894 protein-coding genes, 5 tRNA genes, 2 other RNA genes, 4 pseudogenes, 7 riboswitches and 7 other annotated features (1 of these 919 cut by a window edge) are annotated in these 922,746 nt (G+C 39.4%); of the genes and pseudogenes, 571 read left to right on the plus strand and 334 right to left on the minus strand.

Translation table 11 applies throughout. From position 1 onward, the window contains the following. The first annotated feature begins 116 nt into the window (after nucleotides 1-116). From HB912_RS01155 to HB912_RS01270, 24 genes are all read left to right on the plus strand, one after another. Complete coding sequence (locus HB912_RS01155; protein ID WP_185371848.1) at nucleotides 117-395, plus strand: CopG family transcriptional regulator; 279 nt, start codon at nucleotides 117-119, stop codon at nucleotides 393-395. 4 nt (nucleotides 396-399) lie between these two features. Next, complete coding sequence (locus HB912_RS01160; RefSeq protein WP_036072521.1) at nucleotides 400-744, plus strand: type II toxin-antitoxin system PemK/MazF family toxin; 345 nt, start codon at nucleotides 400-402, stop codon at nucleotides 742-744. 246 nt (nucleotides 745-990) lie between these two features. Beyond that, nucleotides 991-1,833 (plus strand): RsbT co-antagonist protein RsbRA, encoded by an 843-nt coding sequence (locus HB912_RS01165; protein WP_185371849.1) that lies wholly within the window; start codon nucleotides 991-993, stop codon nucleotides 1,831-1,833. A gap of 4 nt (nucleotides 1,834-1,837) precedes the next feature. Then, entirely contained in the window at nucleotides 1,838-2,194 is a 357-nt protein-coding gene (locus tag HB912_RS01170; protein ID WP_036072522.1) for an STAS domain-containing protein, read from the plus strand. Between the two features lie 2 nt (nucleotides 2,195-2,196). Continuing rightward, a complete protein-coding gene (locus tag HB912_RS01175) occupies nucleotides 2,197-2,607 on the plus strand; it encodes an anti-sigma regulatory factor (RefSeq protein WP_036072524.1) in 411 nt (136 codons plus the stop codon). 20 nt (nucleotides 2,608-2,627) lie between these two features. Then, nucleotides 2,628-3,644, plus strand: a complete 1,017-nt coding sequence (locus tag HB912_RS01180; RefSeq protein WP_036072526.1) for a PP2C family protein-serine/threonine phosphatase — start codon at nucleotides 2,628-2,630, stop codon at nucleotides 3,642-3,644. Between the two features lie 58 nt (nucleotides 3,645-3,702). Next, nucleotides 3,703-4,038: an STAS domain-containing protein gene (locus tag HB912_RS01185; RefSeq protein ID WP_185371850.1), complete on the plus strand. Its 336-nt coding sequence runs from the start codon at nucleotides 3,703-3,705 to the stop codon at nucleotides 4,036-4,038. After that, on the plus strand, nucleotides 4,025-4,495 hold the full coding sequence (gene rsbW, locus HB912_RS01190; RefSeq protein WP_185371851.1) for an anti-sigma B factor RsbW: 471 nt from the start codon (nucleotides 4,025-4,027) through the stop codon (nucleotides 4,493-4,495). Before HB912_RS01185 ends, rsbW begins: the two co-directional genes overlap by 14 nt. Continuing rightward, nucleotides 4,473-5,243, plus strand: coding sequence for an RNA polymerase sigma factor SigB (gene sigB, locus HB912_RS01195; RefSeq protein WP_036072530.1), 771 nt, complete (start codon nucleotides 4,473-4,475; stop codon nucleotides 5,241-5,243). The genes rsbW and sigB overlap by 23 nt, the downstream gene beginning before the upstream one ends. Before the next feature lie 2 nt (nucleotides 5,244-5,245). Beyond that, a complete protein-coding gene (locus HB912_RS01200; RefSeq protein ID WP_185371852.1) occupies nucleotides 5,246-5,851 on the plus strand; it encodes a PP2C family serine/threonine-protein phosphatase in 606 nt (201 codons plus the stop codon). A 56-nt stretch (nucleotides 5,852-5,907) separates the two neighbouring features. After that, the gene (locus tag HB912_RS01205) at nucleotides 5,908-8,088 is read left to right on the plus strand and encodes a Tex family protein (protein ID WP_280529504.1); all 2,181 of its coding nucleotides are present in this window, start codon (nucleotides 5,908-5,910) and stop codon (nucleotides 8,086-8,088) included. Nucleotide 8,089: 1 nt separating this feature from the next. Then, nucleotides 8,090-8,566 carry a SprT family protein gene (locus HB912_RS01210; RefSeq protein ID WP_185371854.1) on the plus strand — a complete coding sequence of 159 codons (477 nt, stop codon included), beginning with the start codon at nucleotides 8,090-8,092 and terminating at the stop codon, nucleotides 8,564-8,566. Between the two features lie 104 nt (nucleotides 8,567-8,670). Continuing rightward, a tRNA-Asn gene (locus tag HB912_RS01215) sits at nucleotides 8,671-8,742 on the plus strand. Between the two features lie 13 nt (nucleotides 8,743-8,755). After that, nucleotides 8,756-8,846, plus strand: a tRNA-Ser gene (locus tag HB912_RS01220). A gap of 150 nt (nucleotides 8,847-8,996) precedes the next feature. After that, on the plus strand, nucleotides 8,997-10,307 hold the full coding sequence (der, locus tag HB912_RS01225; protein ID WP_185371855.1) for a ribosome biogenesis GTPase Der: 1,311 nt from the start codon (nucleotides 8,997-8,999) through the stop codon (nucleotides 10,305-10,307). A 21-nt stretch (nucleotides 10,308-10,328) separates the two neighbouring features. Beyond that, nucleotides 10,329-11,345 (plus strand): NAD(P)H-dependent glycerol-3-phosphate dehydrogenase, encoded by a 1,017-nt coding sequence (locus HB912_RS01230; protein WP_342354350.1) that lies wholly within the window; start codon nucleotides 10,329-10,331, stop codon nucleotides 11,343-11,345. A gap of 179 nt (nucleotides 11,346-11,524) precedes the next feature. After that, a complete protein-coding gene (locus HB912_RS01235; protein ID WP_185371857.1) occupies nucleotides 11,525-12,511 on the plus strand; it encodes a tyrosine-protein phosphatase in 987 nt (328 codons plus the stop codon). A 401-nt stretch (nucleotides 12,512-12,912) separates the two neighbouring features. After that, entirely contained in the window at nucleotides 12,913-13,188 is a 276-nt protein-coding gene (locus HB912_RS01240) for an HU family DNA-binding protein (protein ID WP_036072540.1), read from the plus strand. Between the two features lie 210 nt (nucleotides 13,189-13,398). Then, nucleotides 13,399-13,695 (plus strand): NfeD family protein, encoded by a 297-nt coding sequence (locus HB912_RS01245; protein ID WP_036072542.1) that lies wholly within the window; start codon nucleotides 13,399-13,401, stop codon nucleotides 13,693-13,695. Continuing rightward, entirely contained in the window at nucleotides 13,696-14,652 is a 957-nt protein-coding gene (gene floA, locus HB912_RS01250) for a flotillin-like protein FloA (RefSeq protein ID WP_185371858.1), read from the plus strand. A 17-nt stretch (nucleotides 14,653-14,669) separates the two neighbouring features. Next, a complete protein-coding gene (locus HB912_RS01255) occupies nucleotides 14,670-15,119 on the plus strand; it encodes a hypothetical protein (protein WP_185371859.1) in 450 nt (149 codons plus the stop codon). A gap of 200 nt (nucleotides 15,120-15,319) precedes the next feature. Then, entirely contained in the window at nucleotides 15,320-16,117 is a 798-nt protein-coding gene (locus tag HB912_RS13330; RefSeq protein ID WP_185371860.1) for a DUF2653 family protein, read from the plus strand. Nucleotides 16,118-16,143: 26 nt separating this feature from the next. Beyond that, nucleotides 16,144-16,530 (plus strand): OsmC family protein, encoded by a 387-nt coding sequence (locus tag HB912_RS01265; protein ID WP_185371861.1) that lies wholly within the window; start codon nucleotides 16,144-16,146, stop codon nucleotides 16,528-16,530. A 290-nt stretch (nucleotides 16,531-16,820) separates the two neighbouring features. Further along, nucleotides 16,821-17,894: a Glu/Leu/Phe/Val dehydrogenase gene (locus HB912_RS01270; protein WP_185371862.1), complete on the plus strand. Its 1,074-nt coding sequence runs from the start codon at nucleotides 16,821-16,823 to the stop codon at nucleotides 17,892-17,894. A 74-nt stretch (nucleotides 17,895-17,968) separates the two neighbouring features. Here the strand turns inward: HB912_RS01270 and HB912_RS01275 are convergent, their stop codons facing one another. Further along, nucleotides 17,969-18,706, minus strand: a complete 738-nt coding sequence (locus HB912_RS01275) for a LytR/AlgR family response regulator transcription factor (RefSeq protein WP_185371863.1) — start codon at nucleotides 18,704-18,706, stop codon at nucleotides 17,969-17,971. Then, nucleotides 18,707-20,026, minus strand: a complete 1,320-nt coding sequence (locus HB912_RS13335; RefSeq protein ID WP_185371864.1) for a GHKL domain-containing protein — start codon at nucleotides 20,024-20,026, stop codon at nucleotides 18,707-18,709. Between the two features lie 273 nt (nucleotides 20,027-20,299). Between HB912_RS13335 and HB912_RS01285 the strand changes: the two genes are divergently transcribed. The 22 genes from HB912_RS01285 (at nucleotide 20,300) to HB912_RS01390 (ending at nucleotide 46,860) form a co-directional block, all read left to right on the plus strand. Beyond that, entirely contained in the window at nucleotides 20,300-20,917 is a 618-nt protein-coding gene (locus tag HB912_RS01285; protein WP_185371865.1) for a GntR family transcriptional regulator, read from the plus strand. A gap of 94 nt (nucleotides 20,918-21,011) precedes the next feature. Continuing rightward, the gene (locus tag HB912_RS01290; RefSeq protein ID WP_185371866.1) at nucleotides 21,012-25,163 is read left to right on the plus strand and encodes a toxin Cry1Ac domain D-VI-related protein; all 4,152 of its coding nucleotides are present in this window, start codon (nucleotides 21,012-21,014) and stop codon (nucleotides 25,161-25,163) included. 239 nt (nucleotides 25,164-25,402) lie between these two features. Next, nucleotides 25,403-25,864: a hypothetical protein gene (locus tag HB912_RS01295; protein WP_185371867.1), complete on the plus strand. Its 462-nt coding sequence runs from the start codon at nucleotides 25,403-25,405 to the stop codon at nucleotides 25,862-25,864. A gap of 19 nt (nucleotides 25,865-25,883) precedes the next feature. Next, nucleotides 25,884-27,134: a glycosyltransferase family 4 protein gene (locus tag HB912_RS01300; RefSeq protein WP_185371868.1), complete on the plus strand. Its 1,251-nt coding sequence runs from the start codon at nucleotides 25,884-25,886 to the stop codon at nucleotides 27,132-27,134. Next, entirely contained in the window at nucleotides 27,131-28,444 is a 1,314-nt protein-coding gene (locus HB912_RS01305; protein ID WP_185371869.1) for a UDP-glucose dehydrogenase family protein, read from the plus strand. Before HB912_RS01300 ends, HB912_RS01305 begins: the two co-directional genes overlap by 4 nt. A 6-nt stretch (nucleotides 28,445-28,450) precedes the next feature. Continuing rightward, nucleotides 28,451-29,062: a sugar transferase gene (locus HB912_RS01310; protein WP_185371870.1), complete on the plus strand. Its 612-nt coding sequence runs from the start codon at nucleotides 28,451-28,453 to the stop codon at nucleotides 29,060-29,062. Beyond that, a complete protein-coding gene (locus HB912_RS01315; protein ID WP_244964402.1) occupies nucleotides 29,019-29,744 on the plus strand; it encodes an acetyltransferase in 726 nt (241 codons plus the stop codon). Before HB912_RS01310 ends, HB912_RS01315 begins: the two co-directional genes overlap by 44 nt. Beyond that, nucleotides 29,734-31,239 carry a murein biosynthesis integral membrane protein MurJ gene (murJ, locus tag HB912_RS01320; protein ID WP_185371871.1) on the plus strand — a complete coding sequence of 502 codons (1,506 nt, stop codon included), beginning with the start codon at nucleotides 29,734-29,736 and terminating at the stop codon, nucleotides 31,237-31,239. Before HB912_RS01315 ends, murJ begins: the two co-directional genes overlap by 11 nt. Before the next feature lies 1 nt (nucleotide 31,240). After that, nucleotides 31,241-32,491 (plus strand): glycosyltransferase, encoded by a 1,251-nt coding sequence (locus HB912_RS01325; RefSeq protein ID WP_185371872.1) that lies wholly within the window; start codon nucleotides 31,241-31,243, stop codon nucleotides 32,489-32,491. After that, nucleotides 32,478-33,611 carry a glycosyltransferase gene (locus tag HB912_RS01330; protein ID WP_185371873.1) on the plus strand — a complete coding sequence of 378 codons (1,134 nt, stop codon included), beginning with the start codon at nucleotides 32,478-32,480 and terminating at the stop codon, nucleotides 33,609-33,611. Before HB912_RS01325 ends, HB912_RS01330 begins: the two co-directional genes overlap by 14 nt. A 14-nt stretch (nucleotides 33,612-33,625) precedes the next feature. Continuing rightward, the gene (locus tag HB912_RS13150; RefSeq protein WP_244964403.1) at nucleotides 33,626-34,045 is read left to right on the plus strand and encodes a YveK family protein; all 420 of its coding nucleotides are present in this window, start codon (nucleotides 33,626-33,628) and stop codon (nucleotides 34,043-34,045) included. A 268-nt stretch (nucleotides 34,046-34,313) separates the two neighbouring features. Next, complete coding sequence (locus HB912_RS01340) at nucleotides 34,314-34,979, plus strand: polysaccharide biosynthesis tyrosine autokinase (protein WP_185371874.1); 666 nt, start codon at nucleotides 34,314-34,316, stop codon at nucleotides 34,977-34,979. Nucleotides 34,980-35,000: 21 nt separating this feature from the next. After that, a complete protein-coding gene (locus HB912_RS13340; RefSeq protein ID WP_185371875.1) occupies nucleotides 35,001-36,371 on the plus strand; it encodes an O-antigen ligase family protein in 1,371 nt (456 codons plus the stop codon). Beyond that, complete coding sequence (locus HB912_RS01350) at nucleotides 36,364-37,119, plus strand: accessory Sec system protein Asp2 (protein WP_185371876.1); 756 nt, start codon at nucleotides 36,364-36,366, stop codon at nucleotides 37,117-37,119. The genes HB912_RS13340 and HB912_RS01350 overlap by 8 nt, the downstream gene beginning before the upstream one ends. 13 nt (nucleotides 37,120-37,132) lie before the next feature. Then, complete coding sequence (locus HB912_RS13160; protein ID WP_244964404.1) at nucleotides 37,133-37,603, plus strand: DUF6270 domain-containing protein; 471 nt, start codon at nucleotides 37,133-37,135, stop codon at nucleotides 37,601-37,603. Between the two features lie 938 nt (nucleotides 37,604-38,541). Next, nucleotides 38,542-39,441, plus strand: a complete 900-nt coding sequence (locus tag HB912_RS01360) for a hypothetical protein (RefSeq protein WP_185371877.1) — start codon at nucleotides 38,542-38,544, stop codon at nucleotides 39,439-39,441. Nucleotides 39,442-39,724: 283 nt separating this feature from the next. Next, the gene (locus tag HB912_RS01365) at nucleotides 39,725-41,110 is read left to right on the plus strand and encodes a lytic polysaccharide monooxygenase (protein ID WP_185371878.1); all 1,386 of its coding nucleotides are present in this window, start codon (nucleotides 39,725-39,727) and stop codon (nucleotides 41,108-41,110) included. 175 nt (nucleotides 41,111-41,285) lie between these two features. Then, the gene (locus HB912_RS01370) at nucleotides 41,286-42,383 is read left to right on the plus strand and encodes an FtsW/RodA/SpoVE family cell cycle protein (protein WP_185371879.1); all 1,098 of its coding nucleotides are present in this window, start codon (nucleotides 41,286-41,288) and stop codon (nucleotides 42,381-42,383) included. A 59-nt stretch (nucleotides 42,384-42,442) separates the two neighbouring features. Continuing rightward, on the plus strand, nucleotides 42,443-42,949 hold the full coding sequence (locus HB912_RS01375) for a dual specificity protein phosphatase family protein (protein ID WP_185372822.1): 507 nt from the start codon (nucleotides 42,443-42,445) through the stop codon (nucleotides 42,947-42,949). Nucleotides 42,950-43,170: 221 nt separating this feature from the next. Continuing rightward, complete coding sequence (yjeM, locus tag HB912_RS01380) at nucleotides 43,171-44,670, plus strand: glutamate/gamma-aminobutyrate family transporter YjeM (protein WP_185371880.1); 1,500 nt, start codon at nucleotides 43,171-43,173, stop codon at nucleotides 44,668-44,670. Between the two features lie 103 nt (nucleotides 44,671-44,773). Further along, nucleotides 44,774-46,123 (plus strand): glutathione-disulfide reductase, encoded by a 1,350-nt coding sequence (gene gorA, locus HB912_RS01385; protein ID WP_185371881.1) that lies wholly within the window; start codon nucleotides 44,774-44,776, stop codon nucleotides 46,121-46,123. A 62-nt stretch (nucleotides 46,124-46,185) separates the two neighbouring features. Beyond that, nucleotides 46,186-46,860 carry a histidine phosphatase family protein gene (locus HB912_RS01390; protein WP_036072131.1) on the plus strand — a complete coding sequence of 225 codons (675 nt, stop codon included), beginning with the start codon at nucleotides 46,186-46,188 and terminating at the stop codon, nucleotides 46,858-46,860. Nucleotides 46,861-46,886: 26 nt separating this feature from the next. On the opposite strand, the gene HB912_RS01395 is transcribed toward HB912_RS01390, so the two are convergent. After that, complete coding sequence (locus HB912_RS01395) at nucleotides 46,887-48,065, minus strand: AI-2E family transporter (protein ID WP_185371882.1); 1,179 nt, start codon at nucleotides 48,063-48,065, stop codon at nucleotides 46,887-46,889. A gap of 121 nt (nucleotides 48,066-48,186) precedes the next feature. Here HB912_RS01395 and HB912_RS01400 point away from each other — a divergent pair, with 121 nt between their 5' ends. The 6 genes from HB912_RS01400 (at nucleotide 48,187) to HB912_RS01425 (ending at nucleotide 53,397) form a co-directional block, all read left to right on the plus strand. Then, nucleotides 48,187-48,591 (plus strand): GntR family transcriptional regulator, encoded by a 405-nt coding sequence (locus HB912_RS01400; protein ID WP_185371883.1) that lies wholly within the window; start codon nucleotides 48,187-48,189, stop codon nucleotides 48,589-48,591. Continuing rightward, nucleotides 48,588-49,655: a DUF5808 domain-containing protein gene (locus HB912_RS01405; protein WP_185371884.1), complete on the plus strand. Its 1,068-nt coding sequence runs from the start codon at nucleotides 48,588-48,590 to the stop codon at nucleotides 49,653-49,655. The genes HB912_RS01400 and HB912_RS01405 overlap by 4 nt, the downstream gene beginning before the upstream one ends. 71 nt (nucleotides 49,656-49,726) lie before the next feature. After that, nucleotides 49,727-50,485: a flavodoxin family protein gene (locus HB912_RS01410; protein ID WP_185371885.1), complete on the plus strand. Its 759-nt coding sequence runs from the start codon at nucleotides 49,727-49,729 to the stop codon at nucleotides 50,483-50,485. A 92-nt stretch (nucleotides 50,486-50,577) separates the two neighbouring features. Next, a complete protein-coding gene (locus HB912_RS01415) occupies nucleotides 50,578-51,399 on the plus strand; it encodes a formate/nitrite transporter family protein (protein ID WP_185371886.1) in 822 nt (273 codons plus the stop codon). Nucleotides 51,400-51,458: 59 nt separating this feature from the next. Next, complete coding sequence (locus HB912_RS01420) at nucleotides 51,459-51,878, plus strand: GNAT family N-acetyltransferase (protein ID WP_185371887.1); 420 nt, start codon at nucleotides 51,459-51,461, stop codon at nucleotides 51,876-51,878. A gap of 58 nt (nucleotides 51,879-51,936) precedes the next feature. Continuing rightward, complete coding sequence (locus tag HB912_RS01425; protein WP_185371888.1) at nucleotides 51,937-53,397, plus strand: NAD-dependent succinate-semialdehyde dehydrogenase; 1,461 nt, start codon at nucleotides 51,937-51,939, stop codon at nucleotides 53,395-53,397. 148 nt (nucleotides 53,398-53,545) lie between these two features. On the opposite strand, the gene HB912_RS13250 is transcribed toward HB912_RS01425, so the two are convergent. Continuing rightward, nucleotides 53,546-53,659 (minus strand): type I toxin-antitoxin system Fst family toxin, encoded by a 114-nt coding sequence (locus tag HB912_RS13250; RefSeq protein ID WP_342354351.1) that lies wholly within the window; start codon nucleotides 53,657-53,659, stop codon nucleotides 53,546-53,548. 417 nt (nucleotides 53,660-54,076) lie between these two features. Here HB912_RS13250 and abc-f point away from each other — a divergent pair, with 417 nt between their 5' ends. The 7 genes from abc-f to HB912_RS01465 all read left to right on the plus strand — a co-directional run bounded on the left by abc-f (nucleotide 54,077) and on the right by HB912_RS01465 (nucleotide 61,418). After that, entirely contained in the window at nucleotides 54,077-55,672 is a 1,596-nt protein-coding gene (gene abc-f / locus HB912_RS01435) for a ribosomal protection-like ABC-F family protein (RefSeq protein WP_185371890.1), read from the plus strand. Between the two features lie 173 nt (nucleotides 55,673-55,845). Then, nucleotides 55,846-56,922, plus strand: a complete 1,077-nt coding sequence (locus HB912_RS01440) for a permease (protein ID WP_185371891.1) — start codon at nucleotides 55,846-55,848, stop codon at nucleotides 56,920-56,922. Between the two features lie 16 nt (nucleotides 56,923-56,938). Next, on the plus strand, nucleotides 56,939-57,778 hold the full coding sequence (locus HB912_RS01445) for a TIGR03943 family putative permease subunit (RefSeq protein ID WP_185371892.1): 840 nt from the start codon (nucleotides 56,939-56,941) through the stop codon (nucleotides 57,776-57,778). Between the two features lie 91 nt (nucleotides 57,779-57,869). Further along, nucleotides 57,870-58,790 (plus strand): type I pantothenate kinase, encoded by a 921-nt coding sequence (gene coaA, locus HB912_RS01450; RefSeq protein ID WP_185371893.1) that lies wholly within the window; start codon nucleotides 57,870-57,872, stop codon nucleotides 58,788-58,790. A gap of 100 nt (nucleotides 58,791-58,890) precedes the next feature. Next, a complete protein-coding gene (locus HB912_RS01455; protein WP_185371894.1) occupies nucleotides 58,891-59,613 on the plus strand; it encodes an ABC transporter ATP-binding protein in 723 nt (240 codons plus the stop codon). After that, nucleotides 59,610-60,740 (plus strand): ABC transporter permease, encoded by a 1,131-nt coding sequence (locus HB912_RS01460; RefSeq protein WP_185371895.1) that lies wholly within the window; start codon nucleotides 59,610-59,612, stop codon nucleotides 60,738-60,740. The genes HB912_RS01455 and HB912_RS01460 overlap by 4 nt, the downstream gene beginning before the upstream one ends. A gap of 81 nt (nucleotides 60,741-60,821) precedes the next feature. Beyond that, complete coding sequence (locus HB912_RS01465) at nucleotides 60,822-61,418, plus strand: TetR/AcrR family transcriptional regulator (RefSeq protein ID WP_185372824.1); 597 nt, start codon at nucleotides 60,822-60,824, stop codon at nucleotides 61,416-61,418. A 40-nt stretch (nucleotides 61,419-61,458) separates the two neighbouring features. Here HB912_RS01465 and kdpDN read toward each other — a convergent pair whose 3' ends face one another. The 4 genes from kdpDN to ltaS all read right to left on the minus strand — a co-directional run bounded on the left by kdpDN (nucleotide 61,459) and on the right by ltaS (nucleotide 66,978). Beyond that, on the minus strand, nucleotides 61,459-62,607 hold the full coding sequence (gene kdpDN, locus HB912_RS01470; protein WP_185371896.1) for a KdpD-like non-kinase potassium sensor: 1,149 nt from the start codon (nucleotides 62,605-62,607) through the stop codon (nucleotides 61,459-61,461). Between the two features lie 166 nt (nucleotides 62,608-62,773). Further along, nucleotides 62,774-63,523 (minus strand): SDR family NAD(P)-dependent oxidoreductase, encoded by a 750-nt coding sequence (locus HB912_RS01475; protein WP_185371897.1) that lies wholly within the window; start codon nucleotides 63,521-63,523, stop codon nucleotides 62,774-62,776. 99 nt (nucleotides 63,524-63,622) lie between these two features. Continuing rightward, nucleotides 63,623-64,867 carry a dicarboxylate/amino acid:cation symporter gene (locus HB912_RS01480; RefSeq protein ID WP_185371898.1) on the minus strand — a complete coding sequence of 415 codons (1,245 nt, stop codon included), beginning with the start codon at nucleotides 64,865-64,867 and terminating at the stop codon, nucleotides 63,623-63,625. Nucleotides 64,868-64,977: 110 nt separating this feature from the next. Beyond that, complete coding sequence (gene ltaS, locus HB912_RS01485; RefSeq protein ID WP_185371899.1) at nucleotides 64,978-66,978, minus strand: lipoteichoic acid synthase; 2,001 nt, start codon at nucleotides 66,976-66,978, stop codon at nucleotides 64,978-64,980. A 194-nt stretch (nucleotides 66,979-67,172) separates the two neighbouring features. On the opposite strand from ltaS, the gene HB912_RS01490 reads away from it, so the two are divergent. From HB912_RS01490 to lplA, 4 genes are all read left to right on the plus strand, one after another. Beyond that, nucleotides 67,173-67,784, plus strand: a complete 612-nt coding sequence (locus HB912_RS01490) for a DNA-3-methyladenine glycosylase (protein ID WP_185371900.1) — start codon at nucleotides 67,173-67,175, stop codon at nucleotides 67,782-67,784. Between the two features lie 54 nt (nucleotides 67,785-67,838). Further along, nucleotides 67,839-68,510, plus strand: a complete 672-nt coding sequence (locus tag HB912_RS01495; protein WP_185371901.1) for a class A sortase — start codon at nucleotides 67,839-67,841, stop codon at nucleotides 68,508-68,510. Between the two features lie 116 nt (nucleotides 68,511-68,626). Next, nucleotides 68,627-69,358, plus strand: a complete 732-nt coding sequence (locus tag HB912_RS01500) for an MBL fold metallo-hydrolase (RefSeq protein ID WP_185371902.1) — start codon at nucleotides 68,627-68,629, stop codon at nucleotides 69,356-69,358. Between the two features lie 15 nt (nucleotides 69,359-69,373). Next, complete coding sequence (lplA, locus tag HB912_RS01505; protein ID WP_036072105.1) at nucleotides 69,374-70,369, plus strand: lipoate--protein ligase; 996 nt, start codon at nucleotides 69,374-69,376, stop codon at nucleotides 70,367-70,369. 73 nt (nucleotides 70,370-70,442) lie between these two features. On the opposite strand, the gene HB912_RS01510 is transcribed toward lplA, so the two are convergent. Next, nucleotides 70,443-72,353, minus strand: a complete 1,911-nt coding sequence (locus HB912_RS01510; protein ID WP_185371903.1) for a MucBP domain-containing protein — start codon at nucleotides 72,351-72,353, stop codon at nucleotides 70,443-70,445. Nucleotides 72,354-72,427: 74 nt separating this feature from the next. Continuing rightward, nucleotides 72,428-73,318 carry a helix-turn-helix domain-containing protein gene (locus HB912_RS01515; protein WP_185371904.1) on the minus strand — a complete coding sequence of 297 codons (891 nt, stop codon included), beginning with the start codon at nucleotides 73,316-73,318 and terminating at the stop codon, nucleotides 72,428-72,430. 517 nt (nucleotides 73,319-73,835) lie between these two features. Between HB912_RS01515 and putP the strand changes: the two genes are divergently transcribed. Next, on the plus strand, nucleotides 73,836-75,308 hold the full coding sequence (gene putP / locus HB912_RS01520; RefSeq protein WP_185371905.1) for a sodium/proline symporter PutP: 1,473 nt from the start codon (nucleotides 73,836-73,838) through the stop codon (nucleotides 75,306-75,308). 36 nt (nucleotides 75,309-75,344) lie between these two features. Here the strand turns inward: putP and HB912_RS01525 are convergent, their stop codons facing one another. Both HB912_RS01525 and HB912_RS01530 read right to left on the minus strand, forming a co-directional pair. Beyond that, nucleotides 75,345-76,313: a glycosyltransferase family 2 protein gene (locus HB912_RS01525; RefSeq protein WP_185371906.1), complete on the minus strand. Its 969-nt coding sequence runs from the start codon at nucleotides 76,311-76,313 to the stop codon at nucleotides 75,345-75,347. 16 nt (nucleotides 76,314-76,329) lie between these two features. Then, nucleotides 76,330-78,432: a glycosyltransferase family 39 protein gene (locus tag HB912_RS01530; RefSeq protein WP_185371907.1), complete on the minus strand. Its 2,103-nt coding sequence runs from the start codon at nucleotides 78,430-78,432 to the stop codon at nucleotides 76,330-76,332. Nucleotides 78,433-78,646: 214 nt separating this feature from the next. On the opposite strand from HB912_RS01530, the gene HB912_RS01535 reads away from it, so the two are divergent. The 4 genes from HB912_RS01535 (at nucleotide 78,647) to nfsA (ending at nucleotide 81,220) form a co-directional block, all read left to right on the plus strand. Then, nucleotides 78,647-78,717, plus strand: a tRNA-Gly gene (locus HB912_RS01535). 93 nt (nucleotides 78,718-78,810) lie between these two features. Continuing rightward, nucleotides 78,811-79,947 (plus strand): tRNA epoxyqueuosine(34) reductase QueG, encoded by a 1,137-nt coding sequence (gene queG, locus HB912_RS01540; RefSeq protein WP_185371908.1) that lies wholly within the window; start codon nucleotides 78,811-78,813, stop codon nucleotides 79,945-79,947. A 9-nt stretch (nucleotides 79,948-79,956) separates the two neighbouring features. Beyond that, nucleotides 79,957-80,466 (plus strand): tRNA (uridine(34)/cytosine(34)/5-carboxymethylaminomethyluridine(34)-2'-O)-methyltransferase TrmL, encoded by a 510-nt coding sequence (gene trmL / locus HB912_RS01545; protein WP_185371909.1) that lies wholly within the window; start codon nucleotides 79,957-79,959, stop codon nucleotides 80,464-80,466. A 16-nt stretch (nucleotides 80,467-80,482) separates the two neighbouring features. Next, a complete protein-coding gene (gene nfsA, locus HB912_RS01550) occupies nucleotides 80,483-81,220 on the plus strand; it encodes an oxygen-insensitive NADPH nitroreductase (protein ID WP_185371910.1) in 738 nt (245 codons plus the stop codon). A 37-nt stretch (nucleotides 81,221-81,257) separates the two neighbouring features. Here the strand turns inward: nfsA and HB912_RS01555 are convergent, their stop codons facing one another. From HB912_RS01555 to HB912_RS01565, 3 genes are all read right to left on the minus strand, one after another. After that, complete coding sequence (locus HB912_RS01555; protein ID WP_149023317.1) at nucleotides 81,258-81,422, minus strand: lmo0937 family membrane protein; 165 nt, start codon at nucleotides 81,420-81,422, stop codon at nucleotides 81,258-81,260. Between the two features lie 69 nt (nucleotides 81,423-81,491). Further along, complete coding sequence (locus tag HB912_RS01560; RefSeq protein WP_185371911.1) at nucleotides 81,492-81,962, minus strand: low molecular weight protein-tyrosine-phosphatase; 471 nt, start codon at nucleotides 81,960-81,962, stop codon at nucleotides 81,492-81,494. A gap of 15 nt (nucleotides 81,963-81,977) precedes the next feature. Beyond that, on the minus strand, nucleotides 81,978-82,700 hold the full coding sequence (locus tag HB912_RS01565; protein WP_185371912.1) for an SMI1/KNR4 family protein: 723 nt from the start codon (nucleotides 82,698-82,700) through the stop codon (nucleotides 81,978-81,980). Nucleotides 82,701-82,883: 183 nt separating this feature from the next. Between HB912_RS01565 and HB912_RS01570 the strand changes: the two genes are divergently transcribed. The 4 genes from HB912_RS01570 (at nucleotide 82,884) to HB912_RS01585 (ending at nucleotide 85,325) form a co-directional block, all read left to right on the plus strand. Next, nucleotides 82,884-83,357: a Dps family protein gene (locus HB912_RS01570; RefSeq protein ID WP_036072086.1), complete on the plus strand. Its 474-nt coding sequence runs from the start codon at nucleotides 82,884-82,886 to the stop codon at nucleotides 83,355-83,357. Nucleotides 83,358-83,523: 166 nt separating this feature from the next. After that, nucleotides 83,524-83,826: a HesB/YadR/YfhF family protein gene (locus HB912_RS01575; RefSeq protein ID WP_185371913.1), complete on the plus strand. Its 303-nt coding sequence runs from the start codon at nucleotides 83,524-83,526 to the stop codon at nucleotides 83,824-83,826. A 106-nt stretch (nucleotides 83,827-83,932) separates the two neighbouring features. After that, nucleotides 83,933-85,075, plus strand: a complete 1,143-nt coding sequence (locus HB912_RS01580; RefSeq protein ID WP_425324758.1) for an MBL fold metallo-hydrolase — start codon at nucleotides 83,933-83,935, stop codon at nucleotides 85,073-85,075. Nucleotides 85,076-85,088: 13 nt separating this feature from the next. Next, the gene (locus HB912_RS01585) at nucleotides 85,089-85,325 is read left to right on the plus strand and encodes a DUF3006 domain-containing protein (RefSeq protein WP_185371915.1); all 237 of its coding nucleotides are present in this window, start codon (nucleotides 85,089-85,091) and stop codon (nucleotides 85,323-85,325) included. A gap of 91 nt (nucleotides 85,326-85,416) precedes the next feature. Here the strand turns inward: HB912_RS01585 and HB912_RS01590 are convergent, their stop codons facing one another. Together HB912_RS01590 and HB912_RS01595 are read right to left on the minus strand one after the other, a co-directional pair. Then, nucleotides 85,417-86,649: a CynX/NimT family MFS transporter gene (locus tag HB912_RS01590; RefSeq protein ID WP_342354352.1), complete on the minus strand. Its 1,233-nt coding sequence runs from the start codon at nucleotides 86,647-86,649 to the stop codon at nucleotides 85,417-85,419. A 5-nt stretch (nucleotides 86,650-86,654) separates the two neighbouring features. Next, nucleotides 86,655-87,329, minus strand: coding sequence for a FadR/GntR family transcriptional regulator (locus HB912_RS01595; protein WP_185371917.1), 675 nt, complete (start codon nucleotides 87,327-87,329; stop codon nucleotides 86,655-86,657). 146 nt (nucleotides 87,330-87,475) lie between these two features. Between HB912_RS01595 and HB912_RS01600 the strand changes: the two genes are divergently transcribed. Continuing rightward, nucleotides 87,476-88,534, plus strand: coding sequence for an AI-2E family transporter (locus HB912_RS01600; RefSeq protein WP_185371918.1), 1,059 nt, complete (start codon nucleotides 87,476-87,478; stop codon nucleotides 88,532-88,534). Then, nucleotides 88,521-88,976: a GNAT family N-acetyltransferase gene (locus HB912_RS01605; protein ID WP_185371919.1), complete on the plus strand. Its 456-nt coding sequence runs from the start codon at nucleotides 88,521-88,523 to the stop codon at nucleotides 88,974-88,976. Before HB912_RS01600 ends, HB912_RS01605 begins: the two co-directional genes overlap by 14 nt. Nucleotides 88,977-89,037: 61 nt before the next feature. On the opposite strand, the gene HB912_RS01610 is transcribed toward HB912_RS01605, so the two are convergent. Beyond that, complete coding sequence (locus HB912_RS01610) at nucleotides 89,038-89,913, minus strand: alpha/beta hydrolase (RefSeq protein WP_185371920.1); 876 nt, start codon at nucleotides 89,911-89,913, stop codon at nucleotides 89,038-89,040. Nucleotides 89,914-89,926: 13 nt separating this feature from the next. After that, a complete protein-coding gene (locus HB912_RS01615) occupies nucleotides 89,927-90,751 on the minus strand; it encodes an alpha/beta hydrolase (RefSeq protein WP_185371921.1) in 825 nt (274 codons plus the stop codon). A 139-nt stretch (nucleotides 90,752-90,890) separates the two neighbouring features. Between HB912_RS01615 and HB912_RS01620 the strand changes: the two genes are divergently transcribed. The 8 genes from HB912_RS01620 to HB912_RS01655 all read left to right on the plus strand — a co-directional run bounded on the left by HB912_RS01620 (nucleotide 90,891) and on the right by HB912_RS01655 (nucleotide 97,525). After that, nucleotides 90,891-91,352 carry a DUF4064 domain-containing protein gene (locus tag HB912_RS01620; protein ID WP_185371922.1) on the plus strand — a complete coding sequence of 154 codons (462 nt, stop codon included), beginning with the start codon at nucleotides 90,891-90,893 and terminating at the stop codon, nucleotides 91,350-91,352. 308 nt (nucleotides 91,353-91,660) lie between these two features. Continuing rightward, entirely contained in the window at nucleotides 91,661-92,605 is a 945-nt protein-coding gene (locus tag HB912_RS01625; RefSeq protein ID WP_185372827.1) for an alpha/beta hydrolase, read from the plus strand. A gap of 110 nt (nucleotides 92,606-92,715) precedes the next feature. Next, nucleotides 92,716-93,504: a glucose-1-dehydrogenase gene (locus tag HB912_RS01630; protein ID WP_185371923.1), complete on the plus strand. Its 789-nt coding sequence runs from the start codon at nucleotides 92,716-92,718 to the stop codon at nucleotides 93,502-93,504. Between the two features lie 15 nt (nucleotides 93,505-93,519). Then, a complete protein-coding gene (locus tag HB912_RS01635) occupies nucleotides 93,520-94,371 on the plus strand; it encodes a GRP family sugar transporter (protein WP_036072067.1) in 852 nt (283 codons plus the stop codon). Between the two features lie 25 nt (nucleotides 94,372-94,396). Further along, entirely contained in the window at nucleotides 94,397-95,839 is a 1,443-nt protein-coding gene (locus HB912_RS01640) for a catalase (RefSeq protein ID WP_185371924.1), read from the plus strand. Nucleotides 95,840-95,944: 105 nt separating this feature from the next. After that, on the plus strand, nucleotides 95,945-96,190 hold the full coding sequence (locus tag HB912_RS01645; RefSeq protein ID WP_185371925.1) for a hypothetical protein: 246 nt from the start codon (nucleotides 95,945-95,947) through the stop codon (nucleotides 96,188-96,190). Between the two features lie 132 nt (nucleotides 96,191-96,322). Continuing rightward, complete coding sequence (locus HB912_RS01650) at nucleotides 96,323-96,640, plus strand: lmo0954 family membrane protein (RefSeq protein ID WP_185371926.1); 318 nt, start codon at nucleotides 96,323-96,325, stop codon at nucleotides 96,638-96,640. An 18-nt stretch (nucleotides 96,641-96,658) separates the two neighbouring features. Beyond that, on the plus strand, nucleotides 96,659-97,525 hold the full coding sequence (locus HB912_RS01655; RefSeq protein ID WP_185371927.1) for a coiled-coil domain-containing protein: 867 nt from the start codon (nucleotides 96,659-96,661) through the stop codon (nucleotides 97,523-97,525). A 45-nt stretch (nucleotides 97,526-97,570) separates the two neighbouring features. Here HB912_RS01655 and HB912_RS01660 read toward each other — a convergent pair whose 3' ends face one another. Then, entirely contained in the window at nucleotides 97,571-99,040 is a 1,470-nt protein-coding gene (locus HB912_RS01660) for a helix-turn-helix domain-containing protein (RefSeq protein ID WP_185371928.1), read from the minus strand. A 363-nt stretch (nucleotides 99,041-99,403) separates the two neighbouring features. On the opposite strand from HB912_RS01660, the gene HB912_RS01665 reads away from it, so the two are divergent. From HB912_RS01665 to HB912_RS01730, 15 genes are all read left to right on the plus strand, one after another. Next, on the plus strand, nucleotides 99,404-100,087 hold the full coding sequence (locus tag HB912_RS01665; protein ID WP_185371929.1) for a Crp/Fnr family transcriptional regulator: 684 nt from the start codon (nucleotides 99,404-99,406) through the stop codon (nucleotides 100,085-100,087). Nucleotides 100,088-100,179: 92 nt separating this feature from the next. Further along, nucleotides 100,180-104,271 (plus strand): immunoglobulin-like domain-containing protein, encoded by a 4,092-nt coding sequence (locus HB912_RS01670; protein WP_185371930.1) that lies wholly within the window; start codon nucleotides 100,180-100,182, stop codon nucleotides 104,269-104,271. Between the two features lie 78 nt (nucleotides 104,272-104,349). After that, nucleotides 104,350-104,811 (plus strand): putative periplasmic lipoprotein, encoded by a 462-nt coding sequence (locus HB912_RS01675; protein ID WP_185371931.1) that lies wholly within the window; start codon nucleotides 104,350-104,352, stop codon nucleotides 104,809-104,811. After that, nucleotides 104,808-106,094, plus strand: a complete 1,287-nt coding sequence (locus tag HB912_RS01680) for a nucleotide sugar dehydrogenase (RefSeq protein WP_185371932.1) — start codon at nucleotides 104,808-104,810, stop codon at nucleotides 106,092-106,094. The genes HB912_RS01675 and HB912_RS01680 overlap by 4 nt, the downstream gene beginning before the upstream one ends. Before the next feature lie 13 nt (nucleotides 106,095-106,107). Beyond that, a complete protein-coding gene (locus HB912_RS13165) occupies nucleotides 106,108-106,566 on the plus strand; it encodes a YveK family protein (protein ID WP_244964405.1) in 459 nt (152 codons plus the stop codon). Continuing rightward, on the plus strand, nucleotides 106,556-106,831 hold the full coding sequence (locus tag HB912_RS13170) for a YveK family protein (protein ID WP_244964406.1): 276 nt from the start codon (nucleotides 106,556-106,558) through the stop codon (nucleotides 106,829-106,831). The genes HB912_RS13165 and HB912_RS13170 overlap by 11 nt, the downstream gene beginning before the upstream one ends. 11 nt (nucleotides 106,832-106,842) lie before the next feature. Beyond that, entirely contained in the window at nucleotides 106,843-107,505 is a 663-nt protein-coding gene (locus HB912_RS01690; RefSeq protein WP_185371933.1) for a CpsD/CapB family tyrosine-protein kinase, read from the plus strand. 12 nt (nucleotides 107,506-107,517) lie between these two features. Continuing rightward, on the plus strand, nucleotides 107,518-108,165 hold the full coding sequence (locus tag HB912_RS01695; RefSeq protein ID WP_185371934.1) for a sugar transferase: 648 nt from the start codon (nucleotides 107,518-107,520) through the stop codon (nucleotides 108,163-108,165). Further along, nucleotides 108,165-108,923 carry a WecB/TagA/CpsF family glycosyltransferase gene (locus HB912_RS01700; RefSeq protein WP_185371935.1) on the plus strand — a complete coding sequence of 253 codons (759 nt, stop codon included), beginning with the start codon at nucleotides 108,165-108,167 and terminating at the stop codon, nucleotides 108,921-108,923. Before HB912_RS01695 ends, HB912_RS01700 begins: the two co-directional genes overlap by 1 nt. Then, nucleotides 108,920-110,173, plus strand: a complete 1,254-nt coding sequence (locus tag HB912_RS01705) for an O-antigen ligase family protein (protein ID WP_185371936.1) — start codon at nucleotides 108,920-108,922, stop codon at nucleotides 110,171-110,173. Before HB912_RS01700 ends, HB912_RS01705 begins: the two co-directional genes overlap by 4 nt. Nucleotides 110,174-110,180: 7 nt before the next feature. Beyond that, nucleotides 110,181-111,590: a lipopolysaccharide biosynthesis protein gene (locus HB912_RS01710; RefSeq protein ID WP_185371937.1), complete on the plus strand. Its 1,410-nt coding sequence runs from the start codon at nucleotides 110,181-110,183 to the stop codon at nucleotides 111,588-111,590. After that, entirely contained in the window at nucleotides 111,587-112,615 is a 1,029-nt protein-coding gene (locus HB912_RS01715; protein ID WP_185371938.1) for a glycosyltransferase family 4 protein, read from the plus strand. The genes HB912_RS01710 and HB912_RS01715 overlap by 4 nt, the downstream gene beginning before the upstream one ends. 117 nt (nucleotides 112,616-112,732) lie before the next feature. Further along, a complete protein-coding gene (gene nagA / locus HB912_RS01720; protein WP_185371939.1) occupies nucleotides 112,733-113,866 on the plus strand; it encodes an N-acetylglucosamine-6-phosphate deacetylase in 1,134 nt (377 codons plus the stop codon). An 18-nt stretch (nucleotides 113,867-113,884) separates the two neighbouring features. Further along, a complete protein-coding gene (locus HB912_RS01725; RefSeq protein WP_036072062.1) occupies nucleotides 113,885-114,589 on the plus strand; it encodes a glucosamine-6-phosphate deaminase in 705 nt (234 codons plus the stop codon). 17 nt (nucleotides 114,590-114,606) lie between these two features. Beyond that, the gene (locus HB912_RS01730) at nucleotides 114,607-115,329 is read left to right on the plus strand and encodes a GntR family transcriptional regulator (protein ID WP_185371940.1); all 723 of its coding nucleotides are present in this window, start codon (nucleotides 114,607-114,609) and stop codon (nucleotides 115,327-115,329) included. Between the two features lie 47 nt (nucleotides 115,330-115,376). Here the strand turns inward: HB912_RS01730 and HB912_RS01735 are convergent, their stop codons facing one another. Further along, entirely contained in the window at nucleotides 115,377-116,315 is a 939-nt protein-coding gene (locus tag HB912_RS01735) for an LCP family glycopolymer transferase (protein ID WP_185371941.1), read from the minus strand. A gap of 222 nt (nucleotides 116,316-116,537) precedes the next feature. Between HB912_RS01735 and HB912_RS01740 the strand changes: the two genes are divergently transcribed. The 3 genes from HB912_RS01740 (at nucleotide 116,538) to HB912_RS01750 (ending at nucleotide 119,870) form a co-directional block, all read left to right on the plus strand. Beyond that, nucleotides 116,538-117,605, plus strand: a complete 1,068-nt coding sequence (locus tag HB912_RS01740) for an MraY family glycosyltransferase (RefSeq protein WP_185371942.1) — start codon at nucleotides 116,538-116,540, stop codon at nucleotides 117,603-117,605. A 114-nt stretch (nucleotides 117,606-117,719) separates the two neighbouring features. Beyond that, the gene (locus tag HB912_RS01745; protein ID WP_185371943.1) at nucleotides 117,720-118,628 is read left to right on the plus strand and encodes a peptidase U32 family protein; all 909 of its coding nucleotides are present in this window, start codon (nucleotides 117,720-117,722) and stop codon (nucleotides 118,626-118,628) included. A gap of 15 nt (nucleotides 118,629-118,643) precedes the next feature. After that, the gene (locus HB912_RS01750; protein ID WP_185371944.1) at nucleotides 118,644-119,870 is read left to right on the plus strand and encodes a U32 family peptidase C-terminal domain-containing protein; all 1,227 of its coding nucleotides are present in this window, start codon (nucleotides 118,644-118,646) and stop codon (nucleotides 119,868-119,870) included. A 72-nt stretch (nucleotides 119,871-119,942) separates the two neighbouring features. Here HB912_RS01750 and yjbH read toward each other — a convergent pair whose 3' ends face one another. Together yjbH and HB912_RS01760 are read right to left on the minus strand one after the other, a co-directional pair. Next, nucleotides 119,943-120,752, minus strand: coding sequence for a protease adaptor protein YjbH (gene yjbH / locus HB912_RS01755; protein WP_185371945.1), 810 nt, complete (start codon nucleotides 120,750-120,752; stop codon nucleotides 119,943-119,945). 205 nt (nucleotides 120,753-120,957) lie between these two features. Continuing rightward, nucleotides 120,958-121,563 (minus strand): CYTH domain-containing protein, encoded by a 606-nt coding sequence (locus tag HB912_RS01760; RefSeq protein ID WP_185371946.1) that lies wholly within the window; start codon nucleotides 121,561-121,563, stop codon nucleotides 120,958-120,960. 130 nt (nucleotides 121,564-121,693) lie between these two features. Here HB912_RS01760 and yjbM point away from each other — a divergent pair, with 130 nt between their 5' ends. The 4 genes from yjbM to fabI all read left to right on the plus strand — a co-directional run bounded on the left by yjbM (nucleotide 121,694) and on the right by fabI (nucleotide 124,943). Further along, nucleotides 121,694-122,356, plus strand: a complete 663-nt coding sequence (yjbM, locus tag HB912_RS01765; RefSeq protein ID WP_185371947.1) for a GTP diphosphokinase — start codon at nucleotides 121,694-121,696, stop codon at nucleotides 122,354-122,356. A gap of 24 nt (nucleotides 122,357-122,380) precedes the next feature. After that, nucleotides 122,381-123,178 carry an NAD kinase gene (locus HB912_RS01770; protein ID WP_036072050.1) on the plus strand — a complete coding sequence of 266 codons (798 nt, stop codon included), beginning with the start codon at nucleotides 122,381-122,383 and terminating at the stop codon, nucleotides 123,176-123,178. 9 nt (nucleotides 123,179-123,187) lie between these two features. Continuing rightward, nucleotides 123,188-124,093 (plus strand): RluA family pseudouridine synthase, encoded by a 906-nt coding sequence (locus HB912_RS01775; protein ID WP_185371948.1) that lies wholly within the window; start codon nucleotides 123,188-123,190, stop codon nucleotides 124,091-124,093. A gap of 61 nt (nucleotides 124,094-124,154) precedes the next feature. Next, on the plus strand, nucleotides 124,155-124,943 hold the full coding sequence (gene fabI, locus HB912_RS01780; protein ID WP_185371949.1) for an enoyl-ACP reductase FabI: 789 nt from the start codon (nucleotides 124,155-124,157) through the stop codon (nucleotides 124,941-124,943). A gap of 72 nt (nucleotides 124,944-125,015) precedes the next feature. Here fabI and HB912_RS01785 read toward each other — a convergent pair whose 3' ends face one another. Next, nucleotides 125,016-126,488 (minus strand): LM6179_1298 family efflux MFS transporter, encoded by a 1,473-nt coding sequence (locus tag HB912_RS01785; RefSeq protein WP_185371950.1) that lies wholly within the window; start codon nucleotides 126,486-126,488, stop codon nucleotides 125,016-125,018. A 135-nt stretch (nucleotides 126,489-126,623) separates the two neighbouring features. Between HB912_RS01785 and HB912_RS01790 the strand changes: the two genes are divergently transcribed. From HB912_RS01790 to HB912_RS01820, 7 genes are all read left to right on the plus strand, one after another. After that, nucleotides 126,624-127,679 (plus strand): M20/M25/M40 family metallo-hydrolase, encoded by a 1,056-nt coding sequence (locus HB912_RS01790; protein ID WP_185371951.1) that lies wholly within the window; start codon nucleotides 126,624-126,626, stop codon nucleotides 127,677-127,679. A gap of 18 nt (nucleotides 127,680-127,697) precedes the next feature. Then, nucleotides 127,698-128,168, plus strand: a complete 471-nt coding sequence (locus tag HB912_RS01795) for a glutathione peroxidase (RefSeq protein WP_185371952.1) — start codon at nucleotides 127,698-127,700, stop codon at nucleotides 128,166-128,168. A gap of 106 nt (nucleotides 128,169-128,274) precedes the next feature. Next, complete coding sequence (locus tag HB912_RS01800; RefSeq protein WP_185371953.1) at nucleotides 128,275-129,843, plus strand: peptide chain release factor 3; 1,569 nt, start codon at nucleotides 128,275-128,277, stop codon at nucleotides 129,841-129,843. 91 nt (nucleotides 129,844-129,934) lie between these two features. Further along, on the plus strand, nucleotides 129,935-131,386 hold the full coding sequence (locus tag HB912_RS01805) for an amidase (RefSeq protein WP_185371954.1): 1,452 nt from the start codon (nucleotides 129,935-129,937) through the stop codon (nucleotides 131,384-131,386). 70 nt (nucleotides 131,387-131,456) lie between these two features. Further along, nucleotides 131,457-131,620, plus strand: a riboswitch (yybP-ykoY riboswitch). A 27-nt stretch (nucleotides 131,621-131,647) separates the two neighbouring features. Further along, nucleotides 131,648-132,412 (plus strand): TerC family protein, encoded by a 765-nt coding sequence (locus tag HB912_RS01810; protein WP_185371955.1) that lies wholly within the window; start codon nucleotides 131,648-131,650, stop codon nucleotides 132,410-132,412. A 100-nt stretch (nucleotides 132,413-132,512) separates the two neighbouring features. Next, nucleotides 132,513-133,298: a TerC family protein gene (locus HB912_RS01815; RefSeq protein WP_185371956.1), complete on the plus strand. Its 786-nt coding sequence runs from the start codon at nucleotides 132,513-132,515 to the stop codon at nucleotides 133,296-133,298. A gap of 28 nt (nucleotides 133,299-133,326) precedes the next feature. Then, nucleotides 133,327-134,661 (plus strand): TrkH family potassium uptake protein, encoded by a 1,335-nt coding sequence (locus HB912_RS01820; RefSeq protein ID WP_185372829.1) that lies wholly within the window; start codon nucleotides 133,327-133,329, stop codon nucleotides 134,659-134,661. Between the two features lie 138 nt (nucleotides 134,662-134,799). On the opposite strand, the gene HB912_RS01825 is transcribed toward HB912_RS01820, so the two are convergent. The 3 genes from HB912_RS01825 to HB912_RS01835 form a co-directional block, all read right to left on the minus strand. After that, nucleotides 134,800-135,960: a VanZ family protein gene (locus HB912_RS01825; protein ID WP_185371957.1), complete on the minus strand. Its 1,161-nt coding sequence runs from the start codon at nucleotides 135,958-135,960 to the stop codon at nucleotides 134,800-134,802. Nucleotides 135,961-136,056: 96 nt separating this feature from the next. After that, nucleotides 136,057-137,100: an acyltransferase family protein gene (locus HB912_RS01830; protein ID WP_185371958.1), complete on the minus strand. Its 1,044-nt coding sequence runs from the start codon at nucleotides 137,098-137,100 to the stop codon at nucleotides 136,057-136,059. Nucleotides 137,101-137,264: 164 nt separating this feature from the next. Beyond that, entirely contained in the window at nucleotides 137,265-139,451 is a 2,187-nt protein-coding gene (locus tag HB912_RS01835) for an ATP-dependent Clp protease ATP-binding subunit (RefSeq protein ID WP_185371959.1), read from the minus strand. A gap of 232 nt (nucleotides 139,452-139,683) precedes the next feature. Between HB912_RS01835 and HB912_RS01840 the strand changes: the two genes are divergently transcribed. Then, nucleotides 139,684-140,352, plus strand: coding sequence for an O-methyltransferase (locus tag HB912_RS01840; RefSeq protein WP_185371960.1), 669 nt, complete (start codon nucleotides 139,684-139,686; stop codon nucleotides 140,350-140,352). A gap of 30 nt (nucleotides 140,353-140,382) precedes the next feature. Here HB912_RS01840 and HB912_RS01845 read toward each other — a convergent pair whose 3' ends face one another. After that, entirely contained in the window at nucleotides 140,383-140,994 is a 612-nt protein-coding gene (locus HB912_RS01845) for a CPBP family glutamic-type intramembrane protease (protein ID WP_185372831.1), read from the minus strand. A 150-nt stretch (nucleotides 140,995-141,144) separates the two neighbouring features. Between HB912_RS01845 and HB912_RS01850 the strand changes: the two genes are divergently transcribed. Further along, nucleotides 141,145-141,948, plus strand: coding sequence for a DUF422 domain-containing protein (locus HB912_RS01850; RefSeq protein ID WP_185371961.1), 804 nt, complete (start codon nucleotides 141,145-141,147; stop codon nucleotides 141,946-141,948). Between the two features lie 71 nt (nucleotides 141,949-142,019). Here the strand turns inward: HB912_RS01850 and HB912_RS01855 are convergent, their stop codons facing one another. Beyond that, entirely contained in the window at nucleotides 142,020-143,522 is a 1,503-nt protein-coding gene (locus HB912_RS01855; RefSeq protein ID WP_185371962.1) for a phytoene desaturase family protein, read from the minus strand. Nucleotides 143,523-143,600: 78 nt separating this feature from the next. Continuing rightward, nucleotides 143,601-143,792 carry a YkvS family protein gene (locus tag HB912_RS01860; protein ID WP_185371963.1) on the minus strand — a complete coding sequence of 64 codons (192 nt, stop codon included), beginning with the start codon at nucleotides 143,790-143,792 and terminating at the stop codon, nucleotides 143,601-143,603. A gap of 362 nt (nucleotides 143,793-144,154) precedes the next feature. Here HB912_RS01860 and HB912_RS01865 point away from each other — a divergent pair, with 362 nt between their 5' ends. From HB912_RS01865 to HB912_RS01890, 6 genes are all read left to right on the plus strand, one after another. Continuing rightward, nucleotides 144,155-144,421: a phosphocarrier protein HPr gene (locus HB912_RS01865; RefSeq protein ID WP_036072022.1), complete on the plus strand. Its 267-nt coding sequence runs from the start codon at nucleotides 144,155-144,157 to the stop codon at nucleotides 144,419-144,421. Next, nucleotides 144,421-146,139 (plus strand): phosphoenolpyruvate--protein phosphotransferase, encoded by a 1,719-nt coding sequence (gene ptsP / locus HB912_RS01870; protein ID WP_036072019.1) that lies wholly within the window; start codon nucleotides 144,421-144,423, stop codon nucleotides 146,137-146,139. Before HB912_RS01865 ends, ptsP begins: the two co-directional genes overlap by 1 nt. Before the next feature lie 154 nt (nucleotides 146,140-146,293). Further along, on the plus strand, nucleotides 146,294-147,199 hold the full coding sequence (locus HB912_RS01875; RefSeq protein ID WP_185371964.1) for a hypothetical protein: 906 nt from the start codon (nucleotides 146,294-146,296) through the stop codon (nucleotides 147,197-147,199). 108 nt (nucleotides 147,200-147,307) lie between these two features. Then, entirely contained in the window at nucleotides 147,308-148,342 is a 1,035-nt protein-coding gene (locus tag HB912_RS01880) for a YdcF family protein (RefSeq protein WP_185371965.1), read from the plus strand. Nucleotides 148,343-148,356: 14 nt separating this feature from the next. Further along, complete coding sequence (locus tag HB912_RS01885) at nucleotides 148,357-149,217, plus strand: NAD(P)-dependent oxidoreductase (protein WP_185371966.1); 861 nt, start codon at nucleotides 148,357-148,359, stop codon at nucleotides 149,215-149,217. A 117-nt stretch (nucleotides 149,218-149,334) separates the two neighbouring features. After that, nucleotides 149,335-150,483, plus strand: coding sequence for an ArgE/DapE family deacylase (locus HB912_RS01890; RefSeq protein WP_185371967.1), 1,149 nt, complete (start codon nucleotides 149,335-149,337; stop codon nucleotides 150,481-150,483). Between the two features lie 42 nt (nucleotides 150,484-150,525). Here HB912_RS01890 and HB912_RS01895 read toward each other — a convergent pair whose 3' ends face one another. After that, nucleotides 150,526-151,677: an aminotransferase class I/II-fold pyridoxal phosphate-dependent enzyme gene (locus HB912_RS01895; protein ID WP_185371968.1), complete on the minus strand. Its 1,152-nt coding sequence runs from the start codon at nucleotides 151,675-151,677 to the stop codon at nucleotides 150,526-150,528. Between the two features lie 283 nt (nucleotides 151,678-151,960). On the opposite strand from HB912_RS01895, the gene pta reads away from it, so the two are divergent. Both pta and HB912_RS01905 read left to right on the plus strand, forming a co-directional pair. Next, nucleotides 151,961-152,938 carry a phosphate acetyltransferase gene (gene pta / locus HB912_RS01900; RefSeq protein WP_036072201.1) on the plus strand — a complete coding sequence of 326 codons (978 nt, stop codon included), beginning with the start codon at nucleotides 151,961-151,963 and terminating at the stop codon, nucleotides 152,936-152,938. 80 nt (nucleotides 152,939-153,018) lie between these two features. Beyond that, complete coding sequence (locus HB912_RS01905; protein ID WP_185371969.1) at nucleotides 153,019-153,387, plus strand: hypothetical protein; 369 nt, start codon at nucleotides 153,019-153,021, stop codon at nucleotides 153,385-153,387. Between the two features lie 18 nt (nucleotides 153,388-153,405). Here HB912_RS01905 and HB912_RS01910 read toward each other — a convergent pair whose 3' ends face one another. Beyond that, complete coding sequence (locus tag HB912_RS01910; protein WP_185371970.1) at nucleotides 153,406-153,750, minus strand: YxeA family protein; 345 nt, start codon at nucleotides 153,748-153,750, stop codon at nucleotides 153,406-153,408. 193 nt (nucleotides 153,751-153,943) lie between these two features. On the opposite strand from HB912_RS01910, the gene HB912_RS01915 reads away from it, so the two are divergent. From HB912_RS01915 to HB912_RS01960, 9 genes are all read left to right on the plus strand, one after another. After that, complete coding sequence (locus HB912_RS01915; RefSeq protein ID WP_185371971.1) at nucleotides 153,944-155,284, plus strand: MATE family efflux transporter; 1,341 nt, start codon at nucleotides 153,944-153,946, stop codon at nucleotides 155,282-155,284. 452 nt (nucleotides 155,285-155,736) lie between these two features. Then, nucleotides 155,737-158,049 carry a ribonucleoside-diphosphate reductase subunit alpha gene (locus HB912_RS01920; RefSeq protein WP_185372833.1) on the plus strand — a complete coding sequence of 771 codons (2,313 nt, stop codon included), beginning with the start codon at nucleotides 155,737-155,739 and terminating at the stop codon, nucleotides 158,047-158,049. An 86-nt stretch (nucleotides 158,050-158,135) separates the two neighbouring features. Beyond that, complete coding sequence (locus HB912_RS01925) at nucleotides 158,136-159,185, plus strand: ribonucleotide-diphosphate reductase subunit beta (protein WP_185371972.1); 1,050 nt, start codon at nucleotides 158,136-158,138, stop codon at nucleotides 159,183-159,185. Next, on the plus strand, nucleotides 159,182-159,619 hold the full coding sequence (locus HB912_RS01930) for a flavodoxin (protein WP_185371973.1): 438 nt from the start codon (nucleotides 159,182-159,184) through the stop codon (nucleotides 159,617-159,619). The genes HB912_RS01925 and HB912_RS01930 overlap by 4 nt, the downstream gene beginning before the upstream one ends. After that, on the plus strand, nucleotides 159,616-159,942 hold the full coding sequence (locus HB912_RS01935; RefSeq protein WP_185371974.1) for a thioredoxin family protein: 327 nt from the start codon (nucleotides 159,616-159,618) through the stop codon (nucleotides 159,940-159,942). Before HB912_RS01930 ends, HB912_RS01935 begins: the two co-directional genes overlap by 4 nt. 58 nt (nucleotides 159,943-160,000) lie before the next feature. After that, nucleotides 160,001-160,291 carry a nucleotide pyrophosphohydrolase gene (locus HB912_RS01940; protein ID WP_185371975.1) on the plus strand — a complete coding sequence of 97 codons (291 nt, stop codon included), beginning with the start codon at nucleotides 160,001-160,003 and terminating at the stop codon, nucleotides 160,289-160,291. A 216-nt stretch (nucleotides 160,292-160,507) separates the two neighbouring features. Next, nucleotides 160,508-160,680, plus strand: a riboswitch (M-box (ykoK) riboswitch). 200 nt (nucleotides 160,681-160,880) lie between these two features. Further along, on the plus strand, nucleotides 160,881-163,454 hold the full coding sequence (mgtA, locus tag HB912_RS01950; protein WP_185371976.1) for a magnesium-translocating P-type ATPase: 2,574 nt from the start codon (nucleotides 160,881-160,883) through the stop codon (nucleotides 163,452-163,454). 15 nt (nucleotides 163,455-163,469) lie between these two features. After that, nucleotides 163,470-164,633 (plus strand): FtsW/RodA/SpoVE family cell cycle protein, encoded by a 1,164-nt coding sequence (locus HB912_RS01955; protein WP_185371977.1) that lies wholly within the window; start codon nucleotides 163,470-163,472, stop codon nucleotides 164,631-164,633. Further along, complete coding sequence (locus tag HB912_RS01960) at nucleotides 164,611-165,711, plus strand: FtsW/RodA/SpoVE family cell cycle protein (protein ID WP_185371978.1); 1,101 nt, start codon at nucleotides 164,611-164,613, stop codon at nucleotides 165,709-165,711. Before HB912_RS01955 ends, HB912_RS01960 begins: the two co-directional genes overlap by 23 nt. A 60-nt stretch (nucleotides 165,712-165,771) precedes the next feature. Here the strand turns inward: HB912_RS01960 and HB912_RS01965 are convergent, their stop codons facing one another. Then, nucleotides 165,772-165,951, minus strand: coding sequence for a hypothetical protein (locus tag HB912_RS01965; protein ID WP_036072006.1), 180 nt, complete (start codon nucleotides 165,949-165,951; stop codon nucleotides 165,772-165,774). Nucleotides 165,952-166,145: 194 nt separating this feature from the next. Between HB912_RS01965 and HB912_RS01970 the strand changes: the two genes are divergently transcribed. The 4 genes from HB912_RS01970 (at nucleotide 166,146) to HB912_RS01985 (ending at nucleotide 170,799) form a co-directional block, all read left to right on the plus strand. Beyond that, entirely contained in the window at nucleotides 166,146-167,159 is a 1,014-nt protein-coding gene (locus HB912_RS01970) for a PTS sugar transporter subunit IIC (RefSeq protein ID WP_185371979.1), read from the plus strand. A 770-nt stretch (nucleotides 167,160-167,929) separates the two neighbouring features. Continuing rightward, entirely contained in the window at nucleotides 167,930-168,838 is a 909-nt protein-coding gene (locus HB912_RS01975) for an iron-hydroxamate ABC transporter substrate-binding protein (protein ID WP_185371980.1), read from the plus strand. A 15-nt stretch (nucleotides 168,839-168,853) separates the two neighbouring features. Continuing rightward, a complete protein-coding gene (locus HB912_RS01980) occupies nucleotides 168,854-169,834 on the plus strand; it encodes a FecCD family ABC transporter permease (RefSeq protein ID WP_185371981.1) in 981 nt (326 codons plus the stop codon). Continuing rightward, the gene (locus HB912_RS01985; RefSeq protein WP_185371982.1) at nucleotides 169,831-170,799 is read left to right on the plus strand and encodes a FecCD family ABC transporter permease; all 969 of its coding nucleotides are present in this window, start codon (nucleotides 169,831-169,833) and stop codon (nucleotides 170,797-170,799) included. Before HB912_RS01980 ends, HB912_RS01985 begins: the two co-directional genes overlap by 4 nt. A gap of 35 nt (nucleotides 170,800-170,834) precedes the next feature. On the opposite strand, the gene HB912_RS01990 is transcribed toward HB912_RS01985, so the two are convergent. The 3 genes from HB912_RS01990 to HB912_RS02000 are packed head-to-tail and all read right to left on the minus strand — an operon-like array spanning nucleotide 170,835 to nucleotide 173,450. After that, nucleotides 170,835-171,308: a GNAT family N-acetyltransferase gene (locus tag HB912_RS01990; RefSeq protein ID WP_244964407.1), complete on the minus strand. Its 474-nt coding sequence runs from the start codon at nucleotides 171,306-171,308 to the stop codon at nucleotides 170,835-170,837. A 17-nt stretch (nucleotides 171,309-171,325) separates the two neighbouring features. Beyond that, entirely contained in the window at nucleotides 171,326-172,555 is a 1,230-nt protein-coding gene (locus HB912_RS01995; RefSeq protein WP_185371984.1) for an ABC transporter permease, read from the minus strand. Beyond that, nucleotides 172,548-173,450 carry an ABC transporter ATP-binding protein gene (locus HB912_RS02000; protein ID WP_185371985.1) on the minus strand — a complete coding sequence of 301 codons (903 nt, stop codon included), beginning with the start codon at nucleotides 173,448-173,450 and terminating at the stop codon, nucleotides 172,548-172,550. Before HB912_RS02000 ends, HB912_RS01995 begins: the two co-directional genes overlap by 8 nt. A 97-nt stretch (nucleotides 173,451-173,547) precedes the next feature. On the opposite strand from HB912_RS02000, the gene HB912_RS13255 reads away from it, so the two are divergent. Further along, complete coding sequence (locus tag HB912_RS13255; protein ID WP_280529505.1) at nucleotides 173,548-173,676, plus strand: hypothetical protein; 129 nt, start codon at nucleotides 173,548-173,550, stop codon at nucleotides 173,674-173,676. 20 nt (nucleotides 173,677-173,696) lie between these two features. On the opposite strand, the gene HB912_RS02005 is transcribed toward HB912_RS13255, so the two are convergent. Continuing rightward, a tRNA-Leu gene (locus HB912_RS02005) sits at nucleotides 173,697-173,780 on the minus strand. Between the two features lie 110 nt (nucleotides 173,781-173,890). Beyond that, a riboswitch (Fluoride riboswitch) is annotated at nucleotides 173,891-173,951 on the plus strand. A gap of 63 nt (nucleotides 173,952-174,014) precedes the next feature. Here HB912_RS02005 and crcB (HB912_RS02010) point away from each other — a divergent pair. From crcB (HB912_RS02010) to tsaD, 7 genes are all read left to right on the plus strand, one after another. Beyond that, nucleotides 174,015-174,392 (plus strand): fluoride efflux transporter CrcB, encoded by a 378-nt coding sequence (gene crcB, locus HB912_RS02010; protein WP_185371986.1) that lies wholly within the window; start codon nucleotides 174,015-174,017, stop codon nucleotides 174,390-174,392. Then, the gene (crcB, locus tag HB912_RS02015) at nucleotides 174,385-174,744 is read left to right on the plus strand and encodes a fluoride efflux transporter CrcB (RefSeq protein WP_185371987.1); all 360 of its coding nucleotides are present in this window, start codon (nucleotides 174,385-174,387) and stop codon (nucleotides 174,742-174,744) included. Before crcB (HB912_RS02010) ends, crcB (HB912_RS02015) begins: the two co-directional genes overlap by 8 nt. A 167-nt stretch (nucleotides 174,745-174,911) precedes the next feature. Next, complete coding sequence (locus tag HB912_RS02020) at nucleotides 174,912-176,045, plus strand: Lmo2079 family surface lipoprotein (RefSeq protein WP_185371988.1); 1,134 nt, start codon at nucleotides 174,912-174,914, stop codon at nucleotides 176,043-176,045. Nucleotides 176,046-176,159: 114 nt separating this feature from the next. Beyond that, nucleotides 176,160-176,633, plus strand: a complete 474-nt coding sequence (tsaE, locus tag HB912_RS02025; protein ID WP_185372835.1) for a tRNA (adenosine(37)-N6)-threonylcarbamoyltransferase complex ATPase subunit type 1 TsaE — start codon at nucleotides 176,160-176,162, stop codon at nucleotides 176,631-176,633. Continuing rightward, nucleotides 176,617-177,309: a tRNA (adenosine(37)-N6)-threonylcarbamoyltransferase complex dimerization subunit type 1 TsaB gene (tsaB, locus tag HB912_RS02030; protein ID WP_185371989.1), complete on the plus strand. Its 693-nt coding sequence runs from the start codon at nucleotides 176,617-176,619 to the stop codon at nucleotides 177,307-177,309. Before tsaE ends, tsaB begins: the two co-directional genes overlap by 17 nt. Further along, a complete protein-coding gene (gene rimI, locus HB912_RS02035; RefSeq protein ID WP_342354353.1) occupies nucleotides 177,306-177,752 on the plus strand; it encodes a ribosomal protein S18-alanine N-acetyltransferase in 447 nt (148 codons plus the stop codon). The genes tsaB and rimI overlap by 4 nt, the downstream gene beginning before the upstream one ends. Continuing rightward, nucleotides 177,749-178,774: a tRNA (adenosine(37)-N6)-threonylcarbamoyltransferase complex transferase subunit TsaD gene (gene tsaD / locus HB912_RS02040; protein ID WP_036071980.1), complete on the plus strand. Its 1,026-nt coding sequence runs from the start codon at nucleotides 177,749-177,751 to the stop codon at nucleotides 178,772-178,774. Before rimI ends, tsaD begins: the two co-directional genes overlap by 4 nt. A 58-nt stretch (nucleotides 178,775-178,832) precedes the next feature. Here tsaD and HB912_RS02045 read toward each other — a convergent pair whose 3' ends face one another. Further along, nucleotides 178,833-179,036: a YdiK family protein gene (locus tag HB912_RS02045; protein WP_052008474.1), complete on the minus strand. Its 204-nt coding sequence runs from the start codon at nucleotides 179,034-179,036 to the stop codon at nucleotides 178,833-178,835. A 4-nt stretch (nucleotides 179,037-179,040) separates the two neighbouring features. Then, entirely contained in the window at nucleotides 179,041-179,724 is a 684-nt protein-coding gene (locus HB912_RS02050; RefSeq protein ID WP_185371991.1) for a CPBP family intramembrane glutamic endopeptidase, read from the minus strand. 220 nt (nucleotides 179,725-179,944) lie between these two features. Here HB912_RS02050 and groES point away from each other — a divergent pair, with 220 nt between their 5' ends. From groES to HB912_RS02065, 3 genes are all read left to right on the plus strand, one after another. Then, nucleotides 179,945-180,229 (plus strand): co-chaperone GroES, encoded by a 285-nt coding sequence (gene groES / locus HB912_RS02055; RefSeq protein WP_185371992.1) that lies wholly within the window; start codon nucleotides 179,945-179,947, stop codon nucleotides 180,227-180,229. Nucleotides 180,230-180,271: 42 nt separating this feature from the next. Continuing rightward, nucleotides 180,272-181,903, plus strand: coding sequence for a chaperonin GroEL (gene groL, locus HB912_RS02060; protein WP_185371993.1), 1,632 nt, complete (start codon nucleotides 180,272-180,274; stop codon nucleotides 181,901-181,903). Between the two features lie 721 nt (nucleotides 181,904-182,624). After that, nucleotides 182,625-182,930, plus strand: a complete 306-nt coding sequence (locus HB912_RS02065) for a hypothetical protein (protein WP_185371994.1) — start codon at nucleotides 182,625-182,627, stop codon at nucleotides 182,928-182,930. 89 nt (nucleotides 182,931-183,019) lie between these two features. Here the strand turns inward: HB912_RS02065 and HB912_RS02070 are convergent, their stop codons facing one another. Further along, on the minus strand, nucleotides 183,020-183,178 hold the full coding sequence (locus HB912_RS02070) for a hypothetical protein (RefSeq protein ID WP_185371995.1): 159 nt from the start codon (nucleotides 183,176-183,178) through the stop codon (nucleotides 183,020-183,022). Between the two features lie 155 nt (nucleotides 183,179-183,333). On the opposite strand from HB912_RS02070, the gene HB912_RS02075 reads away from it, so the two are divergent. From HB912_RS02075 to HB912_RS02085, 3 genes are read left to right on the plus strand one after another with little or no spacing between them, the layout of a single operon-like run. Further along, the gene (locus HB912_RS02075) at nucleotides 183,334-183,900 is read left to right on the plus strand and encodes a LemA family protein (RefSeq protein ID WP_185371996.1); all 567 of its coding nucleotides are present in this window, start codon (nucleotides 183,334-183,336) and stop codon (nucleotides 183,898-183,900) included. 11 nt (nucleotides 183,901-183,911) lie between these two features. Then, nucleotides 183,912-184,742, plus strand: coding sequence for a TPM domain-containing protein (locus HB912_RS02080; protein ID WP_185371997.1), 831 nt, complete (start codon nucleotides 183,912-183,914; stop codon nucleotides 184,740-184,742). Continuing rightward, a complete protein-coding gene (locus HB912_RS02085; RefSeq protein WP_342354354.1) occupies nucleotides 184,732-185,436 on the plus strand; it encodes an MOSC domain-containing protein in 705 nt (234 codons plus the stop codon). The genes HB912_RS02080 and HB912_RS02085 overlap by 11 nt, the downstream gene beginning before the upstream one ends. An 84-nt stretch (nucleotides 185,437-185,520) precedes the next feature. Here HB912_RS02085 and HB912_RS02090 read toward each other — a convergent pair whose 3' ends face one another. Next, nucleotides 185,521-186,438, minus strand: a complete 918-nt coding sequence (locus HB912_RS02090; protein ID WP_185371998.1) for a COX15/CtaA family protein — start codon at nucleotides 186,436-186,438, stop codon at nucleotides 185,521-185,523. 292 nt (nucleotides 186,439-186,730) lie between these two features. Here HB912_RS02090 and cyoE point away from each other — a divergent pair, with 292 nt between their 5' ends. From cyoE to HB912_RS02135, 9 genes are all read left to right on the plus strand, one after another. After that, nucleotides 186,731-187,648 (plus strand): heme o synthase, encoded by a 918-nt coding sequence (gene cyoE / locus HB912_RS02095; protein ID WP_036071959.1) that lies wholly within the window; start codon nucleotides 186,731-186,733, stop codon nucleotides 187,646-187,648. Nucleotides 187,649-187,767: 119 nt separating this feature from the next. Then, complete coding sequence (locus HB912_RS02100; RefSeq protein ID WP_185371999.1) at nucleotides 187,768-188,844, plus strand: tetratricopeptide repeat protein; 1,077 nt, start codon at nucleotides 187,768-187,770, stop codon at nucleotides 188,842-188,844. A gap of 153 nt (nucleotides 188,845-188,997) precedes the next feature. Then, nucleotides 188,998-190,056, plus strand: coding sequence for a CAP domain-containing protein (locus HB912_RS02105; protein WP_185372000.1), 1,059 nt, complete (start codon nucleotides 188,998-189,000; stop codon nucleotides 190,054-190,056). A gap of 63 nt (nucleotides 190,057-190,119) precedes the next feature. Beyond that, on the plus strand, nucleotides 190,120-190,566 hold the full coding sequence (locus tag HB912_RS02110; protein ID WP_036071956.1) for a YlbF/YmcA family competence regulator: 447 nt from the start codon (nucleotides 190,120-190,122) through the stop codon (nucleotides 190,564-190,566). 45 nt (nucleotides 190,567-190,611) lie between these two features. After that, on the plus strand, nucleotides 190,612-190,893 hold the full coding sequence (locus HB912_RS02115; protein ID WP_036071953.1) for a YlbG family protein: 282 nt from the start codon (nucleotides 190,612-190,614) through the stop codon (nucleotides 190,891-190,893). 59 nt (nucleotides 190,894-190,952) lie between these two features. Continuing rightward, nucleotides 190,953-191,507: a 16S rRNA (guanine(966)-N(2))-methyltransferase RsmD gene (gene rsmD, locus HB912_RS02120; protein ID WP_185372001.1), complete on the plus strand. Its 555-nt coding sequence runs from the start codon at nucleotides 190,953-190,955 to the stop codon at nucleotides 191,505-191,507. A gap of 4 nt (nucleotides 191,508-191,511) precedes the next feature. Continuing rightward, nucleotides 191,512-191,991 (plus strand): pantetheine-phosphate adenylyltransferase, encoded by a 480-nt coding sequence (gene coaD, locus HB912_RS02125; RefSeq protein ID WP_185372002.1) that lies wholly within the window; start codon nucleotides 191,512-191,514, stop codon nucleotides 191,989-191,991. Nucleotides 191,992-192,023: 32 nt separating this feature from the next. Then, the gene (locus HB912_RS02130) at nucleotides 192,024-193,067 is read left to right on the plus strand and encodes a SepM family pheromone-processing serine protease (RefSeq protein ID WP_185372003.1); all 1,044 of its coding nucleotides are present in this window, start codon (nucleotides 192,024-192,026) and stop codon (nucleotides 193,065-193,067) included. Nucleotides 193,068-193,234: 167 nt separating this feature from the next. Next, entirely contained in the window at nucleotides 193,235-194,668 is a 1,434-nt protein-coding gene (locus HB912_RS02135) for a glycosyl hydrolase family 28-related protein (protein WP_185372004.1), read from the plus strand. Here the strand turns inward: HB912_RS02135 and HB912_RS02140 are convergent. Continuing rightward, nucleotides 194,627-195,784: a nucleotidyltransferase gene (locus tag HB912_RS02140; protein WP_185372005.1), complete on the minus strand. Its 1,158-nt coding sequence runs from the start codon at nucleotides 195,782-195,784 to the stop codon at nucleotides 194,627-194,629. The genes HB912_RS02135 and HB912_RS02140 overlap by 42 nt on opposite strands. 137 nt (nucleotides 195,785-195,921) lie before the next feature. Between HB912_RS02140 and HB912_RS02145 the strand changes: the two genes are divergently transcribed. The 29 genes from HB912_RS02145 (at nucleotide 195,922) to HB912_RS02285 (ending at nucleotide 225,511) form a co-directional block, all read left to right on the plus strand. After that, on the plus strand, nucleotides 195,922-196,458 hold the full coding sequence (locus HB912_RS02145; protein ID WP_185372006.1) for a YceD family protein: 537 nt from the start codon (nucleotides 195,922-195,924) through the stop codon (nucleotides 196,456-196,458). Nucleotides 196,459-196,527: 69 nt separating this feature from the next. Then, the gene (gene rpmF / locus HB912_RS02150; protein ID WP_036071936.1) at nucleotides 196,528-196,701 is read left to right on the plus strand and encodes a 50S ribosomal protein L32; all 174 of its coding nucleotides are present in this window, start codon (nucleotides 196,528-196,530) and stop codon (nucleotides 196,699-196,701) included. Between the two features lie 148 nt (nucleotides 196,702-196,849). Continuing rightward, nucleotides 196,850-197,740: a 2-dehydropantoate 2-reductase gene (locus HB912_RS02155; RefSeq protein WP_185372007.1), complete on the plus strand. Its 891-nt coding sequence runs from the start codon at nucleotides 196,850-196,852 to the stop codon at nucleotides 197,738-197,740. After that, nucleotides 197,721-198,104, plus strand: a complete 384-nt coding sequence (locus tag HB912_RS02160) for a DUF3397 family protein (RefSeq protein ID WP_185372008.1) — start codon at nucleotides 197,721-197,723, stop codon at nucleotides 198,102-198,104. Before HB912_RS02155 ends, HB912_RS02160 begins: the two co-directional genes overlap by 20 nt. Before the next feature lie 215 nt (nucleotides 198,105-198,319). Further along, on the plus strand, nucleotides 198,320-198,751 hold the full coding sequence (mraZ, locus tag HB912_RS02165) for a division/cell wall cluster transcriptional repressor MraZ (protein WP_185372009.1): 432 nt from the start codon (nucleotides 198,320-198,322) through the stop codon (nucleotides 198,749-198,751). An 11-nt stretch (nucleotides 198,752-198,762) separates the two neighbouring features. Next, nucleotides 198,763-199,692 carry a 16S rRNA (cytosine(1402)-N(4))-methyltransferase RsmH gene (gene rsmH, locus HB912_RS02170; RefSeq protein WP_185372010.1) on the plus strand — a complete coding sequence of 310 codons (930 nt, stop codon included), beginning with the start codon at nucleotides 198,763-198,765 and terminating at the stop codon, nucleotides 199,690-199,692. A 17-nt stretch (nucleotides 199,693-199,709) separates the two neighbouring features. Beyond that, nucleotides 199,710-200,075 (plus strand): cell division protein FtsL, encoded by a 366-nt coding sequence (gene ftsL / locus HB912_RS02175; protein ID WP_036071926.1) that lies wholly within the window; start codon nucleotides 199,710-199,712, stop codon nucleotides 200,073-200,075. Continuing rightward, a complete protein-coding gene (locus HB912_RS02180; RefSeq protein WP_185372011.1) occupies nucleotides 200,072-202,336 on the plus strand; it encodes a penicillin-binding protein in 2,265 nt (754 codons plus the stop codon). Before ftsL ends, HB912_RS02180 begins: the two co-directional genes overlap by 4 nt. Nucleotides 202,337-202,509: 173 nt before the next feature. After that, on the plus strand, nucleotides 202,510-203,982 hold the full coding sequence (locus HB912_RS02185; protein ID WP_342354355.1) for a UDP-N-acetylmuramoyl-L-alanyl-D-glutamate--2,6-diaminopimelate ligase: 1,473 nt from the start codon (nucleotides 202,510-202,512) through the stop codon (nucleotides 203,980-203,982). A 46-nt stretch (nucleotides 203,983-204,028) separates the two neighbouring features. After that, entirely contained in the window at nucleotides 204,029-205,003 is a 975-nt protein-coding gene (mraY, locus tag HB912_RS02190) for a phospho-N-acetylmuramoyl-pentapeptide-transferase (protein WP_185372013.1), read from the plus strand. Nucleotides 205,004-205,097: 94 nt separating this feature from the next. Next, the gene (gene murD, locus HB912_RS02195) at nucleotides 205,098-206,465 is read left to right on the plus strand and encodes a UDP-N-acetylmuramoyl-L-alanine--D-glutamate ligase (protein ID WP_185372014.1); all 1,368 of its coding nucleotides are present in this window, start codon (nucleotides 205,098-205,100) and stop codon (nucleotides 206,463-206,465) included. Next, nucleotides 206,462-207,556, plus strand: a complete 1,095-nt coding sequence (gene murG, locus HB912_RS02200; protein WP_185372015.1) for an undecaprenyldiphospho-muramoylpentapeptide beta-N-acetylglucosaminyltransferase — start codon at nucleotides 206,462-206,464, stop codon at nucleotides 207,554-207,556. Before murD ends, murG begins: the two co-directional genes overlap by 4 nt. Before the next feature lie 30 nt (nucleotides 207,557-207,586). Continuing rightward, nucleotides 207,587-208,372, plus strand: a complete 786-nt coding sequence (locus tag HB912_RS02205) for a cell division protein FtsQ/DivIB (protein WP_185372016.1) — start codon at nucleotides 207,587-207,589, stop codon at nucleotides 208,370-208,372. A 235-nt stretch (nucleotides 208,373-208,607) separates the two neighbouring features. Beyond that, nucleotides 208,608-209,891 carry a cell division protein FtsA gene (gene ftsA / locus HB912_RS02210; protein WP_185372017.1) on the plus strand — a complete coding sequence of 428 codons (1,284 nt, stop codon included), beginning with the start codon at nucleotides 208,608-208,610 and terminating at the stop codon, nucleotides 209,889-209,891. A gap of 44 nt (nucleotides 209,892-209,935) precedes the next feature. After that, nucleotides 209,936-211,105 (plus strand): cell division protein FtsZ, encoded by a 1,170-nt coding sequence (gene ftsZ, locus HB912_RS02215; RefSeq protein WP_185372018.1) that lies wholly within the window; start codon nucleotides 209,936-209,938, stop codon nucleotides 211,103-211,105. Nucleotides 211,106-211,157: 52 nt separating this feature from the next. Then, on the plus strand, nucleotides 211,158-211,832 hold the full coding sequence (locus tag HB912_RS02220; protein WP_036071918.1) for a YggS family pyridoxal phosphate-dependent enzyme: 675 nt from the start codon (nucleotides 211,158-211,160) through the stop codon (nucleotides 211,830-211,832). Nucleotides 211,833-211,853: 21 nt separating this feature from the next. Continuing rightward, nucleotides 211,854-212,315, plus strand: coding sequence for a cell division protein SepF (locus tag HB912_RS02225; RefSeq protein WP_185372019.1), 462 nt, complete (start codon nucleotides 211,854-211,856; stop codon nucleotides 212,313-212,315). A gap of 23 nt (nucleotides 212,316-212,338) precedes the next feature. Beyond that, entirely contained in the window at nucleotides 212,339-212,635 is a 297-nt protein-coding gene (locus HB912_RS02230) for a YggT family protein (protein WP_036071913.1), read from the plus strand. A 111-nt stretch (nucleotides 212,636-212,746) separates the two neighbouring features. Then, nucleotides 212,747-213,523 (plus strand): YlmH family RNA-binding protein, encoded by a 777-nt coding sequence (locus tag HB912_RS02235; protein WP_185372020.1) that lies wholly within the window; start codon nucleotides 212,747-212,749, stop codon nucleotides 213,521-213,523. A gap of 149 nt (nucleotides 213,524-213,672) precedes the next feature. After that, nucleotides 213,673-214,191 carry a transcription repressor NadR gene (locus tag HB912_RS02240; protein WP_185372021.1) on the plus strand — a complete coding sequence of 173 codons (519 nt, stop codon included), beginning with the start codon at nucleotides 213,673-213,675 and terminating at the stop codon, nucleotides 214,189-214,191. A gap of 145 nt (nucleotides 214,192-214,336) precedes the next feature. After that, entirely contained in the window at nucleotides 214,337-214,867 is a 531-nt protein-coding gene (locus tag HB912_RS02245; RefSeq protein WP_115752027.1) for a DivIVA domain-containing protein, read from the plus strand. Continuing rightward, nucleotides 214,866-215,083 (plus strand) — a binding site (T-box leader). (Overlaps the previous gene by 2 nt.) A 56-nt stretch (nucleotides 215,084-215,139) precedes the next feature. Then, a complete protein-coding gene (gene ileS / locus HB912_RS02250; protein ID WP_185372022.1) occupies nucleotides 215,140-217,902 on the plus strand; it encodes an isoleucine--tRNA ligase in 2,763 nt (920 codons plus the stop codon). 109 nt (nucleotides 217,903-218,011) lie between these two features. Continuing rightward, nucleotides 218,012-218,998, plus strand: coding sequence for a diaminopimelate epimerase (gene dapF / locus HB912_RS02255; RefSeq protein WP_185372839.1), 987 nt, complete (start codon nucleotides 218,012-218,014; stop codon nucleotides 218,996-218,998). 10 nt (nucleotides 218,999-219,008) lie between these two features. Beyond that, nucleotides 219,009-219,707 (plus strand): phosphatase PAP2 family protein, encoded by a 699-nt coding sequence (locus HB912_RS02260; RefSeq protein WP_185372023.1) that lies wholly within the window; start codon nucleotides 219,009-219,011, stop codon nucleotides 219,705-219,707. A 370-nt stretch (nucleotides 219,708-220,077) separates the two neighbouring features. Continuing rightward, a complete protein-coding gene (cspD, locus tag HB912_RS02265; RefSeq protein WP_036071898.1) occupies nucleotides 220,078-220,275 on the plus strand; it encodes a cold-shock protein CspD in 198 nt (65 codons plus the stop codon). A 236-nt stretch (nucleotides 220,276-220,511) separates the two neighbouring features. Further along, the gene (gene alsS, locus HB912_RS02270; protein WP_185372024.1) at nucleotides 220,512-222,194 is read left to right on the plus strand and encodes an acetolactate synthase AlsS; all 1,683 of its coding nucleotides are present in this window, start codon (nucleotides 220,512-220,514) and stop codon (nucleotides 222,192-222,194) included. 151 nt (nucleotides 222,195-222,345) lie between these two features. Next, on the plus strand, nucleotides 222,346-223,008 hold the full coding sequence (gene deoC, locus HB912_RS02275) for a deoxyribose-phosphate aldolase (RefSeq protein ID WP_185372025.1): 663 nt from the start codon (nucleotides 222,346-222,348) through the stop codon (nucleotides 223,006-223,008). 100 nt (nucleotides 223,009-223,108) lie between these two features. Then, nucleotides 223,109-224,140: a LacI family DNA-binding transcriptional regulator gene (locus HB912_RS02280; RefSeq protein ID WP_185372026.1), complete on the plus strand. Its 1,032-nt coding sequence runs from the start codon at nucleotides 223,109-223,111 to the stop codon at nucleotides 224,138-224,140. Between the two features lie 69 nt (nucleotides 224,141-224,209). Continuing rightward, nucleotides 224,210-225,511 carry a pyrimidine-nucleoside phosphorylase gene (locus HB912_RS02285; protein ID WP_185372027.1) on the plus strand — a complete coding sequence of 434 codons (1,302 nt, stop codon included), beginning with the start codon at nucleotides 224,210-224,212 and terminating at the stop codon, nucleotides 225,509-225,511. A gap of 33 nt (nucleotides 225,512-225,544) precedes the next feature. Here HB912_RS02285 and budA read toward each other — a convergent pair whose 3' ends face one another. Beyond that, nucleotides 225,545-226,264: an acetolactate decarboxylase gene (gene budA / locus HB912_RS02290; RefSeq protein ID WP_185372841.1), complete on the minus strand. Its 720-nt coding sequence runs from the start codon at nucleotides 226,262-226,264 to the stop codon at nucleotides 225,545-225,547. 212 nt (nucleotides 226,265-226,476) lie between these two features. Here budA and HB912_RS02295 point away from each other — a divergent pair, with 212 nt between their 5' ends. Both HB912_RS02295 and HB912_RS02300 read left to right on the plus strand, forming a co-directional pair. After that, nucleotides 226,477-226,998 carry a GNAT family N-acetyltransferase gene (locus HB912_RS02295; protein WP_185372028.1) on the plus strand — a complete coding sequence of 174 codons (522 nt, stop codon included), beginning with the start codon at nucleotides 226,477-226,479 and terminating at the stop codon, nucleotides 226,996-226,998. Next, entirely contained in the window at nucleotides 226,995-227,459 is a 465-nt protein-coding gene (locus HB912_RS02300) for a DUF6884 domain-containing protein (protein ID WP_185372029.1), read from the plus strand. Before HB912_RS02295 ends, HB912_RS02300 begins: the two co-directional genes overlap by 4 nt. Here the strand turns inward: HB912_RS02300 and HB912_RS02305 are convergent. Both HB912_RS02305 and HB912_RS02310 read right to left on the minus strand, forming a co-directional pair. Next, on the minus strand, nucleotides 227,439-227,579 hold the full coding sequence (locus tag HB912_RS02305; protein ID WP_185372030.1) for a hypothetical protein: 141 nt from the start codon (nucleotides 227,577-227,579) through the stop codon (nucleotides 227,439-227,441). The two genes, HB912_RS02300 and HB912_RS02305, sit on opposite strands and share 21 nt — an antisense overlap. A gap of 45 nt (nucleotides 227,580-227,624) precedes the next feature. Next, a complete protein-coding gene (locus HB912_RS02310; protein WP_185372031.1) occupies nucleotides 227,625-228,068 on the minus strand; it encodes a YueI family protein in 444 nt (147 codons plus the stop codon). 168 nt (nucleotides 228,069-228,236) lie between these two features. Between HB912_RS02310 and HB912_RS02315 the strand changes: the two genes are divergently transcribed. Continuing rightward, on the plus strand, nucleotides 228,237-228,743 hold the full coding sequence (locus HB912_RS02315; protein ID WP_185372032.1) for a GNAT family N-acetyltransferase: 507 nt from the start codon (nucleotides 228,237-228,239) through the stop codon (nucleotides 228,741-228,743). A gap of 56 nt (nucleotides 228,744-228,799) precedes the next feature. On the opposite strand, the gene zwf is transcribed toward HB912_RS02315, so the two are convergent. Next, nucleotides 228,800-230,281 (minus strand): glucose-6-phosphate dehydrogenase, encoded by a 1,482-nt coding sequence (zwf, locus tag HB912_RS02320; RefSeq protein WP_185372033.1) that lies wholly within the window; start codon nucleotides 230,279-230,281, stop codon nucleotides 228,800-228,802. A 247-nt stretch (nucleotides 230,282-230,528) separates the two neighbouring features. Between zwf and rnz the strand changes: the two genes are divergently transcribed. The 3 genes from rnz (at nucleotide 230,529) to dinB (ending at nucleotide 233,409) form a co-directional block, all read left to right on the plus strand. Continuing rightward, nucleotides 230,529-231,446: a ribonuclease Z gene (rnz, locus tag HB912_RS02325; RefSeq protein ID WP_185372034.1), complete on the plus strand. Its 918-nt coding sequence runs from the start codon at nucleotides 230,529-230,531 to the stop codon at nucleotides 231,444-231,446. Nucleotides 231,447-231,457: 11 nt separating this feature from the next. Beyond that, complete coding sequence (locus HB912_RS02330) at nucleotides 231,458-232,249, plus strand: SDR family NAD(P)-dependent oxidoreductase (protein ID WP_185372035.1); 792 nt, start codon at nucleotides 231,458-231,460, stop codon at nucleotides 232,247-232,249. Nucleotides 232,250-232,338: 89 nt separating this feature from the next. Beyond that, nucleotides 232,339-233,409 (plus strand): DNA polymerase IV, encoded by a 1,071-nt coding sequence (gene dinB, locus HB912_RS02335; protein WP_185372036.1) that lies wholly within the window; start codon nucleotides 232,339-232,341, stop codon nucleotides 233,407-233,409. A gap of 58 nt (nucleotides 233,410-233,467) precedes the next feature. Here dinB and HB912_RS02340 read toward each other — a convergent pair whose 3' ends face one another. Together HB912_RS02340 and HB912_RS02345 are read right to left on the minus strand one after the other, a co-directional pair. Beyond that, complete coding sequence (locus HB912_RS02340) at nucleotides 233,468-234,667, minus strand: toxic anion resistance protein (RefSeq protein ID WP_036071879.1); 1,200 nt, start codon at nucleotides 234,665-234,667, stop codon at nucleotides 233,468-233,470. After that, entirely contained in the window at nucleotides 234,660-235,307 is a 648-nt protein-coding gene (locus tag HB912_RS02345) for a 5-bromo-4-chloroindolyl phosphate hydrolysis family protein (protein WP_185372037.1), read from the minus strand. The genes HB912_RS02340 and HB912_RS02345 overlap by 8 nt, the downstream gene beginning before the upstream one ends. 207 nt (nucleotides 235,308-235,514) lie before the next feature. Between HB912_RS02345 and HB912_RS02350 the strand changes: the two genes are divergently transcribed. Both HB912_RS02350 and HB912_RS02355 read left to right on the plus strand, forming a co-directional pair. After that, complete coding sequence (locus HB912_RS02350; protein ID WP_185372038.1) at nucleotides 235,515-236,078, plus strand: NUDIX domain-containing protein; 564 nt, start codon at nucleotides 235,515-235,517, stop codon at nucleotides 236,076-236,078. Between the two features lie 45 nt (nucleotides 236,079-236,123). Continuing rightward, complete coding sequence (locus HB912_RS02355) at nucleotides 236,124-236,822, plus strand: potassium channel family protein (protein WP_185372039.1); 699 nt, start codon at nucleotides 236,124-236,126, stop codon at nucleotides 236,820-236,822. A 43-nt stretch (nucleotides 236,823-236,865) separates the two neighbouring features. On the opposite strand, the gene HB912_RS02360 is transcribed toward HB912_RS02355, so the two are convergent. After that, nucleotides 236,866-237,858 (minus strand): NAD(P)/FAD-dependent oxidoreductase, encoded by a 993-nt coding sequence (locus tag HB912_RS02360; RefSeq protein ID WP_185372040.1) that lies wholly within the window; start codon nucleotides 237,856-237,858, stop codon nucleotides 236,866-236,868. After that, the gene (locus HB912_RS02365; protein WP_185372041.1) at nucleotides 237,842-238,681 is read right to left on the minus strand and encodes an ATP-binding cassette domain-containing protein; all 840 of its coding nucleotides are present in this window, start codon (nucleotides 238,679-238,681) and stop codon (nucleotides 237,842-237,844) included. The genes HB912_RS02360 and HB912_RS02365 overlap by 17 nt, the downstream gene beginning before the upstream one ends. A 317-nt stretch (nucleotides 238,682-238,998) precedes the next feature. Between HB912_RS02365 and fur the strand changes: the two genes are divergently transcribed. The 11 genes from fur (at nucleotide 238,999) to HB912_RS02420 (ending at nucleotide 249,363) form a co-directional block, all read left to right on the plus strand. Beyond that, nucleotides 238,999-239,454, plus strand: a complete 456-nt coding sequence (fur, locus tag HB912_RS02370; protein WP_036071873.1) for a ferric iron uptake transcriptional regulator — start codon at nucleotides 238,999-239,001, stop codon at nucleotides 239,452-239,454. A gap of 162 nt (nucleotides 239,455-239,616) precedes the next feature. After that, complete coding sequence (gene xerD, locus HB912_RS02375) at nucleotides 239,617-240,510, plus strand: site-specific tyrosine recombinase XerD (protein WP_036071872.1); 894 nt, start codon at nucleotides 239,617-239,619, stop codon at nucleotides 240,508-240,510. A gap of 44 nt (nucleotides 240,511-240,554) precedes the next feature. Next, complete coding sequence (locus HB912_RS02380; protein ID WP_185372042.1) at nucleotides 240,555-241,370, plus strand: purine-nucleoside phosphorylase; 816 nt, start codon at nucleotides 240,555-240,557, stop codon at nucleotides 241,368-241,370. Between the two features lie 239 nt (nucleotides 241,371-241,609). Next, nucleotides 241,610-242,923 (plus strand): diaminopimelate decarboxylase, encoded by a 1,314-nt coding sequence (lysA, locus tag HB912_RS02385; RefSeq protein ID WP_185372043.1) that lies wholly within the window; start codon nucleotides 241,610-241,612, stop codon nucleotides 242,921-242,923. Nucleotides 242,924-242,938: 15 nt separating this feature from the next. Further along, nucleotides 242,939-243,682 (plus strand): segregation/condensation protein A, encoded by a 744-nt coding sequence (locus HB912_RS02390; RefSeq protein WP_185372044.1) that lies wholly within the window; start codon nucleotides 242,939-242,941, stop codon nucleotides 243,680-243,682. Beyond that, nucleotides 243,675-244,262: an SMC-Scp complex subunit ScpB gene (gene scpB / locus HB912_RS02395; protein ID WP_185372045.1), complete on the plus strand. Its 588-nt coding sequence runs from the start codon at nucleotides 243,675-243,677 to the stop codon at nucleotides 244,260-244,262. The genes HB912_RS02390 and scpB overlap by 8 nt, the downstream gene beginning before the upstream one ends. Further along, a complete protein-coding gene (locus tag HB912_RS02400; RefSeq protein WP_185372046.1) occupies nucleotides 244,262-245,005 on the plus strand; it encodes a pseudouridine synthase in 744 nt (247 codons plus the stop codon). Before scpB ends, HB912_RS02400 begins: the two co-directional genes overlap by 1 nt. Nucleotides 245,006-245,222: 217 nt before the next feature. Next, nucleotides 245,223-245,939, plus strand: a complete 717-nt coding sequence (locus tag HB912_RS02405; protein WP_036071860.1) for a response regulator transcription factor — start codon at nucleotides 245,223-245,225, stop codon at nucleotides 245,937-245,939. 98 nt (nucleotides 245,940-246,037) lie between these two features. After that, complete coding sequence (locus tag HB912_RS02410; protein ID WP_185372047.1) at nucleotides 246,038-247,825, plus strand: ATP-binding protein; 1,788 nt, start codon at nucleotides 246,038-246,040, stop codon at nucleotides 247,823-247,825. Beyond that, on the plus strand, nucleotides 247,818-248,357 hold the full coding sequence (locus HB912_RS02415) for an acyl-CoA thioesterase (protein ID WP_420911927.1): 540 nt from the start codon (nucleotides 247,818-247,820) through the stop codon (nucleotides 248,355-248,357). Before HB912_RS02410 ends, HB912_RS02415 begins: the two co-directional genes overlap by 8 nt. An 87-nt stretch (nucleotides 248,358-248,444) precedes the next feature. Next, nucleotides 248,445-248,567: riboswitch (FMN riboswitch) on the plus strand. A 178-nt stretch (nucleotides 248,568-248,745) separates the two neighbouring features. Then, nucleotides 248,746-249,363 (plus strand): ECF transporter S component, encoded by a 618-nt coding sequence (locus HB912_RS02420; RefSeq protein WP_185372048.1) that lies wholly within the window; start codon nucleotides 248,746-248,748, stop codon nucleotides 249,361-249,363. Between the two features lie 3 nt (nucleotides 249,364-249,366). Here the strand turns inward: HB912_RS02420 and HB912_RS02425 are convergent, their stop codons facing one another. Then, complete coding sequence (locus HB912_RS02425) at nucleotides 249,367-249,609, minus strand: ferredoxin (protein WP_036071849.1); 243 nt, start codon at nucleotides 249,607-249,609, stop codon at nucleotides 249,367-249,369. Nucleotides 249,610-249,698: 89 nt separating this feature from the next. Between HB912_RS02425 and HB912_RS13345 the strand changes: the two genes are divergently transcribed. From HB912_RS13345 to HB912_RS02595, 34 genes are all read left to right on the plus strand, one after another. Continuing rightward, the gene (locus HB912_RS13345; protein WP_185372049.1) at nucleotides 249,699-250,739 is read left to right on the plus strand and encodes a helix-turn-helix domain-containing protein; all 1,041 of its coding nucleotides are present in this window, start codon (nucleotides 249,699-249,701) and stop codon (nucleotides 250,737-250,739) included. Beyond that, nucleotides 250,736-252,148, plus strand: coding sequence for a RecQ family ATP-dependent DNA helicase (locus HB912_RS02435; RefSeq protein ID WP_185372050.1), 1,413 nt, complete (start codon nucleotides 250,736-250,738; stop codon nucleotides 252,146-252,148). Before HB912_RS13345 ends, HB912_RS02435 begins: the two co-directional genes overlap by 4 nt. Before the next feature lie 132 nt (nucleotides 252,149-252,280). Continuing rightward, a complete protein-coding gene (locus HB912_RS02440) occupies nucleotides 252,281-253,066 on the plus strand; it encodes a LysM peptidoglycan-binding domain-containing protein (RefSeq protein ID WP_185372051.1) in 786 nt (261 codons plus the stop codon). A gap of 76 nt (nucleotides 253,067-253,142) precedes the next feature. After that, complete coding sequence (locus HB912_RS02445) at nucleotides 253,143-254,105, plus strand: asparaginase (protein ID WP_185372052.1); 963 nt, start codon at nucleotides 253,143-253,145, stop codon at nucleotides 254,103-254,105. A 22-nt stretch (nucleotides 254,106-254,127) separates the two neighbouring features. Further along, complete coding sequence (gene cmk / locus HB912_RS02450) at nucleotides 254,128-254,817, plus strand: (d)CMP kinase (protein ID WP_185372053.1); 690 nt, start codon at nucleotides 254,128-254,130, stop codon at nucleotides 254,815-254,817. A 271-nt stretch (nucleotides 254,818-255,088) separates the two neighbouring features. Then, nucleotides 255,089-256,240 (plus strand): 30S ribosomal protein S1, encoded by a 1,152-nt coding sequence (gene rpsA / locus HB912_RS02455; RefSeq protein WP_185372054.1) that lies wholly within the window; start codon nucleotides 255,089-255,091, stop codon nucleotides 256,238-256,240. Between the two features lie 459 nt (nucleotides 256,241-256,699). Further along, nucleotides 256,700-257,374, plus strand: a complete 675-nt coding sequence (locus HB912_RS02460) for a Crp/Fnr family transcriptional regulator (protein WP_185372055.1) — start codon at nucleotides 256,700-256,702, stop codon at nucleotides 257,372-257,374. 132 nt (nucleotides 257,375-257,506) lie between these two features. Next, on the plus strand, nucleotides 257,507-259,996 hold the full coding sequence (locus HB912_RS02465; protein ID WP_185372056.1) for a DUF5011 domain-containing protein: 2,490 nt from the start codon (nucleotides 257,507-257,509) through the stop codon (nucleotides 259,994-259,996). A gap of 66 nt (nucleotides 259,997-260,062) precedes the next feature. Then, entirely contained in the window at nucleotides 260,063-260,533 is a 471-nt protein-coding gene (locus HB912_RS02470; protein WP_185372057.1) for a DUF4354 family protein, read from the plus strand. After that, complete coding sequence (locus HB912_RS02475; RefSeq protein ID WP_185372058.1) at nucleotides 260,526-261,803, plus strand: nucleotide sugar dehydrogenase; 1,278 nt, start codon at nucleotides 260,526-260,528, stop codon at nucleotides 261,801-261,803. Before HB912_RS02470 ends, HB912_RS02475 begins: the two co-directional genes overlap by 8 nt. A 22-nt stretch (nucleotides 261,804-261,825) precedes the next feature. Further along, nucleotides 261,826-262,584: a YveK family protein gene (locus HB912_RS02480; RefSeq protein ID WP_185372059.1), complete on the plus strand. Its 759-nt coding sequence runs from the start codon at nucleotides 261,826-261,828 to the stop codon at nucleotides 262,582-262,584. After that, complete coding sequence (locus HB912_RS02485) at nucleotides 262,553-263,209, plus strand: CpsD/CapB family tyrosine-protein kinase (protein ID WP_185372060.1); 657 nt, start codon at nucleotides 262,553-262,555, stop codon at nucleotides 263,207-263,209. Before HB912_RS02480 ends, HB912_RS02485 begins: the two co-directional genes overlap by 32 nt. 14 nt (nucleotides 263,210-263,223) lie before the next feature. Then, nucleotides 263,224-263,871 carry a sugar transferase gene (locus HB912_RS02490; RefSeq protein ID WP_036071835.1) on the plus strand — a complete coding sequence of 216 codons (648 nt, stop codon included), beginning with the start codon at nucleotides 263,224-263,226 and terminating at the stop codon, nucleotides 263,869-263,871. 63 nt (nucleotides 263,872-263,934) lie between these two features. Beyond that, nucleotides 263,935-264,627 carry a WecB/TagA/CpsF family glycosyltransferase gene (locus HB912_RS02495; RefSeq protein WP_185372843.1) on the plus strand — a complete coding sequence of 231 codons (693 nt, stop codon included), beginning with the start codon at nucleotides 263,935-263,937 and terminating at the stop codon, nucleotides 264,625-264,627. Continuing rightward, the gene (locus tag HB912_RS02500) at nucleotides 264,617-265,882 is read left to right on the plus strand and encodes an O-antigen ligase family protein (RefSeq protein ID WP_342354356.1); all 1,266 of its coding nucleotides are present in this window, start codon (nucleotides 264,617-264,619) and stop codon (nucleotides 265,880-265,882) included. The genes HB912_RS02495 and HB912_RS02500 overlap by 11 nt, the downstream gene beginning before the upstream one ends. A gap of 36 nt (nucleotides 265,883-265,918) precedes the next feature. After that, on the plus strand, nucleotides 265,919-267,706 hold the full coding sequence (locus HB912_RS02505; RefSeq protein WP_185372061.1) for an asparagine synthetase B family protein: 1,788 nt from the start codon (nucleotides 265,919-265,921) through the stop codon (nucleotides 267,704-267,706). A gap of 29 nt (nucleotides 267,707-267,735) precedes the next feature. Next, nucleotides 267,736-269,193, plus strand: coding sequence for an oligosaccharide flippase family protein (locus tag HB912_RS13350; protein ID WP_185372062.1), 1,458 nt, complete (start codon nucleotides 267,736-267,738; stop codon nucleotides 269,191-269,193). Continuing rightward, a complete protein-coding gene (locus tag HB912_RS02515; RefSeq protein ID WP_185372063.1) occupies nucleotides 269,190-270,218 on the plus strand; it encodes a glycosyltransferase family 4 protein in 1,029 nt (342 codons plus the stop codon). The genes HB912_RS13350 and HB912_RS02515 overlap by 4 nt, the downstream gene beginning before the upstream one ends. 141 nt (nucleotides 270,219-270,359) lie before the next feature. Further along, complete coding sequence (gene folE / locus HB912_RS02520; protein ID WP_185372064.1) at nucleotides 270,360-270,929, plus strand: GTP cyclohydrolase I FolE; 570 nt, start codon at nucleotides 270,360-270,362, stop codon at nucleotides 270,927-270,929. 81 nt (nucleotides 270,930-271,010) lie between these two features. Next, nucleotides 271,011-271,778, plus strand: a complete 768-nt coding sequence (locus tag HB912_RS02525) for a heptaprenyl diphosphate synthase component 1 (protein WP_185372065.1) — start codon at nucleotides 271,011-271,013, stop codon at nucleotides 271,776-271,778. Between the two features lie 22 nt (nucleotides 271,779-271,800). Beyond that, nucleotides 271,801-272,523 (plus strand): demethylmenaquinone methyltransferase, encoded by a 723-nt coding sequence (locus tag HB912_RS02530; RefSeq protein ID WP_185372066.1) that lies wholly within the window; start codon nucleotides 271,801-271,803, stop codon nucleotides 272,521-272,523. After that, on the plus strand, nucleotides 272,513-273,481 hold the full coding sequence (hepT, locus tag HB912_RS02535) for a heptaprenyl diphosphate synthase component II (RefSeq protein ID WP_185372067.1): 969 nt from the start codon (nucleotides 272,513-272,515) through the stop codon (nucleotides 273,479-273,481). Before HB912_RS02530 ends, hepT begins: the two co-directional genes overlap by 11 nt. A 12-nt stretch (nucleotides 273,482-273,493) precedes the next feature. Beyond that, nucleotides 273,494-273,937 (plus strand): nucleoside-diphosphate kinase, encoded by a 444-nt coding sequence (ndk, locus tag HB912_RS02540; protein WP_185372068.1) that lies wholly within the window; start codon nucleotides 273,494-273,496, stop codon nucleotides 273,935-273,937. Between the two features lie 122 nt (nucleotides 273,938-274,059). Beyond that, nucleotides 274,060-275,226, plus strand: coding sequence for a chorismate synthase (gene aroC / locus HB912_RS02545; protein WP_185372069.1), 1,167 nt, complete (start codon nucleotides 274,060-274,062; stop codon nucleotides 275,224-275,226). A gap of 2 nt (nucleotides 275,227-275,228) precedes the next feature. Beyond that, nucleotides 275,229-276,320: a 3-dehydroquinate synthase gene (gene aroB / locus HB912_RS02550; RefSeq protein WP_185372070.1), complete on the plus strand. Its 1,092-nt coding sequence runs from the start codon at nucleotides 275,229-275,231 to the stop codon at nucleotides 276,318-276,320. Beyond that, nucleotides 276,320-276,697, plus strand: a complete 378-nt coding sequence (gene aroH / locus HB912_RS02555) for a chorismate mutase (protein WP_185372071.1) — start codon at nucleotides 276,320-276,322, stop codon at nucleotides 276,695-276,697. The genes aroB and aroH overlap by 1 nt, the downstream gene beginning before the upstream one ends. Next, nucleotides 276,697-277,788 (plus strand): histidinol-phosphate transaminase, encoded by a 1,092-nt coding sequence (gene hisC, locus HB912_RS02560; protein WP_185372072.1) that lies wholly within the window; start codon nucleotides 276,697-276,699, stop codon nucleotides 277,786-277,788. The genes aroH and hisC overlap by 1 nt, the downstream gene beginning before the upstream one ends. Before the next feature lie 12 nt (nucleotides 277,789-277,800). Further along, nucleotides 277,801-278,904, plus strand: coding sequence for a prephenate dehydrogenase (locus HB912_RS02565; protein WP_185372073.1), 1,104 nt, complete (start codon nucleotides 277,801-277,803; stop codon nucleotides 278,902-278,904). 12 nt (nucleotides 278,905-278,916) lie between these two features. Then, nucleotides 278,917-280,191 (plus strand): 3-phosphoshikimate 1-carboxyvinyltransferase, encoded by a 1,275-nt coding sequence (gene aroA, locus HB912_RS02570; RefSeq protein WP_185372074.1) that lies wholly within the window; start codon nucleotides 278,917-278,919, stop codon nucleotides 280,189-280,191. An 81-nt stretch (nucleotides 280,192-280,272) separates the two neighbouring features. Then, complete coding sequence (locus HB912_RS02575) at nucleotides 280,273-281,526, plus strand: tetratricopeptide repeat protein (protein WP_185372075.1); 1,254 nt, start codon at nucleotides 280,273-280,275, stop codon at nucleotides 281,524-281,526. Between the two features lie 26 nt (nucleotides 281,527-281,552). After that, a complete protein-coding gene (locus HB912_RS02580; RefSeq protein WP_185372076.1) occupies nucleotides 281,553-282,089 on the plus strand; it encodes a ReoY family proteolytic degradation factor in 537 nt (178 codons plus the stop codon). A gap of 67 nt (nucleotides 282,090-282,156) precedes the next feature. Then, a complete protein-coding gene (lhaT, locus tag HB912_RS02585) occupies nucleotides 282,157-282,741 on the plus strand; it encodes a lipoprotein heptaprenylglyceryl N-acetyltransferase LhaT (RefSeq protein ID WP_185372077.1) in 585 nt (194 codons plus the stop codon). 131 nt (nucleotides 282,742-282,872) lie between these two features. Continuing rightward, nucleotides 282,873-283,556, plus strand: a complete 684-nt coding sequence (locus HB912_RS02590) for a zinc metallopeptidase (protein ID WP_036071809.1) — start codon at nucleotides 282,873-282,875, stop codon at nucleotides 283,554-283,556. 61 nt (nucleotides 283,557-283,617) lie between these two features. Next, on the plus strand, nucleotides 283,618-284,883 hold the full coding sequence (locus tag HB912_RS02595; RefSeq protein ID WP_185372078.1) for a BaiN/RdsA family NAD(P)/FAD-dependent oxidoreductase: 1,266 nt from the start codon (nucleotides 283,618-283,620) through the stop codon (nucleotides 284,881-284,883). An 80-nt stretch (nucleotides 284,884-284,963) separates the two neighbouring features. Here the strand turns inward: HB912_RS02595 and HB912_RS02600 are convergent, their stop codons facing one another. Both HB912_RS02600 and HB912_RS02605 read right to left on the minus strand, forming a co-directional pair. Beyond that, complete coding sequence (locus tag HB912_RS02600; protein ID WP_277619942.1) at nucleotides 284,964-285,650, minus strand: MIP family channel protein; 687 nt, start codon at nucleotides 285,648-285,650, stop codon at nucleotides 284,964-284,966. Nucleotides 285,651-285,766: 116 nt separating this feature from the next. Beyond that, the gene (locus HB912_RS02605) at nucleotides 285,767-287,197 is read right to left on the minus strand and encodes an AcpB/EbpR/MafR family transcriptional regulator (RefSeq protein ID WP_185372079.1); all 1,431 of its coding nucleotides are present in this window, start codon (nucleotides 287,195-287,197) and stop codon (nucleotides 285,767-285,769) included. 196 nt (nucleotides 287,198-287,393) lie between these two features. On the opposite strand from HB912_RS02605, the gene HB912_RS02610 reads away from it, so the two are divergent. After that, a complete protein-coding gene (locus HB912_RS02610) occupies nucleotides 287,394-287,960 on the plus strand; it encodes a DapH/DapD/GlmU-related protein (protein WP_185372080.1) in 567 nt (188 codons plus the stop codon). 138 nt (nucleotides 287,961-288,098) lie between these two features. On the opposite strand, the gene HB912_RS02615 is transcribed toward HB912_RS02610, so the two are convergent. Beyond that, nucleotides 288,099-289,103 (minus strand): serine hydrolase domain-containing protein, encoded by a 1,005-nt coding sequence (locus HB912_RS02615; protein WP_185372081.1) that lies wholly within the window; start codon nucleotides 289,101-289,103, stop codon nucleotides 288,099-288,101. A 550-nt stretch (nucleotides 289,104-289,653) separates the two neighbouring features. On the opposite strand from HB912_RS02615, the gene HB912_RS02620 reads away from it, so the two are divergent. Together HB912_RS02620 and HB912_RS02625 are read left to right on the plus strand one after the other, a co-directional pair. Then, the gene (locus tag HB912_RS02620; protein WP_185372082.1) at nucleotides 289,654-290,328 is read left to right on the plus strand and encodes a uracil-DNA glycosylase family protein; all 675 of its coding nucleotides are present in this window, start codon (nucleotides 289,654-289,656) and stop codon (nucleotides 290,326-290,328) included. Next, a complete protein-coding gene (locus HB912_RS02625) occupies nucleotides 290,325-291,425 on the plus strand; it encodes an NAD(P)/FAD-dependent oxidoreductase (protein ID WP_185372083.1) in 1,101 nt (366 codons plus the stop codon). The genes HB912_RS02620 and HB912_RS02625 overlap by 4 nt, the downstream gene beginning before the upstream one ends. Here HB912_RS02625 and HB912_RS02630 read toward each other — a convergent pair. Then, nucleotides 291,422-292,288 (minus strand): YitT family protein, encoded by an 867-nt coding sequence (locus HB912_RS02630; protein ID WP_185372084.1) that lies wholly within the window; start codon nucleotides 292,286-292,288, stop codon nucleotides 291,422-291,424. The two genes, HB912_RS02625 and HB912_RS02630, sit on opposite strands and share 4 nt — an antisense overlap. Nucleotides 292,289-292,407: 119 nt before the next feature. On the opposite strand from HB912_RS02630, the gene HB912_RS02635 reads away from it, so the two are divergent. From HB912_RS02635 to HB912_RS02710, 16 genes are all read left to right on the plus strand, one after another. Beyond that, nucleotides 292,408-292,746 (plus strand): nucleotide pyrophosphohydrolase, encoded by a 339-nt coding sequence (locus tag HB912_RS02635; RefSeq protein ID WP_185372085.1) that lies wholly within the window; start codon nucleotides 292,408-292,410, stop codon nucleotides 292,744-292,746. After that, the gene (gene dapB / locus HB912_RS02640) at nucleotides 292,742-293,530 is read left to right on the plus strand and encodes a 4-hydroxy-tetrahydrodipicolinate reductase (protein ID WP_342354358.1); all 789 of its coding nucleotides are present in this window, start codon (nucleotides 292,742-292,744) and stop codon (nucleotides 293,528-293,530) included. The genes HB912_RS02635 and dapB overlap by 5 nt, the downstream gene beginning before the upstream one ends. A gap of 27 nt (nucleotides 293,531-293,557) precedes the next feature. After that, on the plus strand, nucleotides 293,558-294,730 hold the full coding sequence (locus tag HB912_RS02645) for a CCA tRNA nucleotidyltransferase (RefSeq protein ID WP_185372086.1): 1,173 nt from the start codon (nucleotides 293,558-293,560) through the stop codon (nucleotides 294,728-294,730). Further along, nucleotides 294,723-295,700 carry a biotin--[acetyl-CoA-carboxylase] ligase gene (locus HB912_RS02650; protein ID WP_185372087.1) on the plus strand — a complete coding sequence of 326 codons (978 nt, stop codon included), beginning with the start codon at nucleotides 294,723-294,725 and terminating at the stop codon, nucleotides 295,698-295,700. Before HB912_RS02645 ends, HB912_RS02650 begins: the two co-directional genes overlap by 8 nt. 135 nt (nucleotides 295,701-295,835) lie before the next feature. Further along, on the plus strand, nucleotides 295,836-296,306 hold the full coding sequence (locus HB912_RS02655) for a thioredoxin family protein (RefSeq protein ID WP_185372088.1): 471 nt from the start codon (nucleotides 295,836-295,838) through the stop codon (nucleotides 296,304-296,306). Nucleotides 296,307-296,431: 125 nt separating this feature from the next. Then, the gene (locus tag HB912_RS02660; protein ID WP_185372089.1) at nucleotides 296,432-296,680 is read left to right on the plus strand and encodes a hypothetical protein; all 249 of its coding nucleotides are present in this window, start codon (nucleotides 296,432-296,434) and stop codon (nucleotides 296,678-296,680) included. Between the two features lie 185 nt (nucleotides 296,681-296,865). Further along, nucleotides 296,866-297,705, plus strand: a complete 840-nt coding sequence (gene panB / locus HB912_RS02665; RefSeq protein ID WP_185372090.1) for a 3-methyl-2-oxobutanoate hydroxymethyltransferase — start codon at nucleotides 296,866-296,868, stop codon at nucleotides 297,703-297,705. Continuing rightward, nucleotides 297,705-298,571 (plus strand): pantoate--beta-alanine ligase, encoded by an 867-nt coding sequence (gene panC, locus HB912_RS02670; RefSeq protein WP_185372849.1) that lies wholly within the window; start codon nucleotides 297,705-297,707, stop codon nucleotides 298,569-298,571. Before panB ends, panC begins: the two co-directional genes overlap by 1 nt. Next, nucleotides 298,556-298,942 (plus strand): aspartate 1-decarboxylase, encoded by a 387-nt coding sequence (panD, locus tag HB912_RS02675; RefSeq protein WP_185372091.1) that lies wholly within the window; start codon nucleotides 298,556-298,558, stop codon nucleotides 298,940-298,942. The genes panC and panD overlap by 16 nt, the downstream gene beginning before the upstream one ends. Before the next feature lie 37 nt (nucleotides 298,943-298,979). After that, nucleotides 298,980-301,778: an ATP-dependent DNA helicase DinG gene (dinG, locus tag HB912_RS02680; RefSeq protein WP_185372092.1), complete on the plus strand. Its 2,799-nt coding sequence runs from the start codon at nucleotides 298,980-298,982 to the stop codon at nucleotides 301,776-301,778. Between the two features lie 38 nt (nucleotides 301,779-301,816). After that, on the plus strand, nucleotides 301,817-302,380 hold the full coding sequence (locus HB912_RS02685) for a cell wall elongation regulator TseB-like domain-containing protein (protein WP_425324764.1): 564 nt from the start codon (nucleotides 301,817-301,819) through the stop codon (nucleotides 302,378-302,380). A gap of 33 nt (nucleotides 302,381-302,413) precedes the next feature. After that, on the plus strand, nucleotides 302,414-303,598 hold the full coding sequence (locus HB912_RS02690) for a pyridoxal phosphate-dependent aminotransferase (protein ID WP_185372094.1): 1,185 nt from the start codon (nucleotides 302,414-302,416) through the stop codon (nucleotides 303,596-303,598). Nucleotides 303,599-303,610: 12 nt separating this feature from the next. Continuing rightward, complete coding sequence (gene asnS / locus HB912_RS02695) at nucleotides 303,611-304,903, plus strand: asparagine--tRNA ligase (RefSeq protein ID WP_185372095.1); 1,293 nt, start codon at nucleotides 303,611-303,613, stop codon at nucleotides 304,901-304,903. A gap of 134 nt (nucleotides 304,904-305,037) precedes the next feature. Then, entirely contained in the window at nucleotides 305,038-305,754 is a 717-nt protein-coding gene (locus HB912_RS02700) for a DnaD domain-containing protein (protein ID WP_185372096.1), read from the plus strand. Nucleotides 305,755-305,763: 9 nt separating this feature from the next. Further along, on the plus strand, nucleotides 305,764-306,423 hold the full coding sequence (nth, locus tag HB912_RS02705; protein WP_185372097.1) for an endonuclease III: 660 nt from the start codon (nucleotides 305,764-305,766) through the stop codon (nucleotides 306,421-306,423). Further along, complete coding sequence (locus HB912_RS02710; RefSeq protein WP_185372098.1) at nucleotides 306,416-306,907, plus strand: YpoC family protein; 492 nt, start codon at nucleotides 306,416-306,418, stop codon at nucleotides 306,905-306,907. Before nth ends, HB912_RS02710 begins: the two co-directional genes overlap by 8 nt. A 43-nt stretch (nucleotides 306,908-306,950) precedes the next feature. Here the strand turns inward: HB912_RS02710 and HB912_RS02715 are convergent, their stop codons facing one another. Further along, nucleotides 306,951-309,533 (minus strand): transglycosylase domain-containing protein, encoded by a 2,583-nt coding sequence (locus tag HB912_RS02715; RefSeq protein WP_185372099.1) that lies wholly within the window; start codon nucleotides 309,531-309,533, stop codon nucleotides 306,951-306,953. A gap of 27 nt (nucleotides 309,534-309,560) precedes the next feature. Then, nucleotides 309,561-310,160, minus strand: a complete 600-nt coding sequence (gene recU, locus HB912_RS02720; RefSeq protein WP_185372100.1) for a Holliday junction resolvase RecU — start codon at nucleotides 310,158-310,160, stop codon at nucleotides 309,561-309,563. 405 nt (nucleotides 310,161-310,565) lie between these two features. Here recU and HB912_RS02725 point away from each other — a divergent pair, with 405 nt between their 5' ends. The 13 genes and pseudogenes from HB912_RS02725 (at nucleotide 310,566) to HB912_RS02780 (ending at nucleotide 320,132) form a co-directional block, all read left to right on the plus strand. Continuing rightward, the gene (locus tag HB912_RS02725; protein ID WP_185372101.1) at nucleotides 310,566-310,925 is read left to right on the plus strand and encodes a YppE family protein; all 360 of its coding nucleotides are present in this window, start codon (nucleotides 310,566-310,568) and stop codon (nucleotides 310,923-310,925) included. Beyond that, entirely contained in the window at nucleotides 310,922-311,470 is a 549-nt protein-coding gene (locus HB912_RS02730) for an SLOG family protein (RefSeq protein WP_185372102.1), read from the plus strand. The genes HB912_RS02725 and HB912_RS02730 overlap by 4 nt, the downstream gene beginning before the upstream one ends. Nucleotides 311,471-311,577: 107 nt before the next feature. Next, entirely contained in the window at nucleotides 311,578-311,928 is a 351-nt protein-coding gene (gene gpsB, locus HB912_RS02735; protein ID WP_185372103.1) for a cell division regulator GpsB, read from the plus strand. A gap of 56 nt (nucleotides 311,929-311,984) precedes the next feature. Next, nucleotides 311,985-312,359, plus strand: an RNA gene (gene rnpB / locus HB912_RS02740) — RNase P RNA component class B. A gap of 131 nt (nucleotides 312,360-312,490) precedes the next feature. After that, nucleotides 312,491-313,633, plus strand: coding sequence for a THUMP domain-containing protein (locus tag HB912_RS02745; RefSeq protein ID WP_185372104.1), 1,143 nt, complete (start codon nucleotides 312,491-312,493; stop codon nucleotides 313,631-313,633). A 5-nt stretch (nucleotides 313,634-313,638) separates the two neighbouring features. Continuing rightward, a complete protein-coding gene (locus tag HB912_RS02750) occupies nucleotides 313,639-315,150 on the plus strand; it encodes a carboxypeptidase M32 (RefSeq protein ID WP_185372105.1) in 1,512 nt (503 codons plus the stop codon). A 49-nt stretch (nucleotides 315,151-315,199) separates the two neighbouring features. Further along, a riboswitch (purine riboswitch) is annotated at nucleotides 315,200-315,301 on the plus strand. Nucleotides 315,302-315,377: 76 nt separating this feature from the next. Further along, entirely contained in the window at nucleotides 315,378-315,956 is a 579-nt protein-coding gene (locus HB912_RS02755) for a xanthine phosphoribosyltransferase (RefSeq protein WP_185372106.1), read from the plus strand. A gap of 2 nt (nucleotides 315,957-315,958) precedes the next feature. After that, nucleotides 315,959-317,269, plus strand: a complete 1,311-nt coding sequence (locus HB912_RS02760) for a nucleobase:cation symporter-2 family protein (protein WP_185372107.1) — start codon at nucleotides 315,959-315,961, stop codon at nucleotides 317,267-317,269. Nucleotides 317,270-317,646: 377 nt separating this feature from the next. Further along, nucleotides 317,647-317,793 (plus strand): annotated as a pseudogene (locus HB912_RS13180) (response regulator); the annotation flags it as partial. Beyond that, nucleotides 317,788-317,892, plus strand: a pseudogene (locus HB912_RS13125) (M15 family metallopeptidase); the annotation flags it as partial. The pseudogenes HB912_RS13180 and HB912_RS13125, both read left to right, overlap by 6 nt. 309 nt (nucleotides 317,893-318,201) lie before the next feature. Beyond that, complete coding sequence (locus tag HB912_RS02770; RefSeq protein WP_185372108.1) at nucleotides 318,202-318,630, plus strand: lipocalin-like domain-containing protein; 429 nt, start codon at nucleotides 318,202-318,204, stop codon at nucleotides 318,628-318,630. A 198-nt stretch (nucleotides 318,631-318,828) separates the two neighbouring features. Continuing rightward, a complete protein-coding gene (gene rpsN / locus HB912_RS02775; protein ID WP_036071754.1) occupies nucleotides 318,829-319,098 on the plus strand; it encodes a 30S ribosomal protein S14 in 270 nt (89 codons plus the stop codon). Nucleotides 319,099-319,259: 161 nt separating this feature from the next. Further along, nucleotides 319,260-320,132, plus strand: a complete 873-nt coding sequence (locus HB912_RS02780) for a 5'-3' exonuclease (protein ID WP_185372109.1) — start codon at nucleotides 319,260-319,262, stop codon at nucleotides 320,130-320,132. Between the two features lie 23 nt (nucleotides 320,133-320,155). On the opposite strand, the gene HB912_RS02785 is transcribed toward HB912_RS02780, so the two are convergent. Both HB912_RS02785 and cspD (HB912_RS02790) read right to left on the minus strand, forming a co-directional pair. Then, complete coding sequence (locus tag HB912_RS02785) at nucleotides 320,156-320,560, minus strand: ribonuclease HI family protein (protein WP_185372110.1); 405 nt, start codon at nucleotides 320,558-320,560, stop codon at nucleotides 320,156-320,158. Nucleotides 320,561-320,646: 86 nt separating this feature from the next. Continuing rightward, nucleotides 320,647-320,847: a cold-shock protein CspD gene (gene cspD, locus HB912_RS02790; RefSeq protein ID WP_036071751.1), complete on the minus strand. Its 201-nt coding sequence runs from the start codon at nucleotides 320,845-320,847 to the stop codon at nucleotides 320,647-320,649. Between the two features lie 350 nt (nucleotides 320,848-321,197). Between cspD (HB912_RS02790) and mntR the strand changes: the two genes are divergently transcribed. From mntR to HB912_RS02835, 9 genes are all read left to right on the plus strand, one after another. Beyond that, entirely contained in the window at nucleotides 321,198-321,629 is a 432-nt protein-coding gene (gene mntR, locus HB912_RS02795; RefSeq protein ID WP_036071749.1) for a transcriptional regulator MntR, read from the plus strand. 162 nt (nucleotides 321,630-321,791) lie between these two features. After that, complete coding sequence (locus tag HB912_RS02800; RefSeq protein ID WP_185372111.1) at nucleotides 321,792-323,474, plus strand: formate--tetrahydrofolate ligase; 1,683 nt, start codon at nucleotides 321,792-321,794, stop codon at nucleotides 323,472-323,474. A gap of 196 nt (nucleotides 323,475-323,670) precedes the next feature. After that, complete coding sequence (locus HB912_RS02805; RefSeq protein WP_483403574.1) at nucleotides 323,671-325,500, plus strand: ABC-F family ATP-binding cassette domain-containing protein; 1,830 nt, start codon at nucleotides 323,671-323,673, stop codon at nucleotides 325,498-325,500. 13 nt (nucleotides 325,501-325,513) lie between these two features. Then, nucleotides 325,514-326,458 carry a thymidylate synthase gene (locus HB912_RS02810; RefSeq protein ID WP_185372113.1) on the plus strand — a complete coding sequence of 315 codons (945 nt, stop codon included), beginning with the start codon at nucleotides 325,514-325,516 and terminating at the stop codon, nucleotides 326,456-326,458. A gap of 14 nt (nucleotides 326,459-326,472) precedes the next feature. Next, complete coding sequence (locus HB912_RS02815; RefSeq protein WP_036071745.1) at nucleotides 326,473-326,958, plus strand: dihydrofolate reductase; 486 nt, start codon at nucleotides 326,473-326,475, stop codon at nucleotides 326,956-326,958. Nucleotides 326,959-326,972: 14 nt separating this feature from the next. Continuing rightward, nucleotides 326,973-327,845: a putative RNA methyltransferase gene (locus tag HB912_RS02820; RefSeq protein WP_185372114.1), complete on the plus strand. Its 873-nt coding sequence runs from the start codon at nucleotides 326,973-326,975 to the stop codon at nucleotides 327,843-327,845. A 24-nt stretch (nucleotides 327,846-327,869) separates the two neighbouring features. Then, nucleotides 327,870-329,360, plus strand: coding sequence for a phosphohexomutase domain-containing protein (locus HB912_RS02825; protein WP_185372115.1), 1,491 nt, complete (start codon nucleotides 327,870-327,872; stop codon nucleotides 329,358-329,360). A 127-nt stretch (nucleotides 329,361-329,487) separates the two neighbouring features. Then, nucleotides 329,488-330,108, plus strand: coding sequence for a DedA family protein (locus HB912_RS02830; RefSeq protein WP_185372116.1), 621 nt, complete (start codon nucleotides 329,488-329,490; stop codon nucleotides 330,106-330,108). Between the two features lie 64 nt (nucleotides 330,109-330,172). Continuing rightward, nucleotides 330,173-331,153, plus strand: a complete 981-nt coding sequence (locus HB912_RS02835) for an aromatic acid exporter family protein (RefSeq protein WP_185372117.1) — start codon at nucleotides 330,173-330,175, stop codon at nucleotides 331,151-331,153. 16 nt (nucleotides 331,154-331,169) lie between these two features. Here HB912_RS02835 and HB912_RS02840 read toward each other — a convergent pair whose 3' ends face one another. After that, nucleotides 331,170-332,543, minus strand: coding sequence for an L-cystine transporter (locus HB912_RS02840; RefSeq protein WP_185372118.1), 1,374 nt, complete (start codon nucleotides 332,541-332,543; stop codon nucleotides 331,170-331,172). A gap of 276 nt (nucleotides 332,544-332,819) precedes the next feature. Here HB912_RS02840 and HB912_RS02845 point away from each other — a divergent pair, with 276 nt between their 5' ends. Next, the gene (locus HB912_RS02845) at nucleotides 332,820-333,896 is read left to right on the plus strand and encodes a hypothetical protein (RefSeq protein ID WP_185372119.1); all 1,077 of its coding nucleotides are present in this window, start codon (nucleotides 332,820-332,822) and stop codon (nucleotides 333,894-333,896) included. A gap of 27 nt (nucleotides 333,897-333,923) precedes the next feature. Further along, on the plus strand, nucleotides 333,924-335,243 hold the full coding sequence (locus HB912_RS02850; protein ID WP_185372120.1) for a hypothetical protein: 1,320 nt from the start codon (nucleotides 333,924-333,926) through the stop codon (nucleotides 335,241-335,243). A 28-nt stretch (nucleotides 335,244-335,271) separates the two neighbouring features. On the opposite strand, the gene ppdK is transcribed toward HB912_RS02850, so the two are convergent. From ppdK to trhA, 4 genes are all read right to left on the minus strand, one after another. Next, on the minus strand, nucleotides 335,272-337,911 hold the full coding sequence (gene ppdK, locus HB912_RS02855; RefSeq protein ID WP_185372121.1) for a pyruvate, phosphate dikinase: 2,640 nt from the start codon (nucleotides 337,909-337,911) through the stop codon (nucleotides 335,272-335,274). Nucleotides 337,912-337,937: 26 nt separating this feature from the next. Continuing rightward, nucleotides 337,938-338,747 (minus strand): pyruvate, water dikinase regulatory protein, encoded by an 810-nt coding sequence (locus HB912_RS02860; RefSeq protein WP_185372122.1) that lies wholly within the window; start codon nucleotides 338,745-338,747, stop codon nucleotides 337,938-337,940. Nucleotides 338,748-338,760: 13 nt separating this feature from the next. Further along, nucleotides 338,761-339,384, minus strand: a complete 624-nt coding sequence (gene ccpN / locus HB912_RS13355; RefSeq protein WP_185372123.1) for a transcriptional regulator CcpN — start codon at nucleotides 339,382-339,384, stop codon at nucleotides 338,761-338,763. A gap of 169 nt (nucleotides 339,385-339,553) precedes the next feature. Next, on the minus strand, nucleotides 339,554-340,186 hold the full coding sequence (gene trhA / locus HB912_RS02870; RefSeq protein ID WP_036071730.1) for a PAQR family membrane homeostasis protein TrhA: 633 nt from the start codon (nucleotides 340,184-340,186) through the stop codon (nucleotides 339,554-339,556). Nucleotides 340,187-340,314: 128 nt separating this feature from the next. Here trhA and HB912_RS02875 point away from each other — a divergent pair, with 128 nt between their 5' ends. The 17 genes from HB912_RS02875 to HB912_RS02955 all read left to right on the plus strand — a co-directional run bounded on the left by HB912_RS02875 (nucleotide 340,315) and on the right by HB912_RS02955 (nucleotide 356,171). Further along, a complete protein-coding gene (locus tag HB912_RS02875) occupies nucleotides 340,315-341,157 on the plus strand; it encodes a DegV family protein (protein WP_185372124.1) in 843 nt (280 codons plus the stop codon). Nucleotides 341,158-341,174: 17 nt separating this feature from the next. After that, nucleotides 341,175-341,981, plus strand: coding sequence for an SGNH/GDSL hydrolase family protein (locus tag HB912_RS02880; RefSeq protein WP_185372125.1), 807 nt, complete (start codon nucleotides 341,175-341,177; stop codon nucleotides 341,979-341,981). An 11-nt stretch (nucleotides 341,982-341,992) separates the two neighbouring features. After that, complete coding sequence (locus tag HB912_RS02885) at nucleotides 341,993-342,619, plus strand: YpmS family protein (protein ID WP_036071725.1); 627 nt, start codon at nucleotides 341,993-341,995, stop codon at nucleotides 342,617-342,619. Between the two features lie 21 nt (nucleotides 342,620-342,640). Further along, a complete protein-coding gene (gene msrA / locus HB912_RS02890) occupies nucleotides 342,641-343,174 on the plus strand; it encodes a peptide-methionine (S)-S-oxide reductase MsrA (RefSeq protein ID WP_185372126.1) in 534 nt (177 codons plus the stop codon). A gap of 5 nt (nucleotides 343,175-343,179) precedes the next feature. Next, complete coding sequence (msrB, locus tag HB912_RS02895) at nucleotides 343,180-343,617, plus strand: peptide-methionine (R)-S-oxide reductase MsrB (RefSeq protein WP_036071723.1); 438 nt, start codon at nucleotides 343,180-343,182, stop codon at nucleotides 343,615-343,617. Between the two features lie 59 nt (nucleotides 343,618-343,676). Next, complete coding sequence (locus HB912_RS02900; protein ID WP_185372127.1) at nucleotides 343,677-344,573, plus strand: Gfo/Idh/MocA family protein; 897 nt, start codon at nucleotides 343,677-343,679, stop codon at nucleotides 344,571-344,573. A 68-nt stretch (nucleotides 344,574-344,641) separates the two neighbouring features. Next, nucleotides 344,642-344,872, plus strand: a complete 231-nt coding sequence (locus HB912_RS02905; RefSeq protein WP_185372128.1) for a YozE family protein — start codon at nucleotides 344,642-344,644, stop codon at nucleotides 344,870-344,872. Nucleotides 344,873-344,894: 22 nt separating this feature from the next. Next, entirely contained in the window at nucleotides 344,895-345,593 is a 699-nt protein-coding gene (gene deoD, locus HB912_RS02910; protein WP_185372129.1) for a purine-nucleoside phosphorylase, read from the plus strand. Nucleotides 345,594-345,624: 31 nt separating this feature from the next. After that, the gene (locus tag HB912_RS02915; protein ID WP_185372130.1) at nucleotides 345,625-346,452 is read left to right on the plus strand and encodes a M15 family metallopeptidase; all 828 of its coding nucleotides are present in this window, start codon (nucleotides 345,625-345,627) and stop codon (nucleotides 346,450-346,452) included. A gap of 71 nt (nucleotides 346,453-346,523) precedes the next feature. Next, nucleotides 346,524-346,787: a metal-sensitive transcriptional regulator gene (locus tag HB912_RS02920; RefSeq protein ID WP_185372131.1), complete on the plus strand. Its 264-nt coding sequence runs from the start codon at nucleotides 346,524-346,526 to the stop codon at nucleotides 346,785-346,787. A 134-nt stretch (nucleotides 346,788-346,921) separates the two neighbouring features. Beyond that, on the plus strand, nucleotides 346,922-348,418 hold the full coding sequence (locus tag HB912_RS02925) for a lmo1851 family serine protease (protein ID WP_185372132.1): 1,497 nt from the start codon (nucleotides 346,922-346,924) through the stop codon (nucleotides 348,416-348,418). Between the two features lie 587 nt (nucleotides 348,419-349,005). Beyond that, entirely contained in the window at nucleotides 349,006-349,824 is an 819-nt protein-coding gene (locus tag HB912_RS02930; RefSeq protein ID WP_185372133.1) for a PRD domain-containing protein, read from the plus strand. A gap of 104 nt (nucleotides 349,825-349,928) precedes the next feature. Next, entirely contained in the window at nucleotides 349,929-351,866 is a 1,938-nt protein-coding gene (locus tag HB912_RS02935) for a beta-glucoside-specific PTS transporter subunit IIABC (protein WP_185372851.1), read from the plus strand. 21 nt (nucleotides 351,867-351,887) lie between these two features. Then, the gene (locus tag HB912_RS02940; RefSeq protein WP_185372134.1) at nucleotides 351,888-353,369 is read left to right on the plus strand and encodes a sulfatase family protein; all 1,482 of its coding nucleotides are present in this window, start codon (nucleotides 351,888-351,890) and stop codon (nucleotides 353,367-353,369) included. Nucleotides 353,370-353,406: 37 nt separating this feature from the next. Continuing rightward, nucleotides 353,407-354,522: a radical SAM/SPASM domain-containing protein gene (locus tag HB912_RS02945; RefSeq protein WP_185372135.1), complete on the plus strand. Its 1,116-nt coding sequence runs from the start codon at nucleotides 353,407-353,409 to the stop codon at nucleotides 354,520-354,522. Next, on the plus strand, nucleotides 354,519-355,301 hold the full coding sequence (locus tag HB912_RS02950; RefSeq protein WP_185372136.1) for a sulfite exporter TauE/SafE family protein: 783 nt from the start codon (nucleotides 354,519-354,521) through the stop codon (nucleotides 355,299-355,301). The genes HB912_RS02945 and HB912_RS02950 overlap by 4 nt, the downstream gene beginning before the upstream one ends. Nucleotides 355,302-355,313: 12 nt before the next feature. Further along, nucleotides 355,314-356,171, plus strand: a complete 858-nt coding sequence (locus tag HB912_RS02955; RefSeq protein WP_185372137.1) for a formylglycine-generating enzyme family protein — start codon at nucleotides 355,314-355,316, stop codon at nucleotides 356,169-356,171. A gap of 105 nt (nucleotides 356,172-356,276) precedes the next feature. Here the strand turns inward: HB912_RS02955 and HB912_RS02960 are convergent, their stop codons facing one another. Next, a complete protein-coding gene (locus HB912_RS02960) occupies nucleotides 356,277-357,620 on the minus strand; it encodes an MATE family efflux transporter (protein WP_185372138.1) in 1,344 nt (447 codons plus the stop codon). A gap of 148 nt (nucleotides 357,621-357,768) precedes the next feature. Between HB912_RS02960 and HB912_RS02965 the strand changes: the two genes are divergently transcribed. From HB912_RS02965 to HB912_RS02975, 3 genes are all read left to right on the plus strand, one after another. Continuing rightward, nucleotides 357,769-359,061 carry an NCS2 family permease gene (locus HB912_RS02965; protein ID WP_185372139.1) on the plus strand — a complete coding sequence of 431 codons (1,293 nt, stop codon included), beginning with the start codon at nucleotides 357,769-357,771 and terminating at the stop codon, nucleotides 359,059-359,061. Nucleotides 359,062-359,125: 64 nt separating this feature from the next. Next, nucleotides 359,126-359,584, plus strand: coding sequence for a signal peptidase II (gene lspA / locus HB912_RS02970; protein WP_185372140.1), 459 nt, complete (start codon nucleotides 359,126-359,128; stop codon nucleotides 359,582-359,584). Between the two features lie 4 nt (nucleotides 359,585-359,588). After that, on the plus strand, nucleotides 359,589-360,494 hold the full coding sequence (locus HB912_RS02975) for an RluA family pseudouridine synthase (RefSeq protein WP_036071703.1): 906 nt from the start codon (nucleotides 359,589-359,591) through the stop codon (nucleotides 360,492-360,494). Here the strand turns inward: HB912_RS02975 and HB912_RS02980 are convergent. After that, the gene (locus HB912_RS02980) at nucleotides 360,480-360,695 is read right to left on the minus strand and encodes a hypothetical protein (RefSeq protein ID WP_185372141.1); all 216 of its coding nucleotides are present in this window, start codon (nucleotides 360,693-360,695) and stop codon (nucleotides 360,480-360,482) included. The two genes, HB912_RS02975 and HB912_RS02980, sit on opposite strands and share 15 nt — an antisense overlap. 83 nt (nucleotides 360,696-360,778) lie before the next feature. Between HB912_RS02980 and HB912_RS02985 the strand changes: the two genes are divergently transcribed. The 13 genes from HB912_RS02985 (at nucleotide 360,779) to HB912_RS03045 (ending at nucleotide 374,673) form a co-directional block, all read left to right on the plus strand. Further along, on the plus strand, nucleotides 360,779-361,015 hold the full coding sequence (locus HB912_RS02985) for a nucleoside/nucleotide kinase family protein (RefSeq protein ID WP_185372142.1): 237 nt from the start codon (nucleotides 360,779-360,781) through the stop codon (nucleotides 361,013-361,015). Then, the gene (locus HB912_RS02990) at nucleotides 360,952-361,296 is read left to right on the plus strand and encodes a P-loop NTPase family protein (protein WP_185372143.1); all 345 of its coding nucleotides are present in this window, start codon (nucleotides 360,952-360,954) and stop codon (nucleotides 361,294-361,296) included. Before HB912_RS02985 ends, HB912_RS02990 begins: the two co-directional genes overlap by 64 nt. Before the next feature lie 189 nt (nucleotides 361,297-361,485). Further along, nucleotides 361,486-362,034 carry a bifunctional pyr operon transcriptional regulator/uracil phosphoribosyltransferase PyrR gene (gene pyrR, locus HB912_RS02995; RefSeq protein WP_036071700.1) on the plus strand — a complete coding sequence of 183 codons (549 nt, stop codon included), beginning with the start codon at nucleotides 361,486-361,488 and terminating at the stop codon, nucleotides 362,032-362,034. Nucleotides 362,035-362,187: 153 nt separating this feature from the next. Continuing rightward, on the plus strand, nucleotides 362,188-363,474 hold the full coding sequence (locus HB912_RS03000) for a solute carrier family 23 protein (RefSeq protein ID WP_036071697.1): 1,287 nt from the start codon (nucleotides 362,188-362,190) through the stop codon (nucleotides 363,472-363,474). 79 nt (nucleotides 363,475-363,553) lie between these two features. Beyond that, nucleotides 363,554-364,471 carry an aspartate carbamoyltransferase catalytic subunit gene (locus tag HB912_RS03005; protein WP_185372144.1) on the plus strand — a complete coding sequence of 306 codons (918 nt, stop codon included), beginning with the start codon at nucleotides 363,554-363,556 and terminating at the stop codon, nucleotides 364,469-364,471. Continuing rightward, the gene (locus tag HB912_RS03010) at nucleotides 364,458-365,735 is read left to right on the plus strand and encodes a dihydroorotase (RefSeq protein WP_185372145.1); all 1,278 of its coding nucleotides are present in this window, start codon (nucleotides 364,458-364,460) and stop codon (nucleotides 365,733-365,735) included. Before HB912_RS03005 ends, HB912_RS03010 begins: the two co-directional genes overlap by 14 nt. After that, on the plus strand, nucleotides 365,732-366,832 hold the full coding sequence (locus tag HB912_RS03015; protein WP_185372146.1) for a carbamoyl phosphate synthase small subunit: 1,101 nt from the start codon (nucleotides 365,732-365,734) through the stop codon (nucleotides 366,830-366,832). Before HB912_RS03010 ends, HB912_RS03015 begins: the two co-directional genes overlap by 4 nt. After that, entirely contained in the window at nucleotides 366,825-370,010 is a 3,186-nt protein-coding gene (carB, locus tag HB912_RS03020) for a carbamoyl-phosphate synthase large subunit (RefSeq protein WP_185372147.1), read from the plus strand. Before HB912_RS03015 ends, carB begins: the two co-directional genes overlap by 8 nt. A 26-nt stretch (nucleotides 370,011-370,036) precedes the next feature. Further along, nucleotides 370,037-370,798, plus strand: a complete 762-nt coding sequence (locus HB912_RS03025) for a dihydroorotate dehydrogenase electron transfer subunit (RefSeq protein WP_185372148.1) — start codon at nucleotides 370,037-370,039, stop codon at nucleotides 370,796-370,798. Next, nucleotides 370,795-371,709, plus strand: coding sequence for a dihydroorotate dehydrogenase (locus HB912_RS03030; protein WP_185372149.1), 915 nt, complete (start codon nucleotides 370,795-370,797; stop codon nucleotides 371,707-371,709). Before HB912_RS03025 ends, HB912_RS03030 begins: the two co-directional genes overlap by 4 nt. After that, nucleotides 371,706-372,413: an orotidine-5'-phosphate decarboxylase gene (gene pyrF, locus HB912_RS03035; protein WP_185372150.1), complete on the plus strand. Its 708-nt coding sequence runs from the start codon at nucleotides 371,706-371,708 to the stop codon at nucleotides 372,411-372,413. Before HB912_RS03030 ends, pyrF begins: the two co-directional genes overlap by 4 nt. After that, complete coding sequence (gene pyrE, locus HB912_RS03040) at nucleotides 372,410-373,036, plus strand: orotate phosphoribosyltransferase (RefSeq protein WP_036071677.1); 627 nt, start codon at nucleotides 372,410-372,412, stop codon at nucleotides 373,034-373,036. Before pyrF ends, pyrE begins: the two co-directional genes overlap by 4 nt. Nucleotides 373,037-373,146: 110 nt before the next feature. Further along, on the plus strand, nucleotides 373,147-374,673 hold the full coding sequence (locus HB912_RS03045; protein ID WP_185372151.1) for a polysaccharide pyruvyl transferase family protein: 1,527 nt from the start codon (nucleotides 373,147-373,149) through the stop codon (nucleotides 374,671-374,673). A gap of 42 nt (nucleotides 374,674-374,715) precedes the next feature. Here the strand turns inward: HB912_RS03045 and HB912_RS03050 are convergent, their stop codons facing one another. Continuing rightward, a complete protein-coding gene (locus tag HB912_RS03050) occupies nucleotides 374,716-375,594 on the minus strand; it encodes a mechanosensitive ion channel family protein (protein WP_185372152.1) in 879 nt (292 codons plus the stop codon). Between the two features lie 305 nt (nucleotides 375,595-375,899). Here HB912_RS03050 and HB912_RS03055 point away from each other — a divergent pair, with 305 nt between their 5' ends. The 10 genes from HB912_RS03055 (at nucleotide 375,900) to HB912_RS03100 (ending at nucleotide 384,185) form a co-directional block, all read left to right on the plus strand. Continuing rightward, nucleotides 375,900-376,391 (plus strand): PTS sugar transporter subunit IIA, encoded by a 492-nt coding sequence (locus HB912_RS03055; RefSeq protein ID WP_185372153.1) that lies wholly within the window; start codon nucleotides 375,900-375,902, stop codon nucleotides 376,389-376,391. Nucleotides 376,392-376,438: 47 nt separating this feature from the next. Further along, nucleotides 376,439-377,269: a PRD domain-containing protein gene (locus tag HB912_RS03060; protein ID WP_185372154.1), complete on the plus strand. Its 831-nt coding sequence runs from the start codon at nucleotides 376,439-376,441 to the stop codon at nucleotides 377,267-377,269. Between the two features lie 24 nt (nucleotides 377,270-377,293). Further along, nucleotides 377,294-377,770: a PTS transporter subunit EIIC gene (locus HB912_RS03065; protein WP_185372155.1), complete on the plus strand. Its 477-nt coding sequence runs from the start codon at nucleotides 377,294-377,296 to the stop codon at nucleotides 377,768-377,770. 30 nt (nucleotides 377,771-377,800) lie between these two features. Next, entirely contained in the window at nucleotides 377,801-379,249 is a 1,449-nt protein-coding gene (locus HB912_RS03070) for a PTS transporter subunit EIIC (RefSeq protein WP_185372156.1), read from the plus strand. 127 nt (nucleotides 379,250-379,376) lie between these two features. Beyond that, nucleotides 379,377-380,069 (plus strand): copper homeostasis protein CutC, encoded by a 693-nt coding sequence (locus HB912_RS03075; RefSeq protein ID WP_185372157.1) that lies wholly within the window; start codon nucleotides 379,377-379,379, stop codon nucleotides 380,067-380,069. Between the two features lie 72 nt (nucleotides 380,070-380,141). After that, nucleotides 380,142-381,014, plus strand: a complete 873-nt coding sequence (locus HB912_RS03080; RefSeq protein WP_185372158.1) for a S1-like domain-containing RNA-binding protein — start codon at nucleotides 380,142-380,144, stop codon at nucleotides 381,012-381,014. Nucleotides 381,015-381,110: 96 nt separating this feature from the next. Continuing rightward, nucleotides 381,111-381,821 (plus strand): cell wall-active antibiotics response protein LiaF, encoded by a 711-nt coding sequence (liaF, locus tag HB912_RS03085; protein WP_185372159.1) that lies wholly within the window; start codon nucleotides 381,111-381,113, stop codon nucleotides 381,819-381,821. Beyond that, nucleotides 381,818-382,870 carry a sensor histidine kinase gene (locus HB912_RS03090; RefSeq protein ID WP_036071663.1) on the plus strand — a complete coding sequence of 351 codons (1,053 nt, stop codon included), beginning with the start codon at nucleotides 381,818-381,820 and terminating at the stop codon, nucleotides 382,868-382,870. The genes liaF and HB912_RS03090 overlap by 4 nt, the downstream gene beginning before the upstream one ends. Beyond that, nucleotides 382,867-383,508 (plus strand): response regulator, encoded by a 642-nt coding sequence (locus HB912_RS03095; protein ID WP_185372160.1) that lies wholly within the window; start codon nucleotides 382,867-382,869, stop codon nucleotides 383,506-383,508. Before HB912_RS03090 ends, HB912_RS03095 begins: the two co-directional genes overlap by 4 nt. Nucleotides 383,509-383,525: 17 nt before the next feature. Next, nucleotides 383,526-384,185, plus strand: coding sequence for a potassium channel family protein (locus HB912_RS03100; protein WP_036071659.1), 660 nt, complete (start codon nucleotides 383,526-383,528; stop codon nucleotides 384,183-384,185). Between the two features lie 341 nt (nucleotides 384,186-384,526). Here HB912_RS03100 and rnjA read toward each other — a convergent pair whose 3' ends face one another. Together rnjA and HB912_RS03110 are read right to left on the minus strand one after the other, a co-directional pair. Further along, entirely contained in the window at nucleotides 384,527-386,194 is a 1,668-nt protein-coding gene (rnjA, locus tag HB912_RS03105; RefSeq protein WP_036071657.1) for a ribonuclease J1, read from the minus strand. Nucleotides 386,195-386,199: 5 nt separating this feature from the next. Beyond that, complete coding sequence (locus tag HB912_RS03110) at nucleotides 386,200-386,409, minus strand: DNA-dependent RNA polymerase subunit epsilon (protein WP_115752172.1); 210 nt, start codon at nucleotides 386,407-386,409, stop codon at nucleotides 386,200-386,202. A gap of 450 nt (nucleotides 386,410-386,859) precedes the next feature. Here HB912_RS03110 and HB912_RS03115 point away from each other — a divergent pair, with 450 nt between their 5' ends. The 3 genes from HB912_RS03115 to HB912_RS03125 all read left to right on the plus strand — a co-directional run bounded on the left by HB912_RS03115 (nucleotide 386,860) and on the right by HB912_RS03125 (nucleotide 390,117). Beyond that, entirely contained in the window at nucleotides 386,860-387,630 is a 771-nt protein-coding gene (locus tag HB912_RS03115; RefSeq protein ID WP_185372161.1) for a Cof-type HAD-IIB family hydrolase, read from the plus strand. 224 nt (nucleotides 387,631-387,854) lie between these two features. Beyond that, a complete protein-coding gene (locus tag HB912_RS03120; protein ID WP_185372162.1) occupies nucleotides 387,855-389,753 on the plus strand; it encodes an OPT family oligopeptide transporter in 1,899 nt (632 codons plus the stop codon). Between the two features lie 13 nt (nucleotides 389,754-389,766). Continuing rightward, nucleotides 389,767-390,117 (plus strand): hypothetical protein, encoded by a 351-nt coding sequence (locus HB912_RS03125; protein WP_185372163.1) that lies wholly within the window; start codon nucleotides 389,767-389,769, stop codon nucleotides 390,115-390,117. A 32-nt stretch (nucleotides 390,118-390,149) separates the two neighbouring features. Here the strand turns inward: HB912_RS03125 and HB912_RS03130 are convergent, their stop codons facing one another. Genes HB912_RS03130 through HB912_RS03140 form a run of 3 tightly spaced genes read right to left on the minus strand, consistent with a single transcriptional unit; the run spans nucleotide 390,150 to nucleotide 392,044 of the window. Further along, on the minus strand, nucleotides 390,150-390,734 hold the full coding sequence (locus tag HB912_RS03130) for a molybdenum cofactor guanylyltransferase (RefSeq protein WP_342354357.1): 585 nt from the start codon (nucleotides 390,732-390,734) through the stop codon (nucleotides 390,150-390,152). Continuing rightward, nucleotides 390,712-391,371 carry an ATP-binding cassette domain-containing protein gene (locus HB912_RS03135; RefSeq protein WP_185372165.1) on the minus strand — a complete coding sequence of 220 codons (660 nt, stop codon included), beginning with the start codon at nucleotides 391,369-391,371 and terminating at the stop codon, nucleotides 390,712-390,714. Before HB912_RS03135 ends, HB912_RS03130 begins: the two co-directional genes overlap by 23 nt. Before the next feature lies 1 nt (nucleotide 391,372). Beyond that, the gene (locus HB912_RS03140; protein WP_036071642.1) at nucleotides 391,373-392,044 is read right to left on the minus strand and encodes a molybdate ABC transporter permease subunit; all 672 of its coding nucleotides are present in this window, start codon (nucleotides 392,042-392,044) and stop codon (nucleotides 391,373-391,375) included. 172 nt (nucleotides 392,045-392,216) lie between these two features. On the opposite strand from HB912_RS03140, the gene HB912_RS03145 reads away from it, so the two are divergent. From HB912_RS03145 to HB912_RS03175, 7 genes are all read left to right on the plus strand, one after another. Next, entirely contained in the window at nucleotides 392,217-393,437 is a 1,221-nt protein-coding gene (locus HB912_RS03145) for a molybdopterin molybdotransferase MoeA (protein WP_185372166.1), read from the plus strand. Then, nucleotides 393,413-393,901, plus strand: coding sequence for a molybdopterin-guanine dinucleotide biosynthesis protein B (mobB, locus tag HB912_RS03150; protein ID WP_185372167.1), 489 nt, complete (start codon nucleotides 393,413-393,415; stop codon nucleotides 393,899-393,901). The genes HB912_RS03145 and mobB overlap by 25 nt, the downstream gene beginning before the upstream one ends. Continuing rightward, the gene (locus HB912_RS03155; RefSeq protein WP_185372168.1) at nucleotides 393,898-394,320 is read left to right on the plus strand and encodes a molybdenum cofactor biosynthesis protein MoaE; all 423 of its coding nucleotides are present in this window, start codon (nucleotides 393,898-393,900) and stop codon (nucleotides 394,318-394,320) included. Before mobB ends, HB912_RS03155 begins: the two co-directional genes overlap by 4 nt. Further along, a complete protein-coding gene (locus HB912_RS03160) occupies nucleotides 394,310-394,549 on the plus strand; it encodes a MoaD/ThiS family protein (RefSeq protein WP_185372169.1) in 240 nt (79 codons plus the stop codon). Before HB912_RS03155 ends, HB912_RS03160 begins: the two co-directional genes overlap by 11 nt. Nucleotides 394,550-394,559: 10 nt before the next feature. After that, nucleotides 394,560-395,039, plus strand: coding sequence for a cyclic pyranopterin monophosphate synthase MoaC (gene moaC, locus HB912_RS03165; RefSeq protein WP_241463079.1), 480 nt, complete (start codon nucleotides 394,560-394,562; stop codon nucleotides 395,037-395,039). Nucleotides 395,040-395,053: 14 nt separating this feature from the next. Then, nucleotides 395,054-396,058, plus strand: a complete 1,005-nt coding sequence (gene moaA / locus HB912_RS03170; protein WP_185372170.1) for a GTP 3',8-cyclase MoaA — start codon at nucleotides 395,054-395,056, stop codon at nucleotides 396,056-396,058. Nucleotides 396,059-396,212: 154 nt separating this feature from the next. Further along, nucleotides 396,213-396,968 (plus strand): SDR family NAD(P)-dependent oxidoreductase, encoded by a 756-nt coding sequence (locus tag HB912_RS03175; RefSeq protein WP_185372171.1) that lies wholly within the window; start codon nucleotides 396,213-396,215, stop codon nucleotides 396,966-396,968. Between the two features lie 38 nt (nucleotides 396,969-397,006). Here HB912_RS03175 and HB912_RS03180 read toward each other — a convergent pair whose 3' ends face one another. From HB912_RS03180 to def, 3 genes are all read right to left on the minus strand, one after another. Continuing rightward, entirely contained in the window at nucleotides 397,007-397,501 is a 495-nt protein-coding gene (locus HB912_RS03180) for a MogA/MoaB family molybdenum cofactor biosynthesis protein (protein WP_185372172.1), read from the minus strand. A gap of 14 nt (nucleotides 397,502-397,515) precedes the next feature. Then, nucleotides 397,516-398,517, minus strand: a complete 1,002-nt coding sequence (locus tag HB912_RS03185; RefSeq protein ID WP_185372173.1) for a ThiF family adenylyltransferase — start codon at nucleotides 398,515-398,517, stop codon at nucleotides 397,516-397,518. A 65-nt stretch (nucleotides 398,518-398,582) separates the two neighbouring features. Continuing rightward, nucleotides 398,583-399,134, minus strand: coding sequence for a peptide deformylase (gene def / locus HB912_RS03190; protein ID WP_185372174.1), 552 nt, complete (start codon nucleotides 399,132-399,134; stop codon nucleotides 398,583-398,585). 735 nt (nucleotides 399,135-399,869) lie between these two features. On the opposite strand from def, the gene pdhA reads away from it, so the two are divergent. The 7 genes from pdhA to HB912_RS03225 all read left to right on the plus strand — a co-directional run bounded on the left by pdhA (nucleotide 399,870) and on the right by HB912_RS03225 (nucleotide 406,522). Next, nucleotides 399,870-400,985: a pyruvate dehydrogenase (acetyl-transferring) E1 component subunit alpha gene (gene pdhA, locus HB912_RS03195; protein WP_036072150.1), complete on the plus strand. Its 1,116-nt coding sequence runs from the start codon at nucleotides 399,870-399,872 to the stop codon at nucleotides 400,983-400,985. Between the two features lie 2 nt (nucleotides 400,986-400,987). Then, nucleotides 400,988-401,965, plus strand: a complete 978-nt coding sequence (locus tag HB912_RS03200) for an alpha-ketoacid dehydrogenase subunit beta (protein WP_185372175.1) — start codon at nucleotides 400,988-400,990, stop codon at nucleotides 401,963-401,965. A 77-nt stretch (nucleotides 401,966-402,042) separates the two neighbouring features. After that, nucleotides 402,043-403,647 (plus strand): dihydrolipoyllysine-residue acetyltransferase, encoded by a 1,605-nt coding sequence (locus HB912_RS03205; protein ID WP_185372176.1) that lies wholly within the window; start codon nucleotides 402,043-402,045, stop codon nucleotides 403,645-403,647. A 4-nt stretch (nucleotides 403,648-403,651) separates the two neighbouring features. After that, a complete protein-coding gene (lpdA, locus tag HB912_RS03210; protein WP_185372177.1) occupies nucleotides 403,652-405,055 on the plus strand; it encodes a dihydrolipoyl dehydrogenase in 1,404 nt (467 codons plus the stop codon). 112 nt (nucleotides 405,056-405,167) lie between these two features. Beyond that, nucleotides 405,168-405,488 carry a hypothetical protein gene (locus tag HB912_RS03215; RefSeq protein WP_185372178.1) on the plus strand — a complete coding sequence of 107 codons (321 nt, stop codon included), beginning with the start codon at nucleotides 405,168-405,170 and terminating at the stop codon, nucleotides 405,486-405,488. 206 nt (nucleotides 405,489-405,694) lie between these two features. Continuing rightward, complete coding sequence (locus tag HB912_RS03220; RefSeq protein ID WP_185372179.1) at nucleotides 405,695-405,967, plus strand: UPF0223 family protein; 273 nt, start codon at nucleotides 405,695-405,697, stop codon at nucleotides 405,965-405,967. A 21-nt stretch (nucleotides 405,968-405,988) separates the two neighbouring features. After that, a complete protein-coding gene (locus tag HB912_RS03225; protein WP_185372180.1) occupies nucleotides 405,989-406,522 on the plus strand; it encodes a DsbA family protein in 534 nt (177 codons plus the stop codon). A 52-nt stretch (nucleotides 406,523-406,574) separates the two neighbouring features. On the opposite strand, the gene HB912_RS03230 is transcribed toward HB912_RS03225, so the two are convergent. Further along, on the minus strand, nucleotides 406,575-407,519 hold the full coding sequence (locus HB912_RS03230; protein WP_185372181.1) for a magnesium transporter CorA family protein: 945 nt from the start codon (nucleotides 407,517-407,519) through the stop codon (nucleotides 406,575-406,577). Nucleotides 407,520-407,719: 200 nt separating this feature from the next. After that, a complete protein-coding gene (locus HB912_RS03235) occupies nucleotides 407,720-408,334 on the minus strand; it encodes a YktB family protein (protein WP_185372182.1) in 615 nt (204 codons plus the stop codon). A 177-nt stretch (nucleotides 408,335-408,511) separates the two neighbouring features. Between HB912_RS03235 and HB912_RS03240 the strand changes: the two genes are divergently transcribed. The 3 genes from HB912_RS03240 (at nucleotide 408,512) to HB912_RS03250 (ending at nucleotide 412,407) form a co-directional block, all read left to right on the plus strand. Continuing rightward, nucleotides 408,512-409,264 (plus strand): inositol monophosphatase family protein, encoded by a 753-nt coding sequence (locus HB912_RS03240; protein ID WP_185372853.1) that lies wholly within the window; start codon nucleotides 408,512-408,514, stop codon nucleotides 409,262-409,264. Nucleotides 409,265-409,485: 221 nt separating this feature from the next. After that, nucleotides 409,486-411,324: a translational GTPase TypA gene (gene typA / locus HB912_RS03245; protein WP_185372183.1), complete on the plus strand. Its 1,839-nt coding sequence runs from the start codon at nucleotides 409,486-409,488 to the stop codon at nucleotides 411,322-411,324. A gap of 213 nt (nucleotides 411,325-411,537) precedes the next feature. Next, a complete protein-coding gene (locus HB912_RS03250; RefSeq protein WP_185372184.1) occupies nucleotides 411,538-412,407 on the plus strand; it encodes a DUF5068 domain-containing protein in 870 nt (289 codons plus the stop codon). Between the two features lie 74 nt (nucleotides 412,408-412,481). Here HB912_RS03250 and HB912_RS03255 read toward each other — a convergent pair whose 3' ends face one another. Then, on the minus strand, nucleotides 412,482-412,724 hold the full coding sequence (locus HB912_RS03255) for a YlaI family protein (protein ID WP_036071609.1): 243 nt from the start codon (nucleotides 412,722-412,724) through the stop codon (nucleotides 412,482-412,484). A 162-nt stretch (nucleotides 412,725-412,886) separates the two neighbouring features. Here HB912_RS03255 and HB912_RS03260 point away from each other — a divergent pair, with 162 nt between their 5' ends. The 5 genes from HB912_RS03260 to HB912_RS03280 all read left to right on the plus strand — a co-directional run bounded on the left by HB912_RS03260 (nucleotide 412,887) and on the right by HB912_RS03280 (nucleotide 420,269). Continuing rightward, the gene (locus tag HB912_RS03260) at nucleotides 412,887-413,162 is read left to right on the plus strand and encodes an Fpa/YlaN family protein (RefSeq protein WP_036072738.1); all 276 of its coding nucleotides are present in this window, start codon (nucleotides 412,887-412,889) and stop codon (nucleotides 413,160-413,162) included. Between the two features lie 146 nt (nucleotides 413,163-413,308). Further along, on the plus strand, nucleotides 413,309-414,475 hold the full coding sequence (locus HB912_RS03265; RefSeq protein ID WP_185372185.1) for an FtsW/RodA/SpoVE family cell cycle protein: 1,167 nt from the start codon (nucleotides 413,309-413,311) through the stop codon (nucleotides 414,473-414,475). A gap of 302 nt (nucleotides 414,476-414,777) precedes the next feature. Further along, nucleotides 414,778-418,218, plus strand: coding sequence for a pyruvate carboxylase (gene pyc, locus HB912_RS03270; protein ID WP_185372186.1), 3,441 nt, complete (start codon nucleotides 414,778-414,780; stop codon nucleotides 418,216-418,218). Nucleotides 418,219-418,505: 287 nt separating this feature from the next. Further along, nucleotides 418,506-419,315, plus strand: a complete 810-nt coding sequence (locus HB912_RS03275; RefSeq protein WP_185372187.1) for an ABC transporter permease — start codon at nucleotides 418,506-418,508, stop codon at nucleotides 419,313-419,315. A 15-nt stretch (nucleotides 419,316-419,330) separates the two neighbouring features. Then, nucleotides 419,331-420,269 carry an ABC transporter ATP-binding protein gene (locus tag HB912_RS03280; RefSeq protein ID WP_185372188.1) on the plus strand — a complete coding sequence of 313 codons (939 nt, stop codon included), beginning with the start codon at nucleotides 419,331-419,333 and terminating at the stop codon, nucleotides 420,267-420,269. A gap of 33 nt (nucleotides 420,270-420,302) precedes the next feature. Here the strand turns inward: HB912_RS03280 and HB912_RS03285 are convergent, their stop codons facing one another. Continuing rightward, nucleotides 420,303-422,336: a DUF6270 domain-containing protein gene (locus HB912_RS03285; RefSeq protein ID WP_185372189.1), complete on the minus strand. Its 2,034-nt coding sequence runs from the start codon at nucleotides 422,334-422,336 to the stop codon at nucleotides 420,303-420,305. A 268-nt stretch (nucleotides 422,337-422,604) separates the two neighbouring features. Here HB912_RS03285 and HB912_RS03290 point away from each other — a divergent pair, with 268 nt between their 5' ends. Together HB912_RS03290 and HB912_RS03295 are read left to right on the plus strand one after the other, a co-directional pair. Next, complete coding sequence (locus tag HB912_RS03290) at nucleotides 422,605-424,659, plus strand: GW domain-containing glycosaminoglycan-binding protein (RefSeq protein WP_185372190.1); 2,055 nt, start codon at nucleotides 422,605-422,607, stop codon at nucleotides 424,657-424,659. Nucleotides 424,660-424,920: 261 nt separating this feature from the next. After that, nucleotides 424,921-425,886 carry a glycosyltransferase family 2 protein gene (locus tag HB912_RS03295; protein ID WP_036072720.1) on the plus strand — a complete coding sequence of 322 codons (966 nt, stop codon included), beginning with the start codon at nucleotides 424,921-424,923 and terminating at the stop codon, nucleotides 425,884-425,886. Between the two features lie 61 nt (nucleotides 425,887-425,947). Here the strand turns inward: HB912_RS03295 and galU are convergent, their stop codons facing one another. Continuing rightward, nucleotides 425,948-426,841, minus strand: a complete 894-nt coding sequence (galU, locus tag HB912_RS03300; protein ID WP_036072717.1) for a UTP--glucose-1-phosphate uridylyltransferase GalU — start codon at nucleotides 426,839-426,841, stop codon at nucleotides 425,948-425,950. 205 nt (nucleotides 426,842-427,046) lie between these two features. On the opposite strand from galU, the gene HB912_RS03305 reads away from it, so the two are divergent. The 12 genes from HB912_RS03305 (at nucleotide 427,047) to HB912_RS03360 (ending at nucleotide 441,387) form a co-directional block, all read left to right on the plus strand. After that, nucleotides 427,047-429,344, plus strand: coding sequence for a bifunctional glycosyltransferase/CDP-glycerol:glycerophosphate glycerophosphotransferase (locus HB912_RS03305; RefSeq protein WP_185372191.1), 2,298 nt, complete (start codon nucleotides 427,047-427,049; stop codon nucleotides 429,342-429,344). Further along, nucleotides 429,341-430,336 (plus strand): hypothetical protein, encoded by a 996-nt coding sequence (locus HB912_RS03310; protein ID WP_185372192.1) that lies wholly within the window; start codon nucleotides 429,341-429,343, stop codon nucleotides 430,334-430,336. Before HB912_RS03305 ends, HB912_RS03310 begins: the two co-directional genes overlap by 4 nt. Before the next feature lie 116 nt (nucleotides 430,337-430,452). Next, nucleotides 430,453-431,166 carry an IspD/TarI family cytidylyltransferase gene (locus HB912_RS03315; RefSeq protein ID WP_036072709.1) on the plus strand — a complete coding sequence of 238 codons (714 nt, stop codon included), beginning with the start codon at nucleotides 430,453-430,455 and terminating at the stop codon, nucleotides 431,164-431,166. Beyond that, nucleotides 431,159-432,184: a ribitol-5-phosphate dehydrogenase gene (locus HB912_RS03320; protein WP_185372193.1), complete on the plus strand. Its 1,026-nt coding sequence runs from the start codon at nucleotides 431,159-431,161 to the stop codon at nucleotides 432,182-432,184. The genes HB912_RS03315 and HB912_RS03320 overlap by 8 nt, the downstream gene beginning before the upstream one ends. Before the next feature lie 75 nt (nucleotides 432,185-432,259). Then, a complete protein-coding gene (locus HB912_RS03325) occupies nucleotides 432,260-433,402 on the plus strand; it encodes a CDP-glycerol glycerophosphotransferase family protein (RefSeq protein WP_185372194.1) in 1,143 nt (380 codons plus the stop codon). Nucleotides 433,403-433,416: 14 nt separating this feature from the next. Further along, the gene (gene tagD, locus HB912_RS03330) at nucleotides 433,417-433,800 is read left to right on the plus strand and encodes a glycerol-3-phosphate cytidylyltransferase (protein WP_036072707.1); all 384 of its coding nucleotides are present in this window, start codon (nucleotides 433,417-433,419) and stop codon (nucleotides 433,798-433,800) included. 111 nt (nucleotides 433,801-433,911) lie between these two features. Further along, on the plus strand, nucleotides 433,912-435,402 hold the full coding sequence (locus tag HB912_RS03335; protein WP_185372195.1) for a nicotinate phosphoribosyltransferase: 1,491 nt from the start codon (nucleotides 433,912-433,914) through the stop codon (nucleotides 435,400-435,402). A gap of 41 nt (nucleotides 435,403-435,443) precedes the next feature. Next, nucleotides 435,444-436,265 (plus strand): ammonia-dependent NAD(+) synthetase, encoded by an 822-nt coding sequence (gene nadE, locus HB912_RS03340; protein WP_185372196.1) that lies wholly within the window; start codon nucleotides 435,444-435,446, stop codon nucleotides 436,263-436,265. A 12-nt stretch (nucleotides 436,266-436,277) separates the two neighbouring features. Then, nucleotides 436,278-436,586 carry a putative quinol monooxygenase gene (locus HB912_RS03345; RefSeq protein ID WP_185372197.1) on the plus strand — a complete coding sequence of 103 codons (309 nt, stop codon included), beginning with the start codon at nucleotides 436,278-436,280 and terminating at the stop codon, nucleotides 436,584-436,586. A 145-nt stretch (nucleotides 436,587-436,731) separates the two neighbouring features. Next, entirely contained in the window at nucleotides 436,732-438,288 is a 1,557-nt protein-coding gene (gene guaA / locus HB912_RS03350; protein WP_185372198.1) for a glutamine-hydrolyzing GMP synthase, read from the plus strand. A gap of 594 nt (nucleotides 438,289-438,882) precedes the next feature. Further along, the gene (locus HB912_RS03355) at nucleotides 438,883-440,745 is read left to right on the plus strand and encodes a GTP-binding protein (RefSeq protein WP_185372199.1); all 1,863 of its coding nucleotides are present in this window, start codon (nucleotides 438,883-438,885) and stop codon (nucleotides 440,743-440,745) included. 123 nt (nucleotides 440,746-440,868) lie between these two features. Further along, nucleotides 440,869-441,387 (plus strand): GrpB family protein, encoded by a 519-nt coding sequence (locus HB912_RS03360; protein ID WP_185372200.1) that lies wholly within the window; start codon nucleotides 440,869-440,871, stop codon nucleotides 441,385-441,387. Nucleotides 441,388-441,875: 488 nt separating this feature from the next. On the opposite strand, the gene HB912_RS03365 is transcribed toward HB912_RS03360, so the two are convergent. Continuing rightward, nucleotides 441,876-442,016: a hypothetical protein gene (locus tag HB912_RS03365; protein WP_185372201.1), complete on the minus strand. Its 141-nt coding sequence runs from the start codon at nucleotides 442,014-442,016 to the stop codon at nucleotides 441,876-441,878. Between the two features lie 204 nt (nucleotides 442,017-442,220). On the opposite strand from HB912_RS03365, the gene HB912_RS03370 reads away from it, so the two are divergent. The 3 genes from HB912_RS03370 (at nucleotide 442,221) to HB912_RS03380 (ending at nucleotide 445,589) form a co-directional block, all read left to right on the plus strand. Beyond that, complete coding sequence (locus tag HB912_RS03370; RefSeq protein WP_185372202.1) at nucleotides 442,221-443,414, plus strand: phosphoenolpyruvate hydrolase family protein; 1,194 nt, start codon at nucleotides 442,221-442,223, stop codon at nucleotides 443,412-443,414. Nucleotides 443,415-443,534: 120 nt separating this feature from the next. Next, complete coding sequence (locus tag HB912_RS03375; RefSeq protein WP_185372203.1) at nucleotides 443,535-444,722, plus strand: Tm-1-like ATP-binding domain-containing protein; 1,188 nt, start codon at nucleotides 443,535-443,537, stop codon at nucleotides 444,720-444,722. Between the two features lie 33 nt (nucleotides 444,723-444,755). Beyond that, nucleotides 444,756-445,589, plus strand: a complete 834-nt coding sequence (locus HB912_RS03380; RefSeq protein WP_185372204.1) for a phosphoenolpyruvate hydrolase family protein — start codon at nucleotides 444,756-444,758, stop codon at nucleotides 445,587-445,589. 303 nt (nucleotides 445,590-445,892) lie between these two features. On the opposite strand, the gene HB912_RS03385 is transcribed toward HB912_RS03380, so the two are convergent. Continuing rightward, nucleotides 445,893-447,086, minus strand: coding sequence for an MFS transporter (locus tag HB912_RS03385; protein WP_185372205.1), 1,194 nt, complete (start codon nucleotides 447,084-447,086; stop codon nucleotides 445,893-445,895). A 401-nt stretch (nucleotides 447,087-447,487) separates the two neighbouring features. Here HB912_RS03385 and HB912_RS03390 point away from each other — a divergent pair, with 401 nt between their 5' ends. The 5 genes from HB912_RS03390 to HB912_RS03410 all read left to right on the plus strand — a co-directional run bounded on the left by HB912_RS03390 (nucleotide 447,488) and on the right by HB912_RS03410 (nucleotide 453,753). Beyond that, nucleotides 447,488-447,904, plus strand: a complete 417-nt coding sequence (locus HB912_RS03390; RefSeq protein WP_185372206.1) for a DUF6157 family protein — start codon at nucleotides 447,488-447,490, stop codon at nucleotides 447,902-447,904. Nucleotides 447,905-448,098: 194 nt separating this feature from the next. Next, entirely contained in the window at nucleotides 448,099-449,682 is a 1,584-nt protein-coding gene (locus tag HB912_RS03395; RefSeq protein ID WP_185372207.1) for a PucR family transcriptional regulator, read from the plus strand. Between the two features lie 130 nt (nucleotides 449,683-449,812). Further along, nucleotides 449,813-451,090 carry a cytosine permease gene (locus HB912_RS03400; RefSeq protein ID WP_425324765.1) on the plus strand — a complete coding sequence of 426 codons (1,278 nt, stop codon included), beginning with the start codon at nucleotides 449,813-449,815 and terminating at the stop codon, nucleotides 451,088-451,090. Nucleotides 451,091-451,109: 19 nt separating this feature from the next. Continuing rightward, a complete protein-coding gene (locus HB912_RS03405; RefSeq protein WP_185372209.1) occupies nucleotides 451,110-452,210 on the plus strand; it encodes an S-methyl thiohydantoin desulfurase family protein in 1,101 nt (366 codons plus the stop codon). Beyond that, nucleotides 452,203-453,753: a hydantoinase/oxoprolinase N-terminal domain-containing protein gene (locus HB912_RS03410; protein ID WP_185372210.1), complete on the plus strand. Its 1,551-nt coding sequence runs from the start codon at nucleotides 452,203-452,205 to the stop codon at nucleotides 453,751-453,753. Before HB912_RS03405 ends, HB912_RS03410 begins: the two co-directional genes overlap by 8 nt. A gap of 41 nt (nucleotides 453,754-453,794) precedes the next feature. On the opposite strand, the gene HB912_RS03415 is transcribed toward HB912_RS03410, so the two are convergent. After that, nucleotides 453,795-454,397, minus strand: coding sequence for a YdeI/OmpD-associated family protein (locus HB912_RS03415; protein WP_185372211.1), 603 nt, complete (start codon nucleotides 454,395-454,397; stop codon nucleotides 453,795-453,797). Between the two features lie 157 nt (nucleotides 454,398-454,554). Between HB912_RS03415 and HB912_RS03420 the strand changes: the two genes are divergently transcribed. The 13 genes from HB912_RS03420 (at nucleotide 454,555) to HB912_RS03480 (ending at nucleotide 465,670) form a co-directional block, all read left to right on the plus strand. After that, nucleotides 454,555-455,316 carry a threonine/serine exporter family protein gene (locus HB912_RS03420; protein WP_036072683.1) on the plus strand — a complete coding sequence of 254 codons (762 nt, stop codon included), beginning with the start codon at nucleotides 454,555-454,557 and terminating at the stop codon, nucleotides 455,314-455,316. 17 nt (nucleotides 455,317-455,333) lie between these two features. Beyond that, nucleotides 455,334-455,795, plus strand: a complete 462-nt coding sequence (locus tag HB912_RS03425) for a threonine/serine exporter family protein (RefSeq protein WP_185372212.1) — start codon at nucleotides 455,334-455,336, stop codon at nucleotides 455,793-455,795. A 161-nt stretch (nucleotides 455,796-455,956) separates the two neighbouring features. Beyond that, nucleotides 455,957-456,763 carry a MerR family transcriptional regulator gene (locus HB912_RS03430; protein WP_185372213.1) on the plus strand — a complete coding sequence of 269 codons (807 nt, stop codon included), beginning with the start codon at nucleotides 455,957-455,959 and terminating at the stop codon, nucleotides 456,761-456,763. Nucleotide 456,764: 1 nt separating this feature from the next. Continuing rightward, nucleotides 456,765-457,385, plus strand: coding sequence for a GyrI-like domain-containing protein (locus tag HB912_RS03435; RefSeq protein ID WP_244964409.1), 621 nt, complete (start codon nucleotides 456,765-456,767; stop codon nucleotides 457,383-457,385). Nucleotides 457,386-457,455: 70 nt separating this feature from the next. Further along, nucleotides 457,456-457,866 (plus strand): Hsp20/alpha crystallin family protein, encoded by a 411-nt coding sequence (locus HB912_RS03440; RefSeq protein WP_036072674.1) that lies wholly within the window; start codon nucleotides 457,456-457,458, stop codon nucleotides 457,864-457,866. Between the two features lie 120 nt (nucleotides 457,867-457,986). Beyond that, complete coding sequence (locus tag HB912_RS03445) at nucleotides 457,987-458,973, plus strand: glycosyltransferase family 2 protein (RefSeq protein ID WP_185372215.1); 987 nt, start codon at nucleotides 457,987-457,989, stop codon at nucleotides 458,971-458,973. A gap of 12 nt (nucleotides 458,974-458,985) precedes the next feature. Then, entirely contained in the window at nucleotides 458,986-460,005 is a 1,020-nt protein-coding gene (locus HB912_RS03450) for a glycosyltransferase family 2 protein (RefSeq protein ID WP_185372216.1), read from the plus strand. 50 nt (nucleotides 460,006-460,055) lie between these two features. Beyond that, complete coding sequence (locus tag HB912_RS03455; RefSeq protein WP_185372217.1) at nucleotides 460,056-460,478, plus strand: Rrf2 family transcriptional regulator; 423 nt, start codon at nucleotides 460,056-460,058, stop codon at nucleotides 460,476-460,478. 64 nt (nucleotides 460,479-460,542) lie between these two features. Next, complete coding sequence (locus HB912_RS03460; protein ID WP_185372218.1) at nucleotides 460,543-461,178, plus strand: NAD(P)-dependent oxidoreductase; 636 nt, start codon at nucleotides 460,543-460,545, stop codon at nucleotides 461,176-461,178. 153 nt (nucleotides 461,179-461,331) lie between these two features. Continuing rightward, on the plus strand, nucleotides 461,332-462,186 hold the full coding sequence (locus tag HB912_RS03465) for a glucosaminidase domain-containing protein (protein ID WP_483403573.1): 855 nt from the start codon (nucleotides 461,332-461,334) through the stop codon (nucleotides 462,184-462,186). 272 nt (nucleotides 462,187-462,458) lie between these two features. Beyond that, nucleotides 462,459-463,505 (plus strand): glucosaminidase domain-containing protein, encoded by a 1,047-nt coding sequence (locus HB912_RS03470; RefSeq protein ID WP_185372219.1) that lies wholly within the window; start codon nucleotides 462,459-462,461, stop codon nucleotides 463,503-463,505. A 123-nt stretch (nucleotides 463,506-463,628) separates the two neighbouring features. After that, entirely contained in the window at nucleotides 463,629-464,708 is a 1,080-nt protein-coding gene (locus tag HB912_RS03475; RefSeq protein ID WP_036072668.1) for a M42 family metallopeptidase, read from the plus strand. A 206-nt stretch (nucleotides 464,709-464,914) separates the two neighbouring features. Continuing rightward, nucleotides 464,915-465,670: a TrmH family RNA methyltransferase gene (locus HB912_RS03480; protein WP_185372220.1), complete on the plus strand. Its 756-nt coding sequence runs from the start codon at nucleotides 464,915-464,917 to the stop codon at nucleotides 465,668-465,670. 33 nt (nucleotides 465,671-465,703) lie between these two features. Here HB912_RS03480 and HB912_RS03485 read toward each other — a convergent pair whose 3' ends face one another. Next, nucleotides 465,704-466,063: a DUF6054 family protein gene (locus HB912_RS03485; protein WP_185372221.1), complete on the minus strand. Its 360-nt coding sequence runs from the start codon at nucleotides 466,061-466,063 to the stop codon at nucleotides 465,704-465,706. A gap of 146 nt (nucleotides 466,064-466,209) precedes the next feature. On the opposite strand from HB912_RS03485, the gene HB912_RS03490 reads away from it, so the two are divergent. The 11 genes from HB912_RS03490 (at nucleotide 466,210) to HB912_RS03540 (ending at nucleotide 480,447) form a co-directional block, all read left to right on the plus strand. Continuing rightward, entirely contained in the window at nucleotides 466,210-466,542 is a 333-nt protein-coding gene (locus tag HB912_RS03490) for a winged helix-turn-helix transcriptional regulator (protein ID WP_036072656.1), read from the plus strand. Between the two features lie 71 nt (nucleotides 466,543-466,613). Then, complete coding sequence (locus HB912_RS03495) at nucleotides 466,614-467,003, plus strand: DUF4430 domain-containing protein (RefSeq protein WP_185372222.1); 390 nt, start codon at nucleotides 466,614-466,616, stop codon at nucleotides 467,001-467,003. Continuing rightward, nucleotides 466,990-467,535, plus strand: a complete 546-nt coding sequence (locus HB912_RS03500; protein WP_185372223.1) for an ECF transporter S component — start codon at nucleotides 466,990-466,992, stop codon at nucleotides 467,533-467,535. Before HB912_RS03495 ends, HB912_RS03500 begins: the two co-directional genes overlap by 14 nt. A 40-nt stretch (nucleotides 467,536-467,575) precedes the next feature. Then, nucleotides 467,576-467,807 (plus strand) — a binding site (T-box leader). 45 nt (nucleotides 467,808-467,852) lie between these two features. After that, a complete protein-coding gene (gene pheS / locus HB912_RS03505) occupies nucleotides 467,853-468,905 on the plus strand; it encodes a phenylalanine--tRNA ligase subunit alpha (RefSeq protein WP_185372224.1) in 1,053 nt (350 codons plus the stop codon). Next, the gene (gene pheT, locus HB912_RS03510) at nucleotides 468,906-471,314 is read left to right on the plus strand and encodes a phenylalanine--tRNA ligase subunit beta (RefSeq protein ID WP_185372225.1); all 2,409 of its coding nucleotides are present in this window, start codon (nucleotides 468,906-468,908) and stop codon (nucleotides 471,312-471,314) included. A gap of 141 nt (nucleotides 471,315-471,455) precedes the next feature. Then, a complete protein-coding gene (locus HB912_RS03515) occupies nucleotides 471,456-472,157 on the plus strand; it encodes an ABC transporter ATP-binding protein (protein ID WP_036072746.1) in 702 nt (233 codons plus the stop codon). 18 nt (nucleotides 472,158-472,175) lie between these two features. Continuing rightward, a complete protein-coding gene (locus HB912_RS03520) occupies nucleotides 472,176-474,821 on the plus strand; it encodes an FtsX-like permease family protein (RefSeq protein ID WP_185372226.1) in 2,646 nt (881 codons plus the stop codon). Between the two features lie 110 nt (nucleotides 474,822-474,931). Further along, nucleotides 474,932-475,390, plus strand: coding sequence for a MarR family winged helix-turn-helix transcriptional regulator (locus HB912_RS03525; protein WP_221635640.1), 459 nt, complete (start codon nucleotides 474,932-474,934; stop codon nucleotides 475,388-475,390). Next, nucleotides 475,390-478,596, plus strand: a complete 3,207-nt coding sequence (locus HB912_RS03530; protein WP_185372227.1) for an MMPL family transporter — start codon at nucleotides 475,390-475,392, stop codon at nucleotides 478,594-478,596. The genes HB912_RS03525 and HB912_RS03530 overlap by 1 nt, the downstream gene beginning before the upstream one ends. Before the next feature lie 162 nt (nucleotides 478,597-478,758). Next, nucleotides 478,759-479,433: a uracil-DNA glycosylase gene (locus HB912_RS03535; RefSeq protein WP_185372228.1), complete on the plus strand. Its 675-nt coding sequence runs from the start codon at nucleotides 478,759-478,761 to the stop codon at nucleotides 479,431-479,433. Nucleotides 479,434-479,544: 111 nt separating this feature from the next. Next, entirely contained in the window at nucleotides 479,545-480,447 is a 903-nt protein-coding gene (locus tag HB912_RS03540; RefSeq protein WP_185372229.1) for a phosphotransferase, read from the plus strand. 194 nt (nucleotides 480,448-480,641) lie between these two features. On the opposite strand, the gene rnhC is transcribed toward HB912_RS03540, so the two are convergent. Further along, the gene (rnhC, locus tag HB912_RS03545) at nucleotides 480,642-481,562 is read right to left on the minus strand and encodes a ribonuclease HIII (RefSeq protein WP_185372859.1); all 921 of its coding nucleotides are present in this window, start codon (nucleotides 481,560-481,562) and stop codon (nucleotides 480,642-480,644) included. A gap of 174 nt (nucleotides 481,563-481,736) precedes the next feature. Between rnhC and zapA the strand changes: the two are divergent. The 7 genes and pseudogenes from zapA (at nucleotide 481,737) to HB912_RS03580 (ending at nucleotide 490,273) form a co-directional block, all read left to right on the plus strand. Then, nucleotides 481,737-482,005 (plus strand): annotated as a pseudogene (gene zapA / locus HB912_RS03550) (cell division protein ZapA). A 3-nt stretch (nucleotides 482,006-482,008) separates the two neighbouring features. Next, nucleotides 482,009-482,554, plus strand: coding sequence for a CvpA family protein (locus tag HB912_RS03555; RefSeq protein WP_036072639.1), 546 nt, complete (start codon nucleotides 482,009-482,011; stop codon nucleotides 482,552-482,554). Between the two features lie 53 nt (nucleotides 482,555-482,607). After that, nucleotides 482,608-484,323, plus strand: coding sequence for a DNA polymerase/3'-5' exonuclease PolX (polX, locus tag HB912_RS03560; protein ID WP_185372231.1), 1,716 nt, complete (start codon nucleotides 482,608-482,610; stop codon nucleotides 484,321-484,323). A gap of 11 nt (nucleotides 484,324-484,334) precedes the next feature. Beyond that, on the plus strand, nucleotides 484,335-486,689 hold the full coding sequence (locus tag HB912_RS03565; protein WP_185372232.1) for an endonuclease MutS2: 2,355 nt from the start codon (nucleotides 484,335-484,337) through the stop codon (nucleotides 486,687-486,689). Nucleotides 486,690-486,791: 102 nt separating this feature from the next. After that, nucleotides 486,792-487,109 (plus strand): thioredoxin, encoded by a 318-nt coding sequence (gene trxA / locus HB912_RS03570; RefSeq protein ID WP_036072635.1) that lies wholly within the window; start codon nucleotides 486,792-486,794, stop codon nucleotides 487,107-487,109. A gap of 110 nt (nucleotides 487,110-487,219) precedes the next feature. Then, on the plus strand, nucleotides 487,220-489,031 hold the full coding sequence (uvrC, locus tag HB912_RS03575) for an excinuclease ABC subunit UvrC (protein WP_185372233.1): 1,812 nt from the start codon (nucleotides 487,220-487,222) through the stop codon (nucleotides 489,029-489,031). Nucleotides 489,032-489,055: 24 nt separating this feature from the next. Then, complete coding sequence (locus HB912_RS03580) at nucleotides 489,056-490,273, plus strand: aspartate kinase (RefSeq protein ID WP_185372234.1); 1,218 nt, start codon at nucleotides 489,056-489,058, stop codon at nucleotides 490,271-490,273. A gap of 33 nt (nucleotides 490,274-490,306) precedes the next feature. Here the strand turns inward: HB912_RS03580 and HB912_RS03585 are convergent, their stop codons facing one another. Continuing rightward, on the minus strand, nucleotides 490,307-490,771 hold the full coding sequence (locus HB912_RS03585; protein ID WP_036072628.1) for a YslB family protein: 465 nt from the start codon (nucleotides 490,769-490,771) through the stop codon (nucleotides 490,307-490,309). Between the two features lie 152 nt (nucleotides 490,772-490,923). On the opposite strand from HB912_RS03585, the gene racE reads away from it, so the two are divergent. From racE to HB912_RS03670, 17 genes are all read left to right on the plus strand, one after another. Continuing rightward, nucleotides 490,924-491,745, plus strand: a complete 822-nt coding sequence (gene racE / locus HB912_RS03590; protein ID WP_185372235.1) for a glutamate racemase — start codon at nucleotides 490,924-490,926, stop codon at nucleotides 491,743-491,745. Beyond that, on the plus strand, nucleotides 491,742-492,491 hold the full coding sequence (rph, locus tag HB912_RS03595) for a ribonuclease PH (protein WP_185372236.1): 750 nt from the start codon (nucleotides 491,742-491,744) through the stop codon (nucleotides 492,489-492,491). Before racE ends, rph begins: the two co-directional genes overlap by 4 nt. 2 nt (nucleotides 492,492-492,493) lie before the next feature. Beyond that, nucleotides 492,494-493,099: an XTP/dITP diphosphatase gene (locus HB912_RS03600; protein ID WP_185372237.1), complete on the plus strand. Its 606-nt coding sequence runs from the start codon at nucleotides 492,494-492,496 to the stop codon at nucleotides 493,097-493,099. Nucleotides 493,100-493,140: 41 nt separating this feature from the next. Beyond that, nucleotides 493,141-493,662 (plus strand): metallophosphoesterase, encoded by a 522-nt coding sequence (locus tag HB912_RS03605; RefSeq protein ID WP_036072624.1) that lies wholly within the window; start codon nucleotides 493,141-493,143, stop codon nucleotides 493,660-493,662. A 102-nt stretch (nucleotides 493,663-493,764) separates the two neighbouring features. After that, nucleotides 493,765-493,838, plus strand: a tRNA-Arg gene (locus tag HB912_RS03610). A gap of 681 nt (nucleotides 493,839-494,519) precedes the next feature. Next, nucleotides 494,520-494,813 carry a WXG100 family type VII secretion target gene (locus HB912_RS03615; protein WP_036071587.1) on the plus strand — a complete coding sequence of 98 codons (294 nt, stop codon included), beginning with the start codon at nucleotides 494,520-494,522 and terminating at the stop codon, nucleotides 494,811-494,813. Between the two features lie 76 nt (nucleotides 494,814-494,889). After that, complete coding sequence (locus HB912_RS03620; protein ID WP_185372238.1) at nucleotides 494,890-495,276, plus strand: hypothetical protein; 387 nt, start codon at nucleotides 494,890-494,892, stop codon at nucleotides 495,274-495,276. Then, nucleotides 495,273-496,508 (plus strand): lipase, encoded by a 1,236-nt coding sequence (locus HB912_RS03625; RefSeq protein ID WP_185372239.1) that lies wholly within the window; start codon nucleotides 495,273-495,275, stop codon nucleotides 496,506-496,508. The genes HB912_RS03620 and HB912_RS03625 overlap by 4 nt, the downstream gene beginning before the upstream one ends. Nucleotides 496,509-496,523: 15 nt before the next feature. Beyond that, on the plus strand, nucleotides 496,524-496,841 hold the full coding sequence (locus HB912_RS03630; RefSeq protein ID WP_185372240.1) for a hypothetical protein: 318 nt from the start codon (nucleotides 496,524-496,526) through the stop codon (nucleotides 496,839-496,841). 11 nt (nucleotides 496,842-496,852) lie between these two features. Further along, nucleotides 496,853-497,116, plus strand: coding sequence for a hypothetical protein (locus HB912_RS03635; RefSeq protein ID WP_185372241.1), 264 nt, complete (start codon nucleotides 496,853-496,855; stop codon nucleotides 497,114-497,116). A 492-nt stretch (nucleotides 497,117-497,608) separates the two neighbouring features. Then, complete coding sequence (locus HB912_RS03640) at nucleotides 497,609-498,070, plus strand: hypothetical protein (RefSeq protein WP_185372242.1); 462 nt, start codon at nucleotides 497,609-497,611, stop codon at nucleotides 498,068-498,070. Nucleotides 498,071-498,352: 282 nt separating this feature from the next. Continuing rightward, entirely contained in the window at nucleotides 498,353-498,541 is a 189-nt protein-coding gene (locus HB912_RS03645; RefSeq protein WP_185372243.1) for a hypothetical protein, read from the plus strand. An 823-nt stretch (nucleotides 498,542-499,364) separates the two neighbouring features. Next, complete coding sequence (locus HB912_RS03650; protein WP_244964410.1) at nucleotides 499,365-499,985, plus strand: hypothetical protein; 621 nt, start codon at nucleotides 499,365-499,367, stop codon at nucleotides 499,983-499,985. A gap of 932 nt (nucleotides 499,986-500,917) precedes the next feature. Further along, a complete protein-coding gene (locus tag HB912_RS03655) occupies nucleotides 500,918-501,226 on the plus strand; it encodes a DUF3116 family protein (RefSeq protein WP_185372244.1) in 309 nt (102 codons plus the stop codon). Nucleotides 501,227-501,718: 492 nt separating this feature from the next. Then, the gene (locus HB912_RS03660) at nucleotides 501,719-503,341 is read left to right on the plus strand and encodes a type I restriction-modification system subunit M (protein ID WP_185372245.1); all 1,623 of its coding nucleotides are present in this window, start codon (nucleotides 501,719-501,721) and stop codon (nucleotides 503,339-503,341) included. Then, nucleotides 503,334-504,542 carry a restriction endonuclease subunit S gene (locus HB912_RS03665; RefSeq protein ID WP_185372246.1) on the plus strand — a complete coding sequence of 403 codons (1,209 nt, stop codon included), beginning with the start codon at nucleotides 503,334-503,336 and terminating at the stop codon, nucleotides 504,540-504,542. The genes HB912_RS03660 and HB912_RS03665 overlap by 8 nt, the downstream gene beginning before the upstream one ends. Nucleotides 504,543-504,570: 28 nt before the next feature. Then, nucleotides 504,571-507,627, plus strand: a complete 3,057-nt coding sequence (locus HB912_RS03670; RefSeq protein ID WP_185372247.1) for a type I restriction endonuclease subunit R — start codon at nucleotides 504,571-504,573, stop codon at nucleotides 507,625-507,627. Nucleotides 507,628-507,866: 239 nt separating this feature from the next. Here the strand turns inward: HB912_RS03670 and HB912_RS03675 are convergent, their stop codons facing one another. Then, nucleotides 507,867-509,081, minus strand: a complete 1,215-nt coding sequence (locus HB912_RS03675) for a multidrug effflux MFS transporter (protein WP_185372248.1) — start codon at nucleotides 509,079-509,081, stop codon at nucleotides 507,867-507,869. A gap of 398 nt (nucleotides 509,082-509,479) precedes the next feature. Between HB912_RS03675 and HB912_RS03680 the strand changes: the two genes are divergently transcribed. The 15 genes from HB912_RS03680 to HB912_RS03750 all read left to right on the plus strand — a co-directional run bounded on the left by HB912_RS03680 (nucleotide 509,480) and on the right by HB912_RS03750 (nucleotide 522,990). Continuing rightward, the gene (locus HB912_RS03680; RefSeq protein ID WP_185372249.1) at nucleotides 509,480-511,537 is read left to right on the plus strand and encodes a PTS sugar transporter subunit IIA; all 2,058 of its coding nucleotides are present in this window, start codon (nucleotides 509,480-509,482) and stop codon (nucleotides 511,535-511,537) included. A 144-nt stretch (nucleotides 511,538-511,681) separates the two neighbouring features. After that, the gene (locus HB912_RS03685; RefSeq protein WP_036074118.1) at nucleotides 511,682-512,122 is read left to right on the plus strand and encodes a PTS sugar transporter subunit IIA; all 441 of its coding nucleotides are present in this window, start codon (nucleotides 511,682-511,684) and stop codon (nucleotides 512,120-512,122) included. After that, the gene (locus HB912_RS03690; RefSeq protein ID WP_036074117.1) at nucleotides 512,119-512,382 is read left to right on the plus strand and encodes a PTS sugar transporter subunit IIB; all 264 of its coding nucleotides are present in this window, start codon (nucleotides 512,119-512,121) and stop codon (nucleotides 512,380-512,382) included. Before HB912_RS03685 ends, HB912_RS03690 begins: the two co-directional genes overlap by 4 nt. Before the next feature lie 26 nt (nucleotides 512,383-512,408). Further along, nucleotides 512,409-513,707, plus strand: coding sequence for a PTS ascorbate transporter subunit IIC (locus HB912_RS03695; RefSeq protein WP_036074114.1), 1,299 nt, complete (start codon nucleotides 512,409-512,411; stop codon nucleotides 513,705-513,707). A gap of 58 nt (nucleotides 513,708-513,765) precedes the next feature. Further along, entirely contained in the window at nucleotides 513,766-514,758 is a 993-nt protein-coding gene (locus HB912_RS03700; RefSeq protein WP_185372250.1) for a phosphotriesterase family protein, read from the plus strand. Between the two features lie 12 nt (nucleotides 514,759-514,770). Next, nucleotides 514,771-515,520: a creatininase family protein gene (locus HB912_RS03705; protein WP_185372251.1), complete on the plus strand. Its 750-nt coding sequence runs from the start codon at nucleotides 514,771-514,773 to the stop codon at nucleotides 515,518-515,520. Next, nucleotides 515,480-516,199, plus strand: a complete 720-nt coding sequence (locus HB912_RS03710) for a KDGP aldolase (RefSeq protein WP_185372252.1) — start codon at nucleotides 515,480-515,482, stop codon at nucleotides 516,197-516,199. Before HB912_RS03705 ends, HB912_RS03710 begins: the two co-directional genes overlap by 41 nt. Further along, entirely contained in the window at nucleotides 516,196-516,945 is a 750-nt protein-coding gene (locus HB912_RS03715) for an SIS domain-containing protein (protein ID WP_185372253.1), read from the plus strand. The genes HB912_RS03710 and HB912_RS03715 overlap by 4 nt, the downstream gene beginning before the upstream one ends. Before the next feature lie 203 nt (nucleotides 516,946-517,148). Further along, on the plus strand, nucleotides 517,149-517,877 hold the full coding sequence (locus tag HB912_RS03720; protein WP_185372254.1) for a metal ABC transporter ATP-binding protein: 729 nt from the start codon (nucleotides 517,149-517,151) through the stop codon (nucleotides 517,875-517,877). Beyond that, nucleotides 517,874-518,722, plus strand: a complete 849-nt coding sequence (locus HB912_RS03725) for a metal ABC transporter permease (RefSeq protein ID WP_185372255.1) — start codon at nucleotides 517,874-517,876, stop codon at nucleotides 518,720-518,722. Before HB912_RS03720 ends, HB912_RS03725 begins: the two co-directional genes overlap by 4 nt. 31 nt (nucleotides 518,723-518,753) lie before the next feature. Continuing rightward, the gene (locus HB912_RS03730) at nucleotides 518,754-519,656 is read left to right on the plus strand and encodes a metal ABC transporter substrate-binding lipoprotein (RefSeq protein WP_425324766.1); all 903 of its coding nucleotides are present in this window, start codon (nucleotides 518,754-518,756) and stop codon (nucleotides 519,654-519,656) included. Nucleotides 519,657-520,081: 425 nt separating this feature from the next. Further along, complete coding sequence (apf, locus tag HB912_RS03735) at nucleotides 520,082-520,711, plus strand: aggregation-promoting factor (RefSeq protein ID WP_036074101.1); 630 nt, start codon at nucleotides 520,082-520,084, stop codon at nucleotides 520,709-520,711. A 180-nt stretch (nucleotides 520,712-520,891) separates the two neighbouring features. Continuing rightward, complete coding sequence (locus tag HB912_RS03740) at nucleotides 520,892-522,205, plus strand: Y-family DNA polymerase (protein WP_185372256.1); 1,314 nt, start codon at nucleotides 520,892-520,894, stop codon at nucleotides 522,203-522,205. After that, nucleotides 522,186-522,584: a hypothetical protein gene (locus tag HB912_RS03745; protein WP_185372257.1), complete on the plus strand. Its 399-nt coding sequence runs from the start codon at nucleotides 522,186-522,188 to the stop codon at nucleotides 522,582-522,584. The genes HB912_RS03740 and HB912_RS03745 overlap by 20 nt, the downstream gene beginning before the upstream one ends. Nucleotides 522,585-522,714: 130 nt before the next feature. After that, complete coding sequence (locus tag HB912_RS03750; protein ID WP_185372258.1) at nucleotides 522,715-522,990, plus strand: DUF3116 family protein; 276 nt, start codon at nucleotides 522,715-522,717, stop codon at nucleotides 522,988-522,990. A 46-nt stretch (nucleotides 522,991-523,036) separates the two neighbouring features. On the opposite strand, the gene HB912_RS03755 is transcribed toward HB912_RS03750, so the two are convergent. Then, nucleotides 523,037-523,882 (minus strand): YitT family protein, encoded by an 846-nt coding sequence (locus HB912_RS03755; RefSeq protein ID WP_185372259.1) that lies wholly within the window; start codon nucleotides 523,880-523,882, stop codon nucleotides 523,037-523,039. 417 nt (nucleotides 523,883-524,299) lie between these two features. Here HB912_RS03755 and treR point away from each other — a divergent pair, with 417 nt between their 5' ends. Continuing rightward, a complete protein-coding gene (gene treR / locus HB912_RS03760; RefSeq protein WP_185372260.1) occupies nucleotides 524,300-525,013 on the plus strand; it encodes a trehalose operon repressor in 714 nt (237 codons plus the stop codon). A gap of 35 nt (nucleotides 525,014-525,048) precedes the next feature. Here the strand turns inward: treR and treC are convergent, their stop codons facing one another. The 3 genes from treC to HB912_RS03775 all read right to left on the minus strand — a co-directional run bounded on the left by treC (nucleotide 525,049) and on the right by HB912_RS03775 (nucleotide 528,862). Next, complete coding sequence (gene treC, locus HB912_RS03765; RefSeq protein ID WP_185372261.1) at nucleotides 525,049-526,707, minus strand: alpha,alpha-phosphotrehalase; 1,659 nt, start codon at nucleotides 526,705-526,707, stop codon at nucleotides 525,049-525,051. A 16-nt stretch (nucleotides 526,708-526,723) separates the two neighbouring features. Then, complete coding sequence (treP, locus tag HB912_RS03770; protein ID WP_185372262.1) at nucleotides 526,724-528,214, minus strand: PTS system trehalose-specific EIIBC component; 1,491 nt, start codon at nucleotides 528,212-528,214, stop codon at nucleotides 526,724-526,726. Between the two features lie 183 nt (nucleotides 528,215-528,397). Then, the gene (locus HB912_RS03775; protein ID WP_185372263.1) at nucleotides 528,398-528,862 is read right to left on the minus strand and encodes a hypothetical protein; all 465 of its coding nucleotides are present in this window, start codon (nucleotides 528,860-528,862) and stop codon (nucleotides 528,398-528,400) included. A 192-nt stretch (nucleotides 528,863-529,054) separates the two neighbouring features. Here HB912_RS03775 and HB912_RS03780 point away from each other — a divergent pair, with 192 nt between their 5' ends. Then, nucleotides 529,055-529,975, plus strand: coding sequence for an alpha/beta fold hydrolase (locus tag HB912_RS03780; protein ID WP_185372264.1), 921 nt, complete (start codon nucleotides 529,055-529,057; stop codon nucleotides 529,973-529,975). 14 nt (nucleotides 529,976-529,989) lie between these two features. Here HB912_RS03780 and HB912_RS03785 read toward each other — a convergent pair whose 3' ends face one another. From HB912_RS03785 to HB912_RS03800, 4 genes are all read right to left on the minus strand, one after another. Then, nucleotides 529,990-531,234, minus strand: a complete 1,245-nt coding sequence (locus HB912_RS03785; RefSeq protein ID WP_185372265.1) for a glutamate-5-semialdehyde dehydrogenase — start codon at nucleotides 531,232-531,234, stop codon at nucleotides 529,990-529,992. Further along, nucleotides 531,218-532,051, minus strand: a complete 834-nt coding sequence (proB, locus tag HB912_RS03790) for a glutamate 5-kinase (RefSeq protein ID WP_185372266.1) — start codon at nucleotides 532,049-532,051, stop codon at nucleotides 531,218-531,220. The genes HB912_RS03785 and proB overlap by 17 nt, the downstream gene beginning before the upstream one ends. An 80-nt stretch (nucleotides 532,052-532,131) precedes the next feature. Continuing rightward, nucleotides 532,132-532,548: a helix-turn-helix domain-containing protein gene (locus tag HB912_RS03795; RefSeq protein ID WP_036074088.1), complete on the minus strand. Its 417-nt coding sequence runs from the start codon at nucleotides 532,546-532,548 to the stop codon at nucleotides 532,132-532,134. Nucleotides 532,549-532,618: 70 nt separating this feature from the next. Beyond that, a complete protein-coding gene (locus tag HB912_RS03800; RefSeq protein WP_185372267.1) occupies nucleotides 532,619-533,041 on the minus strand; it encodes a helix-turn-helix domain-containing protein in 423 nt (140 codons plus the stop codon). A gap of 147 nt (nucleotides 533,042-533,188) precedes the next feature. Between HB912_RS03800 and HB912_RS03805 the strand changes: the two genes are divergently transcribed. The 19 genes from HB912_RS03805 to HB912_RS03895 all read left to right on the plus strand — a co-directional run bounded on the left by HB912_RS03805 (nucleotide 533,189) and on the right by HB912_RS03895 (nucleotide 551,406). Continuing rightward, the gene (locus tag HB912_RS03805) at nucleotides 533,189-533,404 is read left to right on the plus strand and encodes a helix-turn-helix domain-containing protein (RefSeq protein ID WP_036074084.1); all 216 of its coding nucleotides are present in this window, start codon (nucleotides 533,189-533,191) and stop codon (nucleotides 533,402-533,404) included. 270 nt (nucleotides 533,405-533,674) lie between these two features. Then, on the plus strand, nucleotides 533,675-534,613 hold the full coding sequence (locus HB912_RS03810; protein ID WP_185372268.1) for a hypothetical protein: 939 nt from the start codon (nucleotides 533,675-533,677) through the stop codon (nucleotides 534,611-534,613). 114 nt (nucleotides 534,614-534,727) lie between these two features. Continuing rightward, nucleotides 534,728-536,011 carry a trigger factor gene (gene tig, locus HB912_RS03815; protein WP_185372269.1) on the plus strand — a complete coding sequence of 428 codons (1,284 nt, stop codon included), beginning with the start codon at nucleotides 534,728-534,730 and terminating at the stop codon, nucleotides 536,009-536,011. 162 nt (nucleotides 536,012-536,173) lie between these two features. Continuing rightward, a complete protein-coding gene (gene clpX / locus HB912_RS03820) occupies nucleotides 536,174-537,433 on the plus strand; it encodes an ATP-dependent protease ATP-binding subunit ClpX (RefSeq protein WP_185372270.1) in 1,260 nt (419 codons plus the stop codon). Nucleotides 537,434-537,549: 116 nt separating this feature from the next. Next, on the plus strand, nucleotides 537,550-538,107 hold the full coding sequence (gene sipX / locus HB912_RS03825) for a type I signal peptidase SipX (protein ID WP_185372271.1): 558 nt from the start codon (nucleotides 537,550-537,552) through the stop codon (nucleotides 538,105-538,107). 108 nt (nucleotides 538,108-538,215) lie between these two features. After that, nucleotides 538,216-538,767 (plus strand): type I signal peptidase SipY, encoded by a 552-nt coding sequence (gene sipY / locus HB912_RS03830; protein WP_185372272.1) that lies wholly within the window; start codon nucleotides 538,216-538,218, stop codon nucleotides 538,765-538,767. Nucleotides 538,768-538,880: 113 nt separating this feature from the next. After that, nucleotides 538,881-539,420 (plus strand): type I signal peptidase SipZ, encoded by a 540-nt coding sequence (sipZ, locus tag HB912_RS03835; RefSeq protein ID WP_185372273.1) that lies wholly within the window; start codon nucleotides 538,881-538,883, stop codon nucleotides 539,418-539,420. An 11-nt stretch (nucleotides 539,421-539,431) separates the two neighbouring features. Beyond that, nucleotides 539,432-540,313, plus strand: a complete 882-nt coding sequence (ylqF, locus tag HB912_RS03840; RefSeq protein WP_185372274.1) for a ribosome biogenesis GTPase YlqF — start codon at nucleotides 539,432-539,434, stop codon at nucleotides 540,311-540,313. Continuing rightward, the gene (locus HB912_RS03845; RefSeq protein ID WP_185372275.1) at nucleotides 540,291-541,055 is read left to right on the plus strand and encodes a ribonuclease HII; all 765 of its coding nucleotides are present in this window, start codon (nucleotides 540,291-540,293) and stop codon (nucleotides 541,053-541,055) included. The genes ylqF and HB912_RS03845 overlap by 23 nt, the downstream gene beginning before the upstream one ends. Nucleotides 541,056-541,198: 143 nt before the next feature. Next, a complete protein-coding gene (locus HB912_RS03850; protein WP_185372276.1) occupies nucleotides 541,199-542,029 on the plus strand; it encodes a DNA-processing protein DprA in 831 nt (276 codons plus the stop codon). Between the two features lie 285 nt (nucleotides 542,030-542,314). Further along, nucleotides 542,315-544,393, plus strand: coding sequence for a type I DNA topoisomerase (topA, locus tag HB912_RS03855; protein ID WP_185372277.1), 2,079 nt, complete (start codon nucleotides 542,315-542,317; stop codon nucleotides 544,391-544,393). A gap of 30 nt (nucleotides 544,394-544,423) precedes the next feature. Next, nucleotides 544,424-545,728: an FADH(2)-oxidizing methylenetetrahydrofolate--tRNA-(uracil(54)-C(5))-methyltransferase TrmFO gene (gene trmFO, locus HB912_RS03860; RefSeq protein ID WP_185372278.1), complete on the plus strand. Its 1,305-nt coding sequence runs from the start codon at nucleotides 544,424-544,426 to the stop codon at nucleotides 545,726-545,728. Nucleotides 545,729-545,959: 231 nt separating this feature from the next. Then, the gene (xerC, locus tag HB912_RS03865) at nucleotides 545,960-546,862 is read left to right on the plus strand and encodes a tyrosine recombinase XerC (protein WP_185372279.1); all 903 of its coding nucleotides are present in this window, start codon (nucleotides 545,960-545,962) and stop codon (nucleotides 546,860-546,862) included. 21 nt (nucleotides 546,863-546,883) lie between these two features. Beyond that, on the plus strand, nucleotides 546,884-547,423 hold the full coding sequence (gene hslV / locus HB912_RS03870) for an ATP-dependent protease subunit HslV (protein ID WP_185372280.1): 540 nt from the start codon (nucleotides 546,884-546,886) through the stop codon (nucleotides 547,421-547,423). A gap of 13 nt (nucleotides 547,424-547,436) precedes the next feature. Beyond that, nucleotides 547,437-548,843, plus strand: coding sequence for an ATP-dependent protease ATPase subunit HslU (hslU, locus tag HB912_RS03875; RefSeq protein ID WP_185372281.1), 1,407 nt, complete (start codon nucleotides 547,437-547,439; stop codon nucleotides 548,841-548,843). Nucleotides 548,844-548,863: 20 nt separating this feature from the next. Further along, nucleotides 548,864-549,643: a GTP-sensing pleiotropic transcriptional regulator CodY gene (gene codY, locus HB912_RS03880; RefSeq protein WP_185372282.1), complete on the plus strand. Its 780-nt coding sequence runs from the start codon at nucleotides 548,864-548,866 to the stop codon at nucleotides 549,641-549,643. 142 nt (nucleotides 549,644-549,785) lie between these two features. After that, nucleotides 549,786-550,214, plus strand: coding sequence for an acyl-CoA thioesterase (locus HB912_RS03885; protein ID WP_036074059.1), 429 nt, complete (start codon nucleotides 549,786-549,788; stop codon nucleotides 550,212-550,214). 5 nt (nucleotides 550,215-550,219) lie between these two features. Next, nucleotides 550,220-550,537: a hypothetical protein gene (locus HB912_RS03890; protein WP_185372283.1), complete on the plus strand. Its 318-nt coding sequence runs from the start codon at nucleotides 550,220-550,222 to the stop codon at nucleotides 550,535-550,537. Continuing rightward, entirely contained in the window at nucleotides 550,534-551,406 is an 873-nt protein-coding gene (locus HB912_RS03895; RefSeq protein ID WP_185372284.1) for an aldose 1-epimerase family protein, read from the plus strand. Before HB912_RS03890 ends, HB912_RS03895 begins: the two co-directional genes overlap by 4 nt. A gap of 49 nt (nucleotides 551,407-551,455) precedes the next feature. On the opposite strand, the gene plsY is transcribed toward HB912_RS03895, so the two are convergent. After that, the gene (plsY, locus tag HB912_RS03900; protein ID WP_185372285.1) at nucleotides 551,456-552,052 is read right to left on the minus strand and encodes a glycerol-3-phosphate 1-O-acyltransferase PlsY; all 597 of its coding nucleotides are present in this window, start codon (nucleotides 552,050-552,052) and stop codon (nucleotides 551,456-551,458) included. A 210-nt stretch (nucleotides 552,053-552,262) separates the two neighbouring features. On the opposite strand from plsY, the gene HB912_RS03905 reads away from it, so the two are divergent. The 4 genes from HB912_RS03905 to HB912_RS03920 all read left to right on the plus strand — a co-directional run bounded on the left by HB912_RS03905 (nucleotide 552,263) and on the right by HB912_RS03920 (nucleotide 557,730). Then, entirely contained in the window at nucleotides 552,263-552,670 is a 408-nt protein-coding gene (locus tag HB912_RS03905) for a CoA-binding protein (RefSeq protein WP_185372286.1), read from the plus strand. Between the two features lie 95 nt (nucleotides 552,671-552,765). Continuing rightward, nucleotides 552,766-554,730 carry a DNA topoisomerase IV subunit B gene (gene parE, locus HB912_RS03910; RefSeq protein ID WP_185372287.1) on the plus strand — a complete coding sequence of 655 codons (1,965 nt, stop codon included), beginning with the start codon at nucleotides 552,766-552,768 and terminating at the stop codon, nucleotides 554,728-554,730. Further along, nucleotides 554,727-557,189, plus strand: coding sequence for a DNA topoisomerase IV subunit A (gene parC / locus HB912_RS03915; RefSeq protein WP_185372288.1), 2,463 nt, complete (start codon nucleotides 554,727-554,729; stop codon nucleotides 557,187-557,189). The genes parE and parC overlap by 4 nt, the downstream gene beginning before the upstream one ends. Before the next feature lie 76 nt (nucleotides 557,190-557,265). Further along, the gene (locus HB912_RS03920) at nucleotides 557,266-557,730 is read left to right on the plus strand and encodes an S-ribosylhomocysteine lyase (RefSeq protein WP_185372289.1); all 465 of its coding nucleotides are present in this window, start codon (nucleotides 557,266-557,268) and stop codon (nucleotides 557,728-557,730) included. A gap of 39 nt (nucleotides 557,731-557,769) precedes the next feature. On the opposite strand, the gene HB912_RS03925 is transcribed toward HB912_RS03920, so the two are convergent. After that, on the minus strand, nucleotides 557,770-559,647 hold the full coding sequence (locus HB912_RS03925; RefSeq protein WP_185372290.1) for an acyltransferase family protein: 1,878 nt from the start codon (nucleotides 559,645-559,647) through the stop codon (nucleotides 557,770-557,772). A gap of 483 nt (nucleotides 559,648-560,130) precedes the next feature. Between HB912_RS03925 and HB912_RS03930 the strand changes: the two genes are divergently transcribed. From HB912_RS03930 to glnA, 6 genes are all read left to right on the plus strand, one after another. After that, entirely contained in the window at nucleotides 560,131-561,816 is a 1,686-nt protein-coding gene (locus tag HB912_RS03930) for a glycerol-3-phosphate dehydrogenase/oxidase (protein ID WP_185372291.1), read from the plus strand. A 150-nt stretch (nucleotides 561,817-561,966) separates the two neighbouring features. Continuing rightward, nucleotides 561,967-562,902, plus strand: a complete 936-nt coding sequence (miaA, locus tag HB912_RS03935) for a tRNA (adenosine(37)-N6)-dimethylallyltransferase MiaA (RefSeq protein ID WP_185372292.1) — start codon at nucleotides 561,967-561,969, stop codon at nucleotides 562,900-562,902. Nucleotides 562,903-562,988: 86 nt separating this feature from the next. After that, nucleotides 562,989-563,219 (plus strand): RNA chaperone Hfq, encoded by a 231-nt coding sequence (gene hfq, locus HB912_RS03940; RefSeq protein ID WP_115752323.1) that lies wholly within the window; start codon nucleotides 562,989-562,991, stop codon nucleotides 563,217-563,219. Nucleotides 563,220-563,292: 73 nt separating this feature from the next. Next, entirely contained in the window at nucleotides 563,293-564,531 is a 1,239-nt protein-coding gene (locus tag HB912_RS03945) for a methionine gamma-lyase family protein (protein ID WP_185372293.1), read from the plus strand. A gap of 139 nt (nucleotides 564,532-564,670) precedes the next feature. Next, the gene (locus HB912_RS03950; RefSeq protein WP_036074145.1) at nucleotides 564,671-565,039 is read left to right on the plus strand and encodes a MerR family transcriptional regulator; all 369 of its coding nucleotides are present in this window, start codon (nucleotides 564,671-564,673) and stop codon (nucleotides 565,037-565,039) included. 66 nt (nucleotides 565,040-565,105) lie between these two features. Further along, nucleotides 565,106-566,440: a type I glutamate--ammonia ligase gene (glnA, locus tag HB912_RS03955; RefSeq protein WP_185372294.1), complete on the plus strand. Its 1,335-nt coding sequence runs from the start codon at nucleotides 565,106-565,108 to the stop codon at nucleotides 566,438-566,440. Nucleotides 566,441-566,511: 71 nt separating this feature from the next. On the opposite strand, the gene lexA is transcribed toward glnA, so the two are convergent. Continuing rightward, a complete protein-coding gene (lexA, locus tag HB912_RS03960) occupies nucleotides 566,512-567,126 on the minus strand; it encodes a transcriptional repressor LexA (protein WP_036074047.1) in 615 nt (204 codons plus the stop codon). Nucleotides 567,127-567,280: 154 nt separating this feature from the next. On the opposite strand from lexA, the gene yneA reads away from it, so the two are divergent. The 26 genes from yneA (at nucleotide 567,281) to era (ending at nucleotide 590,801) form a co-directional block, all read left to right on the plus strand. Continuing rightward, nucleotides 567,281-567,610 (plus strand): cell division suppressor protein YneA, encoded by a 330-nt coding sequence (yneA, locus tag HB912_RS03965; protein ID WP_185372295.1) that lies wholly within the window; start codon nucleotides 567,281-567,283, stop codon nucleotides 567,608-567,610. Between the two features lie 107 nt (nucleotides 567,611-567,717). Beyond that, nucleotides 567,718-567,945 (plus strand): DUF896 domain-containing protein, encoded by a 228-nt coding sequence (locus tag HB912_RS03970; RefSeq protein WP_185372296.1) that lies wholly within the window; start codon nucleotides 567,718-567,720, stop codon nucleotides 567,943-567,945. 132 nt (nucleotides 567,946-568,077) lie between these two features. After that, nucleotides 568,078-570,075 carry a transketolase gene (tkt, locus tag HB912_RS03975; RefSeq protein ID WP_185372297.1) on the plus strand — a complete coding sequence of 666 codons (1,998 nt, stop codon included), beginning with the start codon at nucleotides 568,078-568,080 and terminating at the stop codon, nucleotides 570,073-570,075. Nucleotides 570,076-570,204: 129 nt separating this feature from the next. After that, nucleotides 570,205-570,447, plus strand: coding sequence for a YneF family protein (locus HB912_RS03980; RefSeq protein ID WP_185372298.1), 243 nt, complete (start codon nucleotides 570,205-570,207; stop codon nucleotides 570,445-570,447). Nucleotides 570,448-570,692: 245 nt separating this feature from the next. Next, complete coding sequence (locus tag HB912_RS03985) at nucleotides 570,693-570,893, plus strand: hypothetical protein (protein ID WP_185372299.1); 201 nt, start codon at nucleotides 570,693-570,695, stop codon at nucleotides 570,891-570,893. 79 nt (nucleotides 570,894-570,972) lie between these two features. After that, nucleotides 570,973-571,725: a sirohydrochlorin chelatase gene (locus tag HB912_RS03990; protein ID WP_185372300.1), complete on the plus strand. Its 753-nt coding sequence runs from the start codon at nucleotides 570,973-570,975 to the stop codon at nucleotides 571,723-571,725. Beyond that, nucleotides 571,709-572,152, plus strand: coding sequence for a precorrin-2 dehydrogenase/sirohydrochlorin ferrochelatase family protein (locus HB912_RS03995; RefSeq protein ID WP_185372301.1), 444 nt, complete (start codon nucleotides 571,709-571,711; stop codon nucleotides 572,150-572,152). The genes HB912_RS03990 and HB912_RS03995 overlap by 17 nt, the downstream gene beginning before the upstream one ends. Before the next feature lie 97 nt (nucleotides 572,153-572,249). Beyond that, nucleotides 572,250-574,664 (plus strand): nitrite reductase large subunit NirB, encoded by a 2,415-nt coding sequence (nirB, locus tag HB912_RS04000; protein WP_185372302.1) that lies wholly within the window; start codon nucleotides 572,250-572,252, stop codon nucleotides 574,662-574,664. Next, the gene (nirD, locus tag HB912_RS04005; RefSeq protein ID WP_185372303.1) at nucleotides 574,664-574,972 is read left to right on the plus strand and encodes a nitrite reductase small subunit NirD; all 309 of its coding nucleotides are present in this window, start codon (nucleotides 574,664-574,666) and stop codon (nucleotides 574,970-574,972) included. The genes nirB and nirD overlap by 1 nt, the downstream gene beginning before the upstream one ends. 5 nt (nucleotides 574,973-574,977) lie before the next feature. Continuing rightward, on the plus strand, nucleotides 574,978-575,961 hold the full coding sequence (gene cobA, locus HB912_RS04010) for a uroporphyrinogen-III C-methyltransferase (RefSeq protein ID WP_185372304.1): 984 nt from the start codon (nucleotides 574,978-574,980) through the stop codon (nucleotides 575,959-575,961). An 89-nt stretch (nucleotides 575,962-576,050) separates the two neighbouring features. Then, a complete protein-coding gene (locus tag HB912_RS04015; RefSeq protein ID WP_185372305.1) occupies nucleotides 576,051-576,494 on the plus strand; it encodes a DUF4064 domain-containing protein in 444 nt (147 codons plus the stop codon). Nucleotides 576,495-576,658: 164 nt separating this feature from the next. Continuing rightward, nucleotides 576,659-577,816, plus strand: coding sequence for a radical SAM family heme chaperone HemW (gene hemW / locus HB912_RS04020; protein WP_185372306.1), 1,158 nt, complete (start codon nucleotides 576,659-576,661; stop codon nucleotides 577,814-577,816). A 146-nt stretch (nucleotides 577,817-577,962) separates the two neighbouring features. Beyond that, the gene (gene hrcA, locus HB912_RS04025; protein ID WP_036074037.1) at nucleotides 577,963-579,000 is read left to right on the plus strand and encodes a heat-inducible transcriptional repressor HrcA; all 1,038 of its coding nucleotides are present in this window, start codon (nucleotides 577,963-577,965) and stop codon (nucleotides 578,998-579,000) included. 41 nt (nucleotides 579,001-579,041) lie between these two features. Further along, nucleotides 579,042-579,608 (plus strand): nucleotide exchange factor GrpE, encoded by a 567-nt coding sequence (gene grpE, locus HB912_RS04030; RefSeq protein WP_185372307.1) that lies wholly within the window; start codon nucleotides 579,042-579,044, stop codon nucleotides 579,606-579,608. A 34-nt stretch (nucleotides 579,609-579,642) separates the two neighbouring features. Next, complete coding sequence (dnaK, locus tag HB912_RS04035) at nucleotides 579,643-581,490, plus strand: molecular chaperone DnaK (RefSeq protein ID WP_185372308.1); 1,848 nt, start codon at nucleotides 579,643-579,645, stop codon at nucleotides 581,488-581,490. A gap of 138 nt (nucleotides 581,491-581,628) precedes the next feature. Beyond that, the gene (dnaJ, locus tag HB912_RS04040; RefSeq protein ID WP_185372309.1) at nucleotides 581,629-582,762 is read left to right on the plus strand and encodes a molecular chaperone DnaJ; all 1,134 of its coding nucleotides are present in this window, start codon (nucleotides 581,629-581,631) and stop codon (nucleotides 582,760-582,762) included. Between the two features lie 69 nt (nucleotides 582,763-582,831). Beyond that, nucleotides 582,832-583,773 (plus strand): 50S ribosomal protein L11 methyltransferase, encoded by a 942-nt coding sequence (prmA, locus tag HB912_RS04045; protein ID WP_185372310.1) that lies wholly within the window; start codon nucleotides 582,832-582,834, stop codon nucleotides 583,771-583,773. A 3-nt stretch (nucleotides 583,774-583,776) separates the two neighbouring features. After that, on the plus strand, nucleotides 583,777-584,547 hold the full coding sequence (locus HB912_RS04050; protein WP_185372311.1) for a 16S rRNA (uracil(1498)-N(3))-methyltransferase: 771 nt from the start codon (nucleotides 583,777-583,779) through the stop codon (nucleotides 584,545-584,547). A 189-nt stretch (nucleotides 584,548-584,736) separates the two neighbouring features. Then, on the plus strand, nucleotides 584,737-584,910 hold the full coding sequence (gene rpsU / locus HB912_RS04055) for a 30S ribosomal protein S21 (RefSeq protein WP_036074031.1): 174 nt from the start codon (nucleotides 584,737-584,739) through the stop codon (nucleotides 584,908-584,910). Between the two features lie 21 nt (nucleotides 584,911-584,931). Next, complete coding sequence (locus HB912_RS04060) at nucleotides 584,932-585,375, plus strand: GatB/YqeY domain-containing protein (RefSeq protein ID WP_036074027.1); 444 nt, start codon at nucleotides 584,932-584,934, stop codon at nucleotides 585,373-585,375. Between the two features lie 147 nt (nucleotides 585,376-585,522). Next, nucleotides 585,523-586,479, plus strand: a complete 957-nt coding sequence (locus tag HB912_RS04065; protein ID WP_185372312.1) for a PhoH family protein — start codon at nucleotides 585,523-585,525, stop codon at nucleotides 586,477-586,479. A 15-nt stretch (nucleotides 586,480-586,494) separates the two neighbouring features. After that, the gene (locus HB912_RS04070; protein ID WP_221635598.1) at nucleotides 586,495-588,630 is read left to right on the plus strand and encodes an HD family phosphohydrolase; all 2,136 of its coding nucleotides are present in this window, start codon (nucleotides 586,495-586,497) and stop codon (nucleotides 588,628-588,630) included. Next, nucleotides 588,630-589,109 carry an rRNA maturation RNase YbeY gene (gene ybeY, locus HB912_RS04075; protein ID WP_185372313.1) on the plus strand — a complete coding sequence of 160 codons (480 nt, stop codon included), beginning with the start codon at nucleotides 588,630-588,632 and terminating at the stop codon, nucleotides 589,107-589,109. The genes HB912_RS04070 and ybeY overlap by 1 nt, the downstream gene beginning before the upstream one ends. Next, nucleotides 589,087-589,485, plus strand: coding sequence for a diacylglycerol kinase family protein (locus HB912_RS04080; RefSeq protein ID WP_185372314.1), 399 nt, complete (start codon nucleotides 589,087-589,089; stop codon nucleotides 589,483-589,485). Before ybeY ends, HB912_RS04080 begins: the two co-directional genes overlap by 23 nt. A gap of 16 nt (nucleotides 589,486-589,501) precedes the next feature. Next, nucleotides 589,502-589,912 (plus strand): cytidine deaminase, encoded by a 411-nt coding sequence (locus HB912_RS04085; RefSeq protein WP_185372316.1) that lies wholly within the window; start codon nucleotides 589,502-589,504, stop codon nucleotides 589,910-589,912. After that, a complete protein-coding gene (gene era / locus HB912_RS04090) occupies nucleotides 589,896-590,801 on the plus strand; it encodes a GTPase Era (protein ID WP_185372318.1) in 906 nt (301 codons plus the stop codon). The genes HB912_RS04085 and era overlap by 17 nt, the downstream gene beginning before the upstream one ends. Nucleotides 590,802-590,838: 37 nt before the next feature. On the opposite strand, the gene HB912_RS04095 is transcribed toward era, so the two are convergent. After that, on the minus strand, nucleotides 590,839-591,444 hold the full coding sequence (locus HB912_RS04095; protein WP_185372320.1) for a hypothetical protein: 606 nt from the start codon (nucleotides 591,442-591,444) through the stop codon (nucleotides 590,839-590,841). A gap of 116 nt (nucleotides 591,445-591,560) precedes the next feature. Here HB912_RS04095 and recO point away from each other — a divergent pair, with 116 nt between their 5' ends. The 9 genes from recO (at nucleotide 591,561) to HB912_RS04140 (ending at nucleotide 602,081) form a co-directional block, all read left to right on the plus strand. Further along, complete coding sequence (recO, locus tag HB912_RS04100; protein ID WP_185372322.1) at nucleotides 591,561-592,328, plus strand: DNA repair protein RecO; 768 nt, start codon at nucleotides 591,561-591,563, stop codon at nucleotides 592,326-592,328. A gap of 286 nt (nucleotides 592,329-592,614) precedes the next feature. Further along, nucleotides 592,615-593,499, plus strand: a complete 885-nt coding sequence (gene glyQ, locus HB912_RS04105; RefSeq protein ID WP_185372324.1) for a glycine--tRNA ligase subunit alpha — start codon at nucleotides 592,615-592,617, stop codon at nucleotides 593,497-593,499. Next, nucleotides 593,492-595,558 (plus strand): glycine--tRNA ligase subunit beta, encoded by a 2,067-nt coding sequence (gene glyS / locus HB912_RS04110; protein ID WP_185372326.1) that lies wholly within the window; start codon nucleotides 593,492-593,494, stop codon nucleotides 595,556-595,558. Before glyQ ends, glyS begins: the two co-directional genes overlap by 8 nt. A 69-nt stretch (nucleotides 595,559-595,627) precedes the next feature. Beyond that, on the plus strand, nucleotides 595,628-596,452 hold the full coding sequence (locus HB912_RS04115) for a pyruvate, water dikinase regulatory protein (protein ID WP_036073711.1): 825 nt from the start codon (nucleotides 595,628-595,630) through the stop codon (nucleotides 596,450-596,452). A gap of 184 nt (nucleotides 596,453-596,636) precedes the next feature. After that, a complete protein-coding gene (locus HB912_RS04120; RefSeq protein WP_185372328.1) occupies nucleotides 596,637-597,098 on the plus strand; it encodes a YaiI/YqxD family protein in 462 nt (153 codons plus the stop codon). Continuing rightward, nucleotides 597,095-598,975: a DNA primase gene (gene dnaG, locus HB912_RS04125; RefSeq protein ID WP_185372330.1), complete on the plus strand. Its 1,881-nt coding sequence runs from the start codon at nucleotides 597,095-597,097 to the stop codon at nucleotides 598,973-598,975. Before HB912_RS04120 ends, dnaG begins: the two co-directional genes overlap by 4 nt. Before the next feature lie 92 nt (nucleotides 598,976-599,067). After that, the gene (rpoD, locus tag HB912_RS04130) at nucleotides 599,068-600,189 is read left to right on the plus strand and encodes an RNA polymerase sigma factor RpoD (RefSeq protein ID WP_036073707.1); all 1,122 of its coding nucleotides are present in this window, start codon (nucleotides 599,068-599,070) and stop codon (nucleotides 600,187-600,189) included. A gap of 72 nt (nucleotides 600,190-600,261) precedes the next feature. After that, nucleotides 600,262-600,963, plus strand: a complete 702-nt coding sequence (locus tag HB912_RS04135) for a tRNA (adenine(22)-N(1))-methyltransferase (protein WP_185372333.1) — start codon at nucleotides 600,262-600,264, stop codon at nucleotides 600,961-600,963. Then, a complete protein-coding gene (locus HB912_RS04140; protein ID WP_185372335.1) occupies nucleotides 600,960-602,081 on the plus strand; it encodes a Nif3-like dinuclear metal center hexameric protein in 1,122 nt (373 codons plus the stop codon). The genes HB912_RS04135 and HB912_RS04140 overlap by 4 nt, the downstream gene beginning before the upstream one ends. A 50-nt stretch (nucleotides 602,082-602,131) precedes the next feature. Here HB912_RS04140 and HB912_RS04145 read toward each other — a convergent pair whose 3' ends face one another. Then, nucleotides 602,132-603,130 (minus strand): 4-hydroxy-3-methylbut-2-enyl diphosphate reductase, encoded by a 999-nt coding sequence (locus HB912_RS04145; RefSeq protein ID WP_185372337.1) that lies wholly within the window; start codon nucleotides 603,128-603,130, stop codon nucleotides 602,132-602,134. 149 nt (nucleotides 603,131-603,279) lie between these two features. On the opposite strand from HB912_RS04145, the gene HB912_RS04150 reads away from it, so the two are divergent. Genes HB912_RS04150 through HB912_RS04160 form a run of 3 tightly spaced genes read left to right on the plus strand, consistent with a single transcriptional unit; the run spans nucleotide 603,280 to nucleotide 606,451 of the window. Continuing rightward, nucleotides 603,280-604,596 (plus strand): DEAD/DEAH box helicase, encoded by a 1,317-nt coding sequence (locus HB912_RS04150; RefSeq protein ID WP_185372339.1) that lies wholly within the window; start codon nucleotides 603,280-603,282, stop codon nucleotides 604,594-604,596. A 2-nt stretch (nucleotides 604,597-604,598) separates the two neighbouring features. Further along, nucleotides 604,599-605,492 carry a deoxyribonuclease IV gene (locus HB912_RS04155; RefSeq protein ID WP_185372341.1) on the plus strand — a complete coding sequence of 298 codons (894 nt, stop codon included), beginning with the start codon at nucleotides 604,599-604,601 and terminating at the stop codon, nucleotides 605,490-605,492. A gap of 32 nt (nucleotides 605,493-605,524) precedes the next feature. Beyond that, nucleotides 605,525-606,451: a manganese-dependent inorganic pyrophosphatase gene (locus tag HB912_RS04160; RefSeq protein WP_185372343.1), complete on the plus strand. Its 927-nt coding sequence runs from the start codon at nucleotides 605,525-605,527 to the stop codon at nucleotides 606,449-606,451. A gap of 42 nt (nucleotides 606,452-606,493) precedes the next feature. Here HB912_RS04160 and HB912_RS04165 read toward each other — a convergent pair whose 3' ends face one another. Beyond that, on the minus strand, nucleotides 606,494-607,186 hold the full coding sequence (locus HB912_RS04165) for a hypothetical protein (RefSeq protein ID WP_185372345.1): 693 nt from the start codon (nucleotides 607,184-607,186) through the stop codon (nucleotides 606,494-606,496). A 154-nt stretch (nucleotides 607,187-607,340) separates the two neighbouring features. On the opposite strand from HB912_RS04165, the gene HB912_RS04170 reads away from it, so the two are divergent. The 3 genes from HB912_RS04170 to HB912_RS04180 are packed head-to-tail and all read left to right on the plus strand — an operon-like array spanning nucleotide 607,341 to nucleotide 609,388. Continuing rightward, nucleotides 607,341-608,120 carry a metal ABC transporter ATP-binding protein gene (locus tag HB912_RS04170; RefSeq protein WP_244964411.1) on the plus strand — a complete coding sequence of 260 codons (780 nt, stop codon included), beginning with the start codon at nucleotides 607,341-607,343 and terminating at the stop codon, nucleotides 608,118-608,120. After that, nucleotides 608,095-608,973, plus strand: a complete 879-nt coding sequence (locus HB912_RS04175; RefSeq protein ID WP_185372347.1) for an iron chelate uptake ABC transporter family permease subunit — start codon at nucleotides 608,095-608,097, stop codon at nucleotides 608,971-608,973. The genes HB912_RS04170 and HB912_RS04175 overlap by 26 nt, the downstream gene beginning before the upstream one ends. Next, nucleotides 608,954-609,388, plus strand: coding sequence for a Fur family transcriptional regulator (locus tag HB912_RS04180; protein ID WP_036073694.1), 435 nt, complete (start codon nucleotides 608,954-608,956; stop codon nucleotides 609,386-609,388). The genes HB912_RS04175 and HB912_RS04180 overlap by 20 nt, the downstream gene beginning before the upstream one ends. Before the next feature lie 25 nt (nucleotides 609,389-609,413). Here HB912_RS04180 and HB912_RS04185 read toward each other — a convergent pair whose 3' ends face one another. From HB912_RS04185 to HB912_RS04200, 4 genes are all read right to left on the minus strand, one after another. Further along, a complete protein-coding gene (locus HB912_RS04185; protein ID WP_185372349.1) occupies nucleotides 609,414-609,740 on the minus strand; it encodes an AzlD domain-containing protein in 327 nt (108 codons plus the stop codon). Next, nucleotides 609,737-610,453, minus strand: a complete 717-nt coding sequence (locus HB912_RS04190) for an AzlC family ABC transporter permease (protein ID WP_342354360.1) — start codon at nucleotides 610,451-610,453, stop codon at nucleotides 609,737-609,739. Before HB912_RS04190 ends, HB912_RS04185 begins: the two co-directional genes overlap by 4 nt. Before the next feature lie 78 nt (nucleotides 610,454-610,531). After that, entirely contained in the window at nucleotides 610,532-611,641 is a 1,110-nt protein-coding gene (ispG, locus tag HB912_RS04195; RefSeq protein ID WP_185372350.1) for a flavodoxin-dependent (E)-4-hydroxy-3-methylbut-2-enyl-diphosphate synthase, read from the minus strand. 145 nt (nucleotides 611,642-611,786) lie between these two features. Continuing rightward, nucleotides 611,787-612,575 carry a DUF1189 domain-containing protein gene (locus tag HB912_RS04200; protein ID WP_185372352.1) on the minus strand — a complete coding sequence of 263 codons (789 nt, stop codon included), beginning with the start codon at nucleotides 612,573-612,575 and terminating at the stop codon, nucleotides 611,787-611,789. Between the two features lie 312 nt (nucleotides 612,576-612,887). Between HB912_RS04200 and HB912_RS04205 the strand changes: the two genes are divergently transcribed. The 8 genes from HB912_RS04205 (at nucleotide 612,888) to HB912_RS04240 (ending at nucleotide 622,971) form a co-directional block, all read left to right on the plus strand. Continuing rightward, a complete protein-coding gene (locus tag HB912_RS04205) occupies nucleotides 612,888-613,496 on the plus strand; it encodes a superoxide dismutase (protein WP_036073760.1) in 609 nt (202 codons plus the stop codon). A gap of 160 nt (nucleotides 613,497-613,656) precedes the next feature. Continuing rightward, on the plus strand, nucleotides 613,657-615,822 hold the full coding sequence (locus HB912_RS04210) for a penicillin-binding transpeptidase domain-containing protein (protein ID WP_185372354.1): 2,166 nt from the start codon (nucleotides 613,657-613,659) through the stop codon (nucleotides 615,820-615,822). 143 nt (nucleotides 615,823-615,965) lie between these two features. Continuing rightward, a complete protein-coding gene (locus HB912_RS04215; protein WP_185372356.1) occupies nucleotides 615,966-617,009 on the plus strand; it encodes an aspartate-semialdehyde dehydrogenase in 1,044 nt (347 codons plus the stop codon). 14 nt (nucleotides 617,010-617,023) lie between these two features. Then, nucleotides 617,024-618,235, plus strand: coding sequence for an aspartate kinase (gene dapG, locus HB912_RS04220; RefSeq protein WP_185372358.1), 1,212 nt, complete (start codon nucleotides 617,024-617,026; stop codon nucleotides 618,233-618,235). Nucleotides 618,236-618,260: 25 nt separating this feature from the next. After that, complete coding sequence (gene dapA / locus HB912_RS04225) at nucleotides 618,261-619,145, plus strand: 4-hydroxy-tetrahydrodipicolinate synthase (RefSeq protein ID WP_185372360.1); 885 nt, start codon at nucleotides 618,261-618,263, stop codon at nucleotides 619,143-619,145. A gap of 14 nt (nucleotides 619,146-619,159) precedes the next feature. After that, nucleotides 619,160-620,827, plus strand: a complete 1,668-nt coding sequence (locus HB912_RS04230; RefSeq protein ID WP_185372362.1) for a ribonuclease J — start codon at nucleotides 619,160-619,162, stop codon at nucleotides 620,825-620,827. Nucleotides 620,828-620,923: 96 nt separating this feature from the next. Continuing rightward, a complete protein-coding gene (locus HB912_RS04235) occupies nucleotides 620,924-622,255 on the plus strand; it encodes an FAD-dependent oxidoreductase (protein WP_185372869.1) in 1,332 nt (443 codons plus the stop codon). Nucleotides 622,256-622,311: 56 nt separating this feature from the next. Next, nucleotides 622,312-622,971, plus strand: a complete 660-nt coding sequence (locus tag HB912_RS04240; protein ID WP_185372364.1) for a DUF4352 domain-containing protein — start codon at nucleotides 622,312-622,314, stop codon at nucleotides 622,969-622,971. A gap of 36 nt (nucleotides 622,972-623,007) precedes the next feature. On the opposite strand, the gene HB912_RS04245 is transcribed toward HB912_RS04240, so the two are convergent. Next, nucleotides 623,008-624,609, minus strand: coding sequence for an ABC-F family ATP-binding cassette domain-containing protein (locus HB912_RS04245; protein WP_185372366.1), 1,602 nt, complete (start codon nucleotides 624,607-624,609; stop codon nucleotides 623,008-623,010). A gap of 100 nt (nucleotides 624,610-624,709) precedes the next feature. Here HB912_RS04245 and HB912_RS04250 point away from each other — a divergent pair, with 100 nt between their 5' ends. From HB912_RS04250 to HB912_RS04290, 9 genes are all read left to right on the plus strand, one after another. Next, a complete protein-coding gene (locus HB912_RS04250; protein ID WP_185372369.1) occupies nucleotides 624,710-625,090 on the plus strand; it encodes an MmcQ/YjbR family DNA-binding protein in 381 nt (126 codons plus the stop codon). Nucleotides 625,091-625,151: 61 nt separating this feature from the next. After that, nucleotides 625,152-625,254: riboswitch (TPP riboswitch) on the plus strand. A gap of 72 nt (nucleotides 625,255-625,326) precedes the next feature. Then, entirely contained in the window at nucleotides 625,327-625,887 is a 561-nt protein-coding gene (gene thiT / locus HB912_RS04255; protein WP_185372371.1) for an energy-coupled thiamine transporter ThiT, read from the plus strand. Nucleotides 625,888-626,004: 117 nt separating this feature from the next. Then, nucleotides 626,005-628,266 carry an ATP-binding cassette domain-containing protein gene (locus tag HB912_RS04260; protein WP_185372372.1) on the plus strand — a complete coding sequence of 754 codons (2,262 nt, stop codon included), beginning with the start codon at nucleotides 626,005-626,007 and terminating at the stop codon, nucleotides 628,264-628,266. A 176-nt stretch (nucleotides 628,267-628,442) separates the two neighbouring features. Next, nucleotides 628,443-629,624, plus strand: a complete 1,182-nt coding sequence (locus HB912_RS04265; protein WP_185372374.1) for a betaine/proline/choline family ABC transporter ATP-binding protein — start codon at nucleotides 628,443-628,445, stop codon at nucleotides 629,622-629,624. 3 nt (nucleotides 629,625-629,627) lie between these two features. Then, complete coding sequence (locus HB912_RS04270; RefSeq protein WP_036073664.1) at nucleotides 629,628-630,281, plus strand: ABC transporter permease; 654 nt, start codon at nucleotides 629,628-629,630, stop codon at nucleotides 630,279-630,281. A 13-nt stretch (nucleotides 630,282-630,294) separates the two neighbouring features. Next, a complete protein-coding gene (locus HB912_RS04275) occupies nucleotides 630,295-631,221 on the plus strand; it encodes an osmoprotectant ABC transporter substrate-binding protein (protein WP_185372376.1) in 927 nt (308 codons plus the stop codon). Between the two features lie 15 nt (nucleotides 631,222-631,236). Next, entirely contained in the window at nucleotides 631,237-631,908 is a 672-nt protein-coding gene (locus tag HB912_RS04280) for an ABC transporter permease subunit (protein WP_185372378.1), read from the plus strand. Nucleotides 631,909-631,976: 68 nt separating this feature from the next. Further along, entirely contained in the window at nucleotides 631,977-633,305 is a 1,329-nt protein-coding gene (locus tag HB912_RS04285; RefSeq protein WP_185372380.1) for an Nramp family divalent metal transporter, read from the plus strand. A gap of 118 nt (nucleotides 633,306-633,423) precedes the next feature. Further along, nucleotides 633,424-634,254 (plus strand): hypothetical protein, encoded by an 831-nt coding sequence (locus tag HB912_RS04290; protein ID WP_185372382.1) that lies wholly within the window; start codon nucleotides 633,424-633,426, stop codon nucleotides 634,252-634,254. Between the two features lie 40 nt (nucleotides 634,255-634,294). On the opposite strand, the gene HB912_RS04295 is transcribed toward HB912_RS04290, so the two are convergent. After that, a complete protein-coding gene (locus tag HB912_RS04295; RefSeq protein WP_185372385.1) occupies nucleotides 634,295-635,812 on the minus strand; it encodes an ABC transporter permease/substrate-binding protein in 1,518 nt (505 codons plus the stop codon). Next, complete coding sequence (locus tag HB912_RS04300; RefSeq protein WP_185372387.1) at nucleotides 635,809-636,798, minus strand: ABC transporter ATP-binding protein; 990 nt, start codon at nucleotides 636,796-636,798, stop codon at nucleotides 635,809-635,811. The genes HB912_RS04295 and HB912_RS04300 overlap by 4 nt, the downstream gene beginning before the upstream one ends. A 199-nt stretch (nucleotides 636,799-636,997) precedes the next feature. On the opposite strand from HB912_RS04300, the gene murB reads away from it, so the two are divergent. The 4 genes from murB to HB912_RS04320 all read left to right on the plus strand — a co-directional run bounded on the left by murB (nucleotide 636,998) and on the right by HB912_RS04320 (nucleotide 640,849). After that, nucleotides 636,998-637,894 carry a UDP-N-acetylmuramate dehydrogenase gene (murB, locus tag HB912_RS04305; protein WP_185372389.1) on the plus strand — a complete coding sequence of 299 codons (897 nt, stop codon included), beginning with the start codon at nucleotides 636,998-637,000 and terminating at the stop codon, nucleotides 637,892-637,894. Between the two features lie 93 nt (nucleotides 637,895-637,987). Next, nucleotides 637,988-638,920 carry an NADP-dependent oxidoreductase gene (locus HB912_RS04310; RefSeq protein WP_185372391.1) on the plus strand — a complete coding sequence of 311 codons (933 nt, stop codon included), beginning with the start codon at nucleotides 637,988-637,990 and terminating at the stop codon, nucleotides 638,918-638,920. A 119-nt stretch (nucleotides 638,921-639,039) separates the two neighbouring features. Next, entirely contained in the window at nucleotides 639,040-640,098 is a 1,059-nt protein-coding gene (locus tag HB912_RS04315; RefSeq protein WP_425324759.1) for an AI-2E family transporter, read from the plus strand. A gap of 154 nt (nucleotides 640,099-640,252) precedes the next feature. Then, a complete protein-coding gene (locus HB912_RS04320; protein ID WP_244964412.1) occupies nucleotides 640,253-640,849 on the plus strand; it encodes a VanZ family protein in 597 nt (198 codons plus the stop codon). A gap of 29 nt (nucleotides 640,850-640,878) precedes the next feature. Here the strand turns inward: HB912_RS04320 and HB912_RS04325 are convergent, their stop codons facing one another. The 7 genes from HB912_RS04325 to HB912_RS04355 all read right to left on the minus strand — a co-directional run bounded on the left by HB912_RS04325 (nucleotide 640,879) and on the right by HB912_RS04355 (nucleotide 647,910). Continuing rightward, on the minus strand, nucleotides 640,879-641,544 hold the full coding sequence (locus HB912_RS04325; RefSeq protein ID WP_221635601.1) for a GTP pyrophosphokinase: 666 nt from the start codon (nucleotides 641,542-641,544) through the stop codon (nucleotides 640,879-640,881). Nucleotides 641,545-641,911: 367 nt separating this feature from the next. Further along, nucleotides 641,912-642,157 carry a hypothetical protein gene (locus tag HB912_RS04330; RefSeq protein ID WP_185372393.1) on the minus strand — a complete coding sequence of 82 codons (246 nt, stop codon included), beginning with the start codon at nucleotides 642,155-642,157 and terminating at the stop codon, nucleotides 641,912-641,914. A gap of 283 nt (nucleotides 642,158-642,440) precedes the next feature. Continuing rightward, nucleotides 642,441-643,211, minus strand: a complete 771-nt coding sequence (locus tag HB912_RS04335) for an ABC transporter permease (protein WP_036073641.1) — start codon at nucleotides 643,209-643,211, stop codon at nucleotides 642,441-642,443. Further along, nucleotides 643,204-644,139 (minus strand): ABC transporter ATP-binding protein, encoded by a 936-nt coding sequence (locus HB912_RS04340; protein ID WP_036073638.1) that lies wholly within the window; start codon nucleotides 644,137-644,139, stop codon nucleotides 643,204-643,206. Before HB912_RS04340 ends, HB912_RS04335 begins: the two co-directional genes overlap by 8 nt. Nucleotides 644,140-644,335: 196 nt before the next feature. After that, nucleotides 644,336-645,148, minus strand: a complete 813-nt coding sequence (locus HB912_RS04345) for a hypothetical protein (protein ID WP_185372395.1) — start codon at nucleotides 645,146-645,148, stop codon at nucleotides 644,336-644,338. 13 nt (nucleotides 645,149-645,161) lie between these two features. Continuing rightward, entirely contained in the window at nucleotides 645,162-646,442 is a 1,281-nt protein-coding gene (locus HB912_RS04350) for a helix-turn-helix domain-containing protein (RefSeq protein ID WP_185372397.1), read from the minus strand. A gap of 289 nt (nucleotides 646,443-646,731) precedes the next feature. Next, a complete protein-coding gene (locus tag HB912_RS04355) occupies nucleotides 646,732-647,910 on the minus strand; it encodes an MFS transporter (protein ID WP_185372399.1) in 1,179 nt (392 codons plus the stop codon). 209 nt (nucleotides 647,911-648,119) lie between these two features. Here HB912_RS04355 and HB912_RS04360 point away from each other — a divergent pair, with 209 nt between their 5' ends. Beyond that, nucleotides 648,120-648,611 carry a PadR family transcriptional regulator gene (locus tag HB912_RS04360; protein ID WP_185372876.1) on the plus strand — a complete coding sequence of 164 codons (492 nt, stop codon included), beginning with the start codon at nucleotides 648,120-648,122 and terminating at the stop codon, nucleotides 648,609-648,611. A gap of 43 nt (nucleotides 648,612-648,654) precedes the next feature. Here the strand turns inward: HB912_RS04360 and pflA are convergent, their stop codons facing one another. The 49 genes from pflA to HB912_RS04605 all read right to left on the minus strand — a co-directional run bounded on the left by pflA (nucleotide 648,655) and on the right by HB912_RS04605 (nucleotide 705,183). Beyond that, nucleotides 648,655-649,401: a pyruvate formate-lyase-activating protein gene (pflA, locus tag HB912_RS04365; RefSeq protein ID WP_185372401.1), complete on the minus strand. Its 747-nt coding sequence runs from the start codon at nucleotides 649,399-649,401 to the stop codon at nucleotides 648,655-648,657. A gap of 310 nt (nucleotides 649,402-649,711) precedes the next feature. Continuing rightward, the gene (locus tag HB912_RS04370; RefSeq protein ID WP_149023356.1) at nucleotides 649,712-650,269 is read right to left on the minus strand and encodes a glycerol-3-phosphate responsive antiterminator; all 558 of its coding nucleotides are present in this window, start codon (nucleotides 650,267-650,269) and stop codon (nucleotides 649,712-649,714) included. A gap of 26 nt (nucleotides 650,270-650,295) precedes the next feature. Beyond that, a complete protein-coding gene (gene mutL / locus HB912_RS04375; RefSeq protein ID WP_185372403.1) occupies nucleotides 650,296-652,146 on the minus strand; it encodes a DNA mismatch repair endonuclease MutL in 1,851 nt (616 codons plus the stop codon). A gap of 15 nt (nucleotides 652,147-652,161) precedes the next feature. Then, nucleotides 652,162-654,792, minus strand: coding sequence for a DNA mismatch repair protein MutS (gene mutS / locus HB912_RS04380; RefSeq protein WP_185372405.1), 2,631 nt, complete (start codon nucleotides 654,790-654,792; stop codon nucleotides 652,162-652,164). 88 nt (nucleotides 654,793-654,880) lie between these two features. Continuing rightward, nucleotides 654,881-655,243 carry a YlbF/YmcA family competence regulator gene (locus tag HB912_RS04385; RefSeq protein WP_185372407.1) on the minus strand — a complete coding sequence of 121 codons (363 nt, stop codon included), beginning with the start codon at nucleotides 655,241-655,243 and terminating at the stop codon, nucleotides 654,881-654,883. Between the two features lie 14 nt (nucleotides 655,244-655,257). Further along, the gene (locus HB912_RS04390) at nucleotides 655,258-656,058 is read right to left on the minus strand and encodes a TIGR00282 family metallophosphoesterase (protein WP_185372409.1); all 801 of its coding nucleotides are present in this window, start codon (nucleotides 656,056-656,058) and stop codon (nucleotides 655,258-655,260) included. Nucleotides 656,059-656,099: 41 nt separating this feature from the next. Continuing rightward, nucleotides 656,100-656,573: a GNAT family N-acetyltransferase gene (locus tag HB912_RS04395; protein WP_185372878.1), complete on the minus strand. Its 474-nt coding sequence runs from the start codon at nucleotides 656,571-656,573 to the stop codon at nucleotides 656,100-656,102. Between the two features lie 36 nt (nucleotides 656,574-656,609). Further along, the gene (pheA, locus tag HB912_RS04400; protein WP_185372411.1) at nucleotides 656,610-657,470 is read right to left on the minus strand and encodes a prephenate dehydratase; all 861 of its coding nucleotides are present in this window, start codon (nucleotides 657,468-657,470) and stop codon (nucleotides 656,610-656,612) included. Between the two features lie 83 nt (nucleotides 657,471-657,553). Beyond that, on the minus strand, nucleotides 657,554-658,843 hold the full coding sequence (gene obgE / locus HB912_RS04405) for a GTPase ObgE (protein ID WP_185372413.1): 1,290 nt from the start codon (nucleotides 658,841-658,843) through the stop codon (nucleotides 657,554-657,556). 216 nt (nucleotides 658,844-659,059) lie between these two features. Continuing rightward, nucleotides 659,060-660,553 carry a glycerol kinase GlpK gene (gene glpK / locus HB912_RS04410; protein ID WP_185372415.1) on the minus strand — a complete coding sequence of 498 codons (1,494 nt, stop codon included), beginning with the start codon at nucleotides 660,551-660,553 and terminating at the stop codon, nucleotides 659,060-659,062. A 45-nt stretch (nucleotides 660,554-660,598) separates the two neighbouring features. Then, nucleotides 660,599-661,417: an MIP/aquaporin family protein gene (locus HB912_RS04415; RefSeq protein WP_185372417.1), complete on the minus strand. Its 819-nt coding sequence runs from the start codon at nucleotides 661,415-661,417 to the stop codon at nucleotides 660,599-660,601. Nucleotides 661,418-661,747: 330 nt separating this feature from the next. Beyond that, complete coding sequence (gene rpmA / locus HB912_RS04420) at nucleotides 661,748-662,038, minus strand: 50S ribosomal protein L27 (protein WP_185372419.1); 291 nt, start codon at nucleotides 662,036-662,038, stop codon at nucleotides 661,748-661,750. A 12-nt stretch (nucleotides 662,039-662,050) separates the two neighbouring features. Beyond that, nucleotides 662,051-662,368, minus strand: a complete 318-nt coding sequence (locus HB912_RS04425) for a ribosomal-processing cysteine protease Prp (protein WP_036073599.1) — start codon at nucleotides 662,366-662,368, stop codon at nucleotides 662,051-662,053. Between the two features lie 17 nt (nucleotides 662,369-662,385). Beyond that, nucleotides 662,386-662,694, minus strand: coding sequence for a 50S ribosomal protein L21 (rplU, locus tag HB912_RS04430; RefSeq protein WP_036073597.1), 309 nt, complete (start codon nucleotides 662,692-662,694; stop codon nucleotides 662,386-662,388). Nucleotides 662,695-662,706: 12 nt separating this feature from the next. Then, nucleotides 662,707-662,783: a sequence feature (ribosomal protein L21 leader region), on the minus strand. 70 nt (nucleotides 662,784-662,853) lie between these two features. After that, nucleotides 662,854-664,182, minus strand: coding sequence for a ribonuclease E/G (locus HB912_RS04435; protein WP_185372421.1), 1,329 nt, complete (start codon nucleotides 664,180-664,182; stop codon nucleotides 662,854-662,856). Between the two features lie 53 nt (nucleotides 664,183-664,235). Next, the gene (gene minD / locus HB912_RS04440; RefSeq protein ID WP_185372423.1) at nucleotides 664,236-665,036 is read right to left on the minus strand and encodes a septum site-determining protein MinD; all 801 of its coding nucleotides are present in this window, start codon (nucleotides 665,034-665,036) and stop codon (nucleotides 664,236-664,238) included. Nucleotides 665,037-665,039: 3 nt separating this feature from the next. After that, nucleotides 665,040-665,717 carry a septum site-determining protein MinC gene (gene minC, locus HB912_RS04445; protein ID WP_036073591.1) on the minus strand — a complete coding sequence of 226 codons (678 nt, stop codon included), beginning with the start codon at nucleotides 665,715-665,717 and terminating at the stop codon, nucleotides 665,040-665,042. Nucleotides 665,718-665,884: 167 nt separating this feature from the next. Beyond that, nucleotides 665,885-666,412, minus strand: a complete 528-nt coding sequence (mreD, locus tag HB912_RS04450) for a rod shape-determining protein MreD (protein ID WP_185372425.1) — start codon at nucleotides 666,410-666,412, stop codon at nucleotides 665,885-665,887. Nucleotides 666,413-666,414: 2 nt separating this feature from the next. Beyond that, the gene (gene mreC / locus HB912_RS04455) at nucleotides 666,415-667,311 is read right to left on the minus strand and encodes a rod shape-determining protein MreC (protein ID WP_185372427.1); all 897 of its coding nucleotides are present in this window, start codon (nucleotides 667,309-667,311) and stop codon (nucleotides 666,415-666,417) included. Between the two features lie 82 nt (nucleotides 667,312-667,393). Then, nucleotides 667,394-668,407, minus strand: coding sequence for a rod shape-determining protein (locus HB912_RS04460; protein ID WP_185372429.1), 1,014 nt, complete (start codon nucleotides 668,405-668,407; stop codon nucleotides 667,394-667,396). Between the two features lie 196 nt (nucleotides 668,408-668,603). Beyond that, nucleotides 668,604-669,275 (minus strand): RadC family protein, encoded by a 672-nt coding sequence (gene radC, locus HB912_RS04465; protein ID WP_185372431.1) that lies wholly within the window; start codon nucleotides 669,273-669,275, stop codon nucleotides 668,604-668,606. 13 nt (nucleotides 669,276-669,288) lie between these two features. Further along, a complete protein-coding gene (locus HB912_RS13390) occupies nucleotides 669,289-669,996 on the minus strand; it encodes a prepilin peptidase (RefSeq protein ID WP_185372432.1) in 708 nt (235 codons plus the stop codon). Nucleotides 669,997-670,180: 184 nt separating this feature from the next. Beyond that, entirely contained in the window at nucleotides 670,181-671,482 is a 1,302-nt protein-coding gene (locus HB912_RS04475; protein ID WP_185372434.1) for a bifunctional folylpolyglutamate synthase/dihydrofolate synthase, read from the minus strand. A 72-nt stretch (nucleotides 671,483-671,554) separates the two neighbouring features. Further along, nucleotides 671,555-674,206 (minus strand): valine--tRNA ligase, encoded by a 2,652-nt coding sequence (locus HB912_RS04480; protein ID WP_185372436.1) that lies wholly within the window; start codon nucleotides 674,204-674,206, stop codon nucleotides 671,555-671,557. Nucleotides 674,207-674,264: 58 nt separating this feature from the next. Next, nucleotides 674,265-674,486: a binding site (T-box leader), on the minus strand. Between the two features lie 53 nt (nucleotides 674,487-674,539). After that, a complete protein-coding gene (hemL, locus tag HB912_RS04485; protein ID WP_185372438.1) occupies nucleotides 674,540-675,826 on the minus strand; it encodes a glutamate-1-semialdehyde 2,1-aminomutase in 1,287 nt (428 codons plus the stop codon). Between the two features lie 18 nt (nucleotides 675,827-675,844). Next, nucleotides 675,845-676,819 carry a porphobilinogen synthase gene (hemB, locus tag HB912_RS04490; RefSeq protein ID WP_185372880.1) on the minus strand — a complete coding sequence of 325 codons (975 nt, stop codon included), beginning with the start codon at nucleotides 676,817-676,819 and terminating at the stop codon, nucleotides 675,845-675,847. Further along, on the minus strand, nucleotides 676,803-677,543 hold the full coding sequence (locus HB912_RS04495) for a uroporphyrinogen-III synthase (protein WP_185372440.1): 741 nt from the start codon (nucleotides 677,541-677,543) through the stop codon (nucleotides 676,803-676,805). Before HB912_RS04495 ends, hemB begins: the two co-directional genes overlap by 17 nt. Then, a complete protein-coding gene (hemC, locus tag HB912_RS04500) occupies nucleotides 677,536-678,468 on the minus strand; it encodes a hydroxymethylbilane synthase (protein ID WP_185372441.1) in 933 nt (310 codons plus the stop codon). Before hemC ends, HB912_RS04495 begins: the two co-directional genes overlap by 8 nt. Continuing rightward, nucleotides 678,465-679,778, minus strand: a complete 1,314-nt coding sequence (hemA, locus tag HB912_RS04505) for a glutamyl-tRNA reductase (protein WP_185372443.1) — start codon at nucleotides 679,776-679,778, stop codon at nucleotides 678,465-678,467. The genes hemC and hemA overlap by 4 nt, the downstream gene beginning before the upstream one ends. A 123-nt stretch (nucleotides 679,779-679,901) precedes the next feature. After that, nucleotides 679,902-680,483 (minus strand): ribosome biogenesis GTP-binding protein YihA/YsxC, encoded by a 582-nt coding sequence (yihA, locus tag HB912_RS04510; protein WP_185372445.1) that lies wholly within the window; start codon nucleotides 680,481-680,483, stop codon nucleotides 679,902-679,904. 86 nt (nucleotides 680,484-680,569) lie between these two features. Next, complete coding sequence (gene thrS / locus HB912_RS04515; RefSeq protein WP_185372447.1) at nucleotides 680,570-682,492, minus strand: threonine--tRNA ligase; 1,923 nt, start codon at nucleotides 682,490-682,492, stop codon at nucleotides 680,570-680,572. Between the two features lie 86 nt (nucleotides 682,493-682,578). Further along, nucleotides 682,579-682,807: a binding site (T-box leader), on the minus strand. A 60-nt stretch (nucleotides 682,808-682,867) separates the two neighbouring features. Next, nucleotides 682,868-683,791 carry a primosomal protein DnaI gene (gene dnaI / locus HB912_RS04520; protein ID WP_185372449.1) on the minus strand — a complete coding sequence of 308 codons (924 nt, stop codon included), beginning with the start codon at nucleotides 683,789-683,791 and terminating at the stop codon, nucleotides 682,868-682,870. A 10-nt stretch (nucleotides 683,792-683,801) separates the two neighbouring features. Next, on the minus strand, nucleotides 683,802-685,184 hold the full coding sequence (locus tag HB912_RS04525; protein ID WP_185372451.1) for a replication initiation and membrane attachment family protein: 1,383 nt from the start codon (nucleotides 685,182-685,184) through the stop codon (nucleotides 683,802-683,804). A gap of 7 nt (nucleotides 685,185-685,191) precedes the next feature. Then, nucleotides 685,192-685,656, minus strand: coding sequence for a transcriptional regulator NrdR (gene nrdR, locus HB912_RS04530; protein ID WP_115752432.1), 465 nt, complete (start codon nucleotides 685,654-685,656; stop codon nucleotides 685,192-685,194). 3 nt (nucleotides 685,657-685,659) lie between these two features. After that, the gene (gene coaE, locus HB912_RS04535) at nucleotides 685,660-686,286 is read right to left on the minus strand and encodes a dephospho-CoA kinase (RefSeq protein WP_185372453.1); all 627 of its coding nucleotides are present in this window, start codon (nucleotides 686,284-686,286) and stop codon (nucleotides 685,660-685,662) included. A gap of 10 nt (nucleotides 686,287-686,296) precedes the next feature. Continuing rightward, the gene (mutM, locus tag HB912_RS04540; protein ID WP_185372455.1) at nucleotides 686,297-687,118 is read right to left on the minus strand and encodes a DNA-formamidopyrimidine glycosylase; all 822 of its coding nucleotides are present in this window, start codon (nucleotides 687,116-687,118) and stop codon (nucleotides 686,297-686,299) included. A 16-nt stretch (nucleotides 687,119-687,134) separates the two neighbouring features. Next, complete coding sequence (gene polA, locus HB912_RS04545; protein ID WP_185372458.1) at nucleotides 687,135-689,768, minus strand: DNA polymerase I; 2,634 nt, start codon at nucleotides 689,766-689,768, stop codon at nucleotides 687,135-687,137. Between the two features lie 177 nt (nucleotides 689,769-689,945). After that, nucleotides 689,946-691,208 carry an NADP-dependent isocitrate dehydrogenase gene (gene icd, locus HB912_RS04550; protein WP_185372460.1) on the minus strand — a complete coding sequence of 421 codons (1,263 nt, stop codon included), beginning with the start codon at nucleotides 691,206-691,208 and terminating at the stop codon, nucleotides 689,946-689,948. Nucleotides 691,209-691,225: 17 nt separating this feature from the next. Continuing rightward, on the minus strand, nucleotides 691,226-692,350 hold the full coding sequence (citZ, locus tag HB912_RS04555) for a citrate synthase (RefSeq protein WP_185372462.1): 1,125 nt from the start codon (nucleotides 692,348-692,350) through the stop codon (nucleotides 691,226-691,228). A 33-nt stretch (nucleotides 692,351-692,383) separates the two neighbouring features. Then, nucleotides 692,384-692,851, minus strand: coding sequence for a DUF441 domain-containing protein (locus tag HB912_RS04560; protein WP_185372464.1), 468 nt, complete (start codon nucleotides 692,849-692,851; stop codon nucleotides 692,384-692,386). Nucleotides 692,852-693,012: 161 nt separating this feature from the next. Then, the gene (locus tag HB912_RS04565) at nucleotides 693,013-693,390 is read right to left on the minus strand and encodes an FxsA family protein (protein ID WP_425324760.1); all 378 of its coding nucleotides are present in this window, start codon (nucleotides 693,388-693,390) and stop codon (nucleotides 693,013-693,015) included. A gap of 122 nt (nucleotides 693,391-693,512) precedes the next feature. After that, nucleotides 693,513-695,270 (minus strand): pyruvate kinase, encoded by a 1,758-nt coding sequence (gene pyk, locus HB912_RS04570; protein WP_185372466.1) that lies wholly within the window; start codon nucleotides 695,268-695,270, stop codon nucleotides 693,513-693,515. Between the two features lie 208 nt (nucleotides 695,271-695,478). Next, the gene (gene pfkA / locus HB912_RS04575; RefSeq protein ID WP_036073557.1) at nucleotides 695,479-696,438 is read right to left on the minus strand and encodes a 6-phosphofructokinase; all 960 of its coding nucleotides are present in this window, start codon (nucleotides 696,436-696,438) and stop codon (nucleotides 695,479-695,481) included. Nucleotides 696,439-696,716: 278 nt separating this feature from the next. Beyond that, complete coding sequence (locus tag HB912_RS04580; protein WP_185372468.1) at nucleotides 696,717-697,670, minus strand: acetyl-CoA carboxylase carboxyltransferase subunit alpha; 954 nt, start codon at nucleotides 697,668-697,670, stop codon at nucleotides 696,717-696,719. Beyond that, entirely contained in the window at nucleotides 697,660-698,550 is an 891-nt protein-coding gene (gene accD / locus HB912_RS04585; protein WP_185372470.1) for an acetyl-CoA carboxylase, carboxyltransferase subunit beta, read from the minus strand. Before accD ends, HB912_RS04580 begins: the two co-directional genes overlap by 11 nt. A gap of 209 nt (nucleotides 698,551-698,759) precedes the next feature. Further along, entirely contained in the window at nucleotides 698,760-702,092 is a 3,333-nt protein-coding gene (gene dnaE, locus HB912_RS04590) for a DNA polymerase III subunit alpha (protein WP_185372472.1), read from the minus strand. Nucleotides 702,093-702,190: 98 nt separating this feature from the next. Next, nucleotides 702,191-703,138: a DHH family phosphoesterase gene (locus HB912_RS04595; protein ID WP_185372474.1), complete on the minus strand. Its 948-nt coding sequence runs from the start codon at nucleotides 703,136-703,138 to the stop codon at nucleotides 702,191-702,193. Nucleotides 703,139-703,162: 24 nt separating this feature from the next. After that, nucleotides 703,163-704,476 carry a CBS-HotDog domain-containing transcription factor YtoI gene (ytoI, locus tag HB912_RS04600; protein WP_185372476.1) on the minus strand — a complete coding sequence of 438 codons (1,314 nt, stop codon included), beginning with the start codon at nucleotides 704,474-704,476 and terminating at the stop codon, nucleotides 703,163-703,165. Nucleotides 704,477-704,499: 23 nt separating this feature from the next. After that, nucleotides 704,500-705,183 carry a metal-dependent hydrolase gene (locus HB912_RS04605; protein WP_185372478.1) on the minus strand — a complete coding sequence of 228 codons (684 nt, stop codon included), beginning with the start codon at nucleotides 705,181-705,183 and terminating at the stop codon, nucleotides 704,500-704,502. 203 nt (nucleotides 705,184-705,386) lie between these two features. Between HB912_RS04605 and HB912_RS04610 the strand changes: the two genes are divergently transcribed. After that, a complete protein-coding gene (locus tag HB912_RS04610) occupies nucleotides 705,387-706,481 on the plus strand; it encodes a M24 family metallopeptidase (RefSeq protein WP_185372480.1) in 1,095 nt (364 codons plus the stop codon). A gap of 43 nt (nucleotides 706,482-706,524) precedes the next feature. On the opposite strand, the gene ald is transcribed toward HB912_RS04610, so the two are convergent. Next, nucleotides 706,525-707,652 carry an alanine dehydrogenase gene (ald, locus tag HB912_RS04615; protein ID WP_185372482.1) on the minus strand — a complete coding sequence of 376 codons (1,128 nt, stop codon included), beginning with the start codon at nucleotides 707,650-707,652 and terminating at the stop codon, nucleotides 706,525-706,527. Between the two features lie 247 nt (nucleotides 707,653-707,899). On the opposite strand from ald, the gene HB912_RS04620 reads away from it, so the two are divergent. Next, complete coding sequence (locus tag HB912_RS04620) at nucleotides 707,900-708,355, plus strand: universal stress protein (protein ID WP_036073543.1); 456 nt, start codon at nucleotides 707,900-707,902, stop codon at nucleotides 708,353-708,355. 50 nt (nucleotides 708,356-708,405) lie between these two features. Here the strand turns inward: HB912_RS04620 and HB912_RS04625 are convergent, their stop codons facing one another. The 5 genes from HB912_RS04625 to tpx form a co-directional block, all read right to left on the minus strand. Further along, on the minus strand, nucleotides 708,406-708,771 hold the full coding sequence (locus tag HB912_RS04625) for a GIY-YIG nuclease family protein (protein ID WP_185372484.1): 366 nt from the start codon (nucleotides 708,769-708,771) through the stop codon (nucleotides 708,406-708,408). A gap of 33 nt (nucleotides 708,772-708,804) precedes the next feature. Continuing rightward, nucleotides 708,805-709,545 carry a DUF2087 domain-containing protein gene (locus tag HB912_RS04630; protein ID WP_221635603.1) on the minus strand — a complete coding sequence of 247 codons (741 nt, stop codon included), beginning with the start codon at nucleotides 709,543-709,545 and terminating at the stop codon, nucleotides 708,805-708,807. A gap of 108 nt (nucleotides 709,546-709,653) precedes the next feature. Then, entirely contained in the window at nucleotides 709,654-710,850 is a 1,197-nt protein-coding gene (locus HB912_RS04635) for an acetate kinase (RefSeq protein WP_036073754.1), read from the minus strand. Nucleotides 710,851-710,859: 9 nt separating this feature from the next. After that, on the minus strand, nucleotides 710,860-711,870 hold the full coding sequence (locus HB912_RS04640) for a class I SAM-dependent methyltransferase (RefSeq protein WP_185372486.1): 1,011 nt from the start codon (nucleotides 711,868-711,870) through the stop codon (nucleotides 710,860-710,862). Between the two features lie 167 nt (nucleotides 711,871-712,037). Next, nucleotides 712,038-712,535 (minus strand): thiol peroxidase, encoded by a 498-nt coding sequence (gene tpx, locus HB912_RS04645; protein ID WP_036073752.1) that lies wholly within the window; start codon nucleotides 712,533-712,535, stop codon nucleotides 712,038-712,040. Nucleotides 712,536-712,684: 149 nt separating this feature from the next. Between tpx and HB912_RS04650 the strand changes: the two genes are divergently transcribed. Continuing rightward, nucleotides 712,685-713,485 carry an NAD kinase gene (locus tag HB912_RS04650; protein ID WP_185372488.1) on the plus strand — a complete coding sequence of 267 codons (801 nt, stop codon included), beginning with the start codon at nucleotides 712,685-712,687 and terminating at the stop codon, nucleotides 713,483-713,485. Nucleotides 713,486-713,547: 62 nt separating this feature from the next. On the opposite strand, the gene HB912_RS04655 is transcribed toward HB912_RS04650, so the two are convergent. The 4 genes from HB912_RS04655 to HB912_RS04670 all read right to left on the minus strand — a co-directional run bounded on the left by HB912_RS04655 (nucleotide 713,548) and on the right by HB912_RS04670 (nucleotide 718,165). Beyond that, nucleotides 713,548-713,991: a GtrA family protein gene (locus HB912_RS04655; protein WP_185372490.1), complete on the minus strand. Its 444-nt coding sequence runs from the start codon at nucleotides 713,989-713,991 to the stop codon at nucleotides 713,548-713,550. Nucleotides 713,992-714,010: 19 nt separating this feature from the next. Beyond that, nucleotides 714,011-715,222: a tRNA uracil 4-sulfurtransferase ThiI gene (thiI, locus tag HB912_RS04660; protein ID WP_185372492.1), complete on the minus strand. Its 1,212-nt coding sequence runs from the start codon at nucleotides 715,220-715,222 to the stop codon at nucleotides 714,011-714,013. Then, complete coding sequence (locus tag HB912_RS04665) at nucleotides 715,223-716,356, minus strand: cysteine desulfurase family protein (protein ID WP_185372494.1); 1,134 nt, start codon at nucleotides 716,354-716,356, stop codon at nucleotides 715,223-715,225. Nucleotides 716,357-716,455: 99 nt separating this feature from the next. Beyond that, nucleotides 716,456-718,165, minus strand: coding sequence for a septation ring formation regulator EzrA (locus HB912_RS04670; RefSeq protein ID WP_185372496.1), 1,710 nt, complete (start codon nucleotides 718,163-718,165; stop codon nucleotides 716,456-716,458). Nucleotides 718,166-718,411: 246 nt separating this feature from the next. On the opposite strand from HB912_RS04670, the gene HB912_RS04675 reads away from it, so the two are divergent. The 3 genes from HB912_RS04675 to HB912_RS04685 all read left to right on the plus strand — a co-directional run bounded on the left by HB912_RS04675 (nucleotide 718,412) and on the right by HB912_RS04685 (nucleotide 720,251). Then, on the plus strand, nucleotides 718,412-718,900 hold the full coding sequence (locus HB912_RS04675; RefSeq protein ID WP_185372498.1) for a GAF domain-containing protein: 489 nt from the start codon (nucleotides 718,412-718,414) through the stop codon (nucleotides 718,898-718,900). A gap of 214 nt (nucleotides 718,901-719,114) precedes the next feature. Further along, nucleotides 719,115-719,717 (plus strand): 30S ribosomal protein S4, encoded by a 603-nt coding sequence (rpsD, locus tag HB912_RS04680; protein WP_036073530.1) that lies wholly within the window; start codon nucleotides 719,115-719,117, stop codon nucleotides 719,715-719,717. Between the two features lie 168 nt (nucleotides 719,718-719,885). After that, nucleotides 719,886-720,251 (plus strand): YxeA family protein, encoded by a 366-nt coding sequence (locus HB912_RS04685; RefSeq protein WP_185372500.1) that lies wholly within the window; start codon nucleotides 719,886-719,888, stop codon nucleotides 720,249-720,251. A gap of 49 nt (nucleotides 720,252-720,300) precedes the next feature. On the opposite strand, the gene tyrS is transcribed toward HB912_RS04685, so the two are convergent. The 10 genes from tyrS to HB912_RS04735 form a co-directional block, all read right to left on the minus strand. Beyond that, a complete protein-coding gene (gene tyrS, locus HB912_RS04690) occupies nucleotides 720,301-721,557 on the minus strand; it encodes a tyrosine--tRNA ligase (protein WP_185372502.1) in 1,257 nt (418 codons plus the stop codon). A gap of 63 nt (nucleotides 721,558-721,620) precedes the next feature. Further along, nucleotides 721,621-721,815 (minus strand) — a binding site (T-box leader). Between the two features lie 58 nt (nucleotides 721,816-721,873). Beyond that, nucleotides 721,874-722,872 (minus strand): catabolite control protein A, encoded by a 999-nt coding sequence (gene ccpA, locus HB912_RS04695; RefSeq protein WP_185372504.1) that lies wholly within the window; start codon nucleotides 722,870-722,872, stop codon nucleotides 721,874-721,876. 248 nt (nucleotides 722,873-723,120) lie between these two features. After that, on the minus strand, nucleotides 723,121-724,206 hold the full coding sequence (locus HB912_RS04700; RefSeq protein WP_185372506.1) for a bifunctional 3-deoxy-7-phosphoheptulonate synthase/chorismate mutase: 1,086 nt from the start codon (nucleotides 724,204-724,206) through the stop codon (nucleotides 723,121-723,123). A 203-nt stretch (nucleotides 724,207-724,409) separates the two neighbouring features. Next, complete coding sequence (locus HB912_RS04705) at nucleotides 724,410-724,916, minus strand: YtxH domain-containing protein (RefSeq protein ID WP_185372508.1); 507 nt, start codon at nucleotides 724,914-724,916, stop codon at nucleotides 724,410-724,412. 44 nt (nucleotides 724,917-724,960) lie between these two features. Next, nucleotides 724,961-725,401 carry a DUF948 domain-containing protein gene (locus tag HB912_RS04710; RefSeq protein ID WP_185372510.1) on the minus strand — a complete coding sequence of 147 codons (441 nt, stop codon included), beginning with the start codon at nucleotides 725,399-725,401 and terminating at the stop codon, nucleotides 724,961-724,963. 304 nt (nucleotides 725,402-725,705) lie between these two features. Beyond that, the gene (gene murC / locus HB912_RS04715; protein WP_185372512.1) at nucleotides 725,706-727,052 is read right to left on the minus strand and encodes a UDP-N-acetylmuramate--L-alanine ligase; all 1,347 of its coding nucleotides are present in this window, start codon (nucleotides 727,050-727,052) and stop codon (nucleotides 725,706-725,708) included. A gap of 242 nt (nucleotides 727,053-727,294) precedes the next feature. Continuing rightward, a complete protein-coding gene (locus HB912_RS04720; RefSeq protein ID WP_425324767.1) occupies nucleotides 727,295-729,181 on the minus strand; it encodes a DNA translocase FtsK in 1,887 nt (628 codons plus the stop codon). 777 nt (nucleotides 729,182-729,958) lie between these two features. Continuing rightward, nucleotides 729,959-730,579, minus strand: a complete 621-nt coding sequence (ytpR, locus tag HB912_RS04725) for a YtpR family tRNA-binding protein (protein ID WP_185372514.1) — start codon at nucleotides 730,577-730,579, stop codon at nucleotides 729,959-729,961. Between the two features lie 6 nt (nucleotides 730,580-730,585). Further along, nucleotides 730,586-731,377 carry a DUF1444 domain-containing protein gene (locus HB912_RS04730; RefSeq protein WP_185372888.1) on the minus strand — a complete coding sequence of 264 codons (792 nt, stop codon included), beginning with the start codon at nucleotides 731,375-731,377 and terminating at the stop codon, nucleotides 730,586-730,588. An 18-nt stretch (nucleotides 731,378-731,395) separates the two neighbouring features. After that, entirely contained in the window at nucleotides 731,396-731,731 is a 336-nt protein-coding gene (locus tag HB912_RS04735) for a thioredoxin family protein (RefSeq protein WP_221635604.1), read from the minus strand. A gap of 113 nt (nucleotides 731,732-731,844) precedes the next feature. On the opposite strand from HB912_RS04735, the gene HB912_RS04740 reads away from it, so the two are divergent. Continuing rightward, nucleotides 731,845-732,288, plus strand: a complete 444-nt coding sequence (locus HB912_RS04740; RefSeq protein ID WP_185372516.1) for a YtoQ family protein — start codon at nucleotides 731,845-731,847, stop codon at nucleotides 732,286-732,288. Between the two features lie 198 nt (nucleotides 732,289-732,486). Here the strand turns inward: HB912_RS04740 and HB912_RS04745 are convergent, their stop codons facing one another. Beyond that, a complete protein-coding gene (locus HB912_RS04745; protein WP_185372518.1) occupies nucleotides 732,487-733,560 on the minus strand; it encodes a M42 family metallopeptidase in 1,074 nt (357 codons plus the stop codon). 171 nt (nucleotides 733,561-733,731) lie between these two features. Here HB912_RS04745 and HB912_RS04750 point away from each other — a divergent pair, with 171 nt between their 5' ends. After that, nucleotides 733,732-734,043, plus strand: coding sequence for a PepSY domain-containing protein (locus HB912_RS04750; RefSeq protein ID WP_185372520.1), 312 nt, complete (start codon nucleotides 733,732-733,734; stop codon nucleotides 734,041-734,043). Between the two features lie 95 nt (nucleotides 734,044-734,138). On the opposite strand, the gene HB912_RS04755 is transcribed toward HB912_RS04750, so the two are convergent. From HB912_RS04755 to HB912_RS04795, 9 genes are all read right to left on the minus strand, one after another. Continuing rightward, the gene (locus HB912_RS04755) at nucleotides 734,139-734,381 is read right to left on the minus strand and encodes a metal-sensitive transcriptional regulator (RefSeq protein ID WP_185372521.1); all 243 of its coding nucleotides are present in this window, start codon (nucleotides 734,379-734,381) and stop codon (nucleotides 734,139-734,141) included. Between the two features lie 136 nt (nucleotides 734,382-734,517). After that, nucleotides 734,518-735,333, minus strand: a complete 816-nt coding sequence (locus HB912_RS04760; RefSeq protein WP_244964413.1) for a YtnP family quorum-quenching lactonase — start codon at nucleotides 735,331-735,333, stop codon at nucleotides 734,518-734,520. Between the two features lie 66 nt (nucleotides 735,334-735,399). Beyond that, nucleotides 735,400-736,056, minus strand: a complete 657-nt coding sequence (gene trmB / locus HB912_RS04765; RefSeq protein WP_185372523.1) for a tRNA (guanosine(46)-N7)-methyltransferase TrmB — start codon at nucleotides 736,054-736,056, stop codon at nucleotides 735,400-735,402. Nucleotides 736,057-736,064: 8 nt separating this feature from the next. Beyond that, a complete protein-coding gene (locus HB912_RS04770) occupies nucleotides 736,065-736,841 on the minus strand; it encodes a phosphotransferase (protein WP_185372890.1) in 777 nt (258 codons plus the stop codon). Nucleotides 736,842-737,055: 214 nt separating this feature from the next. After that, on the minus strand, nucleotides 737,056-738,522 hold the full coding sequence (gene mdrM, locus HB912_RS04775; protein WP_185372525.1) for a multidrug efflux MFS transporter MdrM: 1,467 nt from the start codon (nucleotides 738,520-738,522) through the stop codon (nucleotides 737,056-737,058). Beyond that, a complete protein-coding gene (locus HB912_RS04780) occupies nucleotides 738,519-738,956 on the minus strand; it encodes a MarR family winged helix-turn-helix transcriptional regulator (RefSeq protein ID WP_185372527.1) in 438 nt (145 codons plus the stop codon). Before HB912_RS04780 ends, mdrM begins: the two co-directional genes overlap by 4 nt. Nucleotides 738,957-739,130: 174 nt before the next feature. Beyond that, a complete protein-coding gene (gene dat, locus HB912_RS04785; protein ID WP_185372529.1) occupies nucleotides 739,131-740,000 on the minus strand; it encodes a D-amino-acid transaminase in 870 nt (289 codons plus the stop codon). A gap of 85 nt (nucleotides 740,001-740,085) precedes the next feature. Then, nucleotides 740,086-741,498, minus strand: coding sequence for a dipeptidase PepV (pepV, locus tag HB912_RS04790; protein ID WP_185372892.1), 1,413 nt, complete (start codon nucleotides 741,496-741,498; stop codon nucleotides 740,086-740,088). A gap of 185 nt (nucleotides 741,499-741,683) precedes the next feature. Then, a complete protein-coding gene (locus HB912_RS04795) occupies nucleotides 741,684-742,001 on the minus strand; it encodes an NUDIX domain-containing protein (RefSeq protein WP_244964415.1) in 318 nt (105 codons plus the stop codon). Nucleotides 742,002-742,106: 105 nt separating this feature from the next. Between HB912_RS04795 and HB912_RS04800 the strand changes: the two genes are divergently transcribed. Continuing rightward, the gene (locus HB912_RS04800) at nucleotides 742,107-742,943 is read left to right on the plus strand and encodes an NAD(P)H-hydrate dehydratase (RefSeq protein WP_185372531.1); all 837 of its coding nucleotides are present in this window, start codon (nucleotides 742,107-742,109) and stop codon (nucleotides 742,941-742,943) included. A gap of 16 nt (nucleotides 742,944-742,959) precedes the next feature. After that, nucleotides 742,960-743,475: a P-loop NTPase family protein gene (locus HB912_RS04805; protein ID WP_185372533.1), complete on the plus strand. Its 516-nt coding sequence runs from the start codon at nucleotides 742,960-742,962 to the stop codon at nucleotides 743,473-743,475. A 46-nt stretch (nucleotides 743,476-743,521) separates the two neighbouring features. On the opposite strand, the gene HB912_RS04810 is transcribed toward HB912_RS04805, so the two are convergent. Further along, on the minus strand, nucleotides 743,522-745,135 hold the full coding sequence (locus HB912_RS04810; protein ID WP_185372535.1) for a putative polysaccharide biosynthesis protein: 1,614 nt from the start codon (nucleotides 745,133-745,135) through the stop codon (nucleotides 743,522-743,524). Between the two features lie 108 nt (nucleotides 745,136-745,243). After that, nucleotides 745,244-745,642 (minus strand): hypothetical protein, encoded by a 399-nt coding sequence (locus tag HB912_RS04815; RefSeq protein ID WP_244964443.1) that lies wholly within the window; start codon nucleotides 745,640-745,642, stop codon nucleotides 745,244-745,246. 329 nt (nucleotides 745,643-745,971) lie between these two features. On the opposite strand from HB912_RS04815, the gene adhE reads away from it, so the two are divergent. From adhE to HB912_RS04830, 3 genes are all read left to right on the plus strand, one after another. Next, on the plus strand, nucleotides 745,972-748,572 hold the full coding sequence (gene adhE, locus HB912_RS04820; RefSeq protein ID WP_185372539.1) for a bifunctional acetaldehyde-CoA/alcohol dehydrogenase: 2,601 nt from the start codon (nucleotides 745,972-745,974) through the stop codon (nucleotides 748,570-748,572). A gap of 158 nt (nucleotides 748,573-748,730) precedes the next feature. Then, on the plus strand, nucleotides 748,731-749,648 hold the full coding sequence (locus tag HB912_RS04825; protein ID WP_185372541.1) for an ABC transporter ATP-binding protein: 918 nt from the start codon (nucleotides 748,731-748,733) through the stop codon (nucleotides 749,646-749,648). After that, on the plus strand, nucleotides 749,645-750,712 hold the full coding sequence (locus tag HB912_RS04830; RefSeq protein ID WP_185372543.1) for an ABC transporter permease subunit: 1,068 nt from the start codon (nucleotides 749,645-749,647) through the stop codon (nucleotides 750,710-750,712). Before HB912_RS04825 ends, HB912_RS04830 begins: the two co-directional genes overlap by 4 nt. 40 nt (nucleotides 750,713-750,752) lie before the next feature. On the opposite strand, the gene HB912_RS04835 is transcribed toward HB912_RS04830, so the two are convergent. From HB912_RS04835 to HB912_RS04865, 7 genes are all read right to left on the minus strand, one after another. After that, nucleotides 750,753-751,325, minus strand: a complete 573-nt coding sequence (locus HB912_RS04835) for a DNA-3-methyladenine glycosylase I (protein WP_185372545.1) — start codon at nucleotides 751,323-751,325, stop codon at nucleotides 750,753-750,755. An 18-nt stretch (nucleotides 751,326-751,343) separates the two neighbouring features. Beyond that, nucleotides 751,344-751,577: a hypothetical protein gene (locus HB912_RS04840; RefSeq protein ID WP_185372547.1), complete on the minus strand. Its 234-nt coding sequence runs from the start codon at nucleotides 751,575-751,577 to the stop codon at nucleotides 751,344-751,346. Between the two features lie 107 nt (nucleotides 751,578-751,684). Further along, nucleotides 751,685-754,384 carry an aconitate hydratase AcnA gene (gene acnA, locus HB912_RS04845; RefSeq protein WP_185372549.1) on the minus strand — a complete coding sequence of 900 codons (2,700 nt, stop codon included), beginning with the start codon at nucleotides 754,382-754,384 and terminating at the stop codon, nucleotides 751,685-751,687. Between the two features lie 170 nt (nucleotides 754,385-754,554). Further along, nucleotides 754,555-754,971, minus strand: coding sequence for a general stress protein (locus HB912_RS04850; RefSeq protein WP_185372551.1), 417 nt, complete (start codon nucleotides 754,969-754,971; stop codon nucleotides 754,555-754,557). Then, complete coding sequence (locus HB912_RS04855) at nucleotides 754,971-758,171, minus strand: DEAD/DEAH box helicase (protein ID WP_425324761.1); 3,201 nt, start codon at nucleotides 758,169-758,171, stop codon at nucleotides 754,971-754,973. The genes HB912_RS04850 and HB912_RS04855 overlap by 1 nt, the downstream gene beginning before the upstream one ends. An 80-nt stretch (nucleotides 758,172-758,251) precedes the next feature. After that, complete coding sequence (locus tag HB912_RS04860) at nucleotides 758,252-761,317, minus strand: SbcC/MukB-like Walker B domain-containing protein (RefSeq protein WP_185372553.1); 3,066 nt, start codon at nucleotides 761,315-761,317, stop codon at nucleotides 758,252-758,254. Further along, the gene (locus tag HB912_RS04865) at nucleotides 761,317-762,441 is read right to left on the minus strand and encodes an exonuclease SbcCD subunit D (protein WP_185372555.1); all 1,125 of its coding nucleotides are present in this window, start codon (nucleotides 762,439-762,441) and stop codon (nucleotides 761,317-761,319) included. Before HB912_RS04865 ends, HB912_RS04860 begins: the two co-directional genes overlap by 1 nt. A gap of 100 nt (nucleotides 762,442-762,541) precedes the next feature. On the opposite strand from HB912_RS04865, the gene HB912_RS04870 reads away from it, so the two are divergent. After that, complete coding sequence (locus tag HB912_RS04870; RefSeq protein WP_185372557.1) at nucleotides 762,542-763,150, plus strand: lysophospholipid acyltransferase family protein; 609 nt, start codon at nucleotides 762,542-762,544, stop codon at nucleotides 763,148-763,150. Nucleotides 763,151-763,189: 39 nt separating this feature from the next. Here the strand turns inward: HB912_RS04870 and HB912_RS04875 are convergent, their stop codons facing one another. The 5 genes from HB912_RS04875 to lepA all read right to left on the minus strand — a co-directional run bounded on the left by HB912_RS04875 (nucleotide 763,190) and on the right by lepA (nucleotide 770,161). Next, nucleotides 763,190-763,705, minus strand: coding sequence for a hypothetical protein (locus HB912_RS04875; protein ID WP_185372559.1), 516 nt, complete (start codon nucleotides 763,703-763,705; stop codon nucleotides 763,190-763,192). 98 nt (nucleotides 763,706-763,803) lie between these two features. Next, a complete protein-coding gene (locus tag HB912_RS04880) occupies nucleotides 763,804-764,283 on the minus strand; it encodes a CcdC family protein (RefSeq protein WP_185372560.1) in 480 nt (159 codons plus the stop codon). Between the two features lie 67 nt (nucleotides 764,284-764,350). Then, nucleotides 764,351-766,162 (minus strand): ABC transporter ATP-binding protein, encoded by a 1,812-nt coding sequence (locus tag HB912_RS04885; RefSeq protein ID WP_185372562.1) that lies wholly within the window; start codon nucleotides 766,160-766,162, stop codon nucleotides 764,351-764,353. Then, on the minus strand, nucleotides 766,152-767,903 hold the full coding sequence (locus HB912_RS04890; protein ID WP_185372564.1) for an ABC transporter transmembrane domain-containing protein: 1,752 nt from the start codon (nucleotides 767,901-767,903) through the stop codon (nucleotides 766,152-766,154). Before HB912_RS04890 ends, HB912_RS04885 begins: the two co-directional genes overlap by 11 nt. A gap of 422 nt (nucleotides 767,904-768,325) precedes the next feature. Continuing rightward, nucleotides 768,326-770,161, minus strand: coding sequence for a translation elongation factor 4 (gene lepA, locus HB912_RS04895; protein ID WP_185372566.1), 1,836 nt, complete (start codon nucleotides 770,159-770,161; stop codon nucleotides 768,326-768,328). A gap of 244 nt (nucleotides 770,162-770,405) precedes the next feature. On the opposite strand from lepA, the gene rpsT reads away from it, so the two are divergent. Beyond that, nucleotides 770,406-770,657 carry a 30S ribosomal protein S20 gene (gene rpsT / locus HB912_RS04900; protein ID WP_036073473.1) on the plus strand — a complete coding sequence of 84 codons (252 nt, stop codon included), beginning with the start codon at nucleotides 770,406-770,408 and terminating at the stop codon, nucleotides 770,655-770,657. 52 nt (nucleotides 770,658-770,709) lie between these two features. Here the strand turns inward: rpsT and holA are convergent, their stop codons facing one another. The 12 genes from holA to HB912_RS04960 all read right to left on the minus strand — a co-directional run bounded on the left by holA (nucleotide 770,710) and on the right by HB912_RS04960 (nucleotide 780,468). Beyond that, on the minus strand, nucleotides 770,710-771,744 hold the full coding sequence (holA, locus tag HB912_RS04905) for a DNA polymerase III subunit delta (RefSeq protein WP_185372568.1): 1,035 nt from the start codon (nucleotides 771,742-771,744) through the stop codon (nucleotides 770,710-770,712). Between the two features lie 54 nt (nucleotides 771,745-771,798). Continuing rightward, nucleotides 771,799-774,051, minus strand: coding sequence for a DNA internalization-related competence protein ComEC/Rec2 (locus tag HB912_RS04910; protein ID WP_342354361.1), 2,253 nt, complete (start codon nucleotides 774,049-774,051; stop codon nucleotides 771,799-771,801). Nucleotides 774,052-774,074: 23 nt separating this feature from the next. Then, nucleotides 774,075-774,632, minus strand: coding sequence for a ComE operon protein 2 (locus HB912_RS04915; RefSeq protein WP_185372572.1), 558 nt, complete (start codon nucleotides 774,630-774,632; stop codon nucleotides 774,075-774,077). A 63-nt stretch (nucleotides 774,633-774,695) separates the two neighbouring features. Next, nucleotides 774,696-775,328 (minus strand): helix-hairpin-helix domain-containing protein, encoded by a 633-nt coding sequence (locus HB912_RS04920; RefSeq protein WP_185372574.1) that lies wholly within the window; start codon nucleotides 775,326-775,328, stop codon nucleotides 774,696-774,698. Between the two features lie 84 nt (nucleotides 775,329-775,412). After that, the gene (locus HB912_RS04925; protein ID WP_185372576.1) at nucleotides 775,413-776,147 is read right to left on the minus strand and encodes a class I SAM-dependent DNA methyltransferase; all 735 of its coding nucleotides are present in this window, start codon (nucleotides 776,145-776,147) and stop codon (nucleotides 775,413-775,415) included. 60 nt (nucleotides 776,148-776,207) lie between these two features. Beyond that, nucleotides 776,208-776,564, minus strand: coding sequence for a ribosome silencing factor (gene rsfS / locus HB912_RS04930; RefSeq protein ID WP_036073463.1), 357 nt, complete (start codon nucleotides 776,562-776,564; stop codon nucleotides 776,208-776,210). After that, the gene (gene yqeK / locus HB912_RS04935; protein ID WP_185372577.1) at nucleotides 776,557-777,144 is read right to left on the minus strand and encodes a bis(5'-nucleosyl)-tetraphosphatase (symmetrical) YqeK; all 588 of its coding nucleotides are present in this window, start codon (nucleotides 777,142-777,144) and stop codon (nucleotides 776,557-776,559) included. Before yqeK ends, rsfS begins: the two co-directional genes overlap by 8 nt. Next, nucleotides 777,134-777,706, minus strand: coding sequence for a nicotinate-nucleotide adenylyltransferase (locus tag HB912_RS04940; RefSeq protein ID WP_185372579.1), 573 nt, complete (start codon nucleotides 777,704-777,706; stop codon nucleotides 777,134-777,136). Before HB912_RS04940 ends, yqeK begins: the two co-directional genes overlap by 11 nt. A gap of 18 nt (nucleotides 777,707-777,724) precedes the next feature. After that, nucleotides 777,725-778,015 carry a ribosome assembly RNA-binding protein YhbY gene (gene yhbY, locus HB912_RS04945; RefSeq protein WP_185372581.1) on the minus strand — a complete coding sequence of 97 codons (291 nt, stop codon included), beginning with the start codon at nucleotides 778,013-778,015 and terminating at the stop codon, nucleotides 777,725-777,727. Next, nucleotides 778,009-778,839: a shikimate dehydrogenase gene (gene aroE / locus HB912_RS04950; protein WP_185372583.1), complete on the minus strand. Its 831-nt coding sequence runs from the start codon at nucleotides 778,837-778,839 to the stop codon at nucleotides 778,009-778,011. The genes yhbY and aroE overlap by 7 nt, the downstream gene beginning before the upstream one ends. Nucleotides 778,840-778,849: 10 nt before the next feature. After that, nucleotides 778,850-779,950, minus strand: a complete 1,101-nt coding sequence (yqeH, locus tag HB912_RS04955; protein ID WP_185372585.1) for a ribosome biogenesis GTPase YqeH — start codon at nucleotides 779,948-779,950, stop codon at nucleotides 778,850-778,852. Further along, nucleotides 779,947-780,468, minus strand: coding sequence for a YqeG family HAD IIIA-type phosphatase (locus HB912_RS04960; RefSeq protein ID WP_185372587.1), 522 nt, complete (start codon nucleotides 780,466-780,468; stop codon nucleotides 779,947-779,949). Before HB912_RS04960 ends, yqeH begins: the two co-directional genes overlap by 4 nt. A gap of 172 nt (nucleotides 780,469-780,640) precedes the next feature. On the opposite strand from HB912_RS04960, the gene HB912_RS04965 reads away from it, so the two are divergent. Next, the gene (locus HB912_RS04965) at nucleotides 780,641-782,443 is read left to right on the plus strand and encodes a M3 family oligoendopeptidase (RefSeq protein WP_185372589.1); all 1,803 of its coding nucleotides are present in this window, start codon (nucleotides 780,641-780,643) and stop codon (nucleotides 782,441-782,443) included. A gap of 51 nt (nucleotides 782,444-782,494) precedes the next feature. Here HB912_RS04965 and HB912_RS04970 read toward each other — a convergent pair whose 3' ends face one another. The 7 genes from HB912_RS04970 to HB912_RS05000 all read right to left on the minus strand — a co-directional run bounded on the left by HB912_RS04970 (nucleotide 782,495) and on the right by HB912_RS05000 (nucleotide 787,291). Then, complete coding sequence (locus HB912_RS04970; protein WP_342354362.1) at nucleotides 782,495-783,199, minus strand: 5'-methylthioadenosine/adenosylhomocysteine nucleosidase; 705 nt, start codon at nucleotides 783,197-783,199, stop codon at nucleotides 782,495-782,497. 44 nt (nucleotides 783,200-783,243) lie between these two features. Next, a complete protein-coding gene (locus HB912_RS04975) occupies nucleotides 783,244-783,888 on the minus strand; it encodes a YrrS family protein (RefSeq protein WP_036073447.1) in 645 nt (214 codons plus the stop codon). Nucleotides 783,889-783,924: 36 nt separating this feature from the next. Further along, nucleotides 783,925-784,404, minus strand: a complete 480-nt coding sequence (gene greA / locus HB912_RS04980; RefSeq protein WP_036073444.1) for a transcription elongation factor GreA — start codon at nucleotides 784,402-784,404, stop codon at nucleotides 783,925-783,927. A 176-nt stretch (nucleotides 784,405-784,580) separates the two neighbouring features. Then, nucleotides 784,581-785,216, minus strand: coding sequence for a uridine kinase (gene udk / locus HB912_RS04985; protein ID WP_185372896.1), 636 nt, complete (start codon nucleotides 785,214-785,216; stop codon nucleotides 784,581-784,583). Further along, entirely contained in the window at nucleotides 785,216-785,854 is a 639-nt protein-coding gene (locus tag HB912_RS04990; RefSeq protein ID WP_185372898.1) for an O-methyltransferase, read from the minus strand. The genes udk and HB912_RS04990 overlap by 1 nt, the downstream gene beginning before the upstream one ends. Before the next feature lie 33 nt (nucleotides 785,855-785,887). Further along, on the minus strand, nucleotides 785,888-786,955 hold the full coding sequence (gene mltG, locus HB912_RS04995) for an endolytic transglycosylase MltG (protein ID WP_185372593.1): 1,068 nt from the start codon (nucleotides 786,953-786,955) through the stop codon (nucleotides 785,888-785,890). A 135-nt stretch (nucleotides 786,956-787,090) separates the two neighbouring features. Then, nucleotides 787,091-787,291 carry a hypothetical protein gene (locus HB912_RS05000; protein WP_036073442.1) on the minus strand — a complete coding sequence of 67 codons (201 nt, stop codon included), beginning with the start codon at nucleotides 787,289-787,291 and terminating at the stop codon, nucleotides 787,091-787,093. A gap of 145 nt (nucleotides 787,292-787,436) precedes the next feature. Between HB912_RS05000 and HB912_RS05005 the strand changes: the two genes are divergently transcribed. Beyond that, the gene (locus tag HB912_RS05005; protein WP_185372595.1) at nucleotides 787,437-788,075 is read left to right on the plus strand and encodes a DedA family protein; all 639 of its coding nucleotides are present in this window, start codon (nucleotides 787,437-787,439) and stop codon (nucleotides 788,073-788,075) included. Between the two features lie 58 nt (nucleotides 788,076-788,133). On the opposite strand, the gene HB912_RS05010 is transcribed toward HB912_RS05005, so the two are convergent. The 6 genes from HB912_RS05010 to HB912_RS05035 form a co-directional block, all read right to left on the minus strand. Continuing rightward, nucleotides 788,134-788,457 carry a DUF1292 domain-containing protein gene (locus HB912_RS05010; protein WP_036073439.1) on the minus strand — a complete coding sequence of 108 codons (324 nt, stop codon included), beginning with the start codon at nucleotides 788,455-788,457 and terminating at the stop codon, nucleotides 788,134-788,136. 11 nt (nucleotides 788,458-788,468) lie between these two features. Continuing rightward, entirely contained in the window at nucleotides 788,469-788,888 is a 420-nt protein-coding gene (gene ruvX / locus HB912_RS05015) for a Holliday junction resolvase RuvX (RefSeq protein ID WP_185372597.1), read from the minus strand. Beyond that, entirely contained in the window at nucleotides 788,885-789,157 is a 273-nt protein-coding gene (locus HB912_RS05020) for an IreB family regulatory phosphoprotein (protein WP_036073437.1), read from the minus strand. Before HB912_RS05020 ends, ruvX begins: the two co-directional genes overlap by 4 nt. A gap of 141 nt (nucleotides 789,158-789,298) precedes the next feature. Beyond that, nucleotides 789,299-791,935 (minus strand): alanine--tRNA ligase, encoded by a 2,637-nt coding sequence (alaS, locus tag HB912_RS05025; protein WP_185372599.1) that lies wholly within the window; start codon nucleotides 791,933-791,935, stop codon nucleotides 789,299-789,301. A gap of 289 nt (nucleotides 791,936-792,224) precedes the next feature. Beyond that, nucleotides 792,225-792,920, minus strand: coding sequence for an ABC transporter ATP-binding protein (locus tag HB912_RS05030; protein ID WP_185372601.1), 696 nt, complete (start codon nucleotides 792,918-792,920; stop codon nucleotides 792,225-792,227). Nucleotides 792,921-792,928: 8 nt separating this feature from the next. Then, nucleotides 792,929-794,485: an ABC transporter permease gene (locus HB912_RS05035; protein WP_185372603.1), complete on the minus strand. Its 1,557-nt coding sequence runs from the start codon at nucleotides 794,483-794,485 to the stop codon at nucleotides 792,929-792,931. 153 nt (nucleotides 794,486-794,638) lie between these two features. Between HB912_RS05035 and pieR the strand changes: the two genes are divergently transcribed. Further along, entirely contained in the window at nucleotides 794,639-795,337 is a 699-nt protein-coding gene (pieR, locus tag HB912_RS05040; protein ID WP_036073435.1) for a two component system response regulator PieR, read from the plus strand. A gap of 6 nt (nucleotides 795,338-795,343) precedes the next feature. Next, entirely contained in the window at nucleotides 795,344-796,777 is a 1,434-nt protein-coding gene (pieS, locus tag HB912_RS05045) for a two component system sensor histidine kinase PieS (protein WP_185372605.1), read from the plus strand. A gap of 128 nt (nucleotides 796,778-796,905) precedes the next feature. Here the strand turns inward: pieS and recD2 are convergent, their stop codons facing one another. The 7 genes from recD2 to HB912_RS05080 all read right to left on the minus strand — a co-directional run bounded on the left by recD2 (nucleotide 796,906) and on the right by HB912_RS05080 (nucleotide 804,760). Next, nucleotides 796,906-799,296: an SF1B family DNA helicase RecD2 gene (recD2, locus tag HB912_RS05050; protein ID WP_185372607.1), complete on the minus strand. Its 2,391-nt coding sequence runs from the start codon at nucleotides 799,294-799,296 to the stop codon at nucleotides 796,906-796,908. 22 nt (nucleotides 799,297-799,318) lie between these two features. Then, a complete protein-coding gene (locus HB912_RS05055; RefSeq protein WP_185372609.1) occupies nucleotides 799,319-799,987 on the minus strand; it encodes a tetratricopeptide repeat protein in 669 nt (222 codons plus the stop codon). Nucleotides 799,988-799,991: 4 nt separating this feature from the next. Then, complete coding sequence (locus tag HB912_RS05060; RefSeq protein ID WP_185372611.1) at nucleotides 799,992-800,726, minus strand: alpha/beta hydrolase; 735 nt, start codon at nucleotides 800,724-800,726, stop codon at nucleotides 799,992-799,994. A gap of 111 nt (nucleotides 800,727-800,837) precedes the next feature. Beyond that, on the minus strand, nucleotides 800,838-801,953 hold the full coding sequence (mnmA, locus tag HB912_RS05065) for a tRNA 2-thiouridine(34) synthase MnmA (protein WP_185372613.1): 1,116 nt from the start codon (nucleotides 801,951-801,953) through the stop codon (nucleotides 800,838-800,840). Beyond that, nucleotides 801,950-803,113: an aminotransferase class V-fold PLP-dependent enzyme gene (locus HB912_RS05070; protein ID WP_185372615.1), complete on the minus strand. Its 1,164-nt coding sequence runs from the start codon at nucleotides 803,111-803,113 to the stop codon at nucleotides 801,950-801,952. Before HB912_RS05070 ends, mnmA begins: the two co-directional genes overlap by 4 nt. 111 nt (nucleotides 803,114-803,224) lie before the next feature. Next, a non-coding RNA gene (ssrS, locus tag HB912_RS05075) (6S RNA) lies at nucleotides 803,225-803,414 on the minus strand. A gap of 71 nt (nucleotides 803,415-803,485) precedes the next feature. Beyond that, on the minus strand, nucleotides 803,486-804,760 hold the full coding sequence (locus HB912_RS05080; protein ID WP_185372617.1) for a replication-associated recombination protein A: 1,275 nt from the start codon (nucleotides 804,758-804,760) through the stop codon (nucleotides 803,486-803,488). Nucleotides 804,761-804,905: 145 nt separating this feature from the next. On the opposite strand from HB912_RS05080, the gene cymR reads away from it, so the two are divergent. After that, the gene (gene cymR / locus HB912_RS05085; RefSeq protein ID WP_185372619.1) at nucleotides 804,906-805,337 is read left to right on the plus strand and encodes a cysteine metabolism transcriptional regulator CymR; all 432 of its coding nucleotides are present in this window, start codon (nucleotides 804,906-804,908) and stop codon (nucleotides 805,335-805,337) included. A 67-nt stretch (nucleotides 805,338-805,404) separates the two neighbouring features. Here cymR and HB912_RS05090 read toward each other — a convergent pair whose 3' ends face one another. Continuing rightward, nucleotides 805,405-807,531 carry an MMPL family transporter gene (locus HB912_RS05090; RefSeq protein ID WP_185372900.1) on the minus strand — a complete coding sequence of 709 codons (2,127 nt, stop codon included), beginning with the start codon at nucleotides 807,529-807,531 and terminating at the stop codon, nucleotides 805,405-805,407. A gap of 73 nt (nucleotides 807,532-807,604) precedes the next feature. Next, nucleotides 807,605-808,207 carry a TetR/AcrR family transcriptional regulator gene (locus HB912_RS05095; RefSeq protein WP_185372621.1) on the minus strand — a complete coding sequence of 201 codons (603 nt, stop codon included), beginning with the start codon at nucleotides 808,205-808,207 and terminating at the stop codon, nucleotides 807,605-807,607. Nucleotides 808,208-808,407: 200 nt separating this feature from the next. On the opposite strand from HB912_RS05095, the gene HB912_RS05100 reads away from it, so the two are divergent. Together HB912_RS05100 and HB912_RS05105 are read left to right on the plus strand one after the other, a co-directional pair. Next, nucleotides 808,408-809,616, plus strand: a complete 1,209-nt coding sequence (locus HB912_RS05100; protein WP_185372623.1) for an ammonium transporter — start codon at nucleotides 808,408-808,410, stop codon at nucleotides 809,614-809,616. A 165-nt stretch (nucleotides 809,617-809,781) separates the two neighbouring features. After that, nucleotides 809,782-810,162 carry a hypothetical protein gene (locus tag HB912_RS05105; protein WP_185372625.1) on the plus strand — a complete coding sequence of 127 codons (381 nt, stop codon included), beginning with the start codon at nucleotides 809,782-809,784 and terminating at the stop codon, nucleotides 810,160-810,162. A gap of 73 nt (nucleotides 810,163-810,235) precedes the next feature. Here HB912_RS05105 and aspS read toward each other — a convergent pair whose 3' ends face one another. Both aspS and hisS read right to left on the minus strand, forming a co-directional pair. After that, the gene (aspS, locus tag HB912_RS05110; protein ID WP_185372627.1) at nucleotides 810,236-812,005 is read right to left on the minus strand and encodes an aspartate--tRNA ligase; all 1,770 of its coding nucleotides are present in this window, start codon (nucleotides 812,003-812,005) and stop codon (nucleotides 810,236-810,238) included. Further along, nucleotides 812,005-813,285: a histidine--tRNA ligase gene (hisS, locus tag HB912_RS05115; protein ID WP_185372629.1), complete on the minus strand. Its 1,281-nt coding sequence runs from the start codon at nucleotides 813,283-813,285 to the stop codon at nucleotides 812,005-812,007. Before hisS ends, aspS begins: the two co-directional genes overlap by 1 nt. A gap of 72 nt (nucleotides 813,286-813,357) precedes the next feature. Further along, nucleotides 813,358-813,580 (minus strand) — a binding site (T-box leader). 147 nt (nucleotides 813,581-813,727) lie between these two features. Between hisS and HB912_RS05120 the strand changes: the two genes are divergently transcribed. Then, complete coding sequence (locus tag HB912_RS05120) at nucleotides 813,728-815,011, plus strand: N-acetylmuramoyl-L-alanine amidase family protein (RefSeq protein WP_036073412.1); 1,284 nt, start codon at nucleotides 813,728-813,730, stop codon at nucleotides 815,009-815,011. Nucleotides 815,012-815,054: 43 nt separating this feature from the next. Here HB912_RS05120 and dtd read toward each other — a convergent pair whose 3' ends face one another. From dtd to HB912_RS05265, 29 genes and pseudogenes are all read right to left on the minus strand, one after another. Further along, on the minus strand, nucleotides 815,055-815,510 hold the full coding sequence (gene dtd, locus HB912_RS05125; RefSeq protein ID WP_185372631.1) for a D-aminoacyl-tRNA deacylase: 456 nt from the start codon (nucleotides 815,508-815,510) through the stop codon (nucleotides 815,055-815,057). Between the two features lie 13 nt (nucleotides 815,511-815,523). Next, complete coding sequence (locus tag HB912_RS05130) at nucleotides 815,524-817,740, minus strand: RelA/SpoT family protein (RefSeq protein ID WP_185372633.1); 2,217 nt, start codon at nucleotides 817,738-817,740, stop codon at nucleotides 815,524-815,526. Between the two features lie 133 nt (nucleotides 817,741-817,873). Further along, nucleotides 817,874-818,395, minus strand: a complete 522-nt coding sequence (locus HB912_RS05135; RefSeq protein ID WP_036073406.1) for an adenine phosphoribosyltransferase — start codon at nucleotides 818,393-818,395, stop codon at nucleotides 817,874-817,876. Nucleotides 818,396-818,423: 28 nt separating this feature from the next. Next, entirely contained in the window at nucleotides 818,424-820,733 is a 2,310-nt protein-coding gene (gene recJ / locus HB912_RS05140; RefSeq protein ID WP_185372635.1) for a single-stranded-DNA-specific exonuclease RecJ, read from the minus strand. 93 nt (nucleotides 820,734-820,826) lie between these two features. Continuing rightward, nucleotides 820,827-821,174 (minus strand): LapA family protein, encoded by a 348-nt coding sequence (locus tag HB912_RS05145; RefSeq protein ID WP_185372637.1) that lies wholly within the window; start codon nucleotides 821,172-821,174, stop codon nucleotides 820,827-820,829. Nucleotides 821,175-821,252: 78 nt separating this feature from the next. Further along, nucleotides 821,253-823,517, minus strand: coding sequence for a protein translocase subunit SecDF (gene secDF, locus HB912_RS05150; RefSeq protein WP_185372639.1), 2,265 nt, complete (start codon nucleotides 823,515-823,517; stop codon nucleotides 821,253-821,255). 215 nt (nucleotides 823,518-823,732) lie between these two features. Next, nucleotides 823,733-823,981 (minus strand): annotated as a pseudogene (locus HB912_RS05155) (post-transcriptional regulator); the annotation flags it as partial. 145 nt (nucleotides 823,982-824,126) lie between these two features. Then, nucleotides 824,127-824,462 (minus strand): preprotein translocase subunit YajC, encoded by a 336-nt coding sequence (gene yajC, locus HB912_RS05160; RefSeq protein WP_185372642.1) that lies wholly within the window; start codon nucleotides 824,460-824,462, stop codon nucleotides 824,127-824,129. A 38-nt stretch (nucleotides 824,463-824,500) separates the two neighbouring features. After that, on the minus strand, nucleotides 824,501-825,640 hold the full coding sequence (gene tgt, locus HB912_RS05165; protein WP_036073402.1) for a tRNA guanosine(34) transglycosylase Tgt: 1,140 nt from the start codon (nucleotides 825,638-825,640) through the stop codon (nucleotides 824,501-824,503). Between the two features lie 94 nt (nucleotides 825,641-825,734). Continuing rightward, a complete protein-coding gene (gene queA / locus HB912_RS05170; protein ID WP_185372644.1) occupies nucleotides 825,735-826,763 on the minus strand; it encodes a tRNA preQ1(34) S-adenosylmethionine ribosyltransferase-isomerase QueA in 1,029 nt (342 codons plus the stop codon). Beyond that, on the minus strand, nucleotides 826,764-827,771 hold the full coding sequence (gene ruvB / locus HB912_RS05175) for a Holliday junction branch migration DNA helicase RuvB (protein WP_036073398.1): 1,008 nt from the start codon (nucleotides 827,769-827,771) through the stop codon (nucleotides 826,764-826,766). It lies immediately after the preceding gene. A gap of 11 nt (nucleotides 827,772-827,782) precedes the next feature. Beyond that, entirely contained in the window at nucleotides 827,783-828,385 is a 603-nt protein-coding gene (gene ruvA, locus HB912_RS05180; RefSeq protein WP_185372645.1) for a Holliday junction branch migration protein RuvA, read from the minus strand. Between the two features lie 170 nt (nucleotides 828,386-828,555). Further along, complete coding sequence (locus HB912_RS05185; RefSeq protein WP_185372647.1) at nucleotides 828,556-829,902, minus strand: aldehyde dehydrogenase; 1,347 nt, start codon at nucleotides 829,900-829,902, stop codon at nucleotides 828,556-828,558. Between the two features lie 56 nt (nucleotides 829,903-829,958). Continuing rightward, nucleotides 829,959-830,684, minus strand: a complete 726-nt coding sequence (locus HB912_RS05190; protein WP_185372649.1) for a YebC/PmpR family DNA-binding transcriptional regulator — start codon at nucleotides 830,682-830,684, stop codon at nucleotides 829,959-829,961. 115 nt (nucleotides 830,685-830,799) lie between these two features. Next, nucleotides 830,800-832,362, minus strand: a complete 1,563-nt coding sequence (rny, locus tag HB912_RS05195; protein ID WP_036073389.1) for a ribonuclease Y — start codon at nucleotides 832,360-832,362, stop codon at nucleotides 830,800-830,802. A gap of 323 nt (nucleotides 832,363-832,685) precedes the next feature. Continuing rightward, entirely contained in the window at nucleotides 832,686-833,735 is a 1,050-nt protein-coding gene (gene recA / locus HB912_RS05200; RefSeq protein ID WP_036073387.1) for a recombinase RecA, read from the minus strand. 240 nt (nucleotides 833,736-833,975) lie between these two features. Beyond that, nucleotides 833,976-835,235: a competence/damage-inducible protein A gene (locus tag HB912_RS05205; RefSeq protein WP_185372651.1), complete on the minus strand. Its 1,260-nt coding sequence runs from the start codon at nucleotides 835,233-835,235 to the stop codon at nucleotides 833,976-833,978. Between the two features lie 107 nt (nucleotides 835,236-835,342). Then, nucleotides 835,343-835,921, minus strand: coding sequence for a CDP-diacylglycerol--glycerol-3-phosphate 3-phosphatidyltransferase (gene pgsA / locus HB912_RS05210; protein WP_185372653.1), 579 nt, complete (start codon nucleotides 835,919-835,921; stop codon nucleotides 835,343-835,345). 95 nt (nucleotides 835,922-836,016) lie between these two features. Beyond that, nucleotides 836,017-837,015 (minus strand): helix-turn-helix domain-containing protein, encoded by a 999-nt coding sequence (locus HB912_RS05215; protein WP_185372655.1) that lies wholly within the window; start codon nucleotides 837,013-837,015, stop codon nucleotides 836,017-836,019. 41 nt (nucleotides 837,016-837,056) lie between these two features. Continuing rightward, nucleotides 837,057-837,788: an elongation factor P 5-aminopentanone reductase gene (gene ymfI / locus HB912_RS05220; RefSeq protein WP_185372657.1), complete on the minus strand. Its 732-nt coding sequence runs from the start codon at nucleotides 837,786-837,788 to the stop codon at nucleotides 837,057-837,059. Between the two features lie 107 nt (nucleotides 837,789-837,895). Next, on the minus strand, nucleotides 837,896-839,185 hold the full coding sequence (gene yfmH / locus HB912_RS05225) for an EF-P 5-aminopentanol modification-associated protein YfmH (RefSeq protein ID WP_185372659.1): 1,290 nt from the start codon (nucleotides 839,183-839,185) through the stop codon (nucleotides 837,896-837,898). Continuing rightward, on the minus strand, nucleotides 839,178-840,449 hold the full coding sequence (yfmF, locus tag HB912_RS05230) for an EF-P 5-aminopentanol modification-associated protein YfmF (RefSeq protein ID WP_185372660.1): 1,272 nt from the start codon (nucleotides 840,447-840,449) through the stop codon (nucleotides 839,178-839,180). Before yfmF ends, yfmH begins: the two co-directional genes overlap by 8 nt. Before the next feature lie 135 nt (nucleotides 840,450-840,584). Further along, on the minus strand, nucleotides 840,585-841,535 hold the full coding sequence (locus HB912_RS05235; protein WP_185372902.1) for an ABC transporter permease subunit: 951 nt from the start codon (nucleotides 841,533-841,535) through the stop codon (nucleotides 840,585-840,587). A 2-nt stretch (nucleotides 841,536-841,537) separates the two neighbouring features. Continuing rightward, a complete protein-coding gene (locus HB912_RS05240) occupies nucleotides 841,538-842,599 on the minus strand; it encodes an ABC transporter permease (RefSeq protein ID WP_185372662.1) in 1,062 nt (353 codons plus the stop codon). Beyond that, nucleotides 842,592-844,133 (minus strand): ATP-binding cassette domain-containing protein, encoded by a 1,542-nt coding sequence (locus HB912_RS05245; protein WP_185372904.1) that lies wholly within the window; start codon nucleotides 844,131-844,133, stop codon nucleotides 842,592-842,594. The genes HB912_RS05240 and HB912_RS05245 overlap by 8 nt, the downstream gene beginning before the upstream one ends. Before the next feature lie 337 nt (nucleotides 844,134-844,470). Further along, a complete protein-coding gene (locus HB912_RS05250; RefSeq protein WP_185372664.1) occupies nucleotides 844,471-845,532 on the minus strand; it encodes a BMP family ABC transporter substrate-binding protein in 1,062 nt (353 codons plus the stop codon). Between the two features lie 250 nt (nucleotides 845,533-845,782). Continuing rightward, nucleotides 845,783-848,101: an FtsK/SpoIIIE family DNA translocase gene (locus HB912_RS05255; protein WP_185372666.1), complete on the minus strand. Its 2,319-nt coding sequence runs from the start codon at nucleotides 848,099-848,101 to the stop codon at nucleotides 845,783-845,785. A 143-nt stretch (nucleotides 848,102-848,244) separates the two neighbouring features. Beyond that, nucleotides 848,245-848,817, minus strand: a complete 573-nt coding sequence (locus HB912_RS05260) for an ATP-dependent Clp protease proteolytic subunit (RefSeq protein WP_036073376.1) — start codon at nucleotides 848,815-848,817, stop codon at nucleotides 848,245-848,247. Between the two features lie 76 nt (nucleotides 848,818-848,893). Then, nucleotides 848,894-849,811, minus strand: coding sequence for a YitT family protein (locus HB912_RS05265; protein WP_185372667.1), 918 nt, complete (start codon nucleotides 849,809-849,811; stop codon nucleotides 848,894-848,896). A 253-nt stretch (nucleotides 849,812-850,064) separates the two neighbouring features. Between HB912_RS05265 and trhO the strand changes: the two genes are divergently transcribed. Next, the gene (trhO, locus tag HB912_RS05270; RefSeq protein WP_185372669.1) at nucleotides 850,065-851,033 is read left to right on the plus strand and encodes an oxygen-dependent tRNA uridine(34) hydroxylase TrhO; all 969 of its coding nucleotides are present in this window, start codon (nucleotides 850,065-850,067) and stop codon (nucleotides 851,031-851,033) included. Between the two features lie 19 nt (nucleotides 851,034-851,052). Here trhO and fni read toward each other — a convergent pair whose 3' ends face one another. Together fni and HB912_RS05280 are read right to left on the minus strand one after the other, a co-directional pair. Continuing rightward, nucleotides 851,053-852,144, minus strand: a complete 1,092-nt coding sequence (gene fni, locus HB912_RS05275; RefSeq protein ID WP_185372670.1) for a type 2 isopentenyl-diphosphate Delta-isomerase — start codon at nucleotides 852,142-852,144, stop codon at nucleotides 851,053-851,055. 15 nt (nucleotides 852,145-852,159) lie between these two features. After that, nucleotides 852,160-852,522 carry a DUF1033 family protein gene (locus HB912_RS05280; RefSeq protein WP_185372672.1) on the minus strand — a complete coding sequence of 121 codons (363 nt, stop codon included), beginning with the start codon at nucleotides 852,520-852,522 and terminating at the stop codon, nucleotides 852,160-852,162. 127 nt (nucleotides 852,523-852,649) lie between these two features. On the opposite strand from HB912_RS05280, the gene HB912_RS05285 reads away from it, so the two are divergent. From HB912_RS05285 to yidC, 3 genes are all read left to right on the plus strand, one after another. Continuing rightward, nucleotides 852,650-852,931, plus strand: coding sequence for an acylphosphatase (locus tag HB912_RS05285; protein ID WP_036073372.1), 282 nt, complete (start codon nucleotides 852,650-852,652; stop codon nucleotides 852,929-852,931). 86 nt (nucleotides 852,932-853,017) lie between these two features. Then, entirely contained in the window at nucleotides 853,018-853,299 is a 282-nt protein-coding gene (locus tag HB912_RS05290; RefSeq protein ID WP_221635650.1) for a hypothetical protein, read from the plus strand. A 23-nt stretch (nucleotides 853,300-853,322) separates the two neighbouring features. Continuing rightward, on the plus strand, nucleotides 853,323-854,144 hold the full coding sequence (gene yidC / locus HB912_RS05295; protein ID WP_036073369.1) for a membrane protein insertase YidC: 822 nt from the start codon (nucleotides 853,323-853,325) through the stop codon (nucleotides 854,142-854,144). Nucleotides 854,145-854,189: 45 nt separating this feature from the next. On the opposite strand, the gene HB912_RS05300 is transcribed toward yidC, so the two are convergent. The 4 genes from HB912_RS05300 to HB912_RS05315 form a co-directional block, all read right to left on the minus strand. Beyond that, the gene (locus HB912_RS05300) at nucleotides 854,190-855,680 is read right to left on the minus strand and encodes a HAMP domain-containing sensor histidine kinase (RefSeq protein WP_185372675.1); all 1,491 of its coding nucleotides are present in this window, start codon (nucleotides 855,678-855,680) and stop codon (nucleotides 854,190-854,192) included. Next, nucleotides 855,677-856,357, minus strand: a complete 681-nt coding sequence (locus tag HB912_RS05305; RefSeq protein ID WP_185372676.1) for a response regulator transcription factor — start codon at nucleotides 856,355-856,357, stop codon at nucleotides 855,677-855,679. The genes HB912_RS05300 and HB912_RS05305 overlap by 4 nt, the downstream gene beginning before the upstream one ends. A 207-nt stretch (nucleotides 856,358-856,564) precedes the next feature. Beyond that, entirely contained in the window at nucleotides 856,565-857,983 is a 1,419-nt protein-coding gene (gene gndA / locus HB912_RS05310) for an NADP-dependent phosphogluconate dehydrogenase (RefSeq protein ID WP_185372677.1), read from the minus strand. A gap of 113 nt (nucleotides 857,984-858,096) precedes the next feature. Then, nucleotides 858,097-859,200, minus strand: coding sequence for a M20/M25/M40 family metallo-hydrolase (locus HB912_RS05315; RefSeq protein WP_185372678.1), 1,104 nt, complete (start codon nucleotides 859,198-859,200; stop codon nucleotides 858,097-858,099). A gap of 120 nt (nucleotides 859,201-859,320) precedes the next feature. Here HB912_RS05315 and prli42 point away from each other — a divergent pair, with 120 nt between their 5' ends. Continuing rightward, entirely contained in the window at nucleotides 859,321-859,416 is a 96-nt protein-coding gene (gene prli42, locus HB912_RS05320) for a stressosome-associated protein Prli42 (protein ID WP_115752573.1), read from the plus strand. 140 nt (nucleotides 859,417-859,556) lie between these two features. Here the strand turns inward: prli42 and HB912_RS05325 are convergent, their stop codons facing one another. From HB912_RS05325 to HB912_RS05425, 21 genes are all read right to left on the minus strand, one after another. Further along, nucleotides 859,557-860,849, minus strand: a complete 1,293-nt coding sequence (locus HB912_RS05325) for a 2-oxo acid dehydrogenase subunit E2 (protein WP_185372679.1) — start codon at nucleotides 860,847-860,849, stop codon at nucleotides 859,557-859,559. 17 nt (nucleotides 860,850-860,866) lie between these two features. Beyond that, the gene (locus HB912_RS05330) at nucleotides 860,867-861,850 is read right to left on the minus strand and encodes an alpha-ketoacid dehydrogenase subunit beta (protein WP_185372680.1); all 984 of its coding nucleotides are present in this window, start codon (nucleotides 861,848-861,850) and stop codon (nucleotides 860,867-860,869) included. Nucleotides 861,851-861,853: 3 nt separating this feature from the next. Beyond that, nucleotides 861,854-862,852: a thiamine pyrophosphate-dependent dehydrogenase E1 component subunit alpha gene (locus HB912_RS05335; RefSeq protein WP_185372681.1), complete on the minus strand. Its 999-nt coding sequence runs from the start codon at nucleotides 862,850-862,852 to the stop codon at nucleotides 861,854-861,856. 32 nt (nucleotides 862,853-862,884) lie between these two features. Beyond that, nucleotides 862,885-864,312 (minus strand): dihydrolipoyl dehydrogenase, encoded by a 1,428-nt coding sequence (gene lpdA, locus HB912_RS05340; RefSeq protein WP_185372682.1) that lies wholly within the window; start codon nucleotides 864,310-864,312, stop codon nucleotides 862,885-862,887. Nucleotides 864,313-864,326: 14 nt separating this feature from the next. After that, on the minus strand, nucleotides 864,327-865,394 hold the full coding sequence (gene buk / locus HB912_RS05345) for a butyrate kinase (RefSeq protein ID WP_185372683.1): 1,068 nt from the start codon (nucleotides 865,392-865,394) through the stop codon (nucleotides 864,327-864,329). Between the two features lie 168 nt (nucleotides 865,395-865,562). Beyond that, the gene (locus HB912_RS05350) at nucleotides 865,563-866,426 is read right to left on the minus strand and encodes a phosphate acyltransferase (RefSeq protein WP_185372684.1); all 864 of its coding nucleotides are present in this window, start codon (nucleotides 866,424-866,426) and stop codon (nucleotides 865,563-865,565) included. A gap of 126 nt (nucleotides 866,427-866,552) precedes the next feature. Beyond that, a complete protein-coding gene (gene recN, locus HB912_RS05355) occupies nucleotides 866,553-868,244 on the minus strand; it encodes a DNA repair protein RecN (protein ID WP_185372685.1) in 1,692 nt (563 codons plus the stop codon). Nucleotides 868,245-868,261: 17 nt separating this feature from the next. Next, a complete protein-coding gene (ahrC, locus tag HB912_RS05360) occupies nucleotides 868,262-868,711 on the minus strand; it encodes a transcriptional regulator AhrC/ArgR (RefSeq protein ID WP_036073348.1) in 450 nt (149 codons plus the stop codon). Between the two features lie 217 nt (nucleotides 868,712-868,928). Continuing rightward, nucleotides 868,929-869,765: a TlyA family RNA methyltransferase gene (locus tag HB912_RS05365; protein ID WP_185372686.1), complete on the minus strand. Its 837-nt coding sequence runs from the start codon at nucleotides 869,763-869,765 to the stop codon at nucleotides 868,929-868,931. A 4-nt stretch (nucleotides 869,766-869,769) separates the two neighbouring features. Further along, entirely contained in the window at nucleotides 869,770-871,665 is a 1,896-nt protein-coding gene (gene dxs, locus HB912_RS05370) for a 1-deoxy-D-xylulose-5-phosphate synthase (RefSeq protein WP_185372687.1), read from the minus strand. Between the two features lie 203 nt (nucleotides 871,666-871,868). Further along, entirely contained in the window at nucleotides 871,869-872,069 is a 201-nt protein-coding gene (locus HB912_RS05375) for a cold-shock protein (protein WP_036073340.1), read from the minus strand. A gap of 167 nt (nucleotides 872,070-872,236) precedes the next feature. Then, complete coding sequence (locus HB912_RS05380; protein WP_280529507.1) at nucleotides 872,237-873,112, minus strand: polyprenyl synthetase family protein; 876 nt, start codon at nucleotides 873,110-873,112, stop codon at nucleotides 872,237-872,239. 5 nt (nucleotides 873,113-873,117) lie between these two features. Then, nucleotides 873,118-873,348, minus strand: coding sequence for an exodeoxyribonuclease VII small subunit (gene xseB / locus HB912_RS05385; protein ID WP_036073338.1), 231 nt, complete (start codon nucleotides 873,346-873,348; stop codon nucleotides 873,118-873,120). Beyond that, on the minus strand, nucleotides 873,320-874,690 hold the full coding sequence (gene xseA / locus HB912_RS05390) for an exodeoxyribonuclease VII large subunit (protein WP_342354363.1): 1,371 nt from the start codon (nucleotides 874,688-874,690) through the stop codon (nucleotides 873,320-873,322). The genes xseB and xseA overlap by 29 nt, the downstream gene beginning before the upstream one ends. A 12-nt stretch (nucleotides 874,691-874,702) precedes the next feature. Next, nucleotides 874,703-875,560: a bifunctional methylenetetrahydrofolate dehydrogenase/methenyltetrahydrofolate cyclohydrolase FolD gene (gene folD, locus HB912_RS05395; RefSeq protein ID WP_185372689.1), complete on the minus strand. Its 858-nt coding sequence runs from the start codon at nucleotides 875,558-875,560 to the stop codon at nucleotides 874,703-874,705. A gap of 108 nt (nucleotides 875,561-875,668) precedes the next feature. Further along, complete coding sequence (gene nusB, locus HB912_RS05400; RefSeq protein WP_185372690.1) at nucleotides 875,669-876,052, minus strand: transcription antitermination factor NusB; 384 nt, start codon at nucleotides 876,050-876,052, stop codon at nucleotides 875,669-875,671. A 31-nt stretch (nucleotides 876,053-876,083) separates the two neighbouring features. Then, the gene (locus HB912_RS05405; RefSeq protein WP_036073331.1) at nucleotides 876,084-876,491 is read right to left on the minus strand and encodes an Asp23/Gls24 family envelope stress response protein; all 408 of its coding nucleotides are present in this window, start codon (nucleotides 876,489-876,491) and stop codon (nucleotides 876,084-876,086) included. A 2-nt stretch (nucleotides 876,492-876,493) separates the two neighbouring features. Continuing rightward, nucleotides 876,494-877,858, minus strand: a complete 1,365-nt coding sequence (accC, locus tag HB912_RS05410) for an acetyl-CoA carboxylase biotin carboxylase subunit (RefSeq protein WP_185372691.1) — start codon at nucleotides 877,856-877,858, stop codon at nucleotides 876,494-876,496. 13 nt (nucleotides 877,859-877,871) lie between these two features. Then, entirely contained in the window at nucleotides 877,872-878,351 is a 480-nt protein-coding gene (accB, locus tag HB912_RS05415) for an acetyl-CoA carboxylase biotin carboxyl carrier protein (RefSeq protein WP_185372692.1), read from the minus strand. Nucleotides 878,352-878,490: 139 nt separating this feature from the next. Next, nucleotides 878,491-879,048, minus strand: a complete 558-nt coding sequence (gene efp / locus HB912_RS05420; protein WP_185372693.1) for an elongation factor P — start codon at nucleotides 879,046-879,048, stop codon at nucleotides 878,491-878,493. Between the two features lie 102 nt (nucleotides 879,049-879,150). Next, a complete protein-coding gene (locus HB912_RS05425) occupies nucleotides 879,151-880,212 on the minus strand; it encodes a M24 family metallopeptidase (protein ID WP_185372695.1) in 1,062 nt (353 codons plus the stop codon). A gap of 154 nt (nucleotides 880,213-880,366) precedes the next feature. On the opposite strand from HB912_RS05425, the gene HB912_RS05430 reads away from it, so the two are divergent. The 4 genes from HB912_RS05430 to HB912_RS05445 all read left to right on the plus strand — a co-directional run bounded on the left by HB912_RS05430 (nucleotide 880,367) and on the right by HB912_RS05445 (nucleotide 882,726). Continuing rightward, nucleotides 880,367-881,329, plus strand: coding sequence for a DUF1385 domain-containing protein (locus HB912_RS05430; protein ID WP_185372697.1), 963 nt, complete (start codon nucleotides 880,367-880,369; stop codon nucleotides 881,327-881,329). Nucleotide 881,330: 1 nt separating this feature from the next. Beyond that, entirely contained in the window at nucleotides 881,331-881,615 is a 285-nt protein-coding gene (locus HB912_RS05435) for a hypothetical protein (RefSeq protein WP_244964418.1), read from the plus strand. Between the two features lie 44 nt (nucleotides 881,616-881,659). Next, nucleotides 881,660-882,040, plus strand: coding sequence for a rhodanese-like domain-containing protein (locus tag HB912_RS05440; RefSeq protein WP_036073321.1), 381 nt, complete (start codon nucleotides 881,660-881,662; stop codon nucleotides 882,038-882,040). Between the two features lie 62 nt (nucleotides 882,041-882,102). Further along, the gene (locus HB912_RS05445; protein ID WP_185372699.1) at nucleotides 882,103-882,726 is read left to right on the plus strand and encodes a pentapeptide repeat-containing protein; all 624 of its coding nucleotides are present in this window, start codon (nucleotides 882,103-882,105) and stop codon (nucleotides 882,724-882,726) included. 40 nt (nucleotides 882,727-882,766) lie between these two features. Here the strand turns inward: HB912_RS05445 and gcvPB are convergent, their stop codons facing one another. Genes gcvPB through gcvT form a run of 3 tightly spaced genes read right to left on the minus strand, consistent with a single transcriptional unit; the run spans nucleotide 882,767 to nucleotide 886,704 of the window. After that, nucleotides 882,767-884,227 (minus strand): aminomethyl-transferring glycine dehydrogenase subunit GcvPB, encoded by a 1,461-nt coding sequence (gene gcvPB, locus HB912_RS05450; RefSeq protein WP_185372700.1) that lies wholly within the window; start codon nucleotides 884,225-884,227, stop codon nucleotides 882,767-882,769. Next, the gene (gene gcvPA / locus HB912_RS05455; protein WP_185372702.1) at nucleotides 884,224-885,582 is read right to left on the minus strand and encodes an aminomethyl-transferring glycine dehydrogenase subunit GcvPA; all 1,359 of its coding nucleotides are present in this window, start codon (nucleotides 885,580-885,582) and stop codon (nucleotides 884,224-884,226) included. Before gcvPA ends, gcvPB begins: the two co-directional genes overlap by 4 nt. A gap of 33 nt (nucleotides 885,583-885,615) precedes the next feature. Further along, nucleotides 885,616-886,704 (minus strand): glycine cleavage system aminomethyltransferase GcvT, encoded by a 1,089-nt coding sequence (gene gcvT / locus HB912_RS05460; RefSeq protein WP_185372909.1) that lies wholly within the window; start codon nucleotides 886,702-886,704, stop codon nucleotides 885,616-885,618. An 82-nt stretch (nucleotides 886,705-886,786) separates the two neighbouring features. Continuing rightward, a riboswitch (glycine riboswitch) is annotated at nucleotides 886,787-886,877 on the minus strand. 350 nt (nucleotides 886,878-887,227) lie between these two features. Between gcvT and comGA the strand changes: the two genes are divergently transcribed. From comGA to HB912_RS05495, 7 genes are read left to right on the plus strand one after another with little or no spacing between them, the layout of a single operon-like run. Then, complete coding sequence (gene comGA, locus HB912_RS05465; protein ID WP_185372703.1) at nucleotides 887,228-888,238, plus strand: competence type IV pilus ATPase ComGA; 1,011 nt, start codon at nucleotides 887,228-887,230, stop codon at nucleotides 888,236-888,238. After that, complete coding sequence (gene comGB, locus HB912_RS05470) at nucleotides 888,225-889,256, plus strand: competence type IV pilus assembly protein ComGB (RefSeq protein WP_185372705.1); 1,032 nt, start codon at nucleotides 888,225-888,227, stop codon at nucleotides 889,254-889,256. The genes comGA and comGB overlap by 14 nt, the downstream gene beginning before the upstream one ends. Before the next feature lie 17 nt (nucleotides 889,257-889,273). Then, complete coding sequence (comGC, locus tag HB912_RS05475) at nucleotides 889,274-889,585, plus strand: competence type IV pilus major pilin ComGC (protein WP_185372707.1); 312 nt, start codon at nucleotides 889,274-889,276, stop codon at nucleotides 889,583-889,585. Then, the gene (gene comGD, locus HB912_RS05480; protein WP_185372709.1) at nucleotides 889,575-890,009 is read left to right on the plus strand and encodes a competence type IV pilus minor pilin ComGD; all 435 of its coding nucleotides are present in this window, start codon (nucleotides 889,575-889,577) and stop codon (nucleotides 890,007-890,009) included. Before comGC ends, comGD begins: the two co-directional genes overlap by 11 nt. After that, on the plus strand, nucleotides 889,996-890,283 hold the full coding sequence (locus HB912_RS05485; RefSeq protein ID WP_185372712.1) for a hypothetical protein: 288 nt from the start codon (nucleotides 889,996-889,998) through the stop codon (nucleotides 890,281-890,283). Before comGD ends, HB912_RS05485 begins: the two co-directional genes overlap by 14 nt. Beyond that, complete coding sequence (gene comGF, locus HB912_RS05490; protein ID WP_185372714.1) at nucleotides 890,243-890,716, plus strand: competence type IV pilus minor pilin ComGF; 474 nt, start codon at nucleotides 890,243-890,245, stop codon at nucleotides 890,714-890,716. The genes HB912_RS05485 and comGF overlap by 41 nt, the downstream gene beginning before the upstream one ends. Continuing rightward, complete coding sequence (locus HB912_RS05495; RefSeq protein WP_185372716.1) at nucleotides 890,709-890,873, plus strand: hypothetical protein; 165 nt, start codon at nucleotides 890,709-890,711, stop codon at nucleotides 890,871-890,873. The genes comGF and HB912_RS05495 overlap by 8 nt, the downstream gene beginning before the upstream one ends. Nucleotides 890,874-890,907: 34 nt before the next feature. Here HB912_RS05495 and HB912_RS05500 read toward each other — a convergent pair whose 3' ends face one another. From HB912_RS05500 to rpmG, 6 genes are all read right to left on the minus strand, one after another. Further along, nucleotides 890,908-892,020: a YqgU-like beta propeller domain-containing protein gene (locus HB912_RS05500; RefSeq protein WP_185372718.1), complete on the minus strand. Its 1,113-nt coding sequence runs from the start codon at nucleotides 892,018-892,020 to the stop codon at nucleotides 890,908-890,910. A gap of 90 nt (nucleotides 892,021-892,110) precedes the next feature. Continuing rightward, nucleotides 892,111-893,091: an ROK family glucokinase gene (locus HB912_RS05505; RefSeq protein WP_036073303.1), complete on the minus strand. Its 981-nt coding sequence runs from the start codon at nucleotides 893,089-893,091 to the stop codon at nucleotides 892,111-892,113. Nucleotides 893,092-893,115: 24 nt separating this feature from the next. Then, the gene (locus HB912_RS05510) at nucleotides 893,116-893,325 is read right to left on the minus strand and encodes a YqgQ family protein (RefSeq protein ID WP_185372720.1); all 210 of its coding nucleotides are present in this window, start codon (nucleotides 893,323-893,325) and stop codon (nucleotides 893,116-893,118) included. Next, nucleotides 893,322-894,878 (minus strand): rhomboid family intramembrane serine protease, encoded by a 1,557-nt coding sequence (locus HB912_RS05515; protein ID WP_185372722.1) that lies wholly within the window; start codon nucleotides 894,876-894,878, stop codon nucleotides 893,322-893,324. Before HB912_RS05515 ends, HB912_RS05510 begins: the two co-directional genes overlap by 4 nt. Nucleotides 894,879-894,993: 115 nt before the next feature. Then, nucleotides 894,994-895,533, minus strand: coding sequence for a 5-formyltetrahydrofolate cyclo-ligase (locus tag HB912_RS05520; RefSeq protein WP_185372724.1), 540 nt, complete (start codon nucleotides 895,531-895,533; stop codon nucleotides 894,994-894,996). Between the two features lie 48 nt (nucleotides 895,534-895,581). After that, complete coding sequence (rpmG, locus tag HB912_RS05525; RefSeq protein ID WP_003719608.1) at nucleotides 895,582-895,731, minus strand: 50S ribosomal protein L33; 150 nt, start codon at nucleotides 895,729-895,731, stop codon at nucleotides 895,582-895,584. Nucleotides 895,732-895,925: 194 nt separating this feature from the next. Between rpmG and HB912_RS05530 the strand changes: the two genes are divergently transcribed. Together HB912_RS05530 and HB912_RS05535 are read left to right on the plus strand one after the other, a co-directional pair. Further along, a complete protein-coding gene (locus HB912_RS05530; protein ID WP_185372726.1) occupies nucleotides 895,926-896,309 on the plus strand; it encodes a hypothetical protein in 384 nt (127 codons plus the stop codon). 46 nt (nucleotides 896,310-896,355) lie between these two features. Then, nucleotides 896,356-896,838 (plus strand): endolytic transglycosylase MltG, encoded by a 483-nt coding sequence (locus tag HB912_RS05535; RefSeq protein ID WP_185372728.1) that lies wholly within the window; start codon nucleotides 896,356-896,358, stop codon nucleotides 896,836-896,838. Nucleotides 896,839-896,876: 38 nt separating this feature from the next. On the opposite strand, the gene pnp is transcribed toward HB912_RS05535, so the two are convergent. The 25 genes from pnp to HB912_RS05660 form a co-directional block, all read right to left on the minus strand. Further along, nucleotides 896,877-899,081, minus strand: coding sequence for a polyribonucleotide nucleotidyltransferase (gene pnp / locus HB912_RS05540; protein ID WP_185372729.1), 2,205 nt, complete (start codon nucleotides 899,079-899,081; stop codon nucleotides 896,877-896,879). Between the two features lie 213 nt (nucleotides 899,082-899,294). After that, nucleotides 899,295-899,564 (minus strand): 30S ribosomal protein S15, encoded by a 270-nt coding sequence (gene rpsO, locus HB912_RS05545; protein WP_036072602.1) that lies wholly within the window; start codon nucleotides 899,562-899,564, stop codon nucleotides 899,295-899,297. A gap of 163 nt (nucleotides 899,565-899,727) precedes the next feature. Continuing rightward, on the minus strand, nucleotides 899,728-900,660 hold the full coding sequence (locus HB912_RS05550; RefSeq protein WP_185372731.1) for a bifunctional riboflavin kinase/FAD synthetase: 933 nt from the start codon (nucleotides 900,658-900,660) through the stop codon (nucleotides 899,728-899,730). Between the two features lie 43 nt (nucleotides 900,661-900,703). Further along, nucleotides 900,704-901,618 carry a tRNA pseudouridine(55) synthase TruB gene (truB, locus tag HB912_RS05555; protein WP_185372733.1) on the minus strand — a complete coding sequence of 305 codons (915 nt, stop codon included), beginning with the start codon at nucleotides 901,616-901,618 and terminating at the stop codon, nucleotides 900,704-900,706. 78 nt (nucleotides 901,619-901,696) lie between these two features. Then, entirely contained in the window at nucleotides 901,697-902,041 is a 345-nt protein-coding gene (gene rbfA / locus HB912_RS05560) for a 30S ribosome-binding factor RbfA (protein WP_036072608.1), read from the minus strand. 11 nt (nucleotides 902,042-902,052) lie between these two features. After that, nucleotides 902,053-902,334 carry a DUF503 domain-containing protein gene (locus tag HB912_RS05565; RefSeq protein ID WP_036072610.1) on the minus strand — a complete coding sequence of 94 codons (282 nt, stop codon included), beginning with the start codon at nucleotides 902,332-902,334 and terminating at the stop codon, nucleotides 902,053-902,055. Next, nucleotides 902,331-904,694 carry a translation initiation factor IF-2 gene (gene infB / locus HB912_RS05570; RefSeq protein WP_185372734.1) on the minus strand — a complete coding sequence of 788 codons (2,364 nt, stop codon included), beginning with the start codon at nucleotides 904,692-904,694 and terminating at the stop codon, nucleotides 902,331-902,333. Before infB ends, HB912_RS05565 begins: the two co-directional genes overlap by 4 nt. Nucleotides 904,695-904,716: 22 nt before the next feature. Then, nucleotides 904,717-905,016 carry a YlxQ family RNA-binding protein gene (locus HB912_RS05575; protein WP_185372736.1) on the minus strand — a complete coding sequence of 100 codons (300 nt, stop codon included), beginning with the start codon at nucleotides 905,014-905,016 and terminating at the stop codon, nucleotides 904,717-904,719. After that, nucleotides 905,009-905,293, minus strand: coding sequence for an RNase P modulator RnpM (gene rnpM / locus HB912_RS05580; protein WP_185372738.1), 285 nt, complete (start codon nucleotides 905,291-905,293; stop codon nucleotides 905,009-905,011). The genes HB912_RS05575 and rnpM overlap by 8 nt, the downstream gene beginning before the upstream one ends. A 15-nt stretch (nucleotides 905,294-905,308) precedes the next feature. Continuing rightward, nucleotides 905,309-906,433, minus strand: a complete 1,125-nt coding sequence (nusA, locus tag HB912_RS05585; RefSeq protein ID WP_036072612.1) for a transcription termination factor NusA — start codon at nucleotides 906,431-906,433, stop codon at nucleotides 905,309-905,311. Between the two features lie 26 nt (nucleotides 906,434-906,459). Next, nucleotides 906,460-906,927: a ribosome maturation factor RimP gene (rimP, locus tag HB912_RS05590; RefSeq protein WP_036072614.1), complete on the minus strand. Its 468-nt coding sequence runs from the start codon at nucleotides 906,925-906,927 to the stop codon at nucleotides 906,460-906,462. Between the two features lie 176 nt (nucleotides 906,928-907,103). Continuing rightward, on the minus strand, nucleotides 907,104-911,441 hold the full coding sequence (locus HB912_RS05595; protein ID WP_185372740.1) for a PolC-type DNA polymerase III: 4,338 nt from the start codon (nucleotides 911,439-911,441) through the stop codon (nucleotides 907,104-907,106). A 94-nt stretch (nucleotides 911,442-911,535) separates the two neighbouring features. Further along, nucleotides 911,536-913,242 carry a proline--tRNA ligase gene (locus tag HB912_RS05600; RefSeq protein ID WP_185372742.1) on the minus strand — a complete coding sequence of 569 codons (1,707 nt, stop codon included), beginning with the start codon at nucleotides 913,240-913,242 and terminating at the stop codon, nucleotides 911,536-911,538. Between the two features lie 42 nt (nucleotides 913,243-913,284). Continuing rightward, nucleotides 913,285-914,547, minus strand: coding sequence for an RIP metalloprotease RseP (rseP, locus tag HB912_RS05605; RefSeq protein WP_185372744.1), 1,263 nt, complete (start codon nucleotides 914,545-914,547; stop codon nucleotides 913,285-913,287). A gap of 13 nt (nucleotides 914,548-914,560) precedes the next feature. Continuing rightward, nucleotides 914,561-915,709: a 1-deoxy-D-xylulose-5-phosphate reductoisomerase gene (dxr, locus tag HB912_RS05610; protein WP_185372746.1), complete on the minus strand. Its 1,149-nt coding sequence runs from the start codon at nucleotides 915,707-915,709 to the stop codon at nucleotides 914,561-914,563. Nucleotides 915,710-915,722: 13 nt separating this feature from the next. Continuing rightward, nucleotides 915,723-916,511: a phosphatidate cytidylyltransferase gene (locus HB912_RS05615; RefSeq protein WP_185372748.1), complete on the minus strand. Its 789-nt coding sequence runs from the start codon at nucleotides 916,509-916,511 to the stop codon at nucleotides 915,723-915,725. 12 nt (nucleotides 916,512-916,523) lie between these two features. After that, on the minus strand, nucleotides 916,524-917,282 hold the full coding sequence (locus HB912_RS05620; RefSeq protein WP_185372750.1) for an undecaprenyl pyrophosphate synthase: 759 nt from the start codon (nucleotides 917,280-917,282) through the stop codon (nucleotides 916,524-916,526). A gap of 196 nt (nucleotides 917,283-917,478) precedes the next feature. After that, a complete protein-coding gene (gene frr, locus HB912_RS05625; RefSeq protein WP_185372752.1) occupies nucleotides 917,479-918,036 on the minus strand; it encodes a ribosome recycling factor in 558 nt (185 codons plus the stop codon). Nucleotides 918,037-918,040: 4 nt separating this feature from the next. Further along, on the minus strand, nucleotides 918,041-918,766 hold the full coding sequence (gene pyrH, locus HB912_RS05630) for a UMP kinase (protein ID WP_185372754.1): 726 nt from the start codon (nucleotides 918,764-918,766) through the stop codon (nucleotides 918,041-918,043). 118 nt (nucleotides 918,767-918,884) lie between these two features. Then, entirely contained in the window at nucleotides 918,885-919,316 is a 432-nt protein-coding gene (locus HB912_RS05635) for a GNAT family N-acetyltransferase (RefSeq protein WP_185372756.1), read from the minus strand. Nucleotides 919,317-919,472: 156 nt separating this feature from the next. Then, nucleotides 919,473-919,739 carry a hypothetical protein gene (locus tag HB912_RS05640; RefSeq protein ID WP_185372758.1) on the minus strand — a complete coding sequence of 89 codons (267 nt, stop codon included), beginning with the start codon at nucleotides 919,737-919,739 and terminating at the stop codon, nucleotides 919,473-919,475. Next, nucleotides 919,736-920,065: a hypothetical protein gene (locus HB912_RS05645; RefSeq protein ID WP_185372760.1), complete on the minus strand. Its 330-nt coding sequence runs from the start codon at nucleotides 920,063-920,065 to the stop codon at nucleotides 919,736-919,738. The genes HB912_RS05640 and HB912_RS05645 overlap by 4 nt, the downstream gene beginning before the upstream one ends. A 34-nt stretch (nucleotides 920,066-920,099) precedes the next feature. Next, on the minus strand, nucleotides 920,100-921,368 hold the full coding sequence (locus HB912_RS05650; protein ID WP_185372911.1) for a hypothetical protein: 1,269 nt from the start codon (nucleotides 921,366-921,368) through the stop codon (nucleotides 920,100-920,102). Beyond that, the gene (locus tag HB912_RS05655; protein WP_185372762.1) at nucleotides 921,361-921,765 is read right to left on the minus strand and encodes a DUF1310 family protein; all 405 of its coding nucleotides are present in this window, start codon (nucleotides 921,763-921,765) and stop codon (nucleotides 921,361-921,363) included. Before HB912_RS05655 ends, HB912_RS05650 begins: the two co-directional genes overlap by 8 nt. A gap of 78 nt (nucleotides 921,766-921,843) precedes the next feature. Continuing rightward, nucleotides 921,844-922,137, minus strand: a complete 294-nt coding sequence (locus HB912_RS05660; protein ID WP_036071587.1) for a WXG100 family type VII secretion target — start codon at nucleotides 922,135-922,137, stop codon at nucleotides 921,844-921,846. 422 nt (nucleotides 922,138-922,559) lie between these two features. Here HB912_RS05660 and HB912_RS05665 point away from each other — a divergent pair, with 422 nt between their 5' ends. Beyond that, on the plus strand, nucleotides 922,560-922,746 hold the 5' portion of the coding sequence (locus tag HB912_RS05665; RefSeq protein ID WP_185372764.1) for a tyrosine-type recombinase/integrase. 32 nt of this gene lie beyond the right edge of the window; the window shows 187 of its 219 coding nt (coding positions 1-187); the start codon lies at nucleotides 922,560-922,562; its stop codon lies beyond the right edge, outside the window.

Genomic DNA, 922,746 nt, shown 5'->3' on the forward strand with positions numbered 1-922,746 from the left:
AAAAAATTTGATTTTCGGCTGGAAAAAATAAGAAATTGCTTTTCTAATAACTCTTAGAATGGTACGATAGATACATAGAGCAAGATAGTATCAATGCAACTTTGGGGGTGTAAGAGGTGTTAGAAAAAAAACAACAAAAAGAGATTTCTATATCTCTAACACAAGATTTGCTTGAAGAACTTGATTTATTTGTGCAAAAAGAAAAAATGGAGCGGAGTGAAGTGATCATGGAAGCGACGCAAGAGTTTTTGAAGCGCAAAAAAGCGCGTGAAGTTCGTGTAGAGATGGAACGTGGCTACATTGAAATGGCAAAAATCAATTTTGCAATTGCTTGCGAGTGCACCCATGCAGAGTCAGAAGCAGAAAATCGGAATATCGAAATATTAGGAGGTTAGGCCGTTGGTAAAGCGTGGTGATGTCTACTACGCAGATCTTTCCCCCGTGGTCGGAAGCGAGCAAGGGGGAACAAGGCCTGTTCTCATCATTCAAAACGACATTGGAAATCGTTTCAGTCCAACTGTGATTGTCGCAGCGATTACTGCGAAAATTCAAAAAGCGAAATTGCCGACGCATATTGAAGCTACGAAAAAAGACGGCTTTGATCGAAATTCTGTCATTTTGCTTGAGCAAATTCGAACAATCGATAAGCAGCGGTTAACAGATAAGATCACGCATTTGGATGATGAATTAATGGAGAAGGTGGATCATGCTTTAGAAATTAGCCTTGGCATGATTGAATTTTAAAAGCCCCCATTTACTTTTGATGATGAAAAGTGTAAACGAGGATGATGAAGAAGGGCAGAACCTGCGTAAAGAACTCTTGAATGAACAGGTTATATACATAGTTTAGATTTGCTCACATAATAAATGTCTGATTTACCTGGCATAAGAGACAAGAACTTTGGGTTCAGATAGCTTGTTTTCTTTTGTCAGGTTTTTTCAAACAAAAAAACAGTGAAGTGAGAAGAAAGAGAGGCGTAACAGAACAGCATGTACTCAGATTTTGCCGATTTTATTCGCGAAAACCAGGCGGCACTTTTAGAAGCCTGGATTAGAGAAATGAAAGAACAAGAAGATCCTAAAATTGCAAGTGTTGCGACTGATGAGATGTACGAAGAAGTGACACGAGAGTTTATTGATTTGATCGTAAGTAAAATAGATGGGACTGAAAATCAAGCTGAATTTCACGGGAAACTGAAGGACTTCGCTGAAAAAGTTGTGCTGCTTGGTTGGCCCATTCACTTTATTACAACGGGCATTCATAATTTTGCCTTGCTTACGTATAAAGGAATGCGCGGGAAGGAACTTTTCTTTAAGCGTGAAGACAATCCGGAAGATGATGCTTATTATCGCTTTGAAAAGTGGCTTGCTTCGATTTATAACAAAATTGTAACGGCATATGCAGAAACTTGGGAAAAAACGGTATCGCAACAAAGACAAGCCTTGCAAGAATTATCGGCACCACTTTTGCCGATATTTGATAATATCTCGGTCATGCCACTTGTTGGGACAATAGATACTGACCGTGCAAGGCAAATTATGGAAAGTCTGCTCGTTGGTGTTGTTAAGCACCGTTCAGAAGTGGTGCTAATTGATATTACGGGTGTTCCGATTGTGGATACAATGGTTGCCCATCATATCATTCAAGCAGCAGAAGCTGTGCGTTTAGTTGGTTCAAAACCAATGCTTGTCGGGATTAGACCAGAAATCGCTCAAACGATTGTTAATCTTGGTATTAATTTAGAGCAGCTGATTACGACAAATACCCTTCAGAAAGGGATGAAACGGGCACTAGCATTAACAAATAGAGAAATAGCACAAAAAGAGGGGTGAAACCATGGGGATTCCAATTTTAAAATTAGGCGAATGCTTACTTATTTCTATTCAAAGCGAGCTTGATGATCATACCGCAATTGAGTTTCAAGAAGATCTTCTTGCAAAAATTCATGAAACGTCTGCACGTGGCGTTGTGATTGATATCACCTCAATTGATTTTATCGACTCTTTCATTGCGAAGATTTTGGGTGATGTGGTTAGCATGTCGAAACTTATGGGCGCGCGAGTAGTGGTTACAGGGATTCAACCTGCTGTTGCAATCACGCTTGTCGAGCTCGGAATTACTTTTGAAGGAGTTCTTTCGGCTATGGATTTAGAAAGTGGCTTAGAAAAATTAAAACAGGAATTGGGGGAATGAAGATGACATTCCAATCCTGTGTAAAAATAACAGATGAATGGGACATTGTTTCTGCTAGGCAATTAGGGCGGAAAATTTCCAAAGAAATTGGATTTGGTACGGTGGATCAAGCACGGATTACAACAGCAATCAGCGAACTAGCCCGGAATATTTTCTTGTATGCGAAAACGGGAGAAATTTGCATCTTGAAAATTAATGAAGCAGGAAGACAAGGTTTAAAGATAGTAGCTAAAGACCAAGGGCCTGGGATTTTAGATATTCGGAAAGTCATGCAAGATGGTTATACAACATCAGGCGGACTTGGAGCTGGACTTCCAGGTGTGAAGCGTTTAATGGACAGCTTCGATATTGAGTCTAAAACAAATGGAGACGAAAAGGGAACGATTATTACAGCGATGAAATGGATAAGGTGAGAGCAGGGAGGCTTTAAGGGATGAACGAGCAATTTGAGGCGAAATATGACGAAATTTTAATGGATTATTTAGAACATCAAGATGAGGCTATTTTATATGACTGTGAAAAATTAACAAAAGAAGCCATGGACCAAAGTATTCCGCCAGAAGAAATTATCAATATTCATCGTTCTGCCCTTGAAAAATACGATAAAAATATGCCTGACTATGTCAAGAAATCATTTGATGTACTACTTGAAACGATGGTCGGCTACGGTCTTGCTTATTTGGAACATATTAGTCTACGAACGGAACAGCGTGCTTTGAAAAGTGAAATTGAGCAAGCAGAATCCATGCAAAAAACACTCCTTCAAGCTGACTTACCAACTGGAACAGAACTTGATTTTGGTGTCGTAAGTAAAGCTGCGAGACAAATGAGCGGCGATTATTATGCTTTTTTGGATTTGGATGGTAAAAAAGAAAACATTGGGATTTCGCTTGCTGATGTTATTGGTAAAGGGATCCCCGCAGCTTTTAGTATTTCGATGATTAAATATGCTCTTCCTGGAATTGCGGAAGAATACGAAGATCCAAGTCGTGTACTTAGAGCACTGAACAAGGTGGCAGAAGAAAATATTAACGACAATATGTTTATTACGATGTTTTATGGTGTTTACCGAAAAGCACTACACCGATTTGAATATGCTTCTGCAGGACATGAAGTAGGTGTTTTCTATGAAGCAAAGACGAATCAATTCTCTGACCTATATGCTCGCGGCTTGCCACTTGGAATTAATAAAGAAGTGGAGTACCGGAAATTTGAAAGAGCGGTCGCACCAGAAGATGTGATTTTTATTATGTCTGATGGTGTCACAGAAACGCGAACCAAAGAAGGCTTTTTAGAACGGCCGGAGTTGCTCGCTATTTTTGAAAAGTATATGAAGCTAGAAGCACAGGAAATGGCGGATGCGATTTATGAGCATCTCCTTAAATTACAGGACTTTAAGCTTCATGATGATTTTACTTTGATTGTAATTAAACGAGAAAAAGAGGTTTAAGCATTGCCTGGACCGGGTAATGCCACTCGTATACCAATTTTTAATGAGGTGACAAATAATGAATATCAAGATTGAAGATAAGAGTGAAAAGCAAGCCGAAGCTTTTATCTCAGGAGAAATAGATGCCTATACAGCACCAAAACTGAAAGAAGCACTTGACGGTTATCAAAGCAAAGAGAATTTCACACTCAAAGTCGATTTATCTGATGTTGGTTATATGGACAGCACGGGTTTAGGAGTTTTTGTTGGTCTCTTTAAAAACTTGCGAACTAAAAACAGCGAACTTGTTCTTATCGGGCTTTCCGAGCGCTTGTATCGCTTGTTTGAAATTACTGGACTCTCGGAAATCATTGAAATCAAAAATATAGAAGGTGAAACAAATGGCAACCTATGATAAGATCGAGCTAAATGTTCCGGCCAAGCCTGAATTCGTAAGCCTTGGAAGGTTGACTCTCTCTGGAATTGCTAGCCAAGCAGGTTTTTCATATGAAGTGATTGAAGACCTGAAAATTGCAGTTAGCGAAGCCATCACAAATTCCATTCGTCACGGCTTTAAAGAAAAGTCGGATGGAGAAGTGAAAATCGAGTTCCATATCTATTCGGACAAACTGGATGTGATTGTGAGCGATAAAGGAAAAAGCTTCGACCTCGAAACAAAAAGAAAAGAAGGCGGTCCATATGAAGCGGATGAGGATGCTGATTTAATGAGGATTGGTGGACTTGGACTTTTCTTGATTGAAACTTTAATGGATGATGTGAAATTTTATTCGGAAGACGGAGTTTCCGTTTTAATGACTAAATATATTAATGAAAAGCAGGTGGAGGAGAATGCCAAAAGTGTCTCAACCTGATAAGGAAAAAGTTTATGAGTGGATCGAAGCATTTCAGAAGACAGGGGATGAAAATGCCCAATATCAACTTGTCGTTCATTATAAAAATTTAGTCGAATCCATTGCACGAAAATATTCACAAGGAAAATCGTTCCATGAAGATCTCGTTCAAGTAGGAAATATCGGACTTCTTGGCGCGATCCGGAGATATAATCCTGAATTTGGTAAGAGCTTCGAAGCTTTTGCTGTGCCAACTATTGTTGGTGAGATCAAGCGCTTTTTGCGGGATAAAACGTGGAGCGTCCATGTGCCAAGGCGAATTAAAGAACTTGGACCCAAAATCAAAAATGCCGTAGAAGAATTAACTCGAGAGATGCAAGACTCTCCGCAAATTTCTGATATCGCAGCTTATATTGATGCTTCCGAGGAAGAAGTTCTTGAAGCAATGGAAATGGGAAAAAGCTATCAAGCGCTTTCTGTCGATCATTCTATTGAAGCCGATTCTGATGGTAGCACGATCACACTCTTGGATGTTGTTGGAAATGATGATGACGGATTTGAACAAGTTAATCAGCGAATGTTACTTGAAAAGGTATTACCGATACTCGATAGTCGGGAACAAAAAATTCTACAATACACATTTATTGAAAATCGCAGTCAAAAAGAGACAGGTGAACTGCTTGATATTTCGCAAATGCACGTTTCTAGAATTCAACGTCAAGCGATTAAAAAGTTACGCGAAGCCTTGCAAAATGAGGAAGTGGACTGACCATGTCAAGCATTGTAAAGACGAATGTAGAGTTGTTTACGTTCCAGCGGTCGAAGGATTTGCAACAATACTCAGGAGACATGTATTTTTTTACGGAGTTACCTAACAATGAATTTTTATGTGTCTTAGCAGATGGACTCGGAAGTGGCATTGAAGCGCACCGATCAGCAAAAGCTGTAATTGACGCCGTGAAAGAAGACCCAGCAGAAGAGCTTGACTCGTTGATGGACAAATGCAATCAAGCCGTTTCCGGGCTTAGAGGAGCAGCTGTGGCGATGATTCGGGTTAATTTTGTTACACATACACTTACATACACAGGAACCGGGAATATCCGCTTTTATTTCATGGAAGCTTCTGGGAAAATGAGTTTTCCGCTTTCAACAATGGGGTTTTTATCTGGTAGAAAACAGCTTTTTAAACTCAAACAGTTTCAATATAAGCCGGGAAGTAAATTTCTAATTCATTCGGATGGGCTTAAACTTCGGAAAGTGAAATCTTATTTGGATAGCCCGATTAGTGCTGTGCATACAGGACATAGCATTGAACGTCAAATTGCAAGCGTTCCCGAGGATGATGTCAGCTTTGTTGTCGGGAAATTTTTAGATTGAGTCAAAACTGCCATGGATATGTGTGGCAGTTTTTTGCTTGATAAGTCAGTACAAGGATGGAAACGAGGAGAGAAATCAAAATGGAACAAAGCATAATGCCTTTTATTTATAAAAAATTAGACTATAAAAAGACGCAAATTGATGCGGTTATTAAGTTGCTTGAAGATGGGAATACGGTGCCTTTTATTGCACGTTACCGAAAGGAAAATACTGGTAGCTTAGATGAAGTGGCTATTCGCGATATTGAAGAAACGTATGATTACGTTTTAAAGCTTGAAACACGGAAAGAAGAGATCTTGCGTTTAATCGAAGAGCAAGGAAAACTAACGGATGAGTTGCGAGAACAAATTATAAAAGCTGATCAGCAACAAAAGCTTGAAGACTTGTACCGCCCGTATAAGCAAAAGAAACGCACAAAGGCAACGATTGCAAAAGAACACGGCCTTGAACCGCTCGCGAAGTTTCTGTGGACTTTTTCAGATGCTGATGTGGAACAAGAAGCAAAGGGCTATTTGTCAGAAGATGTGGTAGATGAAAAAGCTGCGCTGCTTGGGGCACATGAGATTATTGCAGAAGAAGTTAGTGATCAGCCAGAGTATCGTGAATGGATCCGTAATTTCACGCGGAAATTTGGGATGATTCACACAGAGAAAAAGAAAAATGCTGTGGATGAAAAAGCCGTATACGAAATGTATTATGACTATCAGGAAATGATTCAAAAAACGGCTCCTTACCGTGTACTTGCTTTTAACCGTGGTGAGAAAGAAGAAGTACTCCGAGTTTCTATTGAAATTGATGCCACTAAAATTCATGCTTATTTGGAAGAAAAGAACTTACCCAAGAAGGAAAACGAATCTGTGAGGCTTGTACGAGAAGCTATTTTTGATGCTTATAAGCGTTTTATTGCGAAAGCTGTGGAACGCGAAATTCGTTCAGAATTAACGGAAACGGCAGAAGATCATGCGATTGAAATTTTCTCGCTGAATTTGCGAAAACTGCTACTTCAACCGCCGCTAAAAGGGAAGGTGATTCTTGGCGTCGATCCGGCTTTTCGGACCGGCTGCAAACTTGCGGTTCTTGATCCTACCGGAAAAGTTCTTGAAATTGGTGTGATTTACCCTCATACCGGAAAGGGACGCGTACCCGAGGCAAAAAGCAAAGTGACCGAGCTTTTGAAACGCTACGGGGTTCAAGTTATTGCGATCGGAAATGGAACAGCTTCGCGAGAAACAGAACAATTTATTGCGGACTTACTGCACGAAACAGGAAGTGAGGCGCTATACACTATTGTTAATGAAGCGGGAGCAAGTGTTTATTCAGCGAGTGAAATTGCTCGTGAAGAATTTCCTGACTATCAAGTAGAAGAGCGAAGTGCAGTTTCAATTGGAAGACGTCTCCAAGATCCGCTTGCGGAACTTGTGAAAATCGATCCTAAATCTGTTGGCGTTGGACAGTATCAGCATGATGTTTCTCAGAAAAAGCTAAGTGACGCTTTAACGTTTGTTGTGGAAACAGCTGTTAACCAAGTAGGGGTAAATGTGAACACGGCTTCAGCAGCACTTTTGCAGTACGTGGCTGGCTTAAATAAAACGGTAGCCGGAAATATCCGAAAATATCGGGAAGAAAATGGTCCCTTCACTTCTCGAACAGAACTAAAAAAGGTACCACGACTCGGAGCGAAATCTTACGAGCAAAGTATTGGTTTTATGCGAATTCTCGAAGGGGAAAATCCACTAGACAAAACAGCAATTCACCCGGAAAGCTATAAAGCGGCAGAACAATTAATCAAGAAACTTGGGTTTACGCTTCAAGATATTGGGACCCCCAAGCTAAAAGCTGAATTGCAGCAGGCGAATGTCGGTGAAATGGGGCAAGAACTTGAAATCGGGAAGGAAACGCTTCAGGATATTATTCAAGATTTAATCGCGCCAGGACGGGATTTGCGTGATGAATTGCCGCAACCAATGCTTAAACAAGATGTCATCAAAATGGAAGACTTAAAGCCAGGGATGCAGCTTGAAGGCACGGTTCGAAATGTAGTGGACTTTGGTGCCTTTGTGGATATCGGAGTGAAACAAGATGGACTCGTTCATATTTCAAAACTTAGTCAATCATTTGTGAAGCGACCGATGGATGTTGTTTCTGTTGGTGATATTGTAACGGTTTGGGTGGATGAAGTGGATTTGAAGAAGAATCGAATTGCGCTTTCCATGGTTGCGCCAAAGGATGCGAAATAGCATGGAAAATGCGGAGCTTCAAGCTTTGATGGAAAGCGTATCTGTGGAATATTTTGGCAAGACTTTTTCTCATCAAGCTCGGTTCAATGCGCGACTTCGTACGACGGGAGGGCGCTATTTACTACGTTCGCATGACATTGAAATGAATCCCAAATACCTCTCTACTTTCGGGGAAGCGGAATTCATTCAAATTATGAAGCATGAGCTCTGTCACTACCATCTTCATTTAGAAAACCGAGGGTATAAACATCGCGATGCCGATTTTCGAAATTTACTGCGCGAAGTAGGTGCGCCTCGGTTTTGTAAGCCAATCGAGATGGAAAAGAATTTGCATGAATATGCATGTAAGAAATGTGGAACGAGCTTTGTGCGGCAACGTAAAATGAATGTAAGTCGCTATCGTTGCGGAAGATGTGGTGGGAAACTTGTTTATTCAGGACAGAAAAAGGGGATGCAAGCAAGTTTCAATGAAAAGTGAAATGAGGCAAGAAGAAGGGGTTTTTTACGAGCTCTCTAGCTCGAAGGAACAGAACTTTTTCTTGCTTTTTTAATTATCCATTATTATAATAAAAGTAGATTTATTCCACTGTAGCTCAGTGGTAGAGCAATCGGCTGTTAACCGATCGGTCGTAGGTTCGAGTCCTACCTGTGGAGTTTTTGTTTTTGTGGAGAAATACTCAAGTGGCTGAAGAGGCGCCCCTGCTAAGGGTGTAGGTCGTTTGCGCGGCGCGAGGGTTCAAATCCCTCTTTCTCCGCCATTTATAGTGTGAAATCAAGCTTTGCCTTTCTGCAGGTAAAGCTTTTTAGTTGCGGTGTCAAAAAGTAAGTTTTACGTTGCGGTGCTGCTCATTTACTGATACACTTAAGAAAGTCTGATAAACTAGGAATGAAAAAGAAGGTGAACATAGATGGTTAAACCGGTAGTAGCGATTGTGGGCCGTCCAAATGTCGGCAAATCTACTATTTTTAACCGGATCGTCGGAGAGCGTGTTTCGATCGTTGAAGATGTTCCGGGTGTGACAAGAGACCGAATTTACAATACAGCGGAGTGGCTTGGAAAAGAGTTCAATATTATTGATACGGGAGGGATTGACCTTTCAAATGAACCTTTTTTAGAACAAATCCGTGCACAAGCTGAAATTGCGATCGACGAAGCGGATGTTATCATTTTTATCACAAATGGTCGAGAAGGCGTAACGGATGCTGATGAACAAGTGGCGAAAATTTTATATCGTTCGAAAAAACCTGTCGTTTTAGCGGTTAATAAAGTAGATAATCCTGAAATGCGTGACCAAGTGTATGATTTTTATTCACTCGGTTTTGGTGAGCCTTATCCAATTTCAGGGTCACATGGTCTTGGTCTTGGTGATTTGCTGGATGAAGTTCGAAAGCACTTTCCAAATGAAGAAGAAGACGAATACGATGATGATGTCATCAAATTTTCTTTAATTGGTCGACCAAATGTTGGGAAATCTTCGCTTGTTAATGCTTTTCTTGGAGAGGATCGTGTCATCGTTTCTGATATTGCAGGAACCACGCGGGATGCGATTGATACGAGTTATAGCTTTGACGGACAAGAATATGTGATGATTGATACGGCAGGGATGCGAAAAAAAGGAAAAGTTTATGAAACAACGGAAAAATATAGTGTGCTTCGGGCGATGCGAGCAATTGAACGCTCAGATGTTGTTTTAGTCGTCTTAAATGCTGAAGAGGGTATCCGTGAACAAGATAAACGAATTGCTGGTTATGCGCATGATGCTGGTCGAGCAATTATTATTGTTGTGAACAAATGGGATGCGATTGAAAAAGATGAAAAAACGATGAAGGCCTTTACAGAAGACATTCGCGAGCAGTTTCAATTTCTTGATTATGCACCGATTGTTTTTGTATCCGCGAAAACGAAACAGCGTCTAACGAACATTTTCCCGTTGATTAATCAAGTGAGTGAAAATCACTCCCTTCGTGTGCAATCAAGCATGTTGAATGATGTGATCAGTGATGCCGTTGCTATGAATCCAGCACCGATGGATAAAGGAAAACGACTGAAAATCTTCTACACCACTCAAGTAGCTGTTAAACCGCCTGCTTTTGTTGTGTTTGTGAATGAACCTGAACTTATGCACTTTTCATATGAACGCTTTTTGGAAAATCGAATTCGTGAGGCATTTCCATTTGAAGGAACTCCAATTCGTGTAATACCACGTAAACGTAAGTAAGCTTTTAGGAGGATGATTTTCGTGACAAAACAAAAAGTAGCAGTTTTAGGAGCAGGAAGCTGGGGGACAGCACTTGGAATGGCTTTGAGTGATAATGGGCACGATGTCGTACTTTGGGGAAATCGTGAAGATATTGTGGATGAAATCAATCAAGAACACCACAATTCGCACTATTTGAAAGAAATTCAGTTGCCGAACGGATTAAGAGCAACCCTTTCGCTCACAGAAGCTTTAGCTGATGCGTACTTAGTAGTTTTAGCCGTTCCGACAAGTGCCATGCGTGAAGTGGCACGCCAAGTGGATGCTGATCTTCGTGCACCGCAAATCATTGTCCATGTCAGTAAAGGAATTGAACCTGAAACCAATTTGCGGATGTCAGAAGTCATTGATGAAGAGATTTCTCTAGAAAAGCGCAAAGGGATTGTGGTTCTTTCTGGCCCTAGTCATGCGGAAGAAGTGGCTGAAAGACATCCTACAACACTTTGTGCAAGCTCTGAAAATGATGAGCTTGCGGGCCTTGTTCAAGATGTCTTTATTAATAATAACCTGCGAATTTACACGAATCGAGACGTGATCGGTGCAGAAATTGGCGGAGCTTTGAAAAACATCATCGCACTTGGCGCGGGAATCTCTGATGGCCTTGGATATGGGGATAATGCGAAAGCGGCTCTTATGACGCGTGGAATGGCTGAAATAACACGCCTGGGAGTTGCCGTGGGTGCAGATCCACAAACCTTTTATGGGTTAACGGGTATCGGTGATTTGATTGTTACTTGTACAAGCGTCCATTCCCGCAACTGGAGAGCAGGAAACAAGCTTGGACAAGGCGAGAAGCTTGATAAAGTGCTTTCTGATATGGGAATGGTGGTTGAAGGTGTTCGCACTGCAAAAGCCGTGTTTGGCTGGGCTCAGGAGCTTAAGATTGATATGCCGATTTCAAGGGCGATTTATGAAGTCCTTTTCCTAGATAAAGATCCTGCGGAAGCAGTGGATTCGTTAATGGGACGAAAGAAAAAAGAAGAGAAGGAAACTTTTTAATTGGAAACCTTTTGAAACTCTCTAGTCTTAAAAGGTTTTTTTGTGGCTCAAGCAAGATTTGTCAAAGTTGTGTCAAAAAAGCTTCAAAAAGATATTTTTTAGTTTCTGGATTTTATTCATTTGTGAAAAAGTTTCTGCAATTATGCTAAAATAAAAAAGAACTAAGGAGGCTAGCAAACATGAAAGTAACACGAGATAATAATTATTACGTAATTTCTTGGGAAAACAGTGAAGCACCTGCCGGAACAGTACTTTATGAGAGTTTTCGTCCTGAGAAAGATGAAACAGCAAACAAACTTACAGTCATTCAAAATGGAGAAAACTCATTTCAAGCGGCGATTAAGTCAGAAAAACGGACTTATTTTATGCTTGAAAAACCAAACGGCGAAAGGAAAACAGCTGCTGAACGCATATTAGCGGTTCCAGGAGTGTTCAATTTTCGTGATTTAGGCGGCTATCTGAATCGCTCTCAAAAAACGGTGAAGTGGGGGATGCTGTATCGTTCAGGGAGCCTCGCTAAGCTAACGAAAGCTGGTGAAGAAAAGCTACAAGAACTAGGAATTCACTGGATTTGCGATTTGCGCAGTGAAGCAGAAGTGCAAGCGGCCCCGACGCCTGTTATACCAGGGATTCAAAATAAAATTATTCCTATTGGTGCGGCTAAAAATGAACTGAAAGGGCAACCTAAATTGGAGCTCCCGTCAGATCATACGGTTTACGAGCCATTAATGGGGGATAGTTATAAAGTTTTTATTCATTCAACAAAGGACTACTTTACAATTTTTAATGCGTTATTAAAACCACAAGGAACCCCGTTTTTATTCCACTGTACGGCTGGAAAAGATCGGACGGGGATTCTTGCTGCTCTTTTGCTCCATTTACTAGATGTTCCTGAAGAAACGATCTTTAAGGATTATGAGATTACTAATGAATTTACGGAACAAATTCTAGAAGAAGTTGGAGCGCTTGCAAACTCTTTTTCAGCACAAGAAGAAAAGGTAGCGCTTGAAACTTTTCGGCCCATGGCAGAAGCGCGTCCAAGCTATTTGACGATTGCTTTTGATGAGATGAAGCGGACGTCGGGTTCTGTGGATCTTTTTTTGGAAAAAGAAGTGGGGATCACAAGAGAAATGAAGCAAAAATTGCAGGGACTATTGTTAGAATAAAGTAGGCGCAGAATCCTAGATTTTTCAGGTAATGAGCTCATTTTTGGCGCGTTTTTTATGAAAAAAGAACCATTTTTTTATGAAAAGGTGGTTTTACTTGCTATTCTAAGCCTTCTCGGTTAGTATACTGGGTAACAGGTTGGTACTATCACGTTTATAAGTTTATTTCAAAAGCTAATAATGTGAAGTTTTAGTGTCGATTTGAGGTTAAACCTTGCAGTATCAATGATTATGTGATAATCTTTTATCAGAAATACTGTAAATGCTTGTTTTAAAGCCGTTTCGGTCTTAATTGAACAAAAAATCTCTTACAGATAAAGATAATTTGGGAAAGAAAAACAGCCAAATAATAATTAAGACCTGATTATTTTGGATTATCCTTTGAGGGAGGTGAAATAACAATGGCAAACAAAACTGATTTAGTAAATAGCGTAGCTGAAAAAGCGGAACTTTCTAAGAAAGATGCTGCTAAAGCTGTAGAAGCTGTTTTTGAAACTGTTCAAGAAAAACTTTCTAAAGGTGAAAAAGTTCAACTAATTGGTTTCGGTAACTTCGAAGTTCGTGAACGTGCTGCTCGTAAGGGTCGTAACCCACGTACGAAAGAAGAAATCGATATCCCAGCTAGCAAAGTGCCAGCATTCAAACCTGGTAAAGCGCTTAAAGATGCTGTGAAATAATTACATACAACTTTAAGCCAATAGCTGTCCGCTTGCACATTCGTGCAGGCGGGTTTTTTGTTATGTATTCGATTCTGGATGTGATTTAATTTTTGAAAGAAGAATTTTCAGTTTTTTCACTAAAAATACATAAAAGAATTGTAAAACCTAGCCATTTAAGTTATTGTTAATACAAGGGGATAGGCTCGTTTTTGAAAGTGGGTGGCAAACATGACAGATCAATTTTCTGAAGATGAAATCGTTTATGGGGACTCTTGGGGTCTTGTACACCGCGGTGTTTTAGAAGATCGAGAAATTGAAAGAATGAAAGCGCTACGAGATAAAGTGTTTGGTAAAAGTGGTGTAGCTGTGACAACCATGAAACCTATTGGACGTGTTGAAATAGAGGGGGAAGTCTATGAAGCGCGACTTGAAAACGGATACTTGGATGTGCGCACACCAATAACAGTCATTGGAATTGATTTTGGTTATTTGTTAGTAAAAGAATTAAAGATGGAGGCGAAGTAAATGTTTTCAGGGTCGTTTATTATTATTGCTGTAGTTGTTATAGTCGTACTTATTGTGTTCTTCTCACTTGTCCCAATCGGATTGTGGATTAGTGCCATTTCTGCTCGAGTACCTGTTGGAATTGGGACATTGATTGGAATGCGCTTGCGTCGCGTTGTTCCTTCGCGTGTTGTAAAGCCGCTTATTAAAGCAGTTAAAGCAGGGCTTGAACTTGAAGTCAATCAGCTTGAAAGTCATTATCTAGCTGGTGGGGATGTAGATAATACGGTAGATGCGCTGATTGCTGCACACCGAGCAAATATTGAACTTGATTTTAGTCGTGCTGCTGCGATTGACCTTGCAGGGCGTGATGTTTTGGAAGCTGTTCAAACTTCAGTTACGCCAAAAGTGATTCGGACTCCAGAATTTACTGGGGTTGCACAAAATGGAGTAGAGGTAAAAGTTATTACACAAATTACAGTTCAATCAAATATTGAACGAATCGTTGGTGGTGCTGGAGAAGATACGGTCATTGCTCGGGTTGGGGAAGCAGTTGTTTCGACAGTCGGGGAAACACGTGAGCACACAGACGTTCTTGAAAATCCAAATAGCATTTCGAAAAAAGTTCAGGAACAAGGTCTTGGGGACGGTACGGCTTATACCATTCTTTCTATTGATATTGCAGAAATGCGGATTGGCGATAATATCAAAGCAAAACTCGATATTGAAAAAGCCAATGCAGATATGGAAGTTGCTCAAGCAGCGGCTTCGAAGCGTAAAGCAGAAGCGATTGCGCTCGAACAAGAAAACCGTGCAGCAGTTGTTGCGGCTGAAGCTGAAGTACCACGTGCGATCGCAACCGCTTTTGAAAATGGTACACTAGGCGTAATGGATTATTACAAGATGGAAAATGTGCAATCAGATACACATATGCGTGATTCGATTGCTGGAGACAATAAACCAGAATTTCATGAGTAAGAAAGAAGGTGTCTCACATGCCATTTAATTTAGAAGATTTTTTTGATAATATTTCTGGGTTTATTCCCGTTTTGATTATTATTGGCGGAGCTATACTGTCACTATTCTCTAAACAAGAAAAGAAAAAAACAAGTACAAAAAAACAGACGCCCAAGAAAAATCCGGTGAAGCCTCTTCAAACTCGTGTGGAGAAGGTAAAACAACCAGTTTCATCTGGGACATTTAAAACAGGGCAGTCAAAACCAAAACAAACGGCAATCAAAACTTCAAAAGTTGAAACGCCAAAAGCACGAGAGGTTTATCGTGAAGAGGCAAAGCGGCTCCAGAAAGCGCATCCTGACCCGGTTACTGCAACTAATCCGCAACCTAGAAAACAAGCTGAGAAGACGCTACAGGGTCTTGATTTAAAGCGTGCGATGGTTATGAAGGAAGTTCTTGATAAGCCAGTAGCTTTGCGTAAGAAGTAGTACTTGCATGATAGGCATCATTTATAGTATAGTGAAAGTGTAAAAATCATACAAACTGACCCGCTTAAGGGGAGTAGCAGAAATAGCTGTGTCGTCAATACGAGATTTTTCTCCGGCGCAGTTAGCAATTTGAAAATTGTTTGCAAGACCTTACGTTTCTTTCGTGAGGTCTTTTTGTATCAAGATAAAGGAGGAAAAATGTGAAAAAATTTATTTCAATCTTACTTGCTGCAGGATTAGTATTCAGTCCGGTTGGGGGAACCGTTTCAAACATGGTATTACCGACTAAATATGAACAAGTAAAAGAGGCAGATGCGAGAGGCTACCGTTCACCGGTTCGTTCTTTTAAATCAAATAACAACGGAATCAATCGTTCTAATGTTAACCGTTCACAAATGAATAAGAATATGATGGGAAAAGGGAAAAATAGCTTCTTTAATGGTCGTGGATTACTTGGTGGTTTAATGCTTGGTGGACTTGCTGGTTTGCTTTTTGGAGGCCTTCTGAGCAACATGGGAGTATTTGGTAATATTTTTGGTTTGATTATCAATATTTTGGCGATTTTCCTTGTGATTCGTCTGATCATGTTTTTCTTCCAGCGGAGAAAAAATCACGGAACTGAACCAGCTGCCCAAAGTACGCATCAAGGTGCTTTTAAAAATGAGACGCGACATGAAACTATTCAAGCTGGAACAGAAGCGACTGCGCATGAACAAATCTTAGACGAAGGAAATATTTCCAATGCAGTTATTGCTTTCTTTACGAATGAAAAAGGCATGTCACTAGATGATGTTCAAGTTGCTTTAACTTATGATGATAAGATTGGTTTTGGAGCAGACGTTATAAAAGACGATCAAGTGATTCAATCACTCGATCACTTTTCGCTCATTCAAGCGATCCGTTACTGGGCGGAACACTTTGCGCATATGAACCCTAATATGGGATTAACGCTAGAATACTCAGAACAAGATGGCATTTACGCAGTTGTAACCGAATAACAATTCTTGAAAGGAAGGGCTGATGGATGCATTTAGAGAAGCAAGAAGACACAATCGAGCTTTTTCATGAAGCTGGGAACTGGAAACTAAAAAAAGAAAGTGGCTTTTCACCTATTCAAATGACTGTGGCAGCAGCGGCTGCATGTAGTGGCTATGTTTACGCTAAAATTTTGAAGAAAAAACGCATCCCTTACGAAAACATGGAAATAGAGGTGGATTACACGCAAAATTTAGATGTACCCGTCCACGTGATTCAGTCTATCCATATTCGTTTTCAACTTGCAGTGGCAAAGGAGCATCGTGAACAAGCTGAGAAAGGCTTGAAGCTTGTTAAAAAAGGTTGTCCCGTTGTGCAAAGCCTAAATCCAGAAGTTCAAATCACCGAGCAAGTGAAATTTGTTTCGGGTGAGTAAGAGAAGAAGGTGTACAGATGAATGCTGTGCATCTTCTTTTTTAGATCGTTCCGCCTTCTATTCTAAAATTTTTAAATATTCACTAAAACCATGACCTAACATCTAAATCAAAAGTCCTTTCCAACTTGAAAGCGCATACATAAAAATAGTCTAAAAGTTTTTCGTTTAGCCTAAAAGTATGAAATTCGACTTAAATAATACAAAAACTTTTACAGCGTTTTCAAAATACGTATAATGAAGGTAGATAGTGATGACCATATGTTTTTCAATAATGAAGGGGGTAGTTTTAGATGTTATTTGAGAAAATGGAAAAGTATGATTATGAGCAAGTCGTTTTTTGTCAGGATGAGGCTTCTGGACTAAAAGCCATCATTGCCATTCATGATACAACGCTTGGTCCAGCGCTTGGGGGATGTCGAATGTGGCCATATGCGACAGAAGAAGAGGCTCTTGAAGATGTTTTACGGTTAGCACGCGGCATGACGTACAAAAATTCAGCTGCTGGACTTAATCTAGGGGGAGGAAAAACAGTCATCATTGGAGATCCGAAAAAAGATAAAAGTGAAGCCTTGTTTCGCGCACTCGGAAGATACGTAGAAAGTTTGAATGGTCGTTATATTATTGCTGAAGACGTGGGGACAACTGTTCAAGATATGGACTATATGCACGAAGAAACGAAACACGTAACAGGGGTTTCAGAAAGTTTTGGTTCATCTGGAAACCCAAGTCCGCTAACAGCACGTGGAATCTATGCTTCAATGAAACGGACAGCGAAAGAAGTTTTTGGAAGCGATTCCTTGGCAGGGAAAAAGGTAGCAGTCCAGGGTGTTGGAAACGTGGCATTTGCTCTTTGCGAGATGCTGTTTCAAGAAGGGGCAGAGCTTGTTGTGACGGACATTAACCAAGAAGCGGTGGAACGGGCGGTCGAGAAATTTCAGGCAACAGCAGTCGAGCCTGATGAAATTTATCAAGTAGAGGCTGATATTTTTGCACCGTGTGCACTTGGGGGGATTTTGAATGACGATACAATTCCGCAACTTAAAGTAAAAGCTGTTTGTGGCAGTGCCAATAACCAATTATTAGACATTAAGCGCCACGGGGAAATGCTTCATGAACGTGGAATTTTATATGCGCCTGATTACATTGTGAATGCAGGTGGAGTTATCAATGTGGCGGATGAGCTAAACACTTATAATGCAGAACGCGCCAAACAAAAAATCGATGAAATTTATGAGCAAATCGGTAAAGTCTATGAAATCTCAGCCCGCGAAGGAATTATTCCGGCAGAAGCAGCAGATCACATGGCAGAAGAACGGATTGCAACCATGAAGCAAGTTCATAGCACCTTCTTCGCGCGCTCATAAGGGATAAAGGGAAAAAGAGAGTCCAAATTTGGACTCTCTTTTTTTGCATGAATCATTAAAAACTGTGTTTTTAGCTAAGTTTGAATCAATTGTTTTTTAATGGCTCTTAATGAATGCTTGCCCACAAAAAGACGTTCATGATTTGTAAACTCAACAAAATCTTCTTTAAGATTGAGCTCAAGAATATTTAAGGCATTGATAATAAAGGAATTTAGATGAATAAACTGGTCGCCTGTTAAATCTTTTTTGATTTGTGTTAAGTAATGATTAATAGTAAATACACCATTAGTTGCGTATAGTTTAACCTTTTTGGATCTCGGAATTTTTTCGAAATATAAGATGTCACGGTAAGGAATTTTCTTTTGAACGCTGCCCCTTTGTATGGTGAAAAAGTTTTCTTTTTGATTGCGAAAATCTTCACGGATGGCAATTTGTTTGAAGGCTTTTTTGATAGCTTCATGGGTTAGATTTTGGTCATCAGTTTTTGGGATAAAAGTGATAGGCGCGATATACTCATCGATGATTTCTTTTAACCGGTTATCATGACTTGTCACGTAAATAATATAGCCTTCTGTATCCATTGCTCGGATTTCTCGCCCTAATTCGATTCCATTTAGCCGCTCATGCAAATCAATATCAAGTACATAAATATTTGGACCTTTTCGAAGGTTTTCATCTTTTAACAACTGCTCAGCGGTTAAAATATCTTGTCGAATAGCTAGGGTAATTTGATTAGTTGTCATAAATTGTGTAATGACTTTCCAGACCCGCTCACGTTGGAAAATATTATCTTCAATCACAAATATGTCCATTTAATTCACCTCTATTTCAGGAATTACGATTTCAAAATAAAGAAAATCATCTTGCATATGAATATCAAGGGAAGCGTTCTGCCAACTTCTGACAAGACGGTTTAAGGTATGGAGACCTTTCCCGCGGCCGTCTCCTTTAGTTGAGAAGTGTTTGCGTGTTAAATCAGAAATGCGGATTTTTTTGGCATCCAAAACACGGTTTGCAACAATGATACTCATTTGGTGATCCACTGTTTTAAAGGTCACGCTAATTTGAGCATCAGCTACTTGTTCACTTTCCTCAATCGCATTATCTAATAAAATACTAATACACCGGACGCAATCAATCAAGGGGACACTAAGTCGAATGATAGGCTGAGGAATATCCAGTTCAATGTTCATGCCTTTTTGTTTGGCAATGCCCAATTTATTACCGATTAATCCTTTTAAAGCCAAGATTTGCATGTTCCTTAAATCAAGAAAGTCAACTCGATCTTCTAGTTCTTGATAAGAGGAGATTTTGAGCTCTTCGTTATAATATTTTTTTAGTCCATAAAGGTCATTTCGTTCTAGAAAAATTCCAATCGTCAGTAGAATATTTTTATAATCATGGCGGAAAGACTGAACGAGTGAATTTTCGCTCTCTAATTTAGCGACATAGGAAATTTGTTCTTCTAGGAAAATTTGTTGTAACCTTTGTCTTACGATGAAAACGACAGTTGAGATAGAGAGTAAGATAAGAAGCGAATAGGCAGAAATCGTTAAAATGGATAACCAAGTAAAGAAAGTCTCTTCCCAAAGATAGAAAATAAAATTGATAAAAAGCAAAATGAGTAAAAGCGTAATGCTATATAAAATAAAGCGTATTCCTTGATGAACTTGCAGTAAAATATGGTAAATATCATATTTGCGAATATAGTGGTTAATTGAAAGTAGCACAGCAGAATGTGCAAGAAACATAGTGATAGCCAGTATACAGAAAGCAAGTGGTTTAACGATTAAGAAGGGATAGGGACTTGTGTTTTGTGTAAGGACATGATAACCGTAATAAGTGAAAAACCAGATGATTTGAAAAGCTGCATATATAAAAGCGCTCACTAAAGTTCCAACGACCCAATTTTTACTAAAATAAAACAGGATAATTAAATTCATCAGAACGAGTAAAAAACCTAACAAATTACTGGGGAGAAGATGAAAATAGAATAGTATCGCAAGAGAAATAGATGCGGTTAGATAAGCTGTAATAAGTCGTGGATGAAACAGTTCTTTTTTGCCTAAAACATAGATATAAAGAAGATTAATGAGTAGCATCAGTGCGGCATAAATATAAAGATAAGCCACTATTGTTCCTCCTGTCATATTGAAATTAGTAATCATTATATAGTATTCTCCCGGCTTTTGCTAGATGCTAATCTGGGAAGTCTTTTTTTTTTTTGCTAAATCGAACGAAAAGCCTGCTAAATTAAAGAAATTTATTAAAAAAGAAAATGTATACTAAGAACACACAGCAGAAAGTTGACTTTAGATTCACGAAAAAGGTTGCTGTTATATAAAATTTCTCGCTTTTCATTTTGAAAAGTGAGTTTAAGTCGTTGAAAAATAGGAGGTGAAAAAATGACAGCACTCAATCAATTGGCATACGATAAATTTATTGATGAGATGGGTGCGGGTAAATGGGCGAACCAACAACATGTGACGGAACTCGAACTAGCTAAACGATATGGCATGAGTAGAACCCCCATTCGTTCTGCACTACAACAGCTTGAACATGAAGGGCTTCTAAAGCGTTATGGGCACTCGCTAGTCGTGCACAACTTGAAATTGGATATGTTGCAAGTAAAGCAATTTTTGTTCATTCGTTATCATTATTATTTGATATTTCTAAGGTATTTTGACCATATTCTGTTTGAACAACAACAATTTGAAGTAGATGAATTTTTGGAAGCAGTAGCAGAAAAACGTTCCACATATTTTCCAATCCAGAAATTATTAGAAATTGATGCTTTGTTTTTTAGTATGATGCGATCTCCGATTTCACAAAATGATTTATTAGGGACATTGAAAAAATATCAGTATGCGGAAAAAAATACAGAAACAGTCGCTGTTTTTGATCAGGAACTTGAATCACTGAGGTGCTTAGTTGATTTTTTAAAACAAGGAGATATTGACAGCGCAAATGGATTATTTTCGAAATTGTTAACCGTTCATGAAAATCAGATTGTGGTGAGATAAATAACTATCTAGAATCCAGGCGCAGAAAAGTTGATAGTAAAGAAAAAGCTAAAAATGAGAACAAAAAGTGTTTACAACTATGGGTGAAAGCAACATGAAAATCTGTGAATTTAAAAAATATGAAGGTGAAATGAAAGGCGGAAAAAAAGTGGGAAAACAAGTAAAAAAATGGGGGAAAACAGTACTAGCTGCTTCTGCGGCTGTAGTTGTAGCTGTCTCTCCGTTAACAAGTCCGATTAGCGTGTTTGCGAAAGAGCATGCAGTTAAGTCTAATCAAATGGAAAAAGCAGAAGTGGCCACGGAATCAGAGGATTATAATCGATATCAATTATTGAAAGATAGCCAATTTAAAGGTTTTAATAAAGAAACTTTAAGTTTTGAAAACTGGGAACCATATTATGATGGTAAGAAGGGGACGTTTGAAGATAACGGATCAGCATATCGATTACTCGATGAAAATGGAGTGAGTGTTAACGCGGGAATAGAGCTTACGCGAGAATCGCTTGGTGTTTTCGTGGGAGGTTCTTCAGTAGATTATATAGCATTTAGCCAGTTAATAGATAAACTTATACCTAATCGAACTTATACAGCTTCTGGTCAATTCTACAATATTGAATCTCAGGAAGAAAGTACAGTAGGGATAATGCTTGGAGAAAATTTCGAGAAAAAAGATACAGTCGCTGTACCAGTTGGTCCGTTTGAATCTGTTACAACTACAACGGATTTTGTTGCGCAACGGTCATCAGAGCGAATCAGCTACTTCTTGGAAAAGAAAGAAGGCATTCGGATGACGACGACTTTTCGAAGTACCAATGTTGGGGAGAAATATCGCGAGCAGTGGGAAAAAGTAGACGCTCTATTTACTAATTTAACTCATGAACAATTGGCATCAGATGTAACTAATAATGACATTGTGCAGAGTAAAAGTCAGGCAGAGGCACTTCCAAATGGTGTGATTGATAAACTTGGTATGCTAGAACTAATTTCTAAAGCAGAAGCCCTATTTAAAGAACGTGAAGCAACAAAAGGAGTAGATGCTCTTTTTACAGATGATAGTCACAATAAATTGAAAGACGGAATTAAACAATCAGATATTGATGCAGTAAAAGCTCAGGTAGATGCTTTACCGGGGAGCGAATTAAAAATTGAGCTTACGGAATTGGTAATGAAGGCTCAAAGCTTGTTTGATGGACAAGAAGAAGTGCGACAAGTAGTGGAGGGCTTATTTACGGATAAAAGTTATAAGGTATTAAAAGATGGAGTAGGACAATCAGATATTGATGCAGCGGAAACTCAAGTTGGTACCTTACCAACTGGCCAACTGAAAACAGAACTTACGAATTTAGTGGCAAAAGCGCAGAGCTTATTTGATGAACAAATGGCAGTGCGGCAAGTGGTTGAAGAACTATTTACAGATGAAACTCACAATCAAATAAAAGATAGCATTAATCAATCGGATATTGATGCAGCGAAAATTCGGGTAGATGCTTTAGCAACAAGTGGATTAAAAACTGAACTTACTGAACTCGTAGCAAAGGCAAAAAGTTTGCTTGATAATCGAGAAGTAGCGAAGCAAGCAGTTGAAGAACTGTTCACGGATGATAGTCATGATACTTTAAAAGAGGCAGTTGGGCAATCGGATATTGATGCTGCCAAAAACAAAGTAGACGCTTTACCAGAAAGTGAAGTGAAAGACGAACTTACTGAACTTATAGCTGTGGCTCAAAATTTATTTAACGTACGAGAAGCTGTGAAATTAGTAGAAGGGCTATTTTTAACTAAAGAACACGATGTATTAAGAGATAGTGTCAGACAACACACGATTGATGCAGCAAAAACTCAGGTTGATACTTTGATAGATGATGAGTTGAAAACGGAACTTACTGAACTTGTGGTAAAAGCCCGAGACTTATTCAATGAACGGGAAACAGCCCGTCAGTTGGTTGAAGAATTATTTGTAGACGAAAATCACGATTCCTTGAAAGAGGAAGTTGAACAATCGGATATTAATGCTGCCAAAACTAAGGTAGAGGCCTTACCAGATACTGAAACAAAAATTGTTCTTACACAGCTTCTAGCAAAAGCGCAAAGTTTGTTTGATGAACAAGTTGTGATAAGACAAGTGGATAGCTTATTCACCGATAAAAGTCATAATGCCTTAAAAGAAGAAGTGGAGCAATCAGATATTGATGCAGCAAAAACTAAAGTAGATGCGCTAGTCAATGAGGAACTGAAAGCAGAGCTTACTGAATTGATAGTGAAAGCGCAAAGCTTGTTTGATGAACGAGAAGCAGTGAGGGAAGCAACGGAACAAGTGGATGGCTTGTTTACAGATGAAAATCATGAGGCACTAAAAGCGGAAGTGGAGCAGTCGGATATCGATGAAGCAAAAAACATAGTAGAAGCTTTACCTAATAGTTCAGCGAAAACAGAGTTATTAGAGTTAGTGGCAAAAGCACAAAAGCTATGGAATGAACAGGAAGCAGGAAAAGCTGTCGATGCTCTGTTTACGGATGCTACTCAAACTGCCTTGAAACTGGAGACAACCCAAACACATATCGATGCTGCAAAAGCTAAAGTGGATAACCTAGAAGCTGGTGATGTGAAGACGGAACTTCAAGAAGTGCTGAGTCAAGCTCAAACTCTTTTCGATGCACAAGAAGCAGTGCGTACTGCAGTGGATAGTCTATTCACAGATTCAGACCACGAAGAATTAGGGACTGGGATTACGCAACGCGATATTAATACGGTTCGCACGTCTGTCGAGGCTCTAACAGCTAGTCCAACCAAAGAAGAGTTCCAAGAACTTGTTCAAAAAGCACAGCGTCTTTTTGATGAGCGAGAAGCGACAAAATTTGTCGAAAGTCTCTTCACGAGTTCTAGTCATGAAGAACTCGCGAAAGGTGTCACACAACGAGATATCAATGAAGCAGATCGCCAGGTGAGAGAGCTCACAGAAGGAACAGTCAAGACAGAACTCCAAGCACTTGTTCAAAAAGCGCAACAATTATTGGACGAGCGAGAGGCAATAGAAGCAGCACGAGCTGCGGTACGTGTGCTCTTTACAAGTGACGAACAAACTGAATTAAAACCGGAAGTTACTCAGACGCAAATTACTGAGGCAAGCAGTAAAGTGAATCGTCTTGCAGATAGTGCAGAAAAAACGACTTTACAACAATTGATTGAACGTGCACAAGACCTATTCGATGAGCGTATGTACGGACTTTCTGTACCAGAAGTTTTCAATATCGGAGAAGATGATGAGCTAAGTGGAACACATGGAAAAGGCATTTCTAAAGTCCGTTTATGGGTCAACGATGAAGTGAAAACGCAAGCGACGACGGATGGTAATGGAAATTATACGTTCGTTAATGCCAACCGATTTATTTCGTCTACCGAAGATAAAGTGGAAGTAGTAGGGGTAGATGTCAATTACCAAGAGAAAAATCGTGTACAAGTGAACCTAGAAGGCACATCTAACTATGAGTTAGGGATCCCAGAAAATATTAAGCTCGGTCAAAAAAGCTTTAGTGGAACGCATGGAAAAGGCATTGCCAAAGTCCGCTTGTGGGTCAACGGCGAAGTGAAAACGCAAGCGACAACGGATGGAGCTGGCAACTATACTTTTACAGATGTTGAAAAGTATGTTACTTCAACAGAAGATCAGGTTGAAGTGGTGGGTGTAGATGGTCGTTATCGAGAAGTGAACCGACTAAACCTGCCTGTCGTGGCCGATGCGCTTGTTAAAGTAAATGCCTATGATTTAGGTGAAGAAGAAATTACAGGGACTTACGAGGCACCAGTTACGAAAGTTCGCTTGTGGGTCAATGGGGAAGTGAAGACCCAAGCAGAAACGGATGCAGAAGGAAACTTTACGATTCAAAATGCGGAGCGTTATGTGACAAATCCGAAGGATAAAATTGAAATCGTGGGCGTTAATGCGCAGTATAAAGAAGTGACTCGTCAAGATTTAGTGGTGAATGTGGATCATTTGGTTAACCCAGATGCCTATACCTTTGGGAGCGATGAAGTGACAGGCACTTACAAGGCACCAGTAACGAAAATTCGCTTGTGGGTGAATGGCGAAGTTGCAACTCAGGCAAAAACGGAGACGGAAGGTCAATTTACCATCGAAGAAGCAGCGAGCTATATCACAAGTGAAGACGATCAAGTAGAAATCGTGGGTGTGAATGCTCGTTATAATGAAGTATATAGAAAACCACTGTCTATTGAGACACAAAAATAAGTTTTTTTAACAAATGAAAAAATGAAGCAGAAACCAAGGAGGAAAGGATCTTTTAGTAGATAATCTCCGGGTTTCTGCTTTTCTTTTGGTTAAAATCATTTCATTGAAGTGGTTTTGCGGATTCGAATAAATTTTATGCAGAATCGAAAAAATAAAGATGTATATAGGTTGTATACTTGGTACAGAAAAGAAATTTAAGAGTGAAGACACAAAACGTGTTTAAATTTTAAGGAGGAAAAATGAAAAAGCTTTTTACATTATTAATGAGTATATGTTTAGTTATGAGCGGCTGTGCGATTACGGATCATTCGGGGGCAAAGACCAAAAAATCTATAGAAAACAAACTTGAGACGAAGAAAGAAAAATCCATAGAAATTACACCGATGAAAATGAAAGCACAAACGAGCAAGAAAAAAGGAAAAAAAGAAATTGTTGTGACCTATAAAGTGAAAAACCTTTCTACTGAGAAATTAGGGGTAGTGGCAGATGATTTCTTCTTTTTAAAAGATGAAGAAACACAATTCTTTGCTAAGGGAAGTTTGAAAAATATGAATGAAGTGCTTGAGCCAAACGAAGAAAAACTGGGAAGAGGTTATTATTTAGTGGATGAAAATATACAAAAACTTGATCTCTATTATTTGCCAGTTACCTCTTCAGAAAAGATCGTTTGGAAAAACATTCAACTTCCAAAAATAAAATAAATAGAGAAGGAGATAAAAATTGAATATTTTATACCTTCACCAATATTTTGCTACGCCTGCATCATCTACTTCTATACGCAGTTATGTGTTTGCCAAAAAATTAGTAGACAGCGGGCACAAAGTTACAGTTATCACAACAGATGCATTTTTAGAAAACGAACAGCCCTATCAAATTAGTGGACATGTAAAGCATTATCAATTTGATGGAATTGAAGTAAGAGCAGTTTCCAGTTCCTACAGTAACTATATGAATAAATATCAACGGATTCGAGAATTCGTGAAATTCAGTTATATGGCTCAAAAAATAGGCAAGAAACAAAAAAATGCAGATTTGATTTTTGCAACTTCCACTCCACTTACGATAGGGATCCCTGCTATGCAGTTGAAACGCAAACTGAAAATTCCATACATCTTTGAGGTTCGTGATTTATGGCCTGAAGCGCCTATTCAGCTCGGCTATTTATCATCTAAACCTGCAATAACTTTGGCTAGATGGTTGGAAAAGAAAATTTATCAGCATGCAGAACATATTATTGCTTTGTCTCCAGGAATGGCTAAGGGAGTAATTGCAACTAGTCAAAAAGCGGATAAAGTTTCTGTTATTCCTAATTTAGCCGATTTGAATTTATTCCAAGATGATAATGTGGATGAACATTTACGTCATCGTTTAATTAGGCAACTTGATCTGGAAGGGAAATTTGTCTTAACACATATTGGAGCTATGGGGGAAGCCAATGGTTTAGAACATCTTGTAGAAGCTGCTCTTCATCTAAAAAGAAAAAATATTATGAATGTTAAAATTTTGATAGTTGGCAATGGTAAAACAAAACCTAGATTGAGCGCTTTTTGCGAGCAGCATGCGCTAGAAAATGTTCAGTTCCTAGACACGATAAAAAAGGAAGAAGTACCTACCTATACAAGCTTAGCAAATGTTACGATGACAAGTTTTCTACCTAAGCCCATTCTAGCCACTAATTCACCTAATAAGTTTTTTGATTCACTTGCAGCAGGGAAGCCGATTATCGTAAATTCATCTGGTTGGACAAGAAAAATTGTCGAATCGGAAGGGATTGGTTATTATGCTGACCCTAAAAAGCCAAAAGATCTAGCCAGCTTATTAATGGTTTTAAGTAAACACAAAAATGAACTGGCCCATATGAAACCCAAGATTCGAAGTGTGGCTACGAAAAAATTTTCAGCGGAGAAGTTAGCGAATGATGTGCTAGCGATTGTATCGTCCATTGATAAAGAAAGGAGTATAAAGAAATGAAAATTGCAGTTATTGGCGTTGGATATGTAGGACTTGTAACAGGAGTTGGCCTTGCAACTATTGGTCATCAAGTTACTTGTGTAGACGTAGATGAAAACAAAGTTGCGCAACTTAACGAGGGGATTTCACCTATTTATGAACCTGGAATTGAAAAGTTGATGATTGAAAATATAAATGAGAACAAATTATCTTTTACAACTTCGTATGAAAAGGCTATAGCGGGTGTAGATGTTGTCTATTTAGCAGTAGGAACGCCTGAAGGAGATCAAGGTCAAGCTGAATTAAAATACTTAAAACTTGCTGCAAAACAAGTAGCCGAGTGTGTGACAAACCCGATTACTTTAGTAGTTAAAAGTACAGTGCCTGTAGGAACAAATCGAGAGGTACAAAATGAAATTCAGTCCTTAACCTCACATTCGATTTCTATCGTATCAAATCCGGAATTTTTAAGAGAAGGAACAGCAGTTTATGATATTTTTCACGGCGATCGTATTGTCCTAGGTTCAGAAGACAAAGAAGCCTTGAAAAAATTAACAGAAATTAACGAAGGATTTGGAATTCCTATTTTAATAACAGGACTGGAAAGTGCAGAGATGATTAAATATGCTTCAAATGCCTTTTTAGCAACAAAAATTAGTTTTATTAATGAACTCGCAAATATCTGTGAAGCAACGGGTGGGGATATTCGTGAAGTTAGTCGTGGGATGGGGATGGACCGCCGCATAGGGGCTGCTTTTCTTCAAGCAGGAATTGGTTATGGCGGGTCTTGTTTTCCAAAAGACACAGCTGCTTTATTACAAATTTCTAAAAAAGTAGACATTCCATTTGAGATGTTGCAAGAAGTTATCCATATTAATCAAAGACAACGTGACCGTTTCCTAGACAAATTAAGATCAGAACTAAAGATTTTAACTGGGAAAAAGATAGCAGTTCTTGGGTTAGCATTTAAACCTGATACAGATGATATTCGGGAGGCGCCGGCAATTTATATTATTCAGGAACTCCTTAAAGAAGGAGCGGTCGTAACCGCTTTTGATCCCATTGCAAATAATAATGGTATAAAACAATTCGGACAGATGGTTACATTTACCGATTCGCCTGAGGAGGCGTTTTTAGAAGCCGATGCTGCACTTATTGTGACAGAATGGGATGAAATTGTGCAAACAGCTCCTAACCAGTTTAAAAAGTTAATGAAGCAACCAGTAGTTATAGATGGACGGAATAGTTTTGATGAAAAGGCTATGGAGCGAGCTGGTGTAAATTATATGAATGTAGGTATTGGAGAAATAAAGGAACTTGTACTGGAGTAGATCGAGTTGAAAAAACGAACTAGATTATTAATCAAACATAGTCTTGACCGAATAGTGGCTAGTCTTCTATTATTGCTTTTTTTCGTCCCATTACTTGTTTTAAGTATCATTCTAGCTATCTATTACAAAAGCAATCCTTTTTATTGTGCTGAACGTGCTGGAATCAATGGAAAGCTTTTTAAACAGTATAAATTTAAGTCGATGTATGATGTTGAGGATAATGAAAAAAATGGTGACATTGACCGAGTTTCTCCATTAGGTAGCTTTTTACGGAGCTGGAGTATCGATGAATTACCCCAACTAATTAATATTGTGAAAGGGGATATTAGCTTTATTGGACCAAGACCACTTACACCTGAATATATCCCTTTGTATAGCGATCGCGAAAAAAAACGACTTAATGTAAAACCAGGACTAACCGGACTTGCACAAGTAAAGGGAAGAAATTCATTGAGCTGGAAAGAAAAATTTTTGTTTGATATCCAGTATGTAGAAGAAATGACCTTGTTATTGGATTTGAAGATATGTTTACAAACAGTGAAAATTGTATTAAACAGGGAAGGAGTGCAGCAAGATGAAGCTATTACATCAGAGCGGTTTAATGGACATGACACCTAAAGGGATCGTAATTATTGGTTCTGGTTCACAGGGGAGAATGTTACAAAATTTGTTTAAGCAATATAAACTTGGCTATCAATTTCTTGGCTTTTTAGATGATCAGCACCAAAAGTATGAGCACAATGGTCAATTTTTTGAAGCACCAATTGATTACTATCAGGAACTGTTAGAAGACGATGTTCATTTTTTTCTAGCTATCGGAAACGTTGAGGATCGCATGAAAATAGCTAGTCATCTTAAAATTCCTACTGAAAAATATGCGATAATTGTTCATCCTAAAGCTTATGTAGATCCAACTGTAGAGCTCTCACATGGTGTTTATGTTTCTGCTCATGCTTCTATTATGCATGATGTAACGATTGGTGAACACACATCCATTCAATCTGGTGCTGTCGTTGAATACGAATCTCGGTTGAATTCGTTCGTTAATATTTCACCGCGTGCTACTTTATGTGGGAATGTTCAAATTGCGGACCAAGTCTTTATCGGCGCTGGAGCAACGATTATCCAAGGACTTACTGTTGCAGAAAAAAGCATCGTTGGTGCCGGAGCAGCTGTTATTCGAGACGTGCCAGAAAATCATTTAGCATTAGGAGTTCCAGCTAAAAATAATATGCGGCTTCGCTCGCCGAATTTGTACGTTACCTCTCGAATGGATTTAGGTGCCCAACTTGAAAAATAAACGGAGTCTTCATATATTTTCATCTGTCTTACTATTAACCATGATTATTCAATCTTTATCTGTTTTGCGCACCTCCGCATTAGCTAGAGAATTTGGTGCAGGTTATGAGATGGATGCAATGAATCTTGCCAATATTGTTATGGTGTGTATCGTCAATATTGGGGGGGCAACAATTCCTGTGACCATTATCCCTTACTTGGCAAAGATACGAAAAGGAAGAGAAAAAAATGAAAAAGCCTTAAATACCTTTGTGTTCACGGTTATTTGTATCAGTGGAGGATTTCTAGTTCTCAGCTATACGATGATTGCAATCCTGCTTTACCATTTGCAAGCAGGGACAGAAAATCGTTTTGTCTATCTTACAGCCCTATTAATTTTAATTATGGGGTTCGGGCAATTTGCGAGAATGCTTTCATGGATTCAAACAGCTTATCTCGAAACAGCAGGAAAGTTTATAGTCATTAAATTAGCTGCTCTAACAGCTAGTTTAGTGAGTTATGTATATATTTTAGTTAAACCGCATATATCGATTTACGAAACGGCAGTTGTGATAGGGGGTTCAATTTTCATCGAATTCTTTGTACTGTTTATCGCAAATCGTCGTACTGCACAGTATCGCTTCAAGTTTCAATTTGATTTTAAAGATAAGGAGTACAGGGAGTTATTAAAGCGAGCGATTCCTTGTATGTTTAGCTCCGCCCTCTATCAAGTGACTATTTTAATCCCTAATTTTGCTGCCGGTTTTTTTGGTGAAGGATATATTTCGACGATGACATATGCGAATCAAATTTATAGTATTTTCCAGACACTAATTGTTTTAAATTTATTATCCATGATGTTTCCTATACTGAGTCGTAGTTTTGTAAGTTCATATGAAAAAGGAAGAGAACAATTTTATTTCTTCTCAAGTACAGCAAACATGCTTGTCTATCCGGTAGCGGTTGGTTTAATTATTTTAAGCCCGAATCTTGTGCATCTCTTATTTGAACATGGGGATTTTACGGCAGAATCGGGAAAAAGAGTTGTTCACTTTGTCATTTTCCTAGCAGCTTCACTTCCTTTTATCACCTTAAAAGAACTTATTTTCAAATCTTTTTATAGCATTGGGGACACCTTAACTCCTATGATTAATAGCACAATCACTATGTGTATCCAAATTGTTTTTTTACTTGCCGGAATTTATTGGCTAGGCCTTCAAACTTTAATTATTTCTCCACTTTTTGTTGCGATATTTTCAGTAATTCTAGGCTACATTAAATTAAATCAAAAAATCTATTTACAAACCATTGTAAAAAAAATAGTTAAGACACAACTGCTATCGCTACTGAACGCAAGTATGATGGGTGGAGTTATTTACTTTGTGTTGGAATTGCTAAATATGACGCCATTACTTAGTACAATAATTTGTTTTGTAATAGGAGTGGTTTTCTATGCGTTCTTAGTCATATTGACACAGCGAAAGTTTATCCAAACACTTTTAGTAAAGGAGCACTGATATGAAAGTTTTATTTATTATTTCTACTTTTCCAAAGCTATCAGAAACATTTATTTTAAATCAAATGACAGGGTTAATAGATGCGGGAATTGAAGTAGAAATTCTAGCTTGGAATCAAGTATTCAATGAAAAAGAGCATAAAGAAGTGGAGAGCTATCATTTATTAGAAAAGACAACGTTCATTGATCTTCCTTCAAATAAAGGAGCTCGTTTGCGAAAAGCGATAGTGCTGTTTTTTAAAATGCTTCTTACACATCCCTTTTTACTAAAAGAAACATTAAATGGTAGGAAATATGGGCAAATTGCCTATTCTCTCCGCTTGTTATTTAGCTTACCTTATTTTTTAAATCGAAAATCTAGTGATGCTGTTATCTGTCATTATGGTCCAAATGGAAATATTGCTGCTTTTTATAAAAAAAACCGTTTACTCAAAGAAAGAACGATGGTTTTCTTTCATGGACAAGATGTTACTGCGTTCGTTAAAAAGTGGGGAGAGGAAGTCTATAGGCCATTATTTGCTCAAAAAATTGAATTGCTTCCTGTCAGCCATTTTTTTGCAAAGAAGTTAACAGCACTTGGAGCCAAGCAAGAACAGATTGATGTTCACCGCATGGGGATTCATTTGGGGAAAATCGAATTCGTGCGATCTATTGAGAAAAAACGGCAGCAAATTAAACTTCTTTCGATCGGAAGGCTTACTGAAAAAAAGGGAATGGATACAGTCATAAAGATGATGTCCTGTTTGAAGAAAGCTAGTTGTATATCTGTACAGCTGACAATTATTGGCGGGGGAGGCTTGCAGCAAGAATTAGAAGATTTGAGTAAACAACTAGAGGTTGCTAACGATATAATATTTGCCGGCTATAAGACACAATCAGAAATAGATGCTGCTATTTTTGAGGCAGATTTACTCGTCCAATTAAGTAGAACAGCGGAGAGCGGAGATATGGAAGGAATTCCAATGGTTCTCATGGAAGCTATGGCACGGGGGATACTTGTATTATCAACGAAACATAGTGGGATTCCTGAATTAGTGAAGCATAATGAAACAGGCTTTTTAGTGCCAGAAAATGCACCAAAAGAGGCGGCAGATGAAGTCATAAGAATTTTTAGTGGAGAAGTTGCTAGGGATAAAATTAGTTATCAAGCTAGGCAAGAAATTGAACGGAATTTTAATTTAGAAAAATGGAATGAAAAGCTTGTGAAGCGTATCAAAGTAACAAGGGAGGATAGCGGATTTGAAAAGAACTAAAAATATAGTCTTTATGTGTAGTTCCGTCCATGTATGGACGGACACGCGAATTTATTATAAAGAAGCACAATCACTTGCAGAAAATGGACTTCAAGTTGAGTTTTATGCGTTAGACTATCCAGCTGAAAAAAGAGAAATAAGGAATTTAACTATGCATTATTTGCCTAATCTAAGTCGAAGGTCTCGCATTCAACATCAACGTACATTGTGGAAAGCTTTCCAGAAGAGTAGAGCAGCAAATTTTCATTTTCATGATCCTGAATTACTTTTTCTTGCTAAAAAAATAAAACGGAAGTACGGAGATCAAGTAAAAGTCGTTTATGATATGCACGAACATCTTCCAGCAGCAGTTCGAACTAAGCAGTGGCTTCCAAAGTTTTTGCGCCCCATTCTATCCCAAATAGTAACAAAAGTAGAGCGATATTTGATGAAATCAGTAGATGCTGTCATTTTTGCTGAAAAATCTTATCGGGAAAACTATCCAACGGAATCATTTACTAAAATTGATATTTTAAATTATCCAATAACACCTCCAGTCCATAATGTAAAGAAAAACAAAATATTTACGATGATTTATGTAGGAGGACTTACAGAGCAACGGGGCTTGTTTAACATGTTGAATCTTGCAGCTACATTAAAGGAAAAAGGAGTTAGTGATTTTCAATTAAAATTGATTGGGCCAGTACTTACAGCCGAAACGAAGATCAAAAATTTTGTTCGAAAAAAACACTTGGAAGAGCATGTCGTTCAATTTGACCGACTCCCTTATACAGAAATTTGGCAACATTATCACACATCACATCTTGGTCTTTGTTTATTACACCCAACACCAAATAATTTAAACTCTAGATCGACAAAATTATTTGAATATATGGCTGCTGGATTACCAGTTTTAGCTTCAGATTTTTCAAGCTTTATTGAAATGATGACAACTCATAAAAGTGGCTATACAGCAGATCCCTTTGACTCTAGCCTTTTGGCAGATCTTGTTTGTCAGGTGAAAAATAACCCTGAACTTGCAGAACAACTTGGCAAGAATGGTGAGAAAGCATTTTTTGAAAATTATAGCTGGCATGGCGAAGCTGAAAAACTAATGGCTTTGTATGATGAAAGAAAATGATATAGGTGGAAAATATGAAAATAAAAAATCTAACAATTAAAGATATAGGTACTACAATTAGACAAAATCTGATATGGATCCTTTTATTTATAATGGTGGCACAAGCATGCGTCTATATGTATCAAAATTATTATGTTCCTAAACAGTATAGCGCTGAGACCGAAGTTTTAGTCAATGTAGAATCAGATAAAGAAAATTTACAGCAAGAAGGAATTAGAAATAACATTCAATTAATTAATACTTTTTCTTCTGTACTAAAAAGTGAACGAATCATGGAAGAAGTCGCAGAGGATATTCATACAGAAAAATCCCCATCAGTTTTAAGAAAAAATTTAACGATGAGTTCTGATCAAAATTCACTTGTGTTTAAATTTAACTACCAAAGCACAAATGAAAAAGAAGTAGAGGAAATTAGTCATTCATACATCAAGTAAGTACAAAAAGAATTACCATTGCTTTTTAAGGGAAGCACTATTTCTATTTTAGAGACACCGAAAACAAAAATGATAACAAATGGAGTTACGCCGTATCTAATTGCTCTTCTCGTCAGTCTGGTATTGTCTTTTGTATTTATTTTAATCTTGTGTATGATGGATCGAACGATAAAAGAAAAAGAACAGATTGAGGACTTAGGATTACTAATGCTAGGAGAAATTCCGATTATAAAAAATAGTAGAAACGTATAGAGAGGAGGAATTCAGTGTGAAAACAAGAAGTAGAAGTGAAGAAGAGAAAGTTACAAATTCGTTTGTTCAAGAAAAACTTAGTGAAGTACACACTAATATTCAGTTCATGAAGAAGAAAGAAAATAAAATTCGAACCATGGCGATCACTTCAGCAAATAAAGGTGAAGGAAAAACATTTTTCAGCTCAAATTTTGCGCAGGTTTATTCTGAATTTAAGGAAAAAACATTGCTAGTAGATACGGATTTTTATTCGCCTAAGCTATCTAAACAATACAAAAAAATAAATGAACGTGGATTTTCAGATTTACTTATCGGAGAAATAAATCTGACGGAGGCTGTGCATGAAATAGAGCCCTATCTAGATTTTCTATCCATAGGAACAATCCCGCCTAACCCTGTGGAGTTGTTAAAAACACATGATATTACTGATGTGATCAGGGAAGGTCTTAAACATTATGAAATGATTCTTTTTGATTGTCCGCCTGTGAATTTGTTTACTAATGCTAGGTTAACAGCAGCTGCTTGTGATTTAAGTTTACTAATTGTCAAAAAAGACAGTACCAAAGAAGAGGAACTTCGAGGAGCAAAGACTTTACTAACCAAGGCAAATGTTGATTTAGTAGGCGTTGTTTTAAATCAAGTGAATTATAAAGAAAAAAATTACAATTATTATAAGTACTAATGGAAAGGGAGTAAAAATAGAGTGAGAGCTAGACGTTTCAAAGTAAATAGTAAAATCATTTTTCTATTTACTGTACTTAGTGCCATATGTGCCATTTATCCGTTAGCAGTCATAATGGTTATGATAGGGTGTTTCCTTTATTTCTTGAAAGATATTCCACTAAATCGGTTAAATGAAAAGTTATTTTTTGTTGTTTTGATAAGTGCATTTTTTGGCCCGTACTTGGCACTCCCAGCTTTTCCGTCTTTATTTTTATTTCGTATCGTACTTTGGCTACATTTATTTGTATTCCTTTTTTCCAAAAAAGAACTAGAAAAGCTAAAGCGTATCAAAGTTCCTTTAGTGTGTTTAGGTATATGGCTACTTTATGCTATTTTTTCTCTAGTTTGGACAGAAAATCTATCTCTAAGTCTTCCTGCTCTTTATTTTCAATTTGAAATGCTGTACTTAATATTTATAGTCTCTTATTACATTGATAGCATCGCTAAATTGAAAAAAACATTTAAGTGGTTAGCTATTGCTGTGGGGCTATCAATATTTGTTGGTCTTTGGGAAAGTGTAATGGGGCAGCATCTATTTTATTCTGCAGGGAATTTACTTTCATATCAAGATTTTCGAGCAACTGGTTTTTTAGTAAATACTAATGATTATAGTGTCTATCTGTCATTTTATGCACCTATTCTTTTCTTGCTCTTATTAGAGAAAAAAACATGGTTTTCTTCTTTTATGGCATTAGGGCTTATGGGGATATTATTTTTCATCATTATTCAGACGGAGTCAAGAAGTGGACTTATTTCGTTTGTTTTAATTTTGCTCATTCTTTTGTGGAAACTGATCGGGAATAAATTGTTTTTCATAGTTTGCTCCATTTTGGGAACCCTTGCTATATGCGTCTATTTAGGTACACATACATTATCTTTTGAAAGTTTAGCCTTTTTAAGTGGCAAAACTGATTCGACCAATGAGCGGTTATTAATTTATGAATCAGTTGGTAGATTAGTTTTAGAACACCACTTTTTAGGGGTTGGTCCAGGTGTTACCCCGCTTTATGTCTTTGATGCTTTATATGGGACTGTGAATGTTCCAGTTGATGTGGATGACACGATGAGTGCCCATAATTTTTGGTTATCGAACTTGGCCGATGTAGGATTTATCGGTATTTGTCCATTTTTAATTTTCTTTAGCTGGATGGTTATAAAGGCAATAAAATATGGCGTTAAAAAAGGTCATCTATTAAAAGTCGTTCCGCTATGTATTTTAGTCGCATTTATTGCTTCAACAGTTGCAAGTAGTAGTATTTTTGAGATGCGTGTGGTGTGGATCGGACTAGGGATTGGTATAGCAATTATTCAGTTGCTACAAAAAAAAGAGGAGGAAAATATCTGTGATTAAAAAGCAATTAGTCAAAGTCTATTTTGCATGGAAAGACCGCGTTTGGAAACATCAAAATGGGTTTAAATTAAATTATTTAATGAAAAAATATAAAAAAAGTACTACTTTAGTTGTGTTTTTTAGCGCTTTTCCAAGAACAGGAATGTCCGCAACTTACAATTATGTTCAGACAACAAAGGGATTGTCTACAGATCGATTATTTATACTAGATAATTTTGGTCATGGAAAACGAGGAGCTTACTATTTGATGGAACAAGGTGATAGGAAGCTAGAAGAAGCCGTAAGTGACTTTCTCTTAGAAAAAATGGCGATCAAAACATATGAAAAAATTATTTTTGTTGGGACAAGTAAGGGTGGCTATGCGGCAATGTACTATGGTTTAAAAATGAACGTAGATGAGATAATTGCGGGAGCGCCACAATATTATCTAGGTGATTATTTAACAGATGTACCTGAAAAAAAACCGATTTTTTTAAATATCGTTGGGAATCCTCCTAAGTTTACAAAGAAAGAATTAAATGATTTGTTACCCCAAAAAATTAAAGGAGATACTTCCAGAAAAACAAAATTTCATATTCATTATTCTAGCGAAGAGCATACGTATGAAGATCACATCAAGTATCTGTTGAATGATTTGAAATTGGCTCAATTTGAAGTCTATGAAAATATTGAAAAATATAAGAAGCATCAGGAAGTTGCTTTATATTTTCCGCAATTTTTAATTCAAACATTACAAAAAATAATTTAGAAAGGAAAAGAAGATGGTAAAAAAATTGGGAGTTTTAGGAACCTGCTTCAGTCGGAATTTTTTAAATTCGAGTGATTATTTTAACCCTGACTATAAAAACTATTATTCTGTTGCATTCACACAATTCCATTCTTCATTAATTGCTTTAAATACAAAGAAAAAATGGATTGATATTGATCAATATGAGGACATTCCGAAAGAAAAAAGGAGATTTGTAATAGAAGATTTTCAAAAACAATTATTTGATACTATCAAGGAAAAAAAGGTTGACTACTTAATAATTGATTTGTATTCTGATGCACTAAAAAATATTGGCTTTTTCAATCAAGAGCAAGCTGTAACTATATCACCAATCATTGAACAAAGTAGAATAAAAGAAGATTTGTCATTTGAGTTTGTTTTGGATCATAAGGATGAAACATTATTTTTGAAGACATTTCAAGAGGCAATAAAATCTTTTCATAAAAAATTTCTCCATATATAAATGAAGAACAGATTATCTTAAACCAAGGTGAACTGACAAAGCAATACTTTGATTTAACGGGAGGGAAATGTGATTATCAAAATTTAGAACAGATAGATAGTTATAATAATTTTTGGAGAAAATTAGATTCCTGTTTTCTAAAGGAGTTTTCAGGTGCAAAGACCATTAACATGTTAGATACAGGTTACATCGGGGATGCTACCTATCCATTTGGTCACTCTGTTTCGCATTATCAGTCTGAATATTATAAAAAGATATTTTTGAAGATGATAGAAATTACGGAACAGTAATATCTAATTGATTGATAGACTTTTTTAGTGGACTTCAGCAAAACATACGCATTTGGCTTATATTGTTCTTCAAAGTCTTTCATGCGCTGAAACAAAAGGACTTCATTTGTTGTAATCGTTATTGAAATTTTATTTCTATTTTTATTGGATGAGCAATTTGATTTTTTTGCCCATTCAGTAAAAAAAAGTGCTAATTTAACACCTGCTTTTGTTTTACAAAACTTATACTAAATATACGTGAAAGAGGTTTAAATTTTTTAGGAAGTGGGTGAAGACTCTTTAATCGGAAGTTAAATTAATAAAGTAAATCATTCTTTTACTATATCTAGAACAACAGAAAAATTTTTACAAACAGGAATGCTTTTTGCGAATGAAACGAACTCGAATATATTTTGGTTCGATCTGATGATTCATATATGTACTTGAAAACTCACAAATACAAAGTGCAAATTAGAAACAATCTTTTAAATCTATTTAGATGAATTGGACTTTTGCGTCTGTGGAAAAGAATAAAAAATAACTTTAAATGATAATAGCCAAGTTAGTTTTTTTTATAACAAGTGGCTGTTCTATTTTTAAACTTAAACGCTTTTACAGAGTAACGCGTTAATTTAAAAATAAAAAACATAAGGAAGTAAGGAGTAAAAAATGGTTTTAGGACACGTAAAATGGTTTACAACAGTAGAACCCGTCAGAAATAGTTTGGCGGAAATTTGGAATCCAGCAACAATCTTTTATTTTATTTTATCCATAATCTTTATCTTTTTCTTTTATTTAGCAACTCCCTACCTATCGAAATCTACTTTTTTAAGTGGCTCATCGATTCAGCGAGTGAATCGGGAAACGGTTTTTCGTGTGGGGATAGGACTAGCAATTGCTATTAGCATGCTTACAAAGCATGTACTCGTTCCAGATGTGGGAGGGTCCCTAATCTTATATATTCTAATGGGAATCGCTGCCCTCATGCTCTTCATTCCAACTGAAATAACACAAATTACAGGTCTTTTTTCAATTCTTTTATTATTTATTTGGGATGTTGTTGAATTAGGAATTCATTGTTCCATTGACTATTTGTTTTATATTGGCATCATGATTACATTATTTGCTTTTATTACAGATCGTAATGAACTAAAAGTACGACCACTTGAAATTCTAACAGGTCTTTCTCTTTTATGGGTAGCCGCTGAAAAATTAGTTTATAGCAATATGTCATTAGATATCGTGCATCATTATGGCCTTTATACGTTTGGATTTAGCCAAGAACATTTTGTTGTTTGCGCGGCTTTTGTAGAAATGGTCATCGGTTTTGTTTTAATTACAGGCTATTTTAGAAAAATAATTTCTTTTATCTTAACATTAGTCTTTTTGGCGACAAACTTGATTTTTGGACTAAGTGAAATTCTAGCGCACATGCCACTTCATATTATTTTTATCTATCTTATTTTAAATCAAGAAAAAATTAAAAATAGCCCCCATAACTTGGTGAAAACTTGTTTAATGGTCATTTGCTACACAATCGCGGTCATTGTCGTTGTGTTCCTTTATTAATTTTGCCAAATCAGTTAAAAATTTTGCGCAAACAAAAAAGTCTATTCGCACAAATCGATATACTGATAATAAATAAGGGATTATCAAACAGAATTTAGAGAAAGCTTTACCTCATTTCTACTATCCAATTCTTCACTATAGATTAAGGATAGACTATAAACGTTGCCAAGTGAAAATTTTGTAGCGTTCTAACAAGAAAGGTGGTGAGTAGACAAAAAGCTAGATCAATCCGTTTTACAGCACAAAAGACTGACTTAATTCAAAAAGAGAAGGAGAAAAGAATATGAAAAAACAAAATTTTAAAAAGTTAGCAACACTTTCTGTACTTAGTACTGCTTTTGTTGCAGGAGTTATGATTTTCGGGGGAGACAACGCATCTGCACACGGATATGTGGAAAAGCCAGCAAGTCGTGCATATACAGCAAATCTCTTAAAAGAAGAAATGGGTTGGGATGTAGCCCATGCAAAATTTGGTAATGCCATTGATACACCGAATGGCGTTGAAGGAATCGAAGGCTTCCCATTTGCAGGTCCAGAAGATGGGCATATTGCTTCTGCAAATGGTGTACTTGGAGACTACAAATTAGACCAACAAACACCTGACTTTTGGGTGAAAAATGAAATGACTGGTGGAGAAAATGCTTTCACATGGCATTACACAGCAACTCACCCAACGAGAAAATGGGACTATTTTATTACAAAAAAAGACTGGGATCCTAGTAAACCAATCACGCGTAATGATTTAGAGCTTATTCATACAGAAGAACATGATGGTTCGCTATCAGAAAACAAACCGACTCACTTTGTTGATGTCCCAAATGACCGCGCTGGGTACCATGTTATTTTAGCTGTATGGGAAGTTGCAGATACAGACAAATCTTTCTACCAAGCAATCGACGTTAACCTAACACCAGATGATAATGCAGATGATAAAGAAGCGCCAACAAAAGTTCAAAACTTAAATCAAACATGTGCAACAATTGATTCGATCACATTTTCTTTTGACGCAGCAACGGATAATAAAGGCATTAAAGAATACAAAATTTTCCGTGATGGTGAAGAAGTAGCTACAACAAGTAATACTTCATATACAGATAAAGAACTTCAAAGTGATAGTGCATACAAATATACAGTACAGGCAGTTGATTTTGCAGGAAATAAATCCGAAATGAGCGACAAATTAGTTGCAAACACATTGGAAATGCCAGAAGAGGACACTGAAGCTCCAACAGCACCAGGACATCTGCACTCGATGGAAGTATCTTCAGACAGCGCTAGCCTAATGTGGGGCGCATCATCAGATAACGTTGGCGTAAAAGAATATGCTATCTACCGTGATGGTGAAAAAATTGATACAACAACTGAAACTAGCTATGAAGATACTGGTCTAGATGAAAATACAACGTATAACTATTACGTAGTAGCAATTGATGAAAGTGGCAATGAATCAGAAAAAAGTAATGAACTAGAAGTAACAACAGAAGAAGCAGATGAGCCAATCTCAGGCAGAGAATGGGAACTTGGTTCATTTACAAGTCCAACTTCTTATGAAGCAGGAGAAACCGTTGTGCATAATGGAAAAGAGTACGTTGTGCTTCAAAGCCATTTAAACTACGGAGACATCACTTGGGCACCAGACGCTGCTCCAGCGCTATTCCAACTTAAATAAGTCAAGTTTGAAGAGTTTCTGAAAATTAATTTTCAGAAACTCTTTTTTATGTTTAAGAATAAGTTAAATTTAGTGAAAACCCATTGTGAAGCATTAAACGGCCGTGCTAAAGTAAGAAAGGGATAATTTATACGCTTAACAACACGAAATTGAACCTGAGAGGAAGCGTGAGCCTTTGACAACCAATCAAAAATTATTACTCCAACTTTTATTTTTTCTAAGTGTCACAAGCTGTGTGGCCATTTATTTCGCAGAACAAACCAGTCAATACACCACTAACTTTCTTTTGCAGCAAATTCTGTTTTTTGCCGTATCGAGCCTTGTTTGCTTTTTCTTGTCCAAATGGAAGCTTCCATCCATTCGAAAATGGCTGTGGCTGATTTATCTGCTTTTTATTCTCCTCCTGCTGGGTTTGCCATTTACGACTGAAACGAACGGAGCACGCCGCTGGTACAAATTACTCGGTTTCTCCTTCCAACCAACAGAAATTCTCAAAAGTTTCTTTATTTTGGCGCTTGCCGCCGTAGCCGTACGATACGAGAAAAAACCAGCCAAGCAGATTCTTGCGCTTATGGTGACGGCTGTCCCTATTTTATTCTTCATTTTTCGCGAACCCGATCTAGGAAGTGCGATCGTGTATTTTGTTACTTTCTTCGCCATACTACTCATTGCGAATGCCTCAAGAAAATGGATTTTTGCTTTACTTCTGAGCGCTTTTACAGTTTTTAGTGCGATATTTTATGTTATTTTTAATCATCTTGAATGGCTGCAATTAGTAGGGATTGAACCCTATCAATTTGCAAGAATCCTAAGCTGGATGGATCCATCAAGTGACCCGAGCGCTTCTTATCAAGTAGGGCTTTCCATGACCGCTGTAGGGTCAGGCGGAATAAGTGGCCAGTCGAGCCAAATTTATATCCCGGAAAGTCATACCGATATGATCTTTAGCACCATTGCCAATCAATTTGGATTTATCGGTGTGAGTGTCCTACTCTTCGTATTCTTGCTCCTTATCCAAGTCTTAATCCGGTTAGCACTAGATGCCAAAAATTCATTTTCTGTGTATGCCTATACAGGCTTTGCCGTCTACTTTGCCTTTAACATATTTGAAAATATTGCCATGACCATCGGATTAATGCCACTTACAGGGATTCCACTTCCTTTCATAAGTTACGGGGGCTCTTCTGTGCTTGGAAATTTCATCGCGATCGGCATCCTGCTTGCCATAAGCCAGTATGAAAAGGAATCTGCACAAAGCTTTTCTTCCAATTAGACAATCTAACCGGATGTGTTAAAATGAAGAAGAGAGTTCAAGAAAGGGATTTTGCACGTATGGCGAATTATATTAATAAGGAAAAACGAGCAATTGATTTTGATCCATTTGAACTGCCAATTATTGCTATGCCCGAAGTGATTGCGGTATCTTTTGAGCCGAAAACAGAGCAAGCCTTACTCATTCGAATTGCGGACCGGGGAAAAGACTTTACAAAACTCAAACACCCTGAACTTTATCAAGATATTCTGGAAATTCACTTTAATGATATTAATGAAGCAGATGACTACTGGGGACTCAGTCAGATAGAAAAGGAAGAAATGAAGCTGTTTAATGAAAGACATGCTGAAATCATTTACGATTTTATTGACAAGAATCCAGATCATGGTCAAATTGTAGTTCATTGCAATGCGGGAATCAGTCGGAGTAGTGCCGTTGCGATGGGAATTGCGGAACACTATCATGACAAAGATACCTTGCGGAAGCTAAGAGAAATTAAGCGCTATTTGCCCAATCCGCGGATTCTTGCCATTATGCGTGGGGAAAAATATTTGCCAGAAATTTAATAAAACAACCTCCAAATTTATTTTGGAGGTTTTTCTTTTTTTGTAAAAAAATACTGTTTTTAGATAAATCGCGCATATCTGAGTTTGCGTGCTATTAAGATTGTTCTTTTAAAAAGGATTTTGGATTTTTGGTGGTATAATGACGTGGGGGAAAATCGTCCAAAGTAGTTCACAAGTTAAAATAAGAGAGAACGACTACTCTTGAAATGAGGAATGAGTTTATGACAAATGAAGTTAAAAAAATGGGGTTATTTAGCCTAATCTTAATGATCTTCACTTCCGTATTTGGCTTTGCGAATGGGCCAGTTGGCTTTTATTTGATGGGTTATAGCGCAATTCCATGGTACATTGCAGCCGCTGTGCTGTTCTTTATCCCATTCGCGCTTATGATGGCCGAATATGGTTCCGCTTATCGGAAAGAACAGGGAGGCATCTATTCGTGGATGAATGACAGTGTCGGACCGCGTTATGCGTTTATCGTCACTTTCATGTGGTTCACTTCGTATATTATTTGGATGGTAGGAATTGCTTCCAAGGTGTGGATTCCGTTTTCAACCTTCCTTTTTGGAACGGATAAAACACAGGAATGGACGATCCTGTCGCTTACTCCAACACAAACGATCGGTATTTTAGGTGTCCTTTGGATGGTTGTTGTGACTTTCTTTGCATCAAAAGGTCTTCGACAAATTACGAAAGTTACAACCATCGGTGGCTTTGCCGTTATGGGGCTCAATGTTGTTTTAATTCTTGTTAGTGCAATCATTCTTGTTTTAAATGGTGGAGCGTTCCAACAAAATATAGACGGCGTAAAAGATTTTCTTGTTTCACCGAATCCAAACTACTTGAGTCCAATTTCCATTTTGAGTTTCTGTGTATTTGCGATTTTTGCATATGGGGGAACAGAAGCTGTTGCAGGACTCGTTGACCAAACCAAAAATCCGAAAAAGACTTTTCCAAAAGGAATCATGATCGCGGCTGTCGTTATTTCGGTCGGTTACGCGATCGGAATTCTAATGTGGGGTGTGAGTACAAACTGGATGAAAGTACTTGCTGGTGAAACCACTAACCTTGGAAACATCACCTATGTGTTAATGTATAACCTAGGACTTGAGCTCGGGAATGCCTTTCACGCTTCTACTGAAACCGCACAAACCATTGCCTCTGTTTTTGCGCGAATCACGGGGCTCTCTATGTTCCTTGCTTATACAGGTGCATTTTTCACATTGATCTATTCACCACTTAAATCAATTATTCAAGGAACACCGAAAGAACTTTGGCCAAAACGAATGACTAAGATCAACAAGGCAGGAATGCCAGAGTTTGCAATGTGGATCCAGTGTCTTATCGTTGTTGTCATTATTTTGATTGCTTCTTTTGGCGGAAGCAATGCCTCTGCCTTCTACAATAAACTGACGCTGATGGCGAATGTCTCGATGACGCTTCCTTATTTATTCTTATCGTTCGCTTTCCCATTCTTTAAAAACCGGGAAGGCCTTGAACGACCGTTTGTCGCTTATAAGACGAAGTGGAGTGCCTATCTGATCACAGCTATTATCGCAGTCGTAGTTGGCTTTGCGAACGTATTTACGATTATCCAACCAGTCATTACAAATGGGAATTGGAATGATACCATTTGGATGATCGCAGGACCTGTTGTGTTCTCGATTCTTGCTATTCTAATTTATGAGAATTATGATTTGCGCAAACGCCGCGCGAAATAAAGAAAAAAGCCTCCAAGCTCATGCTTGGAGGCTTTTTCCTTCTCGTTTTTTTGAATTTCTAGTAAACTTAAACTATGAGAGGCTTTGATTGGAGGATTTTACAATGAGTAAGCATTATGATTATATTGCCATTGGTGGCGGAAGCGGGGGAATTGCTTCTTCTAACCGAGCTGGCATGTACGGAAAAAAAGTCGCACTTGTGGAACCAGTTCATCTTGGTGGAACTTGTGTGAATGTAGGCTGTGTACCTAAAAAAGTAATGTGGTACGGGGCAGATATTAAAGAAGGCATAGAAAAACTAGGTCCCGCTTATGGCTTAACAGGGGAAGTCTCGTTTGATTTTGGAACTCTAGTTTCAAATCGTGAAAAATATATTGATCGTTTGCACGGCCTTTACAAACAAGGGCTTGATAGCAATCACGTAGACGTTCTTCGAGGGTATGCTCACTTTGTAGATGCTAAAACGATTGAAGTAAACGGGGAGCGCTATACAGCTGATCACATTTTAATTGCGACTGGTGGAAAACCTGCGATCCCAGATGTCAAAGGTGCTGAATATGGTATCGATTCTAATGGCTTTTTCGCAATGAAAGAATTGCCAAAACGTGTTGCTGTTGTCGGTGCAGGTTACATCGCTGTTGAACTTGCTGGCATTTTAAATGCATTTGGAACGGAAACCCATCTTTTTGTGAGAAAACACGCTCCTCTTCGTTCGTTTGATCCGATGATTTCAGAAACACTTGTGGAACTAATGGAAAAAAATGGTCCTAAACTTCATACGCATGCAGTTCCAAAAGAAATTGTGAAAAATGAAGATGGCAGTTTGACGCTTGAACTAGAAGACGGACGAACACAAACCGTTGATAAAGTTATTTGGGCGATTGGACGGAAACCCGTTACAGACACACTAGCGCTTGAAAACACTGGGGTTAAGCTTACGGAATCTGGATTCATCGAAGTGGATAAATACCAAAACACAAATGTTCCAGGTATATATGCCATTGGCGATGTAACTGGCCATGTGGAATTAACCCCTGTTGCGATTGCAGCTGGAAGAAGACTTTCTGAACGACTCTTTAATGGTAAACTTGATGAGCATCTTGATTATGACTTGATTCCAACGGTTGTATTCAGTCATCCACCCATTGGCACAATTGGTCTTACTGAACCAGAAGCGATTCAGAAATACGGGGAAAAAGATATCAAAGTTTATCAATCTTCTTTTACCTCGATGTATACGGTCATAACAGAACACCGTGAGCCGTCACGAATGAAGCTTATTTGTGAAGGGAAAAATGAACGAATCGTTGGCTTACACGGAATCGGAACAGGGATGGATGAGTTGTTACAAGGTTTTGCAGTTGCCATTAAAATGGGTGCAACAAAAGCGGACTTTGATAACACAGTTGCAATCCATCCAACAAGCGCAGAAGAATTTGTGACGATGCGCTAGCGTTTATTCCTTTATGCAGAGGGAAAAATGAAGAATAGAAAGAAAAATGGAGGAGGGATATTATGCCAGAAAAGTTAGCTCTTTATTTTGTGAGACACGGTCAAACGTATTTAAATAAGAATTTGAGGATGCAAGGCTGGGCAGATACGCCACTAACACCAGAAGGAAGTAACAAGGTTCGAGAAAGTGGACGTGGTCTTTCGGATACGGAATTTGTGGCGGCTTATAGCAGTGATTTACACCGGACGATTGCTACAGCAGAAATTTTACTCCATGAAAACAAACACGGCTTTGGACTTCAACTTGAACCACGCAAAGAATTTCGGGAAACTTTTTTTGGATCATTTGAAGGCGAGAAAAGTGATGTAGCTTGGAATGAAATTGCGCGGGCGAACGGATATGCTTCGCAGGAAGATTTTTTTGCGCATGAAGATGTGAGAGGCATGATGAATGCCACGAAAAAAGCGGATCCAACAGGTGATGCAGAAGATTTTATGACGTTTTGGACGCGTGTTGAGCAAGGTTTTTTACATGTGATCAATCGGCATCGTGATACAGGTGGTAATATTTTGATTGTCGCACACGGGAATACCATTCGAAACATTGTACATGAACTTGAACCATCCATTACGGAAAGTTTCGTTCTCGACAATGCAAGTGTAACCGTTCTTGTTTATGAAAAAGGACTGTTTAAAGTAGAACGGTTAAATGATATTTCACATTTTACGGCAGAATAAAAAAGTAGGGCAGTTGCCCTACTTTTTTATTTGCTTGATTCGGTTTCTGGTTTAGCATCAGCGGGTGGACTTGAACTGGTATTACCATCATCATCGTCATCACCTAGGTGTTTTTTTCCATCACGCCGTAGCTGAATGAGTTTAACAACATTGACAATGATGGTTTTTACGACCGCATAAAGCGGTACGCCGAGCACCATTCCCAGTAAACCCGCTAGATTTCCTGCCACAAGCAAAATCACAATAATTGTTAACGGGTGAATCTTGAGCGAGCGTCCCATAATTAGGGGTTGCATGACGTTTCCATCTAACTGTTGCACGATCACGACTACGATAATCACAAGCAGCGCCTGAAGAGGCGAAGTGAACAGCGCAACTAACACAGCAGGTGCAGCGCCGATAACTGGCCCTAAATAAGGAATAATGTTCGTTGCTCCGGCGATAAAAGCAAACAAAAGTCCATAAGGCTGTCCAATGATTAAATAGCCAATAAATGTTAAAATCCCAACGATTAAACAATCAAGAGCTTGTGAACTGATATAAGTTGAAAGTGTTTTGTTCATTTCTTGAATGATTTTTTTAGCATCTGGACGGATGAATTTCGGGAAAAACTTTTCAACCGAATCCATGAAACGATGTCCATCTTTAAACATATAAAGCAAAATAAATGGAACCGTGACAAGCACCATCACGAAGCTTGTAATAAAGCTTGCTACAGCACCAATTCCCGTTGAAACACCATCTAAGACGATATTCATGATTTTAGGGATGGAAATATTGGCTTTGCTTAGTTCCCCTTGAATGTCCAAATTTTTAAACGGCGACTCTTTGACAAGCGCGTTAAACCATTTTTCAAAGTCTGTCCAGTAACCTGGTAGTGCCTTTGCAAGAGAAGCGATTTGGTCTGCAAGCAGGGGACCCATTTGAATAACTGCAAGTGTGAATAAAACGATAAATACAATAAAAATTAAAATAATGCCAAGCACGCGTGGAACTTTTCGCTTTTCAAGAAATTCGACAAGCGGATTAAACATGTAAAACAAGAACCCAGAAACTAAGATTGGCAAGAATAATGTTGAAATAATCACCCCAATTGGTGAGAATATGTATTTCATTTGTAAGAGTAAAAAGACGATTGCTACGATTGCCAGAATTTCGATTGTCCAAAAGAATAGTTTACTCTCACGAAAACGTGAATTTTTCATTCCATTCTCCCTTCCCATTTTTATTCTAGTTTAGCATGATTTAAGGGGTTTGGCTATTTCAAATTGACTTCTTTTTTGAACTGTTATATGTTTGTTATAACAAGAAAGAAGGTGTTATGCGATGTTACTTCAAATTAACTTAGAGGCAGAAGAACCGATTTATATGCAAATTCGCAACCAGGTTATTGAAGGAATTGCAAAAGGTGAGTTTTCTCCTGGTGAAAAACTTCCATCTGTACGAAGTCTTGCAGCAGACATTGGCATTAATTTCCATACCGTGAATAAAGCTTACCAGTTGCTTGCACGAGAAGGACTTATTGAAATCCATCGCAAGCAAGGCGTATCCATCCCTTTAGAAGGGGTTCAGGTAGCAGATGCTACTTATTTGCATGCATTAAACCAGAAATTGCGTCCGATAGTCGCCGAAGCGATCGCCCGTTCTGTTTCTGAACAGTCGTTTATGCAAGAATGTAAATTACTTTACCACGAGCTCCAAGCAGATAAACAAGGGAAAGAGGCAAGATGAGTTTCTTAACTTTTACTTTTAGCTTAGGTTTACTAGCTGCAATCTTAAGTTCCGTCCCTTTTGTGACAAGAAGTTCAGAAAGTTTTGGGATCAATGTGGGAACAAAATTAAGTGGGGCAAAGCAAATTCTTAAATGGAAAAGACAGTATGCTTTCTTAATGGGGTTGCTAGCTATAGCCCTATTTCTAGTTAGTTTCATTTTTTCATGGTTTTCCAGTTTGCTACTTTTTTATACAGCTTGTAGTTTTGGCATATATTTAGTTTATCATTTCCGAACTAAAATCTTTAAAAAGCAACAAATTGTGGAAGGAAATTTGCAGGAACAAGCTATGGTTATTGTGGAAGCATCTGGGAGTCAGCATAAATGGGTTATCTCAGGATGGTATTATTTGATTCCTTTTTTGTTCTTTTTACTGACGGTTTTTTTGACAATCATATTTTATGAACAAGCGCCTGCAAAGCTTCCTGCCTACTGGAAGTTAAACGGTATTTTTGAAACTGAAAAAGCAAAAACGCCATTTAGTGCCTCAATATGGCTAGGTTCCCAACTTTTGGCGATCCTCACTTTTCTCGGACTCCATGCTACGATTCAAAAAAGTAAACGAATCATTGACCAAGATGATCCCGAGATCTCACTAGAACGTATGAAAAGGTCTAGACGTCTTTATAGCAAGATTATGTTCGGAGCAAGTCTTTTAACCGTTTTGTTTTTCGGATTTTTACAGTGCTCCTTCTTACTAGACTGGAGCTCGTCAGCCGTGCAAGTGGTATCGAGATTGCTATGGCTACTCCTTCCCGCTTGCCTTTTATGGATGACTTTTTTTATTGGTCAAGGTGGGAGCCGACTTAAAGTGATGGGGATCAGGCGCGAGCGGAAAATTGTACAAAAAGATGATCGCTACTGGAAACTAGGGATATTTTATTTCAATCGTTCAGATTCGGCTTTATTTGTCGAAAAAAGGTTTGGAATTGGCTGGACGGTTAATTTAGGACGGCCGATTGTCTGGATTATTTTATTTGTTGTGCTCGCTTTAGCAGGAATCAAGCAATTTTTCTTTTCTTAAGGTTTTTGATTGTGAAAAAGCTTACGAACAAGGTAAAATACAAGTAGAATCGGCAAAAGGAAGGGAATAAAATGAAAATTATTGGAATCCTTGGAACACAGAATCAAAAAGGGCTAACAGCGCAGCTACTTGATGAAGTTTTGCGAGGCGCAGAGCTTGCTGGTGCTGAAACAAGTCTTATCGTGTTGGAAGAGACGTTTGATCCAACGAAGCAAGATGAAGTTCGTCAATTGGGCAAAAAATTAAAACAAGCAGATTGTATGATTTTTGCAACCCCTACTTATTTTGGGAATGTAAGTGGAAGTATGAAGCAATTTTTCGACCATTTACGTGATTACTTTGTGCACCTTACGAGCAAAGGAGAAAATATTCCTCATTTATTTAAAGGGAAAAGTTATGTATCGATTACTTCATGCTATAAAGGCGCTTTTGAAAATACGCTTTCAGGAATTACCGATGCGACATTTAATCAAATTGATACGGTGATGTCACAAGCAGGGATGCACCGAGCAGGTGAAATTGTTTTAACGGGGACTTTTCAAATGGAAGAAGTTCCTGCAAAGAAACGCGAAGAAGCAACAGCCCTAGGGAAAAAACTTGTAGAACGGGTGGAAAGAGGAGGATTTACATTGAAACGCTATTTACAGCTATTTGGTATGCTTGCTGTGTCAACACTGATTGTTATGGGGATTCAAAAGGGACTTCAAGCAGTCCACTTTATTCCAGCCGAAGGATTTTGGATTAATTATTTAGTATTTGTGATCATCTTTTTCTTATTTCTTGCCGGGATGCTACGGCTTGTCACGATTCATAATCATAAGCGGCGCTAAAATGCGATTTTGTATTGTGAACGCGCGCTTGGTGTGCTATAATGAAAGCGCATTTTTGTGATGAAGTTAACAATTAGGAAGAAGGGGAAAGAATGTCTTATTATACGCCTCAAGAAGTCACAGACGTAACGATTGAAAAAGGAATTCAAAAAGCGAATTCAAATGCGCTTGCGCTCACCGTATTAGGTTTTTTGGGCGGTGCATTCATTTCACTAGGCTACTTGCTTTATATTCGCGTGATTGGGACCGCACCACATGAATGGGGAAGTTTTGCAACTTTTATCGGGGCTTCTGTATTTCCAGTTGGACTGATGTGCATTTTACTAGGTGGCGGAGAACTGATTACGGGAAATATGATGGCGGTCTCGCTTGCTTGGTTTGATCGAAAAATAACGTTTATGAAACTACTGCGCAATTTTGCGATTGTTACGGTTATGAATCTAGTAGGTGCCTTATTTGTAGCTTACTTTTTTGGTCATTTTGTCGGATTAACAGAAGGTGACTTTTTGGCAAAAACAGTAGCAACAGCAGGCGCTAAAATTAAAGATCCATTTTGGGTAGCTTTTGTTTCAGGAATTGGCTGTAACTGGTTTGTTGGGATTGCGGTTTGGTTATCTTACGCCGCCAAAGATTTTGCTGGGAAAATTTGGGGCATTTGGTTCCCCGTTATGGCTTTTGTAGCTATTGGATTCCAGCACGTTGTCGCTAACATGTTTATTATTCCAGCTGCCATTTTTGCTGGAAGCTACAGCTGGATGGATTTTTGGATGAATGTACTTCCTGTTTATCTCGGAAACACGGTGGGCGGAGCTATTTTTGTAAGTTTATTTTACTTTTTAGCTTATAAACGAACGACTCCATCAGCTAAAGTCAAGGAGGAGAACGTACAAGAACCGGTAACTTCTGGTGAATAAATGGAAAAGGTGAACGAGACGTGTCTGGTTCACCCTTTTTTATTAAGGGGGAAATGAAGATGGATATTCGCGAAATAGATTTGACGATTAATCAAGAACGGTTAATTGAGATGCTTGATGCCCATATGGCTAGTTTAAAAGAAGCGCTATTTCCCTATCAAAAAGAATACTTTTCCTTTGCTAGTTATGAAGGCGGGGAGTATACGGGTGGAATTACAGGGGAAATTTTATGGAATACAGCGCATATTTCGCTACTTGCGGTGGATCCAGCAAAAAAAGGGAGAGGCATAGGCAAAACCTTATTAAAACAAGCAGAAGACTATGCGAAACAAAATCAGTGTACGCAAATTCATTTGGAAACAATGAGTTATCAGGCGCCTCTTTTTTACGAAAAAAATGGGTTTGAAATCTTTGGCGAGTTGAAAGACTTCATGCAACCGGGGGTGACTCGTTTTTACTTAGTGAAGCGTTTAGGATGATTAAGAAACAGAAATTTGTGGAAAAGAGAAGTGTCAAAACTTTTTAGGAGTGATAACATTGAATACTGAACTACCCAAAGTAAAGACGCAGCTTTTCATTGACGGGAACTGGCAGGACGGTTCGTTGCAGAAAACAAAGGCAGTCGATAATCCTGCAACAGGAGAAATAATTGCACAGGTGGCACAAGCAGAAATGGAAGATACAAAGCGAGCGATTGAAGCGGCACAAAAGGCTTTTCCTAAATGGCGTGAGATGGAATTGCGCGATCGGGTGGAACTTTTGCATCGTGTTGCGTGTTTGTTAGAAGAAAATGCGGATAGGCTGGCTAAAATCATGACAATCGAGCAAGGAAAACCAGTTGCAGAGGCAAAAGCAGAAATTTTGACCGGAGCTGAAAATTTTCGTTTTAATGCGGAAGAAGCAAGGCGAATTTACGGGGAAACGATTCCCGCGCCTAATAAACGTGTTTACATTGTAAAAAAAGAACCTATTGGGGTTGTTGCAGCCATTACGCCGTGGAATTTTCCAATGGGGATGGCGACTCGAAAGCTTGCTCCAGCTCTTGCTGCTGGAAACACAGTGATTTTGAAACCTTCTAGCGAAACGCCACTTTCAGCACTCGCGCTCTTTGAAATTTTCGAAGAAGCTGGTTTTCCTAGAGGCGTCGTGAATTTACTACTTGGAAACTCTTCTGAAATCGGAGAAGCTCTAACAACAAGCGATGCTGTCCGCAAATTGACGTTTACTGGCTCAACAGCAGTTGGACAAAAATTGTATCAAGAATCTGGGGAAACCTTGAAGAAGATTTCGCTTGAGCTAGGCGGGCATGCGCCCTTCATCGTGTTTTCCGATGCTAATCTTGTGAGCGCGGCAGATGGGCTTGTTGCTGCAAAATTCCGGAATAACGGTCAAGTTTGTGTTTCACCAAACCGGATTTTTGTCGCAAAAGAAGTGGAACAAGAATTTATAAAACTTGTGCTTGAGCGTGTACAAAAGTTGAAAGTTGGAAATGGACTACAAGAAGGAGTTAATGCTGGGCCACTAATTCGTGAAGATGCGATTCGAAAAATTGATCGGCAACTAAAAGATGCGGCCGAAAAAGGCGCTGATATTTTGCTTGGTGGAGAAAGGCTTCTTGGTGAAGGTTACGATCAAGGGAATTTCTTTGCTCCGACTGTTTTAACAGGTGTTACAGAACAGATGCGAATCTTTCATGAAGAAACCTTCGGACCAGTTATTCCGATTATTTCCTTTGTTGCTGATGACGAAGTTGTCAAATTGGCTAATGATAGCGAATTTGGACTAGCTTCTTATTTCTATACAGAAAATCTGGAACGAGTAGAGGAAATCAGTAATGCACTTGAATACGGTATGGTTGGGGTAAATGACATGGCAATCTCGCATCCAGAAACACCCTTTGGTGGTGTGAAACATTCAGGATTCGGACGTGAAAATGGTCATTTTGGAATAGAAGAATACCTTAACGTGAAGTTTGTGGCACTGAAATATCGTCAATAAGAGGTAGATAGGGCTCTCGCTTTGCTGTTTACTTTCCCACTCAACTTTGCTATAATAGGTTTAGGAAAAAGGAATCGATTGTAGTATATGAAAAATCCCGAGTCGGGCTAAAGATCTCGGGATTTTTTATATGGCTAGAACTTGTCGTCTACTTCCGTTTGTTATTCCCCCTTGTTTCTAGCCAGTACTTGAAAAGCGATAAGCAAATGCCAACAAGGATTGGGGCAATAACACTGGAAAAAAGAAGAATCAATTGTAGCACCTCCCATCTGCAGAGTTTTGCAATTGGGATAGACGACTTCTTTAGTATAACATGTTTGAAGTCTTGGTGTGCCAACGTTTTTAGGCAGCTTTTGAAGCTTGAAATTCCATTTTTTGACTAGAAATCGTTTCAGCTTGCACCAAAATATTTTTATTAGGCAAGTGATAAAGAAATGATTTGATTATTTGAAACTTGCCAAAAAGAATATCTTTTTGGTATACTATTACTAATAAATGAAAGAGGTGTTTTTTTAGGCCAATGAAATTCTAATCCTGTTTGACAAAGAAAAAATGAATGCAAGTGTGCAAAACCATTTTTTTCGGACAGGATCAGTATGTTTATTTTGCTTATTAACATCTAGCAGAATTAATGTTTTTTTGTGTACTCCTATCCGAAAATGGATAAGGAGGTTTTTTTATGTTTAGTATAGAAATTCATGATTTGACAATGGAAATTGGAGCGAGAAATTTATTTGTGATTCCAGAATTACGGGTTAAACCGAATGCTAAAATTGGAATTATTGGACAAAATGGTACGGGAAAAACGACCTTACTTGAAATCTTAATAGGAAAGCGTGAGGCGACTACTGGAAGTGTGAAGCGGAGCGGAACAGTAGGAATGATCAAACAAATTCCCGCTGAAATTGAGCGATTAAGTGGAGGAGAAAAAACGCGCAAGGAAGTTCAGCGCGTTTTACAAGAGCGACCGGCGATTCTTTTTGCCGATGAGCCAACATCGAATCTAGATGTGGCAAGCACGAAACATGTTATCCGTGATTTTAAACGTTTTTCAGGAACTCTACTCATTATTTCGCATGATCGTGATTTTTTAGATGCAGTTGTTGATGAGATTTGGGAGTTAGATCAGGAAGAGATCACCGTTTATAAAGGAAATTATTCGGACTATGCAGCGAAGAAAAAGAAGCAACGTGAACAAAAGCAGAAAGCGTATGATGAAAATGTTGCCGAAAAGCGAAAACTTCAAGCAGCGATGGCACACCGAAAACAAATTGCTGAGAGTATGGAAACCAGTCAATCTAAGCTTCTTAAAAAAGGGATGAGTAGAAAAGAAATCGCTTATGGCAATATGTATAAAGGCACGCAACAGAAAAGTCAGCACAAAACGATTAAAGCCACGCAAAAACGATTAGAGCGTCTTCCAGATGTTGATAAACCTTTCATCTCTAAATCAGTTAAAATCACGCTCCCTGAGTCTCGCAAATTAAAACCTGAAACGACTCTTGTACAAGTTCAAAAAGGAGAAATCGGCTTTCCTGAAAAGAAATTATTTGAAATCGAACCTTTTTCAATAAAGATCGGAGATAAAATGGCGTTAGTCGGCCAAAATGCTTCGGGGAAAACGACTTTTTTAAAGCGGCTGTTAAACGATGAGGCGCCTATCCGGATTTTGGGAAGCACAAGAATCGCTTATTTCGATCAGGGTTTGCAAGGTCTAGATATGGATAAAACGATGCTTGAAAATATTAATCAGGTGAATGCTCACGACAAGCAAATGGCGATGGATGTACTTGGTAGCTTGCACTTTCAGCAGGCCGATTTAAAGAAAAGCATCTCGGTTTTATCAGGTGGCGAGCGGGTTAAGCTTTATCTGGCGATGATTCTTTTGAGCGATGCGAACTTTTTAGTTCTAGATGAACCAACGAATTACTTGGATATTACGGCTTTAGAGGCGCTTGAAGGATTGATTTCAACTTTTGAAGGTGCTGTACTGTTTGTTTCGCATGACACGGCTTTTGTTCGAAATACGGCACTTGAGGTCCTTCAAATTGAAAAGGGTAAAATGAAGCTAGAGCGAAAATCCATGCAACAAGTTGCAGCGGAAAAGGAGTCTGCAGATCAAGTTGTGGAAGAGGACAGCTTGCTTGTCGAACTTAGACTTTCAGAGATTGCTGCAAAGCTTGGTGACCCTAAGCTTAGCGCAGCGGAGAAGGCTAGTCTCGATCAAGCTTATCTTGAAAATAGTCGCAAACTTCGAGAACTAAAGGGAAATTAATTTGTAGTGATCTAAAATGATTAGGCTGAATCTGGCTTATCTTAGCGAAATTTGGCTTCGTAAAAAAGCGTCAACCCACGGGTTGATGCTTTTTTAGATAGAGGTGAAACTTGATTTCTTGCAGGAAGAGAGATAGAATAAACGAAGATTTGGAAGGAAAGAAGGTTCTTTTTTTGTTCAATCATTTACCAGACTCTTTTTTGCAAATGAACACGATTTTTATTTCTATTTTGATTGAAGCACTGCCGTTTGTGTTAATTGGAGTTTTCATTGCTAGCTTCATTCAAATGTATGTTTCCGAGAAGTTTATTGCACGTGTGATTCCGAAAAATCGATTTTGGGCAGTTGTTGTCGGTTCTTTTATCGGTGTGCTTTTTCCGTCGTGTGAATGCGGTATTGTCCCGATTGTACGTAACTTACTTAAAAAGGGTGTACCGCTTCATGCAGGTATTGCATTTATGTTAACGGCACCTATTATAAATCCAGTTGTTCTTTTCTCGACTTATGTAGCTTTTGGGAGCAATTGGGAAATCCCGATTTTACGGGTAGTTGGAAGTCTTGTTGTGGCTCTTGTCGTCGGTAATTTAATTGCTTTTTTCTATAAAGGAGAAGGCTTAAAGGAAAAGTTGCTTACTTCTACTAATGCTAGTGAGAAAACAGTCAAATCAGGGAGCCTTGCTTTACAGACGGCTGGGGTTGATCTTTCAGTGAAACCGGTGCTACCTGAAAAAATGAATGTGGAAAAAATTGAAGGGGCTGGAAATGGTCTTGGCAGTGCGGAAGTGTTTCCTACTCACGAGCACTCACATCAAGAAGTCTCGCATCAACATGAGCATAGCCACACAGATCTTTCGTTTATGGATAAAATTTGGCATACGGCTAAACATGCCGTGGATGAATTTTTTTCGGTAGGAAAATACTTAGTTTTTGGAGCACTAATTGCTTCTGCTATGCAAACATATATTAAAACTTCTACTTTAATGTCGATTGGTCATGGCCCGGTTTTGTCGATTTTACTTATGATGGTTCTGGCCTTTATTCTTTCTCTTTGTTCAGAAGCAGATGCGTTTATCGGGGCTTCATTCCGGAGCCTATTTTCAACACAATCGATCGTCGCTTTTCTTGTTTTTGGACCAATGCTTGACATTAAAAATCTGATGATGATGCTTGCTTCTTTTAAAGCGAAGTTTGTACTCTTTATCGTTGTGAGTGTAACAGTCGTTGTCTTTCTTTATTCGATTCTTATTTAGACAGGAGGGAAAAAGAATGTTACGTGCCTTTATTTTATTTGGCTTTGGTTTTTATTTAATGTACCTCCACATTTCTGGAGAAATTAGTAAATATATTAATATGAAATATTCCTACTTGTCCTTTTCAGCGATGATAGCCGCTTTTCTTTTAGCTCTTATTCAGTTGATTATCGTTTTTCGTGATGAAGACAAAGTAGAAGAGCATGATCATTTGGGGCACTCACACAGTGGTGAAAATACAATTTGGAAGAAGCTTTTAGTTTATGGCTTGCTCACTTATCCGCTTATTGCGGGATTCATGTTTCCAATTGCGACACTTGATTCGACAATCGTTAGTGCGAAAGGGTTCCATTTTCCTAAAAATAATGCAGCAGGGGATGACCCGTATGCACAAAATCAATTTTTACGTCCCGACACGAGCGGTTATTTTGGGAAATCTGATTATGAAAAAATGATGGAGCGTGAGAAAAAAGAACTGTTGAAGCAAAATCCGATTGTTGTAGACGACAGCAATTACTTAATGACCATGGAAATTTTGTACAACTATCCTGGTGAATTTACAGGACGTGAAATGCGTTTTACGGGATTCGTATACAATGACCCGGTTTTAAAGGATGCTCACTTGTTTTTATTTAGGTTTGGAATTATTCATTGCGTTGCTGATTCTGGTGTGTTTGGGATGCTCGTGAATATGCCGGAGAAAGCTAGTTATAAAAATGATACTTGGCTGTCTGTATCGGGCACAATTACAGAAGAATATTATGCGCCCTTTAAGATGAAAATTCCTTCACTTGAAGTTTCTAATTATCGCCAAATTGATAAACCGAAAGATGTCTATGTTTACCGAAAATACTAGGTTTGCTCTTGCAGATTGAAGCGGCTTAGGGTATGCTTATTCAGTAAATGGTTTCACACGCTACCCAAAAGGAAAAAGGACGGCTTAAGACATGAACGAATACAAGCAGTATTATCACTTTCCGCGTGAAAACTGGCGGGAACTTGAAATTAGCAAAGACCAAATATTGACGCAAGAAGAGCTTGAACAAATTCGCGGGTTAAATGACCATATTTCACTTTCTGATATTGCTGAAATTTATTTGCCACTAGTTAAATTACTTGCGATTCAATATCATGAGGCTATTTTTATTCATGGCGAAAAAATGGAATATCTGAAGAAAAAAGAAGACCGCCCGCCATTTATTATCGCGCTTGCAGGAAGTGTAGCGGTTGGGAAAAGCACTACAGCACGTGTTTTAAAGCTGATGCTTGATCGCTGGTTTTCGAAAACGCGTGAAGTGGAACTGGTCACAACAGATGGCTTTTTATATCCTAATGCTGAGCTTGAAAAGCGTGGCATTATGAATAAGAAAGGCTTCCCGGAAAGCTATGACAAGAAAAAATTTATGGATTTTCTGATTGATTTGAAAAATAATAAAAAAAATATGGAAGTTCCGCTTTATTCGCATCTCACTTATGATGTATTACGAGATACGCGGAAGCTAGCGAACCCAGACATTGTGATAGTGGAAGGCATCAACGTACTACAAGCAGATTCGGATCAAATCTTTTTTCCAAGTGATTTTTTTGACTTCTCGATTTACTTAGACGCTGCAGAAGAAGATATCAAGCGTTGGTACTTAGAACGTTTCTTCATGCTTCGTGAAACTGCCTTTCAAGATGAAAGTTCCTATTTCCACAAATATAGTGACTACAGTGATCAAAAAGCAGATATTTACGCACGTGAAGTATGGGACACGATTAATGGCCCAAATTTAAAAGAAAATATTGAGCACACTAAATATCGAGCTGATTTGCTTCTTTATAAAGGGAGCAACCATTTGATCAGTGATGTTTACTTGCGGCGGTAACCATTTCGATTTCGAAATGGTTTTTGCTTTACAAGAAGCTACTTTTCTTTTAAGATGTAAGTGAGTACTCACTCATTTTATTCTAAAGGAGTGAAAGAAAATGGAAACCGTTATTGAAGCAAACGCATTAAATGTAGGTTTTAAGCATAAGCAAATATTATTTGATTTATCACTATCCGTGAGGCGTGGCGAAATTTATGGTTTGATCGGTCCATCTGGGGCAGGGAAAACAACACTTGTCAAAACGATTATTGGTATGGAAAAAGCACAGAGTGGGAGCATTGAAGTGTTAACACATGCAATGCCAAATCTTGCAGTAATGGAAAACATTGGTTATATGGCACAATCGGATGCTCTTTATACAGATCTCACAGCTAAAGAGAATCTGGACTTTTTCGCTTCACTCTACCGGCTGAAAGGAGAAAATAAGAAAAAGCGGATGGAGTATGCTGCAAATCTGGTTAACCTCACTCCAGATTTAGGGAAAAAAGTGGCAAATTTTTCTGGAGGAATGAAACGAAGGTTATCTCTTGCTATTGCCGTACTACCAGATCCGGAAGTGTTAATTTTAGATGAACCAACTGTTGGGATTGATCCAGAATTGCGCCTTTCAATATGGGAAGAACTTCAAACGCTTAAAAAAAGCGGGAAGGCGATTCTTGTTACGACGCACGTCATGGATGAAGCGGAAAAATGCGATCGCCTCGCTATGATTCGCGGTGGACATGTGATTGCGACGGGAACCCCAGATGAGCTGAAACAAGAGACAGAAAGTCAAAACTTAGAAGCAGTATTTCTTAAATTTGGGAGGGAGACGAAATGAGAGTTTTAGCCATCGTGAAGCGCATTGTGAACCAGTTTAAACGAGATAAACGAACGCTTGCACTAATGATGCTCGCGCCGCTCCTTTTAATCACACTCTTAAACTTTATGTTTAACGGCGAAAGTGTAAACCCTAAAATTGGTGTTAGTGGACTAGACAAAAGTTTGATCACTTCACTTAAAAAGAAAGATCTTGATATAAAAGAATACTCATCAGCGAAAAATCCCACTCAAAAGATCAAAAGTGATGATCTCGATGCATTTTTAGATCTGCAAGGGGAAAAACTCGCGATTACTTATGAAAATAGTGATCCTTCCATTACGACGCAAATCAATGCAAAACTACAAGGGGCTCTTATGGCAGAACAATCCGCTGAAATGAAGCAAGCCGCTCAATTGTTCAAGCAAACGATGAAACAACTTGAAAAAAGCGGGGCAGGAGCGGAAGTATCAAAAGCCGCTAATTTAACTGGCGGCACGCAACATGTGGAAGTAAAAGCGAGCTACGTGATTGGAGATCAAGATACAAGCTACTTTGATACAATCGGCCCGATTTTCATTGGCTTTTTTGTCTTTTTCTTTGTCTTTTTAATTGCCGGGATTTCTTTCTTGCGTGAGCGAACAACAGGTACGCTTGAACGGCTATTAACCACCCCAATTCGACGCTTTGAGATTGAACTTGGCTACATGATTGGCTTTGGCATTTTCGCACTGATTCAGTCTGTTCTTGTGGCTCTATACTCAATTCATGTTCTTGGAATGATGCAAAATGGTTCAATCTGGTACGTGCTTATAATCACGCTTACACTAGCAATGGTTTCTCTTGCACTTGGAATGTTGCTCTCTACGTTTGCTAACAATGAATTTCAAATCATTCAGTTTATCCCAATTGTGATCGTGCCTCAAGTTTTATTTTGTGGTATTTTCCCACTTGAAGGAATGGCTGACTGGTTACAATGGCTTGCCCACATCATGCCGATGTACTACGGGGCAGAAGCGCTCAAAGATATTATGATTCGCGGAGAAGGCTTTACTGGATTTGCCAATAACTTTTACATCTTGCTTGGTTTTGCAGTCCTCTTTTTGATTTTAAATATCTTTGCACTGAAAAAATATCGTAAAATTTGATCAAGGAGCGAAAATAAAGTGGAGAAAAAACAACCTGATTTATTAAAACAAATTCTCGATGTGACAGAAAAGGATCAGCATATGAGTGAGAAGCAAAAAAATATTTTACAAGCCGCAACCGAGCTTTTTGCAGAAAAAGGTTTTTCCGCAACGAGTACAAGTGAAATTGCAAAACGAGCGGGTGTTGCGGAAGGAACGATTTTTCGGCATTATAAAACGAAAAAAGATTTGCTGATGGCGATTACGATGCCAACGCTTGTTGAAGGTGTTATCCCGTTTCTAGCAAAAGAATTTGCAGAAGAGGTTTTCGAGCAGGAATATCCCGATTTTAGGGCTTTTATTGAACAATTAATTCGAAATCGCTTTGAATTTGCTCGCGAGAACGGAAAACTACTTAAAATTTATTTTATGGAACTTATGTATCATAGCGAACTTCGCGCACAGTTTTCCGATATTTTTATGACCCATGTGAAAGATAAATTTGATCATGTAATTGATTATTATAAAGGGAAAGGGGAACTAAAAAATCTACCGAATAGTACGATTATGCGTGCTTTAATTACTAATATCGTTGGCTTTATGATCACTCGGTTTGTAGTTATGCCAGATGCGGAGTGGGAAGATGAACGTGAAATCGAGTTTACGATTGATTATGTTTTAACAGGTATTTTGAAATAAAAAAAGAGGCAAGAAAAACATTCGTTTTTCTTGCCTCTTTTTAACTTTTTCTAGAGTTTGCGACGATATGAATATCAACACCATCAGTTTGACGCATGATGGCATTTACAATGGAACCTTTTGCCAGTTCTTCCACACGTGATTTGACTGATTGGCCTAAGATAATCTGTGTGATGTGTTTCTGGTTGGCCACATCCGTAATAACTTGCGAGATTTTACGTTCTTGAATCGGCTCCACTAAAAAGTGAGCGTGAAATTGTTCGGCCAGTTCTTGCCATTCTTTATATTCTTTTTGGATTTGTTCTGGAAGCTCAGATAAATTTCGATCGATTGCCGTTAAAATAAAAAGTTCACTTCGCAGTCGGTCAGCGATACGAAAGCCGCGACGAATCAACTTTTCAGCATTTGCATCATTTTTAATACAAACGAGAATTTTTTCATTCATCATGGCTGCGCGCAAACGTGCGGCTTTTTTATCGGCTTTATCGTCAACATCATCTGCAACTTCACGGAGTGCAATTTCGCGAAGTGCGGATAGATTTTTGGTTGTAAAGAAATTTTCAAGTGACTGTTCGATCTTTTCTTTTTTATAGATTTTGCCTTCTTTCAGTCGCTTTTGAAGTGTCTCAGCAGTGACATCAATCAAAAGCACTTCATCTGCCGCATCAAGAATACTATCAGGGATTCGTTCACGGACTGAAACACCTGTAAGCTCTCTAACGACACCGCGGAGGCTTTCTAAATGTTGGATATTGACAGCAGTTATTACGTTAATACGATGTTCAAGGATTTTTTGAACATCTTCATACCGCTTTTCATTGAAAGAGCCCGGCATATTTGAATGGGCAAGTTCATCAATGATGACTACTTCTGGATCGCGTTCGATAATTGCGTCTACATCTAAATCATTGTAGACTTTTCCGTTGTAGGTCACTTCACGCAGTGGAAGCTGTTCAAGACCTGGAATAAGCGCCGCTGTTTCTTCGCGGCCATGTGTTTCAACCAGACCAATGACAACATCAATATTTTCCTTTTGCAGTTCATGGGCTTCTGTCAACATTCGGTAAGTTTTGCCTACACCTGGAGCTGAGCCAATGTAAATTTTCAGCTTTCCCCGTTTTAATTTTTCAATTTGTTTCAGCAACTCTTCCGGACTTTTTCTATGAAAGGAAATATTATGGTTGCTCATCTCATACACCCCCAGAAATAATCGGATCGAAGATGTTAAAAACTCGATTGAAGTTCCATCTTTTCACACTTCATTCATTGTAGCACAATCTTAATTTAGAAAGAAGGGGGGAGAACAAAAAAAGAAGAGTAGCAAAAAGCTACTCTCCTTTAGTCATTTTCTAGAATTATTGTGCGTAATATCCCCCATCAACTGGAAGCTCGATTCCTGTTACGAAATTAGCTTCGTCACTTGCAAGGTAAAGCACGCCATAAGCAATATCGATTGATTTGCCAAGTCGTGGAAGCGGAGTTAATGATTGGAACCAGTCGTGTGTTTGCTCATTTTCAAAGAGTTCTTTTGTCATTGGTGTTTCAATATATCCTGGGTGTACGGAGTTACAACGGATATTTTTCTTCGCAAAGTCAACAGCAACAGCTTTCGTTAACAAACGAACACCGCCCTTAGAAGCTGTATAAGCACTTGCACCAGAGCCCCCAGTTAATCCAGCGATGGAAGAGATATTCACGATAGAACCGCCACCATTTTTTTCCATGTGCGGAATAACATGACGCATACCAAGGAAAGTACCCTTTAAGTTGACGTCAATGACCTGATCCCATTTTTCGAGACTAGTTTCTACAATGTTAAGGTCTGTGCTGATTCCGGCGTTATTGACAAGTATATCAACCCTACCAAATTTCTCTATCGCAAGATCTACTACTTTTTTCCAGTCTTCATCTTTGGCAACATTATGCACCATTACTTCTGATTTTGGACTGATTGCTTTAATTTCTTCCCCTGTTTTTTCCATTAGATCTTTTTGCATATCCGTTGCAATAACGATAGCGCCTTCTTTTGCAAATAAAAGGGCTTCTTCTTTTCCTTGACCACCTGCTGCACCAGTAATAATTGCTACTTTGTCTTGTAATCTCATCTTGTTTTTCCTCCTTTTGAAAAACGATATAACGCTTACATTTTTATTATAAACCACAAAAAAGAGCAGTTCCATTAAACTGCTCAAATTTGAGTACCTTTATTCAGTAATGATTTTTTTCTTTAGCCAATTTTTCCCTTCAACGAAACGGGAAACAAGCATAGCACAGACAGTATTTCCAGTTGAATTGAGTAAAGTAGCAGGAACGTCAATAATAGTGCTGATGATCATGATGGTGGCAACAAGCTCAGCTGGGAAACCGAAAACTGCACAAATTAAGAGTTCCCCTGTCATACCACCACTTGGAATAGCGCCCATTACAGCACCGACTAGGAAGGCTACGCCAAGCATAGCTAGAATGCTTCCAAAGCTCGACATATCTTTCCCGAATAAAGTGAACAAAAAGGCGATTTTGAGCATACCACCGATCACTGAACCGTCTTTGTGGGTATTTGCACCAAGTGGAATAACTGTTTCTGCAATATCATCTGGAACACCCATTTTTTTTGTCGCAACGAGATTAACAGGAATACATGCAGCGCTTGAAGAAGTTGCGATAGCTGTAATGGCAGGTGTAAGAACATTTCTCCAAAATGTGCGAATGCCTGCTTTTCCACCTGCAATAAAGGCATAGAGTGTATTTAAACCGAAGAAACAGACAAATGCTAGCGCAAGATAAAGTAAGAAAGCATTTAGATAACCACTGATAATTTGAGGTCCAAGTTTGCCAACCGTAACTGCGAAGTAGCATCCAAGTCCTATTGGAGCCGCGTACATGATGATCTGTACAATTTTTAGAACCACTTCAGTCGCAGAATGAAGAAGGTCAGCTACGGGACGTCCTTTTTCACCAGACATAGTTGTTGCAAGTCCAAATAAAATAGAGAAGATGATAAGTGGCAATAAATTAGACTTCGTAAATAAATCAAGAAAATCAGAAACCGTAAATGTATCAACTAGAACTTGTCCAATTCCTTTACCACTTGTAGCATCGACTTTTGGTAAGTTAGCAAGCAAAGAAGACGTATCTACATTATGTAAAGGATTAAATAATTTAACACCAATCAAGGCAACAATTGCTGCAATAATCGCTGTTGAGAAAAATACAATAAAGATTGTGCCAATAATTTTACCAAGCCGTGCCATTTGTCTCATATTGGCGATAGCCGAAGAAACGCTTAAAAAAACAAGTGGCACAATGACAACGAACATCAAATTCAGAAAAATGTCACCGATCGGTTTTACAATGACGGTGCCTTCGCCGAAAATAACGCCAGCGATCGCTCCAAGAATGATCCCTGATAGCAAACAGATCGTAAAAGCATAATTTCGTAAAATTTTCATATTAACCTTTCCTTTCTCATTAAAAAAACCCCTCTTAAAAATATAGCAAAGTTGAGCAAGAAAGAAAAGAGCAAAAAAGCTTCCTAAACCATAGGTTTAGGAAGCTTTTTTTAGTTACTACTTTCAGCTGTCGACTTATTTGATGTGGATTTACTATCTGATTTGTTCTTTTTCGTTTTTTTATTGTAATTGTAATCATTTGGATTTGTCTTTTTGAACCCTTCAGGTGTATAGAAACGTAAAAGGTCACCTTGTAAAACAGAATCGGAAAGTTGCAGTTCTTTCGATACGGTTTCTTTTGTTTCTTTCATTTCAGGTGTTTCTGTTTCAATCACTTCGCCTGTTTGTTGATTATAATATTTACCACCAATTAAGGAATAGGTTGGGCTAATAAAGTCACCATTCCTAAATGGTACAAGTTGTTTGTGTTCCTTCGAAAGTAAGTCTGATCCCATTTGGAGATAGTTCTTTGTATCAATACCTAGCAAGCTAAGTACAGTTGGTAAAACATCAATTTCACCGCCATACTGTTCTTGGATACCACCTTTAACACCAGGAACGTGAACCATGAATGGAACGCGTTGTGCTTGCGCATTTTCAAATGCATTATAGTCTTTGCCAAGAATCTTCGTCATTGCTGCAGCATGATTATCAGAGATTCCGTAGTGGTCGCCATACATGATAATCACGGAATTGTCATACAAACCCTTTTGCTTCAAGTAGTCAACAAAAGATTTCACAGATTCATCCAAGTAATGTGCGGTTTGGAAATAGGTATCTACGGATGAATCTCCTGTATTTGCAGGTTCAATCGTTGCATCCTCATCGCTAATTGGATAAGGGAAGTGGTTCGTTAACGTAATGAACTTCGCATAAAAAGGTTGTTTTAGTGAGTCAATATAGGGCTCTGATTCTTTAAAGAAAGGTTTATCTTTTAATCCGTAGTTGGAAACATCGTTGTCATTCATGTCATAGTAGCTAGCATCAAAGAAGTTTTTATATCCGAAGTGTTTATAAACTTCGTCACGGTTCCAGAAGCTCTTATAGTTGCCATGGAAGACAGCTGAATCATAACCTTGCTGTCCAAGTATTGCCGGGGCAGATTGGAAAGTATTAGAACCTTTCGTTGTAAATGCTGAACCTTGAGGAAGTCCGTAAAGCGAATTCTCAAGCATCATTTCTGCATCAGCCGTTTTTCCTTGTCCAGTTTGGTGGAAGAAATTCGTAAAGCTCAATGTATTTTTATCTTTGAAGAACGAATTGATAAATGGCGTAACTTCTTGCCCGTTTAACTTATAATTCACTAAAAACTGTTGGAAACTTTCAAGGTGAATGTAAATAACATTTTTCCCTTTAGCTTTTCCAAAGTATTCCATGTTCGGGGCTGCGTATTTCGATTTTGTATAGTTTAAAACTTCGTTTACATCACTGCTATCAGCAAGCGCCCGTTGTGTTTGCGATTCTGTGCTTTTAACAGCATCATAAATTTGGTAGTTGGTCATACCGAGATATTTCACAATATAGTTTCGGTCAAAAGTTCTTGTCAAAAGTTCAGGACGATCAATTTCGGCCATTCCTAAATTGGCAAGGAACATAGCCACACCAAGTGTTAAAACCCCAACCACTTTTCTTGCACGAATTCTTGCCGTGCGATCTGGTTTCGCAAATTTAAAAATAAGCAAACCGATTAAGAATAGGATATCTACAAAGAATAAAATATCTGTCCAGTGCATGAGTGCTAGGACACTACCACCCATATCGCCCATATTTTGCATTTGTTTTGGATTTAAATTTGGAAGTGTGATGAAATCTGAGAAGAATCGATAATAGACCATATTTGCATACAGCACAAAGGTCAGTAAAAAGTCGATGATAATAATCCAAATAAAGGAACGACGTCCTTTTGCGAAAAGAGCAAGACCCATAAAGAATACCGCGGTACTCAAAGGGTTAATAATAAGTAAAAATTGTTGCATTGCATTTTCTATACCGAGTTTAAACTGCGTTTCATAAGCAATTACTGATTTTAGCCAGAATAAAATGACGGCTAGAATAAAAAATCCATAATTCTTGCTGAGGAATGTTTGGATTTTTCCTTTTCCATCCTTCATGTTACACCTCTCCTACATTCTATTTAATAGTTATTGTTTTTCTATACGTCGTAAAAATTCATAAAATGTTAAAACTATACGTCTAACATTTTAACACAATTTTAACATAAGGGAAATGATAACACATGCGTCTCAAGTTGGAAAAAAGAAATCGTTTTTTGTATGATAGGAGAAAAAGATAAAGAGGTAATCGAATGAAACAGTCAGCTGCTTTTTTTGAAAAGAAAAATACGATTGAAGTCGCACGGGATTTGCTTGGCACGATTCTTGTGCATGACACGGGACAACACTGTTATAAAGGCATTATTGTTGAAACAGAAGCTTATTTGGGGGGCTTAGACCAAGCAGCTCATAGCTATACAAATAGGAGAACCAAACGAACAGAGATTATGTTCGGGAAGCCTGGTGGGATTTATATGTACCAAATGCATCAGCAAGTGTTACTTAATTTCATTACGATGGAAGAAGGAATCCCAGAAGCCGTTTTAATTCGCGCAATCGAGCCGCTTACGGAGCTATCGACTATGCAAGAAAATCGCGCTGGAAAAGATGGACTTGAGCTTACAAATGGTCCAGGAAAACTCACGCAAGCTTTTGAATTTAAGATTTCGGACTACGGAAAAACTCTATTTGATAGTAATATCTGGCTAGAAACAGGGAAGCCTCCTAAGCAAATTGATGCGTCTCCAAGAATTGGCGTTCCTCGAAAAGGACTAGCTACTTATTATCCACTACGCTTCACAGTTCACGGGAATCCCTATCTATCTGGAAAAAAGCAATTGATTAGAAGCGATCATAGATTTTAATTTGAAGTTAGAGAATCTCTAAGCTATAATAAAAAGGCATTGAGGAGGAAAAGTATGAGTAGAACAAAGAAAATTATTGCTATTATCATTTTGATCATCGGATTGTTACTTATTTTTTCACCGTTTATCAAAACTGCCATTGTCAAATACATGAGTGGTCGCGGTGACCTTACTAGTTATTCTGCAAAAGATATCGAAAAAAACAATAATAAAAAAGCAACCTTTGATTACGACAGTGTTGAACTTCCGTCTATGTCAAGTGTCATAAAAGGTGCAACAAACTATGACAAAAATGCTGTTGTTGGTTCCATTGCAGTCCCATCGGTTGATATTAACTTGATGATTTTAAAAGGGACAAATACATCAAATTTAGTCGCTGGAGCAACAACCATGCTTCCTGACCAAAAAATGGGCAAAGGAAATTATCCACTTGCAGGGCACCACATGCGTAATCAATCCGTGTTATTTGGCCCACTTATGGATGTGAAAAAAGATGCTAAGATTTATACGACAGACCTGAAAAATGTCTATGAATATAAGGTTTCTGAAACAAAAATAGTAAATGAAACAGAAGTTAGTGTGCTTGAAGATGCAGGAGATAATCGAATCACTTTGATTACTTGTGACAAAGCAACGGAAACGAGTAAACGACTGATTGTTGTCGGTAAGCTTGTCAAAACAGAAAAACTAACAAAAGAATTACAATCCAAATACTTTGCAAAATAAGCGTAAAACCTTTCTGGGGTATCCTAGAAAGGTTTTTTGTTGTGTAAAAACTTGTTGCTTTGGTTTCGAGATAAAATTGTTGTATGATAAGAAGGTGAAGAGAGGGTGAAAATCAAATGAAATTAACAGTTTTTGGACACTGGGGTGGCTATCCGAAAGCAAACGATGGCACTTCTAGTTATTTACTTGAGGAAGACGGTTTTAAACTCTTAGTTGACATTGGTGCAAGTGCAGTTTCGATCATGCAAAATTATTTAGATCCTGATACGATTGATGCAGCGATTATTTCCCATTATCATCCTGACCATGTCGCAGATTTAGGGATTTTGCAGCATGTTCGGTTATTGTCACCTAATCAAGAAAAACCGCCCGTTCTCCCTGTATATGGACATAAGGAAGATGATCGAGGCTTTTCTTATCTTGAAATGGAAGGCGTTACAAAAGCACATGAATATCGTGAAAATGAAGTGCTGACAGTTGGTCCTTTCACCATTTCATTTTTGAAAACGATTCATCCTGTACCTTGCTATGCGATGTGTATCGAAGCGAATGGAAAAGTGCTAGTTTATACAGCAGATAGTGCTTATCAAGAAAGTTTTATTCCGTTTGCAAAAGAAGCTGATTTGCTTATTACAGATACTAATTTCTTTAAAGAGATGGCAGGTAAATCCAAAGTGCATATGGCAAGTGTTGAAGTCGGAAAACTTGCGCAACAAGCGAATGTCAAGTCACTTCTTCTCAGTCACTTACCGCAAGTGGGCGATCTGGAAAAGTTGAAGCGAGAAGCAAGCGAAGTTTATTCTGGACCAGTCGAACTTGCAACAAAAGGTTTCACAAAAAATATATAAAAAGGGGAAAAGCAGATGTATTTTGTCGACAATAACAACGAAAAAGATCCACGAATTAATTTAGCAGTAGAAGAATTTATTTTAACAGAGCTAAATCTTGATGAACCCGTTCTTTTGTTCTACATTAATAAACCTTCGATTATCATTGGACGCAACCAGAATACTATAGAAGAAATTAATACGGATTATGTTGAAAAAAATGATATTATCGTTGTGCGTCGCCTTTCCGGTGGTGGTGCTGTTTATCACGATGAAGGAAACCTTAACTTTAGTTTTATCACAAAAGATGATGGTGATTCCTTCCATAATTTTGCGAAATTCACACAGCCAATTGTGGAAGCCCTTCAAAAATTAGGGGTCAATGCAGAACTAAAAGGGCGGAATGATTTACTTATCGATGGCTACAAAGTTTCAGGAAATGCACAGTTTGCGACAAAAGGGAAAATGTTTTCGCACGGAACCTTAATGTATGACTTAAACTTAGAGCACGTGGCGGCGTCGCTTAAGCCTCGTAAAGATAAGCTTGAGTCTAAAGGAATTAAATCTGTACGTAGCCGAGTAGCAAATATTGCTGACTTTATGGATAAAGAAATGACGACAGAAGAGTTTCGTGATTTATTACTACTTTATATTTTTGATGTGAATGATGTTTCAGATGTGAAAGAATACAAGTTGACAGATGCAGACTGGGAGCGAATTCACGAGATTTCAAAAGCCCGCTATGCAAACTGGGACTGGAATTACGGAAAATCGCCTAAGTTTGATTTGGAACGCACAAAACGCTTCCCAGTTGGTTCCATTGATATTCGATTGAATGTTAATAAAGGGAAGATATCTGCTATTAAAATTTTTGGTGATTTCTTTGGGGTGGCAGATGTAACAGAACTTGAGAAAAAACTTGTAGATGTACCTTATAAAAAAGAAGAACTAGAAGCTGTATTATCAGATATAGATATCCAAAGTTATTTTGGAAATATAACAAAGGAAGATTTTTTAGAGCTACTCTACTAAGGTTAAATGAGTAAGCAAAAACCGACTGATTACTTAATCAGCCGGTTTTTTGGTTTTATTATAAATGGAATGACTAGCCATTCATGCGTTTTCGTTCCAATAAAATCCAACTAGCTAGAATGAAAATGAATCCACTTAGTATATATAAAAGAGCGGAGGACGTATCCCCAGTTTTAGGTAAAAGCTTCTGAGTGTTCTTTTTATTGGTTATAGGTTTTGCAAGAGGTGTTTTCACAACCGTATTTTGAAAACTTGGCAAATCAGAAGAAACGCTTGCAAGCGGTATAATCCTACCCTTTTCTAAGCATGAAATTTCTTTTAAATGCTTTGTAGGTTTTTCGATTGGATCAAGGGGCATGACTTGATTTTGATTGATGATTGGTTTCTCTGGCAGGATACTTGCCTTAGCTTCTTCGTAAACAAAAGTAACGGTTTGATTAACCTCTAAAAATTGACCATCTACATTTTGCGGAATGGATTTTAGATGCCAACCATCTATTTTCTTAGGAATCGCATGAAATGGATCGCCAAGTTTCCCAGTCAAAGAATCAGCAGGAGCTAGTTCGTTTCCACCGGTATCCACATATTTCACGGTAACAGGTTTTCCGTCAACTTTTTCGTAAATATAAGTAACGGTTTGATTAGCTGCTGTATATTTTCCGGATGGATTTCCTTCCACTTTTTTAAGTTGATAGTTGTCAATTTGTTTTTGAACGGTTTGATAGTTATCATCAATGTTCCCACTCAAGACCTCTTGGGAAGCTAGCTCTTTACCCATTTCATCTTGATAAAAAACGTGAACACGACCAGTTTTTGCTGCTGGGCGAACTTGTATCGGCTGTGTGACTTTCAGTGAATAATCCATCGGGACACCACTATTTGAAGTAGTATGGAGTTCCACATTGTAATTTGCTGTTGTTAATCCCTCTGGTAAATTGCTAAAGGAAATCGTTTTATGATCATCTGAAATTTTCCCAGCATCAGAAACGCTTGTAACAGGCATCGGGTTTCCGTTAAAATCTAACGTTGGATTGTTAGAAACAGCCGTCTCTCCTTTTTGTATAGTTACCGGAGGCAAGCTGATCGTTTGATTTTGTAATTGCATCCCTTGATAGTCTCCGATTTTGACCATGCTTTCATAGAAATTTTTCATGGGACTCAAATCTGTGATGTGGTTGCCATCGAAATAAGCCAGTTGTAAATGGCGTAAAGACTTCAGAGCTTCAATGGAAGTTAGATTGTTTTGATTAAGATAGAGAACATTCAAGTTTTTCATTGTTGAAATAGGAGCAATATTTGAAAGATGATTATGATTTAACTGAAGGTTTTGGATATAATCATTACCAGTTAAAGGCGAGAGATCGGATACTTGATTCCAAGACAAGTTGATAAATTTCAAACCTTTTATATTTACAAAATTTTCAAATTGACGATCGTTGATTTGTGGATTCGAAGGATAGAGCCATGCCCCTGAATCATAGGTAAAAGCAGTTAGGTTTTTAATTTTATAAATAGGTGAAAAATCTTCAATTGGATTGTAACTTATATCAACAGATTCTAAAGCAGGAAGTGTTGCGAGTGCAGAGATATCTGTTAATCCATCTTGAACAGCAATAACTTTTTTTAGCAATGGAAAGTTAGCGATGGCATCTAAGTTTTTGGTCTGGTTATAAGAAAAAACAAATTCATTAATGTTTGAGGCATATTGCAAACCAGTAAGATTAGAGACAGGGCCTGGTACAGTTGCATTTGCTCCAGCTAGATTTGTAAGGTCAAGTTTTCCAGTGATTGAAGCAAGATCTCCTTTGGTCAAAGAATCAGCAAAAGGCTTATCTAAACGCTTTTTTAAACCTGCTAGTAAGTTTTTGTCAGGAATAGCAACCGTATCATTTAAAGCTGCTTTCGCTTGATAACTCGGTACTATTAGACCTATTACGATTGCTAAGGCACAGAACAATTTCATTCCTTTTTTTATACAGAACATAAGTATAACTCCTCTCAAGTAGTGTCTTTCCACATTTATAGTATCTCTTTTGCAGAAAATTTGAATAGAAAATTTCAAATATGAATATTTTGTAATTTCATTTCAAGGTCTGGGATGATTTCACAACAAATTTGCGCGATGAGCTGATAAAAATTAGGATTGTCGACTACATCTAGTGCAATAAAACTTTTTAAAAGTTCTGTTTCGTGATAAGCGGGAAGGGAGAGGGCGAAAGCAGAAGCATGAAAGGTGATTTTGCTGACAATTAATTCAAAGGTATTAGCATGTTTTTTTGCGGTTTGAATAGAAGTGGAGGCGAATTTATGACTTTCTTTAAAACGATGAGCTTCTAATAAAAGAAGGGATGCATTATACAAGATAGCATTAGCAATATAGCATTTGTCAGTGATTGCAAATTTTTTCAACTGTACTTCTGTTTTTTGCGCAAAGTAAATCACCTCATCCATTTTAAATGTTCCTAAAGCATTGTTTAGCAAAACAAATTCATAGATGCCCCAACTGTTTACTTTCCTTAAATAACTTTTGATTGTTTCAAGTTTTCCTTGTAAATCAGCTAGGTTAAAGCCGTTATTAAAAAGGGATAGATACACTGTGGCAAGCTCGTTGAGGTGATGAAAGGCAAGTTCATTGTTATTTTCAAGAATCTTGGAGGTTTCTTCAATAATTTTAGAAAGCTTTAAAGTATCACCAGCCGTAAAAGCATTGGCAAAATCATGAGAAAGACCTTTTTTGAGCATAAATATTTCAGATGTGTCCTTTAAAAGAAATTCTTCATAGCTTACATTTAAGCGATGCAAAATCATTAAAAAGTTTTCAATGTTCGTTGTTGTTTCACCTCGCTCAAATTTGCTGTAGTGTGACAAATTCATAATTCCAGACGCAGTATATTTTTGAGTTAGATTTTTATCCAGTCTGATTTGTTTAACCATAAAACCAATATTCATTTATTTTTACCTACCTTTATGTGAAAGTACGATCATGAGAAGCCACAAAACAGGGACACAACTATCACATGGCTATTCTCAGCACGATAAATTTTATCATAGTTCCAAAAATTAGAAAGAGAAAAAAATTACATAAATAAAGTAAATTGAAAGAAAGATTTACAGGATTTCAAGCTGATTAATGATGTAATGGGTGCTTAGCACTCACTAAAACACAGTATAGATTTGTTTGCGATAATTAATATTCAAAGTTTCTGGAATCCCTTTATGCTCCTTTTTTGTAAGGAAAAACGAATTGCAGCTTTATTGTGTTTGAATGTAGGTCTTTTGCCTTATTTTTTGTTCGCGATAATAGTAACTTACAGGCAGTTCTAAGAGGGAGCGAGACAATTCTATAGGACTATTTTCAACTTGCAATCAGTTTTCAGTATTGTTAAGGTAAAAAACATATCACTTAGCAAAATTAGAAATTTGAACATTTTGAATTTTCGCTTATCAAAAAGGAGTGGCTTATTTCATGGAATTTGGAGTATATTTTTCAGTTGGGGTCTATTTGCTATTAATGGTCGCAATTGGAATTTATGCGTATAGGAAAACGAACGATATGTCTGACTATATGCTAGGGGGACGCTCACTAGGACCAGCAGTAACAGCTCTTTCAGCAGGTGCAGCGGATATGAGTGGCTGGATGATTATGGGGCTTCCAGGCGCAATTTATAGCACAGGTCTTGCAACAGCATGGCTCGCACTGGGACTCGTTTTAGGCTGTTATTTAAATTACATCATTGTGGCTCCACGACTGCGTGTTTATACAGAAGTAGCAAAAGATTCTCTTACACTTCCAGACTTCTTCAAAAATCGCTTTCAAGATAAAAGCAACGTACTTCGGGTAACCTCAGGCCTCATTTTAATCATTTTCTCGACATTATATGTAACAAGCGGAATTGTCTCTGGCGGGAAATTATTTGAATCCACGTTTGGAGCACAATACTTAACAGGTGTTTTGATTACGATGGGAATCGTTGTGATCTATACGTTTATTGGTGGCTTTCTTGCCGTCAGTCTAACGGATTTTGTCCAAGGCGCACTACTTTTACTGGCTCTTGTCGTCGTACCGATTGTCACATTCACAAATATTGGGAGAGGAGAAGGAGTCAAAGTTTATCACCAAATAGTTGGAGCTAATCCTGATTTCTTCAATGTTGTCACGGATGTTTCGATTCTCACCATTATCGGCTACTTAGCTTGGGGGCTTGGCTATGCCGGCCAACCACACATTATCGTCCGTTTTATGGCGATCAAAAGTCATAAACAAATGAAGTCCGCAAGAAGATATGGTGTTTCTTGGATGATTGTCAATATGCTAGGCTCAATGGGAGCCGGCCTAACAGGTCTGTTTTATTTTAAACAGCAAGGCCTGACACTCGCTGACCCAGAAACCGTTTTTCTAAAACTAGCAGATGTTTTATTTAATCCATACATAACTGGATTTATCTTAGCAGGGGCACTCGCAGCAATTATGAGTACGATCTCATCACAGATTCTCGTTGCATCAAGTTCACTTGTGAATGATTTATTTCTTCTATTGTTCAAGAAAAAAGCTTCAAGTTCACAAAAAGTGCTTTATAGCCGCTTAGCAGTATTACTTGTTTCGATTGCTGCAACCATTTTGGCCTTTATGCCTAACAAAACGATTTTAGAAATTGTAGGATATGCATGGGCAGGCTTTGGATCGGCATTTGGCCCGATGATTATTTTCAGCTTATACTGGAAACGAATGACCAAGGAAGGCGCCGTTTCGGGCATGCTTACGGGTGGAATCGTCGTTGTAATTTGGATTGTATCAGGATTGTCTAGCTGGTTGTATGAAATGGTGCCAGGATTCTTATTATCTTGCCTTGCCATTATTATTGTCAGCAAACTAACGAAAGCGCCACAAAAAGGGGTATTACGTCAACACCAGGATCAAAATGAAATTCTAGAAAAATGATCACAAAAAGCAATACGAATAAGAAAAAAGAGAAGCTTAGGAAAGCTTCTCTTTTTTTCTTTCACCGAAAGTAAATCCATTTGCCTCATCAATGATATAACGCGGCCGTACTTTGATATCCTCAAATAATCGAGCAAGGTATTCACCGATGATCCCTAATAGAAGAAAACAACTTCCAAAAAGAACAAGCAATAGAATGGCGATACCGTTCATTCCAGATATTTGATGACCAGTAAACGTCCATCTGATCAATAGAATGAAAAAGTAAAGAAACCCAATCCCTAAAGTGAGACTTCCTAAATAATTAGCGAGTTTAAGTGGCAAATAAGAAAACGAGGTGATTCCATCAAGCGATAATTTCACCATTTTTTTGAGTGGATATTTTGTTTCGCCAGATAAGCGCTCATCACGAATATAGGTGATTTCCGTTTGCCTGAACCCAATCCAACTCACCTGCCCTCTAACGAATGGATTTTTTTCACCAAGTAATCGTAACTGCTCGCACACTTTTTTATCCATTAAGCGGAAATCGCCTGTATCTACTGGAATAGGAATTTCTGATATTTTATCTAGAAGCCGGTAGAACAGGCTTGCTGACATTTTTTTAAATGAAGATTCCCCTTTTCGTGCCAAGCGCTTTGCATAGACGACATCATAACCTTCCTGCCATTTTTGAATCATCTCCAGGATTAATTCTGGCGGATCTTGGAGGTCCGCATCAATTACGATGACAGCCTCTCCAGATGCATAATCTACTCCAGCTGTAATTGCCAGTTGATGACCAAAGTTTCTTGAAAAATGGAGCACTTTGACGTTTGTATCCTGTTTTTCTATTTGATCGAGCTGTGCTTTCGTTCCGTCTTTACTCCCGTCATTGACAAAGAGGAGTTCATAATTTGCCTTAAGCTTCTGTAAAACCTCTGTTAATCGTTCGTAGCTACTTTGTAAAACTTCTGCTTCATTATAGACAGGAATAATGACGGAGTAATCAACTTTGGGTAGCATATGAATCATCCTTTCCTTATTTCAGCAGATAAAGCGTGCCATTTCCAGTGCCGTTTTGCGGGCTATTTCCGGTTTGGGTGGCAGAAGAAGTAGCGTCTGTATCAGTTTTGTATTCCGAAGTATCAATTTCTGTGCCGTTTTTCTTGATCCACTTAATAACGGAGGAATCTGCTGCTTTGCTGTTGTTTGGAAGATAAAAATATTTCAGTTCTCCTGATTTAATCATCTGTTTAAGTTTTTTTACAGTGAGTGCTGGGTCTGTACCATTAAAACCGCCGAGCGCCAATACTGCTTTTTTCGTGCTGATGATATAAGGGCCAGCAGTTGTTGAATCCGTAGTTCCAAATAGATAAGTTTCACCGGAATTATTTTTCTTTAAATAATCAATTAGTTCAGTATCAACAGAAGCATCGGCGAAGCCTCCACCACTTGAAGTAGCAAGCTGTGGTCCGGTTTCTGGAAGTGAACTATTGCCTCCATAAATGAGCGGAGTAAGCGACCAGTAGGTAGGTGCAACAAGTAATAAAATCAGTGAAACAGTAGCAAGACCAGTTGTTGATTTTTGTGATTTCATTCGGGAGAGGAAGAGCAATCCAGATCCTATAACTGCTAAGACTCCAAGTGTCATTCCTAAAGTTAAACTGTATTGACCAACATAAAAGGCCTGTAGCACGCCTGTTGCTGTAATGGCTGCTGGTAGAAGAGCTGTTTTCCAATCTTTTTCTCTATGGAATAATTGGAGCAATGCAACAAAGCCAGCGCCTGATAAGGCTGCGATAGCTGGTGCAAGCATGATCAAGTAGTAATGGTGGAAAAATCCTGCGACACTGAAGAAGCCTGCAACTGGAATCAGCCAAGCTGTCCAGAAGACCATTTCTTTTTGAGTTTCCGATAAGTGGAACCATTTTTTCTTTTTATCACGATAATTGAAGAAAATACCTAGTATGCCGAAAAGCGCAAGCGGTAGGAACCAGCTGATTTGATCGCCAAGAGCTGTTTGGAAGAGACGAAGCGGTCCTTTTTCACCCGTTCCAAACATTCCCCCGTTATTTTTCTGCATTTTTGAACCACCGTTTCCACCAGGTGCTCCGCTATTCGCGCTATCTGAAGAATTAGGCCCTCCTCCTGCACGACTTGGAGGTCCGCCTTGCTGCCCTCCAGAAGGTGGTTGTCCGCTTGTTCCTGATTGCCCATTCCCACTAGGAGCACTACTTGGAGGAGTCCCTCCGCTACTATTTCCATTTGATTGCCCACCGGAAGGAGGTGCCTGCATACCTTCACTATTACTGCCTGACGATGAGCCAGGAGCACCGCCAGATCCGCTAGTTCCCATCCCAGTTTCTTGACCTAAGAGACGTTCTACACCGTTATAACCGAAAGCAAGCTCAAGAACAGAATTCGTTTGGCTACTGCCGATATAGGGACGCGAATCAGCATTTGTGCTGTCCACAACAACTGCCCATGATACAGAGACACCTAACATAAGAACAAGAGCAATCCCTAACTGCAGAGCTTTTTTCTTCCAAGAAATTTTTGACGCAATGAGATAAAAAAGAATGAAGGCTGGGAGTACCATATAAGCCTGAAGCATTTTGACATTGAAGCCAATGCCCACCATGACAAAAGCGAGCAACAACCATCCGAATCTTCCTCGGTTCACAGCCTTAAATAAAAAGAAAGTACCAAGAAGGAGAAAGAAGACTAGAATCGCATCCACATTGTTTGTTCGAGTCACTGCAACCGCAATGGGTGTTATAGCAAGAACAAGCGAAGCAATACGCGCCGCCCATTTTCCAAAGCGTGGTTTAATTAATAGATATAGTAAAAAGACGGAACCAATACCTGCAAGGGCTTGTGGTAAAATCACACTCCAGCCATGAAGGCCAAAGATTTTTGCACTGAGAGCTTGGAACCAGAAGGCAACAGGCGGCTTATCCACAGTGATAAAACCCGCTGGATCGAAAGCCGCATAAAAAAAGTTGTGAAAATTTTGTACCATACTGGTTACGGCTGCAGTATAATAAGGATTGACTGTTTCATCATTCCATATCCCATAAAAGTTAAAAAAAGTAGCAATTAAGAGAATGCCAACTAAATAAGGATCTATTTTTTTCTTCATCAAATCACCTCGTTCTGTTAGATTACTTTTAGTGTAAAAGTAAAATGTGAACAGGCTATGACGCTTCTGCGAATAAATTTTAAAAGGAGTAAGAATAGAATTGGATGACCATGAAGAAAAAGGAAGAAAAATTCATAAAAAGTCTTGTCAAAATGGAAATTCGGTGATATGATATAAAAGTTGTTACAAACAACTCTTATAACCTAGTCATGATGCGGGTGTAGTTTAGTGGTAAAACCACAGCCTTCCAAGCTGTTGTCGGGAGTTCGATTCTCCTCACCCGCTCTTATAAAAACTGTTACTAACGCAGTGTTTCGACCTTTCTAAGCGAAGCATTGCGTTTATTTATTTTCTAAGCAAGAAAGGCGGGGACGCGAAGTGAATTTAGAACAATTAAAAGTGGACATACAAGCATATGCTACTGAAATTGGCATCCAAAAAATCGGTTTTACGACGGCAGATCCCTTCTTGTTTTTGAAAGAGCGACTTGAAATTGCGGAAAAAGAAGACGTGCTGACGGGATTTGAACACCCAGTTTTAGAAGAGCGCGTTTATCCGGATCGTATTTTTAACGAACCGAAATCCATTATTGCTATCGCGCTTAGCTATCCGTCCAAATTAAAAGCTAGCCCAGTTAGTCGAAAAGAGTCGCGGCGGGGCGTTTTTGCGCGGGCTTCGTGGGGAATCGATTATCACACCATCTTGCGAGAAAAGCTAGCGTTACTTGAAACATTTATCAAGAAGCGCGTTCCCGAAGCTGTTATGAAATCGATGGTGGATACCGGAGAGCTTTCGGATGTAGCTGTTGCAGAGCGAGCAGGGATCGGGGCACGTGGTAAAAATACATTACTCTTAACGAAAGAATATGGTTCTTGGGTTTACCTTGGTGAAATGATCACGAATCTTGCTTTCCCATCAGATAAACCAATCGGCGACTTGTGTGGCGATTGTAATCAATGCATAAAAGCTTGTCCGACTGGTTCCTTACTTGGTGAAGGAAAAATGAATCCCAAAATCTGTTTAAGCTATTTAACACAAACGAAAGGGTTTCTGGAAGATGAGTATCGTGAAGTTTTACATAATCGACTTTATGGATGTGATACTTGTCAAGTCGTTTGTCCGTATAACCGTGGCAAAGATTTTCATCTGCATGAGGCGATGGAGCCAGATCCAGAACTTGTTCGCCCGGAACTTAAACCCTTACTTAAAATTTCAAATCGGGAGTTTAAAGAGAAATTTGGGAATATGGCTGGGTCGTGGCGCGGCAAAAAGCCTATTCAGCGGAATGCTATCATCGTCTTAGCACGGTACAAGGACAAAACAGCCGTTGAACCGCTGATTGATTGCTTAAAGAATGACCCGCGACCTGTTATTCGCGGTACTTCAGCTTGGGCACTTGCTAAAATCGGCGGGAAGGAAGCGGAGCAAGCAATTTTTGAGGCGCTAACTGTGGAACAAGATCAAGAAGCGCTTTTAGAACTTGAAAAAGCAAAAAAAATCATAGAAACAAGGTGAAGAAAAACTATGCCAAATCATGTTGTACTCTATCAACCAGAAATCCCTGCAAACACAGGGAACATTTCACGGACGTGTGCGGGAACTGATACCCATTTGCATTTAATTCGCCCACTGGGATTTAGCACAGAGGATAAAATGCTTAAACGAGCGGGACTAGACTACTGGGATCATGTTAACTTGACTTATTATGACTCACTGGAGGATTTTTTTGAGAAGAATCCAGATGGGCATTATTATATGATTACAAAATTTGGACGTCATCTTTATAGTGATGTTGATTATAGCGATGCGCGAGAGAATCATTATTTTATTTTTGGAAAGGAAACAACGGGACTTCCAGATGAACTTTTGCGAAAACACGAAGAAACGGCACTTCGAATTCCGATGACAGATAAAATTCGCTCGCTCAATTTGTCGAATACGGCTGCGATTTTAGTTTACGAGGCACTTAGACAGCAAACGTTCCTCGATCTCGACCAGATGCCGCATTATGATCGTAAAATATTTGAGGATTAAAAAGGAGAGAACTTAAATGAACCAAACCACTGAACAACTACTTAGCCATTATTCCGTTCGCGCATTTTTAGATAAGCCGCTTTCAAAAGACCAAATTCGTCTACTTGTCGAAAGTGCCCAAGCTGCGTCCACCTCGAATTTCGTACAAGCCTATTCAATTATTGGCGTAAGCGACCCGAAAATTCGCAAAGAACTTGCAGGAATCGCCGGCGGAATGAGTTATGTGGAAAAAACAGGACAGTTTTTCGTTTTTGTAGCAGACTTAAACAGAAATAAACAAATCGCAGAAAGCAAAAATGAAAATCCTGCTTCACTTGAAACTACTGAAAAAATGCTCGTAGCTATCATTGATGCGGCCCTTGCAGCCCAAAACATGGCTGTTGCTGCAGAATCAATGGGGCTAGGAATCTGCTATATTGGTGGTATTCGAAATGACATTAAACGTGTCTCCGAACTATTAAAAATTCCAGAACATGCGATACCACTTTTTGGCATCACGATTGGGTATCCAGAACAAAATTCAGCACCCAAACCGCGGATGCCTTATCAACTGGTTTATCATGAAAATGAATATCAAACGAAAGAAACAGCTTTGTATGAAGCGTATGACGCGACAATTAGTGATTATTATACGAACCGGACCGGCGGAGCTCGGAACGAAACGTGGACTGAACAAATTGCGCTTGGAATGAAAAAACCCACTCGACTAGATATAAAGGCTTTTATAGAAGCACAAAAATTGGGACTTAAATAAAAAAAGGTTGCCGCATGTGGCAACCTTTTTTTATGTATTAATGATTTCTTTTATTACGGGCAGATTGAATCAAATTCCAGATAATCAAAATTAAGATGACGACTAAAAGGATGTTGATTAAGCCGCCTGCAATGTGGAAGATAATTCCAATCAACCAAAACACAAACAAAATGACAATAATTCCCCAAATAATTCCAAGCATGTGATTTCCTCAATTCTTTTTCTTTTGATTTACTAACTTTCTTTTCCCGAAAGAAAAGTTTTTAAAACATTACAGCTGTTTTTCACTTCGAATGGTTTCAAGTAGACCCTTTACGCCAGCTGTTATTAGGCGCTCGGTTTCCTCAAAGTCCCCTGTATAGTAAGGATCTGGAATATTTGCTTTTTCAGGGTTGGGCACGAAATCCATGAGTTTGCGTATTACAGCGTGTGATGCGGGATCTCGCAAATCTTCAATATCTGAAAGATTATTATCATCCATCCCGATGATGTAATCAGCTGTTAAATAATCCTCTTGATTAATTTTTCGTGCACGCATGCCATCTGTATCTACTTGGTGTTTTTTCAGAACTTGCTTCGTTCCGCGATGAGGTGGATTGCCCAAATTCCAAGATCCAGTTGCTGCTGAATCTACAGTGATCGCATCCGAAATCCCTTCCTCTTGAACTAGTTTTTTAAATAGACCTTCTGCCATTGGTGAGCGGCAAATATTGCCTAAACAAACAAATACTACTTTAATCATGTCTAAACCTCCATTTTAATAATTATCTTGCCATTCCTTTTTTAAGTTTGCAAGTGCCTGCGTTTGATTCTTGAAAAGCGAAAAGAAGGCATTTACGGTTTCTTTTGGAAGCTTTCGCTTGAAATAGAGAATTTGATTTTCAAAAAGTCGGTAAGTGATATCCTCGTTTCCTGCTTCTATTAGTTTTTTTAACTGCCTGAAGTACCATTCTTTATCCGCATCGTCTTCGAGCTCTTCTAAAATCACTGCTTGCTCGTGAGCTGAACGACTAAGAAGCATGAGTTCCAGCTTGTCGTGGCTGTAATTTGTGAGTTGTTCGCCACTAAAAGGAGCGTGATAGAGAGAAGCAAGAAAAGCATCAAAATTTTCTGCTACTGTTAAAACTTGTAGCGTTTCAAAATCAGCGTATATGATTTGGGGAGCTGTAGTGATATAGTCGAAACCGAGAAAACGATTTTCATCTTTTGAAAAATAAATTTTTTTACCTGCAAGTGGATTTTGATCTTGAAAAGGAATCTTTGTAATTAATTCTTCCAGACCTAAGAGGCGATAAACTTCTAAAAAATCTAGACCGTAAGAAGTCGGTTCTTGCGTTTTTAAATGGTTTTTTCGCAGTAAACCGCCATTTTGCATAAAAATTAACTTTTTATAGCTCTCTGGTAAAAGAATTCCTTCTTCTGCTTCAAATTGCCAAATGGAATTTTCTTTTGCCGCAAATTTACTTGCCTCAGGCCACATGCTGTAACACCTCCGATTTCATTATGCCGAAGTTTGTCTAAAGATGCAATGCAAATTGACGTTTGATTTAAGAAAAATGTGGTATAAATGAACTAGTGAGTCATCTTGGCTAGACATCTGTGAAAAAATATACTATAATAATTATTAAATAATAATAATTATAATTTAAAGGAGCTAAAAAACATGAAAACCATTAATTCAGTAGACACGAAAGAATTCTTAAACCATCAAGTAGCTAACCTTAACGTCTTTACAGTGAAGATCCATCAAATCCACTGGTATATGCGTGGTCGTAATTTCTTTACGATGCATGAAAAAATGGACGATTTGTACAGTGAATTCGGGGAACAAATGGATGAAGTGGCGGAACGCTTACTTGCAATTGGTGGAAGTCCATACAGCACACTTAAAGAATTTTTGGAAAACGCAAGTGTAGAAGAAGCACCTTATACAAAACCAAAAACGATGGACGAAATGATGGAAGATTTAGTTGCTACGCTTGAATTGCTTCGTGATGAATATCAACAAGGCATTAAGCTTACTGAAAAAGAAGGCGACGACGTTTCAAACGATATGCTGATTGGATTTAAAACAAGCATTGATAAACATATTTGGATGTTTAAAGCGTTCCTTGGAAAAGCTCCACTTGAAAAATAAAATGACAAGAGAGACTCGGGTGTCAAAAAGGCATCAGGGTCTTTTTTTCTTTTCCCGTGTTTTAAAATTTTTTTTCGTGGTAAAATGAAGAATACTCCATGAAGCAGATAATGTGCTTTTTAGGGAAGAATCTGCTAATCTTACATTAAACTGAAGGAGTGAGGAAATGGAAATTAATGTGACGGAAAAAGCGCGCGACTGGTTTAAGGATGAATTTGATACTTCTGGTGAAAACGGCATTCGTTTGTTCGCAAAATACGGCGGTTCCAATAGTTCCTTGCATCCCGGTTTTTCAATCGGAGTAGCTGCTGAACCACCTGTTGAAGCAGTTGTTACTGTTAACGAAGACGGTCTTCTCTTTTTTATTGAAGATCATGACTTTTGGTATTTCAAAGATCACGACTGGGCAATTGACTATGATCCGAAGACGGAAGAAGTGAAGTTTTCTCATCGTGAAAAAGTAAAATAAATGGGTTGTGGCGGTAGATCTAAAAGATCTACCGCCTTTTTCTTAACGTGCTTTGACTAAGAACGAATGTTCTGGTATAATGAGCAAGTTGAGGAGGATTTACATAGTGAAGAAATGGTTGTTTTGGGGATTAGGATTATTGCTGTTACTTTCTGGCTGCAGCAATTTTTTAGCGTCATCGGAAGAAAGTGAGCCCAAGCTTTCAAGTGATACACTTAAAGGTGCGCAATTTGATTTTTTTGATGTTGGTCAAGGGGATAGTACTTTAATTCGATCAGATGATGGGACAACAATTTTGATCGATACAGGGCGCCAAGATGATGACCGGATCATGACGCTACTTCAAGAAAAAGAAATTAAGAAAATTGATTTGTTACTTCTAACACACCCGCATGCCGATCATATCGGAAATGCGGATAAAATAATTAAAACCTATCAGCCTAAAGAAATTTGGATGGATGGACTTGCTTTTAATAGCTCGACTTATGAAAAGGTAGTGGATGCGGCGCTTGCTTCGGATGCTCATTATAAGGAGCCAAGAACTTTTGATAAGGCAAATTTTGGGCCATTTAGTTTGGAAGTGTTAAGTCCGAGCAAGCTAAGTGGTAATGCCAATGATGATTCAATTGCTGTTCGCTTGACTTATAAGGAGATCTCAGCAATTTTTACAGGAGATGCTGAGAAGGGGCGAGAAAAAGAAATGATCGAAAGTGGCTTGCCACTTCAAGCTGATATCTTAGATTTAGGTCATCACGGTTCGTCTACTTCAAATTCTCCAGCATTTTTGGATAAGGTAAAGCCAGAAGTGGCGATTTATTCTGCCGAAAAAGGGAATAGTTACGGACATCCCCATGTTGAAGTCCTAGAATGGTTAAAAGAGCGAAACATTACGACTTACGGGACAGATGTAAATGGGACGGTAACACTGACAACGGACGGCGAAAAGCTGAATGTTGTAACCGAGAAAGAAGGCAAGATTAAATCAGGAAGTAGTTATTCGATAAGCAAAAAAACGGAAGAGGCGTCAAAAACAGAAGACAGCGGAAATGAAGAGATGCCTGATTCAATTAATTTAAATACAGCTAGCGCGAAGGAATTAGAATTTTTACCTTTGATTGGACCAGAATTAGCACAAAAAATTATTGCGAGTCGTCCATATTCGTCGATTGATGATTTGAAGCGGATTAATGGAATTGGTAAAGGAATCGTTCGACAAATTAAAGAACAAGGTCTTGCGACTACGAAATAGGTAGGTGATGAAAATGGAACGGAGAATAAAAGCGACGCTTGATCGGATAGAAGATGGAATCGCTGTTTTTATTGTGTCGGAAAATGAGACATCGCTCGAATGGCCAGAAAATGAGCTACCGGATGATATTCAGGAAGGGGATACAGTTACAATCTTTATGCGAGTGGAGAAAAATTTGGATGAAACGCGTGAAGGAAAAAAACGTATTGCAGACAAACTAGAACAGTTGCGAAAAAGAAATGGAAAATAGGGATTGAAGTATTTTTCAAAAAGAACAGGAAAGATAGATAACAAAGCTGTTGTCTATCTTTCCTGTTTTTTACTAGAAAAGAACGCTTATTTTAGGAATGGAATAGTTTTTGATTTTTAGCGGCTCCTTGACCGGCAAGAAATAGCCCAATACCGGCAAGAAGTAAGACAAGAAGCGCGACTTCAAAGTTTCCAAGCATATCATGTAAGAATCCAAAAAGAAGAGGACCAAAAGCGGCTAACACATAGCCAACGGATTGTGCCATTCCTGAAGTTTCAGCAGCTTCTTCTGGAGTATTTGTGCGTAAACTAAAAAACATCATTGAAAGGCTAAAGGCCATTCCTCCACCAATACCCAGTAAGACTGAAATTATGGCTAGATAGAGAAGGTTTGCAACTGGTAACATGAGACCAACGATTCCAAGGCAGATGAAAAGACTTGCTAGATTCATAAGCAAGCGCTGATCTTTAGTTTTTCCAGCAATAATCGGAATAATAAAGGTGATCGGAATAATACCAAATTGCATGAATGAAAGCATGAAGCCACCATCGGAAGCAGTAAAACCGCGATCCTGTACAATAACCGGTAGCCAGGCCACATTAATATAGAAAACAGCAGATTGAATCCCCATAACAATGGCGATTTGCCATGCAAGCTTCGATTTCCAAACGCTACGATGAGCGGGAGCGGATCCCTTCAAGTTTGCTGAAGAAAATGGTTTTTGTTTCTTGTTTAATTGAGGTAACCAGATAATAAGCGCAAGTACGGCGAATCCAGCAAAAATGTAAAGTGTACCTCTCCAGCCAAGGCCAATATTACTTGCAAGCGGAAAACTGAGACCAGAAGCGATTGCTGCAAATAAATTCATAGAAATAGAGTAAACTCCCGTTAACAATCCTAGCTTAAAAGGGAATTCTTTTTTGATGATGCTCGGTAAAATTACGTTTCCAATGGCAATGCCAATCCCTATTAGTAAGGTTCCAGCTAGAAGAAAAGCAAGATTATTTCCTAGAGGACGAATAAAACTACCGAAAACAAGGAATAACAAAGTATAAAAAACCAGCTGCTCAACACCTAGTTTGCGGCTGAGTTTTGAGACAAACGGTGAGATTATGGCAAAGGCGATAAGTGGTAATGTCGTTAAAAAGCCCGCAAGCGTATTTGACATGGGTAAGTCAAAGCGAATGAGTTCAAGCAGCGGACTAATAGATGTAATGGGCATTCTTAAATTGATTGCCACAAAAATAATCCCTAAAATGAGGGAAAGTTTTCGAGTTCTTGCTTCTTCAAGTTCTCGCTTCAATAAGTCAGGTTGTTCTTTCACAATCATTACTCCTCTATTTTTAATTTCTGTTTGTAAGCTGTAATATAGACATCTACCTCTTGTTTGGCACGTTCTGCGTCACGTGCTTCGATCGCCTGGAGCAAACTAGTGTGTCCGTATGTGCTGTCCTTTTCGAGAACCGTTGTACTATAAATAGAAACCTCGATTTCCTCAAGCAAACGCCCATATAAATCAACGAGCAAGCTGTTATGGGAAGCTTTTGCGATTGCTTCATGTAAAGCCGTGTCACTTTTAACAAACTTCGCCACATCTTGATTTTGGACAGCCGAGATGCACTGTTTAGACAGAATTAAACAAGTTTTTAAATCCTCATCCGTTCTTCTTTTACAAGCAAGAACCGCGATTTCAGTTTCTAGCGCATGACGAACTTCAAAAATTTCGCCAAGTGAAGACTTAGCAATTCGACGCTGCAAACTGGCGCTCCATTCATCATTCGCGAGCACGATGGTACCGGCGCCTTGACGAACTTCAAGAATGCCTACATGGACAAGTGCACGAATCGCTTCGCGAAGAGTATTTCGACTGATCCCAAATTCTCCCATTAAACTTTTTTCACTGGGAATTTTGCTATGTAGTGGCCAAGCGCCAGAAGTGATTTTTTTGAGCAGTAAATCATAAACTTGTTCCGCAAGTGGTTTGCGATCAAGCTGTGCAGACATAAAAAAACTCCTCTCTAAAGGTAGGATGATAGGTTCAATTTTAACGTAAAGTAGAAAAGAAGTAAATAGGGCTTAGTTAAAAAGTGCGGGCGGGGCTTCTCATATGGTAGAATAAAGAGACACATAGAAAGAGGGTTAGAATATAGATGGAATGGCTGAGCGAGCTCTTGAAAAAGGATACGCTGCGAAGGCTGCTTGTGTTTGTTTTACTCGGGCTGGTTTTATATTTTGTTCGCAGCATGATTGATTTAATTATTTTAACGTTTATCTTTGCATTTCTCGTAACGCGTCTTGAAAACGTCATTTTAAAACGAATTCGAATGCCAAGAAAGCTAATTGTTATTGTGCTTTATGTGGCTGTAGCAGCCTTTTTATATATTGCGATTGTACATTATTTACCCATTTTGATTCATCAAATTTCGCAGCTAGTGACTTTACTTGTAAAAATGTACAACCATCCAGGCGATAATCACATCGTTATTTGGATTGTAGACTGGCTGAAACAATCCAATATTGAAAAATATTTGCAGTCGGGTGTAGAGTTTTTAATTGCCTCACTTTCGGGAATCGGCTCTTTAGGGCTATCCTTTTTCATGGCTTTGATTCTAAGTTTATTTTTCTCGCTAGAAAAAGAACGCGTCACACAGTTTTCTGCACGTTTTCTAACCAGTAAAGTAGGCTTTATTTTTCAAGATGTTGCTTATTTTGGGCGTAAATTTGTTTCTACATTCGGCGTTGTGCTTGAAGCACAACTTTTGATCGCTCTTGTGAATACAATCATTACAACGGCCGTTCTTTACTTAATGCATTTTCCGCAACTCCTGAGCCTGTCCATTATGGTTTTCGTTCTAGGCATGATTCCTGTTGCGGGTGTGATCATTTCATGCGTTCCGCTTTCTATCATTGCCTATTCGGTTGGCGGCTTTACAGATGTTTTCTATATTTTGCTAACCGTTGTTGTCGTTCACGCAATCGAAACGTATATTTTAAATCCAAAATTAATGTCTTCCAAAACGGATCTACCTGTATTTTATACGTTTATCGTTTTGATTTTTTCCGAACAATTTTTCGGTGTGTGGGGACTCATCGTTGGGATTCCGGTCTTCGTCTTCTTACTTGACGTCCTCGATGTGCGCAGTACAAGCGAGATACCACGTAAAAACTTTTTTGGAGGAAGGAAGAAAAAGAAAGATGGAAATTCTTGAGCTAAAAAAAGACTTCCCGCTCGATTTATTACTTGAAGCTGATCCTAACCAAGAATATGTGGAGGATTACCTTGAACGCGGCCAAGTTTTTGCTCTTTTTGGCCGAGATGGGACTGCTGAACTAATCGGCGTTTATGTACTTTTAAAAACGCGTCCTGGAACGATGGAACTTGTGAATTTAGCCATTCGAGAAGAGTTTCGTCGAAAGGGATATGGCAAGCGCTTGATTAAAGATGCACTAAAGCGTTCTAAACAAGCGGGCATTCGGACGCTTGAAGTTGGAACCGCAAATTCATCGCTTGGTCCACTTGAACTCTATCTCAAGTGCGGTTTCCGGATGACCCATCTAGATCTTGATTTCTTTAGAAGGCACTATCCTGAACCTATTTTTGAAAACGGGGTAGAGTGCAGAGACATGGTGCGATTAAAGCAAGATCTATAAAAAAGACTGATCCATTTGTTAGGTTTTAAGAAAATCCTATCAATTAGATCAGTCTTTTTAGTTAATCCCAAAGGAATTCAGAGACGGTTTGATCGATCTCTTCGTTCTCGTGTAAATTACTGTGTGAAGCAGCTTTTCCGCTGAACACTTTTTCGTTATAACTGGCTACATTTTGGAAAATAAATTTAGCAGATAACGCACTTGCAAGTGGAACACTGCCGTCGCTTTCTGTTCCATCGAGCACATCACCAGCGATGGTGTAGACTTGAATGGACTTAGGAATTTTTTCTCGATTTTTATAAAGGTTTGCATAGCGTTCTGTTTCTGTTTTTGGCCCATTTTCAGAAAGCTCGTAGCGACTATCAGAAATGGCAAGGCCGTTTAATGGGGCGCCCATTAAAACTAATTTTTCAGTAATAGGATAAGCATTTTGGGTGCTCGTTTTTTCTAAATAATTGGTGAAACTGACGCCTCCCATAGAATGAGCGACAGCATTAATCTTAGCGATATGGTAGTCGCGTTTTAAAGCGGCACAAACCGTTTTAAGCCATTCAGTTTGATTCACCATGGAGCTTTTATTATCTTCGAACAAAACTTGAATCAGCGGGCGTCTACTGAATTTATCATATTTCCCTTTAATGGAAAGCGTGCCATCTTTTTTTACAGTGATGACGAGCGCTTTATGAGCTCCATCTGCTTCTTCTAGTCGACTCATCATGGAACCAAGTGAATTTTTGGTTCCAGCATAGCCATGTACAAAAAGAGTAGGCGTTCCAATTTCAATATTTTGTTTAGCTTTCTTTTTTTCTTTTGCTTTTACTTGATCCGTTGCTTTCTTTTCTTCAGACACGCGGTGTTCCGTTGTGGCCGTATAGATAAAACTAAAACCGATCAAAAAGACTGCAAAAACCAGTAAAATAACTAGCCATTTTTTCATTTCTCACAATCCTTTACTTCGAATTTGAAAAAAGGAAGCGACCAATATAATCATCAATTTGCGGAAGTTCATGCAAATTGGTGTGTGTGGCTTGTTTTCCTTTTAAAATGTGTACTTCAAGCGGTTGTTCAGTGAAAAGTTGCTTGCCATAAAGAACGCTAGCCAAACTTACGACGCCGTCACTCGCTGTTCCGTCAAGCAAATCACCGCCAATAATCATGATTTGAATATCTTTAGGGAGTATTTTAGCCATTTTTTTGGCAAACTTTGTATGAATCGCAGGAGCGTTTTTTAAATCGACAGTCGTTTCACCATTAATGTATTCTTCTGGATAAAACGGAACGCCCAGAAAAACGATTTTATTTACTTGCGGGTAATTTTCGTTTTTTTCATAAGCCGCAAGGTAAGAAATGAAAGCACCACCGCCCATAGAATGCCCGATCGCATTAAATTTCATAATTCCATGTTTTTGTTTTAAAAATAGCATAACTTTTTTTGTCCAAAGAGCTTGTTGCGTCAAGCTAGCTCGATTATTTTCAAAAACAACATTGATTAAAGGATTTTTTGCCGATTTTTGGTAGTGACCGCTTTCGGATATCTTCCCAGACTTACTGATGTGAATAACAAGTGAATCTGTTCCCCAGTGATATTTTTGATCGAAACGACGAATCATTCCATGAAGTGAACGGTCTGCTCCTTTGTAACCATGTATAAAAACAGAAGGAATCTGTTGGTTTTTCATTTCTTCGTGCGAATCATTTAATTGCGTAAGAGCAAATAGAGCCGTAATTAAGCATAAACAAGGTAAAATCCCCGCAAAGAGTATTCGCTTGAACATTATTATTTTCATTCCTTCCAAGAATCGTACTGCTATAATTATACATGGATTCGGACGGTTCTGCATCTTTTAATAAGATGACTTGGCAGTAGAAAACAATAATAGTATACTAAAAATGATAAGAACGGAGGGATTCTTTTTGATTAAACGAACGGGCGAAGTAGTTTTAAGCGTCATTGGTTTAGTTTTGGCGCTTATATTACAAGGTGCGATGACGATTGTTTCTTTTAATTTTATGACAAAAACAAACACGGAATCGGGCTATCAAGTTTTTGCCGATAACTATGAGCAAGCAATACGTGATGCAGGTGTAAATTTGAATGATGCGCCGGCTGCTAGGTCAATTGTCGATGCATTACATGGGTTTAATACTTTTTTCATCGTGGCACTTATTGTTGTGATTTTGCTTAGCATTTTAGGAATTATTTTTATTGTAGGTAATAAAAAACCAGTGCTTGCCGGATTTTTATTCTTATTTGCGGGAATTGTTGTGATTTTAGCTACTTTTCTTGTCGGATTTGTTCCAGCACTTTTATTCCTTATCGCAGCTATTATGTGTTGGGCCCGTAAACCAAAACGAGATGCTTTTTCAAACTTCTAAGTCGGGATTAGCCTAAAAACAGCTTTTCTTTTTCTCAATCGTAGAAAAAGAAAAGCTGTTTTTTTATTTTCAAAAATAAATTTAGAGTATTAGCATGATGAAGTACTACTAGCCCAACGAAACACCAACTTCACCAATATGAAAACCGTTTTTTTGACTGAGAAAATACGATTAAAAAACAGAAGTGCTGGGTAAATTTTTAGAGTCAGAGGGATTCATGAAACATTCATCAGCGAAGGACAACAAGGATCTCTCTAACAAACAATGAGCTCTTTACGTGAAATTTTATTAGGATTGGATGGATGAAAATGGTAAAACGAATTTCTTTGGAAAAAGAAGCACTTGATTTTTGTATTGCGAATGAAAAACCGCCCTTTTTGTATCAGCTACCTGTTGATGAAGCGAGAAATGTGCTTGAGACGGTTCAAAAACAACCCGTTGAGAAATTACCTGCTGATATAGAAAATCGTGAAATGGATTTAGGTGAGCATGGGAAAATCAACGTACGTATTGTAAAACCCCAAATTAGCACAGAAACTCTTCCCGTCATGCTTTATGTTCACGGAGCTGGTTGGGTACTTGGAAGTGCAGACACACATGACAAGCTTGTAAGAGAACTTGCGGTTCGAACAAATTCTGTTGTCTTTGTTCCTGAATATGATCGTTCCCCAGAAGCTAAGTATCCAGTTGCTATTGAACAATGTTACGCGACACTGCTTAAAATTGCAGAAAACGCCCAAAAAGAAGCTTGGAACACAAATCGCATTGTCATTGCAGGAGATAGCGTAGGCGGAAATATGGCAACGATCTTAACAATGCTTGCGAAAGATCGTAAAGGTCCAAAAATTGATAAGCAATTACTTTATTATCCAGTTACAAATCATGCGTTTGATACAGAATCATACAATCAATTCGAGAAAGATTACTATTTAACAAAAGAAGCCATGAAATGGTTCTGGGGAAAATATCTTCCAGCTGGACAAGATACGAAAATTAAAACCATCTCGCCACTTCATGCAACAAAAGAAGATCTACAAGGTTTACCACCTGCGATGATTTTAAACGGTGAAGCAGATGTTCTTCGAGATGAAGGGGAAGAATACGCTCGTCACTTGCGCGAAGCAGGCGTTCCTGTAACACAAGTTCGATTTCAAGGAATGATTCACGATTTCGTGATGCTAAACACCCTAGATCAAACAAAAGCCACTCGTGCTGCTATGGAACTTTCGACAGCATGGGTAAACAAAAAATAATCTGGCTAGAAACAAAAGAAGAAGTTTTAAGCGTTTTGATGAACCTAATCTAAACGCTTGAAACTTCCTGTTGAGCCAAGAAAAAACGACGAAAAGATTAGGAGATAACAATGGTATTTCAAGAATTAAAAGGTAAAGTAGCCGTTATCACTGGCGGCTCTATGGGAATCGGATCTGCAATCGCGAAGCGTTTTGCAGAAGAGGGTATGAAAATTGTCATCAATTATCATAGCCATCCAGAAGCAGCTAAAGAACTTGTTGAGCTCCTAAAAGAAACTGGCGGAGAAGGTGTCGCTATTCAAGCGGATGTGAGTAGCGAATCTGATATACAAAAGCTAGTTGATACAGCAGTTGAACAATTTGGTGGCATCGATATTTGGGTGAATGATGCTGGAATGGAAAACAAACATAACACCCATGAATTGCCGCTTAAAGATTGGCAACGAGTTATTGATGTCAATCTGACAGGGGTCTTTTTAGGAACCAAAGCCGCGTTAAATTATTTTGTTACGAACAATAAAAAAGGAAACATTATCAACATGTCTTCTGTCCACGAACAAATCCCTTGGCCAACATTCGCTCATTATGCGGCTTCAAAAGGTGGGGTCAAACTCTTCACAGAAACAGTGGCAATGGAATATGCAGCGCGAGATATTCGCATAAATAACATTGGCCCCGGTGCCATTAATACACCTATCAATGCTAAGAAATTTGCTGATCCAAAACAACTCGAAGCGACAACAAGCATGGTACCGATGCAGCGAATTGGAGATCCAAGTGAAGTAGCCGCTGCTGCTGCTTGGCTAGCATCTGATGAGTCAAGTTATGTAACAGGAATTACACTTTTCGTTGACGGTGGGATGACGCTTTATCCAGCATTCCAAGGTGGAAAAGGCTGAGAGAGGGCTAGCTAAATGAATGTATTAATCGCTTTACTTCCTGCCATTGGTTGGGGAATTCAACCACTTATTCTACGGAAAATCGGTGGAAAGCCATCAAATGAAATTTTTGGAACAGGTATTGGTGCTCTTATTGCTGGCATCGTTGCAACAGCTCTTTTTTCGCCTCATTTTGTTGCAGCGAATGTATTTATCCTTAGTTTGTTATCGGGGTTATTTTGGGTAATGGGGCAAACTGGGCAGTATCATGCTTTTGGACTAATTGGTGTATCGAAAACGATGCCAATTTCGACAGGATTTCAACTTGTTGGAACATCACTAATTGGTGTGATTTTGTTTGGGGAATGGCCAGGGAATTTGAATAAAATTATTGGTTTTCTAGCGATTTTGTTACTTATTATTGGTGTATTGCTTACTTCTGTTTCGGACAGTACGCAAAATCGCTCAGAAACAAAGCGAGGTATCTTTGTCCTTGCCGCAACGAGCTTAGGTTATTGGGTCTACAGCGCCCTACCAAAAGCTGTATCAGCCTCTGGGTTGTCCATCTTTTTACCACAAATGTTAGGTGTATTTATTGGTGCAGTGCTTTACGCTTGTATCAATAATAAACGCGTTTTTCAAGAAAAAAAGAGTTGGAAGGCCGTTATCGTCGGACTGATTTTTGGTCTTTCAGCACTTGCTTATATATTTTCAGCACAAAAAAATGGCGTTGCGACAGCCTATATTATTACACAATTAAATGTTGTGATTTCGACAATCGGGGGTATAGTAATTTTGAAGGAATCAAAATCAGGACAAGCGCTTAAAAAAACAATTTTTGGCTTATTGCTAATTGTAATTGGTAGCGTAATTACAGTTCTGATTTAAAAAAATAAGAAATGAGATGATTGAAATGCAAGACAAACTAACAACAAATGCAGGACAGCCATGGGCAGACAACGAACATTCACAAACAGCAGGAAAACGTGGCCCTGTTTTAATTCAGGATTATGCTTTGCTTGAAAAACTGGCACATTTTAACCGTGAACGGATCCCTGAGCGAATTGTACATGCAAAGGGAGCTGGGGCAAAAGGTGTTTTTGAATTAACTCATGATATGAGTGCCTATACAACAGCAGATCTATTTAATGGAGCTGGTAAAAAGACGCCATTAATGGTTCGCTTTTCTCAAGTTGCTGGTGAAGCTGGATATCCAGATACGTACCGGGATGTTCGCGGTTTTGCCGTTAAATTTTACACGCAAGAAGGAAATTATGATATTGTCGGAAATAATACGCCCGTTTTCTTTGTGAATGATCCACTTAAGTTTCCAGATTTCATTCACTCTCAAAAACGTGATCCACGAACTCACAAACGGACACCTGACATGCAGTGGGATTTCTGGTCGCTTTCCCCTGAGTCTGTTCATCAGGTGACTTATCTAATGGGGGATCGTGGGATTCCGGCAAGTTACCGGACAATGCACGGATTCGGTAGCCATACCTTCAAATGGGTAAACAAAGAAGGTGAACAGTTCTGGGTGAAATATCACTTTAGAACGGATCAAGGTGTTAAGAACATGTCAAATGAGCTAGCTGATCAAATGCTGATTAAAGATTTAGATTTCTTGCAGAATGATTTATTTAATGCCATTGAAGATGGAGAATATCCGTCGTGGACACTTTATGCTCAAATTCTTCCTTATGAAGAAGGTTTAAAGTATAAGCACGATATTTTTGATGTTACAAAAGTAGTTTCGCAAAAAGATTATCCATTAATTGAAATTGGGAAAATGACTCTTAATGAAAATCCAACGAATAACTTTGAAGAGATGGAGCAACTAGCTTTTTCACCTGCTAATCTTGTTCCAGGAATTGAAGCTTCACCTGATAAACTTCTTCAAGGTCGGCTATTTGGTTACAAGGATGCACAGCGTTATCGTCTTGGAGCAAACTTTGAGCAGCTTGCTGTGAATCGTCCACTTACTAATGTTAAAAACTACGAGAGAGACGGGTTTATGGTATCGGGACAAGATGGTAGCGTTAATTATGAGCCAAATAGTTTCAACGGTCCTGTAGAAGACCCAGAAGCGAAAATTCACGGCGATGAGCTAGAAGGAAAAGCTGGGAATTATGCTTATGATGATGACTACTATTCCGCAGCAGGTGAGCTATACCGACTTATGTCCAAAGAAGAAAAAGATCGATTGATCGAAACTATCAAGGAAAATCTTGGGCAAGTCTCGAAAAAAGAAATTCAAATTCGCGAAACGCGTCAATTTTATTCAGCTGACCCAGAATATGGCATTCGAGTTGCTGAAGCACTTGAACTCCCTTTGGATCAGATTAAAGGATAAACAAATACAAAAACAGGTACTTAAGGACTCCTTAAGTACCTGTTTTTTGGTTTAGCCTATTTTAAGAAGGGGAAAAACCAAAAGAATGGCAAGGAGGAGATGACATTGCGGCGGAAAACAAAGCAAATGCTATTTTTTTCAGCAATAGTTTTTATAGTTTCTAGTATAGTCGGAGCTAAAAAGTGTAAGTCAAAAGCAGATCCATTTCGTTCAGTAGAAGACATCAAACGTCGATATTTAATGACAGAAATGGATAAAGAAGCAGAACTAGCGGCAGACAACATGTTTTCTGAAGGGGCAATGACTGTTGTCAATTATGAAAATGAAGAGCAGGCGCTAGACGGGAAGTAGGAAGATTGAGCAATAACTGCTCAATCTTTTTTTATAGGCCTCAAGACTTACCTGAACTTCCTTCTATAGTTTGTTACGAAGGTTATGATTTTGCGATATTATAGATATTAGTTAGAGAAGGAGGAAAACAATATGAAAGGTTTCATCATCGCACTACTGGTTATTATTCTTGCTGTGTTACTTTTGACCATGCTTTGGCCAGCGATTATCGCAACAGTCGGTGCAGTACTTGGATTTTATTCCTATAGCAAACTGCGCGAGTCGAATTCAGTTGGAGAAAAAATCCTTTATGGTATTTTGATCGCACTCGGTGCCCTCATGATTTTCTCTAATTTAAAAGGCGCAATTGCAGTGATTGTGGTTGCAGCGATTGTTTATTTCTTATTTAGAAGTAAAAAGTCTAAGCGCTACAAAGAAAATGATACATTTGATTACCCATATAATAAATAATTTTTGGAGGAGACAATTATGGCAAATCTATTTGATAAATTAAAACAATGGAACAAAGATGTGAGCAAGAAATTGGACGAACGAACTGAAAAAAAACGCAATTCCGTTAGTTACTACATGGACAAAACTAAAGCTGAAATGAAAGAAGCAGAACGCATGGTAGAAAAACAACGCGAATTAAAATCACTTTTCTATAAAGAGTATAAAGAAATGGAAATTTACGTTGAAAAACGTCGTCACCAAGTTGAAGTGGCAAATGAAGCGGGTGAAACAAAATTAGCCGATTTTGCTCAAAAAGAAGTCACTCAGTATGAAGAGCAACTTGCTGCAACGAAAGAGCATTACGATCAAGCAACGACTAGACTTGAAGAATTAGAGCTTCAAATGCATGAAATGCGTCTCAAATGGAAAAACTTAAAAACACAACATTTGGCGGAAATGGCAGAGAAGAATGCCGAAGAGACGTCACAAAAAATGGATAAAGTTATTCATGATATGAGCTGGGGAAGTGTGTCTGACTACCATGAGGCACAAAAGCAACGAGACTTGGCAGAGGAAGCGAATAAAAAAGCTGATATGGCAAAAGAGTTATCGCAGTCTTTTGATGACCTGATGGATGAGCTTGAAAAGAAAACTACGAAAAGTAAAGAAGTTATTAAAGAAAAGACACAAGATTTTACTTCAATGGTAGACGATTTGATTGAACGAGAAAAGCAAAATTTCAAGAAAAAAGATCGTGCTTCAATGGATGAAAAATTAGATCAACTGGAAAAAGAAGTCGGGAAGAAAGAGTCAGATCAGATAAAGGATACAGATGAAATCAATCTGGATGACGAGAAAAAGCATGAAGGTGAAGAGCCAGAACAAGAACAAAACAAAAAATAAGAAATGAAAAACAGAGTGGAAAACACTCTGTTTTTTTTGTTAAAATCATTCGAGCGGTTGTTGCGCTAATTTTTCACGTGTGAGTTCTGAAAGCAAACAATCGAGTAACTGATAATCATTGTGGGTGAGATTTCTGTGGAATAAGGTAAAGACTTTACTTGATGATAAATTAGAAGGAACTGAGCTAGAAATTAATAAATCACAGTTTGTTGGTGTATCTAAATAACTAAGAAAAAGACAGTGATAATCAAGCATTTTGATCTGCTTTATTAAGTGATTATGCAGTGGGTTCATATCGAAGTCAATTAGGATTGTAATGACAGGTAAATACTTTGTGAAATCAAGATTGTCAATAAGGATGCGACTTAACTGTCGTCGTAATACCTCTTTAGAGACGACGAGATTTGGATAGGAAGTAACTAATTTATGAATAACTTTTTGCACAATTTGATCAAGAAATAAGTTGTTTTTTTCTTGTTTATCTCGGAAAGGAATAAAATCTTCTTTTAATCCTTTAAAGTAATTCACCATGGAAAAGGTTTGTAAGAATTGCATTTTGATTGTTGTTGTATCGATAGTCCTGTAGTCTTCATTAGTCAGGAACGTTTGCAAACATTCCATCAATGTCAGAAGCATTTGATAGGCATCAGTTGGGTTATTTTGGTAATGAAAAAACAGTTCATGTGTCAAACTATAGTCACGATTCACAATCGAAGGACCTTCAAGAATCGCTAAAGTGAAAGAGTTTTCGAGCTTGACGAATTCTTTAGGGCTACCAAGTTCAACAAGTCTTCCAGAATTATATAGAATTTTATTTATTGGACTAGTGGGACTATGAGTAATTTGCTTTGTTATAAAATTTTTCGTCGTTCTTCTTGATAAAATAACTGCAATATCGTAAAGAATAGTTTCTTGAATCATATTCGTATGATGTGAAGCTAAATAGGGTGCAGTATTTTCGATTTCCTCGATAAGTTCATCTTTAGGAACCAAAATAAATGGCCATTCGTTTCCTTGATAAAGAGCCCAAAAAAAAGCTTTATACATAAATCGGATTTGATGCTCTTCTCCAGCAATACGAATGGGGGAAGCTGAAATTTGAAGGTCATATTGTTCTAAAAAAACATTCAGCTGTTTGATATTTTGATGGATGGTTACCGTGCTACTGAAGCATTTTTCAGCTAGAGCAAACGTGGAGCTTACTTGCTGCGTAAATAGGGATACTAAAATTTGAGCAGGAATGGACTGTCTTGCGGTTTCTTTATATAAATCAAATAAACAAGCGTTTAGATTTCCAATCGAAAATAGAGACTCTTTTTGAACTGAGATAGCTGCTTGATTATATTTTTTTATGCTAAATAAATTAATTTCATTAATAGTAGTTAATAACGTTTTTCTACTCACCGCAATTTTAGCTAATAATTCTTCAAAAGTTTGTGTGCCATAAATGGTCAATTCGTTTAAAATAACCAACATTCGTTGATCTTTTTTACTTAATAGTTCAATAAAATTCATTATGTCCTCCATTAAAGGTTAATCATACATAAACAAAGGATACAACCTCTCACTAAATTTGTCTATTTTGTGAACAAAAAATTTTTTTTGAAGAGTACGAGAAAAAAAATAAATAAATAAAGGATATTTTTAAAATGAGAGCGCTTTTTTAGGGGGAATGACTTAATTCTTTTTTCTAAAAGAAGCAAAAAAATTTATCTTAAACAGATCCAATCCTTGTTATTGTAGTGGCAGAAAGGAATTTCAAAAAAAGAGACATAAAATTGTCACAAAAAAATATAAAGTTGTATAGCTGATTAGTTTTTTTGGCAAACAAGAGCGTCTATAATGACCTATGTTAACAAAGAGAAGGGAAGTGGACTTTTGATTACACCAGTTTCTATAGATAAAATCATTGAAGAACTGGATTCTAATAAGATCTATGAAAAACAAGTGATTAAAGAAAAAATAACAAAGGAAATTACCATTAATTTTGCACGAACTGCTACACCTTATATTGCCTTTTTAACGGAAGGGGTTTGTGTGACATATCTAGATTCTCCCTTTGATCATCAACGCAGGATTTTAGAATTTTTAGTTGATAAAGCAATACTTGGCTTAGAGATGATCACAAAAGAAGAAATGGTATGTCCAAAATTCACACAAATTCAAAAAGGAGCCACTGTTTTTTTTATTGAGCTTGAATATTTACTGAATTATTTGTCAATACGTCCATCTTTTTCGGAATTTTTAATTAAATATATTGTGGAATCAGAAAAAAGGATTTCTAGGCGCCTGTTCACCTTATCTAATTTCAGTAGAAGAAAAAAAGTTTTATCAGCATTTATTGAATTAATTGAAGAAAGTGGTATAGAGCGTGAAGGAGAATGGTTTGTTCTTCCATATGGAATTAAGAGTAAGGATCTTACGAATTTTTGTAATGTTGATAAATCGTTCTTTTATAAAATGATGAAAGAATTTTTTTTGAAAGGCATTCTGCAATATACAGAAGATCGGAGAATGAAACTCAATAAGAAAAAATTACAAGCTGAGATGCTTTCAGATTAATTAGTAACATGTTGATTCCTTGAGAGGAGGTGAACTATGCACGAATAGTGGGAACCATAAAAATTCATTAAGAAAAGGAGCAACTTGAGTTTATGAAGAAAAAAAGTTTGAAAAAAGGAAGCATATTGGTTGTTGTAGCTTCGTTAACTGCTAGCCAGCTTTTACTAACTTCTCCAGCACTAGCAAAGCAACCAAGTAAAAACACAGAAAATGAAACTACAGCTAGTGTGAGAGCCAAGAATTTCAATGAGTTACAAGGAAGCGGTAAAGAGAATGGGCTAAAAGCAGGAAGTTCCAATTTTAAGCGAACACTAGCAGTAAGTCCAAGAGCAACTGAAATTCCAGTCACAGTGGCAACACCGGCGGAATTAGAATCAGCGCTAAGTCTTCAAAGTAATGCTAATGTTATTAAACTTGCAAATGACATTACTTTAATGAAAGATATCAATCTTTCAAAATCAGTAAGAATTGAAGGAAATGGTTATAAGCTTTCTTTTTCAGGGAAAAAAATAGCTGTTTCGGGTTTCACGAGAATTGACTTGTTAAATGTTGCTTTATACAACGGAAGTAATGGATCGAATGTTGCAATGTTTACACAAAACGGTGCAAACTCGAACCCTGCTATAAATGTTCTAGGAGATGTCACTTCTAATGGCTTTTTAATCGATGCGACAAACGGTGGTGCACTGACAATTTCTGGTAAGCATAATACGTTTACTGGGAACCAGTCTTCTATGATCGCCAATGTTAACCAATTTAAGGTAGAAGATAATGCGCAAATTGACCGAATGGAAGCCGTGAAAAATGCAATCCAGGTTTCAACAGCAGGAAACATTTCAATTGGGAAAAATGCCTTGATTAATATTCGTTCAAATACAGGTTATGCATTTTCTGGGGATAGAAGTACTTTGCTTGTTGATGAAGGAGCTAAAGTAGTTTCCAACTCACAATTTGGTGCGTTTTCTGTCGGTTTTTTACAAATTAACAATGGAGCAAGTATAAATATTGCTTCTGGAGTGAATGGCGGAAATGGTACTGGAATTCGCTCCGTTTCAGGAGTGTCAACTGGAGATAATGTAAATCTTGACATTAAGGTTTCTGGAAACGGTATTGAAACAACCGGTGCGAGTTCCAATGTTAAATTAGGTTTAAATAATAAACTTGATATAACAAGTACAAGTTCTTCAGGAATTGTAACAAAAGGTTTTTCTTCAGGCGTAGGATCAGATATAGCAATTAATGCTTTAAGAGATGGAATTACAGCTGATGTTGGCGGGGTCAAAATCGGGGAAATTTCTAATCAACCTGTAGCCGGCGAAAAGAGAACTGTAAAAATTAATTCTGGAAATGCCTCTGGAATTAACTCTCGAGGAGATATTAACTTAGGGGATAACATCAATTTTGACATCCAATCTTATTTTAATTCACTTGGTCTAGGAACAGGACAAACCCCCGCAATGATCAACATTGGTTCTTACAGCCATGTAGAAGCTACATCTGCCAATAACATGGGGATTAGTGCGGCATCAATGAAAATTGGGAATGATACTGATCTCTCTCTTTCATCTTTACAAACAGGAATTAATCTAGGAAATGATGGTAGCGGACTTGCTACAGGAAAAAATGTCAAAATCAAGATTAATGCAGGTGGAGATGGAATTAGTTCAGGTAAAAATCTATCTTTTGATCAAAATAATGAATTAGATATTAAGGCATTATCTGGAAATGGGATGTCAACGATCAATTCAGCAAAAATTGAGCTTGCAGAAAAAAATCTACTAAAAATTCAAGCTCGATTAGGAATTCGCCAAACAGGAAATGCCTCTTTGTTTCACTTAAATCGTCTATCGGCTTTGCGCATTTACAATACAGAGCAACACGGAATTTTTACAGATGGTACAACAATGTTTGACGAAAATACGACTGTTGGAATCAGCACAGCACAGGGCGGGAACTATTCAGCGATAAAGGCAAATAGCAAAATTCAATTTAATGAGGGTTCTAAGCTAAACATTCAAACTTTATCGAATCAATCAACTTCTGTTTTTGACTTAAGTGGTGCCGATAGTTCACGACTTGAAATCATCAAGCCGACGCTAATGGATATTCGTCAAAGTAATCATTTTACTCCAGGACTTGGTCGCTTGATTCAAGGTAGAGGAAATGGGAACGCAGCTTTTCAAACGCATTTCATTATGGATACAGTCGCCAAACTTTATTCATGGAATCGAGGACAAGCATGGAGTACATCACCAACGAACTCTTGGAAAAATGTATCTTCTGATACAATTTTTGTCCCTAACTTAAATAATGTGAATTATAACTATTTTGGGGGTCCAACAGTAGGAGACAATGTTACGGGATTCGATATTTATAGTTATTCTCGTCTTGCAACACGGTCAGATAGTTCCAATTTGTTGCCTACAACAATTGAAAAACTGACGACTACTTCAACAAGCGTGAAAGGAACCGCTGAACCTGGCGCAGATATTGAAATAAAAGTGGCGGATCAAACAATTGGACATGGTACTGTTTCGGCAGATGGTACGTATAATGTTTCAATTCCAGCGCAAAAAGCAGGCGTACAAGTAAGTGCTCAAGCGTTTGTTGGAACAGATAAATCTAATGTAGCATCTACAGCTGTTATTAGCGCAACAGCTGGAACTATCATGCCTGATCCTTATACTGCTGATGAAACTGAACTTACAGGTAACTATACAGGTGACGTTGTAAAGGCGAAACTTTATGTTAATGGTAAATATATTTCAACAGGTGGTTCATTTAAAGCTCCGAAGTTTTCCTATTATGTCAAAAAAGGGACTATTAAAGTAGGGGATAAGGTCGAACTCGAAGTATTAGACAGCACAGATAAAATACTTGATAAAAAGGTTGTACAAGTAAATAAAGTTCAAACCGGATCGGTTTCCCCAAATCCATTTACAGTTAATAGTTCAGCAATTACAGGTAGTTACACAGGTGATGTCGCACAAGGGCAACTATTTGTGAATGGCAAGCACATTTCAACAGGTGGCACATTTACTAGTGGCAAATTTTCTTATTACGTGAAAGCTCACAGTATTAAAGCTACAGATAAAGTCGAACTTGCTGTTTTTGATAAGACGCAAAAAATCCTAGACCGGAAACCTGTACAAGTTATAGGTACTGCCAAAGGCACTCTTACACCTAATCCATTTACTGTTGGTAGTTCGTTAATCACAGGAAGTTATAGCGGTGATATTGTACAGGGGCAATTATTTATAAATGGTAAATATGTTTCAAAAGGTGGCACATTCAGTAAGGGTCAATTCTCTTATTATGTGAAGGTTGGTACCGTGAAAGCTACAGATAAAGTAGAACTTGTTGGACTTGATAAAAATAAAAAAGTTTTAGATCGAAAAAATGTCCAAGTAAATGGCGTTTTAGTTGGAAGCGTGATGCCCAATCATTACGTGCCTGGGACAACATCAATTACTGGTACTTACAGTGGCGATGTGGTTAAAGGCCAACTATATGTGAATGGTAAGTATGTTTCAACAGGTGGTACCTTTAGTAGTGGCAAGTTTTCTTATTATGTGAAAGCTGGAACCATTAGAGAAGGTGACAAGGTTGAACTTGTAGCACTTGATAAAAATAAGAAAGTATTGGATCGTAAACTTGTTCCTACTGCTGTTTTAAAGGGTGAAGTTACACCAAAAGTTTATACGCTTGGGAATTCTACAATTACTGGTACGTATACCGGTTCAGTGGCAAAAATTCAACTGCTTATTGATGGTAAATCTATCTCTTGGGGTGGGAACTTTCTTTCTGATGGAACATTTTCTTATTATGTAAAATCGGGACTTATCAAAGAAAAATCAAAAGTAGAGATTATTGCATATGATGCCGAAGATAAATCCTTAGACCGTAAAGTTGTCCCCGTAAAAAGCAATATAGAAGGCAAATTTATTTCAGCTACTTATAAAATTGGGGACACAATCATTAAAGGAACTTTTGATGGAGATATATCAGTTGCTAAAGTATATATCAATGGTGTCCCAGGTGCTTGGGGTGGAGATTTTAATGTTGGAGCCTTTTCATATTTTGTTGGGAAAAACAAGATAAAAAAAGATGATATCGTTAAACTCGAAGGCTACAGCCAAAATACCAAGTTATTGGATACAGTTACTGTCAAAATTGTAGATTAAAATGTTTTATGTCTGTTGCTTTTAGTGAATGGCTAAAAGCAACAGATCACTTTCATTCATAAGGTGGTTTGAAAAATAATGAAAAAAATATGGATGGGCTTAGGTGTTGCGGTTGTGTTACTTTTATCTGCTTGCGCAGGACAGAGTGAGCAAACAGCTTCAACTAACTCTACAAAAAATATCACAGCAAAAACAAAAGCTGTTATTGTAAATGGCTTGAAAATCAAAGTAGAAAAACAAGAAGTTGATCCCAAAATAGAAGAAAACAAGAAGCAAAGTTTGTATACATTTTCAATCAAAGTGGACAATGTTTCAGCCACTAATAAAGGTATTGGTGCAATTGATTTTGTTCTTAAATTGAAAAGTGGTAAGGAGATAAAAATAGATTCATCTATGTTTGCATTCGGTGATGAGTTGAAAGTCGGGAAATCTATCCAGGGAAAAGCTTTCTTCACGGTTAATTCCAAACAAATACCTTCTAAACTCGTATATCAGCCAGTTAAAAAGGATTTAGCAGAATGGGATGTGAATGCGAAATGAAAATCGTTACTGTTGGCCTCGGTTATATAGGACTTCCTACAGCTTTGATGTTTGCTAAACATGGTGTCAATGTAGTTGGGGTTGATATCTCCAAAAATATAGTTCAACAGTTAAATCAAGGAATAGTTCAAATTGAGGAGCTGGGAGTTCAGGAATTGCTTCAGACAGTACTTGAAAAAAAACTATTTCAAGCAAGTCTTGTACCTGATCATGCGGATGCCTTTATCATAGCTGTCCCAACCCCAAACGCAAGAGATCAATATGGTAGTTGTGATCTTCAGTATGTAAAGAAGGCCCTCGACACGATTCTACCTTTTGTACATTTTGGAAACACCATTGTTGTTGAGTCAACGATTTCACCAAGAACTATGGATGATGTCGTGACCCCGTTTTTTGAAGAGGCAGGTTTTGAGATTGGTTCAAATTTATTTTTGGTGCATTGCCCCGAACGTGTTTTGCCAGGGAATATATTGCACGAATTAGTTTTTAATGATCGGATTATCGGTGGGATAACTCCTGAATGCACGAAAAAAGGAAAAATACTTTATCAAACCTTTGTTCGTGGAGAACTTTTAGAGACAGAAGCAAAAGTGGCTGAACTATCGAAATTAATGGAAAACACATACCGTGATGTGAATATAGCACTTGCCAATGAATTGGTTCAAATAGGAACAAAACTTAAGATTAATGCACTTGATGTGATTCGCCTTGCTAACCGACATCCTCGTGTTAATCTCCATCAACCAGGACCAGGAGTTGGCGGACACTGTCTGGCTGTTGATCCCTACTTTATTGTTGCTGCGGCACCGAAAGAAGCAAAGCTCATTAATCAAGGTAGAGAAATAAATAGTAGCATGCCACAATTTATTTTGAAACAAGTTGTAAAAATAATGGAAATGAATAGTGGGACTAAAATAACCATTTTAGGTCAAGCTTATAAAGGAAATATTGATGATATTCGTGAAAGTCCTGCTATCCATATTGCTGAACAGCTAAGACTTTTAACAGAATATAAAATCGCAATATACGATCCACATGTTCAAGAGGAGAATGATGAGACGCTAAAGCAAGCCTTTGAAGGAAGTGATTTAGTTCTTGTTTTGTGTGATCACGATGAATTTAAGAAAATTGCAGTAGAAAATATTCAACTGATGAAAACTCGTATGGCATTCGATACTAAAAATATAATTTCAAATGGAATGGATTTTGATAATTACTATACATTAGGCAATATTTTTCAATTTGAGTCCACTAAGAAAAAGGAAATTCGCTTCCCGTTTTGATAGGAGAAAAGCAATGCATGAACAAATAGATTTAAAAAAAGTACTAGTAGCAGTTAAGGGGAATTTTGTGTATATTCTTGTGATTATTTTTCTTTTTGTAGGGATGATGTTTGTATATTTAACTTATTTTACAACACCAATTTATCAGAAAAACACTCAAATCCTTGTAAACCAATCTGAGAAAAAAGCCTCTAATGGTCTTGAAGCACAAACGGTTCAAGCTGATTTACAGTTGGTCAACACTTATAGCACGATCATTACCAGTCCTAGAATTTTGGAAAAAGTTGGGAAAAAAATGAACTACAAATATGATGTACAAGAACTTGCAGATATGATTAAAGTTAACAATACAACTAATTCACAACTCATTGATATCAGTGTTGATTACGAGGATCCATTAGTTGCTAGCAAAATAGCTAATTTGACAGCACAAATTTTTACAGAAGATATACAAAAAAATTATGAATATTGATAATGTTACAATTATTTCTCCGTCTTCATATACAGGTGAAGAAACACCGATTAGACCACAAAAAGCTCTAATGCTTTTGCTTTCTTTCTTTTTAGGGCTTGTAGTAGCTTTTTTGTTTATTGTAATTAAAATGTTTTTCGAACGGACATTTACTTCAATAAAGGAGATTGAAGAATTGCTAGGGTTACCAATATTAGGAGAAGTGAGTACATTTCAAAAAGAAGAACTCTATCTAACTGAAAAAGAAGATTTACTAAGGAAGTGAAGCCATTTTTTATGAAAAAGAACGAAGGAAAGTCACTTAAGCAAGAGAAGGAGAAAGCTGCTATAGAAGAGCAGTTTAGATTAATTCGTGCAAGTATTGATTTGACAAATAGTGAGCAAAAAAAACAAGTTATCTTAATTACCTCACCAGAAAGTGGTACAGGGAAATCAACAATTGCATCACACCTTGCAGTTTGTTACGCGAAAAAGGGTGAGCGTACACTTTTAATTGATGCTGATTTACGGAAACCGACGATTCATAAGCATTTTTCGGTTAGTCGCTATATCGGGCTTACAAATATTATCACAGAACAAAGCTCTGTAACGAACTGTCTACAGGAAGTCAACCAAGATGGCTATTCGTTATCTATTCTAACCGGTGGCCCAAGTCCACTTAATCCAAGTGAATTACTCTCTTCTAAAAATATGGAACAGCTAGTGAATCAATTGAGACGGATCTTTGACGTTATAATCTTAGACACGCCTCCAGTAACAATGGTTTCTGATGCACTTGTGTTAACTGATCTATCGGATGGTGTTGTTTTGACCTTTCGCTATCATCAGACAGTGAAAGAAAAGGCACAGGCAGCGGCTGGAAAACTTAAACTCTCGAAAGCTAGACTACTCGGTGTGATATTTAACGGTACTAAAAATGTGAAGCATTATTATTACTAAGGAGAGATAGAGATGAATTTGGTAAAGGCAGATATGAAGCTTTTTCCTAAAGAAACTAGATATATAAGATGGAAAAGACCGATGGGAAGAGGCTTGAGTATTATCGGGTTGTTCATTCTTGCTCCTGTTTTTTGTATTATTGCAATGGCTATTAAAATCTCTGAAAAAGAGGCACCTGTTGTATTTAAGCAAAAGCGTGTTGGTAGAGATGGACAGTTATTTGAAATCTATAAATTCCGAACAATGTGTGTAGATGCAGAACAGCAACTTGACCAGTATTTAGAGCAAAATGAAGCGGGGAGAGCTATGTTTAAGTTGAAAAAAGATCCTCGAATAACAACGATTGGACGTTTTTTACGAAAAATGAGTTTAGATGAATTACCACAATTGTGGAATGTGGCAAAGGGGGAAATGGCACTTATTGGTCCTCGCCCTGCACTACCGCGTGAAGTGGAAACATATACTTCCTATGAAAAAAAGCGGTTGCTTGTAACACCAGGATGTACAGGGCTTTGGCAAGTAAGTGGCCGAAGTGAACTTGGATTTGATGAGATGATTGAACTGGATCTAGCGTATATTCATCATTGTTCATTTAAGTTGGATATGAAAATTATAGCTAAAACATTTTTTGTGATTTTAAAGGCTAAAGGAGCTTACTGATGAAAGAAGGAAGAAGGTTTAATTTTCTAGGAACTTACCTAGATCCACTTAATATGCAAGAAACACTGGCAAGAATTGAACGATTAATTTTGAATCGGAAACCTAGTCAACACGTTGCAATGAATGCCTGGAAAGTTAATCTATTACAAAAAGATATTAAGTTAAGGCGCATTATCAATCATTCCGCATTGATCAGTGCAGATGGTCAAGCTATTGTGTGGGCAGCGAAATTTTTGGGCTATGATATTCCAGAACGAGTTGCTGGGATTGATTTGTTTCAAGAGCTTGTCCGACTTTCTGCTGAAAAAGGCTGGCGTGTTTATTATTTTGGGGGAGAACAGGCAATTGTTCAAAAGGTTATATGTGAGCATCAAAAATTGTATCCAAATCTTCAAATAGCCGGATTTCGAAATGGTTACTTTGAAGAGCGAGATTCTGTAAAAATTGCTTCGGAAATTCATGAAAGCAATGCGGATATCTTATTTGTTGGTTTTTCAAGCCCCAAAAAAGAATTTTGGATCCATACTTATTTTGAAATACTCCAAGTTCCGTTTGTGATGGGGGTCGGGGGAAGTTTTGATGTGGTTGCTGGAAAAACAAAACGTGCACCGCTTGTTATGCAAAAAACTGGACTTGAGTGGCTTTATCGTTTCTTGCAAGAGCCAAAACGGATGGCTAAACGGTATTTAATTGGTAATTTGCATTTCTTTCATTTAGTTGTGAAAGAGAAGTGGCGAATAGAAAGAGAAAAAACATGAAAAAAGAGTGGCCGCTCCATGTTCATATTTTTATTCTTTTCATTTGGGTTTTTCCAGTAGTAGACTTTTTAAATGGAATTTTCCTCACGTCAGGATACAGTATTCCGGTAGGCATATTATATCGATTTTGTTTTTTCTTTTTTTTACTTTATGTAGTTGTTACTGGCCCCTTTGTAAAATCAAAATTCACAATGCTTATTTCTCTTTTCATTTTGGGAAATGCTTCTATTTTTTTAATCCAAGGTATTGTTTTACAAAATGCACTAGTGTGGCTTGTTAAAGATGCTATTGTCTTTGTGAAGTACTTTTTATGGGCATTAATTCCTTACTATTTTTTTCAATATAAAAAAATTTTTAAGGAAGTGAATATTGAGGCACTGTTTTTATGGATTAGTTCTCTTTTTACAATCGAACTTATTATTCCTTATTTTTTAGGGATAGGCTATCAAACATATGGTTATTCGGATGCCGGATATAAGGGCTTTTTTTTTGCAAATAATGATACCTCCCTTGCTTTTATGGTTTCGATTACCTTTACAGCACAGGCGCTGTTATCTAATTTACAGAAAACATGGAATCTCCGTGTACTTTTTCTGACACTTTTGTTATTTGGAAATTTGTTTTCACTGTTGCTCCTTGGAACTAAAACGGGAATTGTTTATGGCGTCTTGGTTTATCTGTTTTTAATGTTTTATTTATTATTTAAAGCTCGATATCCAACGGCGCTTTATAAAATCACAATTTGGCTGATTAGTTTTTTTAGTTGTAGTTGGATCGTATTGTTTGGTTTTCGCTATATTATCGATCTGATACAAGGTACTTATGAACGGATTGTTTATTTTTACTACCTTTACGATGGGAATTTGCTTCTTCTTTTAACCAGTTCTCGAAGTCATTTTTTAGAAAGCGGCTGGCACTTTTTTTTAAGTGATAAACATGCCATATTTACGTTGTTTTTTGGGCAAGGCTTTGAATATAGGCTTGAACATTTTGAGCGTTTAGGACTTATTGAGATGGATTTTTTTGATGCTCTTTTTGGGCTAGGGATTTTTGGAGTTATCCTTTTACTTCTTTTATTGGGCCATTTTATCTTTAAGGCATTTCAATCTAGTAAACGCTCCATTTACAGTGTGGCTATTATTATTATGATTGGTTACAGTTTTTTTGCCGGACACGTGCTATTCTCCGCACTGTCTTCTACCCTTTTAGGTCTTGTTTGTGGAGGAATGATTTTACAAGAGAAGGAATGAACAGATTTTGAAAACTTTATTAATTCGTTTTAGCCAGTTTTCACTTGGGGCCATCGGTTCGGCCTTATTAAATTTAATTTTGCTTCCAGTTACAACTTATTTTTTAACTCCTGCAGAGTATGGGAAAATCAGTATGTTTTTCTTAGCGCAAACATTACTCACTTATATGATCTATTTAGGTTTTGATCAGGCCTTTACAAGAGAATTTCACGAATATCCAGTTAAACAAGTTTTATTAAAGCAGGCGATGCGAATCCCATTAATTGGTTCCATATTATTGATCATTATTGTAGGTTTGTCGGCTCGGCCAATTTCGTTTTTGCTGTTTGCGGATTCTAGCTATACTTTGGCTGTTGAATTATTAGCATTTTCTAGTTTGTTTCTTATCTTCGAACGTTTTATTTTATTATTTTTACGAATGCAAAATCAAGCTGGTCGATTTTCTGTTTATAGTATCGCTACGAAGCTAATGATTCTAATTGGCACTCTTTTGGCACTGTTTATAGGAGAAAAAACCTTTATTACAGTAGTTTATGGAATGCTTTTTGGTCAGATTGCAGGAGATATTCTCCTTATTGTGATGCATATTAAGCTATTTCGGGGAGTGAAGGCAGCATGGAATTTTGTTTTCATTAGGAAACTTGCTAAATTTGGATTTCCCGTTGCAGTTGGCACTTTTTTATATAGCCTACTTATTATTCTTGATAAGGTGTTTTTGAGAATGTTTTCTGGGTTTCATGAACTTGGAATTTATACGGCTGCTTTTAAAGTAGCTAGTGCCCTAATGATTTTACAAGTGAGTTTTGCTAACTTTTGGATACCTACAGCTTATGAATGGTTTCAGGAAAAAAAGCCGATTTCTTATTATGAAAAGGTAAGCCATTTTGTCATGTTAACCATTTCAATTGCCTTTTTGGGTTTGCTTTTTTTCAAAAAATGGTTTATTTGGATTCTTTCACCAGCCTTTTTAGATGCGCAGTATATTTTTCCCCTGCTCACTTTTTATCCACTCATGATGACGGTTAGCGAGACAACAAACCTAGGAATTGCTTTTTCTAAGCGGAGCTGGTTGAACATCTATGTTTCACTCATTGCTGTTTTTGTTACAGTTGCTTGTCACTTTTTGTTAATTCCAACTTACGGAGCACTCGGAGCGGCAATTGCGACTGGAACAGGTTATATTTTTTTCTTCCTAACACGTACCTATTTTTCTATGAGAAATTGGGAAGGGTTTTCTGTGAAACGACATGTTTTTACAACACTCGTATTATATGCATTGGCTCTTAATAGTGCATTTTTTAGGGAGATATGGTTAGAGAAAATTTTTATTCTGATAGTGCTAGTTTGGTTGTTCTTTTTATATAGAAATGAATGGCGAATAATTTTGAAATTGGCGAGGAAAGGTTTGAAAATATGAATATTTTGATGGTAGGACCGGATTCAAATGAAAAGGGGGGCATAGCGACAGTTATTTCTAATTTTAAAAATTATTTTAACGAGCCGGACATCCGGCTTTTCTTTTTAAGTTCTTGGACGAAAAGGAAAAAATGGCGAACAGAATGGTTGGCTTACATTCAAATTCGAAAATTGATTCATGAGAAACAAATTGATTTAGTTCATTTTCATGTAGCACAAAAGGGAAGTTTTTTTCGTAAAGCTTTTCTTGCAAGACTTGTTCCTAAATATTGTCGTGTCATCTTTCATATGCATGCTTCGAAGTTTGACATTTTTTATAAAGAAAGCTCAAGTATCATAAAATGGTGGATTCGACATACTTTTGATCAACTGGATGGAGTGGTTGCGCTAAGTGAAAATTGGGCAGCTTTTTATGGGAATTTGACCCAAACTCCCATCTCAGTGATTCAAAATGCGGTGAAAGTTCCTGAAAAATCGCTTTTTAATCCGGAAGCATCCAATATCATTACGTTAGGTCGTGTTGGAAAGCGAAAAGGGAGCTTCGATTTACTTGAAATTGCGAAGGAGATCCATCCATTTTTCCCAGAAATTCAGTTTATTCTTTATGGGGATGGTGCTACAGAAAAACTTGCAAAAGAAATTCAAGAGAAGAATATAAAAAATGTATCATTAGGTGGGTGGATAACCTTGGAAGAGCAGAGTAGCGTCTTAGAAAATGCCATTCTTCATTTTTTACCTTCCTATTTTGAAGGTCTGCCAATGTCAATTTTAGAAACAATGGGAGCTGGGATTCCAAATCTAACAACTAAAGTAGGAGGGATCCCCGAAGCTATCCAATCAGGGAAAAACGGTTTGTTAGTAGCACCGGGCGATTTAAATGGAATGTTTGAGAAATTATTATTCTTTTTAAGCATACCTACTTTTCAAAAAAATTTGAGTCAAGAAGCTCGTAACACAATTCAGAAGGACTTTTCAATTAAAACCTACCATGAAAAATGGAGATTGCTATACAAAAACTTAAAATGATGAAATTCTTGATTTGTTTTAAAGCATCCGGGTAAATATCAAATGAGAAGTTGCTTTTTTGATGAAAAGAGGTATAATAATTGGTATAGACCGATTAAATTTAGGAGGCTTATAATTATGGCAATAAAAGTAATAACAAATGCAACCATTTATACTGGCAAATTGGTACTCGAAAATGCTTATATTCGCTTTGATAAAGAAATTTTAGAAGTTGGTCAAATGGTGAACTTTAAAGCAGAGAAAAGCGAAGAAGTTATTGATGCCAAGGGTCAAACAATCGTACCTGGTTTTATTGATGTTCACTCGCATGGTGGATATGGACATGACGCAATGGACGCCGATCCAGAAGGTTTGAAAAAACAAGTTCGTGGGATGCTTCGCGAAGGCATTACTACTTATTTCCCGACAACGATGACTCAGTCAAAAGAAAATATCGAAAAAGCCTTACGCGTTATTAATGAAGTAGCAAAAGAAGAGCCTCTTATTGGTGGGATTCACTTGGAAGGACCATTTGTGTCCACTGTCTTCAAAGGTGCCCAACCGGAAGAATACATCATGGCACCAGATTTGGAACTTTTTAAGAAATGGTTTGAAATTTCAGGTGGACTTATTAAACTCGTAACTTATGCGCCAGAACATGAAACTTCACCTGCATTTGAAAATTTATGCTATGAACTTGGTGTTGTACCAAGCATTGGGCACTCAAATGATGTGCGGGAACATTTAAAAACAAGTAAGGCAACCCATGCAACACACCTTTATAATGCTTGTCATAGAATGACACACCGTGAACCTGGAGTTCCTGGACATGTGCTTTTAGAAGATGGTATTGAAGCAGAATTAATTGTCGATGGTATCCATGTAAATCGTGATATGGTCAAATTGGCGTATAAAATGAAAGGTGCACATGGCATCTCACTTATTACAGATTCAATGAGGGCTAAAGGAATGCCTGAAGGAAAATCAGAACTTGGTGGTCAAACTGTGATCGTGAAGGATAAGCAAGCTCGTCTAGAAGATGGAACACTTGCTGGAAGTGTTTTAACTTATGATGATGCTTTCCGTAACATGATTGAATTCACAGGATGTACGCTTGAGGAAGCGGTCTTGATGAGTTCTGTAAACCAAGCAACGGAATTTGGACTTACTTCAAAAGGAAGTCTTGAAGCAGGAAAAGATGCTGACTTCAATATTTTAGATCAAGATTTACAAATTACGGCTACGTATTCATACGGCCAAAAATATGTGTGAAATGAGAGGAAAAACGATATGCAACTTATTAAAGTAGAAGATAAACTAAGCGGTTCAAAAGAGGGACTTAAAATTATTGAATCTGCCATTAAAGCTCAGAAAGTGAGCACACTTGGTCTCGCAACTGGGAGCACACCGGAAACGCTTTATGCAGAATTCATTAAAAGCGATATAGATACAAGCGAAATTACAACTGTTAACTTAGATGAATATGTAGGTCTTGCAGCAGACGACCCAAACAGTTATCATTACTATATGAATGATTTGCTTTTCTCGAAAAAGAAATTTAAGGAAAGCTATTTACCTGATGGCCTTGCAAAAGATGCAGAAGCAGAATGCAATCGCTATGAAGCTATTTTGAACGAACATCCAGTTGATATTCAAATTCTTGGAATCGGAACAAATGGACATATCGGCTTTAATGAACCGGGAACATCATTTGATTCGTTGACGCATAAAGTGCTTCTTACAGAATCAACACGTGAAGCAAATAAAATTTATTTTGAAAAAGAAGAAGATGTGCCGACACATGCCTATTCGATGGGGATTAAATCCATTTTGAATGCTAAAAAAATTATCTTGCTTGCTTTTGGGAAAAGCAAGGCGGAAGCGATTAAAGCGACGGTAAATGGACCGATCACAGAAGATTGTCCTGCTTCTGCACTTCAAAACCACCCAGATGTAACTATTATTGTAGATAATGAGGCGGCTTCACTTCTATAAAAAATGAGGGCTGAAAAATGATCGATAAAAAATCAGGAATTCCAATTTACATGCAAATTCAGGCAGATATTAAGCAAAAAATTGAGGTGGGAACTTGGGAAATTGGTTCGTCTATTCCTGCTGAAAGACAACTCGCTGAAATGTTTCATGTAAGTCGGATGACTGTACGCCAAGCGATTCAAGGCTTAGTAGATGATGGGATTTTGCAACGTCGTATCGGGGCAGGCACTTTCATCGCTGAAAAGAAGTTAACTGAACGACTGGAAGCGGTGACGAGTTTCACTAATTTAATGCTTCAAGAAGGAAAAATCCCTTCAACACGTATTGTATCTTATGGGATCCGTCCAGCAAGTGTCCAAGAGCAGGATGCGTTAAACCTCAGTGGAAATAGTAATGTTATGAAAATTGAGAGGATTCGTTACGGGGATCAAATTCCCATTTTGTATGAAGTAGCAGCCATTCCAGAGCAAATTGCTTCGCTCCTGACAAAAGAGGATATCATGGATTCACTGTATAATGCTATTGAAACGAAACTCGGACGGAAAATCGGCGATGCTGAGCAAGTGATGGAAGCTGCGCTTGTTTCTGAAAAAGTAGCGCCATTTTTAGATGTGAAATTAGGCTCACCGGTTATGAAGCTACGCCAAATCACAGCGCTTGATGATGGTCGACCATTTGAATTTACACGCTCACAATATGTGGGAAGTCGTTTTCAGTTTGTTGCCAAAGTTAAACAATAATTTTTCAATAAAAAACGCCAAAACCATGAAGGTTTTGGCGTTTTTCGTTAATCTAAGTTTTTTTCTAGTTCATCGTGTAGACGAGCACGTTCAGAATCTGAAACATTGAAGTACCAAGGTCCACCAGAATCTCGACCACCTTCTCCTTTAACTTGTAGGTTCTCTACATTTGAGAGGGCACCACGGTAATTTTTAGCAATTCGTGTGATATCAGTCATTGTAAAGTCTGTCTCGATGTTATCACCAATTGCATTTAAAATCCCATCAAATCGCCAAATAATACCGGTGCTAAGTGCTTTTTCAGCAATCGCAGACATCACTTGTTGTTGCCGCTTTTGACGACCAAAGTCACCTTCTGAGTCAGATTTCCGAATTCGAACGTAAGTTAAGGCATCCTCACCGTTTAAGCTGATCTTGCCTTTTTTGAAGGATTTTCCTTTTAAACTCAATCCTTCTTTTTCATTCGTTACTTCAATACCGCCAACCGCATCTACAAGGTCACGAAATCCTTCCATGTTGATCTTAATATAGTAGTTGAATGGAATACCATTTAAAAATTGAGTAGCTGTGGCATCCGCCATTTTTACTCCACCATAGGCATAAGCAGCATTGATCTTATGTGGGTTGGAATCGTATCCAGGGATAAGTGTTTTTGTATCACGCGGGACACTGAGCATTTGGATTTTGTTTGTTTTCCCATTTACAGTAGCTGCAATTAATGTATCAGAACGCCCTTTGTCGCCTTCCCGTTCATCGACCCCGAGAATTAAAACAGAGAACGGTTGTTTCTTATCAAGTGCAACACCCGTATTTTCCTTTCCACTGATAGGTGAATGAATTTTATCAAAGGTTGAAGTCGTTTTCCAGTAAGCAAAGCCCAAATAGCCGACAATCAGCAAAATAATTACAAGTAATACGAGCAGAAAGATTTTAAGGCCTTTTCTTTTCTTTTTACGTTTTCTTTTTTCAGTCCGCAAATTTGTCATCCTTTCCTGCATATTTACATTACCATTTTATACTACTTTGACTCATTCGTCAGCAATTTACAAAAAATCGTTAAAAAATAGACACAAATTTTTCAAGAAGTATTTAATCTTAAAGAATTTTTAAAAGAACAGACAAGAAACAGGATTTTCATTGTTTTTCATTTTGAAAGAAAGTATAATTAACTATTGAATAAAGCTATAGAAAAAAAGGAGGGCCTCCCCTTGATTTTACCCATATTAATTATTTGTCTTCTGGCTTCTTTGATTTTAACACCGTTTATCCGGCAAGCAGCCCTTTATTTTGATGTGACGGATAAACCAGATAAAAGACGGGTAAACGTGAAACCAATACCAAGTCTTGGCGGATTAGCCATTTATATAAGTTTTAGTATAGGTCTTTTTCTACTTCCAATTGATAAAACGATTCTTTGGCCCATTTTTATTTCTGGAACAGTGATGATGTTTACTGGATTTATTGATGACTTATTTGAAATCAAAGCCAGATATAAGCTTTTAGGTCAAGTTTTAGCAGCTTTCATCATTGTTTTCTGGGGCGGTATTACGATCGAATTTATTAATTTACCCTTTGGTGGCGAACTACATTTTGGGATTTTTAGTATTCCGCTTACGATTTTGTGGATTGTTGCCATTTCGAATGCCATAAATTTAATTGATGGACTAGACGGATTGGCTGCGGGCGTCTCTACGATTGCGCTTATTACCATTCTTGGTATGGCTTTTATCATGTCAGACCCAGTTGTGATCATGATTTCTGCACTTTTAATTGCCGCAACACTTGGCTTTCTTCCGTTTAACTTTAATCCAGCTAAAATTTTCATGGGAGATACAGGAGCACTTTTCTTAGGGTTTTTAATTTCCATACTTTCTGTGATGGGCTTTAAGAATGTTACTTTTATTTCACTCATTGTTCCCATTTTAATTCTTGGTGTTCCGATTTCTGATACAATCATTGCAATCATTCGTCGTATAGTTACGAAACAGCCGCTTGCCATGGCAGATAAATCACATATTCACCATCAATTGATGGGATTAGGATTCACCCATCGTCAAACCGTGATTTTAATTTATGCGATTTCCGCACTTTTTTCCCTTTTTTCTTTTCTTTTCACGATGTCGACGGTTTGGGGTTCCGTTTTACTTATGGCTATTTTATTGTTGCTTGTAGAGGTTTTGATTGAATCACTTGGTTTAATCGGACAAAATTATAAACCCATTATGAAACTTTTACGAATTGAATCTGATTCATCAGACAAAGAAAAAAATGAATAACTGAAAGGCCTGGTTAGTTTTAAACCGGGCTTTTTTTCTTGAGAGATATTGATGCAAGGCGTAAGTTGTGATACATTATTTCAGTAAGCCTAAAGGAGAAATGAGGAAAATTAAATGGAAATTATTGCGACAGCAGAATCAGCACTGCAAGCCGAAAATTTGCTTCGCACAGGAATTGATACGCTTTATGTGGGAAACAGTCGTTTTGGACTTCGACTACCTACTTCGTTTAGCCTTGCTGAACTAGAAGAACTAACGAAACTCGCACATGCGTATCAAAAGGAGATTTTAGTTCCTGTTAACGGACTCATGCATAATGAGCATTTCGATGAGCTACCTGAATTTTTAAAGGCGCTTGCGGAAATGAAGGTGGATAAAATTGCTTGCGGAGATCCCGGGGTTATTTTAACACTAGAAGAACTTGAACTTGACTTGCCTTATGTGTATGATGCGCAAACTTTTGTAACAAGTGCTGAACAAATTGATTTTTGGGTGAAACAAGGAGCGATTGGAGCTGTTCTTGCTCGGGAATTAACGAGACCTGAGTTGTTTGAAATCAGTCAAAAGCTTGATTCACCAGTGGAAGTGCTTGTTTACGGACCAACTTGTATTCATCAGTCCAAACGTAAACTTGTGACAAACTATTATCACATTGTGGAGCTGGATGAAGATGCAAGCAAGGAACGTGGTCTTTATCTCCGTGAACCAAACGATTCGGACAGTATGATGCCAATTTATGAAGACGAAAATGGGACGCATATTTTTAGCTCCGAAGACATTTCGATGATGCCGTATTTGCAAGAACTTTTTGATGCGGGATTAACGACTTGGAAATTGGATGGGATTTTATTGCACGGAGCAGATTTTGTTGCAATTGCTAAATTATTTGTAAAGGCAAGGAAAGCGCTTGAAAGTGGGAATTTTGTTGCGGAAACTTTTGTGAATCATTTAGCAGAACTTGTGCCAAGTACACGAAATATGAATGCTGGATTTTATCTTAAAGATCCAGGAGAGGTCAAGTAAGGGGGAGACATAACAGTGAAAACAATCACGAAAAAACCTGAGGTGCTTGCGCCGGCAGGAAATTTAGAGAAATTGAAAATCGCCATTCGCTACGGAGCGGATGCTGTTTATATTGGCGGACAGGCTTTTGGGCTTCGTTCGCGTGCAGGTAATTTTAGCTACGAAGAAATGATTGAAGGTGTTGCATTTGCCCACAAGCATGATGCTAAAGTGTATGTAGCTGCCAACATGGTTGCACATGAAGGGGATACAGAAGGTGCGGGTGAATTCTTTTTAACATTACGTGATATTGGAATTGATGCGGTCATTGTGTCGGATCCTGCTCTTATTCAAATTTGTTTTGATAGCGCGCCAGGACTTCCAGTGCATCTGTCGACACAAGCCTCTGCGACCAACTACAAGACGCTTGAATTTTGGAAAAAACGTGGGCTTGAACGGGTCGTTTTGGCTCGTGAAGTGAGCATGGAAGAAATTCGTGAGATTGGTGAAAAAACGGATATCGAAATGGAAGCTTTCATTCATGGAGCGATGTGTATTTCTTATTCAGGACGTTGTACGCTTTCGAACCACATGGCAAACCGAGATGCCAATAGAGGCGGCTGCGCACAGAGTTGTCGTTGGAAATATGATTTATTTGAAATGGACCGGGGTGTGGCACAGAACTTAGTGGATGAAGATGAAGAACCATTCTCGATGAGTGCAGTTGATTTATCCATGATCCGTTATATTCCCGATATGGTAGACGCGGGTGTTGATAGCTTGAAAATAGAAGGCCGCATGAAATCAATTCACTATGTATCTACAGTTGCTAGTCTTTACCGCAAAGTGGTTGATGCCTATTGCGCGGATCCGGAGAACTTTGAATTTGATCCAGCTTGGGAAGATGAACTTTGGAAAGTCGCACAAAGAGAACTTTCAACTGGTTTCTTTTACCGGGAGCCAACGGAAGATGAGCAGCTTTTTGGGAAAACAAGAAAAATTCCTCAATATGCTTTTGCAGCACAAGTACTAGCTTACGACCCGGACTCGAAAATAGCGACGCTTCAACAACGAAATAATTTCGGTGTGGGAGATGAAATCGAATTTTACGGTCCAAGCGATACTGGATTTAAGCAAGTTGTGCGAGAAATTTGGAACGAAGACGGTGAATCAATTGATCGTGCGAAAAATGCTATGATGACAGTTAAAATGGTTGTCGATGAACCGGTTAAACCGTTTTATTTTATGCGTAAGAAAAAATAAGAAAAAAAGGAATCCCTTTCTTGAGGGATTCCTTTTTTCATAAAGAAACAGCCGAAGCTGAATTCGGCTGTTTTAATGTTTGACGTATTGCCAAAGCACATCACCATTTTTCAAATGAATCGGAGACACTTTTTGCTGCAGACGCCACTTTTTCATTTGTCGTTCAATTTGACAAGTTGGTACATCATAAAACTGTGCCATGGCTTCAACAGAAGTAAGTTTAACTTCCGCTATATAATCTTCCATTTCTGGTTTTTGGGGCTCGGGAAAATGATTTAAGAGTTCAGAAAGAATATGCACATAAACATCATAACGATGGAGCCCGCTGATTTTAAGTCCGGCTTCTTCAATATTTCGGTTAAAGAAGACGATTGTTGGATTTTCAGTAATATCCATTTCTCGTGCCACTTTTTGATCCCCAACATATGCACGTTTTGCAATACTCGAAGAAAAATCCTTTTTGAATTCAGCTAAGTCAAGTCCAACTTCTTCGGCTTTGTCAAAAAGAACGGATTCATTTGAAAGATCTTCACCGTACACAAAATAAGCTTCTTGAATCTTACGTAAAAAAGCAATACCGAGATTTTTCCCTTGCATTTCGGCGGCTTTAACAGCGAGACAAGAAACATAAGATTGATGTGCCTGTTCTTGCTGTTCTTTTAGCGGAATACCATCCGCCGCGCGCTTTTTCCTGCACATAAAAGTTTGTAAGTTATTGTGGAGAATATATCGTAACTTGAAGTAGTTTCCATATTCCATCTCAAGGCGTCTGATGTTTGATTCCAACTCAAAACAATCGTGACAAGCAGGATCGAAAAAGAGATAAATCTCAATCGGTTTACTGTTGGCGACAGATTTATAATAAAGATTTCGATTGATCATTTTAATCACCTGATTTTTTATTTCTAATCTTATTTATCTATATCTAGATCCTAATGAAATTCTATAGAAGTATAGTTGTAAAAGAAGGATACAATATAGTATCTATTTCTATTTTATCAGCGTCAACTCCATTTAACAAATAATTGCAACTTGAGATACCAATTCTTCTAAAAAAGTGCTCAAGAGGAGCACTTTTTTAGAGATGTTACGCATCTTTATTTTGGTAGACGTGTTTGTAAAAACGTTCGATCTTATTCGGCGCTTCTTCTTGGTGGATTTCGTGTTTTTCAAGGAGCTTATAAAAAATTTTTTCGCCTTCTTCATAATCTTTTACTTCATATTCTAAGTCAAAATCCGTTATGCCACCGTATAAATTTTTGTCAAAAACGAGGAGCCCATCTTGATAAGGTTTTTCAGCTCGAATCGTTGTAAGTGCACCAAACATTTCTAGATCGTTGTAATCGATGCCTAGCTTTTCAAGCAAATTTCGAACGGAACCTGTTGGAATGTTGGATCCATTTAAAATTGCTTCAGCTTGGTCACTTCCAAGGATCTGTGTGGTTTCAAGCAAACCTTTTCCCTCTGGCGTTTTTAAGGTGAGTTCATATTGATCAGACCGTTTGCGAATTCTTAAGGCACTCTGCCCGTTCTTGAGCGCAAAAGCTCTTGTATCTAGGTAATAGTTAGTTTGTTCGAAAAAATCTTCTTCTTTTAGGCGGAATAAGTCAATTAAATAATGGTATTCTTGTTCAGTTAGCATATTGCGAAATTCAATTTCGAGTTCTTGCAAACGAAGCGCCTCCTTTTTCATAAAACATTCTTTGTTTCATAGTAGCATGAAAAAATAAAAAATACGAAGAAAGTGATGACTGCCGAACTGGAACGAAATGTGATAAAATAAGTGAGGTAGAAAATGTAAATTTTATTTGAGGTGAGTTTTTGTGAGTCATTGGGAAGATTTCTTAACACCTTATAAGCAAGCGGTTGAAGAGTTGAAAATAAAGCTTAAGGGGATGCGAGGGCAATTTCAACTTGAAAATAATCATTCACCGATTGAATTTGTAACTGGTCGTGTGAAACCAATTGCGAGTATTTTGGATAAAGCCAATCAAAAAAATATTCCGCTTGACCATTTGGCGGAAGAAATGCAAGATATTGCCGGACTTAGAATGATGTGTCAGTTTGTGGATGATATTGAGACGGTAGTTCAGTTGCTACGCCAAAGACGCGACTTTCATATTGTCGAAGAGCGTGACTATATTGCAAACAAAAAACCAAGCGGTTATCGTTCCTATCATGTTGTGATTGAATATCCAGTTGAAACGATTCAAGGCGAACAGAAAATTTTAGTCGAGATTCAAATTCGAACACTAGCCATGAATTTTTGGGCAACAATTGAGCATTCACTCAACTATAAATATCAAGGAGAATTTCCAGAAACGATGAATAAACGTTTGAAACGGGCAGCAGAAGCCGCTTTTCAACTAGATGAAGAAATGAGCCAAATTCGTGAAGAAATTCAAGAAGCGCAAGTTTTCTTTTCTGAAAATAAAATCGCACAAAAAGGAGAATCTTTAAGGAGCTCAGAGGTTCCGAAAAAATAGCTGGCGGATAAAGGAGGAAATACTTTGAAGTATGTCATCACGTCTAAGGGGGATGAAAAGTCCAATTTGCTAAAGCTCTCGATGATCGCGGAGTTTGGAGCCTATGAAGATATGATTTATGATGAAGCGGAGCCTGAGATTGTCATCTCTATTGGTGGAGATGGAACACTTCTTGCTGCATTCCATGAATATCAGGAACGGCTTTCTGAAACAGCCTTTGTGGGGATTCATACGGGGCATCTTGGTTTTTATGCGGACTGGCGCCCGCACGAAGCGGAACAGCTAGTCTCAAAAATTGCTAAGGGGAAATTTGAACGCGTTAGTTATCCTCTTTTAAAAACAACGATTTATTATAATACTGGGAAAAAGAAAGATGAATATTTGGCGCTCAATGAATCAACCATTAAAAGTTCAGGTGGCCCATTTGTTGTCGATGTCGTAATTAACAGTACTCAATTTGAACGATTTCGTGGGGATGGGCTCTGTATGTCAACACCGAGTGGGACAACGGCTTACAATAAATCACTGGGTGGGGCTTTAATTCATCCCTCTGTGAAATCTATGCAACTCACGGAGATGGCTTCGATCAATAACCGAGTGTACCGGACGATTAGTAGCCCACTAATTTTTCCAACACATCACCGCGTGCATTTAAAACCAGTAGATGATCGTGATTTTCAAATTTCGATTGATCATCTTAGCATTTTGCACCGAGATGTCCATGAAATCATTTATGAAATTTCAGACAAAGAGATTCAGTTTGCTCGGTTGCGCTCATTTCCTTTTTGGCACCGAGTGCATGATTCCTTTATTGAAGACTAGGAGGAAGACGTGTTTTTAGAATGGATTGCAGAAGAAAAGGATAGCGATTTACTACTTAGAACTTTTCTTCGTCACAAGCATATTTCAAAGCAGTTACTTGCATCAGTCAAATATAACGAAACAGGAAAAATTGAAGTGAACGGCAAGGAAGAGAACGTTTTATACCGGATAAGGTGTGGAGATAAAGTGCGCGTTACTTTTCCCCCTGAGAAAGAAAACGCCCAATTAATTGCTGAACACGATCAGTTAAATATCCTTTACGAAGATGATTTCATTATCGTTTTAAATAAAAAAGCAGGAATGGCTTCTATCCCTGCACAGTTCCACCCAAGCGGTTCTGTTGCGAATCACCTAAAAGGCTATTATGAAACAAAAGGCATCTCTTCTGCGATTCATATTGTCACGCGACTCGATCGCGATACATCTGGTCTCATGCTTGTCGCTAAAACGCGCTTTGCCCATGCGAGACTTAGTGAAACGCTTCAAAGAGGACTCTTAAAGCGTCGCTACCGGGCGCTTGTATCCGGGAGGCTTCAAGCCAGTCATGGGAGCATCGAAGCGCCAATTGGGCGCAAAAGTGATCTCAGCATCATGGAACGTATCGTGACAGCAGATGGGAAATATGCCAAAACTAATTTTAAACGGCGAGCTCGGTATACGAATTTTGATGATGTTGAAATTGAACTTGAGACGGGGAGGACGCACCAAATTCGTGTCCATTTTTCGCATATTGGACATCCTTTGCTCGGAGATGATATGTATGGTGGAAGCTTAGATTTAATGTCCCGTCAGGCACTGCATTCTTGTCATCTACATTTGGTTCATCCGTTTACAGAAGAGTATCTGGAGTTTAACATTCCACTTCCAGATGATATTTTGTCGGTTATCAAACAAAGTAAGAAAGAAATAGATTGAAAAAAAAGGGCTGTCATGTGAAAATAGAAAGGGCAATCCGAAAATAGGAGGAGAAACAAAAATGAATTTGACATTAGCTGGAAAAACTTATGTTGTAATGGGAGTAGCAAACAAGAGAAGTATTGCTTGGTCCATTGCGAAGTCATTAAATGAAGCGGGAGCAGATTTAGTTTTTACATATGCAGATGATCGCGCGAAAAAAAGCATTGATGAATTAAAAACGTCGCTCAACGAAAATAATCATGAGGCACCTGTTGTTCAGTGTGATGTAAACGATGAAGAAGGCATCAAGAAGGCTTTTGAAACGATTAAATCCGCAAAAGGAAAGATTAGCGGACTTGCACATTGCATCGCGTTTGCGAACAAGGAATACTTGACTGGTGACTATTTAGAAGTGGACCGCGAAAGCTTTTTACAAGCACATGAAGTAAGTTCTTATTCGTTCACTGCTGTTGCTCGGACATTGAAACATTTAGATATGCTAACAGAAGATGCAAGTATACTAACACTTACTTACCTTGGTGGAGAGCGAGTTGTTGAAAACTATAACATTATGGGTGTAGCGAAAGCTTCGCTTGATGCCTCTGTAAAATATTTGGCGATGGATCTTGGAAAAGTAGGGGTTCGCGTCAATGCGATCTCTGCAGGCCCAATTCGGACGCTTTCTGCAAGAGGAGTAAGTAGCTTTACAAAATCACTTTCGATTGTGGAAGAAAAAGCACCTTTACAACGTTCTACAAATCCTGATGAAGTGGGAGACACCGCTTTATTCTTGTTTAGCCCACTTTCACGTGGTATTACAGGCGAAATGATTCACGTGGATAATGGCTACCATATCATTGGCTTCTAAAGTCAAAAAAAGCTCTAAGCATCTGCTTAGAGCTTTTTTTAACATGTGTAAACACGCAAGCTTTTTTGCTTTTTAAGGACGAACTTTGTGCTTGCCCGGTAAAATGAAATGTAAGAAAAAACTGATGATAGCAAGGAGGAGCATGCTCCAAAAAACAAGATGGAGTCCTTGATATAAAATATCACGTAGGGGTGAGATTAACTCTGCCGCCACTTTTCCTGAAGTTTTCGGACTGATAAGTAGATTTAAATTGCTGCGATTCAGTCCGTCAAGACTAGCGGCCCCAAACTGTTTGGCAAGAATGGAATTAAAAATCGTTCCGAGGATTGCAACGCCAATCGTTTGACCAACTGTCCGAAACAAAGTGTTCGATGCTGTTGCAATACCTGTTTGGTGTTTTGGAACAGCATCTTGAACAGTAACAGTGGTAGTTGTGAAAATGACGCCAAATCCAAAGCCCATTAACGCACTGTTTAAATAAAAGTAAAGGTCCCCCGTGTCTTTTGGAAAGAGTGCCAAAATGATGCCGCTTGCGATTGTAAAAAGAATTCCAATACCAACCGTTCGGCGGTTTCCGATTTGAGTGAGCCACTTACCACCAAGAAATGAACCGAAAATCCAAGTGACAGATAGCGGGGCAATCATAAGACCAGCAATCGTTGCTCCGTGGCCAAGCATGCCCTGCGCCCACATTGGAATGTAGACATTAATTCCAATTAGAAAAGCGCTGATGAAAAAACCAATCAAATTGCCTATCAACACTACGGGGTTCTTGAAAAGAACAAAAGGCATAATCGGGTCTTTTGCTCGTTTTTCTACAAAGTAAAAGCTTGCAAATAAAACGATTGCGAGTACAAAGAGAATGAGCACAAGAGGCTCTGTCCACTGCAATGTTTCCCCAGCGCGTTGTAAACCGAATAGTAGCACTAAAAGAGCGATTGTAAAAATAGTGGCCCCAAGGTAATCAATCGGCAAGCGTTGTTTTTCAATGTCTTCTTTTAAGTAAAGCCAAATCAAGGCGATGGTCACGATGCCAACGGGAACGTTGATAAAGAAAATCCAGTGCCAAGAAAGTTGATCCACTAGAAAGCCACCTAAAAGTGGTCCAAAAACCCCGGCGATTCCCCAAGCTGATCCCATGAAACCAAGCACTCGAGCCCGCTTTTCAAATGGATAAACATCGGCAATGATTGTCATAGTAGAAGGCAAAATTCCTCCTGCGCCTATTCCCTGAATCGCTCTAAAAATAATTAATTGTTCCATGTTTTGGGCGAAACCACATAACACAGAGCCAATGATAAAAATAAGTGTTGCAATCACAAAAATAAGCTTCCTGCCGTAAATGTCGGATAGCTTACCGTAAATCGGTACAGTGACGGCGGAAGTAAGCAAATAGACAGAAAATATCCAGTTCATTAGTTCAATGCCATTTAACTGGCTCACAATCGTTGGAATCGCTGTGCTTACGATAGTTCCTTCGATAGCTGCCATAAAAGTAGCGACGAAAACGGCAAGTGTGACAGCTTTCACTTTAGTTTGTTCCAAAACCTTACCTCCCTCTATCTCTATATCTCAAGGCATTATAGCACAAAACAGTCATATTTTGAATCACTCGAAGCACTTTTTTATGCCTTCTATGCGTATTTTCGCTATAATGAGAAGGTGAAGGAGGCGAAGCACGTGACTTATCAACCAAATACAAAAGAAACGATGCAACTGATTCAAATTTTAACTGAAATTCCTAGCCCTACAGGAAATACAACGGTCATTATTCAAAAAATTGCCGAATATTTGGAGCGCTTGAATGTAACGTATACTAAAAACCACAAAGGGGGCTTGATTGCCACTTTGCCGGGAGAAAACAAGGCTAAGCACAGAATGCTTACGGCGCACGTGGATACACTTGGGGCGATGGTAAAAGAAATTAAAGCTGATGGTAGGCTACGGCTTTCACTTATTGGCGGTTTCCGTTTTAATGCGATCGAAGGCGAATATTGCCGAATTGAAACAAGTTCTCGGAAAACTTACTCGGGAACGATTTTAATGCATCAAACGTCGGTTCACGTTTACAAGGATGCAGGAACGGCAGAGCGAAATGAGCGCAACATGGAAGTGCGGATTGATGCACGAGTGTCAAGTGCCGAGGATGTCAAGAAACTAGGGATTGGCGTTGGCGATTTTGTTTCGTTTGATGCGCGTACTGAAATTGTGGAAGACGAATTTATTAAGTCACGCCATTTAGATGATAAGGCAAGTGTTGGCATGCTGCTACGCCTAATTGAGCATATTCAAAAAGAAAAACTCTCCCTTCCTTATACCACACATTTTTTGATTTCGAATAATGAGGAAATTGGTTACGGGGGGAATTCTAATATTCCAGAAGAAACAGTGGAATATTTAGCTGTTGATATGGGCGCACTTGGTGACGGACAATCTTCCGACGAGTACACGGTTTCGATTTGTGCGAAAGACGGATCTGGCCCTTATCATTACGGGTTACGTAAACACCTAGTTGCACTTGCGGAAAAAGAAGAGATAGCTTATAAAGTGGATATTTATCCGTACTATAGTTCAGATGCGAGCGCCGCCATTCATGCTGGGAATGATATTATTCATGGACTTTTAGGTGCTGGGATTGATGCGAGTCATGCTTACGAAAGAACGCATAAAGATTCACTTTACAATACAGAGAAGTTGCTTTATCATTATTTATTCTCAGAAATGGTGGAAGAATAAAGAAGGAGATGGCGAAAAATGAATGTTCATGATTTTAAAGAAACGACCATGGCAGGTGAAGAAATAACGCTTGACACGTTTAAGGGCAAGGTTCTTTTGATTGTCAATACGGCGAGCAAATGTGGTTTAACACCTCAACTTGAAGGACTTGAGAAACTTTATGAGACCTATCAAAAAGAAGGACTCGAAATTCTTGGTTTCCCGTGCAACCAGTTTTTACGGCAAGATCCAGGAACGAATGAAGAGATCTTAGCATTTTGTGAACGAAATTATGGCGTCACGTTTCCGATGTTCCAAAAAATTAAAGTGAACGGGAAAGAAGCGGATCCTCTCTATAAGTATTTGGTGAAGGAAACTGGTGGCAAGAAAATTGAATGGAACTTCGCCAAATTTTTAGTAGACCGGGATGGGAATATTGTTGAACGTTTCTCTTCAAAAACGAAGCCAGAAGCGATTGAAGCAACTATCCAAACGGCGCTAGCAAAGTAATGAAGAAGGATTTTTCTAATGCGACTAATTGATTTTAGTCGTATTTTTTTGGTTTCAGTTATGATATACTAATGAAATGTGAAGAAATCGAGGAGGAATTGGAACGATGAGTCAGGATTTGCAAAAAGAAGTAGCAACACGCAAAACCTTTGCGATCATTTCTCACCCGGATGCCGGAAAAACGACTATCACGGAGCAACTTTTGCTATTTGGTGGCGCCATTCGTCAAGCGGGTACTGTAAAGGGTAAAAAAACAGGAAAGTATGCAACGAGTGACTGGATGGAAATCGAGAAACAGCGTGGGATTTCTGTGACAAGTTCTGTGATGCAATTTGATTATGAAGGTTTTCGGATTAATATTTTAGATACACCGGGACACTCGGATTTTAGTGAGGATACGTACCGGACACTGATGGCTGTTGATGCGGCTGTAATGGTTATTGATTCTGCGAAAGGAATCGAGGCGCAAACAATTAAGCTTTTTAAAGTTTGTCGCATGCGTGGGATTCCAATTTTTACGTTTATGAATAAAATGGACCGGGAAGGAAAAATGCCGCTTGAACTTTTGTCAGAACTAGAAGAAGTGCTTGAGATTGAATCCTACCCGATGAACTGGCCAATTGGGATGGGGAAAGAACTCATGGGCTTGTATGACCGTTATCATGGTGTTGTGGAACGCTACCGCGCTGAGGAAGGCGAAACCTTCCTTCCACTTGGTGAAGATGGCGATTTAAAGGAAGCTCACCCTATTCAAAATTCAAGTTACTACACTCAAGCGCTTGAAGAAATAATGTTACTCGATGAAGCGGGAAATGAATTTAGCCGCGAACGGATTGCCGCTGGAGAATTAACACCTGTCTTTTTTGGAAGTGCGCTTACGAACTTTGGTGTGGAAACGTTCCTTAAAACTTTTGTTGATTTTGCCCCAGCACCGTCTCCGCATGAAACGAGTGAAGGTGAATTACTTCCTGAGAATCCTCATTTCAGTGGATTTGTATTTAAAATTCAAGCTAATATGAATCCTGCTCATAGGGACCGAATTGCTTTTGTACGAATTTGTTCGGGCGAATTTGAACGAGGGATTGCGGTTACGCTAACACGGACTGGAAAGCAAATGAAGCTTGCGAACTCTACGCAATTTATGGCTGATGACCGGGAAAATGTTACACGTGCGGTTGCTGGCGATATTATTGGGCTATATGATACCGGAAACTATCAAATTGGGGATACGATTTCAAGTGGAAGTAAAACGATGGCATTTCCTAAATTACCACAGTTTACACCAGAGCTTTTCATGAAAGTTTCCGCAAAAAATGTCATGAAACAAAAGCACTTTCATAAAGGTGTTGAACAGCTTGTGCAAGAAGGGGCAATTCAGCTTTTTAAAACTTGGCGAATGGAAGATTACATCATTGGTGCTGTGGGTCAACTTCAATTTGAAGTATTTGAACACCGAATGCGCAATGAGTATAATTCAGAGATTATTATGGAGCCTATCGGGAAGAAAATTGCTCGTTGGATTCGTGAGGAAGATGTGGATGAAAAACTTTCTACCGCTCGGAGCATGCTTGTGAAGGACCGGTTCGATCAGCCGTTATTCTTATTTGAAAATGAATTTGCGATCAACTGGTTTAGAGATAAAAATCCAGATATTGAACTAACTGCATTGCTTTAATGAAGATTTAACCACGTCGCTTTTTAGCGGCGTGTTTTTTGCTATGCTATAATGGAAACAGAATAAGACCAAAAAAAGGGGGGCTACGACAGTGAAAGATGCTACATACTGGGTTCAGAAATGGAAAAAGAAAGAGTTGAGTTTACCGGAGTATTACACGGAATTAAATCGACAAGTGACGCAAAAGAATCCAGATTTGAATGCTTTAGTTGAATGGGATTTTGATGCTTTGCTAAAGGCTGCGCAAAACTTTACGATAACAGAAGAAGCACCATTTTCTGGGCTAGCCATTCCGCTTAAAATGCTAGGGCAAGAAAAGGCAGGTTGGAAGTCCACTTTTAGTTCGCGTTTGTTCAAAGAGAATCGTTCAGCGCAAACGTCTAATTTTACAAATAAATTGGAACAAATTGGCTTTATTCCTGCTGGGCAAACGAATGCACCAGAGTTTGGATTTAAGAATATCACAGATCCCGTACTTTATGGTCCAACGAGAAATCCGTGGAATTTAGACCATTCGCCGGGTGGTTCAAGTGGAGGCGCAGCCGCAGCGGTCGCAAGTGGCTTATTTCCTATTGCAGGCGCAAGTGATGGTGGAGGCTCAATTCGGATTCCTGCTTCGTTTAGCGGATTAATTGGGTTAAAGCCAACTCGAGGCGCGATGCCGAATGGCCCGGGCGGCTTTCGTGGCTGGCAAGGTGCATCCATTGATTTCGCCCTAACTGTATCAATGCGAGATACGGAGAAGCTGTTTTATGCGATGCGAGGAAACGATAAAGTGGCGCCGTACCATCCACCAAGAGAAGAGTGGGAAACGCATGCGCTTCCGAAACGCTTGAAAATTGCTTACTCGACCATTTCACCTGTCCATTCCTCTGTTTCAAATGAAGCGAAACAAGCGGTGAAACAGGTATGTGAAGAGCTTCAAGCGATCGGTCATGAACTTACAGAAGTAACGTATCCGGTTGATGGTGAGCAATTAATGGCTAGCTATTATTTGATGAATGGCGCAGAAACTTCCGCCATGTTTGCTGGAATTGAAGCGCAATTGCAGCGAAAGATGAGGCCTAGCGATATGGAACTTATGACGTGGGGAATTTATCAATACGGCGAACAGCTTGCGGCAAAAAACTATGTGTGCGCTCTCAACTTATGGGATCAAGCCGCTTTTGAAATGGAAACATTATACAAGCACTATGATTTGTTTTTAACGCCAACCACTGCTTTTCAAGCGCCGAGAATTGATCAAGAATTGCAAAGTGATGCGATTCGCGCGCAACTGCAGATGGCAGGTCAACTGAATGAAGGGGAACTAGCAGATTTAATTGATGCCATGTTTGAAAAAAGCCTAACCCTTTCGCCTTACACACAACTTGCTAATTTAACAGGACAGCCGGCGATTAGCTTACCTACCCATGTGACAACAGAAGGCCTTCCGCTTGGAGTGCAATTCATGGCTTCGAAAGGAAGAGAAGATTTACTATTTTTAGTTGGGAAAATATTAGAAGAAAGGGAGCAATTCAAGCTTCCACAGGCTTATAAATAAAAAGAAGTAAAGATTGACTTTCACAAATTCACATGCTATGATAACAAAGTAAAATTTGATAAACTTTTTGACAGTTGTCAAAGGGGAGTAGCACTGATTTTTAGGAATCAGGATAAAATCGTCATTACATGGATACGGCGTATTCATCGGTTTTATTAACATGTCACATGTCAGCGAGACCTTTGCCCATAAACCGGGTGAGGTCTCGCTTTTTTTATCCTCACTCGAGCTGTTAAAGTTAAAAATGAAGGGGGATTTCTATTGGATACTGCAATGCTACTTGAATACGGCTGGGTGCTTCTTGTTTTAATTGGACTTGAAGGTATCCTTGCCGCTGATAACGCGGTTGTCATGGCCGTAATGGTCAAACATTTACCGGAAAAACAACAAAAACGAGCTCTTTTTTATGGACTACTCGGAGCTTTCGTATTTCGCTTTACGGCACTCTTTTTGATTTCCTTTTTGGCAAATGTTTGGCAAGTGCAGGCACTTGGTGCGATTTATTTACTTTATATTGCCATTAGCCACATTGTGAAACATGCGAAAGGGAAAGAAAATGCCGATAAAACGAAACAAAAAAGTGGTTCTGGCTTCTGGATGACCGTTTTGAAGGTCGAAGTAGCAGATATCGCTTTTGCGATTGATTCAATGCTTGCCGCTGTTGCCCTAGCGATTACACTCCCAAGAACCGGCTGGGGAGAAATTGGCGGAATTGATACAGGCCAGTTCATTGTGATGTTCCTTGGTGGATTAGTGGGACTTATCATTATTCGTTTTGCGGCAACGCAATTTGTCAAGCTACTCAAAAATTATCCATCACTTGAGACGGCAGCCTTTCTCATTGTTGGCTGGGTAGGCGTGAAGCTTGTTATTTATACATTATCGCATGAAAGTCTTGCGATCATTCCACATGCCTTTCCAGAATCAAAATTATGGAAGTTCATTTTCTGGGGTGTGATGATTCTAATCATTGCATGGGGTTGGCTCATTTCTGTTCGACAAAAGAAAAAACAAAATCAGTCATAAAAAGCTTAACAAGGACAAATAAAAAGTATAAAATGAGAAGGTATGTACGAAAAAAGCGTACAACCTTCTTAAATTTATATAGAAATGTTGGTGGAGTAAATTGGACTTCTCGATTCTAGCAGAATATGCTTGGGTGTTTGTGGTTCTTGTCGTTTTAGAAGGTGTTCTTTCAGCAGACAATGCGGTTGTCATGGCTGTTATCGTAAAGGGATTACCACACGACAAACAACGTAAAGCCTTGTTTTACGGACTACTTGGTGCCTTCGTTTTTCGTTTCATCGCGCTCTTTTTAATTTCCTTTCTTGTTAAGATTTGGGAAATTCAAGCAATTGGTGCACTTTATTTGCTTTACCTTGCGATTAAACATATTGTAGACTTAAAACGAGGGAAAAAAGAGGAAAACGAAGTCGAAGAAACATCTAAAAAACCGGTCTCTTTTTGGGGAACTGTGTTTCGTGTTGAATTAACTGATATTGCTTTTGCCCTTGATTCAATGCTTGCCGCGGCTGCCCTTGCTATGACGCTTCCAGACTTTGGAGATTTCCATATTGGAGGAATGAACGGCGGCCAGTTTATTGTGATGTTCCTTGGGGGGCTCGCTGGCCTTGTTGTGATTCGGTTTGCAGCTACTCAAGTTGTGAAACTACTGGAACGTTATCCAACACTAGAAACAGCAGCTTTTCTAATTGTGGGTTGGGTAGGAATTAAACTCGCGATTTATACCCTTTCGCATCCGTCTGTAGGCATTTTAAATGAACATTTTCCTGAAACAACAGCATGGAAAGCTGTTTTTTGGTCCGTTATGATAATAATTGGGTTAGGTGGTTATATCATTGCCAGAAGAAAAGAAAAAAAACAAAACAAAGAGACTTTATCTCGAAAATAAAAATATCCGCAATAAAGTGCGTATTATTCTGTCGCGCATGACGCCTGTTCAAATTATCATCACGTATTATTTTTTCGCGGTAACAATAGCGACTATTCTTTTAAGTTTGCCGTTTACACAAAAGCCAGGGGCACATGTATCTTTTATTGATACTTTATTTACAGCGGCAAGTTCTGTTAGTGTGACCGGCCTTGCAACAATTGATGTCGGACAAATTTATAGTACAGCAGGCATCTGGGTGTTAATGGGGATTTTTCAGCTCGGCGGACTTGGTGTCATGATGTTGAGCACATTCTTTTACTTAATTTTACGGCGGAAAATCGGCTTAAAGCAACGCCAGTTAATTATGACGGATACGAATCAATATACCATGAGTGGTATGGTGCGAATGTTGCGTGAAATATTGTTTTTGATCATTGGCATCGAACTCGTGGGTGCAGTTGTTTTAGGACTTTATTTTATTCCGTTTTATCCAACTTTTGGAGAAGCGATGTTCCAAGGCTTATATAATTCCGTATCTCTTGTAACAAACGCCGGCGTTGACATTACAGGAAACTCGCTTATGCCTTTTGTAAACGACTATTTTGTCCAATTTATTTCGATTTTGCTCATCATTGCTGGGGGGATTGGTTTTCCAGTATTGCTTGAAACACGCCGTTTCTTGTTTGAAAAGAATTCTCTTTATCCCTTCCGTTTTTCTTTGTTTGTCAAAGTCACAACGGTGACTTACATGGCTTTGCTTGTTGTCGGCGGTTTACTTATTTGGCTGATGGAATACAATCATTTTTTCAAAGGGGGAAGTGTAGCAGAAGGCTTCTTCAACTCGATGTTTCTTTCTGCCACATCGAGAAGTGCTGGCTTGCAAACGATTGATTCAGGTTCGCTCACGATTCCAACGCTAATAGTTGTTTCCATTTTGATGTTTATTGGAGCTTCACCAAGTTCTGTTGGGGGCGGGATTCGGACTACAACCTTTGCCATTGTGATCTTATTTTTAGTATCAGTGATTCGTGGCAGAAACCACATTTACGTCTTTGGTCGCGAGCTTTATCAAGAAGACGTTCGGAAGTCACTTGCTGTCACTTTGTTTGCGGGAATTCTTTGCTTTTCTTCGATTATTTTGCTTGCACAAACGGAACAGGCGACCTTAATTGAAATTATTTTTGAAGTCTTTTCTGCTTTTGGAACTTGTGGATTGTCACTCGGACTCACGCCAAACTTGAGTCTCGCGGGCAAGATTATTATTATCCTACTGATGTTTATTGGGCGCGTTGGGATTATGTATTCTATGCTTAGCTTGCGCAATAAAAATGAACCTAAAAATGCGATTCGCTTGCCGAAAGAAAAAATTATTACCGGATAAAAAATGAGTTTGGGACATAAAACAAAAAAGAACAGAATCATCAAGCATACCATTTTTACAAATGGCCTCATTGAATGATTCTGTTCTTTTATTTTTGGCTAGTTAACCTTATTTTTTCATTTTGTTCAAGCCTCAATTTTAATGGTCAGTTTCTGGAATTTTCGACTTAAATGTACTTACCGAAACTGTATGACTCATTTTTTCATAAAACAACCGGTTGTCTTTTCGGAAGAAATTTATGATCAAGTGCAGTGCAAACAAGAAAAGCGATGAAAATGAAATAAAGAATAAAATTAAACGAATTTGTGGGGTAGCGATTTCTTGAACTTGTTGATTGAGCGGAACTAAAATAAGTCCACCAAGTAAATAATAGAAAAGGGTGTAACGCCCTAATAATTGCCAAAAGCTCACTCGTGTTCCTGCAATGCTTGCAATTCTTATACGTACAATCCATTTTCCTGGTGTAAAGCCATTTGTTATGGTTGGCAGAAAAACAAAGTAAAGAAAAATGATCGCGATATCATAAAGAATATGTTCGTAACTGACCTCTACAGTGTTTGATACTGCTTGTTTGGGGATTAAATGAATCGAAGTTAGCAGAAAACCGATAATTCCAATGAAAAACCAGTCAATTAAATATGCTAGGAATCTACGAATGTAGCTGACGCGCTTGCTTTTTTGACTGCTTAAAGAATCCATAGCTTCCCGTGATGGAAGGAAAAATGTAAACAAAGGAGCCATTAAAAAGCCGATAATCCCACCAAGTGTATTAAGCATTAAGTCATCCACATCAAATAAACGATAAGCATGCGGATAGATCCCGTAAATTCCAGTTAATTGTGTGACTTCAAAGAAAAGCGAGATTAAAAAAGCAATAATAAGCGTTTTTATGAACGAAGTGCGGAAGTAATAACGTAAATAAACTCCGAGCGGAAAAAGTAAAAAAACGTTAAAAAGCGGTTGAATTACAACGTTTTGTGCGAGAGCTGGCAAATAAGTTGCTGGCTTTGAGAACTCTAAAACGGTTTGGCTAAGAAACTCCTGTACGAAAGTAAAGGGAACAAGTTGAGGGACCGGAGCTTTTATTCGAATAACATCTTGGGTTTCTGGCAGAGGAAGCAAAGTTAAGAAAAAGGCAGCCATTAAGTAGAAAATAAAAGTAAAAAGGATAAACACACGCATAAATGTGATACTGCCAAATTTTCGGTACGAATAAATCGCGAAGGGGATTGTAAGCAATAAAGCGAGAAATGGAAATAAAATAAGTGCAACTTCAATTGGAAATAAGTAACTAGACATCGATAGAAATCCCCTTTATAAAAATAAGTTTGCCGCTAGAGAAACAAGCGGCAAACTTATTTTAACGTAAAATATTCATTTTGACTATACTACAACTTAGTAACTTTCATGGGAAAAACTTTTATTTCGCTGCAAAAAGTTTTTAATTTTATTTATTCGCAGTTCTACAACGGGCTGGACAATAGTTGTAACAATATTTGTGGATAACAAAGCCGTTAAACTGAAGGCCAGCACGATTAAAATGAAGAAAGTTTCAAAGTTATAACTGATGTTTGACATCCCAGCTTCACGAAATGATTTAATAAAGAAGCCATGCAACAAGTAAACATAAAGCGTGTTTTTACCCCATTTTGTAAAAAAGAACTGTCTTTTGGGGACAAAGGTAAAGAATGCTGCAATCGCTGCAAAACTAATAGCATAAATCAAAACGCGCATTAATAATCCGAGCACTTTAGCATCAACAAATTCGCCATAAGGTTTAGAGCCTAGGAACCAGTCTTCATCGAGTCCGGGACTTACCAAAACGATTGCAAGGATCGCTATAAAGATAGCCCCACCAATGATTTTAGCTGCATTTTTTTGCAGATACAGGAAATGTTCTTTTTTGAGGAAAAATCCAGCTAGGAAAAATGGGAAGAAAACAAAAGTCCGCGATAAGCTTAAGTACCCATCAATTGAATCTACATAACCTGCCAGAAGTCCAATCAAAGTAGCAATAGAGAGAGCAGTAACGGGCTTTAATTTAGAAAAAACGTAAAGCATTAAATTCCAGAAAAACAAGCTAAGCAAGAACCAAAGAGACCATTCTGGATCAAGAAATGTAAGTGAAAAACGATCTTCACTAAGTAAGAAATAATAAAACACAGAATAAATGGATTGGAAAAGTAAGTAAGGCAAAATGAGCTTTTTCATCGTTTTCATTAAATACCCAGATTTTCTAAAACCTTTGGCAAAGTAGCCAGAAATTAAAATGAAAGCTGGCATATGAAAAGTATAAATCATGCTGTACAAGATGCATACGCTGTCATGCTCGGCGACAAAGGGTTGCAAGAGATGCCCAAACACAACTAGAAAAATAAGAATAAATTTCGCATTATCAAAATAATAGTCGCGTGGTTTAACAAGTTTGTTTTCAGTCATAAAAATTCACCGCACATTCCTTTCTATGTATAGAGTCGGTTACTATATATTTTCTCATATTGAAGTAACAATAAACCGACAATCCAATGACAAAACGATGAATAATTTATTAAATCATAAAAAAACCCCTTAGCAAATTGCTTTTGCTAAGGGGAGTGCGTAACTTATTTTACAACATGTTCAAGTACTGAAACTTGAATATTACCATCTTGATCAAGTGTTGCAGTTAAACTTGAGACATCATCTGAATCGATCATTGCATCCGCAATTTGATCTTCCAAGTGTTCTTGGATGGTTCTTCTTAGCGGACGTGCACCAAATTCAGCGTCATAGCCTAACTCAATCAATTTTTTCTTCACATCTTCAGAAACCTCAATGTGCATACCGTTTTGTTGTAACATTTCGTTCAAATCGGTGATCATCAAGTCTACAATTTGCATCAAGTCTTCTTTTTCAAGACTATTGAATTCAATGACACTATCTAGCCGGTTCAAGAATTCAGGTTTGAAATAGTAGCCAAGTCGATTTAACAAGTCCGAACTTTTTTCGAGTTTTTGAATATCGCTACTTGTATTAAAACCAACAGAAGCTTCATGAGTTCCCGTTCCTGCATTACTTGTCATGATAATAACCGTATCCTTAAAGCTTACGGTCCGACCTTGTGAATCCGTCAAACGACCATCTTCTAAGATTTGTAAGAACATATGTTGAACGTCAGGATGCGCTTTTTCCATTTCATCCAGTAATAAAATGCTGTAAGGATTACGACGAACTTTTTCGGTTAATTGACCAGCTTCATCGTGACCTACGTAACCTGGAGGTGAACCGATGAGTTTAGAAACGCTGTGTTTTTCCATGAACTCAGACATATCAAGACGAATCATCGCATCTTCTGAACCAAATAATTCATTTGCTAACGTTTTGCCAAGTTCTGTTTTACCAACCCCGGTAGGTCCGACGAACAAAAAGGAACCGATTGGGCGGTTTTTCACTTGCAAACCAACCCGACTACGACGGATTGCTTTCGCAACTTTTTGAACGGCTTCTTTTTGCCCGATAACTTTTTCATTTAAATGAGCTTCTAAATCTTTCATTTTCGATTGTTCATCTTGTTCGAGGCGACCAACTGGAATTCCTGTTCTTTCTTCAATCAGAACTTGAATATCCGAAGCTTGAATAACGGGGCGTTCAGAGACACCTGATGCATTTTTGTTTTCCTTCAAGCGAGTCATTTCATCTCGAACCGTTGCAGCTTTTTCATAGTCTTCATTTTTAAGCGCTGTTTCTTTTTCATTTTCCAGACGTTCAAGCCGTTCAGCAACCGCTTTGTCATCCATTTTTTCGATCGTAAGGTTATATTTTGAACCGACTTCATCCATCAAATCAATGGCCTTATCTGGTAAATGACGATCTTGAATATAGCGAGCACTTAAATCAATGGCTGCTTGCAAACTTTCTTCTGAATAAGCGACTTCATGGAAATCTTCATAACGATCTTTTAAGCCTTCCAAGATAGTTAAAGTAGCTTCCTTAGAAGGTTCGTCCACCATGACAGGTTGGAACCGACGTTCAAGGGCAGCATCTTTTTCAATTTTACGGTATTCATTTAAAGTAGTAGCCCCAATCATTTGAAGTTCCCCTCTTGCAAGAGCTGGTTTTAAAATGTTCCCGGCATCCATTGAACCTTCAGCAGAACCTGCACCGACGATGGTATGCACTTCATCAATAAATAGAATCGTGTTTTTACGTTCAGTGAGTTCTTCAATTAATTTTTTCATTCGTTCTTCAAATTGACCACGGATACCAGTTCCTGATACGAGAGACGCGACATCAAGTAAAATCACTTCTTTGTCGAGTAGTTTATTTGGGACTTTGCCTTCAACGATTGCCGAAGCAAGACCTTCTACGACAGCGGTTTTACCAACACCAGGTTCCCCAATTAATACAGGGTTATTTTTATTCCGACGGTTTAAAATTTCAATGGTCCGCTTGATTTCTTCATCACGACCAATAACAGGATCCAGCTTATTATTTTTAGCAAGATCCGTTAAATTGGTACCAAATTCATCAAGTAAACCTCCACCGTTTCCTGCTGCTTGTGTTTGAACTCGACTTTGTCTTTCGCGATTTGCCTCTCTTTCTGCACCGAAGTTTGGATCCATGTTCCCATTTAATTGACGGAAAAAGTCATCAAATGGGGAAGAGCCAAATCCTCCTTGCAGATTAGCTTGATTACGGTTTTTAAGTTCAGCGTAGCAAGACTCGCAAAGCGGCATCTCAACGCGCTGACCATTTATATTCATATATAACTGAATGCGTGCTTCATTCTGTTTACAATTTTGACATAGCATAAATTAAATTCCTCCTTTGGAAGAGTAAATAATGGGTTCAAAGATTAGTTTTGACTTTGACTATCTTTGACCTTATGTTTTTATTATACACTGACCTTTTCTGACTTTCAAGTGTTTTGCTCGAATTTTTTCTTATTAACTAAAAAAAAGTTAGTACCGGATTTCTAGAGAACAACAATGTACGAGTGGAAATGCTATAATTTAGTTGAGTAGAAAGATTGGAGTGAAAAAGTTGGATAAATTTGCGAAAGTAGATGAAAAATTAACGTCACTTTTAGTGAAACAAGATGATTTTCTTGTCAATGCGCTTCGAAATAGTCAAGAGGCGGGACTGCCATCTATTGAAGTTTCACCAGCACAAGGTCAATTTTTATATTTTTTAACAAAATTAAGCGGAGCGAAGCGAGTGCTTGAAATAGGGACGCTTGCTGGTTATAGTACGCTTTTTTTAGCGAAGGGGCTATTAGATGATGATTCTAGTGAAGTTGTGACATTAGAGTATGATCCGCAAATTGCAAAAGTAGCTCACAAAAATTTTGAAGAAAGTCCCTATAGACGAAAAATACGTTTATTAGTTGGTGAAGCTAAGGATAGTCTTGCGAAGCTTGTTCAAGAGAAGGGTGAACCATTTGATATCATCTTCATTGATGCCGACAAAGCGAATAATCCACTTTACCTTGACTACAGTCTTCAACTTGTAAAAACCGGCAGTTTAATCATCGCGGATAATATTATTCGAGAAGGTGAAATTCTAAATGAAAATTCTTCAGATGAACGTGTCATAGGAATTCAGCAATATTTAGAAAAAATAGCTGCAGAGTCTTCGCTTGAATCGGTTGCGATAGCGACTATTGGCATCAAGGGAATTGATGGATTCAGTCTTTCGATTGTTACTAAGTAGAATTAAAAAAGCCTTCCAAAGTGGAAGGCTTTAGTAAATTGGAAGTGCGGCAAGTAAGATGAAGACAAAAAGTAAGTGCGATAGGTACAACATAATAAGGCTTCGTCGCCAAACATAAAGCAAATTCCAGAAAAGAGAAGCAACGAAAATGCCGATAACTAGTGCAGGATTGCCACTGAAACACATGAATAATGTAATCAGTAAAGTAGAAACTAAAATGGCAAACCAAGTTGCGTAAGAATCTAATAAACGTTGTAAAACAAAGCCGCGCCAAAAAATTTCCTCTCCTGGAACAATGGCTATGATCATTAAAATCCAAATGATCCAATTGTCTGTTGAAAATTTATTAAAGGCAGAATGAACGGCGCTATTTAAACCAAATGGCATAAATTTTAAAATAAAGGCACCTATGTAGAATACAATATACAAAATGACTGCTGAAAAAATAGCAGGAATGAGTCCTTTTAAGACAGAAGATTGTTTGCTTAAATTCACATTAAAAATTCCAAAACTAAGTAAAAATAGCATAGCTGCTCCGTACATATACCAAAAACTCTTGGTATAATTGAATGTAACGAAAATTAATCCAGCTGCAAGCACTAATCCAAGGATTAATTTAAAATCTATTCGGTTGCTTCTAATCACGATAACACCTCTTCAAACATTTCTACCCTTTACTTTAATCGAAAAGCTGTCTTTTGGCAACAATTCCAATTGAAAAGAGTTTTTTTTATAAGAATTTGCTATAATGAAAAGGGAAGTTTTGCTTGAATCAAGCAAAGGAGTGTTACCGTGTTAGAGAAAAATTATAAATTTTTGTTATGGCTTTATATTTTATGGTTCCTAGCAAGTGTTCTTTTGATTTCACTAGGTGTTTTGCCGAGCAGTTTAACGAGGATTCATTCCATCTTTTTAATTTTTACCGGGATTTTTGCCACTGTCTTTTTTATCATGCAATATGGTAAAGGTTTAGGGTCAGCCATTACGATTTTAATTTTTGTTGTAACGACAAGCATTGAATGGATGCAACTCGGCTTTGCGGATGAAAATTATGGCGGTAATTATGGCTTTACAATTCAGGGGATTCCAGTGACTTTTGGTTTTATTTGGATTGGGCTAATAGCCGGGACACACGTGATTGCAAGGGAAATCACATTAAAGGTAAAGATCGACTGGTTACGTGGAGGAATGTATTCTGTCATTGCCGCAACAATGGTAATGATTTTTGAAGTATTGATTGAACCTATTTCAGTTCAAACTAAACAACTTCCGTTTCTTGGCAATGGTTTAACGGTTTTACAGTTTTCTGATATTGCGAATTGGTGGCTACTCGGACTAATTTTACATTTAATGATTTATTTTATTTTAAGTTTGACGGATAAATGGGAAAATTTGAAGTATCCGGATCTAAAATCTGAAATTGTCATTGTGTACTGGATTATCTTGGCATTTTTTGTCTTCTTATCCTTTTATGCAGATCTTTGGGCATCCATTAGTGTTGGACTTATTGCCAACATCATTTTTACAATTTGTTATTATTTCAGTTTGGATAATAAAAAGGAAGAGCCTCCTTCAAGAAAAGAAACAGAAATATAAAAAGAACAGAAACAGCAGGGAAACCATTTCGAAAATGGCATCATCCTTGCTTTCTGTTCTTTTTTGATTGGCTAGTCAGGAGTTTGTATGTTTTGTAAATCTTTCTTGATGATTTTATTGACTGCATATTTGGCGCTTTCCATTATATAAGGAAGAGAGGTGCCAGTGTGAGCACTCGTTCCTACGACAAACAAGTTTTTGAATTGTTTATGCAACTTATTCACGGGGTTTCCCATCCCTATTTGTCTAAAGGATTGCATCATTCCAAAAATAGCTCCTAGATGGATGTGGAAGTCTTTTTCCCATTCTTTTGGCGTAATCACTCGCTCTTCAACGATGTGTTCTTCTAAATCCTCCAAATGTAGCTTGGCTTTAACGGTGTCTAAAATTTTATTTCTGAAAGGTTCACGTTCTTGATCCCAGTCAATTTGACTTTCGTTGTTCGGGACAGAAACCATAATTCGAACTGCTGAATGTCCAATTGGAGCCATCGTTGTGTCCGTTACAGAAGGATTTGTGATATGAATCGAAAAGTCATCGGAAAGAACTTTCAAATTAGTAGTCTCATCTGCATGAACTTTGTAATTTTTAGGGAACAAAACAGTTTGATGATCTACCGGAAGTAGTGTATCTAGTCCTAAATAAATAACAAAGGCGCTTGCAGAATATTTTTTTTGAGCCATTTTATTTTTGAATTTCAAGGGTTTCTCTGTTACAAAAAGATTTTTCACAGCATAACTTAAATCCGCATTCATAATGTAGTGATCAGCTTGCACTAAACGACCGTCTCGCAGTTCAATTCCAGTGATTTCATGTTTGGAGGTATTCACTTTTGCAACCGCAGCATTCAGATGAATCTGACCATGGTACTCCTCAATGACGGTTTTCATCGCTTGCAAAATTTGACTTTGTCCGCCAGTTGGATGGAAAGAACCATAATAATATTCGGAAAAAGGGAGAACGCTGTAAATTCCAGGGATTTCCCAAGGCGACATCCCCATATATTTCATTTGAAAAGTGAAGGCAAGCTGTAATTCTTCATCTTCAAAGTACTTCGAGGTCTCATCAATTAAAGTTCGTCCAATCGAAAGGCTAGGGATCGCTCGAAGCATTGTCGGCCTGACAAAGTCTTTTAAACTTCCAAAGCTATAATCGAGCAGTGGAGTTAAATAAAGAATTTTTTTGGCATTCCCGCTCATAAATCGGTAAAAGTTCATTTCGTTACCTGGAAAAACCCGATTTAATTCGTTAAGGGTCGCTTTCTGATCCCCCGAAGGAGCAAAGGTTTTACCAGACGGGAAAAAAAGTCGATACAAAGGATCAATCGGTAGTAGCGTTAAATAGTCATGTAAGTTGCGGTTCGAATTCATGAAAAGCGAGGTAAGTTGATGAGGCATTGTGAGGGAGGAAGGTCCCATATCAAAAAAATAGTTTCCAAGCGAGAGCCTACTTGTTCGTCCGCCAATAACACTATTTTTTTCAAAAATATCTACTTGATAACCATTTGCGAGGAGCCTCATTGCAGTCGCTAAGCCACCTGGACCTGCTCCAATAATTGCTACCTTTTTTGCCATTAACTATTCACCTCACGTTAAAAAAATCCATATAAAAAGCGCAATTTTAACAAGAACCCGTTAATTTTGCGCTTTTAATCAGTCGTTGTTTGCTGAATGAATGATTTTGTAGTTTTTATGATTGACCACTGTTTTTTCTTCTATTCCAAGATCATTAAAATTTTCCATATAGGTTAAATCGACAATAACAGAGTTTTCGTTGATTTTTTCAACAATTCCAGTTAACCCGTCCTTGAATTCAATAATATCTCCGACCTGTGCTTTTGTCATATTTATCACTCCCGCTATAATTGATGTGGAACCGTTTTTATAAAGTACTAATATTTCCAGTTTGCACTAAAATTTTAATAATTGCAACTAATATGGCTGTTTATCAAGTTATTAAAGGAAGAAATAAGTTTTTTACTGGGACGTAAAACAGCCCGAAAATACGTGATTCATTGCCTTTTCAAGCTAATTCGGATAAAATAGAATAGTAACGATTTTTTTGACCAAAAAATACGCGTGAAATAGTTGTAACAAAGGCAAAAAAATGGTAGTCTTGTAAATTGAGAGATAGCCTTTTTTGTTGAAATTCCTTTTTTGGTGAAAAAGGTCACATTAAAATTTCTTTGATAAAGGAGAATGTCAATATGGAACAAGCAAGTTTTGTAGTTATCGATGAAACAGGAATTCACGCCCGTCCGGCGACTTTACTCGTACAGGCGGCAAGTAAATACAGCTCTGATATTAATCTTGAAAACTCTGGTAAATCTGTAAACCTTAAATCCATCATGGGTGTGATGTCACTAGGCGTTGGCAAAGGTGCTGAAATCAAAATCACTGCTGAAGGTAGTGACGAAAAAGAAGCGATTGAAGGTTTAACTGAGGTACTTAAGAAAGAAGGCATGGCTGAATAATGGTAAAAGAGTTGAAAGGGATCGCAGCATCTGACGGGATCGCCATTGCGAAAGCTTATCTGCTCGTTGAACCAGATTTATCTTTTGAAAAATCTGAAGTGGCTGATGCAGAAAGCGAAGTTAAACGTTTTCAAGATGCCGTATCAATTTCACAATCTGAACTTACAAAAATCCGTGAACAAGCTGCTAAAAGTTTGGGAGAGGATAAAGCACAAATTTTTGATGCGCATTTGTTAGTTTTAGGTGACCCTGAAATGATCGGGCCGATCGAAGAAAATATTAAAAATAATAAAGTAAATGCAGAATCTGCCTTACAGGAAACAACAGATATGTTCATTAGCATGTTTGAATCCATGGATAATGAATATATGCGTGAACGTGCTGCGGATATTCGTGATGTACGTAAACGTATTCTTTCTCATCTGCTAGGTGTAACGATTCCAAATCCGGCGCTTATTGATGAAGAAGTCGTTGTTGTTGCAAAGGATTTAACTCCTTCTGATACAGCGCAACTTAATCGTAAGTTCGTAAAAGGATTTGTTACTGATATTGGTGGGCGTACCTCGCACTCCGCTATCATGGCTCGTTCGCTTGAAATCCCAGCGGTTGTTGGAACAAAAGAAGTGACAGCAGATACGAAAAAAGATGAAATGGTTATTATTGATGGGCTTGAAGGAAATGTTATCATCAACCCTTCTGATGACCAAATCGCGCATTATAAAAAAATCCAATCTGACTTTGAACTTCAAAAAGCAGAATGGGAAAAACTTAAAAATGAATCAACTGTTTCAAAAGACGGTGTTCATGTTGAACTTGCGGCAAATATTGGTACACCAAACGATTTAGATGGTGTTATTTCAAATGGTGGGGAAGCGATTGGTCTTTATCGTACAGAGTTCTTGTACATGGGTCGCGACAATTTCCCAACTGAAGAAGAGCAATATGAAGCTTATAAAGCTGTTCTAGAAGGAATGGAAGGGAAATCAGTTGTTGTACGTACGCTTGATATTGGCGGAGACAAAACACTTCCTTATCTAGATCTTCCAGAAGAAATGAACCCATTCTTAGGTTTCCGTGCAATCCGACTTTGCTTTGCAAATGAAGATTTATTCCGCACACAATTACGTGCTCTTCTGCGTGCAAGCGTTCATGGCAAACTTAAAATTATGTTCCCGATGATTGCAACTGTTGCAGAGTTCCGTCAAGCTAAAGCGATTTTACTCGACGAGAAACAAAAGCTAGTTGCTTCTGGAACTGATGTGAATGAAAATATTGAACTTGGAATCATGATTGAAATTCCGGCTGCAGCTGTTCTTGCTGATCAGTTTGCAAAAGAAGTAGATTTCTTCTCCATCGGAACTAATGACCTCATTCAATATACAATGGCAGCAGACCGTATGAACGAACGCGTTTCGTATCTTTACCAACCATACAATCCATCCATTTTGCGTTTAGTGAAAAACGTTATTGATGCTTCTCACAAAGAAGGAAAATGGACAGGAATGTGTGGAGAAATGGCTGGAGATCAAACAGCGATTCCGCTTCTACTTGGAATGGGACTTGATGAATTTTCAATGAGTGCTTCAAGCATTTTGAAATCACGTTCGCTAATCAAGCGATTAGACCAAACCAAGATGGTTGAACTTGCTGATAAAGCTCTTAACCAGGCAACTGCTGAAGAAGTAGTTGCACTTGTTGAGAAATATACTGCTGAGTAACATTATTCCAGACCGAGGATTTATCCTCGGTCTTTTTTTTGTGGAACGAAAGGACTAAACATGATATAGTAAAATTGTGATTTTAGAATTGACTGATAAATAAACATCAGTAACTAAAAGACAATAGCATAAAAGACATAAAGGGGAGAACAAAATGAAAAAATGGATGGTTGTAGTCAGTTTGGTCACAGTTATATTTTCAGGACTTGCTTCTTGTGGAACGAACCCAGAATCGAGTCAGTCTGGGCAACACGAAAAGCAAACAAAGCAAGTTGTTAAACCAGTTCAACTGTCGGTGAAAAGTGATAAAGTGGAGACAGATGATCATGGAAACTTTGTAATTTCTGGAAAAACGGAGCCAAGAGCAACACTTTATATTAATGGAGAAAGAGGAACAACTGCAGATCAAAATGGGAATTTTGAATTTAACAATGAAGTAAAAGCAGATCATGATTACGAAGCAGTAATAACCGCGAAAAAGAAAAAAATGAAGCAAAAAAAAGTGACGGTTTCCATTGTATTAAGTAAAGGCTACCTTGCTTATAAAGCTGAAGAAAAAGCGAGAGAAGAACAAACTCGCATTGAAGAAGAAAATGAAAGAAATGAGGCAAATCGCTTACTTGCAGCTGCTGAAAGTAATTTAAAAAGTTCGGACTTGGATGAAGCGAAAGACTATATCACAAAGAGTAAGTACTTAACTATTTCTGATTATCACTATCGCATTAATGGTATTTGGAATAAAATTTCTGCTAAGCAAGAGGAGCTCGCACGACAAGAAGCTAAGAAAAAAGAAGAAATTTGGAAACAAAATGAAGCGCGAGAACGAGAGAAACAGGCAGCAGCAAATGCAGCTAAAGAACGTCAAAGCTCAACTAGTGGCAACTCTGATTCTGGAAATGCACAAGCATCGGTGGATAAAAACGAACAACAAGTTCTTGTAACAAAAACAGGGTCAAAATATCATAACCGGAAATGTGGGAATGGAACTTACTATCCGGCAACACTCAGTGAAGCGAAAGCACGGGGGTTGACACCTTGTTCAAAATGTTATGGTAGATAAAGAATAAGGGTGCTTTGATCAATTGATCAAAGCTCTTTTTATTTCTTTCTTGAAAATAATAGGGAATACTCTTTATAATAAGAGAGAATAAAAAGGAGGTCGAAATTATTGTTCTTTGCTTATGCAGCCATTTTTTTTCTATTGATTTTTCTTATACTTTACATTTGGGATAGGCGAAGAATTAGTAATGGTATTTTTCTTACGATTGGTCTTTTCCTTGGTCTCTTGTTTATTTTGTACTGGGCTTTTTCAGTAACGAGTAGATCCGAGATTATACAGGTGCTTGTGACGGGGGTATTAATCTTACTTATACTTTTGATTCCATTTTTTTTCTTTGGGATTATTATTGGACTTATCATGAATGGAAGAACAATGATGAGAAAAGAAGGTAGGAAGTTGACGAGCTTACTTCCAATGTTTTTAGGAATTTTGCTATTAGGGTTATTTATTTGGGGAGTAGCACAAGGGCTAGTTATCGGTGGAGGATTCATCTTATGGTTCTTTTATTTCTTTGTTTTGCTTGTGATTAGCTATTTTACTTTTTTCTTTATTACTTTTTTAGTTTCGACTTTTATTTATCAGTATAACTTTCCACGCTATAATCAGGACTTTATCATTGTACTTGGTAGTGGCTTAATAGGTGACAAGGTTCCGCCACTTCTTGCGAGTCGTCTTGATAAAGCGATGGATTTTTATTATAAGCAAGAAAAGAAAACAGGAAAAAAAGCTAGTTTTATTGTTTCTGGGGGTCAAGGGGATGATGAACTTATTTCAGAAGCGAATGCCATGCGCAAGTACTTGATTAACAAAGGGATTCCGGAAACGTATATTTTAATGGAAGATAAGTCTGTAAACACGCTACAGAATATGAAGTTTTCAAAAGCAAAAATGGATGCAATTATGGATTCTTATCACAGCATCTTTGCTACCAATAATTTTCATTTGTTTCGAGCGAGTCTTTTTGCACGTAAAGCGGGTTTGAAGAGTCAGGGAATTGGATCAAAGACTGCTCTTTACTATATGCCGAGTGCATTGATTCGTGAATTTATTGCAATAATCATGATGTATAAATTTGTTCATTTAAGTATTATTGGTTTTTTCTTTTTCATCTTTGCGTTACTCGGGTTTATGCAACTATTATAAAGGAGGAAGTGTTCATGCAAGCGATTGGTTTTATTGGAACAGGTGTAATGGGAAAAAGTATGGTACAAAATTTACTGGATAATGGCTATGTCGTACATATTTATACACGTACAAAAGAAAAGGCAACTTCACTGATTGAAAATGGAGCTATCTGGCATGATAATCCTGCTAAGCTTGCAGGGGTGGTTGATCTATTGATTACGATGGTAGGTTACCCAACAGATGTTGAAGAATTGTACTTGTCAGAAGGTGGCTTTCTTGAAACTATGCGAAAGGAAACGGTTGCAGTCGATATGACAACTTCTTCGCCTGAACTTGCAAAGGAGATTTATAAAGAAGGCAAGGCAGCTGAGATTGGTGTGCTTGATGCTCCTGTTTCTGGTGGAGATGTTGGGGCACAAAACGGAACGCTCTCGATCATGATTGGCGGCGATCCTGAAATGTTTGAGCGTGTGCGCCCTGTATTTGAAGTTCTTGGGGAAAACATTGTTTTTCAAGGGGAGGCAGGTTCTGGACAGCATACGAAAATGGTCAATCAAATTGCGATTGCTTCGAACATGGTGGGGGTGACAGAAGCGATCGTTTACGCGGAAAAAGCTGGGCTTGATCCTGAAAAAGTTTTGGAATCTATTGCCTCAGGAGCTGCAGGTAGTTGGTCATTATCAAATTTAATTCCACGTGTTTTAAAGGATGACTTTTCACCAGGATTTTTTATCAAGCATTTTATCAAAGATATGCGAATAGCGCTTGATGAAGCAAAAAAAATGGAACTCGATCTCCCAGGACTAGAGTTAGCTGAAAAAATGTATCAAACGCTAGCTGATCGAGGTTTAAGTGAAAAGGGGACGCAGGCACTTATCAAATACTATCAGTAAATGAAAAGTTTAGCTTTTTCTAAAAACGAAGTCAAATATTAAATTTGTAAAGTTTGGTTTGAAACGACTTATAGAGGGAATTAATTATATGACTTTAGAGAAGGAAGGGAACCAAACATGGAACAACAAGAAAGATTGCAGGTTTTAAAGGATATTGTAAACATTGACTCAACGAATGGAAATGAAGAAGCGGTTGCAGACTATCTCGCTAAGCTATTAAAAAAACATGGAATTGATTCACAGAAAGTCCAATTTGCGGAAAACCGAGCAAGTTTGGTGAGCGAAATTGGGGAAGAAGGTAAGCGAGTACTTGGTGTTTCTGGCCATATGGATGTCGTAGATGCTGGAGACGTTTCGAAATGGACGTATCCTCCTTTTGAAGCGACTGAAAAAGATGGTAAACTTTATGGACGCGGTGCAACGGATATGAAATCTGGACTTGCAGCGATGGTCATTGCGATGATTGAACTGCAAGATGAGAAGAAAACGTTATCAGGTAAAGTAAAATTACTGGCTACTGTTGGAGAAGAAATTGGCGAGTTAGGAGCTGAACAACTCACTTCGGAGGGTTACGCGGATGACTTAGATGCACTTGTTATTGGAGAACCAAGTGGTCCGCAAATTTGCTACGCGCATAAAGGCTCAATGAATTATACGGTGACTTCTTATGGGAAAAATGCGCACAGTTCAATGCCAGAGTTTGGTGTCAATGCGATTGATAATTTGATGCTCTTTTATAATGAAGTAGAAGATTTTGTGGCTTCTGTTAAGGATACAAATCCGTTACTTGGTAATTTCACACATAATGCAACGGTAGTTTCTGGCGGAAATCAAGTGAATAGTATTCCTGAACTTGCAAAACTACAAGGGAACATTCGAACGATTCCTGAAGTGGATAATGAAAAGATTCAACAAGTATTTGCAGATATTCTTAAAAAACTAAATGCAGAAAAAGATGTGAAATTAGAGCTTGTTTGGGATTACGATAAGCTCCCTGTCTTTAGTGATAAAGACTCTGATATTGCACAAATTGGACAAGCTGCTTATGAAAGACGAACTGGACAAAAAATTCAATTAGTCACAGCTGCAGGGACAACTGATGCGGCTGAGTTTATTAAAGCTAAAAAGGATTTTCCAGTTATCATCTTCGGACCTGGTGTTGGAGAGATGGCGCATCAAGTGGATGAATACGTTTCTACCGAGAATTATAACGATATGATTGAAGTTTATAAGGACATGATGGTAGATTTTTTGAGTGAAAAGTAAGTATAAAAAAAGGATTCAAGGCTTGCCCTTGAATCTCTTTTTTTAATTGGATTGATCCATAAAGTTTTTTATGCGTTCCATGGCTTCTGCAAGCTCATCAAAGGATGCTGCATAAGATAGTCGGAAGTAGCGCTCGCCTTTCTCGGAAAAGGCTTCCCCGGGAACGACCGCAACTTTGGCTTCTTCGGCAAGACGAACGGCCCAGTCGAAGGCATTTTCTTGAACGAAATCTGGCAGCTTGACGAAAAAATAAAAAGCGCCGTCAGGTGGAATAATTTCAAAGCCCATTTTTAGCAAGCGTTGCTCAACAAAGCCGGCACGTGTTTTGTATTCTGTACGCATAGGGAGACAATCTTCTTTTCCGTTTGTAACCGCCTCAAGCGCAGCTTTCTGGCTAATGGAACTTGCACAAGTGACGGTATACTGATGGACTTTAAGCATTTCTTGTAACAAGCTCTTTTCAGCCATTAAAAAGCCGATTCGAAAGCCTATCATGGCATGAGACTTCGACAAACCGTTAATGACGATCGTTTGTTGCGGTAAAAACTTACGAATGGAAACGTGCGCTGATTCATAATGCAATTCGCTATAAATTTCATCAGCCACTACATAAATACCAGTTTCTTCTAAGACGGAGGCAAGTGCGGCTAGTTCTGCTTCCTCGAGTGACACACCAGTTGGGTTAGAAGGATAAGGCAAGATGAGTGCTTTTGTTTTTTCAGAAATGGCGTTCTTGAGTTGTTCTGGTGTTAATTTGAAGCCGCTAGTCGTCGTATCTACTTTAACGGGGATAGCTCCTAAAAGACGAATGATCGGTTCGTATCCAGGATAGATCGGGTCTGGCAAAATCACTTCATCTCCAGCAGAGAGAATAGCTTCAAGTGCGACTGCAATCGCTTCTGTTGCGCCGACTGTCGTAATGATTTCTTCTTCTGAGAAACCCAATTGATATTTTTCGTTAAAATAATCGGAGGCAGCACGAAGAAGTTCAGGCATACCAGCATTATTCGTATAGTTTGTAAAGTTTTCGTGAATCGCCTCAATCGCCGCCTGTTTAATATGTTCAGGTGTATAAAAGTCGGGTTCACCAAGTGTTAATTTAATCATATCGCTAATCCCAGAAACGCGCGTATTAAAACGACGAATGCCACTAATTTGAATTTCTGCTAGCTCGGGCCGAATAGGTTTTAACATATACTTCACCTTTTTCTATTTGTTCTGTTATTTTATCTGTTTCATCATATCACAAAAAAGCGGCAAAAGGCGAACGAGACTCGTAAGAAAAGGAAACAGAAAATTGATACAGGAAAAAAGATTCAGAAGGGGGGCTTCGAGGAATCAGGCTAGCTGTTGTCATTTAGCTGTCATATAGCAGTAAAGACTAGGAAATAAGCTGTTTTTCAGGTTTTTTTATTACACAAGTTATAGTATGATAGGAAGGATAAGGAATACGAAGAAATTGGGAGGAATTGCGAAAATGAGCGATTTATTTACATCCATTAAAAAACAAGTGGCAGGGAAAAATGTTAAAATTGTCCTGCCAGAAGGAAAAGATGAACGGATTGCCGGCGCTGCAGCCAAACTTAAAGAAGAAGGAATTGTTGAACCGATTCTTCTTGGGACAGAGGAAGAAGTAGCAAGCGCGGCTAAAAAAGCAGGGGTTGACCTTGCGGGTGTAGAAATAAGAAACCCACAAGGGGATGCCGATTTTTCTGAACTTGTGACTGCTTTTGTGGAACGTAGAAAAGGAAAAGCAACACAAGAAGATGCTGAAAAACTTCTACTTGATCCAAATTACTTTGGAACAATGCTTGTTTTCACTGGGAAAGCAGATGGCCTAGTTAGTGGAGCGATTCATTCAACTGGAGATACGGTTCGCCCAGCTCTACAAATTATTAAAACAAAACCTGGAATTTCTAAAGTGGCAGGTGCGATGATTATGGTGCGGGAAGCGGAACGCTATTTGTTTAGTGATGTCGCGATTAATATTGCGCCCACTGCTGCTGATTTGGCTGAAAATGCCGTAGTCAGTGCCGAAACGGCTTCGATTTTTGATATTGATCCACGAGTTGCGATGTTAAGCTTCTCGACAAAGGGCTCAGCTAAATCTGATGAAACTGAAAAAGTAGCGGAAGCGACTAAACTAGCCAAAGAAAAAGCACCTGAACTAACACTTGACGGAGAATTCCAGTTTGATGCTGCGTTTGTTCCTAGTGTAGCTAAACAAAAAGCGCCTGATTCAGTATTAAAGGGCGATGCGAATGTATTTATCTTCCCAAGTCTTGAAGCAGGAAACATTGGCTATAAAATTGCGCAGCGTCTAGGAAACTTCGAAGCGGTTGGACCGATCTTGCAAGGTTTAAATGCGCCTGTTAATGACTTATCACGCGGGTGTAATACACAAGATGTTTATAACCTTTCACTGATTACGGCTGCTCAAGCTGTGAGTGAATAAAAAAATCCAAGCTTCGGCTTGGATTTTTTTGCATAATTAGGCATCTAAGCGGGTATGAAAATGAAAAGGAGGATAAATTTATGAAGCGCATCTTATTTCCTATTCTTGCTTGCGTACCGATGCCTTTTCTTTATTTTTATTTTGAATATGCTTTCGCGTTTTCCGCGACTTATCCGTGGTTTCTCATCCCGCTAACGATTTTTTACTTCGTTCTTACGGGTTACGTGAGTAAAAATTATTCGGTGGTGGGCGTGCTTTGCTGGAATCTAGGTAGTTTAGCCTCATCTTTTTTATTTGCTCATTTTTTCCTAGTGAAGGACATGGAATATTATGAGCCGTTTGGTCAACCTTTTATGTTGATTTACACATGGATATTAATGGTTGTGGCGCAGCTTTTCGTACGTCATGTGATCCACTATTATAACGAAAATATTCGCCAAGAAAAATAAGCCAACTTGTAAGTCGGCTTATTTTTCTGCTAAATATTGCACATTTTTAGGTAATGTAGACACTTTTTTATAGTTCGAAACAAAGTGATTGCTGTTTACAATGATTTTAAAGCGTTCATTTTGTGCGAGTTTTTTATCGGAGTAAAAAGAAAGTTTAGAAGATTGGCCTCTAGAATTATAGACCGTTTCCGTATATTTATAACCTTTAAATTGACTTTTTTTAACGGGTTCGCCACTTGATTTCATTTTGACAAAATAAGAGCTAGCGGTTTGATTATCAGGGACTAAATATTCAAATACAAAAAGAGTCGATAAGAGCAGTGTTGCAGCTAGAAGTCCCAGCAAAGTTGTTTTTTTCTTCATAATGACCTCCTTTAGTCTTTTTTCTATACTCTTATTCTACAGAAAAAAAGAGCGGCGTTCCCTCGGATAAACTAACAAAATGAGGAATTACCTTACATTTTTGTCATGTTTGAGAAAAAAGCCTTGCTTTTTTTAGTGAAAATATGGTTAAATAGAAAAGCTAATAAACGTTAGGTAAAACGAGGGATGTAAAATGAAAAATAATGATCAAATTTTAGAAAGTGGCTCTGTTGGGAAGGTTTACGTCAAGTATTTAATTCCTTCACTCGTCGGCATGCTTTTGATGTCGATTAATATTGTCATAGATGGTATTTTTGTTGGTCATCGGCTTGGCGGTGTGGCGCTTGCTGGTATTAATATTGCTGTTCCCGTGTTTTCCATTTTCACAGCGATTTCACTTTGGATTGGAATTGGCGGAGCGACGCAATATTCATTTGCGCTTGGTGAGAAAAAAATTGGACAGGCACAGATTATTTTCACGCGTTCGATTTTAATGGTGCTTTCCATTACCATACTACTTGCGATTCTAGCTTTTATTTTTCGAATACCACTTGCGTATACACTTGGCGCGAATGATGAAACTATTCCTTACGTGATGGATTATATGAACGTCTTATTACTGTTTGGTTTCGTTTTAACGCTTGAAAATATTTTAAGTATTTTTGTTCGTAACGATGGCGACCCAAACCTTGCCATGATTGCACTCATTGTGACAGCCGTAATGAATGTTATTTTGAACTATATCTTTTTGTTCATTTTAGATTTAGGCGTGAAAGGATCGGCACTTGCAACGGTTTCGGCGATTGCGATAGGTGTCATTATTTTAGCGACACACTTTTTCAAGAAAACAAGTCGGTTAAAATTTGTCCACTTTCAATTAACGCTTGATTCTTTGAAACGAACTTTTTCAATTGGTTTACCAAGCTTTTTATCAGAACTTGGCATGTCAGTTTTCACGATGGGGTACAACATTGCGATTGCAGCAGTGGCAGGAACTGCAGGTGTGGCGGCCTTTTCAGTGTTAAATTATTCGCATAGCGTGATTCTAATGATGTTCCTTGGTATGGGTTCTGCAATCCAGCCTCTAATCAGCTATTACCGTGGGGCTAAACTTGTTCGGCGTGAGAAAGAAACCGTGCGATTAGCGGCTATCGTTGCTATTGCAACAGGACTGTTCTTTTTCATCATCGGTTTATTTTTCGCGGATCAAATCGTCCAGCTGTTTGGGGACTTTGAAGCAGATATCCATGATTTGGCTGTACTTGGTGTACGTATCTTTTTCTCTGGTTACTTGTTTATGGGCTTCAATTTTGTCATGATGACCTATTTTCAAACAACGGACCGAATTGGGATGGCAACTTGGGTAACAGTTGCAAGAGAACTCATCTTCATGGTCATCTTCTTGCTGATTTTACCACCGTTTTTTGGAGCAGCAGGCGTTTTCAGCGCCATTCCTATTTCTGAATTTATTGTGGCAGCAAGCATTTTTATTTATGCACGCTCGAAACATTTATTTAAACTTCCCGTTTCGTAAAACGGGAAGTTTTTTCACGAAAAAAATTAAAAAAATATTCCTTTTGGGACTTGAAAAAACCAAGGTTTTATGTATGGACTGCTTTTAGATTGTGAAAATAAAAGGTTGGAAATTGTTTGTTAATTCCAAGGCAAAAAGTGCCCCATTTTCTAAAACCTTGTCACTCCAAGTGTTCAAAACCCTTAACCTCTCAATTTGTTTTTTAAATCACAATCTTTATCTAGATTTAATAAAAGAAGAATTTTTCGCTGTATACGAGTGATGTATGCGTTTTCAAAAAGATGGTCCGAGTACTATATCTTGAATTCACAATCAAAAAGTTATACCATATATAGTGTTAACACCGAATATCGCATCACTTGTTTTTAGCTTTTTTAAAGAGAACTTTTCTTTCTAAAAAAGTTAATTTTTATGATTTGACATAAAAGAGGAGAACGCGATCAATGGCCTTTATGGCTGGAAGAATTTTTAAGAAATGGGGAGTGCAAATGACGACTTATATTGTAAAAGACGGTGGAAATCGGAAATTACCTTTCGATGCTGATCGTTTAAACCGCTATTTGGATAAAATTCATGAAGAATTTCCAAAACTTGACATCAAAGAATACAAAGAAAAGATTTTCCGTTTTATTGAGAAAAAAGAAGATTACTCTGCTGATGAATTAACGGATTATTTAATTCGTGAAGCAGAAGCAAAAACGGATATTCATTTGCCTGAATGGGAACATTTCGCAGCACGTCTGTATTTAAATAAATTATATAAAAAAGCCAGTAAAAATCGTTTTTATAATGATGATGATAAATATGGCTCTTATATTGGATTACAGGAAAGTCTTGGCGAACGCGGGATTTATTCTGGTAGCATTTTAAAAAATTATACGAAAGAAGAATTGATTGAAGCTGGTAAGATGATTGACCCAGACAAAGATAAGTTATTTACATACAACGGCCTTTATCTACTGGCAACTCGTTATCTAGCGACTGATCAAGCACGTAACGTCTATGAACTTCCACAAGAACGCTGGCTCACGATTGCCCTTTATTTGATGCAAGAAGAGCCAAAAGCGAAGCGTATGGAGCTTGTAAGGGAAGCTTACTGGGCGCTTAGCAATTTGTATATGACAGTGGCTACACCAACACTAGCAAATGCTGGGAAAGTAGGAGGACAACTTTCGAGCTGCTTTATTGATACGATTGATGATAGCTTACAAGGCATCTACGATAGCAATACGGATGTCGCTCGTGTTTCGAAACATGGTGGCGGTGTTGGTGCATACATCGGCTACGTTCGTTCCACAGGAGCCCCAATTCGTGGCGTCAAAGGAGCAAGCGGTGGAGTTATTCCTTGGATTAAACAATTAAATAACACAGCTGTCAGTGTGGATCAATTAGGACAACGTAAAGGGGCCATTTCTGTTTATCTAGATGTTTTCCATAAAGATATTGAGATGTTCCTAGATCTTCGTTTAAATAACGGAGACCAACGTTTACGGGCGCATGATATATTTACGGCAGTTTGTATCCCAGACTTGTTCATGGAAGCGGTGGAACGCCGGGGAGACTGGTATCTATTTGACCCACATGAAGTAAAAGCGAAAAAAGGTTGGTATTTACAAGACTTTTATGATGAGAAAAAAGGGGAGGGTTCATTCCGCGAAAAATATGAAGAGTTGGTTGCTGATGAAACGATTAGTAAAAAAATCGTGAAAGCGATCGACATCATGAAGCGTATCATGGTGAGCCAACTTGAAACGGGGAACCCATTCATGTTTTATCGTGATGAAGTAAACCGCAAAAACCCGAATAAACATGAAGGCATGATTTATTCCAGTAACCTTTGCACGGAAATTATGCAAAACATGAGTCCAACGCGGATGATTCAAGAAATAATTTCTGGAGATCAAATTGTTATTACTAAACAAGCAGGCGATTTCGTTGTCTGCAACTTATCTTCAATTAACCTTGGTCGAGCTGTCTTGGCTGAAGATGAAGGAACAATGGAACGCTTGATTGATATTGAAGTGCGCATGCTCGATAACGTTATTGATTTAAATGAACTCCCCGTGCCACAGGCAACAATTACGAACCGGAAATATCGTTCCATCGGACTTGGAACTTTCGGATGGCATCATTTATTAGCTCTTAAAAATATTGCGTGGGATTCAAAAGAAGCGGAAGAATTTGCTGATGAATTGTACGAAAAAATCAACTTCCTAACCATTCAAGCAAGTTCCCGATTAGCAAAAGAAAAAGGAGCTTACAGCGTCTTTAAAGGTAGTGACTGGAATACAGGAGAATACTTCTCAAGCCGTGGCTATACAAGTGAACGCTGGCGTGAGCTTGCAGAAGACGTTGGTCAAAATGGGATTCGCAATGCTTATTTGGTTGCTGTTGCACCGAATATGAGTACCGCACAAATCGCTGGTTCAACGGCTTCGATTGACCCAATTTATAGTGCTTTCTATTATGAAGAAAAGAAAGATTACAGACGTCCTGTTATTGCACCAGATCTAAGTCTTTCCACCTATCCATACTACGAAAAAGGTGCTTATAAATTAGATCAATTTGCAAGTGTTCGTCAAAACGGTCGTCGTCAGCGACACGTTGACCAATCTTTAAGCTTCAACTTTTATGTGCCAAGCGGAATCAAAGCAAGCATGTTGCTTGAACTTCACTTGACAGCATGGCGAGAAAATCTTAAAACGACTTATTATGTTCGTTCGAATGATATTGATATTGAAGAATGTGAATGGTGCTCAAGCTGATAAAGAAAGACGAGGCAGGGAATTTGATTTCGCTGTCTCCTCTTTCTTACATATTAATACAAGAGAAATTAAAGGAGGCCTAGCTGATGGGAGACCAAGGCAAAGCATTGACAAGAATCAAAATTTTAGAACCGATGTATCCAAATCATTCCACTGCGATTATTAATGGGGAAACAAGTGGGATTTTAAATTGGAACGATATTCCCTATCCATCTTTTTACCGGGCTTATAAAGAGCTTTCAACGAATTACTGGATTCCAGATGAAGTGGATATGAAAGGTGATGCGAAGCAGTATCCGCTACTATCAGAGGAAGAACGAGCAGCTTTTGATGCGATTATTGGGCTACTTGCAACTCTAGATTCACCGCAAACTCGTTTTATTTATAATATTGCTGAATATGTAACGGATCCGGCTGTTCATGCCAACGCTGCGATTATTGGACAACAAGAAGTGATCCATAATGAAAGTTATTCTTACGTTTTGGCCTCGATCACAGACCTTAAGAATCAAAATCGAATTTTTGATTTTGCAAGAACACATCCAACGATTATTAAGCGAAATGAACCTATCATGGAAGCTTATAATGACTTTATGGAAAATAAAACAGGTGAAACAATTGTTAAAGCTTTAATTCAATCTTCTATTTTAGAAGGAATCAATTTCTATAGTGGTTTTGCTTATTTCTATAATCTGGTACGACAAAATAAAATGAATGGAACTGGAAAAATCATCAGCTTTATTAATCGTGATGAACTGGCTCATTCGAAATTTATTTCAGAAGTCATTCGCGCTATTCTTGGTGAAAATCCAGAACTTCAAACAGACGAACTCGTTGAATATACAAATAATGCCTTTAAGCATGCAGTGGAACTCGAAACAGAATGGTCGAGTGAAGTGCTTCAAGGAATTGAAGGTATAGATGTAGATGAAATGGTCGACTACGTTAAATATCGTGCGAATAAAATGCTTGGGATGCTTGGAATGGAAGAACTTTATCCTGGATATAGCGATAATACCATGACTTGGATTAAAGCATATGCGGATAATTTCACGGAAACGAAGACAGACTTCTTCGAAATGCGCAATTCAAGCTATAAAAAAACAAACATCGATAACGGATTTGACGATCTATGAGAATCCTCCTTGCCTATGATTCTTTAAGCGGAAACACGAAGATGGTTGCAGACCTGATTCTGGAACGTCTTGAAGCACTTGGGCATGATGTGACCGCTTTTCGGGTCGCACCAGATGCAGATTATCCACTTGATGAATCTTTTGACCTTTACATGTTGGGGGCATGGACGGTTGATTACGGAAGAACACCACCAGATATGAAAGACTTCATTGCGGAATTAGGTGAAAAACCGAAGCACATTGCTTTGTTTGGAACTGGAGAAACGCAGTGGGGAATTGAAAATTTTTGTGGGGCAGTTGACCGGATGGAAAAGTTTTTTGGAACTGATTATCCAACCTTGAAAATTGAACAAATGCCGCACACAAATGCTGATTATGAGGAAATTAATAATTTTGTTCAGCAAGTGCTGAAAAAAAGGAGCGAGTCGTTATGACAAGTATCGAAATTAAATCTTTGGAAGAGTTTCAAAATCACATGGCAAGTGAAGAATTAGTCTATGTAGATTTCTGGAAAGATAATTGCCCTAATTGCAAAATGTTAGATCTTTCTTTTCAAGAATTTAATAACTCCGCACAAGCAGAGAAAGTGAAAGTTTTGAAAGTGAAATTGGAAGAAATGGGTGAAAATTTCTTTTTCGAACAAGATATTCGTCAAACACCAACACTTGTGCTTTATAAAGGCGGGGAAGAATTGACTCGTTTAAATGGATTTATTCCACCCAACAAAATTGAAGAAACTTTAGAACAAAATGCGTAAGTTTATTTAAAGCCCTCGAAAGAGGGTTTTTTTATAACGAGAGGAGATTTTAAAGTTTATGAAAGAACTACAACAGGATATTCGAGCGTTTTTAAAATCACGTGGCTGGGAAGATCAATATGCATTAAAAAAAGATCTAGCCTTATCTATTTCAATTGAATCCGCTGAGTTACTAGAGTGCTTTCAGTGGAAAGAATCTAATGAGGCTGTAAAAGAGAATCAAGAAGCCATTTTAGATGAATTAGCGGATGTTTTGATTTACGCTTTGCAGCTAGCAGATAGTTTTGAATTAGATGTAGAAGAAATTATTCGAAACAAACTAGAGAAAAATAAAAAAAGGGTCTGGTAGTGGGAAATCATTTTGCTCAAACAAGCATTGCGACACGTCGCTATGCTTGTTTGAGTTTTGAAATGCAAATTTATTTTACACGTTCCATCAGGGTTTCAGGTAAACCAAAAAAGTTTCCCTGAGCAAAAAAAGTAAAGAAAGTTTAAAGAACATTCTTTTGTTATTGTTTTTGAGTCCTGAACATGATATTATTTACAAGGAAATACGGAAATGAATATTTTTGCCTGTAAAGTGAGGCTCCTATACAAACATAGGCCACTGCCCAAAAATGTCCAAAGACGCCAATGGGTAGAACAGGGATTGTCGGATTAAGGCTTTCCATAATGTGGCTAAGAAAATGATTTTTCTTTACGTTGTATAGTGCCAAAACTTTTGCGAGGGGAAACGCGCATTAGCTGTTTATTTGCATGTGTATAAATCCTTGCCAAAGTTTTGGCAAGGATTTTTTTATGGCAAATTATAAAAAGGATGTGAGATAAATGCCAAGTTTGTTAGCAGAAAGTGACCCAGATAGTAGTTGTAGCAATAAAAACAGGGGCATTTATCTGCACATAATTGCCGTTAGTGCCTCTTAAAGGAGGACAAAAAGATGAAACAAAATGAAATTGGCTTATTAAAAGAGTCAAAAGAAATTTTAACTGCTATTTTTACACGTTATGAAACCGAAAAAAATGGTTTGAAAGAAGGACAAGTAAGTAAGAAATTAGAATTTTATGGTGAAAATCGGACGAAAAAAAGCAAACCGAAGCCTGTTTACCTGTTACTACTCAAAGCTTTTCACGATCCATTTATTTATATTTTAATGCTACTTGCTGTGATTTCACTTTTAACAGCAGACTTCGAAGCCGCGATTATCATGAGTGTGATGATCGCATTCAGCGTGTGTATTAGTTTTATTCAATCTATTCGAGCTCAAAAAGCAAGTTTTTCTTTACAGTCTTTTATTGAGAATCGTACAACAGTCATTCGTGATGGCGTGAAGTGCGAAATCGAAACTAAGTACCTAGTTCCAGGAGATATTATTTGTTTGTCAACTGGGGTCATGATTCCGGCAGATGTACGGGTTTTCGAAGCTCAAGATCTATTTGTTAACCAGTCTATGTTAACGGGAGAGGCATTACCTGTTGAAAAATACAGTTTTTCAGCCAATGAAAATGGCACGATCCTTGAAAGTCAAAATTTAAGCTTTATGGGGACAGACGTTGTTAGTGGAATAGGGCGAGCAGTTGTACTGCGAACAGGTGATGAGACAATTTTTGGTGAGCTTGCGGAAATGGCGACGGCTACTCGGGATCAAACAAGTTTTGATAAGGGTGTCCGTGCGGTCTCGAAGATGCTTTTTTATTTTATGCTAGTGATGGTTCCTATTGTATTTTCGATGAATGGATTTTTAAAAGGGGACTGGCTACAAGCGTTCATGTTTTCTGTCGCAGTGGCTGTTGGCTTAACGCCTGAAATGCTCCCAATGATAGTTAACACAAATCTTGCTAAAGGCGCTGTTAAAATGGCGAAAGAAAAAGTCATTGTGAAAGAACTAAATGCCATTCAAAATTTAGGAGCTATGGATGTGCTTTGTACGGACAAAACAGGGACGCTAACTTGTGACCAAATTACACTAGTACAACATATTGATGCTTCTGGTAACCCTTCTAATAGTGTATTAGAAGATGCCTTTTTAAATAGCTATTATCAAACAGGCTATAAAAATGTGCTCGATTACGCTGTTATCAAGCACACTGAGCAGACAAGTGATGGCTTACGGAGCCTCAAGCGAATGCAAAAACTTGATGAAATTCCTTTTGATTTTGAAAGGCGCCTGTTAAGTGTTATTATTCGAGAACGTTCAGCAGATCGAATGATTACGAAAGGCGCTGTTAGAGAAGTTTTCCAGATTTGTACACATATAGAAGAAAAGAATGAAATAAAAGAGTTAACAGAAAAAGAGAAAACAAAATTAAGTCGATTTAGTGAAACTTTAAATCAACAAGGGATGCGAGTTATTGGTATTTGCTATAAAGACAAACCCAAGGCATCCAAATTTTCGAGTGATGATGAAGAAAACATGATTTTTAAAGGTTTCATAGGTTTTCTAGACCCAGTAAAGCTTTCGGCTGCAGACGCGGTGAAAAGGCTTAATGATAAAGGCGTACAAGTGAAAGTTTTAACAGGAGATAATGAGATTGTAACGAAGAAAGTTTGCCAAGAGGTCGGGATTTCAAGCGAACGCTTTTTGCTTGGAACAGAAATAGAAAATATGAACGATACTGAATTACATCAAGCGATCCAAGAAGTTTCAATTTTAGCAAAACTTTCTCCGCTTCAAAAAGCCCGTATTGTGACGGTGTTGAAAAAAGAAGGGGGGCATACAGTTGGTTTCATGGGAGACGGTATGAATGATGCCCCTGCGCTTAGAAAAGCAGACGTGGGCATATCTGTTGATACGGCAACAGATATTACAAAAGATGCCAGCTCAGTGATTTTACTAGAAAAAAGTTTAACCGTTTTAGAGCGGGGATTAGTTGAAGGGCGAACGGTGTTTGGCAATATATTGAAGTATGTAAAAATGACAGCAAGTTCGAATTTTGGGAACGTCTTTAGTGTACTGATTGCAAGTGCTTTCCTCCCATTTTTGCCGATGCTCTCACTTCAGCTATTGTTACAAAACTTACTCTATGATTTTTCGCAGCTTACTCTTCCTTGGGATAGAATGGATGATTCGTTCTTGGAAAAACCAAGGAAATGGAATACAAAAAATATGCTTCGTTTCATATTAACAATCGGTCCTGTAAGTTCTATTTTTGATATTTTAACTTTCGTGATTATGTGGAATGTCTTTCAAGCGAATTCTATTTCCGAACAAGCTTTATTCCAAAGTGGTTGGTTTGTTGTCGGGTTATTAACACAAACCCTTGTGGTTCACATGATTCGGACGGAAAAGGTTCCGTTTATTCAATCGACGGCAACAAAGCCTGTACTGATTTCAACACTAATAATAATGGGGCTTGGACTCGTCATTCCCTTTACTGGATTTGGCCATGCAATGGGATTTGTAAATTTACCAGCGATGTATTTTCTATTTTTAGTAGGTATACTTTTGAGCTATATGATTGTCATTCAATTTGTCAAACAAGTCTATATAAAAAAATTCCACGATTGGATTTAAAAGGAGATTTTAGCTGTGTACTTAGTAAAAAATAAAACGATTCTACTCAGTTTTCTTCTTCTTAGCTTATATAGTGTCATTCTTGTTTATAGCGCCAGTTTCCAAACGGCTCTTGTGCGTTATGAAGTTAGTGCCCATTATTTTGCACTAAGGCAATTCTTGTTTTTCATGTTTGGTTTCTTTTTGTTGCTTGTTGTTTCGCATTTGAACGAGCAAATAGTAGTAAACGGAAAAGCGATCAAGTGGATGTATGGAGTTTCCTTTTTTATGCTTTTAGCTGTTCTTTTTTTAGGAGTTACAACAAATTCCGCACAACGCTGGCTGAACATTTTTGGCTTTATGTTTCAACCAACTGAAGTACTTAAATTACTCGTTATTTTATTTACGGCTACTTACTTCACTTATTTTGGTAAGCAAATTGAAAAAAGTGATCGGCCGCTCTTTCTCTATCTTTTTCTATTACTCCTTCTAGTAGGATTGATTATTTTGCAGCCCGATCTTGGAACGGCAGGAATTGTATTTGTAGCAGCACTTAGTCAGCTTATTGTTTCAGGACTTTCGCTTAGGCGGATTTTTAAAGTCATTCTTTTCTTAGTAGGCGTTTCTCTGGTAGCTTTTTTGTTGGTATATCTAGTTCATCCCGACTTCTTTAGTAGTACGAAAATGGCACGCTTTAGCTATTTAGATCCTTTCAATAAGGCGAATTTAAACGCGTCTTACCAACTCCGAAATGGCTACTATGCGATTGGAAGCGGAGGTTTCTGGGGGAGTGGATTTGGCTCTGGTATTCAAAAATTAGGTTACTTACCGGAAGCCCATACTGATTTTATCATGGCAGTTATTTCGGAAGAATTAGGTGCGCTCGGCTTATTTCTCTATCTGAGTCTCATCTTTATTTTGATAAAGCAAGCATTCAGGGTTATATTTTTCAGTTCGTCAACGTTTGATAATCTTGTTGCGGTGGGCGTAGTAAGCTGGATTTCTATTCAAATCTTTTTTAATCTCGGTGGTGTATCGGGGATCATTCCGCTGACAGGTGTTCCACTCCCATTTATGAGTTATGGAGGGAGCTCTATTTTAGCACTTGCATGTGGTCTCGGATTTGTACGTGCTGGAGAGAGACGCATGAAAAAACAAAATGGAGAAGGTGAAAGTTATGCAATACAAAAGAAAAATTAGTGAACAGATTTATGCTCTTGTCATTCTCCTTAGCATCATCAGTTGTGTGGCTATTTATTTCGCTCAACAAACAGGTCAATATGAAAACAATTTTGTTTTACAGCAAATTTTGTTTTTTATTGTGGGATTAGGGATTTGTTTTCTCATTTCTAAAAGTAATATCACTTTTGTCCGAAAACATGTTTTTTGGTTTTATGGTGGAGCCATTATTTTGTTGCTAGGTATTGTTTTAAAAGTTCCCTTCACACAGGAAGTTAACGGAGCGACGAGGTGGTATCGTCTTGCAGGCTTTTCGCTTCAACCTTCTGAACTTGTCAAAGGCATTTTTGTTTTCGTAATGGCCCATTTTGCAGCGAAATATGAAAAAAATTCAGTCAAACAATTTTTTGTTTTAGCTAGTTTAGGATTACCGGTTTTGTTACTTCTCTACAAACAACCCGACCTTGGGACTACGATTGTGTATTTTGTTACGGCATTTACAATATTACTAGTTGCCAACAAATCATGGAAATGGATCGTTGGAATCACAACTACAGCTGTTCTTTCAGTTAGCTTCTTTCTTTTTTTATTGTTAAATCACATGGAATGGCTTGAGATGCTGGGGTTCAAAAAATATCAATTCGCTCGCATTTTTACGTGGCTTGACCCAGCAAGTGATCCAGATGGTGCTTATCAAGTTAATTTGTCACTAAGAGCAATTGGGTCGGGGATGCTTACAGGCCGAAATGGGAATGTTTATATCCCGGAAAGCCATACCGATATGATTATTAGTTCAATTGGGAATCAATTTGGATTCATTGGTGTTAGTTGCTTATTAATCGTTTTTATCCTCTTTATTAAAGTGTTGATTGAGGCAGGGCTGACCATGAAAAAAAGCTTTTCTACGTATCTCTTTGCAGGATTTGCGATGTGTTTTGCTTTTAATATCTTTGAAAACATTGCCATGTCGATTGGACTGATGCCGCTGACAGGGATACCCCTTCCGTTTATAAGTTATGGCGGGTCATCTATTCTTGGGAGTATGATCTGTACCGGGATAATGCTTGCAGTGATCCGTAGTGATTCTGAACTGGAATAACACAACTCAAACGAAAACGCATCCGAGTAGTGGATGCGTTTTCGTTTGAATTTAAGTCATTTATCTGAAGGAATAAGACCGTCTGCGGCGGTTTTTCACTTTGATCAGAAGAACGATACCAAGGACAGTAAGAATAAGAGAAACAAGGAATGTACCAAATCCAACTAGTCCAGAAATACTGAATGAAACAGCAATACCAATAATTCCAACAATTAAGAGGAGAAGTCCAGTTACTTTCATTTGAGAGCTCCTTTCTGTATGGTTAGTTCCATTATACGCAAAATCAGTAGAAAAAGGAGGTCTTTTAATAATTTTTAAGAAAGTTGTAAAAAACAATCAAAGGTTTACATGTGACAAGACAATTAAAGATAGCTTTTTTACACTAGAAGTCGTAAAATAAAAAAGACTAATAAAAGAAAAGAGGGAGGCACTTTATGAAAGAATATTTTGTCGATCGTTCCTATAAAGCATCAATGGGGATTGCAAATGCCGTACTAGTCACACTTGGGATGGGGCTTTTACTGCAAACGATCGGAGATTTAGCAGGACTTGAGTTTCTTACTAAAATTGGAGCAATCGGAAAGAATATGCTTATTCCAGGAATCGGGATAGGGATTGCGATTTGCTTACGAGCAAATACGCTAGTTGTGATTAGCGCTGGGGCTTCTGCCATTATTGGAGGCGGAGGGATTATTACACTCGCAAACGGAAGCTACGCAATTTCAGGCGGCGAGCCAGTCGGTGCGATTCTTGCAGTGATTGTTGCTGTTTGGACAGGAAAACGAGTGAGCGGTACACGATTTGATATGATTCTAATACCAGCTGTTTCGCTTCTTGCGGGCGGACTTTCCGGGTTGCTCTTTTCGAAAATCATGACACCGATTTTAGTGACTGTGAGCGAATTTATTACAACACTTGTCTCCGGGTCTCCGCTTATTTCTTCCATGGTTATTGCCCTTATTTTTGGTTTATTAATTTTAAGTCCAGCTTCATCTGCTGCGCTTGCCATTGCTTTACAGCTAGATCCAACCGCGAGCGCTGCTGCATTAATTGGTTGTACCGTTCAATTTGCCGCGTTCGCTGTTTTGAGTTTTCGGGATAATAACTGGGGAGCTTTTTTCGCGCAACTCATCATCACACCCAAGCTTCAAACCGCCAATATCATCCGCAAGCCTAGCTTAATGGTGATTCCACTTCTGACAACGCTTGTGGCTGGTCCAGTTGGCGTACTCGTTCTTCATCTCGAAGCAACCGCTGAAATTGCTGGAATGGGACTTTGCGCATTTGTTGCACCACTTTATTTAATTGCAAACGCTGGAATCGGGACATTTCTAGCCTTTCTGGCTATTGCTGTTTTGTTTCCTGCCATCGTTGCACTTATTGCAAAACCGATTTTATTGAAACGAGAAAAACTAAAAGCAGGCGATTTGAAAATTGAGCTAGAATAAAAAAGAGAACCCTCGGATGTAACTTTCCCATCCGAGGGTTCCTTTTGATGAGCTGTCAAGCCTGCTCATCTGATGGCCGGTTTGCCTGATGTTTCTGTATAAACATACGCTCTTTGAGATTAACAACGGTTAGGCTTTTCATTCGTTAGTGGAAAAGCAAGTCTAACTAATGAAGAATACACTTTCACTTTCACTAGCAGGAACTTGAAAAGCTTCCTTGACTTTACTGCGAAAGATAAATCGAATCACAGCTTCCTCTAACTCAATATTTGCCTGTACGAGTGGATACTGTTTTCAGAATGCAACCCCAGAAGAGAATGCTTCTGACTTTCAGATAATCCGTTTCTCAAAGGGTGAATTTCGAACTTACACTTTCGACGCGGCTTTTCATCCATCGCCTTCCTCCTGTTTATTCGAAATTCGGATAACCTTTCATCAGACGTTACCGGCATATGACAAAGCTGGAAAACCAGCTTGTACACACACAAGACTTAGAAACTAGAAGCGATATTAAACATTGTGTGCGTAATGAAAATGTCTCTCTTTCATCCGCATCGCCTCTCTTTCCTTTTGTTATAATACAATAGCCGTTTTGAATGTTTTTTAAACGAAATTTATCGAAAATGAGACAAAAGACTAGAAACCGCCAATTATTGTGCTACGATTCGAGTCTTTTGAACCAACTAGATCCTTGAAATCAATTGACAGGGGGAGGTCAAAACAAGTATGATAATTACTGAGAATCGTTATCAATGGAAAGAGGTTGGAAAATGAAAAAAGTTCTTTTTTTGGGAGTATTAAGCATCATTCTTGTTCTGGCAGCCTGTGGAGGAACAAAAACCGATGAGTCAGCTAAGAAAAAATCAGGAACGATTACCTATCAATCTGAAAATGGAAAGATTAAAGTACCTGCGAATCCTAAGCGTGTCGTTGTACTTTCATCATATACAGGAGATGCTCTTAAATTAGGTGTTCCAGTTGTAGGAGCAGATTCTTGGAGCATGAACAATCCGAATTTTGATAAGGGCTTAAAAAATGCCAAAGAAGTATCGGATGAAGATATTGAAAAAATTATCGCGCTTAAGCCAGATCTTATTCTTGGGTTAAGCACAGTGAAAAATCAAGACAAGCTTAAAAAAATTGCGCCACTTGTCACCTTTACATATGGCAAAAATAACTATTTAGATCAGCACATTGAAATTGGAAAAGTGCTAAATAAAGAAAAAGAAGCCCGGGCTTGGGTTTCAGACTTTAAAAAACGCGCTGCGAAAACCGGGAAAGAAATCAAAGCGAAGATTGGCGCAGATACAACTGTTTCAGTAGCGGAAAGTTTTGAAAAGCAAATTTATGTGTTCGGAGACAGCTGGGGACGCGGAACAGAAGTTTTATATCAAGCTATGGGACTTAAAATGCCTGAATCTGTTAAAAAAGCAGCAGCTAAGGCTGGTTATTATGCCGTTTCTACGGAACAACTAGCAGATTACACAGGCGATTACATGGTACTTAGTCGCTACGAAAAAGCAGAAAATGCCTTCATGAAAACTAATGCCTATAAGGAAATCCCTGCTGTGAAAAATGACCATGTGCTTCAAGTGGATGCGAATAAATTTTACTTCAATGATGCCATGACACTTGATTATCAATTAAAAACCTTTCAAAATTATTTTTTAGGAGAGTAAAAGCGGTGTTCAGTCATGACAGTTAAAATCCCAATGACCATTCGGTTCTTAATCCTGTTTGTCGCGCTCTTAGTTGCTTGCTACACAGCGCTTGCTTACGGATCTGTAAATTATTCCTTTTCCTTTTTATGGGACGGCTTTGTGCATGGTGCCCATCTGAAAGAAATGGCATCTTTAAGCGAACTTCGCATACCGCGGATACTTGCTGCCATGCTGATTGGCGCGGCACTTGGCGTATCGGGAACCATCATGCAAGCCATTACTCGAAACCCATTAGCCGATCCCGGACTATTAGGCGTCTCCGCAGGTGCAAAATTAGCACTTACTATCGTGATTGCGTTTTTACCAGGACTTGTATTTCCTCTTAAAATGGGAGTCGCTTTTCTTGGGGCCGCACTTGGAACCCTACTTGTCTTAGCGATCGCGCAAACGGGGAATCTTTTTAAAGTTGTTCTTGCTGGAGCCGCGATTTCAGCCTTTTTGTTAGCCGTTTCAAATGCGATCAGCTTACTTTCAAAAACTTCAAAGGAATTGACGATGTGGACATCAGGAGGGCTAGCTGGTGTAACCGGGCAGGAAGTAAAATTATTAGCTCCTGTTTTACTCCTAGCGATCCTTCTGAGTTTCTTTTTCGAAAGACAAATTGGCATTCTCACCATGAGCGAAGAAGTAGCAGCTGGACTCGGAGTTTCAACAGGTCGCATCCGTTTTTTCTTGTTCACATTAGTCGCTGTTTTGACGGGAGTTTCTGTTGCGGTTATTGGCGAAATTGCGTTTGTCGGGCTTCTCGTACCGCACTTTGCACGCTTTATTTCCGGTACAAGTTATCGTGTGCTTTTACCCATGTCAGCACTTGTCGGCGCTTTTTTTCTAGTTGTATCTGATTTATTTAGTCGCATCATTGCTGCCCCATTTGAAGTCCCTATTATCGCGATTCTTTCGGTAGTTGGACTACCATTCTTCGTCTTTATCGTACGAAAGGGGCTGAAAGCATGACACGAATTTCTTATAAATGGATACTTTCAGGCGGCATTTTCTTGCTTTTAGCTCTCATTCTTGTTAATCTGTCGCTTGGAACAGATGCCCTGTCTTTTTCAAGAGTTTTAGCCGTTTTAACAGGAAACGGGGAGATGCTTGAGAATTTTATTTTGTTCGATCTCCGCATGCCGCGTCTTTTGATCGTCTTGCTCGCTGGAGTTTGCCTCGTCTTATCGGGGAGCTTATTTCAAACTGTGCTAAAAAATGATTTGGCAGACCCAGGGATAATCGGGATCAACTCAGGAGCCGGACTTGGTATCGCGATTTTCTTTCTTTTCGTGCCATTCCAAGTAGAAAACTTTGGAGCTTTTCTTCCGCTAGCAGGCGGCGTCGGAGCATTGCTAACAGCTCTTTTAATCCTTTTGTTTTCACGGAATCAGCCGGGAAGCTTGATCTTGAATGGGATTGGTTTTTCGTTTGCGATGAGTGGCTTGATGGTCCTTTTAATGGCTTCAGCGGACCGGGAAAAAGTGGACTTTCTTTCTAGATGGCTCGCGGGTTCTATCTGGGGGCTTGATTGGATTTTTGTGTTTATTTTAGCCATCACACTTGTTATCCTTGTCCCTTTTATCCTCATAAAAAATCGCACGCTTGATTTACTCACGCTCGATGAAAATACTGCGCTTAATCTAGGCGTAAAAGTGACTTTGTGGCGGACTCTTTTTCTCATTTGTGCTGTCTTATTAGCAGCTGTAGCCGTATCGATTACAGGAAGCATAGCTTTCTTAGGCCTACTTGGACCACATATTGCAAGGGCACTTGTTGGGCCACGCCACCGTTTATTTTTACCGGTCGCAATGCTAGTGGGTGCCTTTCTCTTCTTACTCGCAGATACAATCGCGATGCGACTTAATTTGCCATCGGGCATTCTGCTTTCTTTAATCGGAAGCCCGTATTTCATTTATTTATTGTTCAAAAAATAGGGAAGAGACCCCAAAAAGGTCTCTTCCCTATTTTTTTAAAGAAAGTACGCCATAAAAATGTCATCCACATAAGCCCCGTCAAGCAAAAATTGCTTTTCGAGAACGCCTTCCTTGTGAAAGCCATTTTTTTGATAAAAATGAATGGCTTTTTCATTAGTTGATAGCACCCGTAGTTGCAGTTTTTTCACTCCATTTTTCCGTGCCATTTCTTTTAAAGCATCCATTAATTGTCCAGCAATCCCTTGCTTTTGATAAGCAGGATGAACCGCAATATCGAGTTCAAGCACATGCTGAACAGCCTTTAAAGAATGCGGAGCGTGGTATCCAAGAATACCAACAACTTTTCCATCCAAAACAGCAACCGTTTTTGAGCCAGGTGGGTTTTTTTCGAGAAATTCCGCTTCTGAATCAAACTGAATCTCTGCTGGCGTAGTGCCTTTTGTCCAAACTAAATTTTCAAGTTCCATCATGGAGCTCGCATCCTCTTTATGAGAAAGTCTAATTTCCAAATTTTTCACCTTCATTTTTATTTTTTAGCATAGGCAAATGATTTTCTAAGGGTTTTAAATAAACCTTCATTTGAATAAAGTAACACATTGCTCTTATAGAGTCGGAAGGTGAGTAAGAAGGAAAGTCCGACCGTAATGATCAGAATCCCAAGCGAAATAAAAATGCCAAGATCTGAAGCAGCGAGCATATTCATACGGGCAAGCATCATCATAGGAGAAAAAACAGGGATGTAAGAACCGATGATCACAACGATGTTATCAGGAATGCTTGTTGCGACAATTGAGCCCCAGTATCCAACAATTGAGAAGATCGTAAGTGGATAAATAAACTGAGCGACCGTTTCAACATTCGGAACAAGAGAACCGGCCATCGCGGCAAGAACAATATAAAGCAGTAAGCCAAAGAAAATAAAGAGCAGATTTAAGATCAAGTAAGAAACAGGGAAGTTTGCCAGTTGCTCAACGAAACCTTGGATCATATCTGTTTTTTGTAAACTAAGCATCGCAATAAAACCAACCAAAAGATAACAGCCAATTTGCGTAAGTAGCATAAGGACAATCGCCGTTAACTTAGCTAGGAAATGCGTCGTAGCAGAAACGCTGGATAAAATAACTTCCATAATTCGCGTTCCTTTTTCTGTTGCAATTTCCGCTGCGACAATATTGGCATAACTAATCACAAAAAAGAAAATGATTAACGTCAAAAACAAATTTGCTGCTTGCATAACATCTTTTTGACTCTCAGTTAACTGTTTATCAGACTTCAACTGATTTTTGACAGGAACAAGAGAAGTGATGTCTGTTAATTTTTGTTGATCAAGACCATATTCCGCTGCCTTTAATTGAACTTTAGCCGCAGTGAGACTTTGCGAGAGCTGAGTCATAATTTCATTTCCAGCCGTTTCGCGTGTTGTGTACATTGCCTTAAACTTGCCATTTTTTTCAGAAAGCGTTAAGTAGCCGTCAATTTTTTCAGTATTAAGCGCTTTTTCCGCTGCTTTTTTCGTAGTGATGGAATCATTCACTTTAAAATGTTCTTTATTTTGCTTAATCACTTGAACAAAAGCCGGATTATTTGAAAGAACAGAAATCTTTGCCGAATCATCATTTCCAAAATAATCCATAATTTTAGGAAGAAGAAGTGCAATCCCAGCAACAATCAAAGGAAGAAGAAGAGAAATAATGAAAGATTTCGTTTTCACGTGGCGTTTATAAACCTGTTTTGTAATCACCCAAAATTTATTCATGCTGATCCCCCGCTTTCAATTTAAAGATTTCTTCAAGTGTTGGCGGTTCTAGGCTAAACATCGGGATAAAGCCATCTTTAGTAACAAATTCAAAAACAGCTTCCGCATATTTTTCATCTTCAAGCTCTAGCCGACGAATCCCATCACGAAGCATCTGAATCCGAACAACTCCCGGAAGAGCAAGCAAGTCTTCATCGGAATGAGGCACCTTCAAGCGAATTTGTTTATGGCCAAAACTTTCCTTCACAGAAGTGGTATCCCCCCGCAAAATCGTCTTACCATGGCGTAGCATAATCAGTGAATCGCAGAGTTCCTCGACATTTTCCATCCGGTGACTAGAAAAAATAATCGCTGCTCCGCGTTCCTTCATTTCAAACACAAGTTTCTTCAAAATTTCCGCATTAACAGGGTCTAAACCGCTAAAGGGCTCATCCAAAATCAGCAGTTTAGGATTATGTAAAATCGTACTAATAAGCTGAATCTTCTGCTGATTCCCCTTCGAAAGCGTCTTGACAAGGTCCGTTTTCTTCCCAACAATTTCCGCACGTTCCATCCACATATCAATTTCAGAGATCGCTTTCTTTTTAGGAATTCCTTTTAACTCAGCAAAGAAAGTAAGTTGTTCTTCGATCGTAACATTTGGATAAAGTCCACGTTCTTCGGGCAGGTAGCCAATATCATTAGGATTTATTTGGTTTGCCGAATCATTATTCCAAGAAATTTGTCCGGAAGTCGCTTCGATAAATCCAAGAATCAAACGAAAAGTAGTAGTTTTTCCAGCCCCGTTTTGACCGATTAGTCCTAAAATTTCGCCAGAATTGACACGAAAAGACAGATCATCGACCGCAAGTTTCTCACCAAAGGCTTTTATAACATGCTGTAATTCAAGAGCCATATATCTTCCTCCTCACTAATAGTCTGAGTATCTTTTTCATTTTACCAAACTTTCCCGAAGATGAGTACGATTTTCTTGCAAGAAGGGGAGAAGCTCTTTGGGGATTTTGAAAGTTCATTCTCCAAATGATGCTAAATTATTAAGAATGGCGATAAAAACTAATAAGGCAAGTTTGGGTGTTTTCAAACAACAAAAAAGGGTTTCAGGAAAAATCACTCAATCCTGAAACCCATTCTTATTCTAAGATGCGGCCGAGAGGACTTGAACCTCCACGAGCTAATGCCCACTAGGCCCTCAACCTAGCGCGTCTGCCGATTCCGCCACGACCGCTTTATTACAACAAAAATTATTATAGTATTAAATGGACCGATTTGTCAACGTTTATTCGAACCGTGCATGTATTTTTTCTTGCGCATATGTTAATTTTCACGTATAGTATTTACTGAAAAGGCGATGGAGTTCGCCTAAAATGCGATATTCGCTGATGACTCCTATTTAAATGTACATGGGAAAACGAACCGATGTCTATTTAAATAGGAGTTTTTTTATTGGAGGTTTTGGAAAATGTATCTTTTGTATATTGCTATTTTTAGCGCTTTAGGCGGGATGGCTCGCTACGGAGTCAGCTTAATTCTACCAAGCAACACCTTTCCTCTTGCTACACTTGTAGTGAATCTTTTAGGTTGTTTTTTGCTTGCCCTTATCACCCAGAGTTTTGCGAATCATACCCGGTTTAGCCAAGAAGTGATAACGGCGATGGGGACAGGATTTGTTGGCTCGTTTACAACGTTTTCTAGCTTTAGTGTCGAAAATATTCATTTATTGCAGGCAGGGGCCTATGCAGAAGCTTTTCTTTACATTGGAATAAGTCTCGTCGGGGGCTTAGCTGCAGCTGCACTAGGGTATCTCGTTTCGAAAAGGTGGGATAAACGAAGTGCTTAATATTTTTGTGGTTGGAATTGGTGCTGCTTTTGGTGGGATGACCCGGTATCTCCTTACGCTTTATTTGAAAAAGAAGTGGCAAAGTGATTTCCCTTGGCCAACTTTTTTAATCAATCTTTCTGGTTCTTTTTTATTAGGACTTTTGTTATCAAGTGAACTCGCAAGCTTCCTCGTACTACTTCTTGGAACTGGATTTATGGGCGGTTATACAACGTTTTCAACTTTTAAAGTTGAAAATATTGAACTATATCGACACAGAGAATATGGGAAAATTGCTGGTTATTTGCTCTTCAGTTATGGATTTGGATTACTTACAGCCTATTTAGGGATTTTGCTTGGTAGTGCATTGTAACCTAGATAAAGCCTTATATAAAGAGGCTTTAAGAGACTTTATCTATAAAAATAAAAGAATTTTAAATTGTGTCTAAAATGTGAACAAATGGAAAAAAGGGTTGTAGTTCATCTTTCACATATGATACATTGAGTCTGTACATAATTATTTTTAATGGAGGAAAGTTCATGAAAAAAGGGTTGTTTTTATCGGTATTGCTTGTCTTTATGTTAGCGCTTGCTGGCTGTGGGAAAACGGCACAAGAGAAGTTTGTGGATACGTATAAAAACCAAACAGATCTACCTGAAAAATATACACAATCTGTATCTTTTAAGGTTGATAGTTTTGAGCAAGATGGTTTAGATGCACAAACAGCTGCAATTGTTGAGTTACTGAAGCAAATGCAAGTTACTTTAACTTCATCAGTTGATACAAAAGCAGAAAAAAGTTCAACGGATATCAAGCTTGTTTCCAAGGGAAGCATGAAAATGAATGTTGATTTGACAGTTTTAAGTGACATGAAGTCTGGTGAGTTCTTCATCCCACTTAAAAATATTGTGGGTGTAGATAGTAGCGTAAAAGCACTGATCGACGGGCAAACAAGTGGTGCTTTTACAGAAATCACGAAAAGTCATCCAGAGCTCAAAGATAAATATTTAAGTAGTAAAACGATCGCAGAACTTGCTGGGACAGAAGAACCAGTTAAAACTTCTGGAAAAACAGTTAAAGCCACAAAAGATTTACAAGAAGAAGTTACTAAAATGATGACAGATTACCTAAACGGCTTAGATGAGAAACGTTTCTCAGAAGGTAAAAATGAAACAGTTGAAATAACGCTTGATAAAAAAGATTTTTCGGCCATTTTAAAAAAAGCTCACAAAATGCTTGGAAAAGCTAATGTGAAAAAAGACATTAAAACTATCGCTTCTGAGCAAGGAGCAAGCAAGGATTTTGATGATAACTACGCAGAATTCCGTGATGACCTAGAACGCTCAATTAAAAACTTTGATAAAAACAATACTGTTAAGATTTCAATGCCAATTAGTATGAAAACTGGAAAAGACGATAAACTTGAATCAATGACGATGAAAATCAAAATTGATAATTCAAAAGATCGAACAGATTCCTATAAGATGGCAGCAACATTGAAACTTACAAATAAGGACTTCGTTAAACTACCAGCTTTTCCAAAAAGCTCTGAAGTGTTAAGTGGAAAAGAACTTGAAACGATTATTCAAGAAGCTGTGTTAAAAGTGATGTACGGCGACAAAATTAAGACATCTGATCTAGAAGGTTTAGATACATCTGATGCAGATTTATAAGTAAAACTGGAAGCAGCTATTCGGAAATCACCGAGTAGCTGCTTTTTTGTTGATGTCAAAACGACTGGCTTTGTGGTATGATATGAGAAGAAAATAATGGAACGGGTGAAAAAAATGAAGCAAGTTTTTTATTCAACTAGTCAGGAAGAAACGGTTCATTTTGCGGAAAAAATGGGAAGCTTACTAAAACCGTCTGATGTTATCCTGCTTGAAGGAGACTTGGGGGCTGGCAAAACAACTTTCACAAAGGGACTTGCGAAAGGACTTGGAATTGATAAAGTGATCAAAAGCCCAACTTTTACAATCGTGCGTGAATACAAAAATGGACGGTTGCCGCTTTATCATATGGATGTTTACCGGCTTGAAGAAGCTTCAATTGATGAACTCGGACTATTTGAGTATTTTGATGCTGGCGGCGTGAGTGTCGTTGAATGGGCCCATTTTATTGCAAGTGAGCTCCCAGATACGTATTTAAAACTCACGATAAAACGTGCAGGCGACGAAGAACGGGAGATTATTCTCGAGTCCTACGGCGCTCGTTACGATCAGCTTTTAGCGGAGGTTATAAACGATGATTCTCGGAATTGATACGGCAACGGATACGATGAGTATCGCGCTTTCGAATAGTCAACGAATTGTTGGAGAATTTACGACTAATCTTAAAAAAAATCACAGCATTCGACTTCTTCCGGCGATTCAAGCACTTCTTGAAGAATGCCAAGTAAAACCAAATGAATTAACCAAGATCGCGGTTTCTAGAGGACCGGGTTCTTTTACGGGTCTAAGAATTGGTGTAACGACGGCCAAAACGCTGTCTTATGAGCTTGAAATCCCTCTTGTCGGCATTTCTTCTCTCCAAGTTTTAGCTCAAAATGCGATTTTTTTTGAGGGGCCAATTGTAGCTTTGATGGATGCGCGGCGAAATAATGTTTATGCGGGAATTTACGAGGCACAGCAGGGGGCATTAATGAGTACATTTCCTGATCAACATATTGCTTTATCAGAACTTTTATCGAGGGTTGAATCGATTCAGAAATCAGTGCTTTTTGTTGGTGTGCTTCCAGAAACACTTCAGGAAATTATTACTGAAAAGTTAGGGGAGAAAGCTATATTTGCCCCGTCTTATATGACATATCCGAGAGCGGCATCGCTTGTCGCTTTAGCAGAGAATGAACCGGGCGAAGATTCGATGAATTTTGTGCCAAGCTATTTGAAACTTGCAGAAGCAGAAAGCAAGTGGCTCGAAGCGAGGAAAAAACAGTGAGTGTAACGTTTTCTAAAGCGGAGCTAAACGATATTCCTGAACTTTTAAAAGTAGAGCGAGCTGTTTTTAGTTCACCGTGGACGGCAGAAGCTTTTCTTGGTGAATTTACGGCTAACCAGTACGCTTATTATATACTAGCTAAGCTTAACGACGAAGTGATTGGCTATGCAGGCATTTGGTTAGTACTTGATGAAGGTCATATAACGAATGTGGCTATTCTTCCTGAATATCAAGGGAAAGGATACGGAGAAGCGCTTATGCAAGAATTGATTTTTGTTGCCAAGAAATTTGGAGCCAAGCATTTGACGCTTGAAGTTCGTGAATCTAATCAGCCAGCACAAAGTCTTTATCGAAAATTAAAATTCCAAAATGGCGCACTCCGGAAAAACTATTATCCGGATAATGGGGAAGATGCGCTCGTGATGTGGGTGGATTTAACATGAGTAAAGAAAAAAAATTGATACTTGGAATAGAATCGAGTTGTGATGAAACGGCCGCTGCTGTTGTACGTGGCGGGAATGAAATTCTCTCTAACATAGTGGCGTCACAAATTGAAAGTCACAAACGCTTCGGTGGCGTCGTGCCTGAAATTGCTTCACGTCATCATGTTGAGCAAATTACGATTGTGATCGAAGAAGCACTTGCGCAAGCAGGGGTGAAGATGGCAGAAATTGACGGTATTGCTGTTACGGAAGGGCCAGGACTTGTTGGCGCGCTTCTTATTGGCGTCAGCGCAGCTAAGGCGCTTGCATTTGCAAGTGGCAAACCACTCATCCCAGTTCATCATATTGCAGGCCATATTTATGCTAACCGATTTGAAACAGCCTTTCATTTTCCGCTCTTAGCACTTGTTGTTAGCGGAGGACATACTGAGCTTGTTTATATGAAGGAAGAAAATTCGTTTGAAATTATTGGAGAAACGCGCGATGATGCAGCCGGAGAAGCTTATGATAAAGTAGCCCGGACGCTTGGGCTTCCTTATCCGGGTGGGGTTCAAATCGATAAGCTCGCCGCAGAAGGAGAAGACACGTTCCACTTTCCACGAGCAATGATTGATGATGACAGCTATGACTTTAGTTTTAGTGGCTTGAAATCCGCTTTTATCAACCAGTTGCATAATATGAGACAGAAAAACTTAGAACCGAGTCCAAAAGATATGGCCGCTAGTTTCCAGGCCAGTGTGGTTGATGTTTTAGTGACGAAAACTATTCGAGCAGCGCGTGAATATGGTGTGAAGCAATTGCTTTTAGCAGGTGGCGTCGCAGCGAACCGAGGCTTACGCGAGCAACTAATTGAGGAAGTGAATCTCGAGCTTCCAGATGTAGAGTTGATCATTCCGCCGTTATCACTTTGCGGAGACAATGCGGCGATGATTGCTGCTGCAGGAACCGTGCAGATGGAAATGGGACACTTTGCAGGGCTTGCCATGAACGCCGAGCCAGGCCTTGAATTTGATGAAGTCTGATGGGAAAAACAAAAAAAGAAGCTTTCTTGGCCCCGGGCCAAGAAAGCTTCTTTTTTAGCTATTTATCTTGAGGATTGCCTTTTCCTCGTAGGCCTTGAAAAACAAATCGAATGGCAGTTACAAAATCAACTGCTGCCATGGCCATGATGACATATGCAAAAACGCCCCATCCGCCAGTATTTACTTGCTGAATGGCAAAATAAACGAAGACGATGCCGAGGATAAAATAAAGCAGTCCCTGCATGAGATAACGTCGATTCAATTGATTAACCTCCCATAGTGAGTCCGGCGACAAGGACAAAAGTATTCATTAAAATATGCGCCCCCATCGGAACGATGATCCTTTTTGTTTTTGTATATAGATAGCAAAGTACTAAGCCGATTAGGAAGTAGGCTAGTAAGTAGTTAATATCTCCATGAAGAAGTGCAAATAAAAACGAACTGATAACAGCAGCACCGTGGATATTAATGAGGTTTGTGAGACCACCATAAATCACTTTTCGGAATACGAGTTCTTCAAGAATCGGTCCTGTTACGCTGATGAAAAACAGGAAGATAGGAGCTGTTTTTGCATAGCCAAGCAAACTTTCAGTATTGGCAGAGCCGCTAGGCATGCCAATGAATAATGCGGTAATATAAATGGCAATGTACTGTGAGGCGATTAAAATGATAAAACCAAGCACGATCCAGAGCAAGCTAGCCGCTGAACTTGCTTTTTCCCCAAAAATGATTTTATTGGTTTCGGGTTTTTTCCGGAGCACGAGCCAAACGATTAGCAGCGCGAGCAGATTCGAGAAGATAGTCCAAATCACTACGGATAAGGAGTTTAAAGTTGCATCAGGTTGAGAGCTCGCTGCATGGAGGATCGTTCGTACGATCGGGACGCCGATAACTCCAGAAAAGAGCATGATAAAATAAGTGAATATGATTGTCCAATAACGTTTGGGCAAAAAACCGCATCCTTCCATAAAAAAACTTCGTGTCTTGCTTCTTTACTATTGTACTCGCAAGCAGTCGCTTTTTGCAAATGTAGTGGAAGAATTTTTTTGTTAAAATGAATCCTTTCTGCTTGCAATTTTAACCTTTTTTGACTAATATAAGAATTGTGTTAGCACTCGAGTGATCGGAGTGCTAAAAGTTACGATATTTATTTTAGAGGAGGTTATTATTTTGTTAAAACCATTAGGAGATCGTGTTGTTATTGAAGTAATTGAAGCAGAAGAAAAAACAGCGAGCGGCATCGTTTTGCCAGATTCGGCGAAAGAAAAACCGCAGGAAGGAAAGGTTATTGCGGTAGGTTCTGGTCGTGTACTTGATAGTGGCACTAAAGAACCTCTTGAAGTAAAAGAAGGGGATCAAATTATTTTCTCTAAATATTCTGGAACAGAAGTAACTTATGAAGGAAAAGATCTGTTAATTATTCGCGAAAGTGATATTTTAGCAGTTACGAAGTAAAAATAGAAAACAAAAGCGATATAAATTGGAGGGAATTAAATTATGTCAAAAGATATTAAATTTAGTGAAGACGCTCGTCGCGCGATGCTTCGTGGTGTAGATCAATTAGCTGATACAGTAAAAGTAACGCTTGGACCAAAAGGTCGTAACGTTGTCCTTGAGAAAAAATTTGGTTCGCCACTAATTACAAATGATGGGGTTACCATTGCAAAGGAAATCGAACTTGAAGATGCATTTGAAAACATGGGAGCTAAACTCGTTTCTGAAGTGGCTTCTAAAACAAATGACATTGCAGGTGACGGAACAACGACAGCAACTGTGCTTGCCCAAGCTATGATTCAAGAAGGCTTAAAAAACGTGACAGCGGGCGCTAATCCGGTTGGCGTTCGTCGCGGAATTGAAAAAGCTGTCGCAAAAGCGATTGAAGAACTGCAAAATATCTCGAAACCAATCGAAGGCAAAGAATCGATCGCGCAAGTCGCGGCAATTTCTTCTGGTGATGAAGAAGTTGGAAAACTTATTGCTGAGGCGATGGAACGCGTTGGAAACGACGGAGTTATTACAATCGAAGAATCAAAAGGTTTCTCTACGGAGTTAGACGTTGTAGAAGGAATGCAATTCGATCGCGGCTACACAAGCCCGTACATGGTAACAGATTCCGATAAAATGGAAGCTTCACTTGAAAAGCCATATATTTTGATCACCGATAAAAAAATCTCGAATATCCAAGAAATTCTTCCGCTTCTTGAACAAGTTGTTCAACAAGGTCGTCCGCTTCTTATCATTGCAGAAGACGTTGACGGAGAAGCGCAAGCAACTCTTGTTCTTAACAAACTTCGTGGTACATTTAACGTAGTAGCTGTCAAAGCACCAGGTTTTGGTGACCGCCGTAAAGCAATGCTTGAAGATATCAGCATTCTAACGGGTGCGCAAGTGATTACAGAAGACCTTGGTCTTGATCTTAAATCTGCAACAATGGATCAACTTGGAACAGCACAGAAAGTTGTTGTAACAAAAGATGATACAACAATCGTTGAAGGCGCTGGTGATTCCGACCAAATCGCAGCACGTGTTAACCAAATTCGTGCGCAAATGGAAGAAACTACTTCTGATTTCGATAAAGAAAAATTACAAGAACGTTTGGCAAAACTTGCTGGCGGCGTAGCTGTTATTAAAGTAGGTGCTGCAACTGAAACAGAACTAAAAGAACGTAAACTTCGGATTGAAGATGCGTTAAACTCGACACGTGCAGCTGTTGAAGAAGGTATTGTTTCCGGTGGTGGAACGGCTCTTGTCAATGTTTATAAGAAAGTAGCAGAAATCGAAGCTACTGGAGATGAAGAAACAGGTGTAAATATTGTTCTACGTTCACTTGAAGCGCCAATCCGTCAAATCGCGCACAATGCTGGTCTTGAAGGTTCCGTTATTGTGGAACGCTTGAAAAACGAAAAAATTGGCATTGGTTTCAACGCAGCAAACGGCGAATGGGTGGATATGATTGATGCAGGTATCGTGGATCCAACGAAGGTAACCCGTTCTGCGCTTCAAAATGCTTCATCTGTAGCAGCACTTCTTCTTACAACAGAAGCTGTTGTAGCAGATAAACCAGAAGATAACCCAGCTCCAGCCCCTGATATGGGCGGCGGCATGGGTGGAATGGGCGGCATGATGTAATAGACGCCGTATAAATACCTTTAAAAAGCTGTTTATAGGTATATAGAGGCTAAAAAATAGCTGATTTGCCCCCGCTTTTAAGATTTTTATATATTATATAGAGAGGTTTCTGGAAATGGATAGTATATTTTCAGAGACCTCTCTTTTTAGATTGTAGTTAAAGAAGATATAAGTTTCTTTTGTTGTATTAAGTGAACTGTGTTCAAGCTGCTTAGACTTTAGTATCGCAGTGGTTAACACTGTTAAGGCTGTTAGCCATTTATTATGTCTTCCATTCTTTCATATTTCATCATAGTGCATTGCATCATAAATCAATAGTTTTAATGCGTATTTTTTGCAAAAAAGTACATATAAAGCTAAAATGTTTAATACTTGTTTTAGAACTTGCTTTTTTACGTTTGAAGCTTTATCATAAAGCTATCGAAATTTGGAATATAGAAACAAAAAGAACCATCAAAATGGAAGTTTTGCTAGGAACGAGTACTGCGATTACGAAGCCTTGAGAATTCCTCCGAGGTTTTAGAGGTATGTTATTTTGAATGGTTCCAAAACTCCCTGCAATTGCGTCACTAAATCACCAAGGTTTTAGAGGTATGTTATTCTGACTGGTTCCAAAACGAGCAAAGAAAACTATTTTAACGCTGAAGCTTCTTAAACTTAGTGGAAGAACTTTGATATATTATTTTTAACTGCATACATCACTAGAAAAGGGAGAAACAAGATGAAAAAATGGCTGATTGGTTGTTGCGTGGTTTTGCTAATTGGTGTAGCAGTTTTTTTTGTTTATAAAAACTATGAAAGACATCAAACCCCAACTGCTGTTCATGTGGAAGGTATGGATTATGCGTTGACTGATGAACCTGCTGATTTAGAGAAAATAGGGAAGTCCGCTAGCAAAGTCCAAAAGGTAGTTGATCGCTATGAGCTTCCTAAGCGTAATCTTGAATCTAATTTTTTGAAAAAAGGGACGGAGCTCTATTTTGAAAAGAAACAAAGTGAGCCCCTTACTTCAAATGATCGTTTATGAACGAGATGGCGAGAAATTTGTCGCTAGAGAAATGATTTATACGAATTGAGAGCATTAGAAAAAGCATTTGGCACACGCCAAATGCTTTTTTAGTCTTCATAGATTTCAATTTTGTCACGTAAGGCTTTTTTCGTGAGATTATTTTCTTTCATATAGCGTACAGCTTTTTTTGCACTGAAATGATACTCGAAAACGAGGAAAATGAAGCCGATTATGATTAATGAAGCTAATATTACCGCTTCTTGCATAAAATCATCCTTTCTAAACGATCACTCTTTCTTTTATTATGCTTGAAAGTCTAGCAAGGCGCAACCTTTTTGAGCGAAAAATCCTTCTGCAGATGTAGGAAAAAAGACGTATTTCCTGCTATAATAAAGAAACAAACTGGAAAAGGAGAGCGAATATGAAAAATTCATGGAAGATTATTATTGGAATTGCGGTCGTGTTATTGATTATTGGCATTCCATTTGTTGCAACATATAATTCGTTAAATAAAAAACAAAATGAAGTGGACGCGCAGTGGGCAAATGTCGAAAGTAAGTTGCAACGGCGCTATGACTTGATTCCTAATCTTGTGAATGCTGTAAAAGGCGATATGAAACAGGAAAAAGAAGTGTTTGGAGCGATTGCGGATGCACGTTCTGCTGTTTCAAAGGCAAGTTCGCAAAATGAACAAATTAAAGCTGCTGGGCAAATGGAATCAGCAGTTTCACGTTTAATTGCAACGGTCGAAAATTATCCGGAGCTTAAGTCAAGTGATAATGTCACGCGTTTGATGGATGAACTGGCGGGTACGGAAAACCGGATTTCGGTTGAACGTGATAAATATAATGAAGTGGTTAAGTCTTATAACACGAAAGTCAAAAGTGCACCAACAAGTTTTGTTGCGGGGATGCTAGGGTTTGAAACAAAACCTTACTTCAAAGCAGTGGAAGGTGCCGACAAAGCTCCTGAAGTCAATTTTGATTGAGGCGATTGATAATGAAAAAACTAATCCCGATTGTTAGCGCACTTCTTATACTGCTTTTGACTTTATTAATCGGGCCGGGAACGGCTTTTGCTGCAGATTTACCAAGTCCATCGAAAGAGTTTTATGTTTCGGATGGAGCTCGGGTACTGGATAAGAAAACAAAAGAAATGGTGCTTTCGGTTAATTATGCTTACCAAAAACAAAAAGAAAAACCACAAGTTGTTCTGGCGACGGTGAAAAGTTTTGATGGGCTTTCAAAAGAAGAGTATGCCAATCAGCTTTTTAATAAATGGAAAATTGGATCGGGAAAAGATAATAATGGCGTTTTAATCTTGCTTTCAACGAAGGAACGTGAAATTCGAATTGAAGTCGGATACGGACTTGAAGGTGCGATTACAGATGGAACTTCTGGTGAAATTTTAGACCATAACTTATCGTTATTAAAAGATGATGATTTTAATCAGGGGCTTTCAAATATTTTTTCGGAAGTAGCGATCCAAGTTAATAAGGAATATGATTATCAGGATAAAACGATTTTTAAAAACTACACAAGTGAGCTAGAAAAGGCTCGTGAAAATAGTGAAGACAGCGGAGATGGACTCAGCACGCCTGGTATCATTGCGATCGTGATTGGTGTCATTATTTTTGCAATTGTTTTTGGCGGTGGAAATAATGGTAGACGAGGTGGTCGCGGTGGACGCGGAGGCGGTTCTGGGATGGGACCGTTTATCGGCGGTGGTTTCTTTGGCGGCTCGGGCGGAAGTGGTTCTTCTGGCGGAGGGTTCTCTGGATTTGGTGGTGGAGGTTCCTCTGGCGGAGGCGGCGCTGGACGTGGATTTTAAAGAAAAAGGATCAGCTGTGGCTGATCCTTTTTTGGAAGGAGAATGCTTGATGGGACAGGTGCTAGGGCTTGCAGTTGGGAAGCCGAAAGAAATGGATATCGGACGAAATAAAACGATGATGACAGGAATCGGGAAAGAGCAAGTGGAGGAGGCTATGCTCCGCTTTGCCGGTTTTGATGGGGACGCTTCATTTGATTTGAAACACCACGGCGGGCTAGATCGCTCGGTTTGTATTTTTCCAAAGGAACATTATTCGTATTTTGAAGAGAAATTTAATCGAATCCTTCTTCCTGGCGCGTTTGGCGAGAATTTAACGGTTTCAGGTTTGCTAGAACAAGATGTTGCGATTGGGGATGTTTTTCAGGTAGGGGAAGCGAGGATTCAAGTTTCGGAAGCTCGTAATCCTTGTGCGACAATTGGGAAGTATCATTTCATGCCAGCGCTTTTTAAGGAAGTTCGAAGTACCAGTCGGACGGGTTTTTTATGTCGAACGATTTCGGAAGGGAAGATTCAAAAGGGAGATGAGATCGTTCGTGTGAGACGAGAAGCGGACCCGATTTCAGTAGCCTTTTGTAATGAAAAGGTTTTACACAGGATGGGCAAGCGGGAAGAGTTGGAGCGGATTAGCCAAATTGAGCCGCTTGCTGCACGTTACCGGGATGAGGTACTTGAAAAGCTTAGGAAAATGGGATGAAAAAAGAGCCGTTCGGAAGAACGGCTCTTGGCGTGTTTTGCGTTTAAAATGATTAGGGAGGCTTAGGACAGCAAAAGTTTTGACTTAGCGAATTCGTAGTCGATTTTTCTTGCTTCTTGCCCCAAGCATGCAAAGATAACAAAATAGCGCAAACAAAATGGTAATGATTAAGCTGTGAAACAAGGCCACATAAAGGTTGACGCTCGTATAAACGGAGAGAATACCGGTTACGGCTTGAACGGCAACAAGGATAATCGCAAGCACCATGCCATACGTTAACACGCGATAATGTCTGTAGTCGCGGAAAACGAGCCAAGTCACATATAAAATCCAAATAACAAGGATGCCGGCTGCGATTCGGTGGAAATACTGAACGTAATCTTGTACGTTTTCGGGCCAAATAAAGCTGCCGTTTTCAAATGGCCAAACAGGGACTGCGAGACTCGCTTTTTCGTGTCGTACAAGTGCGCCTGTGTAAACGGCTAGATATGTATAAATGGTCAAGAAATAAAGATTGAGTCGAAGCTTCGTTCCCATCACAAGGTTGCGTGCATCAAATTTACGGTCGACTTCAAAAATAAGTAATGCAAGTAAAACGATGCTTGAATAACAAATAATGGAAATACCGAAATGGAGAGCCATGATATAAGGATTTTGTCCCCAGATAACTGCCGCAGCTCCCATGAATGCTTGGAGAATTAAGAAGACAACGGAAATAATAGCAAGCGGTTTAGTCTCCCTGCGATCTTTGATTTTAATCCATGCACAAATGGCAAGCACGACAACGAAAATGGAGCCAAGTCCTGTTGTCATTCTGTGTGCAACTTCAATCAGTTTTTCAGGTGTAACGTCTGTTAGGTGAACGAGTTGTCCATTACAAAGCGGCCAAGAGTTCCCACAGCCGTCTGCTGATCCGGTTTTTGTAACTAGCGCTCCTCCGAAAACAACGAAGGTCATTGCTAGAATGGTGAGAACGGACCAGACTTTTAAAAATTTATTCATGTTCCCTTATCTCTCCTTTAGATGAATCTCGAAACGATTTTCTTATTTTAGCTACCTCCGTTCATTTTAGCTTGTTTTAATGGATAAGTAAAGGAATCCCTTGTTACTGCAGCTTTCACAAAGTCTTAAGTTTCATCATGTATATGATTTCACAAAGTTTTGAGTGGTGAAAATGTTTTGAGCCAAAGGATTTTATTGCGATGTGTGAAGGCAATTTGGTTGACAAATCGTGTAGTTTTTTCACATAATGGATAGAAGAACTATGCGGCAATTTATTTAAGGGGGAGAAGTTTTGAGCAGAATCGAAAATACTGGCGAATGGCAGAAAAGGGATGCAGTCAGTAAATTTAATGTGCGCGACTTTACGGAACTTGTAAAAGTAGGAATCGTTAATTCAAATACAATTACAGCTTTCACAGGAATGTGGTTAGCTTTTCAATTAAATGGGATTTCATTTATGCAGAATTTGGATGTAATCTTTTTTACGATTGTCGGTTCTGCACTTATTGTAGGAGCATCGGGAGCGTTTAATAACGTGATTGACCGGGATATCGATGGCAAAATGGAACGAACGAAAAATCGTCCTACTATGACAGGGAAAATTTCCGGTACAAAAGCTCTTCTTATAGCGGCCTTGCTTTTACTTATCGGGGCTGGAATGTTGTTTATGACAACTTGGCAAGCAGGTGTGCTTGGACTTTCAGGTGTCTTTCTTTACGTGGTGGTTTATTCCATGTATGCTAAACGGAAACTTGTGAGTAACACCGTGATTGGGAGTTTTTCAGGAGCAGTTCCGCCACTAATTGGTTGGTTTGCTGTTGATCCACATTTTAGTTTAATCCCAGTTATGCTCTTTTTAGTGATGTTTGCATGGCAACCACCACATTTTTATGCGATTGCGATCAGACGAGCTGAGGAATATAGAGCAGCTGGAATTCCTATGCTTCCCGTTGTGAAAGGCTTTAACCGGACGAAGGGAAGTATGCTTTTCTGGGTACTTGTGCTTTCTGTTTTGCCATTTTTCATGACAGAGCTCAGTCTTGTTTATGTAAGTTTAGCAACGATCTTAAACTTAGGTTGGTTGTTGCTTAGTTTATATGGATTCAAAATGAAAGACGACTTAAAATGGGCACAGTGGATGTTCATTTATTCGCTCAATTACATGACGATTTTGTTTGTTTCTATGATTGTTATTTCTATTTTTCTTTAATGCGAGTGGGCCTCAAGTTTGGGCTCACTTTTTTCTTTAAAAAATCTTGAAGTTTTCCTCATCAAATTCTTTTTTTCAACTGGTATAGTGAGAATAGAAAGGATGCCGAGGTGGTACTGATGAAAATCGCAAGTTTTGAAAGAATGAAGCAACTTGTCGAAAATGGTAAATACGTCGATGCAGAATTGGAAAGTCGTAATATGATCACTGAAAACCCATCGCACTTTGCTGGTTATCTTTGTCTCGCCTATCTTAACTTCGCTAGGGAAAATTTTAGTGAAGCGGATCATAACCTTGAACAGGCTCTTTTATACAACCAAAATATTGTGGAATGCTACCAACTAGGTGTGATGATTTATGACAGACTTGGTGAAAAGAAACGCGTTATTGAACTTGCTCGTTTCGGCCTTACGCTCGATCATGAAGAAGCAGATTTTTATGCGGCGCTTGCCAAATACGAAGCGGATAGTATAAAAGACAAAGCCGCACTCTATGAAACGGCACTTGCTTATGCTCCTAAACGTTTAGACATCATGGGAAGCTTAGCTTTTTGTCTATTCCAAATGGATAAAACAAGCAAGCGAGTTCTTGCTTTACAAAATACCGCGCTTACTGCTGATCCATTATTTGAACCGAACTTAATTTATTTTGCAAAAATTAGTTATGCTCGTGGAGATTTCGAGGCAGCACGTGAGTTTACACGAAAATTATGTGTCATTGAACCCAGTAATGGGGAGTATCAAGCACTGTATAATCAAGCTTGGGCAACTAAAAATCCATTTTGGTCTCTTTACGAACGTGTACGCTTGTTTGGAAAACGAATTTCTCTCATGCGACGAATTGTTTTGGTTAGCGTGTACATACTGATTTTTGCTCTTTTGACAAATTGGATTGGCTATTTGGCCGTTTTGATGTGGATTATTCCTCTATTAGTAGTGGTGGTGGCTATTTTGTCACAAACGGAGCGAAAGGAAAAACTAACACGACAAGACCGAAAAAACAGGTATTTGCGCTTGCCGCTAGCTATTATATTGTTAATGCTTCTTGCTTTTCCAGCCGGTGTTCGAACGGTTTCTACACTTGCGGACTGGATGACTCCAAATAGTTTGAAAAATAAGTATCCGATTACGGAGCCTTTTGAAAAACAAATTCATCCGTTTGAACAAAAAGAGTTTCCTTTAAAACTTCAAAAATAAATGGAGGCAGAAATTTTTAGAAAAGTAATAAATTCTAAGCTTCTGCCTTTTTTATATGGAGAAATTAGGGAGAAATGAAGCTAGCTGGGTAGCTTTTCACGAAAAAAAACGCTACAATTAAAAGCAGAAAACAAGCCAAGAGGAGGGCAAAATTTGAAATTTGTACTAAGAGTACTAGTGCTACTCGTTATTTGCCTTTTTATCGGTTACAATACAGATCTATTTTTTGAAAAGACGACAGAGAGAAATGAAGCACAGGATAAAGTAGAACAGAAAAATATGCCGACAGAAGCTAAGAAAGCAAATGAAACGAGTGAGCAGTTACCTGCGACCGATGAAAATATGGGAAGCTTCGTCAACCAAGATTTTTCGAAAGTAAAAGCTAAATTCGGAGACCCTATTCGGGTTGATAAAACCCCGTATGGTTATGACAATTATGTGTACAACCAACCGAATACAAGTTATATGCTTGTTGGTGTGCGAAATCATAAAGTGCAAACTATTTATGCGCTTGGGCAGGATTTAAATTTAAAACCGTACCAAATCGGAATGTCTGTAGAGAAGGTGTTTACAAACGCCAAGCTTCAGTCAGAGATAGCTTTTTATTATGAAAATAATTTTTACCGATTTGAACTCTCGGAAAATGATTTAAACATGCGTCCAGTCGTTAGTCTTGGAAGTGGTGTTTATGCGCAGCTTAATTTCGATAAAATAGATGGCAAGCTGACGAGTGTTCGTTATTTAAATAAACTTTCATTTATCAAAATGCATCCTTATGAACTGAATTATCAAGGGGAAATTTATAAGGAAAATGTTTCGAATGACTTATGGAATCAAGTCGATAAAGCAGCTGATTTAGAGGTTCTTGAAATTACAAATGTGCTTAGAGAGCGTTACAAAGCAGAACCTGTTGCAGATGAACAAGATGTTGCCAAAGTTGCTTACGGGCATAGTGTGGATATGGCAGAAAACAAATATTTTAGCCACGATTCGCCGACTTATGGTTCGCTAGGAGACCGGTTAAAAGAAGGAAATGTCGTATACACAAAAGCAGGCGAGAACATTGCTTACAATTATATTGATGCGGCTGCGGCTGTTGAGGGCTGGTTAAATTCGCCAGGTCACCGGAAAAACTTGCTAGAAAAAACCTATACGTATATGGGCTCTGGTACATTTCGAAAATACTACACGCAAAATTTTGTTACAAAATAAAAGACGCTTTTGTGAGTTCATGCTATAATGATAATGTACAGCGAAAAGTTTGGAGGGATTAGTTTGTTTGCAACGATGGAGAGTTTGGCACTACTTGATTTATCAGATGAATTATCTGCCATGATTCTCAGTTCAGAAGAAGCGAATAACTATCTGAGAAAGAAACAGGCGCTGCAAAATCCAGAAACGCAAGCGAAGGTACAGGCGTTTGCAAAAATCAAAGAGGCTTATGAAGAGGTGGAGCGTTTCGGCAGATATCACCCTGATTATAAAGAAGTAACTCGAAAAACTCGTGCTTTAAAGCGAGAACTCGATATGGATGAAGGAATTGCAGATTTTCGCCGGGCAGAGACCGATTTGCAGAATTTGCTTGATGAAATTAGTCTTTTACTTGCGGGCGCTGTCTCATCGAATATCATGGTGCCAACTGGAAATCCGTTTTTCGAGCAAAAGTCAGCCTGTTCATCAGGCGGTTGCGGAAGTGGTGGAAGTTGCGGCTGCTCTGCGTGATGATAAGAAGCGTAGAGGCTTAGAAGAAGTAAAGGGGATAAAAAAATGGAAAATGATAGACAAGCTGTCGTGGTTTGGTTGAATCATTTGAAACAAGTTAGATCGCTTAAGCGGTTTGGCAATGTTCATTATGTTTCGCGAAAGCTAAAATACGCCGTACTCTATTGTGATATGTGTGATATTGAAGAAGTTTCCGCGAAGTTATCACGCTTTAATTATGTGAAACGTGTTGAACCTTCTTTTAGACCATTTCTGAAAACAGAATATGAGTCGAAAAAAGAAACGATGCATGATCATAGAAGTGAAGATGTTCAAATCACGATTTAAGATGAGGCAGTGCTGTTTTAAACAGCACTGCCTTCCGTTCATCTAGGAGGAGATAAATTTTGAGAGTTATCGCTGGTTCAAGAAAGGGACATCGCTTAAAAGCTGTTCCCGGAGCAAATACGAGACCTACAACTGATAAAATAAAAGAAGCTTTGTTTTCAATGATTGGGCCGTTTTTCGACGGAGAAAAGGCACTTGATTTGTTCGCTGGAAGCGGGGGGCTTGGAATTGAAGCACTAAGCCGTGGCGCTTCAAGCTGTGTTTTTATTGATCAAGCAGGTGCTGCGATTAAGACGATTAAAGAAAATGTACAAGCTTGTCACTTTGAAAAGGAAGCTCAAATTTTTCGAAATGATGCTCGTAAAGCTTTAAAATTACTTCAAAAAAACGAACAGAGCTTTGATCTTGTTTTTCTTGATCCGCCGTATAAAAAGCAACAACTAGAAAAACTACTTTTAGAACTTTGTGAACTTGGATTGCTTCAAAAAGGAGGGCTTATTGTATGTGAGCACGATAAAGAAGCAAAGCTACCAGATGAAATTCCTCAATTTGAAAAGATAAAAACTGCGGAATATGGCATCACTATCTTATCAATTTATCAGTTTGGAGAGTGAGATCATGGAAGAGAGAATAGCTGTTTACCCAGGTACGTTTGATCCGATTACAAATGGTCACTTAAACATCATTGAACGTGCTGCTCGAAATTTTGATGTTCTTTATGTGACGGTGCTTAAAAATTCCAGCAAGAAACCGCTGTTTGACTTGGAAGAACGCATGCGGCTAATTGCCGAATCTACTGTTAGCATCCCTAATGTTCGTGTGGAAAGTTCTGGTGGGCTTCTAGTAGATTATGCGAAAGAAAAATCTGCGCATGTAGTTATCCGAGGCTTGCGTGCAGTTAGTGATTTTGAATATGAACTTCAAATTGCGGCGATGAATAACAAACTCGATCCAGAACTTGAAACCTTTTTCATGATGACGAATCCAAGCTATTCCTTCTTAAGTTCGAGTATTGTTCGCGAAGTGGCTAGTTACGGCCGTAGCGTTGACGATTTAGTTCCAAAACCTGTCAGTCTGGCGCTCAAAGCTAAATTTTAATTGGAATTGCAGATAAGGGGTTGTTTCTAGAAATGCGTAAACAGTGGAAAAAGTTATTAGTTATTGCCATATTGTTAATTGTTATCGTGGGATTTTTTATCCCCGTGCCTTATTATATTACGAAACCAGGTTCTGCGGAGGAACTTGAGCCGCTTGTGCGGGTTTCTGGGCATACAAGTAAGTCGAAAGGGTCGCTAAGTCTTGTGACGATCGCAATGGCAGAAGCTAATATTTATACATATGGGCTAGCCAAGCTGCTTCCTTATCATGAACTTGAAAAAGAAAGTGACGTCCGTCTTGATCATGAAACGAATGAAGAATATAATGTTCGGCAAATGTATATGATGAATGAATCGAAAAATAATGCGATTCAAATCGCTTATAAAGCTGCTGGGCAAGACGTGAAAATCAAATATGATGGCATTTATGTAATGAGCGTACTCGATGATGTTCCAGCAGCTAAATATTTACACGCAGGGGATCTCATCACAAAAATTGATGGTAAAGCATTTAAATCCAGTAATGAATTTATTTCCTATGTAAAAGGCAAGAAGCAAGGGGATAAGGTGAACGTACAATTTGTTCACAACAAAAAGAAACAACAAGCTGATATTGAGCTGACTAAAATCGATAAAAAAGGAACAACTGGGATTGGCATTACCCTTGTAGATGATGAAAAAATTGAAACGTCACCAAAAGTAGAAATTGATTCTGAAAAAATTGGTGGTCCATCTGCCGGTTTAATGTTCAGTTTAGAAATTTATTCTCGCTTCCAAAAAGAGGACTTAACGGATGGTAAGAAAATTGCAGGAACCGGAACCATTAGCCCAGATGGAGAAGTAGGACGAATTGGCGGGATTGATCAAAAAGTGGTAGCTGCTGATAAAGAAGGCGCAACTATCTTTTTTGCCCCCAACGATGAAATTACAAAAGCCATGAAAAAAGACAATCCAGGGATTAAATCGAATTATCAAGAGGCTAAAGAAACAGCGAAAGAAATTGACACCAAGATGAAAATCATTCCTGTAAAAACATTCCAAGATGCTGTTGAGTATTTAGAAAAACTACAGAAGTAAATAAAAATTTGAGAAATCGCAAATGAAATAGCGCCTGAACTTTTCAGAATTTGAATGGTATTTGAATTTTGAAAGATACTTTGGAGCTGTTTCTAGCGGTTTCTTTTCTTAAAAGCGGGAAAGGAAGAGTAAGGGAAGTTTACCTGGAAAGCGAGGGATGAAATAAAATGAATCTTAAAGTTCGAAATCAAGCGAAAATCAGTGCTTTTTTTCCAACATATAGAAGTTCTGAGGGACTTGACAAAGGGATCCGCATGACAGAACACTTATTTGCAAAATGGCAAGAAGCGGATGACAAAAATGAACGAAAGAAAAAACGAAAGTGGTCACTTTCTCTTCTTGTCACTCGAGCACAGACAAACGGATTTAGTCGGCCTGCTGCCATCGAAAAACGCCCGCTTCTTGAAGTTGACTGGCAACCGCTTCTTTTTGCTGAACTTGGAACGCTAAAAGATGAAGCAGAGGAAGTTTCTGTGTTAGATTACGGAGCGGATCCTGAAGGGGAAATTGACTCGACTTTGGCTTTTAAACGGGCAATGCGTCGTGGTGGTCGAATCGTTTATGTTCCAAAAGGGACATTTTTGATTTCAGGATTAAAAGTTCCATCTAATACAGCGATCATCGGAGCAGGGGAAGAGCTAACAACACTTCTATTGATAAAAGAAACCCCAAAAAAGAGGCAAGGAATTCGAAATCGCAATCTCTTTGCTGGGAACAAACGAATTCGTTTAGAAGGCTTTACTTTGAACTGGGATTCCTCCCGTTTTGGGGAAAGCGAAAGAAGTGCCTCAGGAGGCACTTCTTCGAGTGGAATCACGCTTGCACATGTTCAATTTGCCCTTATCAGAAAGGTGAAAGTACTAAATGCTGGACTACATGGTGTTGATGTTACGAGCGCATTTTATAGCTACCAAGGTGACGGAACAACTTCAAGGTTTCGCAGTGCATATGTTTGGATTGACCAAGTTGAAGCAGCCGGATTTGGGGACGATGGCGTCACAACACACCATAGTGATTTTATTTATATTTCACATTGTTTTTTGCATGATCCAAGTGGAAGAGCTCATGAAAAAGGATTCTCCAATTCAAATGGGATTGAGGTGGATGATGGATCGAGACATGTCGTTTTACACAATAACGCCACCGAAAACTGTTTCGGTGGCGTAGAAATCAAGGCGCATGAAACAAGTTCCGCAGCCTATGATACTCAAATTATTGGTCATGTTTCTTCTTCAGATAATCGTTCGTTTAACTTCCGGCACATTGGTCACCACAAAGGAGAAGATGAGGAAAGTCAGACAGCAACTGGAATTCGTGCCACTTTTTTAATTGCGGAGATGCCCGTTCCCACACCGCTTTATATGGATAGTGAACCACGGGCGTTAGTTATTTCTGCCTATAAAAAAGTAAGTATCACTCATTTTCTCGTAGTAGATGAGAAACACACACAAATACTTGCTATTCAGTACCGCGCTAGTCAAGTTACGCTCGACAAAGTATATTACAAAGGAAAGAAACCGGAAGTTCGACTTGGCAAAGAAACACACGATGTGAACATATCAGAAATAAAGCAGTGGTCGGGCACTGAATGGAGCATTTAGCTGCGCTGAATTTCCTTCTAGTAAATGATAGAGTCTTGATGCTTGGATGTCGTATTGAATGAGCTCTTGGCTTGCTTTTGAAGGTGTCGAAACAAGTGGGAGCGACAGTTCTTTTTTGATCGTGGAAAGATATGCTTGCCCTTGTTTCGTCATGCCAAGCAGGCGAAGGTGGTTTTCAGGCTGATCCTTTTTTTGAAACTGTAATAGAATTTGCATAGCAGTCCGGCGAACGCGTGAGGTGCTGTAGCGTTTTGTTGTTGTAGCACGCAAGAATTCTTCTGCTGTTTCTTCAAAAGCAGCGCGTCGCAAGCGGTTTTCGATACCTTCTGTCACACTGTTGATTACTGTAAGAGACTCATTTCGGTCGCTTAAAAGGCGGTAGCGTAAGTACGGATAGGCGCTTGAAAAGGACAAAAGAGGAGTCTGATAGTTTTCTAACGAAGTATAAACAAAACCGGGAACTTTCGTTTTTATAGCAGGAAGGTTATTCTCAAGTAGAAGCTTACGGAGCGCCGTAGCACTGGCAAAATCATTTGAATGGACATCTGTTGCATGATAGTTATTTGTTCGTTTAAGTGAGTAAAGTTTAAGACCAGCTTCTTGCTTTTCATTTGCAAGGGCATAGTGCAAACCTAAAATATTGTTGGGCTTTGTCACATCAAGTTCATTCGTGAAAGAAGTGAGTGTTTCTGTGTAAGCTTCGCCATAACTTAGCTTTTTTTCTGCTAGCATTCGACGTAAAGCTTCTTCGAAGAGCGGACTAGCAGCCAGCTTGGCAATGATGCGGAATTTTGTAGCATCACCATTTTCACTTCCGAAAAAAAGCGCATTCGTTTTTAAATCCTTGAGCAATTCAATTGCTGCTGAAGCAAAGATATCTGCTTGTTGGACAGCAAACCGAACAGGCAACTCAAATACAAGGTCGCAGCCAGCTTCAAGAGCCCATTTTGTACGCAGTTCTTTAGAGACGATCGCCGGTTCCCCGCGCTGGACGAAAGAACCACTCATGATTGCGATGATGATATCCGCTTTTGTTTGTTTTCGCGCTTCTTGCAAATGGTATAAATGCCCATTATGAAGCGGATTATATTCAACAATAATTCCAGTGGCACGCAAATTTTCTCACCTCGTTTACATTTTTGCTTTCTTAAGCATATCATCTTGTTTAACTCCTGCCAAGAAACCGGAAAAAACATTGACAAAAACCTTTGAAAAAGCTATAATAGCTTTTGTTGCGCTTGGAGTGATGAATGATGAAATGGTCATTAAGTCAATTAAAAAAATACCGTAACGAACCTTTTGAAATCAACGAACAAGTTGATCTAACTGAATACTTGAAAGCGAACAATCAAGATGTGCGAGGAGCTTCTCCTGTAACAGTTCAAGGCGGACTAGAAATGCAGGGAAATGATGTGGTCGCAAGCTTAAACATTAGCGGGTCGCTTGTGCTTCCATGTGCAAGAACGCTTGTAGATGTAGTTTGGCCATATGAAATTCATTCGGTAGAAACCTTTGTCACATCGAAAGAAGATCTTCAAGATGAATCTTTCCATTTGATGGAAAAAGATACGGTGGATTTGACCCCCGTTGTTGAAGAACTTTTATTGGTTGAAATTCCTATGCAAGTATTTAGTGATGAAGTAACTGGAAGTGAAGAACTTCCGCAAGGGAAAGACTGGGAGCTAAAAACAGAAGATGATTTTGTTCAAGAAGAAGCTCTTAAGAAGCCAAAGGTGGATCCTCGTCTTGCGGGACTGGCCGATTTTTTTGATGAAAAAAAAGACGATTAGTACCGATCAGGCTGGAATAAATTTTAAGGAAATCCTTAAAACTCAAATTCGCTAAGGAGGTGTATGGAAATGGCAGTACCTGCTAGAAGAACTTCAAAGACTAAAAAACGTAAGCGTCGCACACATTTCAAATTACAGGTTCCAGGCATGAATGAATGCTCGAACTGTGGAGAAATGAAACTTTCTCACCGCGTGTGTCCTGAATGCGGACATTATGATGGTAAAGAAGTAGCGAACGGCTAATTAAACCGTTTATAAGCAAGTGATACGTACACTTGTAAACTTATAAAAGCACGACAAGATACCATGGATCTTGTCGTGCTTTTATTTTTGCTGTTTTTCGCTTAAAATAGTAGAAGATAAGATTTTAAAGCAGACCGGGAGGCAGAATATGAAACCGAAAATAGGGATCATTGGTGGCGGAGCGATTGGGCTGTTTTTTGCCGCGCGTTTGAGTTTATATGCAGATGTCACGGTATTTGTTCGTCGCACGGAGCAACAAGCGCGATTAAATGCAGAAGGAATCAAGCTTGGAACAGATACATATTCGGTAAGAAGTGAAGTGACCGGGGAACAGAGCTTTAGACATCAAGATTTGCTTTTTGTGACGGTTAAAAGTTACCAACTGGCTGGACTCAAGGCGCAATTGGAAACTTTTCCGAAAGAAACGCCGCTTGCTTTTCTGACAAATGGAATCGGACACATTGAATGGCTTAATGAATTGTCTGCTGAAACAATTTTACTTGGAATTACAAGCCACGGAGTGGTACGATGTAGCGATCGAGAAGTTGAATCTAACGGAAGTGGTGCAACTACGCTCGGCATTTGGCGCGGGAGCTTTGATGAAGGATTAAAAGAATACCTAACAACTTTGCCCGATTTTCCGGTTTCTTTCTCGACGAATATTTTTAAAGACATTTACCGAAAATTATTGATTAATACAGCGATCAATCCACTTACGGCACTTTTAAATGTTCCAAATGGTTTGCTGCTTACAAATAAAGAATTTCACGGATTGCTACTTGAAGTGGTTCGAGAAGCTAATCGAGTGTTACAAGTAGAAAATGGTATAGAAGTAGTGGAAGCGATTTGTCGAAATACGGCCTTTAACTGGTCATCAATGGCTGTTGATTTATTACATAAAAGAAAAACAGAAATAGATGCGATCGTGCTTCCAGTTTTGAAGATGCTTGAAGAGAAAGAACTTTCTGCAGAAAGACTCACGATGCTTTATCAACTTATTAAAGGAAAGGAGAACGAAAATGCTAAATTGGACGACTGAGATGTCAGCCTGGTTGATGGTTTGCCCTGTTTTTTTGTTTTTCTTTTTTTACTTGGGGCTAAAGTGGGGACTAAAAAGTCAGCCCCGTGCGTTAAAGTGGAGTGCAGACCTTACCACTTTTTTCTTTATTCTAGCGGATCACTTCTGGATGGTTCAATTATTTGGGCGATCGTTCTTACTCTATATTTTGCTTGTTTTATTTTTAGTTGGCATCGGGATTGTCGTTATTTTTGCGCTTAGAGATGGGGAGCTTCGTCTTGCTCGCGTTTTCCGAACCTACTGGCGAATCTGTTTTTTCATTTTTGCCTTGTTTTATCTCTTCTTTTATCTCACTGGACTTATTCTTGCGATCAGTTATCAATAAATGAAAAAACGTTTTGGGGCAAGGAGTGGGGGTTTTTACTTTTTTGCCCCATTTCCCCCCACCGCATTTCTATTTTTGTTAGATGGCTTTATATCAATGCTTTTAATCTCTTTCTCTCTATGAGAAAGAGATTTTTTTTGGATTTTTTTAGGTTTAGGGTGGAGTAAAGTGGGGAGATGTGGTAAAGTGGTAAATAAGAAAGTGGGGGAAGTCTAATGTTCATGGGCGAATATCAACATAACATTGATATAAAGGGCCGTTTAATCGTGCCAGCGAAATTCCGTGAGCTATTAGGCGAACAATTTGTCATCACTCGCGGACTCGATAAGTGTTTATTTGCTTATCCACATTCGGAGTGGAGCAAGTTGGAAGAAAAACTTCAATCGCTTCCACTGACTAAAAAAGATGCCCGTTCATTCACGCGGTTCTTCTTTTCTGGGGCTTCTGAATGTGAACTTGATAAGCAGGGACGGATTAATATTCCACAAACGCTGTTAAGTTATGCAGACCTTGAAAAGGAATCAGTGATTATCGGAGTTTCCAATCGTGTGGAAATTTGGAGTAAGCCGGAATGGGAGGCTGCTTTTGAAGAAGCCGAAGAATCCTTTGCGGATATTGCTGAAAATATGATTGGATTCGATATTTAAGGAGGGCTAAAATGTTTCAACATGAAACAGTTTTGCTGCATGAAACAGTAGATCAATTAGAGATAAAAAAAGATGGGGTTTATGTAGATGCAACACTTGGTGGTGCAGGGCATACGTCTTATCTGCTCAGTCAGCTTGGCGAAGAAGGACGCGTTTATGCGTTCGATCAAGATGATGTGGCCATTCAAAATGCTAAAGAAAATTTAAGCGATCCTCGTCTTACACTCATTAAAGCGAATTTTCGCGAGCTAAAACTGGAGCTTCTTGCAAAAGAAGTAAAGGAAGTAGACGGTATTTTATATGATCTTGGGGTATCTTCACCGCAACTTGATGAGCGTGAGCGTGGATTTAGTTATCACAACGACGCCGCACTTGACATGCGAATGGATAGAACTCAGGAACTTTCGGCAAAAACAGTTGTGAATGAATGGAGCTATGAACAGCTAGTTCGAATTTTTTTTCGCTACGGTGAAGAAAAGTTTTCGAAACAAGTGGCACGTGAAATCGAGCGACGCCGAGAAAATGCTCCTATTGAAACGACGGGGGAACTTGTGGATATTATTAAGACGGCGATTCCAGCGCCAGCAAGGCGAAAAGGTGGGCATCCAGCAAAACGGATTTTCCAAGCCATTCGAATTGCTGTGAATGATGAATTGTCGGCTGTTGAAGACTCTCTTACTGATGCTCTTACGCTACTTAAAAAAGGCGGAAGGATTAGTGTTATTACTTTTCACTCGCTAGAAGATCGGATTGTGAAACAAATTTTTCAAGAGGCAGCGAAAGGACCAGAAGTACCACGAGGATTACCGGTTTTGCCTGATGAATATCAACCAGATTTCAAACTGGTCGAAAGGAAACCGATTCTGCCGAGTGTCGAAGAGATTGAACATAATAATCGGGCGCGTTCTGCAAAATTGCGCGTCATTGAAAAAATCAAATGATGTAGGAGATGGTTTATGTGAGTAATGTAGCCTACAAATCCAATTTGGAACCAAAGCGTATACATACTGAACACACAGAAGAACAAAAACAAATACTTGTCAAACGTAAGCGTGTGACAACAGGTGAAAAAATAATCGTTGCGATTGCAATCGTAGTAGTGGCTGTCATCGCTTTTCAAATTATTCGAGTACAAGCAAGCATTTATGATGTTAATCAAAGTGTAGAAACGACAGAATCTAAACTTTCTGATCAAGAAAAAAACAATGCAGATTTGAAAGTGCAAGTGAACGATTTGGGTCGCTATGAACGGATTCTTCAAAAAGCAAAAGAAAAAGGCTTGAAACTTGATGGTGATAACGTGAAAGTAGTAGATGGCAAATGAATCGGCGCAGAGGAAATATGAGGAGAGGCGCATTAGCTCTTTTTGTCTTTTTCACTGCGCTTTTCCTCGTTCTTACGGGACGCTTTTTATACATTCAAATTCGTGGTGTGGTGAACGGGGAACCGCTTGCTGCACTTGCTAGTAAGCAACATGCAAAAAGCGAAGTTATTGAAGCAAAACGTGGTTCGATTATTGACCGGAATGGGGAAGTGCTTGCTGAGGATACGGCTACTTATACACTTGCTGCTGTTGTTTCCGATCGGTTATCTAAAACGGATAAAAATCCGATGTATGTGACGAATAAGGAAAAAACGGCTGAAGTGCTTAGCAAATATATCGCGATGTCAAAGGCGGATATTTTGAAGCAATTAAATAAGAAAAAAGTTTACCAAGTCGAATTCGGAAAAGCGGGGAAAAATCTCTCTGTTGAAACGAAAAAGAAAATTGAAAAAGAAGATTTGCCAGGTTTGATTTTCACTCGACAAGCGGAACGATTTTATCCAAATGGAACGTTTGCTACACAATTAATTGGGTTTGCGCAGCAAACAGAGGGCCAAAGTGGAGAAAGTTCACTCGTTGGAAAGATGGGTATTGAAAAAAGTTATAATTCGGCGCTAACTGGAGAAAATGGCAAGTTAAAATATAGCACAGATCGGATGGGTTATATTTTGCCGAATGCAGATAAAAATGTTGAAAAGGCAAAAGATGGTAGCCAAATTGAACTGACGCTAGATAAAAAAATTCAAACCTTTTTAGAGGATACGATGACAACGGTAAATGCCAAATATAAGCCTAAAAATATGATGGCAGTTGTGATGAATCCAAAGACAGGGGAAATTCTAGCAATGAGCCAGCGTCCTTCATTCAACCCGACAACAAAAGCGGGCTTAAATGAACAATCAGCTGGGGTTTGGCAAGATTTACCTGTCGAATATGCCTATGAGCCAGGCTCTGTTATGAAGATTTTTTCACTGGCATCCGCGATTGATACAGGTGTATACAATCCGAATGCGTACTTTAAGTCTGGGATTTACAAGGTTGGAGATATTCCTATTCATGACCATAATGGTGGAGTAGGTTGGGGCACAATTCCTTATCGGGAAGGAGTCGAGCGCTCAAGTAACGTTGCTTTTGCTACTTTGTTAAGCAAGATGGGGACGGATACGTTTGAAAAATATTTGACGAAATTTGGCTTCGGAAAGAAAACAGGGATTCAGCTTCCAAATGAAGCAACTGGAAAAATTCTTTATCACTATCCGGTCGAAAAAGTAACCACGGTTTTTGGTCAAGGGACTACTGTTTCGATGATGCAAATGCTACAAGGTGCTTCGGCTATTGCGAGCGATGGAAAAATGAAATTGCCGTATGTGGTTTCTTCGGTGAAGGATCCAAATACCAATCAAACAACCAAAACGCAAATGAAAGTCACGGGGAACCCGATTAGCGAAGCAACGGCTAAGCAAACTCGAGAAGAGTTAGAACAAGTAGTGAGTGGGGAACACGGCACAGGGAAACTTTATGCCATCCCGGGTTATTCAGTTGCTGGTAAAACAGGGACTTCGCAAATTGCGGATCCAACTTCTGGGAAATATATGACTGGAAAAAACAATTATATATTTTCGTTTATGGGGATGGCTCCAGCAAATGATCCGGAGATCGTGATGTATGTGACCATGCAGCAACCGCAACTTTCTGATACTGAAACGGGTGGAGAAGCTGTTTCTGAGGTCTTTAATCCAGTTATGAAAAATAGTTTGCAGTACTTAAATATTAAACCGGCTGCTGAGAAGAAGCTTTCGAAGATCACCATGAAAGATTACACTGGAAAATCAGTAGCTGAAGCGAAAAAAGCAGTAGAACAAGATCAATTAACACCAATTGTGATCGGAAATGGTAAAAAAATTGTGCAACAGCTTCCTAAAGTGGGAGAGACAATTCTTGAAGGTCAAAAAGTGATTTTGATGACCGATGGAGATATGACCGTTCCAGACATGCAAAACTGGTCGCGTGAAGATGCACTCAAGGTTTCAGAAATCACGGGGATTCCATTTAGCTTTAGTGGAAGTGGATACGTGACAAAACAAAGTGCAGCTGCTGGGACGATTTTAAATAATGACACGGAGCTTAAGCTCGAACTTGCTACTCCTGATTCTATTGAAGCTTTTACGCAGAACAATGATGATTCAGATAAGGAAAAGGTCAAGCAAGACACGAATATTCAAGAAAATCAAGGTGTAGGAGACCTTTTGACGGGTCAATGATTTTTGCCTAGTAGGTATTCTGGCTTCTTTGTCAGAGAAGCCAGAATACCTATTTTACTGGGCTTTAGGTCATATAGAAATGCTTATTACTTTTTGCTAAGATAGAAAAGGAGATTTTTTGTCTTATTTATTTTAGGAAAGAGCGAAAAGCAAGCTTAAAGGAGATGGAAGTTGTGAAGTTAGAGAAGCTATTAAGTGTGCTGCCGCTTTATTATAGCGATGATAAGTTGCCGGAGATAGATATTGAAAAAATAGAACAGGACAGCCGTGAAGTAACACCAGGTACTTTTTTTGTTTGTATTGACGGGGAAGTAATCGATGGTCATGAATTTGCTAAGGCGGCTGAAGAAAAGGGAGCAAGTGTTATTTTGGCGGAACGTGAGGTACCTGTATCGATTCCCGTGATTCGTGTTCAAGACACAAAGCGTGCACTCGCGCTTCTTGCCGATCATTTTTACGGTTCGCCAAGTCAGAAAATGCGCATGATTGGTGTAACGGGAACAAATGGGAAAACGACAGTTACTCATTTAATCGACCAAATTTTGCGGGCACAAGGTGAAAAGACGGGGCTCATCGGTACGATGTATATGCGCATTGCTGAGCGCACGATCGAAACTAAAAACACCACGCCGGGAAGTTTAACGCTTCAACAAGTTTTTTCTGATATGAAAAAGGCTGAGGTAACGAATGTGACGATGGAAGTTTCAAGTCACGCACTCGTTCAAGGCCGTGTTCACGGAACGGACTATGATGTGGCAGTTTTTACGAATCTTTCACAAGATCACTTGGACTACCACAAAACAATGGAAGCTTATGCCCATGCTAAAAGCTTGTTGTTTGCGCAACTTGGCAATAAGTTCCAAAAGGAAGCCCCAAAAATAGCCGTGCTCAATGCGGATGACCCGGCTTCAGAAACGATGCGAGAAGCAACGGCTGTCCCTGTCATTACTTATGGAATTGACCATGATGCTGATTTTAGAGCGAAAAATATTGAAATTACAAGTAAAGGATCGACTTTCGATTTAGTTTCAAAAACAGGTACTCAGAAAGTGCACATTCAAATGATCGGTAAATTTAGTATCTATAATGTCCTTGCGGCGCTTGCGACTTCGTTTGCACTTCAAATTCCTGAAAAAGAAGCTATCCAAACGCTTGGGGAAATAAAAGGCGTTGCAGGACGCTTTGAACTCGTTCATGCGGGACAAGATTTTCCGGTTATTGTCGATTATGCGCATACACCAGATGGTTTGTTGAATGTGCTTGAAACAGTAGACGAATTTGCTGAAAAACGTGTATTTGTCGTTGTAGGTTGTGGCGGCGATCGTGACAAAGGCAAACGACCGAAGATGGCAAAAATCGCAGTTGAGTATGCGACAGATCCTATTTTCACATCAGATAATCCACGGACAGAAGACCCGCGAACAATTATTAGTGATATGGAAAAAGGTGTAGAAGGAAAAGACTATGTTGTACGAGTAAACCGCCGGGAAGCGATTCAGTATGCGATTGAACAAGCTGAAGCTCACGATGTGATTTTAATTGCCGGAAAAGGTCATGAAGATTATCAAATCATCGGAACGGAAAAAATCGATTTTGACGATCGTGTGGAAGCGCGATTAGCTATTGAAAAAAAACTAGAACTTTAATACAATAAATAACAGTTTTAAAGAAAAAGATTGGGGAGAAATCATTGTGTCATTTTATATGTTATTCACCACGCTTGCGATTGCGTTCATTTTAACGGTAGCTTTTGTACCGGTCTTAATTCCATTTTTAGTGAAGCTGAAGTTTGGTCAAAGTATCCGCGAAGAGGGACCGAAGATGCATGCTCAAAAATCTGGAACACCAACGATGGGGGCGGTTGTTTTCTTGACAGCCATCATGTTTAGTTATTTGATTATGAGCTTCATCACTAATTCTTTCAGTTTAACAACCGGGTTGCTGTTTATTGCAATCGCGCTTTATGGTGCACTTGGATTTCTCGATGATTATATTAAAGTAGTTAAGAAACGCAATTTAGGTTTAACGTCCAAACAGAAATTTCTTGGACAAGTAGCGATCGCTGTCCTTTTTTTCCTCGTTTATCATTTTGGAGATTTTTCGGAAACACTACGCATTCCATTTACACAAACAGAAATTGACTTAGGCTGGTTTTTCTTACTATTTGTTTTGTTCTGGCTGGTTGGCTTTTCAAACGCGGTCAATTTAACCGACGGACTAGACGGACTCGTTTCTGGACTTTCGAGCATCGCTTTTGCCGCGTTTGGCGTTATCGCGATTGTGCAAAATCAGTTTGAAGTCGCTTTGTTTTGCTTTGCTGTAGTTGGAGGAATGCTTGGTTTTCTATTATTTAACAAGAACCCTGCGAAAATATTTATGGGCGATACCGGTTCGCTTGCGCTCGGTGGGACACTTGCAGCCGTTTCAATTTTGCTTAAACAAGAGTGGCTTCTGCTTCTCATCGGAATCGTTTTTGTTGTTGAAACGGCATCCGTGATTTTACAAGTTTCTTATTTCAAATTGACACACGGCAAGAGACTATTTCGCATGACACCCATCCACCATCATTTTGAACTTGGTGGTTGGAATGAGTGGCGTGTTGTTCTTACATTTTGGGGAGTAGGTTTACTTGCTGCAGTTGCAGCCATTTTAATGGTACAGTTATAAATGATTTTAGCGTCTCTAAAGGCTCATTTTTAGCCGTTTAGCTGGCGCTTTCAGTCGTTTTTAGCAAAAAAGGGAAATATCGGAGGCTAACAAAATGAAAAATATTGAAATGTATTATCATAAGAAGGTACTGGTTCTAGGGCTTGCCAAAAGTGGTGTGAGCGCTGCAAGCTTGCTCCATAAGTTAGGCGCTTTTGTCACAGTTAATGATCAAAAGCCATTTAGTGAAAATCCAGAAGCGCAAGGATTGCTTGAGCAAGGCATTAAAGTCATTTGTGGAAGCCATCCAACAGAACTTTTGGATGAAGGTTTTGAACTACTTGTGAAAAATCCGGGGATTCCTTATAACAATCCAATGGTTGCAAAAGCTGAACGTCTTGGAATTCCTGTTATTACAGAAGTGGAGCTGGCTTATCAGATCTCTGAGGCGCCGATTATTGGGATTACAGGAACGAATGGTAAAACAACAACGACAACGATTATTGACCGGATGCTAAATGAAATGGTGGCAGGCAAGTCACTTCTTGCTGGAAACATTGGCTTTCCTGCATCAGCTGTTGCGGAAAATGCCACAAGCGATCAGTGGATTACAATGGAACTCTCTTCTTTCCAACTGATGGGCGTTACTACATTTAGGCCTAAAATTTCGGTTATCACAAACATTTACGAAGCGCATCTGGATTACCACAAGACGCGGGAAGAATATGTGGCCGCTAAGTGGAATATTCAAAAGAACCAAACGAAAGAGGACGTCCTTGTAATTAATTGGGACCAAGAAGAGCTTCAAGGGCTCACTCGGAAAACAGCAGCACGTGTCATTCCGTTTTCAACGACACAGCGCCTTTCTGAAGGAGCCTATGTACAAAATGATCAGCTGATGTTCAATGATGAAGTGATCGGTTCTAGGGAAGATATCCTTCTTCCGGGTGAGCATAATCTTGAAAATATCTTGGCTGCAATTGCCACAGTGAAAACGATTGGCGTTTCAAATGATGCCATTATGACCGTTCTTAGAACCTTTAAAGGTGTGCCACACCGTACTCAGTTTGTAACCGAATTTAATGGACGTAAATTTTATAACGATTCAAAAGCAACGAATATTTTAGCGACGCAAAGTGCACTAAAAGGTTTCAAGCAACCGGTAGTCCTTCTTGCTGGTGGACTAGATCGCGGAAATGAATTTGATGAATTAATGCCATTTTTACGAAATGTGAAAGACGTAGTTGTTTTTGGTGAAACAGCGGATAAAATCGCGCGAGTAGCTAAGGAAGCAGGGACGAGCGTTCATTATGTCGCTGATGTTGAAGCGGCTGTTCCAGTTGCTTATAAAGCATCTCAACCAGGAGATGTCATTTTACTTTCACCTGCTTGTGCAAGTTGGGATCAATATCGAACTTTTGAAGTGCGAGGGAATGCTTATATGCGGGCTATTCGCGCACTGACTGATGAGGTGGAAAAATGAAGATTGTACTAACAGGCGGCGGTACGGGAGGCCACATCTTCCCCGCACTTGCCTTCATCCGAGAATGTAAAAAAGAATATCCAGATGCTGAGTTTTTATACATTGGCACCTCAAAAGGTCTTGAAGCGGATCTTGTCCCGCGGGAAGGCATTGCGTTTGAAGCTATTGAGATTACTGGTTTTAAACGTTCGCTGTCACTGGAGAACTTTAAGACAGTTGCCCGATTCTTTAAAGGGACAAAAAAAAGCAAGGAAATTTTGCGTCGATTTAATCCAGACTGTGTGATTGGAACAGGCGGTTACGTTTGCGGGCCAGTCGTTTATGCTGCAAGTAAATTGAAAATCCCAACGATTATTCATGAGCAAAATAGTGTTGCGGGACTTACCAATAAATTTTTAAGTCGTTACGTTGATAAAATCGCCATTTGTTTCGAAGAAGTTAGCGATTCGTTTCCGTCAGAAAAAATTGTGTTTACAGGAAATCCCCGGGCTTCCGAAGTGGTGAATATCGAAGCGACGGATGTGCTTAAATCCTATCAATTAGACAGCGCCAAACCGACCGTTCTTGCTTTCGGGGGGAGTAGAGGTGCGAGACCACTTAATGAAGCAGTCTGGAAAATCTTGCCAGAGTGGAAAGATAAGGACTATCAGCTGCTTTATGTGACCGGAAATGTGCACTATGAAAAAATAAAAGAAGAACTTCAAACCCTTGATTTGGGTGAAAATATCAGTGTGGTTCCTTTCGTCTACAATATGCCAGAAGTTTTAAACGAAGTCGAACTTGTCATTTCGCGAGCAGGTGCGACAACCATTGCGGAATTGACTTCACTTGGTGTGCCGAGTATTTTAATTCCGAGTCCGTATGTAACGGCTAATCATCAAGAAAAAAATGCTCGTTCTCTTGAAAAAAGCGGGGCTAGCGTCGTGATTACAGAATCTGAGCTAGGACAAACGGATTTGATGGCACAAATTGATGCGATTATGTCGGACAAGCCAACACTTGATGAGATGGCTTTTCACGCGCGCGAGCTTGGTGTGCCAGATGCAGCTAAGCGACTAGTAGAACTGGCGACAAGCCTCATGAAAGCATAATGGGACTAGGGCAAAGGAGGCAAGATTTAAATGGCGAAAAATAAAAAAGTGGTTTCCATTGAAAGCCGCATTCCAGAATTGAAGAAGTATCGCAAGAAAAGATTGGTGCGCCATTTAATTCTTCTGATTGGCTTCTTTGTTCTTCTGATTCTTGCAACTTTGTATTTTTTATCTCCGGTTAGTAAAGTGGAAACAATTTATGTGTCGGGAAACCGTGAGCTAACGGAGCAAGATGTGCGGTCAGATAGTGGTGTTCGAAAAGGCGACTATATGATTGCTACAAATAATAAAAACGTAGCGGAACAACTTGAAAAAAATAAAATGATTAAAAAAGCTGTTGTTGAAAAAAGCGGACTACGTGCAATTAAAATCAGAATTACCGAGTATAAAACGATTGGTTACGAGCCAAAAGATGGCTTTTACTACGAGATCTTGGAAAATGGCGAGTTGCTACTGGAACGAGCTAGAAAATTCCCGATTGGAAATCGTGTGCTCTTTTTCAATTTTAAAAATGATGACGTGTTGAAAGATATGGTGAAGGAATGGAAAGAGCTACCGACAAGTGTTCAAAATGCTGTATCGGAGATTCATCTGAAGCCTGTAAAGAGTGACTCTGAGCATATTTTATTGTACATGAATGATGGCAATCAGGTAACAGCAACTATTCACGGGTTTGCGGATAAAATGAGTTATTATCCTTCCATTTCTGCTCAACTGAACAACGGACAAAAAGGTGTTATTGATCTTGAAGTAGGGGCATATTTTGAAAGCTATTATAAAAAGAAACAAGAAAAGGAAAAGGCAGATTCAGAATGATTCTATAGATAATCCATCTAAAAGGGGGTCGTTTGTTCCCTTTTTTTCACTATTTACTTGTAATTCTTAAAAAATGTTCAAAATTTGATCTTTGTACTTTAATTCAAAAGTTTGTTGGTGTAGACTATAGTATAGGTAAATCTAACATAGTCTTGAAAAATGTCAACATGAAAATAAGAAGTTTGTAAATAAAATGAAAATGGTACACGAATGAAAACAAAGGAGGTGCCGATCAGTGGGAGAAAGTGAAATTTATGTGAGCCTTGATATTGGCTCTTCAAAAATTAAAGTAATCATCGCGGAAATTGCAAATGACCGTTTGAATATTATAGGTGTTGGCGACGTGGAATCGGAAGGAATCAAAAAGGGCATTGTCATTGATATTGATAAAGCTGTGGATTCCATCAAAAAAGCGATTCAAAAAGCTGAACGAATGGTTGGCGTAGAAATTTCACAAGTGATTGTTGGGATCGTTTCTAACCAAATTATGCTTGAAGACAGTCGCGGGATTGTTGCGGTTAGTGGTGATAATTCTGAAATTACCGATCATGATGTCTGGAATGTTTTAGATTCTGCACAAGTTGCCCCGCTTAGTCCTGAGCGCGAGGTGATCAGTCTCATTCCACATCAATTTATTGTTGATGGCTTTGATGGAATAACAGATCCGCGTGGCATGAGTGGTGTACGTTTAGAAATGGAAGGCTCCCTTGTAACAGGTTCAAAAACAATTTTACATAACATCCTCCGCTGCGTAGAACGAGCTGGACTGGAAATTACTGAAATCGTGCTACAGCCACTTGCTGAAGCTGCTATTTCGATGACTAATGATGATAAAGAGTTTGGAACCGCACTTGTAAATATTGGAGCGGGAACAACGACTGTGAGTCTGTTTGATCAAGGCAAGCTAATGGCTACAAGCTCCATTCCGGTTGGCGGAGAAAATATTACGAAAGACTTATCACTTGGTTTAAACACTTCAACGGCAAATGCTGAAAAAGTGAAACTGGAACATGGTTACGCTTTTTATGAAGATGCATCACAAGATGAAGTCTTTTCTGTCGATGTTATTGGCTCTGATCAACAGCAACATTTCAATCAACTTGAAATCGCGGATATCATTGAAGCGAGGCTCGAAGAAATTTTTGAACTCGTACAAGAAGAAGTTTACCGTATGGGTGCAAGAAATTTGCAAGGTGGTTATATTTTAACTGGTGGAACGATGGGGATGCCAGGTGCAATTGATCTTGCCGGGAAAACCCTTGGGAATCATGCAAGACTTGCCATGCCAGATTATATTGGGGTAAGAGATCCAGCCTATACAACAGCAGTTGGCTTAATCCAATATGCATACGAATTAGAAGGGCTTGAAGGACGCGACCTTGGAAGCGAGACATCAGCCTATAACGAAGAAGGCGAAGGTCGAGCTGAAAAGAAAGCAAAAGCACCTAAACCTAAAAAGTCAGATGATGAAAAAGTAACAACAAAAATGAAAAATTTCTTTGGCGCTTTTTTTGAATAATAACTACGATTTAAAAAACCAAGAAAGTAGTAGGAGGAAATAGAATGTTAGAGTTTGAAACCAATTCTGAAAGCTTGGCAACAATAAAAGTAATTGGCGTCGGCGGTGGCGGAAATAATGCTGTTAACCGTATGATTGAACACGGTGTTCAAGGCGTTGAATTTATTTCTGTTAATACAGATGCTCAAGCACTTAATTTAGCTAAATCTGAAGTAAAATTGCAGATCGGTTCAAAGCTTACTCGTGGGCTTGGAGCTGGAGCTGTTCCTGAAATCGGGAAAAAAGCAGCCGAAGAAAGTCGTGAAGTCATTGAAGAAGCGCTAAAAGGTGCGGATATGGTATTTGTCACTGCAGGAATGGGTGGCGGAACAGGAACGGGAGCTGCACCAGTTATTGCACAAATCGCAAAGGAAATGGGAGCTCTAACAGTTGGTGTGATTACACGTCCATTTGGCTTTGAAGGACCAAAACGCTCAAAACAAGCTTTTTCTGGAACAGAGGCGATGAAAGAAGCGGTTGATACGTTAATCGTAATTCCAAATGACCGCTTGCTTCAAATTGTCGATAAGAACACTCCAATGCTTGAGGCGTTCCGTGAAGCAGATAATGTTCTTCGCCAAGGGGTGCAAGGGATTTCTGATTTAATTGCGGTTCCTGGACTTATCAATTTGGATTTCGCAGATGTAAAAACGATTATGACAAATCGCGGTTCAGCTCTTATGGGAATTGGAATTGCGACGGGTGAAAATCGTGCGGCAGATGCTGCTAAAAAAGCTATTTCTTCTCCGTTACTTGAAACTTCGATTGATGGTGCAAAAGGTGTGCTAATGAATATTACAGGCGGTTCAAATCTTAGCTTGTATGAAGTTCAAGAAGCTGCAGAAATCGTGTCAAATGCGTCTGATCCAGAAGTGAATATGATTTTTGGTTCTGTCATTAATGATGATTTGAAAGACGAACTTGTTGTGACTGTGATTGCTACAGGATTTGATGAGTCAAAACAACAACCCGTTCAAACAAGACGAGCAACAGGTCAAAAAATTGATGTGAACCGTCCGAACTATGCTAAACCTGAAGAGCCACGTAGACCAGTTGAAAATGAATCAGTTGAAACATCATCGCCATCCTATCGTGAAGAAGAACCAACAAATACAGATCATGGGGATGTAGATGTTCCAGCATTTATTCGCAATCGTAATAGACGCAAACGCTAAAAATGTTTGAAGCGTTAGAATTCGGGAATTCAAATGAACAAAGGTGACGTAGATGTCGAAACAAGCTAATCTCACTCAAATTAAAACGAATATTAAAGAGGCTTGCAAAAAAGCCGGACGTTCTGAAGCAGATGTACATTTAGTTGCTGTAACGAAAACCATTGATGTTGCAGGAATAAAAGAACTTTACGATTTGGGGATTCGTGATTTTGGTGAAAATCGGGTGGATGTCTTTTTGGAGAAGTATGAAGCGCTTCAAGATTTCTCGGACATCCGCTGGCATTTCATCGGGTCACTCCAAACACGCAAGGTGAAGCAAATTATTGATAAAGTGGATTTTATCCATTCACTTGACCGAGCAAGTTTGGCGGAGGAAATTGAAAAACGGGCTGAAAAGCCAGTCCGTTGTTTCTTGCAGCTGAATGTTTCTGGAGAGGAATCTAAGCATGGTTTTACGAAAGAATCAGCTTTAGTATTTCTGAAACAAGCTGATTTCAAACAAATTGAAATTGTCGGATTGATGACGATGGCTCCAATTACTGAGAATGAAAACGACCTTCATGATATTTTTCACGCATTGAATGAAGCAGGTGTTGAAATTGCGGCACTTCATCTCAATCGGGTGACAGCAAGCGAACTATCTATGGGGATGACAAACGATTATAGTATTGCAGTAGAAGAAGGTGCCACATATATTCGTGTTGGCAGGGCGCTCGTAAATGACTAAAATTAACGGAGGTGCAAGATCATGGGACTTTCCAATAAATTCAAATCTTTCTTTTTCCTTGATGAAGATGAATATTACGAAGAAGAAACAAATCGAAAAAATACGCAGGAACCTGAACCAATGATTCAAAAGAAAAATGAAAAATCAGCTAAAAACCGCTTTCGGGCAGTTGAAGAAGAGCCCAATGTTGTCAGCATGCAAGGCGCGCAATTTTCAAGTGAAGTAATGCTTTCTGAACCGCGTGTATATGCTGAAGCACAAGAGCTTGCGGATTACTTAAAAGAATATAAAACGCTTGTCGTTAACTTGCAGCGCATTAGTCACGACCAAGCAATTCGTATCGTAGATTTCCTAAGTGGAACAGTTTATGCATTAGGAGGAGACATCCAGCGCATCGGTAACAATATTTTCTTGTGTACGCCTGAAAATGTTAACGTAGATGGCTCAATCTCGGAAATACTTGAAGAACAAAATTACATGTAACGCTAGAGAGGTGGAACACAAGGTTGCAAACTTTTTTAATACAAGTAGTTGATGTGATTTTGTTTATCATTCGCTACTTGCCAACGCTCATGTTTGTCTACTTCTTGATGAGCTGGTTTCCAGGGGCACGGGATTCAAAAATCGGTCGTTTTTTAGGTCGGATTTTTGAACCGATTCTGGAACCGTTCAGACGGATTATCCCGCCGATTGGAATGTTCGATATTTCATCATTGGTTGCGTTTATTGCTTTTCAATTTGCGATGACTGTCCTTACCAATTTGATTTATCAATACGTTGTACCGCTTTTATACGGGATTTAACGGGTCATGTCTTTCGGGCATGACTTTTTTTAAGAGAAAAATTTGTCTGAAAGAATATAAATTTAGTCAAGCTCGACGGATCATTTCGCGAAAACAGAGGAGGTGAAGCAGATGGAAGGTATTTATCAACATTTTCGTAAGGAAGAATATGCGTTTATCGATCAAATTTTAGATTTGGCGATTCAAGTGGAGGATGAATATACCCCGCGACTAACTGAATTTTTAGATCCACGACAACGTTTTATTGCTGAAACGGTTGTTGGTGGGTATGATACAATGAAAGTCTCATTTTTTGGTGGATCCGAATTCACAGAACGAAAACGAGCGCTCATTTATCCGGACTACTACACGCCAGAAGAAAATGATTTTAAAATAAGTCTTTTTCACATTCGTTATCCTGTGAAATTCACGACACTCACGCATCAAAAAATTCTCGGAACATTGATGTCACTTGGTATTCGTCGTGAAGCTTTTGGTGATATTTTGAACCAAGGTGAAGAATGGCAGTTTTTTGTGGATCAGGAGATGTCTCATTATGTAACGAGTCAGCTCGAAAAAATTGGAAAAGTAAATGTGATGCTTGAGGAAGTGGCGCTTCGTGATGCTTTGATTGTGCAAGAAGAATGGGAAGAGCAAATGATCACAAGTTCGAGTTTACGACTAGACGGGGTTTTGAGTAACGCGCTTCATCTTTCTAGGCAAAAAGCTAAGCAAATGATTCAAGCAGGGCTTGTCAAAGTAAACTGGAAAGTGGTAGAAAATCCAGATTTTGAATGCGAAGAAGCTGACATTTTATCAGCACGTGGGTATGGCAGGATCAAATTAATTCAAATTCATGGACGGACAAAAAAAGACAAGATTCGGATGGATATTGGGTTTTTGAAGTGAGAAACTGGGAGTGGAGTGAGATCTGTTTGCAGTTTCTTTTTTTATGGCTAGAAAATGGAGCAAGCGACGGTAGATTAATGTTGCTTAAGCGTTGCTTGTGATATAATAGCTTTAATTTAAAGGTAAGAGAAAGAAGTAGGTGAGAAACTTTGAAAAAAATGCTTGGAGAAGATAGACGCGAAGCCATTTTAGAATGGCTCAAACATACTTCTGAACCAATTTCTGGTGGCGAGCTAGCCAAACGAACAGATGTGAGTAGACAAGTGATCGTGCAAGATATTTCGTTGCTTCGAGCGATGGAACAGCCAATCATATCAACACCACAAGGCTACATGATGGCTAAAGAATCGAAAAGAATTCAGCGGATTATCGCTTGTAATCATACGAAAGAAGAAGCTGAAACGGAATTAAATACACTTGTGGATTATGGCGTTTCTGTGATTGATGTCATCGTAGATCATCCTATTTATGGGGAACTAACAGGGAATCTTCATTTAAATAGTCGCTTTGATGTTGAAAAATTCATCTATAAATTAAAAAATACAGATGCGCTAATGCTTTCGGGTTTAACAAATGGACTTCATCTTCATACGGTTGAGGCTGACACAGAGGAGCAGATTGATAAAGCTATCGAAATCTTAGCGGAAATGAGGATACTTGTTCGCTAAAATCGACATTGCACTAGGAAAAAATGATAGATTGTGTTAAAATAAATCTTATATTGGATTTGTTTTGTAAAAAGCAAGGTTCTTTCGAATTTAGTAGCTGAATATCGAAGTTGCTATTTCGATAATTCGTACGGAGGTGTAGAATATGCCATTATCGCCACTGGATATACATAACAAAGAATTTACCCGTGGTTTTAGAGGTTATGATGAAGATGAAGTGAATGACTTCCTCGATCAGATTATCAAAGATTATGAACAAGTGCTAAAAGAAAAGAAACGTCTGGAAGATTCCTTAAACAACAATGAAGAACGCTTGGGACATTTTACAAATATTGAAGAAACGCTAAATAAATCATTAATTGTTGCTCAAACTGCAGCGGAAGAAGTGAAACAATCTGCTGATCAAGAAGCGAAATTAATCATTCGTGAAGCAGAAAAAAATGCGGATCGGATTTTAGCGGATTCACTTTCAAAAGCACGTAAAATTTCAATTGAAATTGAAGATTTGAAACGTCAGTCGAAAGTTTTCAGAGAACGTTTGCGCCTTCTCGTTGAAGCACAAATGGACTTGATTAAAAGTGATGATTGGCAACAAATGATGGAGTATGACGTAGATGCAACGGAACTGAAATCCATTAAAGAAGTTCAGGAAGATGCTGAAAACGAACAAGAATAGAAAAATGTTGATCTGAGACAAGTATGTTTTTCAAACCTGCTTTGAAGCGATCTGGTGGTGGTGTGAGACCAGAAGCAAGGTGGAATTCAGAAATCACTCAAGGAGTTCTGAGTCTGAACAAAGTAAGACTCAGCGCGGCCAGGCGTTAATGGAACGAGTGGGTAAAAAGCTTCTTTTTATCAACAAGGGTGGTAACGCGATAATCTCGTCCCTTTTTTAGGGAGGAGATTTTTATTTTTTGCGGAATAATAAAATAAAGGAGTTTGTGAGCGATGGATTATAAAGATACATTATTGATGCCAAAAACTGCATTTCCGATGCGAGGAAATTTGCCAAATAAAGAACCACTTTGGCAAGAAAAATGGGAGAAAGAAAATCTCTATCAAAAGGTGCAAGAAAAAAATGCGGGTCGCCCGACTTACATTTTGCATGATGGTCCTCCGTATGCGAACGGTGAACTTCATATGGGACATGCGATGAATAAAACCATTAAGGACATCATTGTTCGCTATAAGTCAATGGCGGGCTTTAGGTCACCATATGTACCTGGGTGGGACACGCATGGACTTCCAATCGAACAAGCACTCACTAAAAAAGGCGTAAAGCGAAAAGAAATGTCAGTCGCTGAATTCCGCAAACTTTGTGAAGAATATGCTTATAAACAAATTGACTTACAACGCACAGGATTTAAACGACTTGGAGTAAATGGCGATTGGGAAAATCCTTATATCACGTTAAAACCTGAATATGAAGCTGAGCAAATTAAAGTATTTGGGGAAATGGCGAAAAAAGGCTACATTTATAAAGGTAAAAAACCAGTCTATTGGTCTCCTTCAAGCGAATCAGCGCTTGCTGAAGCAGAAATTGAATATCATGATAAAAAATCTGCTTCTATTTATGTCGCTTTCGATGTAAAAGATGGCAAAGGAGTCATTGATAATGATACAAAAATCGTGATTTGGACGACAACCCCATGGACGATTCCATCGAACATGGCGATTACGGTGAATCCAAATTTAGATTATGCAGTTGTAGAAACAAGTGGACAGAAGTATCTCGTAGCAGCAGCATTAGTGGATTCTCTAAAGGAAACGCTTGGCTGGGAAGACGGGAAAGTAATTCAAACAGTTCGTGGTAGTGATTTAGATCGCGTTGTTGCGAAACATCCATTTTATGACCGCGATTCGCTCGTGATTAACGGAGAACATGCAACAGCAGATGCTGGAACAGGAGCTGTGCATACGGCTCCAGGTCACGGGGAAGATGACTTTATTGTCGGCCAAAAATACGGTTTAGAAGTATTAGCACCGATCGATGAAAAAGGGGTCTTTACAGATGAAGCGCCTGGATTTGAAGGGCTTTTCTACGACGAAGCGAATAAAGTAGCCACTGAAAAGTTAAAAGAAGTTGGGGCACTATTAAAACTTGATTTTATTACTCATAGTTACCCACATGATTGGCGTACGAAAAAACCAGTTATTTTCCGTGCGACACCTCAGTGGTTTGCCTCGATTAATAAATTCCGTGGTGAGCTCATGGAAGCCGTTCAAAAAGTAAACTGGACGCCTTCATGGGGAGAAACTAGACTTTATAATATGGTTCGTGACCGAGGCGATTGGGTAATTTCACGCCAGCGTGCTTGGGGTGTGCCACTTCCTATTTTCTATGGGGAAAATGGGGATGCCATTATTACAGATGAAACGATTCAACATATTTCTGATTTGTTCCGTGAACATGGTTCCAATATTTGGTTTGAAAAGGAAGCTAAGGATCTTTTACCAGAAGGATTTACACATCCATCCAGTCCGAATGGAGAGTTTACAAAAGAACATGATATTATGGATGTTTGGTTTGATTCTGGTTCGAGCCATCAAGCTGTTCTAGAGGCAAGACCAGAACTTTCTCGTCCAGCAGATCTTTATATGGAGGGATCTGACCAATATCGTGGTTGGTTTAATTCCTCGCTTACAACGGCGGTAGCTATGACTGGTGAAGCTCCTTATCGTAACGTACTTAGCCATGGGTTTGCGCTTGATGGAGAAGGCCGTAAGATGAGTAAATCGCTCGGTAACACCATTTTGCCAGGGAAAGTTATCAATCAGCTAGGGGCGGACATTGTTCGCTTGTGGGTGGCTTCTGTGGATTATCAGGCAGATGTTCGTATTAGCGATGACATCTTAAAACAAGTTTCGGAAGTTTATCGGAAAATCCGGAATACAATGCGTTTCTTGCTAGGAAACGTGAGTGATTTTGAACCTGAAAAAGATCAAGTAGCTTTTGAAGAATTGCGAGAAGTTGATCAGTATGTGTTAGTGAAATTAAATCATTTAGTGAATACCGTCTTAACTAGTTATGAAAAATTTGAGTTCTCAACGATTTATCATCAAATCAACAATTTCTGTACCGTATTACTAAGTCAGTTCTACATGGACTTTGCGAAAGATGTTGTTTATATCGAAGCTGCTGATAGTCTAAGTAGACGTTCAATGCAAACAGTGTTCTATGAGTCCGTTGTTGTATTAACTAAACTACTTGCTCCGATTCTTCCGCATACGACGGAAGAAATTTGGGCTAATCTAAAGGGCGAAGAAACACCAAGTATTCACCTAGAGGATATGCCAGAAGTACATGTTCTGAATGTGAAAGCCGGTCTTGAAGAAAAATGGGATGAGTTCATGAAAGTGCGTGATGGTGTTCAAAAAGCGCTTGAAGAAGCTCGGAACGATAAGATGATTGGAAAATCCATGCTTGCCAAAGTAACCCTGTATGTGGATGAAACTGGGAAATCACTATTTGATTCCCTAGAAGGAGATTTTGCGCAACTCTTTATTGTTTCTGATTTTGAATTAGTTGAAGGGCTTGAAAATGCTCCTGAAACAGCACTAGAGATTCCGCATGTAGCAGTTCAAATTTCTGTTGCTGATGGAGAAGTTTGCGAACGTTGTCGTGTTGTGAAAAAAGATGTTGGTTCTGACAAACATCATCCAACGCTTTGTGGACGTTGTGCGGAAATTGTAACTAAGAATTATGAATGAGTAGAGTAAGGTTTAGAAAAGGGCCGCTTAAAGGAAGCGGCCCTTTTCTAGTCACTTCTATATAAAATGTGGTACAATATAGCTAAAAATTTGGAAGGGCTTGAAGAAATTGAAACTGGATTTTATCAAAGTTCATGGGTCACAAAATGACTTTTTTATCTTGGATGAAAGAAAGAGTGGGCTTGGCGCGTTTTCGGATGCCCAAAAAGCGCTTCTTGCCCAAAAACTATGTGATCGTTCGCATCTTTTGGGCGGCGCTGATGGTATTTTATTTGTTGGAAATGGAAGTCCGGGAACGATTGGGAAAATGCGTGTTTTTAATTCAGACGGGTCGGAAGCGTCTATGTGCGGCAATGGATTGAGAACTGTAGCACGTTATTTGCTAGAGGGAAATGAGCTAGGTGAAGCAAAAATTGAGACGATGAAAGCGGATCTTCTTGTGAAAAAAAGTGAGTCATTGGGTTTTGGAATCCCAACTTTTGAAGTTGAAATTTCTCCAGTGCTTTTTACACCTGAAAGCTTACCGTTTCATTATCAAGGAAACCAACTTTTTGATGAAGTGTGGCCGGAACTAGATCCAGAGTTGCATTTTTCTGCTGTAGCCGTACCTAACCCGCATCTGATTAGTTTCGTTTCAAAAGAGAGCTTTGAGTCGGACAAACAAGGTAAACTTGCCGGTTATTTAAATGGTAGGAATCCCTATTTTCCAGATGGCGTCAATGTGAGTTTTGTCAGGAGACTTGCAGAAAATCAAATTTTTGTTCGTACTTTTGAACGTGGTGTTGGCTTTACGAATGCTTGCGGAACAGCCATGTCGGCCTCGAGTCTGATTAAAAAACTACTGGATCATGATAAACTGGAAGAAGCGCTTGAAGTGTATAACGATGGCGGTATGGTGAAAGTAACAGCTGAAAAAACAGATGGTGATTTTTCATTGCATTTAATTGGAAATGCAACTTTCACGAATAAAGGAACGATCGAAATTTCTGAAGATGGAGCAAGCGTTTCGCTACTTTCTACGGAAGAAACTAATGAACAAGAAGGTTACTTGCAACTTGTTAAACAAGTCAAGGCATTTTTGCAGCAAGTAAAGTAAGGAGACGAGAATGAATTCAAATGGAAAAAAAGCGTTGCCGTTACTTATTATTGGCGTGCTTGCTTTAGCTGCGTTTATTTTTGAGGCAGTTAGTGTAGCAAAAAGTAGTAATTGGGTGGCAAAGTTTGATTTAAGTTGGATCTCGCGTATTCGCGATGGTCATATTGAAGCGGGGACAACGAAGTTAGTAAAATTTTTGACGCACTTTGGGTCTGCTGAATACATCATTGTTATGACGATTATTGTTGTGATTATTTTATTCATTTTGCGGAAATTCACTGTTGGATTATGGTTTGGAGGGACGGTTCTTTTTTGTGGGGTTGTCTTGAACTATTTACTAAAACATTTTATCGAGCGCAGTCGTCCAGATTCTTCTAATTGGCTGATCTCTGAATCAGGCTTTAGTTATCCAAGCGGACATGCTACGGCAACTTCCATTTTTTATGGACTAGCAGCACTATTTCTTATTTTTACGGTTCGACAAATTTGGGCGAAAATCGTCATTGGGGCACTTGGATTGTTTGTGATTTTTTATATCTTATATTCACGAGTGTATTTGGGTGTTCACTATCCAACCGATGTACTTGGTGGGTTTTTGTTTGGGATGGCTTCCATTTTTATTTCTACTGGGGTTTACTTCCTTGTTCGAAAACCATTACACGAGCTACTGACGAAGTGGCGTCTTAAAGATTTAAGTAAAGTTGAATAATTAGTATTTATGGCATCTTTCAAAAGGAATTAATTGTCTCTTGAAAGATGCTTTTTTATATGTATTTATAAAGCAAGTTCGTGAATTTTCAAAATGTAAACGCCACTATTTTTTTCTTGCATTTTTTTGGGATAAGCGTTAAGATAGAACTATTGATAAGAAAATATGGTTTTACAAGTTGTATTTTGTAGAGAACGGAAATATTCACATGTTATAAAGAGTATTCAAGCTTTTATCATATGAATACTTTTTATAATATGTGAATTTTTTTATGAAAAACATGCAAGGGCTTGTTGATTAGCTTGGCCAGTTTGTTTTTTATTTGAAAACCCATATTAAGTAAATTATTTTTTTGGAGGTCTGTGAAAACATGACAGGTAAGGTAAAATGGTTCAACGGTGAAAAAGGATTTGGATTTATCGAAGTTGAAGGCGGAGACGACGTTTTCGTACATTTCAGCGCGATCCAAGAAGAAGGTTTCAAAAGCCTAGAAGAAGGTCAAGAAGTTGAATTCGACGTTGTTGAAGGTCAACGTGGCCCTCAAGCTGAAAACGTAGTAAAACTATAATTTCAGTTTTTTGGTATAGAAACAAAAGAATGAACGAAGTATCTAGCAGCTTTTTATGAGGTTGCTAGATTTTTTTATTTAAATGAAACACGATGTAAAACAGATTTTTGGTTCTTATATAACAGTTTTGTGATTCAAACTCTTGATTAAACTTTGATTTTATTTATAATGAGTAAGTATGGTTTAAACTGTTTTAGTTAGTATTTTAAATAAAATGATACAGGAGTTGAAATGAAGTGGATAAGAAACAAGAACAGGTTGATGATAAAACTGGGGCAGATCTTGTTGTAGATAGTTTGATTAATCAAGGGGTTACACATGTTTTTGGCATACCAGGAGCAAAAATTGATAAGGTATTTGATATCATGGAAGAAAGAGGTCCTGAGCTTATTGTTAGCCGACATGAACAAAATGCGGCGTTTATGGCGGCTGCTGTTGGTCGTTTGACTGGAAAACCTGGCGTTGTTCTTGTGACAAGTGGACCGGGGGCTTCAAATCTTGCAACTGGACTTGTAACGGCTACGTCAGAAGGTGATCCTGTTGTTGCACTTGCCGGGAATGTTGGAAGACAAGATCGACTAAAAAGAACGCACCAATCAATGGATAATGCGGCTCTTTTTAAGTCCATTACGAAATATAGTGAAGAGGTTGTTGATGCGAAAAATATTCCTGAAGCCCTTTCGAATGCTTTCCGTGCTGCTGAGGAACCTCGTCAAGGTGGAGCGTTTGTTAGCTTACCACAAGATATTGTAACGGAGGAACAGGTTCCAGCGAAAGCGATTCGTTCGCTTGCTCGTCCGAAAACAGGCCCAGCAACAAAAGAACAAGTTGCTAAACTTATTACACGGCTGAAAAAAGCTAAACTTCCGGTTCTTCTTCTCGGTATGCGCGCTAGTAGCCCAGAAGTAACAGCCTCCATTCGTCGTCTGCTTCAAAAAACGAGTATTCCAGTAGTGGAAACATTTCAAGCCGCGGGAGTCATTTCACGCGAATTAGAAAGTAATTTTTTCGGACGTGTAGGCTTGTTCCGAAATCAACCGGGAGACATTCTTCTAAGTAAAGCAGATCTAGTCATCACTGTTGGCTATGATCCAATTGAATATGAACCAAAAGCTTGGAATGCTTCTTCTGATCGTACGATTGTTCATATTGACGATTTTATTGCTGAAATCGATCATTATTATCAACCGGTGACTGAGCTTGTAGGGAACATTTCGCTAACACTTGATCGTATTAATGCAAAATTCGATGGACTAGAACTGGGGGAAACGGAGCAGGAGATTTTACGTGGTTTACATGAAAAGCTTGAGCAACGTGACATTCCGAGTGAGCCCGATGAAACTAATTTAGTACACCCACTTTCTGTGATCGAATCACTACGCTCCAAAATTGATGATGATGTGACAGTAACTGTAGACGTCGGTTCTCACTATATTTGGATGGCGCGACATTTCCGCTCTTATGAGCCACGTAGATTATTGTTCAGTAACGGCATGCAAACACTCGGAGTCGCACTTCCATGGGGGATTGCGGCTGGTCTTGTCCGTCCGGGTGAAAAGGTAGTTTCGATTTCTGGTGACGGTGGTTTCTTATTTTCTGCGATGGAGTTAGAAACGGCTGTTAGACTTAGAATTCCGCTTGTTCATTTAATTTGGAACGATGGGAGTTATGATATGGTAGCCTTCCAACAAAGAATGAAATACGGCAAGGAAGCTGCTGTTCGTTTTGGCGGCGTGGATTTTGTGAAGTATGCGGAAAGCTTTGGCGCTAAAGGACTTCGCGTTGAGCGTCCTGAAGAACTGGATGCGGTTCTGACAGAAGCGCTACAATCGGAAGGACCTGTTGTGGTGGATATTCCGATTGATTATCGTGAAAACATCAAGTTGGGTGAATCGCTTCTTCCCGATCAGTTCTATTAAGTGCTACTAAAAGCAAGAATGGAGAAAAGTTTTTTCCATTCTTGCTTTTTTCGTTTTGACTAGTTCCCTTAGGACTTTCTTCAAGAATCATTGAAATTGCATGCGATCTAGAGTAAGATACAGTTAGGCTAAAATAAAGGAGTTTTGAATGATGAATATTGCCAAAATGATTGATCATACTGCACTTAAACCTGAAACGACAAAAGAACAAATTGAGGAGCTAACTGAAGAAGCGAAGACTTATCAATTTGCTTCCGTTTGTGTAAATCCCACGTGGGTCAAGTTTGCGAGCAGTCAACTTGCAGATTCGGGAGTGGATATTTGTACAGTTATCGGTTTCCCGCTTGGAGCGAATACTTCTAGTGTCAAGGCTTTTGAAACGAAAGATGCGATTTCGAATGGCGCAACGGAAGTGGATATGGTCATCAATATCGGCGCGCTAAAAGAGGGAAATGATGCGTTTGTTGAACAAGATATCAAGGCCGTTGTAGAAGCTGCTGATGGAACGCTTGTTAAAGTGATTATTGAAACTTGTCTATTAACGGATGAGGAAAAGGTTCGCGCTTGTAAACTTGCGGTTAAAGCAGGGGCGGATTTTGTGAAAACGTCTACTGGATTCAGCTCTGGTGGCGCGACAGTTCATGACATTAAGCTTATGCGTGAAACGGTTGGACCAGATACTGGCGTGAAAGCTTCTGGTGGGATTCGTACAAAAGAAGATGTGTTAAAAATGATTGATGCTGGAGCCACTCGAATTGGAGCAAGTGCTGGTGTAGCAATTGTTTCAGGCGAAGCGGGGACTTCAGATTATTGATAAAAGGCACGCAAATCGAAGGGTTTGCGTGTTTTTTCTTTCCTAATCGGAATTTTTATGTAAAAATATAGAAGAACATGCTGGAAAGTGAGGGATTCGGTTGAGTACAACGATTCGAGAAATCGCCGAGAAAACAGGCGTTTCAATCACAACAATTTCACAGATTTTGAATGGAAAAGGCGAACGATTTAGCGAAGCGACGAAGAAGAAAGTTTTTCATGCTGCTGAACAGATGAAGTATAAGCCGAATTTTTTTGCTAAAAATATGATCAAAAATCATACGAATACAATTGGCATGGTTGTCCCAGAAGTGACAGATGTGTTTTTTTCACAGCTTGTAAAAGGGGCTGAGGATTATCTAAACGGCGAAGGTTATATGATTATGCTATGTAACTCATCAAACGATACCAAAAGGGAAGACCATTACATAGAAGAGTTGCTTCATCGCGCCGTAGATGGACTGATCATTGCAAGTCCACATATTCTTGCTTCAGAAGTTTTCTCGCGCCTCAAAGAAAAGCGTTGTCCGTTTATTTTACTTGACCGGGAACGAAATGAACGGCAAGAGGGGCGGATTGCCGTGGATGATTTTGCTGGGGGCTATATTGCCACAAAACATTTGATTGATTTAGGTCACCGGAAAATTGGGATTATCGTTTCGGATGCCTCTTTTTATAATGTGTTTGAACGATTTGAAGGTTATAGAAAAGCCATGAGGGAGCACGATTTACCAATTTTTGAAGATTGGGTAGTGAGCGGAGACCAAACGATGCAAGGAGGTTTTGATGCAACGAGGGCGTTATTTGAGCAAGATGCGGAGATAACGGCTATTTTTGCTACAAATGATTTGATGGCGACAGGGACATATCGCTATGCCTATGAGAATGGGATTGTTATTCCAGATGCACTTTCTGTCATTGGTTTTGATGATATTGAACTAGCCTCTTTTATGACTCCGGCGCTAACGACTATTCGTCAACCCATTTATGAAATGGGGACACTTGCCGCAAAAGCGCTTCTTGGGAAGATTGAACGCCCAGAAGAAGCGATGCCGAATCATTTGCTTAAACTGGAGTTGATGGAAAGAAGCAGCACGAAAAAGTTTGACAGTGGAAGCTCTTCTACCGTATAGTGAAGGAGAAAAGAGCTTACCATTTTTATGATTAGTAAAACGGTTTACTTTTGAAAGGATGTGCTTTAAGTGAGAATGGTGGATATTATTTCAAAAAAGCGGGATGGCTTACCATTAACTAAAAATGAAATCGCTTTTTTTGTAGAAGGATATACGAAAGGTGAGATTCCAGATTATCAAGCCAGTGCGCTTCTTATGGCGATTTATTTTGAAGATATGACGGAGGAAGAGCGACAAGCTTTAACAATGGCGATGGTGAACTCAGGTGAGACGATCGATCTTTCGGCGATCAGTGGCATCAAAGTTGATAAGCATTCAACAGGCGGTGTTGGCGATACAACGACGCTTGTTCTTGCTCCGCTTGTTGCTTCTGCAGGCGTTCCAGTTGCTAAGATGTCTGGGCGCGGACTTGGGCACACGGGTGGAACGATTGATAAATTAGAATCTGTAAAAGGGTTTCATGTGGAGCTTTCGAAAGAGGAATTCACGGAGCTTGTGAATCACGATAAAGTGGCTATTATGGGGCAGTCGGGTAATTTGACGCCGGCTGATAAAAAGTTATATGCACTGCGAGATGTGACGGGGACGGTTAACTCTATTCCGCTGATTGCGAGTTCGATTATGAGTAAGAAAATTGCGGCAGGTGCTGATGCCATTTGTTTGGATGTCAAAACGGGTGCTGGCGCTTTTATGAAAACGGAAGAGGATGCAGAAAACTTGGCGCATGCGATGGTTCGAATCGGAAATGGCGTAGGTCGAAACACAATGGCGGTCATTTCAGATATGTCACAACCGCTTGGATATGCGATTGGGAATGCGCTTGAGGTTAAAGAAGCAATTGCAACTTTAAAAGGAGAAGGTCCGGAAGATTTGACGGAACTTGTGCTTGTTTTGGGAAGCCAAATGGTGGTGCTTGCACAAAAAGCGGATAATCTAGAGGAAGCACGAGCAAAACTGGAATCAGTTATTCATAATGGTGCAGCACTTGAGAAATTTAAAGAATTCTTGCGCAATCAAGGCGGGGATGATTCGGTTGTAGATGACCCGGGAAAACTTCCTGAAGCTTCATTTAAACAGGAAATTCCTGCTAAGCGAAGCGGGTTTGTAAGTGAAATTGTTGCAGATGAGATGGGAGTCGCAGCAATGATGCTTGGAGCTGGGCGCGCGACAAAAGAAGATGAGATTGATCTTTCTGTTGGGATTGTACTTCGGAAAAAAGTTGGGGATGCAGTTCAGGAAGGGGAAAGTCTTGCGACGGTTTATAGCCATCAAACGGATATTTCGTCTGTTCGCGATAAAATCTATGGAAATATAACGATTTCAGATCATGCAGAAAAGCCTAAATTAATTCATAAAATTATTACTGAATAAAGAGACGCAAGCTTCTAAGCTTGCGTCTCTTTATTATTTTTCAGCAGCATCGATTTGCTCGAGCATATCCTCGGATGCTAGATTTTTATTTAAGAAGTCTTTAGAGTGTGGGAGTTCTAAATGTACAGCGGTTTGTTCAGCAATTTCTACCGTTCCTTCAAGTAATTCATAGTCAAAAACGTGTCCGCCTACCTGCTTGTCTTGGTCAATGAAATGGATATGGTAGCCAGAGACGCCAATTCCTGTAATGTAAGCAGGCATATAGAATCCGACAATCGTACCTTCAATTTCTTCAAAATGATAAGTAGGCTGGGTTTTAACTGCTTCAACTAGTGGTGGATAGGGTTTAGTTTGTTTAGGAGCCACTCGAGTATTCACAAAGCGGAATTTACCTTGAATTTGGACGGCGTAGAATAAATTAGGACCTTGAGTCAAACTTGCGGTTCTTGCTTCAATTTGTTCACGTGTTGTTGCTTCCGTTACTTTAAAACGGGTATCAGGTGCAAAATGAGTCACGCTTGCGTAAGGAGTTGTCGCTTCAGGCGCGACTTCATAGGCTTTTCCATCTTCACGCACTTGGTAAGCTTTTCCATCAGCAACGACCAGTTCTCCGTCAAATTGGTCAAAGGTACCAATCCCAAGATCTCCGTGTTTGAGTAGTTCAGAAAAGGTCATCGTTCCGTCAAAAAGTCCGCCAACAAGAGCGGCCATGGTCGAATGCTGAAAGAGTTGATTTTCAGTTTTCATGTTTATCTCTCCTTGTCATATTAGTTTTTCACTCAAGACTAATACAGTTTTTATTCTTTTTCCATTATAGCACTAAAACAAGCTCTTGAAAACGGAGGAAATTCTTGATACAGAAGTGTAAAACTGTATTAGTCTTAAGAGCTTCTTAATACGAAACTTGCAGAAAATGGTTGGAATTGGTACATTTAAACTATCTTGAAAAGAATGAAGGGGAAGGCATGGAATCTATTGAAACAGAGCGTTTACTTTTGATTGAATATACCCGTGAAATGATTGAAGCGACAATCGCTGGGATCGGTGAGCTTGAAGCAGTACTTGGCTGCGAGGTTTCTGAGGACTGGCCTGGGATTGATTTCTTTTTTTATTTGCCATATGTGCTTGATAATGTGAAGAAAAAACCGGAGATGACGAGATGGACACGGCTTGTTATTTTAAAAGAAGAGAATATTGTGATTGGCGAAATCGGCGGACAAGGGGATCCAGATGAAACGGGAGAAATTGAACTTGGATATAGCATTGTGCCAGAATTTCAGCATCATGGTTATATGACAGAGGCTCTTTCTGCAATGCTTGCTTGGCTAAAGGAACAAGAAGTGATTACCCGGATTTTTGCACGTTCCTTTGAAAGTAATCTGGCTTCGATTGGAGTTCTTGAGCGGACAGGCTTTGTTCACCAAATGAATGAGGATGAAGTTCAATCTGGTGGGAAAATAACACACTGGGAGTGGCATAAAAAATGATGATTATTCCTTCAGGAAAACCTAAAATTTGGGATAAATGTCCAGAATTTGGAGCAGTTCCAGCAAAAGAAGCTTATACAGGGACCTTTCACAAGCTTTGTCAAGCTTACGCCGAGAAGTTTGCAGAGGATTGGTTAATCCTTTCGCCGCGCTATGGCTTTTTAAAGCCTAGTGACCTTGTTGCAGGACCTTATGATGTACGATTCACGCTAAAAGGAACAAATGAGTCAACCATTCAAATTGAGGAACTAAAAAAAGAGTGGCAAGAAAAAGGAGCTGCGCCTTTTGAACCAGTGATTATACTTGGAGGAAAAAAATTTGCACCACTTTTGTCTACTGTTACGGATCAAAAAAACCCCTTGCTCATGCCTCTTAGTGGTTCAAGAGGAATTGGTGAGATGCAAGGGAAATTAAAACAAGCGATTCAAAGTGGATGCCCTTTATCCGATTCGACTGATTAAAAAAAGTGCCGCAGTAATTAATAAGAATAGAACGCCCATATTGAGATTTTTACGAATAAAGAAGTAAAGGCTTTGTAAAAGTGTTAATATACAGAGTGAAACAACGATTATGTGTAGCATGAATAACCTCCTGTAAAGAAAACACGGACTAATCATCCGTGTTTTTTAGTTGAGTAATTTTTTTATTTTATCAAGTAAACTTTGCTTGGACTCATCTTGATTTTCTTCTTGTTTAGGCATTGCTTTTTCGAGCTTTACATCAGGAGATTCCACCTCTTGTTTAGCTGCTAAGACAAGAAAAATATCCGTTTCGTTTTCCTCACGTTGGACGATGGAAAACTCATTGTGAGTTTTTTCAGCGAGCTGAATATAAGGGCGAAGTGACGGATAAGGGAGTGCTCCGTTTAAGAGTAACTTGGCATCTGGATGGTCTTCCATTTTTTGCTCAAGTTCAGGAAGGAAGTCCAGTGTTTGAACTTGCTCTTTCGTAAGAGAAGTGATGACACGTTCTTGAAAAGTACCGAGATATTTTTTCTTTTGAAGAGGATGCAACTCTTTTCCGCCGGTAATTCCATTTTCTAGATATTGACCAACTTTATCTTCTTCCATTATTCGGATACTCCTTTAAAGCTATTTTCTCGTTTATTGTAGCATGAAGTTGAAGAAGGTGCAAAATTTCACAGGAATGATTTTTCGATTGGTTGAAAGGAGAGGTGTGATATAGAAGGAATATGGTATACTAGAATAGTAAAAAAATAATGAGAGCGAGCTGGAAATATGCATATTCGGGCTTTGGAAGAAAATGATTTAATCCATATCCACGAATTAAATAACAAATTAAATGTCATGGCCTACTGGTTTGAGGAGCCTTACGAATCATTAAGTGAATTAAAGAGTCTCTATCAAAAACATATTTATGATGAAACTGAACGCCGTTTTGTTATTATTAAGGATGGTCAATTTGCGGGAGTTATTGAACTTGTTGAAATTGATTACATCCATCGAAATTGTGAGATTCAAGTGATCGTGAAAGAAGAGTTTCAAGGCGAGGGACTTGCGCAAGAAGCGATGGCGAAAGGGATTAACTATGCGTTTCAAATTTTGAATCTCCATAAAGTGTTTTTATATGTAGATACGGAAAATGAAGGAGCCGTTCACATCTATAAAAAATTGGGATTCAAAATTGAAGGAACGATGATTGAACAGTTTTACATGAGGGGGGACTATAAGGATTGCTATTTTATGGGACTCTTTAAGCGAGACTGGAAACATGATTATATGTAAGTCAAAAGAAAAATCCGCTGTTGTAAACTTTACAACAGCGGATTTTTGAATTTGGATTATTCATCAACGACTGGGAACCAAGCAAATCCGTCTTTTTGAACGAGTTCATCAGCTTCTTTTGGTCCCATGGAGCCAGGTTTGTAGTTCGGGAAGTGATCTTTTGTGGTTGTCCAAACCGCTGCAATATGGTCAATAAAATTCCAGGAAAGGCTCACTTCATCCCAGTGAGAGAAGTAAGTAGCGTCCCCGCGCAAGCAGTCTAGAATCAACTTTTCATAAGCTTCGGGCGTGTTCATCCTGTCTTGAGATGAGTGAACGTAGTCAAGGTTGACTGGCATTGTGACCATTCCTTGTCCCGGCTCTTTCACATTTAAATGAAGCGTAATGCCTTCGTTCGGCTGAATATGGATCACAAGCACATTGCCGCCTAGTGATTGCTGATTACCAAACAAATTCATAGGAACATCTTTAAAATGAATCGCAATTTGTGTGGCTTTAGTAGCTAAGCGTTTTCCAGTTCGAATATAAAACGGAACGCCAGCCCAGCGGAAATTGTCGATCATGAGCTTTGCTGCTACGAATGTTTCAGTGTTGGAATTTGGATCCACGTTTTCTTCTTCGCGATAACTTTTTAGTTCTTTGCCATCTACTTCGCCATTACCATATTGTCCGCGGATAAAATGCTGATGTACTTCTTTACCTTCATATACCCGCAAAGCGCGTAGTGCTCGCACTTTTTCATTGCGAATTTCTTTTGTCGTAAGTTTGATGGGGGGCTCCATAGCAAGCAAGGAAACAATTTGCAAGATATGGTTTTGAACCATATCACGCAGTGCGCCGCTTTCATCATAGTAACGTCCACGGTCTTCAACGCCCAGTACTTCACTGAGTGTTACTTGGATATTATCGATATAACGATTGTTCCAAAGAGACTCAATAATGGAATTTGCAAAGCGGATCACGGAAATATTTTGAATCATTTCTTTTCCAAGATAGTGATCGATTCGGTAAATCTCATCTTCACGGAAAGCTTCTCTGAGCGAGTTGTTTAACTCCTCAGCACTTTCTAAATCATGCCCAAAAGGTTTTTCGATAATTAAACGGTGGAAACCCGCAGTGTCCGTAAAGCCTTCTGATTTGATTCTTCTTGCGATTGTCCCGAAGAAATTTGGTGCCATCGCGAGGTAAAACAAACGGTTACCATCTAATTGATATTTTTCATCTAATTCATCCGACAGATTTTTTAACGAAACGTAGGTTTCTTGATCCATTACGTCGTGGGATTGGTAATAAAAATGAGAAGCGAATTCCTCGGCGTGTTCCGAAGCACCTTCAATATCTTGAAGCGATTCCTTCACTTTCTCGCGGAAAAATTCATTGCTCCATTCTCTTCTTGCTGTTCCGATGACAGCAAAGTGATCTTTTAAATAGCCCTTTGTAAATAAATGGTATAGAGAAGGATAAAGTTTCCGATTTGCTAAATCTCCCGTTCCACCAAATATTGTGATCAAAGCTTTTTGTTCTAACTCGTCTGCCATACGTGACCTGACCCTCTTTCCTTCATTCTATCTGAAAGTTAGGTTTACAAATAAAACTAACTTCACTTCATTCTTTAATGAGCACAAGACACTCATTAGCTCCTTACTATTTTATCTATTTGGCGGGCACTATGCAACTGTTTGACTTACAATTTTAATTGGTCTAGGTTAAAATTTTTTTGGGTTTTCGAAAATCAGTTGATTATGCTAAAATGAAGACTAGTAAAACGAAAGCGGGGAAAGCAAAGTGGAACTCATTTTTCTTGGTACAGGAGCCGGTGTTCCGTCAAAAGGTCGAAATGTTACTTCTCTTGCACTGATGATGCTGAATGAGCGGAATGCGATTTGGTTATTCGACTGTGGGGAAGCAACGCAGCACCAAATTCTTTATTCGCAAGTAAAGCTTAGCAAAGTCGAAAAGATTTTTATTACACATATGCATGGCGATCACATTTTTGGCTTGCCTGGGCTCTTATCCAGTCGTTCATTTCAAGGTGGCGAGAGCGAGCTCGTTGTCTATGGTCCTGCAGGAATCAAGAACTATATTGAAACCAGTCTAATGCTTTCGGGGACGCATTTATCTTACCCGCTTCGAATTGAAGAAATAGCTTTTGATGGTACTGTTTATCAAGATGAAGAAATAAAGGTGGCTTGTATGGAGCTTGACCACGGCATTTCTTCATTTGGTTTTCGGATTGAAGAAAGCGATAAACAAGGGGCTCTTGATGCTGAGCAACTTATCAGGAAGGGGATCAAACCAGGGCCGCTGTTCAAACAATTAAAAGATGGAGAAAAAATCACTTTGCCAAGCGGTGAGACACTTGATGGGAAAGACTATATTGGTCCTGTGCAAAAAGGAAAAGTGATTGCCATTTTTGGAGATACTCGCAGTTTTAAGCGAGAAGAAGAACTTGCCAAAAATGCTGATCTCATCGTGCACGAAGCGACTTTTGAAGCAGAAAAAGGGGAGATGGCACGTGCTTACATGCATTCAACAACAAAAGAAGCAGCGACTCTTGCCAAAAATGCTAACGTAAAGCGATTAATTATAACGCATATCAGTTCTCGCTATGACAAAGAAACGAGTGAACATTTAGTAAATGAAGCACGGGAAATTTTTCCAGAAACAGAAATTGCAAGTGACTTAGCAACGTTTGAAATTTAGGAGGAAAGACAATGAATCCATATCTTGCAGGAAAAACGGTTGTTATTACCGGTGCTTCAAGTGGACTTGGGGAAAGTTTGGCACACCTTTGTGCGCGAGAAAAAGCACATCTTGTTCTCCTTGCGCGAAGTGAAGACAAGTTAGCCGAACTTTCGGGGAAGCTTGAATCCGCTTATGATATCAGCGCGTCTTTCTATCCGATTGATGTGACCGATTTTGCTGCCTTAGAGGCAGTGGCAAAACGAATTTTAGATCAACATGATATTGACGTTTTAGTGAATTCTGCTGGCTTTGGCTTGTTTGAAACAGCTCTTGATACGCCTTTTGAGACAGTGGAAGCGATGTTTGACACAAATGTTTTGGCGTTAATTCGCTTGACACAGCTATTTTTACCAACGTTACTTGAAAAAAATGAAGGGCATATCGTGAATATTGCCTCACAAGCTGGAAAAATTGCGACTCCTAAATCAAGCACCTATGCGTCCACAAAGTTCGCCGTTTTAGGCTATTCCAATGCTCTGCGGATGGAACTTAGCGAAACGAACATTCACGTCACAACGGTCAATCCAGGCCCGATGACAACGAATTTTTTTACGATTGCCGACCAGTCAGGGGAATACTTAAATAATGTTCGTTTTTTTGCGCTAAAACCGGAAAAAGTAGCGGAAAAAACCGTGCGAATTCTTGGCAAGAAACGGCGAGAAATCAATTTGCCGATTTTGATGAATATCGGAACGAGGCTTTATCAAGTGATGCCAAGCCTTGTCGAATTTTTTGGAAAGCGAGCCTTCATGAAGAAGTAGGCTCGCTTTTCTTTTTTAGACTTGGCAAACGCCGCATTTTCTTGTATAATAAAAGGGAACAAACGTTCTTTTAGAAGGAGAGGAAGGTCATGGATACAAGCCGAAAAATCATTCATATTGACATGGATGCTTTTTATGCATCGGTTGAGCAACGTGATCATCCAGAATTCCGGAACAAACCGCTTATCATCGGAGGAGATCCAAAGAAACGTGGAGTCGTCTCAACTTGTTCCTATGAAGCGAGAAAATTTGGCGTGCATTCAGCGATGCCTTCCAGTCAAGCAGTAAAACTTTGTCCGCAAGGGATCTTTATTCATGGGAATATGGAGCATTATATGGAAGTTTCGGCTCAAATCCGAGAAATTTTCCATCGCTATACGGATGTGATTGAGCCACTTTCGCTTGATGAGGCTTATCTAGATGTGACTGAAAATAAAGTTGGCATGAAATCAGCAACTCTAATTGCGCGCGAAATCCAGCGTGCCATTTACCAAGAACTACATTTAACTTCTTCAGCAGGCGTTTCCTACAATAAATTCATCGCTAAAATTGCCTCCGATTACGAGAAACCGGCTGGACTTACTGTCGTTCCACCTGAACATGCTGAGGCTTTTTTGGAAGGGATCCCCATCGACAAATTTTATGGTGTGGGGAAGGTAACAGCAGAAAAAATGCACCGACTCGGGATCCATACGGGGAAAGACTTGCGCGCTTGGAGCGAATGGGATTTAATTCGTGAATTCCATAAACACGGCTACGCGCTGTATCGCCATGTGAGAGGGCGGTCCAATAATATTGTGAATCCAAATCGTGACCGGAAGTCCGTTGGAAAAGAAACGACTTTTGCTGAAAATATTTGGAATGAAAAAGTACTTGAAGAAAATTTAATGCGCTTTGCAGAAAAAATTGAACAGCGACTTGGGAAAATTCATAAGCACGGGAAAACGGTTGTTTTAAAATTGCGCTACAGCGATTTTACGACGATTACAAAACGGATGACGTTAACGGATTATGTGCATGAAAAGAGATGGATTTATGAAGCGGGGCGAGCCTTACTTCAAGAAGCTTATCATGGTGAAGATTCCATTCGCTTAATTGGCCTTACAGTAACGAATTTAAAACCCATTCATTTTGAAAATCTGCGCCTTGAAGGGCTCTAATAAATAAAGAAAAAGCGTTCCTTTCCAGTTCGGAAAGGAACGCTTTTGTTTAGGCTCATTATTTTAGTTCTAGCAACCGATCTTTTAGTTCTTGCTCCATCGAAACGAGTTCTTGTTCAGCGGCAGCACGTTTAGCGCGACCTTCTTTCTGGATTTTAAGGGTTTCTTGCAAAGTTTCAATCAAGCTAGATTGGGTTTCCTTCAAGGTTTCGATATCAACAATCCCTCTTTCATTTTCACGCGCTGTTTCGATCGCGTTTGTTTTAAGCATATCAGCATTGCGTTTCAAGAGTTCATTGGTTGTTTCTGAAACTTGACGCTGTGCTTGAACGGCTTGTTGTTGCCGCAATAATGTTAGCGCAATAGCAACTTGGTTTTTCCAAAGCGGAATCGCCGTCATGATAGAGGACTGGATTTTTTCAGCAAGTGCTTGGTTGGTATTTTGAATCAACCGAATTTGCGGGGCTTGCTGAATCGTAATTTGACGACTCAGTTTCAAATCGTGAACGCGTTTTTCTAACCGATCAGCAAATTGCATCAAATCGTTGTACTCTTGGAAATCCATTTGATCTCCTGTTTGTTCTGCTTTTTTCTTTAACTCGGGGAGAAGCTTGTCTTGGATATCTTCCAGTTTTAATTCTCCCGCTGCGATATAAATATTTAGCGCTTGAAAGTAATCTTTATTTTTATCATAAAGTTGCTCGAGGAAGGAGTTATCCTCAATCAGCCGTTTTTTCGAATGCTCGAGTTTTAGTGCGATTCGATCAATTTGAGTTCCAATTTTTTGATATTTAGATGTGATTTCATTGATCGATTGTTTCACCCGGTGGAACATTTTCGTAAAGATATTTTTATTGCGCGCCGCGAGTTCATCAGGATCAGCTTCTTGCAGTCGATACATTAAATCACTGATGATGTCACCAATTGGACCGACATCTTGTTTTTGAACGTGAGCGAGCATGGAATGAGAAAAATCATGTAATTTAGCTTGCGCCGGCGCCCCGTAGCTTAAAATGGCCGCTTGGTTACCTGGTTCGATTTGTTTGCTCAATTCCATGGCTTGTCGTTTGTTACTTTCTGGAAGCATGTCGACAAGGCGAGGCGCCGTTTTACTGTCCGTTTCACTATTTAAAAGGCTTGTTTCAGTGGTTCCATCTGTTCCAAAAGGGTTGGAAAGCAAATCATCAAGCGTATGATTCATTTCTTTTTCAAGCATATCTGTTTGGTTCAGTTCTTTATTTTCTTTTGAGTCACTCATGATTTTGACCCCTTTCGAATTTCTTTTTTTGCTTTGAAATCGAATTTTTAGCGACTTCAAGTTCAAAATCAAGGCTGTTCACATCTTGGTTAAGTAAAGTGAACAAATCTTTTTCGATGACACGGCTTAAATCATTTAAAAGTGAACGTGTGTCAGATAAGGTTTGATAAATTTTTTTATCTTTAACCGGTTGGCTTTCTAAAAAGGCATATTTCTCTGTGAGTTCAACAAGCGAATCCAAGTGCGAGAAGAAGAAATCTTCTGCTTCGTAAAAACGCTTAGGCTCTTCTTTCACGATTTGGTAAAGTCGTTTTGTTAATTGTAACGTTTTGTTGCGTTCTTGGAAGGAATAAAGTGCTTTATGAGCACTCATGATTTTTTGCAGGCGTAAAATTTTAGCGCGTGCTTCCTCTAAATTGGAACGAATATAACGATACTCTTTGTTTGTTAATCCAGTTTTTTCTGCCAAGGCTTTTTCGCCGGCTTTTGATGAAAAGAAGAACAAAATACCAGCTACAGCAAGCGTGATGAGCATGATAAGCAAATAATGGTTTGTGAAAATCGCGGAAAGAATACCGAATAGCACACAAACAATGATCACAGAACCTGTAAATGCCATTATTTTTTTAAATAGAGTCATGGTTTATCTTCTCCTTCGGTTCCTCATTCTAAAATGTTTACAGAAAATCAGTATGATTTATTTCAACTTTTTTTGCTTTTTAGAAAGGATATTTGATTTAAATTTATCATATCATATTCGCTAGAAACATGTTATCAGTCGCGCGACGTAAATTCTTCTCGGACCGCTTAAGTATGTTACAATATAGAAAAAAAAGAAGGTGACCTAGTGCGCAATTTAGAAGAAAAGACTTTGCGAGAAAAAACATGGTTTGAAGGACGCGTTGTTAAGCTTGTGACAGCCGACGTTGAACTTCCAGATGGAACTACTGGAAATCGTGAGATCGTGAAGCATCCAGGTGCTGTTGCGATACTTCCGATTTGTGACTCTGGAAAGCTCCTTCTAGTGGAACAATACCGCAAACCACTTGAGAAAGCAATTGTTGAAATTCCGGCTGGAAAAATAGAACCTAATGAAGACAAAAAAATAACGGCAGCACGTGAACTAGAAGAAGAAACAGGACACGTCGCAGGAACACTCAGTTACCTGACTTCATTTTATACAGCTCCAGGGTTCTCGGATGAACTCTTACATATTTATGTAGCCCGTGACTTAAAAAAATTGCAGCATCATAGACCGCTTGATGAAGATGAATTTGTAAACATACTTGAAGTGACACTAGACGAGGCGAAGCAATTGATCGATCAACAAGTTATCCATGATGCTAAAACCGTTTATGCGATTCAGTATTTGGAGTTAGAAAAACTAAAAAGGCAGCTTGATGAGATTTAGCTAGCTAAAATGAAAAGAAAATTTGTGGAAGAGGGGAGGTCAAGCATGGCACATTTTTTCCAGAAAAAAGCGGGTCTTATTTATCAATTATTTATTGTAAGTCTAATCATTTTATCGCTTTCTTTGCTAGATAATTCGTCAACTTGGGCAAATATCGTGCAGTGGCTGATTTGGCTTATTTTTGTACTAGACTACGGTGTTCAGCTAATTCGTGCGGAGAATAAAAAGACTTTTCTTAGGACGCATTTTTTAGAGGCGCTTTCTGTCATTCCGTTTTTGCACGATTTTAGGGTTTTTAAACTGATTTCTGTTTTGCACTATGTTGGTTATCTTTCAAAGGGATTACGTCATTCATGGAAAATTTATAATATGTTACTCAAATATTTTTCAAATCGGCTTGTGATTGGACTTGTGATTACCATTTTAGTGGTGCCATTTATTATGTTTCTCATTGAACCTGGTTTTTCTTCCTACCGTGAAGCGATTTGGTGGTGTATTCAAACGGTTTCGACGGTCGGATATGGCGATGTGATTCCGAATACGCAGCTGGGAAGATTGATCGCTGGTTTCATGATGCTGATCGGCATTTCTATTTTGGGGGCATTTTCTGGTGTCGTTAGTGAATATTTTCGCGGGAAAAAGAAAAACGATTTTGATGGTTTGGTAAAATCAATCGCTAATGTAGAGACTCTGACAAAAGAACAAAAGAAACTTTTGAAAGATTTAATCGATACGAAAAAATAAAAAACAAGGCGTAAAACTGTGAAGTTTTACGCCTTGTTTTTGTTTAGTTTGTGAAATGGTCATGGTGCGTGCTGACCATAGCTTCATTTGCAGCATCTGGATCAAGATATTGTTTAGCGCTATTTACGGCGATAGCTCCTTCATGCAATCCTGCTGAGATGATTCGGATTTTTCGTGAATAGGCAGCTGCATCTCCACACGCATAGACGCCCGGAAGATTGGTTTGCATAAAGGGATTGACTTGGATTCCCCAATCGGCGGTGTGTAGTCCCCAGTTTTTTGTGAAACTAAAATCCACTTCAACTCCGTGGCTGATAAATAAGGCTTCACAGGAAAGTGTAGACTCTTTGCCAGATGCTTTAGCGCAAACTGTGACGGTTTCTAGCTCGCTTCCTTCATTTAATGCCGTGATTTCATGTTGTAGATGAACTTGGATTTTAGAGGTAAGTAGATCGCTAGCTCGTTTTTCATAACCTTTAAAATTCTCACCTCGATAAATTAAATCTACAGTTTTAGCAATAGGCAGTAATGTAAAGGCGGCATCAATTGCCGCATCACCACCACCAGAAACAACTACTTTTTTACCGCGAAATTGTTCGAGGTCACGTAAGTGGTAGTGCGTTTTTGCGTGATGTAAAGCAGCATTTTCTGCTATTAGTGGATTCACTTCATAAGTCCCACTCCCACAAGCGATGATTACGGTTTTGGAATAATGAAGTTCTCCGTCTTCTGTTTTCAAAAGGAAGGTTTCATCTTGTTGCTTTTCGAGAGAGGTAACTCGTTTCCCAAGCACAAATTCAGGTTCAAATGTTTCTGCTTGCATCTTAAAATTTTGAACAAGTTCTGCTCCTGTTATTTCCGCAATTCCCCCTACATCGTGAATGTTTTTATCTGGATAGAAATAGCGGATTTTCCCTCCTACATCTGGCTCAGCATCAATGACTTTGGTTTTTAGGGCACGCAATCCGCTGTAAAAAGCTGTGTAAAGTCCAACGGGGCCAGCGCCAATAATTGTAACATCAAATAGTGAGGACATCTGGTTCAAGCTCCCTTACAACATCTTTGATTTCACATCCGCTACACGTTTCATATGGAATGCAGATGGGTACGCCAGTTCTTGGATCAAGAACGATATCGGCTTTTACATTGAAGACGGCTTCAAGTGTTTCCTCAGTCATAACGTCAACGGGGGCACCGCTTGCAGCTACTTGTCCATCTTTGATCGCGATCATATGTGTGGCATAACGAGAGGCGTGATTCAAATCGTGCACGACCATGACGATTGTTTTTTGCTCAACTTGATTAAGCTCTTTTAAAATATTCATGACATCAAGTTGATGTGTCATATCAAGAAAAGTTGTCGGTTCATCCAAGAAAACAATTTCTGTGTCTTGTGCGAGAGCCATGGCAATCCAAGCGCGTTGTCTTTGACCACCAGATAATTGATCAAGCGGACGTTCTTTTAAATCAAGCAAATTCGTCATTTTAAGAGCCCAGTGAATCATTTCATTATCCACTTTTGAGCGAGACTTGAACCCAGTTTGATGCGGGCTTCGTCCATAAAGAATCAATTCTTCGATAGTTAAGCCATCTGGTGCAGAAGGGTTTTGTGGAAGGATAGCTAATTCTTTTGCGATTTGCTTTGTTGGTTCTTGATGAATTTTTTTTCCATCTAAAAAAACAGCTCCCTTGCTAGGTTTAATTAAGCGAGCCATGGTTTTTAAGATGGTGGACTTTCCAGAACCGTTAGCACCAACTAGTGCAGTGATTTGTCCTTTAGGAATTTCTATATTAAGCGATTCTACGATAATTCGCTTATCGTAAGCGATTTGTAAGTTCTCCGTGTAAAATTCTTCCACTTATATTCCACCTTTATAAAAAGTGATAATCATTCTCAGTGTTTTAAGTATAAGAGTTTTGCGGATAAGTTTCAAGTAATTCTAGTAAAGTAATAGATGATAATTATTCTAAAAAGAAGCTATTTTTTAATTAATTGATAATCACTGTGGACAGGAATGAGAATATATGGTATCTTTTTAAACATAGATAGCAGAACGTGAATCAAGAATTTTAAAGCGGAAAATTAAAATTTAGTCTTGTTTTTTAATTAGAATTATTTTAATATAAAAAAGTCAATTGAGAATGAAAAAATAAAGTTTAAGGGAGGTTCTGAGTGATGGAAGGACGGATTAACCGAATTAAAGCGCAACTGCATGATGCAAGTTACAAGTTAACTCCACAACGTGAGGCGACTGTGCGCGTTCTTTTAGAAGATGAAAAAGAGCATTTGAGTGCGGAAGAGGTATTTATGCGAGTGAAAGAAATCGCTCCTGATACTGGACTTGCAACGGTTTACCGGACTCTCGAACTTTTAACTGAACTACGCGTGGTTGATAAAATTAATTTTGGAGATGGGGTTTCACGTTTTGATTTGCGCAAAGAAGGGGCTAAGCATTTTCATCACCACTTGGTTTGCCTAGAATGTGGTTCTGTCGAAGAAATTCAAGAAGATTTACTTGAAGAGGTAGAAAAAGTGGTGGAAGCGAAATGGCATTTTCTTGTGAAGGATCACAGGTTAACTTTTCAAGGCGTTTGTTCGAAGTGTCGCGCAAATGGAAAGAAAAAGAACTGAACGAGCATCAGCTCTAGCTGATGCTCGTTTTGCTATTTAATCGAGCAAGGAAAACGTTTAGGCGGAACAGAAAATGAGGCGCCTTTTCTTGTGGGATTTCTTAGGTTTAAAGTTCATTCCTGTTTCGTTTCGTGATAAAATGGAAAAGCGGGAGGCGAGACTATGGACGAATGGATTGAAGATTTTTTACATTTTTTAACGGTCGAACGTGGGTTGTCAGAAAACACACGAAAAGCTTATGCGCGTGATTTGCATTTTTTTGCCGTCTATTTAAAGGAAGAAGAAGGAATCGAACGGCCTGATCTTGTGTCGCGAAGGGAAATTGTTTCATTCATGAATTTTGCTCGTGAAAGAGGGAAATCGCCTCGGACGGTCGCACGCTATATTGCCTCTCTTCGCTCGTTCTTCCATTTTTTGCTTCATGATGGCAAGGTGCCGCATGATCCGATGATTCAAATTGAAACGCCCAAACAACGTCAAGGGCTTCCAAAGGTGCTAAATTATCAGGACGTTGAAAAGCTGCTTGAGACGCCTGACACAAAGACTGTGTTTGGTCTTCGGGATCAAGCCATGCTTGAGGTGCTCTATGCGACAGGGCTACGTGTTTCTGAACTGATTCATTTAAAACTGGATGATCTTCATTTACATATGGGTTTTATTCAGACGATTGGTAAGGGGAATAAAGAGCGAATTATTCCGCTTGGAGGAACGGCTACAAAAGCCGTTGAAAGCTATCTTGAGTCAGGTAGACCAAAGCTTTATCGCTCGAAATCACGCAATGATTTTGTGTTTTTAAATCATCATGGCATGGGAATGACGCGCCAAGGGTTTTGGAAAAATCTTAAACAAATGGCGTTAAAAGCTGGCATTGATAAACCGATTACACCGCATACGTTACGTCACTCTTTTGCAACGCATCTCCTTGAAAACGGGGCGGATTTGAGGTCTGTGCAGGAGCTTCTCGGTCATGCAGATATTTCTACCACACAAATTTATACACATGTAACAAAAGCACGACTTAAAGATGTTTACAAAAAGTATCATCCGCGTGCATGACGAATAAAGGAATTGAATTAAAAAAGATGGGAGTTTGAAGTGAGATGAGTATGGATAAATTAAATGAAGCGGTTAGTAAAATTCGATCACATTATTCAGGAGAGCCAAAAATTGGTTTGATTCTAGGTTCTGGTCTCGGTGTTTTAGGGGATGAAATTAAAAATCCAACAAAGCTTTCTTATGAGGAGATCCCACATTTCCCAGTTTCAACTGTTTCTGGACATGCGGGTCAATTTGTATTTGGTGAGCTCGAGCAAAAAGAAGTCGTAGCTATGCAGGGTAGATTTCATTTTTATGAAGGATATAGCATGGAAGAAGTTACTTTTCCAGTTCGTGTAATGAAGGAACTTGGTGTGACGCATTTGATTGTCACGAATGCGGCAGGTGGTGTGAACGAGCTTTATCAAGCAGGCGATTTGATGCTGATTTCAGATCACATCAATTTTATCGGAACAAATCCGTTGATTGGAAAAAATAATGACCATTTTGGTCCGCGCTTTCCGGATATGTCTGAAGCGTATTCACTTGAGCTACGTGAGGCGGCACGTCTCATTGCCCAAGACTTAGGAATTGAAATACGTGAAGGTGTTTATGCTGGATTCAGCGGACCAACGTATGAAACGCCAGCCGAGATTCGAATGATCCGGACGCTTGGGGCGGATGCTGTTGGAATGTCAACGGTACCTGAGGTGATTATTGCGAATCATGCTGGGCTTAAGGTGCTTGGGATTTCGTGCATTACGAACATGGCTGCTGGGATTTTAGATCAGCCGCTTTCGCATAGTGAGGTTATTGAAACAACAGATCGTGTGCAACAAACGTTCCTCACTTATGTTCGAGCGATTTTAAAGGATATGTAGCTAAAAAAGCCGTTTTTTCTGTTTGTGTCAGGGGAAACGGTTTTTTTCTGCAAGAAACACGGGCTGAGTTTTTTTTAAACGAAAAAGTCTTGAGGGGAAAGTATTGGTTTCTTGAAAGGAGAGAAATTGGATTTATTCTTTTCTAAAGATTGTTATTGTTTCAGGTAGACGGTTTGTGCTACTATAAGAAGGAACTTTAACGCAAATATGAATTTTAAAGACGAAAGGCGGGGACAGGTTTGACTTTTGAAAGGTTTGGAACGATGGATGTAAATGAAGCCGGACATCTCGAAATCGGAGGGGTGAACACGCTAGAGCTTGCCAAAAGGTATGGAACCCCGCTTTACGTGTACGATGTTGCGTTAATCCGGGAACGAGCACGTGGGTTTAAACAAACGTTTGCAGAATTAAATGTGCAAGCGCAAGTCGCTTATGCGAGTAAAGCTTTTTCTTCTGTTGCGATGTACGAGCTTATGGCAGAAGAAGGTCTTTCGCTAGATGTTGTTTCTGGTGGAGAGCTTTACACGGCGATTCAAGCGGGATTTCCGGCAGAACGAATTCATTTTCACGGCAACAATAAAACGCTTCATGAAATAGAAATGGCGCTTGATTACCAAATTGGCTGCATTGTGATTGATAATTTTTATGAAATCGAACTTTTAAAGGGATTGCTTGAAGAGCGAAAAACAAAAATACAAGTGTTGATTCGGGTCACACCAGGAATTGAAGCTCATACGCACGACTACATTTTAACAGGGCAAGATGATTCGAAGTTTGGCTTTGGTTTGACAAACGGACAAGCAGAGCGCGCGATTGAAGAAGTACTTGCAAATGCACATGTGTTTGACTGTACCGGTCTCCATTGTCATATCGGATCACAAATTTTTGAGACAACGGGTTTTATCATGGCGGCACACCGAATCATGGAACAACTTGTAGTATGGCATAAGAAATTGAACTTTGACTCAAAAGTACTCAATCTTGGCGGTGGTTTCGGTGTTCGTTATACGGAAGAAGATGAACCGCTTGAACCGGAAGTTTACGTGCGTGAAATCGTGAAGGAAGTTAAAAAAATGGCACTAGCAAACGGACTTGCTGTACCAGAAATTTGGATTGAGCCGGGAAGATCTCTCGTCGGGGAGGCGGGAACCACTCTTTACAAGGTAGGCTCACGTAAAGAAGTGCCGGGGATTCGAAGCTACTTAGCTGTTGATGGCGGCATGAGCGATAATATTCGCCCTGCACTTTATGAAGCGCACTATGAGGCGGTTCTTGCTGAGGCACCGCTTCAAGAAACAGAAGAAACGGTTGCGATTGCTGGGAAATGTTGTGAATCGGGAGATATGTTGATCTGGGATTTACCGCTTCCAAAATCAAATGCGGGGGATGTGCTCGCTGTATTTTGTACAGGAGCTTACGGCTATTCAATGGCTAATAATTATAATCGCATTCCGAGACCGCCCGTTGTGTTTGTGGAAGATGGCGTTAGTCGGCTTGTCGTTCGAAGAGAGTCTTATGAAGATTTGGTGCGAAACGATTTGCCGCTTTACTGAGGTGGATAGATAAAGATGGAAATGAAATTGAAGGTAGATGCTTTTGAAGGACCGCTTGATTTGTTGCTGCACTTAATCGGCAAGCTTGAAGTGGATATTTATGATATTCCGGTCGCAGATATTACAGAGCAGTACATGGAATACATTCATACGATGCAAATTTTAGAGTTAGATGTCGCAAGTGAATACTTGGTGATGGCTGCTACGCTCCTTGCAATTAAAAGTAAAATGCTCCTCCCTAAGCAAGAACTTGAGGAGGACTTTGACGAATTTGACCCAGAACTTGACCCGCGTGATGAGCTAGTTGAACGCCTTATGGAATACAAGCGCTATAAAGAAGCGGCGCGCGAACTTAAGGATAAGGAAAATGAGCGCGGGTTTTATTTTAGCAAAGCGCCAATGGATTTATCGGAATATGAAGCTGAAACGAAAGCTTTCGATTTAGATGTATCCATCAATGATATGCTGGGTGCGTTTAATAAGTTACTTCGTAGACAAAAGCTTAGTAAGCCGCTTCATACACGCATCACGACGCAAGAAATTTCTATTGATACGCGGATGGATGATGTGATGAAACAACTTCAGGCCGTTTCTGGCAAAATTAAATTTGAAGATTTATTTGAAGAGCAAACGCGTGAAGAACTGGTTGTGACATTTCTAGCTTTACTTGAACTCATGAAGCGTGAACTGGTTTTAGTGGAGCAAGAGTCGAGTTTTTCCGATTTGTATGTGAAAGGTAGAGATAATCAAGGTGAATAAAGAAGAGCAGTTAGGGATTCTTGAAAGCTTGCTTTTTGCAGCAGGCGATGAAGGATTATCCACGAAACAACTTACAGAAGTTATGGAAGTGACTTACATTGAGGCCCTCAATTTACTAGAAACACTTAGCGAAAAATACGAGGAAAGTCCTGCAAGTGGTCTTGTTCTACTTGAACTGGCTGGCGCTTTTCAACTGGCAACGAAAAAGGACTACGCGCCTTACTTGAAAAAACTGGTTGAGGCTCCGCATGCTACATCACTTTCACAAGCTTCACTAGAGACGCTTGCTATTATTGCATATAAACAGCCGATTACACGGATGGAAGTTGATGAAGTCCGGGGCGTACAAACAGATGGCCCGATTCGTACGCTTGTAGCGCGTGGACTTGTTGCAGATAAGGGCCGTGCTGAAGGTGCAGGGCGCGCGAAACTATATATCACAACGAATGAATTTTTAGATGCATTTGGATTGAAAAGCTTAGAAGACTTGCCGAAGCTTGCAGAGCAAAGCGAAGATACGGGACAAGATGAGCTAGACTTGTTCTTTGACCGGTTTAGTCAAAAGGAGGAAAAAGAATAATGGAAAGGGAAAGACTCCAAAAGGTCATTGCAAATGCTGGTGTGGCTTCGAGACGGAAAGCGGAGCAAATGATTCAAGACGGAAAAGTAAAAGTAAACGGGAAACTAGTCACAGAACTCGGTGTAAAGGTAAGTGATTCTGACCGGGTAGAAGTGGAAGGCATTGAATTAACAAAAGAAGAGAAACGCTACTTTTTGCTCTATAAACCACGAGGCGTTGTTTCAGCTGTAACCGATGATAAAGGAAGAAGTGTTGTAACCGATTATTTTGATGACATTCCTGAGCGACTTTATCCTGTGGGAAGACTTGATTATGAAACATCAGGATTGTTACTTATGACAAACGATGGAGAATTTGCTAATTTACTGATGCATCCAAAGTATAATGTTGAAAAACGCTATGTTGCTCGTGTAAAAGGAATTCCTGAAAAAGAAAAGCTGCAACAACTTGCACGTGGGATCGTGATTGAAGGCAAGAAAACGGCTAAAGCCAAAGTGCGCCAGCTGTCATTTGATAAAGCTAAACAAAAAGCTATTATCGAAATTACGATTCATGAAGGCAGGAACCGACAAGTGCGTAAAATGTTCGAAGCGATTGGGCATCCTGTGCAAAAACTAACACGTGAAGCCTATGGATTTCTTGATTTACGTCACTTGAATGCGGGAGAGAGCCGTGAACTAAGCCATCATGAAGTCAAACAACTAAAATCACTTGCCAAATTTGGTCAGAAACCACAAGGCTGAATAAATTTTCAGGGAAGTGGTAAAGTTTCTAATAGATTGTTTGTATAAAAACATGTATAATTCAAAATGTAGATGTTTTGTTAATCATGGCTATTCTTAAAAAAGTATGTGGGTACTTTTGAAGATGTAAGGGAAGAAAGGCACTTTTTTCTGATGAAGGAAGTTGAACTTACCCTGCCTGATGAAATGAAAAAGAGAACTTGGGGGATGAGTACTTATGAGTGATCAAATAAAAGTGCTTGTTGTTGATGATGAAGATAGAATTCGCCGCCTTTTAAAAATGTATTTGGAGCGAGAAAATTTCCGCATTGACGAAGCAAGTGACGGGGATGAGGCGCTACAGATGGCACTCAACAACGACTATGAAGTAATACTTCTTGATTTGATGATGCCTGGCAAAGATGGGATTGAGGTTTGTAGAGAATTACGGGAATACAAATCCACACCTGTAGTCATGTTAACAGCTAAAGGAGAAGAAGCAAACCGCGTGCAAGGCTTTGAAGTAGGAGCCGATGATTACATTGTAAAACCATTTAGTCCGCGTGAAGTGGTGCTTCGCGTGAAGGCTGTACTTAGACGGGCAAAGAGGAACGACACAAGTGTTGTTGCATCTGTTCCCGGAGATATTATTAATTTTCCACATTTAAGCATTGACAATGAAGCTCACCGAGTTATTGTTGATGGCATTGAAGTAAACTTGACACCTAAAGAATATGATTTGCTTTATTATTTGGCGAAGTCGCCGGATAAGGTTTTTGACCGTGAATCTCTCCTAAAAGAAGTATGGCGTTATGAATTTTTTGGCGATTTGCGCACGATTGATACACACGTCAAGCGGTTAAGAGAAAAGTTACTTGATATCTCAGAAGATGCAGCCAAAATGATCGTAACGGTTTGGGGTTTAGGTTATAAATTTGAAATTCCGGAAGAATAAATCCGAATAGAGATGAGCAGGTTATGTAAAGATTGCAATTTGTCAATTTCTACAACGCGCCTGTTCATTTTTAAATGGCCAAGGGAGGCGTAAATGAGTTGAAGTTTTGGAATAGCATAGTGGGAAAAATTTGGAGCACAACGATCCTGCTCCTCATTGGTGTGCTAGTCATTTGTGGCTTCCTTGTCGCGGTAATCTATGAAAAAAACAATTTAAATGAAATTGAAAATGAAATGAAAGATACGGCTAATAAAATCGTCAAAGTAATGCAAGAAGATGATGCAGTTATAAAATCTGGCAGTCAAGCGAGCAAGTCACTGGATATGTTAGATGATTCGGTGGGAGTTATTATTGCTCAAGACGGCACGAATGTTTTCACGAAAGAATCGAAGGATTCAATCTCAAAAAGCTCTATTGATCGTTTAACACAAAATAAAAAACTGAATGAAGCGCTTGAATCATCTCCAGATCTGTTAATGAAATATGATTTTGAAGAAAATCCGGAGAATATGTCCATCGAACTTTACGCAAAAACGTTTCAGTTAGATAATGGTGAAACGGGTGTCGTTTATTTATACAAGTCATTTCATGAAATTTTAAATGTCACAAAAAAAGCAACACGGACTCTCATTCTTGCAGGAATTGGTGCGATTTTAATTACTTCTTTACTATCGTTTATTTTTTCTTCACGCATGGCGTTCCCACTTCGTGAAATGAAAAAAATTGCGGTTGCGGTTTCGCGCGGCAACTTTGATAACAGGGTTCCGAGCTATACACATGATGAAATTGGTGATCTTGGGCTTGCGTTTAACGACATGGCAAAGCAACTAAAATATAATATGAGTGCGCTCAGGCAGGAAAAAGAGCAGCTCTCTAATATTCTTGTCGGCATGGCAGATGGTGTTATCAAGTTTAATATTGATAAAACAATTATTTTGAGCAATCCACCAGCAGAAGAATTTTTACATAGTTGGTTTTTCTCGCAAGAAAACGAAGAAAAGGTATTAGTGCCCGAGAAGCTAAATCAAATGCTTGACGAAATTTTGAGCAAGCGCACAGAAACAGTGGGCGAAATTTCCTTTGGAGATCAAACCTTTGTTGCAATTATGACACTGCTCTATAGCGGGGATAATGTGCGCAGCATTGTCACGGTTATTCGCGACATGACCGAAGAAAAACGACTTGAAAAAACAAAAAGCGATTTTGTCAGCAATATCTCGCATGAGCTAAGAACTCCTATTTCCATGCTTCAAGGTTATAGTGAAGCGATTATTGATGGGGTGGCACAAACAGAAGATGAGGTCAGGGAATTTGCACAAATTATTAATGAAGAGTCGCTACGGATTGGGCGTTTAGTCAATGAAATGCTTGATCTTTCGCGGATGGAAGCTGGATTTACTCAACTTGATAAGCGCGAAACGGAACTGGTTCCGTTCTTGAAGAAAATTCTTTCCAACTTTGATGTGCTTTCGAAGGAAAATAATGTGGAATTGAAACTGGAAGCTGACGATCCAGAGATACGCTACGCTTTTGACCGAGATCGTTTGGAACAGGTTTTGATCAATTTAATCATGAATGCGATTCAGCATACTGGAAACGATGGAGAAGTGGGTAAGGTTACAGTACACGAGCACGTAGATTATGCGAATGAGCAGTTGCTTATTTCAGTTAGTGATAATGGAACGGGGATTGCAGAAGCGGATATTCCATATTTGTTTGAACGCTTTTATAAAGCGGATAAAGCACGAACAAGAGGGAAGGCAGGAACAGGGATTGGGCTTGCGATTGTAAAGAATATCGTGAATGCGCATAATGGGCAAATTACGGTGGAAAGTACGGTAGGTAAAGGTTCATCATTTATTATAAGTCTGCCGTTAAATGAATAGAGGGGGAATTAAATTGACAGAACGTAAACAAAAAACTTGTAAGGAATCTTTGGTGATTAAGACAAGCCGAGTGTTCCCGCAAGATACAAATAATCATAATACACTTTTTGGTGGGAAATTGATGACTTATATTGATGACACTGCATCAATCAGCGCTTCAAGACATTGTCGTGTTGGGATTGTTACCGCATCGACGGATTCGGTTGACTTTTTGAAGCCGATTAAAAATGACCATTCCGTTTGTTTGGAATCTTATGTGGCATCAGTAGGTAGAACCTCTATGGAGATTTTTGTGAAGGTGATTTCTGAGAATTTGATGACGGGTGAACGTTATCTTGCAGCTACTTCTTTTTTGACTTTTGTGGCGATTGGAGATGACGGGAAGCCTGTTGAAGTGCCTGAAGTCGTTCCAGAAAGCGAAGAAGAACAAATGATTCATAGTGGGGCAAAAGCGCGTGCTGCAGCGCGAAAGGAAAGGCTAAAAGCTAGTCGGAGTCTTGCAAATGCACTCAAGACGGATATCCCTTGGTAAGAAAAGGGGTTGCCAAATTTAACTTTCGTGGTACAATAAATAATGTGTTCATGTTTTGTGTAACTTGGCACACATAAAATTCATATTGTTCATCTTCGGGGCAGGGTGTAATTCCCGACCGGTGGTTAAAGTCCACGATCTGCTTTTTTAGCGGTTGACGCTGGTGAAATTCCAGGACCGACAGTATAGTCTGGATGGGAGAGGATGTAGACGGCTTTCTTTGGCTTGTCTTCTTTAGTGATTCAATTTCTGTCTATGTAGACAGTTTATTTGTTGACTTAAAAACTCTCTAATCTTTTTTGGTTAGAGAGTTTTTTTATGGAAGTGGCTAATGCTAATGAAAGCTTGTCTGACTTTCTTTTTAGATGAACCAAAAGGAGAGTTAAACTTGAAAAACTATTCGTTGAAGACTTTTGTAAGTATTGCGGTATTTGGAACAGTTGCATTTATTATTATGCAGCTACAATTTCCTATTTTGCCGACTGCACCGTTTTTAAAACTAGATTTCAGTGAGATTCCAGTTTTAATTGGTGGATTGATGTTCGGACCACTCGCTATTTTCTTGATTGAAGCATTAAAATGTGTCTTGTATTTTATTATCTCGGGAAGTCCAGTTGGGATTCCGGTTGGGGAAATGGCAAATTTTCTTTCGGGAATTTGTTTTACACTTCCGATATATTATCTATTTCGCTATATTCGCGGTACAAGAGGAATTATCATTTCAGCTTCACTTGGGACGCTACTCATGACGTTTGCAATGGCTGTGTTTAATTACTTTGTATTGCTACCTTTTTATGTGAAACTTGGTGGGTTGCCAGCGAATACGGATGTTTCGGCTCTAGTTTTTGCTGCGGTTATTCCGTTTAATTTATTAAAAGGTGTGATTGTAAGCGCAGGCTTTATGCTACTTTATGCACCAATGAAAAACTTTATTGCCAAAAATCGTTCGAAAAAAGAGCAACAAAAATATCAAAAAAAGCACCGTGAAATGGAACACCGTGCTTAAAAATTAATCATGCGGATCACCTTTAAAAGGGTGATCCGCTATTTTTATTGAAAGGGAAGGACAATTGAATTCTGCTTCTAACGCATTGTCTTCTTCTGATTCTGGGATGGGCATATTCCCTGTATTGTTATCTAAAAGGGTATAAGCAACGCCTTCTGTATTGTAGTCGTATAGATTTGGGGCATGCAGTGCGCAGGCCCCGCAAGCGATGCAGGTATCTTGATCAACGATTGTATATTTGGCCAAATCAATCGATCCTTTCGTCGTGAATTACATGCAAAGTATAGCATGTTTCTTGAATTTTACGCAATGCTTTAAAAAGAGATGTAGAACGCGTGTTTCTATGGTATGATGGAGAAAGACTTGAGGTGAATCGTGTGGAACTTTTAGATCAATATATCGTGGCGCTATTAACGGCTTTTAAGCGTCCTAGAAAAACACCTTTTTTGTATGCTGTTATGACGGGACGGCGAACTGGTCAAGCGGTTACTGATGTGCATTTAGCTAAAATCAATTCGTTGTTTGGGCTTTCTCCTTTTTTAACAGAAGAGGTTTTGACGGCTCGACTAAAGAAGCTAAGACATGCTGGTATTCTTGATATTGAGGCAGAAACAAAGGAATGGTCTGTGCAAAAGTCGGTTGCAACGCCTTTTTTTGAGCTGGAGGGTTGGAACGGCTTTTGGCTACAGGAACGACCACTTTTATTTTTTCAAAATCTATTGCTTGCTATTCAAGTGGTGAGCAATAAGCACCATAAAAAGAAGCACTATATGCCAGTTGTGCGAGATAAAAAAGCCCAGTTTTGGATTAAAAAGTGGCTAGTTAATTTTTCAAAGGCAGCGGATTTAAATGAGCGTTTGTTTTTGGAACTGGAAGCTTGGCTGTCAAAACCTTATATTTCAAAACCGGAATTTTATACAGATCAGTTTTCAGGTGGAGAAATAGTCGGCGAAACGCTTGAACAAATTGCGGATGCCCATTCGCTTTTAACAGAGGACGTATATTTCGAATCTTTATATGGCTTGCACCGGCTTTTTCTCGAAAAGGATGATTATCCACTACTGCGACTTTTGATGCCACGTCGTGAGGTACTTTTGACGTTATCAGGGAAGAAAACGTATGGCTTTTTAAAGAAAGGCTATGATTTTGATGAAATCGTGCAGATGCGAAACTTGCGGACAAGTACGATTGAAGATCACTTTGTGGAAATTAAAGCGACTTTTCCAAGTCAAGCGGTGCCACGAATGCCAGAAGAGATGATCGTTGATGAAATTCAGGCAAGGGATTTTTTGAGTTTGAAGGAAATTAAAACAGCATTTCCGGAACTTGATTATTATCAAATTCGACTAGCGGTGGTTGCAGGAGGGAAGGCATGAATTTAGAACAGGAATTAAAACGCTATTTAGGCTTTGATACTTTTCGAATAGGGCAAAAGGAAGTGATAGAAACTGTTTTGACAGGTGAAGATGTTTTTGCGATGCTTCCAACTGGGATGGGGAAAACGGTTTGCTACCAACTTTCGGGATACTTGTTAGATGGGCTTGTTGTGATTGTTTCGCCGCTACTTAGCTTGATGCAGGATCAAGTGGAGCGTATGCGCGCTTACGGGGAAAAACGGGCAGTTGCGCTTAATAGTTTTTTATCGGCTACTGAAAAAAATGAGATTTTAAATCATCTTTCAGCTTACAAATTTGTTTTCCTCTCACCTGAAATGCTCGCAAGTGAAGGGGTTCGGGCGACTTTCTTGCGGGAAAAAATTGGTCTTTTCGTGATCGATGAGGCACATTGTATTTCGCAGTGGGGGCATGATTTTCGGCCGGATTATCTGTTTCTTGGGGAGTTTCGGGAAATGGCAGGAAATCCGACAACAATGGTGCTAACTGCGACGGCGACGAAGCGGGTTCGAGAGGATATTTTAGAGCAGCTTGGGCTTATGGGCATTAAGGAAATTGTTTACTCTGTTAATCGCCCTAATATTAGTTTTCGAGTGGAAAAATTCACGTCAAAGCGCGAGAAAGAAGAAGCTTTGCTGAAGCTTGTGGATAAGCTTGGAACACCTGGGATTATTTATTTTTCAAGCAAACGGCTTGCGGAGGAGACAGCTCATAGGTTGCGGCGTGATAGAGGGCGGCGCGCGGCTTTTTACCATGGGGATATGGAGCCGCTTGACCGAATTTTGATTCAAGAGCAGTTTGTTTCTGGGCAGCTTGACTTGATTTGTGCAACAAGTGCGTTTGGGATGGGGATTGATAAGGCGAATATTCGTTTTGTGATTCACTATCATTTGCCTGCTGATCTCGAAGCTTATATGCAGGAGGTTGGTCGTTCTGGCCGCGACGGGCAAGCTAGTGTTGCGATACTATTCTATGCAAATGGGGATGAAGTTTTGCGGCGTCAACTTGCTGATCGGGATTTGCCAGATCCGAATTTACTGCATATTCCAGATGAACTTAAAGAAACTTTGCCGGAAGCAGAAAAGCGATTTTTGAATTATTTTTTACGTTCTGGGCTTTCGGAAGTGAAAATTAGGGAAAAAATAGAAAAAAGGCGCTTAGTCAAGCAAGAAAATTTACAGGCGCTGTTAGGTTTTATCCAAACAGAAGATTGTCGTCGGGCATACTTAATGCGTTATTTTGGAGAAACGGATTTTAGTGAGACGGGTGGTGAAGGCTGTTGTGATAATGATGCAGCGTCGCTTGAACCTTTTTTACGGCAGGAGGAAGATCATAACGCGGTTTCAAGCAGTTCTTTTCGGGAAAAATTGCATTATTTACTTTTAGAATGAGTTTTTTTCAATATTTCTTATCCTAATTGTTGTTCGAGATCGGGTTTGCGGTTATAATTGTTACAGAGATATGTCAAATTTTATTTAAAATCCAGAATGAGGAAAGAGTTTTGTTTTAAGGAGGATTTATGCATGGCAAGGAAAAGGCGCAATGATGAAAAAGAATATACGCCGTCTGATGATTATGATCATGATTTTTATAATAACTCGGAGGATGAGTTTAATGATGAACCGCCGATGCTTTCGCGGTCTGATAGTAGAAAAGCAAAGAAAACAGGAATTTTTCGTTATCCACTTCTAAATGTCTTAATTATTTTCTTTCTACTCATTCCAATTGTTGTGGTTATCGTATTTGTAGCCGTTCAAAATTCGGGACAACCTGACAATACTGTGAAAGAAGAAAGTAGCGTTTCTGTTGATAACAATACGAAAGCAAAACAAGAAGCGAAGGAAAAAGCAGCAAAAGAAAAAGCAGCAAAAGAAAAAGCGGCTAAAGAAAAGGCTGCAAAGGAAAAAGCGACGAAGGAAAAAGAAGAAAAGGAAAAGGCTGCGAAAGAAAAAGCTGAAGCGGATGAGAAAGCGAAGCAAGATCAAGCAGCGCAACAAGCTGCAGCGGAAAAGGCTGCAGCAGAAAAAGCGGCGGCTGACAAGCAAGCAGCTGCAGAACGAGCTGAACAAGAACGTCAAAACGCACTAAAAGCAGAACAAGAAAGAAAAGCAGCTGAAGAAGCGAAAAAACAAGCGGAAGCAGCGCAGGCATCAAGTCATACGGTTCAAGCAGGAGAAACGCTTTACAGGATCGCGGTTAACGCATATGGCGCTTCGAATGCTACGCAAGGTGTTCAAAAAATTAAGCAAGCAAACGGACTTTCTTCGGATAGTGTACCGGTTGGAACTGTAATTAAAATTCCTAAATAAGTAAGAAAAGAATGAGCGGAAGACGGGGAGAGATTTCCGAAAAAGCTCGTTCTTTTTGTGGAAAAGGGGAGATGAAATGCCAAAAGTAGCACTCGTCACAACTGGTGGAACGATCGCAAGTCGAAAAACGGCTTCTGGAAAGCTTGCTTCTGGTGAGCTAACTGGCGAAGAGCTTGTTCAGATTTGCGGACTTCCTAATGAAATTGAAGTAGATATTTTTTCGACTTTCCAGCTTCCATCCATGCATATTTCAAGAGAGCACTTAGTGGATCTTCAGAAAACTATCGAAGAGATTTTTACAGATTCATCATATGCCGGAATTGTTGTCACCCATGGTACGGATTCACTCGAAGAAACTTCTTATTTTTTGGATTTGACGATTCGAGATGAACGCCCTGTCGTTGTGACGGGTTCACAGAGAGCTCCTGAAGAAATGGGGACGGATGCTTTTATCAATATTCGTCATGCGATACATACTGCGTCTGAATCGCTTCTAAGAGGGGCTGGAACGGTTGTTGTGTTTAATGAGCGTATTTTTGCAGCACGCTATGTAAAAAAAGTCCATGCATCCAATATCCAAGGATTTAGTGCTTTTGGCTTTGGTTATCTTGGAATCATTGATAATGACCAAGTTTTTATTTATCAAAAACCAGTCATGCATGATTGTTTCGAACTTAAACGCCCCCTTCCAGATGTCGCAATCGTGAAATGTTATTTAGACGCGGATAGCTTCATGATTGATGCTCTGGTTGAAAAAGGTGTGGATGGTATCGTACTTGAAGGAGTTGGGCGTGGACAAGTAGCTCCCAAAATGATGCCGGGGATTTTACGAGCGCTTCAAAAACAAATTCCTGTGGTTATTACAACAAGTGCTGAAGAAGGAAATGTGTACACAACTTATGATTATTTGGGTAGTACGTTTGATCTTTTTAATCAAGGTGTTATTCTGGGAAAAGATTATGACAGTAAAAAAGCGCGCATGCGTTTAATGGTGCTTCTAGCTTCAGAAAAAGGTGCGACGCAAGCCAATTTTTATTGAACAGAAGGGAATTAAATTTGAAATGACGAAAAAAATATGTATTGCGATTGATGGCCCTGCAGCGGCTGGAAAAAGTACGGTAGCTAAGATTGTAGCAAGTAAACTTCAATTCATTTATATTGATACGGGCGCTATGTACCGGGCAGCTACGTATTTAGCTTTCCAGGCTGGCGTTTCTTACGAGGATGAAGCAGGCATTATGAAGTTGTTGCAAAAGAAAACCATTCATTTTGAGCCGGGGGATATTCAACAAGTGTTCATTGATGACGAAAACGTCACAAATGTTATTCGAACAGATGAAATTACCAATCATGTTTCAGTTGTTTCTGCTCATCTACTTGTTCGTGAAGCCTTGCAGAAAAAGCAACAGGCCTTCGCTAGTGCTGGGGGTGTCGTTATGGACGGGCGAGATATTGGAACAGCGGTTCTTCCGAATGCTGAACTGAAAATTTTCTTGCTCGCGAGTGTTAAGGAACGCGCAGAACGACGCTATAAGGAAAATAAAGCAAAAGGCTACGATGTGGACTTTGAGCAGCTTCAAAAAGAAATCGAAGATCGTGATCATCTTGACTACACACGAAAACATTCGCCACTAAAAAAAGCAGACGATGCCATTACTGTGGATACAACGAGTATGTCTATTCAAGAAGTAGCTACTAAGATTCTTGATTTGGCAAATCAAACAATTGAACAACGAGAAAAGGGCTTGTAAACTAATTTACAAGCCTATTTCATTTGGCAAAAAAACTTGACAAATCTGTTGTTTTGTAGGATGTTAGAAGAGAGATTTTTTCTAATATAGAGATCAAATCTTTTAGGATTTTCTTGCAAAAAATCAATCTGACGAATACCTTTTAGTGAGTAGGTGGACTCCCGTAATGACGAATTTGCTACGTGCCTTGTCATGAAGATTGTTAGAAGCTGTACTTCTTTTGCGGTTACAGAAAGTCCTAATTCGAGAAACGAATTAAGGAGGGCTACGCATGTCTGATGAATTAAACGATGTGGAAGTTAGAAATTTTGAAGAAGGGGACAAAGTCACCGGCACAGTTACAAGCGTGGAAGATAAACAAGTATATGTCGGAATTCCTGACAGCAAATTGGACGGGGTTGTGCCGATTAGCGAACTATCCAATGTACATGTAGAAAAAGCTTCTGACGTAGTAAATGTCGGAGATACTCTTGATCTTGTTGTTACGAAAGTAGAAGAAGATGTTCTTGTTCTTTCTAAACGCAAAGTAGATGCGCTGAAAGCTTCTGATGAAATCAAAGAAAAGTTTGAATCGGGCGAAGTTTTTGATGCTATTGTGAGTGATGTTGTCAAAGGTGGTCTTGTAGTTGATCTCGGAGTTCGAGCTTTTGTACCGGCTTCGCTTGTAGAAGATCACTTTGTAGAAGATTTTTCTGATTATAAAGGAAAAACTTTGGCGTTTAAAGTTGTTGAATTTGAACCAGAAAAAAATCGTGTGATCTTGAGTCACCGAGCTGTGGCTGAAGCTGAAAAAGAAGAAAAGAAAAAAGAACTTCTTGCTACAATTAAAGAAGGAGACGTTCTAGAAGGAACAGTTGAGCGCCTTGCAAGCTTTGGTGCATTTGTTGACCTTGGTGGTGTAGACGGGTTAGTTCATATTTCGCAAATTTCTTATGAACACATTGGAACTCCTAGCGATGTCTTAACAGAAGGCGAAAAAGTAAAAGTGAAAGTTATTGGAGTAGATCCAGAAAACGAACGGATTTCACTTTCAATTAAAGAAACACAACCAGGACCATGGGATAACATTGCTGAAAAAGCTCCTGTTGGTGCTGTGTTAAAAGGTAAAGTTATGCGTCTTGTTTCATTTGGAGCGTTTGTTGAAGTATTCCCCGGGGTAGAGGGGTTAGTTCATATTTCGCAAATTGCACATAAGCATATCGGAACACCAGGTGAAGTTCTTGAAGAGGGTCAAGAAGTAGAAGTGAAAGTTTTAGATGTGAACGAAGACGAAAAACGTCTATCGCTTAGTATCAAAGCACTTCAAGAAGAACCTCAAGAAGAAAATGATTATGAACTTCCAGAAGAAAACACAGGTTTCCAAATGGGTGATTTAATTGGTGATAAATTGAAAAATATCAATAACGACAACGATGATAAATAAAGTTGTTTTTAAGAAAGTTCTTTAAGAGGTAACAAATGTTACCTCTTAAAGGGCTTTTTTTGTGCAAAAAAAAGTCATAATTTGGACAAAAAGCGGTTTTAATAAGCAAAAAAGTAACATATAGACAGTTTATAGTTATTTTTACACAAGATACAATAAAATTTGGAGAAAAGAGCTTAAATGCATCTAGAGGATTGACACGAATCTTTTTAGGTGGGTTTAAGTTTTTTATGGAAAAAGGAGGATTTCGTTTGGATGGTTAATGAGAAGTTATCGAAAAAAGTTGGTGAAAAGTTAATTTTTATAGATTTTTATAACAAATTTTTATATTTTTTGAATAGTAATGTACAATTTTCGACACAAATTGTTCAAAAAATGGTGGCTTTTTTGCAATAATAGTTGCAGATTTACATGTGGATTGTTATTAGAATAAATGTGCATAGAAAAGGAGATGAGGAAATGGTTATGACTCAAAGAGTTTCTATACAAGGGATGATTAAAGAACTGGATGAGAATAAAGTCAGTCGGTTTCAGGTCGTTTACAAAAGATATGACAAGGATGAGTTATTGGATTTGCGGGCACAAGGTTATCTGGCATTTTTAATTGAGGGGTTGTGCTTTATTTATTTAAAAGCAGTGCAAGATAACAGTGAGTTTTTAGTAGATGTCTTGGTGGGGAATTCTATTTTAGGATTAGAGGATAGTAATTCATCCAATCAAATGTGTGCGAAAGTTCAAAAGGGGAGTAGCGTAGCATTTATTGAAGAAGAATATTTCTTCAATTATCTATCAATAAGACCATCTTTTTCCGAATTTTTGATTAATTACACGAATATACAGGAAGAAAAATTAATGAAACGCCTTATTAGTTTGTCTTATTCAGGGAGACGAAAAAAGATTATTTCTTCGTTAATGGAATTGAGTGAAAATATTGGAATAGGAATGGGGGAGTGGCAACGTTTGCCTGCTGGAATTGAAAATAAATTTTTACTCGAGTATAGCAATGTTGACAGAACTTTTTTCCAAAAAACTATGAAGGAGCTTTTTAGGAGCAAAATTGTCAAGTTTGATGCTGAAGGGCATATCCAATTAAACCACGGGCAATTGCAAGATGAGTTTAGAAAGATTGAATAAAAATTTCAAATAAATTTTGCATAATGATTAAACAAACCTAAGCGGGTCATTTAAGGGGGGATGCCGTGCTATTTAGGGAATATTTGTGATTACTTTACTGTAGCTATTTCAAAAGAAAAGGAGAATTCGGACATGAACAAAAAATCAAGTAAGAATTTAAAAAAAGGAGTAGTGACAGCGGTCGCTGTTGCAACAGTAGCCAGCCAATTTTTAGTGGGGGCTCCGTTCCTGGCTAATGCTGCGGAAACGAATGGATCAGAGACTGCTCAAAAACCTACACCACGTGCACTAGCATTGTGGACAAATGCAACGCTTGAAACTGCGGCTGTGACTCCACTTAATCTTGATACGCAAGTTGGTGGTAATTTGCGATTGGATTTTTGGATCAATGCTTGGGGAGCAGGTCTAGCTGAGGACGTTTATATGACAACAGAAATTCCTGTTGAATTTCGTGCTCTGATTGAAGCTGCATATGAAAAAGGGACACTTTTTGATGCGCTTAACCAAACAGGGAAGATTACAAGTCTCGGCATTTTTGGAGGTTCAATTTCATTTAGCAAAGAAAACCTTACTTATGATAAAGACTCCGGTATTTTGAGTATGAAAGCCGATCAATCGCTCACGATCCCGGCTCAATCAACGGTTAGTTACCAAATGAACTTGGATTATAAATCGCTTTACAACGACTTAAAAGTACCTATTCCAGATTCACAAACTGGGAATGGTTATCTTATTAAAGTCGGAGAGAACAGCAAGGGATTTATCAGTATCCAAATTGGTGACCGTGGTGCAGAGGCCTATACTGCTGAAAAGCAAGCCATTGTTGGGACTGGTGGTCTTCCGGCACTTACAGGCGTTAGCGACACCCTTGTCCAAGTGAATGAAGCATTCGACCCACTTGCGGGAGTTAAGGCAACAGATAAAGAAGATGGGGACCTTACAAACAAAATTGCGGTGAATTCAGATGTTAATATCAATAAACCGGGTGTATATACTGTAACTTATACGGTGACAGATAGTGACCGGAATGAAACAAAGGTAGAGCGTAAAGTTACTGTTTCTGATGAAAACATTAAAGGAACAGTTGCTCCTAAGACTTATCAATTAGGACAAGAAAATGTAACAGGGTCTTATACAGGAGATGTAAAAACTGTTGCGCTTGTTGTGAATGGGAAAAAATATCCTCAAGTTGATGTTCGTGCTGATGGAAGCTTCTCCTATTATGCAGAAGATAAGATCACAAGTGCTACCGACGATGTTCGTTTAATTGGATATAGCGCATACGATAAAGTGTTAGACGATAAACCAGTTAAAATTGGAAATCAACAAGGAACGATTACTCCAGCTGCATATACAGTTGGAAGTTCAACTATCACAGGAACATATACTGGTGATGTTGCGTTTGCCAAACTTTATGTGAATGGGGTTCTTCAGTCTCAAGGCGGTTCTTTTGCGAATGGCGGATTCTCTTACTATGTCAATCCAAATGTCATTAAAGCCGGAGATATTGTCACAATTGAGGGCTATACAAAAGATGGACAAACAAGTCTAACGGAAAAAGTACCGGTTAAAGTGAATGGAGCAGCAACAGCCGGAACAATCACTCCGAATAGCTATACTGTTGGGAATTCAACGATCACAGGAAGCTATACTGGTGATGTTGCAAGGGCTCGCCTAACGGTGAATGGAAAAGTTGTATCATGGGGTGGAACCTTCGCTAATGGAAGTTTTTCGTACTACACAGGTACAGGCACTATTAAAGCAGGAGACACAGTTGTGCTAACCGCTTATGATAAAAACGACAAACAATTGGATCAAAAAACTGTGACTGTAAATGGTGGGGCTACTCAAGGAGCCATTTCACCAAAAACTTATGCAGTCAATGATTCAAACATTACAGGAAGCTATACTGGTGATGTTGCAAAAGCTCGTCTAACAGTAAATGGAAAAGTCGTGTCATGGGGTGGCTCATTTAGTGGAGGAAGTTTCTCTTATTATGTAGGTTCTGGCGCTATTAAAGCAGGAGATACAGTTGTACTAACCGCTTATGATAAAAATGACAAACAATTGGATCAAAAAACTGTGACGGTTAGTGGTTCTGCTACGACCCAAGGGACGGTTTCTCCAAACACGTTTACTGTTGGCGATCTAGAAATTAATGGTACCTATACTGGTGATGTGGCAAAGGCTCGCATCTCAATTAATGGTAAAGCACAAGCGTGGGGTGGAACATTTACGAATGGAAGCTTCTCTTATTACGTCGGAGCTGACAAAATTAAAGCAGGAGATGTGGTCACAATTTCTGCTTACGATAAAAATGATCGTTTGTTAGATGGCAATAAAACTGTAACAGTCAAAAGTTCTACATCTCAAGGGACGATTTCACCTGACTCTTACTCTGTTGGAAATGTGACAATCACTGGTGCTTATACAGGAGATATTACAATGGCGCGCGTGTCTATAAATGGCGTTCAACAAGCATGGGGCGGAAGTTTTGAAAATGGAAGATTTTCGTACTATGTAGGTGCAAATAAAATCAAAGCAGGAGATGTAGTCACAATCTCGGCTTACAATGAACTGACCACTTTACTTGATCAAAAAAGTGTGGCTGTAATTAATTAAAAAACATTACCCACTAGAAAACACTCGTTTTCTAGTGGGTAACTAATTATCTAGTTGAGGTGTAGTATGAAAAAATTAGTAATGAGCATTTCACTTGTTTTACTTGTCTTTTTGGGAGCTTGCTCTGGGAATAATGCAGCTGAAAAAGAACAAAAAAATCAAACAGAGAAAACAAGTGAAAAAAATCCAGCAAATAAAAGTCAAGTCGTTGATGGACTGAAAATAACGATTAAAAAACAAGAAGAAAATGAAAAAGTAGAAGGCAAGAAAAAAGAAAATCTATATACTTTCACGATTGAAGGAGAAAATGCTTCTTCCGTAAAGAAAGGATTAGGTTCAATTGATTTCGTACTAAAAACGAAGGATAAAAAAGAAGTGAAGCTAGATGATTCACTTGCAACGTTTGGAAATGAACTAAAGTCCGGTGAAAAACTATCGGGCAAGGTCTCTTTTGCTACAAATAAGGCACCAGATAAGTTAGTTTACAAACCGAATGGGAAGGAACTTGTGGAATGGAGCGTCAATGCAAATGAGTAAGTTAATGACGATTGGGCTTGGGTATATTGGGCTTCCAACAGCACTTAGTTTTGCAAAAAGTGGCGAAGAAGTCGTTGGAGTAGACATTTCATCTGAAATTGTGTCGCAACTCAATCAAGGGATTGTACATCTTGAGGAGCCAGGAGTTGCGGAACTGTTAGCAGAGGTTTTAGCGGATGGAACATTCAGAGCTTCCACTACTCCAGAACAAGCAGATGTTTTTATTATTTCTGTTCCAACACCTAATCAAAATGACAAGTATCATAGTTGTGATTTTCAGTATGTAGATCAAGCAGTTCAGTCCATCCTACCGTTTTTACAAAAGGGAAATACCGTAATTATTGAATCTACTATCCCTCCTAAAACAACAGTAAACCGCATCCAGCCTATGATCGAAAGCTATGATTTTGTGGTGGGGGAAGATATCTATTTAGCGCATTGCCCAGAGCGGGTACTTCCTGGAAAGATTTTGTGCGAACTAAGAAAAAATAATCGAATCATTGGTGGTGTGACAAAGCGTTGCGCGGAAAAAGGAAAAGAAATTTATGACAAGTTTGTCGAAGGTGAACTTATTTTGGCGGGAGCTTCTGAGGCGGAATTATCCAAGTTGATGGAAAATACGTACCGTGATATTAATATTGCGATCGCTAATGAACTTGTCAAAGTTGGAGATGATCTTGAGATTGATGTGCTAAAGGTCATTGAGATGGCAAACAAACATCCGCGTGTGCATATTCACCAACCGGGTCCGGGAGTTGGAGGGCACTGTCTTGCTGTTGATCCGTATTTTGTTGTGGCTGCTTCACCAGAAAATACGGAGTTAATTCAAACGGCAAGAGCTATCAATAGTAATATGCCAACGTTTATTGTGCGGAAAACTAAACAACTCATGGATAACATTTGTGGAAAAAAAATAACGATTTTTGGCTTGGCATACAAAGGAAATATTGATGACATACGGGAAAGCCCAGCAATTGAGGTTTTACGACTTTTAAAGGAAACAACAAATTACGAAATTAGCGTTTATGATCCACACGTTCAAATAGACCAGCTGACGCAAAATAAATCTGATGCGCTTAGGAATAGTGATTTAGTTTTAATTTTAACGGATCACGCGGAATTTAAACAAATAACAGAAGCGGATTTTTCACACATGAAACAACGCTATTTGTTAGATACGAAGCAAGTTTATGAACATTCAAATTCGAGCGTTCACTATTATTCGTTAGGCGACATTTCAAGGATTAAGCAAGAAAAGTTGAGTGTTTAAATCATTATTTTGGGAGAATCCAATGAATGAAATAATTAATTTAAGTAAAATTATACAACTGATGAAACGCGAAAAATGGCTTCTTATTGGTGTCATTGTAGTACTGGTTGCAGGAATGTTTTCTTATTTGCAATTTGTAGCTGTTCCAGTTTATCAAAAAAGCGCACAGATTTTAATTAGTCAAAATGATAATTCGAAAAACGCGAATCTTGAAGTGCAATCTGTCCAAGCCGATTTACAACTTGTGAATACGTACAGCAATATCATTTTAAGTCCACGAATTTTAAGCGAAGTTGAAGAAAAACTAGATGGAACTTATTCTAGTGAAGCTTTGATGGAAGCGACGACGGTTACGAGTAAAGATAATTCGCAGGTGATTGAAATTAATGTTCAAAATAAAAATGCAGCAAAGGCAGCAGAAATAGTAAACTTAACTGCTCAAACTTTTCAAAAAGAAATACCAAAAATTATGAATGTCAACAATGTCACCATTTTGTCGCAAGCGGATGAAACAAGTAGCGATCAACCGATAAAGCCGAATAAAGCTTTATTACTTATTTTAACACTGCTATGCGGGATGGTTGTGGATCTTTTGATTATGTTTATGAAGCTGTTTTTTAACCGCAAATTTACAGACCCAGAGGAAATTGAAAGTTTACTTGGAATCCATGTGTTAGGGGTAGTAAGTGAATTTAATGACCGGGCAGTGAAACACAGTGCGGAAAGAGGTAGAAAGCGAGGCCAAAAATATGGGGACGAAAACACTTCTCACACAGATTGATTCACATTCACCGCTTTATGAGCAATTTCGAATGATTCGAACTGGAATCGATTTCACTAGTATTGATAAAGAAAATAATGTTGTGATGGTCACATCATCGGAAAGCGGAACAGGAAAATCAACAATTGCTTCTAACATTGCCGTTGTGACCGCGCAATCTGGGAAAAAGACGCTGTTAATTGATACGGATTTGCGAAAACCAACGATCCATAAAATTTTTTCGAAAAATATGTATAACGGTCTTTCGAATTTGATTACAGGAGACCTAGAACTTGAAAAGGTGCTCCAAAAAACGTCGGTTAAGAATCTTTCTATTATGACAAGTGGCATTATTCCGCCAAATCCAACTGATTTACTGGTTTCTACTCGGATGAAAAAAATTTTGGCTGAACTAAGAACCAAGTTCGATTTTATTATCATAGATACACCACCCGTCACGATTGTTCCTGATGCGTTAGTCTTGGCCGATGAGATAGATGGAGCTATTCTCGTAATTCGCTATCATAAAACACTCAAAGAAGAAGCCAAAAAAGCTCTTGATAAGTTGAAATTTACTAGGGTGAATTTATTAGGTGCTATTTTAAATGGCACAAAAGACTTGAATAAAAACTATTACTATTACTAAAAAGGGTGAGAACAATGGAAAACAATAAAGTGATTTTCCAAATAGCAGAAGAAAGAAGTCTTTATTTGCGCTTTAAAAGACTGGGGGATTTTGTTTTTGCACTTCTAGCGCTACTGTTTCTTTTTCCGCTGTTTATTTTAGTAGCGTTAGTAATTAAGATGACAGACCTAAAAGCACCGATAATTTTTAAACAAGTCCGAGTTGGGCGAAACGGTTCGAATTTTCAGATGTATAAATTTAGAACAATGCGACCCAATGCAGAAACAGAACTTGCGAAATATTTAGAACTAAATGAAATAAAAGGCGCAATGTTTAAGATGAAAAGAGATCCGCGGGTGACACCGATTGGACGTTTTTTAAGAAAAACAAGTATTGATGAATTTCCGCAACTATGGAATGTTATTCGAGGAGAAATGTCGTTAGTGGGTCCGCGTCCACCGCTTCCACGAGAAGTTGAGATGTATTCGGCCTATGACAAGATGCGTCTGACAGTTACACCAGGATGTACAGGACTTTGGCAGGTTAGTGGGCGAAATCAAATTGGGTTTGCTGAAATGGTTGAACTAGATCTTACCTATATTCAGCATATGTCTTTTTTGAATGATTTAAAAATTCTTGCTCGGACTATTTTAGTTGTGCTTGCTCCGAAAGGGGCTTACTGAAACGTGGCATCTGAACAAAATAAACGGGTTTCTTTACTTGGAACACAGCTAGACCTTCTCACGATGGAAGAAACACTTGCGCGAGTAGAGCAAATTATCTTGGCACGTCATCCAGAACAACATGTGGTTGTGAATGCAAGCAAAGTTAATTTAATAGCTAAAAACAAAGCATTGCAAGAAATTGTGAATAGCTGTTCGCTAATTAATGTAGACGGGCAGTCAATTGTTTGGGCTGGTCGCTTTCTTGGTTTTCCAGTTCAAGAAAGAGTGACAGGGATTGATTTATTTTCGAATCTTGTAAAAATAGCGGCAAAAAAAGGTTACCGAGTTTACTACTTTGGTGCGGAAGAGGAAGTGGTAGAAAAGGTGATACAGATTCATCAGGAAACCTTTCCAGCATTGAAGATTGCGGGCTATCGGAATGGTTATTTTGAAGCAGAGGATTCTCTTTCAATTGCAGAAGAAATCCGGGACAGCCATGCGGATATCTTGTTTGTTGCCTTTTCGAGTCCTAAAAAAGAATTTTGGATTCACAGGTATAAAGAGATTATGAATGTTCCTTTTTCTATGGGCGTTGGCGGGAGCTTTGATATCATTGCTGGCAAAACAAAGCGTGCACCTAGTTGGATGCAAAAGATCGGCTTGGAATGGTTTTATCGCTTTCTTCAAGAACCACGACGAATGTTTCGGCGCTATTTGCTAGGAAATCTGACTTTTTTAAAGCTGGTATGGAAGGAGAAACGGCGTGGAAAATAGACAATTGCAACGTATACCTTGGAATATCTATTTGTTTTTGGCGCTGGTTGCTGTTTTTCCTTTGATTGATAGTGTAAATGGCTTTTTTTTGACGACAGGTGAGACTTTTCCAATTGGTATTTTGTATCGCTTTGCGTTCTTTTGCTTTTTGCTTTTTGCCATTTTTAGCAAAGTAATGCCTAAGAGTCGCTATACCTTCCTCACTTTCTTGTTCATCTTAGGAAGCTTCTTGCTTTTTCTTCTTCAAAGTATTGTCCTAGAGAATCCAATTTCTCGTGTAACTAGCGATTTAGGTGTTTTGGTGAAGTACTTTTTATGGGCACTGATTCCATATTATATGTATCAACGGAGAGAGACTTTTCAGATTTTGTGGCTGAATCGAATATTTACAGTGATTAATTTGTTTTTTACAGCAGGTCTCATTATTCCTTATTTATTGGGTGTTGGAACCTATACTTATGCAGCTTCTGAGGCCGGTTATAAGGGTTTTTTCTACGCGCAGAATGATCTTTCTTGTGCGTTCATTATTTTAATTACATTATCTGGCTGGGAACTACATAAAAAATTACAAGGAAAATGGCGCATGGGTTTAATTTTAAGCCTTCTGCTTTATGTGGGGAATTTCTTTTGCTTAATTTTAATTGGAATGAAAACGGGAATTCTTTACGGCGCTTTTGTCAGTTTGATACTTCTTGTCACTGTTTTATTTGGCTCGCTGTACAGATCGTTCCTTCATCGTTTAACAATCTGGATCATTTGTTTAGGGATTTTACTCTGGGGCGCTATAAAAGGTGCACGAGATATCGTTTCAATGCTAAGCGGAACTTTCGAACGGTTAAGTTACTTTTATCAACTTTATGATGGTGACTTAGTTCGACTTTTGTCTAGCTCACGTAGCACCTTTCTAGATGGTGGAATGACTGCTTTTTTGAGCGATCCTCATTTTTATTTCACTTTTTTTGGTGGACAGGGCTTTCAGTACCGGCTAGAACAATTTGGTCGCATGGGCTTAATTGAAATGGACTTTTTTGATGCTTTTTTCGGTTTTGGCTTGATTGGAATGATTCTCTTGCTCGTTTTACTAGGGTATTTTTTGAAGCTTGCTCTAGAAAAAGAAGGACGTTCTGTTTATAGCTTTATTCTGATTGTCGTTATTTTTTACGGCTTTTTTGCGGGACATGTATTATTTTCAGCGTTGTCCTCAACTTTTTTAGGGCTCATTTGTGGAGCTGTTCTTATCACGCGCAAGACTTAAAAATGATTGATTTTGATAGAAGGGAAGAAAAATGCTATGCCTGGATTTTATGGCTTTGTTTCAGACAGGTCTGATGTACTTGGAAAAAAACTAAAATGGAGCGATTTTGTCACACGCGAATCAGGATTTATAGATGAAGAGGCAGTGATTCAGGTTGCAGGACTTTACGGTCGCTTTTTTCGACATGCTACAAAAAAATTTATTTATGACAAAACGTTTTCTGAGGATACAGAACACTTTTTTATTCTTGATGGCGTTGTCTTAAATAAGCAGAAACTGCTGAAACATTACAGGTTGAAAGCTGAAACAGAGATGGTTTCGTTACTTCAGAAAATGAAACAAACGGCCGCTGCTCCTTTCTTTAAAAACTTACGAGGCAGTTTTGCAGGAGTAGTACTCGAAAAGGAAACCGCAAGAATTGCGATCTATACAAATCATATGGGCGATAAAGAAGTTTTTTACTATATGGATCAAGAAACGAATACACTTTATTTTGCAACAGACTTTGATCTGCTAATAAAACTCGTTCATGTTCATTCCGATAAGACATTTAGACTTAATAAAAATGCTAGTTATAGTTTAATGACTCATGGGCACACGCTTTGTAATGAAACTTTGTTCGATGAGGTGAAGCGCCTTACGCCAGGAAGCTTTTTAGTGTTTTCCTCTAGGGGGTTGATGCAGAAAAGTTATTATGAGATTCAAACTAAAGTGCAGCCGATTGAAGAAGACAAAGCGCTTGAAAAATTGGATACATTGTTTCGAAGTGCTGTACGCCTTTCTTTTGAAAAGGATTTGGAGTATGGCTATAAACATTTAGTGGCACTAAGCGGCGGACTCGATTCACGAATGACAACTTGGGTAGCGCACGAAATGGGCTATACGGATATGTTAAATTACACGTTTTCCCAGTCGAATTATCTGGATGAGACTGTGGCGAATAAAATCGCGGATAAGTTGCATCATGAGTGGCTGTTTAAAAGTTTGGATAACGGACTATATTTATACAAGTATTTTGATGAAGCCGTCAGGATATCGGGAGCAAGAGCTCAAAGCTCAACGGTTTCGCATACACTTAGTCTATTGAAAAATGTCAACTTGGATAGGTTTGGGTTAGTTCATACTGGTCAGCTTGGGGATGTCATCATCGGGACTTATTATGATGATGGGAAGCAGCAAGGCTTTAAGCGAGGAGATGGGGCTGTTTCGACGAAGCTACTCGACCGGGTTTGCTACACAGAAGAGCAAGCAGTTAACTTATCGGATCAAGAATTGTTTAAGTTTTACAATCGTGGATTTACAGGGATAAATATTGGCTTAAAACCGATGTATCAATTTACAGAAACCATTTCTCCGTTTCTTGACGTCGAGTTTTTAGATTTTTGTTTGTCGCTTCCGTTTGAATATCGTAGTGGTCATGCGCTTTATTTGAAGTGGATCAATCGCTATTATCCGGGGGCAGCTAATTTTGTCTATGAAAAGGTGCAAGGAAAGATAAATCGCAAAGTCTGGACTGTGAAGGGGGTTCCTATTCCGTGGACAAGTTTTCCGAAAGCGATAGGGAAGTTTCTTAAGAAAAAGCTTGGGCTGCGATTAAACACAAAGAAACATATGAATCCGGTGGACTACTGGTATAAACAGAATCCAGAGCTACAAGCTTTCTATGAAGAGCGTTTTGAGCGAGGGCTAGAGGTGTTAAAAGATAAGCAGTTAAAGCAGGATTGTATGTTTCTTTTTGAAAATGGGACGGCACAGGAAAAAGATCAAGTTGTAACATTTTTAGCTTTTGTAGAACAAATGCAGCAGTTTATGCAAAAAAAGTGACGGGTGCTAAGTGGGAGGCGGAAATTTTCGTGAGTCAAACAAGCAATATTTTAAATAAGTTTTTATCAATTTCGATTGGAAGCTGGATTGCCATGTTGATCGGTTTTGTGAGCACGCCGATTACAACACGGCTCCTATCACCTGATCAATTTGGACAAGCCTCCATTTTTTTGCTCGTTGTGGATGTTTTGGCAGCGATCACACTACTCGGATCGGATCAAAGTTTTATTCGCTTTTTTTATGAAGAAGAGACGTCGAATCGTAAGTTTTTGTTGCGTAGTAGTTTAAGAATCTCACTTGCGACTTTTGGATTAGCAGCTCTTTTAATTTTAGTTTTTTATCAAAGTTTTTCCGCATTCATATTTTCAAAAGTCAGTTTGTGGCTCGTTTTTTTACTGCTGCTTTATGTTTTTTTACGTATTGTGAGCACATTTGCATCGCTTGTTATCCGCATGCAACAAAAGGGAAAAATTTTCTCGTTGATTCAAGTCTTAAATAAATCACTTGAATTTCTGGGTATTCTTTTTTTCGCGTATTTAATGGGCAATCACTATGAAGTTATTATTTACGCACATATTTCATTCATGATTTTAGTCACCGTGATTGCTATTAGTGTAGAGTATAAATTTTGGCGTTTTTTTGGTGACCAAGTTGCTCCCCTAAAAAGTGATACGAGCGAAAGATTACGTTATGGCATGCCACTTATGGTCACACTCCTAATGACGCTAGCTTTTCAATCTGTGGACCGACTAGCCATTAAAGAGTGGTCAAACTATAGCGAATTAGGGTTATACTATGCAGCATTTAAAATTATTGCCGTTCTTAATATGTTACAGATCAATTTTACGGCTTTTTGGACACCACTTAGTTATGAAAAATTCAAAGAAAACCCTGATAATGCTGTGTTTTTTCAAAAAATGGCTCAAACGGTTATTTTTGTAATGTTTGTTATTGCAACGGGCGTTTTACTTTTTAAAGATGTTATTGTTTATCTTTTAGGTTCAGAATACCGGGATGCTGCTTCGATTATGCCTTTTTTAGTATTTATCCCTGTGATGTATACCATTTCAGAAGTGACCGTGGTTGGAATTAACTTTTATAAAAAAACAAAGTGGCATCTTCTGATCGCTTGCTGTGTCTTTTTTATTAATGTTCTTGGAAATATCTTGCTTGTTCCGCTAATTGGGGCTGCTGGGGCTGCAATTTCTACTGGGATTTCTTATATCGCTTTTTTCGCGATGAGAACTTATTTTTCCACTCGTTTATTTCAGGTTGATTATAAATTGAAGCGATTTTATGTGGGAACTTTATTTTTAGTCTCATATGCGCTTTATACAACTTTTTGCAAACAGTCGATGTGGTCTTTTGGTTTTGGTCTTTTGGTGCTCTTAGTGATTTCTTGGTTATACAACGAAACGCTGATGACACTCATTAATAAGTGCCGGGAATTTATGGGTCCTTATGGAAAGAAAGGAGGTAAAAAATGAATATATTGATGGTTGGACCAAGTTTTAAAGCAAAAGGTGGCATCGCGACAGTTATTGCCAATTTCCGGAAATATTACCGCAGTAATAAAATAGTTTACTTGGAAACTTGGCAGGAAAAACATAGATATTTTGCTGGAATTCGGGCTTTATTTGTGATCCGCAAGAAAATTCGGCAAGAAAAAATTGATATCGTTCACTTTCACGTAGCACAAAAAGGAAGTTTTTATCGAAAGGCTTTGCTTAGCTACTTAGTTCCTAGGTACACGCATTATATTTTCCATATGCATGCCTCACAATTTGATTTGTTCTACGAAAAAAGTCCACGATTCTTAAAAAAACGAATTCGAGACGTATTAAATCGTGCTGATCACATTGTTGTTTTAAGTGAAAGTTGGGCGAGCTTTTATAGAGGACTTACGAAAACCCCTATTTCTGTGATTCCTAATGCAGTAGAAGTGTCAAAAGAAGCAAACTACGATTCAGATGCCAAAAAAATTATTATGCTAGGGCGTCAAGGAGAGCGAAAAGGAAGCTATGATGTGCTAAAAATTGCCCCACTTTTTCCAGATTACCAATTTGTTTTATATGGAGATGGGGAAATCGAACGACTTACAAAAGAAATCAAGCGAAGAAACATTCAAAATGTGACGCTTCCTGGCTGGTTAGATAGTTCAAAACGTGATGAGGTGCTCTCAGGTGCAGTGTTGCACTTGTTAATTTCTTATAATGAAGGCTTGCCGATGTCTATTCTTGAGACGATGTCCCGGGGGATTCCGAATCTTGCAACGGGTATTGGAGGAATACCGGAAGCAATTAAAGATGGTGAAAATGGTTTTTTAGTAGCACCGGGAGATTTGCAGCAAATTCAAATTTATTTGAAATTGTTTTTAAATGAGCGCGAGTTGAGAATTTCGCTTTCTAAACAGGCGAGGCTTACGGTGGAAAATCGTTTTTCGATAGAATCTTATTTTAGCGAGTGGAGTGCGCTTTATGATGCTTCCATTTATAAAAAAGAAAAGGATTGAAATAGACTCAGAATCTCGTCATTGATAGACGAGATTCTTTTAATTTTTATTTCCCAGTATAGTGGGATAGAAACCGTTTACCTAATGAGGGGAGTTATGATAAGATAAACAGAGAAATAAAGCAAAAAAAGGGTTAGGAGAATGACTGAAATGGATAAAGAAAAAATTGCAGATGCCGTTAGAATGATACTTGAAGCTGTTGGAGAAAATCCAGAAAGAGAAGGATTAATTGAAACACCAATGCGGGTTGCAAGAATGTATGAAGAAATTTTCGCAGGCCTTCATAAAGATCCGTCTGTTCATTTTAATAAAGTTTTTGAAGAGCAGCATGATGAACTTGTCCTTGTCAAAGATATCCGCTTTTCTTCTGTATGTGAACATCACTTGGTTCCGTTTTTTGGCGTAGCTCACGTTGCTTATCTTCCCCAAAATGGTCGAGTTGCAGGCCTAAGCAAGCTAGCTCGTGTTGTTGATGATGTGAGTAAGCGCCCGCAACTACAAGAACGAATTACGAAAACCGTAGCAGAAATTATGATGGAAAAATTGAATCCACTTGGTGTTATGGTGATTTTAGAAGCAGAACATATGTGCATGACGATTCGTGGTGTCAATAAGCCAGGAGCGAAAACGGTGACAAGTGCTGTACGTGGTGCATTCCGCACAGATGACAAGCTTCGTAGTGAGGTTCTTTCGTTAATCAAGCATTCGTAAAAAACATAACTATTATCGTTTTGAAGTGGATTTATGCTATAATAATTCTTATGGATTATTGTTTTTGAAGGGGAAGTTATTATGACTTATCAAGGGAGCCTCACACAACTGAAGGAAGTGGAAAGATTGGTTCATGATCGAACAGCTTATGAGTTTTTAAAGGAGAATTTTGATGGTCCAAAAATGGATCAAGATCAAATGCTCTGGCTGCATGAATCACTTCGAAGCTCGGAACTTGCGGAAACGGATAAGTACCGAGTGATAACAGCTACGCTTTATGTCATTTTGGCCCATGATACACATGAGGGAATTGATGAAGAAGGCGATGCTCATAAATTAACGCTCAAAGAAAGAGAACTAACGGTTCTTGCCGGTGATTATTATAGCGCGCTTTATTACCGGACAATGGCTGAACTTGGTATGATTGATTTACTCCGGGCGCTGCAACGCGGTGTTCAAAAGATGAATACAGCAAAAACGAATATTTATCAACTTCACGTTTCTTCTGATGAACAATATGCGTCTGAGTTTAGGGCGGCATCAGCAGCCATTTTTTCGGAGTTTGCTCGTTATTTCGGAAAAGCAGATGCTTTTGTTTTGCTTGCTGAGCACGTGCTTGCTTTAAAAAAATTGCTTGATGAACGGACCTTTTATGAGCTGTATCATTCATCCACTTTGAAACGAGCTTACGAACATGGTTTTTTTGCTCGTGATGCGGCCGCTTCTTTTGAAGAGTGGCTTGAACAACTAATTTTGAGGTTTAAGCAGGAAATCACAGAACTTAGGAAAACTTGTGAACCCTTGTCTTCGGCGCTTGATATGCGTTTGCAAGAAATGCTACAGCGCTGATTTTAGAAAGGGGATAAAATAAATGACGACTGAAAAAGAAGAAAAAGTACATCATGTTTTTGAAAAAATTTCGTCTGATTACGACCGCATGAATAGCGTGATCAGTTTTAAACTTCATGTGCACTGGCGAAATGAAACGATAGAATTAATGCGTATGAAAAAAGGAGCGTCTGTTCTTGACGTTTGTTGTGGAACAGCCGATTGGACGATTTTGTCAGCTGAAGAAGTTGGCCCATCAGGAGTTGTTACAGGGCTTGATTTCAGCTCAAATATGCTGCAAGTTGGTGAAGCCAAAGTAGCAAAATCTGGTCTTCAAAATATTGAACTGATGCAAGGGAACGCGATGGAGTTACCTTTTGCGGACAATTCTTTTGATTATGTCACAATTGGTTTTGGATTGCGTAATGTCCCGGATTATTTAGCCGTATTAAAAGAAATGTATCGGGTCTTAAAACCAGGCGGTCAGGCAGTTTGCCTTGATACGAGCCAACCGAATATTCCAGTTTGGCGCCCGTTTTTCAATACATATTTCCGCTATATTATGCCACTTTTTGGGAAGATTTTTGCAAAGAGTTACGATGAATATAGCTGGTTGCAGGAATCAACACGTCATTTCCCAGGAATGAGAGCTCTTTCCGATTTGTTTTATCAAGCAGGTTTTTCCTATGTGCGCTATATCTCTCACAGTGGTGGGGCGAGCGCGACGCATTTCGGCTATAAAAAGGTGGCAGAAGATGAAATTTAATTTTTTATATCCTTCTATCCAAAAGGATATTGATGAAGTAGAAAATGAACTCAAATTGGCGGTTTCGGATGCAGATGCAGAAACGATTTCTGAAGCGGCACTCCATCTATTAACGGCGGGGGGAAAACGAATTCGTCCCATGTTTGTTTGCTTAACTGCGAGACTTGGCGAAAAGTATGAGCCCGTACTTAGTAGGAGCGCTGCGACTTCAATTGAACTTATTCACATGGCGTCTATTGTGCATGATGATGTTGTGGATGATGCTTCGCTTAGGCGAGGGCGTCCTACGATTAAGTCTATGTGGGGAAATCATATTGCGATGTATACTGGGGATTTTTTGTTTGCGAAGTCACTTGAATATATGACGCGAGTAAAAATTGAAAAAGCACACTTGCTTCTTTCGCAAGTGACTGTTGAACTAGCAGTTGGTGAAATTGAGCAAATTAAAGATAAATATAATTTTGAACAAAGCGTCCGCTCATATTTACGTCGCATTAAGCGAAAAACAGCATTGTTGATTGCGGCAAGTTGTGGACTCGGTGGCATTATTGCTGACTTGCCAGAAAAACTTGACGATAAGCTCTATTTGTTTGGTTACTATGTTGGGATGGCTTTTCAAGTTACAGATGATGTTTTGGATTTTTCTCAAGATGAAAAAAAGCTCGGCAAGCCTGCTGGAGAAGACTTGAGTCAAGGGAATGTCACCTTACCAGTGTTTTTTGCTATGCAAGACCCACTGCTTCGTAAACGGATAGAACGTGTGACTGAAACCACTTCGAAGGAAGAAATCGAACATTTGGTGGAAGCCATCCGTGGTAGTGGCGCGATTGAAAAATCAGAACAAGTCGCAACGGATTACTTAAATAAAGCAGCGAGGATTTTGGATGAATTCGGTAATCGAAAAGAAGTAAAACCACTCAGACAAATTATCAAAATGCTCGACAAACGAGACTACTGAGGAGGAAATGCAATGGAGAGAACTTATGTCATGGTAAAACCTGATGGAGTAGCAAGAGGTCTCATTGGAAAAATCATTACTAGGTTTGAAGACAAGGGCTTGAATTTAGTTTCTGCCAAGTTGCTTCAAATGGATGAGGCGCTTGCCAAAGCGCATTATCAGGAACACGTCGGGAAACCGTTTTTCGATGACTTGGTTAGTTTTATTACGTCTGGTCCTATTTTTGCGATGGTTCTTGAAGGCGATGAAGCGATTTCTGTGGCTCGGAAAATGATGGGAGCAACGAATCCGCTTGAAGCTACCCCGGGAACAATCCGCGCTGATTTTGCTGTCCATATGAATCGCAATGTGATTCATGGCTCTGATAGTGAGGCTTCTGCTAAACGCGAAATTGGGTTGTTTTTTAAACCAGAAGAACTAACTTCGGCTAAAAGAGCCGATTGGAATTGGATTTAAGCTGTCTTCTGCTCTAGAAGGCAGTTTTTTTATATCACAAAGGTTGTCTCATGATGGGGCATATGATAAGATTATACATATATACTTTAAAGCGCTAAAACAAAGAAAAGGAGTCGAAAAAAATGAGATACTTAACGGCAGGGGAATCACATGGACCAGGATTGTCATTAATTATTGAAGGGCTACCAGCGGGCATGCCGCTTCTTGCAAGTGATATTAATGTGGAATTAAAACGTCGTCAAGGCGGATATGGTCGCGGGGCGCGAATGAAAATCGAAAAGGATCAAGCACAGTTAACGGCGGGTGTTAGGCACGGAAAAACACTTGGATCGCCGCTTGCTCTTTTTGTTGAAAATAAAGATTTCAAACATTGGGAAACGGTTATGAGTGCAGAGCCAGTTCCAGAAAAAAACGAAGCATCAAGACGGGTCTCTAGACCAAGACCGGGACATGCGGATCTTGTTGGCGGTATGAAGTACGGGCACCGTGATTTGCGTAACGTATTGGAACGTTCGAGCGCAAGGGAAACGACTGTCCGAGTGGCGGCTGGAGCAATCGCCAAAAAACTGCTCGCGGAACTTGACATTAAAGTTGCCGGACATGTGCTTGAAATTGGTGGTGTGCGGGCACAAATTGATCGGGATTACACGGTTACTGAGATTGAACAAATTGCTAATGAGTCTCCTGTGCGTTCGCTTGATGCAAGTCAGGAACAAGCCATGATGGATAAGATTGATGATACGAAGAAAAAAGGAGATACAATCGGCGGTGTAGTGGAAGTCGTTGTTGGCGGGGTGCCAGCAGGGCTTGGAAGCTATGTGCAATGGGATAAAAAATTGGATGCGAAAATTGCGCGAGCGATCGTGAGTATTAATGCGTTTAAAGGCGCCGAATTTGGGGTTGGTTTTGAAGCGGCACGGAAATATGGAAGCGAAGTGATGGATGAGATTTTATATTCGGAAGAAGACGGCTATACGAGACGAACGAATCACTTGGGTGGCTTTGAAGGAGGCATGACAAATGGGATGCCGATTGTTGTTCGAGGTGTGATGAAGCCGATTCCAACACTTTATAAGCCACTTCAAAGCGTGGATATTGATTCGAAGGAAGCTTTTACGGCCAGTGTAGAGCGGTCAGATAGTTCGGCGGTTCCTGCGGCGAGCGTTGTCGCTGAAAATGTGGTTGCATGGGAAGTCGCAACGGCGCTTCTTGAAAAATATCAAAGTGATCGTTTGGATGTCCTAAAAGAGCAAGTAGACGCGGACCGGAAACGAATGAGGGAGTTTTAAGTATGCGTGAAATGAAAATTGAAACGGCTAGTAAAACATATCCGGTTTATATTGGCGAGGCTCTTTTTTCAGCGCTTAAAGATTCTTTTGCGGAAGAATGGAAACGGTATTCAAAACTTTTAGTGGTGACAGATGAGCATGTTGCGAGCTTACACCGTGAAGAGATGGAAACTTTTTTAAGTGAAGTTGAACAGGTTTCTTGGTTTGTGACGCCAAACGGGGAAGCAGCGAAGACGTTTTCGGTTTATGAAGCGGGGATTACGAAAGCGATTGAAGCAAGCTTAGATCGTAAATCGGCACTCATTGCTTTTGGTGGCGGCGTTACCGGTGACCTTGGCGGGATGATTGCGGCTACTTATATGCGCGGCATTCCATTTTATCAGTTTCCGACAACGGTACTGGCACATGATAGCGCTGTTGGCGGCAAGGTGGCGATTAACCACCCGCTTGGAAAGAATTTAGTTGGGAATTTTTATCAACCAGAAGCGGTGGTTTACGATACGAACTTACTTCAGACACTTCCGGTTCGAGAGATGCGCTCTGGTTTTGCTGAGCTCATTAAGCACGCGCTGATTAGTGAGCAAGGGTTTTTAAATTCGCTTAAGGAGCATTTTGTTTCGGAGACGGACTTATATGGCAAGTCTTTGCCTTTGTTTCTTGAAAAAGGGATCTCTGTGAAGGCGGAAATTGTAAAACAAGATGAGACGGAACAAGGAGTGCGAGCGTTTCTTAATTTTGGGCATACATTCGGGCATGCGCTTGAGGCTTTTGGGAATTTTGAACGATTTTTGCACGGGGAAGCGATTATTTATGGCATGCTATATGCGCTTCGGTTGAGTAAGAAGCTTTTGGGGCTTCAGTTTGAGCTCGCGCCATTCGAAAGTTGGCTTGTGTCACTCGGTTATGCGACGAAACTGCCTCAAGATGTGGCGTTTGAGGCCATCTATCACAATATGTTACACGATAAGAAAACGACTTTCGGTGAGATTACGTTTGTGCTCTTGCAAGATGTTGGGAGCTTAACTTTACAAACGGTTGATCGGGATGTGCTTGAAGAAACATTTATTCAGTTTAAAGAAGGAGGAGACGCGTGATGCGAGCGATTCGTGGAGCTACGACGGTGAAAGAAAACCAAGCGGAGGAGATTTATGCGGCGACTGATGAATTATTTCGACAAATTTTGCGGGAAAATGAGCTTACGGATCCAGAACATTTGGTATCGGTGATCATTACGGCAACGCCTGACCTTAATGCGGCTTTTCCAGCTCGAGCGATCAGAGAGTGTGAAGGGTTTCAGTTGCTTCCTGTGATGGGGATGGTCGAAACGGATGTTCCAGGTGCGCCGGCAAAGTGCATTCGGCTTATGGTGCATGCTCAGATGGAGCGGCAACTTGCGGATGTGAAACATGTTTACTTGAATGATGCAGCGAAGCTTAGACCAGATCTTGCAAGAAAGCGAGATGAGGCTTGATGAAATGGAATGAAACACTTGCCGGACTTGGGTCTTATAAACCAGGAAAGCGTGAGGAACAGGTGAAAGCGGAACTTGGTCTTGAGCGAATTGTGAAGCTATCTTCGAATGAAAATCCTTTTGGCGCTGCAGAAGCGGTTCGTGAAGCTTTACGTGTCTTAAGCTATGAATCCTTTACAGAGCTTTATCCGGATGGGCATGCGGCGGCACTTCGAAAGGGGGTTGCTTCATTTTATCAGCTAGATGAAGCAGAACTCATTTTCACGGCTGGTGTTGATGAACTGATTGGGCTTTTGGCACGGGCACTTCTTCGTCCAGATGTGAATACGGTGATGGCAACGCCGACTTTTGTTCAGTATGCGCATCATGCAAAAATCTGTGGGGCGGAGCTGCGAGAAGTCCCGCTGCTTAATAATGGGGATCATGACCTCGATGCGATGTTAGCGCAGGTTGATGAAGATACGGCGATAGTTTGGATTTGCAATCCGAATAATCCAACAGGGAACTTTTTAGATTTAAATGCGGTGGAAACTTTCCTCAAGCAGGTTCCAAAAGAGACGCTTGTCGTCTTGGATGAAGCTTATATCGAGTATGTAGAGCCCGTTCCGGATGCGCATGAAAAGTGGATTCGTACGTATCCCAATTTAGTGATCACAAGGACGTTTAGTAAAATTTACGGGCTTGCGAGTGCACGAGTGGGCTACGGGATGGCTCATCCAGAAGTTGTGGATAAACTGAATGTCATTCGCTCGCCTTTTAATACGACGACAATCGGGCAAGCGCTTGCGCTTGAAGCTCTTTTGGATCAAGATTTTATCGCAAAATGCCGCAAAGAAAACAAGTTAGGTATCGCACAATATGAGGCGTTCGCCGAACAATACGAAGAAGTCAAACTTTATCCTTCTTGCGGAAATTTTGTTTTGCTTGAGTTTCAGTGTCCGGGTCAACGTGTGTTTCGCTATTTGGAGGAAAATGGCTATATCACGCGCTCTGGGGAGACGCTTGGTTTTTCAAATGCGGTGCGGATTACAATTGGTCGCGCGGAGGACAATGCGGAAGTGATTCGCTTGCTTGAGGCATTTTTACGCTAAGGAGGCGTTTTTTTGAAGGGAAATGTGGTGATCGTTGGGCTCGGGCTAATTGGCGGTTCTATCGCACTTGCAATCCGAGAGCAGCATCAAGAGGCACATATTATTGGTCTGGATGTTTCGATGAGAACGCTTGAAACTGGGCTTGAACTCGGGGTGATTGATGAAATTGGCGAGAGTCTCTTAATAGATGCCAAGCGTGCGGACTTGCTAATTTTTTGCTGTCCTGTTAAGGAGACGGAGGCACTTTTGCGTCACTTACCTAAACTGAAGCTAAAAGATACACTTATTGTGACGGATACGGGAAGTACGAAAGCGGGGATTATGTCGTGTGCGGAGAAGCTTAAGGAGCGGGGAATTACGTTTATAGGTGGGCATCCGATGGCAGGTTCACATAAAAGTGGGGTCACGGCGGCTAAGCGGCTATTATTTGAAAATGCTTATTACTTGCTCACTCCTTTTGAAGGAGAAGACGAAAAGCGTGTATCAGAGTTAAGAGCATGGCTTTCTGGAACTAGTGCGAAGTTTTTACGGCTCTCGCCTGCTGAACATGATGAAATCACGGGAATGCTGAGCCACTTGCCGCACATTATTGCCGCTGCTTTAGTTCGACAAACGGAAGGGTTTACGCATCTGCATCCAAACGCATTTCAACTTGCAGCGGGGGGATTTCGAGATATTACCCGTATTGCTTCTTCTGATCCGCGAATGTGGACGGATATTTCGCTTAGCAATCAAAACGTTTTGATGGGACAACTAAAAAGCTGGAAGCTCGCGATGGAAGAAGCACTTCAAATGCTTCGGACAGGAGATAGTCAAGCGATTTATCAATTTTTTGATGAAGCGAAGGAATTTCGTGATACGCTCCCCGTTCATAAAGGAGCGATTCCTGCTTTTTATGACTTGTTTGTTGACGTGCCGGACTACCCAGGGATTATTTCGGAAGTTACAGGTTATTTGGCGAAGTGGGAAATTAGCTTAACTAACTTGAAAATTCTTGAAACACGTGAAGATATTTTTGGGATTTTGCAAATTACTTTTCAAACAGAAGAAGATCGAAGTCGTGCGAAGGCCTGCATTGAGGAGCAAAGCGACTTTTTATGCTATTACGAGGAATAAGGAGATATCGCTATGAAACTAATAACGAATCAAACGAACTTGAAAGGGACAATTGAAGTTCCTGGTGACAAGTCGATTTCACATCGCAGCATCATGTTTGGTGCGCTTGCAAAAGGAACAACGCGGATTCATCATTTTCTGGAAGCTGAGGATTGTTTAAGTACGATTGAAGTGTTTCGTAAGCTGGGTGTTAAGATTGAACGCTCAGATTCAGAAGTCGTTGTTCACGGCGTCTCTGGCTTTCAGGGATTAAAAAAGCCAGATTCAGAACTTTATGTTGGAAATTCGGGAACAACGATTCGACTGATGATGGGGATTTTAGCTGGTGCTCAGTTTGATGCGGTTTTAACAGGGGATGAGTCGATTCAAAAACGACCGATGAATCGTGTGGGGATACCTCTTGAAAAAATGGGTGCGCGCATTGAAACAAAAAATGATGCAGGTTTTGCGCCAGTTCAGTTACGTGGAGGAAATCCACTTTCAGGAATTCACTATGAGATGCCTGTTGCAAGTGCTCAGGTGAAGAGTGCCATTTTATTTGCTGCTCTTCAAGCAGAGGGCGAAACGGTGATTCATGAAAAAGAAAAAACACGAAATCATACAGAAGAAATGATTCGTTTGTTTGGTGGCGAAATTGAAGAAGAGGGACTCACTGTGAAATTATCTGGCAATCAAAGTTTTACAGCTCAGGAAGTGCGTGTGCCTGGAGATATTTCTTCAGCCGCTTTTTTCATCGCGCTTGGTCTACTTGTGCCAGATGCTTCGATTCGGTTAACGAATGTTGGACTTAACCCAACTCGGACAGGAATTCTTGATGTAGTGGAAGCGATGGGCGGAAATCTTACAAAAGAAGCTCCAACCTTTTCGGGGACTATCCAAGTGGCAACCTCAAATTTGCGTGGAACAACCATTGAAGGTTCACTCATTCCTCGTTTAATCGATGAGCTTCCTATTATCGCACTTCTTGCGACACAAGCAGAGGGTGAAACAGTGATTCGTGATGCAGAAGAACTTAAAGTTAAAGAAACGAACCGGATTGATGCGGTTGCAAATGAATTGAAGAAAATGGGGGCAGACATTACGCCGACTGAAGATGGTTTAATCATTCGCGGGAAAACAGCACTACATGGTGCAAAAGTTACGAGCTACGGAGATCATCGTATTGGAATGATGCTACAAATCGCGGCTTTACTTGTAAAAGAGGGGGAAGTAGAACTTGAAAAAGCCGAAGCGGTTGCGGTTTCTTATCCTGACTTTTTTGATGTGATTAAGTCGCTGATAGATTGATACGCTCAGCTCAATTGCTTTGATTCTCCTACTCTTTTTGTTATAATGTTGGTTATTATGTGATGAGTGAGGGGTGTCATTTTGAAAAACGCGGAAAAAATGCTAAGTGCACTCGAACATGAAAACATGGACGAAGCAAAAAAATATTTTGATGCTGTGGTTGCGGGGGATTCTCCGGAAGAACAGTTCTTTTTAGCGGAACAGCTGTTTAGTTTAGGATTTTTGGATGAAACGGAAGACCTTTACGAACTTTTACTGGCCGCTTTTCCAAATGAAGGAGAGCTATACGTTAGATTAGCTGAGGTATCTATTGAAAAAGATCAGTTAGATGAAGCGGCTGAACGGTTAGAACAAATTAAACCTGATGATGATGCTTATCTTGAGAGTTTGCTTGTTGCAGCAGATTTGTATCAAATGCAGGGGCTGTTTGAAGTGACAGAACAAAAATTACAACAAGCGAAAAGCCTTGCGCCAGGTGAACCGATTATTGATTTTGCGCTTGGAGAATTTTATTTATCACAAGCGCGTTTTGCTTCTGCTGTACAAAGTTACCAGTCGGTGCTTGATGCTGGGATTACAGCGCTCCAAGATGAAACGATTTCTGTTTATGTACGAATGGCAGAAGCACTCAGTGCAAGTGGTGCATTTGAAGAAGCCATTCCTTTTTATGAAAAAGCGCTCGAAGAAAATGAATCCCTTGATACATTATTTGGATTAGGGTTAACAGCTTTTCAAGCTAAGGAATACGCGACGGCAATTCATTCGTTTGAGCATTTAAAAGAACACGATCCAAGCTATACCACGCTTTATCCTTATCTTGCCAAAAGTTATGAAGAAAATGGGCAGAAGGAACAAGCTCTTGAGATTCTTGAAGAGGGACTTAAGCAGGATGAATTCAATAAAGAACTCTTTTTTGAAGCAGGACAGCTCGCCCTGTCGCTTGGTCGCTTAGAAGAAGCAGAAAACTTTTTCAGACAAGCGCTCGTGCTTGATCCTGAGTACATTGATGCGATGCTTGAGTTGAATAAGTTGTTGCTTGATAAGGCGGATTATGATGGTTTAGTTGAAATTTTTGAAGGGCTTAGTGAGGAACTAATCACAGAACCTCAAATTTTTTGGGACTTAAGTGTTGCATATCAAGAGACAGAACAATATAATAAGGCAAAAGAAAATTTTGAGAAAGCCTATCCTCATTTTAAAAATAACCCTACGTTTTTACGTGAATATGGATTATTTTTACGCGAAGAAGGAGATGCACTAGCCACGACGATTTTAAGTGATTATCTTACTTTTGAGCCAGAGGACGAGGCAATCCGAAGTTTACTTGATTTTTGATGAAAAATTCGGAAGGAGTGATTGTTATGAAAGCACCCATTTCTGTGGATGAAAAAAAAGACTTTATTCGTTGGCTGTTAAATACGCATCAAATGAAGATGCGGGAAGCGATGTGGGTTCTTAATTATATTGCTGGACATGATCAAATCATGAAGTATGTGCACTTTGTAGATGATCTTGACGGCAAAAATCGAGGCCTTGTTCTTTCCGCACACGGAGTCGATAACGAACCATTCCGATTTTTTAAAGGAAACTTAACAACATCAGATCCAGAAAAAGCTTTTCACGATATTCGTTTAAATTGGGATGAAAATCTCTATATTATGCTACATTTTAAAGAAGCATTAAGCTCACCTGAATATGCACTTGTACGGGAAGAAAATCCGGCGCAAGAGCTTAAAATTGGTGAAGAGGAAAAGCTTTTAGCTGAAAAATTTTTAAATCAGATGATGAACCGCTTTGAAGAAGAGGCGTTAAAGCGTGAAATTGACCGGGCGCTTGATCATCGTGATAAAGAGACCTTTTTAAAATTGTCTGCAGTACTTCGAGAAAAAACAATCTAATGATTCACTTTAAGCTGGACGCAGAATACTTTGCTTCCAGCTTAAAAAATGTTTTGGGGGGAAGAATGTGTATCAATTACTTGCAAATCGTTCTTTCTTGCGACTGCTTTTGGTAGTGAATTTGCTAGGAGCCATTTACGGGTATATCTGGTATTTGCCACAATTGCAGTTGACGAAAGTTCAGTTTTGGCTTTTTGTGCCAGACAGTCCAACGGCTATTTTGTTTTTTGCGTTTGTTTTGATTGCTTTTTTAGGGAAAAAACACTGGCCACTTATGGAAGCGTTAGCGTTTGTTTGTCTTGTAAAATATGGGATTTGGGCAGTTGGAATGAATATTTTCTTAATGCTTGACCAGAAAATGCTTTTACTTACAAGTGTGATGTTACTTCTTAGTCATGGTTTTATGGCTCTCGAAGGTATACTTTATGCGCCGTTTTATCGTTTTCGAATAAGTCACTTTATGATTGCGGCGGTTTGGATTTTACATAATGATGTGATTGATTATTTATTTGGGCAAATGCCGATTTATATGGGACTTGAACGCTACTTGCCTTATATTGGCTACGCAACTTTTTGGCTTTCGGTACTTGTTTTATTCTTCGTTTATCAAAAAGCCGTTCGAAAAGACCGATTTAAATTAGAACTCTATTAAATAGTTGATTTAGTGGATAGAAAATAAGATTTTTCTCATTTTAGGCTTTCCCCATTGAGACTTTTTAGAAGTTCCTTTATAATTAAAACTAATCATTGTTAGGAAAATAATTTGAGGAGGAAGTTGATAGAATGTCCTTTGGTGCATATATTTTATACTTTGTTATTGTAGCCGCGATTCCGCTTTGGGCGCAGTTTCGCGTTAAGACAACTTATTCGCAGTATTCCAAAGTCGGCGTAAGAAGCGGACTGACGGGTGCGGAAGTTGCGCGCATGATTCTTGATCGGAATGGCTTATCAAATGTTCCTGTTCAAGCGACAAGTGGTGTTTTAAGTGACCACTATGATCCTAGAAAAAAAGCCGTTTTCTTATCAGAATCCAATTACCATGAAGCGTCAATTGCTGCAGCAGCAGTAGCAGCACATGAAGTAGGGCATGCGATTCAAGATAAAGAAGACTATGCATTTATGCGTTTTCGTTCAGCTCTTGTGCCGATTACTTCGTTTAGTTCCAACATTTCGTGGGTGTTTTTAATCATTGGAATGATTGCAACTATGCCAAGCCTAATGCTCGTTGGGATTGTGTTAATGGCAGTTGGTGTCTTATTCCAACTTGTAACCCTTCCAGTCGAATTTGATGCAAGTAAGCGAGCACTTGTTCAACTTGAAGATGGTGGCTTTTTAATTCAACAAGAAGTGCCGCAAGCAAGAAAAGTACTTAGCGCTGCTGCAATGACATATGTTGCTGCAATGGCCGTTGCTGTACTTGAACTTTTACGTTTGTTGCTTATCTTCACGAATATGAACCGAAACTAGTCAAAACCTGAGAACTCTCTCAGGTTTTTTCGTGAATTTGTTTAAATGAAGGAGTAATCGAATGGATTTTGATGTTATTGTGATTGGCGGCGGACCGTCTGGATTAATGGCGGCGATTTCAGCTGCCGAACAAAACAAACAAGTTTTACTGATTGAAAAAGGACCTAAATTGGGAAGAAAGCTGATTTTATCAGGTGGTGGACGTTGTAATGTCACAAATCGCAGACCGGTCGATGAGATTATCCAGCACATTCCTGGAAACGGTCGTTTTTTATACAGTGCCTTTCATCAGTTTGATAACGAAGATATTATCACTTTTTTTGAAAAGCTCGGTGTACAACTGAAAGAAGAAGATCATGGACGTATGTTTCCTGTGTCAAACAGCGCTCGTTCTGTGGCAGAGGCAATGGTTCAGCGTATGGAAAAACTAGGTGTGAAAGTATATATGAAAACTGCTGTGAAACATCTATGCTATGAAAGCGGACAAGTTACCGGGGTTGTTCTTTTGGACGGACAAAAAATTACAGCGAAAAGTGTCATTGTCGCAGTTGGTGGGAAATCCGTTCCGCGCACAGGCTCAACTGGAGACGGATATGCTTGGGCAAAAGCAGCTGGGCACACTATTACAGAACTTTATCCAACGGAAGTTCCGCTAACGTCACGTGAAAAATTTATTCAAGAAAAGCGCTTGCAAGGTATTTCCCTTCGCGACGTAGCGCTTTCTGTACTTAATTCAAAAGGAAAAGCGATTATTACCCACCAAATGGATATGATTTTTACTCATTTTGGAATTTCCGGTCCGGCTGTACTGCGTTGTAGTATGTTCGTCGGAAAAGAACTAAAAAAACAAGAAAACGTCACCATGCAGCTTGATTTATTTCCTGATGAATCCTCTGAGGCTTTGAAAAAACGTATTTTTGCGTTGCTTGAGGCTAGTCCCAAAAAAGCTCTGAAAAATGCACTTGCCTCGCTAACGCAAGAAAAATTACTACACTTTTTACTAGAAAAAGCAGATTTAGACTTAGAAAATTCATATCGACAAGTCAGCCCGAAGAAACTAGATCAATTTGTTTTGTCACTTAAAAACTTTCTCTTTACTGTAAATGGCACATTAAGTTTTGACAAAGCTTTTGTAACGGGCGGAGGGGTCTCAATCAAAGAAATTAATCCTCGGGAGATGCAATCTAAACTCATGCCCGGATTGTTTTTTTGCGGTGAAATTTTAGATATCAATGGCTATACAGGCGGGTACAATATTACCTGTGCGCTTGTAACGGGTCACACTGCTGGAGAAAATGCCGCTTTTTTTGTGGATCAAGTGGATTAAAAAGAACAGAAACTAAGGTATAAAGTCCATTTTTAAAATGGAACACCTTAGTTTCTGTTCTTTTCATTTTCGCTTAAATTTTATTTTTCACTGCTTAATACAAATTTACTAACAAGTGCAGCCAAAACGCCTCCAACAATAGGAGCTAGAATGAAAAGCCAAAGCTCTGAGAGTGCGGCTTGTCCGGTAAACAAAGCAGGGGCGATACTTCTAGCAGGGTTAACGGAAGTTCCAGTCAAAGGAATCCCTAGTAAATGCACGAGTGTTAAAGTAAGCCCGATAGCAAGCCCCGCAAAAGCAGCATTTCCCTGTTTTCCTGTTGTTGTCATGACCACTAAAACAAAGATAAAGGTTAAAATCATTTCAACTAAAAACGCTCCTGATGCGGAGAGAGCCCCAAAACCATTTTGACCTAGATTGTCTGTTGAAAGAGAAGAGGCAAGTAAAAAGGTTCGAAGAGTGAGCGTTGCGACAATGCCTCCTAAAATTTGTGCGACAAGATAAATGCAAAGTTCTTTTAAAGGCATACGTTTATTGATAAACATGGCGATGGAAACAGCAGGGTTGATATGGCAACCTGAAATTGTTCCGATGCTGTAAGCCATGGCAACGATAGAGAGCCCGAATGCCAGTGCGATACCCGGTGTACCTATGCCTTCTATGCCGCCCCCAAGGACAGCAGTTCCGGTACCAAAAAGAACAAGTGTAAAAGTACCGATAAATTCAGCTAAAGCTTTTTTCAAAAATCCTTCCTCCTTAAACTTAATGGATATAGAGAATCCTATACTATTATAAAGTTTTTTTAGTGTTATAAAAACTCTATTTATTGTTTTATGAGGTGGATTTTGGTGTTTTTAAACGAAAAAGAAAAAATTAAGAACATTTACTCATAAACTAGAACAAAAGATTTAAGAATTCCGTGAATAATATTTTCGATTTCCGAAATTTCACAAGGTGTTCCGATATAAAATGTATGGGCATTTTCTTGAAAGTCGTAGTGGTTAGTAATCAAGTATTGAAAAGCAGTTAGTTTCATTTGGAAATTAGAGTCACAACTTGTGAGATTAACAATTTTGATTTTACTAGAAAATAAGTTGATAAGCATTGCTTCGATATAAAGAGTCCTATTTTTTTCTTCATCTAGAAAAAGGTAAATTGTAATTTGTTCGATCGGCTCTATTTGGTTTGCCATGATAATCTGGCAAAGTGTATAGGCAATAACTGGTCTTTTTTCATCAGAATCTGTGTAAACCTCTGCCAAGGCAAGGCACTGTTTATAAAGTTTTTCTTCATAAAAAATAGGCTGATTATAAGAAAAAAGCTCATCAATGATCCCTGTTTGAGCAAAATCATTTAAAATATAGACATCATTTAGATAGCAACTAAGAACATCTAAAAGCGTATCATCTTGGATATTTAAAAATTGACGACAGAGGGCTTTATGTGTGTTATTAAAAAGATAATGTTTTTGTCGTTTAAGCTGAAAATGCAGATTATCTTTACAGTAAACATGCCCTTCCTTTAACATAACGGTGAAAAAAACGAACTCATCTTCCGAAAGCTCGTGTAAATGAAAATAGCGTTTTGCTAATCGAGCGATTTGTTTTTTGAACAGTTCGTAGTCATTACAGCGCACGATACTGTCTCTTTGTTTATCGCTTAGCTGAATAGTGTGCCCAAGTGAAAGTCGTTTAACAGATACTTTGAAGCGATATAGAATTTTGTTGGTATCGTAGGAGGCAATATAAGAAGGGAATTGTTCTTTTAATGAAGTGACAAAGTCATCATAAAAAAATAAATCATTTACGAAGATGGGATATTCTCGGCTGAAATAAAGTAATTTATTGTAAAAGTTACGAATATTTAGCTCGCTACCTGTGAGGACAAGTGGGTTGTTTTTTAGTTTGACAGAGTAGCTTGTGAGCAAATGATTTAAAGCCTTTAAATACCTGGCGTATGTGGATTCAGAGAAGAAAAATGTGGTTAAAATTTTTGAAACATCAAGTTTGTCATAGCTAAAAAGATGTTTGAAAATAAAAAAACTGGGTTCTTCTTGGATGATTTTAAACATCAGTTGATATTTTTGTTGGGGAGAACATTTGTAGAAAATTTTGTTTAGCCTAGACGTTTTTGTGATTGCACCCGGCTGTATGTCTACGAAATAAGAAAAATCCTTTCTGATAGTTTCTTTTGAAACGGCCAATTTGTCAGCAAAAGTTTCGATATCTTTAGGTTCGGAAGTTAGTTCTTTTAATAACCGAACTTTTCGATGATTGCTTTTGTTGATGAAAAAATCAATTAAAAAGTTATTCATATTTTTATCACCCTTAGGTTGAGATATCTTTCTATACAATACCATTTCCCCATTAAATTAAACTGGCAAAATTTTTTTCCTGTAGACTAATTATTGACAGTATTTTTAAAATCGTACCTACACAACCAATTAAATTTGCCTTAAACCTCACTTCAAGTTTTAAAATAAAAGAAAATCAATGCAGGAGGAAAAGAATATGAAAAGTAGTTTATTCGAACAAATCAAAAATAAAACGATTCACCCTGATGATCCACTATTTGAAGAAATTCATCAGATTGTTGAAGAAAATCAAGAAAAACTTATGAAGCTTAATACAAACTATCATGAGCGTAAAGCAAGAAATCAACTATTTTCTGAAATTATTGGGCAGGAACTTGATGAAACGACTTCTTTTAATTTACCGATTTATACGGATTTTGGCCGTCATCTTCAAATAGGTAAACAAGTTTTTATTAATTGTAACGTATTATTTACAGATTTAGGGGGCATAATAATTGAAGATCATGTTTTAATTGGACCAGGAGCAAAAATCATCAGTGTTGGTCACCCTATTGATCCTAAGATTCGACGTAGCGTACAACTTAATTCAGTGGTGATCAAACGAAAGGCATGGATTGGAGCAGGAGCTACCATTTTACCGGGGGTAACCGTTGGTGAAAATGCCATCGTTGCGGCAGATGCTACGGTAACAAAAGACGTTCAGCCTAATACAATTGTAGCGGGTACACCGGCAAAGGTCATTCGTGTGATGGATGAAGTATAATTAAATTTAAGTATTCATTCAAAAAAGAACGGAAATCAAGGGATAAAACCATTTTTTAATGGAGGTTCCGATGATTTCTGTTCTTTTTTATCAAACCACTAAAATCTTGAAATTCATGAGATAAATGTTTCACTAGCTTTACTTTATTTCTGTTAAGAACGTATCCACAATTTCTTCACGTTTTTCAAGGAATAATGGATTATTTCTTGTCGGATGAATCCGGTTGGAAAGAACAACTAGTCCGTGCTGTGTCACGGGATCGAGTACAAGAAAAGTTCCTGTAAACCCTGTGTGGTAAAGGGCAAAGTGATCTCGAATTTTCCGTAAATCAAAACCAATGCCCCGATCACGATTTAGTTGAGGCGTATAGTTTTTTTGGATAGAGGCTAAACTTTGCTTCGAAAAAAGTGGTGCTCCGCCATCAAAAAGGAATGCATTTGCAAATAAAAGCAGATCTTCTAGGGGCGCAAATAGCCCCGCGTGTCCAGTATTTCCGTGAGCAATAAACGCTTTATGATCATGAACAATTCCTGTGATTAAGCCCCGTTTATCTGTTAGCTCTGTTGGAACTGCTTTTTTTGGATCTGCTGAATAAAAACAGGTTTGACGAGCACCAAGAGGCGATAAGATGTTTTTTTCAATTTGAGCTTCAAAATTTTCTGGTACAAGCGCTTCAATCAAATAGCCCAGAAGTAAAAAGTTAAGATCGGAGTATTCCACAAAGGTTTTTGCTGGTTTTACTTGTTTAGCCGAGTAGACATATGCCCGAACATCGTCAGGCTCTTCTATAACAAAGCCAGGTAGACTTTTGGGTAATCCTGATGCGTGTGTGATAAGATCTAAAATCGTAATGGTTTCATACTTAAAGTCTGGCAAATAATTGATAACGGCATCGTTCCAGTCAAATAGCGCTTTTTCGTGCAGTTGAACGAGTCGAATCGTCGTTGCAAGAACCTTTGTCAAAGAAGCAAGATCGTAGAGATTTGAGGACGTAGCAAGAAGAGGAGTTTTTTCTGGGAGCCAAGCTTTATCGCCGAAAACGGACGTTCTAGTTTCAGTGGGCGTCAAAATAGCAAAACTTACACCCGGAACCGTTTTTTCGCTTACTAAATTGTGTAGTAAAGTAGTCGTTTGTTCAAACATAAATTAGCCTCCATTTTCTTGTTCATTTCGTGAGCTGATAAAATAATATCTTTACGCATAACGCACGTCTGTGTTTTTCAAAAAGCATAGTTGTTCGAGTCTTTCAACTCCTGTAATGATGAGCTCTTGATTATTTCGTTCCAAAAAAAGAAATAAATGAGCTAGAACCTGCTACTTTTCCTTCTCGTGTTCAATACCTCATAGCAGAGCCACATCTGTCTTAACAAATTTGGCAAGTTGAGATAAAACCCGATAAAATAGCGGGGCGTGAGGTGTTTTCTAGGATTAAAAAACCAGTTTGGTTTTTTCTTGCGTAGGAAACGTAGAATGATTCCGTGAAGAAATAAACCGTATAAAAAAATAGCCAAACTGGACCAAATTGACTCGATTGACTAATGCTTCCTTTTTTTCTTTATTTGAATTTTACGGTACAATAAAACTGAATGTTTCTTGCTCGTTTATTTCATTAATTGTAATTTACTAAACAAATCAACCTCATTATCACAAATCAATAGGGGAATGTCAATAATAGAAAAAGGTGAGAATAGAAGTGACAGAAAGAAAAGCAGAGCGACTTATAATACCAGAAAAACTGGTTACACTTGTTAAAAAGCGGAGTGAAGCGTTTCAGCTGGAAGGCTTTGTCCCTGGACAAGGAGAAAAGTCAGCTAAAATCATGTTTGTCGGGGAAGCACCTGGAGAAACAGAAATTCATAATTTGATTCCTTTTAGCGGGCGAGCAGGTGATGAGCTGATGCGCTTTATGGACATTGCTGCGCTCACAAGAAATGATGTATATATAACGAGTGCTGTAAGAAGTAGACCTTATCGTTATGGCGAAAAAAAAGATCGTAAAACAGGAGAAATGATCGAGAGGCGCTATAATCGTACGCCAACTCAAAAAGAAATCTATGCACAGGCTCCCATTCTTGATTTTGAAATTCAAACGGTGCAGCCGAAGTTAATTGTGACGCTTGGAAATATTGGGTTAAGACGTTTACTTGGAAAAGAATATGGGGTCTCTTCTTTACACGGTCAGGTGTTAACAAAACAAGTTCAAAAACTAGCTTCTCTTGATGAAAATCGGTTTGAAAAAACAGCAGCATATTATACGATCATTCCCACTTTTCATCCGGCGAGCATTTTTTATAATCGAAAACTCTTACCGTTAATTCAAGCAGATTTTGAAGCGATTGGTTCTTATGTAAAGGAGTATTTAAGATGAAATTTGTAGTTATAGGTTCTGGAATTGTCGGAGCAAGTGCAGCATATCACCTGGCAAGAAATGGACATGCTGTCACAATCGTTGACCGAAAAGATGCAGGACAGGCAACGGAACATGCGGCAGGAATTATTTGTCCTTGGGTTTCCAAGCGGCGGAATAAAGTTTGGTATGAACTGGCCAAAGCTAGTGCGCGTTTTTATCCTGAACTAGATCGTGAACTTGCAGATCTAGGGCTTTCTTCTGGATACAAACAAGTTGGGGCTCTTTGTCTGCGGAAAGAAGGAGAAACCCTAGATGCGCTTTATGAGCTTGCAAAAGAGCGTAAGGAAGAAGCGCCTGAGATGGGAACGATTGAAAAATTGACACCAGAAGAAGTGAAAAAATGCTTTCCACTTGCTCGAAACGATTATGGAGCCGTTTTCCTAAGTGGTGGGGGGAGAAGTAAAGGGGCGCTTGTTCGGGATGCTTTGCTTGAAGGAGCCAGTCTTTACGGGGCACAAGTGATACACGGGGATGCAAGCTTGGATCAGAAAATGCGATTGACTGTTGACGGACGCAAAATGACTTATGACCGGTTACTTCTAGCTACTGGCGCTTGGCTAAATCCGCTTTTAAATGAGGCAGGCTATTCGGCGGATTTGCTCGCTCAAAAAGGGCAACTTCTTTCGCTTCATTTTGAACATTTAGAAATGGGGGACTGGCCGGTGATCTTACCGCCGGCATCAAAATCAATTGTACCATTTGATGGTGGCAACTTGCTTCTTGGTGCGACACATGAAAAAGAAACTCAGTTTGATCTCACCCCAACAAAGGATGCGCAGGAGGAAATTTTAACTGAGCTTGCGCCGTTTATTCAGCTTGACGAAGAAAAAAGCGAAATGACGCTTTCTGTGGGCACACGGCCATACACTTCGGATTTTACTCCGTTTATCGGAGAATGGCTCCCTAATCAAGTTTTTCTTGCTAATGGGTTAGGAGCTTCTGGGCTAACAACTGGTCCTTTTGTCGGGAAAATGTTAGCGAGGCTTGCAGCAAATGAACCGATTTCTTTCAACCTTACGCCGTTTGATCCGAAAAAATATATCCAAAAACGTTAATCGAGCGGATTTTTATTTTCATCCAGTGTAAAGCCTTCACCCATCACATCATGAACAATGCTAACAGAAACGAAAGCATGTGGATCGATGGAGTCGATAATTTGTTTTAATTGAATGATTTCATTTTTGGCGACGACGATATAAAGAACGTCTTGATCGAGTTTTGAAAAGCCGCCTCTTCCTTCAAGAATTGTGACGCCACGGTTCATCGTTTGCATGACGCGATCGGCGATTTTCTCGTTCTTTTGCGAGATGATCGTAGCTCCTCTTGCGGCGTAAGCTCCTTCTTGAACGAAATCAATGACGCGGGCACCGATAAATACGGCAACAAGCGTGTACATCACTTGTCGAATATCCAAGTAGGAAATGGATGCGGTGAGAACTAGCGCATCGAAGAGAAAGAGAGTCCGTCCCATGCTGATTCCTTTTTTATAGTTTAAGAGTTTTGCAATGATATCGCTGCCACCTGTTGTGCCCCCGTAACGAAAGACAATTCCAAGTCCAATCCCTGTGAACCCACCAGCAAAGAGCGTGACGAGAAGTAAATCAGAATGGAGATCAAGCGTAAAGGGAATCCGCTGGAAAATCCATAAAAATAACGATAGACTAAGTGTGCCAATTCCGGTATACATAAATGCACGGCTTCCAAATACCCGCCAACCAATCAAAAATAGGGGAGCATTTAGAAGAATATTGGAGTAGGCAGGGTCAATGTGCAAGAAATGTAGCAAAATAAGTGTGATCCCTGTGAGACCACCTTCACCCAGTCCGTTTTGAATGTTAAAATTAACTAAGCCAAAAGCATATATTGCTGTCCCGAGCATGATAAAAAGAATGTTTTTCAGCCGAATGGTTTTAAGCATGAATTTGCTCCTTTCTCGGTCTTTGATAGACGTCATTTATCTAAGTTCGGTATAATAAGAAGAAGGATATTATTAAGTGTTTACTTTTTTAGTGTATCATAAATTAAGGGGGATTTTACATGGCGAAGACGATTCAGGAAATGCAAAAAGAAGTTGACCAGTTTATCGGTCAATTTAAAGAAGGTTATTTTTCACCGCTTGCGATGATGGCACGGGTTACAGAAGAAACAGGTGAATTAGCACGCGAAATCAATCATTACTATGGTGAAAAAACAAAGAAGACTTCTGAAGGAGAGAAATCGCTTGAAGAAGAACTTGGAGATTGTTTGTTCGTTTTAACTTGTATGGCTAATTCTTTACATATTGATATGGAAGAAGCACACGACCGGGTGATGCGTAAATTTAAGACACGCGACAAGGATCGCTGGACCAAAAAGGAGGACGATCAAAATGATTAAAGTAGCAGTATCTGGTTTTAAAGGAAGAATGGGCAGTGAAGTCGTACGAACAGTTCTGGCAGAAAAAGATATGGAGCTTGTTGCTGTACTGGACCACGAACCAACTGAAAAAAACATTGCAGAATTGCCTGAGTTTCATGCAGAAAATGTTCCGGTTTACGGGGACCTAGGTCAACTGCTAAGCGAGGCTCGTCCGGAAGCTGTTGTTGATTTTACAACTCCAGCGTCTGCTTATCAAAATACCAAAAAGATTATCGAACATGGCGCTCGAGCAATCGTTGGAACGACTGGATTTACGACGGAACAAATTGAGGAACTTACAAAACTTGCAGAAGCAAAACAAACCGGAAGTTTAATTGCACCTAATTTTGCTGTTGGTGCTGTTTTAATGATGCAATTTGCTGAAAAGGCCGCGGCTTACTTTCCCAATGTTGAAATCATCGAATTGCATCATGACCGGAAGTTAGATGCACCAAGCGGAACGGCAGTAAAAACAGCAGAAATGATTTCGAAAACACGTGAGAAAATCAAGCAAGGGCATCCAGATGAAAAAGAAACACTTCCGGGTGCACGTGGTGCTGATTACGAAGGCATGCGCATTCATAGCGTACGTTTGCCGGGCTTAATCGCCCATCAAGAGGTAGTATTTGGTGCGGCCGGCCAAGGCTTAACTATTCGCCACGATTCCTATGATCGCGTTTCTTTCATGTCAGGCGTAACGCTTGCTATTCGTAAAACAGCGGAACTGAAAACCCTGATTTATGGACTAGAAAATATTTTGTAAGGAATCTTTTTAGAATAGGAGAAAAAAATGGATCTCATTTTTGAAAAAGCGCTTCCCGTACTCGAAACTTTAGAACAGGCTGGTTATGAAGCTTATTTTGTTGGCGGAGCTGTGCGTGACTATTTGCTTAAGCGCGATGTGAATGATGTTGACATTGCGACGAGCGCTTTTCCTAGCGAAGTGAAGCAACTGTTTCGTAAAACCTATGATACAGGGATTCAGCATGGAACTGTCACCGTAAGGCAGGAGGGTGAGCTCTATGAAGTCACAACTTTTCGAACAGAGGGGAAATACGTGGATTTCAGAAGGCCAAGTGAAGTGCATTTCGTTCGCTCGCTTGAAGAAGATTTACTGCGGCGTGATTTCACCATGAATGCCATTGCGATGGATAAAACAGGAAAGCTACACGACCCGTTTTTGGGAGAAACAGCTATTTGGCGACGTGAAATTAAAGCGGTTGGGGAAGCCAAACACCGCTTCAGAGAAGATGCTTTACGGATTATGCGAGCCGTTCGCTTTTTAAGTCAGCTTGAATTTACTCTGGAAGAAAAAACGAGACAAGCTTTGAATGAAGAAGTAGATTTGCTTGCGCATACAGCTGTTGAGCGAATTCGAGTTGAGTGGGTCAAACTTGTACAAGGAAAAGGACGTATAAAAGCTTTTGAATTGATTACTGAAATCGGGATGGAACGCTATTTGCCAGGGCTTCTTGGCCAAAAAGAAGCACTCAAACGACTAGCACGTTTTCGGTTTTCTGAAATACCAAGTGAAGATTTAGTATGGCTTAGTCTTGTTCTCGCGCGGCAACCTGATTCTGTTCGTGCCTTTTTACGAGCTTGGAAGCTTTCTAATCAGCAAATTAAACGAACCGAACAGGCTTACACCTGGATACAAACTGGGAAACCGTGGACCAAGTATTCACTTTATCAAGCAGGCGCGGAGGGAATTCGTCTTGTGGAAGCTGGGAAAGCCTTAATCGGTGAAGCAAATGATGTCGAGAGTATTCTTGTCAGCTATGAGGCGCTTCCGATTCATGCTTCATCAGAAATCGTGATAGATGGACGATTTTTAATGGCTTTTTATGAAAAAGCTGGGGGTCCCTGGCTTAGGGAGCTGCTCACAGAAATTGAGGAGAAAATTGTTTTAGGTGAACTTCCAAACGAAGAAGAAGCAATCAGGAGGTGGCTTTTGGATGACTAATCAAAATCGGGATAAACTTTTGGCGCTTTTTTCAAAGCACGTGGATCAATTTGTATCCGGACAAGAAATTGCGGAACAACTAGGGATTTCGCGGGCTGCGATTTGGAAACACATGGAAAATCTTCGGAAAGAGGGCTTTCAAATTGAGGCGGTCAGAAACAAAGGCTACCGTTTAGCAAAATTTGGCACGCTTTTCTCGAAAGATAGTTTACTTTTGGGGTTAGAAACGGAATTTACCGGACGCACGTTATATTTTTATGAGGAAGTGGCCTCTACGCAACTGATAGCGCATGAAAAGGTGAATAGCGGTGCACCTGAGGGGACGGCAATCGTCGCTGATTTTCAAAATGCTGGAAAGGGACGGCTTAGGCGTGACTGGCTATCAAGCCGCGGGGAAGGGATTTTCACAAGCATCATTTTAAAGCCAGACATCCCTATTACGGAAGTGCCACAGCTTACTTTTATTGCTTCGCTTGCAGTTGCTGAAACGGTTCAAAAGCTTACGGGACTTGAAGCGAGAATTAAGTGGCCGAATGATATTTACATCGGAAAACGAAAGATTTGCGGTGTGTTAACGGAAATGCAAGCAGAAGCGGAAACGATTCATGCGGTCATCATTGGAATTGGGATTAATGTGAATCAAGCCTCTTTTCCTGATGAACTCAAGCAAAAAGCAACTTCCTTGCGCATGGAAGCGGGAAAAGTGTTTTCGCGAACAGAAATTGTGCAAGAAATTTTTAAACAACTCGAAAAGTATTATAAACTTTATCTCGAACAAGGATTTGCTCCGATCAAATTACTTTGGGAAGAACAAGCCATTCCTTTTTCAGAACGCATTCAGGTAAGGACGCTTAAGGGAACGATCACGGGTAGAGCTGAGGGGATTTCAGATACTGGTGTGCTATTTGTGCGCGATGATGAAGGAAAGCAACATTCCGTTTATTCGGCGGATATTGAATTTGAAAATTAAGAGCTGAAAAACGCTTTTTCACTGGAAACAAAGGCTTAAAGACGTAAATTTCAAAAAAAGGTGGGCTAGAAACCGCCTTTTTTCGTTTTTTCATTTAGCGCCATTTCCGGTATAATCTAGGTGAGGAGGTTTGGTATGCGAAAATCTATCCATTTACTGCTGATTTCCGTTATGGCATTATTGTTACTTAGTGCTTGTGGATCGTTTTCTGATTCTGATAAACAGTCGAGTGAGAAGGCGCAGCAAACGGAAAAAGCTGGAAAGTCATTTTTAAATCCAATCGGAACGGAAAAATTCTCACAGATTGAGATTGACAAACGAACCCAAGTAGTTTATGTAGGGCGACCAACTTGCCCAGACTGTCAGGCTTTTCAACCTATTTTGCAACAAGTCTTAAAAGAAAATGACTGGGGCAAGCTTGACTATTACAACACGGATCAAGCGGGTGAGAAAGATCGTAAGGCAATGATCAGCGCTTTAAAAAAAGTTAAAATTGATTCAGTTCCGACGTTAATTGCTTTTAAAAATGGAAAAGTTCAAGCGATTTTTCACGGAAATGATTCAAAAAAAGAACTGACCGACTGGCTTAGAAAAAATTTATCATAAAAAAGCAATATTTTTTTGAAAAATTATCGTTTTTCCCAAATAAAATTCGATTTTTCGTCACATTTTATACGCTTAAGAAGTGCTAAAATAAGGGTGAGGATTTTATTTTGAGGGGGATGAGTGAAATGGAGCAGCCCTACATGCGAAAGGAAGAACGCATGACGCTTGCGAGAAAAACGCTTGAAGATATTTTTGAGGAAAATCCGAGCGAAGCTAGAACTTTTTGGGAAATCGTAAGACAAAGTGAAAGCTTGATTGATGAGTTGAGTTTTGATTTGCTTAAACAAGCAGAAAGAGAAAAGGAAGATAAGAAAGAAAAAAATGCGGAGAGTAACCGTCAAATTATTCCTTTTCCATCTAAGGAAACAAAGTAGCACCGGTCTTTTGGCTGGTGCTTTTTCTTTTGGCGCTAAACTTTAAGGGATTTTAAAAATGTGATAAGATAGCAGATGAAGCTAGGCGAATGATTGTATTCCTAGAGGAAATGATACGGCCCTGTCTTCAAAAAACTAATTTTTGCCGTGATTCGTGATATGAACATGGACGAAAGGATGAAAAAATGAAGAAACCGATTGATTTTTTTGAAATGAAGTCGCGTTCGGAAAAAATTGTGATGATGACAGCGTACGACTATCCATCAGCGAAAAATGCAGAAAGAGCTGGAATGGACCTTATTCTCGTCGGGGACTCACTTGGAATGGTGGTGCTTGGCTATGAATCAACCGTTCCAGTTACACTTTCTGATATGATCCACCATACAAAAGCTGTAAAACGTGGAGCTCCTCATACGTTTGTCGTGACGGATATGCCTTTTATGAGTTATCACGGTTCAACAAGTGAAACACTTCAACATGCACGTTTACTGATTCAAGAAGGCGGCGCCGATGCGATTAAGCTTGAAGGTGCGGGGAGTGTTGTTGGAAAAATCCGATCGCTAACAGAAGCGGGAGCACCGGTTGTCGCGCACTTAGGTCTTACCCCACAAAGCGTCGGGCTTACAGGGAGTTATAAAGTGCGTGCGAAATCAATGGATGAGGCGAATACTTTACTTCATCAAGCAAAAGAAGTGGAAGCGGCGGGGGCAATTGCACTGGTTCTTGAAGCCATTCCAAAGCAGCTTGCTGAAAAAGTGACTGAGGCACTTTCGATTCCAACGATAGGTATCGGTGCTGGTGCCGATACGGATGGGCAAGTCCTTGTCTATCATGACATTGTCGGATACGGGATCTCACGGCGGGCGAAGTTCGTGAAAGCTTACGCAGAAGTCGATCAACTGATTGAGCCAGCGCTTAAAGCATATGTTGCTGATGTGAGAGCAAAAAAATTCCCCGAAGATGTGCATTCGTTTACGATGAAAGAAGAAGAACTTCGAGGTCTTTACGGGGGAGAAAAAGCATGATGCAGGTTGTTCGTTCGAAGCTAGAATTAAAGAAAATCCTTTCAAGCCAAACAAGTAAAAGTATTGGCTTTGTTCCCACAATGGGAAGTTTACATGAGGGGCATCTTGCTTTGATGAAAAAAGCTCGCTTGGAAAATGATTTTGTTGTGGCGAGCGTGTTCGTAAATCCCACGCAGTTTGGCCCAAATGAGGATTTGGATGCTTATCCGCGCGATGAAACAAAAGACATCGAGTTAAGCGGAAATGCGAAAGTCGATCTTTTGTTTATTCCGTCGGTTGAGGAAATTTACCCGCGAAAAGTGAGCGCGCAAGTGAAAGCCGTTCTAGCAGTTGATGTTTTGGACGGGAAAGCACGCCCAGGTCACTTTGATGGGGTCTTGACGGTACTTTTAAAATTATTTATGCTTGTTCAACCGGATCGCGCTTATTTTGGACAAAAAGATGCCCAACAAGTTGCGATCGTTCAAAATTTCGTTTCGGATTATTTTTTACCGGTAGACATTCGTACTGTTGAAACTGTGCGCGAAGCCGATGGTCTTGCAAAAAGTAGCCGAAATGTTAACTTGCTTGAAGAAGAGCGAAATGAAGCTCCTGTGATTCACCGTGCTCTTTTAGCCGGAAAGGATCGCATTTTAAGCGGATGTCAAAGTGAGCAAGAAATTTTAGGGGCGGTTCTGGAAGTCCTTCAAGACGTGACTTTGAAACTCGACTATTTAGCGCTTTATAGTTATCCAGATTTTAAACCTGTTACGGATTTTACGAAGCCAGTGATTCTTGCTGCTGCTGTCAAGTATAAAAAGGCCCGTTTGATCGATAACGAAATTGTTCTGCCAAACGGAGGTGAAGCCGAATGCTACGAACAATGATGCATGCGAAAATTCACCGCGCGACGATAACGGAAGCCAATTTGAATTATGTAGGCAGTATTACGATTGATGCTGCTTTACTGGAAGCAACGGGGCTTTTGCCAAATGAGCGGGTTCAGATTGTCGATAATCATAATGGAGCCCGATTTGAAACCTATATTATTGAAGGGGCATATGGAAGTGGTGTGATTTGTGTGAATGGAGCTGCTGCGAGATTAGTTGCTCCAGGGGATACGATCATCATTATGGGCTATGCGCAGATGGAAACTCTGGAAGCTAAGAAACTGGTTCCAAAGGTGATTGTGTTAAATGAACAAAATCAAATTACTGAAAGGCTCTATCAGGAGTTGCCGGAAACAACACTCGAATAATTAGTGCGGCGGATCGGATTTTAGGAAGGTGAAGAAAATGAAAAGCAGATTGAAAAAATACGTGGTTGTGGATCTCGAGACGACTGGGAATCAAGCCTCAAAAGAAGACCGAATCATTCAGTTCGCAGCCGTCATGGTAGAAGATGGGAAAATTGTTCAGCGCTTTTCAACTTTTATCAATCCAGAAAAGCCGATTCCGCCGTTTATTAAAGAACTCACAGGGATTGATTCGAAGGACGTTTTAGATGCTCCTCTTTTTGAAGATGTTGCAGAAACCATTTATGCGCTACTGGAAGGCACTATTTTTGTCGCGCATAATGTTTCATTTGATTGGACTTTTTTACAAAAAGAGATGTTCAGAATCGGAATGACGCCGCCCAAAATCCCACTACTAGACACAGTTGAATTAGCGCGGATTCTTTATCCAGAAATAGATAGCTATAAGTTGCAGGATCTTGGAGATGAATTTGGACTCGCACATGAAAATCCTCACCAAGCTGATAGCGATGCAGAAGTAACCGCACTTTTGCTTATTCAGCTACTAACAAAGCTTGAAGCGCTCCCACTCCCACTGGTTGAAAAATTAACGGCGATTGCTAGCCCATTAAAAAATCATTTGCCAACACTTTTATTTGAGACCGAGATGAAGAAAGGGAGGCAGCACGAGGAGGTGCCAGATCATCTTTTTATTTACCGTGGCCTTGTCCTGCGCAAAAAGCAGTTACCGAAAGTTCAAGCGCAAAAAGCCGATTCTCGTCGAACTTTCCCGCAGGAAGTGAAGGAAAAGGAAGCCCTTTTAAAACAAGCGGGAACGCCGCTTTATGCAAGAAACGGTCAGTTTGAAATGATGAATTTAGTGTACCGTGCCATGCAAGAGAAAAAACATGCGTTAATTGAGGCAGGAACTGGGATCGGAAAGTCGCTTGGCTATTTTTTGCCAGCACTATATGTGGCAAAAGAAAGGGAGCAACCCGTTTTAATTAGTACATATACAAATGCGTTACAGACGCAGCTTTTTGAAAAAGATGTTCCGCTTGCGAGAAGTCTTGCGGGGATGGACGTGCAAGCAGAGGTTTTGAAAGGGCGGGAGCATTATCTTAATTTGTTTAAGTTTGAGCAACTATTAAATGAATCTGACCCACAATATGATGTTGTGGTGACGAAAATGAAGCTTTTAGTGTGGCTTTCAGAAACAGAAACGGGCGATATTGATGAAGTCAACTTGTCAAGTGGAGGCGCGCTGTTTTGGAATCGGCTGAAACACACGGGTTGGTACTTAAATGAAAGCGATGATCCGTGGATTCAACATGATTTTTATAAATTCAGCGTTAAAAAAGCGCAACAGGCTGATCTTTTAATCGTGAATCATGCTCTTCTTTTAGCTGACCATTTCCAAGCAAGAAAAATTTTGCCAGAGTATTCTGTTGCTGTCATTGATGAGGCACATCATTTTGCTGAAAGTGCGCGCGAGAAAAAAAGCTTTATTTTGTCTTATCGTAAAGTTAAATATTTTCTAAATCAATTAGGGTCGCTTGAAAAATATTCCCTCCTTAGCCAGCTTGCTTTTGTGTTTCCGGGCGAAGAGAGTTTATTTGATTTAAATATTGCACAGGTGAAATTAAACGAAGCCATCGAAGACTTTTTTACAGAACTACATGCTCTTCTAGTGAATACGAAAAAAGCAGATACAAAACTTGTACTGATTGAAAATACAGAAGTCGTTCACTTTACGGAAACGCTACGATATGCAGCAGATAATGTCGCCGTGCTTTTCCATGAAGTGGAAAGAAACTTAAGTAATTTACTTGAAAAAGGGCGAGCTGAGGCGCCACTTAAAGAAGCAGAAACCGCTTTTGTGGAAGAAGTGTACTCCTTTTTGCTTGACTGGAAAGCGATGAGTGATGAATTTAGAAGGCTTGAAGTAAACAGCGAAGAAGTAATGACGATTACGCTTGAATCAGATAAAAACCATCACGTTTCGAGTTTACGGATCATTGGTTCTTACATGACTCCTGAAGAGGCACTAAAAGAGGCTTTCTTTTCCAAAAAGGAAAGTGTCATTTTAACGTCAGCCACGCTTTCTGTAAATGGCAAGTTTACTTATATAAAAAAGGAACTAGGACTGAGTACAACGGACCTTATTGAAGCACAAATTCCTTCGCCGTTCAATTACGCAGAGCAAGCGCGCATTTTAATTCCAAATGATATGCCACAAATTAAAGGCACACCAGTTGCCAAATATACGCAAATACTGGCGGATTATTTGAGCGAAATGCTGTTAATTACAAAAGGAAAGATGCTTGTGCTCTTTACATCTCATGAAATGCTTCGGCTTGTGTATAGCTACTTGAAAGAGCGTCAAGAACTGGAAGAATTTATGATACTAGGACAAGGCCTTTCAAGTGGCAGTGTCAATCGTTTAACGAAACAGTTTCGGCAGTTTGATAGGGCAGTTCTTCTTGGAACCACAAGTTTTTGGGAAGGGATTGATATCCCAGGCCAAGCCCTTAGTTGTCTCGTTATTGTTCGCCTTCCTTTTGCACCTCTTGATGATCCTTATACGAAAGCACAAATTGATTTGCATAAAAAACGTGGGGAAAATGCTTTTCAGACCTTTTCGCTTCCACAAGCTGTGCTTCGGTTTAAACAAGGATTTGGTCGTTTGATCCGGCGAGAAACGGACCGTGGTATTGTCGTGATCTTTGATAATCGCGTGGATACGACGACTTTCGGTCAAAGTTTTTTAAATTCCATTCCTGATGTGACAGAAGTCAAGGGTGATAAACCGGTTTTGCTTGAAGAAATGACGAACTTTTTTGAGGAAGAAGAGGAGTAACACTTCAAAAATGAGGTTTGAATTGCTATAATAAGAACATGTTTAGCATTCTTCTGCCGAATGTTCGGCAATTTGAAGAAAGAAATGAGAGGAATATGTTGCGAACAAGGAGAAAACGTAGAATTCTACCTATAATTCTGATTCTGCTTGCAGTTGTTGTCGTCGTTTTTCTAGCGGGAATTTGGTTTTTAAATTATTCCGAAAAACCGATTAAAAAAACAGAAGCAGCGGCGCTTTCACGAATTAAAGGAAGTGTAGATTTAAAGAAACAAGATCAGTTCTATCTTTATAATGGAACGAAAGAGACCTACTATGTTTTAACAGGGGAAAATAAAGCTGGGAAAAAAATTATCGTCTGGGTTCCCAAAAAGAAATCTGGGGAAATCTTAGTGAAATATGCTTCAGATGGTATTTCAGCACAGAAAGCGCGGGAAATTGTTGAGGCAAAGAAAAAGCCAGCCAAGATTCTGAACGTGACGCTTGGAATGGAAGACGGCGTCCCATTATGGGAAGTAAGCTATTTGGATAAAGACGATCAATTAGGCTATTATGACATGTCGTTTAGCGAAGGAAAGTGGCTACGACAAATTGAAAACTTATAAACGCAAGAAGAGTTCGAATTGGAGGAGAGAAAGATGAAACAGCCTTTGTCAAACCGTGTAGAACAAGTTGCCCCTTCCCCTACGCTTTTTATTACGGCAAAAGCCAAAAAAATGAAGCAAGAGGGCATTGATGTAATTGGGCTTGGAGCAGGGGAGCCAGATTTTAATACTCCAGAAAATATCATTCAAGCAGCCTATCGCTCCATGGAAGAAGGCCATACGAAATATACACCTTCAAGTGGTATTAAAGAATTAAAAGATGCGATCTCTGAAAAATTAAAGCGAGATCAGTCACTTGATTACTCGGAGGAACAAATCTTTGTAGGGACAGGAGCGAAGCATGTCCTTTATTCTGCGTTTCAAGCGATTATCAATCCAGGCGATGAAGTGATTATTCCGGTTCCATATTGGGTAACCTATCCAGAACAAGTCAAACTTGCCGGAGGTGTTCCTGTTTTTGTGGAAACGGGCTTTGATCAAGATTTTAAAATTCTTCCAGCTGATTTTGAAAAAGCTATCACTGCGAAGACGAAAGCCATTGTGTTAAACTCTCCTAACAATCCAACCGGGATGAGTTATTCAAGCGATGAGTTAAAAGCTCTCGGTGAACTGGCAGTTCAGCACGATCTTTATATGATTTCAGATGAGATTTATGAAAAATTATATTATGGAGATAAAAGTGATCTTGTTTCTGTGGCAAGTTTTGGCCCGGAATTTTACGAGCGTACGATTGTTGTAAACGGCGTTTCGAAAGCCTATGCCATGACTGGTTGGCGAATCGGTTATGCAGCCGGTCCGCGTCCAGTTATAGCTGCAATGGGGAAACTAGCAGATCACATGACGAGTAACCCAAGTGTGAGTGCGCAATATGCTGCGCTTGAAGCTTATACTGGCAGTCAAGAAGTGCCTGAAAAAATGTATCAGGCATTTGAAGAGCGTATGGAACGCTTTTACCCGCAACTTGAAAAGATCCCTGGCTTTAAACCGAAAAAGCCAGACGGTGCTTTTTACTTTTTCATAGAAGCAAAAGAAGCAGCGAAACAAAAGGGATTCGATTCAGTGGATGCTTTTGCCGAGGCCTTGTTAAACCAAGCGCTTGTTGCGGTTATTCCTGGATCTGGATTTGGAATGCCAGATTATATTCGGTTGTCTTATGCAACTGATCCTGACCTTTTCCAAACGGCATTAAACCGAATTCAAGATTTTATGATGAAATAGGGAGTGTAAATAGTGAAAATAACAATTAATCAAGCAAAAGATTATGTCAATCAAGAAGTTACAATTGGCGTTTGGCTTTCTAATAAGCGGTCGAGCGGTAAAATTGCTTTCTTGCAAATGCGTGATGGCACAGCTTTCATGCAAGGGGTAGTTGTAAAAGCAGAAGTAGAAGAAGAAATTTTCCAACTTGCGAAAAGCATGACCCAAGAAACAAGCTTTTATGTAACAGGAACGATCCAAGAAGACACTCGTTCTCCGTTTGGATATGAAATGGCTGTAAAGGGGATTGAAGTTATTGCTGAAGCGCATGACTACCCAATCACACCAAAAGAACATGGAACAGAATTTTTAATGGATCATCGTCACCTCTGGTTGCGTTCGAACCGTCAACATGCCATTATGAAAGTGCGAAACGAAATTATTCGTGCAACGTATGAGTTTTTTAACCGTGAAGGCTTTATCAAAATTGACCCACCAATTCTTACGGGAAGTGCACCGGAAGGAACGACAGAACTCTTCCATACGAAATATTTTGATGAAGATGCTTATCTCTCGCAAAGTGGTCAACTTTATATGGAAGCTGCAGCGATGGCATTTGGAAAAGTTTTTTCATTCGGGCCTACATTCCGTGCTGAAAAATCGAAAACACGCCGTCATTTGATTGAATTCTGGATGATCGAACCAGAAATGGCTTTCTACGAACTAAAGGACAGTCTAGAAGTACAAGAAAATTATGTGGCTTTTCTAGTAAAATCTGTACTTGATCATTGTGCGCTTGAACTTGAGCGTCTTGGACGAGATACAACGGTTCTTGAAAAAATGACAGCACCATTCCCTCGAATTACTTATACAGATGCGGTTGAGTTATTAAAAGAAAAAGGTTTTGATGATATTGAATGGGGCGAAGACTTTGGCGCGCCACATGAAACAGCCATCGCAGATAGCTTTGACAAACCGGTTTTCATTACGCATTATCCGAAGGGAATCAAACCATTTTATATGCCAGAAGATCCAGAAAACCCAGATGTGGTACTTTGTGCGGATTTGATTGCGCCTGAAGGTTACGGTGAAATTATTGGCGGCTCCGAACGGATTCATGACTTAGAGGTTCTTCTGGAGCGCATCCGGGAGTTTGGCCTAGATGAGGAAGCCTACAGCTGGTATATTGATCTTGCCCGTTACGGATCGGTTCCTCATTCTGGCTTTGGTCTTGGCCTTGAGAGAACAGTCGCATGGCTTACAGGAGCGGAACATGTTCGTGAAACCATTCCATTCCCACGTTTACTAAATCGTCTTTATCCTTAAAAAGAAAAATTATTTTCGAAAAGCAAGTGCTATCATTCGCCTTGCTTTTCGTTTTTTTCTTACCCGAAAAATCATTTTGAACTAGATTTTCTTATTATTCGGGTCTATGCTATAATTTGGATGAGGTGTTTAGGATGGATCAAAATTTAACGAGAGACTGGATTATAGAAGGCGTTGTCTCCCTTCCGCAAGTTGTTATGCGCCATTATGCAGCGCTTCAAATGAATGAAACAGAACTAGTGCTTATCTTGCAGATTGAGTCATTTCGCACGGCTGGAAATCCCTTTCCTTCCATGGAAGAATTGGCGGAGCGAATGACACTCGGAAAAGAAAACGTGATGCGTCTTGTAGAGACGCTTTTTCATAAGGGAATTCTTATGATTGAACAAGATCAAGCAAGTGGTGTGCTTACGGAGCGCTATTCATTAGCACCGCTTTATCATAAACTGGAAGCGTACTTAGAAAACGAAGAGTTGCGCACACAAGTGCAACAAGACGAAGAAAATGAAATTCACGTGTACCGCTTATTTGAGTCAGAATTTGGTCGTCCGCTGTCACCGATTGAAGCTGAAATGATTTCTGGTTGGCTAGATCAAGATCGGTTTGCGCCGGCTCTTGTTCGTGAAGCATTAAAAGAAGCCGTGATTGCTCAAAAAAAGAATTTCCGATATATTGATCGAATTTTACTAAACTGGAAAGATAAAGGTGTCAAAACGGTGGAAGAGGCACAACGCGCTGCAGAAGAATTTCATCAACATGGTCGTACTGGCTTTTCAAGTACGCCAAGCGAAATCAAAAAAAGTAAAAATTCCATACCGCTTTACGATTGGCTGGAAAACAGAAAAGGGTGACAAACAAAGATGCTGAATAAAAAACAAACCATTTTTTGCATTCAAGAGATGGAAAAAATGTTTCCGAATGCTCACTGTGAACTAGTCCATAAAAATACGTTTGAACTTTTGATTGCTGTAGTTCTTTCAGCGCAGTGTACGGATGCGCTTGTCAATAAAGTAACAGCTTCACTTTTTGAAAAATATCAGACACCAGAAGATTATCTCGCTGTTCCGCTTGAAGAATTGGAAAGCGACATTCGCTCGATTGGTTTATATCGCAATAAAGCAAAGAACATACAAGGGTTGTCACGCCGTTTAATCGAAGCGTTTAATGGCGAAGTGCCAGACACACACGAAGCCCTTGAAAGCCTGCCTGGAGTTGGCCGAAAGACTGCGAACGTTGTTTTATCAGTGGGATTTGGAATTCCTGCGATTGCAGTTGATACGCATGTGGAACGTGTGACAAAGCGACTTGCAATATGCAGATGGAAGGATTCTGTTCAAGAAGTAGAAGAGACACTCAAACGAAAGTTACCCAAAGAAATGTGGTCGCAAGCGCACCATGATTTGATTTTCTTTGGGCGCTATCACTGCAAAGCAAGAAAACCGGAATGCCCAACTTGTCCATTACTTTCGATTTGCCGGGAAGGAAAAAAACAAGCGAAAGCGAGAGGATTTGATGGTTAAGCTTGAATATGCTAAAGAGCTCGTTCACGAGGCCTTTCCAGCACCGCTCATTGAAAGCGACTCACTCGATGTGGATTCGATTTTTGTGAGCGGAGTACCGTTTTGGCAAGAGCAACTTTTTTATCAAGAAAATGGGGGAGTGCGACCTTGGGAATTTGACCGGGCGAAAGCTTGTCGCAAACTTGGAAAGCAAATGACGGCTTTGTTAGAAAACCTGGATGCAGTTCTTAGAGCACATGAAAAGCCCGATCCGGCAATTGTTCGTGATGCACAAGGCCTTTTTTTATCTGTTTTATTTTGGAGCAACGGACGGCCTGTCAAGCTAGACCAGCTAGAACAAGCGGTATCCGAGTTAGAATTAAAGCCCCTAAATTGCTACGACAGACTTACGTATTGCTTAAAACGCGGGAATACCTTCCTTGGCTTTCGCGGATTAAATGAATTAATGCTTGAACAACGAAAGTTAATCGCTAAACAAGGCTAATCTGCCGAACAAAAAAAGCTCCTCAGTTGAGGAGCTTTTTTGTTTAGCCTCCGGTTTCCCGTGTGGCTTGGTTGTTATTATCTTGATTTGGTGGGTTTTGATTATTTCCATCATTATTATCTGAGTTTCCATTTTCATTTCCGCCAGTCTCTTCTTTTGGAATCGTGACGCTTGTGGATGCTGCCGGACTTGTTTTCCCATCTTTCACTGCAACAACAGAAATCGTTGTGACAGATCCAGGAGTTCCACCTGAAATATTAATGGAAGTTGAAGAAACACTTGAAGTTTGGCCGTTTACGGTAACTTGATAAGAGGCGGCTCCATTTACAGGACTCCAACTTGCTGTGATTTGTTTAGTTGCAGCGTTATAGCTTGCATTTAAACCAGCAGGTGCTGTAAGTTCGTTCGCTTTTTCCTCTTCTTGTTTCTTACGTTCTTCTTCCTCTTTTTTCTTCTGTTCTTCTAGACGTTTTTGTTCTTCTTCTTTTTGTTTATCAAGCTCTTCTTTTGAATTGTCATCTTCATCATCGCTATCACTACTGTTTGAACTACCTGCTGTGCTACCTGTTCTGCTTGGGACCGTTCCTTTAACGAAGAGTTCGTTTGTAATAGCGGAGCTTGGTGTACCAGATGTCGCAACAGTTGGCGGGTTCGATCCTTTTAAGATCGGAACAGAAACAACACTACTAGGTTTCTTAAAGTCAGAAGTATTTTTTCCTTCTGATACGTGCGCCATTAATTTGCTAAACATGCGCTGTGAAATCTTCTGTTCATTTGAAGAGAGATAGTTTTTAAGGTTGTCATAACCGGTCCAAACGGCGATCGAATAGTCGGTTGTATAACCTGCAAACCAAGCATCTCGAGCAGCTCCTTTTGGATAGCTATATTTATTTTGGGCTTCTTCGTCAAAGTTTGTTGTCCCTGTTTTCCCAGCTGTAGGAACGCCTGGAACAGCAGCACTCGTCCCAGTTCCTCTTGAAAGAACATCTTTTAGCATATCAGAAATCATATAAGCAGTAGACTCTTTCATTGCTGTTTCGCTTTTAGGCTCCATATCCATCGTTGTGTCGCCATCTGAAAGGACGATTTTTTTGATAGCATGAGGCTTATTATAAACCCCTTGATTCCCGAAAGCCGCATAAGCGCCAGCTAATTGAACAGGATTCGATTCGTTCGCACCGATTGCGTAAGACTCATAAAACTCTTTGTAGTTAAACCCAAGTTTATCTGTAAAAGTTTTTGCTTCGTTGAGTCCAACCGTTTGTAAAGCTTTTAGTGCTGGAATGTTTCGCGACATATAAAGCGCTTCGCGAACGGTAAGAGAACCTTTATAGCTTAAATCCCAGTTGTTGATTTCATTTCCAGAAGAGTAGCTGTAAGGCGCATCTTTAAGCACTTTAGCGGTTGACCAGTTGAGGTATTCAATTGCTGGACCATAATCTGCGATCGGCTTCATGGTGGAACCAACTTGACGTTTAAGCTGTGTGGCATAGTTATAGCCACGCGTTACATTTTCTTTTTGATTGCGTGAGCCACCGATCGCTTCAATGCGACCGTTTTTGGTGTTTTGCAGAACAATCCCGGCTTGCATTTTGTCATCAGAAAATTGAACAACATCATTTGAATTAAGCATTTCTTCCGTATACTTTTGAGCATCTTGATCTAGCGAAGTATAAATGGTGAGCCCATCTTTATAAACATCATATTCTTTTGGAATTTCGCTTAGAACTTGTGTGACGTAAGCATCGTATTTATAAGTTTTGTCTTTACGATCAGCTTCCGAGCGAAGTCCAGTTGCAACTTGAACCGTTTTTGCTTGGTTCATTTCTGATTTTGTGATTTTTCCATTTTTGTACATATTGGAAAGAACGATATCACGTCGTTTTTTAGCTGCTTCTGGATGGTCGTATGGGTTATAATTGTTTGGACTTTGTGGCATACCAGCGATGAGTGCTGTTTCCGCAAGATTTAACTTGTCTAATTTTTTGCCAAAATAATGTTCCGCAGCCGTTTCCATTCCGTGAACTCGGTCAGACATGTAAACTTTGTTGACATAAATTTCGATGATATCTTGTTTGCTATATTTTTCTTCAAGTTTAAGGGCGAGATAAGCTTCTTGAGCTTTCCGTCCAAGTGTTTTATTCGTGTAGTCAAGGTAAGACATCTTGATAATTTGCTGAGATAACGTACTTGCTCCCTCAGCTCCAAAGCCTTCTTTAACGTTAGCAATGACAGCTCCGCCGAGTCGAATCGGATCAAGGCCATCATGTTCATAAAATCGTGTGTCCTCTGTCGAAAGAATGGCATCTTGAAGAGATTTTGGAATATCTTTATATTCAATATAATCGCGGCGTTCTGTTCCAACTTCCGCAAAAACCTTCCCGTCTTTATCGAGTAATTTAGAAGAAAGCGGGTCACGCAATTTAGAATCTGATAGTTCAGGCGCATCTTTTGCGTAACTATAAAAGACGGTTGCTCCTATGGCGATTCCAAAAAAAGCACAAAAAAGAGCCGCAAAGAAAACAAATTTAAGTATTTTTTTTCCAGTTACTTTTTTTGGTTTTTTAGGGGGGACTCCAGATTTCTGGCTACGAAATTCCGCTCGTGTTTGCAGTTTGTCTGCCATTAAAAATTCTCTCCTTTAAAAATTCGATTAAAAGCACTTTTGGTCAATAATAGACAAAAAGTCTAATCGAGGATTTAGACCATAAGGAATTTGGTCAGAATGTTGTCTAATCTCATCTAGTGTAATGGATTTTCGTCCGCCTTGAAGCATGCGCTCCCAGAAGGGGAAAAAAGCATCGAACATCGTGAGATAAACTTCCCCAAGTCCGCTGAACGAAGTAATAACAAAGGCAATGCCTTCTTGTTTAGTCACTTGTGTCATGTGTTCAATTTGATGGGGATGGAAATTACTTAGTGGAAAAGCGGTTTTGTTTTTAGTTTCCTTCGCTTCAAAATCCAAGTACTTTCCATTATAGACGCCATTATAGTCTGTTGTTGAAGGCCGTTTAAAATAAGCCTCTTTGATCATAGCACTACTCCGTTTTGGATAGTCCACTTGAACAATTTGAACCGGAGTTGGCTTTTTATGAATGACAGCCCGTTCTTGTGCTAGATAATAGGTATTGGTATCGTTTAAATCATCCTCTAGCGACATTCCCCGGTTACCAAATTCGATTTGTTTCTTGGTACTTTGCGGTTTTTGCCACTCTTTTTTGGATTTTTTACCATTCGGATAGCCAATTGCCATACTATCACCTCTTTTTCATAGCGATTCATTTTGAACCATTCTTCATTATACCATTTCAAACAGAAAGTGCAATATTATACACGTGTGGTGACTTTTGCAAAATAGATTAGAAAAAAGCTTTACTTTCTAGCTTCTATCTTTAAAAAGCTAGAGCCTCCCACTTTTAAGGAACAAAATCAACCATCTGAAAAAATGGAGACAATCATCCTCCTAAAGGCTCGTTTTGCGGTGTTAGAGGGGGAGGAACTATGAACGCTTAACCCGTTGAGAAAAATTTTCATAAGGATTCGTTTTTAGAGAAACTTTCGGACTATTTTTTAGTGGCTTTAAAACAAGCATGTTCTTATCGTTTTTTGGGGCAGTATGATATGCTAACAAAAGAAGGTATGAAAGGAACGCAGAGAAATGAAAGAATTAAAACAAAAAACGGAACGATTGCAAGAACAAAATGAAAAAAATTGGCAGAAGTATCTAGCAAATCGTGAAAATCAAGCAGAATTTGACTTTTATCAAGATATGAAGCCTTTTGTAGATGAAGCAAAAGAACTCGCAGATACCTTTTTACAAGAAGCGATTCCTTGGGTAAATGAAGTGCACCCACACTATTTAACAGAAATGCAGCTTAGACAGTGCTGTGACAATATTCAAATGACAGCGGTAAATGCTTTTAACGGCAAATCTTTTTATAAGCATTTCCATGATCACTACGAATCTTCTAAATACACACTCGAACGCGTTTACCGCAGTTTGGAGGAAGCGGATTGAAATCAGTTGTTTTAACAGGCTATAAAAACTTTGAGCTGGGTATTTTTAAACGTGATGTCCCGGAAAGTAAGTATATTCGATTAGCACTGGAAAAGAAATTAGCGATGTATCTGGAAGATGGGCTTGAATGGGTGATTATCTCTGGACAGCTGGGAACAGAACTTTGGGCAGGGGAAGTGGTTTTGGCTCTTAAAGAAAAATCTTTTCCTATTAAATTAGCAATTCTCGAACCATTCACAGGACAAGCCGAAAATTGGAATGAAGCGAATCAGCTTTGGCAAGAAGAAGTCGTGAGAGGCGCCGACTATCACGCTTATATCACAGAACGCCCTTATGAAAACCCGGGGCAGTTTGAACTACGCGACCGATTTTTAATTGACCACACGGACGGGGCGCTTTTACTTTATGACCTTGAGAAGGAAGGTTCACCACGCTTTTTTTACGAACGCGCGTTGCAAGAAGCGAAATCGGACAATTATCAGCTTGAATTAATTGATTTTTATGAGCTACAAGAAATGGTTTACGAAACTGAATCTGATTTCTAAAGGTTTTTAAAAAAAAGAGGGTTTACATTGACAAATGTGTTTAGATTTGGAAAAATAAGAGTATATTATCCATATATGACGTAAAGAAAAGATAGAGGTGGAGTATTATGGCTCAAGAGCAATTTGAATATAACTTAACGGCGAAGGAAATTTTAGAAAAAGAATTTAAAACAGGTCTCCGTGGCTATAGTCCTGAGGATGTCGATGAGTTTCTCGATTTAGTCATCAAGGATTACGGAACTTTTACACAAGAAATTGAAGCTTTACAAGCTGAAAACATTCGCTTGGTTCAAGAACTAGATGCAAATGGTTCTGCAAGACGTGAACCTGCCGCTGCACCAAGCAGTACTTACGAAACTCCAGTTCAGCCGGCTGGAACAACAAATTTCGATATTTTGAAACGGTTGAGTAATTTAGAAAAACATGTTTTTGGAAATAAGCTGGACGATAAGGAGTAATTGTGATAGTATCTTAAAGGGCGTCAAGCTTCTTGGCATGACGCTCTTTTCTGTTAACGTTCGGATAATCGCTGCTTTATTAGCAGAGGAAAGTCCATGCTCGCACGAGCTGAGATGCTCGTAGTGATCGTGCCTGGTGAAATAATAAGCCAGGGCATTCCGCGGATGCGGTTTGACGGCAGGTGAATGGCCTAAGTCTTCGGATACGGCCTTATATCCTTGAAAGTGCCACAGTGACGAAGTTCTTTTAGAAATAAAAGAAGTGGAACGAGGTAAACCCCACGAGCGAGAAACTCAAACTATGGTAGGGGCACTTTTCCCGAGGAATTTGAACAAGGGAAGAGGCACGGCAATTTTGCCGGTGCAGATAGATGATTATCCCTTTGCGGGTGGCCTGCAGATCCGCAGAGGACAGAACATGGCTTATAGAACGTTAATGGCAGGATAAATTTTAAAATGAAGCTGTTTCAAAGGAGTGGCAAAACGGCGAAAGCCACGGCGCGAAAAACGCATTCACTTTTTTGAAACAGCTTTTTTCTTGATAAAAAAAGGAGGAACGGACGTGTCGGAATTTCAACTCTTAGCAACTGCGGCATCAGGTCTTGAAGCGATTGTTGGTAAAGAAATAAAACGGCTCGGCTACACGCCGCAAGTCGAAAATGGAAAGGTGTTATTTAAAGGAGATAAACTGGCGATCGCACGCTCGAATCTTTGGCTCCGAACTGCAGACCGTGTGAAGATTGTCGTAGGCGAATTTAAAGCTACTACTTTTGATGAATTATTTGAAAAAACAAAAGCTTTGCCTTGGGAGAATTTTTTACCATTAGATGCGGTTTTTCCTGTTTCTGGGAAATCTGTTAAATCCACTTTATTTAGCGTGCCGGATTGTCAAGCAATCACAAAAAAGGCGATTGTAAGCCGGTTGCAAGAAAAGTATCGTAGAAGTGGTCGACTACTTGAAACCGGAGCTCTATTTAAAATTGAAGTGGCTCTTTTAAAAGATACAGTAACGATCACAATTGATACAAGTGGAGAAGGGCTCCATAAACGTGGCTACCGAACAACACAAGGGGATGCACCGCTTAAAGAAACGATGGCCGCTGCACTTGTCTTACTTACAAGCTGGCATCCAGATCGGCCATTTTATGATCCGGTTTGTGGATCGGGAACGATTCCAATTGAAGCGGCTCTGATTGGTCAAAATATCGCGCCAGGGTTCAATCGTAGTTTTGCGTCTGAAAAGTGGGACTGGATGCCTGAGAAGATTTTTAAGGAGGCTCGGGAAGAAGCCGAAAGTTTGGCGAACTATGACCAGCCCCTCGATATTCTTGGGGCAGATATTGATCACAAAATGGTGGAGCGCGCCAAACAAAACGCCAGCGAAGCGGGCCTAGGGGATTTGATCTCTTTTAAACAAATGCAAGTGAGTGATTTTACGACGGAAAAGGAATACGGGGTTGTGGTTGCAAATCCGCCTTACGGGGAGCGGCTTGAAGACGAAGCGAGCATCCGCGAGCTTTACCGCGAAATGGGCGAGACATACGCGAAACTCCCAACTTGGTCGATTTATGTTATCACGAGTTATGAGGCTTTTGAAGAGGTTTATGGGAAGAAGGCAACGAAGAAACGCAAGCTTTATAATGGGTACCTTCGAACCGATCTGTATCAGTACTGGGGACCACGGAAACCACGCGTGAAGGAGTGACAAAAATGGAAACAGTAGCAGAGTTGGAACGTGATTTTTTAGCTTTTTTGAAGAAAAAGTCGGCGCTTTCGGAAGCCCTTAATTTGGTTTACTGGGATATTCGCACAAAGATTCCTAAAAAAGGTGCAGAAGGTCGTTCTGAAGTGATCGGTGTTCTTGCTGGGCAAATCTTCGAGATGGAAGTTTCAGAAGAAATGGCGGCTTTTATTGCAGCGCTTGCCCCACATAAAGATGAACTTGATGAAGTGACGAGAAAATCCCTTGAAGAATCAAGTCGCGTATATGAGCTGAACAAGAAAATCCCACAAGAAGAGTTTCAGGCGTATTCGAAGCTTGTCGCAGATGCCGAAAATGTCTGGGCGGAGGCAAGAGGGGAAGATAACTTTGCTAAATTTGAACCGTATTTAACGGAGATTGTTGCGTTTAAGCGGAAATTTGTGGAATATTGGGGCTACAAGGATAACAAGTATGACACTTTGCTTGATCAATATGAACCTGGAATGACGGTTGAAATCCTGGATGAAGTCTTCGGAAAACTTCGGATTGCGATCATGGAACTACGTGACAAAATGGCTAAGGAAGGTACTCTTCCGGATGCGAGTGGGCTAGCTGTTCCTATGAGTGAAGAAAAGCAACGGGCATTCAGCGAAGCGATTCTAGCCAAAATGGGCTTTGACTTTGAAGCGGGAAGACTTGATACAACGGTCCATCCGTTTGCAATTGGGCTCAATCTTGGCGACGTGCGAATTACAACGCGCTATGATGAAGCCAATTTTAAAATGGCGGTTTTTGGAATCATCCATGAAGGTGGACATGCGATTTATGAGCAAAATATCGGGAGAAATCTCATTGGAACGCCGCTGAAAGAGGGAGCTTCGATGGGCATCCACGAATCGCAGTCGCTCTTCTATGAAATTATTTTGGGCTCGAGCTTTGCGTTTTGGAAGAGCAACTATCCAGATTTAGTCAAGCAAGAACCTGCATTTGGTAAAGTCCCACTAGAAACATTTTACCGGGCATTAAATATTTCGGAAAGTTCACTTGTCCGAATTGAAGCAGATATTTTAACGTATCCTCTTCACATTATGATTCGTTATGAACTTGAAAAAGCGCTCATAAATGGAGAACTTGAAGTGAAGGATCTTGAAGCCGCTTGGAATGATAAATATGAGGCTTATTTGGGGATTCGACCAGAAAAAAGCAGTGAAGGCGTTTTGCAAGATATTCACTGGGCTGGCGGGGACTTTGGGTACTTCCCATCTTACGCCCTTGGCTTGATGTATGCGGCACAGTTTTTTGATGCGATGCAAAAGGATTTGAAAGACGTGGAAGCGATTCTTGCAAGCGAAGACTATTCAGAGATTCGGGAGTGGCTAACAGCGTATATTCATCAATATGGCAAACTTAAAAAGCCGCTCGAAATTTTGAAAGATACAACGGGAGAAGGCTTGAATCCAGATTATTTGATTGCACTTTTAAACAAACGCTATGAATTCGTTTACAAGTTGAAAAACTAAAAAAGAGGTTGACCCGCGTCGCTTTACGGCGTTATAATGAAAAGACTTCAAGTGAATAAAAATACGCACTTATATAATCTTTGTGATATGGACAATAAGTTTCTACCCGGGCACCGTAAATGACCGGACTATGAGTGATTTGCACTGAACTGGCGATGCTAGTTTATTTGACTTATCCCTCAAACTTTTTAGGGATAAGTTTTTTTATTTGGAAAGGAGCATGGAGTGTGAAATTACTAGAAGAGGCGATACAAGAAAAGGGGACGGTTCTTCCCGGAAATGTGCTAAAAGTGGATGCATTTTTAAATCATCAGATCGACCCAGCGTTAATGCAAAAGTTAGGAAAAGAATTTGCCGAACATTTTGCTCAAGAGGGAATTACAAAAATTGTTACGATTGAATCCTCAGGAATCGCTCCAGCTGTTTTCGCAGGGCTCGCACTCAGTGTCCCGGTCGTTTTTGCTCGAAAGAAAAAGTCTGTCACGCTAAAAGACAATCTTTATTCAGCAAGTGTGTATTCCTATACGAAGCAAGAAACTAGTGATATTTCGATTTCCAAGTCATTTTTAACCTCGGAAGATACGATTTTAATCATTGATGATTTTCTGGCAAATGGTCAAGCCGCACTCGGGCTGTTAGAGATTGCTCGAGAGGCAAATGCTGCAGTTGCTGGAATTGGCATTGTGATTGAAAAGTCGTTTCAACAAGGAAGAAAATTACTTCAAGAAACAGGAGTGGAAGTTTACTCACTTGCACGGATTGCTTCGCTTGAAAATGAGACTATTCAATTTGTTAGGGAGGACTAGGAATGCTTAGTAAGGGAAGACTGGCTGCTTTAGGCTTTCAGCATGTTCTTGCCATGTATGCAGGGGCTGTTATTGTACCACTTTTAATTGGCGGTGCGTTAGGGTTTAACGGGGAACAAATGACGTATCTTGTTTCGATCGATATTTTTATGTGCGGGATCGCAACGCTACTTCAACTATCGATGAATCGCTTTTTCGGAATTGGTCTTCCGGTTGTGCTGGGTTGTGCGGTACAAGCCATTGCTCCAATTATTTTAATTGGGCAAGATATGGGGATTGGTGCCATTTACGGTTCGATTATCGCATCGGGACTTTTTGTACTTTTGATTGCACCATTTTTTTCAAAAGTGGTTAAATTTTTCCCACCGGTTGTGACGGGTTCAGTTGTAACGGTTATCGGTCTTACACTCATTCCCGTTGCCATCAATAATCTAGCTGGTGGTGAAGGAGCAAAAGATTTCGGCTCCTTTTATAATATTGGCCTTGGCTTTTTCACGCTTTTTTTGATCATTTTAGTGTACCGGTTCGGTCGCGGCTTTTCAAAATCTATTGCCGTTTTAATTGGCTTAATTGGAGGGTCCATTGTCGCGATCATTTTACGAGGCATTAACTTTGCCCCTGTTTCACAAGCAGACTGGTTCCATTTACCACAACCTTTTTATTTTGGAGCGCCTTCTTTTGAATGGCCAGCTATTATTACGATGATCTTGATTTCACTTGTTAGCATGGTCGAATCAACGGGCGTTTATTTTGCCTTATCTGATATTGTAGGTCGCTCGCTCAGTAAAAAAGACTTGGCAAGAGGCTACCGGGCAGAAGGGCTTGCGATTATTCTAGGTGGGATTTTTAATACGTTCCCTTATACTGGCTACTCGCAAAATGTCGGATTGGTTCAACTTTCAGGCATTAAAACGAGAAAAGTGATTTATGTAACAGCTGGATTTCTGATTGTTTTAGGACTAGTTCCCAAAATTGGAGCAATTACAACGATTATTCCAACGCCTGTTCTAGGTGGCGCAATGGTGGCCATGTTTGGTATGGTTGTGGCACAAGGGATTAAAATGCTTGGTAAAGTGAATTTCACCTCACAAGAAAACTTGCTGATCATCGCTTGCTCAGTTGGGGTGGGGCTTGGCGTCACAGTTGTCCCTGATTTATTCCAAAACTTCCCATCGTTTGTTCAACTCTTTACGAGCAATGGGATTGTAGCGGGCAGTTTTACAGCTATTTTATTAAATATTATTTTCAATATGATTCCGCATCGTAAACCCAAAGAAGTGGAGCAAACAGAACTCCAAAGTGAAAGTAAATAAAATGATACACACTCTCTCAAATGGATACGAGTCATCTGTAAATGATTAAATTAGGAGTCACAGACTGTAAACGAAGTAGTAAGAAACTTTGTTTACAGTCTTTTTTTCTGTCTGACGAAAGACTCTTTTTGGAGAGAGCTATATAGAAAGAAGACCATCATTTCAGATAGATTTCTTTTTAGGGGAATTTATTCATTAGCAATGAAGGCTATTTCGAAAGTAAATTCATAGGAATTTGGTCAGTGATGGAAAATTCAACCATCATTTCAATATGATATTTATTCGATACACATTAAAAAACCAAGTTCTGTAAGATTTAGATATTTTTTCGAGAACAGATGGATGTACACCAGAAATGAAGTAATAAATGGTGATATGATACTTGTGATAATGGAATAGAAGGCTTTGAATTATTTTATGAAAATAGTTATCAACTGGTCATTTTGGATATCATGTTGCCAGGAATGACCGGTCATGAATTACTACGAGAAATTAGAAAAATTAGTGATACGCCTATTTTAATGGAGAAATTTGGATTTGAATCATTGAAACAAGAATGGTGGCATTACTCTTTAAAGGATGAGATCTATCCAAATAAATATTTTGATTTTCTAGTTTCCTAATTCACTTTTTTATTTTTTGTACGTTTCTGCTCACTTAATAAATTTTCATTAAAAATTCAAAGATGTTACAATGGATACAAGACCATTATTTTGGAAAAAGGCTCAGAGAAGCAAAGTGTCATGACTTTCTACTAGCCTGAAACTAAGAAGGATGGAAAGGTGATGAACAACCACCAGTCAAAGTTAGTTGCACAAGGTCAAGAGTAACAAGCGAGTCTTTCTCTAGATACGCCATGAATGTGTCTCATATGATGAAATAGTTCTTAGCAAAAAGCAATAGGATAAACGAAAAATTCAGGGGGACTTAAAATGAAATTAACAGAGTATTTGATAGGAACTTGGGAACTTGTTGACTATGAGTATCAAGTAAATGGAGAAAAAAGTAATCCACTAGGTGAACATCCAACGGGATTTTTGATGTATACGCCAGATGGTTATGTCTCCGCACAAATGATGAAACAAGGGAGATCGTCTTATAAAAGTGGTGATTTGCATACTGGAACTGAAAAAGAAATGGCGGAAGCTGCTCATGGGTATTTAGCGTATGCTGGTGCTTATAAAATTACGGATTTTGACGAAAAAACCAATACCGTGACAGTTCTGCATACAATGTCAGTGAGTATGAACCCAACTTGGTTAGGAGAAACTCAAAAAAGATTTGCTGAATTTAAGGATGGTTTACTAACAATAACGACTGATGTCAATGATTCTAAATTAATTTGGAAGAAAGCAAAATGATATGTTTATGGAGATTAAGCAGAATGATTATGTAAAGCAGATATTTGAAGAGACGCAAATATTGGATTATTGAAATAAGCATAGCATATGAGAAAAGGCGTTTGTTTTACAAACAGAGAACTTGACAAATACGACAAAAAGCGTAAAATGTAAAACGTAATCATTTCGATTTATTTAAAATGAAGAAAGGAGATTGATATGGCTAAAAAATCCAAAGTAGCGAAATACGAAAAGCAAAAAGCGATGGTCGAACATTACAGTGAACTTCGCCGCGAATTAAAAGCAGCAGGGCGTTACGATGAACTTCGTCGCTTGCCACGGGACTCTTCCCCGACAAGACTGCATAACCGCTGTGAGTTAACAGGCCGTCCGCATGCTTACATGCGCAAATTTGGCATGAGTCGGATTCGCTTCCGAGAACTTGCCCATAAAGGACAAATCCCCGGCGTCAAAAAAGCAAGCTGGTAAAATAAAACAACTTTTAAAATCCTGCTCCTAATTTAAGGGAGTGGGATTTTTATTGGAGCCAAAAAGGCTGTTTCTAGATAGAAGAAAGAGAATTTGAAAGAGAACCGTTTATTTTTATGTTAAAATGAAATTAAAGAAATGGAAGCAAAGGGGAAACGTTCATGGAAAATAAACAACCAAATCTGCTTGTGATCGACGGCATGGCTTTGCTATTTCGTGCTTTTTACGCGACCGCTGTCACGAACCAGTTTATGTACAATGAGAAGGGAATGCCAACAAATGGTGTGCAGGGTATGATGCGTCACATCTTTGCAGCGGTAAGACAAAATAACCCCACGCATACGGTGATCTGCTGGGATATGGGAAGTAAAACGTTTCGCAATGAATTGTTTGATGGCTATAAGGCAGGAAGAAAAGCGCCACCTGAAGAAATGATTCCGCAATTTGATTTAGCAAAAGAGGTAGCGGATGCATTTGGCTTTATGAATCTCGGCGTGGCTGGTTTCGAAGCAGATGATTGCATTGGAACGATTACATCCAAACTAACACCAGACTTAAGTACAACGGTTTTAAGTGGTGATAAGGATTTACTACAGCTGATTGATGTTCAAAATGATGTTTGGATTATGCAAAAAGGATATGGCAATTACAAACGCTATGATGAGGCAACTTTTTTTGCGGAAATGGGTGTTACGCCACGACAATTTATTGATGTGAAAGCACTGATGGGAGACACGTCGGATGGGTACCCTGGCGTGCGAGGGATCGGTGAGAAAACAGCTTTAAAGCTTATTCAGGAATTTGAATCGATTGAAGGTGTGCTTGAAAATATTGAGTTGCTAAAACCGGGGCAACAAAAAAAGATTTTGGAAGATCAGGAGATGCTCGCGCTTAGCCGAAAGCTTGCGCGCATTCACACCGATGTGCCGCTTGAGCTTGATTATGACCGGATGCTTTACCGTGACGCAGCGAGTATTGCTGGAGATATTATTCACGCTTATGGACTTCGAACATTGGAAAGAGATTTTTTCTAGAAAAAACGCCGAATGTGAGCTTGCTACTTCGGCGTTTTTCCTTTTTTAGCATTTTGAATGGCCTGTCTTGCCAGTTCATCTGCCTTCTTATTTTGGCTAACATGACGATAATTGATAAAAAATAACGGGATTTGCTCGGATAGTTTTAAAATTTCATCGAGATGGGGCTTGAAAAGGGAATTTTTCGCATATTGCTTTTCGATGCTTGATACGACAATTTTTGAATCCGAATAGAGCCGGACAAGTGTAGGCTTGAATGTTAAAGCCAGTTCAAGGCCATGCTTGACCGCTAAAAATTCTGCTTCGTGATTTGTCATCGTACCTAAAAAAATGGCTTTTTGCTCATGAAGATTATCTGAAACAAGTACGATGCCAGCCCCGCTTAACCCTGGATTTCCTGAACTAGCACCGTCTACAAAAACATCCATATTTCTCCTCCCATAACTTTTTTTACTAGCATAGCACAAATAAAAAAGCTGGCAAATAGCCAGCTCGACATTTAAATGCAGTTTTCTTACAGTTTTTCGACGTTAGCAGCCTGTGGTCCACGATTTCCTTCAACAACTTCAAAAGAAACTTCTTGGCCTTCTTCAAGTGTTTTGTAACCTTCGCCTTGGATAGCCGTGAAGTGTACGAAGATATCCTCGCCGCCGTCAGTTTCGATAAAACCGTACCCTTTTTCGTTATTGAACCATTTTACTTTCCCATTTTGCATTGAAATGAATCCTCCTAAATCCCGACCCCTTATTAAAGGCCTTTCTGTCATACAAGAATGTCTTATACGATAGTACTAATATATAACAATATACCCAAATAAGTCAAGTGAATTGCGAGAAAATTATATAATGTTCCGACTTGTAAAGGTTTTCTTTTTGGCTTTTTACAAGTTTATCAAGCCGAACAGGTAAAAAAGAACTAAATTTCTGGATACAATGATTGAAGAAACAGGATTTTTTCCTAGTCATGAATGTTAGAAAGGGAAGTTGGAGTGTAAAAGCTTTGTGAAAAGCTCTTGAATATAGTACAATTTGAATGTGAAAGAAATAAGGTTGGAGGGTAAGTGTTATGCCAACACCAAGTATGGAAGACTACATAGAGAAGATTTATTCTCTTATTTTGAACAAAGGTTACGCAAGAGTATCAGATATTGCAGATGAACTTTTCGTTCACCCCTCTTCCGTCACAAAAATGGTTCAAAAACTAGACAAAGACGAATACCTCGTTTATGAAAAATACCGCGGTCTTGTTTTAACGCCGAAGGGCAATAAAGCGGGGAAACGCCTGCTAGAGCGTCATGCTCTTTTGGAAGAGTTCTTAAGAACAATTGGAGTGCGAGAAGAACATGTTTATGAAGATGTTGAAGGAATTGAGCATCACCTTAGCTGGAATTCAATTGACCGGATAGGGGATTTGCTTCAGTTTTTCAAAGAGCATCCAGATTGTCTGGAAGAACTTCACAAGAGTCAAAGTGAAGATAAAGAAGACGATGACGTTTAAAATTTAGGGGACACAGCTTTGCAAAGTAAGCCAAACAAAGCGCAATCTTTACGTACAGCAGGTTTCCTGTTGGCCGATTTTTTCGGTGCGTAAAAAAGAAAGTGTTTACATTTGCAGGCTTGTACTATATCAAATTGAAGCTACATATGGAGGGGAATAAGAATGGCGAAAGAAGTAAAATCTGACATCGAGATTGCACTCGCTGCAGAAGTAGATCCGATTACACAAGTTGCAGAAAGTATTGGTTTGAGTGAAGACGCGCTTGAACTCTATGGTAAGAAAAAAGCAAAACTTACTTATGAAACGATTCATTCTCTAAAGGACCGTGAAAACGGAAAACTTATACTTGTAACCGCTATCAACCCAACTCCGGCAGGGGAAGGAAAATCAACTGTTACAGTAGGTCTTGGCGATGCTTTGAAACGACTTGGTAAAAAAACAGTGATTGCATTACGGGAACCTTCGCTTGGTCCAACAATGGGGATTAAAGGAGGAGCAACAGGAGGCGGTTATGCCCAAGTTGTTCCGATGGAAGATATTAATTTGCATTTTACAGGAGATTTCCATGCGATTACGACGGCTAACAATGCTCTTTCAGCGTTTATCGACAATCACATGCAGCAAGGCAATGACTTGAAAATTGATCAACGTCGAATTGTATGGAAACGCGTTGTGGATTTAAATGATCGCGCACTTCGAAAAGTTGTGGTTGGTCTTGGCGGACCGATCCAAGGCATTCCGCGTGAAGATGGTTTTGATATCACAGTTGCTTCTGAAATCATGGCAATTATCTGTTTAGCGACAGATTTAGAAGACTTGAAGCACCGCTTGAGTGAAATTGTTGTTGGCTATAATTATGCACGCGAACCGATCACAGTGGGCGAGCTAGGGTATGAAGGCGCGCTTACTTTACTTTTAAAAGATGCTCTTAAGCCTAACTTAGTTCAAACACTTGAGCATACACCTGCACTTGTTCACGGGGGACCATTCGCGAACATTGCACATGGGTGTAACAGCATTCAAGCAACGAGCACAGCGCTAAAACTGGGAGATTACGTGGTTACTGAGGCTGGATTCGGTGCAGATCTTGGTGCCGAAAAATTCCTTGATATTAAAGTTCCAGCACTTGGAAAAGCGCCTGATTGCGTTGTTATTGTCGCAACGATTCGAGCACTTAAGATGCATGGCGGTGTAGCGAAAACAGAACTTAGTGGTGAAAATGTTGAAGCGCTTAAAGCAGGCTTTGCGAACCTTAAGAAACATACAGAATCCGTGCAAAAATTTGGCATCCCGTTTGTTGTAGCGATTAACAAATTTATTACGGATACTGAGGCAGAAGTGAAGGCACTTGAAACGCTGTGCGATGAGGCAAACATCCCGTTCTCGCTTACAGAGGTTTGGGAAAAAGGTGGCGAAGGTGGACTCGATCTTGCAGGAAAAGTTAGTCAAGAGGTGGAAACAGGTGGCGCATCTTACAAACGACTTTATGACGATGCAAGCTCGATTGAAGAAAAACTAGAAACGATCGTTACGGAAATTTATGGTGGAAGCGGCGTTGAACTATCACCGAAAGCGCAAAAACAAATTGTGGAGTTCAAGAAATATGGCTGGGATCGCTATCCGATTTGTATGGCGAAAACACAATATTCGCTTTCAGATGATCCGTCTAAACTAGGACGACCAACTGATTTCACGGTTCATATTCGCGAGTTTATTCCAAAACTAGGTGCAGGCTTTATCGTGGCGCTGACAGGTGATGTAATGACCATGCCTGGGCTTCCGAAAAAACCAGCGGCACTTAATATGGATGTTGATGAATTTGGTAATGCGCAAGGATTGTTCTAAAATATAATGAAACCAGGCAAGGGGAAAGAAGCCCTTGCTTGGTTTTTTATTTTGAGTAAAAAGGATTCTCCAAATTAAGAATTGGGAATTGCGATAACTTGATAATTCAGCTAAAATGGAAGAGATTAAAGATAAGGATGATAAGCGAATGAAACAATTGCAATTGTTGCAGATAACAAAAACGTACGGCGAAAAAATGCTGTTTCAAAATGTGGATTTGACGATTACAGAAGGTGAACGAATCGGCTTGATTGGTATTAATGGTACTGGCAAGTCGACTTTTTTAAAGGTGATTTCTGGAGAGGAGTCAAGCGATTCAGGTGAACGAATTGTACCAAAGGATTATTCCATTGGATTTTTGAAGCAGGATCCGGTGCTACCCGATGATTCAACGGTTTTAGAAGCCGTTTTCCAAGGTGAATCGCGTAATTTACAGGCAAATAGGCATTATGAAGCGGTTCTTCTTGAGCTAGAGCGCGACCCAGAAAATCCATTTTGGCATGAAAAACTTCAAGCGGCGCAAGCGGAAATGGATGCTTTCCATGCTTGGGATATGAATACGGAAGCGAAAACGATTCTTGAAAAGCTAGGTGTTAAAGATCTTGGACAGATGATTAAGGAGCTTTCTGGAGGGCAAAAAAAACGTGTTGGGTTGGCGCAAGTATTGATTGAAACTCCGGATTTACTCATTTTAGATGAGCCAACGAACCATCTCGATTATCAGTCAATTCGCTGGCTTGAGAATTATCTCAATCGCTTTAAAGGAGCGATTTTGCTAGTTACCCATGATCGCTATTTTCTTGATCAAGTGACAAATCATATTGTTGAGCTTGATAATGGTCATTTATATCGCTATGCTGGAAACTATGAAAGCTTTATGGAAGCGAAAGCAATTCGACTTGAAAATGCGGCTCGCGAAGTGGAAAAAAATCAAAACCTTTATAGGCGAGAGCTTGCTTGGATGAGGCGCGGGGCAAAGGCACGTTCAACTAAGCAAAAAGCTCGTAAAGACCGTTTTGAAGAGCTGAGAGAAACCGTGGAAACAAAGAGGGATACGGATACGCTCGAGCTTGATTTTAATACAAGCCGACTTGGAAAAGATGTTTTTATTTTAGAGCATGTGAACAAGTCTTTTTCGGATAAGGTGATCTTGCACGATTTTCAATTGATTGTTCAGCCTGGTGAGCGAATCGGGATTACTGGACAAAATGGAACAGGTAAATCGACGTTATTAAACTTGTTTGCAGGAGAATTGAAGCCGGATAGTGGAACGGTTACAGTCGGACAAACCGTTCGGATTGGCTACTACACACAGCATAATTTAAAGCTTGATGATGACGCGAGGATCATTACGTATTTGCAGGAAATTGGTAGTGAAGTGGAAACAGCTGCTGGCGAAAAACTCAGCGTAAGCGCGATGCTTGAACGCTTTCTTTTTAAACCAGAGACACACGGCAAGAAAATTAGCGCCTTATCGGGCGGTGAGAAGCGAAGACTGTTTTTACTTAAAATTTTAATGACCCGACCGAATGTGCTTTTACTTGATGAGCCAACTAATGATCTTGATACGGAGACGTTAACGGTGCTTGAGGATTATTTGGAAAGCTTCAATGGGACGGTGATAACCGTTAGCCATGACCGCTATTTTCTTGATAAAATGGCTCGAAAATTATTGGTTTTTAAAGGAAATGGCATCATTGAGACTTATTTTGGGGATTACAGCACATTTTTAAGTGAACAAGAAGAGCGTTCGAAGCTCACGACAAAAAAAGAAATAGCACCTGTTCAAAAGCAGGAAACGAAGGAAAAAGTGAAGCTGACGTATAAAGAAAAGCTAGAGTGGGAAGGAATTGAAGAAGCGATCACTCAGCAGGAGGAACTTGTTCAAGCGCTCCAAGAAAAACTGGAACAAACAGGGGCTGACTTTGGAAAAGCAGCTGAAATCAGTGCGGAAATCACGGTGAAAGAAGCTAGACTTGCAGAACTTATGGAACGCTGGGAATACTTGGCGCAATTTGTAGATTAAGGAGTGTTGAGGGATGAAGCAATATCTCGATTTGGCTAGATTCGTAATGGAAAATGGAACGGAAAAAGGGGACCGCACAGGAACAGGAACTAGGAGTGCTTTTGGTTATCAAATGCGTTTTGATTTAGCAAAAGGGTTTCCAATTTTAACGACTAAACGAGTGGCTTTTCGGTTAGTCGTGAGCGAATTGTTATGGTTTTTACATGGTGATACCAATATTCGTTACTTGCTTGAACATAATAATAATATTTGGAATGAATGGGCATTTGAGCGTTACGTGAAGTCACCTGATTATCAAGGCCCGGATATGACTGACTTTGGATTGCGTGCGAATCGTGATCCAGCATTTAACGAAGTGTATCAAGCAGAAATGGAAACTTTTAAAGCGAAGATTCTTGCAGATGAAGCTTTTGCCGCAAAATACGGCGAGCTTGGAAACATCTACGGGAAACAATGGCGTGAATGGAAAACGTCAACTGGAGAAACGATTGATCAGCTTGCTAATGTGATTGAAATGATTAAGACAAATCCCAATTCCCGAAGATTAATTGTTTCGGCTTGGAATCCAGAAGATGTACCATCGATGGCCTTGCCACCTTGCCACACGCTATTCCAATTTTTTGTGGCGGATGGAAAGCTTTCTTGTCAGCTTTATCAGCGGAGTGCGGATATATTCCTTGGCGTGCCGTTTAACATTGCAAGCTACGCGCTTTTGACGCACCTCATTGCCCGTGAAACGGGACTTGAGGTTGGTGAATTTGTGCATACGATGGGGGATGCTCATCTTTATAACAACCACTTTGACCAAGTTCGTACTCAACTTTCTCGCGAGCCGCGTCCGTTACCAAAACTCGTTTTATCAGAGAAACCTGCTTCGATTTTTGACTTTGATGTAGCGGATATTTCGTTAGAAGGTTATGACCCGCATCCAGGCATTAAAGCACCGATTTCAGTTTAAGGAGGAGGAAACAAATGCTTACATTTATTTGGGCACAAGATGAACAAGGCAACATCGGAAAAGATAATACGATGCCATGGCACTTACCTGCGGACCTTGCTTATTTCAAAAAACAAACAACCGGGCATACGATTGTTATTGGACGAAAAACGTATGAATCTTTTGGACGTGCGCTTCCTAACCGCCGTAACATCGTGCTTTCGCGTGATCAGAATTTAAGTCTTCCTGATGCAGAAGTAATCCATGATAAAAAAGAGGTCTTGAAGCTTGCAGAAACGGAAGAGGTTTTTATTTGTGGTGGCGCAGAAATCTACCGACTATTTCGCGACCAAGCATCCCGCCTTTTAGTGACAAAAATCGGAGCTAGTTTTGAGGCAGATACAGCTTTTCCAGAACTTGACTGGTCGAAGTTTCAGGAAGTGAGTCGAATTGAGGGACAAGAAGATGAAAAAAATCGCTATCCGTTTACTTTTTATACGTATGAACGAGTGGAAAACTGAGGGAGCCATTTAACATGAAATCGAAGCTTGAACAAAGTAGTGAGCTGCTTGAAACATCAGCGGCTCTACTGCGCTGTCCTATTTGTACAAGTGGTGTAACGTTCAGAGCACCACGAAGTCTAGTTTGCAGTCAAAATCACAGCTTTGACTTGGCGAAACCGGGTTATTTGTTTTTACTCCGTCATGCCGCAAAGCCAACAAAATACGATCAGCTTCTTTTTGAAGCACGAAAACGCTTCATTATGACGGGCTTTTTTCAGGAAACAATGGAAGCCGTTTTAGCTCAGGTTGAAGCTCTTGAAAAAAAAGAGCTCGTCCTTTTCGATGCAGGTTCTGGAGAAGGGAGCCACCTGGCCTATTTAACAGAGCAGCTGGAGAAAAAGGTGAGTTTGGCTTTTGGATTTGATCTTGCGAAAGAAGGGATTCGCCAAGCGGCACGTGATTTTTCGGGAATTACTTGGGGAGTGGCGGATCTTGCGAATTGCCCACTTCAAACGGGCCGAGTAGATGTAATTTTAAACATGCTTTCACCAGCTAGCTATGATGAATTTAGTCGCTTGTTATCTAGGGAGGGACTTTTAATCAAAGTCATTCCAGAAGCGGATTATTTACAGGAACTGCGGCGGTTTTTCTATCAAGACGAACGGCAAACTTATTCGAATGAAGCTGTTGCTAACCGTTTTTATGAGCATTTTGATGTCGTCTATGAAAAACGAATAACGAAACAGAAAACGTTACAAAAAGATGAACAAATGGATTTACTTGCAATGACGCCACTTGGCTTTCAAATTCCTGTCGAGAAAAAAGCAGCCTTTTTAGAAAATGGTTCGGATCAAATAACCTTAGATCACCGGATCATTGTTGGAAAGAAAAAAGCAGAGGCTTAACAAACTAAAAAAGGAGCGGTTTGGATGAAAGAAGAACTTTCAGCTTTGCAAAATGGATCGGATATTCGTGGGATTGGTCTAGAAACGGAGGAGCATCAACTGACACTAACTGATGAGGTGATTGGTAAGATTGCACGTGGCATCCTAGTGTTCTTGCAAAAGAAAAAAACTCCAAAAGAAAAAATAGTGGTCGCTATCGGACATGATAGTAGGCTTTCTGCTGAGCGAATCAAGGCTAAACTGGTGTCGGTTTTAAAAGCAGGTGGTGTCGACATTTTAGATGCGGAACTTGCAACAACACCTGCACTATTTATGGCAACTCAATATGCGAGCTTTCAAACAGACGCTGGGATTATGATTACAGCGAGCCACTTGCCTTATTTTTACAACGGCATCAAGCTATTTACGAAAGCGGGCGGTGCTGAAAAAGAAGATATCCAGTTTATTCTCGAAAATGGTGAAGGGGAGATCTCGCAAACTCAGCCTGGATCCGTGCGGAAAATCGATTTGATGGATACATATGCTGCGGATTTAGTAACAAAAATTCGAAATCAAGCAGGAAACGGGGAGAAACCGCTTGCTGGAAGTCGAATTGTTGTGGATGCTGGAAATGGCGCTGGGGGATTCTTTGCGGGCAAAGTACTTGAGCCGCTGGGTGCAGATACGACGGGCAGCCAGTTTCTTGATCCGGATGGACATTTTCCAAACCATATTCCGAATCCGGATAATGATGAAGCGATGGCAAGTCTGCGTACGGCTGTCCTTGAAAGCAAGGCAGACCTTGGCATTATTTTTGATACGGATGTGGACCGGGCGGCAATTGTGGATAAATTTGGGGAAAGCCTGAACCGGAATGCTTTAATTGCTGTCATTTCTGCTATCGTTTTAGAATCACATCCAGAATCAACCATTGTAACGGACTCGACAACTTCGAGTCACTTGGAAACTTTTATTCGTGAACTCGGCGGGAAGCAACATCGCTTTAAACGGGGTTACCGGAATGTAATCAATGAAGCGATTCGGTTGAATGAAACAGGGGAAGAATCAGAATTAGCGATCGAGGTCAGTGGGCATGCTGCTTTAAAAGAAAATTACTTTTTGGATGATGGCGCCTATCTTGTCGCCAAAATTCTTGTGAAATATGCGCAGTTGAAGCAGCAAAACCAAGATTTAAGTGATTTGACGAAAAATTTGGTCGTACCTGCTGAAAGTCATGAATTTCGGATTCAAATAAAGGCCCCTCATTTCCAAGCTTACGGGGCTGATGTGCTCGCTTCTTTCCAGCGATTTGTACAAAAAACAGCTGGTTTTGAGTTAGTGCCTGCAAATCATGAAGGAGTCCGAGTTGATCTTTCCAATGAGTTTGGTTCGGGTTGGTTGCTACTACGAATGAGCTTGCACGAACCCGTTATGCCACTTAACATTGAACTAGACGAAGAAGGAACGTTAGAACTTTTAGAAGCAAAACTAAAAACTTTTTTTGCCGAATACCCGCAACTCGTGCTTCCATTTTAGGATAGATCCTTTCTCGCTCTGCCATGTGCTAGAGCGAGAAATTTTTTCTAGTTAAAACTTGCGGACGAGGTTCATTTACGGTATGATAAAAATAAAGTAAGTACTTGATTTTTTGAGGAGTGAATCTATGGAAGCTTGGATTACGAATGTTATGAATGAACTTGGCTATTTCGGAGTTTTTATTTTAATTACGATTGAAAATTTATTTCCACCGATTCCTTCTGAACTGATTTTAACATTTGGCGGCTTTATGACGACGATTACACAAATGAATATTTTTCTTGTGATTGTTTCTGCTACTTTTGGTTCCGTGCTTGGAGCGGTATTATTATATTCGATTTCACTTTATTTTGGAAAAGAGCGCATCAAACGTATCGTTGCGAAATATGGGAAAATCTTACGTTTAAAAGAATCTGATATTGATAAAGCCGATACTTTTTTTGCACGCTACGGAGGGCGAGCTGTATTTTTCTGTCGAATGATTCCACTCATTCGGAGTTTGATTTCAATTCCAGCTGGAATGGCGCGTATGTCTTTTCGTAGTTTCATTGTGTTAACAACACTTGGGAGCTTAATCTGGAACACGATTTTAATTGGACTAGGAGCATTCCTTGGCGAGTCGTTTGGAAAAGCAGCAGCAGCAATAGATTCTTTTAGCACAGTCATCTATTGGGTGATCGGAATTAGCGTAGCCGTGCTTCTCGCACTTTTCATCAAAAAGCGACTATCAGAAGCCCGTGATGAATAAACGAGCTGTCAATCTTGAAGCCTAGTCTTCAAGATTTTTCATGTGGAAAAGGAGAGAGAAAACTATGAAACTAGGGATGCGGACGCTTAAAACTGCGTTTGGAGCTACACTTGCCATCCTCATAGCCGAATTCCTAAAATTGGATTACGCGGTTTCGGCAGGGGTTATTACCGTTTTAAGTATACAAAATACCAAAAAAAGCTCACTCTTGCTAGCGATTCAGCGTGTCTATTCAACTGTGTTAGCGCTGTCCATTTCTGCCGTATTATTCTTGATTTTTGGTTATAATGCCGTTAGCTTTGGCTTATACTTACTTCTTTTCATTCCGCTTGCTGTACGACTGAAAGTAACAGATGGAATTGTTGTGAGTTCCGTTCTTGTGACACATATTCTAGTTGAGAAATCCCTTGCTTTGCACTGGTTTGTAAACGAAATGGCACTCATGATTGTGGGGGCAGGAATTGCGATTTTACTTAACTTATATATGCCGAAACTAGATCAAGGCATTCGAGCGGATCAGAAAAAAGTGGAGCTACTTATGCGTCAAATTTTGTTTTCAATGGCACAGCGGCTCCGAGGGGAAGAGCCATACTTGGAATTTGACCACCGATTTGATGAACTGAAGCAATTACTTCAAAATCTTGAGGCAAATGCTATCCGCAATATGGAAAACTCCTTTTTGAAAAGTTCGCCTTATTTTCTAAAGTATGTGGATATGCGTCTTGTTCAGTTCCGTGTGTTAACACAAATGAAACGACATTCTGCAGCCTTTCAAGGGGTTAGCGAACCCAGTCGAATTTTATCACGTTTAACGGAGAAAACGGCGCTTGAATTAAGTGAAGATAATCCAGCTGAGGAGCTCGTAATCGGGGTAACCAAGATGGTTCACGATTTTCGCAAAAGTGAACTTCCCGTTTCCCGCGAGGAATTTGAAAATCGAGCTGTTTTATTTCAGTTTATGAATGATTTGCGCTATTTTTTAGAGATCAAACGGGACTTTTATATTGAATTTCAAACCATGCAAAAAGAGAAAGTGTCGGAATGACACTTTCTCTTTTTCGTTAGGCGGTAATTTCTTTCGCCTCAGGTTCTTTTTCAAGATTTTTCGTTGCTTTACTAGTAACGATTCCTGATACCATGCTGTCACTGACATTAAGAGCAGTACGTCCCATGTCAATCAGTGGTTCAATCGAAATTAAGACACCTGCTAATCCAACAGGAAGGTTTAGCGTTGAAAGAACAATGATTGCAGCAAATGTTGCACCGCCCCCAACTCCAGCTACGCCAAATGAGCTAATCGCGACAACAGCAACTACGGTTAAAATAAAGCTAATGGACGTTGGATCAATGCCAACAGTTGGTGCGATCATAATGGCAAGCATAGCAGGATAAATCCCTGCGCATCCGTTTTGACCAATTGATAGACCAAATGAAGCGGCGAAATTAGCGATTCCATTTGGAACACCAAGGCTTCTTTGAGCTTCAATATTCATCGGAAGCGCTCCAGCACTCGTTCTTGATGTGAAAGCAAAGGTAAGCACAGGTAGTGTCTTTTTCACATAAGTAAGTGGGCTAATTCCTGTAAAGGAAACAATTAAAAGATGAATGATAAACATAACGATCAGTGCTGCATAAGAGGCTAAGACAAAATTCCCTAGTTTTAAAATAGCTGTCGCATCACTTGTCGCAACTGTATTTGTCATAATCGCAAAAACCCCATAAGGTGTAAGGCGAAGAATTAACCGAACGATTCTCAGCACGATTGCATAAATCGTATCAACACCACGTGCGAAAAGAGACGCTTCCTTAGGTTGTTTCCGCTGTACGCCGAGAAAAGCAATGCCGATAATAACAGAGAAGATAACAACAGCAATGGTTGAAGTTGCTCTTGCTCCGGTAAGATCAAGAAATGGATTTGCAGGAAATAATTCTAAAATTCGGCTTGGTAGTGTCGCATCCCCCATTTCTTTTAAGCTACCTTGAAGTTCTTTGGCACGAGAAAGCTCAACAGAACCTTGCGAAATATGGTCGGCATTTAAGTGGAATAAAAGTGCTGCGCCGATTCCGATAACAGCGGCAATCGCTGCTGTAACAAGAAGTGTGCCGATGATCCAAATCCCGATTTTCGCAATATTGGTTTTTAATTCTAATCGTGTAAAGGCTGCGATAATCGAAATGAAAATTAATGGAATAGCAATCATTTGTAACAGTTTAACGTAACCACCGCCAACAATTCCAAGCCAGTCCGTCGTCTCTTTCGTGACACTACTTCCCATGCCGTAAATCCATTGTAAAATAAAGCCAGCTACAATCCCAACTGCAAGAGCAAGAAGGACGCGTTTTGAGAAGGAAACGTGTCGTTTTTGCATCCAGATAAAAAGACCGATGATAAAAAGTGCAACAACTAAATTAAGTATGACAAAAGCAGTGTTCAATCTGACTCCCCCTTTTAAACTTATTAATCCGATAAGAATTATCAGATATAAGAATACAGGGCTTCAAACAAAAAGTCAATCTTTTGATTTTGAAAAAAGAGGGGGAAAAAGAGAAACTAAATGTAACTGTAAGCAAGTAAATCGATAAAATTTGACAAAATGTTGAAAAAAGCGATAAAAATCAATTTTTCATGGTATAGTAAGTTATCAAGCTTAGTTTTATTAATGGAATTAGGCCATTGAACTAACTTTTCATGGGGGAAGGGGAGCAACAAGTTGCACGTAAAAAAAATCTATATTCGCTGGATGCCGTATTTGCTTTTTTTGTGTTTTATTTTCTTAGTCACTACACGGAGTCTCGCACCTTTTGCTGTGATCTATTCAATCGCAGCTGCTATTTTACTCGCTTATCTTTGGTTTTCAAAAAGTAAAGTCCGGACGAAACTGGCTTTGTCGTTTCTTTATTTAATTATCTTAGCCTTACAACAAGTACTGACTGCGTTATATTTATTTTCAGGTGGAGATAGCTGGATGGTCTTTACCATAAAAAAGGTAGCAGCTATACTGATGATTTTTGTTCCATTTTTGATCGGCTATTTTCATTACCTGTATACACTTCAACGGGAGTTTTCCATCAAAGAAGCGACCTCTATCAGTTTTGAAATGTTAAGAGAAGTGTATTTGATCGGAGCAGGTTACAAAACAAAATGGCAAAAAAGTAAAAACTCATTATCTAGAGATAATTTAAATGAGATATTAAAAGATATTCCAAGACATAGTTATACAAAATACTTAAACAAAAACACTTTAACAGAAGCTTATTTTGAAGAGTGCGAAAAATCCTTAAAAGATGAGCATCTCTATATTGTGATTTCCAGTACGGGGAGTCCAGCAAGTGAAGTGATTTCATTATTTACGAATAAAGCTTATAATCACGTTTCCCTAAGTTTTGACCGAGATCTGAAGACGATCATCAGTTATAACGGTGGGGAAAATATTACACTGCCAGGGCTCAACCAAGAAAAGATCACTTCGTTCAATAAAAAAAGTGATGCTTCTGTCATCGTTTACGAGCTCCAAGCACCTAAAGAAAAAAAGCAGCTCATTATAGATAAAGTTAGAGAAATCAATGAAAAAGGAAGTGCTTATAACCTTGTAGGCCTAGTTACGAAAGTATCACTTCGGCCGAATATCATGTTTTGCTCACAATTTGTTTATAAAATCTTGCAATTCGCAGAGCTTGAATACTTCAGGGACTCAGCTGCTAAAATCAAACCAACAGATTTTGTTGAAAGAGACTATTATCGTAAACTAGCATTTTGCTATGAAATTAAATTTAATGAAACGCTTTAAAAACATGCAGGAAGGGTGACCCAGTCGTTGCAATCTAAATATGAACAGACGAAAGGCGATATGAAACTGGATAATACATCTATTATTCACCTAGCTTCCAAAAATAAAAAGTGGATCAATTTGTTTCGCTTATCCGTTTCCTTAAAAGATCCAGTAGATCCGAAAATTTTACAACAAGCACTGAATGTTACCGTCAAACGGTTTCCGTCAGTTGCGGCTCGGATTCATAAAGGCGCTTTTTGGTATTACCAGTCAGCTGTTAAAAGAGCCCCACAAGTTTTACCAGAACAAAATGTGCTGTTAGGTTACATGTCTAATCAGGAGCTTGAACAATGTGCTTTTCGCGTGCTGTATGCCTCAAAAGCGATTCACGTCGAAATTTTCCACGCTTTAACAGACGGGCGAGGTGGAGAAGTTTTCTTAAAAACGCTTCTCGCAGAATATTTTACAAGGAAAGAAGAGGCAGTCATTCCGCTAGTTGACGGGATTCTTGACCGAAAAGAAACACCGCATGAAGCAGAACTAACAGATGAATACCTTGAAATAGCAGATGGCAAGCCTCAAAATCTGGCAAAAGAAAAAAGTAAAAAAGTCTATCAATTTCGTGAAGCAGCAGGAGAAACCTTACATCTTACAACCATAAAAGTACCAGTCGAAAAACTGAAACCATTAGGCAAGAAACTGGGGGTGAGCTTGACCGTTTTAATTGCGGCTTTTGTGGCTGAAGCAATCCTTATCAATCAAAAAGCAGACAAAAAACAAAAAGATCGCCTCATTAAACTTTTCTTACCGATTAACTTACGCAACTTCTTTCCAAGCCAAACCTTACGCAACTTTGTTCTCTATGCCAAACCAGAAATTGATCTCCAAAAAGAGGGGCTCCATTTTGTAAGTATCGCGCACACCATCAGGCAGCAATTAAATGAAGCTTTATCAGAAAAACAACTGCGCGCAAGAATCAGTCAAAATGTTCGATTGGAACAAAATCCAATCATCAAACGCACTCCCTTGTTTATAAAACATCATTTGATGAAATTCTTTTTTTCTATAAGCGAAAAAACCACTTGCTTGACACTTTCTAATTTGGGTGTAATCAAAGTGCCAGAAGAAATGGCGCGTTATATTGAACACTTTGATTTTATTTTAAGCCCGCGCTCTAAGACACCTTATAACATGGGGATCTGCAGTTTTAATGGTGAACTAAGAATCAACCTAACCAGAAATACACAAGAACCCCGCTTAGAAGAAGCACTGCTTACACTTTTTACTAAACAAAAAGTCGCTTTCCAAGTAGAAACACAAACGATGCAAACGCTAGAAAAAGCAAAAACACGTTCACGCGCTTAAATGCGCATGAACGTGTTTTTTTAAGTGTTTACGCTTTTTGTAGTTGCGTTTGTTCTTCTAAAACGACTTGCGCCGCTGCAAGACGCGCAATAGGAACACGGAACGGCGAGCAAGAAACATACTTTAATCCAAGTTTATGGAAGAAGTGAATCGAGCGAGGATCTCCGCCGTGTTCGCCGCAAACCCCCATTTTCATATTAGAGTTGGTCATTCGCCCACGAGAAACTGCCATTTCGACTAATGCCCCTACGCCAGCTGTATCAAGCGTTTGGAAAGGATCGGTTTCCAAAATACCACGCTCACTGTAGCTTGGTAAAAATTTGCCAGCATCATCACGCGAGAAGCCGTAAGTAAGCTGAGTCAAATCATTCGTTCCAAAACTAAAGAACTGAGCCTCTTTCGCAATTTCATCTGCCGTCACACAAGCCCGTGGGATCTCAATCATCGTTCCAATGTCATACGGAAGAAGCACTCGTTCGCGATCAAAAATAGCTTGAACAGAATTTTTAATTTCCTGCTTCACAAAAGCAAGTTCCTCTTTAGAAGAGACAAGAGGAATCATAATTTCAGGAAAGACTTTTTGACCTTCATCATGAATCTGAACAGCGCTTTCCATAATCGCTTCCGCTTGCATCTTATAAATTTCTGGATAAGTTACAGCAAGGCGACAGCCACGGTGACCAAGCATTGGATTTGATTCTGCTAGTTCGTTAACTCGTTTTTTAACTTCTGCAAGTGTTTTTCCTGTATCTTGTGCAAGCCTTTCCAAATCTTTTTCTGCTTTTGGCAAAAACTCATGGAGAGGCGGGTCAAGGAGCCGAATATTAACCGGTCTTCCTTCTGCGATACGGAAAAGTTGTGTAAAGTCGTCCTTCTGCATTTCCTTCAAGTGAGTGAGTGCACGCTTTCTTTCTTCCAAACTTTCTGCAACAATCATTTGGCGCACATAAGCGATTCGTTCTTCATGGAAAAACATGTGCTCCGTGCGGCAAAGACCAATGCCTTCCGCTCCAAAATGAATCGCAGTCAGTAAATCATTCGGAGTGTCTGCATTGACGCGAATATCAAGCTGCTTCACTTCGTTTACCCATTCCATGAGCTCATCGAAATGACCACCAATTTCCGCTTCTGTCAAAAGAATTTCACCCAAGTAAACCATTCCAGTTGAGCCATCCAGTGAAATCGCATCGCCTTCATGCAGTGTGACCCCTGAACTTGTTAGAATGCGTTTTTCTTTTTCATTAATGTTGATTTCCGAACAGCCGGCGACACAACATTTTCCCATTCCACGAGCGACAACAGCCGCATGGGACGTCATGCCACCGTGTGCTGTCAGAATGGCCTCACTTTTTGCCATACCCTCGATGTCCTCAGGAGAGGTTTCATTCCGAACGAGAATCACCTTTTGACCCAAATCGGCCGCTGCCACAGCTTCACTCGCATCAAAGTAGATTTTCCCGAATGCCGCTCCAGGACTTGCAGGAAGCCCTGTTGCGATAACTTCTCCTTTTTCAAGCGCTTTTTTCTCGAAAGTGGGGTGGAGCAGTTGATCAATTTGTTTGGTATCAATGCGCTTAATCGCTTCGCTACGACTGATCTTTCCTTCATGCACGAGGTCTACTGCGACTTGAACCGAAGCCTGGGCCGTCCGTTTCCCATTTCGTGTTTGCAAGACAAAGAGCTTTTCTTTTTCGATGGTAAATTCAATGTCTTGCATGTCTAAGTAATGATTTTCAAGAAGCTCACAGGTTTCCAAAAGCTCATGATAAGCATCCGGCATGTGACTTTCAAGTTTAGAAATATCCTCTGGTGTTCTAATCCCCGCAACGACATCCTCACCTTGGGCGTTGATCAGAAATTCGCCGAAGACCGATTTTTCACCAGTGGACGGGTTCCGTGTGAAAAGAATCCCTGTGCCACTTTTATTTCCGGTATTGCCGAAGACCATCGCTTGAATATTGACAGCGGTTCCAAAATTAGGATCAATATCATTGAGCCGACGGTAAACGACAGCACGCGGGTTCATCCAGGAATCAAAAACCGATTGCACCGCGAGCCTAAGTTGCGTAAGCGGGTCTTGCGGGAAAGGCTCGGATCCATTTTCGAGATAGAGTCCCTGGTAAGTGGTAATAAGTTTTTCAAGATCATCCGGTGTTAATTCTGTGTCTTGTGCGTAACCCTTTTGTTTTTTGATCAGTGAAAGGGCTTCTTCAAATTTGTAAGAAGGAATACCTCTTACAACATCTCCAAACATTTGGATGAAACGACGGTATGAATCAAGCGATGAACGGGCATCTTTCGTTTGATGAATCATCCCTTGGACCGCCTTATCATTTAGACCGAGATTTAAAATCGTGTCCATCATCCCAGGCATAGAAACAGGCGCTCCCGATCGGACAGAAACCAGAAGTGGGTTTTCATTTGAACCAAATTGCTTGCCCGTTTTTTCTTCAAGCAGTTTTAAATGAGCGAGGACTTCATCAAAAATTTCTTCCGATAACGTTTGTTCATTATCGTTGTAATCTTTGCAGGCATCAGTTCCAATCGTGAATCCTGGCGGCACCGGTAAACCAATCTTGGTCATTTCAGCAAGATTAGCTCCTTTTCCACCTAAAAGTACTTTCATGTCTTTTGAACCTTCATTAAACTGATAAACAAATTTCCTCACTGTCTTCACCTCAACAAATAGATTTTTTATTTCTCTTCAATCATTTCTTGCACAAGAGCAGCAGTTTCTTCAATCGCCTTATCTTCCACGTGAATAACTCGACATTTCAGCTTTTTAAAGGTTTCATAACCAAATTCCAACTCTTCAAGGATTCGTCTGTCGCTTGAATAATTGCTCATTTCATCAAGCCCCATCGACCGGAGACGAACCCGGCGAATCCGCCCAAGTTTTTCTGGAGTTGTTGTAAGCCCGATAATCCTGCTTGCAGGAATTTTAAAAAGTTCTTCAGGCAAGGGGATTTCTGGGACAAGAGGGACATTTGCCACTTTAAAATTTTGGTTCGCTAAATAACTACTAAGAGGAGTCTTGCTAGTCCTTGAAACCCCAACAAGAACGATGTCTGCTTCGAGCAAACCACGTGGGTCTTTGCAGTCATCATATTTCACAGCAAATTCAATTGCGGCAATCCGGTCGAAGTAAGCGCTGTCAAGGCGGCGCATATTTCCCGGATCTTCTTTTGAATGGAGCCCCGTTTTTCCTTCAATTGCTTTCGTAAGATGGGTAAGTAAATCAATATTGGCTATTTTTTCTTGTTCACAATAAGATTTGGCGTAGCGAGCAAGCTTAGAACTAACCAGTGTCTGGACGACAATTCCATCTGCTGCCTTTGCTTCCTCCAATGTTTCAAGTAGGGCTGCTTCATCACGAATAAAGGCATGCCGCCGGATATCCGGTTGTTCATCAAAATCAAACTGGGCGGTAACGGCTCGAATAGTATGTTGAGCCGTTTCTCCAATCGCATCCGAAATTACATAAATAACGACAGGTTGCTTCATAATTCCCCTCCTGCTAATTTTCTTCTTTCAAAGTTGTCACAAAAAGTTCTACAATACTCGATTTAGAAAGCTTACCGATAATCCGATCCTCTGCTTCAACAACAGGAAGCGAATCCACTTGATGCGTCACGATAGAAAGTGCGGCATCTAATACGGGATCCGTCTTTTTGATTGTCAATAAGTTAGGCATCCGCGTCATAATTGTTACAATCGGCGTTTCTTTTGTATTGGAGCCAGCAATCGTACTTTTTAACAAATCTTTACGGCTAACAAGCCCGATGAGACGCGCCTCTTCAGCCACATAGAGGCTCCCAGAATCTTCTAGAAAAAGCTGAACAATGGCATCATAGACGCTCATTTCTTTCGGAACAAGAATGGGATGTGTCATCACTTCACTGACTTTTAAATTGCGAATGTCTTCGAATAAACCGGGATTTTTTTCTAGCCCGGAATAAAAGTAGCCTACTTTAGGACGCGCATCCAAGATTCCCGTCATTGTTAAAACGGCAAGATCGGAGCGAATCGTTGCACGAGTTAATTTTAAGAAACGTGCAATTTGGTCACCAGTGGCAGGCTCATTCTTTTTTACAAACGCCATGATCGCATGTTGACGTTCTGAAAGTTGAATAAGAATCACTTCCTTCTTGTAAATAGGTTATACGGAAATTATATAGTATGACATAATTAAAATCAAGCATTAAATGTGTCATACTATTAAAAGTGATCTAGTAGGAAGGATTGAGAGAATTAAAGAATAAATCAGAATTGGTCTATACAAAAAAACCAGGAAAGTATCCTGGTTTTCGCTAGACATAGAATAAAATGCAGAAATACATGAAAGTGGTTCCCATGATGACAAACAAGTGCCAAATCGCATGCATATAGGGGATTTTTGGAAAACTATAAAGCAAAGCGCCGACTGTAAACATGATTCCTCCTGTAAGGAGAAGGAAAAATCCAGATGGACTGAGTCCTGCATAGAGCGGCTTAATGCCAAGGAGTACTAACCAGCCCATGATAACATAGACGATAGTCGACAAAATCCGCCATTTTTCTAGAAAAAAGATCTTGTAAAGGATGCCTAAAATCGCAAGTCCCCATATGACACCGAAAAGCGTCCAACCGAGCGTGCCTTTCAAAGTGATAAGCGCGAAAGGAGTGTAAGAGCCAGCGATTAGTAAATAAATGGAGGCATGATCAAGGATGTTAAAAAAGCGGCGTACTTTTGAAGGCTTAAAGCTGTGGAGAAGTGTCGAACATAAATAAAGTAACATGAGCGAGATGCCATAAATTAAAAAGCTTGTTAAGTATAAAGGATCATTTTTAGAGACGCTGTAAAGAATTAAAAAGATAAACGCGGGGATACTGAGCAAAAAGCCAATTCCGTGCGTAATCGAATTAGCAAGTTCTTCTTTGAAGCGGTAAACACTTGGATTCATTTTATCACCTGATTCGTTAAAGTTACTCTCATGATACGCTAAAAGGAAAAGAAAGGAAAGAATTTTCTTATCTTTCTAGTGGCGAAACTGTTATAATAGAGGGTATCAAATAAATTGGATGTGACCAAATGACTAAAAAAATTAAAATTATTACGGATTCAACAGCTTGCCTTTCAAAAGAAGAAGCTGAGAAGTATGAAATTGAAGTACTTCCGCTTTCTGTAGAAGTGGACGGAAAGACATATGATCCTTTAAATGAACTAACACCGGAATCTTTTATGGAACTTATGCGTGAGTCTAAACAATTGCCCAAATCTTCGCAGCCACCACTTGGAAAGTTTGTTGAGCTGTATGAAAAATATCTAGCTGAAGGCTATGAAGTTCTTTCTATTCATCTAACTGAAAAATTGAGTGGAACTGTAAATACGGCAAGTCAAGCGGCTCTTATGACTACGGGAGAAGTGGAAGTTGTCGATACGAATTTTATCGCGCGTGGTCAAGCTTTTCAAGTACTTGAAGCGGCAAAAATGGCACAGTCTGGAAATCATACAATGGCTGAAATTAAAGAACGGATGGAAGAAATCCGCTCGAAAACGAAGTTATACATCGTGGTTGTCACACTTGAAAACTTGATTAAAGGCGGTCGTGTTGGGCGTGTACAAGGGCTTCTAGGCAGTCTGTTAAATATTAAATTGATTGCGGAATTAAAAGAAGGACAACTGGAAGAAACGGCGAAAGTAAGGAGTAACAAGAAAATTTTGAACTACTTGTTAGAACTTGTTGGGACTGAAAAAAGAAAAATAGTTGCGCTAGATGTTGAGCATGCGAATGGCTTACAAATGGCAGAAGCATTTCAAACTGCTGCTAAAAAACTGCTTGGAATTTCTTCGATCCCCATTTTTGATGCTGATCCAGTTGTGGCAACACATGCTGGGAATGGCGCTTTTGCAGTCATGTACTACACGGAATAAAGCGAGGATATAAAGCGATGACGAAAAAAAGATTACTAGTTTTACTCGTGGCTGTTCTTATTCTTCTAGCTATCATTTTTGGAGGCTTCTGGCTAAAAGAGTACCTTGACCAAAAAAAGGAAGAAGAAAAGACGCCGATTTCCCTAGTTGCAATGGGGGATTCGCTAACAGAAGGCGATGGCGATGAGAAAAAAGCTGGCGGTTATGTCGGCATTCTTGATAAATCACTCACTAAACATCAAGAGGTAAGAAGTGTCGAAACGAGCAATCATGGCGTATCGGGAAACAGAAGCGATCAGCTTTTGAAACGGCTAAAAACGGAACCCGACTTTCAAAAAGCAGTTCAAAAAGCAAACGTAATTACAATGACCATTGGTGGAAATGATGTGATGAAAGTTCTCCAATCAAAATTGCTTGATGTAAAAGTTTCTGACTTTACTAAAGCAGAGGAGAATTTTCAAAAAAACTTGACGGAAGTTTTCTCGCTCATTCGGGAAAACAACCCGAATGCCCCGATTTTTCTTGTGGGAGTTTACAATCCTTATACCACTTATTTTAGTCAAATTAAACAGTTTGATGAAGTCATTACAAATTGGAATTCTAATTCACAAGCGTTCATTAAGCAACAAAAAAATGCTTACTTTGTTCCGATTGCACAGTTGATTGAAAATCGCGATAAAAAAAATCGGGATAAACCCAATCCGCTACTTTCGGACGATTATTTCCATCCGAATCATACTGGGTATGAAAAAATCGCTCATAAGCTTGATAGTACCATTATAAAAGAGCTGAAAGCGGGGAAGATTCCTAAAAAGAAAGAGTAAGGTGAATTCGTTTGGCGGAAAAGCAAACAAGAAGCAGTGAAAAACAAGAATTAAAGCGAAAAATTAATTTTTGGAAATGGGTTTGTTTAGCGCTGTTCTTAATTATCGCAGGTTTTTTTGGTTGGATTTATTTATCTATTTTTGTTCTCAATCCAACAGAAGAACCGACTCCCGCGATAAAAAGCAATCATAAAAATGTCGAGTTTTCGACGAGTACTTCAAAAGCAGATTTAAACAAACTCATTCAGACATATATTGACGACTTTAGCGATGATGAAGATATCGGTTATGACGTTTATGTCGCAAATAATGTTATTTTTAAAGCAGAAGCCAAAATTTTTGATGAGCCGATTGAGATGAAGTTGATTTTTTCTCCTTCAGTTAAGAAAAATGGCGATGTCGTATTGAAACTAAAAGATATGGCAGTTGGTGCATTGCCGCTTCCTGTCTCCTATGTCATGAGTTTCGTCAATAAAACCTATAAGTTTCCAAATTGGGTTACGGTCATTCCAAAACAGCAAAAAATCTATCTGGATTTAAATAAATTGAAGCTGAAAGGTGATACGAAAGTTCGTGTCGATGCACTTGATTTGAAGAAAGATGACATTTCGTTTACACTTTTAGTACCCGTTAATTAAACGGAGACAGGGGTGACGCATATGACTGATAAAAAATTAGAAAAAGCAACTTTTGCGGGAGGCTGTTTTTGGTGTATGGTCAAGCCATTCGACACTCAACCCGGCATTTTGAAAGTTGTTTCCGGCTATACAGGTGGAACAACAGAAAATCCAACTTATGAGGAAGTTTGTCGCGGAAACACAGGGCACGCGGAAGCGGTGGAAATCACATTTGATCCGGACGTGTTTCCTTATGAAAAATTAGTTCAAGTTTATTTCCAACAAACGGATCCAACTGATCCAGATGGACAATTTGTTGATCGCGGCAGTTCTTATCGCCCGGCGATTTTCTATCATAATGAAGAACAAAAGAAAATTGCTGAACAAGCGATCAAAGATTTGGACGCAAGTGGTCGTTTTAAAAAACCCATCGTGACGGAAGTGGTTCCTGCGAGCACTTTTTATCCAGCAGAAGATTATCATCAAGATTTTTATAAAAAAGAAAAGATGCACTATGAAGGCTACCGTCGCGGTTCTGGAAGAGATCAATTTATCCAAAATCACTGGGAAGGATGAGGACAATGGATCAAAAAACAAAAGCAGAACGTTTACAAGAACTTTCAGATTTGGAATACAAAGTGACACAAGAAAATGCGACAGAAACGCCTTTTCAGAATAAGTATTTTGATAATGTTAAACCGGGCATTTATGTTGATGTTGTTTCTGGGAAACCACTTTTTTCTTCGACGGATCAATATGATGCGGGGTGTGGTTGGCCAAGTTTTACAAAACCTATTGATGAGGCTGAAGTGCTTGAGAAATTTGATGATAGCCACGGCATGAGACGAACGGAAGTCCGTTCAAAAAATGCAGATTCACATCTTGGACATGTCTTTCCAGATGGTCCAAGTGATAAAGGCGGGCTACGTTATTGTATCAATTCAGCGGCACTTCGATTTATTCCCGTAGAAGATCTCGAAACAGAAGGATACGGCAAATATCGCGTACTCTTTTCATAAAAATGGATAGGCTCTTTGGATGGTTTCCGAAGAGCCTTTTTTAAAGGAGGAAGCTTAACATGAAAGTAGCTATTGTTGGACTGGGCGGGATTGCGCAAAAAGCTTACTTACCAGTTTTTGCAGAAATGGAAGAAATTGAAGTGCATCTTTATACAAGGAATCTGGAAAAGCTGGAACATTTAAAAAATAAATACCGATTTAAAGAAGCTCATACTTCAATTGCATCCGTAATTGAAGCAGGTGTTGAAGCTGCTTTTGTACATAGTTCGACACAAACTCATGCTGAGATTGTAAGGCCGTTTATTGAAGCGGGGATCGCTGTTTATGTCGATAAGCCGATTTCGGATCAAATTGAAGAAACTCGTGAACTTACAGCACTTGCAGAGCGCTTAGGGGTTCCTTTAATGACAGGCTTTAACCGGCGTTTCGCACCATTCTATCAAGAGTTGAAGCAGCTTGACCATGCGAATATGATTGTGATGCAGAAAAATAGGGCGGATAGCACTGGAGAAGCACGTACTTTTATTTATGATGATTTTATTCATGTGGTGGATACAGTGCGCTTTTTATTAGACGGGAAGGTAGAAGCCTTCCAAGCTTATCCTGTTTTCCGAAGTGGGCTGTTAGAAAGTTTAACTGTTCAGTGTAGCGGGAACGGAAAAGTGGCAACAGCGATCATGAATCGAAATAGTGGCGTAAGTGAAGAAAAAGTGGAAGTACTGACAAGTGATGGGAAATACACGGTATCTAATTTGCAGGAACTTGAAATTGGAACTGGAATTACGAAGCGCTTTGAGCGGTTTCCAGATTGGGAAAAGATGCTTTATAAACGGGGCTTTATTCCAATTGTCGAGGCGTTTTTAGGAGCTGTCAAAAACCATCAGAAGCTACCGATTGCAGAACAAGATGCGCTTTTAACTCATGAACTCTGTGAAGAAATTTTAAACGCGTTATAAAATCAAACTTTACGTTTTTCAAAAAATCCTCTATAGTAAGAACATGAAAAACAAGTTGGAGGAGACTTATGGGACGGACTTTTTATCATTTTTTAATGACTTATCGTGATCCGGAAAAACGCGATCCTAAAACGGCCTTTGCCAATGCAGCTTATAAAGATCACAGCTTTCCAAAACAAGCCAAGAGTTATCACGTGCTAAGCGACTATTTGGAACTAAATGCGCCTTATTTGAACGGCATGGCGCTATTTGATGAGTTATATGACGAGTATTTACTGAGCGAGGAAAAAAATCGTTAAGATAAAGGAGGATTTTTAATTCATGAGTGTACATATTGCAGCGGAACAAGGAGAAATTGCGGAAACTATTTTACTTCCAGGAGATCCGCTTCGGGCTAAATATATTGCAGAAACTTTTTTTAGCGAGCCTATTTTGTTTAATGAAGTTCGAGGGATGCTTGGTTATACGGGAACTTATAAAGGAAAACGAGTGTCTGTCATGGGAACTGGGATGGGAATTCCTTCCATTTCGATTTATGTGAATGAACTGATTCAAAGCTATGATGTGAAAAATTTAATTCGTGTTGGGACGATGGGCGCTTTGCAAAAAGATGTGAAAGTTCGCGATGTTGTCATTGCCCAAGCGGCTTCAACAGATTCAAGGATTAATCAAAATACCTTTCCAGGTGTTGATTTTGCTCCAGTGGCGAATTTTGATTTGCTTAAAAAAGCATATGATGCAGGAACTCGAAAGGGGCTTTCGCTCAAAGTGGGGAACGTTTTTTCTTCGGATCGTTTTTATAATGATGAACTGGATAAAAAACAACTGGCCGATTATGGCGTACTTGGCGTTGAAATGGAAGCAGCTGCACTTTACACGCTTGCTCAGAAGTATGGCCGGAATGCGCTTGCAATTCTTACAGTGAGTGACCACATTTTAACGGGGGAAGAAACAACGGCACTTGAGCGCCAAACCACTTTTGGTGATATGATTGAAGTGGCGCTTGAAGCGGCTTTATAAGTTTTCAAAATGGAAAGGCATGATATTTTAAATGAATACGATGATTTCAATTGCGTTTGCGCTTGCGCTTTCAGTGGTGCAAACGGTACAAGATGACGGAAACAGTCAAGCCAATTCGAATGATTCAGCAAAGGTCACGCAAAAATCAGAATCTGCTGAAGTGGCTAAACTGAAAAAGGATCCGCTTTATCCATTTATCGCGAAACAAAATAAGCTTGTGGAACGAAATGGGACAGAGTACATTGAAAATGAAGCGAATCTACTGATTTTAGCGAATAAAGATTACTTGATGCAATCGACTTATATTCCGAGCGATCTCGTTCGTCCCAATGTCGAATTTTCTTTCGGAAATCCAGATATTGAAAAAGCGAAAATGAGAAAAGTTGCTGGAACTGCTCTTGAAGAGATGTTTAAGGGAGCAAAAGCTGCGGGATATGAGCTTTATGCGGTCTCTGGTTATCGCTCTTATAGTCGCCAAGAAGAGGTTTATCAAGCCGAAGTGAAAGCGAAAGGCGAAGCAAAAGCAGGCGAGGCGGTTGCTGTTCCCGGTACAAGTGAACACCAAACGGGGCTTGCGATGGATATGTCAGCTAAAAGTGCGGGCTTAGAACTTTCAGCGGCATTTGGTGAAACGGCTGAAGGAACCTGGGCGAAAGAAAATGCGCATAAGTACGGCTTTATCTTGCGTTATCCTGCGGGAAAAGAAAAGGTTACAAAGTATGAATACGAAGCTTGGCATTTCCGCTATGTGGGTAAAGATGCGGCTGCGATTATTTATAAAAACAACTGGACGTTAGAAGAATTTTTTGAACATGTGAAGCTTTTAGATGATAAGCTTAAAAAAGCTGAACAAGCATAACTAGGACTGTCTTTTCTCTAGAAAAGACAGTTTTTTAGTGAATCTGCGGGTTCTTGCGAGGAGTTGAAAAGATGGAAGCAAATGAAAAGCAGGCGCTCGTTAATCGCTTAAGACGAGCGGAAGGGCAGGTTCGTGGCCTAGAACAGATGGTTGAAACGGAGCGTTCGGCGAAGGAGATTTTAACGCAGCTCACTGCAACGAGGGAAGCCCTTAAGAAAGTGGGGCTTGCTATCTTAGAAGAGGAAATACGAAATTTTGAAGCTGCGGGAGAAAAGGAAGATCAAGCAAGTGTTGAGGCATTAATGGGGCTTGTCAGGCAGATTACGAAAGGTTAAGGCTATTCCTGCTTTGAGATTCTCATTGAATTCTCATGAAAAAGGATACCATTTAGCTTGAAAAACTGTTAAAATGATAGAGTTAAAGTGATTTTAAAAGTTCTTTGGACCTAGATAGAAAGTGGTGAATGTGGATGGATCAAAACCCACAAAATGGTGAGGAGCAACAAGATAAAGAAAAAGAAGAAACGGGCAAGAAACAAGTAACTAGCAAATACGTCCGAATGCGTTTATTTCCGTTTATTATGCTTCTTTTTGGATTTGTTTTTGTAACAGCTCTTGTCACAACGATTGTGATGTCGCTCGGCGATGATAAACAAGTGAAGGTTTCAATTCCTGAACGGAAGGAATTTACGAAACTCTATAATGCATACGATACGATTAAGAAAAATTATTATAAAAAAACAGACTCGGCTGAGCTTACTGAGGGAGCAATTAGCGGTATGATTGCGTCTCTTGATGATCCCTATTCTACTTTTATGACGAAGAAAGAATCGGAAGAGTTTGATGATACGATTAGTTCTAGCTTTGAAGGAATCGGAGCTGAAATCGGCGAAGAAGAGGGTCATATTATTGTCATTTCGCCAATTAAAAATTCACCAGCTGAAAAAGCCGGGATTAAACCGCGTGACCGAATTACGGAAGTGGACGGAAAGTCAATTAAGGGTCAGACAACGAATCAGGCTATTAAAAAAATCCGCGGCAAAAAAGGAACAACGGTTACACTTACGATCGAACGCGATGGCGTAGAGAAACCGATGGAATTTAAATTAACACGTGATGAAATTCCGGTTGAAACGGTCTACAAAGAAATGGGTAGCGATAAGATTGCGCATGTAACGATTAGTACCTTCTCGGAAAATACTGGGGAAGAATTCCTGAAAGCTTTGAAAGAGTTGGATAAGGAAGGCATGAAAGGTCTCGTTGTTGATTTGCGCGGTAATCCTGGAGGGTTACTCGATCAAGCCATTGCGATTTCAAATATGTTTGTTCCTGATGGGAAAGTGATTGTACAAGAGGAAGACCGGAATGGAGAAAAATCTGCGGCTACAGCAGATAGTTCTGTAAATGATGATTATAAAGTGAAAGTCCCAACGACGATGTTAATTGATGATGGCAGTGCCAGTGCATCGGAAATTTTAGCTGCGGCTGCTAGTGAATCAGGAAGCGTCAAACTTGTTGGAACGAAATCATTTGGTAAAGGAACTGTGCAAACGGCACAAACTTTAGATGATGGATCAACGCTCAAACTTACGGTAGCCAAATGGCTCACACCAGATGGAACTTGGATTAACAAGAAAGGTCTTACACCGGACAAAGTGATTAGCATGCCTGAATATGCCACGCTAACGGTACCTTCAAGTAGTAAAAAAATGAAGGAAGGCGACTTCGGTGACCAAGTAAAAGTGGTTGAAAAACTGCTTAAGGCGCTAGATTATAATGTCGGAAAAGTAGATGGACTTTATGACAGCGAAACAGCTTATGCCGTCGAGCGCTTTCAAAGTGATAATGGACTCGAGCCAACAGGTGTCATGACTGGAAAAACAACGGATAAGTTGATTGAACAGATTCGCAAGCAACTGAAAGAAAATGATCCACAACTAAATGCTGCCAAAGCGTTAGTGAAATAAAGAAATTAAGCAGGATCCAAAAAGTACACTTTTTGGGTCCTGTTTTTATGCTGGTTTTGGCTCTGCTCTAAAGAATACTCTAGTTATATGGAGCAAACGGAGGTTATTGACGGCAATAATGGGGGGGATTTCGAAAGCTATAAAGCAAAATCTTCTTCAAAACCACAATAAGCAGTAAACTTGGACTTATCACTTTTACTATTTTGCTCAGAAAGAAATAGCACAAGACAAACCAATTTTTATTTCATGTTTTTATTCAATAGTCTTATAGCTGATAGAGATCGCCTTTCAAAAAAGAAGGCGATCTCTAATCAAAGGGGGACATCTTTTTTTAGAACTGCTAAAAGAAGTTGTTTTTTATCCATATATCTGTTCGTAAATAATAAGGGATAGTAACAGATAGGGATAATGATTTTTTGAGATTAAGCGTTTACAAAAAATCGAACATGTGCTATACTTAGTTTGTGTTACGGGGTAGTTACTGAATTTGAATTTATCAGGCTATACCTTAATAAGTTATCATTTTCTTAAACGAGAAGATGGGCTTATTGGGGTATAGCTTTTTTTTGGAGGGAGAGGAGGTATAATTGCGAATAAAAAAAATTTTAAACAATAATGCAGTTTTGGTTGCAAAGGAAGGAAAAGACTTCATTTGGATTGGAACAGGATTAGGCTTTAAAAAAAGGCCTGGTGACGAAGCAGATTCGACCAAAATTGAAAGAACTTTTGTTTTAGATGAAGCGCGATCTATGCATCGGTTTTCGGAACTGCTCCAAAATATATCAGTTGAATATGCTTCGATCGCAGATGACATTATTCGTTTTGCTAAGAGCAAAATCAAGTATGAATTAAGTGATACGATTTATATTTCACTAACAGACCATATTAGTAATTTGGTAGCGCTCATGAAAGAAGGCTTACAAATTCCAAATCAACTAACATGGGAAATAAAAAAATTTTATCCGGTGGAATATGCGGTTGGGAACTATGCCTTGTCTTTAATTAAAGACAAGATTCATATACAGCCCGAAGAGTATGAAGCAGGAAATATTGCGCTTCACTTTATTAATGCGCAGATTATTAAAAGTGGTGAACAGGTTGAAGACATTCAGAAGTTGACGGAGAAAATTAGGGACATCGTTACGATTATTCGGATTCACAATAAAACAGAGATTGATGAGAATAGTATTGCTTTCGATCGCTTTGTTACTCATCTCCGTTTCTTTTTTAAACGAGTCGATTCTATGGAAAAAGATGCCGGAAATCCGTTGCTCGTACATGTAGTTGAGAAGTATCCTGCCGCCTATGAAACCGCAAAATTAATAGAAAACTATTTAAAAATAACATTGTATGACAATGAATTACTTTATTTAACGCTCCATATTCAAAAATTAATAGAGAATTAATTAGGTGTTACTGGTGATGCAGGCAATACTAATTAGAGGCTAGGTTATTGGCTTCTATTGGTATTGTCTTTTTTTGTTGAAGAAAATGAGAAAGGGTGAGAATGTTGAAGTATAAAGAACTCGTGAGTAAATTGTTAGTTGAAATTGGTGGAAGAGAAAATATAGCCAGTTTAACGCACTGTGTAACAAGGCTTCGTTTTAAATTGAAAGATGAAAATAAAGCACAGACTGATAAAATTAAGGCCATTAAAGGAGTCGTTACAGTTATCCAAAGTGGAGGACAATATCAGGTTGTCATTGGAAACCACGTTCCTGAAGTTTATCAAGAATTTATGGAGTATGCAGGACTTAGCGATGAAAGTTCGTCTTCAGAGGGAGAATCAGAGAAAAAAGGTTTGTTTAATCGTTTTATTGATATGATTTCAAGCATATTTACTCCTGTTTTGGGTTTACTTGCGGCAACAGGGATGATTAAAGGGTTAAATGTACTATTTGTATCTTTAGGTCTATTTACGAAGGATTCAGGAACGTTTCAGATTTTACAAGCTGCTGGGGATTGCTTTTTCTACTTTTTCCCCATTTTCTTGGGTTACACAGCAGCCAAGAAATTTGGTTTAACTCCTTTTCTTGGAATGGCAATTGGTGCAGCACTCGTATATCCAGCGCTTGCAACATTTACAGCAGGAAAAGAACCGCTATACACTCTTTTCCAAGGAACTATTTTCGAGTCTCCAATCTACATTACTTTTTTAGGGATTCCAGTGATTTTAATGAGTTATAGTTCTAGTGTTATTCCTATTGTGATTTCAACCTATTTTGCTGCTAAAGTAGAAAGATTCCTTAAAAAAATAACGCCTAGTGTTGTTAAAAGTTTCTTAGTTCCCTTTTTGACAGTCATTCTCATGGTTCCCCTTACTTACTTGATTATTGGTCCTATTGCAACTTGGATTGGTAATTTATTAGGTGCTGCGGCTCTAGGGATTTATAATTTTAATCCGATCATTGCGGGTCTTTTTGTTGGAGGACTCTGGCAAGTACTCGTTATGTTTGGTTTGCACTGGGGAGTTATACCAATTGCCATTAATAATATTTCCGTATTAGGATATGATCCAGTTATGGTACTTGGAATGGCTACTCCTTTTGCAACAGCGGCTGCGGTGCTTTCGATTGTTATTCGTTCGAAAAATAAATCTGTACGCGCTATTGGTATTCCAGCATTTATCTCGAGTTTATTTGGGGTGTCTGAACCTTCACTTTATGGTGTGACTTTACCAAGGAAAAAACCGTTTATCGTTACACTTGTGGCTTCTGCTGTAGGTGGGGCTATTATGGGATTTTTTGGTACGAAAAACTATATCATTGGTGGCATGGGAATATTTGGGATTCCCAATTATATAAATCCTGATACTGGCATGAATAGCGCCTTTTTTGGAGCCTTATTAGCTATTTTGGTTGCCTTTATCATTAGTTTTGTTTTGACTATGACAAAGTTAGGATATGATCCAACCGCGGATATAGCAGCTGAAAAAGAGGAGTCACAAGAACAAAATGAGGAAGGGTTGGAACCAAAAGAGTTATTGGAAACGTTGCATCTTGAATCTCCCATTCAAGGAGAAATTCTTCCACTCTCTTCCATTAAAGATCCAGCTTTTTCAGAAGGGTTATTAGGGAAAGGGATAGCAGTTAGACCAACTGAAGGAAAAGTATATGCAGTGGCAGATGGAACGGTTGAAACACTTTTTCCAACAAAACATGCTATCGGTCTAAAGCTAGCTAATGGCGTTGAAATACTGATTCATATTGGTATGGATACAGTAAATCTTGGAGGTCGTTATTTTGACGCTAAAGTGAAACAAGGAGATCAAGTGAAAAAAGGGGATTTGCTGATTGAATTTGATCTGAACAAATTAGTTGAAGAAGGTTATTCAGTAGAAACGCCAGTTATCATTACAAACAGTGACCAATATCTGGATGTGATTTCGAGTCAAGAAAGTCATGAACCTGATTTAAGTCCAAATGTTGTTTTAAGTATTGTGAAATAAAATTAGAAAGAAGGAAATGAAATGCGAGCTGTCATGGTTATGTTTGACACACTTACGCGAGACTTTCTTCCAAATTACGGAAATGATTGGGTAAAAGCCCCAAACTTTGACAAGTTAAGAGAAAAAACGATTACATTTGATAACTTTTATGGAGGAAGTATGCCGTGTATGCCTGCTAGAAGGGAATTGCACACGGGGCGTTATAATTTTATGCACCGGATGTGGGGCCAACTAGAACCCTTTGATCACTCAGTTTTTGAAGTTTTACAGAAGAATGGAATTTATTGTCATCTTGTAACAGATCACTCTCATTATTTTGAAGACGGTGGCGCCACCTATCATAATCGCTATTCTACGTGGGAAGGATTCCGGGGACAGGAAGGAGATCGGTGGGTACCGAGAAAGAATCGACAAGAAGAGAATACAAATCCTTTAAACAAAACTGGAATTTCTGCTGAACAACATTATGCGAATCGAACAAGGCAGAGAAATGCGGAAGAAATGTCAAGTGTTAAAACAGTGGAAGCAGGAATTGAATTTTTAAAAACTTATCAAGAAGAAGATAATTGGTTTTTACAAATTGAATGCTTCGATCCGCATGAGCCTTTTTATGTTCCAGATGAGTTTCGAAAGCTTTACGAAAACAATCCAGGGGAAAATCCATTTTTTTGGCCTAGATATGGGCGTACAGATGATTCTATAAGTGATGAGGCGCTTTTGGAACTTCGAAATGAATATGCAGCTTTAATCTCCTTGTGTGACCAAAACCTAGGGAAACTACTTCAATTTTTTGACCAACAGAATATGTGGGAAGATACACTTATCATAATTAATACGGACCATGGTTTCTTGCTTGGGGAGCATAATTGGCTTGGAAAAAATATAGCGCCAATGTACGAAGAAATTATTCACCTTCCTTTCTTTTTAAGCCATCCGGATTTGGAAAAAGGGAAGCGCTCGACAATGCTTAGTCAAACCATTGATTTACCTGCAACATTGCTTGATTTTTTTGAGATAGACAATCAGTTGGATATGGATGGAAAATCGATAATTGGGGCACTGAAAAAAGAGCCTTCCGTACATGAAAACCATAGAGAGATCATTTTTGGAACAAATGGAGGGCATGTTAATATCTTTGATGGTCGTTATGTTTATATGCGCGCATCTGTGCATCCTTCCAATGGACCTGTCACCATTCAAACGCTAAATTTTGCTCAAATGAGGGGTTTTATAAAAAAAGAAATTCTTGATCAGATGCGCTTAAAAGAAGGTAATCGATTTACGAATCAATACCCCTATGCAGAACTTGAAGTTTCAACGTTTATTGATTCTTATTCCACCGGACACTTATTGTTTGATCTTGAAAAAGATAAAGCACAAGAAGAGCCGCTGGATAATCCGGAAATTGAAGAAAAAATGATTCAAAAACTTCTTGAAGTTATGAAAAAAATTGAAGCACCGAAAAGCGAATTTGTTCGTCTCGGACTGGAAAATTATTTATAAATTTACAGGAAATGAAAGCAGAATTGAGGAAGTAACTATGAAGCATGTTTCAGTTTTAATTAAGCCGGCCTCTTCTTTATGTAATATTCGGTGTAAATATTGTTTTTACACAGATGTTAGCTCACTTCGAGAGGTCAAGTCTTATGGTAAAATGTCTCTTGAAACTGCAAAAAAAATGATTGCAAATATTTTTATAGATTTAGAAGAGGGAGATCATTTAACACTTAATTTTCAAGGCGGTGAACCAACGCTTGCAGGACTTTCCTATTTTGAGTTCATTGTTAGAGCAGTGAACGAGCAAATGAAGAAAGTGAAAGTTTGCTATGCCATACAAACGAATGGATTGCTGATTGATAGAACGTGGTGTGATTTTCTTAAAAAAAACCAATTTTTAGTGGGGCTTTCTTTAGACGGTACAAAGGAATTGCATGATAAAAATCGAGTGGATCCGAAAGAAAAAGGTACTTTTTCTAAAGTAGTGGAAGTAAAGAACTTGTTTGAAGAATATCAAATTGACTATAACATACTTTGTGTATTAACTAGTGAATTGGCTAGTCAGCCTGAGCAAATCTATTCGTTTATCCAACAGGAGAATATTGGTTTTATTCAGTTTATCCCTTGTTTGCCAGATCTTTCTTTAAAATCACCAACGAAATATGCCTTATCTCCAGAAGGATTTAAAAATTTCTATCTGTCCATTTTAGAACAATGGTTCATTGAATTGCGGGAGGGGACATATCGAAGCATAAAACTGTTCGATGACCTTATTCATCTATTGGTAGATGGAGAAATTACTGCTTGTGGAATACTAGGAGAATGTCAAATGCAGTATGTGATAGAAGCAGACGGAAGTGTTTATCCTTGTGATTTTTATGTGTTAGATACTTACCGACTGGGATTTATTCAGGAGCTATCTATTCGGCAACTATTTAATCGTGGGATAACTAGTCCATTTATTTGCGAAAGAAAAAAGCGACCGAGTTTTTGTAGCAAATGTCCTTTCGAACAAATGTGTCTTGGGGGATGCAAAAGAATGAAGGATTGCATGTATGTAAATGAGGAAGAAAACATGTGTGGCTATCAATCCTTGCTCGAAGTTTTTATTCCACAAATAGATGAAATCTTGAAATGCTTAACGCAGGTGAAAGTATGACTGGGATTTTATATTTCTTCGTCATCATTTTCGCTAACATGGTGGGAGCCATTTCTGGAATGGGTGGGGGCGTCATCATTAAACCTATTTTAGATTTGATTGGTAGGCATTCGGTTGCTGCCATATCTTTTTATTCTTCCACAGCAGTTTTTACGATGGCTATTGTTTCTACTTTTCGTCAAATAAAAAGTGGCGGTATTCATTTGAATGTGGTTCGTGTACTAAGTGTGTCTGGTGGTGCTATTGTTGGTGGCATTCTAGGGAATGTTTTATTTGATTACCTTTTAGGTTACTTTGGGAAAGGGAGTTCAGTTCAGCTCGTTCAAATTATATTGACGATTATCACGCTGATTTTTGCATTTCTGTATTCAAGATATGAATGGAAAAGTTTCCATTTGCACCATTTGGGGTGGTATATTTTCTGTGGAATCATACTTGGCTTTTTAGCTAGTCTACTAGGAATTGGTGGGGGGCCAATTAATGTTTCTCTTCTCATGTTAATGTTTGCAATGCCCATTAAAGAAGCTGCAGTTTACTCGATTTGTACCATTCTTTTTTCGCAATTTGCAAAACTCACAACGATGGCTACCACCACAGGTTTTTTAATGTATGATTTATCTATGTTATTTTTTGTTATCCCTGCTGCTTTTCTTGGCGGATTATTAGGGGCAAAAATTAGCAATGTTCTCTCTCCAGATAAAGTAACAATTGTTTTTCAAAGTGTTATTCTAGTTGTTTTGTTGATTAATATCTATAATGGTTGGCTATTATTAAAATAAGGAAGTGATGGCTTGATTTCTATAGCAAAGGGAAGTTATAAAATTGGAACAGATGCTAAAGAAGGCTTTGAATTTGATCAAGAAGGTCCCCAAATATCAGTTGAATTACCTGCCTTTTATATAGATGCAACCACAGTCACTAATCAAGAATTTCAAGAATTTGTTCAGGATACAAACTATGTGACAGATGCAGAAAAATTTGGTTCTTCATTTGTATTTCATTACTTTTTAGACGAAGAAACAAAACAAATCAGTAAAAAAATAAATCAATTAAGTTGGTGGTTTGAAGTAGCTGGCGCAAACTGGAAACACCCAGCAGGACCGAATTCCTCGATTAGGGAAAAAATGGATCATCCGGTAGTACAGGTTTCTAGAAATGATGCCATTGCATTCAGTAATTGGGCCGGAAAGAGACTTCCTACAGAAGCGGAATGGGAAGTTGCAGCAAAAGGTGGTACGGATAGAGAACGTTATCCTTGGGGAGAAGATTTTTTACAAAATGGGACATATCACTGTAACATTTGGCAAGGAGATTTTCCGCTTGAAAATGAGGGGTTAGATGGTTATATGGATACTGCTCCTGTTCAAACGTATGAGCCGAATTTGTATGGTTGCTATCAAATGATCGGAAATGTTTGGGAATGGTGCTTAAATCCTGCTAGAATCAGCTTGAACGAATTTAATCGTTATTCAGCAGATCACTTTTGGAAAAATTTCCAAGGAAAAGATGATCAAATGTATGCGATTCGAGGTGGATCCTTTTTATGCCACCAATCTTACTGCAAGCGATACCGAATCGCAGCTCGTAATGGCAATTCCGGAATGTCTGCAAGTAACAATTTAGGTTTTAGATGTGCAAAAAATGTTTAAATGAAAAACTTCATTTCATTGAAATCTATTTTGTGTGTTTTAAGATAAAAGACCTCGAAAACACTTTTTTCGAGGTCTTTTTAGAATGAAAGAATGCTAAGCTTTTCAAAATGTATAATTCTTTTCGGTATAGCGAACACGAATCGAAAGAATAAAAGCAGCAGTGAAAAGTCCTGTGCTGAGTCCAATCCAAAAACCATAAGCGCCAAGTGAGCTATAGGATAAGAAAATCCCAACAGGAAGACCTACAATCCAGTAAGAGATGAAAGCAACAACTGAAGTGATAGCGACATCTTTATAGCCACGAAGCGCTCCAAGTACTGGTGAGAGGAGAGCATCAGCAAACTGGAATAAAATAGCATATAGTAAAAAGTGTGTGATCAAAGGAATTAAATTTCCATCACTTGAGTAGAAGCCTGCTACTTGTTCCCGGAAAAAGAAAAGGAGAGTACCGTTTAGCATTCCTATAAAAATGGCTGTGATCATTCCTATATGGCGGTAAGCTTTAGCGCCATCAATCCGCTTTGCACCGGTTTCAAAACCGACAAGAATCGTAAGTGAACTTGCGATGCTAAGGGGAAAGGCGTAAAGCAATGTACTAACACTGTTTGCCGACTGATGAGCAGCAATAATATCTGTACCAAAACGACTCATTAAGATGGTGACTGCGGAGAATATACCCGTCTCGAATAAAATCGTTAGACCATTTGGAATGCCGATTTTAAGGATTTCCTTGATTTTTTGGAAGGAAGGGACGGATGGTTTACTGAAAATTTGAAAGTGCCGAATTTTACGGTGTGTCTCAATCAGCAAAATGGAAACGAGCAAAACAAGCCAATAGGTAATTCCTGTTGCATAGCCGCTTCCAGCACCTCCAAGTTCAGGAAAGCCAAAGTTTCCAAAAATGAGAAGGTAATTAAGTAAGATATTAACAGGGACGGTTGCAAGTGTAATCACCATACTGACTCGCGTTAAGCCTAGTGAATCAATAAAAGAACGCAACACTGCCGACAGGAAAAAAGCTGGAAGTCCAATAGAAATTCCTGTCAGAAAATGCCTTGCCGTCGATGCAACAGTGTCATTCAAGTGCATGTGTGTCAAAAGAATCGGAACTAGAAAAAGATTTATAAGGATGAGGATAAAAGCAATAATCAATGCCACATAAATACCATTATGAACGGTGGCTTTTACTTTTTTGTCTTGTTTAGCGCCGATAAGTTGTGAAACAATTGGAGTAATAGCCATAAGAAATCCGGTCAAACTCGCGTTAACAGGGGACCAAAGTGAGCTTCCGATTGCAACTCCAGCAAGCGCTGTGCTTGAATAATGCCCACTCATTGTTGTATCAAAGAAAGTCATTGAAAAAAGAGCTAATTGTGTGATGACAATTGGAAAAAAGATGATGAAAAATTGTTTCCATCTTTCGAAATAACTACTTGCCTGCTGCATGAATTTCCCTCCCTAACGCAAGAATTATAGCACAGAATGACGCCTTTAGGAGAATTTACTTTTAACTATTTTTCTGCTATAATGGGAAGCCGTGACAAGGCGTATCCTTGTGGGCTGGGAGAGGGACAATTTTATATAGAGGTTATTTATGAAGAAACAACTCGATCGGATTTTTAAGTTAAGAGAGGAAAAAACTTCGATCAAACAAGAGCTTCTAGCAGGCGTTATTGGCTTTTTCACCGTCGTTTACATTATTGCTGTGAACAGCTCCATTTTAAAGGAAGCGGGCATGAGCTACGAAGGAGTCGCGCTCGCAACAATTTTGGTTTCAGCACTTGGCTGTATCTTAATGGGTTTTTGGGCTAATTTGCCGCTCATCTTAATGCCAGGTATGGGAATTAATGCGCTTTTTACGTATAGTCTTGTTCAGGGCGCAGGTCTTTCGTTTGAACAAGCCTTGGCTGTTGTATGCGTATCAGGCGTGCTTTTCATGATACTCGCCTTTACGCCACTTGCACAGCTTTTGAATGAGGCCATTCCGCTCATTTTAAAGCAAGCCATTACAGTAGGGCTCGGTCTTTTTTTGATTTTTCTTGGACTGGAAAAAGGAAAAGTTATTATTCGCGGCTCACACGCTATTTTAGAACTCGGGGCATTAAATGACAAGTTCGTCCTTGCAACCTTGTTAACGCTTCTTGTGACGATGATTCTTATTATCCGCAAGATTCCCGGTGCCTTTTTAATTAGTTTACTTCTAGGAACTGGGATTGGCTATTTATTTGGCGTAAATGGTTCATTCACTGGTGCTGCTTCGCTCAGTTTTGAGCCGTTAAAAAAGGTTTTCATGCAAATGGATTTTAGCGGGGTGACAGAGGTTGCATTTTGGAGTGGCGTGTTTTCACTCACGATGGTTGTTGTGTTTGAAACGGTTGGATTAACATTTGGTCAAACTCGCCAACTCGGGCACGAAAAGCGATTAGGAAAAGTGCTTCAAACAAGTTCCGTCATGGTATTTCTTTCCGGGATTTTTGGGACTAGTCCAACGGTTTCGGCGCTTGAAAGTGGTTCGATGTCTGCGAGTGGTGCTAAAACAGGCCTAGCTTCTGTTACAGCAGGACTGCTCTTTTTATCAGCCTTTTTCTTGATGCCATTTCTAGCGGTCATCCCTGGAAGTGCGGTTGCACCAATTTTGATTGTGATCGGGATGTCGATGGTGCAAGAAGTGCGCGAAATGAAATTCGAAAATGAAGCTGATATTTTTGCCTCGCTTTTGATCATTGTTTTCATTCCGTTTACGTATAGCATTGCAGATGGAATCGCGGCAGGATTTGTCGCTTACCCCATTTTAAATGCATTTGTAAAACGAAAAGAAAAAGTATCACGTATCTTGTATGTGATTGCAGCTTTATTTTTACTGCAGTTTATCATACAATGGATATAACACTACTTGAAAGGCTGCCCGAATCAAGCGGAGCAGTCTTTCTTTTGAAAAGAGGGACGCACTTATGTATTATTATTTGATCACACTTCTTGTCCTTATTTTGGATCAAGCGACGAAGTGGATTGTGATTTCGCAGATGGAAATTGGAGAAAAAATCACGGTGATCCCGGGTTTTTTATATTGGCTAAGTTACCGGAATAACGGTGCCGCTTGGAGCATTTTAGAAGGCAAAATGTGGCTCTTTTATATCATTACCGTTTTGGTCTGTGTGGCTATTATTTATATTATGGCGAAATATGCCAAAGGAAAACCACTTTTTTCCATTAGTTTGGCGCTCATTTTAGGAGGAGCGCTTGGCAATTTTATCGACCGGATTCTTCATAAAGAAGTGGTGGATTTTGTTTCAACAGTTTGGGGAAACTATCATTTCCCAATTTTTAATTTAGCGGATGCCTCACTTTCTATAGGTGTTGTTCTGATGCTGATTTACATTGTTTTAGACGATCGGAAAACGAAAGGGTAATCGAATGACTAAAAAAATCGTGCAAGTTGAAGAAAATTTAAACGGGGAACGTTTGGATAAGGCACTTTCGACTTTAACAGGCGAGAGCCGTTCGCTTGTTCAAGTGCTCATAAAAAAACAAGCGGTTCTTGTTAATGGAGAAAAAACAAAAGCGAATTATAAGGTGAAAGCTGGCGATGAGCTGAGCTATGAAATGGAAGAACCTGAAGAGCTTTCTGTTACTCCAGAAAACATTCCACTGGATATTTATTATGAAGATGCAGATGTCTTAGTGGTCAATAAGCCGCAGGGCATGGTGGTCCATCCATCAGCCGGTCATAGCACAGGAACGCTCGTTAATGCGCTACTTTACCATTGTACGGATCTTTCAGGGATTAACGGTGTCGTTCGGCCTGGCATCGTGCACCGGATCGACAAAGATACATCGGGCTTACTGATGGTCGCTAAAAATGACATCGCCCATGAGTCGCTTTCTGAACAGTTAAAAGCCAAAACGAGTGACCGCATTTATCTCGCACTTGTTCATGGTGATATCAAACATCAAAAAGGAACGATTGAAGCGCCAATTGGTCGAGCAAAAGAAGACCGCAAGAAAATGGCCGTAGTGGCGGATGGGAAAGAAGCGCGCACTCATTTCGAAGTGCTTGAACGTTTCGGGGATTATACCCTTGTGAAGTGCGAGCTCGACACTGGACGGACGCACCAAATCCGGGTCCACATGAAATACATTGGTCACCCGCTTGCAGGCGATCCAAAATATGGGCCTAAAAATACGCTAGCAGGAAACGGGCAGTTTCTGCACGCAAGCGAACTTGGATTCCTTCACCCGAGAACAGGGGAGGCTTTGCATTTTAAAGCCCCACTGCCGAAAATCTTTGAAGAAACATTAGAAAAGCTACGTGAAGAGTAAAAAAGAGCCAAATAAAAAACCATTCTTTTCCTCATTAAAAGAATGGTTTTTATGTTTCACTTGGTACAAAGCATCTTTTTTCGTTTTCGTCGCACGCGTTCTAAGATCAAGTGCCGCGTAAGGGCTACGCTTGATTTCGGGATTAAGCAAGCCTTCACGAACACACTTTTCACGCTTTTTTTTGGCTTTTGATTTCGACATCAGCCATTCCTCCTTTTCTCAAACAATATAGAGGATAATACCACAGTGCTACATATTTAGCAATGAAAGAAAAGAGGGTCGCTATGGAAATTTGGATTATAGGTTCAGTTGCGAGCGGAAAAACGACACTCGCAAAAGAGTTACAAAAAGAGCTTGGCATTCCATATTATGAACTGGATGTTTTTGTGCACGGAACAAGCGAAAAAGTGTTAAGCGCTCTAAAGACGAGCAGTGGCAACAAATTAAAGAAATGGATATGGCAGGAAACTGGATTGTGGAAGGGACTTACCGGGAATCTTACCACGATTTATTTACCTTAGCTGATGAGTTAGTCTTTTTGGACCCACCGCTTGCGCTAAGAAGAAAACGCATCTTCCTGCGGTACTTCAAACAAAAATGCAAACTTGAAAAAAGTCGTTATATCCCTAGCCTAAAAATGCTTCGAGCTATGTGCCACTGGACAAGTGAATTTGAAGCGAACCGGTCGAAGTTTTTACAACTGCTAGAAGAGCATGCAAATAGTTTTATTATAATTAAAAACCCATCTGAACTAGATGCCTTTGTTTTGAGTCTAAAAACAAGGCAAGAAAAAAATGCCTAAAAATGATTGACAACAGCTTTATTTTCAGGTAAGCTTGTATCAATTGAAAAGATCCTTTAAATGTAGTCCAGAGAGGCTGAAAAGGTTAACGCTCATTTTGGAGAAGGTTCTCCATTTTAATTCGTGAGGTACGTCTATACCCTTTGCCGCTTTGGCAAAGGTTTTTTTGTATCAAAGAGGAGGTTCCTTATGACAAATCAAGTTGTTGTGATGGACGGAGCAGCAATTACGCGGGCGCTTACTCGAGTGAGCTATGAAATTCTTGAGCGAAACAAAGGCACTGAGAATTTAGCGATCATCGGGATTAAGACACGTGGGATTTACCTAGCGAAACGAATTAAAGATCGGATTGATTCAATTGAAGGGACAGACGTACCGATTGGAAGTGTTGATATCGCACTTTACAGGGACGATCTTAGCTTCAAAAACGAAACCACCAAAGAACCCTCTGTAAATGGTTCAGAGATTCCTTTCTCGCTGGAAGGAAAACGAGTTGTGCTGGTTGATGATGTACTTTACACGGGGAGAACAGTGCGTGCCGCAATGGATGCACTGATGGATATTGGCAGACCGGATCAAATCAGCTTGGCTGTGCTTGCAGATCGTGGGCACCGGGAATTACCCATCCGAGCAGATTTCGTCGGGAAGAACGTCCCTACTTCCAAAGGGGAACGCATCGAAGTCCACTTGGAAGAAGTTGACGGCGCAGAAGATGCTGTCTTTATCTTAAAACCTTAAAAATCGCATACACCACTTTTTAATTGCAGTCCAGAGAGGCAGCGAAGAGTGTATCCATTTTCTAAAGAAAGCGTAGCTAGCTTTCCTTTGGGGGATTTATAAACTCTTCGCAACTTATTGCGAAGAGTTTTTTTGTAGAAGGGAGAATTTATAATGACAGAACAGCAAAACACAGCTTCAAAACCAGTACTTGATATTCATGAAAAGCCGGCGTGGCACCGGTGGATTATTTTAAGCATTCAACACCTTTTCACAATGTTTGGCTCAACGATTTTTGTTCCAAGCGTAACCGGGATGAGCCCAGGGGTGGCACTTGTTTCAAGTGGACTTGGAACCCTCGCTTACCTGCTTATCACACGCGGCAAGATTCCAGCTTACTTAGGCTCATCGTTTGCCTTTATACAGCCGCTTAGCATGTTCATTATGGAAGAACATTCACCTGGATCCGTCATGGTCGGAACGTTCTCTGTAGGGGTAGTTTACGCTATTATCTCGTTGATTGTTTATTATGCCGGCGTAGACTGGATTCAAAAAGTCTTACCACCAGTTGTTGTTGGACCTGTCATTATGGTCATCGGTCTTAGCCTTGCACCAAGTGCCGCAAACATGGCAATGGGAACAAGCGCTGACATTGCGGACTATAGCTTCCGTTCTGTTGCTGTCGCGTTAATTACGCTTGCTGGAGCAATTATCGCCATGATGTTCTTTAAGGGATTCCTTGGGCTCGTTCCTATTTTGTTTGGTTTCTTTGTGGGCTACATCGCGAGCATTCCGTTTGGACTCGTTGATTTCACACTCGTTAAGCAAGCAAGCCTCTTCCAAATTCCAGACTTCACGATTCCATTTTTGGATGCTGACCCAGTCGTAACCTTGACCGTGATTATCAGTATGGCGCCGCTTGCTTTTGTTACGATGGCTGAGCACATGGGGCACCAACTTGTTTTAAATAAAATTACGAATCGCAACTTCTTTAAAGATCCAGGCTTACATCGTTCCTTGCTGGGTGATGGAACTGCGTCAATTATCGCGTCACTTGTTGGAGGTCCGCCTGTTACGACATATGGGGAAAATATTGGTGTACTTGCGATCACACGTGTCTACAGCGTATTTGTGATCGGCGGTGCTGCGGTATTCGCGATTTTGTTTGGCTTTATCGGCTATATCAATGCAATTATCACTTCCGTCCCACAAGCGGTGCTTGGTGGAATTTCCTTCCTACTTTTCGGCGTTATCGCTTCAAGTGGACTGCGAATGATGATTGATAACAAAATTGATTTAAATATTAACCGGAACTTAATTATTACATCCGTCGTTCTTGTAATCGGAATCGGTGGCTTTTTCGTCCAAATCAATTCAGTGAAAATCACTGGAATGGCGATGGCTGCTGTCGTTGGTATTATTCTCAACTTGATTATTCCTGAGAAAAAGAACGCAAAATGAGTTCATAAGGCCTCTTTTAGACCCTCTAAAAGAGGCGTTTTACTAACTGAATTAAATCTGTAGAAAGTTGGGATGCAAAATGAAACGTTTAGTATCAATGGAAGAACTATCACTTGGAGACATTGAAAACCTTCTTACACGTGCCGCAGCCTTTAAAAATGGAGAAAAAGCAGCGATTGACGCCGGTCATTTTGTCGTCAATATGTTCTTTGAACCAAGCACAAGAACACACTATAGTTTCGAAGTAGCCGAGCGAAAATTAGGATTCGAGGTACTGAGTTTTGAGGCGAGTGAATCAAGTGTGACAAAAGGCGAGACACTTTACGATACCCTCCTCACCATGCAAGCGCTTGGTGTTGAAGCTGCTGTTGTGAGGCATCCCGATGAAAAATTCTACGACGAACTAAACGATCTTGACATTGCAATTATTAGCGGCGGAGACGGTTGCGGGGAACATCCCAGTCAGTGTTTGCTAGACTTGTTTACTATTAAAGAACAGTTTGGAAGCTTTGCAGGCTTGAAAGTAGCCATCGCCGGTGACATCTTACATAGCCGCGTAGCCAACTCTAATATGCGAGTGCTCAAACGACTCGGCGCAGAAATTTATTTTGCAGGACCAAAAGAATGGTTTGATGAAGAATTGCTAGCTTATGGAACCTACTTGACAATGGACGAAGCAGCGCAACAAGTAGATGTCATGATGCTACTTCGAGTGCAACATGAGCGGCACCAAAATGGAGCGATAGGGTTTCAAAAGGAAGACTATCACGAACGCTTCGGTTTAACTGAAAAGCGCGCCCAAATGCTGAAACAAGAGGCTATTATTATGCATCCTAGCCCAGTAAATCGAGACGTAGAAATTGCGGACTCGCTCGTTGAATCCAAGCAATCTCGGATTGTAGAGCAAATGACAAATGGCGTTTTTGTACGGATGGCCATTCTAGAAACCGTATTAAACGGAAAGCGTAAAGGAGCGGAAAAACATGTATTTAATTAAAAATGGACACATTTTAAGCGAAACAGGGGAACAAATTCAGCAAGACATTTTAGTGGAAGATGGGAAAATCGTCAAAATCGCTTCTCATATTGATAAGCCTGAGGCAGAATCTTTTGATGCTACTCGGAAGCTTGTCACCCCCGGATTTATTGATGTACATGTTCATTTACGCGAACCAGGCGGTGAACACAAAGAAACGATTGAAACGGGGACAAACGCCGCTGCAAGAGGGGGCTACACAACAATTTGCGCAATGCCTAATACGAAGCCAGTTCCTGATTCACCTGAAATCATGACAAAACTTGTAGATCGGATCAAGGAAACCGCCAAGGTGCGAGTCCTTCCATATGCATCCATTACAAAAGCACTGGGCACGGAAGAATTAGTTGATTTTCGTGGCTTAAAAGAAGCAGGCGCATTTGCATTTACAGATGATGGTGTTGGGGTGCAGTTAGCTGGAACAATGTATGAAGCAATGCTTGAAGCTTCTAAACTAGATATGGCTGTTGTTGCGCACTGCGAAGATAATTCGCTCGTCTATGGTGGCGTGGTTCATGACGGCTCCTTTGCTAAGAGTGAAGGCCTTAAGGGGATTCCAAACATTGCGGAATCCGTCCAAATTGCACGCGATGTGCTTTTAGCAGAAGCAGCTAACTGTCACTATCACGTTTGTCACATCTCCACAAAAGAATCCGTTCGCGTCGTCCGAGATGCTAAGCGAGCAGGAATTCGTGTGACGGCTGAAGTTTCACCGCATCATTTACTTTTAAACGAAGAAGATATTCCGGGAAATATTGGAAACTGGAAAATGAACCCACCACTGCGAAGCAAAATCGATCAAGACGCTTTGATTGAGGGACTAGAAGATGGAACCATTGATTTCATCGCCACTGATCATGCTCCTCATGCAGCCGCAGAAAAGGACGTTCCTATGCAAGAAGCGGCGTTTGGAATTGTCGGATTAGAAACAGCTTTTCCGCTTTTATATACGCACTTTGTGAAAACAGGAAAATGGACGCTAAAACAGCTTGTGGACTGGATGACAATTAAACCGGCTAAAGCTTTCAAGTTGCCATTTGGCGAATTAAAATTAGGCGAAGCGGCTGACTTAACAGTACTTGACCTTGAAAAAGAGCAAGCCATTGATCCTAATCAATTTGCATCAAAAGGAAAAAATACGCCCTTTACTGGCGTTAAATGCGTAGGCTATCCAGTACTCACGTTATTTGAAGGAAAAGTCGTTTATAAGGGGGAAGTAAAATGAAAAAAAGAATTTTACTACTAGAAGACGGGACACACTTCATAGGCGACGCAATCGGAGCGGACAAAGAGACAGTTGGGGAAGTCGTTTTTAATACAGGGATGACAGGCTATCAGGAAACGATCACAGATCCATCGTATTACGGACAGATGATTACTTTTACGTATCCGCTTGTTGGAAATTATGGAATTAACCGCGACGATTTTGAATCCATTCAACCCGTTGTAAAAGGAGTAATCGTTCGAGAAGCTGCTAGGAACCCGTCCAATTGGCGAGAACAAATGACACTCGATGAATTCCTAAAAGAAAAAGATGTTCCGGGTATTGCTGGTATCGATACTCGCAAATTAACAAAAATGATTCGACAAGAAGGAACCCTTAAAGGACTTCTTGCCCCTTATGAAAATGAGACGGATAAAGAAAAGTTGCTCCATCATTTACGATCGGTTCGATTAAGTACAAGTCAAGTTGCTGAAGTCTCATCTTCCAAGCCATTTATCAGTCCGGGCGAAGGGAAACGCGTTGTCCTTGTTGATTTTGGTGTCAAAGGTTCCATCTTAAAAGAACTCAACAAGCGCAATTGCCATGTCACCGTTGTGCCGTATAACACGAGCGCTGCTGAAATCTTAAATCTTCATCCAGATGGTGTCATGCTTTCAAACGGACCCGGGGATCCAAAAGATGTGCCAGAAGCTATCGAAATGGTAAAAGGCATTCAAGGAATTGTTCCGCTCTTTGGCATTTGCCTCGGGCACCAACTATTTGCACTTGCAAACGGAGCAGATACATTCAAAATGAAATTCGGGCACCGCGGTGCTAACCATCCAGTTAAAGAACTCGCAAGTGGTCGCGTGGATTTCACTGCACAAAATCACGGCTATTCAGTGGAGCAAGACTCGATTCAAAATAGCGATCTTGTTGTGACTCACGTGGAATTAAATGACGGCACAATCGAAGGACTAGCACATGCTGAATACCCGGCTTACACCGTGCAGTACCATCCAGAAGCGAATCCGGGACCAGGCGATGTGAATTATTTATTTGATCAATTTATGGAAATGATGGATTTAGAACGGAAAGGACGGGTGGATCATGCCTAAAAGAACAGATATTGAAACAATTCTTGTTATCGGATCGGGACCAATTGTCATTGGCCAAGCTGCTGAGTTTGATTATGCAGGAACACAAGCTTGCCTAAGTTTAAAAGAAGAAGGATACCGGGTCGTTCTTGTCAACTCTAATCCAGCGACGATTATGACGGATGCTGAAATGGCAGATAAGGTTTATATCGAACCAATCACACTAGACTTTGTCTCTCGAATCATTCGAAAAGAGCGACCTTCAGCCATTTTACCCACACTAGGTGGACAGACAGGGCTTAATATGGCGATGGAACTAGCTCGAGCTGGCATTTTAGAAGAAATGAATGTCGAAGTCCTTGGAACAGATTTAAGAGCGATTCAAAAAGCGGAAGATCGCGAAGAATTCCGGAACTTAATGAATGAGCTCGGGGAACCCGTCCCAGAAAGTGAAATCATTCATTCCCTTGAAGAAGCACATCAGTTTGTTTCGGAAATCGGCTATCCTGTCATTGTTCGCCCTGCTTATACACTTGGCGGATCTGGCGGCGGGATTTGTCATAACGATACAGAACTCGAAGAAATTGTTGCAAGTGGCTTGAAACTTAGCCCCGTGACGCAGTGTCTACTCGAACGGAGTATCGCGGGTTTTAAAGAAATCGAATATGAAGTGATGCGCGATGCAAATGATAATGCGATGGTCGTCTGCAACATGGAAAATATCGACCCAGTCGGTGTACATACAGGCGATTCCATTGTCGTTGCACCTAGTCAAACCCTTTCAGACCGAGAATATCAAATGTTGCGTGATGTCTCGCTTCGAATCATTCGCGCACTTGAAATTGAAGGAGGCTGTAACGTCCAACTTGCCCTTGATCCAAACAGCTATGAGTATTATGTGATCGAAGTGAATCCGCGAGTTAGCAGAAGCTCGGCTCTTGCTTCAAAAGCAACAGGTTATCCGATTGCAAAACTAGCGGCTAAAATTGCGGTGGGGCTCACACTGGATGAAATCAAAAACCCGGTAACAGGGACAACTTACGCTCATTTTGAACCAACACTAGACTATGTGGTGGCGAAAATTCCTCGCTTCCCATTTGATAAATTTGAATCCGGAGATCGCCGCCTTGGAACGCAAATGAAAGCGACAGGGGAAGTCATGGCGATTGGACGAAATTGGGAAGAGGCGCTCTTAAAAGCAGTTCGCTCACTTGAAATCGGCTGTGACCACTTGTACCTTGAAGAAGCAGAACAGGCAACAGATGAAGTGCGTGACCGTAAGATTCGCTTTCCTGAGGATGACCGCTTGTTTTTCCTTGCAGCGGCTCTCCGGAAAGGAGAAAGTGTCACGAGCTTGCACGATAAAACGAAAATTGATTTATTTTTCTTGCACAGCTTTGAAAAAATCATTAAGACAGAAAGCTTGCTTGAAGAACAAAGAGGTGAGGCTAGCACACTTTATGAAGCGAAGCGCCTCGGCTTTTCCGACGCCTTTCTTGCCCGTCTATTAGGAGAAACGGAAGACGAGATCTATCAAAAACGCAAACAACTAGGAATTTGGCCGGTTTTCAAAATGGTGGATACTTGCGCCGCCGAGTTTGAATCCACAACGCCTTACTTCTACAGTAGCTATGAAGAAGAAAATGAATCGCTGCGCTCAGAAAAAGAAAGTGTCATCGTGCTTGGCTCTGGCCCCATTCGGATCGGGCAAGGCGTCGAATTCGACTATGCGACCGTTCATTCTGTGTGGGCGATTAAGCAGGCCGGTTATGAAGCGATCATCATTAATAACAATCCAGAAACGGTTTCAACAGATTTCTCGATTTCCGACAAACTTTACTTCGAGCCGCTCACACTAGAAGATGTGATGCATGTGATTGAACTTGAACAGCCACGTGGCGTCATCGTGCAATTTGGCGGACAAACCGCAATCAACCTCGCTGAAGGCCTAGAAGCGCGCGGTGTGAAAATCCTTGGAACCAGCCTTAGAGACATTGACCGCGCGGAAAACCGAGATGAATTTGAAAAAGCCTTGTATGAACTGAATATCCCACAACCAGCCGGAAAAACCGCAACATCAGTAGACGGCGCTATCCAAGTAGCCACAGAAATTGGCTATCCTGTCCTTGTGCGCCCATCTTACGTTCTCGGTGGTCGCGCCATGGAAATCGTCGAATCAGAAGAAGCCTTGCGCTACTATATGGATCATGCTGTGAAAGTCAATCCGAAGCATCCCGTTCTTGTTGACCGCTACCTTCAAGGTCAAGAAGTAGAAGTAGATGCCATTTGTGATGGCGATCATGTACTCATCCCAGGCATCATGGAACACATTGAACGTGCAGGTGTCCATTCAGGAGATTCGATTGCGGTTTATCCCGCGCAAAGCTTAAGCGCAGAAGTCAAGGAAACCATCACCGATTACACAACAAAGCTTGCCAAAGGACTAGGCATCATAGGAATGCTTAACATTCAGTACATCATTAGTGGCGAAGAAGTCTTTGTGATCGAAGTGAATCCGCGTTCTAGCCGGACAGCGCCATTCTTAAGCAAAATCACGGACATCCCAATGGCAAATGTGGCCACTAAAGTGATCCTCGGCAAGACACTTCAAGAGCTTGGATACGAAGCCGGTTTGGCCAAAGAAAAATCCGAGATTTTCGTTAAAGTGCCGGTCTTCTCATTTGCGAAACTGCGTAGCGTCGATACCTCGCTCGGCCCAGAAATGAAGTCAACAGGAGAAGTTATGGGGAAAGATGCAACGCTTGAAAAAGCGCTCTATAAAGGTTTTGTCGCAAGCGGGACTAAAATGCCGGACTACGGAACAGTTCTTCTAACTGTGGCTGACCGTGATAAAGAAGAAGCAATCAAACTCGCAGAACGGTTCAACAAAATCGGCTTTACGATCATGGCAACGTCTGGAACAGCAAAATCTCTTGAAGATGCAGAAATTCCTGTCCAAGCAGTGAAAAAAATCGGAGAAAATCACGAAACTTTGATTGACTATATTCGTAACGGACAGATCACGCTTGTTGTTAATACAATGACAAGCGGGAAACGAAAGGAACGCGATGGCTTCCAAATCCGGCGGGAATCGGTAGAAAATGGAGTGGCAGTTTGTACCTCCCTTGATACTGCCGAAGCGATCTTACGAGTTTTAGAGTCACGCTCCTTTGAGATTGAAGCAATAGAATCTGTTTAAAATAAGCAGGAAACGGTGGTTTTGAAATGAAGCTAGAAAAAATGCGTGTCATCAGTCAAAAAGAAATTGCCGATCAAGTGTTTGAACTTGTGCTAATGGGCGATTGCGTAGCAGAAATGGCGCCAGGTCAATTCCTGATGGTGCGCTCAAACCGAAGCGATTTGCTTTTACGTCGTCCGATAAGCATTGCTTCTTATGAAAAAGAAGAAGGGGTTTGTACACTGATTTATCGAGCGCTCGGAGATGGCACAAAAGCCATGTCCGAGCTTCAAGCAGGAGAATTTGCCGATGTGATGGGGCCACTTGGACATGGTTTCCCACTTGAATCACTTGCAGGTAAAGAAGTGCTTCTCATCGGAGGAGGAATTGGTGTTCCACCGCTTTATCAGCTGGGAAGGGAACTAGCGCAACTTGGAGCAAAACCGATTTTCATCAATGGGTTTGAATCAGAAAAAGACATTTTTCTTGAAAAAAGGATGCAAGCGCTTGGAGATGTTTATATCAGCACAGTAGATGGTTCGTATGGGACAAAAGGGTTTGTGACAGACGTTACAGAAAAACTTACAATACAGCCAGCACGGGTGTATAGTTGTGGACCGCTTGCCATGCTTAAAGCTGTAAAAGCCGCATTCCAAGAATCACAAACTTTCCTTTCGCTTGAGGAGCGGATGGCTTGTGGGATTGGCGCTTGCTATGCTTGTGTGTGCCAAGCCGAAGACGAAACAAAACAACAGTTCAAAATTTGTACAGATGGCCCAGTTTTCCGGGCAGACGAGGTGAAATTATGAACCGATTACAAGTAGAACTTCCTGGTCTCCATCTTAAAAATCCGATTATGCCGGCATCTGGCTGTTTTGGATTTGGACGCGAGTACGCGGAACAATTTAATTTAAATAAGCTTGGCGCGATCATGGTCAAGGCTTGTACGCCTGAGCCACGCCTTGGCAATCCAACGCCTAGAATTGCAGAAACGCCCAGTGGAATGCTAAATGCTATCGGGCTGCAAAATCCTGGACTCGACCGCATTATGGAAGTAGAACTCCCGTTTCTTGAAAAATTTGAAACACCCATCATCGCAAATGTTGCTGGAAAAACGGAAGAAGATTATGTCACCGTTTGCGCGCGAATCGGGGACAGTCCTGTTGTGAAGGCGATTGAACTTAATATTTCTTGTCCGAACGTAAAAGAAGGTGGCATCACTTTTGGGACTGATCCTGATGTGGCCTACCGTTTAACGAAGGCAGTGAAAGCCGTTGCGAAAGTTCCTGTTTATGTGAAATTAAGTCCTAATGTCACAGATATTGTTGCGATTGCACAGGCCATAGAAGCTGCGGGCGCTGACGGGTTTACGATGATCAATACATTACTTGGAATGCGAATTGATTTGAAAACGCGAAAACCCATTATTGCCAACCAAACAGGAGGGCTTTCAGGACCTGCAATCAAGCCCGTTGCCATTCGAATGGTTCATGAGGTGCGGAGTGCTTCTGCTTTGCCAATTATCGGTATGGGCGGAGTGCAGACGGTCGATGATGTATTAGAATTTTTGATGGCCGGTGCAGATGCTGTTGCAGTTGGCACGCTTAATTTTACGGATCCCCTCATCTGTCCAAAACTGATTGAAGCTTTACCCAAGCGGATGGATGAACTGGGCATTGACAAATTAACGGACCTGAAAAAGGAGCGAAATAAAGCATGAAAAACAAGCCAATTATAGCTTTGGACTTCCGAAATGCTCAAGAAGCAGAAGCTTTTTTAAACCTTTTTGAAAATGAACCGCTTGCCCTTAAAATCGGCATGGAGCTGTTTTTTTCAGAAGGACCTGAATTTGTTTTGAAATTAAAAGAAGCGGGACATTTTATCTTTCTCGATTTGAAACTTCACGATATTCCAAATACCGTTAAAAGTGCGATGCGTTCGCTTGCTAAACTTGGCGTTGACCTTGTAAATGTACACGCGGCAGGGGGCAAGCAAATGATGGTGGAGGCTCTAAATGGATTAAATGAAGGAACACCTAAAGGGAAGACTCGTCCAAAGCTGATCGCCGTGACGCAATTAACGAGTACAAGTGAAGCGGAAATGCAGCAAGAACAACTTATTTCCGTCTCACTCGAAGACTCAGTTCTACACTATAGCAAACTTGCAGAAGAAGCAGGGCTTGATGGGGTGGTTTGCTCTTCTTTTGAAGCGAAGAGCATTAAGAAGCATACGAATGAAGCTTTCTTATGCGTAACCCCGGGTATTCGACTAGACACTGATTCGAAAGATGATCAAAAGCGTGTAGTGACTCCGAAAGAAGCAAGAAAGCGTCAAGCGAGTGCGATCGTTGTAGGTCGCCCGATTACACGAGCAGAAAATCCAAAAGTCGCTTACGAGCGTGTATTAAAGGAGTGGGAAATTTGATAGCGAAACAAACTGCCGAACAATTACTTAAAATTAAAGCCGTATTTTTGCAACCGAACGATCCGTTTACATGGGCTTCAGGAATTCGGTCGCCGATTTATTGTGATAACCGTCTAACACTAGGGTTTCCGGACATCCGCAAATTTATTGCGCTTAACTTAGCCAAAAAAATCAAACAGGAATTCCCAGGCTGTGAAGTTATAGCTGGAACGGCGACAGCAGGAATCCCACATGCTGCGTGGGTAAGTGACCTACTCGACTTACCGATGGTCTATGTTCGAGGTGAAGCTAAAAAACATGGAAAAGGGAACCAAATCGAAGGTCCAGTCCAAAAAGGACAAAAAGTGGTCGTTATTGAAGATTTAATTTCGACGGGTGGTAGTTCTTTAAAAGCAGTGGATGCACTGAAAGAAGCCGGCTGTGAAGTGCTTGGTATCGCTGCGATCTTCACATATGGATTAGAAGAAGGGGAAACTCGTTTTGCGCAAGCAGGCGTAAAGCTTGAGACGTTAACGGATTACGAAACACTCATTGAAGTGGCATGTGAAGAAGGTTATGTCACAGAAGCGGATATGAGTACCTTACGAGAATGGAAAAAAGATCCGACTGCATTCGGGAAATAAATTTCATGAAATAACTAAAAGTATTGCTAGTTTTTTGATATAATGCTAGTGATACTTTTTTTAATTTGGGAAAATGGAACTTAATGAATGCTTAGGGACGTGACAAATTTATGAAAAAAATTCTGATTCGTTCGGGAGTGCGACCAACAGATGTTTATACTGCAGAAGATATGTATTTAAGAGACCGAACTGGTTTTAATAATGGAAATTTAGCTTATCAGTATAGTATTTACAGAACACTTTGGCAAGAAGAAACAGAACTTGTTCCAGATGGGCTTTCAACAGATCCAAGTCGAGCAGCGCGATATAATGAAGAATATGATGCCTATATCATTCCACTAGCAGATGCTTTTCGCGAAGATTTTAGGCCGCAACTGCGCAACTATACAGCACTCATTAAACAATTAAACATCCCGGTTATCATAACGGGCGTCGGTCTCCGGGCAGCGTATGAACCACAACTTGAACAAGGCTTTTCGTTTGATGAAGACGTAAAAGGATTCGTTAAAGCTGTGCTAGAAAAATCAGCCAAATTAGGCTTGCGAGGCCAGATCACTGCTGACTATTTAAAGCAGCTTGGATTTAAAGAACAAGAAGACTATGAAGTGATTGGCTGTCCTTCACTTTATACCTTCGGATCAGAACTTAAAATTCGCGATTTAAACTTGCAAAGAGACTCCTTGATTGCGATCAATGCTTCTCCCGTATCAAGTGAAGCTTCTTTGCAATTTTTGAACGAGGTGATCCAGAAACATCCGAATTACTACTTCATCCCGCAACATTTGGATGAGTTCCACTTGATGTATGCAGGTGGTCCAGATATTTCCAGTGACAAGCAAAGCTACCCCGTTTCCATCCTTGATTGCTATTATAAAGAAGGCCGCGTAAAATATTTTACTAGTATGCCCAGTTGGTATGACTTTATGCGCCAAGCATCATTTAGCATCGGACCAAGATTACATGGAAATGTTATCCCAACAATCGTTGGAACACCGAATGTATCTTTTGTTCAAGATGCTAGAATGCGCGAACTAGCGGCTTATCATAACTTGCCTCACGTAACGGCAGAAAAACTATCGGAAATTCAAAATCTAGAGGAATTACTTGGACAAGTGGATTTAAAGTCAGCTGAAAAAGTTCAAAAGCAAAATTTTGATCGCTTTATTGACTTTTTAGATGCCAATCAAGTCCCGCATATCTATACGGAAAGTAGAGACCGAAAAGAAGCGCCTCTTGATGTTGAGATTGCGGCACTTACCTTTCCAGAAAGTGCCAAGCCGATTACGGTACTAACGGGAGTACCCCTCTATGAGCGGATTCAAACTGCATCTAGGTTGTTAAAAGAAAGACACCAAGTCAAAGTGGATTACGAAAATCACAGACGCGATTATCAAATTAAACAATTGACGGCTCAATTAAACCAAACTAAAAATCAGTTAACAAACGAACAAAAAGCTAAACAAGGTCTAGAAACAAAGCTAAATGAAACCGAACAAAAACTCACGCAAGCAAATACTCGGCTTGAGAAACAACAGGCAGAAATCAAACACTACAAGGGCACGCTAAACCGTAAAGCTGTCCGCGCAACGTTAAAAGTAACAGATTCACTTGCCAAACTAAAAGGACGTACTCCATAAAAAAACCTGTTTTCCAAATTCATTTTGGAAAACAGGTTTTTTTTAAGTTTGTGCTGTTTTAACAACGGGGGTTGCAATCGGTAAATCGATTTCAGCTTTTAGCAAGGCTTCGCGAATTTTTTTCAGTAAATCGCGCTGAACACCAAATTGTTCCCCATTTACGGCCGTACCTACAATGCGAATTACTTGGTTGGTTCCGTCTGAACTTTCAACTCCGAGCACAGCAGGTGTTTCAACAATGTTTTTGTTGCTACTCTTTTCTTCTTCACAAATTTGTTCGATAATTTGAATCGCTTTTTCTGTGTCAGCTTTTGGACTAATTGCAACATCAACAAGCACACGCATATTGCCGCGAGAATGATTGCTTACAATCATGATCTGACGGTTTGGGATAAAGTGAAGTGTTCCATCAAAATCACGAACTTGAGTAGTTCGTAGACCTAAGTTTTCCACATATCCATTGACGGTATCAAGGGTGATACTATCTCCGACATCAAGCTGACGCTCTAGCAAGATGAAAAAACCTGTCACAACGTCGCTTACAAGTCCTTGGGCCCCAAAAGCAATCGCCAAACTCGCTACTCCAGCTCCAGCAATTATAGCTGTTACATTAATAAAGTTTTGCAAAATTAAAATCGCAAATACGAAGAACAACACATACCCATAAAAGTTTAAAATCAAGCCTTCAAGCGTATCCGCGCGGTTGTTTGAAACAGCTGGATTGCGCCGGTATTTTTTGAAAAAACTTTTGATGATTTTAGAGCCTGCGTATTTTAAAATAAAGTAAAGGATGATTAAAACGAGAATTTCAAGACCAACACTGATGACTTTTGAAATCACGGCATCCCAATCAATGGATTTAAACCATTTGGTAAAGTAGTTCACGCTTTCAGCCACATCCTTTGTTGTTTCTTTTTCCATTCCATCCAACCTTTCTTTCAATGAAATGTCCCTTTTCATTTTAACAAAGGCTTTCTAGTGAGACAACCGAAATGAAGATGAAAACGAAGTTTAAAAAGCAGTTCCCCCGTTTCTTGCGAAAAATACTTGCTTTTTTTAACAAAAAAAGGTAGAATAGGCGTTGCAATTAATAATATCGTTTTCATGTTACTGTTACGAACAGGCATGGAAGGTTTGAAGAGACAACTGTGTCCCATTCTAGACTTTCCGTGTCTTTTTTATTTTTTGTCTCACTTGTGTGAAGTAGCTTTTGAGGAGGAATATGTATGTTTAAAAAAATGTTCAAAAAAGAAAAAGATGAAAGCATCTACGCGCATGCAACAGGAAGTTTTGTGCCGCTTGAAGAAGTTCCAGATCCTGTTTTTAGCGGGAAAATGATGGGTGAAGGCATTGCCATTAAGCCAACTGACGGAACAATTGTAGCGCCTGTTGATGGTGAAATTATTCAACTCGCTGAAACAAAACATGCTTTTGGGATCCGCACAGCTTTAGGAGAAGAAATTCTTGTCCACATTGGTCTTGAAACCGTAGCCTTAAAAGGAGAAGGTTTCGAAGTACTTACTAAAATGGGAGCAAAAGTGAAAAAAGGCGAACCACTTATTAAAGCTGATCTCGCTTATATTGAAGAAAACGCATCAAGCACAATTGTTCCAATGGTTGTGACAAACAGTCCGGAAGGAAAGTTTGATTTTGATTGGAAAAAAGTAACAGAAACAGTTGCTGGCGAAACGGAAGTCTTCGTTACAACACTTAAATAAAACAAGAAATCGTATTCATTCACTTGAAAGCAAAAGAGGGAAGCTAGATGAAAATCATTCGGATTTTAAATAACAATGCAGTCGTGCTAAAAGATGGCAACGAAGAAAAAATTGCCATTGGTGCGGGTATTGCCTTTAACAAGAAAAGAAACGATGTTGTTGCTACCAATAAAATTGAAAAAATGTTCGTGATGCAAGATGAATCTGAACATTTTCAAGAACTATTGAAGCGCATCAACGAAGAATATTTTGCGGTATCCGAAGAAATCATTTCCTATGCTGAGGTTACGCTTCCCTTCAAGCTTAGTGAACATATTCATATTTCGCTAACAGACCATCTGGCTTTCTCGATTGAACGATTAAAAGAAGGAATTATTCTTCAAAATCGTCTCTTGAATGAAATTAAAGTTCTTTACGAGCCAGAATTTAAGATCGGTCTTTGGGCGATTAATCATATCAAAGAACGTTTTGGACTTGATATGCCTATTGATGAAGCAGCCTACATTGCGCTTCACATTCATACAGCTAAAATCGGTGCTGGAGATATTCATGAAAGTGTTAGACAAGCATCCATCATTTCGAGCATGATTGAAGTGATTACATCAAGTCTTCGGATCACGCTTTCTGGTCAGGATATTGCTTACGAGCGTCTTATTACTCATCTGCGTTTTGTACTCAATCGAGTGGAGAAAAAAGAACTTCACACGATGGATGACGAAATGCTTACAATGATCAAGAAAAAATTTGAATTTAGTTTTAATACTGCGAAGAAAGTGGCAGATTTGCTCAAAGAAAATTACAAGTTGCTACTTCCAGAAGCAGAATTAGGATATATTGCCCTTCATGTGGAAAGATTGAGGAGCTTTTGGGAAAAATAAATTTTTAGGAGGCATTTTAAGATTATGGACGTATTAAAACGATTTGCAATCGGTGCGGTTTATCCGATCATTGCGCTTGTAATCATTGGGATTTTCTGGCTTGCGTATGCAGTAACAGGCATGAAAGCCATTGATTCAATTTATCAAGGACTCATTCTTATGTTCCCGCTGATTGTATCGATGGGAATCGCGATTGGAATTGCAAAAGATCATAGTGGAGCATCTGCTCTTGCAGGAGCAGTTGGCTGGCTCGTTTACGCGGCTGTTATTGTTTCTCTGAATTTTCCGAAAAACGGAGTCTTTACACCTACAGAATTCTCCGCTAATTTCAACTTTTTAAGTGGAATTTACATGGGGATTGCAGCGGGAGTACTTTATAACAAATTCTACAACATTCGTCTTCCAGAGTGGTTGGCGTTCTTTGGTGGTCGTCGTTTTGTTCCGATCGTCACATCTGTTGTAGCCTTGTTTATAGGGGCTTTTGTAGCGGCAATTTTCTAAGGAATTGAAAAGAGAAATGGAGGAAATAACATGTTAGGTGGGTTACAAAAAATTGGGAAAGCCCTTATGCTTCCAATTGCCGTACTTCCGGCAGCGGGACTTTTAAACCGCCTTGGGGCTGATGATGTTTTTAATGTACCATTTATTCACTCAGGTGGGGCAGCACTATTTACATTCTTATCATTATTATTTGCAATCGGGATTTCAATTGGACTTTCAAAAGACAATAGTGGAGCAGCAGGACTAAATGGTGCGATTGTCTTTTTCATTTTAAACTTTGGAGTTATCGGCGTAAATTCAAGTATTAACATGGGTGTTTTTGCAGGTTTTATCGCAGGTTTAACAGCGCCGATTCTTTATAATTATATGTATGACAAAAAAATCTTTGGAAACCAAGAATTTTTAGATGGCAAACATGTAGCCATTATTATTAATGCCGTATTAACTTTACTTCTCGTTGTTATCTTTGGAGCTGCTTGGCCAACAATTCAAAACGGCTTAGACGCACTTAATGGCTGGATTACAAGTGCAGGAGCATTCGGTTCAGCGATCTATGGAATTTTAAACCGTGCACTCATTCCAACAGGTCTTCATCACGTACTAAATACGTATTTGTGGTTTGGATACGGGGACTTTGTGGATGCTGCCGGACAGATGGTTCATGGTGACATTAACCGCTTCTTCGCAGGCGACCCAACAGCAGGGACATTCCAAGTTGGTTTCTTCCCAGTCATGATGTTCGGTCTTCCAGGTGCGGCCTTTGCGATGTACCTAGCAGCGAAAAAGAAAAATCGTGCTGAAGTTGGCGGAATGATGTTATCGCTTGCTGTTACGGCTTTCCTAACAGGGATTACAGAACCAATCGAATTTACATTCATGTTTATTGCACCATTCCTATACGCGATCCACGCAATTTTAATGGGTGTATCGATGTTTGTGACGAATTTACTGGGCATTAAACTTGGCTTTACCTTTAGTGCTGGGGCGATCGACTTTGTCCTTAACTTTACGAAAGGGCATAATGCATGGCAGCTAATTCCAATCGGACTTGTATTCGCAGTTATTTATTTTGTTCTCTTTTATTTCATCATCAAAAAGTTCAACTTAAAAACACCAGGACGTGAAGATGAAACAGAAGAAAGCCTTGCGATGGAAATGCCAAATGCGGAAGTGCAAGAATCCGCAGCATCACTTGGCGCAACAGAAGCTGACCTTCCAAATGGAAAAGTAGATAAATACGAGCAGATGGCGCGAGGATACCTTGGTGGACTTGGCGGAGAAGACAACCTTGTGAAAGTGGATAACTGCACCACACGTCTTCGCTTACAAGTGAAAGATGCGGATTTAATGAACGAAGCTGCACTGAAAAAATCAGGAGCACGTGGGGTTGTGAAAATTAATAAAGAAAATGTGCAGATTATTGTTGGAGCAGACGTTGAGTTTGTGGCAGATAAGATGCGCGATATTACGGGTAAATAATAAAAATACAAGCGACAAGCGAAATGTGCCGTATAACTCGGACATTTCGTTTGTCGTTTTTTTTACGATTGAAACTTGAAATTTGTTTCGTTTTTCTAGATAATAAAAAAGATTGGAGTGAAGCGAAATGTTAGAAGTGATTGTGGAAAATGCAGAAGATGCCAAGTTAGCTGAAATATATGGAGCAAACCGGCTGGAAGTTGTTTCGGCTATCAGTGAAGGGGGACTTACCCCGAGCTACGGGGTGTTAAAAGAAATTATCGGAGCGACAAGCTTACAGACGATGGTCATGATACGCCCACATAGTCATTCTTTTGTATATAGTGAAAGCGACCAGCGAGCGATTCAAACAGATATAGAGGTTGTAAAGGAGCTAGGAGCATCGGGCATTGTATTTGGAGCAGTGACAGCTTCCGGGGAGATTGATACAGCACTACTTGAAAAAGTGCTTGAATGGAAAGGAAATTTGCGATTTACATTTCACCGCGCGATTGAAGCGACAAACGACATAGAAAAAGCATATAATACCTTGAAAACTTATGGCAAGAAGATTGACCAGGTTTTGACTTCAGGCGGCACAAAAAGCGCTATGGATTCGATTCCGCTACTTCAAAAATGGATAACAGAAAGTCGCGAAAATCCAGATGCGTTGTCAATTTTAGTAGGCAGTGGTGTGACCAATCAAAATATTTATGAGCTACATCTCGCTCTTTCAAATGACGCTTATCATGTAGGTGGCGGGGCAAGAATTTCTGGAAGCTTTGCTAATTCGCTAGATCCTGAACGAATTGAGCGCATCCAAGCGATAATTAACAACTGAAACACGTGTAGCCATCAAGTAAGGGATAAGGTATAATGAAGCAAAGAAGAAAAAACGAGGTGGACCAGATTCGTGAATAATCTAATTGGAAAAAGCGTGACCATGAGCGTGAAAGAAATCATGGAAGATGGCTTCTTGCTTGAAAAAGATGGAGCAACTGTTCGGATGAAAAAAGGAAATACGAGCCGATTTGACTTAACTCCTGGCGAAGAAATTTTAGTTTTTCTTTATATCGACTACGATCACGAACTAACGGCAACAACGACAATTCCAAAGGTACAAGTAGGTCACTACGGCTTTGGGACGGTAACGGAAGTTCGAAAAGATCTAGGTATCTTTATGGATATTGGAATTGAAAAAGACATTGTGATTTCTATGGATGATATGCCTGCACTATCGCATCTTTGGCCGAAAAAAGGAGATCGCTTAATGCTTGCTTTGCGCGTGGATGATAAGGAGCGAATTTGGGGTGTTCTCGGGTCTGAGACAGAATATAAAACGATTGCTCATGCTGCTAAACAAGAAATGTTTAATCAAAATGTCTCTGGGACGGTATATAAGTTATTAAAAGTCGGTTCGTTTGTTTATACGGATAATGGCTATATTGGCTTTATTCATGAAAGTGAGCGAACTTCTGAACCACGACTTGGCGAATATTTGAAAGCGCGTGTGATCGCCGTTAAACCAGACGGATCACTTAATCTTTCTCTTCGTGGGCGCGTTCATGAAGTCCTTAGCGATGATGCGGAAATGATTTTGACCTATCTGCGAAGCGTGGGGGGAGAAATGGGCTTTGGCGACAAGTCTAATCCAGATGCTATTCGCGGGAAATTTGGGATCAGTAAGGCACAATTTAAACGTGCACTTGGAACGCTTATGAAAGCAGGAAAAGTAACGCAACAAGCGGGCCTTATTACAAAATTAACGGAAGAAGATTCAGACTAAAGTCTTAGTGAGGGGTACACCTGTAGCGGTTTGCCCCTTATTCGACTTCTTTTTATAATAGAAAAAGGTTCAATGTGAAAAAAAGGAGGTGTCGCTATGAAAAAAATCGAGAGCTCTGTTCTTTTTTTGTTTATTGTAATTGTGGCGCTTGGTATTGGACTTGAAATGCTGTTTAGATGGCAGCTTCTTGTTGTCTTTGCGCTTGGAATTATTTTTTTATACACGTCAAGAAAAGCTGGGATTTCTAAGAAAAAGCAGCGCAATCGTTTATTTTTAGCCGCTGTTTTCATTTTACTGGCTGTGCTTTTAACGACATCTTTTAAAATCGGAATTGTTATTTTCGGTATTTTTGCGATTTTTCATTATATCAACCGCAAACGTGCACCTGAACTTTTAATGGTAGAAACAAAAGAACCAGGAAAAATAGATCGTGTTAATCATTTCATTAAAAATCAGTGGTTTGGAAACCAGCGCGTACTTGATGTGGTTTACGAGTGGGAAGACATTAACATTCAAACTGGAATTGGAGATACAATCATTGACCTAGGCAATACGGTTTTACCAACCGGTGAAAGTGTCATCATGATTCGTAGCATTTCAGGGAAAATTCGCTTGCTTGTTCCGTTTGACCTAGGAATTTGTCTAGAGCACTCTGCAATTTTTGGAAAATTACAGTACGATAAAAAAACAACATCCGTTCAAAATGATTCAATCAAACTTTATTCAGACAACTACGAGACAGCTGCGCGTAAAGTGAAGATCGTGACTTCTGTTGTGCTCGGTGATTTAGAGGTGATTCGTCTATGACCTATACACGCACGCAGATGATTCTTTGCTCGACACTAATTTTTATCACTTCAATGGTTGGCAGTTTAATTTATTTTTTTGTCAGTGGTTTAACGTGGTATGAATTTTTAATTGGAGTCAAAATCTTGTATTTGCCCTTTGTGATTTTTGTACCTCTTACTTCTATTTTGGCGGGGTTAATGGTTGGAGCTGTTTCAGGCTATTTGATCAAACAAAAGTTTGAAGGAATTGATTTTGAGATTCGCTTGCTAGAGCAAGGGGATCTTGAGAAAAAATTTCAAGAGGAAGAAAATTTAGTAGAAGTGGCGCAAGTCTACAAGCAAATTGATCGATTACGTGATAAAATGAAATCGCAGACTTTACTGACACAAAAAATTGCCAATGAAAAGGCTGAAATTAGTGGTGAAACAAAAGAAGCGATTCTTTCGGAGGAACGGCACAGGATTGCACGTGAACTGCATGATTCTGTTAGTCAGCAATTGTTTGCCGCAATGATGCTTTTATCGGCTTTAAACGAGCAAGTCGCAAAAGATGATTCCCCCGTTTTGAAAAAGCAACTTCGAATGGTAGAATCGATCGTAAATGAGTCCCAGTCAGAAATGCGCGCGCTCCTCTTGCACTTGCGTCCAACTCAACTAGAAGGAAAATCGCTTAAGAAAGGGATGGAGCAACTTCTTAAAGAATTGACAACTAAACTCCCTATTAAAGTGGAGTGGCAAATTGAGAATCTTCAGCTCCAAAAAGGTATTGAAGACCATCTATTTCGAATTGTACAGGAACTGTTGTCCAACACTCTTCGGCATTCAAAGGCAAAGCTTCTAGAAGTTCGCTTTGTAGAAATTGATAATATGGCGGTTTTGAAAGTCGTTGATGATGGAGTCGGATTTGATATGAATGCTGTTCCACAAGGCTCATATGGTCTACAAAACATGCGTGAACGGGTGCAGGAGTTCGGTGGAACGATTAAAATTATCAGTTTTCCAAATAAAGGAACAAGTGTTGAAATTAAAATCCCTTTAGTGGCTGAGAAGGAAGTGGACGAAGAATGATAAAGGTATTACTTGTAGATGATCATGAGATGGTACGGATCGGGGTATCCGCTTATTTATCCGTTCAAGATGATATGGAAGTTGTTGGTGAAGCAGAAAACGGACGTGAAGGTGTAGAAATGGCTCTTGAGTTACGTCCAGATATTATATTGATGGATCTTGTCATGGATGAAATGGATGGAATTGAAGCCACCAAAGAAATCCTTCAAAACTGGAAAGAAGCAAAAATCATCATTGTCACAAGTTTTATTGATGATGAAAAAGTATACCCTGCACTTGAAGCAGGGGCAAGCAGTTACATGTTAAAAACATCAACGGCAGGAGAAATTGCTGATGCAATTCGTGCTACATACGGCGGGGATTCAGTGTTTGAACCGGAAGTAACAGGCAAGATGATGCAACGCTTAACAGCAAAACCAGAAAAAAACTTGCATGATGACCTGACTAACCGCGAACAAGAAATTTTACTTTTAATTGCGGAAGGAAAATCCAATCAAGAAATTGCCGATGAGTTGTTTATCACGCTAAAAACAGTGAAAACACATGTGAGTAATATTCTCTCTAAACTAGATGTACAAGACCGTACCCAGGCGGCAATTTATGCGTTTAAACATAATCTAGTGAAGGAAGACGAGTAAGAGAGGAGAGAATTCGTATGAAGGAAGGATTTGCGGTTATTGGCTTAGGACGATTTGGCGGAAGCATTTGCCGTTCACTTGTTGAGCAGGGGATGGAAGTGCTCGCGATTGATTCTGATGAAGAACGTGTCAATGAGTATATGTCAGTTGCTACCCACGCAGTTATTGCGAATTCAACAGATGAAAATGCATTACGGCAGCTAGGAATTCGGAATTTCGAACATGTGATTGTTGCGATTGGTGAAGATATTCAGTCGAGTATTTTAACGACTTTAATTCTAAAAGAAATGGGCGTAAAGCTCGTTACAGCAAAAGCAACGAATGATAAGCATGCAAAGTTGCTCGATAAAATTGGTGCAGACCGAGTGGTCCATCCAGAACGAGATATGGGACGAAGAATTGCCCATTATATTGTCTCAAAGAACATGCTAGACTATTTGGAGTTGTCGGATGAATATAGCTTAGTTGAAATTTCGGTTTCCGATCCACGCTTTTTTGACAAAAGTTTGCAAGAACTTGATTTTCGAAATGCCTATGGCGTAAACATTGTGGGCATTAAGCGCGATCAAGAAATGATCATTACTCCTGAAGCGACAGCAATTTTGCAGGATGGAGATATTTTGATTGTTATTGGCTCTGATGATGATATTGAACGATTACAAGAAAAAATTCAATGAGTTTTATGATAAGTCGAATCAACTTAGTTGGTCGGCTTTTTTGTTTGGGTATTTTTTCGTAGGAAGCCAATTAGCTCTGATTAAGTTTGAATTCAAATGGATAATTTTTGCTTGTCACTATATAGTTTGATGAAAAATGAAAATGCTTTTGAGTATACTAGTCCATTATTTTTACTTGAAGATGGCAGATTTTTTTGGATTTTCACTTTAGAGTCTTGATTTCTGGATAACGATGGTTCTCGTGCTTTTTGTACTTTTATTTATTTTTCACTGGGAAATGGCGAGTAATGAAGAATAAATAAAAAAGCTTCATGTCAGCAGTTAAACTGACATGAAACTTTTTATACTTCCATAATAATTGGTAAAATCATTGGACGACGCTTCGTTTTTTCATATAAAAATGGTTGAAGCGTATCAGTGATTTCATTTTTTATTTCCGAACGCTGTGGATTCTTACTCTTCATCAGTTTTTCTAACTGACGTTTTAGTAAGTTTTGCGCTTCGCCAATCAAATTCCCGGATTCACGCATGTAGATAAACCCACGTGAAATGATGTCAGGACCAGCCATCACTTTTGCTTTATCCATATCGACGGAAACAACAACTGTAACGAGTCCTTCTTCTGAAAGAATACGACGATCACGCAAGACGATATTTCCAATATCACCAATGCCGCTACCATCGATATAGATGCTTGCAGCTTGGATTTTACCTGCTACATGTGCAGATTCACTTGTTAACGCAAGGACATCTCCGTTTCCACATATAAAGCTATTTTCTATTGGAACATCACATTCTTCAGCCAGTTCAGCATGAATTTTTTGCATCCGGTATTCCCCGTGGATGGGCATGAAGAATTTTGGCTTCATCAAGCGAAGCATAAGTTTTTGTTCTTGTTGACCACCATGTCCAGAAGTATGAATATTGTTGACTTTGCCGTGAATCACTTCTGCACCAGCTTGATACAGTAAATTGATCGTTCTATTCACACTAATCGTGTTTCCTGGAATAGGGGATGAGGAAAAGACAACGGTGTCACCAGGTTGAATCTGGATTTGTCTGTGCGTACCATTTGCGATTCGAGATAATGCGGCCATCGGTTCCCCTTGGCTTCCTGTACAAAGAATAGTGAGTTCGTTTGCTGGGATACGATTGATTTGATTAGCTTCAACAAATGTATTTTTAGGCGCTTTAATATAGCCAAGCTCTTGACCAATGGTAATAGCAGATTCCATGCTTCTACCAAATACCGCAATCTTACGTCCAGTTTCAATAGAGGATTCCACCACTTGTTGAAGTCGGTAGATGTTAGAAGCGAATGTAGCGAAAATAATTCGTCCAGGGACATCCCGAAAGATGTTTTTGATGCTTTCACCAACAACGCGTTCACTCATTGTGAAATTTGGAACTTCGGCATTTGTACTATCGGATAATAAGCAAAGCACTCCTTCTTTTCCGATCTCTGCCATTTTAGTTAAGTTTGCAGGTTCGCCGACTGGTGTAAAATCGAATTTAAAATCCCCAGTATGAACAATATTCCCAGAAGGAGTCTTAACGACAACTCCATAAGTATCGGGAATACTATGCGTTGTTCTAAAGAAAGATACACTCGTTTTACGGAACTTAAAGACGTCATCTTCTTCAAACTCATAGATTTTAGTTTGACGTAGTAAGCCGTGTTCTTCTAATTTATTGCGGATAAGTGCACTTGCAAGCTTTCCAGCATAAATTGGAATATTGATTTCACGAAGAAGGTAAGGAACTCCACCAATATGATCTTCGTGACCATGGGTAATAAATAAACCCTTTATTTTTTCTTTGTTTTTAACGAGATAATTATAATCTGGAATAACATAATCGATTCCGAGGAGCTCATCTTCCGGGAATTTAATTCCAGCATCAATTAAAATGATTTCATCTTGAAATTGTACGCCATACGTATTTTTACCGATTTCGCCAAGTCCACCCAAAGCGAAAACAGCTGTTTCATTGTTTTTAACAAATTTCATAGAGCTTATTTCTTCCAGAGCTTAAAGTCTGGTTGCCTTTCTTCATAAGCAAGGTGCTTTTCACTAAGCGCATCAATATGTTCGATGTGGAAAGGCTCAGTTTTTAAATTTTGGCGCACTTCAACTTCATCATTTGCTTCGATATAAAGTGAATGTGTTTTTTCGCGCACCGGTGTTTCGGTGCTTGTTTCTTGATAAAATACTTTAAAAATCATTTTATTCTCTCCTTTAATAGTAAATATTCAAAAGTTAGGAAATCTAGTCTTAATCCGAACTTTTAAGTCGATTTTTGGCGGATATATTTAGTTATACAGCATCAGAAAAACTGAAAAAGGCAAAACGAAAACAATCACAGTTCTCGAGTTTTCAAACTTGTGTCGCGTTTTTCTTTTGCAAGACTTTAATCGCAAAGCAGCTCGTCATGAATTTTCGCAAATTCTTTGAAGAGCAAACTGCATTAAAATCTTATTTTTTCCGTTTCGTTGTAGGTTTCTTACTTTATCCGAACTATATCCTTGCTTTCTAATATACCATAAAAATGTATAAATGCTACAGGAAAGTGCTTTTATTTTTGAAAAAAAGTTCTTTTTCATGATTTTACAACCATTTTGGGCTGATTTTTGATATACTGGTAGCGGATAAATTGATTGGGTAAGGAGTAGATTATGAGTAAAATTGTCTTTTTTGATGTGGATGGGACGCTTTTTGATGACAACAAGGAAATTCCAGCTTCCACAAAAACTGCTATTAAAGCACTGCAGGAAAAAGGGATCTATGTAGCGATTGCAACGGGGAGAGCTCCTTTTATGTTGGACGATGTTAGAAGGGAACTGAATATCGATTCGCTTGTTTGTTATAACGGTCAGTATGTGATTTTTGAAGGAGAAGTCTTATTGAAAAATCCACTTCCGCAAGAATCACTTGAACGCCTAATCACTGTAGCAACAGAAAACGATCATCCTATTGTCTTCTCGGCAAGTGATACAATGCGTGTTAATTTGCCGAATCATCCTGGGGTTTCTAAGGGAATGAAATCACTAAAACGGGAATATCCGAAAGTTGATGCTAACTACTATAAGGGGCGAAATATCTATCAGTGCTTGCTCTTTTGTGAAGAAGAGTTTGATGCTTTTTATAGTGAAAACTTCCCGCAGTATCGCTTTATGCGCTGGCATGATGTTTCTGTTGATGTTTGTCCAAGTGATGGCTCTAAAGCTCGCGGAATTCGTAATATGATCAAGAAATTAGGCTTTTCAATGGAAGATACTTATGCATTCGGCGATGGTCTAAATGACATGGAAATGTTGCAAGAAGTAGGTTGTGGCGTTGCAATGGGAAATGGACGACCAGAAGTCAAAGCTGTTGCTGATTATGTGACGACATCTGTATCTGATGATGGAATATTAAATGGTTTGAAGCAAGTAGGACTTCTGTAAGATTATTCTGATTGTTTGAAACGAAAGCAATTTTTATAATTTAAAAGTCCTGTATTGTGGAAAAATAACTTTTTCTTTGTGGGGTCAATTGTCATTTTTTGTATGATTTCTAGAAAAAGGTTTGTCAAATCACCCGTGGGAGTGTAAGATATTAACAGTTGCTTTTGTGCTGTAAAGCAAGTAAATAATTAAAAAAAGTTCATTAATGAAAAAGGGGTGTTTAAATGAGTGAGCAAAAAGGAAACAAACCATTTGTTCCTTATGTACCGGCATCAAAATCCCTTCCAGAAATCACAGGCTTTTCGATTGTTCTGGGGATTATTTTAGCGATTCTTTTTGGTGCGGCTAATGCTTATCTCGGATTGAAAGTTGGTTTAACGGTTTCGGCGTCAGTTCCAGCAGCCGTTATTTCAATGGGAATTCTAAGAGGTATTTTTAAGCGTGATTCAATACTTGAAAACAATATCGTACAAACGATGACGACAGCCGGAGAAGCATTAGGTGCTGGAGCTGTATTTACAATTCCTGCCTTATTCTTACTCGGTGTTGAAATCAATCAAATTATGTTGATTTTCATCGTGCTAACTGGGGGATTCTTGGGTGTGTTCATGATGGTACCGCTTCGTCGGATGCTGATTGTCAATGAACATGAAACATTGCCATATCCAGAAGGGACTGCCTGCGCGGAAGTACTTAAATCCGGTGAAACGGGTGGCTCACAAGCTAAGCTTGTCGCACTTGGTTTTGTAGCAGGAGGACTTGTTAAGGTATTAACGGATGGATTTAAATTGTTTAAAAGTGAAGTTCAGGTGGGTGTTTTTAAATTTCAAAACGCTTTCGTAGGAACACAAATTTATCCTGCACTTGTAGGCGTTGGTTTTATTATCGGTCCTAAAATTGCTGGACAAATGGTTGCCGGTGGTTTGATGGCTTCACTTGTACTTGTACCTACTATTGCCTTTTTTGGTGGAGAAAGCGCTCAAGTGATTTTCCCGGCAACAGAAGCTTTGCGTAGTTTAGACGTAGCAGCAATCTGGGATAATTACATACGCTATATCGGTGCTGGAGCTGTTGCTGCTGGTGGTTTAATTACACTTATTAAGACTTTACCAGCAATTTTCCAAACACTTCGAAGCACGGTGCAAAGTATGAGTAAGCATAAAAAACATCACTTAATGGAGCTAGAACGGACTGACCGTGATATTCCAATGAAATGGGTTTTAATTTGTACAGCTGTCATTTTGCTTATTATTGCCTTTGATCCATTTACAAATGTTGGAATTATTGGTGCACTTGCAATCGGAATTTTTGGGTTCTTATTTGTAACCGTAGCATCCCGAATTGTTGGGATTGTCGGAAGTTCATCCTCACCTGTATCCGGAATGACCATTGCAACGCTTCTTATTGTAGCGCTTGTGTATAAGGCATTTGGATATCACGGTAATGAAGGAATCTTGTTGACATTAACCGTTGCTGCCATTGTATGTTCGGCGCTTGCGGTTGCAGGAGACATTTCACAAGACCTTAAAACAGGTTATCTTGTTGGAGGTACCCCGTGGAAGCAGCAAGTTGCCATGATGATTGGTGTCTTAGCAAGTGGTCTTGTAATGGGGTATATCTTGACGCTACTTGATAACGCTTATGGAATGGGTTCAGCAGAACTTCCAGCTCCTAAAGCGATGTTAATGAAGATTCTTGCGGAAGGAATTTTAAATGGAAACTTACCGTGGGATTTAATCTTTATTGGTGTATCCATTGCCGTTGTCGTTGAATTTATGGGACTTAATTCGCTTGTATTTGCCGTTGGTCTTTACTTGCCGCTTAACATCAGCGCGACAGTTATGTTCGGTGGATTTGTCCGCATGATTGTTAACGGTGTTATTAAGCGTAAGAAAGAAAAAGAAGAAGGCAATACACGGATTGAACGTGGAACGTTATTTGCTTCTGGGTTGATTGCTGGGGAATCTCTTCTTGGCGTTGTGATTGCCTTTATCATTTCGCTTAACTTAAATATTATTCCAGCGAATGTTCTAATTGAGAACCAGTGGCTGCCATTCATTGTCTTTATCATCATCTGTGCACTGCTTTATATCGCGACAGTTCCTCGTAAGAAAACAAACTAAGAGGTGAAAAAGTGTGGCGAGAAAAAAAGTCAACTTGATTGATCAGATTCCTGTGTTGAAAGAAAAACTACAGGTTGTAGATGAGGGAAAAGCGAGCTTTCTTGTGATTGAACGAAAAAATCCAATTGAAAAAATCGCGATTCGTTTTTTTAAACAGCCAGCTTTCCGAAAAATTAATTTAGATGTTGAAGGAGCGTTTATTTTAAAACGTCTTGATGGCATTAAAAATGTGGCCGAGTTAGAAGTAGATTTTAATGAAGCTTTTGGAAATGACGATGGGATGAGCCTTGCGCGCTTGGTTCGTTTTCTTCAGATCGTAGATTCATACGGTTGGTTAAAATGGAAAAACAAACCGCAAAACTAAAAATGAGCATCTGCTAAATCTAGCAGATGCTCTTATTTTGTATTTTGATTAAAAAAGTGAGGCTCAGCCCAAGAAGGAAACATCAGCGGCTCACTAGTAAGCAAGTCGAGCAAACTTTTGACTCGGTGTTCTCGAGATGCGATCGCCTCTTCAATTTCCGTTTTGAAAAAGGGAAGATGAGCAACTAAAAAGTGTTTTTTAAGAGGTGTAGCCGCGTAAACATTAGTAGCTTGTACAAGCATGCGAAGTTCGTCATCTGTGAGGCGTGGTAAATCAACTGGAAGAATTAAATAACTTTGCCCCGTATCAAACGAGTCTTTTTGGCTGACACTATAAAGCCCCCCCAGTGGCCCATATTCCGTAACTTCACTTAAGTCAGGAACCAGCTGGATGTGCTTTTTGGAATGAAAAAGCCTTTGCATTGGCTGAATTTGAGCTTGATTGACTGAAATAAAGATCTCGCGAGTGAACTTTTCAAGCTTTTGAATAGTTTGCTCGACGAAGCAAAGCGAGCTCCCTTCGGGTTTATAAAAAGCTTTGTCACTACCAAAACGACTTGATTTTCCACCAGCAAGGACAATTGCTTTCAATGAATCAGTCTTTTTCAAGTTGACCACCCTTTAAACGAAGAATTTCATCTGTGAGCATTTGCGCTTCTGAACGATAATGCGTGACAAAAATAACTGGAATGTCAAAATCACGGGCCATTTCTCGAACGAGATCCATACAGATAAAGCGGGTTTCTTCATCAAGCCCATTAAAAGGTTCATCCAGTAGTAGTAGCCGTGGATTTACGATCATTGCTCGTGCCATAGCGACTCGTTGCTTCTCGCCACCAGAGAGTTTTTGTACAGACGAATAGAGGAGATGGGAAATTTGTAAATAATCACTTATATAACGAACTTGTCTTTCAATCGCTTCCTTGTTTTTTCGTGTTGCTTTATTTACTTTTAAACCAAAAGCAATATTTTCAAAGACATTCAAGTTAGGAAAAAGCGCCAAGTTTTGGAATAAATAACCAATCTTACGTTCAGAGGCAGGGAGACGTAGAGCAATTGAAGTATCTTCAAATAAAAACTCTCCAAACTCGATTTTCCCTTGGTCGATCGGCTTTAATCCACTGATACATTGAAATAAAGTAGATTTACCAACGCCACTTGCTCCCATAATAGCTGTAATTTGCGCATTAAACTCATAGTCCACTTTTAAATCATGAAACGGCATTTGTTTAGAGAAGGCAAGCTTTAAATTCATCCTACATCCCCCTCATGAGCTGACTTTGGCGAATGGTGAGGATATGAATGATAAAAAGGGCCGCAACGCCAATGAGTAAGTTAAATAATCCTAAATAGAAGGCGGTACGTAAATCACCTTGTTGAACCATGAAATAAATGCTTGAAGCGATGGTATCTGTTTTTCCTTCAATGTAGCCTGCTACCATAAGCGTCGCACCAAATTCACCCATCGCTCGGCAAAAACTAAGCAAAATACCAGCTAGAATCGGTTGCCAACAATTGGGCAAGATGACTTTTCGGAAAATCTGACCAGAAGTGGCAGAAAGCGTTTCAGCTGCCCAAACGAGTTCATGATCAATTGAAAGAAATGCGGCTTTCAATCCCTGATACATAATGGGTAAGATAATAATCGTTGTTGCAACAATCGCCCCAGCTAAAGAAAAAATAAAACTAAAGTGGAAAGTATCATATAAAAAAGCTCCAAACCCGTTATTTTTTCCGAAAAGACTTAAAAGAAGTAAACCAACAACAGTTGGTGGTAAAACAAGCGGTAGTAAAATGAGCGTTTCAATAGGAAGTTGCCATTTTGAATTGCGCTTTGCAAAAAAGTAACTGAGCGGTAACATCGCAAGAAAAGCAATGACCGTTGATAAAAGTGCGATAAAGATCGAATGCCAGACAGGTGTAAACATAGAAATCCTCCAAGTTAGCATAAAATAGTTTTTCTTTTATTATGGCGCCATAAAGCGAGAACTGTCAAACAAGAATTAAGAAAAAAAGAGATTTGCTGTTCATTTTTCTTGAATTACGGTATTATAGTAATGAAAAAAACGGTTAGAGATTGTGAAAAGGGGATAGGTAAATATGATAGAAAGAAGAACAACGATTCCTTTTAGCGAGGCGAGACAAATTGTTACGGATCACGTGGAGCGGTTGAAGCCTGTTTCAGCTGAGCTGTTTCTTGCAAGAGGGAGGGTTTTGGCTGAGTCCATTTATGCACCTTTTCCGTCGCCTTATTTTCGTCGTTCTGGCTATGACGGCTTCGCAATATGTGCAGAAGACGATCATGATTTCCCGATCACGCTTGACGTTGTGGCTGAAATTCCGTGCGGGGCTACTTATAACAAACGCCTGAATCCAGGCGAAGCTGTGCGAATTATGACGGGAGCAAAAGTTCCTGAAGGTGCAGACAAAATTATTATGCTGGAACAATCACAAACAACTGAAAAGAGTAATGAAATTCGCTTAATTAATACACAACCAAGCAGTAACATCACAGAAATTGGCACAGAGTTTCAAAAGGGTGATTTACTGCTCGAAAAGGGACACCAATTAAATGCGGGTTCGCTTAGTTTGCTCGCTTCTTTTGGGATAACAGAAGTGAAGGTTTGGTCAAAACCTAAAGTGGCAATTCTTTCGACAGGTTCTGAACTGGTTGCGGCAGGGGAAAAACTGCCTAATGGTAAAATTTATAATAGCAATGAGCCGCTTCTCGTTTCTCTTGCGGAAGAATACGGAGCTGAAGTGGTCTACCATGAGGCGCTTTCGGATGATTATGAGGTGACATTGACTCGTTTGCGAGAAATTGCTGGAAAAGTAGACTTGATTTTAACGACAGGTGGCGTTTCTGTTGGCGATTTTGATTTTATGGCTGAAATTGCTAAACACGAAGCCCGGTTACTTTTTAATAAAATTCAAATGCGACCGGGAAGTCCGACAACGGCCATGATATTTGAAGATACGCTACTTATTGCGCTGTCAGGAAACCCTGGCGCTTGCTTCACAGGCTTTCACTTATTTGTGGAGCCAGTTATTCGGAAGTTTTCTGGAGAGGCTTCGAGTATTGTTGAAGCAAGGGGTGTGATGGCTCGGGATTATTTGAAAAATAATGGTTATGATCGCTTTTTGCGCGGGAAAGCTAATTTTTCGGAAGGAAAGTACCAGGTAGAGCCGGTAGGAAGCGATATGTCGAGCGCACTTGGGAATCTTCCATTTGCGAATTGTCTTATAATGATTCCACGTGGTAAAGTCGGAAAAGCAAAAGGAGAAGAGGTTCGAGTATGGCTGCTATCCTCCAAGTTGTAGGGTATAAAAAGAGTGGGAAAACGACATTTATGAATCAACTCATTCAACAAGCGAAAGAGAAAGGTTTTACGGTCGCTGCTTTAAAGCATGATGCGCATGACTTTGATATGGACCACCCAGGAACGGATAGTTTTAGTTTTCGCGAAAGCGGAGCAGATCATGTGGCATTTACTTCGAACCGGCAGTTTGCACTTCTAAGCCATACAAGTCTTTCTTTAAAGCAAGCCTTAGAGCGCTTACCACAAACCGATTTGGTGGTTATCGAGGGATTTAAAGATGCCTCGTTTCCTAAGGTTGTGTTTGTGAAGAGTTTAGAGGAATATGTGGAGCTTAAGACAAGTTTAACCGAAGTACTTGCCTTTGCTTCCTTTTGCCCACTTGCTAACGAGCATATCCAGTTTATAGCAGAAGATGAAAAATGTGAACAACTGGCTGAATCACTGATAGAGGAGTTTTTAATATGAAATACGTAGCGCTTACAGAGGAAAAAATTGAGATTGAGCCGTTGTTTGCCAAGCTAATTAATCCGAAATATGGAGCGATCAATACATTTACAGGAACGATTCGCGAATGGACTGGTGAAATACATACCGAGAAAATCCGTTATACTTCTTATAAAGAAATGGCCTTAAAAGAAATGGACCGACTTGCGACTACTGTAGAGAAAGAGTACGATGCAAGCGTTGTTGTCGTGCATCGTTTAGGAGAACTAGAACTTTCGGATATTGCGGTTTTTATTGGTGTTGCTACGGCACACCGAGCGGAAAGTTATGAAGCTTCCCGCATGATTATTGAAGAGTTGAAAAAAAGAGTGCCGATTTGGAAAGAAGAGTTTGACACAGATAAAATCAGATGGGGAGGTTCAAGCAATCATGAAAATTAAGTTTTTTGCCCATCTGGCTTTAAAGGTGGGAGAAGAGAGCCAAATTAACCCAGTGGGCTGCAAAATCGTCGGAGATTTACGTGATTTAATTAGTAGTGAATTTCCTGAAATCGCGTTAGATTTGCCGAATTGTATGCTTGCTGTTAACATGGAATTTAAACAGGATGAAGATCATCTTCCAGAGACGATTGAAGAAATTGCCGTGATTCCACCTGTAAGCGGCGGATGAGGAAGTGAAAATGGGAATGGATCAACTGACACATTTTAATGCAGAAAACCGCGCCCAAATGGTTGACGTTACGGAAAAAGAAGAAACACGTCGCGTTGCGGTTGCAGAAGTGAAAGTTTGGATGCAGGAAGAAACACTTACGCGCATCAAAGCTGGACAAATTAAAAAAGGTGATGTCCTTGCTGTTGCGCAAGTAGCCGGAATTATGGCTGCCAAAAAAACAAGTGAACTGATTCCGATGTGTCATCCACTGATGACGACAAAAGCAGATTTGTCGTTTCAAGACAATGGGAAAGATACTCTCCAGATAACGGCAACAGTTGTCACAGTTGGGAAAACAGGTGTGGAGATGGAGGCACTCACAGCAGCGACTGTAGCAGGGCTTACGGTTTATGACATGTGTAAAGCAATGGACCGGGGGATGGAACTAAAAGAAGCACGTCTGCTCAAGAAATCTGGAGGAAAAAGTGGCGATTATTCGTCAAAATAGCAGGAGGTTGTAAAATGGAATTGTTAACAGACCGTTTTGGACGCGTCCATGATTATATTCGAATTTCCGTTACAGACCGTTGTAACTTGCGGTGCGTCTATTGCATGCCAGAAGAAGGACTGAAATTTTTGCCTCATGAAGAAGTGCTCCAAAAAGATGAAATCATTGATTTTATGAAAATCATGGTGCAATTTGGAATAAAAAAAGTGCGAATAACTGGTGGTGAGCCGCTACTTCGAACGGATATTGTAGAAATTATTCGGGGGATTTCTGCGATTCCAGAAATTGAAGACATAGCTGTTACGACAAACGCCATGTACTTAGCCAAAAAAGCAGAGGCGTTAAAAGAAGCTGGATTAACACGAATTAATGTTAGTCTTGACTCACTTCATGAAGATCGTTTCCGTGAAATTACTCGTGGCGGTAGGCTTCAAAAAGTGATTGATGGTCTGAAAAAAGCAGAAGAGGTTGGACTCTTCCCAATTAAACTCAATGTTGTTTTGATAAAGGGTCAAAATGACGATGAAATTTTAGATTTTCTTGATTTTACGAAGGATAAAGAAATCAATATTCGTTTTATTGAATACATGCCAATTGGCCATGCTGGAAACAGTTGGAAGGAAAAATATTTATCCCTTGAAACGATTTTTGAAAAATGCAAGGAACAAGGTCTTGAATATGAGCCAATTGATACCGTAACGGGCAATGGACCATCTGAAAATTATCGCTTAAAAGGCGCTAAAGGTTCCTTTGGTTTGATTCACCCTGTAAGCTCGCATTTTTGTGATAATTGTAATCGTTTAAGACTAACAGCGGATGGATACATCAAAGCTTGTCTTTACTGGGATGAGGAGTTAAATATCCGTCCCTTTATTCAAAATGATCCAGAAGAATTGATTCGTTTAGTGAAACAATCTATTGATAATAAACCAGAGAATCATGAAATGGCACTAAAGTTGCAAGATGAAAACACCTCACATAAACCAACTTGGCGGCGTATGAGTCAAATAGGTGGTTAATAACAAAAGAGAGAAGCTTGTTCTAGGGGGACAGGCTTCTCTCTTTATAGTAGGTGAAGTAAATAGTGGATCTCAATCCTTTGACAAGCTTATTTGAGCGGCGTAAACTTAAAATGTAAAGCGCTTTCAAAAATGGCGAAGGAGAGATAAATTCATGAAATTACAAGACAAAGTTGCAATCATTACAGGGGGAGCGGCTGGAATAGGTTTTCAAACCGCATTACTTTTTTTGAAAGAAGGGGCACGTGTTGTCTTCACAGATGTAAATCAAACAGCTGGGGAAGAAGCTTTAAGCGAACTAAAAAAGGTAAGCCAAGAAGTCCTTTTTGTTAAGCAAGATGTAAGCCAAGAAGCTGACTGGGAAACAGTTGTCAAGAAAACGAAAGAGACTTTTGGACGAATCGATATTCTATTTAATAATGCTGGCATCTACGTGATTAAGCCTATTCCAGAAATTACAATGGAAGACTGGAACCGAATGATGGGAATTAATGTCACGGGTGTCTTTTTGGGATTAAAACATGTTCTTCCAGAAATTGAAAAAACAGGTTCAGGCTCCGTGATTAATGCTTCATCTATTGCAGGCCTCAAGGGAAGCCCAGGACATCTTATGTACGGAGCTAGTAAAGGAGCCGTTCGTTTGATGACGAAAGATGCAGCAGCAGAATATGCAGCAAAGGGGATCCGGATTAATTCGATTCATCCTGGATACATCACAACACAAATGGCTAACTACGCTTCTGAAACACTCAATTTAACAAAACGCGAACTCGATAAGAGTTATCCACTTGGACGGATGGGGAAACCAGAAGAGGTAGCGAAGATGGTTCTCTTTTTGGCTTCTGATGATTCTGCCTTTTCAACGGGCGCTGAATTCATTTTGGATGGGGGCGTAACCAATATTGTTTGAGCCTAAAAAACGCTTCAGAAATTTTTCTGAAGCGTTTTTTATAGTTGTTTTCTTCGCTCGGCAATTAAATGAGGTAGCTCAGGTAAAATCAAATTTTGCATGCCTGTTTGGACAGCATTTTTTGAACCTGGCAAAGCAAAGAATAAACTATCCCGTTTGGTGAATCCAGCAAAAGCTCGGGATGCCATTGCCTTTGATCCGATTTCTTGATAGCTGATCATTCGAAACAACTCCCCAAACCCAGGAATCTCCTGCTCAATTTGTTGGAATAGGGCTTCAAAAGTTACATCCCGTTTCGAAATTCCTGTTCCCCCCGTTGAGATTAAGCAAGAAATTTGTTTTTCTTCTAATCGCTTGAGAGCTAGACGAATTTCATCAGCATCATCAGGGACAAGGACACGTTCTAAAACGGGATGTCCACTTGCTTCCAGTAATTCTTTAATCATCATTCCGCTAGCATCGGTTTCAAGTGTTCGGGTATCGCTAATTGTAAGTATCGCGCAGTCTACCTGTAAAACATTAGAATCGTGCAAAAAACAACTCCTCCTCAATTAAAAAAATGTTGGTAAGCTTTTTTAGCATCAGTCAAGTCACTCGTTCCATGGATGAGCACTCGACCATTTTTAAAAACAGAAAACGTATAAGCAAGAAACTCGAAAGTGAGGATAAATGGATTTTGACTGAATTCGATTTTCTCGGCTTGAAGTCGATTTATAATTTGTATAAATTCAGCACGCTTATGACCAGGAAGTCGAAACTGAACGGTATCTTTCCCACAAAGCGCGATTGGCTTTTCCGAAAAATTTATTTCAGGAGCGACTTTTGAACTGCAGGAAGGGCAATCCGACCTTTTGGCAACTTTTAGTGGCTGAAAGGTCATCGTCCAATTATCTAGTTGATAGAAAACGTTATATTCAAAGTGCTCATCCAAAAGTAGTCGCGTGAGCAATGAGACTTGAAATCCAGCAGTAATTGGAACAAGCGGTGCATGAACGCCAACTAATTCACAACTCGTTTCGTTCGTTTGCGGTGTTTCGCCAATTAAACAAGTTAGACAAGCAGAGTTTTGGCTTCGAACTGGAAATAAACTGGCGTATGTTCCTGCACAAGAAGTGTAGATCCATGGCAAATCATGTGTGTGGCAAAAACTATTTAAAAAGCGCCTCGTTGTAAAGTTGTCGGTACAATCGAGGACTACATCCACTTCGGAAGCATACTCAGAAAGGGTTTCAGCATTAGCATCGTCAATCACACTCTCGATTTGAACATGTTGATTGATGGCTTCAAGATGCTTTTTAGCAGCATAAGCTTTTGGAAGTTTATCGCGAACATCTTGTTCTGTAAAAAGCGTTTGCCGCTGCAAATTACTCCATTCAACGAAGTCACGGTCAATCAAAATGAGTTTTTTAAATCCCATTCGAGTGGCAAGTTCTGCCGCGTAACTTCCAAGCGCCCCAACCCCGACAATTAAAAGGGTAGTTTGCATAATTTTCTTTTGGCCATCCGTGCCGATTTGACGGACACGCATTTGGCGATCGTAGCGATCCATTTTGATCCTCCTTTACTCGAAAAAGATGCCCACTTTCGTTTTAAAAGGGGCATCCTGTGGATAAGTTAACCTAATACATCGACATCTGGTGGCAGATAGGAAGGGTTGTTCTTGTTGATGTGATCGTAAAACATGATGCCATTCAAATGATCAATTTCGTGTTGAACAACAATCGCTGGGTATTCTCGTAACCGGAGCTTAATAGGGTTTCCGTCCTCATCAAAAGCTTCAACTGTGATGCGTTCATTTCGAACGACATAACCCGGCACCTCTCGATCAACCGACAAGCAGCCTTCCCCGCCAGCAAGGCAAGCTTCCTGTACAGAATAACTTTTAATTTTAGGATTATAAAGGACATAACTATAAAGTTTTTCTTTATCATCATGAACATGAACAGCAATGATTCGTTTCGTTACAGCAAGTTGGGGAGCAGCTAAGCCAACGCCTCCACGAAGACCATACTTTTCAGCAATCTCTTCGTCTTGACTGTTTTTTAAAAAAATAAGCATGTCTCGCCCTAATTGTTTTTCTTCTTCCGTTAAAGGAAAAGTCACTTCTTTAGCTACTTCTCGAAGTGCAGGATGACCTTCCCGAACAATATCTTTCATTAAAATCATTTTTTTCGCCTCTCCTGTTTTTGTTCTCTTCCTATTGTAACAAAAGTTTTAAAAAAAAGGAATGAATTGCTTTGCGCTGGAACAGTTTCTTTTTTTTAGATTATATCCGAACGATTGGGAGGATTTAAACTTTTATATTCGTTTTCATTGTTTTGATTAAATAGAGTTAGTTTGTGATTTCACAAACTATATTATTTTCTTTTGATTTTTTTTTAAAGGGGTGTAATAACATGAGGATTTCAATATTATATAACAGGTGGATTGGGTGTGCTAGGATTTTAGTACAGAAGATGAAAAACGAATAATCTAAGTGATACAGCGATTGTAAGCGATAAAAAAAGCGGATTCATTATATTGACTTCAATTGAATACTAGTGTAAATTAAAGGAGAAGGTTAGTGTGTTACTAAGGTTTGGAATGGAAAATAAAACAGTTAATTTTTTCTTTTGAAAAGAGAGGTTTGCTCAGTTTGTGAATGAACTGTATTCGATTCAATATGAAAAGACTCCAACTCGTAAATTAACTGTAGCCCGATAAATCAGTGCGATAGAAGGAGGATTCCTCAGGTTTAGCCGCAAAGTGGATGCAATCAGGAAAAATTCTTCTATATTATTATGGATTCTCAATCTTTGTAGTGCATAATCAGGTTTTGCAAAAGAGTGTTTCGGGAATGTGAATGATGGCGCATTCATTTTTTCGATTACGAATTTTTCTAACGAAAGGACGATGTACGTAATGGCTTCTAAAACGAAGAAGGCAATAGTTGATGTGAAAAAGCAATTCGATGCGATTTCCAAGCAATTTGAAATGGTTCAAATTCTAAATGAAAAAGGAGAAGTGGTGAATCCTGATTTAATGCCAGATTTGACTGATGAACAACTGGTGGAACTGATGACACGTATGGTTTGGACTCGTGTTCTTGATCAAAGATCGATCTCGTTAAATCGTCAAGGCCGTTTAGGATTCTATGCACCAACAGCTGGACAAGAAGCTTCTCAACTTGCAAGCCAATATGCGCTTCAAAAAGAAGATTATATTCTTCCCGGCTACCGTGATGTACCACAAATGATTTGGCACGGTTTACCACTAACAAAAGCATTCTTGTTCTCTCGTGGACACTTTGTTGGTAACCAGTTACCAGAAAATCTGCATGTACTTCCTCCTCAAATTATTATTGGGGCACAAATTGTACAAACAGCAGGCGTAGCACTTGGACTTAAAAAACATAAAAAAGATGCAGTGGCAATCACTTATACAGGTGATGGCGGCTCATCACAAGGGGATTTCTATGAAGGCATGAACTTTGCTGGCGCTTTCCACGCTCCTGCCATTTTTGTTGTCCAAAATAATCAATTTGCGATTTCAACACCTCGTGAAAAACAAACAGCTGCTCCAACGCTTGCTCAAAAAGCTGCTGCAACAGGAATTGTGGGTATTCAAGTAGATGGAATGGATCCACTTGCAGTTTATGCAGCAACTAAGTTCGCTCGTGAACGGGGTGTGAGCGGAGAAGGTCCTACTTTAATTGAAACAATGACTTACCGCTATGGTCCACATACACTTTCTGGAGACGATCCAACTCGTTACCGTACGAAGGAACTTGACGGTGAATGGGAACTTAAAGATCCAATCGTTCGTTTCCGTGCTTTCCTTGAAGGAAAAGGCTTATGGAATGAAGAAAAAGAAAACGAAGTGATTGATCGTGCGAAAGAAGAAATCAAACAAGCCATTAAAGAAGCAGACGCGATACCAAAACAAAAAGTAACGGATCTGCTTAAAAATATGTATGAAGTTCCAACAGCCAACGTAAAAGAACAATTGGCAATTTATGAAGCGAAGGAGTCGAAATAATCATGGCGCAAAAAACAATGATTCAAGCGATTACAGATGCGCTTGCAGTTGAACTTAAAAACGATGAAAACGTCTTGGTTTTTGGAGAGGACGTAGGTAAAAACGGTGGGGTATTCCGTGCAACTGAAGGGTTGCAAGATGAATTCGGTGAAGATCGCGTTTTTGATACACCGCTTGCTGAATCAGGAATTGGCGGTTTAGCAATTGGTCTTGCTCTTGAAGGCTTCCGTCCTGTACCTGAAATTCAGTTCTTTGGCTTCGTTTTTGAAGTAATGGATTCCGTAGCTGGTCAAATGGCTCGTCTTCGCTACCGTACTGGTGGAACTCGAAATGCACCGATTACAATTCGTGCACCATTTGGTGGTGGTGTCCATACGCCTGAACTTCACGCTGACAATTTAGAAGGTTTGATGGCGCAATCACCTGGTCTTAAAGTGATCATCCCATCAACTCCTTACGATGCAAAAGGATTACTCATTTCAGCAATTCGTGACAACGATCCAGTCGTGTTCCTTGAACACATGAAACTTTATCGTTCTTTCCGTGAAGAAGTTCCAGAAGGTGAATACACAGTTGAAATCGGAAAAGCTGCTGTTCGCCGTGAGGGAACAGATGTGACGATTATTTCTTACGGGGCAATGGTTCAAGAATCGATCAAAGCAGCTGAAGCACTTGAAAAAGAAGGGGTTTCTGCTGAAGTGATTGATCTTCGTACAATTAGCCCATTAGATACAGATACCATCATTGCTTCTGTTAAGAAAACAAATCGTGTGGTCATGGTTCAAGAAGCTCAAAAACAAGGTGGAGTGGCTGCCAATGTGATTGCTGAAATCAATGACCGCGCTATTCTTTCTCTTGAAGCACCTGTTATGCGTGTAAATGCTCCTGATAGCATTTTCCCATTCTCGCAAGCAGAAACTGTTTGGCTTCCAAACCATAACGATATCATTGAACGAGTGAAAGAAGTTCTAGCATTTTAATTGAAAGAATTGGTCAAAAGGCTTCTTAAAGCCTTTTGACTTTTGGATAAACGACTAAAACAGGAGGCTTAATTAGAATGGCATATTCATTTAAATTACCGGATATTGGTGAAGGTATCCACGAAGGCGAAATCGTTAAATGGTTTGTAAAACCAGGCGATAAAATCGAAGAAGATGAGTCTTTATTCGAAGTGCAAAATGATAAATCGGTCGAAGAAATCACTTCGCCTGTTTCAGGTACGATTAAAGAAATTAAAGTAGCTGAAGGAGAAGTAGCGACTGTTGGACAAGTTCTTGTCACTTTTGATGGAGTAGAAGGTCACGAGAATGACGCTGAAGAACAAGCAGCACCTGCCGAAGCGAAAACAGAAGCTGCTAGTGGCGGCAAAGGAATCTTTGAATTTAAACTTCCAGATATCGGTGAAGGGATTCATGAAGGCGAAATCGTTAAGTGGTTTGTAAAACCTGGCGATCAAGTTGAAGAAGATCAAGCCATTTTTGAAGTACAAAACGATAAATCAGTTGAAGAAATCACATCTCCAGTAGATGGGACGGTTAAAGATATTTTAGTTGACGAAGGAACAGTCGCGACTGTTGGACAAGTTCTTGTCACTTTTCTAGGGGACTTTGAAGGTGCTGAAAGTAGTAGTGCGACCCCTGCAGCTGCAGAAGAAAAAGCAGCGGCGCCCGAAGCTCCAGCTGCTCCAGCTACTGGTGGAAACGGTGTCCCGTCCGTTCAAAAAGATCCAAATGGACTTGTGATTGCAATGCCATCTGTTCGTAAATATGCACGTGAAAAAGGCGTAAATATTCGCGAAGTTGCGGGTTCTGGTAAAAACAACCGTATCTTAAAAGCAGACGTAGATGCTTATCTAAACGGAGAACAACCAGCACAAGCGGCCGCTTCTGCAAGTGAACCAACAAAAGCAGAAGCAACTCCACAAGCAGCGAAAAAACCAGTTCCTGCTGCAGGTGAGGAATTCCCAGAGACACGTGAAAAACTTACACCAACTCGTCGTGCGATTGCAAAAGCAATGACGAATTCGAAACATACAGCGCCGCATGTTACATTAATGGATGAAATTGAAGTTTCAGCCCTTATGGCGCACAGAAAACGTTTCAAAGAAGTGGCGCTTGAAAAAGGTATTAAACTTACTTTCTTGCCATATATTGTAAAAGCGCTTGTAGCAACTTTGAAAGAGTTCCCAGTGCTTAATACAACAATGGATGATGCAACTGAAGAATTGATCTATAAACATTATTACAACATCGGAATTGCAGCTGATACGGATCACGGTTTATATGTGCCGGTTGTAAAACATGCAGACATGAAATCAGTGTTCGCTATTTCTGATGAAATCAACGAATTAGCTGGAAAAGCACGCGATGGAAAACTTACTGCTGATGAAATGAAACATGGTTCAGCAACGATTTCGAACATTGGTTCTGCCGGTGGACAATGGTTCACACCAGTTATCAACTATCCGGAAGTAGCGATCTTAGGAGTAGGACGTATTGCTGAAAAAGCGATTGTTCAAGATGGCGAAATTGTAGCAGCACCAGTCTTAGCGCTTTCTCTAAGCTTTGACCACCGTGTTGTTGACGGTGCAACAGCTCAAAAAGCGATGAACAATATCAAACGTTTACTGAACGACCCAGAATTATTACTAATGGAGGCGTAAAATAATGGTTGTAGGAGATTTTCCAGAAGAAAGAGATACAATAGTTATCGGTGCTGGCCCTGGTGGTTATGTAGCTGCAATTCGTGCTGCACAACTTGGACAAAAAGTAACGATTATTGAAAAAGAATATTACGGTGGCGTATGTTTAAACGTTGGCTGTATTCCTTCAAAAGCATTGATCACAATCGGTCATCGCTTTGAAGAAGCTCGTTTTTCCGAACACATGGGTGTGAAAGCAAAAGAAGTAGACCTTGATTTCACAAAAGCACAAGAGTGGAAAGGCGGCGTTGTTAACAAATTAACAACAGGTGTTAAAGGCCTTCTTAAAAAGAATAAAGTGGAAATGGTGAGCGGGGAAGCATTCTTTGTGGATGAACATTCACTTCGTGTTATTCATGAAGACTCTGCACAAACGTATACCTTTAATAATGTCATTATTGCTACGGGATCTCGTCCAATTGAAATTCCAGGTTTTAAATATGGTAAACGTGTCTTGAATTCAACTGGCGCACTGGCACTTCAAGAAGTTCCTAAAAAACTAGTCGTTATTGGTGGCGGATATATCGGAACTGAACTTGGCGGAGCCTTTGCAAATCTTGGTACAGAACTAACTATTTTAGAAGGTGGCCCAGAAATTCTGCCAACGTATGAAAAAGACATGGTTTCACTTGTAAAACGTAGCTTGAAGAACAAAAACGTTGAAATCGTTACAAAAGCACTTGCTAAATCTGCGGAAGAAACAGAAGATGGCGTGAAAGTGACCTATGAAGCGAATGGTGAAACACACACAATTGATGCTGATTACGTGCTTGTCACTGTTGGTCGTCGTCCGAACACAGATGAAATTGGACTGGAACAACTTGGTGTGAAAGTTTCAGAACGCGGTTTAATTGAAGTGGACAAACAAGGTCGGACAAACATTCCAAATGTATTTGCGATTGGAGATATCGTTCCTGGTGTTCCACTTGCACATAAAGCAAGTTATGAAGCAAAAGTTGCTGCAGAAGCAATTGCTGGCGAAAAAGCGGAAAACGATTATACTGTACTTCCAGCTGTCGTATTTAGTGATCCAGAACTTGCATCTGTTGGTATGACTGAAAAAGAAGCGAAAGAAAAAGGTATCGACGTAAAAGCATCGAAATTCCCACTTGGTGGAAATGGACGTGCCTTGTCACTTGATGCTCCAGAAGGTTTTGTTCGTCTTGTTACACGTAAAGAAGATGGACTTGTTCTTGGCGCTCAAGTAGCCGGAATCAACGCATCCGATATCATTTCTGAAATTGGACTTGCCATTGAAACAGGCGTTACAGCAGAGGATATCGCACTTACGATCCATGCGCATCCATCGCTTGGCGAACTAACAATGGAAGCAGCCGAGTTAGCACTTGGTCGCCCAATTCACATTTAAAGTCAAATACGCTGTTTACATGTTTGTAAACAGCGTATTTTTTTGCTAGAATGAGAGTGCGAAGGAGAAGCACTTATTTCATAAAATCCAATAAGAATCCAGGTGTTAAAAAATGGAGAGACAATTTCATATTCCGCGTTTTTTATTTGCCATCTTGATGATCCTAACAGGCGGTTTATTCGTGCTCACACTGATCAATTTCGGTGTCGGTTTTATTCATGAAATGCATGCGACAGATGGTTGGCGTGCAGTAGTTCGCATTATCATGACGCCATTTACTGATCCCGTCATCGCACTTCCAATTGCTAGTGTTTTCTTGCGTTACAGTATCGTTTTCGTTTTACAATATCTCATGCCCGTTTTGTTTTTTATCGGTCTCCATTTTGCGAGGATCGATTATATGGAACGACATGCAGAAGCGCACAGCTATTAATAACAAGGGGGACTTCAGTTACAGGAAAACTGAAGTTTTTTTATGGCGTGAAGCGCATTTTTTGTAAACGAAAACAGGAACATGCTAAAATAGATCTAAGGAATGAAAGCTAGAAACAGCAAGATTCCCTCCGAAAATGAGGGAAGAAGCTCGTTTTAAAAAGACTGCTTTCGGATTTTAGAAGTCTTCCGAGAGGAATGAAAAAAATGAATTATAGCTACCCATTAAATATGGACTGGTCGAAAGAAGAAATTGTTACTGTAATTCGATATTTTGAGTCGATTGAAAAAGCGTATGAGTCAGGGATTGACGTACAGGAACTAAAAAAACGCTATCGCGATTATAAGCAAGTTGTGCCTTCCATTGGAGAAGAAAAACAGCTTGGAAAAGAATTTGAAGCGGTAAGCGGCTATTCGCCTTATCAAGTTATGAAACTCGTAAAAAATACAACGACTAGTACAATCAAGATGCGACCTTAATAAAAAGAGGAGGAATTTGAAATGGATATCAGTCAAATTAAAGCAGCAGAAGTAAAACCAGAAGTAGGCATTCATCTTACAAGAAGTGAGAATGCCAAAGTGAAAGTCATGTCCTTTATTAATTTGCGTTGCCCGTATTGCAAAAAATGGCATGAGGAATCACGAGATGTCTTGTCGAGGTTTATCGAAGAAGGCAAAATAGAGCTGATCATCAAACTGTTTGATAAAGAAAAAGAATCCTTACAACGTGGTAATGTAACCCATCGCTATTTAAATTATGATGCGCCGTTTGAATCGCTACAAGCGATAGATAAGATTTTCGAAACACAAGAAGAGTGGGGAAGCTTGTCACTGGATGAAGTTGCGCAATATATGGAAACAAAACTAGGCCTGAGCGAACAAAACAACCAAGAAGCAACAAAAGCCATTATTGAAGAAGCAGGACGTGCAAACGTGACGCTTGTGCCAACTGTTGTTGTAGGTGAGCATATTTTTGATGAACATATCACACCAGATGAACTCACTGCACTTCTTAATGAAGAATTTGGTAAATAAAAAAAGCTGTGTGCGCGTAAAAATCGTGCATACAGCTTTTTTTATTTGGCTTTTAAAAGAACTTGCGGCGCCAAAAAACGAAGGCAAGCGTACCGGCGATACCGAAAGAAATGCCGAGAGTTAAAACCCAAGCAAGAGGCATGTGCATAAACGGTAAATCTACGTTCATCCCGTAAAAGCTAAATACCATCGTAGGAATCGTTAAAATAATAGTGAAAGAAGTTAAGAACTTCATCACAATATTCATGTTGTTAGAAATAATCGAAGCGTAAGCATCCATCATTCCGCTTAAGATATTGGAATGAACTTCTGCCATTTCAATTCCTTGTCGATTTTCGATGATTACATCTTCCAGCAAGTCCTGATCTTCTTCGTACATTTTGACAATGTTTTGACGCATCATTTTATCAAGCACAAGCTTGTTTGACTTTAAGGCAGTGACAAAATAAACTAAACTTTTCTCGATTCCCATGAGGTCATAAAGTTGTTTATTTTTCATGGATTCGTGCAGTTCTTTTTCAATTTCATCCGTTTGACGATTCAAGCGTTTCAAGTGACGCAAGAATTGCGTTGAAATTAAATACAAAATCTGCAAAGCAAAACGTGTTTTCATGTGCGTATAAAAGCCTTTGATTCGGCGTTTAACAAAAGACTGAATGATGGAACTATCAATTGTACAAATGGTAATAAAATAATCTTTTGTCAAAATAATTCCCATCGGAACCGTTTCAAACGAAGCATAATGGATATCATCTTCATCCGCAACTGGAAAGTCACAAATGATTAAAACAGAATCCGTGTCATCATCCCGTTCAATCCGGGCGCTTTCATCTTTATCGAGTGAGTCTTCCAAGAATTCGAGTGGAATTTTATATTCTTCTGCAACTTGATTAATTTCTTCTGATGTTGGGGCTACAATATTCACCCAAGCATTGCGTTCAGGCATTTCTAGCTCTTCAAGTTTCCCGTCCGCATTTGATTTGAAAATTTGGTGCATCGCTAAAACCTCCTCAATCTTTTCATTTAAGCAGGTACATCGCACCTCGGAGATAACCTAAGGCAAAATGGACCAGCTTCTTTAAACTTCGATGCGGATCTGGTTCACTCGGTTTTCGGTTCATTTTTTCCATTAGATTATTCACTCCCTTTCGTATTCAACTCTACCATTATAACGGCTTTAAGCCTATTTGTACATGGTTATTTTATGGCAAGTCGGTAGAGCGGTAAAAGCTGATCAAAAATGGTTTCTACTTCCAGTAAAAAGCTGTCGAGGGATTGCAAAATGGGGTCGTTTTCTTGGTAAACTTTACCAACAAGAAATTCTCCTTTTTTTACATCACGAAATCGGACAAGCGTGTCTTCGAGTGATTTTTCTTGAAGTGGAAAATAATCAGGGATGGTGTGATCTTTTGAAAGGCTATAGTTGTTTGCTGATAGCTTTTTGAACAATTTTTCTTGCTTTAAAAAACGTTCTGCAATTTTTTGACGTTCTTTGTTTTCATAAATAAAAGCGAGCCAGACAAAAACATGATCCTCGAATAGTCCTACCTGAAAGTGAGGGTGTTTTTTGTAGCCGCGCTTATCATTAGCGATGGCAAGCCAAGTGCTTTCTGGTGGATTTACAGAGCGGCGTGCGTGTTTTGCGATATGTAGAAACATCTCGGTTCCAAGCTCTAGACTAAGAAATGAAGTAAGTGTTTCTCCGAGTTGTTGAAATTTTGGCTGGATTTCTGTTTGGATGGCCTCCATCCGTGCGTCAAGCCCAGGTTGTTTCATCGCTTTAAAATCCTTTTTTGAAAAAGCTTCGGTCATTTTTAATTCCTCCCAGTTTGAAATCGTGCTCACCCTTCCATTATATAAAAGATCAACTGGCAAGGAAAGCAACTGGCTTTCTTCACAAGTAGAGATGTGCTGTGCTAAAATAAGGATAACAAATTGAAGGAGCGGGATCATGTGAATAAGCAAAAAATAGTGGAAGAGGCAAAAGAAATGATGAAAGTTTTTCTCACGGAGGCTAAACAATATATAGAAGCTTCGTTTGAAAAAGAGCTACGGATTGAAACGAAATCTAGCCGAAATGATTTGGTGACAGAGGTCGATCAATATATAGAAGCACTTTTTACACGTTATTTAAAGCAATATTTCCCGTCGCACCGAATCTTTGGCGAGGAAAACGCTGAACATAAAGTGGAGTCACTTGAAGGTGCCGTTTGGATTATTGACCCAATCGATGGGACGCTCAATTTTGTGGAACAAAAGCGTGATTTTGCGATTTCTATAGCTTTATATATGGATGGAATTGGCGAATACGGAATTGTTTACGACGTTGAAAAAGATGATTTGTATGTGGGAGAAAAAGGAAAGGGAGCGACCTTAAATGGACGTGAAATCCGAAGAGTAAGCGATAGGCGCGGTGTGGCAGATAGCCTTCTTATTGCAAACTTAAGCGCGGTGAACCTCTATCCAAAATTAAAAGAGGCAATCCGAGTTTCTCGCGGTTTACGTCTTTACGGAGCTGCGTCACTTGAATTTATGGCAGTTGCGACAGGGCGCGCCGGTGCTTATCTTGCAGCGAATCTCGCGCCATGGGATGTTGCAGCTTCAAAAATTATTGCTGAAGAACTTGGATGTATCGTTTCAAGGCTTTCTGGAGAAGAAATTGATATGCTTGAAAAAGGAACTTCAGTTGTTGCCCTTCCAAAGGTGTACCAAGAACTTCAAAATTTATATCTAAAGAAATGAAAAAATTGCTTTTCTGAAAACAAATGTGTGTTTTCTTTCATCAAGTTGTGTTATAATTGGTGAGTTGAATTTAACGGATCGATCGGCTGCAAGAGGAAAATAATTGTTATTTTCCTCTTTATTTAGGCTCTAATGCGGTTTTGATCTTGACAATAGAAGTTTTAGGATCAGCTTTTCGTTTGAAAACGACTGAAAGCCTATTTTTAGGAGGAAACTAGAAAGTGAAATTAAGAGAAGATATTCGTAATATTGCAATCATTGCGCACGTTGACCATGGTAAAACAACGCTTGTGGATGAATTGTTGAAACAGTCTGGAACATTCCGTTCCAATGAACATGTGGATGAGCGTGCGATGGACAGCAATGACCTTGAAAGAGAACGCGGCATCACAATTTTAGCGAAAAATACAGCAATTGATTATGAAGGTGTACGTGTAAATATCATGGATACACCTGGACACGCCGACTTTGGTGGAGAAGTAGAACGAATCATGAAAATGGTTGATGGGGTTTTGCTTGTCGTAGATGCTTATGAAGGAACAATGCCGCAAACGCGTTTTGTACTAAAAAAAGCGCTAGAGCAAAATTTAACACCTATTGTTGTCGTGAATAAAATTGATCGTGACTTTGCTCGTCCAGAGGAAGTTGTCGATGAAGTATTGGAACTTTTCATTGAGCTTGGAGCTAATGATGACCAGCTTGAATTCCCGGTGATTTATGCTTCTGCAATTAATGGAACTTCAAGCATGGATTCTGATCCAGCAAATCAAGAAGCTACCATGAAACCTTTACTGGATACGATCATTGAGCATATTCCAGCGCCAGTTGATAATAGCGATGAGCCGTTACAATTCCAAGTATCACTTCTTGATTATAATGATTATGTGGGTCGTATCGGAATTGGCCGTATTTTCCGCGGAACAATGCATGTAGGACAAACGGTTGCACTTATGAAATTAGATGGCTCGGTCAAACAATTCCGGGTAACGAAAATGTTTGGTTTCTTCGGCTTGAAACGAGTTGAAATTGAAGAAGCAAAAGCAGGTGATTTGGTGGCTCTTTCTGGAATGGAAGACATCTTCGTTGGTGAAACGGTAACGCCGTTTGACCATCAAGATAAACTCCCAGTACTCCGGATTGATGAACCAACGCTACAAATGACATTTGTAACGAATAACAGTCCATTTGCTGGACGTGAAGGGAAGCACGTGACAAGTCGTAAAATTGAAGAACGTTTGATGGCTGAGCTTCAAACGGATGTATCGCTACGTGTGGAACCAACGAATTCTCCAGATGCTTGGACAGTTTCTGGACGCGGTGAGTTGCATTTGTCGATTTTAATTGAAACGATGCGTCGTGAAGGGTATGAACTTCAAGTTTCAAAACCAGAAGTGATCATTCGTGAAATCGATGGTGTGAAATCAGAGCCCGTTGAAGATGTACAAATTGATACACCAGAAGAATTTATGGGAGCTGTCATTGAATCTATCAGTCAACGTAAAGGTGAAATGCAAAACATGATTAATGATGGAAATGGGCAAGTGCGTCTCCAATTTAAAGTGCCTGCACGTGGACTGATTGGTTATACGACGGATTTCCTATCCATGACACGTGGATACGGAATCGTTAACCATACGTTCCTTGATTATGAACCAATGCAAACAGGGCGCGTTGGTGGACGCCGTAATGGAGCTCTTGTTTCAATGGAAACTGGAAAGACAACCACTTACGGAATCATGCAAGTCGAAGACCGTGGAACAATTTTTGTAGAGCCGGGAACAGAAATCTATGAAGGTATGATCGTTGGTGAAAATAGCCGTGAAAATGATATCGCGGTTAACATTACAAAAGCGAAACAAATGACCAATGTTCGTTCGGCGACGAAAGATCAAACGAATGTGATCAAGCGCCCACGCCATTTGTCCCTTGAAGAATCGCTTGAATTCTTGAATGATGATGAGTATTGTGAAATAACACCTGAAAATGTTCGCTTACGTAAAAAGATTTTGAACAAGAATGAACGTGAAAAAGCAGCAAAACGTAGAAAAAGCGCAGAATGATTGATAAAGACGATATAGCCTTCGAGCTGTATCGTCTTTATTTGTATCAAAATCTGGTTTTTGGTATATTGAATGTATAAAAAAATAAGTTGATAAGGAGTAACCGAGAAAGGGGATTTTTTTAGGCTTGTTTTTTAAAAGAAATGTTTGTAACATAATTGTAATGTTGGGAGATTTCTGTTATAGTAAAAGTATCAGGAAGGAGTGTGTACGATGAAAAAGTGGTTAAGTGCCATGATGATTTTGATGGTAGCCCTTTTTGTTGTAGCTTGTGGTTCCGATAAATCTGCTGACAAAGAGAAAAAAGAAGAGAGTAAACAGGAACAAAAAGCCGAGAAAAAGGACAAGAAACCAAAGGAAAAAAGTGACGAGAAAGAGTCAAGTACAGCTAAATCTAATGAGGAAAAAGCTAATGATTCTTCGTCTGAGAGTAAAGATACAACAACGAAAGAGGATACGAATAAATCGGAACCATCAACAAATAAAAATGAATCTAAGAGCAGTAAACAAACTCCAGCCAAACAAACGATCGCGGCTCCTCAGATTTCAAAAAGTGCTTTTATGGTGTCGAATGTAGAGCCAATCACAGGAGGTAAGGTGACAACAGTTTATGGCAGTTATTCACCAACTTTTATCAAAGATTTTGGTTCGCTGACAATTCGTGTGAATCAATATAAGGTGGAAAAAGTAGAAAAACCAACGAAGAAAATCGACCAGTATTCTCCAGAAAGTTCGATTCAAAATGGCGGTTATGTAGTGACGATTGATTTTTCCATCTTTAACCAAACAAATGAGAATTTGACCTATAAGCCTGAACAAATCAGTTTAGCTGGGAATTCTTCTGTTACAGGAGGAAGCTTAGATAACTTTGTACCTGCTAAATACAAAATTAAAGGTAGCACAAGCGATCCTTACGTATTTGCTCCAGGGAAAACGGCTGAAGGCTTTGTCACTTATATTTTAGATGATGCTAAATTTGAAGATTTGAAATCCAATCCTCGTCTAGCAGTTCCAAATCCGAGCAAAATGGATAACAAAGCTGTAAAAGGCGACGATGAAATTGCAACTTTTAAAGTTCAATAATAAAAAGCTTGGAATCGAAGGAATTTACAAGAAACAATTATTCTTGTAATTCATCACTTCGTTCCAAGCTTTTTTTATTCTGCGTTTTCTTTTTCCCTAGCTTCAACTTCACGTTTTAACTGGCTGAATGGTTTGGTAAATGATTTATTGAATCGGAATTTTCCAGAATTAATGCGCTCCATTGTTTTTATGGCAATACGGTGGTCACACTCAGGACATAGATATAACCGAATGGGTTTATTTCTCAATCGCTTTGTTTTGAAATCGCGATCATCTAGTTCATTGACAGTTCCACATAAAATACAAGTTGCTTTCATTCTTATCACCTCGATGTTTTTATTATAACATGTTTTGAAAATCAAGGAAAAGGATGATTTTATGAATAGAAAGCATTTGCAGACTGTTTTTTTTATGCTATACTTTTAGGTATAGAAAGAGTAGATTAAGCGTTTATCGCGTACGACAGGGGGTCATCTGTGATGGATCAAACGGATCATCGGAATCAGGCGGTGGAGTTACTAAAAGAAGATGCGAAGCGAATACTACAGCTCATTAAAGTTCAGATGGATAACTTAACATTGCCGCAGTGCCCAGCGTATGAAGAAGTATTGGATACGCAAATGTACGGTTTGTCACGGGAAATTAATTTTGCTATTCGTTTAGGACTTCTTGAAGCTGAAGAAGGCAAGAAACTTTTAGCAACGCTTGAAAAAGAGTTATCAACTTTGCATGAGCTCTCGATGAATAAACAATAACCAAAAAAGGGTCTGCGTTTTTTGCGGACGCTTTTTTATTATTAAAATTCTTTGCTTTTGAGAGGCGATTACTTTTCACGAGGCATTTTTTTCATTATAATAGAAAAAATGGGCTTTCGAGGAACAACTAGGATTGGAAGAGGGATATGTTAAAAAGAATTTTAAAGTCATATGACTATTCACTAATTGTTGTCTATATTTTACTTTGTTTGTTCGGTCTAGTTATGGTTTATAGTGCAAGCTGGTCGCTTGCCTATCGTCATGAATTACCGGCTGATTTTTATTATGTTCGTCAGGTGAAAAACTTGTGTATTAGCCTCGTCTTTTTCATTGGATTTGCTCTTTTTCCGTATCATGTTTTTCAAAAAAATAAGTTTTTGATTCCAATGATGTTTGGTTCGGTACTACTGTTACTGATGATCTTTTTTGTTGGACATGCCGCAAATAATGCGCAAAGCTGGTTTCGTCTAGGAGCTGCTTCTCTTCAACCAGGGGAGTTTGTAAAAATTTCCGTTATCATTTATTTGGCTGCTATCTATGCGAAAAAGCAAAGTTACATAGATGATTTTAACAGAGGGGTATTACCTCCTGTGTTTTTCCTAGCTTTTGTTTGCTTTTTAATTGCGATACAGCCTGATCTTGGTACAGCAATGATTATTTTTCTTACGGGTTGTTGTATTATTTTGTGTTCAGGCATGCGTCTTAAAAGCATGCTAAAACTTATCGGGCTTGGTATTGGAATTTTAGTTGTGCTCACGCTTATTGTTTTGCTTTTACCGGATCATATCCAGTCCCAAATCATTTCACCGACGCGTCTCGGACGATTTACTGGCTTTATGAATCCGTTTCGTGACCAAGGAACGACCGGGCATCAATTAGTTAACTCTTACTATGCGATCGGTTCTGGTGGCTTTTTCGGCCAAGGACTTGGGCAAAGCGTACAAAAGTTAGGCTATTTGCCTGAAGCTCATACAGATTTTATTATTGCTGTAATCTCAGAAGAATTAGGTGTTTTCGGAGTGCTTTTTGTGCTCTTTGGACTGTTTTTTATCATCTTTAAAACGATCGTGACAGGACTTCGTACGGACAATCCATTTGGCTCTTTGATTTGTTATGGGACCGCTGGATTAATTGGTATTCAAGCGTTTATCAACTTAGGCGGAGCATCTGGCACCATTCCGATTACAGGGGTGACACTTCCTTTTATTAGTTACGGAGGTTCGTCTCTCATGGTGCTTTCGATTTTGATGGGTATTGTGCTTAATATTGGGATGTTCTCCAACTATAAACGAAAATATGGCAAACAAGAATAGCGAAAGAAAACACTTTGCTTGGAAAAAGTGTTTTCTTTTTTTTACGAATATTTAGTGGGTGGACAAACGAAAATGTATGTGTTTTTTTGAATAGTTTTTCAATGTCAGGAGAAAACAATTTACTTTTGGTATCATTTAATACTATAATTAGGGGTATATCTTGCATCCTATTGCTGACGTTTTTCCAGAGAACGAAATAAGCAGAAGATACACAAAATTAAAAAAGCAAAGCCGTTTAAACCTCTTTCGAGTGTTTTGGCTGATACGCTTAAAAAGGCGGAGTGTTGGTTAGGAGGAAAATTATGAATCAAATTAAAAAAGTGCTTGTTGCAAACCGCGGTGAGATTGCGATTCGGGTATTGCGTGCCTGCACTGAACTCAAAATCAAGACGGTAGCAATTTACTCACAAGAAGATACTGCAGCTTTCCACAGATATAAAGCGGATGAAGCTTATTTAGTTGGGGAAGGGAAAAAACCGATTGATGCTTATTTGGATATTGAAAATATAATTGAGATTGCCAAAGAAGCTTCCGTTGACGCCATTCATCCTGGATATGGATTCCTTTCGGAGAATATTGAATTTGCAAAGCGATGTGAAGAAGAGGGCATCATTTTTGTTGGCCCAAAATCGAAACACTTAGATATGTTCGGCGATAAAATTAAAGCCAAAGAACAAGCGCTTTTAGCAGGGATTCCAGTTATTCCAGGTAGTGATGGACCAGTTTCTGGAATTGAAGAAGTTATTCAATTTGGGAAAGAGAATGGTTATCCTCTTATGATTAAAGCTTCTCTTGGCGGTGGCGGACGTGGAATGCGTGTTGTTGAAGCTGAAGAAAATGTGGAAGAAGCTTTTAACCGAGCTGCCTCAGAAGCAAAAGCTGCTTTTGGGAACGATGAAGTTTATGTGGAAAAATGTGTGATGAATCCGAAGCATATTGAAGTGCAAATTTTAGGAGATTCACATGGCAACATTGTCCACTTGTTTGAACGGGATTGTTCTGTTCAGCGTCGCCATCAAAAAGTAGTGGAAGTGGCACCATGTAATGCTATTACAACGGAACTTCGCAGCAGAATTTGTGATGCTGCTGTTAAATTAATGAAAAATGTTTCTTACTTAAATGCCGGTACGGTTGAATTTCTTGTTGAAGGAGAAGATTTCTATTTCATTGAAGTGAATCCACGTGTTCAAGTTGAACACACGATTACAGAAATGATCACAGGAATTGATATTGTACAAAGTCAGCTTTATATTGCTGATGGCTACTCAATGCACGACCAACTTGTTGCAATTCCAAAACAAGAAGAAATCCGGATCAATGGTTCGGCGATTCAGTGCCGGATCACAACGGAAGATCCACTTAATAATTTTATGCCAGATACAGGGAGAATCAATACTTATCGCTCAACTGGTGGATTCGGTGTGCGTCTAGATGCTGGAAATGGTTTCCAAGGAACAGTTGTTACGCCATTTTATGATTCGCTCCTTGTTAAGCTTTCTACTTGGGGAATGACTTTTGAACAATCTGTTCGTAAAATGGTGCGGAATCTTATTGAGTTTCGAATTCGTGGCGTGAAAACGAATGTGCCGTTCTTATTAAACGTAGTTCGCCATCCTGACTTTATCAGTGGAAACTACAATACATCATTTATTGACTCAACGCCTGAACTTTTTAAATTCCCACATGTACGGGACCGGGGAACGAAAACGTTGCGCTACATTAGTAACGTAACTGTAAATGGGTTTCCAGGGATTAAGCAAGAAGAAAAGCCGGTTTCTAATGAACCACGCGTGCCGAAAATTCCATATGATGAGCCGATTCCAAATGGGACGAAACAAATTCTGGATGAAAAGGGACCACTTGGTGTGGCAGATTGGGTTAAACAGCAAAATGAAGTGTTACTGACAGATACAACACTCCGGGATGCTCATCAGTCCTTGCTTGCAACGCGGGTGCGTTCGAAGGATATTTTCCGAATTGCCGATGCGATGGCACACTTGCTTCCAAATATGTTTTCATTTGAAATGTGGGGTGGGGCGACATTTGATGTTGCTTATCGTTTCTTAAATGAAGATCCATGGGTTCGACTTGAAACCCTTCGGAAACAAATTCCAAATGTTATGTTCCAGATGCTTCTTCGCGGGGCCAATGCAGTGGGTTACAAAAACTACCCAGATAATGTGATTCGCGAATTCGTGAAGCTTTCAGCAGATTCTGGTATCGATGTTTTCCGTGTGTTTGATAGCTTAAACTGGATTAAAGGCATGGAAGTGTCCATTGAAGCAGTTCGTGACTCAGGCAAAATGGTGGAAGCAGCGATTTGCTATACAGGTGATATTGATGACGAAACTCGGACGAAATACACCATTGATTATTATAAAAACATGGCGAAAGAATTAGTGGCGCAAGGAACACATATTCTTGGGATTAAGGATATGGCCGGATTACTCAAGCCTCAGGCAGCCTATCGCTTAATTAATGAACTGAAAGATACTGTCGATGTGCCTATCCATTTGCATACCCATGATACAAGCGGAAATGGTATTTACACATATGCAGCTGCTGTTAGTGCGGGTGTGGATATCGTTGATGTGGCGTCCAGTGCGATGAGCGGGGCAACGAGTCAACCAAGCATGACCGGACTTTACTACGGGCTTCAAAACGGAAAACGTCAGACAAATTTAGATGCACATAACTCGCAGATCATTAATCACTACTGGGAAGATGTTCGGAAATATTACAAGGATTTTGATAATGCTCTTAATTCACCGCAAACAGAAGTTTATATTCATGAAATGCCAGGCGGACAATATACCAACTTGCAGCAACAAGCAAAAGCAGTGGGTCTTGGTGATCGTTGGGATGAAGTGAAACAAATGTATACGACTGTTAACCAAATGTTTGGGGACATTGTCAAAGTGACACCTTCTTCCAAAGTAGTTGGAGATATGGCGCTCTTCATGGTTCAAAATGATTTGACTGAAGAATTGGTTTACGAAAAAGGTGAGTCGCTTGACTTCCCTGATTCTGTCATCGAATTTTTCAAAGGTGAAATTGGACAGCCGTATGGTGGTTTCCCAGAAAAACTCCAAAAAATTATTTTAAAAGGACAAAAACCGCTAAGTGATCGCCCAGGAGCTAATATGGACCCTGTTGACTTTGTGGCAGTGAAGAAAGAATTACAGGAGAAGATTGGCTACGAGCCTTCTGAGAAAGACGTTCTTGCATATATTCTTTATCCAAAAGTATTCCTTGACTATCAAGAAATGATTAACAAGTATGGGGATGTTACGGTGCTTGATACACCTACTTTCTACAAAGGAATGCGACTTGGAGAAACAACGCAAGTAGAGCTTGAAAAAGGAAAAATTTTACTAATCAAGCTGAATTCCATCGGAGAACCGATTGCGGACGGAACGCGTGTGATCTACTTTGAATTAAATGGACAACCGCGTGAAATTAATATCCAAGATTTCAACGTTCAATCGACTGTGATCGCAAGACGTAAGATTGATTCAACGAACCCAGAACATGTTGGGGCAACTCTTACTGGATCTGTCATTCAAGTAGTGGCGAAGAAAGGTCAACGTGTGAAAAAAGGCGATTCTCTTCTGATTACAGAAGCAATGAAGATGGAAACAACGATTCAAGCGCCGTTCGACGGAGAAGTTAATACGATTTATGTTTCTGACGGAGATACGATCGAATCAGGCGATCTATTGATGGAAGTAAGCCGAATTTAAATGAGTGACACAGGCAGGTGCGAGGGGGTTCCTCGCACCTGTTTTTTTAGTTGAAAGTTTGGAATAACGCTTTACAAAATCGTGTTTTTAGGGTAACTTTACATAGGGTAGTGTTTCAAATGAAAAAGCACTACCCAAAATCTTGTAACTTGCACGAAATGGAAGAATTGACATACGTCATGAAGTAAGCAAAAGCATCGGAAACGGGTAAGTTCAGTTAAGGAGAGATGCTTATAGCAATGAAATAAAAATCTTTGTTTTGACTAATCTGAGAAAGAAGTGTTTTTGTGAAACAAGTGTTTGAAGTTTTAAAAGAACAAGTGAAACATACGCCTATGATGTTCCGAATTGCTCGTTATGAAGATCGAGCAAGCTACCAAAGTCACTATCTCGGGATTTTGTGGGAAGTTTTAAATCCACTGATACAAGTTGCTATTTACTTTCTTGTGTTCGGCTACGGATTCCGTGGTTCACAAATGATTGCGGGAAATGTCAGCTTCCTCGAATGGATGCTTGCCGGAATCGTACCATGGTTTTTTATTAACAGTGTCGTACTCCAAGGAACAAATAGTATTTTTAATAAAATTAATATGGTTTCAAAAATGAATTTCCCAATGAGCATCTTGCCAAGTATTACAATTGTGTCTAACTTAATGAGCTTTGCCGTTATGCTTGTTATCATGCTCGGCATTTTCTTATTAAAAGGGACGCCAATTACTATCTACTGGTTCCAGTTTATCTATTATTTTATAGCGATGATTTTCTTTTTATTCGCGTTTTCACTTTTTAATGCGACTGTTATGATTTTAATTCGCGACTATAATTTAGCTTTACAAAGTGTTATGCGTGTACTCTTTTACTTAACGGGGATCGTTTGGAATATTCCATCGCTTCTTCCTCACTGGGCAGCAAATCTCTTACAGCTAAACCCATTCATGTATCTTGTAAATGGCTTTAGAGACTCATTTCTTATGAATAAATGGTTTTTTGAAATGCCATCCTATACGCTTTATTTTTGGTTTCTGACAGCATTTTTCTTAGTTGTCGGCTCCACATTATACATGAAATTCCGTGAAAGATTTGTAGACTTTATTTAAAAGGAGACGTATCTGATGAGTAAAAAAGTAAAAATCGCTTTCAATCATGTTTCCAAGCAATTTGATTTATTCCAAAATAAATCGGATCATATCAAAGCGCTGTTTCAGCCGAAGAAGTCTTTTGATTCGTTTTGGGCACTGAAAGATGTTAACTTTAAAATTTATGAAGGGGAATCTGTCGGACTAATTGGGATTAATGGTTCGGGAAAGTCGACCATTTCTAATTTGATTTCGGGGGTTATACCAGCGACTGATGGTGAAGTAGAAGTGAATGGAGAAGCTTCTCTCATTGCCATCAATGTAGGTTTTAAAGCTCCGCTAACAGGGATTGAAAATATTCGTTTGAAATGCTTGATGCATGGACTTAAAAATAGTGAAATTGAACGGTTGATTCCAGATATTATTGATTTTGCGGATATTGGTGATTTTATCAATCAACCCGTGAAAAATTATTCGAGTGGGATGCGTTCTCGACTTGGTTTTGCTGTTTCAGCACATATTGATCCTGATATTCTCGTGATTGACGAAGCTTTATCAGTAGGGGACCAAACTTTTTATCAAAAATGTGTGGATAAAATTGAAGAATTTAAAGCACGAGGAAAAACGATTGTTTTCGTTAGTCACTCACTTGGGCAAGTGAAAAGCTTGTGTGATCGAATTATTTGGATGCACTACGGAGAAGTTCGAGAAGTAGGACCATCTGCTGACGTGGCTGTTTTATATGATGAATTTGTTAAATGGTTTAACAATCAGCCAAGGTCTTTTAAGAAGGAATATCAATTGGAAAAAAAGGCGAAACAGAAGAATCCGCCTAAAACACGCTACCCGAATCCCAATCTAGGCAAGTACAAATTGAGCGGGCTAGATAAGATCATTCTTACAGGAATTGTCATTGGAACAGGGCTATTCGGGACGTTGATTTCGCTTGGAAAATCATTCCTCGGCCTGTTTTAAAAAAGAATGACCGCAATTTGCGGTCATTCTTTTTTATTGTTTTGGAGTTTCAGATAGATAAATCATTTCTTTTAGAAAATCTTTATAGTAGGCTTCTTCAAAAGTGGCAAAGGAGTGACCTAGAGGATTGTTACTACTCCCTGTGTATTTTTTAGATTCAAAATCAATGACACGTGCGTTTGGGATGACAGAAAGAATAAAATTATTGAGGCGATCCCAGAAATATTGTTTCATCTCAATGGCCATTTTATTCTTGTATGGTACGCTTTTCTCATTTGCATCTAGATAGTTTAGCGTAGTTCCACCTTTGTTTAAAATGATCCGCTCTTCTGGAACGAATTCTTTTAGTTGCTCAAGAAATTCCTTCGCATATTTTCGCCATTCTTCGAAATAAGCTTCGGTATTATCATGCGTTAACAGACGGTCAAAAGGCATTTTATCAGCCAATTGGCTTGTTTCGATTGTTTTTGAATAGGTTAGAGCGGCATGTTGATTAAGCCAAAGCACCGGACGGGTTACGTCTGTAAAAGCATCTAGCAAAACATAATCAGGCTCAGATAAACGCAATTTCAAAAAGAAGTTTTTTTCTGCATCTCGTTCAGCATTTTCACGATCTGAATCAGCAATTTCAGTAAAGTCAGCCGAAGAGAATAAAGTCATTCTTGCTGGGTATTTTTCGGTCATAGCAGAGATAAACGAAGTATCTTTTTGAACAAAATCGACTTCGAAAAAGGAGTTTGCATCTGGATTGAAATAGGGCTCTGTACGAAAAGCTGCATCGCTTACGGAGCCAAAGATAACAAGCTTTTTCACTTCTCGACCTAGCGCACTTGGTCCACTACGGAACTGGAAGCTGAAGTTGCTTAGCGCCGCTTTTTGCGGACGCACTAAATACGTATCTCCATGAATTGCGTGATAATTAGCTTCTAATGACACTTGATTAGGGACGAATAACGGGAAATCTGGCTTACCATCTGACCGGATAAAAGCATCCCAATCTTCATTCGGTTGATAGGTTTGAAGTGGGTAAAGCTGTTCTTTAGAAAGGTCTAAACTATAACTTTGAAATTTTTTCTTAATCATGAATTCCGTTTTCAATGTATATTCTGAAGTACGAAACTTTTTGTTCCGTTGTTTAAAAACTAGCCGAGGGGCTTCCAATTGATCTTTGAAAAAGAAGCGAAAATGGAAGCCTTCCGATGTTTCACGATACTCAGCAAGTTGCGCCTCTTTTTGTAATTCTTTCCGAAAATAAAAAGAAAGACGGCTAGAACCAGTAACATAGGACTCAAGCGAAGTAAAAGGTTTTTCTTTTAAGAATACTTTCTTATCAATTTGTTTTTTCTTAGCTTGATTCGCTTGAATAAATTCTTTTTTTGAAACATGCCAGTCATTTTTGAAACGAAGTAAAGCATCTAGATTATTGGAATTATCCACAAGGAAATCCGTATCGAGCTCGGCAAGTTGAAGCGTATATTCGATTTTTCCCTCGCTTGAAACAGTGACTGGAAAAGCTTGTTCTTGTTCGAAATAAAGGTAAAGATATGGATTAACTCGGCGGGCAAAAACTAACTCCGCATCGAGCTCGTTCAGTTCGAAATCAGCCTCTACTTCAAAATTTAATTTTGCTGTTGTTTCATCTAGCACAAGATCGTTTAGTTGTACACTAAATTTTTTGGGTTCAGCGACAAGCGTAAGGACTGCTTCAGGGAATTCAAAATGATAGTCATACAAATCCTTAGGAAGTTGAAAGGTATTAAATTGTAGTGGACCATCTGTATGAATAGAGACAAACTGGTCTTTTGTTTTTCCGCTAAAGCGCCAAGAAGTTGTCGTGCCACTAATAGAATTTTGTGCAACGAGTTCATGGGGGATAGTGATGAGGTAGTTGTTGTCTTTTTCTTCGAATAAGAGTTTATGTTGCACTGCTGGATAAGTGATTTCTTCGGTTTCATTTTCTACTTTGAAGAAGGCGAAAAATTCATCTATTATCATTTCTTTAGGAATGGAAATGATCCATTCTTTTTTAGCAGAATCGGTTATAATTTTGTTTGCTAAAATTTTCATAAAAATTCTCCTTGCTTTTAATGATAGTTTATGTATTAAAACTCTGCCATTATTGTAGCATAAACCGCTTAATTATGCAGTATATTCCTAACTAGATTAAAAATCACTAGCACTTTTGGGGAATAAAGTGTTTTTTTAGGTAGGAAATTTAGCACAGTTCTAATCTGAAAGTTCGATTTTTACGATGTCACTGAATTGTAACAAAATCACTTCCTACAATTTGATACAATGGTAACAGAACACAAGAATTAGGGAGTGGTTTAAAGAAATGACGAAAAAAAAGGCAATGAAAATTGCCATGACTGGCTTGGTTTTAGCGAGCAGTCTGACGATGATTCCTACTGTTGCACCTTTTGGAGAAGAAAATGTTGCTATAGCGGCAACAAATGCCAATCAAACATTCATCAATACGCTTGCACCTCTTGCGCAAGCTAGCCAAGAAAAATACGGAGTCTTATCAAGCATTACACTAGCACAAGGGATTTTAGAATCTGGCTGGGGGAAATCTGAACTGACTAAAAAGGGAAATAATCTTTTTGGTATGAAGGGCAGATACAACGGAAACTATGTACTGATGCCAACGCTTGAGTATGTAAATGGAAAATGGATTACAATTAATGCTGAATTCCGTAAATATGCGAACTGGCAGCAATCTGTACATGATCATAGTCTACTATTTGTAAACGGAGTATCTTGGGATAAAAACAAATATAAAAAAGTGCTTGATGCACCTAATTATAAAGTCGCTGCTCAAGAACTTCAAAATGCTGGATATGCAACCGATCCAGGATATGCTAATAAGTTAATTAACTTAGTAGAAACCTATAACCTTGATCAATATGATGTATTGTATGATTCCATTCTATCTGAATCCGCGTATTCTGCTTATGCAAAAGTTACAAATGTAAGTGGAAATGCTGTTTGGACAAAACCTTACAAAGTAAAAGGTACGACACTTGTTGGTGCGGCTGGAAATTATCAAAATAAAGATATTCAAATTGTGAGAAAAGCGGCTACCAAACGAGGTACCTATTATCAATTCAAAATAAACGGAAACGTTGTTGGTTGGATTGATGGAAAAGCACTTACTTTCTATGATACAGAAACATCCAATAAAGCATTTGTGTCAAGAGCAAAGATCACAACAACCTCAGGACACACTATCTGGACGAAACCTTATAATGTGTATGGACGTACACAAGTGGCGAGAGCAGATGGTTATGCTAATAAAGAAGTAAAAATTGAACGTGAAGCAAAAACGGCTCACGGAACGTACTATCAATTTAGCATCAATGATAAAGTAGTAGGCTGGCTTGATAAACGAGCTTTTACTGTTTACGAATTTGACAGCATTATTAGTGATCAAAAAGTAAACTTGACGGCTCAAGTTAATCAAACCTCAGGTCACACGGTTTGGTCAGAAGCTTATAAAATTCAAGGGCTAACAAAAATCGGAGCGGCATCGAATTATCAAAATAAGGATGTAACTCTTGATCAAAAACGGAAAACACAACACGGAACGTACTATCGTTTTGCAGTTAATGGCAAAACGACGGGTTGGCTAGATACACGCGCATTTAAACTATATGATGCTGTTGAATATAATAAAGCCGTCAACTTAGATGCAAAAATTGTCAATACGACTGGAAATGCATTTTGGACAGCTCCATATTTCTCCACTGGATCCAAGCTTGTAACAAGTGCATCCACTTATGCTGGAAAAGATGTCAAACTACTTCGTGAAGCGAAGACTGTTCGTGGCACCTATTATCAAGTTCAAATTGACGGAAAAATGATTGGTTGGTTAGATAAAAAAGCATTTAAGTTTTATAGTACGATTAAAAGTGAAGAAGTTGTAAATCGGCCAGCGGTAATTTCGACTGTAGCTGGACACGCTGTTTGGAGTAAACCTTATGAAGTGGTTGGAACAACACGTGTCAATGCAGCATCTGTTTATCAAAACAATCAAGTGCAATTGCTTAAAAAAGCAGTGACTGATCGCGGTACCTATTATCAATTTAGCGTTGGCGGAAAAACGATTGGTTGGTTAGACCAACGTGCATTTGATATTTATGACAACGTTGAGTACAATAAAGCCGTTCAACTGACGGGAACAGTTACAAACGTAGTTGGAAATGCTGCTTGGACGGAGCCTTATAAATCACTTGGCACAAAACTTATTAATCAAGCAACAGCATACCAAAATAAGCAAGTTTCCATTATTCGTGAAGCGAAAACAACACGTTCTACTTACTATCAATTCCAAATCGATGGGAAAACAATTGGCTGGCTTGATAAGCGAGTTTTCACAAACATTAAATAAATGAAAAACGTCTAACACCATCGGTGTTAGACGTTTTTTTTGTCCAACACGAACGAAATACATTTTTATACTCAAAATTGAAAATGTATTTTGACTGAAAGGTATCTTATTTATAATCAAAAAAGTTAAAAATTTTTTTGTAAATAGTTATTTTGTTGCTAGGAAAGAAAAATCTCAGAATTCATGTTTGAAATTTGAACACTCACCCAAAATAGGCTATGCTAGTGTTAGTATTGTCTAGAATGAGGAGTGCTTTTTAAGATGAAAAAACCGTTTTTATCAATCGTAGTACCTTGCTATAACGAAGAAGAAGTTTTAAATGAAACAACGAAACAATTAACCGAGGTATTGATGACCTTAACAGAGAGAGAGTTAATTGATCCAGAAAGCAAGGTGATTTATGTGGATGACGGGAGTAAGGATGCAACATGGCAGCTGATTAGTGAGAAAACAGCAGAAAATCCATATATTTCAGGTGTGAAACTAAGTCGTAACTTTGGTCATCAGGGGGCGCTTTTAGCAGGCTTGAATGCGGCGTATGAAAAATCAGATTGTGTCGTTTCGATCGATGCGGATTTACAAGATGATGTCAATGCTATCATTCCGTTTGTTGAAAAATTTCATGAAGGCTTTGATGTCGTTTATGGTGTCAGAGGGAAGCGAGATACGGATACTTTCTTTAAACGAAATACAGCGCTAGGTTTTTATCGGTTTATGGATAAAATTGGGGTGAAGCTTGTTCCTAATCATGCTGATTTTCGTTTATTAAGTAAGCGGGCATTAAAAGAGTTTTTGAATTATAAAGAAGAAAATATGTTTATTCGCGGTATCGTGCCACTACTTGGTTTCCCCTCAACAAAAGTTTATTATGATCGTAACGAACGCTTTGCCGGTGAGTCTAAATATCCACTTAAAAAAATGATTTCGTTTGCGATTGATGGTATTACCTCTTTCAGCATTGTTCCCATTCGAATGCTATTTTCACTTGGCGTCATTATGTTTTGTATTGGCATTGGAATAGGCGTCTATGCGCTCATTCAAAAGTTTATTGGACATGTAGAATCTGGATGGACGTCACTAATGATCTCACTATGGATTGTTGGAGGCATTCAGTTGTTAGCAATTGGCGTTCTTGGTGAATACGTGGGTAAAATTTTCAAGGAAGTAAAAGGACGTCCAAGATATACCATTGAAGAAAATTTGTTTGAAGAAAAAATGGCTGAGTAAAAGTGAACGATTTAAAAACTATACATAAAAAAACAAGAGGGACTCTTTCCCTCTTGTTTTTTTATTTTGTCTTTTTGTCATTTTGATGGATTTCTTGATAAAGCTCATCAATTAAGTGACGGACATCATTTTTAATTTCTGGGTGTTCAAGAGCAAATTTCATGGTTGTTTCAATAAATCCATACTTATCGCCGACATCATAGCGTGTCCCTTCAAAGTCGTAAGCGAAAACACGTTGGATTTCATTTAAGCGATTGATTGCATCTGTCAATTGAATTTCGCCACCAGCACCAGGCTCTTGCGTGGACAGATAATCAAAAATTTGTGGTGTTAACAAGTAACGCCCAAGAATAGCAAGGTCGGATGGAGCGTTTTCTGGATCGGGTTTTTCAACGAAACCTTTCACATTGTAAAGTCGGTCACTCATTTTATCTGCTGGATCGATGATTCCATATCGGTATGTTTCTTCATGTGGAACAGACTGCACACCGATAACCGAGCTGTGCGTGCGTTCATATTGATTAATTAGTTGCTTAGCGCAAGGAACCTTTGAACGCACAATATCATCACCAAGCATGACAACAAAGGGTTCATTACCGACGAATCCCTTTGCCTGCAGAATAGCATCTCCAAGACCTTTTGGTTTAGACTGACGAATGAAGTGAAGATTGATATTCGTAGTTTCTTCTACAAGATGAAGAAGCTCTAATTTGTTTTTAGACTTCAAATTAGCTTCTAATTCAGGAACAGAGTCAAAATGGTCTTCAATTGCTCGTTTTCCTTTTCCTGTTACGATCAATATATCTTCAATGCCAGAAGCCATTGCCTCTTCAACAATAAATTGAATGGTTGGTTTATCAACAATAGGAAGAATCTCTTTTGGCATTGCTTTTGTAGCGGGAAGAAAGCGTGTTCCCAGTCCCGCTGCTGGGATGACTGCTTTTTTGACTTTCATAATTTTAACCTCCGATAAAAAAACATTTAAGTATCAGCTTTAATTATACGTGAATAGACGCTAGATTAGCAAGTAAAGCAACCAAGATAAAAGCAACATGGAGATGAGTTCTATAGACTTTTGTCCCACAACTTCATTGACAGCGCTTATGTTTATCGCTAAAATGAAGTTTGATATGGAATCGCGTAAGGAGAATTAAAAAAATATGAACAATTCTTTAGAAGAGAAAAAGGCGTACAAAGTGAGTGTGATTGTGCCATTATACAATGTTGCCGAAATTATCGATGAAACGCTGAAAAGTCTTGATGAACAAGATTTTTCTGATTATGAAGTGTTACTAATTGATGACGGGTCAAGTGATGATACTGTCAAAATAGTAAATGCTTTTATAAAGAATAAACCGAAATTTAAACTCATTGAGCAAGAAAACGCGGGTCCTGCTGCGGCGCGAAATCACGGCTTGCGTCTCGCAAATGGCGAATATATTTTATTTGTCGATAGTGACGATTTAATCCCTGAATTTGCCCTTTCACTTATGCATCAAGCGGCGGTTTCGCACCAAGCGGAACTTGTAACAGGTGCTACGAAACGTTTTAATTCTGAAAAAGAGTGGTTCATCCCTTCACATTTACGATACAACATTGCTAAACCAGGTGAAAAAACAATCACTGAGAATCCTGAGCTGTTTTATTCGATCGGGCCTTGCGCTAAGTTGTACCATCATAAACTTGTCGAAGGGGAGTTTTTCCCTGAAAGCATTCGTTACGGGGAAGATCAACCTTTTGTGTTACACACCTTGTTGAACGCTGAAAAAATCTTTACAGTGGAAAAAGTGGTTTATTATTACCGGTTGCGAGACGGAGAAGAGCAGTCTCTAACTCAATCGGTCAATAAAGACCCGATGCGGATACTTCAATCTGTTTTTGATGTGTTTGACTTTGGTGAGCGAGAAATTGAACGGAGCAAGACAGAGCAAGAAGTGGCGCTTGCGTATTATAAGCGAGTTTCTGATATTGAATTTTGGGCTTCACTAAAAGCCATTGTCGAAAGTAAAGACAGTACAATTCAAAAAAATGGATTTGAAATGATTTTAAATTGGTTTAAGTCTAAACCCGACGATTTCCTGAACGTCATTCCTTCGTTCCGCTATTACTTGTGGTACAGCGTCATTGAACGAGCTAATTATATTCAAAAACCTGCAAGGGGTGTGTACCGGAACTTAATCACATACCTTTACGAATGCCAAACGAATGAATCAAAACAGGCTTTCATGAAATCCTATCCAATTCATAGCAGAGCTTCGCTTGCGATTATTGAAGAAAATAACTGGAAAAAGGCAAAGAAAATTTCACGTGTCTTTATTATTCGAACAAAATTGAAAACACCGCGCCTTGTGAACGGATTTGCACGTAGGATTCTCTTTAAATTGGCTAACCTTCTCCCTAAAAAGAACGTCTTAGTTCTTGCAACAGAGCGCAGTACAGTGCTAGAAGGGAATTTGTTATCGATTTATGATTATATGTTTTTGAATGACCGAAAAGAGCGCATCTATGTGTTTTTACGAAAGCAAAGAAGTTGGCTTGAAATATTGCAGCTATATTATGTGCTTGGTCGAGCGAAAACGATTTGTCTAGATGACTACTATAATAAAATTTATGGGCTTAAGTTTAGTAAACGAGCGCACGTGATTCAATCTTGGCATGCAACGGGCGCTTTCAAGAAGTTTGGCTTTAGTGCACTTGAATCTGGGGATTCCAATACGGAAGAATTTGAATCAAAAGCGCATTCCCCTTATTCTGATGTGCTAGTAAGTTCTAAAGCGATTATTCCTCAATATGCGGAAGCGTTCCACAAAAAAGCAGAACAAATTAAACCGATTGGTGTGCCACGAACAGATAAGTTCTTTGATCAAGATTATAAAAACTATGTGAATGAAGTTTACCGAAAGAACTATCCGATCTTGCGAAAGAAAAAAGCGATTTTATATGCGCCTACTTTCCGCGGCGGTCCAGATGAACGGAAGAATTACAGTGTAGTGCTTGATTTGAAGAAAATGAAAGAGGCGCTGCAAGATGAGTATGTGCTAATTTTAAAATTCCATCCGATGATTAAAAATATTTCAATGGATATCAGTGAAGAGGACCCATTCATTTTAATGATGGGTGGGGGCAGTGATGTGAATGATTTAATGTTCCTAAGCGACATTTTGATTACAGACTATTCTTCAGTGATTTTCGAATACAGCATCATGAACCGACCGATGCTTTTCTTTGCTTATGACGTCGAGAGTTATTTTGATGAGCGGGGCTTTTATTTTAGCTATGAAGAGATGATTCCTGGAAAGATTTATAAAACGACAGATACGCTTATTGAGGCAATTAAAACGGGTGAGTATGATTACGAGAAGCTTGCCGATTTTCGGACGAAATTTATGGATAGTATTGACGGGCATTCAACGGAGCGGTTTATTGAAACGTACTTGGGTAAGGAGGCGAGAAAATGAAATTTTTACCCACTGAAGCAGTTCAAGATTTAACAGTAAAAGATATTGCTGAACGTCTTTTACCAATCGAGGAAACTTTTGTTGTTTTTCAAACGGTGAAAGATGAAAAAGCAGAAAAGCAAATGCTGAAGTTTTTTGAAAACTACCAATCGGAATTTACATCACAAGATATTTTTTACTTCCTTGCTAACCCTGTGTACACGCAGTTTTTGAAAAAACAAGAAGACAAAGAACCTTTTCTTGAAAAAGATGATTTTCAGTTTATCGATGAAATTGAAATCAGTATTCCAACCTATGTTGAAAAAGATCCTTTTCTTGTTTTGCCAGAAAACTATAGTTATTTAATGTTTAGAAGAACGGCCATCCTTAGAAAAGTAGCGGAGCTAGAAGAAAATCTCCCGTTTGAAGTCCTCGTGTATCAACTACTTCAATCGACTGATTCTATTGTAAAAGAGCGCATTCTTGAAATTGAAAAAGAACCCAAAGTGAACAGTTCAGCTGAGCTTCAGTTAAACCAAACCATGGCGCTTTTTGCGAATTGGGTGAGTCGACAGCGGGAATATTGTCAAATTCCACTATTAAATCAAGAATTTGAAATTAATTTGTTAAATTACTTGATTAATACGCGGATTGGCCCAGCTTTTCAAACGGAAGTCGAACAAGGAAATTATTCTGCTGCACGTGAAATTTTAGCGGGGTTACTTCAAGAAATCCAAAAACTTCGCAAAACGGTTGTTTCGGGTCTTGTTTCACTTGGCTATTATTTTGTCCAAATTCCTGTTGAACAGTATGACAAATTACACAAAGATCCTGAATTTATGAAGCTTTATTTGGAATTTGGGACATTCTTGTTTAGTCAAATGCACTTTAATTCTAGAAGCTATTACTTGAGATTTTACCGACAAGCGACGAACGCGCTTTATAAAGCGGTTCGCGCAAATTCCGAAAAACCGCTACGCAAATGTAATGAGCTTTACTTTTCGCATCAATAACAAGAGCTAGTTTACCCGAGAAAAAGAAGAGTTTTTCCCTTCTTTTTCTTTTCTTATGTTATAATACATGTGTTATGTTAGCTTTCAATCTTTAGAGATAAAGGAGACTATAAAAAATGATCTATGCTGAAATTCTTGCTGGGGGTAAAGGTACGCGAATGGGAAACGTAAGTATGCCCAAGCAGTATCTGCCACTAAACGGCAAACCTGTTATCGTTCACACGGTTGAGAAATTTATTTTGAATGCTCGTTTCGATAAAATTCTTGTGGCCTCACCTAAAGAATGGATCAATCATACTGAGGATATTTTGAAAAAACATATTCAAGATGATCGTGTGATTGTTATTGAAGGTGGAGCTGACCGCAATGAAACGATTATGAGCGGGATTCGTCATGTTGAACAAAACTACGGGTTAAATGAAGAGGATGTTTTGATTACGCATGATGCTGTTCGCCCGTTTTTAACGCATCGCATTATCGAAGAGAATATAAATGCAGCCCTTGAATACGGAGCCGTAGATACGGTGATTACAGCTACAGATACAATTGTTGAATCAACGAACCACGAATTCATTACAGACATTCCTGTGCGTGATGTGATGTATCAAGGACAAACACCGCAAAGTTTCAACATGAAGCGCCTTAGTGATCATTATCATGCGCTTTCCGATGAGCAAAAACAAATTTTAACAGACGCATGTAAAATTTGTTTGCTTGCTGGAGAAAAAGTGAGTCTCGTGAAAGGTGAAATTTTCAACATTAAGATTACAACACCTTATGATATGCAAGTAGCCAATGCGATTATACAGGAGCGGATTAGCCATGATTAATCAAGTATATAGGCTTGTTTCAGAGAGACAATTTGAAGTTGCTAACATCGATGAAACACTAACTGAAGATGCTGTTGTAGTTCGTCCAACTTATCTTTCAATTTGTGCAGCTGACCAGCGCTACTATACAGGTTCGCGTGGGAAAGAAATACTGGCAAAGAAACTCCCTATGGCTTTAATTCACGAGGGCGTTGGGGAAGTTGTTTACGATGCAAAAAAAGAATTTCCAATTGGAACGAAAGTCGTGATGATTCCAAATACACCGTTTGAAAAAGATCCTGTGATCGCAGAAAACTATTTACGAAGCAGCAAGTTTCGCTCAAGTGGATTTGATGGTTTGATGCAGGATAACGTATTTATGCGTCGTGACCGGTTAATTGCGTTACCAGAAGATTTAGACATGACGGTTGCTGCTTTTTCAGAACTGATTTCAGTTGCTGTGCATGCGGTTCGCCGTTTTGATTCTCGCGCAGATGCCAACCGTTCATCATTTGGAGTTTGGGGCGATGGAAACCTTGGATTTATCACTTGTTTACTGTTAAAAGACAAGTTTCCAGATGCGAAAGTGTATATTTTCGGAAAAACTCCTTATAAACTGGATTTCTTTTCATTTGTGGATGCAGCTTATAGCATTGATGCCATTCCAGAAGATTTAGAAATTGACCAAGCTTTTGAATGTGCTGGCGGGAAGGGAAGCCAATATGCGGTGGATCAAATTATTGATTTGATAAAACCGGAAGGAACTATTTCCTTACTTGGTGTTTCTGAGTATCCAATTGAAGTAAATACACGTATGGTACTTGAAAAAGGATTAACGCTATATGGAAGCAGCCGAAGCGGACGAGTTGATTTCCAAGCGACTGTTGATTTCCTTAATAAGAATCGACGCGCTGTGGAATACCTTTCAAACCTTATAGGTGAAGTGCATGATGTTCGAAGTATTCAAGATGTCATAGAAGCCTTCGAAGCTGATTTACGAAGCCCTTGGGGAAAAACCGTTATGGCGTGGAATATTTGACTTTTGAAGAGAAAAAGGAGAGGTGCCGCAAATCTGCGGCACCTCTTGCTACATATAATGAGGAGTGGACCTGAAATGAGACGAATACTGGCACAGCTTTACATGATTATCTTGCGGGGCGTAGCGATTATTTTTCGACCGTTTAATTTACAAACTAAAGTGGTCATGCTTGTTACCTTCCAAGATAATCCCGAACAAATTTTAAAGAAAATGGCTGATTTGCGTGTTTCACCAGAAACAATTGTCTTTTATGATCCGCGTGTTGATGAAACACAACTTTCCTATAATTTTGTCCGAACGATTCCATTAACATTTTCTTCCATCTTTAAACGACTTTACCATATGAGTCGCGCCAAAGTGGTGATTGTGGATAATTATTTTCCTGAACTGGCCGCATTAAAATTTAAAGAAGAAGCTTGTTGTATTCAAATTTGGCACGCGAATGGAGCGCTCAAAAAGTTTGCATGGGAAGATAAAGCTACGCCTTTACGCGCGAAAAGTGAGCAAAAGCGGTTTAAAGCCGTTTATGCACGTTTTCATAAAGTGGTTGTAGGTTCTGATATGATGGGAGAAATTTTCAAACGATCATTTTTATTGGAAAGCGAAGACCGGTTACTAAAAATAGGAGTGCCAAGTACCGATTACTTTTTTGAACAAGAACAATTAAAACAAATTCGAGCAAGTTACCGGGAAAAATACCAGAAAAAAACAATTTTGTACGCACCAACTTTTCGTGATAGCGAGCTAAATCAGGCGAAGATCTTGCTTGACCTTGAAAAAATGCGGGAGCTTCTTTCAGATGAGTATGTATTGTTACTTAAGTTACATCCCTCGATCCAAGCAAATGCAACGATTCCAGAAGACGATTTCATCAAGCTTTTTCCAAAGAATCAGTCGATGCAGGAAGCCTTAGCAGGTGCTGATGTGCTCGTTACGGATTATTCTTCCTCCCCATTTGAATTTGCTTTGCTGAGTCGTCCGATTTATTTTTTTACGCCGGATATTGAGCAGTATGACCGAGAGCGCGGTCTTGTAACGGGTTTTTCTGAGTTAATTCCAGGTGGTGAGCCCTATCTCACGACAGAATCCCTTGCTCGTGGTATTCTAAATGATGAGGCAGATCTTGATGAAATTGCGCGCTTCAGCGCGACATGGAACAAATATTCAGAAGGGCGTTCCGCAGCGAATTTAGTCGATTTTATCCAGAAAAAACTTTGAAAGAGAGTGGAGACATGAAAAAGGTGATTACTTATGGCACGTTTGATTTGCTACATTGGGGTCATATCGAGCTTTTGCGGCGTGCAAAAGAAATGGGCGATTATCTAATCGTGGCGTTGTCGACCGATTCATTTAACCGGATTAAACATAAAGAAGCTTACCACAGCTACTTGCATCGCAAATTGATTTTAGAAGCGATTCGTTACGTGGATGAAGTGATTCCAGAAGAAAATTGGGATCAAAAAATAGCGGACATTAAAACGCATGACGTAGACGTGTTTGTGATGGGCGATGACTGGAAAGGTGAGTTTGATTTTTTGAAACCTTATTGTGAAGTCGTTTATTTGCCAAGAACAGATGGGATTTCCACTACGCAAATTAAAGAGGATTTGCGCTGATTTTGATTTTAGCAAAACGCAGGAAAATTTTCAGATATGAAAAATTATGCTATGATGTTTGTAAATGTAATTTCAGCCAAGCGAGGCTAGAACAAGGATTGGAGAAAACCCATGACAAACTTATATCAAGATGATAGTTTAACTTTACATACTGATCTCTATCAGTTAAATATGATGAAGGCTTATTTTGATGACGGAATTCATGAGCGAAGAAGTATTTTTGAAGTTTTCTTCCGCGAAATGCCGTTTAATTCAGGCTACGTGGTTTTTGCTGGGCTTGAACGAATTGTATCGTATATTGAAAATTTACGTTTTACTGAAAGTGATATAAAATATTTGCATGACGAACTAGGTTTTGATGGAGCCTTTTTAGAGTACTTAAAAGACTTCAAGTTTAAGGGAGCGATTCGCTCTGTTCGTGAAGGGGAATTTGTTTTTAAAACAGAACCGATTTTACAAGTGGAAGCAAGCCTTGCAGAAGCTCAACTCATCGAAACCGCGTTACTAAACATTGTGAACTTCCAAACGCTGATTGCAACAAAGGCGGCTCGGATTCGTTCTGTTGTTGATAATGATAGTCTGGCGGAGTTTGGTACACGGCGGGCGCAGGAAATGGATGCCGCGATTTGGGGCACGCGCGCCGCTTATATTGGTGGCTGTGATTCAACGAGTAATGTGCGTGCGGGTAAGATTTTTGGGATTCCTGTTTCTGGGACGATGGCGCATGCCATGGTTCAGGCATATCGGGATGAATATGAGGCGTTTAAAAGCTATGCGAAGACGCACAAAAATTCAATTTTCCTTGTGGATACGTATGATACGTTAAAATCAGGTGTTCCAAATGCGATTCGTGTAGCAAAAGAGCTTGGTGATGAAATCAATTTTATTGGGATTCGGCTGGATAGCGGTGATATGGCGTTTCTTTCGAAGAAGGCAAGGCAAATGCTTGATGAAGCTGGTTTTACAGATGCGAAAATTTTTGCTTCGAGTGATTTAGATGAACATACCATTTTGTCGCTTAAAGCACAGAAGGCCAAGATCGATTCTTGGGGAGTTGGAACAAAACTGATCACAGCTTATGACCAACCAGCGCTTGGGGCTGTCTATAAGATGGCTGCAATTGCAGATGAGCATGGCGTGCTACAAGACTCAATCAAACTTTCGAGCAATACAGAAAAAGTTTCAACGCCAGGCGAAAAACGAGTTTACCGGATTATTTCGGAAAGCGAGCGTCCAAAAGCAGAAGGCGATTATATTGCGATGGCAGATGAATCGCTTGAAGGGGTAAAAGAACTAACGATGTTCCACCCTGTGCATACCTATATTACAAAGACGGTGAAAAATTTTAAAGCGAAAGAACTACTTATACCGATTTTTGAAGGCGGGAAACGCGTGTATGACTTACCGACACTTGAAGAGATTAAAGCTTATAAAGAAGAGAACCTCGCGCTTCTTTGGGGCGAGTACAAACGAACTGTTCGTCCAGAGCAGTACCCAGTAGATTTAAGCGTGAAATGTTGGAAAAATAAAATGAAAAATATTGAAAGGGTGCGAAAAAGCGTCCAGCTTCATTCACCTGTTGATCTGGATTTTCCTTTGTAGAAACAGGAAAGAATATTTGTTAGAATAGGAGGACTCTTAAAGTGGATATTAGAGAACAAATTTTAGCAGAAATGAAGGTAAAACCAGAAATTGATCCGAAAGAAGAAATTCGAAAAAGTGTGAACTTGCTAAAAGACTATTTGAAGACAAACTCCTTTTTGAAAAGTCTTGTTTTGGGGATCTCAGGTGGGCAAGACTCAACTTTAGTGGGTAAGCTTGCTCAAATCGCCATTTCTGAGCTACGCGAAGAGACGGGAGGAGACTATGAGTTTCTTGCAGTGAGTCTTCCTTACGGTGAACAATTGGACGAAGCAGACCGCCAAGACGCCTTGAAATTTATCGCCCCTGACCAGTCCATTGTCATCAATATCAAGCGTGCGGTAGATGCCAGTGCAAAAACGCTTGAAGAAGCTGGAGTCGTGCTGACGGACTTTGCGAAAGGAAACGAAAAAGCACGCGAACGGATGAAAGCTCAATATTCTGTTGCGGCGATGCACCAAGGTGTGGTTGTTGGAACGGATCATTCGGCGGAAGCAGTGACGGGTTTTTATACGAAATATGGCGACGGAGGAACGGACATCAATCCGATTTTTCGTTTAAATAAACGGCAAGGAAAACAGTTGCTAAAAGAATTAGGTTGCCCGGAACATTTATATCTGAAAAAGCCAACTGCTGATCTAGAAGAGGATAAACCGGCGCTTCCAGATGAAGTCGCGCTTGGTGTCACGTATGATGAAATTGATGATTACTTAGAGGGCAAGCCAGTTTCAGGCGAGGCAGCGGCTAAAATTGAAAGTTGGTATTTGAAATCGCGGCACAAGCGCAACATGCCGATCACGATTTTTGATGATTTTTGGAAATAGGAGGGAAAAGAGATGAAGGTAGGTTATGGATTGATAACAACATTCCATGCGCATGCAGGACAACAAAAAGAACTAGCAGAAATTTTGTTAGAAGGGGCTGCCGTTATGGAAGAGATTCCGGCTTGTCTTGAATACATCGTTGGAACTTCTGAACAAGATGAAGATACCGTTTTTGTAGTGGAATTCTGGACAGATGAAGGACGTCACCGGGCTTCACTTGACAATCCAGCTGTAAAAGCAGTGATTGAACGAGGGGCTCCTTTAATTCGTGAAGTAGAGCGCAACAAAGAACTAGATCTTTTAGGCGGAAAAGGACTTTAGAGACTTGGAAAATTCACAAACAGGGTTGCAAGATCGAACTGTTGACGTTAAAATGAAAGAAGGATGAAAAGGGCAAGCAATTGTCCTTTTCTTTGTTAGTGAGTGAGCCGATTTTATTCGGCTTAATTTTATAGATAAGGTGGTTTTGGAAAAAACGATGAAAGAATTTGCCGAACAAGAAAAAATTATCGTTCTGGATTTTGGAAGCCAGTACAACCAATTGATAACACGACGCATTCGTGAATTTGGCGTTTACAGTGAACTTCATCCTCACACGATTACGGTGGAAGAAATGAAGGCACTAAATCCGAAGGGAATCATCTTCTCTGGCGGACCAAACAGTGTGTATGATGAAGGGGCTTTCCGCTGTGATGAAGGACTTTTCGAGATGGGGATCCCGATTCTTGGAATTTGCTACGGGATGCAACTGATGACGCTTCACTTTGATGGAAAAGTAGAACCTGCGAAAGATCGTGAATACGGTAAAGCAAACGTTCATCTAGAAATTCCAAACCATTTATTTGCGGGCATTCCAACTGATCAAACCGTTTGGATGAGCCACGGAGATCTTGTTGTTGATGCACCGAAAGATTTTGAAGTCGTTGGAACAAGTAAGTCTTGTCCAATTGCGGCGATTGCAGATGAAAACCGGAAGATGTATGGCGTGCAGTTCCACCCAGAAGTTCGCCACTCAGAATACGGCAATGATCTATTGAAAAACTTTGCGCTGAACATTTGTGGTTGTAAAGGTGACTGGTCGATGGAAAACTTTATTGAAGTAGAAATTGACAAAATCCGTGAAACCGTTGGCGACAAAAAAGTGCTACTTGCGCTTTCTGGCGGCGTTGATTCTTCTGTTGTTGGCGTGTTAATTCATAAAGCCATTGGCGATCAACTAACGTGTATCTTTGTTGACCACGGTTTGCTTCGTAAAGGGGAAGCGGATCAAGTCATGGAAACTCTTCAAGGCGAATTCAATATGAATATCATCAAAGTGGATGCGAAGGAACGCTTCCTATCGAAACTAGAAGGCGTTTCTGATCCTGAGCAAAAACGTAAAATTATCGGAAACGAATTTATTTATGTCTTTGACGATGAAGCAGGGAAACTTGATGGTGTTGAGTTCCTAGCACAAGGAACACTTTATACAGACATTATCGAAAGTGGAACAGCGACAGCACAAACGATTAAGTCGCATCATAATGTTGGTGGACTTCCAGAAGATATGAGTTTTAAACTAATTGAACCACTCAATACGCTATTCAAAGACGAAGTACGTGCGCTTGGAACCGAACTTGGCATGCCAGATGCAATCGTTTGGCGGCAACCGTTCCCAGGTCCTGGACTTGGAATACGTGTGCTAGGCGAAGTGACAGAGGAAAAACTAGAAATTGTGCGGGACTCGGACTATATTTTACGCGAAGAAATCAAAGAAGCTGGGCTTGACCGCGAGATTTGGCAATACTTTACGGCACTTCCAAACATTCGTAGTGTAGGTGTTATGGGCGACGGCCGGACTTACGATCACACAATTGTGATTCGTGCGGTGACGAGTATCGATGGTATGACAGCTGACTGGGCGCGGATTCCGTGGGATGTGTTGGAGAAGATTTCTGTGCGGATTGTGAATGAAGTGCAGCACGTGAACCGCGTTGTTTATGACGTGACGAGTAAGCCACCTGCTACTGTGGAGTGGGAGTGACCAAAAAAGAGTCGAGAAGTCTACGATAAAGGCTTTTCGGCTCTTTTTACATACTGTCATCTCAATTTAAGAAATTAGCTACAGATTAATTTTTGACGAGTTATCTAAATTATTATTACTATTTTGCTTTGAAGTCCCTTAGAAGTTCACTACTGACGGGTTAACTATTTCTATATCACAAATAGAATTATTGTGTTATATGAAAAGTCAATAAAATTTTTTCTTGGAATAAAGCATATTATGCACTATATTGACTGCCAGAAATTTGGATTCCAATTATATCCTATCGTTTTCTCACGTTGTAGTTTTAGATAGGGATCTACAAAGTTGTTTCGAATTGGAAACTCCATTTTCTCATAATAATCTTGCTTTTCTCCACAAAGAGTGTATAATTTACGTAAATAATAAATGAATGCGAGTGGATCTACATGCTTCGAGGTATTTCTTTTTAGGATAAAACAAAAAACTGTCAACTTACATGTTTTTTTGTTATGCCTAAATTTGGAAATACCCTGAATCGTAGATAAGGATGTGAAAAGACTTCTATGGTTTATAAGGGTGTTTGACCGAAAAATCCATAGAAGTCTTTTTAGTATGAAAAAAATCATTAATATTGGTATTTTTGCTCATGTAGATGCAGGAAAAACTTCGCTAACTGAAGCTTTGTATGAATTTACAAATAAACACTATCAAAAAGGAACTATAAAGCATGGGAACACAATGACAGATTCGCTCGATCTTGAAAAAGAGCGGGGGATTACGATTAAGACTGCTGCAGTTTCCTTTACATGGGACGATATTAAAATTAATTTATTAGACACACCAGGTCATGTAGACTTTTTTGCTGAGGTTGTTCGAACTCTAGAGGCAATTGATCTGGCAGTTTTAGTGATTGCAAGTAATGACCAATTGCAGCCGCAGACGAGGAAGTTATTCTCTTATTTAACGGATGTAGGCATTCCAACTGTTTTCTTTCTAAATAAAGTAGATTTAGAAACTGCTCAAGTAAAAGAGATAACAGAAGAAATTTATGAAAAAATGACAAAAGAAGTTATCGCTTACGATAAATTAAACGAACAAGCAACTTGGGAAAGTTTAATCGAAAAAAATGAAAATCTTTTAGAACATTATTTAACAGGCGAACGAATAGAGGATACAACGCTTAAACAAGAATTTTTCAGTCAATTTCTTTCGAAAAAATGCTATCCACAAATTGATGGGTCTGCAGTGACGGGTGTTGGGATTTCTTCATTGGTAGATCTTTTTGCTGAGAGCTCCCGCTATTTATGGAATGAATCTGCTGAACTTTCTGCTTATGTGTATAAAGTAGATTTTTTTAACAGAAAAAAGAAGACTTACTGGAAACTTGTTTCTGGAACGCTTCATCGAAATGATCATGTTCAACTAAATTCTACTGAATCTATCAAACTTACTCATTTATTTTCATTACAAGAAAATGTATTTTTACCTGCTGAAATAATTGAAGAAAATGATATTTTTATGATCCCTAATGATCCTGCTTTTCAAATTGGTGATTATATCGGGTTACCTGTAAAAAGAAAAACAGAGATTGCACCTTCAAATTTGAAACTCGTTTTGTCTATTTCAAAAGAAGAACGTTTGACACTTTTATCGCTGCTCGAAGAATTAAACCAGGAAGATCCTTTGTTGAGTTTAAAAATAGATAAAAAAACTGAAGAAATTAGCATCCGTATTTATGGAAAAGTTCAAAAAGAAGTCATTGAAGAAACGCTTCGCAGGGCTTATCCATTTGAAACGTTGATTCTGCAACCACCAACTATCCTTTATCAAGAGATTCCTCAGAAAAAAGGAATCGGAGAACTTGTGATGCAAGAACCTATTAATCCATATTGGGCAACAATAACCATTGAAATTCAGCCAAATTGGGGGCAGGGTATCCAGTTTTCTAGCCTTGTAAGTAAAGGCTATTTAAAACAATCTTTTCAACATGCTGTTTATCAAGGGATCGAGCAAGCTTTGACAGAGGGACTTTATGGCTATCCGTTAACTGATATGACCATTACTTTAGCGGATGCAGCTTTTTTTAGTCCAGTAAGTACACCGGCAGAATTTCGTAAACTTGCTCCTTATGCGCTTTATAAAGCGCTGCTAGATGCAAACACTGATGTGGTTGAGCCTTTAATAGCAATGGAATTATTTATAAAAAAAGAATATAGTGGTCGAGCAATTGCAGAACTTGGGAAACTCGAAGCAAAAATAGAAAAAATGACGGAGAGAAAAAGCGAGGTAGTCATTCAAGCGAAGATGCTACATTCAAAATTTTTGTTTTTTGAAAGTCAATTAAATGAATGGTTTAAAGGGACGGCCTATCTTAAAAATCATTTTGCGGGTTACAAAAAAACAAATGATCATTCTCTCTATTCGCAAGGAAATATTGACCGAATCAAGGCTTTATTGATTAAAGATTTAAAATGATTAAATACCACTTTTGGAAAACTAGTACAACGAAAAACGATTGACGAGGTTAATGAAATTTTATATAATGGCGTAATGTTCAAAATAGCTAGAATGAGATCAAAAAAGGCGAGGAGGGGAAGCATGCAAATCACAGTAGTTGATTACGACTCTAACTGGGAAACCACGTATTTGAAAGAAGAACAGGCTCTTAAAGAGATGCTTCAAGAAGATTTGATAAGCAGTTTTCATATTGGGAGTACTTCCATTCCGGGATTAAAAGCGAAACCAATTATTGATATCTTACTTGTAGTAAACAATATTGAGAGGTTGGATGCCTTCTCAACTTCATTCGAAAAGCTTGGTTATGAGGTTATGGGGGAATTTGGAATAAAAGGAAGAAGGTATTTCCGCAAAGGTGGAGATAATCGAACGCACCAGATTCATGCTTTCCAGTTCGATCAGGTTCAAGACATTGAAAGACATTTATCTTTCAGAGATTATCTTCGTCAGAATCCACAAGTGCGTGCGGCATATGGGGACCTAAAAAGCGAGCTCGCAGCTAAATATCCAAATGATATTGAAGGATATGGAGACGGCAAAGATGATTTTGTTAAAAAAGTTGAACAAGAAGCACTTAAATGGCATTGGAAAACTCGCTAAATTTCTATCATTCAAAAAGCCTTCCCTTATCAACTAAAGGGAGGGTTTTTTAAATCTAGCGGAAAAAGGAACCATATTATTTTTATCGATACATTTTACTTTCAAGTTCTTTGTCCAAGCCCCTCGCCTAACAATCAATGAGAGTATCCATATCCAAAATTTCAAAGGCAATAGCAGACCGAACCGTTGCGCCTGACTTAACTTTTTGATCAGCCGATTTGTTAAGCGAATCAAACTTTTACTTTAATGGCATCATCACGAATTCCAATTCTTCAAAATCAGTTTCTGTTTCTTGAAAGCCTTCAAAACAGTCCATAAATACTTAAGCAGGTGTCATCGCATAATCGCTTTGATTCGTATAGTCATAGGTGAGAACTAAAGTGGCAATTTCCATGCCCTTTTCTGAATTTAGAAATACAACTTCTGCAACTAGCGGTTTTATTGTAGCGTCGTTAATTTTTAAAACATCATCTTTAAAATAATAAACCTCATCTTTTTTGTTTTCTTGAGCTACCCGTCTTGTACTGCTCTTTTTTTCTACTCAAAGAAGCGCTACTATCTCCACATGCCACACCTGCTAAGCTAAGAGCTACAATATTATTCGATAGCAAAATCTTTTTTGTCTCCAATGTGTTTTCCCTCCCTTTTATGTAGATATACTATGCAAAACAATGTAATTTAGCATAAAGAGAACTTAGAGTCTATAGGTTGTTGTAATAACCTAAAATCAATAAAAAGTGTTGGATATTGGCCGCTTGTTTGCTTTCTTCTCGCACCTCATGTAAGCTTTTCTTAGTACGCTTTTTATTAACAAGAAAGTAGGGGACTGCTTTATGGAACGAAATGAAATCTTAAAAAAATTACGTCGCGAACTCCGCTCAGGGCATCGTCTACTTGGTGTGGCAACTGGAACAGGGATGACCGCTAGCTATGCCGAACAAGGGGGCGCTGACTTCACATTAATTTTAAATTCTGGTCGCTTCAGACAAATGGGGCGGAGTTCACTTGCCGGCTTTTTACCATTTGCTAATAGTAACCAGCTTGTATTTGATTTTGCGATGCGCGAAATTATTCCCCTCATTCATAAAATTCCCGTAATTTTCGGATTAAATGGAACAGATCCAACGATGGATATCCCGCAATTTATTCAAACTATCAAACAAAGTGGATTTTCAGGCATTAATAATTACCCATCTGTTGGTCTCATTGATGGTGCTTTTCGTGAAGCCTTGGAAGCAGAAGGGACTCGCTATGACCTAGAAGTAGAGGCCATTCGTGCTGCTCATCAAGCCGATTTATTTACAATTGCTTTTGTCTTTAACGCTGACCAAGTTCGCAAGATGACGCAAGCGGGTGCTGACGTGATTTGTATTCATCTGGGGCTTACAAGTGGCGGCTTACTTGGGGCACAAAAAGTACTTTCACTTGAAGCCGCTATAGAAGAAACAAAAGCCATGCTCGAGCGGATCCCTAAAAATCGCAAAAATGTTTTCAAGATGGTTTATGGAGGTCCAGTCAAAACGCTTGTCGATATTCGCTATCTGTATAACCATATTCCAGAACTCGATGGTTACATTGGCGGATCTACTTTCGAACGTCTTCCTTCTGAAGAGGTCATTGTCCACCAAACACGTGATTTCAAAAAATCAGAAATCACCTCGGATGGGAGTTTACTCGCACAAATGCTCGATGGTATTGAAAAGCATTATGATTATGTCGAATTTGTCAAAAAATATGTCGAAGCCAACTACAGCGAACCGATCCAATTAGCAGAACTCGTGCAAGTAGCTCATTTATCGCCCAGTTATTTAAGTACGCTTTTTAAAGAAAAAGTGGGGTATAGCTTTACTGAATATTTGATTCGCTTCCGCCTCAATAAGGCGGTCGAATGGATGCGACAAGATCCTAAACGCTCCCTAAAAGAAATTGCCTTAGGGATCCATTATCAAGACTACGCCCAATTTAATAAAGTTTTCAAGAAATACATGGGGATGTCTCCGAAAGAATACCGACGACAAATCACCTAACATAAAGACTATTTATTATAACATAAAAACGTTTACATAAATATTGAAAGCGCTATAATAAAAGTGTAGTAAGTTAACGGACGCGCCCGTAAAAAACTTCTGATGAAGGAGGACTTTGCTTTGAAAACAGTTGCATTAATCGGGACCTTTGACACTAAAGGCGCTGAATACAGTTATATAAAAAAGCAAATTGAAAAATTAGGATTAAACGTTTTAACGATTCACGTTGGCGTATTTGAACCAGCATTCAAACCAGATGTTTCCAATCAACAAGTTGCTGAAGCTGCTGGAAGTGATATTCATTCCTTAGCTGAACGAAAAGATCGTGCACATGCCACAGAAGTTTTATCATTAGGTGTGAAAAAAATAGTGCCTAAATTATATGAAGAAGGACGGTTTGATGGAGTTTTATCATTTGGAGGGACAGGGGGAACTTCACTAGTTGCCCCAGGCATGCGAGAACTTCCAATTGGTGTTCCCAAAATAATTGTTTCCACTGTGGCTTCTGGAGATACATCGCCGTATATCGGCACGAGCGATCTCATCTTAATCCCATCCATTGTTGATGTGGCTGGATTAAACAAAATCTCTGTTCAAATTTTTAACAATGCTGTTTTGGCCATGGCAGGTTTGCTTAAGTTTGAAGCCGAACCATTCTCGAGCGACAAGCCGTTGATCGCTGCTTCTATGTTTGGGGTAACGACGCCAGCAGTTAACTTTGCACGGAACTATCTAGAAGAGCGAGGCTATGAAGTGCTCGTCTTTCATGCAACTGGGATTGGCGGAAAAACGATGGAATCACTCATTCAGTCCGGCTTTTTCCACGGGGTATTAGATTTAACAACGACAGAATGGGCGGATGAGTTAGTTGGAGGTGTGTTAAATGCTGGCCCAAATCGTTTGGAAGCCGCCTCAATAACGCAAACGCCTCAAGTTGTTTCTGTCGGAGCACTGGATATGGTGAATTTTGGACCGTATGATACAGTTCCAGAGAAGTTTAAAACACGTCAACTTTACAAACATAATCCTACAGTTACATTGATGCGCACGACAGTGGAAGAAAACCGACAATTTGGCGAGAAAATTGCTGAAAAGTTGAACCTTGCAGAAGCTTATACGACACTTATTATTCCAGAAAAAGGGGTGTCTGGCATAGATGTAGTGGGAGAACCTTTCTACGGAGAAAAAGAAGATAAAGTTTTATTCCAAACTTTAATAGAACAAATCACAAATCCAGTTGTTGAAATTGTTCAGCGACCAGAAGCTATTAATGATAAGACTTTTGCGAATTTGCAGCACAAAAATTGATCACGTTAATCGAAGAGAAGGAAGGTAAAAACAATGAATAAACAAACAAGAAAAGAAATTTTAGAGGCTTTTAGCAAACGGATAAAACAAGGAGAAATTTTAGTTGGAGTTGGAGCAGGTACAGGTATTACCGCTAAAAGCAGTGAAGCTGGCGGCGCAGATATGTTAATTATCTACAATTCAGGACGCTACCGAATGGCCGGACGTGGTTCTCTTGCAGGCCTACTCTCTTATGGAGATGCGAACCAAATCGTTGTGGACATGGGGAGCGAAGTGCTTCCTGTCGTTGAACATACGCCTGTTTTAGCTGGTGTTTGCGGCACAGATCCGTTCCGTGTAATGGATGTTTATTTAAAACAATTAAAAGATCAAGGATTTAACGGCGTTCAAAATTTCCCAACAGTTGGCTTGATTGATGGGACATTCCGTCAAAACTTAGAAGAAACCAATATGGGTTATGATCTCGAAGTTGATATGATTCGAAAAGCACACGAATTAGATCTTCTCACAACACCTTATGTATTTGATCCGGAACAAGCACGTAAAATGGCGGAAGTAGGCGCTGACATTTTAGTAGCTCATATGGGACTCACAACAAAAGGAACTATTGGCGCTAAAACAGCTCTTACGCTGGACGATTGTGTTACAAAAATTGAAGAAATTATTCAAGCAGGTCGCAAAGTAAACCCTGATATCTTAGTTATTTGTCACGGGGGACCAATCGCTGAACCAGAAGATGCGAAATACGTTATTGAACACACATCGGGCATTGATGGATTCTTCGGCGCTTCAAGCATCGAACGCTTCGCAGCTGAAAAGGGAATTAAGAGCCAAACAGAAAACTTTAAAGCAATTAAACAGAACTGATTTTTTCACTCTAATTCGTACCTGATAGCTATTTAAAATTCAATCCATGCTGTATATTTGGTCATCAGATTTCTCATTACTATAAACTACTGTTGAAAACTCGCCATGCATTATGCATGGCGAGTTTTTATGCTGCTGCAAGAAGAGCACATTGAATGAACTTCTAAGAGAAGTCTCTAATTAAGAATAAACTTGCAAAGTAGGAGGTATTTAGAGTTGTTTTCCAAAAGCTTCCTACAGCAGACAAACTTAATTACTTAGATTTGAATTTGATTATGTATTCCTAAGTTAACTTTTTATTTGTTACTTGTTCAAGCTCTGTTCTAAGTTTTTCACAGAAAAAAAAGAACTGAAAAGTAAGGTGCTGATCATGATAAGGATAAATGTGAAGAGATAAAAACTATTTGCTGTTAGTAAAAAGTTACCTACAGGTGGACCTAAGAAATAAGCAAGATTTCCTCCCATGGTAACGAAAGAAAAATAAGTGGTTTGTAAATGCGGCGGTGCAATTTTTGCAGTTACGCCCTGGAGTTTTGGTGTGATGAAAATTTCTCCAAGAGCAAAAAGAACGGCAGATACAAAAATCAAGAATGTGATCTTAGAGAAAAAGAACAGACAAGTAGCACCTATGTAGAAAAAGACACCGATGCATAGCAAGAGAGGGGTTTTCACTTTTTTACTAATCAGTGTTATAAAAGGCTGAACAATAATGATTGTAAAAGTCATGATACTTAGCATTGCGGCAACTAATTTGACTCCTGTTGATCCAAACAGGTTTTTTAAATAGAGCGAAAAGCTTGTTTCATATTGAACCTCGACAAAGAAAATACAGAAAAAGGCTAGAAATAGTAAAACTGCTCGTCTATCCTTAACAATCGTAAGAAAATCATGAAGCGGTGATGTTTTTTTTGAATCAATTTTTGGTTTTAAATCATGGGGAACAATAATGTAGGCTACAATGGAAATAAGGAGTAAGATAACGCTAAAAATGATGAAAGGTGTAGGTGTATTTCCAGCACCAATAAACACCCCAACTATTGGTCCTAACACACCGCCAAGGTTTGTTGCCCAGTAATTAATATTCATAACGCTATCGATATGTTCAGTTTTCGTTGTGTTACTAAGTGCAGTCATGATAATCGGATTATAAATCGACCAGCCTATGCCACTTATAGTTGCAGATAGTATAAGCATATAAAAATTTGTAAAAATAATATAACCAAGAATTCCTAACATTGGAAATAAAAGTGAAAAAATAGTTCCCCATTTAAAAGAAATCCGGTCAATTACATTTGCAGCGAAAAGTCCGATCAAAAGTTGTATAGCAGATGGGATGCCGGTAATAAAACCAATGGATGCCACAGAGATCGTCAACCTGTTGGATAGATAAATCATGAGAAAAGGTATAGACATAAAACGCAAGAAATTAATTGCAAAACTAATAATTAAGTAAAAAAATGTAATTTTATTTATCTTTTCTGAAAATTTAATCCGCATGTTGTCATCTCCTAATGTTGTTTAGATCACTATAGCATAAATAGTTAGATTAGTGAATTCCTTTTTTTGGTTGACAGAGATATTAATCAACTGTACCATGACAATGATAACGTTGTCATTAATTACAATCTAGAAGGAGACGAATAGAATCTAAAAAATGTGGTAACTAAACTAGAAAAAGAAGATATCGAATTTGATAGTCTGTAACTAATAAAGTAAATATTTGAGAATAAAAGATATTGAGATAAACATGACTAAGACAAAATAATCATTTATAATGGTTAGACAAGCTGATATTAATAAATTATTTTAAACCAAGATTGGTGGCCCAAAATGTCTATATTTATTGAACTTACAAATCCGAATTTTTTTAAAATTTGAGAGCTGGAGGAGAAAAAGCAATGAGTTATCAAAATACTTTTATTCTAGTTTCAGAGGATACAAGGGCAGGCGCCGGTGTAAAGCCACCTATGAAAGAAAAACCAACTATTGCAAACCTTGAATATCAAATTATCATGACGCATCCGTATGAAAAAACAGAAGCAGATGTGCAGTTTGAATGTGAGGTTATTCGAAAAGGAATGAGCTTTTCAACCAGTGAAGAAGAAATAGAGGCTCGTGAGACTTTTTTTGCTAAACCCCATGCTTGCTTTCGCTCCTCGCCACTGGTTAAAACATATGGATTCGGAATCCATTATGATGAAAACGGGCATATCATGATTTATGGCATGGAAACCCCAGCTTATCAAAAACTAGCGCAAGATGAAAAGCTAATAATCAAGAAGGGAATGCGAAGTAATCGCAAGAAAAAAGAATAACACAGCAAAGTGTTTCTTGACAGAACTTTTTTTAGTTAGTTTTCATTTCAAAAGAAAATGAATGGTCGTGAATGAGGCAAAACTTAGCTATTCGTTTATTTTATAGCTGGGTTTTGTTTTTTTGTCCTAAAAAAACTATCAAAAAAATGGTGCTATCTGGTATACTAAAAACTATTAAGGAGGAGGTGCTTAGAATGAGTCTGAAACTTCGTGAATTGCTGTGCTTGCCTTCTTTAAAAAATGCTAAGGTTGTAGCAGGGCGATCGGGTCTAGAAAGATTTGTTTCTTCCATTTCCGTTTTGGAACATACGGATACGGAAGCTTTTGAGGCGGAATTGTTTAATAATAATGAATTTTATGGCGATGAAATTGTGATTTCTGGTCTAATTAGTATTAAAGACAATGAAGAAGCACAGTGCAATATGATTCGTAAGCTACGGCGTGCTGGTGAGATCGGATTGATTTTATATTATGTAGGAATTTATCTCCCCAAAGTTAGCCAAAAAATGATTGAACTCGCTGATGAACTAGGTTTCACATTGATTGTAATGCCGGAAAACGAACGCGTCCTTCGCTACAGTGAGGTCATTTATGAAGTCGTTGAGGCGATTGTGAAGCAAGAAATGAATGAAACGCAATTTTCTGGAAAACTCTTAGAACAGATTTCAATGCTACCAGAAAATCAGCGAAGCGTCGACACAATGCTTAAAATTCTTGCAGATCGGACTAAAACCTCTGTCGCTCTCGCCGATAATAGTGGACAACTTGTCAATGCAGTATCGTGGCCGCGGAGTAGTACCTTGGATTTAGGCGAGAACATTCAAACGATTAAAAACGAAGAAATTGTGCAAGAACAGCAGATTTGGAAGACGAAACGCCCTATTCTGCAAAATGGGAACCAAACGATGTCGCTGTACCTAATGAAAGAGCAAACGACGCTCACTGAAAATTTGGCTAGTCAGATTCATGAAGTCGTTCAGGTCTTCATGAATCTTTGGGGCGAGAATTATCAAGAAGCGAGTCCCCGTGAACTGATGAAAGCCATCATGAATAACGAAAGTGTCAAAATGCGTCGCCTCGGGAAATTGTTTGATATCGACGTTTCTGCGATTCAAAATATGTGGCTGATCGCTGTTAAAGACTTGCAAAAAAATAACGAAGTCTTGCATTTTTTAAAACAAACCGTGGCACCTTGTTTCAACGTTTCTTTCATTGATTTTTATGATGATTTTATCGTTGTTCTTATGGACAAAAGCAGGAAACAAGATGAGTTTGAATCACTTGCTACCGAGTGCTCTTTTGAAATGGAGAAGCAGGGAATCAGCATGTCACTCATCAAATGCTTTGGCACGACAAGTACGGTTGAAGTTCAAGAAGCCTATATGACCGTAAAAAATTATTTACCAGCGGCTCGAAAAGTTTATCCATCAAAAACGATTTTTTTCTATCAAGAAATTGAATTTGTCGCAGACTGTTTAGAGATTGTATATAGCGGGGAAGTAGCGGTGGCAGAAACCCTTAAACAATTAAAACCACTGATGCTTACGGGAAATAATGAGGATGAATTACTCGTAACTCTAGCGGCATTCTTGCTAGATGCTGAACTTAGCTACCGAAAAGCGGCAGAAAAACTTTATTTGCACCGGAATACGATTAAGTATCGGATCAACAAAGTGAATGAGCTCCTTGCGTTTCCAGTCACTAAGATTCCTGAGAGTTACAAAGTATATCAGGCTATAGCAGTTTGGCGAATTTTAGGTGAGAATTATAAAAACTAATGCAAAACGGATAATTTTTGTCACTTTTGACAAGAATTGTCCGTTTTATTTTGCTTTTTTGCTAATTACTTCAATTTTGAGTTTTTGTATAATGGAGGCATTACTAAAAAGGAGGCAGAAAATTATGGCAATACAAAACACAAACAATCAAGAACAAGCACAATCTTGGACGGGTCTTGCTTTTGTCTGGACTGGTGCAATGATTTGCATTCCGAGCTTGATGATCGGCGGGACCCTGATTGCAGGCATGCCATTTTGGGAAGCGATCCTAACCGCTCTAATCGGCCATGGCATCATCGTTGTTTTGATGATCTTTCAGGGAATCCAAGGAAGCGATTTAAAAATGCCAGCCGTTAAAGCTGCTGGTCAAGTATTCGGCAAGCAAGGCTCAAAAAAACTGATTTCCATCATCCTTGCGATTAGTTGCCTCGGCTGGTTTGGTATCCAGGCAAATGTTTGCGGAATGGCTTTCTCTCAGTTTTTAAGTCTCTATCAGATTGATTTCCCCGTCTGGCTTTCTTCCATCGTCTGGGGTATTATCATGCTTGTTTCCGCTCTTTATGGCATCAAAATTTTGAATTTGTTAAATTATATTGCCGTTCCCGTTTTGCTCGTTGTCTGTCTCTACGCGCTTGTTGTTTCATTAAAGGGAGGCATTTCACCAGTCTTTCAACATCAGCCAACGACACACTTGCCGTTTTTCAGCGGACTTTCGATCACAGTTGGTTCATTTGCACTTGGAGCGGTCATCGCTGGTGACTATTCACAGTATACGAAAAAACGTGGTGACATTGTCAAAGCATCTATCCTTGGCATCTTACCTTCTGGGATTTTTATGATTTTAGTCGGAGCTGTTTTAGCGATTACAGCAGGAACAGCAGATATCACGGCTGTCTTTACGGAACTTGGACTACCTGTTATCGGTGTGGTTGCCCTTGTTCTTGCCACGTGGACAACGAATGCTGTCAATGCTTTTTCAGGAGGTATCGCCATTTGTAATATCTTCAATTTTTCAAAAAGCAAGGAAAAAATCGCAGTCGCTTGTGCTGGCATTCTCGGAACCATTTTAGCAGCGTTTGGGATTTTAAATTATTTTGTACCGATTATGAATGTGTTATCCGCGATGGTTCCTCCAGTTGCAGGTGTTATGATTGCCTCTTATTGGGTCATTCAAAAAGGTGATAAAACGAAATGGCAAGAAGTAAAAGGGGTAAACTGGATGGGAGTTACAGCCTGGTCTGTTGGTGCAGTCATCGCCTGCATCCCAGTTATTTTCAGTTTCTTCAAAGAACTTCCCCAGTTTCCGAACCAGCCCCTAATCGGCTGTATTATTTCCTTTGTGATTTATCTAGTCGCAAAAAAAGTGATGGACAGTCGAAAAAAACATGTATTAGAAGAAGATTTTTGAGTGAATAGGAGGAAGTTAGATGCGTTATTTAGATGAACAAGCCATTGAAGACATTGCTTTAGGTGCCGCGTTTTTAGGAACTGGTGGTGGGGGTGATCCATATATTGGAAAAATGATGGCTCTTTCTGCTTTAAAAGAATATGGTCCAGCGAAACTACTTTCGGTAGATGAAATCGCAGATGACGACTTTTTTATCCCAGCAGCGAGCATGGGTGCGCCCTCTGTTTTGATTGAAAAATTTCCAAAAGGAGATGAATACCTGCGAATTTTCGATAAGCTCGGGCGCTATATTGGAAAAGAGTTGACAGGGACTTTTCCGATGGAAGCAGGGGGCGTGAATTCCATGATTCCGATCGTTGTAGCTGCGCAACTAGGGATTCCACTTGTCGACTGTGATGGCATGGGTCGAGCTTTCCCTGAGCTTCAAATGGTGACATTCCATTTGCACGGGGTTTCCGCAACCCCGATGGCAGTTGCTGATGAAAAAGGAAATATTGAAATCCTTGAAACGCAAGATAATAACTGGACGGAACGCTTAGCGCGCGCTGCAACAGTTGAGATGGGAGCAAGCAGTTCTGTTGGGCTTTATCCTTGTAGTGGAAAAGATATTAAACAAGCTGGGATTCGAGGCATCGTTAGCTTATCAGAAAAAATTGGCCAAATCATTCAATCGAAACAGCAAGATCAAGCAGAAAAATTGAATCAACTACTTGAAGCAACGGATGGCTACCATTTATTTAGTGGAAAAATTGTCGATGTCGAGCGTGATATGGTAGGCGGATTTAACCGGGGGTGCGTCACTATTAAAGGGTTAACAGAAAATTCCCAAGATGAAATAAAAGTTTACTTCCAAAATGAGAACTTGATCGCTCAAAAAAATGGGGAAGTGATTGCGATGACTCCCGATTTAATTTGCTTAACGGACCTTGAAACCCTTCATCCGGTGACGACTGAATCATTAAAATACGGGAAGCGTGTCCATGTGTTAGGTCTTCCTTCAAATCCGCAGTGGCGAACTGAAAAAGGACTGGAAACTGTAGGACCTCGTTATTTCGGCTATGACCTTGACTTCATTCCGATTGAGAAAACGCAGGCAAAAGGAGGGACTGTCCATGTATAAAGTAGGGATAGATGTTGGTGGAACCAATACAGATGCGGTAGTATTAAATGAAAAATTTGAACTCGTTACAAGTACCAAAGTTCCAACTAGCGAAGATATTGAAACGGGGATTCGCGAGGCATTAAAACAAGTCCTTGAAAAGGCAGGAATTGAGCGAGAAAAGGTTTCTCATGCTATGCTTGGCACAACGCAGTGCACCAATGCGATTGTAGAACGAAAAAAACTAGCACGAGTGGCTGTTATTCGACTTGGCTATCCAGCAACGGCCTCTGTTTTACCCTATACGGCTTGGCCAAAAGATCTGATTGACAAGCTTTCTGGAATATATCAACTGGCCTCAGGTGGATTTGAGTTTGATGGTGGCGAGCTTTCTGTTTTTTCAGAACCAGAGATTCGAGAAATTCTTCAAAGCTGGAAAGACAAGGTGGAAGCCATTGCCGTTGTAGGTGTGTTTTCATCTTTGAAAAATGAAGAGGAATTTCGTGTTGCAGAAATCGCTAGAGAAGAACTGGGGGAAAAAATTCCAGTTTCGCTTTCATCTACCATAGGGTCTATTGGATTGCTTGAACGTGAAAATGCCAGCATTTTAAACGCTGGACTATTTAAAGTAATGGAAGCAACCAGTCGAGGATTTGAAAAAGCGCTACAAAGTGAGGGCATTCATCAGGCAGAAGTTTTTCTTTGTCAAAATGATGGCACGCTTATGTCTATTGAATATGCAAGGAAGTTTCCAATTCTTACAATTGCTTGTGGCCCAACAAATAGCATCCGAGGCGCAGCTTACCTAGCTGGATTAAAAGACGTTTTAGTACTTGATGTCGGTGGAACTACATCCGATATTGGTGTGCTTGCTGGCGGTTTTCCGCGTGAATCTTCTCTTGCGGTGGAAGTTGGAGGAGTTCGCACGAATTTCCGTATGCCGGATATCGTCTCCATTGGGCTTGGCGGAGGAAGCATTGTTCGACGTGATGGCGACGAAGTGACGGTTGGACCAGATAGTGTGGGATACCGGATTACAGAAGAAGCACTTGTTTTTGGCGGAGAAACGATTACGGCTACAGATATCGCAGTTCGTTTAGGACATGCGAACGTCGGAGACCGGAAGAAAGCCGAACAAATTCCACTTGAATTTGCTGAAAAAGCCTATCAAAAAATTGCAGAGATGACAGAAGTCGCTATTGATAAAATGAAAACTAGTTCAGGAGATGTGGAGGTTGTTTTAGTTGGCGGTGGTAGCTTGATTATCCCCGATCAGCTGAAAGGAGTCCGCAAAATTATCCGAGATGAACATGGTGCTGTTGCAAACGCGATTGGAGCTTCAATTTCACAAATAAGCGGTGAATACGAACAAATTTATATTTACTCACAAAAACCGCGTGAAGAAGCTTTGCAAGATGCAGAGGAAAAAGCTTATGAAAAGGCAAGGCTTGCTGGCGCAGTTGTAGAAACGATCGAAGTTGTGGAAGTAGAAGAAATTCCGCTTGCTTACCATCCAGATAATGCGACTCGTCTTCGAATTAAAGCCGTTGGCGATTTAGTCTAAAAAACCCGTTGCTAGAAATAGCAACGGGTTTTTTAGCTTCTTCAATCTCGTAATCCTTTTCCAGCTAAAATCTGTGGAATGAATTTTTCAATGCGAGCTTCACGTGTTTTGCTTTGCTTCGCACCAGCAAAATAAAATAGATAAGCTTTTCTGCGTCCAGGCGTGAGCGACTCAAAAGCAGTCTTTAAACGGGGATCCTCTTTTAATTTTACCGCAAATTCTTCTGGCATGTTAACGGTACTAGCTGTTTCTTTCTTTTCCACTTGTAAGCCTGATTTTTCGACTTGAATAGCTTCTAACACGTAAGCTTGGATAACTTTTCGAAGCTCTTCCACTTCTTCTTTTGACGTAAACCGTAACTGTTTACCAACACGTGAATTTTCACCCACATCTAAAAGAACTTTTTCGGGATCTTTTAGCAAAGACCCTTTGAAAAATAACAGCGCGCAGTAAGCTTTAAATCCTTGAATCAAAACAATATTTTTATGATTGACGCTGTAACAAGGTTTATGCCATTTAAATTCCTCCGTTATTTCGTCATCGATATCCAGTAAAATCGTTCGAAGCTTTTCTGTTACTTCTTGCCAAATTGGTATTTCATGAACATAATCTTCCACTTGCGGATTAGCTTTGGTTTTCGCCATCATTATCGCTCCATTTCGGTCTTGTATAATTTTTCATAATTATAGCACGTCACTCTCAAAAATTTAACAAATAATAACTAAATTATTTTATAAAATTACTTTGACACCAGTCATTCTTCCCACCTATAATAAGTAAAGAGAGAAGGGAGCGGACGGCTTGAAAAGGGAAGATGATAAATTTATTATTCAAACTGCACTTTTAACGGGTAAGTTGTTGCTTGAAAATGGAGCAGAGACAGCCCGAGTTGAAGATACGATGGAACGAATTATTCGAAAAAGCCTAGGGAGCACGGCTTCTAAAAGCTATTATACTTATGTGACACTTTCGGGCGTTTTCGTAAGAACCGATCTAGCAGAAAATAGTTTTCTCCGAATTGACAGTCGTGGATATAACTTAGAAAAGGTTGTCCAAGTCAATCAAATTTCACGTGACTTCACAGAAGGAAAAACAACTCTTCCAGAAATGAAACAACGCCTTGAAAAAGTTGATGCGGATACAAGCCGTGACGCCATGTGGAAGCAGCTTTTTTTTACTGCGCTGTTAAGTGGTGCCATTGTTTTGATTTTTGGTGGCAGGTGGTCAGATCTTCCAAGTGCCATTACGGGCGGTGTTTTAGCATACTTTGTATTTCAAAAATTAACGAACATGGCCGATTATCCATTCATTTTTGAATTTCTTTCCACTTTTATAGGTGGCCTATTCGGCTATCTCGTGCATCAGCTCATGGGCTCTGATATTAACCTAACGATGATCGGCACAGTCGTTCCACTTGTTCCTGGGATTGGGATTACAAATGCGATTCGTGACTTACTTGCGCGACACTATATTTCGGGAATTATTCGGCTGTTCGAGAGTTTATTTGTGGCAGCGGCTCTCGGATGTGGTGTGGCTCTCGTTATTTTGTTGTTTAATTCGTAGGAAAAGGGGAAGTTTTCATGTTTTTCGAACTGATCTATCATTTTATTTTCAGTTTCATTGCTTCATGCGCTTTTGGTTTTTTGTGTCGCATTCCGAATAAGACAATTATTGCTGGAGGAATTGTTGGCGGAGCGGGCTGGCTAGGATATTATATGATGAGCACAAACGGTTTCGGTGTTTTCATCACAAGTTTTTGCTGTTCCCTCATTTTAAGCACATTGAGCTATGCCTACAGCTACATTCGCAAATACCCCTCCACAGTTTACTTTATACCAGGACTTGTCCCAGTTGTTCCGGGGATCACCTTTTATGAGGTCTTCAAGGAACTATTTACGAACCATGCGGATGTTGCTTTAACCACCTTTTTTAATGTTATTGCTTCAGCTGTAGCCCTAGCATGCGGGATTATCATTGGGAACATTTTATTTTTGTTGCTTTTTAAACCGATTATCAATCAAGTTAAAACTGCTTTCAGATGAGAGCAGTTTTATTTTGTCTAGCTCTCAATCTACAAGTGATGGATTCTACGATATACTTAAAGAAATTGGACCCACTACAATTTTTCCTAGGAAGTTAGTTCTAAGTTGACTCTACCACAGTGTCAGTCTTTAAAATGATAACAAAGGAGAGAAAAGCAGGTATGTTTCGCATCGGTGATTTTTCTAAACTCGCACAAATAAGCGTTAGAATGTTACGACACTATGATAAGCTCGCTCTCATTAAACCAGTTAAAATTGACGCAACAACAGGATATCGTTATTATGAGGCTCGTCAGCTAGAAGATGTCGAACGTATTCGAGAATTACAAAGCATGGGTTTTTCCTTAAAGGAGATAAAGTGGATTTTTGAGCAGTCGGATGAAAAACAAGCGCTTTTTTTGCTTTATGAAAATCGCTATCAAGCATTAAAAAAAGAAGCAGAAAAACTAAAAGAACAAATGAAACGCTTAAAAGAAGCGAAGCCATATTTTAAGCACAATCAGCACTACTTAGTGAAAGTGAAAACTTTGCCAGAACGAAGAGTCCTTAGTTTGCGCGAAAAAATCCCCAACTATAATGATGAGGGAGTCCTTTGGAAAAAACTTTATCAAAAAGCAGCAAGAGAAAAAATTTCTTTTTCAAAAGAGCGGCTCGACTGTGCGATTTTCCATGATGCTAGTTACTTGGAGAACTGGCCGGATGTTGAAGTGCAATCGGTTATTCTTGATGCAGAAGAAAACCTTAATTTTAAGAAAGTGCCTGAACAATTAGTGGCAAGTATTACTTTTAGTGGTTCCTATGAAAAGATGGCAGTCGTAACAGAAACTTTTGCCAAATGGGTCGAGTCCAATCCCTACGAAATTGCGGGACCGATGTTAAATATCTATCACGTATCGAAAGCAACTGAAGAAGACCCCGAAAAATGGCTTACAGAAGCGTGCTTTCAAGTGAAAAGGAGAGATGAATAAGTTGAAATATGAATGGCGTAAAGAAGAAAAGGAACTTTATTTGCCCAAGAAACAGCCAGTTTTTCTGGATGTTCCGAAAATGTGTTACCTGACAATCGATGGCGAAGGGGACCCTAATGAAAAAGCTTTTCAAGAGCACGTAGCTGCACTTTATGCGGCTGCTTATACGATTCGAATGCTACCGAAAAAAGGGCTAACTCCTGAAGGTTATTTTGAGTATACCGTTTATCCACTTGAAGGAGAGTGGACAACGAAACAACGAGATGCTGGTCCACTTGATAAATCTTTATTTGCTTATAAGATCATGATTCGACAGCCGGAATTTGTTAACCAAAAATTGTTCGATGAAATCAGTCCCTTTCTTGAAAAGAAGCTTTCAAACGAACAAATTCAGAAGTTGAGGTTAGAAGAATTCACTGAGGGACCTTCAATTCAAATGCTACATCTTGGCGCATATGATACAGAACCCGCGAGCTTTGCTCAAATGGAACAGTTCGCATCGGATAAAGGATTTGAACGGGTATCAAAGGATCATAAGGAGATTTATTTGTCTGATCCCAGAAGAACGGCACCTGAAAATTTAAAAACAGTTCTTCGATTTGCTGTGAAGCAAAAACTTTGACCTTTTCTGACTATAGAGCTACAATAGAATTGTAAGGTAAGAATAAGAAGGTTATGAGGAGTGATGAATGATGATGAACTTACCACAAATGCATCACAGCGACTTCTTTGACTTATTCCCATCTGTCTTTGATGGAAACGTTAACCTATTAAATGGAAGCCAAATGAATGTCGACATTTCAGAAACTGAGGAAAACTATCAAGTGAAAGCGGATTTACCAGGTTTTAACAAAGAAGACATTCGCGTTGATTTTGAAAATGGTATTTTGACAATTAAAGGTCAACGTGAAAAGAAAGCGGACGTGAAAGATGACGCGGGAAACTTTATTCGTCGTGAACGTTCAAGTGGCTCTATCAGCAGAAGCTTTGCACTTCAAAATGTAGATGCGAGTGGAGTGAAAGCAGACTTTGTGGATGGCGTTTTAAGCATTGTTCTTCCAAAATTAGAAAATAGTGACCATACAAAAATTGAAATTAAATAACGAATGCTTAAAAGCTGCTGGAATTTTCTTCCAGTGGCTTTTTTGTTTGCAATAGACAAAAGTTTTCAGAACGGGTATCCTTAAGGGGAAGCGTATTTCTTTGCGTAAAGGAGCTCGAAAATGAAAGAAAAATTAGTCAGTGTGATTGTGCCTGTATATAATGTAGAAAAAGATTTGATGCGCTGTGTTAATTCGATTTTGAATCAAACGTATCCGCATCTTGAAATTTTATTAATTGACGATGGTTCTACGGATTCTTCTGGGGAAATGATAGACCAGCTGACAGATACTCGTGTGAAAAAAATTCATCAACTGAATAGTGGTCAAGCAGGAGCACGGAATACGGGGTTAAATCTTGCAACTGGGGATTATATTGTGATGGTAGACAGCGATGATTGGATTCAGGAAAATTTAGTTGAAGTTTGTCTGAAAACGGCCGAGGAGTCGCATGCTGATCTCGTTTTATTTACTTCTTATAACGTAAACCAAGAAGGAAAAAAACAATATGTGCCTCGAAATTCTGGATACTTGCTGACAGATGCGGGAAGCGTTCCTTGGAACAAATTTTATGCCGCTCAGCTGTTACGGGATATTCGTTTCCCACTTGGGACTTGGTACGAGGATTTGGGAATGATTCCGGCTGTCGTTTTACGAGCAAAAAATCCTGTGAAGCTTGACGAAGCTCTCTATTTTTATCAGACGGATCGCATGGATTCCCAGTCGAACCTCAAACAGGATCTTAAATTTCTTGAAGTCATCCTGATGCTTCAGCATGTGGAAGCTGAGATGAAGCGGTTGAAGATTTATACTGGAAATGAACAGGAACTCGAATGGCTTTATATGGAACACCTTGTTTATCGCACGGTGCTCCGAAAAATCATTGATCTCAAATCCATTAAATTGCGTAGGGAAGCACTGAGAGAGGTGAAGCAAGTTTTGGAAGAGAGGTTCCCGCGCTGGAGAAAAAACGGGTACAGTTCTGGCCACGGGTTAACGGCAAAACTGAAGAAAATCGCGGTACGTCTTTATCTCGCTGGCTTTGTTCGACTTGGGGATTGGGTTTGGAAAGTGCCGTTTGAAAAAAGACGCCAAAAAACTGGCTTTTAAAAGGAGAAAAACATGAAAGTAAGTGTGATTATCCCCGCTTATAATGTGAGCGAATATATTGATGCTTGTATCGATTCTGTGATGAATCAATCTTATCCAGATCTTGAAGTGATTGTTGTGGAGGACGGATCAACGGACGATACGGGTGAAAAGTTAAAACAGTTGCAGCAAAAGTATCCTTCTCTTCATGTAATTCGGAAGGAAAACGGTGGGTTGTCAGCTGCGAGAAATGATGGCGTGAAGCTTTCAACAGGAACTTATCTTGCTTTTGTTGATAGTGATGATGTTATTGACAGAACGATGTATGAACGAATGGTGAAAAGCCTTGAGCAAGCGGATGCAGAAATCGTAACGATCGGGGTGAGCCGACTTCGCGGCGAAGATGTTTATCCTTCTGTTCTTCATGAACGTTTTATGCAAGAAACAAAAATTGGAACGAATTTGCATGAAACAAACGAGTTGCTTTATGATACGACGAGCTGGAATAAATTGTTTAAACGCAGCTTTTGGGATGAGAATCAGTTTGCTTTTCCAGTAGGAAAAACTTTTGAAGATATTCCTGTTGTTATTCCTGCTTATTTAAAGGCTGAGCGTGTCAATTTACTCGCCTCGATAGGCTACTACTGGCGTTCAAGGGAATCTTCGGGATCTATTACGCAACAACGTAACAATGTTCGCATGGTAAAGGATCGACTGGATGCTTTAAGAGTTTGTGATCAAGCCTTTAAAGGAGTGACGGATACAAAACTCATCCAAGCAAAAAAAGATAAATTCCTAGCGATTGACTTATTTTCAATGATCGAATGGCTTTTTCTCGCGCCTAAAGAAGATTATGAGGAAATTCGCGGGCTCGTTTCAAGCTATATCGAGCAGGCTGATTTGAAAACTGATTTAGTAAGGCTACCTAAAAGGAAACGTAAAATGTTTGAGGCGTTACTTTCGGACCGGCAAAGTGCTTTTAAATGGCAAGGGCGACTCTACTTCTTGCAAAAGGCTTTTGGAAAAATTTCTTTTCCTTCTAAAAACAAGTAATTTGACAAAGAAACAAGTTGTAACTATAATGGTTACAAAGAGGTGAGGGAATGGCCATTTCAACACGTTTTAGTGTCGCGGTGCATATTTTGACGTTAGTTGATCGAAATCGCGGCGAACAAATAACCTCTGAGGAGATCGCGGGGAGCGTTGGAACGAACCCGGTTGTAATCCGGCGCATCATGAGTCTTTTAAAGAAAGCTGGGTTGCTTCATTCAAGTCCTGGCGCTAGCGTGACTTATTTGACGCGTGATCCGAAAGAGATTTCGCTCTATGAAGTGTACCGAGCTGTGGAAGGGGAAAAGCAGTTATTTGATATGCATCAAAATCCCAATCCAAATTGTTTCGTTGGTGCTCACATTCAAGATGCGCTTGATGATGCCTTTTTAAATGCGCAGCGAAAGATGGAAGCTGAATTAAAAAAGGTAAGTTTACAAGATATTCGTGCAAGTATGGAAAGCAAGGCGAATTAGATTTGCCTTGCTATCAAAAACATTTGATTGTAACTGTTTTAGTTACATATAAGGAGGAAGAATCATGAAAGTAGCCATTATTGCAGCAGCAGGAAAAGCTGGTCATTTGATTTTAGAGGAGGCTGTTAAACGGGGAATGGATGTGACGGCGATTGTTCGTCATAAAGAAAAAATTACGAATCCAAATGTAGAGGTGCTAGAAAAGGACTTATTTGATTTAACGTTTGCAGACTTAGAGGGGCAAGATGTAGTTGTCGATGCGTTTAATGCGCCACTTGGAAAAGAAGAGCTGCATCAAAGTTCGCTTGCGCATTTGATTGAGCTTTTAAAAGGACATGAAGAGATTCGATTAATGGTTGTTGGTGGGGCAGGTAGTTTATATGTCGATCCTGAGAAGACAACTCGTCTCATGGACACAAAAGACTTTCCAGAAGCATTTCTTCCAACGGCTTCTAATATGGGGAAAGCTTTTGATGAACTGAAGGCGACAACGAATTTGAACTGGACGTATGTTAGTCCTTCTGCTTTCTTTAACCCTGATGGAGCAGCAACGGGAAGCTATCAGATGGGCGCTGACAACTTGCTTACAAATGCTAGCGGAGAAAGTGAAATCAGTTTTCTAGATTATGCACGTGGCTTTGTTGATGAAATCGAAAAGGGCGAACATCAGCGTGAACGTATTACGCTTGCTTCGAAATAGTGGAAAAAACTCCTTGCATTTGCGAGGAGTTTTTTTGCGGGAAAGAAAGTCTTAAGTTTTCTAAAAGAATCTTAAAATCAGTCTTAAGATGGCTTGATTTCTCCCCTTTTTTCGCGTATTGTTTAGCTAAAAGAAACAGGAGGAGATGCTTTTTTGAGAAAGTGGACGAAAAAGAAGAAGCGGCGAATTTACTTTTTAACGGGCATTTTTGCATCGGTTGTTCTTCTGTTTGTTTTGGCTGGGATGCTCCGGAATGCGTATTTAGAATTTACGGCACCATCTCCTGCTTACGACAACGAAAAACAGCATTTCATCAGCAAACTCGTCCCACGCGCACAGCAAATTCAAAAGGAACATAATATTTTGACGAGCGTTACGCTTGCTCAGGCGATTCTTGAGTCAAATTGGGGAAAAAGCGAGCTGGCGATTAAAGCGAATAATTTATTTGGAGTGAAAGGGTCAGCAGGTGCTCCGTTAATTAATATGACTACAAAGGAATTTCAAGATGGAAAATGGATCGAGATCAAAGCTAATTTTCGAAAATATACAAGTTTTGATGAATCACTTGATGATCATGCGAATCTCTTTTTAAATGGGACTTCTTGGGCGAAAGATAAATACCGGGCTGTAATTGATGCCAGAGATTATAAAACGGCTGCAAAAGCAATCATGGATGCGGGATATGCAACTGATCCAACTTATGCTTCGAAACTTACAACGCTGATTGAGGATTATGACTTAACGAGCTACGATGAAGTAGGGGCGAAAGTCATTCGAAATCAGCTTGCAGGGTACAAAGCAAAGGTTAAAAAAGACGCAGAAGGAACGGTTTATGGTATGCCTTATGGACTCCCTGGGGCAACCAAAAATGAAAACTTAACTTTTTACGCGAGGGATACTTTGAATGTTCTCCGTGTTGCGGAAACAACTAACGGAAAATGGGTTCAATTTGCTGTTGATGGGAAGACAGCAGGTTGGGTTAATGCGGATTTAATTCAACGAAAATAACCGAAAATGGATTGAAATTAACACTTTTTAGTTGTCTTATTGGTAGTTCATTAGACCTAACAAAGTGCGTTTCAATCCTTTTTTTTGTTTTTTTTCGTTTTGCGCAACCTAAGCAAGTGAATGGTTTTTATTGTTTTGTCATTTTTGTAACCTAAAAGAAATATATATTACATAAAAGTTTTGTTAGAATGAAATGGTTGCTAAGAAAGAACACATGTTTTTATATCTTTGAGGTATAAAAATTTATTCAAAAAAGGATGTGCAAACTCATTATGTTTTCAATTGCTAAGAAGCACTTGCTTAGAATAGGGCTCGTCAGCCTATCGTTTTCGATGATCGCTCTTCCTATGCAAGCAAAGGCGGATGACTCATCTGCTCGGATAACTTCCGCGCAACAAGCTTTCATTAATGAAATTGCGCCACATGCAAAAAGAGTTCAAAAAGAACATGGAATTTTAGCCAGCATTACAATTTCTCAAGCGATTTTAGAATCGAATTGGGGGAAAAGTCAGCTTGCCCAAAAAGGAAAAAACCTATTTGGCATTAAAGGAACCTTCCGCGGGAGATCCATTTATTTGCCAACTAAAGAGCATAATGGTGTGGTCTATGTTGGAACAAAAGCTGCTTTTAAATCGTATCCGTCTTGGTACGATTCACTGAATGATCATGCACTTTTATTTGCTGAGGGCCCAAGCTGGAATAAAAAATTATATGCGCGTTTGCTTGGGGAAACAAATTTCCGTTTAGCAGCGCAAGCTTTGGCTGAAACGGGTTATTCATCGGACCCAACATACGCAGCCAAGTTGATTGAAGTTATTGAAAAGTTTGGTTTAGCAACTTATGACCGTTCAGAACTGGCTCTCGATCAAATGTCTTCGGTTACTCAGACTTATGCAGTCGGTCAAATGAAAGAACACCGTGTATTAAATATTTGGAGTTCGCCAAATACACGTGAAGCAAAACTCCTCGCTAGCTTCTCGAATGATTTCGATCCAAAAATTGAAATTTTACGCGAAGCCAAAATGGATAGTAATAAAATTTGGTACCAAATTGAACTTGGCTCTCAAGTGGGTTGGGTAAATAGTGATGTGGTTGAGTTAATTTATACGACATCAGGAAAAACGCCATTTAAAAATCAAAGCGTTGGACTTGCAGGTGCCGGAAGTACTTGGCATAAGCGGTTAACGGGTCAAAATGGCTTTAACCAAGTTGCCTTAAATAGTGATGAATCAAGTGACGAACTTCCTTTTTTTAAGAAGTTTTCTGTAGTTAGTGCGGTCACTTTAATGACTAATACAAAATTACATTTGAGTATGTAATTGATAATAAACCGAAAATTCTAGCGCTTATTTAAGCTTGAATTTTCGGTTTTAATGCGTCTGACCAAGTTTCCTGTTTTTTTTCTGCTATAATAAGAAACATGAAGGAAAGGATGTGCTGAAATGGATCAGGAATTAGAAATGTTAAAAGCGTTGACGGATGCAAAAGGGATTGCTGGAAATGAACGTGAACCAAGACAAGTTTTTGAATCTTACATAAAAGACGCTGCCGATGAGCTTCACCATGATGGACTTGGGAGTAGTATTGCACTTAAAAAAGGGCAGGCGGATGGACCTAAAGTGATGATCGCAGGACACTTGGATGAAGTCGGTTTTATGGTTACACAAATTGACGCAGGCGGTTTTATTAAATTCCAAACGGTCGGTGGCTGGGTGCCTCATGTTATGTTGTCACAAAAAGTTACTGTTATTACTCGTGAAGGGGAAGAAATTCCTGGCTTGATTGGATCTAAACCTCCTCATCTAATGACGGCTGCTGAGAGGCAAAAATCTTTTGACATTAAATCGATGTTCATTGATGTGGGTTCGAATGACCGAGAAGAAACCGAAAGTTTTGGTATTCGTCCAGGAGACATGATTGTCCCTGCTTTTGAATTTACAACAATGAAAAACGAGAAGTTCTTACTTGCGAAAGCTTGGGATAATCGAATCGGTTTGGCTGTTGCTATTCAAGTTCTTAAAAATTTACAAAATGAAAAACATCCTAACAATGTTTACGGCGTTGGTGCTGTCCAAGAAGAAGTGGGACTACGTGGATCGAAAACGGCGACGCATTTTATTCAACCGGATATTGGTTTTGCAGTCGATGTCGGCATTGCTGGTGATACGCCGGGAATTAAACCAGAGGAAGCGCAAAGTAAAATGGGTAAAGGCCCGCAAATTATTTTATACGATGCTTCACTCGTCAGTCATCCTGGCTTGCGTAACTTTGTTACAGATGTAGCGGATGAACTCGGGATCCCTTATCAGTTTGATGCGATTCCTGGTGGTGGTACAGATGCTGGGTCGATTCACTTAACAGGAGACGGGGTTCCGTCACTGCCAGTTACGATTGCAGCACGTTATATCCATTCCAATGCATCAATCATCCATCGTGATGATTTTGAAGCAACGGTAAAACTTCTTACGGAAGTCATCAAACGTTTGGATGCTGAAACAGTCAAGAAAATTACATTTGGCTGAGGCTTAGAGAAAAGGTGCCCACTTATCGGGCGCCTTTTTAGATTGCTTTTTTATAGATTCCTCTCTACAATAGAAATAGATTGCCGGATAAAGCTACTATGAAAATATAATTAGGTCTTTATACCTATTTACATAAAGAAGTAAAGCTGTTTTATAAAGGTGGAATTTCGTTTTAGATTACAGAATTGTTACAAAGGAGGGGTTGGATGGAACTAATTCAGTCCACCAAAAATGAACGTGTCAAAAAATGGAAAAAATTGATGATGAAAAAAGGGCGAGCTGAACAAGGAACATACCTTGTTGAAGGCTTTCATTTAGTGGAAGAGGCGCTAAAGCAAGATGGACTTGTTGAAGAGCTGATCGTTGAAGAGGGTTTGTCATTTGACTTAGAGCGACCTAGTGAGATTCGAAAACACTTGGTGAGTCATGAGGTGAGCCACTATTTAAGTGAAACTAAAAGCGAGCAAGGGGTTTTTGCAGTCATCAAAATAACGGAGCCAGAGCTCTTGTTTCTTGTTGATAAGAAGTTTTTACTTCTTGATGCGGTGCAGGATCCTGGGAATATGGGAACGCTAATTCGAACGGCAGACGCGGCTGGATTTGATGCGGTCATTCTCGGTGCTGGGTCTGCGGATTTATATAATCCTAAGGTGATACGCAGTGCGCAGGGAAGTCACTTTCATATTCCTGTAATTAGTGGGAATCTTTTAGACTGGCTTTTTAGGCTTGCAGATGAAGAAGTTCCAGTCTATGGCGCTTTCTTGGATGAAACGGCAATGCCTTATGATCAGGTTTCTAAAAAGGAATCGTTTGGGCTCGTTGTGGGGAATGAAGGAAATGGTATTTCGAAAACAATTGAAGAAAAAATCAGGCATAAAGTCTATATCCCTATTTATGGTGAAAGTGAATCCCTAAATGTTTCAGTCGCTGCGGGAATTTTGATGTATGCTTTGCGAAAATAAAAAACCTTGAAGGAGGTTTGTCTCCTTCAAGGCCTATTCCTTGGTGTTTTTTAATTTGATTTCATGGATTAAAACAGGATGAAGCACTTTTTGAACGGAACGGATATAGCTATTTGCGGCACCCCAATCAATATTGAAAATTAAATTATCGGAGCTTCCTGTTGAGATGGCTGTAACTTCTGATTCTCCGTGGAAGTTATTGATAGTAATGAAAAGAGCAGCTCGATTGGAAGCGCGGAAGTAATATTTTTCGTAAGCGAGTGTTGCGAGTTTCTTTCCTTCGCCAAAGTCACGTATTTCTTCAAATACTGGTGTGCTGGTCGCTTGCGAAAGCTTAATCATATCCATCGTTTCTTCAACGGAACTTTTAACGATATAGCGACGACTCGTCATTTGTCTCACTCCTCTTCGTTTTCTTTCTTCTATTGTAAGCCCGTCTATTTAATTTCGCAATCCCACTTTTAAAAAATAAGCAACATGAATTTAATTAGTTACTTTCTGTTTGGTTTTGTGCTATAATACAAAAAGAGGTGAGAATTATGACGGAAGCACATAAAGTTTGTCCGAAGTTTGAATCCGCATTTCAGCTTCTTGGAAAACGTTGGACGGGTTTGATTATTAATGTTCTTCTCACAGGGCCAAAACGTTTTAAACAAGTGGCAGGAGAAATTCCGCAAATGAGTGATCGCGTATTAGCTGAACGTTTAAAAGAACTGGAAGAAATGGAAATTGTTGTAAGGCAAGTCTATCCAGAGACGCCTGTTCGCATTGAATATACATTAACGGAAAAAGGCAAAGATTTGAAAAAAGTCATGGAGCAGGTCCAGTGTTGGGCTGATAGGTGGATTCCACTTGAACAGACTGCAGAGTGATGAGATAATAAGAAACATGGCAATTATGAATATTGCTGTGTTTTTTATTTTGGCTAAAAAGGGGAATGAACATGAAAAAGAAGGGGCTTTTTACGGCGCTCGTCATGATCGTTTTAATACTTTCAGCGTGTTCTTTTGCGACTACAAAAAAAGAGTCCACCAAGAAAACGCCGAGTATTGCGGTTACGATTCAAGTTACACAAAATGAAGGAAAAGAAAAACTGGAAACAAAAAAAGTCCAAGCGAAAAAAGGAACGACGCTTTATCAAATGCTTCAAGACAATTTTAAAATTGCTGATGATAAAGGGATGATTACATCCATTAATGGCGTTTCTCAAGATGAAAAAGCTGGTCGTTACTGGTTTATTGAAATAAATGGTAAATTTGCAACAAAAGGCGCTAAAGAAACGAAGCCTAAAAATGGGGATAAAGTGAGTTTTGATCTTCATGAAGCCAACTAATGAAATGATGCGATTTTCACTGAAAAATACTAAAATATTAGCGCTTTTGGCTGTACTTTCAGCGCTTGCGGCAGCGGGAAGAATTTTATTTGCTCCGCTACCCAATATTCAACCGGTCACAGCCCTTGTTGTTATGCTGACGCTACTGTGCGGCGTTCGTTTTGGCGTTTTATTCGCGACACTTACGATGGTTGTTTCAAATTTTGTGTTGGGGTTAGGGATTTGGACTTTTGGACAAGTTTTAGGATACGCATTTATTGCGCTTTTAACGGGCTTGTTCCTTCGACCTTACAGACAAAAAATACCGCTTTGGATGATGGCACTTTTTTGCGGACTGATGGGTTTTGTTTATGGGCTTATTCAAGCGCTTTTGATTGCTCCAATTTATGGGTTTGCTTATTTTTGGGTGTATTACCTAGCAGGGTTATCCTTTGATACGCTTCATGCTACCGGGAATATAGTCTTTTACTTCGTTTTGGCGCCGATTTTTTTACCTCTGTTAACGAGGCTTTTGCAGAAATATACTTGCTAATTTAAGTGAAACTGTTATAATGAGAAGTAATTAAATGATGCAAAAGACGATGACGGAGACAAGTAACAAAGAAATTCTTGTTTAGGGAGAAGCGGTCTATAGACTGGAAGCCGCTTTACTGGAAGCTTTGTGAAAATTTCAGCTCTAACAGTCGCTGCCGGGAACTAACTTATGGGGAAAGGCAGATCGGTGAAAAGCCGTTACCGGAATGAAGTGAAAGCAGTTTTTCTGTTTTTATTAGGGTGGTACCGCGAGCTAACCTCGTCCCTTTGTGGATGGAGGTTTTTTATTTTGTCTAAAAAAGGAGTGTGGTTCTTTTGTTAAAGCAACTGGAAACGCTAGAAAAAGAAGCAATTCAGGAAATTGAACAGGCGGAAAGCTTAAAAGTGCTGAATGATTTACGTGTGAAATATCTCGGGAAAAAAGGCCCGATGACAGAAATCATGAAGCAGATGGGCAAACTTTCGAATGAAGAAAAACCACTTGTTGGAGCTAAAGCTAACGAAGTTCGAACGGAAATCAGTACAAAAATCAAACATAAGCAAGAAGGTCTGGAAGAGGCTGCGCTAATGAAACAGCTTGAAAGTGAATCAATTGATGTGACACTTCCTGGAACAAAAATACCCACTGGAACGACTCACTTGCTTACACAAGTCATTGATGAGCTTACTGATATGTTTGTTGGAATGGGCTACCGAATTGCAGAAGGCCCAGAAGTTGAACTGGATTATTATAACTTCGAAGCATTAAATTTACCAAAAGGTCATCCAGCACGCGATATGCAAGATAGTTTCTACATTACAGAGAACACCTTGTTGCGTACGCAAACTTCACCGGTTCAAGCGCGGACAATGGAAAATCACGATTTTAAAAATGGCCCAATCAAGATTATTTGCCCAGGTAAGGTATACCGACGCGATAACGATGATGCGACGCACTCCCACCAGTTCACGCAAATTGAGGGGCTAGTTGTTGGAGAGAATATCACATTTGCTGATTTGAAAGGAACGCTTACTGTTTTAGCGAAGCGCATGTTTGGTGAAAATCGAGAAATTCGACTTCGTCCAAGTTTCTTCCCCTTCACTGAGCCATCTGTTGAAATGGATATTTCTTGTTTTGCTTGTGGTGGTGAAGGCTGCCGAACTTGTAAAGGAACGGGATGGATCGAGATTCTTGGATCAGGACTTGTGCACCCTCGCGTGCTAGAGATGTCTGGTATTGATTCAAGTAAGTATAGCGGTTTTGCTTTTGGACTTGGCCCAGAACGCGTTGCCATGTTGAAGTATGGCGTGGATGATATTCGCCATCTTTATACGAATGATTTGCGCTTTTCGAAACAATTTATAGCAAAAGAAATGGGGGAGAGATAAATGTTAGTTTCTTATAATTGGGTCAAAAAATTCTTCCCGGATCTTAAACTGGATGCAGATGAGCTTGCCGAAGCAATTACGCGTACGGGGATTGAAATTGAAGGCGTGGAGCATTTAGATCAAGAATTAAAAAATTTAGTTGTCGGGGAAGTGTTAACTTGCGAACCCCATCCAAGTGCAGATAAATTGAAAAAAACGACGGTTCGTGTAGATGAAGATGAAGTTGTACAAATCATCTGTGGTGCACCAAATGTAGATCAAGGTCAAAAAGTGATCGTCGCTCGTGTGGGGGCTCGCCTTCCAGGCGGAGTGAAAATCAAACGAGCAAAACTTCGCGGGGAAGTTTCTGAAGGGATGATTTGTTCGCTTCAAGAGCTTGGCTTTGATAGCAGCGTGGTTCCAAAAGCCTATCAAGAAGGAATTTATGTTCTACCGGATGATGTGACAGTCGGTGCAAGTGCAATCACACTTTTTGGCTTAGATGATTCCATACTCGATATGGCGATTACACCTAACCGAGCAGATGCACTTGGTATGACAGGTGTTGCGCATGAAGTGGGGGCGATCGTTCACGAAAAACCACTTTTACCTGAACAGCCAGATGTTTCGGAAGCTGGATCCATTGAAGGAAAAGTGCAAGTTGCGATTAAAGATAAAGAAACGACTCCTTATTATGCGGTTCGCTTAGTTGAAGATGTGAAAGTAGCAGAATCGCCGCTTTGGTTGCAAACGACGCTAATGAAAGCGGGAATTAGACCACACAGTAATATCGTTGATGTAACAAACTATATCAATTTACTTTATGCCCAACCGCTACATTCTTTTGATTACGAGAAGGTGGGAAGTAAAGAAATTGAGGTTCGTCTAGCACACGCAGGCGAGCAAATTGAGACGCTTGACGGTAAAGAGCGAAACCTTTCAGAGAACCATATCGTCGTGACGAATGGAAAAGATCTGATTGCGATTGCTGGGATTATGGGCGGGGCAAACTCAGAAGTTTCGGCGGATACGACACAAGTTTTGCTTGAAGGGGCTATTTTTGATAGTAAGTATATCGGAGAAGCGTCAAGAGAACTTGGGATTCGTACGGAAGCGAGCATTCGCTATGACAAAGGGAGCGATGCTTTTAAAGTAGAGCAAGCTCTAGCACATGGTGCGGCACTTATTGCTGAACTTGGTGGCGGACGTATGTTATCAGGTGTTTCTGAAGTGGATAACCGTGACGCGTATCAAAATGAAATTGTAACGAGTTTCTCGAGGGTGAATCGTTTACTTGGAACAAAGATTTCTAGTGAAGAAATGGCTGATGTGTTTGACCGTCTTCAATTCGAAGTACACTTTAACGGCGATGAGATTCGGGTTGAGGTTCCTTCAAGACGCTGGGATATTTCCATTGAGGCTGATATTTTAGAAGAAGTGGCGCGGATTTACGGCTATGACCGAATTCCTGCAACGCTTCCAAAAGCGGAAACGGCTGGCGGGTTTACAACAGAACAATTACTTCGCAAAGAAACACGGAATTACCTTGAAGCAACTGGTTTAAACCAAGCGCTTACGTATTCACTTGTTTCCGAAAAAGAAGCAGGACGATTGGCGCTTACTGAGGAAAAGACAGTACGGCTCAAGATGCCGATGAGTGAAGAGCATAGCACGCTTCGCACGAGTCTCGTTCCGAGTTTGATTCAAGCGGCAAGTTATAATGTTGCACGAAAAAATACAGATGTCTTTTTCTTTGAACTTGGCAATGTTTATTATGGAACAGACGGAGATGCACTCCCTGTAGAAGAAGAGCATTTAGCCATTTTAATGACTGGAAATTATGTAGCGCCTAGTTGGAAAGGCGAAGCTCAATCGGTCGATTTCTTCTTGCTAAAAGGAATTTTAGAGGGCTTGGCTGAGCAGCTTGGACTTGTTTCCTCTTTCCAATTTGAAAAACGTGTGCTAAAAGAACGTCATCCGGGCCGGTCAGCAGCGATTCTTCTTGGAGAGGAAGAAGTGGGTTATCTTGCTGAGCTTCATCCACGTTTAGAAAAAGAATTTGATTTAGCAGCGACTTATGTTGCTGAATTAAATTTTGAAGCGCTTCTTAAAGCTCCGAAGAAACAAGTCGAATATGCTCCGATTGCACGCTTCCCGGAAATGACACGTGATCTTGCTTTGCTTGTTGACCGCTCGGTGGAAAATGGAGTCATTGAAAGAGTGATTCATGAAAATGGAGGAACACTACTCTCAGATGTGAAATTGTTTGATATTTTTGAAGGAGAAAGTATTGGCGAAGATAAAAAATCTGTCGCTTACACGCTTACTTTCTTAGATCCAGAACGGACGCTCGTCGAAGAAGAAGTGACGTCTGCGACTGAAAAGGTAACAAAGGCACTTGAAGCAAAACTCGGTGCTATTATTCGTTAAAAGACCTAGAGGGAAATTGAGTTGTTTTGAAAAAATGACAGCTCAATTTCTTTTTAGTCTTTTTTTGTTCTTTTCTTCACAGATGAAGCGGGGTTCGATATAATAGAAGAAATAAATTTTATGAAAATGGGGCTTGAAAAATTGGCATATGTAGAGTTGAAAGATGTGTATAAACGCTATCAGATGGGCGAAAGTATTGTGACAGCAAACGATGGCATTGATTTTGAAATTAAGCAAGGTGAATTTGTGGTTATTGTCGGTCCTTCTGGCGCCGGTAAATCAACTGTTTTGAATATTTTGGGTGGAATGGATACGTGCGATGAAGGGCAAGTGCTTGTTGATGGAGTAGACATTGCACAGATGAATGCCAAACAACTGACAAGCTATAGAAGGACTGATGTCGGCTTTGTGTTTCAGTTTTATAATCTCGTTCCAAACTTAACAGCGAAAGAAAATGTAGAGCTCGCAGCTCAAATTGTGCCAGAAGCGTTAGATGCAAAAGAAGTGCTTGAAAGGGTGGGGTTATCGCATCGACTAGATAATTTTCCATCCCAACTTTCAGGTGGAGAGCAACAACGGGTTGCGATAGCTCGAGCTCTTGCTAAGGCGCCTAAATTGCTTCTTTGTGATGAGCCAACAGGCGCACTTGATTATGAGACTGGGAAATCCGTTTTGAAATTACTTCAAGAAACGTGTGAAAAAACAGGAACGACTGTGATTGTCATTACCCACAATACGGCGATTACCCCCATTGCTGATCGGATTATTGAAATTAATGATGCTAAAGTTCGAGAAATTCGTCAAAATTCGCAACCTGTCTCGATTGACAGTATCGAGTGGTAGAAAGGAGGCAGAAGAATTTTGAAAAAACGAGCGCTTTGGAAAGACATTTGGCGAGAAATTTGGCATTCGAAAAGTCGTTTCCTTTCGATTCTCGCTTTAATTATGCTTGGCGTTGCTTTTTTTGTAGGCATTAAAGCGACTGGACCGGATATGATTGAAACAGCAGATCGTTATTATAAAGAGAATAAATTAGCCGATTTTTCGATTCAGTCTACATATGGTTTAGATGAATCAGATAAAGCATTACTTGAAAAAACAAGTGGCGTAAAACAAGTCGATATGGGTTACAGTGCTGATTTATTACTGAATCAAGATCGGCTTGCTATGCGTATTTATTCTTACGATAGTAAAAAAAGCTTAAATCAATATGAAGCACTTTCAGGTAGAGTGCCTAATAAATCGGGTGAAATTGCACTCGATGCAACTAAGAAAATGAATAAAAAATATCAAATTGGGGACATCGTTACTTTTGTTTCAGGTGACGGTAGTAAGCTCAAAGGCACGCTAAAAAAAGATAAATTTAAAGTGGTTGGTTTTGTAAGAAGTCCAATGTTTATCGAAAAGGATAGCCGAGGGACGAGCTCAGTTGGGAATGGTTCAACAGATGCTTTTGCGGTGATTTCACAGCAAGACTTTGATAGCAATGTCTATACGGTAGCTAATTTGCAGTTTCGTGACATGGCGGATAAAAAAGCATTTTCAAATGGATATAAAGACGCGGAGGAAAGCAACAAAGCAAAGCTTGAGAAGCGTCTCAACAAACAAGCGGATAAGCGGCTTAGAAAAATGCAACAAGATGGTTATGCCAAGCTTGATCAAGCAGAAAAGAAACTAGAAGCACAAGAAGCAAAACTGGCGATGAGCGAAAGTGCAGCAGCGCAAGCAGGAGTGGCAAAAAGTCCAGAGCTCACGGAGGCAAAGGCAAAACTAGAAATCAAGCAACAAAAGTTGCAACAAGAACGAGCAAAAATAGAGGCGCTTGAAAAACCTGAGTATTTTGTGCTAGATCGTTCCAATAACCCGGGATATGCTGAATATAAGGAAAATGCAGATCGTTTAACTTCATTATCCACCATTTTTCCAGTATTTTTCTTTTTAATTGCGGCACTCGTTTGTTTAACCACGATGACAAGAATGGTGGAAGAACAGCGAACTCAAATTGGGACATTTAAAGCACTGGGTTATTCTAGTAGCGATATCATGAAGAAATTTCTTGTATATGGATCGCTTGCAAGTTTGATCGGAACTGGTATCGGGCTTGTAGTTGGCTTTTTATTCTTCCCGGCAATCATTTTCAATGCATATGGCATGATGTACGATATGCCGGCGGTGGCACTTATTTTTTATCCGAGCTATTCCGTCATGGCGCTTTTAGTAGCCTTACTTTGTACAACGGTGACGGCTTTTGCGGCTTGTTTAGCAGAACTGCGCTCGAATGCAGCTACGTTAATGCGCCCAAAAGCTCCGAAACAAGGGAAGCGCATTTTACTGGAACGTGTAGGCTTTATTTGGAAGCACATGAATTTTTCAAGTAAAGTGACAGCGCGAAATATTTTTCGTTATAAACAGCGGATGTTGATGACTATTGTTGGAGTAGCAGGTTGTACGGCTCTTATTTTGACTGGCTTTGGCTTGCGCGATTCTATCAGTGATATTGCCACCTTGCAATATGGAAGTGTTTTAAAATATGATGCCATTGTTACTCGTGATAAAACAGCAACGGAAAAGAAGAAGGCGGCTTATAATCAGCTCCTTTCGGATGACGCTGTTACGGGTCGGATGCCAACTTCCATGAAAACGATGGATACAGTGAAGGCAGGAACGGGGAGTCAGGCTGTTCAACTCACGACGTTTGCGACAACAGAAAAATTGGATGACTATATTCATTTAGAAAATCGTGAGTCGAAGGAAAACCTAAAACTGGATAATCGTGGTGCAGTTGTGACGGAAAAACTGGCTAAATTGCTCGATTTAAAGAAAGAAAGTACGCTTGTCTTAAAGGATACAGGTCATAAGGAATATCGCTTTAAGGTGACAGGGATTGCTGAAAATTATGCGGGGCATTATGTCTATTTGACAAAGAATAGCTATGAAAAAGCATTCCACGAGGCTCCAAGCTATGATACAGATCTCTTGAATTTGAAACACACTTCGAAGGCATGGGAAAATCAATTTGCTGAAAAGTTGATGGATCAAGGTGGCGTTTTAGGAGTCACCTTCTCAAATACCATTAGCGATATGTTAACAGATATGCTTAAGAGCTTGAATATTGTGATGGTTGTTTTAATTGTTTCAGCGGCGATTCTTGCCTTCATCGTGTTGTATAATCTTACGAATATCAATGTTTCTGAACGGATTCGAGAACTTTCGACAATTAAAGTCCTCGGCTTTTATCCGAAAGAAGTGACGATGTATGTTTACCGGGAAAATATTATTTTAACGGTACTTGGAATTTTAGTCGGCTTTATCTTTGGATTCTTCTTGCACCGCTTTGTGATTCAAACGGCTGAGGTGGACAATATGATGTTTAGTCCAACGATCACATGGCCAAGTTATGTATATTCAGCAATTTTAACGCTACTATTTTCAACGATTGTGATGCTTGTTATGCACTATAAATTGAAAAAGATTGACATGATCGAAGCGCTCAAATCAGTTGAGTAACAAGGGGCACTCCTCTTCTAGCCAAAGAGGGGTGTTTTTTGGTTTACTTTTTGTCTAAAAAGCGATAGAATGAAAAATAGTTCAGGGGGTGAATCAATATTGTGGAGCAAATGTTAGATCGCTTTATTGACGGTTATACACGGACGTATTTATTTGCATTAAAAGAAATTGATCAAGCGATTGAAGAAGTGGAGATTGGCGGAAAGCGAATTTCAACGGAACAATTTTTTGTGTTACGAGAATTAAAGCGCGCCGGTGAGGGTGTGAGCGCAACGGAGCTTTCTAATCGGCTAAATGTGAATAAAAGTGCGATCACAGCGAAAATTAAAAATTTAACGGAGAAGGGCTTTTTACTTCGAACGCAGAATAAAGAAGATAAGCGAGCAGTTATTTTAAAGATGTCAGCGAGTGGGCTTGAAATCTTTCAGGAGTGCGAACAGCAAATGAAAAGGTTGATCAATCGTTGGCTTTCTTTATTTGGTAAGGAAAATAGTGAAAAATTGATGACACTTTATGATCAGCTCGTTGAAACAGTCATTGATGGAGAAATGCAAGGGGGACGTCACTGATGAAATGGGTATTAAAATTTCGCTGGCCGCTACTAGTGATTTGGCTAGCGCTACTTTTTGGGTTGATTTTTACAGCGCCAAGCATGAGTGACCTAGTCCGGGAAAAAGGCGAAATTAAATTGCCAGATGGGTATCCGTCGCAACTCGCAACAGAATTGCAGAAAAAGCATAATCCAGATAGCGATGGTGAAACCTATCTTGCGGTTTATACATCGAAAGAAAAGCTTACAAAGACAGATAAAAAGAAAATCGAAAACTCACTGGATGCGATTAAAAAAGATCAAGAGGAGCTTCATGTAACGGATGTGCTTGATAGTTTTGATCAAAAAGAGTTAGCTGATAAATTTGTTTCTAAAGATGGGAAAACGATTGTTGCAAGCTTAACAGTAGATGCAAAAGAAACGCCTGTTAAAACGATTCGTGAAAAGCTCGACCAGAAAATGGAAATTCGTGGTCTCGACACTTATTTAACAGGAAATGCAGTTATTCAAGAAGACGTGGTACAAGGTTCACAAGATGGTTTACATAAAACAGAGGGGATCACGGTTGTTTTCATTCTTGTAGTGCTGCTACTTGTCTTCCGTTCGGCGGTGGCACCTTTTATTCCGCTTATCACGGTGGGGATTAGTTACCTGACAGCTCAAAGTGTTGTTTCTTTCCTCGTGAAGTATTTAGATTTTCCCGTTTCTACGTACACACAAATTTTCATGGTTTGTATTATGTTTGGGATCGGGACCGATTATTGTATTTTACTACTTAGTCGGTTTAAAGAGGAACTTGGAGAGGGGCTCGCAAGTTGGGATGCTGCGATACAAACTTATAAAACGGCCGGTAAAACCGTGCTTTACAGCGCCATCGCCGTTTTAGTAGCTTTTATTTCCCTTTATTTCGTTCAATTTGATTTATATCGTTCTGCGGTAGCAGTTGGAGTCGGGATTGTTATATTAATGCTAGGCATCTACACGCTCGTTCCGTTTTTCATGGGGACGCTTGGGCGCGTGTTATTCTGGCCATTAAATAAAAATATTTCCCATAAAGAAAGTCGCTTTTGGGGAGCTGCCGGAAATCTTGCTTTCATGCGTCCGTTTATTGCTCTACTAATTGTTGCGATTATTGTAATTCCCCCAATTGTCATGCATAAGGGAACGGAAAGTTTTGATTCTCTCGATGAAATTAGTAGTAGCTATCCATCTAAAAAAGGATTTGAAATTGTGTCGGATAGTTTCGGTGCAGGGCAAGTTTCGCCAACTCAGATTTATCTTGAAAATGATGACAACATGCGAACGGGTGAATATATTGCGTTACTTGAAAAAGTTTCCACTGATCTCGCTGATTTAAAAGACGTAGATATGGTGATGAGTGCTTCGCGACCTGCAGGAACGCGACTGGATGCGATCTATGTGAAAAATCAAGCTGGACAACTTGAAAATGGTCTTGGAGATGCGAAGGATGGCATTGGTGAAGTGAAGAAAGGCTTAAATGATGCAGGAAACGAACTCAATGCTTCCGCCCCTAGTATGAATCAAGCTATTTCTGGGATTGATTCGCTGCAATCTGGCACGGCCGCAACGAAAGCAGGCATTACACAACTAGAAGCTGCACTTGTCCAAATTCGAGATGGAATTAAAAGTGGTCAAAGTGGGGCAGGCGAGTTAAAACGAGGTGTGCAGACAGCGCGTAGTGAATTAAAAAAACTCTCAGACGGTGAGAGCAAGTTGCTTCAAGGTTACACGGAAGTTCAAGCGAATTTACAGAAACTAGCAGATTCGCTAGCTAGCCTTTCAAATAGCTCTGGAAGTAAACAGACAATTGATACGAGTGCGTTAACGAAGCAGATGCAGCAGGTAGGCGCTTCTTTAAAAGCTTTTGCAGCGGCTCACCCAGAAGCCACTCAAAACGCAGAGTTTCAAAAATTAATGAATGATGTCGCTGGGCTTGAAACGGCTGGTGAAGCTTTCAAAACGCAATTACAATCAGAACTTGGCAAGCAAACAGCGGCACTTGAAACGAAGATTAAACAACTAAATGACGGACTAAATCAACTTTCCAGTGCAATGAAGACGTTAAATAGTCAGTCGAATCAAGTTTCAAGTGGTCTCATAGCATTCGATTCGGGTCTCGGTCAGCTTGAAAAGGGCTTGAGCGAACTCGAGACGGGTCTTGGCCAAGCAGCATCTGGACAAGATCAAGTCATTAGTCAGCTTCCACAAATCAAATCAGCCTTAACTCAACTTGAAAGCGGACAAGGGGAACTTAAAACTGGCTTTTCTAGTATGAGTGGTCAAATTGGTGATCTTTCAAACGGACTGTTAAGCGGGGCGTCGGGGTTATCCAAAATAGAAAGTGGGCTTGGAGAGGCGAGTGGCATGCTTGAAGGTTTGTCTGAAACGAGTTACGCGAATTCAGGGGTCTATGTTCCAGACGAACTCCTAGCTAATAAGGACTTCAAACAAGCGCTTGACCAGTACATTTCAAAAGACGGAAAACTGGCGACGATCAATGTTGTCCTCAAGAAAAATCCTTACTCAAATGAAGCGATGGACGCGATTGATGCGATTAATGATCAGTTAGATAGCAGCTTAAAGGGAACGAAACTTGAAAATGCTAAAATCGGGATTGGTGGCATGACGAGCATGAACTATGATACAAGAGATATGTCGCTTGCAGATTACCATCTTGTGATTATTCTTGTTCTCGTGAGTGTCTTTGTAACACTCGTCATTTTATTACGCTCTATGGTAATGCCACTTTATCTCGTGGGGTCGATTGTATTAACCTATTATGCTGCACTCGGTTTTACGGAGATCATTTTTACACGGATTATGGACTATGGTGGATTAACTTGGGCGACGCCGTTCTTTAGTTTTGTTGTTCTTGTAGCGCTTGGGATTGACTATTCCATCTTCCTTATGAGTCGATTTAATGAATATACTGGACTAGATGTTCGCGAACGAATGCTTTTAACCATGAAAAATATGGGAGGAGTCATATTCTCAGCTGTTATTATTCTTGGTGGAACATTCGCCGCGATGATGCCAGCAGGTGTTCTTTCATTGCTTGAAATTGCAACTGTGGTGTTGATTGGGTTAATCTTATACGCCGTTATCGTTTTACCACTTTTCATACCTGTTATGGTGAAACTATTTGGTCGCGGAAATTGGTGGCCATTTGTATCGAATAAAGAAGAACAAAACGACAAGAAATAATCGAGCAAAGCACATTTCTTAAGGGAATGTGCTTTGTTTTTTACCACTAAACTTTCAAATAGTTTTTCTGGAGTGAAAAAGAAAGAAGTTGCGATGATTTTGGCAACCGCGCGATAATTTAGTATAATAAACGAAAGACTAAAACTAGAGGTGGAGACAGACATGATTCAACTTGGTAACGATTGGGATGAACTTTTGAAAGAAGAATTTCAAAAATCTTATTATCTGGATTTACGTGAATTTTTAAAAGTAGCTTATGGCTCCAAAACTGTTTTTCCAGATATGTACGACATTTTTAATGCCTTAAAGTACACTTCCTATAAGGACACCAAAGTGGTGATTTTAGGACAAGATCCGTATCATGGCAGAGGCCAAGCACATGGCTTATCATTTTCCGTTCAAAAAGGTGTACGAACGCCACCATCACTTGAAAATATCTACCAAGAATTGCAAAATGACCTAGGCTGTTTTATTCCAAATAATGGCTATTTAAAACCTTGGACCGATCAGGGAGTCTTACTTTTAAACACAGTATTGACGGTTGAAGCTGGGAAAGCCAATTCGCACCAAAACAAGGGCTGGGAACACTTAACAGATGCCATTATCCGGCTGCTTAACCAAAAAGAAGGACCTGTTGTTTTTATTCTATGGGGGAAAAATGCTAAGCAAAAAATGGAACTACTACATAACCCTAATCACTTGATTTTAACTAGCTCTCATCCGAGCCCTTATTCGGCAAATTACGGTTTTTTTGGGTCTCGTCCATTTTCAAAAACGAATGATTATCTCATGCAACAGGGTGAAGAGCCGATTGATTGGCAAATTCCGAATTTATAAAGCGAGTACGGAACTTTCAATGCTTGTATTAAGTTATGATTGCTTGAAGGATACTAAAAAAGATATTCATTGTACTAGTGGAGTTACAAAAAGAGTGGGATGTGATAAATAGTGAGTAAGTCTAAAAAAGAAGTGCTAAAACTTGCGGAAAAACACGGGCTTAGACTTGATGAAAGCACTTTTGTATTTAATGAATCAGGCGTTGACTTTCAGGTTGTGTTTGCGATGGATTATGAAAAAGAGGAGTGGGTGCTTCGTATTCCGAGACGAAAAGATGTATTTCCTAGAACAAAGATAGAAAAAATTGGGCTCGATCTTATAAATCGCTATGCGGATTTTGAAGCTCCTTACTGGGAAATTTATTCTGAAGAGTTGATCGCCTATAAGAAACTAATGGGATTCCCAGTAGGAACGATTGACCCAGAAGCCAAGAGATACATCTTTGAACTCGATGAAAACGATTTACCTGAGCAGTTTTATGAAACACTTGCAAAAACGCTAGTAACACTACATCATATACCAAAAAAGAAAGCTTCTGAAGCTGGAATTACTACTCAAACAGCGGTAGAAGTTAAGCAAGATATGAAAAAAAGGATGGAAGCAGTTAAAGAAAAATTTGGTGTTGGAGAAATGCTGTGGAACAGATGGCAAACGTGGTTAAATGATGAAGAAATGTGGCCGAAAGAAACAGGACTGATTCATGGTGATTTACATCCCGGTCATATCCTTATTGAAAAATCGGCCAATGTGACGGGTTTAATTGATTGGACGGAAATAAAAGTGGCAGATATTTCTAAAGATTTCATGGGCCATTACCGAGTTTTCGGAGAAGAAAGTCTTGATAAACTCATTAAAGCTTACGAAGAAGCAGGAGGGTACCACTGGCCTAAGATGAAAAAACATATTATTGAATTAACTGCTAGCTTTCCCATTGATTTAGCGGAATTTGCTTTACTATCTGGTCAAGATGAATACATCCAAATGACTAAAAAAGAATTAGGCTTAACCGAGTAGAGAATGATTCTATTTTTAAATAAAATGAAAATAGTCGAGGACAAAATGTACGCATAAGTTTATTAGTCCAAAATAAAAGAACAGGAACCGCCGAATGGAAGGGACCCCAAAAGTAGTTGTTTATCCAACTTTTGAGGTTCAGAGCATTCTTGACGATTCTGTTCTTTTTTCATTTTATGTGTTAACTGTTTTTCTTATCTTTGAGTAATTCGAATAGCTTTATCTGTATTGGCGAAATGTTCTTTTGTATATTGTTTTAACGTATCCAAACCGTAACGTTGAATAATTTGTGCCGCTTCCTGATCTACCTTTGCACCTGCACCTTTTGTTAAAGGCATTCCAAGTTCCTGCTCCATCTCCGCGAAAATTTGCACAAACTTATAGCGCGCGATGATTGAAGCAGCTGCAACGGCTAAATGAAGCCCTTCTGCTTTCGTTGCAAAATAAACGTCCTGTTTCACAATCTCTCGTTCATTTGTTAAGTACCGGTAATAGGTGTTTTTTTCGGCAAATTGGTCAATTAAAATCGCTTCCGGACGAGTAGGTGCAATTCGAGCTAGCACATTGGAGAGCGCGCGATTATGCAAGATGGCCTTCATTTTCCCTTGATTCATTCCAGCAGCAATAAGCTCGTTATACTTGGGGTTCGGACAAGCTAAAACACTGTGTGGCACAATAGGAATGATTTTTTCAGCGATTCGGCAGATTTCTGGATCTTTCATTGCTTTAGAGTCTTTCACACCAAGCGAAGCAAGAAGTGGCATGTGCTCACGATCCACATAGCACGCGCAAACCGTAATTGGCCCGAAAAAGTCTCCCGTTCCAACTTCATCAGAACCTAAAACATTTTTTGATGAAAACTGTGGGGGAAGCGGAGAAGCACTTGACTTTGGCTTTTCGCCTGCGGCAGATGTGACACCCCACTTGGCGGCTTCAATTGCCCCGGCTGCCCCTTGAAACATGACTTTTCCGGATTTATAAGCAGTTATCGTGAGCCCTTGCTTTTTAGCAGAAAAAACAGCTCCCGGTGGCGTTTTTCCCGTATCAAAGGGCTTATAGAAAGCCTTGATTTCTTCCATTTTACTTGTGGGCACTTGAATGATTGTATTTGCGATAAGTCTTCATCCTTTCTGACTAATTCCGTATCCGTATTGTATCATAAAAGCAATAAAAATTTGAAGCTCCCTTCCGCCTTGAGGCTGATTATGTAGCTATCCGCTTTTCATCTCGCTTTTTTCGTGATAAGATGACCTTAGAGAGTTACCTGAAGATTTGAAGGAGGAGCTAGCGTGGCTAATAATGAAAAGAATCGAATCATCACAACAATATATGGACAAGAATATACGATCGTTGGCTCTGAACCGACGGATCATCTAAAAAAAGTGGCTCAAATTGTGGATGGCAAAATGCATGAAATAGGTGCGCAAAATCGTGCACTAGACAGCGGGAGACTTGCCGTTCTTACAGCAGTGAATATGACACATGATTATTTATTACTGCTCGAAAAGTATCGTGAACTTGAATCGCGATTAGAAAATTCGTAAAAGGACGAGATTGATTTATGATTTTAACTATCATTTTAATTATTCTCCTGATTAGTGGTTTTTTTAATGGGTATCGTAATGGTGTGCTTCGCCAGCTTATAACGATGGTCGGCTACTTCCTATCGTTTTTTGTAGCGTATCATTATTACAGCTTGCTTGCGCCGCAAATCCATTTTATACCATATCCTAAACCTGATCGGGCAGAAGAGGGCGTTAATCAATTGTTAGCGCTGCTTCATACAGAAGATGCTTATTACAATGTGCTAGCTTTCTTAATTATTTTTATCGCTGCACTCATTGTCGTACACATGTTAACGAAATTAATTGGGTTCCGAGGTCGGATTCCTGTCATCAGTCAAATCAATGGCTTGATCGGTGGTGTCTTAGGAGTTGTAACAACTTATCTGCTTCTATTTGTTATCCTTTATCTTGGCGCTGCTTACCCATCTGAATGGCTAAATGGTGTCATAGAAAATTCAAGTGTAGCAGAGTGGATCTTGACCAACACACCGATTCTATCCGAGCGATTTTATGATTGGATGACACAAGTGATTTCAGAATAGAAAGATGAGACCAGTGGCATGAACTGGTCTTGTTTTTGTAAGAGGTGAAAAAATTGACAGCAAGTAAAAAAGAAGTCATTCGCTTATTAGAAGAAATAGCTTTATATATGGAATTAAAAGGAGAAAATAGCTTTAAAACATCTGCCTTTAGAAAAGCGGCTCAAAGTTTAGAAACAGATAACCGTAGCTTAAGCGAGATAGAGGATATTCGTACGCTTCCGGGAATTGGAAAAGCAACAGGGGATATTATTGAGGAATATATCGAAACTGGAAAGTCTGCTGATCTAGAAGCTTTGAAAAAAGAAGTTCCAAGCGGGCTCGTTCCACTACTTGAAGTAGAGGGATTAGGCGGGAAAAAATTAGCCAGACTCTATCAAGAACTTGGCGTTATAGATCAGGCAAGTTTGCTTGAAGCAGCTAGAGATGGAAAAATAGAAGCTTTAAAAGGATTCGGGAAAAAGTCAGTTGAAAAAATAGTCGAAGGAGTAAAAGCGCTAGGAACGCGTCCAGACCGGTATCCGTTTCCGAAAGTTTTTCCTGTTGCAGAAGAAATTGAAAGTTTTCTTAAAACCATTCGAGCTATTAAACGGTTTCACCGGGCAGGAAGTTTGTGTCGCATGCGAGAGACATTAAAAGACCTTGACTATGTGCTAGAAACAACAGAGCCGGATAAGGTCAAACAAGCTTTACTTCAGCATCCTAAAATGACGGAAACAATTGGTGCGGGTGACACGAAAGTCTCGGTTGAACTTGATATCGGGATTAAAATTTCAGTTGATTTTAGGCTTGTTGAACCCAAAAGCTATGCGACCACTTTGCATCATTTTACGGGTTCAAAAGAACACAATATCAAGATGCGACAATTGGCTAAAAAGCGAGATCAAAAAATCAGCGAATATGGTGTAGAAGAAGAAAATGGAACGATGCATCATTTTCAAACAGAAACAGAATTTTTCCGCTTCTTTGATCTTCCGTTTATTCCCCCTGAAGTGCGAGTTGACGGAACCGAAGTAGAACGAATTACAGAAGAAACACGTTTTCTTTCGTTAGATGATATTCGTGGCGACCTGCATATGCATACGACCTGGTCTGACGGGGCCTATTCAATTGAAGAAATGATCCAAGCGAATATTCAAAAAGGTTATGATTATATGGTAATCACCGATCACGGTAAGTTTCTCCGTGTGGCAAATGGCTTAAATGAAGAACGACTTCAAAAGCAGCAAGCAGAAATCAGACGCATTGCAGAAAAATATCCAGAAATTGATGTTTATTCTGGCGTAGAAATGGATATTTTAACAGATGCAACGCTTGATTTTTCGGATGAAACTCTTCAAAATTTAGATTTTGTCATTGCCTCGATCCATTCAGGCTTTAGTCAAACCGAAGAAGAGATTATGGCACGATTAAAAACGGCAGCAGAAAATCCTTATGTCCGCTTGATCGCCCATCCAACAGGTCGCGTGATTGGTAGGAGAGAGCCTTATGCGGTAAATGTCCCTGAACTCATTCGATTAGCAAGTGAAACTGGGACAGCGCTTGAATTAAATGCCAATCCAGAGCGGCTCGATTTAAAAGCAGAGCATTTAGAAATGGCGACAAAAGCAGGCGTTAAAATTGCCATCAATACAGATGCACATGACACGAAGCATTTAGATTTTATGGAGCTTGGTGTCCGGGCAGGGATAAAAGGCTGGCTGACAAAAGCAGACGTTTTGAATGCCTCATCAAAAGAAGCATTTAGAGCGTTTATAGAAAAAAAGAAATAGAGGAATGAGCGATGGAAAAAAAGCTTGAAAATATATTAGAATTCGATAAAATCAAACAACAACTGGGTGAATTTGCTGTTTCGACGCTTGGAGAAGAGGCAATTCGCGGCCTTAGTCCAGAAAGTTCATTTGCCAAGGTAAAAGAAGCGCAGCAAGAAACGGAAGAAGGAGCAAAAGTGCTGCGTCTTCGTGGCAGTGCGCCAATTACGGGCCTGACCGATGTTTTACCCCACTTGAAGCGACTTGAAATTGGCGGGGATTTAAATGGTCTTGAAATTTATCAAATTGGAAGTAACTTGCGTGTCAGTCGTCTGATGAAAAATTTCTTTGGCGATCTTGAAGAGCAGGGGGTAGAGCTACCTTTCTTATATACCCTTGCAGCAGAACTCCTCCAATTGCGCGATTTGGAAGATGAAATTGCCATTTCGGTTGATGAATCTGGCTATGTGCTCGATACTGCAAGTGAAACCTTACGCAGTATCCGTCAAACGCTTAACCGGACAGAGGGGCGTGTGCGTGAAAAACTAGAAGCTTTATTGCGCGACCGAAATGCTGCTACGATGTTGAGCGATGCGATCATTACGATTCGAAATGATCGTTACGTTATTCCTGTTAAACAAGAATACCGAAGCCATTATGGCGGTGTCATTCACGATCAGTCGGCATCTGGACAAACTTTGTTTATTGAGCCTCAAAGTGTCGTTGATTTAAATAATGAAAGACGAGCTCTCCAAGCTAAAGCCAATCAAGAAATCGAACGCATCCTTGCGGAACTATCGGCACATTTAGCAGAACACATCTCTGAAATTCATCATAATACGTATTTGCTTGGTCGTTTTGATTTCATTTTGGCTAAGGCACGGCTTGGGAAAGCCATGAAAGGAATTTCGCCAGGGCTAAACGATCAAGGAATTGTCAAATTGTATGAAGCAAGACATCCACTGCTTGATCCGGCTAAAGTCGTTGCAAATGATATTTTGCTTGGAGAAGGCTACTCGGTTATCGTAATTACGGGTCCCAATACAGGTGGAAAAACTATTACGCTTAAAACGCTTGGATTGCTAACGATTATGGCGCAATCAGGCTTGCAAATTCCTGCACGTGAGGAATCAGAAATAGCGGTTTTTGAAGATGTTTTTGCGGATATTGGGGATGAACAATCCATTGAACAAAGCTTGAGTACTTTTTCTTCACATATGACGAATATTGTTTCGATTTTAGAAAAAATGAATGCAAAATCACTGATTTTATTCGATGAACTCGGTGCTGGGACGGACCCTCAAGAAGGAGCTGCACTTGCGATTTCTATTTTGGATGAAGTTGCAAGACGAGGCGCAAGTGTGGTCGCAACTACGCACTATCCTGAACTCAAAGCTTATGGTTATAACCGACCCTTTGCAACGAATGCTTCTGTTGAGTTTAATGTAGAGACACTCAGTCCGACCTACCGTCTATTAATTGGTGTTCCGGGTCGCAGTAATGCTTTTGAAATTTCAAGACGACTCGGTCTTGATTCAGACGTAATTGAATCCGCAAAATCTTTGATTGATACGGAAAGTGCTAATTTAAATGAGATGATTACGGATCTTGAGGATAAACGAAATCTAGCAGAACAGGAATTTGAAGAAGCACAAGAAACGACAAGAGATGCGGAACGCCTTCTTCAAGATTTACAAAAAGAAGTCGCGGCTTATCATCAAAATAAAGAGCGTTTGCTTGAACAAGCCAAAACTGAAGCGGCTAAAGTGATTGAACATGCAGAAGAAGAAGCGGATGGCATTATTCGAGAAATCAGGGAGTTACAGCTTCGCGGGGCGCAGGGGATTAAGGAACATGAATTGATTGACGCCAAAACCCGCCTTTCTGAGGCGAAGCCGAAGACCATCCAAAAACGTGTTGTTCATCAAACGAAGCCAGTCACGCATAAACTTGAACCGGGTGATGCAGTGCGTGTGCTTTCTTTAGGTCAAAAAGGAACGTTGATTGATAAAGCTAGCAATTCGGAATGGAATGTTCAAATCGGTATTATTAAGACGAAAATCAAAGAATCGGATTTGGAATACATTCAACCTGAGAAGCCTAAAAAAGAGCGCGTGATAACTAATGTTCGAAATACAGATCCGGTTCGCTCTGAGCTCGATTTGCGAGGGATGCGCTATGAAGATGCGCTTCAAGCGGTGGATAAGTATATTGACGAAGCACTTCTCGCGGGATATCCACGTGTTGCGATCATTCACGGAAAAGGAACGGGTGCTTTAAGAACGGGTGTCACGGAGTTCCTGAAAAATCACCGAATGGTCAAATCAACGAGGTTTGGAGATGCGGCAGAAGGCGGAAACGGCATTACGATCGTCGATTTAAAGTAAGTTCAATTGACTTTGCCACCTTTTCTTTGAGCAAAAAGATGGAATAAAGAGCAAACTCCGTTGTATACTTGGGTTACATTAAGAGTTAGGAGTTGAGCTAACATGGCTGATATTAAAGCAATTACAGATGCAACCTTTGAATCAGAAACAAGTGAAGGTTTAGTTTTAACAGATTTCTGGGCAGCTTGGTGTGGTCCTTGCCGCATGGTAGCCCCAGTTTTAGAAGAAATTGCAAATGAACGTGGAGACGCGCTCAAAATTGTAAAAATGGATGTCGATGCGAACCAAGAAATTCCAAGCAAGTTCGGCATTATGAGTATTCCAACTTTACTCGTTAAAAAAGACGGCGAAGTTGTGGATACGGTAATTGGCTACCGTCCAAAAGAAGAATTGGATGAAGTGATTAACAAATATATGTAGTCGAACAAAAAGTATGATAAAATAAGGACACCGCGAACTTTGCGGTGTCTTTTTTTGAGAGAAAATACGTATGCATGTTCAATGCTTGTATTGATTAGGGAGTTGATCTTATGGTGTCTACTCATTTACAAAATAAATTAGCGCTTTTGCCAGACCAGCCAGGCTGTTATCTAATGAAAGATGATCAAGGAGTGATCATTTATGTGGGCAAAGCAAAAGTGCTTAAAAATCGGGTTCGTTCTTACTTCACAGGGGCACACGATGTAAAAACACAGCGCCTTGTTCAAGAAATTGCGGACTTCGAGTATATCGTGACAAGTTCAGATGTGGAAGCCTTACTGCTTGAAATCAATTTGATTAAAAAACATGATCCACGTTTTAATATTCGGTTGAAGGATGATAAAACTTATCCTTTCATTAAAATTACAAGTGAACGCCATCCAAGACTCATCATCACACGACAAGTTAAGAAAGATAAGGGAAAGTATTTTGGTCCGTATCCAAATGTCTATGCGGCTAATGAAGTCAAAAAGATTTTAGACAAACTTTATCCACTAAGGAAGTGCCATGTGCTTCCAAATAAGGTTTGCTTATATTATCATCTCGGTCAGTGTCTTGCTCCTTGTGTATTTGATGTTTCGGAAGAGACCTATAAAAAGATGTCCGATGAAATCGTGAGTTTCTTAAATGGGGGCTATAAAGATGTGAAGCGAGAGCTGAATGAGAAAATGGAAGATGCAGCTTCTGAAATGGAATTTGAAAAAGCCGCTGAATTTCGGGATCAAATCAATGCCATTGAAACCACGCTTGAAAAGCAAAAAATGACAATGAATGATTTTGTGGATCGAGATGTCTTTGGATATGCGATTGATAAGGGCTGGATGTGCGTGCAAGTCTTTTTCATCCGGCAAGGCAAGTTAATCGAACGCGATGTGTCTCAATTCCCATTTTATAATGAGGCGAATGAAGATTTTCTTACTTTTATCGGTCAATTTTATCAGAAAGCGAACCACATTCCGCCTAAGGAAATTTTCTTGCCAAATGATGTCGATGATGAAGCTGTGGCCGCTCTTCTCCCAGATACCAAGATTTTGGTGCCTGCAAGAGGGAAAAAGAAAGACCTTGTCAAATTAGCTTATAAAAACGCGAAAATTGCCCTTAATGAAAAATTTATGTTGCTTGAGCGAAATGAAGAACGTACAGTTGGAGCGGTTGAAAAATTAGGCGAACAAATGGGGATTCCAACGCCAACTCGGATTGAGGCATTTGATAATTCAAACATCCACGGGACGGATCCTGTTTCGGCGATGGTCACGTTTTTGGATGGGAAGCCAAACAAAAACGATTATCGCAAATATAAGATCAAAACGGTGGACGGGCCAGATGATTACGCCACGATGCGCGAGGTTGTAAGAAGGCGTTACTGGCGCGTATTAAAAGAAGGACTCCCGCTTCCTGATTTAATTTTAATTGATGGCGGAAAAGGGCAAATTGACAGTGCGAAAGATGTTTTAGAAAATGAGCTTGGGCTTGATTTGCCGGTTGCGGGGCTCGCGAAGGATGATAAGCATAAAACGAGTCAGCTTTTGTTCGGTGATCCACTTGAAATTGTGCCTCTTGAACGTAATAGCCAAGAATTTTATCTGCTTCAACGCATTCAAGATGAGGTGCATAGGTTTGCGATCACGTTCCACAGACAATTGCGGAGTAAATCGGGCTTTCAATCCATTTTGGATGGTATTCCTGGGGTTGGACCGGGTCGGAAAAAGAAAATTCTGAATCACTTCGGGTCCATGAAGAAAATTAAAGCGGCGACAGTTGAGGAATTGCAAGAAAGTGGCATTCCAAAAGCGGTCGCAGAGGCAGTTTTTCAAAAGGTAAAAGAGGTCAATGATAAGCTTCAAAGCGATAAGGAAAACTAACGATTGAATAAAGGAGAGAACAAAATGGGCGTTGTGTTGCTGAAATTTGGAGGGACTTCCGTTGGGAATGTGGACAAGATTCAAAAAACAGCTGAGCAAGCAATTCGTGAGCAGGAGCTTGGTAATCAGGTAGTTATCGTGGTTTCAGCGATGGGAAAATCAACGGATAAGTTACTTTCACTCGCAGGAGAAATTACAAAAGCGCCTGCTAAGCGTGAGCTTGATATGTTGCTTGCAACTGGGGAACAGGTAACCATCTCGCTTCTTGCTATGGCTCTCAATAAGAAAGGGAAGGAAGCTGTTTCTTTCACAGGCTTTCAAGCGGGGATTGAAACGGAAAGTGTGCACGGGAATGCACGGATTTTGGATATTGATTCTGAACGGATTCGTGACGCTTTGCTCGCTGGGAAAATTGTGATCGTAGCTGGGTTTCAAGGGATTACGCGTGATGGGGACATTACGACGCTTGGTCGAGGAGGCTCAGACACGACAGCTGTTGCGCTCGCTGCGGAACTTGCGGCTTTAAAGTGTTCGATCTGCACGGATGTCGACGGAGTTTATACGAGTGACCCACGCTACATTAAAGGGGCAAGAAAGTTAGACGAGCTTACTTATGATGAAATGCTTGAGATGGCACATCTTGGTGCGGGCGTTTTACATCCGCGTTCGGTTGAATATGCGAAAAATTTTAAAACGCCGCTCGAAGTTAAACTTAGCCATGGCAGAGAAAAGGGAACGATGATTAAGGAGGAAATGAGTGTGGAAGATACGAAAGTAGTACGCGGTGTTGCATTTGAAGATGGGATTACTCGAATTACTGTTCATTGGAGCAGGAAAGAAGACATGCGCGTTTCGAAAGTTTTTACGGAACTTGCCAAAAACGCTGTAGATGTCGACATCATTATCCAAGGAATTACGGGTCTTGGTCATGGGAACCTTTCTTTCACGCTCAAAACATCGGCCTTGCTGGATGCGCTAGCTGTTTTAGAAGATAAAAAAGCAGAAATTGGCTATGAAAAGATTGAATCGGAACAAGAATTAGCGAAGGTGTCAATTGTAGGTTCTGGAATGGTTTCAAATCCTGGTGTCGCTGCAACGATGTTTGAAGCTCTTACAGACCAACAAATTCCCATTAAAATGATTAGTACGTCTGAAATTAAAGTGTCAACGGTTGTACCAGAACGTGAAATGGTAAAAGCCGCTCAGGTTCTCCATGATACCTTTGAACTTGAAAAAGCGTGAAACATTGAGTTTCACGCTTTTTCAGCTAGCTTATTAGTAATCCTTGTAATCGGTGGATTCTTTTAAATCCCATTTAATGACGAGCAGAGCTTCTTTTTTGCGCTTATTGATTTCATCATAAGCTTCGGCATAATAACCGTTTTGGGCTTGAATTTGTTCAGCGATAAATCCAGCTTCTAGTTTGAAAGAAGGCTCACCTTGCAAATCAAAGCGTGTTTCAACGGCTGGTCCGTAAAGCAGGATTTGCAGCTCTTCTTTTTTCTCCTTGACGACTTCGATTGTGCCAAACGAGGCTTCTTCGAAAAAGTCTTGGATTTCTTCAAAAGAAGTCAGTGGAAATTTGCGAGCTAAATCTTTTCCAGCCCAGTAAAAAATATGGGGCGATTCTTCGCCAAGTAAATCCGGCAGTAAATAATCACGGAAAAGCTCAACTCCAAAACTTGGTACCAGTTTTTTTTCTGGTTGAGTAGATGTTTCTTGATTTATTTCTTCTGTCATTAACGTACAACCCCGCTTTCTCTTTTCTCATTATAACGAAAAAGTGCGGTAAAATAAAATAGAATCTAAGAAAATAACGAAAATACTTGCGAAAAGTTAGAAAAAATAAGAAAATGGAAACGATAGATTTAAAAAGAAATAGAGGCGAGATCGTGAAACGAGCGATAGGATTTATAGATTCAGGCGTTGGGGGACTTACCGTTGTAAAGGAAGTCTTAAAACAATTGCCGCATGAAGAAATTTTTTATTTAGGAGATACTGCACGTTGTCCGTATGGTCCGCGTGATACAGAAGAGGTACTACGTTTTACTTGGGAAATGACACGGTTTTTAGTAGATCGCAATATAAAAATGCTTGTGATTGCTTGTAACACGGCAACAGCCGCTGCTTTAAAAGAAATTCGAGCAACTCTAGATATACCTGTGATTGGCGTCATTCATCCTGGTTCACGTGCTGCGCTTAAAGCAACACGAAACAATGAAGTGGGTGTTCTTGGGACAATTGGAACGGTGCAAAGCATGGCTTATCCGAAAGCGCTTAAAGGGCTTAATCGACATGTTCGTGTGGATTCACTTGCTTGTCCAAAATTTGTTTCTATTGTTGAATCGGGTGAATATAAGAGTCCGATTGCGAAAAAAGTGGTTGCTGAATCTCTTTTACCCCTTAAAAGTACCAAAATCGATACACTGATTTTAGGATGTACCCATTATCCGCTTTTAAAACCGCTTATAGAAAATTTTATGGGAGAAGATGTGGCAGTGATAAACTCTGGTGAAGAAACGGCGAGTGAAGTGAGCGCTTTGCTTGATTATCATGATCTTCTCGAAAAAAGTGAAGAAGGAACGCATCATCAGTTTTTTACGACAGGTTCTGTACCAATCTTTGAAGGAATTGCAAAAGATTGGCTTGGGCTTGAGAAAATGGATGTCGAACATATTACACTCGGCGAGAAGGAAGGGCAGGTAGCAAAATGAAACGCTTCGATGAACGTGAAAAAAATGAACTAAGGGTTGTTACAATAGAAAAGGATTATTTGATTCATCCGGAAGGCTCGGTTTTGATAACTGCAGGGTCGACGAAAGTTATCTGTAATGCGAGCGTAGAAGAAAAAGTACCTCCATTTATGAGAGGGGAAGGAAAGGGCTGGATCTCTGCTGAATATGCGATGCTTCCACGGGCAACGGGAACTCGTAATATTCGTGAATCTTCTAAGGGGAAGGTTAGTGGACGGACGATGGAAATTCAGCGCTTAATTGGGAGAGCGCTTCGAGCAGTCGTTGATTTGGATGCGCTTGGAGAGCGAACGATTTGGCTTGATTGTGATGTGATTCAGGCGGATGGAGGTACGCGGACAGCTTCCATTACAGGAGCATTTGTCGCGATGTGCCTAGCAATTTATCGTCTGCATTTAGAAAAGCCTTTTGAGACATTTCCGATCAAAGATTACCTAGCCGCGATTAGTGTAGGAATACTGGAAGACGAGACAGCAGTACTTGATTTAAATTATGTGGAAGATAGTTCTGCTAACGTAGATATGAACTTAATCATGACGGGAGCAGGTCAATTTGTTGAGCTACAGGGAACAGGAGAAGAAGCTACTTTTTCTGAAGAAGAACTTGTGGAACTTCTTTCACTTGGAAAAGCTGGCATTAAGCAGCTTGTGGAACTTCAAAAAACACAGCTTGGTGATGAAATTATGAGTTTAATTGAGGGGGAATAAAGATGCGTGAATTGGTGATTGCAACTGCAAATAAAGGGAAAGCAAAGGAATTTGAAGAAATTTTAGGGAGTCATGATATTAAGATTTTAACGTTGTTAGATTTTCCAGAAATCGGGGAAATTGAAGAAACAGGCAAAACGTTCAAGGAAAATGCAGCGTTAAAAGCGACAACTGTGGCCAAAATTTTAAATAAAACCGTTCTTGCTGATGATTCAGGACTTGTTGTAGACGCACTTGACGGGGCACCTGGTGTTTACTCGGCGCGCTATGCAGGAGAGGCACATAACGACGCGAAAAACAATGAGAAATTACTTAAAGAGTTAAAAAATGTAAAAAAAGAGGATCGTACAGCAAAATTCCATTGTACACTTGCTATTTCGACTCCAGCTGGAGAAGTAGATTATTATGAGGGAGAGTGTGCAGGAGAAATTGCCTTTGAACCTTCTGGCGCAAATGGTTTTGGTTATGATCCGCTTTTCTATCTATCAGATTTTGGGGTGACGATGGCGAATCTTACACCTGAACAAAAAAACAGTATCAGTCACCGGGGAAATGCGATTAAAGAACTCGGAAAAAATATTGAAAAGGTACTGGAAAAAATCAACTAAAAATGAGAGAATAGAGAAGCATGTTGGGGGGCAGAAAATTAATGAAACTAGTTGTTGTGAGCGACAGTCACTCGGAACGTGACTGTTTGATGCACTTAAAAGAAAAGTATGAGGGAAGCGTTGATGCACTCATTCATTGTGGAGATTCGGAGTTAACGAAAGACGATCCGGCGATTCAAGGTTTTGAAACGGTACGCGGGAATTGTGACTTTGGGCCAGATTTTCCAAATGAGCGGGTGCTTGATATTGATGGCTACCGAATTTTTGTAACGCATGGTCATTTATACAATATTAAAATGACATTGATGAATTTGCGTTACCGGGCACGTGAGTTAAAGGCAGATTTTGTCTTTTTTGGACATTCTCATGAACTAGGGGCAGAAATGATGGATAATGCACTTGTTTTAAATCCGGGCAGTATTTCACTTCCGCGCGGAGCGATTCGTGTGAAAACATATGCACTGATTGAAAGTGTTCCAGAAGGCGTGTTGGTGAAATTTATGGACGATCAAGATAAAGAGCTAACGGAGTTGACGCAGATTTTTCCACTTTTCAAGGCTTAACTTGTTTTTTTGTAAAATTATGAGCTGGCTTGCATAAAAAGCATTGACAAAATGCGGAAATCACCATAAAATAGTATTTGGCTGTTCGAAAGTTCGCCATTTGTCCTGATAGCTCAGCTGGATAGAGCAACGGCCTTCTAAGCCGTCGGTCGGGGGTTCGAATCCCTCTCAGGACGTTAGAAATGAATTGGAAAACATCTTATAAATGGTCTTAGAGCTTAGAAATCTTGGTTGTGACCGTTTATAAGATGTTTTTGTGTTTTTGGAATGGAAAAAGACCGTGAAATTCAGGTTGATTGATTTGGGGAATCTTAAGAGCTAAGGGCTAACACGCAAGTTGTTCAGTCACAGCATACTAATGAGTACATATAGAAACGTGTTTTGTTTCTGCTATTACATTTAGTAAAATAGAAAACAAATAAAAAAGAGAAGGCAATAATGATAAAGGAAATAATGATAAAGGAAATAATGATAAAGGAAATGGACAGCAACATATGAATGGTTTACTTACATCTTTTACTGATGATTCATTAAAGAATAAACTTGTTTTTTGCACGGCTAGGAATTATGATAAAAGTAAGAGAAATTTGGACTTTAGTCAAAGATGAACCATCAAAATGGAAGTTCTGCTAGGGACGAGTACTGCGATTACGAAACAACGGAAAAACTTTCCGAGGTTTTAGAGGAGGTATGTTATTTTGAATGGTTCCAAAAGAGGAGTCAGATGGGTCTCACTTAAAGAGTGAGGCCTTTTTGTATGGGCATCGCTGAAAAGTTCATTAAATTGACACAATTTCATTTCTAAAATATGGTATATTACAATTGTAAGAAAAATATATAATTAGGAGATGAATGTTATGTCTGGACAAATTAGAATGACCCCAGCAGAATTGCGTGACCGTGCGAAAACTTACGGAACGAGCGCACGGGATATCGAACAAATGTTACAACGCTTATCCCAAACACAAGAACAACTTCGTAGTGAATGGGAAGGACAAGCTTTTGCACGTTTTGACGATCAATTCAATCAGTTAAAACCAAAAGTAACGGAATTTGCGAACTTGATGGATCAAATTGAACAACAACTTCAAAAAACAGCCAGTGCTGTGGAAGAACAAGATCAACAACTTTCTCAAAACTTTGGATTTTAATTTCAAAAAAGTGCCTCTTATTGTATACTTTAAGAGGTACTTTTGCTAAAGAGAGAAAAATAGATGGAGGGATGAGATGAAAAAGGGCTGGATTATTTTTATTTCGCTTATTGTCATCATTATTGTAGTTATAGCAATTGTTGGAGGGAAGATATATATGGATAATAAAAAAAGCAAAGAAGTAAAAAAAGAAGTAGCATTATATATAGTACAAAATTATGAAGGTGTTAAAAAAATACAGTTTGGTAAACTATCTGAAAACAAAATGACTGGAAGTTGGACACTTTCAGCTAAGCTTAATGAGAACAATACAATAACCTTTACATTTCAAGATACTAGTAACATAAAAAACAATATGATAAGTGTCTATTATGATCCTGACTCATTTAAGTTAAAGAATAAAGTAAATGAGCATAAGGACTTAGACAATATTGATATTCAATTCGAAGGTGGCTTCAAATGATTACAGAACAGGATAATAGAATTTTATCTGACATGGCCTACAATGTTGATAGAAAAAAGGTTGACGTCCCTTTAAAGAAAGGTAATATTATAAAAAATAAGAATCTATCTCAAAATTATAAAGTTGTAAAAGTAGAGGATAATTCAGAAAATGGCATGCAAGCCATGGCTGTTGCCTCAATTGATAAAAATGGAAAAGTGGACACGACAGAAGTGGTCATTGCTTACGCAGGAACAAACTTTTCTGATGCCAAAGACCGGGCGACGGATTTTCAAACGGTTATTCAAGGAAACAAAAAGCTTGACCTAAGCCCCATGCATCCATTTAAAGGTTCAAAAATTGATGGACAAGCGATTTCCGCTCAAAAATTTGCTGCTGAAGTGAAGAAAGATTATTCCAATTCTATGATCACAACAACGGGTCACTCCTTAGGAGAATATTTGGCTTTAATGATTGCTGCTGAAAATAAGTGGCGCAATGTAGGATTCAATGGTCCAGATCCTTCCAATGTTTTATCAGATAAGGCAAAAAAGTGGATCAAAGAGAATCCAGGGATGTTAGTAAATTATCGGAATCGTGCAGATGGTTTTGGAAACTTCGGAGGTGATGGTACAGGTGCAGAAATCAAAGTAAGTATGGAAATGGGGACGCACTTAAATCCGATAGACTACCATCAGTTAAGTAATTGGACGTTTGATAAAGATGGAAAACTAAAGATACCCAATAATGAATATAACCAAGAAGCCATTGTCCAACAAGCAGAACGCTATGCCATGACCGAGTACATAGACAAGTTATATGATCTCGAAATAATGCAAAAGAAATTCCAAGCAAGTGGTGGAGGCATCTCGACGAATGAACAAATATATTTAGATGATAGTCGAGCATTAGCTGTTGTAGAAACAGCCGTGGCGGAGTTTAAAGCGGTCACAGCACATGTCATAAAAGTGTACCAAGACGGCATGGATAAAGTCGAAAAGATCTGGAAAAAGACGCTACAAGAAGCACGCCAAGTGGGAGATATGCTCACAGAAAGTGAAATTTTAGCAGAATTAGAAGGCGTAGATTGTACGGAGAAAAAACTAGTGATTGAGCCTTGTGAAGCTTATCAGAAAAAAATCAATAAAGTGAAGAAAATGAGCACTAAATTTGACGATTTAGCCAATGAAATCAAACAAAGTATAGAGGCTCTCAAACAAAAGGATCACGAATTAGCGCAGCAATTGGGATGAGTGGGAGGTCCGTAGATGAAAACCGAAGAAGAGTTGCGAACAGAATACAGGCGACAAAGGCAAGAACTTGAGGAGCAAGCAGAGGCTATTCATCGTTTTCAGAAAAAAGGGGAAGAAATCGCACAACAGACTTATGAAGCAATTTGCTACCAGGTTCGACAAAACGAAGAATACTGCACGGACATTCTAGAAATGGCTCAAAGGGAAATCGAACAGTTGGAAACGAATTATCGTGCGGATTTACAGGAGAAACAGCGGGAAGTAAGACAGAAAGCAGAATATGCAGAGGAACAGTTTCATAAAGAATTACGGCAAATAGAGAGAAACAAATGAGGTGATACAAGTTGCTAGAAGCGTTGGAAGACCTACTGAAAGAATTTCAGAAAAGCAATCAGAAAATACAAGTCCGAACCTTGGGCATGCAAAATAGACGGACGGGAGAAGTGACCGACAAGAAAGTTCGAAAAACCGGAAAAGAAGAAATAAAAATGGCGAAAACATCCGTTTCGAAGACAAGCAGCCACTTACAAGAAGCAGTAAAAGGACATTTTGGCAAGAAAGTGACGGAAGTCTTTGAGAAACAAGAAGATATATTAGAAAACTTTTAAATTCCTATTTTTGCAGAATGGATATTGGCGAGCCCTGACAAAAGTCGGGCTTTTTTATAATTGTTCGGTGTCTCGTGTATATTTATATATGAAGTTCTTTTTTGTTGTTGCCTTGCCCTCCTAGGCGGGGTTATTTTTGTGTCTAAAAGATGAAAATCATGACAAATAAAAATTAAATACTCTTACTAAAATCCAGAAAAACATAAAATCTATTGATTTTTAGTCATTCGCGATAATAATCAGACATTTCACGACATTTTTGGTTTTTCAGAATATTTTCATGCTATACTCAGGGCGTAATAAAAACTAAAATGCTGAAAGGAAGATAGTAATGATACAGACAACAAGAAAGTAGCATTATCGACTTCACTAATATTTTCAATAGCAGCCCCCGGAGTTTCTAGTTTTGCGGTAGTTGGTAAAACGGAAAAAGAACAGATTGCTCAAAAAAACCAGTCTGATTCGAATCAAGTTATTTTAAATAATGAAACGTTGAAAATTGTCGAAAAGTCTAAGACGGAGTGGGAAAGTCTTAATAAAGAAACAAATGAAATGGAAATTGTAATTTGGAACCAAGCTTTAACAGAAGGAACGATCCAAAACAAAACAACTGGGGAGACATCGATACTAGAAGTAAAACAAGATGCAAGTGGAAAGAAAACAGTATATGAGAACGGCCAGGAAGTTGCTTCCCTTGAAGTTGAAAGTTCGGACAAGTTTGATAATAATAGTATGTTAAGAGCATATTCGCCCTGGAAATACATTCACACATATAAAGTAAATGTAAATGCTTATGCCTCAGCAGCCTCTGTTGGATATGCTATCGCTGCAGTGGTTGGGGGTTCTTGGCTTGGAATTCTAGGAGTAATAATTGCAGCAGTTCAAGCCGTAAAACCACAAAAAAGCTTATGTAAAAGTGAAAATGTGGTATTGGCAGGGTATGCAAAAAATTAAGAGGCAATATTTCGTTTATAAAAAATCAAATTATACTGGATTAAAAAAGACATACACAACAATTGGAAAAGCTTATGGAATGTAGGTGTTAAGTACAATGAAAAAATGGTTGAATTACAGTATTCTTATTCTTGCATTAGCTAGTAGCATTATTGTTTTTGTTCAAGCAATCAGAAGGCAAAATTATAGTCTGTTTATTTGGTTAGTCGTGACTATTCCTGTGGTTATCAACTCTCTTAGAGTAACGTCGAAATTAAAATAGAGAAATAGGGAGATGAAATGATGAAAAAAGCACTTGATGATGCATTTTCTGTTTTTGGAATGGTTTTTGTTGTGTTATTGATAGCGTCATATTTTGTGTCAATGGGTAAAGTTATAGATAACGCTAGGTCTTTTCTCATTTTATTTTTTATTGTAAGCGTAGTGGGAAAGTATTTGTTAGATCGAAAAAAAGCAAAAAACAAACAATAACTTTTGATTGAATAAATGATATAAATACTTATTAACAGGTTGAGGCTGGCAGTAAATAAGGGGGAAATATGAGAGGTAGCCGAATGTTTTATATTAGAGCGGTGATCGTGACTATTGTATATGTGTTATGCTCTTTAAAATGGGGATTTGATACAATGACTCCATATTTATTTGCCTATTTTGTTCTTCAAGAAATGACTATCTATTTTATAAATCGACATAGAAAGAAAAAAACATGAATAAAGCCCTGACAAAAGTCGGGGTTTTTTTATAATTGTTCGGTGTCTCGTGGATTCTTCTATCTTTGTAAGTTTTAGTAACTAAAGTGGAAAAGCTATTGTACAATAAAGGTGTGTTAGCTATGCTTATATGTGAAGTTCTTTTTTTCGTTGTTGCCTTGCCCTCTTGGGAGGGGTCATTTTTGTGTCTAAAAGATGGAAATTATGACAAATAAAAATTAAATATTCTTACTAAAATCCATAAAAACATAAAATCTATTGATTTTTAGTTATTCGCGACAATAATCAGACATTTTACGATATTTTTGGTTTTTCAAAATATTTTCATGCTATACTCGAACTATAAAAGAACAAATAATTTAAATAATTTTAAAAGTAAAAATTAGGGAGGTGGATTATTTGAAACAGTTTCTCGTGGCTTTATTTTTTGGGATTTTTATTTTATGCATTTTAGGTGTCTATATTGCATATGTTTATTTTAACAATCACTTTATATGGATAGCGGGAATTCTGCTAATAATAGGTGCGGTTTTAAATTGGAGATTATATCATAAACTATTTACAAAAAAAAAGGAGCAGAGACTATGAAAAAAGGCATCATTATTTTAACAATCGCTATGTTATTCGCTTTATCTCTTGTACCAACAGTAGCAAGTGCAAATGAAGTTAATAATGTTTATGATGGAGAGACGTTGACTGCTATAAAAAATGGAAATAAATTACTTATTGAAGATAAAAAAACGGGGGAAACTGTTACTATTGAGTTAGAAAATAATAGTAATGGGAAAATAATTCAAGAAGATGGGACTGTTGAGGAATTTAAGCGAAACGCTGATGGCGATATTTATGTCGATGGGCAATTAGAAGTAGCTGCTGAAGAAAACAGGGATAAGGAATTAAATCCAACAACTCGTGCATCCAAGTGGATATACGTTCAAACTTATAAGTACAATACAACTACACGCGGGAATATGAGGAGCTTAGCACTAGGCATACTTTCTTTTATGCCATACGTGGGACCTATCTATGGTGTTATTGGAATCATTGATGCCGCAAGATCATTAGGAGCAAAAACTTTATACGTTCGAGTAAAGCAATATAGAACAAAAGGATACCAGTTTTATAAGTATGATTCATATTTTTACTCTAACGCTAAACTGACTAAACTTATAAAGAAAACATCTAAAACAAAAAAAATGTGGTAGTTCGTGTTACTGATACTCTAGTAAGTAAGATGATTGATTTTCATAAAAGTATAGTGATTTCAAAAAGATTGTAATGAATTGTTTTTTTGAAAAGTATACTAAAATTGATTATGTAACTTCAAAGTACCAACTATGATTAATCTTTGATTAATTATTGTTTAAATAAAAAGTAGAATGAACTGAAGCCCTGATAATCGGGGCTTTTACTTTTGTGACACTGGCTCTATAAACCGTATTACAACAACACTTATTATTAATCCCTCTCAGGACAATAACTTCGGAGGTACACTACTACTTAACTGGGCAGAGATTCTTAAAAAGGATTTTGAACCCTTGACATCAGTCTTTTCTAACAGATGACTATAGATGTCTGCCGTAGTAGTGTATTTTTTATGTCTTAATCGTTCTTGAACGACTTTAATATTATAACCTTGATTAATCAACTATTCATCCATACAACCAAATTCAAATACAACTAATACGGTAATATAAATTGTGGTTCCTCCTTGTCGAAATAAAAGAAAGTATTTGATATGCATAAATTATGCGTTCAACTAATTTTTCCTTCACTCAAAGGAGGTGATTTTTTTTGATTAAAACAGGGCAACCAAGCTATTGAATAGAAAATGAAGATGATTATTTCCGAGTGTACCCCTCTATATCTCTTGCTTATTCGCGAAATATTCTTATTTGTTCACAAAATATTCATAAATGATGTTATTTATTTGTGTTACAATGAAATTACTTCAAGAGATCGTACTTTTTTGAGTATTTTTAGAAAAATGTTTTTGAATAAACCGAGCTACATCACACTCACTGAAACGGTCTTCTAAAATTGACAGGCTGTTTTTTTTTGAAACTTATTGGAAGCGCTTTTTAGTTGATACCAAGACTACCCCGATAAATTTGAGATGAATTTGAGGGGAGTATAAATGGAAGAGCCAAGTCGAAAAGAAAAAGAAATGGTATTGGAACTACTGCAGGATGAGGTATTTTGTTTCAATTGGTTTTTGGGAAAGTCTAAAGGATTGAAAAGACTAACAAAGAATCAATTCTTAACGACTTTGTATTGGTTAGAGGCTAAAAAATATGTATATCGCTTGCCTGGGAATGAGCACGAATACTGCTTAACTAAACGAGGCCAAGCTTGGCATGACACCTATTTAAAAGAATATCAGGAAGAAGTGTTTATCGGTTTATCCTATCTTTTAATGAGGAGTGAAAATAACTTCAAAGAATGACTAGATAGAAAAGAGGATGGGGTTAGTTGTGGTGGGAGACTAAAAAGACGCTTCTTTTTAGTCTATGTCAGTAACTAATGCGAATGAAGTACTAATATTTATGGTGGAAGATGCTAATCGCCACAAAAATAGGGTTACTACTACCAAATTAGAAAAGAATAGTGATGGGAATGTCTAAACTGGCAAAGATCAATGTTGATGGCGGCTATTTGTGTAGGCGGACAATTGGATAGTTGTAGCCAAAGAAAACAGCCCAAGTAAGAGAAGTTTAGTAGTAGTAATATGTTGAAACTATTTATAATGGTAGATTGCATACCATAGGGATTTCTGTTTATCTGACTAAAAAAATCGGGATACATAGTTTGATTGTTTTAAAATTAATCTAGATAAAAACTGAGAGCCTCCTTATAGAAATAAATTTTAAGGAGGAAAAAAAGAAGAATTTATAGTAAAATAAAGATGACTATGTAGGAAGAGAAGAGGAAGAAACGAATGAGTGAAAAGAATTCAAAAACACTATTCCAAACGTTATGGAATAGCGCTGATATTTTACGTTCGAAAATGGACGCCAACGAATACAAAAATTATTTATTAGGTCTTGTTTTTTACAAATATTTATCGGATACAATGCTTTATCATGCGGCGGAACTGCTGGAGGAAAAACCTGCAGATTTAATGGAAGCACAACAAATTTATTCAAAGGCTTTTCAAGATGCGGGTTTAAAAGAAGATTTAATTGGTGAATTAAAATATGATTATTCGTATGCTCTTGAGCCAGATTTGACTTTTACTGCACTTGTAGAATCGGTCAATCGTGGGGAGTTCCAGCTAGAAGATTTAGCTCAAGGCTTCCGGAATATTGAACAAAGCGATGAATTGTTTGAAAACCTTTTTGAAGATGTTGATTTATACTCGAAAAAACTAGGGGCAACACCGCAAAAGCAGAACCAAACGATTTCCGAAGTGATGACAGAGCTTGACACGATGGACATTGCGCATGAAGGCGATGCACTCGGAGATGCGTATGAATATCTGATTGGACAGTTTGCATCAGAATCAGGCAAAAAAGCAGGCGAATTTTACACGCCACAAGCGATTTCCAATTTGATGACGCACATCGTTTTAGCTGGAAAAGAAAATCAAAAAGGTTTCAGCGTTTACGACCCGACGATGGGTTCAGGATCGCTGCTTTTAAATGCGAAGAAAATTTCTAATGAATCCGGAACAATTAGCTATTACGGGCAGGAACTAAATACTTCTACGTATAATTTAGCGCGAATGAATATGATTTTGCATGGGGTCGATATTGCGAATCAGCATTTGAACAACGGGGATACACTCGATGAGGACTGGCCGAAGGATGAGCCAACGAATTTTGAAGCGGTGTTAATGAATCCACCTTATAGCGCGAAATGGTCGGCGGCTGATGGCTTTAAGCATGATGCACGTTTTTCGAAATATGGGGTACTTGCGCCAAAGTCCAAAGCGGATTTCGCGTTTCTTTTACATGGATATTATCATTTGAAAGATAGTGGCGTGATGGCGATTGTGTTGCCGCACGGGGTTTTATTCCGAGGTGCCGCGGAAGGGAAGATTCGAAAGGTTTTGCTTGAAAACGGGGCGATTGATACGGTCATCGGTTTGCCAGCGAACATTTTCTTTAATACAAGTATTCCTACGACGGTGATTGTCCTAAAAAAAGATCGTGCGAATCGGGACGTGTTGTTTATTGATGCGTCGAACGATTTTACGAAGGGGAAAAATCAGAATGTGCTAGAGGAACGCCATATTGAGGCGATTTTGAAGGCTTACCGGGAACGGGAAAATGTAGAGAAGTATGCGTATTTGGCGGGTTTTGATGAGATTGTGGAAAATGATTTTAATTTAAATATTCCGCGTTACGTGGATACGTTTGAAGAGGAGGAGCCAATTTCGCTTGCGGAAGTGGCGGAGGAATCTGCAGAAATCGAGCGGGAGTTGGCGGAAGCAAAAATGGAGCTAGCTCAGATGGCGCAAGGTTTGACAGGACTAACGGCGGAAGCACAGCAGGAGCTTGATCAATTTATGCGGGTTTTGAATGGTGAAGAGGTGCAAGGAGGTGTGCGGCATGAATAGGAAGGTGCCGGAAATTCGGTTTGAAGGGTTTACGGAGGATTGGGAGCTGCGTAAGTTCTTTGATAGTATCGAAAATACGATTGATTTTCGCGGCAAAACACCAAAAAAGCTAGGACTCGATTGGAGTGACAATGGTTATTTAGCTTTATCTGCATTAAACGTTAAAAATGGATTTATTGATTCAAAAGCAGATGCCCATTATGGAGACCAAAACTTATATGATAAATGGATGAACGGACAAGATTTGCATAAAGGACAAGTATTGTTCACTACTGAAGCTCCCATGGGTAATGTAGCACAAGTCCCTGATGATCAAGGATATATATTAAGTCAGAGAACAATCGCGTTTAAGGTAAGAGCGAAAAAAATGACAGACAACTTTCTTGCTGTTTTATTAAGAACTCCTAAAGCTTTTTATGACTTAACTTCATTATCAAGTGGTGGTACAGCTAAGGGAGTTAGCCAAAAATCTTTATCACATTTCAAAGTGATAGTTCCAAAAGAGTTGAAAGAACAGCAGAAAATTGGATCATTTTTTAGAGGACTTGACAACCTCATTACACTTCATCAGCGTAAGCTAGAAAATCTCAAGAAAAGTAAAAAAGGCTTTTTGCAAAAAATGTTTCCGAAAAATGGGGAGCAAGTTCCGGAAATTCGGTTTGATGGGTTTACAAGCTTTTGGAAAAATAGAAAGGTGTCAGAACTCTTTACAATTACTCGAGGTCAAGTATTAGCTACGAATAAAACGGTTGAAAAACAAACTAAGGAGATGCCTTATCCAGTTTATTCATCTCAAACTAAAAATAATGGATTAATGGGCTACTATAAGGATTATTTATTTGATACAGCAGTTACTTGGACAACTGATGGAGCAAATGCAGGTACGGTAAATTTCCGTGAAGGAAAATTTTATAGTACTAATGTTAATGGTGTTCTACTTTCTAGTGAAGGATATGCCAACAAATTTGTTGCTGAAGCATTAAATCGGATTGCTTGGAAGTATGTCTCTCAAGTTGGGAATCCGAAGTTAATGAATAATGTTATGGGAGAAATTTTGGTACTGCTACCAGAAAATATTGAAGAACAAACTCAAATCGGTAACTTTTTAAAAAAACTCGATGATACTATCGCTCTCCAAGAACGGCAATTAGAAAATCTCAAAAAAACGAAACAAGCATTCTTACAAAAAATGTTTATCTAAACAGAACTAACAAAATGGGGTGGAGCATATGGCACAAGTGACAGCGGAAAGGTTTCTCGAAGATGCTTTGATCGATAGGCTCGTAAGCGGGGAATCACAATGGACGTACCGAAAGGACCTTCGCACGGAGGAGGCTCTTTGGCAGAACTTTAAACAAAAACTTGAAGCGAATAATCAGGCTGTTTTAAAAGGGATTCCACTTACGGCACAAGAATTTAAGCAAATTCAAAACCAACTGAATTTCCCTAATTTCTACGAGGCTGCAAAATGGCTTGCTGGGGAAAATGGTATTGCCAAGGTTCAAGTTCAGCGTGAAGATGCCACGCTCGGGACGATTCGTCTGCAGGTGATTTGTCGGGAAGATATTGCAGGTGGTAGTTCTTCTTATGAAGTGGTGAATCAAGTCGAGATGCCAAAGCTAGACATACAGGATAAGGATCGGCGTTTTGATGTCACGCTCCTCATTAACGGGCTACCAATGATTCATATCGAGCTAAAAAGTCGTGCTCACCCTTATATGGATGCTTTTCGTCAAATCAAAAAATATTTAAAAGAAGGAAAATTCACCGGTATCTACTCGACACTCCAAATGTTCGTCGTCTCAAACGGCACGGATACACGCTATATTGCCTCGGCGATCGATACGAAGCTGAATGAAAAGTTTCTCTCACGATGGGTCGATCAAAAGAACAACTCGGTGAATGACTACTTAGAGTTTGCAAACGACGTTCTTTCGATTCCGATGGCGCACAAAATGGTTACTCACTACACGGTCATTGATAATAAAAAGAAAAGCTTGATCTTACTTCGACCGTATCAAATTCATGCGATTGAAGCCGTGAAGACTGCCTTCGCTAAGCAAGTTTCAGGTTACGTCTGGCATACAACGGGTTCTGGGAAGACGTTAACCTCGTACAAAGTCGCTAGAAATTTATTACAATCGGCTTCGATTGATAAAACCATTTTCATTATCGACCGAAAAGATTTGGATAATCAAACGGCAACTGCATTTCAGTCCTATTCCGAAAACGATATTATTGCAATCGATAAAACGGAAAATGTAAATGACCTAGTGAAAAAATTGCTTTCAAAAGATCGTCAAGTCGTGGTTACGACGATTCAAAAACTGAATTATGTGATGCACCGTTTTGCAGGGAAAGAAGATTCTTCCAAATATGATAAATTAAGAAAACTGAAATTAGCGTTTATTGTCGATGAGTGTCATCGCGCTGTAAGTCCAGCGAAAAAACGAGAACTTGAACGGTTCTTTGTAAAATCACTTTGGTACGGCTTCACTGGGACACCAATTTTTGCAGAAAGCAATAAACAAGTTCTTGGAGATCTACCAAGAACAACGAAACAGCAATACGGGGAAGAACTGCATACTTATACGGTGAAGGAAGCGATTCATGATAAGGCGGTTTTAGAATTTTTAACAGAGTATAAAACGACGATCCCTGAGGAACAGCTTGATGAAGCCGTAAGAGCAATCCTTTCAGATCCTGATTTTGATGTTGACACGCTTGAGACGATTCAAAAAGAAAAGATGTTACCGAAAGCGGTTTTTGAAGAGGACAAGCATATGCTCAAGGTGATTGATTCGATTGTGAACAAGTCGCGCAAAAAATTAGGGTTTCAAAATGGTGTTGGGAAAACGTATGATGCGATTTTAACGACATCGTCTATTGCCCAAGCTAAGCGTTACTATGACCTGTTTCAATTGGTCAAGGCGGGTGAGGCGGATGTGAAGATTGATGAAGCGACAAAGCGTGTTCTCCCCGATTTCCCCAAAGTAGCCATCACGTACTCGGTTTCTGAAAATGAAGAGACTTCGATTGTGAATCAGGAAAAGATGAAGCAGGCGATCAAGGATTATAATCAGGAGTTTGGAACAGCGCACACGATGGAAAAACTGAATGATTACAACGGTGAAGTGAATGAGCGACTTGCGCGGAAGAAAGAAAAATTTTTACCGCGTTCGGAGCAACTGGACCTTGTGATTGTTGTCGACAGGCTCCTTACAGGATTTGATGCGCCGTGTTTGTCAACTTTATTTATCGACCGGGCTCCGGCAAAGGCGCATGATTTGATTCAGGCGTTTTCAAGGACAAACCGGTTGTTTGATAAGGCGAAAAAATTTGGGCAAATCGTGACTTTCCAAACGCCGGACTTATTCCGCGAGAAGGTGAATGAGGCACTTGTGCTCTATTCAAACGGCGGAGAGGATGTTGTTCTCGCCCCAAATTTCGAAGAGGCAACGGGAGAATTTTTAGAAGCGATTCAAGAACTACGTAGGGTGGCTGAGGTTCCTGAAAAAGTAAAGGCTCTAAATGAAGCGGAATTAAAGAAATTTGTGAAGGCTTTTCAGCAGCTTGACCGGACGTATGCGGCTGTGCAGGTGTATATGGACTTTAATGAAAGCCAAATGGGCACGGTCTTTCCGATCACGCCTGAGGAAATTGAAGCCTTTAATGGAGAATATGTGAATGCGCTTGAGATGTTGAAAAAAACGAATGATTCGGATGAGCCGGATCCTGCAATTGATATTGCGTATGAACTCGAATCGGTGCGAACGGAAGAAATCAATTATGAATATATTTTGACGCTCATTCAAGCTCTGGTTCCAACAAGTGGCGAGGAAGATGATGCAGTCTTGAAGCGTCATGATAAGGTGTTTTCGGAAATAGATGAATATATTGCGAACTTGCGGAAAAATAACGCCAAGCTTGCAGATTTGATGCAAGAAATTTGGGATGAGATTCAGGAAAATCCAGAAGCGTATCGTGATAAAAATGTATCGACTTTGCTTGAAGAGAAGATACAAGAAACCCAGTATGAAGTTGTGAAGGAATTTGCAGAAAAATGGTGCGTGAGTGAGGCCGAAACAGCCTATGTGGTGAACACTTATAAAGCAAGTCGCGAGCGACAAGTTGGTGAAACGGAGCTACGAGAAACAGCTGATTTTGATGCCTATAAAAAGAAAACAGAAAATCCTCTACCGAAATTGAAGTACTGGAAAGCAGCTCGATTAGATTTAAAAGATGTGGTGGAAAAAGAAATTTTACCGCTACGACGAAGAGAGTAAGGTTCTAGAAGTAGAAATATAGTTAGTCTTCCAAGAATTTCAAAAGATTAGATTTAAGGCTAGAATAGGAATGTTGAAATTTAAAACGGGACGCATTGTACACGGCTATTTTTGAAAATAGTAGATGCATTTTCCTTTTAAGAAATGAATAGCGAAGCTTTATGTGTCTTTTTGGGAATCATTAAGATAAATTAAAAGGCAAGATCCCTATAGAATTTAGGGATCTTGCCTTTTTTAAATTATTGATTATCCATCGCGTTTTTATTTTTTAGGGAATATACGAATATTAGCGCTATAACAAGAATGATCGCACAAAATATTGGAAAGATAAGCAATGAACCTGTGTGGATTACTCCAATTATAAATGTACAAAGACTGACAATCAGATAATATCCTAAACTTAAAAAAGCTCCTGACGTACCTGCAGTTTTTGGAAAATGAATAAGTGCTAAACTTAAACTGTTTGGCAATGATATTCCAATCCCAACAAGTAAGCAAAATATCCCCAATATATATAATAGCAGCTCACTTGTAGTGCTCAATCGTATAAACACAGTTGCTATCAAAAATAATACTGAGATAAATGATACAACGAGTCCTTCCTTAATTGTCTGCATGGCATTTCTCTTTTTTAATGATTTACTAGATAGCCACGCCCCAATCATGGTTGCTGATGCAACGACGCATCCCATAAATCCATATTGACTTTGTGTAAAATGAAATGTATCAATAAAAATTCCAGGTGCTTCTGAATAATAGCTAAAGATGATCCCATTAAATAAGCCAATAAGTAAACCAAAAATTACAGTATGAGGGTCTAAGATCATTTCTTTAGCAATCCTAAACATACTATATAAATTAAGGTTAGCTTGCGTATCACTTGCCGTTTCTGGTAAATTCTTCAAACTAAAATAAAGCAAAAGCATCCCCATAACCACTAGCACAAAAAAGACGACGCGGAAACCATAAAATTGTGTGACAATCCCACCTATAAGAGGACCAAGCGCAGGGGAGAATGCCAAAACAGCTGATATTTTAGCAAACATTTGATGCCGTTCTGTTCCAGTATAGCTATCTCTTAAAATGGTCTGAGTAGTGACTGATCCAGTACTTGCACCGAAGGCTTGAATAAATCTACCGATAAATAGTAGGACTATGTTATTTGCTATAAGACAAAGAATGCTACCAACTATATAGACAAATATTCCAAAATTCATTGCCTTCCTTCGTCCAAAGTAATCTGAACCAATCCCCCAAAACACTACTCCGATGGCAAAGGCTAGAAAGTAAATACTCAGAGTCATTTGAGAAATATTGAGAGTGGTACTGAATTTTAGGGCAATCTCAGTTAATGAAGGTGTATAGATAGTTTCGCTTAGCTGAGGGAAACCTACTAAACAGACCAATAAAGGTAAACTTATTTTATTATTATTTTTTTGGGATGTTTTTTTCATTATAATCTTCCTTAAATTAATTATTTGTTAAGTATGAAAAAAACATCCTTTGAAGGGAAACGGCGGAATCATAATTTTAATCCATGAATAAAAAATTATAACAGCACCTCCTTTTTTAATCTAAGCGTTTATTATATCATCGATTAAAAAAATAGCAAAATTACTATTTGATTTATTCTTATAAAAATTTCATCTCCTCATAAAGAATAGGGGCTCTTTATTTGTTTTTTTCTTTTACTTGAGAATGATCATGCTCTAACGGGTGCTTTTTTATTTTACAAAAACCTCAGTTTGACAGGTCTTTCCACTTCCACTATGCTAGGATTAATGGCCAACTTTGAAAAGGGTTTCATTATGTGTGAAAGTTGAAAAATGAGATTCGAGGGAGTTTGATGAAAGTGATTCAATTTGATATTCGAAAAATTAAGTTGCTACATTATTTACTTGAAAATCGCGGCTATATAGCTCCACAAAAATTACAAGAAGTACTAGGAATTTCGAAACGAACCTTACAATATGAGATTGAAAAAACGAACTTTGAACTGGAACAGGTTGGCTTTAGTGGTATTCAGATGGTACGCAGGCAAGGCTATTATGTGCCAGAAGACGAAAAGAAAGAAATTCTACGATTAATCGAAAATCATGATACAAACAACGTTGATTTTACTATGGCCGAACGGAAAGTACGGATACTTCTTTTTTTACTTGCTACGGATGCGCGTGTGGTTGAAGAAACACTTTCAAAGGCGAACGGAGTGAGCCGGAATACTACGCTGCAAGATTTGAAGCAGATTAAAGCAGAGCTTAGTGAGGCAGGGCTCCGACTTTTATACAGTAGGAAGAATGGAAATGAAATCGTGGGCGATGAAGCGCAAATTCGTCAATTTTTCTTGCGACATTGTTTGAATAGCCCAGCTTTTGAATCGGAAATGGAGATGAAAAATTTACTCCGAACGAAAGCGCCTCATTATGACGCGGATTTTTTGCGATTGGAAAATGAAGCAATTCGCGCGATTGTTACGCTGGAAAAGCTTTTTGAGATGCGCTATACGGATGAAGTTGTAGCTAGGCTCAGTTTGATTGTTAGCTTTTTTAGCTTTCGCATGCAGCAAGGACATGTTTTGGAAGGGAAGCTTGTCGATCAAACAAAGTGGGCGCAGGAAATTTACCGCAGAATGCCGCGTTTTGTAGCCTGGAATGAAGCGGAACTCGCGTTTCTTGAACGACTGCTCTTAGGGGCTAATCGACTTTCAGGAGATTCTGAGGTGGCGAGGCATTTGAAAGTGGCTGTGAAGAAGATGATCGCGGAATTTGAACGGCTTGCTTGTGTGAATTTTGAGGATCATGAGCGGCTAAGGCGTGATTTGCTTTTGCACCTAGAGCCAGCATATTACCGGATTCTATTTGGGATCGAGTGGATTAATCCGCTTCGATCAGATATTAAATCGCAATATGCTGAGGTTTATGAGATTACTCGGAAAGTGATGGAGCCGTTTGCGGAGCTGTTAGAAAAGCCTCTTCCAGAAGATGAAATTGCTTATGTTGCGATTTTATTTGGTGGTTTCTTATCACGCAAAAAGAGTGTGCTCGTGGAACGTAAAAAATTATTGATTGTCTGCTCAAAAGGTGTTGGCACTTCGCGGATGATCGAGCGCCAGTTAAAGCAGCTTTTTACAGATCGACAAATTGAAATTTTGGAGCCGATTTCTTTGAGAGAATTTGAGAAAAAGGCTTATCGACCAGATTTTATTGTTGCGACGCTTCCAGTACTCACGGATATTCCTTCTTTTATCGTGAGTCCGATTTTAACGGAACCGCAAAAAGAACAGCTTCTAAAAGAAATTATGCCGCACGTGGCTCAGCGTGATTCGGATGCACGGATGCTTGCAAGTGTGCTAGATGTGATTGATCAATATGCAAAAGTGGAAAATCGCGAGGCGCTTGCGCAAAATTTAAAAACGATTTTGTTCCAAAATGCACTTGATGATGTGAGCGAAGTTTCACCAGAGCTTTCCGATTTGCTCCCAGCTAAGCGCATTCAGTTTAAAGAAAACGTGCCAAGTTGGCAAGAAGCAATTCAGCTTGCTGCAAAGCCGCTTCTTGAAGAAGGCTATATTTCGCAGAGCTATGCAAATGCCATGATCACAGGGATTGAAACGCTCGGCCCTTATGTTGTGATTTCACCTGGAGTGGCGTTACCGCACGCGGCCCCGACGGATGGGGCTTTCCGTGTGGGAATGAGTTTACTTTTGCTCGATGAACCGGTTGCTTTTTCCGAGAAATCAAAGGATCAGGTTAAACTTTTAATTGTGCTTTCTTCGATTGATTCCTATACGCATATTAATGCGCTTAGTGAATTAACGGAATTAATTATGAAGCATGCGTTTCTCACTTTTATCGAGCAATATCCTGATGCTAAGCAAGTAGCACATTTTATCCAGGAGAAAACAAGCTGACTTGCTCAGCTTGTTTTTTAGTGTCTACTTTTTGCACTTTCTAAAAGAAAAGAATTGGACTTCTTTATAAAGCGCTTTCTCTCTATAATAAGAGTTGTAAGAGGTTGATAGCGCTATCAATTAGCAAGAAGGGATGAAGAAACGATGTCATTTTTAAGCCAAGATTTACTGTCATTCAATCAAACTGCAGAAAATGCAGACGAAGCGATCCGGCTTTCGGGAACATTGCTTCAAAGAAAGGGCTATGTCAGTGAAAACTATATAGAAAAAATGGTTGAATCTTACCATGAAAATGGGGCTTACTTTGTGATTGCACCATATGTGGCAATTCCCCACGCAAGACCAACCGATGGAGTGGAAAAATCGGCGGTTTCGCTTGTTACGCTTTCTAGCGGTGTTTCTTTTGGACATAAAGCGAACGATCCGGTGAGACTTGTATTTGGCTTAGCCGCTTCATCAAGTGAAGAACATTTGAAAGTAATTCAAAACATTGTGGCTCTTCTCAGTCAAAATGAAAATATTGAACGACTTATGACGGCTCAAAATTTTGAAGAGATTCGGCCGATTTTGGAGGGATTAAAATGAAAATTTTAACAGTTTGCGGTTTAGGTCAAGGAACAAGTTTGATTTTACGGATGAACGTCGAAAATGTACTTCGTGAAATGGAAGTAGAAGCTGATGTGGAACATATCGACGTTTCAGCAGCACGATCCATGTCTGCGGATATCGTTGTAACAAGTCAAGAACTTGCGGAAACACTTGGTGAAACAAGCGCAAAAGTCGTGATTGTCAATAATTACTTTGATAACGCGGAAATCAAACAAGCTCTTAGCGGGGCGATTTAACGAAAAGAAAAGGGTGAGGATAAAAAATGGAGATCATTACTTGGATTGCCGACAACTTTTTTGGAACGCCGGCCATTCTGCTCGGGTTTATCGTCTTACTTGGATTACTTCTCCAAAAGAAAAATTTGAGTCAGGTTGTTAGCGGCACGTTTAAAGCGATTATCGGATTTTTAATTATCAATGCCGGCGCAGCTGTCATAACAGGTTCTCTCGGGATTTTTGAGCCAATGTGGAAAGAAGTTTTCGGCCTTGAAACTGCGCCACTTAGTGGGTTTTTGGGGCAAGAGAAATTCAATTTGGAGTTTGGAAGTGCAGTTACACTTGCCATGACGCTAGGGTTCTTAGTTAACGTTTTACTAGCACGCTTTACACCGTTCAAATATATCTATTTAACTGGACATATGATGTTCTGGACGACAACCATCTTTGCAGGAATCACTGTTCAAGCAGCTGGTGGCGATGTTTCTTTCTGGCCGCTCGTCATTTTCCTTGCTGTTATTATGGGACTTTACTGGACTTTCCAACCGGCACTCGTTCAACCGTTTTTACGCAAAATTACTGGAAATGATAATGTAGCACTCGGGCATACATCTGCAAGCGTTGCGATTCTTTCTGCACTGCTTGGGAAAGTATTTGGAAACAAGAAAAATGATGCAGAACATATCAAATTGCCGAAGAAACTAGAATTTTTACGAGACTCGAATGTTATTACGGCCCTTACGATGGGGATTTTATTCCTTATTGGTGCGATTATCTTGATGGTAAAACAAACACCGGGAGCAGAAAAACTAATTGCACAAGCAGGAAACCAAAGCTTTATCGTTTACAGTATTGTTCAGTCCTTTACATTCGCAGCTGGGATCGCCGTTGTTTTAGTAGGGGTTCGGATGTTTATTGGCGAAATTGTACCAGCTTTTAATGGAATTGCGACTAAACTTGTACCCGGGGCAAAACCAGCACTGGATGCGCCAATTGTGTATCCCTATGCGGCAAACTCCGTTATTATAGGGTTCCTTGGAGCCTTTGTCGGAGCGATCATTTGGCTTGTTGTTCTCGGAAACACAGTTGGTTATGTCTTTGTACCAACGATGATTGTACTCTTTTTCCACGGAGCTGTTGCCGGCGTGTTCGGAAATTCAACCGGTGGCGTACGTGGTGCCTTGATTGGTGGATTCTTAACCGCAACCGTCGTCGCTTGGGGACAATATTTGATGGTAACTTTCTTCATAAACACGACTGTCCCGGATACAGCGATGTGGGCGGCTGATAGTGACATGTTCATATTGGGTCCAATCATTAGTATGTTGGCGAAACTGATTTTTTAATAACAAAAACCTCTTCCGCCATTTCGTGAAGAGGTTTTTTGAAAGGAAGGAAGCAAAAATGAGCTATATTCGTACTTTTTTTGGAGACATTAAACCAGAAGAACTAGGATTTACCTATTCACACGAGCATATTGTTTGTACCCCATCTTTTTGGCAAGAAAAAGGGGAAGATGATCTTTTGCTCGATGATAAAGAAAAGTCACAACTGGATGTGCAAGATTTTAAAAACCTAGGTGGAAAGACAATCGTTGATGCAACCGCCGTCGATTACGGTCGTCATGTGAGCGAAGTAGCAGAAATTTCGAAAGAAACAGGCGTACAAATTGTTGGAACAGCGGGCTTTAATAAGAGCTTTCTTTGGACAGGAAAAATGAAGCCAGAACTTAAGCAATTAGTTGGGAATTATGAGACTTACTACGACTGGATCGAAGCAGCTTCCATTTCCGAGTTGACAGAATTTGTCGTGCGAGAAGTTGAAGAAGGTCTTGAAGGAACGAGTTTTAAAGCGGGACAAGTCAAGTTTGGAACGGGCTATAACCGAATTACACCGCTTGAAGAAAAAACGATTCGCGCTGTGGCACGTGCCCATCATGAAACGAAAGCACCCGTTCATTCGCATACAGAAGCAGGAACAATGGCACTTGAACAAATTGAAATTTTAAAAGAAGAAGGTGTTCCGCTTGAATACCTTTCGATTGGTCATATGGACCGGAATTTAGATCTTTATTATCATGAACAAGTAGCGAAAACAGGTGCCTTCTTATCCTTTGATGGGATTGCTAAAATCAAATATGCACCTGAAAGCGCACGCATTGCTGCCATCTTAAACCTCGTTCAAAAAGGTTATGAAGACCAAATTCTTGTGAGTGGAGATACCGCACGTAAAACATACTACAAACACTATGATTTTGGACCAGGGCTTGAGTATATCAAGAAAAAATGGGTACCCCGCTTTACCCACGAAGCAAATCAAAATGGATTTGATGGAGAAAGCTTGATTCAAAAATTCTTCGTAGATAACCCGGCTCGATGTTTTACATTTAAAAAATAAGGAGGAAGCAAAATGAAATTTGCAGCTTGTAATTCCTATGACATCGCCGCACAAATCACAAAAACCACTCCCGTAATTTTACCCATAGGAGCAGTTGAAGCGCATGGACCTCATTTACCACTTGAAACCGATAATATTCTTGCAGAAAAATATGCAGACCGAATAGCGGACAAGAAAAAAGGCCTAGTGTTACCTGTCTTACCATATGGACAAGTTTTCAGTTTGCAGGACTTCCCGGGCAGTCTGAGTTTGTCGAATGAAACGATGATCCAAATGATCTTTGAAATCGGGGAGGGGCTTTATAAACAAGGCGTGCGACTGTTTGTTTTAATTAGTGGGCATCTTGGGAACATGACCGCGCTCAAAGAAGGGGCGCGTAAACTCTTTTTCAAACATCCGGATATGCGTGTGCTCCATATTTTTTATCCGAATATTCAAAAACTAGCAGCAAACGTGCGAGAAGGAAAAGCGAATCATCATACGTATATTCATGCTTGTGAAATTGAAACCTCCTTAATGCTTTATCTAGCGAAAGAACATGTGGAGATGGAAAAGGCAATTGATGATCCCCCGACTTTACCACTAGATGCTGATTATACGCCTATGCCTTGGCAAAATTTCACGGAAAGCGCTGTTCTTGGAGAGGCGACTCTTGCAACCGCTGAAAAAGGTGAATACTTAATTGAAACCACATTAAAAACCTGTTTGGAGTTGATTGAAATTGAACAAGACAAAATTCGAAAAGCAGAAGAAATGGCATGATTTTGCACTATTTAATTTTTTAGCGCAAGATGCGGAAAATGCGAAGGAAGTCATGAGTGCTTCAGAAGGTTACGCGGTTCCAGGAATTGTAGCGAGTGATTTTGATAGCGCAGAAGACGCAGTCGCGCGACTAAGCGAGCTAAAGCGTGCTAGTGACATTGTGAGCGTAGGACTTGGTGGAGGTGGGGCATTCGAAAACTTTCGAGCTGTTCTTTCGATTGCTGAGCTTGACCGGGATTGCCACATTAACCAACCCCTTGAAACTGCAGCCTTTGCTCAGCTAGTTGATGGAGTTTATGCCAATGCTCTCGTACGACCTTCTGGAAAAGTGGGTCTAGTAAAGCTTGCGACGAGGGGCACGATTGAAGTGGAAAGATTAGTTGATTATTGCCTTGAACATCAGATTCCATCAATCAAATTGATGAGTATTCGTGGAACGGAACATCTTGCGGAGCTTGTTTATTTAGCAAAAGTCGCAAGTGAACGTGGAATTTATGGAATTGAACCCGCTGGCGGAATTGCTTGGGATAATATTGTACCTATTATGACTGATGTAGCTGAAACAGGGATTCCATTCTTTATGCCGCACATTTTTGGGGCAACTGTCGATAAAGTCACTGGACGAACCAAAAAAGCTGAAATTGAACGCATTTTTGAGCAATTAGGAGGGATTTCATGATTGATGCTTATTTAAATACGGCGATTGGAATGCTTGAAGCCATTCAATTGGAAGAAAAGGAAAACATTCGAGAAGCTGGGGAAAAAGTTGCTAAGGCTATTCAGGAAGGAGGGATCGTCCACTTATTTGGGTGCGGACATTCTCATATTTTAACAGAAGAGGTTTTTTACCGGGCCGGCGGATTAGCGCCGATTCACCCCATTTTACATGAGCCGCTTATGCTTCATGAAGGAGCAGCGCAGTCTTCTGTGTTAGAACGAAAAAACAATTATGCTGAACGTTTTATGTCGAAAGAAGATATCCGCAAAGAAGACGTGATGATTGTTCTTTCGACCTCTGGAAGAAACCCCGTTCCTATTGATGTGGCGCTTTTTGCTAAGCAAAAGGGCGCATATGTTATTGGGATAACGTCAAAAGCTTATTCTGGAACACAAGCATCACGGCATGTTTCTGGACTAAAACTAAGTGATGTTCCTGACCTTGTGATTGATAATAAAGCTGTAAAAGGGGACGCGGTATTACAGCTTGAAAACTTCCCCGTTCCGTTTGCTGCGACATCTTCTGTGACAGGCGCAGCGATTTTACAAAGTCTATTTGCAGAGGCCATTACGGCTATGCATCAAGCAGGTTTCGCGCCACCTGTTTTCTTAAGTGGCAATACAGAAAATGCAGATGACTATAATCAAACTCTGCTAGCCAAATATCAAGCGAGAATCCCACTATTAACTTTAAATCTTGAATCTTAAGATAGAGAAAGAAGAAAACGACATAGGGTTTTCTTCTTTTTTTACACAAAAAGTTTGACAAAGGAAACTTTTTTTCTTATAGTAAAATATAAGTTGTGAGTCCAAAATAAAACTGCCGAATTGTAAAAAAATGACGAGTTTCTTCTATAATATAAGGTTTGAAAATCAATAAATGTAAATTTTTTTTGTGAAAGGATGATAAAATGCTGGATTTACAAAAAGTGAGTGTTCACTATTCGAGTGAGGAGTGGGCGCTTGATGAAATCAGTTTCTCTCTTGTTGGCCCAACGATAACAGGAATTATCGGCCCTAATGGAGCTGGCAAATCTACTTTACTGAAAGCCATTTTAAATATTGTTCCCTATATGGGTCAAATCACGATAAACGGAGTGCCAACCCAAAAATGGTTGAAAAAAATAGCTTACGTAGAACAAAAAAGTGCAATTGATTTTACATTTCCAATTACTGTTAAAGAATGTGTTTCGCTTGGAACCTATCCAGAAGTCGGGCTTTTTAAACGCTTAGGAAAAAAAGAATGGGAAAAAACCAAACAAGCCCTTGAAATGGTTCAGATGGAACGTTTTTCTAATCGACAAATTAGTGAATTATCTGGTGGTCAATTTCAACGAGTCCTTCTCGCAAGGTGTCTTGTTCAAAATAGTGAAGTTATCCTTTTGGATGAGCCATTTGTTGGGATTGATGCAATCAGTGAACAAATTATTATGCAAACACTCGAACAGCTCAAACTAGTCGGAAAAATGATTTTGATTGTGCATCATGATTTAAGCAAAGTGGAGCAGTATTTTGATCAACTCATTTTACTCAATCGTAGCTTAATTGCAACTGGACAGACAGAAGCAGTTTTTCAAGAAGCACATTTGCGACAGGCATATGGGGAAAATATTTTTATTAAGGGAGGAAGTGAAACATGATTGCGAGCTTTTTAGACGGTTTACAGAATTTTCATTTTTTGCAAAATGCTTTAATCACTTCACTTGTCATTGGCGTAGTTTCAGGGACCATTGGTTGCTTTATTATCTTGCGAGGAATGTCGCTCATGGGAGATGCCATTTCACATGCCGTTCTTCCCGGTGTGGCGATTTCTTTTATTTTAGAGATTAATTTTTTTATCGGGGCGATTCTTTTCGGGCTGCTTGCATCCATCATGATTACCTATATTAAATCCAACAGTGTTATTAAAGGAGATACTGCGATTGGGATTACATTCAGTTCTTTTCTGGCTCTTGGTGTCATTCTAATTGGCGTAGCCAATAGTTCAACGGATTTGTTCCATATCTTATTTGGAAATATTTTGGCGGTCCAAGATGCTGACAAAATGATTACAATCGGGGTTTCTATTTTCGTTCTGGCAGTCATTCTTTTATTTTTCAAGGAACTTTTGATTACTTCTTTTGATCCTCTCATGGCAAAAGCTCTCGGAATGAAAGTTCAGTTTTATCATTATTTATTGATGCTACTTTTAACGCTTGTTTCAGTAACGGCGATGCAAAGTGTTGGAACGATTTTGATCGTTGCACTTTTAATTACACCAGCAGCGACCGCTTACTTATTTTCGACTAGCTTAAAGAAAATGATGTTCTTGGCTGCTTTTCTCGGTGCTTTAGCTTCTTTTGTTGGGTTATTTATCGGTTATAGTTTTAATATTGCAGTTAGTTCGAGTATTGTGCTTACTTCGGCGTTGTTCTTTGCACTTAGCTTTTTCTTGTCACCGAAACAAAAATTTTTAAGAAAGAAGGCTAAAATCAGAGAAAATTAATGGGAAATTCGGAATAAAGTGGCTACTACCGATTCTTTTTTTGTTAGTTTTAACCGCTTGCTCGGGTGAAAAAGACACATCAAGTGGGAAGGGTGATCAATTAGAGGTAGTTATAACGAACTCGATTCTAGCAGATATGACAAAAAACATCGCACAAGATAGAGTGAAACTTCATAGTATTGTTCCAGTTGGAAAAGATCCCCATGAATACGAGCCACTTCCAGAAGACGTCAAAAGAGCTTCAACAGCAGACGTGATTTTTTATAACGGCATCAACCTAGAAACGGGAGGGAATGCTTGGTTTACTAAATTGATGAAGAATGCGAAGAAAAAGAAAAATCGAGATTACTTTGCAGTAAGTGATGGTGTCGAAGTTATTTATCTGGAGGGAAAAGGGGAAAAAGGTAAAGAAGATCCCCACGCTTGGCTCAACCTTGAAAACGGAATTCAGTACGCTAAAAATATTGAAAAAGAGCTTTCCAAGAAAGACCCGAAGAATGCTTCCTACTATCAGAAAAATTTGCAGCGCTATATTAGTAAACTTGCAAAGCTCGATCAAGAAGCCAAAGAAAAATTTAATGCGATTCCTGCTACTAAAAAATTAATTGTCACGAGTGAGGGGTGTTTTAAATATTTTTCGAAAGCCTATCAAATTCCTTCTGCTTATATTTGGGAGATTAATACGGAAGAAGAGGGGACGCCAGATCAAATCAAAAATCTGGTGAAAAAATTGCGAGATAGCGAGGTACCGGTGCTCTTTGTCGAAAGTAGTGTGAGCGACAGGCCCATGAAAACAGTTGCGAAAGATACGGGTATTCCAATTTATGCAAAAATCTTCACGGATTCAGTTGCAAAACCAGGGGAAAATGGTGATAGTTATTATGATATGATGAAATGGAATCTCGATAAAATTTCGGAAGGATTGTCAAAATAAAAATTTTAAAAACGACTGAAAGCGAATTTTTATTTGCTACCGGTCGTTTTTTATATTTATTTGTTCACAAATAGGCTAAATGAGGGAGAAAAAAATTTCTTTTTTTCAAGAAAAATAGAATAAAAAAATCAAGAAAGCGCTTAAAAATCATCAAAATATCGATTTTTTTCTTTTTTTTACTGGAAAATAAAAAGGCAGAATAATTAAAAAATTTCATGCCAAGAGAAACGGAACAAGTGATCGAAGGAAGTGATAACCAAGCTATTTTGGAAGGAAATTGGAAAGAAAGATCTGTTTTCCGAAAAAGAACTAAATCGGAAGGCTGACTTCATATTGAAATAATATGAAATGAATCAGTAGTTGATTTGAAATGTTAGTGTGTTATGATTAGTTCGCATTAAAAATTAAGGAGTGGTTTTTTAATAATGAAGAAAAACGTACTAAAGATGGCTGTAGCTACATTAACGGTAGGAGTAACGACGGTTGTAGGAGGTCATTTAGCAAACGCTGAATCTGTGAGCGTTGCAAAAGGGGATACGTTATCTAAAATTGCTAATGAACACAACACTACTGTCGCTAATCTTGCCCAATTAAATGGGATTGCTAATATTAACCTAATTTATGTTGGTCAATCGCTAGAAGTTGGAAATGGTGGAGCTACTCAAACAGCTCAACCTGCAACTCAAGCCGCGGCAAGCCAAGGTCAAGCAACTACGCAAAAGCAACAAGCACCTAGCCAAAGCCAAACGCAAAGCAGCCAACCAAGACAACAACAAGCTACACAGCAAACTCAAACTCAAGCTAAACCAGCCAATACAGGGAGTTCAAGTGATCAACAAGCCAAGGAATGGATTGCACAAAGAGAATCTGGTGGTTCTTACGGTGCAAGAAGCGCATCTGGTAAATATATCGGACGCTATCAACTAACAAATTCATATTTGAAAGGCGACTATTCTCAAGCTAACCAAGAACGTGTAGCCAATAGTTACGTACAAAGCCGTTATGGTTCATGGAGCAATGCGAAAGCACACCACGAACAATATGGCTGGTACTAAGCCGTTAAATGTAAAAGGATAACAATAAAAATGAGTCAAGGTTCTCTGAACTTTGACTCATTTTTTTATGTTCAATCAATTTTTTCTATCAAAAATGTGTGTTTTTTCCTATTGCGAAAAAGAACATGTGTTCGTATAATGAGTTTATAGGAAATGAATTTTTTAGAAGAGGTGAGAAGGGTGGCATATTATCAAGACGAGCCCCTTCATCATGTATTTTGCCTAGATGTAAAAAGTTTTTATGCAAGTGTTGAATGTCTTGCGCGCGGACTTGATCCCATGACGACCATGCTCGTTGTTATGAGCGGAGATAGAAATACGAGTGGACTGGTACTTTCTGCAAGTCCTGCTGCTAAAAAAAGACTGGGCGTATCGAATGTTTGCCGAGGTTTTGATGTTCCAAAACATCCAGAGTTAGTCATTGCGCCACCACGAATGAAATTATATATGACCTATCATAAGAAAATTTTAACTATTTTTAAACGCTATATGGCTGATGAAGATATTCATGTCTATAGCATTGATGAACAGTTTGGAGACTTAACGAAGAGCTATCATTTATTTGGAGAAAGCCCTGAAGAAGTTTGTCACAAGATTCAGCAAGAAATTTTTCTTGAACTAGGACTTTACACAACGATTGGATTATCTGTCAACGTCTTACTTGCAAAAGTCTGTATGGATGTAGAAGCTAAGAAAAATGCAGGCATGTTTGCGCACTGGGGCTATGAAGATGTCAAAACTAAAATGTGGCCGCTCAAGCTAAGTGAGTTTTGGGGAATTGGCAAGCGAATGGAACTTCGCTTGAATCAGCTAGGTCTTTATACAATTGGGGACTTAGCACTTAGCAATCCCTTTTTATTAAAGACGCAGTTTGGTGTGATGGGGCTCCAATATTACATGCATGCTTGGGGGATCGATCGCTCTGTTTTGGCGGAGAAAGAAAACTATCAACCAAAAGAAAAATCTCTTGGAAACTCACAGGTCCTTCCGAGAGGCTATACAAGTGCTGCAAAAATTCAAGTCGTTTTGGCTGAAATGTGTGTTCAGCTGGCACAGCGCTTGCGGACAAAACAAGTAGAAGGATCGGTTTTAAGCTTGCACATGCAGTATGCTTATGAAGATGGAAAGCGTCGGAGTAGTTTATCCCATCAAATAAAAATACCGCCAACCAATCATAGCAAGCGTTTAACACAGTATGTACATCGCTTGTTTCAAAAATATTGGAATCATACTGAGGTTCGCACCATTAGCCTTTATATTGGGAAATTACAGCCCGTTTCCGCTTTTCAACTCAGTTTATTTGAAGACCCTGATCTTTTAATACGCGAAGAGGCGATTGAACAAACGATCTCAGAAATTCGGAGTAGATACTCATTCACTTCTATTTTTTATGCTCATTCCCTGCTTGAAGGGGCGACAGCACTGCGGCGTGCGACACTTGTTGGCGGACATGCAGGGGGAATGGACGGTTTGGATGGTAAGTCTTATGAATGAGCGGGAAAAGGAAGCAGAAGAGTGGCTTAGACAAGTAAAAAAAACGTATATAGATCGTGGAATGATGAAATGGTCGGGTTTTTATTTATCGGATCATACCGCACAAATGGAGGAAGAGAGTCAAAAACGAAAGCAAATTTTTGTGGCAAAAAACGAGATGAGCCTTGAACAAATTGGTGAGGTTCTTGAAGAGGCTTTTTCGAAAGGGAGCGTTGTCTCACTGCAAATGGCAGAACTGAATGAAGAGCACATGTACGAAGCTGATTTGACTGGTAAGGTCATTAGTTTTTTAGAAAACCGCATTTATCTACAAGAAAAAAAGGGAGCTATTCAAATAGTTTCCATCGAGAAAATACGCCATGCAGAAATCGTACATTGATACGCAGGTAAGGCGTTTCAGTTTAGTGGAAAGTGGGAATGGATGTAGGCAATCCCTAAAAGGTGAACCTCTAAGAAAGTCATCTTGGTTTGAAATAAGAACTTTAGAGTATAAGAAGGAAAGTGATTCCATGAAAGTTCCGAATGCAGACAGTATTTTTGTGATTCTTAGAGCTGCCTATTATCATCCAAAAACCCAAATCACACAATTAGCCTTGAAACAATTGAATGAAAAACGAGTTCGCTACCACTCCAAAACGGAACTTCTACATACGGTTTATTGGCTGGAATGGAAAGCATATTTGAAACGTGGGGAACTAGCTAGTCAAAGGCCTTATTATGAGCTGACAGAAAAAGGTGAAGAAATGTATCAATTACTTCAAGAATCGGGCGGAACTGAAGATTAAATCCACAAAAAAGCAGAAGCAACTCTTGCTTCCGCTTTTTCAAACTTTATTCGCTTGTGATTTGTTTTGTGAACCCTTCGCCAACCACACTTTGCGCATCATTGATAATGAAAAAGGCTTTTTCATCGTGTTTGTTAACGATCTTTGTAAGTGGCAGGAGTTGTTGCCTGCTGATCACAATATAAAGAATTTTTTTGCCTTGTCTTGTATAGTAGCCTTCAGCATCAAAAAGTGTCATTCCACGACCAATCTTTAAATCCACTTCTTTTGCGATCGCTTCATATTGATCCGAAATGATCGTAACTGACTTTTTGGGATTGAAGCCTTCAAGAATAAAGTCTAGTACTTTCGTAGAAGTATAGAGGGAGAGAATCGTAAATAACATATTTTGGAAGCCGATAATAAATACAGAGGGAATCACAACGATTAAGTCAAAAAATAGTAAGGCATAACTTGTGTTCCAACCTAGATATTTATTGGCAATTTTGGCAAGGATGGCGCTACCAGCAGTGGTTCCTCCACCATGCATGATGAGCCCCATCCCAAATCCCATGAGGGCTCCTGCAAAAATAGCAGCAATAATCGTTTGATCCGTTTGAAAAGCAATCGGTTCAGTAAGTCGTAAGAAAAGGGAAGTAAAAAGAATAGCGATGATCGTTAAAATAATCGTTTGTCGGTCAAGGTACTTATAACCGATTACAAGTAAAATCCCATTAAAAATCAACGTCGTAATCGCAGGTGCTATCCCAAAAGCATAATAAAGGATCATTGTGAGCCCTGTTACGCCGCCTTCCCCTAAATGATTGGGAATAGCAAAAATATTAACGGCAAGGGAAAAGATAAAAGCGCCAATAATAATTTTTCCAAAAGTAAATGCCCATTTTTTTGTCATGAATCAATCTCCTTTCTTGCATAGTGAGCGCAAAAAAATACCCCGAAGATTCTTCTGAATCAACGGAGTCTTTTTTCTAAAAAAGCATCAAGGGAACTTCCGATTCCCGTGACTGTCTCACCATAAAAAGCCATTTAATTTTCTTTTTTAAATTAGCATAGAATCTAAATTTTGGCAAGCTTGCGGTTAACCAAAAATAGCTAAGATTGGCATAAGGTTAAGTAAAAATAGACCAACTAAAACACTGATAACAATTTTGATAACCAGTGGCTTTTCGCTTTCTGTTTGTTTCATCTTCGAATGCCCCTTTCTGAAATTTTAGTTCGTAGTAAAAAAGCGCCTACATCTAATTCCACTATACCATAAAAATAGTGGTTTTTGGAGATAATTATGCTACAATAATGGCGGGTGAGGAATTTGAATAAAAAAAAATACTATGATATTTATTTGCAGATTGAAAATCGAATTCTTGGAAAAGTTTATCAGGCGGGGGAACTGCTACCAAGTGAAAATGAGTTAGCAAAGGAATTCCAAGTATCGCGTGAGACCATTCGCAAGGCACTTGTTCTCCTACTAGAAAATGGTTTTATCCAAAAAATGCAGGGAAAAGGTTCCATCGTGATAGACCGGGAGCGCTATTCGTTTCCTGTCTCAGGTTTGACAAGCTTCAAAGAATTGCATCAAGAGCAGCATATGAACGCTGTCACACGCGTGATCAAAAATGATTATGAAAAGCTACCTGAACAAGTAAGAAAATACGTTTCCTTACCAGATGGAGCAAAAGCCTGGCACATTGAGCGTGTCCGCTATTTGAGAGGCGAGGCCGTTATTTTGGATAAAGATTTTCTTTTAGAACCTGGCATGAAGAAAATTACTGAGGAGCAACTAGCAAGCTCGCTTTATGAATACTTGGAGCAAGAGCTTGGTTATGAAATCAGCTACGCACAAAAAGAATTTACCGTCGAGCCTGTCACGGCTGAAGACCAGAAGTGGCTTGATTTAGAAGAAGATACACATGTTGTTGTCGTCCGAAGTGCCGTTTTTTTGCAAGATACAACGCTTTTCCAGTATACAGAATCGCGCCATAGGTTGGACCGCTTTCGTTTCATTGATTTTGCCAGAAGACGTTAAAAACAAGCCCTCGTTTTAGAAGGCTTGTTTTCGTTTTATTTGGGTAAAAGAACAGCCAAAGTTTCATAAGGCGCTAAAGATATGTGCTTAGCTAATTGATCTCGCTTCACATTCGAAAGCAAAATTTCACCTTGAAGAAAGGCCTCAGGAAGCTCTAATTTATACGGTTCTTCTCCGTAATAATGAACAGCGAGTAAAGTTGCTTCTTCATTTTCGCGTAAGTAACTAATGACACGTTCCTCGTCAACGAAGTAAGGCGTATAGTTGCCAACTTGAATCACAGAATGCGTCTTCCTTAGTTCAATCAGTTTCTTATAAAAGTAAAAAATACTGTCTGGATCTTGAAGCGCATCCCGAACATTGATCCAAGAAACACTATCCGAAACCGGATAAAGCGGCGTTCCCGTCGTAAAGCCAGCCTTCTCATCATTTTCCCATTGCATTGGAATCCGGCTATTGTCACGTGAACGCGCTTGAATCACTTCCATAGTTTCTCGCTCAGACAAGCCTTCCTCTTGAAGCAATCTATAATGATTAATCGTTTCGATGTCGCTGTAGCTTTCGATATGTTCAAACCGCGGATTGATCATCCCGATTTCTTCTCCCATGTAGATGTAGGGCGTACCTCGCATCAAATGGATCGTTGCGGCAAGAAGCGTGGCCGCTTGATAATGAAATTCCGGCTGGTCCGAAGTGAAACGCCCTAGCGCTCGGGGCTGATCATGATTGTTCCAGAAGAGGGCATCCCAACCATTTCCGCTCGCCATATCCACTTGCCAGGTGTGAAAGAGCTCTTTTAATTCAGCAAAACGAACTTGATCGAGTTGCCATTTTTCTCCATCTTTGTAATCCACTTTTAAATGATGAAAATGGAAAACCATCGATAGTTCTTTTTCCGCAGGGTTACTGTAGCGAATCGAATTGGCAATGCTTGTCGAGGACATTTCGCCCACTGTGACTAGACCTTTCTTGCTAAACGTTTTTGCATGAAGTTCTTTTAAATATTCATGAATGTGCGAGCCATCTGTGTAAAACCGGCGTCCGTCGCCAATGAAATCATCTTCCATCTTATCCGGCTTTGAAATCAAATTAAGCACATCGAGCCGGAGCCCTTCAACGCCTTTTTGAACCCAAAAATCTACGACTTGATAAAGGGCTTCACGAACTTCTGGATTTGACCAGTTCAAGTCTGCTTGCGTGACATCAAAGAGATGCAAATAAAAATCATCTGAGGAGGGCAACTTTTCCCAAGCTGAGCCTCCAAATTTAGATTCCCAGTTCGTTGGTGGGAGTTCTTTCTTTGCGCCTTTTCCTTTTTTAAAATAATAGAAATCACGATATTTAGGATTTTCTCGAAGTGCTTGTTGAAACCATTCGTGTTCTGTAGAAGTATGATTTAACACGAGATCAATCATGATACCAATTGAGCGCTTTTTCGCTTCATAAATGAGCACATCAAAGTCTTCCATCGTTCCAAAACGTGGATCTACCCCGGTGTAATCAGAAATATCATACCCATTGTCATTTTGGGGAGAGGGATAGAAAGGGTTGATCCAAATTAAATCCACACCTAATTTCTCTAAGTAATCCAGTTTAGCTGTGATGCCTGGAATATCTCCCATGCCATCTCCATTTGAATCATAAAAAGAACGCAAGTAAATCTGATAAATCGTTTTATCGGCTATATTGACCATCATTAAACCTCTTTCATTAAAGATTGCTAGCTTTTTTGGAATCTGTTCGGAATTCTCGTTTTCCGAATGTGCGAATCGGTGCTTGATCGACTTTATTTAAGATATTATATTTACGGAACAGAACCGTAAGCATAAATGGAACTACAATGGCGATAAGCATACAAAACGCAAAAATCAAGTAATATTGCGGCTTGATGGAAAGAATTCCAGGAATCCCACCAACGCCGATTGAGTTTGCCATAACCCCACTAGAAACGGAAATGACAGCCGCAATACCCGAACCAATCATCGCAGCTACAAAAGGATAGAGATATTTCAAGTTTATCCCGAACATGGCGGGTTCTGTGACTCCGAGATAACAAGAAATCGTTGCTGGAATGGAAACTTGTTCTTCTTTTTCGTTTCCTTTGTGCAAGAAAATAATAGCTAGAACTGCAGATCCTTGTGCGATGTTGGATAAGGCGATCATTGGCCAGAGATTGGTTCCGTGGAACTGGCTCATAAGTTGAAGGTCAATCGCGTTTGTCATGTGATGAAGTCCCGTCACAACAAGTGGGGCATACAAGAAACCAAAGAGAGCCGCAAACAACCAACTAAGTGAACTTGTTAAACCGCTGTAAACGACATTTGCAATGACATCTCCAATTTTCCAACCAATCGGTCCAAGAATAAGATGAGCCGCGAGTACAGTTGGAACAAGAGAGAAGAAAGGAGTTACAATCATAGAAACGGCATTAGGAACAATTTTACGTAGTCCAATTTCAAGATAGGCTAACATAAAACCTGCGAGCATGGCAGGAATCACTTGCGCTTGATATCCAATCATAGGAATATGTGCAAATCCAAAATCCCAGAATGGAATATCTGCTGCTTTTGTTGTAGCCACATCATAGGCATTTAAAAGTTGCGGAGAGACAAGAGTAATCCCGAGAACGATCCCAAGAATCTGTGTTGTTCCCATTTTTTTAGCAATCGACCAAGTGATGCCGACAGGTAAGAAATGAAAAATCGCTTCCCCGATCAACCATAAAAAGTTATAAGTCCCATTCCAGAAAGGATAAACTTGAGCAATCGTTTTTGTTCCTTCCTCAAGCATCTTAATGTCACCGATGACATTTCTAAACCCTAAAATCAATCCACCAACGACAATCGCAGGAATTAACGGAGTGAAAATTTCTGCAAGAGCTGCGAGCATGCGTTGTAGTAAACTCATGTTTTTCTTTGCATCCGTCTTAGCTTCTTCTTTGTTAACGCCTTCAATTCCGCTTATAGAAACAAACTCATTGTAAAACTCTTGGACATCATTTCCAATGATCACTTGAAACTGACCAGCTTGTGTAAATGTACCTTTTACAGAAGCGAGAGCCTCAATTTTTTCGATGTCCGCTTGATCTGGATCTTGCAAAACAAAGCGCATCCGCGTCGCACAATGTGTGACAGATGAAATATTTTCTTTGCCCCCAACGAGTTCATAAAGCGCTTTTGCGTCATCTGCATATTTTGCCATGACTTTTCCTCCTTTTTAACTTGTATATACAAGTTCTGTAATCAAAATATACTATAAAGAAACTGAAAGCGCAACCATTTTTTCGTTTTTAGTAAATAAATACAAAATAATGGGTTAGAGTGGGTGACGGTAAATACATAAAAAACGCGCTTCTCGAATAACTTTGAGAAACGCGTCTACTTCTTATTTGCTTAAAGCAACGACTTGGATAGATTTTCCAGTCACATCAAGGAAAGGCAACTTGACACGTGTATCAAGGCAGTAAGCTCCGTATAAATAGGGCTTTAGCGAAGTGCTTTCATTCTTGATTTGGCTCACAAATTGCATGATTTCTTGATAAAGAATTTCCAAGTTTTTAATTTTAGCAAGCTTTGCATCCAAGCGATTTTCACTGACATTGACATTCGAATTTTGAATGTTCATATCAAATCCATCATTAATCGCTGCACGCGTTTTTGGAACACGTGTATAACGCTGATCATCCCAGTCAATTTCGACAATTTGACAGTCATCTAAGTGAATGAAATCTCCTGCCCAAAGCTTGCCATCAATTTCTACGACCATTTTGCTATCTGGAAAAACATCTTTATCTCGGTATTTTTTAAGTAAATAATCAAACATCTGTAAATGTGCTAAACTCTGATTCATTTTCATCAGCTCCTTCTTTGATAGAATATCATAATGTGAATTTGTGAGCAATTGAATTTTTCCATAAAATGAAAAATAAATCCATCGAAGGTGAGGTTTTGAACGTTTGCACCAAAAGACCTATTTCAGCAAGTTTATGAAAACGTATAACATGGGTATAATGATAAAAAGCGCATAGGGGGATAAAACAACATGGTAAAAGAACAAAAACTAGCTACATATGATGGGGATGAGATTTTCATTCGGGAATGGTCTGAGGTTGAAAAGCCAGTTGGCATCGTGCAGATTGTCCACGGGATGAACGAACATAGTGGGAGATACACGGAACTAGCTTCAAAATTAAATCAAGCGGGGTATCTTGTTGTGGCAGATGACCATCGTGGTTTTGGCTTAACCGCGAAATCAGAGGCAGAGCTTGGACATATTGAGCCGAGTAATGGGCTTGAAATGATGCTACAAGATCAGGAAATCGTCAAGCATCACATGGAACAAAAATTTCCTGACTTGCCTTATTTTATTTTTGCACACAGTATGGGAAGCTACATCACGCGCGTTTTCATCACACGCCATTCATTGGACGGAGTTATCCTAGCCGGAAGCGGTTTACAGCCAGCGCTCCTTCTTGCTGCAGCTACAAGGCTTGCAAGTCATTTTGTAAAAAAATATCCAGCACGTAAAAATCATTTGCTAAATAAGCTAGCTTTTTTGGGCTTTAATCATACTTTCCATGAAAAGCATCCATATAGTTGGCTATCACGTGATCCTCTTGTGCAAGAAGCTTTTGCGAAGGATCCACTTTGCGGACCAGTTGTCGGCACTTCCGGTTTTTTTGATACATTGTTTCGAGCGATTTTAGCATCGCAGATTAAAGAAAATGTGTGGAGTGTGCCTAACGGGCTTCCCGTGTTACTTTTGTCTGGAACAGAAGATCCAGTAGGGCATTACGGGAAAGACATACCGAAACTTGCGGTTAAACTTTCTGAAGCAGGGGTTAAAGATGTGACTTATAAATTATATGAAGGAGCAAGGCACGAATTAATACACGAAGTTGGGAAAGAAACCGTCATAACAGATATTATAAACTGGATAGAACAAAAAAGAAGCGAACGTTAACGTTCGCTTCTTTTTTAACGTATTTGTCCTTCACCAAAAATAACATACTTAGTGGTCGTTAGTTCGCGTAGTCCCATCGGCCCTCTAGCATGAAGTTTTTGTGTACTGATGCCGATTTCTGCTCCAAAACCAAATTCAAAACCGTCTGTAAAGCGAGTAGAAGCGTTGACATAAACAGCCGCTGCATCCACTTCATTTTGAAATTGATTAGCCGCAAAGTAGTCACTTGTGATAATGGCTTCCGAATGTTTGGTGCCGTACCGACTAATATGTGCGATCGCTTCATCAATGTTTGAGACGACCTTTACCGCTAAAATAAAATCAAGGAATTCAGTCTCGAAGTCAGCCTCTGTCGCTGGCACAAAATTTTCTAAGAACTGTCCAGCTTGTTTATCTGCACGAAGCTGGGTAGCAAACGGAGCAAGGCGTTTTTCAATTTCTGGCAAGAAACGGGGAGCGATGTCCTCGTGGATTAATAAGGTTTCAGCCGCATTGCAGACCGATGGACGAGAGGTTTTGGCGTTCACCAAAATATCAATAGCCATGTCCATTTCAGCCGCTTTATCCATATAAATATGGCAATTGCCCACACCCGTTTCGATGACAGGAACGGTAGCATTTTCAACAACGGTTTGAATGAGCTTACCACTTCCTCGAGGGATAAGAACATCCAAGTACTCATTTAACTTCATAAATTCGCGAGCAGTTTCATGAGAGGTATCTTCGATAAATTGAACGACTTCTTTCGGAAATCCGGCTGATTTAGAAGCATCTTGTAAGACTTTAACAAGGGCTTGATTCGAATGGAAAGCTTCTTTCCCGCCTCGTAAAATCACTGCATTTCCTGATTTAAATGTAAGCGCGGCAGCATCAACCGTCACATTGGGGCGAGATTCATAAATGATTCCGATTACCCCGAGCGGAACTCGTTTTTTGCCGATATTTAAGTTGGCTTCATTTTTCCACATCTCATCAACCGTTCCAATTGGATCGGGAAGGGCGATAATTTGTTCTACCCCATTTGCGATTTCATCAAGTCGCTCTTGGGTCAATAGTAGCCTGTCCATCATTGTTTCTTTCATACCTTGTGCTTTTGCTAATTCCAGATCTTTTTGGTTAGCGGCTAAAATTTGCCTAGTTTTGTTGCGTAAAGCAGCACTCCAAGATGCAAGGACACAGTTTTTACTTGCCGCGTCAGAAAGAGCGAGAAATTTACTTGCTTTTTGTGCTTTTTCTCCAAGATCAACGAATGGATTCATGAGAGGATGCCTCCTGTTTTAAATTGGTAAACAACGTCCCGATTTTTTTTCCTGCAATAATGTCATAAATAATATCTGGGTTATCTCCATTTGCGAGAACCATTTGTCGGTCATTTTTCAAACAATAGTCTGCTGCTGCAAGTTTTGTTAGCATGCCACCAGTTCCAAATTCAGAGCCCTTGCCGCCAGCGAGTTGTAAGAGCTCATCAGTGACTTCATGCACTTCATCAAACATAGCAGCCGCAGGGTTTAGAAGTGGATTTTCGTGATAAAAGCCATCAATATCAGAAAGCATGATAAGAAGTTCAGCATTGATAAGTTTAGCGACGATAGCAGACAAGCGGTCATTGTCACCGTATTTCGTGATATGTTCGATTTCTTCGACAGCAACAGTATCATTTTCATTGACAATGGGAATGATGCCTTGGTTGAGAAGTGTATTAAAAGTATTGATGACATTTTCGCGACTAGTAGGATAATCTGTAACGTCGCGTGTAAGGAGGATTTGACCAACTGGATAACCATATTCCCCAAAGAGTTTAGAATAGATATGCATCAGTTCACTTTGACCAACAGCCGCGATTGCTTGCTGTTCGGGGATCGAAGTAGGTCGCGTTTCAAGTTGAAGTTTTCTAAGTCCAACGCCGATTGCACCAGAAGAAACAAGGACAACTTCTTTTTCCTCATTACGCAATTCTGAAAGGACACGGGTGAGTTTTTCGATGGTGCGTAAATTGACATTCCCGTTAGAATGCATCAATGTGCTTGTGCCGACTTTAACGACAATGCGTTTACATGAATGAAGTGATTTTCGCATAGCGGGTCTCCTTTAAAATAGAATACATCCATTGTACTACAAAAAAACTAAATATTTAATAGCAAGAAAAGAAAAAACGCCTAGGATTTAGGCGTTTCATCAATTTGATTCCATTTTTTAGCTTGTTTAATCATAAAGGCGAGACTGTCTAAAATGTATTCACCAGCTGGTTCAGATAATGTGTTTTTGCCCAGCTGTAAGCCGGACTCATACTCAATATCCTCACAAATTTTTTCTAAACGGTATAAGATATCGGCTTGCTTTTCTTTAGTTTCGAGGTCGTAGGAAGGTATGTTATTTTCTCCTAATAAGTAATCCACACTAACACCGAACAATTCGGCAATCTTTGCCACCATTTCAAGATCAGGTTGACGAAGTCCATATTCCCAGTTTCCATATGTAGAAGGCGCTTTTAAACCTAACCTACGTGCAGTCTCTACTTTGGACCAGCCTTTTTTATCTCTTAATAATTTCAAACGTTGACTAAAACCTACCAAATGATTCACCCCTTCGCCTAAATTATACACAAAATGAAACTATAAAGCCAATAAAAACACAAATTGTCTTTTATTTAGAGTTTTTATTTGAGTTTACTCCATCTAATTGATTGATTTTTTCGGCATTTTCCAAGATGAAATAAATGTTTTTTTGCAAGAAAGCTGAAGTGTGGGGTTTCAAAATGTCCGCGCCCAGATAAAAGGGGTTTGGGCTTTCTAGTTCGGTAGCCAAATTTTCTAGTTCCAGTTGGATGTCTTTAGGGGGTTTTCGAGATTTTTCTTTTAAAGAATTTGTATCGCCAATTAAGTAGTCGACTGTAACATCGTATAAACTGGCAATTTCTTTGACCATGGAAAGATCGGGTTCGCGAATGCCATATTCCCAATTTCCATAAGTCGACGGGGCTTTTAATCCAAGGCGACGTGCTGTTTCTCTTTTCGTCCAGCCTTGTTTCTCCCGTAAAAGAGTGAGCTGTTTGCTTAGGTTCGTCATGTTTATCATCTCCTCGTAGTTATTATACATGAATATACACAAAATAAGAATAAAATAACACAATTCGAAGTTTAATTTTATTGACAAATGCATATCGTGTTGATAAAATAGAATAGACAACTCAGTATGTGTTAGGAGGCTAGATGAATGGATCAACTAAAGACTAAGAATATCAATGTAGCCAAAATCAGAGAGATCCGCTTGAGTAAGGGAATCACACAGGCATTTGTCGCTCGAAAAATGGGATATAAATATACGAGCGGCTATGCAAATGTGGAAAAAGGAACCGTGAGGCTTTCTTATCAAAATGCGGTTATCTTGAGTGAGATTCTAAACTGTGATTTAAGTGACTTTTGTGATTAAGAAAGAAAACACGGTACATTGTGCCGTGTTTTTTTGTTATTATGAAGCCGTCCTTCATCGATTGCTTGAAATGTTACAAAAAATCGACATTTTGTCATATTTGTCTACTGATCAATAGCTTCGTATGATAAAATAGTTTCATTCAGATGACATTAGAAAGAAATGGGAATTGAATTGTGCAGTTGTGAACTTGACAACGAAATAGAGGAAATATAGAATAAAGCAAATTAGCTTAGCAAGCAATCTTGTGAATAGGGGCGGGTTCGAACGATGACCGATCAGGGGAAAGACTTTCCAACCTTCATTTTAAATTGGTTGGAGGGAAAACATCACATTTTAAATCAGGAAGAACAAGTGAGAGCACTTACTTTTTTAGAAAAGCAGTATGAATTAGATCCTTGTAATGAACTGGTTGCAAGAGGTCTTGTTCGTCTGTATACAGAAACTGGCGAAAATGAAATGGCAAAACACATTGGGCGATCCTTTTTAACCATGAACGGTTATAATAAGGAAATTTTAACGGAACTTGCGCTTTCCTATATGAATACAGATGAAATGGATACTTATTTTTCATTGGTGCGCTATTTTACTGAGGAAGAAGAAACACAAGTAGAAACGGATACGAAGCAATCAAACCATAATGTGATTCCGTTTCCCAAAAAATTAGTGACAAAAGCACAAAGAGAAAACTGGACTCGTTTACCAGTAGCTGAACAACTAGAATTCTTGCAAAAAATCAGGCTTGAATCAATTGAGCCTTTTGTAGAGAGTTTCAAAACTGTGTTAGAAGATAACGCAGCATCACCCTTTGTCCAATCTATTTTATTCGAGTTATTACAAGAACAAGAAATAAATCAGTTGTTTGAAGTTCGTAAGCTAGGGCTTCAGGGGGAATTTAATCCTATTGATGTTTCTTTTCTAGGGGAAGATGCGTTTGTAAATGAGGTTTTGAGTTTGCTAAAAGAGCGACTCGAAAGTGAAAACCCAACACTTCTTGATCAACTACTGCAAACCTTTCAGCATCATGCATTCATGCTTTATCCTTTTACATTTAAGCCAAGAGATGCCGCGCTCTGGAAAGATGCTTATTTATTGTTTGCAAGTGACCTTTATGGTGCTTTCTTGGATATCGAACCGACACGAGAACTGAATGAAGCACTTTCTTTCATTCGAAATTTAGAGGAACATCAACAAAATTATTTACTCTAAATCGGCTTTCCTGTTTTCATCAAGTAGGTTTTATGTTAAAATATACGGGTATGGCTGAAACTTGTCATGAACTTATTTACATTTAATTAAATAGATGATGGAGGGAATAAAACCATGTCAGTAAAATGGGAAAAAAAAGAAGGCAATGTAGGAACCCTTTCTTTTGAAATTAATCAAGAAGAAATTAAAACAGGTCTTGACCGAGCTTTCCAAAAAGTTCGTAAAACTTTAAACGTACCTGGATTCCGAAAAGGAAAAGTACCACGTCAAATTTTTAATCAACGCTTTGGTGAAGAAGCGCTTTATCAAGATGCTCTTGATATCATCCTTCCAGAAGTCTATACTCGAGCTGTAGAAGAAGCTGGAATTGACCCTGTTGATACGCCACAAGTAAATGTGGAATCTATGGAAAAAGGGGAAAACTGGAAACTAACAGCTGAAGTGACTGTAAAACCAGAAGTTAAGCTTGGCGACTATAAGGGACTAGAAGTTGTTAAACAAGATGCTGAACTTAAAGACGAAGAAGTAGAAGAAGAACTTAAAAATCTAACAGAGCGTCAAGCTGATCTTGTCGTAAAAGAAGATGAACCAGCAGCAAATGGCGATACTGTTGTCATTGATTTTGAAGGGTTCAAAGACGGTGAACCATTTGAAGGTGGACAAGCGGACAACTATTCGCTTGAACTCGGCTCTGGTCAATTCATTCCTGGCTTTGAAGAACAACTAGTTGGAACAAAAGCTGGCGAAGAAAAAGAAGTTTCAATCACTTTCCCTGAAGAATATCATGCTGAAGATTTAGCTGGACAACCTGCTACATTTAAAGTAAAAGTTCATGAAATCAAAACTAAGGAAGTTCCTGAACTGGACGATGAACTTGCAAAAGATATCGATTCTGAAGTGGAAACAGTGGCAGAACTTAAAGAAAAAACGACTAAGCGTCTAAAAGAAGCAAAAGAAGATGCAGCGAGTCAAGCAAAACAAGATGAAGTTCTTGAAAAAGCTGTAGCTGGTGCAGAAGTGGACATTCCACATGCAATGATCCATCATGAAGCGGATCACTTGATGAGCCACTTTACTCAAGACTTGCAAGCTCAAGGCTTGACACCAGAGCTTTACTACCAATTTACTGGTCAAACAGAAGAAAAAATGCATGAACAAATGGAAAAAGACGCTGAAAAACGCGTGAAAATGAATTTAGTTCTTGAAGCGATTGCCGATGCAGAAAACATCGAGCCAGCAGAAGCTGAAATCGATGAAGAAGTAAGCTCGCTTGCAGAAAAATACGGAATGGAAAAAGATGCGGTTCGTCAAGCGCTTGGTGACTTGAGTGAACTAAAAGCTGACCTTAAAATCCGTAAAGCGATTGATCTTTTAGTAGACAGTGCTGTCGAAAAATAAGAAGGAAAATCGTTTTTTGTGAAAGAAGGACACGAGAAGACTCTCATGTCCTTTCTTTTTTATAAATCAGATGAGTAGTATTTTTGAAGTGGTGGTGCTATCATTAGTATCACAAGGAATTGGAAAACCTCGATTCCACCGATATGAAGGGGTGAAGTGAATTTGTTCAAATTTAATGATGAAAAAGGTCAACTTAAGTGCTCCTTTTGTGGAAAAACACAAGACCAAGTTAGAAAACTTGTTGCTGGCCCAGGCGTATATATTTGTGATGAATGCATCGAACTTTGCAACGAGATCATTGAAGAAGAACTGAACGTATCGGAAGCAGTCGATTTTGGCGATGTACCAAAACCGCATGAAATCCGTTCGATTTTAAGTGATTATGTAATTGGTCAAGAACGAGCAAAAAAAGCACTTTCTGTTGCGGTATATAATCACTATAAGCGTATTAATTCCAATGAATCAACAGAGGACGATGTAGAGCTTTCAAAAAGTAATATCTGTATCATCGGTCCTACAGGAAGCGGGAAAACACTCCTTGCTCAAACGCTTGCACGTATTCTAAATGTTCCATTTGCTATTGCAGATGCGACTTCGCTTACTGAAGCGGGATACGTTGGGGAAGATGTTGAAAATATCTTGCTAAAACTGATTCAAGCGGCGGATTTTGATGTAGAAAAAGCTGAAAAAGGCATCATCTACATTGATGAAATTGATAAGGTAGCTCGTAAATCGGAAAATCCCTCCATTACTCGAGATGTTTCGGGTGAAGGCGTGCAACAAGCTCTTCTTAAAATTTTAGAAGGTACTGTAGCGAGTGTTCCGCCTCAAGGAGGAAGAAAACATCCGCATCAAGAATTTATTCAAATTGATACAAGTAACATTTTGTTTATTGTTGGTGGTGCTTTTGACGGAATTGAACAAATCGTAAAAAACCGTATGGGAGAAAAAGTGATCGGATTTGGCACTGAAAATGAAGTGCTTAATGAAGATGAAACTTATCTTTCAAAAGTAGTACCGGAAGATTTGCTCAAGTTTGGTTTAATTCCTGAGTTTATCGGACGTTTGCCAGTAATCGCAACGCTTGAACAATTGGATGAGGAAACACTGGTTTCTATCCTAACACAACCTAAAAATGCGCTTGTTAAACAATATCAAAAAATGTTGGAACTAGATGATGTTGAACTTGAATTTACAGATGGAGCGCTTCTTGAAATCGCTAGAGAAGCGATCCACCGGAAAACAGGTGCGCGTGGTCTTCGTTCCATTATTGAACGTATTATGCTTGATGTGATGTTTGAAATTCCATCTCGAGATGATATCGTGAAGTGTATCATTACGAAAGAAGCCGTGACGGGAGAAGAATATCCACAGATGCAGCTAAATGATGGCTCTCTGATCCCGACTAAAACTTCAGCATGAAGAAAAAGCCAGCATTTTTATTAAAGTGCTGGCTTTTTGCTTTTTGGAGTGTTTCTTTGATTCACTTATTTTTCATGCTATACTTTAATAAAATCATTTAGAGAGGAATTGAAGGGATGAAAAAAGAACAAGGAAAAGGTACTTTTTTTTCGTCTATCTTCGGTTGGCTGAAAGTGATAATTATCGCTTTAGTAGTAGCTTTTGCGATTCGCTATTTTTTGATTTCGCCGGTAACGGTTTACGGAGATTCCATGGATCCAACACTTCATGATGGTGAACATTTATTTATCAATAAACTTTCAACGCCGAAAAGGTTTGACATTATTGTTTTTCCAGCACCTGATGAAAAAGGTGCAGAATACATTAAACGAGTGATTGGACTTCCAGGAGATAAGGTTGAATACAAAAAAGATACCCTCTATATTAATGGTAAAAAATATGATGAACCGTATTTAGAAGGGGAAAAAGAAAAAGTTGCAAATGGCTATTTAACGAATAATTTCAAACTTGAAGATTTGCCTGCAGTTAAAAATGCAAAAGTTGTGCCAAAAAATCATTTGTTCGTTCTTGGTGATAACCGGCGTATCAGTAAAGATAGTCGCTACATCGGCTTTATTAGTGAAGATGATGTAATTGGAAAAGTTATTTCATTTGGCAGTTCACTAAAACGCTAAGGAATAGCCAGCAAACTTGTTTTCTTTACAATCAAAATGATTAATGGGATAATAAGAAAAAACTATTTGACGAGAAGCAGGCTTGTTTTGAGAGGAAGTAGAAATTTTATGACAGAAGAAGTAAAGAAAAAATCCATTTGGAGACAAATTCTTAGCTGGGTACTTGTCATTTTAGTTGCAATTGGAATTGCAATGCTTGTGCGTACTTTTGTATTTGCACCAGTAAAAGTTGATGGCATGTCAATGTACCCTACGTATGAAGATGGTAACCGGATTTTTATTGAAAAGATAACAAAACCTGACCGATTTGATAAAATTGTGTTTGATGCACCGGTATCAACGGGAGATGAAGGGAAATATTTCATCAAACGTGTAATCGGAGTTCCAGGCGATAAAATTGAATTTAAGAACGGTGAGCTTTATGTGAATGGCAAAAAGAAAAATGAGTCTTATTTGGCGAAGGACATGAAGACCTACCGAGAGCCAGGAGATGGTGATGGTGACTTTACGCTGAAAGATATCACGGGTTCCACAACGGTTCCTGATGGTAAACTTTTCGTTCTGGGAGATAACCGTGAAGGTAGCATGGACAGTCGAATATTTGGCTTTATTAATTCATCCGCTGTAGATGGTGTTGTTATGAACTTTGGCAAAAAATAAATATAATGGAAAATCCGTGAAGCTACTTCACGGATTTTTGGCTATTCAGCGAGCTTTTTTTCGTTTATAATAACATATAGAGGCTCGGAAGTTTGATTGAGGCGGTGCAGGTTGTGAAAGAAAAAAATTTAAAAACACTTTGGGCGTGGATTTGGGCGCTTGTCGTGGCGATAATTTTAGCACTTATAATTCGCTTTTATTTATTTGTCCCAATCATGGTTGATGGTGTTTCGATGATGCCAACGCTACGTGACGGGGATCGAGTTATCATTAATCGCTTTGACAAAATCGAACGTTTTGACGTGATTGTGTTTCGTGAAGGAAAGACAGATTATATAAAGCGTGTTATAGGGCTTCCTGGCGATGAAATTGAATATAGATCTGATGTGCTTTATGTGAACGGGAAAAGGTATGAGGAGCCTTATTTAGATACTTATCGAAAAAAGATGAAGGAAGGCTATTTAACGGAAAACTATAGCACGAAGGAAATGCTAAAAGATGGTAAAGTTCCAAAAGATACTTATTTTGTTTTGGGAGACAATAGAAGAGCTAGCCGTGATAGTCGTATTGTCGGGCCGATTTCTAAAAGCAAAGTCCTTGGAACAGCACCGCTTAGTTACTGGCCGATTGATAATGCAAAAATTATAAAGTAGGAGTATAGATGATGACAATTCAGTGGTTTCCAGGTCATATGGCCAAAGCGCGCCGTGAAGTGACGGAAAAATTAAAGTTAGTAGATGTGATTTTTGAGCTGGTGGATGCACGAATTCCTGTTTCATCTTCCAATCCCATGCTTGAAGAGATTATTCATCAGAAAAAAAGGGTGATTATCTTAAATAAAGCAGATATGGCAGATGAAAGGGTGACACAAGCTTGGATTCGACATTTTAAAGAAAAAGGACTCATGGCGGTTGCTGTGAACTCGCAGCAAGGGAAAAACATGCATGCGATTGAAAAGGCTGCTGAGGCTTTAATGGCAGAAAAATTCGCTCGCTTAAGAGAACGCGGAATGCGACCTCGGGCTATTCGAGCAATGATTTTGGGAATTCCAAATGTCGGGAAGTCCACTTTGATTAACCGACTTGCCAAGAAAAATATTGCCAAAACAGGAAATAAACCGGGTGTGACGAAGGCGCAACAATGGATAAAGGTTGGAAAGGCACTGGAACTTCTTGATACACCAGGGATTTTGTGGCCGAAATTTGAAGATCAAGAAGTGGGTTATAAGCTAGCTTTAACTGGTGCGATTAAGGACGATTTGCTAAATATGGAAGATATTGCAGGGTTTGGTTTAACATTTATCCACACATACTACCCCAATCAGTTTCAACAGTGGAATCAAGTCGTGTCTAAGAGCGATACTGGGGCTGAGTGGCTGAAGGAAATTGCGGAACGGAAAGGGTTTCTTGATAGGTACGGTGAAGCGGATTACGGGCGTGCAGCGGAGCTTGTGGTACGTGAGATTCGCACACAAAAATTGGGAAGACTCTCTTTTGATTTTCCAGAAAAAGAGGAGATGGAACATGCAGAAAATGTCGATTGCTGAAGTGAAACGGTTACTTGCTGCGGTTAATTCTGAGGAAGAATTGCTAAGCTTTCGAGAAGATTCGCGGAAAGGGGTAATCAAACTTGTAAGTGCAGCTGAAAAACGTTTAGATAAGCAAAAAAAGCTGCACGAACAGTTTGAGCAAATGCAAGCTTATGAGCTGTTTTACAGAGAGCAAGGGTATTCGCAAATTGCAGGAGTTGATGAAGTGGGAAGAGGCCCGCTTGCTGGTCCTGTTGTCGCTGCAGCGGTAATTTTGCGGGAGGATTTTGAACTATTAGGAATGAATGATTCGAAGCAACTCAGTGAAACAAAGCGTCTTTTTTATAGTGAAGAAATCAAAAAACAAGCGATTTCCTATGGGATTGGCGTCGTTTCTCATGAAGTGATCGATGAAATCAACATTTACGAGGCGACAAAGTGTGCGATGAAAGAGGCCTTAGAGAAGCTTTCGCCCCCTCCTGACTATACGTTAATCGATGCTATGCCACTTGGTCACTCCGAAAAAGAATGCTCGATCATTAAAGGCGACACTAAGAGTATTTCCATTGCTGCAGCTTCTATTTTAGCTAAAGTGGAACGAGACCGGATGATGCGTGAATTTGAATTGATTTATCCGGGATATGATTTCCAAAATAATATGGGATACGGAACGAAAAAGCATCTTGAAGGTCTGGAAAAACTTGGACCTTGTCCAATTCATCGTGTGAGTTTCGCTCCTGTAAAATCGTTTTTTGTTTAACTATTTGTCATGAAAAATTAAATGAAAGTTTGATAATGAGCTGTCTTTTAAAGGACAGCTTTTTTGCTAGCCTTAAAAAGCATTTTTGCGGATTTTACCTTCTTGATAACTTTCAGTAAGATGGCTAAAAGGAGGTTAATCCGATGAACTTTAAAATGAATCATGCAGAATGGGGAGAGCTTGCAAGTCTCCCAGCAAGAAGGCGAGCAGAGTTATTTGCTCGCTACCGAGCTCACCAATCTAAGAAAGAAATTTCAACTCTTTTGTCAAGCGAGGAACGGAAATGGATTAAAAGAAATTCGACCGATTTTCAAGCTTTTTTTGAGGAAGGGGGAAGAATTATTTTCTATGATGATGACGATTATCCGCGTTTGCTGCGTGAAATCGCTTTTACTCCGCCACTTCTTTTTGGTAAGGGGAATTTTTCTTTACTAGAAAAAGAACTCATTACAGTAATCGGAACGCATCAAATGCGCCCTTATGGAAAAGCTGTTACGCGTTTTTTTACAAATGGACTCATGAAGTCGAAATTTGGAGTGCTTACGGGCACGTTAAATGGAACGGAGGAAACAGTTTTAAGAACGTCGGCTAGAATGGGAGGCGAAATCGTTTGCGTATTAGCGTCAGGCCATCACTCTTTGTTTCCAAAAAATAATCGGCAATTACTGGAAAAAATTGAACAAACGGGTGTAACGATAACTGAATATACGCCTGATACTGCATTTGACTCGCGTTTTTTGGAGGAGCGTAGCAGGCTATTAAGTGGAATTTCTAGAGGCGTATTACTCACGGAAGAAAAATCGCGAGGCGGTGCGCTCCTTACTGTTCAATATGCTGTTGAGCAAAATCGTGAAGTTTTTGTCGTTCCAGGAAATATTTTTTCGGATGGATCGGCAGGCGCTCATGATCTTATCATGGAGGGGGCGAGGCTTGTTGCGAATCCTCAACAGGTTGTCGAAAGTTTCTTATTTTAAGTAAATGGATTAATTTTTCATGAGAAAAAGGGGATTTAGCTTGCATTTCTAAAATTTTTGAGATAAGTTTGCTAAAGGGTAACAAAAACCTTCTATATTAAGTGCGTAAAATCTAGTTGAACAAATATATAGATTGACAAACTTTTTTTTACGGGCTATTATTGACTACTGAATCAAGTTGTTCGAACACTTTGGATAATTTGAACAGTAAAACGAGGCAAAAAATAAAAGGAAGATTGTTTATTTAGCCCGTTTATTTGACCCAATTAGGGAGGAAATGAATACATGGCAGACTATCTTGTTATTGTAGAATCACCAGCAAAAGCTAAAACAATTGAAAAATATCTCGGAAAAAAATATCAAGTGAAAGCTTCAATGGGACATGTTCGCGATTTGCCTAAAAGCCAAATGGGCATTGATTTTGAACATAACTTTGAGCCTAAATATATTACAATCCGTGGTAAAGGACCTGTTTTAAAAGAATTGAAACAAGCGGCTAAAAAAGCTAAAAAAGTTTATCTCGCAGCTGACCCCGACAGAGAAGGAGAAGCTATTGCATGGCATTTAGCGAATAGTTTAGAGCTTGACCAGACAGATGACCTGCGGGTTGTTTTTAATGAAATTACGAAGGATGCAGTGAAAGAATCTTTTAAACATCCGCGTAAGATTGATATGGATCTTGTTGATGCTCAACAAGCTCGGCGGGTGCTTGACCGACTTGTGGGTTACAACATTAGCCCCATTCTTTGGAAAAAAATTAAAAAAGGCTTAAGTGCAGGACGTGTGCAGTCGATTGCACTTCGTTTGATTATTGATCGTGAAAAAGAAATCAATAACTTTAAACCTGAAGAGTACTGGACAATTGATGGGAATTTCAAAAAAGGTCGTAAATCGTTTCAAGCGAATTTTTACGGCGTAGATGGTAAAAAGAAAAAATTGGAAAATGCCGCGGATGTTAAAGCAGTCATGGCGAAAATTAAAGGTAAAGATTATGAAGTAATTGATGTTATGAAAAAGGAAAGACTTCGTAATCCAGCAGCTCCCTTTACAACTTCATCACTGCAACAAGAAGCTGCACGTAAACTGAATTTTAGAACGCGTAAAACGATGATGCTTGCTCAACAATTGTATGAAGGAATAAAACTAGGTAGACAAGGGACTGTTGGGTTAATCACTTACATGCGTACCGACTCTACTCGGATTTCTGATACAGCAACTAATGAAGCGTATAATTATATTGAAGAAAATTATGGAACAGATTTTGCCCGCAAGAAAAAACGGCAAGATAAGAATCAAAAAGGTTCACAAGATGCCCACGAAGCTATTCGACCTACAAGTGTTTTGCGTTCGCCGCAAGAAATGAAAGAATATCTAAGTCGGGATCAACTTCGACTTTATCGTTTGATTTGGGAGCGATTTGTTGCAAGCCAAATGACACCGGCTGTTCTTGATACTATGCGTGTTGATATGGAAAATAATGGCGTTCGCTTTCGAGCAAACGGTTCGAAAATCAAGTTCGCTGGTTTTATGAAGGTATATGTTGAAAGTAACGATGACAATAAAGAAGAAAAAGAAAATATTTTGCCTGAGCTGAAAAAAGGGGACAAAGTTACTTCGGAGTCGCTTGAACAGCGTCAGCATTTCACACAGCCACCTCCACGGTACACAGAAGCGAGACTGGTACGTACTTTGGAAGAAATTGGGGTAGGTAGACCTTCTACGTATTCCCCAACGATTGATACTATCCAGCGTCGTAATTATGTTTCGCTTACGAATAAGCGATTTGCGCCAACTGAACTTGGAGAAATTGTGAATGAAATGATTTCCGAATATTTCCCGGAAATTTTAGATGTTAGCTTTACAGCTGATATGGAAAATGATCTGGATGAAATTGAGCACGGTAAAATGCAGTGGATCAAAGTCATTGATGAATTTTACAAACAATTTGAACCACATGTAAAACGTGCCGATGAAGAAATGGAAAAAATTGAAATCAAAGATGAACCCGCAGGAATTGATTGTGATGTTTGCGGAGCTCCAATGGTATATAAAATGGGAAAATATGGTAAGTTTTTAGCTTGCAGTCGTTTTCCTGAATGTCGTAATACAAAAGCTATTGTAAAAGAAATTGGGGTTACTTGCCCGAAATGTCGGGAAGGTCAAGTGATTGAAAGAAAGAGCAAGAAGAACCGAATTTTTTATGGATGTAATCGGTACCCAGATTGTGATTATGTTTCTTGGGATAAACCAGTTGAACGGCCTTGTCCAAAATGCGGCGAGCATGCCCTCGTTGAGAAGAAATTGAAAAAAGGCGTTCAAGTCCAGTGTACGAATTGTGATTACAAAGAAGAAACACAAAAATAAGCGGAGATTTGATCGAAGGAGGAAGGTTAGTTGGAAAAGACGGTCAATGTAATTGGAGCGGGCTTAGCTGGAAGTGAAGCAGCATGGCAACTCGCGAAGCGTGGAGTGAAAGTGCATTTATATGAAATGCGTCCAGTAAAGCAAACGCCAGCCCACCATACGGATAAATTTGCTGAGCTAGTTTGTACGAACTCACTTCGTGCAAATGGTTTAACAAATGCGGTTGGAGTTATCAAAGAAGAAATGCGAATGCTTGATTCGATTATTATAAAAGCAGCTGATCGAGCTTCTGTCCCGGCTGGAGGTGCGCTCGCTGTTGACCGTCATGAATTTTCCGGCTATGTAACTGAACAAGTGAAAAATCATCCGCTTGTAACGGTCTTTAACGAAGAAGTGACAGCAATACCAGATGGTCCGACAATTATTGCGACGGGTCCACTGACGAGTGAAGCGTTAGCCGAAGAAATTCGTAAAGTTACTGGAGAAGATTATCTGTATTTTTATGATGCGGCAGCTCCAATTATCGAAAAAGATAGCATTGATATGGAAAAAGTTTATTTAAAATCTCGTTATGATAAAGGCGAGGCGGCGTATCTCAATTGTCCAATGACGCAAGAAGAATTTACTGCGTTCTATGAAGCCTTGATTAGTGCAGAAACTGCTGAGTTAAAGAGCTTTGAAAAAGAGGTTTTCTTTGAAGGGTGTATGCCAATTGAAGTGATGGCGAAACGTGGGATTAAAACCATGCTGTTTGGTCCTCTTAAACCAGTTGGCCTTGAAGATCCAAAGACTGGAAAACGTCCTTATGCGGTTCTTCAGCTTCGTCAAGACGATGCGGCTGGAACACTTTACAATATGGTAGGTTTTCAAACTCATTTGAAGTGGGGCGAACAAAAACGTGTCTTTCAAATGATTCCTGGCTTAGAAAATGCGGAAATTATCCGCTATGGAGTGATGCACCGGAATACATTTATTAATTCTCCGAAGGCGATGCAAAGTACCTATCAATTAAAGACTCGTAAGGATTTGTTCTTTGCAGGTCAAATGACAGGGGTTGAAGGCTACGTGGAATCAGCTGCTAGTGGTCTTGCCGCTGGGATTAATGCTGCGCGCTTTGTATCTTCGGAAGAACCAATTGTTTTTCCAAGAGAAAGTGCGATCGGAAGTATGGCTAATTATATTACTTCTACGAATACCAAAACCTTTCAACCGATGAATGTAAACTTCGGGTTGTTCCCAGAACTACCTGAAAAAATTCGTGCTAAACAAGAGCGAAATGCTAAATTAGCTGAAAGAGCGTTAGCTGCTATAAAAAGTGTTGCAGAAGAATTATAAAACGACTATAATGGATAAGGGCTAGTGTGCTAGCCTTTATCTTCTTTTGATTTCATTTGTTTGAATAGTCCAACTTTTATACAGTAGGTTTGACAGATTGACTATAGCTTTCAAATCGCTTGAATTGACGCGGATTCTAATTTAATTGGAAATGTTGTGAAAAATGCGTAAAATTATTGCAACTCGCTTTTTCTTGTGTTACGATGGAGTTGTTTGAGAGGTGGATTTATCATGGAAGAAGAGCAGTTTTTACCCAAGTTTATGGATTATCTTCGAGTGGAAAGAAACTATTCGGATAATACGGAAATTGCCTATTTTGAGGATATTCATGATTTTCAAACTTTTTTAAATCAACAAGCAATTGAAAGCTTCACGGAGGTGGACTATTTAGTTGTTCGTTTATATTTAACCATGCTCAATGAACGACAATTTTCTCGCACTTCTGTCGCACGAAAGATTTCAAGTTTGCGTAGTTTTTATCATTTTTTGATTCGTGAGGGTGTACTTTCTGACAATCCATTTACATATGTCTCGCACGCAAAAAAAGATCTCAGGCTTCCAAAGTTTTTCTATAATGAAGAAATGGAAGCTTTATTTCAGGTCGTTTATGAAAATGATGAACCACTTACACTTCGTGATCGTGTTATTCTAGAACTGCTTTATGGAACTGGAATACGTGTTTCTGAAGCCGCGCAGATACAGCTTTCGGACATCGATAATACCTATCAAGCTATTTTGATTAAAGGGAAGGGAAACAAAGAAAGATATGTTCCATATGGCTCTTTTTTAGAGGATGCGCTTAGTGTATATCTTGAAAAGGGACGAGCTATTCTTTCAAACAAATATCATAAACATCATGATGCTTTACTTATAAATCACTACGCCGATCCGCTTTCAACGCGTGGCATTCGCTATTGTTTAACGAAGACCATCGAAAAAGCAGCTTTGACAAGAAAGATTCATCCGCATATGTTGCGTCATACGTTTGCAACGGATCTTTTGAACAATGGAGCGGATATGCGAACGGTTCAGGAACTTTTAGGACATGCGAGTTTATCTTCTACACAAATCTATACCCATGTGACTAAAGAACATCTCAAAACTACTTATATGAAGCATCATCCTCGGGCATGAAAAATAGGAGGTAGTTGACTAATGGAATTGCATGCAACGACAATTTTTGCTATTAAGCATAATGGTAAGGGTGCAATGGCTGGTGACGGGCAGGTAACACTTGGTGAATCAGTGGTGATGAAGCATACGGCTCGAAAAGTAAGACGTTTGTTTCACGACCGAGTGATTGCTGGCTTTGCAGGATCAGTTGCAGACGCTTTTACGTTGTTTGAAAAATTTGAAAGTAAACTAAATGAATATAATGGGAATCTTGAACGCGCGTCTGTTGAGCTTGCTAAAGAATGGCGCAGTGACAATGCGCTTCGAAAACTAGAAGCCATGTTAATCGTAATGGATGAAGAAACTCTGTTACTTGTTTCTGGAACAGGGGAAGTTATAGAACCAGACGACGGGATACTTGCAATCGGATCTGGTGGGAATTATGCACTTGCTGCTGGTCGTGCACTCATGCGTCACAACGGAGAGGATATGGAAGCAAAAGAAATTGCGAAACATGCCCTTGAAATTGCTTCAGAGATTTGTGTTTTTACAAATGGCAACATTATCGTAGAAGAATTATAAAGAGGTGATAGAGGTGGAAAATGGAGCAACTTCTCAATTAACACCACGTCAAATTGTTGAAAAACTGGATCAATATATTATTGGCCAAACCGGCGCTAAGAAATCAGTCGCTGTTGCCCTTAGAAATCGCTATCGCCGGATGATGATGGATGAAGCGATGCGTGATGAGATCATTCCCAAAAATATTTTAATGATTGGTCCGACTGGTGTTGGGAAAACAGAAATTGCGCGCCGAATTGCAAAAATCGTCAAAGCACCTTTTACGAAAGTAGAGGCTACGAAATTCACAGAAGTGGGTTACGTTGGGCGTGATGTTGAATCAATGGTTCGTGATCTGGTAGAAGTTTCTGTTCGACTAGTCAAAGAAGAAAAAATGCAAACGGTTCGTTTTAAAGCAGAAAAAAATGCTGAAAAGAAAATTATCAAGCTTCTTGCGCCAGCAGAAAAGAAAAAACAAACGACTTCACAAAATCCATTTGAAGCGTTGTTTCAAAATGCGTCTCGTTCTTCAGAAGAAGAAAGTGAACCCGTTGATGAAACGTTGAAGCAAAAGCGTAATCAGCTTGAGTATCGACTAGAACGCGGAGAACTGGATGATGAGATGGTAACGGTCGAAGTTACCGAACAGCAAAATCCGATGTTTGACATGATGCGTGGTGGGGGAATGGATCAATTAGCAGGTATGCAGGAAGCTTTTTCTAGTCTCTTGCCGAAAAATAAAAAGAAACGCAGGGTGACGGTGAAAGAAGCTAAGAAAATCTTATTTGAAGATGAAGCTTCAAAACTCATTGATCAAGAAGAAGTAGCGGCATTAGCTGTTAGAAGAGCTGAGCAGACAGGAATTATCTTTATTGATGAAATCGATAAAGTGGCAACAAAAGAAAGCGGAAATGGTGCTCAAGTATCACGAGAAGGAGTTCAGCGTGATATTCTTCCGATTGTCGAAGGGTCTCAAGTGGCAACGAAATATGGACTTGTGAATACAGAATTCATTTTATTTATTGCGGCTGGAGCTTTCCATATGTCGAAGCCATCTGATTTAATTCCTGAGCTCCAAGGTCGTTTTCCGATTCGAATTGAACTTGATAAATTATCACAAGAAGATTTTGTCAAGATTTTAACTGAACCGGACAATGCACTGATTAAGCAATATAAAGCACTGCTTCGTTCAGAAGGTATTGAACTTATTTTCACAAAAGAAGCTGTTGCAAGACTTGCTGAAATTGCTTTTCAAGTCAACCAAGAAACAGATAATATCGGCGCTAGACGTCTCCACACGATTCTTGAAAAATTACTTGAAGATTTGCTATTTGAAGCACCTGACATCAACTTGGATCAAGTGACAATTACGGAAAAATATGTAAATGAAAAACTCGATTCGATTATGCAAAGCAAAGATTTGACCCAATTTATTTTATAAAATTTTAGGAGGAGCTAATTATGAGCTTATTAGAAAAAACAAGAAAGATTAATGCAATGTTACAAAATACTTCAGGAAAAACAGTTAACTTTAAAGAAATGGCAGATACACTGAGTGATGTGATTGAAGCTAATACGTATATCGTTAGTCGTAAAGGAAAACTTCTTGGTTATTCAGAAATTTTGCCCATTGAAAATGAACGTATGAAACAAATGCTTTCTGAACGTCAATTCCCGGAAGAATATACACAAAGTTTGTTTAATGTGAATGAAACTTCTGCAAACCTAGAAGTTTCGAGCCAATATACTGCTTTCCCAATTGAAAATAGTGACTTATTCACTAAAGGTTTAACAACAATCGTTCCTGTTGTAGGCGGAGGAGAGCGCCTTGGAACTCTTATTTTATCACGTATGGAAAATAATTTTACAGATGATGATCTTTTACTTGCTGAATACGGAAGCACTGTTGTAGGCATGGAAATTCTACATGAAAAAGCGGAAGAAATTGAAGAAGAAGCGCGTAGCCGTGCTGTTGTACAAATGGCAATCAGCTCGCTTTCATATAGTGAACTTGAAGCAATTGAACACATCTTTGATGAATTAAATGGAAAAGAAGGCTTATTAGTAGCTTCTAAAATTGCTGACCGTGTAGGGATTACTCGTTCAGTTATCGTCAATGCACTTCGTAAATTAGAAAGTGCTGGCGTCATTGATTCACGCTCACTAGGAATGAAGGGAACCTTTATCCGTGTACTAAATGATAAATTCCTAGTTGAACTTGAAAAACTAAAAAACAACTAAATTTAAAAACGAAGGTCTCTTGCTTTCTAGAACTATTCCAGGTAACTAGAAAGCAAGGGGCTTTTTATTATACTCAGATTTCTTTTTTCTCCGATAATTTGCTAAAATAGAAAAGGATATTGTTTTTTGGAGGGACCAGTTTATGTTATATACGGAAACCAAAATAGAAGTTCGCTACGCAGAAACGGATCAAATGGGCGTTGTCTACCACGCTAATTACCTTGTATGGATGGAGCTTGGGCGGAACCACTTCATCGAAGAAAGCCTCGGCCTCCGTTATTACGACATGGAGCAGCTCGGCTTTTTATCGCCAGTTATTGATGTTTCGATTCATTACGGAAAACCACTGCGTTACGGGCAAGAAGCGATTGTTAAGACTTGGTTATTAGCCTACGATGGCTTACGCGTCACATATGGCTATGAAATTTGTTATGCAGATAGTGGCGAAATTGCAATTACAGGTGAGACGAAACACGTTTGTGTAACGAAAGATGATTTTAAACCGGTTGCGCTAAAACGAGAATTAAAAGACTGGCATGAAAAATATTTACAAGCGCTTGAGGAAGGATGAAAAAAATGGCCTTTGGTGTACAACGTGAGGAATTAATAGCGTTTAAAAAAAAGGCAGAACAAGGTGAGGTTGCGCTTTTAACACATTACTGGCTTGATGACCGGTTTCCTAATTCTAAAACCGTGACGAAAGCCGCAAGTGCTGACATTGAAGCCTTAAAAAGATGGGGCAGAAAATATCATCTACCGGAAAATTATATTGATTACGGGCATAAGGACTTACCTCATTATGATTTGTTCGGTGATATTCAACTGAAAATTTTGGAAGAAGAAGGAAAATGGGACCAAATTGACCGGTTTCATTTGAGGGGAGATAAGGAATGATTAAATTAGAAAATGAGTCGCTAGTTGTTGAATTGACTGAACAAGGAGCTGAACTAACACGAATTTATCACAAGAAAACAGGACTGGACTATTTGTGGGATGCAGATAAAGCATTTTGGGGAAGACATGCACCTATTTTATTTCCGACTGTGGGCCGTTTAGTGGACGATACCTATTATGTAGATGGGGAGGCCTTTCACTTAACGCAACATGGTTTTGCACGGGACAAAACGTTTACTGCAGTTGAATTAGTCGGAAATCAAGCCATACTTGAGCTAGAGGCTGATGATAAATCGAAACTCATCTATCCTTTTTCTTTTCGCTTAAGAGTTACTTATACGCTACTTGAGGATCAAGTTCAAGTTGAGTATCAAGTTGAAAACACAGACAAAGAGCGAATTTATTTTTCTATCGGTGCGCACCCCGCATTCAACGTTCCACTTACAGAAGGAACGAAATTTGAGGACTACTATCTTGATTTTGGTCAAAAAGAAAAACTTGATACACTTTTACTTGAAGGACCTTATCGCAGTGGGAAATTAAAGCCGCTAGCCGATGAAAAAACTGAGACACTAGCACTTGACTATTCCTTGTTTGAAAACGACGCACTTATTTTTGAAGGACTAAATGGAAATGAAATAGCGATTCGTTCGAAAAAACATCCTCATTTCGTTAAGGTTTCCTTCCCTCATTTTCCTTTTGTTGGCATCTGGACACCAGGGGACGGCGCACCATTTTTATGTATAGAACCCTGGTTTGGAATCGCAGATAGTATTGGGGAGTCCGTTGAGCTTCGAGATAAAGCAGGAATCGAGCATTTGGATCCTGAAGCCATTTTTACGTCAGAATACAGCATTCAACTTGGATAAAAAAAGAATTCAGCGTACTTAGGTACGCTGAATTCCTTCGCTTTACATCTTACATCCAAGTGATTTTCGGTTCTTCGCCATTTCGAATTCGCTTAATATTAGCACGGTGCCGCCAAATAATGAATAAAGCTAAGCATGTGATGAGCACGATTAAAATCACATCGCCCATAAAAAGGGAAATGATAAATGCGGCAACAGCTGCAACCATCGAGCTTAAAGATACATATTTGCTGATCTTAAGTGTTAAAAGAAAGACAACGATAGCAGCAATGAATAGAAGTGGTGCATAAGCGAGCACGACACCGGCAGAAGTAGCAACGGCTTTTCCTCCGCGGAAGCTGGCAAAGATAGGGAAACTATGCCCGATGATCGCAAAAACGCCCGTTAGCAACATAAAATGGGCATCAAATTGTGGTAAAAAGAAAAACGGCAGAAGAGTTGCAAGTGATCCTTTTAAGATATCAATGACAGTGACAACAGAACCTGCCTTTACCCCAAGAACACGAAATGAGTTTGTAGCACCTAAGTTTCCACTGCCGAATTCTCGAATATCTTTTTTATAAAATAGCTTTCCAATCCAAAGGCCGGACGGAATGGATCCGATGATATATGCGGCGAGGCACAGTAATATCAATTTGGTAATCATTTTAAAACCCCTTTTGTAACGGTATTTGCTGTTATGAATTATAGCATAGTTTACATCGAAATGGTGAAAAAGCGAGAAATTTGCTGCCTCTTTTTAGCGAACTCTTGGTTAGTGGCTTTACAATGAGGCATTTAAACGATAAAATAGTACTTTGAATAGAAACGTTAAAAAGCGAACGAACTTCTTGTTCAAAGGAAAGGGGCAAGTAGCGTGCAAAACCCGAGTAAACAACAAATTGATACGATCCTAAAATCAGCAAAAACCATTGCGGTCGTTGGGTTAAGTGATAATCCAGAACGAACAAGCTATAAGGTTGCTAAGTTTATGCAGGGAGCGGGTTACCGAATTATTCCTGTAAATCCAAAGACGACAGAAATTCTTTCGGAGAAAACGGTAGCAAGCCTTGGCGAAATTGAGGAGCATGTGGATATTGTCAATGTTTTTCGGCGTTCTGAGTTTTTGCCAGAGATTGCGCGTGATTTCCTAAATATAGATGCTGATGTTTTCTGGGCACAACTTGGGCTTTTTAACGAAGAAGCTTATGAACTTCTAAAGAATCATTACCCAGTGATTATGGACAAATGCATTAAGGTAGCTTACCGCGAAATGGAACATTAACAGGTGAACAGGTTCTTTCTGGGCCTGTTTTTTCACGGCTTTTAGAACAACTTAAGAAAATGTGACAGGACGAAGATGAAAGGAGTTTTGAATAGATGAAAAAAAGTGAATACAACGATGATTCTATTCAGGTACTGGAAGGACTGGAAGCAGTTCGGAAAAGACCTGCAATGTATATTGGATCAACTGATGTACGTGGACTTCATCATTTAGTATATGAAATTGTCGATAATTCTGTCGATGAAGCATTAAATGGATATGGGAAAGAAATCAAAGTAATTTTACATGAAGATGGAAGCGTGAGTGTAACCGACCATGGTCGAGGTATGCCGATTGGAATGCATAAAACGGGAAAATCAACGGTAGAAGTTATTTTGACCGTTTTGCACGCTGGTGGGAAATTTGGTCAAGAAGGCGGTTATAAAACAAGTGGTGGATTGCACGGCGTAGGTTCATCAGTTGTTAATGCACTTTCGGAATGGCTAACGGTGACGATTCACCGTGATCAAGCTATTTATGAACAACGTTTTGAGCATGGCGGGAAACCGGTAAGCAAGCTTACTAAAATTGGTAAAGCAAAAGATACGGGAACAACACTCCGATTTAAGCCTGATCCAGAGATTTTTCCAGTCACTTCGTTTAACTATGAAGTCTTATCAGAACGTCTGCGCGAATCCGCGTTCTTGCTTAAAGGGTTACGAATTGAACTAATCGATGAACGTGTTGGCATGGGAGAAGCATTTTATTTTGAAGAAGGTGTCAAAAACTTTGTTGAATATATCAATGAAGGAAAAGATGTCTTGCATCCTGTTGTTGCTTTTGAAGGTGAAAGCAACGATATCGAAATTGAAATGGCTTTTCAGTTTAACGATGGCTATTCGGAAACGGTGCTTAGCTTCGTTAACAATGTTCGGACGCCAAATGCGGGAACTCACGAAGCTGGGATGCGTTCTGCGATGACTCGTGTCTTTAATGAATACGCAAAACGAGTTGGACTTTTAAAGGAAAAAGATAAAAATCTTGAAGGTAGCGATATTCGTGAAGGCTTATCAGCTGTTTTATCAGTTCGCGTACCCGAGCGAATGCTCCAATTTGAAGGGCAAACGAAGGAAAAACTAGGAACGACAGAAGCACGTGCGGCAACGGATGCTGTGGTTGCTGAGCACATCGCTTATTTTCTCGCGGAAAATCCAGATACAAGTAGTTTGCTCATAAAAAAAGCGATCAAAGCACGAGAAGCACGAGAAGCAGCACGAAAAGCGCGTGAAGAAACGCGTAATGGCAAGAAACGGAAACGCTCGGAAACCCTTCTTTCTGGGAAACTGACACCGGCGCAATCTCGTAATGCAAGCCGAAACGAACTTTATCTGGTTGAGGGGGACTCAGCAGGAGGATCAGCTAAACAAGGACGCGATCGACATTTTCAAGCTATTTTGCCACTTCGCGGGAAAGTCATTAATGCTGAAAAGGCAAAACTCCAAGATATTTTAAAAAATGAAGAAATCAACACCATTATTCACACGGTGGGTGCTGGTGTTGGTCCAGAATTTGAAGTAGAAGATTGCAACTATGACAAGATTATTATCATGACAGATGCGGATACTGATGGGGCACACATTCAAGTCTTACTCCTCACTTTCTTTTACCGGTATATGCGGCCGCTCATTGAAACGGGGAAAGTATACATTGCTTTGCCTCCACTTTATAAAGTAAGCAAGGGAAGCGGTAAAAAAGAAGTGATTGAATATGCGTGGACTGATGACGAACTGGATGGAGCGATTCAAACAATTGGGAAAGGCTACATGATTCAGCGTTACAAAGGTCTTGGGGAAATGAATGCCGATCAGCTCTGGGAAACAACTATGAATCCAGAAACACGAACTTTGATTCGAGTGCGGATGGAAGATGTGGCAAGAGCAGAACGTCGTGTTGCAACACTTATGGGGGATAAAGTTGAGCCTCGTCGGAAGTGGATTGAGTCTCACGTAGAATTTAGCCTTGAAGATGATTCAAATATTCTAGACAATGAAAATATGGTAGAGGGGGCGGATGAATCTTGAGCAATACACCTGGACAACAAATTCAAGATTTAGCGCTTGAAGAGGTAATGGGCGACCGTTTTGGCCGCTATAGTAAATACATTATTCAAGAACGTGCGCTTCCAGATGCGCGTGATGGACTGAAGCCCGTTCAAAGACGGATTTTATTCGCGATGAACGAAGAAGGCAATACGGCTGACAAGGGATTCCGTAAGTCGGCCAAAACAGTCGGAAACGTTATCGGGAATTACCATCCACATGGTGATACCTCTGTTTATGATGCAATGGTTCGGATGAGTCAAGACTGGAAAGTGCGCAATGTTTTAATTGAAATGCACGGAAATAATGGGAGTGTGGACGGGGATCCGCCTGCTGCGATGCGTTATACGGAAGCAAGGCTTGCTCCGATTGCTGCTGAACTTTTGCGCGACATTGAGAAGGAAACGGTGGATTTTGTACCCAACTTTGATGACACATCGAGTGAACCAACGGTACTTCCAGCGAGGTTTCCAAACTTGCTTGTCAACGGGTCAACAGGGATTTCTGCTGGATATGCGACAGATATTCCGCCACATAATTTGGGGGAAATTATTGATGCAGTTATCAAGCGGCTCGATAGCCCAGAATGTGATCTTTCAACCTTGCTTAAAATCGTAAAAGGACCGGATTTCCCAACTGGCGGAATTATTCAAGGCGCTGATGGGATCAGAAAAGCTTATGAAACTGGGAAAGGGCGAGTTGTGGTTCGCTCGAAAACCGAGATTGAAGATATTCGCGGAGGTAGAAAGCAAATTTCTGTCTATGAGATTCCGTATGAAGTCAATAAGGCAAGTCTTGTTAAACGGATTGATGAACTCCGAATTGATAAAAAAATTGAAGGGATTTCGGAAGTTCGTGATGAAACAGACCGGACTGGCCTTCGAATTGCGATTGAACTAAAGAAAGAAGCGAATGCAGAAGGGGTTTTGAATTACTTATTCAAAAATACGGATTTGCAGGTGAGCTATAATTTCAATATGGTAGCTATCTTTAATAAGCGCCCCGTTTTGATGGGCTTAATCTCGTTACTTGATGCTTATATTGCTCACCAAAAAGAAATCATTACGAAACGTTCAGAATTTGATATTCGGAAGGCGCGTGCGCGCGAGCATATCTTAGCTGGATTAATGAAAGCTCTCTCGATTCTTGATGAAGTGATTCGCTTAATTCGTGAATCAAAAGATAAACGTGATGCGAAACTGAATTTGCAGGATCGCTATGATTTTAGTGAAAAACAAGCAGAAGCGATTGTTTCCTTGCAACTTTATCGCTTAACGAATACCGATATTACTGAACTACGAGAAGAAGCAAAGGAATTGCAAGAAAAAATCAGTCGGCTTGAGAAAATTTTGCAGAATCCAAGCGAGCTTATTGCTGTTTTGAAAGATGAGCTAAAAGAAATCAAGAAAAAATATAAAACAGCTCGTCTTACTGAAATTCAAGCTGAAATTGAAGAAATTAAGATTGACACAGAGGTGCTTGTAGCAAGTGAAGATGTTGTCGTTTCGGTAACGAAAGAAGGCTATGTGAAACGGACAAGTATGCGATCTTATAGTGCTTCGAATGGCCAAGATTTAGCTATGAAGGATTTGGATCATCCGATTTTTATCGAAAAGCTGAATACTATGGATTCCTTGTTAATGTTTACAAATCGCGGGAATTTCATTTACCGGCCAGTGCATGAGCTACCGGAAATGCGCTGGAAAAATTTGGGAGACCACATCAGCCATTTGGCAGGAGACTTAGGCCAGGGTGAAGAAATTATCGCGGCTAAAGGTATTTCCAAGTTTGATGATGCAAGATATTTCTTGTTTGTAACGCGTCTTGGTATGATCAAGGCCTCGCTTATTGCAAATTACAAACCTCAGCGCTACTCGAAATCGATGATGGCGATTAAACTAAAAGCAGACGATGAGCTTTTAAGTGTTGACTTGATTGATCAATCAGAAGACGTTTTCCTTGCAAGTAAATTTGGTTATGGCTTACGATATGCGGTTAATGAAGTGCCTGATTCTGGTGCAAGAACAGCAGGTGTGAAGGCCATTAACTTAAAGAGCGGTGATGAAGTAAGTGGAGCCGTTGTTATCCCGAAAGAAGAAACGAAAAAACTCTTCTTGTTAACACAGCGCGGTTCACTGAAGAAAATGAAGCTTACAGAATTTGAACCAATTTCACGTGCCAAACGAGGTTTGATTATGCTTCGCGAATTGAAAAATAGTCCGCATCGCGTTTTTGGCGTTTTCCTCGCTGCAAGTGATGAGTTCCTGATGATTGAAACTGATAAGGAACAATTTGTTGAAGTGGAGTTAAAAAATGTGCGGACAGCTGATCGTTATTCTAACGGCTCGTTTGTTGTCGACGAAGCGCTAGAAGGGAAACCGATTGATGCTTGGTTAGAGATTCCTGAGATTAAAGAAGAACCTGGGGAAACAAATTTGTAACAGCTGAAAACCGGCTATTCTAGGAAAAGATCGGTCGGTTTTTCTAGCTTAAAAGATTGTCGAGAGGAGCTTTTTTATGAGTGAAAAAATGAATGTAGAAAGTTTTAACTTGGATCATACGAAGGTGAAGGCGCCGTATGTGAGGCTTGCTGGTGTAAAAAAGGGCATGCACGGGGATGAAATTTATAAATATGATGTGCGCTTTAAGCAACCTAATAAGGCACATATGGAAATGCCAGCGCTCCATTCACTTGAGCATTTGATGGCAGAACTTTCGCGAAATCATTCGGATAAAGTCGTTGATATTAGTCCAATGGGCTGCCAAACGGGCTTTTATGTTTCCATGATCAACCATGATGACTATGAAGATTTTCTTCATATTTTAGAGGAAACATTAAAGGATGTTTTAATACAAGATGAAGTACCTGCGTGCAATGAGATGCAATGTGGTTTTGCCGCAAGTCACAGTTTAGAAGGAGCAAAAGAACTTGCACGTGAGTTTTTAGCGGAACGCGCAAATTGGTCGCAAGTGTTTGCATAAAAAAACTCTTTTCCAGCCATTGACTGGAAAAGAGTTTTTTTATTTCTTGATGGCTTGCATAAGTAAGTTCACATAAGCCTCAGCACCTTCTTTTTTCAAGTGCACTCCATCAGGTTCAAAATAACTACTGTTCACTTTGGCAAGCGAGTACCAATCAATAACCGTCAAGTTAGGATAGTTTTCCGCGGCAGAATTGATTGCCGCATTCACTTCTTGTTCCCAGCCACGTGGAACACGGGAATTAACAAAGTAAATGTTAGCCTCGTCAAATTGATCTAATAAACGATTTAATTGTTTTTCGGTAAAAGGACCGTTTGTTCCAAGTTCAATAATTACGGCGCTATCACTGGTGTTATATTGTTTGTAGCTTGGCGCAATACCAATGGCATCAGATAGTTGTCGCCCGATTTTTCCGTCAATCGTCACATTTGGCACAGTTTCTTTTAAATAGGGTTCGATGTCAATCATAATCGAATCACCGAGTGCTAATGTTTGCTTATAAGGATAAGGCTTATCTTTTTTAGGAGGAACCGCTCCCTGATTTGGCTTGTTTTCTTGTTTGTTTTGCTGTGCGCCATTATTTGATGTTTCTGATTTGTTTTTTGTATCTTGTTTTTCCTTTTTAGGAGGAACTTTGGTTTTCTCACCGTGATTGGAAGTTTTCACTGCTGTTTTTTTCGTTTCTGCTTTTGTTTCCGTTGATAAGATACCTGTCATTCCGAGTGCGAAAGTGCCAACTGAAAGAACGAGGACGAGAATAGACGCCCAAAGGCCAACAGGTTTATTTTTAAATACGAAATAATTTTTGTAGCGGAATGAACGAACAAAGTCGAAAAAGCCGTGTTTTCGAATAGGTGTTTCTAAATAACGATATGAGAGCTCAGCGATAATAAAGGTTGCTGCCACTTGTAAAACTGGTCGAAGGATACTTGGTTGACCGATTTCAGTGACAGGAGTTGTTAGTGTAATAATCGGATAATGCCACAAGTAAATTCCGTAAGAACGTGTTCCGATCCAGCGAAGCGGCTTCAAGCTAAATACACGACTCAAGTAGCAAGATGGATGAGAAATCGTTGCTATCATAACAACACCAAGAAGGGCTACTAAAAAGAGACCACCACGATAGAGGAAAGTTTGATATTCATTTAAAAAATAAACAAAGACAAAGAATAAAATAACACTAATGGACCCAGCTACGTTTAGTGTAAGGCGACTTTTAGCTGGTATTTTAGGGCTAAGCCGATTAAAAGGCCATAAAAAGGCAAGGGCGCAACCGCTAAGCAAATCAAAAAGACGGGTGTCAGTTCCATAATAGACACGGCTTGGATCGCTACCAGGGGTGTAAAGAATGCCCATCAGGATTGCAGAAAGTAAGGCTAGAACGATAATGACACGAAGTAACCACTTTGGATTTTTAATAAAGCGAAGAAATCCATATAAGAAAAGTGGCCAAATTAAATAAAATTGTTCTTCGATTGCAAGGGACCATAAATTTTTCAGTGGTGACGGGACACCGAACGAATCAAAATAAGAAACGTTGTGAAAAATAAACCACCAGTTGCTTACATAGAAGAATGAAGCGATACTGTCACCGCGAAGGTTATGCAATAAGTCCCGATTAAATAGAACGGCAAAAATAACTACACAGATGATCATCAAATATGCAGCTGGAAACAACCGCCGAATCCGTCTAAGCCAAAATTGTTTTAAATCAATGGTATTTTTAGTTTCCCATTGTGTTAATAGAATATTTGTAATTAAATAACCAGATAACACGAAAAATATATCAACGCCAATAAAACCGCCTTTGGCCCAAGAAAAATTCAAATGATAAGCAATGACTGCTAAAACGGCCAGTGCACGAAGCCCGTCAATACTTGGAACGTATTTTCTACTATAACGAGCAGTTCTTTTCAAAATAACATCTCCCAATCTAGTAATTTCAATTTAAGTAACTTTTAAGTCACAATCAATAATACCATAGAAGCGGTATACTGTAACGGATAAAGGTGCTTTTTTTAACATTTTGAGACCTTAGATACAAAAAAGGAAAATACGCCTAAAATAAAGCGCTTTTAAACATTGTATTTGAATCGTTTATTAAAATTCATCACCGGTTATTAGTTCTATTTTACTATAAAATTTTACAGAATTATTTTTTGAAAACAAAATGCTTTCTCTTTTGAGAAAGATTGGTTATAATGGGTATAAGTTAATAGTTAAATTGTCTATTTGAGATTAGAGAGACTACAAACGACGATCCATTCGTCTGTTTTGTGGTCTCTTTTTTTCTGTTCGCAAGTAAGCTTTACTTTATTTTTTGCGTTTCAAAAGGTGTATTTAGTGGAAAAGGCGAATAGGTGAGTAGATGCGTTAACGAGATATGAAGGGGGAAAAATCATGGTACAATTATTTTCAGCTTTTGACAGAGAAACGATTGAAAGAAAAATGCAAGATGAAAAATTTGATGTAGTGATCGTTGGTGGAGGAATTACGGGAGCTGGGATTGCGCTAGACGCAGTTTCGCGTGGAATGACAGTCGCTCTAGTTGAGATGAATGACTTTGCTAGCGGGACATCAAGTCGTTCAACGAAACTCGTACACGGTGGTTTGCGCTACCTGCAACAATTTGAAGTAAAAGAAGTTGCAGAGCTTGGTAAAGAACGGGCGATCGTTTATGAAAATGGGCCTCATGTCACGACGCCAGAATGGATGATGCTACCGTTCCATAAAGGTGGAAATATGGGGAAATTAACAGCTTCTGCTGGGATTCGACTTTATGATTACTTAGCAGGTGTTAAAAAAAGTGAGCGCCGCAAAATTTTGTCGAAAGCGGAAACGCTCTCTAAAAATCCATTCGTGAAAAAAGATGGGCTAAAAGGTTCGGGTTACTATGTGGAGTACCGGACGGATGATGCGAGACTAACTATTGAAGTGATGAAAAAAGCAGTTGAACTTGGGGCGAAAGCAATTAACTATACGAAAGCCGAACAATTTATTTATGATGACAAACGTCAAGTTTCTGGCGTGACAGTTACGGATCGCCTTTCTGGAAAAGTGTATGATATTTATGGTCACCGCATCATTAATGCTGCCGGACCATGGGTGGATAAGGTTCGTAAATTGGATTATTCCCATAATAATAAACATCTGCGTCTGACAAAAGGGATTCACTTAGTTATTGATAAGAAGAAATTCCCAATGGAACAAGCCGTTTATTTTGATACACCAGACGGTCGAATGGTATTTGCGATTCCACGTGGCAAAAAGGTATATGTTGGAACGACAGATACATTTTATGATGAATCACCAATCAATCCAAAAGCGCTTGAATCAGATCACAACTATGTCATTAAAGCAATTAATTATATGTTCCCAGATGTACACGTAACAGAAAAAGACGTGGAATCTAGCTGGGCTGGTGTTAGACCTCTTATCTATGAAGAAGGAAAGGACCCATCTGAAATTTCTCGGAAGGATGAAGTCTGGTTCTCCGATAGTGGCTTAATTACAATGGCTGGAGGTAAACTAACAGGATACAGAAAGATGGCTGAAAAACTTCTAGATGATATTTCAAAAGGCTTGAGTAAAGAAACAGGAAAAACATTTAAATCAGTGCAAACCAAACATTTACCGATTTCTGGTGGAGATATTGGTGGATCGGGAAACCTAGAAAGCTTTATTGATAAGAAAGCTAAAGAAGCCATTAACCGTTTTGGTTGGTCACTCGAAGAAGCTCGTGAAGTGGTAAAACGCTTTGGAACAAATATCGATCAATTATTTACTTATGCACAGGAACATAAGGAAAAAGGTATCGATACACTTCCGAATAGTTTGTATGCAGAATTGCACTATGCAATCTATCATGAATCGGTGATAGACCCAGTTGACTTCTTGCTTAGAAGAACAGGTTACTTGCTTTTCGATATGCCTTATCTACTTGAATGGAAAGATGCAGTGTTTGAAGAAATGAAGCGGTTATTCCACTGGGATGATAAAACGCGTGAAAAATTGCAGGTTGAATTAGATACACAAATTAAAGACGCGCGCGAACCGGCGGATTGGCATGATAGAAAAAGTGAATAAATGATGAAAGACTTAGAAAAGTACGGGCACGTTCCTAAGATGAATTAGGAGCGTGCTTTTGTATTAAACAAGCACTGTTAAGCAAAAAAGAGTTTCCAAGCAGTCGTTTTCATGATAAATTAGTAATAGACGAAAAGGAGGTTTTTTCGTTTGACTAAAATTCCAGTCATCGTTCTTGTCGGGCCGACTGCTGTTGGAAAAACCGAACTTAGTGTTTCCCTCGCTCAAAAATGGCAAGGTGAAATCATTAGTGGTGATTCTATGCAAGTTTATAAGGGGCTTGATATTGGAACGGCTAAAATCACAGAAAACGAAATGCGTGGTATTCCTCATTATCTAATCAATGTCGTCCAACCAAATGAGTTTTTTTCAGCTTCTGCCTTTAAAGATGAAACGAAGAAGAAAATTCGGATGATTCATTCAAAAGGCAAACTTCCTTTTATTGTAGGTGGAACTGGTCTTTATATTCAATCGGTTTTTTATAATTATTCGTTTGGGACCGTTTCAGAAGATTCTGAGTACCGAGCTAAATTGGAAGAAATGGACGCGCAAACACTTCATAATAAGCTACTTGCTGAAGACCCTAAAAGTGCAAAACAAATCCATTTTAACAATAAACGACGCGTCATCCGTGCGCTTGAAGTGATTAAGTTGACAGGTAGACCCTTTAGCGAATATCAAGTAGAAACGAAGCTGTCGGATGAATTTGAGCCCCTTTTTTTGGGTCTTGAATTAGAGCGTTCTGTGCTTTACGACCGAATTAATCGACGAGTTGATCAGATGATGGAAGCTGGATTAGTGAAAGAAGCAAAAGCTTTATTCGATTTATCTCTAGGAGATATGCCTGCAACGCGAGGTATTGGTTACAAAGAGTTGTTTCAACATTTCGATGGTTTGTTAACAGAAGAAGAAGCTGTTTGGCTAATAAAAAGGAATTCGCGTCATTTTGCCAAAAGACAGATGACTTGGTTTAGGAATCGAATGAAGATTCACTGGATTAAAGCACTGGAGGAATTGACTGAAGAAAAAGCAAATGCTTGTATCAGTCAATTTTTAAAGGCAAATCCGTTTGATTCTGATAAATGAGGGTATAAATTTTAGAAACAGAGACAGAGGTCTTCTGGCAATCCTTTTTGTGTGATTGATTTTAAAGAGAGATAGGAGAGAGAAACATGAGCAAAGGTGGACAAGCTTTACAAGATCAATATTTAAATCAACTTCGTAAGGAGAAAATTTTAGCCACAGTATTTTTAACTAATGGCTTTCAACTACGTGGACGTGTCGTAAGTTTTGATAATTTTACGGTTCTTCTTGATGTTGAAGGAAAGCAGCAACTTGTTTTTAAGCATGCGATTTCAACATTCTCGCCACAAAAAAATGTAGCGCTTAACCAAGAAGACTAAAATAAAACTTAGAAGGCAGGTTTTCCTGCCTTTTTTGTGTTGAACAAAATAAAGAAGTAAGAAAGGAAAGCGAATGGACGAAAAAGTAAGCAAGTTAAAGCAACAAGCTGAAGAAATGATTCAAGAATGGAATAGTGAAACCGACCAAATTGCTGAGGAAAACCAAGCAAAAGTTCTTGCAGCTTTTCGAGAAAATAAAGTAAGTGACTTTCATTTCAATCCATCAACAGGCTATGGCTATGATGATGAGGGACGCGACACGCTCGAACGTGTTTATCGTTCTGTTTTTCACACCGAAGCAGCCATTGTGCGGCCACAGTTAATCTCAGGGACTCATGCGATTAGCACAGCGCTTTTTGGAGTGCTTCGCCCCGGTGATGAATTGATTTATATAACGGGGGATCCTTATGATACATTAGAAGAAATCGTCGGTGTTCGTGGTGAAGCGGGGAATGGTTCGCTTCGAGACTTTCAAATCCATTACGAAGCCATTCCGCTTTCTCACAATCAAGTGGACTGGCAAAAGGTTGAGCAGAAACTGTCAGAGAAAACAAAAATGGTGGGAATTCAGCGGTCAAAAGGATATGCAGAACGGGATTCTTTTTCGATCGCCGAAATTGAAGAAATGATCCGCTTTGTTAAATCGCTTTATCCAGACGTTATTGTTTTTGTTGATAATTGTTACGGTGAGTTTGTTGAGCGACTTGAGCCGACGGATGTGGGAGCTGATTTAATTGCAGGCTCTCTGATTAAAAATCCAGGGGGTGGTCTTGCGAAAATTGGCGGTTACTTAGCCGGACGCCAAGACCTTATTGAACTCTGTGGATACCGGTTAACTACCCCAGGAATTGGTCTTGAAGCTGGGGCATCGCTTTACAGTCTGCTTGAAATGTATCAAGGTTTCTTCTTAGCGCCTCATGTAGTTGCGCAGGCTGTTAAAGGGGCCCGTTTTACTGCAGCTCTTCTTGAACTTTGTGGGATTGAAACAAAACCAAAATGGAATGTAAAACGGACAGATTTGATTCAAAGTGTTTCTTTTCATGATGAGTCTCAAATGGTGACATTTGCACAAGAAATTCAAAAATTTTCGCCGGTAAATGCCCATGTGCTACCAGTTGGTGCTTATATGCCTGGCTATGAAAATGACGTAATCATGGCAGCAGGAACCTTTATTCAAGGAGCGAGTCTTGAACTAACGGCAGATGGACCCGTTCGTCCGCCTTATGAGCTTTATGTCCAAGGTGGGCTGACTTATGAGCATGTGAAAATTGCTGTTTCTGAAGCTGTCAATGAGCTTTTTTCGTGTAAATAACTTTAGATACAATACGAGCAGTATTTGCTCGTATTTTTTTATAAAACAACCATGTTAGATAATCTTACATAAATTTGACAAAAGAAATGACATCTTATATAATGCAACTATCCTAAAAAAGATGGAGGGAATGATGGCTATGGGTGAAAAGGAAATTCGTAGATCTATGCCGCTTTTTCCAATCGGTCCGGTGATGAAACTGACAAACTTAACTGCCCGGCAGATTCGATATTATGAGGATCAGGGTCTAATACATCCAGCAAGGAATGAAGGAAATCATCGCCATTATTCTTTACAGGATATTGATACATTGCTTGAAATCAAGGACTACTTAAATGATGGCTTAAATATCGCGGGCATCAAGAAAATGTACAAAATGCAAGAACAAGTTGCAAAGACTCCGCTTACAGATGAAGATGTTCGCAAAATTTTGCGAAAAGAAATGCAACAAGCTGGTCGCTTTGTTAAGGGAACGGATATTCAAAAGAACCAGTATCCAAAACTTTAATAGAGTTGAAATTTGGTATTTACTTTTTAAAAAGTTAATATAAAAAATGATTCGGGAGGATTTAGTATGGCAAATTATACAAAAGAAGATATTTTTCGCTTCGCAGATGAGCAAAATGTAAAATTTATTCGTCTTCAATTCACGGACATTCTTGGAATAATCAAAAATGTGGAAATCCCTGTTAGTCAATTAGAGAAGGCCTTAGATAACAAAATGATGTTTGATGGTTCATCAATTGAAGGATTTGTGCGCATCGAAGAATCTGATATGTACCTATTTCCAGATTTAGATACGTGGGTTGTATTCCCTTGGACAGCTGAAAAAGGCAAAGTTGCTCGTATGATTTGCGATATTTATAACCCAGATATGACACCATTTGATGGAGATCCACGCGCGAACTTAAAGCGTGTGCTTGAAGAAATGCATGAGTTAGGTTTTACTGATTTTAATTTAGGACCAGAACCAGAGTTTTTCTTGTTCAAACTAGACGAAAACAGAAAACCAACACTTGAACTAAATGACTCAGGTGGTTATTTTGATTTAGCTCCAACGGACCTTGGTGAAAACTGCCGTCGAGATATCGTTCTTGAATTAGAGGAAATGGGCTTTGAAATCGAAGCTTCCCACCATGAAGTTGCTCCCGGTCAGCACGAAATTGACTTTAAATATGAAGATGCGATTACCGCTTGTGATAACATTCAAACGTTTAAACTCGTTGTCAAAACGATTGCGAGAAAACATGGCTTGCACGCGACCTTTATGCCAAAACCTCTATTTGGAGTGAACGGGTCAGGGATGCACTTTAATATGTCGCTTTTCAAAGGTAAAGAAAATGCTTTTTATGATAAAGATGGCGAACTACAATTAAGCGAAACAGCTTATCAATTTTTAGCAGGAATGATTAAACACGCAAAAGGTTACACAGCGATTACAAATCCAACGATCAATTCATACAAACGTCTTGTTCCAGGATATGAAGCACCGTGCTATATTGCTTGGAGCGGTAAAAACCGTAGCCCGCTTATTCGAGTTCCTAGTTCTCGCGGATTAAGTACACGACTAGAACTTCGAAGTGTTGATCCATCGGCTAATCCGTATCTAGCAATGGCTGTGCTTCTTAAAGCCGGACTTGAGGGTGTGAAAAATAATTTAACACCTCCAACACCAGTTGATCGCAACATTTACGGGATGGATGAAGAAGAGCGCCATGAAGCGGGAATTTATGATCTTCCTGAAAGCCTTTCTCATGCAATGAAAGAACTTTCAAAAGATGAAGCCATTCGTGAAGGATTAGGAGAACACATTTATGAACATTTCATTGAAGCAAAAGAAATTGAATGTGATATGTTCCGCACGGCTGTTCATCCTTGGGAAAGAGATCAATACTTAGAAATTTATTAAAAAAAGCAGCCGATTTTTTAAATCGGCTGCTTTTCTAAAGATAAAAAAACGCCCCTTTTAGGAGCGTTTTTTTATCGTATATCACGGAATAAACCAATAACTTTTCCAAGAATGGTTACGTTGTCTAAAATAATGGGTTCAAGGCTATCATTTTCTGGTTGCAAGCGAAAATGATTTTGTTCCTTGAAGAAGCGTTTACAAGTGGCTTCGTTTTCATCAGTCATTGCCACAACAATCTCACCATTTGTTGCATTGCTCTGTTTTCTAACAATAACTCGGTCCCCATCAAGAATGCCAGCATTGATCATGCTCTCACCATCTATTTCCAACATAAAGATATCTTTTTCACCGGAAGCCATGCTTTCGGGAAGTGGAAAATAATCTTCAACGTTTTCAACGGCAGTAATAGGCATCCCAGCAGTTACTTTACCAATTAATGGAATATTAATAACAGCAGGAGCAGGGATTTCATCTTCCATTGAAAGGATTTCAATGGCACGTGGCTTTGTTGGGTCACGTCGAATCAAACCTTTTGTTTCAAGCCTCGCAAGGTGCCCATGAACAGTTGAACTTGAAGCAAGTCCAACAGCTTCACCAATTTCACGGACGGACGGTGGATAGCCTTTTTCTTTCACTTCAGATTTAATAAATTCGTAAATGTCTTGTTGTCGTTTGGACAGTTTCATGGTCTCACCCCGTTATTTATAAATATTAACTAAATTAAGTATAGCAAATCTTTCTGCTAGATGCAAACAAAGGTTCGATTTTTTTATTGACAAAACCGAACAACCGTTCTATAATAATAAAAAAGCGAACATATATTCTTTCGGAGGGATAAAAATGACTGTTAAACAATTTTGGGATAAATATTATATTGCTGTTATTTTCGTTATCGTATCAATCGTTATGGGGGTTGTTTTTCTGTTTGTGACAAGTGCAACAGATCAGTCTAATTATTCGAAAGTAGATATTTTGTCAGGGGATTCCGTTTGGCAGCTAGCAGAACGACATGCAGATGAGGCAAAAATGGATAAGGCTAGCTTTGTAGCTTGGGTAGAAAAAAACAATAATTTAGATTCTAATGAGATAAAAGCGGGGGAAAGTCTTGTGATTCCCGTAAAAGAAAAGCAAATTAAAACGGATACGACAATTCAACTTGCAAATGAGTAACCCATAAAAGACAAGAGTTGTTCATTCATGTATAATGAAGAAAGTAGTGAGAACTGCTTTCTTTTTTGTTTGATAGGGAGCTATTTTTAAATAAAAGGATGAGGGCTATGTTAGAAAAAGCAAAAATCGATCGAATTAATGAACTTTCGCGTAAAAAGAAAACGGAAGGGTTGACAGCAGAAGAAAAAATCGAGCAAGAAACGCTTCGTGAGGAATATGTGAAGTCGTTTCGATCTCACATGCGTCAAACGATTGAAAATACAAAGATCATTGATCCAAAAGGAAATGATATTACACCTCACAAGGTAAAGGAGCTAAAACGCAAAAAGAAATAACGATTTATCAAATGAGCAAAAACGCGCAAATGAACAAAAATAATGATCATTTACGCGTTTTTAGTTGAGTAATTCCTAGTTTAGGACTAAAATAAGATAGAGTTGATAATAAAACAAGAGAGGATGTTTCAATTGTTTGATAAAACAGATCAATTAGCGATTAATACAGTTCGTACTTTGTCAATTGATGCGATTCAAAAAGCCAACTCAGGTCACCCTGGTTTACCGATGGGAGCGGCACCAATGGCATACACACTATTTTCACGTGTTTTGAAAGCTAATCCAGCGAATTCGCATTGGTTTGATCGTGATCGTTTTGTACTTTCTGCAGGACACGGATCAATGCTATTATATAGCTTGCTTCATTTAAGCGGTTACAAAGTTAGTTTAGAAGACTTGAAGAATTTCCGCCAGTGGGGAAGCAAAACCCCTGGGCATCCAGAATTTGGTCATACAGATGGTGTTGATGCGACAACTGGACCGCTTGGACAAGGAATCGGGATGGCAGTTGGAATGGCGATGGCAGAACGTCACCTTGCTGGACTATATAATAAAGAAAACTTTGATATTGTTGACCATTATACATTTGCTTTATGCGGTGATGGTGACTTAATGGAAGGCGTTTCTTCGGAAGCTTCTAGTTTCGCTGGGCATCAAAAATTAGGTCGCTTAATTGTGCTTTATGATTCCAACAACATTTCACTGGATGGTGATTTGGATCGTTCATTCTCTGAAAATGTTAAGGCTCGTTATGAAAGCTATGGTTGGGAACATCTTCTTGTTAAAGATGGAAATAATACGGATGAAATTCTTGCTGCGATTGAAAAGGCGAAAGAAAATACCTCGCAACCTACTTTGATTGAAGTGAAAACAGTGATTGGTTTCGGAGCTCCAAATGCCGGAACAAATAAAGTTCACGGTGCCCCACTTGGTGAAGAAGGAACTGAAATTGCGAAGAAGGCTTATGGATGGGACTATAAAGAAACATTTTATGTTCCGGATGAAGTGTATGAACGGTTTGGCAAAACGATTGCTCGTCGCGGGGCAAAAGCAGAAAAGGAATGGAGCGATTTATTCGTTTCTTATAAACAAGCTTACCCAGAACTTGCTAAACAACTGGAACAAAGTATTGACGGGGAACTACCAGCGGACTTTGCTTCTTTATTTACAACTTACCATGAAGGCGATAAAGCTCTTGCTAGTCGTGCTTCTAGCGGGGAAGCAATCAATGCGCTTGCTGAAAAAATTCCATATCTGTTTGGTGGCTCTGCCGATTTAGCAGGTTCGAATAATACAATGATTAAGTCGGACGGAGAATTTACGAAAGAACACCCAGAAAATCGCAATATTTGGTTTGGGGTTCGCGAATTTGCTATGGGGACAATGCTTAATGGAATGGCTTTGCATCAAGGCTTAAAAGTTTATGGTGGGACATTCTTCGTGTTCTCGGACTACTTACGTGCTTCTATTCGGTTAGCCTCGATTCAAAAGTTACCGGTCACGTATGTACTTACGCATGACAGTGTGGCTGTTGGGGAAGATGGACCAACGCATGAGCCTGTTGAACAGCTTGCGTCCTTGCGTGCTATGCCTGGTTTATCCGTACTTCGTCCAGCTGATGGAAATGAAGTCAATGCGGCCTGGAAAGTAGCGATTGAGTCGAATAATAAACCGCATGCACTTGTTCTTTCAAGACAAGGCTTACCTGTTCTTAAAGATAGCGATAAACTAGCAGACGAAGGCGTCAGAAAAGGCGCTTATGTGATTTCGAAATCGAAGAAAGAAACGCCAGATGCCATCTTGCTTGCAAGTGGTTCAGAAGTCCACCTTGCAACAGAAGCTCAAGTTGCTTTGGCTAATAAGGGTATGGATGTTTCTGTCGTTTCTGTACCATCATTTGATTTGTTTGAAGCACAATCCGCTGAATACAAAGAAAGCGTCCTTCCAAATGGAGTCCGTAAACGCTTGGCCATTGAAATGGGCGCAAGCTTCGGTTGGGAACGTTATGTTGGTTTAGACGGAAAAGTACTTGGAATTGATCGTTTCGGTGCTTCTGCTCCAGGTGAAACTATTATCGAAGAGTATGGTTTTACAGTAGAAAACGTAGTAAAATTAGTAGAAACTCTTTAATTGGAAAAGTAGAGGTTAGGTTTGTACGACTTAACTTCTGCTTTTTTGTTTGTAAAAAAAGAGTTGTTTGTTCAAGTTAAATCAAGTACAATAGAATAGGTATATTCGTTCAAGGAGGAGAAAGAAACTATGTGGATTTACATTCTTGTCGGTCTTGTGTGCTTGCTTGCTGGACTGGCTGGTGGCTTCTTCATTGCAAGACGCTACATGATGAACTATTTGAAAAATAATCCGCCTGTCAATGAGCAAATGCTTCAAATGATGATGGCGCAAATGGGACAAAAACCGTCTCAAAAGAAAATCAATCAAATGATGAATGCGATGAACAAACAATCTGAAAAGGAAATAAGCAGCAAGAAAAAGAAAAAATAAGCGAAGCGTATAGGGAGTTTGAGGTCTAGCACTTTATGGGCTGGCAGTATTTATTTTTCCATTGAACCTCTCTTGATAGTTTATTTGAGTATGAATCTATGACACCGTTATTTATTGTAGCTTGACTACGATAAATAACGGTGTTTTTATGTTCTATTAAGAAATTTTAGACTTAGTTTGTGGGTCTCTTTGTGAATTCTTAATTTTCAGCGGCTAAAATGAAGAAGATGAGAGGAGGAAAAAATGTGGATGACTTTGGTTGGTATGAAATTGTCGGTTGTGCGACTATAATTTTGCTTCTTTTTGGAAACGCTATTTTTTATTTTGGAATACGTTCAAAATATGTTTTTATAATGATTACGGGCAGTTGTTTTATATTTTTAGCAAGTCTAATAACATTTTTAATGCTTATTCATAACATATTGGAGCAAAATTTATATATCTAGTTTTAAAATCGTAGGTAAATCCCTAATAGTATTTTAATACATAAAATTTTATGATCAAACTTGAAAAAGAGGTGTCAAAATGGCAAAAACAGGTATTTTATTTGTAGCCCATGGGAGTAGATCGCAAGAAAACAATCAAGCAATGAAAAAGTTTTTTCAAGAAATGACGATTGAAATCCCTTGCTTTAAACAACAACTTACTTTTCTAGAAGGAAATGAAAAAACACTGGCTGAAGGAGTTTTAGATTTAAAAGAAGCAGGAAGTAAGCAGATTTTTGTGGTACCGCTTTTACTTTTTACCGGCACACATGTAAGCCAAGATATCCCGAGTGCTATAAAAGCTATAAAGCAAGCTGAAACAGATCTCACTTTTCAGATTTTACCACCTCTTGCTGAAGCAAATGATGAACTCTTGCCGATTCTTGAAAGTCGTATTCCTTGTTCTAGAGGGCGAGAAAAGATGCTGATTTTCTTAGTCGTACACGGTTCGGCAAAATATCCAGACATTTTTACGCGAGTATATGAACTAACAGAAAAATTAGCTCAAAAAACAGATAAAAGCGTAGAATTTGGCTTTTTACATGGTACGGAAACATATTTAGAAAAACTAGCGCGGATGGATTTTAAAGCGGTGGATCGCCTTGTCATTTGTCCATTTTTTTTGATGGAAGACAGTTTTCTAGTAGGGAAAATTCGGCGTGAAGCATCGGAAATGCTAGATTTGATGGATGTGAACTATGAAATTACGAAGAGTTTGGCGCTCGATCCGAGAATCAGAAAAGGAATTGGGCTAGAAATTCGAAAGGAGATCGAAAATGAGCTATTTGGTTAATTTAAGCTTAGCAGGAAAGAAGGTAGTCGTAATTGGTGGCGGACGGATCGCCTCACGAAAAGTTCGACGTTTAATAGAACTTGATGAAGTACCAGATATTTTCGCAGTGTCTCCTGATTTTTGTTCGGATTTTCCAGAACATTTTAAAATTGAACAACAGCAACGAAAATATCAAAAAGGAGATTTAAATGGGGCGCAACTAGTCTTTGCCTGTACAAATCATCAAGAAATTAACCAGGAAATCGCGAACGATGCGGAAACGTGGCAATGGGTAAATGATGTCAGCACGCCCGCACATAGTGATTTTACAAACACTGGACTTGTGGAAATAGGGGATTTTACTTTAGGCATTTCGCATCGCTTCAAAGATCCACGAGCGACTAAAACATTTTGTGAAGATTTGAAAAAGACCTTTCATTTAAAATAGGTATTTCCCTAATATAACTGGGTTTTCTTTCGTGCTATTCTTTGGTTGTGAAGTTGTCGAGGTGAATGTTCACTTTGTCACAATAGGAGGATGACAGATGGAAAAAGAAAAATTAGTTTTAATTGGAAATGGAATGGCGGGAGTACGAACGATCGAAGAGATCCTTGACCGGGAGTCAGAACGGTATCAAATTACGATTATCGGCGAAGAAAAGTATCCAAATTACAATCGAATTATGCTTTCCAATATTTTACAGAAAAAAACGACCGTTGAAGAAATCATCACAAATCCGTTTGATTGGTATCAAGAAATGGGAATCGAGCTTTTTGTAGATAATCGTGCAACGCATCTGAATCCCAAAAAGAAAGAAATCGAACTACTTCATGGAGAAAAAATTTCTTATGATATATGTATTTTAGCAACGGGGTCACGTGCGTTTATTTTACCTATTCCAGGTGCAGATTTAGATGGAGTTGTAGCTTTTCGAACCATTGAAGATACAGAGAAAATCATGGCGGCTGCTAGCACGTATAAAAAAGCAGCAGTCATTGGTGGTGGTTTATTAGGACTCGAAGCGGCCAAGGGACTCGTTGATCAAGGGATGGACGTTACGGTTGTCCACCTTGAAAATTGGCTGATGGAAACTCAATTAAATGAAAAAGCAGGCAAACTTTTGAAGGAAGATTTAGAAAAGCAAGGCTTGAAATTTAAAATGGGTGCTAAAACTGAAAAAATACTTGGAGAAAAGCGTGTAACAGGCCTTTCTTTTGCAGACGGGAGTGAACTTGAAGCAGATTTAGTAGTCATGTCCATTGGGATTCGTCCAGAAACGTCTCTTGCAAAAGAAGCGGAACTTGAGGTGGGGCGAGGGATTTTTGTAAATGATTATCTTGCGACAAGTGATCCTTCTATTTTTGCTATTGGGGAATGTGTCGAACATCGTGGAGTTTGTTACGGTCTTGTAGCGCCACTTTATGAACAAGCGAAAGTGCTTGCGGATTCGTTAACAGGTCGTGAAACGGATGGTTATCAAGGTAGCATGACTTATACAGCACTTAAAGTTTCTGGGTGCGATTTATTTTCTGCGGGCTGCATTAAAGCAGGAGATGACGTCAAAACAATTGAAGCTTATGATGAGTGGAATCATTGCTATAAAAAAGTCTTCATCCAAAACAATCAAGTAGTCGGGACGATACTTTACGGGGATACCACCGAAGAAAATCGCTTTTTAAAATTGATTACACAGAAACTAGATATTTCAGATTTGAACCCGATTAGCTTGCTTGCAGCCGCAAATGGAGAAGATGAGGCGCTAAATGATGTCACAAGTTGGGATGACTTTGAAACGGTTTGTGGGTGTAATGGTGTTACTAAGGGAACAATTATGCATGCCATTGCAGACAAAAATTTAACAAGTGTCGCGGATGTAACCAAGCATACCAAAGCAGGAGGTTCTTGCGGGAAATGTAAGGATAAGATTGCTGATTTATTAGGTTATGCGCTTGGCGAGGAAGCTCCAACGACTTCTAAAGGAATTTGTGGCTGCACAGATTTAACGCGAGACGAAATTGTTCTTAAAATCCATCAAAAAGGATTGAAATCTGTTTCGGAAGTCTATCAAGAATTGCAGTTTAAAAATCCAGAAGGCTGTTCCAAATGCCGGCCAGCCATCAATTTTTATTTAAATGTCGCTTTCCCACAGGAACATCAAGACGAAAAAGCATCAAGGTATGTGAATGAGCGTCTCTATGCCAATATTCAAAATGATGGAACGTATTCAGTGATTCCGCGTATGCGAGGTGGAAAAACAGATCCACAACAATTACTTTTAATTGCAAAAGCCGCGGAAAAATATGATGTTCCGCTTGTGAAAATCACAGGAAGTCAACGAATTGGTTTGTATGGCGTCAAAAAACAAGATTTACCAAAAATATGGAAAGACCTTGATATGAGCGCAGCTGAAGCTTACGCAAAAGCTGTTCGCTCGGTGAAAACGTGTGTCGGCAAGAATTTTTGCCGATTTGGCACCCAAGATTCCATGGGGCTTGGTATTCAATTAGAAGAACGCTATGAGTTCATTGACACACCACATAAATTTAAAATGGGAGTGTCAGCTTGTCCACGTAGTTGTGCGGAAAGTTGCGTAAAAGACTTTGGAGTCATCGGCGTCGAAAACGGCTTTCAGATCTATATTGGGGGAAATGGCGGAACGACTGTTCAAGAAAGCCGTTTCCTTACAACCGTAGAAACAGAAGAAGAAGTGATAGATATTTGCGGGGCGTTTCTTGAATACTACCGTGAAACAGGTATCTATGCAGAGCGAACAGCGCCTTGGATCGATCGCCTTGGCTTTGAGCACGTTAAGCAAATACTTCTAGATAAAGCGGAACGGGCAAAACTTCTTTCAGAATTAGAAAAAGCAGGAAAACGAGAAGAACCATGGCGTCAAACGATTCAAGACACAGAACTTCAGCAAAAACTATATACAGTAGGAAGCGGGGAACAAAAGTGATGAAGCAGAAAAAGTTTATAGCGAATTTCGATGATCTGCCAGAAAAAATCGGCTATGAGTGCTTGATTGATGGGGAAAAGTTGGCTGTATTTCGCTTGAATGAGGAAGAAGTTCGTATTATCAGTAATGTTTGTCCGCATAAACAAGGGCCACTAGCTGAAGGAACGGTGTCCGGTGAGTTTGTTTTTTGTCCGTTACATGATTATAAAATTTCACTTGTAGACGGGAAAGTCCAAGAACCTGACGAAGGTTGCGTTAAAACCTATGATGTGTGCATCGAAAATAAAAAAGTTTATGTGTTGGTGTAACCGAGATGGGTAAAGTTTATTTGGTTGGTGCAGGCTCCGGAGATCCAGAATTATTAACACTAAAAGCTTTACGGGTATTACAACAAGCGGACGTTGTTTTATACGATCGTTTGGTGAACCCATTGTTGCTTTATCATACGAAGCAGGGGGCCAAACTTGTTTTTTGTGGAAAATCACCGGATTGTCATGCGATGCTTCAAGAAATGATCGGTGAGAGGCTTGTCCAAGAAGCGGAGAAAAATCAAGTGATTGTTCGTCTGAAAGGCGGAGACCCAGGGATTTTTGGAAGGGTAGCAGAAGAAATCACACAACTTGAAAAAGCGAAAATAGCTTATGAAGTGGTCCCAGGAATCACAGCCGCATCCGCAGCTTCTTGCTATGCAGGGATTTCACTTACGGATAGAGAAGCGAGTAGCCACGTTACTTTGTCGACCGCTCACCGGAAAACTGGAGCGCTCACAGAAGATGATTTTGCTTCGTTTGTAAGGCACGGAACAGCTTGCTTTTATATGGGCATGGAAAATTTGCCGCATATTGTTCGCAAGCTGTTAGATGGTGGGATTTCAAGTGAAATGCATGTGGCTGTGATTTCTTGGGGAAGTTATGGCAGGCAAAAAATGATAAAAAGCACGCTCGCAAGAATTGAAAGGGAAGTTGCGGCTAGCGATTTAAGAAATCCGGCTTTGATTTTGATTGGTGAAGTCGTCGCCCGGTCAAATGACGTAAGTTGGTTCATGAAGCTACCTCTATTTGGTCAGCGCTACTTACTGGTTTCAAAAAATCCAGTTGATTTTGATGTCATTACTCGCTTTACTGGGCAAGGTGCAGATGTTTGGTTTGTTCAAGTGGGAGAAAAGCGCGACATTCGCTTTGATGAAATCACAAAACGCTATTTGAATGAACAAAGTTATCCAAATTTGCTGTTTTTAGAGCCGGATGCTAAAGTACTCTGGGAGTTCCAAGCTCGTGGGAAGAAACTCCATTCTTGATTGCAAATCCAAATTTACTGGTTTCTACTATTCAAAATAACTTCATTCCGATATAATGTGTGTATGACACTTAGAAAGAGGTATACAAAATGAATAATCGAAAACCTGAATTTGTAATGACAATTATTGGAGCGAGTTTAGCCGCACTTGGAATTTTAATAACTGGGCCGCTTTTGATTCTTATTCTTTTTGCAGCTACTGCTAGCTCGATGGATCATATGATGATGACAAGTGATGATATAATTGGCATTACCTTTGGCGCAGGGTTCATTGGTCTTTCGTTAGTACTTGCAATTGCGGCATGCGTGTTTGGTTTTATTGCTGCTTTTAAAATGAAAAACGGAACACCTGCTATCAAAGGCTGGTCAATCGCGCTGATTGTTATTGGTGCACTTTGTATTTTTAGTTACGGGTGGATAACGGGGATTTTATTTTTAATCTCAGGAATTATGTCACTTGTGAAGACTTCCAATGAAAAAATCATTTTGAATCTTTTTGATGGGATTCAAGAGACGAAAGCACTGTTTTTATAAAACGGGTGCTTTTTTCTTTGGGTTGCTTTATTTTTTCGGTTAACACAATCAGAAATAAAGCCGCTCGTGTGTTATACAAGACTTGTTGCTTGTGTTAAAATAGCAGTGAATCTCTCAAGCGACACGAACTTTGTGCGCATCTTTTTTTAGAAAGGAATTTAGTGATGGATGAAATAAAGCATTCCCGTAGAAAAAACACTGCGGTTTATATTCATATTCCATTTTGTGAGCATATTTGCTATTATTGCGATTTTAATAAGGTTTTTTTGGAAGGACAACCAGTCGACGAATATGTGGACCTTTTAATTCGTGAAATGGAACTAAGAACGGAAGGAAAGGAACTGGAGACAATCGAAACGGTTTTTGTTGGCGGAGGAACGCCAACAACGCTAACGCCTAAACAAATTGAAAAACTTTGTGAAGCTGTACAACGCATCTTCCCTCTTTCAAAAGAGGTGGAATTTACGTTTGAGTCAAATCCAGGAGATCTTTCCGTTGAAAAATTGCGCGCTATGCAGGATAGCGGTGTTAACCGACTGAGCATGGGGGTGCAAAGCTTTAATCAGGAGCTGCTAAAAAAAATTGGTCGCATCCACACGGTAGAGGATGTTTATGAGTCGATTCGAAATGCTGAAACGGTTGGGCTTGAAAATGTAAGTATTGACTTAATTTTTAGCTTACCTGGGCAAACGGAAGCGGATTTTAAAGATACGCTTAGCAAGGCGCTTGCGCTTGATTTGCCACATTATTCTGCGTACTCACTTATTGTGGAGCCGAAAACGATTTTTTATAATTTAATGCAAAAAGGCGAGCTGATTTTACCAGGTCAAGATGCTGAAGCGAACATGTATGATTATTTGATGTCGGAAATGGAAAAAGCTGGGAAGAAACAATATGAAATCAGTAACTTTGCTGAAACTGGTTTCGAGTCTCGTCATAACCTTGTGTACTGGAGCAATGAACATTATTTTGGATTCGGCGCCGGTGCACATGGGTATTTGCAAGATACGCGCTACAGCAATTTTGGCCCTCTAAAACAGTATATGGCACCTCTAAAGCAAAACTTGCTTCCTACCTTTCAAACAAAAGAGTTGTCTTTAAAGGAAGAAATGGAAGAAGAAATGTTTTTAGGCTTACGAAAAGTTTCAGGGGTAAATAAAAAACGTTTCTTGGAGAAGTTTGACAATGAACTAGAAAGCATTTTTGAGCAAGCCATTGCCGTAACAAGTGCAAAAGGCTGGCTAGACTCTAAAACGGAATTTGTAAAATTAACAAGAGCTGGACGTTTTTTAGGAAATAATGTTTTTCGAGAGTTCTTATAAATCGCATGGTTGACCAATTTTGACCAAACAAGTCGGTCTTCGGTCTGAAAATAAGTGTTTTCAGTTGACGAGCGCCGATTTGTTTGGTAAATTTATACTTGTATTTAGCACTTAAGTTATTCGAGTGCTAAAAAGAGGTGATAGATTTGTTGACGGAAAGGCAATTGCAGATTTTTCGGGCAATCATCGATCATTTCACTTGGACCGTCCAACCAGTTGGTTCAAAGAATTTGATAAAGGAAAGCGAGTTGCCATATAGTTCGGCGACGATCCGCAATGAAATGAGTGTGCTCGAGGATTATGGTTTTATTGAGAAGACGCATTCATCTTCTGGACGTATCCCTTCTGAAAAAGGCTATCGGTTCTACGTGGATTATTTGTTGCAACCTAAAGCGTTGTCGAAAGAAGATAAGAGATTGATTCGTTCGCTTTTCGCTGCTGATCATTATGAAGCGGAACAGTTGATTCAAAATTCAGCTTCAATGCTTTCGAAACTTTCGAATTACACGTCGATTGTTCTCGGACCAGAAACAGCGAAAAACAGATTAAGCGGTTTTCGTTTTGTTCCGATTAGTGATTCGCAGGCCATGCTGATTTTGATTACAGATCAAGGGCACGTTGATAATCATTTAGTTAACTTGCCGACTGATGTAACCCTTTCAGATATCGAACGAACGGTTAATATCTTAAATGATCGTTTAATCGGTGTACCGCTAAACGAGCTTTCGAACCGGATTTTGACTGAAGTTCAAGAGCTACTAAGCTGGCATGTTGAAAACTCGGAACGCCTTGGTGAAATTGTGTTTGATACTTTAAGTAACGTTAGCCCTTCAAAAATTTATTTTGGTGGGAAAACGAATATCTTAGATCAACCGGAATTTCATGATGTTGCAAAAATTCGCGATTTTTTACGATTAGTTGAAGAAGAAGAGGGAATACATGAATTGTTCCGTGATATTCCTGACGGGATTCAAGTGAAAATTGGTCGTGAATGGAATAATGACTTGCTGAATGATTTAAGCATCATCACAGCGACTTATCATATTGAAGATGAGCGAGTTGGCGGGATTGTTTTACTTGGTCCAACACGAATGGAGTATGCTCGAATGATGGGACTCGTCGATGTTTTCAGCAAAGATTTGACATCAGTTTTAACCAAATTATATCGAGATAACCAAAAATAGAAAGGATTGGAAAACTACGGTTTTTCTAAGAGGTGATTTCTGTGTCTGAACCAAAAGATAAGCAAACTAAAATTGAAGAAGAAATCGAAAAAGAAGCAACGCAAGAAACTGAAGAAACAGTTGAAGAATTAGATGAGCAAAATCAAGTCGCTGAGCTTGTAAAAAAAGTTGCTGACTTAGAAGAAAAAGTTGAAGAAGCGGAAAATCGCTATTTACGTTTACAAGCAGATTTTGAAAACGTGAAAAAACGAAATATCCTCGATCGTGAAGCTGCAATTAAGTATCGCTCTGAAAGCCTTGCTACCGATTTACTTCCTGCGCTTGATAGTTTTGAAAAAGCTCTTGCAACAAGCTCTGATAGTGAGGAAGTGGCAGCGCTTTTGAAGGGGATGGAAATGGTACACAACCAGATTATAAATGCTCTTCAAAAAGAAGGAATTGAGCCAATTGTGGCGCTTGGGGAACAGTTTGATCCAAACTTCCACCAAGCAGTGATTCAAGACCAAGATGAAACGAAGCCAAGCAATGAAATAACGGCTGAACTTCAAAAAGGTTATAAAATTAAAGATCGGGTGATTCGCCCTTCAATGGTAAAAGTAAACGAATAAAAACAGAATTTGAATTTTCAGGAGGAAATGAATTATGAGTAAAATTATTGGTATCGACTTAGGAACAACAAACTCTGCTGTTGCAGTTTTAGAAGGCGGAGAAGCAAAGATTATTCCAAATCCAGAAGGTGCACGCACAACACCGTCAGTTGTCGGTTTTAAAAATGGTGAACGACAAGTTGGAGAAGTAGCGAAACGTGCAGCAATCACAAACCCTAATACAGTGATTTCGATTAAACGTCACATGGGGACAGATTATAAAGAAACAATTGAAGGAAAAGATTATTCTCCTCAAGAAATTAGTGCGATTATCTTGCAATATCTAAAGGGTTACGCTGAAGATTATTTAGGTGAAACAGTAGATAAAGCAGTTATTACTGTTCCTGCTTATTTTAATGATGCACAGCGCCAAGCAACAAAAGATGCAGGGAAAATTGCTGGGCTAGAAGTAGAACGTATTATCAATGAACCAACGGCAGCAGCACTTGCTTATGGGATGGATAAAACGGATAAAGACCAAACTATTCTCGTATTTGACCTTGGTGGTGGTACATTTGACGTATCCATTCTTGAACTTGGCGACGGTGTATTTGAAGTTCATTCGACTGCAGGAGATAATCATCTCGGTGGGGATGATTTTGACCAAAAAATCATTGATTATCTCGTATCTGAATTTAAAAAAGAAAATGGAATCGATCTTTCGCAAGACAAGATGGCTCTACAACGTCTTAAAGATGCAGCAGAAAAAGCGAAAAAAGATCTTTCTGGGGTTATGAGCACACAAATCTCACTTCCATTTATTACTGCTGGTGAGGCAGGACCACTTCATCTAGAAGTTAACTTAACTCGTGCAAAATTTGATGAATTGACAAGTGATCTTGTAGAACGTACAGTAGGACCAACTCGTCAAGCACTTAAAGATGCTGGCCTTTCTGCAAGTGATATCGACCAAGTGATTCTTGTTGGGGGATCTACTCGTATCCCTGCTGTTCAAGAAGCGATCACAAAAGAACTTGGTAAAGAACCTCATCGTGGTGTAAACCCCGATGAAGTAGTAGCGATGGGTGCTGCTATTCAAGGCGGTGTTATCACTGGTGATGTTAAAGATGTAGTTCTACTTGACGTTACTCCATTATCGCTTGGAATTGAAACAATGGGTGGCGTTATGACATCTCTAATTGAACGGAATACAACGATTCCAACTTCGAAATCTCAAGTATTCTCGACGGCTGCTGACAATCAACCCGCTGTTGACATTCACGTTCTTCAAGGAGAACGTCCAATGGCGAAAGATAATAAAACGCTTGGTCGCTTCCAACTAGCTGATATTCCTGCAGCGCCACGTGGTGTACCTCAAATTGAAGTTTCGTTTGATATCGATAAAAATGGGATTGTAACCGTTCGTGCAAAAGATCTTGGAACGGGTAAAGAACAAAATATCGTTATTAAATCTTCTTCAGGTTTAACAGATGACGAAATCGATCGTATGGTTAAAGATGCTGAAGCAAATGCAGAAGAAGATAAGAAGAACAAAGAAAATGTAGAAACGCGAAACAATGCGGATCAATTAATCTTCACTGTGGATAAAACACTTAAAGAACTTGAAGGAAAAGTTGATGCTGATGAAGTGAAGAAAGCTGAAACAGCACGTGATGAACTTCAAGAAGCACTTAAGGGTGAAGATTTTGATGCCATTAAAGAAAAATCAGATGCGCTCAATGAAATCGTTCAAAGCCTATCTGTCAAACTTTATGAGCAAGCAGCTGCAGCTCAACAAGCTCAAGGTGAAAATCCAGAAGCAAATGCTGCTGATGGTAGCGAAGATGTTGTCGATGCTGATTTTGAAGAAATAAGCGATGACGATAAAAAAGAAGATAAGTAAGTTTTTAAAATGCATGAAATCGGATGAAGAGTCAAAGTCTACTGTGGCTTTGGCTTTTTATCTGAGATGCGCTATATTTATTTAACTATCTATGGTACAATACCCTAGGATTAAAACAAAGAACAGGAGTGATGGCGGATGGCGAAACGTGATTATTATGATGTGCTTGGTATTTCGAAAAGCGCAACCGCGGATGAAATAAAAAAAGCCTACCGGAAACTTTCGAAAAAATACCATCCGGATATCAATAAAGAAGAAGGTGCGGATGAGAAATTTAAAGAGATCTCAGAAGCTTATGAAGTGCTGAGCGATGAAAATAAACGGGCGCAGTATGATCAATATGGTCATGTTGATCCTAACCAAGGTTTTGGTGGTGGAGCAGGCGGCTTCTCATCGGCAGGTGGTTTTTCTGGATTTGAAGATATCTTTGATACATTCTTTGGCGGAGGCGGCGGAAGACAGCGTGATCCGAATGCACCGCGCCAAGGAAATGACTTGCAATATACGATGCAATTGAAATTTAAGGAAGCTGTGTTTGGAACAGAAACGGAAATTGAAATTCCTCGTGAGGAAAACTGTGAGACTTGTCACGGCTCTGGGGCAAAACCAGGAACACATCCGGAAAAGTGTTCGCACTGTGACGGTAAAGGAAGCATTAATGTGGAACAAAATACGCCGTTTGGCCGAATTGTTAACAAACAAACTTGTCCATATTGCCACGGGACTGGAAAAGAAATTAAAGAAAAATGCCCAACTTGTCATGGATCTGGTCGTGTAACTAAGAAGAAGAAAATCAAATTGAAAGTTCCTGCAGGTGTCAATGACGGTCAACAAATGCGCGTTGCCGGTGAAGGAGAAGCTGGAATAAACGGCGGACCAAACGGTGATTTATTTGTCGTTTTTGTAATTGCACCAGATGATTTCTATGAGCGCGATGGCGATGACATTTTTGTTGAAGTGCCGCTCACGTTTGTTCAAGCTGCACTTGGAGATGAGATTGATGTGCCAACTGTCCATGGAAAGGTAAGGCTGAAAATCCCTGCTGGTACACAAACTGGGACAACATTTAGACTTCGAGGTAAAGGTGTTCCTCATTTACGTGGAAGCGGGACAGGAGATCAGCATGTGGCTGTAAAAGTCATTGTGCCGAAGAAACTAGATGAAAAACAAAAAGAAATTTTACGTGAATTTGCTGGCACTACAGGGAATAAAGTAGATGAACAGAATGCTGGTTTTTTTGATAAAATGAAAAAAGCTTTTAAAGGCGAGTAAAAAAATGAAAAGCGGACGTTGAAAAGGTTGTTCAACATCCGCTTTTTTATCCGAGGAGGCTTATGCGTGATGGAATGGGCAGAAGTTGAAGTACATACACTAAACGACGCAGTGGAACCAATTGCCAATTTATTGAATGAATACGGAGCAAGTGGCGTTTCAATTGAAGATGTGGCGGACTTTTTTAAGGAAAGAGAAAATCAATTTGGCGAAATTTATGCTTTAAATCGTGACGATTATCCAGATGATGGTGTTATTATTAAAGCGTATTTTTTAAAAACGGAGAACTTTGTTGCGGGGATTCCAGAGCTTGAAAAAGCATTATTTGACCTTGCAAAATTTGATATTCCGCTTGGTGAGCTTAAATTTTTTGTGAATGATGTTAACGATGATGACTGGGCAACAGCTTGGAAAAAGTATTATCATCCAGTTGCTATTACAGACTCGATCACCGTTTCTCCAACTTGGGAAGACTATCAGAAAAGAGAAGACGAACTCGTGATTGAACTTGATCCAGGGATGGCCTTTGGTACGGGAACTCACCCAACAACACAGCTTTCGATGCGGGCAATAAGTGAATTTTTACAGGCACATGACCGAGTGATTGATGTTGGAACAGGATCTGGGGTGCTTGCAATTTTATGCGCCAAACTTGGAGCAGAGTCAGTTTTAGCGCTCGATTTGGATGAAGTGGCAGTTCGAGCGGCGAAAGAAAATGTGAAGCAAAATCATGTAGAAACAAAAGTCGAGTTACGCCAAAATGATTTGTTAAATGAAATTGAAGAAGAAGCAGATTTGATTGTCGCGAATATTTTAGCGGAAGTCATTTTACTTTTCCCACAGGATGTTTACCGGTTGCTTAAACCCGGTGGTTATTTTATAGCATCTGGGATTATTGAAAATAAAGCTGAACAGGTTCGCGAGGCATTGATTGAAGCTTCTCTTGTTGTACTTGAAACGAGACAGCAAGGCGACTGGGTGGCAATCATAGCCAAACGGAGCGAGGACTAAGCTATGCAACGTTATTTTATTGATCAAGTCATGGAGAAGGACTTGCCTGTTTCAATTACTGGTGATGATTTTCATCATATGGTTCGTGTTATGCGGATGAAAACGGGGGATGAGATTTGGCTTGTGGATTCAAATGAAAAGGTTGCACGGGCTACTTTACAGGAAATTTTAGAAGATGAAGTCACACTGGCTGTTTCTAGCTTTGTAGAAAAAACTAGTGAGCTACCGGTTGAAATAACTATTGCAAGTGGCCTTCCAAAAGGAGATAAGCTTGATTTAATCGTGCAAAAAGGAACTGAACTAGGTGCGGCTCAGTTTTTGTTTTTTCAAGCAGAACGGTCGGTTACAAAGTGGGATGAAAAAAAGGTGCATAAAAAAATGGAACGGCTCGAGCGGATTGCAAAAGAAGCGGCGGAACAATCACACCGGGAACGAATCCCACTTCTTCGCTATCATTCTAGTTTAAGTGCGCTGTTTAAGTCTGAGATTCAAGCATTTGATTTTGTGGTTTGTGCATACGAAGAAAGCGCTAAGCAAGGTGAAAGCTCAAGTCTTGCGCGAGTATTTCAGGAAATGCCAAAAGGTTCAAGATTGCTTGTTGTTTTTGGTCCAGAAGGCGGAATTTCAGAGCAAGAAGTGACCGAACTTAGGGAGCTTGACGCAAGATTCGCTGGACTGGGTCCGAGAATTTTACGGACAGAAACGGCACCGTTATATCTTTTAGCTGCGGCATCGTTTTATTTTGAGCTTAGCGGGAAAAGTGAAAATGAATAATCTAGAATAAAAATGCATAAAGTTAGTGATTTCATGTTGACGCACTTTTGAGTTTCCGCTATAATTTTAGATGAGTGAATGCTATTTCTGTTAAGCTTTAAAAGCCTGCTAACAGCATGTTGGCATTCTGAAGCCTTATATGGATCCAGTTTTTGGGTCTACGTAAGTGTCGGAGGGAGGGAAAGAGAGATGTCAAAAACAGTAGTTCGCAAAAACGAATCGCTTGACGATGCTCTTCGTCGCTTTAAACGTACTGTTTCTAAAAGCGGAACTTTGCAAGAATCGAGAAAGCGCGAATTTTATGAAAAGCCAAGCGTAAAACGCAAGAAAAAATCAGAAGCAGCTAGAAAACGCAAATTCTAATAGTTAAAGGCGATGATTTCATTGGCACTGCTTGACAAGTTAAATGAAGATATGAAGCAAGCTATGCGCGATAAAGAGAAAGAAAAACTTTCTGTTATCCGGATGTTAAAATCTGCTTTGCAAAATGAAGCAATCAATCATGGTGGAGAGCTTTCCCCTGATGATGAAATCACTGTTCTTGCGCGCGAAATGAAGCAGCGCAGAGATTCTCTTTCTGAGTTTGAAAAAGCTGGCAGGGATGATCTAGCTGAAAAAGTTCGTTCTGAAATCGAGATTGTTGAGGATTATTCACCAAAACAGCTTTCGGATGATGAGCTTGAAGAGATTGTAAAAGCAACAATTGCAGAAGTTGGAGCAACGTCTAAGGCTGACTTTGGGAAAGTCATGGGCGCTATTATGCCAAAAGTAAAAGGCAAAGCCGACGGAAATGCAGTGAATAAATTTGTAAAACAGTATCTTTCATAAAACTTTAAAGACTAGCTTCGGCTAGTCTTTTTTATGCAAGAAAAATAGAGAAATTGGTTTTTTGCGGGTAGATGCGGTTTTTATTCTGCCTTCTTTTCGTGTATAATGGGGAGGACAAAGGAAGTTAAAAGACAAAGGGGTTAGAGAATGCAAAATGGATCCTATAAAGAAACCATCGAACTAAATGAAGGCATTGATGTGCGTGACTTATTTGGAAATCAAGATGCTCACTTAAACGTGCTTGAAGAAAGCCTTGCTGTGAGTCTTGTTTCACGTGGTGGTGAAATTTTAATTAGTGGAGAAGAAGAAAATGTGAAGCATGCAAAACATGTCATTGCGGCTCTTCTTGCTGCACTAAAAAATGGTAACCACCTCGATGGTAGGGATGTCGCGCAAGCTGTGAAAATGGAAAAAGGCGGGACACTCGAATATTTTGGCACGCTTTTTGAAGATGAAATTACAAAAAATGCTCACGGGAAACCCGTTCGTCCGAAAACTTTTGGACAACGCGAATATATGCAAATGGTACGGCGCTTTGACATTGTGTTTGGAATTGGTCCAGCTGGAACGGGGAAGACTTATCTTGCGGTTGTTATGGCGATCGATGCATGGAAAAAAGGGAAAGTTAGCAAAATCATTTTGACTCGTCCCGCTGTAGAAGCAGGGGAAAGTCTTGGCTTTTTACCAGGTGATTTAAAAGAAAAAGTCGATCCTTATTTGCGTCCAGTTTATGATGCGCTTTATGACATTTTGGGGCTTGAACATACGACACGGCTTATGGAGCGAGGTGTGATTGAAATCGCTCCGCTTGCTTATATGCGTGGCCGTACCTTGGATAACGCTTTTGTTATCTTAGATGAAGCGCAAAATACAACGATTGCTCAAATGAAAATGTTTTTAACTCGCTTGGGCTATGATTCAAAAATGATTGTAAACGGTGATATGACACAAATTGATTTGCCAAAAGGGACAGTAAGCGGGCTTGTGAACGCCGAGCAAGTTTTAAACCATGTGAAAAATATTGGCTTTGTTTATTTTGAACATCACGATGTGGTGCGTCACCCGCTTGTTGCTGAAATCATTAAAGCGTATGAACGAAACTAAAGGAGCAGGATTTGTATGATGCAAAAATGGAACCATTTTTATGGAAAATATGGACAAAAATTCATCATTCCCGCTATTCTTGTCATTTTGATGCTTGCTTCTTATGTTTTGATGATTCAAATGACCAAACCTGAATCTTTTAATGCGAAGTTATTTTCTGTTGCGGATCGCACTATTCGTTCCCCGCAAACGGTGATTGATACGAAGAAAACCGATGAGGAAAAAACGGCAGCAAGAGAATCGGTTGAGGATGTTTATACTTTTAACCGGGAAACGGCTCAAAATCGTGTTTCGTTAATAAACTCCTTTTTCGCATATGTAAGCGAAGTACAAGGGGAGATAAAAGAAAAAACGGATAAAAAAGAGTCTGTTTCAAATTCGGATAAATTAAAAATGCTAAAAGACAAATTATCGAGTAATGTTTCCGAAAAAATCACGTCAAGTATTTCAGATGAGGTTTTATTGCGGTTTTTAAATGCCAACCCTAAAGATTTAAATACAGCCAAAGAAACTCTTTCAAATGAAATTGAAACGGTTATGGGTGAAAGTATCCGTGAATCCAATTTAAATACAAAGAAAGTGCAAGCGCGAGATGATATCGAGCTTTCAAGCATTCCAGCTCCTCTTAGATCAGCAGCCAAAACACTTGTTTCCTACGCCATTGTGCCAAACGAAACCTACAACAAAAAAGAAACAAATGTCCGTAAGCGAGAAGCTGCAGCGAGTGTTATTCCCGAGAAAATTTTACAGGGGCAAGTCATTGTCCAAGAAGGGCAGATTATCGACCGAGAAACGTATCGCCAACTTGGGTTGCTTAATCTTTTAGATCAAAAAATGCCTGTGAAACAATACGCTGGTTACGCACTATTAATTTTAGTACTGGCTTTGATTCTTTATTTCTTTACAACCAAAACGAAAATGTCACGCAAGAAACGGCAACAAACCTTACTAATCTTTGGAGTGGCTTTCGTTTTGACGCTCATATTGCTTTTTGTGATTCGGGTGCTTGAGTCAGCTAATTTGAGTAATATTTCGTTCTTGTTTCCTGCCGCGTTTCTTCCGGTTATTTTAAAAATATTATTACGAGAACGTTATGCCTTTTTGGGTCTTTTATTTATTTCAGTGACAAGTTTGTTTGCTTTTCAATCGCATGAAACAAGTGTTGTGAGCAGTCTCATCACGCCGTTTATTTTACTGAGCGGTTTTGCTGCGATTATTTCGCTACGGGACTATTCTAGGCGGATTGCGATTTTTAGGTCCGGAATGATCGTCGGAGCCTTTAATATTCTTTGTGTATTTTTCTTACTGCTCATTAATAATTCAACGATTTGGAGTGAAAGCACTCTTGAATCGATATTTTATGCGTTTGCTGGCGGCGTCGGAGCTTTTATTTTGGCACTCGGGTTGATTCCGTTATTTGAATTTTTATTTGGAGTGCTAACCACTAGCCGACTTGTAGAGCTTGCTAATCCGAATCATCCACTTTTGAAACGGATTTTGATGCGTGCACCTGGAACTTATCACCATAGCATGATGGTTGCTAATCTGGCGGAAACGTGTGCCGATAAAATTGGAGCAAATGGGTTGCTCACCCGTGTTGGTTGCTTTTATCATGATATTGGAAAAACACTTCGGCCGCCGTATTTTGTTGAGAATCAGCTCCAAGGAATTAATCCACATGACCGGTTGACGCCTAAGCAAAGTCGAGATATCATTTTAGCACATACCGTGGATGGTGCAGAAATTTTGCGAGAAAATCATATGCCGCAACCAATTATTGACATTGCACTTGAACATCACGGCACCACCTTACTGAAGTTTTTCTATTTGAAAGAAAAAGAAGAAAATCCAGATACGGAAGAAGCTGAATTTCGGTATTCGGGTCCGAAACCAAAAACAAAAGAAGCTGCAATTATCAACATTGCAGATAGCGTCGAAGCAGCTGTGCGTGCCGCTGTTGATCCGACGAAAGAAAAAATCAAACAAATTATTGACGGGATTATCCGTGATCGAATCCTGGATGGACAGTTTTCAGAATGTGACATTTCTTTAAAAGAAATCGAACAAATTCGCGAAACCTTGAATCAAACGCTGAATGGGATCTATCATCAGCGCATTCAGTATCCAGATGAAGTGAAGGGGGAAAACTAATGGGGACACTTGAGCTTGATTTAATTGATGAGACAGAACGACTTCCAGAAAAAGAACAGCAGTTGGTGGCAGATATTTTAGAGTTTGCTGCTCGCTACTTGAAGCTTGATCCAGGAACAGAAATGTCAGTTACATTTATGGACAATGCCGGAATTCGCGAAATTAATCGTGAATACCGGTCAAAAGATGCCGCAACAGATGTTATTTCGTTTGCGCTCGAAGAACTGGGCGAAGATGAGATGCCGATTATTTTTGAAGAAGATCAGCTGCCAAGAAACTTGGGGGATATCATTATTTCAACAGAGCGAGCAAATGAGCAGGCGAAAGATTACGGTCATTCATTTGATCGGGAACTTGGGTTTCTTGCCGTACATGGCTTGTTACACTTGCTTGGGTACGATCACATGGAAAAAGCAGACGAAGAAAAAATGTTTGGTTTGCAAAAAGAAGTGTTGGATGCTTATGGCCTCAAACGATAGGAAATATAAACGTAGTCGCAGTTATCTCGCGTCTTTTAAACATGCTTTTTGTGGTATTAAGACCACGCTAAAAGAAGAACGAAACATGAAGATCCACGTGACGGCAGCTTTTTTGGTTCTTCTTTTTGCCACTTTGTTTCAAGTAAGCAAGGTGGAATGGCTTATTTTACTGCTTTGTATCGGTCTTGTCTTAGCACTTGAAACGCTCAATACGGCTATCGAACGGACGATTGATACGATCACAACCGAATTCCTTCCAGAAGCTAAAAAAGCGAAGGATGCAGCTGCTGGCGCGGTTTTGATTATGGCAACAATTTCGGCCATCATTGGGCTCACTATTTTTATCCCTTATTTTTGGCAATTATTCCATTTATAGATAGGAGTTTCCTAGTATGAGAGAAACTAATTTTATTGAACTTGCGAAAAAAGCACGCGAGTTTGCTTATGTGCCTTACTCAAAGTTTCCTGTTGGCGCGGCACTCGTAACAAAAGACGACAAAGTGATTCTTGGGGCAAATATTGAAAATGCTTCTTATGGATTATCAAACTGTGCAGAGCGGACAGCCATTTTTAAAGCTGTTTCAGAAGGACAGCGAGAATTTGCAAAGCTTGTTGTCGTAGCTGATACTGATGGGCCAGTTTCACCTTGTGGAGCTTGCAGGCAAGTAATCAGCGAGTTTTGCAAACCGGATATGCCGGTGGTCTTAACAAATTTAAAGGGTGACGTGGCAGAGGTGACAGTAGCTGATCTTCTTCCAGGTGCTTTTATGGCGGGGGATATGGATCATGAGCGATATATTTAAATCGGGTTTTGTTGCAATTGTAGGTCGACCAAATGTAGGAAAGTCAACCTTACTGAATCGAATCATCGGACAAAAAATTGCGATTATGAGCGACAAAGCGCAAACTACGAGGAATAAGATTCAAGGGGTTTATACGACGGAAGATGCACAGGTAGTATTTATTGATACACCAGGGATCCACAAGCCGAAACATAAACTGGGTGATTTCATGGTGAAAGTTGCACTAAATACTTTCCGAGAAGTTGACTTAATTTATTTTGTGATTGACGCCGATGCTGGGCTTGGTCGTGGAGATGAATTTATCATTCAAAAACTGGAACAAGTGGATACACCTGTTTTTCTATTGATCAATAAAATTGATTTAGTCAGTCCGGATAAACTTATCCAACTAATAGAAACCTATAAAGAAAAACTTGATTTTGCAGAAATCATTCCAATTTCCGCACTTGAAGGAAACAATGTGCCTAATTTGCTTGAGGAAACCATAGAGCATTTAGAAGAAGGGCCGATGTACTATCCGGAAGATCAAATCACTGATCATCCGGAGCGCTTTATCATTTCAGAGCTTATTCGTGAACAAGTCTTAAGCTTGACACGTGAAGAAGTACCGCATTCCGTTGCTGTTGTCATTGAAGGAATTGAAAAAAATCCAAAAACAGAAAAGTTAACGATTATGGCCACAATTATTGTGGAACGTAGTACGCAAAAAGGGATTATTATTGGCAAGCAAGGACAGATGTTAAAACAAATCGGTATGCGTGCTCGTAAGGAAATTGAACTTTTACTCGGCTCTAAAGTATTTCTTGAAGTTTGGGTGAAAGTTCAGAAAAATTGGCGGGATAAAGAACATTATCTTCAGGACTATGGCTTTGATCAAGATGAGTATTGAGTATTAAAAAAGACGCGCAAAAAGCGCGTCTTTTGGCTCATTCATGCCAGATTAAATTGTCATATTCGACTTCAAGTTCCCCTTTGCCGATGTATTTATAATAGATTTTAAAGGATGCTGTTTTACTCACTTCAATTTTTTCATGGAAGTAATCTTTTTTCAAAACTTTGGGATAGTCATCTTTGCCGTAATTATAAAGGTAGAAGTCCTTTGCAGAAATATAGATGGGTTCGGAGCTATTATTTTTTATGGTCACTGAAATCTCGTAGGCTTTGTCTAAACCCCGTTCATCTAATTTTTGAACCTGTGGCTTTGATACTTGTACGCTTGCTTCTTCACTTGAAATTCCTTTTGCCCCAAACTCAAGTTCTTCGTATTCATCTCCGTAGTCCTCGTAAAATTCATCTTCAGATGATGCAGTTGTGGAATCTTCTACTTGAACTCCGTTGCTTGTTTCTTGACTGATGTAATAAAGAAAGGTACCACTAAAGACAAACAAACTGATCAAAAGAATGGCTCCTCCAGTACTTACAAACCAGATAGCGGTTACTTTTCTTATCTTTAAAAATAAAAAAACGATCCCCATGATAAGAAGTACAAATGCAAAAAATGCGATAATACCTAAAATACCAATGATAACCATCTGATAAACTCCTTTTTCACTCAATATCGACATTGTATCATTTTTAACGAACAAGGGGAATAAAAAAAGAAATTTTCTGTTATAATAATAAAGTGGAATAAAGGGAGGACTGCGATGTGGAAAAAGCGGAGGGAATCGTTTTAAGGCAAACGAGTTACCGAGAGTCAGATAAAATTGTTGTTGTCTTTACACGAGAATTTGGCAAAATCGGTATGGTGGCTCGTGGAGCTAAAAAAGGAAAAAGTCGCTTAGCAGCCGTTACCCAACCGTTTACAACAGGAATGTTCTCTTTTTTTGGTGGACGAGGGCTTGTAACGCTCCAACAAGGCGATGTGATTCATAACTTTTCAAGCATCCAACAAGATATTTTTTTAACAGCTTACGCTTCGTTTGTCTGTGAATTACTTGATAAGGCAACGGAAGAAAGACAAAAAAATGAATATCTGTTTGAACTTGCTTATGCGATTTTGCGTGATATTGATGAAGGTTATGATGCTCAAATTTTAACTCAAATTTTTGAAATGAAGATGCTGAATTTACTTGGCCTTTATCCGGTTATGGACCGGTGCGCTATTTGTGGTGAAACGGAAGGACATTTTGACTTTTCTAGTGCAAGTGACGGACTTGTATGTCATCGATGCTTCGAAAGAGATCCTTACCGGATGCATTTACCCGAAAATGTAGTGAAATTGTTGCGCCTTTTTTATATGTTTCGGATTGATCGATTAGGTGAAATTCACGTGAAGCCGGAAACGAAAGCTTGGCTTGAAAAAGCTATTGATACGTATTATGATGAAAAATCTGGCCTGTACTTGAAAAGTAAGAAATTTTTACGAGATATGTCAAAATGGAGTGGCATACTTGAGAAAAAGGATGAGGATTGACAAAAAGCTTCTTATCCTTTATCTTTAAGGATAAGAAGAATAATACATGCAAAGATGAAAAGGAGTAGAAACGAGCGCTGGTCTATTAGCGAAATCGGGATAGTGAGAGCCGATGATCAACTGGTTTTGAAGGGCATTTCGGAGCATGATTAAAGAAGGTGGAATCTTCTCGTTGTGAAGATTCAAATAGGGTGGAACCGCGAGTATCTCTCGTCCCTATATGCAAAACAGGCATATAGAGGCGAGAGTTTTTATGTGCTTTGGATATTTATTCGGAGGTGGGAAAATGAATTTACAAACAATGATTCGAACGTTGCAAGATTACTGGTCGGAGCAAGGCTGCATCATGTTGCAATCTTATGATGTTGAAAAAGGTGCCGGAACGATGAGCCCCTATACATTTTTAAAAGCGATTGGACCTGAACCGTGGAAGGCCGCTTATGTGGAGCCTTCACGTCGCCCGGCAGATGGCAGATATGGCGAAAACCCAAATCGGCTGTTTCAGCATCACCAGTTCCAAGTCGTGATGAAACCTTCACCGGACAACATTCAGGAACTATACTTGGGCTCACTAGAAAAAATAGGGATCGATCCGTTGAAACACGATATTCGTTTTGTGGAAGATAACTGGGAAAACCCATCACTTGGCTGTGCAGGGCTCGGCTGGGAGGTTTGGCTAGATGGAATGGAAATCACCCAATTTACTTATTTCCAGCAAGTAGGAGGGCTTGAGTGTTTTCCTGTGACGTCTGAAATCACTTACGGCGTTGAGCGGCTTGCGAGCTATATTCAAGACAAGGAAAATGTTTTTGACCTTGAGTGGACTGAGGGGATTACGTATCGAGATATTTTTTATCAAGCAGAATATGAAAACTCGAAATATGCGTTTGAAACATCGAATACGGAAATGCTACTTCAATTGTTTGATACGTATGAACAAGAAGCAAGTAACCAAATGGAAGAGGGACTTGTATTCCCGGCTTATGATTATGTTTTAAAATGTTCACATACTTTTAATTTGCTTGATGCAAGAGGGGTTGTTTCTGTAACAGAAAGAGCTCAGTATATTGGTCGAATCCGTCGACTTGCTAGACGAATTGCGAAAACTTTTTATGAGGAACGAGAGAAGCTGGGATTCCCCTTAATAAAGGAGGAGAAAACGCATGAGTAAGGATTTTTTATTAGAAATTGGTTTAGAAGAAATGCCCGCAAAATATATTTCAGATTCTGCGAAGCAACTTGAAAATAGAGCTACCGAGTGGTTTGAAGAGCAAAAAATTGAACACGGGGAAGTGATGAGTTTCCAGTCTCCGAGAAGACTTGCAGTACTTGTAAAAGACGTTTCTGATAAGCAAGCTGACCGCGTGGAAGAGGCAAAAGGGCCGGCAAAAAAAATTGCATTTGATGAAGACGGCAGCTGGTCAAAAGCGGCGCAAGGTTTTGCTCGGGGACAAGGAGTGGCACCAGATGAACTTACTTTTCGTGAAATAAAAGGTGTGGAATACATCTATATAGAGAAAAAGGTAACGGGAATTGAGACGAAAACACTTTTACCGGAACTCAAAAAAATCATTACAGATATGACTTTCCCCGTTAGCATGCACTGGGGAGCAAATGAAATGCGTTATATTCGGCCTATTAAATGGCTCGTGGCTTTATTTGGTGAGGAAGTGGTTCCTTTTGAAGTTGCAGGAGTAGAAACAGGAAATATGAGCCGTGGGCATCGTTTTCTTGGACATGAAACCGTGATTCTGGAACCGAAAGACTATGAAATGAAGTTGCTTGAAGAGTTTGTCGTAGCCGATTCATTCAAACGAAAAGCGGCTATTTGGGGACAAATTGAAGAAGTTTGTGCTGAAAAGGGCTGGATTGTTTCAAAAGATGAAGAATTGCTTGAGGAAGTCAACAATCTTGTGGAATATCCTACCGTTCTTGAAGGCGGATTTGAAGAAAGTTATTTAGATCTTCCTGAAGAAATTTTGATTACTTCGATGAAAGAGCATCAACGTTATTTCCCGGTGTTCAATAAGGAAGGACAACTTTTACCACATTTTATTACGGTTCGAAATGGAAATCATGAGCATTTTGAAACGGTGGTTCGCGGAAATGAAAAAGTACTTCGTGCTCGCCTTTCTGATGGAGAATTTTTCTATAAAGAAGATCTGAAAATGAAGATTGAGGATGCAGTAGCGAAGCTTTCACACATTGTTTTTCACGAAAAATTAGGCTCGCTTTCTGAAAAAATGAAACGTGTAGAGCAAGTTGCTTTATTACTTGCAGATTTCCTTTCATGGAGTGACTCAGATAAAAAAGACGTTTTGCGTGTCTCTGAAATTTATAAGTTTGACTTAGTGACAAATGTCGTTGGAGAATTTCCTGAACTTCAAGGAATCATGGGAGAAAAATATGCACGCATCCAAGGAGAAAAGCCTGAGGTTGCAACAGCGATTCGAGAGCATTATATGCCTACTTCTGCAGAAGGTCCACTTCCAGAAACGGAATTAGGAAGCTTGCTTGCGATAGCAGACAAACTGGAAACCCTTGTGAGCTTCTTCTGTGTGGGAATGATTCCAACTGGTTCACAAGATCCCTTTAGCTTGCGACGCAGTGCTTTTGGTGTAATGCGAATTCTTTTGAATACAGGCTGGAATTTGCCACTTGCAGAATTGCTAAAAGAAATTGTAACTATCGAAAGAAATGCGGGTATTGCTACGCTTTCTGACGAAGAAATTTATGTAGAAGTACAAACTTTCTTGAAAAATCGGTTGCGCGTCCTTTTACAGGATCAAAAAGTTCGTCTTGATATTATTGATGCGGTCACTAGTGAAGATGCAAACTTTGTACCTGATATTATGGAACGGGCAAAGCTTTTAAATGATAGTGCTCAAAAAGACTGGTTTAGACCAACCATCGAAGCTTTATCTCGAGTAGCTAATCTTGCGAAGAAACACGAAGAAAATATCGAAATTAACGACCAACTGTTTGAAAACGAAGCAGAGAAACAGCTGTTTGACGAATTGATTTCAATGAAACGTGATTTTGCAAGCTTAACGAGTAAAGAACGCCTTGAGCGCTTCCGTGAAATGCGGGGAGCGATTGATCAATATTTCGATACAACACTTGTTATGAGTGAGGACAAAGAGCGTCGCGATAACCGTTTAGAAGTTTTATTCGAACTAGCTGAATTTATCAAAGAATTTGCGGAAATGGATGCTATTCATGTAAAATAGAGGAAGAGCAGAAAGCAGGAACTTTATCTTGAAAAAGTTCCTGCTTTTAAATAAAAAGGAGCGTAAAAAATGACCCAACCAGCAGTTTATGTCGTTTCTGATTCAACGGGTGAAACCGCAGAACTGGTCACAAGAGCAGCACTTTCGCAGTTTGGACAAACTCCAAAATTTATTCATCGCTTTCACCATATTAATTCAAAAGATTTAATTGAAGAAATTGTTGATCTTGTTGCTGTGAATCATGGCATTATTGTACACACGGTGGTACTCGAAGAAGTCCGAACTGAATTAAATAAACAAGCCGAAACTTATGGTGTTCCGATTATTGATATTTTTGGCCCACTACTCGGTCAACTTGAGAAAACGTATAAAATCAAGCCGCTTTCGGAGCCGGGACGTGTGCGTTCGCTTGATGAGGCGTACTTTAACAAAGTGGCTGCGATTGAATTTGCAGTTGAAAATGATGATGGCAGGAACCCGCGGGGGATTCTTCAAGCGGACTATGTTTTAATTGGAGTTTCACGAACTTCAAAGACGCCCTTATCACAGTATTTAGCGCTTAAAGGTCTTAAGATCTGTAATATTCCAATCGTTCCAGAAGCTGAAATTCCAGAAGAACTCTTTGAAATTGACCCGAAAAAAATTATTGGATTAAAAATTAGTCGTACTAAGTTAAACCAAATTCGTTCTAAACGATTAATTTCGATGGGATTGAACGGTGCGGGCATGTACTCAAGCGATGACAGAATCACTGAAGAGTTGAAATTCTTTAAAATTTTAACAGATAAATTAGGCTGTTTTGTGCTTGATGTGACGAATAAAGCGATTGAAGAGACTGCGAATGATATTTTGATGCATATTGGTGAAATTGCTGATGAAAATTTAGAACTTTAAGAAGGATTTTTTGATTTTATGGCGAATATATATATTATGCGGGATTTACACGCTTGAAAAAAGTGCACGAATCTCGTATAATTCATTTTTGCGGATTCTTTTCCGCATGTAATGTGTAGAGATAAAAAACGGGTTTTTGGCTCGTTTTTTGATTTGTTTATAGCAAGCAAAAGGAGGGAAGTTTTTGCCTAAGATTATTGTCGATGCGGATGCTTGTCCAGTTAAAGAAGAAATAAAATCGCTTGCTCAAATGTTTCATTTAGAAGTTATTTATGTAGCTTCTTATAATCATTTTGGTACAAACCGTGTAGATGAACACTGGATATATGTCGATACTGAAAAAGAAGCAGCAGATCTCCGGATAGTGAATTTATCGGAGAAGGGAGATATCATCATTACACAGGATATCGGACTTGCGAGCATGCTACTTTCAAAATGCACCGTATTTTCAAATCGAGGGGAAATTTATCAAGATGAGATGATGACACTACTCCTTGAACAGCGGGAATCTCGCGCGAAGGCAAGAAGAAGAGGCGAGTACGGAAAAGGTCCAAAAGCGATGACAGAGAAAGATCGGCAAATTTTTAAGCAAAATCTTGAACAGTTTTTAACGAAATTAAAATTCCTAGGAGTTGACGATCAATGACTCAAAGAATTCCTGAGGAAACGATTGAGCAGATTCGGAATCAAGCGGATATTGTTGATGTTATAGGTAATTACGTCAAGCTCAAGAAACAAGGGCGAAATTATATTGGCTTATGTCCATTTCATGGCGAGAAGACACCTTCGTTTTCAGTATCTCCTGAAAAGCAGATTTTTCATTGTTTTGGTTGTGGAAAAGGCGGAAATGTCTTTTCGTTTTTAATGGAACATGATCATCTTTCATTTGTAGAATCTGTAAAAAAAACAGCTGACCTTACCCATGTGGATGTAGTCCTACCGGAAAGTCTTTCAGAATCAGAAGAAAATGGACCACGTGTGACAAGCGAAGCGCAAAAAATGATTGAACTGAATCAGCTTACCGCTAAGCTATATCACTATCTATTAATGGAAACAGAAGAAGGTTATAAGGCATTACAATATTTAAAAGAACGTGGCATGACTGAAGCGAGCATGACAGAATTTCAAATCGGATTTGCACCAAATCACCATGCAACGGTGTCTTCGTTTTTAGAAAAGCGAGGAGCAGATTTAGAACTGGCGGTCCAAGCAGGACTTTTGACTGAGCGTGAAGACGGCTCGATTGTGGACCGTTTTCGGAGTCGCATCATGTTTCCAATCACGGATGATCGTGGGCAACTCGTTGGTTTTTCGGGTCGATTGATCGATCAAGAAAATGGCCCCAAATATTTAAATACGCCGGAAACACCATTGTTTAATAAAAGGCGACTACTTTATCATTTTTCAGAAGGCCGAACAGAAATCAGAAAGCGAGAAGAAGTGCTACTTCTTGAAGGATTTATGGATGTCATTTCTGCAGCTGATGCCGGTCTTGTAAACGGAATTGCTTCGATGGGAACAAGTTTAACGGAAGAGCATATCGGACTTGTTCGCCGGATTACTAATCGAGCGGTTATTAGTTATGATGGCGACCGAGCTGGAATTGAGGCAGCCTATAAAGCTGGACTTTTATTAGAAGAAAAAAGTCGGATGGAGATTTTTGTTTTAGCGCTTCCTGGCGGGAAAGACCCCGATGAATTTATTAAGGAATACGGGGCTGAACGTTTTTTGGAAGTCTATTTGCATGAGCGAATGACTTGGACTGCTTATAAGCTCTTTTATTTGCGGAAAAAGCGAAACTTGCAAAATGATTCAGAACGATTGCAATATATGGATGAAGCGCTGACTGAAATTGGGAAATTAAGCCAAGCGGTTGAGCGTGAACTTTATTTGAAGCAACTAGCTGACGAATTTGAGATCTCGATTCCGGCTTTAAAAGAGCAACTTCAGCAAAAAATTGTGGAGCAAAAAGGTTCCTCTAAAAGGGTTTCTGCTGAAGACGATTTTTTGCTCGACCTAGCGCCGCCTCCTGATGATTTTTATGGTGGCTTAGTAAGTGCTCAGCCAGTTAGACAAACACTTCAAGCTTACCATGCTTCTGAATATCTATTGATGAAAGCGATGATTGGGAGTGAAGAGGCTTTTTCTGCAATCCATCAGCTTTTGGATGGGCTCGCGTTCCAACACGATGAGTTTCAAGCTTTATATACGCATTTAATGGCATATTATTTAGATGGGAATGGGGCGGATCCCAATCGATTTATGGATTATTTGACGGATCCAGCACTGAAAAATTTAGTTTCTGAACTTGTTATGCTTGAAACCCCGGAAGAAGCAACCACTGATGAATACTTGGATTATATTAATAGCTTAAAAAAACAAATTTTATTAGACCGTATTAAGCAAAAAGAAGCAGAAGCTAGTGAAAAAGATCGTCTAGGGGATCAGGAGGGTGCGAAACAAGCTCTTATGGAATTTATTTCCTTACGTCAGAAGTTAGCAAAAGGAGATTACGAACTTTAAAATAGTGTGAAACGTTTTAAAACTGCCGAATAATGGTATGGATAAATGAGTATCCGCGAGCGGGCAGTATTTTGAGAGGAGGAAGCAGCAGTATGAGTGAAAAACAAGAAAATGTAAAACAAAGTACTGAAACAGTAGAACAAGTTAAAGAAGCCCTAATTGGAGAGGGCAAAAAAGTAGGGATCTTAACCTACAGTAATATTGCTGCCAAATTAGCTCCTTTTACGCTTGATTCTGATCAAATGGATGAATTTTTGGAGCATCTAACACAAGTTGGGATTGAAGTGGCTGATGACGACGATGATGCGGATCCAGACGAGAAAGAACTCGTAAAAGAAGAAAATGAAGAATTTGATTTGACGGATATGAGTGTGCCACCTGGCGTGAAGATCAATGACCCTGTCAGAATGTATTTGAAGGAAATTGGGCGAGTTGATTTGCTTTCTGCCGATGAGGAAATTGCCCTTGCCAAACGGATTGAAAAAGGTGATATTGAAGCAAAGGGACGTCTTGCAGAAGCTAACTTACGTCTAGTTGTGAGTATCGCCAAACGTTATGTGGGACGTGGAATGCTGTTTCTTGACTTGATTCAAGAAGGAAACATGGGTCTTATGAAAGCTGTTGAAAAGTTCGACTTTAATAAAGGCTTTAAATTCAGTACCTATGCAACGTGGTGGATTCGTCAAGCGATTACAAGAGCTATTGCAGACCAAGCTCGTACTATCCGGATCCCCGTTCACATGGTTGAAACCATTAACAAACTGATTCGGGTACAGCGTTCGCTTTTACAAGATCTTGGTCGTGATCCATCACCGGAAGAAATTGGAGAAGAAATGGATTTGCCTACTGAAAAAGTACGTGAAATTCTTAAGATTGCTCAAGAGCCGGTTTCACTTGAAACACCGATTGGAGAAGAGGACGATTCTCACTTGGGAGACTTTATTGAAGATCAGGAAGCAACTTCTCCTTCTGACCATGCGGCTTATGAATTACTCAAAGAACAACTTGAAGACGTACTAGATACGCTTACTGATCGCGAGGAAAATGTTCTGCGTCTCCGCTTTGGCTTAGACGATGGCAGAACACGTACTTTAGAAGAAGTTGGACGTGTGTTTGGAGTTACTCGTGAGCGGATTCGACAAATTGAAGCTAAAGCGCTTCGGAAGCTCCGTCATCCAAGCAGAAGTAAACAATTGAAAGACTTTTTAGAGTAAAAACTTAAGCCACGCCACATTCTGGATTCGGATGTGGCGTTTGCTAAAGATAAAGATGCTTGAGGTGACTATATGAACGAACAAAAATTGTCGAAACGCTTGGAAAAAGTAGCGCATTTTATTGAACCCCAAAGTCGAATTGCGGATATTGGCAGTGACCATGCTTATCTACCTTGTTATGCTGTTCTTAAAGGTTTTGCGAGTTTTGCTATTGCAGGTGAAATCGCGGATGGTCCATTTCGATCTGCGCAAGATCAAGTAGAAAAAACCGGACTTCTTGCCCAAATTTCTGTTAGAAAAGGAGACGGGCTTGAAGTGCTAGAGCTGTCTGACGAAGTGGATACGGTTGTGATTGCGGGAATGGGCGGACCGCTTATTGCCAATATTTTAGAAAACGGCAAAAGGAAGCTTGCCCGTGTTAAGCGATTAATTTTGCAGCCGAACATTGCTGCAAAGAGGATACGCGAGTGGGGTGCGCGTGAGCAATTTCAGATTACAGCAGAAGAGATAATTGAAGAAGATCATAAAATCTATGAAATTTTAGTATTAGAGCGTTCGAATGAGCCTGTGGATTATTCGGAAGATGAATTGTTTTTTGGCCCCATGTTATTAAAAGAAAAAAATGCGATATTCCGTACTAAATGGCAACATGAACGAGACACTTGGAAGAAAATCACGGAAAACATTGAAAAGCAAGGAAAGACTTTGGAAAATGAAGCGAAACTTGCGGAACTTCACGCTCAAATAAAACGAGTAGAGGATGTGTTGAAATGAAAACGGCAAATGGTCATGAATTTGTAGCGATGCTTGAAAAAATTGCCCCAAGAAAATTGGCGATGGAAAGTGACCCTACTGGCTTACAGCTAGGCGATCTTTCAAAAAAAGTACGCAAGATTATGTTTACGTTAGATGTGCTTGAAGACGTTGTGGAAGAAGCTATTGAGCAAGGAGTGGATATGATCATCGCGCATCACCCATTCTTATTCCGTCCTGTACATAAAATTGATATGGAAACTGCACAAGGACGGATGATTCGCAAACTAATCAAACATGACATTATTGTTTATGCAGCCCATACGAATTTAGATATTGCAAAAGGTGGCGTTAATGATATATTAGCCAATTTGCTCGAATTAAAAGAGACAGAGGTTATTGTACCGACGCATGTTGAGAAATACTTGAAAGTCGTTGTTTTTGTGCCAAAAGAATCGTGTGAAACAGTTCGTCAAGTTTTGATGAATAACGGAGCTGGTCAAATCGGGACAGAGTATGAGTCGTGTAGCTTTGAAGTGATGGGAACAGGGAAATTCAAACCCAGTGAAAAAGCAAGCCCAACAATAGGCAAGAAAGGCGAGCTCGCACATGTCGACGAAGTTCGGCTTGAAGCGATTATCACGGAAGATTTGGCGAGCCAAGTTGTTAAGGCAGTAAAGGTGGCTCATCCATATGAGGAACCGGCTATTGATTTATATCCACTTGAAGGACTGAAACATGTAGAGGGACTTGGACGAGTTGGCACTCTCGCAAAAGAGATACCGCTTGAAGTCTTTGTTGACATTGTGAAGGGCGTTTTATCAATCGAACATCTCCGACTAATTGGGGATCCGGAAACAAAAGTGAAAAAAGTGGCGGTGCTTGGTGGAGATGGAAATAAATTCATTCACGACGCGAAACGAAGCGGTGCAGATGTACTAATCACAGGGGACATTTATTATCACACTGGTCATGACTTGCTTGCGATCGGGCTACCAACTATCGATGCCGGGCATAACATTGAAAAAGTTATGAAAAGTTATTTGAAGGCTGAATTTGAAGAACGTTCTAAGGACCAAGGTATCGAAGTTGAACTTGTTGTGTCTGAGAAAAATACAGATCCGTTTACTTTTTTATAAACAAATGAAAAGGCGCTTTCCTAGTTAGCAGGAAAGCGCCTTTTTGGGTATTAACGGCCGCCATTTTTTAAATGTTCAAGGCGAGCACGTCGTTTTTCTTCCATATTTTTCTTTTTAGCTCGTGGTAAAATGGAATCGGCACTGAGTTCATGATGTTTTTCCCAAGTGCTTTTATCGGCAGGATCAAATTGATCGAGAAAAATGAGAACTTCACGGATTACTTGCGTTGGTGTACTCGCGCCAGCCGTGATGGCCACTTTCTGAGCATTTTTCAGCCAGTCTAGTTCGATTTCTGTGACATCTGCCACGCGGTATGCCTTAACACCAGCCTTTTCTTCTGATACTTGTGCTAATCGGTTCGTATTATTACTCCGTGGATCGCCAACTACGATTGTTAAATCAGCGCCTTTTGCTTGTTCAGCAACCGCTTCTTGGCGGACTTGTGTAGCCATGCAAATTTCTTTATGATTCTCCGCTTGCGGATAGCGCTCATGAATGTAATCCATCAAATCAAGTACATCCCATTGACTCATTGTCGTTTGATTGGTGACAAAAATTTTATCTTGTTCTGAAAATTGCAAGGCATCAATGTCTGCCGTTGTTTCAACGAGATGGACAACATCTGGTGCGGTCCCGTATGCTCCTTCAGGCTCAGGATGTCCTTTTTTTCCGATATAAATAATTTGAAAGCCAGCTGCTTTTTTTTCTAAAATTAAATCATAAGTCCGCATGACATCTGGACAAGTAGCATCAATCGTTACAAGCCCTTTTTCTTTTGCAAGTTCTTTAACCCGTGGTGAAATACCATGCGCCGTAAAAATGACGGTGCCAGTATCAATTTGTTCAAGAATTTCCTCTCGGTTTTCCCCATCAAGGGTATGAATTCCGATTTCTTCAAACGCATCGGTTACGTGTTTATTATGAACAATCATTCCTAAAATATGAATGGGTCTTGGTAAATTTGGATCAAGCGAAGCGTTTTTAGCAATCACCATTGCATCAACAACGCCATAACAATAGCCACGCGGGCTGATTTTAATAATCTCCATCCGTGTTCTTTTCCTCCTAAGTAGGCAGTTTACAATTTTCATTATATAAGAGAAATGACTTTTTGGCTAGATTTTCTCGTTTTTTGTCGCAGGAAACGCCTGGGAGTGGTATAATGGCACAAGAAACTGAAACGGAGTGAAGTGAATTTATGAAAAAAACAAGGTTCGACCAGTTTGGTTTTAAGCCTTTTATCAATACAGCGATTAACTCGCTTGGGTTTTATGAGCCAACCCCTGTCCAACAAAAGCTGATTCCAGGAGTTTTGCGTGGAGAAAGCATTATCGGGCAATCTAAAACAGGAACAGGAAAAACACACACTTTTTTGCTACCGATTTTAGAAAAACTTGATCCAAAAAGAGAAGGTGTTTTTGCAGTTATCACAGCACCTAGTCGTGAGCTTGCAAGTCAAATTTATCATGAAATCAAAAAAATCACGAAACATAGTCCAGATGAAATTTCGGCGCAACTTTTAATTGGGGGGACGGATAAGCAGCGTACAATCGAAAAGCTTAAAAACCAACCCCAAATTATTGTTGGAACTCCAGGACGGATTAATGATATGATTCGTGAAAAAGCACTTTTTGTTTATACTGCTGAAATTCTTGTGATTGATGAAGCAGATATGACACTTGATATGGGCTTTTTAAATGATGTCGACCAAATTGCTGGGAAAATGCCTCCTAATTTGCAAATGTTAGTTTTTTCAGCGACTATACCTGAAAAGTTAAAACCTTTTTTGAAAAAATACATGGAGAATCCTCGCTTTGAGCATATCGCGCCAGAAGCGGTTTCTGCGCAAACCATTGAACACTGGCTGCTTCCACTTAAAAGTCGGAACAAGCTTGAGTTGCTAAAGGAGTCTCTTTTAACTTTCCAGCCGTTTCTTGCGATTGTATTTGCGAACACGAAGCAAACGGCAGATCAAATTCACGAGTATCTTGTGGGTGAAGGACTTAAAGTAGCAAAAGTACATGGGGATGTGCCACCTCGTGAACGTAAACGAGCAATGAAACAAATTGAAAATATGGATTTTCAGTATATCGTGGCAACAGATTTAGTGGCACGCGGAATTGATGTACAAGGTATTAGCCATGTCATTAACTTTGAGCTTCCAGAAGATAATGATTTTTATATTCATCGGACTGGTCGAACTGGAAGAGCTGGACATAGTGGGATTGCCCTTACTATTTTTGAATCTCGGGATGAGGATCAACTTAATCAACTTGAAAAGCGTGGTATCACATTTAAACACATGGAACTAAAACAAGGAGAATTTGTTGAAACCTTTGACCGAAATAAACGTGCGAAACGTGAAGCAAAACGGGAGTCCGCTGATCCACGTGAAATTGGAATGCGGAAAAAAGCACAACAAAAGCGTAAGCCAGGTTATAAAAAGAAAATCAATTATAAAATGGCAGAGATTAAACGGCGCGAAAATCGGAAAAAGAATCGGGGGAAAAAATAATTATGTTGAGAATTGGTTCGCATGTATCCATGAGCGGTAAGAAAATGTTACTCGGGGCAAGTGAAGAGGCGCTTTCTTATGAAGCCAACACTTTCATGATATATACGGGAGCGCCGCAAAATACGCGGCGTAAACCGATTGATGAACTAAATATTGATGCAGGACTTGCCCATATGAAAGAAAACAATATGGACGATATTGTCGTGCACGCTCCTTATATTATCAACATTGGGAATACTGTTAAACCAGAAACTTACGAACTGGGCGTGAATTTTTTACAGCAAGAAATTGAGCGAACAGCTGCGCTTTCAGCCAAACAAATTGTGCTTCATCCCGGAGCGCATGTTGGAGAAGGGGCTGATGCGGGGATTAAACAAATCATTAAAGGTTTAAATGAAGCACTTGATCCAAAGCATGATGTCCAAATTGCTCTTGAAACAATGGCAGGTAAAGGAACTGAAATAGGCAGGACTTTTGAGGAGTTAGCGCAAATTATTGAAGGCGTCACGAATAACGAACTTTTATCGGTTACGTTTGATACTTGTCATGTACATGATGCTGGATATGATATTGTCAATGATTTTGATGGTGTCCTTAATGAATTTGATAAAATCATTGGGCTGGATCGCTTAAAAGTACTTCATATCAATGATAGTAAAAATGAACGCGCAGCACATAAAGATCGTCATGCCAATATTGGCTTTGGTCATATTGGTTTTGATGCACTTCACTATGTCGTACACCATCCGCAGTTGATGGATCGGCCTAAGATTTTGGAAACTCCATATGTAGGTGAAGACAAGAAAAATAAGAAGCCGCCTTATAAATTTGAAATTGCGATGTTGCGGGATGGTACTTTTGATCCCGAACTACTTTCGAAAATTCTTGCGCAATGATAAACTAGTAGAGGTTAAAGGAGAGAGGAAATATGGAAAAAATGTTAGTTTTTGGGCATAAAAACCCGGATACTGATGCGATTTGTTCAGCAATTGCATTCAGTGAACTTAAAAAAGCAGAAGGTAAAGAAGTTGAAGCTGTTCGGCTCGGCGAAGTAAACTCAGAAACAGCTTTTGTATTAGCTGAAGCTTCTGTAGCAGCTCCTCGGCTTGTAGAAACGGTTTCGAATGAAGTGAGCACGGTTTGCCTCGTTGACCACAATGAAGCTCAACAAAGTGCAGATGACATTGCGAATGTAACGGTACATAGCGTTGTTGATCATCACCGGATTGCAAATTTTGAAACAGCTGATCCGCTTTACTATAGAGCAGAACCAGTTGGCTGTACAGCAACCATTCTTACAAAATTATTCCATGAAAAAGGAATCGCTATTCCGAAAGTCACGGCACAACTAATGGTTTCGGCAATTATTTCCGATACTTTGCTGTTTAAATCGCCGACATGTACGGAAGAAGACAAAAAAGCGGCCGATGAACTGGCTGTTATTGCGGGGCTTAACCTTGAAGAGTATGGTATGGCTATGCTTCGTGCTGGAGCGGATGTTAGCACTAAAACAGTAGCTGAACTTTTACTTGACGCTAAAGAATTCGAAATGGGCGGAGCAAAAGTAGAGATCGCTCAAATCAATGTGGTAGACGAAAATGATGTGCTTTCACGCATGGAAGAAGTAGAGCCAGTTATTACAAAAACCATCGCAGACAAAGGTCTCGATCTTTATCTTTTTGTTGTAACAAATATCTTAACAAATGATTCTGTCGGCATTGCTTATGGTGAAAAAACACAAGCTGTCGAACAAGCTTATGACGTCACGCTTGTTGATCATAAAGCACCGCTTCTTGGCGTTGTTTCTCGAAAAAAACAAGTCGTTCCTGTTCTTACTGAAATTTTTACCAAATAAAAAGAAAAGGCTTTGCAGGAAGTTTCTGCGGGCCTTTTCTTTTTATTTTACCTTTGGTCGTCTGAAAAAATATGTGCAAACTAATAGGATAGCTAAAAGGACTGCGACATAAGCGATTCCAGTATTTTCTCTTAGTTGTCCGAAAAAGATACTCACGTAAAGCCAAATAACAGCAAGTGGATAGGCTAAATTTTGTTCCCGGTAACGCAATGTAAAAGCAGCTAAAAATCCAATTAGTAAAAGAAGAATAGGGAAAGCATTTCCCATTTCGGCATGAATTTTCGCTAAGTAAATATCAAAAACGATCAATAAGGAAACGGAAAGTCCTCCTAAATAAAGAGAAATTGGGAAACGAACCCATTTTTTTCGCCAATCTAATTCTTGATATAAACGATAAATCGCTATAAGCCAAAGAAACAAAAGGATAACTGAAAGAAAAATCCAATTGTAGTGCCAACTAATCGTGAAGAAAATACTTAAAAAATTACTAGTGATAAAGGTGGGCACCCATCTTGGACTGACTTGAGTTTTTCCACTTGCGACGCTTATCATGCTGATAAATAAAGCTAGGCAAATCACGCCCCAGATGATAAATCCGAAATCAGCTGGTAAGAGTGAAGCTTGATATTCCTTATTTACTGCATTTGCTGTCATTCCATTAAGAGGTAGCCATTCTGCAACAAGATGGAAGGCAAGCATTGCCAAATAAGTTAAAAACATCCAAATGATTTGCATATGTAAAGTCTTCCTCTCCTTCCTGTCAAGGTTATTCCCTCAATTAAGAAAGTTTAATCACATTTCCTCTTAATCGAAATGATTTCGATTTACATTTTACCAAAAGTCCGCTATAATGTAAAATGCGAGCAAGGCATTAAAGGAGTGGAACAAATTGAAAGAAGCGGTACTGCAGGTTTCAAACTTATCTTTTCATTATGACCGAGAAGAGGTTTTAGAAGGAATTTCGATGGATATTGAAAAGGGAAGTTTCACAGGGCTGATTGGACCAAATGGTTCCGGAAAGTCTACTTTATTGAAATTAATTCTGGGTTTACTCAAAATCCAGAAGGGGACGATTTCGCTTTTTGGAGAAGATAGTAGTGAGTTCAAAGAGCGGGAAAAAGTCGGTTTTGTTTCACAAAAAGCCAATTCTTTTAACTCCGCATTTCCTGCAACTGTGAAAGAAGTTGTAGCTAGCGGATTAACTAAGAAAAAAGGGCTATTTTCATTGTTAAATAAACAAGATCAACGTGAGATTTACGAAGCACTTGAGAAGGTTTCGATGACGGCGTTTTTGAATCGTAATATCGGGGAGCTTTCAGGAGGGCAGCAGCAACGAGTTTTTATCGCACGTTCCCTTGTGAGTAAACCTGAACTACTTATTTTAGATGAACCTACTGTAGGTGTGGATGCGCGGAATGTTCAGTCTTTTTATGAGCTACTTAGGAAGCTCAATCTCGAAGAAGGGATGACGCTCCTTCTAGTGACACATGATCTTTTAGCAGTAAGCCAGTATGTAGATCATGTTGTGAGCTTGAATCAAAAAGTTTTGTTCGACGGGTCGGCACGTGATTATGGGCTTTATCTTGAGGACCTAGAAATGGAAGTGACCGGAAATAATTATACGGAACAGGAGGGGACGCATTGTGATTGCCACTCTCTTTCAGTATGATTTTATCCGGAATACGTTTATTGTTGGGCTTGTTATCGGGGTAGTTGCACCGCTACTTGGCAGTTTTATCGTTGTTCGAAGGCTTTCGCTCATGGCCGATGCTTTAAGCCATGTCAGCCTTGCTGGAATTGCCGTCAGTTTGTTTTTAAGTAAGACATACGGGCCGTTTGCAGGGCTTAATCCGCTTTATTTAGGCTTCGGTTTTGCAACTGGTGGATCCCTTTTAATGGAAAAACTCCGGTCAGTCTATCGTCACTTTGAAGAGCTAGCGATTCCGATCATTATGTCTGCGGGAATGGGATTTTCAGTCATTTTCATTTCTATGGCAAATGGTTTTAACACGGATTTGTTTAGCTACTTATTTGGAAGTGTTAGTGCCGTCAGCCGTTCGGATATGTGGACGATTGCAGGGATTGCGATTTTCGTTTTCGTCGTCATTTTACTGCTCTATAAAGAATTGTTTTTACTTTCTTTTGATGAAGAATATGCAAAGGTATCCGGCATTCGCGCTAAAGTATTTGATATGATTTTTATGGTTTTAGTGGCACTTGTTATTGCTAGTTCAATGCGAATCGTTGGCATTTTACTGGTTTCTTCGCTAATGACATTGCCCGTTGCAGCAGCTATTCGAATTGCTCGTGGCTTTAAACAAACGATCATTATTGCGGTTATTTTTGGCGAAATTGCAGTTTTAGGCGGTTTAATCAGTGCTTATTATCTGAATTTAGCGCCAGGCGGAACAATTGTTATTCTTTCGGTTTTAATTTTGATCCTGACGATGATTTATCAAAAAATCCGAATCAAGTGGATACTTTCTAAACGAGGTGAGGAAAATGGCATTATCAGTGAATGAAGCTTTGGATAAAATGAAAAATTCCGGATACAAGCATACCGACAAGCGCGAATTCTTGATTGAGTTGTTTGTACGGAAAAATCGGTATTTAACAGCAAAAGAAGTTCAGGAAAATATGAAAGATGATTTTCCAGGAATTAGTTTTGATACGATTTATCGCAACTTGGCACTTTTTGTTGAACTTGGCATTTTTGAAGAAACAGAGCTTTCAGGGGAGCGAAATTTCCGTTTAGCTTGTTCTCATGATCATCACCATCATCATTTTATTTGTTTAAGCTGCGGGAAGACGAAAGAAATTATGTTGTGTCCGATGGATTTTCTAACGGACGCACTGCCTGATTATGAAATTGATGGGCACAAATTTGAGATTTACGGGAAATGCCCGGATTGTTTAGCTAAAGAAAAAACAGCGTAAAGCGAGTCTGCCTTACGCTGTTTTTTTATAGAATAAGTCGAAGAACAGCCATTGAAATAATGCCAACAATGACAATCGCGATCAAACTTTTGGTCAAAATAGCCGTTAAAATTGTTGGCAGGGAAGCAAGAAATGGCAACAATTTGACGCTTGGGAATTGTCCGGCTTCTTTTTGTAATAAGCTTTGTACAAAGAGGGCCGTCAAAATGGCAAGCGGAACATAGGACAAGTAACGTAGTAAGAACTCTGGCAGTTCCACTTTCCTGACTAAAAGAAATGGTAAGACACGTGGAATGAGTGTGACAAGGGCAGAGCCAAGAATCGCTAAAAGTGTATATTCATGAATCGTCATTTTTCAGTCACCACTCCAATCAAGCACCCGATGAGGGTGGCAAGTAATACAGCCAGTTCGGGGCTTAAATAGCGCATAAATAAGACGACGAGAAGAGCGACACTCGCCATGACTAGTAGTGCATGGCGTATCTTTTTGGATTTGTCGCTTATCAGCTGCAAGTAGAGCAGGCCAATAAACATAGCAGTTAAAGCGAAATCTAGACCAAAACTTTCTGGGTTTGGTAAAAAAGCACCAAGAACTGCACCAACGAAGCAAGCTAAAATCCAGGTAAGATAGGCCGTTAAATTTAAACCGTGCATCCAGGAAGCAGATATTTGATCACTTCGACTTATTTTATTCATCGCGACAGCAAAAGATTCATCCGTTAAAAGTGCTCCGATGCCCAGGTTATGTAACAAGGAATCTTTTTTGAAACTCGGTGCTGTCGCCATGCTCATCAAAAAGTGACGCGAATTAATTAGAAAAGCGGTCAAGACAATGGCAGAAATGGGAGTATGGAGAACGAGCATGCCACAAATAATGAACTGGGCAGCACCAGCATAAACGAGTGCGGCAAGTAGTGTGACTTCAAGAATAGAAAGTTGTGAGGCTTTTCCGACAACTCCAGCCGCGATACCAATGCCAGCATAGCCAAGAACGGTCGGCAGGCAGGCCTTTACTCCGGCGAGAAAGTTTTGCTGTTGATCCATTATTTCATTCTCCTTTTTTATTTTTTGCTAATCGTACCATAAATTGGCAAGAAAAAACAGATCGCGGCTGCGATCTGTTTCGTTTTGGCTACAGTGAATTTAATTAGCTGCTTGTTCTTCAGCAGCCTTTTTAGCAAAATATTCTTCAGCTAAAATATCAATTTCCTTCTTAAGTTCGTCAACCATAATTTCCTCAGGGACTTTTCGAACGATCTTTCCGTGCCGGAAAAGCAAACCTTCTCCGCGAGCTCCAGCAATACCAATATCTGCTTCACGAGCTTCTCCGGGACCGTTTACAGCACATCCCAGTACGGCTACTTTAATTGGCGCCTTAATGCTTGAAATGTATTCTTCTACTTCATTTGCAATGCTGATCAAATCAATTTCAATTCGACCGCAAGTGGGACAAGAGATTAGCGTTGCTGCATTGGAAGATAAGCCAAATGATTTTAGTAGTTCCCGTGCCACTTTTACTTCTTCAACAGGATCAGCACTAAGCGAAACACGGAGGGTATTCCCAATCCCGCGGCTTAAAATTGCTCCAAGACCTGCAGCGCTTTTAATTCCACCAGCAAATTGTGTTCCTGATTCTGTTATGCCAAGATGAAGTGGGTAATTAAATGCTCGACTTGCTTTATCATAGGCTTCGATAGCTAAGTTAACATCAGAAGCTTTAAGTGAAACGATAATATTATGGAAATCCAAGTCTTCCAAAATTTTGATATGATGGAGTGCACTTTCTACCATACCATCAGCAGTCGGATAGCCATATTTTTGAATGATTTTCTTTTCAAGGCTTCCAGCGTTAACCCCAATACGAATGGGAATTCCTTTTGCTTTAGCCGCAGTCACAACTTTTTCTACACGTTCACGACGGCCGATGTTTCCAGGATTAATCCTGATTTTGTCCACACCAGCATCAATGGCTTTTAGAGCAAGCCGGTAATCAAAATGAATATCTGCCACAAGCGGAATGTGGATTCGTTTCTTTATATCACTTAAGGCATTTGCCGCGCGTTCATCTGGACAAGCCACACGAACAATTTGACAACCTGCTTCTTCCAGTCGCAAAATCTCAGCGACCGTAGCTTCGACATCATGCGTTTTCGTTGTTGCCATACTTTGAATAAATAATTCATTGCTCCCGCCAATCGTTAAGTTACCAACTTTAACTGGACGAGTTTCAGTTCTTAAGGTTCTCTCGTTCAAGGAAATTCTCTCCTTTTACATTCACTATTCAGAATTTGTTTTCCTTAGTATCATATCACTTTTTTTAAGGGAAAGCACTAACTCTTAGATTAAATTTTTCTAAGAAAAGAAGATGCCTCTATTTTAGTAGAGACATCTTCAAATTTTATTCAGGCTTATTTTGTGGAATCGTTCGAATCGCAAGGAAAATAACAATCAAGCTAACAGCCATATTGATTTCCATTCCAAATGGCACTTGAATTTGTAACCATTCCATAACCATGCTGAAGACTGTTGCGAGCGTGATGCCATAAGTTGCGATCATCCAGTTTTCTCGGTAGCTCACGCCGCCTCGGCCAAATCCAGTCAAGATGTAGCCAAATAGGCCATATATGGCAACGCGGAAGAACATCATTCCAAGCATAATAATAAATAAAACAAGCAGAATTAAAGGAATCACATATTTAGTCACATCTGTAACGGAAGCATACATCTCTAAAAGATCATCTTTGTCGGAGATTCCAAGCGTTTTATAGCTAAAAGACTGAGAAAAACCGCTAGCAGTGATGTAGACACCATTTGATAAAAAGGCAAAAGCACTTTCATAAGAGCCAATTTTATTATCTACATCATCTTTATCAAGAGTTCCGCTTGCATCATAATAAATATGTAAGCTTCCTTCATCAATTGAAATTGGAAGATTGTCTGCTGTTTGATCTTTCGTTACTAATTTCCCGTCTTGCACATTGAAATCTGGGATTTGATTTTGCAAGGATTCTTTGCTCAGCTTAAGCACATTTTGTGTCGTTGTCGTCGTGTAGTAAGCGAGTGGTAAAAAGGCAAGAAAACCAAGCACGATAAGATAAGTTATGCTCTTGCTTATTTTATCTTTTCGGAAGGTTGCAATATCTTTCGGGGAATAAATACTTCTCCAAAAACGCTTAAAGATATTCATTTTCGTAGTCAGCACCTCACAATATTTGTTTGAAAATTTTTGAAGAGGGAAGAGAATAACGCATAGCGAATCTCCACCTTGTCTGTTTTTAATGATAGCTTGAATTTTGATTAAAAGCAAAGAGAAATTGCTAGAAGCAGAAATATTGCAACAGCTGTATAATCGTGTTAGGCTAAAAGATGTAAACGATGGGACTAGAAAAGACTTTTTTATATGTTCATGGTTGGTACTATGGATGTATGTACTGAGCCAATAGATACAGTCTTAGTTTCGCTTGCGACAATCAAATTTATTTTCGAGGAGGAATTGACAGTGGCATACGAATTACCAAAACTACCTTATACGTATGATGCGCTTGAACCAAATTTTGACAAGGAAACAATGGAAATCCATTATACGAAACATCACAATACTTATGTAACAAAATTAAATGATGCGGTGAAAGATTATCCAGAACTAGCAAGTAAATCAGTAGAAGATCTTGTAGCTGATTTAAACAGCGTTCCTGAAAGCATCCGTACAGCGGTTCGTAATAATGGTGGGGGTCATGCAAACCACAGCTTATTCTGGACGATCTTAAGCCCAAATGGCGGCGGAGAACCTGCTGGCGCTTTGAAAGAAGCGATTGACAGCACTTTCGGAAGTTTTGATGCATTTAAAGAAAAATTTGCGGCTGCAGCAGCAGCTCGATTTGGATCAGGCTGGGCTTGGCTTGTTTTGAAAGATGGCAAACTAGAAATCATCAGCTTACCAAATCAAGATTCTCCACTTACTGAAGGTTATACACCAGTTCTTGGTCTTGACGTTTGGGAACATGCTTACTACTTGAAATTCCAAAATCGTCGTCCAGAATACATTGATACGTTCTGGAATGTTGTAAACTGGGATGAAGTAGCGCGTCGTTTTGAAGCTGCTAAATAATCCATAAAACTTTTAGAAAACCACAAGAGAGGATGAAACTCCTCTCTTGTGGTTTTCTTTTACTTTTTTTAATGAAATTCTTATTTGGATAAAGTGGAAAAGTTGATGGTTTTCAGATACAATAGGAAGAGGCATTAAACAAAGAGAGGGTTTGTGATACGTGAAACTGAATTTTAGAAAAAAGAAAGATCCAATCAAAAAGAAAAAACGTGCCGTGATTCCACTCCGTCTCAATATTTTATTTTTTGTTATCTTCATTTTGTTTTCTGTTTTAATTTTGCGACTTGGAATTGTTCAAATTGTTCAAGGTGATACGTATAAGCGGCAACTCGAAGAAACAGATAATGTTACGGTTTCAAAAAACGTACCTCGTGGCGTTATTTTCGATCGAAATTATAACCTCTTAGTGGGAAATACTGCTGTAAAAACGATCACATACACACGCAGTGAGAAAACGAAAACATCTGAAATTTTACAGGTTGCTAAAAAGCTCGATAAAATGATTAAAGTAGAACCTGAAAAGTTAACAGAACGGGACTTGCAAGATTACTGGATTTTGACGCATGAAAAAGAGTCACTTAAACGTCTCTCTGCAAAAGAGCAGAACTTGGATTCTTCTGCGATGTACAAGAAACAAGTGGAAGATGTAACCAAAAAAGATTTAGCTGATTTATCAGTCGATGATAAACGAATCGCTACAATATATAAAAAAATGACTAGTGGCTATGCAATGACAGAATCGATCGTCAAAGGTAAAGATGTTACGGATGAAGAAATTGCTCGTGTAAGTGAGAATTTAGAAAAATTACCTGGTGTCGATACAACAACAGACTGGAATCGTTTTTACACATATGATGAAACACTTCGTTCTATTCTTGGCTCGGTTTCTTCTGCCAAGGAAGGTCTACCAAAAGAAAAAGCTGAGTATTATTTATCTCAAGGGTATAGTCGAAATGACCGCGTCGGGAAAAGCTATCTTGAATCTGAGTATCAAAGCATTTTAGCCGGGCAAAAATCCCAGTCTGAAAGTGTGATGGATGCGCAAGGAAATATCATTGAAACTGTACAGAAAAATGAAGGTTCCAAAGGTAAAGATCTTGTTTTATCTGTAGATGTGGACTTTCAGCGGGCTGTAGAAGAAATTCTTCGAAATAATATCAAAAAAGGGAAGGCATCTAGTGGTTCTGACTTATTAGATCGTGCTTTTGTGGTTGCGATGGATCCATATAGTGGCGAAGTTCTTTCTCTTGCTGGGCAAAAGCTAAATAGTGATGGGTCATTTGAAGATTATTCACTAGGTAGTTTTACAACAGCTTATAATATGGGTTCTGCCGTCAAAGGGGCAACCGTCCTTGGTGGTATTATGAGCGATGCAATAACAAAGAATACTTATTTTACAGATAAACCGATTAAATTTAAGGGAACAAAAGCGAAAAGTTCTTGGTTTAACCGAAATGGAGAAGGTACGCGTACACTGAGTCCAGTAGGAGCTCTTGAAATTTCATCAAACTCGTATATGTACCAAGTTTCCATGAAAATGGCTGGAGCAAAATATGTCTATGATGGACCGCTTCGGGCACCGTTATCTACTTTTGATAAGATGCGTTATTACTATAATCAATTTGGGCTGGGTGTCCAAACGGGGATTGATTTACCTGGAGAACAAATTGGATATAAAGGTTCTGACGATACGGTTGGTAAAATTCTCGACTTTGCTATCGGACAATATGATTCTTATACGCCACTTCAACTTGCACAGTATTCATCTGTTATTGCAAATGGTGGATCGCGAATTGCTCCGACGATGTTAAAAGAAATTCGCAATCCAAGTACAAGCGGGGATACGGTAGGGTCACTTGCGACGAGCACACAGCCAAAAGTTATGAACCGATTAGGTGTGTCAGAATCTGATATTGATACAGTGCAAAAGGGCTTTTATGCAGTTACACATGGTTCTAGCGGAACGGCTCGTACAGTTTTTACTTCTTCTGATTACGATGTAGCTGGGAAAACAGGTACTGCCCAAGCGTTCTATGATGGACCAAAAGAAGGAAATAACATGGCTGATGTTTGGAATACGACTTTTGTTGGTTATGCACCTGTTAAAAAACCTGAAATTTCGATTGCTGTTGTTGTACCTTGGGAATATCGCGATGGATACAGTGATTCGAAAATTAATATGAGCATTGCAAAAGAAGTGTTTGATAAATATTTTGAACTCAAAAAACAACGTGCGGAACAAAAGAAAGAAACTTCACATGTGGATCAACCGGTTAATAATGTTTCTCAAGCACGTGAAGCGCAGTCGAAACAAACTGAGAAGTAAAAAGAATCTTGTCCATCATGGACAGGATTCTTTTTTCTATAATGATGCGCTAAAAGAACTGCGAAACAAGAGGTTTTATGATATGATAAAAAGAGTTTAAAGTGAACGAATCACTTTTTCTGAAGAGGAGGAGGAAATAGATCATGGCAAAAAACTATCATGTGGCGGTTGTTGGGGCAACGGGAGCAGTTGGAACACAAATGATCGAATTGCTAGAACAAGTTACTTCATTTGAAATCGAAAAAGTTTCTTTTCTTTCGTCAGCTCGTTCAGCGGGCAAGAAAAAAACTTTTCGCGGGAAAGAAATCACAATTGAAGAAGCTAAACCTGAAAGTTTCTTGGGTGTAGATATTGCGCTTTTCAGTGCAGGAGGAGCGGTTTCTAAAGCTCTTGCGAAAGAAGCAGTGGAAAGAGGGGCGATTGTAATTGATAATACAAGTGCTTTTCGAATGGATTCAGATGTTCCGCTCGTTGTGCCAGAAGTAAATGAAGAAGCGCTTAAAAGACACGCGGGCATTATTGCGAATCCGAACTGTTCAACGATTCAAATGGTTGCCGCACTTGAACCTATCCGTGAAAAATTCGGGTTAAACCGAATCATTGTTTCCACTTATCAAGCGGTTTCAGGTTCTGGTATTTCAGCGATTCGGGAACTAAAAGATCAATCACGCGCGATTTTAGATGGAGAAGAATTCACGCCTGAGTACTTACCTGTAAAAGGCGATAAGAAACACTATCAAATCGCTTTTAACGCACTTCCTCAAATCGATGTATTCACAGATAATGATTATACATACGAAGAGATGAAAATGATCAATGAAACACGGAAAATCATGGAAGACGATGCGATGAAAGTGGCTGCAACCTGTGTACGTATTCCAGTTGTAACAGGACATTCAGAATCTGTCTATATTGAAGTGGAAGAAGCCGATGTTTCAGCTAAAGCCATTCAAGAAGTTTTAAAAAATGCACCTGGAATTGTTTTAGAAGATGATCCTGCAAATCAAGTTTATCCGCAAGCTGCTCTTTCTGAAAATAAAAAAGAGGTATTTGTCGGCCGTGTAAGACGCGATCTTGATGAATCTAAAGGTTTCCATATGTGGATTGTATCGGATAATCTGCTAAAAGGTGCTGCCTGGAATTCCATTCAAATTGCTGAAAGTCTTGTGAAATTAGAAATTATTTAGAGGGGTTCTTAAAAATGAATTTGATCGTGCAAAAATTTGGCGGAACTTCCGTCCAAAGTGAAGAAACACGAAAAATGGCTTTTCGCCACATTAAGCGTGCGACAGAATCTGGTTATAAAGTAGTGGTTGTTGTTTCAGCTATTGGTCGACTTGGGGATCCTTACGCGACTGACACACTGCTTGAATTAATCGGATCTAAGGAGACGCAACTTTCTAGTCGTGAAGAAGATATGCTTCTTTCTGTTGGAGAGACGATTTCTTGCGCGGTATTTACCAATATGCTGAAAAAAGCGGGTATAAATGCTATTGGCTTTTCTGGTGGTCAAGCAGGAATTTTTACAACAAGTGAACACTTAAATGCAAAAATTCTCGAAGTGGACCCGAAGCGAATTCATGCTGCTTTTGATCAAGTAGATGTTGTCGTTGTAGCAGGTTTTCAGGGTGTGGATGAACAGGGAGATATAACAACACTTGGTCGCGGGGGAAGTGATACTTCGGCAGCCGCTCTTGGTGTCGCGCTTCAAGCGGATTTCGTGGATATTTTTACCGATGTAGATGGAATGATGACAGCTGATCCGCGTATTGTTGAACATGCGCGTAGTCTTCCTCGTGTCAGTTATGCGGAGGTCAGTAACATGGCTTACCAAGGGGCGAAAGTCATTCATCCGCGTGCTGTTGAAATTGCGATGACAGCAAAAATCCCGATGCGGATTCGTTCTACTTATTTAGACGGGGAAGGGACGCTCGTTACGTCGCTTTCAAATGAAGAAAGTCATTTTGACATCAAAGAACGCCTCGTTACAGGGATTGCTCATGTGACTAATTTAACCCAGATAAATGTACGAGTGGAATCGACTGATAAGCAACAAGAAGCTTTCAACCTTTTAGCAGAACATGGAATTAGCCTCGATTTTATCAGTATAGGAACTAAAAATATTGCTTTTACTGTCCCAGAAGAAAAAATGAAACAAACGGTTGCACTTCTTGAAGAACAAGGGTTTTCGGTTTTTGTTACAGAACACTGCGCAAAAGTTTCAATTGTTGGGGCAGGTATTACTGGTGTTCCAGGTGTCACAGCCAAAATTGTTAGTGCATTAGCAGCACAGGGGATTCAAATTTTGCAGTCGGCCGATAGTCATACAACAATTTGGGTACTGATTAGCGAAGAAGATTTAATTCAAGCAGTCAATGCTTTGCATGATACTTTTTGTTTAGAAATAGACTAAAATGCGAAATCAGGAGGGAATAGATATGGATTTTGGAAAAGTGATTACAGCCATGGTGACGCCCATCCATCCAGAAAAAGATGTTGTTTGTCGTAAAAGGATTCACCGGCTAGTCAATCATTTGATTGAAACCGGATCAGATGGATTAGTTGTTTCAGGAACAACAGGGGAATCGCCTACTTTGTCACACGACGAAAAAATCAAGTTAATGACGGAAGTAGTTAAAGCAAATGAAGGACGAGCAAAATTAATCGCTGGAACGGGATCCAATAATACGGCAGAAACGATTCGTTTTACAAAAGAAGTAGCGGATTTAGGTGGTTATGATGCAGCGCTTGTTGTGACTCCTTATTACAATAAACCGAATCAGCGTGGGATTTATGAACATTTTAAAGCGGTAGCAGAAAATAGTCCGCTACCTATTATGATCTATAATATTCCTGGGCGTTCTGTTGTCAATATTGAACCGGAAACCATCATTGCACTTTCAAAATTAGAAAATATTGTCTCGGTAAAAGAATCCAGTGGGAATTTAGAAAATATCTCGCAAATCATCGAAGAAACAGCGGATGACTTCACAGTTTATAGTGGGGACGACAGTTTGACCTTACCTATTTTATCGGTTGGTGGCCGAGGTGTGGTATCTGTACTAAGCCACGTTTCTGGGAATGAAACTAAAGAAATGATTGAAGCTTACGAGAATGGGGAAGTGAAGAAAGCAGCAGAAATTCATAGAAGACTGCTTCCACTAATGCGTGGTTTATTCAGTTCACCAAACCCTGCTCCGACGAAATTTTTACTGAATGATATGGGCATTGATGTTGGTCACGTCCGCTTACCACTTGTTGATTTGGATGAGGAACAAGGCAAGAAACTCAAAGCGATTTATGAAGAGTCGCAAAAAAGCTAAAGGAGGTTTACGCTTTGCCACTAAAAAAAGCGAAACAGATTAAAATTATTCCGCTTGGCGGGGTAGATGAAAGCGGGAAAAATATGTATGTCGTCGAAGTTGACGATGAGATTTTTGTCTTAGATGCGGGACTGATGTTTCCAGAAGATGAACTTCTAGGTATCGACGTTGTTATTCCTGATTTCAAATATTTAGAAGAAAACAAAGATCGTGTGAAAGCGATTATTCTTTCTCATGGACATGAAGATGCTATAGGAGCTTTACCCTATTTGCTTCAAAAGGTAAAGGCTCCCGTTTATGGAACTGAATTGACCATTGCGCTTGCTAAGAATTCTGTAAAGGAATACCGAAAAGTGCGGTTTAAAAATTTCCATGTGATTGATGAAAAAAGTGTGATCAAATTCAATAAAGTGAACATCCAATTTTTCCGGACGACTCATACCATTCCAGACTCTGTTGGAATTGTTGTAGCAACGAGTGAGGGTTCCATTGTTTATTCAGGTGATTTTAAATTTGATCAGTCTGCAAAAGAAGGTTATGAAACAAGTCTTAGTGCCATTGCTGATATTGGGGAATCCGGGGTTTTAGCGCTATTATCGGATAGCTCGGAGGCTGAACATCCTGGGACAACGTCAAGTGATAGCGAAATTGAAGCAGAGGTTCGCCATGCATTTCGAACGGCTGAAGGACGGATTATTGTTGCATGTGTGGCATCCAATGTCATTCGTTTGCAGCAAGTTTTAGATGCGTCTGCAGCAACGAAGCGTAAGGTTGTGATTGTCGGAAAAGAACTAGAACGTGTCGTCGAAATTACAAGCAGTTTAGATAAACTGAAAATGGAAGATGATTTGATTATTCCATTCAAAGAAATGAAAAAATATCCTGACGATGAAATTACGATCATCGAAACAGGAAATCTTGGGGAACCTATTCAGTCGCTGCAACTAATGACAAAAGGAAACCATCCAAAAGTCAACATTAAAGCAGGAGATACAGTTTACATCACAACAACACCAAGTCCTTCTTTAGAAACAATGATGGCAAAAACGATTGATATGTTATACCGTGCTGGTGCGCGCGTGCTTACGATGAGCCGTGACTTGTTTGTTTCTGGACATGCAAGCCAAGATGACTTAAAACTTTTGCTTAACCTATTGAAGCCCACTTATTTTGTGCCCGTTCACGGAGAATACCGGATGCTGATTGCTCATGCCAAATTGGCCCATAGTGTTGGTATTCCGAAATCCAATGTTTTTGTGGTTGGAAAAGGGGAAGTTGTCGAGTATAAAGCGGGAAGAATGTCAGTTGGGAACCGTGTTTATGCTGGGAATACGCTGATTGATGGACTGGGCGTTGGTGACGTTGGAAATATTGTATTAAGAGACCGGAAGCTTCTTTCAGAAGATGGTATTTTCATTGTTGTTGTCACGCTAAGTCGTCGTAGCAAAAAAATCATTTCGGGTCCAGAGATGATTTCTCGAGGTTTTGTCTACGTCCGTGAGTCGGAACGCTTAATTGAAGATTCGCAAAAACTAGTAAGTAAAATCGTGGATAAAAACTTGCAGGATAGCGAGTTTGAATGGTCGAAATTGAAGCAAGATATTCGAGATCAACTGAATCGTTTCTTGTTTGAACAAACGAAGCGACGTCCGATGATTTTGCCGATTATTATGGAAGTCTAGAAGTTTTGAGTTAGCTAAAAAGCTAACTCAAAACTTCTTTGTTTTTATCCAGCGAAATCCGGGAAAAGGGATAGAAGACAAAGAGAGAGGATGAAAATCATGGATTATCGGTTTGATGCAATTGTAATCGGAAGTGGCGTGAGTGGCACGTCAGCCGCTTATGCACTCAATGAAGCGGGCAAAAAAGTAGCTATTATTGAAGAGCGTGAATGGGGTGGCACATGTGTGCTTCGTGGATGCGATCCTAAAAAGGTGCTTGCAGGTGCGATGGAAGCTCATAATTTTTCGGAGCGGTTACGCGGAAAAGGAATTAAACAAGTTGCGGAAATAGATTGGAAAGATTTGCAAGATTTTAAGAGAAGTTTTGTTGAGCCAGTTCCAGAAAGTCGCCTAGAAGGTTTTCAAGAAGCAAAAATTGAGACGTTTAAAGGGAGCGCTGCTTTTTTGGATGCTCACACGGTGCAGGTTGGTGCGGATACGTTAGCTGCGGAAGATATTATTATCGCAACTGGAGCACGGCCAAGTATTCCAGACATTGAAGGAAACGAAATTTTTCTCACAAGTGACGATTTTTTGGACTTAGAAACGTTGCCAAAACGGATTGCCTTTGTTGGAGGCGGGTATATTGCCTTTGAATTTGCTGCGATTGCTCATGCGGCTGGAAGTGAGGTGCATTTGATTCATCACAATAGTCGCCCGCTAAAGGGATTTGATGAGGATCACGTGGCGATGCTTGTCAGTTCACTTAAATCAGATGGCGTTCATTTTCACTTTGATACCGATGTGGAGCGGCTTACGCGAAAAGAGTCAGGGATATTGCTTTCTGCGGAAAACTTGACGCTTGAAGTGGATGCTGTTTTTGCAACGGCTGGCCGGAAGCCAAATATTGAGCGGCTTAATCTTGAAAAAGCAGGGATTAAGACGAACCGACACGGTATTATTGTGAATCAATCGCTTGAAGCTAGCCCCCATGTTCTAGCGGTGGGAGATGTTGCTATAACTCCTGGTCTTCCGCTTACGCCAGTAGATAGTTTTGAAGCTGACTTTGCAGTTTCGTATATTTTGGGCAAGAAACAAGAGATTCATTATCCTGCAATTCCAAGCGTTGTCTTTTCGAGTCCCAAGCTTGCTGAAATCGGTTTGACGGCAAGAGAAGCGATGCAAGAAAAAGATCGCTATCATGTGAATGAAATAGATATGAAAAACTGGTATACGTACCGAAGAACCAATGAATATCTCAGTCATGCAAAAATTATAACGGAAAAAGGCACAGAAAAAATTGTTGGCGCGTCTTTTATCAATGAAGAAGCAGATGTCATGATCAATTATGTTGTCCTTTTAATGAAAGCGGGACTAACGCTTGCAGATCTTGACTCAGTTATTTTTGCTTACCCATCCCAAGCATCGGATTTACCTTCATTGCGCTAACTTGTGACAAATGGTATGATTAAACCAATTATTAGCAAGAAGAAGGAGTATTTTACATGTTACTATGGATTATTTTAGGCGGCATCTTTGCCTTCATTTTGTTTGTGATTGGGCTTGTTATCTTGTTTTTCCCGAAACAAAGAAAAGTGGGTGCGATTTTAGTCGGTGCGGGGATGATACTCATGATTGCATCGATTGTCGGCGTGTTCTTTCACTTTAAACAGTTAGATGATGTGAATAATAAAGTTTTAAATTATTCGGCAGGAAAATCGACTAATGAATCTGGAACACAAGAAGCAAAAACGTATCAAGTAAATCATAAAACCAGTGAAAATAATATTGACCTGCTAGTTAAAACGATCAAGATGGAGAAAAAGCCCGTTTACTCTACAATGGAACAAAAAGAATTGCCGGGAAGCATTTCCGTTAAGCTATCTATAAAAAACAATGGGAAAGAAAAGCTTACGACTTACCCGAACCAAGGAACACTGAAAGCTTCTAATATAGAAGTTGATGGTGGAGATGTGCTACTTTCAGAATTTGATGCGAGTATGGTTGAACCAGGGAAAACCATCGAAGGAACGCTTGTTTTTCCGTTAGAAAAGCTAAAATCTGTATCTTCCATTCATTCGGTCGCGCTTTCTTGGCTTAGCTATTTTGGATCGGAATCTGATCCCGTTAGAACCGAAACAGGAACAATCAAATTAACAAAATAAAAGAATCTGCTCAAGGGAGTTTGAGCGGATTCTTTTTTATTCTGCGACGTCTAGCACTTCTGCTAGGTAGCCATCATAACTAATTTCTTTATTATAAAATTTTTCTTTTGAAAGGTTGATGATACGCGTTGCGATACTTTGCAATAATTGGTGATCGTGACTTGAAAAAATCATCGCCCCATCAAAGGCTACTAAGCCATTATTCAAAGCGGTGATAGACTCTAAATCTAAGTGGTTCGTCGGTTCATCTAGTAGAAGAACATTAGAGCCAGAGAGCATCATTTTTGAAAGCATACAGCGAACTTTTTCGCCACCAGATAAAACTTTGACTTTTTTCAGCACTTCGTCTCCACTAAAGAGCATGCGCCCTAAGAAACCCCGTAAGAAAGCTTCGGAATCATCTTGTGGAGAATACTGGCGTAACCACTCAACGAGGTTTAAGTTGTTGTCTTCAAAGAACTCTGAGTTATCTTTCGGGAAATAGCTTTGGCTCGTTGTAACGCCCCAACGGAATGATCCAGAATCAGGTTCCATCTCACCCGCTAAAATTTGAAGAAGAGTCGTTTTTGCGACTTCATCGTCTCCGACAAGAGCAACTTTATCGTTGCGGTTAATGGTAAAGGATAGATTGTCGAGCACTTTTACGCCATCAATTTCTTTAGTCAGATTTTCAACCGTTAATAAATCGTTGCCAACTTCTCGGTCAGGCTTAAACTGGATAAAAGGATAACGTCTGCTAGAAGGTTGAATATCCTCTAGCGTGATTTTATCGAGCATTTTCTTCCGACTTGTCGCTTGTTTCGATTTAGAGGCATTGGCACTAAACCGCGCAATAAAGTCTTGCAATTCTTTGATTTTTTCTTCTTTTTTCTTGTTTCGATCGCCCATCATTTGTTGCGCTAATTGACTTGATTCATACCAGAAATCATAGTTTCCGACGTATAATTGAATTTTGCTGAAATCGAGATCGGCAATATGTGTACAAACTTTGTTTAAGAAGTGACGATCATGAGAAACGACGATAACGGTGTTTTCAAAGTTGATGAGAAATTCTTCGAGCCAGTGAATCGCACGGATATCTAAGTGGTTGGTCGGTTCATCTAGGAGCAAAATATCAGGCTTTCCGAAAAGCGCTTGCGCAAGTAAAACCTTGACTTTTTCACTTCCGGTTAAGTCTTTCATGTATTTATCATGTAAATCTTGCGAGATACCAAGCCCTTTTAGTAAAATAGCTGCATCTGCTTCCGCTTCCCAACCGCCAAGTTCACCAAATTCGCCTTCAAGCTCTGCAGCCCGAATACCGTCTTCATCACTAAAATCAGGTTTCATATAAATAGCGTTTTTCTCGGTCATAATGTCATAAAGCTTTTTGTGTCCCATAATCACAGTATTTAAAACGAGTTCATCATCATACTGGAAATGATCTTGTTGTAAAACCGCAAGTCGTTCACCGGGTGTGATATGCACGCTTCCAGACTGTGAATCTACTTCCCCAGAAAGCACTTTTAAAAACGTAGATTTACCAGCGCCATTTGCTCCGATTAAGCCGTAGCAGTTGCCGGGTGTAAATTTAATGGAAACATCTTCAAATAATTTTTTATCGCCATAGCGTAGTCCAACGTTACTAACAGTTAACATTTTTTTCCTCCTAAAAAGCACATTACTCTTATCATAACATGCTCTGAATTGTAAATAAAGTTTTTCTCATGTTAAAATGGGAAAGTAAGGGGGAATGGCTATGTTAGAAAAAGACCCATTTAACCTAGAGAAACGTATCGATTTTTGTTTAACGCTTAAAGGCGCAGTGGAAACATTTCCATTTGGAGAGAATTTCCATGTGATGCGCGTTGGCGAAAAAATGTTTGCGCTCATTCACTACAAAGAAGGGCAATTGTTTGTGAGTGCGAAATGTGAACCTGATAAAGCGGAGCGTCTTCGCGAAGAATATGAAGCGATTATTCCAGGGTATCATCTCAATAAAACACACTGGATTTCAGTGGTGACAACACAAGATCAAAAGATCGATTTTGAACTAGAGAAAGCCATCTTAACAAATAGTTATCAGCTTGTTTTATCAAAACTTTCCAAAAAGAAACAAGCCGAAATTCACAGTTTCTAGATAAAAGAACTTTACTTTCTGGGGCATTCACCTTATAATAAATTTGTTCAAACTACATAAACGTTACCACAGGGGGAGCTTCTAGCTGAGATTGAGTCTTCGAGACTCTGACCCTTTGAACCTGTTCGTTAAAACGAGCGTAGGGATTGTGGCGATTGCACTTTTCTAGTTAGTCCGGAAAACTGCTTTCTTCTGGGGTACGTTTTTGACCAAAAGAAGAAGGGAGTTTATTTTTTATGGTAAGTAAACGATTATTGATTTTGATTGAGTGCGCTATTTTTGCAGCCATTGCAATGGTGCTAAGTTTCATTCCACTTGATTTTGGCTCGAGTTTCTCTATTTCGCTTGGAATGATTCCGATGTATGTGATTGCTCTGCGGCGCGGCTTTTTTGCAGCTGGTTTCGCTGGCATACTTTGGGGTTTGCTCCATTTTTTAACTGGAAAAGCCTATATTCTAACTTGGAACCAAGCTTTAATTGAATATATCCTCGCTTTTGCTTTTGTTGCTTTTGCTGGAATATTTGCTAAAAATGTCCAGGCAGCACTTAAACAAAAAAATATGAAGCAAGCTCAGTTTTATGCTTGGAGTTCCATGTTTATTGGAGGTGTAGCTCGTTATTTTTGGCACTATGTTGCTGGGGTTGTTTTTTGGGGCGCTTATGCATTTAAGGGTTGGAGCGCTCAACTCTTTTCACTTGTTATGAATGGTGCAAGTGGCTTAGCGACGATCCTTGTCGCAGGGGCTGTTGTCTCAATTATTCTCCAAATCAAACCGCAACTTTTTTTGCCTAAATAATGGAAGGATTGAAGAACGCTTCTCACTTGAGAAGCGTTCTTTTGCGTAATGGTTGAATTTCTATCTAGAAAGCATAGAATAAGAATTGTGAGAAGCGAGCGTAGAGGAGGAAGAAGAATGCATGAAGAAATTTCCATACAAGGCGCCAAAACGAATAACCTGAAAAATATTTCCGTCAGTATTCCAAAAGGACAGATTACCGTTGTAACCGGTCTTTCGGGATCGGGAAAATCTTCACTCGTGTTTGACACTTTAGCAGCTGAGTCACAGCGTCTACTAAACGAAACCTATTCGAGCTATATTCAACAAATTTTACCGCATTACGAGGAACCAGATGTAGAACGCATTCAAAATTTACCGGTTTCGATTGTCATCAATCAAAAAAAAGTAGGGGGAAATGCCCGTTCAACTGTTGGAACGATGACAGATATTTATACTGGATTAAGACTGCTTTTTTCAAGGCTTGCACAACCTTTTATTGGTTATTCTATGGTGTATTCTTTTAATAATCCTCAAGGGATGTGTAAGACGTGTCAAGGAATTGGTGAAGTGACAGATTTCAATATTTCTGCTTTGATTGACTTTGAAAAATCGTTGAATGAAGGAGCCATTCAATTTCCAACCTTTCAACCTGGAGGGTGGCGTCTTTCACGTTATACGGAATCGGGTTATTTTGATAATCATAAAAAGATCGCAGACTATTCAGCGCAGGAATTAGAGAAACTTCTTTATGATACGGGAAGTAAACCAGAAAATCCTACGAAGCACTTTCCAAAGACAGCAGAATATGTCGGCGTGATTGAGCGAATTCGCAAATCCTTGCTTGAAAAAAATGGGGCAAAATATCAAGCTGATTTGAAACGTGTAACGAACACTGTTGAATGTCCAGATTGTCACGGGACGCGTGTTAACGAAACGGTTCGTTCTGCCAAAATTTTAGGTTATTCAATTGGAGATTGTGCAAAAATGTCAGCGGAGGATTTGCTTCGTTTTTTGAAGAAGATTAAAGAGGATCAAACGGCCGTTATACAAAAAGATTTGCGAAATCGGCTCGAAAGCATGTCTGCTGTAGGGCTAGGGTATTTAACGATCGACCGGAAGACAGCTACTTTATCTGGCGGGGAATCACAGCGCTTAAAAATGACGAAACATTTAAACAGTGCTTTGTCTGATGTTCTTTACATTTTTGATGAGCCAAGTGTCGGGCTTCATCCTGAAGATTTAGTCGGAATTGGAAAGGTATTTAAACGCTTGAAGCAAAAAGGAAACACTTTGGTTCTTGTTGATCATGATCCAGACATCATTGCACTTGCAGACTCGGTTATTGAAGTGGGACCAGGCGCAGGGAAAAAAGGTGGCGAAATTACTTTTTCAGGTAACTTTTCTGAATTTGTAGCAGCAAACGTAGTAACAGCAAAAGCACTTTCAAGAAGACCGATGCTCAATTCGAAAAGGCCTCATTTTACCAAATTTTATTCTTTAGAAGGAGTCAGCGCTTTTAATATTAAAAATCAATCTGCGAAGTTTCCTGAAAAAGCATTGACGGTTGTGACGGGGCTTGCTGGTTCTGGGAAAAGCACGCTTGTGCGAAAACTATTCACGGCGAAATACCCTCATTCAGTTGTTTTTGATCAATCGGCTATTCGCGGGAGTCACCGCTCTAATTTATTGACTTATTTAGGGGTTTTTGATTTTCTTAGAAAAAAATTTGCAGAAATCTCGGGTGAAAGTGTATCGCTATTTAGTTTTAACGGAAAAGGGGCGTGCCCGGAATGTCACGGGAAAGGCTTTATTAAATATGATCTTGCTTATATGGGTAATGTAACCGAACGTTGTGAAAAATGCCACGGGAAGCGTTATAACGAAGAAGCCTTGCAAATTAAGTGGCATGGGAAAAGCATTGATGAGCTGCTAAATTTGACGGTGGAAGAAGCGCTAACCTTGATTGATATTCCTGAAGTTCGCCAAGCTTTGCATGCTCTTCAAGATGCAAACTTAAACTACGTCCAACTTGGGCAAAGTTTGGATACACTTTCAGGAGGAGAGCTGCAACGGCTTAAAATTGCGACGAAGCTACTGGAAGATACGGAAAAACAAGCTAATTTATTTATTTTAGATGAACCCAGTACAGGATTGCACGAAGAGGATGTTGATCATTTACTGGAATTGCTCCAAAAGCTTAAAAAACAAGGGAAAACGTTGATTGTTTTGGAACACAATTTAACGATTATTAGCCAAGCTGACTGGATTATTGATATGGGGCCAAGAGGTGGGAGTCTTGGTGGCAAGGTTTTATTCCAAGGCTATCCAGCCGATCTGCTGAAAACAAAGGAATCATTTACGGGCACTCATTTAAAAAAATATTTGCACTTGGAATAAAATGGCTAGGCTCATTATGCTGTTAACGCTGGTGTTTTTGTTCAGACTTGGAATAAATATTACTTATTGAAAATCTTGATTTTAATAAGTTTTTCCTTAAAAATGTTTCATACCAGCGTAACAAGGGAAAAAACAGGATAGAGTTTCATCAAAAATGATTAACGGAGGTGCTTTTAGTGTTACGATTTGAACACGTTTCGAAAACCTATAAAGGTGGAAAAAAGGCAGTTGATGATCTCAATTTAGATATCGATAAAGGCGAATTTATTTGTTTTATCGGTCCGAGTGGCTGCGGAAAAACAACAACCATGAAAATGATTAATCGTTTGATCGATCCTACAGAAGGTAAAATATTTATTGATGATAAGGACATTTTACAAGAAGATCCAGTTAAACTAAGACGCTCGATCGGCTATGTAATCCAGCAAATTGGGTTAATGCCTCATATGACTATTCGAGATAACATTGTGTTAGTTCCGAAGCTGTTGAAATGGTCAGATGAGAAAAAGCAAGAGCGGGCAAAGGAGCTAATTAAGCTTGTTGATTTACCAGAAGAATATCTCGATCGCTATCCATATGAGCTAAGTGGTGGACAGCAACAACGGATTGGGGTTTTACGTGCATTAGCTGCTGAACAAAACTTAATTTTGATGGATGAACCATTTGGTGCACTGGATCCAATTACACGGGACTCTTTGCAAGAAGAATTTAAAAATTTGCAACAAGAGCTTGGGAAAACGATCATTTTTGTTACCCATGACATGGATGAAGCACTAAAGCTTGCTGATCGGATTGTGATTATGCAAGCAGGGAAGGTCGTTCAATTTGATACGCCAGATGAAATATTGCGGCATCCAGCAAATTCATTTGTCGAGGAATTTATAGGAAAAGATCGTTTAATCGAAGCGCAACCAGATGTTACACAAGTTCGTCAAATTATGAATACAAGTCCTGTTTCCATTACAGCAGATAAATCACTTCAAGCGGCTATTCAACTCATGAAACAAAAACGCGTAGATACACTTTTAGTTGTTGATGAAAAGCAAGTGCTAAAAGGTTATATCGATGTTGAAAAAATAGATTCTGAGCGTAGAAGAGCAACTTCTGTTGTAGATATCCTTGAGCGGGATGTGTTCTATGTAAAAGAAGACGCCTTACTAAGGGATACAATTCAGCGGATTTTAAAACGTGGATATAAGTATGTGCCAGTTGTTGATGATGACAATCATCTTGTCGGAATTGTTACACGTGCAAGCTTAGTGGATATGGTATACGATTCCATTTGGGGAGAAGAGCAAGAAGATACTGAGCCAGCTGATGTAAACGAAACAGTCGCCACTTCTGAAGGAGGCGAATAAACAATGGATGCGATACAAAATTTTTTTCAAGAAAATGGGCATAATTTGCTTGTTCAAACTTGGCAGCATTTATACATATCGCTAGCTGCAGTTATTCTAGGAATTGTTGTGGCGGTTCCACTAGGAATTGCCTTGACTCGTTCTCCGAAGATTGCAAACTTTGTCATTGGTGTGGTTGGAGTTTTGCAAACGGTTCCGTCCCTTGCCATCTTGGCTTTTATTATCCCAATCCTTGGTGTAGGGACTTTTCCAGCAATCATCGCCTTATTCATCTACGCACTACTCCCAATTCTCCGTAACACTTTCATCGGTGTAAGGGGCGTTGATCCGAACTTGATTGAGTCTGGGAAGGGGATGGGAATGACGAACTGGCAACTCATCACCAATGTTGAAATTCCGAATTCCATCTCTGTCATCATGGCAGGAATCAGGCTTTCGACTGTTTATATTATTGCTTGGGCAACGCTTGCCTCTTATATTGGAGCAGGGGGACTTGGGGACTTTATCTTTAACGGCTTGAACCTTTATCGCCCAGATTTAATTCTAGGCGGAGCTATTCCAGTTACCATCCTCGCGCTTATTGTTGAGTTTTTCTTAGGTAAACTTGAAAATGCGTTGACACCAAAACCACTTCGCGACGCAAGAAATAACGGATAGGAGGAAAAATAGAATGAAGAAAAAAACACTTGCATTGCTTGCTGTGATTCTGTTATCCTTCGGTACCTTGCTTTCTGGCTGTTCGTTACCTGGACTTGGTGGAGGGTCAGAAGGGACGATCCGCGTTGGATCCCTTTCGACAACGGAATCTCAGATTGTATCAAATATTGTGAAGCAGATGATTGAACATGACACAGATTTAAAAGTGGAGCTAGTTAATAATCTCGGTTCGTCTGTTGTGCAACATCAGGCAATGGTTAATGGAGACGTTGATATTACAGCTACACGTTATACAGGAACAGATCTTGTTGGACCGCTTGGTGAAGAGCCAATTAAAGACCCTAAAAAAGCTCTTACTGCTGTAAAAAAAGGGTTTAAAGAGAAATTTCACCAAACCTGGTTTGATTCCTATGGATTTGCGAATACTTACGCCTTTATGGTTCGAGCAGATACAGCTAAAAAATATAACTTAAAAACCATAAGTGATATGCGTCCTGTTCAGGGTGAGCTTACGGCTGGAGTGGATAATTCATGGATGCAACGGAAAGGAGACGGGTATAAAGCTTTCTCGAAAGATTACAATATTAAGTTCAAAAAAATCTTTCCAATGCAAATCGGCTTAATTTACACTGCTTTAAAGGACAAACAAATGGACGTTGCACTTGGCTATTCAACTGATGGTCGAATTCCAACTTATAACTTGAAAGTTCTCGAAGATGATAAAAAGTTCTTTCCACCGTATGACGCTTCACCGCTTGCAACTGATAAAATTTTGAAAGAGCATCCTGAAATCAAAACGACATTAAATAAACTTGTCGGAACCATTTCAACAGAGGAAATGCAACGCCTGAACTATCAAGCTGATGGAAAACTAAAAGAACCTTCTGTCGTTGCGAAGGAATTTTTAGAGAAGCATAATTACTTTGAGGATAAAAAATAAGGAGGGAACGGACCAGTGGAAACTCTAAAACAATTAATCGACTATTACGCAACCAATGGAAGCTATGTCATGGAAGAGTTTTGGCGCCACTTTCTGATGAGTATTTATGGCGTACTCTTTGCAAGTATTGTAGCTATTCCACTCGGGATTTATATTGCAAGAAAGAAACGGCTGGCGAATTGGGTGATTCAAATTGCTAACATCATCCAAACGATTCCTGCCCTTGCTATGCTTGCTGTCCTAATGCTTGTGCTTGGTCTTGGGACAAATACCGTCGTTTTGTCACTCTTCCTTTATTCGCTCCTGCCCATTCTAAAAAACACATACACAGGCATTCAAAATGTTGACGGAGCGTTGTTAGAATCAGGAAAAGCGATGGGGATGACTAAGTGGCAGATACTGCGCATGGTAGAACTTCCGCTTTCGCTTTCAGTTATCATGGCAGGGATTCGAAATGCACTTGTGATCGCAATTGGTGTCGCTGCAATTGGGACATTCGTTGGTGCAGGTGGACTCGGTGATATCATTGTTCGTGGGACGAATGCGACTAACGGGACAGCGATTATTCTAGCAGGAGCGATTCCAACTGCTCTGATGGCGATCATTACTGACTTGCTACTCGGCTGGGTGGAAAGAGCAATTAATCCTGTGAAAAATAAAAAGAAAAAATTATCAGAAGCGCTATAACGTTATAACGTTGGGCGGGCAGGAGAGAACTCTCGCCCGCTCTTTCATTAGTTCAAGGAGGGAACAACGTGGCAAAGCATAAACGGGAAGCTTGGCGAGAGGAACAAACAACAGAGAGTCTGAGTGAGGTGAATAATTCCATAAAAGTCCCTAAAAATGCCTCATTTTTTCGCAAACTGCTTGCTTTTATGGGGCCTGGGGCTTTAATTGCCGTTGGGTACGTTGATCCAGGAAACTGGGCGACATCCATTGCCGGAGGCTCTGAGTTTGGGTATACACTGCTTTCAGTAATTTTGATTTCCAATTTAATGGCCATTCTCTTACAATCGTTGGCAGCCAAACTGGGCATTGCAACCGGTCGCGACTTAGCGCAAGCATCACGAGATAGTTTCTCCAAAAAGACATCATTTGTTTTATGGGTACTGGCCGAATTAGCGATTATTGCGACGGATTTAGCAGAAGTAATCGGGAGCGCGATCGCTTTAAATTTACTTTTTGGTTTACCGCTTATTGTCGGGGTAGTGATTACGGCGCTTGACATCTTTCTTGTGCTCTTGCTTCAACATCGCGGGTTTCGGTACATTGAAGTCATTGTCATTACTTTGATGGTTACTATCCTTGTTTGTTTTGGTGTCGAATTATTTATGAGCCGTCCCGAGATAAAAGAAGTGCTTTACGGTTTTATCCCACAAAAAGAAGTGGTGACAAATCCTACCATGTTGTATATTGCACTGGGAATTTTGGGCGCGACAGTCATGCCGCATAATTTGTATTTGCATTCTTCCATTGTACAAACAAGACAATATGAGCGCAGTCTAAAAGGGAAAAAAGAAGCAATTAAGTTTGCCTTTATTGACTCTACTTTTTCTCTAACGGTAGCGCTATTCATTAATGCAGCCATTCTTATATTAGCTGCGTCCGCATTTTATTATTCTGGACATACTGAAGTGGCGGGGATTGAAGATGCCTATAAATTGCTTAATTCCGTTTTAGGAAGCGGTATTGCTAGTGTCATTTTTGCAGTAGCCCTTCTTGCTTCTGGACAAAATTCTACATTAACTGGGACGCTTGCCGGTCAAATTGTAATGGAAGGCTTTTTGAATATTCGTCTTAAACCATGGATTAGACGACTTATTACAAGAATTCTTGCAATTATTCCTGCGGTTATTGTGACAGCACTTTATGGAGCGAGGGGCACGAATGAACTTTTGATTTTAAGTCAAGTCGTTCTCTCCATGCAGTTATCATTTGCGGTTATTCCGCTTGTTATGTTTACAAGTGATAAGCGAAAGATGGGAGTTTTTGTAAACCGTCTTTGGTTAAAAGCGCTAGCTTGGATAGTAGCTGTTTTTATTGCGATTTTGAATATTTATCTACTGATTCATACTTTTGTTTGACGATAATACTATTATGTAAACTATAAATGAAAAGAATTTTAATTATTTCCCTCGAATTTTTTATCTAGATTCGTTATAATTGAATTAGCGAATAACCGTAGTAAAGGTGTGGAGTAGGATGGAGGATAAAGTAGTAAAACAACAAAAACGATTACTTGAGCAAGAGCATCTTTTGCCTTATACAATTGAAGCTCAAAATCAATCTTTTCACGTTATGATTTATACAAAACTTGGAAAAATTTCTGGAGTCGCTGTGCTAAATGCTGATAAAAGCCTTGCAGATAGGAAAGTAGCAGAAGAAGTGGTACTTAAGTTACAGCGCTATAATTTTTACTTTGAGTATCTTTCAAAACGTTCAGATGTTGTGAAAGAACGTGATAGCGTTGTAGCAGAACGAATTGAGCAAACACAGCTTATTTTAAATGACGGTGATTTATTTGATGACTTCATGCAACCAACTGTTGACAAGCTTAGCTTAGCGCTTGAAGTTTACAAACAGCAACAGCATAAAATGGATATCTATCAGGAAGATATCAGTTTACTAAATGAAAAAATCAAGGAACAAGGTCAAATTCAACCAGAAGACTGGAAATCTGCGGAAGATTTGTCCATTTTGTTTATGAGTGCTGCTTACGCGCAAACGATCTATCTTGAAGCAACTAGAAAAAATCGTCAAATACTTGCCAAATGGGTTCATGATCATCAAAAACAACTTCCTGCCTCGAAGCGAAAAGCTTTACTGAAACTCGTTGCGCTTTTAAGTGATACGAGTGCTGGTCTTATTTTTGATCAAATCATTTCTCTGCGACCGCTACTTGAAAAAGGTTTATTAATCGACCATGATGAGGATCTGCCGAAACGCGCACAGGAATTCAATAAAGAATATGAGGCCTTATGTCGATTTTACAAACCGAAACTTGAAAAAATGGTTAAATTGATCCGAAATTAAAAAATACCCGCTGAAACGGACTTGTTTCAGCGGGTATTTTTTATTTTTTTAATAAATCATGTTGAACAAGATAATTTTTGGCAACAACTTCGGCAGATTTACCATCAACGTTGACTTGATAATTCATTTTTCGCATTTCTGCATCTGTAATTTTCCCGGCCAATTTATTTAGTGGGGCTTTCAGTTCAGGATACTTCTGCAACGTCTTAGTTAACATTAAAGGAGCGCCCTGATATGGCGGAAATAATTTTTGATCGTCTTTTAGAACTTTCAAATGATATTGCTCCAGTTCGCTATCCGTTGAATAGGCATCTAAAACATCAATATCACCAGCTTGGATCGCTGTATAGCGAAGCTTAGGCTCCATTTTTTCAAGATGATTAAAGGTGATTCCATATTTTTCTTGCAGTCCCTTATAGCCATCACCACGGTCAGCAAATTCTGCTGTAAAGCCCACTTTTACTTGTTGCTCCACTGGGCGCAGATCAGAAATCGTTTTAAGCCCGTATTCTTTAGCAAGTCGTTCGGAAACTGCGATGGCATAAGTATTATTGTATTGCATCGGTTTTAGAAGTGTCATCTTAAACTGAGAAGCTAAACCAGTTCGAGCTTGTTCGTAAACTTCGCTAGCAGAATGAGATTTTGCTGGTTCCTTCGTGAACGTTTCAAGAACGGTCCCGGTGAACTCTGGATAGATATCGATATCACCAGACTTCAGCGCATTAAATAAGAAACTCGTTTTCCCCATGCTCGGCTTTAGTTCCACTTTCAAATCCGTCTCATCTTCAATAAGTAATTTGTACATATTAATCAGAATTTCCGGTTCTGCTCCGAGTTTACCAGCAATTGTAATGTCTTTTTTATCACTTGTAAAATGCGGAACAATCAGCAAGGCTGCTGTTAACAAGATGGCTAAAGATATCGTAATCACAGTGCTTTTAAAAGAAGCTTTTTGGAAAAAACGTAACACGAAATCAAATAGAATCGCAAGTAAAGCAGCAGGTATTGCCCCAAGCAAGATCAAACTATTATCATTGCGGTCAATTCCAAGCAATATGAGATCTCCAAGGCCACCTGCGCCAATCAATGCTGCGAGTGTGGCCGTTCCAATAATCAGCACCGTAGCCGTTCGAATTCCCGCCATGATGACTGGTAAAGCAAGTGGAAGTTGTACTTTATAAAGTCGTTTCCATTTATTCATTCCCATGGCCCGAGAAGCTTCAATCAAGGCAGGGTCTACTTCATCAATTCCTGTATAAGTATTGCGCAAAATAGGCAAGAGTGCATAAACAACGAGTGCGATAATCGCGGGCACGATGCCAATCCCAACAAGTGGGATAAGTAAGCCTAATAAGGCTAGTGATGGAATCGTTTGGAAAATGGCGGCTACTTGAATAATTGGTTCTGCGATGCGTTTATGGCGCGTTAAGTAGATGCCAAGTGGTAAGGCGATTAAAACGGCGATGAAAAGAGAAATAAATGAAATTTGGATGTGCTCAATTAAAGCGGTAAGCAAATCGTCTTTTCGGTCTAGGAATGTCTCGATGAATGTATTCATGGAGTGACACCTTCTTCCAGGTTACTCGATAAGAAGGCCAGCAAATCATTCGTTGTGATAGTTGCAACTAGTAGACCTGTTTCATTTTCGATAGAAACACTCTTAGCATCTGAGAGCGCGGTAACGAGTTTTTCGAGTGAATCGGTGATTTTTAAATGTCGGCTTTCCTCACTTGCGTTTCCTGCTTGTGCCTGAGTACAGAAATTTTTAGTGACTAAATCAGAAATCTTGATTGAACGGTCAAATAATGTTTTTGGTAAAAGATTGCCAGACTCAAGAAAATTACGAACAAAATCAGTTTCAGGATTTTTTAGTATATTCTCCGGTGTATCACATTGAACGATTTTCCCATCTTGCATAAGACAAAGGCGGTCACCAAGCGCCAAAGCTTCTTGCATGTCATGAGTAACAAAAACAATGGTTTTTTTGATTTTCTTTTGGAGCTCAGAAATATCTTGTTGTAATTTCTGTCTAGAAATGGGGTCGAGCGCGCTGAAAGGTTCATCCATTAAAATGATGCTCGGGTCAGCTGCAAGAGCTCGAACAACACCAACACGTTGCTGTTCGCCACCAGAAAGTTCCTTTGGCTTACGATCACGATATAAAGTGGGATCGAGTCCAACCATTTCAAGTAATTCGGTTGTTCGATCGTAAATTTTTTGTTTATCCCATTTTTTTAATTCGGGAACAATCGCAATATTTTCTGCAATTGTCATATGTGGGAATAATGCAATTTGTTGAAGCACATAGCCAATATCATAGCGCAGTTCGTGAATATCATAGTCACTAATGCGTTTTTCGTTGATATAAATTGTCCCTGTTGTGAGCGGGATAAGCCGATTGATCATTTTTAAGGTGGTCGTCTTGCCACATCCACTTGGACCAATAAAAACGAAAAATTCTCCATCTTCGATATTGAGGTTTAAGTGATCAACGGCGACTGAATCATTTTCATATTTCTTTGTCACATTTTCAAAGCGAATCATATTATCCTCCCGGTTTCTATTTTTTAAAGCTGACTTCTCTGTTTATATCCTATAATTTACCATTTTTTGACGACAAATAGAAATTATAATGATTTATTTTGTAAAATATTGCTATCGTGTTAAAATAGAAGGTAAGATTGCAAACAATCCTAGAAGTAAGAACTGGAATGGAAAGGTTTTGAAAAGAGTGGAAAATCTAATGAAAGATTTAGGTGTTCAAATACCGGATCTTTTGATCAAGCAAAATGAATCCTTAGCAAAATACACGTACACGAAAACAGGTGGGGAAGCTGATTTGTTTGCTATGCCAAAAACGATCGATGAAGCTAGAGCACTTGTTCATTATTGTCATGAAAAAAATATTTCACTAACTGTCCTTGGAAACGGTTCAAATTTGATTATAAAAGATGGTGGCATTCGTGGTGTTGTAATGCACCTTGATTTGTTGAATGAAATCGTGAGAAATGAAACTCGTATCATTGCTGGAAGTGGAGCAAAAATTATTGATGTTTCAAGGTTTGCGCTTGAATCACAGCTAAGTGGTCTTGAGTTTGCTTGCGGAATTCCTGGTTCTGTTGGCGGGGCACTTTATATGAATGCAGGTGCTTACGGGGGGGAAATTAGTGATGTACTGGATGCGGCTACAGTTTTAACACGTTCAGGGGACTTATTACACTTGAAACGTGAAGAATTAGCAGCTAAATACCGGAAAAGCACGATTGCGGATAAGGATTATATTGTACTCAGTGCTGAGTTTGTGCTAGAGCTTTCAGAAAGACAGCCAATTGAAACAAAAATGGCAGAACTTACTGAAGCGCGTGAAGCTAAACAACCGCTTGAATATCCGTCTTGTGGGAGTGTTTTCAAACGACCACCTGGTCATTTTGCTGGGAAATTAATTCAAGACAGTGACCTACAAGGATTCCAAATTGGTGGCGCGCAAGTTTCGACGAAGCATGCAGGCTTTATTGTGAACGTAGGCTGTGCAACAGCAACCGATTATATGGAAGTTATTCATCATGTTCAGGAAACGGTGAAGCGAAATTTTGATGTGGACTTGGAGACTGAAGTGAAGATTATTGGAGAAGACAAGTGATTTTAATGGCTTGTCTTTTTATGTTTAAATCAAGTTAGAATAGGAAATAATGGGTACTGAGAGATGCTTTATTCGAAAGGAAGTTGATATAATATGAAGGCTATAATTATGAATGAATACGGGGACAGCAACGTGCTTCAGTATGTAGATGATTTTCCAGATCCGATATTAAAAGATGATGATGTACTAATTGAAGTGAAGGCGTCAGCTGTTAATCCCATTGATTGGAAATTACGTCAAGGTTACTTGAAACAAATGATCGATATTCCTTTTCCGTTTATTCTTGGACTTGATGTTTCGGGTGTCGTGAAAGAAGTTGGAAAAGAAGTCACAATGTTTCAGCCTGGCGATGAAGTTTATGCACGTGCTGATACAAGTCGTAACGGTTCTTATGCAGAAAAAGTTGCGGTTAATCAATTATTTGTTTCTAAAAAACCTAGCAATTTGAATTTTGAAGAAGCAGCTTCTGTTCCTCTTGCAGCGTTAACTGCGTATCAAGCATTAAGGGACTTTGCTGGACTGGGTGAGGGAGAACGTGTCTTTATTTCTGCTGGCTCTGGTGGCGTGGGTAGTTTTGCTATTCAAATTGCAAAGATCCTCGGTGCCTATGTTGTGACAACGACAGGACCTAAAAATATCGATTATGTAAAAAGCCTCGGCGCGGATGAAGTGATTGATTATACAAAAAATGATAGCTTGGATACGGAACCGGTCGATGTCGTTTTCGATTTGATCGGGGGCAAAAGTCAAATAGAAAGCTTTTCGATTCTAAAAGAAGGTGGGCGAATTGGTTCTATTGCAGGAGCCCCAGATCCAAAACTTGCTAAGGAAAAGCGAGCAAATGCAAAAGGGCTTTGGGTGAAATCTAGCGGAGCTGATTTAGATGAGCTCCGTAACTATATTGAAGCTGGTAAAATAAAAACAGAGATTGCTGCAAGATTTCCACTTGAAAAAGTGAAGGTTGCCCATGAATTAAGTGAAACGGGGCATGTAAGAGGTAAAATCGTCATCGAAGTAGCTAAATAAAATTGGTGAAGCAAAACTCCCGGTTTCTTGCCGGGTTTTTTGTTGTGTTGGAACATGCAACGAACCGAGTTATTTGGTACAATGAATTTAGGCATTTTAGAATGGGAGGATTTCACCTTTTGGACAGTTTGATACAGTTTTTTAAAAATAGAAGTGTGCGGCGTGTAGCAGTTTTCGTTCTTGTCGCTTTTGTGTTGTATTTACTTCGGAGCATGATGGACATTATTTTGCTGACTTTTATTTTTTCGTTTTTGATTACTCGGCTCGAAGGCTTTATTTTACGGAGAATTTCGATTTATAGGCAAATTATTGTGTTGATTCTTTATGCGGTTATCGCACTAGCTCTTGTCTTTGTCGTCGTAAAATATGTACCATTACTTACGGAACAAATTAAACAGTTAGTGAATTTTATCAACCAATTTTTCACAACAGATGATAGTAATAACGAGTTTATTAATTATATTGTAAATCTTGCTAACCAAGTGGATGTGATGAAATATACCGAGCAAGGTGTACAAATTATCGTGACATATTTAACCAATATTGGGACTGTGTTGTTCAATGCCTTTATTGCATTAATGTTGAGCTTGTTTTTCTCTTTAGGAAAAGACCAACTAATTCGATTTACGAATCAATTTGCAACCAGTAAAATTGCATTTATCTATGAAGAAGTAAAATACTTTGGCCAAAAATTCGTAGCGACATTTGGTAAAGTTATTGAAGCGCAATTTTTAATCGCCATTGTGAACTGCGTATTAACAACAATTGCCCTGTGGATACTTGGCTTCCCACAACTTATGACGCTTTCTATCATGGTCTTTTTACTAGGGTTAATCCCTGTTGCAGGTGTCATCATTTCGATGATTCCACTTACGATTATCGCTTATACAATTGGCGGAGTTCAGTATTTGTTCTATATTATTTTGATTGTCGTCGTGATTCATGCGCTTGAATCCTATGTCCTAAATCCAAAATTAATGTCTGCAAAAACGGATCTGCCTGTTTTTTACACGTTTATCATTTTGATTTTTGGAGAACATTTCTTCGGCATTTGGGGACTGATTGTTGGAATTCCTGTTGTCATGTTTTTCCTAGATGTACTCGGAGTCACTGATCAAGCTGAACATCTTTTAGAAAAGAAACCAAAAAAAACACCTAAACAAGATCCAGAGAGCTGACTCTGGGTCTTGTTTTATATTAAATGTGGGGGAGAGAAGGGGAAATTTACACTTTTGCAAGAAGATTTTTAAGTTTTCTTTCTTGCTGTTTAAAACTTCTTTAACAAATTTATTTTATAATGGAAACAATCATTAGTTAAAGGAGGAATTTAAATTGAAAAAAATACTTACATGGACAGTATTACCAGTAACCTCCATTTTACTAGCCGTTTTTCTTTATTTTCATTTTTTCGAAGGCTGGATGTACTTTTATTTGAATCAACTCATGAGAAATTATAGTTTTATGGACTATATAACGATTGCGATCACAGCAGCACTTGTTTATTTAGCGGCTGTACAAATAATGAGTTTAGAATTAAACTTAAAATTATTAGTCATTTCCTATTTGATTTATTTTGGATGTTTATTCTTTTTGCTATTTGCAAAAGATTCTCATGCACGTGGACTATCATTTGATACATTCGGTTTTATTAAACCTTTCGTAGAGGGAAATTTACGAGTTATTACGGTGGGGAATGTCGTAGCCTTTATCCCAACTGGATTTCTGATGTGGAAATTAAAAGGCTATCAAGCACTAGTTCTAGCGCTAGGTTTGATTACAGGCGTGGAATCGATGCAATATTATTTCGCTGTTGGTTATTTTGACACTGGGGATATCTTCTTAAATGTATGTGGGATCATGATTGGTTATTTAGTATTGCGTCTAGCTATTTTGATTATTAACCGCAAACAAAAGCACGTCTCTAGCTGAGACGTGCTTTTATTTAGGCGAAATATATACTAATCTTCCATATATTTACGAATAGCAAGCATTTGATCTTCCATTTTTGAAATACTAGTCGCAGCATCTTCAAGTTGTTTGAAAGCAGCAGGAGGGACTCCGCCTTTGTAACGCAAGGAGTGTTCGAGGCTGGCCCAAAAATCCATCGCAATCGTACGAATTTGAATTTCAACTCGAAAAACCTCACTTTTTTCAGATAAAAATATCGGAATGGCAACAATAATATGTAAACTTCTGTATCCGCTTTCTTTTGGGTTTTTAATATAATCTTTTGTACGAATTAATTCAACATCATCTTGAGAAACAAGCATATTGACAATATCGTAGACATCATCGACATAAGAACAAGTCACGCGAATACCTGCAACATCGTTAAGTTCATTTCGAATATTGTCAATAGAAATCGTTTTACCACGCTTAATTAGTTTTTCGCCAATACTTTTTGGTTTTTTAATTCTGGATTCAATAGTATGAATGGGACTACGTTTTTTTTGCAGTGAGAGCTCATCAGCAAGAATCTCGAGTTTAGTTTGAACTTCTTTAATGGAACTACGATAGCACATCATCAAATACTGAAATTCCTCGAGAAAAGCCATATTTTGTTCGAATTGAGGATTATCCCCAAGCCAGCGTTGTAATTCACGCATAACTTCTTTATTTTCCATAAAAAATCAGCTCCTTAAAAACATTTAGATGTACCCATGTGTATAATTCCCGAGGTAAAAGCTACTGAAACGTCTTAGAAAACGATAAGGCGTGAAGTATAATTAGGTTTAGTATAGTTGAATATGCTATTTGAAGTGAAGTCAAGGTTTTATCACTACTTCCTATAATATATATTATGTAAACTAGAAAATTTAAGATTTAAGTAAGGGATAAGCTATTGCCTTCCCTCACATAAAACTTCTCTATTCTTTAATTGTTGTTTCAAGATAAGAACCTTCGTAGCTAGATATTATTTGCTTTGCTCTCCACAAGCGACTAATAAACTATAAACTGAACCAACTGACTAATAAACCTACATTTTATCTCTTATTCTTCTAGTGAATTGATCATTTCTTGTAATTCAAGTACGGCATCTTCAACTCGCCGTGTGACTTCTTCATTCCAAAAACGGTTTCCACCAGATAATTCATTAATTAAGTTAAAGATAGACACTGCGTCTGAAACTGGTATAAAGCTATTCATTCTCCATTCCGCAAGATGCTCACCAATATAGTTTATAATCTCTGCAAAGGTTCGCTCATTAAAAGAGTTATAGTAACGTAATTCGGCCAACAATCCATTTTCTCCCACAATCATATTAGAAAAACTCATCTTTATGCCACCTCCAAGATTTCTAATTTTTCTTTTATGGAGATTATATCAAAAATGCTTTCTTATTATAAACCAAAAGGCAATTGACGCATTGTTAAGTAGAGAAAACTTTTTTTATATTTGGGGTTCAAATGTCATAAGAAGTTTAAAGAAAAAGCTGTAAAACAACCTGAACGGGTCACTAAAATTTAAATTTAATGAACCCGTTCAGGTTGAGAAGTTATCATTTTATTTTTATCAGAACTTAGCTCCTTAGTCCGCGTCCTTTGCTAATTAAGTACCAGCAAAGCGAATAAAGAACGGCAATGAAAAGGACAAGGATGAGCATGGAAACAACCGTTGACATGTCTGTTGTTCCGAGAAAACCATATCTAAATCCGGAAATCATATAGACGATCGGATTAATTTTTGAAACAACTTGCCAGAATGGTGGCAACATGGAAATTGCATAGAAAACACCACCTAGATAAGTTAAAGGTTGCAAAACGAAAGTTGGCACGATAGATACGTCATCATAAGATTGTGCAAAAATCCCGTTTAGTAATCCTGCTAATGAAAATAATATCGATGTCATTAATAGTGTGATGATGATAATCGTCCAGGAAAAAACATGAAGTGGGACGAAAAAGAGCGAAATGAGCGTCACAAGTGCACCAACTAAGATACTTCTTCCCATACCACCGATTACAAATCCCCAGATGATAACATGTGTTGGGACTGGAGCAACTAAAAGTTCTTCAATGTTTTTCTGGAATTTTTGTGAGAAAAACGACGAAGAAACATTGGCGTATGAACTTGTGATGACAGACATCATGATGAGCCCAGGGACAATAAATTCCATGTAGGAAAACCCGCCGACTTCCCCGATTCGTTTTCCAATTAAATTTCCAAAAATGACGAAATATAAGGATGTTGTTATAACTGGAGGTACCAGTGTTTGCACCCAAATTCGTAAATAACGATTGGTTTCTTTGACTGCAAGACTTTTTAAAGCCGTAAAATAAAGACTAAACATTTTTCTCCTCCACTCGGTGTTCTTCTTCTGTGATTTTTAAGAACAGCTCTTCTAACCGATTTGACTTATTGCGTAAGGAAAGGACTTTTATTCCTTGTTCGGTCAACTGCTCAAAGATTTCATTCACGCCTTGGTCACGTTCAACTTCAATGGCTAAAGTCAGTTCATCTTCAAAATAACTCTTATAGCCTTTAATCTCCGGTTTTTGAGCATAAGGAGCCAGGTCAAAAATGAAGGTTTCAAATTGAAGTTTTGCAAGAAGTGCTTTCATACTGGTGTTTTCTACAAGTTCACCAGCTTGAATAATCCCGATATTGCGACAAAGCATTTCTGCCTCTTCTAGGTAATGAGTGGTCAAAATAATGGTTGTGCCACTTGCGTTTAATTCACGTAAAAATTCCCACATTTCACGCCTTAACTCAATATCTACCCCTGCTGTAGGTTCATCAAGAATAAGTAAACGAGGTTCATGCATTAGCGCTCGAGCAATCATCAGTCGGCGTTTCATTCCACCAGAAAGCATTCGCGCTCGAACATGGCGTTTCTCCCATAAGTTGGATTGCTTCAGATACTTTTCGCTGCGTTTTATGGCTTCTTTACGCGAAACACCATAATAGCCCGCTTGGTTAACCACAATTTGTTGAACCGTCTCAAATGGGTTGAAATTAAATTCTTGTGGAACTAAGCCAATTTGTTGTTTCATTCGCACTAAATCTTTATCTAGATCGTAGCCAAAAACTTTTACTTGTCCAGATGTTTTATTCACTAGCGAAGTAATAATTCCAATTGTAGTTGATTTTCCAGCTCCATTTGGACCTAAAAGGGCATAAAAATCGCCTTCTTCAACGTTTAAATTGATACCACGCAAAGCTTTAACTCCTGTAGCATAGACTTTCTTTAAATCTTTTATTTCAAGTGCATAGGTCATTTAAATTCTTATCTCCTTATTGGTGAATTCACGGTCTGTTTCTACTTTAGGAAATTACTGATATCAAGCAGTTAAGACCCTTTTTATTCTAACATGCAAAAAGCTAAAATGTCCGACTTTGAACTTACCGAATGCGTTAAACATTATACTTGAGAAAAGAAAAACCAGCAAACTTTCTGCCTGCTGGTCGTGACTCTTATTTGTCGCCTAGTGCTGAACCGAAAACAGCTCCTGCCACATTTTTTGTTTTAATCACAAGTTTTTCTGGATCATGTTCCAAGTAAATGACTTCAATAACTTTACCAGGCTGAACTTGGTCTAAAGCCTCTTGTAATACCGTTTTCTTAATGGAAACTGGCTGTGTGGTATTATCTTTTAATGCTACTTCAAGGTCCAGCCAAACATTTACCTTTGCATCTGACATGCTATTTTCGGGACGCATTCCAATGACAGTCGCGTAACTTGTGATGCCTTCTTTACTAATTTTAAGTGCTTCCGAATCCATCATCCCAGTTTTTACAGCAAACTCTTCAAACAATTCCTGCATCTCTTCTTGCGTAAGCGTCGGCTCTCCAGCTTTAGGAAGTGCTACCTTTTGCTGTTCATTTGTCACAACGGGAATAGGTGCCCCTATTTGTAGTGCGGAAAGTTGCGTGAGTGGGATGATCGCTTTTAAACTGGACTGGAAGCTCTCTCCTGTCTTTTTAATAACATCTACTTGCATTTCAACTTGAGGCTGTTGATTAATATATGTTCCCGTTTGAGCGAGGCTACGAATAATCCCAAGTGCTGCTTCACCGTTTTTTATACGCATCATGTTACCAGTTCCTACGAATGACATAATAGAGCTAATCACGAGAAGCCCAATCCCCCCATAAATGCCAATCCTGAAGATTGAGTTATCAAAGAAGTCTACACTTGTTGTATCTCGGAAAAAAATAAGATATATAATTGTTCCAAAGATTACGATAAAGCCTAATGTCCATAAGATACGAGATAAATTTTTCATTGTTTTTATCCACCTAACTTTCTTTTAATAATTGCACGATTTTTTTATACATATCAGAAGACTTTTTGTATTGCCTCTTTTGTTCTGCGCAAATGCCAAGAAGTTCATATAATGCCACTAAACGTTCTACAATTGGATTATGTTCAAAATAATCTAGACACAATTCAGCTTGATTCTGAGCAGTTTGATAATCTTCTTTTTGAAGCGCAGCTTGTGCCTTGTAAAAATATAACGCATAGCTTTGATCATTCGTTTTAGGAGCAAGTTCGAGTTTTTGAATGAGAGATGATAAGTGTTCGAACTGTTTCCCTAAAAGCGCAATATCCGCTTGATAAAGCATAATAAGCGTGAAAAAAGTCTCCTCAATTTGTTCTTGTTGCTCTAAAAATTCATGAAACCTTTTACTTTCTCTTTCGGCTTCAATCAATTGCTTTGTTTTAATCAGCATGACAATGCGATTATTAAAAATCATTACCTGATAGTCCCCCATCTGAGTACTATCTAAATAAATTAGATTTTCTTCTGCTTTCGATAAGCTAATGATCGCCTCTTCAAAAAGTCCCAAATAAAAGTAATAATTACTTTGCAAAACATAAAAACTTGGGAGGTGCGCTTTAAGATTTTTTAATTGGACTCGGTGTAAAGCTTCATTTAACTGTTTTTTCGCTAATTCAAAGTTTTTTAAAGTGAGAAGAATTTCAATTTCTATTTTCTTAACAGCAATCCATGCTCCCACATTTTCTGTAAGTAATGGAAGTAATAGATGACAATAATTACTTGCGGCTTCATAATCATTTTTTGATCTAAAAACTTGCATTTTATAAAAATAAAAAGCTTTTTTTAGAGGAGTTGGTAACTGTCCGATTGTACTGTCGGGAAATTCTTTTAAATAAAAGTTCAAATAATGAATATGTAAATGATTATAGTTTTCTTGATCTTGGGTCAATTGATAAAAACAAGCCGCCATAAGCTTCGAAGATAATTCAAGTACAAGTGCGTCCGCGCTTTTAGGAAGCGTAGCTACATAAGTTTCGTCAATATCTGAAAAGGCAATCATCTGGTTCACAATTTCATCTGCGCCTTTTAAAATTTGACTAGAAACATCTTCAGCTTTGAGTAAATAATTTGTGGAAACACCTAGCTTTTCAGCAAACTTAACAGCTAAGTCCTCGGCCAGAATATAGCGTCCTGTTAAAATATTTGAAAAATGAGGCAAAGTAATTAGTCCACTCACAAGTTCTTTTCGAGTCATCCCCTGCTTTTCTACTAGAAAATTAATTCGTTCTTTTAGCATCTCTTCCCTCCTTTTCGCTATGATTTATTGGCTATAGTTGTATAGTATCATAGAAAAAAATACAAATATAGTGATTAAACGTAATGCAAAAGATTTCTTTTGAAAGAAACTTAAATCGTTGGATAAAAATTTATTTTGTAATAAATTACGGTTTTTAACAAAATAAAAAGAAGTTTGCCTGTTAGAGCAACAGCCCTTCATTAATAAAGTGAAATCATTGAAATAAATACTTACTTAGATCTGTAATTAAAAAATGCGTTTTCTCAACAAGGAGAAAACGCAAGGAAATTTATTCTATAGCTTCTACGGTTTTCGTTTGATGTTCAGGAATGATTTTTAAGAAGAGTAAAGCCATTCCTACAACTGCCAAAATAGCAGCAATGATGAACGGATAGCTTGTCCCAAACATTTCGCTGATGAGACCTGAAACAAGGGGTGCAAATGCAGCGCCGAGCCAGCGAACAAAGTTATAAGCGCCACTTGTCACGCTTCTTGTATAAGGAGAATGTTCCATAACGGTTGTTGTAAATAAAGCATTGTTAATACCAAGAATAAGCCCAGAAAGAATGATTAAAACAATTCGAATCCATAAGATAGGAATAACGCCAAGTAAAACCAAAATAACGGCACAAGAAGCTAATGTAAACTTAAGAACGTGTTTCGAATTAAAACGAGCTTCCAGCCCATGAGCAATTTTGGCAGAACCGAGTGCGAGGCAAAGTCCCCAAGCAAAAAAAACAAAGCCAATTTGAATGGCAGATAATCCAAGAACGAGTGGCGAATACGCTAAAATCGTGAAGAAGCAATAGTAATAGAACATGCCACTAGTTGCAATTTGTAAAAAGGGCTTATAAGTAAAAAGGTGTAGCATCTGCTTAATAGGTACTTCTTTTTTGGAACTGCTTTTTTCTTTGGCTGGTGCTTTTACTTTAAACAATACAAGCAAGCATGCAATAAAAATTAATGTTGCCGTTGCGAAAAATGGATAGCGCCAAGATAAGTTTCCTAATACGCCCCCTAAAAGTGGACCAAAAGCCATTCCAAGTCCCATTGCAGATTCATAAAGTCCAATGGCATGTGAAGGTGTATGCGATAGTGCAATCAACATGGTCATGGCTGTCGCGAGAAACATAGAGTTTCCAAAGCCCCATCCAGCGCGGAATATTGAAAGTCCTGTAATACTGTTTGAAAATCCGCACAGTAGCGCAAAAACTGTTACAATCGCGAGCCCAGCAACAATAAGTTGCTTATCGCCAATCTTACTAGCAACAATTCCGATCGGAATCATCATGATCGCCATGACAAAAATATAAGAGGTAAATAAAAGTTCCACCTGTGAGTGAGTTGCTCCGATACTTTCAGCAATGCTTGGTAAAATTGGATCAACAATCCCAATTCCCATAAAAGCAAGTAAAGATGCAGCTGCTGTAATCCATTTACCCGCTGCTTTTTGTTTTTCAGTTAACATAAATAAAGTCCACTTCTTTCCCTAATTTATCGACCTTTTTATTCTATCCCAAAAAAATCTATATGTCAATATTTACATATATAAAAAATTACTTATGTAGAAAATTGCATTTCGGTTAAATATCGTTTAGAATGTAGAGGAAATCACCATCTAAGGGAGTGAATCACGTGACTGGATCGATCAATTTACTGGGCTATACTTTACTCGAGATGATCGCCCGAGAAGCTTCAAGCGGGTATGATTTGGCCTACCGTTTAAAAATTATGCAAAATACGCATCACAGTCAAATTTATCCGATGTTAGCGAAACTCGAAGAAAATGGCTATCTCCTTTCAACTACGCAATTTCAGGAAAGAAAGCCTAATAAAAAGGTCTATGCAATTACTCTTAATGGACTTGAACTTTTGCGAGAATGGTCAAAAACGCCAGTTAAAGTTCCTGTGTCACGTGATGAATTTATCATCAAGCTACAGCTAGACTGGTTAAACCCGAGTCGAACAAGCGAATTGCTCGAAGAACGAATCCGTTACCTTGAAGAGCAACTTCGTGAGACAGAAAAAACCTTAGTCACGATTCAAGAAACGCTTGGTCTTACTTCCACCAATGAAAAAAAATCGAATATGCCCTATCAAATTTATCAAAGAAAGTATCAATTGACATTAACAGAAAAAAACTGGTGCTTAAATTTGTTAGGTAAATAAAAAAACGCTTCCGCAATAAGCTTACACGGAAGCGTTTTTTTATTTATAGATAAGATTTTGTTTTTAAAATTTCGTTGGCCATTTCAACGGTTTCCTTATCAGGTGTTTCAATTCCTTCAAGTGGATAGCGTATCCCGAGCTTTTCCCATTTATAAACGCCCATGGTATGATAAGGAAGCACTTCGACACGTTTCACATTTGGAAGCGTCGCAATAAAGTCGTGAAGCGCATGCAAATCAGTAGGATCATCCGTTTTTGTTGGAATTAGAACATGACGAACCCAAATTGGCTGATCTTTATCCCGCAAATAATGGGCAAAATCAAGAATAGGTGCATTGGGTCTACTAGTCAATTTAAGATGCTTTTCTGGATTCATTTGCTTGATATCTAGCAAAATTAAATCTGTGAGTTCCATTAGCTGATCTAGTTTTTGAATGAATTCAGGATCTCTTGTAAAGCAACCTCCACAGCTATCAATAGTTGTATGCACGCCTGCTTCTTTACAAAGTGTAAATAATTCAATTAAAAAATCAATTTGAAGTAGTGGCTCCCCGCCACTTACTGTGATCCCCCCGCCAGTTGCATCCCAGAATTCTTTATACTTAATAGCTTCATTAAAAACCTCTTGTGCGGTGCGTTCATTTCCAATCCCAATTTTCCAAGTATCTGGATTGTGGCAAAATTGACAGCGAAGCAAGCAGCCTTGTAGAAAAACAATAAAACGAACCCCTGGACCATCTACCGTTCCCATGGTTTCCGTTGAGTGAACATGTCCGATAACCTTTTCCATTTCGCTCTTCCTTTCAAAACTTTTATTGGTATTTTAAGATAAAAATTTGTGCATAAATGAACTTAATGATTTAAAATAATTTCTTCTACTGTTATCTTAACATATTATTGAAAAAATACTACAGTTTTTAATAAAAAAATTAAAACGCTACCAAAGGCTTAGATGTGGGAATCAAGCAAATAAAATAGTAGTCATCCTGTACCACTAAAAACACTTTATTCTGTTATAAAACAATAGATACATGACTGCGCTTTGTACTAAAAAAGGATGCTTCTAATGGAAAGCACCACTTTTATAGACTTTATTAACATTAGCCAAGCCACAATTTCTTATCAGAAGTAGTAATTGCAGTGGCTCCTGCCAGAAGTGCCTGTTGAACCTGCTCTTCTCGTTCAATTAACCCACCAGCAATAACCGGAATCTTCATTTCGCGAATCATATTCTCTATTTGTTCTGGAAGTATCCCAGGCAAAAGTTCAATCGCATCCGGTTGTACTTTTTGAATTAGCGCTTTCCCTTTTGTATTGGCACTGGAATCAATCATGAATAATCGCTGGATGGCGAGCACTTTATGCTGCTTAGCCTTTAAGATGACGTTTCCACGAGTCGAAATGATACCAGCTGGACGAATTTCCTGACAAAGAAAATCAATCGCATAGTCGTCATTTTTAAGTCCATTAATTAAATCAGCGTGAAGTAATACCTTTTTTCCTGTGGATGATGCAAAAGTGACGAGTGATTTAAGCTGAGCAACATGTGTTTCGAGCATAACCATATAATGCCCACTGTTTTTTAGTTCTGCGATTTTTTCAATATCCTTTTGATTATGTGCTGCAGGAATAATTCGCTGGCGAGCAAATAATTCTATCATAATTGTTGTTCGCTCCCTTTTGTTTACATCACTCGTTTAAACATTTTTTCGAGTTCATAAGTCGTATATTTAATAATTACAGGCCGACCATGCGGACAAGTAAACGGATCACTTGCTTCACGCAAAGTATCCAGCAAAGCTTCCATATCTTGCATCGTCAAATAGTGATTCGCTTTTATAGATTTTTTACAGCTCATCATAATAGCCGTATCTTCACGAAGTTTATGAATGCTGACATTTGGCTCATGAAGAGCCTCATCAACAATTTCACGTAAAGTCTCCTCTTCTTCTCCCTTTGGAAACCAAGTAGGATGAGCGCGGATAATAAAGCTATTTTGACCAAATGGTTCCATGAACACGCCCACTTCTTCAAGTTTTTCGCGTTGTTCAGTGAGCCTTATATATTCATCATTTGAAAATTCAAGTACGATGGGTACAAGTAATTCTTGAAGTTCACGGCTTACTTCACCGATTTTTTCACGGAAAAACTCATATTTGATTCGTTCCTGGGCAGCATGCTGATCAATAATATAGAGCCCTTCTTCATTTTGAGCAAGAATGTATGTCGCATGCATTTGTCCGATGGGATACATTTTTGGAATTCGAACTTTTCTTTCCTCAGCAACAGGCGTGCTATCGTTAACCTCATAACCGACTGTTTCTTCTTCGATTAGAGCTTCAGAGTCAAACTTCTCCTCTTCAGGAGAAGAAACATATTCCGGAACAGAAGGTTTTTCAAACAGAGTAGGCGGATTTTCTTGTGCCGGTGTCTCCTCGTAAACTGGAGAGTCTGATCTTTTTGGTACATCCTGTTTATTTGAGTCAAAGGACATTTGCAACTGTTCAGATTGAAGCTTTTCTCGCTTAGAAATCGCACCATCTGGAATCAACTGCAACTTATGGAAAGCATCTTTAAGAGCTGCTGCAATGAGTTCACCAAGTTCTTTTTCCTTACTCAAACGAACTTCAAGCTTAGCTGGGTGAACATTGACGTCCACAATAATTGGATCCATTTTTATTTCGAGAACAATAATTGGAAACCGTCCAATGGGAAGAAGAGTATGATAACCATTTAAAATCGCTTTGACAAGTGCAAAATTTTTAATGTAGCGACCGTTGATAATAGTCGAGATATAGTTTCGATTTGACCGATTTACTTCTGGAAGAACAGCATAACCGCTAATTTTAAAATCAAGGGATTCTGCTTGAACAGGCACTGTTTTCTTAGCAATTTGAACACCATAAATGGCTGCTATTACTTGGCGCAAGTCGCCGTTTCCACTTGTTGAAAGAAGAGATTTTCCGTTGTGAGATAAACGAAAACTGATATCTGGATGTGAAAGAGCCAATCGATTCATTACATCCGTGATATTTCCAAGCTCAGTTGGTAAAGTTTTTAAATATTTCAAACGAGCGGGTGTATTATAAAATAAATCTGTGACGGTAATTTCTGTACCACGACGAGCAGAGTCACTGTGCTTTTCGATCTCTTTTCCGCCTTCAATAACAATCGTTGTACCCGTGTCTCCAGCAGAAGTCGTTAATTTCACTTTTGCAACAGAAGCAATACTTGGAAGTGCCTCACCCCGAAACCCAAGTGTGTGGACACGAAACAGATCTTTTTCTGTTTTGATTTTACTTGTGGCATGGCGCCTAAACGCAGTTGAAACATCTTCAGGCTCAATCCCTGCTCCATTATCTATTACCGTCATTTTCGTCATTCCTGCTTCTTCGATCAGAACATCAATAATCGTACTTTTGGCATCGATAGCATTTTCCACTAGTTCCTTAATGACGGAAGCGGGTCGCTCAACAACTTCACCCGCTGCAATTTTATTCGAGAGATTATCCGTTAATTCGATAATTTGTGCCACAGCTTATCACATCCTTTAGTGCAATTTGCTTTGTAATTCAAATAATTTATTCATGGCATCAAGTGGCGTCATTTGCATCAAATTCAGTTTTTTGATTTCCGCTTCCACGTCACTTTGCCTTGCTTTTGTTTGTTTAGGTTTTTCTTCGATCTCAAAAAGTGGTAATTGCATATCATCAGATTCCACATTTTGCACCGATTCCCGCACAATCACACTTTCTTCTTCCCGCTCGAGCTTGGTGGGTGTCGCATCAGGCAATTTTTTCTCTCCTGTTTCTAGCGTCTTTAAAATCTCGTCCGCTCGCGTGATTAATTCTTTTGGCAAACGTGCGAGTTCAGCTACATGAATCCCGTAACTCTTATCAGCAGGACCCTCTTTGATTTTATGAAGGAAAACAACCTTGCCATTTTCCTCAATTGCACTTACATGGACATTTTCAAGATGCGGTAATTCTTTATCTAGCACCGTAAGTTCATGATAGTGAGTGGAAAATAGCGTTTTCGCTTGCACGTTTTCATGAATATATTCAATAATAGCCTGTGCGAGTGCCATGCCGTCATAAGTAGCAGTACCTCGTCCAATTTCATCAAATAAAATTAAACTGTTTTTTGTGGCATGGACGATTGCATTTCTCGCTTCAAGCATTTCCACCATGAAAGTACTTTGGCCAGCGATCAAGTCATCTGCAGCTCCAATACGCGTAAACACCCGATCAAAGATAGGTAAAACGGCTTCTTTTGCAGGAACAAAACACCCGACCTGCGCACAAATTGCAGTTAGGGCTACTTGCCTCATATACGTACTTTTACCCGACATGTTGGGCCCAGTAATTAAAAGAATTTCACGATTTTCTGACATGTTGCAATCATTAGCGACATAGCTTTGCGAACCCATAACGCGTTCGACAACAGGATGACGGCCTTCCGTAATGGCAAGCGTCCCATCTTCACTAAGTGCTGGTTTTACAAAATGATTTCGCTCACTTACTTCAGCAAAACTTTGCAAGCAGTCAATTTCACTGATAGCTTTCGCTAATTTTTGTAATCGTTCAATATAACTTTTTACTTGTTCGCGAACTTCAGTAAACAATTGATATTCAAGCTCAACAGATTTTTCTTCGGCATCCAGAATAAGGCGCTCTTTTTCCTTTAATTCTGGTGTAATAAAACGTTCAGCATTCGTTAGGGTTTGTTTACGTTCATAACGTCCCTCTTCTAGTAAATGTGTATTGGCGCGTGTCACTTCAATGTAGTAACCAAAGACACGATTAAATCCAACCTTAAGCGATTTAATTCCTGTAATTTGCCGTTCTTTTTGTTCTAGCTCAGCAATCCAAGTTTTTCCATTTCGGCTCGCATCACGATACTGATCAAGCTGATTATCATAACCGTCCTTGATAATTCCGCCTTCACGAATGGAAAGTGGCGGAGAATCAATGATTGCTTGCTCTAACAAATCAGCAAGTTCCGTACATGGATCAAGTTTTTCTCCAAGTTGATTCAAATTGTTAGCCCCCGAAAGTGAGCCAAGGTTAGCTTTGATTTTGGGGATTTGAAACAATGAATTTCGTAGTTGAACAAGATCCCTTGCATTCACATTTCCGTAAGCTACACGGCCAGATAAACGTTCTAAATCATAAACATTTTTTAGATTTTCAGCAAGTTCCACGCGTTCAAAGAAATGTTTCATAAGCTCTTCCACATCAGCTTGTCGCGTTTCAATCATTTCCCTGTCAATAAGAGGGCGATCAATCCACTGTTTTAAAAGGCGTCCGCCCATCGCCGTTTTAGTTTGATCTAAAAGCCAAAGCAAAGTACCCGTTCGCCCTTTCCCACGAATTGATTCAGAAAGTTCGAGATTTCGCTTCGAATAGTAGTCCATTTTCATATATTGGCTTGTTTCATAATGGATGGATTTTTGTAAATGACCTAAATCGCGCTTTTGCGTTTCAGATAAATAATGCAACAATAAAGTAACCGCTTTTCGTTCAGAAAGTGCTGTACTACGATCAAGCAATTTTTCGCTTTCAGCAGTGGGCTCTACTTCATCATGAAGCGAAACAACAAGTCCAAGCTGCTCACGAACGGTTTCTGTAATGAAACTGGCATCGCTTGAACGCGTCACGACTTCCTTTGCAGAAAGCGTGGACAATTCATTGATAAGGCGGTCGTCTTGAAGTGAAAGCACCGTAGATTTCAGTTCTCCAGTTGAAAGATCAGAGTACGCAAAGCCAAATTCCTTATCTTCATAGACATAAAAAGCCGCAATGTAATTATTTTCCTTCTCTTTTAAGCCCTTCTCATCCATCACAGTTCCAGGAGAAATGAGCTGGACAACTTCACGCTTCACCATGCCTTTAGTGGTTTTAGGATCTTCAACTTGCTCGCAAATGGCTACCTTATAGCCTTTTTCGATCAATGTATCAATATAGCCACTGGCAGAATGATAAGGCACGCCACACATCGGAATGCGTTCGGTTCCGCCTCCTTCTCTTCCAGTAAGCGTAATTTCAAGAATTTGCGATGCCTTTAAAGCATCATCAAAAAACATTTCATAAAAATCGCCCAGACGAAAGAATAAAAAGGCGTCCTGATAATTTTCTTTAATCGCCAAATATTGTTTCATCATTGGTGTGTATTCAACCATTTTGTTCACTCATCCCCTATTTCCAGCAATTTTGCCCTTCTTTATTATAACATACCTAAAAACAGCTTTCCCGTGAAAAAAGGCCCGATCAGTCTCCCGTTTCTAATTTTCGCGTAACATTTTGATCAATTTCACGCGTAATTGATTGCAAAAGATCATTTGCATCCACTTGTGCCCGTCTAAAGTCTCGCACAACCGGTAGATCATCGATTTCTTGCTTCAACCGTTCAATCTGAGCTTCCGTTTCTTTCATCGCTTCAAACTTCCCATAATGCTCCAAATTCACAGACTGCTTTTGAAGCAGTTTGATTTTCGCAATTTTTTCTTGAACTTTTGAATTTGCATCAATCGTCTCTTCTGCCTTCTTGTAAAAAGAAATCTCTTCAGTAGCCGAAAGCGCATCTCGAAGCTCCGCTGCTTTTTGCATAATTTCATCCCGACTAGTTGTCAAAATTTCGTCCTCCTTTATTCATAAAACGGATGATCATCATTAATTAATATCCGATCGATCTGTGTCGCTGCTCCCGTATCTGGATTTAGTGTTATAAGACATCCAGACAGCACAGTTCGCCCAGACTTTGGCACCTCAAAGCGAGTAGGAAGTTGCGTCTTAAAGCGTCTTAATACAGCTTCCCTTTCCATCCCGAGAATAGCATCATACGGCCCTGTCATTCCTGCATCAGTTAAATAAGCCGTTCCCTCCGGTAAAACGCGATTATCAGCGGTTTGTACGTGAGTATGTGTTCCAACAACAGCTGTCACGCGACCATCTAAGTGCCACCCCATCGCTTGCTTTTCACTAGTCGTTTCCGCATGAAAATCAACAAAAATAAGTGATGTTTTTTCGCGTGCTTCAGCAACGAGATCATTTACAACATCAAAAGGATCCCGTAAATCTTGCCCCATGAATGTCCGCCCTTGCAAGTTGATCACAGCAAGCAGATACTGATTAGACTTTACATAAACGATGCCTTGGCCAGGCGTTGCTTCAGGAAAATTTGCGGGTCGCGCTAGATATTTTGCATCCTCAATAAATTCAAAAATATCTCGATTATCAAAACCGTGGTTCCCCAAAGTCACCGCGTTTGCTCCAAGCTCCAAAAAACCTTTATAGATTTTTTCAGTGATCCCTCGGCCAGCGGCAGCATTTTCTCCATTAATAATCGTCATTGTAGGCTTATATTTCTGTTTCAATTTAGGAAGACATTCCGTTACCATATCTCTTCCAGGGGAGCCGACAACATCCCCAATAAATAAAATTTTCATTCTTTTTCTTACTCCATTCTATTACAAATTTAAGTCTCTCATCAAAACTTAGAACTGCGACGTTCAAGACGTGTGACATCACGGAAAACTCCATCCATTTTTCCGAGTTTCTCATGGATACAAAGCGTTTTAAAACCAAAAGCATGATGCAATGCAAGGCTACCTTCATTTTCCGGAAAAATGAGGGATTGTAACGTCCAAAATCCAGCTTTTTCGCTTGCTTGAACCAGCTCTTCCATCAAAAATTTACCAACTCCACATCCGCGTGCAGCTTCTGCTACATAAAGACTGAGTTCAGCCACCCCGCAGTAACTTTCCATAGCAGAAACCGGAAGAAGCGCAGCCCATCCAACTACTTCCCTTTTTCGTTCGTCAAATGCTACAAGTCGACAAGCTTCCAAATATTTGGAATCAAAACTTTTAAAATCAAGTGCGGTTTTTTGGAAACTTGCATTGCGAGTATCAATACCTTGTTGATAGATTTTTTGAACTTGCTCATAGTTTTGTTTATTAATTATCCCAAGCTTGATATTTTTCTTATTCACATTGATTCAACCCTCTCCGGTGTTTTTTAAAATTCGAAAAACATGATAAGTACCAAGGACTTTGGTTTCGCCACCAAGTAAATTAATTTCTGAAAGAGCATTTTTCACGAGCTCTGTTTTTTCGGAAGAATAAAGATCGATCAAAAAGAAATATTCTCCAAGTGATGTTTTTAGTGGACGGGATTCAATTTTACTCAAGTCAATATTTCGCCAAGCAAAAGCAGAAAGCACTTTATGTAAGGCACCTGGAAGGTTATTCGGTAAAATTACACTAATCGAAGTTTTTTCCTCTTCAGCAGGAAGCGAGAGTTTGGGTTTCTTCCGACTTAAGACAGCAAATCTCGTTTGATTCAGCTCAATATCTTGTGCATTAGCTTGGACGGTTTTAAGACCGTATTGAGCCGCCGCTAGGTCAGGCGCAATTGCTGCTGCAAGTTCGTCTGGGTGCTCTTTGACCCATTTTGCGGCGTATGCAGTTGAAGGGGTTGCAATTTGTTCCACGCCATATAAATGATCTTGAAGAAACTTCGCGCACTGAGCAAGCCCCTGCGGATGACTAAGAACTTTTTGAACTGACTTCCACACCGCTTCATTTTGGGGATGTACCATTACATGCTGTGCGATTGGAAGAACAATCTCTGCTTGAATCGGAACATCCGCAAAATGGAATAAGTAATCAAGCGTTGTATTGACACCGCCTTCAATTGTATTTTCGATCGGAACAATAGCAGCGTCTACTTCCCCTCTTTGGATTGCCATAATAGCGTCTGGAATCGTTCCAAGAGGCACGAGATTTTCATCTGGGAAAGCATATTGGGCTGCGCTATGAGTAAAAGAAGCCACTGGCCCCAAGTAAGCAATATCCATTTTTACACCAAGCTCCTTTTAAATGAAAAAGGGGTCAGGAAATTTCCTCAAAACACATGAAAAAATTTCCAGTCCCCCTCCTATTATTCTTGAAATTCAAATTCAAAATCAAGCAGACGGACGACATCGCCATCTTCTGCCCCACGTTTTCTAAGTGCTTCATCAACGCCCATTGCACGAAGTTGACGAGCGAAACGATTAATCGAAGCGTCACGCTCGAAATTCGTCATCGCAAATAAACGTTCCACTTTTTCTCCGCTTAGCACAAAAGCACCGTCTGGATCACGAGTGATCTCAAATTCAGGTTCCTCTGCATGGAATTTATAAAGAACCGTATTTTGTTCTTCCTGCTCCAACACTTCCTCAAGGGGAAATTCAGGAGTTTCTTCTAGTTCATCAGCAATTTTAATTAACAATGGCTTTAAACCGCTTTGTGTTAATGCAGAAATAGGGTAAATCGCAATTTCTGGTCCAACCTTTTCAGAAAAAACTTGAAGGGCTTCTTCTGCTTCTGGCATATCCATCTTATTTGCTACAATAATTTGTGGTCGTTCCATTAAACGAAGATTATAGGCTTCAAGCTCTTTATTAATAGTTAGATAATCCTCATAAGGATCTCTCCCTTCAGAGCCAGACATATCAATCACATGGACAATGACACGCGTCCGCTCAATGTGACGCAAGAACTGATGCCCAAGTCCAACCCCTTGACTTGCTCCTTCAATCAGACCAGGCAAATCTGCCATTACAAAGCTACGACCATCCCCAACGTCCACCATTCCGAGATTCGGAACAAGCGTTGTGAAGTGATAGGCTGCAATTTTAGGTCGCGCCGCGGAAACGATTGACAATAAGGTTGATTTACCAACACTTGGGAAACCCACAAGTCCGACATCAGCTAATACTTTTAATTCCAGTTGAACCGTACGTTCGACACCAGGTTCCCCGTTCTCAGAAAGCTCAGGAGCCGGGTTAGCGGGCGTTGCAAATCTTTTGTTACCACGACCCCCACGACCTCCTTTTGCGATGACAGCACGCTGTCCGTCTGCGACAAGATCAGCGATCACTTCCCCTGTTTCTAAGTCTTTAACAACAGTACCAGGTGGAACCATAACTACTAAGTCGTTCGCACCTCGTCCGTGCATGCTTTTACTCATGCCGTTTTCCCCGTGCGGAGCTTTAAATTTTCGCTTATAACGAAAATCAATCAACGTTCGTAAGCCCTCGTCAACTTCAAACACGACATCGGCTCCTTTTCCGCCATCACCACCAGCTGGTCCGCCATTTGGGACAAACTTTTCGCGACGAAATGCCACCATTCCATCGCCACCATTCCCAGCTTTTACATCTATTTTCACTCGATCTACAAACATCTTTAATCTCCGTTCTATCAAAGTCTTACCTTTCATTATAACAATAAACCCTGATTCCGCAAGCGATTTTTCTCAAGAATTTTAAGACAGTTTTTCATAAATTGAATGGGGATTTCGAACTTTACTCTTCTTTTCTTTTCAAAAATGACAAAAAGAAAAACCAAAAAAGCGTCTTAGACGATAAAAAAGTCTAAAACGCTTTTTGAGTTTTTTCTTTTATTCAAATGCTTGGGCTGCTTTAACCGCTTTATGCCAACCTTTATAAAGATTTTCACGTGTATCGTTATCCATTTCTACATCGAATTGTTTATTTAACTTCCAGTTTTTAACAATTTCATTTTTATCTTCCCAAACTCCAACAGCAAGTCCAGCGAGATAAGCTGCCCCGAGAACAGTTGTTTCTAGATTTTCAGGGCGTTCAACTGGAACATTTAAAATGTCAGCTTGAAATTGCATCAAGAAGTCATTAGCAGAAGCACCGCCATCAACGCGAAGGGTTTTAAGCTCAATTTTGGAATCTTGTTCCATTGCATGAAGTACATCGCGAGTTTGATATGCAAGAGACTCAAGTGTTGCCCGAATAAAGTGTTCTTTTTCGGTTCCACGAGTGATACCAAAAACAGCCCCACGTACATCAGAATCCCAGTAAGGCGCTCCGAGCCCAACAAATGCTGGTACTACATAAACACCATCTGTTGACGCGATTTTTTCTGCATAGCCTTCTGAATCACTTGATTTGCGAACCATACGTAACCCATCTCGTAGCCACTGAATAGCCGATCCGGCAACGAAAATACTTCCTTCAAGCGCATAGTTCACCTTGCCATCAAGTCCCCACGCAAGCGTAGTTAACAGCCCGTTTTCAGAGCGAACGGCTTTTTCACCAGTATTCATAAGCAAGAAACAGCCGGTGCCATAAGTATTTTTTGCCATTCCACTTTCGAAACAGCCTTGACCAAATAATGCTGCTTGTTGGTCCCCAGCGATTCCAGCAACAGGAACTTCTTCGCCAAAGAAGTGATATGGAGCTGTCGTTTCATAAATTTCAGAAGAAGGACGCACTTCGGGGAGCATCGCTTTTGGAACATTTAACATTTTGAGTAAATCATCATCCCATTTTAAATCATAGATGTTATAAAGCAAGGTACGAGAAGCATTGGAATAATCTGTAATATGTGCTTTTCCACCTGTTAGTTTCCAAACAAGCCAGCTGTCAATGGTTCCAAAAAGTAATTCTCCGTTTTCTGCGCGTTTTTGTGCTCCTTCCACATGATCCAAAATCCAGCGAATTTTAGTTCCAGCGAAGTAAGGGTCAATTAACAAGCCAGTTTTTTCACGAATCATGTCTTCCTTACCAGCTTCACGCAACTTACGGCAAATTTCATCTGTTTGGCGTGATTGCCAAACTACGGCATTATAAATTGGTTTCCCTGTTTCTTTATCCCAGACAACTGTTGTTTCACGTTGATTTGTAATCCCGATTCCAGAGATTTGATTCGTTTCAATATTCGTTTTAATAAGTACACCGGAAATAACGGCTAAAATAGATGCCCAAATATCATTCGCATTGTGCTCGACCCAACCCGGATGCGGAAAAATTTGTTCAAATTCTTGTTGTTCAACCCCGATTACATCTCCGTCACCATCAATAATCATTGCACGCGAACTTGTTGTTCCTTGATCTAAGGCTAAGATATATTTTTTATCCATATTTACACTTCCTCCTTAAACAAAATCCTTTTTGTATCGCTTATGTTATACAAGTTGTTTTTTCTTATCAAGCATCATCGAAAGAATCAACACAAGAATGAAAAGCACGAGTACAAGCCAGAACCAGATTCCAAAATCTTGATTAACAATAGCGTTGTAAGACAAAGCCCCAAGTCCGCCTCCGAGGAATGGTCCAATTACAGGTACCCAAGAATAGATCCAATCAGAACCACCTTTTCCAGAAATAGGCCAAACAAAATGGGCGATCCGTGGTCCAAGATCCCGTGCAGGATTAATCGCATAACCCGTTGTTCCACCAAGACTCATCCCAATAGCAATAATTAAGATCCCTACTGCAATCGGATTTAATCCCTCCGAAAATTTATTGGCACCGAAAGCCATCAAACCAAATACTAAAACAAAGGTTCCAAGTGCTTCCCCGAAAACGTTCGATGTATAATGACGAATTGCTGGAGCAGTAGAGAAAACGCCAAGTTTTGCCGCTTTATCTTCTGTCACTTTCCAGTGTGGATAGTAATGGAGCCATACAAGCGTCGCTCCGATAAAGGCTCCGATAAACTGAGCAATAATATAAGGCAATACATAGCTCCAAGGAAATGTTCCAGCTAATGCCATACCAAGCGTAACCGCTGGATTAAGGTGTGCCATACTCATGAAACCGGAAACATAAATGCCCATTGTAACAGCAAATCCCCAAGCAAAAGCGACAAGAACCCATCCCGTGTTTTCCGCTTTTGAAGATTTTAAAGAAACTCCGGCAACAACACCGCCACCTAAAAGAACTAAAACGGCCGTGCCAATTACTTCACCCAAAAATTGAATCCCCAAACTTGTATCAATCATGGACCAACAACTCCTTTTGATTTTTGTATGAACGTTCCTTTCATTATTCCTCAAATTGAGGAACGTCAAACTTTTTTATTCAAAAAAAGAATGACGAACAAAACGAAGGCGCAAATTCCCCTTGCTGCCGTTTTGGTCGTCATCTCTTCTCCTGACAAATTCATTAACTTGATTTCATTAAAACACAATAAGTAAACGCTGTCAATGAAATAGTATGCAATTTTTTCACAAATTGAATGTCACTAATCCATTAAATTTCAAAGGGCTAGCATTTTCAAGTTATTTTTTTCACAAAAAAAAAGCCGAGACCCAACAGGTCCCAGCTTTAACTTATGCTTCTTGAGCTTCAGGATAAACGCTAACTTTTTTCTTGTCGCGTCCCATGCGTTCAAAACGAACAACGCCATCAACTTTAGCGAAAAGCGTATCATCGCCGCCGCGTCCAACGTTAGTTCCTGGATAGATCTTCGTTCCGCGTTGACGATAAAGGATAGAACCACCAGTTACGAACTGACCGTCAGCACGTTTTGCACCTAGACGTTTTGATTCTGAATCACGACCATTGGAAGTGGAACCACCGCCTTTTTTGTGGGCAAAATGTTGAATATCAAATTTTAACATGACATACACCTCCTATTTGGAGTTAATTTTAATATGATCAGGATAGCTGTACGCTAGTGATCGTAATTGATTCACCATTCCCGTCAATAAAATTTGAACCGCCTCTTTTTTAATGAACTCAGCTGGAACCGAATAATGAAGATACCCTTCATCTTCTTCAACAACTGGATCGAATCCTTCTGCTTCTGAAATCGCATTTATCATTCCATAAGCAATAGAAGAAGCTCCCGCACATACAAGATCACTGCCTCTTTCGGCAAAATCAGCATGCCCGTCCATTGTAAAAGAAGTAATCAATTCATTTTTTTTATCAACATTCACGTAAATCATTGTTTCGTCCCTTCAAATTAAGCATTGATTGCATCAACTGTTAATTTTGTATAAGGTTGACGATGACCTTGTTTTTTGTGGTAGTTCTTTTTCGGTTTATATTTGAAAACCGTAAGTTTCTTGGCACGACCTTGTTTTTCAACTTTTGCAGTAACCGTTGCTCCTTCAACAAAAGGAGTTCCGACTTTTGCAGCATCGCCACCAACGAAAAGAACCTTATCAAAAGTAACCACATCGCCAACTTCACCAGCTAATTTCTCAACATAGATTTCTTGACCAGCTTCTACTTTGATTTGTTTCCCACCTGTTTCAATAATTGCGTACATACTTGCACCTCCTCATATACTAAGACTCGCCATCACAGGGGGCTCGGAAAACGAACACTTAACCCAGATCTGAGCGGTTGTAGCGTGGTGCGCTACAAACATAACATTAAAATCATAGCACACGCACTCCCCTCTGTCAATCACTCACATGCGTTTCTCTTAAGAAAAGATACGACGAATTTGATAAAATGGAACAGGTTCATCTGCAATTTCCCAGTCCACTTGTATACTGAACGCTGTTTCAAGCTCTAAAAATTGGTCTAAAACGGCTTCAGTCACGATGATGACCGCTTGTTCGACGTCTTTTAAAGCACTTAGCTCACGCTCTAGTTCATAAGCAACCGAAATGGCCGTCTTGACGTGCCCGGTTCCACCACAAGACGGGCAAATCTCAGTCACCTGTTCAAGGAGCGAAACTTCTTTTTTCTTCCGCGTAAGTTGCATTAGACCTGACTTTGAAAAACCAGCAATTTGCGTAGTCATAAGTTCCTTTTGCACCAGTTTTTCCATTTCAGCTTCTAGCTTTCCGTGTTGAGTTTCCGTCATTCCGCCGATAAAATCAATTACGATAAAACCACTTATTTGACGCAGACGCAACTGCCTAATAATTTCAGGTAAAACAGACTGATTCACACGAAAAACCGTTTCTGGCTTATCAGAAGTCGTCGAAAAGTGTCCAGAATTTACGTCTATCACCCACATAGCCTCAGTTTTTTCAATAACAAGTGAAGCCCCGCTATCCACATGTACGAATTCTTTTAAACACCTTTCAAGCTCCGCCTCCACTCCGTAATCTGTAAATAGTGTCCGTGAGTTTGATTGTCTTGTTGCAAGCGCAAAAGCTCCGTCTGAAACGACTTCACTGATACCATAGTGCTGCTTAAAACGTTCGACTTGTCTTGTGAGCAAGTTTTTTTGGTCTACTAAAAGACCAGGTTTTTTTCTTTTTCTACTCTGGAAACGGAGGTCTGCGAGAAACCGTCTTTTTTCCTCCAGTTCGGCAAGGATCGACTCCGCCGAACTCGTTTCAGCCCGTGAACGAAGAATCACAGCTTCCGCTTCTTCTAAGTGCGGCTTAATAGACTGAATAAGCTCTTTTTTGCGTCCATCTGGAATACGCTTTGAAACAGAAAAATAGGACTTCCCGAAGATATAGACGAGCGTTTCACCAGAAATCTCGATCATCCCAGTAACGAGAGGTAATTTGGTTTTTGTGCCCATTCGCGTGACTTCAACTAAAAGCCGAGCGCCTTGATGACGCTCCGCTTCTTCTGGAATGTCATCCAAATGGAGAAAAGCTTTTTCATTTCCAAGTGAGACAAAGCAAGCTTGGATTTTTCGATCAATGTTTTCAATTTGTGCTAAATAAATTTGACCTGGCTGCACCGTTTCCGTAGGGCGAAAAAGGTTAAAATCAAGAACTTTTTTACCATCTAAAACTGCAATCCGTTTTTCTGTTGTGCGTGTGTTGACAAGTATCTGCCGCATAACTAGCAAATCTCCTTTATAAAAAGCCTCCACAAAAAGTGAAGGCTTTTTTCTTAGTTTCTACTGAATAATTGTTTAAGGCGCTGGAAAAAGCCTTTCCTTGGTTGTTCGATCGATATTAATGGAATGGACTCGCCAAGTAATCTTCTGGCAATGTTCCGATATCCTTGTGACGCTCGACTATTTGGAAGCATCACAACGGGATTTCCATTATTGGATGAACGAATAACTTCATCGTCGTCAATAATGATCCCAAGAAGTTCAATGGAAAGGTGGGATGTGATTTCATCAATGTCCATCACATCTCCGTTTTGCATCATTTGAGTACGAATCCGGTTGATGACAAGCTTTGGAGGCTCAATTTCTTCTTTCTCTAGAAGGCCAATAATCCGGTCCGCATCACGAACTGCAGAAATTTCCGGTGTCGTCACAACAATTGCTCGATCTGCCCCAGCAACCGCATTTTTATAACCTGTTTCAATACCCGCCGGCGAATCAATTAAAATAAAGTCATAATCCGGTCTAAGCTCACTGATTAATTCTTTCATTTGTTCAGCAGTAACTGCAGATTTATCCGTAGTTTGAGCTGCAGGAAGCAAGAATAATAAATCATCAAAACGTTTATCTTTTATTAATGCTTGATGAATTTTACATCTGCCTTCAACGACATCAACTAAATCATAAATAATTCGGTTTTCAAGCCCAAGAACAACATCAAGATTACGGAGGCCGATATCCATATCTACTAAGCAAACTTTTTTGCCTTGGAGTGCAAGAGCAGTTCCAAGATTAGCAGTCGAAGTGGTTTTTCCAACTCCGCCTTTTCCAGAAGTGATAACGATTGCTTCACCCATCTTTTATCGTCCTCCTTCAAAATTTGTAATTTCAGGTCTGATTTTCCTGATTGTATGTACATCGTCAACAACTAACTTGTTTTCATCATTAATATAAGCAGAAAAAAGTTCAGTATCCTCAATGTTTTTGTAATCTTCACTATCAAAACCAAATGACTGATCTGCGATTCGTATTTGTGAAGGATACAGGAATTTTCCAGCAACAACAGCTTTTTCATCACCTTCAAAACCGGCGTGAACAATTCCCTTAATGGAACCAAGCACAAAAATATTACCGCTCGATCGAATTTGCCCACCTGGGTTAATATCTCCAATCAAAAGAAGATCTCCTGAAACTTGAATAACCTGCCCAGAACGTACAATCGTTGCAAGCGAGAAGATTTGATCCTGTTCTTTCCATTTTTTAGCATCTTCTTTTGTCATCACATCACTATAGAAAGCGTTGATCTCCATTTGACTTTGCTCTTTAATAATACTTTCAATCCTGTTTTCTTCTTCTTCTGAAAACAGTCGGTTTCCAATTTGGACCTGAACCGGAAGTTTTTCTCCTGAATAAGGTGCAGCTTTTTGATCTTTCAAAAGTGCGAGGAGTTCAGTTTCAAGTTCTTCAATACTTGCAGTATCTTTCAATACAATTTGAATACCATTCTTTGTTCCTTTAATTTGCACGTTTTTCTTCATCCAGTTTTCACCTCATCACCGCGCTTAAAGTAGAATATTTCATATATCAGCGCCATTTTTTATTATACCAGAAAAAAATCGCTTTATATAGAAAAAACAGCCCGATCGCTTTAAACAGCCTAAAACTACCAGCTGCTCGATAAAATCTAAGCGATTCAAGCTGTTTTTTACAAGCGATCTTCCGACTTTTTCAATTTTACAAGGAAATGTCGAAACGGGAAAAAGACAACTAAGTAAAAAGCAAAGTTCAAAAGAATTGTTGTCCAAAGTCGCTTATCAATAAATGTCGCAATATCCATTGAAGTCGAATCAATCAGTACGTAAAAAGCGTAAACAAGTGATTCTGTTAAAATAATGTTGAACACAGTAATTAAACCAACTAATACCATGCTATTTTGCAATACTTTTAGAAGTTTATCTGTGATATATACGATACACGGAAATAGCGCGAAATAAATGCCCATTATACCTGTATAATAAATATCAAAAGTCAGTCCAAAAATAAAAGCGTAAACAAGCGTTGTATTCCTACGATAAAAAGCAGTCATCAAAATAAGTAAAACAAGTATAAAATGAGGGATGAACATTCTACTCTCACCAAAAAGCGGCTTTGCAAATATTAGGCTGATAACGCCCTCTAGAATGAAAGTTAAAATCATGATTAATGGAAGCCAAATGGTTTTCTTTACATTCATGATCAATTTCCTCCAGTCGAAGAGGACGTATCCGTTTCACCAGTATCATTCGAAGTGGATGAAGTTTCAGCCGTACGTTGTAAAATGATAATATGATTCATATCGTACATATCAGCGCCAGTTTTGATGTAAGCAGTTTGTGAAAGCCCCATTTTGTCTGTTTCAACTTTTTCGATAGTACCGACAAATATACCTGCAGGGAATTTCCCACCTAAACCAGAAGTAACAATTTTTTGTCCTTTTGAAAATTTCATATCATAAGGAAGTTGTTTTAATTCCAGCAAATTGGTATCACCGTCGTAACCATTAATAATTCCATAAGCATTATTGCTTCCTTGAACCATAGCAGAAACTCGGTTTCTTGTATCATTGGAAGTCAATAGCTCAACTGTTGATGACTTGGCTCCAGTACTTGTAATGCGGCCAATTAAACCTCCAGCCGTAATTACTGCCATATCAGGTTTTACACCATCATGTGATCCTTTATCGATTTCAACTTGTTCATTCCAATTAGATGGATTCCTAGAAATGACCATGGCATTGATTGGATCATAATCACGAATGCTGTCTTTGATATTTAGTGAATCTTTTAGATCTTTATTCTCTTTTTTTAGGTCTGCAACTTCACTTTCAAGTTGCGCTACCCCATCTAAGCGTTTTTTTAATTTTGCATTTTCCGTATACGTATTTTTGAGGTCTTTAGCTCCATCTACCAGACTAGACACGTAGGTTACTGGTTTTGAAACAATATTTTCACCAAACCCTACAACGTCTTTTACAAATTGCTCTGGCCACGATGCATTTTCTCTGTCACGAAGTGAAAATCCGACTAGCGCAACAAGAACAATGATCGAAATGAGCAAGACAATCAAACGTTTATTTAGGAAAAACTGTGGCATGCGAACACCTCATCTCGTTCATCCTCTTTTTTCGATTAGCAGCTAACGATCTCCAGTTTGTCTCAACTAAACGAGTGCCCATTTAGTTCATTTTTTTCTTTTTATAAAGATCCATGTTTTCAAGCGACTTACCAGTACCAATAGCTACACAATCAAGCGGTTCATCAGCAATGATTACAGGCATCTTTGTTTCTTCAGAAATCACAGAGTCCAAATTTCTAAGAAGTGCTCCGCCGCCAGTAAGTACAATTCCTTTGTCCATGATATCAGCAGATAATTCAGGAGGTGTATTTTCTAATGTGCTCTTTACAGCATCTATAATTGCAGCGATAGTGTCTGAAAGTGCAGCACTAACTTCTTGAGGTGTAACTTCAATCGTTTTGGGTAATCCCGTTACAAGGTCACGTCCACGAATCCCAAATGGTGTAAGATCAAGATTAGCTGGATCAGCTGATCCAATTTCCATTTTGATCATTTCAGCTGTACGATCTCCAACAAGAAGATTATATTTTTTGCGGATATAGTTAATGATTGCATCATCCATATCATCACCAGCTGTACGAACTGAACGACTAGTTACGATGCCTCCTAAAGAAATAACCGCAACTTCCGTTGTTCCGCCACCGATATCAACAACCATACTTCCAGTTGGATCCCATACTGGAAGACCAGCACCAATTGCTGCTGCAAATGGTTCTTCAATCGTGTAAGCTTCTTTTGCTCCTGCTTGGCGAGTTGCATCTGTGACAGCACGTTTTTCTACTCCCGTAATTCCAGAGGGAACACAGATCATAACACGAGGTTTACTCGCTCCAAGCCCTTTGCTCGCTTTTTGAATATAGTATTTCATCATTGCAGCTGTTGTATCATAGTCAGCAATTACCCCATCTTTCATTGGGCGAATGGCAATGATATTTCCAGGCGTACGACCAATCATGTTTTTTGCTTCGCTACCGACCGCAACGATTTCTTGGGTATCTTTTTTCATAGCAACGACAGAAGGTTCGCGCAATACAATGCTCTTCCCTTTCATGTATACAAGCGTATTTGCCGTTCCAAGATCAATGCCAATATCTTTGTTACCAAATCCAAACATCTGTATTCTCCTTTTCATTAAATTAACATTATATGAGTAAATTTGAGCTGACACGATTCTTTGCTCTCGTAAATTGCAAGCTAATCAAGGTTTGTGTCGCATTTTCTCTATACACATATACAACCATTACATTATAACATAACTGTTTAAATTAAGGCATTATTTTTAATGAAAAGAAACAAATTTAATGATTTCTTTAGAAATAGCACTGTTCCTTTAAACTCAGATACTTGTCTTTAGCAATAATAATATGATCAAGCAGTTCAATACCAACTATTTTACCTGACTCTTGTATTCTTTTAGTCGCTGAAATATCTTCTTTTGACGGTGTCGGGTCACCAGAAGGATGATTGTGAAAACAAAGGACAGATGCGGCAGAAACTTTTAGTGCTGTTCGAAAAATTTCGCGCGGATGGACAACACTCATGTTTAAACTCCCAATAAAAAGTGTTTCCCGATGGAGTAAATGATTTTTGGTGTTTAAAAACAAACAATGAAAATGTTCTTGATGTAAAAAACGTAATTCTGGCATCACAAGAAGTGCTGCTTGTTCAGGAGTTCGAATTGTGAGACGTTCTTTTCCTTGCTGCTCTTTATGAATTCGTCTCCCAAGCTCAATAGCTGCAGCAAGCTTGCAAGCTTTTGCTGGTCCAATTCCTTTTATTTTTTGAAACTCAGTTACACTAGCTTGCTGAATTTCTGAAGTTCCACGAAAACGCATTATAAAACGTTTAGCTAATAACTGTACCGATTCTGTTTTTGTCCCTGTTTCCAGTAAAACTGCAACAAGTTCATCAAGTGACAAGCAATCTACTCCCTCTAGGGAAAGTTTTTCACGTGGCTGATTTAATTTTGAATTTAACGGCAACTTTAAACGCCTCCTAGTGTGAAATTAGATAGATTAAAAATCCTGTAAAAAGAAATGGAACGAAAGGAATCTTTGTCTTCCAAGGAATTTTCCTAAAAAGAACTGTCAGTCCAAAAAAAAGATTTGCACAGGCCAGCGCAAGAAAGAAAATCCAGTAGCTTTCTTTAAAACCAAGAGCTGTGCCTAAGATGATTAGTAATTTGGTATCTCCCATTCCAAACCCCTTTCGGAAAATAAAATAGAGAATGCCATAAAAACAAAAACTTAGTAAGAATTGCCATAAAATATCACTAAACGGAACGCTTTCCTTAAATTGGATTAGTAGAATAATCCCTAAGAAAACGAGCACTGCGGAGTCAGGGATATGTAAATAAGCAAGATCGGTTAATAAAAAGAAGAAAAGAAAAACAAAACAAGTGAGTGGAAGTATTGGATGGGAAGCGCTTTTTTTTAGATAAACAAGGAATGTAAAAAGAATGGGGAAAGTGAGTTCAGTAATAAAATAGGAATAAGAGAGTCTTTTTTTACAACACCAAGTTTTACCACGCAGAGCTATAAACGAAAATAGTGGAATCATTTCAAAAAACGAAAGACGTCGTTTGCAAAAGTCACACTGGGAGAAGCGAAACATAAAAGGTTGCTTAAGAGGAAAATGAGTAGCTGCAACTTGAATGAATGAAGCTAAAATCGCAGAGAAAATAAAGACGTTTAAATAAAGCATAGGTGGAACCGCTCCTCTTCAGATGAATATGGCTTATTATAGCAAGGCATTTTTTTATTGTCATTTTCTAAAAAAAGCATTTTAAGGATGTTATTTTCACTGAAAATAGAGCTTTCTCCTTAAAAAAATCAATGTTTATAAAGGTAATATGGCTCGAAAATGCGATTATAAAAAAACAAGCACCTTAAACGGTACTTGTTTTTTCAAGAAGATATTTTCTTACTTCTGATATAAAATATAACGATCCCGTAATAAATAATGGGGTTTCTTGTAACTCAGGCGAAATCTGTTCAAGGAACACTTTCCAGTCCAAGACGGGTGTTAGGTTGTGCTTTTCAGCCACTTCAAGAACATCTTTTTTTGCCATGGCACGAGGGAAATCAAATGTTGTAAGGTAAAACTCAACATTATCCACATTTGTTTGTATTTCTTGAATCATCTCATCGTAATTTTTATCAAGTAAAGCACTAAAAAGCAGAACAATTTTTTCTGAGTTCGTTTGTTGAAGCGTTTGAATCAGTGCACGAATCCCTTCAGGATTATGTGCACCATCAAGAATAATCGTTGGATTTTGGGCTATTTTTTCGAGTCTGCCAGGCCAAAAAGCATCAGCTAGTCCCCCTCGTAATCCTTCTTCTGATAAATGAATCCACTTTTCCGTTTCAAGCAAACGGAGTGAACAAATTGCGACAGAAGCATTTTGGATTTGATGATCACCAGCAAGACCTATCTGTAAGGCTTTAAGTTCACCAAAATCATCTCGATAGTTCAAAAGCTTGTCCCCTACCTTTTCTGCTACAAAATCTTTTTTGTACAAATAAAAAGGTGCGTTTCGAGAAATAGCTAGTTCTTCTAATGTTTCGATGACAGAATCTTGTAGTACACCTGCAACGACTGGAATAGAAGGCTTAATGATGCCCCCTTTTTCAAAGGCAATCTCTTCGATCGTGTCGCCGAGAAACTCCATATGATCGAGTCCGATTGTTGTGACGACGGAAAGAATCGGTGTTAAAACATTTGTCGAATCGAGTCGGCCACCGAGCCCCACTTCGATAATCCCAAAATCAATTTTTTCAAACTCTGCAAAATACAAAAACATCATGGCTGTAATAATTTCAAACTCAGAGGGTGGCCCGTATTCCCCAACTGCGATTTCTTCTGTAATAGGAGCAATTCGATTTGCGAGATGAATAAGATCGGCATCACTAATAGGAAGTGAATTGATGGCTATTCGTTCATTAAATGTCTCAATATAGGGAGATGTAAAAGTCCCTACACGATATCCTTCTTTTTGTAGGACCGAAGAAATAAAAGTTAAGGTAGACCCTTTTCCATTCGTTCCAGCAATATGGATAAACCGGTTCTTTTTCTCTGGATGATCTAACTTTTCAAGTAGCAGTTCCATTCGTGTGAGCCCCGGTTTGATACCTAAACGCAGCGTTCCGTGAATCCAGTTTAAGGCTTCTTCGTAAGTGTTAAAATACAAAGCTTTGGCTCTCCCTTCTATGAAAGCGCGAAATAGTCCGGGCAAAATTGAGGAGCTATTTCGCGCTTAAAGTTAAGCGTTTTTGAGTGCTCTGATTCTTTCTTCGACAGACGCTTTTTTCTCAAGATAATCTTTTTCCTTTGCTCGTTCTTCTTGAACAACTTTTTCAGGGGCTTTAGAAATAAAACGTTCATTAGATAGTTTTCCCTGAACTCGTGCCACTTCTTTATTCCACTTATCAAGTTCTTTTGTTAAGCGCTCAATTTCCTCAGAGATATCAATTAGACCTTCAAGCGGTAAGAAAATTTCAGCCCCAGTAATAACAGCTGTCATTGTCGTATTTGAAGGTTCAATATCAAACGAAATTTCGAGGGATTCTGGATTACAGAAACGTTCAATATATGAAATGTTTTCTTCAATAATTCGTTTGTAGGCCTCATCTTTTGGTTTGATTTGAATGGCAACAGGCTTACTAAGCGGTGTATTCACCTCGGAACGAATATTTCGAACGGCCCGAATAATTTCGACAAGCGTCTTCATCGCAAGTGCAGCTTCACCTTGCATTTGTTCTTCTCGAACAACTGGCCACTTTGCAACCGTAATGGAATTGCCTTCATGCGGCAAATTTTGCCAGATTTCTTCTGTTACAAACGGCATGAAGGGGTGCAGTAAGCGCATGGTTTGATCAAGAACATAAGCAAGAACTGACCGTGTGGTTTGTTTGCTTTGTTCATCTTCCCCGTATAGTGAGATTTTGGCAATTTCAATATACCAGTCACAAAATTCGTCCCAAATGAAATTATAAAGTGTTCTTCCTACTTCGCCAAATTCATATTTCTCAGAGAGCGCCGTTACCGTTTGAATGGTTTCATTCAGACGAGTCAAAATCCATTTATCACTAACTTCTGTTACGTGCGATAAATCAATTTCTTCATATTTCAGCCCATCCATATTAATCAAAGCAAACCGCGAAGCATTCCAAATCTTATTAATAAAATTCCAAGTTGCCTCTACCTTTTCAAAACTGAATTTCAAATCTTGCCCAGGTGCTGTACCAGTAGAAAGCGTATAACGGAGCGAATCCGCGCCATATTTATCAATCACTTCAATCGGATCTACACCATTTCCAAGTGATTTCGACATTTTCCGTCCCTCAGCATCACGCACAAGTCCGTGAATCAAAGTATCTTTAAATGGACGTTCTCCAGTGAATTCAACGGATTGAAAAATCATTCGAGAAACCCAGAAATAAATAATGTCATAACCTGTTACAAGAGCACTGTTTGGGAAATAACGTTTAAAATCTGGGGCATCTTCATCTGGCCAACCCATTGTTGAAAACGGCCAAAGTGCCGAACTGAACCAAGTATCAAGGACATCTTCATCTTGTGTCCACTCAGCTTCGTTTTCAGGTGGTGTTTCAGAAACATAAACTTCACCAGTTTCATTGTGATACCAAGCAGGGATTCTGTGTCCCCACCACAACTGACGGGATACACACCAATCATGAATATTTTCCATCCACGTCGCGTAGGTTTTTTCAAAGCGACTAGGCACAAAATTCACTTTTGTCTCCTCTGATGTTTGAATATCAAGAGCAGCTTTTGCCAAAGGTTGCATTTTGACGAACCATTGTAAAGATAAATAAGGTTCTACGACTGCATCTGTTCTCTCTGAATGTCCCACTGAATGAAGATGAGGTTCTTGTTTTATAAAGAGCCCTAACTCCTTGAAGTCTTCAATGATAGCTTTTCTTGCTTCAAATCGGTCCATCCCTTGATATTTTCCAGCATTTTCGTTCATGGTTGCATCTTCATTCATGACAATAATGCGTGGTAAATCGTGTCTGTTACCAACTTCAAAATCATTTGGATCGTGTGCTGGTGTAATCTTAACCGCCCCAGAACCAAATTCGCGATCAACATAATCATCTGCCACAATTGGAATTTCTCGGTTCATGATTGGAAGAAGAATCGTTTTTCCAATCAAATGTTGATACCTTTCATCTTTTGGATGCACGGCAACTGCTGTATCACCAGGGATTGTTTCAGGGCGAGTTGTCGCAATTTCAAGGAAACCACTCCCATCGGCAAGTGGATATTTCAGATGGTAAAAATGCCCTTCAATTTCCTTATGGATAACCTCAATATCCGAAAGTGCTGTTTTGGCAACTGGATCCCAGTTGATGATGTATTCGCCGCGGTATATCAAGCCTTTTTCATAAAGTGAAACAAACACTTTTTTTACAGCATCCGATAAACCTTCATCTAATGTAAAGCGTTCACGTGAGTAATCAAGTCCAAGCCCAAGCTTTTCCCACTGTTCTCGGATGAATCCTGCGTACTCTTCTTTCCATTCCCAAGCCTTTTCAAGGAATTTAGCACGCCCTAATTCATGACGTGAAACGCCTTGTTCTTTTAGTTTAGCTTCTACTTTTGCTTGAGTTGCAATCCCAGCATGATCCATTCCAGGCAAATAAAGTGTATCGAAGCCTTGCATTCTTTTGATTCTTGTTATAATGTCTTGAAGTGTTGTATCCCAAGCATGTCCAAGGTGGAGCTTTCCAGTTACGTTTGGAGGTGGAATGACAACGCTGTAAGCTTGTTTCGAATCATCACGAGAAGCTTTGAAGAAATCATTTTCTACCCACCAGCGATATCTCCCACTTTCAACATTACTCGGTTCATATTTTGTTGGCATTTCTGTGTTATCAAATTCCTTCATTCTATTTCCTCCCATCAAATTTTGCCTTTAAAAGTAAACAAAAAAACTCTTTCCATCCGAAAAGGACGAAAAGAGTTTAGATTCGCGGTACCACCTTTTTACCGAAAAAATTCGGCACTCATTCTAGTAACGATGCGATTTAGCACCGGTTTTTCCTACTTTAAAGTTCAGAAAAACAGCTCCAAGGCTACCTTCTATGAATTTTCTTTGAAAGTTCGCAGCAACCACTTTCTCTCTAGGAAAGAAAAATTCATATACTCTTCCTCTTCTTCGCTTTTTAGTATTATTATTCTCTTAGTCTATCAAAATTAAGTTCACTCGTCAATTAAGGAATCAGCTTTTCAAGCGTTTAAAAGTAGTTTCAAATGCCTCAAGCGTACGGTCAATTTCCTTTTCTCCGTGCATTGTTGAAATAAAGATTCCTTCAAACTGTGAAGGTGGAAGAAAAATTCCTTGGTCAAGCATTTCCTTGTAATAGCGGCTAAAGAAATCAAGGTCACTACTTTTGGCTGTTTCAAAATTAATCACTTTTTGATCCGTGAAGAAAAATCCAAACATGGAGCCAGCTTGATTAATTGCTATTGACACTTCATATCTTGTCGCAATTTCTTTGAGGTTTTCTTCCATTCGTTTAATAAGCGCACGGAATTTACCGTAATCATGTGGTGTCAATTGTTTGATTGTTTCATAACCAGCTGTCATTGCAAGAGGGTTTCCAGAAAGCGTACCAGCTTGATATACGGTTCCAGCTGGTGCGACGTGTTCCATAATTTCTTTTTTACCACCATAAGCTCCAACTGGGAGTCCACCACCAATAACTTTTCCTAGACAAGTTAAATCAGGCGTTACGACATAATATCCTTGAGCGGAGTAGAAGTCGACACGAAACCCGGTCATCACTTCATCAAAAATGAGCAAGCTACCAAATTTAGTTGTGAGCTTTCGCAGCCCTTCTAAAAATCCAGCGATTGGCGGAACAACTCCCATGTTTCCTGCAACGGGCTCGACAATCACACAAGCGATTTCTTCTCCAAAATGTTCAAAAGCAAGCTTGGCACTTTCTAAGTCGTTATAAGGAACCGTGATTGTATCTTTCGCTAAATCAGGCGGCACACCTGGGGAATCCGGTAAGCCTAGTGTGGCAACTCCGGATCCTGCTTTAATCAAAAGAGAATCTCCGTGACCGTGATAGCTTCCTTCGAATTTCAAGATTTTGTTGCGTTTCGTGTAACCGCGTGCAAGTCGAATGGCGCTCATAGTTGCTTCTGTTCCTGAGGAAACCATCCGTACAATTTCAATAGAAGGCACACGTTCAATAACAAGTTTAGCTAGCTCATTTTCAATTTCCGTTGGTGTTCCAAAACTCGTTCCTTTTCGAACCGCTTGAGTCAGTTTTTCAACTACTAGCGGGTTGGCATGTCCAAGAATAAGTGGTCCCCAAGATAAAACATAGTCGATATAACGATTTCCATCAATATCTTTAATATAGGCTCCATTTCCTTCTTCCATAAAAACGGGATCAGCCGCAACGGATTTAAAAGCTCGAACCGGACTATTTACCCCACCTGGCATTAATTTTAAGGCCTCATCGAATGCCTTTTTAGATGCTGAATGTTTCATGGTTTTCCTCCTGATTTTTTATTTTTGCAGATACTTCGCGACGTCTTTTGCAAAGTAAGTAATAATCAGTGATGCTCCTGCTCGCTTCATACTAAGAAGCATTTCCATCACAATTTTTTCTTCATCAATCCAACCATTGTGCGCAGCCGCTTTTACCATAGCATATTCGCCGCTCACATTGTATGCAACAACGGGTAAATGCGTGGTGTTCCGAATATCACGAACAATGTCTAAGTAAGAAAGCGCAGGTTTTACAATGAGAAAATCTGCTCCTTCTGCTTCATCGCTACTTGCTTCACGAAAAGCGTCTTCACGATTTGCTGGGTCCATTTGATAAGTTTTCCGGTCGCCAAATTGAGGCGCCCCGTCTGCGGCATCTCGAAATGGACCATAAAAAGCGGAGGCATACTTAACTGCATAGGACATAATCGGAATATGAATATAACCTGCTTCATCTAAACCTTCACGAATAGCTGTTACGAAACCGTCCATCATATTGCTTGGTGCGATGATATCAGCCCCGGCCTCTACTTGGCTAACCGCCGTTTTTTTGAGCACTTCAAGCGATTCATCATTCAAAATTTCTTCTCCTCGGACAAGACCGCAATGTCCATGGTCGGTAAATTCACATAAACAAGTGTCTGCTACGACAAGAATCTCAGGGAAAGCCTTCTTGATAATTCGCGTGGCATTTTGTACTACTCCATGATCGTGAAAGGCTCCCGTTCCTACGCTATCTTTTTCTTTCGGGATACCAAACAAGATCACAGCTTGGATACCCGCTTCTTTTACTTCTTGCATTTCTTCTTCTAATAGAGCTAGCGGGAACTGGTAAACCCCTGGCATGGAAGGAACTTCCGTTTTCGTTTCACCAAATTCTTTCACAAAAATAGGATAAATAAAATCACCCATCGAAAGTTCATTTTCTCTTACTAAATCACGCATTGCACGGGATGAACGCAAACGGCGATGGCGATCAAAGTTTTTTGTCATCATTCTTCGACTCCTTTATTATTAAATCTATTAAATTTTCCATTTGATATTTTTCAGGCTGAAAAGTCACTTCATAACCGTCTTTTTCAATTGCTTGAGTCGTTACTTCACCAATGGAACCAATGAAAAAAGGTTTATGAAATGCTAGATCATCTAAAATTTGTTTAAAGTTCCTCCAAGCAGAAGGACTAGCAAAGACAGCGATAAAATGAGGATAGCTTGCTAATGCACTTTTTAAGTTAGTCAAAGCTTCACTAGGTAAAACTGTATCATAAAGTGGAAGCCTGAAACAAGAGATCCCGAGATTAGTTAAAAATTGAGGTATTCTTGGCTTGGCAATTTTGCTTTGCGGGAGTAAAACAGCATTCGTCTCTGCTGCATTTTTTTGACTCCATTCCTTTAGAAATACTTCTGTTTCATAAAGACTTGGTTCAAAATCAACCGAAATGCCCCAATTTTCAAGGGCTTCAGAAGTTTTTTCTCCGATAGAAGCAACTTTTATATTTGTAGGTAGTTGTCGCACTTTTTGTAAAAAAAATCGAACAGAATTTTGGCTTGTAAAAAAAATCCAATCCACCTGAAGCGCTTTTTCTGTCCACTCAAAAGTGAGTGGTTTTACTTCAATCATTGGAATCGAAATTGCTTTTATTCCTGCCGCTTGTAAGCGCAAAAGACTTGCTTGATTTTTACTTTTCTCACGCGTCAAAAAAACAGCATCAGTCATGGCGCAGCTCCTGAATAATTTGCTTAGCCCCCTGATCGAGAAGTTCACGAGCAGCTTCTTGCCCAATTAATTCTGGCTCTGTTCCTGTTTTTTCGACAGTAAGTCGTTTGCTTCCATCTGCATCTGCAACGAACCCTCTGAAAAAAAGCGAATCTGCTGCACCTTTCTCTGCAAAGCCAGCAATCGGGATTTCACAGCCGCCATTTAAAGTTTCTAAAAATTTTCGTTCGCATTGGACAGTAAATGCAGTGTCAGCATCGTGAATAGAAGCAAGCATCTCTAAAAGCGCTGTATCCGTTTTGCGGCACTCAATCGCGAGAGCCCCTTGCCCGACAGCAGGAAGTGCGATTTCCGCAGAAAGCCGTTCAATTTTTAAATGAGATTCATCTAGCCAGCCCATTCGACTTAAGCCTGCTTCCGCCAAAATGATAGCGTCAAACTGTTCTTCCTCTAACTTACGTAAGCGTGTATCTATATTTCCACGAATTGAACGAATTTCCAAATCAGGTCGAATTCGTTTTAATTCTACGCTACGTCGCAAACTACTTGTGCCAATGAGAGCGCCCTTAGGTAGATCTGCAAGTTGATTTACTTCATGAAAAACAAGGACATCAAACGGAGATTCACGTTTTGGAATCGCGCCGATTACAAGTCCCTCATATAATTTGCTCGGAACGTCTTTCATGCTATGTACAGCAAAGTCAATCGTAGAGTCAGCTAGCTGATCTTCCACTTCGGAAACAAATAACCCCTTTCCACCGACTTTACTTAAAGTCACATCTAAAATTTTATCCCCTTTTGTTACAATTTCTTGAATCTTAAAATCTACCTCAGGATAATGTTTTTTTAATTCACGAATAACCCACTTCGTTTGCGTAAGTGCGAGTTTGCTGCGCCTTGAACCGACGATAAATTCCCGTTTCATTTGCCCACCTCATTTTTTTGATTTTGCAGTTGTTCAGTTTCAGCTTTTCCAGATAAACCAAAGATAGCTTTAAAAATCGCAATTTGAGAATCTGCATCTACTCTTTCAGGCATTTCCTTTATTTCAGCGATTGGTTGCTTTAGCATTTGATTAATAATGCTCTTCATATGTTTTCCAATCACCGTATATTCACGCTCTGTAAGTCCGGGTAGCTTGTGCTCTAAACTCTGCATAGTCTTTTCTTGAATCAAAAGCGCCTCCTCACGCAACTCGCGAATAAGGGGCACAACCCCCAAACGTTTTTCCCACTCAAAAAAGCGCTCTGCCTCCATATCGATCTCAGCTTCAAGCCGAGCTACAATTTTTTGCCGCTCTTCCGTATTAGCAGAAATCACCCCTTCAAGATCATCTAAATCATACAAAAAGACTTTCGCGAGATCGGCCGCTTTGGGATCGACATTTCTAGGAAGTGAAATATCAATAACAAGAATCGGCGAGTCACGCGTCTCGCTAATTTGTCGCATATCCGCTTCGCTCAGTAAATAGTCCTCTGCCGAAGTCGAAACAAGGACAATATCAGCATTTTGAAGTGCCATCTCAAGACCATCTAGGCTCACTGCTCGTGCATTTTCAAACTTTTGTGCAAGTTTCTTAGCATGTGATTCTGTCCGGTTAACAAGCACGATCTCAGAAACGCCACTTCCTGCTAAATTTTCTAAAGCTAACTCGCTCATTTTTCCTGCTCCAATTAAAAGAACTGATTTCTCACTTAAATCCGGGTAAATTCTTTTGGCAATTTCGACGGCCGCATAGCTAACAGAAACCGCATTTTCATTAATCTTTGTTCGGTGATGCATTTCTTTTGCAAAATGTATTGCTTCACGAAACAATTGATTCAAAATCGTCCCAGTTGTTTCAGTTTTTTGTGCCTGTAAAAAGGCTTGCTTAACTTGTCCGAGAATTTGTGTTTCCCCTAGCACTAAAGAATCCAGTCCTGCAGTTACTGCGTATAGGTGTTTGACAGCTTCTTTTTCTTCGTGGAAAAATAAATAAGAAGCGACCTCCTCAAGTTCCATCCCAAACCATTCCGCAAGAAAACGTTTCATATAATATTTTCCGGTATGTATTTGATCAACAACCGCCGTGATTTCTGTGCGATTACATGTTGAAAGAATCACATTTTCCAAGATACTTTTTTCATTTTGTAAAGCGGTAAGCGCTTTGTCAATTTCTGTTTCAGTAAAACTGAACTGTTCTCGTACCTCTATTGGTGCCGTTTTATGGTTCAGTCCAACAGAAAGGATATACATGTATACGTCCCCCTAATTTATATTAATTCCATTTTAGCACTTTTTATTCCGTTAATTCAATCACACAGTTTGTGAAATTTGTAAGGAATCCCACAGAAAAAGAGCTGACAAGTCAGCTCTTTTTTAGCGTTTTGCTTCAATGAATGACCATGCTTCTTCTTTACCCATTCCAGTCTCTGCTGAAAACAAAACAAAGTCATCTTCTCCGTCAAAATCAAGGGTTTCTTTTACCACTTTTGCGTTTTTTTGCCATTTACTTCTTGGAATTTTATCTGCTTTTGTTGCAACCACAATAACTGGGATTTGATAATACTTCAAAAACTCATACATCATCACATCATCATTCGTTGGCTTATGACGCAAATCGACAATTTGAATAACAGCGCGAAGTGGTTCACGCGAAGTAATATAGGTTTCGATCATTTCGCCCCATTTTTCACGCTCTTTTTTGGAGACTTTCGCAAATCCGTATCCAGGAACATCCACAAAAAACAAGGATTCTTCGATTTTATAAAAATTAAGCGTTTGCGTTTTACCTGGTTTTTGCGAAATTCGTGCCATACTTTTTCTACCAATCATTCGGTTGATAAATGAAGATTTTCCAACATTGGATCGCCCAGCGAGTGCAAATTCAGGAAGGTCACCTTCCGGATATTGCTCCTGCCAAACTGCACTGATCACAAGTTCGACGTTGTGTACCTGCATAACTTAGCCCATCCTTTTCCTAATCTCGTTTTAGTATAACGGAAAAACGCTTTTCCGACAACAATTTGCAGGAAAAGCGTTCACCATTAAAACTTATCGACTTCTTCTTTCACCATCTTAATAAATTGATCAAGTGGCATATTTTCCGAATCTTTCGAGCCGTAACGACGAATATTCACTTCGCCACTTCGAGCTTCTTCATCCCCTAAAACAAGCGCATAAGGAATTTTTTGAGTTTGAGCTTCACGAATCTTATAACCCAACTTCTCATTTCGTTCATCCACTTCTGCTCGGAATTTCGCCCGTTGCAATTTTTCTTGCACTTCTTTCGCATAGTCAAGATGAGCATCCGCATTTACAGGAATGATTTCCATTTGAACAGGTGCAAGCCAAGTTGGGAAAGCGCCTTTGTACTCTTCAATCAAATAAGCTACAAAGCGTTCCATTGTTGAAACGACCCCACGGTGGATCACAACAGGACGATGTTTTTCACCATCTTCGCCGATATAAGTGAGATCGAAACGTTCAGGAAGAAGAAAGTCAAGTTGAACAGTCGAAAGTGTTTCTTCTTTTCCAATCGCAGTTTTAACCTGAACGTCTAGTTTTGGACCATAAAAAGCAGCTTCTCCTTCCGCTTCAAAATAATCCATCCCCATTTCATCCATCGCATTTTTCAGCATTGATTGAGCTTTTTCCCACATAGCATCATCATCAAAATATTTTTCAGTATTTTCCGGATCACGATAGCTAAGACGGAAACTGTAATCTGTAATATTAAAGTCGTTATAAACTTCAAGAATGAGTTCGAGTACACGCTTGAATTCATCTTTGATTTGATCTGGACGAACGAATACGTGTGCATCATTTAATGTCATCCCACGTACCCGTTGCAAACCAGAAAGCGCCCCGCTCATTTCATAACGGTGCATCAAGCCCAGTTCTGCAATCCGAATAGGTAATTCTCGGTAACTATGGATGTCATTTTTATAAATCATCATGTGATGCGGACAGTTCATAGGACGAAGCACAAGTTCTTCGTTATCCATTTTCATAGTTGGGAACATATCATCTTGATAATGATCCCAATGCCCACTTGTTTTATAAAGTTCTACGTTCGCCATAACAGGAGTATAAACATGGTTATAACCCAAGCTTTCTTCCTTATCCACGATGTAGCGCTCGATCACCCGCCGAATTGTTGCTCCTTTTGGCAACCAAAGTGGCAATCCTTGTCCAACTTCTGCTGAATTGGCAAAGAGATCTAACTCCTTACCAAGTTTTCTGTGGTCACGTTCACGTGCTTCTTCTTGCATTTTAAGGAATTCATCCAAATCCTCTTTAGAGAAAAAGGCTGTTCCGTAAATCCGTTGAAGCATCTTATTATTGCTATCGCCACGCCAGTAAGCTCCAGCGACACTTAACAATTTAAAGACTTTAATTTTCCCAGTAGATGGAACATGAATCCCACGACAAAGATCGAAAAACTCACCTTGTGAATAAATAGTAACAGTTTCATCTGCTGGAATAGCTTCAATGAGTTCGAGCTTGTACGGATCGCCGACTTCTTTAAATCGCTTAATCGCTTCTTCACGCGAAACCACTTCACGAGAAATAGGCAAGTTTTCCTTCACAATTTTTTGCATTTCCTTTTCAATTTGCGGAAAGGACTCTTCGCTAATGGCGCTGTCTAAATCAATATCATAGTAAAAGCCAGTATCAATAGCTGGACCAACACCAAAATTCGCATCTGGGTAAAGTCGTTTAACAGCTTGAGCAAGTAAATGCGCAGAGCTGTGACGCAAAATACCCAGTGCATCCGGATGATCAGGAGTCACAATTTCAATTGAACCATCTTCTTCAATCGGTGTGACTAGATCCACCAACTGTCCATTAATTTTTCCTGCTAAAGCTTTTTTCTTTAAACTTGGGCTGATAGATTCTGCAATATCAGCTGTTGATACACCATTTTCAAACTCTTTTACTGAACCGTCTGGAAATGAAATTTTCATCACGATCTGCTCCTTTACTTTTTTATTTTAGTTCTGATAAGAAAAACAACTTTTCCCCGAGAAAATAAAAAAACTCGCCCCTTAAAACAAGGGACGAGTTATGCTCGTGGTTCCACCCAAGATTTCAAACAAACACAAAATTTGTTCTCTCTTGTCGCTGTTAACGAAAGCGAATCGTCTATCATTACTCACTAAAAGCTTTCCAGATAGAAGTTCAAAGGCGGTCCGATCTCAATTTTCGGTTTGGAGGTTCGCAGCTCCCCCTCCTTCTCTGTAACGTTCCATTAAGATGGTTGTCCTTATCATCACTGTTAATTTATTAACTAGCTCTAGTATACGCACAAAAAGAAAATTTGACAAGCTTTTTTTATTTACTTATTTACGTCGATTCTTTCCTTCAAGTTGTACTTCTTTAGAAAGAAAACGAATACGCTCCATAATTCGCCTAGCTTTTAACTGCTCTTCCATCCCATTTTGAGTGAATGTTAAGTGTGATTCCAGCTGTTTCATATTGTAGTTTGACGAGAAAAAAGTAGGCAATTCTTCTTGCATCCGAAACTGTAAAATAGCTCCCAAAACTTCATCTCGCGTCCAAGCAGTCATGGCCTCTGCACCAATATCGTCGAGCATTAAAACTTCAGTTTCTTTAGCAAACTCGATTTTTTCACTAACCGTATTATCCGAGATGGACTGTTTGATTTCACGCATGAATTCTGGCAAGTAAACGAGCGTAGTAGTTACACCACGCAGTGCCAGTTCACGAGCAAGTGCTCCAAGCAAATAAGATTTTCCAGTGCCAAAATTCCCATGAATATATAAGCCTTTTACCCGTTCAGACGAATCTTTCGAATACTGTTCGAGAAAATCAAAAGCTTCAACAAGTGCGCGCTGTCGCTCTTCCTCATCCGTATAAAAATGATCAAGTGAAGCTTCCAAAATTTGTTTAGGCATGTAGAGTGAGCGAATGCGGCGTTCCACACTTTTACGCTTATCCGCTTCAATTTTTTCAGGGGTCGGATAGTACATCACCGTGATAAATTCACCATTTATCACAAGCTTTGGCGCATAACCAGGCATGAGCGTTTCTTTCTTTGCGCGAAACTGTTCATCTTGTGTCATGAATTCATATAAGTTTGATAAGTTCTGATTGATCAACTGCTCAGTCACATCGTCTTTATGTTCATTTAAAAACGCCCGGATAGGCTCGTACTGAAGCACCTTTTCCTTTAGCGTATTATATTCTTTTTCAAAATCTCGTCCGCTAAAAAGCTGTCCAAGCGTTCGTTCAATTTTATCCACCTTCGTTCACCTACCTTTTTAGTTGTTTTTTTATTCGTTTCACTTGGTCCTCAAGCGCTTCTTTTTCTCGATTCGATAGCTCACTTCTAGCTGGCTCAGTCTCTTCTTTATCAAACCAATCTGGCAATACTTCCGTTCGTTTTTTACTGGAAAACTGCGACGCCCGGTTGTACCTTCTTTTTTCTTCAGGTTCCTCTTGCAGTCGTTTGTATTTTTCATGTTCAGCTAGCGCCAGCTCCATCGCTTCTTTCGCCGTCTTTACATTTTTTCGTTTCCAGTGTGCCGCAATCGTCATCATATAATTTCGCGAAATTTTACCATCTAATCGCAGCAAAACATATTCAATTAATACATTCATTACCGGTTTTGGTAAGTTTTGCTTCGTCATCACTTCTTCGATTACACGTAAGTCTGTTTCAGCAGGTTCAGCACCATCTGCAATATCGATCAAAAGTTGGAAAGGTGTGACACTTTCTAAATAAACTTGAAGCGCCTCTTCATCATTCACTTCTGGTTTTGACTGTGCCTCTTTCGCCGCCACTTCTTCTTTTGATCTAGTTACGAGTTTAGGTAAGTCGTGATGTTTTAGTTGATAACTTTCCCGAATGATTTTTCGAAGTTGTTCAAGTTGAATAGTTCCACGTGCATCAAGTGCTCGATATAAGAAAGAAGGCATTTCTTTTTCGTCCACTTGATAAATCGCATGCATCTTCAAAATCGTATCCATAACAGATTCCGTAATTTGATCACGACTCAGCATATTTGGAGAAAGCAATTGATAAAAGTAACCCCAATCAAATTCTTTTGAGTCGAGTTTAATTTTGCTTGGTGTTTTCTCTTCCATAAATTCAGTTTCAGAAGGAATTTCAGGCGTTTCGTTACCGAAACGAAACGGTTCAAACACATCTTGAAAGTTTCTCGTTACTTCGCTGTACTCAGTCCGATCGAACTTCTGATCAATAAACAATTGTTGCAATTCTTGATAGCGCTTATTCCCCACTTGACTAAATAAATAGATATTTAATAGTCCATCTTCAAAAAATTGTCTCGGAGTGAGAGGCGCTAAAAGTTCATAAACAAAAGTTTGATCATCCAATTCTGCTTTTTTGTAGGAACGAACAAGACCAAGTCCTTCAAGCTTAAGACGTGCTTCAAAAAAAGCTTGAAGGGAAATCCCAAGCGTCGTAAGCAACTGGGAATGAGGCTTTGCTTTGCTCCAAAGCTTATTTTCTTCCACTTCTTCAAGAAGGGAAAAATAAAGAGACAAAGCATGAGCACCCATGAGTGGTTGATACAGCTTAAGTAGTACTTTGCGGTTAAATTCTGTTATAATGCCATCTGCCTTCACCTTGTACCCATCGACAGGTCGTAATTCCATCCAAAATTCAGTCAAGTGCTTCTCACCCTTTATTATTTTTGTCCATTAACTCCTTCAGTTCATCGACAAAAACATTAATATCTTTAAATTGACGATAAACGGAGGCAAAGCGCACATAAGCAACCTCATCTAACTTAGCAAGTTTATCCATCACTTTTTCACCAATTAAATCGGAATCAATTTCACTTTCACCTAACGCACGAAGTTCGCGCTCCACCTCAGAAACAATATCTTCCAATTGTTCAATACTTACAGGGCGTTTCTCACAAGCACGGATCAAGCCGCGACGAACTTTTTCTCGTGCAAATTCCTCGCGTGCGCCATCTTTTTTCACAACAATCAGCGGACTTTCTTCCACCTTTTCAAAAGTCGTAAACCGAAAGCCACATTTTTCGCACTCGCGTCGTCTTCTAATCGAGTTCCCATCATCTGCCGGGCGTGAATCCACAACTCGAGTTCCATTATATTTACAAGAAGGACATTTCAAATTTCATTCACTCCCATCATTTCGCTCTATTATACCATGCCTTTTAAGCTGGTGTAAAAGTTCATTCACCTGCTCGCTCGTTTCTTTTAATGTCCCGCTATTATCAATGACAAAGTCTGCGAGCTTAGCCTTATCGCTAATCGGCATTTGGGTGGCAATTCTTGCAAGTGCCTCTTCCCTTGAAAGCCCATTTCGCGCCATTAACCGCGTAAGCTCTACTTCTTCTGTTGTCATGACAACAAGCACTTGATCAACAAGATCCGTTAATTGACTTTCATAAAGCAGCGGAATATCTAAAACAACAAATGTTTCACCACTTTTAAACAAGCGATCACGCTCTTGAAGCATCTCTTTTCGTACAAGTGGATGAACAATTTTGTTCAGTTGCTCCCGTTTTTGGCTATCATGAAAAATGATTTCACCTAGCTTCGCTCGATTTAATGCCCCCTTCGAAAGCACCTCATCTCCAAAAGTAGAAACAATTTTTTTAAGTCCAACCGTGCCTTTTTCCACTACTTTTCTCGCCACTAGATCAGCGTCAATGACGGGAATCTTTTCATCTTGCAACATCTTACTAACCGTTGATTTTCCGGTAGCAATGCTCCCAGTAAGTCCCAGTGTGAATTCCATTTTCCCACCTCTATTTTTGACAATGCGGACAAAAATGTGTGCCCCGCCCGTTCAACTTAATTTTTTCGATCAAAGTTCCACAAGTAGGACATGGTTCACCTTCATGACCATAAACAACTAATTTTTCTTGAAAACGCCCGAGCTCCCCTTGCGAGTTCACATAAGTTCGAATTGTGGAACCACCAAGTATAACAGCTTCCTCCATAATCGCCATTGTCGCTTCATAAATCCGGCTTACTTCAAGCTTAGAAAGCGAATTCGCCGCTCGAGTGGGTAAAACCTTTGCCCGGTAGCAAATCTCGTCTGCGTAAATATTTCCGATGCCAGCAACTAACTTTTGGTCAACTAAAATTGTTTTAATGGCGCGCGACGATTTCTTTAAGCGAGAACGAAAAGGGGCGAGCTCAAAACTTCCAGGAAAAGGTTCCGGTCCAAGTTTTAAAATGGATTTTGTATCGGCTTCCCCGTGCTTTTGAATCCATTCCATCGTCCCAAATTTACGAACATCTAAAAATCTCAGTTCAGTGTGATCCGTAAAATGAAAACGAATATGTGTATGCTTTGTCACCTCATCAGTATCCTCGTTCAAACGGAATTTCCCTTCCATTCGCAAATGGGCAAGCAACGAGCAGTTCGTTAAATCAAAAATCAAAAACTTCCCGCGCCGTCGTACAGCTTCGAACTCCTCACCAACGAGAGCCAATTTAAATTCATCTGGATCTCCATTCACGATCATTTTAGGAACACGAACCGTCACACGATCAATTTTCTTTCCAATCACAAGTTCATTTAACGTTTTTCGTACATTTTCGACTTCTGGTAATTCTGGCATGTTTCATTAACTCCTTTTATTTCGCATCATACCACGTGTCACCAAATGCAGCGTCCGCTTTAAGCGGTACATCAAGTGTTACCGCATTTTCCATAACATCTGGCACGACTTTTTCTAGTATCTGAATCTCGTCTTCTGGAGCCTCAAAAATCAATTCATCGTGCACTTGAAGCAACAGACGAGCTTGCAATTTTTCTTTTTCCAACCGATCACTCATCAAAATCATCGCTTTTTTAATAATATCAGCCGCACTTCCTTGAATCGGCGTATTCATTGCAGTACGTTCCGCAAAACTACGAACATTAAAGTTACGACTTGTAATCTCTGGAATATAGCGTCTCCGGTGCAAGATCGTTTCCACATATCCAGTTTCTTTAGCTTGACGTACAATTTCATGCATGTACTCTTGCACGGCAGGATAGCTTTCAAAATAGCGGTCAATAAATGCCTTTGCTTCTTTACGAGTAATCCCGAGGTTTTGTGACAATCCGTAATCACTAATTCCATAAACAATTCCAAAGTTGACCGCTTTAGCTTGACGTCGCATCAGAGAGTCCACTTGGTCCTCATCCACATGAAAAACATCCATAGCCGTTTTAGTATGAATATCATAATCATGCTTAAAAGCATAAATTAAATTTTCATCTTTTGAGATGTGCGCTAGAACTCGAAGCTCAACCTGCGAATAGTCTGCTGAGAAAATTTTCCATCCAGGTTCGCTAGGAACAAAAGCTTGTCGGATTTTCCGACCTTCTTCAAGTCGGATCGGAATGTTTTGCAAGTTCGGATCGACAGAACTTAAACGACCCGTTTGGGCAAGTGTCTGATTGAAGCGAGTGTGTACTTTATGTGTCTTTTTATCCGTAACTTTAAGCAATCCTTCAATATATGTGGATTGAAGCTTACCGAGCTGACGATAAATTAAAATTTCTTCAATAATCGGGTGTTGTCCAGACAAAGCCTCAAGAACATCCGCTGCTGTCGAGTAACCAGTTTTTGTTTTTTTGATAACTGGAAGTCCTAATTTTTCAAACAAAACAACTCCAAGTTGTTTCGGCGAATTGATGTTAAATTCATATCCAGCCAAGCTATGAATGGACTTTTCAAGCGTATCAATTCGTTCAGCAAGCTCTGCTTTCATTTCTAGCAAACGGTCCGTATCCACGCGCACACCAAAAATTTCCATTTTAGCAAGAACAAATGAAAGTGGCAACTCAAGACTTGTCAGAAGTTCCATCTGTTCATTTTCTTCTAAATCTTGTGTGAGTGGCTTTTCGAGTTGAAAAACGGCAACAGCTTTATGTGCTAAATGATCCGCGACCTTTTTTTCCTCAGGAACCTTGTATTTAGCTCCTTTTCCGTAAACAGCTTCATCCGTTTGAACGTTGCTAAAATCATGCTGCCTCGCCACACTCGCGAAGTCATCAATGGTTTCAGAAGGATTCAATAAATAAGAAGCCAACATAGCATCAAATGTAATCCCTTTTATTTCCAATTCCAGTCGGTGGAGTGCTACAGTTATTTTTTTCGCATCGTAAACGAACTTCTTCTCATCCTTAGAAAGAGCCCACTTTTTAAAAGCCGAACTTTTCTTGGCCGTTTCAGCTGTGAAGAAAAAAGTTCCTGCTTTTGAGTGTAAACTAAACCCAACAAATGGTGCTGTGTGGTAATTTTCATTTTCAAGTTCCACGTAGAGCGCAGCAGGCGAAGCAAAATGTGTATCTGTTAGAGCCGTTATAACCTCAAAATCAACATCCTGAACACTAGCGGCTACTTCATCAGTCGCTTCACCCTCGATATTTTTTAAAATTGATTTAAAATCCATTTCTTTTAAAAAGGGAACGACTTTTTCTGTTTGAAAACCAGAATAATTGGTATCCGAAAGCTTGACTTCAACAGGTGAATCCGTATTGATAGTTGCTAGTTCTTTACTCAAAAGTGCCAAATCTTTATTATCCATCACTTTTTCTTGCAATTTCTTACCAGATATTTCACCTGCATGTTCTAGTACGCTTTCGACAGTTCCGCCGTATTGGTGAAGTAATTTTAACGCGGTTTTTTCACCAACACCGGGAATTCCAGGAATATTATCCGAAGAATCTCCCATTAATCCTTTCATATCGATAATTTGCTCTGGAGAGAGATCATACTTTTCACGTAAAGTATCAGGCGTGTTTTTTTCCATATCTGTGATCCCTTTTCTAGTAATATAAACGGTTGTTTGTTCACTTGCCAACTGCGTTAAATCTCGATCACCAGTAATAATAATCGTTTCAAGCTTATCTTGTTCTGCTTTTTTAGCAAGTGTTCCAATAATATCATCCGCTTCGTAATCTTTGAGTTCATAATGAGGAATATCATAGGCATCAAGCAGTTCTCTAATAAAAGGAAACTGCTCGCTTAGTTCACTTAGTGTTTTTTGTCTGCCACCTTTATAACCTTTGAAAGTTTGGTGACGAAATGTTGTTTTTCCTGCATCAAAAGCCACAAGCACATGATCGGGCTTCTCATTTTCTAGTACATTATTTAACATCATTGCAAAACCATACACCGCATTCGTGTAAATCCCTTTTTCATTTGTTAAAAGTGGAAGTGCATAAAATGCGCGATTTGCAATACTGTTTCCATCAATTAAAATCAATTTACCCACAGGAAAAATCCTCCTCGTTTTCAAGTTTTCACTTGCATTTATTTTACCATAATTTGGCCTGTGATTAATAGTTTGAGCGTCTAAATCAAAAAAGAGCGCGACGGTTTGTCGTGCTCTTTTTAAAAACGAACAAAAATATAAACTTTTTACATTACATCCCAGAAAAAACGAACTTTCTTATAAATTTCCGATTAATTCATTCGCGAATTCCGAGCATTTCAGTTCTGTTGCATTATCCATTAAACGAGCAAAATCATAAGTGACGGTCTTAGCTTGAATTGTCTTTTCCATCGATTGTGTGATTAGATCCGCGGCTTCATTCCAACCTAAATGCTCTAAAAGTAACGTACCAGAAAGAATAACGGAAGATGGATTAACCTTATCGAGCCCCGCATATTTCGGTGCAGTTCCATGTGTCGCTTCAAAAATTGCATGTCCAGTTTGGTAATTTATGTTGGCACCTGGAGCAATTCCAATTCCGCCAACTTGTGCCGATAGGGCATCAGAGATATAATCCCCATTTAAGTTCATTGTCGCAACAACATCAAATTCAGCCGGTCGCGTTAAAATTTGTTGCAAAAAGATATCCGCAATAGAATCTTTGATAAGAATTTTCCCAGCATCTAAAGCTTCTTGCTGTTTTAAATCTGCTACTTCTGTTCCTTCTGCTTCTTTAATCAGGTCATATTCATTCCACGTAAACACCTGATCTTTGAATTCCCGTTCGCAAAGCTCATAGCCCCATTGTTTAAAGGCTCCTTCCGTAAACTTCATGATGTTTCCTTTATGAACTAAAGTAACGGACTTGCGGTTTTCTTTCATCGCATAAAGAACTGCCGAGCGAACAAGTCTCTCTGTTCCTTCTTTTGAGATAGGCTTAACACCAATTCCTGATGTTTCAGGAAAACGGATATTTTTAACATTAAATTCAGATTCAAGAAATTGAATTAGTTTTTGTGCTTCCGCGCTACCTTCTTTAAATTCAATCCCTGCATAAATATCTTCTGTATTTTCTCGAAAAATGACCATATCAGTATCTTCAGGTCGTTTAACAGGAGACGGGACACCTGTAAAATAGCGCACAGGACGCAAACAAACATACAGGTCTAATTCTTGTCTAAGCGCAACATTGAGCGAACGAATTCCCCCGCCAATTGGTGTTGTAAGCGGCCCTTTAATAGCAATTAAATAGTCAGAAATCACATCAAGCGTTTCTTGCGGAAGCCATTCACCAGTTTGTTTAAAAGCTTTTTCGCCGGCTAAAACTTCTTTCCATTCGATTTTGCGTGATCCTCCGTATGCTTTGTTAACAGCGGAATCTAGCACTCGTTTAGCAGCTCGCCAAATATCAGGACCAGTTCCATCTCCTTCGATAAATGGAATGATGGGCTCATCGGGTGTATGAAGCACCCCGTTTTTCACTTGAATTTTTTCAGCCATACGTTAGAAATTCCTCCTTATATCCGTTCTTCAATAGGTAAAAACTTACGATCTTCAGGGCCTACATAAATCGCTCGAGGTCGAATTAAGCGGTTATCACGATACTGTTCAAAAATATGCGCGAGCCATCCAGAAACACGGCTTACAGAAAAAACGAGTGTAAATAAATCAACATCAATGCCAAGCGCATGGTAAACGGATGCAGAATAAAAATCAACATTTGGTCGAAGATGTTTAAGCTCCCAAACAGACTCTTCTATTTGGCAAGAAAGCGTATACCACTTCGCTTCTTCTGTTCCCTTTGTCAAAAGGTGTGACATAGCTTTTAAATGTTTTGCACGTGGATCTCCATTTTGATAAACACGGTGGCCAAAGCCCATAATTTTTTGTTTTTGGTCAATTTTATATTGTATGTAGTCTTTTACGTTGCTTGAAGCACGATCTATTTCTTCGAGCATATCAAAAACACGTTCGTTAGCTCCGCCATGTAGCGGCCCCTTTAAGGCGCCAATTGCTGCGGTTACTCCTGAATACACATCGGAAAGAGTTGCCACGCAAACACGAGCTGTAAAGGTAGAGGCGTTAAATTCATGATCAGCATGCAAGACAAGTGCTTTGTTCATCGCCTCAACGGAAAGAGGATCAGCTTCTTCGCCAGTCAACATGTACAAAAAGTTAGCAGCCACGCCGAGATCATCACGAGGTGGAATAGGATCTAGTCCACGGCGAATTCTTGAAAAAGCAGCTACGATTGTCGGCATTTTAGCTTGTAGACGTAGCCCTTTTTTGTAAATCGATTCTCCGTCATCTAGCTCGGATTCGGTATCAAACACACCAAGCATTGAAACAGTTGTCCGCAGTACACTCATCGGATGTAGTTTCTGATGATGTTGCATTCTAAGACTAGTGATGATTGTTTCCGATACAGCCATATGTTCTTTAATTTCAAGCTGAAAATTTGCTAATTCATCCTTGTTTGGCAGTCTAAGATGCCAAAGTAAATAAATAACTTCTTCAAAGCTGACATTATTCTCAACTAAATCATCAATACCATATCCGACATACTTTAAAGTATCGTCAACAATGGAGCTGATAGAAGTCTCTGCTACATATACATTTTCAAGTCCTTTAGAAAGTGTCATCTAAATCCTCCTTCATAAACGTTATTTCCCTTCTTACTTGGTGGTGAAAAACGTGATCGTTTGCATCACAATATAAGCAATACCAGAAGCAATTACAGGACCTGCGGCAATTCCTCGAAAAAGTGCTACTGCAAGAATGGTCCCGAATACAAGTGAAACTGTGATTTGAGGGTCTTGCGACATATAGCCGACCCCTTTTCTTGATAATATCGAAACTAGAATCCCTGCACTTAAACCTACCCAACCTGAGAGGGATTTAAACGAATCAAATAAATCTTTAAAGCCGATTTGGCCTGTTGCAATTGGAATCAAAATAGCGATTGTAATAATTGTAACTCCCCAGTTAATGCCTTTTGATTGAATCACTTCTATAATTTTTGTGTTCCCAGCAAAAAGTTTGAGAACAATCACAACTGCAACAGCAATGATTAATGAATTATTCTTAGCCACGATTCCAAGCGCTAAAAAAAGTAGTAAAAATAACATGCTTTCTGTAAACATAATGAACACCTTTCGCTACCTTAAGGAATTTCCATAAGATAAAAAATATTATAGCATAAAATTTCTATTTAGCATAAAATAAACCTATTACGTTTCTGAAACTTTATAAGTAAAACGAATACTAAGATTGGAGAAACAAGCGAGCTAGCTAAGCCCGCTTGTCACATATCAAAATAATAGTGGTCTGACTGTTTGTTTTGTTTGGCAAACCATTTTGTGAGTTTGGGTTTAATAAGTCGCCTAACAAACGGAATAAACAGAAGTAATCCGATTAAAGTGGTTAAAACTCCCGGTATTGTAAAGAATAGTGCGGAAAAGAAAAAACAAATGGTATCGAGCAAGTACGGCGCAACCGTTCGCCCGTCCAAAATATTTCTTAAAAGTGTTCCGCCCACTTTTTTAAACATATAAACGCCTATTGCAGTAGAAAAAATTTGAATCAGAAGAAGTGGCCAAAATCCGATCCACTGGAATAACCACACATAAACGATTAATTCAACGAGCCCATAAATTGCCCAGTAAGCAAACATATTTTTCAAAATATCAACTCCAGTTTGTCTTCTATCCCTTTATTATAACGCATTCGAAGAGAATAAAAAAACATAACGAAAAAAAGACCCATTAAGTGCGGATCCCGCACTTAATGGGTCTAGCCTTTAGTTTAATGAGTAGCCGTTTTTCCGTTATAAACAGCACCTTGACGTGAATCAACTGTGATGATTTCACCGTGGTTGATAAGAGTTGTAGCATCTTTTGCACCTACAACAACTGGAATACCTAAGTTAATTCCAACAACCGCTGCATGGCTTGTTAAGCCACCTTCTTCAACAACAACTGCGGCACTTTTTTCGAATGCAGGCATGATTTCTTTATCCGTTGTTTTAACAACAAGAATGCCACCTTGTTCTGCTTTTTCAAGTGCTTCTTTATTTGTCTTTGCAACAATCGCTTTTCCACTTACAGATTCACGACCGACGCCTTGACCTTTGACTACTTTTTCACCAATTAGTTGGATTTTCATCAAATTCGTTGTTCCACTTTCGGTAACTGGAACTCCAGCAGTGATGATAATTAAATCTCCTTGTTGAGCAAGTCCAGAATCAAGTGATTCTTTTACTGCTAGGTCAAACATATCATCTGTATTTTGAACAGGATCTGCTAAGCGAGCATAAACACCCCAAGAAAGAGCAAGTGAACGACAAACATGTTCATTGAAAGTAACCGCAAGGATATGCGATTTTGGACGATATTTAGAGATCATACGCGCAGTATGACCGCTTTGAGTAGCGGCAACGATTGTTTGAACGTCTAAATTACGAGCAGTATGACCAACCGCTTGGCCAATTGCTTCCGTCATATCAGTATTTTGATGCATTTTAAGCGCAAACTTATCTTGCGTAATCAAGGCTTCTTCTGTGCGAAGAGCAATTTTCGCCATCATTTGAACGGCTTCAACTGGATAATCCCCAGCTGCAGTTTCACCAGAAAGCATAATTGCATCTGTTCCATCGAAAATAGCATTCGCAACGTCAGATGCTTCAGCACGAGTTGGACGCGGATTGCGTTGCATCGAATCAAGCATTTGTGTTGCTGTTACAACTGGTTTTCCTAACTTGTTACATTTTCTGATAAGTTCTTTTTGAACAATCGGAACTTCCTCAGCTGGAATTTCCACACCAAGGTCACCACGAGCAACCATCAATCCTTGAGAAACCTGAAGAATTTCGTCAATATTATCGACACCTTCTTGGTTTTCGATTTTAGGAATGATTTGAACATGTGTAGCATCATGGTCTTCTAAGATTTTTGTGATTTCAAGAACATCAGACGCACGACGTACGAATGAAGCTGCAATGAAATCGATTCCTTGTTCTAAACCAAAACGAATATCGTTTGCATCTTTTTCAGTGATTCCAGGAAGATTAATAGAAACGTTTGGCACGTTTACGCCTTTTTTGTTTTTCAAAACACCAGGGTTAAGAACTTTTGTTACGAGTTCACGGTTGGCATTATCTTTTTCAGTAACTTCAAGTCCGATAAGACCATCGTCAAGCAAGATACTTGAACCAACTTCTACATCATCAAAAAGTTCTGCGTAAGTAACTGAGAACTTTTCTTTTGTTCCTTCAACAGGTGTCATTGCAATGCGAACGATATCACCTTCAGCAAACTCTACTTTTCCGCCTGCCATATCGTTTGTGCGAATTTCTGGACCTTTTGTATCGAGCAAAAGCGCTACTGGAGTTCCAGTAATTTTTGCTGCTTCGCGAATATTTTTGATTCGCGCACCATGTTCTTCATAATCACCATGAGAAAAATTAAGTCGAGCTACGTTCATACCCGATTCAATTAGTTTTACTAGCGTATCAACGGATTCACTAGCAGGTCCAATGGTACAAATAATTTTCGTTTTTTTCATCTTCACTACTCCTCCTAGAACTACCTATTCATATACACATTATAAACACATCTATTACATTTTACCAGTAACAGCTTTATGAAACAAGTTGTTTGTGAAAAAACAATCAAACTTATTCTTTTCTAAATAAGAATGATTCTTGTTTTCAAAAATTATTTTCAAAACTACACTTGAAAAAGGTCACTAAACTGCTTTAGTGACCTCCCTCTTAAATCGAAAGAATAGATGCTAGTTTAAACATCTCATCATTCAATTGATGTTTTTCTTTTAAAATTTCTGTAATGTCGTTTTCAACGATTTTATTTTCACGAATTCCAACAGCTAAACCGCCACGGTTTTCAAGCAAAAGGTCTACCGCACGAGCACCAAGTCGACTTGCAAGCACACGGTCAAATGCCGTTGGACTTCCGCCACGCTGAACATGCCCTAAAACAGTAACGCGCGCATGGTAATCCCCGTATTGTGCAAGACGTTCAGCAAACTCATTTCCAGACATAACTCCTTCAGCAACAACAATGATGCTGTGCTTTTTACCACGTTCACGTCCCTTATTAAGACGCCCTACGATATCATCCATGTTAAATTCAACTTCTGGAACGATAATAGCTTCAGCGCCGCCAGCAAGCCCCGACCAAAGTGCGATATCTCCCGCATCACGTCCCATTACTTCAATGATAAATGTACGTTCATGACTTGTTGCCGTGTCACGAATTTTATCAAGTGCGTCTAAAACTGTATTTAGCGCTGTATCGAAACCTATTGTGAAGTCTGTTCCTGAAATATCATTATCGATTGTTCCCGGAATTCCAATTGTTGGGAAACCACGTTTAGTAAGAGCCTCAGCACCGTGATAAGAACCGTCTCCACCAATAACCACAAGTCCATCAATTTGATGCTTCTTAAGTTGTTCAATCCCTTTTAGTTGTCCTTCTTCCGTTGCAAATTCAGGGTAACGTGCAGAATATAGGAATGTACCCCCGCGTTGAACCAAGTCCCCGACTGAACCAAGTTCGAGTTTGTGGATATCTCCGTTTACAAGTCCAAGAAAGCCGTAATTAATTCCATAAACTTCTAAACCTTCATAAATAGCTTTACGCACAACAGCTCGGGCTGCTGCGTTCATACCAGGTGCGTCGCCACCACTCGTCAATATCGCAATACGTTTCATTTTTACTACCACCTCAGACTATGATTATTTTTCCATCACACGGTACTATTCTACCCTAATTCACTCGAAATGAAAAGTCTCAGGAGCGCATTTTTCAAAGCTTTTCTAAGGATAAATCCTCCATTTTTAAATTGGTACTTTTAAAAAAAGCTTTTATAATGCAAGAAATGAGGAGTTTGGTCTATGCAAATTGGTTTTGTGAAAAAAGTTCTTAATAAAGAATTTGATGTAAAAAAATATACAGAAGAAGCGTATTGACCGGGTCAATACGCTTCTCTTTAGGCTTCATAAACCCCTATTTTTTTAAATTTATTATACCGCTGTTCAACAAGTTGTTCTTCTGTGAATGCCATAAGTGTGTGCAACGACTTCGAAAGCGTTTGGTCAATTAGTTCAGCCTGCTTTTCCAAATCATTGTGCGCCCCGCCTCTGATTTCTGGGATAATCCCATCAATAATTTCAAGTTCATAGAGATCATTTGCAGCAATACGCATTGATTCGGCTGCTTTTTGAGCGAGACTTGCATCTTTCCACAAAATCGCTGCCGCTCCTTCAGGTGTAATAACAGAGAAAACAGCATTTTCAAGCATAAAAATTTGATTCCCCGCTCCAAGTGCAAGTGCCCCACCACTTCCACCTTCACCAATTACAATCGAAATGATAGGTACTTTCATATCGCTCATTTCATATAAATTCCTAGCAATTGCTTCACTTTGACCTCGTTCTTCAGCAGCACGTCCCGGATAGGCTCCTTTTGTGTCAATCAAACAAATAATTGGACGTCTAAATTTATCAGCTTGTTTCATCAAGCGCAAAGCTTTTCGAAAACCTTCTGGATGAGGCATGCCAAAATTGCGGTGTAAATTATCTTTTGTATCTTTCCCGCGCTGATGCCCGATAACTGTTACAGGAATCCCTTTGTACTTGGCAATGCCACCAACAATAGCAGCATCATCACCAAAATAACGATCGCCATGGAGTTCCATAAAGTCTTCAAATAGAAGCGGAATATAATCGAGCGTTGTGGGCCTTTCTGGATGTCGTGCCACTTGAAACTTATCCCAAGCTGTCATATTCCCATAAATTTCCACTTCTAATTTTTCAAGTCGTTGTTCAAGCTTTTCGATTTCTTTTGAGAGATCGACTTCCGACTTGGCATTATATTCTTTCAGATCCGCAATTTTCGTTCGAAGTTCTAAAACTGGTTTTTCAAAATCCATTTCATTCGCCAACGGAAGTTCCCTCCTCATCTTCTTCAGGTTCTTTGTGGTGAAATGATAACACAAAGCGCAACTTTTCTTTCAGTTCTAAGCGCGAAATAACCGCATCAAGCTGGCCGTGTTTTAATAAAAATTCCGAGGTCTGAAAATCTTTTGGTAACTCTTCGCGAACTGTTTGCTCAATAACACGTCGACCAGCAAAGCCAATTAAAGCTCCTGGTTCAGCAAAGTTAAAATCACCAAGAGAAGCAAAGCTAGCCGAAACGCCACCAGTCGTTGGATGGGTCATCACAGTAATCGCAAGACCTCCGTGATTACTGAAGCGTTTAAAGGCAGCAGAAGTTTTCGCCATTTGCATAAGGGAAAGCATTCCTTCCTGCATTCTCGCCCCTCCAGAAGCTGTGAAAATAACAAAAGGAAGATTTAACTCAGCTGCTTTTTCAACTGCACGGAGAATTTTTTCACCAACAACACTTCCCATGCTTGCCATTCGAAAACGCGAATCCATGATAGCAATGACAAGTTTTTCCCCTTCAATAGCTGCGGTTCCAGTTAGAATAGCATCCTTTAGACCTGTTTTTTCTTGGTCTTTTTCCACTCGCTCCATATAGTCTTCAAAGCCTAGTGGATTAGCAGGTTTAAGCTCAGCATCCAGTTCGCTAAAAGAACTTTCATCTACTAAGTAGCTAAGCCGCTTTTGGGCACCAATCGGATGATGAAAACCACAATGGCTACACACCATCAAATTTTTCTCAAGTTCCTTTGTATACATGATCTTTTTGCATTTTGGGCATTTTGTCATAATCCCTTCTGGAACATCATGTTTGGTCCCTTCTGCTGGGATCGCTGCATATTTTTTCTTCTTTGGTTTAGTAAATAAATCGCCTAACAAAGATGAAACCTCCCTACTACGCTTTCTAAATCAGATTTATGGCGGTAATAAAATGAATAAAATAAATTAAAAGTCCTTCTTTCACACCATAAAAGCCAAAAAACGAATTGCGGCAATAGTCAGCTGAAAACAGCTATTCATCACCGCAAGTCTCTTGTCCATTCTAAACTATACCATACTTTTACTTCTTTTAGGAAATGAAAAAACATTTACTTAAAGACAACATTTTCCGTCCCAAGTAAGCTAACAAGCTTTTCTTCTAGTTCTGTAGAGAAAGAAATTGAGAAAAAGTCTGAGAGTTCTACTGTTTTTTTCGTCGTCGCATAATGTAGGACTACTCTTGAATTTCCTTTGAATTCTTTCAAAATCATTTTCAATTGCCGAACTTGTTCATCACTTTTCACCTTTATAAATAAACGCTTAGGAATTTCAATTTTATCGAGCTGTTCTGCTTGATTGATAATCGCCTGCTTTTCTCCATTTCGTTCTTCAATTTTCACTTGTAAGGCTAATAGTTCCCCTTCTTGCAAAATCAAATTAAAGTTTCGATACGCCTCAGGGAACGCTACTGCTGAAAGTTCACCGCTATCATCAGAGACCGTTAAAAAGCTCATGTTCTCTCCTTTTTTCGTACGAATAACTTTTGTAGAAAGCACATAAACACCCAGTAAAGCAAACTGCTTACTCGAAACATTTGCGAGTGGAGTAACACCCAATTTTTTCAGTTTTTCTTGGTAGCGTGTCACGGGATGAGCTGATACGTACTGCCCAGTATACTCTTTTTCAAGTGCAAGTTTTTCTTTTTCTGGAAACTCTTCCGCTTCTTTATAACGCGGTTTCATCGTTTGAAAAAAGTCATCATCTGCTGTAAATAAGTTCATTCCCCGCTCATCGTTTCCAAGCAAACTAGAAAATTGTAAAACAGCTTGAATAGAGCCGATTAAAGTGGCACGAGTTTTTCCAAATTCATCAAAACAACCCGCGTAAATCAATGCTTCTAAAATGGCAGGTGTCAATGTTTTTTGTGGAATTCGCTCACAAAAATCAAAAAAGTCTTTAAAAGGAGCTTTTTTACGCTCTTCAATGAGTGCTAAAACAAATTTATTTGGCACCTTGCGAATGACGCGGAAACTATAGCGTATTTGAGATGCACCTTCAACTTGAAAATAATAATGGCTTTGATTAATGCTTGGCGGAAGCATATTGATACCATATTTTTTTGCTTCCGTGACATATTGACTGATTTTCGCGTCATTTCCAAACACAGAACTTAGTAAAGCCGCCATAAACTCGGCGGGAAAATGTGCTTTTAAAAAAGCTAATTGAAAAGCAATTTTCGAATAAGCAGCCGCATGGCTTCGGTTAAATCCGTAGTTAGCGAAGCGAACGATTAAATCATAAACCTCATTCGCACTTGTTTCTTGATATCCTTTTTTTAGGGCGCCTGAAACGAATTTCTCTCGTTGTTCGTTTAACACATCAGCCTTCTTTTTACTCACGGCTCGTCTTAAAAGATCCGCTTCACCGAGAGAAAATCCAGCCATGGTGCTCGCTACTTGCATAATTTGTTCTTGGTAAACAATGACACCATAAGTGACTTCTAAAATAGGTTTCAAATCTCTGTGTGGATAAACGATTTGTTCCTTGCCATGTTTTCTTGCAATGAATGTGTCAATTTGTTCCATTGGGCCCGGACGATAGAGTGCATCTACGGCAACAATATCTTCAAAAGAAGTTGGCACAAGATTTCGAAGGACTCGCCTAATTCCATCAGATTCAAATTGGAAAACGCCTGTTGTGTCCCCGCGCTTAAAAAGTTGTAAGGTCTTCTCATCATTAAGCGGAATATCCTGTAACGTCAAATTTAAGTTACGATGGTAATTGACAGATCGAAGAACACGGTCAAGAAGACTTAAATTTCGCAACCCAAGAAAGTCCATTTTTAACAAGCCGATTTCTTCTAAATCTCCCATCGCATATTGAGTAAGCAGGGCTTCTTGGCTACCTTGTTGAAGCGGAACTTGATCAACAAGGGCTTCATCACTAATCACAATTCCGGCGGCATGCGTCGAGATATGCCGTGGCAACCCTTCAATCGAACAAGCCACTTCCCAAATCATCTCATTTTCTTTTGAAAAATGAATATGTTTTTCTAATCGTGGATTTTCCTTTAAAGCTTTTTCAAGCGTGATGCCAAGGGAATTCGGAATCAACTTGGCCCACTCTGCAAGCTGAACAGAGTTTAAACCAAATGTTCGCGCAGTGTCTCGTATCGCTGCTTTTGCTGCGAGTGTTCCAAAAGTTCCGATTTGCGCAACATGCTGTTCGCCATATTTTTTAACCACATAAGCGATGACTTCATCTCGCTTGTTATCAGGAAAATCTAAATCGATATCCGGCATGGTGACGCGTTCAGGATTCAAAAATCGTTCAAAAAGTAAATTATACTGGATAGGATCCACATCGGTAATTTTAAGCACATAAGAAACAAGAGAGCCAGCAGCTGAACCCCGACCAGGTCCCGTTAAGATATCGTGTTCCCGCGCATACTTCATTACATCCCAAACGATCAAAAAGTAGTCCGCAAACCCCATATCATTAATAATCCGTAACTCATAACTTAAGCGTTCCTCATAGTCAGACTGCCCGTCAAGCCCTCGCTCTTTTAATCCCTGAACAGCGACTTTTGCTAGAGCATCGGTTGCTCTTTCACCCGCCTGAAGAGGAAAGCGCGGCAAAAGATGCTGATTCATTTTGATTTTCACTTGACAGCGTGCAGCAATTTTTCCAGACTCAAATAAAGCTTTTCGTTCAAAATCTGTGGTGTAGAGAGCTTCCATTTCTGCTTCGCTTGCAAAATAAGCAGAGCCTACAAGTTCAAGAGATTCCCAGTCTACTGTCGTATTATCTCGTATTGCCGCAAGAACTTCTTTTGCTTGTACGTCACGCGGCAAAATATAACGAACATCCTTTGTGACAGTGATTGGCAAGTTACGTGTTTCGGCGAAATTTTGAATCAGTTTTGCAAGTGTAGAATGTTCTTTTTGTAAGGTTAAGTAAAAGTACTCGGCACCCACTAACTCAGTATAATAATGAGCGACTTCATCTGCAAATTCTTCTTTTCCCTCTAATAAGAGCTGTTCAATTTCCCCGTTTTTCCCTGGAGAAAGAATAATAAGCCCTTCTTTATAAGAATTTAACCATTTGAGTGGTAAAACTTCTTTTTCATTCCGTGTTTTTATAGCGCTGGAAATTTTTAACAAGTTTTGATAGCCAGAAGTCGTTTCGGCAAGCAAAATGACTTCGTAGTCATTTCCCGAATGGATAACACCTTCAACGGCCGCAGTCATTCCAATAACCGGCTTTATGCCAGCATTTTTACACTCTTTATAAAATTCAACCACGCCATAAAGCGAGTTTTTATTAGTCATAGAAAGAGCAGAATAATGGTATTCGTCTGCTCTTTTAACAAGTTCTTTTATTCGTGCCGTGCTTGACAGTAAATCAAATGCACTGGCCACTTGCAAATGAATAAATCCCATTATTCACACTCCTTTCTAGACATTCATCATGGACATTTCTTATTATAGCGGGAAAAAGCAAAAAAAGAAAGTATGTTCGTATAAAAAAGACCTTTCCGTTAAAGGTCTTTTTTATCATTTTCGCATAGCTGAATTAATTCATCGCGCATTTCCTGAACTTCTTGTTGCGTATAAACGGTTGCTCCAGAAGCAAGCGGATGCCCGCCGCCGCGATATTTTTTTGCAAGTTCATTAATGACCGGTCCCTTCGAACGAAGTCTAACTCGAATATCATCCTCTTCTTCGATGAACATTAGCCAAGCTTTAAGTCCTTTTGCATTTTCAACCGAACTCACAAGATTGGAAGCTTGTTTCGCAGTACAACCAAATTTATTTAAAATTTCTTTTGAAATGTAAATGGTCGCTGCTCCATTTTCTTCTAGTTCAAAATGCTCAAAAATATACCCGGAAAGCCGCATCGTATTTAGTGGCACCTCATAAAGTTTCTGATAAAGTTCTGACCTATCAAACGAAAACTCAACCAGCTTTGCCGCCATCCGGAAGGTTTCTTCCGTCGTACTCGGGTATAAAAATCTGCCTGTATCGCCAACAATGCCCCCATAAAGTAAACGTGCCGCAGTTTCATTCAAAACGAGTTCATCAGAAAATTCTTCGTAAAAAGCTGTTATCATTTCACTGCAAGAAGAAGCTTTCGTATTTACCCAAATTAAATCTCCATATGCATCATCATTCGGGTGGTGATCAATTTTAATGAGCCTATCGCCAAGAGAGTAGCGTTCATCATCAATTCGTTCGGTGTTTGCAGTATCACAAACAATGACAAGCGCGCCTTGATAGACATCATCTGAAAGAGAATCCAGTTGCCCTAAAAACGCAAGTGACGGCTCCGCCTCCCCGACTGAATAAACCTTTTTTTCAGGAAAACTAGCCCTGATGATAGCCGCAAGACCCATCTGCGAACCATAAGCATCTGGATCCGGTCGAACATGACGATGAAGTATTACCGTCTCGTAGGCTTGAATGGCCTTTAAAATTTCTTTTTTCATTTTCTTTTTGCCCCAATCTTCTCGTTAACGTTCCATCATTTGACAAGCAACAATCGCTTTTCCAATTAAGATGCCCTCTAAATAAAGCTCTACGTCCAGTTTTCCAGCTTTTCTTCCCATCTCAAGCACACGTGGCCTTACCTGTAAAACCGTATCCATTTGGACAGGCTTCAAAAAGTAAAGCGTTACATTTTCAATGGCCACATTTCGTTTTTTCATTGAAAACAGTTTTTGCTGCACAACATCACAAATAAGTTGCGTAAAAACGCCATATGACAACGTTCCGATAGAATTTGTCATTTGAGGGGTTACTTTAAATTCGTAACTAACCTCTCCTGAATCCTCATTTCTCTCATCCAGCTGCTTAGCAATTGTATCATCAATCGTTTCGCCAACTTGCGGTTGTTTCTGAATCATTTGCATCGATTTTAAAATATCTTGGCGACTAACGATTCCAATTAACGTCAGATCTTCTTTAACAACAGGAATCACTTCGATGCTTTCCCAAACCATCATATGAGCGACAGAGGCGACACTCATTTTCGGACCTACTGTAAGCGGATTCCTCGTCATAGCCCGTTCGATAGAAACAGATGGATTTTTATCAATAATATCTTTACTAGTGATCATTCCCACTAGACGAAAAGCCTTATTAATAACAGGAAACCGACTGTGGCCAGTTTTTTCTTGCAACGTGTGCCAGTCTTCTACTTTTTCCGTTGTTTCCATATAAGCTGTATCATCAAAAGGCGTTAAGATATCTTCTACCATCACGACTTCTTTTTTTATTAATTGATCGTAAATCGCTCGGTTAATCATTGTAGCAACTGTAAAAGTATCATAAGAAGTAGAAATAATAGGTAATTCTTTTTCATCTGCCAGTCGTTTAACGTGATCGCTTGTGTCGAATCCACCAGTAATCAAGACGGCTGCGCCACGTTTTAAGGCAAGTTCATGCGCCCTGTCGCGATTACCGACGATCAAAAGATTCCCAGCATCTGTATAGCGTTCCATCGCTTCTATCGTCATCGCCCCGATAACAAATTTATTGAGTGATTTATATAAGCCTTCACGGCCACCAAGTACTTGCCCATCAATCATATTGACGATTTCCGCAAAAGTGAGTTTTTCGATACTATCTTTTTGTTTTCGTTCGATTCGCAGCGTTCCAACACGTTTAATGGTAGAAACAAAACCAAGCACTTCAGCGTCTTTAATCGCTCGATAAGCCGTTCCCTCGCTCACAGAAAGGTTTTTTGCAATTTTACGCACGGAGATTTTTTCGCCAACAGCTAAGTTTTCGATGTATTTTAAAATTTGTTCATGTTTAGTTGCCAATTGACTCACCTATTTCTTTTATTTTAAACTTCTAAACTCTCGCCTATTTCAAGTTTTATCCCTTCAATCCCAGCTGATAGTGAGGAAACAAACTTTTCGGGGTTCTGAGCGATAAGCGGAAAGGTGTTGTAATGCATTGGAACAACTTTCTTCGCTTTTAAAAAGTCTGCGGCAATTTTTGCATCTTCAGGTCCCATTGTAAAATTATCCCCGATTGGAAGAAAAGCAAGTTCAAGTGGTTGAAGCTCTCCGATTAGTTTCATGTCTGAAAAAAGTCCAGTATCTCCTGCATGATAAATGTTTTTTCCTTCGATCGTAAAGACAAACCCATTGGGCATTCCAAAACTAACGACTTGTCCATTTACAACAGTTGATGAACCATGGAATGCAGGGGTGAGTTTTACAGAACCAAAATCGAAAGGTCGTTTTCCGCCAATATGCATAGAAGCGATATTAGAAATTCCTTGTAACCTAAAAAAATCTTCAAGATCAGCATTACAAATGATTTGTGCACCTGACTCTTTAGCAATTTGGACCGTATCTCCCACATGGTCATCATGACCGTGCGTCACTGCAATATAATCCGGCGTTTCGCTTTCAACAGAGAGATCACACTTTTCATTTCCCGAGATAAAAGGATCAACTAGAATCGTTTTTTCACCAGTTTGAATTTTAATACAAGATTGACCATGAAATGACAATTTCATTTAAAAAACTTCCTTTCTTTTTTTATACTGTTTTAATACATTGATAAAAAATTTTGATTTATTGGGAAACAAACTGTACTACTTTAATTCTATCTGTATTAGTACTGAAAAGCAACTGTTTCGAAAAAACAAAACAATATCAGGAATCTTCGAATCATGATATGATGAAGATGAAAATCAGATTGAAAGAAGGAAAAATAGTCATGGTAAAAAAATTAAATGAATTAAGAGAATGGATGGATATGCAAGGTGCTGAAGTTGCATTTTTGACCGATCCTGAGAACATTGCCTATTTAACCGGCTATCATAGTGACCCACATGAACGAGTACTTGGACTTGCCCTATTTAGTGAACATGATCCTTTTTTATTCACTCCTGCTCTTGAAGTTGAAGATGCAAGAGGAAGTTCGTTCAATTATGATGTTTACGGCTATCAAGATACTGAAAATCCTTTTGAAATCATCGCTCGTGAAATTAAAAATCGTGTAGCAAGTCCGACACGCATCGCGATTGAAAAATCTCATATGAGTATGGATCGATTTGAACAATTTTCAGGATATTTTAATGCAACCAGTTATCTTTCAATTGAAAATAAGTTGCAAATGTTACGTCTAATTAAAACTCCCGAAGAGCTTAGCATTTTGAAGGAAGCGGCTCTTCTCGCAGATGAAGCAGTAAAAATTGGTATAGCAGAAATTGCTGAGGGTAAAACAGAGACGGAAATTGTTGCAAAAATCGAGTATGAAATGAAGAAAAAAGGTATTAGCAAGATGAGTTTTGAAACCATGGTTCTAACTGGAGCAAATGGTGCGCTTCCTCATGGGACGCCTGGTGCAACTAAAATCAAAAAGGGTGACCTTGTTCTCTTCGACCTAGGTGTAGTTCATAAGGGTTATTCATCGGATACAACTAGAACGGTTGCTTTTGGAGAAATTTCAGATGAGCAAAAACGAATTTATGAAACAGTACTTGAAGCACAACTCGCTGCAATTGATCAAGTCAAAGCTGGCGTCCCTGCAAAAGAGATTGATTTAGCAGCTCGTAATGTGATTCGAAAAGCTGGATATGGCGACTATTTCCCACACCGTTTAGGTCACGGATTAGGCGCGAGTGTGCATGAATTTCCTTCCATTACAGAAACAAATGAAATGCCACTTGCAGAAAATATGGTATTCACTATTGAACCAGGAATTTATGTACCAGGAATCGCTGGAGTAAGGATTGAAGATGATATTGTTGTTACAAGTGAAGGTTATGAAATTTTAACCGAGTTTACAAAAGATTTATTATCTGTCTAAACAAAAAAGAGTTCCTATTAATAGGAACTCTTTTTTTAATTTTTTATTTCGTTGGCGCATTCATAAGTGCGCTCAGTTCATGATATTCATAACCTAAGTCTTTTGCAACAGCTTGGTAAGTTATATTTCCCTCAAACGTATTGACCCCTTTATAAAGATGGAAATCGTTCGTTACAGCTTTGATCAATCCTTCATTTGCCAGTTTTAGCCCGTAGCGAAGTGTTGCATTAGTTAACGCCATCGTAGACGTACGCGGAACAGCACCTGGCATGTTCGCAACCGCATAATGCACAACGCCGAATTTTTCATAAGTCGGATTATCATGCGTTGTGACATGATCTGACGTTTCAAAAATGCCTCCTTGATCAATTGCAATATCAACAAGAACAGCGCCTGGTTTCATTTGTTGTACCATATGTTCTTTAACAAGTTTTGGTGCTCGAGCGCCAGGAATCAAAACAGCTCCAATTACTAAGTCAGATTCTCTGACACACTTTTCAATATTAAAATCGTTACTCATCAAAGTTGTGACATCGGTACCAAAAATGTCATCAAGTTCGCGCAAACGGTGTAAGTTTAAATCTAAAATAGTTACTTTAGCGCCAAGTCCGATAGCAATTTTTGCAGCATTTGTCCCCGCAACACCGCCGCCGATAATGGTTACATTGCTTCGTTCAACTCCCGGTACGCCACTTAGAAGAACCCCCATTCCTCCGTTTGTCTTCTGTAAAAACTGTGCTCCAATTTGTGTAGCCATGCGCCCAGCTACTTCACTCATTGGAGTCAGTAGCGGAAGCGAATGATCATCTAATTCAACTGTTTCGTAAGCCACTGTATTGACTTTATTTTTGACTAGCGCTTCCGTCAATTCAGGTTCATTTGCCAAATGCAAATAAGTGAAAAGAAGTAATCCTTCACGGAAATACTGATATTCAGAAGCAATCGGTTCTTTTACTTTCACAACCATTTCAGCCGCCCAAGTTTCTTTTGCTGTTTCAACGATTTGTGCCCCTGCTTCTTTGTAATCTGCATCATGAAAATTCGAGCCTTCACCAGCTCCCTTTTCAACCATAACTGTATGTCCCGCATTCACATATGAAAGAACACTAGCTGGAGTCATTGCCACGCGATTTTCATTGTTTTTAATTTCTTTTGGTACACCGATAATCATGAAAAACCTCTCCTTTTGTGGGTACTAAGGCCCTTATTTAACCGCTTACATTCGTATGTTAACACAAAATACCTAAATTGCACAAACATATAGGATCGTTTACTCCAACTTTTTTGAATGGAATATTTTTAGTTTCCCAAAAAGCCTTAATTCCAATATTTTTTAAATTTTTCCAGTTTTTAATGGTTGTTTCTATGAAAAAGGGGTAAAATATAAGTATTCAATAGATTTTTTGGGAGGGATTTTTATGTTACAACAGTATAAACGTATTCTTGTAGCTGTTGACGGATCAAAAGAAGCTGAACAGGCCTTTAAAAAAGCCATTCAAGTTGCTAAAAGAAATGATGGTGCGCTTGGTTTAGTCCATGTTATTGATACACGAGCTTTTTCTTCTGTTGCCAACTATGATACAAGCATGGCAGACAAAGCAACGGAATATGCAGATGAACTTTTAAATGGCTACAAAGAAGATGCAATGAAAGATGGCGTCTCTAAAGTTGAAACTTACATTGAATATGGTTCTCCAAAAACTGCGATCACAAAAGAAGCAGCTAGTGCCTTCCAAGCAGATTTAATCATGTGTGGCGCAACTGGTTTAAATGCGGTTGAACGTTTACTTATCGGAAGTGTCTCGGAATATGTCATCCGCCACTCCCCTTGCGATGTGTTAGTTGTTCGGAATGAAGAACCAGAATACAACTAAACTTCATACTTACAACTTAAAATAAAAAACGAAGCCTAGTGCTTCGTTTTTTATTTATCCAATTCTTCAATTTTATGATAGCCTCGTTCGTCGAAAGGTTGCAATTTTTCTAGCCACTTTTTCTTCAACTGCTTCAGCTCAAATTTCATATCTGTAACATCTGTATTAGGCTTTTCAAATAATACGTGGTACTTAAAATGTTCTTTTCCAAAAATATTCCACTCTTCTTGGAGCATTTTGTTGGGATAACGGTTGGAATCTAAAGACATCACATAATATGACCAGCGATTTTTAAGATTCGGAACCGTATCAATAAAGATTTTTCCATTTTGGTCATTTTCTAACTGAATAACTCCATAATAAGTTTTCATTTCTTTATATTGCTGCTGTAATTCTTTTTTTCTTTTCGCATCCATACTTTTTCTCCTTTAACTCAAGGGGCAAGAAAATTAAGATTCCTCTAACCAATATTGTTTTCCATCTGGCGTTCTGCCAATAAATCCATAATCAAATAAATAGCGGCGCAAAGTAACCGGATCAAAATAAATAGCCTTTAATAATTGCGTGATTTCTTTCTCCGTGTAGATTTTATTCGGAGTAAGCTCCTCTTTAATACGATTTAAGAGAATAATAATTTTCTTTTGCTTTTTAGGCCAACGTTTAAGAACTACTCCCTCACTGAAATCAAAATAGGACTTTAATGTTTGGGCAGATTCTTCCTCCGTAATTGTAAAGCGATCATCTAAATTCCTTGCTTTACTTGGAATAGGGAAAAATGAGGTCTCTTCCCCAGCTCCAAACGTATTCTCATATTGTGCAAGATAGAGCTTCGCTTGCTTGGCTTTTTCTCGGAAAGTAAATTTTTGGTGTCGAACTGTTGAAGCAGAAAGTTCTAATTCAAGTGCTATTTGAGCATCTTTTTCTCCGCTACTAAATGCTTTTAGCAACGTTTTTTGCTTTTCTGTCAATGTATTATATTTACTTGGCTCTTCTCTAAGAATGGTCGCATTACCGCCGTGAGCCTTTAAAATATGTTCCGTTATCGCTTGACTAGCCTCATAGAGTTTTCCAGAGAAAGAATAAACCTGACCTTCTTCAAATTTTTTCTCACAATAATTGCAGAGAAATTGGTTTTTTTGTTGATAAAATCCTTGTTTCACTTCTTGATAGGTTCGTTTATTTAAATCCACATTCTCACCTCGATTCCAAAATAAGTTTATCATATTAATAAACAAAAGTAAAATTCATCTATGTAAAAAACAAATAAAAAAACCTTCCATATGGAAGGTTTTTAAGTATTATGCTCGTTCTTTTTTAATTTTCTCAACATCACGAGCAATCATTAATTCTTCGTTAGTTGGGATGACAATCACTTTAACTGGAGAGTGCGGATAATTCAAGAATGCTTCTTCCCCGTGAACTTGGTTTAAAGCAGGATCCCAGTATACGCCCATAAATTCAAGACCATGTAAGACTTTTTCACGAATGAAAGAACTATTTTCGCCAATTCCCGCAGTGAAAATGACTGCATCAACACCGTTCATGCGCGCTGCATAAGAACCAATATATTTATGGATACGATCCACAAAGACCTCAAGCGCTAAATCCGCACGTTCATTGCCTTTAGACGCCGCTTCTTCTAGATCACGCAGATCACTTGAAATTCCAGAAACTCCAAGCATACCAGATTCTTTATTTAAGACATCAAGTACTTGTTCAGCAGTCTTTCCTGTTTTTTCCATAATAAATGGAATCAAAGCTGGGTCAATATTTCCTGAACGAGTTCCCATTGAAACACCAGCAAGTGGTGTAAAGCCCATCGAAGTGTCTGTTGATTTCCCGTTTTGAATAGCTGCAATACTTGCTCCATTTCCTAAGTGACAAGTAATTAAACGAAGTTCTTCGACCGGACGACCAAGTAGTTCCGCAGCTCTTTCAGAAACATATTTATGACTTGTGCCGTGGAAACCATATTTCCGAATACCATAATCTTCATAGTAGCTGTACGGCAAACTATACAAATAGCTCGATGGTGGCATTGTTTGGTGGAAAGCCGTGTCAAAAACAGCAACTGAAACAATGTTAGGTAAGATTTTCTTGAAAGCTTTAATTCCAGTGGCATTCGCTGGATTATGCAGAGGGGCTAGCTCAGAAAGAGCTTCAATATCTTTAATCACTTGATCGTCAATATAAACAGACTCAGGGAATTTTTCACCACCATGTACAACACGATGGCCAACACCTGTAATTTCATCATACGATTGGATGATATTGTGTGAGATCAACTTATCTAGCAGCATGTTTACAGCTACTTCATGATCAGGGATATCCGTTGTTTCTGTGATTTTTTCCCCATCCACAGTAATCGAGAAGATTGAATCTTTAAGACCAATTCGTTCGACGATTCCTTTTGTAATAACTTCCTCACTTGGCATATCATAAAGTTGAAACTTCAGAGAAGAACTCCCTGCATTAATTGCAATTGTTTTTTCCATTGTTTTTTTTCAATTCCCTTCTTGTTTGTTCTCTTGAAACCATTTTTCAATTTGTGCCAAAATTGGTGCTGTCGATCGTGGATCTGAGAGTGAGGTTAAATTAGCTAGCAACACTTCTTTCGGCGCACGTACTCCTTCTCCAGCTTTCTGCAAAATCAAGATGCTTTTTCTTGCATTTTCAGTTTGAAATAGACTTTCTGGTAATTTGATGATTCCTTCTAAGAAACCATGTTTTTTTATAAATCGATCCAACTTAGCAAAGTCATCTGTTGCAAACATATTTTCTGGAACTATGAAAAATAAATAGCCCCCTGGTCTAGTATAACGTAAGCCTTGCTCGATAAACAAAAAGTGTGCGAAGGAATGCCCGCTTTCCTGTCTCAGTTCAAATGCTTCTGCACGTTCATCGTTCGGATAATAGCCGACCGGCAAATCGCTTACAACGGCATCAACTGGATCAACCAGCAAATTTGCAAGACCATCTTGGTGAAGAAGTGTCATATCTACTTTTTCGAGATCCGAACCAACAAAAGCAAGAGAAATTAGTAAGTCATCAACTTCTACGCCAGTTGCTTTAATTTCAGCACCACCACGCAGTTTAAGTTGATTGATGACCGTTGTTAGTAAGTTTCCCGTGCCAACAGCAGGATCTAGTAATGCGATTTGTTTCTGTCCTTCTAATGCTTTTTCCACCAAATAAGCCAAAATGAAGCCGATTGAATCGGGAGTCATTTGGTGATTCATTTGGATGCCATGCTTCATACCTTTTAAGAGCGCCAGCTGAAACCCCTTTCGAATTTCCTCAGAAGAATAATCTTCCAAGTTGAGTGAATGATACTTTTCAGCTAAATTCGCTACTTGCTTTTCTGTTAACTCATCTTGTTGTAGTACTTCATTTTGAAAAAGGTTTTCACTTGTTTCGTAAACAGCTTCTAAATAACTCATTTCAAGAGCATTTTGTAAAATGATCGCTGTTTCATCAAGAACTTGAAAAACTTTTGTGGTTGTTTCGTTAGCCAAAGCGAACACCTCGAATTTTCATCATTTAACACCAAAATTATTATAACGTATTTCCACATACCTTGAAAGCTTTTTCTTAAAAAAGCACCTCTTTTATAGTACAGTTTTTCTAAAAAAATAATACAGAAAAAAGCTTCCCGTTAAAAACGAGAAGCTTTTTTCTGTAATTAAGCCTTTTTAGCAGCTTCAATTGCTTTTTCGTAGTCAGGATGATTTGTCCCTTCACTTACGTATTCAGCGTAAACAATTTCACCCGCTGCATTCACAACAAAGACAGAGCGTGCAAGCAACCTCAATTCTTCCATGACAACACCATAAGCTTTCCCAAACGAAAGATCTTTGTGATCAGAAAGTGTGATAACGTGGTCAAGACCAGAAGCAGCACACCAATTTTTTTGCGCAAAAGGTAAATCAACCGAAATAGTCAAAACAACTGTATTGGGTAGTCCCCCAGCTTCTTCATTAAATCGTCTAGTTTGTGCGGAACAAACACTTGTATCAATCGAAGGAACGACACTTAAAATACGGATCTTTCCATCATAATCATGCAGAGAAACTGGCTCAAGATCATTATTCAAAACCGTAAAATCCGGTGCTTGATTTCCCATTTTTTGTTCTGTTCCAAGAAGCGTCATTTTTTCACCTTTAAAAGTAACATTAGCCATGTTATTCTCCTCCTCCAAAAATCTTTTCCTTCTCCATTGTAGAAAAAAAACGTACTGAAAGCGAACATTCTGCCTCAATGATTTGAAAGGTAAATTTGTAAAAAGCATGTTAAAATAAAGAAAGGCTTTCAATAAAGGAGGAGCTCCAAATGTCCAAACAAATTTTTCATTTTTCATATCGTAAAACGGAAGAACTTCATCAAATCGCTAGAGACCTCAAAAAATTAGCGGTTGATTACGGGTATCAACTTACGGAAGATTATACCAAAGCTACAGTAATCATTAGCATTGGTGGAGATGGTGCATTTTTAAAATCTGTTCGAGAAACCCATTTTCGTCAAGACTGTTTATACGCTGGGATTGCCTTGACTGAGCAACTTGGACAATATTGTGATTTTCACATTCATCAGCTAGAAGAAATTATGAAAGCGGCATCTGAAGAACGCTGGCTCGTTAGGCGTTATCCAACAATTTATGGTACAGTGAACAATACCAAGGCTTTTTATGTGCTGAATGAATTTAATATTCGTTCTTCTATCATTCGAACCCTTACAATGGATATTTTCATCAATGAGCGACATTTCGAAACTTTCAGGGGTGATGGCATGGTGATCGCCACTCCAACAGGGAGCACAGCCTATAATAAATCAGTAAACGGAGCAATCATCGATCCTTTACTTCCATCCATGCAGGTCAGTGAACTAGCCTCCTTAAACAATAATCGGTTTCGAACGCTTGGCTCTTCTTTTGTTTTAAGTCCAAAACGAAAGCTCCATATTAAAATTGGGTCGGATGAAAATAATGAATTCCCGCTCATTGGAATGGACAGTGAAGCGTTAAGTATCCAGCATGTGCACGACATTCATCTCGAAGTAGGCGATTGCTTCATCAATATTATTAAACTACCTGATAATTCCTTTTGGGATAAAGTAAAACGAAATTTCCTTTAAATGAAAAACTCGAAGTCATAATCAAATGGCTTCGAGTTTTTTACAAACAAAAATTCAAGGTATTATTTTTTTTGGATTTTAAAAATGATCCATTTACTGAACACATAATTCAAAACAAGGACAATCACATTGACCCAGATTTTCGACCAAGTTTCATTGATGTGCATCATGCTGATGAAGACTACCATCATGAGCATATCGATCAAATAAGTCAAGAATCTGAACCCGAAAAATGAACTCGCCTCTCTTAGTTTATCTTTCCAAGTGGGGGTATAACTTTCAAACACATATTTTTTATTAGATAGATAGGCAAACAGCACCGATAAAATCCATGCAATCGTATTTGCAACTCGGTAGTCCCAGTTTAAAAAGGACGCAAAAAACCAGAAACTTACAATATTGATCAGAGTTGTGATTCCGCCCATAACAAGGTACATCAAAATACTGTGTAAATTTTCTGTGTACCAAGGAAATGTGTTAATTAACCACTGCTTTAATTTTTCCATTTTCGTCTCTCTTTCTGGATTAAAATAAGTCTTTGAACTCATCCTTTATTGTTTGTTCTTGAGTTACATCTACAGAAAACGTTTCAACTTTTTGTAAGGCTTTCTCAATCAAACTTGAAAAATCAATAAAACTTTCATAGTATTTGACCTTGTCGAGTTTAGGCTTAGTTTTTGGAGATGCGGGTGTGAAAATCGTGCAACAATCTTCAAAAGGTTGGATAGAAAGTTCAAAAGTATCGATGGATTTCGCAATATCGATGATTTCATTTTTATCCATTGTCACAACAGGACGAATAATAGGCGTCGTTGTGACATCATTAATCGCAATCATGCTTTCGAGTGTTTGACTAGCAACCTGCCCAAGACTCTCTCCGTTTACAATAGCAAGTCCGTTTCTTTTCTTGCGGAGTTCCTCAGTAATTTGAAGCATCAGCCGTCTTGTTACTGTCATGACATATCCTTCTGGAATTTGTTTTTTTATCATCTCTTGAATTTCAGTAAATGGTACTACATGCATCTGTACTTGACCACTATATTTAGCGATTTTTCGTGTTAGATCAATCGCTTTTTGTTTAGCTTGTTCACTCGTATAAGGCGGACTATGAAAATGGACGGCTTCCACTTCAACGCCTCGCTTCATTGCTAAATAACCAGCTACTGGGCTATCAATTCCGCCAGATAGCATGAGCATTGCCTTTCCTGACGAACTAACAGGTAGACCCCCAGCGCCTTGAATGATCTGTGAAGAAAGAAAAACGCCATCTGCACGCACTTCAACATTCAGTTTGATATCTGGCTGTTTTACATTAACGGTAAGATCAGGGATTCGTCGTAAAACGGCTGCTCCAATTTCTTGATTCAATTCATTTGAATCGAGCGGAAAATCTCGATACCCACGCCTTGCAGCCACTTTAAAAGTGCCTCCAGGCTGATGAGTGTCATTCACAAGTTGAAAGGCAGCTTCTTTCACTTCTTCAACATCCAGCGCTGTTTTGATAACCGGACTAAAAGATTGAATGCCAAAAATAGATTTTAAGCGGTCTAAAACGGGTTGAACAGGAGCCCCGTTTAGAAACAACTGCATCCGGTCACGCTCTCCGTGAACAGTTATATCTGGCATATCCTTAACAACACGTCTTACATTAGCTGCAAGCCGTGCTACAAATTGTTTGCGATTTTTTCCTTTTGTTGATAATTCACCATAGCGAATTAAAATGCGTTCAAATTCCAATTATTTCACCACTTCGTTTATTTTTTCTAGTACTTCTCGAAAAGCTACGATAAACTGTTCTGCTTCAGCATCAGTGTTTTCGTAGCCCAAACTAATCCGGATTGCACCTGTTGCCTCTTCATCAGAAACGCCCATAGCTTTTAAAGTGCTACTTGCCAATTTCGCTTTTGATGAACAGGCGCTTGTTGTGGAAACAAAAATTTCCTTTTGCTCAAGGGCATGGACGAGCACTTCCCCTCTGTGTCCCCTAGCAGAGAGACAAAGAATATGGGGAGCCATGCAAGCTTTCTTAGAGTGCACATGGATTCCCTCAATTTGACTTAGTTCTTGCAATAAATAGTCTCGAATTGCAAGCACATCTTTAAGTTTATTTTCTTTTTCAGTGAGCACAAGACGAAGTGCTTTTGCAAAAGCAACCGCTCCTGCAGTATTTTCAGTCCCGCTACGAATTCCTCCTTCTTGTCCGCCACCTAGCATTTCAGAATGAAGCTCGATCCCTTTTTTCTTATAAAGCAGTCCCGTACCACGTAATCCGTGTAATTTGTGCGCCGAAACAGACAATAAATCGATGCCATTTAAATCAAGCTCACACATTCCCATTCCTTGAATATTATCCACATGAAAAAAAGCTTGGTGCTTGCTTAATCGGTTACTAATTTCTTGGATAGGCTGAATGCTCCCTACTTCATTATTAACATGCATCACCGAAACAAGAATCGTATCTTCACGTAAAGCATGTTCGAAATCACTCACCCGAATGACCCCCTGTTCATCAACAGGAAGATAGGTAACAGTAAAGCCTTCTTTTTCCAGTTCCCCCATAACCTCTTTAATAGAAGGATGTTCCACTTGAGTTGTAATTAAATGTCTTCCCCGATTTTTATAGCGATGGGCTATTCCTTTGAGTGCCAAATTATTACTTTCCGTTCCACCTGACGTAAAAATAAGTTCATCACTACGTACACCTAGCAACTGAGCTATTTGTTTTCGCGCTTCTTCATGGAGTTCTCGAACCTTTTGACCAAAAGCGTGTAGCGAAGAAGGATTCGCAAAATAGCGGCTTGCTACTTTTGTATAGGTTTCTAAAACAGCAGAATAAGGTTTTGTTGTCGCACTGTTATCTAAATAAATCATGTTTCAAAGCCGCCTCCTAAAACTTACCTTTCCTATTTTAACATAAGCTGTCAAGCGAGCAAAAGAAGGACGCAGGTTTTTGATTAACCTGCGCCATTCTTATTCATGCTCACTTGTTTGCTCAAATGCCTTTTCGATCTTTTTAAATGCACTAGGTTCTACCTTTTCAAGTGCAGTAACTGCAATTTCTAATGCTTTTTTATAGTTATAATCTCCATAAAAGTGCCGTTCAGCTTTATTTAAGCTTTCCGCAAGCTCAGGGTAGTCCATCCGGTAGCGGTTCGAGTACTGAACCACCGCCTCAACGAATTTAGCATTCTCTAAAATATCCTCTGCTTTTTCTTGTAAGTGCGCCAAATCCTCTTTAGCGATTTGCCGATTTTTTGCGACAGACTTAATATTCAGAGGTCGTTCGACAAGAGACTGTTCCATATTTTCTACCGAGTTTAAGAAATGCTCTTGTAACGCAGCAAACTCTTCAGGAATCCCAGGTAGTCGTGCACGTGATAAATTCCGCTCGATTTGATTACAAATGCGTTTCATTTCGTCTGCATCTTCTCGTGCTTCTAGCTCGTCTTTACGAAGTGAACGTAAATCTTCCCCAATCGCATCTTGTTTTTCAGCAATTTCAGCAAGTTCTGCTTCAATTTCACGAAGGGTGTCTTGCATAGCTGAATATGCAATAGCTGCTTCTTTTTGTAAAGCACTAACACGGGCGAAGTTTTCTTTTTGTTCTGCAAGAGAGGCTTGTGTTTTTAAATAAGCTGCAAGTTCTTCTTCAGAAATATGGTAAGTCCCTTTAACTTCTGCAATTTGCTCAGAAAGTTTTTCCGAAACTTGTTCTTGCTTTTCGAGTTTTTCAGCAATTTTTTCTTTATTTTCAAGAATAAATGACCGAGCGTGCACTTCGCCTTCTAACGTATCGTAGAGCAAATCTGTTTCGACTTTTACTTCATGGATCAAAGACTCAGCAGCATCAATTTCGCGGTGAGAAAGCTTTTCTTTAATCTTATCTGTTTGCTTTTTCAGCCGTTCCATTTCTTTTTGAATGCCTAGTTGTTCTAAATAGTAGCCCTCTGCGAGCATTTCCGCGTAACCAGCTTCAAGTTTTACAAGTTCACTTGGCACCGTATTTTCAGCTTCATGCAGAAGTTTTGGCGTTCGTTCCATTTCTTCATCTAGTGAAGTGATTTTTATTTTCGTTGCTAGAATCACTTCGCGTGCCTCAAGGTGATCTCCTTGATCTGTTAGTGTATCATACTGATTGATTTCTGCCTGAATTTCATCAAGTTCCTTTTCAAAGGCATTTTGAGCCTTTCCAAGTTTGAAACCATGTGTCAAGATGAAGCGTCGTAGTTCGGCAAGTTTTTCTTTAGTTGCACGGCTTTCAAGCGCATTTTTTTCTTCACTGGCTAAAAGCTCTCGTAGCCCATTCAAGATTTGATTAATTTGATTTTCAATCGTGACAAGCATTTGTTCTAAATCATTCTCATCTTGAGTAGCTGAACCAAATCGGTAATGATTGATGTTCATTTCTGCATTTAAAAGCACTTCTTCTACATCTGGAAATAATTTGGTCGAGATTTCGTCCCAAGAACTGCGCCATGACTCGAACAATTTTTCTGTTTGTCCAGTCAACTTTAATTTTTTCACTTTCGAAAGTTCATCGATTACCGGAAGATCACGCAAATGCTCACACTTTGCTTCTAGTTCCCCAATCCTCGTCGAATGTTTCTTTTTCAGCCAATATCCGGTACCAAAAAGGGCGATGATCACCACGATAAAACCGATTAAAATATAGTAAAACATTCAAAATCCTCCCATCTGCTTATTACCGATCCAACTAGTGTCTTTTTCTTTAATAAAAATAGATAAAGCCCTCTTTTATATTTTATCGGTATATGTACACAATACACATGGTCTATTTTACCACGATTTATAGAATTTTACTTCTCTTGTCTCATAAAAATGAAAAAAAGTTTTTGAACTGTTAGTCAGGCTCAGAATATGCTATAATTTGAGCACTTATTTTTATATGAAAGTGGTGTTGTAAAAGTGATTGAAATTCCAAAATTTCAAGGGACAAAAGAAGAAATTTATACTCTTTGCTTGAAGCAAGCAAAAGCTTTGATTAGCGGAGAAAAAAACCTTATCGCCAATTTAAGCAATCTCTCGGCACTTTTAAATCAAGCGCTTGATCAAATTAATTGGGTAGGCTTTTATCTATTTGAACAAGAACAGGATGAACTTGTTCTCGGTCCCTTTCAAGGACTACCTGCTTGCATACGCATTCCGCTTGGTAAAGGTGTTTGCGGGAATGCTGCAAAAGATCAAAAAACTTACATTGTTCAAGATGTTAATGCTTTTCCAGGACATATAGCTTGTGACGCACAAAGTCGTTCTGAAATTGTCGTCCCACTTGTTTTAGAAGGAAAGCTTATCGGAGTTCTTGATATCGATAGCCCAAACATCAGCCGGTTTGATGAAACAGACAAGTTGTATTTAGAACAAATTTGCGAAGCCCTTCTTGCTGAAATTCATTGACAAATCAAGCAATTTTATACTATACTAGACTTTGTGTAAAACGCAGCTTGTATGAATGCTGGAGAAAGATCGTTGTTCACCCCCGACTCTTGTCGTGGAATATTGTGTAACCCTGCGGCTGCTAAGGTGAAGATATTTAAAGGTGAACTGCCCTCTCTCTACATCGTGCTCGTTTGTTTTTATGCTAAAAACAAATTAAAGGAGGAGTCACTTAATGGCTCGTTATACTGGTCCAAGCTGGAAAGTTTCCCGTCGTCTTGGGATTTCACTTTCTGGAACAGGTAAAGAAATTGAGCGTCGTCCGTATGCTCCAGGACAACATGGTCCTAACCAACGTAAAAAAATGTCTGAATATGGTTTGCAACAAGCTGAAAAGCAAAAATTGCGTCATATGTACGGACTAACTGAACGTCAATTTAAAAACACGTTCAACAGAGCAGGAAAACTTCAAGGTAAACAAGGTGAAAACTTCATGATTCTCCTTGAACAACGTCTTGATAATGTCGTTTATCGTATGGGACTTGCTCGCACTCGTCGTGCTGCTCGTCAACTTGTAAACCATGGTCACATCTTAGTAGATGGAAAACGCGTTGACATTCCTTCTTACCAACTTTCTGTTGGCCAAGTAGTTTCTGTTCGCGAAAAATCTTCTAAAAATTCGTCTATCGCTGAAAGTCTTGAAGTATCGAGCTTCGTGCCTGAATATGTGACATTCGACGCTGACAAACTTGAAGGTTCTTTAAACCGCCTTCCTGAACGTGCAGAACTTGCTGCTGAAATTAATGAAGCCTTTATCGTTGAATTTTATTCTCGTTAATTCTTCATATCGTTTCAAAAAAGACTTTGCTTTTCATAGCAAAGTCTTTTTCGTTTTCAAATGACAAATTTGTAAGTTGACACTACTGAATTGTCACCTCTAACACGGGATTTTATCTGTAAAATCCTTTATACTATAATTATCTTATAAATGAAAGAAGGTAAAACAATGAAGAAAATGATTACCGTAATAATCATTGTAGCCGTCATCATCCTAGGACTCGCATTTGCACTTGGCTATTATTTTACAAATTATAATCGTATCGGGACTGAGGATTACTATGTTGCCATTGAAAAAAAAGGTAAACCGGTAACTGAAAAAGCTTCGGATGGTGAAACTTTTACCGATTATGAATATTCATTAACAGGCTATGATGAGAACGGTAAAACCAAACAGCTCAAGTTTACTGCTCAAAAAAACTTGCGCATTGGAGCTTATCTTCATATCTACTATAAAAAAGATAAGGGCGTGACTTCTTATGAAGAAGTTACAAAAAAAGAACTTCCTAAAAAGGCAGCAAGTCAATTAAATTAACGCATTAAAAAAACAAGGAAACTGAGTTGAAATCAGTTTCCTTGTTTTTTTAATAACGAACTAAAAAGTATTTCTTTTTCCCACGGCGAACAATCGTAAAGCGGTTTTCAATGCGATCACTTTCTGTAATAATCTTATCTAGATCTTGAACTCGTTCTCCGTTCAAGTAAATCGCCCCGTTTGAAACATCCTCACGTGCTTGACGCTTCGAAGGTTCGATTCCAAGCTCGACTAAGAAATCAACTAGATTTTTTTGTTCCTTTTGTGCGTCAAAACTTGGTACATCTTTAAATCCTTGTTCAATTTCATCTGCTGTTAAATCGCGGATATCTCCACTAAAGAGCGCTTTTGAAATTTTGATTGCTGTATCGAGCGCTTCTTCGCTGTGAATAAATTTCGTCATTTCAGCTGCTAGTGTTTTTTGAGCTGCACGAAGATGTGGCTCTTGCTCAACTTGTTTAGCAAGATCAGCAATTTCTGATTCTGTTAAAAAAGTAAAGTATTTCAAGTATTTTACGACATCACGATCATCCGTATTTACCCAAAATTGATAAAATTCATAAGGCGTTGTTTTTTCTGGGTTAAGCCAAATGGCGCCACCTTCCGTTTTCCCAAATTTTGTTCCATCAGCCTTTGTAAGAAGTGGAATTGTAAGACCAAAAGCTTTCGCATCTTCTCCTTGCTTTTTGCGAATCAAATCAAGTCCAGCTGTAATATTTCCCCACTGATCAGACCCACCAATTTGCAAGCGACAATCATGAAACTCGTATAAATGATTATAATCCATTGCTTGAAGAATTTGGTAAGCAAATTCAGTAAAAGATATCCCGGCTTCCAGTCGGCTTTGTACAATATCTTTGGCAAGCATCGTATTTACATTAAAACTTTTCCCATAATCTCGTAAAAAATCAAGAATAGACAAATCTTTCGTCCAATCATAGTTATTCACCATCGTAGCAGCTGAGTTTCCTTCAAAATCGAAAATTTGCCCAAGCTGTGTTCTTAGTCCTTCAACATTTTTATTGATTTGTTCAAGCGACTGAAGCTTCCTCTCCTCTTTTTTTCCACTTGGATCCCCAATCGTCCCTGTTGCTCCTCCGACTAAAATAATCGGACGATGCCCTGCATCTTGAAAACGCCGTAAAATCATGAATGGAATTAAATGACCAATGTGCATCGAATCTCCTGTTGGATCAATTCCGCAGTAAAGCGCAATAGATTCTTTTTCTGTAAGTTCACGTAACCCACTTTCATCTGTTTGCTGATAAATGGCTCCACGCCATTCTAATTCATCAATAATATTCATCAAATTCCCCTCTTTCTCGTTTTTTTTGAAATAAAAAAAGCCCTCCGCCCTTTTTTATAAGAGCGAAGGGACGTGTTTAAACGTGGTACCACCCAACTTTTCACTTCATTCCATAACGGCTTTAACCGTTCACGCCATTTCCTGCGTGACTTGACTCCAGGATGTAATTCGCACCGTTTATATTTACCGATTTACAGCGACCACCGGCTCTCTCAAAAAAGGGATAAACAGTCTACTTCGTCCGTTCCACGTCATTTACAATATTAAGCTATCATCTATTTATAGCATAGACTTTTTCTTTTCGTCAAGCTACAATTTATTTCGTCGTACCACGAAGTTTCTCGCTATGCGGAAGAACAACAGTTTTTTCTTCAACTTCTTCACTTGTCATCAACTTTGTCAAAAGACGCATTGCTACAGCTCCAATGTCATAAAGCGGCTGTACAATAGTGGAAAGTTGTGGACGACTCATAAGTGTTAATTTGGTATTATTGCTTGTCATGATTTCTAATTCATCTGGAACTTTAACACCTGCATCTAGTGCTGTATTTAAAATACCAATTGCGAGTTCATCATCTGTAACAATCACAGCATTTGGGCGCTTTTCTAATTGATTGAGTTGCTCAAAAGCGCGAACTCCGGAATTGTAATCATAATCTGCCTCAATGACATAATTCTCATTGTAACTAATACCTGCTTTTTTAAGCGCTTCTTGATAGCCTTTTAACTTTAATTCGCGATTTACAGGCTCTTCAAGTGAACCTGTTACAAAAGCAATTTGTTTATGTCCATTTTGAATAAACAATTCCACTGCTGCTTTCGTTGCTTCTAAATAATCAATATTCACTGAAGCTAAGTTCTGTTTCATATCAATTGCCCCAGCGAGTACAACAGGGACAGGAGAACGATTAAATTCTTCTTGTAGTTGCTCCGTAATTTTCTCACCCATATAAATAATACCATCTACTTGTTTACCTAACAGGGTATTCAACACTTGTAACTCTTTGTCTTCATTTTCATCTGAACTACTCAAAATAATATTATATTTATACATGGTTGCAATATCTTCAATTCCCCGAGCAAGCTCAGCATAGAATACATTGGAAATATCCGGAATGATTACTCCTACAGTTGTGGTCCGCTTGCTTGCAAGGCCTCTTGCTACCGCATTCGGACGATATCCTAGTTGGTTAATAACATCCAACACCTTTTTACGTGTAACAGGCTTCACATTCGGATTTCCATTTACCACTCGAGATACTGTTGCCATTGAAACATTTGCTTCACGTGCTACATCATAAATTGTTACATTCATCTCTACTCACACTCCATACTATTGGTATTTAAACGATAAGCTCCTTACTTCGTGTAACCGTCATCATTCAACCTTTCTTCCTATGATACGATACTTTGAGCTGTTATGCAATTGAAATCGCTTCTGTTTTTCATTAATTTTCATACCAAATACGCATGAGACTCCTATCTAAAAAGCCTTTTTAATATGGAATCGCTTTCTTTTTTTGTTTGAAAAGAAGTTGTCTAAAACAGACAACTTCTTAAGGCTTATTTCGTTTTGACTGGAAGAAGATTAGAAGCTAGAATCTCTTCCCAGAACAAATCAAACTCTGGTAAGTTCATTTGTTGAGCTGCATCTGATAAAGCAACGGCAGGATCAGGATGAACCTCCGCCATAACCCCATCTGCCCCAATTGCTAAGGCTGCTTTCGCACATGGAAGTAGTAGATCTTTACGTCCCGTTGAATGTGTAACATCGACCATAACCGGAAGATGCGTTTCTTTTTTTAAGATGGGTACAGCAGAAATATCAAGTGTATTTCGAGTAGCCTTTTCATACGTACGAATACCACGCTCACAAAGAATAATTTCGCCATTGCCTTGAGACATGATATATTCAGCAGCCCCAATGAATTCTTCAATAGTTGCTGATAAACCTCGTTTGAGTAAGATCGGTTTGTTAACACGCCCCGCTTCTTTGAGCAGCTCAAAGTTTTGCATGTTTCGCGCACCAATTTGAATTACATCCACATAATCAAGCGCTGTTTCAATATCTTTAGGCGTTACAATTTCACTAATGACGCCCAAGCCATATTCATCCGAAATTTGTTTTAAAATTTTCAGTCCCTCTAATCCAAGTCCCTGGAAATCATATGGACTAGTTCGTGGCTTAAATGCGCCGCCTCGAATAAGTTTCAGTCCTTTTGCCCGAATAGAATTTGCAACAGCTGCTACTTGTTCATAAGACTCAACAGAACAAGGTCCAAATACAAAAGTCGGTTCTCCTTTTCCAATTTCAAGTCCATTTACAGAGACTACCGTATCCTCTTGTTTATTTTTCCGAGAAACGAGGAGTGCTTTCGAATGATCATCCTCCTGAAGCTCAAGACCTGCTTTAAAAATTTCTTTAAATAAATGTTCAATTGTCGAATCTTCAAACGGTCCGTTGTTTGCTTCTACAATTTGATTAAGCATCTCGCGTTCACGAACTGGATCAAACCGGAGTGAGCCTTGCACACCCTTTAATTTCCCGATTTCTTGAACAAGATTAGCTCGTTTGTTGATCACAGAAAGTAATTCTAAATTTAATTGATCGACTTGATCACGTAATGTATCCAAATTGTTATTCACCATTTTTTCCGCCCTTCTTTTCACATCAATAATTATCCTTCATTATAGATGATATCAATAGATTTGTCACCACATCTTTTTAACTTAAACGCTTTTAAGTGTTAAAGTGGAGCTGTTAATTAATATCGTAACATTCTATAGCAAGAGATGCAAGCACAAAAAAACGCGGTAAGCCCGAAAGCCTACCACGTCCATACTGAAAATCATTATTTTTGAATAATTTTTTCAGTTTCTTTTTTACCCTCTTTTACTGTTTGTTTAACTTCTTTTTTAGCTTTATCAGAAGCATCACTTACAGCATCAGAAGCATCTTTTACATCTTCTTTTACATTGTCCACTGCTTTTTCAACAGCTTCTTGATCTTCTTCTTTATTTTTCGAGACAACTTCTTTTACACTTTTACCTTGTTTTGAAATGCTACCCGCAAGTTGTTGAGATTTATCTTTCACAACACCAACAAAATCATTTGCAGAATCTTTTAATTGTCCGGATTTATCCTTTGCAACATTCCCAATTTCAATGCCTTTTTCATAAGCAATATCTTTCCATTCAGAACCTTTTTCTTTTAACACATCAACTTGATCGTTTAAGTCGCCACGAAGTTCTTTTCCTGATTTTGGTGCTAGTAAAAGTGCTGTAACGGACCCGATAATTCCGCCAATTAAGCCACCAATTAAAAAATCTTTTACATCTAATCCATCTTTTCCAGACATGTTTCATTCCTCCTGTTTCAAAAAATTAATTAACGCTTCAATTCCTACTCAGCTTCTTTTGCTCTTTGTTTCGCTGCTTTGCTGGCTTTAAATTTATCTTTTAAAGCTAAAATAGAATTACTTACAGAAATAGCCTGCGCAACTTTTCTTTCATTTGCCGAAACTTTGTTCGTCGCAAGTGTTGCAAGTTCACGAACAGATTGGCTGAGACCAAGTAGTGATGTTCCAACATCTCCAATAGCATCGAAAACTGGATCTACCTTGGCTACTTTACCATTTACGTCATCTAACAAGCTATTCGTTTTATCAAGAAGCTGTTGAGCCTCTCCGGAAATCCCTTGCAATTCATTGGTCATTTTTTCAACTGTCTTGGCCACTTCATTCATTGTCTGTGATGCAGATTTTAAAGTTTTACTTAAGTAAATGGCGATGACTAATAGAGCAATTGCCGCGATAAGTGCAGCAACATATAAGATAACAATCATTTACTCCCACCTCCGTATTCTTGATTCTTTACCCCATCGAGCAATATGTAAAACGTATTAAACATACAGAAGGGTATGCTTACTAACAACATTGTAGCAATTTTACAGGTAAAAATAAAATGAAATGAATTTTTATACGTTGAAATTTCTCTGCTTTATATGTTTTTCTAGTGAAATAACTTATGTTGAACTAAAAACCAAGTGAATTATTCTTTTTACACAAATTTAATTAGTGTTTCTTAATTTAAATGAATAAAAAAAACACCCTTTATTAAAAAATAAAGAGTGGTTCTAAATTTTCATTTTAAAAAGCTGCTTTTTCATTCACTTCTGGATAGTCTTCCCGGTTATCAAGAATTTTTTCATAAGCTGCTTGGAATTTTTGAACGTCTCCTGCTCCCATGAATAAAATCACAGCATTATCATATTGCAATAATTCTTCTGTATGCTGTTCTTGAATGACATGGTTCCCCTTAGTTTTTCGAGCTAAATCAAAGATAGTTAAATTTCCAGCCTTTTCGCGAGCAGAGCCGAAAATATCACAAAGATAAACTTCATCAGCCAAATTCAAACTATCTGCGAAGCCTTGTAAAAACGCTTGGGTTCTTGTAAAAGTATGGGGTTGAAAAACAGCGACAACTTTTTTATCTGGGTATTTTTGACGAGCAGCATTAATCGTTGCCCGAATTTCAGAAGGATGGTGCGCGTAATCATCAACCAAAGTTTGGTGAGCTTTTTCTGTAATGCTGAAGCGACGTTTAACACCTTTAAAGGTGTTAAGTTCTTTTTTCACTTCTTCCATGTCTAAACCTTCTTGATCGCAAAAGGCAATAACACTAAGGGCATTCATCACATTATGATCCCCATAAGAAGGAATTTCAAAGGTACCAAGCGCTTTATCACGATGATTTACATCAAACGTAGTTCCTGTAGTTTTCTTGACAACATTTGTTGCTTGGTATTCATTTTTTTCACCAAAGCCATAGTAAATCACTGGAATCGAAAGTACTTCTTCCAGTCTCTTCAGCTGTACATCGTCACCTAAAGCAATAATAGCTTTTTTCACTTGTTTTCCAAGCGATTCGAAAGCACTGAAAACATCGTCTACACTTTTAAAATAATCAGGATGATCCCAGTCAATGTTTGTCATGATGGCATAAGTAGGTTTGTACGCCAAAAAATGTCGTTGATATTCACAAGCTTCAAGCGCAAAATACTCTGCATTTTTATTTCCTTTCCCCGTTCCATCCCCAATCAAATAAGAAGTCGGTCGGATAGATTCTAAAACATGAGAAAGAAGTCCAGTTGTAGATGTCTTCCCATGTGATCCTGTAATAGCGATACTTGTGTAGTCACCAATCAACTGGCCTAAAAATTTATGATAACGAATTACAGGTAAATCAAGTTCAAAAGCTTTGGCAATTTCTTCATGCGTGTCTGGAAAAGCATTTCCTGCAATGATCGTCAAACCTTCGTGAATGTTATCTGCATCAAACGGTAATATTTCGATTTCTTTTTCTTCTAATGCCTTTTGTGTGAAGAAGTATTTTTCAACATCGCTACCTTGAACAGTAAAGCCTTTATCATATAAAATTTGTGCTAAAGCGCTCATACCAGCGCCTTTAATTCCAACAAAATGATAAACAGTCATTGTTTTTAAGCCCCCATTTTTTCCTTTGTAGTAGAGGGTGTCTAAGTTTTTTAGACATCATCTTACTTTTCATATCATATTCAATTATCCAATTTAAGTTTTCAAGTCAAACAACCAATCTTATTATAGCACTTTACCCCAAAATAGAAAATAATTGTTTCAAATCACGGAAAAAGACATAAGAATATGACAAAGAAAACGTTTTACAAACGAGAATCAAATTATGAAGAGTGACATAAGTACTAAATCCCCGAATCATTTCCCCGAAGCTTTTCTAGTTGGTCGCGTGTAATAATAACATCTCGTGGTTTAGAACCATTTGTTGCTGAAACAATTTTTTGTCGTTCCAAACTTTCCATTAATCGAGCTGCTCGATTATAGCCAATTCTAAAATGTCTTTGCAGTAAAGAAGTTGATGCCGCGTTTTGTTCCATCACAAAGTCACAGGCAGCTGAAAAAAGTTCATCTTCATCTTCTCGAAGCACTTCTTTTGCGAGATCTTCTTCTTGGAACATATAATGCGGTTCCCCTTGCTTTCTAACAAAGCGAACAACTGCATCAATTTCTTCATCACTCACAAATGTTCCTTGCAAGCGGACAGGTTTACTTACGCCACTTGGGAGAAAGAGCATATCCCCTCTTCCAAGCAGTTTTTCAGCACCCGAACTGTCCAGTATTGTTCGCGAATCAATTGAACTGGATACTGAGAAAGAAATTCGAGTTGGGATGTTTGCCTTAATTAATCCCGTAATAACATCCACTGAAGGACGTTGTGTCGCTACAATCATATGAATCCCACAAGCTCGTGCTTTTTGAGCGATTCGGCTAATGGATTCTTCCACATCATTTGGTGCTACCATCATTAAATCTGCTAATTCATCAATCACAATTAAAATATAAGGTAATTTTTCGCCGGAATGCCCTGGCCGACTAGCGAGTTCATTATATTTTTCAATGTTCCTTACGCTTGTATGAGAAAAGAGCTCATAACGGCGCTCCATTTCCGTAACAGCCCATTTTAAAGCCGCTGTTGCCGCTTTGGCGTCTGTAATAACGGGACTTACCAAGTGCGGAATTTTATTGTATGGGGCTAACTCGACCATTTTCGGATCGATTAATAAAAGCTTCAATTCATCTGGCCGAGCTTTATAAAGCAAGCTGACGAGTAAAGAGTTGATGCAAACACTTTTCCCAGAACCTGTCGCACCAGCAATTAACCCGTGAGGCATTTTTTGTAAGTCCGTTGCAATAGCTTCACCGGAAATATCTAAGCCAAGTGCAGCGGTTAGCGGTGAAGGATTGTCTTGGAAAATTGATTTTTTCATGATTTCAGAAAGCATAACTGGTCTGCTTACTGGATTTGGAATTTCAATACCAACCGTACTCTTTCCAGGAATCGGCGCTTCTATCCGAATATCTTTTGCAGCTAAGTTCAACTTGATATCATCACTTAGATTCGTGATTTTGCTAACCTTAACGCCTTTTTCCGGTTGCACTTCAAAACGAGTTACAGCAGGTCCTTGTGTTCTTCCGACAACATGTGCAGCTACATTGAAATTCTGCAAAGTTTCATTTAAAAGTACTTCTTCTTGATCCAACCACTCTTTATCGTGACTTGAAATCACCGGTGGATTTAATAAATCAAGCGGTGGAAAGTGATAAGATCCCATGTTTCTCTCTTCACTTAGCCTTTCTTCATCAGACGATCGAACCTGTCTAGTTTGTTCCTCAGGACCTGAGTTTTTTGCGTCTTTCTGGTGATCTTGATTGACCATCAAAACATTAAACGGAATGTGCGACTTTTTAACTTCTTTTTTTGATTCCGTTTTCTCTTCCGGAACAATAGAATCTTCAGTACTTTTTTCAGTATTCGACCACGCCTCGGGGAAAGAATCAGTTTCTTCCTTTGCTTCAACAGCTTCTTTTAATAGCCCATCTTGGCTTTCAGAATTGGAGTTTATCCACTCTGCACTCTCCTGTACAAAAACTTCTGAACTGCCCAACTCTTCTTCTGCTATACTTTGACTTTCGTTTGCTTGAGGAGTTTCTATCATGGTAGAAGCTGAATCATCCAACTCCTGCACTTGAAACTTAGGCGCAGTATCTGTTTTTAAGTTCTTCTGTTCCATTACAGGAGCCTGAGCTTCTTCTGTTATTAGGTGAATCTGTTTAACTTCCGCTTCATTTTGAACAGAATTTTCATCAAGATTAAACTCAAAGCGACTTGGCCGTCTTTGAAATGCAAAAACTGGTGATGGAACTTCTGTAGGCGTAAAAGGCGCTTTTTTAATCTCTGGTTGCTTGGCTTCAGCAACTTCTTTTTTCGCCTTTACTTTCACTTCTTTTGAACCCATTGCAACAGATTTCTTCGGTTCGGTACGTTCATCTCCATCTGGAATCAGCGGAAAACGAAACTGCCCTTTTGGATACTCGTAAGCCATTTTCGTTTCTACCGTTTTCCGCGCGACAGTTCGTTTAGTTGCTTGAGAAGTCTTCGTTAGCTTATTGTCTTTTTTTGCAGGAATTGTCTGGTTTTGTCTCACTAATTTGGGTACATCCTGTTGCACCTCTTTAGTTCTTGCTTTTACTTCTGTTTTGCGTTCTTCTTCCATTTCCATGTCCCCGAAGAAGAAATTCTTTAGCCATCCCATCATTTATCACACCCAAAATCAAATTCTTCTGTTTGATTCTATCAAAGAAAATTCAATTAAGCTATTATCATCTCTTTCAAAACTTAAAATCGCTATTTTGAAAGCAGCTAAAGCCTTGCTATTCATAACTTCTGAAAGGTGATAATTTAAAGTTATATCAGCTTTCAGTGAGCAAAAAAGTACAATCTGAACGTATATTGTATACACAAAGAAACTAAAAAAAGAAGCACCTTGAGAGGCGCTTCCAACAGTCTATTAAAAAGATACCGGGAACGTAGATCCAATTTCAGCGTTATCATCCAGGATTAAAATCCCTTTTTCTTGAGGAGCATCTGGAATAGCTAATTCCCGAGCCGCGCAAAGCATCCCAAAAGAATCAACACCTCGCAAATTCGAAGGCTTAATTAAAAGCCCACTAAGCATGACCGCACCCACTTTTGCTACGACCACTTTTTGGCCTTGGGCGACATTTGGTGCCCCACACACAATTTGGAGTCGTTCTTTATCTCCTACATCAACTTGGCAAATACTTAACTTATCAGCATTGGGATGCTTTTTTAGTTCATCCACGTAACCAACAACAAATTTAGGGGTCAAATCCACATCAAGTGGCTCATCAAACCCAGCATCTAAAATGACACGATTCAATTGTTCAACAAAAGCTTCTGAAAGTTCTACTTTTCCATTTGAATTCAGCGAAAAATATTGGGATGCACGAAAAATGTTGAATCCGCTAAGTTCCTTTGTTTCCTCATCAAAGATTTTCACAACATCGCCTTTTGTTTCATGAGTGCGTTGTTCTCTTGCGATTTCTTGAATGGAGACAATTAGCGTATCGCCGATTCCCTTTTCATTATAAAATACATTTACTATCAAGACTTTCTACTCCTTCGGTCTGTTTTTTGCCATAATAAAGATCGGTTCTAGTTTACCATCATTATACACAAATGGCAAAGTAGTAATCGGAACAACCCCTTCAGCGAAAAATTGCATCGCCATGTGCGCCATTACATCAAAACCTGTTTCATTTTGGATATCCGCTACGATTAAAACATCAGCATGAGGAATGGCAACAACCATCTCTCCTGTCAGTTTCTCGCGCATTTCTGATAAAAAACGGGCATTTAAAATTCGACTTGCGTCATACCCATCATTTATTCGAACAAAATAAAAATCATTCTCCGAAACACGATCTCGGCGGTAAGAAACAGGCAGATTTTCAAGGTGTTCAAACGCCTTCTCGATAAGCTTACTCGCAGAAACTCCAGAATCTTGAAGCATTTTTTCGGTAATAAAATGATAAGCTTTTTCCTCGTCGATAACGAAGTAAATGCTCGTTTCAGCAGTGTGTTCGCGAACTAAAAATTTCTCGCCTGATTTACTTTCTTCCGGGAATGAACGCGAACGAATAACTGGGTAAACTTTATCAAGTGAATCTGATAGGTTCGGTTTCGAAAGTGAAGCGTGCAAGCCTTCATTAACATAATAAAGAACTTTTCGGATCGCTTCCTCTCCCTCTTCTTCAAATCGCGCAATGACTTGTGGCAAGGAGAGCGTAATCGTTTTACCCGCTTCTCGTATGGTGAGGCGGTCTTTTTCGTGATCAAAAGAAAATGTACGACCTCTTTTTTCAAGTCGCTCTTCAAGTTTCGTTTTCATCACAAGTGAAGTCATTTTCAAAACGATTCCTCCTTACAGCGCAGCTAAAAAATCATTAATTTCTTCTTTTGTTTTACGATCTTTGCTCACAAACCGGCCGATTTCTTCGCCTTCTTCATAAGCTAAAAAGCTTGGGATCCCAAAAATAGCAAGTTCTGCACACAAATCAATAAAGGCATCCCGATCAACATGAACAAATTTAAAATCATCATTTTCTTGTTCAATTTCTGGCATAATCGGTTCAATAAAACGGCAATCTCCACACCAATCTGCACTAAACATAAAAACTACTTTCGAACTATTTTTTAAAGTATTAAATTCTTCCATTGATTTCAACTCTTCCACAATAAACGCTCCTTCACTATTCATCTTATTAAATCCTATCTAAGAAATCTTCTTTCGTCCAGAAATCCGCTTGAAGTTAAAGTTTTTGTACCGCTTTCATTTTTAGTTTATGATGAAGAAAAAGGAGTGAAGCAAACATGCGTTATCATATTTATCTTGCCGGCGAGATCCATTCCAATTGGCGTGCTGATCTCATGCAGCAAATAAGCGAAGAAGTAAAAATGGAATTTCACTTTTCTGGTCCACGAGAAAATCACGAAAAATCAGACGCGATCGGCGAAACGATTCTTGGAACACAACCGAATTTATTATATCGAGATATCCAGTCTTCGAAAATCAACAATTTACGGACACAACTATTTTTAAAGAAAGCTGATTTGGTTATTGCTTATTTTGGTGAAAAATTCAAGCAATGGAATACAGCCTCTGACGCTTCACTTGCGCTCGCTGAAAACAAGCCCGTCATCCTGATTCGTCCTGAAAATTTACACCATCCCTTAAAAGAACTTTCAGAACGAGCAAACGTAACTGTCAGTACTATTCCTGAAGCCGTCCAAGTCTTAAAGTATATTTTCGATTAAAAATGAGATCTTCCGGTTGGAAGATCTCATTTTCCTGTTTTTTTGGAATTTAAATACGCGCCCAGACAAACAAGAATCCCTGCTATGAGGGCGGTTAATATCCACCCAAATTCAAGCTTCATTATTCCTGTAACAGCGAACAAAAAAGCAAGGACAGCAGCGAAAATAAGCAAAATTCCCACTTTACCATCTGTTCGTTTAAGCATTTTTTATAATCGACTCGAAGGTGGATTGATCAAGCGTCCGGACAAGGGTTGTGATCATTTCTTTAGCAGCACTATAATCATCCACATGCAATATCGAATTCGACGTATGAATATAACGAGATGGAACGCCAATTACAGCGCTTGGAATACCACTTAACGATGTATGCACTTTACCAGCGTCTGTACCTCCAGGGGAAACGAAATATTGATAAGGAATTTTATGCGTTTCTGCTGTATCAAGCAAAAATTCACGTAAGCCACGATGCATCACCATGGTGCGATCGTAAATTCGCATTAAGAAGCCTTCGCCCAGTTGACCGAATTCTGTTTTATCTCCTGTTGTGTCATTTGCTGGGCTCGCATCAAGTGCAAAGAAAATATCTGGCTGAATCATATGGGCACTTACGCCAGCTCCTCGAAGCCCCACTTCTTCCTGTACATTCGCTCCACTGAAGAGCGTGTTAGGTAAGTCTTCACCTTGTACTGCTTTTAATAATTCAATAGCAAGCCCGACTCCATAACGATTATCCCAAGCTTTCGCCATGATTTTTTTAGGATTCGCAAGTGGTGTGAATTCGGAAACAGGAACGACGAATTGTCCTGGACGGATGCCAATTTTTTCTGCGTCTTCCTTCGAATCAGCCCCAATGTCAATTAAGAGTTGTTTAGGATTCGTCGGCTTGGAGCGTTCTTTTTCAGTCATCAAATGCGGGGGGACGGAAGCAATCACACCGATCACTGGACCGTGGTCCGTCATTATCTCAACACGGCTCGCCTGCAAGACTTGCGGGTTCCAGCCTCCTAGTGTTTGAAAACGCAGTAAGCCTTTTTCTGTAATTGAAGTCACCATAAAACCAACTTCATCCATATGTCCTGCAACAAGGATGCGTGGTCCATTTTCCGCTCCTTTACGAACACCGAAAATACCACCTAAACGATCTTGAACTACTTCATCGGAAATGGGTTCGATTTCCTGACGGATAAAATCGCGAATTCGAAATTCATCTCCAGAAGCCCCTTGTAACTCCGTTAATTTTTTTAAAAGTGCTAAGGTATCTTTATCCAACATGACCCACCCTTTCTTTATCTTTTTTTAGTATAGCAAACTTTTTAAAGCAATTCACGTTTTGGAAGCGTAACCTTTGATTGCTTTTAATGCTGAAAAAGTATAGTATAGAACTACGCAAGTAAAAGCTTGCTGTTTACTTTACATAAGAAAAGCTAGGGAGGAAAGATTATGAACTGGAAAGCTTTCGTAGCAGGTGCTTTTGCTGGAGCCGCTGCAGGACATTTTGTGTATCATTACGTGCTTGATGATCGTGAAATTTCTGGAGATGCTATTTTAGAAAATGTAAAAAATGCCTTTAAAAAAGAAGGACCAATTGAAGGTTCTTGGATTCAACTAAAAAAACAACACTACAAAAAATACGCCATTGATACTTTTGTTTATCACGGTGGTATCACAGCAATTCGCGAAGGCGAAAAAAAACAATTTGAATTTATCGCAGATGCGAAAACGGGAACGATCATTGATATTTACCTCACGTGACTGGAAAGTGAGAAACTTAAAAGCAGAAATCTAGGCTAAGACCATTTTGAGTGGTTCTTCCAAGATTTCTGCTTTTTTCTTTTTAGATAAGCGACTCACTTAAGAAACGCATCTACCTTTTCGTGAGCTAATTTTAAATTCCTTTCTGGAACAAGTTCTATTAATTGCTCTTTAAATAGTTCTTTTTCCGCCCCTTGAAGCGCCTTTTGAACGGCTTTAAGCTGAACCATGATATCAGATTCATCGCGCCCTTCTTGGACCATTTCCTTTACTTTACGGACGTGCCCTTCAATCCTCGCAAACCGGTTCGCAATTGCTTGTTGTTTTTTCTCTTCCATACATCTAATACCCCCATATAGTATATTAATTAACATCCCCCTATAAGGGTTACAAAATCATGTTATAGCAACTCTTTTTGAAAGTCAAATATCTAAAATTGAAAATACCCAAAGAAAAAAGCCCTTTTTTGGGCTTTTAAATGAGAAGACTATCCACACATGCACCGAGCGCATTAAGTTTGATTGCTCGATATTTGGCATCATGATAAAACAAAAACCATGTGTTTCCATCCATCCATTTTCGAAATAAGGCTTGCTTTTGAAAAATACTATCCATTGGATAATCGTCAAAAGCAGTCACCCATAATACATTTTGATGGGCATGAGTTGGGAAGATATCCGCCATATGGATGGCTTTTTCTCCCATGGAGGAAAATTCAATAATTGCGTGTCCAGCACTGTGACCTCCTGTTCGAATCATTTTAATCCCCGAAATAGGTTCAACTTCTTCTTTGTAAGTCACAACCTGGCTAGCAATGGATTCCCAGTTTTCTTTCCAGTAGGTAGCTTTTGAGCGAATATTGGGGGCACGCATTTCATCCCACTCTGTTTGTTCCACGAAAATTTGTGCATTTGGGAAAACGGAATAGTATTCTCCTGACTCTCGCTTCCCAGTGAGCCCGAGCACATGATCGTAGTGTAGATGTGTCATGAGCACCATATCGATATCTTGTTCAGTAAGATTTTTTGCCCTTAGGTCGGAGAGAACTTTGGATTCTTCGGCCACGCCAAAATTACGCCACTGTTTTTCTGTTAGTCGGTTATTGCCAATCCCTGCGTCTATCAAAATATTTTTCCCTTGAAACTGAACAAAAATAGGATCGGTTCGTGTTGGAACTTGATTTTTTTCGTTTACTGGATATTTTCTTGACCACAATACTTTAGGCACAACGCCAAACATTGTTCCACCATCAAGATGTAATTCTCCACCTCTTAGCCAGTCAATTTTCATTTAACCTACTTGCATATTAGAACCTCCTAGTTAACATAATATTATTATAGAAAAGAAGCTGCAAAATTACAGCTTCTCGCTTTCTCTATTAAACTGTGCTTCTAAACGATAAATTGGAAATCCTTTTTGTGAAAATTTTTCTTCATATTCTGTTTGAACATTTCCTTCAAAATCGCTGTTGTGTAAATCTAGTGAGACATATGTCAGCCGTAGACCATATTCGGAAAATGCTTGCAGTGAATATTCAAACAACCCCCTATTATCTGTTTTAAAATGAATGTCTCCTGCTTCTTCTAAAATATTTTTATAGATATCTAGAAATTTGGGATTAGTCAAGCGTCTCTTTGTATGACGTTTTTTTGGCCATGGATCTGAAAAATTCAAATAAATTCGCGCGACTTCTCCTTGTGCAAAGTAATCTTCTAGCTGGGCACCGTCGACTGAAAGTAGCAATACATTTGAAAGGTCGTGCTCTAAGACTTTATCAAGAGCAGAGATAAGCACGCTCTCTACTACTTCAATTCCAATGTAGTTGATTTCCGGATGAGCCTGAGCCATACCAGAAACAAAACGTCCTTTCCCGGAACCAATTTCAATGTGAATGGGATGATCATTCCCAAATAGTTTTTGCCAACTCCCTCTATGTAGAGCAGGTTCTAAAATGCAAACTTCCGGATGATTTTGTAGTTTTTCTTTCGCCCATGGTTTATGTTTTACACGCATGTATACTTTTACACCTCATTATCTTTTACAATCAAATCTAATAATTCATTCGCTTTCTGCTGCTCGGCTTGACTGAGCTTCCCTTCTCCTAAACGATGTAAGGTTTGGAAAAGCGCATACCATTTTAATTTACGGTGCCAATTTTTTGAATAAGTGCCTCCGTATATTTCAAGCCAGCTCGGCCATTTTTCTTTCGGAACATATTGATAAAGTAGCATCGAAACATCCATCGCTGGGTCCCCAAGCATCGCTCCATCCCAGTCTACAAGGAAAAGTTCCCCGTCACTTGAAATCATCCAATTATTGTGATTAATATCTCCGTGGCAGACAACGCGTTCTCCGTCTTCCACTTGTTCTAAATTACGCTTTAAATAGTCAAGTGCTTCTTGTTCTGTCCAAGTTTGATCAGGAAAAACTTGTTGATGCTTGCGAAACATTTCAAGAGGAGAAAAACTAGCTTCTTCCATTTTGAGTAACATTTGCTTCAGTTTATCAGAATGATGGATTTTGGAAAGAAGTCTGGCTACCTTGTTATCCCCCATTTCTGCTGTCGAAAGGACACGTGCATTGATCCATTTTTGAGCTGTGATAACATCTCCATTTTCAACACGACGAGTCCATTTTAATTTAGGAACGATATCAAGTGCAGATAAGGCAGCTAAAAAAGGCGAAGAATTCCGTTTCAAAAAGAATTTTTCGTCTTTATGTTGAGCGATAAAAGCTTGTCCCGTATCCCCGCCGGCAGAAATTATCTCATATTCAGTTCCAAAGAAAATATCTTCCATCATTCAACACACCTTTTTGTGAAATCTTTCATCCACTTTATTTCTTTATAGTGTCGCTAAAAAGATTTTACTTCGCAAACAGCTCGAAGTCAAGCAGTCATACGTTCGGGGATGTAGAAAATGGTAAAAAAATCAAATTAAAATCGCGCTTTCATGCCTTTTTATGATTACGAAAAAGACGTACCTTTTTTTCAAGATACGTCTTTCCTCTTGCTTATTTTACTTCTTTTTTTACAATGGGTTCCATTCCGTTCGAATTTTTACGAAGGAATAGAGTTAAAATACATGCCACAACACTAGAAATCGCTGCAACCATAAAGGCTATTTCAATTCCGTGTACAAGAACATGGTTAGCGATTTGTTCTTTCGTTTTGCCTACCACATCACTTGCGGTTAGTGTTTTAGCAAAGGACGCTGAACTTTTTGACATTACAGTGATTAAAGCAGCTGTTCCAATTGATCCGGCAACTTGTCGCATGGTATTAAACATTGCCGATCCATGTGAAGCGAGTGAAAGTGGTAATGAATTTAAAGCAGCTGTTTGTAAAGGCATCATGACCATTGCCATACCACTCGCTCGGATAGTTTGAACGATCATAATATACATCAGTGTGGTTGATTCATTCATATTAGTAAACATGAAGGTCGTGACGGCCATGATAATAAGACCAAGAAGGGAAAGATACTTCGCGCCAAATTTATCAAATAGTACACCTGTTACAGGTGATAAAATAGCTGTCATCAGTGCACCAGGAAGCAGGACAAGTCCAGAATCAAGCGGAGAAAATCCGCGTACGTTTTGCAAATAAATTGGTAAGAGTAACATGCCCCCAAAAAGTCCCATCACAACAAAAAAACTAATAATCGTAGTTAAAGTAAAAGTCGTGTTTTTAAAAACTTTAAAATTGAGTAAAGGCGTTTCTTTTTTACCTTCATAAAAAACAAAGAACGTAAGAGTAACCATGCCTAGTAAAATAAAGCCAAGTACATTCATTGTTAGCCAGTCGTGATCCCCAGCGTTACTAAAGCCAAGTAGCAAACTACCAAACCCGATCGTCGAGAAAATAACACCCCAGAAATCAAGCTTTGGAAATGTCCGTTTTCCGACATCGCTAAGAAGAAAAGCTGCAACAATGACATCTAAAATGGCAAAAGGCACGATTAAAAGAAATAAATCACGCCAATCGAATTGTTGGACAATCCAACCGGAAAGCGTTGGACCAATAGCAGGCGCAAAGTTCATCGCAAGGCCAATAAGCCCCATCGCCCGGCCCCTTCGTTCAAGCGGAAATAGGTTTAGAACCACGACTGTAAGTAATGGCATGACAACTCCTGCTCCAATAGCTTGAATCATTCTTCCAGCAATCAACATTGGGTAGTTTAATGCCAGTCCGCCTACAATAGTCCCAATTGCGAATGTAATCATCGCAAAAAGATATAACTGTCGAGTCGTAAATCTTTCAATTAAAAAAGCCGTAGTCGGGATCATAACGCCGTTTACAAGCATAAATCCTGTAGAAAGCCACTGCCCTTGACTTGCTGTAATATTGAAATCTTTCATGATGCTCGGCAAAGCAACGTTCATCAATGTTTGATTAAGGATTGTAACAAATGCCCCCATCAACATCACGATTAAAATTCCATTACGTTTAACCCCTGCCGCATGTGCTTTCATATTCATTCTTTGATCCCTCTCTCTAAAATTTCTATGATTCGTTTATGAGTCTCTAACATGGATAAAAGGGATTCTTCCCCTACATCAAGAAGTGGTTCGAGTCGGTCAAAAAAGAGCGCATACGTTTCTGCAGTCTTTCGTTCCCCGAGTTTTGTTAATTCAAGATTTAATGTGCGTCTGTTGTCTTCAACACGATTTCGCATTAAAAAATCCGCCCTAACAAGGCGGTCAACAATTCCAGAAGCAGTACTTTTCGAGACTTTCATTCGTTCCGCTAGTTCGCCAAGTGTCAAATGTGGTTCACGCTTTAACGTACTTAATGCAATTAACTGGGCAGTTGTGATCTCTTTTTTATCAGACTCCTCAGACAAGATCTGATGTGTTTTTTTGGAAACTTCTCGAAATGACAAGACAATTTCTCGAATCAACTTATCATCCATGTTCTTTCCTCCTTCAAACTGTTCGTTTGCGAATCGTTCGCACACGAACGATCAGCATATTATATTATACACTTCTCGTAATTATTGTCAACACTTTCTGAATGGATATTTTTTTTGAGAGCGCGCTCATTTTTACACACAAAAAAAGAGAAGGTCTCCCTTCTCTCCTCTATATTAGCGAACCGTTACAAATTCGCCACAAGATGCTACAATTTCGGCTTCAAATAATTCATGTACTTTTTTCGTAACTGGCCCTCTGCTTCCATTTCCAATTACTGAATCATCAACTTGTGTAATTGGCGTAACTTCAAGTGTTGTACTTGAAATAAAGACTTCATCTGCTGCCTTTAATTCTTCAAGAGAAAAATCTCTCTCTTCAACTGGGAAACCGCCTTTTTTCGCTGCATCAATGATGACTTGGCGAGTAATGCCATTTAAAATTAAATTGTCCGCAGCATGCGTCAACAAAACGCTATCTTTAACTATAAAAACGTTTGAAGCAGAGCACTCCGTCACGGTGCCGCCTCGATGTAAAATAGCTTCTAGTGCACCAGCCCGGTGTGCTTTATTTTTGGCTAAAATATTTCCAAGTAAGCTGATACTCTTGATATCGCAACGTAACCAGCGGATATCTTCATCAGTTATCGCTCGCCCACCTTCTACAAAGAGTGCTTCATCCCGTGGAACTTCACGAGCAGAAGCTGTTAAGATGCCCTCAAGTGGAAAATCGTCAGGAATAATATGATTTCTCGGAATTTGGATGCCGCGAGTTACTTGCAGGTAAATGTTTCCAGTATGAATATTGTTTTCTTTTGCAAGCTTTTGTAACAAGTTTCTTAAGACATCCTTTGCGTAAGGAATGACAAGGTCGATCTTGGCTGCGCTTTCGTACAAGCGATCAATATGTTCATCAAATGTAAAAAACTGACCGTTGTAAAGACGAACAACTTCATAGACTCCATCTCCAAACTGATAGCCACGGTCTTCCATGTCAATAGCAACACTTTCTCGCTCTACGATTTTATCATTGACTAGTACTTTCATCTTCGTCACTCCTTCAATTTAATAAAAGACTGCTACAGGGTACAGAAAAGCACCTGCAGCAGTAAAATTTTTCTTATTATACCTCTTATTTTGCCAATTTGTAAAGAGCTTCTGCATAGATAGCAGCCGCTTTTAGCAAATCATCAAAATAACTAAATTCATCTTTTTGGTGCATCGTATCTTCACGACCTGGGAACAAAGCGCCAAATGCAACGCCTGTTTCAAGGTGACGTGCATAGGTTCCACCACCGATTGCAAGGAGAGTTGCTTCTTCCCCTGTTTGTTCTGTATAAACTTGTTGCAAGGTTTGAATTAATGGGTGATCTTCTGGAACAAATAATGGTTTAGAATCATCATAATGTGTGTACTCTCCATTGTATTCTAAAACAACAGTTTCCATTTTATTTTTGAGCTTGTCCATATCAGCAGTTACTGGATAACGGAAATTTAGTCCAAATGTTCCACCTTCTACTTGATCGTAACGCAAAATACCGACATTCATTGTCAGTTCGCCACTTTCTTTGTCTTCGTAGTTGATTCCAAGTTTTGTTGCACGCGAATCGTTGAAAAGATAATCTCTTCCAAAAGTTACAAAGTCTCTCGCTGTTCCAGTTAACTCAAATTTCCCAAGGAAAGCAACAAGAAGAAGTCCCGCATTTACACCATTATTAGGTTCCATTGCATGCGCAGATTTTCCGACAATCGAAAGTGTGATATTTTTCTCAGTGACACTAAAATCACCTGTCACATCATGACTTTTAAGGAAGTTTTCAAATTCTTGTTTCAAGCCATCATTATCTTGAACTTCACTAAGGACAGCTTTTGCATGATCGGGCACCATATTATACCGCGCACCTGATTCGAGTGACTCAAGTTTAAAGGCTTCATAACCATCATTTTCGCTTTTCTTGAAGGAAACATCTAGTTCAGAAATCCCTTTTTCAGCATGAATAATTGGAAACTCAGCATCTGGCACAAATGCCATTGTTGGTTGTTCTTCCGTTTCAAAGTAGCGCTCCACACAGCTCATGCCACTTTCTTCATCAGAACCAACAATCACACGAATCCGTTTTGAAAGCGGAAGTCCAAGCTCTTTCACGATTTTAAGTGCATAATAACCAGCGATTGTTGGACCTTTATCATCTGCAACTCCACGAGCAAAAAGTTTTCCGTCTTTTAAAACAGGATCAAAAGGATCATTTGACCAACCATCCCCAACAGGAACAACATCCACGTGTCCAAGCACACCGACAAGCTCTTTTCCTTCGCCGTATTCGATGTGCCCCGCAACATTTCCTACTTCCTTCGTCGTGAACCCATCTTTTTTACCTAGCTCGATCATATAGTCCAATGCTCTTTTAACATCAGGGCCAAAAGGAGCGTCAGGTGTTTTTGCGTCGTCGTCACGGACACTTGGGATACGAAGTAAACCTTCTAAATCCTTTAGAAAATCCTCTCTTCGTTTTTCAATTTCTTCTTGCCAGTTAATTTCGCTCATATCGTTCATTCCTTCCATCATTAACTTCTGCCCTTCCATTGTACCCCCTTTTCCCGAGAGAGAAAAGCAGAAACTGTTTAATTTGACTTAAATTATTTCATAAATTCAATAATTGAATCGAAATTCCAATGGCTCATTTGCTTACTATACGCAATATCTAAATCGTTTAAACCATTTTCAGAAAGCTAGAGCCACTTATATGATTGATGCTCTCTAGATAGATGTATCTCTTTTATATTCTCAGTTTTTACCAAATAGAAAACACCTGAAATTTGATAATCAGGAAAAATTACGTTCCACGTATCATACAATAGAACTGGTGATGCACCTAGCCCCGTTTCTTCAAACACTTCGCGTATAAGACACTCCCTTTGCGTTTCACCGTATTCCATTTTTCCGCCGGGAAGATCATAAACCTCTTGTTCCATTCCCGATTTTTTTAAACCAAGAAAGGAATTCCCTTGAATAATAACAGCTTTTACCGCCGGAATGACAGGTTTCATTTTACAATTCCCTCCTTCTTTCGATAAAATGAAGTTGGATCATTAAATGTATTGTAACGCCCGTATTTTAGAAAATCCAATTTTTACGAAGGAGCGTGAATTCCAATGAAAAAAATCACCCCAAAATCCATTAGTGGTTTTATTACAAAGCGAGACGATGAGGGCTACAAAAATTTATACGGAAAAGTGTTAATCATAGCCGGAAACGAGATGTATGGCGGTGCTGGAATTCTTGCTGCACAAGGTGCCGTTTACAGTGGTGCTGGACTTACAACACTCGCAAGCCATCCGGTAAATCGTTCCGCCCTACACGCGAGACTTCCTGAATGTATGTTTTTAGATTGGACGAATCATGATGAGTTAGTTCGCTTACTGCCTACTTTTGATACTGTTTTGGTCGGCCCTGGACTCGGTCTTGACGGCGAAGCCTATCGCCTAATGGAGATCGTTTTAAGTGGCGTTAAAAAGGAGCAAAACCTTATTATTGATGGCGACGGGATTACACTTTATGCTCAAGAAGATTTACCGAAGCCTCGTGCCGCTTTGTTTTTCACTCCACATGCTGGCGAATGGAAACGTCTTGTTAACTGTACACCAGATGCAGAAAATAACCTCGAATGTGCAGAACTCCTCCAAGCTGTAGTCATTTTAAAAGGACACCGGACAAAGGTTTATGCGGAAGACGAAATCTGGTTAAATATGTATGGATCAGCTGCCATGGCAACTGGCGGCATGGGGGATACGCTCGCAGGAATTATTGCAGGTCTAATGAAACAGGCTTCTACCCCACTTGGAGGCGTTTTATCTGGTGTTTTTTTTCACAGTTATATTGGCGACACTTTAGCAAAAAAACGTTTTATTGTTTTACCAAGTGATATTGCCAAAGAACTCCCTTACTATTTGAAGATCTTTAGTGAAATGTCTGACACCCCTTATCCTTAATGAGGAGGAAATCAACATGGTAAAACTGAATATTATCGGGCCACCTGGTTCTGGAAAATCAACGCTTGCACGAAAACTTGGAAAAGCCGTCAATCTTTCACCCATTCATCTTGATAGCCTTTATTTTAAGCCTGGCTGGGTGGAAATCTCTAAGCAGGAATTATGCGAAAAGGTTCAGCTGTTGATCACACAACACAAAGAGTGGATTATGGAAGGTAACTATACGGAGACTTGGTCAAAACGCTTCCAAGAAGCTAATTTGACAGTCTTCTTGGATTTACCTAGACGAATTTATTTTTACCGTGTTCTAAAACGAAATCTATTAAGTCTCGGAAAAGTTCGTCCTGATTCTGCACAAGGTTGCCCAGAACGGATTGATTTTTCTTTCTACAAGTATGTTCTAGATTATCCGAAAAAACGCAAAGCGATCCTCAGAAAATTAGCCGAAGTTCCAGAAGAGAAACTTGTTGTCTTAAAAAGCACTCGGGAAATTGAGCGGTTTCTAATGGTGTATAGCAAGCAAAAAGTTTGAAGCTAGATTACGCAAAAAGCTTTCGTGCCTTGGCACGAAAGCTTTTTTATTTGATTCCCAGTTTTTCACGGACACGTGTTCCTCTTGGTCCAAACAATTTGTCTGAAAGATGTAGTTTAAAGGCAAGTAGCGCATAAGTAACGGCCCCGACTCCTCCACACAAAAGAATTAGGAAAAACGCTGTAATTTTGTGGTCCGGACTTAAAATATGTGCAAGTGGGAAATAGAAAATACCCACAACAAGTGACATAATCAAGGTTAAAAAAGAAAATAAGGTCACACGCCTTGCAATAAGGGCAAAAGAAAAATGTGCATAGCGTTTAATAATCATAATCATAAAGATACAAGAAACTGCATACCCAAGCCCTGTGGCTAGAACAGAACCTTTGGCTTCAAACAACATAACAAGTGGCATTTGTAAAACGGACTTTGTGAGTAAACCTAACAATAGACCTAACACAGTGAATCGTTGCTCATCAATTCCTTGCAAAACGGCAGCTGTTACGCTAAAAAGTGAAAAAAGAATCGCAAATGGTGCGGAAAACTGTAAGAGCGCTGTTCCGGCATCACTTGCTTGGAAAAAGACAGTGAAAAGCGGACGAGCTAGCAAAGTAATCCCAATACATGCCGGAATCGTCAGAAACAACAAGATTTGAAATACATCATTTAACTGACGTTTCACTTGTTCATGCTCTTTTCTAACATAAGCGGCTGTAACAAGCGGAACTAATGCCATTGAAAAAGCAATCGCAAGCGTTCCTGGAATCAAAATAAGCTTCTGGATATCAAAGTTAATAATCGCAACATAGCTATTGACTTTGTGAGCGGAAAGCCCTATATACTGCAGGACGCGCCCAAGTGTAAATTGGTCAATCAGCTGATAGAGTGAAGTTGCAGAACCGACAATAATAAAAGGAATAGCTGACAAAATAATTTGCTTGTAAAGCGTTGGAATGGATACTCGAAGCTCTCCTCTGTCTTCTAGAAGCATTTGATCGAGTCCCTTTTTTCGTTTAGTGAAATACCACATCAAAATAGCTAAACTTGCAAGGGCTCCAACGAATGCAGAAAATGTAGCTAAACTAATAGCTGTCACAACCGAACCTTTGACGATATACATAACAACAAACGTGCTGCCAAGTAAAAAAGCAATCCGAACGATTTGCTCGACAACTTGCGAAACAGCCGAGGGACCCATTGAATTGTATCCTTGGAAAAAACCACGCAATAAGCTCATTACAGGAATAATAAGAAGTGCGAAGCTCACTGCACGAATCACTCGGATACCATCTTCAAGACTATACCCTCCCTCTAATTGTTGCAGACTAGCAAGGAAAGGTGCAAGAGAATACATCGCGATAAAACAAATGATACCAGAAAGAATCATTAAGTAAACGCCAGTTTTAAATAATCGTCGTCCGATTTTATACTCTTCCATCGCATTATATTTGGCAATATATTTAGCAATGGCAAGTGGAATTCCTGCTGTTGCTACACTCAAAAAAAGTTGATACGGCACATAGCCAAAGTTATATAGTAATGCCGGTTTATCTCCGCCAATAATAGCGTAAAACGGGATAACGTACAAAATCCCGAGCACTTTAGAAATCAGTGTCCCGAGAGTTAAGATAAATGTTCCGCGAAGTAATTTCGAACCCATCCTTAAACTTCCTTTACTTTAATTTAAAATAATCTCTTGTCTACTTTACCATTTAATGATTTAAAAAAAAAGAAGGAACTAAAAAAGAACAGGAAAAAGCTGCTCTTTTTAGTGGCGTTCAACTTTTTTTATCGAATAAGCAGAAGCAATTCCTAAAATAATAAGCATAAGTGGCACAAGCACACCTTGCAGAGAAAAGCCACCATTTACAATGCCTAAAATGACGGAAAAAATCATGTAAGCAATATATAGAAATTGAACGATTATGCTTGTTGTGACACCCTTTCGAAGTCGTCTGTAAACAACGAAAAATAAAACAGTAAATAATAGAAAACAAATGATATTGATAGATGTATTGATGAGTGCTTCTCGAATAATGGTTTGCGAGACTTTCATAGCTGGTAAGGTCAAAAGTACTGATACAAAACCGATGATGGCAAGCAGTGCCTGAAGAAGTGAAAGTAAGGCGATAATCAGTGAGATCGTTTTGGCTTGTTTTAAATACATTTCTTGCACGTTTTTCCTCTCCTTTATTACTAGAAACTTTACCATAGCTACCCTTTCTCGGTCAATCCTAACATGGAAAACCAAAAAGGATAAAAGACCTAACAAAGACCTCTCTTTTAGTTCAATCGACTTAAATTCTATATATTTGTGAATGTTTTCACGTGAAACTATTTACAAACTTTTTTTGCTAAGTTATACTATGTTTGTAATTAAGATAATACATCAAAAGAAATGAGGCAAAGTCGACTGCCACAATTTTTTTTGAGCAGCAGGGACAACAAATGTCTTACTTGGACGAAAAAAGTCCCTAAGATTAGGAGGAAAAGAAAATGGCGATTAAAGAAGAAACAAGTCGTGAAATTCTAGAAGTTCAAAAAATGATTGATAAGCTTGCAACTAATGGACAAAATGCTCTCAAAGAATTCGAAAGCTTTACTCAAGAGCAAATTGATCATATTGTTCACGCCATGGCACTTGCCGGACTTGATCAGCATATGCCGCTTGCAAAGATGGCGATTGAAGAAACTGGTCGTGGTTTATATGAAGATAAATGTATTAAAAATATTTTTGCAACTGAATATATTTGGAATAATATCAAAAATGATAAAACAGTTGGGATTATTAATGAAGATAAACAAAATGGAGTTATTGAAATCGCTGAGCCTGTGGGAGTTATCGCTGGCGTCACACCTGTAACGAATCCGACTTCTACCACTCTATTTAAAGCCATTATTGCGATTAAAACCAGAAATCCTATCATCTTTGCTTTCCATCCAAGTGCACAAAACTGTTCGGCTGAAGCTGCACGTGTTGTTTATGAAGCTGCTGTAAAAGCTGGCGCACCCAAACACTGTGTGCAGTGGATTGAAAAGCCTGCAATTGAAGCGACAAAACAATTGATGAATCACGATCAAGTTTCTCTTGTGCTTGCAACTGGTGGTGCTGGCATGGTGAAATCTGCTTATTCAACAGGAAAACCCGCACTCGGCGTTGGTCCTGGTAACGTTCCTGCTTACATTGATAAAACGGCTAAAATCAAACGTGCCGTAAACGATATTATTTTATCCAAATCTTTTGACCAGGGTATGATTTGTGCATCTGAACAAGCTGTCATTGTTGATAAAGAAATCGTGAAAGCGGTCAAAGAAGAGTTTCTTGCTAATGATTGTTATTTTGTAAAAGGAACTGAATTTAAAAAATTAGAAAGTTATGTCATTCATCCTGAAACGGGTTCGCTTAATCCAAATGTAGTTGGAAAATCCCCTGCTTGGATCGCTGAGCAAGCTGGATTTAAAGTTCCAGAAACTACTAAAATTTTAATTGCAGAAATTAAAGGGGTCGGAAAAAACTACCCTCTTTCTCATGAAAAACTTAGTCCAGTTCTTGCTTTTATTGAAGCAAAAGGGCAAAAAGAAGCATTTGACCGTGCTGAAGAAATGCTTGAATTTGGTGGTTTAGGACACTCTGCTGTTATTCATTCAACAGATAAAGAAGCTCAAAAAGCATTTGGTCTGCGTATGAAGGCTTGCCGTATCATTGTGAACGCACCTTCTGCACAAGGTGGGATTGGTGATATCTATAATGGATTTATTCCATCACTAACCCTAGGATGCGGGTCTTATGGGAAAAATTCCGTTTCTCAAAATGTTAGCGCCACTAACCTTCTAAATGTTAAACGAATCGCAGATCGGAGAAATAATATGCAATGGTTCAAGCTTCCACCTAAAATTTTCTTTGAAAAATATTCCACTCAATATTTACAAAAAATGGAAAATGTAAATCGAGTTTTCATTGTAACGGACCCTGGAATGGTTGAATTTAAATATGTGGATGTCGTAATTGATCACTTAAATCGTCGCCAAAACGAAGTAGCTTGCCAAGTCTTCGCTGATGTTGAGCCTGATCCTTCCGATGTAACTGTCTATAAAGGTGCTGAAATGATGAAAGACTTCAAACCGGATTGTATCATCGCGCTTGGTGGCGGTTCTGCGATGGATGCTGCAAAAGGAATGTGGCTTTTCTATGAACATCCGGAAGCTTCATTCTTTGGACTTAAGCAAAAATTCTTGGATATTCGCAAACGGACTTTCAAATATCCAAAATTAGGTGAAAAAGCTAAATTTGTTGCTATTCCAACAACCAGTGGTACGGGGTCTGAAGTAACGCCGTTCGCAGTCATCACTGATAAAGAAAACAACATTAAATATCCGCTTGCAGACTATGAATTAACACCGGATGTAGCCATTGTCGATAGTCAATATGTAACCACTGTTCCAGCGCATATCACTGCCGATACTGGAATGGATGTACTAACACATGCAATTGAGTCTTATGTTTCAGTCATGGCGAGCGACTATACAAGAGGTCTTTCTATCCGCGCTATTGAACTTGTTTTTGAAAATTTACGTGACTCTGTGCTTACTGGCGATGAAGATGCACGCGAAAAAATGCACAACGCTTCTGCCCTTGCAGGAATGGCATTTGCCAATGCTTTCTTAGGGATCAATCATAGTTTAGCTCACAAGATTGGGCCTGAATTCCACATTCCGCATGGTCGTGCCAATGCAATTTTAATGCCACATGTTATCCGGTATAATGCTGAAAAGCCAAGAAAACATGCCCTATTCCCTAAATATGAAAGCTTTAAAGCAGACGAAGATTATGCGCGAATTGCACGAATCATCGGGCTAAAAGCAAATACAACTAAAGAAGGTGTGGATTCCCTTATAGATGCAGTTATCAAGCTAGGAAAAGATGTTGGTATTGATATGAGTCTTAAAGGACAAAACGTGGCGAAAAAAGACTTTGACACGGTCGTTGACACACTTGCTGATCGAGCATTTATGGATCAATGTACAACTGCCAATCCAAAACAACCACTTGTAAGCGAACTAAAAGATATCTATATCAAAGCTTACCAAGGTGTTTAAGTTGTAAAGTAAGAGAGCTCTCCCCTCTTTCGTTTGAAGGAGGGGTTTTTCTCATACTCAAGTAGTAGATAAAATCAACCTTAGGCTTAATGCCCTGATTCTTTGATGTTAGTTATAATAAAATAGATTGATTAATAATTGTCTGAAGGAGTGAGAAAATGACGGAAACAGTATTGCAACTAGACAATGTCTCAAAAAAAATTGGGCAAAAAGAAATTGTACATAACATTAGCTTTGACGTTCGAAAAGGGGAAGTTTTTGGTTTACTCGGCCCAAATGGTGCTGGAAAAACAACCATTATTCGTTCCATTGTTCGATTAATCAAAAAAACAAGTGGCGAGGTGCACATCAGTGGTGTCAATGTCGATGAAAATTTTAAAGATGCCATAAAAAATGTCGGAGCGATTATCGAAAATCCAGAATTTTATATGTATATGTCTGGTTTTAACAACTTAAAGCAATTTGCACGAATGAGTCGCAAAGATATCCCACAAGAGCGTTTCGTGGAAATAGTGGAACAAGTCAAGCTCAGTCATGCTATTCACAATAAGGTAAAAACTTATTCACTAGGAATGCGGCAACGGCTTGGACTTGCCCAAGCACTTATTCATGAGCCAGATTTATTAATTCTTGACGAACCAACAAATGGTCTCGATCCACAAGGAATGCGCGAATTTCGTGAACTAATTCGGTCACTTGCACAAAATGGGACTTCTGTTTTGATTTCGAGTCATTTATTAAGTGAGATTCAGCAAATTACAGATCGCTTTGCTATTATCAATCATGGCAAGCTCACACACATTGAAAGCATGCACGATCTTGAAAAAGAAGCAAAAGTAACGATTCAGCTAGAAGTTTCTGATCCCGAGGCAGCTAAACTAGTATTAGAATCTCTTGATCTTGAAATAAAGGCACAAGTAGAGCAGCAGTTGACGCTAGAACTTGCTAGTGATGTCGTTCCTGAAATTGCCCGCTCACTAGTAAAAGCTAATATTGACATTTTGGAGCTTGCAAAAGTTCATGTTTCACTTGAAGATCGCTTCTTAGCGTTAACGAACGGGGGAGAACCTAAATGAACTTAATAAAAAATGAATGGCAAAAATTATTGCTTCGTAAATCCAGCTGGATCATGCAACTTGTTCTCGTTCTCATGGTTTTTTTAATGGCACTGCTACTATTCTTTGTTAATAAAACGATCAATACCTCTGAGGGTTCAGGAGAAGCTCCTCGTGGTGTTACCCAGCATTTTGATGCTTCTGGTCAGCCCATTTCTGAAGATCAATATAATAGTATCGCTAAAAACGATAGTGAAAAGGCAAAGCAAATTCGAACAGAAGTACTTTCGCCAAAAGATTCTGTATCCGCTTTGAAAATGCAAAAAAAAGCAGTCACTGATAAACAAACTAAGGAAGAGCTACAGCGGCAAATTGATTACTATCAAGTTTATGCCGATAAAGGAAAAACACCTCTTGAATCCGCTGGAGGACCAGATGGTGCCCAATTTTTCGGAAGTTTAGCTCAAGAAGCTAGTATTGCAACAATTTTAGTTGTTATCATAGCGAGTACCATTGTCGCCTCTGAGTTTTCTGGCGGAACAATCAAATTGCTTCTAACGCGACCTTATTCTCGTTCACAAGTTCTTGCATCGAAACTGATCATATGTATTATTTATGCAGTAATTTCAAGTATTGTACTATTCGTGTCTTCCTTGCTCTTTTCACTTATGCTTGGTAGCGAGTCATACAGCTTACCGCTCGCTCCAGCGACCGGTTCACTTAACGCATATGAGATGGCACTAAAACTAACTGGGACAAATTTTGTCTTAATGCTCACTTTCTTGAGTATTGCTTTTCTGTTCTCTTCCGTTGTTCGTTCGCAAGCACTCGCTGTCGGAGTTGGGATTGGAGCCCTATTTTCTGGAAACATCATCGCTACCTTTCTTCCGCTTGCCATTGCTAAATATGACTGGTTAAAATGGCTAATCTTTAACCTCTTCCAACTGAACTCAATGGCTCTTGGAAATGAAGTTGCCGGCGGTCTTGCAATGTGGCAAGTGATACTTACCTTATTTGCTTATATCATTGTTATTCTTGGATTTACCTTTTATATCTTTAAAAAGCGAGATGTCGCTTTAAGTTAATTAAAAAACGAGAGGAAACCATTCGCAGGTTTCCTCTTTTTTAGACTTGATTTAAACTATGCAGCGGGCAAGAAAGAACGTGATCGTCTAGCACCCCAACAGCCTGCAGATACGAATAAATAATAACGGGTCCAACAAATTTAAAGCCTCGTTTTTTCATATCGCGACTTACTCGCTCAGATAGTTCATCTTGTGCTGGCATATCTGCTTCACTTTCAAACTGGTGAATCACCCGTTTATGACTTGTAAAGTGCCAAATATAGGAAGAAAATGACCCGAACTCTGCTTGAACTTTAAGCGCTGCCTTGGCATTCGTTTTAACAGCTTGGATTTTTAAACGATTGCGAATTATTCCTTCATCGTGACGTAGTTCTTCCAATTCTTCTTCCGAAAGATTCGCACACTTTTCGATATCAAAATGAGCAAACGCTCTTTTGTACGCTTCCCGTTTATTTAAAATAGTTCGCCATGAAAGCCCAGCTTGTGCTCCCTCTAAATTCAACATTTCAAATAAATAGCGATCGTCATAACTTGGAACACACCATTCTTCATCATGATATTGTTGTTCACGTTCACTGCTTTTCGCCCAGTTACAGCCTGTTTCTTCTCCCACTCCTACCGCTCCCTTTCACTAATGAATTAAAATATAATATGTACTCATAAAAGCCGCAACAAAAAAACCACACAAGCAAAAAAGCAGACGTCCACTGCGTCGCTCCGTAATGCCAATTGTCAAACTTATAGCAATAAAAAGTAATAGTAAAAAACGATTTAAATGTAAATTCACACTAAAGAAAAGACAAACGCTTGCAAGAAACACCCCAAAAGCTACGACTACAATAATCTGCCAAGTACTTTTTTTCATTTCAATTCTCGCTTTCGTTAACATATCATTTATTATAGAACATTCGTTCTCTTTTTACAAGTCAAAAAGAAGGCAGTCGTTACCCGTAAACTGCCTTCTTTTTTAAATCAACTTAATTTTTCACGCAAGACCATCGGTAAAATTCCACCATTGCGATAGTAATCAATTTCTACTTCAGAATCAAACCGTACGACCGCATCAAAAGTTTTAAACGAACCGTCTTCTGAAACTGCTGTCACCTTGACTAGGCTTTTCGGCTTAACTGATTCTCCCACTTCGACAGAGATTGTTTCACGTCCAGTCAGACCAAGTGTTTCTGCACTCTCGCCTGCCAAAAATTGTAGAGGCAAAACCCCCATCCTGACAAGGTTCGACCGGTGTATCCGTTCATAGCTTTTGGCAATCACAGTCTTAATGCCAAGCAAGTTTGTTCCTTTTGCTGCCCAGTCACGTGAAGAGCCCATTCCATAATCATCGCCTGCTAAGATGACAAGCCCCGTACCAGTTTCTGCATATTTTTGAGCCGCATCGTAAATGGACATGACTTCTTCTGTTGGGAAATAAGTTGTATAGCCGCCTTCTGTTCCTTCAGCAATTTGATTTTTAATTCGAATATTAGCAAAGGTCCCGCGCATCATGACATCGTGATGTCCCCGTCTTGAGCCATAGGAATTGAAATCGCGAATCGCGACGCCCCGTTCACGCAAGAATTTTCCTGCCGGCGTATCCTTTCCAATCGCTCCCGCTGGTGAGATGTGGTCTGTTGTCACAGAATCGCCAAATTTTCCAATGACCCGAAGGCCTGAAAGTGGTTCAACAAGACCAGGCTCTTTTGATAGATATTCAAAAAATGGCGGGTTAGCAATATACGTCGATTCCTCATCCCAACTATAAAGAGGTTCGTCTGTTGTTTCGATTGCATTCCATGTTGAGTTATCGTCAAACACATGTGCATACTGTTCACGGAAAAGTTCTGGTGTGACAGTTTCTTTCACAAGCGCCTTCACTTCATCAGATGACGGCCAAATGTCTTTCAAATAATATTCTTTTCCGTCGTTTCCTCGCCCAATTGCTTCATTTTCCAGATCAATATCCGTTGTTCCTGCCAGTGCATAAGCCACGACAAGAGGAGGAGAAGCGAGAAAATTCGCTTTTACTAACGCGTGAATTCGTCCTTCGAAATTCCGATTCCCACTTAAAACAGCTGAAACAAGCAAGTCATTATCTAAAATCGCTTGTTCGATTTCTTCTTTTAAAGGTCCAGAGTTCCCAATGCAAGTTGTACAGCCATAACCTACTAAATCAAAGCCAAGTTTTTCTAAATAAGGTAGAAGCGCTGCTTTTTCTAAATATCCCGTTACAACCTTTGAACCTGGCGCTAAAGAAGTTTTTACATATTTAGGCACTTCAAGTCCTAACTCTACTGCACGCTTCGCAACAAGCCCTGCTGAAAGCATGACATATGGGTTAGATGTATTCGTACAACTTGTGATTGCGGCTATCGCAACAGCTCCTGTCCGCATGATTGATTCGTCACCATTACCGTAAATCACTTTCGCTTGTTTATCAAATTCACTAGGTTCAAGACCAAAACCTCGATTTCCAGCTGGTTTCGTAATCGAATCTTCAAAGGTTTGTTTCATTTTTGAAAGTGGAATTAAATCTTGTGGACGTTTCGGCCCAGATAAATTCGCTTCAATTTCAGCAAGATTAATCTCAACAATTTCAGTGTATTCAGGGTCTTCGGAAGTAAAAAACAAGTGATTGGTCTTAAGATATTCTTCTACAAGCTTGATTTGCGCTTCACTTCTACCCGTCAGTCGTAAATAATCAAGCGAATCCTGATCAACAGGGAAAAAGCCGCAAGTTGCTCCGTATTCAGGTGCCATATTCGCAACGGTTGCACGATCAGCTAATGGCAATGAAGAAATGCCTGGACCAAAGAATTCAACAAACTTACCCACTACTTTTTTCTCCCGTAAAACTTGGGTTACTTTTAGTGCAAAATCAGTTGCTGTCGCACCGTTTGGAAGCTCTCCAGTTAAACGCACACCAATAACTTCAGGAATAGCAAAATAAGAAGGTTGACCAAGCATGCCTGCTTCTGCTTCAATACCACCAACGCCCCATCCTAAGACGCCAAGCCCGTTGATCATCGTTGTATGACTATCCGTTCCAACCAAACTATCCGGATAAGCTGTAATCTCACCCCCAGTTTCTTTTTTCAGCACAACGCTTGCAAGATATTCCAAATTGACTTGGTGGACAATCCCCGTTGCTGGAGGAACTGCGCGATAATTGTCAAACGCCTTTTGTGCCCAATTTAAAAACTGATACCGTTCCATATTGCGTTTAAACTCAAGTTCCATATTGATCTTTAAAGCTTCAGGATTAGCATAACTATCGACTTGAACAGAGTGATCGACTACGAGATCCACTGGAATTTCTGGATTGATTTTTTCGGGATCCCCGCCCATATCGTGCATCGCTTTTCGAAGTGACGCCAGATCAACTACCGCTGGAACTCCAGTGAAATCCTGCAAAATAACACGTGCCGGTTTAAAAGGAACGTCTCCGTGATTTTCTTGCGGATTTTTTGACCAGTTTGCAAGGTTTTCAACATGCTGATCCGTTAACACGCGGCCATCATTTTGACGTAAAACAGATTCCAGTAACACTCGAATGGAATACGGCAATCGGTTAATTTTCACATTTGGATTTTCTTCAAGTACTTTCAAATCATAATAATAAATCGTTTCTCCATCCAACTCAAAGGATGTTTTGGCTTTTTCTTTCCAGTTCGTCATCTTCGTCTCCTCCTTAATCGAAGCGCTCTCTCTTTTATTGTACTGGAATCTAAGCGATAAGTAAACTAGGATAAACTTTTTCTTTTTAATAACTTTTTCTTATAAAATAACTGCTTTTCTTTCGAAAAAAACCGACAGTTTTCTGTCAGTTTTTTCGCTAGATCTCCCATTTATCTGGCCAAAATTAAAATTTTACCAGCTTCAAGTCCCTGTACAAAATCTGCTATCTGTCGTTCAGTCAAATCAAAGTCCTCTAAGAGCCTTGTAACAGATTTATCATCCGTTCTTGAGAACCATTTTGCAAACGGACCCGCTGCATAAAGAGGACCCCCATCTGGCCGGTACACTTGTGGGATCACAAGTCCGCCACTTAATGACTGTAAAATCCCTGAAATAGCACCAAATGCTTCTTCATTCACCGGACGTTCAATGTCCGTATCCGTATCTTCTGCTACTTCACGGCTAACCTTTTTTTGTTTAGCTAACACTGATAGATCTTCTTTGGAATAGCCATCTTTTATTAACTGTTCAATTTTCGTCTTTGCTTCTGCTTCTGTCTCTGTTTCAAACACTTCCCATTTTTTCATCAGAGTCCCTCCTCGTTCATATCTAATATCACCTTAATTTCATCGGTCGAAAGTTGATGTAAAAATTGCTCGCCTGGCTTAATCAACTGATCGACTAATGCTTGCTTCGTTTTCTGTAAGTCATAAATTTTTTCTTCAATTGTCCCTTTCGTAATCAAACGAATCACTTGAACTACTCGTTTTTGGCCAATGCGATGAGCTCGACTAGCCGCCTGCTCCTCAATTGCTGGATTCCACCAAAGGTCAAATAAAATGACAGTATCTGCGCCGGTCAAATTAAGACCCGTTCCACCAGCTTTTAGTGAGATTAAAAATAAATCTTTTTCGCCTTCATTAAAAGCATCAGCCATCTCAACTCTTGACTTACTAGAAGTTTTCCCATCCAGATAAAAGAAATCTAGCCCATCTTTTTGAAGCTCCTTCCCAATCAACTTCAACATAGAAGTGAACTGAGAAAAAATTAAAATGCGCTGACCATTTTCGTTCGCAGTACGGACTGTATCTATCAACTGATTCAACTTACTAGATTCCCCGATATAGTTTGCATCAAACATTCGGGGATCACAGCAGATCTGCCGTAAGCGAGTGAGTCCAGCTAAGAGTTTGATCCGTTCTGCCCCACTTGTAAGCGATGAACGGGCTAGATCTTCTTGAATTCGTTCTAAATAAGCAAGATACAAGCTTTTCTGCTCAGTCGTTAACTCTGAATACAGATTCGTTTCGATTTTTTCCGGAAGTTCTTTCACAACCTCTTGTTTTAAGCGGCGAAGCAAGAACGGACGAATCAGTTCAGCTACTCGTTCATGTTTTAACTCCTTAAATTTGCGAAGCGGCGGGAAAAAACCAGGCATAATCGTTTGAAATACTGCCCAAAGTTCATCTGTCGAATTTTCAAGTGGCGTTCCACTAAGTGCAAAATGTGTCCGTGTCTGGATAGAGCGAACAGCTTGCGAAGCCTTTGTAGCGTAATTCTTAATGTTTTGTGACTCATCCAAAATAACCGTATGAAACTGTTTGGTTTGAAAAAAATCTTGATCTTGACGCAAAGTGGGATAAGAAATTAAATAAACTTGATTCCTTTCAATTTGCTCAATTTGTTTTTCACGCTTTTCTTTGTTTCCTTGGATAATCGTAACTGGAACTTGCGGGGCAAAATTACGGAACTCATTCAGCCAATTGTATAGAAGTGAAGCAGGCGTCACGATGAGAATCGGGGCAAGCTGTTCTTTTTCTTCTAGCTCAGAAAGCAAATACGTAATCGTTTGGATCGTTTTTCCAAGTCCCATATCATCCGCTAAAATGCCTCCAAGGCCATATTTCGAAAGAGACTTCATCCAGTTAAATCCCGTCACTTGATAATCACGTAAAGAAGCCTTCAATCCTTTTGGTAATTCAAAGTGAGTTTCTTTTTCATGTTGAATGGTTTCTAACAACTCATTGTAGTTTCGACTAAATTGACTATGCAACTTTTGATCCTTAGAAAAGGTCTCATAAAGCTGAATCCCTCGATATACAGGAACTTGAACCGTTGATTTTAACGCATTCTTTCGCAAATCTAGGAATTCAATCATGCGAGCCATTTCTCGGTAAGCTTTGTCTTCAAGCGAGAGAAAACGACCGTTCTTCAAGCGATGAAAGGCTTTTTTCTCTTTTAACGAAACCAGAACATCTTGAATTTCATCCTCTGGAATTCCTTCAAAATCAAATGAAATGGAAAGCAAGCCGCTATCTTTCGTTAAATCAAAGGAAGTAACTGCTTCGACTTGTTTTTGAATCATTTCTTCCAGTTCCTCCGCCATATGAACTGTAACCAATTTTTTAAGTTTAGGAATCACTCGGTAATAAAATTGATAAAGTTTCTCGTCATCTGCTTGAAGCACCATCCGATCAGCGGAAAACAAAATCGGAGAATTCTCGATTAAATGCATGATATAGTTTTCTTTCTCAATATCACGCAAAATCACTTGGCGACCTCGCGCTTCAAGCTCTTCAGTTTGAAAAGGATCAAAACTCTGACTCCCGTACCGGTAAACGAGCTGTAGCTGATGCTTATCCGCTTCAAATGGCGTAATGTAAAGCTCTGCAATAAGCTCCTCTTGCTCAATTCTTGTTTCAATTTCTTCATCCATCTCTACACGTCCACTTTTTTGCAAGACGGGAAGGACATAGGAAACCATTTCCCCTAGTTTTTTTTCAGGAAACTGAATGATATCGCTTTTAGCAATTTGTTGAAACTCTTTCAGCGGCGCAAGCGCTTCCCAATTTTTTTCGCTTAAAAAATGTAGCGTTCCATCTAGAAAAACAGCTCGGTATAAGTCCAGAAAAATTGCTTGTTGTAACGACTCAAACTCAATTTGGTATTCGCCTTCTGTTGTTTCTATAAAACGATAACTAAAATCCAAGTTTTCTTCAGTTACTAAAAACTCAGGATACTGTATCGAAACGTCATTTTTTTCCGTTACAATTTGGAATAAGCTTGACCGCTCGCTAATTTGTTCAAGAAGTGGCTTCGCTGCATTCGGTGGAATCAAAAGGCGTTTGTCTTCCCTGTAGTTTCGAGCAAAAGAATCCAGTTCGGTATCATAGAGCTTCGAAGCTTCATAGATTCGCGTAAGTTGTTTTAAAACCGACCAGTCACCAGAATCAAATTCATAATCATTTGGGTCATAAGTAAAGTGACTTGTAAATTCTAAAATGCGTCCTTCTTTAATAGCATCAAAAAAGCTCCCAATTTGTTTCACCACATAAACTCGTTCTGGACCGACTTTTAATTCTAAAGCTAGTCGGTTCATCTGATTTTCTGGAAAAACTTTGATGATAAATTGAATGTTCAAAAGTTCGCGACTCGTCGTAATTTCTCCTTCAAAACGTTGTTCAGAATTTGTTTTAAAAAGCGAAAGCAGTGTTTCCGATTCTTGCTCCAGAATTCGAGCTTTTAGGCTTTGTTTTTTTATTTCATGTTTGAACTCTTCATCCTTCAAAAAAGCAGCATAAATGTGTTTACAGACCCGTTCTCCGTATTTATGAGCGGAACAGGTACAGTCAAATAAATGTTCTCCATGCTTTTCGACTCGCTCACCGTCTTCAAAATAATAGTTGTCCTGTTCTTTTACTATTGCCGTTTCGCGGAGCATTTGTTTGGCTGCTTGTTTAATTTGATAGGGAATCATCTCATCTTGAATATTGACGCTTTGACTCAAAACTTCACTTCCCTCTCTAAATTTCTTTTAATACTCCATTTTACCATAAAACAAGCGTTTTAGCAGATGAATCGCTTCTTCTATTCGATTCCGAAAAATTGGGTTTTGCTGCCATCATTTGTTGCTGTTACTTCAAGTCGGGCAGGTATTCGCTCCTTTAACTCAGGCACGTGTGAAATAATACCGACTAACCGTCCATTTTCTTGCGTTTCAATTAAACATTCAATTGCCATTTCAAGAGATTCCGGATCGAGCGTGCCAAATCCTTCATCGATAAACATTGTATCAAGAGAAACACCGCCTGCCATTTCTTGAACAACCTCTGCAAGCGCAAGGGCAAGAGCGAGTGATGTTTTAAAACTTTCTCCACCAGAAAGCGTTTTAACATGTCTTGATGCGCCCGTGTACGCGTCAAACACTTCCAGTTCCAAACCACTTTGCGTATTTCCTTTTGCCCGTTCAAGTTTTCGTTTTAATTCAAAGCGACCACTTGTCATCTTTAGAAGACGTGCATTGGCGTGATAAATAATCGTATCAAGAAATGTTGCGAGCACGTAGCGTTCAAATGTAAGACGCAATTCATTTTTTCCGTGAGTCGTATCGGCAAGTAAACCTACATCCGCATAATCAGCCGCAAGTTGATCTAGCTTGCTCTTAGTTTCCAAAAAAGCTTGTTTTTGTTCAGAAATAAATCGCTTATTTTCTCGAGTTTCAGCTGCTGTTTGTTCTTTTTCTAACCGCTCTTGTTTTACAACTTCAAATGCTTGCTGTATCCGTTCAAGATCTGGCTTTTCGACTTCTTTTAATTTACGTTCAAGCTGAAGGATACGCTCTTTCACGACGAGGCGTTCATCTTCGTAGGTTTTAACCTCTTTTTCGATTGTTTCTTGCTCATTTTCAGAAAGTAAAGCTTCTTCAAAACTTGCAAAATCAGTGAACTCACGCTTTGAAAGTTCTGTCTTAAAGCGTTTTGCTTCTTGTGCTTGTTCTTCTTTTAATTGTTCCTCGTAAGCATGCTGGTTTTTAAGCCCTGTTTCCGCCGAAACCACCTGCTCGTTTTGCTTGCTTAATGCTTCTTGAACTCTCTTTTCGCTTTCCAAATGGCGATCTAGTGCTTGTTTAATTTTATTTTTCATCGCAAAAAAGGTTTCTTCATTTCGTAAATTTTCTGGAATCGCTTGCTCTAAAAGACCGATTTCTGTTTCTGTCACATAACGTTTTCGCTCTTTGTTTTCCTTTTCCATTTGAAGGCTTGAAAGTTCTTCGCTCAGTCGTTCTTTTTGCTGCGTTTTCTTGGCGTTTTCTTCTATTAGCTGCGTTTTTTCTTCAAGCGCCACATCCATTTCCTGCTTTGCTTGCTTTTGCTTTGTAAGAAACGCTTGCAGTTCTTCTGCTCTTTTTTGCCAGCTTTCTAATTCGCGAAGATCTAACGGTTCGCCTTGCTCCATCTGCCACTCCAGCTGACGATTTTGTTCCTCTAGATGCTGGCGTTGTTCTTGAAATGTTTCAAGTTTTGCTTGCTCTTTTTCAAGCGCATTTGCTTCTTCATTTGCCTCATGAAAAGTTGCCGGATGGGGATGATCATGGGCGCCACATACGGGACAAGCTTCGCCATCAACTAGGTTCAATGCTAAAACGGCCGCTTGCTCTTTTCGAACAATTTCAAGCTTCTCCTGTACAATACGCGCTTGCTCTTTTTCTTGTTGTTGTTTCCTTTCTAATTCAGCAAGGATTTTTTGTTGCTGTTTTTGCCAAGATTGAATGGCTATGGCTTGTTGTTCTTTTTCTTTTAATTCAGCAAGGGTTTTTTCTGCCCGATTTTGTTCAACCAGCAATTCATATCTTTTACCTTCAATAGCTGCTTTTGTGTCAATTTGTCTTGTTAAACGATCAGTTTCTTGACTTAGCTGCCGAAAAACTTCTTCTTTCTCAAGAAAAAGGCGTTTTGCTTTTTCAAAATCTTGCTGTGCCAGCTTGTATTCCTGCTTTTTCGTTTCAAGCTGTTTTAGCTTCGGCTCTAATTCCTCAAATTGAAATAAATTATGACGCCACTTTTCCGCACGCTCGCTTTCTTTTTGGAGCTCCTCTTGTTCTTCTAGCAGTTGTGCTTGTTTAAATTTAAATTGCTTTACCTGGCTTTCAAGTTCTACTTTTTTTTGATTTTCTTGCTTTAATTTTTCATCAAAGCGAAGAAGTTGTTCACGCATTTGACGAAGCGGTTCAGCTTTTCTTGCCTGTTTCAACTTTGTTGCATAAATCTCCATTTCAGCTTGCTTTTCATTGAGGCGTTTTTCATTTTCTTTCGCCGAATCAAGCTCCGAAAAATCTACTAATGTTTTTTCAGCAAGTGTAACTTGTTGGGCAGCTTCTAGTGCTTTTTGCTGAGCCACTTGTAACGCCTGATCTGCCGCTAGATAAATTTCGGCACATGCTTCTTCTTTTGCCTCTAGCTCTGCTAAATTTTCAGCAAGCGTCTTAGAAGTGTCGTTCAGTTCTACTCGTTCTAAAATTTTAGCGAGCTCAGCTTCTGCATGTCCCGCTTTTTCTTCGAGCTCTTTTTGCTTTTCAATCAGCCTTTCCTCTACCCGCTTATAATAAATCGTATGTGCAAGGCGTTGTAAAATCTGTTCTTTTTTCTTACTATCTGAGACTAGTAATTCACGAAATTCACCTTGCGGAATCATTAAAATTTGCCTAAATTGATCAACATTCAGTTGGATAATCTCTTTTAGCTGCTGTTCTACTTCTTGAACGGAGCTCGCTAATAATTTTTCTTCTCCTTGCTTGATTTCATAGAGTTCCACTTTATGTGGAATCGTTCGCATCCCTTCTCCTCGTGCTTTTGGGACTTCTTGCTTTGGACTGCGTTTAATCCAGTAAATTTTATCATGGATTTTAAACGTAAGTTCAACTGTAGTAAGTTCAGAAGCAGTTGCAAAATCGCTTCGAAGTGTGGCACTATCTCGGTCAGCTAAATTCGCAGTTCCAAATAAAGCAAAACTGATTGCATCAAAAATGGTGGATTTTCCTGCTCCTGTCTTCCCGGAGATAACAAAGATTCGTTCATTACCTAGCTTTGTGAAATCGATTTCTTCTCGTTCCTTATAGGCTAAAAAAGCTGTCATGGAAAGTTTAAGTGGGCGCATCAGTTTTCCTCCTTTCGGACTTCGTTGAAAATAGCTGTCATCAAATCAACTTGCTTCTTCGTCAAACTTTCTCCCCGGACGTGCTCAAAAAACTGGTCAAATAATTCAATGTCGTCTTTTTTCATTAATTCTTCAAATTGATCTTCATTTTGCGTCGTAATCTCGAGCTTTTTCCGTTCGAGATGTAAAATATTAGGATAAAATGGACGAAGTTTTCCGATGGGGTCTATCAAGGCCCCTTTATCTTCTAAGCGAATGGCTAAGTAATCTTCTGGATGATCTAAGAGGTTAGTTGTCAAATCCTGCAATGTTCCGCTTTCCATTCGCATATCTTTTTGAGGAATCAAAGGTACTTCTCGAACTTCTGTAAGCTTATTCCCCGAAAAGGAGACGATGCGTACACTTTTTTGATCTTGGCTTTCTGAAAACGAATATTTTAACGGAGAACCACTGTAGTATATTGTAGGATGTGAAATGGCATGTGGATGATGTAAATGACCGAGTGCCACATAGTCGAAACCGTCAAAGGCGGTTGTTGAGACTCGGTCAACATTGCCAACTGAAAGCTGCCGCTCAGAATCAGATGGAATTCCCCCTGCAACAAAGGCATGTCCCACAAGAATTTGTGCTTTCGAAGAGTCCCAAACTGAACGAATTTGTTTCGTAATGGCTTGCATCGCATCTTCATAACTGCGAATTTCATCATCTTGCATAAGTTCACGTACAAGTGCGGGCTCATGATAAGGGACGAGCCAAATTTCTGCTTCAGCTAGCGAAATCGGTTCAATCGTTTTCATCAATTTTCCTGCCATAAAAAGCTGTGTATTTTTATACCATGCGGAGCCGAAATTTAGCCGTTCCGCACTATCATGGTTGCCGCTAATCGCATAAATGGGCAATTTAAGTTCCACGTTCCAATGAAACAGGGTATCATTTAACAAACTGACAGCGCTTGTTGGAGGAACGGAACGATCATAAAGATCCCCTGCAATAATAATTCCATCCACTTCTTCATGTTTAATAATTTTTGTAATTTCATTTAAAATATAACGCTGATCTTCAAGCATGGAAACCCCCGAAACGATTTTTCCTAAATGAAGATCTGCTGTATGTAAAAGTTTCATAATAACCTCTTTTCTTTTTATTTCTCTTTTTATGAGGTGCAAAATCCTTCTTTTTTGGTATACTAGTAATTGAATTAGGTTTTTTAGGGAGTTGAAGCTGTTGTTTTACCGATTTGCAAAAAGTGCCGTTCACTTCATTTTAGCCATCATTGGTGGACGATTTCAAGTACAAAATAAAGAAAAGATCATCGAAGGGCCTTATGTTGTTGTCTCCACGCATACTTCTTGGATTGAAATAATCTATCTCGGGTTTGCCCTTTATCCAACGCCCATTCATTATATGGCGAAACAAGAACTTTTTAAAGGGAAAATGTTGAGCTGGCTAATGACTCATTTAAATGCTTTTCCTGTTAACCGCAGTAACCCAGGGCCAAGCGCGATCAAGGCACCTATTCGCTTGCTCAGACAAGGGAAAGTTGTTGGAATTTTCCCAAGTGGAACACGTAAGCAAACTAATCTTCATTTAAAGCGAGGCGCCGTTACGATTGCTTATAAAGGAAATGTTCCACTGCTTCCGGCGGTTTACGATGGACCCAAAAACTTTAAAGAAATCATTAAACGAAAACCGGTTATTATTCGTTTCGGCGATGCGATTCAAGTACACGACACGGAACAAGAACAAAAACTCGTTTTGGAACAAAAATCAGATGAACTTATGAAAACTTTTGAAGCCTTGCAAGCTGAAATTGAGGCAACGAAAAATAAATAAAAGCATGTGGGCAAAAGCCCGCATGCTTTTATTTTGGAGTTACATCGTATCAGTTAAGATATCAGAACCCGCAAGTTTATTATCCTCTAAGATCGTTTTGATTTCTTTTGACGCTTTTTCAAGTTCTTTATCGGCTTTTGCAGTGTCAGGCTTATCGGCTTTTAAAGCTTCTGCTTCTTTCCCATAAGCACTGCTTAAGTCCTTCAGAGTGACCTCGAATTTCTTAGTTGATTTACCTAAATCAGGGACTTTTTCTTCCTTCAGCATATCTGATACATTTTGGGCCGAGACAGAAGCTTTTTTCGCAAGTTCCGAAAGTTCTTGTTCACTTGGTTTTGGATCAGCAGTTTGCGCCTGTGTATAAGCACTGAAATCCGCATTTTTATCCGATATTTTCGAAACAAGATCCATGTAATAATCAAGTACTTTTTCTTTACTTGAAGAGGATGTCTTGTTGTCCTCTTTTTTATCACTACTTTCCTTACCACCTGATGAACATGCGGCAAGTGAAAGTACTAAAACAAACATTAACAAACTAATAGCAATTTTTTTCAAACCTTTCTCCTCCTAAAATCCTTTTTATGTAGCTAAAAAACTACATTTTTTATAATGATTTGGCTTTAGCCTTTTACAAATTATCCTTGAGCCTTTTCTCAGGACATTTCCGCTGATTTTGCAAGACCACGCGCAACAGCTTTATACTGAAAGTACATTGCAACACGCCAAGGAACGATCATTGCAAAAGCCATAATCCAAAACATACCTGCTAGTTCGCCGACTTCTACGCTCCCACTGATCCAGTATTTCAAAACAATTCGAATCAAAAGCAGTGCCATAAGCAAGATCGGAAAAGATTTCGTTCGTTTGATGTACACTTCTTCATTTCGTACTTCAAACCGAGTCGTCCAAATTAAGATGAGTGAAAACGCAAGTCCCATCCCGATGGCTTCAAGAATATCTAGTCCCGTTACCCAAAAATATGGAATGACGAACATAAGTGCACCCGTTGACATCATGATAGGCGGTAAAATAATTCCCTTAATAGATGCTGGGCGTTTCGATGCTTTCATTCGGATAACAATGATCATCGTCCCGAATAAAAGTGTGATTAAAATGGATACGAAAAGTGACATACTTTAATTCCTCCTAAGCGCTCATTCGTTCACCATTATAGCGCTTCTTTCAGAAAAAAGCCAAGTTTTATTTAACTGCCCTTTCGTCCAAATCCATACCACTATTTTGTAAAAGATACATGGAGTGATAGATGCCCCTCTCTTTCAAGAGCTCAGCATGTGTCCCGCGCTCAACAATTTCCCCTTTTCTTAATACGAGAATAAGATCCGCATCTTTAATCGTCGAAAGTCGATGCGCAATCGCGATTGTAGTTCGGCCTTCTCGCATTCGTCTAAGTCCCGTTTGAATCATGCTTTCTGTTTCCGTATCGATATTTGCGGTTGCTTCGTCCAATACGAGAATCTGGGGATCTGTCACAATCGTCCGGGCAAATGAAATTAATTGTCTCTGACCACTTGAAAAGGAAGCCCCTCTTTCAATCACTTTATGGTCGTAACCACTTTTTAATGACTGAATAAATCGATCAGCTTGAACAAACTTCGCCGCTTCCTCCACTTCTTTATCTGTAATGGCTTGGTTATATAAACGAATATTATCGCGAATATTTCCGTAGAACATAAAGCTATCCTGTAATACAAGACCTGTTTTTTTTCGTAATTCTGTAATCGGATAGTTTTTGATCGAGCGGCCATCAATTAAGATATCACCTTGTTCAAATTCATAAAAACGCATCATTAAATTGATAATGGAACTTTTCCCGCTTCCTGTATGCCCAACCAGTGCAACAGTCTGTCCAGGTTGTGCCGTAAAAGAGATATTTTGGAGCACATTATTCTCACCATCATAAGCAAAGGAAACGTCTTTAAATTCAATTTGCGCTTTACCCACTTTTGCACTCTTTTCAGGATATTGCGTAGGAACTTCCTCTTTTTCATCCATAATTTTAAACACGCGAGAGGCAGCTGTGATTGCTTCTTGATACATAGCAAGTCGTTCCATGACATTAAAAATGGCTTCAAGAAAACGATCAAAATAGTTAATAAAAGCATAGATCGTCCCAATTGCCACTGGACCTATTAAAGCCTCCATCCCGAAGTAACTAAGAATAATGACTACAGCAATTGCATAAAGAAAATCAATTGCGGGTCCTAGCAAAAGAGCATTAAATTTAATATTTTTTATTCCAACGTCATAGTAATCTTTATTAATCACTTCAAACTCATCCGTTAGACGTTTTTCTTGATTGAACTCTTGAGCAATCGACATACCAGAAATGGATTCACTAATGTTTGCATTCAGTTGACTGAGTTTTTCACGCTTAGCTCGGTAAAACTTGGAACTGTATTTCCTGTATATAACCACAATTCCAGCAATAATTGGAAATAAAATCAAGCTGTAAAGAGCGAGCCTAACATTTAATGAAAACATTGCCACATACATTCCAATCAACATAAACAGACTTTGAATAGCGGTTGAAAGGACATTGATGAACATATCTTTAATGGCTTCTGTGTCATTCGTTACTCGCGAAACAATTCCTCCAGCTGGCGTTTGGTCAAAGTAGCGCATACCGAGTGCATGTAATTTTGAGAAGATATCTACTCGAATGCGCTCCACAATCTGTAGTGCAATTTTTTGGAAAAAGAAAAGTTGAAAATACCAAACAACAAATTTTCCAATTTCAAGTCCAATGTAAAGAGAAGCAAGAATCACGATCGCTTTTGTTTCAAAACTAAGCGGTGTTAAGTGCTGATCCAAAAACGCTCGAACGAGAAGTGGAGAAATGACTTCAGCTGCAGTTACGAGTAAGACAAGAAAGCCTGTCAAAATGAGAAGTGGAATGTGGTATTTCGTGTAGCCCATCAAGCGTTTTAATACCATTCGATGTTCTTTTCCAGTCATCGTTTCAAGCTCTTCATTTATAAGATCAGTCGCCATTTTCTTCACTCCTCTCCTCAAGTTTTTGCTCACGATACATCGCTGCATACCACCCGTCTGCCGCAATTAGTTCAGCATGGGTTCCCTGTGAAATGATTTTCCCATCATCCATCACAAGAATTAAGTTTGCATGCTCGACAGAACTCAAACGGTGGGCGCTGATGATCGTGGTTTTATTTTGTCGCGTCTCTTTTAAGTTGGAAAGAATTTTTTCCTCTGTTTTTGCATCGACTGCCGAAAGAGCGTCATCTAAAATTAAAAGTTCAGGATTCAGCAATAAAGCACGTGCAATCGCGAGCCGCTGCTTCTGTCCGCCTGAAAGCGAAACGCCACGTTCCCCGACAATCGTATCATAGCCTGCTTTAAAGCCTTCAATATCCTCATGAACAGATACCGTCTTAGCTACGGTTTCAACTTCTTCTCGCGTCGCATCTGGCCTACCAAAACGAATGTTATTTAAAACCGAAGTTGAGAATAAAAACTGATCTTGTGGGACATAACCGATTGCTTGGTGTAACACTTTTAGTTGATACTCTTGAAATCGTTTTTCACCAAAATAGATCTCTCCATCAAACTGATCATACTCTCGGAGAAGCAGCTTCAACAATGTCGTTTTCCCAGCTCCAGTTCGTCCAACAATTCCAAGTGTCTCGCCCTCGTGAAGAGTAAAAATTACGTCTGAAAGCGTCTTCTCCGCTTCTCCTGGATAGTTAAAGCTTTTAATAGTTGCTCGAATATCGCCTTGAGGTAACTCTCTACAAGCACCCGGAAGATCAACAATATCTGCTTTTTCGTCAAATAAACTCGTGATCCGGTCATAAGAAGCACTCCCGCGCTGGATGATATTGTACAAGAAACCAAAAGCGAGCATTGGCCAAACTAGTAAGAATAAATAGTTCACAAACGCGACCACTTGGCCGACGGTCAAAGTTCCATCCAGAACAAATTTGGAACCAAAACCAATGGAGAGTACAAAAGAAAGAGTGACAATAATTGAAATGACAGGGTCAAACATGGCGTCCACTTTAGCGACGGAAACATTCTTTGAAACAACGTCTTTCGCTTGTTTCGAAAAATCAGCAATATCTTCTTCTTCTTGCCCAAAGGTTCTCGTTACTTTAATTCCAGAGATACTTTCTTGCGTTTTATCGTTCAATCTCGAAAAAGCAGCTTGTGCATCGTGAAAGCGATTATGTAGTTTTTTCCCAAGAATGGAAGTGCTAAGAACCATGAGCGGCATTGGTAAAAGCGCAATCAAAGTTAACTTCCAATCGATACTAATCGCCATCATTAAAATAACCGTTCCGCCAGTCAGACAAGAATCTGCCAGTGTCAATACACCTGAACCTGCCACTTGTTGAACGGCTGTAATATCGTTTGTAGCCCGTGCCATAAGATCCCCTGTTCGGTAGCGTTGAAAGAAAAAGGAAGACATTTTCGTTAAATGTTCAAACAACCTATAACGCAAAGTTCGTTGTAACAAGTTGTCTGATCCAAAAATCATCAACCGCCAAACATAACGACCTAAATAAGTCAAAATGGCAACGACTACAAGAAGAATCATCCACTGGATTAAACTTAACCTCGTGAGGGAATGATTCGTGATCGCATCGACCACTTTCCCGATTACAAAAGGGGGTATAAGTTGCAACAATGCAATGATAAATAAAATACTTATCCCAAAAATATATTGCTTTTTTTGCTCTTTAAAAAACCATGCTAATTGTTTAAAAATTTTCAAATGGCGAGCTCCTCTCCTTATTTTAGACAATAAAAAATAATGGACATTCAATTTTGTCCATTACCACTTAAAAATATTTGTCCCCATTTTTCTGCGCAAAAAACAGTTAAGAAAAGAAACTAACTTTTCCTAAAATCCTCCAAAGGCCGAGTATAGGAATGAAAAACAAATAATTTACTTTTAAGTAATAACGGTTTTGTTGATTGTTGTTGAGTTAGCGGTAGTTGATTGTTTTGCATAACATATACCTCCTTTATTTCATGTGATGACATTATTGTACAGGGCTTTCACAAAAAATGCAAACGATTTCTTGAATTTTTTTAAAATTAGTGTTTTTCTTTCTTTTAAAAATAACGTCTCAATCCTTATTATACATAGAAAAAAGTGCCTCCCTTTCTTGGAAGACACTTTTTTTACTTGCCTTATTTTTTTGGCTCATCTTCATCCATTTTCAAAATCGCCATAAAGGCTTCTTGTGGAACTTCAACAGAACCAATTTGTTTCATCCGTTTTTTACCTTCTTTTTGCTTTTCAAGCAGTTTTCGCTTCCGTGAAACGTCCCCGCCATAACACTTTGCAAGTACGTTTTTTCGCAGTGCCTTGATCGTTGAACGAGCGACAATTTTGGTTCCAATAGCCGCTTGAATAGGCACTTCAAATTGTTGCCTTGGAATAAGTTCGCGTAGTTTTTCAACAATCGCTTTCCCACGTTCATAAGCAAAGTCACGATGCACAATGAAGCTAAGCGCATCCACTTTTTCAGCATTTAATAAAATATCCATTTTAACGAGTTTCGATTGCTTGTATCCAAGTAGCTCGTAATCAAAGGAGGCATAACCTTTGGTGCTTGATTTCAATTGATCAAAAAAGTCATAGACGATTTCCGAAAGCGGAATTTCATACAAAACACTCACACGAATATCATCCAAATATTCCATCGTAACAAAGTTCCCACGTTTATTCTGCGCGAGCGTCATAACCGCACCCACATACTCATTTGGAACCATAATTGTAGCTTTCACATAAGGTTCTTCAATAGACTCGATCACACCTGGTTCCGGCATCTCAGATGGGTTATCCACTACTATTTCGCTACCATACGTTAACTGCACATGATAAATAACACTTGGCGCTGTCGTGATCAAGTCAATATTAAATTCGCGTTCAATCCGCTCTTGAATAATTTCCATGTGCAAGAGTCCAAGAAATCCACATCGAAAACCAAAGCCAAGAGCTTGCGAGGTTTCTGCTTCAAATTGTAAAGCTGAATCATTTAACTCTAGTTTTTCAAGCGCGTCTCGTAAATCATTATATTTAGCAGAATCAATCGGATACAGCCCGCAATACACCATTGGGTTTAGTTTCCGGTAACCAGGTAACGCTTCTTCTGCTGGATTATTTGCGAGTGTAATCGTATCCCCAACACGTGTATCCCCAACATTTTTTATTGATGCGGTCAAATAGCCAACATCTCCCACCATAAGCTCATCTTGCGGAGTTGCTTTTGGTTTAAAGACACCTACTTCTGTAACTTCAAATTCTTTTCCATTTGACATCATTCGAATACGATCCCCGGCTTTCACAGTGCCGTCAACAATTCTAATATTCGCGATAACGCCTCGATAAGCGTCATAAACCGAGTCAAAAATAAGTGCTTTTAATGGTTTATCAAGGTCTCCTTGTGGAGCTGGCACTTTTTCAACGATTTGTTCAAGAATTTCTTCAATGCCAATCCCAGCTTTAGCAGAAGCGAGTACTGCATCACTTGCGTCCAGTCCAATGACATCTTCAATTTCTGCACGAACCCGCTCAGGATCGGCTGCTGGCAAATCAATTTTATTAATAACTGGAAGAATTTCCAAATCATTATCAAGTGCTAAATAGACGTTTGCAAGCGTCTGTGCTTCAATTCCTTGAGCCGCATCTACAACAAGAATTGCTCCTTCACAAGCAGCTAGACTCCGTGAAACTTCATACGTAAAATCGACGTGCCCGGGTGTATCGATCAAGTGAAAAATATAAGTTTCGCCATCTTTAGCTGTATAAGCAAGTTGAACAGCATTCAATTTGATCGTTATGCCTCGTTCGCGTTCTAAATCCATCGAATCTAATAATTGATCTTTCATTTCACGATGGCTTAACGCATGTGTTTGTTCTAAAATCCGATCCGCTAATGTTGATTTCCCGTGATCAATATGGGCGATGATCGAAAAATTTCTAATTTTATTTGTCCGTTTTAACATTTCATTTTTATCCATTTTCACAGCTCCTGCTCCTCAGCTCATTCAAATTAGTTAGAATGGCAAGCTAAAATTGATTATATCAATAGATGAGCGATTATTCAATGGCTCATTTGTAAAACTGGCGGAAATTCTAAGAAATTTAGCTTGTCTTATTGCAAATTCATTCATATTTAGGTATAATAGCATTTGTTCTGAAGTATTTTAAAGGGTATGTTTGAAATAAGTACTACCTCGATTAGTTTGGACGGAGGTGAATGGAATGCCAAATATTAAATCTGCTATCAAACGTGTTAAAACAATTGAAACTCGCAACAACCGCAACGTTGCTCAACGTTCTGCGATGCGTACAGCTATCAAAAAAGTAGAGGAAGCTGCAGCAAACAATGCTGACAATAAAGAAGAATTATTCGTAGCTGCTTCTAAAAAAATCGATACTGCTGTATCCAAAGGCTTGATTCATAAAAATAAAGCAGCTCGCGATAAATCTCGCTTAGCAGCTAAAATCAAGTAAGCAATGAAAACATCACGGTTGTGGTGTTTTTTGTTTGTCAAAAAGGGCCTAATTAGGCCCTTTTTGCTTTTCTAAAGTCTTCTAATTCAAATAAAAACCATTCCAGTTTTTGTGTCTTCTCTCCAAAACCCGTTTTTAATTCAAAGTCACTAGCCGCTAGCTTTAAAAGAGCAAAGTCGAGCTCTTCCTTACTAAACCCACGCGCTTGTTTCGCCGCCATTTTTGCTCGAAATGGATGTACTTTTAGGATACCAGCCGCTTGTTGTGCGCTCACTCCTTTTTTCTCAAGAAGTTGTAGTTGATTCATCAAACGAAACTGGCTAGCAACAAGTGCCACAATTTTAATAGGCTCTTCTTTTTGTTTAAGTAGATCATAATAGATTCGAAGCGCTCCAGCCGTATCCCGTGCAATAAGCTTATCCAGCAATAAAAATATATTTTGTTCAAGCGAACGAACGACAAGCTTTTCTACATCAAGAAGCGTAATTTTTTTTGACTCAAACTCATAAAGCATTAATTTATCAAGTTCATTCATCGCCGTAGTGAGGTTCCCACTCGTTAGCTCCATCAATCGTTTATCAGCTGCTTGTTCAAGAGTGAAGCCATTTTCCTTCGCTTTTGTTTCAATCCATTTTAAAAATTCAGCTTCACTTGGTCGTTTAGCTTCGATCACAACAGCTTGTTTTTTAAGTAACTTGGTTAATTTCTTTCTCTCATCTAACTTTTCAACATGCGCAACAAAGCAAAGAATCGAGTAATCCGCAGGCTGTGCCAAATACTGTTCAAGTCTTGATGTTTGATGTTCGATTTTATTTTTGGTTTTTTCACTTGTTAAAAAAGTAGGGTTGCTTGCGATTACAAGTCTTTTATCGCCAAAAAAAGGAAGGGTTTCTGCTTCTTCCATCACCGTTTCAATGGGGGTTTCTTCCAAGTCAAAATTAGCATAATTAAATTCTTGTTCATCCTCTTCTAAAACGGCATTTACTAGTCTTTCTTTTGTTTGGTTGATGACATAATCCTCAACGCCAATAATGAGATAGACTTGCGCTAATTTCTTTTGTTCAATGGCTTTCCACTCTTTTATCAATTTTATCCACCTCTTTCACTAATCGTAATCGAACTAATCTTCGTTTTCAAGCATTTATTGCAACTTCGTTTTGAATCCTTTAAAAAAGCGATAAACAATCATCCCATTTTGATCTGTTCTCAAAATCTGGATGTTATTTTTTTGTAAGGTTTCTAGAGTTTCTTCATTTGGATGACCAAATCGATTTTTCACGCCACAAGAAATGAGAGCAAATTGTGGCTGTACTTTTTCAATAAACATTGGTGTCGAGGAGGTTTTGCTCCCGTGATGCCCTACTTTAAGAATGTCTGCTTTTACTTCTTCTGTCTTTAGCAGTTCTTGCTCAATTTCTTTTTCAGCATCTCCTGTGAAAAGCCAGACTAATCCGCCTAATTTAGCTTTTAACACAAGTGAATTATTATTTGTGTTTGCCACTTCTCTATATGGTGACAAAACTTGGAAAAGATACTCTTTCCCTATTTGATCTCCTTTTTTAAGTTCTGTTACAGGGATGCCTTTTAACTCTTGGAGCGTTTCCTTAAGAATTTTTTTCTTTGCCGCATTTTTTGCGATATAGATTCTTTTCATCTTAATTTCAGTCGCAAGATCTTTTAACGCCCCCATGTGATCGGCATGAGCATGTGTTATAAAAACTTTATCTAACTTTTTGATTCCTCTTGACTTAAGAACTGGGGTCAAGAGATCTTTTCCAATTGAAAATGAATGCTTTCGCCTTTGCCATTTTTCTTTTGGAAAATCTATTTGTCCTCCTGTATCAATTAAATATGTGCCTTGATTTTGAGGAAGTTGGATTAAAATACTGTCTCCTTGACCAACATCTATGAGGCGCACTTCGCCAGAAAATGGAAAATTACTGAGTTTGGCACACAGAAAAAACAATATGGTAAGGCAAAAAGTCCGTTTAAAATATCGTTTTTCCCAATATAGAAAAATAAGTAATGTAACTAAAACAAGAAGTAAAGTGAATACCTCACTTGGTTTCCCTGCTGTAAACATAGTTCCATCAAAAATTTGAAAGACTTTAGTAGTTTGTTCCATTACAGCTACCGAAAAATCAAGCAAACCATTTAAAAAAGTAGCTAAGATAGGAACTTTTGAGAAAAGAAAACAAACAAAAATAAATGGAACCAGAAAACTAGAAAAAAATGGAACATAGAGGATGTTGAGGAAAATGCCGATCAAAGAGAATTCAAAAAAATGAAATAACAAAATAAGTGCAGAGGCAAGTGTAGAAATAACAGAAATAATAAGTCCTTTTCCAAAATGACTACGTGCTCTACTAATAAGTGGTGAGCCTAACAAAATGGCAAAAGACACTGCATATGACAATTGAAAACCTGCATTAAATAAAACATAAGGATTGATAACAAAGCTTGCAAAAAAGACAAGTGAAATTGCACAGGTAGGAGAAATTGGATGTTTTAGTTTTTTTCCAAGTAAGACAAGCAAAGTCATTCCGCATGCTCGAATGACTGGAGCTCCTAAACCAGCAATCATAGCGTAACAAGGTAAAATAAAAAATAAAATCGTTTGACTGGTTTCTTTTGTAACGCCAAACCGAATAAGTAAAAAATAACAAAATCCAATAAACAAATTGACATGAAGTCCAGAAATCGCTAAAAGATGAACGACACCGAGTTTCTGATACTCTCCATAAAGTTCCTGATCAAAACTTGACTTATCTCCAATAATCAAAGCTGCTACATATGGCGCCGCTTGTTTACTGAAATGTTTCTGTGTGTATTCTAGTAAATCTAAGCGGAAGTTTTCTAGTTTCGAAGAGAAGGATTGCTTAGCTCCGACAAGTACTAACCGATCAGCTTGAAAAACAGTATGAACTTTTTGGCGCTTAAGGTAGTTAGCATAATCAAATTGATCAAAGTTTCGTGCCTCTCCCGGTTTTTCTAATTGTCCCGTAGCCCGAATAAGTGAACCGTAACGAACTTTCTTAAGTGGCTCTTTTTCTTTTTCACTTTTTATTCGGTAACGTAATACGCTCTTCTCTTGATTTACATCCACGATAGCTGAAAAAAGATCTCCATCAATTTGCAGAGACTGGATAACACGAACAGTCTCTGATTTTGTTGTCAGTTCATGTTTTGAGAAATTAAATGTATCTACCAAAAAATAATAACCCGATGCAAGTAATAAAACACAAAAGAAAACAAGCGCTTGTTTTCTTTGCTTAAAACTAATTAGATAACCGCTAAATAGCAAACTTGCAATAAGAAAAAGAGGAGTCCAGTAAACGCCTAGAACACCAAAGATGACGGCAACAACGCTAGAAATGGCAAAGTGTTCAATAATCTATTTCCTCCCCTTTATGTTTTTTACAATTTGTCTTCAATAGATTGAAGTAAGCTTTGTGCTTTATCTTCCGGCAAATCTTCTTCATTGATCGCTTCTGTAACGCTCGTTAACATTTGTTGTTTGGAAAGCAGACCATCATTTAAGATTTCATGATCAAAAGGCACTTTTTTGACAATAACGCCAGCTTGTTCGAACAATTCAATGGCATATGGATTATTTTTATAGTCCTTGGCATAGTATACCGCTTTGATTCCTGCTTGAATAATTGATTTACAACAAGCTACACACGGGAAATGAGTGACGTAAAGCTCTGCTTGATCGGTAGAAGCTCCGAATTTCGCACATTGTAATAGTGCATTCATCTCTGCATGAATCGTCCGAATACAATGTCCCTCAACAATTAGGCAACCCTTTTCTGTGCAGTGATCTCCTCCAGCAATTGACCCGTTGTAGCCACTTGCAATCATTCGTTTATCCCGAACAATAGTTGCTCCAACCATTAAACGTGTACATGTACTTCGTGTTGAAATTAAATGACTTTGTGCCATGAAAAATTGATCCCATTCAATTCGTTTCATCTTTTCGACTCCTTTCGTCTCTCATAATAGTATAATTCGCTAGTGAACAAGCGTCAATCAAATCTAAATCTCTAAATAAGCTTTTAATTTCTCAAGCGTTTTTTCGCCTATCCCAGAAATTTGAGTCAAATCTTCAATTTTTGTAAACAAACCTTCTTTTTCGCGATATTCAATAATCGCAGTTGCTTTCGCTTTCCCAATACCCGGAACTTGCTCCAAATCTTGCGCGGTTGCTTGATTGATATTGACTTTTTCTGATCCTGCTTTTTCGGTAGTGCTGGCAGTAGTTCCTGCTAATGCTGAAGACCCCTTCTCACCTTTTTTAATCACTTCTACTACCATTTCATCTTTTAACTTTTGAGCTAAATTGACTGAACTTGGGTCAGCTTCATTTAACAAGCCACCAGCTCGATCAATCGCATCTTTCACGCGACCATCTTTCGGAATTTGATAGACCCCAGGAGTACGAACAGCTCCTTTTACATCCACAACCACAACAGAGTTCTTTTCTTCCCTTTTTGCTGGCTCGTTTTGTGTTTTTGTTTCTTTTTGCTCGGTTATTTGTTGCGACTTGACCTCTACTTCTTCTCCATTTGCATGATAAAAGAAAAAGAAACCCAGTATGAGAACACAGATCAGACCCCCTGCCCCGATTAAACACCATTTTGGATTTTTTTGATACAAATCTTTTAGCATGGAAAGTGCCTCCTTTTGCTTCTCTATTCGACACAAGCTCTTTTATTCCTCCTGCAACTGTCAAAAAGAAAAAAAGCCAAAAAGTTATTTTTTGGCTTTAAAAAAGAGGCGTTCTGTTTTTTCATTTGGACTTTCATCGCTAAAATCTCCAAAAACTTGGATATCACAAAAATTTGCTTCTAATAAAAATTTTTTATACGTTGAAATTGGAAAGGTGCGTTCTTTATGTAACTCATCTTTTCGAATGTAACAGTCTTTTTCACCTTCTTGAATGAAAAAGCTCAGCTCATGTTCAACAGAATGCGGATGCTCACCGGGAAAGGAATTCCAGATGGTTGAAATGTAAGGGTCTCCCTCTCCGTAACTATAATTTGCAAAGACTTGATCCACTTTGTAAATAGAATGAACATCGAAAAGAAAAGTGCCATCTTTTTTTAGATGTTTGTACACATTTTGGAAGGTAGCGCGAACTGCTTCTTCTGTTTCTAGATAGTTAAGCGAATCGCAAAAGCAGGTTACAGCATCAAATTCTTGCTTTAAATCAAAATGAGTCATGTCAGCTTGGACAACTGGAATTTTAAGGTCAATTTGAGCAAATTTCTCTCTTGATACTCTGACCATTTCAGGAGCTAAGTCTAGACCCGAAACTTGAAGCCCAGCGAGTGCCATGCGCAAAGAAAACTCCCCTGTTCCAGAAGCAAGGTCTAATAAAGAATGTGTTTCTTCCGGTAAATGGCTTAAAGCAAATTCCGTCCAAGCGTCATAGAGCTCCCCGTCCATCAGTTCATCATAAACAACTGGAAAAAATTCATAACTCATTTTTCTCTCCCTTTCTATTCAAAAAAGCAGCAAGATAAACCTCGCTGCTTTCCCGCTTTTTTAATAGGAAAAAGCCTCCGACACATTTTCAAGTGGCGCATCTCCCCATAGTTTTTCCAAATTATAATAAGAGCGTTCGTCACGGTGAAATACGTGGACAATGACGTCACCCAGATCAATTAATACCCATTTAGCGGCATCGAAACCTTCTAAACGTTTTACTTCAATCTCGTTTTCTTGAGCCTTGTCTTTAATTTCTCGTGCAATCGCCTGCACTTGTTTATCCGAATTACCGTGACAGATCACAAAATAATCCGCAATGCTTGAAAGTCCCTGCATGTTTAAGGCAAGAATATCCTCCGCACGTTTATCATCTGCTGCGCGTGCAACAAGCATCAATACTTCATGACTATTCAAATCGTTCAACATCTCCTTCTTGTTTTAAAAATGCAAAAGTATTATAACTATCAAATGTATCTGGAAAAATCGGTTGCTCTTTATCCGAAAGATACACGATTGTGCGGCGAAGCGCAAATAACATACCCGCATCAAGCGACTTTTTTGAAAGCGTTCGTGCTTCTTCTACCCCAGGAAAATCGCGGCCGGGCTCTGTGTAGTCAGCTAAGAATATAATTTTATCAAGTTTATTCATCTTCGTACTCCCAGTTGTATGAACACGGATAGCTTCCAAAATATCAGAATCCGTTACGCCGAATTCTTTTCTAGCTAGATATGCGCCAATTGGTGCATGCCAAAGCGCACGACTATATTTCAAAAGTCTAGGATCCATGTTTTCTTCGCGAATTAGTTTCTCAGCTTGATCATCTGGATAGTATTTCGCATAATCATGCAACAAAGCCGCAATGCTCGCTTTTTCTGTTGATTCCTCGTAAATTTCTGCATATAGGAGTGCTGTTTTTTCGACCCCTAATGTATGTTGAAATCGCTTTTCTGGCATTGCTTGCTTAATTTTCTCTAACATTTGCTCACGATTCATAAAAATGATGCTCCTTTATATAATCCGCTACTTTTTCAGGAACGTAATAATCAATCGGGCTTTTCTTCTGGCACTTTTCACGGATCAGTGAAGAAGAAATATCCATTTCTGGAACCGTTACATCCAAAACTGGATACTCGGAGTTCAAGGAATACGTAGGTCGATTGACACCAACAAACGTTACGAGTTCAAGTAGTTCTTCAATTCTATACCACTTAGGCAGATATTCAACCATATCACCGCCAATGATAAAATAAAAGCTTTGTTCTGGACTTTCCTGAGTCATTTCAAGCATGGTATCGAACGTATAGCTTTTTCCCTCACGGGAGAGTTCCCGAGTATCCACTTCAAAATGTGGATTGGACGCTGTTGCGAGTTTAAGCATGTGAACTCGTTCATCGGCTTCTACAAACCCACTTTCCTTTTTATGAGGCGGAATTTTATTGGGTAAAAAAATGATTTTTTCTAAGCCAAGTTGCGCATAGACTTCGTTTGCAATGATCAAATGGACAATATGTGGCGGATCAAAAGTACCTCCAAGTATTCCAATTTTTTCCGTCATTTTTATCACCTCAACTGATTAAGGTAGCTCAATTTGTTTGTTTTTACGAGATTCTTTATACAAAATGATCGTTCGACCGATTAATTGTACAAGTTCACTTCCAGTTCGTTCACTAAGCATTTCTGCAACTTCTTCTTTTGGAACTTCACAATTTTGCAGCACGGAAACTTTCAACAATTCGCGCGCTAAAAGAGCATCGCTAATTTGACTGACCATATTGGGATTAACTCCGCCTTTTCCAACTTGGAAAATCGGGTGCAATCCATGGGCTTCTTTGCGTAAAAAGCGTTTTTGCGGTCCAGTTAGCATTTCTCTTCCTCCTCAAATGAATCGAGTACGGCTTGCCGCATGACAGCTCGATCCGGATTTTCTTCTGTCCAAAGTTTAAACGCAAGCGCCCCTTGATTGACAAACATTGCAAGGCCGTTTTGCGTTATTGCACCTCTTTTTTTAGCTTCTTGTAAAAAGGCTGTTTCAAACGGATTGTAAATAATATCTGCTACTAGTGTACCTGGAGCTAGTAAATCAAGCTGCAGCGGCAAATCTGCTTTTTCAGGATTTAGGCCTACAGATGTTGTCTGAATGATAATCGTAAACTTGGAAAGCTGTTTCGCTGCTTCTTTGAGCGAGATCGCTCTATCCCGACTCCCTGGTTCTAGCATCTGCTCTGCTTTTGCAACTGTTCGGTTCGTAACACTCACTTCACAATTATGGGCTTGTTTAAGCGCAAGGTAAATGCCTTTACTTGCTCCTCCAGCTCCAACAATTAACACGTGATCTGACTCTTTTATCGGTCTTTTTTCAGCGAGTCCTTCCAAAAAGCCTTGTCCGTCTGTATTAAAGCCGGTCCATTTATTTCCGCATCGAACGACTGTATTTACGGCTCCACATTTTAATGCAAAGTCATCGATTTCATCAAGGTAAGGAATAATCCGTTCTTTGAAAGGAATCGTGACATTAAAACCGTCTATATCAGAACGAAGCCATTCTTTTATTTCTTGATCAAAAGCTTCTTCACTAAGTTTTTTACGCGTATAAATAGCATCAAGCTGTAAATGTTGAATGGCGGCTTGCTGCATAATCGGTGAAAGTGAATGAGCGATCGGGTTTCCAATAACAGCGAAATGTTTCATTTGGTTCACCTCAAATGAGCGGTTCGCGGACCGAGACAGAAACGCCTTCCGGCACCCAAGCTGTCACTTTCACGCCGCCTTCAGGAATAGTTACCCATCCAAGCCCAGAAAACACGATATCCGTCTTTTCGCGAATAGTGAATGGATGTGGAACAAGTTCAGGAAGTTCCGCCGCTTCTTCTCCCGTCGGTGGTGCCAAAACATCACCTTTTTGCGTTTCGTATAAATGGTCAGCATTCGCAAGTTTTGTGCGGTGTGGTTCTAATTCGTTCGACATATAAACGATAAACGAGCTTCTTTGGCCAGATGTGAAATCCAGTCGTGCGAGAGCACCAAAAAACAAGGTTTGCTCTTCATTAAGCTGATAAGCAATCGGCTTGATTTCTTTTTTGGGTGTGATTTTCTTAAGTGTTTTTGTACCAATGAAATGCGCCATTTGGTGATGATTGATGATCCCTGGCGTATCCACCAGTACATTTCCGCCAGCAAGCGGGATTTCAATTTTATCAAGAGTGGTTCCAGGAAACTGAGACGTTGTGACCACATCTTTTTCTCCAGAAGCTCGCTTGATGATTTGATTGATGAGCGTTGATTTTCCGACATTCGTGCAGCCTACAATATAAACATCGCTGCCATTTCGCAAGTTTTCAATTCGGTCAAGCAGCGTTTCAAAACCAGTTCCCTTTTGTGCACTGACAAGCGTTACATCTTTAGCGAGAAGTCCAAGATCCTTCGCACGCCGTCTCATCCAGCGCGTTAATTTATCACGTTTAAGCGATTTGGGTAATAGGTCTTCTTTATTACCGACAAGAAGAACTGGGTTATTTCCGACAAAGCGGTGTAGCCCAGGAAGCCAGCTCCCATCAAAATCAAAAATATCGACCACATAGACAATCAGTGCCTTTTTCGTTCCGAGTTCATTTAAAATCTTTAAAAAATCATCGTCCGTTAGCGGCACATCTTGAATTTCATTATAGTGCTTCAAACGAAAACAGCGCTGACAAATCACGTTTTCTTTTGTAAGGGATGATTGAGGTGCGTAACCAGGTTTTGATTTATCTTCAGACTGAATAATGGCACCGCAACCAATACATCTAAGTGTTTCTGTCAAAGCGAATCCTCCCATTCCATTTTTTGTTTTTTTGAAAGTCGTTTTAAAATAATCCGCTCCATGAAGCGGTTAAATTTCGTTGCAAGTCCATCTGTTTCTTTTACTGGGCGCACAAAAATCGTGTAGAGTTTCTGCCTGTTCCCGCCAAAAATATCGGTCATAATTTGGTCACCAATCATAATGGTTTCTTCGGGGGTTGAATCCAGTTCTTTTAGTGCTTTTTTAAAATTCTTTCCGAGCGGCTTTCGTGCTTTCGCAAGAAATGGGATTCGAGTCGATTTGGCCACTCGCTCCACACGATCTACGGAATTATTTGAAAGGATCATCACTTTAATTCCTGAAGCTTCAAGAAGTGTGAACCAGTTAATAATTTCATGAGTCGCATCCATTTCATCCCACGCAAGAAGCGTATTATCAAGATCCGTTAAGATCGTTGTTTTCCCCATTTTTTTTAAATGTTCCGCTCTAATTCCAAATGGTGAATCGAGCATTTTATCTGGTGAAAATTGCTTTAACAAACCCCGCACCTCATTTTCCTTTTCTGCTCCTCTTTTCTTACGGAGAGGAGATAACCTACAAATTTTATCATGTTTTGATTTATTTTACAAAAAAACCTGAGATACTGCTATAATAAAGAAGTAAAATCGGAATGTGACTACACATTTTTGTATATCAAAGGAGGAGAAATGGATGACAAAACCCTATTCAGAAGTTTGGGATCTAGATTCAATCTATCAAGGTGGCAGTGCATCAGAAGAGTTGCATGAAACCTTGCAAGCACTGAAAGACGACTTAGATCTTTTTATTAAAAATGTGGAAGAATGGGCAGTTCCAGAAAGCAAAAATGATGCTGCTGAATTTCTTCTCTTAATTAATCAAAATGCGGATCTCTCAAAGGGATTCATGAATGCAAGCTCTTACTTGGAATGTTTGCAAGCTGCTGATATTCACGACGAACGTGCTGCAACTCTTGCGGCTCGGGTTTATGGCTACTCTGCTTTACTCCAAACAGCTCAAGATGATTGGCACGACAAATTCATTCAAATCGAAGATCGGGTTTGGAAAGAAATTTTACAGGAAAATGGATTTCGTCAAATCGCTTTTGTATTAAACGAAGCCCGTGAAAACCGTGGTAAAAAAGGCAGTAAACAGCAAGAAGCGCTTATTAACACGCTTTCCGTTGATGGGTATCAAGGCTGGTCTGATCACTACGACACGATCATCGGAACAGTTCGTGTAAAAGTAACAATAGACGGAAAAGAGCAAGATTTATCAGCTGGGCAAGCGCTCAATATGCTGAATCACCCCAAACGAGAAGTCCGAGAAGCCGTTTTTAAAGCCTATTCGGAAAGCTTCCAAAAAGAAAGCCGGCTATTTGCTGATACACTCAATCACTTAGCAGGATTTCGCTTACAAACTTATGAAACACGTGGCTGGAAAAACGTACTAAGCGAACCGCTTGCGATCAATCGTATGAAGGAAGAAACACTTGATGCGATGTGGAATGTAATTCGCGACAGCAAAGCTACTTTTGTAAACTTTTTAAATCGCAAAGCCAAATTGCTCGGTCTTTCAAAGTTAAGCTTTTACGACGTTGAAGCCCCACTTGTTTTTTCAGGAGAACCCAAAAAATATTCTTACCAAGAAGGCGCAGATTTTATCTTGACGCAATTCAATAAGTTTAGCCCCAAGATGGCTGAATTTGCTAAACATGCTTTTTCAAGTCGCTGGATTGAGGCAGAAGATCGGGATAATAAACGTCCGGGCGGCTTTTGTACAGATTTCCCAATAGAAAAAGAAAGCCGAATTTTCATGACTTACGATGGTGCGCCGTCAACGGTTGCCACTCTGGCGCATGAACTTGGACACGCCTTCCACTCTTATGTGATCCGAGATGAGCCTTATGAAAACACAGATTATGCAATGAACGTGGCCGAAACAGCTTCCACTTTTGCAGAAATGATCATCGCGGATGCTTCCGTAAAAGAAGCAGCGACAAAAGAAGAAAAAATCACTCTTCTTGAAGATAAAATTGGCCGAAGTATCGCCTTTTTCATGAACATTCACGCACGTTTTCTTTTTGAAACACGCTTTTATGAAGAGCGCAAGAAAGGGATTCTCTCAGTGGACGATTTGAATCGCCTTATGGAAGAAGCCCAACGTGAAGCTTACTTGGATTCGCTTGAAGAATATCATCCGCAGTTCTGGGCATCTAAGCTTCATTTCTACATTGCAGATGTGCCATTTTACAACTTCCCTTACACTTTCGGATACCTCTTCTCGCTTGGCATATACAGCCGGGCAATGAATAGTGGTGAAAGTTATGAAGATGCTTACATCGCGCTTTTGAAAGATACTGGCGCCATGACAACTGAAGAACTAGCGAAAAAACATCTCGATGTCGACCTTACAAAACCCGATTTTTGGCGCGAAGCTGTTGACATTACAATAAAAGATGTGGAAGAATTCTTGGAACTTACGAAGGATCTTTAAATCAGCATTAAGAAACGCGACAAGATGCTTGTCGCGTTTCTTTTTATATGTTTAGATACCTTTCCGCAAGAGCGCTAAAATTGACTCAGATGAAGCCTTGGCGGCGATTTCTAAAAATTCATCAAACGACATCGCAGCTTCTTGGTCAGCCACATCGGAAATAGCTCGAATCACTAAAAATGGAACTTTGAACCGGTAAGCTACTTGAGCAATGGCCGCTGCCTCCATTTCAACTGCACACATATCCGGAAATGAAGCGAATAAAGCCTCTCTTTGTGTTTCTTGTGAAATGAACGAATCGTTCGTTACAACGAGTCCGTAAACTGCTTTATTGAGAGTCTCTTTAAAATGTTCCTCGTATATTTGCTCCGCTTTTTTTAGTAAAGCACGATCGCCTTCATAAATAGCAGGCATTTGCGGAACTTGACCAAAGCGATAACCAAAAGCTGTGGCATCAACATCGCCGTATGTCAGGCGATCAGATAAGATGACATCCCCTACTTTCAAATCTGATCCGATTCCACCGGCAGATCCAGTATTGATGATCACTTTTGGCGCGTAGCGATCACAAAGGATAGCTGTTGATACAGCAGCATTTACTTTTCCAATTCCAGATTCGACAAGGACAACTTCTTGTCCTTCAAGTTTTCCTTCATAAAACTGTGCACCTGCAATTTCAACGGTTCTGCGTCCAGTCATAGCATCACGCAAAATTTGGACTTCCTCTTGCATGGCACCGATAATTCCAATCATTATGATCCTCCTCATGAAAACAAAAACGCCAGGTCGCAACCAGACGTTTATCGCTTGTCGTTTTCTTTCAATTTTTCAACCTTTTTTGGTTCCCAGCCTTTACCATCTTTCCACTTAATGTAAACACGGTACGTTTCATCTGGCTTATCTTTGCTTGAAATCGTACCAATCGATTCCGTTGCTGGGTCTTTCCCTCGTCCGACAAACCAAAGTGTCATATTATCGCTTGCAATATCTGTTGCCTCAGAAAAAGCTTTAATCTTCTCTTTCCAGTCCATACTTGTTGCGTCATAAGAATTGATATGTTCTCCCGATTGACTCGTTCCAACGGGTTTCCAGTTTTTCTTGATTACTTCTGAAACATTGGGGTCATCGCTTTTCGAGGTTGTTTCTTTCTCACTGGATTGATCTTTCTCAGATTTGGCTTGTTCTTTTTTATCCTTGTTTGAAAGATTGGCATCTTCCTTCTTTTGAACGGAAGATGCCGTTTTTGTTGCGGGGGCGTCATTTTTGTTTTCAGTCGCAAATATGACAAAATAAACAGAACCAATAATCAGTAAAGAAACAATGATGATTAAAATATTTAAAACCAAATTTGTTTTCTTACGCTTGGTATTCGTTTGTACACGAGAACCTTCTACATTGTTTTGTTTAACCCAGCGATTTTTATTTTTAGATTGTCTTTCAACCATAGGATTTCACCACCTTATTCGCATGTACCTAGGAATTTAAGCTTCGATTTTAATGATTTTAACAGTCATTTCACCGCCTGGAGTTTGAATCGCTACTTCTTCCCCTACGTTATGTCCTAAAAGTCCCTTAGCAATCGGAGAATCATTAGAAATGCGTCCGTTAAATGGATCAGCTTCTGCACTGCCGACGATTGTATAAGATTCTTCATCTCCATCAGGGATTTCTGTAAACGTTACTTTTTTACCAAGAGTAACGGTATCATTGTCAACTTCTGAGCCATCAATGATGTGAGCGTTGCGGAGCATATTTTCAAGCGTCGTGATTCGTCCTTCAACAAAAGCTTGCTCGTCTTTTGCAGAATCATACTCAGAGTTCTCAGAAAGATCCCCAAAATCACGCGCGATTTTAATCCGTTCTACAACTTCCTTACGTTTTACCGTTTTTAGTTCATTTAATTCTTGTTCTAATTTTGCTTTCCCTTCAAGCGTCATGGGATATACTTTTTCAGTTGCCAAATTTGTTCTCTCCTTTGATATCGTATCGATAAGTATAGAAAAGTACGGAGATCAGCGCCCCGCACTTTTTTGAAAATCTGCTGTTCTAGAAAAAGCATCTGCTTTCTCAAAGTCATTATCTTATTTACTATCAGCATTTTACCGCAAACGCTCTGCTTTTTCAAGCAAGCATCTTTCTAGCGATGAAGATTTTCTTCCAAAACAACAGCAATCTTTGTTGTCATCAGGTCGATCGCAACATGATTTTGCCCGCCTTCTGGAATAATAATATCTGCATATTTTTTTGTTGGTTCGATAAACTCATTATGCATTGGTTTTACAACATTTAAATATTGATCAATAACAGAATCAAACGAACGACCGCGGTCCTTAATGTCACGCATTAAACGCCTGATAATCCGAATATCATCATCGGTATCAACATACACCTTGATATCCATCAAGTCCCGCAATCGCGGATCTTCTAAAATCAATATCCCTTCTAATATGATAACTTCACGTGGTTCCTGATGAATCACTTCATCTGAACGATTGTGAACTGTATAATCATAAACAGGCTTTTCAATTGCTTCATAACGCAAAAGTTGTTGAACATGTTCAATCAATAAATCCGTATCAAAAGCTAACGGATGATCATAGTTTGTTTGAAGTCGTTCATCAAAAGATAAATCTGACTGGTCTTTATAGTAAAAATCCTGTTCCAGCATCAAAATGGAGCATTCTCCAAAATGCTCATAAATTTTTTTGCAGACACTCGTTTTTCCTGAGCCAGAACCGCCAGTTACCCCAACGACCACTGGTTTTCTTTTCATCATCCGTCTCTCCTTCTCGTGACCGCGAGTCCGTCGCCAAGTGGAATGATACTCGTTACAAACTCGGGCTGATCCATCAAAAAGCCATTAAACTTGCGCATTTTTTTCGCGATTCTCGCCTTCTTCTGCACTTCAGGAAGTTCATCTAGTGCAAGTCCTTTAAATAGAACATTGTCACTATAAATCACGCCTTTAGCAGTCAGATGTGGACTATATAAATCAAAAAACTTTTCATATTGAGCTTTGGCAGCATCAATAAAAATCGCATCGAACGGTCCTTTGCTTCCAAGCTTTTCAAAATCTAAAAGTGCATCTCCAAGCACAAGCTCCACTTGGTTCGTCCCAAATCTCTCCACATTTTCTTGTGCAACAGAAAAACGATCTTCATCACGTTCAATTGTAATAATTTCTGTTTCGGGCAGTGCTTCTTGCATTCTAAGTGCCGAATAACCAATTGCAGTACCAAGCTCCAAAATTCGTTTAGGCTGCTGGATAGCCATAATTTGAAGCATGGCATGCAGTGAATCTTTTTCCATAATTGGAACCGCTTCTTGCTTCGCATACTCTTCTATTTCAAGAAAAAAAGGTGAGCTTGCAGGAATCTGTTCCAATAAATAATCATGAATGAACGCATCCATCAGTTTAAAAATCCCTTCCATTCTGTCCAAAAATTAATTTCCATTGATGTGCTCTTCTTTTAATTTGTTATGTTCTTCGAGTGTCTTTGAAAAATAGACTTTTCCTGTTTTGGTATTTGCTAGGAAATATAAGTAATCTGTTTTAGCAGGGTAAAGCGCCGCTTCAATAGACGATTTCCCGCTATTAGAAATAGGACCTGGCGGCAAGCCGTTATTTAAATACGTATTATAGGGTGACTCAACTTTTAAATCTTTATATAAGGTACGAGATTTATGCTTTCCAAGTGCATAAAGAACCGTTGGATCTGTTTGCAGTCGCATTTTTTCATCTAGCCGATTATAAAATACACTTGCGATCGTTTTCCGGTCAACATTTTCTGTAGCTTCCTTTTCGATAACGGAAGACATCGTTAACAGTTCATGGACACTCTTCTTTTGTTTTTTAAGTTCTTCTCGGTAAGGCGCAAGATTTAGTTGCGTCGCTTTCACCATTTCTTCAAGAATAGTGTCAATTTTCGGCTCTGCTTCTTTAAATTCATATGTCGCCGGGTAGAGATAACCTTCAAGTGGATGCTTAATAGCTTGATTTAACACATCTTTTGTCACCGTATCTGGATAATGTTCTATCATTTTCTCGACAAAAGTGTGATCGTCCATTTTTGCTAACACATCTTTTTTCTTGAGCGTCGGTGCATACCGAACAATCCGATCTGCAATTTGATCGAGTGAGTAGCCTTCTGGAACTACTAACCGTTCTGGGACTGCCGTTTTTCCAGATTTTAAGACATTGACAATTTTTTCAGTATCCATAGAAGGACTTAATTCATATCTGCCTGCTTTTAAATTCATTTCATTGGTATACTTTACATAATAAGAAAACAAAGTCGCACTGTTGATGACTTTTTCATCTTCTAAAATGTTCCCAATTTTTTTGGCGTTTGCCCCAGCAGGAATTTCTACCACTATTTTTTCTTTGCTATCCGAATTTTTGGCATCCAGTTGTTTTTTTACATAAAAATAGCCTGCAATCGTGATGATAACAAGAATGAGTACGATGAGTGAGATAATGATCGTAATCCTTTTACCCTTTGAACTTGCCAAGCATGATCCCTCATTTCTTAATCTTTGTTCAGTTTATTATAACGATTTTTTTCTCGTGTGACTATCTCTTTTTAGCTAAACAAGAAAATTTCTGAAAGAGTCTTCCCCTTTCAGAAATTTTAAACGCCTATTAAATTACGCATCCATTGATTCAACGGATTCGATGTTTCGTTTATAAAGTCGAATTGAGCGCCCCATGTCGTCGTCAATTAAGAAAGTTCCTTCTCCTGTTGGTACAAGCGCATCAGTGATCGCTCGCTTTTGTGATTCACTTTCAACGGTTTTTTCATAAGAACGTCCGCTTACCATATGTACAGTTACTACAAATTTTTCCATTTTTAGCCTTCTTTCTTCGAATTTCGACTATATTTATACTAACAAAGATTCTCTTATTCGTCACTTCAAAAAGATTCCATCGTTTTTTTTACATTTGTGCTATAATAAAAAAGTTAACAACTGAACACATTAAAGGAGTCTTGTCATGTTACACACGTTAATCCAAAGCCTGCAAGATTTTGTCATGTTTCTGATTGATACTCTTGGTCATTTCGGTATTTTTCTTGCTATGTTGATCGAAAGTGTTTGCATTCCGCTTCCAAGTGAAGTGATTATGCTTTTTGGTGGTTTTATGGCGGAAGCAGGAAAACTGAATTTTTGGCTAGTCGTTTTTGCAGGTATCCTTGGAAATCTTGTCGGATCTTGGATTGCTTACTACATCGGGAAAAAAGGCGGTCGCGCACTCGTGCTTCGATTCGGGAAATATATTTTCTTAAACGTCAAACACCTCGATCAAGCTGAGCACTGGTTTACTCGCTACGGGGCATCTGCTGTTTTTTTCGGCCGGGTCTTACCAGTTATCCGAACTTTTATTTCCTTACCAGCAGGCATTGCTAAAATGAATTTAACCAAATTTACCATTTATACGATCTTAGGCTGTATTCCTTGGAATATTTTCTTGACGTGGCTTGGATTTACCCTCGGATCTAACTGGTCTGTTGTTGAAAAATACACACGGCCTATCAGCTACCTTATTCTCGTACTGTGCATCGCTTTCGTTGCCTGGTTAGCTTACAAGATTTGGAATAAACGAGCTCGTAAAGAAACAAAAAAAGACATGTAGCTTCTGATGCGGCTTGAGATACTCAAGCCGTATTTTCTTGAAGCAACATGTCTTTTGCTTATTCTTCGTCTTCGTCTGCCAAAAAGGTAGCAAGAAGCTCTTCAATCATATCCCACTCTTCGTCCGTTTCAACGGGTTTTAAGTTACCTTCTTTCCCGTTTTCACTTTGTTCATAGGAAGATGCTAAAATTTCGATTTCTTCATCCTCAGATGCCCCTGCAGGGAAATAAAGCACATAAGATTTTCCGAAATCATCTGAATCAAAGTCAAACAAAATTTCGTATTTTTCTTCTACGCCTTCTTCGTTTGTAATCCAAATGATGTTTTCTTCTTCCCCATGATTATGTTCATGGTTGTGCTCGTGGTTATGGTTTTCTGCCATTACTTTTCACCTCATTTATTATTTGCATCCAAAAAGGATTGTAAAATCATCACTGCTGCAAGCTTATCAATCACAAGCTTGCGTTTTTTTCGACTGACATCCGCTTCAAGAAGAGTTCGCTCAGCAGCTTGTGTTGTCAGTCGTTCATCCCACAATACCACCGGAATCCCCGTTCTTGCTTCAAGAACTTCGGCATATTTTTTTGAGCTTTCAGCACGGCTTCCAAGTGAATTATCCATATTTTTCGGAAGACCAACGACAATTTTTTCAACATCATTTTCTTCTGCAAGTTCCTTCACTCGATTATAACCAAACTGTTTAGCAACTTCATCAATTGAAATGGTTTCAATTCCCTGGGCCGTCCAACCGAACGCGTCACTAATCGCAACACCGACTGTTTTCGACCCCACATCCAGTCCCATAATCCTCATTTTTCACCAATTTCATTGTTTTTAAGATAAGCGCGGACAAGCTCTTCGATGATTTCGTCACGTTCTAACTTGCGAATCAAATTCCGCGCGTCTTGATGCCTTGGGATATAAGCCGGGTCGCCAGAAAGAAGATAACCAACAATTTGATTAACTGGATTATAGCCTTTTTCCTGCAATGCAAGATAAACTTGCTTCATAATTTTTCGAACATCTTCTTCGATTGAATCGTCTCCAAAATTATAGAACATGGTTTGATCTTTTGTACCCATAACGTGTCTACACCTCTATTCCTTCACTTTCCCATCTATTTTACACTAATCTTTCGACATTGACAAAGGAATACGCCACACTTAACCTAATTTTAATATTTCAAGAAAAAAGAACGCAAATTCGCGCTCTTCTTTCCGAAATTAGCCTTGCATATTTTGAATAATAGTAGGAACTTCAGCAAGTGCTTTTTCTAGGTCCGCAGGGTTTTTCCCACCAGCTTGCGCGAGATCAGGTTTACCCCCACCATTTCCGCCACAAAGTTGTGCAACTTGTTTGATGATGTTCCCCGCATGAAGCCCGCTTGCTATTGCTTCTTTTGAAACAGCGGCAATTAAATTAACTTTTTCGCCAGAAGTAGCCCCTAATACAAGAACCCCTCCGATATTTTTTTCTTTCCAGTTATCAGCAAATTGACGTAACGCTGCCATATCTTTTGCCGCTACTTGTTTAGCAATCACATTGATGCCACCAATGTCTTCCCCACTTTCAAAAATAGCCCCACTTGCTGCATTTGCCAGTTTTGATTGAAGCGATTCATTTTCACGGCGCGCCTCACGCAATTCAAGCTGCAATTGTTCGATTTTTGTCAAGACTTCTTTTGGACTCGTTTTAAGTTTTGCTGCAGCATCTTTTAATTGATGTTCTTGTTCTGTTACAAAGTGATAAGCCGCTTCTCCAGTTACTGCTTCGATTCTCCTTGTTCCAGCACCAATTCCCGTTTCTGAAAGGATCTTGAATTGCCCGATTTCAGAAGTGTTTTTGACGTGCACACCACCACAAAGTTCAATGCTATAGTCTCCAATTTGAACAACGCGAACAATGTCGCCGTATTTTTCACCAAAGAGTGCCATTGCGCCAAGTGCCTTTGCTTCATCGATTGGCATTTCATTAATCGCAACGGTCAACTGCTCCCAAATTTTTTCGTTTACAATTGCTTCCATTTGTTGTAGCTCTTCTTCTGTAATTTGTCCAAAGTGCGAGAAGTCAAAGCGCAGGCGATCTGGGGCAACAAGCGACCCAGCTTGATTCACATGCTCACCTAATACGTCTTTAAGTGCCCGGTGAAGCAAATGAGTTGCGGTATGATTTTTCACCGTTTTTCTTCGTTCTTCCGCGTTAACTGTAAGTTTCACATGATCCTGCGATTTCAAAATACCTTCTTCTACAACGATTCGGTGAATATTTTGCTTGTTAGGAGCTTTTTGAACATCTTTTATATAAGCAAGACCCGTTTCACTTTGAACAGTTCCGTGATCAGCTACTTGCCCACCACTTTCAGCATAAAATGGCGTTTCTTTAAAGATAGCTTCCACTTCTTCACCAGTTTTTGCTTCTTCAACAAGTTCATCGTTTTGAATCAAATAAAGAATTTCAGAAGCATGAACCGTTGTTTCATAGCCGACAAAAACACTTTCTTCTGTTAGACTTTGTAAAAGTTCACCTTGCACTTTCATGGACTGCACATCTGCACGCGCTTTTCTCGCACGCGCACGCTGTGCTTCCATTTCTTTTTCAAAGCCCGCATGATCCACTTGTAGCGAATGATCAAGCGCGTATTCCTCAGTCAATTCAACCGGGAAGCCATACGTATCATAAAGTTTGAAAATGTCTTTTCCTTCAATAATTTGATTCCCTGTTTTTGCTTTTGCAATCAGCTCTTCAAGAATTGCAAGCCCTTCATTAAGCGTTTCATGGAAGCGTTCTTCTTCTGTACGAATCACTTTTTCAATAAAGTCTTGTTGATTCTCTACCTCTTTATAGAACGAATTCATGATTCTACCGACAGTTGGTACGAGCTTATACATAAACGGTTCATTAATACCAAGAACTTTTGCATAACGAACAGCTCTACGAAGCAAACGACGAAGCACATAACCTCTACCCTCGTTCGATGGGAGCGCCCCGTCACCAATAGCAAAAGCAACAGTCCGGATGTGATCAGAAATGACCTTAAAGGCTACATCTTTTTCAGGAACCACTCCATATTTTTCGCCAGAAATTGTTTCAACTTCACGAATGATTGGCATGAACAAATCTGTTTCAAAATTAGTTGGTGCATTTTGGATAATCGAGACCATACGTTCTAGTCCCATCCCCGTATCAATATTTTGTTTAGGTAGTTCCGTGTAGCTTCCATCTGGATTGTGATTAAATTGCGAGAAAACCAAATTCCAAATTTCTAGGTAACGTTCATTTTCGCCACCTGGGTAGAGTTCTGGGTCATTAGGGTCATTTCCAAACGCTTCACCGCGATCATAGAAAATTTCACTATCTGGTCCACAAGGTCCGCCCCCAATGTCCCAAAAGTTATCTTCAATCTCCACAATACGGTCACTTGAGAGCCCAATTTTTTCTTTCCAAATCTTTTTCGCTTCAGTGTCTTTTGGATAAACGGTCACATATAACTTATCAGCGTCAAAGCCAATCCACTCTGGACTAGTAAGAAATTCCCAAGCGAAAGTAATCGCCCCTTCTTTAAAATAATCTCCGATCGAAAAATTCCCTAACATTTCAAAAAACGTATGGTGTCGAGCCGTTTTCCCAACATTTTCGATATCATTTGTACGAATAGATTTTTGTGCATTTACAAGACGCGGATTATCTGGAATTACAGAACCATCAAAATATTTTTTCATGGTTGCAACCCCACTGTTGATCCATAAAAGAGTCGGATCATTTACCGGAACAAGTGATGCACTCGGTTCAACTGTATGTCCGTGTTGTTTAAAATAGTCAAGAAACATCTGTCTAACTTCACTGCTTGATAAAGTTTTCATTTCATTTTCCTCCCTTAACAAATAAAAAAGCCTTGCAATCGTTGCATCAGGGACGAAATTTTCGCGGTACCACCCTGTTTGCAACGACACAAGACTTGTATCATTACCTCTTCATGTCTTTAACGCAAGACTTACGTTTTTTTTGCGTAAGAGAGCAATTTTAGTTCTTCCCTACTTTTCTTTCAGCCGTGGAAAAGTTCTCTTCTAAGGTTCAATTACTAAAATCATATTCTTACAAAAATAACCATATTTTCTATATCTAAAATTATAGAGAAGCTTATGCTTGTTGTCAACCGTTAATTATAGCAGAATCTTTCATTCCTACTGTTTGAAATTGTCCATTTCGAAGTGTTAATTTCACGTCGGAAACTTTGGCGATTTCCGGATCATGCGTCACCATGATCACTGTTTTCCCATCTACATGTGCGAGTTCTTGAAACAGTTTCACAATTTCCTTACTAGTTCGCTCATCTAGATTCCCTGTTGGCTCATCTGCAACGATTAAATTCGTCTCTGTGCTGAGAGCTCGTGCAATCGCGACGCGTTGTTGCTGTCCACCGCTTAAAGTCAGTACTTTTTGCCTTGCTTTGACTTCATCAATCCCAACTTTTTCAAGAAGTTCAAGTGCAACTTCTTTCTTATTTGGATAGGAGACTTTAGTAATTTCCATAGCCGTTATCACGTTTTGTAGCGCCGTCATATATGTCAACAAATTATAGCTCTGAAAAACAATCGAAACAAATTGATTACGATAAGTTGAAAGACCAATCTCTAGAAGTGAACATCCTTCATAAAAAATTTCTCCTTCATTAGGTTTATCGAGACCACCTGCCAGTGATAAAAAAGTCGTTTTTCCAGAGCCAGAACTTCCCACTACTGTATAAAAAGTTTCTTCATAGAAAGAAAAATCTAAATCCTCAAGAATTGCTTCTTCCTTTGTTTTATACCAATAACCAATTTTTTCAAAGGTTAAAATTTTCTTCATCTTCATCACTACTCCTGTTTAGTCAATATCGTTTTAGGATTCATACGTAAAATGCTCGTCCCTGGAATCACAACAGAGATGAAAGCAATTAAGAATCCAATTCCTGCCATCTTACCAATTTCAGCCGGAGTCACCTGAATATCCAATTTCTTGATTTCCTCTTGATTTTTTGTCAAGTTTTCGAAACTGCTAGAGACACTTCCAAATGGTCCTCCCCCACTAGGACCATTCCCACGATGATCTTGGCCACTTTGTTCCGTTGAATTCCCCGACGTTGAGTTCATTTCCGCTGTTTGACTATTCTCTTGATTAAGTAATTGATTTCCCGCTACTTGTGCCACAAACGGACTAGCAAGACCTGCCACAATAAACGAGATCATTGCTACAATAAAAATCTCTACAAAAAATTGCCCTAACAATTTTGTTTTCTTTTCACCAATGGACAGCAACACGCCCATTTCATATTTTCGTTCGCGAATTTGCATCATCACGAGTAGCGCCAACATCAATACCCCTGCAATAGAAACGATATAAACGACATTTTTTGAAAAAGATGCGACGTTTTCAATAGGCCCAATCATCTGCTTATATAAACTGTCATTTGCATCAAGCTTAAACTTATCCCAATCAATTGTATTCATCTTTTTTGCTTCTTTTTGAAAGGCAGTGATATTAGCCGCATCATCCATCGTATAAACTGCAGAGTCAGCTGTTCCTTCATATTTGGCACCCTTAAGCGTATTAGCGATGGTATAAGGTACGTAGATTTTATTGTAGGGATTTAAAAATGAAAAATTATTTGCCATTCCGTTATTACTACTTGAAGAGTCACTTGATTTGTAAATGCCAACGATTTTTAAAGCAACAGAAATTTCTTCATCACTGGACTGAATTTTAATGGAATCACCAATTTTCCACTTATTTTGGCTTGCAAGTGTCTTTTCAACAAGTACAACTTTTTTATTTTTATCTGCTTTTGTTAACGCTCGACCACTTGTTAATTTTGCAGACTTTTCACTAAAATCTGTAGAACTAGCCGAGTCGAGTACGCCACTTACGCTTAAATCTGCTTGAATCATCTGCGGACGATTTTCAGTTGAATTTCCGCCTCCAAGCCTACCCTCTTCACCCGTATTATTTGTAGAATCACTACTTTCCTCTTGTGAACTATCACCACTTGATTTCACTGGATCAAAATCCTCCGCAAGCGCTTGGGTGCTTGAATAAAGATTGTAACTCGTTACATGATTTAATTTTGCCAAACTTTCAGCCGCTGAAGTCTTTACAGGAGTTGTGTTAAACGAAGGAGCTTTTCTTTCACTAGAATTAGAAGATGAGTTTTCTGAATTTTGTTCTGCTTGCTCCATCTGCTTTTCTCTATCGTAGCTAAGAGTTACTGTTCCCCCAAGTTCTTTTCTTGCTAACTCACTTGCTTTATTCGCAGCTGATTGAATTGTAAAACCAGATAAAACTAAAACGGAAACAATCGTAAAAATAATAAAAAGTAAAATAGATCGCCCTATTCTCGCTTTTAAACTCCAATAAGCACGCTTGATAAAATTCATATTCGTTCCTCCATTTCTTCGGTTACAAATTTTATCTTAAGCACCATTTATGAAAAAAGCATGAACAAATTGTGGTTATACTTTTAAACTTATCGTAAAGACTTGCGAAATGAATACTTTTAAGATACTTTTAAAGAGTAAGGAGTGTAGCTGATGCGACTATTAATGATTGAAGACAATGAAAGTGTTACTCAAATGATGGAATTATTTTTCTTAAAAGAACAAATTGATGTGACTTTTGTTCATGATGGTAAAGTGGGCTATGAGCGATTTTTGAAAGAAACATTCGACTTATTGATTATAGACTTGATGCTCCCTTCGATGGATGGTATGACGATTTGTCGTAAAGTTCGAGAAGTAAGCGATATCCCGATCATCATTCTTACAGCAAAAGAATCTGAATCAGATCAAGTACTTGGGCTTGATCTCGGGGCGGATGATTATGTGACAAAACCATTTAGCCCGCTTGCATTAATCGCCCGAATCAAAGCTGTTTCAAGACGTTTAGCTCCAGCCTCTAATGACGATAAGATACTGAGCGGAACGACACATTCACTTCAAACCGAATACTTTCAAATTGATAAGACAACCCGTGAAGTTCTTTATAAAAATGTCCCACTTGAAGCACTTACACCGAAAGAATTCGATTTATTTTACTTTTTGATAGAGCATCCTCGCCAAGTTTTTTCACGCGAACAATTACTAGAGCGAGTTTGGGGGTATCAATTTTACGGAGACGAACGAACTGTTGATGTACACATTAAACGTCTCCGCAAGAAAATTGCAACGGAGGAACATTTATTTTTGCATACCATTTGGGGGGTAGGCTATAAATTTGATGAAACGGATTGATGTGAGTTGAAATTTAAATATGTTTATCAACTGTTTGCAACGCAATTTATTATTTTGCTGGCGACTTGTTTACTTATTGGTTTGCTTATCTCTAATTTTCTAAAAGATTATTTATACGAATCACAAGTGGAGCTATTAACAAAATATGGAGAAAAAATCAGTAGTGAAATTCGTTTTGCTGGAGATGAGGACATGCGGACGACTTCACTCGAAGCTTATCAGCACGCACTTGATGTTGACCATATTCGATATACCATTCTTAATAATCAAGAACAAATTGTGTTTCCCACTTCCGACAGACCACTCCCGCCCGATTTTAAAATTTCAAAAGAGGCTTCTAAAAATCTCAAAAAAGGCGAAACCGTCACGATTAAAGTCGATAATCGTTTTAATCAAGAAATGTCTGTTGTGTATGTCCCGATTTTATCAGGCAAAACCTTTCTTGGCTCAGTTATTTTGAACTCTCCGATCAGCGGGACAGAAAAAGTCATCGGAGCAATTAATCGTTACATGTTTTTCACGATTCTTTTATCGGTAATCATCGCGCTTGTTTTAAGTGCTATTTTAGCTAAATTGCAAGTGAATCGGATTAATCGCTTACGTGAAGCAACAAAACGAGTGATTAGTGGGGATTATGAAACGCGATTAAACGAAAATAACTGGGATGAAATTGGCGCACTTTCCTCAGATTTTAATAAAATGACAGAAACCTTAGCCACCTCAAAGGAGGAAATAGAACGTCAAGAAAAACGGCGCCGACAATTTATCGCAGATGTTTCTCATGAAATGCGAACACCGCTTACAACCATTTCCGGACTCACTGAAGGACTTGTTAACAATGTCATTCCAGAAAGTGAAACTAATCGTGTTATTCATCTTATTGATAAAGAATCACGTCGTTTGACAAAGCTTGTTAATGAAAACTTGGATTACGAACGAATCCGTGCCAATAAAATCAAACTGGAAAAATCTCGCTTTTCCGTTCAGGCTTTATCAGAAGTATTAGTTGAACAGCTTGAACCACTTGCTCAGCTGAAAAATGATAAGCTTATCCTTGACATTGAAACCAATCTCCTTGTCTTTGCTGATTATGATCGCCTTACCCAAATTTTATTGAACATTTTAAAAAATAGCATTCAATTTACGGAGAATGGTACCATTACATTATGCGGACGAAGCGATTATAAAGAAACGATACTAGAAATTACTGATACTGGAGTTGGCATGGACCCAGAAGAATTGGAACAAATTTGGGACCGCTTCTATAAAGCAGACTTATCTCGCACAAATACGAGTTTCGGAGAATCAGGTATTGGTCTTTCCATTGTAAAACAACTCGTAAAAGCACATGACGGCAGTATTACTGTCACAAGTAAACAAGACCAAGGCACCACTTTTGTAATTCGATTGCCAAATTTTTCTGATCTAGAAGAATATTAAAAAGAAGCTGAGACAAGAAATGAGACTAACTAGCCAAAAGTAAAAGAACAGCAATCGTTCAATGAAATCATTTGCACAAAATGGCATCATTGACGATTCTGTTCTTTTTTGTTTTCGGTCTAAATTCTTTATGCCATAAATTCATAAGGCGAAATCTCATTCATTCCAATCATCGGATCAATTTCAGTCAAATTTTCTGTAGTCAAAATTTTGAGGCTCGACTGCCTTGCAAGATCTTCTTCACTCACAAGCCTGCTTTCAAGTGTTGTTTTGCGCGAAGTATCATTCACGCGTTCTACTCCCATCCGAAATGCCTCTTCTTCTCCACAAAGAATCAAAAATTGTTGACTTCTCGTTACTCCTGTATAAAGTAAATCTCGGCGAAGCATTCGGTAATAGCTACGCACAACGGGCATTATCACAATCGGGAATTCACTCCCCTGCGCTTTATGAATCGAACAGCAATACGCATGTGTAAGTTGATTAAATTCCTGCTTGTAGTAACTCACCTCTGTCTGATCGAACTGAACTGTAATCATATCTTGCTTTTCTGTATTTTCTTTAGCATATTGCATCGAAACGATTTCCCCAATGTCTCCATTAAACACATTTTTCTCCGGTTGATTGACAAGTTGCAGGACTTTATCATTCACACGATACTTGACATCGCCATAGGAAATCTCCTTGCGCTTTCCTGAATCATTAGGATTAAAAATTTCTTGTAAATTTCGATTCAAAACATTAATCCCTGCAGGACCTCGATACATCGGAGCTAGAACTTGAATATCACGAGCGCGAAACCCTTTTTCTTTAGCGTTTTTTACAACCTGATCGACAACCTCAGCAATTTGATTGACCGAACAATGAAAAAAAGAACGATCTTTACTATTTTTAGTGAAATCTGCTGGTAAAAAACCTGCTTTAATATCGTGTGCCATTTGGATAATGGAGGACCCATCTTTTTGACGATAAATATCTGTCAACTCAACTGTTGGCGCAACTTCAGAACGCAAAATATCACGTAACACTTGGCCGGGACCAACTGATGGTAATTGGTCTTCATCTCCTACAAGAATGACTTGGATATGACTTGGAAGCGCTCGGAATAGCTGATTGGCAAGCCAAATATCGACCATTGACATTTCATCAACGATCAAAAGTCGCCCTTCAATCGCCCGCTCAGAATCATCACTTAAATCCTCCTGCCCATTCATTCCAAGTAACCGGTGAATGGTCATGGCTGGAAGACCGGTTGATTCACTCATTCGTTTAGCAGCACGTCCAGTTGGAGCAGCCAGTAAAACGGGAAATGCGTCTCCATCTTTATAAGCATGGGGATCAAGGCTGACCCCGTGCAGTTCACTAAAGAGTTCTACAATTCCTTTAATTACTGTCGTTTTCCCAGTCCCTGGTCCACCAGTTAATACTAGCATCGGAGAAGTTAAAGCTGTTTTTAAAGCTTCTTTTTGGGAATTCCCATAGGAAACCCCGATTCGCTCTTCAAGTTCGCCAAGTGCAAGTAAAAATTCAGATTCAGGAAATTGTTCTTCGTACTCTGTTTGCTTCATAATTCGTTTCATGTGATGCGCGAATCCGCTTTCGGCAAAATAAAGGGATGGCAAATAAATTCGCGTATTTTCCATTATGACTTTATCTAGATCTCCTAGGGCGGTTAATTCTCGGTCTATTTCTTCTTGCAAAACTGGTTCTGGTGCACTTTCCATTAGCAAACTTCGTGTTTTTTCAATCAGTTCATCTCGTTCCGTATACACATTGCCATCACGAATAGAATCTGTATCAAGCGAAAAAAGCAAGCCAGCACGAATTCGGTCGGGATGATTACCATTTAAGCCTAGTCTGCGTCCTAGTTCATCCGCTCGCTGAAAGCCAATTCCTTTCACATCTTCAATCAACTTATAGGGGTTTTTTTCAAGTATTTCAAGTGCATTTTGTTTGTAAACTTGAAAAATTTTCATCGAAAGTTGTGGTCCAAAACCGTAGTCATTTAAACCAATCATGACATGTTCTAATCCTTGATTTTCGCGTAGAGTAGCAAGCAATGAATCTGCAGTATTTTTGGGTAACTTCGGCACTTCGCTAAGCCGATCCGGATCATTTAGCATAATGCTGATCGCATCTTCACCCAAAACAGCTACGATATTCTCCGCTGTTTTTTTGCCGATTCCTTTAAAAAGTTCCCCTGAAAGATAAGCAACAACACCTTCTCTTGTTTGTGGCATCTCTTTATGAAACCGCTCTGCTTTAAATTGTTGTCCAAATTTCGCGTGTTCTTGCATTTTTCCATAAAAAAGATAAACTTCTTGTGGTTCGAGCTTCGGAAAAACTCCCGTTACGATGATATCGCGCTCATCCCAGTCCGTGTTCGTTTCTTTTACTTCAATTCTCGCCACAGAAAATAGATTATCAGGATTATGGAAAATCATCTGCAAAACTTCGCCCTTTATGAACTTTTCATCTGCCTCATCACGAAATAGAGCAAGTTTTTCTTGATTGTTCATTTTCCCATCTCCATTTCCATTTTTATTCTGTGTCGTTTGGGAGCTCACGAATAGCATCTAAAGCATTCTGCGCAAGTAAATGCTCTGGCTCACTTTGAAGCGCTTGTTCAAAGTATTCCTCTGCAAGTTTCAAATCGCCTTGCCATGCAAGATAAACAGCACCAAGATTATAAAGGGCATCCGCATCCCCTTGTTTGAGTGTTAATGTTCGTTCAAGTTGTGTCACGGCTTCTTCATATACGCCTTCTTTTGCAAGTGCGATCGCATACTGAAAGACAGCTTCACCGTCCTCTTCATTAAGTTCTACACTTCGTAAGAAATACGGGAGCGCCAGCGCATTTTGATCCATTTTCGTAAAACTAAGTCCGAGCATAAAAAAGACATCACTATTTTCCATTCCTTCAGTGGTAGCTTCTTTAAAAGCATTAACCGCATCTTCATAGCGCTCTAGTTCGAAGTAAAGATTTCCTAAACTATAGTAAGCTGCTGGAACATGATCATCGAGTTCAATAGCTCGTTTATAAAACTGTTCCGCTCGGTCAAAATCATCGAGTGACAATAAGACATTTCCAAAATTAATATAGCCAACTGGGTCATTTGGATTTTCTTCAATCACTTCCGTAAACATTTTAACAGCTTCCTCTAGTTTTCCTTCTTGCATATATTTAATTCCTACTTGATTTTTATCCATTTGTCTAATCCCTCATTTCATCGTACTTGAGCCACGAAATAATCGCAGCACTTGTTTCTTTTGTTTGTTGTTCTACAGAAATTTTTGCTTTCCGATCTCCATTTTGTTTACCATAAGCACCAAAATGCGCGTGATTGCCACCCTTTATTTTGAAAAACGTGGTCTTTTTCGGCAAGTAGCGCTTATTTTGACCATATTTTTTCCAATTCAAAACACCATCATTTGCTGCTGTAATCGAAAGGGCTTCGAGTTTAGTTTCTTCAAGGCTCCCCTTTTTATCTGGATAGCTCGCAAGATAGAAAATGCCTTGTAAGTCTTTTGCGTGCTCTTTTGCAAAACGCGAAGCCATCACACCTCCTAGTGAATGTCCACCAATCACAAAATGCTCGTCACTATTTTGTTTGATAATCTCTTCCGCTTTGTTTTTTCCAAATACTGCCAAATCAAGCGGCATCTCAGGTATATAGGTTTTATAGCCAGCATCTGCAAGCGAACGAGCAAGTGGTGCATAACTAAGGGCATCTACGAAAGCGCCTGAATATAAAATAACACTTGTTTTCTTGGCGCTTCTTTTCGGTTCAAAAATCAAAGTATCATTGGACTCAAAAATAGCCACCTGCTTTGTTTCTTGTGCTTTCATTTCTGCATAATCACTTGGTGACGTATTAAAATAAAAATAGCCCCACGCAATAAGCAGGACAAGAACAACAATACTTGAAAGCCCGATTAATTTTTTCATATCCAACCTCTTTTCACCTGTTCGTTTAACATTTTACCATATTTCACCTCAAAAAGCCGTGAGCTAGGCACAAAAAAAGGAAATCCACTTTAAAAATGGATTTCCTAATCATTAACCTACATAATCTAATTGCTTTGTATCTTTCCAAACCGTATCAATCGTCGCGCCGCCAAGACAGGTTTCCCCATCATAGAATACAACAGCTTGACCAGGTGTAATTGCTCGCACCGGTTCATCAAACACGACTTCTGCCTTCCCATCTGCTAAAAGATTGACCATTACGCCAGTATCTTTTTGTCTGTAACGGAATTTAGCAGTCGCGCGAAAAGTAGCAGGTTTAGGCTCATTCGATGTGAACGAAACATCTGTCGCTATTAACGAACTAGAATATAAGCTGTCATCGTGGAACCCTTGCACCACATAAAGAACATTTCGCTTTAAATCTTTCCCAGCAACGAACCACGGGTCACCGTCTCCACCAATTCCAAGGCCATGACGCTGTCCAATTGTATAATACATCAATCCATCGTGTTTACCCATTTCTTTTCCGTCAAAAGTCTGCATAGAACCAGGTTTTGCAGGTAGATACTCACTCAGAAATTCCTTGAAGTTTCTTTCTCCAATAAAACAAATTCCCGTACTATCTTTTTTCTTAGCCGTTGCAAGTCCAGCTTCTTCAGCAATTCGTCTCACTTCACTTTTTTCCATTCCACCAAGCGGAAACATTACGTGAGAAAGCTGTTCTTGAGAAAGTTGATTTAAAAAGTAAGTTTGATCCTTATTTTCATCTACGCCACGAAGTAGCTTCACTTCACCATCTACTTTTTCAACACGCGCATAATGCCCTGTTGCCACATAATCCGCCCCGAGGCTTTCTGCATGTTCCAAAAATGCTTTAAATTTAATTTCTTTATTACACATGACATCAGGATTTGGCGTTCGCCCAAGTTCATATTCCGCTAAAAAGTAGCGGAACACCTTATCCCAATATTCTTTTTCAAAATTGACTGAGTAATAAGGAATACCGATTTGATTAGCTACACGGATGACATCTTCATAGTCTTCCGTTGCCGTGCATACACCAAATTCATCCGTATCATCCCAGTTCTTCATAAATATACCAATCACATCATATCCTTGCTGCTTTAACAGATAAGCCGTAACAGAAGAATCCACTCCGCCAGACATACCTACAACAACACGAATTTGATTGTTCGCTTTTGTCACACTCGCTCTTCCTTTCTTTTTGCAAGTCGCAACACCACTTGACTAATCATCTCAGCGGCCTGCGTAATTTCTGCTTGATCGTTTCCAAGACCAAAACTGATTCGTAACGTTTCTGTAATGCCGGGATGATCTTCTCCAAACATTGCAACGAGTACATGCGAAGGATCAACCGAACCGGCCGTACAAGCTGATCCACTCGAAGCTTCAATTCCTTCCATGTCCAAATTCATGAGCAGTTGCTCAATTTGAACACCAAAGAATCGTACACTAAACACATGTGGGAGCGTTTCCTCATCTAGTCCGTTTATTTCAAAAGCCAAACCATTTTTTTGAAAAATAGCTGCCATATTTTGTTTAAAGTCACGGTAAAGTTCTGCCTTAGCAATTCGTTCAGCCCGCATAATAGCTAAAGCTTCCTTAAATCCAGCAATTCCCGCTAGGTTTTCCGTTCCTGCCCGACGTTTTCGCTCTTGTTCGCCGCCATGAAACGGAAATTCAAGTTTTGTTCCTTCTTTGACATACAAAAAACCAACGCCGCGCGGGCCATTTATTTTATGAGCGGATACAGAGAGCAAATCAACACCAAGCTTACTAACATGCAAAGGGATGAGACCAAAAGCCTGAACAGCATCCGTATGGAAAAGCGCCTGATGATTTTCCAGCAACTCGCCGATTTTAGCAATCGGCTGCAATGCGCCCATCTCATTATTCCCATACATAATAGAAACTAAAATAGTATCATCTGTGAGTGCTTCTTTAAAAGCTTGAAGCTCTATTTGACCATTCGAATTGACTGGCAAATACGTCACCTGGAACCCCTTATTCTCCAAATATTCCATCGCGCGTAAAACAGCATGATGTTCAATCTTTGAAGTGATGATGTGCCGTCCATTCGTAGCATTCGCAAGTGCAGCTCCAATTATAGCTGTATTATCACTTTCCGTTCCACCACTTGTGAAGACAATCTCTCGCTCCTCGGCCCCAATCTCCTCCGCAAAAAACTGTCTCGCTTCATCTAGTTTTTTTCGGGCCGATCTTCCTGCCGCGTGAATGCTTGATGGATTCCCGTATTCATTTGTCATCACATCAAGCATAACCTGACTCGCATTTGGATGGATCGGACTGGTAGCCGCATGATCAAGATAAATTGTTTTTTTCACAACACATCGCGCCCTTCCTGTGATTCATCACTTTAATCGTTTTTTATTGTAACAACAAATCCTTTTGAAAGCAATCTTATTCGCTTACAAATTGTTAGTTAGAAGACAAAAAGAAACCCCAATCGTACCGTTTGGAGCCCCATCCTTTGAACCCGCCGTATAAGCAGGTGGGTACTCTGTCGAACGTTTTGCAAGTCCTCGTGAAAAGGCATGTGCGCCGCGTTCGAACACCGAGTTCCCAAGGTAAGAAAGATTGTTCGGTTCAAAAATAGTAGGCACTATACGTATACATTAGGGTTTCTTTTTATATGGTTAGAATAGCACAAATTCTCTAAAATAGCAATTTTAGAAAACCATAAAAAGTAATTTAATTTACTTCTTATTTTGATTAATCTTTTGGTAAACTTCTGCGAGCGTTTGTTCAAACTTCGAATTTATTTTGGGCTCATAGTAATGCTGATGCTTGATTGAATCCGGCAAGTATTGTTGATCCACCCAAGCATTTTCATAGTTATGAGGATATTTATAGTCAAGCGCTCTTCCCAATTTTTTCGCGCCCGAATAATGACCATCACGCAAATGATCGGGAACTTCTCCACTTTTGCCCGCTCGAATATCACTAAGAGCTGCGTCAACAGCCATAATTGCCGAATTCGATTTTGGAGAAAGGCAGAGTTCAATAACAGCATTTGCTAGCGGAATCCTTGCTTCAGGTAACCCAACTTTTTCAGCCGTTTGAACAGCCGCAAGAGTGCGTGCCCCCGCTTGCGGGCTCGCCAGTCCGACATCTTCATAAGCCATGACAAGTAGACGTCTAGTAATACTCACGAGATCCCCTGCCTCAATCAATCTTCCCATATAATGAAGCGCGGCGTTCACATCGCTACCTCGAACAGATTTCTGGAAAGCACTTAAAACATCGTAATGGGCGTCACCGTCTTTATCGTGAGCAAGGCTTTTTCGTTGTAAACATTCTTCTGCAACTTCTAGTGTCACATGAATACTTCCTGATTCATCTGCTTGAGAAGAAACAACGGCAAGCTCCAGTGCATTTAGCGCGCCACGAACATCTCCATTACTCGCTGTCGCAAAATGCGTTCTCGCCTCATCATCTAGCACAACCGCATACTCTCCGAGCCCACGCTCAGAATCCGAGAGTGCCCGGTCGATGGCTAGTTCAATCTCTGAGATCGCTAGTGGTTTTAATTCAAAAATCTGCGCCCGGCTACGAATCGCTGGATTAATAGCGATATAAGGATTGCTCGTTGTCGCGCCAATCAAGATGATCGCGCCACTTTCCAAATGAGGTAGCAAAAAATCTTGTTTCGCTTTATCAAGTCGGTGCACTTCATCTAAAAGCAAAATAACCGTCCCGCTCATTTTAGCTTCTGCTGCTACGATTTCCATATCTTTTTTATTGTTTGTCACCGCGTTCAGTGTGCGAAAAGCATATTCTGTGCTCCCAGCAATCGCACTTGCAATCGATGTCTTTCCGATTCCAGGTGGACCATATAAAATCATAGACGACAGCTTTTTCGCTTGCACCATGCGGTAAATAATTTTGTCTTTTCCAACCAAATGCTCTTGTCCAATTACTTCATCAAGCGTTCTTGGGCGCATTCGGTAAGCTAAAGGTTCCATTGCCATAACACTCAATTCCTCCATTTTTCTCTCTTCATTCCATTATATCATAAGAAAACCAGCAGTTCTTTCATTGAAACTGACTTCCCACTTCGCTATAATAAATATGAATTCAAAGTTTACTTATCTGAATTATGGAGGTTTATCGAAAATGAAAATCACTACTAAAGGCCGATACGGGTTAACTATCGCGCTTGAACTTGCGCGTGAAGTTGGAAATGGACCGATCTCCCTCCGAAGCATTGCAAAGAAAAAGAACCTGTCTGAGCACTATCTGGAACAGCTTATCGGTCCGCTTCGAAACGCAGGCCTTGTAAAAAGCATTCGAGGCGCGCATGGCGGCTACATTTTAAACGGTGATCCAAAGCTTATCACAGCGGGCGACATTATTCGTACGCTTGAAGGGCCAATCGTCCTCGTTGAAGGTATTGAAAACGAAGAAGTCGCACAACGCGAACTTTGGACACGCATGCGGGATGCCGTAAAAAACGTACTCGACCAGACTTCGCTTGCTGATTTAATTGCACATGAAAAAGATACGGAAGAAACTTCGCTGCAAGAAGGCTACATGTTCTATATTTAAGCTATTTAAATAAAAGACAAGAAGTTCCAAGAGGGCTTCTTGTCTTTTGCCTTTTATCATAAAAACATTATCTTGATTTAAAAAGTCTTTTCATGCTTGGCCAAAAAGCCCATTTTCCAAATAGAACGGTAAGTGCCGGCACAAGTAAAGGTCGAATAAGAAAAGTATCAACTAGAATCCCTAACGCTGTTATCAAACCAAATTGCACAAGAAGTTCAATCGGGAGTGTAGTCAAGACAAGGAATGTAGCTGCTAAAATAACTCCGGCAGAAGTAATTACTCCCCCAGTTTCATGCACTCCTTCTTGTACAGCCTTACTAATCGGCATTTTATATGCATTCTTCCAAATGCTCGAAACCATAAATATATTGTAATCCTCTCCAAGCGCTACGATAAAGATAAATGCATATAATGGAATCAAGCCTGAAATGGCGTCAACCCCAAAGAAGTTATGCAAAATTAGCCACCCCATACCAAGAGAAGCAGCATAGGAAAAGAGCACTGTCAAAACAAGATATATCATAGCGATAATAGACTTCAAATAAATAAGCAACAAAACACTAATAAGTACTATAACAAGTGGAATTACTATTTTTTCATCAGTTTTTGAAACAGAATGCTCATCAAATTGGGTAGCAGTTTGTCCAGATATATAAACTTGGCTATCACCGCCCTTTATGGCTCGTTTTAATTTAGGGATTTTGTCCATCGCTTCTTTACTATAAGGGTTTTCATTCAAAATGACTGAATACTTTACAAAGGATTTATTTTTCGAGCTAGGTTCAGCTGAGCTTACTGATTTCACACCTTCGATTTCTTGAAGCGCCTCCTGATCACCACTCTGCCCATTTTTCACTATGACGGTAAGAGGGGCAAGATAACCCGCTCCAAAATGGTCTTCAATTAATCGAAAGCCTTCCTTAGAAGGCATTTCATCCGGGAAACTCGAAAGTGTATCATAACTATAATTAATTTGCGTAACCTGAAATGAAGCTATTCCAAGAAGTACAACAGAGAAGAGTATAATGATAATTGGATGCCTAACTGCTATTTTACCGATCATATCCCACAATCTATTCTCCTTCTTATTTTCTTTTGATGGATGTGGAACAAAAGGCCAAAAGGAAACGCGACCAAAAACTCCTAAAAGTGCTGGAACTAAACTTAAAGAAGAAAGTAGCATAACTAAAATAGCTAAACTAAAAGGAATTGCGAAATTATGGAATGAACCGTATCTTGCAGCAAGAAGTAGTAGCAAAGCACACATCACTGTTAATCCGCTGAGAAGTATAGCTCCTGATACACCTCTAAAAGCCAAACGTAAAGATTTAAATCGATCCTGTTCGATTTTCAGAAAATGTCGGTACCTTGAAATTAAAAATAAACAATAATCAGTCCCTGCTCCAAATAGTAACACAGTCATAATCGAAAGCCCTTGAGAACTATAAGTTATAATTCCTTCTTTTCCGAGAAAACCAAGAATAGGGGTTATAATTAAATAAGCCATCCCAACAGCAATTAGAGGAATTAATGCTAAAATAGGAGAACGATAAATTAATAATAAAATAAGTAATACAATACACACTGTAGCAATTAATAAAGAAACATCTGCATCCTTAAAAAGTTCTGAAGCATCTACGCTAATTCCTGCTGGCCCAGTAGCGCGTGCAATCAGTTTCTTTTCACTATCAAGATTTGTTTCAAAAGGGTTATTTTGAAATATATCACCTGTTCTTTTGTTTAATTCACTAATAGCTATTTTTATTTTTTCTGAACTAGTTCCTTCATCCATAATCACAGTTTGGATAAAAGATGTTTTATCATGAGAGAGTTGCTTCAAAAGGACTTGTGGCGGTACCTTTTCAAGTGAAACCAGCTGATTTTGATTCGGAATTGGTTTGTTTTGTAAAGAGGCATTCAGTTCTTGAATCTTCTCCAAATCGGATACTGAAAGACCTTCGTTTCTTGTCCACGTTATCAATAAAGGAATTCCATTATTTTTAAAATAATGATCTTCAACTTTTTCTGCAACTACTGAGGGTTCCGACTTCGATAAATCATGCGCTGTATCTTCTTTATATGTTGAGGCATTTGGCAGGATGAATTGCAAACCTAAAGCTACAACGATCCAAATAGCAATGATTGTAAAACGCCCTTTTTTTCCACTAATTATTTTTGCTATCCCGTCTTTAATTTTCAAAATAAATCCCCCCTATTCTATTCATTTATCAATTGATAAATGAATGGTTAAAAAAAGAAGCGTTTTACTATACCTCTTTTTTCATAAATCCAAACAAAATCAAATAGATCCTTTTCGATACTTTTTCTCTAATTTCCTTAGTCGATAGCAAATTTACAGGCATAAAAAGTGGAGTAATTGCTGACAAAAAATATTCTGTCGCTTCTTTAGATGTAAGCTGGCTTTCTATATCTCCATTTTTAACAAAATCTGCAAAAATTGTTTCTATAGGTAAAAAATAGCTTCTATACCATAAATCATATAATACTTTCTGGTTTTCTTTTTTCAACTCATTTAAAATATCATGGACCATTAATAAAATATTAGTTGGGTGTTTTTCAATTAAATTTAGTACAACTAGATTAAGTTTAGCTTCACAATTTATCTTTTTATCTAAAATGTTCTTCATGTCAGATTGAATATCAGTAGTTAGATTTTTTACAACCTCAAGATAAAGAACTTCTTTATCTTGAAAATGATGATACAATGCCGGCTGAGTAATTTTAGCAGCCAAAGCTATCTCTCTAGTAGTTACAGCTCGATATCCTTTTTTCATAAAAAGAGTCTTACCAGCATCTAAGATTTTTAAACGGGTTTGAGCCATTTCTTCCGCTCGACTTCTTCTAGCCATCTTAACCCACTCCTTTTTTATTTCATCTTACCTTCTATAATGTTTTTTTTCAAACCAGTCTATATTTACGTTATATATTCTAACAAATATAACAAGAAAACAAATAATACTTGCAAATATATTTCTATTATGTATGATTATATCATGAAACAAAATTATTCATGTTATATAATATAACATGAAATAAAGGAGAGCTGATTATGGAATCTGTTTTTATGTTTTTCTGCACATTATTAGTTTGGATAATGACACCAGGAATTGCATTATTTTACGGAGGAATGGTTCGACGCAAAAACGTGCTAAGTACTGCGATGTATAGTTTTAGCTCCATGGCCATCGTTTCTGTTCTATGGATTTTAATCGGCTATTCACTTACCTTCTCACCAAATAACGCTTTTATAGGCGGTCTCAAGTGGAGTTTTCTTCATGATGTTGGTTTTTCCAGTTCAACACTTTACAGCGATTCAATCCCACACTTGTTATTCATGATGTTTCAAATGACATTTGCCGTTTTGACGGTTGCAATCATATCTGGTGCTTTCGCCGAACGAATGAATTTTCCTGCCTATCTCGTATTTATTCTTCTTTGGTCTTTACTCGTTTACGCACCCGTTGCACACTGGGTCTGGGGCGAAGGTGGATTCTTGCGTGAGCTTGGAGCTCTTGATTTTGCAGGTGGCAACGTTGTCCATATCAGTTCTGGCGTGACGGGACTTATTCTAGCCATCATGATTGGTCGCCGCAAAGAAGCGGATACCGCCTCTCCTCATAATTTACCTCTTGCTTTAATCGGCGGTATCCTTGTCTGGTTTGGGTGGTATGGCTTCAACGTTGGAAGTGCCCTCACCATTGATCACGTAGCTATGACTGCTTTCGTCAACACAAACACGGCCGCTGCAGCGGGAATTATCGGTTGGGGAGCCGTTGAATGGATTATGCATAAACGCCCTACTATACTCGGTACCATTTCTGGAGCTATCGCTGGACTTGTATCCATCACGCCAGCAGCTGGCTTTGTCAGCATAATAGCGTCCCTTCCGATCGGCTTTATCGGTGGAATGCTTTGCTTTTGGGGCGTTTCTTGGTTAAAAGGAAAAGTGAAATATGATGATGCGCTTGACGCGTTTGGATTACATGGAATCGGCGGCATATGGGGTGGCATCGCAACCGGCTTGTTCGCTTCAACCAAAATCAATCCAAACGGAGCAGACGGCCTTTTCTCTGGTCATTACGCTCTACTTTTTAAACAAATTGCTGCGATCAGCGTAACCGTTATATTCGTCTCTATTCTTACGATCATCATCGTTGCTCTCATCCGCTTATTTATTCCTATTCGAGTCAATGAAGAGCAAGAAACAAACGGACTCGACTGGACTTTACACGGAGAAAAAGCTTACCACGACCGCTAAATTTTAAAAATTAGATATAAAAAAGAGATTTCCATGAGTAAATCCTCAAAAACGCCTTTCAATTCTAAAAAAACAATGAGAAATCGCTTGTTTCTCTTCCCAGAAGCCATTTATGCGTTATAATGGGATAGAGATGTCATTAGATTGGAGGCGCAAAGAAGTTATATGCGTAAAATCCCTATATTTACGCTGATTGCCATTTTGCTACTTGGCGGAGGTTACTTTTACTATCAACACGCTTCTTCAAAAGTAAATTTAACATTTAGCTTTAATGTCAGCAAAAAAGACACGGATAAAAAAACAATCAGCGGTACCATTGACGGTGCAGGAAGTACGATCGTTACCCTGCCAGTTTCAAAAAATCTTTTAAATTCCGTAAAAAAAGGAAATCATTATAACATAGAAGCGACTTTCTACAATAAGAAACATGTCGATAAAAGAACCAGCAAAAAACTGGAAGGACCATTTTGGTCGAATGAAAACAATAAAGGCTTGCTTGTCAATAAAGTAAAAGTTGACAACTTAGAAAAAATAACCAATCAATAAAAAATGTGAGTTGCGGGAACTCACATTTTTGTTTGACAAAAAAAGCATCGGCTGAACTAGCCGATGCTTTTTATTAAGATTCTTCTTCTACTTCTAAGCCTAGTTCTTTTAGCTGTGCATTGCTAACCGTACTAGGTGCTTGAGTAAGGAGATCAACCGCACTCCCCGTTTTAGGGAATGCGATGGTATCACGCAAATTGTTGCTTCCCGCTAAGATCATTACAATTCGATCAAGACCAAGTGCAATCCCGCCGTGAGGAGGAGTCCCATATTCGAGCGCATTCATCAAGAAGCCAAATTGTGCTTCCGCCTCTTCATCACTAAATCCAAGCGCACGAAGCATTTTTTGTTGGACCTCTTTTTTGTAAATCCGAAGTGACCCCCCGCCGATTTCGTAACCATTTAAAACAATATCATAAGCTTCCGCCATCGCATCTGCAGGATTTGACTCAAGTTTTTCTATGTCTTCTTCTCGTGGTAAAGTAAACGGATGGTGGGCAGAGACAAATCGCTCTGCTTCGTCATCATATTCGAATAGTGGCCAATCCGTTACCCACAAAAAGGCGAGTTCCTTTTCATCATAAAGCTCCATGTCTTTCCCAAGTTTTGTTCGAAGGGCACCAAGTGAAGCCGCTACTGTTTCTTTTGTGTCTGCCGCAAACAACAATAAGTCGCCTGCTTCCGCTTCAAGAATCTGCCGCAACTCGTTTTGCTTCTCAGCATCAAAAAACTTCGCAATCGGTCCTTTTAGTTCTTCTTGCTCTACTTTCATCCAAGCAAGACCTTTTGCCCCATAAGTCGCAACAAATTCACCTAGTCCGTCAATTTCTTTACGCGAATACTTTTCAGCAGCTTGTTTAGCATTAATCGCTTTAACTTCCCCGCCTGCTTCAAGCGCCCCAGTAAAGACTTTAAATGAAACGTCCTTCACAACTTCTGAAACATCTGTAAGTTCTAGCCCAAACCGAACATCTGGTTTATCACTTCCGAAACGTCTCATCGCCTCTTCATAAGTCATTTTTTGGAAAGGTCGAGGAATTTCAATTCCCTTCACTTCTTTTACAACTGCCGTTAGCATAATTTCCGTTATTTCTTGAATTTCTTCTTTACTCAAGAAGCTTGTCTCTAGGTCCACTTGTGTAAATTCAGGTTGACGATCACCTCGAAGATCTTCATCTCGGAAACAACGGACAATTTGATAATATTTATCAAATCCGGCTGTCATCAGCAACTGTTTCAAAATTTGCGGTGATTGAGGTAATGCATAAAAACTACCTGGATAGATCCGACTAGGAACTAAATAATCACGTGCACCTTCTGGCGTGCTCTTCGTCAAATATGGTGTTTCAATATCATAAAACCCTAATTCATTCAGTTTTTCACGAAATACACGGGTAACATGATGACGCATTTTAAAAATAGCCGTCATTTCTGGGCGTCTAAGGTCTAAATAACGATATTTAAGTCGCAGTTCGTCGGAAACATTTATTCCATCTTCAATATAGAAAGGAGGAGTTTTCGAGCGATTTAAAATCGTCACTTCACTTGCAAGAACTTCAATTTTCCCTGTTTTAAGCTTGTCATTAACCGCTTCTTCACGTCTTAATGCCACTTCTCCTTTAACCGAAATGACGAATTCGGAGCGGATCTCTTCTGCAACTGAGAGCGCTTCACTAGAAATTTCAGGATTGAAAACGACTTGAACAATCCCCTCGCGATCTCGTAAATCGATAAAAATGAGTCCTCCTAAATCACGGCGTTTTTGTACCCAACCATGCAGGGTAACGATTTCACCTTGATTTTTTTCAGTTAGTTCTCCACAATAAGTCGTTCTTTTTTCCATTATTTGTCCCCCTCAGCTTGTTCTTCAAGCGTTGTAATTAATTCAGTTTCAGTAACGAGGAACTGCTCACCCGTAGCCATATTTTTTAAGCTATATTCGCCTGTTCGAATTTCGTCTTCACCGATGATTACTGTATATCTAGCTTTCTTGCGATCCGCATCTTTAAGTTGTGCTTTTAATTTCCGTTTTTGGTAATCTTTTTCAGCACTTATATCATGATTTCGAAGCGTGCTAACAAGTTGAACAACTTTTTCATCTGCTTCCTCTTGTGCAGAAATCACATAACAAATGAGCGGGTTCGATTCCGGGATCTCTACTTGAGCTTTTTGAAGCGCAAGCAAGACACGTTCAACACCCATCCCAAAACCAATTCCTGGTGTATCTGGTCCATCAAATTCTTGCACAAGGCCATGATAACGACCGCCACCGCAAAGCGTTGTCTTAGCACCAAATCCTTCTTCATCACTCATAATTTCAAATGTAGTGTGATTATAGTAGTCTAATCCCCTTACAAGCGTCGGATCCACTGTATAAGAAATCCCAATCGTATCGAGAAATTCTTTTACCTTTGAAAAGTATTCCTCAGACTCTTCATTTAAAAAGTCCAAAATAGAAGGAGCGCTTTTCACAAGCGGATGTTCATGATCTGTTTTGCAATCAAGAATCCGAAGTGGATTTTTATAAAGCCGTGCTTGGCAATCTGAGCAAAATTCATCAATTTGTGGTTCAAAATGAGCAATTAACGCTTCTCGGTGTTTTAAGCGACTTTCTTTATCTCCTAGGCTGTTAATGACAAGAGAAATGTTTTTTAGGCCAATTGAGCGAAAAAAATTCATAGCAAGTGAAATCACTTCTGCATCAATGGACGGGTCATCGCTCCCAATTGCTTCAAGCCCCATTTGTGTGAATTGACGCTGCCTTCCACCTTGTGGGCGCTCGTAGCGGAACATAGGACCATTATAATAAAGTTTTATGGGTTGGTTTACTTCACCAAACATTTTATGTTCAACAAAAGAACGAACAACTGAAGCAGTTCCTTCAGGACGTAGTGTTAGACTTCTTCCTTTTTTATCTTGAAAAGTATACATTTCTTTTGTCACGATATCCGTTGAATCACCCACGCCACGCTCAAAAAGTTCGGTATGTTCAAAAATTGGTGTTCGAATTTCGCTATAACGATAAGTTTCGCAAATCGAACGAAATTTATTTTCTAAAAAGTGCCAACTTCCAATCTCATTTGGTAAAATGTCTCTTGTTCCGCGAGGTAATTGAATTTCCATGGTTGTTTCCTCCTTAGTTTAATCTAATTTTATTCAAACATATAAAAACTCCCGCCCCTTGTCATTTAACTAACAAGGGACGAGAGAGAAATTCACCCGTGGTACCACCCTAATTGGAATCCTAGATTCCCACTTTTCCATAACGCTGGATTCGCGTTTCAGTCTACTTTACATCCTTCGACTGAAACCTCAGAAGTGTCTTTCCATAACCTTTCACCACAGATTTCTTTCAGCCAAATGAAATCCTCTCTTTTCTGGGAGTGAAGCTTGTACTTTTCTTCGTCACTGGTCAGTATATGAATTATTTTTAGATTACTAGAAAACGGCAAGAAAGTCAATATCAGCCAAGTTTTTTCTAAAAAGTAGTTTAAGGTTTCACACAAACGCATTTTATGGTAACATTTGAATAAGTTAACTTTTACTTTGGGGGTGTTTCGATTTCGTGCGAAAGAATTTCATATTGATTTCGATTTTATCGACAGCACTCATTGCAGCTGGAATTTTAGTGACCTTTGCAATGGCCCATGCCAATTCGGTCAGCGTCGAAGCTGACGTTGTCAACGTTCGGAGCGGCCCTGGTCTTGCCTATGATGTCACAAGTCAAGTTCGGAAAAATGATGTGCTTCAGGTAATCGGAGAAGAAAATAAATGGTATAAAGTTCGTCTTGAAGACGGAAATAGCGGCTGGGTTGCGAGCTGGCTCGTTAAGAATACATCAGTTAGTGCTGCAAGTAACAGTATCGCCGTAGTTTCTTCTGAAGGTGGATTAAATGTAAGAGAAAAACCGAGTACCGACAGTGCCGTGCTTGGCATGTTAAATACAAATGACCAAGTTAACGTTGTAAGTGAACAAAATGGTTGGGCTCAAATTCAATACCAAGGTCGAAACGCTTGGGTAAGTTCAGATTACATAACGATTCGAAACTCTACGACAAAAAGCGCTTCAAAAGACCTGCAAAGCATTTCGATTCGTGAAAACGAAACGAATATTCGCAATAAGCCAGATCTAAGCGGCAGCGTCCTTGAAAAAGCTGATTCTGGGGAAACTTATGAAATCGAAGGCGTTCAAGGCGATTGGTATCAAGTCAAAACTTCAAATGGAAGTACCGGATACGTGGCGAACTGGGTTGTTGATATTTCTTCTGGAGGAGAGACGCCGCAAAAATCAAAAACAACAAAACTTTCGGAAGCGACTATTGTTCTCGATCCGGGACACGGTGGGAATGATCCAGGTGCAAAAGGCGATAAGGGAACCGTTGAAAAAAGCGCAACCTTAAAAACTGCTAAAGCAATTCGTTCCAAGCTTGAAAGTGCTGGTGCTAAAGTTGTGATGACACGAAACAAAGATGAATATGTTTCGCTTCGCGATCGCAATAAAACCGCTGCAAAAAATCAAGCTGATGTCTTTATAAGCATCCACTTTGATAGTGTTGAAGATAGTGCTGATGGAAGTGTTAGCGGACAAACCACTTATTATTACAAAAAACGCGATAAAGAACTGGCGAATACGATAAACGATAGTTTAGGTGATGCGTTATCTATTTCTAACCGGGGTGCACGAGTTGGCGATTACTATGTAGTACGTGAAAACGAACAACCTGCTCTCCTTCTTGAACTTGGCTATCTTAGCTCACGTCAAGATGAAGATCGAATCAATTCAAGCTCTTACCGCAATCAAATTGCAGATGCTGTAACAGAAGGTTTAGCCAATTACTTTACCAACTAAAAAAAGTAGCGCTTTTCATAAGCGCTACTTTTTTGTATCTATATTATTTAGCAAGTTCATCCGAATCGAGCATAATGGTAACGGGGCCATCATTTGTAATCGTGACTTGCATCGAAGCACCGAAAACCCCAGTTTCCACATTTATGCCAAGTTCTTGTTCAAGTTTTTCATTAAAGAGTTGATAAAGTGCCTCTGCTTCATTTCCAGGCGCTGAATCTGTAAAACTAGGTCGCCTTCCCTTACGAACATCGGCATAAAGCGTAAACTGAGAAACACTTAAAATGCCAGCACCAACATCTAGAAGTGATAAATTCATTTTCTCATTTTCGTCTTCAAAAATACGCAACCCCGCAATTTTTTTCACCAATACATCAATTTCTTTTTCTGTATCTGTATGAGTGAATCCAACTAGCAGGCAAAGGCCGAATGGGATTTCCCCTGTAATTTCACCATCAATAGTAACACTTGCTGATTTCGTTCGCTGAAGTAAGACACGCATTTTATCTCCTCCTTTAATTCATCAATCTTCGTACTGTATAAACATCAGGAATTTGTTTGATTTTATCGACCACCCGTTGCAGGTGGGCGATATTATGAATTTGAAGTGTCAAAACAAGAGTTGCCATTTTATTTTGATCTACCTTGGCATTAACCCCATTGATATTCGACGTCAAGCTATTCACAACTTGCAAAATATCGTTTAATAAGCCACTCCGGTTATAGCCAAATACTTCAATATCAACATTATAATCCGTTTTTGATTTTTCATCAGCATCTTCCCACTCTACGTCAATCAAACGATCTGTTTCCGTAGACTGGACATTTGGACAGTCTTTCCTGTGAATAGAAATTCCCCGTCCTTTTGTAATATAACCGACAATTTGATCACCTGGAACTGGATTACAACAACGAGATAATCGAATTAATAAATTCCCAACGCCCTGAACCACAACCCCTGCATTGTGTTTAATTTTAAGTTTCTCATTGTTTTGCTCTGCTGAGTTATTCTTTTGCTCCGCCTGCGTTAATAGTTTTTCTGTTTGTTCTTCTTGCTCACGCTCTTTCCGTTCTTTTTCCGAAAGCCGATTCGCAACTTGGAGTGCCGTAATGCCGTTATAACCAACAGCAGCAAACAAATCGTCTTCCTGAGCAAAATTCAATTTGTCGATAATGCGTTTCATATTTTCTTGCGTCATAATTTTCTTCGGTTCATAATCCATTTGCCGAAGTTCTTTTTCAACCATGTCACGGCCTTTTTCGATATTCTCTTCTTTATCTTGGCGTTTAAAGAACTGACGGATTTTGTTTCGCGCTTGTGAAGTTTGAACAAGTTTGAGCCAGTCACGACTTGGTCCATAGGAATGTTTGGACGTCAAAATATCAATAATATCGCCTGTTTTTAATTTATAATCAAGCGTCACGATTTTCCCGTTTACTTTCGCACCAATTGTTTTATTTCCAATTTCCGTGTGAATTCGATAAGCAAAATCAAGTGGTACAGACCCGTTTGGAAGCTCAAACACATCGCCTTTTGGAGTGAAAACATAAACCACATCGGAAAACAAATCTAGTTTGAGCGATTCCATAAATTCTTCCGCATTATCTGACTCATTTTGATATTCAAGAATTTCCCGGAACCACGTCATTTTGTTATCGAAAGAAGTTTTTGAGTTTACGACTTTGCCTTCTTTATAAGCCCAGTGCGCAGCAACCCCATACTCTGCAATTTGATGCATTTCCTGCGTTCTAATTTGCACTTCAAGTGGCTCACCTTGTGGTCCAATAACTGTCGTATGAAGTGATTGATACATATTTGATTTTGGCATAGCAATGTAATCTTTAAAACGCCCAGGCATCGGTTTCCATCTCGTATGAATCACACCAAGGACGGCATAACAATCTTTGATGCTACTGACGAGAATTCGAACAGCCAATAAGTCATAGATTTCATTAAATTGTTTATGTTGTTCTGACATTTTTCGATAAATGGAATAAATATGTTTTGGACGCCCTGAAATATCCGCTTCAATATGCAATTCTTTTAAATTTTCTTCCACCCCGTCAATCACATCTTGTAAATAGCGTTCCCGCTCGCCACGTTTTTGCTTCATCAAATGTACAATCCGGTAGTATTGTTGCGGATTTAAATAGCGCAGTGCCGTGTCTTCAAGCTCCCACTTAACACGACTAATCCCAAGCCTGTGAGCAAGTGGAGCAAAGATTTCAAGTGTTTCTGTCGCAATTCGGCGCTGCTTTTCAACTGGCAAATGTTTTAACGTCCGCATGTTATGCAAACGATCCGCAAGTTTGATTAAAATGACACGAATGTCTTGCGCCATCGCAATAAACATTTTCCGGTGATTTTCTGCTTGTTGTTCTTCGTGCGATTTATATTTAATTTTCCCGAGTTTAGTCACCCCGTCGACAAGCATCGCTACTTCCTCACCAAAAGCCTCCCGCAAATCATCAAGCGTCACCTCCGTATCTTCCACAACATCATGCAAAAAACCAGAAGCAACTGTTTGCGGATCCATATGAAGCTCGACTAAAATACCGGCGACTTGTACCGGATGAATAATATAAGGCTCCCCTGATTTACGAAACTGTTCGCTATGCGCATCACGGGCAAATTTATAGGCTTTTTCAACTATAGAAAGATGTTCCTGATTCATATAGTGAGAAGCCATTTCAATCACTTGTTCAGCCGTTAAATTTTGATCTTTCGCCATTTTTATCCACCCCTTTTTGTTCAGCCAGAAAAGATTCTTGTTTTCATTATACACGACTAAATATTCTTTAGAAAGTAGTTTTAAAGTCTGATAAAGAAAAAACCACTTTCTAAACGAAAATGGTCTTCTTTCTTTAAAAATCCATCAAAATTAAACGATCGTAGCCATTTAATTTTTCATGCCCATGAAGTTCTGTTAATTCAATCAAAAAGGCACAACCGGCAACTACGCCACCAAGTTTTTCAACTAGCTTAATCGTCGCTTCAATCGTTCCACCCGTTGCAAGCAAATCATCTGTGATCAGCACTCGTTGCCCCGGCTTAATCGCATCTTTGTGCATCGTAAGTGTATTCGTCCCGTATTCAAGCGCATATTCCATCTCGATCGTTTCGCGAGGTAATTTTCCAGGCTTTCGAACAGGGGCAAAGCCAATGCCAAGTGCATAAGCGACTGGGCACCCAATGATAAAGCCACGCGCTTCGGGTCCAACAATCAAATCAACTTCTAGTTTTTCCGCATATTTCACGATTTGATCAGTCGCAAATTTATAAGCTTCTCCATCATTCATAAGTGGTGTAATATCTTTAAAGACAATGCCTTCTTTTGGCCAGTCCTCAACAATCGCCACATAATTTTTCAGTTCATTTAAATCCATGTTTGGTTTCCTCCAAGTTTTAGAGCTATTACTCCATGATCCGCTTCATCCAGTTGAGTAAATCCGAATAACTGGCGTAAAGCAGTTTTTGTCGTGTTTCCAGTTCACGTTCTTTCCGCTGATACAGTTCCGCTTCCTCTAAGTTTCGTTTCCCTGCTGTTTCTTGAAGCGTCACCATATCACCTTCCATTTTAACAAAATTCAGTTCAAAAAACACGCCTGACATAAACTCAATTTGTTGTTTGCTCCAGCCAAATTTTAGCGTCAATGCTTCTTCATACTGATTTAGCGAAAATGGTTGGAATTTTTTAATGAGTCCGTAAAGCGAAGCGAATGCTTTTCTGTCAGGCAAGCGGTCCATCGCATGATTTTCTCCAGAATTAAAATGAAAGTAAATTTTTTCTGGCTGAATTTCCTGCACTATACGTTCAAGCTGACCCACTTCTTGTGGAATATCAGCAAAAATGATTTCCTCAGATTTAGGTAGTAGAGACGGGTCAACTGAATCACTAAACGCAACCACCGTTTCTTCCAAATTCGCAAGCGCTTGTTTGCTTGACTCTTCAAAACAGATAAAAATACGCTCACTTTTTTTCTCGCGAAGTAATTGATTCCATTCCGTGCGGTTCCGAACATCAAACACTTGCCAGTGTGCAACAGAAAGGTCCACAAGACGTAGCTGCGGCTTCCGCACATTATTCCACTCATTAACCGAAAGTTCCCCGACAACATCCACCTCCGCAGCCGGAGAAAGCTCTGACACAAGGTGACCGATGTTAAATCCAACCGCGTCTAATGAAACTTCATCTTTTTTCAAGAAGGTTTTAAGATGCGTCTTATCCGCTCCAATTTGCTTCGTCCCCTCGAGATGCACACCTGCAAATTTGAATAGAGGTTTGGGGTTTCCTGTTCCAAATGGTGCCATTTGCTCCACCATTTGAATGAAAGATAAACTAACCGTTTCAAGTGAAATAGTATCTTCAATAAGAAGCGCCGGCTTCAAATCTTCTTGAGAAAGCTTGGCGGCTTGCTTTTCCATATTTTCCGTAAACTCAAGGATAGCATCCACACGTAGCGTCAGGCCAGCAGCCATCGGATGCCCTCCAAATGCTTCTAAAAGGTCGCGGTTTTGATCAAGCTCTTGATAAAGGTGAAAAGCCGGAACACTTCGTCCCGAACCTTTGGCAAGTCCAGTTTCTTCATCAATTGCAAGACAAATCGTTGGCCTTCCAAATTTCTCAACGAGACGCGAAGCAACAATTCCCAAAACCCCCGCGTTCCAGCCCGTAGCAGACACAACAATCATACTTGGCATTTTCTCCATCTCTTCAACCATTTGAGAAGCCTGTTTCGTCATATCCTGAACGAGTGCGCGGCGCTCCTTGTTCGCTTCATCAATCAATTGCGCGAGTTCATCTGCTTCTTCATCCATCTGCGCAAGAAGGAGTTCACAAGCTGGATCTGCATCTCCTAGCCTTCCCACCGCGTTTAGTCGAGGCGCGAGGCTAAAACCAATCGTTTCCTCAGTTGCTTCGTGTAGCTTAGCTCCCGCCTTTTTAGCAAGAGACTGTAGTCCAAGATTTGGAGTGTTTCGAAGAACTTGAAGTCCTTTTTGAACAAGCAACCGGTTCTCATCAGTTAACGAAACAAGATCTGCGACCGTTCCAACCGCAACAAGGTCAAGTAACTCTTCAGGCTCTTCGCCAAGCAGTGCGTGCGATAACTTATAGCTAACCCCCACTCCCGCTAGATCATGAAAAGGATATTCTGAAAGCGGGTGGCGCGGATGAATCACAGCGACGGCTTCCGGAAGGGTTTCTCTTTTTTCATGGTGATCGGTCACAATCACGTCCAAATCGATTTCTTTTGCAAAGTCCATGACATCAAGCGCCGCAATTCCGTTATCCACTGTGATTAAAAGGTCATATCCTTGATTTTTAATCATTTGAAAGGCCTCTTTATTAGGTCCATATCCTTCTGTGAAACGGTTGGGAATATAAAAATCGACTTGAGCACCTAATTTTTCAAGCGACTTAAATAAAACGGCAATGCTTGTCACACCGTCTGCATCATAGTCCCCATAAATCATTATTTTTTCATTTTGATGAATAGCTTGTTTAATTCTTTCCACTGCAACATCCATTTCTTTCAGTAAAAATGGATCGTAGGCAGAAAATTTATCTGGATGGAAAAATTTATCTAGCTGCCCCTTTGTTGTAACTTTTCGCTTCGAGAGCATTTCTGCGAGAACAGGCGAGACGCCCAACTCTTCGGCAAGTAGGGCTATTTTATCTTTCGCGATTTCTTCTGTTTTCCAAATGTATTTTGAATGAATCACAATCGTTCCACCTTTCAACCCTCCTATTATACCGAACTTTTCTTTATTTTGACAGCAGAACTTCTTTTATAAGGAAACAAAAAAGCCAAACCCTTACAGGGTTGGCTTTTTTGTTTCTTCTTTCGTTTCTTTTTTATCCCCAACATCAATCGTTGACTTTTTGCCATGCATAGCTTCGGCCGCTGCAAGTTTGCGAGATAGCTCCGTGTTTTCTTCTTTCAAATGTTTGATTTGTTTATTTCCGCTTCGTACCTTAGAAATATTCAAGAAGAAAATGATCAAACAACCAATTAAAACCGATCCCAAAATAACTAATACAAGTGGCCACTCAGCCTTGGCAAATAAGAAATTCACCTGAACTGAATCCACATTGATCACCGCAAAAATCGCGATAAACAGCACTAGCAATATTCCCAAAATAACTTGCCACTGGTTTTTCATATAACTCCATCCCCCAAAACAATAAATTTGAAAAGCGAAAGCCGAAAAATATTTTTCGGCTTTTCACTTTACACTATTCTATACCACAGGTTGACCTGGGTTACGCTTTTTCTTTTTCTTCACATTTTGAATCGGACCTTTTTTCTTCACTTGATGTGATTTAAAGACGTACCAAAGTTGCATTGCCATGAAGATCGAAGAGAACACACTCGATATCAGTCCGACAAGAAGCGCGATTGAGAAGTTCAAAATTGATTCGCTTCCGAAAAGAACTAAAGCAAGAACCGTGAAAATGACAGTCAAGATTGTATTAATTGACCGTGTAAAGGTTTGTCTTAGACCATGATTCACAGCGAAAGCGACATCATCTTTCGTCTTGTAGGTCTTCATTTTTCTACCAATATCGCGAATCCGGTCAGCGGTTACGATCGTATCATTGATAGAATACCCGATAACCGTAAGCACGGCGGCAATGAAGGTGATATCTACCTCCAACCTGAAAATACTGAAGAAGATGAAAATCACGAAAGCATCAAATAGCAAGGAAAGAATAGCAGCAATTCCCATATAGAATTCGAAACGAATCGCAATATAAATCACAATTAAGATGGATGCAATAGCAAGTGCATACAAGCCATTTTTAGCTAATTCTTTTCCGACAGTTGGTGTTACCGTGCTAATGCTTGGTTCATGTTTATACTTGTCATCAAAATGCGTTTTAAATTTCGCAATTTCCGACTGGCTTAGCGCCCCTTTAAATGACACAACAGCCGTCGTCGAATTCTTACCTTGGAACACAATATCATCTGAAGGCATCTTAATTTCATTTAAGTCCTTCTTGATTTGTTGTTCCGTTAGTTTCGAATCCGAAGTCACTTCAGCACGTGTACCACTCGCAAAATCAATTCCAAGATTCAATTTGAATACACTTAAAATGATAATGCCTGCAATCGTAATTGCTGCAAAAATACCAAGGAATATCCGGTGATTCTTGACAAAATCGAACCGGTCAAAATGCGTTTTCAAATCATAGGTACTAACGCCGTCGTGTAAGTTATGAATATCTCTTGGATTCACGGTAAAGAGACGTGGTTTATTGTTTAAAACATTGCTCTTAACAAGCAGTCCCAGTAGGACACGTGAACCCCAAACAGCTGTTAAGAAGCTGACAAGAATACTGATAATGAGTACCGTTGCAAATCCTTTTACCGAGCTTGTTCCAAAATAGAACAAGACAACTGCAACGAGTAGTGTTGAGATATTTCCATCAAAGATCGCACGGAAGGCTTCTTTTCCGCCAACTTCAAAGGCCGCTTTTGTCGACCTTCCGACTTTAAGCTCTTCCTTAATCCGCTCGTAGGTGATGACGTTCGCATCGACCGCCATCCCAATCCCGAGAATCAGACCGGCAATACCCGGGAGCGTAAGCGTCGCATTTAAGAGCGCCAGAATCAAAAGTACGATATACGTATAAGCTGTTAATGTAATACAAGCGATGATACCAGGAATACGGTAAACAACGAGCATAAAGATAAAGATCGCTGCAACCCCGATAATTCCTGCAAGAATTGTTTGATTAAGCGCATCTTGACCAAACTGAGCACCAACGGAAGTGGAGTACACTTCTTTCATCTTAACTGGCAGTGCCCCAGAATTTAACAAGTTCGCTAAATCTTTTGCTTCTTTTGTTGTAAAGTTTCCTTCTATTTGTACATTGTTATCATCAATCACTTTGCTGACATTTGGTGCGGACAAGTAAGCTGGATCTTTTTTCGTTTTTTCTTCTTCATATTTCTGTCCTTTTTTCCAGTCCAGCCAAATAACCAGTTGATTATTTGGTGCTTCACCAAGAATATCTTTTGTTACTTTCGCGAATTTATCCGCACTTTTTAGTTTTAAAGTAACAATTGGTTGGTTGGTATCCGTGAAAGCTTGTTTTGCTCCACCAGGAACAAGATCAGACCCATCAAGCATCAATTTGTCTTTCGCATCTCTAAACGATAATTCCGCTGTTGTCGAAAGCATTTTTCTGGCTTGGTTTTGGTCTGTAACTCCCGCAAGCTGAACGCGAATGCGGTTATTTCCTTCAATTGTGATAACCGGTTCAGCAACACCAATGCTGTTAATCCGACGATCGAGTGCACTTACAGTATCGGTAAGTGTTTCTTTTGTGACTTTACCTTTTCCATTCGCAGGTTCGACTTGATATAAAACTTCAAATCCACCCTGGAGATCGAGCCCTAAATTAATTTTGTCGAGCACCATTTTCGTTGTTCCAATAACGACACCGAAAATAATGGCGACGATTAGGAAAAAGGTAATCAACTTGCTCTTTTTAACCATTTTTGCTTTTTTCCTCCCTCATCAAAACCACTAACACTGCACGCAGGCGATACTTACTTTTCTTCTGTTGTATCCTCTATTTTGCTTTCTTCTTGATACTGTTCTTTAGATTCGTCTTCAACAGAAAAAGAATCTTGAACGGATTCCCGTTCTTCATGCGCTTCGGCTTCATTCGTATTTTGAAGAACTTCCTCTACAAGTGCTTGATCAAGTGTGTGCGTATTTTCTTCTGGTCTTTTTGATTCCTTTGTAATAAATTCCATTAATTGTCCAATGTTCATTTGCATAATGTCATTCACACGCTCATGCAAATTCGGAGAAGGCTTCTCGACCCACTTCACATCGGTCAGGAAATTCCAAATGTGTTCCGGTTTAATTTCCCGGTAACCCAAGAGATGAAAGTCCTTAACTCTAATGGAGATGGCTGGCGTTAATAAATCATACCATTCTTCAAGTGTTTTCATTTTACTCCCCTCCCACTTTACAATCAACTATCCTTATTCTATCTAAAACTTGGCTAAATGAAAAGCGGAAATGCAAAAATACCACTAAATTGACACATTTAAATACAAAAAACCGCTCCAATGGACTTGAGAGCGGTTGATTTTTTTATTTATTTTCTTCTGTTGCGTCTTCAGAAACTTCTTCTGTAGCTTTTGGTGTAGCAGGTTCTGCGGCAACTGTACTTCCTTTTTCAAGAACTGTACGAATCGCATTGCGATCAAATGTTAATTTTGCATTCCCGCATTTCAAGATGACGATACTATCTTCAATTGCATCGACAACCCCATGTAAACCACCAATTGTGATAATTTTGTCTCCCTTAGCAAGACTGTTTTGCATATTCGCAACTTCTTTTTGACGCTTTTGTTGTGGTCTGATAAGTAAGAAGTAGAACAAAACAATCATCAAGATAATTGGAAGAAATGTTAATAAACCGTTCAAAGACTTTCAGCTCCTCTCAAGATATCCAAATAAATTTATTAAAAATTTTTCGCATTCGGACCATTAAATCCGTATTGCTCAAAAAATTCTTCACGAAATTCAAGTAATGCATCTTCACGGATGGCATTTCGCACCTTTTCCATCAAGTTTAACAGAAAATAAAGATTATGATAAGTTGTAAGCCTTATTCCAAAAGTTTCATCACAACGAATCAAGTGACGAATATAAGCCCGCGAATAATGGCGACAAGTGTAGCAATCACAATTTTCATCAAGCGGTCCGAAATCGTGCGCAAACTTAGCATTTTTAATGACTAGTCGACCATTAGAAGTCATACACGTTCCATTTCGAGCAATTCGCGTTGGTAAAACACAGTCAAACATATCAATCCCACGAATCACACCATCAATTAGTGAATCTGGAGATCCAACACCCATCAAATAACGAGGCTTGCCGCTTGGAAGCAGTGGCGTCGTGTATTCTAGAACTTGATTCATCACATCTTTAGGTTCCCCGACTGAAAGCCCTCCAATGGAGTATCCCGGGAAATCAAGTGAAACAAGCTCTTTAGCACTTTGCGTGCGTAAATCCTCATACGCGCCACCTTGAACTATTCCAAATAGCCCTTGCGTCTCAGGCTTCATGTGTGCCTTAAGGCCGCGCTCAGCCCATCTAGATGTTCGTTCAACAGAGCGTTTCATATAGTCATGCGTAGCTGGATACGGTGGACATTCATCAAAACTCATCATAATGTCGGCACCAAGCGAATTCTGAATTTGAATCGCTTTCTCCGGAGATAAAAATAATTTGTCTCCGTTTAAATGATTCCTAAAATGCACGCCTTCTTCTTTGATATCACGCATGTCACTTAAACTAAAAACTTGAAAGCCACCAGAATCAGTCAAAATAGGTTGATCCCAGTTCATAAAGCGGTGTAACCCACCTGCTTCTTCCACAAGCTTTTCACCTGGACGAAGCCAGAGATGATAAGTATTACTTAAGATTACTCCAGCACCCATTTGTTTCAACTCTTCAGGAGACATCGTTTTCACAGTAGCTTGTGTCCCAACAGGCATAAACATTGGTGTTTCAAACGTGCCGTGCGGCGTATGTAGCTTTCCTAAACGCGCACCCGTTTTCTTATCCGTTTTAATTAATTCATAAGAAATTGCAGCCATTTCAAACCTCTTTCTGTTTTACTCTACTGAATAGCATAACGAAAAAAAAGAGAGAACTCAAGCCTTTTCAGAAAAAAATCCTCTTTTCTCTTTCTTAATGAATAAACATGGCATCACCGAAACTAAAGAAACGGTATCGTTCACTTACAGCATGTGCATAAGCTTTTAAAATAATTTCTCGTGATGCAAGCGCAGAAACAAGCATGATCAAAGTAGATTTAGGCAGATGGAAATTCGTAATTAAGGCATCTACAGCTTTAAATATATATCCCGGCGAAATAAAAATATCCGTCCAGCCCGAATCAGCTTGAAGACGCCCATCAAATTTTGATGCAATCGTTTCAAGTGTGCGAATCGAAGTCGTTCCAACTGCAACAATTCGTCCCCCATTTTGTTTCACTTCATTTAAAATAGCAGCTGTTTCTTCCGTTAAGCGATAAAATTCCGAATGCATCTTATGATTTTCGGTATCCTCAACGTCAACAGGACGAAAGGTTCCAAGCCCCACGTGAAGTGTTAAAAAGCAAACTCTGACACCTTTCGCTTTGATTTCATCTAACAATTCCTCGGTAAAATGCAGTCCAGCAGTGGGAGCCGCAGCCGAGCCATTTTCTTTTGCATAAACCGTTTGATAGCGATCTCCATCCTCTAGTTGCTCTTTAATATATGGCGGAAGTGGCATTTCCCCAAGTTGTTCCAAGATTTCATAAAAAATCCCTTGGTAATGAAACTCTAAAATTCGTCCGCCGTGTTCTAATTCTTCGAGACAAACTGCTTCAAGTTTACCGTCACCAAACCTAATCTTCGCTCCCTTGCGAATTCGCTTAGCAGGTTTTACGAGCGTTTCCCAAGCATTTCCTTCTTTCTGCTTGAGCAAGAGTACTTCAATATGAGCTCCTGTTTCTTCTTTAATCCCGTGTAACCGCGCTGGTAAAACTCTCGTATCATTTAACACAAGCGCGTCACCTGTGTGTAATTCCGAAACAATGGCTTTAAAGGTCTCATCTTTTAATTCGCCAGTTTCTTTATCCACAAGCATTAAGCGACTTGCAGTTCGGTCAAGCAGTGGAGTTTGCGCAATCAATTCCTCAGGCAAGTCAAAATCAAAATCTTCTACTTTCATCTATTCAGCACCCTTTTCTTCCATTCCTAAATGTTTATAAGCAAGCGACGTCGCTAGTCGTCCACGCGGCGTCCGCTGTAAAAAACCGATTTGAAGTAAATAAGGTTCATGCATGTCTTCAATCGTTTCTCGTTCCTCGCCAATGCTCGCAGAAATCGTATCAAGCCCAACAGGCCCCCCGCGAAAAGAACGAATAATCGTTTCAAGCAACCTCTGATCAATCGTATCAAGCCCGCGCGGATCCACTCGAAGAAGTGTCAAGGCTTCCTCTGCAATTGCAAAATCAACAAGACCGTTTCCTTTTACTTGGGCAAAATCTCGGACACGCTTTAACAGCCGATTAGCAATACGCGGGGTTCCCCGTGACCGTCTTGCAATTTCAAGCGCCCCGCCATGATTAATTTCTGTCGACAAAATCTTGGCTGTACGAACCACAATATCCTCAAGCTGATTTTCTGTATAAAATTCCAGATGATCCACGACGCCAAAACGATCGCGGAGCGGCGCAGAAAGCTGACCTGCACGCGTTGTCGCTCCAATTAGTGTAAATGGTGGCAAATCCAACCGGACAGATTTAGCAGTGGGTCCAGTCCCGATCACAATATCTAAACAATAGTCTTCCATGGCAGGGTAAAGGATTTCTTCAACCGCTTTTGAGAGCCGATGAATTTCATCAATGAATAAAACATCGCCAGGTTCTAGAGCAGTTAAAATCGTAGCAAGGTCTCCTGGCCGTTCAATTGCCGGCCCACTTGTCGTTCTAATATTTGTTCCAAGTTCATTTGCAATCACCATCGCAAGAGTCGTTTTCCCAAGTCCAGGAGGTCCATAAAGAAGCACATGATCTAAGGCTTCCTCACGTTGCCTAGCAGCTTCAATAAAAATCGCCAAGTTTTGTTTGACTTTATCTTGACCGATATATTCAGTAAGAAGTTGTGGTCTTAGGCTCGTTTCAAACGAAATCTCTTCCTGATTCACATTTTCTGACGAAACAATCCGATCTTCCACTTTTTTGCCTCCTAACTGGTCATCAAGCGAAGCGCAAGTTTAATCGCTTCATCGCTTGAGAGTTTTTCTTCTTTCAATTTTGGTAGCACTTTCTTAAGCTCCCGGTCACTATAACCAAGCGCCTGGAGCGCAAGCAAAGCTTCTTCAAGTTCTGGCGAAAGCCCGTCCGTTAGTTCTTGCTTCACCGGTTCGATATGAATTTCGTTTACCGCAACATCACCCAGTTTCCCTTTTAAATCGAGGATGATCTGTCTTGCCGTTTTCTTACCAACACTTGGGAATTTCGTTAAGAAAACATCATCTTCCGCTTCAATCGCAGAAATTAGTTTGGCCGCATCTCCTGAAGCAATGATCGCAAGTGCACTTTTCGGGCCAATGCCAGAAACACTCAATAGCTTTTTAAACAAAAACCGCTCCTCAAGCGTTTTAAAGCCAAACAGCGTTAAACTATCTTCTCGTACATTTTGATACAAATAAACCTTTGTTTCCTTACCTTCAAGCGCAGAAAAAGAAAACGGATTCCCCGTAATGATGCTATAACCAATCTGCCCTGCCTCTACGACAATATACTCAGGCGTTACCGCCGTAATAATTCCCTTAATATAATCGTACACATGATTTCGTCCCTTCTAAAGTACCGTTAAAAACAATAATAGCACAAGTCGAACATTCGTGCTACTTTCGCAAGAACCCGCAAGCTCCCTTCCGCTACTTAAAGCCCTTAAACGGTTTCACCTTTTCATTGTACAAAAAAGCGAGTGCCCCGCGCAAGAACCCCATTTTCTCATTTGAAAATCAGGCGTAAAATTTTCCCTCGCCACTTTGAACTAGGATATCGAAATCCAAAATCTAACCAATTAGGTTGCCTCAGAACACTTTTTTGATGAGAAAACGTTTCAAAACTCTGGTATCCATGGTAACTTCCCATACCGCTCGCACCAACACCACCAAATGGCAAATAAGGCGTGGAAATTTGCATCAGCGTATCGTTCACACAAACACTACCAGATGACGTTTCAAATAACACCTTTCGTTCTAATTCACGATTTTTCGTGAATAAATAAAGAGCTAAAGGTTTCGGACGTTCCTTAATAAACCGAAGAACATCCTCAAGATTTTGATACGAATAAAGAGGCAAAATTGGGCCAAAAATTTCCTCTTGCATGACAGAACTATCTGGATCTGGATTTTCCAACAGAAATGGAGCCATTTTTAGTGTCTGCTCATCCATTTGAATCCCATCTACGTAACTTCGAAGCCGCTTAAAATGAGCCTGATTAACAATCCGCCCATAGTTCTTATTTTCAAGCGGATTTTCCCCATAAAGTTCGCGAATGGCTATGATAAGTTCTTGCTTAAACTGGTCATAAACTTGTTGATCCACAAATGCGTAATCAGGGGCAATACACGTCTGCCCAGCATTCAACCATTTTCCAAAAGCCACACGTTTTGCTGCGAGCTTTAAATCCGCATCTTTTGAAACAATAAGCGGGCTTTTCCCACCAAGTTCAAGTGTCACTGGCATAAGCTGTTCGGCTACTTGTCCCATGATGAGCTTACCAACACGACTTGAACCCGTAAAAAAACAATAGTCAAACGGTTCCTGTAAAAGCTTAGTGGTTTGAAGAGCATCTCCTAAAACCACCGCGGTAATCTCTTCATGAAACTTAGATAATACTTGAAAAAGCATATCCGATGTTTTCGGAGCAAGCTCAGAAGGCTTTAAAACTACTGTATTGCCACTCGCGATAGCTCCGATTAGCGGCGTTAACGCAAGTTGATAGGGATAATTCCAAGGTGAAATCACAAGCACAGCCCCGTAAGGTTCATGAATGGTCCACGCTTTCGAAGCCAGATGGGTCATTGCAGTCTTCACAGATTTCGCTTTCATCCATTTTTTCAAGTGACGCTTCATAAACCGAATTTCTTCATAAACAATGCCAATTTCCGTCATAAAAGCTTCGTCAGCACTTTTGCCAAGGTCTTCCTCTAATGCTTCTAAAAAATGCGCCTCATTTTTCTTTAACAACCCTTCAAGCAGCCGAAGCGTTTCCAAACGATGCTCAAGCGTCTTCGTAGCATTTCCTGCAAAATATTCTTTTTGTCTCCGCACAATTTCCGAATATTCCATTTCGCCAGCCCTCCATCTAAAAACGCCTTACTTGTAAATAAGCAAGGCGTTTTTTATTATCCTTCTTTTGCATTCGTATACACTTCTTGCACATCGTCATCATCCAAAAGCGCATCCATCATCTTTTCAAATTGAGCTTCCTTACCTTCAGGAACTTCATTATAAACAGAAGGGATCATGCTCAATTCTGCTGCAGCAAATTCGTACCCATCCTCACTCAAAGCATCCTTAACACTCGTAAAATCTGCAGGTTCCGTATAAACTTCAAAAGCTTCTGAACTACTCTCTACATCAGATGCCCCAGCTTCAATAGCTTGGAGCATAAAATCATCTTCAGTTACATCTAACCCTTCACGCTCTATAACAAGATAGCCCTTTCGCTCAAACATGTAAGCGACGCTCCCTGTTTCGCCAAGGCTTCCACCATTTTTATTAAAAGCAACGCGTACATTGGTTGCCGTTCTATTTTTATTATCCGTAAGCGCATGCACAAGGACAGCAATTCCTCCTGGCCCGTATCCTTCATAAGAAACCTCGTCATAATTTTCAGCATCATTATTTCCAGCTGCTTTTTGAATGGCACGTTTCACATTATCATTAGGCATATTAGCAGCTTTTGCTTTATCAACAACAAGTCGGAGTGCCGGATTCAAGCTTGGGTCCGGACCGCTCTTTGCTGCCATGTAAATTTCTTTTGCTAACTTTTGAAAAACCTTAGCTCGCTTTGAATCTTGAGCATTTTTTCTACCTTGAATGTTTTTCCATTTTGAATGTCCTGCCATAACCTGTCACCACTCCTTTTCTAATAAAAGTGTAACTGAAATAAGTAGGAATCGCAAGGTCCTGGTTTTCACACAAAGAAAAACCCGCGAAATAAAATTCGCGGGTAACTACTTCTTATTTTGCGTATTCAACAGCTCTTGTTTCACGAATAACCGTCACCTTGATGTGACCAGGGTAATCCAGCTCCTCTTCAATACGCTTCCGAATATCTCTCGCTAAGCGGTACGAAGCAAGATCATCAATCTCATCGGGTTCAACCATAATCCGTACTTCACGACCAGCTTGAATCGCATAAGATTTTTCGACGCCCTCATAGGACTCTGAAATTTCTTCTAGTTTTTCTAGTCGTCTGATATAGTTTTCAAGTGTTTCACTACGCGCACCAGGCCGAGCCGCAGAAAGTGCATCTGCAGCAGCAACTAAAACGGCAATGACAGAAGTTGGTTCTGTATCCCCATGGTGGGAAGCAATACTATTAATCACTACTTCATTTTCTTTGTATTTTGTAGCGAGTTCCACACCAATTTCAACGTGACTGCCTTCAATTTCATGGTCAATCGCCTTCCCAATATCATGCAAAAGACCTGCTCGTTTTGCAAGTGTCACATCTTCGCCAAGTTCTCCTGCAAGAATTCCTGCAAGTTTTGCCACTTCTAGTGAGTGGTTTAAGACATTTTGTCCGTAACTTGTACGATAGCGCAAACGGCCAAGAATTTTTATCAGATCAGGATGCAGCGAGTGGATGCCCACTTCAAATGTTGCTTGCTCTCCAACTTCGCGGATATGCTCATCAACTTCTTTACGAGCCTTATCAACCATTTCTTCAATTCTCGCTGGGTGAATCCGTCCATCTTGCACTAATTTTTCGAGCGCAATCCGAGCAATTTCTCGGCGGATTGGATCAAATCCAGAAAGAATAACGGCTTCAGGCGTATCATCAATGATTAAATCAATCCCCGTAAGCGTTTCAAGCGTCCGAATGTTACGTCCTTCGCGACCAATGATTCTTCCTTTCATTTCATCGTTTGGAAGAGTAACAACTGACACGGTCGTTTCAGCAACATGATCGGCTGCACAACGTTGGATGGCAAGTGATAGAATATTTTTTGCCTTTTTGTCCGCTTCCTCTTTCGCCTTGTTTTCTGACTCTTTCACCATGATTGCTGTATCATGAGAAAGCTCCTCTTCAACTTGGTTAAGGATGATATTTTTTGCTTCATCTTTCGAAAGTGCGGAAATGCGTTCCAATTCATCTTGCCCTTTTTGAATCATCTCGTCAATTTTGCTTTCCTTCTCTTCAATATGTTGTTGTCGTTTACTGATATTCTCCTCTTTTTTCTCAAGTGTAGCTTCTCTTTTACTTAAAGAAGTATCTTTACGGTCGAGGTTTTCCTCCCTTTGTAATAAGCGATTTTCTTGTTTTTGTAACTCTCCTCTTCGCTCACGAAGTTCATTTTCGATTTCAGTACGTACTCGATGACTCTCTTCTTTTGCTTCAAGCATCGCTTCCTTTTTAATTGTTTCAGCTTCTTTCTTTGCATCCTCAACAATGAGTTCAGCGGTGCCACGTGAAGCCACTAACTTCTTTTCAGAACTAGCTTTATAAATCAAAGAGCCCACAACTAAACCGACGATAAAGAAAAGCAAGCCGGAGATGATAGCGACTGTGATAACCATCCTTACACCTCCTTTGCTATTCAATTTTTTGTCATTATTATGTCGGTAGCCAAATAAATGGCACAAGTGTATTTTCCATCATTAATCAGAGCAAGCGTGCTACTCTGACTACTACTAAAAAACGTTTTAAAAGGTCTTTTTTGTTTTTCAGCAATGTAAAATATACAATTCAATTCTATCGGTGTTCCAAGCGATTGTCAAGAAAAGGCTCGTGTTTTCCTTATAGAAAATCCCGTCTTAGAATCAAGAAAAAAACGCTCTCTTAAAAGTTGGATTTCACTCCACTTTCAAGAAAACGATTTTTCTATCTAACCTTATCTTTTTTATTCATCTTCAAGTAAGTTAAACTCGTCTGTTTCATCTGGTGTATCAACATCTTCAAGTTTCGTATCAATTTCATAAACCTCACGAACTCGTTTAGAAATCTCTTCACGAATTTCCGGATGATCCTTCAAATATTGCTTCGCGTTTTCGCGACCTTGGCCAATCCGCTCTTCATTATAAGAATACCATGAACCGCTCTTATTGATGACATCCACTTCAGCTGCCATATCAACAAGTTCACCTTCACGAGAAATTCCTTCCCCGTACATGATATCCACTTCAGCCACACGAAATGGCGGCGCCACTTTATTTTTTACCACTTTGATTTTTGTTTTGTTCCCCATCACTTCAGTACCTTGCTTTAGCTGCTCTGCACGACGAACTTCAAGACGAACTGTCGAATAGAATTTAAGTGCACGACCGCCAGGTGTTGTTTCGGGGTTACCGAACATCACGCCCACTTTTTCACGAATTTGATTAATAAAAATCGCGATTGTTTTGGACTTATTAATAACCCCAGATAATTTACGCAAAGCTTGAGACATTAAACGGGCTTGCAACCCAACATGTGCGTCACCCATTTCACCTTCAATTTCTGCTCGCGGTACAAGTGCTGCAACAGAGTCAATGACTAGGATATCAATCGCACCACTTCGAACAAGCGCTTCTGCAATTTCAAGGGCTTGTTCCCCTGTATCTGGTTGCGAAAGTAGCAACTCATCAATATCCACTCCCAAGTTTTTCGCATAAGTTGGGTCAAGGGCATGCTCAGCATCAATGAAAGCTGCTGTACCGCCTTGTTTTTGTACTTCTGCTATTGCATGAAGCGCAACTGTTGTTTTACCAGAACTTTCTGGACCGTAAGTTTCAATAATACGGCCACGTGGATATCCCCCTACGCCAAGGGCAATATCTAATGCTAAGGAACCACTTGATATGGTCGATATATTTTGATCGCTATGTTCCCCTAATTTCATGACGGAACCTTTACCAAATTGTTTTTCAATCGATTTTAAAGCTTGATCTAAAGCCGCTTGACGATCGTTCACGTTATTTCCTCCTTCATTACCTACTACAGTTTATGCAGGTAGTAAATAATTCTCTTTTTTCATCTCTAAAAATACTATATCTTATTCGAAATAAATAATCAAGCAAAAAGCGAATAAATGTTCGTATTTTTTTAAATCACTTTTCAATTCTTTTTCATTATAGCCCGATGAAGTGAATCCGTCCAACCTTTTTTTGAAGCGAAAAACGAGAATTTACAAGGCTTTCTTGCCGTTTCTCGCTTAGACATTCTTCCATTTTCCGTCAATAAACTGATTTATCAGTTGGAATCCTTGTTTTACTGAACGAGCGCGGTTGTGGTTACGGTCTCTGCCAAAGTGAAATAGAAATGTTTCTGTCGGAAATCCTTCCACGCTTAGTCCAATAAATACTGTCCCAGCTGGATGGCCCTCAAGCTCTCCTGGGCCAGCTACTCCGGTAAAACTGATGCCCATTCGTGTCCCAAATTTTTCACGAATTTTTTCCGCCATCTCCTTCGCACAAGCCGCACTAACAACACCTTCCTGTTCAATCACTTCAGGAGAAACACCTAAAAGTGTCTGCTTTGTCTCCGTTTGGTAAGTCACCATCCCACCTTTAAAAATTTCAGACACGCCAGAGTGCGCACCTAGTTCTGCTTGAAAGGCACCTGCTGTTAAACTTTCTGCTGCCGCTATTGTAATCTCACGCGAAAGGAGTTTTCTCACGACGACATCTGCTAGAGTTTCATCACCATACCCATAAATAAATTCGCCATCACGTGCACTTATCTCCGCTTCGACTCCATCTAGTAGTTGATTAGCTTCTGCTTTTGTTTTTGCACTTGCCGTAAGACGAATTTCGACTTCATTATCCGACGCATACGTTGCAATTGTTGGATTAGCTTGTTTTGTAATCAAATCATTTAAATCATCCGCTAGTTTGGATTCTCCAATACCAAAAAAATGCAAAATGCGAGACTCTAAGTGAATTATGTCACCATTCATTGAAGCAGTAAGCAATGGCTTCGCGTAAGTTTTAAACATGGGCTTCATTTCCGACGGGGGACCAGGCAAAAGAATGTAATTTGTCTCGTGCTCTGTAAACATCATCCCAGCCGCAAAACCGAAATCATTTTTTAGCACTGTGGAATCTTTAATGACGAGGGCTTGTAATTTATTATTTTCTGTCATCTTGCGACCGCTAGCGGCAAAATACTCTTGTATTTTATTAAGATGTCCTTGATCCGTCACAAGTTCTTTTCCCAAATGCTTCGCTACAATTTGTTTAGTTAAATCATCTTCTGTTGGCCCAAGTCCTCCAGTGAAAATTAAAAGATCGCTCCGCTTTTCAGCAATTTGAATCACTTCTTCCAGTCGCTTCGGGTTATCCCCGACAACCGTATGAAAATAGACGTATATGCCAAGTTCAGCCAGTTCACGCGATAAAAAAGTAGCATTTGTGTTTGTGATTTGTCCCATTAAAATTTCTGTTCCAACTGCAATAATTTCAGCTTTTTTCATGTTTTCACATCCCTTTTAAAATAGCCAATAAAAGAAGCTTCCTCCAAGGATTTGTTACACACCTCTAGAGCGCGCAACAAGTCTTAAAGGAAGCATTCCATTTTCACTTACATAGAACCTTTAAAAACACCTCTGTTTTTGTAGAAATAATCGATTCCCGACCAGACAGCAAAAAAGGCACAGACATAAAGGAAAATTAGATCTACACGAATTCCTGTCCAAGCAAACGGAAAGTTGTTCAAGAAAAGAAGCGGAATCGCAATCATCTGTGTAAATGTTTTAATTTTCCCTAGTTGTCCAGCTGCAAGAACTTCTCCGCCTTCTACAAGTAACAATCGCAATCCAGTTACTGCGAGTTCCCGGCTAATAATCAAAATGATTACCCATGCAGGTGCAATATTCATTTCAACCAAAATGATAAAAGCGGCAGTTACTAGTAATTTATCAGCCATCGGATCAGCAAACTTGCCAAAGTTCGTAATCAAATTATATTTTCTTGCCAAATGGCCATCAAACCAGTCAGTTAGAGCAGCTACAATGAAAATAATGGTTGCAATAAAGCTTGTTACTGGGATTGCTGAACCCAGCCAGTAAAGCTCACCAAGATGAAATGGCGCAACGCAAAGAATCACAAAAATCGGAATTAAAATGATTCGTGCGACGGTTAATTTATTTGGTAAATTCATTTTCCCCTCTCCAATCCCTAATCAAATAAAAATTATGTATCCTAAAAGAAAAGGAAGTATAGGCAAGACGATTCTCACCTATACTTCTTGATTCTTCATTGTGCGCTTTCGCTATCGTTAGCAGAAGAACTATCTGAATCACTAGACGAATCATTACCGCTTTCATCCAGTTTGATTGTGAGAACTTGTTTAACAAGCGTTGGTGCTAGTTCAATTTTTTCACCATTGACTTTTACAGTTGTAACAGGCGCATTACCCACAACGATAGAAACCGTTTTGTTATCCTTCGCATCAATTTCATCTGAACTCGAGCCATCTTTTACGATTCCATTATAAATATTAGCTCCTGCTGCAGTTGAAACCCCAATCCAAGTGTCTCCACCGGAAGCAGAAATTTCAAGGCTTAGTTTATCGGCATTTGAAACTGTATAGCTCGTAGCATTTCCAGATGTTTGGCCTTTTTCAATTGCCACTTTTTTATCTTTATCTTCTTCTTTTTTCTTATCCTCAGCTTTTTTCTTTTCAGCCGCTTTATTTTCATCTGCTTTTTTCTTTTCAGCAGAATCTTTATCTTTGCTAGAGTCATCTGATTTTTTCGTTGATGAGCCTGTGTCATCTTTGACTTTTACAGTTTGCTCTGAATCATTAGGTGTTTCTACTGTTTTGTCATTTCCACGCGCAAAAACGAAGTACCAAATGATAAATAAGATAAATAAAATAAAGACAGCAATAAGAATTTTTGGTAAGACATCAAAAAAGCGATTTCTCGTTGAACTTTGTCCTCCAACAGAATGTGTCGTAAGAGGGGCAGCTTTTTTTCGAGCTCGACTTTGTTCTTGTTCAACTACCTCCTGCTGAGACTCAGGAACCTCAGAATCAAAGTCAGCAAAAAGCTGTGCACTATCAACATCTACCGCCTCAGCGTATTGCTTGATGAAAGCACGTGTATAAAACTTACCCGGCATTACCGAGTAGTTGCCTTCTTCAATTGCGACGAGGTATCTTTTTTGGATTTTTGTAATTTGCTGCAAGTCATCTAAACTGAGACCTTTTTCTCTACGGGCAGCTTTTAGTTTGTCGCCTAATTCAGTCAATATTAAACACCTACCATTAAATTAAATCAATTCTTGTTTTTTTACATGTGCCATCCGCCATTAACCCCTAAAATCTGCCCAGTAATATATCCCGATTCATCTCTCACAAGAAAAGCGGCTGCATTCGCAACATCCTTAGGATTTCCAAGTCGTAATAAAGGAATCTCCTGTATAAATTCTTGTTTTTCCTGTTCAGAAAACTGAGCAAGCATCGCTGTATCAACAGCACCTGGTGTTAAGGCATTTACAGTAATACCGTTTCCCGCTACTTCCTTGCTGAGCGCTTTTACAAAAGCAATTTGTGCTCCCTTCATCGTCGAATAAGCTACTTCCATCGCAGCCCCAACTTCTCCCCAAATCGAACTGATGAAAAGAATTCTTGGATGACTCGAGCGTCTTAACTTAGGTAAAAAGGCACGAATAAAATAAAGCGGCGCCCCGACGTGAATATCGTATAAACACTGCAGCTTCTTGTCTGACAGATCTGTAAACAGACCATATTCGCTGTTTCCGGCTGCATGGATAAAAACATCAAGTTCAAAAACATTTTCTGTTATCTTCTCTAAGTCAGCCCTACTAGAAAAATCTCCTTGGAGTACCGTCACTTCTACATCACAATTTTGCAATTCTGTAGCAAGAGTTTGCATGATTTTTTCGTTTGAATGATAGTGTAAGTAAAGATTAAAACCATCTTTCGCTAATCGCCGCGCAATCGCTTTTCCGATCGCTCCACTTGCCCCTGTGATAAAGGCAGAACGGTTTCTATTTTTCAAGAAAAAGACTCCTTAAGATAACATTTCTTTCATCATAGCATGACTGTAATAATAATACCATTTTTTCTTTAAAAAAGCTTTTAATAACTTTAAAACTTAAGATTTCTTTAATTTTCCTCAGGAATCAGTTGGAATGTCGTTATCCGCTCTTCGTTAGCAAGAGATTGAATGAAAGCCTCAACTTCTTGCACAGTAATTGATTCAATCGCTTTTGGAAGATCAAATAAAGACGCTTCTTCTAATATATATTGGCTGAATTGATTCGCAATAAACTCAGGTGAATTAAGCGCACGAAGAAACTGCCCAGTTTTTTTTCGTTTAACCAGTTCAAGGTTTTCCTTTGAAATGCCCTTTTCAGAAGCTTCAAACCATGCTTCCTCGATCCGCTTTGCCTGTTCATCCGGATTAGTAGCATCGCCCCCGATTAAAACAAATGAAAAACTATCCGAAAGTGTATAATCATATCCGAATGAATCGTCAATGATTCCTTCATTGTAAAGCTTCAAATAGTTTTCAGAAGTGGTTCCAAATAAAAGCTCTAATGCCAAATCCGCTATCATTTCATGCTTCACAGCTTCGAAGCCTCGAAGCAAACCAATATCTTCTTTCATCCCCACTAAATTTTTCGCGATTTGAACAGGAAAAGCCAATTTTTTCTTTTTGTGAGCAACTTCGCGAGGTTCATCTGGAAACGAACGTTTGATTTCAGTTTCTTTTTCAAAATGTTTAGCCGCTTGATTTTCCCGAATTTCTTCCATCATTTCATGTGGATCTAGTTGCCCAACAACAAAAAGCACCATGTTGCTTGGATGATAAAACGTATTGTAGCACAAGTAAAGAAGATCTTTATCAATGTCTGCAATAGATTCAACAGTCCCCGCAATATCAATTTTCACAGGATGATTTTGATACATATTTTCAATTGCTCCAAAATAAACGCGAAAATCCGCATCGTCATCGTACATTCTAATTTCTTGTCCGATAATCCCCTTTTCCTTTTCGACCGTTTCCTCTGTAAAATACGGTTGTTGGACAAAATCAAGCAATGTCTTTAAATTCTCCATTACATAAGAAGTGCTGGAAAAAAGATAAGCCGTTCTTGTAAAGGAAGTGAAAGCATTCGTAAAGGCACCCTTTTCACCAAATTTAAAAAATACGTCCCCATCTTCTTTCTCAAACATTTTATGTTCTAAAAAATGTGCAATTCCATCAGGAACACTTGTTAATTCATCTTCACCAATTGGCACAAAAGTGTTATCAACTGAGCCATAATTCGTCGTGAAAACTGCATAAGTTTTATTATAATCCTTCTTAGGAAGTAAGAAAACACGCAATCCGTTTTCAAGCGTTTCACTGTAAACCGTTTCTTCCACATTCTCAAAGCGTGTTTCATTCATTGCCTGTTACCTCCTTACTCAAGAAATATAGTGTGTTCATTTCAAAAACTTGTGCAGCTTTTGTGACTTCGTCTTTTGTGGTTTGCTTGATTTTTTGAATCCAATTTGTAAGATCTAAATCTGCTTGTTTCAACAAATTATTATAAGTCAGTTCAATTAGCCCTTGTGCGCTATCATTTGCTTCTAAAAGTTGGTTGATATACATTTTTTTCGTTTGTTCTAACTCTTCTTCTGTGAAATCACCACGCTTCATTGCTTCCACTTGTTCTTCAATAATCTCACGTGCTTGTTTATAATTCTTTTCATCAATTCCAGCAGAAATCAGCATAAAGCCTTTGAATGAATCCATTCGACTAGAAGCATAATAAGCAAGGCTTGCTTTTTCACGGACATTAATAAAAATTTTGGAGTTCGAATAACCACCTAATAGTCCATTAGCAAGTTGCAAGGGAACAAAATTCTCATCGCCAAAATAAACCCCTGTATGATAACCAAGTGCTAGTTTCCCTTGATTAATGGGTTGATTCTCGAAAACTTCGTGCAAACTAGTTCGATAAGTCTCGCTTCCATTCTTGCCTAAAGTTTTTTCTCTTTCTGAAAAGGATAGAGCTTCAACTTGTGGGATGAGCTCATCACGTGTAATATCGCCACAAACGAGAAGATCAATTTGATCTTCTTTTAAGAAACGTTGGTAATAGTGATACAGGTCAGTTGCATCAATCGCATCAACATCTTCAAGCACACCAGAAGCCGGATATTTAAAAACATCTTCCGAGAACATTTCTTCAATTAAACGCTTGTTAGCATACCGAATTTTATCATCAAAGACCGATTCAAGTCGACTTTTTAAATTAACTTTTTCGCGTTCAAGTGTTGCCTCATGGAATGCTGCATCTGAAACATTCGGAAAGAAAAACACTTGTTCAATAAACTGAAAAGCTTCCTTTAGAAGTTTTTCCCCGTCCTTTACAAGCTTTCCATTTACAAGATCAAACACCGCTGTAATAATGTGCTCATTTCCTTTTTTCTCGACTGTAGTATAAAAGTTAGCCCCATATAAATAAGCTAATCGACGTCTAAATTCTGTTTGTGTTTTATACAATTCATTATTCGTTTCAAACAGCATCGAAAGAAGCGTACGTTTCGTTATCGTTTCCCGCTCAAGCGGCGCACGAAATTTAAATACAATTTTGCTCGACTTAAACTTCTTCGTTTCAAGAAGGGTCAAGCGAACAGGTCCGATTTTTTCTTCATAAGTTTGCATGAATCAAGCTCCTCTCATTTTCTCCATTCTTATTGTAGCTTAATGCCACAACAAGTACAATCATAATGCCGCATCGCACTTGCCTTCAAATAAAAAAGTCTTCCGCAGAGTTTCCTCTTTCGGAAGACCAAAACTTTATTTACCTTTAATATAATTCACTCCATCTGCTTTCGGAGCTTCTGATTTTCCAATAAAGCCAACAAGGGCTAGAATCGTCAACACGTAAGGTGCGATTTGCAAGTAAATATCTGGGATTTCTTTAAAGAATGGAAGCGATCCGCCGGTAATGGCCAGACACTGTGCAAAACCGAAGAAAACCGCTGCTCCCATAGCACCAAGTGGGTTCCATTTTCCAAAAATCATCGCTGCAAGTGCCATATACCCTTGTCCAGAAATCGTTGCGTGTCCAAAGTCTAACGTAAAGGATTGCGCATAAACCGCACCTCCCAGTGCACCAAGAATCCCTGAAATGATTACACCTTGATAGCGCATAAATTTCACTTTGATTCCCATCGTGTCAGCAGCAAGTGGATGCTCCCCAACTGAACGAAGACGCAAGCCAAAGCGCGTTTTATAAATAATAAACCAAGAAACAATCGCAAAAGCAATGGCTACATAACTCATCACCGGAACGTTCCGAAAGAAAATATCTCCAATAACTGGAATATCCTTTAAAACTGGAATATCTGGTTTACCAAAGTAATGAGAAATTTGATCTGTTTGTCCCTTATCGTAAATGACCTTAACAAGGAAGAGCGCAAGTCCCGTAGCAAGGAAGTTTATTGCAACCCCGGAAATAACATGGTCCGCTCGGAAATTAATGGTTGCAACGGCATGCACTAACGAAAATAGCCCTCCGACGATCATTGCTGCAATTAAAGAAATCCACGGTGTAAGTGCCCCAAAAACGTGATCGAAAGTTAGGTTGAAGACAATCGCAGAAAAGGCTCCCATCACCATCATACCTTCTAGACCAATGTTAACAATACCACCTCGTTCGGAATAAACACCGCCAAGCGCCGTAAAGATAAGCGGACCGGCCATTAATAATGTACTAGAAACAAGTGTCGCAATGATTGCTGTCACTGTCATTCTGCCTTCGCTCCCTTCTTAAATTTCGACATCGCCCAGCGAATAATATAGCTCGAAGCTACGAAGAAAATAATCAAAGCGATAATCACATTTACAAGTTCATTTGGCACTCCTGCAACTGCCGGCATGTTGAGCGCACCGATTTTTAAGGCACCAAATAGGAGGGCTGAGAAGATAATGCCGATTGGTGAACTTCCGCCAAGAAGCGCAACCGCAATCCCGTCAAAGCCGATTCCTGGTGAAGCACTTAACACGTAAGCATTCCCATATGTACCAAGACCTTCCATTACTCCGCCGAGCCCAGATAATGCACCGGCAAGAACCATAGAGAGAATAATGGTTTTCTTCACACTCATCCCGGCATATTTGGAGGCATTTTCATTGAATCCAACCGCCTCAATCTCGTATCCGAATGTCGTTTTATTGAGCACTAGCCAGATAATAATAGCAAACCCGAGTGCAATTAAAATTCCCCAGTGCAGTGTTGAGTATTGTGTCATGTTCTGTAGAAAAACAGATTGAAGGGAGGCACTCTCAGAGACGGTTTTCGTCTTATCGAGCCCATTTGTCAACATATTCTGTACGACATAGTTAAAAATATAAAGCGCCGTGTAATTAAGCATGATTGTGACAATAACTTCATTTACACGAAGAGTTGCTTTCAAAATACCTGGAATAAAAGCCCAGAAAGCCCCAAAAGCCATTCCCACAAGAACAGCAAGTGGCAAATGAATCCATTTTGAAAGCCCATCAAATTGTAAGGCCACAATAACTGAACCAAGCCATCCCATAAGTAGCTGTCCTTCAGCTCCAATGTTAAATAGCCCTGCTTTAAAAGCAACTGCGACAGAAAGCCCAACAAGTATATAAGGCGTTGATTGTCGAATGGTTTCTCCAATATAGTAAGGTTGTCCAATCACACCATTAACGAGAGCTGAGTATCCGGCAATCGGATCATAACCGAAAACAAGCATGATAACAGCACCACAAATCAGACCTAAAAGAACAGCCGTAACAGGAATAACCAACGCATTTAAGATACTTTTTACTCTACTCATGCACCTTTTCCTCCGTTTCCACCTGTTCTTTTCTTGATCCAGCCATCAAAAGACCGAGCTCTTGCTCCGTTGTTTCTTCCGGCTTCACAATAGCAACGATTTTCCCTTCATAAATAACCGCAATTCGGTCACTTACATTCATGATTTCATCAAGCTCAAACGACATCAGAAGCACCGCTTTTCCTCTATCACGTTGTTCAATCAGCCGCCTATGAATAAATTCAATAGCCCCAACATCAAGGCCACGAGTAGGCTGAGCAGCAATCAAAAAATCTGGATCGCGACTAATTTCTCGCGCAATGATAGCTTTTTGCTGGTTTCCCCCAGAAAGAGCTTTTGCAGGAACATACTCGCTACTTGTTCGAACATCGAACTCATCGATTAGTTCTCTCGCAAACTCATACATCACTTTATGATTTAAAAAACCTTTGCTCGAAATCGGCTTCTTATAATAAGTCTGTAAGGCAATATTTTCGCCCACCGTCATTTCAAGCACAAGTCCGTGTTTATGACGATCTTCAGGAATATGACCGAGACCGGTTTCTGTAATTTTACGTGGTTTTCTATTTTCAATTGGCTCCCCATTTAAGCGGATCGTGCCATTCGTTACTTTTGTTAGTCCGCTGATTGCTTGAATTAACTCGCTTTGACCATTACCGTCAACCCCAGCGATACCAACAATTTCCCCCGCACGAACTGTTAAGTTTAATCCGCGGACGCTTTCCACTCCACGACTTTCTTTCACGATTAAATCTTTAATTTCAAGTACATTCTTCCCTGGACTAGCCGGTTTCTTTTCAGTTGTAAAGACAACCTCACGGCCAACCATCATATTCGCAAGCTCCTGAGGATTTGTTTCAGAAACATTTACGGTTCCCATCCCTTTCCCCCTGCGAATAACCGTAACACGATCACAAACATCCATAATTTCTTTTAATTTGTGCGTAATCAAAATAATGGACTTACCTTCTTTAATCAACGCTCGCATAATTTGAATTAATTCATTAATTTCCTGCGGTGTAAGAACGGCTGTAGGCTCATCAAAAATCAAAATATCTGCACCACGATAAAGTGTTTTAAGAATTTCAACACGCTGTTGCATTCCAATTGAAATATCTCGTATCACTGCATTTGGATCTACTCGAAGTCCATAACGATCAGAAATCTCTTGAATTTCTTCAATCGCTTTTTTCTTTTCAATCACTCCGAGTTTGTTTGGTTCTTTTCCCAAGATGATATTTTCCGCAACCGTAAACTTGTCTACAAGCATAAAATGCTGATGCACCATACCAATCCCAAGTTCATTTGCTTTGTTCGGGTTATTGATCACTTCTTTTTGACCACGAACGCGGATTTCGCCACCATCGGGCTCGTAAAGACCAAAAAGAACATTCATCAGTGTCGACTTTCCAGCTCCATTTTCACCTAGCAAAGCATGGATTTCTCCCTGCTTCAACTGTAAGGTAATGTTATCGTTAGCTACAAAACCAGAGAATTCCTTCCTGATTCCTAACATTTCAATAACATAATCCACATTCTCACTCCCTTTATCGCGTTTATTACAGAAAAACAGCTCGACATTATTTCTCACGAAAAATGTGGCCTCTCCAGATTTTTCCTCAACCGGGTAAACCTGTTTTTTATCTGTCTGATGGTTCCAGTTTGTAAGCAACAAATTTCTAGCTTTTAATTCGCCAAAAAATGATGTCACTTTATTTTATTTCTATTTGTCGATCATTGCAATCTTAATTTAGAAAAAAATAAAAAATAGCTAAAAAACATCTTAGTAAAAGGGTTTACTTATTGCAGTAAGCGGTTTCAACTCATTTTGAAAGAGAGCCGGCAAAAAAGCCGGCTCCAAAATAAGATCATCAAGGTTTTTCTGGAACTTTAATGTCTCCATCTACAATTTTTTGTTTATATTCGTCAACTTTTTGAAGAACATCTTTCGAGATATTGTCTTGGTGAGATGAAAGTCCTACAGCATCTTTATCAAGACCATATTCGATTTTTTCTCCACCAGGGAAGTCGCCTTTTTTAGCACGCTTAGAAAGATCCTTTACAGCAACATCTACGCGTTTAATTTCAGAAGTAAGTGTTACGTTGTACTCCTTGCCATCATTTGCTGTTACTTTTCCTTCATCCCACTGGTCACGGTCAACACCGATTACCCAAACGGCACGGCTTGGATCTTTTTTCTTCAAGTTTTTCGCTTCTGCGAACACACCATTTCCTGTTCCACCAGCAGCATGGAAGATCACGTCTACTCCACTTGAATACATAGTGGACGCAATTTGTTGTCCTTTATCTGCTTTTGCAAAGTCATTGGCATATTGAACATCAATTTTCGCATCAGGATTTACAGCTTTCACGCCTTCAACAAATCCAGCTTCAAAGCGGTCAATAACCGCTCCTTTTACGCCACCAACAAAGCCAACTTTATTTGTTTTAGTCGTAAGGCCCGCCACAACACCAACAAGGAAAGAACCATCGTTGTCTTTAAAGCCGATACTTGCTACGTTTTTGCGATCATTAATCACATCATCTACGATAGCAAAGTGATTATCAGGATTTTGTTTAGAAACCGTTTCTAGCGCTTCTTTCAATTTATAACCAATCCCAAAAATCAAGTCATAGTTCGAACGAACAGCAGTGTTCAAATTTGTTTTGTAGTCTGCTTCAGAAGCTGATTGCAAATAATTGTAACCATCCTGCCCTTTTTTCATGTCGTTCTCTTTACCAAATTCTTTAAGACCTTCCCAAGCTGATTGGTTAAACGAACGATCATCAACTCCGCCAGTATCAGTAACCATCGCTACTGTGAAGTCCTTGTCACTGCCTTTACTTCCTGAACCCTTTGAACCACATGCGCCAAGAACGAGTGCAGAAGCAAGAATCAGTGTGAGTGCCAAAGCAAATGTACGCTTTTTCACTTGTAAACCCCTCCCAAGAGATAAATTGTGTGCTAGATTTAACGGTTTACAACGAACATTTTCTCCCAATGACGATATGTATATTCGGTTTGATATTGGAAGAAAACTATCTCTGAAACCGTATTCTCCAACTCCTCTTAATATACCATGTTATCACTTAGAAATAAATTCATAATTTTGCTTTTCTTAATGCAAGTTAATTCAGAAAATTACTCACTTTAAAAAACAAGCCCTTTTAAGGGCTTGTTTTTCATTCCTCTTGATTGGATTCTCCAAGTGATTCTACATTCACACGGCGCGGTTTGCTTCCTTCGTGTGGTCCAACAACTCCGCGCTGCTCCATCTCATCAATTAAGCGAGCTGCTCGGTTATAACCAATCCGAAACTTCCGCTGTAGCATCGAAACAGAAGCAGTCTGCATTTCCACAACAAGAGCTACAGCTTCATCATATAATTCATCTTCTGATTCCTCTGTATGTTCAGGAATATCATCGGGAATCATTTCTTCATCATATTGCGCTTTTTGTTGTGAAATCGTGAAGTCAACAATGTTTTCAACTTCCTCATCCGACAGAAAAGCCCCCTGTACCCGAGTGGGTTTGCTTGATCCGACTGGTAAAAATAACATATCGCCACGGCCAAGCAATTTTTCTGCCCCACCCATATCTAAAATCGTTCTAGAATCCGTTGCACTTGAAACCGCAAAAGCAATCCGTGACGGGATATTAGCCTTAATAACCCCAGTAATTACATCAACAGATGGCCTTTGTGTTGCGATAATTAAGTGAATCCCAGCTGCTCGAGCCATCTGAGCAAGTCTTGTGATAGCATCTTCCACATCATTTGATGCCACCATCATCAAGTCGGCTAACTCATCTACAATGACTACAATATACGGAAGTTCAGCTTGCTTTTCTTCATTTTTATCATTGTGCTTGCGTACTTGCTCATTGTAGCCTTCCATGTTCCGTGTTCCCGTGTGAGAAAACAAGTCATAGCGACGCTCCATCTCCGCGACAATTTTTTGCAGAGCTTGTGCTGCTTTTTTGGGATTGGTTACAACTGGTGCAAGCAAGTGAGGAATGCCGTTATATACATTTAGTTCAACCATTTTCGGGTCAATCATCATCATTTTCACTTCATGTGGCTTAGCGCGGAGCAAAATACTCGTGATGATTCCATTGATACAAACGGACTTTCCGCTCCCTGTCGAACCTGCTACAAGTAAATGCGGCATTTTATTTAAATGCGCCAAAACAGCTTCTCCAGAAATGTCACGCCCAAGTGCGATTTGGAGTTTATCTTCAGGATGATTCTGGCTATTGTTTTCAAGCACTTCTCGAAGTGTAACCATTGCCACCTGCTGATTCGCAACTTCAATCCCAATCGCTGATTTTCCAGGAATTGGTGCTTCAATTCGAATGTCTTTCGCTGCAAGCGCAAGGGCAATATCATCACTAAGAGAAACAATTCGACTCACTTTTACTCCAACAGCAGGCTGTACTTCATATTTTGTAACAGCAGGCCCCAAATGAACCTGTGTAATTTTCGCCTTCACTCCAAAGCTATCAAACGTTTCCTCTAACTTCCGTGCATTGGCTTCAATTTGCTGATATTCCTTAGATTGATCAACTGATTTAGCTTCATTTAAAAGCGATAGCGGTGGAAGTTGATAGATTTCATTTTCAAACGATTCCTGTTCGAAACGAATTTCTTGAATCGATTCTTCTTCAGTATCTTCTTTTATTTCAGCCGAATTACTTGCCTTTGCCGTGTCCGTTTGCTTTTTAGCGGCATTGAAATTCGATATAATCGGAGGCTTACTCTCTTTTTCTTCTTTTGCCACTTTTTCTGTAGCGGTTTCCGTCTTGCTACTTGGTTCTACTTTGGAAAGCTCTTTTTCTTGTTTCTTCAGTTCTTGCTTTACTTTACGAGCTTCTGCTTTTTCCCTTGCACTTTGAACTTTTTCCTTCAAACTAGCAAAGACAGCACGTAACTTCTCAAAAACCACACTTAAAGGTACGCCAGAAGCAAGCGACAAACCAAAAACAACTAAAAAGAGTGCAAAGATGTTCGTTCCGACGGAGGAAATCAAAAAGTAAGTGATCGCTGTAATCGCAGCACCAACCATTCCCCCACCAACAGAAGCAACTTGTTCTGGATGAAGGATATTTTGAAAGGCCAGATGACTTGAAAATCCTAAAATCGTTTGATCCGCGGGAAGAGCTTTTAACATGAAACTCATATGTAATAACACGGCTAATCCAATCGCAATTAAATACACCCCGACCAGTCGTTTGGCAAAAAACTTAGGTGATGTTCTTTTAAATAGTAAAAATCCTCCACAAAAGATAGCACCTAACAATAAGCCATAACTAAGCGACCCAAGAACAAATTCCCCAACCGTATAAATGAAAGTTCCGACAAACCCGAGCTGGAATAAACCGAGTAAGCCGACAACAATTAAAATGAATCCGCTAATTTCTTTTCCATAGTGGTTTTGTTTTTTCTTTGAGCGTGTTCCCTTGCGCTTCCCTGCCGCATTCGTCTTTTTCTTTTGTGCAGCCAAAAAATCTCCTCCCCATTCTAGTCAACATAATGGTCTTATTATAGCACATGAAGAAAATGACCAACTCCACCAAAAGACCTATTTAGCAAACAAATGTACGTAAAAACTGGGCCTCCCTGAAAAGAGAACCCCAGTTTATAAGCTTATTTGACTTCACTTTGATTTTGAATAATTTGATTGACAATCCCGTAATCAATGGCTTCATTTGCTGAAAGCCAGAAATTCCGATCTGTATCTTCCACAATTTTTTCAAAATCTTGACCCGTCGCATCACTAATTAATCGATTAATTCTTTCACGCATCCGTACAATCTCACGCGCTTCAATTTCAATCTCACTGCTTTGACCTTGAACGCCACCAAGCGGTTGGTGAATCATGTACCGAGTGTTAGGAAGGCTATAACGATTTTCTTTTTTCGCAGCCAGATAAATCGTAATTCCTGCACTTGCCACCCAGCCCGTTCCAATAATTCGAACTTCTGGTTTAATATATTGAATCATATCATGAATCGTATCGCCAGATTCAACGTGCCCGCCTTGGCTATTAATAAAAATCGTAATCGGTTCATCGCTTAAAGCCGCTAGCAGTAAAAGTTGGTTTGAAACTTCTTTAGCTAGGTCTTGATTGATTTCTCCGTAAAGTAAGATGGTACGAGTATCAATCATTTTTTCAGTCAGAATCTGACTCATTTCTTTTGATTTGTTTTCTTCTGCCATTTTGACACATCCTCTCTTTGGTCCACATTTTTATTTTAACTGTTTGGTCAACAAAGGTCAAAAGAAAACATCTGCGTCACAAATGAGGTGTCCGCTTCTTCATCATTTTTCCACCTTTGACTTCAGACATACTTCCACCAACGGCGAGAAAAGCATCCGGATCGATTTCATCTAAAATAGATTTTAGTTTAACTTCTTCAAAGCGCGATATAATGACGAAAATCACTTTATTCATTTCTCCAGAATAGCCGCCCGTTGCATCAATATATGTCACACTTTTCCCGAGTTGTTCCATGATTTCAAGGCCGATTTCTTCATAATACCTGCTAATAATAAAAGCACTTTTGGATTCATCCATTCCTTGAATTACAATATCAATGACTTTATAAGCCAAAAAATAGGTAATCAGGGAATACATAGCCCGGTCCCAGTTAAAAGCAAAGCCAGCTACTGAAAAGATTAAAATGTTAATCACCATAATAATTTGCCCCGTTGAAAAAGGCGTTTTGCCATTCACAATAATCGACACAATTTCTGTTCCATCAAGTGCCCCACCATTACGAATAACAAGACCTACTCCAAGCCCAAGCGTTACCCCACCAAAAACCGTAGCTAACAAGAGATCATCTGTAACTGGATGAGCAGAATGAAGAAGTAACGTCACAGTTGACATGACGGCAATCCCGTATAAGGTAAAAAGGGCAAAAACTTTACCGATCTTCCGGTATCCAATGATAAAAAAAGGAATGTTCAAAACAAAGGTAAGTACACCAAGGGGTAGCGGTGTAAGTTGAGATACAATAATCGAGATTCCAACAACTCCACCATCTAGAATCTGATTATTTACGAGGAAAAGCTCAAGACCGATTCCCATGAGGATGGCACCGATCGTAATCATTAAAAAGCGGTATGTAAACCATTTCCATTTTCTACGGCGATAAAGCCTCACTTCTTGTGCGGCTTTTTCTTCTAGCAATAAGCTGTCTGACTTCATAGTTTGTCACTTCCTGTCACTTTACAATTTGCTCATTTATCAGAAAACGTTTTTCCGTTTTATTAAATTTTTTACTCTTTTTAAGTATAGCATAAGCGATCTATACTTGTCTTTTTTTGCCGCCTTGTGCAGAAATTTTTTCTTGCAGGCGGCTACTTATCTATAGTATAGTTATAGTTGCGCAATGTGCGGAGATAATTCATACGCTGCACTTTTCACAAGCAAAACTCAAAACTAAAAGGTGGTAAAAAATATGAGTGACTATCAAGTGTTGTTATACTATAAATACACGACAATTGATGATCCAGAAACCTTTGCAAAAGAGCACCTTGCTTTTTGTAAAGAAATTGGACTAAAAGGACGCATTCTCGTTGCTCGGGAGGGCATTAATGGAACCGTTTCGGGAACCACAGAAGCAACTGAAAAGTATATAAATGCCATGCATGCAGATCCAAGATTTTCTGACATGGTATTTAAAATTGACGAAACTGATCAACATGCCTTCAAAAAAATGTTTGTTCGTCCGCGTGAAGAGATTGTTTCACTTCACTTGGAACACGATCTCAGCCCGCTTGAAGTAACCGGAAAATATCTTGAGCCTGAAGAATTTCGCGAAGCATTACAAGATCCAGAAACAGTCGTATTAGATGCAAGAAACGACTACGAGTTTGATCTTGGACATTTTCGTGGGGCTATTCGTCCAGACATCAAAGCTTTCCGTGAACTGCCAGGTTGGGTCGAAGAAAATCGTGATAAATTCGAAGGTAAAAAAGTGGTCACGTACTGCACAGGTGGCATTCGTTGTGAAAAATTCTCAGGTTGGCTAAAAACAGCCGGTTTTGATGATGTTGCTCAACTTCACGGTGGGATTGCTACTTACGGAAAAGACGAAAAAACAAAAGGTGAGCTTTGGGATGGCATGATGTATGTTTTCGATGAACGGATTTCCGTCCCAATCAATCGTGTCGAACATAAGGTTGTAGGTAAAGATCACTTCGATGGGACACCTTGCGAGCGCTACATCAATTGTGCCAACCCGCATTGTAACAAGCAAATTCTCGCTTCCGAAGAAAATGATGAAAAGTATTTGCACAGTTGCTCACATGAATGTCGCGTCAATCCAGATAATCTTTACGTAAAAAAACACGGACTTACTGAAGAACAACTTGAAACTCGCTTAAATGCGATTGGTGAAAGTTTAGAAGCTTCTTCTGCAAAATAAATAATTAAAAAAAGCGATCTCACTCTTTGAGATCGCTTTTTTCAGGGTTAGCCAAGACTTTATAATCAATCAGTCGCGCCTCACAAAAATCTTTTAACTCGCCTGAAACGATTAATGGAACTTGTTTGACCTCGCTTAAATTTTTGGAATCTAGTAAAACAAATAAAGACACTAAGCTTTCTTTTAATTGCTCAATTTCTGAAACAGCCGCTTCTTTTCCCTCTTTTTTCAAGCGATATAAAATCTTCCCAGCCATACCTGCGCTTCTTGCGCCTAAGCGGTAAGCTTTTACCATATCAAGGGCCGATTTAATACCCCCAGAAGCCAAAATTTCCACATCCATACTTTTTTCATTTTGCAAGTCAAGTAAACTTTCTGCAGTTGTAAGCCCCCAGTCTGTCAAGAAATCAAAAGCATGATCCCGGCGCCGATCATTTTCGATTTGAGCAAAATTTGTACCGCCTTTTCCACCAAGATCGATCGTTTGAATGCCAAGTTCACGAAGCCTTGCCACCGTTTCTTTTCGCATGCCAAACCCGACTTCTTTAACAACAATCGGAATATCTACTTCTTCTACATAGCGTTTTAAACTCTCGATCCAGTGACCGAATTCACGGTCGCCTTCTTTCATCACGAGTTCCTGAGCCGGATTGATATGAATTTGAAGCAAATCTGCTTCAAGCATTTCAATTGCTCTTTTGGCTTTTTCAACTGGTACCTCTGGACTCACATTGGCAAATAACTGTCCTGATGGATTAACTTCCCGGGCAACACGAAAAGTTGCTTCAAGTTCTTGATTTTCAAGGGCCGCAGATTGTGAACCAACTGCCATCGCAATTTCTGTTTCTCGAGCAATTTCCGCTAGCTCTTGATTGATTTTTTTCGTATGAGCACTTCCACCAGTCATCGCATTTATATAAAATGGCCACTTAAAGTGAAGTCCAGCAAAGCTTGTTGTAAGATCAACATCACGAACGCCTATTGTAGGGAGCGACGTCCCTAGGATTTTTAAATCGTTAAAGCTTGTCCCTTGTTTCTTGTAGCTATTGTAAGCAAGTGTTACGTGCTCATCTTTTCTACGCTCTCGCAAAAGATCTTCTTTATTGTCCAAAGTTCTTCCCCATCCTTAATCTGCAAGCTTTGTCTCAAAAGCTGCTATTTCACTAAACCAAATATTTTTTTCTTCTGGCTGCGGGGCATAAACGACTCCATCTGCTAGTAAAATCAAGCCGTGAAAAGTTTGAATATCATCCTCGCAGTCTTCGCAATACTCGATTTCTTCTTCGTTCCAAGCAGCAAATAATACTTGTTTTTTTAAAGCGTGGTGCGGATAATTTTGAATCAATTCTTCCGCAAGTATTTGGTATTTCCTGAAAGCTTCTTCTTTTTCTTCAAAACAAAAACGGTCAAGAACCGTTTCCTCCCAGTCTTCAAAAAACCACCAAGGCTCATATTCACCTTTTGTTTTAACGACTGTCCACTCTGTCAAAGCGACCATCTCCTAGTCTATTCACTATCCCGATTATAGCAAGCTCAAACAGGAATGTAAATTTTTGAAACTCAAACTAAAAAAAGCTACACTAGTGTTAAAGAATAGTGGAAAGAAGGGATTTTCTATGGCTACTGAAACAGCAATAATTCGTGTAACTGGGCTTGTTCAAGGTGTTGGTTTTCGGTACACGACAAAACATTTGGCTTATAAATTTGAAATAAGTGGCACTGTGAAAAACTTGGATGATGGCTCGGTTGAAATTGGTGCCCGTGCTGAGTCCAACAACTTAGAAAAATTTATTGATGCGATAAAACAAGGGCCATCTCCTGCTGCACGCGTAAACGAAGTGTTTATCTATAAAGGGGCTCCCGTTCCCGAGCGAAAAACTTTTGATATTGTCTATTAAATTAAGCCTTGAATTCCCCCTTTATTTGGCTTATAGTTAAGGAATGACATGAACCACGGAAAGGAGCTGATCGTACCGTGGGGATAATGGCTCAAATGTTTTCGGAACCTGAATTCATTTCCATTTCCGTCACTTTTCTGTTAACGCTCGCCATTTTTCGTTTTTGGCCAGCGATTCGCTTTTTAAAACCAACAATGACGACTCACGTTCGAGCGATTCAAGTTTTTCACCTTCCAATTGGAAAAGTGAAAATAAATGCTTTGCAACCTCTTAATTTTGTTGTAAATTGGATCGTTGTTGCCCTTAAAAAAACACAGCCAAGTGATGATGAAACACATTGTTCTTCCCTTTCCAGCTATGTAAATTGAAATTTTAGGAGGAAAAAAGAACAGTGAAAAAGAAACATATACTTTTAATCAGCCTGCTTCTTATTGGACTTGTTGTCCTTTCTGGATGCAGCATGGATCCTTCACAAAATCAAGACGGATTCTTCTATAAATATCTAATTTGGCCGCTTACTTGGTTTATCCAGTTTGTCGCATCCTTTTTCGGTAACAATTACGGAATTGCTATTATCATCACTACGTTAATCATTCGGGCTGCTATTATGCCCCTTAACTTGCGGACAGCGAAAGCGCAAATGGGAATGCAATCGAAAATGGCTGTTGCTAAACCTGAAATCGATGATATTCAAGCTCGTCTAAAACGGGCTGCTACTAAAGAAGAGCAAACGAAAATCCAGCAAGAAATGATGGTTGTCTATCAAAAATACAATATTAATCCGATGCAGATGGGCTGTTTGCCGCTACTTATCCAGATGCCCATTTTGATGGCCTTTTACTATGCTATCCGAGGATCTGATGCGATTGCTTCGCATACTTTCTTGTGGTTCAATCTTGGGTCACCTGATACAATCCTTGCGGTAATCGCTGGGCTTGTCTACCTTGGTCAGTACTACGTTTCAATGATCGGCTATACACCAGAACAGAAAAAACAGATGCGAATCATGGGACTCTTGTCTCCTGCAATGATTCTATTTATCTCTTTCTCGGCTCCGTCTGCCCTTGCACTTTACTGGGCTGTCGGTGGGATTTTCTTAGCTGGTCAAACACTTCTTACGAAAAAACTTTACATGAATAAACATCCAGAAATTAAAGAAATGGAAGCTAGCGAAAAAGAATTTGAAGAAACCGTGGAAAAACAAAAGAAATAATTTAAAAAGCGCGGAGTGAGCAATCTCACTTCGCGCTTTTTTATATCACTCTTTTTTTGTTTCTGTTTTTTTGCTTGAGGACTCTTTTTCGATGAGCGGGAGTGTAATAGTGATCGCTGTTCCGCTTCCTTCGACACTCTCAGCACCAATTGTCCCTAAATAGCCTTCCACCAGTTGTTTCGCAATCGCAAGTCCGAGGCCGTTTCCTCCTCGCTCCCTGCTTCTTGCTTTATCCACTCGGTAAAAACGATTAAAGACTTTTTCAATCTCATCTTCAGAAATCCCAACTCCGTGGTCACGAATCACAATTTTCACTTGATCTTTATTTTTCAGCAATTGCATATTTACTTCTTTTGAATCGCCGGAATACTTGACTGCATTATCCATTACGATAATTAACAGCTGTTCGAGATGATTATGCTGAATAAGCGCAAATAGATTCTTTTCAGGCTCTTCAAGGGTGAATTGAAAATCTTCATACATGATTTCAAAATTGCGTCGCACTTGTTCAACGGTATCATTAATACTCGTGATTTGCAGTTCTTTTGTCTGCGAAACTTGCTCAGCTCTTGAAAGATCGAGCATTTCCTGAACAAGCCGCTTCATACGCTCAAGTTCAGTAAGTGAAGCTTTAAGAGATTCATCAAGAACCTCCGGATCATTTTTCCCCCAGCGATCCAGTAGCTTGAGGTGACCTTCCATAATTTGCACTGGCGTCCGAAGTTCATGCGAAGCATCTTCCACAAATTGTTTTTGTTGTTCAAAACTATTTTCAATTCGAGTCATCATGTCATTAAAAATAACCGTTAATTCGGTGATCTCATCACGCGACTTCGAAGTTGTTTCAATTCGTTTTTGGAAACCGTTACTACGAACATCATTCATTCCTTTCGCCAGTTTTGTTAGCGGCCGTAAGAAGTTTTGTGCAAGTAAGTAACCGAGCATACCACTAATGAAAAGCGCCACAGCACCGAGAAGAAACATCGTAAGTAGCAAACGCTCCATGATACGGTTATAACTTGTTAGCGGATTGATGATTTGAACATAGCCAATCACCGTAGAATTGTCCTCTATGGAAGTGATCGGGCCTTGTGAGATTAGCATTTTATCACCGCTAATCGTTGGCTTACTCGTCACTTTATCACTTATATCTGTATGAAAATACTTTGTAAAATCATTATTCGCTGTTTTTTGGCTAGAGGTAAGGAAATACTTGTCGAGTTGATTCCCCTTGTCATCATAAATAGCGATGACTTGGTCTTGAATTTTACGACTGATACTTGGACTTTTGTCAAAGACTTCCTTTAACAAATCAGCGTTATCCAAATTCCCTGATTTCAAAACCTGGTTAGAGGTGGTTTCTGCAAGAAGTGTATTCACTTTTTCCTCTTCTTCATTTAAGAGCATCTGGCCAATTCCTTGATAAATTGCATAAGAAAACAAAAAGAATGTCAGAAAAATCGCAGCTGATGCCCCGAAAGTCCATTTGAATTTTAATGAACGACTCTTTAGTGAAAAATTGCTAACTCCTGTCATGTACGCATCACATATCCAGTACCGCGAACAGTTTGAATATAGCTTTCCCCATCGTCGTGGTCAATTTTATTCCGTAAATAGCGGACATATACATCGACAACGTTAGTTTCAACTTCTGTTTCATAGCCCCAAACTTTGTTTAATAGCACTTCCCGTGTAAGAACGATGTTCACATTTTCCATCAGGGTTAAAAGAAGCTCATATTCACGTTTAGTTAAATCAATTACTTCTTCCCCGCGTCTTACAATTCGACTTTCCTTTTCCACTACTAAATCACGGTATTCAAGCGTCGTCTGCTTAGCGGATTGCTCCGCCGTTTCCACACGTCGTAAAAGCGAACGAAGGCGTGCAAGCAATTCTTCAATTGCAAAAGGCTTCACGATATAATCATCGGCACCATGATCAAGACCCGAAACTCGGTCAATAACAGAATCACGTGCTGTAATCATAATAATAGGTGTTTGTTTCACTTGACGAATTCTGCGGCAGACTTCCATTCCGTTTAAATGAGGCAGCATTAAATCAAGCAAAATTGCATCCCATTCCTCATTAAGCGCAAGTTCTAACCCCTCACGGCCATCATTCGCCACCGTTGTTTCATAATTTTCATGTTGAAGCTCAAGTTCTATAAAGCGAGCTAAGTTTTTTTCATCTTCAACTATCAGGATTTTGCTCATCCAAAAAACCTCTCTTTCGAGTCATGACTATACATCTATTTCTATTGTATCGAACTTTAAAGATAAAACAACTCTTAACCGCTTATTCCAGCTATTTTTTAGCAAATTATTATTTAAATCCTTTATATTCTCATGTATTTTTCAGAAAACAAATAAAAAAAAAGACGCATTCTTTCATGAAGAAAAGATGCGTCTTTCTGTCAAATTTTATTCGTCCACTTCTGGCCATTCAGTGTGGAACGTTCCTGGTTTATCGACACGTTCATATGTGTGCGCACCAAAATAATCTCGTTGCGCTTGAATCAAGTTTGCAGGAAGCACACTTGAACGGTAACTATCGTAGTAGCTAATTGCTGCTGAGAAGGTTGGAACTGGAATTCCAGCTTTTACAGCTTCCGCTATTACTTCGCGAAGCGCACCTTGATAGTTGTCCGCAATTCCCTTGAAATAAGGATCAAGCAACAGATTGTTTAAGTTTTTATCGGTATTATATGCATCTGTAATTTTTTGCAAGAAGCGTGCGCGAATAATACAACCCGCACGGAAAATCTTAGCAATTTCCCCGTATTGTAAATCCCAATTATATTCATCACTTGCGACCTTCATTTGAGCAAAACCTTGCGCATAAGAAGCAATTTTACTGAAATAAAGAGCACGACGAACAGATTCGATAAAGGCTTTTTTATCGCCGTTAAATTGATAACTTGTCGGTCCTGTTAAGACAGAGCTTGCTTGAACACGTTCTTCTTTTAGCGCCGAAATGTAACGTGCAAAAACGGACTCAGTAATAAGCGAAAGTGGAACACCTAGGTCAAGCGCACTTTGACTTGTCCATTTACCGGTGCCCTTTTGACCCGCTTTATCCAAAATCACATCTACAATCGGTTTACCAGTGACATCATCACGAACTTTCAAAATGTTTTTAGTGATTTCGATCAAGTAGCTATCTAATTCACCTTCGTTCCATTCTGCAAATACTTCAGCAAGTTCATCATGACTTAAGCCAACGATGTCTTTTAAAATTGTATAAGCTTCTGCAATCAGTTGCATATCCCCGTACTCAATTCCATTATGCACCATTTTTACATAGTGTCCCGCTCCGTCTGGACCAATATAAGTAACACACGGTTCTCCATCAGCAACCGCAGCAATTTCACGTAAGATGGGAGCCACTAAGTCATAAGCTTTACGCTGACCACCAGGCATGATAGAAGGACCTTTAAGAGCGCCTTCTTCCCCACCAGAAACACCCGTTCCGATAAAGTTAAAACCTTCTTCGCTCAGTTCTTTGTTACGACGAATGGTATCTTTGAAAAAGGCATTTCCGCCATCAATTAAAATATCGCCTTCTGTAAGGAAAGGTTTTACGGCTTCAATCATCATGTCAGTTGCTTCACCAGCCTTAACCATGATGAGGACGCGGCGTGGCACTTCGAGCGATTCGACAAACTCCTCTAAACTATATGTCGGAACCAATTTTTTACCGGGATGCTCTTCCATAACCGCTTTCGTTTTTTCAGACGAACGATTAAAAATGGAGACAGTGTGACCACGGCTTTCGATATTTAAAGCGAGGTTACGTCCCATAACGCCCATTCCGATTACTCCAATTTCTTGTTTTGCCATTTGAAATATTCTTCCTTTCCTGCTTTTTTTCCAGGCAGAAAACCTGTCCTGCTTTCTTTCAACCCCTTAACTATACCAAAATCGAGCGTTACGAGCAAATGAATCTTCTTCGCTCACTCATTTTTTGAAAAAGCAGTAACGACTTCCATCCCCCTACTTGAAACTACTAAATCCAAGATAAACTGAGTTAAAACAAGGAGTGAGTCTTGTGTAATTTGTTCATTTTCCGAATGCGCCTTTTCATAGCCGACAGAAAGAAGTAGCGTCTCAAATCCGCGGTCATTCAAAATATTGGCATCTGAACCACCAGCAAATCGCACTTCTGTTCCAGTTAAGGATTGCTTCTTAAGTGCTCTTTTAGCGAGTTTCACACTTGGATGAGTCTCTTTTATTTCAAATCCAGGATATATGACATGCAAATCTGATCGAACCTTCACGCCATATTTTTGCTCTGCTTGAGTAAACGCAAGTTTCACATTTTCCATTTCAAGAAGCAACTCCTCAAGCAGAAAACAGCCAGTTAGTTCAAGCTCCACCTGAACAGCTTCTTCTCCCTCTTCACTGCATTCTCCTTCAAAGCGGGTCATTTCCAAATGAAACTTGGCAGGTAATTTGAGCTGCTTAATATGATGTAAAATGGTCCGTGCCACATTGATTCCCGAAACATTACTCGTCAAAAAGCGTTGTACCACTCGGAAATCCATTCGTGCTCGAGTATCCGAAAGTCGCTGGAACGATCCTACTTCCCCGGGGGCATCGAGACAAAAACCATATCTTGCAGAAAGGCGATTTAATTCAAGCATCTTCACGCCCTGTAAGCCACTTTCCTCTTTCGTAGTAAAAATAAATTCAAGAGTGCCATGCGGTATCTCCATTTCCTTTAGAGTAGCAATAACAGCAAGAAGAGCAGCAACTCCAGCTTTGTCATCCGCTCCTAAAAAACCCGTTTTCGCTTTATAAATCCCTTCTTCAAGAATTACTTCCGGTTCACTTCCATTCGAAGCTGTATCCAAATGCGCCACGAAAAAAAGGGCTGGATATTCCTCACTTGTTGCAGGAATTTGAGCAATTAGCCCCCCAGCGCCATTATAAATCAGCGGAACCTCTTGTCGACTTAGCTCCGCTTCGAGGTACTGAATTAGCGCATCTTCTTCACCAGAAGGAGAATAAATACGCGCGATGGTTTCAAAATAGGAATGTACATCCGAAATTGCCATGGTAAGCCTTCTTTCTTTTTCAGCTCTCTATAAAAGTCATTTCCTTCTTGAAGAACTGAGCAAAAATTGTTAGAATCATACTAATAGAAAAGTTTTCGAGAGAGGAGCCACATACGTCCTATGTCAAATAAAAAAGTTGTCCGCTTTGTTGTCATCTTGATGCTCATCGCCATTGTGCTATCAAGTGTTTTAACAGGTGTGCTCATGGTTCTTTAAAAAGCCGAACGAGTTCGGCTTTTTTTATTATAAAAAAAGAGCAGCACCCAGTGGGTACTACCCAAAAATAGCTAGGGAGTTTAGGGGTATAAATTCTAGATGTAAGTTTAGTACCCCCAAACCAAGTGTTTCAAACATTGTTAGTAAATCGGCGTATTGTCTTTCGAAATTTCTTCGACTTTTTTCTTGATTGCTTGTAAGAATCTTCCAGCCATAAGACCATCTAAAATACGATGATCAATCGACAAGCACAAGTTGACCATATCACGAATTGCAATCATGTCGTTAATCACAACCGGCCGCTTCACAATAGATTCTACTTGCAAGATTGCTGCTTGTGGATGATTGATAATCCCCATTGACTGAACAGATCCGAATGAACCCGTACTATTTACAGTGAAGGTTCCACCCGACATATCTTCTTGCGTTAATTTATTGTTTCTTGCCTTAGCCGCAAGCTCACTAATTTCACGAGCAATCCCCTTGATGGATTTTTCATCTGCATTTTTAATGACTGGTACATAAAGCAAGTCATTTGCTGCAATTGCAATCGAGATATTCACATCTTTATGTTCAATGATTTTATCAGTTGCCCAAGTGCTGTTTAATGTAGGGAATTCTTTCAGCGTTTGCGCAACTGCTTTGATAAAGAAAGCAAAATACGTTAAGCTAAATCCTTCCTCTTGCTTAAATTTATCTTTTAAGCTATTTCTGTACCGTACAAGACTCGTCGCATCGGCTTCTGTCATCATCCAAGCGTGAGGAATTTCGTGTTTGCTTTCGACCATATGTTTTGCAATCGCTTTACGAACTCCACTAACCGGTATTTCTCGGTCGCCATTTGCGGCTTTCGGAATTTGAACAGCCTCTTTTTCTTGCTTAGGCGAAGAAGATGTCACAGCTGGCGTTTCAGATTGAGCTACTTTTGAACTTGCCCCACCACTTTCTACAAACTGTAAAATGTCTTTTCGTGTGATTCGGCCACCTTTTCCGCTACCTTCCACCTGATTTAAATCAACGCCATGTTCAGCAGAAAGACGTAAAACTGCGGGAGAAAGACGAGCACCAGATGGCGCATTTGCTTTCGCTTGCTGAATGTTTCCTCCACTACTTTGGCTAGCCTGAGCAGATTCTACTTCCTTTGTAGGCGCTTTTTCTTCCGTAGAGGCAGCATCCTGCGTTTCACCTGCTTCTTCTGTTTCAATCGTGCAGATAACCGCTCCAACTTCAAGCGTTTCATCTTCTTTTGCAATCAGTTCCTTAATCGTTCCAGAATATGAAGAAGGCACTTCTGCTGTTACTTTATCCGTGAGCACTTCTGCAATTGCATCATATTTTTCAACTTTTTGTCCCGGTTCTACTAACCAAGAACTAATCGTTCCTTCCGTTACACTCTCACCGAGCTTTGGCATCGTGATTTCCATAATCGCCACATTCGTTCACTCCTTCATTAGAATTCAGCTAGTTCACGCATTTTTTCCAGTACTTTATCCGGATTGATCATGAAGAATTTCTCCATGGTCGGTGAAAACGGCATCGCAGGAGAATCCGGTCCTGCTAATCGCATAATCGGCGCATCTAAATCAAACAAACAATGTTCCGCAATAATCGCAGAAACTTCCCCGATAATACTTCCTTGCAGGTTGTCCTCTGTAACAAGTAACACCTTTCCAGTCTTTTTAGCCGCTTCAATAATAGCTTCCTCATCAAGCGGATAAATCGTCCGCAAATCAAGGATATGGGCTTCGTAGCCATCGCTAGCAAGTCTTTCCGCAGCCTGCTGAGCAAACTCAACCGCAAGTCCATAAGTAATCACGGTGATGTCACTTCCTTCACGGACAACGTTTGCCTTCCCAATCGGCACCGTGTAATCCGTTTCCGGAACTTCACCTTTTAACAAGCGGTAAGCCCGTTTATGTTCGAAGAATAAAACCGGATCATTATCACGAATCGCCGCTTTTAATAATCCTTTTGCATCATACGGATTCGAAGGAATTACAATCTTAAGCCCAGGTTGACCGAAAAAGACTTTTTCAACTGACTGGGAGTGATAAAGCGCACCGTGGACACCGCCGCCAAACGGGGCGCGGATAACCATTGGAACACTCCAATCATTATTCGACCGATAGCGAATCCGTGCCGCTTCAGAAATAATTTGGTTCACAGCTGGCATGATGAAATCTGCAAACTGCATTTCGGCAACTGGACGGTAGCCGTACATAGCGGCGCCGATTCCAACACCTGCGATCGCAGATTCAGCTAGTGGTGTATCAATGACGCGTTTTTCACCAAACTGATCATACAAGCCAGCAGTTGCTTTAAATACGCCGCCTTTTTTCCCGACGTCTTCTCCCAAAATAAACACTTTTTCATCGCGTTCCATTTCTTCGCGAAGCGCCATTGTAATAGCATCAATATATGAAATGACTGGCATCCTTTATTCCTCCCCCGTACGTTCTTCATACACAAAACGAAGTGCTGATTCAGGTTCCGAGTAAGGTGCATTTTCAGCATACTCAGTCGCTTCATTCACTTCTTTTGCGATTTCTTTTTCAAGTGCTTCCACATCTGCTTCCGTTAAAAAGCCTTCTTCAAGTAGTTCATTTTTAAAAATCGTTAACGGATCACTTGCTTTAGCATTTTCTACTTCTTCACGCGAACGGTAAGAGCGATCATCATCATCTGAGGAGTGCGGAGTAAACCGGTAAGAAATCGTTTCAATAAGAGTTGGACCTTCTCCTTTTCTTGCCCGGTCTGCTGCTTCTTTAAAAGCAAGATAGACTTCCGTCATATTGTTCCCATCCACACGAACACCAGGCATTCCATAACCAAGCGCACGATCTGACAATTTTTCCGCAGCATATTGTTTTTCAGCTGGAACACTAATCGCATATTTATTATTGTGGATCACATAAACAACAGGTAATTTATGAACACTCGCGAAGTTGATCCCTTCATGAAAATCTCCTTGGTTTGAGGAGCCTTCTCCCGTTGATGTGTAAGCAACAATATCATCGCCAGCCATCTGAGCCGCTAAACCAATTCCAGCTGCATGCGGGAACTGCGTTGTAACCGGTGAACTTTGCGTTACAATCCGATTTTTCTTTTGTCCAAAGTGAGAGGGCATTTGGCGACCCCCTGAATTTGGATCTTCCGCTTTGGCAAAAGCAGAAAGCATAATATCGCGTGCAGTCATTCCAAAAGCAAGAACCACTGCCAGATCTCGGTAATAAGGAAGACAATAATCCTTATCTAAGTCAAATGCGTAAGCCGCACCAATCTGAGCAATTTCTTGTCCTTGTCCAGAAATCGTAAAAGGGATTTTCCCCGAACGATTTAAAAGCCAAATTCGTTCGTCTAGTCTTCTTGCAAGTAAAGTTGTTCGAAACATTTCATGTAACTTTTCTTTTGACAACCCTGTATCTTTTAAAGCCATTATCGTTCCTCCTATACTTTCCAACATCATTTTTAGCCATGAATTTGATTGCCATCAACAGCAAGCGCTGCTTCCCCGAACGCCTCTGAAAGCGTTGGATGCGGGTGAATCGTCTCTCCAATTTCCCAAGGTGTAGCATTTAACACTTGTGCAAGCGCCGCTTCGCTGATCATGTCAGTCACATGTGGACCGATCATTGAAACGCCTAACAAATCATCTGTCTTTTTATCTGCAATAACTTTAATAAAACCATCCGATTCCCCGAATACGAGCGCCTTTCCGATTCCGCGGAAGAAAAATTTCCCTTTTTTCACTTCGTATCCACGCTCTTTAGCAGTTTCTTCACTAATACCAACACTCGCGATTTCAGGGGAAGTATAAATACAACGTGGTACAAGGTCATAATCCAGTTCTTCTACTGCTTCGCCAGCAATATAGCTTGCTGCAATTATTCCTTCATGCATGGCAACATGTGCAAGTTGCAAAGTCGGAATGCAGTCCCCAATTGCGAACATGTGACTTTCTTTCGTTTGGAAGCGTTCGTTAACTTGAATAAAGCCACGATCCACGACCACATCTGTATTTTCTAATCCGATATTTTCCACATTTGCAGCTCGACCAACTGAAACAAGCATCTTTTCAGCTGTAAAGCTTTGCGTTTCACCTTTTACAATTGCATTAATTGTAACTGAACCAACTTGTTTGACAAGTGAATCTGGTTGAACCTCGGCACTTGTCACCATCTTAATTTTCTTTTTCTTAAAGAGTCGGGTGAGCTCTTTCGAAATTTCTTGATCTTCTGTTGGCACGATCCGGTCTGCGTATTCAAGCACCGTCACATCCACACCGAAATCATGTAGCATTGACGCCCATTCCATGCCAATAACCCCGCCTCCAACAATCAAAATTGATTTAGGCAGTTCCTCCATTTGCAAGGCCCCGTCAGAGGAAAAGACATCTTTTTCATCCAGTTCAAGCCCTTTTAAAGAACGAGGTCTCGATCCCGTTGCAATAATCAAGTTTTTTGGAATGATCATTTCATTTTCAGAGCCATCATTAAATTCAATCGAAATCGTTCCAGCAGTCGGTGAAAAGATCGATGGCCCAAGAATTGTTCCAGTCCCTTCATAAAGATCGATTTTACCTTTTTTAAACAATTGATGAATTCCATTTGTTAGCTGATCTACAATTTGGTTTTTGCGTTCAATTGCTTTAAGAAAATTAACAGATGAACTTCCTTCCACTGCAACACCAAACTCTTCTGCTCTTTTCACAGTTTGAAAAACTTCAGCCGACCGAAGTAGCGCCTTGCTCGGAATACATCCACGGTGCAAACAAGTTCCGCCTAGACGATCTTTCTCAACAACAGCCACACTAAGGCCTTTTTTAGCTGCCTCAATTGCTGCTACATATCCTCCGGTTCCGCCGCCTAAAACGACAACATCATATTCTTTTGCCATTCTTGTTCCTCCTTTTAATATTCTTTCGCTTTTTCTTCTTTTGCAAGAACCCGCTGAGCCCCTTCATTTAATGCGAATAACTCATCTTCTCCGGGCGAAATAATCACTTTTTCAATCCAAGAAACAAGTTCTGAAACTTGCTGCGTAAACCTCGTGCTCTTCGCAAGACCACCAGTTAAAATGATAGCATCTAGATTCCCTTTGAAATGAACAGCGACTGCTGAAATTTCTTTGGCGACTTGATACGCCATCGCTTTAAAAACAAGTTCTGCTTCTTCGTCATGAGCCTCAATGCGCTCTTCAATTTCAAGCATGTTATTCGTCCCAAAATAGGAGACCATACCGCCTTCCCCAATCAATTGTTTTTCTAACCTTTCTTTTGTAGCGCCTTCTCTAAAGCAAGCATCAAGAAAGGTTGATAACGGAAGTGTCCCAGAACGTTCTGGGCTAAATGGCCCTTCACCACCAAGAGCATTATTAACATCAATGGCTTCACCGTTCATGTGAGCAGCAACAGAAATTCCACCACCAAGGTGAGCAATAACAAAACGACTTTCCTCATAACTTTTCGAAAGTGCTCGTGCTACTTTACGAGCAGTTGCTTTATGATTCAAAGCATGGAAAATACTAATGCGCTCATAATCTTTATGACCAGAGATTCGTGCTACAGGGATTAGTTCATCCACCACGACAGGATCAACAATATAAGCTTTTTTGCCAAGAGGCTCACTTAACTCTCTTGCTATTAATCCACCTAAATTACTGGCATGCTGACCAGATACACCAATCTGTAAATCTTTCACCATCTGGTCGTTTACTTCATAAGTACCTCCCTTTAACGGTCTAAGCAAGCCGCCTCGACCAACAACGGCATCTAACTCTTCCAGATAAAAATCTCGAGCTGCAAGCCGTTCAAGAATCTTACTTTTACGAAACTCCAGTTGTTCTAGGATACTGTCAAAGTGTTTTAACTCTTCATATGAGTGACGCATTTCCTCCTCAAACCGAAGTTCTTTTCCATCATAAACCGCCATCTTGGTTGACGTTGAACCAGGATTGATCGCTAAAACTGTGTGGCTCATGTTATACCCCCTTTGTTTTTCAGGTGAATCTTCAGAATCAATCGAATTTGTGAAATTTGATTGATGTTGTCAGTCTATTCAGCACTATTGTAACATGGGGATTTAGAAGAAAAAAAGGCTTTGCTTCTAAATTAAAGAAAACGCTTTATTCACATTTGTTTAACATATTCAGACCATTCTGCCAGTTAACAAAAAGGATAACAATTTATTTTCAGCAGAATCACTTCGTGAAGAAATGACAACTGGCGCTTTAGCACCGATTACAGAACTCGCAACATGAGCGTTTCCAAAGTAAACGAGAGACTTATAAAGGGCATTTCCTGTTTCGATGTTCGGGACAATGATGATATCTGCATCTCCTGCTGCAACATTTTCAATGCCTTTATGTAACGCAGCTTCCTTCGAAATCGCAGCATCAAAAGCAAGTGGCCCCGCAGCTTCGATTTCCGGATAGGTTTCCTTCACAAATTTAACAAGTTCAGCGGCATCGACAGTAGAAGGCATTTTTTCAGTCACTTGTTCAACGGCACTTAAAAAAACGACTTTAGGTGAAGAAACTCCAAATTTACGAACGGCTTCAATCGCATTCAGCGTAATTTGCTTTTTTTCTTCAAGCGTTGGCGCAATATTCATCGCACAGTCTGTGATAAAAAGTGGTTTTGGATAGTTAGGCAGTTCAAACATCGCGATTTGTGACAATAGCTTATCCGTTCGAAGTCCAGTTTCTTTTGCAAGTACAGCACGAAGAACAGTCGCTGTTGGTACAAACCCCTTCACAAGCACATCTGCTTTTCCAGTTCGAACTGCATGAACAGCAAGTTTAGCTGCTTCTTCGTCTGAGTGAGCTTTAAAAACCTTCACTTTTTGTTCATCATAGTCAAGTTCTCCAGGTCCGAATAAAAGAAATTCTCCCAAGTCATTTTGCAGTGCCAAATCAACCGTTTGCTTAATTACAGGATCGCTAGCCCCCGCCACTGCATAAATTCGTTTTTTCGCAAAACTAGTTTTTAAAACCGACTCTTTTTCCAACATCCTTCCCCCTTTTGGTAGATACACAAAAAAGGCTTGTTTGGAATTAGCATCTGTTTTTATGACCTGGTGATAAAAACCACCCTTTCATTTTAAACAAAAACTCTTCCATATGCAAGCCGTTTTGTTTTATTCATTGTTTTTCTTGATGGCGTTTGCTTGCTCAATCATTTCTTCCGCATGTTGCTTAGCAAGTTTAGTAACCTCTGTTCCGGCGATCATTCGACCAATTTCAAGCACTTTCTCCTCGCCTGTAATTTTTTCCACACGAGTATTCGTCCGATCGTTTTGGACTTGTTTTGTTATATAAAAATGATGGTCTGCCATTGCTGCTACTTGCGGTAAGTGAGAAATACAAAGTACCTGAGACCCCACTGAAACCGCATAAATTTTTTCTGCAATCGCCTGAGCAACCCGTCCACTCACCCCAGTATCAACTTCATCAAAAATAATCGATGTAATCCCTTGATGTCTAGAAAAAATCGTCTTAAGCGCGAGCATCATACGCGAAAGTTCACCGCCAGAGGCAACTTTTGATAGCGGTTTTGCTGGCTCCCCAGGATTCGTTGAAATATAAAATATGACTTCGTCCTGTCCAGTTTCCTGAAATTCTGCCATCTTTACAAAATGCACTTCGAAAATGGCTTTTTCCATATACAATTGATTTAACTCTTGTTTAATTTGCTTTTCTAATTTCCTAGCAGCTTTATGGCGAATTTCAGTTAATACTTCTGCTTGCTCTTTTGTTTTCAACTTCCATTCTTCTACTTTTTCTTCTAGTTTTCCAACGCTTTGTTCACTATTTTCAAGTTGATCAATTTCGAGTTGTATTTCTTCATAATAACGAATAATATCATCAATCGTTTTCCCATATTTGCGTTTCAACTGACTTAGTTCAGCCAAACGATTTTCAATTTCATTCAGTTCATCTGGCTGAAACTCTAACTGATCAAGCGCTTGACGAATTTCTGAAACGGCATCTTCAAGTTGATAAAAACTCGAAGCGACGTTTTCCCCAAGTGCACGATAGTCATTCGTAACGGAACTCGCTACTTCCAGTTCGCGCATCGCTTCCCCGGTAAACGTTAGTCCTCCTGGTTCTCCGGTTAAAGCATTATAAGCCGCACTTAAACTTTCTGAAAGCTTTTCGAAATTGACTAAACGATTTTTTTGTTCAGTTAATCGTTCTTCTTCACCACTTTCAAGATTCGCAGCAGTAATTTCTTGCTCTTGAAAGCGCAACATATCAAGGCGTTGAGCAAGCTCACGTTCATTTTGAGTAAAGTGGTGGAATTCTCTTTCAGCTTGTTTATACTTGGCAAAAGTTGCTTTGTAGGTCTGAATAGGCTTAGAAAGTGTTTGACTTGCAAAGCGATCAAGCAAGCTTAAATGAAATTCATCTTGCATAAGTTCTTGATGCTCATGTTGTGTATGAATATCCAATAATTTTGCACCAACATCGCGGAGCAAACCTGTTGTAACTAACTTTCCATTAACACGACAAACGTTCTTCCCAGATTTAAAAACTGTCCGTTCAAGTACAACCATCCCGTCAGAAAAATCAATACCACTTTCAGAAAGCAAGTCCTCTAACGGTCGATTTTCACTTGGAAGATGGAACAACCCTTCAAGTGAGAGTTTATCTTCACCATGTCGAATAAATTGACTCGACCCTCTTCCACCGACTAAAAGACCAAGCGCATCAATGATAATGGACTTCCCAGCTCCTGTCTCCCCAGTTAAAACGGTCATCCCTTCCTCAAAAGAAAGGGAGAGGGACTCGATGATCGCAAAATTATGAATGGTTAATTCTTGTAACATCCCTTTATCACCTTCCATTAAAGCATTTCGACTAATCGTTCTGCCACTCTTTTTGCTTCTGCATCTGAACGGCAGATAATAAGACACGTGTCATCTCCGCAAAGCGTACCAGCCTTTTCTGGCCAGTTCAAATTATCAAGCAGAGCACCAATCGCATTTCCGTTTCCCGGCATCACTTTTAAGATCAAAATAAATTGCACAGTATCTACACTAATAAAGCAATCTACTAAAGCTCGTTTTAACTTTTGCTGCGGATTAAACTTATTATCAGCAGGTAAGCTATATTTATAAGTTCCATTTTGCGTTGGCACTTTAACCAGATGGAGTTCTTTAATGTCACGCGAAATCGTAGCTTGCGTAACTTTCACTCCACGTTCTTGAAGTAAATCAACGAGTTCTTCTTGCGTGTCGATCTCATTTGAAGTAACGAGTTCACGAATAATAATATGACGATGCCCTTTATTCATAATTTTTTCACCTCACGAAATTTTTTCTATCTCCATCTTATCTAAAAAAACGCATAAAGTCACGAATTTAACGTTAATAGCTTTTTAAATAAACAAAGAGATTTTATTCATCTTTATACATGAAAATCAAAAATAGCGCTTAAAAGATTACATCTAAAAACCATTTTTATCTTTCTAGCAAAAAATGAACACCACTTTTTACTGTGGTGTTCATTCACTATTTCTTTTTATCTAGTTCAAAGTGAGCCGTTTTCACAACTTCATCAACTGCATCTGCGGCAAGCAAATACTCTCCTGGCTCCTTTTCATTTCCCGTCCAAGTTAAGTGAGCAATGAATTCAATATTGCCCTCTCCACCAGTTATTGGTGAGTAATCTAAGCCACGAATCGTATAGCCGATTTTTTGGGAGAAAGTCAAAATTTCATTTACAACCGCCGCATGAACCTTTGGATCTCGGATAATGCCTTTTTTACCAACTTGCTCTTTTCCAGCTTCAAACTGTGGTTTAATTAAAGTCATGACATCTCCACCTGAGACAAGCACAGTCCGAAGCACCGGCAAAATCAGTTGAAGCGAAATAAAAGAAACGTCAATCGTTGCAAATTCCGCAAGTCCTTCTTCAAAATCTGCTTGCGTTACATGCCGGAAATTTGTTCGTTCCATGACTGTCACACGGTCGTCGCTCCGGAGTTTCCAAGCGAGCTGGTTATAACCAACATCTAGCGCATAAGAATGTTTAGCTCCATTTTGAAGAGCACAATCCGTAAAACCACCCGTTGACGCTCCAATATCAAGCATCAATTTATCCTTGACGTTAAAATCAAAAACTTTTAAGGCTTTTTCAAGTTTTAATCCACCACGACTGACATAAGGAATCGTTTCCCCTTTAATTCGAAGCTCACTATCTATAGGAATTTTCTCTCCTGGCTTATCTACGCGCGTATCCGTACGGTACACAATTCCAGCCATAATAGCCCGTTTCGCTTTTTCTCGCGTTTCAAATAGCCCTTGTTCCACAAGCAGTACATCTGCGCGTTCTTTTTTTACATTCATTTTCTTAGTTCGCCTCTAGCTTTCCGAAATACGCGAGCATTTCTAGCAATTTCCGTTCAATCGCGTCCTGCGAAATCCCATTTTCTTTCAGCAACAAATCTACAGAGCCATGGCTGATAAAAGCGTCTGGCAACCCGATACGGTGAATCAGCGAGTTAAAATGTCCTTGCTCTTCAGCAAATTCGAGAACACTACTACCAAAGCCTCCTGCAAGAACGGCCTCTTCAACCGTTAAAATAGCAAGCTTTCGCTCTAAGAAAGTTTGAAGTAAGCCTTCGTCCAGCGGTTTTATAAAGCGCGCGTTCACAACTCCTACACCAAGGCCACGTTTATTTAATTCTTCAGCCGCCGCTAGTGCCATATCAATCGTTGTTCCAAAAGTTAAAATAACTGCATTTATCGGTTCAACAAGCGTTTCCCAGTTGCCAATGGGAAGTGTTGCTTTATCCTTTTCAATTGTCACACCAGATCCGGAACCTCGCGGATAGCGTAACGCAAAAGGCCCAGAAAATGCGTGTGCCGTTTGAATCAAATGATAAGCCTCATTTTCATCTTTTGGCATCGCAATCACCATATTGGGGATGCTCCGCAAGAAAGCAATATCAAACACTCCTTGATGTGTTTCACCGTCTCCACCAACAAGTCCTGCTCGGTCAATCCCGATCAAAACACTTAAATTTTGACGTGCCACATCATGGATGACTTGATCATACCCTCTTTGCAGGAAGGTCGAATAAATCGCCAAAAATGGTTTGAGACCATCTGCCGCAATACCAGCAGCGAGTGTTACAGCATGCTGTTCAGCAATCCCGACATCGAAAAAGCGATCAGGAAACGTCGCTGCAAATTTTTCAAGTTTAGAACCAACTGGCATCGCTGGTGTAATCGCAACAATCCGCTCATCTTCTTTTGCAAGCTCTAAAATGGTATCGCTGATCACTTCACTCCAAGAAGGTGCCGTAAGCGCTGGCTTAATAAAATCACCAGTTTCAATTTTGTAAGGACCAGTCCCATGCCAAGCGCCACTTGTATCCGTTTCAGCTGGGGCATAGCCTTTCCCTTTTTTCGTCACAACATGAATCAAAGTTGGTCCTTTTACTTTTTTAGAAAACTCAAAGTTTGTAATCAAGTCCTGATAATCATGCCCATTCACAGGACCAAGGTAGGTAAAGCCCATTTCCTCAAAAAAGGTTCCTTGAACAAGCAAATATTTGATACTATCTTTAATTCGCTCCGCAGCATTTGCAATATGTTCACCAGCTTGCGGAATGCGTTTCATCGCCCGTTCTACATCCTTTTTGGCACGTTTAAACTTGCCTGATGTTCGCAACTTTCCAAGCATATTATGCATGGCGCCAACATTTGGCGCAATCGACATATTATTATCATTTAAAATCACAATCACTTCTTTTCCCATATCGCCAATGTGATTAAGCGCTTCAAGGGCCATCCCACCCGTTAACGCACCATCTCCGATAATTGGGAGTACGTGATAATCTTCATGTTTAATATCACGCGCAATCGCCATTCCCGCCGCTGCTGAAAGCGAAGTCGAACTGTGTCCTGTTTCAAAGACATCATGCGGTGATTCTTTTCTTTTCGGAAAACCGTCCAGTCCGCCATGCTGGCGAAGTGTATCGAAACGGTCTGCCCTGCCTGTCAGTATTTTATGAACATATGACTGATGCCCAACATCAAAAATAAATTTATCCCGTGGGCTTGAAAAAGAATGATGTAAAGCAATCGTTAGTTCAACAACTCCAAGATTCGGTCCAATATGACCACCCGTAACAGAAGTCGATTCGATTAAAAATTTACGTATTTCTGCCGAAAGCTCTTCCATTTCTGGAATTGTCATCTTCTTCAAAAAGGCAGGATCCTTAATTTTTAAAAGATCCAATCCAAACCACTCACTTTCGCTCCAAATTAATCATCGTAAGAAAAAACGCCCAAAAAACAGGGCTTTTCTCGCTCTTTCCTTATTTACTTCAACCATTATATCATTTCTAAAGCTTTTCCACCAAGAAAATCCAATAATTCTTTACAAACAAAAAAAGACAACCCTGCATGAACAGGATTGTCTTTCAAATTATACGATTAAGCTTACGCTTTGTTAACGTTCGCTGCTTGTGGTCCACGCGAACCTTCTTCGATATCGAAAGTCACTGCTTGACCTTCTTCAAGAGTTTTGAATCCGTCGCCTTGAATAGCAGTGAAATGTACGAATACATCATCTCCACCTTCACGTTCGATAAATCCAAATCCTTTTTCTGCGTTAAACCATTTAACTGTACCTTGTTCCATCTTAAATTTCCTCCTCGTGCTCAGTGCACACTTTATTTGTACTATTCTTGCTTAAGGCACGAGACGGAAAAGTTGTTTCAACTATCGAATCTTTACCCACAAAAATAATGCCATTTAAGAATAACATGCTTTATCCAGAAAAGCAAATGACTCGACTGAATCAAACGTCAATAGTTGCGCCTTACAATCCAATTTGCAATTTCAAGCAGTCTAGTTTTCCGAGAATCAAAACCTGAAAGGGATTCAACTGCTGCTAAGTAACGTTCTTCTAGTGCTTCTTTCGCACCTTCTAGCGTAAGTAAACTTGGATAGGTACTTTTTTCGAGTAATACATCCGTTCCAGCTTCCTTACCTAACACATCAGTTTCTCCTGTAACATCTAAAATATCGTCACAAATTTGAAAAGCAATCCCGATATTTCGAGCAAACTCCTGCAATTTAATACGCTCATTTTCCGTTGCGTCTCCCACGATACTTCCTGCAAAAACTGCCGAACAAAGAAGCGCCCCCGTCTTCCGGCTATGAATGGATGCTAACTGTTCAAGGGAAAGCTCTTGTTTCTCGCCTAAAATATCTGCTTGTTGTCCCCCAACCATGCCAAGTGCACCGGCTTGCTTCGCCAGGTCCTGAATAATTTTTAGCCGTTTAACTTCGTCTAGCTCAGTTGCATTTGCAATCTCTGAAAAAGCAAGCGTCAAAAGAGCATCACCCGTAAGAATTGCTGTCGCCTCACCAAAAACTTTATGACTTGTTGGCTTGCCACGTCGCAAATCATCATTGTCCATTGCCGGCAAATCATCGTGAATCAAGCTATATGTGTGAATCATTTCCAGTGCACTAGCAGCAGGAAGCGCAAGTTCTACGTCTTTTCCAAGCGCTTCTACCGTCGCAAAAACTAAAAGTGGACGAATTCGTTTTCCTCCAGCCATCAAAGAATAGAGCATCGCTTCCTTTAAGTGGGGCTCAATACGGGAATCGATAGCTTCTTCTAAGCGCTTTTCAGTTAGCCATTTGTAATGCTTTTGAAATTCTTGAAACTCCAACTAGTTCATTCCCCTTCCACATCTAAAGGCGCCTCGTTTCCTTCTTCATCAACAACTTTAGCCATTTTATCTTCCGCCGTTTTCAGTTTCGTTTCACAAAGCTTCGATAATTCAATACCACGCTGGTACATATTGAGCGATTCTTCGAGCGTTGCAGTTCCACTTTCAAGCGCTACAACAATTTCTTCTAGCTCTTTTAAGGCTTCTTCAAATGTCTGCTCCTTTTTCGTTGCCAATTTCCATTTCCTCCTTTGCTGTTACATTTGCTTGAAATTTTCCGCCATATATTCGAACAGAAACCTCGTCACCTAACTCAATTTCGTCAATATGCTTAACGAGCGTATTTTCCTTATAAGTAAGTCCAAATCCTCTTTTAAGCAAAGACAACGGGTTTAAATATTCAAGCGCTTCTATTTGTCTCACAAACTGATGCCGCTTATCCTTAACAGTGACAGCCGCTGCCGTTTGGAGCCGTCTTGTAAGCTCATTTAGCGTTTGCTCGCTTTTTCTTAGCTCATAAACTGGCGAGTGACTTTTTAGTCTCCCACTTACTCGTTCAAATTGAAACTGTTTGCGTTCAAGTTGTTGCTTCATCGCTTGTTCTAGCTTTAAACGGTCAAAATCGAGACGCTCTATTTGATTTTCAAGTAAGCGTCTAGGCCCGTAAAACTGAAGCTTTTCTTTCAGAGCAAGGAGATCAGCTTGTCTACGTTCAAATATTAAATTAAGCGAATGAGTGAGTCGATATTTCCGCTCACTTAGCCTTTCTAATAAGTCCGCCGCATGCGGCACAGCAAGTTCAGCCGCCGCCGTTGGAGTTGCTGCCCTCACATCGGCCGCAAAATCTGAAAGGGAGAAGTCTGTTTCATGCCCCACGGCTGAAATAACCGGAACATCAGAGTCGTAAACGGAGCGAACTACCACTTCTTCATTAAACGCCCACAACTCTTCGAGTGAGCCACCACCACGGCCAATAATCATCAAATCAATATCATTGCGCTGGTTGATTCTCGCAATATTTTGCGCCACTTTCTGAGCCGAACCTTCCCCTTGTACAAGCGTTGGGTAAACAAGGACTTCAACGCTTGGCATTCGTCTGTGAATCGTTGTAAGGATATCCCGAACAGCCGCACCTGTCCGACTCGTAACAACAGCAATTTTAGAAGGGAAAGAAGGAAGCACTTTTTTATGCCTCGCATCAAAAAGTCCTTCCTTTTCCAATTTCGCTTTTAACTGTTCAAATTGCACATAAAGAGCGCCGATTCCATCAGGCTCCATGCCTTCAGCATAAAATTGATACCTTCCTGTTTTAGTAAAGACAGAAATTCGTCCAGTTAAAAGAATATTCATGCCATCTTCAGGCTTAAAGTTTAATTTTTGGACAGATTTTGCAAACATCACGACACGAATCATCGCGGCTTCATCTTTCAATGTAAAATAAAGATGACCACTTGCTGGCATTTTTAAATTTGAAATTTCTCCCTTGACAAAAACTTGTTTTAAATATGGATCCACTTCAAACTTACGCTCAATATATTTGGTTAGTGCCTCAACTGTTAAGTACTTTTCTTGCAAAATCATCACTTCCGTCTAGCCTTGTTTGGCAAATAATTTTTTTGCAGCGGTTAGTGTATTTTTTAGAAGCATCGTAATCGTCATCGGACCAACTCCACCTGGAACAGGTGTAATAAATCCAGCTTGTTCAAATACATCTTCATAATCTACATCACCGCAAAGCTTGTTATTTTCATCGCGATCCATTCCAACATCAATCACAATCGCACCCGGTTTCACAAAATTCTTTTTAACAAATTTTGCCCGTCCAGTCGCAACAACTAAAATATCAGCTTCGCTCGCAACTGCCGGCAAATCTTTTGTTCGACTATGTGCAATCGTAACAGTCGCATTTTCTTGAAGTAAAAGTTGAGCCACAGGCTTTCCAACAATATTACTTCTACCGATCACAACTGCGCGTTTACCTTCGATTGATTCGCCCGTTGATTTAATTAACTCAATGATCCCTGCTGGTGTACAAGGAACGAGTGTTTCTTTTCCAATAAACAAATTCCCAACATTTAAAGGATGGAAACCATCAACATCTTTTTCTTGGCTAATTGCATCAATGACTTTATCTTCTGAAATATGTTTTGGGAGTGGCAGTTGTACGAGAATCCCGTGAATCGAATCATCTTGATTTAAATCTTCCACTTGCTGAAGCAATTCTGCTTCACTAACCTCTTCTGGTAGCTCGATTAAAACGGACTTCATTCCAGCTTCTTCTGTCCGTTTTTGCTTATTTCTAACATATGTACGGGATGCCTGATTATCACCAACAAGCACAACCGCAAGACCGGGTTGCTTTCCTTTTTTAACGAGTTCGCTTACTTCTTTTGTTACGCTTTCCTGAATCTCTTTTGCTAATTTCTTTCCGTCAATTACTTGTGCCATTTCAAATTGCCCCCTTAAAAACTTATGATGAAGTAAGACGAAGACACGCAAAAGAAGGAAGAATTTCTCCTTCACTTTCTTTCGCTTCCCCCGCTTACAGTCAAACCATTAATCGTTTTTCGCAATATTTGCCAGTACACCATTAATAAACTTGCTAGCTTTTTCGTCGCTATACACCTTAGCAATTTCAATTGATTCATTTAAACTCACGCGATCGGGTACATCGTCTAAAAACAACATTTCAAATGCTCCCACTCGCAAAATCGACAAATCGACTTTATTCAAGCGATCTAACTTCCAATTATCCAAATGTGCCGTAATTTTTTCATCGAGCGCTTGTTTATGCTCGGTCACTCCAAAAACCAACTTCTCAACATAAGCCTCTTCTTCCTCATCCATGACGTTTTCAATGGCTTGTTCAGCAGTCATTTCATTTAGCTCCATCTGAAACAAAGCTTGAAGTGCGCGTTCGCGTGCTTCTCTTCTTTTCATTTTCGTACTCCTTTTCTCTTTCAAAACTTGCTTAGAAGGTTAAATCATCGAGAGAAAACGGTTCCGTCTTTTCAAACTGAACGCCTACAACATGAACATTAACTTCAAGAACATTGAGCCCTGTCATATTAAAGATCGCACTGCGAACAGCATCTTGGACATTTTCAGCTACAAGCGGAATACTTGCACCAAACAAAACCGTACAATAGAGATCAACCAAAATACCATCATCTACGAGATCAATTTTTACGCCCTTACGATAATTCACCGCTCCACCAAAACGCTCTCGCATTTCAGTAGCAAATCCACCTTGCATGGAAGCGACTTGTTCGACTTCACTTGCAGCAAGTCCAGCAATAACTCCAATAACCTCTGGAGCGATTTCAATTTTACCAAGGGGTTCATCTTGCCCTTTTCTAAGATCTCTTGTATAGGCCATGATTACTCCTCCTCGCTTTTATTCATAACGTCATGTTGTTCAAGAAACTTCGTATTAAAGTCTCCCGAACGGAATGCGTCTGTTTCTAAAACATTTAAATGGAAAGGAATCGTTGATGGAATCCCATCAATTGCAAATTCGCTTAAAGCCCGTTCCATTTTAGCAATCACTTCTTCCCGAGTATCCGCATGACAAATCAATTTTGCGATCATTGAATCATAGAAAGGCGGTATTTTATAGTTCGGATAAGCCGCTGAATCAATTCGAACGCCATTTCCACCTGGTGGCAAATAAAAAGTGATTTCGCCCGGGGCAGGCATGAAATTCCGTGCAGGATTTTCAGCATTAATTCGACATTCCATCGCCCAGCCATTCATCTTAATGTCTTGTTGCTTAACAGAAAGCTCTTCCCCAGAAGCCACAAGAAATTGTTCTTTCACAAGATCTACCCCTGTAACAAGTTCTGTTACCGGATGTTCCACTTGAATTCGGGTATTCATTTCCATAAAGTAAAACGATTTTTGTTTAGGTTCGTAAATAAACTCAATCGTTCCAGCTCCTGAGTAGCGCACTGCTTTCGCCGCTTTCACTGCCGCTTTCCCCATTTTCTGACGCATTTTTTCGTCAAGAGCAGGAGACGGGCTTTCTTCAATAAGCTTTTGCAAGCGTCGCTGTATCGAGCAGTCTCGTTCGCCTAAATGGATAACATTCCCGTGATTATCTGCCATCACTTGGATTTCAACATGGCGGAAATCTTCGATATATTTTTCGATATAAACACCTGGATCTCCAAATGCCGCTTCCGCTTCTTGCTGTGTAGTTTGAATGCCACTGACTAACTTTTCTTCATCTTCTGCAATCCGGATGCCTTTCCCGCCGCCACCTGCTGTAGCTTTAATGATCACTGGATAGCCGATTTTTGAGGCAATTTTCTTACCTTCTTCGGCATCCGAAACGATTCCATGTGAACCTGGAACAACAGGGACTCCAGCTTTACGCATTGTTTCACGCGCAACATCTTTTGTTCCCATCTGCGAAATGGCTTCCGCACTTGGACCGATAAAAGTAATATTACAATCCGAACAAAGATCTGCAAAATCTGCATTTTCAGCTAAGAAACCATAACCGGGATGCATAGCATCACAATTCGTTAAAACAGCGACACTAATAATATTCGACATATTTAAGTAACTATCTTTAGACGCCGCGGGCCCAACGCAGTAAGCTTCATCCGCAAGCTGACTATGTAAAGCATCGCGATCCGGTTCTGAATAAATCGCTACCGTTTCGATTCCGAGTTCTTTTGCCGCACGGATAATTCGAACAGCAATTTCACCACGGTTTGCCACTAAAACTTTTTTAATCATATCGAAGAACTCCTTACTGTTTTCTTACTTTAAAGAGCGGTTGACCATATTCAACTAACTCTCCGTTTGAAACAAGAATTTCTGCAATTTCTCCGCTTACATCTGCTGTAATATCATTGAAAAGTTTCATCGCCTCTACAACGCAGACAACCGTACTTGCTGAAACTTTAGAACCCACTTGCACATAAGGCGCATCATCTGGGCTACCAGCCGCATAGAAAGTCCCGACCATTGGAGAAGTGATCACTTCAAGGTCCTCTTCAGTTACTTTCTCTGCTGCACTTGATTGTGCAGGGCTTGCGACTTCACTAACAGGACTTGCTGTTTCTACTGCTGGAACAACAACAGGACTTTGTTTTTGCGGAACAACAGCTACTGCCCCGCTATTTTTTTGTAAATGAATTTTTGTATCGTCAACTTCTAGTTTAAGCTCATCCAAATTGGACTCATCAATCAGCTGAATCAGCTGTTTAATTTCATCAAATGATAGCATTTCATTCTACACTCCTTAATCCTCTATATAGATTATATAATACCATCAACATTGTATCATATTTCATGTTGAAAAAGTATTACTCCGCCTGAATTTCATCAAAAAAGCACTTGCAAAAAAGCAAGTGCTCAAGGAAAAATTAAGCTCGGGAAACGTAAGTTCCTTCTGTCGTATTGATCACAAGCATATCCCCTTCATTTACGAAGAACGGCACTTGCACAACAAGACCAGTTTCAAGTGTAGCTGGTTTTGAACCTCCAGAAGAAGTGTCTCCTTTAATACCTGGTTCTGTTTCTACAACTTTTAACTCAACCGTGTTTGGAAGATCTACGCCAATTGTTTCACCTTGATACATAATCACGTTGATTTCCATATTTTCTTTCAAAAATTTAAGTTCATATTCAATTTGCGAACTTGGCAATTCAATTTGTTCATAATTTTCATTATCCATGAAAACATGATTGTCGCCATCTGCGTATAAATATTGCATTTTACGGTTATCGATTTGCGCTTTTCCGACTTTCTCGCCACCACGAAATGTTTTTTCTTGAATTGCTCCAGTACGAAGATTGCGGAGTTTCGAGCGAACAAACGCAGCGCCCTTACCCGGTTTTACGTGTTGAAAGTCCATAACGCGCCAAATACCGCCATCGACTTCGATCGTAAGCCCCGTTTTAAAATCATTTACTGAAATCATCTTTTTTCCTCCTGTTAATAAGCCAAGATCTTGGAATCCAAGTTTCGTAAACTATATCCTATCTTATTTAACCATAAAACCGTTAAACTTACAAAGAAAACTTTATAAGACAATTAGTTCCTTAGGTGAGTGAATAAGAACTTCATTTCCTGTTTCCGTAATCAAAAGATCGTCTTCGATCCGAACGCCACCAATTTCAGGCAAATAAATTCCAGGTTCATCAGTGACTACATTTCCAGGGACAAGCGCTTTCTCACTTTTCATTGAAAGGTTCGGTCCTTCATGAATTTCAAGGCCAATTCCGTGTCCAAGTGAGTGTCCAAACGCTTCTCCGTAGCCAAATGAAGCAATGTGATCCCGTGCAATTTTATCTGCTTCAATCCCCGTAATTCCTGGTTTTAAAGCTTCAATAACTTTCAACTGCGCATCCAGTGTGATTTGATAGATTTCTTTAAGTTTAGAATCCGGTTCTCCCATCGCTACCGTACGCGTCATATCCGAACAGTACCCATTATAGTAGCAGCCATAGTCCATCGTTACAAAGTCGCCTTCTTCAATTACTTTATCTGAAGCCACTCCATGTGGAAGCGCCGAACGAAGTCCACTTGCAACGATTGTATCGAAAGAAGAAGAAGTGGCTCCATTTCGTCTCATGAAAAATTCTAATTCATTGGAAACTTCTATTTCTTTCATACCAACTTTCATATATTTAATAATATGACTAAACGCTGCATCCGCAATTTCACAAGCCGTGCGGATTTCCTTCATCTCAGCTTCTGTTTTCACTTCACGCATCGTTTCGAAAAAGCCTTGAATGGGCGCAAGTTCTGCTTGAAAAGTTTGTTGCATTAATTTAAACTCTGCAACCGTTACATAGCTTTCTTCAAAGTGAAGCGTTGTCACTCCATTTTTCTTAAGGAGCTCATTCACCGTTTCAAAAATAGGCCCCGTATGTTTGACAATTTCATAACCAACCGCTTGTTTCGCAGCTTGTTCTGTATATCTAAAATCTGTAATAAAATATGCCTTATCCGGTAAAAGAAGTGCGACTCCACTTGTACCAGTGAATCCAGATACATAGCGACGATTATATTCGCTCGTTACAAGAACCGCTTGGTAATTCGCCTTTTGAAGTGAACCTTGAATTTTCGACAGTTTATCCATTTTCTTTCCTCCCTAGCTTTCTCATTCTTCTGTTATTGTAGCATAAAAATTCGCTTGGTAATATGATTTTGCGCCGAAACCCGCTCCGTTTCTAGCTTGTCAAAATAGAAAGTGCTATAATAATACTTTAGAATTCTTGAAGGCTGGTGAATACATGAAACAAACTCCAAAACCGATTTATGGTGGTCAAGCTGTTGTTGAAGGTGTCATGTTTGGCGGCAAAAAACAAACGGTCACTGCCATAAGACGAATAGACGGTTCATTTGATTATTTTTATCTTGAAAAAAATAGCCCACTTTGGGTAATGAAATTAAAACGGATTCCCTTTCTTCGCGGTATCGTTGCTTTAGTCGAATCAAGTGCAATTGGGTCGAAACATTTAACCTTTGCAACGGATCGCTATGAAGAGGATCCAAATGATCCAGCAGAAAATCAGCAAGTCGCAAAGAAAGAATCCAAACTTGCCATGTGGTTGGGCGTTGCTGTCATTGGGGTCCTTTCATTTATTTTCGCCAAATTTATTATGACGCTCATCCCTGTATTTCTAGCCCAGTTTTTCCGTTTTCTCGTTCCGAGTGACACTGGACAAGTTTTACTAGAAAGTTTTTTTAAGCTCCTTTTATTATTAGGTTATATTTTCGCAGTTTCGCAAACCCCTATTATCAAGCGCGTTTTCCAGTATCACGGTTCCGAGCATAAAGTGATTAACTGTTTTGAAAATGGACTTCCATTAACTGTAGAAAATGTCCAGAAACAGTCACGCCTTCATTATCGATGCGGTAGCAGTTTTATTTTGTTCACAGTCGTAGTTGGTATGTTTATCTACTTCTTAGTTCCAACCGATCCACTTTGGTTACGAATTCTAGACCGAATCTTGCTTATCCCTGTAGTTCTCGGGGTATCTTTTGAAGTCTTGCAGCTCACCAATAAATGTCGAAATATCCCGGTCTTGCGCTTTCTTGGCTATCCTGGACTCTGGCTTCAACTCCTCACAACAAAAGAACCTGCAGACGATCAAGTTGAAGTTGCTATCGCTTCATTTAGCGAATTACTTCGTGTGGAAAAAGAAGGCGTACCGGTTCAAAATGACGTTTCCGACTTGGAACTGGCGGAGTGAGATGAAGATGAAAAAAAGTTCACTCGCCGTTCTTGTTATAATCTTGCTTTTATGTGTGGTTGGTCTTTTGACTGGAAAATGGACCACTTTGTTTTGGTTAATACTTTCGGCAGGTATTTTTGCCACTTTGTTTTATTTTATCAACCGAGGAACAGAGCGCAAAGAAACAGATTCCGCTTACAAGCGAGCTGTAAAGCAATCTAAAGCCATTCGAGAAGCAAAGTCCAAACCAGTCAAAAAAAAGAAAAAATCTTCCTTCAAAGTCATTGATGGTGGTAAAAAATAAGGTATAATAGTTATGATGCTTTTTTAGGAAAGGAGTTTAGAATTTTGGGTAGTTGGATTTTAGCAATCGCGATCTTGCTGATTTTATTCATTTATGAAGTTTATCAATTTGTAATGCGTAAAAAAGCGCGTACGGTATTGACAGAAGAAGAATTTAAAAACGGGTATCGTAAAGCGCAACTGATTGATGTTCGCGAACCGAATGAATTTGACGGTGGCCATATCCTTGGCGCGCGTAATATCCCCGTTACGCAGCTTAAACAGCGTACGTCAGAAATTCGCAAAGATCAGCCAATTTATTTGTACTGCCAATCTGCTCAGCGCAGCAATCGTGCAGCAATCATGCTCTACAAACGTGGCTACAGAGACATTTATCAGTTAAAGCGCGGCTATAGTAAATGGACTGGAAAAACAAAAGCCAAATAATTTTTAATAAGTCGTACCCTCAAAAAAGGGACGACTTATTTATTTCTAGGAGGAAATTTGCCATGAAAATTACAGCACCAAAAATTCCAGAATTATTGACGGAACAATCTCTCCTCACTTATGATGATCCTTTTTTTAGCCAAATTGCCTTTTCAGGCGCCTTCCCTCTTGCAGAAGAGGAGCATTATATGATTGACCATTCTCGTTTTCAAAACACTTATTTTGAAAATCGTTTCTATCCACGAATTGAACTAAGCGATGTTTCTTTTGAGAAAAGTGATTTATCAAACCTTGCCCTTTATTCGAGCTCTGTCCACCGTGTCACTTTTTCCGACTGTAAACTGACAGGCATTGACTTTTCTGAAACAATGTTCCAAAATGTTACGTTTCAAAACTGCCGACTGAACTTAGCTGGTTTTAATTTTAGTCGTTTCAAGTCAGTCGCCTTTACCGACTGTGACCTAAGTGGTGCTGAGTTTGATAGTACAGAATTCAAACAATTTATGTTCACGCGTTGCAATCTTGAGGAATGTCTATTCGCCAATACCTCTTTACTAGGACTCGATTTTACAGATTCCACTTTTAATAAAATAACAGCAACCGTCCCTGCTTTAAAGGGGCTAAAAGTGAATCGTGAACAAGCGCTCAGCCTGTCAACTATTCTTGGAATTATCATTGAAGAATAAAAAAAGCCCGAAAGCGATGTTTGCTTTCGGGCTTTTTTTATTAGCTTTCTTGCTCGTAACGCAAAACAGGTTTTCTTGCCGCTTGCGTTTCATCTAGCCGCTTCACATAAGTATTATGTGGAGCTTCTTGCACAAGTTCAGGATCTTCTTCTGCTTCCCGTGCAATTTCAAGCATCGTATCAATAAACTTATCTAAAGTTTCCTTCGATTCTGTTTCAGTCGGCTCGATCATCATCGCTTCATTAACAATTAATGGGAAGTAAACCGTTGGCGGATGGAAATTATGGTCAAGTAAACGCTTGGCGATATCGGTTGTTCTCACGCCAAGTTTCTTTTGCCGATTGCCGCTTAAGACAAACTCATGTTTGCAAATTTGACCATAAGGTAAATCAAATGCTTCTTCTAAACGACGCATCATGTAATTAGCATTTAAAACGGCATACTCCGTCACTTTTTTCAATCCCTCAGCGCCCATTGTCCGGATATACGTATACGCCCGAACATTGATCCCGAAGTTTCCATAAAACGGTTTTACGCGACCGATTGATTCTGGGTAATTATAATCAAATACATAGCGATCATCTTGTTTTTTCAAAACAGGTGTTGGTAAATAAGGAATCAGATCTTTTTTGATTCCAATCGGACCTGAACCTGGCCCACCGCCACCATGCGGCCCTGTAAACGTTTTGTGTAAGTTTAAATGCACGACATCAAAGCCCATATCTCCGGGACGTGCCTTCGACATAACTGCATTTAAATTGGCCCCATCATAGTAAAGCTTCCCACCAGCGTCATGGATGATTTCAGCAATTTCAACGATATCTTTTTCAAACAAACCAAGCGTATTTGGATTGGTTAGCATCAAAGCAGCCGTATCCTCTCCTACAACACTTCGCAAATCTTCAACATCGACAAGCCCCTTGTCATTTGATTTTACTGTCACAACTTCGAAACCCGCTACTGTTGCAGATGCAGGATTTGTGCCGTGAGCGGAATCCGGAATAATCACTTTTGTACGTTTATCGTCATTATTCGCTTCATGGAAAGCTCGAATTAGCATCAATCCAGTCCATTCCCCTTGTGCTCCTGCAGCCGGTTGAAGCGTTACTTCATCCATACCAGTGATTTCAACGAGACTTTCCTGCAAGTCATACATCAGCTCCATTGCCCCTTGAACCGAGCTTTCAGGTTGATAAGGGTGAACATTCGCAAAGCCTGGGAAGCGAGCCACTTTTTCATTCATTTTCGGATTGTACTTCATTGTACAAGAACCCAGTGGATAAAAGCCAGAATCCACACCAAAATTATGGTTAGATAGTTCTGTATAGTGACGCATAATTTCAAGCTCGCTTAGTTCAGGTAAGTCTGCTTTTTTCGAACGAATCATTTTTTTATCGAAAATCTGACTTAGATCTGTTTCCGGCACGTCTTGTTCAGGTAAGCTAAATCCGACTCTACCAGGAACTGAACGTTCGAAAACTAAAGGCATTGTTTCACTCATTTGACTCCCTCCAGACTGTTAACTAGCGTTTCCACAAATTGATCAATTTCTTCTTTACTGCGCATTTCAGTGACAGCAACTAACATATGATTTTGATACTTTGGATAGTACATCGAAAGGTCATAGCCACCAATAATTTCATGTTTTAAAAGCGCTTCGTTAACTTCTGAAACCGGGTTATCTAACTTCACGACAAACTCATTAAAAAACGCTTCGCTAAACAATACTTCAAAGCCAGCATCTTTGAATCGTTTTCTTGCGTAATGAGCTTTGTCAACGTTTTGTTTAGCCATTTCCGGCAATCCATTTTGTCCAAGTGCTACCATGGCAACAGAAGATGCCAGTGCATTTAAAGCTTGGTTGGAGCAAATGTTCGAGGTGGCTTTATCACGTCTAATATGCTGCTCCCGTGCTTGAAGCGTCAATACGAAACCTCGTTTTCCGTTTTCATCAACCGTTTCCCCAACTAACCGTCCTGGAACTTTACGCATCAGTTTTGTCGTGACTGCAAAATAGCCGCAATGCGGACCGCCAAACGATTCGGAAATGCCGAAAACTTGTGTGTCCCCAGCAACAATATCTGCACCAAACTCACCAGGCGGTGTCAAAATGCCAAGTGCAAGCGGATTGCTTGAAACAATCAACAAGCTTTTCTGTTCATGCACAATCGGTTCAATCGCAGCAAGATCTTCTACTTGACCCAAGAAATTAGGATACTGAACAACCACACCTGCTACGTCATCATTCATTTCTTTTTGAAGAGCTTCTAAATCTGTTAGCCCTTCTTTTTCTGGAATCAACTTCACTTCAACGTGGTGCCCCTTGGCATAGGTTTTTAATACATTGATAGATTCCGGGTGGACCGTTTCAGAAACTAAAATTTTCTTGCGTTTCGTGTGTCCCGCAGCAAGCATTGCCCCTTCCGCAAGCGACGTCGCACCATCATACATCGAAGAATTAGCAAGATCCATGCCTGTTAATTCAGCAATTAATGTTTGAAACTCGAAAATAGCTTGAAGTTCCCCTTGTGAAATTTCAGGTTGGTAAGGTGTATATGCCGTATAAAATTCTGAACGTGAAATCACATGGTCGACAATCGTTGGGATGTAATGCGAATAGGTTCCTGCGCCTAAGAATGAAGCAGCATCCTGCGTATTAACATTTTTCGCAGCTAACCGACTAAGTTCTTTTAATAAATTCGGCTCAGATAGCGGTGGTTTAAGATCATATTCTCTTTTAAACCGTACTTTTTCTGGAATGTCTGCAAACAAATCTTCAATTGAATCTGCACCAATGGCCTGAAGCATCTCTTTTTTATCTTGCTCTGTCATTGGTAAATAACGAAATTTCGCCATTTTCCTTCCTCCTTTTCATTGCATAGCTACTCCCTAGTTCTCACGTTTGTAAAATGGTGTTTCAACAACTTTTGCTTGAAGCTTTTTATTTCTAACCTCAACTTCAACGACTTGTCCCACATTCGCAAATTCTGTTTTCACAAGTACAAGCCCAAGGTTTTTACCAAGAGTGGGTGACTGCGTCCCCGATGTAACTTCTCCAATTTCGTGACCATCCACAAAAACTTTATATCCGGTACGCGGAATGCCACGATCAATCATTTCGATTCCGACTACTTTACGCGGAATGCCTTCTTCTTTTTGTTTAATTAGTGCTTCTTTTCCAATAAAGTCAGCTTCTTTTTTCAATTTCACCGCAAAGTTAAGACCTGCTTCTAGCGGCGTGATATCTTTCGAAAGTTCTTGACCATAAAGCGCAAAATTTGCTTCAAAACGAAGTGTATCACGTGCACCGAGCCCAATCGGTTTTACTCCTGCTTGAAGAAGTGCTTCGAAAACAGCTGCTACATCCTGGGCTTTTGTATAAATTTCAAATCCATCTTCACCTGTATAACCAGTACGTGAAACAAGTGCCGATTTCCCAGCTACTTGCACATTTTCTTCAAAACCAAAAAATGGAATGGCAGATAAATCTGTATCTGTAAGTGTTGCTAGCAATTTTTCAGCTTCAGGACCTTGAACAGCCAGCTGTCCGTACTCACTAGAAACATTGGAAACTTTCGCATCTTCTGTTACATGATCTTTTAACCAGTTAAAATCTTTCTCAGTATTTGCAGCGTTTACGACAAGCAAATATTTTTCATCTGAAAATTTATAAGCTACTAAATCATCCACTGTGCCCCCCGTTTCATGGCAAACAATATTATATTGCGCACGTCCAGCTTTTAGCTTCGAAACGTTGTTAGTAAGCACTTTATCAAGATATTCAGTACTTTCTTTACCTTCTACTAAGATTTCCCCCATGTGTGAAACATCAAAAACGCCAGCATGTGTTCGAACTGCTTCATGTTCCTCTTTAATCCCTGAAAACTGAACGGGCAAATCCCATCCCCCAAAATCAATTGTTTTTGCTCCGTATTTCGCGTAAAGCGGGTGAAGCGGTGTTTTTAAAAGCTCTGTCAACATGAAAACCTCCTCTTGAATTTGTGCATAGGAAAAAGGCTTACCAACAATAAGCCCTGTCGCAAATTCCACTCCAGAGTTGCGTCCTGTAAACATCCTTTTGCCTGAGAGTTTCACATAGTCTATGCTTTCCCCGTCGGCGCTGTTCAAACAGTCTCTCCGTTTACATTCAACCGCTTTTTTCTATGTACCCTTTCCTTTTCTCTAGCTTACCATGAGACAGATTGTTCGGCAAATGATAAGTTTTTACGGATATATCACAACTTACCTCCTTTAATGTTCGTAATGAAAAGGCTTAACTTTACTTTTTTTTACAAAATGTCCGTATTGTTTATTTTTTCACAATCTTTTTTACGAACAAAAAAATTTTTTTCTAGGTTTTTTTAAGAAATCGTACCAAATAAATCTAAAAAATTTCTTATTCCTCATGAACTTAGAAACTATACTGTGTTTTTTCTGATTTCGCTAAAAGAGGGATTGAATCAAACTTGGCGAACAAGAAAGCAAGGAGGTGAGATAAATCTTGCCAAAACAAATTTTAGCGAACCTACTTCGGCAAGCACTTTATTTAAACTCAAGCGATATTCATATTCATCCTGCTCAAACAGGGGCACTTATCCGCTTGCGCATTTCTGGGGAACTTTATCCTTTCAAAGTTTTAAATAACAGTGAAACTGAGAAACTGATCTTATTCCTAAAATTTCAATCCGGTCTTGATATCGGAGAAAAGCGATTACCACAGTCTGGAAGCTTTGAAAGCCAAGTCGGAGATGAAAAAATAGCTCTACGCGTTTCAACACTCCCTCACGTCAATGCTAACGAAGGACTAGTCATCCGCCTTTTTCGGTTCAATCACTTTATTCCATTTCTAAAGTCCTCTATTTTTTCGAACGAGTCAAGCCAAATTTTAAAATGCTGCCATAATAAGACAGGCCTTTTTTTATTTTCTGGGAGCACTGGAAGCGGAAAGTCTTCTTCTATGTATGGTCTAGCTGAATTATTTTTAGCTAAAAAGTTGCAAAGTGTCGTCACAATTGAAGACCCTGTTGAGCATTTAAACGGAAATTTTTTGCAAATTGCTGTTAATGAAAAAGCTGGTCTCACTTATAGCGAATTGATTCGCGCTGTTTTACGTCATGACCCAGATATTCTCATTGTAGGCGAAATTCGCGATCAAGAAACCGCTGCAATTGTGCTTCGAGCTGCCTTGACTGGACATCTTGTTTTGAGTACGGTTCACGCAGATAGCTTAGCTGGTATTTTGACACGACTCCTAGAATTTGGTCTTCCAGAAATCTATCTCACTCAAGCTTTACTTGGAATCAGTCACCAAGTCCTTAAACCTCTATACTGTCCGCTATGCTATGGAACATGCTCTCTATTTTGCACGCACCTAAAGGAAAAACGAACCGTCCTTTATGAACAAGCCACTCGAAAAGAGACGATCCATTCACTTTTTTTAGGTAAAAATTGTGTAGATGGCCACAGTATTGAAAAACAAATTCAGAAAGGAAAATATTATGGCTTTTTTTAATCAGCGACAACTTGAGCAAGACGGAGATTTTTTGGCACGGCTCGCCACACTACTCGAACAAGGCTTTTCCATTGAAACTGCGATTTCATACCTCACTATCTCTAGTCCCAAACAAGCCAAACGGTATTTAACCGTACTCCATCATTTACAAGAAGGAAATTCATTTCAAGAAGCGTTGAAACAAGCGGGGTTTCCTGATTTTATATTTGCTCCTATTTATTATGCAGCTGAGCACGGTTATTTCACAAAAACGCTCGCAGAATGTGGAACACTCTTAAAAAAAAGAGCAGAACAAGAAAAGACGCTTAAAAAGACTTTTCAATACCCCTTGATTCTCTTTGTAACCGTGATCGTAGTTTTTTTCTTATTACGTGTTTTTCTATTGCCAAAGTTTGATTTATTGTTTAGTCAAATTAGCGATCAAAAGAATCTCTCCACAACTTTTGTCTTTTTCTTGCTTAAACAGCTTCCGTTAATTTTATTTTCCCTTGTCATGTTGATTTTCCTTACTGCCCTTTTTGTTACGAGAAGAAGCAAGCGGCAAACCGCATTTGAACGTGCTAAAGCTTTTGTTCGGATTCCGATTTTTTCAAGCTTCATACGAATCCACTATTCGCAACTTTTTGCTAGAGAATGTGGTTATTTATTAAAAAGCGGCTTATCCGTTCAAAAAACACTAACTCTTTTTGTAAGTCCAGACGCCCCTTCCTTTTTTCAAGAAATCGGGAAAATGTTAGTTACAAGCATTGAAAAGGGGCTTCCTTTTGCGACTTCTGTTTCTAAATTAAAACTTTTTGAATCAGAACTCATCGCCATCATCCAACATGGTGAACAAAACGCTACCATTGCAGATGAACTACTATTTTATTATGAACTTTGCTATCAAAAATCCATTGCCAAAACGGAGAAATTATTCGGATACATTCAGCCACTTGCTTTTTTAGTTATCGGTATTTTGATCATTTCAATCTATTTATCAATTCTCTTTCCAATGTTTAACATGGTCGATCAAATTTAATAAGGAGTGTATCTATAATGAAAATAAACTGGCGAGATGAGCGTGGCTTTACTTTAGTTGAAATGCTTGTAGTTCTGCTTGTTGTGAGTGTTTTGCTTCTTTTAATTATTCCGAACCTCACAAAGCAAAGTAAGTCGATCAATGACAAAGGCTGCAGTGCTTTTATTTCAATGGTGGAAACACAAGTACAAGCTTATGAACTCGAATATCATAACATGCCTTCTTTTAATGATCTTTTGAGTAAAGGATTTCTCTCAAACAAACAAAAAAAATGTCCAAATGGAAACTCAGTTACTATCGATAGTAGCGGAAATGTCCATGAAAAATAGTCGAATAAAGAAGAATGGTTTTACACTTGCAGAAATGCTTCTCGTGCTTGCCATTTTTCTTTTGCTAGTTAATCTTTCAGTCCCACTTGCACTTAGCACACTCAGGAAAATCGAAGAAAAACAGTTCTTTCAAATTTTAACAGCAGATATTTACCTTGCTCAATCCGAAGCATTACTTCAACTTAATGAGCCCGTTGAACTTCTCTTCAAGCAAGACCAACTCGTGATTCAAAGAATAAACAAGCGAGAATTAATTGAGCACTATCCAAAAAGCATACGTATTGAAAAAGAAGAAACTTTTAAATTTCTCCCCCAAACAGGAAATATCAATCGATTTCGCACAGTCAAGTGGAACGGAAAAAAGCGATCCTATAACCTTAAATTTCAAATCGGGAAAGGACGATTTCACATTGAAGAAAATTAATGGTTTTTCACTCATCGAAAGCCTCCTCTCTCTCAGCACACTACTCTTAATTTGCACCGTTTTATTTCCCTTTTTATGGAATTTAATTCAGCGATTGGATAGCGAACGTGAAACAACAATGCTCTATCAAAGAATGTATGATGAAGTGAAACTTTTTTCTGATCACCCAGAAAAAGTTCATTCAGCAAATGAAGAAATAGAAATAAAAGTTGCTAAAGGAGGTTGGGTTGTTTGTGGAAAAACAAAGCATCAACAAATTTGTCTCCCCTTCTAGCCAAGTTATAGAAAATGGCTTTACTTTAATCGAAGCACTTTTATCCCTTTTAGCGGTTACTTCAATTTTCTCACTTCTACCACTCGCCCTTCAAGTAGAACAAAAAATTATTCAAGCAAGCGAAGTGGCAACATCAACTGAATGGCATATTTTTCTAAAACAGCTTGAAGAAGAACGCAAAAATTATCCAATTTCCTCTGTCACGCCGGATGGTTTTTGTTTTATTAAAGATACAAAAGAAGTTTGCTATTCAAAATACCAATCCATTATTCGTAAGCAAGTTGAAGGCCGGGGACATGAGCCCATTTTAACAGAAATTGAAGCTTTCCAAACTAAAGCATCAGCTAATTATTTAGAAATAACCGCAGTGTCTAAAGCTCATCATCTTTTTCAAACTAAAATTCCGCTTCAAGGAGATCAGAAAGATGAATAAAAACGGCTTTACTTTACTGGTTACACTTTGCTTACTTTCCTTAACTTTAATGACAGTGACGACTGTGACCATTCTTTTTGAAAGACAAATAACATTTGAAAAGAGTTGGCAAGATTACTACCGGTCTAAAATAAAAAAAGAAACCTCCCTTGAATAGCTAATAATGAGCTCAATTCAAGGGAGATATCTTTTTAATAGGTTTGATCGTCTTTCTTTATAAAATCCTCTACTTCTTTTTTCGAAAGACTAATTATTTTTTCATACTGATAACCATACAACAAATAATTACCATCCGGCGAACTTAAAAGCGGCTGATTGTCCAGCAACTCGAGAATTGTATGTTTCTTTCCAGTATTCGGATCAATTCGAACTAATTTATATTCACCTTGCACAGGACCGATTTCACGACTTTCGTATGGCTCAAAACTCACAAATTGCTTTCTTGAAAAATTCAAGTCAAAATATGGAATAAAAGTGCCCAGTTTATCATATTCACGTGGCATTTCATACTTTGAAATTGACTGAAAGCCACTGGAGCGAAAGTTATAAGTAACTTCCTCATCAGAACTCCCCTCTTCAATTGTTAATAAGAGGTTACGGTTGGTTGCAAATTCAAAGATATTTGCTGCAATTAAATCTTTTTCTGATTCCGAATGAATATTCTGCAGATATAAATTTCCAAGCTCACTTTGATCACTTTTTTGATTGGCTAAATATAAATTATTGCCATACCAAGAAACAAGGGCTGAGGGAAGCGAAACCGCCTGATAGCTATCCTTTAGAAAATCATAAACATAAGCTGAATAAGAAAAATTCTGTTCATAAACAATAACCATAATTTTTTCTGGTGAATCTGGATTCCAGTGAAAATTGGCTGCCAAAGGCTGCATGGCATGACTTTTAATTTTTTGGCCAGACTCACTGTCATAAATCGTTAAAGCGACCTTATTTTCTATTGAAACACCGTAAATGAAAAAGTATTGACGGTCAGGACTTATTTTGATTTCCGAAATAATATCGGTTGTTTCAAACAACACATCATTTTCACCAGTAAAAAGGTGATATTTAATCAGCATCGTCTTTTTTGCACTTTGTTTTTGAATTAGAACCGTATCATTCGACAGCCAACCTACAGCACGGATAAAGCCATTTTTTTCTGCATTAATCGGTTTAATTGTTTTCGTTTCTTCCTTATTATCTTTTTGTTCTTTACCCGAACTGTTATCATCCTGCTTGCATCCGGAAAAGATGAAAAGAATGCCTAATAGCGAAATAAACAGCAACCAAAATGTTTTCCTTTTCATCTTTTTCCTCCATTCTGATTGTATTCATTTCTACCAATTACCCTTTTTGAAGTGAATCAAACCCAATAGAATAGAAGCTTGGACAAAAAATTAAAGACTTGTTTCTTCGTCTTTTGGAAGTGCAAGCCATGCTGCACCGATAACGCCTGCATCATTTCCTCGTGTTGCAATAGACAGTTTTGTAGATTCTAGTACCGTTGGAAATACCATTGTTTCAAAATAAGTTTTAACCGGCTGGAGCAAAGCATCCCCGGCAGCCGAAACGCCCCCACCAATAATGATCTTCTCAGGATTTAGCATGTTTCCAATATGACTAAGTGCTAAAGCTAAATAAAATGAAATCCGGTCCACCACTACCTTTGCAAATGGATCGCCATCTTTCTCATAATCAAAAATTAATTTTGAACTGATTTTAGAATCCTTTTGAATTAAACGAACAAGCTTTGAATCACCTTTATATGTTTTAGCAAGATCTTTTGCGACACGCACAATTCCAGTAGCAGAAGCTACCGTCTCAAGACATCCCGTTTTTCCACAAGTACATGGATATCCATTTTCTGGAACAACAGTCACGTGGCCAATTTCGCCAGCCGCTCCTCTAACCCCGTGGAGAATCTTTCCTTCTGCGAAAATTCCGCCACCAACGCCCGTGCCAAGTGTGACAAAAACAACATTTGCTCCACCTTCACCAGCGCCTTTCCAGCGTTCACCAAGCGCTGCAACATTGGCATCGTTGTCAAGCTGAATAGAAAGACCGGTAAGTCGTTCTAGTTCCTCTGAGACATTTTGTTCTTCAACCCAATTTAAATTATAGGCTCCTTTTACTGTTCCAGTTTCATAGTTCACTGTCCCAGGCGTTCCAACGCCAATTCCGTAAAATTCACTGTTATCCATTTGCAGTTCAGTTAACTTTTGGTTGACGCTGTCTCCAATCTCACGAACAATATGAGATCCCTTATCTTCTGTGTTGGTGCGGATGCTCCACTTCTCTTCAATTTCACCATCTTTTGTTAAAACAGCAATTTTTGCTGTCGTTCCACCAAGATCAACGCCAATCAATTTCTTTTCCATTTGCGACTTGCTCCTTTTTACTGCTCAAAGGCAGCTGTTTTTCTTTTTTTCTTTGATCAATTCTTGCTTTAAAATACTTCGAGCCCTTGCATATATTTCTCTATCCAATAGTTGATGTTTAAACAACCCTGTAAGTTCATGTTCCATCATTTCAATATCATATTCGCGTTTTCCTAGATAGACAAAAATCCCATATTTTTTAAGTAACTGTTGGACATCGTACACTGAATTCATAGCGATCCCTCTGGTTTCTTTTGATTATTTTGCTGTAGTCCGTGAAATAAATCCTCATAAACCTTTTCAGGCGAAAGATTTTTTGCAATCTCCGCTTGCTTTAATGCCTCTTTCCGGTTTCCATCTTGTAAATAACAAATTGCAAGTATATAATGCGGCTGTGGCAATTGATTATTCACACGAATGGCTTCTTTCGCCTTTTCTTTTGCTACATTAAATTCTTTTTTTTCGAGTGCTTGACCAGCCATAAGCGTGTACGAGTATTCATCAGCGCTGCGACTCTTTTCTAAGTAGCGGAAAAGCTTATCTGCTTCTTCTTGCTTATTTTGTTTCAAATAGTACTGCGCAATTCCATTGGCAGTTGCTGGATCAGTTGGCTCATCCGCACGGTCAAACCCCATGTACAGAAAAAGAGCCGTTAAAAGAAGCATAGCTGCACCATATAGTATTCGACGTAGATTAAAGTATTGATGTGGAACGGAAAAAGCACCTGCTAAAAAGAAGCCAGCAACAAGCCCGCCAACATGACCTGCTAAATCAACACTCGGCATAAATAAATCGAGTACAAGATTTATAGCAACAAGAACAGCAATATTCACTCCTATCGTTTTCGCATATAAATGTGGTTTTAAAACAACGAGATAAAGTAAACAACCAAAAAGTGCAAAAACAGCTGTGCTTGACCCCACTGATACGCTGCTGTTCAGCGCAAAACTTGCAATATTTCCAGCAATTCCACCCAAAATAAGAATGAAAGCATAGCGAACTCTTCCATATAGCCGTTCTGCCCATGGTCCAACAATATAAATCATTAAACAGTTCGCTGCAATATGCATGAGTCCTGCATGAAGAAAAATTGGTGAAATAAAACGCCACCACTCTCCTTCATAAATAAGTGGGTTGAATTTTGCACCCCACTCTACAAGTGTATAAGTATTCAAAGAACTGTCTTTCAAAAACACCCAAATAAAGTATAATGCTTGCAGTAAAATGAAGCCATAAGTGACATACGGTTTCGATTTTCTTGTTTTCTGTTCTTCATCATTAACTTTTTTTGTGATATACGTAATAACATTTTGCCGTTCATTCACAACTTGTTCCTCTGTTATATCTGATTCAGCCAGAAACGTTTCTTTTGGAATTGCAAGCTGCTCTTCAAGTGTGTTGAAATCTGTTTGAAGGCGTTCAGATGAAACAAGTAAGTTTTGAATGCTAATTTTTCCATTCTTATTTTTGGTTTGTTCATTAAATAACGTTTCCTCCCCAACTGGAGCAAACGGAGTAATATAAATATTTGCAACTTGAAGAAACGGAGCGCCTATTTGCTTCCGTAAATTTTCAGCTACATTAAATGTATGATTCATATCCCGTTCAACAACACTCGTCCATCCCATTTCACGGATTTGAATGCGTATTACTGGGCGTTTTTTTTGACTGGGATTTTCTAACCACAATTCATGCTTTTCTTCGTGCAGATGAATCAAACGATAATTTTCCTGCTCTAAAAAGTAATTAGTCAATCGCCAGAAAATATAATTTTCTTGGAGACTCAAACAATTCCCTGCTTTCTATCTAAATTGCTGATTATATTTACTACTATACGCAAAAAAACAGGCGTTGTAAATAACGGGGCCTGTTTTTATGAAAATTTATCACAATCTCTATTCATCAAACAACTAAGACTTTTTGGACGGGAATATCATGATCTTCTACAACAAGTTCTTCATTAACTTGCTCGTAGAAAGCTAAGGAAATGGTATCCCCAAGAAAATCTGTCAAATACCGATCATAAAAGCCCCCACCAAAGCCAATTCGGTACCCTGCAGAATTAAAAACTACTCCAGGAACAATCAGCAAAGACAACTGATTTTTTGGAACTAGTTTGGCCTCTTCGCTTGGCTCAAAAAGATCAAATTTTTTCTTAATCAACTGATCTCCTCTTTTATACTCACGAAATTGCATTTTATGACCAGGATAAATCGTCTCAGGTATCGCCACTGTTTTACCACTTTGCCAAGCTTTCCGTATAATGGCTTCTGTTCCAATTTCAGGATAGCGGGCCAAAGTAACACCAACGAAATGAGCGCGCTTCCATTCTTCAGTTTCAAAAAGAAGCTCAGCTAGTTTGGACGACTTTTCGTCATGCTCAGCTTTATCAAGCGATGCGAGCAGTGCTAGTGTCTTTTTTCTAAGCTTGTTTTTCTCCATTTTTCTGAAACCTCCTTAAAAAGAAAAAGCAACAGGAGAGTCTGCTGCTTATTTCGTTTCGCGGTGCAAAGTCACACGACGTAATCTTGGACAATATTTTTTTAGTTCAATACGTTCAGGATTTTCACGTTTATTTTTAGTCGTAATGTAGTTGCGATCGCCACATTCGGTGCATTCTAAAGTAATATTCACGCGCATTGTTTTCCCTCCAAATCTTTGCGAAAGAGTATTTTATAACCTGTATAATGATACCATCTTTCCTATATTTCCGCAAGGTTCGACAGCTCTTTTCTTTTTATTTTCTTTACAAATCGTAATATTCATAGCCAAGAGATAAGATTTTATGTTATAAATGTAAGTATAGGAATAGGGAAAAGAGGTGTTACTCCATAATGACAGTCGTAATCATAATCCTTCTGATTGCTGCAATAGCACTGTTTGTTCTTTCTTTTATGCAAAAAGATGAAAGCAAACAAATTGAAACAGAATTAGAAGAAGTCGCTTCACAGTTGATGCATGAAAATTATGAGCTTAAAAAGCGGGTCTCTCTACTTGAAAAAGCTATGAACTTATCAAGAGAACCAGTCGAACAAGCTGATAGTGAAGCAGAGGCAGAAACAGAAGCTAAAAACGTAAGTCCAAAAATGAAATCTTTACTTAAAAAACAAGTAATTACCCTTTATACAAGCGGGATTTCTGTGGATGAAATTGTTGAACAAGTTACTCTTCCAAAAGAAGAGATTGAACAAACTATTGAAGAATATTTGGAACATTAAAATCCATTTTGAATAGAGAAAATAAGACAGAAAGGAGTATTCCCTTTTGAAAAATAATTTGCGTATGATTGCGCTTGGATTGCTTATTTCAGCAGCGGTTCTCTTCGTTTTTAATCAGTTCTTTTCTGTGGATTCCAATGCAGCTAAAGAAACTAAGAAAACAACGGCACCGAGTAAAAACAGCGAAGAAAACAGCGCAACTTGGAAATCAAAATACGAAAAATTGCTCGCTAAACAAGAGTTAGACAAAAACAATAAAGACGAAGCCAAGCGTCTTGATGAACAGAAAAAAGCTGAAGAAGAAAAGAAGAAAAACGAAGTTAAAAACTACAAACTCGTAATCGCAAAAGGTGATCCCTCTTCAAAAGCAAGTGAAGATCTTGAAAAGAATGGGATTGTCAAAAGCGCTTCCGATTTTGAAAAGTATTTAAAGCAAAATGATTATGAAAAATATATTCGTGATGGCTCTTATGATCTAAATAGTAAGATGAGTTACGAGGAAATTGCTAAAAAATTAGCTCATCAATAAAAAAAGATTGTCCCTCTTATGTTAGGGACAATCTTTTTTTAATTTTTGTGTTCTTCTTTGTGGTGTGTACGTGGTTTACGATTGCGGTCATCGCCACTAAAGTGTTTCTTGTGTTCTTTATCTTGTGATTTCTTTTCGTCTAACCCTGCAGGTTTCTCAAGCAAAGCTTTACGAGATAAATTGATCCGACCTTGGTTATCGATCTCGATCACTTTAACCGTTACTTCATCACCAAGTTTAAGCACATCTTCTACTTTTCCAACACGTTCATGTGCTAGTTCAGAGATATGAACTAAACCATCAGTTCCTTTAAACAATTCAACGAAAGCCCCAAATTTCTCAATTCGACGAACTTTCCCTGTGTAGATTTCGCCCACTTTTGCTTCGCGAACGATATCTTCAATAATTGCCATCGCTTTTTTGTTCATTTCTTCGTCTTGTGAAGCTACATAAACTGTTCCATCTTGTTCGATGTCGATCTTCACACCTGTTTCATCAATGATTTGATTAATTTGTTTTCCACCAGGTCCAATGACGTCTTTAATTTTATCTTCTTTGATCGTCATTGAAACGATCTTAGGTGCATACTTAGATAAATGATCACGTGGTGCACTAATTGTGGATAGTAAATGATCTAGAATGTGCAAACGACCTGCTTTTGCTTGTGTAAGAGCTTCTTCAAGAATTTGGCGGCTCAGTCCGTCAATTTTAATATCCATTTGGAGAGCCGTAATGCCTTCGCTTGTTCCAGCCACTTTAAAGTCCATATCTCCAAAGTGATCTTCCATCCCTTGGATGTCAGACAAAATCGTGTAATCATCGCCCAATTTGACAAGTCCCATCGCAATACCCGCTACAGGAGCTTTAATTGGAACACCTGCATCCATTAAGGCAAGTGTTGATCCGCAGATACTTGCTTGTGAACTAGAACCATTGGATTCTAATACCTCAGAAACAAGGCGAATTGTATAAGGGAATTCTTCTTCGCTTGGAATAATATATTGTAAAGCACGCTCACCAAGCGCCCCGTGTCCGATTTCACGGCGTCCAGGTCCACGGCGAGGGCCAGTTTCTCCAACACTAAATTGTGGGAAATTGTAGTGGTGCATAAAGCGTTTATACTCTTCTGCGCCAAGGCCATCAATAATTTGATGTTCACGTAGTGGTGCAAGCGTACAAATACTTAACGCCTGAGTTTGCCCACGAGTGAATAGACCCGACCCATGAACGCGTGGTAGCAAGCCCACTTCAGATGACAATGGACGAATTTCGTCTACTTTACGTCCATCTGGGCGGATTTTTTCTTGTGAGATTAAACGACGCATTTCATCTTTTTCAATCATTTCAAGAATATGCGCAACTTCAGCAAGAACATCTTCTTCGTCTTCGAGTTCTTTTTCTTTGTAGCTTTCAAGAATTTCTTCTTTTACAGCTTCAATTGCTGCTTCACGCGCTTTTTTCTCTTCAGTTTGAATCGCTTGTTTCATTTTTGCTTCGCTGACCGCTTTCACTTCGCTTTCAAGTTCAGGATTAGTCACAAAAAGTTCAATTTCGCGTTTTTCTTTTCCTACTGCTTGGATAATTTCTTCTTGGAACTTGCAAAGACGTTTAATTTCTTCGTGACCAAACATAATCGCTTCAAGCATCGCTTCCTCAGAAACTTCCTTTGCGCCAGCTTCGACCATGTTAATTGCGTCATAAGTTCCAGCAACAGTTAGTGAAATATCACTTTGTTCCGCCTGTTCGATAGTTGGATTGATGATATATTCACCATTTATGCGTCCTACTTCAACCCCTGCAATCGGGCCATCAAACGGAATGTCCGAGATACAAAGAGAAATCGAAGAACCTAGCATTGCAGCCATTTCAGGCGAGCAATCTTGTTCAACACTAAAAACAGTAGATGTAATTTGTACTTCGTTTCGGAATCCTTCAGCAAAAAGCGGACGAATAGGGCGGTCAATTAAGCGAGCGGTTAGTGTAGCCCGGTCGCTTGGACGTCCTTCACGCTTTAAAAATCCCCCTGGAACTTTCCCAACGGAATACATTTTTTCTTCATAGTTAACTGTTAACGGAAAAAAGTCACCTGGGCGTGGCTTTTTCGATCCTACACTAGCTGTTAAAACCGCGGTATCACCAAAGCGAACTAGCGCGGCTCCACTCGCTTGTTTGGCAAGTTGTCCAACCTCAACGGCAAGCGTCTTACCAGCAAGTTCTGTTGTAAAGACTTGTTTTTCAGACATATTTTCACTTCTCCTTTTCTTCGGAGCGCAGAACTTTACCATGCATCAATTCTTTCATGCACACCTTGTTTTAAAAGGCACGCATGAATCCAAAAACCTGATAAAAAACCTTTTACCACGTTTTTGGATTCATGCGATAAAGATTCAAGCGCTCTCCTTTAATCTTTAAAAAAAGCGGGAACCCAGAAGAATCCCGCTTTTTCGGTCTCGTTTTTAACGACGTAAACCTAAACGTTTGATAAGTTCGCGGTAACGTTGCACATCTTTTTTACGAAGATAAGTAAGCAGGTTACGACGGTGACCAACCATTTTCATCAAACCTCTATAAGAATGGTGGTCTTTCTTGTGTACACGAACGTGATCATTCAAATTATTGATTTCTGCAGTAAGTACAGCAATTTGCACTTCTGGAGAACCTGTATCTGTGTCATGGACACGATATTCAGCAATAATCTTGTTTTTTGCTTCTTGAGTTAATGCCATTAACTCCACCTCCTTTAATTCTAAATCCCCTATTACTGAGCAAAACGTTGGTGACTCGTCACTGCCAAGTAAAGGTTCTTGTCGTACAGAGTTAAAGATACACTATTCTACCAAGAAAAGCAAGTAAAAATTTGCTTCTCGCGGCCGTTTCTGCAGGCTAAATTTATTGCGCAAAATAAGCGCGCGTATCAGCTTCGTCTTGCTTGAGTTGTTCCACAAGGCCCTCTACGCCGTTAAATTTCATTTCTGATCGGAAGAAATGATACCATTCAATTTCAGCTTGTTCCCCGTAAATTTCACGATCAAAATCTAAAATGAATACTTCAATCGACCGCTCCTGATCCGTTTTGAATGTCACATTGTAACCGATACTTGCCATCCCAGCATAGCTTTTCCCACCAATAATAAAGCGAACGGCATAAATTCCAAGTTTTGGGATCAAGTAGTCCTCATCAATTTGCATATTAGCAGTTGGAAAGCCAAGCGTCCGTCCCCGTTTATCCCCATGAATAACAGTTCCTTTCACTTTATAAGGGTACCCTAAAAGTTCATTCGCCGTATCAAGATCTCCCTCTTCAATAGCACCGCGAATTTTCGTCGAGCTAATCTTCTCATCAAAAGCTTCCTGCTTATTCACAATTGTGACATCAAATCGTCCCTTCGCATAAGAAGCCATCTCTTCCATTTTGCCCGCGCCTTTTTTCCCGTAAGAGTAATCAAAGCCAGCGACTATATGATGCGCATTAAGTTGAATTAAATAGTCTTCAACGAAACGCTCTGGAGACAGTTCAGCAAAAGCCGCCGTAAAACGGACAACGTACACAATATCAATCCCAAGCTGTTCAATTTTTTCCAATTTTTCATCCAGTGGGGTTAAGTAATGTACAGCTTTCCTCGCCTTGCTCAGTACGACAGACGGGTGCGGATCAAAGGTAAGCACAGCGCTCTTTTCCCCATTTTCATCCGCAATTTGCTTGGCCATTTTTATAACGGCTTGATGTCCTAAATGGACACCATCAAAAAAACCAAGCGCAATCGTTTTCGGATCTTGGTTTTCTATAGTGAACTCTGGATGATGCAAAAAACAAGTTTCCATGACAAATTCTCCTCTGCTTTAAAATTCTATTCTAAAAAGAGACTTACGCAAGCTCAATTACTTTTTCTGGTTTCCAAATGCCTGGTTTCGTTGCATGCTTTTGATAAAGCGCGACGAGTTTCCCATTAAATAGCAAAGCAACAGGCGAAGCGCTCACTACTTCTCCAGAAAAAAGTTCATCTTCCTTTATCAAAGCACCGTTTAAAACGCGCTTATGTAGATCTTCTGTGAGCTCTATCTTTGGAAAACTTTGGATTCCAAGTTCAAGCGGTTTTAAAAAGCTCAAATCTTGCACAAGCATTTTTTCTTCGATTTCTAAAAGAGTGAGGCAGTCCTCTTCCTTAAAAAAGCCGCTTTTAGAACGCCGCAAGGCAGACATGTGAGCCGGATATCCCAATTTTTCGCCAATCATGACAGCAAGCGTTCGGATATAGGTACCCTTGCCGCAACGGATTCTTAGCTGGAAACTTGGATGAGCTTGCGTAATTTCATGCGCATCTAGGCGCTTCAGCTCATCAATTTGAACTTGGCGCTTCGGTCGCTCAACACTTTCTCCAGAACGGGCATACTCATAAAGCTTTTTCCCAGCCACTTTAACTGCTGAATACATTGGAGGAATTTGAGTGATTTTGCCCGTTAATTCATGAAGAACCTTCTCAATTTCTTGCACAGAGATTGGGTTACAAATCACTTTTTCAGAAACGGTTTCTCCTGTCTGATCCTCTGTTGTTGTACTCCTCCCAAGCGTGATTTCCGCGTGGTATTCTTTACCTTCATCTGTCAAATATTCCGCAAGTTTTGTTGCTCGCCCCACACAAATCGGTAAAACGCCAGCCACTTCTGGATCGAGTGTTCCTGTATGTCCGACTTTTTTGGTTTTTAAAATCTTCCGAAGCTTAAAAACACAATCATGGCTCGTTAAACCGCGCTCTTTATATAGTGCAATGATGCCGTCCATGTATCCTGCTCCACTCCTTTTCACTTAAAAAAAGCCGAAACGAAAACGGAATAATCGTTTTGTCTCGGCTTTTCAGTTTTAGCTGTCTTTATTCAAGTTCCGAAGCAACTCGTCAATCTTATTGCCATATTCAAGCGAGCTGTCCATTTCAAACAAAAGTTCAGGAACTTTACGCAAACTCATGCGATTGCCAATTTCAGAACGGATAAAACCATGTGCTTTTTCTAGTGCTAACATAGAATCTTCCCGTTCTTTTTCATTTCCGAGAATTGAAATAAAAATGGTTGCTTGTTGCAAATCACCTGTAACATCAACATCTGTCACAGTAATAAAGCCTAGACGAGGATCTTTAATTTTTCGGTTTAAAATATCGCCAAGTTCTTTTTTCATTTGCTCAGCAACCCGATTTGCTCTTACACTCATTTTGTTCACCTCTATACCCAGTCTTTTTCCGTCTTGATTCTCTCCCATTCTGGGAAAGAATCAAGAAACGAAAGGACTTGATCTGTTTCTTTCTCACATCTAACACGTGTATCCGAAACCACAGCAAAACTAATTTCTGTTCGCTGCCACTTTTCCTTAAAAGCAGTTTCTGCAATGGAAACATTAAATTTTTGACGTGCACGCGTTAAAATACGCTTTAACACACTGCGTTTTTCTTTCAAGTTCATCGCATCATGAATGATACATTCAACTACGACTGCTTGAATGATCATTTGCGTTCGATTTCCTCCATGACAAAGGCTTCAATCACATCGTCTTCTTTAATATCATTAAAGTTTTCAATTGTGATTCCACATTCATAACCTTTAGCTACTTCTTTCGCATCATCTTTGAAACGTTTTAGCGAAGAAAGTTTTCCTTCAAACACAACAATACCATCACGAATCAAACGAATGCCGCTATCACGTGTGATTTTCCCATCTGTGACATAACAACCAGCGATGGTTCCAATTTTAGATACATTAAAGGTTTGACGAACTTGTGCCTGTCCGATAATTTTTTCTTCATATTCTGGATCAAGCATTCCTTTCATCGCTGCTTCGATTTCTTCAATAGCTTTATAAATAACCCGGTGTAAACGAATATCAACGCCTTCATTTTCAGCAGCTTCACGAGCTTGCGTTGTAGGACGGACATTAAAGCCAATGATAATTGCATTTGACGCAGCGGCAAGTGTAATATCTGATTCATTAATAGCACCAACTGCCGTATGAATGATATTGACATTTACACCTTCCACTTCAATTTTACGAAGCGAGGCAGCAAGGGCTTCAACAGAACCTTGTACGTCAGCTTTGATAATGACATTAACAGCCTTCATTTCGCCAGCTTTCATATGTTCAAACAAATTATCGAGGCTAACACGATTCGTTGCTGTTCGTTGTTCTTGCACGGCTTTTGTCGCACGTGATTCCCCAACTGAACGAGCCGTTTTTTCATCTTCAAAGACAACAAAACGGTCTCCTGCTTGAGGGACGTCATTTAGCCCCGTAATTTCAACTGGTGTGCTTGGTCCAACCTGTTTCACTCGACGACCAAGATCATTCACCATTGCCCGAACGCGGCCATATGTGTTTCCGACAACAATCGGATCCCCAACATGCAAAGTCCCATCTTGAACGAGAAGTGTCGCAACAGAACCGCGACCTTTATCAAGCTCAGCTTCTACTACCGTACCAAGAGCACGGCGATCAGGATTAGCTTTCAATTCTTCTACTTCTGAAACAAGTAGAATCATATCCAGTAAATTATCTAAGCCTTCACCAAACTTAGCAGAAATCGGTACAAAAATAGTATCCCCGCCCCAGTCTTCTGGAATGAGCTCATATTCCGTTAGCTCTTGCATAACTCGTTCTGGATTGGCTTGTGGTTTATCAATCTTATTCACAGCTACAATAATCGGCATCTTTGCTGCTTTCGCATGGTTAATCGCTTCAATCGTTTGTGGCATAACTCCATCATCAGCAGCAACCACTAGAATTGTAATATCTGTGATTTGCGCACCACGCGCACGCATTGCTGTAAAGGCTGCGTGACCTGGTGTATCAAGGAAGGTAATTTTCTTACCACGAACATCTAATTGATAAGCCCCGATGTGCTGAGTAATTCCGCCTGCTTCACCAAGTGTTACTTTCGTATTTCTTAGTGAATCAAGAAGAGTTGTTTTCCCGTGGTCAACGTGACCCATAATCGTTACAACTGGCGGACGTTCTTCAAGATGACTAGCGTCTTCTTCCGCTGCATTTTCAAAGTAAACGTCTAAATCAGTCACGTCAATTTTAATTTCTTCTTCTACTTCAACACCGTATTCTGCACAAATCAATTCGATTGCATCTTTATCTAGCTCTTGGTTAATGGTTGCAACAACCCCTAACAAGAACAGTTTTTTGATGATTTCCGAAGGTTCGCGGTACAGTTTTTTTGCTAGTTCTGCAACAGTAAGCGATTCTGTAAACGTGATTTTCTCTGGAAGTGGTTTTGGTTTTGGCGGAGTTGCCGGTTGTGTTTGGTGATTTTGTTTGCCTTTTTTCTTTCCTTTACCACCGCGATTTTGATTGAATCCACCGCCGTGAGTTCCACCTCTACCGCCACGATTTTGATTATTGTTCCCGCCGAAGCGATTCCCCTGATTTTGATTTCGTCCAGGAGTAGCATTTGTGTTTCGGTTATTTGAACTTGTTCCAGACTGGCTTTTGTTTCCGCCTGTGTTTTCTGGCTTATCAGTTCGTTTGGTTTGCCCACTTTGTCCAGCTTTTTGTGCGTTTTGGCGCGGTTTTGCATTATTTTGCGTAGCTGGTCGCTGCGGTTTATTTTCTTTTGGTTTTTGGTTATTATTTGAATTCAGTTTATTAGGCTCCTTGCTATTCGGTTTATTTTGGACTTTTTCATTTTTTTGAACAGCTGGTTTCTCTGGTTTGTTTGAAAAAGCTTGATCGAGTTGTCTTAAGGCATTATCATTAATCGTCGACATATGGTTTGAAACTTCTACACCTAAGCCGTGTAATTTTTCAATAACATCTTTACTCGAAACTTGTTGTTTTTTTGCATACTCATATACACGAATTTTACTCATGCCGTACACCTCCACTAGGTAATCAACCGAGTAGTTCCATTAGTTTCTTAGCAAATCCTTTATCAAGAATACCGATAACAGCACGCGTTTCTTTGCCAATTGCCCCTCCCAATTCCTCTCTTGTAAATCTTTTTTGCAAGGGGACACCGTAGTATTCACATTTATTTCGGACCTTTTTTTCCGTTCCGCTTGAAACATCATCTGCTAGTACAACAAGTGATGTCTTTCCGCTACGAACTGCTTTTAAAACTAATTCCTCTCCGGTTGTTATTTTCTTTGCACGATTTGCAAGACCGAGGAGTTGGAGAAATTTTTCATCCATGATTTTCGTCCTCAAGGGATTCTACATACGCAATTAATTCGTCATAAAATCCTTCTTGCTCTTTCATTTTTAATTGGTGGAATAACGTATTTTTTTCTTTCGTACGCTTTGCCACATCGACATCTTTTTTTATATAAAAACCACGCCCTGGTGCTTTTCCAGTTGGATCAATGGTAAGCTCCCCTTCTTTCGAATACGCAATCCGTAAAAGGTCTTGCTTAGGGAGTCTTTCACCAGTTACAATACACTTTCTAAGTGGAATTTTTTTGCTCCGCATGTCCGCTTTTCTCCTTTATTCTTCATCTTCCGAAACGTTATTTTCTTCAACGACCGTTTCTTCTGTTTCTTGAACAGGTGTTTCTTCGCGCGGATAGATGCCCATTTCACGAGCAACGCTTTCGCTCTTAATATCAATTTTCCAGCCCGTTAACTTCGCAGCAAGACGAGCATTTTGACCGCGTTTTCCGATTGCAAGAGAAAGTTGATAATCTGGAACTACAACTGTTGTTGCTTGCTCTTCTTCATTAACAATAACATCAAGTACTTTTGAAGGACTAAGCGCGTTCGCAACAAACGTAAATGGATCCTCTGACCATTCTACGATGTCGATTTTTTCACCTTTCAACTCATTCACAATCGCCTGAACACGTGCGCCTTTAGGTCCAACACAAGCCCCAACAGCATCCACTTCTGGATCAGCTGTATAAACCGAAATTTTAGAACGATCCCCTGCTTCACGTGCCACAGATTTGATTTCTACAATTCCTTCATAAATTTCAGGAACTTCCATTTCAAAAAGGCGTTTTAACAAACCAGGGTGCGTTCTTGAAACAAAAATTTGCGGGCCCTTAGTCGTTTTTTCCACTTTGGTCAAATACACTTTGATCCGGTCGTGTGGTCGATAAGTTTCATTTGGCATTTGTTCATTTTGCGAAAGAATCGCTTCAATTTTACCAAGGTTCACATAGATAAAACGTGAATCTTGTCTTTCTACAATCCCTGTCATGATATCATCTTCACGATCAATAAATTCATCGTAAATAATGCCGCGTTCTGCTTCACGTACACGCTGTGTTACGACTTGTTTAGCCGTTTGGGCAGCAATACGTCCAAAATCTTTCGGCGTAACTTCAAGCTCTACGACATCCCCTACTTTGTAAACAGGGTTTAATTCATGCGCTTCTTCAAGTGAAATTTCAAGCCGTGAATCAAAAACCTGATCCACAACATCTTTTCTTGCAAATACGCGAATCGATCCATTTTCAAGATTCAATTCCACACGTACATTTTGCGCTTGGTTAAAATTCCGTTTATAAGCAGAAACAAGGGCTGCTTCGATTGCTTCAACGATTACATCTCGAGAAATTCCTTTATCATGTTCTAAAACATGAAGAGCATCTAGTAATTCTGTGCTCATTACTCATTCACTCCTTATTTAATTTTTTAAAATTCGATGGCAAGGCGCGCTTTCGCAACCTTGTCTTTTGGAATCACACAAGTGATTTTACGCGTTTTATCTTTGATTTCAATGGTTAGTTCATTTCCATCATAAAACAAGAGCGTGCCTTCCCACACTTTACGATCCTCAATCGGTTCATAAGACGTAATATGCACATAACTTCCCACCGCGTTTTCGAAATCTGCTTCTTTTTTTAGAGGACGTTCAGCGCCGGGAGAAGAAACTTCTAGAAAATAGTTTTGACTGATTGGATCAGACTCATCTAATTTTTCACTTACTTTTTCACTGACAATTGCGCATTCATCAATATCAATTCCGCCATCTTTATCAATAAAAATACGTAAAAACCAATTTTTCCCTTCTTTTTCAAACGCTAAATCGACAAGTTCAAAGCCTAACTCATCAGTAATCGGCTTGACAAGCTCCTCTACTTGGTCCAAAACCTTACTCATTTCAGCCTCCTTAGAGATATGCTCTGCTACCGGTGCGAATGCTTTCTCAAAACAATCGCAAAACGAAAGAGTGGGCAAATGCCCACTCTTAGCTGAGTTATCGTTGTATTTCATTACATAGTATACCATAGCCTGCGTGATTTCGCAAACAAGCTCGCATGATAAGTAAGTTTCTTTTAAAAAAGCGACAATTGATTTTGATCAGGAAGACCTTCTAAACAACCTTGTTCATCCATATACTGAATAATCGTTTTTGAAACCTTCCCGCGTTGTTGGAGATCTTCTTTCGACAAGAACTCACCATCTTCACGAGCAGCTACAATCTGTTTGGCAACGTTCGTCCCAAGACTTGGAATCGCATTAAACGGTGGAATAAGTGTGTCACCTTCAATAACAAATTCATCAGCTTTAGATTTATATAGATCCACTTTTTGGAACTTATAGCCTCTTGCAAGCATTTCATTGGCAATTTCAAGCACAGTTAATAAGTTTTTTTCTTTCGTCGAAGCTTCAAGCCCTTTATCATTGATTTCCTTCATAACCGCTTTAACTGCTTCACGACCATTTACCATTGCCGTCAAATCAAAATCATCCGCACGAACGGAGAAATAAGTCGCATAGAAATAAAGAGGATGATGGACTTTAAAATAAGCAATTCGGACAGCCATAAGCACATAGGCCGCTGCATGGGCTTTCGGGAACATATACTTAATTTTTTTACAAGAATCAATATACCAGCTAGGTACATTGTTTGCGATCATCGCTTCTTCCATTTCCTCCGTCAAGCCTTTCCCTTTCCGCACCGATTCCATAATTCGGAAAGCAAGAGAACTTTCAAGTCCTTGGTAAATCAAGAAAACCATGATATCATCCCGACAACCGATCACATCAGGAAGCTCACAAATTTTATTTTTAATCAGTTCCTCCGCATTCCCAAGCCAAACATCTGTCCCGTGGGAAAGTCCAGAAATCTGAACAAGTTCAGAAAATGTAGTTGGTTTCGTTTGCTCAAGCATCTGGCGAACAAAACGAGTCCCAAACTCTGGAATCCCAAGTGTCCCCGTCTTCGAATCAATGTCCTCTGGCGTAACGCCTAAAGATTCCGTTGAACCAAATAGTTTCATCACTTCTGGATCATCTGTTGGGATCGTTTTCGGGTCGATTCCACTTAAATCTTGCAGCATCCGGATTGCAGTCGGATCATCGTGTCCGAGAATATCCAGTTTCAAAACATTATCATGAATTGAGTGGAAATCAAAATGCGTGGTTTTCCATTCCGAGTCTGTCGCATCGGCCGGATATTGCACAGGCGTAAAATCATACACATCCATATAATCAGGAATAACGATAATCCCACCTGGATGTTGTCCTGTTGTTCGTTTCACACCCGTACAACCAGCAACAAGCCGGTCTACTTCAGCACCGCGAATATTCATATTCATATCCCGTTCATAGCCCCGTACAAATCCGAAAGCCGTTTTTTCGGCAACCGTACCGATAGTTCCCGCACGATATACATAGTCTTCCCCGAAAATTTCTTTCGTATAGGCATGGGCAACGGGTTGATAATCCCCCGAGAAGTTTAAATCGATATCAGGAACTTTATCCCCCTTGAAACCTAGGAAAGTTTCAAACGGAATATCTTGTCCTTCTTTACGATAAGCCGTCCCGCATTCAGGACATGTTTTATCTGGAAGGTCAAACCCAGAACCAACTGAACCATCATGAAAGAACTCTGAGTGTTTACAATTAGGGCACAAATAGTGCGGCGGAAGTGGATTTACCTCAGTAATTTCCGTCATCGTTGCTACAAATGACGAACCAACTGACCCCCTAGAACCAACTAAATAACCATCGTTTAGCGATTTTTTAACCAGTTTATGCGAAATCAAGTAAATAACGGCGAATCCATGACCGATAATGCTTTTGAGTTCTTTTTCAAGCCGCGCCTCAACGATTTCCGGAAGCGTTTCACCATATAAATCGTGTGCCATCTTATAACTCATATTGCGAATCTCATCTTCGGCCCCTTCAATTTTCGGTGTATAAAGTTCATCTTTGATAGGCTTCAATTCATCCATCCAATCAGCTACTAAATTGGAATTTGTCACCACAATTTCGTGTGCTTTTTCCGCTCCAAGAAAACTAAATTCCTTAAGCATTTCTTCCGTAGAACGGAAATGGACATCCGGGAGTTCTTGGCGATTTAGCGGATTCGCGCCTCCCATGGAATGAATTAAGATCTTTCGATAGATTTTATCTTGGGGATCCTTATAATGAACATTTCCTGTTGCCACAACTGGTTTTCCAGTTTTTTCTCCCACTTTTACAATGTTTTTCAAAATTTCTTCCAAAGCTTTTTCATCGCGGATCATTTCGCGTTCAATCAGCGGAGCATACACCGGTTTAGGTTGTATCTCAATAAAATCATAAAAACCCGCTACTTTTTCCGCTTCAGCCATTCCTTTTTGCATCATCGCTTCAAAAAGTTCGCCTTGACTACAAGCCGTTCCAATAATAAGTCCCTCACGCAGTTTCTTAAGCTTCGAGCGCGGAATTCTTGGCACACGATAGAAATAATCAATATTTGACATTGAAACCAGTTTAAACAAGTTTTTCAAGCCTTCTGCCGTTTGCGCATAAATGGTGGCATGGAAAGGGCGCGCTCGCTTATAAGCATCCCCTTCTCCCATAAACTGATTAAACTCATCGTGATTAGTGATTTCGTGCATTTCCTTTGCATCTTTAATCAATTTCCATGCTAAATAAGCGGTTGCTTCTGCATCAAAAATCGCCCGGTGATGCTGTTCTAAGATGATATTGAATTTCTTCGTCAATGTATTCAAACGATGGTTTTTAAAATGCGGATAGAGAAAACGTGCTAATTCTAACGTATCAATAACCGCATTCGGCGCATCTTGTAACCCGATTTTACGATAAGCTGTGTTGATAAAGCCCATATCAAAAGAAGCGTTATGGGCAACAAGGATCGCGTCCCCGCACCACTCACGGAAATTCTTCAAGACGACATCAATGGGGTCAGAACCTTTCACCATGTCATCCGTGATTCCTGTCAAGTTGATGGTCGTAGCCGAAAGTGGATGTCCAGGATCAATAAAAGCTTCAAATTTATCGATAATCTCGCCATCTTTCATTTTAATCCCTGCAAGTTCGATAATCGTATCATAAACCGCAGAAAGTCCTGTTGTCTCTACGTCAAAAACAACATAAGTCGCATCTTTTAATTCAATGTGCTTGTCATTATAAGCAATCGGAACCCCATCATCAATCAGGTTTGCTTCTACCCCGTAAAGAATCTTAAGTCCAAATTTTTGCCCCGCTGCATACGCTTCAGGGAACGACTGAACCACCGAATGATCCGTAAGTGCAATCGCTTTGTGTCCCCAGTCCGCTGCTTGCTTAGCAAGATCCGTAATCGAGTTTGTCGCATCCATCTGACTCATATTCGAATGAAGATGAAGTTCAACACGTTTTTCTTCCGCTCCGTCAACTCGTTTTCTCGGCGCAATTTCATTGACATCTTGTGCCATCATGATTAAGTCACGGACAAAGGTATCATTTTGAACGCTCCCACGCACTTTCACCCACATGCCTTTTTTCAGGTTTTGGAACATGGCCGCATCCTCTTTATCGCGAGAAAACATCTTAATGATCATGGAGCTCGTGTAATCAGTGATTTTAAATTGCAGTAAACTCCGCCCACTTCTAAGCTCACGAATTTCAGTCGCAAACACATATCCTTGGACAGTAATCCGGCGTTCCTCATCATAAATATCGCCAAGATGTTTTACTTCATCGCCCTCTTTGATTTTATAGCCAAGCTGGAACGGTCCTGTAAGTTCAGCTGGCGCTTGCTGAGCACCACTTTCCGCTTCTCGTTGACGTTTTTGCATGACTTCAACAGCTGCTTTCGCCTTCTCGGCATCTTCCTCTTCCTTCGCCTTCTTAAAAGCCTCATAAGTTTCCGAGTTTTCTTGCGTTAAGACAGTCGTTCGAAAAGCTAGGCGCGGGAACCCGCAGTTGGCATAGTTTTCAAGGATTTCTGCAGCAAAACTTTGCTCAAATTTGGTCTTTTCCATTTCGTTATGCAAATTGAGCTCTAAAAAATGAGGTTCTTTAAACGTGGGCTTTTGTTCCATTAAAACTTGTCCGATTAGCGGAGAAGTTGCCAAAATAGGCGAAACAATTAAATTCCAATAGTCTTGGATAAGCCCTTCATCGAGCCTTGTTTCTTTGGCATGAATCGCAAGCTCCGTATTGGCAATCTCGCTAAATGCACGTTTCATACCTGTATCGAGTAATGTATAAAAATCTGCGGGAAAAATCTGAGGCGCTTCCAAATGAAACTGCCACGTTTTATTTCTTTTATCCGCAATCAACTTTTCAATTTTGGTATCCTTCGTAAAATCCTCAAACGTCTTGTCTTCCTTTAATCCGATTTGTTCTAAAAGAAGTTGGAATCGCTCCTTTTTTTCTTCTTCTGAAGCACTCAATGGGGTGTCACTCCTTTCAGCTAAAAAGCTGTAAAAAGTACCTTCCACAAAATGCAAAGGTACTTTTTAATCTATCTCTATTGTACATGAAAAATCATTTTTCGCCAAAAAGAATTGGCAAAGTATTTAGCAATTCTTCTTCGCGAACTTCGATCATTTCTCCTGTTTTGCGGATTTTCACTTCCACAATTCCTTCAGCGGCTTTTTTCCCAACCGTCACTCGGATTGGAAGGCCAATTAAATCTGCATCCGCAAATTTCACACCCGCACGTTCCGACCGGTCATCTAGTAACACGCTATATCCCGCTTCTTGAAGCGATGCATAAAGCGAATCACCGAAAGCACGCTGCGCGTCATCTTTCATATTAACAGGAATTAAGTGAATATCGAATGGCGCAATTCCTTTTTCAAACACAAGTCCCGCTTCATCGTTGCACTGTTCTGCAATCGCCGTAAATAAGCGCGAAACTCCAATCCCGTAGCAACCCATGATGAGTGGATTTGCTCGCCCGTTTTCATCTAGAAAAGTTGCGTTCATTGCATCTGAATATTTTGTTCCAAGTTTAAAGATATGCCCGACTTCGATACCTTCCGCAAATTTGATGACACCTTGACCATCAGGAGATAAGTCTCCTTCTTGAATCATCCGCAAGTCAAAATAACTTTGGACAGTAAAATCACGTTCAGGGTTTACATTGATAATGTGATACCCATCTTCATTAGCGCCGACCGCTGCATTCACGACATCTTGAACCGCATGATCCGCGTAAATGCGAATATCTTCAGGAGCATGGATTGGACCAAGCGACCCAAAACTAGCTCCGAATAACTTAACAGCCACTTCTGGATCAGCCAATTCAACCGATTTCGCTTCTAAGGCATTTTTAATTTTAATGTCATTGACTTCATGGTCTCCTCGAACGAGTACCATAATAATATCGCCATCCACATCGAACAACATTGACTTGACGGTTTTTTCAACTGGAATGTCTAAATTTGTGACAAGGTCTTCAATTGTCCGGAGGCCAGGTGTGGCAATTTTTTCTAGCTCCGCTTCTTGTTCCAGCGATTTTTTGCCATTATAAAGAACAGGCGCCATTTCCGTATTCGCTGCATAATCAGATGAATCACTATAAGCAATCGTGTCCTCTCCGATTTTAGACAGTACCATAAACTCGCGAGATTCTTTTCCACCAATAGCACCCGAATCAGCAATCACCGCACGATAATTTAATCCACAGCGCGTAAAAATATTGCAGTATGCTTGATACATTTTTTGATATGTTTCATCCAAACTTTCTTCGCTCGCATGAAAAGAATAGGCATCATTCATGATAAACTCCCGGCCTCTTAGAAGGCCAAAGCGTGGGCGTTTTTCATCCCGGAACTTGGTTTGGATTTGATAAAGTGTAATGGGAAGACGTTTATATGATTTTAATTCGTCCCGAACAAGATCTGTAATCACTTCTTCATGCGTTGGCCCAAGTGCAAAATCACGGCTGTTACGATCTTTGAGACGCATAAGTTCTGGCCCGTAATCATTCCATCTCCCCGATTCTTGCCACAGTTCAGCAGGTTGAAGTGCTGGAAGAAGTAGTTCAGAAGCCCCCGCACGGTTAAGTTCCTCGCGAATGATTTGTTCAATTTTTTGTAAAGTAAGGCTTGCAAGTGGCAAGTAACTATAAATTCCGCTTGCAGTTTGTCGGATAAATCCTGCTCGAAGAAGCAATTGATGACTTCTTACTTCGGCATCAGCAGGCGTTTCTTTTAATGTTGGAATAAAGGTCATTGTCTGACGCATAAAACACACTCCCCTTTTTAAATCGGTCCTAGCAGGTCAGGTTTAGAAAAATGCCCGCTGAATATCGTTCCATGTTACAAGAATCATTAGTATCATTAACAAAGCGAAGCCAACAAAATGAATAATCCCTTCTTTTTTCGGATCTACTGGCTTCCTGCGAATTAATTCATATAGGAAGAACAGTAAACGCCCCCCGTCTAGTGCAGGAAGTGGTAGCAAGTTTACAATCCCAAGATTGATACTTAAAACAGCCGTCCAGTTTAATAACGTTAAGAATCCATAACTAACAACTTGTTCCGTACTCGTGTAAATGCCAACAGGACCGTTAAGCATATCGAGCGAAAAGCCACCTGTAATCATTTTTCCAAGAACGTCAAAAATTTGATGAATCCAGTTCCAAGTGTTTGTAAAGCCGTAACTAATTTTAGCACCAAATGAATCTTTGATTGGGTTTTCTACACCAATTTTCCCAACGGCTTCTCCCTGAACTTTTTGTTTTTCAGGCGTCACTTTAACATCTTGTTTTTTTCCATCCCGTTCAATTTTAAACGTTAAGTTTTTATCAGGATTTTCCGAGACTTTACCAACAATTTCTGCCCAAGAATCCGTTTTGGTTCCAGAAATGGAGAGAACTTTGTCCCCTTCTTTAAGTCCCGCCTCAGCAGCTGGACTGTCTTTCACAACATTTCCAAGTGTGTTTTCTGTTGAAGCTACACCTCCTTGGATAAAAGCAAGTGCTGTGAAAATCAAAATCGCTAAAATAAAATTAAAAAGCGGTCCAGCAAAAATAGTTGCCGCTCGTTTTCCAAGCGACTTAGCGCCAAAAGTGCGGTCATATGGAACGACTTGCGTCTCGATTTTTCCGTCCACAACAACTGCATCACGCGCAACCTGATAGCGAACCTTTTTCGATTCATCGTAGTCTTCAAAGCCTTCAATGAACAACTCTTTTTCAAGATCTGCTTTTGAAACTTCAAATGGTTGAGCATTCACATATTGGTCTTTTCCGTTCACAATAATTTTTGTTACCGTTTCATCTTTTGATAATTCAAGACCTACACGGTAACCTGGTTTTAATTCTAATTCTTCACCGTCTTCACCAGCCATTCGTACGTAACCACCAATGGGTAGCAAGCGAATTGTATATTGTGTTTCTTTCTTTTTGTAAGCAAAAATTTTCGGTCCAAAACCGATCGAAAAATCACGCACCAAAATACCAGAACGTTTTGCAAGCAAAAAATGCCCTAATTCGTGAAAGAAAACGATGAGTCCGAAGACGAAAATAAATGCAATAATCGTTGTCAAATTAATTTCACCTCTATAAAAGTGTTTTTACGTATGCCCTTGTTTCTTGATCGACCTGCAAAATCGTATCCAGTGACGGCGCTTGAATCACATTCTGCATATGATGATTCATGGCATTCTCTACCACTGCCTCAATATTGTTAAAATCAACCTGCCCATTTAAAAAACCGGCAACAGCAATTTCATTCGCCGCATTTAAAACGGTCGGCATCGTTCCACCTATTTTACCAGCGTTGTATGCTAATTTCAATGCCCTAAATCGATCGTAGTCCACTTCTTCAAAATGAAGTGTTCCAATTTTAGCCAAACTGAATGGTTCACTAAATGTAATGTTGGACCGGTCCGGATAAGTGAGCGCATATTGGATCGGAATACGCATATCTGGCGCTCCAAGTTGTGCGATCATACTCCCGTCAATATATTCAACAAGCGAGTGCACAATGCTTTCTCGGTGGATCACGACATCAATGTCTTCATAATCCATATCATAAAGCCAGTGTGCCTCAATTACTTCAAGGCCTTTATTGAACATCGTAGCCGAATCGATTGTTAACTTATTTCCCATGTTCCAGTTCGGGTGGTTTAACGCTTCTTTCACTGTAACGTGTTTAAGCTCTTGACGTGTCTTGTCCCGGAAACTTCCACCACTAGCCGTAATGATCAATTTGGAGACATTTTCGCGTTTTTCACCATTTAACGCTTGGAAAACAGCAGAATGTTCACTATCAACAGGGAGAATATCTACCCCTTTTTTTCGTGCAGCTGCTATGACTAGGTGTCCAGCTGTAACAAGTGTTTCTTTATTTGCAATCGCGATTTGTTTTCCGGCTTCAATCGCGTCAAGCGTCGGCAAAAGTCCAACACTTCCAATCACAGCACTCAGCAAAACATCGCCCTCCGGAAAAGCTGCAATGGCACGTAGACCTTCCATTCCTGAATAAAAACGAACGTCAGGAAACTCGGGTTTTAGCTTCTCTACATCTCGTTTACTTTGAACGGATACAGCTTTTGGCTTGAACTCTTGAATAATTTTACGTCCCAGTGTAACATTCCGGCCAAAAGATAGCGCAGTAATTTCAAAAAGTTCTGGATGTTCCCTTACAATTTCCAGTGTCTGCGTTCCGATTGACCCGGTTGCACCTAATAAATTAATTTTCTTCATGGCTTCATCTCCATTAAATGATTTGCAGTATATGTAATAGCGGTAAGACAAACAATAAACTGTCAAAACGGTCTAAAATCCCACCGTGTCCTGGTAAAATCTTTCCAGAATCTTTCACACCATAAAAACGTTTGAGTGCAGACTCAACAAGATCGCCAAGTTGCCCGAAGATAGAAAGCACAATTAAAGCGAGTATGACTAAACCGATGTTCCCGCTTAAATTCATCAAGTAGAAAAAGCCTCCAGCGATAATAATAGCCGAAACGATTCCACCGATAAAGCCTTCTACCGTCTTATTGGGACTCACGTGTGGTGCAAGTTTATGCTTCCCAAACTGACGTCCGATAAAATAAGCACCTGTGTCAGTTGACCAAACGATGAGAAGTGCAAATAAAACGTAGTAAAGCCCCGCATCACGGGTTAAAGCTAAATAATGAAAACCTATTCCTACATAGAAAGAAGCAAGAACGGCAATCCCCGCTTGGTCAAAGTGAAACTTGTTTTTTGAAAAAACGGTATAAGAAAGCAAAATCGCAATCCCAATAAAGATTAGTTCAATTACAGAAAGCCCGATTTTATCAAGCCAAGTTAAATAGTTCTCAGGAACAACAACGAGCCAAGTTAACAGCATGGTGACAATGCCATTCACTGAAAAAAGCGATTGCTTCGTCATTACGAGAATTTCATACACGGCAATGGATGCGAGTAAAATACTAATCAGTTCAAATGTTACCCCGCCAATAACAACGAAGGGGATAAAAATAATAAGCGCCACAATGGCTGTAATAATTCTTGTTTTCACCTTTTTTCCTCCCTAAAGCCCACCAAATCTGCGTGACCGATTTTGATAGTCAATCATCGCCTCTAAAAAGTCTTCTTCTGTAAAGTCTGGCCAGTGAACATCTGTAAAGTAAAACTCACTGTAAGCCAATTGCCAAAGCATAAAATTGCTAAGCCGAAGCTCACCACTCGTTCGAATCAACAAATCTGGATCTCCAAGACCATTTGTCATTAAATGCTTTTCGATATCCGTTTCTGTGATTTCTTCCGCTTTTTTCCCAGCCTTTTCAAGCTCACAAATCGCTTCTTTCATCGCCGTCACAATTTCTGCTCGCGACCCGTAATTCAAGGCAAAATTAAGCACAAGACCCGTACAATGCTTGGTATCTTCAATCGCCTTTTCTACAGCACGAAGTGTGTGTAGCGGTAAATTATCTCGATATCCCATGACATTGACCTTGACATTTTCCTGAATGAGTTCTGGAACAAAAGTATCGAAAAACTCAACAGGTAATTTCATCAAGAAGTCTACTTCATCTGTCGGACGCTTCCAGTTCTCAGTTGAAAAAGCATAAAGCGTTAGAACTTCAATGCCCATTTCATTTGCATAGCGCGTGATTTTCTTAACCACATTCATGCCTTCCTTATGACCCGCAATACGCGGTAAAAACCGCTTTTTGGCCCATCTCCCATTGCCATCCATGATAATCGCAACGTGTTTTGGAAGTGGAAGTTCGGGTGATAATTCACCATCTATAAAATTTTCATTTTGTCGAAAGAGCTTCTTAAACATTTTAAATCCTCCAATAGAAATGCCACTACTCTGCGCATGTCTATACCTATAATACCAAAAAACGCCCGATTAATGTACTAAAATTTACATGTGATTCATGAGATTTCCATGAGAAAATCGGTTTGGTTAGGATACAAAAGAAAAGCACCCCTCCCCTTCCTAAAGTAGAAGAAAAGGAATGCTTTTTGTCATTAATTTAAACTTCCATGATTTCCGCTTCTTTTTCTTTAGCGATTTCATCGATTTTTTGAATGCTTACATCCGTTAACTTTTGTACATCATCTCCGTAAGTTCGCAAGTCATCTTCTGTGATTTCGCCAGCTTTTTCGAGTTTTTTAAGTTCATCATTTGCATCGCGGCGCACATTACGCACCGCAACTTTTGCTTCTTCTGCTTCTTTTTTCACTTCTTTTGCAAGTTCGCGGCGACGTTCTTCCGTTAGTTGCGGGATAGTAAGTCGAAGCACAGAACCATCATTATTTGGTGTTAAACCAAGATCTGATTTTAAAATCGCTTTTTCAATATCTTCAAGGGCATTTTTATCAAAAGGTGTGATAAGTAGCATCCTAGCTTCTGGAACACTGATCCCAGCAATTTGATTAAGCGGAGTTGGTGCACCATAATAATCTACTTGAACACGATCTAAAATCGATGCATTCGCACGTCCAGCACGAATTTGACCCAACGCACGAGATAAAGCCTGCTCAGACTTTTCCATTTTTTCCTGTGAATTTTGCAAAACTTCTTTACTCATTGATTTATTTCCCCCTTACAGTTGTTCCGATTTTTTCACCAAGAACGACACGTTTAATATTGTTTTCAGTTTCAGCAAATGAAAATACGATCAGCGGAATATCGTTATCCATGCTAAGCGACGAAGCCGTTGAATCCATTACCTGCAATCCTTCTTTAATCACATCGAGATAAGAAAGCTCATCATATTTTTTCGCCGTATTATCAATGCGAGGATCGGCACTATACACCCCATCCACATTGTTTTTAGCCATTAAAATGACATCTGCTTCAATTTCAGCTGCACGAAGCGCTGCAGTTGTATCTGTAGAGAAATACGGGTTCCCTGTTCCGCCAGCAAAAATGACTACACGCCCCTTTTCAAGATGACGAATAGCTTTTCGTCTAATATACGGTTCAGCAATTTGACGCATATCGATCGAAGTTTGCACACGCGTTGCCACCCCAATATTTTCTAATGAATCTTGAAGTGAAAGTGAGTTCATTACAGTTGCAAGCATACCCATGTAATCCGCAGCTGCCCGGTCCATGCCCATTTCACTTCCAAGGCGTCCGCGCCAGATGTTCCCACCACCGACAACAACAGCTACTTCCACACCTAATTCAACTACTTCTTTTACTTGTTTAGAAATCGCATTGACGATATTCGGACTAATTCCAAAACCATCCGAACCCGCAAGCGCTTCACCACTCAATTTTAAAACAACACGTTTATATTTTGGGGTATTCATAATGACCTCCACACCTTTATTCTAGTTCATGATAAAAGAGTTTTTTATCCACCAGTATTCATTTTACTAAAAAACCAGCAATTACAAAAGTATTTTCTATGAAAAAGCCAAAAAAGTTCTATTTCACTAATTTCAAATGAAGAATCGGATAAGGTCTTCCTTGTCCATCTTTTTCACTTGTAGCATGAACTCTAAACCCATTTTTCTCATAGAATTTCCGTGCCGCTCCATTTTGCAGATTCACATCAACAAAAAAAATTCCTTCTTTTTCAATTAATTCCTGTAAAATTGCCGTGCCATAACCTTTTCCTCTAAACCTTGGAGAAAGGAAGAACATTTCTAATCGTTTCACTGCATGTCCTGTAAATCCGATTATTTCTCTCTCTGCCTCCCAGAAGTAAATTTCTAAGCTAGGAAAAAAAGAGGGTATCTCCTCTCGCAGTGCGTCAAAGTCATCGTTTTTCAAAAAGGCATGCGTTGCCTTTACAGACTCCTCCCAAATAGAAAGCAAAACAGGATAATCTGCTCCGGTAGCTCGTACTTTATTCACCCAATCACCTCAAAATCATCCTTTTGTTTGCATTTAGCTTAACAGACTGAGTAAAAAGCGCAAGTATAAAAGTTAATTCCTTACTAAAAAATCGGCACTTTTAAATGCAACAAAAACCCATCATTCATCTGAACAATGGGTTTTTACAAACAAAATTTATAAATCTCGCAAAGCATTATTTGTATTTTTAAAAGTGCCATTAGCCGCTTTACTCCATTTCCCCTGCACGGAGCTTGAAAAAGAATCCAAATATTTTTCACTCGATGAATGAACTTTTTGAACCGCTTCTTTCTCCATTTCTTTTACTACTTGTTTCTGCGTTTCAGAAGTCGCTTTACTGTGGGAAGCTGTAAAAAAGTGGATTAATGATTTTTCAGCTTTCTTTTTTACATCTTCTAACCCTTTCGTTACAGTGTCAATCATGAACGCTCTCCTTCCTTCTTAGTGCGGGAATGTTCTTCCTCATAACGAGTTTTTTCCATATTGTATTCTCGCGTAGTTTGTTCGATTTCCTCTTCCAGTTCACGGGCTTGTTTTTTTACGAGACAACTGCCTTCTTCATGAGCTTTTGAAAGAATGGAGTAGCCCTGCCTCATGGGTAGTATTTGTTCGAAATCATAATGAGACGCGACATATCTAAACCGGTCTGCCAGATCATCTAAGCCCTTTTCAAATTCTCTGTTTTGAAAATGAATTTCCTCGAGGATTTCTTCTTGTTTTTTATGAGTGCTTATATATTCTTGTTTCATTTCTTCAAGACGTCTTTGAGAAGAAAAATTCATCTTACGCACTTCCAATCTGCTGAGCGAGCTCTTGATCATTTTGTAACTGTTCAGCGATAGCGTGCTTAATATTGTTAATTAATTCATCATACTCTTTTTGAATGGCTGTTAACTTGGTTAATTTTTTCTGGTATTTCGCTTTAGGTTTCGTTCGAATACTCGCTTCTGTAGCTCCACCACTTGCCAGCGCATCCAATCTTTCGGATTCTGAAAGGGAGGTTCCAATCGTCCGAGCATCTTTTAAAGTATCTCGCCACAAATCATCGGCATTATCAATTGCTTTCTTATAGGTCTTTTGAAGTTCATTCATATCATATTGAATGGTCATCTTCACGCCTTGTGTCAAAGCCAAAGCTTCGGCGGCATCTAAAAAGATTTTTTCCGAGTCAGATAAGTTCCCACCACTTTTAGCAAATATTTTCTTCAAATCTTCAAGACCATCGAGTTTTTCTCTTGTATTATTTTTGGCTAGTGCCGCATAACCTTTTGCATCGGTTAACACATTGCCTTCTTTATCATATTGATAGCCGCCCCACATGTGTTGTTTGCCTATATCATTCATATCTTTAGAATCAATGGCAATTAATTGCCCGACATTTTCTTTATAAGCTCCATACCCTATCGTAACTGGGTCTTTAAAATCCACATAATTATAAATCTTTCCCCGTAACGCTTCAGCCATTTTCTTTTGTTCAGGTGTCAAAAGGGAATAGGCATTGGGGCCCTCATATAGATAAGCTCCACCAATTCGCGAAGCCTCTTTTTCATTAATATCAGAAAGTGCATATTGGGCCGTCATTGAACCTAACGAATGGGCATAAACATAGTGTTTCGCATTGGGATAGTTATTTAGTGAATTTTTCAGTGTTTTGGCAGCAGATTTTAATTGCGGTGTTACAACTCTTCCGCCTGTATGCGTAAAAATTTGTGTAGCAGAAGGGATATCATTCTCTAGCCAGTCTTTCCAAACGTCCAAAGGCTCTTTTTTCCATTGATCAATACCTGTTGAACCTCTATACAAAACTGTAACTTCTGTAACCTTTTCTCTTTTGGTCAATGAAGCATTGGGTGAGACAGTTTTCTTTGTATTGGTTATAATATATGCTTGTTCACCAGTTATCTTATTGTCAATTACTTGTGAGACAATGCCTATACTTTTTCGAGACTTTCCATCTTCGCTATCAATTGTAATTTCTTCGCCCTCACTCCAATTTTTATATTCTTGTTTCGCAATATTTATTCTATCAATATCATTATAGGACCTACTCATTAATTTCACCACGCCTACCTAATTTTTCAGATAGTTTTTCGGATAACCCAACTCCACCTGCACGTAACTCTCCGTTATATTTATCGATATCAAAATTTGCAGTTAAATCCTTATCCCCATTGATCTCTAAGATTACATTTATTCCACCCATAGGATTATGTTCAATACTTTTATCTTCAATTTTATAACTTTTAATAATCCCTTGATGAGTTAAAGCATTTTTATCAAACTCTTTCAGATTCTTTTCAAATACCTCTTTTGCTTCTTTACCATATACAACCTCTTTCATGTCTTCATCCAACTTTTTGTTATCCATATACATCTTCCCTCCAACAATTGCTACAACTGCAATAATGATGACAATAAGCGAAATAAAAATAATCCAGCCCTTTTTCATCTCATCCCTCCATCTAGTCTTTTCTCTATTTAACAAAAATGCCTCTTAAAGTATACAATAAGAGGCACTTTTTTGAAATTAAAATCCAAAGTTTTGAGAAAGTTGTTGATCTTGTTCTTCCACAGCACTGGCTGTTTTTTGAAGTTGTTGTTCAATTTGATCCATCAAGTTCGCAAATTCCGTTACTTTTGGTTTTAATTGATTGAACTGGTCATCAAAACGTGCAAAAGCTTGTCCTTCCCATTCACTCCGAAGTTGTTCTTGGGTTTGGGATAAGCGTTGTAACATTTGCTCGATATCCCGTGCGCTTGTGCCGTAGGTTTTCGCACGGTCACGCAATTCTGCCGGGGTCATTCTGATTTGTCCTGACATGACATTCATCTCCTCTTTATGTATTGTTTTCTTGCAAGTATAATATACCATATTTTAGAAATGAAATTGTGTCAATTTAATGAACTTTTTAGCGATGCCCATACAAAAAGGCCTCACTCTTTAAGTGAGACCCATCTGACTTCTCTTTTGGAACCATTCAAAATAACATACCTCTAAAACCTCGGAAAGTTTTTCCGACATTTCGTAATCGCAGTACTCGTCCCTAGCAGAACTTCCATTTTGATGGTTCTTTTCTTAATTTCATAATAATTCTTAAGTAAGGAAAAAGCAAGTCTATTTTTCATTTAAACATCTCTCAAAAATAAAAAAGCCTTGCCCACAAGGGCAAGGCAATTCTATTTATTTAAAGGTTCCATACTTGTCCGCATTTTTACTATTATCTGCACTAGCTTGTCCAGCACATGCCCAAGCTAAACGACCAATCGAGCGCATGTACTGTACCCACACGTAACCATCACTCCTTTGTCACACAAGCGACACTTGCTGGAGCCAATCAAGCAGATGTCCAACAATTTGTGGGGCACAAAAATTTGTCTATGACGGATTATTATACGCACTCAACTAAACAAGGCACAAGTCAGCTAGTCG

The organism is Listeria aquatica (genome assembly GCF_014223975.1).
Taxonomy (GTDB): domain Bacteria; phylum Bacillota; class Bacilli; order Lactobacillales; family Listeriaceae; genus Listeria; species Listeria aquatica.

Excerpts from the sequence above, each read along its gene's own strand:
- HB912_RS05600 (WP_185372742.1), bottom strand. The coding sequence starts at position 913,242 with ATGCGTCAGACAATGACCTTTATTCCAACATTAAAAGAAACGCCTGCT.
- HB912_RS05300 (WP_185372675.1), bottom strand. The coding sequence starts at position 855,680 with ATGACAGGAGTTAGCAATTTTTCACTAAAGAGTCGTTCATTAAAATTC.
- HB912_RS02905 (WP_185372128.1), top strand. The coding sequence starts at position 344,642 with ATGGGACGGACTTTTTATCATTTTTTAATGACTTATCGTGATCCGGAA.
- HB912_RS03745 (WP_185372257.1), top strand. The coding sequence starts at position 522,186 with ATGGTAAGTCTTATGAATGAGCGGGAAAAGGAAGCAGAAGAGTGGCTT.
- HB912_RS05010 (WP_036073439.1), bottom strand. The coding sequence starts at position 788,457 with ATGGCAGAAAACCATAACCACGAGCACAACCATGAACATAATCATGGG.
- HB912_RS01605 (WP_185371919.1), top strand. The coding sequence starts at position 88,521 with ATGGAAATTCTTGAGCTAAAAAAAGACTTCCCGCTCGATTTATTACTT.
- HB912_RS03490 (WP_036072656.1), top strand. The coding sequence starts at position 466,210 with ATGACGGAAGCACATAAAGTTTGTCCGAAGTTTGAATCCGCATTTCAG.
- tsaB (WP_185371989.1), top strand. The coding sequence starts at position 176,617 with ATGATTCTCGGAATTGATACGGCAACGGATACGATGAGTATCGCGCTT.
- lspA (WP_185372140.1), top strand. The coding sequence starts at position 359,126 with ATGTATTATTATTTGATCACACTTCTTGTCCTTATTTTGGATCAAGCG.
- HB912_RS02205 (WP_185372016.1), top strand. The coding sequence starts at position 207,587 with ATGGCGAAAAATAAAAAAGTGGTTTCCATTGAAAGCCGCATTCCAGAA.
- HB912_RS03120 (WP_185372162.1), top strand. The coding sequence starts at position 387,855 with ATGAGTGAGCAAAAAGGAAACAAACCATTTGTTCCTTATGTACCGGCA.
- HB912_RS02310 (WP_185372031.1), bottom strand. The coding sequence starts at position 228,068 with ATGGAAGAAGATAAAGTTGGTCAATATCTAGAAAATGGAATTACCGGC.
- apf (WP_036074101.1), top strand. The coding sequence starts at position 520,082 with ATGAAGAAAAACGTACTAAAGATGGCTGTAGCTACATTAACGGTAGGA.
- HB912_RS02785 (WP_185372110.1), bottom strand. The coding sequence starts at position 320,560 with ATGGATGTTTTTGTAGACGGTGCTAGTTCAGGAAATCCAGGGTTAAGC.
- HB912_RS02145 (WP_185372006.1), top strand. The coding sequence starts at position 195,922 with ATGAAATGGTCATTAAGTCAATTAAAAAAATACCGTAACGAACCTTTT.
- HB912_RS05135 (WP_036073406.1), bottom strand. The coding sequence starts at position 818,395 with ATGGATTTAAATGAACTGAAAAATTATGTGGCGATTGTTGAGGACTGG.
- HB912_RS02260 (WP_185372023.1), top strand. The coding sequence starts at position 219,009 with ATGAATTCAAATGGAAAAAAAGCGTTGCCGTTACTTATTATTGGCGTG.
- HB912_RS03950 (WP_036074145.1), top strand. The coding sequence starts at position 564,671 with ATGGGTGAAAAGGAAATTCGTAGATCTATGCCGCTTTTTCCAATCGGT.
- HB912_RS13165 (WP_244964405.1), top strand. The coding sequence starts at position 106,108 with ATGCATGAACAAATAGATTTAAAAAAAGTACTAGTAGCAGTTAAGGGG.
- nirD (WP_185372303.1), top strand. The coding sequence starts at position 574,664 with ATGAAGCAGAAAAAGTTTATAGCGAATTTCGATGATCTGCCAGAAAAA.
- HB912_RS01235 (WP_185371857.1), top strand. The coding sequence starts at position 11,525 with ATGAAAGTAACACGAGATAATAATTATTACGTAATTTCTTGGGAAAAC.
- HB912_RS01170 (WP_036072522.1), top strand. The coding sequence starts at position 1,838 with ATGGGGATTCCAATTTTAAAATTAGGCGAATGCTTACTTATTTCTATT.
- rpsD (WP_036073530.1), top strand. The coding sequence starts at position 719,115 with ATGGCTCGTTATACTGGTCCAAGCTGGAAAGTTTCCCGTCGTCTTGGG.
- ndk (WP_185372068.1), top strand. The coding sequence starts at position 273,494 with ATGGAGAGAACTTATGTCATGGTAAAACCTGATGGAGTAGCAAGAGGT.
- HB912_RS02080 (WP_185371997.1), top strand. The coding sequence starts at position 183,912 with ATGAAAAAACTAATCCCGATTGTTAGCGCACTTCTTATACTGCTTTTG.
- HB912_RS03135 (WP_185372165.1), bottom strand. The coding sequence starts at position 391,371 with ATGAATTTAAAGCTTGCCTTCTCTAAACAAATGCCGTTTCATGATTTA.
- HB912_RS04625 (WP_185372484.1), bottom strand. The coding sequence starts at position 708,771 with ATGGATGCGAAAAGAAAAAAAGAATTACAGCAGCAATATAAAGAAATG.
- HB912_RS02390 (WP_185372044.1), top strand. The coding sequence starts at position 242,939 with ATGGAAATGAAATTGAAGGTAGATGCTTTTGAAGGACCGCTTGATTTG.
- HB912_RS01455 (WP_185371894.1), top strand. The coding sequence starts at position 58,891 with ATGGAAACCGTTATTGAAGCAAACGCATTAAATGTAGGTTTTAAGCAT.
- HB912_RS03715 (WP_185372253.1), top strand. The coding sequence starts at position 516,196 with ATGATTGATGCTTATTTAAATACGGCGATTGGAATGCTTGAAGCCATT.
- HB912_RS05145 (WP_185372637.1), bottom strand. The coding sequence starts at position 821,174 with ATGAAAAACCAGTGGCAAGTTATTTTGGGAATATTGCTAGTGCTGTTT.
- HB912_RS02380 (WP_185372042.1), top strand. The coding sequence starts at position 240,555 with ATGAGTATGGATAAATTAAATGAAGCGGTTAGTAAAATTCGATCACAT.
- mntR (WP_036071749.1), top strand. The coding sequence starts at position 321,198 with ATGCCAACACCAAGTATGGAAGACTACATAGAGAAGATTTATTCTCTT.
- HB912_RS04825 (WP_185372541.1), top strand. The coding sequence starts at position 748,731 with ATGACGGAAACAGTATTGCAACTAGACAATGTCTCAAAAAAAATTGGG.
- aspS (WP_185372627.1), bottom strand. The coding sequence starts at position 812,005 with ATGGAAAAAAGAACGACTTATTGTGGAGAACTAACTGAAAAAAATCAA.
- comGD (WP_185372709.1), top strand. The coding sequence starts at position 889,575 with ATGAAAAATAGTCGAATAAAGAAGAATGGTTTTACACTTGCAGAAATG.
- HB912_RS01495 (WP_185371901.1), top strand. The coding sequence starts at position 67,839 with ATGAGTAGAACAAAGAAAATTATTGCTATTATCATTTTGATCATCGGA.
- hepT (WP_185372067.1), top strand. The coding sequence starts at position 272,513 with ATGAAATTTAATTTTTTATATCCTTCTATCCAAAAGGATATTGATGAA.
- HB912_RS01315 (WP_244964402.1), top strand. The coding sequence starts at position 29,019 with ATGAAGCTATTACATCAGAGCGGTTTAATGGACATGACACCTAAAGGG.
- frr (WP_185372752.1), bottom strand. The coding sequence starts at position 918,036 with ATGAGTAAAGAAGTTTTGCAAAATTCACAGGAAAAAATGGAAAAGTCT.
- HB912_RS04160 (WP_185372343.1), top strand. The coding sequence starts at position 605,525 with ATGGAAAAAATGTTAGTTTTTGGGCATAAAAACCCGGATACTGATGCG.
- HB912_RS03285 (WP_185372189.1), bottom strand. The coding sequence starts at position 422,336 with ATGAAAATTTTAGCAAACAAAATTATAACCGATTCTGCTAAAAAAGAA.
- topA (WP_185372277.1), top strand. The coding sequence starts at position 542,315 with ATGGCAGACTATCTTGTTATTGTAGAATCACCAGCAAAAGCTAAAACA.
- HB912_RS04735 (WP_221635604.1), bottom strand. The coding sequence starts at position 731,731 with ATGAATAGTGAAGGAGCGTTTATTGTGGAAGAGTTGAAATCAATGGAA.
- nth (WP_185372097.1), top strand. The coding sequence starts at position 305,764 with ATGCTGAATAAAAAACAAACCATTTTTTGCATTCAAGAGATGGAAAAA.
- ahrC (WP_036073348.1), bottom strand. The coding sequence starts at position 868,711 with ATGAATAAAGGGCATCGTCATATTATTATTCGTGAACTCGTTACTTCA.
- HB912_RS01560 (WP_185371911.1), bottom strand. The coding sequence starts at position 81,962 with ATGATTAAAGTAGTATTTGTTTGTTTAGGCAATATTTGCCGCTCACCA.
- HB912_RS03630 (WP_185372240.1), top strand. The coding sequence starts at position 496,524 with ATGAAAACCGAAGAAGAGTTGCGAACAGAATACAGGCGACAAAGGCAA.
- HB912_RS01325 (WP_185371872.1), top strand. The coding sequence starts at position 31,241 with ATGAAAGTTTTATTTATTATTTCTACTTTTCCAAAGCTATCAGAAACA.
- rnpM (WP_185372738.1), bottom strand. The coding sequence starts at position 905,293 with ATGCGGAGCAAAAAAATTCCACTTAGAAAGTGTATTGTAACTGGTGAA.
- HB912_RS05425 (WP_185372695.1), bottom strand. The coding sequence starts at position 880,212 with ATGGATAAACTGTCGAAAATTCAAGGTTCACTTCAAAAGGCGAATTAC.
- HB912_RS02915 (WP_185372130.1), top strand. The coding sequence starts at position 345,625 with ATGAATACGATGATTTCAATTGCGTTTGCGCTTGCGCTTTCAGTGGTG.
- HB912_RS05315 (WP_185372678.1), bottom strand. The coding sequence starts at position 859,200 with ATGGCAATTTCGGATGTACATTCCTATTTTGAAACCATCGCGCGTATT.
- nagA (WP_185371939.1), top strand. The coding sequence starts at position 112,733 with ATGGCAATAAAAGTAATAACAAATGCAACCATTTATACTGGCAAATTG.
- HB912_RS01995 (WP_185371984.1), bottom strand. The coding sequence starts at position 172,555 with ATGAATAAATTTTGGGTGATTACAAAACAGGTTTATAAACGCCACGTG.
- HB912_RS02400 (WP_185372046.1), top strand. The coding sequence starts at position 244,262 with ATGGAAAGGGAAAGACTCCAAAAGGTCATTGCAAATGCTGGTGTGGCT.
- aroH (WP_185372071.1), top strand. The coding sequence starts at position 276,320 with ATGCGAGCGATTCGTGGAGCTACGACGGTGAAAGAAAACCAAGCGGAG.
- HB912_RS01555 (WP_149023317.1), bottom strand. The coding sequence starts at position 81,422 with ATGCTTGGAATTATTTGGGGAATTATTGTCATTTTGTTTGTGTTTTGG.
- recD2 (WP_185372607.1), bottom strand. The coding sequence starts at position 799,296 with ATGAACAATCAAGAAAAACTTGCTCTATTTCGTGATGAGGCAGATGAA.
- HB912_RS02725 (WP_185372101.1), top strand. The coding sequence starts at position 310,566 with ATGAAAGAATTAAAACAAAAAACGGAACGATTGCAAGAACAAAATGAA.
- HB912_RS02440 (WP_185372051.1), top strand. The coding sequence starts at position 252,281 with ATGGCAAGGAAAAGGCGCAATGATGAAAAAGAATATACGCCGTCTGAT.
- hemA (WP_185372443.1), bottom strand. The coding sequence starts at position 679,778 with ATGTATATCCTTTCTGTTGGACTGAACCATAAAACGGCACCAATAGAG.
- HB912_RS02415 (WP_420911927.1), top strand. The coding sequence starts at position 247,818 with ATGAATAGAGGGGGAATTAAATTGACAGAACGTAAACAAAAAACTTGT.
- tsaE (WP_185372835.1), top strand. The coding sequence starts at position 176,160 with ATGAAGCAAGTTTTTTATTCAACTAGTCAGGAAGAAACGGTTCATTTT.
- def (WP_185372174.1), bottom strand. The coding sequence starts at position 399,134 with ATGATTTTAATGAAAGATATTGTTCGGGAAGGTCATCCTGCACTTCGA.
- HB912_RS03450 (WP_185372216.1), top strand. The coding sequence starts at position 458,986 with ATGAAAGTAAGTGTGATTATCCCCGCTTATAATGTGAGCGAATATATT.
- dat (WP_185372529.1), bottom strand. The coding sequence starts at position 740,000 with ATGAAAGTACTAGTCAATGATAAAATCGTAGAGCGAGAAAGTGTTGCT.
- HB912_RS01595 (WP_185371917.1), bottom strand. The coding sequence starts at position 87,329 with ATGTCTGCACAGCTTGATCGCAAACCACTTGCGGAACAAGTTTATGAT.
- HB912_RS02155 (WP_185372007.1), top strand. The coding sequence starts at position 196,850 with ATGAAACCGAAAATAGGGATCATTGGTGGCGGAGCGATTGGGCTGTTT.
- HB912_RS02835 (WP_185372117.1), top strand. The coding sequence starts at position 330,173 with ATGAAACTAGGGATGCGGACGCTTAAAACTGCGTTTGGAGCTACACTT.
- HB912_RS03310 (WP_185372192.1), top strand. The coding sequence starts at position 429,341 with ATGAAATTTTTACCCACTGAAGCAGTTCAAGATTTAACAGTAAAAGAT.
- HB912_RS03405 (WP_185372209.1), top strand. The coding sequence starts at position 451,110 with ATGCGTTATTTAGATGAACAAGCCATTGAAGACATTGCTTTAGGTGCC.
- HB912_RS04885 (WP_185372562.1), bottom strand. The coding sequence starts at position 766,162 with ATGGCGACTGATCTTATAAATGAAGAGCTTGAAACGATGACTGGAAAA.
- HB912_RS01210 (WP_185371854.1), top strand. The coding sequence starts at position 8,090 with ATGGAAAATGCGGAGCTTCAAGCTTTGATGGAAAGCGTATCTGTGGAA.
- HB912_RS02435 (WP_185372050.1), top strand. The coding sequence starts at position 250,736 with ATGAATTTAGAACAGGAATTAAAACGCTATTTAGGCTTTGATACTTTT.
- HB912_RS03930 (WP_185372291.1), top strand. The coding sequence starts at position 560,131 with ATGGTACAATTATTTTCAGCTTTTGACAGAGAAACGATTGAAAGAAAA.
- msrA (WP_185372126.1), top strand. The coding sequence starts at position 342,641 with ATGACTGATAAAAAATTAGAAAAAGCAACTTTTGCGGGAGGCTGTTTT.
- HB912_RS01185 (WP_185371850.1), top strand. The coding sequence starts at position 3,703 with ATGAATATCAAGATTGAAGATAAGAGTGAAAAGCAAGCCGAAGCTTTT.
- hemB (WP_185372880.1), bottom strand. The coding sequence starts at position 676,819 with ATGACAAAAAACTTTGATCGCCATCGCCGTTTGCGTTCATCCCGTGCA.
- HB912_RS03100 (WP_036071659.1), top strand. The coding sequence starts at position 383,526 with ATGAAGGAAGGATTTGCGGTTATTGGCTTAGGACGATTTGGCGGAAGC.
- buk (WP_185372683.1), bottom strand. The coding sequence starts at position 865,394 with ATGAGCCACACAGTTTTAGCGATCAATCCTGGTTCAACGTCAACCAAG.
- HB912_RS02615 (WP_185372081.1), bottom strand. The coding sequence starts at position 289,103 with ATGTTTGAACAAACGACTACTTTACTACACAATTTAGTAAGCGAAAAA.
- HB912_RS03025 (WP_185372148.1), top strand. The coding sequence starts at position 370,037 with ATGAAGCTAGAAAAAATGCGTGTCATCAGTCAAAAAGAAATTGCCGAT.
- rpsT (WP_036073473.1), top strand. The coding sequence starts at position 770,406 with ATGCCAAATATTAAATCTGCTATCAAACGTGTTAAAACAATTGAAACT.
- HB912_RS04815 (WP_244964443.1), bottom strand. The coding sequence starts at position 745,642 with ATGTATTTAAAACAAGCCAAAACGATCTCACTGATTATCGCCTTACTT.
- HB912_RS02235 (WP_185372020.1), top strand. The coding sequence starts at position 212,747 with ATGGAAGGTATTTATCAACATTTTCGTAAGGAAGAATATGCGTTTATC.
- HB912_RS02605 (WP_185372079.1), bottom strand. The coding sequence starts at position 287,197 with ATGAATAACTTTTTAATTGATTTTTTCATCAACAAAAGCAATCATCGA.
- HB912_RS04605 (WP_185372478.1), bottom strand. The coding sequence starts at position 705,183 with ATGAAATTGTCATTTCATGGTCAATCTTGTATTAAAATTCAAACTGGT.
- HB912_RS03415 (WP_185372211.1), bottom strand. The coding sequence starts at position 454,397 with ATGGCGAAAACCAAAGCTAATCCGCAAGTGGAAGATTATGTTCATGAA.
- ltaS (WP_185371899.1), bottom strand. The coding sequence starts at position 66,978 with ATGAAGGATGGAAAAGGAAAAATCCAAACATTCCTCAGCAAGAATTAT.
- HB912_RS03060 (WP_185372154.1), top strand. The coding sequence starts at position 376,439 with ATGAAAATCATTCGGATTTTAAATAACAATGCAGTCGTGCTAAAAGAT.
- HB912_RS04480 (WP_185372436.1), bottom strand. The coding sequence starts at position 674,206 with ATGAAGGAATTTGATAACACAGAAATGCCAACAAAATATGAACCGAGT.
- gcvPB (WP_185372700.1), bottom strand. The coding sequence starts at position 884,227 with ATGAGTGAAACAATGCCTTTAGTTTTCGAACGTTCAGTTCCTGGTAGA.
- HB912_RS04115 (WP_036073711.1), top strand. The coding sequence starts at position 595,628 with ATGACCCAACCAGCAGTTTATGTCGTTTCTGATTCAACGGGTGAAACC.
- HB912_RS01910 (WP_185371970.1), bottom strand. The coding sequence starts at position 153,750 with ATGAAGAAAAAAACAACTTTGCTGGGACTTCTAGCTGCAACACTGCTC.
- mobB (WP_185372167.1), top strand. The coding sequence starts at position 393,413 with ATGGCTGCTATCCTCCAAGTTGTAGGGTATAAAAAGAGTGGGAAAACG.
- HB912_RS01165 (WP_185371849.1), top strand. The coding sequence starts at position 991 with ATGTACTCAGATTTTGCCGATTTTATTCGCGAAAACCAGGCGGCACTT.
- HB912_RS01480 (WP_185371898.1), bottom strand. The coding sequence starts at position 64,867 with ATGAAAATTTTACGAAATTATGCTTTTACGATCTGTTTGCTATCAGGG.
- HB912_RS04200 (WP_185372352.1), bottom strand. The coding sequence starts at position 612,575 with ATGAATATCTTTAAGCGTTTTTGGAGAAGTATTTATTCCCCGAAAGAT.
- HB912_RS03945 (WP_185372293.1), top strand. The coding sequence starts at position 563,293 with ATGGACGAAAAAGTAAGCAAGTTAAAGCAACAAGCTGAAGAAATGATT.
- rimP (WP_036072614.1), bottom strand. The coding sequence starts at position 906,927 with ATGAGTAAGGTTTTGGACCAAGTAGAGGAGCTTGTCAAGCCGATTACT.
- HB912_RS04990 (WP_185372898.1), bottom strand. The coding sequence starts at position 785,854 with ATGGATGCGTTCATTCATGATTATTTATTGGAACAGATTCCTGCAAGC.
- HB912_RS04350 (WP_185372397.1), bottom strand. The coding sequence starts at position 646,442 with ATGCTAAAAGAACGAATTAATTTTCTAGTAGAAAAGCAGGGGATGACT.
- HB912_RS01730 (WP_185371940.1), top strand. The coding sequence starts at position 114,607 with ATGATCGATAAAAAATCAGGAATTCCAATTTACATGCAAATTCAGGCA.
- HB912_RS04720 (WP_425324767.1), bottom strand. The coding sequence starts at position 729,181 with ATGGAACAGAAGAACTTAAAAACAGATACTGCGCCTAAGTTTCAAGTG.
- HB912_RS02770 (WP_185372108.1), top strand. The coding sequence starts at position 318,202 with ATGAAATTAACAGAGTATTTGATAGGAACTTGGGAACTTGTTGACTAT.
- HB912_RS03495 (WP_185372222.1), top strand. The coding sequence starts at position 466,614 with ATGAAAAAGAAGGGGCTTTTTACGGCGCTCGTCATGATCGTTTTAATA.
- HB912_RS03380 (WP_185372204.1), top strand. The coding sequence starts at position 444,756 with ATGAATAAACAAACAAGAAAAGAAATTTTAGAGGCTTTTAGCAAACGG.
- HB912_RS05530 (WP_185372726.1), top strand. The coding sequence starts at position 895,926 with ATGACAGTCGTAATCATAATCCTTCTGATTGCTGCAATAGCACTGTTT.
- HB912_RS04965 (WP_185372589.1), top strand. The coding sequence starts at position 780,641 with ATGACAAAACCCTATTCAGAAGTTTGGGATCTAGATTCAATCTATCAA.
- citZ (WP_185372462.1), bottom strand. The coding sequence starts at position 692,350 with ATGACACTTTCTAAAGGACTTGAAAATGTATATGTAGCAGAGACTTCT.
- HB912_RS01610 (WP_185371920.1), bottom strand. The coding sequence starts at position 89,913 with ATGAAAAAATGGCTAGTTATTTTACTGGTTTTTGCAGTCTTTTTGATC.
- HB912_RS04880 (WP_185372560.1), bottom strand. The coding sequence starts at position 764,283 with ATGTCACTTTTCGTATCCATTTTAATCACACTTTTATTCGGGACGATG.
- panC (WP_185372849.1), top strand. The coding sequence starts at position 297,705 with ATGCAGGTTGTTCGTTCGAAGCTAGAATTAAAGAAAATCCTTTCAAGC.
- HB912_RS02405 (WP_036071860.1), top strand. The coding sequence starts at position 245,223 with ATGAGTGATCAAATAAAAGTGCTTGTTGTTGATGATGAAGATAGAATT.
- ccpA (WP_185372504.1), bottom strand. The coding sequence starts at position 722,872 with ATGAATGTAACAATTTATGATGTAGCACGTGAAGCAAATGTTTCAATG.
- HB912_RS03980 (WP_185372298.1), top strand. The coding sequence starts at position 570,205 with ATGTGGATTTACATTCTTGTCGGTCTTGTGTGCTTGCTTGCTGGACTG.
- HB912_RS02180 (WP_185372011.1), top strand. The coding sequence starts at position 200,072 with ATGAATCGGCGCAGAGGAAATATGAGGAGAGGCGCATTAGCTCTTTTT.
- HB912_RS03055 (WP_185372153.1), top strand. The coding sequence starts at position 375,900 with ATGTTTAAAAAAATGTTCAAAAAAGAAAAAGATGAAAGCATCTACGCG.
- recN (WP_185372685.1), bottom strand. The coding sequence starts at position 868,244 with ATGTTACAAGAATTAACCATTCATAATTTTGCGATCATCGAGTCCCTC.
- HB912_RS03695 (WP_036074114.1), top strand. The coding sequence starts at position 512,409 with ATGGAGATCATTACTTGGATTGCCGACAACTTTTTTGGAACGCCGGCC.
- lepA (WP_185372566.1), bottom strand. The coding sequence starts at position 770,161 with ATGGATAAAAATGAAATGTTAAAACGGACAAATAAAATTAGAAATTTT.
- lplA (WP_036072105.1), top strand. The coding sequence starts at position 69,374 with ATGTATTTTGTCGACAATAACAACGAAAAAGATCCACGAATTAATTTA.
- der (WP_185371855.1), top strand. The coding sequence starts at position 8,997 with ATGGTTAAACCGGTAGTAGCGATTGTGGGCCGTCCAAATGTCGGCAAA.
- HB912_RS02990 (WP_185372143.1), top strand. The coding sequence starts at position 360,952 with ATGGCAGGAAACTGGATTGTGGAAGGGACTTACCGGGAATCTTACCAC.
- HB912_RS05495 (WP_185372716.1), top strand. The coding sequence starts at position 890,709 with ATGAATAAAAACGGCTTTACTTTACTGGTTACACTTTGCTTACTTTCC.
- cobA (WP_185372304.1), top strand. The coding sequence starts at position 574,978 with ATGGGTAAAGTTTATTTGGTTGGTGCAGGCTCCGGAGATCCAGAATTA.
- HB912_RS05365 (WP_185372686.1), bottom strand. The coding sequence starts at position 869,765 with ATGAATGTAAAAAAAGAACGCGCAGATGTACTGCTTGTGGAACAAGGG.
- HB912_RS01855 (WP_185371962.1), bottom strand. The coding sequence starts at position 143,522 with ATGGCAAAAAAGGTAGCAATTATTGGAGCAGGTCCAGGTGGCTTAGCG.
- coaE (WP_185372453.1), bottom strand. The coding sequence starts at position 686,286 with ATGGAATTCACACTGGGACTTACTGGGAGCATTGCTACCGGAAAATCA.
- secDF (WP_185372639.1), bottom strand. The coding sequence starts at position 823,517 with ATGGTTAAAAAGAGCAAGTTGATTACCTTTTTCCTAATCGTCGCCATT.
- dnaE (WP_185372472.1), bottom strand. The coding sequence starts at position 702,092 with ATGGGATTTATTCATTTGCAAGTGGCCAGTGCATTTGATTTACTGTCA.
- folE (WP_185372064.1), top strand. The coding sequence starts at position 270,360 with ATGACTGAAATGGATAAAGAAAAAATTGCAGATGCCGTTAGAATGATA.
- HB912_RS05430 (WP_185372697.1), top strand. The coding sequence starts at position 880,367 with ATGAAACAAACTCCAAAACCGATTTATGGTGGTCAAGCTGTTGTTGAA.
- HB912_RS05330 (WP_185372680.1), bottom strand. The coding sequence starts at position 861,850 with ATGCCAGTCATTTCATATATTGATGCTATTACAATGGCGCTTCGCGAA.
- HB912_RS03645 (WP_185372243.1), top strand. The coding sequence starts at position 498,353 with ATGAAAAAAGCACTTGATGATGCATTTTCTGTTTTTGGAATGGTTTTT.
- HB912_RS01200 (WP_185371852.1), top strand. The coding sequence starts at position 5,246 with ATGTCAAGCATTGTAAAGACGAATGTAGAGTTGTTTACGTTCCAGCGG.
- HB912_RS04655 (WP_185372490.1), bottom strand. The coding sequence starts at position 713,991 with ATGGAAAAATTAAAGCAGTGGTTAATTAACACATTTCCTTGGTACACA.
- HB912_RS01600 (WP_185371918.1), top strand. The coding sequence starts at position 87,476 with ATGGAATGGCTGAGCGAGCTCTTGAAAAAGGATACGCTGCGAAGGCTG.
- rsmH (WP_185372010.1), top strand. The coding sequence starts at position 198,763 with ATGTTTCAACATGAAACAGTTTTGCTGCATGAAACAGTAGATCAATTA.
- HB912_RS01465 (WP_185372824.1), top strand. The coding sequence starts at position 60,822 with ATGAGTGAGAAGCAAAAAAATATTTTACAAGCCGCAACCGAGCTTTTT.
- HB912_RS03070 (WP_185372156.1), top strand. The coding sequence starts at position 377,801 with ATGTTAGGTGGGTTACAAAAAATTGGGAAAGCCCTTATGCTTCCAATT.
- nfsA (WP_185371910.1), top strand. The coding sequence starts at position 80,483 with ATGAACCAAACCACTGAACAACTACTTAGCCATTATTCCGTTCGCGCA.
- pyk (WP_185372466.1), bottom strand. The coding sequence starts at position 695,270 with ATGAAAAAAACGAAAATTATTTGTACCATTGGACCTGCTAGTGAATCC.
- HB912_RS04140 (WP_185372335.1), top strand. The coding sequence starts at position 600,960 with ATGAAAACGGCAAATGGTCATGAATTTGTAGCGATGCTTGAAAAAATT.
- HB912_RS05500 (WP_185372718.1), bottom strand. The coding sequence starts at position 892,020 with ATGAAAAGGAAAACATTTTGGTTGCTGTTTATTTCGCTATTAGGCATT.
- HB912_RS01515 (WP_185371904.1), bottom strand. The coding sequence starts at position 73,318 with ATGAATATTGGTTTTATGGTTAAACAAATCAGACTGGATAAAAATCTA.
- rpsO (WP_036072602.1), bottom strand. The coding sequence starts at position 899,564 with ATGGCATTAACTCAAGAAGCAAAAAACAAGATTATTGCTGAATATCGT.
- HB912_RS03455 (WP_185372217.1), top strand. The coding sequence starts at position 460,056 with ATGGCCATTTCAACACGTTTTAGTGTCGCGGTGCATATTTTGACGTTA.
- trhA (WP_036071730.1), bottom strand. The coding sequence starts at position 340,186 with ATGAATCCAAGTGTTTACCGCTTCAAAGAAGAACTTGCTAATTCGATT.
- HB912_RS04595 (WP_185372474.1), bottom strand. The coding sequence starts at position 703,138 with ATGAAAAAAGAAATTTTAAAGGCCATTCAAGCCTACGAGACGGTAATA.
- pflA (WP_185372401.1), bottom strand. The coding sequence starts at position 649,401 with ATGGAAAAGGTTATCGGACATGTTCACTCAACGGAAACCATGGGAACG.
- HB912_RS03685 (WP_036074118.1), top strand. The coding sequence starts at position 511,682 with ATGTCATTTTTAAGCCAAGATTTACTGTCATTCAATCAAACTGCAGAA.
- HB912_RS01930 (WP_185371973.1), top strand. The coding sequence starts at position 159,182 with ATGAGAATCCTCCTTGCCTATGATTCTTTAAGCGGAAACACGAAGATG.
- HB912_RS02655 (WP_185372088.1), top strand. The coding sequence starts at position 295,836 with ATGCGAAAATCTATCCATTTACTGCTGATTTCCGTTATGGCATTATTG.
- tgt (WP_036073402.1), bottom strand. The coding sequence starts at position 825,640 with ATGGCTGCAATTTCTTATGAATTAATTAAAACGGATAAGAAAACGGGT.
- rph (WP_185372236.1), top strand. The coding sequence starts at position 491,742 with ATGAAACGCTTCGATGAACGTGAAAAAAATGAACTAAGGGTTGTTACA.
- hisC (WP_185372072.1), top strand. The coding sequence starts at position 276,697 with ATGAAATGGAATGAAACACTTGCCGGACTTGGGTCTTATAAACCAGGA.
- HB912_RS03785 (WP_185372265.1), bottom strand. The coding sequence starts at position 531,234 with ATGAATCCATTCGTTGATCTTGGAGAAAAAGCACAAAAAGCAAGTAAA.
- murD (WP_185372014.1), top strand. The coding sequence starts at position 205,098 with ATGAAAAATATTGAAATGTATTATCATAAGAAGGTACTGGTTCTAGGG.
- HB912_RS03145 (WP_185372166.1), top strand. The coding sequence starts at position 392,217 with ATGATAGAAAGAAGAACAACGATTCCTTTTAGCGAGGCGAGACAAATT.
- HB912_RS02100 (WP_185371999.1), top strand. The coding sequence starts at position 187,768 with ATGAAAATCGCAAGTTTTGAAAGAATGAAGCAACTTGTCGAAAATGGT.
- HB912_RS02340 (WP_036071879.1), bottom strand. The coding sequence starts at position 234,667 with ATGAGTGACTCAAAAGAAAATAAAGAACTGAACCAAACAGATATGCTT.
- nirB (WP_185372302.1), top strand. The coding sequence starts at position 572,250 with ATGGAAAAAGAAAAATTAGTTTTAATTGGAAATGGAATGGCGGGAGTA.
- hslV (WP_185372280.1), top strand. The coding sequence starts at position 546,884 with ATGGAATTGCATGCAACGACAATTTTTGCTATTAAGCATAATGGTAAG.
- HB912_RS05445 (WP_185372699.1), top strand. The coding sequence starts at position 882,103 with ATGAAAATTACAGCACCAAAAATTCCAGAATTATTGACGGAACAATCT.
- rpoD (WP_036073707.1), top strand. The coding sequence starts at position 599,068 with ATGAGTGAAAAACAAGAAAATGTAAAACAAAGTACTGAAACAGTAGAA.
- HB912_RS03240 (WP_185372853.1), top strand. The coding sequence starts at position 408,512 with ATGATGAAAGTTTTTCTCACGGAGGCTAAACAATATATAGAAGCTTCG.
- HB912_RS02900 (WP_185372127.1), top strand. The coding sequence starts at position 343,677 with ATGAAAGTAGCTATTGTTGGACTGGGCGGGATTGCGCAAAAAGCTTAC.
- HB912_RS03605 (WP_036072624.1), top strand. The coding sequence starts at position 493,141 with ATGAAACTAGTTGTTGTGAGCGACAGTCACTCGGAACGTGACTGTTTG.
- HB912_RS05435 (WP_244964418.1), top strand. The coding sequence starts at position 881,331 with ATGAAGATGAAAAAAAGTTCACTCGCCGTTCTTGTTATAATCTTGCTT.
- HB912_RS03325 (WP_185372194.1), top strand. The coding sequence starts at position 432,260 with ATGAGACGAATACTGGCACAGCTTTACATGATTATCTTGCGGGGCGTA.
- HB912_RS05565 (WP_036072610.1), bottom strand. The coding sequence starts at position 902,334 with ATGATCATTCAAGCAGTCGTAGTTGAATGTATCATTCATGATGCGATG.
- HB912_RS04165 (WP_185372345.1), bottom strand. The coding sequence starts at position 607,186 with ATGCAAATCATTTGGATGTTTTTAACTTATTTGGCAATGCTTGCCTTC.
- HB912_RS01935 (WP_185371974.1), top strand. The coding sequence starts at position 159,616 with ATGACAAGTATCGAAATTAAATCTTTGGAAGAGTTTCAAAATCACATG.
- HB912_RS03620 (WP_185372238.1), top strand. The coding sequence starts at position 494,890 with ATGAAAAAGGGCTGGATTATTTTTATTTCGCTTATTGTCATCATTATT.
- HB912_RS03990 (WP_185372300.1), top strand. The coding sequence starts at position 570,973 with ATGGCAAAAACAGGTATTTTATTTGTAGCCCATGGGAGTAGATCGCAA.
- ptsP (WP_036072019.1), top strand. The coding sequence starts at position 144,421 with ATGGTAAAAGAGTTGAAAGGGATCGCAGCATCTGACGGGATCGCCATT.
- HB912_RS05575 (WP_185372736.1), bottom strand. The coding sequence starts at position 905,016 with ATGGATGAAAAATTTCTCCAACTCCTCGGTCTTGCAAATCGTGCAAAG.
- tsaD (WP_036071980.1), top strand. The coding sequence starts at position 177,749 with ATGAGTAAAGAAAAAAAATTGATACTTGGAATAGAATCGAGTTGTGAT.
- HB912_RS04080 (WP_185372314.1), top strand. The coding sequence starts at position 589,087 with ATGCTTATGGCCTCAAACGATAGGAAATATAAACGTAGTCGCAGTTAT.
- hemL (WP_185372438.1), bottom strand. The coding sequence starts at position 675,826 with ATGAAACATTCAGCATCTAAAAAGGCATTCGATGAGGCCTTAAAATTA.
- HB912_RS05655 (WP_185372762.1), bottom strand. The coding sequence starts at position 921,765 with ATGAAAAAGGGCTGGATTATTTTTATTTCGCTTATTGTCATCATTATT.
- HB912_RS01800 (WP_185371953.1), top strand. The coding sequence starts at position 128,275 with ATGAGTCAGGATTTGCAAAAAGAAGTAGCAACACGCAAAACCTTTGCG.
- HB912_RS02495 (WP_185372843.1), top strand. The coding sequence starts at position 263,935 with ATGGAAGAAACACTTGCGCGAGTAGAGCAAATTATCTTGGCACGTCAT.
- HB912_RS04270 (WP_036073664.1), top strand. The coding sequence starts at position 629,628 with ATGGATGCGATACAAAATTTTTTTCAAGAAAATGGGCATAATTTGCTT.
- HB912_RS02825 (WP_185372115.1), top strand. The coding sequence starts at position 327,870 with ATGAAAGAAGAACTTTCAGCTTTGCAAAATGGATCGGATATTCGTGGG.
- HB912_RS04295 (WP_185372385.1), bottom strand. The coding sequence starts at position 635,812 with ATGAATACATTCATCGAGACATTCCTAGACCGAAAAGACGATTTGCTT.
- HB912_RS01585 (WP_185371915.1), top strand. The coding sequence starts at position 85,089 with ATGGAACGGAGAATAAAAGCGACGCTTGATCGGATAGAAGATGGAATC.
- HB912_RS02940 (WP_185372134.1), top strand. The coding sequence starts at position 351,888 with ATGCGAGCTGTCATGGTTATGTTTGACACACTTACGCGAGACTTTCTT.
- HB912_RS01920 (WP_185372833.1), top strand. The coding sequence starts at position 155,737 with ATGGCTGGAAGAATTTTTAAGAAATGGGGAGTGCAAATGACGACTTAT.
- HB912_RS04920 (WP_185372574.1), bottom strand. The coding sequence starts at position 775,328 with ATGCTAAAAGATTTGTATCAAAAAAATCCAAAATGGTGTTTAATCGGG.
- HB912_RS13390 (WP_185372432.1), bottom strand. The coding sequence starts at position 669,996 with ATGCTTTATTTAAACGTCTTTATTTTCTCTGCGATTTTAGCTTCATTC.
- HB912_RS04355 (WP_185372399.1), bottom strand. The coding sequence starts at position 647,910 with ATGTTAACTGAAAAACAAAAAGCAGCGGGTAAATGGATTACAGCAGCT.
- lpdA (WP_185372682.1), bottom strand. The coding sequence starts at position 864,312 with ATGGCAAAAGAATATGATGTTGTCGTTTTAGGCGGCGGAACCGGAGGA.
- HB912_RS04300 (WP_185372387.1), bottom strand. The coding sequence starts at position 636,798 with ATGATTCGCTTTGAAAATGTGACAAAGAAATATGAAAATGATTCAGTC.
- minD (WP_185372423.1), bottom strand. The coding sequence starts at position 665,036 with ATGGGTGAAGCAATCGTTATCACTTCTGGAAAAGGCGGAGTTGGAAAA.
- prli42 (WP_115752573.1), top strand. The coding sequence starts at position 859,321 with ATGTCAAATAAAAAAGTTGTCCGCTTTGTTGTCATCTTGATGCTCATC.
- HB912_RS01885 (WP_185371966.1), top strand. The coding sequence starts at position 148,357 with ATGCAAGCGATTGGTTTTATTGGAACAGGTGTAATGGGAAAAAGTATG.
- HB912_RS01285 (WP_185371865.1), top strand. The coding sequence starts at position 20,300 with ATGACAGCACTCAATCAATTGGCATACGATAAATTTATTGATGAGATG.
- ybeY (WP_185372313.1), top strand. The coding sequence starts at position 588,630 with ATGGGGACACTTGAGCTTGATTTAATTGATGAGACAGAACGACTTCCA.
- HB912_RS01970 (WP_185371979.1), top strand. The coding sequence starts at position 166,146 with ATGAAAGAATATTTTGTCGATCGTTCCTATAAAGCATCAATGGGGATT.
- thrS (WP_185372447.1), bottom strand. The coding sequence starts at position 682,492 with ATGAAAATTTCATTTCCAGACGGTTCAGTAAAAGAGTTTGAAAATGGT.
- HB912_RS02965 (WP_185372139.1), top strand. The coding sequence starts at position 357,769 with ATGAAGAAACAACTCGATCGGATTTTTAAGTTAAGAGAGGAAAAAACT.
- HB912_RS03370 (WP_185372202.1), top strand. The coding sequence starts at position 442,221 with ATGGAACGAAATGAAATCTTAAAAAAATTACGTCGCGAACTCCGCTCA.
- HB912_RS05185 (WP_185372647.1), bottom strand. The coding sequence starts at position 829,902 with ATGGAATATTCGGAAATTGTGCGGAGACAAAAAGAATATTTTGCAGGA.
- HB912_RS02760 (WP_185372107.1), top strand. The coding sequence starts at position 315,959 with ATGCTTAGTAAGGGAAGACTGGCTGCTTTAGGCTTTCAGCATGTTCTT.
- HB912_RS03675 (WP_185372248.1), bottom strand. The coding sequence starts at position 509,081 with ATGAAAAAAACATCCCAAAAAAATAATAATAAAATAAGTTTACCTTTA.
- HB912_RS01405 (WP_185371884.1), top strand. The coding sequence starts at position 48,588 with ATGAGTTTCTTAACTTTTACTTTTAGCTTAGGTTTACTAGCTGCAATC.
- HB912_RS04760 (WP_244964413.1), bottom strand. The coding sequence starts at position 735,333 with ATGAAAATTGACTGGCTAAGAGGTGGAGAATTACATCTTGATGGTGGA.
- HB912_RS04700 (WP_185372506.1), bottom strand. The coding sequence starts at position 724,206 with ATGGTGAATAACAATTTGGATACATTACGTGATCAAGTCGATCAATTA.
- HB912_RS01305 (WP_185371869.1), top strand. The coding sequence starts at position 27,131 with ATGAAAATTGCAGTTATTGGCGTTGGATATGTAGGACTTGTAACAGGA.
- codY (WP_185372282.1), top strand. The coding sequence starts at position 548,864 with ATGAGCTTATTAGAAAAAACAAGAAAGATTAATGCAATGTTACAAAAT.
- HB912_RS03670 (WP_185372247.1), top strand. The coding sequence starts at position 504,571 with ATGGCACAAGTGACAGCGGAAAGGTTTCTCGAAGATGCTTTGATCGAT.
- HB912_RS01460 (WP_185371895.1), top strand. The coding sequence starts at position 59,610 with ATGAGAGTTTTAGCCATCGTGAAGCGCATTGTGAACCAGTTTAAACGA.
- rplU (WP_036073597.1), bottom strand. The coding sequence starts at position 662,694 with ATGTACGCAATTATTGAAACAGGTGGGAAACAAATCAAAGTAGAAGCT.
- HB912_RS04150 (WP_185372339.1), top strand. The coding sequence starts at position 603,280 with ATGAAAAAAACAAGGTTCGACCAGTTTGGTTTTAAGCCTTTTATCAAT.
- HB912_RS04860 (WP_185372553.1), bottom strand. The coding sequence starts at position 761,317 with ATGCGCCCACTTAAACTTTCCATGACAGCTTTTTTAGCCTATAAGGAA.
- HB912_RS01640 (WP_185371924.1), top strand. The coding sequence starts at position 94,397 with ATGCAAGACAAACTAACAACAAATGCAGGACAGCCATGGGCAGACAAC.
- HB912_RS05060 (WP_185372611.1), bottom strand. The coding sequence starts at position 800,726 with ATGAAAAAATTAATCGGGCTTTCAAGTATTGTTGTTCTTGTCCTGCTT.
- sipX (WP_185372271.1), top strand. The coding sequence starts at position 537,550 with ATGAAAAAAGAACAAGGAAAAGGTACTTTTTTTTCGTCTATCTTCGGT.
- HB912_RS05105 (WP_185372625.1), top strand. The coding sequence starts at position 809,782 with ATGCGTAAAATCCCTATATTTACGCTGATTGCCATTTTGCTACTTGGC.
- HB912_RS05020 (WP_036073437.1), bottom strand. The coding sequence starts at position 789,157 with ATGGGTACAAAAGATCAAACCATGTTCTATAATTTTGGAGACGATTCA.
- yfmF (WP_185372660.1), bottom strand. The coding sequence starts at position 840,449 with ATGCAAACTTATGAAGAAAAAATCGGACCTGTTCGCTTGACCCTTCTT.
- HB912_RS03205 (WP_185372176.1), top strand. The coding sequence starts at position 402,043 with ATGGCATATTCATTTAAATTACCGGATATTGGTGAAGGTATCCACGAA.
- HB912_RS01690 (WP_185371933.1), top strand. The coding sequence starts at position 106,843 with ATGAAAAAGAACGAAGGAAAGTCACTTAAGCAAGAGAAGGAGAAAGCT.
- HB912_RS03295 (WP_036072720.1), top strand. The coding sequence starts at position 424,921 with ATGAAAAAACCGTTTTTATCAATCGTAGTACCTTGCTATAACGAAGAA.
- HB912_RS03530 (WP_185372227.1), top strand. The coding sequence starts at position 475,390 with ATGAAATGGGTATTAAAATTTCGCTGGCCGCTACTAGTGATTTGGCTA.
- HB912_RS04240 (WP_185372364.1), top strand. The coding sequence starts at position 622,312 with ATGTTACTATGGATTATTTTAGGCGGCATCTTTGCCTTCATTTTGTTT.
- HB912_RS04665 (WP_185372494.1), bottom strand. The coding sequence starts at position 716,356 with ATGATTTATTTAGATAACAGTGCGACAACAAAACCTTATTCTGCTGTT.
- HB912_RS03045 (WP_185372151.1), top strand. The coding sequence starts at position 373,147 with ATGAAAAAAATTCTGATTCGTTCGGGAGTGCGACCAACAGATGTTTAT.
- HB912_RS05055 (WP_185372609.1), bottom strand. The coding sequence starts at position 799,987 with ATGGATAAAAATCAAGTAGGAATTAAATATATGCAAGAAGGAAAACTA.
- rsbW (WP_185371851.1), top strand. The coding sequence starts at position 4,025 with ATGGCAACCTATGATAAGATCGAGCTAAATGTTCCGGCCAAGCCTGAA.
- HB912_RS03810 (WP_185372268.1), top strand. The coding sequence starts at position 533,675 with ATGACCGATCAGGGGAAAGACTTTCCAACCTTCATTTTAAATTGGTTG.
- HB912_RS02875 (WP_185372124.1), top strand. The coding sequence starts at position 340,315 with ATGACTAAAAAAATTAAAATTATTACGGATTCAACAGCTTGCCTTTCA.
- HB912_RS04360 (WP_185372876.1), top strand. The coding sequence starts at position 648,120 with ATGATCGCCCGAGAAGCTTCAAGCGGGTATGATTTGGCCTACCGTTTA.
- HB912_RS02630 (WP_185372084.1), bottom strand. The coding sequence starts at position 292,288 with ATGCTTAAAACCATTCGGCTGAAAAACATTCTTTTTATCATGCTCGGG.
- HB912_RS02610 (WP_185372080.1), top strand. The coding sequence starts at position 287,394 with ATGAAAAGTAGTTTATTCGAACAAATCAAAAATAAAACGATTCACCCT.
- HB912_RS01980 (WP_185371981.1), top strand. The coding sequence starts at position 168,854 with ATGACAGTTAAAATCCCAATGACCATTCGGTTCTTAATCCTGTTTGTC.
- HB912_RS04770 (WP_185372890.1), bottom strand. The coding sequence starts at position 736,841 with ATGGAAGATATTTTCTTTGGAACTGAATATGAGATAATTTCTGCCGGC.
- HB912_RS05305 (WP_185372676.1), bottom strand. The coding sequence starts at position 856,357 with ATGAGCAAAATCCTGATAGTTGAAGATGAAAAAAACTTAGCTCGCTTT.
- HB912_RS01795 (WP_185371952.1), top strand. The coding sequence starts at position 127,698 with ATGAATGTTCATGATTTTAAAGAAACGACCATGGCAGGTGAAGAAATA.
- HB912_RS03445 (WP_185372215.1), top strand. The coding sequence starts at position 457,987 with ATGAAAGAAAAATTAGTCAGTGTGATTGTGCCTGTATATAATGTAGAA.
- HB912_RS05350 (WP_185372684.1), bottom strand. The coding sequence starts at position 866,426 with ATGTTGGAAAAAGAGTCGGTTTTAAAAACTAGTTTTGCGAAAAAACGA.
- HB912_RS01655 (WP_185371927.1), top strand. The coding sequence starts at position 96,659 with ATGGCAAATCTATTTGATAAATTAAAACAATGGAACAAAGATGTGAGC.
- HB912_RS01365 (WP_185371878.1), top strand. The coding sequence starts at position 39,725 with ATGAAAAAACAAAATTTTAAAAAGTTAGCAACACTTTCTGTACTTAGT.
- HB912_RS01275 (WP_185371863.1), bottom strand. The coding sequence starts at position 18,706 with ATGGACATATTTGTGATTGAAGATAATATTTTCCAACGTGAGCGGGTC.
- HB912_RS04830 (WP_185372543.1), top strand. The coding sequence starts at position 749,645 with ATGAACTTAATAAAAAATGAATGGCAAAAATTATTGCTTCGTAAATCC.
- aroC (WP_185372069.1), top strand. The coding sequence starts at position 274,060 with ATGAGATACTTAACGGCAGGGGAATCACATGGACCAGGATTGTCATTA.
- HB912_RS04325 (WP_221635601.1), bottom strand. The coding sequence starts at position 641,544 with ATGGAAAATAAAGAAGTTATGCGTGAATTACAACGCTGGCTTGGGGAT.
- rpsU (WP_036074031.1), top strand. The coding sequence starts at position 584,737 with ATGTCAAAAACAGTAGTTCGCAAAAACGAATCGCTTGACGATGCTCTT.
- HB912_RS03390 (WP_185372206.1), top strand. The coding sequence starts at position 447,488 with ATGAGTTATCAAAATACTTTTATTCTAGTTTCAGAGGATACAAGGGCA.
- panD (WP_185372091.1), top strand. The coding sequence starts at position 298,556 with ATGCTACGAACAATGATGCATGCGAAAATTCACCGCGCGACGATAACG.
- pdhA (WP_036072150.1), top strand. The coding sequence starts at position 399,870 with ATGGCTTCTAAAACGAAGAAGGCAATAGTTGATGTGAAAAAGCAATTC.
- HB912_RS03265 (WP_185372185.1), top strand. The coding sequence starts at position 413,309 with ATGTTAAAAAGAATTTTAAAGTCATATGACTATTCACTAATTGTTGTC.
- HB912_RS04730 (WP_185372888.1), bottom strand. The coding sequence starts at position 731,377 with ATGACTTCACTTGTGATGAAAACGAAACTTGAAGAGCGACTTGAAAAA.
- comGB (WP_185372705.1), top strand. The coding sequence starts at position 888,225 with ATGGCTTTTTTTAATCAGCGACAACTTGAGCAAGACGGAGATTTTTTG.
- HB912_RS02800 (WP_185372111.1), top strand. The coding sequence starts at position 321,792 with ATGGCGAAAGAAGTAAAATCTGACATCGAGATTGCACTCGCTGCAGAA.
- pyrF (WP_185372150.1), top strand. The coding sequence starts at position 371,706 with ATGAAAAACAAGCCAATTATAGCTTTGGACTTCCGAAATGCTCAAGAA.
- dapA (WP_185372360.1), top strand. The coding sequence starts at position 618,261 with ATGGATTTTGGAAAAGTGATTACAGCCATGGTGACGCCCATCCATCCA.
- fabI (WP_185371949.1), top strand. The coding sequence starts at position 124,155 with ATGAATTTGACATTAGCTGGAAAAACTTATGTTGTAATGGGAGTAGCA.
- msrB (WP_036071723.1), top strand. The coding sequence starts at position 343,180 with ATGGATCAAAAAACAAAAGCAGAACGTTTACAAGAACTTTCAGATTTG.
- HB912_RS03580 (WP_185372234.1), top strand. The coding sequence starts at position 489,056 with ATGGGCGTTGTGTTGCTGAAATTTGGAGGGACTTCCGTTGGGAATGTG.
- HB912_RS03215 (WP_185372178.1), top strand. The coding sequence starts at position 405,168 with ATGGAGAGACAATTTCATATTCCGCGTTTTTTATTTGCCATCTTGATG.
- obgE (WP_185372413.1), bottom strand. The coding sequence starts at position 658,843 with ATGTTTGTAGATCGAGTGAAAATAGATGTAAAAGCTGGGAATGGTGGC.
- HB912_RS03440 (WP_036072674.1), top strand. The coding sequence starts at position 457,456 with ATGATGAACTTACCACAAATGCATCACAGCGACTTCTTTGACTTATTC.
- HB912_RS05520 (WP_185372724.1), bottom strand. The coding sequence starts at position 895,533 with ATGGAGAAAAACAAGCTTAGAAAAAAGACACTAGCACTGCTCGCATCG.
- HB912_RS02295 (WP_185372028.1), top strand. The coding sequence starts at position 226,477 with ATGGAATCTATTGAAACAGAGCGTTTACTTTTGATTGAATATACCCGT.
- HB912_RS01445 (WP_185371892.1), top strand. The coding sequence starts at position 56,939 with ATGTTACGTGCCTTTATTTTATTTGGCTTTGGTTTTTATTTAATGTAC.
- HB912_RS01180 (WP_036072526.1), top strand. The coding sequence starts at position 2,628 with ATGAACGAGCAATTTGAGGCGAAATATGACGAAATTTTAATGGATTAT.
- HB912_RS04185 (WP_185372349.1), bottom strand. The coding sequence starts at position 609,740 with ATGACGATTCATGAATATACACTTTTAGCGATTCTTGGCTCTGCCCTT.
- HB912_RS01675 (WP_185371931.1), top strand. The coding sequence starts at position 104,350 with ATGAAAAAAATATGGATGGGCTTAGGTGTTGCGGTTGTGTTACTTTTA.
- HB912_RS02020 (WP_185371988.1), top strand. The coding sequence starts at position 174,912 with ATGAAAAAAGGGTTGTTTTTATCGGTATTGCTTGTCTTTATGTTAGCG.
- udk (WP_185372896.1), bottom strand. The coding sequence starts at position 785,216 with ATGAAAAGAAAACCAGTGGTCGTTGGGGTAACTGGCGGTTCTGGCTCA.
- HB912_RS02445 (WP_185372052.1), top strand. The coding sequence starts at position 253,143 with ATGCCAAAAGTAGCACTCGTCACAACTGGTGGAACGATCGCAAGTCGA.
- HB912_RS03655 (WP_185372244.1), top strand. The coding sequence starts at position 500,918 with ATGGAAGAGCCAAGTCGAAAAGAAAAAGAAATGGTATTGGAACTACTG.
- HB912_RS02355 (WP_185372039.1), top strand. The coding sequence starts at position 236,124 with ATGGCACATTTTTTCCAGAAAAAAGCGGGTCTTATTTATCAATTATTT.
- HB912_RS03850 (WP_185372276.1), top strand. The coding sequence starts at position 541,199 with ATGAACTTTAAAATGAATCATGCAGAATGGGGAGAGCTTGCAAGTCTC.
- HB912_RS03250 (WP_185372184.1), top strand. The coding sequence starts at position 411,538 with ATGAAAAAGTGGTTAAGTGCCATGATGATTTTGATGGTAGCCCTTTTT.
- accB (WP_185372692.1), bottom strand. The coding sequence starts at position 878,351 with ATGCTATCATTTGATGAAATTAAACAGCTGATTCAGCTGATTGATGAG.
- HB912_RS01745 (WP_185371943.1), top strand. The coding sequence starts at position 117,720 with ATGGAAATTATTGCGACAGCAGAATCAGCACTGCAAGCCGAAAATTTG.
- HB912_RS02945 (WP_185372135.1), top strand. The coding sequence starts at position 353,407 with ATGAAGCATGTTTCAGTTTTAATTAAGCCGGCCTCTTCTTTATGTAAT.
- uvrC (WP_185372233.1), top strand. The coding sequence starts at position 487,220 with ATGGTGTCTACTCATTTACAAAATAAATTAGCGCTTTTGCCAGACCAG.
- murB (WP_185372389.1), top strand. The coding sequence starts at position 636,998 with ATGAAAGATTTAGGTGTTCAAATACCGGATCTTTTGATCAAGCAAAAT.
- pyrH (WP_185372754.1), bottom strand. The coding sequence starts at position 918,766 with ATGAATACCCCAAAATATAAACGTGTTGTTTTAAAATTGAGTGGTGAA.
- HB912_RS05550 (WP_185372731.1), bottom strand. The coding sequence starts at position 900,660 with ATGGAAACTTGTTTTTTGCATCATCCAGAGTTCACTATAGAAAACCAA.
- HB912_RS03050 (WP_185372152.1), bottom strand. The coding sequence starts at position 375,594 with ATGGAAAAAGAAACAACAAAGGATGTGGCTGAAAGCGTGAACTACTTT.
- HB912_RS02975 (WP_036071703.1), top strand. The coding sequence starts at position 359,589 with ATGACTAAAAAAATCGTGCAAGTTGAAGAAAATTTAAACGGGGAACGT.
- HB912_RS04810 (WP_185372535.1), bottom strand. The coding sequence starts at position 745,135 with ATGGGTTCGAAATTACTTCGCGGAACATTTATCTTAACTCTCGGGACA.
- HB912_RS01375 (WP_185372822.1), top strand. The coding sequence starts at position 42,443 with ATGGCGAATTATATTAATAAGGAAAAACGAGCAATTGATTTTGATCCA.
- HB912_RS02220 (WP_036071918.1), top strand. The coding sequence starts at position 211,158 with ATGTCGAAACAAGCTAATCTCACTCAAATTAAAACGAATATTAAAGAG.
- HB912_RS02360 (WP_185372040.1), bottom strand. The coding sequence starts at position 237,858 with ATGTCCTCACTATTTGATGTTACAATTATTGGCGCTGGCCCCGTTGGA.
- rpsN (WP_036071754.1), top strand. The coding sequence starts at position 318,829 with ATGGCTAAAAAATCCAAAGTAGCGAAATACGAAAAGCAAAAAGCGATG.
- adhE (WP_185372539.1), top strand. The coding sequence starts at position 745,972 with ATGGCGATTAAAGAAGAAACAAGTCGTGAAATTCTAGAAGTTCAAAAA.
- HB912_RS04800 (WP_185372531.1), top strand. The coding sequence starts at position 742,107 with ATGAAAAAAATCACCCCAAAATCCATTAGTGGTTTTATTACAAAGCGA.
- HB912_RS03525 (WP_221635640.1), top strand. The coding sequence starts at position 474,932 with ATGTTAGATCGCTTTATTGACGGTTATACACGGACGTATTTATTTGCA.
- HB912_RS03970 (WP_185372296.1), top strand. The coding sequence starts at position 567,718 with ATGTTAGAAAAAGCAAAAATCGATCGAATTAATGAACTTTCGCGTAAA.
- HB912_RS02135 (WP_185372004.1), top strand. The coding sequence starts at position 193,235 with ATGAATCTTAAAGTTCGAAATCAAGCGAAAATCAGTGCTTTTTTTCCA.
- plsY (WP_185372285.1), bottom strand. The coding sequence starts at position 552,052 with ATGATTACCAAATTGATATTACTGTGCCTCGCCGCATATATCATCGGA.
- HB912_RS01500 (WP_185371902.1), top strand. The coding sequence starts at position 68,627 with ATGAAATTAACAGTTTTTGGACACTGGGGTGGCTATCCGAAAGCAAAC.
- HB912_RS02000 (WP_185371985.1), bottom strand. The coding sequence starts at position 173,450 with ATGGCTCTTGAATTACAGCATGTTATAAAAGCCTTTGGTGAGAAACTT.
- HB912_RS05205 (WP_185372651.1), bottom strand. The coding sequence starts at position 835,235 with ATGAAAAAAGCTGAAATTATTGCAGTTGGAACAGAAATTTTAATGGGA.
- HB912_RS02715 (WP_185372099.1), bottom strand. The coding sequence starts at position 309,533 with ATGGCAGACAAACTGCAAACACGAGCGGAATTTCGTAGCCAGAAATCT.
- trmB (WP_185372523.1), bottom strand. The coding sequence starts at position 736,056 with ATGCGTGTAAAACATAAACCATGGGCGAAAGAAAAACTACAAAATCAT.
- HB912_RS03720 (WP_185372254.1), top strand. The coding sequence starts at position 517,149 with ATGCTGGATTTACAAAAAGTGAGTGTTCACTATTCGAGTGAGGAGTGG.
- HB912_RS04095 (WP_185372320.1), bottom strand. The coding sequence starts at position 591,444 with ATGGTTATCATTGGTATTTTAGGTATTATCGCATTTTTTGCATTTGTA.
- HB912_RS04650 (WP_185372488.1), top strand. The coding sequence starts at position 712,685 with ATGTCCAAACAAATTTTTCATTTTTCATATCGTAAAACGGAAGAACTT.
- HB912_RS03200 (WP_185372175.1), top strand. The coding sequence starts at position 400,988 with ATGGCGCAAAAAACAATGATTCAAGCGATTACAGATGCGCTTGCAGTT.
- HB912_RS02580 (WP_185372076.1), top strand. The coding sequence starts at position 281,553 with ATGAAAGCACCCATTTCTGTGGATGAAAAAAAAGACTTTATTCGTTGG.
- HB912_RS01290 (WP_185371866.1), top strand. The coding sequence starts at position 21,012 with ATGAAAATCTGTGAATTTAAAAAATATGAAGGTGAAATGAAAGGCGGA.
- HB912_RS03385 (WP_185372205.1), bottom strand. The coding sequence starts at position 447,086 with ATGCGGATTAAATTTTCAGAAAAGATAAATAAAATTACATTTTTTTAC.
- HB912_RS04975 (WP_036073447.1), bottom strand. The coding sequence starts at position 783,888 with ATGGTTGAAAGACAATCTAAAAATAAAAATCGCTGGGTTAAACAAAAC.
- HB912_RS02305 (WP_185372030.1), bottom strand. The coding sequence starts at position 227,579 with ATGCTACACATAATCGTTGTTTCACTCTGTATATTAACACTTTTACAA.
- HB912_RS03615 (WP_036071587.1), top strand. The coding sequence starts at position 494,520 with ATGTCTGGACAAATTAGAATGACCCCAGCAGAATTGCGTGACCGTGCG.
- rpmG (WP_003719608.1), bottom strand. The coding sequence starts at position 895,731 with ATGCGCGTGAATATTACTTTAGAATGCACCGAATGTGGCGATCGCAAC.
- HB912_RS02750 (WP_185372105.1), top strand. The coding sequence starts at position 313,639 with ATGGAAACAGTAGCAGAGTTGGAACGTGATTTTTTAGCTTTTTTGAAG.
- HB912_RS04335 (WP_036073641.1), bottom strand. The coding sequence starts at position 643,211 with ATGTTTAGTCTTTATTTTACGGCTTTAAAAAGTCTTGCAGTCAAAGAA.
- infB (WP_185372734.1), bottom strand. The coding sequence starts at position 904,694 with ATGAGTAAAATTCGTGTATATGAGTATGCAAAAAAACAACAAGTTTCG.
- HB912_RS04925 (WP_185372576.1), bottom strand. The coding sequence starts at position 776,147 with ATGAGTTATGAATTTTTTCCAGTTGTTTATGATGAACTGATGGACGGG.
- HB912_RS04670 (WP_185372496.1), bottom strand. The coding sequence starts at position 718,165 with ATGTTTTACTATATTTTAATCGGTTTTATCGTGGTGATCATCGCCCTT.
- pheA (WP_185372411.1), bottom strand. The coding sequence starts at position 657,470 with ATGGATATTGCTTACTTGGGGCCAGTGGCTTCTTTTACTCATAGCGCA.
- HB912_RS02330 (WP_185372035.1), top strand. The coding sequence starts at position 231,458 with ATGAATCCATATCTTGCAGGAAAAACGGTTGTTATTACCGGTGCTTCA.
- HB912_RS02985 (WP_185372142.1), top strand. The coding sequence starts at position 360,779 with ATGGAAATTTGGATTATAGGTTCAGTTGCGAGCGGAAAAACGACACTC.
- HB912_RS01175 (WP_036072524.1), top strand. The coding sequence starts at position 2,197 with ATGACATTCCAATCCTGTGTAAAAATAACAGATGAATGGGACATTGTT.
- HB912_RS05030 (WP_185372601.1), bottom strand. The coding sequence starts at position 792,920 with ATGAAGAAAATTTTAACCTTTGAAAAAATTGGTTATTGGTATAAAACA.
- HB912_RS04050 (WP_185372311.1), top strand. The coding sequence starts at position 583,777 with ATGCAACGTTATTTTATTGATCAAGTCATGGAGAAGGACTTGCCTGTT.
- HB912_RS02920 (WP_185372131.1), top strand. The coding sequence starts at position 346,524 with ATGGAAGCAAATGAAAAGCAGGCGCTCGTTAATCGCTTAAGACGAGCG.
- HB912_RS03395 (WP_185372207.1), top strand. The coding sequence starts at position 448,099 with ATGAGTCTGAAACTTCGTGAATTGCTGTGCTTGCCTTCTTTAAAAAAT.
- rbfA (WP_036072608.1), bottom strand. The coding sequence starts at position 902,041 with ATGAGTGTAAGAGCAAATCGGGTTGCTGAGCAAATGAAAAAAGAACTT.
- HB912_RS03010 (WP_185372145.1), top strand. The coding sequence starts at position 364,458 with ATGTATTTAATTAAAAATGGACACATTTTAAGCGAAACAGGGGAACAA.
- tagD (WP_036072707.1), top strand. The coding sequence starts at position 433,417 with ATGAAAAAGGTGATTACTTATGGCACGTTTGATTTGCTACATTGGGGT.
- HB912_RS02065 (WP_185371994.1), top strand. The coding sequence starts at position 182,625 with ATGAAAAAATGGCTGATTGGTTGTTGCGTGGTTTTGCTAATTGGTGTA.
- HB912_RS01965 (WP_036072006.1), bottom strand. The coding sequence starts at position 165,951 with ATGAAAGTAACTGGACTTCTCCTCTTAATTGTTGGAATTATTGGTATT.
- groL (WP_185371993.1), top strand. The coding sequence starts at position 180,272 with ATGTCAAAAGATATTAAATTTAGTGAAGACGCTCGTCGCGCGATGCTT.
- fur (WP_036071873.1), top strand. The coding sequence starts at position 238,999 with ATGGAAGGACGGATTAACCGAATTAAAGCGCAACTGCATGATGCAAGT.
- thiT (WP_185372371.1), top strand. The coding sequence starts at position 625,327 with ATGGTAAGTAAACGATTATTGATTTTGATTGAGTGCGCTATTTTTGCA.
- HB912_RS02645 (WP_185372086.1), top strand. The coding sequence starts at position 293,558 with ATGGATCTCATTTTTGAAAAAGCGCTTCCCGTACTCGAAACTTTAGAA.
- deoC (WP_185372025.1), top strand. The coding sequence starts at position 222,346 with ATGAATATTGCCAAAATGATTGATCATACTGCACTTAAACCTGAAACG.
- murG (WP_185372015.1), top strand. The coding sequence starts at position 206,462 with ATGAAGATTGTACTAACAGGCGGCGGTACGGGAGGCCACATCTTCCCC.
- HB912_RS04135 (WP_185372333.1), top strand. The coding sequence starts at position 600,262 with ATGAACGAACAAAAATTGTCGAAACGCTTGGAAAAAGTAGCGCATTTT.
- dinG (WP_185372092.1), top strand. The coding sequence starts at position 298,980 with ATGAAAAGCAGATTGAAAAAATACGTGGTTGTGGATCTCGAGACGACT.
- HB912_RS03185 (WP_185372173.1), bottom strand. The coding sequence starts at position 398,517 with ATGGATCGCTACGATCGCCAAATGCGTGTCCGTCAAATCGGCACGGAT.
- HB912_RS02830 (WP_185372116.1), top strand. The coding sequence starts at position 329,488 with ATGGAAGCTTGGATTACGAATGTTATGAATGAACTTGGCTATTTCGGA.
- HB912_RS01615 (WP_185371921.1), bottom strand. The coding sequence starts at position 90,751 with ATGTTCAAGCGAATACTCTTTGCGGGGATTTTACCTTGTTTATGCTTA.
- cspD (WP_036071751.1), bottom strand. The coding sequence starts at position 320,847 with ATGCAAAATGGGAAAGTAAAATGGTTCAATAACGAAAAAGGGTACGGT.
- HB912_RS03305 (WP_185372191.1), top strand. The coding sequence starts at position 427,047 with ATGAACAATTCTTTAGAAGAGAAAAAGGCGTACAAAGTGAGTGTGATT.
- pfkA (WP_036073557.1), bottom strand. The coding sequence starts at position 696,438 with ATGAAACGTATTGCGATATTGACGAGTGGTGGCGACGCACCTGGTATG.
- HB912_RS01205 (WP_280529504.1), top strand. The coding sequence starts at position 5,908 with ATGGAAACGAGGAGAGAAATCAAAATGGAACAAAGCATAATGCCTTTT.
- minC (WP_036073591.1), bottom strand. The coding sequence starts at position 665,717 with ATGAAGAAAAACGTGCAAATTAAAGGAACAAAGAATGGTATTCAAATT.
- acnA (WP_185372549.1), bottom strand. The coding sequence starts at position 754,384 with ATGACGAACTGGAAAGAAAAAGCCAAAACATCCTTTGAGTTGGATGGA.
- HB912_RS02780 (WP_185372109.1), top strand. The coding sequence starts at position 319,260 with ATGGAAAATAAACAACCAAATCTGCTTGTGATCGACGGCATGGCTTTG.
- dtd (WP_185372631.1), bottom strand. The coding sequence starts at position 815,510 with ATGCGTGTCTTACTTCAGCGAACGAAATCAGCAAGTGTTACTATTGAT.
- trxA (WP_036072635.1), top strand. The coding sequence starts at position 486,792 with ATGGCTGATATTAAAGCAATTACAGATGCAACCTTTGAATCAGAAACA.
- HB912_RS01420 (WP_185371887.1), top strand. The coding sequence starts at position 51,459 with ATGGATATTCGCGAAATAGATTTGACGATTAATCAAGAACGGTTAATT.
- dinB (WP_185372036.1), top strand. The coding sequence starts at position 232,339 with ATGGATACAAGCCGAAAAATCATTCATATTGACATGGATGCTTTTTAT.
- HB912_RS04215 (WP_185372356.1), top strand. The coding sequence starts at position 615,966 with ATGGCAAAAAACTATCATGTGGCGGTTGTTGGGGCAACGGGAGCAGTT.
- HB912_RS02710 (WP_185372098.1), top strand. The coding sequence starts at position 306,416 with ATGGTTAAGCTTGAATATGCTAAAGAGCTCGTTCACGAGGCCTTTCCA.
- rpmF (WP_036071936.1), top strand. The coding sequence starts at position 196,528 with ATGGCAGTACCTGCTAGAAGAACTTCAAAGACTAAAAAACGTAAGCGT.
- putP (WP_185371905.1), top strand. The coding sequence starts at position 73,836 with ATGGAATTTGGAGTATATTTTTCAGTTGGGGTCTATTTGCTATTAATG.
- HB912_RS02075 (WP_185371996.1), top strand. The coding sequence starts at position 183,334 with ATGAAAAATTCATGGAAGATTATTATTGGAATTGCGGTCGTGTTATTG.
- yjbH (WP_185371945.1), bottom strand. The coding sequence starts at position 120,752 with ATGATCAATCGAAATCTTTATTATAAATCTGTCGCCAACAGTAAACCG.
- HB912_RS02815 (WP_036071745.1), top strand. The coding sequence starts at position 326,473 with ATGCTTACATTTATTTGGGCACAAGATGAACAAGGCAACATCGGAAAA.
- HB912_RS04180 (WP_036073694.1), top strand. The coding sequence starts at position 608,954 with ATGGCATTATCAGTGAATGAAGCTTTGGATAAAATGAAAAATTCCGGA.
- HB912_RS05510 (WP_185372720.1), bottom strand. The coding sequence starts at position 893,325 with ATGAATTCAGTGTACGATGTCCAACAGTTACTTAAAAAATATGGGATT.
- ruvX (WP_185372597.1), bottom strand. The coding sequence starts at position 788,888 with ATGAGGATTATGGGACTGGATGTGGGGTCGAAAACAGTCGGTGTTGCG.
- comGC (WP_185372707.1), top strand. The coding sequence starts at position 889,274 with ATGAAAATAAACTGGCGAGATGAGCGTGGCTTTACTTTAGTTGAAATG.
- ileS (WP_185372022.1), top strand. The coding sequence starts at position 215,140 with ATGGATTATAAAGATACATTATTGATGCCAAAAACTGCATTTCCGATG.
- HB912_RS03425 (WP_185372212.1), top strand. The coding sequence starts at position 455,334 with ATGTTTTTCGAACTGATCTATCATTTTATTTTCAGTTTCATTGCTTCA.
- HB912_RS02245 (WP_115752027.1), top strand. The coding sequence starts at position 214,337 with ATGCCATTATCGCCACTGGATATACATAACAAAGAATTTACCCGTGGT.
- HB912_RS03800 (WP_185372267.1), bottom strand. The coding sequence starts at position 533,041 with ATGACGAACCTAAGCAAACAGCTCACTCTTTTACGGGAGAAACAAGGC.
- HB912_RS01475 (WP_185371897.1), bottom strand. The coding sequence starts at position 63,523 with ATGAGATTACAAGACAAAGTAGCAATTATTACTGGTGCAGCAGGTGGT.
- HB912_RS01960 (WP_185371978.1), top strand. The coding sequence starts at position 164,611 with ATGCAATACAAAAGAAAAATTAGTGAACAGATTTATGCTCTTGTCATT.
- HB912_RS05005 (WP_185372595.1), top strand. The coding sequence starts at position 787,437 with ATGTTACACACGTTAATCCAAAGCCTGCAAGATTTTGTCATGTTTCTG.
- HB912_RS01985 (WP_185371982.1), top strand. The coding sequence starts at position 169,831 with ATGACACGAATTTCTTATAAATGGATACTTTCAGGCGGCATTTTCTTG.
- HB912_RS01865 (WP_036072022.1), top strand. The coding sequence starts at position 144,155 with ATGGAACAAGCAAGTTTTGTAGTTATCGATGAAACAGGAATTCACGCC.
- HB912_RS02810 (WP_185372113.1), top strand. The coding sequence starts at position 325,514 with ATGAAGCAATATCTCGATTTGGCTAGATTCGTAATGGAAAATGGAACG.
- nusB (WP_185372690.1), bottom strand. The coding sequence starts at position 876,052 with ATGAAAAGAAGAGAAGCACGCGAACGCGCACTTCAAGCTTTGTTTCAG.
- hisS (WP_185372629.1), bottom strand. The coding sequence starts at position 813,285 with ATGGAAATTCAATTACCTCGCGGAACAAGAGACATTTTACCAAATGAG.
- HB912_RS03235 (WP_185372182.1), bottom strand. The coding sequence starts at position 408,334 with ATGACCGAAGCTTTTTCAAAAAAGGATTTTAAAGCGATGAAACAACCT.
- HB912_RS04795 (WP_244964415.1), bottom strand. The coding sequence starts at position 742,001 with ATGAAACCTGTCATTCCGGCGGTAAAAGCTGTTATTATTCAAGGGAAT.
- HB912_RS04780 (WP_185372527.1), bottom strand. The coding sequence starts at position 738,956 with ATGGATGATAAGTTGATTCGAGAAATTGTCTTGTCATTTCGAGAAGTT.
- HB912_RS01905 (WP_185371969.1), top strand. The coding sequence starts at position 153,019 with ATGAAGCGCATCTTATTTCCTATTCTTGCTTGCGTACCGATGCCTTTT.
- HB912_RS04340 (WP_036073638.1), bottom strand. The coding sequence starts at position 644,139 with ATGACCTATGCACTTGAAATAAAAGATTTAAAGAAAGTCTATGCTACA.
- HB912_RS05100 (WP_185372623.1), top strand. The coding sequence starts at position 808,408 with ATGGAATCTGTTTTTATGTTTTTCTGCACATTATTAGTTTGGATAATG.
- HB912_RS04425 (WP_036073599.1), bottom strand. The coding sequence starts at position 662,368 with ATGATTTACGTGAATGTTGATAAAAAAAATGAATTGATTACTTCTTTT.
- dnaJ (WP_185372309.1), top strand. The coding sequence starts at position 581,629 with ATGGCGAAACGTGATTATTATGATGTGCTTGGTATTTCGAAAAGCGCA.
- truB (WP_185372733.1), bottom strand. The coding sequence starts at position 901,618 with ATGGACGGCATCATTGCACTATATAAAGAGCGCGGTTTAACGAGCCAT.
- HB912_RS04250 (WP_185372369.1), top strand. The coding sequence starts at position 624,710 with ATGTTAGAAAAAGACCCATTTAACCTAGAGAAACGTATCGATTTTTGT.
- HB912_RS01390 (WP_036072131.1), top strand. The coding sequence starts at position 46,186 with ATGCCAGAAAAGTTAGCTCTTTATTTTGTGAGACACGGTCAAACGTAT.
- HB912_RS04435 (WP_185372421.1), bottom strand. The coding sequence starts at position 664,182 with ATGCGGCAGATACTTGTCAACACACGCACAACAGAAAAACGGATTGCA.
- HB912_RS03260 (WP_036072738.1), top strand. The coding sequence starts at position 412,887 with ATGGATCAAACGGATCATCGGAATCAGGCGGTGGAGTTACTAAAAGAA.
- hemC (WP_185372441.1), bottom strand. The coding sequence starts at position 678,468 with ATGAAACGGGAATTTATCGTCGGTTCAAGGCGCAGCAAACTCGCACTT.
- glyQ (WP_185372324.1), top strand. The coding sequence starts at position 592,615 with ATGAATTTACAAACAATGATTCGAACGTTGCAAGATTACTGGTCGGAG.
- aroA (WP_185372074.1), top strand. The coding sequence starts at position 278,917 with ATGAAACTAATAACGAATCAAACGAACTTGAAAGGGACAATTGAAGTT.
- HB912_RS03725 (WP_185372255.1), top strand. The coding sequence starts at position 517,874 with ATGATTGCGAGCTTTTTAGACGGTTTACAGAATTTTCATTTTTTGCAA.
- rpsA (WP_185372054.1), top strand. The coding sequence starts at position 255,089 with ATGTCTGATGAATTAAACGATGTGGAAGTTAGAAATTTTGAAGAAGGG.
- HB912_RS05335 (WP_185372681.1), bottom strand. The coding sequence starts at position 862,852 with ATGGCTTTAAAAGATACAGGGTTGTCAAAAGAAAAGTTACATGAAATG.
- liaF (WP_185372159.1), top strand. The coding sequence starts at position 381,111 with ATGAAAAAAATCGAGAGCTCTGTTCTTTTTTTGTTTATTGTAATTGTG.
- HB912_RS02530 (WP_185372066.1), top strand. The coding sequence starts at position 271,801 with ATGACGACTGAAAAAGAAGAAAAAGTACATCATGTTTTTGAAAAAATT.
- HB912_RS02465 (WP_185372056.1), top strand. The coding sequence starts at position 257,507 with ATGAACAAAAAATCAAGTAAGAATTTAAAAAAAGGAGTAGTGACAGCG.
- HB912_RS01915 (WP_185371971.1), top strand. The coding sequence starts at position 153,944 with ATGAAAAATAATGATCAAATTTTAGAAAGTGGCTCTGTTGGGAAGGTT.
- HB912_RS01295 (WP_185371867.1), top strand. The coding sequence starts at position 25,403 with ATGAAAAAGCTTTTTACATTATTAATGAGTATATGTTTAGTTATGAGC.
- HB912_RS03410 (WP_185372210.1), top strand. The coding sequence starts at position 452,203 with ATGTATAAAGTAGGGATAGATGTTGGTGGAACCAATACAGATGCGGTA.
- moaA (WP_185372170.1), top strand. The coding sequence starts at position 395,054 with ATGGAATTGTTAACAGACCGTTTTGGACGCGTCCATGATTATATTCGA.
- pyc (WP_185372186.1), top strand. The coding sequence starts at position 414,778 with ATGAATCAAATTAAAAAAGTGCTTGTTGCAAACCGCGGTGAGATTGCG.
- HB912_RS01490 (WP_185371900.1), top strand. The coding sequence starts at position 67,173 with ATGAAACAGTCAGCTGCTTTTTTTGAAAAGAAAAATACGATTGAAGTC.
- HB912_RS03175 (WP_185372171.1), top strand. The coding sequence starts at position 396,213 with ATGAAATTACAAGACAAAGTTGCAATCATTACAGGGGGAGCGGCTGGA.
- era (WP_185372318.1), top strand. The coding sequence starts at position 589,896 with ATGAGCGATATATTTAAATCGGGTTTTGTTGCAATTGTAGGTCGACCA.
- HB912_RS04635 (WP_036073754.1), bottom strand. The coding sequence starts at position 710,850 with ATGGAAAAAACAATTGCAATTAATGCAGGGAGTTCTTCTCTGAAGTTT.
- HB912_RS03700 (WP_185372250.1), top strand. The coding sequence starts at position 513,766 with ATGAGCTATATTCGTACTTTTTTTGGAGACATTAAACCAGAAGAACTA.
- glpK (WP_185372415.1), bottom strand. The coding sequence starts at position 660,553 with ATGGATAAAAAATATATCTTAGCCTTAGATCAAGGAACAACAAGTTCG.
- pieR (WP_036073435.1), top strand. The coding sequence starts at position 794,639 with ATGCGACTATTAATGATTGAAGACAATGAAAGTGTTACTCAAATGATG.
- sipY (WP_185372272.1), top strand. The coding sequence starts at position 538,216 with ATGACAGAAGAAGTAAAGAAAAAATCCATTTGGAGACAAATTCTTAGC.
- HB912_RS01265 (WP_185371861.1), top strand. The coding sequence starts at position 16,144 with ATGCATTTAGAGAAGCAAGAAGACACAATCGAGCTTTTTCATGAAGCT.
- HB912_RS03345 (WP_185372197.1), top strand. The coding sequence starts at position 436,278 with ATGAAGGTAGGTTATGGATTGATAACAACATTCCATGCGCATGCAGGA.
- tig (WP_185372269.1), top strand. The coding sequence starts at position 534,728 with ATGTCAGTAAAATGGGAAAAAAAAGAAGGCAATGTAGGAACCCTTTCT.
- HB912_RS03230 (WP_185372181.1), bottom strand. The coding sequence starts at position 407,519 with ATGCACCAAATTTTCAAATCAAATGCGGACGGGAAACTTGAAGAGCTA.
- HB912_RS01735 (WP_185371941.1), bottom strand. The coding sequence starts at position 116,315 with ATGACAAATTTGCGGACTGAAAAAAGAAAACGTAAAAAGAAAAGAAAA.
- queA (WP_185372644.1), bottom strand. The coding sequence starts at position 826,763 with ATGAAAGTAGAAGATTTTGATTTTGACTTGCCTGAGGAATTGATTGCG.
- HB912_RS03000 (WP_036071697.1), top strand. The coding sequence starts at position 362,188 with ATGACAGAACAGCAAAACACAGCTTCAAAACCAGTACTTGATATTCAT.
- mgtA (WP_185371976.1), top strand. The coding sequence starts at position 160,881 with ATGAAACAAAATGAAATTGGCTTATTAAAAGAGTCAAAAGAAATTTTA.
- HB912_RS03585 (WP_036072628.1), bottom strand. The coding sequence starts at position 490,771 with ATGACAGAAGAAATAAATCAAGAAACATCTACTCAACCAGAAAAAAAA.
- deoD (WP_185372129.1), top strand. The coding sequence starts at position 344,895 with ATGAGTGTACATATTGCAGCGGAACAAGGAGAAATTGCGGAAACTATT.
- HB912_RS02525 (WP_185372065.1), top strand. The coding sequence starts at position 271,011 with ATGACTTATCAAGGGAGCCTCACACAACTGAAGGAAGTGGAAAGATTG.
- HB912_RS04610 (WP_185372480.1), top strand. The coding sequence starts at position 705,387 with ATGGTAAAAAAATTAAATGAATTAAGAGAATGGATGGATATGCAAGGT.
- HB912_RS03460 (WP_185372218.1), top strand. The coding sequence starts at position 460,543 with ATGAAAGTAGCCATTATTGCAGCAGCAGGAAAAGCTGGTCATTTGATT.
- HB912_RS05285 (WP_036073372.1), top strand. The coding sequence starts at position 852,650 with ATGGCTACTGAAACAGCAATAATTCGTGTAACTGGGCTTGTTCAAGGT.
- HB912_RS03650 (WP_244964410.1), top strand. The coding sequence starts at position 499,365 with ATGAAAAAAGGCATCATTATTTTAACAATCGCTATGTTATTCGCTTTA.
- HB912_RS03470 (WP_185372219.1), top strand. The coding sequence starts at position 462,459 with ATGTTTTCAATTGCTAAGAAGCACTTGCTTAGAATAGGGCTCGTCAGC.
- HB912_RS04495 (WP_185372440.1), bottom strand. The coding sequence starts at position 677,543 with ATGACTGATGCTGTTTTTTTGACGCGTGAGAAAAGTAAAAATCAAGCA.
- HB912_RS04345 (WP_185372395.1), bottom strand. The coding sequence starts at position 645,148 with ATGAAAAATTTATCTCGTATCTTATGGACATTAGGCTTTATCGTAATC.
- HB912_RS03090 (WP_036071663.1), top strand. The coding sequence starts at position 381,818 with ATGACCTATACACGCACGCAGATGATTCTTTGCTCGACACTAATTTTT.
- xerC (WP_185372279.1), top strand. The coding sequence starts at position 545,960 with ATGGAAGAAGAGCAGTTTTTACCCAAGTTTATGGATTATCTTCGAGTG.
- yhbY (WP_185372581.1), bottom strand. The coding sequence starts at position 778,015 with ATGCTAACTGGACCGCAAAAACGCTTTTTACGCAAAGAAGCCCATGGA.
- icd (WP_185372460.1), bottom strand. The coding sequence starts at position 691,208 with ATGGCTGAAAAAATTCAAGTGAAAAACGGGGTGCTTCATACACCCGAT.
- HB912_RS01525 (WP_185371906.1), bottom strand. The coding sequence starts at position 76,313 with ATGCTACCCAAAGTTGATTACTCCGTCATTATTCCTGTCTATAATGAA.
- glnA (WP_185372294.1), top strand. The coding sequence starts at position 565,106 with ATGGCAAATTATACAAAAGAAGATATTTTTCGCTTCGCAGATGAGCAA.
- HB912_RS01835 (WP_185371959.1), bottom strand. The coding sequence starts at position 139,451 with ATGCTATGTCAAAATTGTAAACAGAATGAAGCACGCATTCAGTTATAT.
- HB912_RS02160 (WP_185372008.1), top strand. The coding sequence starts at position 197,721 with ATGCTAAATTGGACGACTGAGATGTCAGCCTGGTTGATGGTTTGCCCT.
- HB912_RS03660 (WP_185372245.1), top strand. The coding sequence starts at position 501,719 with ATGAGTGAAAAGAATTCAAAAACACTATTCCAAACGTTATGGAATAGC.
- HB912_RS03780 (WP_185372264.1), top strand. The coding sequence starts at position 529,055 with ATGGTAAAAGAACAAAAACTAGCTACATATGATGGGGATGAGATTTTC.
- HB912_RS05645 (WP_185372760.1), bottom strand. The coding sequence starts at position 920,065 with ATGAAACAAGAATATATAAGCACTCATAAAAAACAAGAAGAAATCCTC.
- HB912_RS01650 (WP_185371926.1), top strand. The coding sequence starts at position 96,323 with ATGAAAGGTTTCATCATCGCACTACTGGTTATTATTCTTGCTGTGTTA.
- HB912_RS04865 (WP_185372555.1), bottom strand. The coding sequence starts at position 762,441 with ATGAAACTTTTACATACAGCAGATCTTCATTTAGGAAAAATCGTTTCG.
- HB912_RS01360 (WP_185371877.1), top strand. The coding sequence starts at position 38,542 with ATGGTTTTAGGACACGTAAAATGGTTTACAACAGTAGAACCCGTCAGA.
- HB912_RS02505 (WP_185372061.1), top strand. The coding sequence starts at position 265,919 with ATGCCTGGATTTTATGGCTTTGTTTCAGACAGGTCTGATGTACTTGGA.
- HB912_RS03220 (WP_185372179.1), top strand. The coding sequence starts at position 405,695 with ATGAATTATAGCTACCCATTAAATATGGACTGGTCGAAAGAAGAAATT.
- HB912_RS03320 (WP_185372193.1), top strand. The coding sequence starts at position 431,159 with ATGATTAATCAAGTATATAGGCTTGTTTCAGAGAGACAATTTGAAGTT.
- HB912_RS03665 (WP_185372246.1), top strand. The coding sequence starts at position 503,334 with ATGAATAGGAAGGTGCCGGAAATTCGGTTTGAAGGGTTTACGGAGGAT.
- HB912_RS02300 (WP_185372029.1), top strand. The coding sequence starts at position 226,995 with ATGATGATTATTCCTTCAGGAAAACCTAAAATTTGGGATAAATGTCCA.
- rpmA (WP_185372419.1), bottom strand. The coding sequence starts at position 662,038 with ATGTTAAAATTTGATATTCAACATTTTGCCCACAAAAAAGGCGGTGGT.
- carB (WP_185372147.1), top strand. The coding sequence starts at position 366,825 with ATGCCTAAAAGAACAGATATTGAAACAATTCTTGTTATCGGATCGGGA.
- HB912_RS02960 (WP_185372138.1), bottom strand. The coding sequence starts at position 357,620 with ATGCAGCAGGCAAGTAGTTATTTCGAAAGATGGAAACAATTTTTCATC.
- HB912_RS01890 (WP_185371967.1), top strand. The coding sequence starts at position 149,335 with ATGGAACAACAAGAAAGATTGCAGGTTTTAAAGGATATTGTAAACATT.
- HB912_RS01825 (WP_185371957.1), bottom strand. The coding sequence starts at position 135,960 with ATGTCTAGTTACTTATTTCCAATTGAAGTTGCACTTATTTTATTTCCA.
- HB912_RS03015 (WP_185372146.1), top strand. The coding sequence starts at position 365,732 with ATGAAAAAAAGAATTTTACTACTAGAAGACGGGACACACTTCATAGGC.
- xerD (WP_036071872.1), top strand. The coding sequence starts at position 239,617 with ATGGACGAATGGATTGAAGATTTTTTACATTTTTTAACGGTCGAACGT.
- gorA (WP_185371881.1), top strand. The coding sequence starts at position 44,774 with ATGAGTAAGCATTATGATTATATTGCCATTGGTGGCGGAAGCGGGGGA.
- lpdA (WP_185372177.1), top strand. The coding sequence starts at position 403,652 with ATGGTTGTAGGAGATTTTCCAGAAGAAAGAGATACAATAGTTATCGGT.
- HB912_RS04015 (WP_185372305.1), top strand. The coding sequence starts at position 576,051 with ATGAATAATCGAAAACCTGAATTTGTAATGACAATTATTGGAGCGAGT.
- HB912_RS03500 (WP_185372223.1), top strand. The coding sequence starts at position 466,990 with ATGAAGCCAACTAATGAAATGATGCGATTTTCACTGAAAAATACTAAA.
- HB912_RS03885 (WP_036074059.1), top strand. The coding sequence starts at position 549,786 with ATGTTATATACGGAAACCAAAATAGAAGTTCGCTACGCAGAAACGGAT.
- treP (WP_185372262.1), bottom strand. The coding sequence starts at position 528,214 with ATGGCAAAATATGCAGATGACGCAAAAGCGCTTTATGAACTCGTTGGG.
- nusA (WP_036072612.1), bottom strand. The coding sequence starts at position 906,433 with ATGAGCACAGAATTACTAGATGCTCTTCATGTTTTAGAACATGATAAA.
- hemW (WP_185372306.1), top strand. The coding sequence starts at position 576,659 with ATGGATGAAATAAAGCATTCCCGTAGAAAAAACACTGCGGTTTATATT.
- HB912_RS03600 (WP_185372237.1), top strand. The coding sequence starts at position 492,494 with ATGCGTGAATTGGTGATTGCAACTGCAAATAAAGGGAAAGCAAAGGAA.
- HB912_RS02625 (WP_185372083.1), top strand. The coding sequence starts at position 290,325 with ATGAAATTTGTAGTTATAGGTTCTGGAATTGTCGGAGCAAGTGCAGCA.
- HB912_RS01240 (WP_036072540.1), top strand. The coding sequence starts at position 12,913 with ATGGCAAACAAAACTGATTTAGTAAATAGCGTAGCTGAAAAAGCGGAA.
- HB912_RS02595 (WP_185372078.1), top strand. The coding sequence starts at position 283,618 with ATGGATTTTGATGTTATTGTGATTGGCGGCGGACCGTCTGGATTAATG.
- dapG (WP_185372358.1), top strand. The coding sequence starts at position 617,024 with ATGAATTTGATCGTGCAAAAATTTGGCGGAACTTCCGTCCAAAGTGAA.
- dxr (WP_185372746.1), bottom strand. The coding sequence starts at position 915,709 with ATGAAGAAAATTAATTTATTAGGTGCAACCGGGTCAATCGGAACGCAG.
- HB912_RS04460 (WP_185372429.1), bottom strand. The coding sequence starts at position 668,407 with ATGTTTGGATTTGGTAACAAAGATATTGGCATTGATCTTGGAACGGCA.
- coaA (WP_185371893.1), top strand. The coding sequence starts at position 57,870 with ATGAACGAATACAAGCAGTATTATCACTTTCCGCGTGAAAACTGGCGG.
- HB912_RS04245 (WP_185372366.1), bottom strand. The coding sequence starts at position 624,609 with ATGTTAACTGTTAGTAACGTTGGACTACGCTATGGCGATAAAAAATTA.
- HB912_RS02470 (WP_185372057.1), top strand. The coding sequence starts at position 260,063 with ATGAAAAAATTAGTAATGAGCATTTCACTTGTTTTACTTGTCTTTTTG.
- pheT (WP_185372225.1), top strand. The coding sequence starts at position 468,906 with ATGTTAGTTTCTTATAATTGGGTCAAAAAATTCTTCCCGGATCTTAAA.
- HB912_RS04310 (WP_185372391.1), top strand. The coding sequence starts at position 637,988 with ATGAAGGCTATAATTATGAATGAATACGGGGACAGCAACGTGCTTCAG.
- rny (WP_036073389.1), bottom strand. The coding sequence starts at position 832,362 with ATGGTTATCACAGTCGCTATCATCTCCGGCTTGCTTTTCTTTATCGTC.
- HB912_RS02660 (WP_185372089.1), top strand. The coding sequence starts at position 296,432 with ATGGAGCAGCCCTACATGCGAAAGGAAGAACGCATGACGCTTGCGAGA.
- HB912_RS03355 (WP_185372199.1), top strand. The coding sequence starts at position 438,883 with ATGAAAAAAATCATTAATATTGGTATTTTTGCTCATGTAGATGCAGGA.
- HB912_RS02130 (WP_185372003.1), top strand. The coding sequence starts at position 192,024 with ATGCGTAAACAGTGGAAAAAGTTATTAGTTATTGCCATATTGTTAATT.
- HB912_RS01270 (WP_185371862.1), top strand. The coding sequence starts at position 16,821 with ATGTTATTTGAGAAAATGGAAAAGTATGATTATGAGCAAGTCGTTTTT.
- HB912_RS02650 (WP_185372087.1), top strand. The coding sequence starts at position 294,723 with ATGACTAATCAAAATCGGGATAAACTTTTGGCGCTTTTTTCAAAGCAC.
- HB912_RS02685 (WP_425324764.1), top strand. The coding sequence starts at position 301,817 with ATGTTTAGCATTCTTCTGCCGAATGTTCGGCAATTTGAAGAAAGAAAT.
- HB912_RS05260 (WP_036073376.1), bottom strand. The coding sequence starts at position 848,817 with ATGGCAGAAGAAAACAAATCAAAAGAAATGAGTCAGATTCTGACTGAA.
- HB912_RS02700 (WP_185372096.1), top strand. The coding sequence starts at position 305,038 with ATGGATCAAAATTTAACGAGAGACTGGATTATAGAAGGCGTTGTCTCC.
- pgsA (WP_185372653.1), bottom strand. The coding sequence starts at position 835,921 with ATGAATTTACCAAATAAATTAACCGTCGCACGAATCATTTTAATTCCG.
- HB912_RS01715 (WP_185371938.1), top strand. The coding sequence starts at position 111,587 with ATGAATATTTTGATGGTAGGACCGGATTCAAATGAAAAGGGGGGCATA.
- pepV (WP_185372892.1), bottom strand. The coding sequence starts at position 741,498 with ATGAGCGAAATTAACTGGCAAGAAGAAATTGAAAAACGAAGAGAGGAT.
- HB912_RS01410 (WP_185371885.1), top strand. The coding sequence starts at position 49,727 with ATGAAAATTATTGGAATCCTTGGAACACAGAATCAAAAAGGGCTAACA.
- HB912_RS03845 (WP_185372275.1), top strand. The coding sequence starts at position 540,291 with ATGCAGAAAATGTCGATTGCTGAAGTGAAACGGTTACTTGCTGCGGTT.
- HB912_RS01975 (WP_185371980.1), top strand. The coding sequence starts at position 167,930 with ATGAAAAAAGTTCTTTTTTTGGGAGTATTAAGCATCATTCTTGTTCTG.
- HB912_RS03155 (WP_185372168.1), top strand. The coding sequence starts at position 393,898 with ATGAAATACGTAGCGCTTACAGAGGAAAAAATTGAGATTGAGCCGTTG.
- mraZ (WP_185372009.1), top strand. The coding sequence starts at position 198,320 with ATGTTCATGGGCGAATATCAACATAACATTGATATAAAGGGCCGTTTA.
- HB912_RS03690 (WP_036074117.1), top strand. The coding sequence starts at position 512,119 with ATGAAAATTTTAACAGTTTGCGGTTTAGGTCAAGGAACAAGTTTGATT.
- HB912_RS03065 (WP_185372155.1), top strand. The coding sequence starts at position 377,294 with ATGGACGTATTAAAACGATTTGCAATCGGTGCGGTTTATCCGATCATT.
- HB912_RS01395 (WP_185371882.1), bottom strand. The coding sequence starts at position 48,065 with ATGAAAAATTCACGTTTTCGTGAGAGTAAACTATTCTTTTGGACAATC.
- HB912_RS02950 (WP_185372136.1), top strand. The coding sequence starts at position 354,519 with ATGACTGGGATTTTATATTTCTTCGTCATCATTTTCGCTAACATGGTG.
- HB912_RS02980 (WP_185372141.1), bottom strand. The coding sequence starts at position 360,695 with ATGTCGAAATCAAAAGCCAAAAAAAAGCGTGAAAAGTGTGTTCGTGAA.
- HB912_RS03030 (WP_185372149.1), top strand. The coding sequence starts at position 370,795 with ATGAACCGATTACAAGTAGAACTTCCTGGTCTCCATCTTAAAAATCCG.
- HB912_RS03485 (WP_185372221.1), bottom strand. The coding sequence starts at position 466,063 with ATGACGAGTCGTCGCTATATCGTTAAAAGTTCCGTTGAAGAAACGATG.
- ftsZ (WP_185372018.1), top strand. The coding sequence starts at position 209,936 with ATGTTAGAGTTTGAAACCAATTCTGAAAGCTTGGCAACAATAAAAGTA.
- HB912_RS02860 (WP_185372122.1), bottom strand. The coding sequence starts at position 338,747 with ATGAAGCAACCTGTCGTTATTTATGTAATTTCGGATGCGATTGGAGAA.
- HB912_RS04290 (WP_185372382.1), top strand. The coding sequence starts at position 633,424 with ATGGAGGATAAAGTAGTAAAACAACAAAAACGATTACTTGAGCAAGAG.
- prmA (WP_185372310.1), top strand. The coding sequence starts at position 582,832 with ATGGAATGGGCAGAAGTTGAAGTACATACACTAAACGACGCAGTGGAA.
- HB912_RS04155 (WP_185372341.1), top strand. The coding sequence starts at position 604,599 with ATGTTGAGAATTGGTTCGCATGTATCCATGAGCGGTAAGAAAATGTTA.
- HB912_RS03360 (WP_185372200.1), top strand. The coding sequence starts at position 440,869 with ATGCAAATCACAGTAGTTGATTACGACTCTAACTGGGAAACCACGTAT.
- HB912_RS03555 (WP_036072639.1), top strand. The coding sequence starts at position 482,009 with ATGATTTTAACTATCATTTTAATTATTCTCCTGATTAGTGGTTTTTTT.
- HB912_RS04750 (WP_185372520.1), top strand. The coding sequence starts at position 733,732 with ATGAACTGGAAAGCTTTCGTAGCAGGTGCTTTTGCTGGAGCCGCTGCA.
- HB912_RS03920 (WP_185372289.1), top strand. The coding sequence starts at position 557,266 with ATGAGTGAAAAAATGAATGTAGAAAGTTTTAACTTGGATCATACGAAG.
- HB912_RS05290 (WP_221635650.1), top strand. The coding sequence starts at position 853,018 with ATGGCTCAAATGTTTTCGGAACCTGAATTCATTTCCATTTCCGTCACT.
- HB912_RS04390 (WP_185372409.1), bottom strand. The coding sequence starts at position 656,058 with ATGAAAATTTTATTTATTGGGGATGTTGTCGGCTCCCCTGGAAGAGAT.
- HB912_RS01255 (WP_185371859.1), top strand. The coding sequence starts at position 14,670 with ATGCCATTTAATTTAGAAGATTTTTTTGATAATATTTCTGGGTTTATT.
- HB912_RS04085 (WP_185372316.1), top strand. The coding sequence starts at position 589,502 with ATGAGAGAAACTAATTTTATTGAACTTGCGAAAAAAGCACGCGAGTTT.
- sigB (WP_036072530.1), top strand. The coding sequence starts at position 4,473 with ATGCCAAAAGTGTCTCAACCTGATAAGGAAAAAGTTTATGAGTGGATC.
- HB912_RS01760 (WP_185371946.1), bottom strand. The coding sequence starts at position 121,563 with ATGAAAAAGGAGGCGCTTCGTTTGCAAGAACTCGAAATTGAATTTCGC.
- HB912_RS02480 (WP_185372059.1), top strand. The coding sequence starts at position 261,826 with ATGAATGAAATAATTAATTTAAGTAAAATTATACAACTGATGAAACGC.
- HB912_RS02590 (WP_036071809.1), top strand. The coding sequence starts at position 282,873 with ATGTCCTTTGGTGCATATATTTTATACTTTGTTATTGTAGCCGCGATT.
- HB912_RS03430 (WP_185372213.1), top strand. The coding sequence starts at position 455,957 with ATGTTTCGCATCGGTGATTTTTCTAAACTCGCACAAATAAGCGTTAGA.
- crcB (WP_185371986.1), top strand. The coding sequence starts at position 174,015 with ATGTATCTTTTGTATATTGCTATTTTTAGCGCTTTAGGCGGGATGGCT.
- HB912_RS04840 (WP_185372547.1), bottom strand. The coding sequence starts at position 751,577 with ATGAAAAAAAGTACTTGGCAGATTATTGTAGTCGTAGCTTTTGGGGTG.
- HB912_RS03705 (WP_185372251.1), top strand. The coding sequence starts at position 514,771 with ATGAAATTTGCAGCTTGTAATTCCTATGACATCGCCGCACAAATCACA.
- trmL (WP_185371909.1), top strand. The coding sequence starts at position 79,957 with ATGCCAAATCATGTTGTACTCTATCAACCAGAAATCCCTGCAAACACA.
- yqeK (WP_185372577.1), bottom strand. The coding sequence starts at position 777,144 with ATGAATCGTGAGCAAATGTTAGAGAAAATTAAGCAAGCAATGCCAGAA.
- folD (WP_185372689.1), bottom strand. The coding sequence starts at position 875,560 with ATGGCACAAGTAATTGACGGAAAGAAATTAGCAAAAGAGATTCAGGAA.
- mdrM (WP_185372525.1), bottom strand. The coding sequence starts at position 738,522 with ATGAATATGAAAGCACATGCGGCAGGGGTTAAACGTAATGGAATTTTA.
- HB912_RS01660 (WP_185371928.1), bottom strand. The coding sequence starts at position 99,040 with ATGAATTTTATTGAACTATTAAGTAAAAAAGATCAACGAATGTTGGTT.
- hfq (WP_115752323.1), top strand. The coding sequence starts at position 562,989 with ATGAGCAAAGGTGGACAAGCTTTACAAGATCAATATTTAAATCAACTT.
- HB912_RS02485 (WP_185372060.1), top strand. The coding sequence starts at position 262,553 with ATGGGGACGAAAACACTTCTCACACAGATTGATTCACATTCACCGCTT.
- HB912_RS02880 (WP_185372125.1), top strand. The coding sequence starts at position 341,175 with ATGACGAAAAAAAGATTACTAGTTTTACTCGTGGCTGTTCTTATTCTT.
- HB912_RS03805 (WP_036074084.1), top strand. The coding sequence starts at position 533,189 with ATGGATCAACTAAAGACTAAGAATATCAATGTAGCCAAAATCAGAGAG.
- HB912_RS01670 (WP_185371930.1), top strand. The coding sequence starts at position 100,180 with ATGAAGAAAAAAAGTTTGAAAAAAGGAAGCATATTGGTTGTTGTAGCT.
- mreC (WP_185372427.1), bottom strand. The coding sequence starts at position 667,311 with ATGCCACAGTTTTTCCTAAATAAACGTTTGATTGTCTTGCTCATTTCG.
- gndA (WP_185372677.1), bottom strand. The coding sequence starts at position 857,983 with ATGGCAAAACAAGAAATTGGAGTAATCGGAATGGGCGTTATGGGACGT.
- HB912_RS01940 (WP_185371975.1), top strand. The coding sequence starts at position 160,001 with ATGAAAGAACTACAACAGGATATTCGAGCGTTTTTAAAATCACGTGGC.
- proB (WP_185372266.1), bottom strand. The coding sequence starts at position 532,051 with ATGCGAAAATCACTTCATTCATGTAAACGCATTGTCGTTAAAGTCGGC.
- HB912_RS01680 (WP_185371932.1), top strand. The coding sequence starts at position 104,808 with ATGAAAATCGTTACTGTTGGCCTCGGTTATATAGGACTTCCTACAGCT.
- HB912_RS01245 (WP_036072542.1), top strand. The coding sequence starts at position 13,399 with ATGACAGATCAATTTTCTGAAGATGAAATCGTTTATGGGGACTCTTGG.
- pyrR (WP_036071700.1), top strand. The coding sequence starts at position 361,486 with ATGACAAATCAAGTTGTTGTGATGGACGGAGCAGCAATTACGCGGGCG.
- HB912_RS01830 (WP_185371958.1), bottom strand. The coding sequence starts at position 137,100 with ATGACTGAAAACAAACTTGTTAAACCACGCGACTATTATTTTGATAAT.
- HB912_RS03475 (WP_036072668.1), top strand. The coding sequence starts at position 463,629 with ATGGATCAGGAATTAGAAATGTTAAAAGCGTTGACGGATGCAAAAGGG.
- HB912_RS03995 (WP_185372301.1), top strand. The coding sequence starts at position 571,709 with ATGAGCTATTTGGTTAATTTAAGCTTAGCAGGAAAGAAGGTAGTCGTA.
- HB912_RS05640 (WP_185372758.1), bottom strand. The coding sequence starts at position 919,739 with ATGATTGACACTGTAACGAAAGGGTTAGAAGATGTAAAAAAGAAAGCT.
- zwf (WP_185372033.1), bottom strand. The coding sequence starts at position 230,281 with ATGGCAGACGAGTTAGAACAAAAAGCTTTGATCACAATATTTGGTGGA.
- HB912_RS02475 (WP_185372058.1), top strand. The coding sequence starts at position 260,526 with ATGAGTAAGTTAATGACGATTGGGCTTGGGTATATTGGGCTTCCAACA.
- treC (WP_185372261.1), bottom strand. The coding sequence starts at position 526,707 with ATGGTCAATATAGCCGATAAAACGATTTATCAGATTTACTTGCGTTCT.
- ylqF (WP_185372274.1), top strand. The coding sequence starts at position 539,432 with ATGACAATTCAGTGGTTTCCAGGTCATATGGCCAAAGCGCGCCGTGAA.
- HB912_RS04070 (WP_221635598.1), top strand. The coding sequence starts at position 586,495 with ATGATGCAAAAATGGAACCATTTTTATGGAAAATATGGACAAAAATTC.
- cspD (WP_036071898.1), top strand. The coding sequence starts at position 220,078 with ATGACAGGTAAGGTAAAATGGTTCAACGGTGAAAAAGGATTTGGATTT.
- HB912_RS02925 (WP_185372132.1), top strand. The coding sequence starts at position 346,922 with ATGGATCAAAACCCACAAAATGGTGAGGAGCAACAAGATAAAGAAAAA.
- HB912_RS04740 (WP_185372516.1), top strand. The coding sequence starts at position 731,845 with ATGCGTTATCATATTTATCTTGCCGGCGAGATCCATTCCAATTGGCGT.
- HB912_RS04620 (WP_036073543.1), top strand. The coding sequence starts at position 707,900 with ATGTTACAACAGTATAAACGTATTCTTGTAGCTGTTGACGGATCAAAA.
- yfmH (WP_185372659.1), bottom strand. The coding sequence starts at position 839,185 with ATGAATGAAACACGCTTTGAGAATGTGGAAGAAACGGTTTACAGTGAA.
- HB912_RS03895 (WP_185372284.1), top strand. The coding sequence starts at position 550,534 with ATGATTAAATTAGAAAATGAGTCGCTAGTTGTTGAATTGACTGAACAA.
- panB (WP_185372090.1), top strand. The coding sequence starts at position 296,866 with ATGAAGAAACCGATTGATTTTTTTGAAATGAAGTCGCGTTCGGAAAAA.
- moaC (WP_241463079.1), top strand. The coding sequence starts at position 394,560 with ATGGGAATGGATCAACTGACACATTTTAATGCAGAAAACCGCGCCCAA.
- HB912_RS13150 (WP_244964403.1), top strand. The coding sequence starts at position 33,626 with ATGAAAATAAAAAATCTAACAATTAAAGATATAGGTACTACAATTAGA.
- HB912_RS02635 (WP_185372085.1), top strand. The coding sequence starts at position 292,408 with ATGGCGAAGACGATTCAGGAAATGCAAAAAGAAGTTGACCAGTTTATC.
- HB912_RS01565 (WP_185371912.1), bottom strand. The coding sequence starts at position 82,700 with ATGTGGCCTGAGGCAAGTAAATTTGCGGCAAAAGAAAATTCCATTTGG.
- HB912_RS03565 (WP_185372232.1), top strand. The coding sequence starts at position 484,335 with ATGGAAAAAAAGCTTGAAAATATATTAGAATTCGATAAAATCAAACAA.
- HB912_RS03755 (WP_185372259.1), bottom strand. The coding sequence starts at position 523,882 with ATGACAAAAAAATGGGCATTTACTTTTGGAAAAATTATTATTGGCGCT.
- alaS (WP_185372599.1), bottom strand. The coding sequence starts at position 791,935 with ATGAAAACTTTATCAAGCAGTGAAGTTAGACAGATGTTTCTTGACTAT.
- HB912_RS01725 (WP_036072062.1), top strand. The coding sequence starts at position 113,885 with ATGCAACTTATTAAAGTAGAAGATAAACTAAGCGGTTCAAAAGAGGGA.
- dnaK (WP_185372308.1), top strand. The coding sequence starts at position 579,643 with ATGAGTAAAATTATTGGTATCGACTTAGGAACAACAAACTCTGCTGTT.
- aroE (WP_185372583.1), bottom strand. The coding sequence starts at position 778,839 with ATGAAACATTTCGCTGTTATTGGAAACCCGATCGCTCATTCACTTTCA.
- efp (WP_185372693.1), bottom strand. The coding sequence starts at position 879,048 with ATGATTTCAGTAAATGATTTTAAAACGGGGCTTACGATCGAAGTCGAT.
- HB912_RS02515 (WP_185372063.1), top strand. The coding sequence starts at position 269,190 with ATGAATATATTGATGGTTGGACCAAGTTTTAAAGCAAAAGGTGGCATC.
- murC (WP_185372512.1), bottom strand. The coding sequence starts at position 727,052 with ATGACTGTTTATCATTTTGTTGGAATTAAAGGCGCTGGTATGAGCGCT.
- HB912_RS01415 (WP_185371886.1), top strand. The coding sequence starts at position 50,578 with ATGTCTTATTATACGCCTCAAGAAGTCACAGACGTAACGATTGAAAAA.
- HB912_RS01630 (WP_185371923.1), top strand. The coding sequence starts at position 92,716 with ATGGTATTTCAAGAATTAAAAGGTAAAGTAGCCGTTATCACTGGCGGC.
- HB912_RS01530 (WP_185371907.1), bottom strand. The coding sequence starts at position 78,432 with ATGAAGAAAAAAATAGATCCTTATTTAGTTGGCATTCTCTTAATTGCT.
- trhO (WP_185372669.1), top strand. The coding sequence starts at position 850,065 with ATGAGTGACTATCAAGTGTTGTTATACTATAAATACACGACAATTGAT.
- HB912_RS02315 (WP_185372032.1), top strand. The coding sequence starts at position 228,237 with ATGCATATTCGGGCTTTGGAAGAAAATGATTTAATCCATATCCACGAA.
- HB912_RS04755 (WP_185372521.1), bottom strand. The coding sequence starts at position 734,381 with ATGGAAGAGAAAAAACAACAAGCAATTGCGAACCGGTTTGCGAGGATT.
- HB912_RS03075 (WP_185372157.1), top strand. The coding sequence starts at position 379,377 with ATGTTAGAAGTGATTGTGGAAAATGCAGAAGATGCCAAGTTAGCTGAA.
- HB912_RS02490 (WP_036071835.1), top strand. The coding sequence starts at position 263,224 with ATGGAAAACAATAAAGTGATTTTCCAAATAGCAGAAGAAAGAAGTCTT.
- coaD (WP_185372002.1), top strand. The coding sequence starts at position 191,512 with ATGGAAGAGAGAATAGCTGTTTACCCAGGTACGTTTGATCCGATTACA.
- HB912_RS03140 (WP_036071642.1), bottom strand. The coding sequence starts at position 392,044 with ATGTTTACACCTGTCTGGCATTCGATCTTTATCGCACTTTTATCAACG.
- HB912_RS02070 (WP_185371995.1), bottom strand. The coding sequence starts at position 183,178 with ATGCAAGAAGCGGTAATATTAGCTTCATTAATCATAATCGGCTTCATT.
- HB912_RS04705 (WP_185372508.1), bottom strand. The coding sequence starts at position 724,916 with ATGTCTGGAAAAGATGGATTAGATGTAAAAGATTTTTTAATTGGTGGC.
- HB912_RS01860 (WP_185371963.1), bottom strand. The coding sequence starts at position 143,792 with ATGACAAAAGCACAGGTCGGAGATATTATTGAATTCAAGGACGGGTTA.
- HB912_RS02115 (WP_036071953.1), top strand. The coding sequence starts at position 190,612 with ATGGAAAATGATAGACAAGCTGTCGTGGTTTGGTTGAATCATTTGAAA.
- HB912_RS02805 (WP_483403574.1), top strand. The coding sequence starts at position 323,671 with ATGCTGTTTCAAAATGTGGATTTGACGATTACAGAAGGTGAACGAATC.
- ald (WP_185372482.1), bottom strand. The coding sequence starts at position 707,652 with ATGATTATCGGTGTACCAAAAGAAATTAAAAACAATGAAAATCGCGTG.
- HB912_RS13160 (WP_244964404.1), top strand. The coding sequence starts at position 37,133 with ATGGTAAAAAAATTGGGAGTTTTAGGAACCTGCTTCAGTCGGAATTTT.
- HB912_RS05190 (WP_185372649.1), bottom strand. The coding sequence starts at position 830,684 with ATGGCAGGACATTCAAAATGGAAAAACATTCAAGGTAGAAAAAATGCT.
- HB912_RS01510 (WP_185371903.1), bottom strand. The coding sequence starts at position 72,353 with ATGTTCTGTATAAAAAAAGGAATGAAATTGTTCTGTGCCTTAGCAATC.
- HB912_RS01570 (WP_036072086.1), top strand. The coding sequence starts at position 82,884 with ATGAAAACCATTAATTCAGTAGACACGAAAGAATTCTTAAACCATCAA.
- HB912_RS05000 (WP_036073442.1), bottom strand. The coding sequence starts at position 787,291 with ATGGAAAAATTTGTAGTAACTGTACATATGGTAAGCGGACGTTCTTAT.
- HB912_RS01925 (WP_185371972.1), top strand. The coding sequence starts at position 158,136 with ATGGGAGACCAAGGCAAAGCATTGACAAGAATCAAAATTTTAGAACCG.
- HB912_RS01635 (WP_036072067.1), top strand. The coding sequence starts at position 93,520 with ATGAATGTATTAATCGCTTTACTTCCTGCCATTGGTTGGGGAATTCAA.
- HB912_RS03005 (WP_185372144.1), top strand. The coding sequence starts at position 363,554 with ATGAAACGTTTAGTATCAATGGAAGAACTATCACTTGGAGACATTGAA.
- HB912_RS03535 (WP_185372228.1), top strand. The coding sequence starts at position 478,759 with ATGATTCAACTTGGTAACGATTGGGATGAACTTTTGAAAGAAGAATTT.
- HB912_RS03750 (WP_185372258.1), top strand. The coding sequence starts at position 522,715 with ATGAAAGTTCCGAATGCAGACAGTATTTTTGTGATTCTTAGAGCTGCC.
- HB912_RS01400 (WP_185371883.1), top strand. The coding sequence starts at position 48,187 with ATGTTACTTCAAATTAACTTAGAGGCAGAAGAACCGATTTATATGCAA.
- HB912_RS02225 (WP_185372019.1), top strand. The coding sequence starts at position 211,854 with ATGGGACTTTCCAATAAATTCAAATCTTTCTTTTTCCTTGATGAAGAT.
- HB912_RS03115 (WP_185372161.1), top strand. The coding sequence starts at position 386,860 with ATGAGTAAAATTGTCTTTTTTGATGTGGATGGGACGCTTTTTGATGAC.
- lexA (WP_036074047.1), bottom strand. The coding sequence starts at position 567,126 with ATGAAACTGTCCAAACGACAACAAGACATTTACGAATTTATTAAATCT.
- galU (WP_036072717.1), bottom strand. The coding sequence starts at position 426,841 with ATGAAAGTCAAAAAAGCAGTCATCCCAGCAGCGGGACTGGGAACACGC.
- HB912_RS03290 (WP_185372190.1), top strand. The coding sequence starts at position 422,605 with ATGACGAAAAAAAAGGCAATGAAAATTGCCATGACTGGCTTGGTTTTA.
- mreD (WP_185372425.1), bottom strand. The coding sequence starts at position 666,412 with ATGAATGTAAAGAAAACCATTTGGCTTCCATTAATCATGATTTTAACT.
- HB912_RS02345 (WP_185372037.1), bottom strand. The coding sequence starts at position 235,307 with ATGACTCTATTTAAAAAAATAATGGCATTTACAGGTTCTGTGATCATT.
- HB912_RS05080 (WP_185372617.1), bottom strand. The coding sequence starts at position 804,760 with ATGGCAATGGAACCTTTAGCTTACCGAATGCGCCCAAGAACGCTTGAT.
- rnjA (WP_036071657.1), bottom strand. The coding sequence starts at position 386,194 with ATGAAATTTGTTAAAAACAATGAAACAGCTGTTTTCGCTTTGGGTGGA.
- HB912_RS05660 (WP_036071587.1), bottom strand. The coding sequence starts at position 922,137 with ATGTCAGGACAAATCAGAATGACCCCGGCAGAATTGCGTGACCGTGCG.
- HB912_RS04915 (WP_185372572.1), bottom strand. The coding sequence starts at position 774,632 with ATGAAACGAATTGAATGGGATCAATTTTTCATGGCACAAAGTCATTTA.
- abc-f (WP_185371890.1), top strand. The coding sequence starts at position 54,077 with ATGTTTAGTATAGAAATTCATGATTTGACAATGGAAATTGGAGCGAGA.
- HB912_RS04145 (WP_185372337.1), bottom strand. The coding sequence starts at position 603,130 with ATGGAGATTATTAAAATCAGCCCGCGTGGCTATTGTTATGGCGTTGTT.
- HB912_RS04940 (WP_185372579.1), bottom strand. The coding sequence starts at position 777,706 with ATGACGGAAAAAATTGGAATACTTGGAGGTACTTTTGATCCGCCACAT.
- HB912_RS04850 (WP_185372551.1), bottom strand. The coding sequence starts at position 754,971 with ATGAAAAAATGGGAAGTGTTTGAAACAGAGACAGAAGCAGAAGCAAAG.
- gpsB (WP_185372103.1), top strand. The coding sequence starts at position 311,578 with ATGGCTCAAGAGCAATTTGAATATAACTTAACGGCGAAGGAAATTTTA.
- glyS (WP_185372326.1), top strand. The coding sequence starts at position 593,492 with ATGAGTAAGGATTTTTTATTAGAAATTGGTTTAGAAGAAATGCCCGCA.
- tyrS (WP_185372502.1), bottom strand. The coding sequence starts at position 721,557 with ATGAATATTATTGATGAATTAGAATGGCGTGGAGCCATTTATCAGCAA.
- HB912_RS04065 (WP_185372312.1), top strand. The coding sequence starts at position 585,523 with ATGCAAAATGGATCCTATAAAGAAACCATCGAACTAAATGAAGGCATT.
- recU (WP_185372100.1), bottom strand. The coding sequence starts at position 310,160 with ATGGCAATTGGCTATCCGAATGGTAAAAAATCCAAAAAAGAGTGGCAA.
- HB912_RS04805 (WP_185372533.1), top strand. The coding sequence starts at position 742,960 with ATGGTAAAACTGAATATTATCGGGCCACCTGGTTCTGGAAAATCAACG.
- HB912_RS02460 (WP_185372055.1), top strand. The coding sequence starts at position 256,700 with ATGGTTATGACTCAAAGAGTTTCTATACAAGGGATGATTAAAGAACTG.
- HB912_RS01625 (WP_185372827.1), top strand. The coding sequence starts at position 91,661 with ATGGTAAAACGAATTTCTTTGGAAAAAGAAGCACTTGATTTTTGTATT.
- HB912_RS03280 (WP_185372188.1), top strand. The coding sequence starts at position 419,331 with ATGAGTAAAAAAGTAAAAATCGCTTTCAATCATGTTTCCAAGCAATTT.
- dnaG (WP_185372330.1), top strand. The coding sequence starts at position 597,095 with ATGACTCAAAGAATTCCTGAGGAAACGATTGAGCAGATTCGGAATCAA.
- cymR (WP_185372619.1), top strand. The coding sequence starts at position 804,906 with ATGAAAATCACTACTAAAGGCCGATACGGGTTAACTATCGCGCTTGAA.
- HB912_RS04275 (WP_185372376.1), top strand. The coding sequence starts at position 630,295 with ATGAAGAAAAAAACACTTGCATTGCTTGCTGTGATTCTGTTATCCTTC.
- mutM (WP_185372455.1), bottom strand. The coding sequence starts at position 687,118 with ATGCCAGAATTACCAGAAGTCGAAAATGTACGAAAAACGTTAAATGAA.
- HB912_RS03775 (WP_185372263.1), bottom strand. The coding sequence starts at position 528,862 with ATGAATCAGAGTTTAGCACATTTACAGATGTTTGATTATTTACTTAAA.
- yneA (WP_185372295.1), top strand. The coding sequence starts at position 567,281 with ATGACTGTTAAACAATTTTGGGATAAATATTATATTGCTGTTATTTTC.
- HB912_RS05265 (WP_185372667.1), bottom strand. The coding sequence starts at position 849,811 with ATGAAGTCAGACAGCTTATTGCTAGAAGAAAAAGCCGCACAAGAAGTG.
- HB912_RS03110 (WP_115752172.1), bottom strand. The coding sequence starts at position 386,409 with ATGATTTTTAAAGTATTTTATCAAGAAACAAGCACCGAAACACCGGTG.
- HB912_RS02090 (WP_185371998.1), bottom strand. The coding sequence starts at position 186,438 with ATGAATAAATTTTTAAAAGTCTGGTCCGTTCTCACCATTCTAGCAATG.
- HB912_RS04560 (WP_185372464.1), bottom strand. The coding sequence starts at position 692,851 with ATGTTTACAGAAAGCATGTTATTTTTACTACTTTTTTTAGCGCTTGGA.
- HB912_RS03315 (WP_036072709.1), top strand. The coding sequence starts at position 430,453 with ATGATCTATGCTGAAATTCTTGCTGGGGGTAAAGGTACGCGAATGGGA.
- tpx (WP_036073752.1), bottom strand. The coding sequence starts at position 712,535 with ATGGCTAATGTTACTTTTAAAGGTGAAAAAATGACGCTTCTTGGAACA.
- kdpDN (WP_185371896.1), bottom strand. The coding sequence starts at position 62,607 with ATGAGCAACCATAATATTTCCTTTCATAGAAAAAGTCCGGAAGAGTTG.
- HB912_RS01895 (WP_185371968.1), bottom strand. The coding sequence starts at position 151,677 with ATGTTAAAACCTATTCGGCCCGAGCTAGCAGAAATTCAAATTAGTGGC.
- HB912_RS05375 (WP_036073340.1), bottom strand. The coding sequence starts at position 872,069 with ATGGAACAAGGTACAGTTAAATGGTTTAACGCAGAAAAAGGATTTGGA.
- HB912_RS01575 (WP_185371913.1), top strand. The coding sequence starts at position 83,524 with ATGGAAATTAATGTGACGGAAAAAGCGCGCGACTGGTTTAAGGATGAA.
- HB912_RS02820 (WP_185372114.1), top strand. The coding sequence starts at position 326,973 with ATGAAATCGAAGCTTGAACAAAGTAGTGAGCTGCTTGAAACATCAGCG.
- HB912_RS04685 (WP_185372500.1), top strand. The coding sequence starts at position 719,886 with ATGAAGAAAATGATTACCGTAATAATCATTGTAGCCGTCATCATCCTA.
- HB912_RS05240 (WP_185372662.1), bottom strand. The coding sequence starts at position 842,599 with ATGAGTAGAGTAAAAAGTATCTTAAATGCGTTGGTTATTCCTGTTACG.
- accC (WP_185372691.1), bottom strand. The coding sequence starts at position 877,858 with ATGATTAAAAAAGTTTTAGTGGCAAACCGTGGTGAAATTGCTGTTCGA.
- mutS (WP_185372405.1), bottom strand. The coding sequence starts at position 654,792 with ATGGTTGAATACACACCAATGATGAAACAATATTTGGCGATTAAAGAA.
- HB912_RS03160 (WP_185372169.1), top strand. The coding sequence starts at position 394,310 with ATGAAAATTAAGTTTTTTGCCCATCTGGCTTTAAAGGTGGGAGAAGAG.
- pta (WP_036072201.1), top strand. The coding sequence starts at position 151,961 with ATGAGCGATTTATTTACATCCATTAAAAAACAAGTGGCAGGGAAAAAT.
- pnp (WP_185372729.1), bottom strand. The coding sequence starts at position 899,081 with ATGTCTGAAAAACAAGTCTTTACAACAGAACTTGCTGGTAAGACGCTT.
- HB912_RS03255 (WP_036071609.1), bottom strand. The coding sequence starts at position 412,724 with ATGAAAGCAACTTGTATTTTATGTGGAACTGTCAATGAACTAGATGAT.
- HB912_RS01695 (WP_185371934.1), top strand. The coding sequence starts at position 107,518 with ATGAATTTGGTAAAGGCAGATATGAAGCTTTTTCCTAAAGAAACTAGA.
- HB912_RS05130 (WP_185372633.1), bottom strand. The coding sequence starts at position 817,740 with ATGGCGAAAGATCAAAATTTAACGGCTGAACAAGTGATTGAAATGGCT.
- HB912_RS03095 (WP_185372160.1), top strand. The coding sequence starts at position 382,867 with ATGATAAAGGTATTACTTGTAGATGATCATGAGATGGTACGGATCGGG.
- HB912_RS04415 (WP_185372417.1), bottom strand. The coding sequence starts at position 661,417 with ATGATTGATACAAGTTTGGGGATTCAATTTTTGGGTGAAGTAATTGGC.
- parE (WP_185372287.1), top strand. The coding sequence starts at position 552,766 with ATGAAAAAAAGTGAATACAACGATGATTCTATTCAGGTACTGGAAGGA.
- HB912_RS01875 (WP_185371964.1), top strand. The coding sequence starts at position 146,294 with ATGAAAAAATGGATGGTTGTAGTCAGTTTGGTCACAGTTATATTTTCA.
- HB912_RS05650 (WP_185372911.1), bottom strand. The coding sequence starts at position 921,368 with ATGAGTAGGTCCTATAATGATATTGATAGAATAAATATTGCGAAACAA.
- HB912_RS13170 (WP_244964406.1), top strand. The coding sequence starts at position 106,556 with ATGAATATTGATAATGTTACAATTATTTCTCCGTCTTCATATACAGGT.
- yjeM (WP_185371880.1), top strand. The coding sequence starts at position 43,171 with ATGACAAATGAAGTTAAAAAAATGGGGTTATTTAGCCTAATCTTAATG.
- HB912_RS03480 (WP_185372220.1), top strand. The coding sequence starts at position 464,915 with ATGGAACTAATTCAGTCCACCAAAAATGAACGTGTCAAAAAATGGAAA.
- HB912_RS04260 (WP_185372372.1), top strand. The coding sequence starts at position 626,005 with ATGCATGAAGAAATTTCCATACAAGGCGCCAAAACGAATAACCTGAAA.
- aroB (WP_185372070.1), top strand. The coding sequence starts at position 275,229 with ATGCGTGAAATGAAAATTGAAACGGCTAGTAAAACATATCCGGTTTAT.
- HB912_RS03335 (WP_185372195.1), top strand. The coding sequence starts at position 433,912 with ATGACAAACTTATATCAAGATGATAGTTTAACTTTACATACTGATCTC.
- gcvPA (WP_185372702.1), bottom strand. The coding sequence starts at position 885,582 with ATGGCGAAATTTCGTTATTTACCAATGACAGAGCAAGATAAAAAAGAG.
- HB912_RS05620 (WP_185372750.1), bottom strand. The coding sequence starts at position 917,282 with ATGTTTAAGAAGCTCTTTCGACAAAATGAAAATTTTATAGATGGTGAA.
- HB912_RS05035 (WP_185372603.1), bottom strand. The coding sequence starts at position 794,485 with ATGAATTTTATCAAGCGTGCTTATTGGAGTTTAAAAGCGAGAATAGGG.
- yihA (WP_185372445.1), bottom strand. The coding sequence starts at position 680,483 with ATGCAGGTACACAACGTCGAACTTGTGATCAGTGCAGTTTGGCAGGAG.
- HB912_RS03890 (WP_185372283.1), top strand. The coding sequence starts at position 550,220 with ATGGCCTTTGGTGTACAACGTGAGGAATTAATAGCGTTTAAAAAAAAG.
- HB912_RS02690 (WP_185372094.1), top strand. The coding sequence starts at position 302,414 with ATGAAACAGCCTTTGTCAAACCGTGTAGAACAAGTTGCCCCTTCCCCT.
- HB912_RS01705 (WP_185371936.1), top strand. The coding sequence starts at position 108,920 with ATGAAAAAAGAGTGGCCGCTCCATGTTCATATTTTTATTCTTTTCATT.
- HB912_RS01700 (WP_185371935.1), top strand. The coding sequence starts at position 108,165 with ATGAAAGAAGGAAGAAGGTTTAATTTTCTAGGAACTTACCTAGATCCA.
- HB912_RS03225 (WP_185372180.1), top strand. The coding sequence starts at position 405,989 with ATGGATATCAGTCAAATTAAAGCAGCAGAAGTAAAACCAGAAGTAGGC.
- floA (WP_185371858.1), top strand. The coding sequence starts at position 13,696 with ATGTTTTCAGGGTCGTTTATTATTATTGCTGTAGTTGTTATAGTCGTA.
- HB912_RS05405 (WP_036073331.1), bottom strand. The coding sequence starts at position 876,491 with ATGGCCTATACAAGAGATCTTAGAAAAGGGCAAGATGAACCCCTTGGT.
- HB912_RS05505 (WP_036073303.1), bottom strand. The coding sequence starts at position 893,091 with ATGGAAAAGAAATTGATTGGCGTTGATCTTGGTGGAACGACAGCAAAA.
- HB912_RS04710 (WP_185372510.1), bottom strand. The coding sequence starts at position 725,401 with ATGATTGTTATCTTATATGTTGCTGCACTTATCGCGGCAATTGCTCTA.
- HB912_RS03625 (WP_185372239.1), top strand. The coding sequence starts at position 495,273 with ATGATTACAGAACAGGATAATAGAATTTTATCTGACATGGCCTACAAT.
- HB912_RS05095 (WP_185372621.1), bottom strand. The coding sequence starts at position 808,207 with ATGGCTAGAAGAAGTCGAGCGGAAGAAATGGCTCAAACCCGTTTAAAA.
- cmk (WP_185372053.1), top strand. The coding sequence starts at position 254,128 with ATGACGAAAAAAATATGTATTGCGATTGATGGCCCTGCAGCGGCTGGA.